The organism is Dictyobacter halimunensis (genome assembly GCF_036245075.1).
Map to the genome: position 1 here is coordinate 4844236 of NZ_BSRI01000002.1, position 922746 is coordinate 5766981.

General features: G+C 57.6%; 831 protein-coding genes, 3 rRNA genes and 6 pseudogenes (1 of these 840 only partly in view). 460 read left to right on the top strand and 380 right to left on the bottom strand.

Annotated features, from left to right (window positions below; all coding sequences use genetic code 11):
- Nucleotides 1-33 precede the first annotated feature (33 nt).
- Nucleotides 34-309, bottom strand: coding sequence for an endonuclease III domain-containing protein (locus tag AABA21_RS33955; protein WP_338257116.1), 276 nt, complete (start codon nt 307-309; stop codon nt 34-36).
- Nucleotides 310-389: 80 nt separating this feature from the next.
- Nucleotides 390-1283, bottom strand: coding sequence for a LysR family transcriptional regulator (locus AABA21_RS33960; RefSeq protein WP_338258518.1), 894 nt, complete (start codon nt 1281-1283; stop codon nt 390-392).
- 204 nt (nt 1284-1487) lie between these two features.
- Between AABA21_RS33960 and AABA21_RS33965 the strand changes: the two genes are divergently transcribed.
- A complete protein-coding gene (locus tag AABA21_RS33965; protein ID WP_338257117.1) occupies nt 1488-2360 on the top strand; it encodes an NmrA/HSCARG family protein in 873 nt (290 codons plus the stop codon).
- A 180-nt stretch (nt 2361-2540) separates the two neighbouring features.
- The gene (locus AABA21_RS33970; protein WP_338257120.1) at nt 2541-3026 is read left to right on the top strand and encodes a cupin domain-containing protein; all 486 of its coding nucleotides are present in this window, start codon (nt 2541-2543) and stop codon (nt 3024-3026) included.
- Between the two features lie 8 nt (nt 3027-3034).
- On the opposite strand, the gene AABA21_RS33975 is transcribed toward AABA21_RS33970, so the two are convergent.
- The 7 genes from AABA21_RS33975 to AABA21_RS34005 all read right to left on the bottom strand — a co-directional run bounded on the left by AABA21_RS33975 (nt 3035) and on the right by AABA21_RS34005 (nt 10622).
- Nucleotides 3035-3619, bottom strand: a complete 585-nt coding sequence (locus AABA21_RS33975) for a hypothetical protein (RefSeq protein WP_338257121.1) — start codon at nt 3617-3619, stop codon at nt 3035-3037.
- A gap of 87 nt (nt 3620-3706) precedes the next feature.
- The gene (locus AABA21_RS33980) at nt 3707-4027 is read right to left on the bottom strand and encodes a hypothetical protein (RefSeq protein WP_338257122.1); all 321 of its coding nucleotides are present in this window, start codon (nt 4025-4027) and stop codon (nt 3707-3709) included.
- A gap of 133 nt (nt 4028-4160) precedes the next feature.
- The gene (locus AABA21_RS33985) at nt 4161-4442 is read right to left on the bottom strand and encodes an SAM-dependent methyltransferase (RefSeq protein ID WP_338257123.1); all 282 of its coding nucleotides are present in this window, start codon (nt 4440-4442) and stop codon (nt 4161-4163) included.
- A gap of 452 nt (nt 4443-4894) precedes the next feature.
- Nucleotides 4895-5170: an endonuclease III domain-containing protein gene (locus AABA21_RS33990; protein WP_338257124.1), complete on the bottom strand. Its 276-nt coding sequence runs from the start codon at nt 5168-5170 to the stop codon at nt 4895-4897.
- Nucleotides 5171-5381: 211 nt separating this feature from the next.
- Entirely contained in the window at nt 5382-9173 is a 3792-nt protein-coding gene (locus tag AABA21_RS33995) for an NACHT domain-containing protein (RefSeq protein ID WP_338257125.1), read from the bottom strand.
- Between the two features lie 101 nt (nt 9174-9274).
- On the bottom strand, nt 9275-10030 hold the full coding sequence (locus AABA21_RS34000; RefSeq protein ID WP_338257127.1) for a toll/interleukin-1 receptor domain-containing protein: 756 nt from the start codon (nt 10028-10030) through the stop codon (nt 9275-9277).
- Between the two features lie 316 nt (nt 10031-10346).
- A complete protein-coding gene (locus AABA21_RS34005; protein WP_338257128.1) occupies nt 10347-10622 on the bottom strand; it encodes an endonuclease III domain-containing protein in 276 nt (91 codons plus the stop codon).
- A gap of 370 nt (nt 10623-10992) precedes the next feature.
- On the opposite strand from AABA21_RS34005, the gene AABA21_RS34010 reads away from it, so the two are divergent.
- Nucleotides 10993-11220: a hypothetical protein gene (locus AABA21_RS34010; protein WP_338257129.1), complete on the top strand. Its 228-nt coding sequence runs from the start codon at nt 10993-10995 to the stop codon at nt 11218-11220.
- A gap of 248 nt (nt 11221-11468) precedes the next feature.
- Nucleotides 11469-12203 carry a RadC family protein gene (radC, locus tag AABA21_RS34015; protein WP_338257131.1) on the top strand — a complete coding sequence of 245 codons (735 nt, stop codon included), beginning with the start codon at nt 11469-11471 and terminating at the stop codon, nt 12201-12203.
- On the opposite strand, the gene AABA21_RS34020 is transcribed toward radC, so the two are convergent.
- Nucleotides 12172-12888 carry an endonuclease III domain-containing protein gene (locus AABA21_RS34020; RefSeq protein ID WP_338257133.1) on the bottom strand — a complete coding sequence of 239 codons (717 nt, stop codon included), beginning with the start codon at nt 12886-12888 and terminating at the stop codon, nt 12172-12174. The genes radC and AABA21_RS34020 overlap by 32 nt on opposite strands.
- On the bottom strand, nt 12888-13331 hold the full coding sequence (locus AABA21_RS34025) for a response regulator (protein ID WP_338257135.1): 444 nt from the start codon (nt 13329-13331) through the stop codon (nt 12888-12890). The genes AABA21_RS34020 and AABA21_RS34025 overlap by 1 nt, the downstream gene beginning before the upstream one ends.
- A gap of 403 nt (nt 13332-13734) precedes the next feature.
- Between AABA21_RS34025 and AABA21_RS34030 the strand changes: the two genes are divergently transcribed.
- The gene (locus tag AABA21_RS34030; RefSeq protein ID WP_338257136.1) at nt 13735-14778 is read left to right on the top strand and encodes an AfsR/SARP family transcriptional regulator; all 1044 of its coding nucleotides are present in this window, start codon (nt 13735-13737) and stop codon (nt 14776-14778) included.
- Nucleotides 14779-14937: 159 nt separating this feature from the next.
- Here the strand turns inward: AABA21_RS34030 and AABA21_RS34035 are convergent, their stop codons facing one another.
- From AABA21_RS34035 to AABA21_RS34055, 5 genes are all read right to left on the bottom strand, one after another.
- Nucleotides 14938-15663 carry an endonuclease III domain-containing protein gene (locus tag AABA21_RS34035; RefSeq protein WP_338257137.1) on the bottom strand — a complete coding sequence of 242 codons (726 nt, stop codon included), beginning with the start codon at nt 15661-15663 and terminating at the stop codon, nt 14938-14940.
- A 159-nt stretch (nt 15664-15822) separates the two neighbouring features.
- Nucleotides 15823-16353 (bottom strand): GNAT family N-acetyltransferase, encoded by a 531-nt coding sequence (locus AABA21_RS34040; RefSeq protein ID WP_338257138.1) that lies wholly within the window; start codon nt 16351-16353, stop codon nt 15823-15825.
- A gap of 198 nt (nt 16354-16551) precedes the next feature.
- The gene (locus tag AABA21_RS34045) at nt 16552-17703 is read right to left on the bottom strand and encodes a peptidoglycan recognition protein family protein (RefSeq protein WP_338257140.1); all 1152 of its coding nucleotides are present in this window, start codon (nt 17701-17703) and stop codon (nt 16552-16554) included.
- Between the two features lie 203 nt (nt 17704-17906).
- Nucleotides 17907-19151, bottom strand: a complete 1245-nt coding sequence (locus tag AABA21_RS34050; protein WP_338257142.1) for an MFS transporter — start codon at nt 19149-19151, stop codon at nt 17907-17909.
- A gap of 491 nt (nt 19152-19642) precedes the next feature.
- Entirely contained in the window at nt 19643-20251 is a 609-nt protein-coding gene (locus AABA21_RS34055) for a DJ-1/PfpI family protein (RefSeq protein ID WP_338257143.1), read from the bottom strand.
- A gap of 187 nt (nt 20252-20438) precedes the next feature.
- Between AABA21_RS34055 and AABA21_RS34060 the strand changes: the two genes are divergently transcribed.
- The gene (locus tag AABA21_RS34060) at nt 20439-22277 is read left to right on the top strand and encodes a S9 family peptidase (RefSeq protein WP_338257145.1); all 1839 of its coding nucleotides are present in this window, start codon (nt 20439-20441) and stop codon (nt 22275-22277) included.
- A gap of 168 nt (nt 22278-22445) precedes the next feature.
- Entirely contained in the window at nt 22446-23354 is a 909-nt protein-coding gene (locus tag AABA21_RS34065; RefSeq protein ID WP_338257146.1) for a class I SAM-dependent methyltransferase, read from the top strand.
- 385 nt (nt 23355-23739) lie between these two features.
- On the opposite strand, the gene AABA21_RS34070 is transcribed toward AABA21_RS34065, so the two are convergent.
- Nucleotides 23740-25149 (bottom strand): ATP-binding protein, encoded by a 1410-nt coding sequence (locus tag AABA21_RS34070; protein WP_338257148.1) that lies wholly within the window; start codon nt 25147-25149, stop codon nt 23740-23742.
- 414 nt (nt 25150-25563) lie between these two features.
- Between AABA21_RS34070 and AABA21_RS34075 the strand changes: the two genes are divergently transcribed.
- Both AABA21_RS34075 and AABA21_RS34080 read left to right on the top strand, forming a co-directional pair.
- Entirely contained in the window at nt 25564-25962 is a 399-nt protein-coding gene (locus tag AABA21_RS34075; protein ID WP_338257149.1) for a hypothetical protein, read from the top strand.
- Complete coding sequence (locus AABA21_RS34080; protein ID WP_338257150.1) at nt 25959-27257, top strand: hypothetical protein; 1299 nt, start codon at nt 25959-25961, stop codon at nt 27255-27257. Before AABA21_RS34075 ends, AABA21_RS34080 begins: the two co-directional genes overlap by 4 nt.
- An 86-nt stretch (nt 27258-27343) precedes the next feature.
- Here AABA21_RS34080 and AABA21_RS34085 read toward each other — a convergent pair whose 3' ends face one another.
- On the bottom strand, nt 27344-27952 hold the full coding sequence (locus AABA21_RS34085) for a hypothetical protein (protein WP_338257151.1): 609 nt from the start codon (nt 27950-27952) through the stop codon (nt 27344-27346).
- Between the two features lie 206 nt (nt 27953-28158).
- Here AABA21_RS34085 and AABA21_RS34090 point away from each other — a divergent pair, with 206 nt between their 5' ends.
- On the top strand, nt 28159-29169 hold the full coding sequence (locus AABA21_RS34090) for a hypothetical protein (protein WP_338257152.1): 1011 nt from the start codon (nt 28159-28161) through the stop codon (nt 29167-29169).
- 182 nt (nt 29170-29351) lie between these two features.
- Entirely contained in the window at nt 29352-29786 is a 435-nt protein-coding gene (locus AABA21_RS34095; RefSeq protein WP_126597713.1) for an OsmC family protein, read from the top strand.
- A gap of 121 nt (nt 29787-29907) precedes the next feature.
- Here the strand turns inward: AABA21_RS34095 and rrf are convergent.
- Nucleotides 29908-30024: ribosomal RNA gene (rrf, locus tag AABA21_RS34100) — 5S ribosomal RNA — on the bottom strand.
- 246 nt (nt 30025-30270) lie between these two features.
- Here rrf and AABA21_RS34105 point away from each other — a divergent pair.
- The 3 genes from AABA21_RS34105 to AABA21_RS34115 all read left to right on the top strand — a co-directional run bounded on the left by AABA21_RS34105 (nt 30271) and on the right by AABA21_RS34115 (nt 36749).
- A complete protein-coding gene (locus tag AABA21_RS34105; RefSeq protein WP_338257155.1) occupies nt 30271-31116 on the top strand; it encodes an NAD(P)H-binding protein in 846 nt (281 codons plus the stop codon).
- 768 nt (nt 31117-31884) lie between these two features.
- A 16S ribosomal RNA gene (locus AABA21_RS34110) occupies nt 31885-33367 on the top strand.
- A gap of 422 nt (nt 33368-33789) precedes the next feature.
- Nucleotides 33790-36749 (top strand): 23S ribosomal RNA (locus AABA21_RS34115).
- A gap of 283 nt (nt 36750-37032) precedes the next feature.
- Here the strand turns inward: AABA21_RS34115 and AABA21_RS34120 are convergent.
- Nucleotides 37033-37932, bottom strand: a complete 900-nt coding sequence (locus tag AABA21_RS34120; protein WP_338257156.1) for an NAD(P)-dependent oxidoreductase — start codon at nt 37930-37932, stop codon at nt 37033-37035.
- 486 nt (nt 37933-38418) lie between these two features.
- On the opposite strand from AABA21_RS34120, the gene AABA21_RS34125 reads away from it, so the two are divergent.
- Nucleotides 38419-39051, top strand: a complete 633-nt coding sequence (locus tag AABA21_RS34125; protein WP_338257157.1) for a hypothetical protein — start codon at nt 38419-38421, stop codon at nt 39049-39051.
- A gap of 34 nt (nt 39052-39085) precedes the next feature.
- Nucleotides 39086-40273, top strand: coding sequence for an IS256 family transposase (locus tag AABA21_RS34130; protein WP_338250504.1), 1188 nt, complete (start codon nt 39086-39088; stop codon nt 40271-40273).
- 727 nt (nt 40274-41000) lie between these two features.
- Here AABA21_RS34130 and AABA21_RS34135 read toward each other — a convergent pair.
- Nucleotides 41001-42794 (bottom strand): hypothetical protein, encoded by a 1794-nt coding sequence (locus tag AABA21_RS34135; protein ID WP_338257159.1) that lies wholly within the window; start codon nt 42792-42794, stop codon nt 41001-41003.
- A 445-nt stretch (nt 42795-43239) separates the two neighbouring features.
- Here AABA21_RS34135 and AABA21_RS34140 point away from each other — a divergent pair, with 445 nt between their 5' ends.
- Nucleotides 43240-44244, top strand: a complete 1005-nt coding sequence (locus tag AABA21_RS34140) for a phosphotransferase enzyme family protein (RefSeq protein WP_338257161.1) — start codon at nt 43240-43242, stop codon at nt 44242-44244.
- Nucleotides 44245-44286: 42 nt separating this feature from the next.
- Here AABA21_RS34140 and AABA21_RS34145 read toward each other — a convergent pair whose 3' ends face one another.
- The 16 genes from AABA21_RS34145 to AABA21_RS34220 form a co-directional block, all read right to left on the bottom strand.
- Complete coding sequence (locus AABA21_RS34145; protein WP_338257163.1) at nt 44287-44889, bottom strand: hypothetical protein; 603 nt, start codon at nt 44887-44889, stop codon at nt 44287-44289.
- Nucleotides 44890-44938: 49 nt separating this feature from the next.
- On the bottom strand, nt 44939-45571 hold the full coding sequence (locus AABA21_RS34150; RefSeq protein WP_338257164.1) for an MSMEG_1061 family FMN-dependent PPOX-type flavoprotein: 633 nt from the start codon (nt 45569-45571) through the stop codon (nt 44939-44941).
- 612 nt (nt 45572-46183) lie between these two features.
- Entirely contained in the window at nt 46184-47749 is a 1566-nt protein-coding gene (locus tag AABA21_RS34155) for a (Fe-S)-binding protein (protein ID WP_338257165.1), read from the bottom strand.
- A 35-nt stretch (nt 47750-47784) separates the two neighbouring features.
- Nucleotides 47785-49308 (bottom strand): SAM-dependent methyltransferase, encoded by a 1524-nt coding sequence (locus AABA21_RS34160; RefSeq protein WP_338257166.1) that lies wholly within the window; start codon nt 49306-49308, stop codon nt 47785-47787.
- The gene (locus AABA21_RS34165; RefSeq protein ID WP_338257168.1) at nt 49305-50639 is read right to left on the bottom strand and encodes an FAD-binding oxidoreductase; all 1335 of its coding nucleotides are present in this window, start codon (nt 50637-50639) and stop codon (nt 49305-49307) included. The genes AABA21_RS34160 and AABA21_RS34165 overlap by 4 nt, the downstream gene beginning before the upstream one ends.
- Before the next feature lie 54 nt (nt 50640-50693).
- Nucleotides 50694-52109 (bottom strand): FAD-linked oxidase C-terminal domain-containing protein, encoded by a 1416-nt coding sequence (locus tag AABA21_RS34170; protein ID WP_420917242.1) that lies wholly within the window; start codon nt 52107-52109, stop codon nt 50694-50696.
- 359 nt (nt 52110-52468) lie between these two features.
- The gene (locus AABA21_RS34175; protein ID WP_338257170.1) at nt 52469-53839 is read right to left on the bottom strand and encodes a family 4 glycosyl hydrolase; all 1371 of its coding nucleotides are present in this window, start codon (nt 53837-53839) and stop codon (nt 52469-52471) included.
- A 110-nt stretch (nt 53840-53949) separates the two neighbouring features.
- Nucleotides 53950-54909 carry a hypothetical protein gene (locus tag AABA21_RS34180; protein WP_338257172.1) on the bottom strand — a complete coding sequence of 320 codons (960 nt, stop codon included), beginning with the start codon at nt 54907-54909 and terminating at the stop codon, nt 53950-53952.
- A gap of 174 nt (nt 54910-55083) precedes the next feature.
- Entirely contained in the window at nt 55084-55266 is a 183-nt protein-coding gene (locus tag AABA21_RS34185) for a hypothetical protein (protein ID WP_126552569.1), read from the bottom strand.
- Between the two features lie 27 nt (nt 55267-55293).
- Complete coding sequence (rsfS, locus tag AABA21_RS34190) at nt 55294-55659, bottom strand: ribosome silencing factor (protein WP_338257175.1); 366 nt, start codon at nt 55657-55659, stop codon at nt 55294-55296.
- Nucleotides 55660-55854: 195 nt separating this feature from the next.
- A complete protein-coding gene (folK, locus tag AABA21_RS34195; RefSeq protein WP_338258520.1) occupies nt 55855-56370 on the bottom strand; it encodes a 2-amino-4-hydroxy-6-hydroxymethyldihydropteridine diphosphokinase in 516 nt (171 codons plus the stop codon).
- Nucleotides 56371-56481: 111 nt separating this feature from the next.
- Nucleotides 56482-58317 (bottom strand): protein kinase domain-containing protein, encoded by a 1836-nt coding sequence (locus AABA21_RS34200; protein ID WP_338257176.1) that lies wholly within the window; start codon nt 58315-58317, stop codon nt 56482-56484.
- A 139-nt stretch (nt 58318-58456) separates the two neighbouring features.
- Complete coding sequence (locus AABA21_RS34205) at nt 58457-59275, bottom strand: PIG-L deacetylase family protein (RefSeq protein ID WP_338257177.1); 819 nt, start codon at nt 59273-59275, stop codon at nt 58457-58459.
- Between the two features lie 72 nt (nt 59276-59347).
- The gene (locus tag AABA21_RS34210) at nt 59348-60331 is read right to left on the bottom strand and encodes an A/G-specific adenine glycosylase (protein WP_338257178.1); all 984 of its coding nucleotides are present in this window, start codon (nt 60329-60331) and stop codon (nt 59348-59350) included.
- 6 nt (nt 60332-60337) lie between these two features.
- Entirely contained in the window at nt 60338-60628 is a 291-nt protein-coding gene (locus AABA21_RS34215) for a hypothetical protein (RefSeq protein ID WP_338257179.1), read from the bottom strand.
- Nucleotides 60629-61012: 384 nt separating this feature from the next.
- The gene (locus AABA21_RS34220; RefSeq protein ID WP_338257181.1) at nt 61013-61762 is read right to left on the bottom strand and encodes a class I SAM-dependent methyltransferase; all 750 of its coding nucleotides are present in this window, start codon (nt 61760-61762) and stop codon (nt 61013-61015) included.
- Between the two features lie 455 nt (nt 61763-62217).
- Here AABA21_RS34220 and AABA21_RS34225 point away from each other — a divergent pair, with 455 nt between their 5' ends.
- Genes AABA21_RS34225 through galK form a run of 3 tightly spaced genes read left to right on the top strand, consistent with a single transcriptional unit; the run spans nt 62218 to nt 64979 of the window.
- On the top strand, nt 62218-62763 hold the full coding sequence (locus AABA21_RS34225; protein ID WP_338257183.1) for a hypothetical protein: 546 nt from the start codon (nt 62218-62220) through the stop codon (nt 62761-62763).
- 17 nt (nt 62764-62780) lie between these two features.
- The gene (galT, locus tag AABA21_RS34230) at nt 62781-63695 is read left to right on the top strand and encodes a galactose-1-phosphate uridylyltransferase (protein WP_338257184.1); all 915 of its coding nucleotides are present in this window, start codon (nt 62781-62783) and stop codon (nt 63693-63695) included.
- 9 nt (nt 63696-63704) lie between these two features.
- Entirely contained in the window at nt 63705-64979 is a 1275-nt protein-coding gene (gene galK, locus AABA21_RS34235; RefSeq protein ID WP_338257186.1) for a galactokinase, read from the top strand.
- 100 nt (nt 64980-65079) lie between these two features.
- Here galK and AABA21_RS34240 read toward each other — a convergent pair whose 3' ends face one another.
- A complete protein-coding gene (locus AABA21_RS34240; RefSeq protein ID WP_338257188.1) occupies nt 65080-66693 on the bottom strand; it encodes an FHA domain-containing protein in 1614 nt (537 codons plus the stop codon).
- A 191-nt stretch (nt 66694-66884) separates the two neighbouring features.
- On the opposite strand from AABA21_RS34240, the gene AABA21_RS34245 reads away from it, so the two are divergent.
- Both AABA21_RS34245 and AABA21_RS34250 read left to right on the top strand, forming a co-directional pair.
- Nucleotides 66885-67316 carry a MarR family winged helix-turn-helix transcriptional regulator gene (locus AABA21_RS34245; protein WP_338257190.1) on the top strand — a complete coding sequence of 144 codons (432 nt, stop codon included), beginning with the start codon at nt 66885-66887 and terminating at the stop codon, nt 67314-67316.
- Between the two features lie 2 nt (nt 67317-67318).
- A complete protein-coding gene (locus AABA21_RS34250; protein ID WP_338257192.1) occupies nt 67319-68167 on the top strand; it encodes an alpha/beta fold hydrolase in 849 nt (282 codons plus the stop codon).
- 36 nt (nt 68168-68203) lie between these two features.
- Here the strand turns inward: AABA21_RS34250 and AABA21_RS34255 are convergent, their stop codons facing one another.
- Complete coding sequence (locus AABA21_RS34255; RefSeq protein WP_338257194.1) at nt 68204-68902, bottom strand: DedA family protein; 699 nt, start codon at nt 68900-68902, stop codon at nt 68204-68206.
- A 174-nt stretch (nt 68903-69076) separates the two neighbouring features.
- On the opposite strand from AABA21_RS34255, the gene AABA21_RS34260 reads away from it, so the two are divergent.
- Nucleotides 69077-70504: a glycosyltransferase 87 family protein gene (locus tag AABA21_RS34260; RefSeq protein WP_338257195.1), complete on the top strand. Its 1428-nt coding sequence runs from the start codon at nt 69077-69079 to the stop codon at nt 70502-70504.
- Between the two features lie 71 nt (nt 70505-70575).
- Here the strand turns inward: AABA21_RS34260 and AABA21_RS34265 are convergent, their stop codons facing one another.
- The 5 genes from AABA21_RS34265 to AABA21_RS34285 form a co-directional block, all read right to left on the bottom strand.
- Entirely contained in the window at nt 70576-71718 is a 1143-nt protein-coding gene (locus AABA21_RS34265; RefSeq protein WP_338257196.1) for a mannosyltransferase family protein, read from the bottom strand.
- Nucleotides 71719-71845: 127 nt separating this feature from the next.
- A complete protein-coding gene (locus tag AABA21_RS34270) occupies nt 71846-73000 on the bottom strand; it encodes a mannosyltransferase family protein (protein WP_338257198.1) in 1155 nt (384 codons plus the stop codon).
- Between the two features lie 3 nt (nt 73001-73003).
- Complete coding sequence (locus AABA21_RS34275) at nt 73004-74749, bottom strand: ArnT family glycosyltransferase (RefSeq protein ID WP_338257199.1); 1746 nt, start codon at nt 74747-74749, stop codon at nt 73004-73006.
- 214 nt (nt 74750-74963) lie between these two features.
- A complete protein-coding gene (locus AABA21_RS34280; protein ID WP_338257200.1) occupies nt 74964-76037 on the bottom strand; it encodes a sigma-70 family RNA polymerase sigma factor in 1074 nt (357 codons plus the stop codon).
- Between the two features lie 501 nt (nt 76038-76538).
- On the bottom strand, nt 76539-76874 hold the full coding sequence (locus AABA21_RS34285; RefSeq protein WP_338257201.1) for a DUF2171 domain-containing protein: 336 nt from the start codon (nt 76872-76874) through the stop codon (nt 76539-76541).
- A gap of 175 nt (nt 76875-77049) precedes the next feature.
- Between AABA21_RS34285 and AABA21_RS34290 the strand changes: the two genes are divergently transcribed.
- The 8 genes from AABA21_RS34290 to AABA21_RS34325 all read left to right on the top strand — a co-directional run bounded on the left by AABA21_RS34290 (nt 77050) and on the right by AABA21_RS34325 (nt 89624).
- Nucleotides 77050-78522 (top strand): exopolysaccharide biosynthesis polyprenyl glycosylphosphotransferase, encoded by a 1473-nt coding sequence (locus tag AABA21_RS34290; RefSeq protein WP_338257202.1) that lies wholly within the window; start codon nt 77050-77052, stop codon nt 78520-78522.
- 24 nt (nt 78523-78546) lie between these two features.
- On the top strand, nt 78547-80205 hold the full coding sequence (locus tag AABA21_RS34295) for a tyrosine-protein kinase domain-containing protein (protein ID WP_338257203.1): 1659 nt from the start codon (nt 78547-78549) through the stop codon (nt 80203-80205).
- 100 nt (nt 80206-80305) lie between these two features.
- Complete coding sequence (locus AABA21_RS34300; protein ID WP_338257204.1) at nt 80306-81766, top strand: O-antigen ligase family protein; 1461 nt, start codon at nt 80306-80308, stop codon at nt 81764-81766.
- Complete coding sequence (locus AABA21_RS34305) at nt 81759-83468, top strand: lipopolysaccharide biosynthesis protein (RefSeq protein ID WP_338257205.1); 1710 nt, start codon at nt 81759-81761, stop codon at nt 83466-83468. The genes AABA21_RS34300 and AABA21_RS34305 overlap by 8 nt, the downstream gene beginning before the upstream one ends.
- A 48-nt stretch (nt 83469-83516) precedes the next feature.
- Complete coding sequence (locus AABA21_RS34310) at nt 83517-84734, top strand: glycosyltransferase (RefSeq protein WP_338257206.1); 1218 nt, start codon at nt 83517-83519, stop codon at nt 84732-84734.
- 366 nt (nt 84735-85100) lie between these two features.
- Complete coding sequence (locus AABA21_RS34315; RefSeq protein WP_338257207.1) at nt 85101-86042, top strand: zinc-dependent alcohol dehydrogenase; 942 nt, start codon at nt 85101-85103, stop codon at nt 86040-86042.
- Nucleotides 86043-86116: 74 nt separating this feature from the next.
- Nucleotides 86117-86512, top strand: a complete 396-nt coding sequence (locus tag AABA21_RS34320) for a hypothetical protein (RefSeq protein WP_338257208.1) — start codon at nt 86117-86119, stop codon at nt 86510-86512.
- Between the two features lie 640 nt (nt 86513-87152).
- Entirely contained in the window at nt 87153-89624 is a 2472-nt protein-coding gene (locus tag AABA21_RS34325) for a valine--tRNA ligase (RefSeq protein WP_338257209.1), read from the top strand.
- Between the two features lie 118 nt (nt 89625-89742).
- Here the strand turns inward: AABA21_RS34325 and AABA21_RS34330 are convergent, their stop codons facing one another.
- Nucleotides 89743-90186 (bottom strand): YybH family protein, encoded by a 444-nt coding sequence (locus AABA21_RS34330; protein WP_338257211.1) that lies wholly within the window; start codon nt 90184-90186, stop codon nt 89743-89745.
- 311 nt (nt 90187-90497) lie between these two features.
- Between AABA21_RS34330 and AABA21_RS34335 the strand changes: the two genes are divergently transcribed.
- Together AABA21_RS34335 and AABA21_RS34340 are read left to right on the top strand one after the other, a co-directional pair.
- Complete coding sequence (locus AABA21_RS34335) at nt 90498-90941, top strand: SRPBCC family protein (protein WP_338257213.1); 444 nt, start codon at nt 90498-90500, stop codon at nt 90939-90941.
- A 156-nt stretch (nt 90942-91097) separates the two neighbouring features.
- On the top strand, nt 91098-91925 hold the full coding sequence (locus tag AABA21_RS34340) for a M55 family metallopeptidase (RefSeq protein WP_338257214.1): 828 nt from the start codon (nt 91098-91100) through the stop codon (nt 91923-91925).
- A gap of 18 nt (nt 91926-91943) precedes the next feature.
- Here AABA21_RS34340 and AABA21_RS34345 read toward each other — a convergent pair whose 3' ends face one another.
- Nucleotides 91944-93170: an MFS transporter gene (locus AABA21_RS34345; RefSeq protein WP_338257215.1), complete on the bottom strand. Its 1227-nt coding sequence runs from the start codon at nt 93168-93170 to the stop codon at nt 91944-91946.
- Between the two features lie 568 nt (nt 93171-93738).
- Between AABA21_RS34345 and AABA21_RS34350 the strand changes: the two genes are divergently transcribed.
- Together AABA21_RS34350 and AABA21_RS34355 are read left to right on the top strand one after the other, a co-directional pair.
- Nucleotides 93739-94638: a LysR family transcriptional regulator gene (locus AABA21_RS34350; protein WP_338257216.1), complete on the top strand. Its 900-nt coding sequence runs from the start codon at nt 93739-93741 to the stop codon at nt 94636-94638.
- A gap of 90 nt (nt 94639-94728) precedes the next feature.
- Nucleotides 94729-95418 carry a DinB family protein gene (locus tag AABA21_RS34355; protein WP_338257217.1) on the top strand — a complete coding sequence of 230 codons (690 nt, stop codon included), beginning with the start codon at nt 94729-94731 and terminating at the stop codon, nt 95416-95418.
- Between the two features lie 119 nt (nt 95419-95537).
- Here AABA21_RS34355 and AABA21_RS34360 read toward each other — a convergent pair whose 3' ends face one another.
- The 7 genes from AABA21_RS34360 to xylB form a co-directional block, all read right to left on the bottom strand.
- On the bottom strand, nt 95538-96347 hold the full coding sequence (locus tag AABA21_RS34360) for an ABC transporter permease (RefSeq protein ID WP_338257218.1): 810 nt from the start codon (nt 96345-96347) through the stop codon (nt 95538-95540).
- The gene (locus AABA21_RS34365) at nt 96328-97194 is read right to left on the bottom strand and encodes an ABC transporter ATP-binding protein (RefSeq protein WP_338257219.1); all 867 of its coding nucleotides are present in this window, start codon (nt 97192-97194) and stop codon (nt 96328-96330) included. Before AABA21_RS34365 ends, AABA21_RS34360 begins: the two co-directional genes overlap by 20 nt.
- Before the next feature lie 15 nt (nt 97195-97209).
- Nucleotides 97210-98286: an ABC transporter substrate-binding protein gene (locus AABA21_RS34370; RefSeq protein WP_338257220.1), complete on the bottom strand. Its 1077-nt coding sequence runs from the start codon at nt 98284-98286 to the stop codon at nt 97210-97212.
- A gap of 370 nt (nt 98287-98656) precedes the next feature.
- On the bottom strand, nt 98657-99106 hold the full coding sequence (locus AABA21_RS34375) for a hypothetical protein (RefSeq protein ID WP_338257221.1): 450 nt from the start codon (nt 99104-99106) through the stop codon (nt 98657-98659).
- A gap of 155 nt (nt 99107-99261) precedes the next feature.
- Nucleotides 99262-101535, bottom strand: coding sequence for an ATP-dependent helicase (locus AABA21_RS34380; RefSeq protein ID WP_338257222.1), 2274 nt, complete (start codon nt 101533-101535; stop codon nt 99262-99264).
- 186 nt (nt 101536-101721) lie between these two features.
- Nucleotides 101722-102090 carry a hypothetical protein gene (locus AABA21_RS34385; protein ID WP_338257223.1) on the bottom strand — a complete coding sequence of 123 codons (369 nt, stop codon included), beginning with the start codon at nt 102088-102090 and terminating at the stop codon, nt 101722-101724.
- Nucleotides 102091-102202: 112 nt separating this feature from the next.
- Complete coding sequence (gene xylB, locus AABA21_RS34390) at nt 102203-103645, bottom strand: xylulokinase (RefSeq protein WP_338257224.1); 1443 nt, start codon at nt 103643-103645, stop codon at nt 102203-102205.
- Between the two features lie 354 nt (nt 103646-103999).
- Between xylB and AABA21_RS34395 the strand changes: the two genes are divergently transcribed.
- From AABA21_RS34395 to AABA21_RS34405, 4 genes are all read left to right on the top strand, one after another.
- On the top strand, nt 104000-104341 hold the full coding sequence (locus AABA21_RS34395) for a carboxymuconolactone decarboxylase family protein (protein WP_338257226.1): 342 nt from the start codon (nt 104000-104002) through the stop codon (nt 104339-104341).
- A 38-nt stretch (nt 104342-104379) separates the two neighbouring features.
- Nucleotides 104380-104541 carry a hypothetical protein gene (locus AABA21_RS39615; RefSeq protein ID WP_420917183.1) on the top strand — a complete coding sequence of 54 codons (162 nt, stop codon included), beginning with the start codon at nt 104380-104382 and terminating at the stop codon, nt 104539-104541.
- 57 nt (nt 104542-104598) lie between these two features.
- Complete coding sequence (locus AABA21_RS39620; RefSeq protein ID WP_420917184.1) at nt 104599-104883, top strand: carboxymuconolactone decarboxylase family protein; 285 nt, start codon at nt 104599-104601, stop codon at nt 104881-104883.
- Between the two features lie 245 nt (nt 104884-105128).
- Nucleotides 105129-106184, top strand: a complete 1056-nt coding sequence (locus AABA21_RS34405; RefSeq protein ID WP_338257229.1) for a GNAT family N-acetyltransferase — start codon at nt 105129-105131, stop codon at nt 106182-106184.
- Nucleotides 106185-106191: 7 nt separating this feature from the next.
- Here AABA21_RS34405 and AABA21_RS34410 read toward each other — a convergent pair whose 3' ends face one another.
- The gene (locus AABA21_RS34410) at nt 106192-106647 is read right to left on the bottom strand and encodes a hypothetical protein (RefSeq protein ID WP_338257231.1); all 456 of its coding nucleotides are present in this window, start codon (nt 106645-106647) and stop codon (nt 106192-106194) included.
- A 257-nt stretch (nt 106648-106904) separates the two neighbouring features.
- Here AABA21_RS34410 and AABA21_RS34415 point away from each other — a divergent pair, with 257 nt between their 5' ends.
- From AABA21_RS34415 to AABA21_RS34435, 5 genes are all read left to right on the top strand, one after another.
- Nucleotides 106905-107402: a DUF1269 domain-containing protein gene (locus tag AABA21_RS34415; protein WP_338257232.1), complete on the top strand. Its 498-nt coding sequence runs from the start codon at nt 106905-106907 to the stop codon at nt 107400-107402.
- A gap of 330 nt (nt 107403-107732) precedes the next feature.
- Entirely contained in the window at nt 107733-108359 is a 627-nt protein-coding gene (locus AABA21_RS34420) for a hypothetical protein (protein ID WP_338257233.1), read from the top strand.
- Nucleotides 108359-108748: a transcriptional regulator gene (locus AABA21_RS34425; protein WP_338257234.1), complete on the top strand. Its 390-nt coding sequence runs from the start codon at nt 108359-108361 to the stop codon at nt 108746-108748. Before AABA21_RS34420 ends, AABA21_RS34425 begins: the two co-directional genes overlap by 1 nt.
- Nucleotides 108749-108750: 2 nt before the next feature.
- Nucleotides 108751-109629 carry a CPBP family intramembrane glutamic endopeptidase gene (locus AABA21_RS34430; RefSeq protein WP_338257236.1) on the top strand — a complete coding sequence of 293 codons (879 nt, stop codon included), beginning with the start codon at nt 108751-108753 and terminating at the stop codon, nt 109627-109629.
- Nucleotides 109630-109715: 86 nt separating this feature from the next.
- On the top strand, nt 109716-110057 hold the full coding sequence (locus AABA21_RS34435) for a hypothetical protein (RefSeq protein WP_338257237.1): 342 nt from the start codon (nt 109716-109718) through the stop codon (nt 110055-110057).
- Here the strand turns inward: AABA21_RS34435 and AABA21_RS34440 are convergent.
- Nucleotides 110036-110200, bottom strand: coding sequence for a hypothetical protein (locus AABA21_RS34440; RefSeq protein WP_338257238.1), 165 nt, complete (start codon nt 110198-110200; stop codon nt 110036-110038). The two genes, AABA21_RS34435 and AABA21_RS34440, sit on opposite strands and share 22 nt — an antisense overlap.
- A 75-nt stretch (nt 110201-110275) precedes the next feature.
- On the opposite strand from AABA21_RS34440, the gene AABA21_RS34445 reads away from it, so the two are divergent.
- From AABA21_RS34445 to AABA21_RS34470, 6 genes are all read left to right on the top strand, one after another.
- On the top strand, nt 110276-111031 hold the full coding sequence (locus tag AABA21_RS34445; RefSeq protein WP_338257239.1) for a YybS family protein: 756 nt from the start codon (nt 110276-110278) through the stop codon (nt 111029-111031).
- Nucleotides 111028-111894, top strand: a complete 867-nt coding sequence (locus AABA21_RS34450) for an energy-coupling factor transporter ATPase (protein ID WP_338257242.1) — start codon at nt 111028-111030, stop codon at nt 111892-111894. Before AABA21_RS34445 ends, AABA21_RS34450 begins: the two co-directional genes overlap by 4 nt.
- A complete protein-coding gene (locus tag AABA21_RS34455) occupies nt 111887-112795 on the top strand; it encodes an energy-coupling factor transporter ATPase (protein ID WP_338257244.1) in 909 nt (302 codons plus the stop codon). The genes AABA21_RS34450 and AABA21_RS34455 overlap by 8 nt, the downstream gene beginning before the upstream one ends.
- 301 nt (nt 112796-113096) lie before the next feature.
- The gene (locus tag AABA21_RS34460) at nt 113097-113390 is read left to right on the top strand and encodes a helix-turn-helix domain-containing protein (protein ID WP_338257246.1); all 294 of its coding nucleotides are present in this window, start codon (nt 113097-113099) and stop codon (nt 113388-113390) included.
- Between the two features lie 32 nt (nt 113391-113422).
- The gene (def, locus tag AABA21_RS34465) at nt 113423-113944 is read left to right on the top strand and encodes a peptide deformylase (protein ID WP_338257247.1); all 522 of its coding nucleotides are present in this window, start codon (nt 113423-113425) and stop codon (nt 113942-113944) included.
- A 34-nt stretch (nt 113945-113978) separates the two neighbouring features.
- Complete coding sequence (locus AABA21_RS34470) at nt 113979-114758, top strand: TIGR01458 family HAD-type hydrolase (RefSeq protein WP_338257248.1); 780 nt, start codon at nt 113979-113981, stop codon at nt 114756-114758.
- Nucleotides 114759-114799: 41 nt separating this feature from the next.
- Here AABA21_RS34470 and AABA21_RS34475 read toward each other — a convergent pair whose 3' ends face one another.
- A complete protein-coding gene (locus AABA21_RS34475) occupies nt 114800-115129 on the bottom strand; it encodes a hypothetical protein (RefSeq protein ID WP_338257250.1) in 330 nt (109 codons plus the stop codon).
- A 724-nt stretch (nt 115130-115853) separates the two neighbouring features.
- Here AABA21_RS34475 and AABA21_RS34480 point away from each other — a divergent pair.
- The 8 genes from AABA21_RS34480 (at nt 115854) to AABA21_RS34515 (ending at nt 124154) form a co-directional block, all read left to right on the top strand.
- Entirely contained in the window at nt 115854-116393 is a 540-nt protein-coding gene (locus AABA21_RS34480) for an energy-coupling factor transporter transmembrane component T family protein (RefSeq protein WP_338257251.1), read from the top strand.
- Nucleotides 116318-116887 (top strand): energy-coupling factor transporter transmembrane component T family protein, encoded by a 570-nt coding sequence (locus AABA21_RS34485; protein ID WP_338258521.1) that lies wholly within the window; start codon nt 116318-116320, stop codon nt 116885-116887. Before AABA21_RS34480 ends, AABA21_RS34485 begins: the two co-directional genes overlap by 76 nt.
- 86 nt (nt 116888-116973) lie before the next feature.
- The gene (locus AABA21_RS34490; protein ID WP_338257252.1) at nt 116974-117318 is read left to right on the top strand and encodes an antibiotic biosynthesis monooxygenase family protein; all 345 of its coding nucleotides are present in this window, start codon (nt 116974-116976) and stop codon (nt 117316-117318) included.
- Nucleotides 117319-117859: 541 nt separating this feature from the next.
- Nucleotides 117860-118831, top strand: coding sequence for a homoserine kinase (locus AABA21_RS34495; RefSeq protein WP_338257253.1), 972 nt, complete (start codon nt 117860-117862; stop codon nt 118829-118831).
- A gap of 328 nt (nt 118832-119159) precedes the next feature.
- The gene (locus AABA21_RS34500; RefSeq protein ID WP_338257254.1) at nt 119160-120494 is read left to right on the top strand and encodes a WD40/YVTN/BNR-like repeat-containing protein; all 1335 of its coding nucleotides are present in this window, start codon (nt 119160-119162) and stop codon (nt 120492-120494) included.
- Between the two features lie 133 nt (nt 120495-120627).
- Nucleotides 120628-121224: an HD domain-containing protein gene (locus tag AABA21_RS34505; RefSeq protein ID WP_338257255.1), complete on the top strand. Its 597-nt coding sequence runs from the start codon at nt 120628-120630 to the stop codon at nt 121222-121224.
- 209 nt (nt 121225-121433) lie between these two features.
- A complete protein-coding gene (locus AABA21_RS34510) occupies nt 121434-123704 on the top strand; it encodes a glycosyltransferase family 39 protein (protein ID WP_338257256.1) in 2271 nt (756 codons plus the stop codon).
- Nucleotides 123705-123944: 240 nt separating this feature from the next.
- Nucleotides 123945-124154, top strand: a complete 210-nt coding sequence (locus AABA21_RS34515; RefSeq protein ID WP_338257257.1) for a hypothetical protein — start codon at nt 123945-123947, stop codon at nt 124152-124154.
- Here AABA21_RS34515 and AABA21_RS34520 read toward each other — a convergent pair.
- The 4 genes from AABA21_RS34520 to AABA21_RS34535 all read right to left on the bottom strand — a co-directional run bounded on the left by AABA21_RS34520 (nt 124138) and on the right by AABA21_RS34535 (nt 127876).
- Entirely contained in the window at nt 124138-125514 is a 1377-nt protein-coding gene (locus tag AABA21_RS34520) for a glycoside hydrolase family 32 protein (protein WP_338257258.1), read from the bottom strand. The two genes, AABA21_RS34515 and AABA21_RS34520, sit on opposite strands and share 17 nt — an antisense overlap.
- A gap of 34 nt (nt 125515-125548) precedes the next feature.
- Complete coding sequence (locus AABA21_RS34525) at nt 125549-126286, bottom strand: response regulator (RefSeq protein ID WP_338257259.1); 738 nt, start codon at nt 126284-126286, stop codon at nt 125549-125551.
- Nucleotides 126287-126293: 7 nt separating this feature from the next.
- A complete protein-coding gene (locus AABA21_RS34530) occupies nt 126294-127415 on the bottom strand; it encodes a HAMP domain-containing sensor histidine kinase (protein WP_338257260.1) in 1122 nt (373 codons plus the stop codon).
- 74 nt (nt 127416-127489) lie between these two features.
- Entirely contained in the window at nt 127490-127876 is a 387-nt protein-coding gene (locus AABA21_RS34535; protein ID WP_338257261.1) for a FixH family protein, read from the bottom strand.
- Between the two features lie 440 nt (nt 127877-128316).
- On the opposite strand from AABA21_RS34535, the gene AABA21_RS34540 reads away from it, so the two are divergent.
- The 3 genes from AABA21_RS34540 (at nt 128317) to AABA21_RS34550 (ending at nt 133473) form a co-directional block, all read left to right on the top strand.
- Nucleotides 128317-130035 (top strand): hypothetical protein, encoded by a 1719-nt coding sequence (locus AABA21_RS34540; RefSeq protein WP_338257262.1) that lies wholly within the window; start codon nt 128317-128319, stop codon nt 130033-130035.
- Between the two features lie 766 nt (nt 130036-130801).
- The gene (locus AABA21_RS34545; RefSeq protein ID WP_338257264.1) at nt 130802-132319 is read left to right on the top strand and encodes a cache domain-containing protein; all 1518 of its coding nucleotides are present in this window, start codon (nt 130802-130804) and stop codon (nt 132317-132319) included.
- Nucleotides 132319-133473, top strand: a complete 1155-nt coding sequence (locus AABA21_RS34550) for a sugar ABC transporter substrate-binding protein (protein WP_338257265.1) — start codon at nt 132319-132321, stop codon at nt 133471-133473. The genes AABA21_RS34545 and AABA21_RS34550 overlap by 1 nt, the downstream gene beginning before the upstream one ends.
- Before the next feature lie 91 nt (nt 133474-133564).
- Here AABA21_RS34550 and AABA21_RS34555 read toward each other — a convergent pair whose 3' ends face one another.
- Nucleotides 133565-134362 (bottom strand): alpha/beta fold hydrolase, encoded by a 798-nt coding sequence (locus AABA21_RS34555; protein WP_338257266.1) that lies wholly within the window; start codon nt 134360-134362, stop codon nt 133565-133567.
- 648 nt (nt 134363-135010) lie between these two features.
- On the opposite strand from AABA21_RS34555, the gene AABA21_RS34560 reads away from it, so the two are divergent.
- Entirely contained in the window at nt 135011-136273 is a 1263-nt protein-coding gene (locus tag AABA21_RS34560) for a glycosyltransferase family 4 protein (protein WP_338257267.1), read from the top strand.
- 70 nt (nt 136274-136343) lie between these two features.
- Here AABA21_RS34560 and AABA21_RS34565 read toward each other — a convergent pair whose 3' ends face one another.
- Together AABA21_RS34565 and AABA21_RS34570 are read right to left on the bottom strand one after the other, a co-directional pair.
- Complete coding sequence (locus AABA21_RS34565) at nt 136344-137441, bottom strand: serine hydrolase domain-containing protein (protein WP_338257268.1); 1098 nt, start codon at nt 137439-137441, stop codon at nt 136344-136346.
- Between the two features lie 280 nt (nt 137442-137721).
- On the bottom strand, nt 137722-137925 hold the full coding sequence (locus AABA21_RS34570; protein ID WP_338257269.1) for a bacteriocin: 204 nt from the start codon (nt 137923-137925) through the stop codon (nt 137722-137724).
- Between the two features lie 380 nt (nt 137926-138305).
- Here AABA21_RS34570 and AABA21_RS34575 point away from each other — a divergent pair, with 380 nt between their 5' ends.
- From AABA21_RS34575 to AABA21_RS34585, 3 genes are all read left to right on the top strand, one after another.
- Nucleotides 138306-140498 carry an ATP-binding protein gene (locus AABA21_RS34575; protein ID WP_338257270.1) on the top strand — a complete coding sequence of 731 codons (2193 nt, stop codon included), beginning with the start codon at nt 138306-138308 and terminating at the stop codon, nt 140496-140498.
- Between the two features lie 45 nt (nt 140499-140543).
- Nucleotides 140544-141026 (top strand): response regulator, encoded by a 483-nt coding sequence (locus tag AABA21_RS34580; protein WP_338257271.1) that lies wholly within the window; start codon nt 140544-140546, stop codon nt 141024-141026.
- Nucleotides 141027-141269: 243 nt separating this feature from the next.
- The gene (locus AABA21_RS34585) at nt 141270-143060 is read left to right on the top strand and encodes a hypothetical protein (RefSeq protein WP_338257272.1); all 1791 of its coding nucleotides are present in this window, start codon (nt 141270-141272) and stop codon (nt 143058-143060) included.
- Between the two features lie 81 nt (nt 143061-143141).
- Here the strand turns inward: AABA21_RS34585 and AABA21_RS34590 are convergent, their stop codons facing one another.
- Nucleotides 143142-143900 (bottom strand): DUF2182 domain-containing protein, encoded by a 759-nt coding sequence (locus AABA21_RS34590; RefSeq protein WP_338258522.1) that lies wholly within the window; start codon nt 143898-143900, stop codon nt 143142-143144.
- Between the two features lie 559 nt (nt 143901-144459).
- Here AABA21_RS34590 and AABA21_RS34595 point away from each other — a divergent pair.
- Nucleotides 144460-146439, top strand: coding sequence for a YjhG/YagF family D-xylonate dehydratase (locus AABA21_RS34595; RefSeq protein ID WP_338257273.1), 1980 nt, complete (start codon nt 144460-144462; stop codon nt 146437-146439).
- 142 nt (nt 146440-146581) lie between these two features.
- Here the strand turns inward: AABA21_RS34595 and AABA21_RS34600 are convergent, their stop codons facing one another.
- The 4 genes from AABA21_RS34600 to AABA21_RS34615 all read right to left on the bottom strand — a co-directional run bounded on the left by AABA21_RS34600 (nt 146582) and on the right by AABA21_RS34615 (nt 150080).
- Nucleotides 146582-147430, bottom strand: coding sequence for a WD40 repeat domain-containing protein (locus AABA21_RS34600; protein WP_338257274.1), 849 nt, complete (start codon nt 147428-147430; stop codon nt 146582-146584).
- Entirely contained in the window at nt 147427-148155 is a 729-nt protein-coding gene (locus AABA21_RS34605) for a hypothetical protein (protein WP_338257276.1), read from the bottom strand. The genes AABA21_RS34600 and AABA21_RS34605 overlap by 4 nt, the downstream gene beginning before the upstream one ends.
- Nucleotides 148152-148697, bottom strand: coding sequence for an RNA polymerase sigma factor (locus AABA21_RS34610; protein ID WP_338257277.1), 546 nt, complete (start codon nt 148695-148697; stop codon nt 148152-148154). The genes AABA21_RS34605 and AABA21_RS34610 overlap by 4 nt, the downstream gene beginning before the upstream one ends.
- A gap of 192 nt (nt 148698-148889) precedes the next feature.
- On the bottom strand, nt 148890-150080 hold the full coding sequence (locus AABA21_RS34615) for a sensor histidine kinase (RefSeq protein ID WP_338257278.1): 1191 nt from the start codon (nt 150078-150080) through the stop codon (nt 148890-148892).
- A 246-nt stretch (nt 150081-150326) separates the two neighbouring features.
- On the opposite strand from AABA21_RS34615, the gene AABA21_RS34620 reads away from it, so the two are divergent.
- The 4 genes from AABA21_RS34620 (at nt 150327) to AABA21_RS34635 (ending at nt 153572) form a co-directional block, all read left to right on the top strand.
- On the top strand, nt 150327-151262 hold the full coding sequence (locus tag AABA21_RS34620) for a helix-turn-helix transcriptional regulator (RefSeq protein WP_338257279.1): 936 nt from the start codon (nt 150327-150329) through the stop codon (nt 151260-151262).
- 90 nt (nt 151263-151352) lie between these two features.
- On the top strand, nt 151353-152144 hold the full coding sequence (locus tag AABA21_RS34625; protein WP_338257280.1) for an AlkZ-related protein: 792 nt from the start codon (nt 151353-151355) through the stop codon (nt 152142-152144).
- Between the two features lie 89 nt (nt 152145-152233).
- Nucleotides 152234-153109, top strand: coding sequence for a hypothetical protein (locus AABA21_RS34630; RefSeq protein ID WP_338257282.1), 876 nt, complete (start codon nt 152234-152236; stop codon nt 153107-153109).
- Between the two features lie 43 nt (nt 153110-153152).
- Nucleotides 153153-153572 (top strand): VOC family protein, encoded by a 420-nt coding sequence (locus AABA21_RS34635; RefSeq protein WP_338257283.1) that lies wholly within the window; start codon nt 153153-153155, stop codon nt 153570-153572.
- A gap of 388 nt (nt 153573-153960) precedes the next feature.
- Here AABA21_RS34635 and AABA21_RS34640 read toward each other — a convergent pair whose 3' ends face one another.
- Nucleotides 153961-154563, bottom strand: coding sequence for a PadR family transcriptional regulator (locus tag AABA21_RS34640; RefSeq protein WP_338257285.1), 603 nt, complete (start codon nt 154561-154563; stop codon nt 153961-153963).
- 149 nt (nt 154564-154712) lie between these two features.
- Between AABA21_RS34640 and AABA21_RS34645 the strand changes: the two genes are divergently transcribed.
- Nucleotides 154713-155552, top strand: a complete 840-nt coding sequence (locus AABA21_RS34645; protein WP_338257287.1) for an alpha/beta fold hydrolase — start codon at nt 154713-154715, stop codon at nt 155550-155552.
- 2 nt (nt 155553-155554) lie between these two features.
- On the opposite strand, the gene AABA21_RS34650 is transcribed toward AABA21_RS34645, so the two are convergent.
- Nucleotides 155555-156148, bottom strand: a complete 594-nt coding sequence (locus AABA21_RS34650; protein ID WP_338257289.1) for an HNH endonuclease — start codon at nt 156146-156148, stop codon at nt 155555-155557.
- A 49-nt stretch (nt 156149-156197) separates the two neighbouring features.
- Nucleotides 156198-157412, bottom strand: a complete 1215-nt coding sequence (locus tag AABA21_RS34655) for a hypothetical protein (RefSeq protein ID WP_338257291.1) — start codon at nt 157410-157412, stop codon at nt 156198-156200.
- Nucleotides 157413-157716: 304 nt separating this feature from the next.
- Here AABA21_RS34655 and AABA21_RS34660 point away from each other — a divergent pair, with 304 nt between their 5' ends.
- The 3 genes from AABA21_RS34660 to AABA21_RS34670 all read left to right on the top strand — a co-directional run bounded on the left by AABA21_RS34660 (nt 157717) and on the right by AABA21_RS34670 (nt 161143).
- On the top strand, nt 157717-159213 hold the full coding sequence (locus tag AABA21_RS34660) for an MFS transporter (RefSeq protein ID WP_338257292.1): 1497 nt from the start codon (nt 157717-157719) through the stop codon (nt 159211-159213).
- 153 nt (nt 159214-159366) lie between these two features.
- Nucleotides 159367-159978 (top strand): hypothetical protein, encoded by a 612-nt coding sequence (locus AABA21_RS34665; protein WP_338257294.1) that lies wholly within the window; start codon nt 159367-159369, stop codon nt 159976-159978.
- A 19-nt stretch (nt 159979-159997) separates the two neighbouring features.
- A complete protein-coding gene (locus tag AABA21_RS34670; protein WP_338257295.1) occupies nt 159998-161143 on the top strand; it encodes an FAD-dependent oxidoreductase in 1146 nt (381 codons plus the stop codon).
- A gap of 147 nt (nt 161144-161290) precedes the next feature.
- Here AABA21_RS34670 and AABA21_RS34675 read toward each other — a convergent pair whose 3' ends face one another.
- From AABA21_RS34675 to AABA21_RS34685, 3 genes are all read right to left on the bottom strand, one after another.
- Nucleotides 161291-161698 (bottom strand): DUF2267 domain-containing protein, encoded by a 408-nt coding sequence (locus AABA21_RS34675; RefSeq protein ID WP_338257297.1) that lies wholly within the window; start codon nt 161696-161698, stop codon nt 161291-161293.
- Nucleotides 161699-161889: 191 nt separating this feature from the next.
- The gene (locus AABA21_RS34680; protein WP_338257298.1) at nt 161890-162081 is read right to left on the bottom strand and encodes a hypothetical protein; all 192 of its coding nucleotides are present in this window, start codon (nt 162079-162081) and stop codon (nt 161890-161892) included.
- A gap of 320 nt (nt 162082-162401) precedes the next feature.
- Nucleotides 162402-163016: a hypothetical protein gene (locus AABA21_RS34685; RefSeq protein WP_338257299.1), complete on the bottom strand. Its 615-nt coding sequence runs from the start codon at nt 163014-163016 to the stop codon at nt 162402-162404.
- 632 nt (nt 163017-163648) lie between these two features.
- On the opposite strand from AABA21_RS34685, the gene AABA21_RS34690 reads away from it, so the two are divergent.
- The gene (locus AABA21_RS34690) at nt 163649-164290 is read left to right on the top strand and encodes an acetate uptake transporter family protein (RefSeq protein WP_338257300.1); all 642 of its coding nucleotides are present in this window, start codon (nt 163649-163651) and stop codon (nt 164288-164290) included.
- A gap of 102 nt (nt 164291-164392) precedes the next feature.
- Here AABA21_RS34690 and AABA21_RS34695 read toward each other — a convergent pair whose 3' ends face one another.
- Nucleotides 164393-165664, bottom strand: a complete 1272-nt coding sequence (locus AABA21_RS34695; RefSeq protein WP_420917243.1) for a cytochrome P450 family protein — start codon at nt 165662-165664, stop codon at nt 164393-164395.
- Nucleotides 165665-165764: 100 nt separating this feature from the next.
- Here AABA21_RS34695 and AABA21_RS34700 point away from each other — a divergent pair, with 100 nt between their 5' ends.
- Nucleotides 165765-166412 carry a TetR/AcrR family transcriptional regulator gene (locus AABA21_RS34700; RefSeq protein WP_338257303.1) on the top strand — a complete coding sequence of 216 codons (648 nt, stop codon included), beginning with the start codon at nt 165765-165767 and terminating at the stop codon, nt 166410-166412.
- Nucleotides 166409-167353: an alpha/beta hydrolase gene (locus AABA21_RS34705; RefSeq protein ID WP_338257304.1), complete on the top strand. Its 945-nt coding sequence runs from the start codon at nt 166409-166411 to the stop codon at nt 167351-167353. The genes AABA21_RS34700 and AABA21_RS34705 overlap by 4 nt, the downstream gene beginning before the upstream one ends.
- Before the next feature lie 245 nt (nt 167354-167598).
- Here AABA21_RS34705 and AABA21_RS34710 read toward each other — a convergent pair whose 3' ends face one another.
- A complete protein-coding gene (locus AABA21_RS34710) occupies nt 167599-168795 on the bottom strand; it encodes an MFS transporter (protein WP_338257305.1) in 1197 nt (398 codons plus the stop codon).
- A gap of 603 nt (nt 168796-169398) precedes the next feature.
- Between AABA21_RS34710 and AABA21_RS34715 the strand changes: the two genes are divergently transcribed.
- The 6 genes from AABA21_RS34715 (at nt 169399) to AABA21_RS34740 (ending at nt 175363) form a co-directional block, all read left to right on the top strand.
- Nucleotides 169399-170121, top strand: a complete 723-nt coding sequence (locus AABA21_RS34715) for an SDR family NAD(P)-dependent oxidoreductase (protein WP_338257307.1) — start codon at nt 169399-169401, stop codon at nt 170119-170121.
- A complete protein-coding gene (locus AABA21_RS34720) occupies nt 170105-170596 on the top strand; it encodes a RidA family protein (protein ID WP_338257308.1) in 492 nt (163 codons plus the stop codon). Before AABA21_RS34715 ends, AABA21_RS34720 begins: the two co-directional genes overlap by 17 nt.
- Nucleotides 170597-170886: 290 nt before the next feature.
- Nucleotides 170887-171768: a helix-turn-helix domain-containing protein gene (locus AABA21_RS34725; RefSeq protein ID WP_338257309.1), complete on the top strand. Its 882-nt coding sequence runs from the start codon at nt 170887-170889 to the stop codon at nt 171766-171768.
- A gap of 375 nt (nt 171769-172143) precedes the next feature.
- On the top strand, nt 172144-173541 hold the full coding sequence (locus AABA21_RS34730) for an MFS transporter (protein WP_338257310.1): 1398 nt from the start codon (nt 172144-172146) through the stop codon (nt 173539-173541).
- 56 nt (nt 173542-173597) lie between these two features.
- The gene (locus AABA21_RS34735; RefSeq protein WP_338257312.1) at nt 173598-174506 is read left to right on the top strand and encodes an alpha/beta fold hydrolase; all 909 of its coding nucleotides are present in this window, start codon (nt 173598-173600) and stop codon (nt 174504-174506) included.
- 332 nt (nt 174507-174838) lie between these two features.
- Nucleotides 174839-175363, top strand: coding sequence for a hypothetical protein (locus AABA21_RS34740; protein WP_338257313.1), 525 nt, complete (start codon nt 174839-174841; stop codon nt 175361-175363).
- Between the two features lie 444 nt (nt 175364-175807).
- Here AABA21_RS34740 and AABA21_RS34745 read toward each other — a convergent pair whose 3' ends face one another.
- Nucleotides 175808-176779 carry a hypothetical protein gene (locus AABA21_RS34745; protein WP_338257315.1) on the bottom strand — a complete coding sequence of 324 codons (972 nt, stop codon included), beginning with the start codon at nt 176777-176779 and terminating at the stop codon, nt 175808-175810.
- A gap of 536 nt (nt 176780-177315) precedes the next feature.
- Here AABA21_RS34745 and AABA21_RS34750 point away from each other — a divergent pair.
- From AABA21_RS34750 to AABA21_RS34805, 12 genes are all read left to right on the top strand, one after another.
- Nucleotides 177316-179160, top strand: coding sequence for a sialidase family protein (locus AABA21_RS34750; RefSeq protein WP_338257316.1), 1845 nt, complete (start codon nt 177316-177318; stop codon nt 179158-179160).
- A gap of 463 nt (nt 179161-179623) precedes the next feature.
- Entirely contained in the window at nt 179624-180949 is a 1326-nt protein-coding gene (locus AABA21_RS34755; RefSeq protein WP_338257317.1) for an MFS transporter, read from the top strand.
- 272 nt (nt 180950-181221) lie between these two features.
- On the top strand, nt 181222-181875 hold the full coding sequence (locus tag AABA21_RS34760; protein WP_338257319.1) for a hypothetical protein: 654 nt from the start codon (nt 181222-181224) through the stop codon (nt 181873-181875).
- Between the two features lie 105 nt (nt 181876-181980).
- Complete coding sequence (locus AABA21_RS34765) at nt 181981-182571, top strand: TetR family transcriptional regulator C-terminal domain-containing protein (RefSeq protein ID WP_338257320.1); 591 nt, start codon at nt 181981-181983, stop codon at nt 182569-182571.
- Between the two features lie 49 nt (nt 182572-182620).
- Nucleotides 182621-183535, top strand: coding sequence for a helix-turn-helix domain-containing protein (locus tag AABA21_RS34770; protein WP_338257321.1), 915 nt, complete (start codon nt 182621-182623; stop codon nt 183533-183535).
- 186 nt (nt 183536-183721) lie between these two features.
- Nucleotides 183722-184465, top strand: coding sequence for an SDR family NAD(P)-dependent oxidoreductase (locus AABA21_RS34775; protein ID WP_338257323.1), 744 nt, complete (start codon nt 183722-183724; stop codon nt 184463-184465).
- A 464-nt stretch (nt 184466-184929) separates the two neighbouring features.
- Nucleotides 184930-186021 carry a sugar ABC transporter substrate-binding protein gene (locus tag AABA21_RS34780; RefSeq protein WP_338257325.1) on the top strand — a complete coding sequence of 364 codons (1092 nt, stop codon included), beginning with the start codon at nt 184930-184932 and terminating at the stop codon, nt 186019-186021.
- A gap of 288 nt (nt 186022-186309) precedes the next feature.
- The gene (locus tag AABA21_RS34785; RefSeq protein WP_338257326.1) at nt 186310-187335 is read left to right on the top strand and encodes an ABC transporter permease; all 1026 of its coding nucleotides are present in this window, start codon (nt 186310-186312) and stop codon (nt 187333-187335) included.
- Nucleotides 187335-188126, top strand: a complete 792-nt coding sequence (locus AABA21_RS34790) for an ATP-binding cassette domain-containing protein (protein WP_338257327.1) — start codon at nt 187335-187337, stop codon at nt 188124-188126. Before AABA21_RS34785 ends, AABA21_RS34790 begins: the two co-directional genes overlap by 1 nt.
- A gap of 50 nt (nt 188127-188176) precedes the next feature.
- On the top strand, nt 188177-188719 hold the full coding sequence (locus AABA21_RS34795) for an RNA polymerase sigma factor (protein WP_338257328.1): 543 nt from the start codon (nt 188177-188179) through the stop codon (nt 188717-188719).
- Nucleotides 188720-188721: 2 nt separating this feature from the next.
- Nucleotides 188722-190263, top strand: coding sequence for a PQQ-binding-like beta-propeller repeat protein (locus tag AABA21_RS34800; protein WP_338257330.1), 1542 nt, complete (start codon nt 188722-188724; stop codon nt 190261-190263).
- 141 nt (nt 190264-190404) lie between these two features.
- The gene (locus AABA21_RS34805) at nt 190405-190767 is read left to right on the top strand and encodes a glyoxalase superfamily protein (RefSeq protein ID WP_420917244.1); all 363 of its coding nucleotides are present in this window, start codon (nt 190405-190407) and stop codon (nt 190765-190767) included.
- A gap of 30 nt (nt 190768-190797) precedes the next feature.
- Here AABA21_RS34805 and AABA21_RS34810 read toward each other — a convergent pair whose 3' ends face one another.
- Nucleotides 190798-191004, bottom strand: a complete 207-nt coding sequence (locus AABA21_RS34810; RefSeq protein WP_338257333.1) for a hypothetical protein — start codon at nt 191002-191004, stop codon at nt 190798-190800.
- A 255-nt stretch (nt 191005-191259) separates the two neighbouring features.
- Between AABA21_RS34810 and AABA21_RS34815 the strand changes: the two genes are divergently transcribed.
- Nucleotides 191260-193521, top strand: a complete 2262-nt coding sequence (locus AABA21_RS34815) for a glycoside hydrolase family 3 N-terminal domain-containing protein (protein ID WP_338257335.1) — start codon at nt 191260-191262, stop codon at nt 193519-193521.
- Between the two features lie 119 nt (nt 193522-193640).
- Here AABA21_RS34815 and AABA21_RS34820 read toward each other — a convergent pair whose 3' ends face one another.
- A complete protein-coding gene (locus AABA21_RS34820; protein WP_420917245.1) occupies nt 193641-194474 on the bottom strand; it encodes a sulfite exporter TauE/SafE family protein in 834 nt (277 codons plus the stop codon).
- A gap of 63 nt (nt 194475-194537) precedes the next feature.
- A pseudogene (locus tag AABA21_RS39625) lies at nt 194538-194921 on the bottom strand (DUF1634 domain-containing protein); the annotation flags it as partial.
- Nucleotides 194922-195193: 272 nt separating this feature from the next.
- On the opposite strand from AABA21_RS39625, the gene AABA21_RS34825 reads away from it, so the two are divergent.
- The 3 genes from AABA21_RS34825 to AABA21_RS34835 all read left to right on the top strand — a co-directional run bounded on the left by AABA21_RS34825 (nt 195194) and on the right by AABA21_RS34835 (nt 198758).
- On the top strand, nt 195194-195910 hold the full coding sequence (locus AABA21_RS34825; protein WP_338257337.1) for a TetR/AcrR family transcriptional regulator: 717 nt from the start codon (nt 195194-195196) through the stop codon (nt 195908-195910).
- A gap of 11 nt (nt 195911-195921) precedes the next feature.
- Nucleotides 195922-196755: a class I SAM-dependent methyltransferase gene (locus AABA21_RS34830; RefSeq protein WP_338257339.1), complete on the top strand. Its 834-nt coding sequence runs from the start codon at nt 195922-195924 to the stop codon at nt 196753-196755.
- Between the two features lie 368 nt (nt 196756-197123).
- Nucleotides 197124-198758 (top strand): peptidoglycan-binding protein, encoded by a 1635-nt coding sequence (locus AABA21_RS34835; RefSeq protein WP_338257340.1) that lies wholly within the window; start codon nt 197124-197126, stop codon nt 198756-198758.
- 98 nt (nt 198759-198856) lie between these two features.
- On the opposite strand, the gene AABA21_RS34840 is transcribed toward AABA21_RS34835, so the two are convergent.
- A complete protein-coding gene (locus tag AABA21_RS34840; protein ID WP_338257342.1) occupies nt 198857-200050 on the bottom strand; it encodes a macrolide family glycosyltransferase in 1194 nt (397 codons plus the stop codon).
- A 37-nt stretch (nt 200051-200087) separates the two neighbouring features.
- Nucleotides 200088-201098, bottom strand: coding sequence for a lanthionine synthetase LanC family protein (locus AABA21_RS34845; RefSeq protein WP_338257344.1), 1011 nt, complete (start codon nt 201096-201098; stop codon nt 200088-200090).
- 255 nt (nt 201099-201353) lie between these two features.
- Between AABA21_RS34845 and AABA21_RS34850 the strand changes: the two genes are divergently transcribed.
- The 10 genes from AABA21_RS34850 (at nt 201354) to AABA21_RS34895 (ending at nt 214068) form a co-directional block, all read left to right on the top strand.
- The gene (locus tag AABA21_RS34850) at nt 201354-202652 is read left to right on the top strand and encodes an MFS transporter (protein WP_338257346.1); all 1299 of its coding nucleotides are present in this window, start codon (nt 201354-201356) and stop codon (nt 202650-202652) included.
- Between the two features lie 18 nt (nt 202653-202670).
- Nucleotides 202671-203189, top strand: a complete 519-nt coding sequence (locus AABA21_RS34855) for a hypothetical protein (protein ID WP_338257347.1) — start codon at nt 202671-202673, stop codon at nt 203187-203189.
- A 290-nt stretch (nt 203190-203479) separates the two neighbouring features.
- On the top strand, nt 203480-204043 hold the full coding sequence (locus AABA21_RS34860) for a hypothetical protein (protein WP_338257349.1): 564 nt from the start codon (nt 203480-203482) through the stop codon (nt 204041-204043).
- 3 nt (nt 204044-204046) lie between these two features.
- Nucleotides 204047-206251, top strand: a complete 2205-nt coding sequence (locus AABA21_RS34865) for a peptidase domain-containing ABC transporter (RefSeq protein WP_338257350.1) — start codon at nt 204047-204049, stop codon at nt 206249-206251.
- Nucleotides 206252-206449: 198 nt separating this feature from the next.
- A complete protein-coding gene (locus AABA21_RS34870) occupies nt 206450-206626 on the top strand; it encodes a mersacidin/lichenicidin family type 2 lantibiotic (RefSeq protein ID WP_338257351.1) in 177 nt (58 codons plus the stop codon).
- An 85-nt stretch (nt 206627-206711) separates the two neighbouring features.
- Nucleotides 206712-209789: a type 2 lanthipeptide synthetase LanM family protein gene (locus tag AABA21_RS34875; RefSeq protein ID WP_338257353.1), complete on the top strand. Its 3078-nt coding sequence runs from the start codon at nt 206712-206714 to the stop codon at nt 209787-209789.
- A 212-nt stretch (nt 209790-210001) separates the two neighbouring features.
- Entirely contained in the window at nt 210002-210187 is a 186-nt protein-coding gene (locus AABA21_RS34880) for a bacteriocin (protein ID WP_338257354.1), read from the top strand.
- Nucleotides 210188-210263: 76 nt separating this feature from the next.
- The gene (locus AABA21_RS34885; RefSeq protein ID WP_338257355.1) at nt 210264-210467 is read left to right on the top strand and encodes a mersacidin/lichenicidin family type 2 lantibiotic; all 204 of its coding nucleotides are present in this window, start codon (nt 210264-210266) and stop codon (nt 210465-210467) included.
- A 24-nt stretch (nt 210468-210491) separates the two neighbouring features.
- Entirely contained in the window at nt 210492-210683 is a 192-nt protein-coding gene (locus AABA21_RS34890; RefSeq protein WP_338257357.1) for a mersacidin/lichenicidin family type 2 lantibiotic, read from the top strand.
- A gap of 139 nt (nt 210684-210822) precedes the next feature.
- The gene (locus AABA21_RS34895; RefSeq protein WP_338257358.1) at nt 210823-214068 is read left to right on the top strand and encodes a type 2 lanthipeptide synthetase LanM family protein; all 3246 of its coding nucleotides are present in this window, start codon (nt 210823-210825) and stop codon (nt 214066-214068) included.
- Nucleotides 214069-214460: 392 nt separating this feature from the next.
- Here the strand turns inward: AABA21_RS34895 and AABA21_RS34900 are convergent, their stop codons facing one another.
- The 4 genes from AABA21_RS34900 to AABA21_RS34915 form a co-directional block, all read right to left on the bottom strand.
- The gene (locus tag AABA21_RS34900) at nt 214461-217133 is read right to left on the bottom strand and encodes a LuxR C-terminal-related transcriptional regulator (RefSeq protein ID WP_338257360.1); all 2673 of its coding nucleotides are present in this window, start codon (nt 217131-217133) and stop codon (nt 214461-214463) included.
- A 13-nt stretch (nt 217134-217146) separates the two neighbouring features.
- Entirely contained in the window at nt 217147-217470 is a 324-nt protein-coding gene (locus AABA21_RS34905) for a hypothetical protein (protein ID WP_338257361.1), read from the bottom strand.
- Nucleotides 217471-217741: 271 nt separating this feature from the next.
- Complete coding sequence (locus tag AABA21_RS34910) at nt 217742-219958, bottom strand: PAS domain-containing sensor histidine kinase (protein ID WP_338257363.1); 2217 nt, start codon at nt 219956-219958, stop codon at nt 217742-217744.
- A gap of 172 nt (nt 219959-220130) precedes the next feature.
- Complete coding sequence (locus AABA21_RS34915; protein WP_338257365.1) at nt 220131-220988, bottom strand: DUF72 domain-containing protein; 858 nt, start codon at nt 220986-220988, stop codon at nt 220131-220133.
- A gap of 412 nt (nt 220989-221400) precedes the next feature.
- Here AABA21_RS34915 and AABA21_RS34920 point away from each other — a divergent pair, with 412 nt between their 5' ends.
- Together AABA21_RS34920 and AABA21_RS34925 are read left to right on the top strand one after the other, a co-directional pair.
- Nucleotides 221401-221535 (top strand): hypothetical protein, encoded by a 135-nt coding sequence (locus tag AABA21_RS34920; protein WP_338257366.1) that lies wholly within the window; start codon nt 221401-221403, stop codon nt 221533-221535.
- 68 nt (nt 221536-221603) lie between these two features.
- Nucleotides 221604-222686, top strand: coding sequence for a PAS domain-containing sensor histidine kinase (locus AABA21_RS34925; RefSeq protein ID WP_338257367.1), 1083 nt, complete (start codon nt 221604-221606; stop codon nt 222684-222686).
- Between the two features lie 42 nt (nt 222687-222728).
- Here AABA21_RS34925 and AABA21_RS34930 read toward each other — a convergent pair whose 3' ends face one another.
- Nucleotides 222729-223751 (bottom strand): DUF4331 family protein, encoded by a 1023-nt coding sequence (locus AABA21_RS34930; RefSeq protein ID WP_338257368.1) that lies wholly within the window; start codon nt 223749-223751, stop codon nt 222729-222731.
- Between the two features lie 381 nt (nt 223752-224132).
- Here AABA21_RS34930 and AABA21_RS34935 point away from each other — a divergent pair, with 381 nt between their 5' ends.
- Nucleotides 224133-224819, top strand: a complete 687-nt coding sequence (locus AABA21_RS34935; RefSeq protein ID WP_338257369.1) for a hypothetical protein — start codon at nt 224133-224135, stop codon at nt 224817-224819.
- A 15-nt stretch (nt 224820-224834) separates the two neighbouring features.
- Here AABA21_RS34935 and nrfD read toward each other — a convergent pair whose 3' ends face one another.
- The 6 genes from nrfD to AABA21_RS34965 form a co-directional block, all read right to left on the bottom strand.
- Complete coding sequence (gene nrfD, locus AABA21_RS34940) at nt 224835-225914, bottom strand: NrfD/PsrC family molybdoenzyme membrane anchor subunit (RefSeq protein ID WP_338257370.1); 1080 nt, start codon at nt 225912-225914, stop codon at nt 224835-224837.
- A gap of 152 nt (nt 225915-226066) precedes the next feature.
- Complete coding sequence (locus AABA21_RS34945) at nt 226067-226846, bottom strand: 4Fe-4S dicluster domain-containing protein (RefSeq protein WP_338257371.1); 780 nt, start codon at nt 226844-226846, stop codon at nt 226067-226069.
- Nucleotides 226847-230059 (bottom strand): formate dehydrogenase, encoded by a 3213-nt coding sequence (gene fdh / locus AABA21_RS34950; protein WP_420917246.1) that lies wholly within the window; start codon nt 230057-230059, stop codon nt 226847-226849.
- Between the two features lie 272 nt (nt 230060-230331).
- Nucleotides 230332-230898, bottom strand: a complete 567-nt coding sequence (locus AABA21_RS34955) for an HdeD family acid-resistance protein (protein ID WP_338257373.1) — start codon at nt 230896-230898, stop codon at nt 230332-230334.
- 334 nt (nt 230899-231232) lie between these two features.
- Complete coding sequence (locus tag AABA21_RS34960) at nt 231233-233101, bottom strand: PAS domain-containing sensor histidine kinase (protein WP_338257374.1); 1869 nt, start codon at nt 233099-233101, stop codon at nt 231233-231235.
- A gap of 141 nt (nt 233102-233242) precedes the next feature.
- A complete protein-coding gene (locus tag AABA21_RS34965) occupies nt 233243-233377 on the bottom strand; it encodes a zinc-binding dehydrogenase (RefSeq protein ID WP_338257375.1) in 135 nt (44 codons plus the stop codon).
- Nucleotides 233378-233406: 29 nt separating this feature from the next.
- Here AABA21_RS34965 and AABA21_RS34970 point away from each other — a divergent pair.
- The 3 genes and pseudogenes from AABA21_RS34970 to AABA21_RS34980 form a co-directional block, all read left to right on the top strand.
- Nucleotides 233407-233811: pseudogene (locus AABA21_RS34970) on the top strand (helix-turn-helix domain-containing protein); the annotation flags it as partial.
- 386 nt (nt 233812-234197) lie between these two features.
- Nucleotides 234198-234320: a hypothetical protein gene (locus tag AABA21_RS34975; protein WP_338257378.1), complete on the top strand. Its 123-nt coding sequence runs from the start codon at nt 234198-234200 to the stop codon at nt 234318-234320.
- Nucleotides 234321-234461: 141 nt separating this feature from the next.
- Nucleotides 234462-235151 carry a cysteine hydrolase family protein gene (locus AABA21_RS34980; RefSeq protein ID WP_338257379.1) on the top strand — a complete coding sequence of 230 codons (690 nt, stop codon included), beginning with the start codon at nt 234462-234464 and terminating at the stop codon, nt 235149-235151.
- Here the strand turns inward: AABA21_RS34980 and AABA21_RS34985 are convergent.
- The 4 genes and pseudogenes from AABA21_RS34985 to AABA21_RS35000 all read right to left on the bottom strand — a co-directional run.
- Nucleotides 235148-235285: pseudogene (locus AABA21_RS34985) on the bottom strand (SDR family oxidoreductase); the annotation flags it as partial. The gene AABA21_RS34980 and the pseudogene AABA21_RS34985 overlap by 4 nt on opposite strands.
- Nucleotides 235286-235659: 374 nt before the next feature.
- Nucleotides 235660-238992 carry a GH92 family glycosyl hydrolase gene (locus AABA21_RS34990; RefSeq protein ID WP_338257382.1) on the bottom strand — a complete coding sequence of 1111 codons (3333 nt, stop codon included), beginning with the start codon at nt 238990-238992 and terminating at the stop codon, nt 235660-235662.
- 642 nt (nt 238993-239634) lie between these two features.
- Nucleotides 239635-240336 carry an alpha/beta hydrolase gene (locus AABA21_RS34995; RefSeq protein WP_338257384.1) on the bottom strand — a complete coding sequence of 234 codons (702 nt, stop codon included), beginning with the start codon at nt 240334-240336 and terminating at the stop codon, nt 239635-239637.
- Between the two features lie 167 nt (nt 240337-240503).
- The gene (locus tag AABA21_RS35000; RefSeq protein ID WP_338257385.1) at nt 240504-241640 is read right to left on the bottom strand and encodes a ferritin-like domain-containing protein; all 1137 of its coding nucleotides are present in this window, start codon (nt 241638-241640) and stop codon (nt 240504-240506) included.
- Nucleotides 241641-242130: 490 nt separating this feature from the next.
- Between AABA21_RS35000 and AABA21_RS35005 the strand changes: the two genes are divergently transcribed.
- From AABA21_RS35005 to AABA21_RS35015, 3 genes are all read left to right on the top strand, one after another.
- Nucleotides 242131-244353: a protein kinase domain-containing protein gene (locus AABA21_RS35005; RefSeq protein ID WP_338257387.1), complete on the top strand. Its 2223-nt coding sequence runs from the start codon at nt 242131-242133 to the stop codon at nt 244351-244353.
- Between the two features lie 31 nt (nt 244354-244384).
- On the top strand, nt 244385-246439 hold the full coding sequence (locus AABA21_RS35010; protein ID WP_338257388.1) for a protein kinase domain-containing protein: 2055 nt from the start codon (nt 244385-244387) through the stop codon (nt 246437-246439).
- Nucleotides 246440-246597: 158 nt separating this feature from the next.
- Nucleotides 246598-246864 (top strand): hypothetical protein, encoded by a 267-nt coding sequence (locus tag AABA21_RS35015; protein ID WP_338257389.1) that lies wholly within the window; start codon nt 246598-246600, stop codon nt 246862-246864.
- An 80-nt stretch (nt 246865-246944) separates the two neighbouring features.
- On the opposite strand, the gene AABA21_RS35020 is transcribed toward AABA21_RS35015, so the two are convergent.
- From AABA21_RS35020 to AABA21_RS35030, 3 genes are all read right to left on the bottom strand, one after another.
- Entirely contained in the window at nt 246945-248981 is a 2037-nt protein-coding gene (locus tag AABA21_RS35020; protein ID WP_338257390.1) for a WD40 repeat domain-containing protein, read from the bottom strand.
- Nucleotides 248982-249244: 263 nt separating this feature from the next.
- Nucleotides 249245-250195, bottom strand: a complete 951-nt coding sequence (locus AABA21_RS35025) for a GNAT family N-acetyltransferase (RefSeq protein ID WP_338257391.1) — start codon at nt 250193-250195, stop codon at nt 249245-249247.
- A gap of 139 nt (nt 250196-250334) precedes the next feature.
- A complete protein-coding gene (locus tag AABA21_RS35030; protein WP_338257392.1) occupies nt 250335-251237 on the bottom strand; it encodes an MmyB family transcriptional regulator in 903 nt (300 codons plus the stop codon).
- A 150-nt stretch (nt 251238-251387) separates the two neighbouring features.
- Between AABA21_RS35030 and AABA21_RS35035 the strand changes: the two genes are divergently transcribed.
- The gene (locus AABA21_RS35035) at nt 251388-252212 is read left to right on the top strand and encodes an SDR family oxidoreductase (protein WP_338257393.1); all 825 of its coding nucleotides are present in this window, start codon (nt 251388-251390) and stop codon (nt 252210-252212) included.
- A gap of 245 nt (nt 252213-252457) precedes the next feature.
- Here AABA21_RS35035 and AABA21_RS35040 read toward each other — a convergent pair whose 3' ends face one another.
- Both AABA21_RS35040 and AABA21_RS35045 read right to left on the bottom strand, forming a co-directional pair.
- Nucleotides 252458-252811 (bottom strand): ester cyclase, encoded by a 354-nt coding sequence (locus AABA21_RS35040; RefSeq protein WP_338257394.1) that lies wholly within the window; start codon nt 252809-252811, stop codon nt 252458-252460.
- Between the two features lie 61 nt (nt 252812-252872).
- Entirely contained in the window at nt 252873-253316 is a 444-nt protein-coding gene (locus AABA21_RS35045; RefSeq protein WP_338257395.1) for a MarR family winged helix-turn-helix transcriptional regulator, read from the bottom strand.
- A gap of 384 nt (nt 253317-253700) precedes the next feature.
- Here AABA21_RS35045 and AABA21_RS35050 point away from each other — a divergent pair, with 384 nt between their 5' ends.
- Nucleotides 253701-255176, top strand: a complete 1476-nt coding sequence (locus tag AABA21_RS35050) for a serine hydrolase domain-containing protein (RefSeq protein ID WP_338257396.1) — start codon at nt 253701-253703, stop codon at nt 255174-255176.
- A gap of 87 nt (nt 255177-255263) precedes the next feature.
- Here AABA21_RS35050 and AABA21_RS35055 read toward each other — a convergent pair whose 3' ends face one another.
- From AABA21_RS35055 to AABA21_RS35070, 4 genes are all read right to left on the bottom strand, one after another.
- Nucleotides 255264-255980: a hypothetical protein gene (locus tag AABA21_RS35055; protein WP_338257397.1), complete on the bottom strand. Its 717-nt coding sequence runs from the start codon at nt 255978-255980 to the stop codon at nt 255264-255266.
- Between the two features lie 175 nt (nt 255981-256155).
- On the bottom strand, nt 256156-257286 hold the full coding sequence (locus tag AABA21_RS35060; RefSeq protein ID WP_338257398.1) for a L,D-transpeptidase: 1131 nt from the start codon (nt 257284-257286) through the stop codon (nt 256156-256158).
- 18 nt (nt 257287-257304) lie between these two features.
- The gene (locus AABA21_RS35065) at nt 257305-258105 is read right to left on the bottom strand and encodes an inositol monophosphatase family protein (RefSeq protein ID WP_338257399.1); all 801 of its coding nucleotides are present in this window, start codon (nt 258103-258105) and stop codon (nt 257305-257307) included.
- Between the two features lie 883 nt (nt 258106-258988).
- Nucleotides 258989-260011: a DNA-methyltransferase gene (locus tag AABA21_RS35070; RefSeq protein ID WP_338257400.1), complete on the bottom strand. Its 1023-nt coding sequence runs from the start codon at nt 260009-260011 to the stop codon at nt 258989-258991.
- Between the two features lie 275 nt (nt 260012-260286).
- Here AABA21_RS35070 and AABA21_RS35075 point away from each other — a divergent pair, with 275 nt between their 5' ends.
- The 4 genes from AABA21_RS35075 (at nt 260287) to AABA21_RS35090 (ending at nt 263645) form a co-directional block, all read left to right on the top strand.
- Nucleotides 260287-260616 carry a hypothetical protein gene (locus tag AABA21_RS35075; RefSeq protein WP_338257401.1) on the top strand — a complete coding sequence of 110 codons (330 nt, stop codon included), beginning with the start codon at nt 260287-260289 and terminating at the stop codon, nt 260614-260616.
- 289 nt (nt 260617-260905) lie between these two features.
- Nucleotides 260906-261532 carry a TetR/AcrR family transcriptional regulator gene (locus tag AABA21_RS35080; protein ID WP_338257402.1) on the top strand — a complete coding sequence of 209 codons (627 nt, stop codon included), beginning with the start codon at nt 260906-260908 and terminating at the stop codon, nt 261530-261532.
- 24 nt (nt 261533-261556) lie between these two features.
- Nucleotides 261557-262225 carry a nuclear transport factor 2 family protein gene (locus AABA21_RS35085; RefSeq protein WP_338257404.1) on the top strand — a complete coding sequence of 223 codons (669 nt, stop codon included), beginning with the start codon at nt 261557-261559 and terminating at the stop codon, nt 262223-262225.
- 247 nt (nt 262226-262472) lie between these two features.
- Nucleotides 262473-263645, top strand: coding sequence for an FAD-dependent monooxygenase (locus AABA21_RS35090; protein WP_338257405.1), 1173 nt, complete (start codon nt 262473-262475; stop codon nt 263643-263645).
- A gap of 181 nt (nt 263646-263826) precedes the next feature.
- Here the strand turns inward: AABA21_RS35090 and AABA21_RS35095 are convergent, their stop codons facing one another.
- The gene (locus AABA21_RS35095; protein WP_338257406.1) at nt 263827-266151 is read right to left on the bottom strand and encodes a prolyl oligopeptidase family serine peptidase; all 2325 of its coding nucleotides are present in this window, start codon (nt 266149-266151) and stop codon (nt 263827-263829) included.
- Between the two features lie 560 nt (nt 266152-266711).
- On the opposite strand from AABA21_RS35095, the gene AABA21_RS35100 reads away from it, so the two are divergent.
- Together AABA21_RS35100 and AABA21_RS35105 are read left to right on the top strand one after the other, a co-directional pair.
- Nucleotides 266712-267404, top strand: coding sequence for a CBS domain-containing protein (locus AABA21_RS35100; protein WP_338257407.1), 693 nt, complete (start codon nt 266712-266714; stop codon nt 267402-267404).
- 22 nt (nt 267405-267426) lie between these two features.
- The gene (locus AABA21_RS35105) at nt 267427-269433 is read left to right on the top strand and encodes a GNAT family N-acetyltransferase (RefSeq protein WP_338257409.1); all 2007 of its coding nucleotides are present in this window, start codon (nt 267427-267429) and stop codon (nt 269431-269433) included.
- A gap of 38 nt (nt 269434-269471) precedes the next feature.
- Here the strand turns inward: AABA21_RS35105 and AABA21_RS35110 are convergent, their stop codons facing one another.
- Together AABA21_RS35110 and AABA21_RS35115 are read right to left on the bottom strand one after the other, a co-directional pair.
- Nucleotides 269472-270833, bottom strand: a complete 1362-nt coding sequence (locus AABA21_RS35110; protein WP_338257411.1) for an MFS transporter — start codon at nt 270831-270833, stop codon at nt 269472-269474.
- A 433-nt stretch (nt 270834-271266) separates the two neighbouring features.
- On the bottom strand, nt 271267-271794 hold the full coding sequence (locus tag AABA21_RS35115; RefSeq protein WP_338257413.1) for a hypothetical protein: 528 nt from the start codon (nt 271792-271794) through the stop codon (nt 271267-271269).
- 623 nt (nt 271795-272417) lie between these two features.
- On the opposite strand from AABA21_RS35115, the gene AABA21_RS35120 reads away from it, so the two are divergent.
- Nucleotides 272418-274226: a serine/threonine protein kinase gene (locus AABA21_RS35120; RefSeq protein ID WP_338257415.1), complete on the top strand. Its 1809-nt coding sequence runs from the start codon at nt 272418-272420 to the stop codon at nt 274224-274226.
- Nucleotides 274227-274381: 155 nt separating this feature from the next.
- Here the strand turns inward: AABA21_RS35120 and AABA21_RS35125 are convergent, their stop codons facing one another.
- Nucleotides 274382-275365, bottom strand: coding sequence for a TAXI family TRAP transporter solute-binding subunit (locus AABA21_RS35125; protein WP_338257416.1), 984 nt, complete (start codon nt 275363-275365; stop codon nt 274382-274384).
- 168 nt (nt 275366-275533) lie between these two features.
- On the opposite strand from AABA21_RS35125, the gene AABA21_RS35130 reads away from it, so the two are divergent.
- Together AABA21_RS35130 and AABA21_RS35135 are read left to right on the top strand one after the other, a co-directional pair.
- Entirely contained in the window at nt 275534-276376 is an 843-nt protein-coding gene (locus AABA21_RS35130) for a helix-turn-helix transcriptional regulator (protein ID WP_338257418.1), read from the top strand.
- A gap of 147 nt (nt 276377-276523) precedes the next feature.
- Entirely contained in the window at nt 276524-277399 is an 876-nt protein-coding gene (locus tag AABA21_RS35135) for a class I SAM-dependent methyltransferase (protein WP_338257419.1), read from the top strand.
- 245 nt (nt 277400-277644) lie between these two features.
- Here AABA21_RS35135 and AABA21_RS35140 read toward each other — a convergent pair whose 3' ends face one another.
- Nucleotides 277645-278682, bottom strand: coding sequence for an FTR1 family iron permease (locus AABA21_RS35140; protein ID WP_338257420.1), 1038 nt, complete (start codon nt 278680-278682; stop codon nt 277645-277647).
- A gap of 348 nt (nt 278683-279030) precedes the next feature.
- Entirely contained in the window at nt 279031-280299 is a 1269-nt protein-coding gene (locus AABA21_RS35145) for an MFS transporter (protein WP_338257422.1), read from the bottom strand.
- Between the two features lie 652 nt (nt 280300-280951).
- Here AABA21_RS35145 and AABA21_RS35150 point away from each other — a divergent pair.
- Complete coding sequence (locus tag AABA21_RS35150) at nt 280952-281191, top strand: hypothetical protein (RefSeq protein WP_338257424.1); 240 nt, start codon at nt 280952-280954, stop codon at nt 281189-281191.
- Between the two features lie 232 nt (nt 281192-281423).
- Here the strand turns inward: AABA21_RS35150 and AABA21_RS35155 are convergent, their stop codons facing one another.
- Both AABA21_RS35155 and AABA21_RS35160 read right to left on the bottom strand, forming a co-directional pair.
- Nucleotides 281424-281615, bottom strand: coding sequence for a hypothetical protein (locus tag AABA21_RS35155; protein WP_338257426.1), 192 nt, complete (start codon nt 281613-281615; stop codon nt 281424-281426).
- Between the two features lie 27 nt (nt 281616-281642).
- Complete coding sequence (locus tag AABA21_RS35160) at nt 281643-282170, bottom strand: response regulator transcription factor (RefSeq protein WP_338257428.1); 528 nt, start codon at nt 282168-282170, stop codon at nt 281643-281645.
- Between the two features lie 548 nt (nt 282171-282718).
- On the opposite strand from AABA21_RS35160, the gene AABA21_RS35165 reads away from it, so the two are divergent.
- Complete coding sequence (locus AABA21_RS35165; RefSeq protein WP_338257429.1) at nt 282719-283618, top strand: NAD-dependent epimerase/dehydratase family protein; 900 nt, start codon at nt 282719-282721, stop codon at nt 283616-283618.
- A gap of 294 nt (nt 283619-283912) precedes the next feature.
- Nucleotides 283913-284824, top strand: coding sequence for a cyclase family protein (locus AABA21_RS35170; RefSeq protein WP_338257430.1), 912 nt, complete (start codon nt 283913-283915; stop codon nt 284822-284824).
- Here AABA21_RS35170 and AABA21_RS35175 read toward each other — a convergent pair.
- A complete protein-coding gene (locus tag AABA21_RS35175) occupies nt 284766-285365 on the bottom strand; it encodes a hypothetical protein (protein WP_338257431.1) in 600 nt (199 codons plus the stop codon). The genes AABA21_RS35170 and AABA21_RS35175 overlap by 59 nt on opposite strands.
- A 207-nt stretch (nt 285366-285572) precedes the next feature.
- On the opposite strand from AABA21_RS35175, the gene AABA21_RS35180 reads away from it, so the two are divergent.
- Entirely contained in the window at nt 285573-285767 is a 195-nt protein-coding gene (locus tag AABA21_RS35180; RefSeq protein WP_338257433.1) for a stress-induced protein, read from the top strand.
- Between the two features lie 146 nt (nt 285768-285913).
- Here AABA21_RS35180 and AABA21_RS35185 read toward each other — a convergent pair whose 3' ends face one another.
- Both AABA21_RS35185 and AABA21_RS35190 read right to left on the bottom strand, forming a co-directional pair.
- Nucleotides 285914-287011 carry a DUF4037 domain-containing protein gene (locus AABA21_RS35185; RefSeq protein WP_338257434.1) on the bottom strand — a complete coding sequence of 366 codons (1098 nt, stop codon included), beginning with the start codon at nt 287009-287011 and terminating at the stop codon, nt 285914-285916.
- Between the two features lie 87 nt (nt 287012-287098).
- Nucleotides 287099-287611 carry a PadR family transcriptional regulator gene (locus tag AABA21_RS35190; protein ID WP_338257435.1) on the bottom strand — a complete coding sequence of 171 codons (513 nt, stop codon included), beginning with the start codon at nt 287609-287611 and terminating at the stop codon, nt 287099-287101.
- A 137-nt stretch (nt 287612-287748) separates the two neighbouring features.
- Between AABA21_RS35190 and AABA21_RS35195 the strand changes: the two genes are divergently transcribed.
- Together AABA21_RS35195 and AABA21_RS35200 are read left to right on the top strand one after the other, a co-directional pair.
- Nucleotides 287749-288027 carry an antibiotic biosynthesis monooxygenase family protein gene (locus AABA21_RS35195; RefSeq protein WP_338257437.1) on the top strand — a complete coding sequence of 93 codons (279 nt, stop codon included), beginning with the start codon at nt 287749-287751 and terminating at the stop codon, nt 288025-288027.
- 248 nt (nt 288028-288275) lie between these two features.
- Nucleotides 288276-288440, top strand: a pseudogene (locus AABA21_RS35200) (DNA-binding response regulator); the annotation flags it as partial.
- A gap of 77 nt (nt 288441-288517) precedes the next feature.
- Here the strand turns inward: AABA21_RS35200 and AABA21_RS35205 are convergent.
- Nucleotides 288518-289783 (bottom strand): amidohydrolase, encoded by a 1266-nt coding sequence (locus AABA21_RS35205; protein WP_338257439.1) that lies wholly within the window; start codon nt 289781-289783, stop codon nt 288518-288520.
- A gap of 210 nt (nt 289784-289993) precedes the next feature.
- On the opposite strand from AABA21_RS35205, the gene AABA21_RS35210 reads away from it, so the two are divergent.
- Entirely contained in the window at nt 289994-290641 is a 648-nt protein-coding gene (locus tag AABA21_RS35210) for a trimeric intracellular cation channel family protein (protein ID WP_338257440.1), read from the top strand.
- A gap of 37 nt (nt 290642-290678) precedes the next feature.
- On the opposite strand, the gene AABA21_RS35215 is transcribed toward AABA21_RS35210, so the two are convergent.
- The 3 genes from AABA21_RS35215 to AABA21_RS35225 all read right to left on the bottom strand — a co-directional run bounded on the left by AABA21_RS35215 (nt 290679) and on the right by AABA21_RS35225 (nt 293421).
- On the bottom strand, nt 290679-291482 hold the full coding sequence (locus AABA21_RS35215; RefSeq protein ID WP_338257442.1) for an alpha/beta fold hydrolase: 804 nt from the start codon (nt 291480-291482) through the stop codon (nt 290679-290681).
- Between the two features lie 21 nt (nt 291483-291503).
- Nucleotides 291504-292136 (bottom strand): TetR/AcrR family transcriptional regulator, encoded by a 633-nt coding sequence (locus AABA21_RS35220; RefSeq protein WP_338257443.1) that lies wholly within the window; start codon nt 292134-292136, stop codon nt 291504-291506.
- A 70-nt stretch (nt 292137-292206) separates the two neighbouring features.
- Nucleotides 292207-293421 (bottom strand): MFS transporter, encoded by a 1215-nt coding sequence (locus AABA21_RS35225; protein ID WP_338257446.1) that lies wholly within the window; start codon nt 293419-293421, stop codon nt 292207-292209.
- Between the two features lie 733 nt (nt 293422-294154).
- Between AABA21_RS35225 and AABA21_RS35230 the strand changes: the two genes are divergently transcribed.
- Nucleotides 294155-294685: a DUF1349 domain-containing protein gene (locus AABA21_RS35230; protein ID WP_338257448.1), complete on the top strand. Its 531-nt coding sequence runs from the start codon at nt 294155-294157 to the stop codon at nt 294683-294685.
- 190 nt (nt 294686-294875) lie between these two features.
- Here AABA21_RS35230 and AABA21_RS35235 read toward each other — a convergent pair whose 3' ends face one another.
- Entirely contained in the window at nt 294876-295634 is a 759-nt protein-coding gene (locus tag AABA21_RS35235; protein ID WP_338257449.1) for a response regulator, read from the bottom strand.
- Nucleotides 295635-295640: 6 nt separating this feature from the next.
- Nucleotides 295641-298469 carry a PAS domain-containing protein gene (locus tag AABA21_RS35240; RefSeq protein WP_338257451.1) on the bottom strand — a complete coding sequence of 943 codons (2829 nt, stop codon included), beginning with the start codon at nt 298467-298469 and terminating at the stop codon, nt 295641-295643.
- Nucleotides 298470-298986: 517 nt separating this feature from the next.
- Between AABA21_RS35240 and AABA21_RS35245 the strand changes: the two genes are divergently transcribed.
- The 3 genes from AABA21_RS35245 to pckA all read left to right on the top strand — a co-directional run bounded on the left by AABA21_RS35245 (nt 298987) and on the right by pckA (nt 303775).
- On the top strand, nt 298987-299919 hold the full coding sequence (locus AABA21_RS35245; RefSeq protein ID WP_338257453.1) for an aminoglycoside phosphotransferase family protein: 933 nt from the start codon (nt 298987-298989) through the stop codon (nt 299917-299919).
- 138 nt (nt 299920-300057) lie between these two features.
- On the top strand, nt 300058-301416 hold the full coding sequence (murD, locus tag AABA21_RS35250; RefSeq protein WP_338257456.1) for a UDP-N-acetylmuramoyl-L-alanine--D-glutamate ligase: 1359 nt from the start codon (nt 300058-300060) through the stop codon (nt 301414-301416).
- 769 nt (nt 301417-302185) lie between these two features.
- On the top strand, nt 302186-303775 hold the full coding sequence (gene pckA / locus AABA21_RS35255) for a phosphoenolpyruvate carboxykinase (ATP) (RefSeq protein WP_338257458.1): 1590 nt from the start codon (nt 302186-302188) through the stop codon (nt 303773-303775).
- Between the two features lie 179 nt (nt 303776-303954).
- Here pckA and AABA21_RS35260 read toward each other — a convergent pair whose 3' ends face one another.
- Entirely contained in the window at nt 303955-304605 is a 651-nt protein-coding gene (locus AABA21_RS35260) for a TetR/AcrR family transcriptional regulator (RefSeq protein WP_338257459.1), read from the bottom strand.
- Nucleotides 304606-304798: 193 nt separating this feature from the next.
- Here AABA21_RS35260 and AABA21_RS35265 point away from each other — a divergent pair, with 193 nt between their 5' ends.
- On the top strand, nt 304799-305677 hold the full coding sequence (locus AABA21_RS35265; protein ID WP_338257460.1) for a tetratricopeptide repeat protein: 879 nt from the start codon (nt 304799-304801) through the stop codon (nt 305675-305677).
- Nucleotides 305678-305791: 114 nt separating this feature from the next.
- Complete coding sequence (locus AABA21_RS35270; RefSeq protein ID WP_338257461.1) at nt 305792-307177, top strand: dipeptidase; 1386 nt, start codon at nt 305792-305794, stop codon at nt 307175-307177.
- Between the two features lie 507 nt (nt 307178-307684).
- Here the strand turns inward: AABA21_RS35270 and AABA21_RS35275 are convergent.
- The 3 genes from AABA21_RS35275 to AABA21_RS35285 form a co-directional block, all read right to left on the bottom strand.
- Nucleotides 307685-309559 carry a protein kinase domain-containing protein gene (locus AABA21_RS35275; RefSeq protein WP_338257462.1) on the bottom strand — a complete coding sequence of 625 codons (1875 nt, stop codon included), beginning with the start codon at nt 309557-309559 and terminating at the stop codon, nt 307685-307687.
- A 286-nt stretch (nt 309560-309845) separates the two neighbouring features.
- Nucleotides 309846-310040 (bottom strand): hypothetical protein, encoded by a 195-nt coding sequence (locus tag AABA21_RS35280; protein WP_338257463.1) that lies wholly within the window; start codon nt 310038-310040, stop codon nt 309846-309848.
- 490 nt (nt 310041-310530) lie between these two features.
- Nucleotides 310531-312714 (bottom strand): protein kinase domain-containing protein, encoded by a 2184-nt coding sequence (locus AABA21_RS35285; protein ID WP_338257464.1) that lies wholly within the window; start codon nt 312712-312714, stop codon nt 310531-310533.
- Nucleotides 312715-312867: 153 nt separating this feature from the next.
- Between AABA21_RS35285 and coaD the strand changes: the two genes are divergently transcribed.
- Nucleotides 312868-313374 (top strand): pantetheine-phosphate adenylyltransferase, encoded by a 507-nt coding sequence (coaD, locus tag AABA21_RS35290; protein WP_338257465.1) that lies wholly within the window; start codon nt 312868-312870, stop codon nt 313372-313374.
- A gap of 304 nt (nt 313375-313678) precedes the next feature.
- On the opposite strand, the gene AABA21_RS35295 is transcribed toward coaD, so the two are convergent.
- A complete protein-coding gene (locus AABA21_RS35295; RefSeq protein WP_338257466.1) occupies nt 313679-314200 on the bottom strand; it encodes a DUF4231 domain-containing protein in 522 nt (173 codons plus the stop codon).
- Nucleotides 314201-314371: 171 nt separating this feature from the next.
- On the opposite strand from AABA21_RS35295, the gene AABA21_RS35300 reads away from it, so the two are divergent.
- Nucleotides 314372-314917: a hypothetical protein gene (locus tag AABA21_RS35300; protein WP_338257467.1), complete on the top strand. Its 546-nt coding sequence runs from the start codon at nt 314372-314374 to the stop codon at nt 314915-314917.
- A gap of 10 nt (nt 314918-314927) precedes the next feature.
- Here AABA21_RS35300 and AABA21_RS35305 read toward each other — a convergent pair whose 3' ends face one another.
- Nucleotides 314928-315860 (bottom strand): DUF6220 domain-containing protein, encoded by a 933-nt coding sequence (locus tag AABA21_RS35305; protein WP_338257468.1) that lies wholly within the window; start codon nt 315858-315860, stop codon nt 314928-314930.
- Nucleotides 315844-316254 (bottom strand): hypothetical protein, encoded by a 411-nt coding sequence (locus AABA21_RS35310; RefSeq protein WP_338257470.1) that lies wholly within the window; start codon nt 316252-316254, stop codon nt 315844-315846. Before AABA21_RS35310 ends, AABA21_RS35305 begins: the two co-directional genes overlap by 17 nt.
- A gap of 367 nt (nt 316255-316621) precedes the next feature.
- Between AABA21_RS35310 and AABA21_RS35315 the strand changes: the two genes are divergently transcribed.
- From AABA21_RS35315 to AABA21_RS35325, 3 genes are all read left to right on the top strand, one after another.
- A complete protein-coding gene (locus AABA21_RS35315; RefSeq protein WP_338257472.1) occupies nt 316622-316867 on the top strand; it encodes an SHOCT domain-containing protein in 246 nt (81 codons plus the stop codon).
- A gap of 121 nt (nt 316868-316988) precedes the next feature.
- Nucleotides 316989-318434, top strand: a complete 1446-nt coding sequence (locus AABA21_RS35320) for an FAD-binding oxidoreductase (protein ID WP_338257474.1) — start codon at nt 316989-316991, stop codon at nt 318432-318434.
- Nucleotides 318435-318502: 68 nt separating this feature from the next.
- Nucleotides 318503-319666, top strand: a complete 1164-nt coding sequence (locus tag AABA21_RS35325; RefSeq protein ID WP_338257475.1) for a hypothetical protein — start codon at nt 318503-318505, stop codon at nt 319664-319666.
- A 4-nt stretch (nt 319667-319670) separates the two neighbouring features.
- Here the strand turns inward: AABA21_RS35325 and AABA21_RS35330 are convergent, their stop codons facing one another.
- Entirely contained in the window at nt 319671-320534 is an 864-nt protein-coding gene (locus AABA21_RS35330) for a sigma-70 family RNA polymerase sigma factor (protein WP_338257476.1), read from the bottom strand.
- Between the two features lie 230 nt (nt 320535-320764).
- Nucleotides 320765-323005 carry a PLL family lectin gene (locus tag AABA21_RS35335; protein ID WP_338257477.1) on the bottom strand — a complete coding sequence of 747 codons (2241 nt, stop codon included), beginning with the start codon at nt 323003-323005 and terminating at the stop codon, nt 320765-320767.
- Nucleotides 323006-323379: 374 nt separating this feature from the next.
- Here AABA21_RS35335 and AABA21_RS35340 point away from each other — a divergent pair, with 374 nt between their 5' ends.
- Together AABA21_RS35340 and AABA21_RS35345 are read left to right on the top strand one after the other, a co-directional pair.
- The gene (locus AABA21_RS35340) at nt 323380-323949 is read left to right on the top strand and encodes a PadR family transcriptional regulator (RefSeq protein ID WP_338257479.1); all 570 of its coding nucleotides are present in this window, start codon (nt 323380-323382) and stop codon (nt 323947-323949) included.
- A gap of 23 nt (nt 323950-323972) precedes the next feature.
- The gene (locus AABA21_RS35345; RefSeq protein ID WP_338257480.1) at nt 323973-324527 is read left to right on the top strand and encodes a DUF4188 domain-containing protein; all 555 of its coding nucleotides are present in this window, start codon (nt 323973-323975) and stop codon (nt 324525-324527) included.
- A gap of 217 nt (nt 324528-324744) precedes the next feature.
- On the opposite strand, the gene AABA21_RS35350 is transcribed toward AABA21_RS35345, so the two are convergent.
- The 3 genes from AABA21_RS35350 to AABA21_RS35360 all read right to left on the bottom strand — a co-directional run bounded on the left by AABA21_RS35350 (nt 324745) and on the right by AABA21_RS35360 (nt 327692).
- Nucleotides 324745-325860 (bottom strand): phosphotransferase, encoded by a 1116-nt coding sequence (locus AABA21_RS35350; RefSeq protein WP_338257481.1) that lies wholly within the window; start codon nt 325858-325860, stop codon nt 324745-324747.
- 107 nt (nt 325861-325967) lie between these two features.
- Nucleotides 325968-326630: a hypothetical protein gene (locus AABA21_RS35355; RefSeq protein ID WP_338257482.1), complete on the bottom strand. Its 663-nt coding sequence runs from the start codon at nt 326628-326630 to the stop codon at nt 325968-325970.
- A gap of 486 nt (nt 326631-327116) precedes the next feature.
- On the bottom strand, nt 327117-327692 hold the full coding sequence (locus AABA21_RS35360) for a GNAT family N-acetyltransferase (RefSeq protein WP_338257483.1): 576 nt from the start codon (nt 327690-327692) through the stop codon (nt 327117-327119).
- A 221-nt stretch (nt 327693-327913) separates the two neighbouring features.
- On the opposite strand from AABA21_RS35360, the gene AABA21_RS35365 reads away from it, so the two are divergent.
- Together AABA21_RS35365 and AABA21_RS35370 are read left to right on the top strand one after the other, a co-directional pair.
- Nucleotides 327914-328414, top strand: coding sequence for a hypothetical protein (locus AABA21_RS35365; protein WP_338257484.1), 501 nt, complete (start codon nt 327914-327916; stop codon nt 328412-328414).
- A gap of 298 nt (nt 328415-328712) precedes the next feature.
- Nucleotides 328713-329228: a GNAT family N-acetyltransferase gene (locus AABA21_RS35370; protein ID WP_338257486.1), complete on the top strand. Its 516-nt coding sequence runs from the start codon at nt 328713-328715 to the stop codon at nt 329226-329228.
- Here the strand turns inward: AABA21_RS35370 and AABA21_RS35375 are convergent.
- The gene (locus AABA21_RS35375) at nt 329225-329686 is read right to left on the bottom strand and encodes an SRPBCC family protein (RefSeq protein ID WP_338257487.1); all 462 of its coding nucleotides are present in this window, start codon (nt 329684-329686) and stop codon (nt 329225-329227) included. The two genes, AABA21_RS35370 and AABA21_RS35375, sit on opposite strands and share 4 nt — an antisense overlap.
- A 210-nt stretch (nt 329687-329896) precedes the next feature.
- Between AABA21_RS35375 and AABA21_RS35380 the strand changes: the two genes are divergently transcribed.
- The 4 genes from AABA21_RS35380 to AABA21_RS35395 all read left to right on the top strand — a co-directional run bounded on the left by AABA21_RS35380 (nt 329897) and on the right by AABA21_RS35395 (nt 334302).
- Nucleotides 329897-330727 (top strand): helix-turn-helix domain-containing protein, encoded by an 831-nt coding sequence (locus tag AABA21_RS35380; protein ID WP_338257489.1) that lies wholly within the window; start codon nt 329897-329899, stop codon nt 330725-330727.
- 73 nt (nt 330728-330800) lie between these two features.
- A complete protein-coding gene (locus AABA21_RS35385) occupies nt 330801-332087 on the top strand; it encodes an MFS transporter (RefSeq protein WP_338257491.1) in 1287 nt (428 codons plus the stop codon).
- A gap of 246 nt (nt 332088-332333) precedes the next feature.
- Nucleotides 332334-333014: a hypothetical protein gene (locus tag AABA21_RS35390; RefSeq protein ID WP_338257492.1), complete on the top strand. Its 681-nt coding sequence runs from the start codon at nt 332334-332336 to the stop codon at nt 333012-333014.
- Nucleotides 333015-333126: 112 nt separating this feature from the next.
- Nucleotides 333127-334302 carry a hypothetical protein gene (locus AABA21_RS35395; RefSeq protein ID WP_338257493.1) on the top strand — a complete coding sequence of 392 codons (1176 nt, stop codon included), beginning with the start codon at nt 333127-333129 and terminating at the stop codon, nt 334300-334302.
- A gap of 164 nt (nt 334303-334466) precedes the next feature.
- On the opposite strand, the gene AABA21_RS35400 is transcribed toward AABA21_RS35395, so the two are convergent.
- The gene (locus tag AABA21_RS35400) at nt 334467-335327 is read right to left on the bottom strand and encodes an SDR family oxidoreductase (RefSeq protein WP_338257494.1); all 861 of its coding nucleotides are present in this window, start codon (nt 335325-335327) and stop codon (nt 334467-334469) included.
- A 506-nt stretch (nt 335328-335833) separates the two neighbouring features.
- Here AABA21_RS35400 and AABA21_RS35405 point away from each other — a divergent pair.
- The 4 genes from AABA21_RS35405 (at nt 335834) to AABA21_RS35420 (ending at nt 338903) form a co-directional block, all read left to right on the top strand.
- Nucleotides 335834-336151 carry a hypothetical protein gene (locus tag AABA21_RS35405; RefSeq protein ID WP_338257496.1) on the top strand — a complete coding sequence of 106 codons (318 nt, stop codon included), beginning with the start codon at nt 335834-335836 and terminating at the stop codon, nt 336149-336151.
- 85 nt (nt 336152-336236) lie between these two features.
- Nucleotides 336237-336557, top strand: coding sequence for a hypothetical protein (locus AABA21_RS35410; protein ID WP_338257498.1), 321 nt, complete (start codon nt 336237-336239; stop codon nt 336555-336557).
- Between the two features lie 82 nt (nt 336558-336639).
- Nucleotides 336640-337548, top strand: coding sequence for a hypothetical protein (locus tag AABA21_RS35415; protein ID WP_338257500.1), 909 nt, complete (start codon nt 336640-336642; stop codon nt 337546-337548).
- Nucleotides 337549-337937: 389 nt separating this feature from the next.
- Nucleotides 337938-338903, top strand: coding sequence for a DUF4097 family beta strand repeat-containing protein (locus AABA21_RS35420; RefSeq protein WP_338257502.1), 966 nt, complete (start codon nt 337938-337940; stop codon nt 338901-338903).
- 5 nt (nt 338904-338908) lie between these two features.
- Here AABA21_RS35420 and AABA21_RS35425 read toward each other — a convergent pair whose 3' ends face one another.
- Both AABA21_RS35425 and AABA21_RS35430 read right to left on the bottom strand, forming a co-directional pair.
- A complete protein-coding gene (locus AABA21_RS35425; protein WP_338257503.1) occupies nt 338909-339721 on the bottom strand; it encodes a GNAT family N-acetyltransferase in 813 nt (270 codons plus the stop codon).
- Between the two features lie 242 nt (nt 339722-339963).
- Entirely contained in the window at nt 339964-340545 is a 582-nt protein-coding gene (locus AABA21_RS35430; protein WP_338257505.1) for a hypothetical protein, read from the bottom strand.
- Nucleotides 340546-340927: 382 nt separating this feature from the next.
- Between AABA21_RS35430 and AABA21_RS35435 the strand changes: the two genes are divergently transcribed.
- Entirely contained in the window at nt 340928-341524 is a 597-nt protein-coding gene (locus AABA21_RS35435) for a GDSL-type esterase/lipase family protein (protein ID WP_338257507.1), read from the top strand.
- A gap of 39 nt (nt 341525-341563) precedes the next feature.
- On the opposite strand, the gene AABA21_RS35440 is transcribed toward AABA21_RS35435, so the two are convergent.
- Nucleotides 341564-342097: a hypothetical protein gene (locus tag AABA21_RS35440; RefSeq protein WP_338257508.1), complete on the bottom strand. Its 534-nt coding sequence runs from the start codon at nt 342095-342097 to the stop codon at nt 341564-341566.
- A 471-nt stretch (nt 342098-342568) separates the two neighbouring features.
- Nucleotides 342569-343024, bottom strand: coding sequence for a hypothetical protein (locus AABA21_RS35445; RefSeq protein WP_338257509.1), 456 nt, complete (start codon nt 343022-343024; stop codon nt 342569-342571).
- Nucleotides 343025-343289: 265 nt separating this feature from the next.
- Between AABA21_RS35445 and AABA21_RS35450 the strand changes: the two genes are divergently transcribed.
- Nucleotides 343290-343727, top strand: a complete 438-nt coding sequence (locus AABA21_RS35450; RefSeq protein WP_338257510.1) for a pentapeptide repeat-containing protein — start codon at nt 343290-343292, stop codon at nt 343725-343727.
- Nucleotides 343728-343741: 14 nt separating this feature from the next.
- On the opposite strand, the gene AABA21_RS35455 is transcribed toward AABA21_RS35450, so the two are convergent.
- Together AABA21_RS35455 and AABA21_RS35460 are read right to left on the bottom strand one after the other, a co-directional pair.
- Entirely contained in the window at nt 343742-344161 is a 420-nt protein-coding gene (locus tag AABA21_RS35455; protein WP_338257512.1) for an NUDIX hydrolase, read from the bottom strand.
- 22 nt (nt 344162-344183) lie between these two features.
- Nucleotides 344184-345221, bottom strand: coding sequence for a hypothetical protein (locus AABA21_RS35460; protein ID WP_338257513.1), 1038 nt, complete (start codon nt 345219-345221; stop codon nt 344184-344186).
- A gap of 473 nt (nt 345222-345694) precedes the next feature.
- On the opposite strand from AABA21_RS35460, the gene AABA21_RS35465 reads away from it, so the two are divergent.
- Complete coding sequence (locus AABA21_RS35465) at nt 345695-346168, top strand: DinB family protein (protein WP_338257514.1); 474 nt, start codon at nt 345695-345697, stop codon at nt 346166-346168.
- 34 nt (nt 346169-346202) lie between these two features.
- Here AABA21_RS35465 and AABA21_RS35470 read toward each other — a convergent pair whose 3' ends face one another.
- From AABA21_RS35470 to AABA21_RS35490, 5 genes are all read right to left on the bottom strand, one after another.
- On the bottom strand, nt 346203-346667 hold the full coding sequence (locus tag AABA21_RS35470; RefSeq protein ID WP_338257515.1) for an SRPBCC family protein: 465 nt from the start codon (nt 346665-346667) through the stop codon (nt 346203-346205).
- Nucleotides 346668-347102: 435 nt separating this feature from the next.
- Nucleotides 347103-348377 carry an MFS transporter gene (locus AABA21_RS35475; RefSeq protein WP_338257517.1) on the bottom strand — a complete coding sequence of 425 codons (1275 nt, stop codon included), beginning with the start codon at nt 348375-348377 and terminating at the stop codon, nt 347103-347105.
- A 488-nt stretch (nt 348378-348865) separates the two neighbouring features.
- Entirely contained in the window at nt 348866-349444 is a 579-nt protein-coding gene (locus tag AABA21_RS35480) for a hypothetical protein (RefSeq protein WP_338257518.1), read from the bottom strand.
- Nucleotides 349445-349581: 137 nt separating this feature from the next.
- Complete coding sequence (locus AABA21_RS35485) at nt 349582-349737, bottom strand: hypothetical protein (protein ID WP_338257520.1); 156 nt, start codon at nt 349735-349737, stop codon at nt 349582-349584.
- Between the two features lie 547 nt (nt 349738-350284).
- On the bottom strand, nt 350285-350440 hold the full coding sequence (locus tag AABA21_RS35490) for a hypothetical protein (protein ID WP_338257521.1): 156 nt from the start codon (nt 350438-350440) through the stop codon (nt 350285-350287).
- A gap of 222 nt (nt 350441-350662) precedes the next feature.
- On the opposite strand from AABA21_RS35490, the gene AABA21_RS35495 reads away from it, so the two are divergent.
- The 3 genes from AABA21_RS35495 to AABA21_RS35505 are packed head-to-tail and all read left to right on the top strand — an operon-like array spanning nt 350663 to nt 353261.
- The gene (locus AABA21_RS35495; RefSeq protein WP_338257523.1) at nt 350663-352639 is read left to right on the top strand and encodes a hypothetical protein; all 1977 of its coding nucleotides are present in this window, start codon (nt 350663-350665) and stop codon (nt 352637-352639) included.
- Nucleotides 352640-352678: 39 nt separating this feature from the next.
- Complete coding sequence (locus AABA21_RS35500) at nt 352679-352828, top strand: hypothetical protein (RefSeq protein WP_338257525.1); 150 nt, start codon at nt 352679-352681, stop codon at nt 352826-352828.
- The gene (locus AABA21_RS35505; RefSeq protein ID WP_338257526.1) at nt 352779-353261 is read left to right on the top strand and encodes a hypothetical protein; all 483 of its coding nucleotides are present in this window, start codon (nt 352779-352781) and stop codon (nt 353259-353261) included. Before AABA21_RS35500 ends, AABA21_RS35505 begins: the two co-directional genes overlap by 50 nt.
- 628 nt (nt 353262-353889) lie before the next feature.
- Here AABA21_RS35505 and AABA21_RS35510 read toward each other — a convergent pair.
- A complete protein-coding gene (locus AABA21_RS35510; RefSeq protein WP_338257527.1) occupies nt 353890-354258 on the bottom strand; it encodes a DUF2127 domain-containing protein in 369 nt (122 codons plus the stop codon).
- A 278-nt stretch (nt 354259-354536) separates the two neighbouring features.
- Here AABA21_RS35510 and AABA21_RS35515 point away from each other — a divergent pair, with 278 nt between their 5' ends.
- Nucleotides 354537-355028, top strand: a complete 492-nt coding sequence (locus tag AABA21_RS35515) for a MarR family winged helix-turn-helix transcriptional regulator (protein WP_338257528.1) — start codon at nt 354537-354539, stop codon at nt 355026-355028.
- A gap of 11 nt (nt 355029-355039) precedes the next feature.
- Here the strand turns inward: AABA21_RS35515 and AABA21_RS35520 are convergent, their stop codons facing one another.
- Nucleotides 355040-355798 (bottom strand): hypothetical protein, encoded by a 759-nt coding sequence (locus AABA21_RS35520; protein WP_338257530.1) that lies wholly within the window; start codon nt 355796-355798, stop codon nt 355040-355042.
- Between the two features lie 212 nt (nt 355799-356010).
- Here AABA21_RS35520 and AABA21_RS35525 point away from each other — a divergent pair, with 212 nt between their 5' ends.
- From AABA21_RS35525 to lspA (AABA21_RS35540), 4 genes are all read left to right on the top strand, one after another.
- Entirely contained in the window at nt 356011-357009 is a 999-nt protein-coding gene (locus AABA21_RS35525; protein ID WP_338257531.1) for a helix-turn-helix transcriptional regulator, read from the top strand.
- 256 nt (nt 357010-357265) lie between these two features.
- Nucleotides 357266-357787 (top strand): hypothetical protein, encoded by a 522-nt coding sequence (locus AABA21_RS35530; RefSeq protein WP_338257532.1) that lies wholly within the window; start codon nt 357266-357268, stop codon nt 357785-357787.
- Nucleotides 357754-358560 carry a sensor histidine kinase gene (locus AABA21_RS35535; RefSeq protein ID WP_338257533.1) on the top strand — a complete coding sequence of 269 codons (807 nt, stop codon included), beginning with the start codon at nt 357754-357756 and terminating at the stop codon, nt 358558-358560. The genes AABA21_RS35530 and AABA21_RS35535 overlap by 34 nt, the downstream gene beginning before the upstream one ends.
- 122 nt (nt 358561-358682) lie before the next feature.
- Nucleotides 358683-359255 carry a signal peptidase II gene (lspA, locus tag AABA21_RS35540; RefSeq protein WP_338257534.1) on the top strand — a complete coding sequence of 191 codons (573 nt, stop codon included), beginning with the start codon at nt 358683-358685 and terminating at the stop codon, nt 359253-359255.
- A 173-nt stretch (nt 359256-359428) separates the two neighbouring features.
- On the opposite strand, the gene AABA21_RS35545 is transcribed toward lspA (AABA21_RS35540), so the two are convergent.
- The gene (locus AABA21_RS35545) at nt 359429-359710 is read right to left on the bottom strand and encodes a hypothetical protein (protein WP_338257535.1); all 282 of its coding nucleotides are present in this window, start codon (nt 359708-359710) and stop codon (nt 359429-359431) included.
- Between the two features lie 208 nt (nt 359711-359918).
- Here AABA21_RS35545 and AABA21_RS35550 point away from each other — a divergent pair, with 208 nt between their 5' ends.
- Together AABA21_RS35550 and AABA21_RS35555 are read left to right on the top strand one after the other, a co-directional pair.
- Complete coding sequence (locus AABA21_RS35550) at nt 359919-360056, top strand: hypothetical protein (protein ID WP_338257536.1); 138 nt, start codon at nt 359919-359921, stop codon at nt 360054-360056.
- A 10-nt stretch (nt 360057-360066) separates the two neighbouring features.
- On the top strand, nt 360067-360345 hold the full coding sequence (locus AABA21_RS35555) for a Rossmann-fold NAD(P)-binding domain-containing protein (RefSeq protein WP_420917185.1): 279 nt from the start codon (nt 360067-360069) through the stop codon (nt 360343-360345).
- Here the strand turns inward: AABA21_RS35555 and AABA21_RS35560 are convergent.
- Nucleotides 360342-360626 (bottom strand): hypothetical protein, encoded by a 285-nt coding sequence (locus AABA21_RS35560; RefSeq protein ID WP_338257537.1) that lies wholly within the window; start codon nt 360624-360626, stop codon nt 360342-360344. The two genes, AABA21_RS35555 and AABA21_RS35560, sit on opposite strands and share 4 nt — an antisense overlap.
- A 279-nt stretch (nt 360627-360905) precedes the next feature.
- Here AABA21_RS35560 and AABA21_RS35565 point away from each other — a divergent pair, with 279 nt between their 5' ends.
- On the top strand, nt 360906-362024 hold the full coding sequence (locus tag AABA21_RS35565) for a DUF4037 domain-containing protein (RefSeq protein WP_338257538.1): 1119 nt from the start codon (nt 360906-360908) through the stop codon (nt 362022-362024).
- A gap of 282 nt (nt 362025-362306) precedes the next feature.
- Here AABA21_RS35565 and AABA21_RS35570 read toward each other — a convergent pair whose 3' ends face one another.
- The gene (locus AABA21_RS35570) at nt 362307-363110 is read right to left on the bottom strand and encodes an SDR family NAD(P)-dependent oxidoreductase (RefSeq protein ID WP_338257540.1); all 804 of its coding nucleotides are present in this window, start codon (nt 363108-363110) and stop codon (nt 362307-362309) included.
- Between the two features lie 168 nt (nt 363111-363278).
- Between AABA21_RS35570 and AABA21_RS35575 the strand changes: the two genes are divergently transcribed.
- Nucleotides 363279-364274 carry a helix-turn-helix transcriptional regulator gene (locus tag AABA21_RS35575; protein WP_338257541.1) on the top strand — a complete coding sequence of 332 codons (996 nt, stop codon included), beginning with the start codon at nt 363279-363281 and terminating at the stop codon, nt 364272-364274.
- 369 nt (nt 364275-364643) lie between these two features.
- Here the strand turns inward: AABA21_RS35575 and AABA21_RS35580 are convergent, their stop codons facing one another.
- Nucleotides 364644-365177, bottom strand: coding sequence for a tetratricopeptide repeat protein (locus AABA21_RS35580; protein WP_338257542.1), 534 nt, complete (start codon nt 365175-365177; stop codon nt 364644-364646).
- A 118-nt stretch (nt 365178-365295) separates the two neighbouring features.
- Between AABA21_RS35580 and AABA21_RS35585 the strand changes: the two genes are divergently transcribed.
- A complete protein-coding gene (locus AABA21_RS35585; RefSeq protein ID WP_338257543.1) occupies nt 365296-366435 on the top strand; it encodes an RNA-guided endonuclease InsQ/TnpB family protein in 1140 nt (379 codons plus the stop codon).
- A 593-nt stretch (nt 366436-367028) separates the two neighbouring features.
- A complete protein-coding gene (locus AABA21_RS35590; RefSeq protein WP_338257544.1) occupies nt 367029-367892 on the top strand; it encodes a TrmH family RNA methyltransferase in 864 nt (287 codons plus the stop codon).
- Nucleotides 367893-368108: 216 nt separating this feature from the next.
- Here the strand turns inward: AABA21_RS35590 and AABA21_RS35595 are convergent, their stop codons facing one another.
- From AABA21_RS35595 to AABA21_RS35605, 3 genes are all read right to left on the bottom strand, one after another.
- Entirely contained in the window at nt 368109-368510 is a 402-nt protein-coding gene (locus tag AABA21_RS35595) for a VOC family protein (protein WP_338257545.1), read from the bottom strand.
- Nucleotides 368507-368797 carry an ArsR/SmtB family transcription factor gene (locus AABA21_RS35600; protein ID WP_338257547.1) on the bottom strand — a complete coding sequence of 97 codons (291 nt, stop codon included), beginning with the start codon at nt 368795-368797 and terminating at the stop codon, nt 368507-368509. Before AABA21_RS35600 ends, AABA21_RS35595 begins: the two co-directional genes overlap by 4 nt.
- 183 nt (nt 368798-368980) lie before the next feature.
- Nucleotides 368981-369586, bottom strand: a complete 606-nt coding sequence (locus tag AABA21_RS35605) for a dihydrofolate reductase family protein (RefSeq protein ID WP_338257548.1) — start codon at nt 369584-369586, stop codon at nt 368981-368983.
- Nucleotides 369587-370155: 569 nt separating this feature from the next.
- On the opposite strand from AABA21_RS35605, the gene AABA21_RS35610 reads away from it, so the two are divergent.
- Nucleotides 370156-370902 carry a TetR/AcrR family transcriptional regulator gene (locus AABA21_RS35610; protein ID WP_338257549.1) on the top strand — a complete coding sequence of 249 codons (747 nt, stop codon included), beginning with the start codon at nt 370156-370158 and terminating at the stop codon, nt 370900-370902.
- A gap of 333 nt (nt 370903-371235) precedes the next feature.
- A complete protein-coding gene (locus tag AABA21_RS35615) occupies nt 371236-371982 on the top strand; it encodes a ubiquinone/menaquinone biosynthesis methyltransferase (RefSeq protein ID WP_338257550.1) in 747 nt (248 codons plus the stop codon).
- A gap of 24 nt (nt 371983-372006) precedes the next feature.
- On the opposite strand, the gene AABA21_RS35620 is transcribed toward AABA21_RS35615, so the two are convergent.
- The 3 genes from AABA21_RS35620 to AABA21_RS35630 form a co-directional block, all read right to left on the bottom strand.
- A complete protein-coding gene (locus tag AABA21_RS35620; protein WP_338257552.1) occupies nt 372007-372972 on the bottom strand; it encodes a sodium:calcium antiporter in 966 nt (321 codons plus the stop codon).
- Complete coding sequence (locus AABA21_RS35625; RefSeq protein ID WP_338257554.1) at nt 372972-373577, bottom strand: cation efflux transmembrane domain-containing protein; 606 nt, start codon at nt 373575-373577, stop codon at nt 372972-372974. The genes AABA21_RS35620 and AABA21_RS35625 overlap by 1 nt, the downstream gene beginning before the upstream one ends.
- 201 nt (nt 373578-373778) lie before the next feature.
- Nucleotides 373779-374750 (bottom strand): helix-turn-helix transcriptional regulator, encoded by a 972-nt coding sequence (locus AABA21_RS35630; RefSeq protein ID WP_338257555.1) that lies wholly within the window; start codon nt 374748-374750, stop codon nt 373779-373781.
- Between the two features lie 148 nt (nt 374751-374898).
- Here AABA21_RS35630 and AABA21_RS35635 point away from each other — a divergent pair, with 148 nt between their 5' ends.
- Nucleotides 374899-375543, top strand: a complete 645-nt coding sequence (locus AABA21_RS35635) for a GyrI-like domain-containing protein (RefSeq protein ID WP_338257556.1) — start codon at nt 374899-374901, stop codon at nt 375541-375543.
- 4 nt (nt 375544-375547) lie between these two features.
- Here the strand turns inward: AABA21_RS35635 and AABA21_RS35640 are convergent, their stop codons facing one another.
- Nucleotides 375548-376279, bottom strand: coding sequence for an HAD family hydrolase (locus AABA21_RS35640; RefSeq protein WP_338257558.1), 732 nt, complete (start codon nt 376277-376279; stop codon nt 375548-375550).
- A gap of 661 nt (nt 376280-376940) precedes the next feature.
- Here AABA21_RS35640 and AABA21_RS35645 point away from each other — a divergent pair.
- Together AABA21_RS35645 and AABA21_RS35650 are read left to right on the top strand one after the other, a co-directional pair.
- Complete coding sequence (locus tag AABA21_RS35645) at nt 376941-377621, top strand: cation efflux transmembrane domain-containing protein (RefSeq protein WP_338257559.1); 681 nt, start codon at nt 376941-376943, stop codon at nt 377619-377621.
- A gap of 161 nt (nt 377622-377782) precedes the next feature.
- On the top strand, nt 377783-378538 hold the full coding sequence (locus tag AABA21_RS35650; RefSeq protein ID WP_338257561.1) for a metallophosphoesterase family protein: 756 nt from the start codon (nt 377783-377785) through the stop codon (nt 378536-378538).
- Nucleotides 378539-378551: 13 nt separating this feature from the next.
- On the opposite strand, the gene AABA21_RS35655 is transcribed toward AABA21_RS35650, so the two are convergent.
- Entirely contained in the window at nt 378552-379193 is a 642-nt protein-coding gene (locus AABA21_RS35655) for a DUF7002 family protein (RefSeq protein WP_338257563.1), read from the bottom strand.
- 36 nt (nt 379194-379229) lie between these two features.
- Nucleotides 379230-379610, bottom strand: coding sequence for a winged helix-turn-helix transcriptional regulator (locus tag AABA21_RS35660; RefSeq protein ID WP_338257565.1), 381 nt, complete (start codon nt 379608-379610; stop codon nt 379230-379232).
- A gap of 154 nt (nt 379611-379764) precedes the next feature.
- On the opposite strand from AABA21_RS35660, the gene AABA21_RS35665 reads away from it, so the two are divergent.
- Both AABA21_RS35665 and AABA21_RS35670 read left to right on the top strand, forming a co-directional pair.
- A complete protein-coding gene (locus tag AABA21_RS35665; protein ID WP_338257567.1) occupies nt 379765-380595 on the top strand; it encodes an NIPSNAP family protein in 831 nt (276 codons plus the stop codon).
- Between the two features lie 14 nt (nt 380596-380609).
- Nucleotides 380610-381050 carry a TIGR03667 family PPOX class F420-dependent oxidoreductase gene (locus AABA21_RS35670; protein ID WP_338257569.1) on the top strand — a complete coding sequence of 147 codons (441 nt, stop codon included), beginning with the start codon at nt 380610-380612 and terminating at the stop codon, nt 381048-381050.
- A gap of 147 nt (nt 381051-381197) precedes the next feature.
- Here the strand turns inward: AABA21_RS35670 and AABA21_RS35675 are convergent, their stop codons facing one another.
- Nucleotides 381198-381785 (bottom strand): pyridoxamine 5'-phosphate oxidase family protein, encoded by a 588-nt coding sequence (locus AABA21_RS35675; protein ID WP_338257571.1) that lies wholly within the window; start codon nt 381783-381785, stop codon nt 381198-381200.
- Between the two features lie 146 nt (nt 381786-381931).
- Nucleotides 381932-382546 carry a TetR/AcrR family transcriptional regulator gene (locus AABA21_RS35680; RefSeq protein WP_338257572.1) on the bottom strand — a complete coding sequence of 205 codons (615 nt, stop codon included), beginning with the start codon at nt 382544-382546 and terminating at the stop codon, nt 381932-381934.
- A gap of 201 nt (nt 382547-382747) precedes the next feature.
- Between AABA21_RS35680 and AABA21_RS35685 the strand changes: the two genes are divergently transcribed.
- Nucleotides 382748-383209, top strand: coding sequence for a VOC family protein (locus tag AABA21_RS35685; RefSeq protein ID WP_338257573.1), 462 nt, complete (start codon nt 382748-382750; stop codon nt 383207-383209).
- A gap of 264 nt (nt 383210-383473) precedes the next feature.
- Here the strand turns inward: AABA21_RS35685 and AABA21_RS35690 are convergent, their stop codons facing one another.
- Nucleotides 383474-385525: a molybdopterin-containing oxidoreductase family protein gene (locus AABA21_RS35690; RefSeq protein ID WP_338257574.1), complete on the bottom strand. Its 2052-nt coding sequence runs from the start codon at nt 385523-385525 to the stop codon at nt 383474-383476.
- A 539-nt stretch (nt 385526-386064) separates the two neighbouring features.
- Nucleotides 386065-386730 carry a hypothetical protein gene (locus AABA21_RS35695; RefSeq protein ID WP_338257576.1) on the bottom strand — a complete coding sequence of 222 codons (666 nt, stop codon included), beginning with the start codon at nt 386728-386730 and terminating at the stop codon, nt 386065-386067.
- A gap of 457 nt (nt 386731-387187) precedes the next feature.
- On the opposite strand from AABA21_RS35695, the gene AABA21_RS35700 reads away from it, so the two are divergent.
- The 4 genes from AABA21_RS35700 to AABA21_RS35715 all read left to right on the top strand — a co-directional run bounded on the left by AABA21_RS35700 (nt 387188) and on the right by AABA21_RS35715 (nt 391268).
- On the top strand, nt 387188-387685 hold the full coding sequence (locus AABA21_RS35700) for a MarR family winged helix-turn-helix transcriptional regulator (RefSeq protein WP_338257578.1): 498 nt from the start codon (nt 387188-387190) through the stop codon (nt 387683-387685).
- A 3-nt stretch (nt 387686-387688) separates the two neighbouring features.
- Nucleotides 387689-388885 (top strand): macrolide family glycosyltransferase, encoded by a 1197-nt coding sequence (locus AABA21_RS35705; protein ID WP_338257579.1) that lies wholly within the window; start codon nt 387689-387691, stop codon nt 388883-388885.
- Nucleotides 388886-389256: 371 nt separating this feature from the next.
- Complete coding sequence (locus AABA21_RS35710; RefSeq protein ID WP_338257580.1) at nt 389257-390144, top strand: class I SAM-dependent methyltransferase; 888 nt, start codon at nt 389257-389259, stop codon at nt 390142-390144.
- A gap of 56 nt (nt 390145-390200) precedes the next feature.
- The gene (locus tag AABA21_RS35715) at nt 390201-391268 is read left to right on the top strand and encodes an alpha/beta hydrolase (protein ID WP_338257581.1); all 1068 of its coding nucleotides are present in this window, start codon (nt 390201-390203) and stop codon (nt 391266-391268) included.
- Between the two features lie 122 nt (nt 391269-391390).
- On the opposite strand, the gene AABA21_RS35720 is transcribed toward AABA21_RS35715, so the two are convergent.
- A complete protein-coding gene (locus tag AABA21_RS35720; RefSeq protein WP_338257583.1) occupies nt 391391-391948 on the bottom strand; it encodes a dihydrofolate reductase family protein in 558 nt (185 codons plus the stop codon).
- Nucleotides 391949-392158: 210 nt separating this feature from the next.
- On the bottom strand, nt 392159-393004 hold the full coding sequence (locus tag AABA21_RS35725) for a helix-turn-helix transcriptional regulator (RefSeq protein WP_338257586.1): 846 nt from the start codon (nt 393002-393004) through the stop codon (nt 392159-392161).
- A 180-nt stretch (nt 393005-393184) separates the two neighbouring features.
- Between AABA21_RS35725 and AABA21_RS35730 the strand changes: the two genes are divergently transcribed.
- The 3 genes from AABA21_RS35730 (at nt 393185) to AABA21_RS35740 (ending at nt 396676) form a co-directional block, all read left to right on the top strand.
- Entirely contained in the window at nt 393185-394111 is a 927-nt protein-coding gene (locus AABA21_RS35730) for an NADP-dependent oxidoreductase (protein ID WP_338257588.1), read from the top strand.
- Between the two features lie 76 nt (nt 394112-394187).
- On the top strand, nt 394188-395360 hold the full coding sequence (locus AABA21_RS35735; RefSeq protein WP_338257589.1) for a GDSL-type esterase/lipase family protein: 1173 nt from the start codon (nt 394188-394190) through the stop codon (nt 395358-395360).
- A gap of 464 nt (nt 395361-395824) precedes the next feature.
- A complete protein-coding gene (locus tag AABA21_RS35740; protein WP_338257590.1) occupies nt 395825-396676 on the top strand; it encodes a MerR family transcriptional regulator in 852 nt (283 codons plus the stop codon).
- A gap of 294 nt (nt 396677-396970) precedes the next feature.
- Here the strand turns inward: AABA21_RS35740 and AABA21_RS35745 are convergent, their stop codons facing one another.
- Together AABA21_RS35745 and AABA21_RS35750 are read right to left on the bottom strand one after the other, a co-directional pair.
- A complete protein-coding gene (locus AABA21_RS35745) occupies nt 396971-397963 on the bottom strand; it encodes an RNA polymerase sigma-70 factor (RefSeq protein ID WP_338257591.1) in 993 nt (330 codons plus the stop codon).
- A gap of 97 nt (nt 397964-398060) precedes the next feature.
- Nucleotides 398061-399389, bottom strand: a complete 1329-nt coding sequence (locus tag AABA21_RS35750; RefSeq protein WP_338257592.1) for a phytoene desaturase family protein — start codon at nt 399387-399389, stop codon at nt 398061-398063.
- 438 nt (nt 399390-399827) lie between these two features.
- Here AABA21_RS35750 and AABA21_RS35755 point away from each other — a divergent pair, with 438 nt between their 5' ends.
- Nucleotides 399828-400166 carry a hypothetical protein gene (locus tag AABA21_RS35755; RefSeq protein ID WP_338257593.1) on the top strand — a complete coding sequence of 113 codons (339 nt, stop codon included), beginning with the start codon at nt 399828-399830 and terminating at the stop codon, nt 400164-400166.
- An 81-nt stretch (nt 400167-400247) separates the two neighbouring features.
- Here AABA21_RS35755 and AABA21_RS35760 read toward each other — a convergent pair whose 3' ends face one another.
- Nucleotides 400248-401138 (bottom strand): oxidoreductase, encoded by an 891-nt coding sequence (locus AABA21_RS35760; protein WP_338257594.1) that lies wholly within the window; start codon nt 401136-401138, stop codon nt 400248-400250.
- Nucleotides 401139-401312: 174 nt separating this feature from the next.
- Between AABA21_RS35760 and AABA21_RS35765 the strand changes: the two genes are divergently transcribed.
- On the top strand, nt 401313-402194 hold the full coding sequence (locus AABA21_RS35765; protein ID WP_338257596.1) for a helix-turn-helix transcriptional regulator: 882 nt from the start codon (nt 401313-401315) through the stop codon (nt 402192-402194).
- 14 nt (nt 402195-402208) lie between these two features.
- On the opposite strand, the gene AABA21_RS35770 is transcribed toward AABA21_RS35765, so the two are convergent.
- Nucleotides 402209-402946 (bottom strand): metallophosphoesterase family protein, encoded by a 738-nt coding sequence (locus AABA21_RS35770; RefSeq protein ID WP_338257597.1) that lies wholly within the window; start codon nt 402944-402946, stop codon nt 402209-402211.
- A gap of 62 nt (nt 402947-403008) precedes the next feature.
- Nucleotides 403009-403554 carry an acyl-CoA thioesterase gene (locus AABA21_RS35775; RefSeq protein ID WP_338257598.1) on the bottom strand — a complete coding sequence of 182 codons (546 nt, stop codon included), beginning with the start codon at nt 403552-403554 and terminating at the stop codon, nt 403009-403011.
- 296 nt (nt 403555-403850) lie between these two features.
- Here AABA21_RS35775 and AABA21_RS35780 point away from each other — a divergent pair, with 296 nt between their 5' ends.
- Together AABA21_RS35780 and AABA21_RS35785 are read left to right on the top strand one after the other, a co-directional pair.
- Entirely contained in the window at nt 403851-404327 is a 477-nt protein-coding gene (locus AABA21_RS35780) for a hypothetical protein (protein WP_338257599.1), read from the top strand.
- A gap of 180 nt (nt 404328-404507) precedes the next feature.
- Entirely contained in the window at nt 404508-404951 is a 444-nt protein-coding gene (locus tag AABA21_RS35785) for a DUF3224 domain-containing protein (protein WP_338257601.1), read from the top strand.
- Nucleotides 404952-405058: 107 nt separating this feature from the next.
- Here the strand turns inward: AABA21_RS35785 and AABA21_RS39660 are convergent, their stop codons facing one another.
- The 4 genes from AABA21_RS39660 to AABA21_RS35810 all read right to left on the bottom strand — a co-directional run bounded on the left by AABA21_RS39660 (nt 405059) and on the right by AABA21_RS35810 (nt 410079).
- The gene (locus AABA21_RS39660; RefSeq protein WP_463674443.1) at nt 405059-405610 is read right to left on the bottom strand and encodes a YciW-related (seleno)protein; all 552 of its coding nucleotides are present in this window, start codon (nt 405608-405610) and stop codon (nt 405059-405061) included.
- A gap of 288 nt (nt 405611-405898) precedes the next feature.
- Nucleotides 405899-406810, bottom strand: coding sequence for an ADP-ribosylglycohydrolase family protein (locus AABA21_RS35800; RefSeq protein ID WP_338257604.1), 912 nt, complete (start codon nt 406808-406810; stop codon nt 405899-405901).
- 449 nt (nt 406811-407259) lie between these two features.
- Nucleotides 407260-408717, bottom strand: a complete 1458-nt coding sequence (locus AABA21_RS35805) for a pyridoxal phosphate-dependent decarboxylase family protein (protein ID WP_338257605.1) — start codon at nt 408715-408717, stop codon at nt 407260-407262.
- A 399-nt stretch (nt 408718-409116) separates the two neighbouring features.
- Nucleotides 409117-410079 (bottom strand): LysR family transcriptional regulator, encoded by a 963-nt coding sequence (locus tag AABA21_RS35810; RefSeq protein WP_338257606.1) that lies wholly within the window; start codon nt 410077-410079, stop codon nt 409117-409119.
- 345 nt (nt 410080-410424) lie between these two features.
- Here AABA21_RS35810 and aceA point away from each other — a divergent pair, with 345 nt between their 5' ends.
- From aceA to AABA21_RS35825, 3 genes are read left to right on the top strand one after another with little or no spacing between them, the layout of a single operon-like run.
- Complete coding sequence (aceA, locus tag AABA21_RS35815) at nt 410425-411699, top strand: isocitrate lyase (protein WP_338257607.1); 1275 nt, start codon at nt 410425-410427, stop codon at nt 411697-411699.
- A gap of 51 nt (nt 411700-411750) precedes the next feature.
- Nucleotides 411751-413388: a malate synthase A gene (gene aceB, locus AABA21_RS35820; protein WP_338257608.1), complete on the top strand. Its 1638-nt coding sequence runs from the start codon at nt 411751-411753 to the stop codon at nt 413386-413388.
- A 25-nt stretch (nt 413389-413413) separates the two neighbouring features.
- Entirely contained in the window at nt 413414-413566 is a 153-nt protein-coding gene (locus AABA21_RS35825) for a hypothetical protein (RefSeq protein WP_338257609.1), read from the top strand.
- 174 nt (nt 413567-413740) lie between these two features.
- On the opposite strand, the gene AABA21_RS35830 is transcribed toward AABA21_RS35825, so the two are convergent.
- A complete protein-coding gene (locus AABA21_RS35830; RefSeq protein WP_338257610.1) occupies nt 413741-415060 on the bottom strand; it encodes an MFS transporter in 1320 nt (439 codons plus the stop codon).
- Complete coding sequence (locus tag AABA21_RS35835; RefSeq protein ID WP_338257611.1) at nt 415057-416226, bottom strand: RNA polymerase sigma factor; 1170 nt, start codon at nt 416224-416226, stop codon at nt 415057-415059. Before AABA21_RS35835 ends, AABA21_RS35830 begins: the two co-directional genes overlap by 4 nt.
- 265 nt (nt 416227-416491) lie before the next feature.
- Between AABA21_RS35835 and AABA21_RS35840 the strand changes: the two genes are divergently transcribed.
- The 7 genes from AABA21_RS35840 to AABA21_RS35870 all read left to right on the top strand — a co-directional run bounded on the left by AABA21_RS35840 (nt 416492) and on the right by AABA21_RS35870 (nt 425978).
- Nucleotides 416492-418291, top strand: a complete 1800-nt coding sequence (locus AABA21_RS35840; protein WP_338257612.1) for a hypothetical protein — start codon at nt 416492-416494, stop codon at nt 418289-418291.
- A gap of 653 nt (nt 418292-418944) precedes the next feature.
- Nucleotides 418945-420267: an MFS transporter gene (locus AABA21_RS35845; RefSeq protein WP_338257614.1), complete on the top strand. Its 1323-nt coding sequence runs from the start codon at nt 418945-418947 to the stop codon at nt 420265-420267.
- A 122-nt stretch (nt 420268-420389) separates the two neighbouring features.
- Entirely contained in the window at nt 420390-420806 is a 417-nt protein-coding gene (locus AABA21_RS35850; RefSeq protein ID WP_338257615.1) for a YidH family protein, read from the top strand.
- A 176-nt stretch (nt 420807-420982) separates the two neighbouring features.
- On the top strand, nt 420983-421849 hold the full coding sequence (gene argB / locus AABA21_RS35855; protein ID WP_338257616.1) for an acetylglutamate kinase: 867 nt from the start codon (nt 420983-420985) through the stop codon (nt 421847-421849).
- 27 nt (nt 421850-421876) lie between these two features.
- On the top strand, nt 421877-423043 hold the full coding sequence (argJ, locus tag AABA21_RS35860) for a bifunctional glutamate N-acetyltransferase/amino-acid acetyltransferase ArgJ (RefSeq protein ID WP_338257617.1): 1167 nt from the start codon (nt 421877-421879) through the stop codon (nt 423041-423043).
- 342 nt (nt 423044-423385) lie between these two features.
- Nucleotides 423386-424774, top strand: coding sequence for a glycosyltransferase family 39 protein (locus AABA21_RS35865; protein WP_338257618.1), 1389 nt, complete (start codon nt 423386-423388; stop codon nt 424772-424774).
- 325 nt (nt 424775-425099) lie between these two features.
- A complete protein-coding gene (locus tag AABA21_RS35870; RefSeq protein ID WP_420917247.1) occupies nt 425100-425978 on the top strand; it encodes an LLM class flavin-dependent oxidoreductase in 879 nt (292 codons plus the stop codon).
- A 233-nt stretch (nt 425979-426211) separates the two neighbouring features.
- On the opposite strand, the gene AABA21_RS35875 is transcribed toward AABA21_RS35870, so the two are convergent.
- Nucleotides 426212-426787, bottom strand: a complete 576-nt coding sequence (locus AABA21_RS35875; RefSeq protein ID WP_338257620.1) for a GrpB family protein — start codon at nt 426785-426787, stop codon at nt 426212-426214.
- A gap of 50 nt (nt 426788-426837) precedes the next feature.
- Nucleotides 426838-427635 (bottom strand): GNAT family N-acetyltransferase, encoded by a 798-nt coding sequence (locus tag AABA21_RS35880; RefSeq protein WP_338257621.1) that lies wholly within the window; start codon nt 427633-427635, stop codon nt 426838-426840.
- Nucleotides 427636-428002: 367 nt separating this feature from the next.
- Between AABA21_RS35880 and AABA21_RS35885 the strand changes: the two genes are divergently transcribed.
- Nucleotides 428003-429328 carry an erythromycin esterase family protein gene (locus tag AABA21_RS35885; RefSeq protein WP_338257623.1) on the top strand — a complete coding sequence of 442 codons (1326 nt, stop codon included), beginning with the start codon at nt 428003-428005 and terminating at the stop codon, nt 429326-429328.
- Between the two features lie 300 nt (nt 429329-429628).
- Here AABA21_RS35885 and AABA21_RS35890 read toward each other — a convergent pair whose 3' ends face one another.
- Nucleotides 429629-430183: a GNAT family N-acetyltransferase gene (locus tag AABA21_RS35890; RefSeq protein WP_338257625.1), complete on the bottom strand. Its 555-nt coding sequence runs from the start codon at nt 430181-430183 to the stop codon at nt 429629-429631.
- A 433-nt stretch (nt 430184-430616) separates the two neighbouring features.
- Between AABA21_RS35890 and AABA21_RS35895 the strand changes: the two genes are divergently transcribed.
- Entirely contained in the window at nt 430617-431249 is a 633-nt protein-coding gene (locus tag AABA21_RS35895) for a peroxiredoxin-like family protein (protein WP_338257627.1), read from the top strand.
- Between the two features lie 66 nt (nt 431250-431315).
- On the opposite strand, the gene AABA21_RS35900 is transcribed toward AABA21_RS35895, so the two are convergent.
- The 3 genes from AABA21_RS35900 to AABA21_RS35910 form a co-directional block, all read right to left on the bottom strand.
- Nucleotides 431316-432707, bottom strand: coding sequence for an ABC transporter substrate-binding protein (locus AABA21_RS35900; protein ID WP_338257628.1), 1392 nt, complete (start codon nt 432705-432707; stop codon nt 431316-431318).
- A gap of 66 nt (nt 432708-432773) precedes the next feature.
- Complete coding sequence (locus AABA21_RS35905; RefSeq protein WP_338257629.1) at nt 432774-434078, bottom strand: WD40 domain-containing protein; 1305 nt, start codon at nt 434076-434078, stop codon at nt 432774-432776.
- The gene (locus AABA21_RS35910) at nt 434071-434685 is read right to left on the bottom strand and encodes an RNA polymerase sigma factor (protein ID WP_338257630.1); all 615 of its coding nucleotides are present in this window, start codon (nt 434683-434685) and stop codon (nt 434071-434073) included. The genes AABA21_RS35905 and AABA21_RS35910 overlap by 8 nt, the downstream gene beginning before the upstream one ends.
- 406 nt (nt 434686-435091) lie before the next feature.
- Here AABA21_RS35910 and AABA21_RS35915 point away from each other — a divergent pair, with 406 nt between their 5' ends.
- The 4 genes from AABA21_RS35915 (at nt 435092) to AABA21_RS35930 (ending at nt 438956) form a co-directional block, all read left to right on the top strand.
- Entirely contained in the window at nt 435092-436003 is a 912-nt protein-coding gene (locus AABA21_RS35915; RefSeq protein WP_338257631.1) for an LLM class flavin-dependent oxidoreductase, read from the top strand.
- A gap of 604 nt (nt 436004-436607) precedes the next feature.
- Nucleotides 436608-437333: an N-acyl homoserine lactonase family protein gene (locus AABA21_RS35920; protein ID WP_338257632.1), complete on the top strand. Its 726-nt coding sequence runs from the start codon at nt 436608-436610 to the stop codon at nt 437331-437333.
- A gap of 24 nt (nt 437334-437357) precedes the next feature.
- Nucleotides 437358-437966: an HAD family hydrolase gene (locus AABA21_RS35925; protein ID WP_338257634.1), complete on the top strand. Its 609-nt coding sequence runs from the start codon at nt 437358-437360 to the stop codon at nt 437964-437966.
- A gap of 78 nt (nt 437967-438044) precedes the next feature.
- Complete coding sequence (locus tag AABA21_RS35930) at nt 438045-438956, top strand: glucosaminidase domain-containing protein (RefSeq protein ID WP_338257636.1); 912 nt, start codon at nt 438045-438047, stop codon at nt 438954-438956.
- Here AABA21_RS35930 and AABA21_RS35935 read toward each other — a convergent pair.
- Nucleotides 438953-439852, bottom strand: coding sequence for an RNA polymerase sigma-70 factor (locus AABA21_RS35935; protein ID WP_338257637.1), 900 nt, complete (start codon nt 439850-439852; stop codon nt 438953-438955). The two genes, AABA21_RS35930 and AABA21_RS35935, sit on opposite strands and share 4 nt — an antisense overlap.
- A gap of 18 nt (nt 439853-439870) precedes the next feature.
- Nucleotides 439871-441202 (bottom strand): phytoene desaturase family protein, encoded by a 1332-nt coding sequence (locus AABA21_RS35940; RefSeq protein ID WP_338257638.1) that lies wholly within the window; start codon nt 441200-441202, stop codon nt 439871-439873.
- A 462-nt stretch (nt 441203-441664) separates the two neighbouring features.
- Between AABA21_RS35940 and AABA21_RS35945 the strand changes: the two genes are divergently transcribed.
- Nucleotides 441665-443173, top strand: coding sequence for an outer membrane protein assembly factor BamB family protein (locus tag AABA21_RS35945; protein WP_338257640.1), 1509 nt, complete (start codon nt 441665-441667; stop codon nt 443171-443173).
- An 82-nt stretch (nt 443174-443255) separates the two neighbouring features.
- Here the strand turns inward: AABA21_RS35945 and AABA21_RS35950 are convergent, their stop codons facing one another.
- The 3 genes from AABA21_RS35950 to AABA21_RS35960 form a co-directional block, all read right to left on the bottom strand.
- A complete protein-coding gene (locus AABA21_RS35950; RefSeq protein ID WP_338257641.1) occupies nt 443256-443729 on the bottom strand; it encodes a hypothetical protein in 474 nt (157 codons plus the stop codon).
- A gap of 792 nt (nt 443730-444521) precedes the next feature.
- A complete protein-coding gene (locus AABA21_RS35955) occupies nt 444522-447353 on the bottom strand; it encodes a hypothetical protein (protein WP_338257642.1) in 2832 nt (943 codons plus the stop codon).
- A gap of 489 nt (nt 447354-447842) precedes the next feature.
- Complete coding sequence (locus AABA21_RS35960) at nt 447843-448517, bottom strand: methyltransferase family protein (protein WP_338257643.1); 675 nt, start codon at nt 448515-448517, stop codon at nt 447843-447845.
- Between the two features lie 643 nt (nt 448518-449160).
- On the opposite strand from AABA21_RS35960, the gene AABA21_RS35965 reads away from it, so the two are divergent.
- The gene (locus AABA21_RS35965; RefSeq protein WP_338257644.1) at nt 449161-450150 is read left to right on the top strand and encodes an acetyl-CoA carboxylase carboxyltransferase subunit alpha; all 990 of its coding nucleotides are present in this window, start codon (nt 449161-449163) and stop codon (nt 450148-450150) included.
- A gap of 85 nt (nt 450151-450235) precedes the next feature.
- On the opposite strand, the gene AABA21_RS35970 is transcribed toward AABA21_RS35965, so the two are convergent.
- Entirely contained in the window at nt 450236-452380 is a 2145-nt protein-coding gene (locus AABA21_RS35970) for an APC family permease (RefSeq protein WP_338257645.1), read from the bottom strand.
- A gap of 542 nt (nt 452381-452922) precedes the next feature.
- On the opposite strand from AABA21_RS35970, the gene AABA21_RS35975 reads away from it, so the two are divergent.
- The gene (locus AABA21_RS35975) at nt 452923-453444 is read left to right on the top strand and encodes a GNAT family N-acetyltransferase (protein WP_338257647.1); all 522 of its coding nucleotides are present in this window, start codon (nt 452923-452925) and stop codon (nt 453442-453444) included.
- Nucleotides 453445-453465: 21 nt separating this feature from the next.
- Here the strand turns inward: AABA21_RS35975 and AABA21_RS35980 are convergent, their stop codons facing one another.
- Complete coding sequence (locus AABA21_RS35980) at nt 453466-453885, bottom strand: DUF302 domain-containing protein (RefSeq protein WP_338257648.1); 420 nt, start codon at nt 453883-453885, stop codon at nt 453466-453468.
- A gap of 528 nt (nt 453886-454413) precedes the next feature.
- Here AABA21_RS35980 and AABA21_RS35985 point away from each other — a divergent pair.
- The 3 genes from AABA21_RS35985 to AABA21_RS35995 all read left to right on the top strand — a co-directional run bounded on the left by AABA21_RS35985 (nt 454414) and on the right by AABA21_RS35995 (nt 457502).
- A complete protein-coding gene (locus AABA21_RS35985) occupies nt 454414-455187 on the top strand; it encodes a phosphotransferase (protein WP_338257649.1) in 774 nt (257 codons plus the stop codon).
- 146 nt (nt 455188-455333) lie between these two features.
- The gene (locus tag AABA21_RS35990) at nt 455334-456518 is read left to right on the top strand and encodes an RNA-guided endonuclease TnpB family protein (protein WP_338257650.1); all 1185 of its coding nucleotides are present in this window, start codon (nt 455334-455336) and stop codon (nt 456516-456518) included.
- Between the two features lie 57 nt (nt 456519-456575).
- Nucleotides 456576-457502, top strand: a complete 927-nt coding sequence (locus tag AABA21_RS35995) for an aminoglycoside phosphotransferase family protein (protein WP_338257652.1) — start codon at nt 456576-456578, stop codon at nt 457500-457502.
- Nucleotides 457503-457593: 91 nt separating this feature from the next.
- Here AABA21_RS35995 and AABA21_RS36000 read toward each other — a convergent pair whose 3' ends face one another.
- The 3 genes from AABA21_RS36000 to AABA21_RS36010 all read right to left on the bottom strand — a co-directional run bounded on the left by AABA21_RS36000 (nt 457594) and on the right by AABA21_RS36010 (nt 461520).
- Nucleotides 457594-459471: a PAS domain-containing sensor histidine kinase gene (locus AABA21_RS36000; RefSeq protein ID WP_338257654.1), complete on the bottom strand. Its 1878-nt coding sequence runs from the start codon at nt 459469-459471 to the stop codon at nt 457594-457596.
- A 129-nt stretch (nt 459472-459600) separates the two neighbouring features.
- Nucleotides 459601-460860 carry a glycosyltransferase gene (locus AABA21_RS36005; protein ID WP_338257655.1) on the bottom strand — a complete coding sequence of 420 codons (1260 nt, stop codon included), beginning with the start codon at nt 460858-460860 and terminating at the stop codon, nt 459601-459603.
- 51 nt (nt 460861-460911) lie between these two features.
- Nucleotides 460912-461520, bottom strand: coding sequence for a TetR/AcrR family transcriptional regulator (locus AABA21_RS36010; RefSeq protein WP_338257657.1), 609 nt, complete (start codon nt 461518-461520; stop codon nt 460912-460914).
- Between the two features lie 119 nt (nt 461521-461639).
- Between AABA21_RS36010 and AABA21_RS36015 the strand changes: the two genes are divergently transcribed.
- The gene (locus AABA21_RS36015) at nt 461640-461936 is read left to right on the top strand and encodes a hypothetical protein (RefSeq protein ID WP_338257658.1); all 297 of its coding nucleotides are present in this window, start codon (nt 461640-461642) and stop codon (nt 461934-461936) included.
- Between the two features lie 29 nt (nt 461937-461965).
- On the opposite strand, the gene AABA21_RS36020 is transcribed toward AABA21_RS36015, so the two are convergent.
- Complete coding sequence (locus AABA21_RS36020) at nt 461966-462361, bottom strand: response regulator (protein ID WP_338257659.1); 396 nt, start codon at nt 462359-462361, stop codon at nt 461966-461968.
- A 334-nt stretch (nt 462362-462695) separates the two neighbouring features.
- On the opposite strand from AABA21_RS36020, the gene AABA21_RS36025 reads away from it, so the two are divergent.
- The 4 genes from AABA21_RS36025 to AABA21_RS36040 all read left to right on the top strand — a co-directional run bounded on the left by AABA21_RS36025 (nt 462696) and on the right by AABA21_RS36040 (nt 465742).
- Entirely contained in the window at nt 462696-463262 is a 567-nt protein-coding gene (locus AABA21_RS36025) for an RraA family protein (RefSeq protein ID WP_338257660.1), read from the top strand.
- 231 nt (nt 463263-463493) lie between these two features.
- A complete protein-coding gene (locus AABA21_RS36030; protein WP_338249250.1) occupies nt 463494-463913 on the top strand; it encodes a hypothetical protein in 420 nt (139 codons plus the stop codon).
- Nucleotides 463843-464874 carry an IS4 family transposase gene (locus tag AABA21_RS36035; RefSeq protein ID WP_420917106.1) on the top strand — a complete coding sequence of 344 codons (1032 nt, stop codon included), beginning with the start codon at nt 463843-463845 and terminating at the stop codon, nt 464872-464874. The genes AABA21_RS36030 and AABA21_RS36035 overlap by 71 nt, the downstream gene beginning before the upstream one ends.
- 301 nt (nt 464875-465175) lie before the next feature.
- Nucleotides 465176-465742, top strand: a complete 567-nt coding sequence (locus AABA21_RS36040) for an REP-associated tyrosine transposase (protein WP_338257662.1) — start codon at nt 465176-465178, stop codon at nt 465740-465742.
- A 73-nt stretch (nt 465743-465815) separates the two neighbouring features.
- Here the strand turns inward: AABA21_RS36040 and AABA21_RS36045 are convergent, their stop codons facing one another.
- Nucleotides 465816-466136, bottom strand: a complete 321-nt coding sequence (locus tag AABA21_RS36045; protein WP_338257664.1) for a hypothetical protein — start codon at nt 466134-466136, stop codon at nt 465816-465818.
- 87 nt (nt 466137-466223) lie between these two features.
- Nucleotides 466224-467843 carry a hypothetical protein gene (locus tag AABA21_RS36050; protein WP_338257665.1) on the bottom strand — a complete coding sequence of 540 codons (1620 nt, stop codon included), beginning with the start codon at nt 467841-467843 and terminating at the stop codon, nt 466224-466226.
- A 202-nt stretch (nt 467844-468045) separates the two neighbouring features.
- Here AABA21_RS36050 and AABA21_RS36055 point away from each other — a divergent pair, with 202 nt between their 5' ends.
- The 3 genes from AABA21_RS36055 to AABA21_RS36065 all read left to right on the top strand — a co-directional run bounded on the left by AABA21_RS36055 (nt 468046) and on the right by AABA21_RS36065 (nt 471244).
- Nucleotides 468046-468867 (top strand): phosphotransferase, encoded by an 822-nt coding sequence (locus tag AABA21_RS36055; protein WP_338258525.1) that lies wholly within the window; start codon nt 468046-468048, stop codon nt 468865-468867.
- Nucleotides 468868-469001: 134 nt separating this feature from the next.
- Entirely contained in the window at nt 469002-469634 is a 633-nt protein-coding gene (locus AABA21_RS36060; RefSeq protein ID WP_338257666.1) for an RNA polymerase sigma factor, read from the top strand.
- Nucleotides 469631-471244 carry an anti-sigma factor family protein gene (locus AABA21_RS36065; protein WP_338257668.1) on the top strand — a complete coding sequence of 538 codons (1614 nt, stop codon included), beginning with the start codon at nt 469631-469633 and terminating at the stop codon, nt 471242-471244. The genes AABA21_RS36060 and AABA21_RS36065 overlap by 4 nt, the downstream gene beginning before the upstream one ends.
- Before the next feature lie 373 nt (nt 471245-471617).
- Here AABA21_RS36065 and AABA21_RS36070 read toward each other — a convergent pair whose 3' ends face one another.
- The 5 genes from AABA21_RS36070 to AABA21_RS36090 all read right to left on the bottom strand — a co-directional run bounded on the left by AABA21_RS36070 (nt 471618) and on the right by AABA21_RS36090 (nt 477980).
- Nucleotides 471618-472937 (bottom strand): glycosyltransferase, encoded by a 1320-nt coding sequence (locus AABA21_RS36070; RefSeq protein WP_338257669.1) that lies wholly within the window; start codon nt 472935-472937, stop codon nt 471618-471620.
- A gap of 416 nt (nt 472938-473353) precedes the next feature.
- The gene (locus AABA21_RS36075) at nt 473354-473905 is read right to left on the bottom strand and encodes a hypothetical protein (RefSeq protein ID WP_338257670.1); all 552 of its coding nucleotides are present in this window, start codon (nt 473903-473905) and stop codon (nt 473354-473356) included.
- A gap of 166 nt (nt 473906-474071) precedes the next feature.
- Nucleotides 474072-475301 carry a sensor histidine kinase gene (locus AABA21_RS36080; protein WP_338257671.1) on the bottom strand — a complete coding sequence of 410 codons (1230 nt, stop codon included), beginning with the start codon at nt 475299-475301 and terminating at the stop codon, nt 474072-474074.
- Between the two features lie 284 nt (nt 475302-475585).
- Entirely contained in the window at nt 475586-476302 is a 717-nt protein-coding gene (locus AABA21_RS36085) for a response regulator transcription factor (protein ID WP_338257672.1), read from the bottom strand.
- Entirely contained in the window at nt 476271-477980 is a 1710-nt protein-coding gene (locus tag AABA21_RS36090; RefSeq protein WP_338257674.1) for an ATP-binding protein, read from the bottom strand. Before AABA21_RS36090 ends, AABA21_RS36085 begins: the two co-directional genes overlap by 32 nt.
- A gap of 1103 nt (nt 477981-479083) precedes the next feature.
- Between AABA21_RS36090 and AABA21_RS36095 the strand changes: the two genes are divergently transcribed.
- Both AABA21_RS36095 and AABA21_RS36100 read left to right on the top strand, forming a co-directional pair.
- Nucleotides 479084-480466 (top strand): ammonium transporter, encoded by a 1383-nt coding sequence (locus AABA21_RS36095; protein WP_338257675.1) that lies wholly within the window; start codon nt 479084-479086, stop codon nt 480464-480466.
- A gap of 399 nt (nt 480467-480865) precedes the next feature.
- The gene (locus AABA21_RS36100) at nt 480866-481591 is read left to right on the top strand and encodes a DUF4126 domain-containing protein (RefSeq protein ID WP_338257676.1); all 726 of its coding nucleotides are present in this window, start codon (nt 480866-480868) and stop codon (nt 481589-481591) included.
- Nucleotides 481592-481667: 76 nt separating this feature from the next.
- Here the strand turns inward: AABA21_RS36100 and AABA21_RS36105 are convergent, their stop codons facing one another.
- Both AABA21_RS36105 and AABA21_RS36110 read right to left on the bottom strand, forming a co-directional pair.
- Nucleotides 481668-482141 (bottom strand): cupin domain-containing protein, encoded by a 474-nt coding sequence (locus tag AABA21_RS36105; RefSeq protein WP_338257678.1) that lies wholly within the window; start codon nt 482139-482141, stop codon nt 481668-481670.
- A 41-nt stretch (nt 482142-482182) separates the two neighbouring features.
- Nucleotides 482183-482440, bottom strand: a complete 258-nt coding sequence (locus AABA21_RS36110; protein ID WP_338257680.1) for a DUF2249 domain-containing protein — start codon at nt 482438-482440, stop codon at nt 482183-482185.
- 261 nt (nt 482441-482701) lie between these two features.
- Between AABA21_RS36110 and AABA21_RS36115 the strand changes: the two genes are divergently transcribed.
- On the top strand, nt 482702-483373 hold the full coding sequence (locus tag AABA21_RS36115) for a Crp/Fnr family transcriptional regulator (protein ID WP_338257681.1): 672 nt from the start codon (nt 482702-482704) through the stop codon (nt 483371-483373).
- A gap of 116 nt (nt 483374-483489) precedes the next feature.
- Entirely contained in the window at nt 483490-484101 is a 612-nt protein-coding gene (locus AABA21_RS36120; protein WP_338257682.1) for a Uma2 family endonuclease, read from the top strand.
- Here AABA21_RS36120 and AABA21_RS36125 read toward each other — a convergent pair.
- Both AABA21_RS36125 and AABA21_RS36130 read right to left on the bottom strand, forming a co-directional pair.
- Nucleotides 484098-485117, bottom strand: a complete 1020-nt coding sequence (locus tag AABA21_RS36125; RefSeq protein WP_338257684.1) for a phosphotransferase family protein — start codon at nt 485115-485117, stop codon at nt 484098-484100. The two genes, AABA21_RS36120 and AABA21_RS36125, sit on opposite strands and share 4 nt — an antisense overlap.
- A 194-nt stretch (nt 485118-485311) precedes the next feature.
- Nucleotides 485312-487018, bottom strand: a complete 1707-nt coding sequence (locus AABA21_RS36130) for a leucine-rich repeat domain-containing protein (RefSeq protein ID WP_338257685.1) — start codon at nt 487016-487018, stop codon at nt 485312-485314.
- Between the two features lie 178 nt (nt 487019-487196).
- On the opposite strand from AABA21_RS36130, the gene AABA21_RS36135 reads away from it, so the two are divergent.
- Together AABA21_RS36135 and AABA21_RS36140 are read left to right on the top strand one after the other, a co-directional pair.
- Nucleotides 487197-488165 carry a helix-turn-helix transcriptional regulator gene (locus AABA21_RS36135; RefSeq protein WP_338257687.1) on the top strand — a complete coding sequence of 323 codons (969 nt, stop codon included), beginning with the start codon at nt 487197-487199 and terminating at the stop codon, nt 488163-488165.
- Between the two features lie 124 nt (nt 488166-488289).
- Nucleotides 488290-488646 (top strand): VOC family protein, encoded by a 357-nt coding sequence (locus AABA21_RS36140; protein WP_338257689.1) that lies wholly within the window; start codon nt 488290-488292, stop codon nt 488644-488646.
- Between the two features lie 103 nt (nt 488647-488749).
- On the opposite strand, the gene AABA21_RS36145 is transcribed toward AABA21_RS36140, so the two are convergent.
- On the bottom strand, nt 488750-490609 hold the full coding sequence (locus AABA21_RS36145; RefSeq protein WP_338257691.1) for a glycoside hydrolase family 6 protein: 1860 nt from the start codon (nt 490607-490609) through the stop codon (nt 488750-488752).
- Nucleotides 490610-491249: 640 nt separating this feature from the next.
- Here AABA21_RS36145 and AABA21_RS36150 point away from each other — a divergent pair.
- From AABA21_RS36150 to AABA21_RS36160, 3 genes and pseudogenes are all read left to right on the top strand, one after another.
- A pseudogene (locus AABA21_RS36150) lies at nt 491250-491975 on the top strand (globin domain-containing protein); the annotation flags it as partial.
- A gap of 47 nt (nt 491976-492022) precedes the next feature.
- The gene (locus tag AABA21_RS36155; protein ID WP_338258527.1) at nt 492023-492376 is read left to right on the top strand and encodes an ankyrin repeat domain-containing protein; all 354 of its coding nucleotides are present in this window, start codon (nt 492023-492025) and stop codon (nt 492374-492376) included.
- A gap of 98 nt (nt 492377-492474) precedes the next feature.
- Nucleotides 492475-493308, top strand: coding sequence for a glycerophosphodiester phosphodiesterase family protein (locus AABA21_RS36160; RefSeq protein WP_338257693.1), 834 nt, complete (start codon nt 492475-492477; stop codon nt 493306-493308).
- A 292-nt stretch (nt 493309-493600) separates the two neighbouring features.
- On the opposite strand, the gene AABA21_RS36165 is transcribed toward AABA21_RS36160, so the two are convergent.
- Together AABA21_RS36165 and AABA21_RS36170 are read right to left on the bottom strand one after the other, a co-directional pair.
- The gene (locus AABA21_RS36165; RefSeq protein ID WP_338257695.1) at nt 493601-494098 is read right to left on the bottom strand and encodes a nucleoside deaminase; all 498 of its coding nucleotides are present in this window, start codon (nt 494096-494098) and stop codon (nt 493601-493603) included.
- A gap of 125 nt (nt 494099-494223) precedes the next feature.
- Nucleotides 494224-494652: a winged helix-turn-helix transcriptional regulator gene (locus AABA21_RS36170; RefSeq protein ID WP_338257696.1), complete on the bottom strand. Its 429-nt coding sequence runs from the start codon at nt 494650-494652 to the stop codon at nt 494224-494226.
- A gap of 123 nt (nt 494653-494775) precedes the next feature.
- Between AABA21_RS36170 and AABA21_RS36175 the strand changes: the two genes are divergently transcribed.
- Together AABA21_RS36175 and AABA21_RS36180 are read left to right on the top strand one after the other, a co-directional pair.
- The gene (locus AABA21_RS36175; protein ID WP_338257698.1) at nt 494776-495687 is read left to right on the top strand and encodes an alpha/beta hydrolase; all 912 of its coding nucleotides are present in this window, start codon (nt 494776-494778) and stop codon (nt 495685-495687) included.
- Between the two features lie 144 nt (nt 495688-495831).
- Nucleotides 495832-496341 (top strand): DinB family protein, encoded by a 510-nt coding sequence (locus AABA21_RS36180; RefSeq protein WP_338257700.1) that lies wholly within the window; start codon nt 495832-495834, stop codon nt 496339-496341.
- Between the two features lie 40 nt (nt 496342-496381).
- Here AABA21_RS36180 and AABA21_RS36185 read toward each other — a convergent pair whose 3' ends face one another.
- The gene (locus tag AABA21_RS36185; protein WP_338257702.1) at nt 496382-497899 is read right to left on the bottom strand and encodes an MFS transporter; all 1518 of its coding nucleotides are present in this window, start codon (nt 497897-497899) and stop codon (nt 496382-496384) included.
- Nucleotides 497900-498077: 178 nt separating this feature from the next.
- On the bottom strand, nt 498078-498770 hold the full coding sequence (locus tag AABA21_RS36190) for a hypothetical protein (protein WP_338257704.1): 693 nt from the start codon (nt 498768-498770) through the stop codon (nt 498078-498080).
- A 298-nt stretch (nt 498771-499068) separates the two neighbouring features.
- Between AABA21_RS36190 and AABA21_RS36195 the strand changes: the two genes are divergently transcribed.
- From AABA21_RS36195 to AABA21_RS36210, 4 genes are all read left to right on the top strand, one after another.
- Nucleotides 499069-500682, top strand: a complete 1614-nt coding sequence (locus AABA21_RS36195; RefSeq protein WP_338257705.1) for a beta-N-acetylhexosaminidase — start codon at nt 499069-499071, stop codon at nt 500680-500682.
- A 352-nt stretch (nt 500683-501034) separates the two neighbouring features.
- A complete protein-coding gene (locus AABA21_RS36200; RefSeq protein WP_338257707.1) occupies nt 501035-501826 on the top strand; it encodes a GNAT family N-acetyltransferase in 792 nt (263 codons plus the stop codon).
- A 686-nt stretch (nt 501827-502512) separates the two neighbouring features.
- On the top strand, nt 502513-503571 hold the full coding sequence (locus tag AABA21_RS36205; RefSeq protein WP_338257708.1) for a tetratricopeptide repeat protein: 1059 nt from the start codon (nt 502513-502515) through the stop codon (nt 503569-503571).
- 205 nt (nt 503572-503776) lie between these two features.
- Complete coding sequence (locus tag AABA21_RS36210; RefSeq protein ID WP_338257709.1) at nt 503777-504835, top strand: tetratricopeptide repeat protein; 1059 nt, start codon at nt 503777-503779, stop codon at nt 504833-504835.
- A 44-nt stretch (nt 504836-504879) separates the two neighbouring features.
- Here the strand turns inward: AABA21_RS36210 and AABA21_RS36215 are convergent, their stop codons facing one another.
- Both AABA21_RS36215 and AABA21_RS36220 read right to left on the bottom strand, forming a co-directional pair.
- A complete protein-coding gene (locus AABA21_RS36215) occupies nt 504880-505785 on the bottom strand; it encodes an NAD(P)/FAD-dependent oxidoreductase (RefSeq protein WP_338257710.1) in 906 nt (301 codons plus the stop codon).
- A 90-nt stretch (nt 505786-505875) separates the two neighbouring features.
- A complete protein-coding gene (locus AABA21_RS36220; RefSeq protein WP_338257711.1) occupies nt 505876-506307 on the bottom strand; it encodes an Rrf2 family transcriptional regulator in 432 nt (143 codons plus the stop codon).
- A 413-nt stretch (nt 506308-506720) separates the two neighbouring features.
- Between AABA21_RS36220 and AABA21_RS36225 the strand changes: the two genes are divergently transcribed.
- The 6 genes from AABA21_RS36225 (at nt 506721) to AABA21_RS36250 (ending at nt 512344) form a co-directional block, all read left to right on the top strand.
- Nucleotides 506721-507470 carry a TrmB family transcriptional regulator gene (locus AABA21_RS36225; protein ID WP_338257712.1) on the top strand — a complete coding sequence of 250 codons (750 nt, stop codon included), beginning with the start codon at nt 506721-506723 and terminating at the stop codon, nt 507468-507470.
- 43 nt (nt 507471-507513) lie between these two features.
- Entirely contained in the window at nt 507514-508764 is a 1251-nt protein-coding gene (locus tag AABA21_RS36230; RefSeq protein ID WP_338257713.1) for an adenosylhomocysteinase, read from the top strand.
- A gap of 116 nt (nt 508765-508880) precedes the next feature.
- Nucleotides 508881-509018 (top strand): hypothetical protein, encoded by a 138-nt coding sequence (locus tag AABA21_RS36235; RefSeq protein WP_338257715.1) that lies wholly within the window; start codon nt 508881-508883, stop codon nt 509016-509018.
- A gap of 315 nt (nt 509019-509333) precedes the next feature.
- On the top strand, nt 509334-510329 hold the full coding sequence (locus AABA21_RS36240) for an alpha/beta hydrolase (protein WP_338257716.1): 996 nt from the start codon (nt 509334-509336) through the stop codon (nt 510327-510329).
- Between the two features lie 177 nt (nt 510330-510506).
- Nucleotides 510507-511100: an RNA polymerase sigma factor gene (locus AABA21_RS36245; protein ID WP_338257717.1), complete on the top strand. Its 594-nt coding sequence runs from the start codon at nt 510507-510509 to the stop codon at nt 511098-511100.
- On the top strand, nt 511097-512344 hold the full coding sequence (locus tag AABA21_RS36250; RefSeq protein WP_338257718.1) for a HEAT repeat domain-containing protein: 1248 nt from the start codon (nt 511097-511099) through the stop codon (nt 512342-512344). Before AABA21_RS36245 ends, AABA21_RS36250 begins: the two co-directional genes overlap by 4 nt.
- 11 nt (nt 512345-512355) lie before the next feature.
- Here AABA21_RS36250 and AABA21_RS36255 read toward each other — a convergent pair whose 3' ends face one another.
- On the bottom strand, nt 512356-513372 hold the full coding sequence (locus AABA21_RS36255; protein WP_338257719.1) for a phosphotransferase family protein: 1017 nt from the start codon (nt 513370-513372) through the stop codon (nt 512356-512358).
- A 169-nt stretch (nt 513373-513541) separates the two neighbouring features.
- On the opposite strand from AABA21_RS36255, the gene AABA21_RS36260 reads away from it, so the two are divergent.
- The gene (locus AABA21_RS36260) at nt 513542-514825 is read left to right on the top strand and encodes a GNAT family N-acetyltransferase (protein WP_338257720.1); all 1284 of its coding nucleotides are present in this window, start codon (nt 513542-513544) and stop codon (nt 514823-514825) included.
- An 88-nt stretch (nt 514826-514913) separates the two neighbouring features.
- Nucleotides 514914-515375, top strand: coding sequence for a GNAT family N-acetyltransferase (locus tag AABA21_RS36265; RefSeq protein WP_338257721.1), 462 nt, complete (start codon nt 514914-514916; stop codon nt 515373-515375).
- Between the two features lie 36 nt (nt 515376-515411).
- Here the strand turns inward: AABA21_RS36265 and AABA21_RS36270 are convergent, their stop codons facing one another.
- The gene (locus AABA21_RS36270; RefSeq protein WP_338257723.1) at nt 515412-515744 is read right to left on the bottom strand and encodes a hypothetical protein; all 333 of its coding nucleotides are present in this window, start codon (nt 515742-515744) and stop codon (nt 515412-515414) included.
- A gap of 244 nt (nt 515745-515988) precedes the next feature.
- Between AABA21_RS36270 and AABA21_RS36275 the strand changes: the two genes are divergently transcribed.
- Nucleotides 515989-516618, top strand: coding sequence for a LysE family translocator (locus AABA21_RS36275; RefSeq protein WP_338257724.1), 630 nt, complete (start codon nt 515989-515991; stop codon nt 516616-516618).
- A gap of 60 nt (nt 516619-516678) precedes the next feature.
- Here AABA21_RS36275 and AABA21_RS36280 read toward each other — a convergent pair whose 3' ends face one another.
- Nucleotides 516679-517674, bottom strand: coding sequence for a phosphotransferase (locus AABA21_RS36280; RefSeq protein ID WP_338257725.1), 996 nt, complete (start codon nt 517672-517674; stop codon nt 516679-516681).
- 175 nt (nt 517675-517849) lie between these two features.
- On the opposite strand from AABA21_RS36280, the gene AABA21_RS36285 reads away from it, so the two are divergent.
- Nucleotides 517850-518407 carry a DUF2087 domain-containing protein gene (locus tag AABA21_RS36285; protein WP_338257726.1) on the top strand — a complete coding sequence of 186 codons (558 nt, stop codon included), beginning with the start codon at nt 517850-517852 and terminating at the stop codon, nt 518405-518407.
- 12 nt (nt 518408-518419) lie between these two features.
- On the opposite strand, the gene AABA21_RS36290 is transcribed toward AABA21_RS36285, so the two are convergent.
- Nucleotides 518420-519352 (bottom strand): phosphotransferase enzyme family protein, encoded by a 933-nt coding sequence (locus AABA21_RS36290; RefSeq protein ID WP_338257727.1) that lies wholly within the window; start codon nt 519350-519352, stop codon nt 518420-518422.
- Nucleotides 519353-519485: 133 nt separating this feature from the next.
- The gene (locus AABA21_RS36295) at nt 519486-520493 is read right to left on the bottom strand and encodes an alpha/beta hydrolase (protein WP_338257728.1); all 1008 of its coding nucleotides are present in this window, start codon (nt 520491-520493) and stop codon (nt 519486-519488) included.
- Between the two features lie 266 nt (nt 520494-520759).
- Between AABA21_RS36295 and AABA21_RS36300 the strand changes: the two genes are divergently transcribed.
- Nucleotides 520760-521785 carry a MerR family transcriptional regulator gene (locus AABA21_RS36300; RefSeq protein ID WP_338257729.1) on the top strand — a complete coding sequence of 342 codons (1026 nt, stop codon included), beginning with the start codon at nt 520760-520762 and terminating at the stop codon, nt 521783-521785.
- 95 nt (nt 521786-521880) lie between these two features.
- Nucleotides 521881-523413: a family 20 glycosylhydrolase gene (locus tag AABA21_RS36305; RefSeq protein WP_338257730.1), complete on the top strand. Its 1533-nt coding sequence runs from the start codon at nt 521881-521883 to the stop codon at nt 523411-523413.
- 100 nt (nt 523414-523513) lie between these two features.
- Here the strand turns inward: AABA21_RS36305 and AABA21_RS36310 are convergent, their stop codons facing one another.
- The 5 genes from AABA21_RS36310 to AABA21_RS36330 all read right to left on the bottom strand — a co-directional run bounded on the left by AABA21_RS36310 (nt 523514) and on the right by AABA21_RS36330 (nt 527684).
- Nucleotides 523514-524152 (bottom strand): hypothetical protein, encoded by a 639-nt coding sequence (locus tag AABA21_RS36310; RefSeq protein ID WP_338257731.1) that lies wholly within the window; start codon nt 524150-524152, stop codon nt 523514-523516.
- 106 nt (nt 524153-524258) lie between these two features.
- Nucleotides 524259-525635, bottom strand: a complete 1377-nt coding sequence (locus tag AABA21_RS36315; protein WP_338257733.1) for an acyltransferase family protein — start codon at nt 525633-525635, stop codon at nt 524259-524261.
- 80 nt (nt 525636-525715) lie between these two features.
- Nucleotides 525716-526162 (bottom strand): hypothetical protein, encoded by a 447-nt coding sequence (locus AABA21_RS36320; RefSeq protein ID WP_338257734.1) that lies wholly within the window; start codon nt 526160-526162, stop codon nt 525716-525718.
- A 159-nt stretch (nt 526163-526321) separates the two neighbouring features.
- On the bottom strand, nt 526322-526876 hold the full coding sequence (locus AABA21_RS36325) for a PNPOx family protein (RefSeq protein ID WP_338257735.1): 555 nt from the start codon (nt 526874-526876) through the stop codon (nt 526322-526324).
- Nucleotides 526877-527249: 373 nt separating this feature from the next.
- Nucleotides 527250-527684, bottom strand: coding sequence for a VOC family protein (locus AABA21_RS36330; protein WP_338257737.1), 435 nt, complete (start codon nt 527682-527684; stop codon nt 527250-527252).
- Nucleotides 527685-527865: 181 nt separating this feature from the next.
- Between AABA21_RS36330 and AABA21_RS36335 the strand changes: the two genes are divergently transcribed.
- Both AABA21_RS36335 and AABA21_RS36340 read left to right on the top strand, forming a co-directional pair.
- Complete coding sequence (locus AABA21_RS36335) at nt 527866-528417, top strand: hypothetical protein (RefSeq protein WP_338257738.1); 552 nt, start codon at nt 527866-527868, stop codon at nt 528415-528417.
- A gap of 107 nt (nt 528418-528524) precedes the next feature.
- Entirely contained in the window at nt 528525-529013 is a 489-nt protein-coding gene (locus tag AABA21_RS36340) for a GNAT family N-acetyltransferase (protein ID WP_338257739.1), read from the top strand.
- 83 nt (nt 529014-529096) lie between these two features.
- Here AABA21_RS36340 and AABA21_RS36345 read toward each other — a convergent pair whose 3' ends face one another.
- Together AABA21_RS36345 and AABA21_RS36350 are read right to left on the bottom strand one after the other, a co-directional pair.
- Nucleotides 529097-529360: an SDR family oxidoreductase gene (locus tag AABA21_RS36345; RefSeq protein WP_338257741.1), complete on the bottom strand. Its 264-nt coding sequence runs from the start codon at nt 529358-529360 to the stop codon at nt 529097-529099.
- Nucleotides 529357-529593 (bottom strand): SDR family NAD(P)-dependent oxidoreductase, encoded by a 237-nt coding sequence (locus AABA21_RS36350; RefSeq protein ID WP_338257742.1) that lies wholly within the window; start codon nt 529591-529593, stop codon nt 529357-529359. Before AABA21_RS36350 ends, AABA21_RS36345 begins: the two co-directional genes overlap by 4 nt.
- Nucleotides 529594-529856: 263 nt before the next feature.
- Between AABA21_RS36350 and AABA21_RS36355 the strand changes: the two genes are divergently transcribed.
- A complete protein-coding gene (locus tag AABA21_RS36355) occupies nt 529857-530330 on the top strand; it encodes a GNAT family N-acetyltransferase (RefSeq protein WP_338257744.1) in 474 nt (157 codons plus the stop codon).
- A gap of 264 nt (nt 530331-530594) precedes the next feature.
- Here AABA21_RS36355 and AABA21_RS36360 read toward each other — a convergent pair whose 3' ends face one another.
- The 6 genes from AABA21_RS36360 to AABA21_RS36385 all read right to left on the bottom strand — a co-directional run bounded on the left by AABA21_RS36360 (nt 530595) and on the right by AABA21_RS36385 (nt 534001).
- A complete protein-coding gene (locus tag AABA21_RS36360) occupies nt 530595-530717 on the bottom strand; it encodes a hypothetical protein (RefSeq protein ID WP_338257746.1) in 123 nt (40 codons plus the stop codon).
- Between the two features lie 333 nt (nt 530718-531050).
- Nucleotides 531051-531557, bottom strand: coding sequence for a DinB family protein (locus AABA21_RS36365; protein WP_338257748.1), 507 nt, complete (start codon nt 531555-531557; stop codon nt 531051-531053).
- A gap of 126 nt (nt 531558-531683) precedes the next feature.
- Nucleotides 531684-532193, bottom strand: coding sequence for a hypothetical protein (locus AABA21_RS36370; RefSeq protein ID WP_338257750.1), 510 nt, complete (start codon nt 532191-532193; stop codon nt 531684-531686).
- A 310-nt stretch (nt 532194-532503) separates the two neighbouring features.
- Entirely contained in the window at nt 532504-532740 is a 237-nt protein-coding gene (locus AABA21_RS36375; protein ID WP_338257751.1) for a hypothetical protein, read from the bottom strand.
- Nucleotides 532728-533180: a MerR family DNA-binding transcriptional regulator gene (locus AABA21_RS36380; RefSeq protein ID WP_338257753.1), complete on the bottom strand. Its 453-nt coding sequence runs from the start codon at nt 533178-533180 to the stop codon at nt 532728-532730. The genes AABA21_RS36375 and AABA21_RS36380 overlap by 13 nt, the downstream gene beginning before the upstream one ends.
- 455 nt (nt 533181-533635) lie before the next feature.
- Complete coding sequence (locus AABA21_RS36385) at nt 533636-534001, bottom strand: winged helix-turn-helix transcriptional regulator (protein ID WP_338257754.1); 366 nt, start codon at nt 533999-534001, stop codon at nt 533636-533638.
- A gap of 196 nt (nt 534002-534197) precedes the next feature.
- Here AABA21_RS36385 and AABA21_RS36390 point away from each other — a divergent pair, with 196 nt between their 5' ends.
- The 4 genes from AABA21_RS36390 to AABA21_RS36405 all read left to right on the top strand — a co-directional run bounded on the left by AABA21_RS36390 (nt 534198) and on the right by AABA21_RS36405 (nt 537225).
- Nucleotides 534198-534869, top strand: a complete 672-nt coding sequence (locus AABA21_RS36390; protein ID WP_338257756.1) for a class I SAM-dependent methyltransferase — start codon at nt 534198-534200, stop codon at nt 534867-534869.
- Nucleotides 534870-534902: 33 nt separating this feature from the next.
- Entirely contained in the window at nt 534903-535376 is a 474-nt protein-coding gene (locus AABA21_RS36395) for a hypothetical protein (RefSeq protein WP_338257757.1), read from the top strand.
- 19 nt (nt 535377-535395) lie between these two features.
- Complete coding sequence (locus tag AABA21_RS36400) at nt 535396-535749, top strand: VOC family protein (protein WP_338257759.1); 354 nt, start codon at nt 535396-535398, stop codon at nt 535747-535749.
- Between the two features lie 108 nt (nt 535750-535857).
- Nucleotides 535858-537225 carry a helix-turn-helix transcriptional regulator gene (locus tag AABA21_RS36405; protein ID WP_338257762.1) on the top strand — a complete coding sequence of 456 codons (1368 nt, stop codon included), beginning with the start codon at nt 535858-535860 and terminating at the stop codon, nt 537223-537225.
- A 238-nt stretch (nt 537226-537463) separates the two neighbouring features.
- On the opposite strand, the gene AABA21_RS36410 is transcribed toward AABA21_RS36405, so the two are convergent.
- Nucleotides 537464-538306 carry a class I SAM-dependent methyltransferase gene (locus AABA21_RS36410; RefSeq protein ID WP_338257763.1) on the bottom strand — a complete coding sequence of 281 codons (843 nt, stop codon included), beginning with the start codon at nt 538304-538306 and terminating at the stop codon, nt 537464-537466.
- Nucleotides 538307-538507: 201 nt separating this feature from the next.
- Between AABA21_RS36410 and AABA21_RS36415 the strand changes: the two genes are divergently transcribed.
- From AABA21_RS36415 to AABA21_RS36425, 3 genes are all read left to right on the top strand, one after another.
- The gene (locus AABA21_RS36415) at nt 538508-538969 is read left to right on the top strand and encodes a MerR family transcriptional regulator (protein WP_338257764.1); all 462 of its coding nucleotides are present in this window, start codon (nt 538508-538510) and stop codon (nt 538967-538969) included.
- A gap of 11 nt (nt 538970-538980) precedes the next feature.
- Nucleotides 538981-539910 carry an SDR family NAD(P)-dependent oxidoreductase gene (locus AABA21_RS36420; protein WP_338257765.1) on the top strand — a complete coding sequence of 310 codons (930 nt, stop codon included), beginning with the start codon at nt 538981-538983 and terminating at the stop codon, nt 539908-539910.
- A gap of 136 nt (nt 539911-540046) precedes the next feature.
- A complete protein-coding gene (locus AABA21_RS36425) occupies nt 540047-540508 on the top strand; it encodes a GNAT family N-acetyltransferase (RefSeq protein ID WP_338257766.1) in 462 nt (153 codons plus the stop codon).
- 41 nt (nt 540509-540549) lie between these two features.
- Here the strand turns inward: AABA21_RS36425 and AABA21_RS36430 are convergent, their stop codons facing one another.
- The 7 genes from AABA21_RS36430 to AABA21_RS36460 form a co-directional block, all read right to left on the bottom strand.
- Nucleotides 540550-542190, bottom strand: coding sequence for a M3 family metallopeptidase (locus tag AABA21_RS36430; protein WP_338257768.1), 1641 nt, complete (start codon nt 542188-542190; stop codon nt 540550-540552).
- An 841-nt stretch (nt 542191-543031) separates the two neighbouring features.
- Nucleotides 543032-545035, bottom strand: coding sequence for a glycoside hydrolase family 13 protein (locus AABA21_RS36435; RefSeq protein ID WP_338257770.1), 2004 nt, complete (start codon nt 545033-545035; stop codon nt 543032-543034).
- A 263-nt stretch (nt 545036-545298) separates the two neighbouring features.
- Nucleotides 545299-545640: a cupin domain-containing protein gene (locus AABA21_RS36440; RefSeq protein WP_338257772.1), complete on the bottom strand. Its 342-nt coding sequence runs from the start codon at nt 545638-545640 to the stop codon at nt 545299-545301.
- 121 nt (nt 545641-545761) lie between these two features.
- Nucleotides 545762-546550: an alpha/beta fold hydrolase gene (locus tag AABA21_RS36445; RefSeq protein ID WP_338257774.1), complete on the bottom strand. Its 789-nt coding sequence runs from the start codon at nt 546548-546550 to the stop codon at nt 545762-545764.
- 612 nt (nt 546551-547162) lie between these two features.
- Entirely contained in the window at nt 547163-549964 is a 2802-nt protein-coding gene (locus AABA21_RS36450; RefSeq protein WP_338257775.1) for a WD40/YVTN/BNR-like repeat-containing protein, read from the bottom strand.
- 703 nt (nt 549965-550667) lie between these two features.
- The gene (locus tag AABA21_RS36455; protein WP_338257777.1) at nt 550668-551315 is read right to left on the bottom strand and encodes a hypothetical protein; all 648 of its coding nucleotides are present in this window, start codon (nt 551313-551315) and stop codon (nt 550668-550670) included.
- 272 nt (nt 551316-551587) lie between these two features.
- The gene (locus tag AABA21_RS36460) at nt 551588-552850 is read right to left on the bottom strand and encodes an MFS transporter (RefSeq protein WP_338257779.1); all 1263 of its coding nucleotides are present in this window, start codon (nt 552848-552850) and stop codon (nt 551588-551590) included.
- A gap of 470 nt (nt 552851-553320) precedes the next feature.
- Between AABA21_RS36460 and AABA21_RS36465 the strand changes: the two genes are divergently transcribed.
- Nucleotides 553321-553524, top strand: a complete 204-nt coding sequence (locus AABA21_RS36465; protein ID WP_338257781.1) for a hypothetical protein — start codon at nt 553321-553323, stop codon at nt 553522-553524.
- Nucleotides 553525-553547: 23 nt separating this feature from the next.
- On the opposite strand, the gene AABA21_RS36470 is transcribed toward AABA21_RS36465, so the two are convergent.
- Both AABA21_RS36470 and AABA21_RS36475 read right to left on the bottom strand, forming a co-directional pair.
- Nucleotides 553548-554114, bottom strand: coding sequence for a GNAT family N-acetyltransferase (locus tag AABA21_RS36470; protein WP_338257783.1), 567 nt, complete (start codon nt 554112-554114; stop codon nt 553548-553550).
- A 300-nt stretch (nt 554115-554414) separates the two neighbouring features.
- Nucleotides 554415-554960 carry a CGNR zinc finger domain-containing protein gene (locus AABA21_RS36475; RefSeq protein ID WP_338258528.1) on the bottom strand — a complete coding sequence of 182 codons (546 nt, stop codon included), beginning with the start codon at nt 554958-554960 and terminating at the stop codon, nt 554415-554417.
- A 426-nt stretch (nt 554961-555386) separates the two neighbouring features.
- On the opposite strand from AABA21_RS36475, the gene AABA21_RS36480 reads away from it, so the two are divergent.
- From AABA21_RS36480 to AABA21_RS36505, 6 genes are all read left to right on the top strand, one after another.
- Nucleotides 555387-556115: an AzlC family ABC transporter permease gene (locus tag AABA21_RS36480; RefSeq protein WP_338257785.1), complete on the top strand. Its 729-nt coding sequence runs from the start codon at nt 555387-555389 to the stop codon at nt 556113-556115.
- Nucleotides 556105-556419: an AzlD family protein gene (locus AABA21_RS36485; protein ID WP_338257786.1), complete on the top strand. Its 315-nt coding sequence runs from the start codon at nt 556105-556107 to the stop codon at nt 556417-556419. Before AABA21_RS36480 ends, AABA21_RS36485 begins: the two co-directional genes overlap by 11 nt.
- A 46-nt stretch (nt 556420-556465) precedes the next feature.
- Nucleotides 556466-557746 carry an MFS transporter gene (locus AABA21_RS36490; RefSeq protein ID WP_338257787.1) on the top strand — a complete coding sequence of 427 codons (1281 nt, stop codon included), beginning with the start codon at nt 556466-556468 and terminating at the stop codon, nt 557744-557746.
- Nucleotides 557747-558237: 491 nt separating this feature from the next.
- On the top strand, nt 558238-561747 hold the full coding sequence (locus tag AABA21_RS36495) for an ATP-binding protein (RefSeq protein ID WP_338257788.1): 3510 nt from the start codon (nt 558238-558240) through the stop codon (nt 561745-561747).
- 303 nt (nt 561748-562050) lie between these two features.
- On the top strand, nt 562051-562809 hold the full coding sequence (locus AABA21_RS36500; RefSeq protein ID WP_338257789.1) for a carbon-nitrogen hydrolase family protein: 759 nt from the start codon (nt 562051-562053) through the stop codon (nt 562807-562809).
- A gap of 41 nt (nt 562810-562850) precedes the next feature.
- Nucleotides 562851-563573: a GH25 family lysozyme gene (locus tag AABA21_RS36505; protein ID WP_338257791.1), complete on the top strand. Its 723-nt coding sequence runs from the start codon at nt 562851-562853 to the stop codon at nt 563571-563573.
- Nucleotides 563574-563648: 75 nt separating this feature from the next.
- Here the strand turns inward: AABA21_RS36505 and AABA21_RS36510 are convergent, their stop codons facing one another.
- Nucleotides 563649-564857: a HEAT repeat domain-containing protein gene (locus AABA21_RS36510; protein WP_338257793.1), complete on the bottom strand. Its 1209-nt coding sequence runs from the start codon at nt 564855-564857 to the stop codon at nt 563649-563651.
- A 370-nt stretch (nt 564858-565227) separates the two neighbouring features.
- Here AABA21_RS36510 and AABA21_RS36515 point away from each other — a divergent pair, with 370 nt between their 5' ends.
- Entirely contained in the window at nt 565228-566712 is a 1485-nt protein-coding gene (locus AABA21_RS36515) for an HlyD family secretion protein (RefSeq protein ID WP_338257795.1), read from the top strand.
- 90 nt (nt 566713-566802) lie between these two features.
- Here AABA21_RS36515 and AABA21_RS36520 read toward each other — a convergent pair whose 3' ends face one another.
- Complete coding sequence (locus tag AABA21_RS36520) at nt 566803-567330, bottom strand: GNAT family N-acetyltransferase (protein WP_338257796.1); 528 nt, start codon at nt 567328-567330, stop codon at nt 566803-566805.
- A gap of 302 nt (nt 567331-567632) precedes the next feature.
- On the opposite strand from AABA21_RS36520, the gene AABA21_RS36525 reads away from it, so the two are divergent.
- The gene (locus AABA21_RS36525) at nt 567633-568688 is read left to right on the top strand and encodes an alpha/beta fold hydrolase (RefSeq protein WP_338257797.1); all 1056 of its coding nucleotides are present in this window, start codon (nt 567633-567635) and stop codon (nt 568686-568688) included.
- On the opposite strand, the gene AABA21_RS36530 is transcribed toward AABA21_RS36525, so the two are convergent.
- The 3 genes from AABA21_RS36530 to AABA21_RS36540 all read right to left on the bottom strand — a co-directional run bounded on the left by AABA21_RS36530 (nt 568685) and on the right by AABA21_RS36540 (nt 570098).
- Nucleotides 568685-568924 carry a VOC family protein gene (locus AABA21_RS36530; RefSeq protein ID WP_338257798.1) on the bottom strand — a complete coding sequence of 80 codons (240 nt, stop codon included), beginning with the start codon at nt 568922-568924 and terminating at the stop codon, nt 568685-568687. The genes AABA21_RS36525 and AABA21_RS36530 overlap by 4 nt on opposite strands.
- A gap of 2 nt (nt 568925-568926) precedes the next feature.
- Nucleotides 568927-569049, bottom strand: a complete 123-nt coding sequence (locus AABA21_RS36535) for a VOC family protein (protein WP_338257800.1) — start codon at nt 569047-569049, stop codon at nt 568927-568929.
- Nucleotides 569050-569165: 116 nt separating this feature from the next.
- The gene (locus AABA21_RS36540) at nt 569166-570098 is read right to left on the bottom strand and encodes an AraC family transcriptional regulator (RefSeq protein WP_338257801.1); all 933 of its coding nucleotides are present in this window, start codon (nt 570096-570098) and stop codon (nt 569166-569168) included.
- Nucleotides 570099-571366: 1268 nt separating this feature from the next.
- On the opposite strand from AABA21_RS36540, the gene AABA21_RS36545 reads away from it, so the two are divergent.
- A complete protein-coding gene (locus tag AABA21_RS36545; RefSeq protein WP_420917248.1) occupies nt 571367-571894 on the top strand; it encodes an NADH-quinone oxidoreductase subunit B in 528 nt (175 codons plus the stop codon).
- Here AABA21_RS36545 and AABA21_RS36550 read toward each other — a convergent pair.
- Nucleotides 571886-572791, bottom strand: a complete 906-nt coding sequence (locus AABA21_RS36550; protein ID WP_338257804.1) for an RNA polymerase sigma-70 factor — start codon at nt 572789-572791, stop codon at nt 571886-571888. The two genes, AABA21_RS36545 and AABA21_RS36550, sit on opposite strands and share 9 nt — an antisense overlap.
- A 185-nt stretch (nt 572792-572976) precedes the next feature.
- Here AABA21_RS36550 and AABA21_RS36555 point away from each other — a divergent pair, with 185 nt between their 5' ends.
- The 3 genes from AABA21_RS36555 (at nt 572977) to AABA21_RS36565 (ending at nt 577242) form a co-directional block, all read left to right on the top strand.
- A complete protein-coding gene (locus tag AABA21_RS36555; protein WP_338257805.1) occupies nt 572977-573918 on the top strand; it encodes an NAD-dependent epimerase/dehydratase family protein in 942 nt (313 codons plus the stop codon).
- Between the two features lie 352 nt (nt 573919-574270).
- Complete coding sequence (locus tag AABA21_RS36560; protein WP_338257806.1) at nt 574271-576673, top strand: cellulase family glycosylhydrolase; 2403 nt, start codon at nt 574271-574273, stop codon at nt 576671-576673.
- A 197-nt stretch (nt 576674-576870) separates the two neighbouring features.
- Complete coding sequence (locus AABA21_RS36565; RefSeq protein WP_338257807.1) at nt 576871-577242, top strand: VOC family protein; 372 nt, start codon at nt 576871-576873, stop codon at nt 577240-577242.
- 177 nt (nt 577243-577419) lie between these two features.
- On the opposite strand, the gene AABA21_RS36570 is transcribed toward AABA21_RS36565, so the two are convergent.
- From AABA21_RS36570 to AABA21_RS36590, 5 genes are all read right to left on the bottom strand, one after another.
- Nucleotides 577420-578253: an alpha/beta fold hydrolase gene (locus tag AABA21_RS36570; protein WP_338257809.1), complete on the bottom strand. Its 834-nt coding sequence runs from the start codon at nt 578251-578253 to the stop codon at nt 577420-577422.
- Nucleotides 578254-578682: 429 nt separating this feature from the next.
- A complete protein-coding gene (locus AABA21_RS36575) occupies nt 578683-578934 on the bottom strand; it encodes a hypothetical protein (RefSeq protein ID WP_338257810.1) in 252 nt (83 codons plus the stop codon).
- Nucleotides 578935-579370: 436 nt separating this feature from the next.
- Nucleotides 579371-579598: a hypothetical protein gene (locus AABA21_RS36580; RefSeq protein ID WP_338257812.1), complete on the bottom strand. Its 228-nt coding sequence runs from the start codon at nt 579596-579598 to the stop codon at nt 579371-579373.
- 1107 nt (nt 579599-580705) lie between these two features.
- Nucleotides 580706-580915 (bottom strand): hypothetical protein, encoded by a 210-nt coding sequence (locus AABA21_RS36585; protein WP_338257813.1) that lies wholly within the window; start codon nt 580913-580915, stop codon nt 580706-580708.
- 446 nt (nt 580916-581361) lie between these two features.
- Nucleotides 581362-581607: a hypothetical protein gene (locus AABA21_RS36590; protein ID WP_338257815.1), complete on the bottom strand. Its 246-nt coding sequence runs from the start codon at nt 581605-581607 to the stop codon at nt 581362-581364.
- Between the two features lie 356 nt (nt 581608-581963).
- On the opposite strand from AABA21_RS36590, the gene AABA21_RS36595 reads away from it, so the two are divergent.
- A complete protein-coding gene (locus tag AABA21_RS36595) occupies nt 581964-582779 on the top strand; it encodes a helix-turn-helix domain-containing protein (RefSeq protein WP_338257816.1) in 816 nt (271 codons plus the stop codon).
- Between the two features lie 56 nt (nt 582780-582835).
- Here the strand turns inward: AABA21_RS36595 and AABA21_RS36600 are convergent, their stop codons facing one another.
- The 3 genes from AABA21_RS36600 to AABA21_RS36610 form a co-directional block, all read right to left on the bottom strand.
- Nucleotides 582836-584275 carry an MFS transporter gene (locus AABA21_RS36600; protein WP_338257817.1) on the bottom strand — a complete coding sequence of 480 codons (1440 nt, stop codon included), beginning with the start codon at nt 584273-584275 and terminating at the stop codon, nt 582836-582838.
- Nucleotides 584276-585025: 750 nt separating this feature from the next.
- Nucleotides 585026-585499: an NUDIX hydrolase gene (locus tag AABA21_RS36605; RefSeq protein WP_338257818.1), complete on the bottom strand. Its 474-nt coding sequence runs from the start codon at nt 585497-585499 to the stop codon at nt 585026-585028.
- Between the two features lie 100 nt (nt 585500-585599).
- Nucleotides 585600-586343 (bottom strand): hypothetical protein, encoded by a 744-nt coding sequence (locus AABA21_RS36610; RefSeq protein WP_338257819.1) that lies wholly within the window; start codon nt 586341-586343, stop codon nt 585600-585602.
- 211 nt (nt 586344-586554) lie between these two features.
- Between AABA21_RS36610 and AABA21_RS36615 the strand changes: the two genes are divergently transcribed.
- The gene (locus AABA21_RS36615; protein ID WP_338257820.1) at nt 586555-587169 is read left to right on the top strand and encodes a hypothetical protein; all 615 of its coding nucleotides are present in this window, start codon (nt 586555-586557) and stop codon (nt 587167-587169) included.
- A gap of 351 nt (nt 587170-587520) precedes the next feature.
- Here the strand turns inward: AABA21_RS36615 and AABA21_RS36620 are convergent, their stop codons facing one another.
- Nucleotides 587521-587832, bottom strand: coding sequence for a hypothetical protein (locus AABA21_RS36620; RefSeq protein ID WP_338257821.1), 312 nt, complete (start codon nt 587830-587832; stop codon nt 587521-587523).
- A gap of 271 nt (nt 587833-588103) precedes the next feature.
- On the opposite strand from AABA21_RS36620, the gene AABA21_RS36625 reads away from it, so the two are divergent.
- From AABA21_RS36625 to AABA21_RS36640, 4 genes are all read left to right on the top strand, one after another.
- Nucleotides 588104-588724: a histidine phosphatase family protein gene (locus AABA21_RS36625; RefSeq protein ID WP_338257822.1), complete on the top strand. Its 621-nt coding sequence runs from the start codon at nt 588104-588106 to the stop codon at nt 588722-588724.
- 3 nt (nt 588725-588727) lie between these two features.
- Entirely contained in the window at nt 588728-589537 is an 810-nt protein-coding gene (locus tag AABA21_RS36630) for an alpha/beta fold hydrolase (RefSeq protein ID WP_338257823.1), read from the top strand.
- 203 nt (nt 589538-589740) lie between these two features.
- Nucleotides 589741-590127 carry a PadR family transcriptional regulator gene (locus AABA21_RS36635; protein WP_338257824.1) on the top strand — a complete coding sequence of 129 codons (387 nt, stop codon included), beginning with the start codon at nt 589741-589743 and terminating at the stop codon, nt 590125-590127.
- 5 nt (nt 590128-590132) lie between these two features.
- Nucleotides 590133-591167, top strand: coding sequence for a hypothetical protein (locus AABA21_RS36640; RefSeq protein WP_338257825.1), 1035 nt, complete (start codon nt 590133-590135; stop codon nt 591165-591167).
- A 95-nt stretch (nt 591168-591262) separates the two neighbouring features.
- Here the strand turns inward: AABA21_RS36640 and AABA21_RS36645 are convergent, their stop codons facing one another.
- The 3 genes from AABA21_RS36645 to AABA21_RS36655 form a co-directional block, all read right to left on the bottom strand.
- Nucleotides 591263-591787 (bottom strand): GtrA family protein, encoded by a 525-nt coding sequence (locus AABA21_RS36645; RefSeq protein ID WP_338257826.1) that lies wholly within the window; start codon nt 591785-591787, stop codon nt 591263-591265.
- A gap of 160 nt (nt 591788-591947) precedes the next feature.
- On the bottom strand, nt 591948-592667 hold the full coding sequence (locus tag AABA21_RS36650; protein WP_338257828.1) for a TetR/AcrR family transcriptional regulator: 720 nt from the start codon (nt 592665-592667) through the stop codon (nt 591948-591950).
- A gap of 339 nt (nt 592668-593006) precedes the next feature.
- Entirely contained in the window at nt 593007-593639 is a 633-nt protein-coding gene (locus AABA21_RS36655) for an NAD(P)-dependent oxidoreductase (RefSeq protein ID WP_338257829.1), read from the bottom strand.
- Nucleotides 593640-593758: 119 nt separating this feature from the next.
- Here AABA21_RS36655 and AABA21_RS36660 point away from each other — a divergent pair, with 119 nt between their 5' ends.
- Entirely contained in the window at nt 593759-594343 is a 585-nt protein-coding gene (locus AABA21_RS36660; RefSeq protein ID WP_338257830.1) for a TetR/AcrR family transcriptional regulator, read from the top strand.
- Between the two features lie 172 nt (nt 594344-594515).
- Here the strand turns inward: AABA21_RS36660 and AABA21_RS36665 are convergent, their stop codons facing one another.
- A complete protein-coding gene (locus AABA21_RS36665; RefSeq protein WP_338257831.1) occupies nt 594516-595820 on the bottom strand; it encodes an alpha/beta hydrolase in 1305 nt (434 codons plus the stop codon).
- Between the two features lie 211 nt (nt 595821-596031).
- On the opposite strand from AABA21_RS36665, the gene AABA21_RS36670 reads away from it, so the two are divergent.
- Together AABA21_RS36670 and AABA21_RS36675 are read left to right on the top strand one after the other, a co-directional pair.
- A complete protein-coding gene (locus AABA21_RS36670; protein WP_338257832.1) occupies nt 596032-596634 on the top strand; it encodes a GNAT family N-acetyltransferase in 603 nt (200 codons plus the stop codon).
- A gap of 160 nt (nt 596635-596794) precedes the next feature.
- Nucleotides 596795-597193, top strand: a complete 399-nt coding sequence (locus AABA21_RS36675; protein ID WP_338257833.1) for a PPOX class F420-dependent oxidoreductase — start codon at nt 596795-596797, stop codon at nt 597191-597193.
- A 57-nt stretch (nt 597194-597250) separates the two neighbouring features.
- Here AABA21_RS36675 and AABA21_RS36680 read toward each other — a convergent pair whose 3' ends face one another.
- Both AABA21_RS36680 and AABA21_RS36685 read right to left on the bottom strand, forming a co-directional pair.
- Nucleotides 597251-598135 carry a CPBP family intramembrane glutamic endopeptidase gene (locus tag AABA21_RS36680; RefSeq protein WP_338257834.1) on the bottom strand — a complete coding sequence of 295 codons (885 nt, stop codon included), beginning with the start codon at nt 598133-598135 and terminating at the stop codon, nt 597251-597253.
- A gap of 624 nt (nt 598136-598759) precedes the next feature.
- Nucleotides 598760-599335, bottom strand: coding sequence for a TetR/AcrR family transcriptional regulator (locus AABA21_RS36685; protein WP_338257836.1), 576 nt, complete (start codon nt 599333-599335; stop codon nt 598760-598762).
- A gap of 203 nt (nt 599336-599538) precedes the next feature.
- Here AABA21_RS36685 and AABA21_RS36690 point away from each other — a divergent pair, with 203 nt between their 5' ends.
- From AABA21_RS36690 to AABA21_RS36700, 3 genes are all read left to right on the top strand, one after another.
- Nucleotides 599539-600819 (top strand): YbfB/YjiJ family MFS transporter, encoded by a 1281-nt coding sequence (locus AABA21_RS36690; protein ID WP_338257838.1) that lies wholly within the window; start codon nt 599539-599541, stop codon nt 600817-600819.
- Nucleotides 600820-600917: 98 nt separating this feature from the next.
- Nucleotides 600918-601469: a PadR family transcriptional regulator gene (locus AABA21_RS36695; protein WP_338257839.1), complete on the top strand. Its 552-nt coding sequence runs from the start codon at nt 600918-600920 to the stop codon at nt 601467-601469.
- 237 nt (nt 601470-601706) lie between these two features.
- On the top strand, nt 601707-602285 hold the full coding sequence (locus tag AABA21_RS36700) for a histidine phosphatase family protein (RefSeq protein ID WP_338257840.1): 579 nt from the start codon (nt 601707-601709) through the stop codon (nt 602283-602285).
- 134 nt (nt 602286-602419) lie between these two features.
- On the opposite strand, the gene AABA21_RS36705 is transcribed toward AABA21_RS36700, so the two are convergent.
- Entirely contained in the window at nt 602420-603751 is a 1332-nt protein-coding gene (locus AABA21_RS36705) for an FAD-dependent oxidoreductase (RefSeq protein ID WP_338257841.1), read from the bottom strand.
- Between the two features lie 249 nt (nt 603752-604000).
- On the opposite strand from AABA21_RS36705, the gene hisS reads away from it, so the two are divergent.
- Nucleotides 604001-605296 carry a histidine--tRNA ligase gene (hisS, locus tag AABA21_RS36710; protein ID WP_338257842.1) on the top strand — a complete coding sequence of 432 codons (1296 nt, stop codon included), beginning with the start codon at nt 604001-604003 and terminating at the stop codon, nt 605294-605296.
- 45 nt (nt 605297-605341) lie between these two features.
- Here hisS and AABA21_RS36715 read toward each other — a convergent pair whose 3' ends face one another.
- On the bottom strand, nt 605342-606166 hold the full coding sequence (locus AABA21_RS36715) for an aminoglycoside 6-adenylyltransferase (protein WP_338257843.1): 825 nt from the start codon (nt 606164-606166) through the stop codon (nt 605342-605344).
- A gap of 215 nt (nt 606167-606381) precedes the next feature.
- Here AABA21_RS36715 and AABA21_RS36720 point away from each other — a divergent pair, with 215 nt between their 5' ends.
- Entirely contained in the window at nt 606382-606699 is a 318-nt protein-coding gene (locus AABA21_RS36720; protein ID WP_338257844.1) for an RNA recognition motif domain-containing protein, read from the top strand.
- Between the two features lie 102 nt (nt 606700-606801).
- On the opposite strand, the gene AABA21_RS36725 is transcribed toward AABA21_RS36720, so the two are convergent.
- The 3 genes from AABA21_RS36725 to AABA21_RS36735 all read right to left on the bottom strand — a co-directional run bounded on the left by AABA21_RS36725 (nt 606802) and on the right by AABA21_RS36735 (nt 610366).
- Nucleotides 606802-607071 carry a hypothetical protein gene (locus AABA21_RS36725; protein ID WP_338257846.1) on the bottom strand — a complete coding sequence of 90 codons (270 nt, stop codon included), beginning with the start codon at nt 607069-607071 and terminating at the stop codon, nt 606802-606804.
- Nucleotides 607072-607840: 769 nt separating this feature from the next.
- Entirely contained in the window at nt 607841-609043 is a 1203-nt protein-coding gene (locus tag AABA21_RS36730) for a sensor histidine kinase (protein ID WP_338257847.1), read from the bottom strand.
- A gap of 483 nt (nt 609044-609526) precedes the next feature.
- Complete coding sequence (locus AABA21_RS36735) at nt 609527-610366, bottom strand: endonuclease/exonuclease/phosphatase family protein (RefSeq protein WP_338257848.1); 840 nt, start codon at nt 610364-610366, stop codon at nt 609527-609529.
- A gap of 77 nt (nt 610367-610443) precedes the next feature.
- On the opposite strand from AABA21_RS36735, the gene AABA21_RS36740 reads away from it, so the two are divergent.
- Both AABA21_RS36740 and AABA21_RS36745 read left to right on the top strand, forming a co-directional pair.
- Entirely contained in the window at nt 610444-611205 is a 762-nt protein-coding gene (locus tag AABA21_RS36740; protein WP_338257850.1) for a YoaK family protein, read from the top strand.
- 469 nt (nt 611206-611674) lie between these two features.
- Nucleotides 611675-612571: a hypothetical protein gene (locus AABA21_RS36745; protein ID WP_338257852.1), complete on the top strand. Its 897-nt coding sequence runs from the start codon at nt 611675-611677 to the stop codon at nt 612569-612571.
- A gap of 122 nt (nt 612572-612693) precedes the next feature.
- Here the strand turns inward: AABA21_RS36745 and AABA21_RS36750 are convergent, their stop codons facing one another.
- On the bottom strand, nt 612694-613902 hold the full coding sequence (locus AABA21_RS36750; RefSeq protein WP_338257853.1) for an MFS transporter: 1209 nt from the start codon (nt 613900-613902) through the stop codon (nt 612694-612696).
- Nucleotides 613903-614299: 397 nt separating this feature from the next.
- Here AABA21_RS36750 and AABA21_RS36755 point away from each other — a divergent pair, with 397 nt between their 5' ends.
- The 3 genes from AABA21_RS36755 to AABA21_RS36765 all read left to right on the top strand — a co-directional run bounded on the left by AABA21_RS36755 (nt 614300) and on the right by AABA21_RS36765 (nt 618352).
- Nucleotides 614300-615424: a LacI family DNA-binding transcriptional regulator gene (locus AABA21_RS36755; RefSeq protein WP_338257855.1), complete on the top strand. Its 1125-nt coding sequence runs from the start codon at nt 614300-614302 to the stop codon at nt 615422-615424.
- 361 nt (nt 615425-615785) lie between these two features.
- On the top strand, nt 615786-617057 hold the full coding sequence (locus tag AABA21_RS36760; protein ID WP_338257856.1) for a glycoside hydrolase family 16 protein: 1272 nt from the start codon (nt 615786-615788) through the stop codon (nt 617055-617057).
- A gap of 281 nt (nt 617058-617338) precedes the next feature.
- On the top strand, nt 617339-618352 hold the full coding sequence (locus AABA21_RS36765) for an RNA polymerase subunit sigma-70 (protein WP_338257857.1): 1014 nt from the start codon (nt 617339-617341) through the stop codon (nt 618350-618352).
- A 90-nt stretch (nt 618353-618442) separates the two neighbouring features.
- On the opposite strand, the gene AABA21_RS36770 is transcribed toward AABA21_RS36765, so the two are convergent.
- Nucleotides 618443-618982 (bottom strand): dihydrofolate reductase family protein, encoded by a 540-nt coding sequence (locus AABA21_RS36770; protein ID WP_338257858.1) that lies wholly within the window; start codon nt 618980-618982, stop codon nt 618443-618445.
- Nucleotides 618983-619115: 133 nt separating this feature from the next.
- Nucleotides 619116-620015: an SDR family oxidoreductase gene (locus AABA21_RS36775; protein WP_420917186.1), complete on the bottom strand. Its 900-nt coding sequence runs from the start codon at nt 620013-620015 to the stop codon at nt 619116-619118.
- A gap of 274 nt (nt 620016-620289) precedes the next feature.
- On the opposite strand from AABA21_RS36775, the gene AABA21_RS36785 reads away from it, so the two are divergent.
- Nucleotides 620290-621147: a helix-turn-helix transcriptional regulator gene (locus AABA21_RS36785; RefSeq protein WP_338257859.1), complete on the top strand. Its 858-nt coding sequence runs from the start codon at nt 620290-620292 to the stop codon at nt 621145-621147.
- A 71-nt stretch (nt 621148-621218) separates the two neighbouring features.
- Here AABA21_RS36785 and AABA21_RS36790 read toward each other — a convergent pair whose 3' ends face one another.
- From AABA21_RS36790 to AABA21_RS36800, 3 genes are all read right to left on the bottom strand, one after another.
- On the bottom strand, nt 621219-622553 hold the full coding sequence (locus AABA21_RS36790; RefSeq protein ID WP_338257860.1) for an erythromycin esterase family protein: 1335 nt from the start codon (nt 622551-622553) through the stop codon (nt 621219-621221).
- 688 nt (nt 622554-623241) lie between these two features.
- A complete protein-coding gene (locus AABA21_RS36795; RefSeq protein WP_338257861.1) occupies nt 623242-623922 on the bottom strand; it encodes a methyltransferase family protein in 681 nt (226 codons plus the stop codon).
- 51 nt (nt 623923-623973) lie between these two features.
- Nucleotides 623974-624681 (bottom strand): TetR/AcrR family transcriptional regulator, encoded by a 708-nt coding sequence (locus AABA21_RS36800; RefSeq protein ID WP_338257863.1) that lies wholly within the window; start codon nt 624679-624681, stop codon nt 623974-623976.
- A gap of 177 nt (nt 624682-624858) precedes the next feature.
- On the opposite strand from AABA21_RS36800, the gene AABA21_RS36805 reads away from it, so the two are divergent.
- The 4 genes from AABA21_RS36805 to AABA21_RS36820 all read left to right on the top strand — a co-directional run bounded on the left by AABA21_RS36805 (nt 624859) and on the right by AABA21_RS36820 (nt 631301).
- Nucleotides 624859-625671 (top strand): alpha/beta fold hydrolase, encoded by an 813-nt coding sequence (locus tag AABA21_RS36805; RefSeq protein ID WP_338257866.1) that lies wholly within the window; start codon nt 624859-624861, stop codon nt 625669-625671.
- A 340-nt stretch (nt 625672-626011) separates the two neighbouring features.
- Nucleotides 626012-629254, top strand: a complete 3243-nt coding sequence (locus AABA21_RS36810) for a winged helix-turn-helix domain-containing protein (RefSeq protein WP_338257867.1) — start codon at nt 626012-626014, stop codon at nt 629252-629254.
- 216 nt (nt 629255-629470) lie between these two features.
- The gene (locus tag AABA21_RS36815) at nt 629471-630409 is read left to right on the top strand and encodes an ABC transporter ATP-binding protein (protein ID WP_420917249.1); all 939 of its coding nucleotides are present in this window, start codon (nt 629471-629473) and stop codon (nt 630407-630409) included.
- Between the two features lie 61 nt (nt 630410-630470).
- Nucleotides 630471-631301 (top strand): ABC transporter permease, encoded by an 831-nt coding sequence (locus AABA21_RS36820; protein ID WP_338257870.1) that lies wholly within the window; start codon nt 630471-630473, stop codon nt 631299-631301.
- 132 nt (nt 631302-631433) lie between these two features.
- Here AABA21_RS36820 and AABA21_RS36825 read toward each other — a convergent pair whose 3' ends face one another.
- A complete protein-coding gene (locus tag AABA21_RS36825) occupies nt 631434-631895 on the bottom strand; it encodes a hypothetical protein (RefSeq protein WP_338257871.1) in 462 nt (153 codons plus the stop codon).
- 129 nt (nt 631896-632024) lie between these two features.
- Entirely contained in the window at nt 632025-632525 is a 501-nt protein-coding gene (locus tag AABA21_RS36830; RefSeq protein ID WP_338257872.1) for a DinB family protein, read from the bottom strand.
- A 345-nt stretch (nt 632526-632870) separates the two neighbouring features.
- Between AABA21_RS36830 and AABA21_RS36835 the strand changes: the two genes are divergently transcribed.
- A complete protein-coding gene (locus tag AABA21_RS36835; protein ID WP_338257873.1) occupies nt 632871-633977 on the top strand; it encodes a hypothetical protein in 1107 nt (368 codons plus the stop codon).
- Between the two features lie 786 nt (nt 633978-634763).
- On the top strand, nt 634764-635258 hold the full coding sequence (locus tag AABA21_RS36840) for a DinB family protein (protein WP_338257874.1): 495 nt from the start codon (nt 634764-634766) through the stop codon (nt 635256-635258).
- Nucleotides 635259-635339: 81 nt separating this feature from the next.
- Here the strand turns inward: AABA21_RS36840 and AABA21_RS36845 are convergent, their stop codons facing one another.
- Complete coding sequence (locus AABA21_RS36845) at nt 635340-636077, bottom strand: N-acyl homoserine lactonase family protein (protein ID WP_338257875.1); 738 nt, start codon at nt 636075-636077, stop codon at nt 635340-635342.
- A 292-nt stretch (nt 636078-636369) separates the two neighbouring features.
- Nucleotides 636370-637119 (bottom strand): 2-phosphosulfolactate phosphatase, encoded by a 750-nt coding sequence (locus AABA21_RS36850; RefSeq protein ID WP_338257876.1) that lies wholly within the window; start codon nt 637117-637119, stop codon nt 636370-636372.
- Nucleotides 637120-637309: 190 nt separating this feature from the next.
- Here AABA21_RS36850 and AABA21_RS36855 point away from each other — a divergent pair, with 190 nt between their 5' ends.
- Entirely contained in the window at nt 637310-638239 is a 930-nt protein-coding gene (locus AABA21_RS36855) for a bifunctional helix-turn-helix transcriptional regulator/GNAT family N-acetyltransferase (protein ID WP_338257878.1), read from the top strand.
- 48 nt (nt 638240-638287) lie between these two features.
- Here AABA21_RS36855 and AABA21_RS36860 read toward each other — a convergent pair whose 3' ends face one another.
- Nucleotides 638288-638869 carry a dihydrofolate reductase family protein gene (locus tag AABA21_RS36860; RefSeq protein WP_338257880.1) on the bottom strand — a complete coding sequence of 194 codons (582 nt, stop codon included), beginning with the start codon at nt 638867-638869 and terminating at the stop codon, nt 638288-638290.
- 272 nt (nt 638870-639141) lie between these two features.
- On the opposite strand from AABA21_RS36860, the gene AABA21_RS36865 reads away from it, so the two are divergent.
- A complete protein-coding gene (locus tag AABA21_RS36865) occupies nt 639142-640956 on the top strand; it encodes a sensor histidine kinase (protein WP_338257882.1) in 1815 nt (604 codons plus the stop codon).
- A 152-nt stretch (nt 640957-641108) separates the two neighbouring features.
- Here the strand turns inward: AABA21_RS36865 and AABA21_RS36870 are convergent, their stop codons facing one another.
- Nucleotides 641109-642344 (bottom strand): hypothetical protein, encoded by a 1236-nt coding sequence (locus AABA21_RS36870; RefSeq protein WP_338257883.1) that lies wholly within the window; start codon nt 642342-642344, stop codon nt 641109-641111.
- 351 nt (nt 642345-642695) lie between these two features.
- Here AABA21_RS36870 and AABA21_RS36875 point away from each other — a divergent pair, with 351 nt between their 5' ends.
- On the top strand, nt 642696-643031 hold the full coding sequence (locus AABA21_RS36875) for a hypothetical protein (protein ID WP_338257884.1): 336 nt from the start codon (nt 642696-642698) through the stop codon (nt 643029-643031).
- A 427-nt stretch (nt 643032-643458) separates the two neighbouring features.
- On the opposite strand, the gene AABA21_RS36880 is transcribed toward AABA21_RS36875, so the two are convergent.
- A complete protein-coding gene (locus AABA21_RS36880; RefSeq protein ID WP_338257885.1) occupies nt 643459-644811 on the bottom strand; it encodes a cytochrome P450 in 1353 nt (450 codons plus the stop codon).
- A 354-nt stretch (nt 644812-645165) separates the two neighbouring features.
- On the opposite strand from AABA21_RS36880, the gene AABA21_RS36885 reads away from it, so the two are divergent.
- Nucleotides 645166-646281: a DSD1 family PLP-dependent enzyme gene (locus AABA21_RS36885; protein WP_338257886.1), complete on the top strand. Its 1116-nt coding sequence runs from the start codon at nt 645166-645168 to the stop codon at nt 646279-646281.
- Here the strand turns inward: AABA21_RS36885 and AABA21_RS36890 are convergent.
- Complete coding sequence (locus AABA21_RS36890; RefSeq protein WP_338257888.1) at nt 646275-646613, bottom strand: GIY-YIG nuclease family protein; 339 nt, start codon at nt 646611-646613, stop codon at nt 646275-646277. The genes AABA21_RS36885 and AABA21_RS36890 overlap by 7 nt on opposite strands.
- Nucleotides 646614-646636: 23 nt before the next feature.
- Entirely contained in the window at nt 646637-647182 is a 546-nt protein-coding gene (locus AABA21_RS36895) for a hypothetical protein (protein WP_338257890.1), read from the bottom strand.
- A gap of 358 nt (nt 647183-647540) precedes the next feature.
- Here AABA21_RS36895 and AABA21_RS36900 point away from each other — a divergent pair, with 358 nt between their 5' ends.
- The 3 genes from AABA21_RS36900 to AABA21_RS36910 all read left to right on the top strand — a co-directional run bounded on the left by AABA21_RS36900 (nt 647541) and on the right by AABA21_RS36910 (nt 650940).
- On the top strand, nt 647541-648167 hold the full coding sequence (locus tag AABA21_RS36900; RefSeq protein ID WP_338257891.1) for a TetR/AcrR family transcriptional regulator: 627 nt from the start codon (nt 647541-647543) through the stop codon (nt 648165-648167).
- 168 nt (nt 648168-648335) lie between these two features.
- Nucleotides 648336-649940, top strand: a complete 1605-nt coding sequence (locus AABA21_RS36905; protein ID WP_338257892.1) for an FAD-dependent monooxygenase — start codon at nt 648336-648338, stop codon at nt 649938-649940.
- Between the two features lie 481 nt (nt 649941-650421).
- Nucleotides 650422-650940: an SMI1/KNR4 family protein gene (locus AABA21_RS36910; protein WP_338257893.1), complete on the top strand. Its 519-nt coding sequence runs from the start codon at nt 650422-650424 to the stop codon at nt 650938-650940.
- Nucleotides 650941-651018: 78 nt separating this feature from the next.
- Here AABA21_RS36910 and AABA21_RS36915 read toward each other — a convergent pair whose 3' ends face one another.
- On the bottom strand, nt 651019-651609 hold the full coding sequence (locus AABA21_RS36915; RefSeq protein WP_338257894.1) for a GNAT family N-acetyltransferase: 591 nt from the start codon (nt 651607-651609) through the stop codon (nt 651019-651021).
- Nucleotides 651610-652111: 502 nt separating this feature from the next.
- Here AABA21_RS36915 and AABA21_RS36920 point away from each other — a divergent pair.
- From AABA21_RS36920 to AABA21_RS36930, 3 genes are all read left to right on the top strand, one after another.
- The gene (locus tag AABA21_RS36920) at nt 652112-653647 is read left to right on the top strand and encodes a serine/threonine protein kinase (protein ID WP_338257896.1); all 1536 of its coding nucleotides are present in this window, start codon (nt 652112-652114) and stop codon (nt 653645-653647) included.
- Between the two features lie 66 nt (nt 653648-653713).
- Complete coding sequence (locus tag AABA21_RS36925; protein WP_338257897.1) at nt 653714-654280, top strand: cysteine hydrolase family protein; 567 nt, start codon at nt 653714-653716, stop codon at nt 654278-654280.
- Nucleotides 654281-654326: 46 nt separating this feature from the next.
- Nucleotides 654327-655337 (top strand): phosphotransferase enzyme family protein, encoded by a 1011-nt coding sequence (locus AABA21_RS36930; RefSeq protein ID WP_338257898.1) that lies wholly within the window; start codon nt 654327-654329, stop codon nt 655335-655337.
- Nucleotides 655338-655383: 46 nt separating this feature from the next.
- Here the strand turns inward: AABA21_RS36930 and AABA21_RS36935 are convergent, their stop codons facing one another.
- On the bottom strand, nt 655384-655803 hold the full coding sequence (locus tag AABA21_RS36935) for a nitroreductase/quinone reductase family protein (RefSeq protein ID WP_338257901.1): 420 nt from the start codon (nt 655801-655803) through the stop codon (nt 655384-655386).
- A 704-nt stretch (nt 655804-656507) separates the two neighbouring features.
- Between AABA21_RS36935 and AABA21_RS36940 the strand changes: the two genes are divergently transcribed.
- From AABA21_RS36940 to AABA21_RS36960, 5 genes are all read left to right on the top strand, one after another.
- The gene (locus AABA21_RS36940; protein WP_338257902.1) at nt 656508-657611 is read left to right on the top strand and encodes a hypothetical protein; all 1104 of its coding nucleotides are present in this window, start codon (nt 656508-656510) and stop codon (nt 657609-657611) included.
- Between the two features lie 276 nt (nt 657612-657887).
- A complete protein-coding gene (locus AABA21_RS36945) occupies nt 657888-658754 on the top strand; it encodes a YsnF/AvaK domain-containing protein (RefSeq protein ID WP_338257903.1) in 867 nt (288 codons plus the stop codon).
- Nucleotides 658755-659183: 429 nt separating this feature from the next.
- Nucleotides 659184-660281 carry a YsnF/AvaK domain-containing protein gene (locus AABA21_RS36950; RefSeq protein WP_338257904.1) on the top strand — a complete coding sequence of 366 codons (1098 nt, stop codon included), beginning with the start codon at nt 659184-659186 and terminating at the stop codon, nt 660279-660281.
- A gap of 232 nt (nt 660282-660513) precedes the next feature.
- Nucleotides 660514-661488, top strand: a complete 975-nt coding sequence (locus tag AABA21_RS36955) for a GntR family transcriptional regulator (protein ID WP_338257905.1) — start codon at nt 660514-660516, stop codon at nt 661486-661488.
- 2 nt (nt 661489-661490) lie between these two features.
- On the top strand, nt 661491-662366 hold the full coding sequence (locus AABA21_RS36960) for a DMT family transporter (RefSeq protein WP_338257908.1): 876 nt from the start codon (nt 661491-661493) through the stop codon (nt 662364-662366).
- Nucleotides 662367-662476: 110 nt separating this feature from the next.
- Here AABA21_RS36960 and AABA21_RS36965 read toward each other — a convergent pair whose 3' ends face one another.
- Complete coding sequence (locus tag AABA21_RS36965; protein WP_338257909.1) at nt 662477-664678, bottom strand: multicopper oxidase domain-containing protein; 2202 nt, start codon at nt 664676-664678, stop codon at nt 662477-662479.
- Between the two features lie 407 nt (nt 664679-665085).
- On the opposite strand from AABA21_RS36965, the gene AABA21_RS36970 reads away from it, so the two are divergent.
- From AABA21_RS36970 to AABA21_RS37050, 17 genes are all read left to right on the top strand, one after another.
- Nucleotides 665086-665328, top strand: coding sequence for a hypothetical protein (locus AABA21_RS36970; RefSeq protein ID WP_479430361.1), 243 nt, complete (start codon nt 665086-665088; stop codon nt 665326-665328).
- 584 nt (nt 665329-665912) lie between these two features.
- Nucleotides 665913-666212 (top strand): hypothetical protein, encoded by a 300-nt coding sequence (locus tag AABA21_RS36975; protein WP_338257910.1) that lies wholly within the window; start codon nt 665913-665915, stop codon nt 666210-666212.
- Between the two features lie 3 nt (nt 666213-666215).
- Nucleotides 666216-667622: a hypothetical protein gene (locus AABA21_RS36980; protein ID WP_338257911.1), complete on the top strand. Its 1407-nt coding sequence runs from the start codon at nt 666216-666218 to the stop codon at nt 667620-667622.
- Entirely contained in the window at nt 667579-667992 is a 414-nt protein-coding gene (locus AABA21_RS36985; RefSeq protein ID WP_338257913.1) for a hypothetical protein, read from the top strand. The genes AABA21_RS36980 and AABA21_RS36985 overlap by 44 nt, the downstream gene beginning before the upstream one ends.
- Nucleotides 667993-668270: 278 nt before the next feature.
- The gene (locus AABA21_RS36990; protein ID WP_338257914.1) at nt 668271-670361 is read left to right on the top strand and encodes a phage major capsid protein; all 2091 of its coding nucleotides are present in this window, start codon (nt 668271-668273) and stop codon (nt 670359-670361) included.
- 165 nt (nt 670362-670526) lie between these two features.
- Nucleotides 670527-671669, top strand: coding sequence for a hypothetical protein (locus AABA21_RS36995; protein WP_338257915.1), 1143 nt, complete (start codon nt 670527-670529; stop codon nt 671667-671669).
- Nucleotides 671670-671696: 27 nt separating this feature from the next.
- Complete coding sequence (locus tag AABA21_RS37000) at nt 671697-671987, top strand: hypothetical protein (protein WP_338257916.1); 291 nt, start codon at nt 671697-671699, stop codon at nt 671985-671987.
- Between the two features lie 28 nt (nt 671988-672015).
- A complete protein-coding gene (locus AABA21_RS37005; RefSeq protein WP_338257917.1) occupies nt 672016-672615 on the top strand; it encodes a hypothetical protein in 600 nt (199 codons plus the stop codon).
- A complete protein-coding gene (locus AABA21_RS37010) occupies nt 672612-672935 on the top strand; it encodes a hypothetical protein (RefSeq protein WP_338257919.1) in 324 nt (107 codons plus the stop codon). Before AABA21_RS37005 ends, AABA21_RS37010 begins: the two co-directional genes overlap by 4 nt.
- Before the next feature lies 1 nt (nt 672936).
- Entirely contained in the window at nt 672937-674955 is a 2019-nt protein-coding gene (locus tag AABA21_RS37015; protein ID WP_338257921.1) for a hypothetical protein, read from the top strand.
- 7 nt (nt 674956-674962) lie between these two features.
- Nucleotides 674963-675808 (top strand): C39 family peptidase, encoded by an 846-nt coding sequence (locus AABA21_RS37020; protein WP_338257923.1) that lies wholly within the window; start codon nt 674963-674965, stop codon nt 675806-675808.
- Between the two features lie 96 nt (nt 675809-675904).
- A complete protein-coding gene (locus tag AABA21_RS37025) occupies nt 675905-676333 on the top strand; it encodes a phage holin, LLH family (protein WP_338257926.1) in 429 nt (142 codons plus the stop codon).
- A gap of 27 nt (nt 676334-676360) precedes the next feature.
- Nucleotides 676361-677092 (top strand): hypothetical protein, encoded by a 732-nt coding sequence (locus AABA21_RS37030; RefSeq protein ID WP_338257927.1) that lies wholly within the window; start codon nt 676361-676363, stop codon nt 677090-677092.
- A 278-nt stretch (nt 677093-677370) separates the two neighbouring features.
- Entirely contained in the window at nt 677371-677700 is a 330-nt protein-coding gene (locus AABA21_RS37035; protein ID WP_338257929.1) for a hypothetical protein, read from the top strand.
- Nucleotides 677697-678137: a hypothetical protein gene (locus AABA21_RS37040; protein ID WP_338257931.1), complete on the top strand. Its 441-nt coding sequence runs from the start codon at nt 677697-677699 to the stop codon at nt 678135-678137. Before AABA21_RS37035 ends, AABA21_RS37040 begins: the two co-directional genes overlap by 4 nt.
- Nucleotides 678138-678140: 3 nt before the next feature.
- Nucleotides 678141-679643, top strand: a complete 1503-nt coding sequence (locus tag AABA21_RS37045; protein ID WP_338257933.1) for a hypothetical protein — start codon at nt 678141-678143, stop codon at nt 679641-679643.
- Nucleotides 679630-679854 (top strand): hypothetical protein, encoded by a 225-nt coding sequence (locus AABA21_RS37050; RefSeq protein WP_338257935.1) that lies wholly within the window; start codon nt 679630-679632, stop codon nt 679852-679854. Before AABA21_RS37045 ends, AABA21_RS37050 begins: the two co-directional genes overlap by 14 nt.
- A gap of 110 nt (nt 679855-679964) precedes the next feature.
- Here AABA21_RS37050 and AABA21_RS37055 read toward each other — a convergent pair whose 3' ends face one another.
- The 5 genes from AABA21_RS37055 to AABA21_RS37075 all read right to left on the bottom strand — a co-directional run bounded on the left by AABA21_RS37055 (nt 679965) and on the right by AABA21_RS37075 (nt 688027).
- A complete protein-coding gene (locus tag AABA21_RS37055) occupies nt 679965-681191 on the bottom strand; it encodes an MDR family MFS transporter (RefSeq protein ID WP_338257936.1) in 1227 nt (408 codons plus the stop codon).
- A gap of 242 nt (nt 681192-681433) precedes the next feature.
- Nucleotides 681434-682186: a hypothetical protein gene (locus AABA21_RS37060; protein WP_338257937.1), complete on the bottom strand. Its 753-nt coding sequence runs from the start codon at nt 682184-682186 to the stop codon at nt 681434-681436.
- Between the two features lie 177 nt (nt 682187-682363).
- Nucleotides 682364-687214: an HAD-IC family P-type ATPase gene (locus AABA21_RS37065; protein WP_338257938.1), complete on the bottom strand. Its 4851-nt coding sequence runs from the start codon at nt 687212-687214 to the stop codon at nt 682364-682366.
- A 127-nt stretch (nt 687215-687341) separates the two neighbouring features.
- Nucleotides 687342-687701, bottom strand: coding sequence for a hypothetical protein (locus AABA21_RS37070; protein ID WP_338257940.1), 360 nt, complete (start codon nt 687699-687701; stop codon nt 687342-687344).
- Nucleotides 687698-688027, bottom strand: coding sequence for a hypothetical protein (locus AABA21_RS37075; protein WP_338257941.1), 330 nt, complete (start codon nt 688025-688027; stop codon nt 687698-687700). Before AABA21_RS37075 ends, AABA21_RS37070 begins: the two co-directional genes overlap by 4 nt.
- A 454-nt stretch (nt 688028-688481) precedes the next feature.
- Here AABA21_RS37075 and AABA21_RS37080 point away from each other — a divergent pair, with 454 nt between their 5' ends.
- The 3 genes from AABA21_RS37080 to AABA21_RS37090 all read left to right on the top strand — a co-directional run bounded on the left by AABA21_RS37080 (nt 688482) and on the right by AABA21_RS37090 (nt 689542).
- Nucleotides 688482-688631, top strand: a complete 150-nt coding sequence (locus AABA21_RS37080; RefSeq protein ID WP_338257942.1) for a hypothetical protein — start codon at nt 688482-688484, stop codon at nt 688629-688631.
- A 324-nt stretch (nt 688632-688955) separates the two neighbouring features.
- Nucleotides 688956-689177 carry a hypothetical protein gene (locus AABA21_RS37085; RefSeq protein WP_338257944.1) on the top strand — a complete coding sequence of 74 codons (222 nt, stop codon included), beginning with the start codon at nt 688956-688958 and terminating at the stop codon, nt 689175-689177.
- A gap of 5 nt (nt 689178-689182) precedes the next feature.
- Nucleotides 689183-689542 (top strand): hypothetical protein, encoded by a 360-nt coding sequence (locus AABA21_RS37090; RefSeq protein ID WP_338257946.1) that lies wholly within the window; start codon nt 689183-689185, stop codon nt 689540-689542.
- 112 nt (nt 689543-689654) lie between these two features.
- Here AABA21_RS37090 and AABA21_RS37095 read toward each other — a convergent pair whose 3' ends face one another.
- The 4 genes from AABA21_RS37095 to AABA21_RS37110 all read right to left on the bottom strand — a co-directional run bounded on the left by AABA21_RS37095 (nt 689655) and on the right by AABA21_RS37110 (nt 692384).
- Nucleotides 689655-690653, bottom strand: a complete 999-nt coding sequence (locus AABA21_RS37095; RefSeq protein WP_338257948.1) for a phosphotransferase family protein — start codon at nt 690651-690653, stop codon at nt 689655-689657.
- A gap of 32 nt (nt 690654-690685) precedes the next feature.
- Complete coding sequence (locus AABA21_RS37100) at nt 690686-691417, bottom strand: DUF1361 domain-containing protein (protein ID WP_338257949.1); 732 nt, start codon at nt 691415-691417, stop codon at nt 690686-690688.
- Nucleotides 691418-691577: 160 nt separating this feature from the next.
- Nucleotides 691578-691847 (bottom strand): hypothetical protein, encoded by a 270-nt coding sequence (locus AABA21_RS37105; RefSeq protein WP_338257950.1) that lies wholly within the window; start codon nt 691845-691847, stop codon nt 691578-691580.
- Nucleotides 691848-691898: 51 nt separating this feature from the next.
- A complete protein-coding gene (locus AABA21_RS37110; protein WP_338257951.1) occupies nt 691899-692384 on the bottom strand; it encodes a class I SAM-dependent methyltransferase in 486 nt (161 codons plus the stop codon).
- 294 nt (nt 692385-692678) lie between these two features.
- Here AABA21_RS37110 and AABA21_RS37115 point away from each other — a divergent pair, with 294 nt between their 5' ends.
- The 5 genes from AABA21_RS37115 to AABA21_RS37135 all read left to right on the top strand — a co-directional run bounded on the left by AABA21_RS37115 (nt 692679) and on the right by AABA21_RS37135 (nt 698097).
- A complete protein-coding gene (locus AABA21_RS37115; protein WP_338257952.1) occupies nt 692679-693842 on the top strand; it encodes a hypothetical protein in 1164 nt (387 codons plus the stop codon).
- An 8-nt stretch (nt 693843-693850) separates the two neighbouring features.
- Nucleotides 693851-694447: a hypothetical protein gene (locus AABA21_RS37120; RefSeq protein WP_338257953.1), complete on the top strand. Its 597-nt coding sequence runs from the start codon at nt 693851-693853 to the stop codon at nt 694445-694447.
- Between the two features lie 568 nt (nt 694448-695015).
- The gene (locus AABA21_RS37125) at nt 695016-696215 is read left to right on the top strand and encodes a cytochrome P450 (RefSeq protein WP_338257956.1); all 1200 of its coding nucleotides are present in this window, start codon (nt 695016-695018) and stop codon (nt 696213-696215) included.
- 203 nt (nt 696216-696418) lie between these two features.
- Nucleotides 696419-696631, top strand: coding sequence for a hypothetical protein (locus tag AABA21_RS37130; protein WP_338257958.1), 213 nt, complete (start codon nt 696419-696421; stop codon nt 696629-696631).
- Nucleotides 696632-696909: 278 nt separating this feature from the next.
- Nucleotides 696910-698097: a cytochrome P450 gene (locus AABA21_RS37135; protein ID WP_338257960.1), complete on the top strand. Its 1188-nt coding sequence runs from the start codon at nt 696910-696912 to the stop codon at nt 698095-698097.
- A gap of 10 nt (nt 698098-698107) precedes the next feature.
- Here AABA21_RS37135 and AABA21_RS37140 read toward each other — a convergent pair whose 3' ends face one another.
- Nucleotides 698108-698677 (bottom strand): hypothetical protein, encoded by a 570-nt coding sequence (locus tag AABA21_RS37140; protein ID WP_338257961.1) that lies wholly within the window; start codon nt 698675-698677, stop codon nt 698108-698110.
- Nucleotides 698678-699078: 401 nt separating this feature from the next.
- Here AABA21_RS37140 and AABA21_RS37145 point away from each other — a divergent pair, with 401 nt between their 5' ends.
- From AABA21_RS37145 to asnB, 3 genes are all read left to right on the top strand, one after another.
- Nucleotides 699079-700305: an ATP-binding protein gene (locus AABA21_RS37145; protein ID WP_338257962.1), complete on the top strand. Its 1227-nt coding sequence runs from the start codon at nt 699079-699081 to the stop codon at nt 700303-700305.
- Between the two features lie 228 nt (nt 700306-700533).
- Nucleotides 700534-700950 (top strand): HIT family protein, encoded by a 417-nt coding sequence (locus AABA21_RS37150; RefSeq protein ID WP_338257964.1) that lies wholly within the window; start codon nt 700534-700536, stop codon nt 700948-700950.
- Between the two features lie 395 nt (nt 700951-701345).
- Nucleotides 701346-703187: an asparagine synthase (glutamine-hydrolyzing) gene (gene asnB / locus AABA21_RS37155; protein WP_338257965.1), complete on the top strand. Its 1842-nt coding sequence runs from the start codon at nt 701346-701348 to the stop codon at nt 703185-703187.
- A 166-nt stretch (nt 703188-703353) separates the two neighbouring features.
- Here the strand turns inward: asnB and AABA21_RS37160 are convergent, their stop codons facing one another.
- Together AABA21_RS37160 and msrA are read right to left on the bottom strand one after the other, a co-directional pair.
- Nucleotides 703354-705606 carry a PAS domain-containing sensor histidine kinase gene (locus AABA21_RS37160; RefSeq protein WP_338257967.1) on the bottom strand — a complete coding sequence of 751 codons (2253 nt, stop codon included), beginning with the start codon at nt 705604-705606 and terminating at the stop codon, nt 703354-703356.
- Nucleotides 705607-705900: 294 nt separating this feature from the next.
- Nucleotides 705901-706446 (bottom strand): peptide-methionine (S)-S-oxide reductase MsrA, encoded by a 546-nt coding sequence (msrA, locus tag AABA21_RS37165; protein WP_338257969.1) that lies wholly within the window; start codon nt 706444-706446, stop codon nt 705901-705903.
- A gap of 204 nt (nt 706447-706650) precedes the next feature.
- On the opposite strand from msrA, the gene AABA21_RS37170 reads away from it, so the two are divergent.
- Entirely contained in the window at nt 706651-707244 is a 594-nt protein-coding gene (locus AABA21_RS37170) for a TetR/AcrR family transcriptional regulator (RefSeq protein WP_338257971.1), read from the top strand.
- A 115-nt stretch (nt 707245-707359) separates the two neighbouring features.
- A complete protein-coding gene (locus tag AABA21_RS37175; RefSeq protein ID WP_338257972.1) occupies nt 707360-708178 on the top strand; it encodes an alpha/beta fold hydrolase in 819 nt (272 codons plus the stop codon).
- Nucleotides 708179-708188: 10 nt separating this feature from the next.
- Here the strand turns inward: AABA21_RS37175 and AABA21_RS37180 are convergent, their stop codons facing one another.
- Nucleotides 708189-709454 carry an MFS transporter gene (locus tag AABA21_RS37180; RefSeq protein ID WP_338257973.1) on the bottom strand — a complete coding sequence of 422 codons (1266 nt, stop codon included), beginning with the start codon at nt 709452-709454 and terminating at the stop codon, nt 708189-708191.
- 126 nt (nt 709455-709580) lie between these two features.
- On the opposite strand from AABA21_RS37180, the gene AABA21_RS37185 reads away from it, so the two are divergent.
- From AABA21_RS37185 to AABA21_RS37210, 6 genes are all read left to right on the top strand, one after another.
- Nucleotides 709581-709967: a hypothetical protein gene (locus tag AABA21_RS37185; RefSeq protein ID WP_338257975.1), complete on the top strand. Its 387-nt coding sequence runs from the start codon at nt 709581-709583 to the stop codon at nt 709965-709967.
- Between the two features lie 54 nt (nt 709968-710021).
- A complete protein-coding gene (locus tag AABA21_RS37190; RefSeq protein ID WP_338257977.1) occupies nt 710022-713093 on the top strand; it encodes a winged helix-turn-helix domain-containing protein in 3072 nt (1023 codons plus the stop codon).
- A gap of 112 nt (nt 713094-713205) precedes the next feature.
- Nucleotides 713206-713679 (top strand): nitroreductase family deazaflavin-dependent oxidoreductase, encoded by a 474-nt coding sequence (locus tag AABA21_RS37195; RefSeq protein WP_338257979.1) that lies wholly within the window; start codon nt 713206-713208, stop codon nt 713677-713679.
- Nucleotides 713680-713712: 33 nt separating this feature from the next.
- Complete coding sequence (locus AABA21_RS37200) at nt 713713-714330, top strand: TetR/AcrR family transcriptional regulator (protein WP_338257980.1); 618 nt, start codon at nt 713713-713715, stop codon at nt 714328-714330.
- A 159-nt stretch (nt 714331-714489) separates the two neighbouring features.
- Nucleotides 714490-714918 carry a DUF6069 family protein gene (locus AABA21_RS37205; RefSeq protein WP_338257983.1) on the top strand — a complete coding sequence of 143 codons (429 nt, stop codon included), beginning with the start codon at nt 714490-714492 and terminating at the stop codon, nt 714916-714918.
- Between the two features lie 183 nt (nt 714919-715101).
- Complete coding sequence (locus AABA21_RS37210; RefSeq protein WP_338257984.1) at nt 715102-715725, top strand: nitroreductase family protein; 624 nt, start codon at nt 715102-715104, stop codon at nt 715723-715725.
- 60 nt (nt 715726-715785) lie between these two features.
- On the opposite strand, the gene AABA21_RS37215 is transcribed toward AABA21_RS37210, so the two are convergent.
- The gene (locus tag AABA21_RS37215) at nt 715786-716232 is read right to left on the bottom strand and encodes a hypothetical protein (protein WP_338257985.1); all 447 of its coding nucleotides are present in this window, start codon (nt 716230-716232) and stop codon (nt 715786-715788) included.
- 531 nt (nt 716233-716763) lie between these two features.
- Between AABA21_RS37215 and AABA21_RS37220 the strand changes: the two genes are divergently transcribed.
- Nucleotides 716764-717054, top strand: a complete 291-nt coding sequence (locus AABA21_RS37220) for a hypothetical protein (RefSeq protein WP_338257986.1) — start codon at nt 716764-716766, stop codon at nt 717052-717054.
- Between the two features lie 224 nt (nt 717055-717278).
- Here AABA21_RS37220 and AABA21_RS37225 read toward each other — a convergent pair whose 3' ends face one another.
- The 4 genes from AABA21_RS37225 to AABA21_RS37245 all read right to left on the bottom strand — a co-directional run bounded on the left by AABA21_RS37225 (nt 717279) and on the right by AABA21_RS37245 (nt 721855).
- On the bottom strand, nt 717279-719291 hold the full coding sequence (locus tag AABA21_RS37225) for a DUF5054 domain-containing protein (protein WP_338257989.1): 2013 nt from the start codon (nt 719289-719291) through the stop codon (nt 717279-717281).
- A gap of 199 nt (nt 719292-719490) precedes the next feature.
- A complete protein-coding gene (locus AABA21_RS37230; RefSeq protein WP_338257990.1) occupies nt 719491-720039 on the bottom strand; it encodes a hypothetical protein in 549 nt (182 codons plus the stop codon).
- A gap of 141 nt (nt 720040-720180) precedes the next feature.
- On the bottom strand, nt 720181-720996 hold the full coding sequence (locus tag AABA21_RS37235; protein WP_338257992.1) for an NUDIX hydrolase: 816 nt from the start codon (nt 720994-720996) through the stop codon (nt 720181-720183).
- 157 nt (nt 720997-721153) lie between these two features.
- Entirely contained in the window at nt 721154-721855 is a 702-nt protein-coding gene (locus AABA21_RS37245) for a Type 1 glutamine amidotransferase-like domain-containing protein (protein ID WP_420917250.1), read from the bottom strand.
- A 313-nt stretch (nt 721856-722168) separates the two neighbouring features.
- Here AABA21_RS37245 and AABA21_RS37250 point away from each other — a divergent pair, with 313 nt between their 5' ends.
- From AABA21_RS37250 to AABA21_RS37270, 5 genes are all read left to right on the top strand, one after another.
- Complete coding sequence (locus tag AABA21_RS37250; RefSeq protein WP_338257994.1) at nt 722169-722918, top strand: DUF3592 domain-containing protein; 750 nt, start codon at nt 722169-722171, stop codon at nt 722916-722918.
- Nucleotides 722919-722932: 14 nt separating this feature from the next.
- A complete protein-coding gene (locus tag AABA21_RS37255; RefSeq protein ID WP_338257996.1) occupies nt 722933-724885 on the top strand; it encodes a S9 family peptidase in 1953 nt (650 codons plus the stop codon).
- A 306-nt stretch (nt 724886-725191) separates the two neighbouring features.
- A complete protein-coding gene (locus AABA21_RS37260) occupies nt 725192-725848 on the top strand; it encodes an HAD family hydrolase (RefSeq protein ID WP_338257998.1) in 657 nt (218 codons plus the stop codon).
- Nucleotides 725849-725908: 60 nt separating this feature from the next.
- Complete coding sequence (locus tag AABA21_RS37265) at nt 725909-726397, top strand: P-loop nucleotide/nucleoside kinase family protein (RefSeq protein ID WP_338257999.1); 489 nt, start codon at nt 725909-725911, stop codon at nt 726395-726397.
- A 483-nt stretch (nt 726398-726880) separates the two neighbouring features.
- Nucleotides 726881-727414, top strand: a complete 534-nt coding sequence (locus tag AABA21_RS37270) for a COG4315 family predicted lipoprotein (protein ID WP_338258000.1) — start codon at nt 726881-726883, stop codon at nt 727412-727414.
- A gap of 739 nt (nt 727415-728153) precedes the next feature.
- On the opposite strand, the gene AABA21_RS37275 is transcribed toward AABA21_RS37270, so the two are convergent.
- Both AABA21_RS37275 and AABA21_RS37280 read right to left on the bottom strand, forming a co-directional pair.
- Nucleotides 728154-729407 (bottom strand): cytochrome P450, encoded by a 1254-nt coding sequence (locus tag AABA21_RS37275; protein ID WP_338258001.1) that lies wholly within the window; start codon nt 729405-729407, stop codon nt 728154-728156.
- Nucleotides 729408-729509: 102 nt separating this feature from the next.
- Entirely contained in the window at nt 729510-729869 is a 360-nt protein-coding gene (locus AABA21_RS37280; RefSeq protein WP_338258002.1) for a ferredoxin, read from the bottom strand.
- 60 nt (nt 729870-729929) lie between these two features.
- Between AABA21_RS37280 and AABA21_RS37285 the strand changes: the two genes are divergently transcribed.
- Nucleotides 729930-730559: a TetR/AcrR family transcriptional regulator gene (locus AABA21_RS37285; protein WP_338258003.1), complete on the top strand. Its 630-nt coding sequence runs from the start codon at nt 729930-729932 to the stop codon at nt 730557-730559.
- 349 nt (nt 730560-730908) lie between these two features.
- Entirely contained in the window at nt 730909-731556 is a 648-nt protein-coding gene (locus tag AABA21_RS37290) for a flavin reductase family protein (RefSeq protein ID WP_338258005.1), read from the top strand.
- A gap of 103 nt (nt 731557-731659) precedes the next feature.
- Here AABA21_RS37290 and AABA21_RS37295 read toward each other — a convergent pair whose 3' ends face one another.
- Nucleotides 731660-732436: an anti-sigma factor family protein gene (locus AABA21_RS37295; protein ID WP_338258007.1), complete on the bottom strand. Its 777-nt coding sequence runs from the start codon at nt 732434-732436 to the stop codon at nt 731660-731662.
- On the bottom strand, nt 732433-732963 hold the full coding sequence (locus tag AABA21_RS37300) for a sigma-70 family RNA polymerase sigma factor (protein WP_338258009.1): 531 nt from the start codon (nt 732961-732963) through the stop codon (nt 732433-732435). Before AABA21_RS37300 ends, AABA21_RS37295 begins: the two co-directional genes overlap by 4 nt.
- Nucleotides 732964-733555: 592 nt before the next feature.
- Here AABA21_RS37300 and AABA21_RS37305 point away from each other — a divergent pair.
- The gene (locus AABA21_RS37305; protein WP_338258011.1) at nt 733556-734632 is read left to right on the top strand and encodes a hypothetical protein; all 1077 of its coding nucleotides are present in this window, start codon (nt 733556-733558) and stop codon (nt 734630-734632) included.
- A gap of 57 nt (nt 734633-734689) precedes the next feature.
- Complete coding sequence (locus AABA21_RS37310) at nt 734690-735457, top strand: trehalase-like domain-containing protein (RefSeq protein ID WP_338258013.1); 768 nt, start codon at nt 734690-734692, stop codon at nt 735455-735457.
- Between the two features lie 53 nt (nt 735458-735510).
- On the opposite strand, the gene AABA21_RS37315 is transcribed toward AABA21_RS37310, so the two are convergent.
- Nucleotides 735511-736749, bottom strand: a complete 1239-nt coding sequence (locus AABA21_RS37315; RefSeq protein ID WP_338258015.1) for an MFS transporter — start codon at nt 736747-736749, stop codon at nt 735511-735513.
- Nucleotides 736750-737442: 693 nt separating this feature from the next.
- Between AABA21_RS37315 and AABA21_RS37320 the strand changes: the two genes are divergently transcribed.
- The 8 genes from AABA21_RS37320 to AABA21_RS37355 all read left to right on the top strand — a co-directional run bounded on the left by AABA21_RS37320 (nt 737443) and on the right by AABA21_RS37355 (nt 744676).
- The gene (locus AABA21_RS37320) at nt 737443-738276 is read left to right on the top strand and encodes an alpha/beta fold hydrolase (RefSeq protein ID WP_338258017.1); all 834 of its coding nucleotides are present in this window, start codon (nt 737443-737445) and stop codon (nt 738274-738276) included.
- Between the two features lie 144 nt (nt 738277-738420).
- Nucleotides 738421-738885, top strand: coding sequence for an Lrp/AsnC family transcriptional regulator (locus AABA21_RS37325; protein ID WP_338258019.1), 465 nt, complete (start codon nt 738421-738423; stop codon nt 738883-738885).
- Nucleotides 738882-740162, top strand: a complete 1281-nt coding sequence (locus AABA21_RS37330; protein WP_338258021.1) for an APC family permease — start codon at nt 738882-738884, stop codon at nt 740160-740162. The genes AABA21_RS37325 and AABA21_RS37330 overlap by 4 nt, the downstream gene beginning before the upstream one ends.
- 86 nt (nt 740163-740248) lie before the next feature.
- Complete coding sequence (gene fes, locus AABA21_RS37335) at nt 740249-741520, top strand: enterochelin esterase (protein WP_338258023.1); 1272 nt, start codon at nt 740249-740251, stop codon at nt 741518-741520.
- A 108-nt stretch (nt 741521-741628) separates the two neighbouring features.
- Nucleotides 741629-742102 carry a GNAT family N-acetyltransferase gene (locus AABA21_RS37340; RefSeq protein ID WP_338258024.1) on the top strand — a complete coding sequence of 158 codons (474 nt, stop codon included), beginning with the start codon at nt 741629-741631 and terminating at the stop codon, nt 742100-742102.
- 58 nt (nt 742103-742160) lie between these two features.
- The gene (locus tag AABA21_RS37345; RefSeq protein WP_338258026.1) at nt 742161-743060 is read left to right on the top strand and encodes a phosphotransferase family protein; all 900 of its coding nucleotides are present in this window, start codon (nt 742161-742163) and stop codon (nt 743058-743060) included.
- A 350-nt stretch (nt 743061-743410) separates the two neighbouring features.
- Nucleotides 743411-743824, top strand: coding sequence for a VOC family protein (locus tag AABA21_RS37350; RefSeq protein ID WP_338258028.1), 414 nt, complete (start codon nt 743411-743413; stop codon nt 743822-743824).
- A gap of 18 nt (nt 743825-743842) precedes the next feature.
- The gene (locus AABA21_RS37355) at nt 743843-744676 is read left to right on the top strand and encodes an SMP-30/gluconolactonase/LRE family protein (protein WP_338258031.1); all 834 of its coding nucleotides are present in this window, start codon (nt 743843-743845) and stop codon (nt 744674-744676) included.
- Between the two features lie 357 nt (nt 744677-745033).
- On the opposite strand, the gene AABA21_RS37360 is transcribed toward AABA21_RS37355, so the two are convergent.
- The 3 genes from AABA21_RS37360 to AABA21_RS37370 all read right to left on the bottom strand — a co-directional run bounded on the left by AABA21_RS37360 (nt 745034) and on the right by AABA21_RS37370 (nt 748585).
- The gene (locus AABA21_RS37360) at nt 745034-745885 is read right to left on the bottom strand and encodes an alpha/beta fold hydrolase (RefSeq protein ID WP_338258033.1); all 852 of its coding nucleotides are present in this window, start codon (nt 745883-745885) and stop codon (nt 745034-745036) included.
- 23 nt (nt 745886-745908) lie between these two features.
- The gene (iscB, locus tag AABA21_RS37365) at nt 745909-747147 is read right to left on the bottom strand and encodes an RNA-guided endonuclease IscB (protein WP_338258035.1); all 1239 of its coding nucleotides are present in this window, start codon (nt 747145-747147) and stop codon (nt 745909-745911) included.
- Nucleotides 747148-747523: 376 nt separating this feature from the next.
- A complete protein-coding gene (locus tag AABA21_RS37370) occupies nt 747524-748585 on the bottom strand; it encodes an alpha/beta fold hydrolase (RefSeq protein ID WP_338258037.1) in 1062 nt (353 codons plus the stop codon).
- Between the two features lie 526 nt (nt 748586-749111).
- Here AABA21_RS37370 and AABA21_RS37375 point away from each other — a divergent pair.
- From AABA21_RS37375 to AABA21_RS37420, 10 genes are all read left to right on the top strand, one after another.
- The gene (locus AABA21_RS37375; RefSeq protein WP_338258038.1) at nt 749112-749555 is read left to right on the top strand and encodes a CBS domain-containing protein; all 444 of its coding nucleotides are present in this window, start codon (nt 749112-749114) and stop codon (nt 749553-749555) included.
- A gap of 21 nt (nt 749556-749576) precedes the next feature.
- Nucleotides 749577-753464, top strand: a complete 3888-nt coding sequence (locus tag AABA21_RS37380; RefSeq protein ID WP_338258040.1) for an FHA domain-containing protein — start codon at nt 749577-749579, stop codon at nt 753462-753464.
- A 519-nt stretch (nt 753465-753983) separates the two neighbouring features.
- On the top strand, nt 753984-754397 hold the full coding sequence (locus AABA21_RS37385) for a MarR family winged helix-turn-helix transcriptional regulator (RefSeq protein ID WP_338258042.1): 414 nt from the start codon (nt 753984-753986) through the stop codon (nt 754395-754397).
- Nucleotides 754398-754484: 87 nt separating this feature from the next.
- Entirely contained in the window at nt 754485-755465 is a 981-nt protein-coding gene (locus AABA21_RS37390; RefSeq protein WP_338258043.1) for a ring-cleaving dioxygenase, read from the top strand.
- Between the two features lie 343 nt (nt 755466-755808).
- Nucleotides 755809-756522, top strand: coding sequence for a DinB family protein (locus tag AABA21_RS37395; RefSeq protein WP_338258044.1), 714 nt, complete (start codon nt 755809-755811; stop codon nt 756520-756522).
- Nucleotides 756523-756577: 55 nt separating this feature from the next.
- Nucleotides 756578-758332, top strand: coding sequence for a glycoside hydrolase family 36 protein (locus AABA21_RS37400; RefSeq protein WP_338258045.1), 1755 nt, complete (start codon nt 756578-756580; stop codon nt 758330-758332).
- Nucleotides 758333-758347: 15 nt separating this feature from the next.
- Nucleotides 758348-759577 carry an MFS transporter gene (locus AABA21_RS37405; protein ID WP_338258047.1) on the top strand — a complete coding sequence of 410 codons (1230 nt, stop codon included), beginning with the start codon at nt 758348-758350 and terminating at the stop codon, nt 759575-759577.
- A gap of 77 nt (nt 759578-759654) precedes the next feature.
- Nucleotides 759655-760257 (top strand): hypothetical protein, encoded by a 603-nt coding sequence (locus AABA21_RS37410; RefSeq protein WP_338258049.1) that lies wholly within the window; start codon nt 759655-759657, stop codon nt 760255-760257.
- Between the two features lie 23 nt (nt 760258-760280).
- The gene (locus AABA21_RS37415; protein WP_338258052.1) at nt 760281-761177 is read left to right on the top strand and encodes a phosphotransferase enzyme family protein; all 897 of its coding nucleotides are present in this window, start codon (nt 760281-760283) and stop codon (nt 761175-761177) included.
- Between the two features lie 162 nt (nt 761178-761339).
- Nucleotides 761340-762389, top strand: a complete 1050-nt coding sequence (locus AABA21_RS37420) for a M42 family metallopeptidase (RefSeq protein ID WP_338258054.1) — start codon at nt 761340-761342, stop codon at nt 762387-762389.
- Between the two features lie 80 nt (nt 762390-762469).
- On the opposite strand, the gene AABA21_RS37425 is transcribed toward AABA21_RS37420, so the two are convergent.
- Nucleotides 762470-764677, bottom strand: coding sequence for an ATP-binding protein (locus tag AABA21_RS37425; RefSeq protein WP_338258056.1), 2208 nt, complete (start codon nt 764675-764677; stop codon nt 762470-762472).
- Between the two features lie 314 nt (nt 764678-764991).
- Between AABA21_RS37425 and AABA21_RS37430 the strand changes: the two genes are divergently transcribed.
- The 5 genes from AABA21_RS37430 (at nt 764992) to AABA21_RS37450 (ending at nt 768038) form a co-directional block, all read left to right on the top strand.
- A complete protein-coding gene (locus tag AABA21_RS37430; protein ID WP_338258058.1) occupies nt 764992-765528 on the top strand; it encodes a MarR family winged helix-turn-helix transcriptional regulator in 537 nt (178 codons plus the stop codon).
- A gap of 9 nt (nt 765529-765537) precedes the next feature.
- Entirely contained in the window at nt 765538-765987 is a 450-nt protein-coding gene (locus tag AABA21_RS37435) for an SRPBCC family protein (RefSeq protein ID WP_338258060.1), read from the top strand.
- A 95-nt stretch (nt 765988-766082) separates the two neighbouring features.
- Nucleotides 766083-766469 (top strand): nuclear transport factor 2 family protein, encoded by a 387-nt coding sequence (locus AABA21_RS37440; RefSeq protein ID WP_338258062.1) that lies wholly within the window; start codon nt 766083-766085, stop codon nt 766467-766469.
- Nucleotides 766470-766509: 40 nt separating this feature from the next.
- On the top strand, nt 766510-766944 hold the full coding sequence (locus tag AABA21_RS37445) for an SRPBCC family protein (protein WP_338258064.1): 435 nt from the start codon (nt 766510-766512) through the stop codon (nt 766942-766944).
- 203 nt (nt 766945-767147) lie between these two features.
- Nucleotides 767148-768038: a phosphatidylserine decarboxylase gene (locus tag AABA21_RS37450; RefSeq protein WP_338258066.1), complete on the top strand. Its 891-nt coding sequence runs from the start codon at nt 767148-767150 to the stop codon at nt 768036-768038.
- Nucleotides 768039-768130: 92 nt separating this feature from the next.
- Here AABA21_RS37450 and AABA21_RS37455 read toward each other — a convergent pair whose 3' ends face one another.
- A complete protein-coding gene (locus AABA21_RS37455; RefSeq protein WP_338258068.1) occupies nt 768131-769006 on the bottom strand; it encodes a class I SAM-dependent methyltransferase in 876 nt (291 codons plus the stop codon).
- A gap of 226 nt (nt 769007-769232) precedes the next feature.
- Between AABA21_RS37455 and AABA21_RS37460 the strand changes: the two genes are divergently transcribed.
- Nucleotides 769233-770012 carry an MBL fold metallo-hydrolase gene (locus AABA21_RS37460; RefSeq protein ID WP_338258069.1) on the top strand — a complete coding sequence of 260 codons (780 nt, stop codon included), beginning with the start codon at nt 769233-769235 and terminating at the stop codon, nt 770010-770012.
- 298 nt (nt 770013-770310) lie between these two features.
- Here AABA21_RS37460 and AABA21_RS37465 read toward each other — a convergent pair whose 3' ends face one another.
- The 3 genes from AABA21_RS37465 to AABA21_RS37475 all read right to left on the bottom strand — a co-directional run bounded on the left by AABA21_RS37465 (nt 770311) and on the right by AABA21_RS37475 (nt 772336).
- Entirely contained in the window at nt 770311-770640 is a 330-nt protein-coding gene (locus AABA21_RS37465) for a hypothetical protein (RefSeq protein WP_338258071.1), read from the bottom strand.
- Between the two features lie 76 nt (nt 770641-770716).
- Entirely contained in the window at nt 770717-771256 is a 540-nt protein-coding gene (locus tag AABA21_RS37470) for a TetR/AcrR family transcriptional regulator (protein ID WP_338258073.1), read from the bottom strand.
- A 216-nt stretch (nt 771257-771472) separates the two neighbouring features.
- Nucleotides 771473-772336 (bottom strand): helix-turn-helix transcriptional regulator, encoded by an 864-nt coding sequence (locus AABA21_RS37475; RefSeq protein WP_338258075.1) that lies wholly within the window; start codon nt 772334-772336, stop codon nt 771473-771475.
- Nucleotides 772337-772532: 196 nt separating this feature from the next.
- Here AABA21_RS37475 and AABA21_RS37480 point away from each other — a divergent pair, with 196 nt between their 5' ends.
- Nucleotides 772533-773510: an LLM class flavin-dependent oxidoreductase gene (locus AABA21_RS37480; RefSeq protein ID WP_338258077.1), complete on the top strand. Its 978-nt coding sequence runs from the start codon at nt 772533-772535 to the stop codon at nt 773508-773510.
- A 258-nt stretch (nt 773511-773768) separates the two neighbouring features.
- On the opposite strand, the gene AABA21_RS37485 is transcribed toward AABA21_RS37480, so the two are convergent.
- The 3 genes from AABA21_RS37485 to AABA21_RS37495 form a co-directional block, all read right to left on the bottom strand.
- Entirely contained in the window at nt 773769-775172 is a 1404-nt protein-coding gene (locus tag AABA21_RS37485) for an FAD-binding oxidoreductase (protein WP_338258079.1), read from the bottom strand.
- 273 nt (nt 775173-775445) lie between these two features.
- Nucleotides 775446-778739: an ATP-binding protein gene (locus tag AABA21_RS37490; RefSeq protein ID WP_338258081.1), complete on the bottom strand. Its 3294-nt coding sequence runs from the start codon at nt 778737-778739 to the stop codon at nt 775446-775448.
- A gap of 279 nt (nt 778740-779018) precedes the next feature.
- Nucleotides 779019-779672, bottom strand: a complete 654-nt coding sequence (locus tag AABA21_RS37495; RefSeq protein ID WP_338258083.1) for a winged helix-turn-helix transcriptional regulator — start codon at nt 779670-779672, stop codon at nt 779019-779021.
- Nucleotides 779673-779847: 175 nt separating this feature from the next.
- On the opposite strand from AABA21_RS37495, the gene AABA21_RS37500 reads away from it, so the two are divergent.
- The 5 genes from AABA21_RS37500 (at nt 779848) to AABA21_RS37520 (ending at nt 784281) form a co-directional block, all read left to right on the top strand.
- Nucleotides 779848-780783, top strand: a complete 936-nt coding sequence (locus tag AABA21_RS37500; RefSeq protein ID WP_338258085.1) for an alpha/beta fold hydrolase — start codon at nt 779848-779850, stop codon at nt 780781-780783.
- Nucleotides 780784-780908: 125 nt separating this feature from the next.
- Complete coding sequence (locus AABA21_RS37505) at nt 780909-781391, top strand: SRPBCC family protein (protein ID WP_338258086.1); 483 nt, start codon at nt 780909-780911, stop codon at nt 781389-781391.
- 176 nt (nt 781392-781567) lie between these two features.
- Nucleotides 781568-782044 (top strand): hypothetical protein, encoded by a 477-nt coding sequence (locus AABA21_RS37510; protein WP_338258087.1) that lies wholly within the window; start codon nt 781568-781570, stop codon nt 782042-782044.
- Nucleotides 782045-782457: 413 nt separating this feature from the next.
- The gene (locus tag AABA21_RS37515) at nt 782458-783282 is read left to right on the top strand and encodes an LLM class flavin-dependent oxidoreductase (RefSeq protein ID WP_338258089.1); all 825 of its coding nucleotides are present in this window, start codon (nt 782458-782460) and stop codon (nt 783280-783282) included.
- Nucleotides 783283-783408: 126 nt separating this feature from the next.
- Entirely contained in the window at nt 783409-784281 is an 873-nt protein-coding gene (locus AABA21_RS37520; protein ID WP_338258091.1) for an RDD family protein, read from the top strand.
- A gap of 48 nt (nt 784282-784329) precedes the next feature.
- Here AABA21_RS37520 and AABA21_RS37525 read toward each other — a convergent pair whose 3' ends face one another.
- Genes AABA21_RS37525 through AABA21_RS37535 form a run of 3 tightly spaced genes read right to left on the bottom strand, consistent with a single transcriptional unit; the run spans nt 784330 to nt 785850 of the window.
- Nucleotides 784330-785037, bottom strand: a complete 708-nt coding sequence (locus AABA21_RS37525; RefSeq protein WP_338258092.1) for an amino acid kinase family protein — start codon at nt 785035-785037, stop codon at nt 784330-784332.
- 40 nt (nt 785038-785077) lie between these two features.
- Nucleotides 785078-785266: a hypothetical protein gene (locus AABA21_RS37530; protein WP_338258093.1), complete on the bottom strand. Its 189-nt coding sequence runs from the start codon at nt 785264-785266 to the stop codon at nt 785078-785080.
- A gap of 11 nt (nt 785267-785277) precedes the next feature.
- Nucleotides 785278-785850, bottom strand: a complete 573-nt coding sequence (locus AABA21_RS37535; RefSeq protein WP_338258095.1) for a hypothetical protein — start codon at nt 785848-785850, stop codon at nt 785278-785280.
- A gap of 420 nt (nt 785851-786270) precedes the next feature.
- Here AABA21_RS37535 and AABA21_RS37540 point away from each other — a divergent pair, with 420 nt between their 5' ends.
- The 4 genes from AABA21_RS37540 (at nt 786271) to AABA21_RS37555 (ending at nt 790497) form a co-directional block, all read left to right on the top strand.
- Nucleotides 786271-786669, top strand: a complete 399-nt coding sequence (locus AABA21_RS37540) for a PPOX class F420-dependent oxidoreductase (protein ID WP_338258097.1) — start codon at nt 786271-786273, stop codon at nt 786667-786669.
- A gap of 366 nt (nt 786670-787035) precedes the next feature.
- Nucleotides 787036-787866, top strand: a complete 831-nt coding sequence (locus AABA21_RS37545; protein ID WP_338258098.1) for a phytanoyl-CoA dioxygenase family protein — start codon at nt 787036-787038, stop codon at nt 787864-787866.
- Between the two features lie 297 nt (nt 787867-788163).
- Nucleotides 788164-788811: a TetR/AcrR family transcriptional regulator gene (locus AABA21_RS37550; RefSeq protein ID WP_338258100.1), complete on the top strand. Its 648-nt coding sequence runs from the start codon at nt 788164-788166 to the stop codon at nt 788809-788811.
- 18 nt (nt 788812-788829) lie between these two features.
- Nucleotides 788830-790497, top strand: a complete 1668-nt coding sequence (locus AABA21_RS37555) for an FAD-dependent monooxygenase (RefSeq protein WP_338258102.1) — start codon at nt 788830-788832, stop codon at nt 790495-790497.
- A 16-nt stretch (nt 790498-790513) separates the two neighbouring features.
- Here AABA21_RS37555 and AABA21_RS37560 read toward each other — a convergent pair whose 3' ends face one another.
- From AABA21_RS37560 to AABA21_RS37570, 3 genes are all read right to left on the bottom strand, one after another.
- On the bottom strand, nt 790514-791653 hold the full coding sequence (locus AABA21_RS37560; RefSeq protein WP_338258103.1) for a hypothetical protein: 1140 nt from the start codon (nt 791651-791653) through the stop codon (nt 790514-790516).
- 137 nt (nt 791654-791790) lie between these two features.
- A complete protein-coding gene (locus AABA21_RS37565; RefSeq protein WP_338258105.1) occupies nt 791791-792531 on the bottom strand; it encodes a MerR family transcriptional regulator in 741 nt (246 codons plus the stop codon).
- Between the two features lie 158 nt (nt 792532-792689).
- Nucleotides 792690-792842 carry a hypothetical protein gene (locus AABA21_RS37570; RefSeq protein ID WP_338258107.1) on the bottom strand — a complete coding sequence of 51 codons (153 nt, stop codon included), beginning with the start codon at nt 792840-792842 and terminating at the stop codon, nt 792690-792692.
- A gap of 240 nt (nt 792843-793082) precedes the next feature.
- Between AABA21_RS37570 and AABA21_RS37575 the strand changes: the two genes are divergently transcribed.
- The 3 genes from AABA21_RS37575 to AABA21_RS37585 all read left to right on the top strand — a co-directional run bounded on the left by AABA21_RS37575 (nt 793083) and on the right by AABA21_RS37585 (nt 797661).
- A complete protein-coding gene (locus AABA21_RS37575) occupies nt 793083-794219 on the top strand; it encodes an FUSC family protein (protein ID WP_338258109.1) in 1137 nt (378 codons plus the stop codon).
- Between the two features lie 607 nt (nt 794220-794826).
- Nucleotides 794827-796524 (top strand): GxGYxYP domain-containing protein, encoded by a 1698-nt coding sequence (locus AABA21_RS37580; protein ID WP_338258111.1) that lies wholly within the window; start codon nt 794827-794829, stop codon nt 796522-796524.
- Nucleotides 796525-796668: 144 nt separating this feature from the next.
- Complete coding sequence (locus tag AABA21_RS37585) at nt 796669-797661, top strand: LLM class flavin-dependent oxidoreductase (protein WP_338258112.1); 993 nt, start codon at nt 796669-796671, stop codon at nt 797659-797661.
- A 63-nt stretch (nt 797662-797724) separates the two neighbouring features.
- On the opposite strand, the gene AABA21_RS37590 is transcribed toward AABA21_RS37585, so the two are convergent.
- The 4 genes from AABA21_RS37590 to AABA21_RS37605 all read right to left on the bottom strand — a co-directional run bounded on the left by AABA21_RS37590 (nt 797725) and on the right by AABA21_RS37605 (nt 801161).
- The gene (locus tag AABA21_RS37590) at nt 797725-798705 is read right to left on the bottom strand and encodes a hypothetical protein (RefSeq protein ID WP_338258113.1); all 981 of its coding nucleotides are present in this window, start codon (nt 798703-798705) and stop codon (nt 797725-797727) included.
- Between the two features lie 23 nt (nt 798706-798728).
- Nucleotides 798729-799712, bottom strand: a complete 984-nt coding sequence (locus tag AABA21_RS37595; protein WP_338258114.1) for a hypothetical protein — start codon at nt 799710-799712, stop codon at nt 798729-798731.
- Nucleotides 799713-799737: 25 nt separating this feature from the next.
- Nucleotides 799738-800409, bottom strand: a complete 672-nt coding sequence (locus AABA21_RS37600) for a DUF6915 family protein (protein ID WP_338258115.1) — start codon at nt 800407-800409, stop codon at nt 799738-799740.
- A 185-nt stretch (nt 800410-800594) separates the two neighbouring features.
- Nucleotides 800595-801161, bottom strand: coding sequence for a TetR family transcriptional regulator (locus AABA21_RS37605; RefSeq protein ID WP_338258116.1), 567 nt, complete (start codon nt 801159-801161; stop codon nt 800595-800597).
- Between the two features lie 212 nt (nt 801162-801373).
- On the opposite strand from AABA21_RS37605, the gene AABA21_RS37610 reads away from it, so the two are divergent.
- Entirely contained in the window at nt 801374-802315 is a 942-nt protein-coding gene (locus tag AABA21_RS37610; protein ID WP_338258118.1) for an NADP-dependent oxidoreductase, read from the top strand.
- 99 nt (nt 802316-802414) lie between these two features.
- Here the strand turns inward: AABA21_RS37610 and AABA21_RS37615 are convergent, their stop codons facing one another.
- The 3 genes from AABA21_RS37615 to AABA21_RS37625 are packed head-to-tail and all read right to left on the bottom strand — an operon-like array spanning nt 802415 to nt 804038.
- Nucleotides 802415-803203 carry an SDR family NAD(P)-dependent oxidoreductase gene (locus AABA21_RS37615; RefSeq protein ID WP_338258119.1) on the bottom strand — a complete coding sequence of 263 codons (789 nt, stop codon included), beginning with the start codon at nt 803201-803203 and terminating at the stop codon, nt 802415-802417.
- Nucleotides 803204-803242: 39 nt separating this feature from the next.
- The gene (locus AABA21_RS37620; protein ID WP_338258121.1) at nt 803243-803710 is read right to left on the bottom strand and encodes an SRPBCC family protein; all 468 of its coding nucleotides are present in this window, start codon (nt 803708-803710) and stop codon (nt 803243-803245) included.
- Complete coding sequence (locus AABA21_RS37625; protein ID WP_338258123.1) at nt 803703-804038, bottom strand: ArsR/SmtB family transcription factor; 336 nt, start codon at nt 804036-804038, stop codon at nt 803703-803705. Before AABA21_RS37625 ends, AABA21_RS37620 begins: the two co-directional genes overlap by 8 nt.
- Before the next feature lie 327 nt (nt 804039-804365).
- Between AABA21_RS37625 and AABA21_RS37630 the strand changes: the two genes are divergently transcribed.
- A complete protein-coding gene (locus AABA21_RS37630; RefSeq protein ID WP_338258124.1) occupies nt 804366-804812 on the top strand; it encodes a MerR family transcriptional regulator in 447 nt (148 codons plus the stop codon).
- Nucleotides 804813-804832: 20 nt separating this feature from the next.
- On the top strand, nt 804833-805780 hold the full coding sequence (locus tag AABA21_RS37635; RefSeq protein WP_338258125.1) for an SDR family NAD(P)-dependent oxidoreductase: 948 nt from the start codon (nt 804833-804835) through the stop codon (nt 805778-805780).
- A 319-nt stretch (nt 805781-806099) separates the two neighbouring features.
- Here the strand turns inward: AABA21_RS37635 and AABA21_RS37640 are convergent, their stop codons facing one another.
- From AABA21_RS37640 to AABA21_RS37655, 4 genes are all read right to left on the bottom strand, one after another.
- Entirely contained in the window at nt 806100-807014 is a 915-nt protein-coding gene (locus tag AABA21_RS37640; RefSeq protein ID WP_338258126.1) for a DMT family transporter, read from the bottom strand.
- A gap of 78 nt (nt 807015-807092) precedes the next feature.
- A complete protein-coding gene (locus AABA21_RS37645; RefSeq protein ID WP_338258127.1) occupies nt 807093-808037 on the bottom strand; it encodes a nucleotidyltransferase domain-containing protein in 945 nt (314 codons plus the stop codon).
- A gap of 424 nt (nt 808038-808461) precedes the next feature.
- On the bottom strand, nt 808462-809208 hold the full coding sequence (locus AABA21_RS37650; protein ID WP_420917251.1) for a DUF899 family protein: 747 nt from the start codon (nt 809206-809208) through the stop codon (nt 808462-808464).
- 206 nt (nt 809209-809414) lie between these two features.
- Nucleotides 809415-810188 (bottom strand): class I SAM-dependent methyltransferase, encoded by a 774-nt coding sequence (locus tag AABA21_RS37655; RefSeq protein ID WP_338258130.1) that lies wholly within the window; start codon nt 810186-810188, stop codon nt 809415-809417.
- A 232-nt stretch (nt 810189-810420) separates the two neighbouring features.
- Here AABA21_RS37655 and AABA21_RS37660 point away from each other — a divergent pair, with 232 nt between their 5' ends.
- Nucleotides 810421-812982: a PAS domain-containing protein gene (locus AABA21_RS37660; protein ID WP_338258131.1), complete on the top strand. Its 2562-nt coding sequence runs from the start codon at nt 810421-810423 to the stop codon at nt 812980-812982.
- A 43-nt stretch (nt 812983-813025) separates the two neighbouring features.
- Here the strand turns inward: AABA21_RS37660 and AABA21_RS37665 are convergent, their stop codons facing one another.
- Nucleotides 813026-813394, bottom strand: a complete 369-nt coding sequence (locus tag AABA21_RS37665; protein WP_338258133.1) for a VOC family protein — start codon at nt 813392-813394, stop codon at nt 813026-813028.
- Nucleotides 813395-813845: 451 nt separating this feature from the next.
- Here AABA21_RS37665 and AABA21_RS37670 point away from each other — a divergent pair, with 451 nt between their 5' ends.
- Together AABA21_RS37670 and AABA21_RS37675 are read left to right on the top strand one after the other, a co-directional pair.
- On the top strand, nt 813846-815063 hold the full coding sequence (locus AABA21_RS37670; protein WP_338258134.1) for a cytochrome P450: 1218 nt from the start codon (nt 813846-813848) through the stop codon (nt 815061-815063).
- A gap of 416 nt (nt 815064-815479) precedes the next feature.
- Nucleotides 815480-815992: a pyridoxamine 5'-phosphate oxidase family protein gene (locus AABA21_RS37675; RefSeq protein ID WP_338258136.1), complete on the top strand. Its 513-nt coding sequence runs from the start codon at nt 815480-815482 to the stop codon at nt 815990-815992.
- Between the two features lie 11 nt (nt 815993-816003).
- Here the strand turns inward: AABA21_RS37675 and AABA21_RS37680 are convergent, their stop codons facing one another.
- Together AABA21_RS37680 and AABA21_RS37685 are read right to left on the bottom strand one after the other, a co-directional pair.
- Nucleotides 816004-816390 carry a DUF1294 domain-containing protein gene (locus tag AABA21_RS37680; protein ID WP_338258138.1) on the bottom strand — a complete coding sequence of 129 codons (387 nt, stop codon included), beginning with the start codon at nt 816388-816390 and terminating at the stop codon, nt 816004-816006.
- A 532-nt stretch (nt 816391-816922) separates the two neighbouring features.
- Nucleotides 816923-818707 carry a cellulase family glycosylhydrolase gene (locus AABA21_RS37685; RefSeq protein ID WP_338258140.1) on the bottom strand — a complete coding sequence of 595 codons (1785 nt, stop codon included), beginning with the start codon at nt 818705-818707 and terminating at the stop codon, nt 816923-816925.
- Between the two features lie 368 nt (nt 818708-819075).
- Here AABA21_RS37685 and AABA21_RS37690 point away from each other — a divergent pair, with 368 nt between their 5' ends.
- From AABA21_RS37690 to AABA21_RS37710, 5 genes are all read left to right on the top strand, one after another.
- Nucleotides 819076-820503, top strand: a complete 1428-nt coding sequence (locus AABA21_RS37690; protein ID WP_338258141.1) for a helix-turn-helix transcriptional regulator — start codon at nt 819076-819078, stop codon at nt 820501-820503.
- A 171-nt stretch (nt 820504-820674) separates the two neighbouring features.
- Entirely contained in the window at nt 820675-821094 is a 420-nt protein-coding gene (locus AABA21_RS37695; protein WP_338258142.1) for a DinB family protein, read from the top strand.
- A gap of 340 nt (nt 821095-821434) precedes the next feature.
- Nucleotides 821435-822529 carry a serine hydrolase domain-containing protein gene (locus tag AABA21_RS37700; protein WP_338258143.1) on the top strand — a complete coding sequence of 365 codons (1095 nt, stop codon included), beginning with the start codon at nt 821435-821437 and terminating at the stop codon, nt 822527-822529.
- 110 nt (nt 822530-822639) lie between these two features.
- Entirely contained in the window at nt 822640-823656 is a 1017-nt protein-coding gene (locus AABA21_RS37705) for a phosphotransferase family protein (protein WP_338258144.1), read from the top strand.
- Between the two features lie 6 nt (nt 823657-823662).
- On the top strand, nt 823663-825030 hold the full coding sequence (locus AABA21_RS37710; RefSeq protein ID WP_338258145.1) for an MATE family efflux transporter: 1368 nt from the start codon (nt 823663-823665) through the stop codon (nt 825028-825030).
- A gap of 178 nt (nt 825031-825208) precedes the next feature.
- Here AABA21_RS37710 and AABA21_RS37715 read toward each other — a convergent pair whose 3' ends face one another.
- The 4 genes and pseudogenes from AABA21_RS37715 to AABA21_RS37730 all read right to left on the bottom strand — a co-directional run bounded on the left by AABA21_RS37715 (nt 825209) and on the right by AABA21_RS37730 (nt 833130).
- Nucleotides 825209-826831, bottom strand: coding sequence for a baseplate J/gp47 family protein (locus AABA21_RS37715; protein ID WP_479430366.1), 1623 nt, complete (start codon nt 826829-826831; stop codon nt 825209-825211).
- Between the two features lie 9 nt (nt 826832-826840).
- Nucleotides 826841-827604, bottom strand: a pseudogene (locus AABA21_RS39665) (serine/threonine protein kinase); the annotation flags it as partial.
- A gap of 9 nt (nt 827605-827613) precedes the next feature.
- Nucleotides 827614-830154 (bottom strand): hypothetical protein, encoded by a 2541-nt coding sequence (locus AABA21_RS37725; RefSeq protein WP_338258150.1) that lies wholly within the window; start codon nt 830152-830154, stop codon nt 827614-827616.
- Between the two features lie 453 nt (nt 830155-830607).
- Complete coding sequence (locus AABA21_RS37730) at nt 830608-833130, bottom strand: serine/threonine protein kinase (RefSeq protein ID WP_338258151.1); 2523 nt, start codon at nt 833128-833130, stop codon at nt 830608-830610.
- Between the two features lie 264 nt (nt 833131-833394).
- Here AABA21_RS37730 and AABA21_RS37735 point away from each other — a divergent pair, with 264 nt between their 5' ends.
- A complete protein-coding gene (locus AABA21_RS37735) occupies nt 833395-833904 on the top strand; it encodes a hypothetical protein (RefSeq protein WP_338258153.1) in 510 nt (169 codons plus the stop codon).
- A gap of 173 nt (nt 833905-834077) precedes the next feature.
- Here the strand turns inward: AABA21_RS37735 and AABA21_RS37740 are convergent, their stop codons facing one another.
- Nucleotides 834078-834611: a hypothetical protein gene (locus tag AABA21_RS37740; protein ID WP_338258154.1), complete on the bottom strand. Its 534-nt coding sequence runs from the start codon at nt 834609-834611 to the stop codon at nt 834078-834080.
- Nucleotides 834612-835167: 556 nt separating this feature from the next.
- Here AABA21_RS37740 and AABA21_RS37745 point away from each other — a divergent pair.
- The 3 genes from AABA21_RS37745 to AABA21_RS37755 all read left to right on the top strand — a co-directional run bounded on the left by AABA21_RS37745 (nt 835168) and on the right by AABA21_RS37755 (nt 837113).
- Nucleotides 835168-835557, top strand: a complete 390-nt coding sequence (locus AABA21_RS37745; RefSeq protein ID WP_338258156.1) for a hypothetical protein — start codon at nt 835168-835170, stop codon at nt 835555-835557.
- Nucleotides 835558-835842: 285 nt separating this feature from the next.
- Nucleotides 835843-836562: an ATP-grasp domain-containing protein gene (locus AABA21_RS37750; RefSeq protein ID WP_338258157.1), complete on the top strand. Its 720-nt coding sequence runs from the start codon at nt 835843-835845 to the stop codon at nt 836560-836562.
- Nucleotides 836559-837113, top strand: a complete 555-nt coding sequence (locus tag AABA21_RS37755; RefSeq protein ID WP_338258158.1) for an ATP-grasp domain-containing protein — start codon at nt 836559-836561, stop codon at nt 837111-837113. The genes AABA21_RS37750 and AABA21_RS37755 overlap by 4 nt, the downstream gene beginning before the upstream one ends.
- Nucleotides 837114-837120: 7 nt before the next feature.
- Here the strand turns inward: AABA21_RS37755 and AABA21_RS37760 are convergent, their stop codons facing one another.
- From AABA21_RS37760 to AABA21_RS37770, 3 genes are all read right to left on the bottom strand, one after another.
- Nucleotides 837121-837699: a GNAT family N-acetyltransferase gene (locus tag AABA21_RS37760; protein ID WP_338258530.1), complete on the bottom strand. Its 579-nt coding sequence runs from the start codon at nt 837697-837699 to the stop codon at nt 837121-837123.
- Nucleotides 837699-838235 carry a GNAT family N-acetyltransferase gene (locus AABA21_RS37765; RefSeq protein WP_338258160.1) on the bottom strand — a complete coding sequence of 179 codons (537 nt, stop codon included), beginning with the start codon at nt 838233-838235 and terminating at the stop codon, nt 837699-837701. Before AABA21_RS37765 ends, AABA21_RS37760 begins: the two co-directional genes overlap by 1 nt.
- A 226-nt stretch (nt 838236-838461) precedes the next feature.
- Nucleotides 838462-839475, bottom strand: a complete 1014-nt coding sequence (locus AABA21_RS37770; protein ID WP_338258162.1) for a threonine ammonia-lyase — start codon at nt 839473-839475, stop codon at nt 838462-838464.
- 384 nt (nt 839476-839859) lie between these two features.
- Between AABA21_RS37770 and AABA21_RS37775 the strand changes: the two genes are divergently transcribed.
- From AABA21_RS37775 to AABA21_RS37790, 4 genes are all read left to right on the top strand, one after another.
- Nucleotides 839860-840627: a hypothetical protein gene (locus tag AABA21_RS37775; protein WP_338258163.1), complete on the top strand. Its 768-nt coding sequence runs from the start codon at nt 839860-839862 to the stop codon at nt 840625-840627.
- Nucleotides 840628-841091: 464 nt separating this feature from the next.
- Nucleotides 841092-842276, top strand: coding sequence for an RNA-guided endonuclease TnpB family protein (locus AABA21_RS37780; protein ID WP_338258164.1), 1185 nt, complete (start codon nt 841092-841094; stop codon nt 842274-842276).
- Between the two features lie 56 nt (nt 842277-842332).
- Nucleotides 842333-842887 (top strand): GNAT family N-acetyltransferase, encoded by a 555-nt coding sequence (locus AABA21_RS37785; RefSeq protein ID WP_338258165.1) that lies wholly within the window; start codon nt 842333-842335, stop codon nt 842885-842887.
- A 696-nt stretch (nt 842888-843583) separates the two neighbouring features.
- Nucleotides 843584-843907: a hypothetical protein gene (locus AABA21_RS37790; protein ID WP_338258166.1), complete on the top strand. Its 324-nt coding sequence runs from the start codon at nt 843584-843586 to the stop codon at nt 843905-843907.
- Here the strand turns inward: AABA21_RS37790 and AABA21_RS37795 are convergent.
- The gene (locus tag AABA21_RS37795) at nt 843897-844385 is read right to left on the bottom strand and encodes a heme-degrading domain-containing protein (protein WP_338258167.1); all 489 of its coding nucleotides are present in this window, start codon (nt 844383-844385) and stop codon (nt 843897-843899) included. The genes AABA21_RS37790 and AABA21_RS37795 overlap by 11 nt on opposite strands.
- Before the next feature lie 426 nt (nt 844386-844811).
- Between AABA21_RS37795 and AABA21_RS37800 the strand changes: the two genes are divergently transcribed.
- Nucleotides 844812-845699 (top strand): LOG family protein, encoded by an 888-nt coding sequence (locus AABA21_RS37800; RefSeq protein ID WP_338258168.1) that lies wholly within the window; start codon nt 844812-844814, stop codon nt 845697-845699.
- Between the two features lie 297 nt (nt 845700-845996).
- A complete protein-coding gene (locus tag AABA21_RS37805) occupies nt 845997-847073 on the top strand; it encodes a hypothetical protein (protein ID WP_338258170.1) in 1077 nt (358 codons plus the stop codon).
- A 101-nt stretch (nt 847074-847174) separates the two neighbouring features.
- Here AABA21_RS37805 and AABA21_RS37810 read toward each other — a convergent pair whose 3' ends face one another.
- The 7 genes from AABA21_RS37810 to AABA21_RS37840 all read right to left on the bottom strand — a co-directional run bounded on the left by AABA21_RS37810 (nt 847175) and on the right by AABA21_RS37840 (nt 856259).
- Nucleotides 847175-848176 carry a methyltransferase gene (locus AABA21_RS37810; protein ID WP_338258171.1) on the bottom strand — a complete coding sequence of 334 codons (1002 nt, stop codon included), beginning with the start codon at nt 848174-848176 and terminating at the stop codon, nt 847175-847177.
- Between the two features lie 67 nt (nt 848177-848243).
- On the bottom strand, nt 848244-848651 hold the full coding sequence (locus AABA21_RS37815; protein WP_338258172.1) for a VOC family protein: 408 nt from the start codon (nt 848649-848651) through the stop codon (nt 848244-848246).
- A gap of 103 nt (nt 848652-848754) precedes the next feature.
- Nucleotides 848755-849573: a DUF6597 domain-containing transcriptional factor gene (locus tag AABA21_RS37820; RefSeq protein WP_338258173.1), complete on the bottom strand. Its 819-nt coding sequence runs from the start codon at nt 849571-849573 to the stop codon at nt 848755-848757.
- A 112-nt stretch (nt 849574-849685) separates the two neighbouring features.
- Nucleotides 849686-850879, bottom strand: coding sequence for a hypothetical protein (locus AABA21_RS37825; RefSeq protein ID WP_338258175.1), 1194 nt, complete (start codon nt 850877-850879; stop codon nt 849686-849688).
- Nucleotides 850880-851229: 350 nt separating this feature from the next.
- A complete protein-coding gene (locus tag AABA21_RS37830; protein WP_338258176.1) occupies nt 851230-852249 on the bottom strand; it encodes a nucleoside phosphorylase-I family protein in 1020 nt (339 codons plus the stop codon).
- A gap of 316 nt (nt 852250-852565) precedes the next feature.
- A complete protein-coding gene (glgB, locus tag AABA21_RS37835; protein ID WP_338258178.1) occupies nt 852566-854644 on the bottom strand; it encodes a 1,4-alpha-glucan branching protein GlgB in 2079 nt (692 codons plus the stop codon).
- A 319-nt stretch (nt 854645-854963) separates the two neighbouring features.
- The gene (locus AABA21_RS37840) at nt 854964-856259 is read right to left on the bottom strand and encodes an MFS transporter (protein WP_338258180.1); all 1296 of its coding nucleotides are present in this window, start codon (nt 856257-856259) and stop codon (nt 854964-854966) included.
- A gap of 429 nt (nt 856260-856688) precedes the next feature.
- Here AABA21_RS37840 and AABA21_RS37845 point away from each other — a divergent pair, with 429 nt between their 5' ends.
- Both AABA21_RS37845 and AABA21_RS37850 read left to right on the top strand, forming a co-directional pair.
- Nucleotides 856689-857105: a TraR/DksA family transcriptional regulator gene (locus AABA21_RS37845; protein ID WP_338258182.1), complete on the top strand. Its 417-nt coding sequence runs from the start codon at nt 856689-856691 to the stop codon at nt 857103-857105.
- Between the two features lie 259 nt (nt 857106-857364).
- Nucleotides 857365-859335, top strand: a complete 1971-nt coding sequence (locus tag AABA21_RS37850) for a hypothetical protein (RefSeq protein ID WP_338258183.1) — start codon at nt 857365-857367, stop codon at nt 859333-859335.
- A 140-nt stretch (nt 859336-859475) separates the two neighbouring features.
- Here the strand turns inward: AABA21_RS37850 and AABA21_RS37855 are convergent, their stop codons facing one another.
- Nucleotides 859476-861692, bottom strand: a complete 2217-nt coding sequence (locus AABA21_RS37855; RefSeq protein WP_338258184.1) for a DUF7779 domain-containing protein — start codon at nt 861690-861692, stop codon at nt 859476-859478.
- A 300-nt stretch (nt 861693-861992) separates the two neighbouring features.
- On the opposite strand from AABA21_RS37855, the gene AABA21_RS37860 reads away from it, so the two are divergent.
- The 4 genes from AABA21_RS37860 to AABA21_RS37875 all read left to right on the top strand — a co-directional run bounded on the left by AABA21_RS37860 (nt 861993) and on the right by AABA21_RS37875 (nt 864992).
- Nucleotides 861993-862232 carry a hypothetical protein gene (locus tag AABA21_RS37860; RefSeq protein ID WP_338258185.1) on the top strand — a complete coding sequence of 80 codons (240 nt, stop codon included), beginning with the start codon at nt 861993-861995 and terminating at the stop codon, nt 862230-862232.
- An 84-nt stretch (nt 862233-862316) separates the two neighbouring features.
- Nucleotides 862317-863468 (top strand): leucine-rich repeat domain-containing protein, encoded by a 1152-nt coding sequence (locus AABA21_RS37865; protein ID WP_338258186.1) that lies wholly within the window; start codon nt 862317-862319, stop codon nt 863466-863468.
- Nucleotides 863469-863482: 14 nt separating this feature from the next.
- Entirely contained in the window at nt 863483-863647 is a 165-nt protein-coding gene (locus tag AABA21_RS37870) for a hypothetical protein (RefSeq protein WP_338258187.1), read from the top strand.
- A gap of 91 nt (nt 863648-863738) precedes the next feature.
- Nucleotides 863739-864992, top strand: a complete 1254-nt coding sequence (locus tag AABA21_RS37875) for a GAF domain-containing sensor histidine kinase (RefSeq protein WP_338258188.1) — start codon at nt 863739-863741, stop codon at nt 864990-864992.
- Nucleotides 864993-865078: 86 nt separating this feature from the next.
- Here the strand turns inward: AABA21_RS37875 and AABA21_RS37880 are convergent, their stop codons facing one another.
- Together AABA21_RS37880 and AABA21_RS37885 are read right to left on the bottom strand one after the other, a co-directional pair.
- A complete protein-coding gene (locus AABA21_RS37880) occupies nt 865079-866155 on the bottom strand; it encodes a Gfo/Idh/MocA family protein (RefSeq protein WP_338258189.1) in 1077 nt (358 codons plus the stop codon).
- Between the two features lie 559 nt (nt 866156-866714).
- Complete coding sequence (locus tag AABA21_RS37885; RefSeq protein ID WP_338258192.1) at nt 866715-867953, bottom strand: cytochrome P450 family protein; 1239 nt, start codon at nt 867951-867953, stop codon at nt 866715-866717.
- Nucleotides 867954-868155: 202 nt separating this feature from the next.
- Between AABA21_RS37885 and AABA21_RS37890 the strand changes: the two genes are divergently transcribed.
- Nucleotides 868156-868818: a TetR/AcrR family transcriptional regulator gene (locus tag AABA21_RS37890; protein WP_338258194.1), complete on the top strand. Its 663-nt coding sequence runs from the start codon at nt 868156-868158 to the stop codon at nt 868816-868818.
- Nucleotides 868819-868828: 10 nt separating this feature from the next.
- Here the strand turns inward: AABA21_RS37890 and AABA21_RS37895 are convergent, their stop codons facing one another.
- A complete protein-coding gene (locus AABA21_RS37895) occupies nt 868829-869620 on the bottom strand; it encodes a PhzF family phenazine biosynthesis protein (RefSeq protein ID WP_338258196.1) in 792 nt (263 codons plus the stop codon).
- Between the two features lie 571 nt (nt 869621-870191).
- Here AABA21_RS37895 and AABA21_RS37900 point away from each other — a divergent pair.
- The 7 genes from AABA21_RS37900 to AABA21_RS37930 all read left to right on the top strand — a co-directional run bounded on the left by AABA21_RS37900 (nt 870192) and on the right by AABA21_RS37930 (nt 875453).
- Complete coding sequence (locus AABA21_RS37900; RefSeq protein ID WP_338258198.1) at nt 870192-870716, top strand: hypothetical protein; 525 nt, start codon at nt 870192-870194, stop codon at nt 870714-870716.
- Nucleotides 870717-870905: 189 nt separating this feature from the next.
- Nucleotides 870906-871526: a signal peptidase II gene (gene lspA / locus AABA21_RS37905; RefSeq protein ID WP_338258199.1), complete on the top strand. Its 621-nt coding sequence runs from the start codon at nt 870906-870908 to the stop codon at nt 871524-871526.
- Entirely contained in the window at nt 871519-872469 is a 951-nt protein-coding gene (locus tag AABA21_RS37910) for an RluA family pseudouridine synthase (RefSeq protein ID WP_338258201.1), read from the top strand. Before lspA (AABA21_RS37905) ends, AABA21_RS37910 begins: the two co-directional genes overlap by 8 nt.
- Nucleotides 872470-872532: 63 nt before the next feature.
- Complete coding sequence (locus tag AABA21_RS37915; RefSeq protein WP_338258203.1) at nt 872533-872757, top strand: hypothetical protein; 225 nt, start codon at nt 872533-872535, stop codon at nt 872755-872757.
- Between the two features lie 177 nt (nt 872758-872934).
- A complete protein-coding gene (locus AABA21_RS37920; protein WP_338258204.1) occupies nt 872935-873237 on the top strand; it encodes a hypothetical protein in 303 nt (100 codons plus the stop codon).
- Between the two features lie 302 nt (nt 873238-873539).
- Entirely contained in the window at nt 873540-874166 is a 627-nt protein-coding gene (locus tag AABA21_RS37925; protein WP_338258206.1) for a hypothetical protein, read from the top strand.
- Between the two features lie 435 nt (nt 874167-874601).
- A complete protein-coding gene (locus tag AABA21_RS37930; RefSeq protein WP_338258207.1) occupies nt 874602-875453 on the top strand; it encodes a hypothetical protein in 852 nt (283 codons plus the stop codon).
- On the opposite strand, the gene AABA21_RS37935 is transcribed toward AABA21_RS37930, so the two are convergent.
- Nucleotides 875398-876270, bottom strand: a complete 873-nt coding sequence (locus tag AABA21_RS37935) for an alpha/beta hydrolase (protein WP_338258208.1) — start codon at nt 876268-876270, stop codon at nt 875398-875400. The two genes, AABA21_RS37930 and AABA21_RS37935, sit on opposite strands and share 56 nt — an antisense overlap.
- 91 nt (nt 876271-876361) lie before the next feature.
- A complete protein-coding gene (locus AABA21_RS37940) occupies nt 876362-876724 on the bottom strand; it encodes an HU family DNA-binding protein (RefSeq protein ID WP_338258210.1) in 363 nt (120 codons plus the stop codon).
- A 709-nt stretch (nt 876725-877433) separates the two neighbouring features.
- Here AABA21_RS37940 and AABA21_RS37945 point away from each other — a divergent pair.
- Complete coding sequence (locus tag AABA21_RS37945) at nt 877434-877802, top strand: SaoD/DsrE family protein (RefSeq protein ID WP_338258212.1); 369 nt, start codon at nt 877434-877436, stop codon at nt 877800-877802.
- A gap of 185 nt (nt 877803-877987) precedes the next feature.
- Here the strand turns inward: AABA21_RS37945 and AABA21_RS37950 are convergent, their stop codons facing one another.
- Together AABA21_RS37950 and AABA21_RS37955 are read right to left on the bottom strand one after the other, a co-directional pair.
- A complete protein-coding gene (locus AABA21_RS37950; protein ID WP_338258213.1) occupies nt 877988-879586 on the bottom strand; it encodes a sensor histidine kinase in 1599 nt (532 codons plus the stop codon).
- A gap of 369 nt (nt 879587-879955) precedes the next feature.
- The gene (locus tag AABA21_RS37955) at nt 879956-882832 is read right to left on the bottom strand and encodes an ATP-binding protein (protein WP_338258214.1); all 2877 of its coding nucleotides are present in this window, start codon (nt 882830-882832) and stop codon (nt 879956-879958) included.
- A 295-nt stretch (nt 882833-883127) separates the two neighbouring features.
- Between AABA21_RS37955 and AABA21_RS37960 the strand changes: the two genes are divergently transcribed.
- Nucleotides 883128-883331 carry a hypothetical protein gene (locus AABA21_RS37960; protein ID WP_338258215.1) on the top strand — a complete coding sequence of 68 codons (204 nt, stop codon included), beginning with the start codon at nt 883128-883130 and terminating at the stop codon, nt 883329-883331.
- 251 nt (nt 883332-883582) lie between these two features.
- Here the strand turns inward: AABA21_RS37960 and AABA21_RS37965 are convergent, their stop codons facing one another.
- Nucleotides 883583-884482, bottom strand: a complete 900-nt coding sequence (locus tag AABA21_RS37965; RefSeq protein ID WP_338258216.1) for an SPL family radical SAM protein — start codon at nt 884480-884482, stop codon at nt 883583-883585.
- Between the two features lie 524 nt (nt 884483-885006).
- Between AABA21_RS37965 and AABA21_RS37970 the strand changes: the two genes are divergently transcribed.
- Nucleotides 885007-885558, top strand: coding sequence for a DUF4337 domain-containing protein (locus AABA21_RS37970; RefSeq protein WP_338258217.1), 552 nt, complete (start codon nt 885007-885009; stop codon nt 885556-885558).
- A 68-nt stretch (nt 885559-885626) separates the two neighbouring features.
- Here AABA21_RS37970 and AABA21_RS37975 read toward each other — a convergent pair whose 3' ends face one another.
- Complete coding sequence (locus AABA21_RS37975; RefSeq protein ID WP_338258219.1) at nt 885627-886163, bottom strand: DinB family protein; 537 nt, start codon at nt 886161-886163, stop codon at nt 885627-885629.
- A 173-nt stretch (nt 886164-886336) separates the two neighbouring features.
- Between AABA21_RS37975 and AABA21_RS37980 the strand changes: the two genes are divergently transcribed.
- Nucleotides 886337-887221 (top strand): LysR family transcriptional regulator, encoded by an 885-nt coding sequence (locus tag AABA21_RS37980; RefSeq protein ID WP_338258220.1) that lies wholly within the window; start codon nt 886337-886339, stop codon nt 887219-887221.
- A gap of 252 nt (nt 887222-887473) precedes the next feature.
- On the opposite strand, the gene AABA21_RS37985 is transcribed toward AABA21_RS37980, so the two are convergent.
- Nucleotides 887474-888016, bottom strand: a complete 543-nt coding sequence (locus tag AABA21_RS37985) for a hypothetical protein (RefSeq protein WP_338258221.1) — start codon at nt 888014-888016, stop codon at nt 887474-887476.
- 366 nt (nt 888017-888382) lie between these two features.
- Between AABA21_RS37985 and AABA21_RS37990 the strand changes: the two genes are divergently transcribed.
- The 3 genes from AABA21_RS37990 (at nt 888383) to AABA21_RS38000 (ending at nt 890787) form a co-directional block, all read left to right on the top strand.
- Nucleotides 888383-889315: an LLM class F420-dependent oxidoreductase gene (locus tag AABA21_RS37990; protein ID WP_338258223.1), complete on the top strand. Its 933-nt coding sequence runs from the start codon at nt 888383-888385 to the stop codon at nt 889313-889315.
- Nucleotides 889316-889337: 22 nt separating this feature from the next.
- Nucleotides 889338-890282: an NADP-dependent oxidoreductase gene (locus tag AABA21_RS37995; protein WP_338258224.1), complete on the top strand. Its 945-nt coding sequence runs from the start codon at nt 889338-889340 to the stop codon at nt 890280-890282.
- An 88-nt stretch (nt 890283-890370) separates the two neighbouring features.
- Entirely contained in the window at nt 890371-890787 is a 417-nt protein-coding gene (locus AABA21_RS38000; RefSeq protein WP_338258225.1) for a PPOX class F420-dependent oxidoreductase, read from the top strand.
- A 92-nt stretch (nt 890788-890879) separates the two neighbouring features.
- Here the strand turns inward: AABA21_RS38000 and AABA21_RS38005 are convergent, their stop codons facing one another.
- Both AABA21_RS38005 and AABA21_RS38010 read right to left on the bottom strand, forming a co-directional pair.
- On the bottom strand, nt 890880-892031 hold the full coding sequence (locus tag AABA21_RS38005; RefSeq protein WP_338258226.1) for a Gfo/Idh/MocA family protein: 1152 nt from the start codon (nt 892029-892031) through the stop codon (nt 890880-890882).
- 190 nt (nt 892032-892221) lie between these two features.
- Entirely contained in the window at nt 892222-893328 is a 1107-nt protein-coding gene (locus AABA21_RS38010) for a Gfo/Idh/MocA family protein (RefSeq protein ID WP_338258227.1), read from the bottom strand.
- 334 nt (nt 893329-893662) lie between these two features.
- Here AABA21_RS38010 and AABA21_RS38015 point away from each other — a divergent pair, with 334 nt between their 5' ends.
- On the top strand, nt 893663-894196 hold the full coding sequence (locus tag AABA21_RS38015) for a TetR/AcrR family transcriptional regulator (protein WP_338258228.1): 534 nt from the start codon (nt 893663-893665) through the stop codon (nt 894194-894196).
- A gap of 117 nt (nt 894197-894313) precedes the next feature.
- The gene (locus AABA21_RS38020) at nt 894314-895087 is read left to right on the top strand and encodes a glucose 1-dehydrogenase (protein ID WP_338258229.1); all 774 of its coding nucleotides are present in this window, start codon (nt 894314-894316) and stop codon (nt 895085-895087) included.
- 129 nt (nt 895088-895216) lie between these two features.
- On the opposite strand, the gene AABA21_RS38025 is transcribed toward AABA21_RS38020, so the two are convergent.
- Both AABA21_RS38025 and AABA21_RS38030 read right to left on the bottom strand, forming a co-directional pair.
- A complete protein-coding gene (locus AABA21_RS38025; protein WP_338258230.1) occupies nt 895217-896140 on the bottom strand; it encodes a S1C family serine protease in 924 nt (307 codons plus the stop codon).
- Nucleotides 896141-896266: 126 nt separating this feature from the next.
- The gene (locus tag AABA21_RS38030; RefSeq protein WP_338258232.1) at nt 896267-897178 is read right to left on the bottom strand and encodes a S1C family serine protease; all 912 of its coding nucleotides are present in this window, start codon (nt 897176-897178) and stop codon (nt 896267-896269) included.
- A gap of 314 nt (nt 897179-897492) precedes the next feature.
- Here AABA21_RS38030 and AABA21_RS38035 point away from each other — a divergent pair, with 314 nt between their 5' ends.
- The 4 genes from AABA21_RS38035 to AABA21_RS38050 all read left to right on the top strand — a co-directional run bounded on the left by AABA21_RS38035 (nt 897493) and on the right by AABA21_RS38050 (nt 901705).
- A complete protein-coding gene (locus AABA21_RS38035) occupies nt 897493-898470 on the top strand; it encodes a TerC family protein (RefSeq protein ID WP_338258233.1) in 978 nt (325 codons plus the stop codon).
- 59 nt (nt 898471-898529) lie between these two features.
- Entirely contained in the window at nt 898530-899762 is a 1233-nt protein-coding gene (locus AABA21_RS38040) for a S1C family serine protease (RefSeq protein ID WP_338258234.1), read from the top strand.
- Between the two features lie 16 nt (nt 899763-899778).
- Nucleotides 899779-900468, top strand: a complete 690-nt coding sequence (locus AABA21_RS38045) for a DedA family protein (RefSeq protein WP_338258235.1) — start codon at nt 899779-899781, stop codon at nt 900466-900468.
- A gap of 619 nt (nt 900469-901087) precedes the next feature.
- A complete protein-coding gene (locus tag AABA21_RS38050) occupies nt 901088-901705 on the top strand; it encodes a P-loop NTPase family protein (RefSeq protein WP_338258236.1) in 618 nt (205 codons plus the stop codon).
- A gap of 190 nt (nt 901706-901895) precedes the next feature.
- On the opposite strand, the gene AABA21_RS38055 is transcribed toward AABA21_RS38050, so the two are convergent.
- The 4 genes from AABA21_RS38055 to AABA21_RS38070 all read right to left on the bottom strand — a co-directional run bounded on the left by AABA21_RS38055 (nt 901896) and on the right by AABA21_RS38070 (nt 906526).
- A complete protein-coding gene (locus AABA21_RS38055; RefSeq protein WP_338258238.1) occupies nt 901896-903152 on the bottom strand; it encodes an MFS transporter in 1257 nt (418 codons plus the stop codon).
- 576 nt (nt 903153-903728) lie between these two features.
- Complete coding sequence (locus AABA21_RS38060) at nt 903729-904568, bottom strand: sugar phosphate isomerase/epimerase family protein (protein ID WP_338258241.1); 840 nt, start codon at nt 904566-904568, stop codon at nt 903729-903731.
- The gene (locus AABA21_RS38065) at nt 904565-905623 is read right to left on the bottom strand and encodes a Gfo/Idh/MocA family protein (protein ID WP_338258243.1); all 1059 of its coding nucleotides are present in this window, start codon (nt 905621-905623) and stop codon (nt 904565-904567) included. Before AABA21_RS38065 ends, AABA21_RS38060 begins: the two co-directional genes overlap by 4 nt.
- 102 nt (nt 905624-905725) lie before the next feature.
- Nucleotides 905726-906526: a sugar phosphate isomerase/epimerase family protein gene (locus tag AABA21_RS38070; RefSeq protein ID WP_338258245.1), complete on the bottom strand. Its 801-nt coding sequence runs from the start codon at nt 906524-906526 to the stop codon at nt 905726-905728.
- A gap of 664 nt (nt 906527-907190) precedes the next feature.
- On the opposite strand from AABA21_RS38070, the gene AABA21_RS38075 reads away from it, so the two are divergent.
- The 8 genes from AABA21_RS38075 (at nt 907191) to AABA21_RS38110 (ending at nt 914792) form a co-directional block, all read left to right on the top strand.
- The gene (locus tag AABA21_RS38075; RefSeq protein WP_338258246.1) at nt 907191-907409 is read left to right on the top strand and encodes a hypothetical protein; all 219 of its coding nucleotides are present in this window, start codon (nt 907191-907193) and stop codon (nt 907407-907409) included.
- A gap of 1069 nt (nt 907410-908478) precedes the next feature.
- The gene (locus AABA21_RS38080) at nt 908479-909951 is read left to right on the top strand and encodes a hypothetical protein (protein ID WP_338258247.1); all 1473 of its coding nucleotides are present in this window, start codon (nt 908479-908481) and stop codon (nt 909949-909951) included.
- 50 nt (nt 909952-910001) lie between these two features.
- Nucleotides 910002-910823 (top strand): vWA domain-containing protein, encoded by an 822-nt coding sequence (locus AABA21_RS38085; RefSeq protein ID WP_338258248.1) that lies wholly within the window; start codon nt 910002-910004, stop codon nt 910821-910823.
- Between the two features lie 25 nt (nt 910824-910848).
- Nucleotides 910849-911865, top strand: coding sequence for a hypothetical protein (locus AABA21_RS38090; RefSeq protein ID WP_338258249.1), 1017 nt, complete (start codon nt 910849-910851; stop codon nt 911863-911865).
- Between the two features lie 2 nt (nt 911866-911867).
- A complete protein-coding gene (locus AABA21_RS38095) occupies nt 911868-912524 on the top strand; it encodes a ThiF family adenylyltransferase (protein ID WP_338258250.1) in 657 nt (218 codons plus the stop codon).
- A gap of 136 nt (nt 912525-912660) precedes the next feature.
- A complete protein-coding gene (locus AABA21_RS38100) occupies nt 912661-913500 on the top strand; it encodes a phytanoyl-CoA dioxygenase family protein (RefSeq protein WP_338258251.1) in 840 nt (279 codons plus the stop codon).
- A 73-nt stretch (nt 913501-913573) separates the two neighbouring features.
- On the top strand, nt 913574-914125 hold the full coding sequence (locus AABA21_RS38105; RefSeq protein WP_338258252.1) for an MOSC domain-containing protein: 552 nt from the start codon (nt 913574-913576) through the stop codon (nt 914123-914125).
- A gap of 148 nt (nt 914126-914273) precedes the next feature.
- Nucleotides 914274-914792 (top strand): NUDIX hydrolase, encoded by a 519-nt coding sequence (locus AABA21_RS38110; RefSeq protein ID WP_338258254.1) that lies wholly within the window; start codon nt 914274-914276, stop codon nt 914790-914792.
- Between the two features lie 219 nt (nt 914793-915011).
- On the opposite strand, the gene AABA21_RS38115 is transcribed toward AABA21_RS38110, so the two are convergent.
- Nucleotides 915012-916055 (bottom strand): phytanoyl-CoA dioxygenase family protein, encoded by a 1044-nt coding sequence (locus AABA21_RS38115; protein WP_338258256.1) that lies wholly within the window; start codon nt 916053-916055, stop codon nt 915012-915014.
- A 196-nt stretch (nt 916056-916251) separates the two neighbouring features.
- Here AABA21_RS38115 and AABA21_RS38120 point away from each other — a divergent pair, with 196 nt between their 5' ends.
- Nucleotides 916252-917085, top strand: a complete 834-nt coding sequence (locus AABA21_RS38120) for an AraC family transcriptional regulator (protein ID WP_338258258.1) — start codon at nt 916252-916254, stop codon at nt 917083-917085.
- Between the two features lie 146 nt (nt 917086-917231).
- On the opposite strand, the gene AABA21_RS38125 is transcribed toward AABA21_RS38120, so the two are convergent.
- Complete coding sequence (locus tag AABA21_RS38125; RefSeq protein WP_338258260.1) at nt 917232-917840, bottom strand: TetR/AcrR family transcriptional regulator; 609 nt, start codon at nt 917838-917840, stop codon at nt 917232-917234.
- Nucleotides 917841-918004: 164 nt separating this feature from the next.
- Here AABA21_RS38125 and AABA21_RS38130 point away from each other — a divergent pair, with 164 nt between their 5' ends.
- Complete coding sequence (locus AABA21_RS38130) at nt 918005-918586, top strand: DNA-3-methyladenine glycosylase I (protein ID WP_338258262.1); 582 nt, start codon at nt 918005-918007, stop codon at nt 918584-918586.
- A gap of 158 nt (nt 918587-918744) precedes the next feature.
- Here the strand turns inward: AABA21_RS38130 and AABA21_RS38135 are convergent, their stop codons facing one another.
- Entirely contained in the window at nt 918745-919479 is a 735-nt protein-coding gene (locus AABA21_RS38135) for an RNA-guided endonuclease TnpB family protein (protein WP_338258264.1), read from the bottom strand.
- Nucleotides 919472-919966 (bottom strand): hypothetical protein, encoded by a 495-nt coding sequence (locus AABA21_RS38140; RefSeq protein WP_338258266.1) that lies wholly within the window; start codon nt 919964-919966, stop codon nt 919472-919474. The genes AABA21_RS38135 and AABA21_RS38140 overlap by 8 nt, the downstream gene beginning before the upstream one ends.
- Nucleotides 919967-920560: 594 nt before the next feature.
- Here AABA21_RS38140 and AABA21_RS38145 point away from each other — a divergent pair.
- The 3 genes from AABA21_RS38145 to AABA21_RS38155 all read left to right on the top strand — a co-directional run.
- A complete protein-coding gene (locus AABA21_RS38145) occupies nt 920561-921493 on the top strand; it encodes a carbohydrate ABC transporter permease (RefSeq protein ID WP_338258267.1) in 933 nt (310 codons plus the stop codon).
- A gap of 21 nt (nt 921494-921514) precedes the next feature.
- On the top strand, nt 921515-922372 hold the full coding sequence (locus tag AABA21_RS38150; RefSeq protein ID WP_338258269.1) for a carbohydrate ABC transporter permease: 858 nt from the start codon (nt 921515-921517) through the stop codon (nt 922370-922372).
- Nucleotides 922373-922641: 269 nt separating this feature from the next.
- Nucleotides 922642-922746 carry the 5' end (the start) of an ABC transporter substrate-binding protein gene (locus AABA21_RS38155; RefSeq protein ID WP_338258270.1) on the top strand. The gene runs 1236 nt beyond the window's last position, so 105 of the gene's 1341 nt are visible here — the first part of the coding sequence; the start codon lies at nt 922642-922644; its stop codon lies off the right edge, out of view.

Genomic DNA, 922746 nt, shown 5'->3' on the forward strand with positions numbered 1-922746 from the left:
CCATACATGTTTAGGATGTTAAGGAGTATTCTCCTAAGATATCCCCGTCTCTTGCGGGTTAACGCTGCCGAGGTGGGCGCACTGTGCGTAGAGCGGGCACTCGCCGCACTTTGGCTTTTGAGTATGGCATATCTGGCGCCCGTGGCGGATCATACCGACGTGCAGACCATAGACCCAATCGGGCGGCGCGATTTTCGCAAACACGGTGTGGGCCTGGTCGGCGTCGACCTTTGGGCCGATCAGGCCTAGACGCTTGCTGACCCGCCATACATGGGTGTCTACACACACCTCCAGTTGGGGGTTCTTCACATCGTCTCCATAATATCGTCAATGCTCTCCAGAGGCTGATTAAGATTGGTTTGTAATTTTATTGTGGTTATGATGATCCACTAGGAGATGCCTTGCTCCAGATTGGCAAAGTAGTCCATGACAAACTGGCGGAAGGTCAGGGCAGCTTGAGAGAGATAATGCTTCTCCTGCCATGCGAGGCCAAGAGTACGCTTACAGGTGGGATTTGTTAGATGAATGCATGATAAGAGTTGCTCATTGGCCTGTTTCTTCATCATAGCAGGCGTAAACCCCACACCAAGTCCAGCTTTGACGAATTCATAGAGCATCGCAGGCTCATCTATTTCGTAAGAAATGGAAAGAGTAATGCCTGCTTGCTGACAAAATGTATCGATCAGGTCGCGCAGACCACTGCCAACTTTTTCAATCACCACGGCTTCGCGGGCGACTTCGCGCAAAGGGATATGCTTCTGTCCGACAAGTCGATGTGTGCTGGGGACGACCAGGAGAATTTCATCGGTCAGCAAGGGTCTCCATTTGATGCCAGACCTGGCGAGCGGAGTGGATAAGAAGCAGAAATCATAAGCACCCGTTTCGAGTTGCTGTGGTATTTCAGCAAGTGGGCATTGGGATAAGCGAAAGTGAATGGAAGGGTGTAAGACCTGGAAGCGGTGTAACAGGTCCGGAATCCAGGGGAGGGAAGCCGCAATCAGCGAAACCACTCCTTGTTCGAGCCCGGCCATATCTCGGACTTTGCGCTGCCCCTCTTCCAATTCATAAAACATAGCCTCAATGTGCTCAAGGAACGCTTTACCGAACTGATTGAGTTGAAGAGATCTTTCTTGCCGATCAAAAAGGGGAACCCCTATCTCTTTCTCCAGACGGCGAATCGTTTTACTGAGCGAAGGCTGAGCAATGAAGAGCTCCTCAGCCGCTTTCGTCATGTGCTCTCTGCGTGCCACCACGCGGAAATAGCGTAATTGAAGCAGGTCTATTGGCTCTCTCCCTTCACAACGATAGCTTCGGGTCTATGGATCCATGCTTCATTATGTCTTGTTTCTCTCTCTCTCGTCAAGATATGATGGAAAGGTCGTTTCAGCAGGTGTTCATCTCTTTTCATAAGATGCGCACTCTATCTGAAACACTTTTTTACGCTCAAGTATGTACTGCCAAAAAATATTACTGATAAAGGAGATAGCATGTCAAACATACAAAATCGTCATATTCTTGTCCTGGGAGCCACTGGTCAGCAGGGAGGTGCCGTAGCGCGTCATTTACTGGCCGCTGGCTGGAAGGTCCGTGCGCTTGTACGCGATCTCAATAAAGACGCTGCACAGGATCTCAAACGTCAGGGGGTCGAACTTGTTCAAGGAGATCTCAATCAGCTCGTATCCCTTCGTACCGCGATGGCGAACGTCTACGGCGTTTTTTGTGCCCTTTCATCCACTGAGGCAGGTGTTGAGGTTGAGGAACGTCAAGGAAAGGCTGTCGCCGATGTTGCGAAAGAGGCAGGTGTCTCCCACTTTGTGTATAGTTCGGTAGGAGGAGCAGAACGCGAGAGCGGTATCCCTCACTTCGAGAGCAAATGGCACGTGGAAAACTATCTCCATGAACGTGGTTTACCCGTCACTATTCTCCGTCCCGCTTTTTTTATGGACAACTTTCGCTCCTTTGTTTCAGAGGAAGCAGACAAGACATTGAGCATCAAGATAGCTCTGAGACCAGAGACGGTGTTACAGATGATCGCTGTTGATGATATTGGCGCCTTTGCCGCCCTGGCTTTCGAGCAGAAGACGGCGTTCCTTGATAAAGAGATCGAAATCGCAGGCGATGAACTCACACCTGTCCAGATCACCGAGGTCTTCCAGCGTGTTTTGGGCAAACCTCTGCGCTTTATTGAAGTGCCGGTAGAACAAATGCTCCGAGTTAATTTTGATAACGGGAAGATGTTTGCCTGGTTCAATGAGGCCGGGTATCGGGCCGACATCGCGACCCTGCGTCAGCTTTATCCACCATTGAAGACGCTGGAGATGTGGCTGAAAGACTCCAACGCCTTTCCCCTCCCGGCATAAGTCTGCCATCCCCCAGGTGTTTTCTTCAGGAAAAGCAACATGCGTATGTCAACCATGCGCGCCATACAAGTTCATGTCTATGGCGATGTCATTCAGATCCGTCATTGCGTCGTGTTCAGGTCCGTGCATTTTTTTTGAACAAATGTTTGCTTCCATATATGGAGCGAAAGGAGAAGTCAGATGACAGAGAATGCTATTCGTCCGATTATTCAGGAATTCGAGCAGGGAGAGAGAACGTTTCTTTCTCAGACCTGGTACCAGGTGTGGAAAACGACGGGAGAGACGACCAATGGGGTGGTGGATACCTGGTTTGAAGTGATTCCACCACAGATGGGACCACCGGAGCATAAGCATGCCCAGTTCGATGAGTGTTTCTGGATTGTAAAAGGAACGTTTCTGATCAAAGTCGCAGAGCACACCGTAAAAGCCACTGAGGGCGCATGGATCTTCGTTCCTCGGGGGATGGCCCATGCCTTCTGCAATATAGGGACGGAAGATGGCCAGATGCTCATCGAGGCGCTGCCAGCAGGGAGGATGCGTCCGTACTTTGAGGAAGTCGGTGCTGTCTTAATGTCTGAGCCAGTCGACCAACAAGCGCTCCGTCGCGTCGGTGAGCGCTATGGGATCATCGAGGTTGGGCCGCCTCTGCAAGGAGAAACAGAGTGAAAGATCGGTTAGGCAAAGTCGGGAAGCTCATACTCTTCAGAGGCATAATAATAGCCGGTTGAGGGTAAAAAGTTGGGAGCGACGGCATAAAATGACCAGGGATGGTCATGCCAGAATTGTTGGACAAGCGGCTGCTCAAGCGGCCAGCTTTGGCGCGTAAACACCTCCCAGAAGAAGTCTCGGAGGATCTCCTGGGCACGTTGCTCGCTGACCTGTTTCTGGTATGGACTGTCTGCGCTTGTGAGCATCCAATGGAGTCGTTCAGCGAGGCTCTGCTCGTCCATTGGAGTCAGTATCAATTGCAATGGCTCTAGCACCGGGTTCCCTGACGGAAATAGCTGAACAGGTTCCCCATCGATAAAATCCCATGTTGAATAGGAGAGTAGCTCACGGAGTCGATCAACTTCGAGAAACATGTCACGAAATAATGGACTCTGTAAGAACTGCTTGAGGATCTCCTGAGTATTGCTGCTTGTAATGATCTGCTCTGAACGCACCTTGAAGAGCATGGTATTGCTCTTCAAGGTGGCGTCGATAGCCCTCAGCAAAATAGTTGTTGCAGGTTGCAGAATATCTTGCAAGAGCGATTGCATTGCCTGTTATCTCTTTCTTCTACAGTGCCTCAGCGGTTGGTCAACCGCTGAGGCACTGATCGCTTTGTTTAGGAATGCATGTGAAAGCTATTTTTGAAACAGATACAACCCAAATCCCAGCGTGTCACGCCCCCAGCGCAGGTAGACATCGCGCCAGGAGTGAAGCTGCGCGATAAGAGCTGGCAGGTCAGGGTCATCAGGCTGGCGGTAGGCAAAGCGCTCATGCATCCGGAGCCACTCGAAGCGGTCCCATTCGTCTTCATTACAGACACAGGCATACATCGGCACGAGGCCGAGGGAAACTCCTGTCGCCACATTGTCTGCGTGCGTTTGGAACTCGTCGCTCGTCGTCTCTAAAGCAGTCAGGTACTCTTGAGACGGTTCCTGCTTCCAGTAGCCATCTCCCATCAGCACATATCCACCCGGACGGACGTAGTGTGCTAGACGCTCCAGCGTTGGTCGAAAACCGCCATAGATATGGCAGGCTCCCAGACAACTCGCCAGGTCAAATGCATCCGGTTCGGACTCGAACGTCTTTGCGTCACACGCTCGGAGTTCCGAGTTTGCCGGTAGGAATACGTTTAGCAGCTTGTTCTAGCGCTTCCTGAACATAGGATGAATCAAACTCCAGCCCCAGTGCTTTGACCTGGTAGCGCTCGACGAGGCGGATAGGCAACTCAGCCCTTCCTGAGCCGATATCGAGAACGATTGCCTGATCACTGAGACCGAGGAGTTCGATGACCGCCTCTATTTTCTCCACACTGAAAGGGTTATTGTAGGGCAAACCTTGATGAGAAATGGTTCCGTATTTCAGTTGATTCAAAGGATGGTTCCTTTCACACGTGAATTCTTTGAACGATTGTACTCCAGGGCATGATGTATTTCCTGGTCTGTCATGCGTCGCCAGGAAAATCTACCCGTGGGGGAGCAAAAAATGAGTGAGCAGGCGCGCAACAGACCTGCTCATCGACAGCATTTCTCCAGGCAGGGCCAATCGGTGCGTTTCCGTCACCCGGAGAATTATTGCCTCGTCAATGCGCGGAGAACATCATTCATACAGAACCATTCCTCCTTCCATACTATGCAACAATACGGAGAAAGCCACTGACAAGCGTGTTATGTCAGGTAGCTGAGTCAGTATAGCACAAGCCTGATCCACAGAACAATAGGCCGCATGCATTCGTAGCCTGGGACCTGAGTAGTTACCAAAATCTTCCTTAATATGGAGGCTAGCGATTATTGATTTTGCTTTGCTTGTAATGAGTAGAATTCCCATTAAGAAATCTCAGTCTCCTGCGGGTTGACGCTGCCAACGTAGGCGCACTGCACGGAAAGGGGGCACTGACCGCACTTTGGCTTTTGGGAGTGGCACACCTGCCGACCGTGACGGATCATGCCGACGTGCAGGCCGTAAACCCAGTCGGGCGGCGCGATCTTCGCAAACACTGTGTGGGCCTGGTCGGCGGTGACCTTCGGGCCGATCAGGCCTAGACGCTTGCTGACCCGCCATACATGGGTGTCTACACGAACCTCCAGTTGAGGGTTCTTCACATCGTCTCCAGGATATTGTCAACGCCCTCCAGAGGCTGGTTAATATAGGTTGATATCTGTTATGCTAGTGTAAGTACTTAGCATTCTTTATCTTCTATGTGTTGTTGTGAGCCATCTCAGATTTTTCGATGTTAGAGGGATGGCTCATATAACACAAGGGAGAGAAATTCTCGTTTTTGGTAATATTTTTATGTAAGAAAGGTAGCGCTTTCTATTTCGATTGGCGTAAGATCTGTCTCCCGTAAACCATATTTATTAACTCGCGAAACATATATTCTATCCACGTGCGTGCATCTTTGCATTCAGCAGCTTTCTCAAAAAGATCTAAGAATTGCAACCGCAACTTCGATGGGCTCAATAATAAACCATCACGTGCGAAAAACCAGGGTTTTTGTGCAATCAGGTCACCGACCTTTTCGCTGGGCTCATGTGTGCGCACCTGCAAGCAAAACTCCTCGGATGCTCCTTGCGTCTCCAGAAACTCATCCACTGCATCGGGATAGTAGATATTCAAGCGAGACAAAAACACCTGGATCATATGATTGATCTGAACATCTCCGCTTTTGAAAAACACCTCCAGAGCCTCCAGGGCTGCATGTGGCTCTTGCCTATCAATTCCTACATACGGTAAATCCGTACTAAGCATGATCTCAAAGTATTTGAGATTACGCTGGGAAAGCGCTGCTAGAATAGGCGCTTCTAGCCAGGCGGTTCTGACTATTCCTGTTCTTCTATATTGATGGAGAATATAAGGTGCTGTAGATAGTATTTGTGGAGCTTCAGAGCTACGGCTATGGTGCTTTTCGGGATGGCGCGTGTAGCATTCTCGGGCGATCTCGGTGGTATACACGAAAAAGTCAAACATCTCATCATTTGTTGGATCGCGATCTAAAACATCAGGAGCCACATGATTAATCATAGCCACATAAGGGTAGGATGCAACATCGCTTTTCGCGGCTTCAAAGAGCTGTTTGAGAAAGGGCAAAAAGCTATGAGGGGCGGCACATGCATGTGCTGTAAGCCCCAGCGTGACAGTCAGCATTACCAGGACATTGTCAATCTTAAGCGCGGCAAGGTAATCCTGCTCCATCTGCTCTCTGGAATAGTCCCCATCTATATCCAGGTAGTGAATCAGATTTCTATAAAGGGCCTTTGTTTCTTCCTCAAGCTTAAAAAAAGACTCAAGGACCGGATAGCTCACCATATTGTAGGTAGGCAACTCACGAATCAGGTGGAAAGCAACAGTAATGGCGGAGGAGATAATCTGCTCACGGACGAAGTTTCGGGTGACGTTCTTCCATGGACTGCTGCTCTCGTGAATCCGAAACAATCTGGCAATCATCGCATGCCAGATGTCGTGTAATCTGCTGAGAATCACTGTATTCTGATAGTGGTCGAAGAAGATGACTACCGACAGGACAACCACTGACTCACAAGCCATCAAATGTGGAACCAGACCATTCATGGCCATCTTCGCCAGGTATTCAATGATCTCAAATCCCGCTGCTTGATCGCGCTGCCAGAGGTAGTAAGTATAGCGTGCAGCCACCGCCCTCACATCCGAATCTGCTTGTAGTGCTGCAGTTTGCAGAACCCATCTCAACTTCAACTGGCTGGCAACCTCGATGGCGATTTTTCGAGCATTGCGTGTCCGGAGATCGGCTCCCTCCGTAGATTTTTTCACCATCTGCCGAATCTTCTGTATCCCGCCGGTTTTTTCTTCCTGAGGGAGCAGATACCTCAGAATATTTTCAACTTGCTCAAGATCACCAGTCCCGAGGTTGATGAGCACATTGACCATCATTTCTTTGACATGTTGCTTTGTCGTGTGGCACAGCTTCACAAATGTCTCAACGTCTGACTTCCTGGCCTCCTCTGTTAGCGCGTTTCTGACTGCTCCCCACAGAAATGGTTTGCTGGTGGTTCCCTTCTTGCTGTTTACCTCATCAATCAAGTCGAGGAAAAAGGTGTATTGATCAGTCTGAGCTTTACAAAGGCTTGCGAGTCTCTTACCCGCGAAGTACTCATAGAATCGTTCATATTTGAATGCGATTTTTTGTTCACGCCCCTGCTCTTGAAGCACAAGAATGTCGGCATCCAACAGGGCACGAAACGACTGATTCAACTGGTCGTTGTAGATCAATTCATAGAGTGCGCCACCAGCCGCATCAAGCTCGGCCTCGGAGACCGCATTGCTGTAGTCGTTCTCTCTCACCATCAGCGAGACCAGCTGTTGTTCTAAAAACCGTTGCTCCTTTCTATCCAGGACGGTATGGATATATTGTTCGATCAGGGTAGCAACGGTCACATGCTCGGGAATAGCTTGTTCGCGGTAAGTCTTTGCGAGTAATCGCAACTGCAGCGGATCTCGCAATGCCTCCCGTAATTGATATGACAATGCCCGATAGGGCGTTTTGAGTTTGAATTCCTGCTCATATTTGCTATAAGCCTCAGAGAGTTCCTGTTGGGTAAACGGGTCCATCTGCGCGGAGTAACTGAACGATTCTAATTCTACGATCGCTGTTTCATTGACCGGATCTCGATAATAGAGTGCCTCGGCGAGTTTTACTCCCCGCTTGATCTCTTTCCATGTCTCGGGACGAGAGCTCAGCACAACCTTGAGCCACTGCCAGGAGTTTTTTTGGACAAGTTCATCGAGTTGGCGCAACAATTTTGCGGCATCTGGATTCTCATTCACGGCATCTACACACAAAATGATCTGTCGATCGTTGATACCATCGATCTTAGAGATTTCTTGCCAGACCTGTGGTATAGGTTGCTGAAGGTAATCGCTAAAATCCTGGCTGATAATGTCCGTGAGTGTGGAAGAGCTCACAGGCAGGTTCGCCCCATCATACATGAGTACACAGACATCCTGTCGTATCTGTTGCAGTTCCTCGGCGAAAGCAAGCAGAAAGTTGCTCTTACCTACCCCCGACTTACCTACCAGGACAAAACCACGTTTCCTCGGATCTGCTAAGAAGGTCTGTATGTGTTGTTGGACTGTGTCACGCTGGAGATAGAGTTTGTGATGATACTTGCTTTGTACAGTTGCCATCCGTCCAGCGGTAATCTTCTCGCAAATATCGTGCAATTCTTCCCATGTCAGCTGTTCAGCTTTCTGACGTTCTTGCCTGGTGTTTTCTATGGCGTCCAGTATCAAATAGACGAAATCCTTGAAATACTTCTCATCGAGGTAGCTTTGAGCCGGGGCAGGCACTAAATATTTCAATCGATGCTCAACCCAGCGATCAAATACTCCTATATTTATTGATTCGATGGCATCGCCCAAAAAGGCCAGTAGTGGATGGAGGGAGAGAAAATCTTCTGTAGCGGTTCGTAAGTAGAACTGCCCATTGGTCAGAGCTGTATATTGAGGCAAAGATCTCTGACTCTTCTGAACCTGTATGCCTTTGTGCAATTCGAAGGTATAGGACTGCTCGTCCTGAGCAAGTACAAGGATGAAGTCATACTGACCAATGAAGGAGAGCGCCTTCAGGATTTTACGCAGGTGTTCATGTAACTCCTGGGCTAACATTTGCCAATAGGCATTGTCTCGTGACCGTTGCTCCAACAGGAGATCCTGGGTTGCTTTGGTCAGCCGGTTGAAGGGCGCTTTTACTTCAGTTCGTTCTCTATGAGGGTAAGTTAAGGTATCCCAGTAGAAATCATACAGTTCTGGCATGAAGATAAGATCGCGATTATCTTTGTAGGTTCGCAAGGTGGCAAAGAAAATCTTTTCCCAGGCATCTGACGTTAAGTGAGAAAAATTTTGCTCCAGGAGTTTGTCTAAATAAGTATCACTCAACAGAAGATCGCGGTCGTGAAAAAGATATTGACTTACGAGATTGATGGTTAAGGCATGAAGCACAAGGTTGTAGATATGTAATTGCAGCGTAACCTGTTCCTGTGGTTCTTGTGTCTCGAGCAGACGATGATAATTAACTGCGATGAACGAAGGCATATGTGTTAAAGTAAATACTTCAAAGTTGGTTTCTTCCACTAGCCTATCTCCCGAACAGCTTAAATTCTGGTAATAAAAAATAGATAGAACTACATTTGATGGTGGTCCAGCCAGAATATGTTGCGAAAACTCAGGTTTCACTACACAAAAGGGTGCATTCCGCTTTCGAAAAAATGAACTCCCGTTGCGGTAATGCGCGGTCTACGAAGGATCCGTGTCATTATCTGGTTTTGTTTTGTAACGATATAGCCTTTATCTTCTAAATCAGTCACATCGGACTGGATCTCATGCCATGGTTTACCTATGAGATGAGCCAGATCTTCTCCATCGAACGTTGGATCAGAGCGTTTCTCGTAGAGAATCTGAAGAATCCTCTCTTTAATGGAAGGAGTAGGCACTTGATCCTCTATATTTAGTAATGACCTCGCCTGTTTCTCCTTGATTTTATCAATCACTTTGCGGATGCCCCTGGCGATATCCAGAAATGCTTCATCATAATTGGGCCATGTAATCACAGGCTGTGCATTTTTAGGCAAGACCGGAAGATTGCTGAACAGGGCTGCTTGCCAATCGACAGGGCGCAGGATAACCGGAATGACATAGGCCTCTCCAGCTTTATGTCTCTGCATGGCACGTGGTATTTCTCTTTCGTAAATATCGGCTGATGACAGAGAATCTGGACTAACAAGCAATAAGATGACATGCGCCGCATCAATCATGGCTTGAATCTCCTTTTCCCACTCCACACCCGGGCTAATATCACTCTCATCGTGGATTTTAAGCCGATACTGCCGTATTAACGGCCTGAGGTGCTTATTGAGTTCGCTTTGTAATTTTTTATCTTCAGATGCATAACAGTAGTAAATATTGATGCTATTTGTTGCTTCTGCAGTCATCAGTTAGTTTCCAATCGAATGAGCGTGGCTACTGGATGGTCGCAAAACGTATTATTTCATCTACAGGAGCGGTGCAGGAGATCGTTCAGCATAGTAATCGGATATGAGAACGCCATCTTCCAGCGTTCACGAGTAGCATTTTTTTTGCTCTTGAAAGGACAGTAATTGCTAAAGGAGATTCTGTTATCGACATCTTCTTTTCTCATACAATAGGGACTAGATGCCCAATTTTTAATTTAGTATATATAATCGGTCATATGATGTCAAAGCTGTGCTCACGCGTCAGGGAGAACTGGTTGTGATCCATAGTGTCTGGTTAAGATATCCCCGTTTCCTGAGGGTTGACGCTGCCGACATAGGCGCACTGCGCGTAGAGGGGGCACTCTCCGCACTTTGGCCGCTGGGCGTGGCAGATCTGGCGGCCATGACGGATCAGGCCGACGTGGAGGCCATAGACCCAGTCGGGTGGCGTGATTTTGGCGAAGACGACATGAGCCTGGTCTGCATTCACCTTAGGGCCGATCAGGCCTAGACGTTTGCTGACCCGCCATACATGGGTGTCTACACACACCTCCAGTTGGGGAGTCTTCACATCGTCTCCAAGATATCGTCAACGCTCTCCACAGGCTGGTTAAGATAGGTTTGTAGTGTGGCTACCTCCGATCACGGCCATCGCTCGACATGAACATGTCTCCCCAAAATTTCACGCATATAGCATGCCTACCCCAATGTCGAGGTTCCTACTCGTGAGAAAGTCGAGATTTCACAAGAGGATATGTTGAGTATCATCGGTGGAGGAAAGAGGGCGGATTGTTACCATTAAAGGGACAGCGGATAGAGAAAACCGCTGGAACCCCTGACCCAAACGGTTCTCTGTCAGGGCCACGAACACAAGCAGAAACAGGGAAAGGAGGCGCGATTTCTTCCCCGACTGAAAGCGGGGAAGGAGAGCCAATGTAACGATGATGCAAGAGAATCAAAGCGAAGTAGCGCAGCTCCTGCGCCAAATCGAAGCGGAGTACAGCGCAGCGAAGCGGGGATTAACGGGCCTGTGCACAGGAGGGTCGAAACACAGCTTCATCACCGCCCGGATGGAGAATATAGGGGGGCACTATGGACGCCTCGCGCAGCTGGTTGGCGAGGGGAGAGCAATGCGCCTCGTCCTCGAAGCCTCGGAGCGACAGGTGTAAAAACGTTCTCCCCGAAGCGGCAAATGTGCCATGCCACGGTGCCCGATCCGTACATATCCCCGGCACCGTGGCATGGCACGTGTGGGTTCATCAACATCGCATCCATGAGCGACAACAGCTATGGCGGCTTGTCCTCCTTTCTCTAAAAGGGATTTGGAGCAGTTCGCTCACCCCGACGCTTCCGCTTTTACCCCGATTTTCGGGAATAGTGCGTTAAGGGATTTTTCCGGAAATGGAGGACGATCAGCATGTACCACCCCGAAAAGGTTTCATCGGAGGTTCCTGACCGTGCGCGAGAACGCCATTTGACCGTGCGCGAACTGCCCAGTCACGAGCGACCGAGAGAACGTCTGCACCACTTTGGAGCACAGGCACTCTCCACCGTAGAACTGCTCGCGATCATCCTGCGCACGGGCAGTAAAAAGGGGAGTGTCCTTGAACTGTCCAACCGGATCCTTACCAAGTACGGTGGGCTGAGTGGCCTTATGCGGTCCGACCTCGGCGAGCTCTGCCATGAGTACGGGCTCGGAGAGGCCAAGGCCGCGCAGGTAATGGCCGCACTCGAGATCGGAAGGAGGCTGAGCATGTTGCGGCCAGACGAACGCTACCGCATCAGATCCTCGACTGACGCGGCAAACCTGGTCATGCTAGAGATGGCATATTTAGACCACGAGCAACTGCGCATCCTGCTTTTGGACACGAAAAACCAGGTCGTGGGGAACATCAGTCAGTATCACGGGACGGTCAACAGCTCTGTCTTGCGTGCCGCCGAGATTTTTCGTCCCGCCATCATCCGCAACTGCCCGGGTATTATCCTCTGCCACAACCACCCGAGCGGCGACCCTACCCCTTCCCGGGAAGACATCGACAGCACGGAGCAGATTGTCGCGGCCGGACGCATCCTCGATATAGAACTGGTCGATCACATCATTATCGGCGACCAGCGCTTTGTCAGCCTGAAAGAGTATTTGAGGTGGGGGTAGCCCGCGAGAGGGCGTGCTGGCACCTGCTCTGCAGTTGGCATTCCTGGCAACGCGGCCGCCTGGCTTTGCACACAAGCGCCCCGAAATCCAGGACCGCCCAGTTGACCTGTAGGCTGCGCTCTCCGCTGACTAAATGTCGGGCAAGCTGATTAAGCGAGCGATCGCGGCCCACTCCAGCGTCCTCGGGCCGCTCGAAGAAGCGATCTAGAAGTCGGGCCATATTCACATCGAGGAGAGGTTCGTCTTGTCCATATACCACGGCCAGCAGGGCACTGGCAGTGTAGGGGCCGACTCCCCGCAGGCCCTCGAGCTCTGCGCGCGAGCGGGGAATGCCCCCTTCGTGCTCTTTGAGCGACTGCGCAAGGCGTTGGAATGCCTGTGCCTTTTGCCGCCAGAGCCCCAGCGGCCTCAGCGCGCGCTCCAGATCTTCCAGGGGCGCTTGCGCGAGGGTCTCCCATGAAGGATAGCGCTCTATGAGTCCGGGGTAGACCCGTGCGACACCGGTGGCGGTCGTGCGCTGCAACAGGATTTCTGCGATGGCGACCTCGTAAGGCGCTCTACCGTGATCGCGCCACGGGAAGGAACGCCCCTTACCCCCGAACCAGGAGAGAAGCTGCCCGCGCAGCCAGGAGAGGCGCTCTGCCACCTCCGGTGCGTGCACATAGGTTTCTTCTGTTTTTTTCATCAATCCGACTCCTTCCTGACAACCAGCTGCAGATCACCTGGTGTGCCGATCCCTAACGAGTGTGCTCTAACGGGCGTCCCGGACACGAGGGAAACGATCTGCGCCCGTACCAGGGGTTTCTTCACCACCCGCTGGGCGCCCGATACGCGGGCTCGCACGCCACGCAGGATCCCATCGCGGCTGCCGAGGAGGGCAATAGGAACCACCGAACGGAAGCTGGGTTCTTCCCTCAGATACTTCAGCACGCCAATACTACCCATCCCGGGGAGATCCATGCTCAGGAAGAGCAGGTCGGCGGGACCGTAGTGGTGGAGAAAGCACAGCGCCTCCGCAGGATCTCCGAAGCTGGTGACCCGGTGGCCCTCTCGGCTGATGATTACCTCGAGGATCTTACGCGAAGTGACCGAAGTGTCCAACACCATGACCCGCAATTGTCGTCCCATAGTTCCCCTCCCGTGCCCGCTTTTCTCCCTCACCCCGGGCCTCCACAACCACGATAACATGCCCCCCTCATCATTTACCCGTGATCATTCACCGTGAGGCAAGGCCATCTCACTGCATCCTCACGGTATTGGATGGGAAGGGCCGTGGGCCGCGCTGAGGCGGGTGGATGATCACCATTTCCATCCTTCTGTGGCCCGGGAAGAATAGGCAGGGAGGGGATGGCGAAAGGGGACCTTTTCACGGATTGCTCACGAAACATCCCGACATCCTCATAGCGGAACTGGCCCCTCTGCTATACTTTGGGGGGAGCGGTATTGGGGGAGATGAATGAACCCACTCCTCACTCCTTAGAGTGGCAGATTTCTCATGGGCCACCGAGATCCGGATAGAGCAGGAGGATATATGCGGATAGTACATGATGCTGACGAGTTCAGACGCGCGGAGTACCCGCCGGTACGGATCACCACGCTCGGTGAGTTCACGCTCGAGCGGCTTATACCCGCTCCTTCGCACGAGGGGGAGGGCCCTCCTCGTTACGTGCGCGTGGCGCGAAGCGAGTGGGGGAACCGCGGACCGGCAATGGCTCTGCTGAAGGTGTTGCTCTGCAGTCCACAGCGTCGGTCACCCCGCAGCGAAATCATCAAGGCAATTTGGCCGGACTATGAGGCGATCAACGCCGCACACGCGCTCGACTCGGCCGCCTCCGTACTCCGCAGGCATATTTTGCATCACGGGGAGATCGGGGAAATGCTCATCACCTTACGCGGAGGAGGCGAAACGCTCTTCAAGCTGCCCGATCAAAACCGCCTCTGGGTTGATGCTGACGCGTTCCTCTCTCAAGCATCGAAAGCGATGCGGGCCGAGCACCAGGGGCGGAACCCGATCCCCCTGCTAGAGGATGCGCTGGCCCTTGCCAGAGGGGAATTCCTCGAGGACGACCTGTATGCCGAATGGGCTCAGGGCCGCAGACATACGATCAACGGGGCGAGGCACCGCGCGCTCTTTAAGCTGGTAGATCTCTACCTGAAGGGAGGGCAGGCCTCCCTAGCAGAAGAGTGGCTCTTCGCAGTCCTCGAGGAGGATCCGACCGACGAAGATGCCCTGTGCAGGCTGATGGCCCTCCTGGCGCAACAGGGGAGAAGGCGAGAGGCCCTCCAACTCTATCAGTACACCAAGGACCTGCTCCTGGAAGAACATGTTGCGCCTGCCGACTACACGCGTGATGTCGCGCGCCGCATCAAGCAGGGCCTCGCCCTGCGTGAGCAGAGGGAGCGCTATACCGCCTCGGGGGGACAGGTTCCCCTTTCTCTGGTGAGGAATGGAGAACCGCGGTGGAAAAGAGAATTCAGTAGTTCCCAAACGCGGAGGGGAAATGCGCCGCATAGTGGCGAGGTAAGGTATATACCTCTGATTGGCAGCAGGCAAGGTGTGCAGAGCGGCAGCTAATGTGTACTCGGGGGTCGCTTTAACGAAATCGCCTATCTCCGGTTCGCAGGGATTGGTGAAGCCTCACAACTCATATGTAGTAAAAGTGTAGAAGGCATTCTGTCATCGCACAAGAGATGGGATATGATCTCGTGGAATGGCAGAATGCCACCATTCCAATTAAGAAATCTCTGTCTCCTGTGGATTGACGCTGCCGACGTAGGCACACTGCGCGTAGAGCGGACACTGGCCGCACTTTGGTTTTTGGGAGTGGCACACTTGCCGGCCGTGACGGATCATGCCGACGTGCAGGCCGTAAACCCAGTCGGGCGGCGCGATCTTCGCAAACACGGTGTGGGCCTGGTCGGCGCTGACCTTCGGACCAATCAGGCCTAGACGCTTGCTGACACGATGGACATGGGTGTCAACTGGCATGATCGCACGATTCATATCGAAGAGCATGACGCAGGCAGCGGTTTTGGGTCCCACGCCGGGAAGGGTGCGCAGGTAGCGCCAGGCCTCTTCGGGCGAGCGCTTTTCGATCTCGCCGTAGAGATATTCAGGGAGGGATTTGTTGCCACCGCTCTCTTTTTGCTGGGTTGTCAGTGTATTCAACACGTCCTGGATGCGCTGCGCTTTGACGTTGGCGAGGCCGCCGCAGCGGATCGCCTCGGCCAGCATGTGCGTGGGGACGTCGCGTACCTCCTCCCAGCTCGGGAATGCCTGGATGAGCTGGCGATAGGCGCGGCCCGAGTTGATATCGGAGGTGTGCTGCGAGAGGATGGTGCCGACCAGCCCACCCATAGGATCGTAATCAGGATCATTATGCATCTCACCATAGGTGTCGATGAGCAGTTCGTAAACGCTGGTCAGATGGAGGCTGGGGATGATCGATGTCGCTGTCATGGCTCTTTCCTGTTTCTACCTGTCTATATGCTTGCTTGCCTGGAGGCATGCCGATATGTCTTTCTTATATATATCAGGACGATTCAGCCAGATAAAGCAGGTGCATGTTTTGTGTCTCTGGGACTATTTTGTCAGGCATGCTTTGGGTCGCGGCGGAAGTCAGGAGGCGGGGCGAGACATTACCACGAAGGGCTGGTCACCTTCACTGAATTGGAAGTTGGTGAGCACATAATCCCAGCCCAGCCTTTCATAGAAGCGGCGCGCGCCTGTGTTGCTGACCTCGGTTGAGAGGAGGGTGCGCGGACAGGGCTGGTTCCGCAATAGTGTCTGGTGGAGGGCGTGGCCAACGCCCCGGCTGCGATACTCATGTAGCACCGCCAGCTCAACGAGCACCCAGGCATCCTGGAGCGCGGGATGCTCACCGCCCAGGCGCGTGGCGACGCGATCGTGCCACCAGTTTCCAGCCTGCGAGCGGTGACCAAATCCCATACCGATTACCCTGTTCTGGACCAACGCGACCTGTCCGCGAAAATCAGGATATGTTGCGTAACGGGCGACGAAGGCGCGAACCTTTTCCAGATCACCCGGCCAGGTCGCGAGGTAGACCTGGACGGCATCCTCCAGGTAAGGAGATGGTGCGGTAAATGATGCCAGCGTGATAGCGCTCGGATCCTGGAATGCGTTTTCCATATTTTTTCTCCAGATCTTATGTTGTGGGTGATAGATAGTAAATGCCTGGATTGTTGGTTATATAGAACAAATATACGTGTAGTGCAGTATATCATTATTCAAGAAGTGGCGGCTATGAGAGAGGGTAGGACAGGAGGAGGAATACCATGCTGGTTTCTTTCTCCTGTCATGTTCTAGCTGCGAGGGTTAAGCGAATGTTTAGATAAACTCGCGGCGCAGGTTGCCGCCGACGGCGACGCACCAGGTGTTGAGATCGACGCTGCCCAGGGGCAGGATGAAGTGCATCAGTTGGAGCTTGCGCACGGCTTTGATGGTGGCCTGATCGAAGGTGCCGTTGACCACCACATCGTAGCCGTTGCGCTTGAGCAGGCTCTGCAGGGCGTTTACGGGCGCGCCACTGCTACCATAATGCAGGGGCGTAACCAGCGCTTCCCAGGTCTGGTTGTTGACGTGGCCATCGACTGGAATCTGGTGGTCGGCCTGGAACTGGCGCACGACCGTGTCGGTGTCGGCATCGAAGTAACTGCTGACGTTGAGGGTATAGCCTTTGTTGTTCAGCAGCTGCTGGATGGTCTGGACCACGATACCGCTGGTGAGTTTGCGCTGATCGGGCCAGGTGCGCTCAGGGATGCTCTGGAGCTGCTTCAGGCGCCAGGCGACGCGCCGGCGGAACGCGGGCAGCATCGAGTAGAATTTGATGCCGGGACAGTCGGTGTCCCTGAAGTCCCAGTGGCCGAAAATATTGTTGGCGTTGAGGTCATATTGTTGGCAGATGTACACGCATAGATCTTCGAGCGAGTCCAGCAGCGCGTCGGGCGGCGTCTCGGTAAAATAGGTGCCCTCGTTCTCAATGCCGATGGCCTCGGAGTTCATGCCGGGACAGTGCGCGCTGACGATGTGCTCGTTGCCGTTCTGTAGAGCCTCCAGGCTGCGATGGCGTCCCTCCAGAATATAGCCGCCACGGGTCACCGTGAAGTGCTGACCCGTATCGATCCAGCCGTTGGTGTCCATGTGCAGATCCTGGATCTCGTGCGCCAGCTTGTATGCCTGCTGCAGCGAGTAGTCGGTCGTGTTGGGGAATTCGGTGTGGTGGATGATGATCTCTTTACTCTTGATGTTGAGCACCGTCACCGGCTGGGAGGGTGGACGAGCGCCCCAGGTATCGCAGCCGATAATCGAAGGCGTCCCGTGGATCGCCGCATGGGCCGCTTTGGGATCGTGTACCAGGCTCCAGACCTCGGTCCCGCCCATCGCTATCGCGGTGGCGACACCAACACCAAGCTTGAGCACTGTGCGTCGCTTCACACCTTCGTTGTGTGATCCATCAGCGGCTACTACATCCTTGTCCATGCTACAGAGTTCCTTTCCGATATGCCATGAAATAGTAGTTGGTAGACCTCTATCTAAATGTATAGTGGTCTATATAACTTAAAGTATATACTAACGAATGTGTATATACAAGCTATTCGAGATGCAAATGGACAAAGAGAAAATAGGAGATAAAAGTTTGAAAAGAGATTGCCACGCGTGGTAACCTCTTTTCAAACTTTTATTTACTGGTCGGTCGGCATGGTGGCGTGTCGGACGCGGCGGTTGAGGGTAGTGGCTACGGCCAGCAAGACCAGCCAGGCACCGAGCAGGAGGGCGCTCCCCTTTGCTCCCAGGGATTGAATGAGCAGGCCGCTGGCGATGGCGCCGATCGATTGGGCCCCCTGGATGATCATCTGGACCGTGCTGCTCATGCGACCACGCATGGCGTCGGGCGTACTCATCAGGCGGTAGGTGTCGAGCGAGATGTTGTAGATGGGAGCCACCAGCTCTTCGGCGGCTGCGATAAAGAACATGGCGAGCGCGTTGGGCGCGACCGCGTAGAGCGGGAACATCAGGGCTTCGAGCCAGAGCATGCTGATGGCGATCTTGCCGAAGGGGAGGCGTCTGCGTATCCAGTTGCTGGCCAAGTTGCCGCTGAGCGCCCCGATGGCCGCCCCGGTGAAGATGAAGCCGATGCCACTGGCCGTGGTATGCAGCTGCTGCGCCAGGACCACGATGACCAGGTAGCCAGCTCCATAGCGCAGGCTGTCGGCCCCGTTGATGATGGTGAGGAAGCGTATCAGTGGCTGCCGCCAGAGCCAGGAGAAGCCTTCACCGATCGTTTTGGTCAGGGATTGGCGCGCACCTGTTTGTTCGCCCTGGAAGTTGCCGTGAATGAAGCCCAGCGAGAGCGCGGAGACGCCAAAGGAGACGGCGTTGGCCAGGAAGGGAAAAACCTTGCCTATGCTGTAGAGGGCGCCGCCCAGCAGCGAGCCAAAGGTGCGAATGCAGGTATAGGCGGCCTGCGATTGCGCGAGCGCGGCCGGCAGTTGATCGCGCGTGACCACATTGGGGAGCGCGGCCGTATTGGCAACGCTGAAGAGGGTCCCCAGGATGCCCGCGCCGATCACCACCAGATAGATTTGCAGCATGCTTAAGGCATGAAGCCAGAAGGCCACCGGTATGGTCAGCGTCAGCAGCATGCGCCCCGTATCGCAGACCAGCATGGTCCGCTTGCGATCCCAGCGGTCTACGAGCGCGCCCGCCAACGGGCTAACCACGAGGAAGGAGATGGTGTTCAGGCCGAGGACAATACCTGTCTGCACGGTCGATCTCGTCAGTGCCAGCACCAGCAGCGGTAGCGCGATAAACTGTTGCTGATTGCCGGCATAAGAAACGATCTGACCGCTCTGCAGGAGGAGATAGCTGGGATTGCGCCAGAGCGATGGCGGCGTATCGGTGTTATTGTGACGTGTATCAGAGATCATGGGTTGAAAAGCTCCATTCTCAATTATCTTTGGTGAGACGACATATAAAAAAGCCGTGAGCGATGCATACGTATCCGCAGCCCGGCGGCCTCCTGTCTCTGAAAATGGACGCAAAAAAGCCGTGGGCGCGATCGATATGTATCACCCACGGCTCGTCGATTTGACGTTCGGCTACGTTAGATCAGGCTTCGTATCAGAATCTGATCCCAAAAAAGGCATGGTAAGGCCCTGGGCGACACGAAGCGCTTTAACAATGCTTCCGCGAGTATAGAAGTTCCACCCTCGGGTGAACTTTGCCGTCGCACCAGCCATCTCGTTCCTTTCCTCATGCTCTAAAATCTAAGCCATTTAAGATAGTTGCTCACTTAAAATAACATCATCATTATCTGATGTCAACCTATTATGTTTGGAATATCTTGATTGACGCTTCAATACATTCAACATAACGAACGCAACAATAAAAGGGCCGAACCTACGATGGGTGATCGATTTTAGGCGCGCCAATCGTATTCCATGCGGCGCGCAGTCCACGCGGCAGCTTCGCGACCGTACAGGCGTTCCACTACATGCAGGCTCATGTCGATGCCGGCTGAAATGCCTGCGGAAGTGATGATGCGCCCCTCGTCAACCACGCGTACGTCATCGAGGATTGAAATCTGGGGATAGGTGTCGCGCATCCATTGGATGCTGCCCCAGTGGGTAGTGGCGCGGTGTTCGCTCAGCAGGCCGCCCTCGGCCAGCAGAAAGGCGCCCGTGCAGACGCTGGTCGTCAGTTGCGTGCGCTGATCCTGCTGCTTGATCCAATCGACCAGGCGCTGGTTGTGCATCTCTTTGCGCGTTCCCTGTCCACCCGGAACGACCAGGATATCCAGTGGGGGATGGTGTTCGATGGTGGCATGAGGCTTGACCAGCAGGTCGCCCCGGCAGGTGACGATGTCGTCCGTCTCTGCGATGGTGACGGCCCGGAAGAGTTGCTGCGCATCGCTGTGTTGACCAGCCAGCCTCGCCACCGAGAAAACCTCAAAGGGACCACAGAAGTCCAATACCTCGACCTCATTAAAAATAAGGATGCCCACCGTTAATACTGATGTTTGACTCATCTCGCTATCCTTCACAATTTATTGATGATGTTCTTATCCTTAAAATAGCACATTTTGACGCGTAATACATGTCTCCCACGTATGAAGACTCCCTCGCCCATAACTGCCTGCCTGGGGCACCCGCTGCGATAGTGGTAAGATGAGATAGATTTTTATGATGTGCAAATGATAGATCACGGAGAACAGTATGCTTAAAAAACCACTGCTTGATGCCGCGGCCCCCTGGCGCCAGCGGTTTCATGCCGCTGTATTGTTTGGCGCCCATGTGGCGCGGGAGAATGTGGCGCGGGGAATTGTGATCACGAATAAAGTAAAGCATATTTTTCAGATATTTGCCTGGGACGTAGCTACGAATGAGCTTACGCAGCTGACGCATCGACCAGCGGGCCTGTTTCAGGTGGTGCTTTCTACTGATGGGAAGTACCTGTATTATCTGGATGATCAGGCGGGAAATGAGACGGGGCATGTGGTGCGCATCCCCTACGAAGGTGGGGACCCGGTTGATCTGACGCCGGACCTGCCGCCATACGTGGTATCGCAGGAGTCTGATCTCTACGGATTGACGATCAGTGGATCGAGTGGCGTGCTGGGCGGGGTGGTGGCGCATTCGAACGCCTTCCACTTGTATTGCATTGACGTGAGAAATGAAACCACCACTGGGGAGCCGCGTTTGCTGTACAGCAACTCCCGGCTGGCTATCAGTCCCGTACTCTCGTACGATGGAGACGTCGCCGTCCTGGCTGTTACGGAGCATACAGGAAAGCTCCAGTATACGCTTAAGGCCTTTGACGTCAGCAGCGGCGAGTGCCTGGGGGAGTTAGAGGATGGTGCGGATGCCAGCCTGGACCTGTTTGCTGCTTCACCGCTGGCCGGAGATGTACGTGTGCTGGCGACCAGCGATCGTAGCGGGCATATGCGTCCGCTGCTCTGGAATCCCCGCACCGGAGAGCGTCATCAACTATTGCTGGATGATGTAGAGGGCGACATCAAGCCGTTGGACTGGTCCGCGGATGGAAAGCGGCTCCTGCTCTGCCAGTTCAAAAGCGCGGTGCAGCATCTCTATATCTATGACCTGGAAGGTGGAGAGATGCGTGCGCTCCAGCATCCGAGCGGCACGTACACGAAGATGCAGTTTGGACCCGATGATAGCATCATAGCCACCTGGCAGAATGCAACGCAGGCGACCAGTATCGTTGAGCTAGATGGGGAGACCGGAAATCTGAGACGCACGCTGATCCCGTCTGATGCCGTTCCGGCAGGGCGCCCCTGGCGATCGTTTACCTTCCCGTCCACCGATGGACAAGAGATCCAGGGCTGGCTCTGTGTTCCAGAGGGCGAGGGGCCGTTTCCCACCATCCTGGAAACGCATGGTGGACCTCAGACCGTCACCGTTGAGCGCTTCGATGCCGTGTGCCAGGCCTGGGTGGACCATGGCTTTGCCTTTGCCTCGATTAATTATCGTGGTTCGACCACCTTTGGCAAGCAGTTTGCCGAGCAGATCTGGGGCAATCCAGGCGATCTAGAGGTTGAGGATATGGTCGCAGCTCGCCAGTGGCTGGTCGACCAGGGCATTGCTCTGCCTGATCAGGTGCTGCTGACTGGCCGATCGTATGGAGGCTATCTTACCCTGATGGCGCTGGGAAAGTATCCAGCTCTCTGGGCCGCAGGAATGGGCGGCATCGCCGTCACCGATCGTTTGTTACAATATGAATACTCATCGGATAAGCATAAAGGCTTTATCGCGAGCCTCTTTGGGGGCACTCCTGACGAAAAGCTGGAGCAATACAGGAAAAGCTCACCCAGCACCTACGCCTCGCGTGTAACCGCTCCTGTTCAGCTCTTCCAGGGACGTAACGATACGCGCTGTCCCGCGCGCCAGATAGAGGTCTATGAAGAAATGCTGCGCGCACGCGGCAAGCAGATCGAGGTTATCTGGTTTGACTCGGGCCACGGCTTTACCTCGGCGGACGATCGCGTCACATCGCAAGAGCGCATGTTACGCTTTGCGTATAAGATATTGGACTGAACAGGCAGGTTTTTCAAAAAATACTCTATAAATTTCCAGGGCCAGACCGCCATACCTGAGCAAACTTATGTACTTTTAGTCGGAGATGATCTGGCTTGACTTTAAGTTGGAGTAATGCATAGACTTATAAGAAGGGTGAAATACATCAGGCCAGGAGATAGATTGTAAATGAAGCAGTTCGATCAAAGATCCAGCCATAAAAAGCAGAAGGATGAGCCTGCGATTCTAGCGAATGACGAGCCCAATTTTCACTGGGATGATGGGCGGCTGCGCGTCTCCAATGTTGCATATATGTTGCCCAAAGATCTGGGGGAGATCCAGCGGCTCGATTTTCAACATTATTTGTTGCGTTACGCCTTCAAGGGAAACCACCTGGCGCCCGTCAAGCAGCCACAGAATATTCTGGATGTCGCGTGTGGGACAGGGCGCTGGATGTATGAGATGGCCCAGACGTTTCCCCAGGCCAGCCTCGTCGGGATCGATATGGTGACGCCCCAGTCCCTTAAGTCGAACCTGAACTTTCCCAGGCAATGCATGTTCAAGCAGGGGAATGTCGCACAGGGACTCCCTTTTGTGCACGACTCGTTTGACTTTGTGCATCAGCGATTGCTGATCCTGGGTCTGCAGGCTACGGCGTGGCCGCCTTTGCTACAGAACCTGATTCGCGTCACCCGGCCGGGCGGTTGGATCGAACTGGTCGAATCAGACCTGATCTGTCGCCGTCTGGGGCCCCAGACGGCGCGTTTAGGGCAATGGGTACACGAGATATCGGTGCGCAGAGGCGTCGATCCTTCGTATCCACAGCGGCTGGGTCTGCAGATGCAGCAGATGGGCCTGGTCAATGTCTCGATGCAGAAGGTCTCAATCCCGCTGGGGCGCTGGGGTGGCCACATAGGCAGCATGATGCTGCAGGATATGATGGCCGTCATCAAAGCCACCCGTTCCCTGGTAAGCGCGTACGCCGGCATCTCGCCCGAAGAGTACGACCGCATGACCGGGACGATCTTCAAAGAGTTCGAACAATACCGCAGCTACTCTAATTTTTACGTCGCCTACGGGCAGCGGCCCACATCATAAATGTATCCCTCCGGGGGCACGTGAGTGCCCCTGCACGGGCGTCCGCTGCGCGGCCGCACTGGTTTTGTGTAGTGGTGCAACAGGGGCGCATCCGCGCCCTGTTGCACCACTACACAATGGCCTGATGAGTAAGGTATAAAGCGGGGGAGGTGCAGAGGGGCGGCGAGCCCCTCCTGCCGGGGTTTGGGGTGTCCCCAATACCATCAACCCCATAAAGCGGGGAGGTGCAGGAGGGGCGGTGAGCCCCTCCTGCCGGGGTTTGGGATGTCCCCAATACCATCAACCCCATAAAGCGGGGAGGTGCAGGAGGGGCGGTGAGCCCCTCCTGCCGGGGTTTGGGGTGTCCCCATACCACTAACACCATAACATCCGCAGTGGGCGGATGTTATGGTGTTGGTGGTTGGTATTTTATTTCGGCCTCGAGATCATCGACGAACTGGCGGGCGCTGCGGCCGGAGCGTCCAGCGTGCTGCCTCTCCCATTGGAGCGCGCGCGCCTGCAACTCCTCGTCCGCGATGGTTAGCTGGCGCTGCTGGACCAGGGAACGTACGATGTGCAGATACTGTAGCTGATCAGGCGTGAAGAAGCTGATGCGCAGCCCGAAGCGATGGGCCAGCGACTGCTTCTCGTCCATGGTGTCGCGCCAGTTGACGTCCTCGGTCGGCTTGCCGCGCTCCCCAAAGTTTTCTTTGACCAGGTTCATGCGGTTCGAGGTGGCGCAGATCAGCACGTTCGCCGGTCGCGCCTCGGCGGTCCCCTCCAGCAATACTTTCAGATTCTTATAGCTGGTATCGTGCTCCTCAAACGAGAGGTCATCGATGAAGAGCAGGTAGTGGGGGGCCCGGCCACGCAGGGCGGCCACGACCTGTGGCAGATCACTGGTATACTCCTTGCCCACCTCGAGCAGGCACAGACCTTGATCGGCGTAGGTATTGGCGATGGCCTTGATGGTCGAGGATTTGCCGGTTCCCGGCGGTCCATATAAGAGCATGTTGTGCGCGGGGAGCCCGGCCAGGAAGCGCTCGACATTGGCTACGATGCGCGCTTGCTGCCGCTCATGTCCGATTAAGCCACTCAGCCGTATCAGATCGGGATGCTGGATGCCGCTGATCACCTTGCCGGTGCCGTCCCAGCGCAACACATGGTAGCGCGCCAGCTTGCCGGTGCCATAGCGAGACCAGTAGCGCTCCAGTGGTCCTACCAGTTCTTCCCAGTTGGGACACGCCGCGATCGTCTGGATCAGCTCTTGGCGCGCCTGCTGCTGATCGATCTCGGTTGGCGGCTGGAGGTGCTGCCAGGGGACCCAGGCCTCATCTAGCGCCGGCATGGCCGGGGCCACTAGCGCGCGCGTCTGTTCCCAGATAAATTGGGCATCCAGTCGAAAGAGGCGCTGCAGGGCGCGCAGGTCCCGCTGCGCCTGGGCGCGTAGCGCGGGCGAGATATGTGGACTCCCATGGGCCTCGACTGTGGCACTCCACAGATTGCTATCATCGATCAGGCGATGAATAAGGTAGGCCTGCCACGCATCCGTCAGCGGCGAGCCACCATCCTGGTGGAGGGATCCCAGCAATTGATAAAAAGCCCCGCTGTACGCCTCGGCCGCCGCCACCGGATCTGGCTTGCTCGCCTGTAACTCCTGGAGCAGGCGCATCACCGCCAGTCCCGCCTCATGAGCCAGGATGCCGCGCAACAGCGTTATGCCATACACACTATGCCATGCCAGCCGGATCTCTTCCGCCGGCACCAGTACACTATCGTGTCGGATATATCCCTGTTCTTGAATCTCTGTTGTCATAAAACGAAGGTCGTCCTTTACCATGGAGCAGTGAGTGAAATGTCTTTTGAGGAGTATAGCACATAGTTGCTAGCAGGCGGGAATAAATATGAAGCAAGAACCATAAATCTGTGTATTTCACTGTAGTCATATCGTTGTTAAATCTAAGTAAATTTTACTGTGACGGAGAAAAATCACCAAAAAAACTGGCCTTTTCAGGAAAAATATATTGTAATATTGTTATGCAAAGATGTATAGTATTATAGCTTCAATAGTTAAGAATAAAACCATCTAATTGTATCGTTCGTTGTTCATTGATCTCATGGTTTTGCTGGGGTGGAGGGTTGTCGGGTGTTTTTTTTCCTTATCCTATATCATTTCTGCTTACAACTAAACATAATAAATGAAACGCATCTACTGTCAGGAGAGAACTGTATGGAATCAGCAGATAATACTTCTTCTGGCCACGCGTGGGCCGCGCAATCCCAGGCAGATAATCTAAGTGAAGAGGATGCGGAGAAGACGCAGGAAGTGCCTGCTATCAGGCAGCGCAAATATCCATCGGCGCCATTTGTGTCTTCGACCACCACTGCTCATGAAGAGCAGACTGCTGCAACCGATGTCGATTCCGAGCCTACACTGATATTGGATAAAGCGTCTATCAGTGCCGGGAATCGTGATACTACTTCTGAAGATGGGGGGCAGGGGTCTATAGAAGAGCACGGCCCCCGTTTTGATACCCCCCCATCCTGTATGTACCCGGTCGTATCCGGCCTGTTACCTATAAATATAAAGAAAAGAAATCTCGTAGGAAAGAGGCTCCCGTATATATGACACAACGATCATGGGCTATTACGGCGCGGCGACGTCGCGCGCGGCCGCAGCGTGTGGCGTTCCCGCTGGCGGTGGCCGTTATTCTGCTCCTGGGTGGTGGGGGAGCGTTCTACTATCTGGGTCTCTATTCAGGCCATGCCGCCGGCGGTAGCAAGCCCGCATTGACCACCCATGCTACGACGACCACCCGCGCCCGTGTCCTTACCGCGCCAGCCTTGCAGCTGCTGCCCGTTCAGGGCGGAGCCGTCGCCGCCTCTCAGAAGCTCGGTGACGGCTCCATGCAGACCGTTTATCTAGATACGAATAGCCACGTGCAGCAATTGAGTAGTAAGGATGGTATTAGCTGGCAGCAGAATGATCTTACCCTGGCCACTCGCGCCGCTGTGAGCAATGGCAAGGCGCTAACCACCTATAGCTGGAACCAGGCCGACCGGCAGCAGATCGCGTTTATCGATGTGCTGGGCCATATCCATGTCCTCTGGTCCGGCGCCGATGATCACTGGCAGGTGCTGGACGTGACCCAGCGCGCGCAGGCTCCCCTGGCCGACGGAGTTATCCTGGTTGGCTATACCGCGCTCGCGGACGGTTCGCAGCATATCGTCTATATTGATCAGCAGAAGCATATTCAAATGTTGTCGAGTACGGATGGCCTCCAGTGGCAAACGACCGACCTGACAAAATCTACCGATGCGCCGCTGTCCAATGGGATCGCGCTCTCGGCCTTTAGCTGGTCAAAGGATGACAGCGAGCATATCACATATGTCGACAAGAGCCGGCACGTGCAGGAGCTCTATTCCACGGCCGCTGGCAAGTGGCAGGATAGCGACCTGACGCAATCCGCTGGAGCGCCGCTGGCCAACGGCAACGTCGTCGTGGCCTACGAATGGCACATCGCGGGCAGCATCCATATCGACTATATCGATGGTCGCCATAACATCCAGGAGCTCTCGCGCACGGCCGTGAATGCATGGTCTGTCAGCGATCTCACCACCGTCACCAATCGTCCCCTGGCCGCCGGCAAATCGCTGTCCGCCTACGACTGGGTGCAGGGAAACATGCGCGTCGTGGTCTATGTCGATGAGAACAAGCATGTGCAGGAGCTGGCCCTGCCGCCATTCGATCGCTGGCAAGGAAACGACCTGACACAGCAGGCTGTGATCCCGCTGGCCAGCGATAGCGGCCTGGTAGGTATGGACTGGTCCGGCACCAAACAGGTCGTATTTGTGGATGCAACGAATCGTGTCCACGAACTGACTGGATTTCCCGGCGGCCGCTGGAAGATGTCGAACTGGTAGCGGTCCATAGGTGGTCAGACACAGGGGGTGAAGCGGTCCCATGTTGCATGGGGCCGCCTCATCCCTATTCTGCTAAAACTTCTTTGCTATGCAGTCATCGCTGCCGTAGTGACATTGTGACTGTAAATGCCAACGAAGACCCAGAGGCGCACATCGGGAAGCCCAAAGATGTAGTACGGCTCCGTTTTCTCGCGGGCTAACGGAAATCGTACAGTGACAGTGCTGAATGGGGTATCATAATGCTGCCGCAACAACGTAATCGCTTCGTCCAGACCTGTTGGTAGCGGGAGGTTGATTACTTGATCTTCCACGAACGGCCCTTGAATGTACTCGATCTCACCAAAGTGATCATCCTGGAATGGGAGCTTTATCGTACTATTTGGAATTGTGGCCGGATTATTAAACACAAACAGCCATTGATTGACATCCTGAGCTACTATTCCACGGCCATTTTGCGGTGTTCCCTGCGCTTCATAGAACTGCGCCTGTGGATAGCTTGCCAGCACTATGCGATTGGCTGCCGTGAGTATACATAGAAACGCGCCTTCTTTGATTTTCCAGCTTGCATGTTTGGGAGTGTGGTATGTTGCCATGGTGGTGGGTGTATGGGTGGCGGCGAAACCAGGAACCGATAGCATGAAGAGGAGCGCGCATGCCCCCAGTAAACTGGTTGCGACTTTGGATAGATAAGCCATTGTGCATTTTTCCTATCTTTTTTTCCATACTGAAAAACATATGTAGGTCTATAACAGTATTGGTTATGGTAGAAACTCCATCATACATAACAAGTCGGTTTTCAAGCAGAGTTTATTTAAGAAATGCTTTTGATCTTGCTGTAAGCACAGCATCGGTTACATAATTGAAGCAGATGAACATCACTCTATTTTGAGGAATCGTAGTTATGAACTATCGAGCTAGCCGTATCGAGCAGAACCCCCTCGATTATTTTTTGCAGTCTAAAGCCGAGGGACCATTTCTGCAAGTGGCCGACGTTGTTCTGCGCGAAAATAAGGATCCCAAAGAGGTATTCGCGCACCTGATCCGCATCGCTACGGACAGTAAGTGGAGCCATTCCGCTATCCTCTACCTTATCAGCGATCCCTATCAGGGCTTTAACAACACCTTTCTGGTCGAGGCCAAAACCAAGGGCATCCACCTGGCTAACTGGCGCAACGAGGTTATCCCTTTCGATGAATTTACCGTGGGCATCAAGCGCCCCGTTCTGGACTGGTATGTTGAGAATCCATATGAGCAATCGCGGCACAACCCGCGCGATCCCGAGGATACCCATGGTATCGGCTATCTGCGGCATGTGCGCGGCATCGCCATCGATCAGATCACCGGCCTGTATGATCATACCACCGTCTATGAACTGGCGGCCCTCTACGCGGCTCGCGCGGCCCGCCGCCACCTCAGTGCTGTTCCTCAGGTAGCCGAGGCGGCCACGGCCGTTGCCAACCTGTTCAAAAAGTGGGACGAGAAGTCGGATTCCGCCGAATCGGTGTTGCGCTTTATCTGTAGTGGGCTGGTGCAATACAGCTTTTTCGAGGCCCTGCGCCGGCGCATCATCAATGACCTGGCGATTCCCGAGCACCGCGAGGTCGGACTGAGTAACCTGCGTAATCTCCACCGCGTCATCTACCGTGAAGATCCCATGGGGCTGGTCCCGCGCTATATCGAGCAGGTACAGAGTGGTGAACTGGACATTCGCGACAAAGTGCCCGAGGAAGTTCTGGATCTGCTCAAGACCGCCATGCCCGCCGACTTCAATAACAGCCCCAATCTGAAGTGGCACTATATCATTCTCAAAGGGGTTATCTGGCATATCACAGAGGCCGACGCGGACTATGTGCCAACCAGTCCCGAGGAGAGCGAAGTGCTAGGAATGCTGCAGGCGGAACATCGCTCCTGAAATGATGGAACAGAATGTCCCGGTCCTTGTACCGCCAAACGTGTTATGATTAGAGTGAGCGCGCATTTATTGATAAGGCGCGCGGGATCAAGCCACAGCTGGAGACCATGGAGGTCGCCACGCGGCCGTCGGGTCCTGGCATTGCTGGCATTTCTATAGATGGTTCAAAAAAGGAGTGATTCATGGCGATTCGTAAAGCAGATGCTGAATGGAATGGTGATTTGAAGAGCGGGCAGGGCAAGATGAGCCTTGGCAGCGGCGCATTTGAGGGCCAGTATTCGTTCCGCTCCCGCATGGGCGATGGCTCTGGCGGCACCAACCCCGAGGAATTGATCGCGGCCGCCCATGCCGGTTGCTACTCGATGGCTCTATCGGCCGCCCTGGCCGGTGCAGGACACGTACCGACGCGCGTCCACACCACGGCCAACGTGCACTTTAATCCGGTCGAGGGTGGTTTTGCCATCAACCCCATCGAGCTCGTCACCGAAGCGGTCGTTCCCGGCATCGACGAGGCCACCTTCCAACGCATCGCGGAAGATGCCAAGAAAAACTGCCCCGTCTCCAAAGCCCTGGCCGCCACCGACATCCGCCTGAATGCAACCCTACTAAACCAGTAGGTCGCCGGACGCGAGGCCCCTCCCATAAGTTCGGACCTCGCGTCCCCCCATAAGTTCGGACCTTGCGTCCGATTAAATTTTGCACCACCACACAACAAAAAACCACCCGTATGGGCGGGTGAGACGGCGACTTCCTATTTTCCCACGCAGTTGCCCACGCAGTATCATCGGGGAGGAAGAGCTTAACTTCCGTGTTCGGGATGGGAACGGGTGTGCCCTCTTCGCTATTGTCACCAGCTCACCTGCACATGCAAGTGGTTTTTCTGACAGAGGGAATACTACTACAGCTGTGCAGCTTTGTCAACCCCTATTTTACTTCTGGGCAAGGATCGATCTTTTTTTGACCTCCTCCGACTTTCACAAAGCCCTGGACTTCGCGAAAGCAGGATAACGAGGGCGGTTTATGTCCTCTTTTAAAGGTATACTTTGTCTAGATAAAGAAAACGAACGAACAAGCAGAGATATGAAAACAAAGGAGACATAGATGAATTACCTCATTACCGGTGCCACAGGCTCTGTTGGTAAATCCATCGTGACCCAGCTTCGTGCCCTTGGGCAGGAGGTTCGTATTGTCACTCGTGATCTAGACAAAGCCCCTGCTGGGGTAGAAGCTCTTCAGGGTGATTTTACGAAAGGGGATTTGCCCTCCAGGGCTTTTGAAGGGGTGAACCGAGTGTTCCTATTTCCTGCACAGGGAGGCGTCGATGCCTTCTTGAAGCAGGCGAAGACAGCCGGGGTGGAACAGATCGTTGTACTCTCCTCGCTGGCTGCGGCGATGGAATATGAGCGAGACAAAACGTCCATGAGTGCGCTGCATCATCTTGCCGTCGAGAAAGCGGTCATGGCCAGCGGCATTCCGTATACGTTCCTGCGCCCTGGAAGCTTTGCCAACAACCTGCTGTTTTGGGCATACTCCATCCAAACTGGAGCGACCGTCTATGAACCCTATGCCAACTCTGTCCAGGCACCGATCCATGAAGCGGATATTGCTGCCGTTGCCGTAGTTGCTCTTACGCAAGATGGACATCAGGGAAAGACGTATCCGCTGACGGGACCCCAGGCACTGACGCGGATCGAGCAACTGAATTGTATTGGAACGGCTATTGGCAAGCAGCTTCATTTTCAAGAGATTCCTGCCGATGTCTTCCAGAAGGAGATGGAGAAGTACATGCCCCTCCCTGTCATCAAGATGCTTCTGGAATATTGGTCGGATACGGTCACCATTCCCGATGTGGTGCTCCCTACCGTTGAGCAGGTAACCTCCCATAAGGCACGCACACTCGCACAGTGGGCGAAAGACCACGCATCAGATTTTTCCCCATTCGTATGAACTGAGGGGATTTGTAGGATGTTGGTTTCCCCAATCACAAAGCTTCTTTTCATAGGTTATCAGGGTAAAACCCGCGCCAAGCCCTTGGCGCGGGTTTTACCCTGATAATTTTTTCATCCCTAATTGCAAGGAAACCAGGCTTAAATTTTACAGTCGAGTTAAAATAAGTAGTAAAAGTGCTTGACAGATCCTGACAGATATGGCATAATCATCGAGCTGTCGAAACAAGACAATCACCCGCTTTGAGAGTGGATGCTCCTGTCCCTTTCGCTCCGATTGTGCCACGATAAGGTGGCTCCTCCGAGATGGCTAGTATCTCATATGTATTCTTAACAAGATGTTGTATGCATGGGAATGTCAGCCCTTTTTCGAGATGTTCGCCCTGGCTTGCCAGGCACACGACCGAGAAAAACGAGATTTCGGAGCCGCTGAAAAAGTGGTCCTAAAACCGCTTGACAAAGCACAATGAACATGCGATACTACAGCACACGAGACAAGCGAACGAAAAAACATTCATCGCCTGTCCGATCGCAAAATCTTGGTTTTGCGTTTCAGTACCTTGACAACTGAAGAGTGGAAAGCAGAACAGCAACTGGAACAACAACACACAAAGAACCAGTTCCTGTCAATTCGGAGGCTTGATGGTTTTTCCATCATCAAGTATCCATAATAATCTGCGAAACAAGCCAATGTTAATGTAACTTGGCCATGATCGCAACTTACCATGCTTTTTCACATGTCTTGCAGAGATATGTGTTTATAAAACATTGGATGGCGAGTTTGATCCTGGCTCAGGATAAACGCTGGCGGCGTGCCTAACACATGCAAGTCGAACGCCCTGTGCAAACAGGGAGTGGCGGACGGGTGAGGAACACGTGGGTCATCTACCCTGGGGTGAGGAATACCGGCGAGAAATCGCCGACAATACCGCATATGCTCTTTCGCGAGAGCAAAGCCGGAAACGGCGCCCGAGGATGAGCCTGCGCTCGATTAGTTGGTTGGTGGGGTAATGGCCTACCAAGACCGCGATCGATAGCTGGTCTGAGAGGACGATCAGCCACACTGGGATTGAGAACGGCCCAGACTCCTACGGGGGGCAGCAGTGAGGAATTTTCGTCAATGGGGGCAACCCTGAACGAGCAACGCCGCGTGCAGGATGACGGTTTTCGGATCGTAAACTGCTTTTCTCTGGGACGAGAACGGACGGTACCAGAGGAATCAGCCCCGGCTAACTACGTGCCAGCAGCCGCGGTAATACGTAGGGGGCGAGCGTTGTCCGGAGTTACTGGGCGTAAAGCGCACGCAGGCGGTCAGATTAGTCTGTAGTGACAGTCGTCGGCTCAACTGACGAAGTACTATGGAAACTGTCTGACTTGAGGGCTTCAGAGGGACACGGAATTCCGGGTGGAGTGGTGAAATGCGTAGATATCCGGAGGAACACCAAAGGCGAAGGCAGTGTCCTGGGAAGTACCTGACGCTCAGGTGCGAAAGCTAGGGGAGCGAACAGGATTAGATACCCTGGTAGTCCTAGCCGTAAACGATGACCACTAGACGTTGGGGGTATCGACCCCTTCAGTGTCGCAGTTAACACAATAAGTGGTCCGCCTGGGGAGTACGGTCGCAAGATTAAAACTCAAAGGAATTGACGGGGACCCGCACAAGCAGCGGAGCGTGTGGTTTAATTCGATGCAACGCGAAGAACCTTACCAAGGCTTGACATGGACCTGCACCAGCCGTAACGGGCTGTCCCTTCGGGGCGGGTTCACAGGTGCTGCATGGCTGTCGTCAGCTCGTGTCGTGAGATGTTGGGTTAAGTCCCGCAACGAGCGCAACCCCTGTCGTTAGTTGGATCTCTCTAGCGAAACTGCCGTTATAAGACGGAGGAAGGCGGGGATGACGTCAAGTCAGCACGGCCCTTACGCTTTGGGCGACACACACGCTACAATGGTCAGGACAAAGAGTTGCCAACCCGCGAGGGGGAGCTAATCTCGTCAAACCTGGCCTCAGTTCAGATTGGAGGCTGCAACCCGCCTCCATGAAGTTGGAGTTGCTAGTAACCGTAGGTCAGCACACTACGGTGAATACGTTCCCGGGTCTTGTACACACCGCCCGTCACACCACGAAAGTTGGCAACACTTGAAGCCGCTGGGCTAACCCATCTGGGAGGCAAGCGTCGAGGGTGGGGTCAGTGATTGGGGTGAAGTCGTAACAAGGTAGCCGTACCGGAAGGTGCGGCTGGATCACCTCCTTTCTAGGGAGCTTGAACACGCGTCTGGAGAGACTTCAGACAACAGAGCGTGTTCCACTTCCAGGTCGACCAGGACATTGGTTGGTGCGTTGCCAGAAGCGACGCTGGTTTCCACTCTTGAGCTGTTGGGGTACAGCCACCGCAACACGCAGCCATGCGCACCAGGGGGCGCAGGGGGACGGCAGTCCCCATGCCAGGGGTCTGGGGGTGTCCCCCAGGATCTTCTCCCTCTTCCGCGCGCCGCCGCAGGCGGCAAGCGTGTGGCGAGAGGCACCACAACAGTGCACTTTCACAACTGAATACAATGTATCTTCAATTTTGCTGAGCAATATGGTCAGCCAGAGTTGAAGCAGAGGATCGATTTCTCTCTTCGAGAAGAAGAGCAGAAGTCAAAGCATTCATAGTACATGATGAAGAGACGTAGAGAACAAGCTACACAGAGTACGAGGTGGATGCCTTGGCGCTAAAGACCGAAGAAGGACGCGGAGACCGGCGAAACGTTCGGGGGGAGCTGCATACAAGCGATGAACCCCGAGATTCCGAATGAGGCAACTCCTCCAGAGTGATGTCTGGAGACCGCCTGCTGAACACATAGGCAGTGACGGGGGGCAGTGGGTGAACTGAAACATCTCAGTAACCCGACGAAAAGAAATCAACCGAGATTCCCGTAGTAGTGGCGAGCGAACCGGGAGGAGCCCAAACCGATGAACCCTCGGGTCCATCGGGGTTGTAGGACCGACATCAAGCAACGACGAACTACTCGAACACGTTGGAAAGCGTGGCCAGAGCGGGTGAGAGCCCCGTAGAGGACGGTTTGTTGACGTGGGTCGGTATCCTGAGTACCACGAGACACGTGCAATCTTGTGGGAAGCTGGGGGGACCACCCTCCAAGGCTACACATCTTTAGCGACCGATAGCGAACAAGTACCGTGAGGGAAAGGTGAAAAGCACCCCGAGAGGGGGATGAAAGAGACCCTGAAACCACGTACTCACCAGCAGTCAGAGGCCACTGTTTCACGAGAAACCAAGGGCTAATGGCGTGCCTTTTGTAGAATGATCCGGCGAGTGCATCGTCGTAGCCTGGTTAACCAGCGTTAAAGCTGGGGAGCCCCAGGGCAACCGAGTCTGAACAGGGCGAATGTTGCGGCGATGCGACCCGAAACCGTGTGAGCTATCCATGAGCAGAGTGAAGCGGATGTGACAGTCCGTCGAGGCTCGCACCCACCAGTGTTGCAAAACTGGGGGATGACTTGTGGATAGGGGAGAAATTCCAATCGAACACGGAGATAGCTGGTTCTCCCCGAAATGTATTGAGGTACAGCTGTATGATACACTATCCTGGAGGTAGAGCTCTGAATGGGCTAGGGGCCTCGTGCAGGTTACCAAACCCAAGCAAACTGCGAATGCCAGGACAGCATGCATGCAAGTGAGACGGCGGGGGCTAAGCTTCGTCGTCAAAAGGGAAACAGCCCAGACCATCGGCTAAGGTCTCCAAGTATCCGCTGAGTGTAAAAGGGGGTCACAACGCCCAAACAGCCAGGATGTTGGCTTAGAAGCAGCCATCATTTAAAGAGTGCGTAATAGCTCACTGGTCGAGTGTCGTGGCACCGACAACGTATCGAGGCTCAAGCGGATTACCGAAGCCATGGAATCCATCTCAGATGGATTGGTAGGGGAGCGTTCTCAAGCCGAGAAGCCAGACCGCAAGGACTGGTGGAGCGAAGAGAAGTGAGAATGCCGGAATGAGTAGCGTCATGTCTGTGATAACCAGACACACCGAATGCCTGAGGGTTCCTGGGCACCGTCAAACGTCCCAGGGTGAGTCGGGTCCTAAGCCGAGGACGTCATAGTCGTAGGCGATGGAAAGCAGGTCAGAGATTCCTGCACCGGAGATGCTCGTTACGAGCAATGGGGGGACGCGGTAAGGAAGGTGAGCCCATCGATTGGACAGGATGGGTCTGTGCGCTGAAGTGCGAAGCCGAGGCAAATCCCGGTTTCCTGTGCATGACACGTGCAGCGAGCGGACGTTGCGTCCGCGGAAGTCATCGGCCCCTAGGCCGCCAAGAAAAGCCTCTCGCCAGAGCCATCTCCGCCCGTACCGCAAACCGACACTGGTAGGCAGGGGGAACACTCCCCAGGTGATCGAGCGACCCTCTGTTAAGGAACTCGGCAAATTGACCCCGTACCTTCGGAAGAAGGGGTGCCCTAGTAGCGATGCTCTTCGGAGTGGCGTGAGGGGGTTGCAAGAAATTGGCTCAACCGACTGTTTACCAAAAACACAGGTCTCTGCGAACGCGAAAGCGGAAGTATAGGGGCTGACTCCTGCCCAGTGCCGGAAGGTTACGAGGAGCGGTGATCGTAGCTGCGAATCTAAGCCCCGGTGAACGGCGGCCGTAACTATAACGGTCCTAAGGTAGCGAAATTCCTTGTCGGGTAAGTTCCGACCCGCACGAAAGGAGTAACGAGTTGAGCACTGTCTCGACAGAGGACTCGGCGAAATTGAAGTACCCGTGAAGATACGGGTTACCCACGACAGGACAAAAAGACCCCGTGGAGCTTTACTACACCTTGACCTCGAAACGAGGCAGAGCGTGCGTAGCATAGGTGGGAGTCGGAGAACCTACCCTTGTGGGGGTGGGGGAGACACCAATGAAATACCACTCTCGTTGTGTTTTGTTTCTCACACGTCACCGTGAGCCGGGACGTGGACAGGATCAGGCGGGTAGTTTGACTGGGGCGGTCGCCTCCCAAAGGGTAACGGAGGCGCCCAAAGGTTCCCTCAGGGTGGATGGACATCACCCATCAGAGTGTAAAGGCACAAGGGAGCTTGACTGCAAGACGGACAGGTCGAGCAGGGACGAAAGTCGGGCTTAGTGATCCCACATTCCCGAGTGGAAGGAGTGTGGCTCAACGGATAAAAGCTACCCCGGGGATAACAGGCTTATCTTGCCCAAGAGTTCACATCGACGGCAAGGTTTGGCACCTCGATGTCGGCTCGTCGCATCCTGGGGCTGGAGTAGGTCCCAAGGGTTGGGCTGTTCGCCCATGAAAGCGGCACGCGAGCTGGGTTCAGAACGTCGCGAGACAGTTCGGTCTCTATCCGTCGTGGGCGTAGGAGAATTGAGGGGCGTCATCTCCAGTACGAGAGGACCGAGATGGCTCGACCGCTGGTGTGCCAGTTGGCCTGCCCGGGCCAGAGCTGGATAGCTATGTCGAGAAGGGATAAGCGCTGAAAGCATCTAAGCGCGAAGCCGCACCCAAGACTTGTTCTCCCACTCTCTAGAAGAGTCAAGATCCCAGGAAGACGACCTGGTAGATAGACGACACGTGGACACCTGGTAACAGGCGCAGCGAAGTCGCCCTAATGATCGTACGGCTTGTTTCACCAACAGGTATCTTCATCGTGGCGCTGGAATGCGTGTCCTCTGCTTCAGTCTCTGGCTGACGGATGGCTCGGCAAAATTGAGGATACATTGTATGCAGTTGCAAAGATTGTGAAGACCTTACTTCTCGCAAGTAAGGTCTTTTTTTGTTGTTCTTAGAACCATAACAAAAATGTATTTTTAGAGCGGTACTTTGACGCTGCGCCGTAGCAGAAAGACAGCCCCTGGCTTGCAGTGTGCCCACATTGGCTGGTCTGGGCAAGGATTGTGCTGCAAGTATTTGAACTACCTTTGTGTTGTTGCGTGCCCCAGCTTGTTGTTCAGGATAGTCGTTACCTCGTCGCGTGTAGTGCCGAGGCGGCGCTGCTCTGGTATCTCTGCACCCAGCTCGGTCTGCTCCACCAGCCGATAGACGTTGGCGGCCCCCTGCAGCATCTGTGGCGGCAGGCCAAGGTCGCCAAAGGTCTGGGCGATCTCCTCCATCTCTCCAACCCAGCGATAGGCTTTGGGCGGCATGCCGGGTATCTGGCGCTCAAACATGCTGAGCAGGGTGGCCTGGCTCATCTTTAGCTCACCGGTGAGCGCTTCACCGATGCCTAGCGCCTGCCCGGCGGTCAGCGCCTCGGTAGCCAGAGCCGTCAGCCCCTTAGTTATGGAGGCGTAGCACATCTTGAGTCCCGACGCCTGCCCGACCCGGTCACCCAGCACGCGGATATCCAGGCCATAGTTGTTGAGCGCTGCTATCTCGGCGGCGCGCGGTCCTGACGCGTAGAGCCGCGTCCCCGAGTCTTTGCCACGCGGTGGACCACCGATGATGCCGATATCGACCACGTCAGCACCACTCTCCGTAACGATTTGGTTGATGGCCTGCATTGTGCGTGGAGAGATCGCGTTGCAGTCGGCAAATAGCGGCCTGGCGCCTGTCGCACGGACCGCCACAGCTATCCTCTCAGCCGTCGCCACCGCCCGTGCGGGCACCAGCACGGACAGCACGATATCGGCCTCCCTTACCAGCGCCTCGTCGCTCTCCACATCAACGATCCCGGCCTGGCTGGCCAGCTCCCGCGTCCGCGGACTCCGATCACGCAAACAGCTAATCACCCGCAACCCTGCCTGTCTGAGAACGCCCCCAATCGCATGTCCCATATCACCCGGACTCAGAATTCCAACCGTCTGTATATCCATGCTTGCTCATCTCCTTCCGCATGTCTAGCCTTTATTTAAGAGAGCTTCTGCCACCAGTATAACGCATCGATGGCTGCGCCAACTCATCCGCAAACGCTTCATCTATGATCATCCTACGTGCGAGCTTCGCATTCAATGGTCATCAGTATGTTAATATAATAATATACTGATTGAAGACATTTACTATTTAAAGCGTAAAAGATGCCTCTGCATTATGACGAGATGCTCTTTCGCTTGATGCCCGCCAGATAGAAAGGATCAGGATTTGTCTCCTTCATCTGAGGAGGAAAACGTTTTTCCTACACCTTTGAACCTGGATATTGCCTGGACTCCTCTGGTCCTTTTCGCTCCCTGCTTCTGCTCTTACCGCTTCAGCAGGTGGAGCTCTTTGTCGCCTACAACAGCGATGGCGGAAGCGAGGCTCTAGAAAAGCTAAGGCACGCCTTCCTCGATCGTTATTTTCCCGCTCCCTCGCGGCACATGAGCATGCCAAAGCCACTGCCTGGCTTTGCGGAACGGGCCAAACAGATCACGGGGAGTTACTGGCCAGTCACGCGTAACTACACGACCTTTGGGAAAGTGGGGGCATTGCTCTCGACAATCAATGTGCAGAGCCATGACAATGGGGAGATACGCATCCAGGGAGTGTCACCAGCGGGTCAAATTGCTGTCGAAGTCCAGCCCTGGCTCTTTCGCCAGGTCAATGGTCCGGAACTTATCGCATTTCAAACAGGGCAGAACGGGACCACCATGCTGCTCAATAGTGCGCTCGAAGCATATGCGAAGCTGGCCTGGTATGAGACGCCGCTGTTTCACCTCATGCTGCTCGCTTTCGCGTTCTTGCTCTTCCTATCAGCGTTCCTGCTCTTGCTCCTGGTCCAGAGGTTCCGCTTCCGGCGCATGGGAGCACCTCAGGAGAAGAGTGCATCCTTTCGAATCGCACGCTGGATCATGGGACTGGTGAGCGGCGTCAATATGGTGATCCTACTCTTGCTTGTATTGTTCCTCTGGTTTGTCGTCACCGTCAACATCCGACACCATCCCGGTTGTTGTGTAAAGAGTTTCCTCCCAAAGCAGGTCAATAGAAGAGATAATACAGGCATAGATTGTCTCTTTTAGTAAAAACTTCCATTTCAAACCGGAGGGAACAACTATGCCTGTGCCTAAGAAAAAGGGTATCACATCGAACAACAACCTCTTACCATCGTCGGAGCAAGCATCTCCATCATTACCAGAACAGCAAACGTTCCATGAGCATTTACGCGCATTGACGCGAAGTGCGGTGCGTGTGGTGATCGAAGAAGTCATGCGCGAAGAGCTGAAGCAGTTTCTCGGAGCGGACTGGGGAGAGAGTACGCCTGAACGTAAAGGCTATCGCAATGGAACCTACACGCGTGATCTGGCGACCTCATCTGGCCCAATTGAAGATCTTGAAGTTCCCAGAGATCGCGAAGGACACTTTCATACCCACGTCTTTGATCGCTACAATCGCTATGAACCCCGGGTGGCTGAAGGGTTAACGCAGATGTTTGTGGCTGGGGTCAGTACCCAGAAAGTAGGAGAAGTGGCCCAAACCCTGATGGGGGTTGCCCCGAGTGCCAGCGCCGTGAGCCGGCTCAATCATACACTGACGGAACAATTTGAAGCGTGGCGTGAGCGCTCTTTGCACACCCATTGGCGTATTGTGTACCTCGATGGGGTTCATTTCACGGTACGTCATGGAGACCAAACGGATTCAACCATCATTTTAACGGCCCTGGGAGTAGATCTGGAAGGAGCGAAAGAGGTACTCGCTTTACGGGTGTGCGCCGAAGAAAGCAAGGACGGATGGATGGACCTGCTTCAAGACCTGCGGACACGGGGAGCCACCCAGGTAGATCTCATCGTGACGGACGGACACGATGGGTTGCTCGCAGCCGTTTCCACCCTTTTTCCCACGACCTTGCGCCAACGCTGCGTAATCCATAAACAGCGTAATGTGATGAATGCCATTCCCAAACGGGAACGAGGTGCGATCACCACCGAGTTGACTGGGATCTGGAAGTCGTTGACGAAAGAGGAAGCGCTGACCCAATTGGCAGCTTTTCAAGGGAAATACCAGAAGCGCTATCCCGAAGCCGTGCGAAGCTTGATGGAAGATGAAGCACATCTCCTGACATTTTATGCCTTTCCGCAGGTGATGCATCGCTACATTCGCACGACCAATGCCATTGAAAGTTTTTTCAGCAATGTGCGGCAGCGAACCGACCAGATCGACTCCTTCACCACGGAAACGAGTTGTGTGACCATCGTGTGGGCAGTCATGCAAGCGATCCATTTGCCGAAGATTCCCGTCAACTAAAGACGAAATGGTGATTACGAAGGCTTGTGAGCAACCAGCCGGAGTGGGTGGGTCAGTGGGAGATGGTGTTTGTCGACCATCCTGTGTAACAGAAACACCTCAAAGAACTTTTTGTCTCGTGCGTTTTGCATGCCTGTGTTGCATGTTCCTGTTCCGCCGGAATTTGTCAGGAGGATACCGTTGGTTTCACCTCTTTGCTTGCTTACTTGCACTTTGCCTCTACACAACAATCGGCATGGTGTCCAACATCCAGGGCATCACCTTCTTTGGAGGATCGGGGCACATCTTGTTATTCGCGCTTGCCCTTGTCTCCGTGATCCTCACGGCTGTCGCTGTGATATGCGCGGCTCTGATGTGGAAACAACGAATCTGGGGTCGAGGATTGCGTTTGCATTATACCCTGGTCACCTTTGCGGCTCTGGTCTTTGTCTGGGAAGTAGCGTATTGGAACCTGCTTCGATGGCGAGCCCGCTTTGCGGCGCGTGAGACATGCAACGTTTGCCAGAGCAGGTTGCTTTTTGTTTGTTCATTGCTTTTTTCATGAGTACCTTCAACTACTCTTGATGATTCGTGCCCAATGCATGATTCGTGCCCAATGCCACGTTGATAATGACATTCTACCCCGGCGCGGCCTGACGGAGTCCCATCGAATGATGTAGTCCTCAGGCCGCGAGGCGGTCACCGGCCCTGTGCTTGAGGACCATTACGAGCCTCAGGGACGCGCTGGTTAGGAGCGCACGGCTCGTTCGTAGAAGCGGCGGTCGCTTTTCCAGCCAAAGACGATATTCTTGATGGTCATGGGCACCGACTGCTGGCCACATTGGATCGGGGTGTTGTCCTTGCGGGCGAAGGCGGTGGCCAGCCAGACGGCTCCGCCGGCGTGCCAGCGCCGGATGGTGAGGAAATCACCCCAGTTTCCCTCAAACGAGGTTCCCGGCTCATAGAGGCAGGAATTGCCCTTTCCAGGGAGGAAGTAGTCGACCCTGGGCGAGGCCAGTTTGAATTTGAGGTTGTCGAAGATAGCGATCATCGCGCCGGGAAAGTAGTCGTTGCCTCCCCCGCCGCCGCCATAGGCATCGATCAGGCCGAGATTGCCGCGTTCGTCCGTGGCGACCGCCTGGTAGGCGTGGGCCACGGTGAGTCCGTACAGGTCGTGACTGACGGCCACGCGCAGGTCCTTCTCCCGGATACCGGTGATCCTCACATAGGGGAAGGGACGCCGGGTGCCGTACTGCTGCGCCGGCCAGGTCAACCACAGGTAGTCCCCGCCGCGGGCGGCGGTCACCGCCCCGGACGTCCGGTAACTGCACCAGTTGGCGACCACATGGTCGCGACTGCCGCAATCCGCCGTCATCGCCGGGTCGTCATGCGTCATGTAACGGAACGGCGGGACGAGCCGGTCGACAGTGGTTACCCACATGGACTGCTTCGGCCAGACGAGCAGGCGCACCACCCGGCCTTCCCCGGTCCGCAGTGAGGTGGCGGCCGCGTAGGCGATATCAGTGATGCCCTGGGGAACTCGAAGCTCCTCGGTGATGTCGGTGCGGGTGATCGCATCATAGTACGCTGGGAGCCCCGCGGCCAGGTCCGCGCGCGAGATCCGCATCAGCACCACAGCCACGACGCGATAGCCCTCGTCACCAGGAGGGGGATACGTGATGAGCCGTGTGGTCAGGTATAGATAGCGGCTACCGATCACCAGGTCGTTGAAGTCGAAGTCGTTCTGGTCGTTGGCATATCCGACGTCGGATGGCCTGATGGTATAGGGACGCCAGTTGATAAAGTCCCCGCTTGGAGAAGTCGCCATCACCAGGTGTCCACCGCCGGGAATCTGGGGCTCGGTAAAGTGGATGTATTGCAGCACCCAATCCTGCAGATGGTACTGTGGATCAGCCACGGTAACCTGGTCGCAGCAGAAGTCGGGCCCGAAGATGGTGTAGGGATTTAGCCCCTGCCAGATCCGGCCGTTGTCCCGGGAGAACTCGGCATGCTTGTTGCCGGTGGCGAAGATATCCCGCCCCAACTGGTCGGTGCTGGGTTCCGCAACTGCTAACGACTTCCCAGTGGTGATCGGTACAGTGGTGTCGCGGAACAGCGTTAGCCGCCGAGGGTCTTCCGGCAGTGGGGGCGGGGTATGCTTTGGATCTGGCAGCGGTGCACCCAGCCCGGGGGACGTATCCGGTACGAGAACCTGATCCGAGTTGGGCTGCGCTCCCTCACGCAGCGGGTGCTCGGGCCGGGAGGCGTGTCCGGACACGGCTATCGGCGGCTCAATCTTGTGCCTGGTCGCTGTGCAGGCCTGGGAAGCTGCATTGGGGGCCGGCGTCGGCGTACCGGGCTGCGCGTGCACCACCATGCCAGGCTGCAGCACACCGCTGAGCGCGCGCTGCGGCTCGGGAGTGGACCGGCCTCTCTCCGCACTCCTTGAGGGAGCCGCCTGCGTGGTGGAATTTCCGGCACCGACGCTCCCCATGCTGGCGAGCAGCATCACCGCCACGGCAACCAGCCACAAGCGGGGCATGCCCCTGACTGTATCCTTTGGAATGACACAGGCGGACTCTGAAGCATGTTGCCACTGCTGTCGGAGAGCCCATGGGAAGCCAGAAACGGCCAGTCGGGCGGAAAGAACAGTTTTCAGACCATACAGAAAAATAATCCTGCACACTTTTACACAAATCCTCACGTCAAAAGAGCCCTTTCCAAAACACAACTTTTACGGTAAAAATAGGAGGGAGTTTTATGGTGATATTATACGTGTAATTACAAATTAAATTGTACCTCCTCTGCAGAATATGTAGATAGGACAAAAAGTGATATGGTTACCACATGGAAACTATGCGACTGGCGAATTAAGTGAAGGCTGACCAACTTTGCGCGAGAGGATGGGAATTTACACGGAAGGTGTTGCTTGTAATTATAATTACATAGAAATATTTTTGATGTTGTGAAAAGGATATATTGGTTAGATGAATAAAAAAGACCTTCAACCAACGCTAGAAAGCCCTTTTTTAGTCGAATGTATCCGCGAATATTATCACGTTCAGGCTATAGAGCTTCATCGTCTACCGAGTGATTCTGGGAAATATATTTTTCGGGTGGACCTGGCAGATGGAACGCGCCAGATTCTACGCGTCGTAACAGATCCCGACAAGTCCGCCTTCTTTGAGCTTGCACGCCTGCTTCAGTTCTTCGAGCAGCAGGGCTATCCGGCGGAGCGGATCATTTTGACGATCGGGCAGACGGCTACGGCGAGCGTTGAGGGTTGGCAGCTCTTGATGACGACGTTTCTTGTCGGGGCGCCCCTGGAATACACCCCCTCGGCGTTTCGTCTGCTGGGAGGCGCCGTGGGACGGCTTCACGCGCTCAAGCCAGCGCTCACCTACAATCCTCCCCGCGCGGGCATGCTGCCATCAAATGAGCTGGCCTTCGCGCAGCGACAGCTTGATGCCGTTGCCGCTCTCGTCCCACCTGTTTATATCCCACAATTTGATCTTTTAGAGGAAGCACTCTCGTCGCTTGATCGCGGCACCCATCTGCCAACGACACTCATCCACAACGACTGCCATCCCTTCAACGCTGTTATGATGGCACCAGGACATGTCTCTCTTCTAGACTGGGAAGGGTCAGGCCTGGGGCCGGCGGTCCTCGATGTCGCCTTCTTGCTATCCAACTGCGATGGCAAGGCTCCCTGGTTTCCTTTGGAGGCCGATGATCCCTTTCATCCCAATACAAGGCTACTGCACGCGGTGATAGAGGGATATTGTCAGTACTATCAGCTGACTACCGCCGAGCTCGACTACCTGGTGGATGCGATCCGTTTTCGCTCCCTCGTCTTTGGCGCCTGTAGCTTCGCGGCGGCCATCGCCCAACAACAAAACGCGGGGTTTTCCCAGTGGTGGTGGACCCGCTATCGCGCCGTCGACGAAATCGCGGATCAGGCCCGGACTCGTTTTGAGCAGCTTTTCCGCTAGCCATTTATGCCCGATGTAATGTATCTCTTTTCAACCGCTGTATCAGCTGAGTGCGCTCACTATGCGCTCAAAAAGGTCGTCCCATGGCCGAGCGGATATTGTCAGGGTGCCCACGCGTTTGGCTTCATGTTTGAGCCATTGCCCATAGAGCCAGCTTACCTGGGCACGTTTCTCTTGCGGACCGTGCTCGGGCTCGCGCTGCAAAAAATTGTGACGGAATTGTTCTTCGCTGTCTTCGTACAGGAAGATCGCCTGTACCGGGTTCCGATGCGAGCTATCTGAAAAAGCTGTAGCCAGCATGGGGAGGATGAAATCCCCTTCTAGAATAACAGGCGCTCGACTTTCAATGTGATTGGTGATCACCGCCGCTAGCGCCGGTGCCATCACCTGGCCCACGGCGATCGTGTGTTTGACAATCTCCTCTACCGGCAGGTTTCCCGCTCTGGGATGGGTACGCCAGTAGTGCAGGACAGGCTGCTCCGCGGGCGTCGTCATGCGCTCAAGCACCACCTGGAAATCATCGACTTCCGTGATCCCAATTCCGAAGTGCTGCGCCAGCCGGTAACTGACGCTGGTCTTCCCAACGCCAGAAGGACCACCGAGCAAGAGAACCTGCCATGGGCGGTGAGGAATGCCATTATTCAACGAGGATGATCTCCTATCTGTGTGGATAAATATGTGTAGCTACGCCACTTTAGTAGAGATATTTACAATCCTCTTCAAGGTAAGCATTAATTTTCTGGGTCGCGATATCGGCGATGCATGTTTGATTTTGAAGTATCTGGCTGATTGATGGTGACTCCGACATCTCCTGCCAGCCCGCTTGTTCCCAGAGCCTTGAGCGCTCGATTGCCTTTGTGCAATGGATAAACGCTTCTTCGACCTCAACGCCGATGCCGAGCAGGGGCTGCTGACCCTGGACGGTGGAGCGCGCTAAAATAGCCTCATCGCGGATCACGCAGGCCCGCCCATTGACGCGCAATGCCTCCTTTTCGCCAGGAATGAGGAAGAGCAAGCCGATGCTGCCGACCTGGATAATATTGCCGAGTGTATCGACGCGCCGATTGCCTGATCGCTCCGGGATCACGAGCGTCAAATCATCCAGAACCTGCACAAATCCTGGCGCATCGCCACGCGGAGACACATCACAATATCCAAACGAGTTCGTTGTCGCCATTAAAAGAAACGGTGATACGCTGATAAACTCCTGACATTGCTGGTCGAGGCTGGAAAGTTGCTTGTAGCGAACAACTTCGCTCGGTACCCCTACCAACTGACGTAAGGCCGCTTCAGACGTCACTATATTGGTAAATCTGGCTGGACCCATAACGTACAAACCCTCTCCTTGATTATTAAACTAACTTTTAACTATAGTACCATTAAACATTTATATAAATTTCTATTTTTATATATAAATGCCGCTATAACTCTCTATATGATCTAAAACCCAGGCGAGTAAGTACAATCATCCTATGTCCAGCCGCTTAAAACGTTACTTTTGGGGCGGGTTATAGGTCCCCATTGATAGGGCAAACATGGCGGTCACTCCAATGGGTTGTAGAGCGGAAGAGTTTACCTAGAAGACACCTGGACGTTGTATTTGAAACGATTCTGTGTGGTGGAAAATGCCCGCCTGGGCACGGGGCCGTTGCGTGGTAAGCGCCCCTTGGGGCAACATGTTCCAATTTAAGATCATGCAAAAAGAGAAACGACCACAGTACGTGCGGGGCTTGCCCCCGCTTCCTTCCTCGCTGCTCGAAACAGCAACGGAAATGATGCCATGCATCGCATGTAAACCGTCCTTGATCGCTTTGAAGGGGCCTTTCCTTTTGGGAAGCAAGCAAGCGGGGGCAAGCCCCGCACGTACTGCATCTCTTTCTATTTTCGCCTTTTCTAAAGTTGAACGTATTGCCCCCAAGGGGCATACCCACGTTTTGCGTTATTTGCGTCGACGACCCTTGATGATAAGGATGGCAAGCAGGAGCGCGAACGCGGCTACCAGGGCCGTGACCGGCCTGGGCGTCTTTTTGGTGACGCTGTCGTTGCTGGTTTTCTTATATACACCGCCGGCCGCGTAGGCGTCGTCCAGCAGCTGGACGGGATGCTTGACTTCCATGGGGAGCCCGCGCTGGCGCATGCCCATGGCGATCTGCATCATGCAGCCGGGATTGCCGGTGGCAATGATCTGAGCGCCCGTGGCCTCGACGTTGTTCATCTTGCGCTCCAGTAGCTCGTGTCCCATCTCCTGGTTGGTCAGGTTGTAGATACCGGCGCTGCCGCAGCACCAGTCCGACTCTGGCAGGTCGACTAGCTTGAGGCCGGGGATGCTCTTGAGCATCTGGCGTGGCTGCTGCTTGATCTTCTGACCGTGCAGCAGGTGGCAGGCGTCGTGATAGGCGACGGTGTGGTGGACCTCGCCCATCGGCTGCACCGGCTCGATGCTGACCAGGAATTCGCTGATGTCTTTGACTTTGTCGCTGAACGCCCGCGCTTTCTGCGCGTAGTTGGGATCGTCGCGCAGCAGGTGATCGTACTCTTTGAGCGTCGAGCCGCAACCGGCCGAGTTGATGATGATGGCGTCGCAGTTGTAGGGTGCGAACGTATCGATGTTGTGGCGGGCCAGCGCGCGTCCCTTATCCGCCTCGCCGCCGTGGACGTGTAGAGCGCCGCAACAACCCTGCTGGGGCGGCGTGATCACCTCGCAGCCGTTGGCGGCCAGCACGCGGACGGTGGCCTCGTTGATGTCATGGAAGACCTGGTCCATAATGCAGCCGCTGATGACGCCGACGCGGTAGCGCTGCTCGCCGATTGCCGGCGTGACCTCGGGTAGAGGGGAGGGAATGATGGCGCCGCCAGCGTTGTACATCAGTTCTTCCGGGATCTTGAGTTTCCCTTTGAACGGCGTGGGCAGGTTGTTGGCCACGTCTAGCAGCCCCGTTTTGTGCACGACGGTTTGCAGTCCGCTACGCTGGTAGAGCTTGAGCCCGCCAAAGACGAGCGATAGCGTCGTGCGCGAGGGGAGCATGGCGTCGAAGAAGAAGCGCCGCAGCAGGGTGGCTGAGATGCTGTTTTTGCTCCGACTGACCGTCGGCGTGGTGGTCTCGTCGTACTCGTCCCTGGCATGGACGTCCGGACCCTCCTGGGCCGCTACTTTGTTGGTGGTGAGCTGAATCTGCTCGCGCGCCGCCTCGATCAGCTTGCCGAACTGCACGCCCGATGGACAGGCCGTCTCACAGGCCCGGCAACCGACGCAGCAATACATGTGCTCGATAAAGTCGTCGGAGATATCCAGCTTGCCATCGGCGACCGCCTGCATCTGGTAGATGCGCCCCCGGGGCGAATCCATCTCCACCCCCAGGACGGAATAGGTCGGACAGGTAGGCAGACAAAATCCACAGTGGATACATTGCCGCATCAGGTCATAGGTATGCGTGTGCCGCCGCAGCGGTCCCTCGCTCGGTGGAATGAACTGCACTGTTCGTGACTGTGTATACTCTGTGCTCATGATCTTACCTGCCTCCATTGCTAGTAGTTTTTATTTTACTCGTGACGCTCCGGTCGTGGCGAGCCAGATTGATATGGTCTGCGTTGCTGCGTCCCACGCGCCGGATAGGGTCGCGTGTGCGGACCCCGTGGGCGTTCATCGCCCTGACGCTGCGTGCCACCTGGCTGGTACGTGCGCGGCCCGCGTGGTCCACCCGGCTGCTCCGTGCGCGGCCCGCGTGGTCCACCCGGCTGCTCCGTTCGCGGCCCGCGTGGTCCACCCGACTGCTCCGTTCGCGGCCCGTGTGGTCCACTCGACTGCTCCGTTCGCGTCGGCCGCGCGCCTCCCGAGCGGAACGGCCTCTCTTGCTGTGGCCCCCGTGACTGAAATGGGCGTTGCTGTGGTCCCCGGGCGTGCTCTGGTCGCCCCTGCGATCCTCGCGGCGCTGGTTGATTCCGCGTTTGCGACGGTCGGCCGGAATACTGCGGCGTTCTGACTTGCGGCAGCGGCTGGGCCGCTACTACGGTAACCTCCTGCCGATTGTGGAAGAGCTGATGCGCCTGCACGACCGCGTAGCTTCGCTTGAGTATGTTCAGTGCCTCTTTAAGATTGACAAAAGGATCAATGGCAAGGGTGGCATGGGGCAGCTTGAAGACGCTGATCATCAGACCTTCTTCCGGGTCCAGACAGGCGGCGGCTTTACTGATCAGCCGCGCCGCCTCGCGGGCGTCCATGCGCATGTCGTTGACGATCAGATCATAGTGCTGGCGGCGCTGTACAGCCTCCTCCAGATAGTCTTCGGCATAGCCACGATAGTGCGTCAGGCCCTGGCGTCCGGCCAGGCGTGGATCGAGCTTCGCTGGATCGACGGCGACCACTTCAAGCCCCGCGTCCAGTAGCAGCCGGGTCCAGCCACCGGGGGCCGCTCCCAGGTCTAACGCTTTCCCCTCTGTGGGTAGTATAACACCAAACACCTCTATTGCTTCAAGTAACTTGAACTCTGCGCGGCTGATCTGCTCATCCGTCTGGGCATAGTGGCGGGCGCCGCCGGGCCAGGTGCTGAGATTCTCCTCGGCCGTTGAGATACCGAGATAGCCCTTGTCCATGGTGGCGAGCAGCGAGACGATTACCTGTGGCTTTTTGACATCCTCGACGGCGGCGGTCTCCTCGGCCAGCGCCTCGGCCAGCGCCTTGTTGACCTGGCCGCCGCTGTAGGCGCGCTCACCCCTGCTCTTATCGGTCTGCGTCAGGCGTGTCTGCACCGCGAAGTGGACGCCGCGCTCCAATTGGGCAAAGCCCGGCAATTGCACTGTGGCCAGGGCGATCTCGCCCAGGTCGTTCTCGCTATTCTGCAGTGGCACGATGGTCTGCACCGGGGCGATGTGGCGTGCGAACACCGGCCGCGTCTTACTGGCGATTGTCACAAAGCGCGCCATGTCCTCGACGCGACAGAGCAGAATCCCGGGCGCGATCTCATCCTCCATGCTCAGGCTCGGATCCATTGTCTGTAGCTCGGCCAGTGCCGCCTCGCTAAATTCTGGTTGCGCGGTCACCAGGCATAAATTTTCAGTTGTACTCACAATCCTCCTACGTATCTCCCTGTTACAAATAATCCCTGTGGATCAAATTGTTGTTTGAGCCGTTGCATCAGATAGAAATCTGCTCGGGGTTCTCCCCATACACTCAGGCGTTGTTTCAGTCGTGTCGGGCAGCGTTCCAGGACCAGGCTGCCCTTGTATGTTTGCGCGTAACGGCGCAGCTCGGTGATCGCATCGACGACGTGGGTATCGGCTTCATGGGGACCTAACTCAACGTAGAGGATGCCGTTGCCGGCATGCGCGACGATGTTGGCAACCAGTTGTTCGCGCTGGCACGTCTCTTCAACGTGACGCAGCGTGGCCGCGACCCGCGTGATCGGGACGCTGATTTTACAGGTCAGCGCGCTCAGCATCTGCAGGCTGACCATCTGCCAGAAGCGTTCCTGGTCGTGTCCTTTCAGGTCCTGACTGAGAAACGCCTGGTGGGTCTGGGCGATCTTGTTCGTTTCGTCGATCTGGCGTGCAATGGCTATTGTACTATTTTCGTAGTCAACTGCCAATGTGTAGCCCTGTTCCGGGATCGGGAAATCGAAGAAGGGTGTGGCATCTTTGGGACTGTGCAGCGCGATCAGCTCGATGGCGCTGGGGGCCAGGGGCGATTTGAGCAGGGCCTGCGTCATCCTCATGGCATCTTCGCAGCGCGCGAAGGTAAAGAGCAGGGTGCGCTCCGCCTGTGGCAGCGGATTGAGCTTGAAGTTGGCCTCGATGATGATTCCCAGGGTTCCAAATGAGCCGATGTAGAGCTTGTTGAGATCGTAGCCGGCCACGTTCTTGACCACTTTGCCCCCGCTGCGGCTGATCTCGCCGTCGGCCTGGATGACGCGCAGCCCGATTAACTGGTCCCGGGCGGTGCCGTAGCGCAGCCGTTTGGGACCGCTGGCATTGGTGGCCAGTATCCCGCCGATCGTCGTCGCATCCCCATCGGGCGGATCGAGCGCCAGCCGCTGTCCTTTGGCGTTGAGCGCGGCCTGCAGGGTCCCCAATGTGATGCCGGCCTCTACCTGGCAGGTCAGATCGGGCACCTCGTGCTCCAGGAGGCGGTTGAGGGCCGTTGTTTCGAGCAGCACATCGATGTGCTCAGGCCGATCGCCGGTATTCATATGTGTGCCGTTGCCGCGTGGGAGCACGTGCAGATGCTGCTCATTGAGGAAGCGTACGACGCGTGCCGCCTCCTCGACCGTCTGTGGCTGGATGAGGAGGCCGGGTAAGCGATCGTCGACCGCGTAATCGAGCAATTGTCCCGGATCACATATCATCGGCGTCTGCTGAAATTGCTGCTGGACTGCTGGTACAAATGGCGCTATCTCTACCATGATCTTTCTCTCCCCATAAGATGTAAGGCGCTGCCTCTATCTATGTACTTAAAGCTAGATCTGTCGCAGTTCCACGCACCGTCCCGGTAGCGGGAAGAGCTTGCCCGGATTAAAGAGTTGCTGAGGATTCCATGCGGCGCGCACCTGCTGCATAATGCGCAGGTCCGCTTCGCTAAAGATCAGGGCCATCTCCGCCTGCTTTTCGAGACCGACCCCGTGTTCGCCGGTGATCGTGCCGCCGACCGCCGCGCAGATCTCAAGGATCTCATGGCCCGCCATGCGCACCCGCTCGACCTCGCCCTCAACCTGGCTATCGAAAAGGATCAGCGGATGCAGGTTCCCATCTCCGGCGTGAAAGACGTTGCCAACCTTCAGGTTATAGCGCTGGCAGATCTCGCTGATGCAGTTCAGCACGTACGGCAGTTGTGTGCGCGGCACCACGCCATCCTGGACGTAGAACTCGGGACTGATGCGCCCGACGGCGCCAAAGGCGTTCTTGCGCCCCGCCCACAGCAACTGGCGCTCCGCCTCGTCGGCGGCGATGCGGATCACGCGCGCGTGGTTCTTTTCGCAGATGGCCACGATCTGCGCCAGCTGATCCTCAACGCCTTCGCGCAGCCCCTCGGTCTCCATCAAGAGTACCGCTGCAGCATCCATGGGATAGCCCGCGTGCGTGTCGGCCTCGACGGCCTGCAGGATCATCTGGTCCATCATCTCGATGGCCGCCGGGATGACCCCCGAGGCGATGATCTCGGAGACGGTATTGGAGGCATCCTCCATCGTGTCGAAGACGCCGACCATCGTCTTGACCGCCTCCGCCATCGGCACGATGCGCACGATAATCTTCGTGACGATACAGAGCGTGCCCTCGGAGCCGATCAGCAGCCCGGTCAGGTCGTAGCCCGGCAGGTCACTGGTCTCGCCGCCGATCTCGACGATCTCGCCTTCGGGCGTGACGATCTCCAGTCCCACCACGTGGTTGGTCGTGACGCCATAGATCAGCGTATGGGGGCCGCCGGCGTTCTCGCCGACGTTACCGCCGATGGTGCAGGAGCGCTGGCTGCTGGGATCTGGTACGTAGGCGTAGCCATGCGGATTGAGCGCCTGGCTGAGGTGAATATTGACCACGCCCGGCTCGACGGCGGCGCACAGATTGTCATAATCTATCGACAGGATGTGATTCATGCGCGCGAAGGCGATCACGATGCCGCCGTAGATGGGGATCGCGCCGCCGCTAAGACCGGTTCCGGCGCCACGTGGCACCACCGGCACACCGTAGCGACCGGCGATCTTAACGATCCTGGCTACCTCGCTATTGCTAGAGGGCAGGACGACGATGTCTGGCCGCGCGCGCTCGATCGATGCATCATACTCATACAGGGCCACATCATACGGCGTATGGAGCACATGGGCCTTCCCCAACGTCTGCTGGAGCTCCTGCACCACAGCGGCTTTCGTGGTCTCGGACATCCTTGCGTAGAGCGGTTCGGCGTTCATTGTGGAGGTTTGTTCTACAATGCTCATCGTTCGTCTCTTTCCTTCCTTAATTGCCCCGCATCCTCGTGGATCTACCGCTACTGCCCAACGTCCAACAGTTCGCATAAAATAGACAGTGCGGCGGTGCAACTGTATGTAGCCATCGCTGGCCGGTACGATCTTATGTATAAGCAAACGTATTCAACAATGAGGATACTTCCAATACTTTGATCATACCATATCGCGGTGCTCCCCAGTTTTATGTGAGTTGTTGCCACAGGTGCGCATGTGGACGCCCGTGAGGGGGCTATCACGCACCCCAGAAAAAAGTGTGTCTGACAACACACTCTCCCTTAATTGAGCAGCCGCTGCGGCAGATACTGTTTATGGGCCATTGCCAGGTCGTCGTAGACCTTCTCGGCCTTGCTATAGGACCACACCAGCGGATTGGCGGCCAAGGCCTTGATGGCGTCCTTGCGGGTGCCCCACAGGGCGACACGCGCGGTGGCGCCTTCATACTCGGCCAGGGCGGCGATCAACCCGCGCTGGTCGAGGCTGAGCCCCCCATCCTTCTGCGTCAGTGGCGTCGCGCCACGGGCGTCAACGCGACAGGGCAGCTCCACCACGCGGTCGTCGGCCAGGAAGTTGATCGATCCGTTATTGGGCACGTTGAGCACCCACTCCTCGCCCGTGTCATTCAGGATCGAGCGCATGACGGAGAGCGCGCGGCTGCTCAGACCGAGGTCCCCCGGAAAGTTCATGATTTGTGACACGTCGGGATGGTCATTGGACGCTTCCTTCTTGTAGGTCGCGATCAGTTCAGGCATGCGCTCGATCAATTTTTCCGTTGGCGTCTGTTTGCGCTGGCGCTGATACTCCAGCACGATGTCAGGATAATAGTAATAATGCATGTAGTAGGAGGGGATCGCCCCGTACTGTGTCGCCAGACGGGCCAGCAGGACCGTGGGATAATTCTCCTCGTTTATCGTAGGATTGTTTTGTACGAAATCCTCGTACCACTTAATGGCTCCGGGTAAGATGTTTTCTCCATCGCGCCATATCGCCGTGGTCCAGTTACCATGGCTAAGACCGATCTTGCGTGGATGGATGCGCTTCTTCGATTCCGCGCCGATGCCCGCGCGTTGCAGGATCAGGTCAGTCTCAGGATAGGGATGGTCCTCCATGCCGATGACACGAATGCCGCTGGCATGCGAAATAGCCTCAGTGACGATATTGCTGGGGCTGGTATAGTTGAGCAGGAAGGCTTTGGGCGCCAGCTTCTCGATCTCGGCGGCAATGCCGGCGATGACGGGCGCCGTGCGCAGGGCGTAAAAGAAGCCACCGGCCCCAACCGTATCCTGTCCGATCAGATTGTGGCGCAGGGGCAGTTTCTCATCGATCACGCGCGCCCGCATCCCGCCAGTGCGAAACGTGATCAGCACAAAGCTGGCATCCTCGATGGCCTCTTCCTGGCTGGTCGTCTTCTCGATCTGTATGCCGGTGTTCGCCTGCTGCAGGAGCTTGCTGGCCAGCGTATACGTCAGGTTGAGCCGCTCCTCATCGATATCCATCAACGTAATCTGACAGCCACGCAGGGTATTGGGATGTTGAATCAGGTTCTGTATAAAGCCGGAACAATGCAGGCTTCCACCTCCGATAATGGCAATCTTGGCATGATGGTTGGGAGGGTCTGCATTATCTTCCAGATAATTCTGTGCTATCATCAAATGTCTCGTTTCAGGTAGCTTTGCCAGGCTATGGCACCAGTACCCCCTGGTTGTATTCTCTCGCAGGTAGCAAGATCCGCTGTCTACTCATCTATATACAGTACGCATCACGATCGACGGAAGAGACGGCGCCAGTGCCATACTACTAAAGTGAGAGCGAGCAACAGGACGGAAAGGATAATTTTTTGCGGGATGTTCCCTCCATCGGATGCTGGCGCGCTGCCTGATTCGGGCGATGGCGATACATTATTTATTGTACCAGGATGGTCTTCGGGTGTGGGGACGTGGACGTCTTTCCAATCTGCCTGGATATATGTGCCCTGGTTCGGCGGCTTCGTGGCGATCTTTGTTGGATTGCTGGCCTGGTCGCTGCCGCTCGGCTTGAGGGTAGACTTGCGCGTGCGGCTGGATGACTTTGCGCTGGGGGTTGGTGTGCTGCGGTGCACCTTTGGGGTGGCGGTCGCTTTGGGGATGCTTGCCGTTGCCGTGACCTGCGGTGGCGGTGGCACATTGCTGATACCCAGCGTGGGACTGAGGGCGACGCTCCAGTGGGAACCACCATCGCTGGTGCGGGCGTAAGATGTGCCCGGTTGTAGCGCGGGAAGCTTGACCTGGTCGAGCGCGTTCTCGCCGTTGAGCAGGCGGATCAGCGCGTTCTTGCTGATCTCTGGAGTCAGATTGGTTGGTAGGAATATAACGATGAAGCTGTGAGCCGCCATGGTGATCGGCGAAAGATAATAGGGGGTGGTGTTCGCGCCACTATCAATGCTGCCGTGTGAGAGCTGGATGGCCTGCGCCGACGTGTTATAAAGCTCGATGCGTGGAGCATTGGCGATGTCGACGACACTCGTCGATGGGGTGCAGGAGAGTGACGCTGACAGCGGGACCAGCTCGACCTCGTTGAGGACAATGGAGCCCTGTGATGAAGGGGGCTGGGAAGTCGTTCCCGGTGTTTCTGGTACGCAATCCTGGGCGTGTGCCGCCTGCAGGCCGGGCTGCAATATGGCAACAAAAGAGGCCACGCCCAAAAGTAGACAGGTAAGACAAGTCATGATCCACAACCGCACAACTCCACCCCTTTATCATAACTAGTGCATCCATCACCATGTCGTTCAATCAGAGAATGATCCTTGTTGCATCATGCCAGATTGTATATATAAACTTATTGAGAACGTGACCATGGAAAGATAAGTATTTTTTCAGAAGCGCTCTTTACCAGATATACTCGCTGCAATCGTGACTTATTGCGAGAGATATTTGAAAGGCACTTCGCGTTTGCCGGGGAATTTATCCTGCATGGCGCGGCGTACGGCTTCAACGCTGCTTTCACCGAGAGTAAAAGCGATGACGGAGCCAATAATAATGCCGCAAATGCCACCCAGCGCAATCCCTTCTAAGAACAAACGATTACGAAAAAATGTCATCGTCGCCACCTTTTCTAAAAAGAACTATTATTGTAGGTACACAACTGTTTTTGCTTCGCTCCAAAGGCGCTCAATGCGGTAGTATTCGCGTTCCTTGGGTCCGAAGATGTGTACAATAATGCTACCAAAGTCGAGGAGTACCCAGCCGGAGTCGGCGTTCCCCTCACGATGAAGGAGCTGTGCTCCCTGTTTTCCTAAATCTTCATCAATGGTATCGGCGATGGCCTGGATTTGACGTGTGTTGCTGGCGCTACAGATAACGAAGTAGTCAGCAATGACACTCACGTCTCGAATATCGAGCAAGAGAACGTCAGATGCTTTTTTGTCGTATGCGATATCCGCGGCTGCCTTTGCTTGCTGGTCGATGTCGATGTCTAACAGAACTTCCTCCACGAGTGCTTCTTATGTCGTTGCACCTCTCGGCGATGTGCCGCAAATGGTTCGTAAGAACTTGAATTCAAAAGTTGTATCCGCATTATAGCATGATCGACCACCTCTTGTTAAGAGGCAAATGACCCAGGCGAAATGCCCATTGATGATTTCCTGCCGCCGATCCTTCCTCTCTACCCGGGTGCCGGGGACCTTTTTCTACAACAGGACAGATGTCCCAGTTACGCCATCGCGGGCGATTCCCTGTAAAAGCTCTTGCGCTGTTTTGCCGCTGCGCGGATCTTGCATGGCCGGCGCGATTTCAGCCAGCGGCACCAGGACAAACGCACGCTCATGCATGCGTGGATGGGGGATAACCAGGTTCTCCTCCGTGTATACCAATGTGTCGTAGAAGAGAATATCGATGTCGACCGGTCGTGGCCCATTGCGTATCGTTTCCTGTCGTCCGAGCTGCTGCTCAATCGTTTTGGCCCGCCGCAGCAGTTCTTGTGGCGTCAGATTGGTATATCCACGGCAGACGATATTGAAAAAGCGCGGCTGATCGAGATATCCTACCGGCTCGGTTTCGTAGACGGTCGATACCTGCTGGATATCGACGAACTCGCGCAAGTGCCGCAACGCCTCTTGCAGGTGTGCCTGGCGATCTCCCAGATTAGAGCCCAGGGCAAGGTAGACATCGTGTTTCTGGGAACGTTCGGGACTCTCGCCACCCATGCTCACCAATAACCTCTCTTTATCGCGTATATTTCTCTCTATATTTGGGACGTATCGCACCCCCGGTTCGTTCCGATTTTAGGAGGGATTTCCTACGCCGCGAGCCTGCAGTTATTTCTGGAAGACGGCCAGGCGTCTGAAAACGGCCTCTGTACCATAGCGGCTATCTCCACCCACCAAAAATCCTAGCAGGCCGGTGCTGTACGTGGTATCAGTAAACGTGGAAACGATCAATTGTTGATTCATGTAGATCTGGAAGCGTGCCTGCGAGGCGACGACCATAATGGTATTGAAGGTGCCGTAGCCCGGCTGAATGGTGCCGGTATAGGTCCAGTCGATCAGGGTCAGCCAGTGGGCGGGATCATTGCCCATGGCGCGTTGGAGGCGGTAGCTGCCATAGCTATTGATCTCCAGCACATAGAAGGTCTTGCTATATGGATTGAGGCGGAAGACCAGTCCGCAGAAGTCCCCGTAGAGCATCTTCACCTGGACCGACATGACGGCGTTGGCGAAGCTCTGCTGATTGGAGTAGCACCAGGCTACGGCGTGGGCGAGGCCCGTGTGTACGTGATAGCCCTGCGGCGTGAAGTAGCACTGGCTGCCGTCGTTGATCCAGCCGCTACTCTTCCTGTTCATCTCATCGTAATAGAGGATTTTGCCGGCCCCGATGGCGCTGGTGATGCCGCTGCTGGCCTGGATGCGCGCCTGCGCGGCCAGCGTGCCCTGGAGGTGGAGATGGGCGAGCTCTGTCTGCGTTGCCTTGAGTCGGACGGTTGGCCGTGGCGTGGGATGGGGCAGGGGTGGCGCGGGCGCCGGTCGCGTCTCCCACATGAAGAACAACGGCAGGGTAATGCACAGAACCACGATCAGTGCCAGCACGACGGTATGTACGGGGCTGATGCGCTTCTTTTTTTTGAACATCTCCGAGGTGTAGGGGATAAACGATGATTTGTCCCGTTCCAGGGGGAAGAGCTGGGGCTTGGTGGATGGGATGTTGAGCTGGGTTGTGATCTGCTCGATGGCGGCCATGGTGGTATCTGTGTGCTGCTGCTGGTTGTTCTGCTCGTACGCCACCTCGTGTTCGCCGCTGAAGACGCAGGCCAGCGCCTCCTGTCCCAGGTCGCGCGTGCGCTTCTGGATCAGTGCTACCTTATAGGCCAGCGCGAACGCCTGTGCCTCCTGGAAACGATCCTCCGGCGCCTTGGCGAGCGCCTTGAGCATCACCTCTTCGATGGCCGGTGGAATCTCACTGTTGATCTGGCTGGGCGGCGCAGGCGGGGTCTGAATGTGTTTGAGCGTTACCCCTACGGGCGAATCGGCCGTGAAGGGGACGCGCCCGGTCAGCATCTGGTACAGGATGATGCCCAGCGAATAGATGTCGCTGCGGAAATCGTTGTGTCCATCGGATTGTTCGGGGGCCATATACTCGGGGGTGCCGACCATGGCTCCGGAGTGGGTCTGAAATTCGGCCTCGATCTTGGCCTTGGCCAGGCCAAAATCGACCAGGTAGGCGTGTCCGTCCAGCCGGAGCAAGATATTGGACGGCTTGACGTCGCGGTGGATGACCCCGTGCTCATGGGCGTGCTGCAGGGCTGATGCGATCTGTTCCAGGAAGCTCCCGGCCTCCTCCAGCGTTAAGCGCTCACGCTTATGTAAATAATCGCGCAGCGTGCCACCCTCTACAAAAGGCATCACCAGGTAGTACCAGGGGCGCTGCTCCCCAAAATCGTACAGAGGCAAGATATGGTCGTGTGAAAGGGCTCCCACTGCGCGCGCCTCGCGTTCAAAGCGGCGTACAAATGGCTCATCACTGCCATACAATACTTTGACGGCTACATAACGTTTGACGCGGCGATCATAGCCGAGGTAGACTTCAGACATCCCACCCTGGGCCACCCGGAACCGTAGTTCGTAGCGCCCTAACTTTGAGCCTTCTAACCCCTTCATGAATCCTCACTCCTACTTTTCCCTCATCCACCCCGTGGGTACCGGGCTCGTCCCGGCTTTCTCTCTGCTTATGCTAATCGCAACGTGGAGAGAGCATCGTATTTCTACGTGTCGCTCTCTCCCTCTTTCAATCTATTGTTTAGCGCGTGAGCCAGTAGCGCTCCAGCCGGATGGTCTCAACCGGTCGGATACTTTTGGCGTAGTTGTCGATGAGCCGGTGCATGGCTTCTCGGCTGCCAAAGTTCGAGTCGATCTGGGAGCGATACAGGTCGGCGGCCTCCAACTTCATGGGCATCATCTCCGAGATCTCGACCAGGTTGTACTCGAAGGCACCCCCCAGCTCCTGTAGCCGCTTCTCAAGGGCTCCGGGATTGCGCTGCACATAGGGGAAATCCTCGTAGAAATAGACCTTTGCGCCACGTTGAACCAGGCGATCGGCCGCCGAGCAGACGATCTGATGGTCGATATGATGGCCGACGCCCAGCGGGGCATACCAGACCGTATCGGGCAGGCGGTCACGCAGCTCGACCAGCATGTTGCCCAGTTCTCTGTCCAGCGCGCGGTCATCGGGATGTACCTCGCCGCCCATCAACTGCTCTTTGCTGGTATAGTAGCCTGGCTTGCCTCGATAGATGGCCTCCGGATAGTCGAGCCACAGGTAGTCGGCCTGCAGATAGTCGAGGGCGGCGCTATCCTCTTTGCGACGCTCCTCCATGACGCGTAGCGCGCTCTGGGCATCGCTGGCGCCCCAATCGCGAACAACCTGTAGGGCCAGTGAGCTCAGTTGCTGATCTGGCTTGGGTCCACCAGCAAAGGCCGTAATGATCAATGGACGCAGGCCGGAACTGACCTGAACGCCCAGTGTGCCGCCGCATGAGTAGACGATATCATCTAGATGTGGCGCCAGGAAAATATGCCGATAGTGTCGAGTTATATCGTTTATGCTTGTGAGTCGCAACGCTTTATCTCCTCCATACAAATGGTTTTTTTGTGGGGCTTGCCCCGGCTTCCCCGGCATGTGCCGGGCCTCTTAAGGTAAACGCACACCTTCCTCGTTGGCGTCGAGCAGGCCATCTCTGACCAGCCCTTCAACGATCTTCTGTAGCCAGTCGTGATCCTGCTCACCAAACTCTGGCTTGATCTGCGGCCCCAGAGCGGTCAGCGGAATACGCTGTCGAGCCGGCGTCGAGCGGAGTAGATCAACGATGCGTCCCCGGAAATAGCGGTTGGTGCTGGTAAAAGGTCTGGCCTGATACCCGGTCTTTTTCTCGGCGACTTTCCGTAGCTGACGGAGCACCGTCCCTGAAGGGAAGAGACTGTACTGGCTCATTTCAGCGTAGGCCGCGCATTGTTGCTGCAGGGGACAATCTCCACACAGGGGATTGCCGCTGCTACAGACGGTGGCCCCCATATCCATCAGCGCCTGGTTCCAGTTATAGGCGTGCCCCATGGGCAATACCTGCTCGGCAAGCGCTAGCATCTGGGCATCGTTCGCTTTGGGATCTGGATGTTCCAGACCGAGAAAGACGCGGTGCAGAACACGGCGAATATTGGTGTCAACGGTGGCAACCTGCTTGCGATAGGCGAAACAGGCGATGGCCCCGGCCGTGTAACGGCCGACCCCTTTCAGCTTCAATAACTCATCGATGGTATCCGGGATGCGCCCATCGTAGTCTGCCAGCACCTGGCGCGCGATTGATTGTAAGCTCACGGCGCGCCTGTTGTATCCAAGCGGCACCCAGACGGCGATGACGTCAGCGGTAGAGGCCTTTGCCAGCTCGACCAGGGTCGGAAACGCCGCCAGGAACTGCTGGTACTTGGGCAGCACACGGTCAACCTGTGTTTGCTGCAGCATGACCTCCGAAACCAGGATCGCGTATGGATCAGTGGTCTCGCGCCAGGGCAGGGGACGCTGCTCCTGCTCGTACCATGACAGTAACGCGCTCTGTACCCGCGCGAGATGTTCTGGCTCCGGTTGCGCTAGAGCAGTCTGCGGTGATGTGTGTTTACCCATGCAACCTCAAGACTTGCTCGCGTGCGTCTTTGGCTCTTGTTGGATCCGACCGTTTGAGGTGGCTTCCCGCTCCTCATTGCGCCTGCGAACACTCAGGGTAAAGAGCGTGTCACCACCCTCTTGCCAGCATTTCGCGTCGGCTGCTGGTAAGTTCTCACATTGGACCCATTCGCTGGCATCACGCAGCACATGGCCTTTGATGCACTTGGCATACGAGATGTGTTCATTTAAGTCAGGATCACCCGGCTTAACTCCGGGTGAAGCAATCTTCGGAATAAAAAATCTGCACCAGGGCACGGTTATGTACCTTCCTTATGTATTTATAATGATAAATCAGGCTTGGTATGATAAATACTACTACCGCGATTCGCGAGTGGGCCTGGTCTCACACCTGGCAGTTCTATCATTTATGTATCATAGAAGCTGTTGCTTATAGGTAACTTGTTGAATAGTGCGCTGCCGCACGTGTGGGATCAGGATCTACTCTTTGTGCTTTCCGCATTATCTGGCGGAAGCGTTGGAAAATTTCTGGTAGCTCTGCTCATTATAACGCAAATTGCGACCTTGAGTCTATAGATAAGAGCTTTTCCATTGCAGGTGCAGACTTTGTGATGTCGGGATACGCGCCCTGTCAGCGTGGTTGATGGGCCTCGCTACTGGTGAGAAGCCAGTGTCTGCCCCTCATGGTTTCTGGCAGATCAGTACCAATCTGCTTTCAATGGTGAGTGCGCTGCCGTCGAGCCCGCCGTAGTACGTGGTCAGTTCGAGCCCGGCCTGGCGCAGCATGCGGGCCAGTTCGGTGAGCGTGTAGACGCGGATGGATTGCTGGTGTTCATTGCGCCTGCCATCGGGATAGAGCAGGCTGATGCGCACGTTGTTATGGCTGCTAAACAGGTCCAGGTTGCGCTCCTCAAGCACGATCAGGCCATCGGGATAACGGATGATGCCCTGCGGGGCGCTGGTGCGGGCGACGCGGGCCTGGTGAATGGTTTCCAGCAGGAAAAAACCACCCGGCTTCAGCGCCCTGTAGACCTGCTGCAACACCTTCTGATCCTCTTCGTCGCTGTCAAAGTAGCCAAAGGAGGTAAACATATTGATGATGACATCAAATTCATTCTCGAATGGGATGGTACGCATGTCGCCCTGTAACCAGCGAATCCGCAGATCCTGCTCGGCGGTGCTGGCCCGGGCCTGCTCTAGCAGGCGCGGACTGAGATCCTGACCCGTCACCTGGCAGCCGTAGCGCGCCAGCTCCAGCGCGTGGCGGCCATAGCCGCAGCACAGATCCAGCACGCTGTTCTCCGGCTGCAGATCCAGCAACCTGATAATGTCCGCCACATCCTGCCTGGTCCTATCCGGCAACAAAAATGGTGCATAGAGGCGAACATAGTCCTCATCGAAAAACTTCTCATACCACGGCGTTTCACCCATATCCCGCTTCCTCCTCAAAATAATTGCGCTCTTGCTTACTCTTATTATTAGAATAAACGATCTAGATTCCCTTTTCCGCTCACCACCAGGAAAATGTTGGAGCGGGGATGCAAGGGGCGGCGAGCCCCTTGACTGGGGACTCCGGGGGCTGTGCCCCCGGCGCTTCTCTTTTTCTCCGCCGCCCGAAGGGCGGCAGTGCGGGGCCCAGGGGCATCGCCCCTGAAAACCCTCTACCTGAAAGGTAGACCCCCCATATATGCATGAGACCGCCAGGTAATGTATACTTTGATTGCAGGCAAAGAAGAGAATCTCACAACAGCGACCCCTTTTATCGATTAATTGAAAATCGATGCTCTTTATATCGAGGGGCCCGCTCAGGTGTTATTCATTCCCGATTGATCGTAGAACCTTCTCTTTTGCATGCAATTTGTGTTTTTTATAGAGGAGCATAAAGCGTGTTTGCTGAAGAATTTGTGGTTGTCGATGCTACATCCTCCTTATGGCATGCCGTGCGTCCATTGCTGGATCTTGCACTAAAAATAGAACAACAACAACAGGACTGGCATGGCTGGAATAAGGCATCCATCGATGCTTTTCTCCAGACGTTACCGTCCCACTGCTCTCTGATGCTGGGCGTCTGGCAGGTTGACGCCGGGCAAGAGCAAGAAACGCTCTGGCTGGGATGTGTCTGTGAAGTGCTCAACGGTGCTGTATGCTCGCTTCGTACGTTCGCCGCGTTAGATGATCCTGCTTTGCCAGCTCTGCAGGAGCTGGAGCCTGGTTTCTCCCATGCGCAGGAGTTGATACGTATTACAAAGGGGCAGGTCGCTCCCGTGGCCTGGGCCCTGTTTACAGATAAAGCCACCTGGGATGAATGGCTTTTGACCACGGACGCCTATGGGCACCCCACCGATAAAGGGGAATTGCTCGCTGCGTTGGCTCAGCAGGGACGGTGTGTGTTGCTGGGTAGCGAGGTCGCTCATCATCCTCATCATCATTAATAGGTAGGGATTGCTTTATGCAGGAATATACTACTCCATTGGTCTGGAATCCTATTCTGAGGCAGTATCTTGTAAATGCCGCCCATCGCATGAATCGTCGTGAGGGGACTAACGAGTGCCCTTTCTGTGCCGACATTACCAACGGTGTTGTTGGTCCGGATACGCAGGTCTGGCTGCATCCGAATGATTTTCCACCCTTGAAGCCACCCGTTGGCGAGGCATATGTCGTTATTTATAACCGTGATCATAACCGTAAATTTACCGAGCTGACGGTTGATGAGGTATTTGAGGTCACCAAACTGTGGCGTGATTTGTACCGGGACCTTTCGTCCCGCTACCCGACCGTCATGATTTTTGAGAATAGCGGGGCCGCCATCGGTCAGACGCAGAATCATCCTCACGGCCAGGCATACGGTGTCTCGGTGATCCCGTCCATCCTTGAGCGCGAGCTGGAGACGGTGGTGCTGGACTTCGAGTCTGGCAGTGGCTGTCCCTTCTGTCGCGTACGCGAGGAGCTGAGCGATGGGGAGCAACAGGTGACCGCCAATACCACGTGGCAGGCGTTCCTGCCTCCCTACGTGCGCTATCCCTATGAGACCCACCTCTATCCGCGCCGCCACGTGGCCAATATCGGCCTGATGGAAGATGAGGAACTGCGCGACCTGGCCGAGTTGATGTTGCAGGTTATCCGTGGCTATAATGCTCTTAATGATGGCGCGATGGCTCCGATGCCGTATCTGCTTGGTCTGCATCAGCTGGCCGATGAGCGCTTCCACTTCCACGTTGAGATCCTGGCTATTGGACGCGCCCCCGGCAAGCTCAAATATGCCGCCTCCTCTGAATCGGTGTGGGGACTATGGGCCAACGATTCAGCCCCCGTCCAGAAGGCTCAGGAGCTGCGCGCGGCGATCGATCAAGTAAAAGGAAAGTAGTAACGGATCATGGATTCAACGAAGTTGTTACCTCCGGTAAAAGAGGCTCTTGAGCAATTCCCGCGGATGTTTGATGATAAAACCGCCTACGCGGGCCCGCTGGGTGCCGCCTGGGCTCCTGGGCGGGTGAACCTGATTGGCGAGCATACGGATTATAATGGCGGCTTCGTGCTGCCGATGGCGGTCGACCGGGTGTCGGCCTTCGCCGGCCGTACGCGCCAGGATCAGACGGTGCGCCTCTGGTCGACCCACTTCAAGGAGTATGCCGAATTTTCGCTGGATGGCCTGCCGGAGAATTTCGATCAGCAGCGGGAGGGCCTGCCGGGCTGGGCCCGCTATGTGCTGGGCGTGGGTGCCGAACTGCTGCGCGCCAACGTTACCTTGAAGGGCTTTGACGCGGTGGTCAGTGGCGATGTGCCGCTGGGCGGCGGCATGAGCTCCTCGGCGGCTCTGGAGATCGCCTCGGCCGAAGCCTATGCCCTCTTTTCGGACCACGCCTTCACGATTGGTGAAAAGGATGCTACCCTGACCCCCATGGAGACCGCCGGCCTCTGTCAGCGCGCCGAACATATCGCCTCCGGCCTCAGAAGCGGCATCTTGGACCAGGCCGCCTCGTGTCTGGGACAGCCGCGCAAGGCGGTGCTGCTCGATTGCCGTTCGCTTGACTATCGCTACCTGCCGTTTGAGGATCCCAACGTGTCGGTGGTTGTTATCGATACGGGCGTGCGCCGCGAACTGGCTTCGTCCGCCTATAACGAGCGTCGCCAGCAATGCGAGGAGGCGACTGAGCGCCTGCGCGACCTGATCCTGCAGGATGACCCCGGCAACGAGCAGGCGCGTGGAATCAAAGATCTGCGCGACATCTCGCCCGAGCAGTTCGAGCGCTACAAAGATCAACTGCCCGAGGTCTTGCGCAAGCGTGCCGGCTATGTGATCGCCGAGAACGAGCGTGTCCTGCAGGTCGTGAAGCTGCTGGAGGCAGGCAAAATCGAAGAGGCGGGTAAGATCCTGTGGATCGGCCACGCGGGCCTGCGCGATGAGTACGAGGTGAGCTGCGCCGAACTGGATGCCCTGGTCGACATCGCCCATGACGTTCCCGGAGTTTTCGGCGCGCGCATGATGGGCGGCGGCTTCGGCGGCTGCACCATCAACCTGGTACGCAGCGACGCCGTTGACGCCCTGCGCCAGGCCGTCGAGCAGCACTATCCCGAGCGCACCGGCCGCCAGGCCAGCATCGACATCTGCCGCGCCGCCGCCGGCCCTGGTCACGTCGTCACGCAATAATTGTTTTTCATTTTTATATAGTAAAGCATGTAGTGTGCGAAGGCACGCTACATGCTTTACTATATAAAAATATGGGGGCGCCTGCGCTCCTCAGGCTCTCTTACGAGAGCATCTCCTCTTTTTGCTGCACCAGGTGGGGGGCCGGCTGGATATCATAAAAAATAAGTACGTACTTGCCGATCCCAATCTCGTCACCGTTTTGCAGCTGCTGCTCCTGTTCGGGAACCAGCTTTTGCCCGTTGACGAATACCCCGCTGGCGCTGCTGCGATCATGTATCCAGCATTGCCTATCTTTAACGCGAATCAGGGCATGGTGCCTTGACGTTTCCTCGTCCTGGTCCAGCAGGATATCGCTGGAGCCGGCGTGTCCCAGGCTGGTTTCATCCCTGGTGAGTGGATAGATGATCGGCTCAACAGTCTGCGGCGGCGTGATTATCAGGTAGGGATCGCTGGCCGCGACTGGCTCGGGCAGGGGTAGCAGCGGCTCTGTGTCTATGATATCCTTTTTGGGCTCCTCTTTTGGAGGAGCCTTGGGGGCCGGTGCGGTCTCTGGTTCGGGATAGGGCTGAGCCGGCTCGACAGGTTGTATTTCGGGTGGTCCGAATGGCGTGGCGTCGGGCACCGGCTGGGCGATATCGGGTTCGAATGGCCGGGGTCCCGCCGGTAGTGGTTCCGGTGATGTTTTGATCGGTTCCTGTGGTAAAGGTTCAGAGTCAGGGTCGCGCACCGGCTCGGGCGCTGGTGGTGGCTCATGAGCGGGCCGAGGCGTATCAGGCTCAATGCGACGTAGCGGCTCGGTATCGGGTTGGATTGGTTTTTGCTCGGCCCGGGTCAGCGCGCCGCTCTTCTGCCGGAAAGGACGGGCCAGTGGTAGACCGGCATCCAGGGCTTTCTGCAGGGTCTGCACAAACGCGCTGACGCTGGCGAAGCGATGACCCGGATTGGGGCTGAGGGCGCGCCGGATGGTGTTTTCCATCCCATACGTGATGTCAGTGTTGAATGGGAGCAGTGATGGGATTGTCCCCTGGCTTTTATGCATCTTGATCTCCTCGGGCGTACCTAGAAATGGGGGGCGCCCGGCCAGCCATAGGTAGAGGAGCACAGCCAGGGCATATTGGTCGCTGGCCAGTGTCGTGCGGCCTGTGAACTGTTCCGGTGCAGCCGTCATCGGGAAGAAGGTCATTGGTGGCCGCCCCATTTTGCGTACAAAGGTCCCCAGCGCGGCATCGGCGATCAGAAAAGGACTGCTGCTGGCCGTGGAGGGGTCCTGCGCGATAAGGATATTGGAAAGGGTGAGCGATCCATGGGCATACCCGATTGTGTGGAGCTGCGTCAGCGCTCCAGAGAGCTGAGCCGCATGGCCAACGGCGCGTCGCACATCCATCGGCGGACGGAACCAGTTCCGGCCCTGCTCATTGATCAGCGATCCATAGCTGGTGTAGGTGCGGGCGACGAAGAGCTGCCCGTGCCATTCCCCATAATTGAGAATCCGGGCCAGTTGAGGATACCCCAGGCTGCCCATGGCCTGCATCTCGCGAAAAAACTGGCGCCGGGCCGCGTCTGGAAGAAGCGTCCAGGGGTGAATCATTTTCAGGAGTACCGTGCGCTGCTGGCGGCTATCCTCTGCTTCGTAGCTGCTACCGGCCGCTCCATTCCCTGCGAAGCGTATGATGCGGTAGCGCTCAAACTTCTGACCTTCTTCCAGTATATGCATGCTCTACCCTCAATTTGATTTAAAAACATGTTCCATATGCATGGTATTGTACCATATCGACCTGTTTCATTGTATTAAATTGCTTTAATGGTTCCTTATCCCCTCGTCCTCATCGGCCAGGGTTGCTTATCTTCTTTAATTGTGTTAAAATCTTAATATTAACCGGTTAATATTAAGAGGTTCACATTGGAATGAATACATCTCTTGCCTATTTATTGGGTAAACTCATGTTCGAAATAGACCGCGCGGCTGATCAATTGCTGCAGACGCACGTGGGCATTTCGTACAGGCGTTTTCTCTTTCTGACTGTCCTGCAACATTGTGGCACGGTTACCCAACATGAACTGGCCGTCGCCCTGGGCTATAGCGATCCCGCCGTCAGTACGATGCTGGTCGAACTGGCCAGGGACAATTGCATCCAGACGGCAAAGAGCCCCGAGCATGGCCGCAAGCGTCTCGTGACCATTACGCCGAAGGGAAGCGAGCTCGTAGCAAGTGGGAGACAGCTATTGGATTCTCACTTTGATCAGTTGATGGAACTTGCAGATGTTGATGCACAGCATTACCGCGAACTCTCTGAACGATTGTATCAGGCTCTGATTACGAAAATGAAGAAGGAGTAAGTATGATCACCAGTTACATGAGGACAGCCCCGGCCGCTGCCAACTTCGTATTCTCGCAGGACGGCACGAAGATTAGCTATCTCACCATGGGAAGTGGGCCGGCGGTGATTGTTATCCCCGGCGTGCTCTCTACCGCATCCGACTACGTAGCGTTCGCACGCGCTCTGGCCGGGCATTTCACTGTCCACATCATCGAACGGCGCGGACGAGGCGAGAGCGGCCCACAGGGCGCGGACTACAGTATTCGCAAAGAGTGTGAGGACGTGTTCGCTTTACAGCAAAAGACCGGCGCATCATTTCTGGTTGGCCATAGCTTTGGTGGCTTCGTGGCCCTGGAAGCGGCTCGTCACAATCCCTCGTTTACCAAAATAGCGGTGTACGAACCAGGGGTGTCTATTGATGGGTCCATCCCAATGGATTGGATACCTGGTAACCAGAAGAAGCTCGCCGAGAAAAGAGAACTCGACGCCTTTGTCGAGTTCTCACTGAGCGCTGGCCCTGAGCGCGTGCGCCAGACACCACACTGGCTCATGAAACTGATGCTTCCACTTTTCCTCAGCCCTCGTGAGCTCAAACAGAGGTTGAGCTTGCTCCATGAGAGTATACGCGAGCACCAGGAAACAGCCCGGCTCGATAGCAGTTATGAAAATTACCGGGAGATAGCTGCAGGAGTCTTGCTGATGTATGGTGGGAAAAGTGATTCCTCATGGGTCCAGCTCGCCCTGGAGCGCCTCTCGGCAGTCATCCCACAATCCGAAACACAAAGGTTTCCCAGGCTCAACCACTTTGGGATCGATAAAAAGGCTCCACGTGAAGTTGCCGAGGTAGTCTGTGCCTACTTTCTGAAGTAGGAGCCGGGTTTGCCCCGGCTGTGCTCACCTGGTTTGCTATCGGCTAGATTGTGGCGCGTTGTTTTTTCGCTTTTTGTAGATGAGAAACGCGATAATTGCGACAAGCACGATCACTGCTCCCAGAATCAAGCTGATATTGCTGGCCAGGTGCTCGACCTGCCCAAAGTTGTCATGGAAGACGCGACCGGCGTAATAGCCGAGCAGACCATAGACTGTGGCCCAGATGATGCCACCGGCGGCATTATAAACGAGAAATGTTGGCCAGTGCATCCTGTTGACCCCGGCCAGGAAGGCCGCGAAGGCGCGCAAGACGGCGACGAAGCGGCCGAAGAAGACGGTTTTGTTGCCGTGCCTGGCAAAAAACTCTTCTGATCGCTGGAGACGTTCTGGTTTGAGAAACACATAGCGCCCATAGCGATGAACAAAGGCTTTTCCCCCTGTGCGCCCAACCCCATAGCCGATATTATCTCCAATGATAGCCCCGGCGGCGGCGCAAGCGATCACAATGGGCAGTGAAAGATCATGATAGACGGCGGCATAGAATGAGGCGAGCAGCAGCATCGTCTCACCTGGCACCGGCACCCCCGCGCTCTCGACCATCACCACCAGCGCCACCGCCGGATAGCCCAGCACATGCAAGAAGTTTTGTAGGAACTGTAGAATATTAAAACTGGCAAGCGTCATCCCTGGTCGCCCAAATAGATAAGCGCCAATTAAAAATGGCAGTTTTCGCATGTCATTCCCTCCTGCAAGTAATACTATGCACATACGAAAATGGATGCGTCCAGCTCTATTGACGCTGGTATGGACGATTAAAGACAACAGTCAGGTTTCATTGACAGGGTTACGCTTCTATCTTTATACTGATGGGTGATATGCTCACAAAATTTATAGAGTAAGGTCCGAACGATGATCGCATCTAGCCTGGATAAAAAAAATATTTCGATCATAGATATTGTTGTGATCCTTGTCATGGCAGGCTTGCTATATTATGGCGCTTCCTGGCAAATCTTTGCAACCAATACGGATGCAGCACGATATCAATGTTATACGCGCGCTTTCTGGCATGGCACGTCCGCGTTGAAGGATTTGCCACCGGGCCAGTGTAAATTTCTGCTCAAACCGAGCAAGCAGCTGATTCCGATTACGCACACCGAACTGGTGAAGAAGATGTCGGACCTGGGCGTGCCGTCCGGCCTGGTGCAGTTTGTGGATGACCAGTCTTCTAGCCAGCCATTCCACGCGCTGCCCTATGAATATCCCATGTTGACCCTGATCCCATTTACCCTTTCGCTGCTGGTGCCGATGCATCTTTTCCAGATCGCCTTCGCCTTTTGGATGTTGGTGGTGGCCGCCCTGGTCTATCTGGTCCTACTCAAGTGGCGTTCGCGGCGCGCGGCCCTGGTCTATGCTTTCTTGCTGGTCGTCGGTGGCTGGGGCACGATGGCGGGCCGCTACGACATTATTCCGTCCGCGCTGACCCTCTTCGCCGTGATCGGCGCCATGAAGAAGCGCTGGAACTGGGCGTTTGTCCTGCTGGCGCTGGCAGTCCTTTATAAGTTCTATCCCGTTGTTCTGCTTCCGGCGTTCCTGATCGCGCAGCAGAAGGAATCGACCCTGTCCTGGAAATCGTGGCGCCGCCTGGTCCCGCTGGCCCTCTTTGTGGTGGCCTGTGTGGTCGTGATGGGTGTCTCGCTGCTGCTCAGCGTCGAGGGGACCATCTCGCCGTTCAGCTATTTCTCGACGCGCCCGATTCAGGTGGAGTCGCTGCCCGCCTCGCTGCTGTGGCTCATCAGCATAGTTTTCTCGAAGCCTGCTCAGTACGTCTACACCTATGGTTCGCTGAATATGCTGGCCTCGGGTGCCCGTGTGATGTCGCTGCTGGCGACGCTGGCCGAAGTCGTGGGCATCCTCTATGTCCTCTGGCTGCAGTGGCGCAGTAAGATCGACCTGGCCACCGCCAGCCTGCTTACGCTACTGGTCGTGATGGTGACCGGCAAGGTCTTCAGCCCCCAGTATCTGATCTGGGTCGTGCCCCTGGTGGCCTATGTTGGTGAGGACCGGCGCTGGTGGGTGATCTGCTGGGGCCTGATCTGTCTGTTGACCACCTGGATCTACCCTTACATCTACATCATGACGCATAACATCGAGAAGGTCCCCTATCTGTGGCCCTTCTTCCCGGCCACCACGACGCGCAACTTCCTGCTGGCTGCCTTTGTGCTGGTTGTGCTGTACATCGCCACCGTCAATCGCTCACCGAAGCCCGTCTTCGTAGACGAGCAGCCCACGCCCACCCTCGATGCGAGCCCACCGATGGCAACGACACCAGGATCGTAATTTATCTGAGAACAAAAAAGAGGAGGGGACAGGGCCTCTGCGGCCCTGTCCCCTCCTCTTTTTTGTTCTCTTCACACCATCCATTTTCCCATTACAAAGAGTAAGGTGAGGGTAGCCAGCAGTGCCGGGAAGATCCAGACCAGGGCCTGGTGCAGGCGCGGCCGCTTCGTGCTGATCATGGCCAGCGTGATAAAGGCCGGAAACATCTCCAGTACGAAGCGCTGGTTGGAGATAAAGGGATCTCGCTGTCCGATGCTCGACGAGATGAGGATGCTCAGCAGCAGCAGGGCGATCCACAGCGTATAAGTTGGGCGCAGCTTCTTGCGTCCCAGGATGGCCAGGACGATAAAGGCCACAGTCGCCGTGGTGTCAAGCAGGATGTGCACCTGGTTGAACGAGCCAAAGGGCTGGTGCACGAACAGCTCGAAGATGACCTGGATGAAGCCCTGCCAGGGCCAGCTCGTCTGGCGTCCCCAGTGCGGCTGCACCACGGCGAACATCAGTGGATTCCCGCTTACCTTCCAGCAATAGAGACAATAGAGCGCCAGCCCCAGGGGAATCAGCACGATCGGGAGCGCGCTGGCAAGCAGCCTGATCTTGCTGCTCAAAACGCTCTCACGCGCCAGCCAGAGTTCGTAGAGGTATGGCGTGGCCAGCAGGACTCCGGCGCTACGTGTCAAGGCCGCCAGCAGGCCGAAAAGGCCGGCCAGCCACCAGCGCTGTCGCCGCAGCGCCAGCAGCGTCGCGCTGCTGAGCAGCAGGAAGAGGGACTCATTGTAGGCGGCGAAAAAGAAGAAGGCGGTGGGGAAGATGCACAGATAGAGTATCGCGCGGCGCCCAACCTGCTCCCCACCGGCATCGGTAGCCAGCTGGTAGAGGACGAACAGCGCGCCCAGCAGCGCCAGGTTGCTGATCAGCATGCCCAGCGGCAGATAGCTCCAGTCTCCCAGTAGATGGCCGGGAATGGCGATCAGCAGCGAGAAGAGCGGAAAGAAGGCCAGATCATAGGGAGGCTGGTAGCCATACTGCGCGATGTGGATGTAGCGCGTGGCATCCCACTGGTTCCAGTTGTTCAAGAACGTGCTGAAGGCAACCGGCGCCCCCGAGTATTTCTCCTGCGTCAGCAAAATATAGCTGAAATATGTTACCAGGATCAGCGGCAGGCGGCTTCCCAGGAAGAGCCACAGAATATCGCGAGTTGGAGCACGTTTCATGTCAATTAACCTTATCTTCTCCCTACCGTAGGTGTCGGGCTTGCCCCGACTTTGCCGCTCAGCGGCCCCGTACCCGATCGTTTACGTTCCACCAAAGATGTCATCTTCCCAATCAAAATGACGCCGTTCAAACGACCCACCGGTTCATGATAAAGGCGATCCCCAGCACCGCCTGCAGGGTGGGAAAGAGTAGCAGCAGGGCGTGGTGCAGACGCGGCCAGCGCTTGCTCAGGATCGCCAGCGTAAAGAAGGCCGGAAACATCTCCAGCACAAAGCGCTGGTTCGATAGCAGTATATCCGGCTTCTGCGCTGGATTGAGCAGGATATAGAGTAAGAATATAACCATCCACAAACTATAACTCTTTGGCAGCTTGCGCCAGCCGGAGATGACCAGGGCGATAAAGCCCAGGGTGGCGCTCAGATCCAGCAGCAGGTGCGCCTGGTTGGAGGAGCCGAATCCCTGCTGGTGATAGAAGAAGAGCGCCCAGAAGGCCTGGAAGAGACCCATCCAGGGCCACGTGGTGTGGCGCGACCAGCTGGCCTGCACCGTGACGAAGGCCAGCGGATTACCAAAGGCGTACCAGTTGTAGCCGGCGTAGATGAGCGTTCCCAGTGGGATCAACAGGAGCGCCGTCAGGCTCACTACCACCGTGCTGCGGCGCGTCAGGATATAGGACCGCTGCTCCCAGAGCTCATAGAGATAGGGCACAACCAGCAGGATGCCGACCGAGCGTGTGAGTGAGGCCAGCATGCCCAGCAGCCCGGCCAGCCACCACCTCTGCCGCCTGAGCGCCAGGAAGGTTCCCGCCGCGAAGAGCAGGTACAGCGACTCATTGTAGGCGGCGAAGAAGAAGAATGCGGTGGGAAAGATGCACAGGTAGAGCAGGGCGCGCAGCGAGAGCTCGTGTCCCACCAGCTCAAGCGCCAGGCGGTAGATGATGAAGAGCATACCCAGCAGCGCCAGGTTGCTGATCAGCATGCCCACAAAGATATAGCTCCAGTCTCCACCGCCCAGCAGACGCGCCCCGCCAGCGATCAATACCGGCAGCAGAGGGAAGAAGGCCAGGTTATCGACTGTCTGGTAGCCATACTGCGCGATGTGCGCGTAGTTGGCCGCATCCCAGTGGTTCCACGTGCTGAACAGGGCCGCCACATTGACTGGCGTATCAGAATACTTGGCGGCCGTCAGCAAGATGTAGCCGATATAGGTAATGGCTACCAGGAGGAGCTGCGTGCCTGCGAAGAGCCAGAGTATATCTCGTGTTGGGCGCTGTTGTTGCATATGCTACGGCTTGACTTTCAGGATATAGCAATAAGTCGTATTGCCTCCCATGATGGTATGGATCACACTGGTATTGGCCGGCAATGGATAGCCGCGCTGCACCAGGTGTCTGGGCCAGACCAGGTATTGATAGCCATGGAAGGTCTGATCCCCCTTTGTCGTAAAATCTGGGGCGGTCACATCGATCTGCTGCAGTTGGAAGCGTTGATCGAGGGCCGTATTGTAGCTGAACCAGCTGGTGTCCCTGGTGTATCCGTTCAGGCTGCTACCGATCAGACCTACCTTTGCCTGCGCCGGCGCCGATGTCTCCAGCCACTGCAGAGCCTCGCGATAGGCCGGATAAGCCACCTGCATGGTAGTATCTTCGTTGTTCTGGAAGAACTCGTTGGTATAGCCCTCGGCCGCGTAGACCGTGGTCAGTCCGATCAGATGTGGGCCAATGGCTAGCAGCGCCAGGATGACGACCGGTATAATGACGGCCGGTATGCCGATCGCTGCACGACCGGTTGCGCTTTCCTCCTCGTTTGTCCGCTTCCTGCTCACCAATCGCACGATGGCTCCGATAATCATGGTCAGTCCACTGACACCGGCGATGGCCACCGATGGAGCGAGCGGCAGGTGGTAGTGGGTGCCAACGACGATATTGAGCACGCTGAACATGCCCAGCACGCTCAGTAGCCAGATGACCAGGTATGCATCACTGGCCGCTTTCTCGGTCTCCATCTGGATGGCGCGCAGGTGGAAGCGTACCAGCTGCACCAGGGCCACGATTACGAAAATGGCGGCTGGAATGGTCAGAAAGGCGCTCATCTTGGTGAAGATGATAAAGATGATAGACCAGTGGGGGACATGGGTGTAGAACTGACCGGCGATAAAGGTAGGATGCCCATTGGCGGAGTGATTCCACTCAAAGGTGAAGCTGTGGACCAGGCGGCCAATGGGATTGAGCCAGATGGCCGGATCGACCAGCAAGAAGGCGAGTGGCGCGACCAGGATGGCCGCTCCCCACCACTTCCAGGGTATGGAGGGCCGCTGTTCGGCTGGCATGATTGGACGCAGCAAGAAATAGTAATAGGCGGTAAATATGACAATACCAGGTATGACCAGGACGGCGGTGTATTTGCTGGCGGCACCCAGCCCGACTAGCAAGGCCACGACTGGAAAGAGCCAGGGGCGGCGGATGGCGTGCCACAGGGTCAGGAAGGCGATAGTCACAAACGTTGTCATGGTCATGTCCAGGTAGGCGAGGGCGCTAAAATAAGCCAGCCAGGGACTGAAGGCCAGGCTGAGCGCCGCGATCAGCGCGATGGTGCGACCGAAGGGTGCGCGCCCCAGCCAGTAAACGGCTGCCACCAGTAAGGTCCCCAGCAAGACGCTGGGTATGCGTGCCGCTAGCAACTCGCCCACGGGATGCCCCAGAATGTTGTTGAAGGCCATCGAGATCCCCATCAATACCTTGGCCAGTGGAGGATGCTCATAGTTAAAGGTGACCCATTGGCTTGAGGTAATGTTGGCGTGCGTAATCAGTGGCAGATAGACCTTGCCACCTAAAATATAGACAACCTCGTCGGTGACCACATCCAGCTGACGGGCCAGAAGCAGACGCGGTATAAACGCTACAATAGCCAGCCCGAGCAGGAAAAGGAGATCGAGCGCAGGGGTGCGGTGCGTTGCGGTCGATGCTGCTGCTGGTCCCGATGCCTGATGTGCATTATCGTCTTCAGTTGTGAGATCTAGCCTGGTATCCATAATTCCCCCGGTAAATATAGTGGGTAGGTATGTACGTGCGCGTACAAAATGCTGGAATACTTCCTGTGATCGCGGGCTAGTATATCATAACGCGGCGCTGAGCGTCGAGAATGTAGTACCGCGTGCGGTGTCAGAAAGCTGTGAGGAAGTTGTGAAAAAAGACGCCAGGCAACAAAAAGGGAACCTGTTGACAGGTTCCCATGAAGTGCATATGTTAGACGCATTCGCGTAGCGAGATGCTGTTGCTCATGCCGCGCAGCTTCATCAGCGCGACGACTTCGAGCTGGCGCACGCGTTCGCGCGAGATGCCAAGCTCTTTGCCTACTTCGAGCAGGGTGCGGCTCCTCCCATCACCGATGCCATAGCGCAGGGTGATGACGGCGCGTTCACGGGGAGTGAGGAACGCGAGCGCCCGGTGCAGCTCTTCGCCCAGCAGATGCTGTGAGGCGGTATCTGCCGGTGCCGGCGTGGTGCTATCCTCCAGTGTATCGGCCAGGGAATAACGGGCCTCTTCATCCACGGGGGCATCCAACGAGACCGGCTGCTCGATGATGCCCAGCAGGTCCGCGACTTCATTGACATCGATATTGCAGGCGGCCGCGATATCTTCTGGCAGCGGGTCCAGGCCATTTTCCTGCGAGAGCTGGGCGGCCACGCGCCGTACTTTGCGCAGGCGGGTCGAGACGTGCTCCGGCAGGTGGATCATGCGCGACTGCTCTCCGGCCGCGCGGCTTACCGCCTGGCGAATCCACCAGGTCGCGTAGGTGCCAAAGTGGCAGCCGCGTTCAGAATCAAATTTTTCCGCCGCGCGCATCAGCCCCATGTTGCCTTCCTGGATTAAATCCACCAGGGGCACACCAGTACTGGTATAGCGCCGCGCGATCGCGATCACCAGGCGCAGATTCGATTCAATCAAGATGCGGCGCGCATCCTGATCGCCGGCCGCCGCGCGGCGGGCTAACTCTATCTCTTCTTCATGCGTAATCAGACCGTGACGGCGAATATCACGTAAATAACTCTGAAAAGCATCTTCAGATCCCGAGGCACTTTTTGTCCCGGTGATCCCGCCCCCTTTACGGCGAGGAGCGGTCTCTTCTAGAACAAAAGCTTCTCCACCTTCGACCTCATCATCCTCAAGCAACTCATTCACACCCTCCTCATCCAATACCAGGTCTATCTCGCCAAGAGGCTCAGTGTTGCGCTCTATCACCGGCTGAGACTGGTCCTTCGTGGCTTTGCGCCTGGATCGGGGAGATCGGGTGGTTCGTTCTACTGTTGTAGTGCGCATGTCCCTCTGGTCTTCTCTGACAGGGTTTCCAATCACCATAATTCCACGCTCCCTTCAGGAGGAAACTTACCGACAAAATCAGCGTCGGACTCCGTATGGCCTCGTGGTTTGTACTCACAGGCAAGCGCTATACACATGGTTTGATGCATGTCTCTGTGTTGCGCGTACGTGTCCATCATTCTGTACTATCTTTAGCTCTATTTTAGAGAATCCCGTGCTCAAGTAACATCAGGTGATCACCTTAAATAGTCTCAGGTTCTGACTGTATATTCTGTTTGTCGGGCTGTGTTTTTTCGCGTACCGCGTGATTTATTTGATAAAAGATTGAGCGAGTATACTTTATTTCTAAATATGACCTCTGAGTCGAGGGGGTCTCGATATACTCAAACAATAAACAAACCAGCCCTGTAGCGGCATCAGTTAGCCGCGCATTGCGCGTAGATGGTGTTTGATTGGGGAAAACGGATGCCGCCGTTGTAGGGTGGTGTGGGGAGTAATGCCTTAGGACCGATCAGGATTCTCTTCGTCAAAGGGATCACTGACGCCATGTCCACGGTCATACATTAACTGGGTGGGATCTCCTAAGTGATCTTCATAATCTGGCCGCCTGGTCCATTCTTTGGCCTGGGCCTCATCTGAAGTCAGCTGCAGATGGATCGTATCACCCTCGATCTGCTCGATGGCGCTATAGGGGATGTAGCGATCTTGCGTAAAGATAAATCCTTTATGGACCTTAAACGAATCTTCATACACATCACCTACATGACCCAGTTTATCGTTATCGGACGAGTAGACCGACATGTGTTTATGCACGTTTTGCTGAGTAAATGATGCCATACATTACCTCTTTCTAAGCACAAAGACTTATCTATTCGCTTTCACGTCTTGCTGCGTTGGAAAGTTTCACAGAAACCTCACGAAAAACTCACAAGCCAGATTTCCGCTTTTGGTATGCTTAAAAGTATCGTTTATGTGAGCGCGTAAAACACAGTTTTTTTCGGGAGGTTGTTGGATGGCTGGTTCGCTGTTGATGCCTTTGTCTGATATTCTGCTGCCACGTAAGCGACGCTGGACCGCCAGGCATTGGCGCTGGCTGCTGATCGGGGGCGATACCCTGATCTTCTTGTTTGCTCTATCGTATGCTCTGTTTCTGGTCTCCATGAATCGGGCGTCATTTCCTATAGTTATTGATACGTCTTCGTATACCTGGAGTCCATTTTCCTGGGAGGTGCAGGGATGCCTTGCCTGGTTGATTGCTTTGCACCGAGTTCGCCCGTATGATCAGCTCTATACATGCTCAGATCGCCGGGGAATACTGTCTATGGCGTGCGCACTGGGATTGATGCTGGCATGCTGGCTACTGTTTTTGCTCCTCTCTTGCCAGGGCGACGTCTTCATTGGCCTGTCGATTCTGTTGCCGTTCGCCTGTATGCTTGTGCCCACCTTTGGCCTCTGGCGCGCCTGCTATGCTTCGCTGCGCAAGTTCGTTCTGTTTGAACCCCTGACCGTCATCGTCGGTGCCAGCACGATATCGGACACTGCCTTGAACGAGTTGTGCCAATGCGAGCTGTGCGCAATGACCGTTCTTGGCTACGTCGATGAATCGCTATGTGTTGATGATGGCCGCTTTGCGTGGCCCTTGCTGGGTGGTCGCATGGTTCTGCATGACCTGCTCGCCTCTGGCCTGGTAGATATTCTGGTGATCTCTCCCGGTTGCTATGCGGACCTGGTCTTCTACCCGATTCTGATGGAGGCGCAGACCCGGGGGGTGCAGATCGTATCTCTGGCGGATTTTTACGAGGGTATGGTGGGGAAGTGTTTTTTGCTGCAGGACTCTGACCTGTGGAAGCTGGTGAAGCGGGTCTATCACTATCGGGGATCGCTGCTCTATCGTTGCTGGCGGCGTTTGCTGGATCTCTGCTCCGGTGTGTTTGGATTGCTGCTGCTGCTCTGTGTGTTTCCTCTGCTTTCCCTGCTCATTTGCCTGGACTCTCCGGGTCCCGTATTTTATCGCCAGGAGCGCATGGGATATCGCGGCCGCAGCTTTCGCATATGGAAGTTTCGCTCGATGTGTGTGAATGCCGAAGCGCGTGGAGCGTCCTGGGCCGGCGTGAACGATAACCGTGTAACTCGTGTGGGCCGCTTCTTGCGCGCCACCCATCTGGATGAACTGCCACAGGTAATCAATATTCTGCGCGGGGAGATGAGCCTGATCGGACCGCGCCCGGAGCGTCCCATGTTTGTTTCTCAACTGGAACAGGTGTTGCCGGTGTTTCATTGCCGCCTGGAGGTGAAGCCCGGTTTGACCGGCTGGGCTCAGGTCAAGATGCCCTATGCTCGCTCATATGAGGCAGCGGCCGTGAAGCTCCAGTACGATCTCTACTATATCCAGCATCAGTCTTTTCTGCTGGATGTGTCGATTTTGCTGCAGACTGTGCTTGAGGTAGTATGGCGTTCTGGTCGCCGGGCCGAGTCGCGGATGTAAGTGTTGTGAGTGGGGGAGGATGCGATGACTTTTGGACACTATTGGATGATGTTTGTACGCCGCTGGCCATTGCTGCTGCTATGCGTATTGCTGATGGGCGTGGGAGCGCTGGTGGTCAGCCTGTGCATGACGCCTGTGTATCGTTCTAGCGTACTGTTGCAGGTCGCTATCCATTCTGGTACCAATCAAAGCGATATCAACGATCTGTTGGCGAGCAACCAGCTGGTGCAGACCGAGGCGCAGCTGGCGGTCAGCGATCCCATTGTGCGGGAGGTTGCCAGCCGCTATCCCGGCTTGACGGCCAGCCAGCTGAGCACGATGGCCTCTTCCAGCGTCAAGCTCAACACGCAGCTCTTTGAGATCACGGTTCAGGATAGCGATGCGCATCGCGCGGCCGCGCTGGCCGATGACCTGGCCCGGACGTTTATTCGTCATCAGGAGCATGATCGGCAGCAGGAGAATCAGGCATCACAGCAGCAGTTGCAGCAAGAGATCAATTCCACGCTGCGCCAGATCAATGCGCTCAAGGCTCAGCGCGCCTCGGCCGCCGCTAAAGGCCAGCCTGATACATCTTCCGAGCAGTTGACGACCCTGCAGCAGCACTACAATCAGTGGCAGTCGGCTCTGGCTCAATTGGAGCTGTCGCAGGCCCAGCGCGGTGGTTTTCTGCTGATTGTGCAGCCCGCGCAGGTGGCATCCACGCCGGTTCAGCCGGATATCGTGCTGAATACTGTGGCCGGGCTGGCCGTTGGTCTGCTGTCAGGTCTGGCTTTGATCCTACTGCTGGCCCATGTGGATCAGCACGTCCACTCGTGCGAGGAGGTGCAGCAGCTCCTGTCCTGGCCGGTGCTGGCGCTTACCTGGCTGGAGCGCACCGCTGACACACTGATCCAGCCCGGAAGCCATACGACTAATGAGGAGGCCTATCGCATCTTGCGTTCGAGCATCGGCTTTGCTGGCGTGGATAAGCCACTGCGCTCGCTGATGGTGACCAGTGCTCTTCCTGGAGAGGGGAAGAGCACGGTCGCGGCCAACCTGGCCATCTTTATGGCCCTGGCGGGGAAGCGCACCCTGCTGATCGATGCTGATCTGCTCTGTCCCACGCTGCATGAACAATTCTCCCTCCCGGCTGATAAGCCCGGATTGAGCAATGCCATTCTGGCCTGCAGCCTGCCCGATTTTCATGCTCAGCCGCCGCGTGTCTTCCACACGGTAGTCGATCCCCGCTCGATCTCATTGGATGGCTATATCCATGCGGCGGGTATTCCAAATCTACGCGTGATGTCTTCCGGCCCTCTGCCACCCAATCCCGCCGAGTTATTGGAATCGCGGGCCATGAAGCGTTTCTTCCAGGCTCTCGACTGTTGCGATGCGGAGATCATCATCTTTGATACCTCTCCTCTGCTGGGTCTTTCGGAGTCGATCGTCCTGTCGACAAAGGTGGATGGAACCATCGTGGTTGTCGACCTCAATCGTGTGCATAAGCCGCACCTGCAGCAGATGCGGTCGCGTTTTGTACAGGCTGGCTCGCGCGTCATCGGCTGTGTGGTCAATAAGTATCCCCGCCGTGGCGGTCTGCTGCCGTATTCGCTCTATGCGCGCTATCGTCCCGTGGAAAAGCTTCAGGACGATCCCGGTGCCTCTGCCACGGTTCGTCAGCCGCGCGCGGTGCCGCTGCGCTAGCCCACCGCGCCTGAATGCTCGTGTAGTGCGGCGCATGGCTGGCGAGTCCTTTGTTGTTGATGATTGTATGTCTGAACTGTGTTCTTTCTCAGGAGGTTGGATGAGTCGTTGTGTGGGGTGGCGGTCCTCTATGCTGTCCGCCGGGCGATGTAGTTCTGTGAAGTGGTTGCTGTGGGTGGTGGGGAGCTTGCCGGTCATTGGTGGTGTACTGGCCTGGCTGGGTCCCCTGGCCTCTGTCGTGGCGATGGGAATGCTCGCGCTGGGGATGATCGCCGCGCTCCGCCTGGATGCGCTGCTGATGGTCGTGCTGGTGGCGCTGCATCTCTACCTGGATTGGTACCTGGGTCTGCACCTGATAGTTCCCGTGCTGGCCGTTGCTTACCTGCTGTTATGCTACCTGCTGCGTTCCCCTCGCCATCCCTGGGCGCAGCTGCGCAGCGCGGGAATGTGGGGCGTCTTTCTTGTGTTGACGCTCTATCCCGCCTTCCGGGGCGGATCGCTGATGCTCTATGATGCCGCCTCTTTCTATCCCAGCGACATCCTGGGCGCGTTGCTGATGTACTGGCTGGGCCTGCAGGTTGGCCACGATACGGCCAGCCTGCGTCGTTTCTTCCAGCTGTTTACCTTGCTGGCTGTTGCACTGGCCCTGCATACCCTCTTCCAGAGCGTGACCGGCACGATCCTGTTCGCGTCCGCGCGGGTGGACGATTTTCTGTCGCGCACAGATGTGGCCTACTACCAACTTTTAGATAGCGATACGCACCGGGCCGGTTCGTTTTTTATCGACCCCAATTGGAATGGGGCCTTCTTCGCTATGCTGTCCTTTATCCCGCTGGGATTGTTGGTGACCGGTTCGCGCTGGTGGCAGACGTTATGCTGGTCTCTGGCGCTGTCTCTGCTCGTGCTGGCTCTGATGTGTACCTACAGTACCGGTGCCTGGCTGGCGTTTCTGTGTGGCGTGGGGGCATTTCTCTACCTGGTTGGCTCTCTGCGTCATCGCCTGCTTATCCTGTCGCTGGCAATCTGTTCGTTTGCGTTGTTGGCCTGGTTTTTTCCCGGCCAACTGGCCTTACAGCTGCAACATGCTGGTGGGGATAACGAGCTCTCGCTGCGCGTGGCGGCCTGGAGTACCGCTTTACGTGTCATCCAGGCTCATCCCTGGTTCGGGGTGGGACTCGGCCACCAGGCCTACCTGCTCGCGTCCAGCACCTATCGTGTACCCGAGCAGTTCGTGCCGCTCTCCCATCCGCATGATTCCTACCTGGAATGGGCGGCGATGGCCGGATTGCCGGTGCTCGCGCTGTTTATGCTGTTGCTGCTGCGCGTGTCAAACCAGTCCTGGACGAACTGGCGCCGCGCGAACGTATCCGACCGACCACTGCTCGGAGCTGGCCTGGCCGCCAGCATCACGCTGAGCATCAATAGCATCAGCATCAATGGCTGGACCCATTTCGCGCTGGCCCCGATGGGCTGGTTGCTGCTGGGCGCGCTGGCTTCCCCACGTCTGGGACGTCCCGTCCAACATCTTGATCGGGAGGTTGAGCAGCATGTCGATGCATAATGTATCATCGCCTCAGAGGGATGGAGAAGAGATGGAGTGGCGACTGCGAGGTGGCCTGCCGCGGCGCGCCACGCTGCTGAAGGACCCGACGACCTTATTCATCGGGGCTGCGCCTGAGGGTATCAATGATATGCCGACGGCGGCTTACCCGGTTATCCCTGACCTGACAGCCGCTGGCATCGTCGTCGATCAGCAGCCAACCTGGTTGATCCCTGCTGTGGAGGACCTTGAGCGACTGCGAGCCATGCCTGGATCTGTGGATGCCGGCGAGATGCGGTCGTTGCTGCTGCGCCTGTTTTTACGCGACTCTGGCCTCTATGCCATCGCCTCGTGCCTGTCACCGCTCTGCGCGCTGTTGCTAACGCCCTTCCTGACGCGCCACCTGTCGGCTCAGGACTACGGTATGTTGACGCTGCTGACGACGACTCTGGCGCTGTTGGGTCCCCTGGCACAACTGGGTCTGGGAGCAGCCTTTGTGCGTCTGTATCATCAGCAGGTGTCGGGCCCCTGTGAGCGTCATGCCCTGCTAACTACCCTGACTCTGCTGGTGGCGGCGTTTTCCCTGTGCGTTGCCGTGTTACTGGCTATCCTGGCTCCCGGACTCTCTCGCCTGCTCCTGCATGACGCCGATGGGGTGCCGCTGCTTCGCCTGGCGGCTCTGCAGCTGTTCCTGCAGAATATGACCATGCCCGCCTTCACCTGGTTGCGCGCTTGCGGCCGGGCGGCGCTGTTTGTCGTAGTCTCGTTGTTCAATCTGCTCCTCAATCCTGCTCTTACATTCCTGTTCGTGGGGATCTGGCAATGGGGGGATGTTGGTGTGCTACTGGCGGCCTGTGGAGGCTATGTCGGGGTGCTGCTCTGCTCGTTGTTCTTGTTCAACTCTCGGGTGCGCTGGCACATCAGCTGGCCGTTGGCTCGGCAACTGCTGATCTATGGCATGTCAACGCTGCCTGCTTCGTGCTCTGTCTGGGTACTCCAGCTGGCGGATCGCTATTTCCTGCTGGCGTTTGGAACGCTGGCGCAGACGGCCAGCTACTCGATCGCCTATACGCTGGGGAATATCCTGGGCCCGCTGGTGATTACTCCCTTTTCGCTGGCCTGGTATTCCGCCCTGCATGTCCTTGCCCGGCAGACGCGCGCCCGCGAACTGTTCGGCCTCGTCTTTCGCTGGTATTGCATCGTCCTGCTGGTGATGGCCTTCGGCGTCTCTTTGCTGGCGAATGATGTTCTGCTCCTGTTTTTTCCTCCGTCATATACGCTGGCGGCCCCGATCGTTCCACTCATCGCGCTCTCTAACGTGTTCTTCGGCCTGTTCGAATTCTTCAACCTGGGCATTGTGTTGCGGGGCAAGCTGCGCTTTAATCTGCTCTTGCTCCCCCTGGCCGCGCTCATCAACCTGGGCGGCAACTGCCTGCTTGTCCCGGCCTTTGGCAGCATGGGAGCGGCGGCCTCCACCCTGCTGGCATATGTCTTTCTGGCTCTGCTGGCCTGCATGGTCAATCAGCATCTCTATCCCATCTCGTTGGATCTCGCCTTGTACGCCGTCGGTTTGCTGCTGGGTGGCCTCTACTATGTCCTCTATCAATGGCTCCTCCCGCTGGACCAGCCGCTTTTCCACTGGCTGACCACCGCTAGCCTGATCGTTTGTTACGCACTCTCGCTATGGCTGTTAAGCCTGCTCAGCGGTTGGAAGCGGAAATAGTTTGTAGCGATATATGTCCTCATATGTGAAGTGAAAGGATGAGAAGGTATGAAGAAGCTTCGTCCCTGGAGTCGCGTCTGCATGCATCTGCTGGGACCCGCCTGTGCGAACCATCGCGTGATGAATGATGCTCGTGCCCTGCGGATAGCGGGGTATCAGGTGACCATTGTGGACGTAGTTGCCAACTGCGAGCGGCGGCGCGCCACCGAGTGGGTGGATGGAATTCAGATCCGGCATGTCTATTGCGCCAGCTGGTTCGTTCCGGTCCGCTTCAAATTGCTGTTTCTATTGAAGCTCATCATCCTGATGGTGCGCTGCTTCGTGCGCCTGCTTGGCGTGCGGGCGGATATCTATCACGCCCACGTGGAGCACACCTTTCTCGCGATGTACCTGGTGGCACGCCTGCGCAAGAAAGGGCTCATCTTCGACACGCCGGAACTGACCATGTCCGTCCCGGCGATCCAGTGCTGGCCGCGTCTGCGCCGGTTGGCTATCGCCTGTATCCGCCACATGTCGCGCTCCTGCGATAGCTATATCACTGGCTCCCCCGACTATAAGCTGCTGCTGCTCTATACCTATGGGCGCGTCCCGGTGCTGATATTGCGTCATATCCCGCCTTCTCGTGCCTGTGTTCGCAATACGCGCCTGCAGCAAAAGCTGGGTTTGCCTGAGCACATGCGCATCGCTCTCTATCAAGGCAATCTACAGTCCGATCGTGGACTGGAGGCGCTGGTATTCGCCGCTCCCTACCTGAAGCCCGATATCGTCATTGTCCTGATGGGGGACGGCTACGATGAGACGCTAGATATACTACGTGATCTTATTCAATATGATCAGCTTGAAGATCGCGTCAAGCTGCTTCCAGCGGTCCCCTATGCCGAACTGCTGGATTGGACCTCCTCGGCCGACCTGGGGCTGCTGCTGTTGCCGCCCTTCCACTCGTTGAGCATTCGTTACTGCCTGCCCAACAAATTCTTCGAGTACCTGGCGGCGGGCCTGCCGATCCTCTCATCGCGCCTGCCTGCTATCGCCGAAATGATTCACCAATACCGTGTCGGCCAAATCCTCGATGATTTCTCTCCTGTCCGCATTGCCCGAGCTATCAACACCCTGATATCCGATCGCGATCGCTGGCAGACCCTGCACGATAACGCCCTGTCCGCCGTTGCTCAGGGTCTGACCTGGGAGGAGGAATCCAAAAAATTGATCGACTTATATCAGCATATCGGCTTCAAACATACCGGTGTCTATTTCCACCTGTCGTAGGCGAAGATGCTGGGGGTATCCTCAACTAGGCTTGCCCACAATACGTTCAATTGAAGTTCATGCAAAACGAGAAAAGACCCCAGTACGTGCGGTGTTTGCCCCCGCTTGCTTGCTTATCACAAGGAAAGGCATCTTCGAAGCGATCAGGAATGGTTGCATGCAATGCATCGCATTCTTCTTGCTGTTTTTCGAGCGGAGAGGAAGCAAGCGGGGGCAAGCACCGCACGTACTGCTTCTTTTTCTCTCTGCGCATTTTATTGTGTTGAGGATATTTGAGCTTGTTCGCGCAGCGGCCCATTCCCAGGCTAATATAATATATTCATCTAGATACAGATGATAATTTGAAATATAGGTTGCTTGATGATTATGCACAAAGAACAGCCGAGCGAGTGCCTGTGCCTGCTGGCGCCTGCTCGGCTGGCATGGCTGACTGAAGAGTTGCCCCCTTTGGGTCCACAGGACGTGCTGGTGCGCACCAGCACGACGGCGATCAGTATCGGCAGCGAGTTGCCCGTGTATCGTGGGGATGCGCGCACGAGCGACGCGTTCCAGTACCCGCAGAAGATGGGCTATGAGAGCATCGGCGCAGTGGTGGCGTGCGGAGACGCGGTGCGAAGCGTGCGGCCGGGCGATCGCGTCGTGTCCTTCTATGGTCAGCAGACATACGCGGTCGTGCCGCAGGAGCGCCTCATCGTGGTCCCGCAGGGGATTTCGGATGCGCTGGCCATTCTGAGTATCCTGACCTGTGACGCCGCCAAAGGCGTGCGCAAGCTGACACTCAGGCCCGAGGAGGCGGTCCTCATCACCGGCGCGGGCGCCATCGGCCTGCTGACGCTCTTCATCCTGCGCGCCTATGGTGTATCTCAGGTTGATGTTGTTGAGCCCATGACTGAAAGACATCCTCTGGCTTGCCTGCTCGGTGCCCGGAATGTCTGGCGGCCACAGGAAGTGCCAGCTGAGACCTCCGTATATCCAGCCGCCTTCGAGTGCTCCAGCCGCGACCAGGCCTTCGCGCTCCTGCAGCAAAAAGTACAACCACAGGGACGCCTCTGCGTCACCGCCGATGGCAACATCGAGCCGCTCACGCTCATCCCCGCGTTCCACGAAAAGGAACTGCAGATCGTTGGCTCAAGCGACGGCTGGGACTATCACCAGCACGCGGCCTGGTATTTTCACACGCTACAGCAGCGCCCAACCGATCTGGAGCGTCTCTTTGAGCTCCGAATAACCCGAGACGAATTAATCTCCACCTTTCAGAAGCTGTACGATGGCATGGTTCATCCCGTTAAAATTCTCGTTTCGTACTAAAGTATGGTGAATGTTATAATTTCTATGTGCGTAAAAATGATGAAAAGCGCTTCTTCATGCAATAGGGAGCTGCAATGAAGCCTGAAGCACAATACATCATTCGCTACTGGTTTGAATGGGCCGCAGAGTGTTTCTGGAGTGTCAACGACGCGGCGCGTGAGCGTTTTGGTTACGCGATTATCCCAGAGGCTCTGCCCCTTTCCGCGCAGACTATCGAGCTCGTAAATGAACTTATATCGTGGCACGATCATGCCCTGAACTGGGAGTATCCCCCTGACCCCGGCCCCTGGCGACAGGAAGAGTGCGACCGTTTTAATCAGGCCGCCCGAAATCTTCTGGCCACCATTCGTCAGGAATTGGGGGAGCAGTTCGAGGTCATTGATGATTTTGTGGAGGAGGTAGAGGACCCGGAGCTGGACGCCTATCTGCAAGACCCCCAAGGCTTTGTCAGGCAGAAGCAGATTGATTAACGGGTGTCATCCATTTTTTGCCAAAAGACAAGGCAACAAGAAACACGAAACGTCCATCGAGAGATGAAACGCCCGCTTAAAAAACGAACGCCCACGTAGGGTCGACCTTCAACGGTCGACCGGGCTGCCAGCGACAGCGACGGCAGCCCACGTTCCCCCACGACCCCGCTTCTCGTGTCATTCACGCTGGCCCATGTCGTACCTTCACGCCAACGCTCCGCACGCGTACCCAAAAGCTACGTAGAATGTCCTCGGTGTTCTCACCTGTGATCATACCAAAAAACAGCTTGACAATACCGTTTCCACCCTGTTACCATTATTAGGTAACAATAAAAATAAAAAGGCACTGAACGAGCGGAGTAGAGAGAAACGATTCGCCAGAGAGTGGAGGTCACCGGGTGCGAGCCTCCTTCGATCACGCCTCTTGAACGTGGCTCGGAAGTCGAGTATCTGAACTGATTCCCCAGGGGATCAGCGTTAAGATGCTCCGGGGATGCCCGTTAGCGCTGTTTGAGGATAGCCGACTATGGCCGGGTTGGGCGAGTCGGTTGTCAAAACAAGGTGGTACCACGAGTTGCGTTGCCCTCGTCCTTGAGATGTGGCAACGTTTTTTGTTAGTACAAAAAAGGAGTACTACCATATGTTGCCCAACCGTTATCAGTTCCGCGATGCCGAGCCGCGGCTGGCCCGCCTGTGGGCGGATGCCAATACCTACGCCTTTGATCTAGCCGGATCAGGCCCGATCTATACCATCGACACGCCTCCTCCTACTGTTTCGGGGGCCCTCCACATTGGACACTGCTTTTCTTATACCCAGACCGACGTTATCGCGCGCTTCCAGCGTATGCGCGGCCGCCGCGTCCTCTATCCTATGGGCTTTGACGATAACGGCCTGCCAACCGAGCGCTTTGTTGAGAAGACAATCAAGCGTAAGGCGACCGAGATGGAGCGCGCCGAGTTTCTGGCGCAGTGCCGGCGTCTGACGCGGGAGACCGAGGATGGCTTTGAATCGCTGTTGCGCCGCCTGAGCCTGAGCGTCGATTGGAACTATCGCTACTCGACCTTGTCGCCCGAGGCGCAGCGCACTTCGCAGGCCTCGTTTATCCAGCTTTACCGGGCCGGTCGCGCCTATGACCAGGTCGCGCCGACGCTGTGGTGCCCCGAGTGCCAGACGGCCATCGCGCAGGCCGAACAGGATGATCAGACGCTGCCGACGCTGTTTACGACCTTTGCCTTCCATCTGCCAGACGGTCAGACCTTGCCGATCGCCACGACGCGGCCCGAGCTCCTGCCCGCCTGCGTCGCCATCTTCGTCCATCCACAGGATCAGCGCTATGCGCACCTGCTGGGCTCATCGGCGCGCATCGCCAGCGCAGCTTTTTCTCAGCAAGAGATGATCGAGGTTCCTATCCTGGCCGATGATCTGGTCGATCCCGACAAGGGGAGCGGCGCGGTCATGTGCTGTACCTTCGGCGACTCGACCGATGTTCGCTGGTGGCGCACCCATCAGCTGCCGCTGCGCGCGGCCATCGATCGCTCCGGACGCATGACGGCCCTGGCCGGTCCGCTGGCGGGACTGCCCACGGCGGCCGCCCGTAAGCTCATCTTGCAGAGCCTGGCCGAGCAGGGCTTGATCCTGCACCAGGAAACGATCGAGCACACTATCGGCATTCATGAGCGCTGCGGCACTCCCGTCGAGTACCTGCAGACGCGGCAGTGGTTCATTCGCGTCCTGGACCAGAAGGAGCGCCTGATCGAGATCGGCCGCCAGATCCGCTGGAATCCTGAATACATGCGCATCCGCTACGAGCACTGGGTCGAGAACCTGCAGTGGGACTGGTGCATCTCGCGCCAGCGTTTCCTGGGCGTTCCTTTCCCGGCCTGGACCTGTCGGGCCTGCGGGGAACTACTGCTGGCCGATCAGGATGAACTGCCGATCGATCCACGCCTGACGGCTCCCGGCCATGCCTGCCGCTGCGGCGCCACGGACTTTGAGCCCGAGATGGATGTCATGGATACCTGGGCCACCTCGTCGTGCACGCCGCTGCTCATCGGACTCTGGCTGGACGACCCTGACTGGTTCCGACAGCACTTCCCGGCCAGCCTGCGGGCGCAGGCACACGATATTATTCGCACCTGGGCTTTCTATACCATCGTTAAGGCGCTCTACCACTGCGACGCGGCCCCTTGGAAAGAGATCATGCTCTCCGGCCATGGCCTGTCGAGCGAGCGCACCAAGGTCTCGAAGTCCAAAGGCAATGGGTCGCTCGACCCGACGACGGTCATCGAGCAGGAATCGGCCGACGCCCTGCGCTACTGGGCCACCTCGGTCAAGACAGGACAGGACACGCCGTTCAGCCCCGAGTTGATCGCGACCGGTCGTCGCCTGGTCACCAAGCTGTGGAACGCCTGCCGCTTCGCCGAGGGTCGCCTGCACGACCTGGACGCCTCCACGCTGACCACCATACCGGCGGGGATGCTACCCACCGATCGCTGGCTGCTCGCGCGCCTGGCGCAGACGATCACCTTCGCCACCCGTGAGCTTGAACAGGGCGATTACGCGGCCGCGCGTATGGAGGTCGAGCGCTTATTCTGGTCTGACCTCTGCGATAACTACCTGGAGTTGGTCAAGTCGCGCCTGTATCAAGATGAAGGGGATGGGCGCCGGGCCGCGCAGTGGACGCTATACCATGCTCTGCTGGGCGTCCTCAAGCTGCTCGCGCCCTACCTGCCTTTCATCACGGAAGAGCTCTACCTGGGACTCTTCCAGCCATGGGACGGTGCCGCCTCGATCCATACCTCCGCCTGGCCCACTGCACCCGCCGACTGGCTCGATCCGCAGGCCGAGCGCGATGGTCAGCTTCTGCTTGAGATCCTGCGCTCGGTCCGTCGCCAGAAGGCCGAACACGGCATCTCCGTCGGCGGCACGCTGGAATCGCTGCGTATCATGGCCTCTGCCGCCGACCTGCCCATCCTGTATGCGGCCAGCAGCGACCTGCAGAGCGTCACCCGCGCCCGGACTATCCAGTTCATCGCCGCCTCTGAACCCGCTGCGGAGCCATTAACCCAACCTCTTGTTGAGCTTACCCTGCCTCCAATACATTCAATGTAGAGGACGTGTGAGCCAAATGGAACGAGATCGTCGCGTCGTAGGTGCCCGGCTTGCCCGGACCTGCCGCGCAGCGGCCTCGTTCCCCGGCGCGCACGGTTCCCCAAAGATGTTATCTCCTCTAATCTCTCATTGACTGATGTTGCTCTGCTTCGGATTCGGAGAGCAACGGGTCGGCATGGCGGTGAATGAGTTTCCAGCTATCTCCTTCACGACGGAATAGTTCGGTTATGCGCGGCTTGAAAGGGACTGGCTCTGGTCTGCCGCGCAGATGAGCTGTGGCGCGCTGGAAACCGACCCAATAGGCCAGGCTATCGCTCGCCGCCATATGCAGGATCTCAAGTTGCCCTTCGCTACCGCTCTCGAAACTCGTGGCATCACGTTCGTATTGTGACCAGACAGCTTCAGCCCCCTGGTAATAATCACCCGATGGCCTGAAGAAGGTGGCTGGGGAATGGCGAGCGGTGATCTCACCGAGTGGAGTGGTATCGCCATTAATATAGGCGAGTGCGGCCTCGCTACGCTGCTTCATAAATTGCTCAAAGTCGTGCTGATCGTTGTACATTATCTTTCTCCTCAGTAATCGTTTCATCACTTATCTATGGGAGAGTATAGCAAGAGAATGGCGACAACCTTATGTCATAATTCCGCGTGGTGACGAGCAATTTTTCAAGCCTCTTGCTGAACAAGCGTGCGTAACTCTTCTGGATCACATATCTCGTCGTCAGTGCCGAGGCTCAATAAGTCCCTCCGAGGCTGTTTCAATCGGGAACAAATAACCGCGAGTAAAGGACCGGATTTTTCCTGAATTCATGATAGATTGAAGGTGTTCACGATAATAGTTCTACATGCTTTATTATAAGGAGAGGGAAATCAATGAGTACTCGCACGACAACTTCAAAAATTACGATCAATGCTCCATCTGACCGAGTATGGGCGGCGCTTACCCGGCCGGAACTGGTGAAGCAGTGGCAGTATGGCACCGATCTCATTACCGACTGGCACATAGGGAGCCCGATCATCTTCCGCAATGAGTGGGAGGGCAAGGTCTTTGAGCAAAAGGGGACGGTTCTTGAGATCGAGCCAGCCCGCCTGGTGACGTACAGTCTGTTCTTTCCCCATCCAGGCATGGAGGATAAGCCGGAAAACTATTTCACCATGACCTATACATTAGATGAGGTTGATGGCCAGACGACATTGACTATCATTCAAGAAGATCCTCACCAGCAGGAGTTGCAGGAACAGACCGAGTCACAACAGGCGGCTGAAGAAAGTGAGAACAGCATCCTGGTAACCCTGAAAAAGTTGGCGGAAGGATAACTGCCTACACTAAGTCTATATAGGAATAATTGCATGCCTGGACTTTATGTTGAGCGTGAATATTTAGCAGGTATCGCCTTTATGTTTACTAGATGCTACAATTGAGGATATAGTTCACATGTGTTGCATATTATTTTTGCGAGGGTACCGAGCACTATGAAGCTATTTCTTTCTACGGATTTTGAAGGGACCAGCGGGATTGTAGCCTGGGAGCAGATCATCGAGGGCAATGCTGAATACGAGCAGGGGCGACGCCTGTTGACCAATGAGGTGAACGCAGTGATCGCGGGCGCCCAGGAGGCTGGTGCGTCCAGTTTTGTGGTCAATGATGCCCACCACGCCATGCGCAACCTTCATCCCCAGGATCTGCGGGGACGCGCCACGCTGATCACCGGCAAGCACAAGCCTATGTATATGATGGAGGGCCTCGACGAGAGCTTTGATGGCATCTGTTTTGTCAGCTATCATGGTTCGATCGGCGCCGAGCACGCCATCCTTTCGCATACCTACAATCCCGGCGCCATCTGGGAGGTGCGCATCAATGGCGAGATCGTCGGCGAGTCCGGAATCAACGCGCTGGTAGCCGCCCATTACCAGGTCCCAATCATCTTTGTCAGCGGTGATGAGGCCACCGCCAGCGAAGCCGCTACCATCGCGCCGCAGGCCGAGAAGATCATCGTCAAGCATTCGCTGGGCCGCTTCGCCGCCTCCCATCTGCATCCTGATGTTGCCTGCGAGATGCTGCAGGCGGGCGCCAGGAGCGCCGTCGAGCAGCTCTCGGCCATGCAGCTACCCGGCTTCACGCTGCCCGTGACGTTGGAGATCACTTTCCTGGTCGCCGACATGGCTGAGATGGCCTGCTGGATCCGTGGCGTCGAGCGCACCGCGTCGCGCACCGTCAAAGTAGTCAGCAGCAACCTGCTGGATCTCTACCGCACCTTCGTCACCATCGTTACGCTGACCCGCTCCTTGGTCGATCGCTAGAGGCACTGCCAGTTGGGTTCACCTGGTTATACGCACGGCTTGAGTGGGAAGTTGCCGCTCAAGCCAGAGTGTCGTCAGGCCTGAAATGGTGACCATGATTGCCAGAATCAGCCACGGCAATGCGGCGGTGACTGCATACGAAGCTGTAAAGAGGACCGGTACAAGCGCATTTGCGACTCCCCACGAAAACTCATATGTTGCCAGGTATCGCCCACGTCGGTTTGGCCCGCCCAGTTCTGCAACCAGGGCGCTTGCCGTGGGACTATATATCAACGAGGCCAATGTATGCAGAATCACAACCAATAGAAGGTAGGGAAAAAGCAGGAAGCCAGGTATACATAATGCCAGCACAAAGAGGCTGCATGAGACACACCAGGTCAGAGCGGCCATCGCCAATGCCCGGGTGCGACGATGCGGCTCTAGAACGCGTACCGTGAATGTCTGGCAACTGATTGTCAGTAGTGAGCTAGAGATCAGTAATGGACCTAGTATCCATGCGGGGGCGTGGAGGGCCTGGAAAAGGTAGATGGGAAGCGCCGTTCCTAGCATCAGGGCACATAAAGGAAAGGCGGTATTGCTGATCACGAAGATGAGAAATACACGATCTTTCAAAATGGTTTCTGCTCTTGCCGGCTTCATTTTTTCAGCGTTCTTATATCCAGGATCTGGTAGGCGTAACAAGAGGCTACCAGCCGTTAGATAACATAGTGCGCTGCATGTTATCAGGAGACGATAGATTGCTGGATCTTTCGTTGCCAGAACAAGGCCTACGAGGAAACCCCCCATCGCTATCCCCACGCTGCGGATGGCTCCTGAGAGGCCATACCATCGATCTCGTTGCGCCGGGGCAGCGATTTCGACGATGAGCACCGTTTGCGCGGCGTAAAACATTCTGGATCCGCCTGTAACCAATAAGGCCATTGTGAAAAGGCTGGGAATGGTATGAACGAAGAGGTAGCCAGACAAACCAATACATTGGATGAACTGGCTGCCAGCCACGATGTTGCGCGCCCCCAATCGATCCACGAGACTTCCTGTGAGCAAGGTCAACGGAAGTGTGCAGATAGTCGCGATGGTCAGGGTTAGGCCAATAGCTGGTAAAGAAAAGCCGGTGGCAATTTGAAAATAGAGGATGGAGAGAGGAAGATACATCCCTGATCCAAGCGCCTCGATAATCAAAACAAGCAGGAAGCCATACGTCCCTTGCGTTTCCGGAATACCAAGTCGCGTTTTCCATCGATCCATGTTTTCTCTCCTGAAAAACAAAAAAGGGGAGCAGGCGGCGTACCCTTGTAGGGTCGCTCGCCTGCTCCCTTCTCTAAATAAAAAAGTTGCTTTGCGAGTGTCTTTACTAACCTGGCTGTGCAGTATCCTTGCTGACCATGCGGTTTTTACAAGCAGAGAGGTAAGGGGAGGGACAATGCTTGTCGTATGGACATCGCACGAGATACTGAATTCTATTGTATTAATATGATAACATTTCAGGCGTGGAATCGTCTACCATCTGCTTCTATTTAAATAGCGTAAAAGCGCATACACTATACAATAATGGTATATTGTTTTCATGAAGTGCCAATTTGAGGAGAAAGAGGAAGATGGCGCTTGATGAATTGCCGCAGTTATTGAATAGTGCAATGCAATTTCCATGAACACTGGATTCCCGGTGATTTTACACCGCTCTGCCTCAGCATTCCCTAGTACAAAAGCACCATAATACCAGGCAAATACCAATTTATTGTATTCTTTTAGTTATGATGCAGAGACAAGATGAGCGTTGTGTGTCGTCGGAGACATTAAAGATGGGATTGTCAGCATGAACCTGCAGAATCTACGTGTCTTCTTGAAGGTTGCGGAGCTTGAGCATATTACGCGGGCCGCGGAGGAGTTGCATCTGACGCAGCCAGCCGTAACCAAGATCATTCAGAGCCTGGAACAGGAAGCCCACCTGGATCTGGTGGAGCGCCAGGGTCGCCGCATCGTGCTGACCCATGCCGGGCGCGTGCTGCAGTCCTATGCGCGCCAGATGTTCTCGCTTGAGCGCGAGATGGATGATGCGCTGGCCGCCCTGCGCGATGTCCATCGGGGCGAGATCAAGCTGGCGGCCAACACGACGGCGGGCGTCTATCTGTTGCCATCGATTGTGGCGCGCTTTCGCGCGCTCTATCCGCAGATTGCGCTGAATATTTCTATTTTAAATTCACAGGAGATCATTGATCATATCCTGGATTGGTCGCTGGACTTCGGTATCGTTGAGGGCGAGGTGGAGCATCTGCCCGAGAGCCTGAATGTGCGCTTCTTTACACGCGATACTCTGATCCTGGTGGCCCCTCCCAATCACCCCTGGCGCGGTCGCGACCGGGTGAGCGCGGCTGGACTGGGGGACCATGCGCTGTTGGTGCGTGAACCCGGTAGCGGTGTGCGTGATATGCTGGAACGCGAGCTGACCTGCCGCGATATCGTTCTCAAGCCGCTGTTAACCCTGACCGATAATGAAGCGATCAAGCAGATGGTGATGAATGGCGTGGGAGCGGCGGTGGTCTCGTTTCTGACGGTGCAACGCGAGCTGGCCAGCGGCGACCTGGTGCAGATCCCTCTGGCGGATATGGAATTGCGGCCTGAATTGAGTTTTATCCAGCGGCCAGAGAAGCAGCTCTCGCGTGCGGCCCAGGCCTTTTTCTCGTTCCTGTTTCCCTTGAGTGCCAGTCCATCCTGAGGTTGGCGCTCAACAATTGACTTTTGATTGTATGTGTAGGTATCATGGCTATCTTGCAGCCACCATCCTACGATAGGAGCACGAATATTTATGGAATTTTATGCACTGATTGAAGAGTGGCCTGGAGAGTGTATTATCTCTTTCCGTATGTTGCCCGGCTGTTTTTCGAAAGCATCCGCTCCCCAGCAAGCCATTCAGCAGGCTCCACAGGTGGTTGCTGATTATCTGCGCTGGCTCAAGAAGAACGATATCTTCTTTTTTGAGGATGAGATCACCTCGGTGAATGTGATGCCTAAAGAGTACCTGCGTGGTGTTAAGGCCGGGGTGCTTTTCGAGGCCGATCGGCCAGCTCCTACCGATCAGGAAATTGATAATGCTTTGAACGTGGCGGCCACCGCGCGGGCGCAGCTGATTGATCTCTACGATTCCGCTCCCCTTGAGCAGCGGGGCGTTACGCTCGCCCCTGGCACGTGGTCGTTAACACAGCAACTGCAACATGCCATGCGCATGGAATCGTACTATCTCGCCTGCTTAAACGAGCAACTGCCGCCACCACCACCTCCCGTCGAGGAAGCTGACCTGCTCAAGGCTTTCATGGAGAATGCAATGGATTACGAGATGTTGTTGCGCCAGCTGACAACCGAGCAGCGTGCGCGTGTCTACGCCCACAATGGGGAAGAGTGGACGGCGGCCAAGGTGCTGCGGCGCATGACGCAGCATCTGCGCGAACACTGTCCGGCCATGCAGGAGCTGGCGCGCCAGCTTAGCTCTCATGCGTAGCTGGCCTGGGGGCGCTGACACCCCCAATCTTTTTAATTAAATAAAGAGTGTTGTGTGAAAAATGCGCTTAAACCGTGCATCTGCACGGTTTAAGCGCATTTTTCACACAACACTCCCTACTACCGCGCCAGTCCCCAGCGCTTGCGCACCATGCGTTCGAAGGGACCAAAGATCAGGCTGTCGATGGCGACGCCGAGGATGATAATGACGAGCATGATGGCGAAGAGCTGGCCGACATCCCCGAAATCGCGTCCGCTTTCGAGCAGGGCGCCAAGGCTGACAGTGGTGTAGAGCAGTTCGGCCGCCATCAGTGAACGCCAGGCGAAGGTCCAGCCTTGCTTGAGCCCGGTCAGGATCGATGGGAGGGCGGCGGGCAGGATGACCTGCGTGGCGAGGGCGAAACCGTGCGATCCCATGTTGCGCGCCGCCTTCAGATAGACCGGTGGGGTGTTTTTGATGCCCGCGTCCACGCCCAGGGTGATCGAGAAGAGCGCGCCCATGATGACGACGAAGATCATCGCCTGCTCGTGCAGACCGAACCAGAGCAGAGCCAGTGGGATCCAGCATACACTGGGGAGCGCCTGCAGACCTAGCACCAGCGAGCCCAGCGTCTCTTCGATGTAGCGGTTGCTACTGATCAGCAGTCCCAGGATCAGTCCCAGTGCCAGCGAGAGGCCATAGCCCAGCGCCAACCGGCGCAGACTGACCAGGATGGCGGTCAGCAGGGAGCCGTCCTGCGCCAGTCCCTTCAGGCTGTCCAGGACGGTCAGAGGTCCCGGAAAGAGATAGTCCTTCCAGATGTGGGAGACCGCTAGCCCCTGCCAGAGCAGCAGGAGCAGGGCGAAGAAGGCCAGCTGCCTCAGCAGCTTGCCGAGCCACTTAAGATTGGCGCTGCGCTTTTTGTCGACACTAATGGATGAGGCTGCCAAATTCGTCCTCCTGTTCTTGCTTCTGCATCTCGCCTCGCAGGACCTCCAGGATCTCGGCGGCCTTATCGACCAGCTGGTAATCTTCCAGGCTGCGTGGCCGTGGCAGGTCGATGGGGAAGTCGCGGATAATGCGCCCTGGGCGCGGCGCGAAGACGATGACTCGATCCCCCAACGCGACCGCCTCGCGCACGTTGTGCGTGACGAACAGGACCGTCTTGCGGGTCTCGTGCCAGATGGTTTCGACCTGAGAGTGGAGCTTGTCGCGCGTGAAGGCGTCCAGGGCGCCAAAGGGCTCGTCCATCAACAGGATCTCGGGATCGATGGCCAGCGCGCGGGCAATGGCGGCTCGCTGGCGCATGCCGCCGGAGAGCTGGTGTGGATAGCTATGCTCAAATCCGCTGAGACCGACCATATTGAGATAGTGCTGGCCGACCTCCGCGCGCTGCTTGCGGGGCATGCGTGCCTGGCGCAGTCCAAACTCGACATTCTGCTGCACATTGAGCCAGGGAAAGAGGGCCGCCTCCTGGAAGAGCAGGATGCGATCGGTGCCGGTTCCCCGAATCTCTTTCTCGTTGGCGAAAATGGTCCCGCTGCTTGCCTGCTCAAGGCCCGCGATAATATTCAGCAAAGTGGACTTGCCGCAGCCGCTGGGTCCTAGAAAGCAGACGAACTCGCCCGGCTGTATGGCAAGATCAACAGGGCGCAGCGCCTCCACCATCCGTTCGCCGTCCACGAACGTCTTGCTCACACCTGCGATGCGTAATGAATTGCCACCAGCTAGTGGGGACATCTCATCCCCACTGCTAGCTGCAATAGAACTTCGTATATGGACTGTTGATTGGCTCATGCGGTCTTGATCTCCTTATGAGGCTGTAACTTTCTGTAGTCCCTTGCTGCTGAGTACGTTGTTCAATGGATCGAGAGAGAAGATCCCGGTGAGATCAGGTTTGCTATGGCCCAGGAATCCCAGGGCATAGGCGTTGTCCGCTGACTTAAACAGGGTCGAGGCCAGCGGATCGTAGGTGATGTCAAGCCGCTTGAACGAGCCGTCAAGCGCCGAGTTGGACAGGGCCTTGCCGGTTAGCTTCTTCAACTGCTCGTTGGCGGTCTTTTCAGCTTCGGGTAGATTGCTGTTGATGTATTGCACCGTCTCCACGTGGGCCTGCAGGAACTTCTGGACGATGTCGGGATGCTGGTCCAGGAAGTCTTTGCGCACGACGACCAGGGTGGTGATGAATTTGTTGTTGGGCCATGTGCTGCGCTCGTCGACAAAGATGGTTCCCTGCGCCTCGTTGACCAGGCGCGAGGCCCATGGCTCAGGGACCCAGGCGCCGTCGATCTGCCCCTGCTTGAACTCGTTGAGGATGTTGGCGTTGTCGGTAGGTAGGATCTGCACGTCCCCACCATCATCCGTCGACTTCAGGTGGTTGACCTGCAGATAGTGGCGCAGCGCGATATCCTGCGTGCCACCCTTCTGTGGCGTCGCCAGCTTCTTGTTGTGGAGGTCCTGCGCGGTCTTAATGTTGGCGCCCGGACGCACGATGAATGACGCGCCACCGCTCGATGCTCCGGCGACGATGCGCAGGGCGTCGCCATGGGTCTTAACATAGGTATTGATGGCGGGATTGGGTCCGACGTAGCCGATATCGATGTCGCCCGCGCTCAACGCCTCCATCTCGGCGGGGCCGGCGTTAAAGGTCTTGGATGCGTCCAGCGTATTGTTGCCGAGCGCCTTCGCGAACGTCCCGCGTGCTACCCCGACCAGGGCAACGGCATGCGTGATGTTGGGAAAGTACCCCAGGTGTACAGTCACAGGCGAGCTTCCCCCGCCATTCGATGAGCCCGCCGCGCTGCTGTCACCCCCACAGGCCGCCAGGGCCAGTGACAGGAGTACCAGAAACGCCAGTATGCGCGGGAAGCGCTGAGATGATGCCTTCATAAAAAACACCGCTCCTTTATCCCTATTCGGAGTAGTCATATGAATAGTTGCCAATACCGAGCTTGATTGCTAAATGTAACAAAGCTTACATTTGTGGGCATCATTGGTCACAAACATCAATAAATCTGAAACCACTGTTACGCTATTAATGAGAGCTTACATAAGTTCAAATCAGAAGTCAATTGTTTTTGTTGATTTTCTTGATGAAGTTAGTCATCAATAGGAACTTTAACCATGAGCGCTATCTTTCCCATGTATCTTTTACTCATAAAAAATGGTTATTGTTTTGATATGCCGTGGTTATGGATACATGCGTAGGTGCCGGGCTTGCCCCGGCTTTGCTAGTAGGTGCCGGGCTTGCCCCGGCTTGCTAGTAGTGGGCGTGGATCTTGCGGATGGGACAGCCTAGCATAGGCTGTATGATGGGTTGCAAGTGCTCCGCCAGGCCGCGTTCGGGCGCGCGAATCTCGATCACAAAGCGGGCGAATCCCACTGGCCACATATAGCGCAGATTGTTGAGTGACGCTACAGTGGCGCAGCAAGGCATCGTGACGTTGAGGTTGTGAAAATGGCTGCTGGTATACGCGTGGTCCATCATCGCGCTCCACCACCCGCACGAGACCGTCACTTCACATGCCGGACACTGGATGAGTTCCAGATTATTGCCAGCATCGATAAATTCAATTTCTTCACTTATCTTGACCTGAATTTCCTTCTCTGGTAGGAAAGAGGCGAGCAGGCTTTTTACCTGGTATTGAGCAACCGGAGATGGGATATATTGTGGATCAATCGGGATCAAACGCAGAAAATTCTCAGACATCTTTTTTTCCTCCCCACATCTACTTTTCTGTCAAAGACAACATCCCAATATTATTTGTGATAGCTCCCGCACGCGCGTCCGCTACGCGGCCGCCTGTGCGGGGGCGCTTATGTGCCCCCGTAAGCGTGTATAAGGCCGCCTGCCGCCGGGAGCGGCTAGAACAGCGTCGGCGTTTCCACCAGCGGACTGAGTTTGCGCGGCGTACCATCATGCTTAAAGAGATAGGGATTGAGCTCACCATCTTCGTTGGTGGGGGTGAGCCCCGCTTCATCGATAAAGCGAGAGGCGACGGCGTCGGTGCCGCGATAGCGCAGTAGCGAGCTTAGAAAGAGCTGCTTTTGTGCGCGCGTAAACGCTACATAGGCCAGGCGCCGCTCCTCGGCTATGCCGGTGATTGAGATCGGCCCATCCTCGGCCATGGTGTATGAGCGGCGGTGTGGAAAGATCCCCTCGGTCATGCCCATCACGAAGACCACCGGGCTTTCCAGTCCTTTTGATTTGTGGATCGTCATCAGGCTGACACAGTCGCGTTTATTTTTGTTGTTGTCCTCGGCCTGCTCTTTGAGCCGGGCCATAGCCTGCAGGAAGTGGCGGATCGTATGGTGCTTCTGCGCGATCTGGATCAGCTCTTCCAACTCGTCGTAGCGGGCTTCGAGCTTGACCTCTTCGTGATGCGTTGGCGCCTCAGCCTCCTCCTCGCTGTTCTCGTGGTGCTTGCTGTCGTAGTGGCGCAGATGAACATCGTAGGCGAACTGGCGAATATTCTTGATGGCCTCGGCTGGATTGTTATTAGACTTTGACCACAGGCGCTTGATCAGCCCCACCAGGTCCTTGACGCCCAGCTGGTGCTCTTTGGCGATAGTATAGGCGTGCTCCTCGCAGTACTGCAGCAGGGGACGCCCGCTGGCATGGGCGGCCAGGGTGCCGTAGAAGGTGGCGTTAAAGCGGTGCGAGGTCTTGCCGGTGCTGGCGAAGAATTCGCGCGACGGAATGTTGGCCACGACGCGAAAGGCCGTATTCTGCTCGCCAGAATGGACCGGCGTGAAGACGTCGTCCCAGCGCTGTGGATTAGGCGTGTTGCGTGCGGCCAGAAAGTCCTGCTGCACGCGGACGCCATCGATCAGAGCCAGATACGCCAGGATGTCGCGCGTGGTCTTACGCTTGAAGAAGGATGAGCCACCGGCCGCGCGGTAGGGGATGCGCTTGCGCGCCAGGGCGATCTCCAGCGAGGCCAGGTGGTGGTTGGTACGCGAGAGCACAAAGATATCTTTATACGACAGCGCCTCCTGGTGCTTCTTCCAGGTGCGCTGCAGGCGATCGATGCGCTCGGCGATCCCTTCGGCCTCCATCTCCTGGTCCTCGTAGGCCGTTACCCAGACGGGGGCGCCATCGGGCTGCGTTGAGCGCAGTATCTTCTCGAAGCCTGGCGTGATGTCGTTGTGGCTGATCAGCTTGTTGGCGGCCTCCAGGATCTGTGGCGTCGAACGATAGTTGTGCTCGATGTGATAGATCTTCCCCTTTGGATACATGGTCTTGAACGAGAGAATCGAGGCCTCGGGACTGGCCCCGCGAAACTGGTAGATGGCCTGGTCGGGATCTCCCACCACCACCACGTTCTGCTTTGGCGCGGCCAGGTATTGGATCAGCTTATACTGCGAGGGATTGGTGTCTTGCGTCTCGTCTACCTGCAGGTAGTGGTAGCGGCCCTGCCAGGACTTGCGGTACTTGGGGCTGCCCTCCAGCAGGTTGAGCGGGATATAGATCAGGTCCGAGAGGTCGTAGAGCTTCTCTTTCTTTTTGGTCTGCTCGTAATTGATGAAGAACTCCTGATAGCGGGCGGCCAGCTCGACATCGATGCTCATATCTTTGCGAAAGAAGTCGATGGAGCCGTCAGGCTGAACCATGGCTTCTTTGGCGCGATCGACGGCGGCCAGCGCGTCGGTGATCTCAACATCCCAGTTCATGCCCCGGCTGCGATTGCTGCGCCAGGGCCGGATAATATCTTCAGCCAGCCACTGGCGTGGATCGCCACTGATCAGCTTCTGGTTTAACTGTTGCGGTGTCAGTTCAAGCTTCTCGCGCAGCATCTGGTGTCCCAGACCGTGGAAGGTCACCACGCGCAGTGGCTTGATCTCTTTCAGCGTCATGCCGCGGGCGCGCAGCGCTTTGGAGGCGCGCTTCTCCATCTCATCGGCGGCGGCACGCGTGAATGTGACACAGAGAATAGACTCAGGTGTGACCCCCTCATCTGCCACCAACCGGACCAGACGCTGTACAAGAATCGACGTTTTGCCGGTCCCTGCCGCCGCAATAAAGGCTGCGGGCCCATCGGTATGGGCGATTGCGGCCGCTTGCTGGTGGTTGGCGCTGAACGACGGTGTGGCGCTTATTCGTGTTTTTGTCTTTGGTCTTGTTGCCTGAGAGGACATTCAACAACTCACTTCTCTAAGTAATTTTTTTATGATTTTGCCGAAAAGTTTCGATTTGTACTATAGCAGGTTCAATCGTCGAGAACAAGCGAATGCCCTTTTTGGCTGTACATTTGTTCTTATTGCTGTGGGCGCTGCTGCCGTACCTATCTCCACTATCTTTATTATTCACACGTTGCACGCCAATCAGGAAATTTCTAGCAGGTTTCCTTTGGAACTGATATACGCCGGCAGATAGTCGCCGCGCCGATGATGTGCCAGTCCTTTTCTGGGGCCGCTTGAGAGGGTGTATGTCTCCCCGGTGGCGACATCCTTACACTCGGCGATAATCTCATAGTACCACCTTGGTCCGCCCCCCCACAGCAGGGACCCCCTGCCTGCTGCCGCGAAAAAACCATTGCTGTCTGGTGGCTCTTGCCACGAACGGATCTGCACGATCTGGGCCATTAGCTGCGTTCCGCTCTGCCGGATACGCTGGCGCTCACTCCATCTGGCCAACGTGAGCAAGGCACAGCCTATGCTGATCAACGCCGCCAGCAGTATTAATGGCATCATACCTTTTGTCCTTTGTGCTATTTTTGCATCAGCTAAACAAGATCCATCTATCATAGGCCTATCTGTATCTACGTGTGTTGTGAGATCCAGTTCCAATTCTTTTTTTCAGTATTTAGAGATTGGTCAGGGCGTGCTTGAGAAACTGCTGGTAGCTTTCCTGGTAGGCGCGTGCTTGTTCCTGTTGGGGAATGATGCTGGTCTCGATGCCGGGGGCAACTGCTGCCGTAGCCTGGGCGTCCGGCCAGTGTCCTGCGGCTATGCCTGCCAGCAGGGCGGCGCCACGCGCCGAGGCCGAGCTGGTGTCGACCAGCTGCAGTTCTCGGTTAAGGATGTCGGCCAGCATCTGGCGCCAGGCGGGATGGACGCTGCCGCCGCCAGCCAGGCGCAGGCCGTCTCCCTCCCGCGCGCCCGGCAGCGCTTCCAGCGCCAGGCGTACGCCAAAGGCCACGCCTTCGAGGGCGGCGTGCAGCAGGTGGGGACGCTTGTGGTGCAGGCGCAGATGCAGGAAGGCGCCGCCGTGATGGTTCGCCGGCTGATGAGGCCTCTCCCTGGTAAGATCGGGCAGGAAGATCAGCCCCTCAGATCCCGGTGGTACGCTCTCCGCGCTGGCATAGGTCTCGTCCCAGCTGGCATTGAGCGTCTGCCTGACCCAGTCCAGGACCAGCCCGGCGTTCTGGACGGCCGCCATGCTATACCAGTTGGCCCCATCGGCCGCCCGGTAGAGGTGGGTGCGCAGGCTCTCGTCGGACTGGAAGCGGTTGCGCAACTGGATGATCTGCGCGCCCGTGCCAAGGGTGAGCTGAACGACACCGGGTGATAGCAGACCGGTTCCCAGGGCCGCGGCGGCCGTATCGGCGGCTCCGGTGGCGATCGGTAGCCCGGCTGGCAGTCCAAGCTCGCCTGCCGCCTGTTGCGTCAGGACGCCTGCCTGCGTGGCCGCAGGAATAATCGCAGGAAAGAGCTCGCGCCTTAATCCGAGGCTCGCGATCACCTCTTCATCCCAGCGATTGTGGGCCACATCATAGAGCAGGGTGCCCGAGGCGTCGCTGGGATCGGCGGCCGCCTGCCCGGTCAGCTGCCAGCGCAGCCAGTCTTTGGGCTGCAGGGCCCAGCGTGCCGCCTGGTAGCTTGCGCCTTCGTGCCGGGCCAGCCAGCACAGCAGCGGTCCCGCCATACCCGGCAACAGCGGATTGGCCAGGCGACGGCTGGTATCGCCGCCGAGCTGAAAATAGCGGTAGAGCTCATCTTCGGCCCGCGTATCCGCCCACAGCATGGCGGCCCGTACCGGCCGTCCCTGCTGATCGGTGGGCACCACACCATGCATCTGACCCGACAGGCCCAGAGCCCGGATGTTGGCCTGTGGAACCTGCTCGCGTACCTCGCGCACCGCCTCAACCGTGGCCCGCCACCAATCAGCCGGATCGCTCTCCGCCCATCCGCTGTGAGGGGAGCGCACCTCGTAATCCCTCTTGCTGGTACCCAGCGTCTGCCCCTGCTCATCCAGAACGAGCGCCTTTACCGAACTCGTCCCCAGATCGATGCCTAAAAATGCCATAGCTCTACCTCCTCCTCTTCAAGAAAACGTGCCGCCTGCTTTTTCGCCCAAACATGTGGCCGTCCCCGTAGGTGCGCCCCTTGCGGGAGCTTGCCGCGAAGCGGCCCCGTGCCCGGGCGTACACATTTCACCAACGATACCATCTCGCTTATCAAAGATGTGCCAGAGTGGTACGTTGAAAGTATTGGGACTCTCTGCGATGTTTTGTAGATTTCCTCTATCGATCAATTATAATATAGTTATGCATATCAGAAACTAAAAACATCGAATACATAACAATATGTTTTCTGAGTTACCCCGGTCATTATAAATGGCCTCTATCTTATGTATACATTCGCGAAAGGAAGAAGCGGAATGAATGATCGGCATGCACCCCAGATGGGGGCGATGCTCTATGCGGTAGCCAGCCAACCGGGTGCGACCACCCCGGCGCTGCGCGAGCAGGTGCGCGCCTACGCCGAGCGTCTGAGTCTGGATGCTTCGTCCGATGCCGGGGATGTGCCGCCAGAGCTTGTCGCCTATGTGCGTAAGGTCGCCTTGCATGCCTACAAGGTGCTGGATGAGGATATCCAGTCTCTGAGGCAAGGCGGCTATTCTGAGGATGCGCTATTTGAGATTACGCTGAGCGTGGCTATGGGGACCGCCCGGGCGCGCCTTGAATGTGGCTTGCACGCTCTGATGGAGGCTATCGAATGAGATTGCACCATCTTGACACATGCTTGCAGGGCGAGAACGTGTCAGACATTCAACGTGTGCTCACCTACCGATCAGAGTTTTTCGGCGTGCCCATGTCTATGCTCACCCAGGAGGTGCTGCGTGGCCCCTCCGATTGGCTGGTGGGTGAGCGCGAGCTCTTCGCCGCCTTTACCTCCTCGCTCAATCGCTGTCCCTTCTGACTTGGCTCCCACGGCGCAGTTGCGTCGACGGCCCTGGATGCTGAACTGGTAAACGCGGTGATCGCGGATTGGCGCACCGCCCCCATCAACGAGAAGCTGCGAGCTATGCTGGGCTTCCTGGAAAAATACACCCTGCGACCGTCCGAGATCGTCCCCGCAGACATGCAGCACCTGCTGGCGATTGGTATCAGCGAGCAGGCTATCCAGGATGCGCTCTATGCCAGCGCTATCTTCCAGATTATGAATCGCCTGGCCGATAGCTTTGGGGTGGACGTTCCCCCACCCGAAGTATTCGCCAGCGGCGCAGCGCGTCGGCTTGAGCGCGGTTACTACAGCTCTTGAACCATCGCCGCCGTACATCCAGTTCGCAAAGTAGCCTTCTACCTGCACCATATCCGCAGGTAGGAGGCTACTTTGCGAATAAGAAGATATATCTACCACCATGCGATAGATAGTTGGTGGAAAATATGTCTATTAGTCATACTTCCTGTTATTGTATTTTATATGTCGTGCAAAATGTGTATAATAGTGGAAACGAGTAAAGCACTTATTTTATAAGATCATAATTTTTGGTAGGAGAATATTGTATGTATGGCCAGCACATAGCGGTAGTGCCTGTAAGTGATGAGCACATACCCGCGATTGTGGAGCTTGTGCGTGCGCAGGAGCGTCGCTGGTACAGCCTGGACCCCCGACTACGTGATGTGCGCTCGACTGAACAGGTGGTAGAGATGCTCCAGCTGCACCGGAGCCAGGAGCTGCCGCCTGTGGTTGCCCTGGATGAGCAAGGTCGGCTCTGCGGATATGTTCATCCGAAGATCTGGCAACTGCATCCCAAAGACGGGCTGAGAGCCTTTTTTACGGCGCGCAATGGGCTGGCAAAGTCGCTGACGCTGCCCGATCCGGCTGATCCCAACGCTTTTCGTGTGGCGAGCGCCCTTTTTGCTACGCTGTCGCGGCTGTGGAGTGAGCAGCAGGTATACGGCGAGATGATACGCTGGCCCTGTTGCGATCCCTGGCTCTCATCGCTGGTGCGCAAGCAAGGTTTCCTGCTTGATAGCGAGCTGGCCTATCAGGCAGCCCCGCTCGCGCTGGAGTCCCGCACTTTCCCTGAAGATATTCATGCTCGCCTGGCTCGTCCCGAGGATGAGGAGGCGCTGGTCGCTTTATTTACTGAGGAACTTCTTTTTCATGAGCCCTATACACCGTTTGTGCGCATGAGCTCTTCTGTGGAGCGTGCCTTCCGAGATCGCCTGGATCTCCTGTGGTCGGGAAAGAGCGTTGAGGAGGGGGCGCCACTGGTCGTGGTGATCGAGCGGGATGCACAGATAGTGGCAATGTCTGAATGTGATCTATATATAATTGAGTCCGAGGACGATGGAGAGCCATATTTTATACGCCGTGGCCGGTATGGTCATATAAACAATATGGGGGTGCAGCAGGCCTTTCGCGGTCAGGGTGTTGGTCGCCTGCTGGTCCAGGCCAGCTTTGAAGGGCTCGCGCATCTGCGCTTAGGTGGCTATCTTTTATGGTTCAATCCCGCCAATCCGCTCTCCAGCCAGTTCTGGCCGCGTATGGGATTCAGTCCACTCTGGCGTACCTATCAGCGCCATTATTCTGAGCGCGGCGGGGTGCTATTCTGATGAGGCGCTACGCCTCCTTCTGCACGAGCTGTAGCTTGCTGTGATCGTCCTCCTGGACGATGGTCAGCCTGGCGAAGTCGGCATGTGAGGATGGCGCGTTGGCGTGCTGGATGCCGCCATAGATCGTTTCGCTGCCACGCAGGATGCGGTGCAGACTACAACTGCATGTGGGATCCTGCGCGGCGGGGCACGCCTCCAGCAGCCGGCGAATCGTCTGCATGCTTGTCAGGTCCAGCACATACCACCAGTACATGTCCCAGTCTTCATCTTCCCAGTAGTTCCAACAATCATGCGAGTATTTCTGGAGTATGCCGCTGCCACACTGCTGGCAGGCCAGCAAGAGCGTGCTGGCATAGGCGAAATTATGCCCGCTTGCTTCATGGGGGATGCCCGCGTCCCTGACATGCATCAAGAGCTCTAGCCCGCTGGCCTGGCAGGCCAGGCATGAAGTGATCGCTGCCATCTGCTCGCGTTTCCTCTCTTTGCGCTAGCTAACCACCCCTGTTGCACCTGTATATGTGCATAAACATGCATCTGTATACTAGACAACGAAATGTTGCTGAATTTAAAATCGCTCTGCGCATTGTTCGGCTGTAACAAATCAGAAATTCAAGACGTTGAAGCAATGTACGTAGTCGCCTGTGTCCTTTTTTGTCTCTCATCCTTGTCTATGAGCAGCCCACGCCGGGCCAGCTACATACTAATAAGGAGCTTTTTCTAATGAGCCATCTGTTTGTTCTTGAGTTTAACGACGAGGCATCTGCCCAGCAAGTCGTAGATACGTTAAAGCAGTTACAGCAGCAGCAACTGATCAAGCTTGATGATGCCGCTATCTATACTAAGGAGCCTAATGGCAAGCCCCGGATTCGACAACTGCATAACCTGGTGGGCGCGGGCGCGATGGGCGGCGGCTTCTGGGGTATGCTGGTTGGCCTGTTATTCCTGTCGCCCCTGCTGGGGGCCGCGATCGGAGCTGGCGCGGGTGCTCTGGCCGGAAAATTCACGGATATCGGGATCGACGATAAGTTTATCAAGGAGATTGGAGATACCGTTCAGCCGGGCCAGAGCGCCCTTTTCTTGCTGACCAGCAATGCGGTCGCCGATAAAGTGGTGCCCGCGCTGAAGAATTTCCAATTCAAGCTGTTGCGTACCTCGCTCTCCAACGAGAACGAACAGAAGCTGCGCGACATGATCAGCTCTACCACCACAACCTCCTGACACCGCGTTTGGCCCTCTCCGGAAATGGTTGGGGATGAGCCTCACAGGCGCGGTGATGTTTTGAGCGCGCAAAGGCCGGGCTGACAGGAATATATGCATACTCCTGTCAGCCCGGCCTTTCAATTGATTCCTCATCCACCGGCATTGCATCAGCCATGCCATATCAGCCTCCAAGCCCAAAATAAATCACCATGGGCTCCCCCTCTTTTGAGGATACGAAAAGCTGTTTCCCCTTGACAATATGCATGTGATTCTGTATTCTATAAACAGGTTTATGACATAAACCTGTTTATGCGTGTTGAGAACGTTGCCCTGACCGAGGAGGTCGTGATGAAAGATACGCCTTTGCGCCGCACCGAGGAGGTGCAGCGGCTGACGCAGGAGTACGCCAGCTATTCTCAGAGCCGCAATGGACTGGGAAACGTGCTGGGTGGTGTGGTTGGCCTGATTATCGTGTTGCTCAACGGTCTGGTGGGGCCCGGCTTTTGGACCGCTGTCCTTACCATCGGACTTACCTTTGGCTGGCTCGTAGGGAAAGAGATTATCCGCCACCGCGTCTATCTCTCGCTGGGTATGGCGCGCGAGCTCTGGTCGCCACGGGAACGCAAGTATCATACCTGGTCGGTGCTCTTCGTGGCGTTGATCTCCATCGGCGTCTGCGTCGTGTTTATCCTGCTTGGCGGCCCGACGAAACCACAGGGATGGCTGTACCTGTTTTTCGTGGCGCTGATGCCGTGGATCTCCTGGCGCTATCTACGCACAAGCAACGAATTTGTGGTGGGCGTGTTTCTGCTCTGCGCCTGCGCTGTGACCAGCGCCGGTGGCTCTTATGGCCTCCTCGGTTGGTGGTGGGTGGGATTGGTCGCTCTGCTCATGGTGTATGCGGGTATTGTCGAGCACCGCAGGTATGGTCGGCTGGTCGCACAACTCCAGGCGCAACGAATGGTGGATGAGTAATGACCACAAAAGATGATTCCGAGTCCGTTGTCCCCTCATCTACTGATGACATCAACAATGATCTGCAGCGGGTGTTTGAGCTCGATCGCATTATCCATGAGCCCGCCCGGTTGGTTATTCTGGCGGCCCTGAGCAAGGCGGAGGAGGTCGATTTCAAGTTTCTGCAGATGGTGACGGGCCTGACGAAGGGAAACCTGAGCCGCCAGGCCACTAACCTGGAGGAGGCGGGCTACATCGAGATCCGCAAGTACTACCGGCATAAGGTGCCGGCGACCGATTACCGCATCACCGATACGGGAAGAAGGGCGTTCGCGCGATACTGGGATCAGATGGCGGCTTTGCAGCAGCGTTTTCATGATGAAGATAGCAATCACGAGAAGGAAGAATGAGCATGAGCGAGCAGATCATTACTCGGCAGTCGCGTCCCTTTTCATTGGTGGTGTACCTGTTGATTGTGTTCGGACTTTCGTGGCCGTTTCAGATCGCCAGCGTGGTCTGGGGAGGCGAGAATTTTGCCCTCGTCTATGCGCTCAATTGTACCGCTATGATTATGGTGACCGTCGGCACCTACATCGCCGGCCGCTACGTTTTTCGGGATGGCTTCGCGGGCTCCGGCTGGAGCTGGGGCTGGCCACGCTACTACCTGGCGGTGATCGGCCTGGCTCTGCTGCTCTGGGTGGTCCCGACCTGCGTTGACCTGGCCCTGAAGACGCTTAAGCTGCCAGCGTATATCACCCCGATGCAGATTATGTGGGTGTTTGTGCTACTCTTTGGTACGCTGATTCCAGGCTTTGGCGAGGAGTTTGGCTGGCGTGGCTACATGCTGCCCCGCCTGGCCCAACGCATGAGCGCCCGCAGAGCGGTCCTGCAGCATTCAGTTATCTGGTGGTTCTGGCATCTGCCCATCTTGGTAGGCAATGCGGTGGTGGTTAGCCTGGACAGTATGAAGTCTTCTACAGGTATATCCATAGCTCTCACCGTGCTTATGATTATTCTGTTGAGCGCTATTCCGACGATACTGCATGGTGTCGTTTTTGCTTACATCTGGACACGGTATCGCAGCCTCGCGGTTTCCAGTGTCTATCACGCCTCTTATGATGGCTTGCGTGATTCGCTGACGCTGACGATTGGCCTGGGTCCCGTGGCCTCACTGTGGGCCAATCTCGTTCTGATCGTTCTGGGCATAGTCCTGCTGTGGAAGGGAAACTGGACCAGCCTCACGGTCGGCGCCGCCTCCACCGAGGTTCCCGTACCCGCCGAGGTCGCGTAATATTCGGCATCTGCACTTTCCGCTTTGAACCGGCATAACGGTATCGTAATGCTGGGGAGTCGAACGGGTTTTGAAGGAGGTTGCAGATGCCTTTGATCATTCCATGTACCGAGCGCTTTGTGTATGCATTGGAGGGATTGAACCATACCGAGCGTTCCATCGTGGTCAGGAAGATACGCCTTTTTGTGACTAATCCCTATAGCAAATCTCTCAAAGTACACCGCTATATGGCCCTGGATAATGTATGGGAATTCTATGTCGATCGACGCATGCGCGTGCTCTTTGAACGGCTGGAGGGCCAACCCCACTTGAGCGATGTTGGCTTCCATGCTATTTTAGATAAAGCCTGCCGGTATCGTTATACACTATATACCCATGCATTGTATGTAGAAGAAAATAAGTATCATTACTCGACCAGGACTGAATAGGGACGATCTGTGCCGCGGTGGGACTGGTTACGGTTATTGGGTGCGTCCATGCTGGCATCTGTGTGCGTGCCGGCATGGACGTCTCGCTGTACAATAGGATTGCTGGCTGCTGGTGGGGGAATACAATGATGTTCTTTTTTCATAGTTTTTTTACTGTTGAGCATATACAATAGAGAGGTCTATTCGGTATATTCCATCAGATGTAGTTAAGGGGCGGGATGTTTAGAAATTTACACGCGATCGAGATCGCGGAGGGCGCGCTGCTCGCTGATATCGCGGTGGCCTTTCAATTTATGGTTGCCTTTTTACCGATTGGCGCGGGCTTCTTCATATTCCTCAATATGGTCGTTTTTACGGTCCTCGTGCTGCGGCGTGGCCTGTATGTCGCGCTGATGGGCATGGTGACCGCTATCTGCCTGCTCTGCATCCTTATCGGCCCTCATGGTGCCACCTCACTGGTCACGGAAGGGCTGGCCGGCCTCTTTCTGGGCCTGACGATGAAGCATCGCTTACCCCATCTGCTGATTATCTTTCTGGGTGCGCTCTGTGGGTGTACGTACGTATTCATACTGGTTATTGGTGTAGCCTGGCTGACGGGTGTCCCATTTGATACCTATATCCGTAGTATGCACCGGGCCTATGATATGGCCATGCCTATTCTGGCGTTGGTCGCGCAGCATTTATGGCTGGGAACGTTCTGGCGGCGGCAGCTCTATCCCCTGATAGCGGCGCTGGCCCAATGGGGCTTTGCCCACTGGATGATTATGTTCTATACTCTTCTGTTCCTCTTCTTTATCCCGGCTATCCTGGTCATTTATTGGACGGCGAACTCGTTTGTGCGCCTGCTCGGCTATGATGTCCGCCCTCTCCTGGAGGGCAGGGTCGGTCGTCAGGTGCATCGTGCGCGCCGCCGCGTGATAACATTTATCCTAAAAAGAAAGGCCTGGCAGAAACGATGGAGCAGAGCAGCATGAGCACCTCCCCTTTGATCGACGTTCAGGATGTAACATATACCTATCCCGTTCAGCCGCGCAAGGTGGGTCGTGAGCAGGAGCTTCAACCAGAGCCGGCCTTGCGTGGCATCGATCTGCGCATCCAGCAGGGGGAGTACGTGGTGATTCTTGGCCACAATGGCAGTGGCAAGTCGACGCTGGCGCGCCAGTGTAACGCGCTGCTGCTGCCTGATGAGGGCCGCGTGCTGGTGGCGGGCATGGATACCCGCGATCTGTCCTGCCAGCGTACGATTCGGGAGCGCGTGGGGATGATCTTTCAGAATCCCGACAATCAGTTGATTGCGACGGTGGTGGAGGATGACGTGGCCTGGGGACTGACCGTGCGTGGATATGCCGCCTCCGAGATTCGGGCGCGGGTCGATAGCGCCCTGGAAGCGGTGGGCATCGCCCATCTGCGCCAGTTGCCTCCCCACCAGTTGTCGGGGGGACAGCGCCAGCGCCTGGCGATCGCCGGCATCCTGGCGCTGCAGCCGAGCTGTATTATCGCCGACGAGGCGACCTCGATGCTGGACCCCTTCTCGCGCCAGGAAATGGCCCGGCTGTTTGCCACCCTGCATCGCGAGCTGGGGCTGACCATCATGCAGGTAACCCATCTTCTGGAGGAGGCCGTCTATGCCGAGCGCATCGTGGTGATGGAGCAGGGCCGTGTGTTGGATGATGGGACGCCGGCGCAGATCTTCGGGGACCTGGAGCGGTTGCGCGCCCTCAAATTGATTATACCCGATCCCCTGGCGCTGGTCGCGCGCCTGCGGCAGGCCGGCTTCAACCTTGCTCCCGAGGCGGTATCGAACGAAGAGATTGCGCGGGAGATCGCCCATGCCTGATGCTATTATACAGGTCGAGCACCTTACCCATATCTACAAGACGCCCCCGCTTGAGAAGAAGGCGCTTGACGATGTCAGCCTGGAGATTAAGCGCGGAGATTGCGTGGCTCTGATCGGCTTTAACGGCTCGGGGAAGTCGACGCTGGTGCAGCACTTTAATGGCCTGCTGCGCCCGACCTCGGGCTCGCTGCGCGTCGACGGTGTCGATGTCGCAGCACCTCATGTGGACCTGCGGGCGCTGCGGCAGCGCGTGGGCATGCTCTTTCAGTTCCCTGAGTCGCAGCTGTTCGCGCCGACGGTCTACGCGGACGTCGCCTTTGGTCCCCAGCGCATGAAGCTGGGCCGCCACGAGGTCCGCGCGCGCGTGAAGGGAGCCCTGCGCAGCGTCGGCTTGCCGCCCGAAGAGTATGGCCATCGCTCGCCGTTCGCCCTCAGCGGCGGGCAGCGCAGGCGCGTCGCCCTGGCCGGCGTGCTGGCAATGTCGCCGCGCATCCTGATCCTGGACGAGCCCACCGTCGGACTCGACGGGGAGGGGCGCACGGAGTTCTATTCCCATCTGCAGAAAGTGCGCGACGAGCATGGCGTGACCATCATCCTGGTCTCGCACGACATGTCGGAGGTAGCGAGCATGGCCAGCTGGCTGTATGTTCTGCATCATGGCCGCATCGTCATGCAGGGGGAGCCGCGCCACGTCTTCGCGCGCGGCGAACAGCTGCGGGAATGGGACCTGGCTGTGCCACCGCTGCACGATCTGCTGGCCCAACTGCGCCGCCAGGGGATCGCGTTCCCCACAGACATCTCCACGGTCGATGAGGCCTTCAACTTCCTCCAGGCGCACAGACAAAAAAGCAGCTTCCAGGTTACTTGCCCGGAAGCTGAGGCAGATCAACCTCGTCGCTAGAGTCGGTCGACCTGAAAATGATTGCTGCTCGTGCGCCGCTCTATCCCAGGTGGAAGGCCACATGGCGGTGCGAACGAACTGGAACGCACCGGCCCCGTTGGCCAACGACCACAGGACGCGACAGGTGAACAGACAACAGCATCGTTCGAAAAATTCGAACATTTGTATTATACAACATACTCATTCCTATTTTCTATATTGTCTCGCGAAGCCACACCAATGCATTGACATGTCAGTACAGTAATCATAAAATGAAGCCGTATACGGGCGCCCAATCGCAGCCCGAAAAGGAGAGGGGATCATGACTGTTTCATGTCGTCTTCGTATCTTGCTCGCGCAGTTGAATCTAGAGCGGGCGCAGCAGGGGCAGTCGGCTCTCAGCCTGCGGCGCCTGGCTCAGGAGAGCGGCGTCTCTCAAAGCGTGCTCGTCTCGCTGCATACCGGGCGTAGCCAGCGTATCGATTACGCGACCATTGATCGCTTGCTCTCCTATTTCAACCTTTTCATGCCCGTCACGATCGATGATTTATTGACCTGGGAGCCAGAAGTTGAGACGAACCGGGTACATACCCTCCCGGCGGCCTTGCTTATGTGAGGCTTTTGTAGATATAGAGGAGTGACTCCACCATGGCGGTACGTGATCTAATCTATTATGGAAACCCGCTATTGCGGCAGAAGGCGAAGAAGATCCATCGCTTCGATGCCTCGTTGCCAAAGCTGGCTCAAGATATGTTTGAGACGATGCACGCCAATAACGGCGCGGGGCTGGCCGCGCCGCAGATTGCGCTGTCTATCCGCTTCTTCGTGGTCGAACTGACCGACCCGGAGACTGAGAAGCATTATAAGGTGGCGATGGCCAATCCCGAGATCGTCAAGTCCGAGGGCGAGCAGATCGGCCTGGATGGCTGCCTGAGCATTCCGGGCTACTATGGCGTCAATGTGCGGCGCGCGAACCGCGTGGTGGTCAAGGGTCAGGATGTGCGCGGCAAGCCTATGCGCATCGATGCTCAGGGCTATTTTGCCTGGGCCTTGCAGCATGAGATCGATCACCTGGACGGGATTCTCTATCTTGATCTGTTAGAGCGGCCAGAGGATCTGCGCGAGATAGATTCGAGTGAGACTGAAGAGGCGTCCGCCGCGCGTTCGTAGCGCGCTGTGTGGAAAAATTGAAAGGATGGATGTTATGCGCCCGATCCGTGGAGTGTTGCTAGATATCGATGGCGTGCTGCACGTAAGCATGCGGCCATTGCCCGGCGCCGCCGAGGCGCTGCGCTGGCTGGAGGAGCAGGGTTACGCCACCTGCTTTGTCAGCAATACGACGACAATGGCGCGCGCCACGCTGGCCCGGCAGCTGCAGCAGATCGGCCTGCCGGTCTCTGAGCAGCGCATGGTCACGGCCCCGGTGGCGGCGGCGCAATATATCCGCCAGCATTTTCCCGGCAAGCGTTGCTGGCTCCTGACCAAAGGCGATACGGCGGCTGATTTCGCGGGCATCGAGCTGGTGGAGCACGACGCCGAGGTGGTGGTGATCGGCGGCGCTGAAGAGTTGCTGACCTATGAAGCGATGAACGAGGCGTTCCGCTGCATCATGGCGGGGGCGCCCCTGCTGGCTCTGCATAAGAATATGTACTGGAAGACCAAACATGGTTTGCAACTGGATAGTGGACCCTTTGTGCGGGCGCTGGAGATCGCCAGCGGGAAAGAGGCGATTGTGCTTGGTAAGCCTACGGCCGACTTTTTTGAGCAGGCGCTGCGTGCCATCGGCTGTGTGGCCGATGAGACCGTGATGGTCGGCGATGATATCGAGAATGACGTTGGAGGAGCCCAGAAAGCCGGGCTGCGTGGCATATTTGTCTGCACCGGTAAGCACCGGGCCGACTCTCCATTGCTGAAGCACGTTCAGCCAGAGGCGATTCTGCCCGCGCTGGCCGACCTGCCACAATGGCTGCAAAAGCAGTCCTGAAGTCTTGTCGCAACTTTATTTGGGGCGACGTCTCGCGCGCCTCAGCCTTGCCTGGCGGAGTGCGCCGAAAAAAAAGCGAAGCGATGAAAAATGCGTTCGCCCAGCGGCTTGCGCGGTGTATGACCAACCACCGCCGGTGCATCGGTATTCCACACCTGCTCGTGTAGCGAGATCACCTCTCCTACCTGTTTTTGAACGGACTCCGGGAGCAGCTCAGAGACCAGCGACAGTGTAACGACGGTGGCCGCGTCAACCTCGATCCGCTTTAACGTAACATCGCTGCTGATCGCCAGATCCCGTTCCAGACTTGCCCTGGTATCATCCAACTGTTGCCGAATGCGCTCTAATTGTTGTGATTGTGTTTCTACCATAGCAAAACGCTTCCTTCTCAATCTCGAAATACCTGGTGCATCTCTTATAAAGTATACGTTTAAAAAGCGAAATTGGATAGCCTCCCCCATCCAGGTGTGCCATTCATGTTTTTACCAAAGAGCGGCAACAAAAGCCGCAACGCCCCGAAAGCCGCAACGCTCCCACCAACGAGAACCGCCCCTGTAGGGTCGACCTTCAACGGTCGACCGGGCTGCCAGCGCCAGCGACGGCAGCCCACGTGCCCTCACGACCCCGCTTCCCTTGCCTTCCACGCCCGCCCACGTGGTTCCCACACGCCAACGTTGCGCAGGCGTACCCAAAAGCGAACGTTCCTCCTAGGGTACCACGTGGGGCGAGATGTCATTCACGAGAAGCCGAACCGGCCGGGTACGTGGCCCGCAATCGCTGGCGCCCGCGGGCCTACAGGGGCGGTTCTCGTTGGTGGGGCGTTTCGTGTTCTTGTCGCCTTCTCTTTTTGCAAAAACATGAATGACTCCCCATCCAGGACCTTAAGTTTTCGCACCCGCGATGTTCACACGTCCGTTGTGTATTGGTGTATGTGGGGCGCATTAGCACCCCTGCCACACTAACCAACAGCGCGGACGCGTAGCGAACGCGCGTGTGGGGGCGCCCACACCCACGTCCTCCTTCTAGAGGTTTCAGGTGCTGGCTCGCAAGAGTATACTATTAGCGAAACGGAATAGAAGGATACACGCTACAGCTATGTTGGAAAAAATTTCTCTGGGCATCTTTTATCCTGGCACCAGCGTCATTCATCGCCTGCAGGCCCGTACCAAAGTGCTGATTATCGTCTGGCTGATTGGAACATTGCTGATCGCCAATCACCGGCAATGGCACTTTATCCCCTATATTGTGGCGATCGCGCTGATGCTTGCGGGCGTACTCGCCTCTGGTATCTCGCTGCGGGACTTTGGGAAGCGGCTCTGGTTTCTGGTGCTGATCGTTTTTTCGAGCCTGCTCATCTCAATTTTCGGCGCGGTCAGTGATGGCCGGGTGATCTGGAGCCTGGGACCCTGGCGGCTCGGCTATGCGAGCCTGCAACAGGATCTGCTGTGGCTGTGTGTCGCTTCGCTGGTGTTTTTGGGCTGGTCCTGCTGCCACCATTGCGCGGCTGGCGTAAGCGCTATTTCTGGTTACGCTTCCTCCACCGGCTGGCGTTGCTGGCCGTGCTCGGCTCCTTGCTGTTTTTCTGGCTCACTAATGGCTATGCCGCCAATCGCCCCATGCAGGTTGGGCCGCTGATTATTACTCAACAGGGGGCGTGGCTGACGGTCGTTACCTTTGTGGCCTTCTGCGTGCTCTTTGTCTCATCCACCCTGCTCACTATGACGACGCGGCCCGTCGCGCTGATCGAGGGCCTGACCCTGTTGCTCTCGCCGCTGCGCCGTCTGAAGCTACCCGTGGATGATTTCGCTCTCATGCTCCTGCTGGCCCTGCGCTTCATCCCCACCTTGCTGGAAGAGGCGGATCAGCTCATGAAAGCCCAGGCCGCGCGGGGTGCCGATATCATGCACGGAACGGCGCGCGAGCGCTTCCAGAGCCTGGCCATGTTCTTTGTGCCCCTGGTGCAGGGGGTGTTGCGCCGCGCCTCCGAGCTCGCCACCGCTCTCGACGCTCGCGGCTATCAGAGCGAGGGACCCCGCACCCTGTTGTACGAACAGCCCCTTGGCCGCCTGGACTACCTGGTCCTCGGCCTCGTCATCCTTGTCACCACCGTCCCCCTTTTCCTGCCGTAGGTGCCTGCCGGGCTTGCCCCGGCTTGCCCGTCCCTATCACGTGTCCCAATAAGAGGAATGTCTGGCACTCAGAAAGGACCAACACTATGATCGCTGTAATCTTTGAAGTCTTTCCCAGAGATGAGCGCAAGCAAGAATATCTCGATATCGCCGCGAACTTACGGCCGTACCTGGATGATATTGATGGATTTATCTCAATTGAGCGTTTTGAAAGCCTCACTAATCCTGGAAAAATTCTCTCGCTGTCATTTTGGAGAGACGAAAAGGCGATTGAGCAATGGCGTCAACTCGGTGTACATCGGGCTGCTCAGAGCAAGGGACGTCAGTCTATCTTTCAGGACTATCATCTGAGAATCGCTGGTGTCGTGCGTGATTATGGGATGTTCGATCGCGAACAGGCACCGGTAGACAGCCAGGCGTTCCATCGCTAGTGGCTGCCCATGCGTTCCCGAGGATCAGGAAAAAGATGAACTTGAGCATGATGTGTTTTTCTTAACCTTGTAATCAGCGCTCAGAAGAAATCTTCACGCTATCTCAACAAATTATCAACTGCATCTCCTTTGCCATCCTGTATCATCATGTGTGGGGAAAGCGCTACCGGAAATGCGGTCTGGGGGGGCTCATACTTTGCGCGTAGCGTGGGCATGGTGCAGTGTCTGTTCCGCTTACAGCCAACGCCTGTGAGGGAGATCTGCTTGTTTGGTGCACAGGCACAGTTCTCGCATTCACAGTTCAGAGGCAAACTCTGCGGCCAGGTCTGCCTGTCAGCAGCCTTGCTGCCAGAGCTTTCTGGCGAACAGCCTGCCAACCGGATGTTATCCATTGCAATTCTCGCAATGCGGAATCCGCTCAGGCGGATTCAAGCGGGTCCTTGTACTCCTTAAAGGACTTCGCTCTGGGGGAAGACAAAAAGGGAGGGTCTTGTGGCCCTCCCTTTTGCCGTTTTCTTTCCTATCTGATAGAATAGCTGCCATGGCAGTAAAAACACCGTTTTCGGCATCTGAATTCAAAGAGATCCTCGCGCGCTACGATCTGGGTGCGCTGCTGGATTTCGCGCCCATCGCGCATGGATCGGTACAGACGAATTTTTTCTTGCAGACTACGCAGGGCCGGTTTGTGTTCCGGTATTACGAGAATCGCTCGCCCGGCTCTGTCGCTTTCGAGAGCCACCTGCTTCAATATCTGACACAGCAGCACTATCCCTGTCCCGCCGTCTTGCTGGACAGACACGGAGCTGCACTCGGTATCTATCACGAGAAGCCGTACCTCCTGTTTACATTCGTCGATGGCGAGCACCTCGAACGACCAGACGAGCGGCAGCAGCAACAGCTTATTCAACGGGTCGCTCAATTGCAGAATATTACCAGGGACTACCAGCCAGTCAACAAGGACGAGCGTCTGAACTATACCGTTGAGAATTGCCGCGAACTGGCCCGGCAGCAGGCGCGGCGCATTGGCACCACCAACGCACATGAGAAGTTGGTGTGGTTCGAGCGCGTCCTGGCGCGACTGCAACTGCCATCCTCGTTGCCCTGTGGCATCTGCCACTGCGACTTCCACTTCTCAAACATCCTCTTCAAAGACGGTGAGTTCGCCGCCCTGCTCGACTTTGACGATGCCAACTACACCTTCCTGACCTACGATCTCGTCACCCTGATTCACCCGTTTCTCCCTACCTTTGACTGGTATAGCTGGTCCGACTTCCAACCAGGCGACCACATCCTCGACTTCAGCGCCGCCAGCCGGACCGTGCGCGAGTACGAGCGCTATCGGCCCCTGCGAGCCGACGAAAAGCAGCACCTCTTCGACATCTTCCAACTAAGCATCATGTTCGACTGCATCTGGTACTTTGAGCGCGGTCAGGTCAGCGATTTCTTCGAGAAGCGCAAAATCGACGCCCTCGATGCCCTCGGCCGAGACGCCTTTTATCGCTCTCTTTTTTAGAATATGTCTTGCTCACATGATTATCACCTGCAGACTGCATGCTTTTTCGCACCAACACACAAAACCAGTGCGGCCGCACATGCGGCCGCCTATGTGTGGGCGACCATGTCCCCCTGTATGACGAGGGTAAGATTTACTTTAATAAAAATCGGGAAAAATGCCCATTGACGGAATAGATGCATAACGGTTATCCTTCTTCCTAGAACAAAATTTCTTTTCAGATCTAAAAAGTTAGAAAAAGTAACAAATTGAGCCCGAAAAACATCATTATAGTTAAAGGGCGCTCTGATAGATGAAATTTTTGAGAAAAAAATAAAGGGAAAAGATTATGTCGCGTTTCTTCTATATGTTGCGCGAAGATGCGTATCATCCCTGGTTTCGCTTCCTCGCCTTGTTACCACTGCTTGGCGCGCTAATCATGCTTGCTGGCTGTGGCGCGAACGCAGATCAGGAGTCTACCAGTGGTGACAGCAAAACCATCAAGCCATCTCCAACCATGCTGGCTCCGGCGACTGTATTGAAGGGTGTCTTTCAGTCTATCCATATGCTCACAACCACGGACGGTTGGGCCGTAAGCCAGTCCGTGCCGGGCGCGGGCGGCTATAGCATTTTGCGTACGCGCGATGGCGGCGTCCACTGGCAGGCGATGCTGAATTGTGTCTCGACGCAGGGCCAGGGCAAGGGATTCATCGCTCCCTGCATCACCGATTTTCGTTCGGCGACCGTGGCGACCGTAACGGCTCCTCAGGTTGATGAGAAGACGCAGGTCTCTAGCTCTCACATTTACCATACCAGCGATGGCGGCATGACCTGGCAGAGCTCGACCATCCATGCACGCCCCCTGGAGACGGCAGCTGTCTTTGCGGATGGGCAGCATGGCTGGTTCCTGGGGACCGATCATTTTCCCGGACCCGATCCCGGTAGCGCCTATATCGGCGGCCAGATCGCCCTTTATCGCACTTCCGATGGTGGGCAGAACTGGCAGCGGGTCATCGGTGGTCCCTCAACCTCACAACTGCCTACGACCAGCGACGACGCCTATGGCACGGCTCCCCTGACCGCCAATGCCCGGCTGCAATTTAGCTCGTCACAGACCGGCTGGCTGGCCGGCAACACATACCATGACGTCAGCAATAGCCAGGGCTGGCTCTATGTCACCCACGACGCCGGCAGCAGCTGGAATCCCGTCACGCTCCCCGACAAGAGCGTAACCTTCTTGAGCCCGCCAACCTTCTTTGGTGAGCAACAAGGTCTGCTACTGGCTTCGGCCAATAGTTCTTCGCCTGCTACCCGCTTCTACACAACCAGCGATGGTGGCCAGAGCTGGCATTGGAATGGAGCCGCCGCGAAATTCACGTTATTGAACGATAGTGTGGTGGATCTCCAGCATGCCTGGAGCCTGGGGAATAGCGATGATCGCCTTCTCTATCTCACCTCGGATGGAGGCCAGAACTGGCAGAAGCATACTCTACCGTCGCAGTTCAACCGTTATGGACCAGCATCTTTTGTCAACGCCCAGGTCGGCTGGATGATCGCTATGCACACCAACCATATGGGTCTTCCCGAACCCGGCGGTGGTTTGCGAAAAGGAGACGTCAGCGTGCTGCTACGGACCAGCGATGGCGGTCAGAGCTGGCACGAGGTGTCGCGCTCCCAGATTTAAGGAGGGTTGCCGTTACAGCTGATCATGATTGTCCATTAAGTGGCATTAGGAAGGGCACCCTTGGTGAAAAAGCTGAGACACCGCATTATGATAGAATGAGGCGCTATATCAAATTTACAGAGAAGGACTCCTCATGATTGATACCACACGCCTCACACAAATTCTGCGTTTCCTGGAAATCATCGATCAGTTCAAGACCATTTATCGCGCCAACTATCTGAGCTCACAGAGCAGACACGAGAACGATGCCGAGCATACCTGGCATATGGCGATGTTCGCCTTACTCTTGCACAAAGAATTGAGTACAGAGGTCGATATCGAGCATACCCTCAAACTGATTTTGACGCATGACCTGGTGGAGATCTACGCGGGTGATACGCCCGCTTTTGATATCGCTGGAAATCTTGATAGAGAGGAGCGCGAGGAACGGGCGGCCCAGGCGTTATTCGCGCAGTTGCCAGAGGACCTGGGCACGCAGATCTATGACTGGTGGAGAGAGTTTGAAGCGTGCACAACACCTGAAGCCAGGTATGCGCGCGCCGTCGACAAGCTGCAGTCGTTTGCCCAGAATATATTCTCTCAGGGACGCAACTGGCGCGAGAATGGCGTCTCCGCTGAGAGAAGCCGCGTTTTAAACGGAGCCGCGCGCCAGTTTGATCCAGCCCTGACCGAGGCCTTTGAGCTGCTCTACCAGCGTGGGATCGAGGAAAATTACTACGCGTCTTTGTAGACCCTTAGATTGGATTTTCATTGGAGAGGGGCAGATTTTAAATTTTATTTACAATTACCTGTGCGTTTATTGAGATATTCCCTTTATACTTGGCTCATACAAGGAAATCCTCCCTTCCTCCACACATGCTGCGTTGCGCTATGGCAGCGCAACGCAGCACCCTGATACGAATGTGAATGGACTCCCAATTTAAGGAGATAGATTAGGCCATGGCTGATATCGCTGATGCTTCAACAGTATCGCCAATCGATACAACGTTGCCGCAGCGCAAGACGGAGAAGCCGCGTCTCTGGAACCGCGTCGCGCTGGCGGCGGTTTTATTGCTTGCGGTGTTTATGGACTTTTTTCAACTGGGCCAGAACGGGTACGGGAACGCATACTATGCCGCTGGTGTGCGTAGTATGGCGGATAGCTGGCACAATTTCTTTTTCGTTTCCTTCGATCCCGGTGGTTTCGTGACGATCGATAAGCCGCCGCTGGGCTTCTGGCTGCAGACGCTGAGTACGAAGATCTTTGGCTTTACGCCGTTTAGTATCTTTTTGCCGCAGGCGTTGTGTGGCGTGCTGGCGGTCTGGCTGCTCTACGCCCTGGTGAAGCGCCACTTTGGGGCGATCGCGGGGCTGCTGGCAGGGCTGGCGCTGGCCGTTACGCCGATCAGCGTGGTGACCAATCGCAATAATACCATCGATGGCACTCTGGCCCTGGTTCTGCTGTTGGCCGCGTGGGCGGTGATCCGTGCCGCCGAAAGCGGCAAGCTGCGCTGGCTGCTGCTGAGCGCCGTGTTTGTCGGTGTCGGCTTCAATGTGAAGATGGCCGAGGCCTACCTGGTGGTGCCTGCGCTGGGACTGACCTACCTGCTGTGCGCGCCTCGTCCGCTGTGGACGCGCATCTGGCACCTGGCGCTGGCCCTGCTGGTGATGCTGCTGCTCTCCCTCTCGTGGGCCCTGGCGGTGGATCTGACCCCGGTGTCGCAGCGTCCCTACGTTGGCTCGACCCAGAATAATTCTGAGTTGAGCCTGGCCTTTGGCTACAACGGCCTGAACCGCCTGCACATTGGCGGCAATAACGGCTTTGGTGGCCGCAATCGCAACGGCAATCCGTTTAACCAGAATACGCCGCGCTCCAATACGACCGGCGGCGGGCAGAATAGTACGGCCGCTCAACAATCTCCCTTGCCTGGTGGTGGCAATAACAATGGCAACACCGGTCCTGGCAATACTGGCCCCGGTGGGGGCGGTATTGGCTTTGGGGGTAATGGTTTTGGTCGCAATGGCGGTGCTGACGGCAACGGCAATGCCGCGCGCCAGTTCGCGGGTGGCGCGGGTGGTTTCCAGACGGGGGCGGCGGGACCGTTCCGCCTCTTTAGCGCGACGCTGGGCGGTCAGATCGGCTGGCTGCTGCCGTTCGCGCTGGTGGCGATCGTGGCCCTGGCGGTGCAGCGTCGCTGGCGCCTGCAGGTAGATAATCAGCAGCTGGCGATGGTGTTGTGGGGGATGTGGCTGCTGGCAATGGCGATCTTCTTTTCGGTCGATGGCTCTTTCCACCAGTACTACATGACCGAGATGTCACCAGGACTGAGCGCCCTGGTCGGTATCGGCGTGGTGGTGATGTGGCGCGCCTATCGCGGCCACGACTGGGACGGCTGGCTGCTGCCGATCGCACTGGGACTGACGGCGGTGGCGCAGCTGTATATGCTGTCCAGCTATCCTTCCTGGTATCAGTGGCTCAGCCCCATTATCGGCGTGCTGGCCGTAGTTGGCATTGGCATCCTGGTTCTGCTGCGCCTGCCCCTGCATGTGCAGTTCGATCTGCCGCGTCCGCGCATCGCGGGTGGCGCGGTGGCGCTTGGCCTGCTGGCCTTGTTGATCGCGCCCACCATCTGGTCCGGCTACTCGGTACTCCGTAATACGGAGTCATCGGCCCCGACCTCCGGGCCCAGCGCGCAGGTTGCTTTTGCCCTGCCGGGTGGGAACAATGCGGCCCGCGCGGCCCGCAATAACCTGGGCAACGCGTTCCAGGGCGGCTTTGGTGCTGGCGGAAACGCGGACCCGGGCCTGATATCATACCTGGAGGCCCACCAGGGCAACACAAAGTTTCTGGTAGCCACGCCAAGCTCACAAACGGCCGATTCGATCATCCTGTCCACCAATAAGCCTGTGATGGCGCTGGGAGGTTTTAGTGGTGGTGATCCCATCCTGACCACCAGCGACCTGCAGAACCTGATCCACAACGGGACCGTGCGCTACTTCTGGCTCGGAGGGGCTCGCGGTGGCGGCCAGTTCAACATCAATCAGCTTCCGGAGCAATTCCGCCAGTTCTTCGCCAATGGCGCCCCTGGCGGCTTCGGTCGTCAGAATCAGGCCACCACCTGGGTCACCAGCCATTGTAGCGTCGTCCCCGCCAGCTCATGGCAATCGGGCGGCTCCACTAATAACCAGGGAACCAACCAGCTCTACGACTGCGGCACCCCGCAATCGTAATTGACATAAATCCCCTCTTCCAGACGAAAGGAGCGGCAGGCCAGCGTAGCCCCGCCACTCCTTTCTCTGTTATCCTCCTCTGGAGGCGACTGTAGGTGCCGGAATCGCTCCCCATATGCTTAACACAACGAGACGGACATGTCTCAAAAACCACAAAATACCATCAAAATCCAAACGAATCCCGAACATGAACGCCTCCGAATATGAAACGCCTCCTCCAACGCGAAAACGCCCCCGAATATGAAACGCCTCCTCCAACGCGAAAACGCCCCTGTAGGGACGACCTTCAACGGTCGTCCTGGCCGCGAGCGACAGCGATTGCGGCCAACGTCCCCCCACGACCCCGCTTCCCATGTCATTCACGCTGGCCCACGTGGTACCGGCATGCCAACCTCGCGCACGCGTACCCCAAAGCTCACCCAGGGCGAGTTCGTTATTGCCAGATCGTAGCCATCTCCCAGACGTCCAGTTGGTGCAGGATGGCCTCGCCGTCTCTGGCGAAAAGGTCCAGGCTGAGTCGCCGGGGGGCCGAATGATAGAAGCGCTCGGTCAGGCAGGCGCGAGCATCGATGAATACCTCCAATACCGAGCCATCCAGGAAGATGCGCAGTGTATGGCGACCGGGGGCGAGCGGATACTGTTCCGGCTCCTGTCTGGTGCGGCCGTTGTTGGCCTCGATGCTCAGTCCCGTTTCCCGCAGGCTGATCGAGATGCTCTCCTCGGGATAGGCGCTGTCCCGCAGGACCAGCCCGCAGCCGGTAGCTGTATGGCTATCGATGTCGAGCGTGATCTCCAGGGCGTTGGTGAATAGCTGCTCAACCACGGTCTGCTGATCTGTAATCGATCGGGGCTCGACCGTGCGCCGCCTGAGGCGCAGCTGCTCGATCTCGGGGGCCGGTTCGATGGCGAGCGTGTCCCCCGACTGCAGCGAGAGGATGCGTGGCAGCGACATGGCTCCGGCCCACCCGGCCTGCAGCAGGTCGGTGTCGTCGCGTCCCTCGCGGAGCCAGCCGAACATCAGGCGGCGTCCCTGGTCATCGCGAATGGACTGCGGGGCGTAGAAGTGCTTCCCGCCATCCAGCAAACCCTGGCTCTCCGGCGTAAAGGTCGCGTTCTGATAGGTACCGATAAAGTAATAGACCAGGCCATCGGGGATCGATGAGACGGTCAGGACATGTTTGTCGCCGAGGGGGAAGAAGTCGGGACATTCCCACATGATGCCGCTTTCGTCCTTGTTGCCGACGCATAGCGGCTGCAGGTATTCCCACTGCAACAGGTCGGGCGAGCGATAGAGCAGGGCGGCGCCACCGACACCTTTAAACCCTGAGCCGATTACCTGGTACCACATCTCGCCTTCCTGCCAGACGCAGTGGTCGCGAAACTCGACGATATCCAGCTCGGCCGGCCAGTCGGCCACGACCGGGTTGCCGGCGTATTTGTGCCACGTGCGCAGATCCTCATCCTGGCTTGTCGCGACGCAGGGAAGCTGGCGACCGTGGGCGTTGCCGCTGTAGACGATGGTCGCGGTACCTTGATTGTTGACCATGCAGCCAGACCAGCAGCCGTCCTCATCGGGTCCCCCGTCGGTGGGTGAGAGGGCGATGGGCAGATGGGTCCAGTGCAGCAGATCCGCGCTCATGGCGTGCCCCCAGTGAATCTTGCCAAACAGGGGACCATGGGGGTGATACTGATAGAAGAGGTGATAGTTGCCCTTCCACTGCACCAATCCATTGGGGTCGTTCATCCAGTTGGAGGGGGCCTGGAAGTGGTAGGCCGTACGATGGTGGTCGGTCAGATGTTTTATTTGCATGTAGCTCATCCTTGCGAAATAGATGTAAAAGATGTTAGAGATAGGGTTCGGCCGCAATCAATCCGTGATGGATGGCGAAGCGTACCAGGTGCGTGATGTCGTGCAGTCCCAGCTTGTCCATGACGTTGGCGCGGTGGGCCTGAATCGTTTTGATGCTGAGCACCAGCATATCGGCGATCTCCTGGTTGGTCTTGCCTTCTGCTACATATTTTAGTACCTCGACCTCGCGTGGCGTCAACACGTCGAGCGCGTGGCCCAGCGAGGCGTTTTTTTCACGCGCCATCGTCCTCTGATTGCTCAGCCGGGTAGGGGATTGATCGTGGGTCGAGACATAGGCTCGAATCAGGGTCTTGGCAAGGCCGGGATAGAGATAGGCTCCTCCCTGCGCCAGCGTGCGTACGGCCGTGCTCAACTCGGCGGGCGCGGCCTTCTTGACCAGGTAGCCAGCGGCGCCAATGCGCAGCGCCTGCAGAAAATATTCTTCGCTTTCATGCATGGTGAGGATGAGTACCTGGATCTCGGGGTAGAGCTTGCGGATCCGCTGGCAGGCTTCCAGTCCGTCCATCTCGGCCATGCTGATATCCATCACCACCACATCGGGCCTCTGCTCGCTGGCCTGCTCGATGGCTTCGCGGCCGGTGCGCGCTTCGCCGACGACCTGCATATCCGCCTGTGCCTCGAAGAGCAACCTGAGGCCGTGCCGGAGCAGATCGTGGTCGTCGGCCAGCAGGATGCGAATCTTCTCGCCGACCGTGTTTGTCTCGTCTGGCATAGTGCTCTTATCCCTTCCTCTCTTCCTGGCTGTCTACTGTCGACCGCTGCGGCAGCCGCGATGCTGGCAGGGGCAGCATCGCCTGCACGCTCGTTCCTTGCTGGCTGTGACTGATGATCTCCAGGGTGCCTCCCAGCGCGGTCGCCCGTTCCCGCATGCCGAGGATGCCTGTGCCAGCCTTCTTTGGACCTGCCTGATAGCCAATGCCGTCGTCCTGGATGGTGAGATAGATATGTTCCTGTTTGGGGAGCAGCGAGATCAGGACGCTCTGGGCCTGGGCGTGACGCGCCACGTTGGTCAGGCTTTCCTGGGCAATGCGGAAGAGGGCGGTCCCATAGTTGGCGGGCAGATCCTGGACCCATGGTTCGATCTGCTGTATATCCAGTTCAACCTGCAGGCGTAGCCGCTGGGCGCCATCTTCCGCCAACCAGCGAAAGGCGGCCAGCAGGCCCAGATCATCTAGCACGCTCGGGCGCAACTGCTGGGCCAGCACGCGCACGTTCTCCAGAGATAGGCGCGTCAGGTGATTGAGCTGCAGCAGCTCGCCATCCAGCTGGTTGTGGTCCTGCTTTGTGAGGCTGGTGGCCGCGAGCTCCTGAAAATGCTGGTGCAGGACCTCGGTGTGGATCAGCAGGGCCGTCAGGTTCTGCCCGGTCTCGTCGTGGAGCTCCATACCGATGCGCCTCCGCTCATTCTCCTGCGCCTGCAGGATAGCCTGCGTGCGCTCGCGCCGGGCCGCCTCCAGACGATCCATCATGCTATTAAACGCCTGTGCCAGCTCGTTGATCTCCCAGGTCTCGGCATCGACCTGGGCGCGTTCCTGCGTCTGGCCCGCCCCCACGGCCCTGATCGTTGTGAGTAGCGCGAAGAGGGGCCGGAAGCTGGCGCGCAGCAATAGGATATTGGCGAACAGCGTAAAGAGGGTGGCCAGCACGATAAAGATCGTGTCGATCAGGTAGTGATGCACCTCCAACTGATGGCTGGTAACCCAGAGCGCGGCCAGCGCCTCTCCCAGCAACATCACGCTGTTCACGAGAATGACCTTCTCGAACAGCGAGAGATGCCATCTGTTCCGTTGTTGTCGTGGGGCTTGCCCCGGCTTACCGTTGCCGGGTGCATACGTTCCCATGAACATCCCTCCTCCCCAAAAGCGTTGCTGAGATCGTTGCCTTCTTTGTAGTATAGCAGCAGCGTGCGCTGGCATCAAAGCACATTGACCTGCAATGTTTGTTGCTGCGGCGAGAAGCCTCTGGCCTGCGTTTGAATCGTGATCGCCCAGGGACCGGCCATAGACAGGTCCAGATTGACCTCATAGATGCCGTGCCCATGCGGTACAACGCGATTGTGCAGCGCCATCATGTCCATGTTCGTCATATGCGCGCTGGGAATAACCCGGGCCTCGTCGATGGGAAGCCCATCCGGATCGGTCAGCTGCAGTTTCAGCGTGGATGGGCCCCTGACCATAAACTGTTTCTGCTCCATCTGCACCTGCAAGGAGGCCGGGACATAGGGTTGATAGAGAAATGCCAGCATAATCACACAGATACAGGCCATCCCCAAAATAAGCCAGAAAAAAGGTCTGATACGCATAGCACCTCGCACCGTATTTTTTGAGGAGGTGGTGCAACGTCACAGGGCGTATTCGCGCCCTGTGACGTTGCACCACCTCCTCAAAACTATTTGAGCGCCGTAGGCGCGAAACTCATGGTTGATACCAGGAAAAAAATATGTACTACCCGCGTACAGCATAGCGTTAAAAGCGCGGCCCGTCCATAAGGATTGGGCCCTATTTTTATCCCCTAAGGTCTAGCGAGATTTATGATAGCGTTTTTCAATCTGGTATAGTAAAGGGGATAGGTAACCTTTTTCTTGTGCTATAGCATATTTCACTATGAAGTAGGTAAATTTGTTGACGGTTATTTTGTGTATGAGTAAAATGAGAACGCGTAACTGCTCTGATTATGGCCTGCTAATAAATAAGTATAAAATAGTGATGCATGCCTTAAGTTATTTCAATTGAGGAGGCAAACTTGCCCGGTGCGCGCATTTTGAAGTACCTAAAAAAGAATACCTATGGAGTAGCGGCGGCCGCAATTATCGCGTTCGCGGTCGGCTTGCGACTCACTCTGATAGCCTTACACTGGCCACCCACCAATGGCGATGAAGGCGTTATGGCCACCATGGCTTATAATATCGCGTATCATGGTGAGCATCCAACGATTTTTTATGGGCAGAATTATATGGGGGTCCTGGAGGCTTATCTGGGTGCCCTGTTTTTTCATATTTTTGGTGGCCCTTCACTGACTGCCCTGCGCCTGGGGGTTGTGTTGATGGTGGGGCTCTTTTTCGTCTGCATGTACTGGTTGACCAGCCTGCTCTTCTCGAAAAAGCTGGCGCTGGTGACGCTAGGACTGCTGAGCGTTGGCTCGATCCCGTACCTGACTCGTCAGACCATCGCTACCGGTGGCTCTTCACAAACGTTGCTCTTTGGTTCGCTCGACTTTCTCATCGCGGCATGGCTGGCCCAGACGTATCAACGGCACGCCACGGTCCGCACGCGGCTGCTGCGCCTTCCCTTCTATGGAGCGTTTGGTCTGGTGGCGGGACTGGGCATGTGGAGCGACATGATCGTAGTGCCATTTCTGGCTATGGCTGGTCTGCTGATCCTTGTTTTCTGCTGGCGTGAACTGCTGATCTGGGGCGGCTGGCTGCTGGCCGGTGTAGGCATTCTTGTTGGTTTCTTCCCATCGATCTGGTTTAGTATGAGCCGGGGCCTGAATCCTTTTGTGACCTTCTTTGGCCTGATACAGGGGACGGGATACGATCCAACGGCGTCGCTGGGAGTCTGGCACAACATCGTGGAGACTGTACAGGTGACCATTCCGACCGCGACCGGCTTCCCTTTTTGCCCGGTGATCGAGTATCCGTTCCTGGGCGATAATACACCGCGTACCCTGCGGTGCGGCATCATTCATACCACCTGGGGTGGCGGCTATCTCTTGCTGATCCTGACGGCGTTGATCTTTACCCTGCTGCTCTTGCAGTGCGTGATTCGGCACAGACAGGAGTTGACCGCCGAGGAGCGCCATCATATGCTGGTGAGCCGCATCGCGCAGCTGCTGATGGTTGGCGCCGCGATCGGCGTGATTGTCGTCTTCATTCGCAGTACCGGCCCTTTCAATCAGCCGGGCTATCATGCACGCTACTTCATTGGCCTGTTGATTATCCTGCCGGCTCTGCTTGATCCTTTGTGGAGTGCCGCCAGCAGGTTGCGTCCGCAAGCCCTCTGGCAGCGTGTGCGCACCTATTTTTGCCGCGCCGTCCTGGCCGCCGTGGCGCTTATCCTGGTCATCGGTACGCTGATCACCTTTAGCGAGGTGCCCAAAGCGCAGGCTTTCAATGGTCAGCGCAGCGACCTGGCGGCGCAACTGGAGCATCTCGGGGTAAAGCATGTGTATACGGATTACTGGACCTGCTACAGCCTGGCCTTTGCCAGCCAGGAAAGGGTTATTTGTGGCGTGATCAACCACCATCTCAACCCCTCGCACAACCGCTATCTGCCATTCTATACCGTCGTCCACCAGGATAAAGCCTCCTCGTGGATGTGCCCCAAAGATCCCAATATGACAACGTCCGAATATGACTGCCTCGACTGGCTGAATAAGCGCATGGCGAAGGAGCCGCCCGGTAAATATAAGCGCTATGACATAGACAACTATGTCCTTTACCGCTACATGCCCCAGCATTGACCCGCGTTTGCAGGCATAGGTTTTTCAGGGGCTGTGCCCCTGGCCCCCTCCTGCCACCCTACGGGCGGCGGGGAGAGAGGGAGGCTTTGGGGGCACAGCCCCCAAACCCCCTGTAGGTGCTGGGCTTGCCCCAGCTTGGGCTCGCCGCTTGATCATGCCCCCGGCATGCTCGCTTGCATCCCCGCTTATCTACTAAAAATCTATACTTGAAAGACGTCCCCATGCTCTTTTTTCGAGGTGGCGCTGCGGGAGCGCGATCGCGCTCCCGCAGCGCCACCTCGAACTATCTTCGCTGTCCGCAGGGCGGCATTCCAGCTCAACAACACAAAAAGAGCCAGCCATTCTTGTGGCAGATACATGAATAGTCCTATTTCATGGTTACATACTATGCGAGTAAGCTGTTCTGATGTATAGTGTATACAAGAAGAATTTTGTGGTATTTATGAACGCTCTCGCTTTCATTCTTATAAGAGGACCAGCCGGAGATTAACGAAAATCTCATGGTGCAACAGGGATGTTCCCCCCTTTTCCTCTTAAATACATGTTATGCTGGCTGGCGATCGGTAAAAAAGAGTGTTTTAGCTTTTGACAGGATGTCGATTGATAGTGTAAACATCGATATTTATCTATTTTAGCCCTTCCATGACCTGTCGCTGCTAAGATGCTTCCTCGATACGTTTACCGGGACGTATCAGCTGTAAGGGTGTTGTCCACTATATATGTGTGTCGTGGTGCGTGTTTTTGTTATGCCAGAAGGAAATCGTCTATGGTCCTATCGAAGCGTCTATCGCCTCCTTATCGAAGACTTACGTTGACGGCCAGGTTCTCTGGCCTGCTAGTCCTTGCTGTGGTTCTCCCTTTGATTATTACGGTTGTGGCGAGCGAGTATTCGCTGCGCCCGACGCTGATCGCGCAGGCCAGTGATCAGATGGGGACCGATGCGAGTTCTCATGCCCAGGCTATCGATGCCTTATTGATTGCCCGGTTGCAGGATTTACAGTATCTCAGCCAGTACAAGGCGATCAAGCGCTTCCTGGCGGGTGACCCCACGTATCGCGATCAGGCCTTCAACGAGATGGCCGTCGGCAATCACCTGGATCCCCACTATGGCAACTGGACCCTGTTTGATGCGACCGGGAATCTGGTGCTCTCCTATCCGGGTGCCCTGGATCGGGGGCAGGATAAGATTCCGATGCCGATGCTGGCTCGCCTGCAGAATCATAACGATTCGTTGATCTCCGATGTGCACCTGGATACACGCACGCAGATGGCGTATGTGGACATGTATACGCTGATTATGTCTGAGCAGAATAACCTGGTGGGCTTCGGGCGCGCCACTTTCTTGCTCAATGACATCTGGACGGCGGTCAACAACGAGAACAGCGCGGCCCCCGGTAGCTATGCGATGATCCTGGATGGCAACGGTGTGCGCATCGCTTATACCAATCCCGATAAGACGTTGACGACGTTTCCTGCTCCCTTGTTCAAGCCGGTTACCAGTCTTCTGCCCGTCGTTCAACAACAGGTGAAAGATGAGAATCTGTATGGCAATTCGCTGAACGCGGTGCAGACGCTGGCCGATCCCTCCCTTGCCAGCATGTTGCAGGATCATAACTGGCCGGACGCCTTTAACTTTACGCCCGCCACCAAAGCTGAGAATTACCAGGCCTACCAGGTGAAGACGCATGTTGTGCCCTGGACGTATATCGTGCTGCGACCGATGAACACCATTACCTCTGCCGCCGACCGGCAGACGGCTACCTCTATTTTTATCGCGGCGATCGTGATGGTGATCGCGGCCGTGGTCGGTATGCTGGTCGGTCGGACCGTTACGCGACCGATTCTGTCGTCGGTTAATTCGCTGGTGAGCAGCAGTGAGATGCTCAATACGCTGGCGTCGCGCGAGCAGGTTACGGCGACGGAGCAGAAGTGGATCGTGGAGTCGTCGCAGACCGCGCTGCAGTCGGTGCAGTACTATACGGAGGCGACCAGCGTGGCGGCGCGCAAACTGGATGAGATCGGCGAAGATCTCAAGCGCAACTGGAACCGGAGTGATCCCCGCCTGGCCGCCCAACGCCTGAATGAGATCCTGGGGGCCGCCCAGTATATTGAGAAGGTGTCCGCACACCAGGATAAGAGTAATCAGAGCCTGGGGACGGCGATCCGCATCGCGACCCAGGTGACGGATCAGCTGATCGCAGGCGCTACCTCGGCCAGCGAGGCGTCGAGCCAGCTGCAGGAAGTTATCAGACAGCTGCGTCAGGTTGTAGGAGGAAACGAATAATGGGAAGCGCAGTTATCAAGCGTTCGGGTCAACGGACCCTTGTGTGGTATCAACTGGCGGCCGCCCTGCTCTTCTGTGGACTGCTGCTGACCTCTTGCTCCCTCGGCGATACGGCGGGCTCGGTCAATATTCCCTCAGGCAATGGTGGCAAGGATTGTAATCGTGTGGGTGTCTTCCTGCCCGACAGGACGACCTCTGATCGCTGGGAGCATAACGACCACCCTTTGCTGGAGGCGGCGATCACAAAGGCTATCCCCGGTGTGCATTTTGATTATCATAACGCTAACGGCGATAGCGACGCCCAGCTGGCCCAGGCCACCACGGGCATGGAGAACGGGGATTGTATCCTGGTGGTGGCGGCACACGATAGTATCGCCGCCACTCCCATCGTGACCATGGCGAAGGCGCATAACATACCGGTTATCGCCTACGATCGCCTGATCCAGTCCCCGGATCTGAATTACTATATCTCTTTTGATAATATCAAAGTGGGGGCCCTGCAGGCGCAGTATATCGTCGATCATTACCAGCAGTATCGGCGCGGATTCCATACCAATATCACCATGATCAGTGGCTCTCAGACCGATACCAACGCCCTGCTGTTCAGTATCGGGGCGCACTCGGTGCTCGATCCTATGCTGGCGCAGCATACGCTCTCGATCATCAACGAGGTTTTCACGCCGGACTGGAGCAACCCGACGGCCGAGACCGAGATGGAGGCAGCGCTGGCGGACCAGAAAGATGATATCCAGGTGGCTTACGTGGCGAACGATGGTATGGCCGGCACCGCTATTCAGGCCCTCGATAACGCCGGCCTGTCCGGTAAGGTTCTGGTTACCGGTCAGGATGCGACCGTGGGCGGCCTGCGCAACATCTTGCAGGGCAAGCAGAACATGACCGTCTATAAGCCGATCGCCAAAGTCGCACAGTCGGTTGGAGACCTGGTCAAGGCCCTGCACGATGGTAAAGACGTGAAGAATCTGACGCATGGAGCGGTCACTTCTACCTATAACGGTGGTAAGATCCCTTCTATCCTGGATGAGCCAGTCTCCGTAGATATCCACAACATCTCCCAGACGGTCATCAAAGATAAGTATGTGAGTAAAAAGGATCTCTGTGCCGGCCTGCCAGCTGGCACCGGCGACTTCTGTTAGTCGTTTTTGAATAAAACACAAATGAGCGGTATTGGTGCTGAGCGCGCTTTAAGCGCGCTCAGCACCAATACCGCTCATTTGTGTTTTATTATTATTCTTCTGGCTGCTTGCGCAGGAAAACTTCGGCGGCCGGGTAGACAACCTCGATCTCGCTGAGCTCCTGGGCATGATCAATATGGTCAAAGATGCGCAGGAGAATGCCCGCCTCATCGATCTCTTCCTGGCGCTCTAGCAGGGGCCGGGTGATGCGTCGGTCATCTGAACCAGAATACACATACAGCGGACAGTGAACCTCACCTGGATTGATGACTGGCCAGGAGACCGTGGCCTGCCAGCAGGCCATCAACGCGGGTAGCGAACGTTCCTCGACCCAGCGTACGTCTTCGTGGTCCAGGCCGAGCTCCCTCAGGTTGCCGTCTTGCTGGGCCTTGTAGAGCACCTGTAGCTCCGACACGATCTGATTGATGCGCTCTTCAAAGTAGACGCGACCAAAGAAGCTGCCGGCGGCGATGGCGCGATTGACACGCTCGGAGCGCGCGGCGAGCTGCAGGGCCAGTGAGGCTCCAAAGGAGTGGCCCCAGACCATGAACTTCTTGGCCTCGCAGACGTCGGCGACCGCGGAAATGTCGTCCAGCATCTGCTCCAGGCGATAGGCTCTGGCCTCGGTTGGCTTGTCGCTTTCACCAATGCCCCGCCGATCCATCGTCACCACGCGGAAATGCTGGCTCAGGCGCTCAACATAGCCCAGCTCATGCCAGATCTGACGCGCCTCGTCAAATCCCTGCAGCAGAATCAGGAGCGGGCCTTCTCCCTGTACATCGTAGGCAATCTTTATTCCATCAGTCGCGGTAAGAAACATCCATTTTTGCTCCATTTCCACATCAAACATATGTAAATGTATCCTCTCGTAGTATATCATGAGCAACCTGCAACCACATAATTCCTCTCTTCTGTCTCGAAGGTTGACATATTATGTCGTCTTGCTCCATTTCTATGTGCTGATTTGCGTTTTATCTTTAATGCGTTTCACGTTTTTTTGGACAAAAATGGTATTTATAGTGTATACTATATACAGCGATGAACAGTATGATAGATCCGGGTTGAATCCATGCCTATGTGGAACATAGCATCGTTTCCTCTTTCATACGCCTGCTGCTTCTTTTCTTTGTTGAAGGTAGATGCTCAGAAGCATTGCCAGCTTTTTGATTTGCTGACCTCACTTCAATGCTGGGTTGTGGCTGCCATATGCGCCATTTTTATGGCCAGAAGCAGCTTTACTATCCTGTGGCATTTTTAGCCGTGACGTAGTGACTATTAGTGCAGAAGATTCGTATATTCTCATTGTGCGTTAGTGGTTTAATAATAACTATAGCGTTGCTATAGTATTTAGCAGGCAAAGCATACTTTTTTTACATAGTCTCTAGTTTAATAGTATGTAACTTTTTTACCTTGCAAATCGTGTACCTATGGGGAGCGGTTCCCATTGGATACATTGATGCGTTATGTGGGGTATAAGAATTAGCGCGAAAGGTCCAGTATGAAAATAGCACATATAGCACCGCCCTGGATTACCATCCCGCCAAAGAATTATGGTGGAACCGAGAACGTTATCTATAATATTGTTGAGGAACAGGTGGCGCAAGGCCACGATGTTACCCTGTTTGCTCCAGGTGATGCCCATACATCCGCCAAACTGGTCTCCTTTTTCCCGCATTCTTTAATCGACGCCGGGGTTCCCTGGCAGGCTCATCTCAAGGCCTTCTATCATATCTACAAATCTATCGAGTATATTAAAGAGCACCATTTTGATATTGTGCACTCCCACCTCTCGTCCAGCGCTGATATGTATACCTTTCCTTTGATGCAGCAATTGAGTACCCCACATGTGTCGACGCTGCATAGTCGCTTCCCCTTTGACCGTGTGCAGGAATGGACCGGCGATGCCGATATGTATTTTTTTGAGTGGATGCGCCAGGTGCCGATGATCGCGATCAGCGAGAACTCGCGTGCGGAGGTGAATCTGCCGCTGAACTTTGCTGGCGTGGTCCATCATGGTTTGCCGATGCAGCAGTTCAAGCCAACGGTCAGGCGGCCGGAGAATTTCCTGGTCTGGCTGGGACGCTTTGTGCCCGAGAAGGGGGCCCACCACGCGATCACGCTGGCGAAGTCCGCTGGACTGCCCTTGATCCTGGCCGGTACCATCGATCAACACGTTCAAACCTCGATCGATTATTATGATGAGATTATCAAGCCGCAGTTGAACGGTCATGACATCAAATATATTGGACCGGTCAATACCAGGGAGAAGATCGATCTGCTCAGCCGTGCCCGCGTGTTCTTGAATCCGATCGAGTGGGAAGAGCCGTTTGGCATGGTGATGATTGAGGCAATGTCGGTCGGCTGCCCCGTGATCTCGTTCGCCCGTGGGGCCGCCCCGGAGGTGGTCGCGCACGGTAAGAGCGGCTACCTGGTCGATAATCTGCAGGAGATGAGGCGCGCCATCGACCAGATCGATCAGCTTGACCGCGCCATGGTACGTGAGCACGTCGAAGAAAATTTCTCGGCCCGCGTGATGGTAGAGAAATATGTTCGTATCTATCAGCATATCCGCACCGCCCAGGTGATGAAGAGCGCTTCTATCAAGCGTCCGGTCGTGGATACCCTGGTGGCCCGCGTGCCTCATCAGTCGAAGGCTACTTCTCCGCTATTGCCTGCTGTAGAGCCTATGGCAACGCCCAACTATTCCCTCTCTTTCCTGCCTCAACAGAGCCGCGAGATCGATCCGGAAATGCTACAGTAGCCAGCGTATTCATCCACCCAGGCTGTTCCACTCGCCGCCAGTGGGCGGCGAGGGAAATGGTTGTTTTCGCTCACAGGATGGGATCGATGTCCGGCTTGATCTGCATGGCCGGGATGACAAAGTCTTTGAGGATGAAGCGGTTGGAGATCGCCTCCTGCTCAAAGGCACAGGTAGAGGCAACGACGATGTCGAGGTCGGGAATGATCCCGATCAACTGGCCCCCATAGCCAACAGCGCAGTTGGTTCTCTTCCCATGATAGTCGGGCAGAAACCAGAAGTAGCCATATTTTTCACCACGTTCTGTGCTGCTATGCCCGCGCCACGAGTCCTCGATATACTCCACCGGCAGGATGCGTTGCTCGTTCCAGACGCCCTGGTTGAGGTAGAGATGACCGAAGCGCGCCATTTCGCGCGTGGTGAGCTGCAGGCCGAAGCCGCCGATCTGATTGCCCCTGGCATCGTTGCTCCACAATCCAGCCTGCTGTGATGACCATGTTCCATAGCGGTGAGGCGCCTCGGCGCTGGCCTGGCCGTTCTTCCAGGGCTCGTGGTTGCGCTCCTCATCCTGCCAGATGCCGAGGGGATCGAAGAGATAGCGTTTGGCAAACTCGCGCAGGGGCATGCCGGTGCAGCGCGTCAGGACCAGGGCGACCAGGTGGGCCCCGATATCGTCGTACGCGTAGTGGGTTCCGGGCTCGTATTCCAGCGGGCGGTCCAGCATCTTTTCAATGGATGAGGTGTCCTCCAGAAACGTTTCGATGCCGCCCCGCGCCAGCGCGTAGCCGCTGGTCATGGTCAGCAGGTGGCGCAGCGTGATCTCCTGCTTGCTGGGATCAGGCCGGTGGGCGTGGTATTCAGGAAAAAATGAGAGCAGGGGCTGGTCGACACTCTGCAAGTACCCTTCCCGCAAGGCTATCCCGACCAGGGCCGAGGCGACGCTTTTCGTTACCGAGTTGACATTATGGTAGTGATTGGGTCCCCCACCGTGATAGTATTCCTCAAAGATGATGATGCCGGAACGCACAATTATAATGCTAAGCAAGGCCGGTGTGCGCTGAGCATATTCGTCCAGCTGTTTGAGACGTTCAATGTCGGTGCTCAGCTCATTTGGGGTGGCCGTCTTCCATGCCAGGGTCGGCCAGGAGCCTGTTACCTGCTGCTTGTCCATGCTGCTACCCTCGTCTCTAGTATCTACTAGCGGGTTCCGATAAGAAAGAGGTATTGATAAGATAAATCAAATATACCATAAATCGAATGCTCCTGGCGTGGAGAACGCAGGCATCCCCACTCAAATAAGAGTTATGCTCGTGCGGGCGCAGTAAACCTTGGTGGTGCAGCAGGGGTTCAGCCGCACCCTTGCTGCACCTATACAAAAATTGTGAAGTGCTCCGGGCGCACATAGCGCCCGGAGCACTTCATCAAGAAAACGGCGCGTCCATGAGGCGAGCCTAATGACTCTCGTACCTGTGACCATGGCGGTCATAACAATAGCGGCGGTGATGTTTCTTGTCGTAGTAGCAGCGATCCTTAGGCTTTTTGTCGTCGTACCCCTGGCCGATGCTCTGCCCGCCGATTACCTGTGCCAACTCCTGGTCGTTCAATTCAACATACTCGTCCGGCCGATCAGCAGTCTTACCATGAAACGATTTCATGCCCATCTTCCTTTCTGATTCAATGTAAACGGTTCAAGCATGGCACATGTCCTTCCATACAAGGGCACGTTTGCGCCAGACGAAAGTTACTCATACAAAGCCCCTGATGCGTCTCTAATGTAGAGGTAATGCGGAGGTAATTTTAAAAAGCTATCCAGTACAGGCTGACGTTCTCGTCCGCTTGCTGCTTGCTCATCACTTCCCTTTCCCTATGTGCCAGATGATTAGAACTATTGGTTACAGCGACATGACTAATGGCGGCATCTGATATAATAGGATGTGTTGATTGATTGTGGTGCGCGCTGGATCGGATCGCGGTGCCGCCAGAGCTAGCGGATAGAACAGTGAATTTTCCAAATCAGTAAGGATAGGCCTGCCGGATGGAGCATGTGACAGATCAGGAACAAGAGAATAAGCAACTGAGGGAGCGCATTGAGCAGCTCGAGGCGGAGCTGCAGCATGTACGCGAACGCGAGGAGCGTGGTCGCGTCCTGCTGCAAATGACGTCTGATTATGCCTATATGTACCTCTTGCTGCCGGATGGCTCTCACCGACCCATGTGGACGACCGAGGCGTTTACCTCCATTACCGGCTTTTCCCCTGAAGAGTTCGATCGGTGTGGCTGGGAGAATCTGCAGCATCCCGACGATCGTTGGATGCGTGAGTTGCGCATGGAGGCGATGCGCCAGGGGCGACAGGATACACGTGAGTGGCGCGTGATTACGCGCAGCGGCGAGATACGCTGGCTGCAGGATACCTGCTATCCGATCATGGCTCAGCACCAGAGCGATGATGACGCTGTGATTCGGGTCTATGGGATCGTGCGCGATATTACGCAGCGCAAGCAGGTGGAACTACAAAAAAATCAGATTGAGCAGCGTCTCTCTACCACCTTTGAGTCGATCGCCGACGCGGTCATTATTTATGATCATGAAGGCCGCCTGATTCAGTATAACGATGCCGCCAGGTCTTTACTGGGCTTCGATGAACATCCTGATTATACCATGCAGCCGCTACAGGAGCGCTTTCAGACCATGCGGATCACGAATGCGCACGGGCGGCCGCTGTCTATAGATGAGCTCCCACCGTCTCGCATTTTGGGGGGTGAGACGCTGCGCGGCATTACGGTCGAGGATCTGTGGATTACGACGCTGACCGGTCGCGAGTTAGTTATCAGCGTGAGCGGGGCGCCGATCTATGATGCGCAGGATGGGTTGATGGGCGCCGTGCTGGTCTGCCGCGATGTGACGGCTCGCCGCAATCAGCAGTGGCGCACCAGCAAAGCGCTGGAGACCCTGTTATCCATGTCGGAGGTCCTGGTTCGTCTCCCTGTCGTTGATGATGGGTCCGCCCGCACATCCAGGCGTGAGACCGCTGAAGAGTTGCTGCACCTGACCTGTGATCTGCTGGGCTGCCAGATGGCCTCGATCGTTGATATCGATCCCGAGAAGGGCTTGATTCGACCGATCGCCGGGGTGGGGATGCCTGATGAGCAGCGCCAGAAATTCTGGGAGACGGTCCCCTCCCTTCCGCTATCCGATTATATTCCTGACTCCGACATGGCTCGCCTGCAGCGCGGCGAGCCTGTGCTGTTGTCTCTGAACGCTGCACCCTCCAGTACGGCTCCTACCTTCGGCGTAGAGCAGGTGTTGGGCGCTCCGATCCGGCTGCGAGACCATCTGGTGGGTTTCCTCTCGATCAACTATGGGACCGCCGAGCACCACTACGCGCAACAGGATGAGTTCGGTCTGATTACGGCCATCGGGAAATTGGCCTCGCTGGCATTTGAACGCGAGCGGCTGATCGATCAGCGCTCCGCCGCCCAGGCGGCCGAAGTCGCCAGCGACCAGGCGCGGCAGCAGATGGATGCCTTCCTGGGCATGACCAATCATGAGCTGCGCAATCCACTGGCTACCATGAAGGCGAGCCTGCAGTTGATACGCCGCCAGCTGAAGCTGCTCAATAACGATACTACCTCTGTGCCCGAGGTGGCGGGCCGCATTCAGGCGTTGGTAGATCGGGCCGAACGTCAGGTCTCGGTTGAAACCCGATTGGTCAATGATCTGCTCGATGTTTCACGTATTTTAGAACATAAATTGGAGCTCAAAGTACAATTCTGCAACCTCGTTGACCTGGTATCAAGGGTAGTGGCAGATCAACTATCTCTCGCCCAGACCCGTACTATAGATATACGTTTGCCACAAGAGGATATGGTGCCAGCGGTAGTGGATATCGATCGCGTGGGACAGGTATTGACGAACTACCTCACCAATGCGATCAAATATTCTGAAGATGACAGGCCAATCGAGGTGAGCCTGAGCGTAGAGGGTGAGCAGGCCCGCGTCTCTGTAAAAGACCAGGGGCACGGCCTGACGCCGGAGGATCAGCGTCGTATCTGGGAGCGCTTTTACCAGACGCCTGATCGCCAACTCCATAGCGGCTCGGGTGGTCTTGGCCTGGGACTCTACATATGCCAGAGTATTATCCAGCAGCACTCTGGACAGGTCGGCATTGAGAGTGAGCCTGGTAAAGGATCGACTTTCTGGTTTACACTTCCTCTTGCACGTGATTAATAGCACATTTCCTGCCGGAGGGATGTGTAGAGAAGGATAACTGTGATGGCGATAGCCCATGAAAGTCCACTTTTATTTATAGAAGATAATGACGATGATTACGAAGTTGTGCTTTGGGCAATGAAGAAGCTGTCGTTATCCATCCCTATTACGCGTTGCATTGATGGTGATGAGGCGCTGGATTACCTCTATCATCGCCAGGAGTTTGCCCAACCCGGAACCTCGCCGCGCCCGGCACTTATCCTTCTGGACCTGAACCTGATCTCCGTAGATGGCCGCGATGTCCTGCAGGCAGTCAAGAGCGATCCCGAGCTGCGCATGATCCCGGTCATCATCTGGACCTCCTCCGAGGACCCCAAAGATATCGATGTGAGCTTCCAACTGGGGGCCAACAGCTACATATTGAAGCCAATGAATATGAAGCAGCTGCTGGGAGTGGTGGAGACGCTCAATAAATACTGGTTTGGTGTCGCCGTTGCCCCCGCGGGAGACACCCTGGTGCCACTGGATGAGAAGAGTGGTGCTTGAACACCCCGCTTGCGAGGCGGCAAGAAAAACGGGTCGGGCTCATCTATACAGATGAGCCCGACCCGTTTTTCTCGTTGTCTCTCTCTGCAAAAATATGATGCATATCCCTTCTTGTGAATATATTCGCAATTCTATCAATAATTATGTATAATTGTTGTAAGCGCTTCCAAGAGTTTTTCATAAGGAACAGCCCTTATGAAGTGGTAAGCGAAATAGCTTGACGAATTCAAGGAGGAAATTCGCATGAAGTCGTTGCGACTGAACGCGGCACTGGGATTGCTTGTGTTCTTGTTGATGTTGCCATTCGCGGCACCTGCTCAGGCAAAGACGGCCACATCAGTGCCGACAAAAACCATGGCAACGGATCCTGCTGCTATCAACCTTGCCCACCTCGATGCTCTGGGACAAGATGTGACTATTGGTGGCAAGCAAATGCTCATTATTCATATCTATTCGGAGTATCCCGATTACAAATGGGTGGATGCGGCAGGCGAAGGCATTGCCTGTGTGGATGATACCGCCCGGGCGGCGATCGTGTACCTGAATGATTATCAGCAAACGCATAATCAGCAGTCGCTTGAGAAGGCGAAAAAGGCGCTGACCTTTGTGATGCATATGCAGGCAAGCGATGGAGAATTCTATAATTTTATCAAGTCAGACTTCTCGATCAATACCGATGGCCCCACCAGCAAGAAGTCATTTGACTGGTGGGCGGCACGCGCCATGTGGGCTCTTGGCGATGGATACAGCGTTTTAAAGGATACCGATCCCGCGTTTGCCGGAACAGTCAAAACGAGTTTTCTGCTTGCCAATACGGCGCTGCAACGGAAAATAAATAGCCAGTACGGCGAGTACACGAGCCTCCATGGATACCGGGTGCCTGCCTGGATCGGTGGCTTCGACGCCATGTCGAATGCCTTGCTAGGGCTCACGGACTTTTATCGGTCTCAACCGTTGGATGCGGTCAAGGATTCCATGCTCAAGCTTGGCCGGGGCCTTTCCGAGTACCAATTCGGCTCCTTTACGCAGTATCCCTTTGGAGCGCACCTTGACTGGGATGGTTCCCCTACTCTCTGGCATGCCTATGGTAGCGGGCAATCGTTCGCGCTGGCTAACGCCGGCGTGCTGCTCAATCAAAAGGACTGGGTGAGATCGGCGAAACAGGAGATGGATCAATTCTTTAGCCATCTTCTGGTGACCGGGATGATTAATCAAATGGGACCGACGCCAGACAAAAATGGGCAGATCGCTTATGGTGTCAATATGCTGACGCAAGGGTTTATGGCGGTTTACCATGCCACCCATGAGCAAAAGTATGCGCAATATGCCGGCCTCGCCGCCTCCTGGCTTACGGGGAACAATGACGCCCATTTTGCCATGTATGATCCCGCCAATGGCCGTGGGTATGATGGCCTGGATGGTACCACTGGAAAAGTCAATCTGAACTCAGGTGCCGAGTCGACCATCGAAGCTTTAATGGCTTTGCAGGCGGTCCATCAAAGCGCCGCCGCCCTGAATACGGTGAACGCGAAAGCCGTAGAGCGGCACACAACCAGCATCTATGAGGCCGAAGCGTTCACGGTGTCCGCGGGCCATCCACAGATTATCACACCCGCCAGCAATTGGACCGGCGATGCCCTATACAGCGGCCAGATTGTGCAGATGTCCAATAATGATCAGCTGAAACAGGAGATCAACGTTGCACATCAGGAGAAGTACATTCTTTCCGCTGCGCTGGTCAAGCCACATACGCTATCAGGTGCGATCACGCTGAAGATAGGCATCGATGGCCATGCTGTCAGCACCGTACAGGTTCCTCGATCGCCGGATAGTGATTACCTGACCCTGATGGGGCTTGGTGGTCCCCTCTCACTTTCACGCGGGAAGCATACCCTCACGGTTACGCTTCAAACCGTCGCTAATCAGTCTCTTGTGCTAGATAACATCGTCCTCCAACCAGCCAAAGAGTACGCTGTTTTTAAACAGCCGAACGGTTCCCTTTTCACGTTAGCTCGTAACCTGTTAAAGGACTGAGATCGATTGTCTGGCATCAGCTATTCAGAAACGGTTTGACCGATGCATCCCCCTGGATAAAAATTTATTCAGGGGGATGCATCAAAATATGGGTGGCATTACGATAACCAGCGCATACAGCAAGCAACCCGCGCCGGCGCACAGACCCAGCACTTTGCCTCGCGACCACGTGCGCTCCAGCCACATGAGCAGCGTCAGCGAGGCCAGCGCCAGCAGGTTGCGCATCCCGACGCCAACCATGAGCAGCATCAGCGCCCAGTTGCAGCCCACGCACCACAGCCCGTAACGGTATCCCTGTCGCCAGGGAGACCCCCTCGTCTCCTGCTGGTGCAGGCGCGTATGCCGCAGGCAATGCCACTTGAGCGGACTCCACTGCACGAGACCCGCCAGCGCGAAGAGCAGCGCCGCGATCCACTGTGGGTGCAGATAGAGCCAGCGCCACCGCCCCACGAGCCCATGCAGCAGTGTATCTCCCACAAAGGCCGCGCAGGCGAACAGGCTCCAGCTACCGGCGTAGCCCACGATAAAGAGGACCTGCTCAGGCCAGTAACGCGCAAGATGATGGGGCAACAACAGCAAGCTATTAAACAGACCAGGGAGCATCATCGCCAGCAGCATTACCTGCCAGCTGGCCAGAAAGACCAGCCCGGCTAGCGGCCACGGCCAGTGGTTGCCCCTGATCAGATAATCGTGGTCGAGCCAGCTATTGTGGCCCGTCAAAAACGCCACCCCCAGCACTCCCCAACTTCCGGTCAGCAGCAGCCAGGGCAACAGAAACGCCCTCCACAACGCCTGCCCACCCGCCCCCTGTCCCTCTAAATAGAGATCCCGCATTGGCATCAAATCCACGGCGCCCCCTATCTCAACGCATCTCCACCCACCAACTCTACAAAGATCGCCTACAAATCGCGCCACTCCAACAGCAAGTATAAACTCGGAAAGCTATACATGTCTATTCGTATATGTACCTATTTTCCCGTACAACACGAAGCCCGTAGGTTCGGCCCTTGCGGCCGATTTTCCGTCGGTGCACGTCCATGTTGGTTGTGAAATGGCCCTTGCGGCCGATTTTCCGTCGGTGCACGTCCATGTTGGTTGTGAAATGGCCCTTGCGGCCGATTTTCCGTCGGTGCACGTCCATGTTGGTTGTGAAATGGCCCTTGCGGCCGATTTTCCGTCGGCGCACGTCCATTAAACACGTAATAATTGAAAATGCCCTCGGGTGTTTCCAATGCGTGGAGGGGAAATCGGCCGCAAGGGCCGAACCTACGGGAGGCGCATTTTTATATGAGGGAAATAAATCGGGCACAAGGTGCGATCATACATTGATAATGCCTTATTCGCCGTGTATACTTTTGGCATTCAATGATGTAGTGCCATGGTTAGAAAAGGCGAGACGATGGAAGAATTTGATGTGTTATCAACATTATTGCAGGCGCAGGAGCCCGAGCTATACAATATCCCCACGCACGCGCAGGGACCGCAGGGCGAGCTGCCTCTGACTCCGAAAATGCTGCGCGAATGGGCCAGCGGAGATCTCTTTGGCCTGACGCAGAACGTCGGCATGGGCTGGGAGCCCGCCAAGGTGGCCAATAAGCATATTTTGATGATCAGCACGCAGGGCGGCATCCGGGCCGAGGATGGGAGCCCGATCGCCCTGGGCTACCACACGGGCCACTGGGAGGTGGGACGCCTGCTGCGCGCCGCCGCCGGCGAGTTCAAGCACGCGGGCGCGGTCCCCTTCGCGGCCTATGTTAGCGATCCTTGCGATGGCCGCAGCCAGGGGACGGCTGGCATGTTTGATTCGCTGCCCTACCGCAACGATGCCTCGATGGTGATGCGCCGCTTGATTCGTTCTCTACCGACGCGTAAGGGGGTGCTGGGCGTGGCGACCTGTGATAAAGGGCTGCCCGCGACCATGATGGCGCTGGCCTCGCTGCGCCAGATGCCGGGTGTCCTGGTCCCGGGCGGCGTGACGCTGCCTCCCGAGCATGGGGAGGACGCCGGCAAGATCCAAACGATCGGCGTGCGCTATGTACACGGGGATATCTCGCTGGAGGAGGCGGCCCAGCTGGGCTGCCGGGCTTGCGCGACCCCCGGTGGCGGCTGCCAGTTTCTGGGGACGGCCGCCACGGCCCAGGTAGTGGGGGAGGCGCTCGGCATGGCGATCCCGCATTCGGCCCTGGCCCCATCCGGTGAGCCGATCTGGGAGGCCCTGGCTACCCAGTCGGCCCGAGCGCTGCTGCACCAGATACAGCTGGGCATGGGTATGCAGGATGTGATGACCGATGCCGCCGTGCGCAACGCCATGGTGGTGCATGCCGCCTTCGGTGGCTCGACCAACCTGCTGCTGCACATCCCCGCTATCGCCCATGCCGCCGGACTGCGCACCCCGACCATCTCCGATTGGCAGGAGATCAATCGCCAGGTGCCGCGCCTGGTGAGCGTGCTCCCCAATGGACCTGTCGATCATCCAACGGTGCGCGTCTTCCTGGCTGGAGGCGTACCAGAGGTCATGCTCCATCTGAGGAGCCACGGCCTGCTCGATACCAGCGTCAAGACTTGCACCGGCCATACACTGGATGAGGTGCTCAACTGGTGGGAGCAGTCGGAGCGTCGTCAGAAGGTGCGCGCACGCCTGCTGGAGGCCGATGGCGTCCAGCCTGACGATGTGATTATGACGCCGGAGCTGGCGCGTGAGCGTGGCGTGACCTCGACCGTCATGTTCCCGGTCGGCAATATCGCTCCGGAGGGCGCGGTTATCAAGTCCACAGCCATCGATCCCAGCGTGGTGGATGAGGATGGGGTCTACCGCCACACCGGGCCCGCGCGCGTCTTTACCAGCGAGCGCTCAGCTATGACCGCCATCAAGGAGAATGTTATTCAGTCCGGCGACATTATCGTCTTGATGGGCCGGGGACCAGCCGGGACCGGCATGGAGGAAACCTATCAGCTGACGGCCGCGCTCAAGTATCTGCCCTTTGGCAAGCACGTGGCCCTGGTGACCGATGCTCGCTTTTCGGGTGTCTCCACCGGTGCCTGCATTGGCCTGGTGGGACCCGAGGCCCTGACCGGCGGACCGATCGGCAAGGTGCGCGATGGCGATATCATTCAGATTATACTGGATCGCGAGAATCTGCATGGGGAGATCAATGTGATCGGCGATGGCGAGCGTACCTTCACCTCTGAAGAGGGGGCGATCCTGCTCAGGGAGCGGCCGCCACATCCCGACCTGGCTCCCGATCCACTGCTGCCGGACGACACCCGGCTGTGGGCCGCGCTGCAGGCCGCCAGCGGAGGCGTCTGGCGCGGTGCCGTCTACGATGTGGATCGCATCATCGAGGTGATCGAGGCCGGCCGTAAGGCGTTAAATATCTAACACCCTGGCTAAGGGAGGTCTCCAGGGCTTTATGCCCGATCGGGGAATGCAAACAAGGCGATGGCACGGTTTGAGCACATCAGGATCGCGCCTGAAACAAACTGTGCCACGCCTTTGTATAGAGCCAGCCGCCACGCGGTGGTCAGGCGGCCCAGATGACGATCTGGATGTTGGTGCTATTGTGCCCCGGAGACTCTACGGTGACCATAGAGCGGCCATCGGGCGACCAGGAGGCCGAGAAGATCAGCGGGTCCTGGCTGCTATAAACTCCAACCTGCGCTCCGCTGTCCGCGTCCAGGATGGTCACTTTGCCGGTTTTTGTGTCCGAGAATGGAGCAGCGAAAGGCAAGGTGTACGCCGCCAGCCTCTTCCCATCAGGCGACCAGGCGAAGCCCGAAACCTCTTTATAGGTCTTGAGTAGCTTGTGAGCGTCTACGTCCCAGATCTCCGTCGAGCTAGACGTATTGCGCGTCAGGTTATGGGTACCAGGCTGCCAGGCGATCGTCATGGATTGGGCGCCGCCCAGCACCGAAACAACCTGCTGCGTTGCCACGCTCCAGACGACAATTTTTGCATCATTCGCGTAGGATACGGCCAGGTATTTTCCATCGCTGGAAAAGGCCAGCGCGAGCCCGATGGGCGCCGCCTGCGCGCTGAAAGTGGTTTTCACCGTGCCGGTTTGCGGATCTAGCAACACGACTTTCCCCGAGTCTATATTGGATACATCGACCGCCAGAGATGCTCCATCCGGGCTCCAGGCCACGGAATAAAAGCCAAATCCTCCACCAAGCGGGACGGCACTGGAAAGGAGGGACTGATGTGTGCCAGTGCCGTGGAGGGCCGTCGGCGCCTGGTAGTTGATGGTTTTGACCACTCTACCAGTCTGGCTATCGACAATCACGATGGCCTGCAGATTGTTCAGCGCCAGGTATTTGCCCGTCGGTGACCACTGCACCTCACCGAGATCCTCCACGTCTAGAGGAACCGTCATGAGATTCTTTCCGCTGGCGACGTTCCAAATGTACAGCAGCGTCCTGGAGTTTTTGGATCTATAGCCGGCGCGGCCATACGCGTTCCATCTGGCGACCACGCGGCTGAGCTGAAGTTGGTTCCCGCCGGGGATTTTCGCGTAGAGAGTATCGTGCCAGCGGACACTGGCGTAGGCGTGGGTCTGGGCGCGCGGGTCGCGGTCGCCTTTGTTTTGCCAATACCCTGGCTGCCCTGCTGGCTGTGATTGAGGGTCAGCACCACAGCTAGTGTGCTCACTAGTAGTCCTGCTACCAGGACTGCAGCCAGCAGACCGAGGCTGCGAGACAACCTTCTGCCCGTGGACTGCTTCGCTGAACGGGGCGATTGCATCTTAAGAGTCCTTTCTTGAGAAAAACGTAGCATAGGAGCCGGATCCATCGGGCTCCGTGCCTGATTGACATCATTTTTAGCGAACTGGTGAGCCGCGATCCGCTGCCTGGCGCGCGCGAGGAAGGCCCGGTTTTGTTCGTAATCAGCCTGGTAAAAGGCCTGGAGCTCTTTGACCAGGCGCGCCGATGCGCCCTGCCCATCCTCGTTCACCGGGAAATCCCTGACGTGGCGTGTTTCCGCTTGAGCAGGCGTTGCGCCCGGTTCCAGGCGTGTTGGTTCACCTGGCTGGCGCGAGGAGAGCTGCTCAACCTGCTCATCCACGCTCTCGGGTGTGAAAAAATCGCGATTCTGTGTCATAAATGCGCCTCTTCCTGCTCCTTTTCGTAGAGCGTGCGCAAGAAATTGAGCGCGCGAGCCATGAGCGAACGCACGCTCCCCTCGCGTTTGCCCATCAATGCCGCAATCTCCGAACTGCGCAGGCCATGGGCGAAACGCAGCTGGATAGCCATCCGCTGGCCAGGAGAAAGCTGATCCAGGTAGGTCTGTAAAAGTGTGGACGTCTCTCGCTGTAGCATAATTAGCTCAGGAGAGCGTTCCTTATCGTCGATATAGTCAGCCACCAGGCTCAGATCCAGTCCGCGCCTGACCTGTGAGCGGCGATAAGCGTCCACCGCCTTGTTCCGTGTTACCCGCCATAGCCAGGACACCTGCTCTTTTTCGCTCATCCGGACAAACCTCTCCGTCTCAAGCGCGGCCACGAAGACTTCCACCAGTACATCTTCTGCGGCCTCGTGCGAGCCGGTCTGTTGACTCAAATAAGCAAAAAGCGCCGGACCATGTTGTTCATAGAGACGGCCCACCGGTGAGTCATCCGCAGCGACTTTATGTGAGAGTTCCATGTTTTTCCTCTCAGTGTTTTTGAGATCTCATCCTTTCCATCGCACAGAGATAGAAAAACGTTGCATCCCTCTCCATCTGTCTTTTTCTTTTGCTAAAAAGGGGGGGGGCATAAGCGGGGAAATGAAGAGCTTACCGGATGTTTCCCTTGCAAAAATGTGCTGCGGACGCTTATTATGACGTGTCTTTTAAATTTAACGTGATGTCACGGGAGGGAGGCTGAGGCAGAAGCGGCTCCCCTGGCCGGGCTGGCCGCTGCTCTCGACCCAGATGCGCCCTCCCATCGCCTCCATTAGCTGCTTGCATATGTAGAGTCCCAGCCCGGTCCCTCGTGTGGGGCCGCCCATGTCCCGCTTGAGGCGTACGAATTTCTCGAAGATCAGGGAGATCTCATCGGCAGGAATACCCGGCCCCTCATCCTGTATATTTATGTTTATGAATGCAGTGGGCTCGGCCTGCACGCCCTCGATGTGGATCTCTGTCCGCGTCGGGACGTATTTGAAGATGTTGGAGAACAGATTGTGCAAGACCTGGCCTAAGAATTGTGGGTCCGCCCAGACCATAAGCTGGTCGGGCATCTGCAGGTGGACGGTGTAGGCGGCGATCTCGTGAGCCTTGAGGTGCGCGAGCATCTCCTGCAGGAAGTGCCGCACGTCGATGGCTTCAGGCTTGGCGTTTGGAATATCGCTGATGATCTCGGTGGCGTCGAGCACGCGATCAACCAGGGCGGCCAGGTCCTCCTGGCTCTCGATGGCGTGTTTCATATACTGTGCACGCGTCGTCGGGTCTAGCCGCTCGCCAAAATCATTGAGGATCTCCAGGGAGCCTCCCAGCACGGTCAGAGGGGTGCGCAGCTCGTGGCTGACGTTCAGGAGAAACTGGTCCTTCAGGGCATTGATCTTGCGCTGCTGCTCGTAGGCCAGGGCGATCTGCTGCTCCTGCAGTTGGACCAGCAGTCGTTGCTGTTCGGCGGCCAGGATCTGCTGGCGCGCCATGCGCACCTGGTCGACTGCCGCGCGCAGCCAGCAGACGATGACGCCCAGTCCCAGAGAGGTGATGAAGCCGACGATGCCCCCGACTACGAAGGCCTGGTCGGGTAATAGTCCGCGCAGGAGGAGGATGTAGGTGATCTGGAACGTGAGGCCGTTGAGCACCATGGTGGCGAGCAGACCCCGGTAGCGAAACAGCCAGCAGGCGATCACAATGGGCAGAAACATGCTGACCCCATTATGGGTGGAGGGAAACAGCAGCCACAGACCGCTGATGCCGACAACATAGGAAAGGGCGGCGATGAGCAGTTGCGATCTCCATGGCAGATTCAGCCAGGCCAACGGGATCATACGCAGCCGGTGCAAGAGGATACCGATGCGCGCATAATATTTCATATATCTTCCCCTCTTATCCTAAGATCTCCTAGCATAAGAATGTCTATATGTCCCGATGATCTGCATCCTTGTGCTACAATCCCCTATAATATGCACACTGCTCAGTATACCTGCTCCATGCCAAAAGTGTCAAAGATTAACCGTATTAAATGGTATTTTTTTCTTCTATACATAGAAGCTGTAGAGTATTTGCATGGATGCGTGGAGTTGATACAATATCAGTGCAGAAGGAGGGGAGTAGAATTTATGAATCGCATGGATCGGCTGACCGCTATCGTGCTGCTGTTGCAGGGGGGACCGCGTACCGCGGGAGAACTGGCGCGGCGCTTTGAGATCTCGCGGCGTACCGTGTTTCGCGATATCGAGTCGCTGTGCGAGATGGGAGTGCCGATCGTGACTACCTCGGGCCCGCGCGGCGGCTATTCTTTGATGCCCGATTACTCGCTCTCTCCACTACAGCTGACGGTTAGCGAGTCTTTCCTGCTGCGCCTGGCCCTGAGCAGCGTGGCGCAACTGGCCGATACCCCTTTCAAGCAGGAGCGTGAGTCCCTGCTGGCCAAGATGGCGGCCGTCATGCCCGCGCGGCACGCGGACGAGGCCGAGCACCTGCTGCGCACGATCCAGCTTGATGTGCCGGAGCGCCGCTATGCGACACCGTTTATCGAGCAGTTGATCGCCGCCGCGCGGACGCGAGCATGGCTGGCGGTCGAGTATCGCTCTGGCCAGCGCACGTCGCGGCAGACGCTGCGTCCGCTGCACCTCTCTTCTTCCGGCGGCTTCTGGTATTGCCGGGCCTATTCGCACGAGCGCCAGGAAGAGCGCACCTATCGCGTGGACCGCTTTATCAGCGTCAATTCTACCGACGCCCCCGCATCCATGGCCTCCGCGCCCGCCGCAGATGCCACACCATCCCTGCCCTATGGACATCCCTCGCTGCCGGAGGTGTGCATCCGCCTGACCGCCTACGGCGCCATGATCATGGAGCGCGATCCCCACCTGGGCGACTCCATCCAGCCTGCCGAGGATGGTGGCCTGCTGCGTTTCCGCTGCCCGACCTCAGAGTATCCCTGGCTGCTGCGCACCCTGCTCAGCCTGGGTCCCGACGCCGAGGTACTGACCCCCGAGACGCTCAAAGACCAGTTGCGCGCGGCCGCGCAGGCGATCGCGCAACGCTACTCCTAATGGTGACATAAGGCTGTCACCATTACTCCTGTAAACTCTTACTATCAGCTGTTAGCGAGCTGGTCATCATCGAGTTGAAGGAGTATGAACATGGTTGAAGCCACCTACGCGCGGCAGCGCTTGCGCAATTGGCGCCAGACGCCCGAGGACCGTTTAACGGGAAGCGAGCAGGCGCCGGACTTCATTGATCGCATGGGGATCGTGACGCTCTACCCCGCCTCGCTGGAGTTTCCCAATCTCTTTTCCGCCTATATGGGCGATCCCGCTGCGAAGACCGATTCGGCCTGGGATACCCCTAGCGGCGAGATCTATACCTGGCGCTGGACGCTGGGCAGCCAGGGAGTCGCTTATTACTCGACCCTGATCCGGCGCCGTCCGACCTGGATCTCCTGGTCGCTGTTTCCGGCTATGCTGCGCCTGTGCGGTGAGCTGCGCAGCCCCCACGAGCTGTATCACGCTGGCAAGCTCTCAGCGCAGGCCTATCACATCGTCGAGGCCCTGGAGTCGGTCGATGAGCCGCTGCCAACCAGCGAGCTGCGCGAGCGGGCCGGCTTCCCACGTGGAACCGCTACGCGCAACCTCTATCTCAAAGCGGTCGAAGAGCTGGAAGCGCAGATGCTGCTGGCCAAGGTCTTCCTGGGCGACGACCACACCATGTATCACACCCTCGTCAGCCAGCGCTACGCTGGGCACGTCGCCGCCGCCGAGCGCCTGACGCAGCAGCAAGCCTTGCGTGCTTTCCTGCTCACTTACCTGCCCCACGCCGTCTACGCCGATCCAATCAGACTGGCGAAAGATCTCAAGCAGCCCCAGGACCAACTGAAAGCGGCCCTTACTGAAGTACAGAAAGAGCAGCGGTTGAGCCCAACAAGTTCAATGTGACGCTATGAGGAGAACCGGGGCGCAAGTGGGAGCAAGCCCGACACCTATGGCGATCTTCATTGCTCATAATCTGGAAAGGGATCATACAGATGACATTGATTACGACACCGTTACAACAAGCACAGGATTTTATGCTGACCAATGGCCGCTTGCTTGAGCGCCAGCTATTCAGCTATCTCTTTGGTGATGGGACGCGGGAGCTGGTCTTGCAGGCGTTGCGCGCCTATCAGAACGCGGACGGTGGCTTTGGCAATGCCCTGGAGCCTGACAAGCGCTGTCCCGACAGTCAGCCGCAAGATGTCGAGTTCGCCCTGCACGTTCTGGATGTGCTTGGCTCCCTGGACGACCCGCTGGTGCAGCGTGCCTGCGACTACCTGGACTCTATCACGACTCCCGAGGGGGGTGTCCCTTTCGCGCTTCCCAGCGTCAATGCCTATCCCCATGCCCCCTGGTGGACCTCCGATGAGAACCCACCGGCCTCGCTGAATCCCACGGCCGCTATTGTTGGACTGCTGCTGAAGCATCGAGTGCGGCATCCGTGGATCGAGCGGGCCGCGCAATTCTGCTGGCAGGCCATCGCCGCCATCGATACTACCGAATTCCATACCCTGATGCCGGTGCTACAGTTCCTTGAGCATGCACCCGAGCGTGAGCGGGCCAATCATGAGTTGCGGCGCGTGGCCGCGCGCCTCTCACAGCCAGGTGTGATCGAGCTTGATCCCCAGGCCAGCGGATACGTGCAGAAGCCCCTAAACTGGGCGCCGACGCCCGATAGCTTTTGTCGCCGCCTCTTCACTGACGAAACGATCGCCACCCATCTCGACGCCCTGGCGCGACGGCAGCAGGCAGACGGCGGCTGGCCGATCTCCTGGGATACATTAAGCCCGGCCGTAGCCTACGAATGGCGCGGTCGCGTTACCATCGAAGCCCTGAGTACCTTGCGGGCCTATCAATATAATATCTAACATTGCTCTGATCAATAGGGCAAATAAGAAGGGAATGAACTCTATGAAACCATACATTACGATGATTACATTGGGTGTAGATAACCTGGAAAGGTCGCTCGCTTTCTACCGCGATGGCCTTGGTCTGCCGACGCAGGGCATTGTCGGACAAGAATTTGAGCACGGCGCCGTCGTCTTTTTCGACCTACAGCCAGGACTGAAGCTGGCCCTCTGGCCCCGAGCCGACATCGCGCACGACACCAACCTCTCCCAGGCGCCCCACAGCCCGACCGAGCTCACCATCGGCCACAACGTAAGCAGCAAAGAAGAGGTCGAAGAGGTAATGGCGCAGGCCAGCAGAGCCGGAGCCCGCATCATCAAGCCCCCCTCCCAAACGTTCTGGGGCGGCTACTCCGGCTACTTCCAGGACCCCGACGACCACCTCTGGGAGATCGTCTGGAATCCCGACCTCCTGCCCGAATAACGGCCCTGTCTGGTCGCGCAAACAGCCGCTCCCTCAAATGGAACGTTCCCCAAATCGGAATGCCCCCAAAACACGAAATACCAACAAAAACATGAACGTATTGTAGGGTCGACCTTCAACGGTCGACCGGGCCGCGAAGCGGCCCACGTACCCGGTCGATTCGGCTTCCCCTGCCTTACACGTCGGCCCACGTGGTTCCCGCACGCCAACGTTCCGCAGGCGTACCCAAAAGCGAACGCTCCCCCTGGGGTACCACGTGGGGTGAGATGTCATCCACGGGAAGCCGAACCGGCCGGGCATGGGAGCCGCTTCGCGGCCCGGGCGACCGTTGAAGGTCGACCCTACAATACGTTCCGGTTTGGGGGGACCATTTCGATTTTGGGTGATGTTATTCTTTCTTCTGCTCCTCAAGGACCTCCAGCGCTTCGTAGAGCCAGTTCAGATAGGTCTGCTCGAAGTTGATGGCGAAGCGCGAGACGAGGCGGAAATAGATGTCCTCCTCCTCCTGGCTGGCGTAGGGATTGGGCCGGCCGCTGGCCTGCCGTGGCTGGTCACGCACCGGCAGGTGCTGGGTTGTCTGCCGATACTGCAACAGGCGCTGCTCATGCAGAGCGATGCTGGCGCGAACGTTCTCACTGACAGCATCCGGCGGTGCGAACGATCCAAACATCATCTTGAGCAATAACTCGTCGCGCAGCTGCAGAACCGCCGGTGGCTGTCCTTGCCAGGACTCTAGCGCCGCCCGCCCGGCCGATGTAATCGAATAAACCTTGCGGTCCGGTCGCGACTCCTGCTCCTCGCGCTCCATTTCCACCCATCCCAGCCCCTTCATGCGCTTCAACTCATTGTAGATCTGGCTGTGTGCCGCCGACCACATAGCCGAGAGCACGTGATCAAACAACTGCTTCAGATCATAGCCGGACAGCGGTCCCCAGTACGCGAGCAGCCCCAATACCCCATAGGTTATCGGATAGGCCTCGGGTCGATCCATAATTGCACTCTTTCCTCTTACAATTCCAAATATCGTTCCCTATGATATCACGTCATATTTCTGCTTGACAAAACTCTCCGCTCCATTCTATACTCTTTGTAGTTATATGTCTTCCAGTCATATGATTATCAAATATAAGGAGATGTGAGATGGCGCTATCGACACAGGATATGGCTATCCATATGATTGAGCGCGGGCAGGGAGCTCCCACGCTGTTTTTACACGGGGCACCCGATTCGGGGGAGATGTGGAATGGGGTTATCGAGCGTCTTGAGAAGCACTATCACTGCTATGCGCCGGACCTGCCGGGCTTTGGCCGTTCGGCGGTTCCGGCCGATTTTCGGGCCTCGTTGGACTACATGGCCGCGTTCGTAGAGCGCATGATTGAGCGTTACGGGATCGCCACGCCGCTCAACCTGGTGGTGATGGATTTCGGGGCCACCTATGGCCTGGCGTGGGCGGCGAGCCATCCACAGCAGGTGGCACACCTGGCCATCGTGGGCGGCTCGAACTTCTCGTCGCGCTACCAGTGGCATGGGACCGCCCGTCTGCTGCGCACGCCGCTGCTGGGTGATCTGGGGATGGCCATGCTCAGCCTGGCATCGCAGGAGAAGATGATGCGGCAGAACGCGCCGCTGGTCAGCCCCGAATACGTCCGTTCGGCGTATGAGCTCTCGCTGAGCAAGCCGCAGACGCGTCGCATGATGCTCAAGCTCTACCGCTCGATCGATTCCAAAGACTTTGTGGGCTGGGAGGAGCGCCTGCGCGAGCTGACCGCGCGCGTTCCCACGCTGGTCCTGTGGGGCGATAAAGATCCCTTTATTACGCCGGACTATGCCGAGAGCTTTGGCACCAGCAACGTCGAACATTTTCCAGAGAATGGACACTGGCTGCCCCTGGAGCTCCCCGGGGTCGTGGCGCGGCGCCTGAAGAGCTTCTTTGCCGTGGGTGCGCCCCTTGCGGGAGGGGAAATCGGCCGCGAGGGTTGAACCTACGGGGACTCTTTGCGATAGCGGCTACCGGAGATGCACTGCCATTTCCAGGTGCGCTCCGGAAAATCGTTCCATGGACCCTGCTCGTGAAAGATGATGGCCAGCCCCTCAGGCAGGTAGGCCCGAAAGTCGGGCGCCTGAATGGAGCTGACCAGTCGGTTGGCGATCTCCAGCGATGCCTCCTTTTCATATATTCTTCCCGCCGCCTTGCGAAAGCGGCCAATGGTGCGCACCTCGATCTCGTCCCATTCGTAGCCCTGATTAACCATTGAGCGCGTGGCGCGCACGATCTCGGCCATATTGGTGAGCTGCGGCTTGCATTCAAAGAGCGTGATTACCCCTTGCAGCACATTGATGCCCAGGTGCATGACGCTGTGGCAGGCGGGGCAGACCGTCTCCAGATTTTCCAGGCGATGATCGTCCTCGGCCCCGATATGGTTGACCTGCATGAAGCGGCGGCAGCTCAGGGCGCAGTAGACGCAGGTATAGCGGTCCCGCTCCAGGGCCTGCTGGCGAATGCGCCGCCACTGCTCGGGATCGCGCTCCTTGAACCATTCGCGCGCCGCCATTACCGATGGCCGTAAAATCTTCATCTCTCCTCCTCATCACCATACGCACAAAAAGGCGGGGCAAGCCCGGCACCTACGATGGAAAATCTTGTTGCGGCACTTGCGTGCGCTCCTGCTGGATCGCGTTGATGACCGGCTCCTTCAGCCGGAACGGCAGGGAAAGTACGTATTTCCCCAGCAATTCCATGACAATGGTGTCGGCCGGGGTGCCGTTATTGCTGGCCTGGATCGGCTTGAGCCCCTCGTCCGAATCATGGATGATATCCGCGAGCTGCATCACGGCCGCCTGCAGACGCTTGTATTCATGATCAATCTGCGCCGCTCGCTGCAGACGTGGTACCAACCGCTGCAACTCTACCTCACTGTTTTGGAGCCGCTGCAAGCGGGAGAGCAGGTTGTTCAGCGAGACGGCGACCGGCCACAGGGTAGCCCCCTCCTGTAGGGGCACGCGCGCCGCCAGGTTGCCGTTACTGGCGGCTGAATGGACCGCCATGATGTCCTGGATGCTCGTGTCCAGCACCCGCTTCTCATCGGCGATGGCGTGCTCCTGCGCCGCGATGTCGTGCTGCAGCTTGGCGATCTCTTCGGCTCGGTCGGCGCGCTGAATGGCACGCGTCGCGCTCGCCACCCACAGATAGAGTACCACCGATACAATCAGGTGAATCTGAATGGGGCGCGAGACGATGGTGAAGTAGCCGCCGCCGTGCATCATTTGGTTTAGTAAAGGGGTACGAGGCCAGTACGTCAGCACGACATACGAAAAGATGATATTCAGCAGTGCATCAGGTATGACCCAGTTTACGGGGAGCAGTGACACTACAAATACTTCAGAGAAGACCAGCATGTCAAATATTGCAATAGTTTCAGGGGCCAGGCCACCAGGACTACGCAAAATGCTGGAAAAGATACCGAGGTTCACTGATAGTGAAATTATTAATCCTACAGCGGTGACGTGCCCCCTCTGATTCAGAGGCGCGCAGATCGCTATCAGCACTAAAATACCCAGGGCAACGAATAGGATCTGGTGGTTCGGGCCGAAAACACCTATTGGGCCCACCAGGGCGAGGAGGATAAAGCCCAGCGCGAACATAATCGTGCTGGCCAGGCGTCCGCGTCGTACAACTTCGCGCTGCTCGAAGCTCGCCCCTGGCTCAGCTTGCGGCGGCGCCGTAAGGCGATACCAGGGATTGAACACTGCGTGGAGTACATTGGTAAAGAATCCACGCGGCTTTTCCGGCGCCGCCTGTATGTAGACAGGTTCGGACGCTGAATAGTTTGGACCCATCATCGTGGATATGACTCCTTTTTAAAAATAATCTACATGACACCTGATGTGTTTGCTTGCATTATACTTTTTAATAAAAGCATAATACAATGCTATAGGACGATTATAATCTTTGATGTTATACTATCTAAGAGATTAGGAGGTTACTCTAGATATGTAACCTGCTTTTTCATATAGATAAATGCACTTAATGGATGTGTTTATTTGTGATGTGGCAGATATGTAACTCGAGTATATCTTCTTGTCCGCTTTTATTTGTGCCCCGCGTAGGTTATTTCATTATGTTATTTTGGAGGCAGGGAAAAGTATGACGCCTAATGAAGGGAAGGTTCCCGAGGCTCTTCCGAGCACCGACGTAACCCCGGATGGTGATGAAGGTTCGCAGCTTTCCACTTCCGTCGCTGAGGCAAGTTCGCTCAACACCATGACCGTTATTGATGTCGACGATATGCCTGATGTCGACGATATGCCTGCGAGTACGACTGTATCACAGGAGGAACCAGACATACCGGCTGTGCAGGCCGCGCAGGATGCCCTGGTGGCCGACTCGGTCAGCACTACCGATACCGCTGTGACATATACAAATCTGGGGTGGACGTTTCGCGTCGTTTTCGCGCTGGCGAGCACGGTCGGGGGCCTTTCCAGTATCGCTATTAAACAACTCCTCCTACCGCTGCAAGTGAGCATGCTGGCACCTACCACGACCAATACGTCCTTTGCCATCGTGGCCTCGATCGGTGCGTTCGCCGGTCTGATCGTTTCTCCCTTTACGGGCGCGCTCAGCGATCGTAGCGTGGCCAAATGGGGGCCGCGCCGTGTATGGATCGTGTTTGGCCTGCTGGCAGGCGTGCTGGGTCTGATCATTATGGCCTTTGCCGCCAGCATCCCTGTGCTGCTCCTCGGTGAGATCATCGCCCAGATCGGTGTCGATACGGTGCTCTCGACGGTGGCGGCCATCATCCCGGACCAGGTGCCGTCCTCGAAGCGGGCCCTCTTCAGCGCCTTGAATGGTATGGCTCCGATCGTGGGTGGCGTGCTCGGCCTGCTGGCGGTCTCGCGCCTCACCAACACGCACGTGCCGGCGCAGGGCTACCTGGCGCTGATCATCCTTTCGGTTCTGTTTATCGCCCTGTTCCTGCTCGTCTTTCGTGACCGGCCCGGTGTGCGGCGCGAGGACGCGCCGGCGTTCCAGATGGGACCCTTCCTGGCCGGATTTGTGCGGCCGCTGGCATCTGGCGACTTCGTCTATACACTTATTTCACGCTGTCTGGTGTTCCTGAGCTTCCAGATCCTTGGCGCCTACACCCTTTTCTATTTGCGCGGTGTGCTGCATTTTACCGCTCCCCAGGCCGCGACCGGTGTGGCTAACTTCCAACTGATTTCGACCGCCTGCCTGCTGATCGGCTCGCTTATCGTGGGCAGTATCTCCGGGAAGGCCGCCGGGCGCATCAAGCCATTCGTCATCCTGGGAGCATTGCTGATGGCGATCAGTCTCGTGGTTATCGCGCTGGTCCATATCTGGACGGTCATGTTGTTTATCGCGGTGGTGTTCGGCTTCGGCTTTGGCATCTACCTGGCGGTTGATATGGCCCTGGCGATCCGTGTCCTGCCAACCACTACCAACAACGGCAAGGACCTGGCCATCATCAACACGGCCATCTTCCTTCCGCTCATTATCAGTCCTATTATTGGCGCATTCATTCTCAACCTTTCCCATAACAACTTTTCCCTGTTGTTCCTGATCGCCGCGTTCTCCAGCGTGGTCGCGGCCGGCTTAATCCTACCCATACGCAGCGTGCGTTAAAACCACATTCTGGTAGTCCGGTATACATGTGTGTTGTGTATGGTGCAGCAAAGCCACACCATACACAACACACATGTATACCACTGGCTTTTTCTTGAAGGTAAGGCGATGAGATACACAAAACAATAAGGTGAGATAAGAGAGAAGACGAAAGTGGCTGAGTATTATTTAGACATGGCGACGATGATAGGAGTTGTTCAATCACTAGGACAAACTGGTCAGATTGAGGCCGATCTGGCGGCCAGCTCGCTGCGCGGCAGGGATAATCTGCCCGCAGGTCATCTGGTTATCGGTGTGAAAGCTGGCCGTATCTATGCATGGGCTCTGCTGAGGGAGAATGGGCAGCAGATTCTGACCGGTACCGAGCAAAATGTCAGTGGCTTGTTGCGCTATTATGGCCAGCAGAGGATTCGCTGGACATTTGTACAGCAAACACATGAGCAGTCAGCCTCACTACATATAGCGCCGCCAAATTACCAGGCCTCTCCTCCGTATCAATTGCCCCGGTCCTCTTCTGCTAGCGGGAACTCGCAGCATGGGGGATCATCAGCTGGTTCCCATGGTCGAGCGCAGATTCCGTATCGCAAGCAGAATTTCGCGTCGGACGTGCTTGCGACCATGCCCCGGCAGCATAGGCTGGTCTATGCACTCGTCAACGGCGTCAATACGGTCGAACGTATCTATGAGCTTTTGCCTTCTCTGTCGCATAGTGATATCACGCGGATCCTGAAAGAGCTGCACTCTTCTAACGTCATTAGTTTCTAAATGCTAGAGAGATATTCGGATGAAGATATTGATTATTGGCGGCGGCATCAGCGGTCTGGCGGTCGCGCTGGCCCTGCATCGTACCGGCCAGGATGTGACGGTCTTTGAGCGTTCCCAGGAGATACACGAGGTGGGGGCGGGCCTGACGATCTGGCCCAACGCGATCCGCGTTCTTGAACAACTGGGATTGAGCGAGGTCATCCCGCAGATCGGTATGCCGGCGCACTATCGCACGATCCGTACCTGGCGGGGAGCGTTGCTCTCGCAGATTGAGGTCGATGCCATCGCCGGCAGCCCGCTGCGCCTGATGCACCGGGCCGACCTGCAGGGGGCGCTATTGAACGCCCTGCGCGCGGCATCTGTCCCCATAGAGCTTGGCGCGCGCTGCACCGACTTTGCGCAGGATGAAGACGGAGTGCACGCGCGGTTCGCCGATGGACGCAGCGCCGACGGCGATCTCCTGATCGGCGCGGACGGTATCCGTTCGTCCATCCGCGCGCAGCTCTTCGGGACGCCCGGCATTCACTATACGGGCTATACCTCGTGGCGCGGCATCGCCGAGGTGGATGAACGCTACATTCCACTGGGCATCTCCAGCGAAACATGGGGAGTGGGACGAAGGATCGGCCTCATTCCGCTGATGCATGGCCGCATGTACTGGTTCGCGGCCTACACCACGCCGGAGGGACAGGGCAAGGAGCAGTCGCCCGAGGAGCGCAAGCAGCAGGTGCAGTCGCTCTTCCGTGGCTGGCATGATCCCATTGATCCCATCCTGGAGGCCACGGAGGCGTCGCGCTTCATTCGCAATGACGTCTACGATATCGAGCCCCTTACCCACTGGAGCCGGGGACGCGTCGTGCTGGTCGGTGACGCGGCGCACGCCATGTCCCCCAACATGGGCCAGGGCGGCTGCCAGGCGATTGAGGACGCGCCCGTGCTCGCCGAATGCCTGCGGACCGGCTCGGACCTCCCGACGGCCCTGCGCGCCTACGAAGAGCGACGCAAGCCGCGCACCTCGCGTGTCGCCCGGCAATCGCGGCGCATCGGCCAGCTCTCGCAGGTCAACAATCCTCAGCTCTACACTGTACGCAACGTCCTGGTCAAAGCCCTGTATACACAGGCGCTATCCAAAGAACTCAAGTGGCTCCTGCAAAGCACCATTTAACTAACAATAATGAAAATCGCGCAAGATCGCTTTCCGCTTTCCCGGCGCAGACTGGTATAGAGATAAGTGACAGGGGATGGCCACCTAAACCGCGACTCGACCCCTCATTGATCGCTGTCCGCCATCCCCTTTCTCTGCGTGAGTTGGTTATTGCACCTGTGGCATCTTTCCTTCGCTGCCCGCCTCAAACAGCCGATTGAAATCGGCGGGGAGCTGGGCGCGGGCATCCTTTAATTCACCCTGCGAGACGGCTTCTTTGAGCACATCGATCACTGCCCGCGCATGAAACGTGGCCTTTTGTACATCGACCCGCTCCCGCAGGCTGACACGCTGGAAGAACTCGTGCAGGGAGAAGCGCTCTCCCTTTGCGGACCAGGTGTCTCGGAGATAGTCCCCAATCTCTGGCGGCAGTTGCGCAGCCAGGTCTTGCGCCTCGCCACCGGCCAGGCGCTCGGCCAGGGTCTCAAGTGTCGCGCGGGTCGCCCGCTCCGCCTCGCCTCGCGAGCTTAATCGTGCGCGGTGTTGTACCTGTCCCATAAATTCATCGTGTTTCATAACATCCTCCGCATCTCTGTAAACGACGATTGCTTGTTGTGTTGTTCCCCACCAGCAGATTCTGTCCCGGTAACTCTTATGGACAGAGTCGATGCTACGAACATAGGCCGCCAGGTTTTCATCGCCGTCACAGGACGAAAAAAGGTATCACAAAGACGTCACAGATGGTATCTCAGCGTCATCCAAGCTGTTCAAACGTGGAGTGAACCACGCGCGATGAGACAAAAAAATCCCTGGACCAGCGGTGTGATCCGCGATCCAGGGCGAAAAGTCGAACCGGAACTAGCAATGGTGGTGATGATGGTGGTGATGGTGGTGGTGGTGGTGGTGACAATCATAGTCATAGCAGTCATCATCGTCATGATCGCAATCGTCATAGTCATAGCAGCCGCTGCCACCGGATACAGCGCTTAACTCTTGCTCGTTGAGCTCAACTTCGCGGGCCTGCACGTTGTCACGATTGTTGTTGGAAGAGCGGAACAGTTTCATAGCTGGCATCCTTTCTTTTTCTCTCTTGTTCGTTATCTTGTCTGGCTTTGCTCTGTCGATCCCTCTCTCTGGTGAGGTCCCGACGTCTTTCTCTTATGTGCTTAGTCTACCCTGAATACAGATGAGCTGCCATGACACACATCACAAGTTCGGCGTGAACTGATCCACAAATCACGCCGGGTATAGATCTGGCTGCCAATCGATTGTTTCTGCCCTATTTCTTTCCAAATATGCCGAACGTGTCAGGTGCATACTTTTTGGCGTCGTTGAGCAATTCCTTACGCGTGAAATCATTGAGAAAACCTGTCAGCGGAAGCATATTGGTGTAGCGGCTTATCTGGACACCCATCAGGGCCCACCCATGGATAACCGCCACGTTTCGCCGCATCCCCTCCTTCACTGGAAGCCCGGAAACAGCGGGCCGGTAAAAAAGGAAGCCTTCGTATGTACGCGACGGCTGATAAAAACGGGTACCATACATGCTGTTGCCGCCATACTGGTCCGTAGCTAGCTTTTTGATGTTGCTCCAGGGAGTGTATACGGTATATCCAATGCCATACAGGGTTACACCCCTGGAAGAGGTTACCAGGCGTATGTGCCGGGCGCCGAGAAAGACTAGAATGCCGATCAGCGCGATGATGACCGCCCCTCCTATCAGCATGGCTCGCGTCGCTATATCGACGTACGACATGCGCAAAGCTGCGACGAGTAGTATTGCTCCCATGCCAATACCGAAGATAGGAATAGCCCACCACATTTTTTGTACGTTATCATTCATCTTATAGACTTTTGTTGTGACCTTGTCTGAGGGCGATTGGGTCTGGGTCATATGTTTGCTCCTTCTTCTCTGCAGCATTATGCCATACTGCTTTGCTGTGCTTTCCTTGAGTTTAGCCGCTTTTGCCCGAGAATCAGATAGCAATTCCGTATCATCTATGTATCAATATCTATATGGCAAAAAAAGAGGGTAAAACACCCCCTTTTTTTTACCTTTTTCTTACCATTCTGAGTCATACTTTTCGTATAGAGGATAGCAACCGTGCTTTCACACCCTTTGAGACATAGGACGAATGGTATTAATTTATCACTATCCTCTATACTCCTTACTCCAGCTATCCTTGAAAATGCCACCAGGGAATTGGTACCAGCATGCCCCCGTCTTGTTCCCTCCGCTTGTTTTCCTGTTCTCCCATACGCGGGCTACGCTCCCGGAGAACATTGCTACCTTCTATCCGGATCGAACGGATGCGGATCATATTTCTGCCTTCTACGCTAACATGAGGATAAATAGGTATCTAAAAATAGTAATCCTCTTACTAAAATTTAACTTATGATGTATATAGTAATTAATAGTCCATGATAGATATAAACTAATAGTAGCGTTTGTCTACATTTAGTAGTGCTTAGTGCGGGCGCAAGCTGGAAGTTTGTTGCTACAATCACATGAAAGGAGCACATGAAATGGCTCAATATGCCATGCCTCATGATCAGGACGTTAGTACCCATACAGATGTCGTCACACAGGATGCCAGGCTGGCTATCCCGAATATGCAGGCTTTTGCCTTTACGACGATCATCTGGGGCGCTGTCTTTGCTGGTTTCCTGATTCGTCCATTTTCCGCTGGCCTTGGATTGCTCGCAGTTGTTGCTTTCTTTGGTGGCCTGGCCTTATTCCTGGGTGGCATGCACGAGTCGGCCCGCGCAAATCCCGAAATGGGGACCTTCTTTGAGTCGTATGGTGTGTTTTTGCTGGCGTTAGGCGCGCTGGTCGCTCCAACGTTTGGTATTCGCGCACTGCTTGGAGTCCATCTCAATGTTGCGATTGGATTCCTGTTCCTCACCTGGACGGTCTTTAGCGCTATCTACATTGTGACGGCCCTAAGAACCAACCCGGTCTGGCTCGCTGTTTTAGGTCTGCTGTTCCTGGCGTCGCTGGGTGTAACCCTTGGCATGTTGCTTAATGTACCTGTGCTCACGGTAATCGGAGGGTGGATCGCTATCATCTCTGGATTGGTGGCCTGGTATGGCATGTTTGCGCGCATGACGGAGACCGGTCCCTCGAAGATTGAATTGCCCCGTGGTGGCTTTATGCATACGCACTAGGGTCATGTGTGGAACAACGCTGTTCCCGGCATGTTGTGATCAGGTGCCCCTCGTTCCATCAATCAAGGAACGAGGGGATATTTTTGCGCGCCGGGCTCCCTTTTAGCGGGACCAGCGAACGGGCAGGGCGGTCAGGCTCTGCGAGTTGAGGCTGAAGTGCCAGCTGATATCCTCGCGGGGAATGTCCAGTCGCAGATCGGGCACGCGCCTGAGCAAGCTGGTAAAGGCGATATCTCCCTCTACGCGGGCCAGCGGCGCGCCCAGGCAGGTATGGATGCCATGCCCAAAGGCGATGTGGCGGTTGAGCGTGCGCGCGATCTCCAGATCCTCCGGCTGCGTGAACTGGGCCTCGTCGCGATTGGCCGAGAGCAGGACCGGGATAACGACGTCTCCCTTGTTGATGTGCTGGCCGCCGAGCTCGATCTCCGCGCGGGCAAAGCGGGGACCCGCGATGGTGGCCGGTCCCTGGAAGCGCAGTAGTTCCTCGACCGCCGAGGGGACGAGACTGAGGTCGGCTTTGAGCCGCTCTAGCTGATCGGGATGGTCCAGCAGCACCAGTGTGCCGGTGGCGATCAGGTTGGAGGTCGTCTCGTGGCCGGCGAAGATCAGCAGTGTGATCATCGAGAGCAGTTCGGTCTCACTGAGCCGGTCGCCTTCTTCTTCAAGGGCGATCAGCTGGCTGATCAGATCGTCGGCGGGATGCTGGCGTTTGTCGGCCACCAGTTGCGCGGTGTAGGCTCCGAACGCCTGCATGTGCGCCACCACCCCCTCGTCGCGCTTGCCCAGCCCCAGCCCGCTCGCCAGCGCCCCGGACCACACACGGATCTGCGCGCGGTCCTCGCGCGGCACGCCGAGCATCTCAGAAATGACGTTGATCGGCAGGGGGAAGGCATAGTCCTTGACGAGATCCATCTGCCCCTGGTCCTGTACCTGGTCGAGCAGTTCGTCGGCGATCTGCTGTACGCGCGGGCGCAGCCCTTCTATGTACCTGGGCGTGAAGGCCCTGGAGATCAGCCCGCGTAGACGCCGGTGATCCGGGTCGTCGACTGTGAGCATCGAGGTGCCGGGCGTAAAAAAGGTGGGCATGCTGCTTGCATCGGCGGCGGCCATGTTTTGCCCGAAGATGCCTGCCATGCCGAGCGTGCGGGGATCGACGGTGAAGTGCTCCTGATCTTTCAGCACGCGCACCGCCTCTTCCATGCGTGTCACCATCCACGTCTGTCGATCTGATCCCATCATGGGGAACGGCAGGGGAATGACGGCCCCCATCGAGCGCATCATGGTTAGCACCGGGAATGGATTAGAGGCGTACTCGCTACCACTAAACAGATTGAACGCCGCCTGCTCTGCTCCACCCTGATCTGGTATATTCATCATGACCTTCCTCTTTTTATATACTGTCTATAGTTGCCATAACTGTCATTTTGGGATTATAATGTCATAGTGTGACAGAAGTCAAGAGGAGGGCATTGAAATGCACGACATGGCATCGACTACGGGCCAGCAGCCGCAGCCGCTGAGCTTGCGTGAGCACAAAAAACGCCAGGCGCAGGCCATCATCGAAGAGACGGCGTTGCGCCTGTTTCAGCAGCAGGGATATGAGCAGACGTCGATTCAGGATATCGCGAACGCGGTGCAGATGTCGTCGCGTACCTTCTTTCGCTATTTTGCCTCGAAGGAGGAGGTGCTCTTCACACCCATGCGTGCCATCCTGAGCGCAGGCATGAGCACGCTGCAGCAGGTGGCGCCAGGCGAGTCGCCGCACGCCGCGCTGCGCACGATCATGCTGTCGCTGGCCGAGCTGTATCAGCAGCAGCGGACCAGCTTTCTGATTCGCTACCGGGTGGCCATGCAGATCCCATCCATCGCCTCCATCTACCTCTACACACAGATGGCGGTGGAGCCCGCCATCTGCGACGCGCTCAGCTCGCGGCTGGAGTCCGCCACCGATCCCCACCGGGTTCGCTTTCTGGTAGCCATCTACATGACGGCACTGCGTGTCGCGCTGCAGGACTGGCTGGATGACGAGGTACAGGGCGATCTCATCTCCCTGCTCCACGGTTACATGGACCCTCTATCCTCAACAGATCAGTGGCAGCAGGGGGGAGAAGACCAGCAATGAAGCTTTCTCAAGTCGCGCCAGAATTACGATCAAGAGTACTCATGATGCCGCCGTTGCCGCTAGGGAGCAGCTTCGGGCGGCGTCTTATGCGAGCGTCCATCAAACGATTGGATCGTGAAAAACAGTATGAGGGAGCCCGCCTGGAAAAGCGAACTGGCGCGCTCCGCGTGTATACCCCTCAGGGTGTCTTGACGGGCGCGGCCTTGCTCTGGATTCATGGCGGCGGGATGGTGATCGGGAGCGCGGCGCAGGATGATCAGTTCTGCGCCGAGACCGCCCGCCAGCTGGGTGTGGTCGTGGTTTCTGTGGAGTATCGACTGGCGCCGGAGTTTCCTTTCCCGTCCGCCGCCGATGATTGCTACGCGGCCTGGACATGGCTCCAGCAGGCAGCGACGCACCTCCAGATCGACCGGACCCGTGTTGCCGTTGGCGGGCAAAGTGCTGGCGGTGGGCTGGCGGCCAGCCTGGTTCAGCGCATCCACGATGCCAGGGGCATCCAGCCTATCGCGCAGTGGCTCTTCTCTCCCATGCTTGACGATCGCACGGCAGCCCGCACGGAGCTCGATGCGATCAAGCACAAAATCTGGAATAATCGCCTCAATCGCATCGGCTGGCGTGCCTTTCTGGGGACCGAGCCTGGAGCGGCGTCAGTTCCTGAGTATGCCGTACCCGCCCGCCGCAACGATCTGCGCGGACTCCCGCCGACATGGATCGGCGTCGGCGATATTGAGCTCTTCTTCGATGAAGATAAAACCTACGCTGATCGGCTACAATCGGCAGGTGCCGACTCTACCCTTGAGATTGTCCCTGGTGCGCCCCACGGTTTCGAGAGCATCGCCGCCAGGACACGTCTGGCTCAAGCGTACCTGTCACACAGTCGTGAATGGCTTGGCGAAAAAATCGCTGGCTCTCCTGCCGGCGGGAAACACGAAAACACATGAACGGTGCCCCATCGTAGGTTCGGCCCTCGCGGCCGATACTTTCAACGTAAGGAAATGCAGAAATAGAAAGAGATGCAGTACGTGCGGGGCTTGCCCCCGCTTGCTTGCATCCCCAAAAGGAAAAGCTCCTTCAAAGCGACCAGGGACAGTTGCATGCGATGCATCGCATCATTTCCGTCGCTGTTTCGAGCGGCGAGCAAGCAAGCGGGGGCAAGCCCCGCACGTACGGGTATGGCGCGTAACCCTCAATGTTGTTCCGTTGGTTGTTTGAGCAGGATGATCAGCGCGATTAGCGCCAGGATGGCCATGATGATGCTGAACGCGATGCCCGCCACCTGCAATCCGAAGAGCTGCGCGGCTATGCCTACGCCGATGACGGGGATAGAGATGGCGATGTAGAGGACGACGAAGTAGCTCGATGAGATCTCGCCGCGTTGCGTGGCGGGACTCTTCGCGTTGATCGCCGCTAACCCCGCGCGTAAGCTCAGGCCCTGTCCCAGACCGGCAACGATGGCTCCGGCGACCAGCAGGGTCAGCGAACGGGCCAGCAGCCCGCCGGCGACCAGAATCAGCCCGACGATCAGTCCGATACAGGCCAGGGGCAGCGCGCGTCGCTGGGAAATGTGTTCAAGCAGCAGTTGACCACAGGTGGAGGCGGCGAAGACGGCGAAGACGATCAGGCCGGTGAGCGCGTGGTTGGTGATGTGGAGCATCTGGCTCAGGAACACAGGCGCCACCGCTGTGAAGAGACCCAATACCGCGAAGCCGGCAAAGCCGGGGATTGCCACGCGAATAAATGTCGCGCGCACCTGCTGAGGAATGCGCAGACGTTGCGGCCGCAGCCGCGCGTGTTCCTTGACCTCGATCGGTTCAGGCATGATCCAGGTGCCTATGATCGCTAATAGCAGCAGCACGATGTTGACGATGAATACGAGCCGCAGTGGCTGCACCGCGTACTGCGCGAGTATGCCGGCGAGCAGTGGTCCACAACCCAGGCCGCCCATATTGGCGCCGGCGGCGATCAATGTGGCCTGACGCTGCTTCTCCTGCGGCGCCAGGTCCACCAGCGTGGCCGTCGCGGTACCCGTAAAGATGCCCGCCGACAGCCCCGAGAGCAGACGACCCACAAACAGCAGGGGCAGACCAGTGGCGAACAGAAAGGCCAGCGCGCTGGCCACTGCCAGCAGCAGTCCTCCCAGTAGTACCCGGCGTCGCCCAATCTCGTCTGAAAGCTGACCAAACAGCAGCAGCGCCGCGATCACCCCCACGGCATAAGTGGCGTAGATCACCGTGACTATCAGGCTCGAAAAGCTAAACTCCTGCTGGTAGATCGGGTAGAGCGGCGTGGGCAGCGTCGTGCCCAGCATAGTTACCACAAAGGCGTAGGCGGCCAGCGCAAAGCCAGAGGCGCGCCCGACAGGCGCCTTCACAGCGATTTTCATTAATCTATTCCCTTTCTTCCATCATCTCCTTCCTTTTCTTTCACTGCTACTGACGCTTGCCTCCCGCGGCAAAGTTCATCACGGCCAGAAATGCCGTGATGGTACCAACAATAATCATCAGGTCAAACATACAATCCTCCTCTGAAACATGGTATCATCCTCAACCGTTTATGACACGCGATTGCGCGCCGCGTCGTAACATCTGCCAGAAGCCGTCGTAGGACAATGACGGCAGACTCCCTATTATCCCTCACTTTGCTTGCGTGTGTATACGGCGCAAAATTCTGTTCATTGTGCGCAAGAACATGGGCGCTTGTCCTTGATTTCTAAGGTACCTTTATGTCCAGAGAAAGGTGTGGAGGAAGGAGCTTCGATATTGACTGGTTAATCAACGCTGCTCTCCTTGTTGAAGATGACTATCTATGATGGAGTACCATTATGCAATTAAGCGTATGGCGTGGTGGTTTATTTGAGGGACTCAATGATTTCCTTTCTCTCTCTATTGTCTATGGGGGCTGGGGTAAGGATGCAGGTGCAAGGATGCTACCCTGCTCCTCATGGGCAATTAATTATTAGATAATAGCTGAAAAGGAAAGAATCACAGTGTCTAGGAACAAAACCGCTCTGGTAACCGGCGCTTCATCGGGAATCGGCCTTGAATTGACCAATACCTTACTTGCCCGGGGATATCAGGTTGTCGCCAACTCGCGCAGGATTACCAGCGCGCGCACCCTGCCTGCTTCTGATCACCTTGCCCTCGTTGATGGGGATATCGCCGAGCAAGAAATCGCGCAACAAGTGGTGCAGACAGCCGTCGCACGCTTTGGCAGGATTGATCTGCTGGTGAATAATGCCGGGATCTTTATCCCGAAGCCCTTTACCGACTATACCATCCAGGATTTTGATAACTTGATCCGTACGAACCTGCTTGGCTTCTTGTTTGTGACGCAGTATGCCGTTGGGCAGATGCAAAAACAGTATTCGGGTCACATTGTAAACATTACCACCACGCTGGCCGATCAGCCTGTGGCCGGCGTTCCGGCATCCCTTCCTCTTATCACCAAGGGTGGCTTAAACGCGGCGACAAAAGCACTGGCCATAGAGTATGCGGGCGAAGGTATTCGCGTCAACGCCGTTGCGCCGGGTAACATTGATACCCCCATGCACCGCAACGATGATTATGACTTCCTGCGCGATATGCATCCGATCGCACGTATGGGGCAGGCATCTGAAATCGTAGATGCTATTATGTATCTGGATGCGGCAACCTTTGTAACTGGAGAAGTAATACACGTTGATGGAGGTGCACATGCCGGCAAATGGTGATCGAACCGGTTCGGGCAAGTATCGTGAGAGGCTGGATGCGCTTGGCATCCAGCTTCCAGCGCCCCCGACACCCCTGGGAAACTATGTGGAGACATCGCTGGTGGGGACCCTGCTCTTCACCAGTGGCATCCTCCCCTTCGTCGATGGAAAGCTGCTGTACACTGGTCGCCTGGGTTCTGACCTGACCGTGGAACAGGGACAGGAGGCGGCCCGGTGCGCGGCACTGAAGGCTCTGGCGGCGGCCAGCCATTTCCTGGGCGATGTGGATCGGATTCGGAAAGTGCTACGCGTCGGCGTAACCCTGATGACGACTGAGACATTTACGCAGCATGCAGCCGTGGCCGATGGCGCCTCGGATCTGTTCGCGCAGATCTTTGGGAAGGAACCAGGGCATACCCGGCTGGTAACCGGCGCCTATAGCCTCCCTGTTCGCACCCCGCTTGTGCTGGACGCGATCTTTGAAGTTGTTGCGTAGGTGCCGGGCTTGCCCTGGCTTGGAGCCGAAGGCGACCCCGTCCCCGGGAGCACACGTTGCTTGAAACACGATCGTTCCCAGGAAAGGTTCACAAGAAACGATGTCATCGTTGGTGGAACATGCTCGCCCGGGAGCGGGCCGCTGCGCGGCAAGTCGGGGCAAGCCCGACACCTACGGAGGCACTTTCTAAAATATGGTATATTGCTATCATTGTATGCCGAAGGGACTTATTCTTTACGACGTGTGGGATAGCACGTATTTTCTCCGAACCGGCCGAAAGGAGCGGGACCATGGAACCGTTGTCTGTGAAGGATGATTCTTTGGAAAGAATATTTGATGTTCCGCCTGAGCATATTATTCAATCGAGCAGCGGTAAGGGCTGGAATGCGCTTGATATTGCTGAAGTCATCCATCCACACGATGATTTTTCCCTGCCCGCTATCCCTCGCCATGTCCTCGTCGTCAATCTTGGCTCCCCTTCTGAGGTCCGAGAACAGCATGTTGGGCGCCAGGGACTTCTCAAGACCGGCAACCTGGTCATCATGCCTGCGGGCGCGCCGACAAGCTGGCACCTGGAGCGAGAGGAGGAAGTACGTCATCTGCATCTCTACCTCTCTCCCACACTCATCCAGAATATCGCCGCTTCGGCGGATGTCAACCCCGATCGTGTAGAACTGATTGATACCATCGGTGTTTTCGATCCGCAGATTGAGTCTATCGCGCTCTCATTACTCGCGGAGCTGCGCTCAGATGGCCTGGGTGGCAAGCTCTATGTGGAGTCCCTGGCTACCATGCTTGGTATCCACCTCCTCAGGCATCACTCTTCGCTGCAATCGCCCTCGCTCGCAACATCTGCTCATCTGGCCAGAACGACACTCAGGCCCGCCATCAACTATATCGAAGAGCACCTGGCTGAGGAGCTCTCGCTGTCAGATATCGCGGCGGTTGTGCATCTGAGCCCCTACCACTTCGCCCGCCTCTTCAAGGAGTCTACTGGCCTGCCGCCCCACCGCTATGTCATCCAGCGGCGGATTGAGCGCGCGAAACTGCTAATGACCACCACAAACTGGTCTTTTACTACCATTGCCCACGCGGTCGGCTTCTCCAATGAAAGCCACCTGGCGCTACACTTCAAGCGCCTTACCGGCCTGGCTCCCCGCGCCTACCGTTAACCGCGCAAGAATATGTCGCTCCCCCGCAAGGATATAGGCGCCTGCCCCGCCTCCCTCATGTTACCCTGGTAGGTGTCGGGCTTGCCTCCAATACCTTTAATTTGCGAGCAAGCAACAAGAAAAGAGACGAGAGTACGTGCGGGGCTTGCCCCCGCTTCTGTCCTTCCCGCTCGGAAAAGCACCAGAAAAGCGGTTTCGCATCGATGATCCGCGGCCAGGCAAAGCGGGGGCAAGCCCCGCACGTACTGTGGTCGTTTCTCGTTTTGCATGGTTTTAAATTGAGCATATTGAGGCTGGCTCCGACTTGCTGGTGAACGGTCCGCATTCAAAGGAATGGATCATATGCTGTACACAACACAGGAGGCGCGATAAGGCATGTTAATAGAACAACAGACCGCGCCTGCCCCTTTAGAGAATAGGGGGCTGCATGTTCTTGGCTTGATCGCCATCTGTTTCGGCTTCTTTATGGTTATTCTCGATACCTCGGTCGTCAACGTGGCGCTCCCGGCTATGCAGCACGATCTACATGGATCCCTTGAGGGGTTGCAATGGGTGGTCAATGGCTATACCCTGACTTTTGCCAGCTTGCTGCTCAGCGCGGGCACGTTCGGGGACCGGCTCGGACATAAGCGCGCGTTCCTTATCGGATATGTATTGTTTACTGGCGCATCACTCCTCTGTAGTCTGGCTCCCTCGCTCAATATGTTGATCGCGGCGCGCGTGCTACAAGGTGTAGGACCCGCGCTGCTGGTTCCGAGTTCGCTCTCCTTGATCACCCATGGTTTTCAGAATCCTGCTCAGCGGGCCAGAGCCGTTGGCATCTGGGCTGGTAGCTCTGGCATCGGCCTGGCGGGAGGTCCAGTCATAGGTGGAATGCTGATTGGAGCGCTAGGGTGGCGCAGCATATTCCTGTTGAACGTGCCTCTCGGTCTGCTCGCTCTCATTCTTACCATGCGTTTCGTCAGCGAGAGGCCGCGTACGACAGTGCGCAAGCGTGACCTGTGGGGACAGCTATGCGTGATCGTCGCCCTTGGCACGCTGACTTACGCGCTCATCGAGGGCCGGAGCCAGGGATGGTTCTCTACGCAGATCACCAGTATGCTTCTGCTGTGCGTAGGCGCGACGGGCCTCTTCCTGATCATCGAAATGAGGCACAGTACGCCGATGCTCCCCTTGCGCCTCTTCTCATCGGCGGCCTTTAGCATGCCTATACTGATTGGAAGCGTTCTCAACTTCGGCCTGTATGGCGTTCTGTTTGTCCTTTCGCTGTTCTTTCAAGATATCTATCATTATCCGGCCGTGCTGGCAGGGATGGCGTTGCTGCCCATCACCGTTGCTACCGGGCTCACCGCCTTGCTCTCTGGCAGGATCACCGCGCGTCTGGGCACGCGCCGACCAATGATCGCGGGGCTGGCGGCGAGCTGCCTTGGCACGCTCCTGCTCCTGTGGGGCCAGACTGACAATGCCATCCTATTGCTGGCAGCAGGAGAGATCGCTATCGGCCTTGGCTGCGGCATGACGGTCCCCGCCATGACGACGGCCATCCTGAATGCGGTTCCCAGGAGCCAGGTCGGTATCGCTTCAGCGCTGTTGAACGCGAGCCGCCAGGTGGGCGGTGTGCTCGGTGTGGCGATCCTGGGCTCCTTGCTCGGCTCCTTGAATGAACCGAGCGCGTTTCTAGCTGGTATGCGTAGCGCGCTCCTGCTTGTCGCGCTCCTGTTCCTGCTGGGCAGCGTGCTAACCTCAACTACACTGCCTTTTAAGCGTAAATAATAGAGATTGACCTGTTATTCTCTGTTGGTTGATCATCAATTGAAAAGGAGTACAAGATGAAAAATCCTGTGTCGTATCGCACCGTACAGATCGATGGCCTGTCCATTTTCTATCGCGAGGCCGGGCCGCAAGACGCCCCGATCCTGCTTCTGCTGCATGGGCTGCCATCATCTTCGCGCATGTTTGAGCCGCTCTTGTCGCGCCTGGCTGATCGCTATCACCTGATTGCCCCCGACTATCCAGGCTTCGGCCATAGCGATTGGCCCGATCACAGGCAATTCGCCTACACCTTCGACAACATCACGACCGTGATGGAGCATTTTACGGAAGCGTTGGGCCTGGATAAATACACCCTCTACATGCAGGACTATGGCGGCCCCGTAGGTTTTCGCATGGCCCTTGCCCATCCCGAGCGCGTGCAGGCGCTGATCGTCCAGGATGCCGTGGCCCACGATACCGGCCTGGGTGAAAACTGGGCCACCCGCCGTGCTTTTTGGGCCGACCGGGCAGCGCATGAAGCGGCTCTGCGCACCAATCTTCTCTCGCTGGCAACCACGCGTACCCGGCACGTGGGGAACGATCCCCAGCCTGATCGCTACGATCCTGATCTATGGACCGATGAATTCCGCTTCCTGAACCAGCCGGGACAGGCCGACATCCAGAGCGATCTCTTTTACGATTACCAGTCGAACGTCGCCTCCTACCCAAAATGGCAGCAATGGATGCGTAAAACGCAGCCCCGCCTGCTCGTTATCTGGGGCAAGTACGAGCTCTCGTTTGACGCCTCTGAACCCGAATCATACCGTCGCGACGTACCCCAGGCCGAAGTCCACATCGTCGATGGTGGTCACTTCGCGCTCGACACGGCCGCCGACGAAATTGCCCAATTGGTTAACGGTTTCCTCGTCGCTTCGGGCCTCGCGCCCGCTTCTCCCTCTCCTAGCACATCAACGTCCCCCCGTTGATGTGGGTCTCGCTCCTAAGACGTTCAATTGAAGATCGTGCAAAACGAGAAAAGATCACAGTACGTGCGGGGCTTGCCCCCGCTTTTGTCCTTCCCGCTCGAACAAGCAACAAGAAACAGAAGTCCGCATGGATAAGCGGCGAGGAAGCAAAGCGGGGGCAAGCCCCGCACGTACTGTGATCTTTTTCGTTGTTGCTTGTCCTCAAGTTGAATGTATTGGGCCTTGCGCTCGAATTGCCTTGCCGTCCAAACGGGTTGGGAACTTTTTGAGACTCCAGACCGTCTCTTGTGGTAGATACAACTGAAGCAGGAGTTTTAGAGGAGATACGAAAAATGGTATCCAGATTACAACGTTCCTTTCAGCGCAGTGGCTGGAGCACGAGGAGATGGGTGGCAACCCTGCTCTTTTGTGTGCTGATTGTCGCGGCTCTGGCCGCGTGTGGCACCGATTCTACGACGGCGCAGGGCGCTCAGAGCCCAACGCCAACCCCGACGAAAACCTCGATGAAAACCCTCCCGGCGAGCAAGTGCGGTAGCATACAGACGAATCCACGTGGTCTTCCTGTGGATACGGCCAGGGCAAAACAGTCCGCCACGTGTTTCTGGCAGGCGTATCAGAAGTGCCGGCCAGCGATGCTCGAGTTCGACCAAACCTCCGTTGATACGCTAGCCATCCACACGTTCAATGTCCGCACCGGCGACCAGCATTGCTCCGTTACTGATGCCGTGCAGCACGCGGTTCTACCCGCCAAACCCTCTGGAAGCAAAACGTATACATGTACCGCCATTAGCTCAAAGCCGGATGGACTGCACTTCTCCGCATGCGGCGACGCCGGTGACATAACCGTACCAATGTAGGCCCATAGGGTAATTAAGCAGCTATAAAACGCCGGCAGGCGGGGTGGTTAGCCCCGCCTGCCGGCGTTTTGGGGACACCCATTGGCGTCAACGTAAGGGGTGCAAGGGGCAATACCTTCAACGTTAGAGCAAGCAACAAGAAAAGAGACGAGAGTACGTGCGGGGCTTGCCCCCGCTTTCCTTCCTCGCTGCTTATCCATGCAGGCTTCTGCTGATGAAGAACGTCTTTCTTGTTGCTTGTTCGAGCGGAAAGGACAAAAGCGGGGGCAAGCCCCGCACGTACTGGGGTCGTTTCTCGTTTTGCACAATCTTAAATTGAACGTCTTGGGTGCAGGGTTCGCCCACACCAAAGATCATTGATAGCTATAGAGCACGAAAAAAGGGACCGCCACCATTGGCGATCCCTTCGTACAATGTACAGACTATGTACAATCAGTAGGATTATTAGTATGACAGAACGCATCCACCAGTGTTGCTATTGAATGCATTGCTCCACAGCGACTGAACGGGGAAGGTGCCGGTGCTCAGGCTAACGTTGGCCGAAGCGCCCTGGCCAGAGCTGATCCAGGCACATTTGTCGCCGTTCTCACTGCCGCTGCTGTCCACCCAACCGGTGCTGGGATAGATATCGCTTTCGGTCTCAGCGAACTCATGACCACCAACGATGGTGATGCCGTCGGTCAGACCCGCGCTACCCGCGTTAACGAAGTTGGCGCCGCAGCTTGAACCCGCGTCCGTGATGTAGGGCATGTTGGTATAAGCAATGTTGCCGTAGCTCGAGCTTGTCGAACTATGCCAGGCGCAGTACTGGGTGCCGAATCCGCTGGCGCTATTGTGGGTCGCGGTATTGATCACATACTGAACCGTGGTATTCGAAGATGCACTCGTGTTGCCGAAGTGCGCCGCGGCCTTGACCGCCTCGCTGGCCAACTGTGACTGAGAGGGTCTGGAAGGCGCTGTAGACGAATTGTCGTACCAGACACCCGCCTCCACACCAGCGGGATTGGTGGCATGTGTGCCGGAAGAGCCGCAGGTAACCGTGCCAGTGGCAACACCCTGACAGTACTGGGTTACCGAGTTGTTCCACTTGGAACCACCGACGCCATTAAAGAACTTCTGCTGGATGGCCGCTTCGCCAGATGGATCATTATTGTTCCACTGTGATCCCCAATAGATCAGATACACTTTGTCCGCCCCGGTTTCGACACCGTAACCACCTGTACCACCATGATAGCTCAGGTTGCTTGTCGTCCCGGCGCAGTTGTGGCAGGAAGGCTTTACCTTCATGCTGTGGATGGAGTGAAGGACATCGCCTGCAGTTGCAGCGCTAGCGGAGCCGAAAGAGCTCATAAGGCCGCTCATTGCAGCGAATGCCAGGGCCAACGTCATCGCAACGATAAAATAGGATCGTTTCATTGTTGGTCTCTCCTCTTAGGAAAAATAAAGTTGAGCGAAGTTATATTTACTCCTACTGTTTGTAAATATATTTACAAGTATAAATATGATTATTGACTCACAATTTATGGCTTTTTCTTCTGAGTTGAATTTTTATAAAGACTCAGCAAAAGTATTCCCGACGCTCAGAAGTGAAAAAATAGGCGCCTCGCTGATTGCATTTGGAGTATCTTATACCAATAGTCTTCTCTAAGTCTTATGTAAATTATTATTGCGACCCTATCATGTATCGTATTTTCCATCTGCTCTATATGCGCTTGTTCGCTATCTTTCTCTCATAGGTGAATTGTTCCTCAATCAAAAAATGGCGAATCAACTGTATAGTGCATCAATTGGCAATGCCTGATTTTTAGAAGCTTCTATATCTATATAATGTTCAACATTGCAGTTGAATGTTAAGCATGCTTATGGTATTGTTGCTATGAGATTTTTAATGTATCTGCATGCTTCGATCTATTGAGTGCCGCAGGATACAAAGTATGAAGGAGGGTTAAACTTTGCGTAAATGCTTTTTTGCGTGTCTGATTATGGCCCTACTCGTTCTGCTCACTCCTACATCAATCTTTGCGCAGCCACATGTTGCCATGGCAGGCTCTGGTGTAGGGAACATTCCGCAGGGGACGCAGACCAACGCGACCTATGCCAGGAGCGTCACGAGACATAACGTGACCAATGTATTTGCGACTACCCAACAGACCAGCTGCTATACACCGGAGGTGCCATACGGGGTGAGCGATGGCCCTAACGATGGCTACAGCGGCGAAACGGCTTGCAACGGTGCCTCGACCACGGGGGAGGACCAGGGTCCCTATTCCACCCAGGCCGGTAGCAATCCAGGCTCCCCCGCTGCAACTTCTATGCTGGTCAAAGGTCACGCGGAATCCGATATGCGCGTCGACCCGACCAATCCCAGGCACCTGATTGGTTCTTCCAAGTGGTTCGTCAGCCCGGAGGGATACAACCATCTGCTGGGCTTCTATGAGTCGTTTGATGGCGGCACGACCTGGAGCGTCCAGGGGCACATCCCCGGCTATGAGGGTTGGACCGACAATACCGATCCGATTGGGGCCTTCGACGGTTTTGGCAACTACTATGCGTTCGTGCTGGGCTATCAGTTCTTCTATAATAATAAGGATGGCTCGCATAACTTTACTGTCGGGGGCAGCCAGGAGCCCAATCCGATCGTGCCTGCTGAAGTTGTCGGCGTTAGCATCCATCCACATGGCGCGACGCGTGCCACCAGCTGGACTACGACGCACAATGCTCATCCCGATTACATCGCGACCTATGATAGTGTGGGCGGGGAGCCGGATAAGCAGTGGATCACCATCGATACCAATAAGCTGCTGCCCAATGGTGCGCCAAACCCCAACTACAATATGATCTACGCCATGTGGACACTCTTCGATGGACATTCGAGCAAGCCGTATGTCTCGACCGCCAGGGCGTTGTCGGATGGGACCCATACCGATTGGTCCGCGCCACAGTTGCTGCCGACCGTCAGCAGTACGGCGAGCGATACTTATTTATTGCCACATGTGGACCCCGCCGGAGCCGTCTATACCACCGTGACCAATTTTCCTTCGCGGCACTCTTACTGTTGCGCGACTATTTCGGTCGATAAATCGACGGACGGTGGCAAGAGCTGGCAGGCGCCTCAGGTGGTTGTGCAGAACGTGCGGATTCCGCCGGCCAGCTATGCGAATACGACCTTTCGCGATGGGATCGAGGATACCTTTGCCGTCGGCAACCATCTGTCGGCGCAGGGCTCCTATCCGCTCTACGTGGCCTGGGAGGATTACAGCGCGGGAGTAGTCAATACCATCCTGTCGGCTTCCTACGATGGTGGCGTTACCTGGAGCGTGCCGATCCAGGTCAATGATAATGCGTCTCCGGTGGACGAGTTTCAGCCCAACCTGACGGTGGCAGCCGATGGGACCGTGAGCGTCGCCTTCTATGATCGTCGCCTCAGCTGTCCCACCGCAGGCACGCCGGAAGCCACTGGCGCGGGCCTCGCCCTTGATCAGAGCAATCCCAATTATAGCGGGAGTCTGCCGCCCTATGGCGCCAGCAACTATTGTATCAATGCCAGTGTGCAGTTCTACAATGCCGCCCTGTCGCCACTGGGGAACAATATCCGGCTGACTCAACATAGCTGGGACCCGCAATTGAACGCGCCGCATTCAGATAGCGCCTCCAGTCCCGCTACGTTCATCGGTGACTACTTCGGCAATACGACCAGCGGCACGACCAATATATCGAGCTTTGTCAGTACTTACGATGATGGTACCAATCCTGCTCACCGTCAGCAGCAGGTCGTTGCCACCATCGCCATCCCCTGAGTTCACCTCGCCCGACCTTCTGTCTTTGTCGCTGGCGACGCTAGCCCGTTCTAGCAGTCGCCAGCGGCTCAAATCCCTTGCACCACACGCTCCGACTGATGTTTTCGCAGGCACACTACCAGCCAAACCCAAACGGACCAGTGCCTATGCGGAATGATATTTGACGGCTGAGAACCTTCTGTGCTAATCTTTAAGCACTAAACATCTTTTCAAACAGTTAACAACAAGGATCGTGACGCAGCCATGATGAAACCACTTCACCTCTCCCTGACCTGCCTCATACACGTCCTTGCCCACTCTGTCGGTGTGTTCGCGCCGCATGCGGCGCGAATCGAGGAGTAAGCGGAGAGGCAAGCTCTCTCCATTGTTTCCCCTGTTGGGGCCTATCCCCCCTCTTTTTCGCACTGCACCCCCTCTTGAGACACGCTTGAATCGATCTCGCATCTCAACGCGGATGTCGCGTGTGAAAGGATTTTTATGTTTCCTCGCTTTTCCAAACGCCTGCCCTCCTGGCCAGGGGCTGGCACTGCTCATCAATCGCAACTACACTCTGCTCTGGCTTGGTGGTACGATCTCGCAGATTGGCGATGTGCTGTTCACGATGATGCTCATCTTATGGGTCGGTACGCTGCTGCAGAACCAGAGTGTGGCTCCCCTTGCTGTCAGCGGCGTGGTGCTGGCTGCCGCGCTCCCGGCCCTCCTGATCGGCCCATTCGCTGGCGTGTTTGTGGACCGCTGGCCCAAACAACGGACAATGCGCATCATGGATGCGCTCCGGGCCGTGCTGGTGTGCTCCCTTTTGCCGATCAGTGGACCGCTCCCGCTGCCACTGGCCGTCAAGCTCACCATCATTTATCTCGTTGTGGCAGTCGTCAGTGCTCTGAGTCAGTTCTTCACTCCGGCGGCCAGGGCGATCCTCAAAGAAGTGGTCCCAGAAGAGCAGTTTACCCGCGCTTCGGCGCTGACCGTCGGGGCCGGCGTGTTCAGCTGGGCCATCGGGTCTACCTGTGCCGGCATCTGCTACGTCTCCCTGGGAGCCGGGTGGGCGGTTGCCTTGAATGCGGCCTCGTATGTCTGCTCCTGGGTGTTGGTCGGGCGCATGCGCGTAGCTGCGGCAGAAAGTCGCGCGTCAGCCCAACCCACATCACTGCGGCGCGTCTTGACGGAACTGCGCGAGGGATTGCGCTTCATCGGGGGCCATCTCCAGCTCCGCACTCTTCTGCTTACCGAGAGCCTGTTTTCCTTTGGATGGGGCATTGTGAGCGTCCTGGCCTTCTTCTACATCACCCAGAATATCCATGTGCCCATGAGCCTGTTTGGCCTCTTCAGCGCTGTGCCAGCCATTGGGGGCATCCTGGGGACCTTGCTCGTTGATCGTGCGGCGGCCAAAAGAGGAGCGACCAGCGTCTATGCTCGCGCTCTCCTCTTTGCTGGGGTGATGGTCGTTGCCTCAACCATACCAAATCAGGCGATCATCGACCTGGTGGGTTTCACGCTCATTGGCATCGCCACGATGCAGGCCGAGGTGCTGGTTGGACCCCTGGTCCTCCTTGCTACGCCGGAGCAGATGGTGGGCCGCGTGTTCTCTACCCTGGGAACCGTCACGACCCTGAGTTCATTCCTCGCCACGTTCCTCAGCGGGTATGTGAGCAGTACACTGCTGCAAGGGGTCGTCATCCATCTGCCCACAGACGAACTGAACGCGATTAACCTGCTGCATATCGGGGCTGGAGTTCTCATCTTTGTGGGGGGACTGCACGCCTCTCGCCAGTTCAAAAAACTTCAATAGTTTAACCACATGGACGGGAAGGCGGGCCAGCATCCAGGCACATTGTGAAGCATATCGCGCTCGATTTTGCGACAGTATGCTGCAAAATCACAAGCGGTTAATACGGAGGATGCGCCCGCTCACCTTGACATGGGCCGGAATTTGTTTATACTTAAAAAAAAGACCATTCGGTCTGATATTTTTGGTCTATAAAAAAGACCATTCGGTCTTTTTCTGCCATAGTCGTATTGATTGAAGAGAACAGGCACTGTTTGCATATAAGGAGCCACCCTATGTCACAAACCTTCTCGCTGCTCTGCGCCGAGAATGCCGTCCCGCGCAAGAGGACATTGGAGACCGCAACGGCAACGCTCTTCTTACAGGATTTCTGTACCGCGCCTTTCGTGGAGTCGCTCAGGCCGGACGCCGGTCTGCGCGCCTTTACGCATCGTCCAGAGCTCGAACACCAGCTGCTGGGGAAGATCAGCCAGCGCGCGGATAGCATCCTGACCCTGGCCTATACCAGGCAGGGGGTAATCGTCGGGCAGGTGACGCTGACGCCGGCGGACGACTATTGGCAGGGATTGGCTAACACCTATGAGATCGCTATAGAGGTGAGTGCTGGCTGGCGCAAGCTGGGCATTGCGCTGCAATTGCTCAAGCTGGTCTTTGAACTGCATTGCCTGGATGAGCTGATCATCCTCGGCATGGGGTTCAGCTGGCACTGGGATACCGATAGTCTCGGGCTGACGCGCTTCGCCTACCGGGCCGTGATCGAGCGGCTCTTCGCGCGCTACGGCTTCGCCGAATATCTCACCGCCGAACAGAATATCCGCATGGACCCGGCCAACATCTTCCTGGCGCGCATCGGTCGCCACGTCGCCGCCGCCAACCTGAGTCAGTTCTACAATCGACTCCTGCACACCGACACCCTGCTTGGCATGTAATGCCCCGCTGTTGATCGGGCCCTGAACCTGCCTATCATTTGACATTTTCCGTCCTGCTCTGCTACAGTGCTTTCAGACCGGGCAGTCTGAAACAAGGAGGCTTATATGGGTAAAGGTGAACAGACGCGAGCGATGATTCTGGCGCAGGTCGCTCCTCTCTTCAATCAGCAGGGGTACTCTGGTTCGTCCCTCTCCGACATCATGCGGCAGACGGGTCTGGAGAAGGGCGGCATCTACAATCATTTCAAGAGCAAGGAGCAGCTCGCCCTGCAGGCGTTTGACTATTCCTACGCCCTCCTCGATCAGCGCATCCGCGCGGTGCTGGCGGACAAGAAGCACGCGCTTGAGCGTCTCTATGCCCTGCTCAGCTATTTCCAGGACCTGGCGGACGACCCGCCCGTCCCCGGTGGCTGCCCCATCCTCAATACTGCCATCGAGTCGGACGACGCCGAACCGGCTCTGCGCGATCGCGCGCGCGCCGCCATGGACCAGCTACGCTCCACCTTTCGACGCATCATCTCCAAGGGCATCGAGCGCGAAGAGCTTCGCCCCGGCATCGATGTCGAGACCTGGACCAGCGCGATGATCGCCGCCCTTGAGGGCGCGGTCATGCTGAGCCGGCTCTACCAGGACACGTCACACATGAGCCGCACCGTCGCCTATCTGCGCCACTGTATCGAACGCGACCTAACCTGAAAACTCATCATTATTCTTGCTCGTTCAGTAGGATGGGGAGGGCGTAGCGATGCGATCCCGAAAGCAGATTCTTCATTTTGATGACATCAATCATAGCCATGAAGCCATGGGTTTCAGTGGACGCACAGATCTGCCTGATTTTCATATATACACCCTTGAGGAGACCTATCCCTCGACACGGAAAGTGATGCCCCCCTATACCCTGCGTTTTTATTGCCTGCTGCTCCTTGAGGAGAACTCGCAGGATGCGGTGATTGAACTGAACACCAGGCGTATGGAGGGACCCAGTAACACTATTTCTTTTCAGGCGCCGGGCCATGTATCGGCCTGGGTACGAGGAGAGGCGCAGCAGGGTTTTCTTCTCTACTTCCAGCCTGAATTTCTGAGCCGCCATGTGATTTCACCTATGGAAGAGTTCCCTTTCTTTCGCCCTACTGAGAGTAGCATGCTCCCTCTCACAGGCACGGAGAAAATAGCACTTCGAGATCATTTTTTGCGCCTGGAGCGCACTTTTAAGAACAGCCTGCATCCATATCGTGTCCCCATGTTGCAGGCTATGCTGCTGGCACTCTTGTTTGACTGCAAGGGCTTGTATGAAGACTACTGTGCGCGGCAGCCGTCTTCATCCCGCTCTCCTTCGCTATCAACACAGTTTCTGCGGTTGCTTGAGCAGCACTACCTCACCCGGCGTACCGTGCAGGCGTATGCGGACCTGTTGCATGTGACGCCAAATCACCTTAGCCATGCTATCTCTAACGAGATGGGGCGAAACGCATATGATCTGATCGTGGATCGCCTGCTCCTGGAGGCGAAGAAATTGTTATCTTATACCGACCTGAGCGTTGGTGAGGTGGCGAACTATCTGGGCTTTGAGGAGCCGACGCATTTTACGCGCCTCTTCAAACGTAAGCTCGCACTCACGCCACTTGAGTACCGTCATCAGGCTACGCGAGAGCGTGCATAGGAACGGGCTGCCGTAGAAATTGGTCATTCTTGCCTACCTTTGGGTTGCTGTGTCGCCCCGCACTTTATGTATACTTCCCTCTATATGCAGGAATTCTTTCAGAGAACGGTTCACACACAGAGGACCTGTGCGGAATTTTCCTCTGCCTATGTTAATGAGCAGCGACAGGAAGGGAAAGAAAGAACGATGGATGATAAGAAACAAACCGGTTCGCAGATTGTGTTGGTGACGGGCGCCAGTCATGGTATCGGTCTGGAGGTGTGTCGCCAGCTGGCGGGGACAGGCGTGACGGTGATCCTCACCGCCCGTGATATCGCGAAGGCCAGCGCCGCAGCCCGACCTCTGATTGAAGAGGGCCAGGATGTGCGGCCCTATGCCCTCGATGTCGCACAGGATGAGAGTGTACGCGCCCTGGCCAACGTCCTGGAGCAAGCATTCGGACGACTGGATGTGCTTGTCAACAATGCCGCCGCCTATGTCGATTGGACAGAGAAGGCGACAACTGCTGACCTGCAGGCCGCCCACGTGGTTTTAGAGACGAACCTGTTCGGGGCATGGCGTACCACGCAGATATTGTTGCCCCTTATCCGCGAGAGCCAGCATGGCAGGATCGTCAATGTATCGAGTGGAGCAGGGTCTCATGGAGATCAGCAATTTGGCCTGACAACCAATCGTGGATCGGTGGCGAGCTATGGTATCTCCAAGGCTGCGCTGAACGCGCTCACCTCAAAGTTCGCGGCGGAACTGGAGGGTACGGGTATCCTTGTCAATGCGGTCTGTCCTGGCCTGACCGCGACCGCACCGGGTATGGAGGCAATGGGTGCTGCTCCGGTTGAGAAGGGGGCATCAAGCGTCGTGTGGGCGGTGCAACTGCCCGACAACGGTCCAACCGGTGGCTTCTTCCGCTATGGGAATCCCTTGCCCTGGTAACGGTCATGCGCGAGGAGGCCGATGCACAGGGGAGACAATTCTTCAACTCGTAGGTGCAGAGCCACTCGCGCCAATCCACTCAACAACAGGAATCCTCTAATAGAACCTCTTCAGACGGCGTTCCCCATGGCATACGCTCAATGCTATCCAGCTGCGCGTTCGCATCATCAATGATACCCCAGTCGGCTCATGCGAATGCATCCCAATGCGCTAAATTGGTGCTCAGTTTTGTTAACATTCTGAGCCATTGCAGCGAATTACTGTATGTGGAGCGCACACACATGTTTCTTTCCGCCAGCGCCTCACAAAAAGGATACGCATGCCCTCTGGCTGTTAACAGGGGAAAAGCGCGCTGGCTATGCTCGTGCTCGCCGGGCACAGGTTGCCTTACCCGGTTAGTGAACTATTTATTTGCTCTCATCGGAGTCATCGCCAGGAAATAGAGTCGAAAGGTAACAACGAAGATGCAAGAAACAGACTCCCCCGCGCAGCGACAACCCTTGACCATGAGCCGGCGTAGAATGCTGGCCAGCGCCGCCCTGAGCGCCACCGGCCTCTCCGCCCTGGCGGCCTGTAGCAATACAACCAACAACAACAACACGTCGGCCTCGGGCAGTGGCGGAGGAGGAAACTTCCCCTCGCATCCCAAATGGAAATTTGTCTTTGTCAATCACGTCACCACCAACGCCTTCTTTACGCCGACGCGCTACGGGATCGAGGATGCCTGCGCTCTGCTGGGCTGCACCTACCAGTGGGTCGGTTCAGAGAGCAGTAAGGTCTCCGAGATGGTCGACGCTATGAACGCGGCCATCTCCTCCAAGGCCGATGGCATCGCGGTCGCCCTGATCGATCCAACCGCCTTCAACGCGCCGACGGAGGCGGCCCTCAGCGCGGGTATCCCCGTCCTGAGCTACAACGCTGATGTGCCGGCCAACAGCCCCAACAAGCGCCTGGCCTATATCGGGCAGGACCTCTATCAGTCTGGTCTGCAGGTGGGCGCGCACATCATTAGCCTGGTTCCCTCCGGCGAGGTGGTCGGCTTTATCGCTACCCCTGGTTCGCTCAACATTCAGCCGCGCATCGATGGTATCCACGACGCCATCAAGAACTCGGGCAAGCCGATCAACTTCAGCGAGATCGCCACGGGCGCCGCCGTCAACGATGAACTGGCCGCCGTCGAGGCCTACTACCTGGGCCACAAGAATATCAAGGGCATGTTCGCCGTCGATGGTGGCAGCACACAGAGTGTGGGTCAGATCATGGAGAAGTACAGCCTGGCCTCCAAGGGGATCCATGGCGGTGGCTACGACCTGCAGCCGATCACCCTCTCAGAAGTCAGCAAGGGGAACCTGGATTTCACGGTCGATCAGCAGCCGTACTTGCAGGGCTTCCTGCCTGTAGTGCAGCTCTTCCTGTACAAGCTGTCCGGCGGTCTCTCACAGCCCTCCTCGACCAACACAGGCCTGCTCTTTGTGACCAAAAACAACGTGCAGACCTACCTGAAGACTCAGACCCGCTTCGAGGGCAGCTCCGACAAAGAGGTCCTCGTCAAATAACCCGCCGTGCCGGGCTTACGCCTGATACGTTCAACTTGAGAGAATGTGAAAAGAGAAATGACCAGAGTACGTGCGGGGCTTGCCCCCGCTTTCTTCCTCACCGCTCGAAAAAGCAACCAACAGAATACAATGCATCTCATTCAATCGTCCGTGATCACTTTGAATGAGCTTTTCTTTGGGAAGCAAGCAAGCGGGGGCAAGCCCCGCACGTACTCTGGCCTTTTCTCTTGTTGCCTGCTAGCAACGCCCGTAAATAAAAGGTTATCGATTTAACGTAAGGAGTATCCAGTGGCTAAAGCGGATACCACGCCACAAGAGCAGACGGTGGCAGAGCAGCCGGACAGGCGCTCGCCCCTGAGCACCATCACCGATTTTCTCTTGCGTCGGCGCGAGGCCAGCATCTTTATTATCGCCGTGATCCTGCTGATCTGCTTCCAGGTCGCCAATGACAACTTCCTGACTCTGGGCAACGTCAAGACCCTGGCGGAATACACGGCGGAGACCGTGATTATAGCCGTGGGTGAGGTGCTGATCCTGATCATGGGCGAGATCGATCTCTCGGTCGGCTTTACCTACGCGCTGGCCCCTTTTATTATGTATATCGCCTATAACAATGGCCTCCCCCTCTTCGTCGGCATTATTCTGGCCTTGCTGGGTAGCGCGCTGATCGGCTTGATCAACGGGGCCGTCGTGGTCTTCTTCCGGGTGCCGTCCTTTATCGCGACGCTGGGCGCCTACTTCTACCTCAATGGCCTGACCCTGACCATCTCCAACGCCTTTCCGACCACCACGCCGGACGTGGGGACCTTCTGGAACGGCGTGCTGGGCAACAATATTTATTGGGAGAGCCTGTGGGCCGTCCTCTTTATTGTGATCCTGCAGATCGTGCTGTCGCGGACACGCTGGGGCCTGCATACCATCGCGGTCGGCAGTAACCTGGTCGGCTCGGGCGAGGTGGGCATCAACGTCAACCTGATCAAGCTGCGTAATTTTACGCTGGCATCGCTGCTGGCTGGCTTCGCCGGCATCCTGCTGGCCTTCCGCGTGACCTCCATAGATCCCTCGGCGGGCGGCGCCAATATTATGTTCGAGGCCGTCTCGGGGGCCGTTATCGGCGGGACGGCGCTGCAGGGCGGCTCCGGCACCATCATCGGTGCATTCCTGGGGACGCTGGTGCTGCAGATCCTCAAAGATGGTCTGACGCTGGTCGGCGTCAGCGCCTTCACCTTCGATATCATTCTGGGCGTCGTGATCGTCATAGCGATGATCCTCAATATCCGCCTCCAGGTCTTGCGTAGAGGAGGGAACCAGTAATGCAAGAGCAGCAGACAGCGCGCGGCGACGCGCCGGATGCCATCCGCGTCGAGGGTATCGCCAAGAGCTTTGGCCCCGTCAAGGCTCTGCGCAATATCAATCTGCGCGTCCGGCAGGGGGAGATCCTGGGGCTGGTGGGCGACAACGGCGCCGGTAAATCGACGTTGATCAAAATTATTACCGGCTATATCCAGCCGGATGCCGGTACGATCTACATTAATGGCGAGCCGACCCGCATCCGTTCGGTGGTGCAGGCGCGCTCGTTCGGCATCGAGACGGTGTATCAGGATCTGGCCCTGGTCAACGAGTTGAGCGTCTACCACAATATGTTTTTGCGCCGCGAACTGGTGCACCGGCCGCTGGGACTGCTGAACAACGGCGCGATGCGCCGGCTGGCGCGTGAGCACCTCAGCAATATCGGCATCAAGCTGCCCTCGGTCGATACGCCGATCGCCATGCTCTCGGGTGGGCAGCGCCAGGCGATCGCTATCGCGCGCGCCGTCTACTCCAACGCCCGCATCCTGCTGCTGGACGAGCCGCTGGCCGCCATGGGCGCGCGCGAAGGAGCGCAGATCCTCAACCTCCTGCGTACGCTGCGCGCGCGTGGTGATATCTCGATCATCATGATCGCGCACAACTACGCCCAGGTGCTGGAGATCTGCGATCGCGTCAATCTGCTGCAGCATGGCGAGATCACGTTCGACAGAGAGGTCGAGCCGTCCCTGCTGGAGGAACTGAATAATATCGTGATGAACGAGTACCGCCTCGGCAGCGCTCGTCCGCAGGCGTAATGGTCAATCCGTCCCGTTGGAGCACTCAACGCGCAGGGGGGTACACAGTGATGTATCAACAGCAGAGCGCAGAAAAAACGCTCGATGATTCGCCCGTTGCAACCCTCTATCAACGTCACGCGCACACGATACTGCATTACATCCATCGCTATATCGTGTCAAAGGAGGATGCCGATGACCTGGTCTTAGAGGTCTTTGTCGCCGCGCTGGACAACCAGGTCTGGATCCACTGGAGCGATGAGGAACAGCTGGCCTGGCTCCGGCGGGTCGCCTATCACAAGGTCGTCGATCATCTGCGCTGGGTGGCGCGTCGTCCATCAGTGGGTCTGGATGACGCGCTCGACACCCTCTACGAGGACGAATGCAGCTCGCCGGAGCAGATGGCGCTGCGCAACGAGGACCGCAACCGCCTGCGTGAGCACCTGGTCAAGCTCTCTGAGCTGCAGCAGGAGATCGTGCGCCTGCGCTTTGGGCACGATCTGCGTACCAAAGAGATCGCCCAGATCGTCAACACCAGTGATAACGTTGTGCGTGTGCTGCTTTCGCGCGCTCTCAATCTCTTGCGCGGTATCTATAAACAGGAGGGAGATTAGCTATGGATCGCAAGGATAGGCACTTCAACCCGAAGTCCGTCGATGAGCAGATTGAGCAGCTCAGAGATGGTGACGATCCGCAATCTCCCCCACAGGCACATGATGCCCGGCTGCTGCGCGACCTGCAGCAGCTCTATCACGAGGATGAGCACAGACTGGAGCAGATCTGGGAACGGCTCAACGTCCGCGCGCGTGAGCACGGCGACACTTCCTCATCCAATGTCGTAGATATACAGCCCTACCAGCAGAGGCGCTGGCAGGAGGAGCTGCGGCAGACCTGGGATGAGCCGGCAGCGCGCGTCGCCCCGGCGCGAGGCGGCCGACGTATGCAGCGGCTGGGCCTGCTCTGCGCCGAGCTCGTGGCGCTGCTGATCATCGGCAGCCTCTTCTTCATGCCCGCCCTGTTTAGCGTGCATCCCAGCACCGCCCCCACCCTGATCCAGAAGACGCGCGAGCGGCTCTCCACCCACGACCTCTATATGAGCACGGTCCAGGGGGTGATGAGCGTCAACAGCCAGTCGGGTCAGGTCAACTGGACCTATCCCATCCCCGATTACTCGCTGGGCCTGCCCATTAGCCCCATTGTGGGCAACAATGGGCTCGTCTACGCCCAGTCGCAGGATAGCATCTACGCCATCAATAGCGAGACGGGCGCGCTGGCCTGGAAACGCACCTTCCCCTCGCAGATCTCGCCCTATCCGACCAGCAAGGCCCGCGCCGTGCTGGTCGGAAACTCCATCTATATCTCGGTCGTCTTTATGGAGGTGGATAAGCTCGACGCCAGCACCGGCGCCATCCTCTCCAGGTACAAGCCGGACCTCAACACCAATATCGTGGGCATCGCCATTGATAACGATACCCTCTACTCCTTTGGCGCCTTCGACATGTGTGCCATCAACCTGGCCAGCAAGCAGCAGATCTGGTATAAGTCGCTCAACGAGTCGCTCGGCATCCCCCACGTCGTCGACGGCGTCATCTATACCGTCGCCTCCAGCAACGAGAACTGGCTCACCGTCGATCCGGGCAGCACCAGCTACATCGAGGCCTTTGACATCCGCAGCGGCGACGTGGTCTGGCAAACGAGCGCCATCCAGGGCAACGTCACTGATATCGCCATCGCCGACAACGTCATCTACATCGGAGCCACCAACGGCACGCTCACGGCTTACACCATGAGGACCGGAGCCGTTCGCTGGAGCAAGACGCTGGCCGGTATCGGCTTCAGCGGTGCCGCCGCCCCCCAGCTCGACGGCGGCACGCTCTACATCAGCGCCGAGGACCCTCGCATGTACTACCAGCCCATTGGCATCGTCGCCCTTGACATCGGCAACGGACGCACCAAATGGCAATACCCGGCCAGCCTCCAGGCCATGAAGCAGGCCGGCCACCTCTTCCAGCCGCCGATCGCCCAGCACGGCGTCGTCTTCGTCAACGACTCCATGCGCGGACTCAACACAACCGACATCTACGCCCTCATCGATGGCAGCGTGCTCTGGCACAAAACCATCCCCCCCACACCCTCCTTCCCTCCACCATCCCCGTAGGTGCCGGGCTTGCCCCGGCTTGGAGCTCCGCGACCCCGTACCCCGAAAAACGAGGGCGGTTCTTGTCCTCCTTTCAGAGTATACTGAGAACAGATGAAACGTTGAAGGCATACATAGATGAAAGAGGAGTACAAGATGACCATGCAGATGAAGCTCGAACTGGTTATGGTTCCCGTCACGGATGTTGATCGCGCCAAGGCTTTTTACGTCGAGAAGATCGGTTTTCATGCCGACCACGACCACCGGGTCAACGAGCACCTGCGTTTTGTGCAGTTGACCCCTCCCGGTTCGGCCTGCTCGATCGCCTTCGGTGAGGGCATTACCACCATGCAGCCCGGATCGCTGCAAGGTAATCTGCTGGTGGTCGAGGATGTGCGAGCCGTTCGCGCCGAACTGGTCAAGCGGGGCGTGGATATCAGCGAGATTGATGTGCAGGTCTGGGGGCATTTCGCCCACTTCAGCGATCCCGATGGCAATCGCTGGTCATTCCAGCAGCTTGTGTAGGTTCGGCCGCAAGGGCCAATCCTTTCAACTTTAGCGCAAGCAACAATGAAAAAAGACCCCAGTACGTGCGGGGCTTGCCCCCGCTTCCTTGCTTCCCAAAAGGAAAAGCTCCTTCAATGCGGCCAGGAACGGTTGCATGCCATGCATCGCATTCTGTTGGTTGCTTTTGCGGGCGGCGAGCAAGCAAGCAAGCGGGGGCAAGCCCCGCACGTACTGCGTCTCTTTCTCTTTCTGCATTTCCTTACGTTGAAAGGATTGGCCCTTGCGGCCGATTTCCCCTCCACGTACACCCCTGTTCCCCCAACGCGAGAACCACGGAAACGCATGCGGGATGCATACTCATGCGTGGAGAGGAAATCGGCCGCGAGGGCCGAACCTACATCTCGCTGCCTGACTTGATCTTACTGTAATGGCTGGAATAAGATAAGAAGATCCAATTCGATCAAGCTTATTGTTTTCCCACAGAGAAGATCACACCAGGAGGAACCGAGCGTGACTACGAATGAGACCCTTCAACAACGAGTCGATACACTGCTCGCCGCTATGACTCTTGAAGAGAAGGCCGGGCAACTCAGTCAATATTTCTATTTTCGCGATATGCCGGGGCAGGCCGAGCCTGTGGAGGCCGAGGTGCGTGCTGGCCGCGCGGGTAGCTTGCTGTTCGTCTCCGATCCGGCCGAGACAAACCGCCTGCAGCGTATCGCCGTCGAGGAGAGCCGCCTGGGCATTCCGCTGCTCTTTGGCTTCGACGTCATTCACGGGTTGCGAACGATCTTCCCTGTCCCGCTCGGTCTGGCCTCTTCCTGGGATCCCCAGTTGTACGAACGGGTTCAGGCTATCGCGGCCCGCGAGGCGCGCGCGGTGGGCATCCATTGGGCATTCGCGCCGATGGTTGATATTGCTCGCGATCCACGCTGGGGCCGCATCGTCGAAGGAGCTGGAGAGGACCCCTATCTTGGCGCCCAGATGGCCGCGGCCCAGGTGCGCGGCTTCCAGGGTGAGGCGATCGGCGCCCCAGACCACGTTGTGGCGGGTCCCAAGCACTTTCTCGGCTACGGGGCCGCTCTGGGCGGGCGCGACTATGACGAGGTGAACCTCTCGGAGAGCGAGCTACGCAACGTCTACCTGCCGCCCTTCGCCGCCGCGGTCCAGGAGGGTGCTGGCAACATCATGACCTCCTACGTTGGCATCAATGGCGTGCCCGGTGCCGCCGACCGCCACCTCCTCTCCGATGTACTGCGTGATGAGCTGGGCTTCGACGGCTTTGTCGTTAGCGATGCGAGTGCTGTGGTTGATCTCACCACGCATAGATTTGCCAGGGACGACCGTGATGCGGCGGCACGAGCGATCCGCGCGGGTATGGACATGGAGATGTTTCTGGGTATGCGTTTCCCTGAAGGCAGCAATCCGGTGCCCGGCGCGTGCGCGTTCGCGACCCTCCCCGAAACCGTTCGCGCGGGCGAGTTGGACGAGAGTCTGCTCGATGAGGCCGTTAGACGCGTGCTGCTCATGAAGCTGCGCCTGGGACTCTTCGAGCAGCCCTACACCAACGAGGCACAGGCGGCAACGACACTGAGCCTTCCCGAACACCGCGAGCTTGCGCGCATCGCAGCGGAACGCTCGGCGGTGCTGCTGCATAACGCAGACTCCGCGTTACCTCTCGACCGTTCGACGCTGCGCTCCATCGCGGTGATTGGACCATGGGCGGATAACAAGCCAGCCACGCTCGGCCCCTGGGTGTTTGCCCACGACCTGAACTCCACCGTCACCGTGCTGGAGGGCATGCGGCGTGTGGCGGGCGCCGATATCCAGGTTGAGCATGCCCCCGGTGTGCCAGCCCCGACGCGGCAGATCCCTTCCCCTTTCGCCGCCATGGAACAATTTCTCGGCGGAGCCTCTGCGCAGGCCGCGCCGTTCGACGAGCAGGCCGAATTCGAGCGAGCCATCGAGCTTGCCCGCGCGTCTGATGTGGCCGTGCTGGTTCTGGGTGAGGCGGCCGACATGAACGGGGAGGCCGCCTCTCGCTCGACGCTTGACCTGCCGGGCCGTCAATTGGAGCTGCTGGAAGCGGTCGCCGCCACCGGTACGCCAGTTGTCCTGGTATTGCTGAGCGGGCGACCACTCGACCTGCGCCAGGTCGCCGAACGAGCAGCGGCGATCCTTGTCGCGTGGCATCCGGGCAGCGAGGGAGGACTCGCCGTGGCGAGACTCCTCTTTGGAGAGGTGGCCCCCGGTGGGAAGCTGCCAGTCAGCTGGCCGCGCAGCGTCGGACAGGTCCCGCTTATCTATTCGCGCCTGAACTCCCATCAGCCGCACACCAGCACTATGCGCTACTGGGAAGAGGAGAGCACCCCATTGTATCCCTTCGGCTTCGGCCTGACGTACGGTGAGGTCACCTACGCCAACCTCAGCCTGGACGCCAAAGAGATTGGATTGGACGATACGCTTGAGGTGAGCGTCGAGGTGCACAACCCTTCGTCGCGCGCCGTTGAGGAGGTTGCCCAGCTCTATCTGCACCAGCGGTATGGACGTGCCGCCCGCCCGGTGCGCGAGCTCAAGGCGTTTGAGCGCGTGACGCTCGCACCCGGAGAGAGCCGCACACTCCACTTCCAGATCACGGCGGCAGAGCGACGCTACTGGAGCTCGGAGCAAGCAACTTACGTCCTCGATGCATCGACCTTCGATCTGTGGGTAGGTGGCGCTTCGACCGCTTCGTTGCACGCCGAGTTCGCCGTTCATGACCACCTTTCATAGCAGCAACTGCACAGGCGTTCCTGAACCGATCAGATCACGCCCCACCAGAAGAGACACGGATGTACATGTCGGACTCGCTCCGGCATGTACATCCGTGTCTCTTCTGCTTAGGGTGCCACTTAGAGCGCTACGCCAAATCCACGCAGGACCATCTCCAGGGCGATGATGACAAGGATGGGCAGGAAGATCATGCGCACCGTTTTGTTCTGCAGGCGCGCCAGCACTTTGGCGCCGACCAGCGCCCCGACCAGGATGCCCAGGGCGACCGGCGCGGCGATGACGGGCCGGATATCACCACGCGAGAAGTAGATGCCCGCGCTGGCCGCCGCGGTGACTCCGATCATGAAGTTCGAGGTCGTGGTGGAGACCTTCATCGGCAGGCGCATCAAGGTGTCCATGGCCAGTACCTTAAAGCTGCCGCTGCCAATGCCCAGCAGGCCAGAGATCAATCCGGCCACATACATCATGCCAAATCCATAGGGCGTGCGCGTCACTTCGTAGCTCACCTCGCCCAGATGCTGGTCGGGATAGCTGCTGTTCAGGCTGAGCAGGTTGGCCCAGTGATCATTTTTGACGCCCTGCGGCAGCTCCTCGCCGAGCTTGAAAATCAGCGGCGCAGCAGAGATGAGCAGCACGATGCCGAAGACGATGTAGAGCAGGGTGGGATTAATGAGCCCGGCGATAAAGGCCCCACAGACCGCGCCAACGGTGGTGGCGATCTCCAGAAACATGCCGACGCGCATATTGGTCATGCGATCATGTACATATGCGGCGGCCGCTCCGCTGGAGGTGGCGATGACCGAGATGATGCTGGCCCCGATCGCGTACTCAATCGGGAAGCCAAAGGCCAGGGTCAATAGGGGCACAATCAGGACGCCGCCCCCTAATCCGACCAGGGCTCCCAGTAGTCCGGCGATGATGGAACTGGCAAAGATCAGCACAATGCCGATCACGGACGGCGCCGGGGTGGCCGGTGGTGGCGTAGACGGTCCACCGGTGACAAAGATAAAGCTGACCAGCAGGATGGCGAAGACCATGCAGGTAATAATGACATATCTCAGATCATGCTCAAGCGCGAAGGCCAGAATAGATACGACCACACGTACAACCGGCGTGGCGATCAACAGCAGGAGTCCTAAGACGATAATGGACTGCGGATGAAAGCCCTGCAGCCCTGTCCAGAGCTCGCTGAGGCTGTGTGGAAAGATGTCTGTGCGCGGCCCGGTCAGGGCGCCCGGACTGGTGATGAGCAGTAGAAAGCCGATCAGAACCAGTACCGAACTGATGATGATGCCTCCCTGCAGCACCCAGCCGATAATCGTGTTCATCATATGATTGTCCTTGCGGACGGCGAGCCGATTCATATCCTTCTCCTTGGATGGGCCATATTTCTTTTCCATGCGTGTGCGTTGTCCCCTTTCACGATGCGTCCCTTCTACTTTTGCCTGGTTTAATAAATATAGGCTTATATAGGTATGTTACTATGGAATATTCATTCTTGCAATTCATGTTTTTAATGGTTATCATGAAAATATGGAATAGTTGTAACTGCCTAAACTGCAGGTGATGGAGAACATTCGATTGGGCCAGGGATCTTGACTCTCCATGCAGGCACGCTTATAATTGCTAACAGGTGGTAACATATTAACAAAATTTGTGATTGTGAGAAATTATGGGTGTTGATGAGAAAGAACGTGAACAGGCCATCCTGGATGTGACCGCTGAACTGCTGCTTCACTATGGGTACAATAAATTGACGATGAGCGATGTCGCTGATGCCGTCGGCTTGAACCGCAGGCTGGTCTATCTGTTGTTTCCTTCCAAGGATGCATTGCTGGAGGCCCTGGTGCTGCGGGAGATGAATACCTACCTGGAGATCTGGAGCCGCTACCTTGATAGTGATCCTCTGGGGGGCACGGTCGCCAGCGTCTATCGCAGTCTTCTGGCCGTCCTCAAGCCGTTACCGTTGATGACGGCGATCTATACACGTGACGAGCAGACGTTCGGCAAATATCTCTCCCGGCCGGGCAATATCTTCGCCTATTGGCCGCCTGATCCTGGTCCGACACGGGTTTTTCTCCAGGCGATGCAAGAGGTCGGAGTCGTTCGTCAGGATATCAACACGAGAGCCATGGCTTTCATCCTGGATGCTCTGTCCTCTTCCATCCTTGCCGCCCTCTCTTCTCACACTGACTCCAGCAGGCCAGATCAGCCATCTTTTGATGAACTGGTGGAAACGATGGCCGAGCTCTGCGATCGCTTGCTCACACTCCCGGATGGGGCGAACGTGGAAGCGGGGAAAGCGCTGATGCGCCGGAGAGCCGCAGAGATGCAAGCACAGTTTATCGCCGCGTTGAATAGCAGAAGAATGAACGCAGAAAGCGTGTAAGGGAGATTCCGATGACAACGGAAAAAATCACCTTCGCCAAAGAAAAAGAAACGATGCTCCTGACCCTCTATCCTCGGGCCTTGCAGAGCCAGTGGCAGAAGCCCATCCTGCGCGACCCGTGGGCGGAAGAAGCCATCCAGCATATCGATTACGATTTCAATAAGCTCTACAAGAAACGGCTCTACCGGATGATGCTCGACATCGGGTGTACGATCGTCGCCACGCGAGCCAGTACCTTCGATCTATTGACGAGCCGCTACCTGGCGGACCATCCGGACGCGACGGTGCTGCACCTGGGCTGTGGCATGGATAGCCGTGCCTTCCGCGTTGATCCGCCGGCCAGCATCGATTGGTACGATGTGGACTATCCCGATGTGATCGATCTGCGCCGCCAGCTGTATCCGCAACGGCCCGCCGTTCGCCTGATCAGCTCGCCCCTGGATAATCTGGGCTGGTTGGACGAGGTGCCAGGAGATCGACCCGTTCTGATGGTCGCGGAGGGGGTGCTCCCATACCTGACCGCCGATATGGTACAGGCGCTCCTGCACGCCATCACCCGGCATTTCCCCGAGGGACAGATGGTATTCGACGCCATGCCTTCCCTGTTTGTGAAGGCTAAAAGTGGCTCCAACGTCGGAGACACGGGCGCGACCTTCCGCTGGGCGCTCGACGACCCCCAGGACATCAAGCAGCTCGAACCGCGCCTTGAGCTGGTCAAAGAATTCCGCACGCGCGAACTGAACGGGTTTTCCCGCTTCCCCTTATGGATACGTGCCCTCCATCGAGCGATGGAGCTCAACTCCTCCCTGCGCAGGATGGACCGCATCCTCGTCTACCGATTTTAACCCGGGCCGGGGCAAGCTCCAATCCCTTCAAATGAAGGCCGTGTAAAACGAGAAAAACAGCTGTACGTGCGGGGCTTGCCCCCGCTTGTTTGCTGCCCAAGAGGAAAGGCCCCTTCAAAGCTACCAGGGATGGTTGCATGCGATGCACCGCATCATTCCCGTTGCTTTTTTGAACAGCGAGGAATGAAAGCGGGGGCAAGCCCCGCACGTACTGTGGTCTTTTCTCGTTTTGTGTTATAATACCGGCAGGGGTTTTCTCTTGTGGATGAAAAAGAGAGCCCCTGCCGGTGCGATGTCAGGGAAGCAGCCAGAATGGAGCTCGCACCCTCATCCACCTTTATTTGTTGGAATAGAAGGAGTCTAAATGCATGGATAGCAGAAAGGGATTTCATCGCCTCTTTCGCAGGCTGCTCCTTGCTCTCGTGTTGAGCATCGCGGCCGCTTCCGCACTATTTTCGCCCTCCGCCTCCACCCACGCGGCCACCTCGTCTTCCTGGCCGCTGGTCGGTCCCGGTGCCAGGGGCGAAAATGTCTTTTCCGTCCAGTTGATGTTGCAGGCCCATGGCTACTCGTTGTCCGCCGATGGTGTCGATGGCCCGCAGACGAGCGGTGCCGTTGCCTCGTTCCAGTCCGCCCATGGTCTATCGGCCGATGGGGTGGTGGGACCGCAGACGTGGCCGGTCCTGATCGTGACGACCAGCTCAGGCAGTAGTGGCCCGGCGGTGACGGCGCTGCAGCGCCAGTTGAACGCGCACGGCGCCTCGCTGACGGTGGATGGCAGCTTTGGTCCGGCCACCGAGGCCGCGGTCAAGAATCTGCAGAGCAGCCATGGTCTCACTGTGGATGGTATCGCGGGACCGCAGACCTGGAACGCTGCTCTGATCGGGGTGAGCGGCGCGCAGGCGTATAGCTGGCCCGATGTCGGTCAGGGGGCCTCGGGTGAAAATGTCTTTTCCATCCAACTGATGCTGCAGGCCCACGGCTACTCACTGTCCGCTGATGGTAGCTTCGGCGCGCAGACGACCTCGACCGTGAAATCCTTTCAGTCCGCCCATGGTCTATCGGCCGATGGGGTGGTGGGACCGCAGACGTGGCCGGTCCTGATCGTGACGACCAGCTCGGGAAGCAGCGGACCGGCGGTGACGGCGCTGCAGCGCCAGCTGAACGCGCACGGCGCTTCGCTGACGGTAGATGGCAGCTTTGGTCCGGCCACCGTGACGGCCGTGAAGAACTATCAGAGCGGCCATGGCATCGGTGTGGATGGCGTCGCGGGACTGCAAACATGGAGCAGCCTGGTCAGCACAGCCGGTTCTCCGCCGCCACCACCGCCACCACCGCCGCCACCCGGTCAGGTCCTCTGGGGCGTGGATACCACCAGCGCGGTCAACGCGTCGTTCCTGAGCGTCGTCGGCAATAACTATGGCACCCCGCAGTTTATCGGGCGCTACATCGACGCCATCTCGTTCTCGCCGATCTCGTCCTCCGAAGCTTCGTATATCCATAGCCGGGGCATTCACATCCTGCCCATCCTTTCGGACTTCGGAGGCGATACCGGCTTGAGCAAAGGCGTCTCACGCGCCAATGATGCGCTGTCGAAGGCCAGCTCGCTGGGCATCCCCAAAGGCACCATCCTGGTGGTCGATATCGAGTCCAATTCGTCTATAGACTCGGGCTATATCCAGGGCTGGAACGACACCATCGCCGCCGCGGGCTACGTCGTTGGCTATTATGAGAATCCGCTCCCCGGCAGCAGTGGATTTAACAGCGCCTTCTGCTCGGCCATCAGCGCCGACTCGGCGGTCGCCAACTCGACCCTGTATGCCAGCGAGCCGTCGCCCGGCCGCACACCAGCGTCCAGCGCGCCCGCCTTCGGGCCGACCGGACTGCTCTGTAATGGCCAGGATCGCGGCGGCCATACTCGCATCTGGCAGTATGGCCTGCAGGGCAGCGGCTCCGTCAACATCGACACCGACGAGCTCCAGTCCTCTGTTCCACTCTGGTAACAATCGATCCGAAAAACGGGTTCCGCGCTTCCAATGCGGGAGGTGCAGGAGGGCTCGCCGCCCTCCTGCACCTCCGTTTGACGCCTGAGCTTCTAAGGTCAGCAAGAGGTCATGTCTGGCCTGTTAGCATTCAGTGAAAGAATTGTATCGACGGCCCGCTTATACCCTCCCTCGCCCTGAATACTAGCGCGCATGGTCTGTATATCTTTCTCATAGCGCGCACGATTATTGCTAATTTGCTCAACAGCATCACGCAGTTGATCGATCGCCACTTTCTCGGGATTGAGAGCGATGCCCAGGCCAAGCTTTTCAGCCATTTCTGCGTTGATCGCCTGCTCCGCGATTTGTGGAATATAGACTGCAGGCACTCCGGCCATGATGCTTTCGATGGTACTATTCATGCCACCGTGAGAGATGAAAATCGAGGCGCGCTTCAGCAGCTCTAGCTGCGGGGCATAATTGACCACCAGGAAATTCGCGGGAATGGGCCCCAGGGCGAAGGATGTCGTTTGACGACCACGCGAGAGCACGACCTGCCAGTTGGTCTGGCCAAAGGCTTTGATGCAGGTTTTGAAGATATCGGCGCGGTCGTTAAAGAGTGTGCCCAGAGCGATATAGATCAAGGGGCGATCGTCAAGAAACTCAAACGGGAAGTCTTCGTTGCTCGAACGAGATTGGATTGAGGAACCAATAAAGATGTGGCGCTCATCGAAGGTCTCGGCATACGGCTGGAACTTGTGGGGGATCATGTAGATGTTGAGTGCTTCGTTGGCTGAGAAGACAGCGTAGGGATCATCAGATGGAGGCAGGGGCACATTGAGGACCTGGCCGATTCTGGCGAATTGCGTGTATATAGCATGAATATCCAGCGATCCTGCCGCGCCCTCGCCCTCCTGGCCGGGCCAGATGTGGCTCTTATGTTGATGAATGGATTGCAGCGTGAAATGCCTGTTATGCGCATAGGTGCTACGGACGTTAATCGCTGGGATGCGCAATGCCCTGGCAAGCAGGCCGCCCCAGATGAACGAGAAATCATAGATGATGCAATTCGTCTGCTCCGCGCGCAGGCTGTCGATGATACTCTCAACGGCACGCGCTTCTTCTTCTAGCGTCATGCTGACAAAAAAGGGGAAGTCACGCCATGTGGCCCCGACCGCTTCAATGCTGTTTTTGTGGTCACTGCGCATATAGTAGTTGACTTGCTCGCCACGTGAGACCAGTTCAGCCACCAGCGGTAGTGTGGGAAGCACATGTCCGTAGGCGGGAATACTGAAAAATGCGTATTTCGCCATGCTGCATATCTCCGTTTCTCCAATGCCTGGTCCGATGTTATCTTTGAGCGGTCTTTGTGAGGGGAGGTGCGGCCAGCAGGATGGCTGGCACGCGTTCAGGTTCCGCGAGTCGCAGTAACTCGGAACCGATGCCTGCCAGCTCGGTCAGCCAGCCAGGTGTTTCGCTGCCTGATGATGCGCCATCGAGCCAACCATCGGTCTCGTCGATACTATCCAGGATGAGGCCTTTAACCCTTTCTTCGCGTATCTCCTCATGCTCGAGATAGTACAGGGAAGCAAGGCGAGAGAGGTCAGGCTGCGTCTGAGGCGAAAGTATGCTTCTTTCATCGGCCAGCATAGCGACAGCGAGCCTGTGAAAACGTTCTTCACCACTGCTGGCAGCGAGCGCGAAGAGGCTGCGAGAGCAACCGACGCTGCCATGTGACGTTCCGGCGCGCGGTTCTTCGCCCGTAGAGCTCTTCAGGGTCGGCTCACCTTTTCCCGGGCGAGCTTTCTCCAGCAGATGGTCGCCGCACATCAGAGCCATAGCCAGGATCTCCGCTTTGGGAAACGCATGATATAAGCTCAACAGGCTAAGGATACAGCCCGCTAGCTCGCGTTGAAGATCGAGCGCGCTATCTTTCTGCAACAGATCTGGCAGACGTTTCACCAGCCTGTGAGCCTCAGAGAGCAGGCTATAATCATTCCAGATAGTGCCTAGATGGGAAAGCAGGTAGATAGCAGATCCCAGGCTCTCAATGCCCACGGCTTGCTGCTGCGCCTGGAAGCGCGTATACAGCGTTACATAGGCGGATTCTACCATATCTGAATAACGTGTATTGCCGGTGATAATGCCAAGATAGCCTAGAAAAAGGATGATGCCAGTATTGCCATCATAGAGATCAGGCATCGCTGCAGTAAAGAAGCGCTGGTTTTCTGGACGTATATCGATCCAGTTGACGCCTCGCCCATCGCCTGTCGCGCTTGCACAGAGATGGTCTCCAATACGGCAGGCTGCTGCCAGCATACGCTCACGCGAAACCTCTTTTCCCGCTGCAATCTCTTGCATTGCTCGCCTCCTTGCTGTATACCTGGCACCTTCATTCGCTGTAGTGGCTTCCAATACGATTCATTATAACCAGAAGCAATGCAAAAACTATAGGTAGAACATAGTAATCTATATAATGCCAGCGCATAATACAAGCAATTTGCGCATCGAGCGCCTCGCCAGGAGAGGTATCACGCATTATCGGTGATCGTGGAATTGCTCTGCGTATGGTATCATATGCGGAGTCTGTCTATTCTGGAGATCAGGAAATTAGAGATGCAATCAACCGAAACAACATCACAGGGTGGCGGCCGCCTGCGCGGGTTCGCGCTGTTCAGCGTGCTGGCCGCCCTGATGCTTACACTCCTGCTGGAGGCCCTCGATCAGACCGTTGTGGGGACGGCGCTGCCGCGTATTATCGGCTCCCTCAACGGGTTTGATCGCTATACCTGGGTCGTCAACGCCTATATATTGGCGTCGGTCACTATGGTGCCGATCGTCGGCAAGCTCTCCGACCAGTTCGGTCGCAAGTGGTTCTTGCTGGCGGGTGCCTTCGTCTTTCTGGTAGGGTCGATCCTGTCGGGCGCGGCGCAGACCATGAATGAGCTGATCGCTTTCCGCGCGCTGCAAGGGCTGGGTGGCGGCATGGGGATCGCCCTCGTCTTTACCGTGGTGGGCGATATCTTCACGCCCGCCGAACGCGCCCGCTGGCAGGGCATCTTCGGCGTCGTCTACGGATTCTCGAACCTGGTTGGTCCCGCCATTGGTGGCTGGTTGACCGACCATGGGCCGATTCTGGGATCGCTGGTCAGCGATGCGACGCGCTGGCGCTGGGTGTTCTATATCAACGTGCCGGTGGGCCTGCTCGCGCTGCTCGCGCTGCTGGTCTATCTGCCCTCCGACATCTCACAGCGTACCAGCACGCATACGGGCTGGGCCGCCATCCGCCGCGTCGATTGGCTGGGCGCGCTGCTCGTCTCCAGTGCCACCGTGGGCCTGCTGCTGGGATTGACCTGGGGCAGTAACGCCATCTATGCCTGGAACTCTGCGCAGGTGATCGGCGTCCTGGTGGCCTCGGGTCTGCTCTATGTGCTCTTCTTTATCGTCGAGCGCCTGGCGAGCGAGCCCGTGCTGCCGCTCGACCTGTTCCGCAACCGGGTGTTTTCGATGGCCCTGCTGCTCTCGTTCCTGCAGTTGATGGTGCTGATCGGCCTCACGCTCTACCTGCCCCTCTTCCTGCAGGGCGTCCTGGGCGTATCGGCGACCAATTCGGGCGCGGCGATTACCCCGCTCACGCTCAGTACGGTCGCTGGCAGCGCCATTGCCAGTATCCTGGTCGCTCGCTTCCTGCGTTATCGGCTCGTCTCGATCGTCAGCGCGCTGATCATGACCGTTGGCCTCCTGTTGCTGACGCGCATCTCGACCACGATCAGCCTCTTTGAGATGATCATCTTCATGGTGATTACCGGCCTTGGGCTGGGACCCTTCTTCTCGGTGCTGCAGCTAGCGGCGCAGAACTCTATCCCGCGCAACCGCCTGGGCGTTGGTACGGCGGCCGTCCGCTTCGTCGGTTAGATCGGCGCGGTGCTGGGAGTGGCCATCGTCGGAACGGTAGTCAACCAGACGCTGACGAATGATATCTCGACGCGCCTCCCCGCTCACGCCGCCCAGCAGTTGACGCCGACGGGGCTCAAATACGCCACCGACCCGCAGATACTGGTCAACCAGGGTTACCGAGATAACGTGGTGCACAGTGCCCAGCGCTACGCCGTACAGGGAGCCACCGCGCACATCCCACCCGGACCCCAGCGGGCCGCGGTGACGGCCCAGGTCTCCCAGCAGGTACAGCACCTGCTCAACCAGGTCTTCGACGCGCTCAAGTTCTCGTTGACCGTGGCGATCCAGCACGGCATCGTCACCATCTTGATCTTCAGCGTCGCCATGGTTGTGGCCGCCTTCTTCCTGAAGGACGTCCCCCTCTCCAAGGCGCGCACAGCGGCCCCCAACCAGGCCGCCTCCAAACCCGAAACGTCCCCCAAACCCGAAATGTCCCCCCAAAACGGAACGTCCCCGAAATTCGAAATGCCCCCCCAACGCGAAACGTCACTGTAGGGACGACCTTCAACGGTCGTCCGGGACCGCGAGCGCCAGCGATTGCGGTCCCACGTCCCCCCACGACACCGTTTCCCCTGTCATCCACGCCGGCCCACGTGGTACCCCCACGCCAACGTTCCACATACGAACCCATAAGCACCACCTGCCCGACCCCGGTAATTTTACCGGGGTCGGTCTTTTTGTCATCCCTGACGAGATCCCGTAGTTCTACAGGCGCGTATCACCCTGATTTTTTGTAGACTTTGATTGTGAACACGATGAAGTTGAAGGAAAGGTACGGATACAGCATGGACGAGTTCAGGCGAACCTTTTTTCGCCATGAGGCGCTGGAGTTTTACCTCCAGAATAAGGAGCAGACGATTCTGCTGCGGGTGGTGGCTCCTCCGGTAATGCTGATGTTGTGGCTGCTGGCCGCGCTGGCCGTGCTGGCAATAGGCGGCGCCTGTCTCTATCGCGTGCCCGTCTACGCGGCTGGTGTGGGTGTGATTACGCAGCCCGGCGATCAGGCGCTGGTCTTTCTTCCGCTCAACTCAGTCCGTGCCGATCAACTGCGCTCGCTGCGCGCCGGCAGCCAGGTTCACTGGCGGCTGGCTACGGCGGACCAGGGGACGCTGAAGGCGGTGGTGGTGCGTGTCGAGCCGTCCGCGCTGGTGCCCGAGGAGATCCAGCGGCGCTACGCGCTCGATGACCACGCGGCCCAGCCCATTGTCTCCCCTTCCTTTGTGATACAGCTGCGGCTGGAGGGTGATTGGCGCAGCTACGCGGGAAGCCGCGTGCAGGCGCAGGTGCCGATCGATACGCAGAGCGTCATCTCGTTGTTGTCAGGTTCTAATATGGTCAGGGGTGAATAGCGCATGGTCACAGCGAAATCTTCCAGGGGGCGTCATCAGGACAAGGGCTTGCTGCGCAGGCGCGTCGAGGCGCAGAGGCAGATGGGGATCACGGAGTGCGGGGCGTCCTGCCTGGCCATGATCCTGACGTATCATGGTCGCAAGACCAGTGTGGCCGAGGTGCGCGAGCGCTGTGGGGCGGGACGCGATGGGCTGACGGCCCTGGCCCTGGTGAACGTGGCTCGCTCCTATGGATTGCGCGTGCGGGCCATCACGGTTGAAGATCACGAGTTTCGCTTCGTTCCTTTCCCGGCCATCATCCATTGGAACTTCAACCATTTTATGGTGGTTGAGCGCTGGACGCCAAAGTATGTCTCCCTGGTCGATCCCGGCTCCGGTCGCCGACAGGTGACGATGGATGAGTTCCACCAGAGCTTTACCGGGGTGGTGCTGACCTTTGAGCCCGGCGTCAACTTTCAGCGCCGCCGCAGGTCCGATCGCATCACGCTGCGCTCCTATGCCGCCGGCTATATCCGCCAGGCGCCGCTGGCCTTCCTGCAGATCCTGGGGGCGTCGCTGCTGCTGCAGCTGTTTGGCCTGGCGCTGCCGCTGGTGACGGCGATCGTCATGGATCACGTTATCCCTCAGGGGATGCAGGATCTGCTCTTCGTCATTGGTGGTGGACTGCTGGTGTTGCTGCTGGCCCAGTTTATCGTGACGCTCTTGCGCGGCTCGCTCTTGCTGTACCTGCAGGCGCGCATCGACATGCGCATGATGCTCAACTTTTTCGAGCACCTGCTGCTGCTGCCGCAGCGCTTCTTTCAGCAGCGCTCAAGCGGCGACATTCTGGCGCGCATGAATAGCAATCTCATTATTCGCGATACGATCAGCAACCAGCTCATCTCAACCGTGCTCGACGGCAGCTTTGTCCTGATTTATTTCGTCATTTTGCTCACGCAGTCCTGGTCGTTCAGCCTGCTCGTCTTGCTGATCAGCGCGCTGCAGATCGGCTTGCTGCTGGGGACGACACGTCTGATGCACGCGTTTTCGAGCCAGGAGCTGGCGGCGCAGGGGAAGGCGCAGGGCTATATGGCCGAGGCCCTGGTGGGCATGACCACGCTCAAATCCATGGGCGCGGAACACCGGGCGCTGGATCGCTGGTCCAACCTGTTTTTCGCGCAGATGAATATCTCGCTGCGGCGCAACTATCTCTCGACGCTGCTGGCCTCCGTACAGGCGCTCTTGCGCACCTGCGCACCGCTGATCCTGTTATGGTTCGGCACCTGGCAGGTCCTCAATGGCACGCTGTCGGTGGGCGTGATGCTGGCCCTCAATGCCCTGGGAGCATCGCTGCTGACGCCGCTGGCGACCCTGATGGCGAGCGGTCAGAGTCTGCAGCTCATTCATTCGCACCTGGAGCGCATCGCCGATGTGCTGGAGGCCGAGCCTGAGCAGCAGCCGGATGAGGTGGTGCTGCCGCCCGCGCTCAGCGGTCAGGTGCGCCTGGAGCATGTCTCGTTCCAGTATGACGCGCACGCTCCACGGGTCCTGCATGACCTCTGCCTGGATATCGAGGCTGGACAGCGCGTCGCGCTCGTCGGCCGCACTGGCTCGGGCAAGAGCACGCTGGGCAATCTCCTGCTGGGACTCTATCTGCCGACCGAAGGGAGCATCTTCTACGATGAGCATCCTCTGTCGACGCTGAACTACCGGGCGGTCCGCTCGCAGTTCGGGGTGGTCGTCCAGCATGTGAGTATCTTCAGTGGCACCATTCGCGACAACCTGACATTGAATAATCCCGATGTGAGTATGGAACAGGTCGTCAAAGCGGCCGAGCTGGCCGCCATCCATGACGAGATCACGCGCATGCCGATGGGCTACGAGACGTATGTGTCCGAAAACGGCAACGCGCTCTCGGGTGGGCAGTGTCAGCGCCTGGCTCTGGCCCGCGCCCTGGTCCACCAGCCCGTCCTGCTGCTGCTGGACGAGGCGACCAGCTCACTGGATGTGATTACCGAGCAAACAATTGAACAGAATCTGCGCGCCCTGAACTGCACCCAGATCATTATCGCCCATCGCCTGAGCACCATTCGCAACGCGGATGTCATCCTGGTGCTGGATGAGGGTCGCATCGTTGAACAAGGCTCGCACGAAGCATTGCTGCGACAGCAGGGCTATTACGCTCAACTGATCCAGCGGCAACTGGCCAATGGTGAGCTGGCATCATAAATCTTTCTTTCACACGGACGCACCGGACTGTATGGTGTACGCTCCAGTCACTGCATCCAGGAGGCTACACTCCCCTCTGAGTGGAAGCACTGACGAAAGGACATACGGATATACGGCCGTCGTCATAGATGGTTTAACGTTTTGCTAAGTTATTGGTCGGGGCACATGCTGTGGACCCGACAGGAAAGGATCACTACCATGAACATCGAAGAGATCGTCAAAGCCTGGAAATCCGAAGAAGAGATCGCCGACGTTAACCTGCCCGCCAATCCGGTCGGCGCGGAGCTCTCCGACGAGGAGCTGCAAGAGGTCAGCGGCGGCTTCCCCTGTCCCTTAATCTCAGCCTGCTTGAAAAGCTGGACCGGCAATCTATAAAGCCGGGCGGTACGGGAGGGGCTCACCGCCTCTCCTGCTACCCTCTCGTTTCGTCTGTCACTGTCACAGGAAAGGATCGTGTTCCATGCCGTACTTCCAGAGCGACCTTTACGATGCCCGGCCAGCAACGGGCGCTACCACCAGCCGCCAGGCAAGCGCGCTACCCATTGAGAATGCAGAGGTTCTGGCCTCTCTGGCGCGACTGACGCATGAAACTGGCGATCCTGACAAGACGCAGTGGGCGTTTATTGATGCCGCTGTTCCTTATCCTTTTGAAGAGCTGCTCGCTCCCTTCGTCGCTATCGCGCAGCAGCGCTATCAGGAGCGCGCGGGTCATGCGTACGCGCGGCTGGCCGCGCAGGCCCACCTGGCCCTGCAGCGCCATCTGCTGCAGGTGCTGACCTCGCTATCCGTGCCCACCCTGCATGCCGAGTTCGCCAGGGCGTATGCCGAGATTCGCTCCCTCCCGGCCGGCCAGCAGCTGGACGAGCGCGGCTTCTACACGCTCTTCATCGGGCAGATGTACCGGGGAGGGCTGGCCGCTGTGCTGGAACGCTATCCGGTGCTCGCCGAGCTGCTGGCTACCACGAGCAATCACTGGCTGGAGGCCAGCTGCGAATTTCTGGCGCGCCTGGACGCCGATTGGCCCTTGCTGCAGCAGACCTTTGGCACCGATCAGATCACGGGACCGGTGACGACGCTGGCGCCCGCGCTCTCTGATCCGCACAATGGACGCCGCATGGTGATGGCGCTCACCTTTGCCTCCGGCTATAAGCTGGTCTATAAGCCCAGAAATGTCGGCATGGAGGAGAGCTTCTACTATCTTCTCTCATGGTGCAACGCGCGGGGACTGGCGACCCCTTTCAAAGTGCTGACGGTTGTCAATCGGGTGCGCTATGGCTGGATGGAGTTTGTGGCCTATGAGCCGTGCCAGGATCAGCAGGCCGTTCATCGCTACTATCATCGGGCTGGTATGCTCCTGTGCCTGACCTACATGCTCGGCGGCTTCAATGGCACGCATGAACACGTCATCGCGCATGGTGAACATCCCATGCTGGTCGATGCCGGTATGCTCCTGCATGCCTATCCCTGTCCCGATCACCTGAACCAGGAGAGGCGCGAGCGCTGCTCCGACTGGGAAGCGCAGGCGTATTCTGTCTCGCACACCGGTTTTCTGGCCAACTGGCTCTCGCTGCTGAACTCCCCACGTGCCACTGACGTCAGCATGTCCGGCATCCTGTATGCGTATAAAGCAAAGAGCTCCGATGGCGCACAAAAGAGCTTATATAGCAGCTCGATCGCTTTGAAGTATGGCTCCCTCCGCTCGCGCGAGCACCTCAACGTTCCCGCGTCCGGGGATGCGCTGCCGGAGCCAGAAGTATATCAAGCAGATATTGTGGCGGGCTTCCAGCACTGCTACCTGTTCTTGCTGGCGCAGCAGGAGGCCATGCTCAGGCCGGATGGACCCCTGCTGCAATTCAAGCACCAGCCGGCGCGCTTTATCTATCGGCCGGGATGGGAGTATAGTTCCGTGCTCCCACGCCTTATCGCCCCCGAGAACCTGCGCGACGAGGGTGATCGCACCGTGCTCCTGGAGCCGCTGCGACGCGATGCTGTCCCCACCGAGTATCACATATGGGAGAAGAGCACCTCTCCCGCGTGGGACCAGGCATGCGGCCATGAGCAGCAGGCCCTCTTGCGGGGGGACATCCCCTTCTTCACGGCCTATACGGATGCGACCACCCTCACCTGTGACGACCAGGAGATCGAGTATTGCTTCCACCAGCCGGCGTTTGATTTGATGCTGGCACGCCTGCGCGCCATGAGCCAGGCCGACATGACCGGGCAGTCCGGCTACATTCAGCAGACGCTCAATACGCTGGCAATTTCGCGATCCCTGGCGAGGGAGCCGCGAAACTCTCAGCAGGAGGCAGAGCCAGCATCCCTTTCAGATGAAGCCATGGTCTCTCTGCTGAAGGAAGAGGCTCGGGGCATAGCCGAGCAGCTTGTCCAGCAGGCGATCCGCTTGCCGGATCGATCCGCTACGTGGTTGACGACGAATTTTTTGCTGCGCTCTCAACACTATCACCTGCAGCCAATGGGCTTTAGCCTCTTCGATGGTGTCTCAGGTGTCGCCCTGTTCCTGGCCGCGGCGGCCCGCGCCTTCGGGGAAGATCGTTATCGTGAGCTGGCGCTGGCGGCTGTGCGTCCCCTGCGCCAGCGCGCCCGCGACGACGCGGACCTGCTGATGAGGGAGATGGGGATCGGGGGCGGCATCGGCCTGGGTTCGGTCGTCTACGCGCTGACGAAGGCTGGCCAGTTTCTGGATGAGCCGCAACTGCTTGCTGACGCTAGCCTGTTTGCCAGCCTGATCACGCCGGAAAGCATCCACGACGAGCATGCGTTGGATATTATCGCGGGCTCCTCGGGCGCGCTGCTGGGATTGCTCACGCTGTACGAGGTCTCGCGCGAGCAGCGGATTCTGGACACGGCTATGCTGTGCGCGCGGCACCTGCTGCAAGCGCGGACCAGGGGGCAAGCGGATTGCCTGGCGTGGCCGACACTGAGAGGCGAACATAACACCGGCTTCGCCCACGGGATCGCCGGGATCGTCTATGCCCTGACCCGTCTGTACGCCGTCACAGGTGATAGCGAGCTACTGGCCGCCTCACGCGAGGCGCTGCTGTATGAAGATCGCGCGTTTGTCAGTGAAAAGGGCAACTGGCCGGATGTCATCGGAGGCGGCAAGTCAGGCATCATGTCTACCTGGTGCCATGGCGCGCCCGGCATCGGCCTGGCCCGCCTCGGCGGCCTGCCTGAGTTGGATTCCGCCCATATTCGTGCCGACATCGAGGCCGCCCTGCGCACCACACAGCGTATCCGCCTGGAACATCTCGATTTCCTGTGCTGTGGCAATCTGGGGCGCGTGGATCTCCTGTTCACCGCCTCCCGGCAGCTAGAGCGGCCCGAGCTCACGCACGCGGCGCTACACCAGACCCGGCAATTGATCGCCCGTGCCAGGTCACAGGGCCGGTTTAACCTCCATATAGCCTTCCCTGGCATCACCATTCCCAATTTCTTTCATGGCGTGTCAGGCATCGGCTACCAGTTCCTACGCCTGGCCGACCCACAAGCCTTTCCTTCTGCCCTGCTCTGGAAGTAAAGGCCTGACATCGGGCGTTTCGGTCCGAACGGGAGGTACCCATTTCTTGAGTGGAAAACATGTCGCGTATGCGGCTCTCGCCCGCCATACGGACAGGGATACAAGGGTACAGATCGCCGTCCGGCCGTGGCCATAGATCGACTGTTGTTATTGTAGTGCGTCCTGCAGCAAGTTGAAACACAATCAATCAACAGAGGGAAAGGATCACCCACATGAGCATTGAAGAGATTATCAAATCCTGGAAGTCCGAGGAGAAGCTTGAGGCTAACTCGCCAATCAACCCGGTCGGGGAAGAGCTCTCCGAAGAGGAGCTGCAAGAGGTCAGCGGCGGCTTCCCCTGCCTGATCACCTGTTACCAGGAGTGGTCATGCCACACCACATGTCTTTTCACGAAATAGCGAGCCAGGCCGGGACAAGCCCCAAAGCTGGGGCAAGCCCGGAACATACGAGAGCGAAAGAGGAGATTGAACAATCATGAATATTGAAGAGATTATCAAAGCCTGGAAATCTGAAGAGCAGACCCTCGATGACGCCATTCCCGAAAATCCTGTCGGCCGGGAGCTGTCTGAGCAGCAGCTGCAAGAGGTCACGGGAGGAATGGTCTGCGCGATTACGTGCGACGACGACTGGACGTGCTCGGTCCTCTGCTTTTTCGTACGTCAGACTGGTGTGATCTAAGCAAAGAAGGGAGGAATACCCGACATGAGCATCGAAGAGATTGTGAAGGCGTGGAAGTCCGGCGAGACGCTTGAGGATGGCGCGCCGGTGAACCCGGCCGGCACAGAGCTCTCCGACGAGGAGCTCAGCGAGATCACCGGAGGAATGCTCTGTGGTTATACCTGCTACTTTGGCTGCCACGGCAACACCTCGTGTGACGTGTCCGTACTCGTCTAATCTACACTGATCAATGGTGAGGGCGAGCGCCCTTTCTAATGCCATCTGCGTGGAGCCAGCCCTTATCTCTAGCGATAAGATCTGGCTCGCCGGGTGGTCGGTTATCCGCGACAGACAACCCTGGACCGGGAGGATAAAAATGGAACAGCAACTGACAGAAACTCTACAGCCTACACCCGCGTTATGGCAGACGCCGCGTTGGTATTACGCCCTTACCCTCAGCGAACGTATCGCGACCTTGCGGCCCGAGAACGTGATCAGCTCCCTTGAAGATGGTGGGCGCAGGGAACGGGCGGAGAAAAAGATGCGCCAGTGGAAGGAGCAGTATCCTTTCGACAAGGAGTCTTACTTCGCGGATCGCCTGGCGCAGGATGCGCTTGGTGAGCAGGAATTGCTGGCATTGCTCGCCGAACCCATCGAGGCGCTGCAGGCGCGCTCACTGTCACTGGAGCCACCTGACTGGCTGGCGCGTCTCACACAGATTTTCTCCGGAGACACCGCCGCCGCAGACATTCCCTTTTCCCTTCAGGACGCGGGCGAGAACCAGGAAGCCTATAGTCTGTTGCAGCCGTTTTCCCCCCTGCTTCAGGACGGAAGGGAGCGCCTCCAGGCGGGGATTGCAGAGCTTGTCCAGGCGCATCACGCGTTGCCATTCGATCCGCAGGCGGCCTTTGCGTTGCTCTTCCCCAATCTCGCGCAGCAGATCCTGCCTGAGGTGAAGAGGGCGCTGGTGCTTGAGTTGAACGTGGCGCGGCTGCGGGGACGCCTGCCGGGAGAGACGCCCCAGGAGCGTTTTCAGGGATACCTGCTCTTCCTGCGTCAGCGTGAAAACCTGGTGTCTTTCCTGGAGGAGTATTGTATCCTGGCCCGCCATATCCTGCAGGCCGTCGATCTCTGGGTAGCGTTTAGCCTGGAATTCTTGCGCCACCTCTGCGCGGACTGGGAGAGCATCCAGGACCTGTTCTCGCCCGACCAGCATCCCGGCCTGCTCGTCAAAGCGAGCGCCGGCGCCGGCGATACCCATCGCCAGGGACGCAGCGTGATGCTGCTGAAGTTTCAGGCGGGCCTGCAACTGGTCTATAAGCCGCGATCGCTGGCCGTTGATCGCCATTTTCAAGATCTGCTGAGCTGGCTCAATGAGCATGGACAGCGCCCCGCCTTCCGTACCCTGCGGCTGATCGATAGAGAAACATATGGGTGGACGGAGTTTGTGGTCGCCTCCGAATGTACCTCAGAGGAAGAGGTGGTACGCTTCTATGAGCGGCAGGGCGCCTACCTGGCGCTGCTCTATGCCCTCAAGGCCGTTGATTTTCACGCCGAAAACATCATCGCGGCCGGCGAAGATCCCATGCTGGTTGACCTGGAAGCTCTCTTCCATCCCGATGTCAGGGTAAAGCTGTCCATGGCTGAGCGCCCCGCTACCCGAGCGGTTGCCAGCTCTGTGATGTCTATCGCTCTGCTCCCGCAGCGTTTCTGGTCCAATGATCAGCATGAAGGGGTCGATATGAGCGGCCTGGGCAACGCTCAGGGACAGCTCAGTCCGCACGCCGTTCCTATCTGGCAGGGCGTTGGCACCGATGAGATGAAGATTATCCGTGAGCGCGTTACGCTGTCGGGCCACATGAACTGCCCCAAGCTCCATGGTCAGTATGTCCAGGCCGCCAACTACATCGGCAGCATCGTGACTGGCTTCACCTCGCTCTACCACCTGCTGTGCGAGATGCGCGAGGAGGTCCTGAACGACATCCTGACGCGCTTCGCCCACGATGAGATCCGCTTCATCGCCCGCGCGACCAGGACCTACGGCGCTTTGTCGGTGGAAAGCTTCCATCCCAATATGCTGCGCGACGCCCTGAAGCGTGAGCGCCTCTTTGACCGGCTCTGGATGGCGGTCAAGCAGCAACCCTATCTCACGCGGCTCATTCCAGCGGAGCGCGAAGATCTCCTGCAGGGCGATATTCCCCTGTTCACAACCTCTCCTGGTAGCTGTGATCTGTTTACCAGCCAGGGCCAGCGCATCCCCAACTTTTTCGATCAGCCCAGCCTGCGCATGGCCCGTGAGCGCATCCAGAGCCTGGACGAGCCGGACCTGCGGCGGCAGATCTGGATGATACAGGCCGCCTTCGCGAGCGTGGCACTACCCGCCAGCGACGCGCCGGCAGAGACGGCTCTCCCACAATCCGTGGACGCCAGCGTGGAGCATACACGCCTGGTCTCGGCCGCGCAGGCGATCGGTGATCAGCTGTGTAAGAGCGCGTTGTGGCACGAGAATGCGGCGGACTGGTATGGGTTGACGTGGGTGAAGGAGCGCGAGTGGAGGGTCGCACCCACCGGCCTGGATCTGCAGAGCGGCCTTCCTGGCATCATCCTGTTCCTGAGCTACCTGGGCACGTTCACCAGAGATCTGCGCTACATCGCGCTGGCGAAGTCGGCCGCTCAGACCCTGCGCGGGGAGCTGGAGCAGCTCAAGGCGCATCTTGACCTGGCCAGTATCGGCGGCATGGGCATCAGCAATATGCTGGGATCGTGCATCTATCTCTTCTCACACCTGGCGGTGCTCTGGCACGAGCCAGCCTGGCTGGACGAGGCCGAGGCGCTGGTCGATCTGCTCTCTGAGCATATCGAGAAGGATGATATGTTCGACATCGCGGAGGGAGCCGCCGGTTGTATCGCCAGCCTGCTCAGCCTCTACGCCGTTGCCCCTTCCTTCCGCACGCTCGCCGCCGCGATCAGCTGTGGCGATCACCTGCTCGCCAGCGCCCAGGCTATGGAACAGGGGATAACCTGGGGAACGTCGCGCCACCCTGGATTTGGACGTGGGACCACCGGCATCGCCTGGAGCCTGCTGCGCCTGGCCGCTGTGAGTGGTGAGAAACGCTTTCACGAGGCGGCGCTCGCGGCGCTGGCGTATGAACGGTCCGCGAAGCCGGGCGCGGCGGGCCTGCGCGCTATGTCGTGGAGCTATGGTGCGCCGGGTAGCGCCCTCAGTAGGATCGCGTCCCTGCCACATATCGATGACAACACGATCCGCGAGGAGATCGCGGCGGACCTACAGACAACCATCGACGCAGGCTTCGCGTACCACCACGACCATATCGGTCCCAATCACTCACTCTACCACGGCGATTGCGGCAACCTGGAGACAATATTGCTGGCGACGCGCCAGCTCGATCCCGAACCGTACCGTGAACACCTGGAGCGTCTCACCGCGCAGCTCCTGGACAGCATCGATACGCATGGATGGCGCATGGGCGTCCCCCTCAACGTCGAGACCCCCGGCTTGATGATGGGGCTATCCGGCATCGGCTACCAGCTCCTGCGCCTCGCCGAGCCAGAGCATATCCCCTCTGTGCTCACCCTGGCCCCGCCCCCTGATGGCCTTTAACGAAACAAGGTTCGGCTTCTCTTGGGGTTGATGTCATCGACGAGGAGCCGAACCGCCCGGGCATGGGGGTCGCTTCGCGACAAAGCGGGGGCAAGCCCTAATACCTTCAACTTTAGAACAGGCAACAATAAAAGAGACCAGAGTACGTGCGGGGCTTGCCCCCGCTTTCCTTCCTCGCCGCTCGAAAATGCAACAAACAGGATGCGATGCATCGCATGCAACCGTCTCTGGTCGCTTTGAAGGAGCTTTTTTTGGAGGAAGCAAGCAAGCGGGGGCAAGTCCCGCACGTACTGTGATCTTTTCTCGTTTTGCACGATCTTAAATTGGACGTATTGGCGGCTCGTCCCGGGCACGGAGGTCGCTTCGCGACAAAGCCGGGGCGAGCCCGGCACCTACGGCGATGCTTCACCTTGCGTCGGGAGCAAATGGTGTTCAAAGGCGAAGCGGGTCGCGGCGCTCCTGGATGAGACCTGTAATTTGCTGTAGATATTGGTCAGGTACCAGTTCACCGTGCGTGCACTGATCACCAGCTTTTCCGCGATCTGGATGTTTGTTAAGCCCTGGGCGACCAGCTGCAATACCTCCAGTTCGCGCTTCGTCAATTGATATGGCAGCTCGTCCGTGTGTCTTTCCGGTAGTGGAAGCGGCGGTACGTCTTCGCTGGCGGGAGGCGCGGGGGCCTCGTCGTCCCAGGGAGACAAAAAGCGCTCGATTGCTACTTTCTGGCCCTTTTGCCACATCAGCTGGAACTGTTCTTTCCCGCTGTGCTGGCGTACGCGCTCCAGCAGGTTATCGTATTCGAGGCGCTCGGCATCATTCATGTGCTTATCCGCGTCTAAGCGCAGGGAGGCCGCTCCCAGCAGCTGCGCCGAGCGTGCATATTGTGACTGCACGCAGGCCAGGTTGGCCAGGCCGATCAGATGCCAGCCGATCATGGGATTGTTATTTATCTCGTGTGCCAGCGCCAATCCTTCGTGAAAAGAGTCAAAGGCCAGGACGTAGTTCCCTTGCTGAAAGGCGATATAGCCGAGGGTGTGTAGGGCGGTACAGGTGAGCAGGGTGTACCCCAGTTCGCGGAAGGATTTGAGCCCTTGCTGTGTCAGCGTCAGGGCTTCGGCGAACTCCTCTTCATATGCCAGCAGGTAGCCGAGGTTCTGCAGCGTTGTCGCCAGCAGGTATTTGTCTTCAAGCAGCCGGGCGATGCGCAGAATCTCCTGGTTGAACGTGATCGCCTGCTTGGCAGCATTCTGCTGCATGGCCACGGCCGCCAGCAAGGAAAGAACCTTGGCGATCAATGCCTGGTCGCCGACGCGGCGCGCAATGGGCAGGCTTTCTTGCGCGCAGGTCTCCGCCTGCGGCACATCGCCGCGCGCCCAGGCGATATACCCGCGCGTGCGCAGGACATGTGCCAGCTCCCACTGCATGGAGGCGGCACGACACAGTTTCTCCGCCTCGTCCAGGATCTGAAAGGTCTTCTCACCCTCATTTTGTTTCTGCATCAGCAGACACAGACAGCATAGTGCCTGGATGCGTTCCGCCACCAGCGTATGCGAGCTGGGAAGCGCCAGCCATTCATCCACCGAGCGGCGGGCGATGTCGATGTTATTCTGGTAAAAAATCAATTCGTCCAGCCGCTGTCTGACCTGCATGCGTAGCGCCGTTTCTGCCTGACCAGCGGAGAGATCGAGCGCGGACTGCATCCATGCCCGGCTCTCTTTCCAGTAGCCGCGCAGGAACCAGAAGCGCGAGAGGGCCCGGCAGCACTGCAGCAGTGTCTCGCCCTCGTTGTGTGCGAGCAGCCACTGCAGCGCGCCCCTGAAGTTTTCATGCTCCTGCTCTAGCTTCCTCAGCCAGGGGATCTGCTGTGGTCCTTTGAGTTGGCCCTCGCCCTCTTTCGCCAGTGCCAGGTAATACTCCGCGTGCGCCTGCTGGGCCTGCTCGGTCTCCCCTTGCTTCTCCAGGCACGAGCGGCCAAACACGTGCATGGTTTCCAGCATATAGAAGCGGGGATACCCATCCTGATCCACCACCTGGTAGAGCAGGCAGTTGTCCATCAGTGCCGCCAGCATATCCAGTATATCTAGCGTGGAGCCCGCGCCGGACGACGTGCTCTGCATCACGCTCTCGACCGCATCGATGGTGCAACCATCAGTGAAGACTGAGAGGAGCCGAAACAGATATTGCTCCCGTTCCTTGAGCAGGTCATAGCTCCAATTGAGGGTATTCAGCAGCGTCTGTTGCCGTACAGGGTACGAGGAGACCCTGCTGCTTAAGAAATCCAGGCGTTGTGGCAGCTCTTTGAGCATCGTGTGCAGTGGAATGAGCTTGATGCGTGCCGCGGCCAGCTCGATTGCCAGCGGTAAACCATCCAGGCGGATACAGATGTCCGCGATTGCCCGTGCGTTTTCCTCTGTCATCTGGAAGCCAGGCAAGATCGCCTGCGCCTGGCGCAGAAAAAGCAGTACCGAGGGATAGCTAGCGATCTCTTCTGTATTCATCTGCTCACCCCGCTCTGGAACAGGGAGCGGGGCAATGGGATACTGATGTTCGCCCAGCAGATGAAGGACGCTGCGGCTGGTCACCAGCAGGCGCAGCGAGGGACAGCCGAGGAGCAGCTGCTCAAGCTCTGGAGCCGCCGCCGCCACATGCTCAAAGTTATCCAGGATCAGTAAGCACTCTTTTTGCTCAAGAAAGGTCCTCACCTGGTCAAAAAAGGAGTACTCGTCCCGACCCCTGACTTCGAGCGCGTGCGCGATATGCGAGAATACTGCCCCCGGTTCTTGAATCATAGAGAATGAGAGAAAGTAGATGCCATGCAGAAACCTACCCTTGAGCTGATGTGCCACCTGCAACGCTATGCGCGTCTTCCCAACACCCCCCGATCCCAACAGCGTCAGGAGTCGTATATCGTGTTGTTGCATCTGTACGCAAATATCATGGACCTCTTTTTCACGACCGATCAGCGAAGTCAGATACGCTGGAACCTTCCAGACGGCCTCAGAGGATTCCACATTGCGGGTGACACCCGCGCCCACGGCTTGCCGGTAAGGAGTATCTTCTGTCATGGTATCCCTTGTCTTAATTATCGGTAGAATCGAGCGTCTCAATCGACATGGAGTCAACGACAAAAAATGGCGGCCGGTTCGGTCGTATGATCTCTCCGGGATTGTAGGACTTGCTCTGGATATGGGATTGGGGATGTTGCATCGTGAGCGTAGTTATCCCTTTATTATCCTGTGTGGCGGAAACATGGGAGTTGCGATAGCTGAGTGTATCCCCGTCGATGACGAGGATCTGCTCGTTGCACACCGGACATGTATACACCGCGTCCTTGATTCCCACCTTATGAGAAGAGGTTTGTTTCTGCGACTGTGAATGAGAGAAATCTTGCGACTCTGACATCGAAATTCCCTTTCTTTCTTAAATAGAAGTATCCTTCAATATTGACGAATTATTATATATAGCTTTAAACGCGTCAAACGCTAATTTCTTGCCCATGCGTTAGAATGTGTTTTACCCCATCATTGTGGGACGCGTGGATGCCTCCACACGCGCGTCCGCACTGGTTTTGTATGTTGGTGCGGCAGGGGCGCGGCCGCGCCCCTGCCGCACCAACATACAAATTGACTTGTAAGCACCTGGGGTGCACAAAAATCTAGAATGGGAAATTCCATTATTCTGTGTCCAGGGGGAGATGAAACCAGAAGGTGGACCCTTTGCCGGGGGTACTCTCAACATCTACCGTGCCGTGGTGCTGCTCAATCAGGATCTTGCACAGATAGAGACCCAGCCCCAATCCTTTCTCGGTGCCGCTTTGGACCGGAACCTCCTTGACCTGGTGAAAGCATTGCCAGATCTTCTCTCGCGCCTCTGGCGAAAGGCCGGGCCCCTGATCTCGTACCCAGACATGGGCCATGTGGTTCCGCACGTATATTCCTGTGGTAACCGGCTGCTCCGCGCGCGAATAGCGCAGGGCATTGGTCAGGTAATTCGTGGTGACCTGTTGAATGCGGGTAGGATCGACCATGACGGGAATCGGGTTATCCTCTGCTACTTCGAACAGGAGTTGTCGATCGGGGGCGATGATGCGCAGATCCTCTACGGCTTCACGGACGATGGGGACCAGGTTGCAGCGGCGCAAGGACAGGGTGAGGGTGCCCGTGGTGATGCGGGAAATGTCGAGCAGATCATTTACCAAACGGGTCTGGATATCAACCTGCCGCACCCCTTCAAGCAGGGATTCGTGGGTGTCTGCCAGCAAAGCGGCTACCTCGGGTGTGACCTGATCGGTGCGCCTGATGAACCGCTTGAGACGCCGGTTGATCAATTGAAGCGTCCCCTTCAGGGCGGCCAGTGGAGTGCGGAGCTCATGCCCGGTGATCCCTAGAAAAATATCTTTTTGCCGTTCCGCCTCCTTGCGCGCGGTTTGATCGAGCACGAAGCACAAAAACTGTGGCGCGGCCCCTTCCCGGCGGAAGAGCGCGCGTCCGATGAGCACCGGGATGCGCCTTCCATCTTTGCCCAGATATTCTTTCTCATAGGGTCGCGCGGCCCCGGTTTGCAGGGCTTCCTCGATGGCCTCGCTGTCCCTTTGTTGCGTTTGCTCAGAGGTGATGGCGCTCCACGTGATCTGCTCGGTTTCGAGCTCAGCACGCGTATAGCCCAGGAGCGCGAGAAAGGCATCATTGGCGTCAAGGACGTTCCCCTGTTCATCGGTGGTGATCATGCCGATGATGTTTGATTCACGCAGTCGCTGGAAGCGGGCCTCGCTCTCGCGCAGCGCTTCTTCCACCTGCTTGCGCTCGCTGATGTCGTGTAGATAGATGGCGAGCCCTTCTGGTTGGGGGTAGATATGAGCCTCGACCCAGATCTTGAACACGGGATGGAAGCCCTCGAAATGCATTGTCTGTCTGTTCTGCATCGCCGCGCGGCAATGGTCTTCAAAAGGGGTGCCAAGGAGTGCAGGGACGACGTCCCACATGCATTTCCCCAGTAACTCTTCCTGCGTCTTCCCATGCAGCGCTGCCAGGCGTCGGTTCACATAGCGGTAGTGCCACTGCGCATCGAGGGAGAGAAAAGCATCCGTGATGCTCTCGAGGATGGTGTTCACCTGGTCGCTGGCTTGCTGAATCTGGGCTTCCCGCTGCTTGCGTTCGGTAACGTCGACGGTGGCGCCGATGACCTGGATCGGTTCCCCCGCCTCATTGCGGCTGACGCGCGCTTGATCGGCCAGCCAGTGGACGCTACCATCAGGCCAGACGACCCGATAGTCTTTCTTATATTCTCGCTTTCCAGCGAGTGCCTGCGTATTGATGCGGTGCGTAAGCTCGCGATCATCGGGGTGCAGCAATTTCAGAAAGACCTCGTAGCTAACGGGGGTGCCGGGCGCAAGGCCAAAGAGGGCTCGTTTCTGGTCGTTCCAGACCAGTTCGCCGGTGAGGAGATTCCAGTTCCAGGTGCCGACGCCGGAGGCCTGGAGGGCCAGCTGCACCTCTGCCTCGCCCATATCCCTCGCCGCTTCCTGTTGACCACAGACAAGGATCTCATCGAGCGCGCCAGTGGTATCGCGCACCGGGATAAAGTGCAGGCGCGTCAGAGCATAGGCATGAGCGCCCTGAAGAAGGCGGCATGTCAGTTCACGAGGTTGTCCGTTCGCCACACTTTCCGTAAATGCTTCATCCACCAGAGGATGATCGAGCGGATGAATGGCTGCCAGCCATCCCCTGTCTTGATAATATTGTCGTTCTGAAACGGTTGGCCAGCGAGAAATCGTTGATTGCATCTCTCCCGCTGTGCTCAGGACCCCGAAGACATCGAATATCTCCCGGATGAGCGCACGCAACCGTGCCGAATCCTGTTGTTTAAGAGGATAGCGAAGCTTTGCATCCATAGGTTTTTCTTCTCTGTTGTAAAGAATAGGTTTCGGGCTTCTCGCAGGTGCTATGCATGTCATCCTATCATGCAGATCGAAGGAGATCAAACACAGCAACCTGGCCGGGCGCGCGAATCCTCTTCCCGGAAGCAATGACCTCTGGAACTTGCCCTATCCATGGCGGGAAGAGCTAGAAGAGGCGCATCTGCTCTAGTCCTGCGTCTGGCTCGTCGGGCTGCCAGTTGAGGGGAGGGAGTGAGATGTGGGTGCGCACGCGCTGGTAGAGCTCAAAGGCGATGGAGGGCGAGTGTACCTCGTAGGGGCAGTGGCAAAAGGCGTAAATGGTCAGCCCCTGCTTATACCAGTCGGCGAGCTGTTTGGCCCAGTAGTCGAGCAGAGGGGCGTTGACCTGCATCTTGGGATGGCCGATGTAGCGCACGAAGGCGAAGTCGCTGGTGGTGGTGATGTGGACGGGCAGGTGGGGCTTGCGTTCGCGGGCCTGCAGCTCCTTCTGCTCCTTTGGTGTGCCGGTGCGGATGGGGCGCGTATCCATGATGACGCGGGCGGCGTTGTGGGAGCGCAGCAGCTCGTCCAGCGCGTTGGCCTGCGGTTCCTCATAGAAGTCGGGATGGCGCACCTCGACGGCTAGCTTCAGATCGGTGGGCCAGAAGTCCAGCCATGCCCGCAGCTGCTCGATCTGCGCGGGACCAAAGTGCGGCGGCAGTTGCAGGAAGATGGGTCCCAGCCGCTCCCCAAAGACGCGCATGCGCTCCACAAAGGCCAGCGTCTCGCGTTTCTGCTGCGAGAGCAGCCCCTCGTGGCTGATGCTGCGCAGCACCTTGGGACAGAAGCGGAACGTCGCGGGAGTCTCCTGCGCCCAGCGCGCCACTGTCTCGGCCGAGGGTAGGGCATAGAAGACCGTGTTTCCCTCAACGGTCGAGAGCCTTTGAGCGTAGAGACGCAGAAAATCGTTGGCCGGCGTTTTGGCGGGAAAGAAATTTCCCAGCCATTCCTTATATCCCCACATCGGGCAACCGATATAAAACATAATGCACTGTGCTCCTTCTGTCGCTATCATCCCGCGCGAGCGATGTTCCAGGTGGATCGTTCTATTGTACCAAAAAGCAGCAGGATTATGGAAACACGTAGTTATCCATTCATCATAGTCAAGAGAAGTTGAGGATCGGCCTTAACTCAGCAGTATTATAATATAACGATCGCAATGCACTGATGTCCCCCTATCAGGCAATGTTACGTATAAAGAATGTAACTAAGTAGACGCCACAGCCTGATTACCTGATCAGGGGAATTGGTTGGAAATGTAAGCGAGTTCGCAGTTTGGACATCGAGGTACGTAGCTTGAAAGAGCGGATTGATCCTTCTCAGAAGTTGAGCGCATCCAGGCCGGGCCCGCGGTGGCCGGGACATGGCAACTTCCAGTAGAAGGAGGAACAGAGCAGATGCACAACAAACAGAACCTCCCCTCTCATGAGTGGAATTTCCTTGTCTATGGTGGTGAGATGGGTGCGGTGATGCGCGCCCATGACTGGTCCGCTTCGCCGCTTGGCCCGCCAGGGGGTGGTCGCCCTGCCTGAAGTCCGCCGTTGCCCTGATGCTGCCCACCGCTGTCCAGATCGTCTTATTCTGGGGTGAAGAGTATAGTGTGCTCTATAATGACTCCTACGCGCGCGGGATTGGGAACGAGCATCCACACCTGCTAGGGCGTTCCGCGCGCGAACACTGGGGCGAGCTGTGGGATGATGCAAGGCCGTTGCTCGACAGCGTGTACGAGCGCGGCCAGACGATTTCCACCAGAGAGTGTCCTTTTTCTCCCGAGCGATCCGGTTCCCCGGAATTCGTTTCCTGCGACACGACGTATTCGCCTGTGCGGGACGAAGATGGGGCCATCGCGGGTATTTTGTGTATCATCAACGAAGCGAGAGAACGTGTTCAGTCTGAGGCCCGGCAAAGACAGGCCGAAGCCATCTTGCGCGAATCGGAAGAAAAGTACCGCACAAAAACCGATATTGAGCAATTAGAACAGCTGGAGCAGCAGAAAAATGTCTTTCTTGGCGTGGTCAGCCACGAACTGAAAACGCCCGTCACCTCGGCGCAGGCCTTCTCTGAAGTGCTTGAGCAGCGCTTCCGCAGAGCGGGTGACGAAAAAAATGCCGTCCTGCTGGGAAAGATCCGCGTCCAGATGAACAAGCTTACGCTGCTTATCAGAGATTTGCTTGATCTGTCAAGATTTGATGCTGGCAAGCTGCAATTTCACGAAGAGTCCTTTCCTTTCGACGCCCTGGTTGACGACATCATTGAAGAGGTACAGAGCACCACCACGACGCATCACATTCAAGGGGAGGGAGAAACGTCCGCGACGATCTTTGGCGACAGGGAGCACATCGGGCAGGTGCTCACCAATCTTCTCACCAACGCGGTAAAATATTCGCCCGACGCCACCAAGGTCATCGTCACCATTTCCCACACACAGCACGAGGTAATGCTTTGCGTGCAGGATTTTGGGATCGGCATCGCCAGAGACAGGCTGCCACACGTCTTTGAGCGCTTTTTCCGCGAAACGGGGGCCCAGGAAGAGACCTTCCCTGGACTCGGCCTGGGACTCTACATTGCCGCCGAATTTATCCGGCAGCAATGCGGCACCATCTGGGCGACCAGCGACAAAGGGTCCGGCTCGACCTTTTGTTTTCGCCTGCCCCTCCAGCGCGCCAGATCTGATCATCCTTGACGTCTCCAGGTTGAAGGTATTGGGCGCAAGGGCCATTTATACTCATGAGGGTACGACGTATGGGAAGTCCTTGCTCCGCTGCTGCTGGGCTACGTCCGGCTTCAGCCCTGAGGGCACGGCCGTGTTTACCACCATGGACAGCATGGCTTCGGGCGCGTTATCGGCCAGTGGGCGGCCGTTCAGGATGGCGAAGCCGTAGGTGGCGGGCGTCCCGACCATGTATGGCAGGACGTCGGGGAACAGTTGCCGGGCCACGACGTGGCCATAGCCCTGAGGATCGTCGGAGGTGCCGCTGGCCGCGACGGCGGCGGCGATGAGCTCTCCGATGTACTTGCCGTCGGCGGCAAGGTCCTCGGACGGATGCCGGGTGTTGGCGGGATGGGTAAAGTGGGTATCGTCGGGCCAGAAAATTGGCCACATCATGGGGTGTCCGGCGCGATTGATCGGTCGCCAGCCGCCGGCGTCAGTGGCGAGTTTGGTGGCGCTCCAGACGCCAATGATGGCGCCGGGACGCAGTTGCGGGTGCTGGTGGGAGACTTCCAGCACAATGGACTCGACGCTGGTGCCGGCGAAGCTGTTCTGCGCCTTCTCTGGATGCCACCCCGACAGGTCGAGGGCGGTCCCTTTTCTCACCGCCGAGTTGACCATATCGAGCAGCGATAGATCGATATAGAACGGGTCGCTGATGCGCCCCGCCCAGAGTCGCGTGTTGGGCCCGCTGGCCGTTTCTCGGGTCCGGCCCTCAAGCACCAGTTCACCGGATGCCGAGTCATCGCGCGCGTCGTGGTCGGTGAGCGCGTGTAACCGCAGAGCCTGCCGTCCGTCCGCGTCTGCTTTGTCGAAGGATACCCGGTACGTCAGGGTTTCGAAATCAGCCCTGCCGAAGTGTATCTTGAACTCGTAGCGCGCCTCCGCGTGGAAGCCTGGCTGGACATGTGGTTCGGTGATATTCGAGTTGACGTCCATGATGAACACCGTGCTGTGGCTGCCGGAAAAGACATACAGGTCATTGATAAAGAGCTGACCATTCTGGCGTGCAAGTGGCGTATCCAGATGATGGGACATGTTTTCGTTCCTCCTTTTCTAAATCACTCTGGTGACACGCCCTTTGTATCAGCGACGTTGACACAGAAAAGCGACTCCCGTAGATTCGACCCTTGCGATCGATTTCCCCTTCCTACACGATTCTGTTTCTTATACACATGAATGTTTGCCTATATTATCCTCATGCCGTTCGCGCGTTCGATGGACATGATCGTACGTGGCGTGGAGGGGAAATCGACCGCAAGGGTCGAACCTACGATATCATCGCGCATATGAGCGAAAGGTGCTTATATATGATTTGAAAAGGTTTATGGATTTTTTATAATTAATTATATCTAAAAAGGAACAAATAATTGAAGGGCTTTTCAGATATCCGTGTATTCGGTGGTGTGGAGGAAGATCATGAAGGTTATGTCTATTATCGCTATCATGGGATGGGTGTTGCTGGCATCGGTGGGGCATACGGCGGGTCGTGCTGCTCCGGGGATAGGGGACAGTCCCAGGAGTAGCCAGATGCCTGATACCCATGCGTTGATTGTCAATTCTGGTTCGACGAACACGTGTCCCTATACCATTGATGTGACGCTCAATAGCTTCGCGACGTATACCGTGTGTCAGCGTCATGGCAGCGGGACCCTGGATGTCACGAAGACGATCAGCTTTTTTGACCATGTGCTCAAGGCCAGGCCATTGGATGAGCTTCCTTATAAGCCTTGTTTGAAGCCTATCAGCTATGCCACGGTGACCGATATCAGCTATGCGCAGCAGAAGTCGCCCGATATTTCGTGTCCCAGCCACGATTCTCGCGTCACCCAACTCTACGATGATGCCGTTTCGATCCAGAATGCGCTGGGGTTTTCAACCATCAGGCGGCCACAATCTCTTCCAGTGAATACCATTCAGGTTCCTGATTCTCAGAGCATGGTGGCACCGCGTTATGGGAAACAAACAGCTCATCATTGGTTGGCGGCCGGTTCGTTGGGGAGGAAGGAACGCCCATGTAGCGGCGACCTTCAACGGTCGCCTGGGACGCGAGCGACAGCGATTGCGTCCCACACGTCCCCGGCCGGTTCGGCTCCTCGTGGATGACACCTCGCCCCACCGCTACGAGCGTTCGATGGCGTTGTAATGGTGCGTGGCGCGGGGATCGTCGGCGGAGGTGCGACCAGCCGAGACCCAGGCGTAGCGGATGATGACGCCGCCGATCAGGACCATGATGGAGGCCACGATGTTGAGCGAGCGCGGCGTCTTGCGACCCGATAACTTCCAGAACAGGCGCAGGATCAGCGGTAGCTGTACGCCGACGCCGAGCGTGCCGACGTTGAAGAGCAGACCCGTTCTGCCGCTCATCAACGGCTTTCGCAGAGTCGATCCCAGGATCGCCGGCAGCGACGAGATCAGCCCGAGCTCGGTGGTTAACGCAATCAGCTCCCCGCGCTCCAGGCGCTCCAGCTGACTCTTTTTGGCTTCGTTCTGTTTTCCCAGGGAGAGGATGAAGGTCAGGGAGGCCAGGGCGCTGGAAATGCCCGATGTCAAAAAGAGCGGACCCAGGATGTGGCGCGCGCGTGCCCAGATCGGTACGGCGGTGGCCGCCAGCAGCACGCCCGTGTACGAGGCCACAAAGAGTCCGAAGAAGCTGCCGGTCACCTCTATCACTTTAATCGGCAGGGCGCGCAGGAGACGCACCGCCAGCGGCACGGGCAGCCAGTCCAGCAGACCATCGACCGCCGCCTGGTAAACCGCCGTGGCGCCGCAGAACAGGCCGAAGAGCGACAGGCCCCAGGTCCCCAGCGACATCGCCGAGCGCAGCTTGAGCACGCGCAGCATATGGAGGAAGCGCGTTGGTTTCCCAAGATCCCAGATCAACAGGATCGGGCTGACGATCAGACCCGCAAAAGATAGGTAGCGCCCGGTGCGCACCAGCTGATGATCCTCGCGCGCGCCCAGCAGGTCGGCCAGAGTCGATACCAGGTATGAGCCGCCGGCCAGGCCACCAAAGAAGAAGTAGAGGACGATCTGCCATTTCCAATGGGCTTTGTGGATCAGTGGCACGTCGTAGTAGGTTTTGGGCGTTCCGACCCATTCGATGGCGCGGCCCGCTGTAGGGCCGCCCAGGGAGGGGTTTATTATTCTGTCTCCGTTGCCGGAGGGCTGTATTGCATTCGCTTTTATCGTATCATCCATCGTTTTTTTCTCTCTCGCATGTTTCCGCTCTTTTCTTTTAGCCTCTCGCGCCGCCTGCGGCGGCGAAGAAAAATAAAAAAAGAAGCTTTTGTGGGGACACCCCACACCCCGGCAGGAGGGCCTCGCCGGCCCTCCTGCACCACCCGCTTGATTTACCTTTTCTTCTTGCGCAGCGATAGCGCCATGCTCACGGTCATGAAGGTGGCGGCTACGAAGCTGGCCACAAAGGCTGGCACCAGGTTATCCTGGGGCAGCTTTGGCTTTTCGGGCAAGTTGTAGGTGGATGGGCGCTCGGTGAGCAGGAAGAAGGAGTTGAGGTCTCCCACCGACGTATCCTCATCGACGCCGTAGAGGTAGGCGTTGGTGACGCCGCGCTCCTGCAGTACGCCGACGCGCTCTCTGGCCTTCTCGCGTAGCTCATCCAGGTTGCCAAACTTGATCGAGTCGGTCGGGCATGCCTTGGCGCAGGCCGGTTCGATCCCTATCTTCTGCCGATCGTAGCAGAGCGTACACTTCTGGGCGACGCCCCAGTGCTCGTCCTGCTCGATCACGCCGAAGGGGCAGGAGGGCACGCAGTAGCCACAGCCATTGCAGATGTCCGGCTGCACGTAGACATCCCCGAACTCGTTGCGAATAATCGCTCCCGTCGGGCAGGCCTCCATACAGCCAGCGTTGCTGCAGTGCTTACACACATCGCTGACCATCAGCCAATCGACGCTCTTGCCCGTCTCCTGCTTCTTGACGTCGTCTTGTTCGATGAAGGCCACGTGCCGCCAGGTCTCCGACGAGAGGTGCCTGGTATTATCGTAGCTCGTCCCCCTCCACTCGAAGCCATCGGCCGGTAGCTGATTCCATTGTTTGCAGGCGACCTCGCACGCCTTACAGCCGATACACAGCGACTGATCGGTAAAAAAGCCCATTGTTGTTGCCATCTATGCACCCTCTATCCTGTGTTCAGCGAACTCGCGCGCGACGATACTGCCATCCTCACCCTGGTGAGCGCGGCGACCGGCACGCATATTACAGCTAAATGACTTGGCATCGTGCATGCTCACATTGGGATCGGCCACCAGCAGCAGCAGATCGTTGGCGACATCTCCCTTGACGACGCCCTCAAAGGCCCAGTGGAACGGCAGGATAATCTGGTGCACGGTCTGCCCCGCGACGTGCAGTGGGCGAATGCGGTCGGTGACCAGCGCGCGCGCCTCCACCTCACCGCGTTTCGTCCAGATCGTAATCCAGTCGGCGTTCTTGACCCCGTGAATCTCCGCCAGCGCGGGACTGATCTCGGCGAAGAATGAGGGCTGCAGCTCCGAGAGCCAGGGCACCTGCCGCGACATGGCGCCACTCACGTGGTGCTCGGTCAGACGATTGGTAGTGATGGCATACGGGAAGTCGGGATTGACCGGTCCGTTATCCGGATTGTCGGGCCGCCGCCAGTATTTGACGATCGGGTTGGACTGGTAGCGCGGATAGAGCATGTTGCGCACCGGGGACTCCACCGGCTCGTAGTGCGTGGGCAGCGGTCCATCGCCGATGCCGGTCGGCGTGAACAGGCGTCCGACACCCTCGGTATTCATGGTAAACGGCGAGGCGCCAGAGTGGGCTTTGAGCTCGATGCCGCCGGGATCAGCCGGCGCGTCGGGCGACTTGCCCTCGGGGAAATCAGGGATATCCACGCCGGTCCAGCGTCCCCGCGAGCCGTCCCACCAGACGTATCTCTTGCGCTCCGACCACGGCTTGCCCTCGGGATCGGCGGAGGCGCGATTGTAGAGGATATGGCGGTTGGCGGGCCAGGTAAAGCACCAGTTCAGATTGGGATACTCGCCCTTCTCGCGCCGCTTGGACAGATTATTGCCCTCCTCGGGCATGATGCCACTGAAGATCCACGCGCCACAGGCCGTTGTGCCGTCGCGGCGCAGCTCGTTAAAGCCCTTGACCACGTGCCCATCGCGCACCGTATAGCCATTGATCTCCTTGACGATATCATCCACGATCGGCTCGCGCTGGCCGCTCTCCTCGCGGCGATAGGGCCAGTTCAGATTATTGACGGGGAGATCGCGCGGCTTCGTGCTATCCTTATAGTACTCCTGCAGGCGCTCATACAGCTCGGCCATAAACCAGTTCTCGGAGCGCGCGTCGTCCGGTGGATCGACCGCTTTCTCTCGATACTGGATCAGGCGCTGCGTATTGACGAAGCTGCCCTCTTTCTCGACGTGTGAGGCCGCCGGCAAGAAGATGACCTCGGTCGGGATATTCTTTGGATCGACGCCCGGACGCTTCCAGTAGGAGGCGCTCTCGATCTCATACAGGTCGCGCACCACCAGCCAGTCCAGCTTCTCCATGGCCGCGCGATGGAAGCCCGCGTTTACCCCACCGGCGGCGGGATTTTGTCCCAGCAGGAAGAAGCCCTTCATGCCGCCGTCCTTCATATTGACGAACATGGCCAGGTCCGAGAAATCGCCCGTCACCTTGGGCAGGTAATCATAGGCCCAATCGTTCTCTTTCGTCGCCGCGTCGCCGTACCAGGCCTTCATCAGGCTCACAAAGTAGTCTGGATAGTGCTCCCACCAGCCAGCCTCATTGTAGTTATTCTCCATGTATTTCTGGTAGTCGTATTCCTCGCGCAGCGCGCTGGGCATGGTCAGGTAGCCGGGCAGCAGATTGTAGAGGGTAGGGATGTCGGTCGAGCCCTGAATGTTGGCGTGTCCGCGCAGGGCCAGCACGCCACCACCGGGCCGTCCCATATTGCCCAGCAGCAACTGCAGGATGCCCGAGGTACGGATCATCTGCACGCCCACGGTATGCTGCGTCCAGCCGACCGAATAAGCCAGGCAGGCTGTGCGCTCGCGACCCGAATTACGCGCGAACGTCTCGGCGATCTTCAAGAAGATATCCTGTGAGATTCCGCACACCTGCTCCACCATCTCTGGTGTATAGCGGGCGAAGTGGCGGCGCAGAATCTGCATCACGCAGCGAGGATTCTGCATCGAAGGATCTTTCGCCACCTGGCTGGGATGCAGCTGGGGGAAGGTGCCCTGCCCCTCCTGGCCCTCTGGCGTCACATGCTCTGACTTGGAGCCCTTGCTGGGTCCCACCGTGCTCGCATAGTCACCGGCCGGCTTACGCTGTTCCCCTTCCTCCGACATCTTATACTGCCAGCTCTTGGTGTCGTACATCAGATGCTCTTCATCCAGGCCAGAAAAGACCCCTTCCAGGTCTTCGGCGTCCCGGTAGTCGTCGCCTACCATGTACGTCGCATTGGTATATGCTTCCACATATTCTTTGAAGTACAGCTCATTTTGAAGCACATAATTGATCAGGCCGCCCATGAAGGCGATATCGGTGCCCACGCGAATGGGGGCATAGAGATCAGCGAACTGCGAGGTACGCGAGAAATGAGGATCGATGTGGATGATCTTCGCGCCCTTCTCCTTCGCCTGCACGATATGACGGAAACCGACAGGATGGCTCTCAGCGAAATTACTCCCGATGATCAGGATGCAATCGCTGTTGGGCATGTCCTGTAGACAGGTCGTAGCGGTACCACGACCAACGCTTGCGCCGAGACCCGGCACAGAGGCGCTGTGTCATATACGGGCCTGGTTCTCGATCGCCACCATGCCAAGTGAGTGGAATAGCTTGGTGATCAGATAATTCTCTTCGCTATCCAGCGTCGCTCCGCCCAGCGAGCCGATCCCCAGCGTATGGTTCAAGGTGCGCCCCTGTTCGTCCCGCTCGCGGAACGTCTCCTCGCGCGTCTCATAGGTCAGCTGCGCCACGCGAGCCATTGCCCATTCCAGTGAGCGCTCCTCCCACTCCGTCCCATACGGTCGGCGATACATCACCTTCGTGCGCCGCCGCTCATTCATCGCCAGCTGATAGCTGGCCGCCCCCTTTGGGCACAGGCAGCCACCATTGATCGGGCTATCATAATCGCCCTCGATGTCGATGACCTTATTGTCCTTCACATAGACGCGCTGCCCGCAGCCCACGGCGCAATACGGACACACGCTCTTCACCATCTTCGCCCCATCGATGCGCGGGCGAAGATTCTTGCTGCGTTCACTGAGTGGATTCGGGACAGCCCCGACATGACTCTCCAGAGTTTCAGCCACATGCTTTGGAGAGAGACGCCCAGCCATGCGACCAAAGAGCGTAGCGAAAACGGCCATATCCTCTTCCTTTCCAGGATAACTCTCCACAGAGAGAAGACACCTGCATACCGCCATCAATACAGGTGAGCAGGCCACCGCTAACAGGCGGCCCCATATAGCTGCCACGAATAGAGAGAGAAAAGGAATACAGCGGAGCCCAAATCTCCCGTCCACTACGTCTGAACCGACGACGGCAGATCTTTTGCTCATGATCTACATGAGAGTAGATCATGAGCAATAAATTACGGTGTAATGTTTTTTCAGGGCATGTAAGGGGTGCGAGCCGGTGATACCTCTCGACTGGCGGAGCGCACTTCAAAGAAGTGCACGCAGTAGAGGACTCCGATCACGATCGCGTAAATTCCGATCAGTAAGGTTACGGTAAGTATTCCAGTGGCTGGCCGCGCGGCGAGCAGTATGCCGAAGACGACCGAGGCTAACCCGGTCAGAATCAGCAACCCGGCATGTAAACCTCTCATCGGGAATAGGAATGGGGCAGTGAATTCAATAATGCCGGTCGTAATGGCCCAGGCAGCCAGCAGGAAGAGGAATGCGAGGGCGGTGATTCCAGGCCAGGCCAGCGTTACCACGCCAACCAGGACTGCCAGGATTCCCTCACAGAGATGCAAGCCCCAGCCGTGCACATCTCTGTTCTGCAATGCTGACGCTCCCGCTGCGGCTCCACTGATGATGGCAAAGATGCCGAACAGAATCACCAGGGTGGAGAGAGTCAGTCTCGGCCAGACCAGGGTGATGATGCCGAAGACAATGGCGGCAATGCCGCGAACCAGAAACATCGTACTGTAGTTCTTCATAAGCTGTTGCATGTTGGTCCTCCTTGTTGCGGATTGATGATGAAAAAACGGTAGACCAGTGCACACATGTCTTTATTACAGTTGAGGACTCATTCCCCAAACACAAAATAGTCACGACCTCCATGATACTTTTGTGACATGAGCGATGGTTGATCGTGTCCCCACGAAGTTCGAATCTACTACTCTGTCAGCCTTCAATTGATGGAAGAGTGGGGATGCAAGGGGCGGCTAGCCCCTTGACTGGGGGCTCGGGGGCTGTGCCCCCGGCAACTCCTCCCCTCTCGCCCGCGTAGCGGGCGAAATCCATCAAACGAAGTTTGACAAAGCACTACGGCGCGGGGATATTTTAGGCGTGCGCCAGGGGGAGATTGAACCAGAATGTGGCCCCTTTTCCGGGGATACTCTCAACATCTACCGTGCCGTGATGCTGCTCGATGAGGGTTTTGCACAGATAGAGGCCCAGACCCAATCCTTTCTCGGAGCCGCTTTGTAGGGGGACCTCTTTGATCTGATGAAAGCATTGCCAGATTTTTCCTTGCGCCTCTTTTGGAAGGCCGGGCCCACTATCTCGTACCCAGACATGGGCCATGTGGTCTCGCACGTATATTCCTGCGGTAACTGGTTGATCTGCAGGCGAATAGCGCAGGGCGTTGGTCAGATAATTCGTGACGACCTGTAGAATCCGGGTGGGGTCGACCATGACCGTAGCTGATATGTCCTGCGGTGGTTCGAACGAGATTTGCCGGTGAGGAGCGATGAGCCGGATATCATCTACGGCTTCACGCACAATGGGGACCAGGTCGCAGTGTTGGAGTGACAGGTTGAGCGTGCCGGCAGTGATGCGTGAAACGTCGAGCAGATCATCTACTAAACGGGCCTGGATGTCAACTTGCCGCACCCCTTCAAGTAATTGTTCCTGGATATAGGCGAAAAAAGAGGCCATTTCGGGCGTGATCTGATCCGTTCGCTTGATGAAGCGCTTAATACGCAGACTGATCAATTGCAACGTCCCCTTCAAGGCGGCCAGTGGGGTGCGGAGCTCATGTCCGGTGATGCCGAGAAAGATATCTTTTTGCCGTTCCGTCTCTTTCCTCGCAGTCAGATCGAGCACGAAGCACAGAAATTGCGGTGGCGCTCCTTCGCGGCGGAAGAGGGCACGCCCGATGAGCACCGGAATGCGCCTCCCATCTTTGCCCAGATATTCTTTCTCATAGGGTCGCGCGGCCCCGGTTTGCAGGGCTTCCTCGATGGCCTCATGGTCTCTTTGCTGCGTTTGCTCAGAGGTGATGGTGCTCCACGTGATCTGTCCCGCTTCGAGCTCAGCACGCGTGTAGCCCAGGAGCGCGAGAAAGGCATCGTTGGCTTCAAGGACATTCCCCTGTTCATCGGTGGTGGTCATGCCGATGATGTTTGATTCACGTAGTCGCTGGAGGCGGGCTTCGCTCTCGCGCAGCGCTTCTTCCGCCTGCTTACGCTCGCTAATGTCATGTATATAGATGGAGAGCCCATCAGGTTGAGGGTAGACATGAACCTCGACCCAGATCTTGAACACGGGATGAAAGCCCTCGAAATGCGTTGTCTGTCCGCTCCGCATCGCCGCGCGGTAATGGTCTTCAAAAGGGGTGCCAAAGAGTGAAGGGACGACGTCCCACATGTATTTCCCCAGTAACTCTTCCGGCGTCTTCCCATGCATCGCTGCCAGGCGTCGATTCACATAGCGGTAGTGCCACTGTGTATCGAGGGAGAGAAAGGCATCAGTAATGCTGTCGAGAATGGTGGATATCTGGTCGTTGGCCTGCTGAAGCTGCGCTTCCCGCTGTTTCCGTTCAGTAATATCGACGGTGGCGCCGATAACCTGGATTGGCTTCCCCGCCTTATTGCGTCTGATGCGTGCTTGATCAACAAGCCAGTGCACGCTCCCATCAGGCCAGATAACTCGATAATCCTTCTTATATTCTTGTTGTTCTGTGAGAGCCTGCTGATTGAGCTGATGCGTAGGTTCGCGATCGTCAGGGTGGAGTAAGTTCAGAAAAAGCTCATAGGTGATGGGTGTCCCGGGTGGAAGGCCAAAGAGGGCCCGTTTCTGGTCGGTCCAGACGAGCTCATTGGTGAGAAGATTCCAATTCCACGTACCGACGCCAGAAGCCTGTAGGGCCAGTTGTACCTCCGCCTCATCCATGCTTGTTGTCTGTTCCTGCTGATGAAGATGAGCCATCGGAACTCTCCCGGGTTAATGCTACTTGTAATCCTTTCCATCGTATCATGCGCTGTAAAGGGCTATCAAACACAGCGATCGTCGGTGCCGGTCTCACCCCGGCATAGCCGCGAACGAAGCAATGCGGCCCTCTCTACTATGTTATTCCAGGCTGAGGACGACTTTCCCTCGGACCCGTCCACCCTCGACCAATTGATGCGCTTGAGCGGCCTCTTTCAGCGGAAAGATCGCTTCAAGGTGCGTCTTTACCAGGCCCGCGTCAAAGAGCGGTGCCATCTGCGCTACTGTTCTCCCGAGGGGTGGACCGGCTTAAAACCGAACTGCTCTTCATTCAAGTGATACGCATCTGGATTGATCAGCAAGAGCCGGCTAGCAGTGGATGGCTGGCGGCATTGGGTAACCCGCCTATTGCAGCCGCGCTTGGCCTACTGCATCAATATCCCGCACGCGCATGGACGGTTGAGGATCTGGCTAGTGAGGTTGCCCTCTCGCGTTCAGCGTTTTCAGCTCGCTTTACTCAACTGGTGGGGGAGCCACCTATGAGGTATCTCACGCGTTGGCGCATGCATACAGCAACGCGCATGCTTAAAAGCGGCATAACAATGGAGACAATCGCCTCGCAGCTCGGCTATGCTTCGGAAGTTGCTTTTCGCAAAGCGTTCCGGCGAGAAATAGGCGTGCCTCCAGCGCGCTATCGGAAGACGACGTAGGTTCGACCCTTGCGGTCGATTTCGGGGGATGTTCCCAGTCGTTCTAAGATGAGAAAGGAAGACGCGAACACATGTCTGTTCGCGCACCTATGAGATGAATTTCGTCACGCTTATCCAGCATGCGTCAGATCCCCAATGGCAGGCGACTACGTTGGCTGCGGTGCCACAACTCTCCACTCAAGAAGGTGAGCAGCTTATCAGTCAGTTGCTCCAGGACGGCGACAAGGATGCGCTACAGCGCACCCGTCTCTACTTTCTGGCTGCCGCCTGTATGGATCTCATGACACCGCCTGCCAGCAGCGGGACCTCCGCCACAATAAAATACTCACGGGAGGTCCAAAGGCGTCTCAACAAGCTGCTGCCGCCGAAAAATGTTAAGGAGGCTGATGCTGCACCTGCCCATGCTCCAGAAGGTCAAGATTGGCAATATTTATCTCAACACAGACCTGCCCGGCCTGAAAGAACTGCGTGACATGCCTGGCATCGAAATCGATGACTCGCCGCATTAAGCCAGGGCTTCTCTCCGACGTGCCCTGGCTGCTTGGCTGGTGCTGTCACTTTGGCTCCCGGACCAAACGTGGAAAGGAACAGAAACCCATATCCTACGTCAATGACGTTATGTAAAGATGAGCTTTAAAGGGAGGAGCGTAATGCCACAGTATAGTACTGTTAGCAGTAAGGATACCGGGATCGTCTTTATCGATCCGCAGAATGATGTCTTGAGCGAGAAAGGTCTGGCGTGGCAGCTGGTTGGTGCCAGTGTCAGGGAAAACAAGACGATTGAGAACATGGAGCGTATCTTTCGAGCTGCAAAGGAGGGTGGGTTTGAGGTGTTTATCTCCCCCCACTACTTCTATCCGACCGACTATGGCTGGAAAATTAACGATCCCCTGGAGAAGGACGAGCTGGCTGAAAAAATGTTCGCCCGTCGTGGCGTCTTAAACCTTGAAGGATTCGCTGGATCAGGCGCTGATTGGTTGGAACGTTTTAAACCCTATATTGAGGATGGGGAGACTATCATTGCCAGTCCGCATAGAATCTGGGGTCCGCAAACCAACGACCTCGTCCTCCAACTGCGCAAGCGTGGCATCAGCAAGATCATCCTTGGTGGGATGCTGGCCAACATATGCGTAGAATCCCACCTGCGTGAGTTTCTGGAGCAAGGATTCGAGGTCGTCGTTGTTAGAGATGCAACGGCCGCCCCACGTCACCCTGAATGGGGTGATGGATATACAGCGGCCATCATCAACTATAAGTTTCTTGCGCATGCAGTACTGACAACTGATGAAGTTGTCGCCGCGATGAAGAAACCAGCAGCCGTGCTACAAAAAAGCACTTAGATCTGAGCCATTCCCCCATCGACGAAGAGCTCGATCCCATTCACAAAACTGCTGTCATCAGAGGCAAGAAACAGGATGGCTTTGGCGATTTCGTCAGGATCAGCCATGCGTCCCAGCGGTATATCTTTGGCCTTGCACACCAGTAGATTACTCTATCCGCCGATGCGTTACAATGACAGCAATTTGACAGAAAAGTGACAGTAGGTTCGACCCTTGCGGTCGATTACCCCCTCCCCGTACGACAACATGCATCCGTAGGTTCGACCCTTGCGGTCGATTATCCCTCCCCGTACGACAATGTGCATCGTATACGTGAACGATATGAGGATGGCGTGGATGAACATCGCGTTTCCGAGGAGCGTGGTCGTACGGGGAGAGGAAATCGACCACAAGGGTCGAACCTACGAGGGGCGTGGTCGGGCGTGAGGTCCGAACATATGGGGTGTGGTCGTGCGCGGAGGGGCGGGCAAGCGGCGATTGCCGCTTGCCCGCTGGGGAATGGGTTGGATCAGGAGATGGCCAGCGCAAAGACGTGCAGGGCTCCCTGGTTGAGAGACGATGGGAAGGTGATGCTGGCAACCTGCTTGCTCGTGTTGAGCGAGATGGGTGCCGAAGCGAAGATGTAGGTGCCGACGTTGTCCGTGCCGGCTCCGGCGTTGCGGTACGGGGTTTTGACCGCGACCACGTTGCCGTACGATGGCTGGGAGTTGCCGGCCCCCAGGGTCCAGTCGCTGAAGCCGAGCTGGGCGGTCTGGGTGCTGCCGTCGGTGTAGGTAATGGTGATGTTACCGACCGAGGGTCCGTTGGTGGCGCTGCCCAGGAAGGTGAGCTGCGTCGCGCCCGCTTTGGCATCCGGCGTCTGGATGGTCTGACCGGCGACCTGGACGTTGTCGTAGGCGGCGGCCGGAACGTTGGGCCAGCTGTACTGGATGCCGTTGACGGTGACCGTGGCGCCCGGCGCGTAGCCGGCGGCCGTCAGCTGCTGCTCAGAGTAACTAAAGCCGTCGCCGTCGAAGTCGGCGTTGCCCTGTCCGTCGTTGGAGATGCCGGCATTGTTGAAGAGTCCGAGCAGGTCGCCGGGTTTAGCGACCACGACCGTGAGCGCCGAGATCGGCAGTTTGGTGCCGTCGCTGGTCTGGGCGCTAAAGGGAACGCTGTAGACCCCTTCCTTCATGCTGGCGTCGGCGGCGACGGTGAAGGACTGGTTGGCGTTGCCATTGGCCGGGACCGTGAAGCTACCTGAGGCCGGGGTGACGGTGAGGCCGGATGGGGCCGTGGTGCTCCACTGGATGGTGGTGGCGTTGCCGCTGATGTCCTGTGCCGTGATGCCGCTCTGCGTCTGTGCTCCCGGCGCGACCGTGACGCGACCAGGATTGAGCGCGACCAGCGTCGGAATCGCTCCGTACTGGTACGAGGGCGGCGCGTCGTTGGGACTGCTGCCCCAGCTGGTGTTGGGCGTGCTACCGATCGTATAGTCGAGTGTACCACCGTTGGCGATAAAGGATGGTGGCAGCCAGGGCTTGGTGCTGGTCTGACCGTTCACCTTCAGGCTCTGCACATAGTAGGTGTCGGCGGTGGTGCCGGGAGCGTTGATGGTGATGGTCTGGCCGCTGGGACGATGGACGGTGATGCTCGGGAATAGCGGGCTGGCCAGGACCAGGTTGGCCGTGCCAGGGGTCTCCGGGAACATGCCCATGCTGGCCCACACATCCCAGGCCGACATGGTGCCGAGGTCGTCATTGCCTGCCATGCCGCTGGGTCCGGGGAACCAGAGCGAGTTCTCGACTTTGTGTACGATATCCTGCGTCTTGTATGGCGCGCCGGCGTAGTCGTACTCCCAGGGCGTCTCGATGGTTGGCTCATTGCCCAGGAAGGCGTACGGGGCGTTGGGGCCCGCGTTGAGCTGCGTAAAGAACGTGTCGAGGCGCTGGATCGCTTTGGCGTTGCCGCCCTCGGCGCTAAAGAGGCCCTTCAGATTGAAGGGGACCATCCAGTTGTACTGAGAGCCATCGCCCTCGACCCATCCGGTGCCGCTGGTGGGATCGTATGGGTTGGGGAAAGTGCCGTCGACGTTGCGCGGCTCCAGCAGGCCATCAGCTGGATTGAGCAGGTTCTCCCAGTCCTGGGCGCGGGTGGTGAACTTCTGGTAGTTGGCCGTATCACCAAGGGCCTGCGCGAAGGCGCCGATAGAGAAGTCCGCCGTGTTGTATTCCAGCGTCGTCGAGGCCGAACCGTAGAAGTTACAGCAGCCGTAGGTGCCGTTCTGCGGCTCGTAGCCCAGCGAGTCCAGGTAGTTGAGGCCGGGGCGCACGTTGTTGGTCTGCGTGGCCTCGTGGATCATCGCCGCCAGGGCCGCTTTGGTATCGAAGTTCTGGGCGCCGAAGGCGTAGGCGTCGGCGATGATGGCGTCGGCCGGATCGCCGTTCATCACATAGGTCTCGCCGTTGGCGGCGGCCCACTTGGGCAACTGGCCGCTCTGCGCGTAGTCATTGACCATCGACTGGATGATATCGCTGGCCTGCTGCGGCGCCAGCAATCCCAGCAGCTGCGCCTCCGAGCGGTAGATGTCCCAGCCGGAGTAGTTGGCGTACTGGGCGTGTCCCTTGGGCGCGGTATGCACCTGCCCATCGAAGCCCGCGTACTGGCCATTGACGTCAGAGAAGACGTTGGGCTGCAGCAGCGTATGGTAGAGCGCCGAGTAGAACGTCGTCTGCTGCGTCGTGGTGCCGCCGCTGACCTGGATCTCGCCCAGCTTCTGATTCCACGTCTGCTCGGCCTGGCTCAGCGTGGTATTGAAATTCCCTGTCGGATTCTCCTGGTTGACGTTCTGCTTCGCGTTGGCCACGCTGACAAAGGACAGGCCCACCTTGAGGCTGATCGACGTATTCTTGCTGGTATCGAAGGTTACAAAGGCGCCGGAGCCGGGACCCGAAACGACCGTGGTCGGCGGTTGGGATGCCGTTTTGACGTCGGCGGATGAAGCGGTTCCATTCGCCACTCTGGCCTGCGCCTGCATGAACTTCTTGACCGCCGGAGATACCGTGCTGGAGCCCTTCGCGGTTGTGCTGCCGGGCGTCACAATATCGTTGTGCCAGGTGCCGGTGGTCGCGAACGGCTGGCTGAACTGGGCGTAGAAGTAGACGTGGTAGACGTCGTTGGCGCCGCAGAAGCCGCCGCTAACCGCCGAACCGGAGATATAGTTCGATCCGATGGTGGCCTCGGCGTCAGAGTTGCCGTTGATCGATCCCGATGGATTGACCAGCATGGTCGCGGTCTTACCGGCGGGATAGGTGAAGAGGCCGGCGCCGCTATGCTGGGTCGCCGTCAACTGGACGTTCGCCCCGTTGTCCAGCTTCACCTGGTAGTAGCCGGCGTGGGCCGACTCGTTGGAGTGCGAGAAGGTTGAGACGTACTGCCCGGGATTGGTCGCCGGCGACGTCGTCACCGTCCCGATGTAGGGCATGAACGGGATGTCGCTATACACCGTACAGCCGGCGCCGCTGAGGTGCGTCAGGCTAAAGCCCTTGATCTGGTTGTTGCCGTAGTAGTAGCCGCCGGCCCAGGCCGTGGCGTTATCCGGACTAAACTGCACCATGCCGAATGGCGCGTCCGCGCCGGGGAAATCGTTGCCCACATTCCAGCCTCCCGGACCATTGGTCGATGCGCCTGTGGCCGTAAATGGATCGACCAGGCTGGCCAGATTGGTGGCCGCCGGGGCCGTGGCATGTGGGGTCGTAGCTGCCTGTACATTGCCCGGAAAGAGCAGCAGGCAGGTGGTAAATAATGCCGTAAAGACGGCGACCATCCTGGTCAATGTACGCGTTGTCGTTTGAGGATGCATGCTTGCTATTGCCTCCTTGTTCCAGCGAAGACACATGCATACCTGGAGGGGGAGCAAGGCACCGCCCGCGCGAAAATAGAGCAACACGCCGCGACCGAGCGTCGCTGAGAGGCAGAAAGAAGAGGTCTTCTGGCATCTTTTGCCATCAAATAATGGTGCTGAGGTGTCGTGTGAATTCCTCTCACAAATAACTTGCGTCCCTGCGGATATGCATCTTCCTAAAGCAGTCTCCCTGCTCTTTGACCCATCTGGCACATACCATGCTGGATGGGATAAGAACGATGAATTGAATCATCTCACCGAAGACATAGATAATAGTAACACATGCGCTCAAAGAGAATCAAGCCTCGAATAAAACACGAGATGCAATTTTACACAAATACCGTACACCGTAGGTGCCGGGCTCGCCCCCAATACGTTCAATTTTAGCGCAGGTAAAAATAAACATGACCCCAGTACGTGCGGGGCTTGCCCCCGCTTTTGTCCTTCCCGCTCGAAAAAGCAACAATAAAGACGTTCTTCATCAGCAGAAGCCTGCATCGATAAGCGGCGAGGAAGCAAGCGGGGGCAAGCCCCGCACGTACTGTGTTTTTTCTCTTGTTGCACGATCTTAAATTGAACGTATCGGCGCAATGGCCGAATTTATTGATAGAACCATTGCCAGGCGCCGCGCACGGCCTCGATGGGGACGGTGTGGGGGCCGTCGAATTCGCAGTAATGGACGTCGTAGTGTTCCTGTTGGAGCTGCGGCACAATGCGCCGGCTGCAGCGATTGATGGGGAGCACCGCGTCCCGCGTCCCGTGTGAGATGTAGATGCGGGGCGTGCCATAATGGGAGGCGGGCGCCATAAATCCAGGCGAGAAGGCGATGATATGCGTGAAGAGATCGCCGTTGGTCAGGCCAAGCGAAAGCGCGTAGGACGCCCCATCCGAGAAGCCCGCGATGCCCAGGTACGAGGTATCGACCGCGTACCACGCGAAGGCCTGTCCCAGCATGTTATCGATATAGCTCACGTCCGGACCAAACCCGCCCCGGATCACATCCCAGGTCTGGTCCCCCGAGGATGGCGCGAGCAGGATAAGGTTGGCCATATCGGCCAGGGGCAGGAATGGCTCCAGTCCGCCGCGCGCATTGCCGCCCGCGCCATGCAGCATCAGCACAAGTGGCAATGGCGTATCGGGCTGATAGGAAGGGGGGACATAGAGGATTGCGTCGTGTCCATCTTGCTGATCAAGTGTGAATAGCCCCTTAGGGGCCTCCTTCAGGGCAACCGCTGGATCGGCAGGGCGCGCTGACAGCCTGCCACGCCATGCTTTTGAACTGATATCACGAGCGGGGGACATGATCATCTCTTTTCTTGTATTTATGTATTTAAATTTAGTGTAACTTCAGAGAATATATTTAGAAAACACGTATTAGGGCCATATTCGTGACAGGTGTGATGATGGGCGCTCATAAAACGGGAAACATCTGTAGCCTGCGGCCCTACGGTCACAGGCTACAACAGAGGTTATACCTGTCGGCGCGCCTCGTCCGCGCGCTCCGCCAGTTCGCGCAGAACCTTGAAGAATTCTCGTGGTTGGCCGATGAAGAGGCCATCGGCGATCAGCGCGTTGGCCGCGGCCATGGCGGCCCCAAACGTCCGGGTTGGGCGGATGATTGAGCAAGGCGGGAACTTACGGCTTAGGAAGATCGTCGGTTCGGGCATGATCAGATTGGTCTGGAAATCCTCTCCGCCGAATGGGGGTGAGTTGAGGTCTGGAAATGTCAGGCCATTGGTGGGATCGGTCAGGGGCGCGGGCGCGAGAGGGTTATCAGCAGTAACGGCATTACCGGCCTTGTCATGCCAGGTCTGGAAATGGGCGGTCTCGGTTGGGCCGATGCTGAGCAGGATACGCAAGACCACCGGATTACTGACACGCTGGGCCAGGGATGGGTAGAGGCTGGTACCGCCCTGTTCGATGAAGCCGAAATGGAAGGCTGCCGTATTGGCGATGGCCTGTATATGCTTGGGGGGTGTCAGGTCCCCATCGTTTCGCGGGATGGCGGGGAACTGCCCGCTGAACAGATCGGGGACGGCCTGGGGGAACGTATCGCCAAAATCAGGGTTCTTCGTTGAGCTGCGATAGCGGGTCCACCAGCTGGTATCTACTGTGAGCTGCATCAGGTTGGTGAGCCGTCCAATCTGCTGCGCGCCCGTTGCCTTACTGCTCGGCAGGGTGCGGAATCTGTCCAGGTTGACCGGGGGGGCGCCATTCGCCATGAGGAAGGCGTTGATGAATCTGAAGTGGCTTATCTCGTCATCGGTGTTATCGTGGATATACTGGTCCATATCTCCGTCTAGATTTTTCAGGGCCGCGGTATAGGTGGGGTTGCCGCTGCCACCCGGGACCTCGCTGTCCTGAATGCCGCCGAGTTCATTGTATTGCTGCCACAAGTCCGTTTCGATGATCTCGGCCGCGGCCAGGAAGCGAAGAATCGCGATATCTCCCCTGTCGAGACCTTTGTGTTTCTCCTGCGCGAACGCCGGCATCCCATTTGCGAGCAGCCCCGCGCTGACAGCACCCGCGCCTCCCACTGCGAGTCCTTTACGCAGAAATGAACGACGACTGTTAAGAGTCCTTGATCGTCGCATATTGTCCGTCATGATCTCCTCCTGATGATCGTAACAATTTACGTCTTTAAAAACAAAAAGTTATACAATGTAGAATTTGACCTCCCGATACAATAGATGCCTCTCATACAATTATTATAACTTTAAAACCTAATTTTACAAAAAGAAAAAGCATTAATAGTACATTCAGTAATCTATGCTCTTTTTAATTGAAATATCTTAGGACGAACAAAAAAGAGAAAAGCATTATACTCGAGATCTTTTAGAGTGTGTTTGACTCCCGTCATCGCGGGGGCGCTCACGTGCCCCTAGGGTGACGGGAGTCAAACACACTCTTATGCCCCCGTCGAGGTGCCTCCGCCTATCCTCGCAAGGATAGGGCGTGAATTTTTATATTTTATTTGCGTATATCTATAGATAGAGATATCAGAATATAGAAATGGTAAGTAGGGATAGAGCGTATGTATCTGTCCTTTTCTCTTTTTAGAGAAGCACCATTTGAATTCAGGAAGTTGTCAGTAGTATGTCTGGAGCGCAACAAGAGAATCTGGTTGGCAGGTATCTGGGTAACTATCGGCTGGTTCAACTGCTGGGGTCCGGTGGTTTCGCCCAGGTCTACCTGGGCATTCATCGGCATCTGGAGACGCCGGCGGCGATCAAAGTCTTGCATACACAGGTCAAGGATCAGGAGGGGCAAAGCTTCTTGCAGGAGGCGCGTATGATTGCTCGTCTGCAGCATCCCCACATCGTGCGCATCCTGGAATTTAACGTCGAAGACGAGATGCCTTATCTCGTGATGCAGTATTCCGCCAATGGCACGCTGCGCCAGCGTTTTGCTGGCGAACAGGCCGTGCCGCTGGAACGCTGCCTGCCCTATCTCAAGCAGGTGGCCTCGGCGCTGCAGTACGCGCATGACCACAGGGTGATCCACCGCGACGTCAAGCCAGAGAATATGCTGCTGGATGAAAAAGGCGACGTTTTCCTCAGCGATTTTGGGATCGCGACGCAGGCGCGCAGCTCGCGTTCGGTGACGGTCTCTGAGGTGATCGGGACGGTGCGCTATATGGCGCCCGAGCAACTGCGTGGCAAGCCGCGCCCCGCCAGTGATCAGTACGCGCTGGCGATTATTGCCTATGAGTGGCTCTGCGGCCAACTGCCATTTCAGGGGAAGGAGTACCTCGCCATCGCCAGGCAGCATCTGACGGTCCCGCCCCCCTCGCTGCGTGAGCACGGCATAGCTATTCCTGTCAGCATCGAACAGGTCATCCTGACGGCGCTGGCCAAAGATCCCCATCAGCGCTATGGGCAGGTCCAGGATTTCGCGGAAGCCCTGGAGGAGGCGCTGCGGTCAGGCCGCTATCTGGCGCCGGATTCTGATCGATGGCAGCGGCGGGATCAGGCGCCATTGTTATCTTCCCGCATTGGTGTAGGAGCAGACACAACGGTTCTCTTCCCTTCTCAATCATATCGCACCGTGCCGGTCTCGCAAATGTCGCCAGAATCGCTCACAGAAGCTCCCACAGACCGGATTGCGTCCATGCCCACCAGGGGAGTTGCGCCGCTAACCGGGACGCCGCCGCCTAACACTCCCGGCAAGCGCGTCTCAAGACGTTCCATGTTGCTCGGCGCGGCCGGTCTTATAGCCCTTGGAGGCGCCGGCCTGGCATGGAGAGAACTGGCCCCCAACCTTGACGCGTCGGGGAGCCATCCCCGGCATTCCGCGCCGACCACCACATCAAGCCTCCCACAGACCACACCAGATCCCGCGCCGATCACGCCACGCGCCACCCTCCTGTATACCTATCAGTCGCAGGCCATGGCTATCTCGGCCGTTTCCTGGTCCCCTGACGGCAGATATATCGTTTCTTCATCCTCGGCCGGCACCGTCAATAAGCAAGTCCTTGAAGACAATATACAGGTCTGGGAGGCCCGGACGGGGAAGCTGTCCTGGAAAGCATCGATGGGGTCGCCCGTTATCGCCGCCGCCTGGGCTCCCGATGGCCACGCCATTGTGGTCGAGGGCGAGGTCCTTGCCGATAATGTTTTAGACCTGACGACGTTATTGAGCGTGGATACGGGCCAGGCCATCTCTCATGAGGATCATGGAACGGCGGTTGACGCGAACGGCAATAATATGATCGGCGACGCCTATTGCGTTACCTGGTCGGCCGATGGAAAGCACTTGCTGATCGGGTATCGGGGAGAGGTCGGCATCTGGACCGGGGTCGCCGATGACTGGCCCGTTCTGTACCCGGTGGGAGATAAGCAGAAGCAGATCACCTCTGTTGCCTGGTCGCCAGATGGGAAGTATATCATCGGCGGCGTCAATAGCGGCTATGTGTATCAGTGGAACGTTGGTGTTCCACTGAAGATCGCATCCACCTATCAAATGAACCTGCCCAATGTTCTAGCGGTGGCCTGCTCGTCCGACAGCCAGTATATCGCGGCGGCCAACGTAGTGGCGGTCCAGATCTGGGATAGCCAGGGAGGTCTGAACTACCAGAAGAGCTACCTGACCTATGCCGCCCCCATTGCCTGGTCGCCCGACGGCAGATATATCGCGTCCGCCCATAGCGATCCGGCGGACTTTAGCATCGCCATCTGGGACGCGCGGACCGGCAAATTGGTCAGTAAGTGCGGCGGTCATACGGCCGCGATCACCTCACTGGCCTGGTCAAAGCGGGGAGATATGCTGGCCAGTGGCAGCCAGGACAAAACGGTTCGCGTATGGCAGTTCCAGGCATAGTTCTCAAGCAGGGAAGGGAAATTTTAGCGCTGTGAATACCTATAGCGGCCAGCAGCTTGGCAATTATCGCCTGATCCGTTCTGTAGGGCGGGGAGGATTCGCGGAGGTCTATCTGGGGGTGCATCGCTACCTGGAAACACCGGTCGCCATTAAAATCCTGCGCTCAAGAAACCTGGACCGGACGATCTTTTTACAGGAGGCGCGCCTGGTCGCGCATCTGAACCACCGCCACATCGTTTCCGTGCGCGAGTTCGATATTAAGGACGATACCCCATTTCTGGTGATGGATTATGTCCAGGGTGGCACCCTGCGCCATCTCTGTCCACGGGGCACTCGTCTCCCCCTGGGGCAGGTGGTCGCTTATGTGCAGCAGATCGCCTCGGCCCTGCACTATACGCACCAGCAAGGGATCGTGCACGGCGATGTGAAGCCCGAAAACGTGTTGGTGGCGGCGGATGGTCATGTGCTGCTGAGCGATTTTGGCCTCGCCGGTATCATCAGTATGGCCGAGGCGCGGGATGGCGCTCTGGTGGGGACCGTCGATTATATGGCCCCGGAACAGTTCCAGCACCGCCTGCTGCCCGCCAGCGATCAATATGCACTGGGGATCATGGCCTACGAATGGCTGTGCGGTCGGCCGCCGTTTGAGGGTTCATACATCGAGGTGGCTGTCCAGCACGCGCTGGAACCGGCGGCATCGCTGCTGGATAGCGTCGCCGATCTGCCGGCAGGCGCCGATGAGGTGATCCTCCACGCGCTGGCCAAAGAGCCCGCAGACCGCTTTGCCAGCGTTGAAGCTTTTGCTGAGTCTCTGGAGGCGGCCGCGCTGGCCGCCCAGGGGATGGGGAAGACTCCGCAGGCAACGCCATACCGGCGGGGAACTACCGCCCTGCTAGAGTCACAGCCAGCGCCAGCCGCGCCGTCACCGCTTTCGTCAAAGCTCTTTTCACGGCGTAACTTATTCGGACTGCTGGCCGGCGTCATCATCGGGGCCGGTGCCGTCGTCACCGAGAGCATTCTGCGCGACCGGCCATCGCCGCACAATCCGGTGGTAAAGCCAGTGGTAAAGCAGACGGTGAAGCCAGCCGCGACGGCGACGCCACGCGAGGCCTTAGTGTATGTCTATCATGGTTCCCCTCATTCCGTCGATGCGCTGGCCTGGTCCCCCAATGGCCAGTATATCGCATCGGGAGGAGGCAAGCAGGAGCAGCAGCAGCAAAGGACAGATCAAACCTACCCTGTTCAGATCTGGAGAGCGGCCACCGGGCAGACGATCAGCGTATTCAATGGGCATGTAGATGTGATTTATGCGCTGGCCTGGTCTCCCGATGGCACCAGGATCGCCTCTGGTGGTACCCGCATGATGGCTACCTGGGCGGCCAATACAGGCGTTGTCATTGGCCAGTATACAGCGACGCAGGCATATTTTCAGTGTAACAATATCTTCTGGAGCTCGGATAACCAGAGCGTCATTGTAACTGATGATTATGGCAGCGTCTATAAGCTGGCGCCCACCGATCTGCAGACATTCCCTGGCGATGCAACTGTCCTCTATGGGATGCCGGTTGATAGCCATGACGATTATGTGAGCACTTCACGCTGCGCGCCTGATCAGCAATACATTTCCATGCTTGAGCGACAGGGCATTCGTGTGATCAGGATCGCGGATAAGCAGCCGCTGGCCTACTTCCAGAGATTAGCTGGAGCGCCTTTCCAGCACTCGACGTCTCCCGACACCGTCTTGAGCCTCTGGTCGCCTGACAGTACGCGCATCGCCTCTGGTGGCAATAGTAGTGGTCCGTTCTACATCTGGAAGGCTACATCTGGTGAGGTCGTGGTCGCGTTCAGCGGGGATACGGCGATCACGGCGGCCGGCTGGTCCGCCGATGGCAGATATCTCGCCTCCTCTAGCAACTCCCGGCAGCTTCAGATCTGGGATGCCGCGACCGGCAAAGTCCTGCAGCGGCACGCGCGTAAAAATACCTCTACCGTGCGCAGCATCGCCTGGTCGCCGGACGGCAAGACGATCGCCTGCGGCTGCCAGGACGGCACGGTCGAACTCTGGCGCACCCTCCTTCCGCTATAAAGGGCCTGAGCATGGTGCCGAGGATCTTTTAGGCTCTGTTGAGCGTATATACCTTATGTTATTGACGATAGCAGGAGGTTGGGGGCAGGGCCGGTAGTGAACGTGGAGCCGCTGGAGTCGCTTCTTTTCTCCTGTAGATTTAGAGGGAGGTTTTGATAATGGAAACACGCTTGCTTGGCCACAAAGGTGCGGATACGGTCCTGGATGTGGCGGCCTGGGCCAACGACCTGATTGGCAAAGAATTGCCCGGCCAGCCTGGCTATAGAGTGATCAAGGTGATTCAATTTCAACTCGTCCAACTCGACGCTGGCTACGACGCCCTGGTTCTGGTAGAGGTCCAGAATGAAGGGGAGTTCCTCAACCTCAAGGCGGCCGACGTCGAGGAGATCGTCGACATTACCGCGGCCGTGGACGAAAAAATCTAACGCACCAGCTGGAAAGACCGGTTCGCTCTGGCATAGAGCGCACCGGTCTTCGCTATTGTCAGGATGAACGCGCCATTATCTCATTCAGGTCGGAAATGATTGTTGTCCGCCCTGATATTTTTTTGCCTGTTCAAAATGGATGCCAGAGCTGGACAATATTTGTATAGGCCCCCTGTAACCCCCCCCAAAGCAATTGCTGTGCTATCAGGAGACCAGCCCAGCGCATCAACCCCTGTCACGCTGCCGTCGTAGGTGGCAGCGGTTTTCCCTGTGCTGGCATTCCAGACCTGGATGTTGCGGCCGGGCATGTCACTACTGCCTGAGGCCAGATATTTGCCGTCAGGGGACCACGCAACCAGAAACACTTTTTCCTGATGATTGCGATAGAGGAGCTGGTGTCCGCCAGTTGTCGCGTCCCAGACATAGATGGTATGGTCATAGCTGGCCGAGGCGATCCGCTTGCTGTCGGGCGACCAGGAGGCGTCATAAAAGAGCGTATGCCGATCTTTATAGCTATAGATGATTTTTCCTGTCGCCAGATTCCAGACGTTTAAGGGACCGTTGCCCTCGACCAGGAGGTGTCCATCAGGAGAAAGCGCCAGCGCAAACAGATCGTTATTGGGATCTGTCAGGCTGGTGCGTAGCTTGCCGGTGCTGGCATCCCAGATCTGGATATGGCCTTCAATATCGCCCGAGATCAGGCTTTTTCCATCGCGTGACCAGACTACTTTTGAAATCTCTATGTGGTGACCTTGATACACCAGCACTTGTTGGCCCGTCAGTGCATTCCAGATGTACACGTTATTATCTGTCTGTGCCGATGCGATCAGGGTACTGTTTGGGGACCAGGCCAGGCTGGTGGCCACTCCGGGGCGCGTCAGGATATGCTCACCGTTTTTGGCGTTCAAGACCTGGATGGTCTTCTGTTTGCTGTCGCCAGAAGCGACGATATACTGCCCATTGGGAGCGTATGCCAGCGACGCAATCCCCAGATCACCCTCGCCGTTCTGCGATGTCAGCCCCAGATAGGTGAGCATTTCACGTCCGGGTGCGGCGCTCCAGACCTGGACCAGATTACCGTCATTAGACGCGATCAATTTGCCATCGGGGGACCAGGCGGCTGTATTAATGTGATGCTGTACTTTATTGGTAGCGGTGAAGATGAAATTGCCCCTTGCCACATCTCTTATCTGTAGCGTCAGGTTATCTTTAATGATCAGCAGACGTTTGCCGTCGGGTGAGAATTGCACCATATAAGGCGCATCACCATAGCCGTTATAGGTGGCAACAAATTCGCCTGTATCGCTGTCTCGAATCGCAATTTCTGGTGTGCCGGATTGAGAAATGGTGCCCGATGCGAACTGTTTGCCATCGGGAGACCAGGCAAACGGTATTTTGGATAATGAATCCAGGGTGTACTTTTTCAGCCTTTTCGCCGCCGGGACGTTCCAGATCCGCAGGTCAGTCCAGGTTGTTTCCGCGAGGCGCTGGCTATCAGGCGCCCAGGTCAGGGTTCTTATGGATGCGTCTGCTTCGGTGATCTCGGAACTGATTTTTCCGCTGCTCGCGCTCCAGATCTCTATCGTGTGCTGAGTCGTGTCACTGCCCGCAATATACTTGCCATCAGGGGACCATACCGGGGCAACTATACCATCAACATTTCCGTCCAGGGTAAGCTTTACTTTGCTGGTGGTGGTATCCCAGATCTGAATGCTGTAAGCCTTATTCTTGTAAGCCTCTACGGCGATGTAGCGGCCGTCAGGAGACCAGGCGAAGCCATCAATTGACTTCAACGGAACCCTGTAGGCGTGCCCACCGGTCATGGCATCCCAGATGTCGAGTGTGACTCCATCGGTGGAGGCAATGCGTTTGCCATTCGGTGACCACTGTAGCTCTCTCACATTCTGCATCTGACCATCGGATGCGGGATGCTGATGCCCCTGGTAGGTAAAGAGCACCTTCCCTTCGGGGTAAGAAGCTTGCTGTGCCACAGGCGTTTGTCTGGTTGTCGGCAGATCAGGTGTTGGTACGTCGGGTGTTTGGCTTGCATCTAGCGTCGGCTGGCTCGTACAGGCCGCGAGAAGCAAAGATAGCAGGCACACCATCCATAGAAACATCCGAGAGCAAGCTCTCTTGCGCATGTGAGACCCCCTTATCTGTCTGTGAACGCTTTTATGCTGGAGCTCGTTTTCGCCATTTTATGCAAAAAGAGTATATGAGGCAGCCCCGTTTTGACTTCTGATAAAGAAACGCGAGCATCATCTTTTTTGGGGCTTTAAGTTATAAAGCAGGCATGATATGAAGTGGAAGCACTGGTAAAATCACCAATTGGAAACAGCTGAACGGACCCAATTTGAACGTGAAGAATGAGGCCTGGCCTTCATTCGTCCAGATCAAAAAGGGTCGGCCAGAGTGGACGGCCAATCGGGTGTTGTTCTGCACGAACCTGGGCCAGGTAGTCGGGCAGGGGGCTTGGGCCAAGCTCACAGGCCATAGCCGCTTCCCATGACTGGCACGTCGCCTTCCCCAGAGCTTGTGCGGACGCTGAGAGGGGATGGAATGGTAGGGTAAACAGGAGGTCCTGCGCCTGCGTTTTCAGCTTTTTTGCTATAGTCGAGACCATCGCTCGTGCCGTCTCAGCATCGCGGGCCAGGAAGAAGCGCGGGTGCGTCGGTTGGTTTTGATGGATACGGGTATAGCCAACGAGGGTGCCGGAGTGGAGATAGACGCGTGCCTGGATGGCCGGGTGCGGGCTAAGCCAATCCAGCAGATCTCGCCCGGGAAAGAGCGCCATGTCCACTCCCTGTTCCTCATGCTGCCAGAGTTCACACAGCGCTGGCACATCCTCCTCGGCTGGGCTGCGCACTTCGAGGGGCTCCTGAGAGGGTTCCTCAAGGGGCAACAGCAGGTGCGAGGAGCCATAAGCGTGCGTCTGATAGCCGAAACGCGGATAATACGTCGGGTGTCCAAGCAGAAAGCTGACAAGATATCCTTTGGAGGCAGCGATCATGTGCCCCTCATTAATCAACTGGCCACCAATTCCCTGGCCCTGATAGGCTGGCTCAACAGCAATCGGTGCAAGGTTAACAGCGGGAACGGTCGAGCCAAGCAGGCGGATCTGATGGGGTGAAAAGAGCACATGCCCGACCAGACGCCCGTCGATCTCGGCCACCAGGGAAAGTTCGGGGTCAAACGCACGGCGGCTTCGGTGCAGCGCGACAATGAGTGGCTCAGTTGTGCGGTTGCCGAAAGCGCGAGCATGCAGAGCAGCGATGTCGACGTAGTCTGTGACGTGTTCTGGTCGGATGAGGACCCTGGTGGTCGATGGCATCAGATGAGTTCCTTTACTGCTATAGTGAGAACGACTCAAGTTCCCCAGGCGATCGAGCTGCGAAGGATAACATGGATGAGTATGACGGGTTTAAGAGACACAGTAGGCCGGAAATGCAAATCGGCCGCGGGGGCCGAATTTACGGGGCCAACGAGGCATACACGGTACGCGCTGCCTCATCGACTGGCAACAGGGCCGCGACCGCCGGATAGGTTTTGCTGCTGACGGAGATCATCATGTTGCGTATGCGGATGGGGAGCAGCTCGCCACTTGTCGGCATGCGCGCAAACACCATCTTTGTCGGCGCGACCTCCTGCCGGGTGACTTCGCACGCTTCCTCCCAGTAGGTTTGGAAGTCCGGGATCTCATCACAACAGCGCTTCACGAACTGCTGATACCAGGCATCATACTGGTACAGCGCGTTCTGCTGTTTGAAGTGCCGCATGGCATACAGCACGTGTTGTCGCCACGTGGCATGTGCTTCCGCGCTGACCATGGCGTTCGCCCGAAATTTCGGATGCAGGAGAAAATGAAGTATCGTGCGCTGATGTGCTGGAATCGTATCGAGGGATGGCACCTCCATCAGGCGCAGAAAGAGCTCGTTGGCGGCATGGACCTGCAGGGTGTGCGTGACCACGATGGCTGGATAGGGCAAGGTCTCCATGGTCAGTTTCGCCTGCTCCAGTGCTTGCCGCAACGAGTCTCCTTCCCATCCTGGCTGCTCCGGCAGGTATTGCGCCGCCAGCAGGATATCGTTGCGCTCGCTGAGCCTGCATTCCAGGTAGTCGGCGATCCCCATCAGCGTTGAGCGGCTCGGCATGCGCTGGGAGCGCCCGATCAGCCAGTTTTTATAGGTCGGGCAGACTTCGTCGTTGAGCTCCTGTTGCGTAAAGCGCTTCAGCTGAGGATGGCGCCGCTCGCGATATTCCTCCTGGCGCCTCTCGCGCACCGCTTCAATGGCTGCGAGCATCTGATGGAACACCCGCGCCTGCTCTTTTGCGGACGTGTTATCCTCGTTCCGCGCAGATAGTTGTAGTGACATTTTTCCCTCATACAATCCGCTATCGAATCCAGACCAAAGGGCCGAAGGCTCAGGTGTATTTTTACTCTTGGTACAACAGTTGCATCCTTCTATACTATTCCCAGAAAGCGAATCTGCTCTTCATTTTATCACTAGAAAGAAGATTTTATTATGCGTGTTTTCGTCACGGGATCAACAGGTTTCATCGGCTCCGCTGTCGTTCGCGAACTCATCGGCGCCGGTCACCAGGTTGTCGGTCTTACGCGCTCGGACAACGGTGCCGCCTTCCTGAAGGAAGTCGGAGCCGAGGCGCGGCTCGGTACCATTGACGACCTCGACATCTTGCGCAGCGCGGCCGCCGACGCCGACGGCGTCATCCACCTGGCCTTTATGCATGACTTCACGGATTTCGCGAACTCGCTCGCCACCGACCTGCGCGCCGTCCAGGCGATGGGAGCGGGACTCGAGGGTTCCGGCAAGCCGTTTATAACTACCGCCCATCTGAACGGCGAGGCATCGGATAACGCGGTACTCGGGCTGGCTAATGTGCGATCAGTGGTCGCCACCCTCTCGCTGTCCGTGCACGGCGAGGGCGACAGGCACGGCCTGGTGCCGCAGCTGATCGACGTTGCGCGTGCGAAGGGTGTCTCTGCCTACGTCGGTGATGGGTCCAACAGTTGGTCGGGCGTCCATCGCCTCGATGTGGCGCGCATGTTCCGCCTGGCGCTGGAGTCCGCCCCGGCCGGGTCACGCATTGACGGCGTCGGCGACGAGGCGGTGCCATTCCGCGACATCGCTGGCGTCATCGGTCGCCACCTGAACCTGCCGGTGGTCAGCATTGCCCCTGAAGAGGCCGAGGCCCACTTCGGTCCTTTCCTTGCCATCGTGGCGGCGATCGACGCCCCCAGGACGAGCGCCCGGACCCGCGAACTCTTGGGATGGCAACCCACGCACCCCGCGCTGATCCCGGACATCGAACAGCACTACTTTGGCTAACAGCCGTGGCCCCGTCTCCGTACGAGGTCGCAAAGCCCAATACCTTCAATTTAAGGAAATGCACAAATAGAAAGAGAAGCAGTACGTGCGGGGCTTGCCCCCGCTTCCTTCCTCGCCGCTCGGAAAAGCAACAAGCATGATGCGATGCATCACATACAACCGTTCCTGGCCGCTTTGAAGGAGCTTTTCCTTTTAGGAAAGAAACAAAGCGGGGGCAAGCCCCGCACGTACGCTCGTCATTTTTCTTAGGGTCGGCGTACGGTGCCAGCGCCCCAGATTTCGGCAACGCGTCCGTTTTCGATGCGAAAAATCTCCATAATGAGAGGGAGAGGCTCTCCCGGCGGTGTGGGAATGCCGTGAACTGTGACCCGCAGTGCGACTTTGTCCCCTTCGGCGATAAGATCTTCGACGACGAAGCGTCTCTCTGGGAAGGTGGCAAAGGAGCTGGTCACAGCCGCTCGCGCGCGCTCAATGCCAACTTCTCCCATGGCATGCCTGATAATGTGCGGATCAAAGAGTTCGTCCAGGGTCGCGAGGTCCTGCGTGTTAATGGCTTCATAGACACGAGAAGCCAGAGCTTTGTTGTCCATTGCTGTCATGCCAGATCTCCTGTGAATGATACTTGTCGTTGCGATCGATTGCCTGTGATTGTGCATGCGCTTATTGTTGCTGCCGGCTTTCGTCCTGAAGAGCGCGTATGTTGGCGCGTAAGCGTTCGAGAACGCGCAGCGCCGCCTCTTGCTCTTCTTTAGGGATATCGGCGAGCAGCCGGGCCTGAAAGAGGCGATGTGCCATGCTCAGATCAGCAACGGTTTGCTGGCCTGAAGCCGTCAAAGAGACCAGCGTGTAGCGATTATCCTGGGGATCGAGGCGGCGGCTGAGTACCCCTTCGGACTCAAACCGCTTGACCAGGCGAGTAATCGTGGCCCCATCAACGGCTAAATGTTGCTGTAAAGCAGCATGGCTCACCTCGCCGAGCCCAGACAACAGGATCAACAGCTGCCGCCGGGGCTGACTCATACCGACATGGCGATCAAAGGCCTGCCTGGATTCAGAACAGGCAGATGCCAGCTGTTGAAAGAAGCTATCCTCAAGAACATCCATGCGTCACTTTGCCTCCAGGTCCTCTATAATTTCCGCGCTTTGCTAGAAAGCGATGCTCTATATTATTTATACCATCAACTCTTGATATTATCAAGAGTTGATGGTATAAATAATATACATTCTGGCTTTTTTTGACTTCAGAGACACGCGTATATGATATCATTGCATATTACATGCTAAAGCGATATTATATGAGAAAAAGAGCCTGTGTTGACAGGCTCATGTGCATCGCTTATAATCAAAGTGGTAAATACATGAAATAGTCGGAATACCCTCTTGAAACCCTCTAACATGTGCATGTTGCCCGTGCCAAATAATATAGGACCCTCTTTTCTGCACGGATAAAGCACAACTTCTCCGGGAAGCGATTAGGAAGGAAAAGATATGCCTGAAACATCGTCAGAAGATACGTGCTTTGATGCCATTCGGGAGCGCATCCAGCGGGAATTGGTGGAACACGGCATACCCTCTCTCAGCGTGGCCGTGGCGCGTGGATCGACCATTCTGTGGGAGGAGGGCTTCGGCTGGGCCGATCGCGAGCGTCGCATTCCGGCGACTCCCCACACGATGTATTCGCTGGCTTCGATCTCCAAGCCGATCACGACTACCGGCCTGATGATCCTCAAGGAGCGCGGGCTGCTCGATCTTGATCGCCCCATCAATGAGTATCTGGGCGATAGCAGGCTGCGGGCCCACGTGGGCAACGCCGGGGAGGCGACGGTGCGCCGCGTGGCCAACCATACTTCGGGCCTGCCGCTGCACTACCATTTTTTCTATGAGGATGAGCCGTATCTGCCGCCGTCGATGGATGAGACGATCCGGCGCTATGGGCACCTGGTGAACGCGCCCGGCGAGCACTACCAGTATTCCAACCTGGGCTACGGCATCCTTGGCGAAGTGATCGCGCGCCTCGCGGGCAAGAGCTACGCGGACTTCCTGCGCTCGGAGGTCTTTTATCCTCTCGGCATGCTGCGAGCGTCCGTCGATATCGGCCCAGGCCTGGAAGAATTTCAGGCCCAGCGCTACGATGAGGGAGGATCGCTCTATCCTTTTTATGATTGCGACCATCCAGCCGCGTCCTCTGTCTACTGTAGCGCCCATGACCTGCTGCGCTTCGGCATGTTCCATCTGAAGCAGCACCTGCCCGATCAGAAGGCGATTCTTTCGGATGCCTCTATCGATGAGATGCAGGTGTCAACAACAGCTTCGGGCGATACCGATGGCTACGGGATTGGCTGGGGTATCCACAATGGGATTCCTGATTATGTTATTGTCGGCCATGGCGGCGGTATGGGTGGGGTCAGAACCCAGTTGAACCTGATCCCCGCGTCCCAGGTGGCGGTCGTGGTCCTTTGCAATGGCGACGGTGACGCCGCCTCGGCCCTGGTTGACCAGGTTGCTGTTGATATCTTTTCGGAACTGCTGCCGGGCTATGCCGAGAACCGCGCCCGCAGCATGGAGAAGCGCGAGCCGGAACAGGATGAAAAGTCTGAGCCAGACTTCAGCCCCGATGAGCAACTGCTGGGACGGTGGAGCGGACACGTGCATACCTACGAAGGTGCTATCCCGCTGACCCTCTGGTTTAAAGAGAGCGGGGATATTCATGTCCAACTCGACAAGCAGTTGAAAACGCTGGTCAACCAGCCCCACTTCAAGGATCAGCGCCTGACCGGCGAGATGACAGGCACCATCAACACAGCGGACACGCGGCGCTATCCCCATATTCTCCATTTTGAACTCAGGCTGCGCCACGATCGCCTCACCGGATCAACGACAGCGATGACCCACGAGGCGGTAGATCAAGGATGGCGCTGTGGCCATGCCCTCAGCTTCTGGACTGAATTAAAGAAAGAAGCTTAAAAGACTCCTTTCCGGGCGCTTGCGTAGATTCGGGCCTTGCGCCCGATTTTTCGCGCGTCGAGAAAAAATCGGGCGCAAGGCCCGAATCTACGGCGATGGTGAGGTCGCCGGGGGCGGCAGGATCCGCAGGCGGCAGACGTGGCCGAGCTCGTTGAGCAGGGCCATCATCAGGCTGCCGTCGGCGGCATGGTTGGCCAGCGTCGCGCTGGCGCGCTCGTTGAGGGCGCGCAACACCAGCGTCGGCGGATACTCATCCATCTGCAGAGCGACCGGCTGGCTGGCAGCCAGCGCCAGCGCGATCTCGCCGCAGTTGCCTTTCTTATAGATCCTCTTCCTGATCTGCTGCCAGTCGGCCTGGATGTGTTCCAGCTTGAGCGGATCAGACCAGCGCTGGCGCCGCGCGGGAGGCTTTTCGATCTTGATGTGGGCCGTCTGTTGTGCCTCGGCTATGATCGGCGGCATAGTGACCATCGGCGTCTGTCTGTGTTGCCCGGCGTCCCGTGTCGGGGATACGAGCAGGATATCCTGCAGCGGTGGTAGGAGCTGAACCTGGCAGACGATGCCGATGGTCATTTCGATGGCCCAGCTGACCACGTCTTCCTCGACAAAGGGGAGTAGCGTTTGATAATAGAACTCCGTGCTTGCCCGGATGAGCAGGAGTGGGGGAGTGTGACTTTCATCCAGATCGAGCAGGGTACAGCCGTTGAGCAGGGCCGCAACCTTGGCCCCGTTGTGAACGGTCTTGATGCGTCTCTTAATATATTCCCATTCATGACGTATATAGTCTATGTTGAACTCTTGCATTTTCGATACCTTCTCTGTCCGAAATAACTTCATTGTTGAGCGCAAAAGCTTCGAGTGTGCCAGACATTATGTTAAGTTGTGCCAGGTGGTTCAGCGAACTGGATCTCAACTGGTGGGCGCCATCGCCCAGGATGAAATCCAGCCAATCGGGCGCAAGGCCCGAACTTATGTTGTTTTAGTAGATGATTACTCCGGTAAAGAGCTGGACGTGATCGTAGACCCATTGGGCGTCGCTCTTGGATAGGTTGACGCAGCCATGGGAGCCGATGTCGGCGCCCGAATCGCCGGTGGTGTCCTGGTGCGGGAACTGCGTGAGGGGACCGTATTCGGCGCGCCACCAGCTGTCATGGATATAGTAGCCGTCGCTATGATATTGCATGGCGAAGTTGATGGGAGTGTCGGGGAACCAGTACGGATCACCTTTGGGGGCGATGGACTTAAAGGTGACGTGCGTCTGGTGGCTCTCGACCCACCAGCTTCCCGGAGGCGAGGGTTTGTCGGGCTGGCCGGTAGTGACCAGCAGGGTCTTGATCAGCTTGCTATGTTCGTAGACGCGCATGGTCTGCTCGCTCAGCGAGACGACCAGGACCTGCCGATCGGTTTTGCCATAGGTCTGCATCAGCTGCAGATCGGTCTGGTGTGGCTGGTTGTTCGGCGTCTTGTCGCTGGCGTTGGCCATCATGGCCTTGAAGTTGGTGATATACATTAGGGTATTTTCGACGATCTGCTGGTAGTCGGCGAACGTCTTGGCGGTCGATAGGTCGTCTTTGATCCAGTTGCCAATGCCGGTCTTGTCGTCGTATTCAAAGCCCATCTTATACGTTTTGTTATTAAATGTGTCGTGGTAGGGATGGCTGTTTTCCCAGTTGGAGACCATCTGCTGCAGTTGTTGCTGGGTGCTCTGCTGCTCCTGCTTGATGGCCGCCAGCTTGAGGTCGCTGACATTGCTGCGAGCCGTGGCCAGCGCGCTCTGATACGTGCTGGCGCTGTGGGCGTTCTGCAATGCCTGCTGGTCGCTGCTGTATTGCTGCTCGTAGGTGGCGGTCTGACCACCATACTGCTTCATGGTATTGATCCACTGCTGCATCGTCTGCAGCTCCATCGTCCCCTGGCTTTTGATGTTGGCGCTGATAGCCGGGGTCGGAGTCGGGGTCGGGACCGTGGATGGGCCGCCGCTGCTGCTATTGCTGGTGAGACCAGGCAACTGACACCCGCTGAGGATCAGGCAGAGGGTCAGACCACACAGGAGATACGACAGCCATGTGCGCCGCACAGCGGGGGTGGATGTGCTCTGTGTCGTATGCATAGATAAAAAATCCTTTGTTTATCCTTTGTGAATCCTGGCCAGAATATTCTGGTGCAGTTTCTTGTTGCCGGCTATGACCAGCGAAAATTTGTCATTGAGCGACGTAATCGGGCGCAGTGGCTGACCTTCATGGTCGGTAACGATACCGCCGGCCTCCAAAACAATGTTGGCTGATGCAAGGAACGACTCGCCAGTGATTTCATCTCCAATATCTATATACGCATCATAGGTGCCGCTAGCAACATAGACGCTATCAATGGCCGAACTGCCGCTGCGCCGGACGACTCCCAGACGTGGACTTTCAGTCAGCAGGGCGCGTAGCGCGTCGCCGTTGCGACCGTCGAGGTTGAGGCCAGCCACGCAATCCTTGAGATTGCTGGTATGGCTCACCTGGCAGCGGCGTCCATTGCGGAACGCCCCGCCGCCCTTCTGCGCCTCGAAGACGGTTCCGGTAAACAACTCGCCGACCAGGGCCCATTGGACGTGTTCCGGCGTAACAGGCGCGTCAATGGGGAGCACCGCCAGGGCGACCGCGGCCGTCGTAATCCCTCGCTCAACGTTGGTTGACCCATCGATAGGGTCCACCACGATCCGATATTGCGGATGTTCGGTTGTGGCGAAGGTTGGACGTTCCTCGGTAATAATCTCAAAGCCCTGACCGCTCTCAGCGAGTCCGTTGATGATCAGGTCTTCCGCGTCTCTATCGAACTGCATCGTTGTATGCTTGGAAGAGTGGGAGTAGACCTGCTTGCGATCATAACGTTCCGCCTGCGTGTAGGCTCTGACCTGTCGAAAAAGTTGTTCGAGAAGTTCTAGCATTGCTATTTTTGCCTATCTGTTGTGATACATTGTAAAAAATGTGCTGACTGTATCATACCAGCATTTGTGCTCTACATGCAAAGGATGGATGAGATTTCTCCCCCTTTCGCGCCGCCTGCGGCGGCACAAGGGGAGGGGGAATGGTGGGGGACACCCCCACGCCCCCGGCAGGGAGGCCCCTGCACCCCTCGCTCCTTTTTGCCGCCTGCGGCGGTGCAAGGGGGAGGGGGGAATGGTGGGGGACACCCCCACGCCCCCCGGCAGGGAGGCCCCTGCACCCCTCGCTCCTTTTTGCCGCCTGCGGCGGTACAAGGGGAGGGGGGAATGGTGGGGGGCACCCCCACGCCCCCCGGCAGGGAGGCCCCTGCACCCCTCGCTCCTTTTTGCCGCCTGCGGCGGTGCAAGGGGGAGGGGGGAATGGTGGGGGACACCCCCACGCCCCCGGCAGGAGGGCCTCGGCGGTCCTCCTGCACCACCCGCCCCGGTTGCCGCCTGCGGCGGTGCAAGGGGGTGGGAAATGTATGGGGTATGCATTCCCGTAGGTTCGGCCCTTGCGGCCGATTTCCCCCACCACGCACGAAACGCCCCGGCGTAGGTTCGGCCCTCGCGGCCGATTTCCCCACCATGCACGAAACGCCCCGGCGTAGGTTCGGCCCTATGATATTTAACAAATAAAGCCGGCATAAAGCGGGGAGGTGCAGGAGGGGCGGCGAGCCCCTCCTGCCGGGGTTTGGGGTGCCCCCAAATCTCCTCCTCTCCCTTCCCCGCCGTAGGCGGGGAAACAAAAGGGTATGTTATACCCGGTTAAAAATTAAAAGATCATGCGGCCGATTTGCCCTCGATCCAAGACGACGTGCCGCATGGTTGTTGTTTGCTTTCGTCTTTATTCTACCCTTTTAACGCTTTGTAATGCAAAAACGTTGCGGTGGATGTGGCGCAAAAGTCGGGTGAGGGTGACTGAAATTGCTACATCGCTCTGGTCGCAGGCGAGCCAGCGGCGGCCGAGCTGTTCGGCGACGACGGGGGTGACGCCGCTACCGCAGAAGCAGTCCAGGACGAGGTCGTTTTCGTTTGAGGAGGCGAGCAGGAGGCGTTCGAGGAGGGCGACGGGCTTCTGGGTGGCGTAGCCGGTGCGTTCGGGATCTTTCTGGTGCAGGTGGCTGATGTCGCTCCAGACGTCGTCGCGCGACATGACGCTGCTCTCGGTGTAGGTGTAGGTCTTGCCGGCGGTGTGGATGGTCCAGATCGGCTGGCCGTCGGGTCCGATGCTTTTGCGCATGTGGTTGCGTTTCTCGCTGCCCCTGAGCTGTCCGACGCGCTCGGCGTGAAACTGGTAGTGGCGCGATTTGGTGTAGAGGAGGATCGTGTCGTGCTTGCGTGCGAATGACTTGGTGGCGCGTCCACCCGATTGGTAGTGCCAGATGATCTCGTTTTTGAGGCCAGCTCCCAGGTGGCGCGGACCGGTCAGGAAGATCTCGTCCAGCAGGATGCGCGCGTAATGGGTGGCACGCCAGTCGAGATGGACATAGAGACTGCCGTTGTCGGCCAGAAGTTGATGGAGGTAGTAAAATGTTTCGTAGAGCCATTGCAGATAGATATCCAGGTCGTTGTTCCAGATATCCTGATAAGAAATGCTTCCTGTTGTCAGCAGTTGCGCGCCCGTTTTAAAGGTGCGACCGGTCATAAACGGGGGATCAATGTAGATCAGGTTGACCTGGCCCTGAAACTCTGGTAGCAGCGCCGGCAGAACCAGTCCCCTGTCGGCATGGATGAGGCGATTAAACCAGCTCTCGGGCGGCGTCGCGCGTCGCTCATCACCGGGACCATAACAGGCATCCACGCTCAACGCAAGTGTCGCGGGATCGTATTCCGGTATCCTCTTTCCCTTCCAAACCAGTTCAGCCATCGACTCCCAATACCCCCTGCTTGCGTTTTCTCTGCGCTCACTGTAGCATATGACAGCCAAAATATCCACCACTTCCTCTTGATTTTCGTCGCATGATATAATGGCGATGCAGGTAGCGCAGACGCTGCAACAGGTTTGTATCGATACGTTATAGGTATCTTGCACGGGCAGCAAGCAAGCATGCGTGCTCAAAAAAGATTTGGGGATAAACATACATGTCAAATTTCTTATGGGTCTTGTTCAGTATAGTTGGATATATCGCTGGACTATACATTATGTTAAAGACAACGCCAATGTTGCTCGCACGATCGTATGATGAGGGGCTGTTTATGGCGATTGCCGCCGCCGACATCCTCGGGGCGATCCTTGCCTTTGGAGGCATCATCGTCATGCTGGCGATCTTCAACGCGAATATCTTCATCAAGATCATCGATTTTATCTTACTGATCGGTGTGATGCTGATCACGGCTCGCCTGGCCATGTTCAGCCTGCGCCCCAGGTACGCCACGCGCATCAACAAGGTCTCGCAGATCGCGGCCGGCATCTACTGCATCTGCCTCGTCGTGGCCGCCGTCTACTGCATGGTCCAACTCTTCATCTCCTGAACCACCACCCATATTCAACATCATAGAGAGGCCGCTTGCGTCACCTGTATATAGATACATGTTGATGCGAGCGGCTTTTTCTCTTTCCTCTCTTTTTGCCAAAAGACAAAGCGACAAGAAACAAGAACCTACGTGAGCATTTCCATTTTTCTTGCCGCCTTGTCTTTTGGCAAAATTATGAATGATATCCAAAATATACATATCTCTTGACAGGGGGCTTTATTGCCAGCTAAAATATGAACGTGATCATTTATGATCACGTTCATATTTTAGCTGGCGAGGGAAACTGGTGACGGAAAAAGAGCGAGGCGGGTTACGTGAGCGTAACAAGCAACAGAAATTTCAGCGTATCAAGCAGGCGGCGCAAAAGTGCTTTGAGACCAGGGGCTATGAGGCGACGCAGATGCGTGAGATTGCCGAGGAGGCGCAGGTCGGCGTGGGGACCGTGTTCCTGTATGTTCAGAACAAGCAGGAGTTGCTGGTGCTCGTCTATCTCGATGCGTTGAGCGAGACGCTCAAGGAGGCTTTCGCTTCGGTGGCGGAAGGCTGGTCTCTGCAGGAGAAGCTGGTGCATATCTTTCGCCTGCTCCTGCGCTTTTATGCACGCCATCCCGAGAACTCGCAGGTCTATCTGCAGACCATCCTCTTTTTGCAGAACAAGCCTGGACAGCATCAGGACGTTGCCCGACTCAATGAATATTTCTTGCGAGAGCTGTTGAACCTGTTTGAACAGGCCCGGCGCAACAAAGAGATCCGGGCGGACCTCGACCTGCGGCTGGCGGTGCAGCTGGTGTTCGCGCTCTACTATGCCGCGCTGACCAGTTGGACCGGCAGTTTTTCACGGCTCGATGAGGCCTTACAGGCCCTTCCCGCCGCCTTTGAGTTGCTGTTTCAGGGATTCCACCCGCTTCCTTAGTAAAGAGAGGAAAAGGGGAAACATATGATCATAGCAGAAGAACGTCTGACTTCGCTTGAGGTAAGACTGGCCGATCTGGAGGTTCGGGAAGAGATTCGCTCGGTCCTCTATCTGTATTGCCGCGCGGCCGACCGTGGTGACGCGGAGCTGATGAAGTCCTGCTATCATCCCGACGGCAAGGATGACCATGCCTTCTTCAACGGCACGGGCTGGGACTTCGTGGATTATGTCCTTCCCATCCTGGCGCAGCTTGAAGTGAGCATCCATTCGCTCAGTAATCCCATCATAGAGCTGAACGGTGATCAGGCCTTTGTTGAGACGCACTGGTCGGTCATCCATCGCTTGAAACGAGACACCAAAATGACGGACGTGTGGAATCAGGGACGCTACCTGGATCTATTCGAGCGCCGGGACGGTCACTGGAAGATCCATGTTCGCCTGGCGGTTCTGGATGCTGAACGCTGGATCGACACGGCCGACATGCGGCGGCTCATACGCGACGACGATCCCTACAGATCGCTCATGGGGCAGCGCGGAAAGGGCGATCCCGTCTATCTCAAAGAGCGTATCGGTGAGTCGTTGCGCAAGGACACGGCCCTGCCAGATCTCTGGGGACCATTAAAGCGGGGATTGCTTGTCCCGCGCATCGTGCTGCACGGCCTCGGCCTTATTGCTCAGCGTTCCAGGCATTAGAATGTGTCTGACTCCCATGATCATCGCTCTGAGCACGCTGGAGATTTCGCACCTGCGCGGCTTAAAATCCCCGCATGGCTTAAAATCCCATGTGGCTTAAAATCCCATGTGGCTCAAAACCTATTTTATGATGGTGCATGGAGTGCGCGAATGGGCACTCCATGCACCAGCATAAAAAACAGTGCGGTCGCGTAGCGGACGCGCGTGTGGAGGCTATCACGTGTCTTTAGAACCAGGGAGGAGAACTATGACAACCCGGGAGCAAGATTTCCCTATCCTGATTATCGGAGCAGGCATTGGAGGCCTGGCGACGGCTCTGGCCCTCCAGCAAGCCGGCTTCGCGGTACAAATCTTTGAACGATCAAAGGAGCTGCGAGAGTTGGGGGCCGGGCTGACCCTCTGGGCGAACGCGGTTCGGGTGTTGCAGGAGCTTGGTCTGTCCGACCTGGTGCAGCAACGGATCCAGCAGTCCGCCCCCAATCAGGCTGGTTTCTACACAATGCGCGGAAAACAGCTGGTCTATCTGCCGCCACAGGTAGTTGAGGAACAGTGCGGGGGACCAACCATCGCCATCCACCGCGCGGAATTTCAGGCCGCGCTGCGGGAGCGACTCGCGCCGGACACACTGGTCCTGGACCGGCCGCTGGTCGATCTTGAACAGGACACTACGGGCGTGACCGCTTGTTTCGCGGGGGGCGAGCGCGTACGCGGCAGCCTGCTGATAGGAGCCGACGGCATTCATTCGCGGGTCCGTCAACTGCTCTTTCCCCACAGTCAACTGCGCTACGCCGGCTACACGGCCTGGAGAGGCATCGCCACGGGCGTAACGCCCCCACTGGTGGGCGAAATGTGGGGGCGCGGTAGCCGCTTCGGCATTGTTCCCCTGGAAGAGGAGCGCGTCTACTGGTTCGCGACCTGCAACGCTCCGGAAAACGCGGCGGAGAGTCCGCAAGGACGCAAGAAAGAATTGCTGGATCGGTTCAAGGGCTGGCATCCTGTTGTCAGTACGCTTATCAATGCGACGGAAGACTTGGCGATCCTGCGCAACGATCTTTTTGATCTCAAGCCGCTGACCTCCTGGAGCAAGGGACGCGTAACGCTGCTGGGGGACGCGGCGCACGCAACGACCCCGAATCTGGGCCAGGGAGCCTGCCAGGCGCTCGAAGACGCCTTGATCCTGGCCCGGACCCTGCGCCACGAGCATTCGCCTGAGAATGCATTACATATGTATCAGCAGAAGCGGCTGGCGCGCGCCAACATGGTCACCGTGAACTCGCGCCGGCTGGGCTGGGTCGCGCAATGGGAGCATCCTCTGGCCTGCTGGCTGCGCGATTCCCTGCTGGCGCTCGCTCCACAACAATTGCTGTTGAAACAGCTCAAATCTGTTGCAAGCTATACCTGGGTAAGCAATTATTCGTAGGCACCGAGCTCGCCCTCGGCAACATAAAACGTAGGTTCGGCCCTTGCGGCCGATTTCCCCTCTCCACGCACGTAAACGCATGTGAGATGCATATTTATGCGGCGAGGAGAAATCGGCCGCAAGGGCCGAACCTACGGCGATCTTCGTTTCCGGCGCCCATATGGGGCGCCGTTTTCTTCATTTACAGGAAGCGCTCGAACCATTGGATGGTGCGGCGCAGGCGGTCGATACGCTGGCGGGGCGCGCCGACGCCGGGCCAGTCCATCAGGTGGCTGGTGTCGTTGTAGCCGATCAGCTCGACGGGCTGCTTGCGCTTGCGCAGGGCGACGAAGAGCTGCTGGGATTCGCTGAAGGGACAGCGCCGGTCGTCCTCGGCGTGCAGCAGCAGCAGCGGGGTCTGGATGGCCTCGGCGTGGGTGAGCGCGGACCGCTCGTGCTGGCGCGCCCATGTATCCATGGAGAGGTTGAACCAGATGGTCTGATCGGAGAGCAGGGCGGCGCCGGGAATGTAGCTGATGCCGTTGCGGCTCACGGCTGCCCTGAAGCGCTGCGTCTGGCTGATGCTCCAGTTGGTCATGTAGCCGCCGTAGCTGAGCCCGCTGATGCCGAGCCGTTCGCCGTCGACCTGTTCCGTGGCGATGACTTGATCGACGCCGGCCATCAGGTCCTTGAAGTCGCCGCCGCCCCAGTCGTTGATGACGCGGCGCGCGAAGTCCTCGCCGTAGCCGGCGCTACCCCTGATATTTGGTGCCAGCACGGCGTAGCCGCGACCCGCCAGCACCTGGAACTCGTGGACGTAGCTATCGCCCCAGGCCAGCGAAGGACCGCCATGCGGGCACACGATCAGCGGGGCCTTGACGTTCTCTGGCAGTTGCGGCAGGTAGAGCCAGCCCTCGATCTCCAGTCCGTCGAAGCTCTTCCAGCTGATGCGTTTGGGACGCGTCAGGCGATGGCTCTGCAGGGTAGCGTCGTTGACGCGGGTCAGCTTGCGCGGCTGCTTGCCCGTGCTATCCATGCACCAGATATCGCCGGGCGTAAACCAGTCGGCGCGCACCATGGCGATCGTCTGTCCGTTCTTGCTGAGCTGCGGGCTGATGTAGCGCCCATTGCCACTGGTTAGCCGCTCGCTCGTCTGCTGGGTGAGATTGAGGCGATAGAGATGGAGCTGGCCGTGTTCCTGCACCGGCACGAGCAGGGCCTGGCTATCGGGATACCACCTGGGCGGCGTCAGATATTCCTCGCGCAGCTCGTCGATGATCCAGGATTGGCAGGTGAAGGCATCAGCTCCGGGGACCGCCAGGCGGGGTGTGCCGCCCTGCGCATCGACGATCCAGGGCATGATATTGCCCGCCTCGGTCTGGTCGGGGGTGTAGAGGTAGGCGATCTGGCGGCCATCAGGCGACCACGCGGGCATCTGGGCCAGACCCTCCTCGGGCGTCAGGCGGCGCATCTTACCCGTCGAGAGCGTCAACACCCACAGCGCCTGGCTCACGCTCAGGTCTGGATCGGCGCGGCGATTGGCGCAGAAGACGACCTCCTGCCCATCGGGTGACCAGCAGGACTGGGAGAGATCGACCGGCTCGGAAGTCAGGCGCATTGGATTGCCGTTGAGAGGGATCAGCCACAACTGCTGGTGGCGACCAAAAGTGTGTCCCTTGCCGTCCCAGCGGCTCCCCAGCCGCGTATAGACGTTCAGGATGTTCTCGGACTCAACGGCTTCGGCGACCTGGTCGTCCTGTGGCTTCCAGGTGCTATGGGCCAGCAAGATCTGGCTGTTAGGGTGCCAGCTGTATTCGCTGATCCCCTGTGGCAGGTCGCTGATCTGCTGCGCCTCGCCGCCATAGAGCGCGAGCAAATAGATCTGGGGGATGCCTGAGCGATCGCTGAGGAAGGCCAGGCTCTGCCCATCGGGCGACCAGCGCGGCGTGCTATCATGGCCGGTTCCGCTGCTCAGCTTGCGCGGCACCGCCGTCTTGCCGGACGTAATATCGACGAGCCAGATGGCGCTGTTTGTCTCCTCCGCGTCGCTCTCCATCACGGTATAGGCGATCAGGCTCCCATCCGGCGAGATCTGCGGATCGGACGCGACCTTGAGCGAGAGCAGATCCTCGATATCCATGGGAGGCACCACCGACATTGCCGCTGGCATTGGGGCCGAATGAGTCGCCGTCGCTGGCGTCTGCTCGATCGGCATCTGGATCGTACTCGCCTGCGCCTCGGCCGGAGTTTGCTCCGGCTGGCTGGCCGGCTCAACCGGCGCCGGTTGCTGCTCATCGCCCTGCTTGTCCTGCTCTGGCTGAGCAGAGGTGGGAGTGGGCTGTGCAGCAGTGGTCGCGCCGTCGCTCTCTGCTATCGGCGCGGGCTGCCCCTGCTGTCCATCTGATTGTGATCCGGTGGTCTGCGCATGTTGGGATCTCTGGGATGAAAGCTGAGTCGTCGGTTCATCATCCTGTGTCGCAGCCTGTGGTCGCTGCGTGGTTGGATCTTCGTTCTCTAACTCACTCATAACAAATCCCCTCTATATTTTGATGTGCATTTGTCGTGTAGATCTTTTTATACCAATGTATACGTGCCAGATGGAACATAGGTTTGGAAATTGTTCTGCTGAGCCATAGGATAGTTATTGAGCTTAAAGAATTAATAGAAACGTTCTCGTCTGAGAGCAATTCGTGAGCATGATGTGCTATGATACACATGATCGTTCCGTAGGTTCGGGTCGCGCATCCAATACTTTCAACTTTAGAGAATGTGAATAGAAATATGACTCCAGTACGTGCGGGGCTTGCCCCCGCTTTTGCCTGCTTGCTAAGAGGGAAGGCTCATTCAAAGCAACCTGGTACGGTTGAATGAGATGCATTGCATCATGGTCGTTGCTTTTTCGAGCGGCGAGGAAGAAAGCGGGGGCAAGCCCCGCACGTACTGGGGTCTTTGCTCTTGTTGCATGTTTTTAATTTAAATGTGTTGGGGTCTTGCGCTCGATTTCGGGCAGGGCACAGGCGATTGTTTTGCGAGCAACCAGGTGCAATGATGCGTTTTGGGAGGTGCGCCGTGATTGTCCAGGAAATTATGTCAACGAAATTAACGACGGTCGAGCCCGATGATACGCTGGCTCATGCCGCCAATCTGTTTCGTCAATATAGCTTTCATCATTTGCCGGTGACGCGCCGTATCCATCAGACCAATGGTGAGGGGGCGCGGGTGGCGCTGCTGACCTGCGAGGGTATGTTGTACGCGCAGGATATCGATCTGGCGGTGGCGGTGTCCGAGGGTGATGAGCAGGGGAAGCAGCCGTGGCAGGAGCGGCGCGTGGTCGAGGTGATGCATAGCGCCGCCATTCGTGTGACACCCACGACCAGCGTGGCGGCGGCGGCCCAGATGCTGGTTGAGCGCGGCCTCAACTGCCTGCCGGTGGTGGAATACAAGCTGGTGGATGGCGAGACGCGCACCATCCTGGTCGGCCTGCTGACGCGCAGCGACCTGCTGATCGCGCTCTCGCGGGCCATGGGTGCCTTTGAGCCGGGCATGCAGCTCGACATCGCGCTGCCCCATGGTGACATGACGCCGCTGGCGCGCACGCTCCAACTGGCGGCCGAGCTGCACGTCCACATCCGCAGCGCCCTGGCGGCCCCACAGAGCGACGGCACACTCTCCGTCGCCACCGTGCGCCTGGGCACGATCAACCCCACCCCCTTGCTGCTGCGCCTGAAACAAGAAGGCATCCAGTACACCTTTGGCGGTCCCTTGCTGGCGTCCCATTAGTAGAGCAGAGAGGCAAAGAGCTATGGCAGAGCAAAAATCTCCCAACCCGAATCATCGAGCGCGCCTCATATTTGATCCGCAGGAACTGAACTATGACTTTGGCGAGCAGCATCCCCTCAATCCCGGACGCCTGCGGGCGCTGGTCGACCTGCTGGCTTGCAGTGGACTGTGGGATGTCAATGATGAGCGCACGCGCCTGGGCCTGCGTCCCGCCTCGATCGAGGAGCTGAGCCTGGCCCATGATCCCGCCTACATCGCGGCCGTGCAGCGGCTCGGCGAGCCGGATGGCGTCGAAAGGACGCCGGAAGAGGAGGAGCAGCGGCGCGAGCTGGCGCAGCGCTACGGCTTTGGGGATAGCGATACGCCGCCGGTTCCCGGCATGCACGAGGTGTCGGCCATGATCGCCGGCGGCTCGCTGGTGGCGCTCAGCGCTATCATGGGACTGCCCGAGGGCGGCACCTTTGCCTCCGAGGAGGAGCGTCCCCTGCACGTCTTTCATCCACAAGGAGGACTGCACCACGCCTGGTCCGATCGCGCCTCGGGCTTCTGCATCTACAACGACGCGGCGGTAGCTATCGCGCACGTCCTGCGGGCCAGCGAGGCCAAGATCCTCTACATCGATTTCGACGCCCACCACGGTGACGGCGTGCAGCGCGCCTTCTACGATGATCCGCGTGTCATGACCATCTCGATCCACGAGACCGGCCGCTACCTCTTTCCCGGCAGCGGCGATGTGCTGGAGATGGGCAACGGCAGCGGACGCGGCTACTCGATCAACGTGCCGCTGGAGCCCTTCACCGAGGACGACAGCTATATCGAGACCATGGACCCCTTGCTGTCGCAGCTGGTGACGGCCTTCGCCCCCGACGTGATCGTGACCGAGCACGGCTGCGACACCCATGCCTGGGACCCGTTGACGCACCTCAATCTGACCATGCGCGGCATCGGCGCGCAGATGAAGCTGGCCCACCAGCTGGCCCACACCTACTGCAATGGACGCTGGGTGGCCCTCGGCGGTGGTGGCTACGCCCTCTACAGCGTGGTCCCGCGCGCCTGGAGCCGGCTGTGGGCCGAGATGTCTGAGCAAGACTTGCCCGAGCAGCTGCCGCAGGAATGGATCGAGCGCTGGCAGCCCCTCTGGCAGGCCGCCCTGGAGGGCGAGCAGCAGGGTCAGCAGATCATGGGCAAGCAGCCCACTCAGGAGGAGTTCCCGACCACCTTCAACGACCGGACCGAACTCTTCCCGCCGCAGCCGCGCCGCTGGGAGATCAACCACATCAACCGGCAGACCGTCGGCCTGGTGCGCCACCTGCTGATCCCATCGTCGATCCGCCAGGCCTTCCCCATCGCGCGCCACCGCTCGCCGCTGTCGGACCTCTTCGACCTGCTGCACCTCAACCGCAGCTCGACGCCCTCGCGCATCCGCACCCTGCAGACCATGCGCGGCCCCGTCCTGCTGCGCGACTTCAGTCCGCCCTCCCTCATCGATCGCCTGCGACCCGATCGCGGACTCAGCTCGTTTGCCCGCCTGCCCGAGCGCGAGCACCAGCTGCTGCTCGACATCGCCCGCAGTCCCGACTGCGCCCTCACCGTCGCCCACACCCCGGCTGGCGAGATCATCGGCCAGGTCACCATCGCCCCCGCCGACGAATGGTGGGAGGGCGTCGAAAACCTCTACGAGGTCGCCATCGAGGTCAGCTCCGACTGGCGCGGACTCGGCATCGCGCGCGAGATACTGGCCTTCGCCCTTGAGCTCGACGCCAAAGAGGACATGATCTTCTTCGCCATCGGCCTCTCCTGGCACTGGGACGCCGAAGGGCTCGGCATCTCCACCTTCCGTTACCGCGAGCTGATCAAGCACCTCTTCGGCACCCAGGGCTTCGTCGAGTACGCGACCACCGAGCCCAACGTCAGCATGGAGCCCGCCAACGTCCTCGTCGCCCGCATCGGCGACCGCGTCGATCCGCGCGTCTCCAAACAATTTCTCAACCGCCTGATCCGCTCGACCGCCTTTTCCCCGCATTGGTAACGCTTAAGGCAAGGCAACGCCGAACAAAAGATGCAACCTCAGAGGTTTGGAGCCTGTCTCCGAACCTCTTTTCTGAGCTGCTGATAGGTATACAAGCCACCTATAATCAAGGCCATGCCTGCGCAGCTATTGAGCATAGCTGTCGCATTGAGATCGATGACAAAGAGATGGATATCAACAGTATGCAACAGCGTGCTACTGAGATATCCACTCAGGAACGTCGCGAGCAGAGAACTGGCGGTCGTAGCGGTTCCGAAGGTGGAAAAGACGCGGCCGGCCATCTTTGCTGGTGTGGCGTTCAGTATCAAAGGGCCAACAACAGCCTCAGCCTCACTATCGGCGATATTGCTGAGCAACATGCCGATCAACGCAATGAGCAGCTGATGTTGTAGCGCCGTGAAAACCATGGCGATCCCGGTAACTAGCCTTGCTCTGTAGTAGATCCTCGATTGCCCTATCTTTGCCGCTGATCTATCAACCAACCAGGTCCCGAGTATGCCTCCTAGCGATGGCACCCCGTTGACAAAACCATAGAGGCTCACGGGGACATGCAAATTTTGCGTGATAAAGAAGAACGCCAGCGTGTTAATGATCCCCAGCCCAAACGCCAGCAGACTTTCTGCGCGCAAGAGCGTACGCAAGAGCAGGCTCTCTTCGATGATCTGTAGCCCTTCCCACAGATCTTTGAATACGTGGCGGATGCCCTCTTTGGGAGCAGCCAGTGACGCGGCAGGTTCCGACACACGCATGCCGCGTATGAGCTCCCAGGAGCAGATGAACGACGCCGCGTTCAGGGCAATGGCCCAGCTGGCTCCCAGACTGGCGTAGCCTATTCCCCCTAGCATTGAACCAATTGGCCAGGCGGCCATAGCAGAGCCCGTGGTCAGCGCCGAAGCCCTGGTGAGCTTCTCTTCTGGCACAATCTCTCCGAGTAGCGCTTTCGTCGCTGGATTGAAGAATTGACTCAAGCTGCTCGTAGCCGCGATCACCAGGTAGATCGCACCAAGCTTTATAGGCAAGGGCAGCGCCGCGGTACGTGCCGAAAGCACCGCTTGCGCACCTGGTTCGCTCACCAGCAACAGGGAGAGAACCAGGACGGCTCGCGTCACATCCATGACGCGCATCGTCTTTTGCTTCTGCCAGCGATCGACAAATACCCCCGCGAATGGACTGATCAGGAGGGCGGGGAGGGCGGCCGCCAGCGCTATACCGCTGATCGCCAGCGGCGCATAGCTCTGGTTACGCAGGAGTGTACCAATCCACAAAGTCAGTACAGTCATAAAAAGAATATCGCCGATAAACGAGATATTGCTTCCTACCCACAGTAACGTATAGTTGCGATTAATGAGAATAAAGCGATGGCCATATAGTGCCAGGAGCTTTTGAGAACGAAGACGCATATCTAACCCTTTCACGCGCGCAAACAGTAGCGGTAATCCATGGCTGAATAACTGTGTAGGGGAGGGCGCGCGGCGCGAAAAAGATGTGGTAGTACATCAGAAAAAGATGTGGTAGTACATCACTGGCGAAGGTAAAAAAGGGGTAGGGATGTCAGGAAAGAAAGATGAGGAACACCATCACGACCCTGGATGGTTGTGGCTCACTCGCATGGTAGTCTCTTCTCTCGTTCTTCTCTCGCTAGCGCGCCCCATGCGGCGCGGTCACACCGGGAGAATGAGCGATGACTCTGACAACAGATATCTGCTGCCGTAATAGCATCTGCTTCATATAATTCCTTGCTATTTGTTCTCTTGATCAGGTGCCTGGATACTACCATGTGCAATCGCGCTGTGTCAAGCGCTGATCAGCTTATATTGAGAGCCACTCAATTATTTATTCTTCACGCCCATCAGAAGATCTCATCTTTTTGCGCCGTAGATGGTGATAAAGGGGGAATCCCACCTGGGTGATTATCACCCCTATCATAATGGCAAGCAGGCTTTCCCATACCGGGACAGCATCAACATGTGGCCCTCCCAGCGCCGTCATGATGGATGGCATCACTGCCACCAGCGCGATAAGAAGGACGATACAAAGCAGCAACGCCACCAGTGTCCATGGTTGTGTCTCTTCCTGTTCTGTCTTCTGATGCCGAAAGAGACGCACAATGCGCGACGAAGCCAGCGCGGTTGCCTGTCCCAGCAGCAGCATCGGCAGCATCGGCCAGAAATATCCAAAGGTAACGGGTCGTCCGCTGAGATGAGCAGTGCCAAGGCCAACCAATACCAATAAACCGATATAAAGCACTATGAGCAGTGGCAATGTCAGTGGGCCGCAACCAATCTCCACGCGGCGCATCTGGAAGTTGGGATCATTCGACACATTACGTATATAGTCACGACGATAGGGATCATCTGACATACCGAAAACCTTTTTGTGTAGCGTTTGCTTTAAGAGAAAGCAAGGTGCGTATACGATTTTTCATTTAAAATCGTGAATTTAGCACATTATATCATACCATAGATTCCGTAATGGCGGCCCTCATAGGTTGGCGTATCATTCAAAATATTGCCAAACCGAAACGCCCCCGTAGGGTCGACCTTCAACGGTCGACCGGACCGCGAGCGTCAGCGATTGCGGTCCACGTACCCGGCCGGTTCGGCTTCTCGTGGATAGCATCTCGCCCCACGTGGTACCCCAGGAGGAACGTTCGCCTTCGGGTTCGTGTGCGGTCCGTTGGCGTATGGGTACGGCGTGGGCCGGCGTGTTATGACACAAGAAGCCGAACCGGCCGGGAACGTGGGCTGCCGCCGCTGGCGCTGGCAGCCCTGTGGGTGGGGAGATGCGTAGGTTGTGCCAGCCAATGTCAATATATGCTATTAATGTCTGAATTATGCCATGAATTTAGAATGAAATATATCGAAATGCAATACTTGAGCTATAAGTGCTATCTACCCTCCTATTGTTTTATACAGGATTATGCTGTAAACTCCTATGAATATCAATTGTATTAAGTTAGTTAAAAGTATATAAGGATTTATGATATGCCAAATTCTCGAACAATATGTCCAGTTTGTAAAGCAGAGAATGTTTTTAATGATGGCTTTTGTCATGTCTGCGGATCAGCTTTAACGCAGCAAGATGATATTTATGGAGCGAACAATATAGCTGGCGCCGGTCCCACGGGAGACACGCCAGTGGGACTGTTTTTGAAGGGTCGTTATCGTATCAAGCAGACGATCGGCCAGGGTGGGATGGGCTCGGTCTATAGCGCGGAAGATGAGCAGCTGGGCAGGCGCCTGGTGGCGATCAAAGAGTTGAACTATCTTCGCCTGTCGGAGCAAGAAAAGCGTGAAGCAGCCGTGCAGTTTCAGCGCGAGGCGCATCTGCTGGCAGGTCTACAACATCCTAACCTGCCGAATATCTATGATTATTTTGAGGAAAATGGGCATTGGTACCTGGTGATGAGCCTGATCACGGGCGAGACGCTGGAGTCATATCAGCAGAAAGCCCTCAATGGACGTTTGCCGGTGGGAGAGGTGGTTGGCATCGGTATTGAGCTCTCCAATGTATTGGAATATCTGCATTCGCATCAGCCGCCGATCATTTTCCGTGATCTCAAGCCCGCCAATATTATGCGCACGGCCAATGGACATCTTTACCTGATTGACTTTGGGATCGCGCGCCACTTCAAGCCCGATCAATCACGCGATACCGTCAGTTATGGCTCGGCCGGCTTCTCGCCGCCAGAGCAGTATGGCGGCGCCCAGACGAATCCGCGCTCCGACATCTACAGCCTGGGCGTGACGCTGTATGCCTTGCTCTCTGGCTACGATCCATCGCGCTCCCTGTTTAATTTACCTCCATTGGCAATGCTGGTGCCAGACGCGCCTCCCAGGCTGGTACAACTCATCAGCCAGATGGTGGAGTTCTCTGAAGAGATGCGTCCCGCCAGCGCCGCGGCTGTCCGCCATACCCTGCAAGAAATCAACGCGCCGACCGGGCAGTCGATGGCGCCACCACCCCCGCTCTCATTGCGTCCATTGGATACTCCACCACCTCCGCCCCCATTCCACCAATCGACGCAACCTGCATTCCCGGAGTATCAGCAGATGATGGCTCCCCCACCTCCAAATTCGGACTACCGGCCCTATCCCGAGAGCGCATTAGTAGGATCTGGTGGGCAACAACAAATAATGCAGCCATTCGCGGCGAAGGCTCCATCAAATTCGCCTATGCGCGTTGTTTCGAAGACTCTTGGTGTGCTGGGATGCATAGTTGGTGCTGGTTTTATCGGTATTGGCGTCCTGGGTTCTTTCACCGCGTTAGCAGAGTTTACCAATTATACTTCATTTGCCACTCAACTATGGGTTGGAGCTTTTTGTATCATAGCTGGATGGATTGTGTTGCGCATCGGATTGCTGCCATTTCGTGATCCGATGAAGATTGATGCATCTGTCGCGGGCTGGCGTCGTGTGGGTATCGAAGGCGGCATCTTCCTGGGAGGCGCTATGGGGCTGGCCGGCGTCGTCTGTACATTCTTTCTGATGTACAACTACTACCTCTTAAATCATCGCGCTGATTTGTACAGCGCCGGCGTCGGTGGTAGCATTCTTTATGTGACGAGTGGCCTGTACATCTTATTGAATTCCAGGCTGAAGCCGCCGAAGATCTCCTTCTCCCAGAACCGCCGCGAAGCGATCGCATTGACGGGCAGTCTGCTCGGCGCCAGCTTCGGAGTACCTGGCCTGCTTATGATCCTCGCGTTCGCCGGAGGAACGATGGTTCCCGGCGTGATCCTGTTGATCATCGGCGTGTTCTTGACTTTCATCACACGCATCCGCAGGCATTAGAGCCATAGAAATGCCTTCCCGACCAGTCTTTGGGAGAAGGCCGCCAGCCTGTAGATGTGAGAGGACAAAGGCGGCCTTCTCCCTGAAAATGAGATTTTATTGCTCAAATGACAATTCCGGCTCTCCGAATACCATCCTCGGTTGAGTGAGAACGTTTAGAGGTATCCCTTCTCGCGCCAGAAACGCTCTGCGGCTGGATGAAACGGAACATCGATGGGAGTCACTTGCGTATCACGGCACATCTGCTCAAGTGGCATTGGTGGTTGATCGTGACTTCCCACGCCCAGGTTCCATGGAATCCGTTGCTTGCGAGCTTCCAACGCCTCACAAAATTGCCTTATGAGCAGATCGGAGGCTTCGCGGCGGGCAAAGATAGGCCAGCCACTAAAATCTACCGCAGGGACATCCATAGGCAAACCTGGATAGAGACTCTTGCTAATCGTAGCACGCCTGAATCCTTGAGCTTCTAACTCTGTAAGGTGTTGTTCATCAATGGGGAGGAAATGCATGCCAGCATCATGCACCAGATTTCCCCAGACCATAATTCCCTCGTCAAAAATTGCGTCCAACTCCTTGTTCTGTACGCGGCCTATACGCGAGGGATCGTCAGGCATAGGCTGATCATACGACACATGCCCACCCCACGAGACGATATCCTCCAAGCTGAACCCATGATTCTTCAACACCACATCGACGAGCAAAGTGGTACACGCATCAAGAGAACCGCGTACAGATACACGCAATGGATAGCGCCGCTCACGAATCTGATCTAACGACTGCAAGCCAGATGCTTCTGTGACTGCGAAACCGAGTTGGTCATGATGCGGTAGCATAGCAATGGTAGAAACTGGAATAGGCTGGTGAAAAGCGCCCGTTCCTTTGTACGCCATCGTGAGTAATGCTGACGGATTGAGGATAGCAATATCAAGCTTCCCTTCGGCCATCTCCTGAAGGCTATCTGGATGATTCGCACCGAATAAGCGAAAAACCCCAGTTTCTCCTCCGCGACTGCGCATCTCCACACGCACCTCACGATAGGGCCAATCCTCGCAATCCATCATTTCGGAGGCTGCCTCCAAGAATATTCTAGGCCTGATCGTCAACGGTGAGATAGCAGGAACGATATGTTGAGCACACATATTCACAACTCCTTTTCTTTTATGTGCATAGGTAGTTCATCAATGCTTCTTGTAGAGAAGAGCAAAGACACGTCTATCATGTGTGATAAAATTATGCCATGGGTGCAGTACTGGAACCAGGAGTCAAAATATACTGGTATAAAAACCACCTCGATAAGGACGAAGGCGATGGATGAGCAAGAGCGGCGAGCGGCCTTAGCCCGGTTTTTGCGTACTCGTCGCGAGCGCATCTCTCCCCAGCAAGTTGGGCTACCGGTGGGCAAACGTCGCCGAACACCGGGACTGCGCCGCGAAGAGCTGGCGACGATCGCGGGTGTAGGGGAAACGTGGTACACCTGGCTAGAGCAGGGACGAGATATTACGGTCTCAGCGCCCATACTGGAAAGCCTGGCGAGTGTTTTAGAGTTAGATGCCGATGAGCGCGCGCACCTCTTTATTCTGGCGCGCAAGCAGATCCCTGCTACCCCCTTTCCTACGGAACAAGCGGTTGATCCGGCGCTGCAATTCATTCTTGAGGAGTTGGGCGTCACACCCGCTTATATACTCAATCCTCGCTCGGATTTCGTGGCCTGGAATCAGGCCGCCTGCGACGTATATACCGATTTCAGCTCACTCTCGCCCCAGAAACGCAACTTCATCTGGTTCCTTTTCACGGACCAACGCTACCGCGCTCAGCTTATTGATTGGGAGGAAGAGGCGCGGCGAGCGCTGGCTCTCTTTCGCGCCAGCACCCAGCGCTACATTGGAGAAGCATGGCTGACAAAAATCATTACTGACCTTGAGCGTGTGAGCCCCGAGTTTCGCGAATGGTGGCCGCACTACGATGTGCAGGCGGTGCATAACGAACCCAAACAGATTCGGCATCCTCTTGTCGGATTGCTGCTGATGCAGCCGACGATCTTCTATCTCGCGGACCATCCCAGTCTACGCATGGTGGTGGATACGCCTATGGCTGGAACAGACACCCTGACAAAATTGACGACCCTCGCAGCCTCTGGCTCAGAGCGGTGACGTTTAAAATCCGGCCGCAAGTGGCCAGGCGCCCTCGAGGGGCGCCGCTACAGAGGTGTTGGAACGTGGCATGATATAATAATCGCGTTTAAAATTGCTACATTTCATATGCATATATGTTTGAGATAAAGAATAAGGAAATAATTGATGAGCTCTTCTCCATCTAGTGTTGAGAACATTTCTGATACCGCCATCTGGGTCGCCCATATGCGAGCCCTGGAGAGCGAGCGAGAGGACGCGCTATTCCATGATCCCTTCGCGCGCCAGCTGAGCGGGGAGCGCGGCGACGCTATGGCTCACAATATGCGCAATGAGAAGGTGCTGGCCTGGCAGGTAGCTCTACGCACCAAAATCATCGACGAGATGCTGTTGCAGACTATTGAGCAGCATGGCTGTGATACTGTGCTGAGCCTGGCCGCCGGGCTCGATACTCGTCCCTATCGGCTTGCGTTGCCGCCCGATCTACACTGGATCGAGATAGATCTGCCCGCGATCTTCACCTACAAGAACGAGCAACTGCGGGACGAGCAGCCGGTCTGCTCCTTAGAACAGATCGACCTGGACCTGGCCAACGTCGAGGCGCGCGGCGCACTGTTCGAGCGCATCCATACGCAGTACAAACGGGTCCTGGTGCTGATGGAGGGGCTCTCCATCTACCTGACCAATGAGCAACTGGCTTCGCTGGTCTCGGACCTGCACACGTACCCCGAGTTTCGCTGGCTGCTGACCGAGAGCATCACCGGCGGCGGCCTGCGCTTTATGCGCAGGAGCTGGGACAAACAGCTCGCGAAGGGAAACGCGCCCATTCAACTGGATATCGAGGACAGTGAACTGTTTTATCAGCAGCACGGTTGGAAGACGAGCCAGACGCGACTCATGATTGACGAGGCCTACGCCAATAATCGCAAGCTCCCCTTCTTCGGTCTGATCCGCCTCGCCACGCTGGCCAATGCCGACCTGCGACGCTCCGTCTACCGCGACATCGGCGGCTTCGCGTTGTTGGAGCGTATCGATTCACCGTAGGTTCGGGCCTTGCGCCCGATTTACTCTCCACGCACGTTAATGTTCAAGAAAAATGGTGTTCTCGGTGCATATTCGTATGGTGGCAAAAAATCGGGCACAAGGCCCGAACATATGAGGTGGGGTAAATAAAAAGGATGGGAAATCACATTTCCCATCCTTTTTATTTAGCGATTTTTTGTATGACCCGAACGGATTATGGGATACGTTGTCGCTGGCCGAGGAAAAATCGGCCACGCGGACCGAACCTACGAGACGGGTTCGGCCACGCGGACGGGAGGAGCTTCCGGACGCTCTGCGGGCTTCTCTCCACGTTTGCGGGGCAGCAGGACGGTCTGGTAGCGGGCCAGGAAGTAGGAGCCGATGACGAGAATGGCCGCCAGGGACTGCGCCACCAGCGTCTCGACCGTCGGGAAGACGGCGAACCACAGTCCCATCCAGCCGGGGATCGGCAGGTTGAGAGGGGTGGTCGAGATCCAGTGGGCCAGCTGCATCTCCTGCGCCTGTTCGCCGACCATTACCAGCAGCACGGCGCCCAGCATGACGCCGGTCAGCACCAGCATCTTCTTGTAGGGGAGCCGGCGGTGTATCACGAAGGTGAGCGCGCCCACGATACCGGTCAGGGCCAGCCCGATCAGCACTCCGTAGAGGACGATCAGAGAGCCGACCTGTAGCCGCAGGGTCTGCAGGAACAGCACGACCTCGAAGCCTTCACGATAGACCGAGGCGAAGCCAAGCAAGATCAGACCAGACATCAGGCGTGATTGTGAGTGACCCTCTTCGTTCTTCTGGCTCAGCAGCTCTTTCTTGCGCTTATTGTGCATGGAGATCCAGCCAGTCCAGTAGATTTTATGGAAGAACCAGTTCATGATCACCAGCAGCACAATGATCGCTAGCAAGCCCGTCGCTGCCTGGATGTCCAGGGCCGGTAGATTATTGGAGAGTGCGCTTAAAATACCCACCACCGCGAACCACGTTAACACGACAGCGCCAAAGCCCATCGCCGAACCCATGGCGATCGGTTTCCGATAGCCCTGGTTTTTGCCCATCATACTGGCTGTAATGGCCATCAACACCAAAATACACTCCAGGCCTTCACGGAAAACGAGGATACCGGTGTTCACAATCGCGGCCTCAGGCGTAATGTGGGCAGCGGTTGGATCTGGATTGCCACTGGCTGTAATGCCTTGCCATACCAGTATTGCCGCGACCGCTATCGCGCCAATAATCAGCACAAATTTTCCCGCGAGGAGGGTGGGGCGTGCTATCGATGAAGAGATCCTCACGACATTCAAATCCTTTCTGGTCATAACCGGGGAGCGCGCTTCGTATGCACTCCCATGCAAAAAATCTTGCTCAGCATGAATATTAGGGTACCCTAATATCCGACCTCACTACTAAGATATTAGGGCACCCTAATGTTTTTGTCAAGAGGAAGATGAACTCTGAGATCAATTGTAAGCAGGCTTGCAATAAAAATTCAAGCTCTACTACAACTGGTGCAGGGTCATTTAAAAGTCTTTTCTTGCCGCCTTCGGCGGCGGTGATGTGGAAGGAGTGAGCGGGGACGCCCCGCACCCCGCAAGGGGCTAGCCGCCCCTTGACCCCGCTATACGATTGGTGGCGTGCATTTTCTATCCAGCTTGCCGCTGCTCCTCGGTCTGTGGCGCCACGGTCGATATATGGACCGCCGCTGTGGGCAGGTGGGGTTCGAGAAAGAAGGTTCCCAGGCTGGCCAGCAGGATCAGTCCGGCCGCGATCGCCCAAGGGAGAGCCGGGTGGATGCTGAAGAGGACGGTAAACATGGTCGGGGCCACGAAGAGGGCCAGTGCCCAGGAGAACTGGTAGGCCGCCAGGTAGCGGCCGCGTAGCGCCAGGGGACTGGCCTCGGCCGCCAGGGCGTTGGAGGTTGGTGCGTGAAGGGCGTCGGCAAATCCCTGGACACAGGTGGCGATGATGAGGTAGGGAATGACAATGGTCCGTGGCAGTGGAAGGGCCAGAATGTAGAGCAGGCACCACAGAGCCAGGATGAGCCCCGCGAGAATAATGATGCGCGTGCGGCGCAACGAGCTCAGATGGCGAATGAGGAACGTCTGCAGAAACGCGACTAGCGCCAGATTGATTCCCAGAGCGACCCCGGCCACCCAGATCGGAGTATGCAGGGCGTCGGCGGCATAGACCGGCAGGCCAAGACCGCTCAGACACAGGCAGAGTGCGAAGGCGGTGTTGGTAGCGATAAGCGCCAGAAAGGGCCGATCCCTCAGCACCACCCGGTAGCTTCCCTGTTGTGCATTCTTATGCTCTGCGCTGTTCTGGCGTCGCTCCACCGGTACCAGAAAATAAAGCATCATGGCCGCCAGAAAGAAGCTGATCGCGTTGATCACCACCACGCTATAGTAGCCCGTCGTCCCCAATGTCCCGATGAGCACGCCGGTCAGCGCGTTGCCGATCCCAATCCCCACCGTTTGCGAGGTTCCCAGCAGGCCGAACCAGTGATCCCGCCCTCCCGTCGCCGCTAAATCGCTCGCCAGCGAATAATAGGACGACCAGAAGATGCGCTGCCCGATATTGACCAGGGTGGCCGTCAGAATCAGTATCGTCATATTGCTGACCAGCAGGTAGCCAAGAAAGCCCACGCCCTGCAGCAGCTGCGCGAAGATTACTAGCCGCCGGGCCCCAAAGCGATCCACCAGCGTACCCGTCAGCGGCACCACCGGAAAGGTGAAGATGGTCGCGATACTCAGCGCCACGCCCACCTCGGTCAGCGGCAGCGCGGCGATCACATGGAAATACAGCAGCGAGAATGGCGCGAACAGTCCCGTCCCCAGTGCATCTATAAACACAATAAGTAAAAAACTTTTTGTCCCCTTTTGTTGAGGGATACCCAATCGTCTAACCAGCATAATAAAAATTCTTTCATCCAGAGCAAATCAGCACCACGTTAAACAGAGCATTCAAATATAACAAAATTAACCCTCTTAAGCAAGGGACAACCGAGCTGGTAGCGATGTGACATCATTTTCAATAAATGCAGAAAGCTTAATCATAGGGCGTAGTACTTTTGGTGGGGAACGAAAAAGGCTTGCTAGTAGCCCTCAGGCAGGTTTACGGAGCAAACATGGCTTGAAGGGCCAGAAAATATCGAGTATATAGATGATTGACAGCCCTGCGGTCGCAAATTGGTCTGTTACACGTCAGAGTGTATCATTTGTAGTGCGCTTCATCTCGTAGTGCATTTTCTGTAGTGCTAGTACCCTGTATATATCTTCTGATCATTTCTGTATCTCATCGCTGCATTCTTATGCATCCCGCTTGAGATCAGCCAGCGCTTTGCATGCAAGTGCTGGTAGGCACTATCGTATCTTCAGGCAGCGGTAAGCTAGCCATAGCTTACCGCTTTCCTTTTTCCGGCAGGCATCGTAGCTTAGAAATTGCTGAGAAGTGGTGGTTTCAGCCAAGAATTGGATAAGAAAACTGAGAAAAAACTGAAACCTCCTTCTTCAATTATACGTAATATAGTCATGAATGATACGAATGATAAACGGGAGATTGCACATGCAGAATGTTTCACCTGTTCGTTTTCAAGATGACGATGAGAACGATAATTTTGCTGATATTGATCGCCTCTTCTCTAAATTAGAGCATTTCGACCCTCCCGCCGACATGGTCTCGCGCATCATGGGGGCTGTCTCGAAGCTGCCGCCATATCCTCAGATGCAGGAACTGCAGCGCGAGCATCCTTTCCCTGATGCAGAGGGCATAATCGTGCGGCACGACGATAAAGAGCCATCCTAACCTGTCCTCAGAGGTTGATTGAAGTGGGGAGCGAGAGATGGAAGGGATTGATTGAGACGAGGTTCGTACTTTTGATGGAACCAGAGTTTGAGGATGTGTGGAAGAGCTGGAGAACAACCACAAAAAAGCGACAACCGCAACGATTGTCGCTATAACGCACTTATTTCACAGAGCATACCTGTAGCTTAGAGCTGTGTGCGAGATAGAGGTTTTCTTTTCTGGCGCGCACCAACTAGGCAATCTGGTCGGAAAGTTTTCCTGTTGAGACCAGCCAGCGAATGAACTCCAGGCGCCGCTTCACGATCTGGGCCTGATTCTTCTCTCTTTCGCTGTAGTCCTTACGAAGCTTGCTTAGTTGAACAACCTCATTTTCAGCAAATCCACCCTTACGCAGAATTTCACGATCTTCGTAGCGGTCCATCATATGAGCCTCCTTTGGTACTAAGAAGAATTAGTGAGCAGGTGAGATTGGCAGCATGCGTTGAATGCGCTTTAGAAGCGCCTGTAAAGGGTACGGCTTTGGCAAGTGATCCAAAGTCAGGCGCGTCTCTCCACTTTCGCGCATATACAAGCGTGCATGGCTAGCTGAACTCGACGTAATGAGAACGGGGATGGATGCCAGTGAGCGCAATGCTTGCAAGACATCCCAGCCATGAATTTCTCCTGTCAGTTCAAGATCAAGCACTACGAGATCGGGAATCGCGTGATGGAGAGTAGTGATCGCAAGCTCACCACTATGTACGGTGACGACGGTATAACCTTGTGCAGTTAATGTATCAGTTTCCAGCGTGGCGAGTGTTGGATCATCTTCAACCACCAGGATGTTGTATGTGTGTTTGGCCCCGCCCTTTTGTGGCTGGCCGGCCGTTCCACTATCCGAGAAACGTGATGGCCCTGATCGCTCATCAGCAGGCGATCCCCCCATCCCATCTGTCTGGCTGCTCTCCGATGAATCGTTCGCAGCGCTTTGGTCGTGCATACGGGCATCCTGCTTCCGCTAGCTACCATACCTTTCAACCAACCGGGCAGAACACTTCCTGCAACGCAGATTGTGTCTTCAGACTGAGATTGTCGCTGCTGCGACACCGTAGAGAAAGAATGTCCAGATGATGTGCTAACTTTCTCTATGTACAGCTTACCCGATGATGAGTGAGAATCACGTGAATATCTGAGCAGTTGTGTGAAATTTGTGTGAAAATCTTTTATTTTTGCCCCACCCTACCGGGGACGTTTTCGCTTGGGAAGGGGAAATCGGGCGCATGATATTTAACAAATAAAGCCGGCATAAAGCGGGGAGGTGCAGGAGGGGCTCGCCGCCCCTCCTGCCGGGGTTTGGAGGGCATCCTGCTTAAAATTATATATTGACATGCTTTAACCTTCTTCGTATACTGAGTTCTGTCATTTCTCCTGATCTGGTCGTCCACTGCCGGATGGCTTTTCGCTGCTGCAAGCCATTGATCAGCTCATGTGTCTCTGTTGTGTAATCCTCTTTTCCTACCTATTCTGATGTAGAAATGGATGCCGTTCATGAAAGTATTGATCACGGGTGCCCTGGGCTTTATTGGGCGTGCTCTAACCGAGTATCTTGGGCAGCGGGGGCACGAGCTGCGGCTGCTGGATATCGCTGATCCCACTGCAGTCTCGATATATAATCCACTCAAGCACGAGCGTGAGACGCGCTCCCTCAAGCTGGACTGGCCTTTTGTGCGGGGGGAGATCACCGATCCGCTCGCGGTCGCCGAGGCGATGCGGGATGTGGAGGCCGTGGTGCATCTGGGGGGCATCCCTGTGAATATCCCGGATCAGGGGGCCACTATCTTTCGCACCAATGCGCTGGGGACCTTTGTGGTGCTGGATGAGGCGCGCAAGGCCGGCGTTGCCCGCTGCATCTGCGCGTCGAGCGTGAATGCATTTGGCACCTTCTACTGGCGCCTGAGCCGCCACCCTATCCCCTATACGCGTCTGCCACTGGACGAGGAGTATCCACCGGCTCCGGAAGATCCCTATAGCCTGAGCAAGCTGGTGACCGAAGAGACGTGCGCGGCCTTCCATCGCGGCTACGGAATGACCACGGCGGCCCTACGCTTTACCTGGGTGTGGCCAGAAGAGATGTATCAGCGCGCCCGTGGTGACCTGAAGGTGACGGATCAGTGGCATGACGATCTGTTTAGCTGGCTGCATGTGCAGGATGCCGCCGAAGGCATTGAGCAGGCGCTGCTGTGTCCCGATCTGCCCGGCTACGGGGCCTATAACATGTGCGCCAGCGACACCTGCTGGCCCGAACCGACCGTCGACCTGCTGGAGCGCTTCCGCCCCGATCTCCTCCCGGCCCTGACGCGTCCGCTACAGGGGCGCGAATCACTGCTCTCCATCGATAAGGCGCGGTGCACCTTTGGCTTCTCGCCCCGCTACCGCCTCGGCGACTGACATCCACTTTCTGATCGGCGATAGGCATTTGTCCCACGCGAATGCCTGTTGCCGCGCTCCCATCCCCATGGGGAAAACCTCCATTGCCGTTCCACCTTTTCTACATCCCATTATTTTCTGATCGGACGCCTCGATTGGCTTCCCAGGCTGCTGCAGCCGTACACGCAAATGATGGCAATTTTGCCTATTTACAGCCATCGATCAGCTCTTGTAAGATAGCCGCAGATGTACATATGAATGAATGAAGCGCCAAAAGACATTCGGATTGCCTGACGGCTGGAAAGAGGTTGTTTGATGGATAAACGCGTTCAATTTGATTTTGTGATCGAATTTACCAACGGTGGCGGGGTGCAGGGGCAGGGATTCCGCCTGGATATCGAGGGTGATGATATCTCTGATCAGGAGCTGGCCGACGCCATAGTGAAGGATATGCGCCTGCTGATGGTCGGCCGCGTCTCCATCAGCAACAAACAGATTTTGACGGAGCCGCATAAGCGCGCGATCACCCAACCTCTAGCGCCCACTGCCCCACGTTATGTCGATCTGAGTCACACCATCGAGAGCGGTTTGATCACGTATAAGGGATTGCCCGCGCCGCTGATCTGTGACTACCTGAGCCGCGAAGAGTCGCGCAAGCAGTACGCGCCGGGGACCACGTTCCAGATTGGCAAGATTGAGATGGTCACCAACACCGGGACCTACCTGGACTGTCCCTTCCATCGCTATGAGGATGGCAAGGATCTTTCGCAGGTCGGCGTCGAGCGGCTGGCGGACCTGGAGGGGATAGTGGTGCGTGCCGACTACCATACGCAGATGGCGCTGGATGCCAGCTTCTTTCGCGACAAAGAGTTGCGCGGCCGCGCCGTACTGGTCCACACCGGATGGGACGCCCAAAGGAAAAGCACAAAGAGAAAGAGAATCAGTACGTGCGGGGCTTGCCCCCGCTTGCTTGCTCGCCGCTCGAAAAAGCAGCAAGCAGAATGCGATGCATCGCATGCAACCGTGCCTGGTCTCTTTGACGGAGCTTTTTCTTGTGGGAAGCAAGCAAGCGAGGGCAAGCCCCAGCACGTACTCTCGTCATTTTTCTTGTTGCCTGTACTAAAGTTGAAAGTATTAGGCGCAAAGACCGAATCGACGAGTATCTCCTTTACGTTTGCAAGGGATATGTGGGAGGTTGATGAAAGCTTTGCTCTGCTTTGGTTTTAATGTCACGCAGCGACGTTTCTATCGTCCTGGTTAATGTGTCTTTTTCTATGTGATCGTTGTTATCCAATAGCCGTGCGAGCCAGCGTGGCACCAGACGAATATTCGTCATTGATTGACACGTATAGATAATGACACACGAGCTGGTGTCTATACCCAGGCAGCGAATGGTAATCTGATCTGTGTTTTTCAACCAGGGATGGTCGAACTCAAACTGTTCCTGGATGTGATACCGTTCTGTATCGTGAACCCAGCTAGAAGTGAGCTTTCCCTCTCTTCCAAGGAAGACTATGCGGATCAAAGTTGTCTGACCTTCAGCAGGAGGATCCGCCGGCACAATACGGTCGATATATATGCGCAAATGAAGGAAGCCAAGGCGCTTATGTATGACCTGGCCCGCAACTACTGGTTTTGGGGAGAGGTCCGAGAAATATTTCTGTCCTATCGCCTTGGAATCGGCTTGCTGATGCTCAACAAGCAATGGCCATACCTGTTCAACGGGTGCATTGACAACCATTGAAATATTGATATCGTTATCGGCCATAAATCTCCTTATGTGTAACAGCTACTATGTTTAGTGCTATAATACTTCAGCAATAGAAATATTATTATCTGCGCCTTTAATGATATGAATCGGTTTGTTTTACGCATTCGTATACCATATAACGATTACATGTTACCATATAACGGTTACACGTTAAAGAACATGATCGTTGAGGAAATGTTGGAAGTGTTGTAAAGGAGGAAATATATGGCATCTGAACACGACAAGAAAAGCGCCGCCGGCCACAAAGGCGGAGAAGCTGTAAGCCATGAGCAGCATCAAAAAGCTGGACACGCCGCCCACGAGAGCGGCAAGGGGCATGAATTTGATAGCCGAGAAGCCCGCGAAGCCGGAAAGAGGGGCGGGCACGCCGCCCAGCATAAATCCTCATCCTCATCGTAGGTGTCGGGCTTGCCCCGACTTTGGAGCGAAGCGACCCCGTATCCGACCGATTCGGCTTCCCTACCACCAACCACGTTTCATCTCAAGGGAACCGTATCGTAAGGGTACGGGGTCGCTTCGCTCCAAAGTCGGGGCAAGCCCGACACCTACGACGACGGCGAGGGGTAAAGGTGGCGGCGCTTGTGGCGCGGCACGCCTTCGATGTCGGTGTTGTCGCTCCACTGGTTGATGTTGCCGATCAGGGGCTGTTCCGCGATGTGCTTGATCTCCGGATCGCTGATCTGCTCCAGCAGGGTCCGGGCGATCGTCTCGGCGTTAATGACCGGGAAGGGGCGCTCATGAAAATTTGAGGCTTTTTCCGGTAGAGCGGGACACAGCTGGAGCGCGTTCTGGCGGCGCGCCAGGATCTCGTAGGCGCGGGCCAGGGTCTGCGCGCGCTCTTGCCAGTGTCCGGCCTGCTGGACGCGCCAGAGCAGCGGCTCCAGTTCCTGTGCGCTGCTCAGCTGCCTGAAGAGCGTGCCGAACCATTTGGCGTAGGGGGCGTACTGCCGCTCCTGTAGGAAACAGAGGTTGATGATGTCGCGCACCAGTCGCGAGGCGATGATGGCTGAGCCCAGTTCGTCGCCGACACTGCCGGCACGCGGCATAAGGTGCTCTTCCTGCCCGATGCGTTGCCAGCCAGCGGCCAGCAGGTAGAGCCAGACGTCGTGTGGATACCAGGCGAAGCGTTCGCGTAGCGTCGTCAGCTCGCCTATCTCATCCTGGTAGACCGCTCCCTTGACCAGCTCGCCCAGCGCGTGCGAGGGGAAGGTCAGCCAGTCGACCGCCCGCAGTGGCTGATCCAGATCATAGTCAAGCTGGACGAGCACAAAGGTGCGTACTGTCGTCAGCATGACGCGGTGCTGAACCGGACCGCTGAACGGCCGGTTCAGCGCGCGTATCCCAAATGTTTTGGCCGGGGGAAATGAGACGGAATAGCCCGCGAACGTGGCGGGCAGGCGCTGGCTCAGTAGATCGGCGATGGCGTCTCCCAGTCCCGCGTCGTCTTCGCGTAGGAAGATGAACAGGCGCGGACCCCAATCGTGATCGACCGACATCTCGGTATCGCATCCGATCACTTCACTGCCCGGTCCGACCAGCGCGGCCGCGTAACGCAGCTCGGGATAGGTTTCAGCGAGCAGGGGGCGCACCACCTCCTGGAAGAAACGACGATTCAGCTCAAGGCCGGGCACAAATGTAGGCATAGCGCATCCTTTCGAAAAGACGTTGATGAGGTCGCTGTGCGAGAAGTCGGGGCAAGCCCGAGTTGAGGATGCCCCCGGCATCCTCGCCTACGGCGACAATTGTTGGAGTGTCTCCTGCAGCCAGCTTTGTTCGGCCTTCAAGAGGGCCAGGCGGTGGCGCATGGCGATGTCGACCCCTTTGCCAAAGCCGTGCGCCGGGGTCGCCTCATAGACCACGATCTGTTGATGGGTGCGCTGTAGATGCAGCTGGAGCGCCGCCCGCAGCTCATCGTGACTGATATGGTCCAGAAACATCAGTCCCACATCGAAGGGAGAAGTCATCGGATCGGCCTGCTCCAAAATCTCGCGCAGCAGCTCGTTGAACTTCTGCTCGCCCGCTTCCGTCAGTGTATAGACCTTCCTGACCGGTCGATGCCCCTCCTGCTCCGTTCGCTGCTCGACATAGCCCTGTTCGCACAGCCGGTCAAGGAGCGTATAGGCCGTCGAGCGCTTCATATTGATGACGCGACTCAAATTTTTCTCGATGAACTCGTTGATCTGATATCCATGCTGGCTCTGCGATTTTAGCATCCCCAGTAGGAGCAGGCTTCGTTCGTCCAACTTGCTTTTTCCCCCCGTTTTTTGTATGTATATTATAGTCGAACTTGACTATATTGGTCAAAGGTTGTATTATTACCCATAGATCATATAGTCGTACACGACTAATCGAAGTCGATTAATAAACAAGGAGAAGTTCAATGTTTATTGCTGTCAATAAAGTCGCTGTTCCAGCTGAGCGTCAGCAGGCTATGATGCAGGGTTTCCAGCATGCGATGCCCGGCATGAAGCAGTTCAAGGGTTTCCTGGGCATGGAGCTCTGGGTGGCCGATGACAACACGATTCTGGCCATCTCGCGCTGGGAATCCAAAGAGGCGCTGGAAGAGTATACCAACAACGACCTGTTCAAGCAGCATCATGGTGGCGGCCAGGGAGCGCCGGGCCAGGTCACCTATTACAACGCCACCGTTCTGTCGTAGGGAGCCGGGCTTGCCCCTAATACTTTCAGTTTAAGAACATGCAGAAATAGAAAGAGAAGCAGTACGTGCGGGGCTTGCCCCGGCTTGCTTCCTCGCTGCTCATCAATGCAGGCTTCTGTTGATGCAGAAGCATATTTCATGTTACTTGTTCGAGCCGGAAAGATCAAAGCGGGGGCAAGCCCCGCACGTACTGTGGTCTTTTTCATTGTTGCTTGTTCTCAAGTTGAAAGTATTGAGGCTTGCCCCGCAGTCCTGCCATTGCCCAACGCCTGATTCGCTACTTTACGCCCACGAAAGCTTTGACCACATCGACGCAGGCGTTTCCTGATCACCTCTCCAACGTCTTCAACAAACTGCAGGTCACTGACCGCGTCCAGGCGATTATCCGCGCCCGAGAGGCCGGGCTTGGATGAGAGGGTCGCCGCTACACTACAGGGGCGTTCGGGTTCCCTCTTGATGTCTCGCTCCGTTGTGGCTTCCTCTGGAGGCGTCATGGGCTCCCTAATTGGGAAAGGGCCGCGACGGTGAGCGCCTGGAGACCTGTCTTCAAGGAGCGCTCGCGGTCAGGGGTATAGAAGGGTGAATGCGGGCCTGGAACGTTCCCTTTTTTCTCTGCATAAAGCTCAGGATCCGTGACGCCAAGAAAGTAATAGCAAGAAGGCACGCCTGCCCCACCAGGGGCATGTCCGTAGAGTGAAAAATCTTCACTGGCGGTCACTGCGGAGATTTCTTTCACGCAATCGGCTCCAAAATATTGGGTAAGCGCGGCAGCGACCTGCCTGGTTGGTTCAGCATCGTTATAGGTCGCCTGGGAGGCTTCGACAATGGAGACCTCGGGGGGAGTGGGTGCGTTGGACGCCGCCGCTTCTGCGTGCGCCATGCGGGTGAGCGCGGAGTAGATGTGTTGAAAGACCTCATCTTTGAAGGTGCGAATACTCAGATCGAGTTCCGCCACATCGGGAATAATATTATAGCGCGTGCCGCTATTGATCGCTCCAACCGTGACGACGGCCATCTCTCCTGGCGCGATCTCGCGAGACACAATTGTTTGCAGACGCATCGTCAGAGCAGAAGCCATCACGACCGGGTCGATACTCTTTTGTGGCATTGAGCCGTGCGCACCGACGCCAAAGAGACGAATGCGCACATTATGCTCCGCCGCTAAGGTGTAGCCGGGATGATAGCTGATGGTCCCCGCAGGGGAGAACATAGTATGCTGGGCCAGGGCAACATCAGGCTTCGGGAAACGGGTAAAGAGTCCATCATCCAGCATCGCCTTTGCTCCTTGCATCGTCTCTTCACCGGGTTGCGCGACGATCATCAGCGTGCCTGCCCAGGTTTGCTTGCCCTGTGCAAGCAAGCTGGCCGTCCCCACCAGGCAACTGGTATGCACATCATGTCCGCACATATGCCCGACTGGGATCACTTCACCATTGGGGTTCTTTACCTTCACTTTGCTGGCATAAGGTAAGCCCGTTTTTTCTTCTATAGGGAGGGCATCCATATCCCCGCGTAGCATGACCGTAGGGCCTGATCCGTTGCGGAGCAGACCCACCACCCCTGTTCCACCCACGCCGCTTGTGACCTCAAAACCGGCGTCTTTGAGACGTGAAGCCACTTTGGCGGAGGTCCGAACTTCCTGCATTGAAAGCTCCGGATGCTCATGCAGATCGATATACATCTTCTCGATGTCAGGATAGATGGCGTTCAGATTATGTAAGATGGTGGATTCACGTGATTTCCGCTTCGTTGTCATCGGAGCATCTCCTGTAAGGCGAATGGCCCATCCTAGAGCGTTGGCTCTTTCCGCTCCTTCGCTAGCTAGCACGCCGCTTTGGAAGAAAACGACTCACATGGTTTTTTGTGGATGTACATTGTAAGAGTGGGGTATGCTTCAACCAACGGGCGATGATTTGGCCTGTTTGCTCAATTTGGCCCTTGGCGTAAATACACAGTGAGGAATAAGATGCACCCGGTCATCTTCAATGCGACCCTGGAAGAGATTCTCAACCTTGTTGGTACCTTTGCCTTTGCGGAATCTGGCGCCCTGCTTGCTGTCCGCAAAAACTATGATATTGTTGGCATGGCCGTGCTCGCTTTGATCACGGCAATCGGCGGAGGAGTCATACGCGATTTGATTATTGGAGCACATCCCCCCGTAGCATTCACCAATGCGAACTACTTATGGTTAGCGCTACTGGCGACAATCCTGACTTTCTTCGCACATCCACTGCTGAATCGGCTCAATGTTGCGATCCTTGTTTTTGATGCCGCAGGACTTGCTGTATTTTGTATTTCAGGTGCGATAAAGGCCCTGGCGTATGGTCTGGGGCCATTACCAGCTATTCTCCTGGGCACACTCACTGCTATAGGTGGAGGTGTCATGCGTGACATCCTGGCTCAGGACCCACCTGCCGTGTTGCGGTCTGGAAGTGAGCTTTACGCTCTTCCTGCGGCTCTCGGCGCAACGATCATTGTGATCATAGCTCACTTTGCGGTAAATGATTCGCTTACGGTTGGTCTCACTGCAGTTTTCGTGTTTGTGCTGCGCCTCCTCGCGTTACGATATCACTGGAGGGGTCCCCGACCCCGTCGTGCCAGTGATACGCGTTGAGTGTGAGGGAGAGCTCACTCTCCAATAGAACCGTAGGCTACAAGGGCGTGTCCACATCGCTCACTTGAATGCGTTGGGCGAACTCGTCCAGGGCGTGCGCGAGCCGGGTGGGCTCGTTGAACGGAAGGAGATGGGAGTTGTCCAGCCAGCTAAGAGAGAGCTCCGGATACTGGCTGGCGAGTTGTTCGCCGCCAGCGCGCCACAGCGCGTTGTTGCGCTCGGCACGCTCCCCTTTTTCTCCGGCGGTCTTCGTTGCCAGGACCATCTCGACCGGGCAATCAAGTTCGTCGTAGGCTGAAAGAAGCTGCTCGCGGCGCGTATTGACCTCGATAGTTAGGGTTGCATACGCGTCAGGAGAGAGGCGATAGCCCATGCCAACCAGGTAGAGTAGCAACGGCCCGATGCGCATCGCTGGCGTGTTGAGTCGGCGTCTTGTATCCTCAGGATCAGTCACGAGGTTGACCGGCACTGCTCCATCAATGAGAAACAGTCCTGCCACTCTTCCTGGATAGCTCGCCGCATACCAGACTGCCAGGTCCGCCCCTAGAGACCATCCGACCAGGATCGGTCGATCGAGATCCACTTTGTCCATGATGGTTTCCGCATCCGTCAGGAAGCTATCAAGGGATGTGTCATGCGAGGTGGTGGTCTTCCCATGGTTACGAAAATCAAAGGTCACGAGCCGATACTGTCCCCCGAGTTCGCGTATAATGCGCTTCCAGGCCACCTGTGTTGCCCCACCGCCGTTGAAGAACAGTAGCGGCTGCCCCTGACCGATCTCACTGACCGCGAGCTGTACTTCTCCGTTTGATACCTTGTAGTGTTTTCTCTGTGTTTTCATACGCTGGCCCCTACCTTTCTCTTATTCAAACAGACTCTGGAACAGTGCCTGCAGCCCAAAGTCAAATTCGTGATCAGGATTCCACTGCGCGATCTCCGGCAATAACGCGTGGAGCGTCGGGTAGCGCTCTGCTGGAAATTGCTGCCACACCATTGGGCCATTGGGTCCGGGCTCCAGGCCAGCCATAGACTGGGTCCCCATCTCGATCCAGGTGTGCCCAACAATAAACCCAACGAGACACTGTAACGCATAGATGGCCTCAACTCCGGTGATCTGCGCACGCTGGACCGTTGCTAGAAGATGATCCAGAGTCACCAGCGTCGCCGGGGTGCGCAGCGGACTCGTCGCCACCAGGGGGAGCACGTGTGGATGAGCGCGTAAAATGTCTCGAAAAGCATGGGCAAAAGCCCACAATTCCTCGCGTGGCGTGGCATGGGGTTGCTCGGGATATGGGTCCTGGGTGATGAGCAGCTCAATGACCCCATCAAACAAGGCCCGCTTACTCTCAACGTGGTTGTAGAGCGACATCGCCTCCACCCCGAGCATGGCTCCGAGCTTGCGCATGCTAAAGCCCTCCAGCCCCTCTTGATCGATCAACTGCAGGGCCGCCTCCAGCACCCGTTGACGGGTGAGTGTTCCACCAGATTTTGTCATTATTCCCCTCTCTGCCCTATACTTACACTGTAAGCTTACAGTGTAAGTATAGGGCAGAATGGAATGGGCGTCAAGGGGTATCTTGCGACAAAAGCGGGGGCAAGCCCCGCACGTACGGGTTGGGTGGGCGTAGCGCCGGGGCGCAGAGGGAGGCGAGCAGACAGAGGGCCGCGACCAGGGCCAGGGCGAGGCGCAGCCCGAGGCGATCTGCTGTGAAGCCGATGATGGTCGGACCGGCCAGCAGTCCGGCGTAGCCCCAGGTGGTGACCGCTGTCAGGGTGTCGCCCGACTGCGGTTCGGACAGCCGCCCGGCCGCGCTCATGACCAGCGGCAGCGGGACCGACAGTCCCACGCCGACCAGTGCCAGGCCAAGAAAGGCCGTTGGCGTCCAGGTGGACAGCAGGGCCAGTGCCAGACCGCCGGAGGCCAGCAGGCAAGCGCCACGGGCCAGCATGGCCGCGCCAAGGCGCGTCGTCAGGGCATCGCCGGCCATACGTCCCAGGGTCATGCAGACCAGGAAGGTCGCGAAGCCGGCCGCCGCCAGTCCCGCGTCCGCGTGCAGCGTCCCGGTCAGGTAGACTGCGCTCCAATCGAATAGCGCCCCTACGCTGAGCAGGGCGCAAAAAGCCATCATTCCCAGTCCTATCAGTGTGGGCGAGAGGCGCAGCGCGCGCTTCTTCGATACGCCCCGCACCGGAGCCATCGATGGCAGGAAGCGCGCGCTCCCGACGATTCCGACCCCGGTCGCGAGCGCGATGGCCAGGAAGTGCGCTTCGGGATCTACGCGCAGGGCCGCCAGCATACTGCCGAGCAGCGCGCCGACCAGGCTTCCCACACTGAAGCAGGCGTGGAACGAGTTCATGATCGGACGACCATGCGCGCGCTCGACCTCGACTCCCAGCAGATTCATGCCGACATCCATGGCGCCGCTGCCCGCGCCGAACAGGATCAGCGCCAGCACCAGTAGCGGGAGCGTGGGCGCCCACGCCATCAGGGGAAGCGAGCCGGCCATGACCAGCGCCGCCAGCGTGGTGATGAGGCCATTGTCGATGTACCTGGCGCCGCGACCAGCGGCGTTCATCGCCAGCAGGCTGCCCACGGTACAGCCCAGCAAGGCCAGTCCCAACTGGCCGGCGGGCAACGCCAGCTTCAACTGGATGCCCGGCAGACGCGCCGACAGGCTGGCCGTCATCACACCATTCAAGAAAAAGAACGCGACCACTGCCAGCCGGGGCGGGGTCAAACGCAACCGCGGCTTATCTTCTCGCCGCAAAAGAGATTTCATGTATTCATTCCTTCACATCAGGCTATATTGCAACATGCACAGGGAATTTGAGGAGGCATGCTCGCCTGAATCGTGAAGGGTGGTAGCGCCGCGAACGTTTTATGGCCAGCGCGGGATCATCTCACTAGGGCGAGATGCCTGGCGATACACGCACGACGCGCAGAATAGACTGGGGGAGAGAGGATGGAAGCCACAGGAAACGATCCGACATCATCATGTCGGACTGGAGATAAGATGAGATTGGCGGCCGGTTTCCTCCCGCATAAGCTCGGCGTGATCGCTTATGCGGGCCGGGCGCATGCGTTGAGCATGCTCTCACAAATAGTCATGAATGTTCTTTCTTCCATATTGTATATTCATCTAAATGATAATGTACCAATAGATGGTTCAGCCGTCAAGAGGCATATCAATGCCCCATGATGGGCCGATATAAACGCAAAAATAAAAGAAACAGCCGTAGATTCGGGCCTTGCGCCCGATTTACCCCTCAATTCATATTACACCTCTTAAAAATGTAATGTTCACCTATGTTATTTTCGTGTTTGGCGATTATTTTCGTGCGTGGAGGGGAAAGCGGGCGCAAGGCCCGAACCTACGGTGGGACATTTTCGTGCGTGGAGGGGAAAGCGGGCGCAAGGCCCGAACCTACGGTGGTAATGGTTGTCGGAATGGGCGTTGTCTTCTATACTTATGGCATATGATTTACGTTTGACGATTGAGGAGGGTAAGGCTAATGGACTGGTATAATGAGCCTCCACGCTGGTCGGATCGCGGCGATGTGGTGATGATTCAGTCGGGGCCGGGTACGGATTTCTGGCGCGTCACGCATAATGGCGCGGTTAACGATAATGGGCATTTTTATTATCAGCGGCAGACGGGTGATTTTCAGGCGGATGTGCGCATCAGTGGCGAGTATCGCGCGCTCTATGACCAGGCGGGCCTGATGGTGCGCCTGGATGAGTCCAATTGGGTCAAGTGCGGCATCGAGTTTGTGGATGGCCTGCAGCATGCCAGCGCGGTGGTGACGCGCGATTATTCCGACTGGTCGATTGTACGCCTGGAGAATAACCCCTCCTCGTTCTGGCTGCGCGTGCTGCGTCACGGGTCCACCATCGAGATCTCCTACGCGCTCGATGGTCGCAACTACCAGCTTTTGCGCCAGGCATATTTTTCACCCGCCGAGGCGCTGGACGTCGGCCTGATGTGCGCCGCTCCGCAGGGATCGGGTTTCTCCTGCAAATTCGAGCAATTCCGTATCCAGTAGGTGCGGGGCTTGCCCCCGCTTTGATCCTTCCCGCTCGAAAAAGCAACAAAAGACATGATTTGTATCGGCGGAAGCCAATAGAGATGAGTTGCGAGAAAGCAAAGCGGGGGCAAGCCCCGCACCTACTGTGGTCTTTGTTATTTTTGCATGTTCTTAAGTTGGGGATATGGAAGCCTGTTCTGGCTTGTTGTCAGGTGAGGCTCTTCTCGATGTCGGGTGGGGGGACGTAGTAGCCGACTCCGAGCTCGTTGCGCAGGAAGCGGGGCTGCGAGGGGTCCGGCTCCAGCTTGCGGCGCAGGTGGCGCATAAAGGTGCGCAGGTAGGTGTTTTCGCCGCTGTAGTCGGGTCCCCAGACGCGCTGCAGCAGTTCGCGATGCGTCAGGACCTTGCCGGCGTTGCGCGTGAGCTCGCAGAGCAGGTCGTATTCGGTGGGGGTGAGATGGACCTCGTTGCCGCCGGAGCGTACGTGGCGGTGGGCGAAGTCGACGACTAGCCCGTTGTCGCCGCCACAGCGGTAGAGCGGGCGTTGCCCCTCTTTAGTGCCGGAGTTGTTGCGCAGCCGCTCGGTCTCTTCGGCGCGCCTGAGCGCCACGCGCACGCGGGCCAGCAGCTCGTTGATGCTGAACGGCTTGGTCAGATAGTCGTCGGCCCCCAGGTCCAGGGCCTTGATCTTGACCGGCTCCTCGTCATGGGCGGAGAGCACGATCACCGGGGCCGGGCTCCACTCGCGGAAGCGGCGCAGGAAGCTCAGGCCATCCAGCGATGGCAGGGAGAGGTCCAGCAAGACCAGGTGCGGCTGGAAGATGGCCGCCATATCGATCGCCTGCGCGCCGTCGCGCACAGCCTGACTGTAATAGCCCCGTGCCTTGAGCTGGGCGAGCAAAAATGTGCGCATCTGGGGATCATCTTCGACGCAAAGGATGCGTATCTTTTTCTCTGTGCTTGACATCTTCTCTTACTCTCCATCGGCGAGCGCGGTCGTTGGTGGTGTGGCGTTGCGCGCGGGCCGGCGCTTCTCCTTAAAGACCGGTAGCGTGAAGGCAAAGGTCGCGCCACGTCCCGGGCTGCTGCTCACTTCAAGCTGACTACCGTGTGCTTCAATAATACCACGACTGATATAGAGTCCCAGGCCCGTGGCGGGACTCCAGCGGGTCACTTTCTGGCGGCGCGCCACTTCTGGCTGTCCTGGCCGGTCGGCCGAGGGACGATTGGCGGCCGCGAAGGTGCTGAAGCGCGTAAAGAGGGCGCTCTGCTGCTCCTGGCTGATGCCGGATCCATGATCGACCACGCTGATCCTGACGCACTGCTGTCGCTGCCTGGGACCCTTCTGGATCGATTCGACCAGCAGCTGCACGGGGTCCCCTTCGGGTGCGTAGCGGAAGGCGTTGCTGAGCAGGTTGGTGAGCACGCTCACGATCAGCTCGTAGTCACCGTGGACGGCCGGGACCTGCTCAGGCATCTGGATCCGCAGGCCGCTGCTGGCCGAGCTGATCAGCGCCTCCAGCCGCTCCTGCAGGTCTTCAATGAGCTCTGGCAGCAGGATGGGTTCGCGCGCCAGCCGCAGGGCGCCGGCCTCGACGCGCGAGGCATCCAGGAAGTGATTGATCATGCCGACCAGACGATCAACCTGCTGGTCGGCGGTCTGCAGGTAATCAAGCTGCGCCTCGGGCGTCCAGTGCAGGTCGGGTGCCAGCAGCGCGCTCAGGTGGGCGCGGATATTGGCCAGCGGCGTCTTCAGCTCGTGGGCCATCGTCGTAAAGAAGTCCTCGCGCACGCGCTCCAGCAACTTGACGCGGCTGATATCCTGCAACACCAGGATGGCGCTCTCTATGCCACCATCCAGCGCGCGCAGGGGCGCGGCATTGACCAGCAGGTAGAGAGCCTGGCCGTCGCTAGTCTGCAGGTGCAGCTCGGCCTCGCTGCTCTCTCCCTGCGTCAGCGCGATCGCCAGCGGCTGTTCCTCGTAGGGGACCAGCGTACTGGAGGGACCCAGCAGCGGGAGCGCGCGCAGCAGCCGCTCGCAGTCCTGGTCTAGGGTGCGTTGTAGGGCTTCGTCGAGATCTTCGGCTGGCGGCAGTGGCGCTCCCAGCCGCTGCAGCAGCGCAACGGCCTGGCGGTTGATGACCGAGATATGTTTGTTCTCCGCCGCCACCAGGATGACCCCGCTGGGCAGGCGTTCGAGCAGCACCTGCATGCGCGCGCTGGTAATGGCCTGAGCCTCCTGGGCCTCCTGCAGAGCCTGGTTGCGCTGCTTGAGCTCGGTGGTGCGCGCCACCACCTCGGCCTCGATGCGCTCACGGTCGGCCACCTGCTCGGTGATGTCGTGGTAGATCACGATAAAGGCGAAGATATCGCCCAGCTCATCGCGGATCGGCGTATACGATATCTGTAAGGTATAGGCGCGACCGTTGGCACCGGTCAGCTTGACCTCATCGGTCGTGCCGGCCAGGGCGCGCTGCTCCAGATCCTTGATGACGTGTTCCGGCTGCCAGGGGACCTGCCGCCAGTTCACGCGGTCGCGCCCAAAGGCCTCCTGCAGGCTCTGCCCGACCACGTTCTCGCTCCATCCCAGCAGGTCGCGCGCCGCCTGGTTGACGTCGGCGATGCGCCAGCGTGGATCAAAGATGATCACTCCATCTGGCATGGCCTGCATGATATTATCTTTCTGGCGCACGGTGCGGCTGGCGGTGCGGGCCAGGCGATCGACACGGCGGAAGACGCGCGCGTTCTGGATGGCCAGGGCCGCCTGCTGGGCGAACTGTTCGAGCAGCGCCACCTCCTCGGCGGGAAAGCCTCGGGCGCGCAGATGATAGACCTCAATGGTCCCGAAGACGACGCGCTCCGCGTTTTCGTCCTGTCCGGGTGTGAGCGGGTCGTCGGCGTGTGGCTCGAAGATAGGGACGCACAGCACGGAGCCGGGCCGATGCGGCTCGCCCTGGTGGTTGAGGTAGGGAAAGACATAGTGTGGCGCCGTGCTGGTGTTGGTGATGATGCGCGTGCGATGCTCGCGCGCCACCGTCGCCAGCAGGATGTTCTCATCTATCCGCGCCTGCCAGTTCTGCGAAACCGCGTGCAGGCCCAACTGGGCCACCACGCGCGCCGTCTGGGGTCCCTCGCTTTTTTCGAGCAGGCTCTCCTCCAGATCGGCCAGGCGCGCCTCGATGGCTGGCACCGAATTGTCGCGTAAGATGATGGCGCAGCGCTTCGAGCCAAAGGTCTCCCCCAGCACGTTCAGGATGCGTTCCAGCACCAGGGGCAGCGAGGCCGGACCCGCCAGGGCCGACGAGATGGCGTGGACCGCCTGGATATGCAGCCGGGCGCGTACCGCGTCGGTAATATCCTCCAATATAACCCGTAGGTGCCGGGCTTGCCCCGGCTTGGAGCGAAGCGACCCCGTGCCTTCATGTCCACGTTCCCCCCGTAGGTGCCGGGCTTGCCCCGGCTTGTCGTTCGCCGTGTAGCTCTCAATGGTAACGCGCCAGTAGGTGCGGCCCCGAATCTCAAGGAAGCCCTCAAAGGGCACCTCAGCCAGCTCGACGCGCTTCCCGCTGCTCGCCACCTGCCGCAGCAGCGGCTGCAGCGCCGCGTTGATCGTCTCCGGCAAGAGCTTAGCGGGGCTGCGACCCACGACATCCTGCTGTTGCAGAAGGGCGGCCAGTAACGATCGCAGATAGGGATTCACATAGCGTATGCGAAAATCACCACCGTCCAGGTCCAGCAGGGCGACCCCCACCGATAGGGTGTCCAGGGTATATTCGAGTTGTGCGCCGTATTCAGGGTCCATTTTCGCCTGTTTCTATTGCTTTTATGACTGGCTATAAATGGTAGAGTGCTCTATATATTATATAAACAATTTATCTTCAAATTGTCCACCGCTTTTGTCACCTAACGCTATTATACATCGTTTTTAAATGGCTGTCGCCGTATTCGCGGAAATTGGGCGCGGGCCCGAACCTATGGGAGGGGTCGTTTTGGGGCATGTGGTGGCCCCTGGAACATTCGGCGTGCCTGTCGGCCTGGTTTTGTGCTATAGTAGCACCAGTTTCAATCATTTGAATCATTTGGAGACGGTTTAGTCGACAGAAAAACAGTTATTGGACAATTGGGAAGCAACTCAGGACGGCTTATTGTGTCATGAACGAAACTGCCATGCGCTTCTTCCAACTCCGTCGCCGCTTGGAGGATGTTGACACATTCATCGATAACATAGTTCTTGACAACGCGAGTGATGAAGTTCAATCGGATGCTAAACTGGCTCTTGTCAGGAGTGCGGCCTATTATTTAAAAGGAATGAGGAATCATTGTACAGCAACATCCCCCGTTCTGAGGAATACCAGCATCGTCTGCTTGAGTTTATCGGGCAGGAATATGGAATAAGCGCCGCCGTACTAGCTCCCGCAAAACGCGGCTATTACGGTGAAACGTGGCGGCTGGATGCTACGAATAGCAGCTATTTTCTCAAACTGGTTTACCCCGCCGCGCCTAAAGCCGTCTATGAACGCAGCTTTTCTATAATCCAGCACCTCTGTGACCACGGCATTGACTTCATCAGCCGAATCGTAAAGACAAAAGACGGCGACCTGTCCACACGATTTGACGGCGCAATACTCGGCGTTTTCGATTGGATTGACGGTGAAAACAGAGAAACAGACGCTACAAAAATCCCGGAATATCAAATGCTAGCGAAGGTATACGCAGTTCCGTCTTGTGGCGTTCCCATTCTCCGTGAAGATTTTTCGGGCAAAAGCGCCGATACGTTCTTCGAGCAATGGAAGGCGCTGGATAACAGACAGATTCACTCACTGCTTGAGAAAAATCGCGCCAAACTGGAGCATAGAGCCAGGAGGTTGAAGTACTTTGCCGAGCTGTGCCGGGGTGACACGGCGGACTTCTTCATCACCCACGGCGATGCCGGAGGAAATCTGATGGTGAACGGTGACAGGTACTTCATCATGGATTGGGACAACCCCATCCTCGCGCCGCCGGAGCGTGACGCATGGGTCATGTGCAGCCGGGATTGGGCAAGGGACGCTTTTCATCATGCTCTGCGTCAGAACGGCATTAGACACACCCTGCGTTTGGAACAGCTGGCGTATTACTGCTATCATTTTTTCTTTTTCTATCTCACCGCATACCTCGATGGGTTCACGCAAACTGACACTGTGTGCGTGATTGAAGAATACATTGACGGCTGGATAGAGAGAAGTATTCAATACGCAGATACAAATAGTTAAAGTTAAAAATTGAGTGGACGTTTGGATGGTGTGGTGTGTTATGCGGGTTTGTGTCGGTGGATAAATTCTGCTATGATGCGGTGGAAGCATTCAGCGGCATCTGGGAGCTGAAATTTGTGGAATTGAGGTCTTGTTAATATGGATTTGCGTGGAAAACGAGTTCTGGTTATGGGACTGGGACTGCAGGGATCGGGGATGGCGTCGGCGCGCTACGCGGCCCAGCAGGGAGCGATCGTGCGTGTGACGGATATGAAGTCGCCGGAGGTGCTGGCCCCGAGCGTGCAGGCCCTGTCCGGTCTGCCGATCGAGTTTATCCTGGGGGAGCATCGGGAAGAGGATTTTCGCTGGGCCGAGATCGTCATTCGCAATCCAGGGGTGCCGTGGACGTCTCCCTATATCCGCCTGGCGCAGGAGCACGGCGCGCGCATAGAGATGGAGATCGCGCTCTTCCTACTGGCCTGTCCGGGTCGCGTGATCGGCATCACGGGCACGCGCGGCAAGACCACCACAGCCAGCCTGATCTACGAGATCCTGCGGGCCAGTGGCGCTCCCACCCTGATCGGCGGCAACGTCGCCGGCGTCGAGACGCTGTCGCTGCTGCCACAGATCACCCCCGAGACGCTGGTGGTGCTGGAGCTTTCGAGCTGGCAGTTGGAGGGGCTGGCTCCTCACAAGATCAGCCCGCAGGTCGCGGTGATGACCAATGTCTATCCCGATCACCTCAATACCTACTCGGGCATGGAGGATTACGCCGAGGCCAAGGCCAATATCTTTCGTCACCAGAAGCCCGAGGACCTGGCGATCTTCAACTACGATAATCCCTGGACGCGCCGCTTCGGTGAGGAGGCGCCGGGCCAGGCCTGGTTTACCAGCCTGGAGCGCGGCGGCAGCTTCGCCCGCCACAGCGAGCAGGTCGAGCCGTTCCGCTTCCTCGACACCCCCATGGCCGGTCGCCACAATCTGGAGAACATCCTGCTGGCCACCACCACCGCCCGCCTGCTGGGCGTCTCCGACGACGTCATCGCCGAGACCGTCCGGCGCTTCCAGGGCGTGCCGCACCGCCTGGAAGAGGTACGCGAACGCAACGGGGTACGCTACATCAACGACAGCGCCAGCACCTCGCCGGTGGCGGGCCAGGTTGCCCTGGAGGCCTTCGACGCCCCCATCGTCCTGGTCGCCGGCGGCAACACCAAGCACCTGCCGCTAGAGCAATGGCCCGAGCGCATCGTCCAGCGCTGCCGTGATGTCGTCCTGCTGGCCGGCAGCGGCACCGACGAACTTCTCCCCACCATCCAGCAAGAGGTGCAGAAACAGGGGACCACCGATCCCGTGCGCGGCGTCTTCACCGATTACCAGCAGGCGCTGGCCGCCGCCGCCGAGCTCACCCGACCCGGAGACGTCCTCCTCTTCTCCCCCGGCTTCACCAGCTTCGGCATGTTCCTCAACGAATTCGATCGCGGCGACAAATTCGTCGCCTTCGTGCGCGCCCTCCCATAAAATCGGGCACGAGGCCCAATACGTTCAATGTAAGATAGCGCAAAAACGAGAAACGACTACAGTACGTGCGGGGCTTGCCCCCGCTTTCTTGTTTCCCAAAAGGAAAGGCCCCTTCAAAGCGATTACGGACGGTTGCATGTGATGCATCGCATCCTGTTGGTTGCTTTTTCGAACAGCGAGGGACGAAGCGGGGGCAAGCCCCGCACGTACTGCGGTTTTCTCTCGTTTTTGCGCTATCTTACATTGAAGGTGTTGGGTCCGAGGCCAGAACCACAAAGATAGTTCGTCACTTCAATCTGCGGTAATCCGTGAATAATTATGCCCGCTATATTAAAGGCCAGAGACTATCTAACCATCACAAAATTTTATGCATTTGTAAATCTTTCTTTATAGAAGATGCGTAAATATAGTATGAAAGGCGTTGCGCGCTAGCTTTACCATTTCAGTCGTCGTATGGCAGAGTGGGGCGACAAAATGGTACAATATAGAGCACGTAGATATGCAATAGAACGTTCATTATCGTGAAAATCTATGAAAAAAAACTTCTCAGGTCTTGTTGAGAATGTAAGCTTGAATCGAATATTCTGTATATTCGAAAGTTACATAGTATGAGTATGTTTTATATGGTGGGTTGCACATAGGGCGCAGGTTTGTTAAACTAACGGTTGTTCGGGGTTGACGCGTTGAATAAAGTTCACCGAACGAACTTTAGACCATTAGAGTTGAGGGCAGCGCGATTACATGAGAAAACCCCAGAGGAGAGTGTGTTATGACGATGATGATGAGCAGGAAGGCCCTTGAAGAGTATGGCCTGGTCAACCTTGGCACCATCAACTGGAATCTGTCCCCCGCGGTACTGATTGAGCACGCACTGACGCGGCAGGAAGGTTTGCTGGCGGCCAATGGAGCCTTGAGCGCTACGACTGGCGTACATACCGGGCGTTCGCCAAAAGATAAGTTTATTGTCTCAAATGAAGAGTCGACCGCGCGTATCTGGTGGGGCGAGAACAACCATCCGATGACGCCGGAGACGTTTGAAATAGTGCGCAGAAGTCTGGCCGATTATTTGCAGGGACGCGACGTCTACGTGTTGGACGCTGCCGCTGGCGCGGACCCCGAATATCGCATGCCGATCCAGGTGATTACCGAGCTGGCCTGGCATAATCTGTTCGCTCGTCAATTGTTCCTCCGTGCGTCTGAGAACGACATTACCACCGATCGCCCCGGCTTTACTATCCTGTGTGTTCCCCATTTCCGTACCAATCCCCGCACCCATGGGACGCGCTCGGATGCCGCTATTATCATAGATTTTAAAGAGCGCCTGGTCCTGATCGCCGGAACCGAGTACGCCGGTGAGATGAAGAAATCGATCTTCACGGTGTTGAACTTTATCCTGCCCGCCCGGGGCGTGCTGCCCATGCACTGCTCGGCCAATGTGGGCGCCGACGGTGATGTGGCGCTGTTCTTTGGCCTCTCCGGCACCGGCAAGACCAGTCTGTCGGCCGATACCAGCCGCATGCTGGTGGGCGACGACGAGCACGGCTGGGGGGAGAACGGCGTCTTCAACTTCGAGGGCGGCTGCTACGCCAAGTGTATCAACCTGTCGCAGAAGTACGAGCCCCAGATCTGGAACGCGGCCCGCTTCGGCTCCGTGTACGAGAACGTTGTGCTCGATCCGAAGACGCGCGTCCCCGATTACGCCGATAGCTCGCTGACCGAGAATACGCGCGTGGCCTACCCGATCGATTTTATCGACAACGTCGTCCCCTCGGGGATGGCTGGCCATCCCAATGCCGTCATCTTCCTGTCGGCCGACTCCTTTGGCGTGCTGCCACCGATCTCGAAGCTGACAACCGAGCAGGCCATGTACTACTTCCTGTCGGGCTACACCAGCAAGCTGGCCGGCACCGAATCCGGCGTCACGACTCCGCAGGCGACGTTTAGTTCGTGCTTTGGCGCGGCCTTCCTGCCACGCCGTCCCGGAGAATACGCCAACCTGCTGCGCGAGCGCATCGAGAAGCATAACGTGCGCTGCTACCTGATCAACACCGGCTGGACCGGTGGACCCTACGGCGTGGGATCGCGCATCAACATCAACTACACGCGCGCCATGGTGCGGGCCGCCATCAGCGGTGAGATCGACAAGGCCGAGATGGTCACCGATCCCGTCTTTGGCTTCCAGGTCCCGACCTTCTGTCCCGACGTGCCCAGCTCGGTGCTCTCGCCGCGCGGCACCTGGGATGATCCCGAGGCCTACGACAAGCAGGCGCACAAGCTGGCCGAGCTGTTCACAAAGAATTTTGAGCAGTTTGTCGTGCCCGGCGACGACATCCGCCAGGCCGGCCCCCGCGTATCATAAACGCGGGGCCGATTTCGGCATGACGCACGGAAACGTCCCATCGTAGGTTCGGCCCTTGCGGCCGATTTCCCCTCGATGCACGAAAATGTCCGTTGAACACGAAAATTAAGATATGTAAACATGGCGTGTTTAAGGGACATGGTTGAATCGGGGAGGAAAATCGGCCGCAAGGGCCGAACCTATGCTTTCTCTTTTATTGATGCATGGTTGGTTGTTCCATCCATGATCAAGCGCAAGATGGCCTGCGCCATCTGCACCTTCGAGATCGTGATCTCCTCCTCCTGGCTCCATTGCAGGGCGGCCCCGAAGATGGACCAGCCGACGATGCGGGCGGTGGCTTGAGGCGGGACCGCTCCCCGTAGCCGTGTGTCTCCTCTTTGTTTGAGCCACGTCAAGAGGAGGTCTGTGAGCTCTTCGTGCATGGCCCGTTCGATCATGGGGACCAGGATGGACGAGGCGTGTGGATGGTGGCGATACTTCTGCTCACAGCTGTCCAGCACCGTCTGGATGAGCGCCTCCAGCGTCTCTCGGTTCCAGCGCGGCGCGGGTGGGAGCGCTTCGAGTAGCGTCTGACGGAACTGCTCGCGCACGATTGTCTCCACCAGCATATATTTGTCGGTGAAGTGAAGGTAGAAGGTTCCTCGATTGACGTTGGCCCGCTCGGTGATGTCCTGGATGCTCATAGACAGAAAGCTCTTTTCCAGGCTCCCGATGCCCCGCGCGGCCACCCCTCGCTCGTGCGCGATCTCCTTGAACGCCTGCTGTATCCCCTGGCGCGTGCGCTGGATGCGCCGATCCTCGCTCCTCTTTTGAATCTTATGGGTTGTCATGCTTATCACCGCTCCCTTTCTTGTAGGGACAGGCGTCCCATTTCTCAACAGATTCGCCCTTTTGTTCAATACTCAACAAAAATGCTGCCTTGCGCATTGCCTGTGCGCTGTCTGGACCTTAGCATGGTAGACGCGGGTTGCCACTTTGGGCAACCGCTGGATCTATTCAGCAACATGTGAAAGGACATTACATATGCAGTCATCAGCGTCTATACAGCCCTACTATACCACCGCCGTCGATGCCCTCTACGCAATAGGGAGAACCTACCTTTATGATGGAAAGATCGCTGCCGCCCGGCATCTGCTGGAGGCGTCCCTCCATCTGCTGGAAGTTGATGATGTGCCGCCGTCGCAGCGCTTCCAGCTGCTGCTGCTGTACGGGCAGGTCCTGATCGTCGATCATCTGCTCGCGCGTGGTGGTGGCGATGTTGAGCGTATCTTCGCGACCGTTGAGCAGGCCCGGCAGCTTGCTGAAGCCTCACAATCGCAGCGGGATATGGCCGATGCCCTCAGCCTGCTGGGACAGGCGCACTACTTCGCGGCCGTGCTTGGTGGAGCGATCGTGGACGATCCGCACAGCGGCCGGTACGACGAGGCTCTAGCCTATCAGGAGCAGGCCCTGCGGCTGCGAGAAAGTCTGAACGACACGCGCGGCATCAGCGAATCCCTCTTCCAGATCGGCGTCATCCATGAACGCTGGCAACGGATTGAGCGTTCCGAAGAATACTATAGCCGCGCCCGCCAGCTGGCCGAGCAGCACAACCATCCCTTTGAAAAGACCGAGCCTGCGCGCCACTTCGCCATCCACGCCCTGATGCGTGGAGAGCTGGACCTGGCGCTCGACCTGGCGCAACAGGCCCTTCATCTGCGCGAAGAGGCCGGTTTCAAGCCCTACCAGCCCCTCGACCACCTTCTGCTCCGCGACGTCTACCAGGCAAAGGGAGACCAGGCCAGTGCCCAGATCCACGCCCGGCAGGCCGCCGACCTCGCCACCTCAATGGGATATCCCACGTTGGTCTCCACCATCGGCGACACCCGCTCGCGCCTCTCATCATCATCGCCCACATCGTAGGTTCGGCCCTTGTGGCCGAGGAGGAATTGGACCTTATCATTGACTTTGGGGCGGCTGGTCTGCTATAACGACAGCTATATATGTGATGTTGAATGCATGGTTATGTAGCGATTCATGCAAATAATGGAAAGTCAGAGAAGAGAAATAATGTCTTATGATGAGCTTCGCCAGGCTGTTCATGCGGTGATGCCGACAGTTATAGATGATCTGGCTCGATTGGTACGGGTGCCATCGGTGGCGGCGCCGGGTTTCCCGCGCGAGTCGGTGCTGGAGGGGGCCCGCGTTACCAGCGATATCTTGCGCAGCGTGGGTGTGCAGGATGTGCGCCTGCTGGAGATGCCCAGCGGCTACCCGGCGATTTTCGGCGAGACCCCGGCTCCTGCTGGGATGCCGACTGTGCTGCTCTATGCCCATTATGATGTGCAGCCGGCGGGCGTGGTCGAAGAGTGGGAGACGCCACCATTTGAGCTGACGGCGCGCCCGGATGGCCGCCTCTACGGGCGTGGCGCGGCGGATGACAAGTCCGGCATCGCGGTCCACGTGGCGGCTCTGCGCAGCTTCGCCGGGCAGTTTCCGGTTGGCCTGAAGGTCCTGATCGAGGGTGAGGAGGAGTTCGGCAACAGCCTGGCGTCCTATTTGCCCGAGCAAAGGGATATGTTCCGGGCCGACGTAGTGGTGGTGGCCGACGCCGGCAACAACCACGTCGGCGAGCCTCTGCTGACCACGACGTTGCGCGGATTCGCCTCGCAGGTGGTCGAGGTGCGCACCCTGCAGGGACCCGTCCACAGCGGTGGTTTCGGGGGTCCCACGCCTGATGCCCTGGTGGCTCTGATCCGCATGATCGCCACCCTGCACGACGAGCAGGGGAATGTCGCCGTCAAAGGCATGCAGAGCCAGCCCTGGCGGGGCAGCGACATCCCTGAAGAGGAGTTCCGCCAACTGGCCGGCGTCCTGCCGGGTGTGGACATGATCGGCAGCGGTTCGATCGCCAGCCGGGTCTGCGCCAGCTACTCGATCAACGTCGTGGGACTGGACGCGCCGGCTGTGCAGGGCGCGCGCAACGCCCTGATCGACGTGGCCCGCGCCCGCATCAGCGTACGCGTCCCACCCGGCCGCAGCGGCCAGGAGGCCCTGGAACTGCTGACCGCGCACCTCAAAGCGGTCGCCCCCTGGAACGTGCAGCTTGCTTTCTCGGAGGCCGAGACCGGCGAGGGACACGCCATCGCCACCGACGGGCCCGCCTACATCGCCGCCTATAAAGCCCTGCAGTTCGCCTATGGCAAGGAGGCCGCCGAGATGGGTAGCGGCGGCTCGATCCCGCTCATCAACGCCTTCGCCGGAGTCTTCCCGGAGGCCGAGATTATCCTGTGGGGTGCCGAGGACGCCGCCGCCAACATCCACGCCCCCAACGAGAGCGTCGATCCCGTCGAGATCGAGCGTGCCGCCCTCGCCGAAGCCAGCTTCCTCGCCGAACTGGCCCGCGAACAGAAAGTGGATTAAGCCGCCAGATTTCGCAAAAAGGCCAGGCAACAAAAAACACGGAACGCCCCGTAAAACGGGAACGCCCCGTAAAACGGGAACGCCCCGTAAAAAAAGGAACGTAATCGTAGGGTCGACCTTCAACGGTCGACCGGGCTGCCAGCGCCAGCGACGGCAGCCCACGCACCCTCACGATACCGCTTCCCCTGTCTTCCACGCTCGCCCACGTGGTACCCACCCGCAACGTTGCTCAGGGGTACCCAAAAGTGAACGTTGCTTGCCGGGTACCACGTGGGGCGACGTGTCTTCCACGAGAAGCCGAACCGGCCGGGGACGTGGGCCGCAATCGCTGTCGCTCGCGGCCCGGCCGACCGTTGAAGGTCGACCCTACGTGGCGTTCCTTTCTTTCTTGAATGATTCCTTCGTGGGGGCGTGATCGTTTTATGGGCGTGTGGCGGGCGGCACTTCAAATCGGGGGCGTTTTCGATGAGGAGCTTGACGACGATGCCGAGGACGAAGAGCAACAGGTCAACCTTCGATGCCGAGCCGGCGTGCCCGCTTATATGCGATTGCGGCATCTCGTATCCTGTGGAGGCGATACAGGACCGTGCTCAGGCCAGCATAGGCGCTGGCGGATGACTCATCGAGGGCGAGCGCCTGCTGGTAGACCTCGATGGCCTCGTCCCAGCGTTCCAGGGCGACCAGGACATCGCCTATGCCGACATACGTTTCGGCGTCTGGAGCGAGCTGCCGGGCCTCCTCGAAATCCTGCAGCGCTTCTTCAAAGAGCTTTATGGCGGCCTGCGCATGACCACGACCTCTCCAGGCGGCCGCGTCATTGCTATCTATAGAATAGATTGCGTGCGTATAGGCTGCTATCGCCTGCTCAAAGTATTCATACTCCTGCGTCGATAGACCGCTGGCCGCTATCGCGCGCCTGCGCTCTGCTTCTTGCCTTTGCCTGTATTCCTCTTGCTCGCGTCTGTATGCTTCTTGTCTTTGTTTGTATGCTTCTTCCCGCGCATGATCGTACTCAAATTCTAGCGCTGGCGCTTGCGGTTCTGGTATGGACCGTTGCGTTGTTGTCTGCCTGGATGGTGTACTGGTGTAACCGGGTGAGGCCGTATCTAACGACATTGCTTTTCTACGGTGGTTGACGATACGCTCGATACCCAGGGCGATGTCGACGAAGGCGCTGTCGCGGTTGCGCCAGGTGACGACCGGCTTCTGGTTACTGGGCAGAGGCTTGAGGTGGGCGAAGGGCGCATCGGTGAAGACTACGGGCCGCAGGAGGACCGGGATGACGTGGGCTTTACCGTCCTGGTGGCGCTTGATCGCCTGCATCATTTCTTGACTGTAGCAATAGTCGGAGGCCAGAAAGTTGGCGCTGATCAACAACAGGATGATATGGGCCGTATTGAGGTGGATATTCATCTGTTGGATCGCATTCTCGCCTGCTTTGATCTCTCTGGCGTTCCAGGTGGTGATCAGGCCGCGATACTTCAGGTTGCTGAGGTGGTTTTCCAGTTGATCGCGCAGGCTCTGGTCGCGCTGGGCGTAGGAGAAGAAAACTCGCGTACTCTCCGAGGATACAAGACCTTCCTCTTCACAAGCCGCTTTGAATGCCTGGTTAAATTCCTGGATGTTGCTGAAGCGTTGCGCGGGCTCTTTGGCCAGGGCGGTCATAATGACCCATTCCAGTTCACGAGAGACTTCTGGCATCTTTGCCCGCAAAGACGCGGGATCGTCATGGATGTGTTGCTGGATGACCTCTAGCGGACTGCCTTCAAACAGGGGGTCGCCACAGATCCATTCGTAGATCATGGTGGCCAGGGCGTATTGGTCGGAGGCCGGTGTGGGCTCATCCTGAATGCGTTCCGGGGCCGCGTATAGAGCCGTTTCAAGCTGATCGAGCTTCTCTGTTCCCCCGGTGATGGCCGTCAGGCTAAAATCAGCGAGCAAGACTTTATCTTTTGTTCGCATGATATTGCCCGGCTTCAGGTTGCCGTGTATATATCCCTTCTGGTGCGCGTATTGGAGGGCCGTGGTAATCTGGTCGACATAGTCTACAAGCACGTCTATATGGATCGTGACGCCCCCTGAATATCTGGTGCGTAGCGAACCGTCAGGGGTGTATCGCTGTATAACGAACGGCCTGCCATCCTGTTGCATCCCGAAATCCAGCACCGGGACGATGTGGGGGTGCGCCAGCCTGGCTATACGTGCCGCTTCCTGTAGGAAGACCTTGCTCTCGCCCTCCGCCAATGGCGTCCGTTTGATCTTGATGATCGTCTGGCGCTGGGATCGTATATGTTCAGCCAGATAAACGTCTGCCAAAGCTCCCTGTGAGTAGTGATGGGTCAGGCGATACTGCTTTAATTGCTGCCCTACGAGGTCTGTCATTGCGAGCTCCTGAACAAGAAATTGTGCCGGTGCTCATCATTATAGCAATCCTTGCACTTATGCATTTAATAATACACTAAATATACCGGTACCCTCATCGCAGACCATGTTTATGTATGGGGCCGTTTTCGTTTGGCGGCGTGGGCCAACGCTTCAATTGAAGGGAAACCGATTCGTGAGGGCACGGGGACGCGGAGATCCAAGCGGGGCAAGCCCGAGAAGTCGGGGCAAGCCCGACACCTACGGGGGGCATTTTCGTTGTTATGGGCGCGTGGCGGGCGGCACTTCAATCGATGGCGTTTTCGATGAGGATCTTGATGAAGGTGCCGAGGACGAAGAGCACGACGCCGAGCAACAGGGCCACGGCGTAGGTGGGCGCCTCGACCGTCGTCTTCCCATTGTCCAGCGAGAGGGTGAAGCGGTAGCGCTGCTGCTGCTTCACGAAGCGTTTGACTCTCTTGAGTGCGCGATCTGGCTGCATCAAAGTAGCTCCTTTATCACGTATAAATCCATACGCGTGCAGTATACCATAATCTATGTGAAAAAGGCATTAAAAGAATCATTGTCACCTTCTTATGCGCGAAAACGCCCATAGGTTCGGGCCTTGCGCCCGATTTTCCCTCTATCACGCATATAAATATTGGTTAAACATAATCAAGATCATTATCGATATCGCGTGTTTAATGAATATATTCGAATGGGGACGGGCGCAAGGCCCAATACTTTCAACGTAAGGAAATGCGGAAAGAGAAAGAGATGCAGTACGTGCGGGGCTTGCCCCCGCTTGTTTGCTTCCCACAAGGAAAAGCTCCTTCAAAGCGACCAGGGACAGTGGCCTGCGATGCATCGCATCATTTCCGTTGCTGTTTCGAGCGGCGAGCAAGCAAGCGGGGGCAAGCCCCGCACGTACTGTGGTCTTTTTTCATTGTTGCTTGCTCTAAAGTTGAAAGTATTGGGCGCAAGGCCCGAACCTACTCTTGTGACTGCGGGCCGTTGGGTTGCCAGATCTGGACGGTGTGGTCTTCGCTGCTGGAGGCGATGGCTTTGCCGTCGGGCGACCAGGCTACGGTCGTGATGGGTGCGTGCTGTCGTTTGCTGGTGGCGAGCAGTTCGTTGCTATCGACCTGCCGCCAGCAGACCTCGCCGTTACTGTGGCCGGTGGCGAGATAGCTGCCATCGGGCGACCAGGCCAGGGCGTAGAAGTCGCTCAGGGCGGTCAAATCGCTCAGCGTGTCTCGGACCTCCAGCCGGCCGCTACTGGCGATATTCCAGCCAAAGAACTTGCCGCTGGTTCCGACCACGGCCAGGCGATTGCCGTCGGGCGACCAGCTGATGTCGCGGATCATGTGCAGGACGCGGGCATTATTGAGGATGAGGGGCGTGTCGCCGGTCTCGATGTCCCAGAGGCGGATGTCGCCGGTCGCGGTCCCGATGGCCAGATGTCTACCATCAGGCGACCAAGCCAGACTATAGACGTAGTCGGTGTCGTATGATTTGTCGAGAGTGTTGCTGCCGGTGTTCCATAGCTGGACGCTACACTTTCCTGTATCTGTGAATTTAGCGACCGCCAGATGGATGCCGTTGGGCGAGAGGGCCATGTCGTGTCCGGGCTGGGCCGGCGTGGAATTATAGGTATAGATGTGCCGTCCATTGCTGGCCTGCCAGCGCTGAACGCCTTTTGAGCCGCCCGAGATGATCTGCTTCCCGTCAGGCGTCCATAGGGCCTGGTAGAATTCGTCCCCCAGACTCTTATAGACGACTGTACTCTTGCCACTGCTGGCGTCCCTTATCTGGACTGTCTTATCACCGCTGGCGGAGACGATGCTGCGACCATCTGGCGACCAGGCGACCGAGTACACTGGACCACTATGCACATAAAGGCTGGCGCTGCCCGGTTCGAGAGGAGCCTGTCCAGGTGCTGGTTTGGCGAGGTTGCCCGGCTCGATATGATCGCTACGGTGGAGTCCGGCGTAGGTCTCGGCTCCGACCAGGGCGAACAGGCCAGCGAGGCCGGAAAGGCCGCCGATGATAAAGGTGCGTCGCGAGGGTCCACGCCGTGGTGGACGCCCGCGCTGCGTGGGAGGGAGCATCTGCTGGCCGCTCCCCGTCTGTTCCTCATATTCATCGGTGGGGACGTGGTGGATGCCGCCGCGCGGTCGTTCTTTCTGGGCGGGCAGGACCCGGTGATTGCTGTTCAGCTGCTCGGCGATCTGACTGAGCTCTTCTTTGACCACGGCTGCTGTAGAGGGTCGCCGCTGCTCATCCATCTCGGTCATCTGGAGGATGAGTGTCTCCAGCCTCTTCAGGGCCGGGTTGCCGGTCAGATGCAGGGGAACCAGGTGGAAGGGGGTCAGCGCGGGATCGTCTCCGGAGAGGCACTGGTGCAGCATCACGCCCAGGCCGTAGATGTCGGCGCGGGGCGTGGTCTGGCCCTTGCCGTACTGCTCGGGGGCCGCGTAGCCGGGCGAACCCAGCGGGATTGTATCCTTGATCTGCCCCGGCTTGAAGTGGCGCGCGATGCCAAAGTCGATCAGGTAGAGGTGACCATCGGAGACGCGCATGACGTTGGCAGGCTTGAGGTCGCGAAAGATGATCGGAGGCCGCCGCGTATGCAGGTAGTCCAGCACTGTGCATAGCTGTTGGCCGATGGCCAGCGTTTCATCCACCGAGAGGTGCCGCGAGCCGGTCTGAGGATCGACCGGGGCCTTCTCCAGATAGTCCTCCAGCGTCACGCCCTCGATGTAATCCATCACCAGGTACCAGCGGCCGCCATCACTGAAGTGATCATAGATGCGCGGCAAGTGGGGATGATTGAGGTTGGCCAGCAGCAGCGCCTCATTCCTGAAGCCTTCGATTGCCTCGGCCAACTCCTGCGCGCTCAGCCCCTTCTGCCCCATCTCCTTGATGGCTACCGGCCGATCCCCGAAACGCGTATCGGCCGCCTTGTAGACCGCGCCGAAGCCGCCCGTCCCCGCCCGATCCACGATGCGATAGCGATCGTTGAGCAGAACGTCGTCTGGCAGCAGCCGCGTCTGCACGCCTCCGGTGGCTGTCGTGGAAGTGGATGACAGCGGTTGCCCGCACTGCTGGCAAAAGGCCGCCTGCACGCCATTCTCGGCGCCGCAGGATCCACACTGTAACGTCACGCTGGCCATACATCTAACCCAATCCTTTGGTCGGCTGCATCCCCTTGCGTTCTGCCGCAGCCAGATAACCATGTTCAGCTACATGATAATGCTATTATTATGAATAGACGCCGCAATTGCCACTTATTGTAGCACAGTTCTCTCACAAAGGAGAAGCGTTCAATGAATAATCGAAACGCAGACGGTCGGATTGCCGTGTATCCGGGCAGCTTTGATCCCATCACAAATGGGCATCTGGACATCGTCAGGAGGGCCGCACGCCTGTTTGATACATTGATCATCGCCGTCTATGCCAACCCCAACAAGACGTTGCTCTTCTCGCTGGAGGAGCGCCTCGCCCTCTGTCGCGCCGTGGTTAAAAGCTCGGATTTGCCAAATGTACGGGTGGAGAGCTTCAGCGGCTTGACGGTTGATTATGTGGCTGGGCGCGGCGGGCAGGCGATTATCCGAGGATTGCGCTCCCCCAACGACTTTGAGGGCGAATTCCGGATGGGCTTGATGAATCATCGCCTGGCACCCACCATCGATACGGTCTGCCTCTTTACCAGCCAGGAGCACCTCTTCATCAGCTCATCCCGCCTGAAGGAGGTCGCCAGCCTGGGAGGACATGTCGACGGCATGCTCCCTCCCCTCGTCGTTGACGCCCTGCGGCAAAAATATCCATCGTAGGTTCGGGCCTTGCGCCCGATTTCCCGCTCCCCGTATGAAAACGTCCCATCGTAGGTTCGGGCCTTGCGCCCGATTTCCCGCTCCCCGTATGAAAACGTCAATAAAAAATGATCAAGGGATATTCGTCATTACATGCTCAATGGACGTATGCGAATGGGTAGGATAAATCGGGCGCAAGGCCCGAACCTACGTTACCGTGTTTGGGGACGCGCTCGTCTCCCAATGTCGCGTTTTCAAGCATTCTGCAAAAGGTTGAGCCGGCGAGCGCGGTTGGCGTTATTTTTAATCGCAATAGCCTTCGGATCTAGCTTTTTGTGGTCTGTGGCAACTGGACGCGCTTAAAATAGTCTTCCGCCTCGCTATGGATCGCTCCCTGCGTCTCATTAATGAGCTGTTCGGTTGCCTGCCGGGCGATCTCCATGCCCTTCTGCGCGTCCGGTTCGTGTCTGGCCTCCGCTATTTTCAGCTCCCATAGCCAGAGGAGGTGTTCAAGCGTCATCTGGGCGTGCATATAGCCTTTCCAGCTATCTTCCCAACGGAAGAAGGCACTCAGGCCGGTCAGGCCGGCGATCAGCAGGGCGATGATGGGGAGCACCGTGGTGCGCCAGGGCCCGTCAAGCGTGGCAAGAAACGGGATGCTCACGCTGAGGATGATGATCAGCGCACTGGAGAAGCGAAAATAATATTTGGCCTGTGGCGCGTGCTGCTTATACCATTGCAATTGTCGTACCGCGTACGTTTCCTTTATATGTGTCAGCTCCTCTAGTAAAGAGATAAAACGGGCGTCGCCCTGTTGATATGGAGTTGTTTTCTGCTCTTTCTGCATCCTCTTTCCTCCTTGAAACGATAGAACCGCAGTCTTGAGAGCATTATATGCCATCTGGTCGGTGGCGCGGGAGTGGTCAGGAAACTTTTTGTTGTGTTAGCTCGTGAAGAAAGCAAATAGTGAATCATTCGTGCCTTTTAAATATATTGGCTGTATAGAGAAAGTGTGATAATGATGTCGAATTCGAATGATCAATTAAATGATAGATTAGATGAAGAGATTCGCAGGGGTAAATATGTTGAGGAGGCGCTGAAGCGCAATGCTGATATCAGTAGCCCGGTTCATGAGGTGGAGCCGCCCGCGCCCCTGACTGAGAATGATACACCGGAGAATGCCGAGGCCGAGCGGCCGGTCCAGCAGATCCAGCCGCGGGAGAACGAGCCACGAGGCGAGCAGGAGCAGCCGGCGACGGCCGTGACCGATACGGCGCAGGATGATCTGCAGGCCGCGCAGCGGCAGGATGATCAGCGTGGTCAGCGCCGCGATGGACAGATCAATCTGGGTGACCTCTCCAATCGCGATGGTTCCCAGGAGGCTCAGCGCGAGCAGGGGAGCAGTACCGGCGGCATGAATATCAGCAGCGGAACGACCGATACCGGCCGCACCAGTCCGACCCACGCGGGCGAGGCCAATTCGCGCGAGCGCGGTTCCGCCAACACCTCCGATATGGACCAGATGGGCGGCGAGCCCCCCGCCGGCGGCAGCGACCGGGCATAAACGCCGGTCCCTACTTTGGTCTGGGTGCGAAGAAGGCGTGCGACGCCGGTGACACCCAGACCAACGCGGCACAGGCCAGCATCATCATGATCATGAGCAGCTGGACAATGACGGCGTAGAGACGCTGGTTGGGAGCCAGTACCGCTGGTACGTCGGTGGGGGAGGACCACTCGTAGATGATCTCCAATATCACCAGGCCGCTTAAGATGCTGGCGACGATGCGTGCCCAATTTTTGCCTGTACGCAGCAAGAAGGCCAGGATGATAGAGGCGCTGCCAAAGATGGCGTGGGCTCCAATGACGATTAGCTGAATGGTGGCGACCGCCGCATCAATCTCGCCCTGTGAAGAGTTGGGCTGCATGGCTCTCACAGCGTTGACGACTTGCGGACGATTGATAATGAAGAGCGTGAGCACCGCCAGGCTGATCAGCGCGAACAGCAGGTAGGCGCCCGTGGTCAGATTAATTTCCAGCGGTTTCTCCTCCTTTTTCCTGTTCTCTACCGTGTCGGTTGTCGCGACCGCTACCTCGCTGGTCCGCTTCCCCTGTATCATGTTCCATGCCTGGAAAAGCAGGTAGATATTGAGCGCAGACATCAGCATGGCATTGGTGGGATGGAGCGCGGCCAGCAGGGGTACGCTTCTAGCCAGGCCCGCCAGCATTACCTCGAGCAAAGTCAGCGCGAACAGGATTGCGCTCCCGATGCTTAGCTCGCGAGGTAGCTGCGCCAGCAGTCCCACCAGCGGCAGCAGCAGGGTGAGCAGTAGCAGGCTCAGCCCTACAGCACCGTGGGCTGTCTGACCCCAGCTATCGTTTGCGAAGAGCGCCGTCCCGATCAGAAAGCCTTGCGCCAGGATTCCAAGCAGGATTAGCCCCGCCAGCGTCGCGTAGACGTACAGCGTCCAGCGCCGTTTGACCGGTGCCTGATTATAGGATATGTGCATCGCCATGTTCCTTTTCTGCTATAAGTGTCGTCTGGCTGAGATCGAGATCTAGCTGCTGGCTCTGCAACCGGGCAATCGCCTGGATCAGCCAGGTACGCTCGGCCTCCAGCAGGGCGTGCAGGTGCCCATCGATCAGCCATTGTTTGATGTCCTGGATATCCTCACCCTCCTCCGGCTGCCGGACCAGTTCCTGGGAGCGCTTCACCAGCTGCAGGCGCTCCTCCAGCACGGTTAGCGCCTCCGGCAGCGAAAGGGTGTGCAAAAAGAGCAAACTTAAATCTATCTCGGTCAACTCGCGTCCACAGGCGCGCAGCGCGTCGCTAAAGAGCGTAAAGAAGCGCCGCCGCTCACTGCGCGTTACCCCGGGCAAGCATAGGCAGATAATTTGCCACATCGTAAGATCTCCTTCTAGCGCCCATCCTCTTATTTGTTCACTATACCGGTAGCTACAGTCTAGCGTGGCGACATGACGGCAAAGTGAATCTGACACACCAATTTTGTCATCGTGCTGTCATCATGTATGCGATAATGAAGTTCAGGCTTTTGGATGCAGGTGAGCAGCTGCATAGCTGAAAACATTAGAACCAGAAGTTTATGACAGATCCATGACAAAACTGCGAACGAGAATTCATCTTCCGGTCATCTTGCGAACCTATACTTTTCATCATCACCTGTGATGGCACAGGGTCCGTCGGGGAGCAGGTGGCGGTGGCGGCAGTGACGGCGGAATAGTGATGATGAAAAGATAAAGGAGACGATATATGATGCATTGGGGATATGGCTTCTGGCCTATGATACCGGTGTTCTGGATCGGCTTTGTGGCGCTCGTCTGCTGGGGCGCTTCGCGGATGTTCGGATGGAGAAACAGGCGCGTGCCCTTTGGGATGCCGATGGGGCCGGATGCGCTGGAGATCCTGCGCCGGCGCTACGCGAGCGGCGAGATCGATGGTGCCACCTTCGATCAGATGCGCGAGCGGCTGGAGGGCTCCGCTCGCCCACGCTACTAGCGCGTCGCGACTGTCCGCTTTTCTCTCGTTTGGTTGATCTGACCGCGTCGACCCGCGGATCGACGCGGCCGGGCTGCTTTTCTCAAAATACTGATGATCGTTCTACTTGAAAATTCTATGTATGTGTATAAATGACAACATAAATAAAGCCGATGCGACGATGCTGGCGTGGCGGCAGAGCGCCATTGTCAATTGGAGTATGACTGAACGCTCCTCGTGCTATATCTGCCAGGCGCGCACGGTGGATGAGATCAGGCAGGCGCTTACCGCCGCACGCGGGCGAGGGCTGTCAGTCATTGCGCACGGCGCGGGGCATAGCTATACGGACGCGGCCCTCAATAACGGTGGCCTGCTGCTTGACCTCTCAGCTATGCGTCGTGTCCTGGCCTGGGACCCCGCGCGCGGCATCATGCGGGTGGAGCCGGGTGTGTCAATCGGAGAGGTAGCGCGTGTCGCCCTGGCGGACCGCTGGTGGCCGCCGGTCACGCCGTCCACCGCCTCGGCTACTGTTGGTGGCTGCGTGGCCATGAATGTGAACGGCAAAAATGCCTGGACGCATGGCTCCTTTGGCGAACACGTGCTGTCCCTGACCGTGCTACTGGTTGATGGACAACTGCTCACCGTCTCTCCCACGCAAGATGGTGAGCTTTTTCGCGCCCTGGTGGGCAGCGCCGGACTGCTGGGCATCATTACCTCGATCACCCTGCAGTTGCGGCGCGTCCCTTCCGACCGGGTCGAGGTGTCCGTACGGCCGGGGCGCTCGTTGCGCGAGCTTTTCCAGATCTTTGAGGACGAGCAGGCGGCCGATTACCTGGAAGCGTGGGTGGATGGCTTTGCCGCCGGACGCGAGCTGGGCCGGGGGATCGTCACGGTCAGCAATCACAGCGAGCGTGTCACCAGCGCGGGTCCCCTGGCGTTTCGCCTCCCCGAACAATCCATGCATAGATTGGCCCATTGGGGCGGCATCCTCTGCCGACCGCTGGTGGAGAGCGGTGTGCGCGGCGCGAATAGCATAATCTACCGGGGGAGCCGTTGGCCAGCTAGAACCGGGCCGCGTCAAACGCCGCTGGTGCGCGCCACCTATTATGCGCCCGCGCTATTTACGGGCTATCGTGTGCTCTTGCCCGCAGGGAGCGAGACCTTTCAGGCCTTTGTGCCAGCCACCGAGGCCGGATCCCTCTTCGCTGAAATTCTCCGCCGCTCGCAGGAGCACGGATACGTCCCCCTCTGGTGCATCATCAAGCGGCATCGCCGTGACCCCTTTCTGCTCAGCTACCAGGTAGATGGTTTCTCGCTAGAGGTCAATTATCGGCTTATTCCAGAGAGGGCGCAGGGGCTGCACCAGCTGTTGCGTGGATTGATGGAGCTGGTGATCGTGGCCGGTGGCCGCTTCTACCTGGCTAAGGACTCGCTGCTCACACACAGCCTCTATCGTCGCAGTATCGGCGATGCCGCCGTTGCGGCATTTCTCGACCTCAAACTGCACTACGATCCAGACCTGCTGCTGCAGTCGAATCTCTATCGGCGCGTCTTCCAACCATCTCTGCAACAACATGCGGAACGATGAAAATTTTTGTATACTCTGGGCATGCCTGTGCATGTACCGACTCGATCTGAGCAAAAGGAAGGTTAGGCATGGAAGAGAGAACGCGGCAAATTTCGAGCCAGACGTTACGTGTTGGTGCCGCTGAGCTGGGCAGGCACGTGACAGAGCTACGCTGGCGACGACCGCTACAGCCCCTGACGGACTCCTGGGAGCATCTGCCCATCGCTCCCCGTGGCTCGACGCTGCTGGGCATCAGCTATCGCACACCGCAGGTGGAGACGCTGGGACTGGACGCGCGCGCTACCCTGCGCGAATTGCTCGCCTATCCCTTTCAGCTTATTCGTCTGGGCGCTTACTGGATGCGCAGCGAGACGGCTCCTGACATCTTCTCCTTCGATGAACTGGACTGGCAGGTTGACGCCGCCGAACAAGCTGGTAAGCAGATTATCCTGTGTGTGGGACCGCTCAAGACTTTTAGCTATCCCGAGTTCTTTGTGCCGGAGCACCGGCTGCGCCATCCCCTGCCCGAGCATACCCTGATCAGGCCGGACGCCCATGCCGCCTTGCTGGAGGCTGCCAGCGCCTTTATGATGCGCGTCGTGGAGCGCTATCGAGCGCGCAAGGCCATCGTCGCCTGGCAACTGGAGCACGAGGCCGTTGATCCGCTGGGAGTTGAGCATAGCTGGCGCCTGGCCTTTGATTTTGTCGCCCGCGAGGTCGAGGCTCTGCGAGCGGCCGATCCGGGCCGACCGATCATGATGAACGGCTTCCTGCCGACCTCGCTGCTGGTGGGACTCTCCCAGTGGTGGCGCACGCGCGACCAGGGCGACTCGCTGGCGGTCGCGCAGCGGCTGGCCGACATCGTCGGCATCGACTACTATCCACGTCATGCCTTGCTGCCGCTTGGGGGCAGGACGCTGTACCTGGATGGCGGCCAGAGCCTCTGGTTACGGCGCAGACGCAAGCGCCTGTTCTCCTCGCTGCGCTCCCGGCGGCAGCGACTGATGATCGCCGAGGGGCAGGCCGAGCCATGGGAGAGCGTGACGACCGCGCCCAACCCACGCGGGCAGGGCATGTATAGCTGCCTGCCGGAGCAGGTTATCATCAACTACAACACCTGCCTGGGCTGGTCGCGGCCAGCGCTCCCCCTCTACGCCTACCTGTTCTGGGGCGCGGAATACTGGATGCTGCGCCAGAGGAGCGCGGACGCCAGCTATCTCCAGGCGTTCGCGCGCATCCTAGAGCGGTCCTGACCGTTCAATCGCTGAAGATCGTCATGTCGAGCTGGCGCAGCTGCTCGGGATCGGAGGCGACGTTGATCTCGCTGATCCTGCCATCTTTGAAGGTGAGGTTGATCAACAGCTGCAGATGGCCACGGGGAGCCACCACGATAGCCACGGCCCCATTGACGAGCGCCGCCTGCGCCTCGCGGGCACGTCCCGAGAACTGCTCGGCCACGGCGGCCGCGCCGCGCACCAACATGGAGGCGCCCGCGTAGTTAGAGCGGAACACGACCTCGGGATCAAGCATCGAGAGGAGCGCCTCAAAGTCGCCCGCGCGCGAGGCCGCCAGGAAGGCAGCGACGGCTTCACGCTGGCGCGTGCGCGAGGCGTCGGGGACCGCCTCGACTCCCTGCACGCGTCGGCGCGCGCGACTGGCCAGCTGCCGCGTCGCCGTGGGAGTGCGATCCACGATCGGCGCGATCTCCTCGAAGGGCATGCCAAAGATATCGTGCAGCACGAAGGCCAGGCGCTCGGCGGGATTGAGGGTCGCCAGCACCACCAGCAGCGCCCGCCCGACCGCATCGGCCAGCAGCGCCTCATCCTCTGGATCGATCCCCTCCTCGTGGCGGTCGCTCGGATCTGAGACTCGCGCGTCCAGGGACTCCTCGCGCCGCGACTCGCGCGAGCGCAGCATGTCGAGGCAGATCCGCGCCACCACCCGCGTCAGCCAGCCGCCCAGGTTCACCACCTCGCTCGTATCGGAGCGGCTAAAGTGCAGCCACGCCTCCTGCACGGCGTCGTCCGCCTCGCTCAGCGAGCCAAGCATGCGATAGGCCACCGCCCGCAGGTGGCTGCGGTACGACTCGAACTGCTGCGCCTGCCATTCGTGTGTATCCATCGGTCACATTCCTTCTTTCTGTTCCGTCATAGTGGCGACGAGGAGAGGGCGAAGCGCTGGTCATGTCTCCTCGTCTTGTTTCCGTCTATCACTCTGACGGACGAAATCCAACTAATGTGACAGAGCGTGGAGCATTGTTCGAAGAGGACGAGTGACTACATCACACGTATAGGGGCCGAACGAGGATTGTCCGGCCCCTGCAGAACTCAATGCTATATGGCATCTAACAGCTAGACACGGAACCAGCCATGGGACCAGCGCCCGCCATCAGTATTGGCATCCCACCACGTACTATACACATAGCCATCTTTGCCGACGACAAACAGATCCAGGTGGCCCTGAAAGCGCGAAACTACTGAGATGGTCATATGCTGGTTGACGGTAAAGTTATCGGGGAAATTGGGATCGGCGATGCGGAACCAGCCATGGGACCAGCGTCCGCCATCGGCATTGGCATCCCACCACGTGCTGTAGATGGCGCCATCCTTGCCAACCACGAACAGATCTAGATGCTCGGGGAAGCGCGCAATCGCAGAAACAACGGTCCCTTGATTGACGGTGAAGCCGTCGGGGAAATTAGGATCGGAGATACTGAACCAGCCGTGATCCCATTTGCCGCCGTCGGAAGCGCCATCCCACCAGGTGCTATAGATGGCGTCGTTTTTGCCGACTACGAACAGGTCCATATGCTCGGGAAAGCGTGAAACCACCGAGATGGTCGATGACTGGCTGACGGTGAAGCTGTCTGGGAAATTGGGATCGGAGATACTGAACCAGCCATGATCCCACTTGCCTCCGTCGGAAGCGCCGTCCCACCAGGTGCTATAGATGGCGTCGTTTTTGCCGATGACGAACAGATCCAGGTGATCGGAACGGCGCGAGATCGCGGTGATCGCGCTGCCCTGATTGATGGTAAAGCCGTCGGGGAAATTGGGATCGGAGATACTGAACCAGCCGTGATCCCACTTGCCGCCGTCGGAAGCGCCATCCCACCAGGTACTATAAATGGCGTCGTTTTTGCCGACCACGAATAGGTCCAGGTGCTCGGGGAAGCGCGAGACTACCGAGATGGTCGATGACTGGTTGACGGTAAAACCATCGCTGAAGTTCGCGTCACCGATGCGGAACCAGCCGTGATCCCACGTGCCATCCCACCAGGTGCTATAGACAACATCGTCTTTGCCGATGACGAATAGATCCAGATGGTTGGGGTGGCGTGCGATCGCCGAGATAACCGAACGCTGGCTGACGGTAAAGCCATCAGCAAAATTCGGGTCACTGATGCGGAACCAGCCATGATCCCAACGGCCGCTGTTGGAAGCGCCGTCCCACCAGGTGCTATAAACCGCGTCATCGTTGCCCACCGTAAACAGATCCAGGTGATTCTGCAGTCTGGCAAGAGCGCTCACCCTCGCCTGTAGAGGGAATGAGGTAAATTTGTGCTCCAGTGCGAGAAACACCCTGCGCCCAGTGGTATCCGTGCTGGTAACGCGCAGTTGGTAACCGGATGCTGGCAGGTCCAGCACGCTGCCTCCGTTCGCTCCCACCCAGCTTATCAGATATGAGTGCAGCGAGTTTCGGGCCGCATCGAATCTCACATCGTGCAGGACAAGGGCGCCTTCGGGCGGTAAATCGGGCGTCGTCGTCGAAACTGGCCTATCGACGCCGCGATCAAATGCACTCGGATGACGATATTCTATCCAGTATTGCGACTGGCCATTGGCCTGTGTCGGTAGCGTCCCAATGGTCAGTGCGATGCGCTCGGTGCGTCCCGGACCTGGTGCTCCCTGGTTGGCATTCAGGGTAATAATCGCGCCGCCCGCGTTTTGATCCATTGCGCTGGTTTCAAGCTGCTCGACATTTTTTTGATAGTCGAGCCACTTTGCGACATACAGGTAAGGGGCACAGATGCCAGGACCCGTGGTATCGTGGGTATAATTGGCGCTCAACAAAGTCAGCCTGGGATTGGCGAAGCTGCGTGCAGTATTCCCTCGGCCCATGACGCAGAAGGGGTCCGCGTACTCCTGCGGGCCTGTCGCTGTGTAGCGATCAGCATGTGGCCCGACCCCAAATGCATGCGTCATCTCATGTGCCGCCAGCTGCGGCGTAAAATCGATGGCGCCAACCAGGCTATCAGACGGCGTCGTACCACTTGTTGAAATCCCTTCATCGAGTATCCATATAAAGCGATCAAACTGCGTTACAGGAATTTTCTGCGCTGTCGCCTTGGTGCGCAGACCCTCAACCACCGCTTCCGCCCCCTTCATATCCAGCGCCTGCTTTTCGCTTGGTGTAAGCAGGTCTATTGGCCCAAACACCTGCCACGTGATGCTCTGCCGACCTCCACTCATCTGTTGAAAGTAACTTGCGACCCCATCACTATCGGAGAAGACCTGATTGAACCAGCTCACGGGCATACTTGTTCCACGCGGAACCCCAACCAGAGTCACAATACAAACACCCCAGCGCATGCCAGAACTCCTTTCGCCGCTCACCCGATACAAAACCTCTACTACTTACATGATAGCCACTTACTAAACGCGAAGATCAGGCATTTTTTAGGTGATTATCTAGCAATGGATGTCTTGTCATATAAAGGAACGTGCGCGCCCCCGCACGCGCGTCCGCATGCGGGGGCGCACTGGTTTTGTGTGTTGGTGCAGCAGGAGCGCATCCGCGCTCCTGCTGCACCAACACACAACGGATTGACGAGCACCGCAGGCGCGAAAGCTTATACAGGCCGCAGGAGATGAGCACGAAAGTCAGACACATTCTGAACAAAGGCTTGACTTGTGTGCATCTGTATGATATATATCAATTAGATATATATCTAGGAGATATAGTAATGCCAAAGGAAAACAAGAGCAGGTATGCCATGATGGGGCTTCTGAGCATCTGCCCCGGCTCGGGGTACGACATCAAGAAGTTTATGGAGAAGAGCACCAGCAACTTCTGGAGCGAGAGCTACGGCCAGATCTACCCGATGCTCAAGAAGTTGGTGGACGAGGGGTTGGCCGTCAGCCGGGCCGAGAAGCAGGAGGGCAAGCCTGATCGCTATGTCTACACCCTGACCGAGCGCGGTCGGCAAGAGCTGCAGCGCTGGCTGCTTGAGCCGGTCGAGGAGGCTCCGGAGCGTAATGAGCTGCTGTTGAAATTATTCTTCGGCCAACAAGTTGATGTCCCTGACAATATCGAGCATGTGCAGCGCTTTCGGCAGCTGAATGTCGAGCTATTGGAGAAATATCGAGGTATTGAAGCTCATCTCAAAGACATCTGTAAGGACCAGCAGGAACTGGCATACTCGCTGATCACAGTGCGTTACGGCATCCATCGCTGTCTGGCCCTGCTGAACTGGTGCGATGAAACATTGGAGACATTGCAAACACTCGTGGAGATCGACGCGGCGCGCGATTAGCGCCGCCCAGAAAGGATTTCGCTATGGCTACTGTTATTCCAGGACGTTTTACGGCCCAGGCTGATCAGCCATTCGTGGTGTTTTTGATCGGCATGCGTATCAATAAATTTCTGGCGTTTGGCAAATGGGTTCCGACTATGTTATCCATGGGGCCGATGATGAGCAGCCTCTATACGCATCCTGAGAGCGGCTTTTTAGGGGCAGAGAACTACTTCAACGCACGCGGGGCGATGCTGATTCAATACTGGCGCTCCTTCGAGGATCTGGAGCGCTTCGCCCGCTCTAAAGAGGAGCCCCACCTGCGCGCCTGGCAGCGCTTCAACAAAGCGATCGGCAGCGATGGCAGCGTCGGCATCTGGCACGAGACCTACATGGTCGAGGCCGGCAAATACGAGGCCGTCTACGGCAACATGCCCGTCTTCGGCCTGGCCGCCGCCACCCAGCACGTCCCCGCCGTCGGACGCCGCGAGACGGCGCGCCGCCGCCTTGGGGGCACAAACGAGCCCGCCGTTGTCACCCCAGCCCAACCATCATCCGACATGCCCCAATACGTTCAACTTGAGAACAAGCAAAAATAAACATGACCCCAGTACGTGCGGGGCTTGCCCCCGCTTTATTTCCTCGCTGCTTGAAAAAGCAGCAGGTATGATGCGACGCATCGCATGCAACCGTCCTTGATCGCTTTGATGGTACCTTCTTCCTTGGGAAGCATGCGGGGGCAAGCCCCGCACGTACTGGGGTCTTTTCTCGTTTTGCATGATCTTAAATTGAACGTATTGCCTCTTGCGAGCTTTGCTAATAGGTGCTATTTAGCAGTTCGTGACAGCGCCACTCGCGGAAAGCTGCGACCAGGCACTGCATTTTGGGCCACCAGTAGGACCGTTGGGAGCCGTCCGAGCCGTCCTGAACGGGCATGAGCAGCCAGAAGATCAGCCCGTGCCGGTAGTCGAGCAGCAGGTCGTCCCAGCTATAGCGATCGACGCCGTGGGCGTGCAAGCCTTCGTGATAGCGGCGCAGGATGCGTTGCTCGCGCTGGTCCTGCTGGCGTTGCTCTGAGGTCCAGAACGCCGCGCACAGGTTGGCGAGATCGTATCCCCCAATGTCAAAGGTCGGCGACTGCCAGTCCAGCAGATAGGTGGTCCCACTGGCGTCGTGCTTCGGGGTGAGGTAGTTGGCGAAGTAGGCATCGCCATGCACAAGCGTAATCTGCGCGCCGTCACGGAAGCGCGGCTCCAGGTAACGCTCCCAATACTCTGGCAATGCCTCCAGCACGCTTTCGTACAGCTCGCAGATGTCGCGAGGAATCCAATCCGGATTGTTGGTTAGCAGATTGCGCCAGGAACGCTGGCGCCGCTGATGATACAGCTCAAAGCGTTCCCGGTTACGTGACCAGTAGCCGACCTCGAACGTGTCTGTCGTCATCAACGGATGCTCCCACCAGTAGGCGTGCAGCCGTGCCAGCGTGTCAACCACCTGCTCGATGGCCTGCTGTGAGGGGACGCCATCCACGATGCTGATCTGCTGATCGCGCGTCACCGGGGGCGCATGGGTCGCCGACAGATCCTCGAACAGCAGATAGGAGTCGCCGCTATCCTCATCCCTGGCCGCCGCGTAGCAGGGGATGGTCACATCTGGATGATCTGGTAGCTGCGCCACACAGTTATAAAAGGTGACTTCATCGAAGCCGTCTTCATGCTCGTTGCGCTTGATAACGACGTGGGCTGGCGCGGCGGCGGGCGCCTCGCTGGAATAGCGCAGGACGAGGCGATGGGTCTGCGAATTAAAGGCTCCCGTATCCCTCTGCTCGAACGAGACGACCTCACCCTGTGGCAGGGCGCCGGACTGGCGCAGAACGGCCGTCAGCCACCGCGCGCTGACCTGTTCGCCGGGATCGATATAGTTGTTGGTCATGCTGGTATCCTTTCTTCACCCCTCCGAAAAACGAGAATGCCTGCGTAGCGGTGACCTTGAGGTCGCCGCTACGCAGGCATTCTCGTTTTTCGGAGGGGTCCAATCCTTTATTGCTGGGGATATGGATGCGACTGCTGACCATAAGGGGCCTGCGGCTGCGCGTAGCCTCCGTTGTTTGGCTGGCCATAAGGATTCTGCCCGTATGGAGCCTGACCATAGTTTGCGCCCGACTGAGCTTGCGGCTGACCATAGTTCATACCGGATGGGGTTGAGGGCTGACCATAGGGGTTCTGCCCGTATGGAGCCTGGCCATAATTGGCGCCCGATTGAGCCTGCGGCTGACCATAAGGAGCCTGTCCATAGTTCATACCCGACTGAGCCTGTGGCTGGCCATACGGGTTGGACGGCTGCTGCTGCTGGGCCGGGTACTGGCCGTAGGGGGCCTGATTGTAAGGATTGGATGGTTGCTGCTGCTGAGCAGGATACTGCCCATAAGCGCTGTTCGGCTGGGAGGGATAGGCTGGCTGCCCATACTGGCCCAGAGTCTGTGGCTGCCCAAAACTGGCCGTGCTAGCCTTCTTTGGAGAAGAGCCTGTTTTAAAGATTCCGATTCCAAGCAAGATAAGTCCGAGGACGAGTAGAAGGAGGCCCAGCCAGATGTTGCTGAAGCAGCAAAGTAGTCCGAGTAATGCCAGGACGGAACCTGAGACGATGCGACCAACCTTGGGGCCCAGGAAACGATAGACTAACCAGAAAACTAAACGAAACATTACGCTTTTTCCTCCACAACGCCGTATTGCAAAATAAGCAGTAACACATTTGGATGCAAAGGATGCATCTGCCATCGCGTACTTGCATCCTGTACAGTCACAATTGGTACAAAATGAAACGCAATACAAACTTACGCATAATAAGAAATCGAGGCTATAATTTTTGCATAATTATATATAAATGCAATGACCCCGCAGGTGTGTACAGTTGTGGAGTATAACAGATGTTGATTTGGCAGGCAATACAGCATAGTACTAATGCGTATTCGCATTTAAATGAATAAAGATTCATCTGCTACACCGCGTGTAAAAATATAGGCTCTCCATCCTTCCAAGGGAAGGATGGAGAGAGAGGAGTGAGAGGACTGACATGCTCCCAGCATGTCTGCCATCGCGCTCCGTTAAGGGCTGCCGCCCTTGCACCCCGCTTTCACCCTAAAGGACGGAGAGTCAAAATATACCCATCAATGCGAGGGCCGTTCTCGTCTATGTTCCTGGCAGGGGATCGATCTCCAGACCCATATGATAGGCGTCGATGAACTGGTCGCGGATGTAGAACTCGCGACTGATGCGGCCCTCGTGGACGAAGCCCATCTTTTCATAGAGGTGGATGGCCGACTGGTTGTCGACGCGCACGCGCAGATTGAGTTTGCGAATAATTCCGCTCTGCCTGGCCCAATCGATCAGGTAGGTGAGCATGCGACCGCCGATGCCCAGATTCCAGTATGTGCGCACGATGCTGATGCCAAACTCGCCCACATGGCGCACGCGCGGCCGCTTGCCGGAGCTAAAGGTCAGCGTCCCCGCGATCTCGCCCGCGATCTCGGCGACCAGGTACAGGCTGGTGGGAGTCTCCGCCACCTGTCGCAGATAGGTCCGCTCCTCCTCCTCGGTCATCCCAAATTCTCCCGGACCAAAGGTCACGTTCTCGCTCTCACCGGCGATCTGTTCCACAAAGGCCAGCAGCTCCCCGGCATCCTCCGGCCGCGCCGGCCTGAGCGTCAACTGAAGATTATCTCTGAGCTCAAAGTGCTGTACGCTCTCAAAAGTGTTGTTCTGCATGAATCACCCCTTTATATATGTAATGTGAGAGAAATTATCGCATGAGCCGTGCTCCCTGGCAACCTCGACGCCCCCACGTAGGTTCGACCCTTGCGGTCGATTTCCTCTCCACGTACGAAAACGTACGAAAACGTCCAAATACATCGAAATTCATTTTCCGGTTTTTGGTGATAATGCGGCATAGATAAAGTGGAACCCATATAACAGAAGGAGGTTAGACATTGGATACCACAACCAAACGTGACATAAAAAAACCATTTACACCGTTAAAGCAAATTCGCCTGGCAACCTACAAATATCATCAACCGGGCGCATATGCGATCACAATCTGCACACACAAGCGTCAGCCATTATTCACCATTCCAGCGTTACGCGCCATTTTGTATGAGGAATGGGAAAAGTTACCACAGCACTTTCATAGGATCGTGGCAGGCACATGCATGGTGATGCATGATCATTTCCACTGCATATTGATTCTTGAAGAGGGATATGAGCATCGCAAAAGCGCCCGCCAGATTATAGAAGGGTACAAATCTATCGTTGTGCATGCGTGGATACGCTATCTCAAAGACACGGGAGCCAATTACCCCGGTAAAATCTGGCAATACCGTTTTTATGACCATATTATCCGTGATGAAAAGGATTTCAACGCCCAGACCGCGTATATCCTGAACAATCCTGCCGTCTATGCTGCCAAACAAAAAAAGAAGCAAAAACAATAAAGGAGGAAACATAGGCTCTGCGCCTGATTTTCTCTCCCTATTCAATCACGTCCATTAAATACGTAACGATCGGAAATGTTCTCGGACGTTTTTGCGCGTGGAGGGGAAATCGGCCGCGAGGGCCGAACTACGGGGAGCGTGATCATGCGTGGAGGGGAAATCGGCCGCGAGGGCCGAACCTACGGGATGGGCATGATTGTGAAGGAGGAGAAGTGTTGACGGCGGAGGCGATTTTGTAGAGAATATTGAAACGCATTTATGCAGGCGAGTAGTCATGGATCATTGAAAGGAAGTCGATTTGTCTTCTCCATATACTTTACGACCGGTTGAGGCCGGCGATCTGCCGTTTCTGTGGGATATGCTCTATGAGGCGGCCGCCGTTGATGCGACGATGCGCGCCATCGGACGCGAGCAGGCCCTGGCCATGCCGGTGGTCCAGAAATACCTGGCCGGCTGGGGACGCGAGGGGGATAGCGGCTGGATCGCCGTCAACGAGCAGCAGCAGCCACTCGGCGCGGCCTGGTACCGACTATTTCCCGCCGAGTCGCCCGGATACGGCTTTATTTCTGAGTCCATCCCGGAGTTGACGATTGGGGTACATGAGCGCGCGCGTGGACTGGGCGTTGGCGGCGCCCTGCTGCAGGCCCTCCTGCGATCGGCGCGAGAACAGGGCTGGTCTGCGCTCAGCCTCTCCGTCGATCGTCGCAATCCGGCGCTGCGGCTCTACGAGCGTCACGGCTTCCGAGATGCGGGCGTCTCCCAGCCCCAGGATTCGTCGGTGACGCTGGTGGCCCATTTCTCCACCGAGCGCTAAAGTGCCTCTTGCTCGGCGAGTTGTTGGAGATAGCGATTCCTGCTGAGGAGGAGGTGGCGCATGTAGCGGGTGAGGAAGAGCTTCTCGGCCAGCCGGCCGAAGATGCCGAGGGGGGCGCGGAAGATAAAGGTGTCGCGCATCAGGGTGCTGCCATCGGCCTGGGGAAGGAATTCATGGACGTGGGTAATCTCCTGGAAGATGCCCCGCACCATTTCGTCCACGAAGCGCGTAGGACGCTCATAGGCGGTAATTTCCGAGGTCAGGTGCTGCTTGATCCCGAAATGCACCGCCTCCCAGGTCACGACGTCGCCCAGCTGCATCAGGCCGGAGGTCACTCCGGCGATGGCCCGCTCCTGGGTATGGCTCATAGAGCCGCTATGGGCATCGACGCTGATCGAGAGGTCGAAGCAGCGCTCAACAGGCGCCTTAATTACTGTGTCCAGATGTATTATTGCCATATTCAAATTATAGCGCGATTATTCGATTGAAAACCACTCAGGGACACGAGAGCTTGTACATGTTTTCCCACTTGATTACGCATCAAGAAAAGAGATAAACGTATCTGCCCAGTATCATTATCGGTTTGTTGATGGTTGACAAGCTCGTCTGTTCGATTTATCATATTTATATGATCAAAAAAATTTGATCGATCAAAAAGAGATGATTATATGGAAGAGACATACCTGATAGAGGACCTGGAGCAACTGCGGGCAATTTCCGATCAGTTGCGGGTGGAGATCCTGCATGTGCTGCGCGACCAGGCTATGACAACCAAGCAGCTAGGAGATCGGCTGGGGATGGCGCCGGCCAAAGTGCATTACCACGTGCGCGAGCTTGAACGTGTAGGGCTGGTGCGGCTGGTGGAGACGCGCGAGAAGGGCGGCATCCTGGAGAAGTATTATCAGCCGATCGCGCGCAGCTTCAATGTTTCGGGCAAGATCCTGCTGTCCAGTCCGCCGCACGAGGTGCTGGCATCGCTGGGTAGTATGGTGGATCAGAGCCGGGATAAATTTTTAAATCACCTCAGTCGAGCCATGGAGCGCAGAGATGACCAGACCAGCATGTTGTTGCGCTGGGTGCGCTTCCGGGCAACATATGAGGAGCAGAAGCGCGTCTACGAGCAGATCTTCGAGCTGCTGCGGCCATTTGAGGAGCGCGACGACGATGGCGAGGGGGAGGTGTTGCAGGGAATGTTTATGCTCTATCCCAACTATGATGAACATGCTGGTAGCCAGGATGAGAACCACCAGCCCGATACCGCCGGGACAACCAGAGTCGTTTCGTCGCAGGTGGTCGGGGTGGTTCATTATAGCAGGGCGGAGCTAGAGCAGCTGGTAGACGAGGGGAAGCGCCTGCGCCTCTCGGTGGTCGGCACCTGCCTCTTTGATGCGGATATTGAGCCGGAACTGGTCGGACAGGTGGTGGAGAAGCTGACGCTGGTCGGGACGATCCAGGCGACGCCGGCCGTCGCGGAGGTTTTAGAGCAAAAACGTTCGTAAGCAGCGAGCCTATTTGGACAATCTATAGAAGATAATAGAATATTGAGAGTTCCCAATTAGAAGGGAAAGCTACATGCAACATGAAGAAGGCATCTCAACCGTGCGTCAGGATGACGTGCTAAAGGCTCCATTCTGGATTAACCGTAATTTTGCTCTTCTGGCCACCGGGCAGGTAATCTCTAATATCGGCGATTTCGTATATAGCATGACCTTGATGGTTTGGGTGTTTAGTTTGACGAAGTCAGCGGGCGCGGTCAGCGGCGTCTTGCTGGCCCAGTACGTCCCGATGTTTATGTTGGGACCGCTGGCGGGCGTGTTTGTGGATCGCTGGAACCGGCGCACGGTTATGCTGGTAGCCGACGCGGTGCGTACCCTGATTGCGTTGCTGCCCCTGCTGGCTCCGAACGAGCTGCGTCTGCCGGCTATCTATGTCAGCGTCTTTCTGATCACGTCGTTTGGCCGCTTCTTCATGCCGGCTAAAAGCGGAGTGCTGCAGGCGATCGTGTCGGGAAAAGAACTGATGCAGGCCTCATCTATCAGCCAGACGCTGTCGGCGGGCGCGCTAATCATAGGACCCGCCCTCTCGGCACCGCTCTACTTCTCGGTTGGTCCTCTGGCAGCGTTGGTGGTCAATGCCGCCTCGTACCTCGTTTCGGCCCTCTGCATATTCTTCATTCGAGCGCCACGGGCCGCGCTGCATCCCTATGCCGAGCGGGAAGGCGAGGCGAGCGGCATCAGCGTCAGGAGCGTGCTGGGGGAATTGGGCGCGGGCCTGAAGTTTGTTGTCTCCTCGCGCGTGCTGCTGGCTCTGATTGTGATGATCCTGGTGGCGATGCTGGGCGCGGGCGCCCTCAACGCCCTGGACGTGGTCTTCGTCAGCAAGAATCTGCACGCAGCCCCGGCCCTGTATGGCCTGCTCAACTCGGTTGTCGGCGTGGGGATGCTGGTCGGCACCCTGCTGGCCGCGCTGCTGGCCCGGCGCATCAGCGCCACTCAACTGCTGACGGGGAGCATGTTCTTGCTGGGTGTGGGTATCTTCATCTACGCCTTGCAGACCTGGTACGTGATCGCGCTGGTGCTGGCCTTCTTCATGTTTATGCCGCAGGGTGGGCTGCAGGTGGGCTTTGGGCCGCTCTTCATGCGCAGCACGCCGCCAGAGATGATGGGCCGCGCCCAGGCGATGCTCGACGTCAGCTCATCGGGCGCCAGCCTGATCTCGATCGGCGCGGCCGGCTACCTGGGGCAATACCTGCCTATCAGCTGGATCTTCAGTGGCTCGGCCCTGCTCATCGTGCTGGCTGGCCTGTATGGCTGGTTCGCCCTCAGAGAACGGAGGACCGTTCCGCAGGTGGCCTCCTGATCTCGTCTTGTGGCTAATGACCTGCCACCATGTGAGCAACCTTTGCTCTCAAACATGAGCACTTCGCCATATGATGCGCAGGTTCGGATATGTAGCCGATTGAGGCAAAAAATGTCACTCTGGAAGATGAAGCTGCCGATATGAGGGTATGTTCTGACCTATTTTGGTGGTACCATAGTGAGAAAAGAAGCAGCAGAAAGGCAAAGAGGCAAAGACCTGACCACTCTGACCATGAGGAGAGCAAAAATGGCGAATCAACTTCGGGTGATGCTCGAAATAGGACTGAAAGGCAAGAAGGTGGTGGCCGTGGCACCGGATTGGCCCGGTCTAGAGCGTGGCGCAAAGACCGAGGAGGCCGCGATTGAACGGTTGCAATCCTATCTTCCGCGCTATGCCCAGGTGGCGAAGCTGGCTGGGATGGAGGGAGAGTTTGCAGCTCTCACCACGGTTGACATCGTTGAGCATTATCCAGGCACGGGCTCAACCGATTTCTGGGGCATCTCGTTTGCGTTCTCAAGCATCGATATGCGAGACCTATCGAGCGGAGAATTGGAACGTGAACTGACCCTGATGCAGGCGTGCTGGGCATTTTTCGACGACGTGCGTTTGCGCGTGTCGGTTCAGATGCAGAAGGGTCCGCGAGGGGGTGGACGTGATCGGGACCAGATCGTCGATCATACGATTCACGTAGAGCAAGAGTGGGCAAAGAAGGTCGGGGTGCCTATTCCTCAAGATGCGATGCTGATCGGCGAGGGTCTGCAAGCGTACCGCGACGCCTATCGCGACGCCATTCGAGCGTTCCATTCAGAGGGTAAGATGGCCCGAACCTGGCCGCTCCGGTATCTGATTCGGCACACCGCGTTTCACACGCTGGATCACGCCTGGGAGATGGAAGATAAAGACCTGACCGATGGAAAGAGCGCGTGAGTCAGAGAATGTTGAGATGAAGCCGTGATATACGATTGATGAGCCAACAGAAAGCCTATCGGCTTTTCGCCTCAAACAACCTTCCTCTCACTTAGAAAGGGAAGATTGCCGCATGCCTTCAGAGATAGTGATGGATGTCATCGTCAGCCGTGCCACGGCCATCCTGCGACGCAGCTGGAACGGGCCGTTTCATCTTGAACAGCCTGTACTGGTCAGCGATCGTGATCGCAATCAGGTGTTCCGCTGCCGGGTGCAGGGAGATGGGGCGCTCCCTGATAGCATCATCATAAAATTGATTAAAGACCCTCTTGATCCTGTGCGTGGTTTGACCGATTGGGCCAGCCTGGCCTTCCTCTCGCAGTTGGCTGGCGAGGATGCCGTTGCGCCGCGTTTTCTGGGAGGCGATGCGGATCAGCTCTTGTTCGTGATGGAAGACCTGGGGGATGAGGGGGATATTGAGCGTATCTTGCAGGAAGGTGATGCGTCGCGCGCGACGACCATGCTGTGCGCCCTGGCGCGTCAGATGGGGACTCTGCATGTGACAACGATGGGACATGAAAGCCTGTTTCAACGCATGTGCGAAGACCTCTCGCTGGCAACGGTACCAGCGCGTTTCCGGGAAGCTGAGCGCTGGCTGGAGGGTTGCCAGAAAGTCGAGCGCTGGTGTCGCGAACTGGATTATGTGCCGCCCGGCGGATTCGAGCAGGCGTGCAGGCGGATCGCTGACACCTTTGCCGATCCAGGTGATTTCCTGGCCTTTACGCATGGAGATCCCGCGCCGACCAATAATTGTCTGCGCAGCCGGGAACGGGATCGCCTGCCGGATCCAGGTCGAGGCAAGCTCGACACCTACCTGATCGATTTTGAATATGCTGGTTTTCGCCATGCGCTCTACGATCTGACGGGCTGGAACATCCTTTGCCCACTCCCTGAGGACTGCGTTCGCCTGATGAGCGAGCAACTGCGCGCGCGACTGGCGCCTGCCTGTCCGGCGGCGGGGCGTGATGAGGACTATCAATCCGCCTGGGCAGCCTTATGCAGCTACCGGGCAATGGCGCTTATCTCGTGGATGCCTCTGAGCCTGATCGCGCGCAATGAGCCGTGGGTGGGCGAATGGAGCGGGCGCGAGGCGCTGCTGGTGGCCCTGAGACGCTGGGAAGAAGCCGCGCGTGACGTTCAAGATCTGGAGGTGATGTCGCTGGTCGCCGCCCAGTTGCTTAGTCGCTGCCAGGCCCTCTGGCCCGACATCGCGGCTGATCGCATCCCGGCATGGCCAGCGTTTGCATAAATTCTCTCCATATACAGATATGCATCAAGAAAAGACACAAACGTAGGTTCGGGCCTCGCGCTCGATTTAAAATTTCACGTTTGACCACGACATTTACGTACGTGGAGGAAAAATCGGGCGCGAGGCCCGAACCTAAGGGAAGATCGCGCCGCGTTTATTTGTGTTTATGCCCCGGCGGCCTGGACGGATTTCTGTTCGATCAATTGTTCCGTGATCTGCCACAGTCGCTGGCCGGCCTGTTCGTCGTAGGAGGCTTTGGAGGAGGGGACGGCCTTGCTCTTATCAAAGTATTTGCCGCTGACGTTGGCGACGTCGGGCGAGGTGGCCAGGTAGATGGTGGTCTGCGCGCCCTTTTCGGGTGAGAGCATGACGAGCTTGCCCAGCTTGCCCAGCAGACCATTACCGAAGAAGCTGGTGCCGACCACACCCGGATGGAGCGCGTTGACGGTGACGCCGGTCCCTTCCAGGCGGTGGGCCAGTTGATAGGTAAAGAGGATCAAGGCCAGCTTGGCGGAGCCATAGACGGCCATAGGACGGTAGCCCTTCTCGCTCTGCAGGTCGTCGAAGTCGATCTTGCCCATCTTGTGGGCCGTCGAGCTCACATTGACGATGCGGGAGGGCGCGCTGGCCTTGAGCAGGTCGAGCAGCAGATTGGTTAACAGAAATGGACCAACATAGTTGGTGGCGAAGGCGCTCTCGATGCCATCGACCGATTCCTGGCGCTTATTGTACATGGCGCCGGCGTTGTTGATCAGCACGTGCAACTGTGGATAGCGGTCCTTGACCTCCTGCGCCAGCTGGCGCACCGAGGCCAGCGAAGACATGTCGGCGTTCAACAGATCTACCTGCTCGTTGCCGCTCTCCCGCTTGATCTCGGCCTGCGCCTCCTCGCCTTTTGCCCGGTTGCGGCTCACCATAATCACATGTGCGCCGCGCCGCGCCAGCTCCAGCGCCGTCACTTTGCCGATACCATTGTTGGCGCCTGTAATCAGGCACACCTTGCCCTGCATCTCTGTGCTTGCCATCTTATCGTCCTTTCGCTATACGTTTTTTTCGTATATGAGGCCAGTTCGTAGTGAATAAAGCGGGTTCCACAAAATAAAGAATAGAACTCCATCTATAATAAAGCTGATCACGCCCGCTCTATTCCATACGCGATCCCTCAAATGCAAGTTTCACAATGAAGAGCTGCCCCCGCCTCGCATTCTTGCGGGGAAAACATGCGTGTACCTTGCCTATGTGATGTAACGAATAGCACACAATGGTCGTGTTAGAAGTGTAGGCGTCATAGGACAAAAACAAACCGCTTATCTGGCCGCTGTGCAGAAATTGACGTGCATGTTATAATAAGGTTGCAGGAAGGTAAATACTTAGTAATGCGGTGTAAAGACGTTTAAGTACTACTGCGACATTATCAGGAATGATGATATGCTACTTTTAATAGGCAAAAATAATGTGATTTCCTGTTTTAGTCGCGGGAACAGGGAGATGGTTTTAGAATAACCGAGTAATTATAGAGGAGTGTGTCGCCATGAAAGTACGTGTTAGCATCCCGGTGGATCTGCGCCTGACGGAGCCAGGAGAGTTCCGCATCGATCAACAGGTATCCAGTGACCAGCAGGATGTCAGCTGGAAGAGCGTGGTACAGGTAAGTGGCGTCACAGGTGGTGAGTATGTGGTGGATTTGGAGCCGGGCATTTACCAGAAGAGTATCAGCGCCATGGGCGCGCAGCCTAGCTTCGCCAGCGCATTCCAGGTCACCCCTGACAACCACTACATCGACGAGGCCTCCCAGATCTTTAAGATTGATGAAGATGGAACCCTGGTCCAGTTGGAGCCACAGCCTTAATATCCCCTTGCTAGAAGCGTGTTACCTCTTCTAAACGTGATAGAAGAAAAGCTCTAAATTTTCTTTTTCAACTGGAGGGATGATCATGCAAAACCAAGGCAATCCACAGCAAGATGGCTTTATCGATGATACGCTGCACTCGGCGCGCCAGCAGCTAGAGGGCCATATCGGAGACGTTATCGACCAGTATGCCGGCCGCGTGCCCGGTGGTGAGCGCTTTACGCCCGAGGCCAAGCAGGCGGTCTCAAGCATCCTCGACGGCCTGCAGAGGCAACTGGAGAGCCAGGCCGCCAGCCGCATGGGTGGCCTCGGCGGCGCCTTCGGTGGTGGCAACAGCGCTCCCACTAGTGGCGGCAACGGCAACAACATCAACGATCCACAATCCGGCCAGGATGGCCTGCTTTAAACCTGTTCGCAACCATCTTCGCGGGCAGGTTCATCAACCATGTCCCGTGGAGATGGTCGCGGCGATAGAATGAGGTGGATCTATGCAGCGGAAGGACCCGATGCGGCGCACTTATCGCTTCATCTTTATTGTGGAAGGTATTCTGCTGCTGATCATGCTGTGTATGGCCATCTTCTATAGCAAGATCGGTGGTCTCGGCTACTTCGCGTATGGGATGTTTATTATATGTACCCTGCTGGTGGGTACTGTTTTCTTTGTGATCAGGCGCACGTATCAACGCATGGAGCAGCGGCGGCAACGCGCGCTGTCCGGTGATGACACCTTGTTAGCTCAGCCGCAGCCCCGGCCGGACGCCAGTGCATTGACGCTGCCAGTAAAAATCGTGCTGCGACCGCGCAAGATAATTCTGCTGGAGTTTATGGCCATCTTCTATGTGATACTGGCACTGATTGTATGCGTTCCCATTAGTCTGCTGCTCTTATCACATCACTCCTCTTCAATCACCATCAGAGCCGCAACCAGCAACGGTCAGGTGGACTTTGCCCGACCACCTATATTTTCTGCCACCGTACCCATGATAATCGGCGTAATCCTGGCCGTGCTGTTTGTGATCTGTCTAATTAGTTTCATATTTACCGTGCTGGCCTCGGAGGCCATATCGAAGCAGGCGATCACGGTTGATGAGCAGGGGATCACCACGCGTTTTATGGGCGCGGTGACGCGCATGACCTGGGACGAGGTGCTCAGCTTCGCGATGTGGGGCCGCGCAAATAACCGCTCTATGCTGTTGTTTGAGCTGACGAGCAAAGATACCGTGGCGCGCTGGTATCAGCTGAGCTATCGCCATGCCTTTTATACCTGGTTGACCGCGCTCAAGCCATCCATGCCGATCGATGAATATCGCCGTGTGATGGATGCGCTCCCCCAAGTTATCATGGCCCGCACAGGCAAGCCCCTCTACGATTTGCGCCACCAGAAGATGATCGGATAACCCAACTTCTCCGTGTATTGAGCAATCCTTTCAACTTGGGAACAGGCATAAAGAGGAAAAAGTGATAGTACGTGAGGGGCTTGCCCCCGCTTGCTTCCTCGTTGCTCGAAAAAGTAACCAGCACGATGCGATGCATCACATTCAATCGTTCCTGTTCGCTTTGAAGGAGCTTTTCCTTTTGGGGAGCGAGCAAGCGGGGGCAAGCCCCGCACGTACTGTGGTCTTTTCTCATCTTGCATGATCTTACATTGAAAGGATTGACCCGCGTGATTGCCGTTGCGAAGAGTTCGGAGTCCCTTTTTGTAACTCAACCTGCTGCCGAACGTATAGGTCCATGTAAAGTTTTTTATTTGGCGCGATACGAGCGAGAGAGCGCATGGAGGGTGAGCATGTCGCAGCAGCAATCCCATTTCGATGAGAATGGGCCGCAGGAGCCTTCGTATGCTCCTCGACGCTATTTTGAAGGCCAGGTTCCGCTTGAGGTGAACCAGGATCCGCGCGAGCAAGCTGGTGGGCCGCGTGAATATTCCTATGCCCCGGTCGGCGATGAATATACGGCGTCCTATGGGCAGGGCGAGAAGCTGACGCCTCGGCCGCCACAACGCACGCACCGCGGTCGCAACTGGATTATCGGCATTGTCATCGTGCTGGCCCTGGTCTGGGGCGCCGGCGCCTCTATGAGCAATGTTCACGGCCCGATGGATTTTCATGGCCCGATGAATATGTCTAAGGAGGGCAGAGCGCAGCCGGAGACGACCTCGTCAACCTATACCGGCAGCCAGCTGGTTCTGCGTGGCGTGCGAGGGAATGTGCATATCCATGGGGGCAGCTCGGACCAGGTGCAGGTGAATACCAGCAATGATATCAATCTCAAGGGGAGCACCGATAATGGTGTGATCACGCTGCAAGAGGCGGGCATGCCCGGCAAGCCAGGTCCTGGCGTGGGGGATGACGGCGGCAATATCGATGTGACGGTGCCAAAGGGTATGCAGATCACCGTTGATATGGCGATGGGTTCGGTGGGCGTCGATGGCGTGGCCGGCAAGCTCAATATCCAGGCCGCTGATGGCGAGATCAGCATCAACGACACGACATTGCAGGATGGCTCGAAGCTGCAGACCTTTAATGGTCCCATCCGTTTCAATGGCTCGCTCGATCCCAAGGGCAGCTATGACTTCGAGACCGCCAACGGTGATGTCAGTGTGCGCCTGCCGCAGGGCAGCGCGGCGAACGTGTCTACCAATACCGTGCATGGCGATATCAACAATCACCTCGATAGCAGCGGCAATGATCCCAACGCCGCCAATGTCACCATCAAGACGATCAGCGGCGACATCACCATCGACAATCAATAAAGAGATCAGGCCTGTCCGCTATCTCCTGGATGCCAGACGTAGGTGTTGAAGGCGCCGTATTCGCGGAATCCCAGGCGGCGATAGACCGGGTGTCCAGATGGAGAGGCTGTGAGGACGGCGACCCGGTAGCCCCGCGCCCGCGCCTCACGCGCCGCCAGCAGCGTCATGGCGGTTCCGATGCCTTGCCGCCTGTGCTCGGGTAGCGTGACGACATAATGGATCGCCGCCACGCAGCCATCGTAGAAGTTGCAGACGGTCGCCACCGGCTTCCCATCTATCAGACCGAGGTAGAACTGATTGGGGCTGTCAGGGCCGAACGGTACCCGTGCGTAGGCGCCGATGACCTGGCGTATCACCGCCTCGTGCAGGGGGAACAGCCAGACGCGAACCCACAGCTCCAACTGCGCAAGACTCTGAACCGGCAGGATGCTAAGACCTGGGACCGGTGGCACATCTTCATTCAGGTCCTGCAGCTCGATCGCCATCCCTGGCTCCTCCTCGTCATGCTCCAGACCGTGTGCCAGCAGGGCATCCGCGTAGCCCTGATAGTGCTCTGAGGGTGCCAGAAACCATTGGAACCCGCGGTTGCGTTGGGCGAAGTAATCACGCACGTGCTCAACGCTCTGCGAGAGCACGTCCAGTGGTGGCTGCATGTGAAATGCGGCCCTGACCAGTCCAGAATCCGCCCACCACACGTCCCGCTCGTGGTAGAGCTGTCCGCCGCACGCGGTACAGAGCCAGCTGCGGTAAGCGGCCAGGCTATCATCGATGATGGCCGGCATGCGTGCGGAATCGATATGTTGCAGTATATCGCTCATAGAGGTAGAAAATCCCTTTCCCTCATTTGTTTATTTATTACTTTATTTATACCATATGCCGCCCTCTTTTTTAGAATGTATCTTACGTTCATGATCATTTCCCATGGTGTGCATGCGTTTTCGCACCTGCGGTGCTCAAAAGTCTTGTATGTGTTGGTGCGGCAGGAGCGCGGATGCGCCCCTGCCGCACCAACACATACAAACGCACGCGGCCGCGTAGCGGACGCGCTTGCGGGAGTGTGCTAGATGGTGTAGATGATGACCTGGTTTGAACTGTAGAGCGAGCCCATGTCGTGCACCTGGACCCTGAAGCTTTCACGCGGCTTCAGGTCACAGAACTGGGCGGAGATGGCGATGTTGCCGCCACGCAGGGCGTTGACCATCGCCGGCTGCACGAGCAGGAAATTGACCGTATCCTGGGTGATGCCGCTGATATAGACATAATTCGCGACGAGGCGCGAAGCGAGGACACCACTGCCGAGCAGCACCACTGTCGCGCACCCGCTTAGTTGTGGTACAGTAGTGTGCAACGCGCGAATCGTGGGCTGTGGATCGGTAATGTTGAGCGCTTCCGATACCGCCTGCGCGCCGGTAGTGGCATCTGTGGCCGTGATCCGCAGGTCTGTGATCTGTGTCAGGCGATCGAATTGTCCGTGTGGATAGCAGATGCTGGTTTTTGTCTCGAAGTTGCCATCGACGCCGATCGCGACCTGCGCGGGACTAATCGTAAGCGCCGCGCTCCCGAGTGTCGCCAGTATCGCGTTTGCCGATAGGGATACCTGGGGGAGGAAAAGCCTCTGGCGGCCACCGTCGCGACCGTGCAATTGTTGGCGTCGAATTCATGATCGTATGACAGCACTTTGAGGGTGGGCGCGCTGTCCGCCCGGGCCGTACCCGTTGGGGCCGTGATTTCCAGTAGCGTTGTCAGCAGGAGCAGCAAAAGCAACGACATTAATCGATACGTGCGTGAGGTACCTGTGTGCATAAGACAGTTGTATTCCTTTCCTGTGCCAGGGGAGGAGGGCGCGAAGCGAAAGGAACGATGGCCGGCACCATCCCTCTTACCAGCTTCCTCCCCGCGTGATGTTATGCCTGACCAACAATCTTTGCTGTTATAACAGAGAAGATAAATATTGTAAAGCTATTATATGTCGATATATGATTGCATCGGACAGCAAAGGATATAGAGCTGGATTGGAGATTGGCGTGAAGGATTTGCGTATCTGCTTTATTGGAGATTCGTTCGTCAATGGAACGGGCGACCCGGCCTGCCTGGGATGGACCGGGCGCGTCTGCGCGGCTGCTATGAGCCAGGGACACGAGGTGACATACTACAACCTGGGCATTCGTCGTCAGACCAGTCTGGAGATTGCCCGGCGCTGGCGCGACGAGAGTGAGGCGCGGCTCCCGCATGGGTGTGACGGTCGGATAGTCTTCTCGTTCGGCGTCAACGATACGGTCCTGGAGAATGGGCGGCCGCGCCTGGCGCCCCTGGAGTCGCTGCGATATGCCAGGGAGACGCTGCGGGCCGCGCGCGAGCTGCGCCCAACGCTGATGGTTGGACCACCTCCCATGCCAGATGATGAGCAGAATCAGCGCATCGCCAGCCTCTCGCAGCATCTCGCCCTGCTGTGCCAGGAACTGGCCATCCCTTACCTGGACATCTTCACTCCCCTGCTTCAGATAGAGGAATGGAGGGAGGAGGCTCTCGCCAACGACGGCGCGCACCCACGCGCCGCCGGCTATAGCGCCCTGGCTCACCTGGTACAGGACTGGCCCGCCTGGCGGTCCTGGTTTGCCTGACCGCGATCGCGCCAGGCAACAGCAGGGCCGGCGACGACATTATGATGAGGCGGCTGTGCTGGCCGCGGCCGCGTTGCGCCTTTCAATGAGGATATTGTAGAGCCCTATGACCACCAGCAGTGAAAGGTCGGGCAGGGCCGCCGCCTCTGGATAGAGCGTAACGCTGGCTTTGCGCGAGAAGCTATTATTAGAGAACTGGACATAGGGGCTATCGCTGGCGGGATCGGTCCAGGCTTTCTGGTTTCCCCAGAAATTCATCTTCGACCAAGCAACCTCTCTTCCGTCCGCCAGCACCAGCGTACCGCCCGATCCCATCCATCTGCCCTGATACCTGGCAACCAGGGGACCATTCTCTCCGGCCTGGATCACAAACTTCCGGCTGGACCAGCCATCCGGCTGTATGAAAAGTGAGCCCTCCGGAACCTCGGCGGTCGCTTTTGAACGCCAGCCACTCATATCTAATGTCGCCAGTGTTGTGTTATCTGGCGCCACCAGGCTGAAGCTGTTCCTGAACGTTGCCGTAGGTACCCAGGTCAGCGATTGTCCAACCAGCTGGTTTAACGGGGAGGCCATATATCTAACTCCTTGTACTGCTTACTCATTTTTATTGATGCGTTATTGCATCTTTTAGATAGAAATCTCAAATTTGAATATGCCAATGGTAAGTCATGTTGCACTTTAAATCATACGCACGAACTCGCTCACGTGTTGCATCTCTTGATTATATATTCCGCTTGACTGCGTGCGATCGGAGACGCAGACCTCAATACATTCAAATTGAGAACATACAGAAATAGAAAGAGCTGCAGTACGTGCGGGGCTTGCCCCCGCTTCTTTCCTCGCCGTTCGAAAAAGCAACGGAAATGATGCAATGCATCGCATACAAATGTTCCCGGCCGCTTTGAAGGAGCTTTCCCTTGTGGGAAACAAATAAGCAGGGGCAAGCCCCGCACGTACTGTGGTCTTTTCTCGTTTTGCATGTTCTTAAATTAAGCGTATTGAACGTAATTCCAGCACCTACGATGGGGATATTCTCGCCATGAATCAGGCGGTCGGGGTTCCGGCCGCGATCGCCTGATCGAGCAGGCTCCAGAACTCATCGGTGCCGTGCCGCTGTATCCCCTCGTCGTCGATGGTGACCTTGCGGCAGCCGAAGTGCTCGGCTGTGACGACGACCACTGGCTGATTACCCTGCTTGAAGTTCAATACATAGTGGGGACCATAATCGAGCGTACAGGCTGAATTTTCTGGCAGCACCGGTAAAGCATAGATGGTGCTGTAGAGCTGGTTGATCAACGCTGGATCGCTGAGCGCCACGGTCTGTGAGCCTTCCTGTGGACTGGGACCCAGCGTCTGAATGACGAGGCTATCGGGTTGGGCGTGGGAAACCGGTGGTGTACAGGCGGCACATGTCGCGGCCTGGAAGGCGCAGCCGATCAGCAGTGTGAACACCAGCAGGAGGACCAGACGTGCCAGAGCAGAACCAACACTTTTGTTCATCTTCATGGACTTCCTTTCATGCAATTCATTGTTGCAAAGCTGTTAGAACACTTTACTTCTTTGAAGCTCTCCACGCCACTCAATTTAAATTATACTCATAGAATCCACTTGTGCAGAAAAATATAATTGTTTTTACGGAAACGTTTTCCCAGGTTTGATTGTATATATGGTATTTTTTGATCACTTTTTGACCAGTGGGCATTGCTTGATTGAGCGCGCTCTTGTGCTTATAATAGATGCATCTTTTACGAAAGGAATGCAGGCTATGGCAAATCAAGCTCATATTTATGCTCTAAAACAGGGGCTGGATTTCTGGAATCGGTGGCGCCAGGAGTACCAGCAGGTACCGCCGGACCTGAGCCAGGCTAACCTGAGCCAGCTGGATCTGAGCCAGTTTAATCTGAGCCGGGCTAACTTGCGATTTGCGAACCTCAGCGCCGCCAACCTTCAGAGGGCGAATCTGCGAGAGGCTAACCTGAGCCTGTCGAATCTGGCGCGCGCCAATCTCACGGATGCGTACCTGGTGGGCGCTGACATGACGGGGGCCGAGGTCGCCAATGCCAATCTGCGCGACGCCGATTTGAGGAACGCCAATTTGAAGATCACTAGATTTAGCGGCGCCGATCTGCGTGGTGCGAAGATGGCCGGCGCCATTACGGATGGCACTATTTTTGACAATGCCAGAAGGAGAAAATTCTTCTAATCATCGTTTCCCGCTCAATCGGATAGCAGTGTCGGCAGGCATTCGAGCGCGCGCTTCACTTCGGGCAGCTCGGCCACATCGGCGATGGGGAACCAGGCCAGTCCCTGTAGCAGGATGTGACCTTTGCCCACGTCTTCGGGATCATGTCCCAGCGTGGCCTCGGCTTCGGGATCGACCTCAACCAGGAAGGTGCTGGAGACGCCTTTGCTGTACCTTCCTTCAAAGAGGAAGCGGGGATTGCGGCCGCGCAGCCCGGTCTCTTCAAATAGCTCACGCAGGGCAGCCTCTTCTGGCTGCTCGCCCGGATTAAGGCCGCCGCCGGGCAAGATCCAGGATTCGCAGCCCTCTCTCCATCGGTGCAGGACTAGCAGGATCTCGCTGTTCTCGTTGCGCAGCACGACGGCGGCGGCACGCGGACGAATATTGTATACCATGATGTTTGTCCTTTTCTAGCGGTTAGAGCGGGAGAAAATCCCCTTGATAGCGGGCCAGGATGGCGCGCCGGCTGTCAGCTGGATAATCGCGTTCGTCGGGGGACAGGCTGTGCTCGCAGCGTGCGCCGTAGGCCATGGTCACGGTCATGGAGGCCGCCAGTGTGCGCCGCTCATCCGCGTTGAATGGCCGGCCACGGGCCGTCTCATAATCGGCGATAAAGGCCAGCATCTCCTCGCGCGAGGGCGAGTCGGCCACGCCGGGCATAAAGGGGATATAGGTAAATGTCATGGCGGCATGGCCGACCAGGACAGGTTCCTTATCGAGCTGCAGGCTATCCCAGTCATATATCACGTGTGCCTGCTCGCCGAGATAGCGGATGTGCTTGGTGCTCCAATCGACATGACCCAGCACCAGAGCACCGGCCCCGCTGTCCAGCGTCTTGCGCGCCTGCCGTGCCAGCGCGTCGATCCACTCCGCGCCGTGCGCCGTGGCCTCGAAATCGAAGATATTACTATGCGGCTTGCCCCACAGCACTCCCGCAGGCAGGCGATGATCAAAGAGCGCCAGGTCCAACTCTGGGAAACGCTCCCCCGGCCGGCTCAGTAGCCGCAGCTGCCAGGCCAGCAGCTCTGCCATCTTCCGGCGCCACAGCGGCTGATGGGCATCGTGATATTCGCCCAGGTCATCGAACTCCTCCACCAGCGCGATCCCATCGACCAGCGGCAGCGGTCCAAAGAGCGGCTGCGTGCACGGATAGCCCTGCTCCCGCAGATAGTGCTGCACGCGCGTCACTCCGCGCAGCCGCTCCATCGACTCATCCGGCCCCAGCAGCTTAAGCACGATGCGTCGCCCATCATGTAGCTGAAGTCCACTGACCACCCCGATGCTGACCTCGTAAAAGATAGTGCTGGCGATGCCGCTCCCCAGCTCCCGCTCACAGAACGCATTGACAAGCTCCATTATCAATCGCGGCTCCGCCGTCCCAAAGATACGCTGCAGCGGATGGGGATTATGCCAGTCCTCCAACTCCTCGGCGATACATGCCTGCAGATCCATCATTTATGCATCCTTTCATCTGATTGTTCTGCTAGTATCTCACATGCTGGCAAGATTGCTCCACCTGTGCTTTAATGTACCCAACGTGAAAACCGTAGGTTCGGCCCTTGCGGCCAATACTTTCAACGTAAGGAAATGCAGAAATAGAAAGAGATGCAGTACGTGCGGGGCTTGCCCCCGCTTGCTTGCTTCCCAAAAGGAAAAGCTCCTTCAAAGCGACCAGGGACAGTTGCCTGCGATGCATCGCATCATTTCCGTTGCTGTTTCGAGCGGCGAGGAAGTAAGCGGGGGCAAGCCCCGCACGTACTGTGGTCTTTTTTCATTGTTGCTTGCTCTAAAGTTGAAAGTATTGGCCCTTGCGGCCGATTGGAGCCCGCACAGCGTGGCGACTCCCGTGCCCGGCCGCCTACGTTCACCACATGCGTGGCCGTTCGTTTGTATTTGTAGATTGAGATGTTTAGGAAAGGATGTCCGAGATGGCATTTAATGATCAGGCTGAGATTGTGGAGCTGGTGCAGCATATGGCGGCCATTCCGGAGCGGCTGGTGCGCGCGATGAACGGCAAGACGAAGGGGCAACTCATGCAGCGGCCGGCACCCGGCGAGTGGTCGGTGCATGAGATATTTGCCCATATGCGCGCCGTCGATGATATTGTTACCACGCGCATCTATATGCTGCTGACACGCCAGGACGCGCCCCTGGTCGCCTTCGACGAGCGGCGCTGGGCCGAGGCCGCCCACTACGCCGAGCGCGACATCCACCAGTCTCTGACCCTCTTCACCCTGCGCCGCATCGAGATCGTTGCCACGCTGCGCCAGCTTTTCTTCGAGGACTGGCAGCGCCTGGGCCGCCACGAAAACTACGGCACCCAGAGCCTGATCGGCATCGTGCGCGACCTCGCCTCTCACGAAGGCGAGCACTGCTCCCAGATCGAGAAGCTGCTCGCCTGACCGCGTTCTTCGATTGAGCTGACTGGGGACATTATCACTGTGTGGGGTAGTCGATGAGCAATTGTTGCAGGCGGGGGAGGAAATGGAGCCAGCCCGCCAGGTGATCGTCGATGCGCAGCTTCTGATCCTCCCCGCTGTCGGAGTAGGGACCATGGCTCAGGGTAAGCTGTGTTCCGGACCCGGTGATCTCCAGCGGCTCGAAGCGCAGCTCTACAACCTTTTCGCCGCTCTCGGGTGTGTGATCCCATTGCCAGGTGAAGGCCAGCTTCCGCCCCGGCTCAAAGATTGTGTAGCGTCCGCGCAGGCGCCAGCCCATCTGCGGCCAGCTCAGACGATAGCTTCCTCCCACCTCCGGTTCGATCTCCGCCTGCTGCGGCCACCAGCCTACCAGCAGATCCGGCCCCGTCCAATACTTGAACACTGTCAGCGGGTCAACCGTTGGAAAATCGGTCCTCAAAAGCAATACTTCCGGCCCCGATGGCAATTGAATTATATCCATATACAACCTCACGGTGCTACTTTATCCTGATAATAAATACGTTCTCATTATAGAACATTAGTATATAACTGTTTATCAAAATAAAATAACGGAATAGCTCGCGGAGAGGGAAATCGGCCGCGAGGGCCGAACCTATTGCTTTGTCAAACTTCGTTTGATGGATTTCGCCCGCTACGCGGGCGAGAGGGGAGGAGTTGCCGGGGGCACAGCCCCCGAGCCCCCAGTCAAGGGGCTAGCCGCTTGATCATGCCCCCAGCATGCTCGCTTGCATCCCCGCTCTTCCATCAATTGAAGGTTGACAGAGTACTATGGCGTGGTTGTGCGGGGAGGGGAAATCGGCCGTGAGGGCCGAACCTACGGGGTGGGTTGGATCGACAAAAGATGCGATCAAATTTCGCATCTTTTGTCGATGTGGCGTGGCCTGATCGCGAACGATCAGGAGGCGGTGATGCTCTTCTCCATCTGGCGTAGGAAGCCGATCTGGAAGAGGACGCAGATGGCCAGGATGATCTGCGGGATGAAGAGCAGGGCGATGGTGGCGTAGGGGCCGGCGTACTGGAGCATCAGGCCGTTGACGGCGAGGCCGATCGGTTGGCTGCCGAAGGCGATCAGGCGAAAGACGGCATTGATGCGACCACGCAGATGGTCCGGCGTCAGGGCGGTGCGTACGCTGAGCTGCTGCACCATGTAGATGGGCACGATCACGAAGCCGAGCGAATTGGCTACGCCCAGCATAAAGGGATCGTGGGCGAAGGCGAAGAGCAGCCAGCTCAGCGCCCACACCCAGACCGAGCCGACGATCATGCGCGTCAGGCCGAAGGCGCGGTAGAGCGGCCCCGCCAGCAGGGCGCCGACGATGCTGCCGATGCCGCCGCTGCCCAGGATCATCCCCAGCTCGGCGTCGCTGGCGTGCATCTGCCGGGCCATCACGTCGATGATCAGCAGGTAGCCGGAGCAGGGCGCCATCAGGCCGAAGGTGAGCAGGGCCAGGAAGCGGATCAGCCGGTGATGCCAGAGCCAGTGCATCCCCTCCTTGATGTCGTGCAGGAGCGCGCCGGGCGGCGCCGCGCGCTCCTGCTGGAACTGGACGCGAATAAAACAGAGCGAGCAGACCGAGAGAGCCGTCGAGGCGGCATCGGCGATGAATGGGATGGCTCGCCCCAGGCTGAAGAGCACTGGACCCAGCGCGGGACCCAGCGTGCTGGCGCTGGAGGTGACGACCTCGTTGACGCTTAGCGCCTGGTGGAGCTGCCTGCGATCGACCACGGCGGGCAGCGCTGACGTATTAGCCAGGCTGAAGAAGATGCCCAGCGACTCATTGCAGAAGGCCACCAGCGCGATGTGGACCAGGGTCAGCCGGTTGAACAGCAGGGCCGCCGCCAGGCTGACCAGTCCCAGTGTGCTCAGGCTATCGCAAATGATCATCACCTTTTTGCGATCCCAGCGATCCACCAGCGCACCGGCCGGCAGACAGAAGAGCAGCAGCGACAGCGAACCGATGGAGGTCACCACGCCAGCGATGGCGGGCGAGTTCGTCAGCGCCAGCAGCAGCAGCGGCAGCGTTACCTGGGTCGCCTGTGTTCCGGTGAGCGAGATCCCCTGACCACCGAGCAGGGTTAGGAAGCTGGCGTTGCGCCACAGCGGCCTCGATGGCCTGTCGTCGCCGGCCTGCGGCGTATGATGTTCTGATGATTGAGAGACTGTAGACACCTGTAGATCCATCCTTTCTTGCTTGCGAGAAGCGCCATAGACATGACAATAGAGCGGAACACTTCCCGGTGGAGCAAGAGCAGCTACAGGTGGAGAGCACAAAGAAGCCGCAGGCACCCATGCAACGAGAAGTGCCCTGTGGCGAAGATGCGAAGGTCATCGATAGAGGCGTAGTAGGTGCTGGGCTTGCCCCAGCTTTGCTATCCGAGCGCGCTTTACCTGCTTTCGTGCCGCTTCAGACCAAGCGCATTCGCCTGAGCGGCCGTGGCAACATAAGGAATATAATCGTAAAGAGGCATTGTATAATCCTTTAAGGGTTTATCTACACCATATGAAGTATAGCATGCAAACGTCCTGAAAGTAAAGTTTCCTTAACGGCCTGGCAGGACTATTCAGGCCTGAAATGAGGACATATTCCAAAAGACAAGACAAGCGCCAGGGGAAAAACTGGCGCTTGTTCGGCGTATGCAACAACGTCTGTAGTGCTGCTAATCGTCTTCGTTAACCCTACCCTGGATTAGCGCGATTTGAGCACCCGCCAGGATTGTAGTAGCTGTCGTACTGCCAGGAGGCATGGGGGCAGTATCCCGACAGGTTCCCGCGACTGTTGCGCCAAAGGGCACAAATACTACAGATGTAACTCCGAATGGTATCACCTCGTTGACAGCCTCTTCAAAGCCAGTGTTCTCCCTGGCTATCGTGAAACCCCTTTGCACAATGCCAGCAACTGTAATATTGCAGGTGACGGTATCGGAAGCCTGGGTAGCACTTCCATCGTTAGCCAGGTTCGGAAATTGTATGGAGCCATTAAACGAGACTTCATAAAAGCCACGCCTGACGTTTGGCACCCTTACCACGGTTACCGGGGTGTTAGGGGCTGTGAACGTGATATTCTGGTTGCCCACATTGAAGAACAGGCGTGGAAGGTCGGAATGCTCTGGTGATTTGGGATTGGTATGCGACCGCGCCATCTGAACGGAATGGGCCATCGCGTTGGACGGCAGGGCAACAATGCTCGCCATCAAACTCAACATAAGTGCCGCAATTAGCAAATGTAGTTTTCTCATAAAAGGTATCTTCTCCTTGAATGAGGATAAACAGTTAAGTGAATCCTCTTTCAAGATAGCAGCAAGAGAAACTTATATATCCCAATTCGTATTCAAGAAAAAGTGTAGGGTGTATAAAAAATCTAAATAATTATCGTTCACGCTTTTGCCAGGCCGATCTGCTGGACTCGCTCCTGCAACTCTTGCAGGATTGGCGTGGGCTGGTAGAGCACGCATTCAACGGCGTCGCAGACTGCCAGGCACTCGGTGGGCGTCAACTTACGCAGTCGCTCAACCAGCGCGGTGGCATTCACGCGCCACTTCTGCTCGAGCTGGCCCCTGAATGGCCTACGCCACCGAGGTCCAGTGACGCTGCGGCTGTTCCAGCTGCATGCTTTGTAGATTTTTGCTCTCCATAGTAGTAGCTCCCTTTATATCGATGCAGAAAAGTAGTAATACATGAGAAGAGAGAAAGCGAATGAATTAAATAGCTACTCCTTAAATTTAAGGATTTTTCGGTCTATAGTACAAATGGCCGATAATTTAGTGATGAGAAGATTGATTTTCTATTGGCCTGATGGTATTATACGACATGCAATAACATGCATTGTATGGGAAGAAATGTGGTTTTGTCGTTTTTGGCTTTTGGCAGAGAAGTATACTTTTGATAAAAAATATCCACTTGCTGGAAAAACTCCATTTCGCTTAATCACCCCATTCATTCAGGTATGTAGATTGGTTGGGGATAGGGATGGGACAGCCGGTGCCATATTTCACGCACGCGTTGCGTGGCTGACAAGATGCGAAACGTCTTATTCTTCTTACGTTCTTAAGCTGAACCATACCACAAAATAGTACTATTCAGGCGTTATGCACGCCCAACTTGCCCATTTCATCCCCTGGTGGCTGGTTGTTAACGTGCCCGGTCGTCGTCAGACATGGTCGCCAGATCGTTGGATGCGCAGCTAACAATGTTGCGCCGGTCGCGGGCGGCAGGAGCTGTACAGGCCCATTCATACACCTGTTACATTTTCACGATACGTGAATAGAAAGGAAGAGTGTCAGCACGAGGATTGTGATCTCTAAATCGACGCCTCGGCCGACACCGCACTTCATGGAAAGCATACCATTGTCAATATTGACAGTCAAGAAAAGCAATTCATGTGTAGTGACATATCTGTCATCACAGCCTGATCTCACGCGTTGTTCTGGTTATCAACTGGGAGGAGGGTGGCTGTGATGTCGAGATGTGTCGCTGAAGAGAGCGAGGCGTTGAGCTACAATCGACCTCAGCCGGTTCCGGGCGCCAACCGGCCTGTTGAGGCGATCGATACACTGCGCTTCCTGCGCTTGATCGAGACGCTCTATCATAAAACTGGCATTACCGAATGGGGGATGGCTTTTGTGCGCTGGATCATGTTTGTGGGGGAGCATATCCGGCCCGCCACCTGTCATAAGCTGTCCGACGTGGCCGCGCACTTTCACCTCTCCGAACGTCAGACATGGCGTAACCTGCAGGCGCTCAAGAAGAGTGGATGGATGCATATGACCCCCTGCTTTGACGAAAATGGCAAAAAGACAAAGTATCGCTGCTATGACTGCACCCCGTTCCTCAACGCTATGGCGGCCCTGATTCGAGAACATCTCAGATCAGGGCCTCCGGAGGACGCCTGTGTCTGTCACGGTACGATCCCGGCCGTGTCATATCTGTCATCATCCTCCGCCGGCGAGCATGGGAGAGTTGCCGCTTCCCCATTAACTTCGGACAAAAATGTCCCACACGCCGATGTTCTGCATGACATAGATGTCCCGCATGCTGATGTTCTGGTGGACACATCTGTCCCAATGGCGGATGTAGCGGATGCGCTGACCGTGTCACATATGACAGCGGAAGCCATGACGGAGGACGACACGACCGGGTTGCGAGACAGATGTGTCACTGCTGACACATGCGCCCACGCCGCCTCCAAGACATGTATGACATCATGTTTCCATGCGCCGGAACGGGCCCCTGAAGCTGCTTCAAAGGCTCATGGAACAGATATGTCTGCGTCGTCTTTGAGCCCGTCTAACGCTGACCATCAGCCCGCTATGTCATGGATGTCAACTTTTTGCGCGCTTTCGAATTCGAATTCGAGTTATAAATATAATAATAATTATAATAATATTACTATCTCGAACTCGAATTCGAAAGACACGCATGCACAAGAAGCCGAAAGTGTCAGCGATTGTGTCCTTCCACCGGGCTTCTTCTCCTCCACCTCGGTCGATGGCGTGGTATGTGATCCTCACTACTGCCAGCAAGGGGAATGTTCCGCCTCAGCGACTGCCTGCCTTGCCAGAGCAAGCGAGCGGATAATCGCTGAGAGCCAGCAGGCGAGCTATGAGATGCTGGAGAGATGTGCCGCTCCAGCAGGCGAGCAGGGCTGCCGCAGCGAGGGGACGGCGAAAGACAGCCGTAAACGGCTCGGGAGCGCCAAGGCCAGGGAGCGCGAGCGCGTCAACGCCCTGCTGGCCGAGAGCCGCGCCGCCAGCGACGCGGTGCTGGGCATCCAGGCGAAGGCCACCATCCACCGCATCGCCCGCGAATTCAACGACATGGCCCTCCATGCCTCGTGCGGGCAGACCACCACGCTCTATCGCCACCTGTTGCGCATCAACGAGGTCGAGGACCAGTATACCCTGACCGATCCCGACCTGTTCTTGAGCGAAATGATGCAAACGACCTATGAGCGGCTGCGCGACATCCAGTTCAGGCGCACGGACTGTGAGCGGCGTCCCAATGGCATGCCGCTGTTCTTCACCGATCTGCGCGGGCAGGTGGTGCACCAGGTCGAACACATCCAGCAGCTGCGCCAGCAGGAGGCGCAGGCGGCATCCACCAGTCCCCAGGCGGAACAGCCGCGAGAGGGACAGCAGAACATGCCCGACTGGAAGCCTGAGCGGCCCCTGCGCAACGCCGATGATCCGCTCTCCACCGCCGATGACCATCGTCTCCGTGAATACGTGTACAGCCTCCCCCTGGACGATTCGCGTGCGCTGGTGGATCACGCGCGCCGCCTGAAGGTGGTCATGAGCGAGGAAGAGGTTGGCCAGATCCTGGCTGGGACCGCCTCAGACCATCTGTGTGATCTGATTGCGCAGGCGGTCAGGCAAGAGTTGTACTACGAGATCAAGGCCAGCTGGGTGGCGCAGCCCGGCTATGACCTGAGGTAGTTCGTGATGATGTGTGGTAGGTAGAGAGGATAATGTGAGATGACCACCCAATATGTGACCCCTATCTCTGACGCGTTCCCGCTCTGGTGCCAGAGCTTGCTGCAGCGCTCGGACTGGGTGATACTGGACACCGAAACGATTGAGTTCTGCCGGCCGCAGTGCCGAAGCTATCGCCATCGCGGTCCTTGATTGCCGAGGGCGCACGCTGTATGATCGCCTGTTCAACCCCTTCGTCCTGAGGGCGCGCGACCTGAGCGTTGTAGACCCCTATGAGCGCACCATCTTCACGGCCCGCTGGAACGAGCTGGAGGACGCGCTGGACGGGAGACTGATCATCAGCTATGGCGCGGTCTACAACTCGCAGGTTCTGGTGCGCACGGCGGCCCTGCGCCAGATCGAGATGAGCAGCTACTGCTGGCAGTGCGTCATGAGCGCCTATGCCGAGTACCGGGCCGAGCCGGGACACCACGCGCGCTCGTTTCGCTGGCAGCGACTGGCCGATGCCTGCCTGCAGTTGCGCATCAAGCGCCCAGTCCATGGCTCCCAGGCTCTGGCCGACGCCCGAGCGACCTGGCAGCTCATTCGCGCCTGCGCGCACATGTGCCCGCCCATCGAATGTTGACCCGTGCGGCTACCGGTTCGACGTATCATTCATTGTGTGCCAAAATGCGACCAGGCGACAAGAAACACGACACGTCCCCCAAAACCGAACCGCACCCCCAACCGAACCGCACCCCCAACCGAACCGCTCTCCCAAGCCGAACCGCCGTGTAGGGACGACCTTCAACGGTCGTCCGGGCCGCCAGCGCCAGCGATTGCGGCCCACGTACCCGGCCGGTTCGGCTTCTCGTGGAAAACATCTCGCCCCACGTGGTTCCACATAAGGAACGTCCGCTTTTGGGTTCGCCTGCGCAACGTTCGCGTGCGGGAGCCGCGTGTGCCTGCGTGTATGCCACGGGAAGCGGTGTCGTGGGGGTACGTGGGCTGCCGTCGCTGGCGCTGGCAGCTCGGACGACCGTTGAAGGTCGTCCCTACATGGATGTTTCGCGTTGGATGGGACGTTTCGTCTCTCGGGGGACGTGTCGTGTTTCTTGTTGCCTTGCCTTTGGGCACATAATGAATTATACTTACCGGCCCGTCAGCCTGGCTTTTCTTCGGGGATGAACTATTATAAAGAGGAGAAGCGATGCTTTTATATGGGGCATCGCTTCTCTCTTTATGTGTATATTATGAATGGTTTTTGGCCCTGATCACGTGCGGAAGGCGGCGCGCACGTTGCGGTCGGCGAACAGGTAGATGAGGATCGCGAGGGCGATAATGGTCTGTATCACTACCGAAGCGGTGATGTTGCCGGTTACCAGCGAGACGATGCCAGTGATCAGGGTGATGGCCTCTAGCACCACGGTAACCCAGAAGGCCCAGGGTTTCAGCGTCCAGAGTCCCCATGCCAGAATCAGAGAGATTATGCCCAGGACGATAGGAATTATAGCCGCTACTGTGCTGACATTCAGAAGGAAGATGCCGCCTAGAATCTCAAGCACGCCACCGATTGCTTGTAGGATCGCAATGATCGTGACCCCAACGGGTCGTTGTCGGGGGGCCAAAGTATTGTTTACCATAACATTACCCCTCTTTCAAAAAGATCAACATAAGAAAAAATACATTTATAATTATATAGATGTGTATATCTATTCTAAATTGAGTACGACTGATCTGGAGGAAAAGATTCACCCTTTAATATGACTCATCTTTATTTGTATTTTTTATAGCCTTAAGGCTTTCATATTGCTGATCGGAGCTGTGATAGAATGGGGGCTGGCAAGGTAATATCTGGCACTGGCCTCTACCGGGTTCTAAGAGGTAGCGGTTGCGTGTTCATTATTTGTGGAGGATCGTTATGTCAGGTCAGCGCGCTTCTGAGCAGTCGAAGCGGGAGCAACTTATCGCGGCTGTGCTGCGGGCGAGCCGCGAGAGCAGTACCATCGCCGTCCTTTCCCATGCCAGTATGGCCGATCGTATGGGTCTGGGGGCGACGGACGAGAAGACGCTCTCGCTGCTCGAACGCTTTGGTTCCATGACGGCGGGTGAGATCGCGTCCCAGACCGGCCTGACGACCCCTTCGGTTACTAGTCTGCTCGATCGTCTGGAGGGCAAGGGCATGGTCCGGCGCGTGCGTGATCCCCATGACCGGCGTCGCGTGATCGTGGAGCCCGACGCCGAGCGCATGGAGGAGCTCAACCGCATGTTCTATTCGCAGCAGGCGACCTTCCAGGACCTGCTGCCCGCCTATAGCGATGAGCAGCTTGAGACCATCGCGGATTTTCTGACCCGTTCCGTCCAGAGCTCCCAGGAACTTATCGCTACGCTGCGCAAAAAGGATGAGGATTAACCTCTCTCTCTCTATCTGACAAGACGGGCTTGATACTCTTGAATGGCTTCACGAGCTCCTTGCAGGTTCGTGCCGGTGCAGTCGCGATAGTAGCGGATGGCGAGCAGGCTGTAGCCGGCGCGTAGCAAGAAATCGAGCGCCAGGGGATCGGGATCGCGTTCGCCCTGCTCAAGTGGAGCGAGGTCGCTCTTCTCTATCATCTGCTCGATCTGCTGGATGACGGCCTGCGCGGCCTCGGGTCCCGTGCCGGTACAGGTGCGGAAGTAGAGCTCGGCATCCTGACGGCTGTGCGCCTGCAGCAGAAGATACATCACCATTGGATCGGCATGGGATGTGACCGCAGGCTCGGGTTCGATTGATTGATCACCATACATGGAAGTGAACTCCCTGATGGCCTGGGCGGCCTCGGGCCAGCTGGTTCCCTCTTGCTCGTGGTAGAGTGCGATGGCTCGCTGCTCCAGCACGGAGAGCAGGGACGCCTGTGGCCGCGCCAGCGTCTCGATCAGCGCCGTCTGCACCGGCCGGAAGGCCGCGACGATGCCCTGCCGCTGCTCCCGCGCCTGGCTAATCTGCTGATAGAGCAGGGGTGAGCGCTCCACCTGGATCGTCGGCATGCGATATGCCGGCCTGCCGGAGCCCGGTCGCGCATCCCCATGCCAGGTCTCATCCATCTGCTGCCTTGCCCGGCGCTGGCTGTAGCGCGACCCCAGGTAAGCAGGCGCGAAAATAAGCACGAACACAAGCAGCAACCAGATCCATAGAGTATCCATAAACCCGCATCCTCCCTGAGCGATCGATGGTAAGTTATTCTTATAGTCTATCTGTGTGCATAAAGTATCGAAGCCTCTACTACACTAGACGAGCAGACGAAGAAGATGTAATCGTTCATATGTCCATTCTTGACGGGCTGGCATACATCCTATATCCTTGAAACGGTTGAGTTTGGCCCTCAAGTTATGAAGGATTCCTTATTGAAATTGAATTGAGAGGAAGGTGGAGCATGTATCATCCGACCAGTCGTGTGCTGGCGGTGCTTGAGCTGCTGCAGGCGCGGCCGTCGATCACGGGCCCGGAGCTGGCGGAGCGTTTAGAAATGGATGTGCGCACCATTCGGCGCTACATCATGCACCTGCAGGACGTGGGGATCCCGGTCGAATCGAACATCGGCCGCCACGGCGGCTACCGGCTGCGTCCCGGCTTTAAGCTGCCGCCGCTGCTCTTCACGGAGGAGGAGGCTACGGCCATTATGCTGGGCCTGCTCGGCACGTCCTGGCTGGAGATCGGTCAGTCGGCGGTGGCCGTGGAGGGGGCGCTGGCCAAGGTGTCGCGCGTGCTGCCGCTGCGGGCCCGCGACCGTCTGCAGGCCATTTCTTCCCACCTCTTCTTCTTCTCGCCGCAGCAGGATGGCCGCCCCGATGTGTCGCTGCTGATCACCCTGAGCGAGGCGGTGGGGCAGCGGCAGCGTGTATTGCTCGATTATCGCTCGCCGCGCGATCAGAATACCCGGCGCAAGGTTGAGCCCTATGGCATCGTGGGCTGGGACGGTCGCTGGTACCTGGTTGGTTACTGCTGCCTGCGCCAGGATATGCGCACCTTCCGGCTGGATCGCATTCAACGGGCCGAGCCGCTGGATGAGCCGTTTGAGCGCGAGGAGGAGTTTGACTGCCGGGCCTATGTGGAGAAGCAGTACGCCACCGATAGGTCAGCGCGCTACCGCATCCGGGTCGAGTTCCGGACCTCGCTCTACACGCTGCAGCAGCGTATCCCTTCGACCTATGGTACGTTGACGCCCACCGCCAATGGCGTGATGTTCGAGTGTCAGTACGACCATCTTGAAGGGCAGGCGCGCTACCTGATGTCGCTCAACCTGCCGTTTGTCATTCACGAGCCGCCCGAGCTGCGCGAGACCTTCAGGCAGCTGGCCGCTCAGATGCTCCAGGTCGCCGACGCCGCGCCACCATCTGAGGTAGGCCCAGAATAAGATCGTCGTCTGGCGACTTGATCGCTGGGGGTCCCGATCCTTTCTGCTCAATATGGTATACTTGCAATAACGTTTTGTGAGCCTCAAAGTATGAGGACCGGTGATGAGTCGAGTGTCAACACGCGAACCACCATTCCTCTCGCTGGCTTCATTTGTGCTTTGCCCCCACATACACGTGGAACGAGCTGTGTCTTGTTCCCATTTTGTGGGGATGCTTCTGTTCCTTCCTCGCCTCACCAAGAAAGCACCGCCAACCATGAATACTTCTGATGCTCAGTCCAGTGACGCTCGACCAGATCGATTGCTCACCACTCTTGAACGTCTCCTCGAGATTGAGGCGATCCAGGTGAAACCTGCCTTGCAACAAGCCGCACAACTCATCAGCGAAGCATTATCTGCGGAAAAAGTCGATGTGTTTTTTCATGAGCCTGCCACACATAGTCTGTTGGCTCTTGGTTCCAATGATTCCTCGATGAGCCGGCATCAAAAAGCTCTGGCACTGGATCGGCTCCAGATTGCGAACCGAGGTCGGATCGTGGAAGTTTTCTTAACGGGAGACTCCTTCTTGAGTGGACAGCTTGACCAGGACGAAGGAGAGCTGCGTGGCATGCGTATCCCAGAGCCAGAAGGTATGGGCATTGTGTCGCAGATCGCCGCCAGTATCTCGATGCAGGGAGAACGCCGTGGAGTGCTCATGGCAGCCTGTGGAATGCACATGTTCTTTACACAGCAGGATTTGCGTTTTTGGAAGCGGCTGCCCGTTGGATTGGGATCGTGATGCATCGAGCGGAACTCGTCGAACAACAAACACGAGAAGCGGCAGAGCAAGGCCGTAGGCTCGCGGCTGAAGAATTGCTCACCATCATGGCCCACGACCTGAGAAATTACCTCACCCCCCTCAGAGCCCGGCTCGATCTGCTCAAGCGTCGTGCCCAACGCAACGCCCGCTCGGAAGATCTGCGTGATGTCCAGGTGGCTATTACGACATTGACTCGTCTGGATCGCCTCATCGGCAGTTTACTAGATATCGCACGTATTGATCAGGGTCTTTTCGTGTTAAACCTGCAACCTCTGAATCTCATGGACCTGCTCGCTGAGATGATTCCTTCCTTCAGTACGGCGGAGAAACCGATCCAGGTAGCGGGGCCGGAGGAGGTGGTTCTTCTGGCTGACCCGGATCGACTTCGCCAGGTGATCGAGAATCTCCTCGCCAATGCCGTCAAACATGCCCTGAAGCGTACCCCGGTCCTGGTTCATGTCACCAGCGAACTGCATGATGATGGATCGTGGGTCCAGCTCTCGATTCATAACCAGGGACCTCCTATCCCGGCAGATCTGCTTGCCCACCTCTTCCAGCCCTTTGTGGCTGGTTCCAGTTCTCAAGGGTTAGGATTAGGGCTCTATCTCGCTCGCAGTATTGTGCAGGCTCATCAGGGGCACCTCACCGTAGTGTCAGAAGGAACCAGCGGAACTCAATTCACCCTTTCGTTCCCGATAGAACAGGAGCGAACTGGGAGCACAGGCTCTCTTGGCCCTCCTGAAGAAAGATAAGCAAGAGAGTCTCCGTAGCCTACCTCCATCTGACGCTCCCATTGATAGTGGTATGCCCTGATTGCATTTCAGCTGTGCCTGTGATAAAAGATAGATATATTGTAATTTACAGATGGAGCGCCATGAAGACTAAAAATGAACTGCTTTCCCACCTGATAGCACTGCTGAGCGCTGTCTGTGTGGTTATTCTTGATCAATGGAGCAAGAACCAGGTAGTGGAGCACCTGAGCCCGCCAGATAGTGGACGCAGCGTCTCGCTGCTGGGCGATTATTTGTCGCTTTACTATGTACGCAACTGGAACTCGGCCATGGGTCTGCTGACCAATCCTATGCTGCTGGCCGTGCTGATCGTAGTGGCGCTGGTGGTGCTGATCTCGTTCTACTGGCGTCTCTTCCGCCGTGGACCCCTGGTCTACAAGATCCTCTTCGGCCTGATCCTTGGAGGGGCGGCCGGCAACATCCTGGACCGCTTTATCCGTGGTGGCTATGTGGTCGATTTCATCTATTTTCGCATCCCCCAGATCGGCTTTCGCTTCTATATATTTAATATAGCCGATGCCGCGATCTCGGTTGGAGTCGCTCTCCTCTTTATCCTGCTGTTCTTCTCCGACTTCCGCCGCCCCCGGCGCGAAGAGCCCGATAACGAGCAGGCAGACGTCGAGCCATCACCCACCACCTCCGGCAAACTCTCATAATGAAACACGATCCCGTAGGTTCGGCCCTTGCGGCCGATTACCTCTACACGCACAACAATGCCCGCCGAAGGCGAGATGCGCTGAGCGGGCATCGCGTGTTTAAGATGTGTTTTCGCGCGTCGAGAGGAAATCGGCCGCAAGGGCCGAACCTACGGTGACGTTTTTTCGTGGGCCTAGAATCGTGCCTCGGCGGGGTGCCCGTGCCGTTCTTCGTGCTGGGAGGGTGGGAAGAGCATCAGGTCGTTTACGGCCTGGTACCACTGACCGATGACTCTTTTTTGCTCTCGGCCCAGCGACTCGCGTTGATTGAGGGCTGACCAGCTCGCGCCCAGTCCATCCTCATTCAGAAACTGGTTGATCTTCTGACCCATCATATCATCAAGTTCATGTATGCGAGCGGACAGCTCGTCGACTCGTGCCAGCGCTTCTTCATACGTTGGTGCTTTTTTTAGCATGATGCTCCTCGATTCGTTATATCAACTGGCCGGCATATCTACCACCGCGCCAGGATGTGATATGTTTCTCGCGGTGCTGCGTCTCTGGCTGGTTTGGCTGTGCGCCTTACCGCTGACAGGCATAACTCTGGCACGCACGCAACCGTGATTATATATGATACGCAGTAGTAGCTAGTTTTGAGTACAGCTTAGAAATGAGTAGAAGAGCATGAGTGAGAACAAGCCGAAGGTGGTGGTGACCCATCGTGTTCACGATGAGGTATTGCACCTGCTTGAGCAGACGCTGCACTTCTTTACCGCGCATACCCTGGCCCGGTTGCGTCCCGGCGCGCGGCTCCCTGGTTGACGAGCAGGCCGTGGCCGAAGCCCTGGCCGCTGGAAACCTGGGTGGCTATGCCGCCGACGTCTTCGAGCTGGAGGATTGGGCGCTGCCGCAGCGGCCCCGCGCCATCCCCCAATCCCTGCTGGACGATGTGTCCCACACCTTTTTCACCCCTCACCTCGGTACGGCCGTGGACGAGGTGCGCCTGGCCATCGAGCTGGAGGCCGCCCACAACATCCTGCAGGTCTTCCAGGGTCTCACCCCACAGGGGGCCGTCAATCATCCCTCATCTCGCGTGCCGCGCAGCGGCTAGAATCCGGCCACCGATGGCCGGATGTACCGCTCGGGCGCGGAGCCCGGCAGGAAGCGCAGCAGATCGTTGATGGCCGCGTTCCACTGGTTTATCAGTTTCTGCTGCTCCCTGACCAGGGCCTCGCGGCGGTTGAGGACCGCCCAGGTTCCCCACAGGCTCTCCTGATCCAGCATCTGATCGATCTTTTGCTCCATTATGGCATCGAGCTCACGTATCCGCTGCGTGAGCTCCTCTACGCGCGCCTGCGCCTCCTCATACGTGGCTGCTTCTCCCATCATCATCTCCTGAATGTATCATAGCAACCGGTTGACCGATTTTACATCTGCCGGCCGCTAATCGGATATCGACGCTCCTTGCTAGCTGTGCATTTCTTATAGTGATAAGATTTCCTGCTCGTCAGCGTATCGCGTAGGTTTATGGCTGTCAAACTCAAGCGAGCCCGGCCCATACGGCTTCGTGTTCTTTGTGTTCGCATATTGTGGATGATATTGCAATGTTGCATCCATTGCTTTAAGATGCTCTTGCTGTATTTATATAAACTCATGCAGGAGGGTTGTCACATGAAGGGTCTGGAGCTGGCTGAGAGCTTTTTCTTTCACGCGGTCTTGCCGATCATCGAGCGGAAGTTTCCGCCGCTGGACGATCGCTACGCGGCGGGACTGCTGGGCTATGGCTCGGATGTGCTGGGGCACGACGACGAGTGGTCGCGCGATCACGAATGGGGGCCGCGCTGCATCCTCTGGTTGGACGAGCGGGACTACGCGCGTTACGCGGAGCGGCTCAATATGACGCTCAATGAGCAGTTGCCCGCCTCTTTTCGGGGCTACGCGACCCGCTTCCGCTTCGATGAGGAGGCCGGCTGCCTGGTGCCCGCTCCCTCTGAGGAGGAAGGTTTTCACCATGTGGCCATCACCACCGTCACGCGCTACCTTAAGCTGCAGTATGGCTTGACCCATCTGGAGCTCACCCCGTTCGACTGGCTCTGCATCCCCGAGCAGAAGCTGCTGGAGCTGACCCGTGGCAGGATCTTCGTTGATCCGGTGGGCGACATCACGGCCGTGCGCGAGGAGTTCGCCTATCTGCCGGATGACGTCTGGCGCTACAAGCTGTCCTACGCCTGGGAGAAGATCAAGGATTACGACGTGGTCGGCCTGTGCGCGGCGCGCGGCGATACGCTATCGGCCAGGATAATGCTCTATAAAGTGGTCGAGCACGTGGTGCGCCTGACCTTCCTGCTCAACCGCGCCTACTGTCCCGGCACCATGAAGTGGTTCTCGCGCGAGTTCTATGCTCTGCCGCGCCTCGCCGGGGAGGTAGGGCCGCGCCTGGAATCCTGCCTGGTGCTCGACGACCTGGGGCAGTCCGTCCTTCTATTGGAAGAAGCCCTCTCGCTCTTATATGAAGAGCAGCGGCGCCTTGAGATCACGCGCCCCTGCCAGCTCCTGCCGCCCTCTGCATATAGCCGAGGACAGATGAGCGTTTCATTCGCGGATGTGCAGGCCGCCCTGCGTGATTCTTTGCCGGTCGAACTGCAGGACTGTGATACTCCGGGCGCCATCGATCAATGGGTCACCAACGACGACCTGCTCCTCTTCGCCGACAACTTCCGCAAGTTCAAGTATGTCTACCAGGACAACGAGAAGATCCCCCGCAACGACGTCGGCGACCTCCTGCTATAGGTGCCGGGCTTGCCCCCAATACCTTCAACTAAGAATATGCAGGAATAAAAAGAGAAGCAGTACGTGCGGGGCTTGCTCCCGCTTGCTTGCATCCCACAGGGAACGGTACCTTCAAAGTGACCAAGAGCGGTTGCATGCGATGCATCGCATCCTGTTGGTTGCTTTTTCGAGCGGCGAGCAAGCGAGGGCAAGCCCCGCACGTACTGTGGTCGTGTTTCTTTTTGCCTGTGCTAAAGTCGAAAGTATTGAGGCGAGCCCGTTCCTGCAGCTATCGTCGCGGGCTTAGATAACGGTGCGCACCGTGCCGCCGTCGACGCGGATCGTGGCGCCGCTCACGTAATCGGCGAGCGGGCTAGCCAGGTAGGCTACTGCCGCCGCGATCTCCTCTGGCCGACCGAGGCGACCCACGTCATTGGGAGCCATAGCAAGCGTATAGTTGTGTTCGATCTCCTCCAACGTTTCGCCCCAGCCATGAGACTGGCCCATATGGGTGAGCTGCGCCCGAATCGCCTCGTTTGCAAGGATCGCGCCGGGTGCCACGACGTTTGATGTTACGCCGGTCCCTTTCAGTTCACGTGCGAGGGACACCGCAAGGTTATGGCGGGCCGCCAACGATGCGTTGTAGTGCGGCATGATCGCGATCGGTTGCTGCGATAGGCCGCCTCCGATCTGGATAACTCGCCCCCAGTGTCGCTCACGCATTTGCGCTACAAGACGCTGAATCATTCGTACGCTAGAAATCACGTTGGTGTTGTATGTCTGAGCCCAGTCCACAGCCGTCGCCTCCGTCCATGAGAGGTAGCCGATGAAGCCAGCATTGTTGACCAGAATATCAATTGGCCCGCCAGCGAGCGCCGCGGCGGCGACCGCGTCAGCCCCGTCGTCGGTGGTGAGATCACCAAGAGCGACCTCGGCTCCCCCTCCTGTGGCGCGGATCGCCTCGGCGACCGCGCTGGCCCGGCCTTCATCGCGACCGTGTACCACGATCGTAGCGCCCTCCGCGGCCAGTAGCTTCGCGATCTCCTCGCCGATGCCGGAGCTCGATCCGGTCACTAATGCCCTCTTGCCCGCCAGTCTTAAATCCATGGTGTTTTACCTTGCCTTTCACTCGACTGCCTACGGGTACTTCACCCGTAGCGTTAAGAGTATGGTATACTGAAGAGAATCCTAGAACAAGATGAGCGATAATCATAGGAATCGTACTTCTTGTTTTAATTGTTGCTTTTTGCAGATACCAGGATGAAGGAGGTTAGCATGGTCGATCAGCGGCAGCAAAAATATCGCTTGCACGAGCTGGGAGATTTTCTGCGGACGCGCAGGGCCAGGCTGACGCCTGAAGAGGTGGGACTGCCGCGAGGAAGCAGGCGCAAAACGCCTGGACTCAGACGAGCGGAAGTGGCACAGATGGTTGGTGTAAGCGTGGATTGGTACACCTGGTTGGAGCAGGGACGTCCTATCACGCCATCAACGCAGGTCTTAGAACGCCTGGTGCAGGCGTTGCGCCTGGATGCCAATGAAAGAACCCATCTCTTCCTCCTGGCCCAGCAACAACCACCGCCGACGCTGTTATTGGAACCCGAGATCGTGAGTCCAGCGCTACAACGTTTCCTTGATCAGTTTGACTCTCGTCCAGCCTTTGTGTCTGGAAGACGTTGGGATATCCTGGCCTGGAACGATGCCGGGTGCGCGATCTTTGGCGATTACCGCCACAGGACCGCCCCCCGTGAACGCAATACCATCTGGAACGTCTTCACCAATCCACAGGCCCGGCAATTCATCGTCAACTGGGAAGAAGATGCGCGCCATCTCTTAGCACAATTCCGAAGCATGTGTGGTCGTTATCCTGGAGACGCCCAACTGACGGAGTTGATCCATGATCTCATGCTCGCCAGTCCTGAATTTCGCGCCTGGTGGCCTGATCATGAAGTCCGGAGTGGACAAGAAGGGCGGAAAGCGCTCAATCATCCACAGGTGGGGCTGCTCGTGTTTGAACGCCTCACCTTTCAGGTCTTTGATACGCCGGATCTCAAAATCACTGTGTATACGCCGCTGGAGGAAGCCGACACGCCTCGCAAACTGGAGCAGCTACTGGATCAGTGGCAGCAGCACGAAGGTTGGGGACCTCATACTCCGAAAGCAGGCTCCTATCCTTCACGGGCACAACTACTAGAAGAAGACACAGCTGGATTGTGGCTGGCGCAATGTGGCCAAAAGTGGAGGGCGCCTGGGCCGCCAATAGTGATGTCATGACCTCCTATGCAAACTGGTGCGCGGCACATGGCTACGAACCAAAGAAGGCGAAAAGCTTATCTCAGGCGCTGGCCGCGCATGGCCTGGAAGTCGGTGTCCGACAATGGATCTACACAAGTCCGGGAATGCGCACAAAAATACGTGGCGTGCGAGGTCTACGCGTGCACGATTGTTATCAGACATCGAATACCGCTGGGGACAGATTACCATGATCGCTCATCAGTCCCCAGGCGTAGATTATCTTATCAAGCACGTTCTTTCTCTTTTAGCGCTGCACTGAGATTTTTCTGGCCCCATCTGTCCCCAGATTGACACCCTCTCCCGGCTGAAGCACAGGGGTTTTCTCACGCTCGATCATATAAATATAGGCTATTCGAGCGCCTTCAACGCGGCGAGCGATTGCCGGGTAGCCTCGATGGCGTGTGGATCGCCTCTCTGCTGCCTCAGGTCTAATGCCTGTTCGAAGCAGGTGCGTGCCTGTAAGTTCATGCCCTGCTCGGCATAGCAGCTGCCCTGGTGCTGGAGGATGGCGTCCTCGTATTGCTCCTGGTGATAATCCCTGGCCTTCTGTAGCGCCTGCTGGAACAGATCCTGTGCCTCGTGACGCTGGCCGAGATACTGCTGTGCTGTAGCCAGGTGCAGAAGATTGACGACCTCCAGGCGCTGATCTCCCACCAGCCGCGCCAGCGCGAACGCCTGCCCCAGCAGCGGGGCGGCCTCTTTCTCCTCACCCAGCATGGTGAGACGGTGTCCGAGGCGGCTCAAGCACTCCAGCTGACGACGTTCATCACCATCAGTGCGTGCCTGCTCCAATTCCTCATAATCCTGTTCAATCTGCTGCCTCAGCGCAGCGCGATCCCCCGGCTGGAAGCGTTGAAAAAAAGTTGTCGCTTGTCGATCCATTTTTCTGCTCCTTCATCTCAAAATATGAAGACACATGTTCCGACCTGTTTGCTGCGTCACAGTAGCTCCCGCTCTCCTCGATCGTCGATTGCTCTTATTATGTGGTACACTATAGCACATGAACACCGTCAAAATCTACCGATTACAGCACTTGCCTGCAAAGCACTATCAGCGATTGCGTGCCGCACAGCAAGAAGCGGCGCTGGTCTGGAATGTGTGCGTTGCGCTGCATCTGCAAGCGCGTATGCAGCATACGAAGTGGCCCGGACGCGATGCGTTGCAGAAAGCCACCAAGGGACGCTTTGCCCTTCATAGCCAGTCGGTTCAGATGGTCACGCATGTCTTTCTTGCCAATGTAGAGACCACCCGGCAAATTCATCAGTCGCATCCCAAAATGCGAATGCGCTATCCCTACAAAGAAAAGCAGTTCTACCCTGTCTCCTGGCCTGCACAAGCGGTATCCAGAGAAGGAAAGCGCGTGGTGTTGCCCATGGGACGCGGGCGTGACTCGTTGGTGTTGCCAGTCGAACTGCCTGAACACAGTCGGTCGGTGATACTGGTGTGGAGCAGTGGCTATGAACTGCATGTGAGCGTCGAGGTTCCACAAACCGAAGAAGCTCCCGGGAATGGCCATGCTACGGTCGACCTTGGAGAGATTCATCTTGCGGCCGTCACGACCAATACGAGTGAGGCCATCATCGTCACCGGGCGCGGCATTCGCTCGCTCAAACGAGGGCGCACCAAAGCGTTGCGCACCATCAGCAAGAAGCAGGCCCGTTGCGCTAAACACTCCCGTAGTTGGAAGAAGTTGCAACGAGCAAAAAACAAGCAATCTCGACGAGCAGAGCGCCGCATTCGTGACCAGCGTCATCAAGCCACCCACAAAGTGATCGATTTCTGTGTTGAGCACCACGTTGGGACTCTCTTCATTGGCAACCCTCATGGGGTGCGCACGAAGAACCATGGACGCCACCACAACCAGCGTATGAGCTTGTGGGAGTACGGAAAAGATATCGACTATCTGACCCACAAAGCCAAACAGGCCCACATCGAGTGCTTCACTGGCTCCGAACGAGGAACAAGTAGCCAGTGTCCTGCATGTGGGCATAAACATAAGCCGAGAAACAGGCAGTGGATCTGTAAGGCCTGTGGGTTCTCTGGACACCGCGACCTTGTTGGTTCGATCAATATGCATGCTATCACCTTTGGTGAACGGGTACCCTTTCCTCGTTCGTGTACGTATCTCCGCCCTGCGTAAACAGGAACTGGAGTAGTAGGGCAGGCACGCCCCTTGGTTGTCTCAGTCAGTCTGGGCCTCACCCACACGTTGCAGACGTGGTCTCTTCGGAGGCAGGCTACCGCTCCGACGATGCTGAGAAGCCTGTCACCCTTTAGGGGACAGGAGTGTCACCGGAAAAGCAACACACATATAACACTACTGAAGTGGCGGAAAAACATTTAGAATTCGTTGGGATTGTTTGGCCTATTGACAGTAATGGTTCAGTATGGTACATTTGGATCATGAATACACTTTATTTGCGCATTGTACGGGCTAATGTCCCTGCCTCCTTGCGAGCCTGATTGCAGAGCTTACAAGGAGGCGTGATTCAATACGAAGAGTAAGTCCACCGATGTAGTCTGAACGCATCGGTGCGTGCTGCTTTACCTTTCTCCTTACCCTCCTCTTTTGTGTGCCTGGGCCAGGCTCACCACGTTCTGGCCACCTCTCCCATCTCATCCCATCCCCATTTTTATGTTGCGCGGCACACAGGGTCCCATTTTGCCAGGCAGAGGCTGGCCAGAATCTTTGACGTTGTCAACTCATTGCATTCTGGAAGGCTGGTTTATCTCATGGCAAAACAACATCCGCATTCTCTGACCGGACAGCGTGATCGCTCCGCACTCACGAACGATTCCGCCCTAATCATCACCAGTAGAAACAATCCAAAGATCAGAGAGCTGCGTGCCCTTCTGAAGCGCTCCGAGCGCGAGAGCAGCGGGCTGGCCCTGGTTGAGGGTCTGCACCTGGCGCTGGAGGCGCTGCGGCGACCGGGTCTGGTGCGTCAGCTGCTTGTTGCTCCCGAGGCGCTGAAGGGCCAGCGGGCCTGGGATCTGTTTGAGGACTATCGGCGGCGGGGCGGCTCCTGCCTGTATGTCAGCGTCGACGTGCTGGAGTCCTTCTCATTCAAGTTCGCGCACCAGGGGATCGCCGCCGTGGTTGAGCAGCGCTGGGAGTCTCTGGAGCAGGTGAAGCTGGCGCGGGGCGATTACTGGCTGGCTCTGGAGGCTATCCAGGATCCCGGCAACTTGGGCACGATCCTGCGCACCTGTGACGCCACCGGCTGCCGTGGTGTGCTGCTGCTGGATCATACGACCGATCCCTATGACCTGGCCGCCCTGCGTGCCAGCCGGGGCGCCATCTTCACCCGGCGGCTCGTCCGTGCCTCGTTCCAGACCTTTGTGGACTGGAAGCGGCGCCACGGCTACACCGTCATCGGCACCTCCGACGCGGCGTCCGCGCATTATAAGCTGATTAGCTATCCTGAAGCGGCCATCCTGCTCATGGGTAGCGAGCGCCATGGCCTCTCTGCCGAGCAGCAGGCGGCCTGCGACCTCGTCGTCAGCATCCCTATGCGCGGCAGCAGCGACTCCCTCAACGTCTCGATCGCCGCCGCCGTCGTCCTCTACGAGGTCATCCAGGGCGACATCTATTGACCTGAACACGATGAAGCTTCTGCTCATTGTGTTCAGCTTCCCCGGTGGGCTTTCATCCTTGCAGCGTAGCACGTAGTGGCTCTAACCATCTGGCAAATGCCTGGACGTAGAACGCCGTCCAGTGATCGTGCTCGGATGGATCACAGTCGAAGGAAGCCCACCATTCGACAAAGGCCCGGTCCCCATCGATGATCGGCGTTACCCGTAGGGTTACCTCTATTCTCCCTTCTTTAACTCGACGATTTGAATGAGATTGCCATTGGTATCGTCAAAGACGGCCGTCGCTGGTCCGCCCTGGCTTAACGGTTGTTGTGTAAATGTCACCCCTAGCTTCAGCAGGCGTTCATACTCGGCCTGGATATCATCGACCGCAAACGACGTAATGGGAATCCCATCTTCCGCTAATGCTTCGCGCAAGGCTTTCATGCCAGGATAGCTGGCATTTGGCTCCAGCAGGAGCTCGGCGCCATCAGGTTCTTCAGGAGAGACCACGGTAATAAAGCGCGCGCCAGGGCCCAATTCGATGTCTCTCTTCTTTTGAAAGCCCAGTATTTCGGTGTAGAAGGTAAGAGCCTGGTCGTAGTCAGCTATAGGGATGCTCGTGATGTAAATCCTCATGGTTCCTCCTCGTTTCTCTCCATCCAACGCCGCACAATGGCGTTTAATGGTTCCCTGTTGATGTAGTGGAACTTATATCGCCCCTGGCGTTTGATCGTCACCAGATTGGCGTCCTCCAGTAGCGCCAGGTGTTGCGATATAGCCTGCCTTGTTGATGCGATCTGGTGTCGCATCAGTAAGCGCGAACACAGCTCGAACAGTGTCTGCCCATCGCGTTCAGAAAGCTCATCAAGAATCTTTCTTCTGGTCGGGTCTGCCAGCGCTTTAAAAACTAAGTCCATATTCATAGTAAGACCATATGCAAGTGAACGCTTGCATATCAAGAGTATACTGGCGGGAAAAGAAAAAAACTTCTCGAATCTTGCTCTCTTGAAAACCTGCATTCCTGAAGTCGTTCAGAGAAAAGAAGCAGTACGTGCAGGGCAAGCCCTGCACGTACTGCTTCTTTTCTCTGAACGACTTCAGGAATGTTAGCTTTCTGACACCGTGCCGGTTGTAACCGCGCCGGCACGCTCGTAATTCACGATAATGATGCCATGTGGGGAGACCTGACTCTCCGTCACCTTGAACGACGCTGGAATGGTGCCATCGACAAACAAGCGTTTTCCACTGCCCAGCGTCAGTGGGTAGATCTTGAGCCAGAACTCATCGACCAGATCATGCTTCATCAGCGTCTGAACGAGATTTGCACTTCCGTACACGTGCAGATTCGGCCCTTCCTGCTGCTTGAGCTGGCTGATTTTTTCCGCAATGTCTCCACCTAAAAATACGGAGGGCTGCCATTCGCTAGAGGTCATGGTATTCGAGGCGACGTACTTGGTCGCTGACATGACGCCGGGCCATATATCCGCATGTTGCGGCCAGTAGGGCTCCCAGATTTCAAAGGTTTTGCGCCCCAGCAACAGATCAAACGGCATACTCATCTGCTTATGTATGACGGTTCCAGCAACATTGTCGTCATAGTGAGCTACCCAACCGCCATACGCGAAGCCGCCGCTGGTATCTTCCTCTGGCCCGCCTACGGCTTGTATGACGCCATCAAGGGTGATGAATTCGAGTACAATAACTTTTCTCATAGCGTTTCCTTTTTTTCTCTTCCTCTTGCATTCGGTATGACCGATGGAGAGCATCGATGTTCTTGCACATTGCACGTATATCTATTCTATAAAGGGGGCAAGAAAAAAAACTTCTTGGATCTTGCTCACATCTTCGCTCACCGATCAGTTGCCCGAGCGCGATGTCATACCGCTGGTACAGCGAAACTGGGAAGCGTGTCCATCGCGCCATTGTCTATGCCTACTGGTGAACACATTTTCCGCCGATCGAACGTCATTTGCTTTCGATATGACCCAGGTCTTTGAGATCTGAAAATGCAGCACATGTCTCAGAGCATGATTCCAGATGCAGCTTCCGGAACTTGACTCTCATGTAACATGAGACTGTATCCTTTCAAACGTATCCCATATCGGAAGCCAGCCCAACGCGAAAATGCTCCCTACGGGGACATTTCCGGGTTATGTTAGCTGTGGGAAACGCTTCGGCTGACCCTCACTAGAAATAAACGCGTTTATTTTTCCTTGACAATTTCCCCATACTGCTCTACACTTTAAGAAAGTAAACGCGTTTATTTCTAAAAGAAGAGAGCATGAGAAAACACGAGAGAGGTGAGATGACCGAAGAGTTGGACGGGAAGCTGACCCGCAAAGGCGAACTGGCGCGCCAGCGCATTCTGGAGAGCGCGTTGCGCCTGTTCAAGGGCAGGGGCTATGAAGAAACAACGATGCGCGAAATCGCGGCGGAGGCGGGATATTCGCCAGGGCTGACCTATCGCTACTTTGCGAGTAAAGAGGAACTGGTCCTGGTGCTGTATCAAAACTTGAACGAGCAACTCGACCAGTATATACACGAGCTTTCGCCTATTTCTCTGGCCGAGCGGTTTTATCAGACTCTCAGCCAACTGCTCACATTGCTCGCGCCCCATCGCGACGTATTCAGCGCACTGTTCAGCACCACGCTCAATCCACATTCCAAAGCGGGTGTGTTTGGCGCAAGCACTGCGGGAATACGCCAGCGAGCCAGGAAGAGCTATCTGAGAGTTATTCAGAGCGCGAAGGACGCGCCGCGCGAGGCTCTGCACGAAGATCTCGCCACTGTGCTCTATGGCGCTCACATGGCCCTGGTGCTTTTCTGGCTGATCGATCAGAGCAAAAACGCGGCGCGCACCCGGCTTTTGCTTAACCTTCTCCGCGATCTACTCAAGCTCGCACAACCTGTACTCTGGCTCCCGCCGGTGAGACAAATCCTGCTTCGGCTGGCTACAATCATTGGCCCGTTGCTTGGTGATGAACGCTATGAGGACAAGGATCACTCGGGCAAGGAGGTTTCGTTGTAATACCCAATCTGGATAGCATCTTCTACGCTGCATAAGTTCAGTGTACCTGCCTGATTCTACTTTATTGGAACTTCCAGGCGTACGATGATCAGGCGTAGGTTGCCCCCAGAGATTATAAGTAGCACTACCGCTCATTCCATCATGCGCATGTCATGCTATCTACTTGCATTTGTTCATATGTATGTTGGTGCATCGCGTGCGCGATGCACCAACATACATATGAACAAATGCGGACGTGCGTGCGGGGACGCTCACGTGCCCTCAGGGTGACGGGAATAAGACCCATTCTTGAGCCTGATATTTGATAGAACCAGGGAAGGAAAATATGCGATCATGATGAAGACAGAAGGAGTTGAGGTGGGCGTCAGCAAGCAGGTTTTGCCTCTGGGTAATCCTTTTCGCTCTATTGCGGGGATTTATGACGCGATGAGTATATTGATAAGTTTTGGTCTGATTGGTATGTGGCGCAAGCGTGTAGCGCGGATGCTGGCTGTGGGGACTGGGGAAGTTGCTCTGGATTTGGGAACCGGTACAGCGGATTTTGCCATCGAGCTCACGCGCGTCTCCGCTGTCGGGGCACGCATCATTGGGATTGATCTCACGCCAGAGATGCTCGTACAGGCACGGCGGAAAGTGTACTTGCAGGGGCTTGGGACGCGGATCGAACTGCGTGTAGGCAATGGAGAGCAGCTCGATCTGCCTGACAACAGCGTGGATCTCTGCTGTTCTTCGTTTCTCGTACGTACCCTGACTGATCTGGAGCAGGGATTACAGGAGATGTGGCGAGTTGTGCGTCCTGGCGGTCGGCTCGTCTGCCTGGAGGTCAGCCACCCGCCCCAACCCATCTTGCGCGCGCTCTTCCATGGCTACTTCTACAACTGTGCGCCTCTCTTTGGTGCCTTGCTCGGCCAGAATCTCAGCGCCTACCAGTACTTCCCCCAATCTCTGCGCGCCTTTCCCGACGCTCCCCAACTCAAGGCGCTCATGGAGAAATATGGCTGGAAGGATGTCCGTTTTCACTATCTGACTGGCGGTGTCGTAGCTCTGCATATTGCTACGAAAAAGGGTAGCGCTACATAAGCTGTCGTGTCTGGTGGAAATGTACTAGGCCAGCACGACGATGATCAGGTAGAGGATATAAACGGCAACGAGCAGGCTCCCCACCAGGCGCGTGATCTTTCCGTACCAGACACATGCCAGCAGTGCCAGGTGGGCTACGATCATGATGGGCAGGGCGATCAGGCGGATCGGTGCGTCCACGGGCAGTGGGTGGATGGCGGCCGCCAGTCCAAGGGTGACGAGCAGGTTGTAGGCGAAAGAGCCGAGGATGCCCCCGATCAGGATGTCGGATTGCCGCTTGCGCGCGCTGCTTATCCCTAATGCGATCATCTCTGCACCGGTGCCGAGCGAGACGATGGTAGCCCCGATTACTCCCTGGCCCAGTCCGGCGATGCTGGCGAGGCGCAAAGCTCCCTCTACCATTGCGGGACCACCGATGGCCATCGCCGCCAGTCCGCCAATGGTAAGCAGCAGCGGCTTCCAGCGCAGGCGTCGATCTCCGGGTAGCTCTTGCTCATCGTCGTCGTCGTCATCATCGTCATGTTCGCCCATACGTTCGATCGCCGCTCGATCGGTGCGAAATAAGAAGATGGTATAGCCAGCAAAGATGATGAGCAGGCAGATCCCTGCCAGCCGGGTTGCCATACCGGACACGAGCAAGATGATGGGGATGATCGATACCACTGTGGCAATGAGGGCCTGCCGCCGTACACTGCGGTGAATGGACAGGGGCAGGATGAGGGCGCTGAGGCCCAGAGCGATCGTGGTAATGGTCACGTTGGTGCCGACGACATTGCCCACCGCGAGGGAGGGCGCGCCACGCGCGGACGCGATGGCGGCTGTCAGCATCTCCTCCGGCTCCAGTCCAGCCAGCAGCACTCCGATGACCAGCGCGCTGATCCCGAGCATCCGGGCCAGGTCGTTTGCACCGTCCATGAACCAATCGGCTCCTCTCAGCAGCAGGACCGTTCCGAGGAGCAGCAGCCCGAGGGCGAAAATAATCGGCAGCATCAGGCTTCCTCTTTCCGCGCAAGGGAAGCGCTCTCATGCAAGGCATGCAGTGCTTCCCTGATTCCGTAGTACACAATGACGAGCGATGCCAGAGGATCGGCCCACCACCAGCCAAAGAGCGCGTTGAGTACCAATCCCAGCAAGACCGCTCCGGCCAGGTAGGCATCGACCAGGGTGACGCGCCCTTCTGTCAGCAGGACCTCGTTCTGCAATTGGCGTCCGGTGAGCCGCTTGCCAAGGGCGAGCAACAGCATGGCGATGAAGGTGGCCGCGATCCAGGCGATCCCTCCGACTGAGGTGGAGGGATGTGTTCCGGTCAGGAGCGTGATCAGCAATTGCGCTATGATGTAGATGACGAGGGCGATGAAGGCGCTGCCGATCAGGCGCAGAGCCAGGTGTTCGCGCTGTTGATTGATGCCCCTGAGTTGCCAGACGACGACAACCGAGGCGAATATCTCGATCAGCGAGTCCAGCCCGAAGCCCGCCAGGGCGACCGAGCGAGCCGAGATGGCGGCGATGATGACGATGACGACACCAACGACGTTCCAGCCAAGGGTCAGATATTCAAGCCATAATCCTCGCTTGATAAGTGTAGCAGTATTCAAATAGTGTCTCCAGTCTCTATGATGGATGGGGCGAGCATGGTCGCTTGCGGATGATAGTCAGATTATTGATGGTATCCCATCCTTTGTTTTGCATGAATGTATCCGAAAAAGAAGGCTGCCGTCAAGCCCGCTGTTGAAGAACGAGAAAGGCATGCAGCTCTATGCGTAGCGTTTCTGCGCCATCGGCTTCATCGTCAGCGGTCACAAACCATCATAGAGGGCTGTGATCTGTCGGGCCTGCGCGCGAATGGATTCGCGCAGCTCCAGCGGCTCCAGAACTTCCAGCAGATTTCCCATGCCCAGGGCAATCGCCTGGGCGTGGCGTAGCGAGCTAAATGTCATCGCGATGTGATGCCATCCCTGCTCATCGGGGATCGGTTCTTCTCTCATCGAGAGCCGTACCGTTTCATCTACGCTCTCGAAGAGTTGCTGACTGCCTGCTGGCGACAGGCGCAGGCGCACAACATAGGGGGTATAGCCAGCCTCAAGGCTACGCTGCCATGTTTCCCAGTATGCCCGCACATCGAAGTCGCGCGGGCGCTGACTCCCTTCCGTTAGCAGCGTTACGGCGCGCACCCGCGAAACGCGGAAGAGCCGCACCTGACCCTCAACGGCGCCAACCAGATACCAGGCGGTGGATTTGGCCACCAACCCGTAGGGATCAATGATGCGCCGGCGCACCTGCCCATCGTGACGGCAGTAGTCCACTTCGACTTTCTGACCCAGCCAGAGCGCCTCGTTCAGCAGGGATAGAAACGGGACCGGTTCGTTTGTCCACAGCCAGCCGGTGGAATCCAGGTGGATCGAGCGCTTGACGGTATCCATATCGCCATGCCAGTGCGGCGAGAGCGCGGCTTCAAGTTTGAGCAACGCCGCCTCCAGCGCCGATCCTAACCCCAGGTCGTGCAGCGGTCCAGGTGATTGCGATGGCGCCAGCGCGCGTACCTCGGACTTTGTGAGCCCCGTCAGGCGCGTCTGATACTCTTCGATGAGCGAGTATCCTCCTCCCGTCCCGGCCTCCGCGTAGACCGGGATGCCCGCCTGGCCGAGCGCCTGCAGGTCTCGATAAATGGTCCGTTCCGCGACCTCCAGCCGTTCCGCCAGTTCGCGGGCCGTCATGCGCCCCCGTGCCTGCAGCAGCAATAAAATGGTCAGCAAACGATCAGCTCGCATCTCTTATCCCCCTCTGATTGCTCCAGATTTCCATCCAGTCTACCATTCCTTCCACTCCCTGACAAAAGATGTCAGTGAGCATCAGTTATCCTATGAGAGTTGAGTCGTTGCCCCTCTGGGGTGCAGCTACATAGTAGAGTAGGAATATATGAGTACAAACATGAAGCTAACCAGGCTGGATCTAAAAAAGGATTTGAAGCACCTCTATACCCCTCCTGTACGCGAAGTTGAGGTCGTGGAGGTGCCCGCGATGCAGTTTCTGATGCTGGATGGGATGGGCGATCCCAATACGGCACAGGAATACAAGGATGCCGTCGAGGCGCTGTATACGGTCGCCTATAGCGCGAAATTCTTGCTCAAGAAAGAGGCGGCGCTTGACTATCCCGTGATGCCGCTTGAGGGACTCTGGTGGGCCGATGGTGGCCGCGAGGCGCCCCGCGAGCACTGGCAATGGACTTTGATGATCATGCAGCCCGATTGCGTGACGGCGGCCTGCTTCGCGCAAGCACTTGGACAGGCGCGGCGCAAGAAGCCGGGCCTGCGCGCTCTAGAGAAGGTACGCCTGGAACTTTTCCCCGAGGGCAGGGCGGCCCAGGTCATGCACGTCGGCCCCTTCGCGGACGAAGGGTCAACGCTTGAGAAGCTCGACCGCTTCTTCACGGAGCACGGCCACGCCTTTCGCGGCAAACATCACGAGATCTATCTCAACGATCTACGCCGAATCGCCCCCCGACAAGATGCGTACCGTGCTCCGCCATCCCATTGCATAAGAACCATGCCGGTTTTTAAGTAATGCCTCAATCGAAGCGGTGCATCTGATCCGGCAGCTCGGCCAGGCTTGCCAGCTGCAGATCCGGCCGATACTTTTCAGGTGCTTTAGGACCAATCAACACGGTACGAGCGCCCAGCCGCGCCGCCTGGTCGATGCAGTCCGGCCGATCATCGACGATCAGCGCCTCTTCTGGCTCTATGCCAAGATCAGAGAAGACGCGTTCATAATAGCGAGGTGTGAGTTTGAACGTCTCGATCAGGTCCGGACCATACAGCTTGCCGAAGCATTCCCGCACCCCCATCCCCTCCAGATAATAGGCCAGCTCATTCGACGGCTCCCCCGACGCTGTATGCAGCGTATAGCCCTCATCGTAGAGCCGCCGAATGGCTTGCGCCGCGCCCGCAAACGCCGAGCGCACGCGCGGAATGATAAATGCGTTGGCCTGCTCGACCATCGCAATGCACTCCTCTTCCGCAGGACAGGAAATATTCAGCCGCGCGCACATCCCCTCCAACCAGTCCAGCCCATATTGACGATAGAAGCTGGCGTAATCAGACGCCGCCTCCAGCCGCCGTTGCCAGTTCTGCGCCTCAAACATCTGCTCCATCACACTCCGGTTCACCTCGGCCCACGCCTGCGCCGTCCCTCCCAGGCGTGGCGTAAAGAACTCGCCCACTAGTCGCCGCCACTGCGGTGCGCGCAGCGCATTGTCGTTCATCACCCCACCATCGTCCAGAAAAACAGTAACGCGACCCATACCTGAATCCCTCCATATGTTCGGACCTCGCGTCCGATTATCCTCTCAACGCAAGAAAACGTATCCCCATATTCAAACGCCCGCCCAACACGAAAATGCACCCCCGTATCGCACGTCCACCCAATATGAAAACGTATACCCTGTAGGCGGCCGTAGGTGCCGGGCTCGTCCTCAATACGTTCAACTTTAGAGTAGGTAAAAGGAAAAGAAACCACAGTACGTGCGGGGCTTGCCCCCGCTTTCCTTCCTCGCTGCTCGAAAAAGCAACAAACATGATACGACGCATCTTATTCAACCGTTCGTGATCGCTTTGAAGGTGCCTTTCTTTTTGGAAAGCAAGCAAGCGGGGGCAAGCCCCGCACGTACTGTGGTCTTTTCTCGTTTTGCACGAAATTAAAGTTGAACGTATTGAGGACGAGCCCGGCACCTACGGCCGCCTACGGGGTACATTTTTGTGTTATGGCAAGCAATTTTTATACCTTCTCATTTTAACGTCAAAAAATTCCGAGCCCCCTCTCCATTTAGGAAGAGCAGGTCTACAAATACAGCCTCCTTGACAGCGACGGTCTCCCATTTTATCCTATCTATAGTTATCATAAGCAAAAATGGACAGGAGATGCCTGCCCTCGCTCTATATATACGACAAGAGGTGGTATCTTTCATGGCTCGTTCTCTCTCTACATCATCAACGCCTGCTCGCCGCGATCAGGTGCGGTTGGGCATCGGTATTGAGCTGATTACCATTGGGTGGATGGTGATCGAGGCGGCGGTCGCCCTGACCACGGGCATCCTCTCACGCAGCGTTTCGCTGGAGGGTTTCGGCATCGATAGCATCATTGAGCTGATCGCCGGGGGCATCTTGCTGTGGCGCCTGCTCGTCGAGCAGCGCGGTGGATCGGAGGAGCGCGTCGAGCTGGCTGAGCGCCGGGCGTCCTGGGTGACCGCCCTGGGCCTGTTTGCCCTGGCAGCCTACATCGTGGTCGACAGCGTCTGGACCCTGCTGGCGCAGATCCATCCGGAGGCCTCCTGGTGGGGATTGGGACTCGCGCTGGCCGCCGCCATCATTATGCCGCTGCTGTGGCAGGGGAAGCTGCGCATCGCCCGGCGCATCGGTAGCGCCGCCCTCAAAGCGGACGCCGCCTGCAGCGTCACCTGCGCCTACATGTCGCTCGCTCTGCTGCTGGGCCTGCTCCTCAACCGCATCTTCGGCTGGTGGTGGGCCGATCCCCTGGCCGGACTCGCCCTCGTCTACTTTATTGTGCGCGAAGGCCGCGAAGCCTGGCACGAAGCCCGCACCGGCGAATCCTGTTCCTGCTGCTCCGACGACGAAGACGACTGCTAGCCTAGAGGCCCGCCCTCATATGCTCGGACCTCGCGCCCGATTTCTCTCGGCCGTTGGACCCTCTATGCTATAAGCATAGTTATCCCCTTTTGCTGTAGCGCGGCCATCTGCTATGGTGTCAGCATAGATAGAATTTATTGCAAGCAAGAGGAGAAACAGTCATGAAGATTGCGGCACTCTATGATATCCACGGCAACTTGCCCGCGCTGAATGCGGTACTCGCTGAGCTAGAGGAGGAGCACCCTGACCTGATCGTGGTGGGCGGCGATATCGTTTCGGGACCCATGCCTTCTCAGACATTGGAGCGTCTCGTCGCGCTCGGCGACCGCGTGCGCTTTATCCGAGGCAACGGTGATCGCGAGGTCGTTATGGCCTTCGACGGCCAGCCGTTGCGCCCCGCCATGTCAGAGGAAGGACGCGCGATCACAAGCTGGGTGGCTGGCCAGTTCACGCGCGACCAGCGCGATTTCCTGGCAGACCTCCCGGAGCAGATTACGCTCTCCATCTCCGGATTGGGTGATGTCCTGTTCTGCCACGCCACGCCGCGCAATGACGAAGAGATCTTCACCACCAACTCCCCGCAGGAGCGCCTGGCGACCATCTTCGCTGGTGTCCAGACGCCGACCGTGGTCTGCGGCCACACCCACGTCCAGTTTGATATTCCATTCGAGGGCCTGCGCATCATTAATTCTGGCAGCGTCGGCATGCCTTACGCCGACCAGCCCGGCGCCTACTGGCTCCTGCTCGATGAACAGGGACCCCACTTCCGCTCCACCCCCTACGACCTGCAGGCCGCCGCCCAAGCCATCGAAGCCAGTGGCTACCCTCAGGCCCACGAATTCGCCACCGAAAACGTCCTCACCGTCCCCACGGCCGCCGAAGCCATGGAGATCTTCGAACGCCTCGCCCACGATTGAGCGTCTCACCGCTCTAGGCTGGCGTGAACGGTTGGCCAGGGGCCAGATGCTGCACCCCGATAACGAATTGCATGATATCTGGGATCGATCCAACGACGGTTAGTTCTACAGGAGGATGCGACGATGGTCGTGGCGTGGTGCCTAAGTTTATGGCTTCACTGGCCCAGGCGGATGTGACCCAGGTCTCGTAGGGCACGAAGGTGGCCGCTCCCCGCCTGGCCGGTCGACGGCGCGCATTGCCGGTATTGATCGGGGTGACGGTAATCTGCCCGGCATAGGCCGCCACGAGCCTGTTCGCATCCACGGTCAGGACCACCTGCGGGCGGGCTTCGCAGGCGGCCCGGTGCCGATTGAGCCGCGCCGGGTCGAGCCAGAAAAAGACGCGGGCATTGATCAGAGCGTACCACTCGGATGGGGTGATGCCGATCAAGCAACTTGCCAGGGCCGCTGGTGGCATGGGCCGCTGATCTCGCAGTTGAACGCCGCCCGGTAGTTCGGTATGCGTCAGTCGCTGAAGCTTCTCCAGTCGTTCCCGGTCCTCTCCGATGATGTCCGCCTGATCCAGCAGTGTGCTGGCGCTATGCAGACCGTTCCGCTGGATCGCGGGCCAATTGGCGGCTTCAGCCATGTGGTAAATAGAGGTAAGCTGAACCATTATTTCTTTTCTGTATCTGCTTCCTTCACAGAGCTCTCAAGATGATTGTTCTTGCAGGGCAACGTCCTGTGCTTCTAGGTGCGATCGAATCTCCTGCTCATGTGTTTCTCCCCAGGTCGCGATGGCCGCGATCACCGGTTCGAGCGTCTTGCCAAAGGTGGAGAGTGTGTACTCGACTTTGGGGGGCACCACAGGATACACCTTGCGCGTAATCAATCCATCCGCTTCTAATTCGCGTAACTGCTGCGTGAGTATCTTATCGGTAATATCGGGTAACATCCTTTTAAACTGACCAAACCGCATGATCTGGTAGCGATACAATTTCCATAAAATGCGTGGCTTCCACTTGCCAGACATCAATGCCAGTCCAGCGTCGACTGGACACTGAAAGAAGCGGGCTTCTACATGTGTTCCCATACATACTTTCCTCCAGGAGAGTATCTACCTTTTTAGTGCGTTCTTGTGCTAACGATAGCGCAATGGTATTCTTGTGTCAAGCCAGCTGATTGCTAGCTATCACAGGGACGCGAGGCATCATTCGTCCTTGCCATCCTTGAAAGGATTGAGCGGAATGTCAAAAGAAACACAGACTGAAGCGCCGATAGAACTGGACACGAATGCGAGGCACGCTCCAGAGCAAGCCGAGGAGACATGGTGTCCTATTATAGAACTGCGCCAATATGTTCACCATCCGGGGAGACGCGATGAGTTCGCCACCTTATTTGATGACTATTTTATTGAGGAGCAAGAGCGCTATGGTGCGTTCATCCCCGGCCAATTTCGCGATCGCACCGACCCTGATCGCTTCGTCTGGTTGCGTGGGTTTGCCGATATGCAAACGCGACAGGCGGCGTTGCACGATTTCTACCATGTGAGTCCGCTCTGGCAGGAGTATCGGACGGCGGCCAACGACACGATCGATGATGTGAGCGACGTTTTCTTGCTCAGACCAGCACGCGTCTCCATTGGTTTTCACCTCGATCCGGCCAACCGCCCGACGAAGGACGCGCCCGAGGTGGCGAGAGGGATCATCAGCGCGACCATCTATGCTTTTGATGCAGCGGTTGATCAGCGCTTCGTGGATTTCTTTGCAAACACCATGGTGCCTCTCCTTCGTAAGGCAGGGGCGACGATTTTGGGATGCTTTGTGACCGAACCATCTGAAAACACCTATCCAGCTTTGCCCGTGCGCGAAGGGGAAAACGTCTTCGTCTGGTTCGCTTCGTTCGCGGATGAGACAGCTTTTAGCAGCTATCAGTCTGCTCTGGCACAAAGTCAAGCGTGGATCACCTCAATTGCCCCCGCCCTGCAGACGTGGGGAATTCGGCGAGAAGAAGCTTTGGAGCTGCTTCCAACAAGACGTTCGCTCTTGCGCCACCGCGCAGCAGCGCAAGAAATATAGAAGGATTTTCGAGCATGACCTTTCAATTTCCAGATGACAGCACGATCTTTGGACAGAGCGTCCGCTGGCGCGTGCATGAAGAATATCTCATATGGCTTACCACTGTGGATATGCGTGGGGTGCCTCAACCGACACCGGTCTGGTTCTGGTGGGATGAGGCGGCATCCAATTTCCTGGTCTATAGCCTGGCGAATGCCAGACGCCTGGATGTTGTGCGCCGCAATCCGCAGGTAGCGCTGCATTTTGATGGCTATGGGACCGGCTCTGGCATCATCGTGTTCACTGCCCATGCCGACATCAGTCCAGATGAAGTTCCCGCCGACCAACATCCGCAGTATCTGGCGAAATATCAGCACTGGATGACCAGCAAGTTTGGCTCGCCGGAACAGTTCGCGGCAGAGTATGCGGTGGCTCTGCGCATCACGCCAAGCAAGGTGCGAGGCTCACACTTCTAAGCTATGTGGTGAAGTGCACGAATCCCTATCGCGAGCGTCCCCTACGCCTGAGACGCTCCCCTATACATCCATAGACTCTCTAAATAGAAGGAAAAGCAGATATCTTCTTTACAAGCATGCCCGAATTCCTTGTGCCTGACAATTACCTCAATCTCTATTCTCGTTCAAGAGATCTTCTGGCAACCGAGGCCAGTCGTCGCTCTGGCCGGCCTGGTCGGCCCAGTTCTCTTTGCCGCTCCAGCTGTCGATCGCGATGGCGTAGACCGAGGTGCGCAGGAGCTCTGTGTCGGTGATCGGCCGATACTCACGACCAGGGGAGAACTGGGGAAAATACTTGTGGATCAGGCCGTCGAGGGCGTAGCGCCTCTCATCGCTATCCTCAAGGATCTGCAGGCGGCCATACACGATCACGCTGGCGTACTGGATCGAGAATTCGAGCGCGATATTCGAGGGCAGTAGGCGGCCGAACTCGCTGACCGCCAGGCAGACCTGCTGGTGCCGTTCGCTGTTGGCGCGCATCCGGCCTTTGCGATTGGAGTGGAAAAAGATTCTGTGCTGGTCTGGATCGTACCAGTACATGGTGGGATTGATAAACGGTTGCTCATCCCAGTGGGTGGCGACATAGGCCACCTGCCCCCGCAGCAGAAAGTCCCTTGTCCACTCATCATCACGGGCGTTCTGTGGGCGGCGCTGCTGATTGGCCGGCGTCTTCTCGGGGCTATAATCCTTTGGCATTTCTCCCTCTCTTATCTGTTTCGCTATCCGGGCAGCTACGCTAACTACAGCCTGCTCCCGGCCATCGTGGATAGATGAAGAACTCTATCCTACAAGACCTGTCCTCCGGATGCCAGAGCCAATTTCCGCCATCAGGCACATGCCATTCATTCTTTGAAGCCCAGCGCGTGGGGATAGCCGGAGAAGAGGAAGCGGCGAAACCAGGTGGCCATCTCGCGTGGAGTATAGGATGCTTCGCTCTCCAGCCACCATGTCAGCGTGCTGATCAGCAGGTTGGCGCTAAAGGCCAGCGCCACCTCGCGTGGCATCGCTTCCTGTCCCTTCTGCACGCCTGGCAGGCGGGTGCGCAGCCGTTCACGCTCCTCCATGACTGCCATCGTGTATTCGCGCATGCGCGTCGCGAACCACGTCGAGCCGTTCTTGCCCAGCAGCGCCCCGTACAGCCGCCTGTGCCGCGCCACGTGCTCAAAGAAGGCAACCCACGCGTCGGGCGGCTGCTCGCCATCGATATGATCAAGGCCCACACGCGGCGGGCCGATAGTGAGATTGAGCTCCTGAGCCGCCTCCTCGAAGATCTTCTCCACCAGGTCGTATTTGTCCAGGTAGTGACGATAGAAGGTGGCGCGATTGATCATGGCCCGCCGCGCCAGCTCACCGACCGTAATGCTCTCAAAGTGTTGCTCATTCAGCAGTTCAACCAGAGCCTCCCGCAGCAGCTTATGCGTGCGCCGCGCGCGCAGATTGTTGTCTGGATGCGTCATTTTTCCCTCCTGTGTCGCAGGTGCGACAGATCATCGCGTTTGTTGCTTGTGACATGTCATCGCTTGCTGCATACTCAGTATAGGCGACACAAAACGATATACACAACATCCTGTCGCACATACAACGCGAACTCGCTCCGTGTTCGGCCCTTGCGGCCGATGTGCGGCACATCACCATGTTTTATGAGGAGAACCAAAGAGATGACAACATCCACGCAACCCATTCCATGGCAGGGCATTGACCATCCGGCGCTGGCGACGCACGACCTTGATGAGACGATCCATTTCTACCGCGACGTGCTCGGCATGCAGGCGGGCGAGATCTACGAGGCCCGTGGCGGGAAGACCCGTCATTGCTTTATCAAGCCGGGCGCGACCCCGGCGCAGGGGCTGCACTTCTGGGAGATGCCGGGCGCCCAGCTACCGCCTCTACCAGAGTCTCTGGAGTGGCAGCGACCTGCGACCATCATGGCAGGTACTGTTTTTCATATAGCTTTCAGCCTGCCCAACGAGATGGCCGCGCAGGCGTTGCGTGAACGCCTGCGCCAGCACGATGCGCGCATGAGCGAGATCAGCGACCTCGGCCACCTGCGCAGCATGGTCTTCTTTGACAATAATCACCTGATGCTTGAGGCGATCTGGTCAATGGATGGCGAGCTTTAGCGTTGATGCGGCGTTCGCAGGGAACGACATCGTCTTTGGTGGGTAAGCGGGGGCAAGCCCCGATACGTTCAACGTAAGAGAATGTACAAAGAGAAAGAGAAGCAGTACGTGCGGGGCTTGCCCCGCTTCCCTGCTCGCCGCTCGAAAAAGCAGCAAGCAGAATGCGATGCACCGCATGCAACCGTTCCTGGTCGCTTTGAATAAGCTTTCCGCTTGGGGGACAAGCAAGCGGGGGCAAGCCCGAAGCCGGGGCAAGCCCGGCACCTACGATGGGACGACCTCGACCCAGGCGTCGTAGGCGGCCTGGCCGCCGGGGATGTTGGGGACGATGTCGTTGGCGTTCAGCGGGATCACCGGGGCGCCGCTGGTGACGCGGTTGACGCCGGACCAGCCGTCGCGCATCCAGACGGCGCCGGGGATGACGTCGGTGGTGACGTTGGCCTGTGCCGTGAACTGGCCGCGCTGGTTGCTGATGACGACGGTCGTGCCGCTCTCGATCTGGCGCTCTCTGGCATCTTGTGGATTGATCCATAGTTCGGGCGCTGGATTGACGCGCGCCAGCGTTGGCAGGGCCTGTCCCTCGTCGAAGAAGGAGTGGAAGGCCGTCAGCGTGCGTCCCTGGCTGAAGCGCAGGGGATATTGCGCGCCCGCCGGCGCCGTATACGTCGGCAGGGGAGGCAGGCCCACCTCCTGGGCTCGTTCGCTCCAGAACTCGATCTTCTGCGATGGCGTGTGGAACTGGTGGTCCTGGTAGGCGATGTGCGACAGGCCGTTCTTGGGCCAGTAGCCACCACGGCGGCGCATCTCCTCGACCGTCAGGGGCCGTCCATCCTCGGTCTTCTGCGCGGCCAGCACGGTGTTGAGGATCTCCTCGTCGTTCTTCCAGGGATAGATGTTGTCGATGCCGAGCTGCTCGCCCAGCTGGCGCAGGACGGTGGTCAGGGGACGGCACTCGCCCTCGGGCTGCAGCGCCTGCTCCATCAGGTAGATGTGCGTGCCCGTCTGCTTCATGCCGATCGTCTCCAGCCAGGCGGTGCCGGGCAGTACCAGGTCGGCGTAGCGCCGCGAGGTCTCGTTCATGAACAGGTCGTAGGAGACGATCAGCCGCGTGCGCTCCAGTCCGCGCGCCACGTCGTTGCTATCGGAGAACGATGAGAGCATGTTGCTGCCCATCAGCAGCAGGACGTCGAGCTGCCCGTTGACCAGCGCCTCGGCGATGCTCGTCATGTGGCTGGGGATCGCCTGCTCGGCCGGCAGTTTCTGCTTGATATCTGCCTGCACGTTGGCCAGCCCTACGCTCTCCGGTGAGGCGCCGTGGCGCTGTCCCAGGCCGCCGCCGGCGATGCCGAATTGCCCGGTCAGGGCGGGCAGGCAGGGGATGGCGCGGGCCGGCTCCCAGCCGTGCTGATGCTTGAAGATGGAACTGCCTCCGAGCACGATCATCGCCGGCTTCGCTGTGGCGTAGCGACGCGCCAACTCGCGGATGCGTTCCGGCTCGATGCTGGTGATCTCGCTGGCCCACTCCGGCGTATACTGCCGCACATGGTCGGCGAACGCCTCAAAGCCCAGCGTATGCCGCTCGACGAACTCCTGGTCGTGCAGCCCCTCCTCGATGATCACGTGCGCCAGGGCCAGGGCCAGGGCCGCGTCGCTGCCCGGCCGCAGCAGAATCACCTCGTCGGCCTGGCTGGAGACCTCCGTGCGCCGCGTATCGATCTGGACCACGTAGGCCCCGCGCTTGCGCGCCGCCACCAGCTGCGGACCCAGGTCCGGCTGACTGGCCAGGGTCGCGCCCCACAGCACGATCGTCTGCGAGTTCGCCGCCATATCCTCCTTGGTATGGGTCTTGAGCGCCCCCGTCAGGCCCAGGCCATAGCCGCCCATCGCCCAGCACACGATCGACGTATTCCAGTTCTGGAAGCCGCCGAGCATCCCAAAGCGCGTCAGCAGCGCTCCCGCCAGCGGACCCGACGTCCCGACGCCGTGGCCGCGCCACAGCCCCACCCGCTCCGGCCGCGTCTGCCGAATCGACTCCACGATCAGCGCATACGCCTCATCCCACGAACACGGCTCCCAGCGATCCTCGCCCCGCTCTCCCACCCGCCGCATCGGCTGGAGCAGTCGCTTCGGATTCTCAAAAATCTCCTTTGCCGCCCGGCCCCGCACGCACAAAAAGCCCCGGCTATCTGGATTCTCTGTATCCCCCTTCACCGAAATAACTCTATTCTCCTCCGGTGCCACCTCCACCTTCATCCCACACTGAGTTGGAACACAATTCATCGGACACATCGTCGTCACCACACGCCTGCCTACCATGGACGCGACCTCCCTCTATCTCATAATTTATATGTACATCAATTACACCACATGCTCAAGCATACCAGATCAATCATCTCCATTCAATGGAAAAATGCGGGTGCCGCGCAATCCTCATTAATCAAATTTGGAGAAATACGGGAATCAAATTTGGAGAAATACGGGTGCCCCACAACCTCCATCAATCAACTGGGAAATGCGGGTGCTGCGCGCAATCTCCATCAATCAAATTTTGCGAAATGTGGGCGCCGCGCGCAATCCTCATCAATCAACTGGGAAATGCGGGGCGCAATCTCCATCAATCAACTGGGAAATGCGGGGCGCAATCTCCATCAATCAACTGGGAAATGCGGGGCGCAATCTCCATCAATCAAATGGAAATGAGGAACGCGCAATCCTCATCAATCAATTTTGGAGAAATGTGGATGCTGCGCGTCAAGCGCAGCATCCACATTTCTCCAAAATAAAAAAGACTCGGGCGCGTCAGCGCCCGAGTCATCAACAGCCACCGCATAATTCCCATCACATGGGAATTATGCCTACAACCCTTGCCAGGCGTAGGTGGTGTCGGGTTTGGCGTCGGGAGAGTTATAGGCCAGCGTGACCAGCGTATGCGCCTTCAGCACGATGTTGTGGAAATCGCCGCTGTACGGCTTGCCATCAACATAAACCTGCCAGCCATCACCCTTATCGAGCTGATAGGGATACTGCAGGGTCGAGAAGCGCTGGCTCCACAACTGGGTGAATTGCCCCAGCGTATAGTCTTTCTGCGTTGGTGACTCGATGTGGATCACGCCGCTGGTGTCATGCGTATGCAGCCAGTAGATACAGGACTGATCGCTGGCAATGCCTATCCCCTGTGGCAGAGCCACCGGCTTCCCATCGATATAAATAGATAGATGGGCGTGAATATGATAGGCAAGCTGCTCCTGTGTGTCGCAGGATATACCATTCAACGGAGCATAAGGGCCTGAGCTAGAACTGCTGCTGGCCTGGCTACTGGAGCTACTGGCGGTTGTGCCGCCGAGGGGATGGTTGGCGAACCAGATAAAGGCGCCAACGATGACGACCACCAGTACGATCGAGCCGGTAATGATCATCTTGTTTCTACGCCTGGCTTTGAGCTGGCGCAGCCGCTCTGCTTCGCGGCGTTGTTGTTTCCCGGCGCGATCCTGCTTGACGCTCCGAGGTTGTGTCTTACTCATGCTTGTCCGTCTTTCGTAGGCAAATTAAAATACTGACATGTACTAATATTTTAAGGCGAAAAAGATCAAAAATGATCACTGTAATTGTAAAGAAATGGTAAAGTGGTCGCAAAATAGCCACTTTTCTGGTCGCACCGTGATCATCCTGGCTCTCATCGCCTTCTGCGCCAGATTCTATCAGGGCAGAAAAATGATACCACGCGGTGAGAAACGCGTATCCAAGCAATACGCACTTCTAAATATCCAGGGTGCAGAATGCTACCCTATTATTATACACTTAACTCTCTCTATCCGAAAGCTCCCTATGAGAATCGGGTACCATTCAAATTTTGCCAAAAGACAAGGTGACGTTTTGTGTTTTTATGCCATAATTTGTCATGAGGGCTTGCAATGATATATAATTTGGATGGCAAATGATTTGTGCTGCCAATTAAGGTTGAAAGTTTGAGGCATGGGTATGATGGAGAGAAATGTTGCTTCGGCGGATGCTTTGCGCAGGCTGTGCGGGACGGTGATGAAGACGGCGCGCCAGGAGCTGATGCAGCACCTGAGCGAGGCGGGCTCCGACCTGTCGCCGCACCAGTTTCTGGCGCTGATGAATGTCAGCGGACACACGCTGACGCTGGGCGAGTTGAGCCGCGCCATGGGACTCGATCCCTCGACGCTGGCGCCGACGGTCGAGGTGCTGGTGCGTAAAGGGCTGGTGCAGCGCGACCGCGACCCGCAGGATCGGCGGCGCACGCCGCTATCGGTGACCGAGGCGGGCGGCGCCCTGCTGGCGCAGGTGACGCGCCAGGATGAGCAGGGGCCGCTGCTCAACGGTTTGCAGGCGCTGGGCGAAGAGAAGTCCCACCAGCTTATTAACCTGCTGGAGGATCTGGTGGCCGCCATCCATCCCGCTTCCGAATCCGAGCCGACCCATCCCTGCCAGATGCCCGTGCATAAAGGACAATAAATAATGACGAAGTATGCTTTTTTGAATGTTCCCGCGTATGGACACGTTAATCCAACGCTGGCCGTGGCGCACGAGCTTGTCGAGCGCGGCGAGCAGGTGAGCTACTATCTGACCGAAGCGTTCCGCGCTACGATTGAGTCTACCGGCGCTACGTTCCAGCCCTACCAGATGGACGAGATGCGTCCGCCGCAGGGTCTGACGGCCAGTCCTAAGAACATCAACATATCCCATCTGCTGGGTATGCTGCTGCGCACAAGTACCATCATCCTGCCGCAGGTCTTGGAGCGGTTGCGCGTCGAGCGGCCGGACTGTATTATCTATGATTTTATGTGTCCCGCCGGCTACATGGCCGCCCAGATCCTGGGTATCCCGGCCATTAATCTGCGTCCCAGCTATGTGCCCTCGAAAGAGATGATGAGCCGTGGACCCCTGGCGCGGGCGCAGGCCTCCGGTCCCGAAATGGCCGCCCTGCAGGAGCAGTTGGACGCGCTGAGCGCCCGCTATGATCTCCCCTCTATGCGTCCGATGGATATCTGGACCCATCACGAGGAGCTGAACATCTGCTTTATCCCGCGTGCCTTTCAGCCCGGCGGGGACGTCATGGACGACAAGCGCTTCCTCTTTGTTGGCCCCTCTATCTTTATGCGCCAGGATGCGCCGGCGTTCGAGCTCAAGCGCGCCGAGGGCCAGCCCGTCCTCTACATCTCGCTGGGCACCGTCATGAACAACCGACCGGACTTCTTCCGCCTCTGCTTCGAGGCCTTCGCCGACCAGCCCTGGCACGTCGTGATGGCCCACGGCTCGCGCCTGGACCTGTCCGCGCTGGGACCCGTACCGGCCAACTTCCAGGTCGCCTCCTACTTGCCCCAGCTGGAGGTATTGCAGCAGACCAACGTCTTCATCACCCACGGCGGCATGAATAGCACCATGGAGAGCCTGTTCTACGGCGTCCCCCTGATCGTAGTGCCGCAGCAGCCCGAGCAGTTTATGACCGGTCAGCGCGTCAACGATCTGGGACTGGGCACCGCCCTCAAGACCGACGAGCTCAGTGTAGCCGTGCTGCGGCAGGCCGTCGAGCGCGTCAGCGGTGACGCCACCATCCGCGCCAACGTCGAGGCCATGCAGCAGACCGTACGCAGCAGCGGCAGCTACCGCCAGGCCGTCGACGCCATCATCCGCTTCGCCGCCACCCATCCATAGATTCGGGCCTTGCGTCCGATTTCCCCTCCACGCACGCCAAGGCCCGCCGCCGTAGATTCGTCGGCGGGCCTTGCGCCCGATTTCCCTTCCCCATCAACCCTGAAGCATAAAGAGTCACCATCCGCTGATCGGGATGGCTTTATGGTTTTTTTCGATATTCCTGCTCTCTTCCTCTTATAAGCAATGGTTTGTCTATGAATAATGTATGCATGCATCCTATAAAAAGTTCAATGTATATAAATAGCAATAAAATTAGCCATAAAAAATATATGAAGATAAGCGAGATTAATCAAACATATATTGATAATAGGATAGAAAGAACGTATACTAAGCAAATAGTCATATAAATATGCGAAAGGAGAGAAAATCCTATGTCTTCTGATCCTCCAATGCACTCCGATAGCGCCAATACGTACATTCTCGATCCTGAAAGTGTGGCTGAAATGGCTCGCTTGATTGAGCTTGATAACATGACCACAAAGAACATGGGCGACTTCTTGAATGAACTGATCGACCTGCCAGATGAAGCAAAAGTGCTCGATATCGCCTGTGGGCCTGGTGGCTGGGCTCTTGATATGGCTTTCAATTATCCAGATATGGAAGTAATCGGCATCGATATCAGCCAGACGATGGTTGCTTATGCAAATGCAAGAGCAAGCTCACAAGGCATTCGAAATGTCTCCTTTGGTGTCATGGATACGACACAGACCCTCGATTTTTCTGACCATTCGTTTGACCTGGTCAATGGGCGCTTGCTCAGCTCATTTCTACATAGGGATGTATGGATGCAGCTTCTGCAGGAATGCCGGCGCATCCTACGGCCAGGAGGGATACTGCGCATTACGGAAACCGATAACGGTGGCGTTACCAACAGCCCGGCATTCGATCAATTGAATACGCTTCTATTTCAGACCATGCACAACGCAGGATATGGATTTTCTCCCCATGGAGCGACACTTGGTATTACACCAATGCTCGAACGCTTATTTTCCCAGGCTGGCTATACCCACATTCACTCCCAGGCCCACTCGGTCAATTTTTCCAGTGACGCCGAGGCCTGGAGTAACTTCTATAAGAATGCAGAAGTTGTCTTTGATGGAGCATTGCCTCTGCTGCAGCGGGCAAATCCGAAATCTGCGGAAGAGCTCACATCCCTGTATCAGCGTATGCTCACCGAGATGCAACAACCGGATTTTTGTGGCAGGTGGTATTTACTGTCGGTGTGGGGAACAACTCCGGAGTTTGTTACTCTATCCTAGAAGCTCTACCCGCCCGGCAATATAAATAAATGCTAGCAACATAAAGGAGTTTTTTTATGGCACTTCATCAGCGTGCTGTACTTCTCTTTCTGTTGGTAATACTTATGCTATCTGGCACGGCTCTGGGGCCGCGTTCGGCACACGCGGCCACACAGGCAGGGACGTGCCAGTCATTCAATGTACCGGTTACGCTTGACAATATCCTGTCTACTCCCGTTACTATCTATGGCGAGCTCTGCAATCCTGCTGGTGGTCCGAGCCACACTGTCCAATTACTCGTCCCAGGTGGAACCTACGGACATATTTATTGGAACTTTCCTTACCAGCCCCAGAACTATTCCTACGTCCAGGCTCTCACCGCCGCGGGATACAGCACCTTTAACATCGACCGCATTGGCACAGGGAGAAGTTCGCATCCACCCATTGGCCTGTTAACCGTCTCTATGGGTACCAATGCCTATGTCGTCCATCAGGTAGTTCATGCCTTACGCAACGGAAACATCGGCAACCATTCGTTTAATCGGGTACTGTTGGTCGGTCATTCTCTCGGCTCAGTCACCTGCTGGATAGAAGCGGGCACCTACCATGACGTTGATGGAGTCATCATTACAGGGCTGCTGCATCACCTTAATGCGACAACCCTTGCTGGAGTCGTGGCCACACTTTACCCTGCAACTCTAGATCAACGTTTCGCGTATCAATTGCTCAATGTGAATTATGCAGGCTACCTGACAACGGAACCAGGAACACGAGGAAAGGACTTTTATTACGTGCCCGGCACCGATCCCAATGTTCTGCAGATCGATGAGGCGACGAAGGAGACCGCAACACCCGGAGAGTTCGCCAGCTTCGCAATACCAATTGCAGACGGGATTTCGTTACAGATCGACGTGCCCGTGCTTGTGGCGGTCGGGCAGAAAGATGCTTTGTTTTGTGGCCTTGCCGCGACAGACTGCACCAGTGCGGCCACAATTCAGCGGGCCGAAGCACCATTTTATTCACCTAAGGCCCAACTGCAGGTGGCAGCCATTCCTGAAGCAGGCCATGATATTAACCTGCATAAGACGGCTCCCCTCTGGTTAGCGACCGCCAGAGCATGGACCAGCCAGCACTTTGCCCCTTGAAGCGGCGCTATACTACCAGTCAGTTTGCGCAGAGGACTGCACTCATGAACGGGTGAAAGAAAGGGGTGTCCGCAGAAAATGACGGACACCCTTTCTTTCACCCGTTATTTTTCATCACTTTTTCAAATAGGCTGGTAGGTCAATCTTACGACGCCGTTACCAAACGTCTTTGTTTCTATCTGTTTGAGGTTGACCTTCTCCTTGAGTAATGGTGCTCCACTGCCGACAAAAACGGGATGGACATACAGAACATATTCATCAATGAGGCCAGCCTTCGCAAAACTCTGAACAAGGCTGGCACTTCCAATAATCATCATATCCCTGCCAGGCAGCTGTTTGAGTTTTTGCACCTCTTCCACAGCATGCTCTTTGACCACGCTTGCATTATTATAGGAGCCCCAGGGAGCGCTTTCCAGTGTTTTAGAAAAGACCAGTTTGGGTTTCGGATTGATATGGTCAGCTAAGAACGGTTCCTCCGCCTTTGTCTTCTCTGGCCAGTAACTAACCACGCCGTGATAGGTGACCCGCCCCAATAAAAAGGTGTCTATCGACTGTTGGCCTTCACCCAATGCTTGCGCGATTTCATCCGTGTAGATCTTTTCCACCCAATCCATCTCAAGGCCAGGACCTGAAACGAAGCCATCAAGAGTCATAAACTCGACTGCAATGATCTTTCTCATGTGGATTTCTTTCTTTCCAGCGTTCTCTCCAGAACGCCGAATATACGACGATACAAGGATGTTATTCTGTCAGCTCCAGGTAAATTCGGTCATCGGCGCTCTCGCTGCCCAGAAATGCTATATCTGTTCGTCATCCACTGAGAAAAAGGTCAATGATAGTCCCTATCAGAGCCAGATGAGAATGATGCTGTCCATCCTCAATGCCCTCGATTACTCACAGGAGAGGAGCCGCTCGATTTTCTCGGCGGTCCCAGAATTGCTGCGAGGCGAGTAGATCAGGAGACGCAGATCACTGGAATCGACCGGCTGGAGCAAGAAAAAATCAAGGGTCAGTTCTCCTACCAGCGGATGATGTATGGACTTCCATCCTTCCGGCCTGTTGAGCACATCGTGACGGCTCCATAATTCCCGAAATGCTGGACTGATCCGAGAGAGCTCCGCGATCTGGACGCTCCACCAGGGATCGTTGATGAAACGACCATAGCCAGCGCGAAATTGTGCCAGGAATACTCGCGCTAATTTCTCCCATTCCTCGTTCTCTTCCTGCAACACAGGAGGCGTGAATAGTCTCCAGATCATGTTGCGCGCTCGCTCAGACTGCGTGGAGCAGTCACCAAAGACGACGCGAAAGGCGGTATTCCCCTCCACTATATTCAAGCGAGCGTCAATCACACACGCAGGGGTTGCTCCAAGCTGCTGGAGAAATTGTTGAATGCTCGGGTTGATCGGCATTGGCGCAAACGTCTCGACGGGAGGTGGCTGTCTGAGCGCCAGGAAAAATAGGTGAGTGCGTTCATCGGCATCCAGTTGTAGGACGCTTGCCAGACTTTCTAACAATTGTACGGAGACGTGAATATCTCGTCCCTGTTCAAGCCTGCTGTACCACTCGGGGGTGACTCCGGCGAGCAGGGCTACTTCCGCCCTCCGCAAGCCCGGTGTACGCCTGCGCGTCCCTCGCGGTAATCCCACCTGTTCTGGCAAGATGCGCGCGCGACGATTGCGCAGGAACGCGGCTAATTCGTGATGACGATCCAACTCCAACTGATTCATAGCCATGAAGCCTACTCCACTCAGTGCTGTGACCGGAAACAGGAACTGTTAGTTCCTGAATAAACTCGTATCTCGTTAAAACCTGTTCCCTATTATACACTCCTGATAGATGAAGTACATGGGCTCATCGTAGAATACCAGACGTCTGTTCGCTCATGAACAGTGCTCAAGAAATCGAGGAAAAGCATGAAGGCAATTGTTCTCCACGAGTACGGCCCCGCGTCGAATCTCACCTATGAAGACGTTGAAGATCCCAAACCAGCTACAGGAGAGGTGCTTGTGCGCGTCTCGGCCACCAGCATCAACCCTGCTGATTGGTTGGTACGCGCGGGCGCGGTCAAGGACATCATTCCGATAGCGTTCCCCTATATCCCCGGCTGCGACCTTGCTGGCACCGTTGTCGAGGTAGGCGGGGGCGTCACCAGTTTCAAGATCGGCGACCGCGTTATGGCGATGGCTCTGCATACCTACGCCGAACTCTGTGTTGTCAAAGCCAGCAATCTCGTCAAGATTCCTACTGGTCTGGAGATGACTACCGCGACCGCGCTGCCACTGGTCACCGTCACAGGTGATACGCTGATACGGCTTGGCGCCAACGTCCAACCCGGTCAGACCGCCCTCATCACCGGGGCGTTAGGCTCTGTCGGCCGCTCAGCGGTCTTCGCGGCAGCGCAGATCGGAGCCCGGGTCATCGCTGGCGTTCGCGGCAAGCGACTTGACGAAGCCCGGCAACTTCCCGGCGTGAGCGAGGCCATCGCCATCGATGATGACGCAGAGATTGATAAGCTCGCTCCACTCGATTGCGTCGCCGATACCGTTGGTGGGAAAATCGCTGACAGGTTGCTAGCCAGGGTCAAGGAAGGTGGCACGTATGGGTGTTTCCCCAAACAGAATCCGCAGAACGCCGCGCTTTATCCTACCGTCCACGTCAATATCGTCTTTGGGCAAGGCGATCCCGCGACCATCGCTGCGCAGATCTTGCGCTATGCAGAGGCGGTACGCGACGGCAAGTTGACGATTCCCATTGAGCGTATCATGCCGCTTGCTGATGCCGCCGAAGCTCAGGGGATCGCTGAAAAGGGCGGTGTCGCCAAGATCATCCTCAGCGCCTGAACACGAGGTTATGGAAGGAGCGTGGTAGAGTATTTATATTGAAGAAGAATGATTTTGTGAAAGGATGACGCTCTGTATGACGAATAGAGCAACCTCGGGCCAGGTGAATTGGGTGGGGGCCTGGTATGCGGCGCCCTCCCGCATGTTATCAGCCAGCTTGAGCGGCCGTACCCTGCGGCAGATTGTCCACCTGCACGCGGGTGGAACACAGCTTCGCCTGCGGCTGTCCAATCGATATGGAGATGCGCCAGTGACACTCTCATCTCTTTCTGTCGGACCGGTCCTTCAGGGTCCGGTCCTTTCCTCAGGAACGCAGGCCGTGCGGTTCGCGGGGCAGGAGAGTGTCACCCTGGCGCCAGGTCAGGATGTGGTGAGTGATCCAGTAACCTTACGGGTGGAAGCGTTTAGCGATCTGGCCATCACCTTTTTTGTGGCCGAGGGAGAATGCCTGACGGGTCACATGGGGGCGCAACAGACCTCATATGTCTCAGGAACCTCTGACGTGTCTGCCGCCCCGGCGGAAACCACGTTTCTGGTCTATCCTTTGCAGACCACGTCCTGGTGGCTGATTACAGGCATTGACGTGGTCCCATCCGCTCCACTCAATGCCGTCGTGACCTTTGGCTCTTCCACCACCGATGGGACTGGCTCAACACTGAATGCCAACCGGCGCTGGCCGGATTACCTGGCGCGCCGCCTGCGAGATGCCGGGGGGACACGCCTTATGTCGGTCTTGAATGCCGGCCTTGGTGGCAACCAGCTCACCTCTTCCGAGATCCTGGACGCCGGGGAAGCTGGCATCCCGCCGTTCTTGTTCGGAGAAGCGGGACGCACACGGCTGGCCTGGGACGTGCTCGCGCAAGCAGGGGCAACGGACCTGATTCTCCATATCGGCTCGAATGATCTGCGTTTTGGGGTGGCAGGAGCAACGCTGATTGAGACATTCCAGCAGGTGGCAAGGCAGGCTCGACAGACCTATCAACGCGTGTTTGGCACGACGATTCTGCCTGGTGGCTATCCACCTGAGCAAGTGGCGCAACGCCAGCTGGTCAATACCTGGCTGCGCGAGCAGGGGAACCAGTGGTTTGATGCCATCTTTGATCTGGCCGCGCCCCTGGCGTCCGCTGATAACGAGGCCATTATCCGCCAGGAATGCGACAGCGGAGATGGTATCCATCCCAATGATGAAGGCTATCGACGGATGGCCGCAGCCATCGATATTACCCGGCTCACAGGCAGCCCAGCGTAGGTTCGGCCCTGGCGGCCAATACACTCAATGTAAAATTATGCAAAACGAGAAACAACCATAGTACGTGCGGGACTTGCCCCCGCTTCTTTGCGTCCCAAAAGGAAAGGCCTCCTCAAAGCGATCAAGGACGGTTGCATGGGATGCACCGCACCCTGTTGGTTGCTTTTGCGAGCGGCGAGGAAACAAGCGGGGGCAAGCCCCGCACGTACTGTGGTTGTTTTTCCTGTTGCTTGCCCTAAAGTTGAACGTATTGGCCTTTGAGGCCGATTTCTGTCATAAACACACGCATGACATAGTGATGAAATTGTGCGATTATTTGAGGTGATCTCTGAGAGAGAAAAAGGAAGTGGATGCACCATGGAACGTGGCATCCTGTTTTTTGTTGCGCCCAAAAATTAGGGGATAAAGGGCTTGCGTATGACGTAACGTCATACCCTATACTCGTGGTTGAAAGGAGGTAGCATTTGGATCAACACTCACAGCAGCGGCGGCGCTATAGCACCAGTCAGTTCGCGCAGAGGGCCGCGGTAACCGCGCGTACGCTGCGCTTCTATGACAAGGTGGGCCTGCTCTCGCCCTCGCAGCACACAGAAGCGGGCCACAGGCTCTACTCGGATGATGACCTGGTCAACCTGCAGCAGATCCTGTCCCTGAAGTTTCTCGGCTTCTCCCTCGATGAGATCAAGGCGTGCCTGCAGGAGGACCCACGGCGGCTGCGAGAGACGCTGGCCGCGCAGAAGGCCATGATGCGCGAGAAGCGCAGGCAGCTGGAAACAATCATCCAGGCCATCGAGAAGGCCGAGACGCTGCTGGAGGAGGCTCCCGCCGGTTGGGATGCCCTCGTCGATGTGATCCAGGTGATGCAGATGGAACAGAGCAACAAAGATTGGGTCAACAAGTACCTGACCCCCGAACAGCAGCAGAAGATGTCCGAGCTCTCTCGGAATTCCTATAGTCAAGAAGCAGCGGCAAAGATCGCCGAGTGGAGCAAGAGCTGGACCGAGGAAGATCAGCAGCGCGCCAACCAGCAGTGGGACGCGGTCTTCAGCGAGCTGCGGCGCCTGCTGGCCGAGGGGGCCGATCCCACCGGACCCGAGGGACAGGCCCTGGCGCGCCAGCAGCAGGATCTGATCGGCCAGTTTACACGTGGCGACGCCGAGGTGTGCGCCGGCCTCCAGCAATGGTGGAAGAACCACGAACAGCTGCCCGAGCACGAGCGACCCATCAGCGCCTACAGCTATAGCCCCGAAGAGTGGGCCTTCATGCAGCAGGCCATCGACCATTACAAACAACAATCGTCGTTGTCGTCATCGTAGGTGCCGGGCTCGCCCCGGCTTGCGCAGTGACCCCGTACCTTCACGATATAGCCTCTCGTGTATGTTCAACTTGAGAGCAAGCAACAAGAAAAGAGACAAAAGTACGTGCGGGGCTTGCCCCCGCTTTGCTTCCTCGCCGCTCGCAAAAGCAACGAGCATGATGCGATGCATCGCAGGCAACCGTATCTGGTCGCTCTCAAGGAACCTTTCCTTTTGGGGGGCAAGCAAAGCGGGGGTAAGCAAAGCGGGGGCAAGCCCCGCACGTACTGCGATATTTTCTTGTTTTGCATGATATTAAGGGGCTTGCTCCCGCTTTGGAACGAGGGGCGGGATGTGGCGCAGCTTTTCGGGATTGACGATGATGTCGATCTCGCGCACCTGGCTGTCGCTGCACGAGAACACCATGGCGAGGACGGCCAGACCTTTGTCTGCCGCCTGTTGATACCACTGCTCCTGATCCAGCAGGATGGGGGACCATCTGTCATCAGGTCTCTCCTGCAGATAGGCGACCAGGCCCGGCTGACCATTGATCAGCGTCGGCTGTATCGTCGCCTTGACATGCTGCCACACCTTCTGCTGCAGGCCGAGCAGGTAGCGTGCCACGCGTTCTGACCCATACAGCGGATTGAGCGCGGCCCTGACTTTGCCGCCGCCGTCGGCGTTGAGCACGATCTCGTCTGACAGTGTGTGCAGCAGTCCGTCCATATCGCCGTTGAGGTATGCCTGCAGGAACTGCGCGAAGACCTGTTGCTGCTGCTCATGAGAGGGCGCCTGAGCCAGCTTGTCGTCGGTGGGTAGATGTCTGCGCGCCCGGTGCATGACCTGGCGGCAGTTCTCCGCGCTCTTGCCCACGATCTCCGCGATCTCCGCGTAGTCATAGTCGAAGACCTGGCGCAGCAGGAAGACCGCCCGCTCGATTGGCGACAGGCGTTCCAGCAGCAGCAGAAAGGCCATGGAGAGGGACTCGCCCAGCTCCGAGAGGGTTGATGGATCTGTGGTTTTAGTCTCGATCAGCGGCTCCGGCAGCCAGAGACCGGTGTACGTCTCGCGCTGCGCCTGTGCGGAACGGAGCCGATCGATGCAGCGGCGCGTCACCAGCGTGCAGAGGTAGGCTTTGGGATTTTCTATCTCCTCCTTCGGCTCACGCGCATACCATTGCAGGAATGCCTCCTGCACGCAGTCCTCGGCATCCATCACGCTGCCCAGCATGCGATAGGCGATGGAAAAGAGGAGCGACCTATACTGCTGGAAGATCTTTTCCTGTTGCGCGTATGATGTGTTGTCCATGAATAAAACGTCCCTCTGGCTATTATATGGCCCGTCCCTGTCCTGACCTCTGGCGGCGGGCCACATAATAGTATCACCGATCTTCTTTTCTAGCATATTATATGACGCCCAGCGATCCGGCCATAGTGCTGTCCTGGCGCCCGGCGGCATGAGTTGTGATCAACCGGACCGCGTTGCTAGCGCTGGCGAAGCTGGCGTCCGACAATCCCCCTTCCGGACCGACCCAGTCGCCGGCGACATACAGGTTGGGCAGACCAGGAACCGCCGGCCCCGGCCGTCCTGCCAGGCCACCGAGGTGGGCCTGGACCATGGCGTTGGAGACGATCATGTGTGGCAGGAAGTATTGCTGCACGACCTCCGCGCGCCAGCCGGGCTGCAGGCGATCCATCTGATCCTCCAACTCCCGCCGCGTCGTTTCCGGATCTGTGGTCTCGCCGGGTCGCAGGTATTTCATAGTATGGACCAGCGCGCCCCCCTCTGGAGCCAGCCGGGCCCAGGTGGAATGCGCCGAATAGTAGAGCGGCCGATCCAGGTCCAGGGTATAGGTGTTCCCCGGCCGTGGAAGACGGCGCAGGGCGAGGTCGAGGCAGGCGGCGCGGACCGGCAGGGCCTGCTCAGACCAGCGGCGTAGCTCCTCGTGCTTTCCATCCATCACCAGGGCGCTGGCCGTCTTCGGATCGGTCGCCAGCAGTACCGCGCCCGCCTCGTAGCTCGTGCCATCCGCCATCCGCGCCCTATATCCATCATCCGCGACCTCGATCGCCTGCACCCGTGCCCCGGTGACGATGCGCACGCCCAACTCCCGAGCCTTCTGCTCCAGACTGTCTACCAGAGTCTGCCAGCCACCGTCCAGGTACAGAACCTGCGTATGCAGCAGGAACTGCAACATCCCCGCTGAAAGCAGCTCGGGCGCGTTGCTATAAGTCGCCAGGCGCATCGTCGCCAGCACGAAGCGGCGCGTCTGCTCGTGCTTCACCCGCCGCTCAAGCCAGTCTCCCAGGCTGATATCTCTGATCTCCTCGTACTTCATTCCTTGTAAGCGCACAAGCAGGTTTAACAGCTCCATTTTAGCCGCCCACGGCAGCAGGCGCGTCGTCAGCAAGGTTGTAGCCTTCACCGGAGCCGTATAGAGCCTGTCGTCGGCAAGCACGAAGAAACCGGGACCTCCCGGCTGCGATCCGCTGTAGCTGACGCCCAGCTCGCGCAGCACCTTCGCGCCGGGTCCATGAGGATAGAAGGCATGCGCCCCCTGATTGAAGAAGAAGCCGTTCTGCTGACTGGTGCGGGCGCGCCCACCAGCGCCGCCCGCCTTCTCGAACAGCGTCACCGCGTGCCCCGCGCGTGCCAGCAGAGCCGCCGCCGACAAACCCGCCAGGCCGCCGCCAACAATGATCACCGGATGTAGAGTATCTGTATTCGTCACCATACGTTATCTGTCCTCGTTTCTCATTTCTTGTTTCATCCACACACGGGATAAGGCAGAGAAGCCATGCTCCAACCTCTTTCCTCATCCCCTGAACACGAGTCGAGATAACGCACCCATTTGTGACACTGCTCCCCATCCGAAAACGCCCCCCCGTAGGTTCGGCCCTTGCGGCCGATTTTCTCTCCCCATATATGAATGCCGGTTAAAACGTTCAATGTCAATTTTGAACATTACATGTTTGAGGGACATCGTCATGCGTGGAGGGGAAATCGGCCGCAAGGGCCGAACCTACGGGGGGGCGTTTTTGATACAAGATCGAATGGGGAGGACAAATCGGGCGCGAGGCCCGAACCTACGGTATCGCTTTTCTTGTGATATGATATGTTATGAAATACGGTTAAATATGCCTGATGTGACTGCGTTGAAAGGATTCAACTTATGAATAGGTTGCAGCGCCTGTTTTTTATGGCCGGGGCGGTCCCCAATAAGCAGAACTACATCGTGCTGGGTGTGATGATCGCCAGCTTCGCTCTGACCATCATCTTTGGCTTGCTGGCGATGAGTTACAACATCCTGCTCTGGCGCCTGCTGTTTGTAATCGTTGGTGTTCCTGGCATGACGCTGGTCCTCGGCGGCTCCTATCGCCTGATCGACTGGTCCCTCTCCACCAAACAGGAGCGCGCCCGTATCGAGAAGGATGGGGCTTCAAAGCTCGTCCGTGGTTGGCTCGACGTAGAAGCACGCAACCAGCAAAACGACCCTTCAAAAAATGACTGACTCCCCATGTAGCCTGTGATCCTCGCGATCACAGGCTACATTACTTATGCGGCCGGTTTATGCAGATCGCTTTGTGCCGTTTTATCTGGCGAGTTGATCGAGCATGGTCTTGTAGCCTTCGTCATTCTCATGGTTTATGGCGCCATCAGCAAAGTCGGTGGAGGTGCTGAGGTGTTCCCAGCGCTCGATCTCGGCCAGATTGGCCTGCTCTATCTGCCGTACATGATAGACGGCGTCTTTGCCAAGTAGGAGCCGGAAGGGCGGCTCGGGCTCGTTGACGGCGGTGATGATGGCCTGAGCCGCCCTGGCGGGATCGCCCGGCTCCTGTCCGCCGCGGGTGCGCCGGTACTCTACCATCTGCCCGATCGTCTGCTGATAGTCGGGTCCTGGTTCGCTGATGTCCATGGAGGAGCCGGCCCAATCGGTGCGGAAGCCTCCTGGCTCGATGAGCGTGACCTTGATGCCGAGCGGCGCCACTTCGCGCGTGAGCGTCTCGGAGAAGCCTTCGACGCCCCATTTCGCGACCTGGTACGCGCCCAGTCCGGGGACGCCGGTGCGGCCGCCGACCGAGGAGAACTGCACGATGTGACCGGAGCGCTGCCTGCGCAGCACCGGCAGGGCCGCGCGCGTCACATGGATGACGCCCCAGAGATTCGTTTCGATCTGCGTGCGCCAATCCGCTTCGGATGCCTCTTCGATCGACGCCACGTTGGCGTAGCCGGCGTTGTTGACGACCACATCCAGGCGGCCAAAGCTCTCAACGGCCGTCGCCACGGCCGCGCGTGCCTGCTCCGCGTCGGTGACATCCAGCGCCATCGTGCGGACCCGGTCCGGGTAGCGCTCGACGAGATCGTTGAGCTGCTCGGGCCTGCGCGCCGTGGCCAGCAGGCAATCTCCCTGTGCCAGCACGGCCTCAGCCAGGCTGCGACCAAATCCACGTGAGCTACCAGTAATCATCCATACCTTCGACATGCTATCTATCCTTTCATATAAGCAGTGACTCTTCCTTTCCTCCTCAAAAAGGAGTAGGAACCTGATATGGTAGAATTATGGAGCCGGGGAAGAGTTATAACCAGGAGTGTGGTTATCATAGGTGTGAAAGTAACAGCATAATTCCTATAGTCATTAGGAGAAGGCGGCGACGCAATGATGATAGATGAGGCACAGCGGCGGGCGCAGCTCGCTGATTTTTTGAAGACGCGGCGCGCGCGCTTGAGCCCGCAGCAGTTTGGACTGCCCGTGGTGGGTCGCAGGCGTACCCCTGGTCTGCGCCGCGATGAGGTGGCGCTGCTGGCCGGCATCGGCGTCTCCTGGTATACCTGGCTTGAACAGGGACGTCCCATTACGGTCTCGGACCAGGTGCTGGAAAGCCTGGGCCGTATCTTGCGGCTTGATGACAGCGAGCGTCGCCATCTCTACATGCTGGCGCGCGGTATGGTGCCGGTTGGAGGCGAAGAAGAGCAGCAGAGCATCGACCAGCCTCCCATCAATCTGCTGGCCGTGATGGATGCGCTGGGGAATACTCCGGCCTATATCCTGGACCGCTATCTCGATGTGGTGGCCTGGAACGCCAGTGCCGCCCGCGTCTTCGGAGATTTTGGTCAGCGGGCGCGCAGGGATCGCAATGTCGTCTGGCAGCTCTTTACCCATCCCTCGCAGCGCGCATTGTATGTGCGCTGGGAAGAGGCGGCCCGACACGCCATCATGACCTTCCGCACCATCAGCGATCAACACGCGGGCGATTCTCGCTATGAGCAGCTGATCGACGATCTGAAGCAGGCCAGCCCCGAATTCCGCCGCTGGTGGGCCCGGCACGACATCGAACTATCCTGCAGCCCCACCCACCAGAAAGAGTTCAACCATCCGCAGGTTGGACGCCTGCAGGTCCTGAGCACCACCTTAATCACCCCGGACGCCCCGGACTTCAGGCTGGTCACGTGTACGCCCTGCACGCCGGAGAGCGCGGATAAACTGGCGCAACTGGCGCGGAGCGAGGCCGCATATAGCAGAAGCTATAGCCTGATCTAGCCGATCACGCCATCCTACGAGGGCGTCCAGTGGTTGGCCCACCAGGCGGCATGAGGCATCCCGGAGGCGTGCATGACCTGGATGAAGGTCGGCAGGTCAAAGGCGATGCGATGCAGCTCTACCTGCAAGGAGTTATCGTCGCACTCGACGACAGCATATTCGGCGAAGGCTGGCTGGCGAATGTCAGCGGGAGGCGAGACACGATCCATCGCCAGTCCGATGCTGCCCGGATTGAACACCAGCAGATCTTTGAAGCGGCGAAACATCTGGATATGCGTGTGCCCTCCCACCATGAGCTCGCCTCGCGTACCCGCCAATGCCTGCTCCAGCTCTTCTTCCGACGTCGTGGGCAGGATGTGTTCCTTGTAAGACCGAGGCGATCCATGGTAGCAAACGAGCGTTTTCCCATTGGGCAAAGGATACTCGATGCCGGGCTGGAACGAGTGCAGGTAGGCGCGATCAGCGGCTGAGAGTTGCTCCGCGCACCACAGATCTATCTCCTGCCAGCGCTGCCTGCGCGTATCGGGCTGCTCCTTTGGCTCGGGCTGCAAGAGCCAGACATCCATATTCCCCATCACTACAGGACAGGCAAGCGCCCGCAGCCGGTTGATCACCTCGCGGGGTTGCGGTCCCGTCGAGGCGACATCACCAAGACAGATCACCTGGTTGATATTGCGGGATGAGAGCGCTGTCAACACAGCCTCTAGAGCCACATCGTTCCCATGGATATCAGAGATGAGAGCAATGCGCATAGACCTTTCCTTTTGGGGAAGTAAGCGGGGGCAAGCCCCGCACGTACACATGTCTTTTCTTTTTATGCCTGCTCGCCGCCAGTCGTGGCCGCGCTGGAGAGCCCTTCGAACTGCTCGAAGGCCGCGCGCAGCGAGTCCGGCAGGGGATGCGGTCGGCCGGTATGATAGTTGCACCACACCAGCACCGAGCGGCCGGTGGCGAACACACGGCTATGATCAGTGCTATCGCGAATCTCATGCTCCATAACAAAGCTTGTGCGTCCAATCTTCACCACCTTCACTCCCACCTCCGCCCGATCCGAGCGCACCAGGGGCAACAGATACGTACAGGTATTCTCCTTGACCAGCATGCCATAGTGATAGCCGCGCGGACCCGTCTTGATGCGCGGATTATGCTCTCCCTCGCCACCCTCCGCCGCATCATCCTCCTTGTCCGCCTGCGCCGGCGTCTCATCGGCGTGCCGCCACGGCCGCAGCTGATCGAAATAGAAGCTGCGCGCCTCCTCCAGATAGACAAAATAGACGGTATTATTCACATGAGCCAGGGGATCTAAATCACGAAACCGGATCTGTACCGGGTACCAGCAATGATAGGTCTCAGAGGACATGGTCTACCTTCCTTTATCCAACGTCGCTCCCATTTTCACCAGCCAGGGAACAACGAAATTGTTCTGGCTAAGCCTACCATATAATATCTATTCCCGTCGATAGCCATTTTGCGGAAAGAAATCTGCTGGTAATGTGCGCGAAATTTCGGATAGTTCTCGAATATAGAAAAAATGCTCGCTTATTCAGAATGGTTCTGCTATATTCATTTTTAAGAATAATACGACGAACAGGAGTAGCACTTCTATTCCCTCTATTACATCCGCAAACAGAGTGTTTAAGAGGTGTCAGATTGCCGATGAAACGACAAAGACTCGTCATTTTTACAATTATTATTGTACTCCTCGTGTTTGGTGCATGTGCCAATCATTATTTTCCCTATGTGGCTATGCCTATGTGGATGTCAGCAATGATACTGTTTTGGAACATGAGCCTTCAATCGATCAGGGCAAACGCTGGTGAGCCGAAACCCATACCAGATCCATACGCAGGACTGGCTACTGCCGGATATATCCTCGGCACAGTCAGTTTTTTCTTTGTCAATTTTCTCTATCTCTTCAGTCCACCATTCGCACTTGTTGGTCTTCTTTTATCCCTGTTTGGTCGCAAATCATTTACCCACAGAACACAGGCGAATTGGGGTCTTGGATTGTCCGTGATTGGGATTCTGGCACCAATTATGGTTATTGCGATCAGTATGGCACTCAGTCACTGCTCTGGTTGGCCTGCATGGGATTGTTCCATTCCCATTGGAATTGAAGAGCTTTTTGGCTGATTGCATGCTTATTTAGTGGGAATTTGCGTGAAGTTCAGAACAATTCTTGAGCTCTGGAAAATCGCTTGTCTGAAAATTGGCGCAAATTACCTACCATCCGAACCAAAAAGAGAACTCGCGCGAAATTGGCGGAACTCAGGTCCTAAAATGTCCTGAATTGCTGGTAAGCTGGTCCTATCAATGCGATATATCAGGATCTCAATGATCAGAAAGAAGGTAGATACGATGGGTACACAGATCAAGGCCGAGTTCCAGGTTCTTTCATGGCAGGAGACGCCATATGAGGAGCCGGAGCAGGGGGCGAAGCTCCTGCGCATCGCTGTGAAGAAGAGCTTTCGCGGCCCGATCGAGGCCGAGAGTAGCGCCGAGCTGTTGATGTGCCAGGGCGAGGGCAACTCGGCCGGTTATGTGGCGAGCGAGCGCGTAAGCGGCAGCATCGAGGGGCGCATGGGAACCTTCGTGATCCAGCACGGCGGGGCGCTGGTCAAGGGTCAGCCCGATTTCTCCTTTGGCTACGTCGTGCCCGGCTCGGGTACTGGTGCCTTGCAGGGCCTGCGCGGCAGCTGCGCCTTCCAGCACGACGCCAGCGGAGCCGTGTTCACGCTCGACTACTCTTTCGAATGAGTTCAGCTTCTGGCGGTGGTGAAGAAAGCCTCAATTCCGATCTGATCTTCTCTGAGAAAATGACCAGATGCTCTCTCTGAGAATGAGAGAGCATCTGGTCATGGTATTTATTGATTGCCCTGGCGTTTCCAGAGTCCTTGCGAGGGAATACGCAGAGCGCGATTAAACTTGCTCGACGCGTTTTCCCACGCGATAATCTCGGTCAGCTCAACCAGCTCATCGTCGTTATAGAACTCGCGCAGGCGCGCAAAGAATTCGTCGCTGACTTCGCGACCTGTGATGGTCATGCTATCGGCGTACTCCAGGGTGACGCGCTCGACCTCGCTATAGAGCGGGCTGGTGGCATAATCAGCCAGTGCAAGAATTTTCTCATCGGAGAGGCCCAGGTTACTGCCCACGGCAGCATTGATATCCTGTCAGAACTCGCAGCCATTAATTGAGGCCACGCGCCGATTGACCAGGGCTTGCAGCTTCTCATCGATCAGCCCCGATGTCCCCAGTCCTGTCCACATCGCGCGCACCCCGCGAAAAATCGAGGGCCGCCGCGCGTAGACCAGGTGATTGAGCAGAGGCGCGCCCCAGGTCTTTGCTTGAGACTCCAGAATTTTTTGAGTGTAGTTATCCACTTCCTCAGGATTAACACCATCTATACGTGCCATAACTAATATACCTTTCCTCGGGTATTGTGCTTTCTTATAATCATGGGTGACAAAAATGGCATGTCCTCCGCCCTGGGATACTGGCAGAGCGAACACCGAAGAGCAGGCGCTACAACATTTCTCCCATGTTTATCCTGTTGAATAAGCACATCTTATGATAGCACAAAAGCCCGCGCACGTCCTGGCGGCGGGCTTTATGCCAGTAGAGGGTCAGGCGCAAGTTAAATCCGGCATCGTTCGCTGCCTGATGAAACGGATGGGTAGGTATTGAGCACGGGCCTGTCGTAATCATATCTCTTCCAGGTACCAGTCGGGCAGCGGTTCACGGGCCGCCCGCCAGCTGGCTGGGATGGCCTGCGGACCCGTGTAGGTGGCGACGATGCCGCCGACCATGGCGCAGGTCGTATCCACGTCGCCGAGGGCGCTGGCCGTAAGCCAGAGAGCCTCTTCATAGCTGTTGAGCCGCTCGCCGGCGCACCACAGCACGAACGGCACCGTGTCCTGGGACGAGATGTTGCTGCCGTTGCCGAGCTGGCCGACCACGGCCTCCAACGATGTGCGCTCGGAGAAGTTGCGGGCCCAGCGTACCTTGCGCCGCACCTCGCTGCTGGGAATGTATGGCAGGATCATCGCCAGGAATTCGGCTCGCGTGGGCATCTGTCCCGACTGGCGCAGCTGCCAGGCACAGGCGGTCGCCACCGCCACCGCGATGGCCCCGGCGATCGCCTCGGGATGCGTGTGGGTGACGCTGGTCGCCAGTTCTGCCTGCTCGCACACGAGCGGTAGATCGTCGGCGAAGTAGGCGCCGAGCGGTGCGATGCGCATGGCCCCGCCGTTGCCGAACGAGCCCTGGCCCGCGAATTGCTGCGCGGCCGCCTCGCGCCACGGCGCACCGGCGCGGATCGCGCGCAGCAGGTAGTGCATCGACGGACCATAGCCGCGCGATCCCTCGTAGTGCTCGGCGAAGCTCGCCGCCAGCTCATCCTGCCGAATCGAGCCATAGCGGAGCAGGATCGACACGATCGACAGCGCCGTCTGCGTATCATCCGTATAGGGCCACGGCGCCGCCAGCACCCGCCGCTGCGCCAGGCGTGCCGGCACCTCATCGCGCTGCCTGAAAAACAACTCTCCAAAGGCATCCCCGACCGCCAGCCCCTCCAACGCCACCTTCGCCTGCCCCCATCGCTCTTTCTGTTCCATCGAATTCCTCCATATGTTCGGACCCCGCGCCCGATTTCCCCCTGCACGTACGTCAACGCCTCTCGTAGGTTCGGGCCTTGCGCCCGATTTTTCTTCCCCACCCGATCACGCATCTTGTACATGGAATGTTCACTTGCGTCATCCCTCGTATTCGACGGACGTGATCGTGCCCCGAGGGGAAATCGGGCGCAAGCCCCAATACCTTCAGCTTAAGATCGTGCAAAACGAGAAAAGACCGCAGTACGTGCGGGGCTTGCCCCCGCTTGTTTGCTCGCCGCTCGAAAAAGCAGCAAGAAGAATGCGATGCATCGCATGCAGCCGTTCCTGGTCGCTTTGAAGATGCTTTTCTTCTTGGGATGCAATCAAGCGGGGGCAAGCCCCGCACGTACTGCTTCTCTTTCTATTTCTGTATTTCCTTACGTTGAAAGTATTAGGCGCAAGCCCCGAACCTACGAGGGGGATTGTACCATATCCCAGAGGGCGTGGATATCGTGTTCCATCGTGCGGATGTTGCCGATGGCGACACGGATCGTGTATCTGTCGTTTACCCTGGTGTGCGAGAGGAAGAAGCGTCCGCTGGCATTGATGCGGTTCATGATGTCTTCGTTTAGCTCATCCAGTTGTTGCTCGTCATCCATACCCTGGGGGTGAAGGCGGAAGCAGACGAGGCTGAAGTGGACGGGGGCCATCAGCTCGTAGCCAGGTGTGGCGTTGATTTGCTGGGCCAGCCATTGGGCCATGCGGCAGTGCTCGCGAATGCGAGCCGCCAGTCCCTCCTGCCCGAAGTAGCGCATGATCATCCACAGCTTGAGCGAGCGGAAGCGGCGTCCCAGTGAGGTGCCATAGTCCATCAGGTTGGGGACCTCATCGTCCTGGTCCTGTGCGGTGCGTAGAAACTCGGGAACCAGGCTAAACGCCGCCTTGAGGACCTTGGGCTTGCGCGTGTAGAGCACGCTGCAATCCATGGGGGTGAAGAGCCACTTGTGCGGATTGATGACCAGAGAGTCGGCTCGCTCACAGCCGTCAAGGACCCGGCGCATCTCTGGAGCGATGGCGGCGGAGCCACCATAGGCCGCGTCGACGTGCAGCCAGAGGCCATATTTCTCGCAGATGTCGGCGATCTGTGGTACCGGATCGATGCTGCTGGTCGAGGTCGTGCCGACCGTTGCTACGACCGCGCAGGGCCGCCAACCCTCCTCGCGATCGCGCTGGATGGCCTGTTCTAGTTGTGCTGCATCCATGCGCAACTCGCCATCGGTCGCAATCTTGCATACCCCTTCCTGCCCGATGCCCAGCGTCATCGCCGCCTTGTCGGTTGCCGAATGCGCCTCCTGCGATGCATATATCCGCAGCCGGGGCACGTCAGCGCGTCCGGCCAATCCCTTCTGGCGGATCGCCAGGTCGGTGAGGGCCTCGCGGGCGGCGGCCAGCGCGTAGAGCGTACTGCTGGAGGCCGTATCGTTGATCACGCCGAACAGCGGCGCCGGCAGACCTAGAGCCTGTCGCAGCCAATCCAGCGTCACCTGCTCCAACTCGGTCGCGGCCGGCGAGGTAAGCCAGAGCATGGCGTTCACATTGAGTCCGCTGGCCAGCATCTCGCCCAGGATGCCGGGTCCCGAGCCCGTGTTGGCGAAATAGGCCAGAAAGCCGGGCGCATTCCAATGCGTAATGCCTGGCATCAGCACCCGGTCAACATCGGCCATAATGGCCTCCATCGTCTCCGGTTCCTCCGGCGGACGGATCGGTAACGCCCCACGAATCTCACCCGGTTTCACCCGCGCCAGCACTGGATACTCTTTCCCGTTGGCCAGGTAATCCGCGATCCAATCGACCATCTTATAGCCATAATGACGAAACGCTTCCGGGTCCATATCACCAAGAGCTGCCGGTTGCTGCTGTTGATCCATAACACCTCCATTGTGCCTTTTGATATATATTATACATCCGTGCTCACGCTGGGAGATGGATGCGATGGGGAGCCGAACGGGCCGGGGACGGGGCCGCTTTGCGGCGGGCGGACCTTGAGGGCTAATACGTTCAATTTTAGCGCAGGTGAAAATAGACACGACCGCAGTACGTGCGGGGCTTGCCCCCGCTTGATTGCATCCCAAAAGGAAATGCTCCTTCAAAGCGACCAGGAACGGTTGCACGCGATGCATCTCATTTTGTTTGTTGCTTTTTCGAGCGACGAGCAAGCAAGCGGGGGCGAGCCTCGCACGTACTGTGGTATTTGCTCGTTTTGCACGATCTTAAGCTGAAGGTATTGACCTCAAGGGTCGCCCGCCGCGAAGCGGCCCCCGTCCACGTTACGAGATCAGGGTTTGCGGGATCTCGCTGTTTTGGAGCAGGAAGTTTTTGAAGGCGCGGGCCGTGGCCGACAGGTTCTTGTCCTTGAGGTGCACGAGGCGCCACTGCAGGGTGATGGGGAAGCCTTCGGCGTCGAGGATGACGAGGCGGTTCGTCTCCAGCTCGATGTCGATGGCGACGCGCGAGATGAGGGCGATGCCCAGGCCGGCGGCCACGCTCTGCTTGATGGCGCTGTTGTTCCCCATCTGCATGCTGACCAGCAGGGGATAGCCGGCGTTCTGGAAGGCCTGCTCAAGGGCGTTGCGCGTGCCCGAGCCGATCTCGCGCAGCAGGAAGTGTTCGCGCGCCAGCTCGGAGAAGGGAATGCGCTTGCAGCCGGCCAGGCGGTGCGTGGGCGGTGCGATCAACACCAACTCGTTGGGGGCAAAGGGCGCCACAAAGGCCGGGATCTCGGTCGGGATTTTGCCCATAATCACCATGTCCACGCGGTTCTGGCTCAGGTCATCGACCAGGTAGCCACGATTGACCACCTCCAGCGTAATCTCGACGTTGGGATAGAGCTGGCGGAACTTGCCCAGCACGCGCGGCACCACGTACGTCCCCACGGTCGTGTCGGCGCCCACACGCAGGTGGCCATAGTGAGGATTGCGCAGCGTATCCATCGTCTCGATCGTCTCATCGATCAAGGCGAAGATCTTCTCACTATAGCGGTAGAGCTCCTCTCCGGCGGGCGTCAGGTGGGTTCTATGCCCGATCTTGTCGAAGAGCCGCACTCCCAGGGAATCTTCAAGCAGGCGTATCTGGGCCGAGACAGCTGGCTGGCTAAAATGTAGTTCGTCGGCGGCACGACTATAACTGCAATGCTTCGCCACCACCTGAAACGTCGCCAGACGGTGCAAGTTCAGTTGATGCATCGTCGCAACCTCCAGCGTAAACTTGATAAGCATATTGTTATATAGCATATAAACGGTTTTCTCATCACTGTCAAGATCCATTGAGCACTAATTCCGCCGCAATGGACTCGTTTACGGGCCACTTTTTTCTTCCTCATCATGCCGCTGTGGCTGCTTGTAAGCCTCTTTAAGTCGGCCTGCCAGGAGCGTGGAGGACCTATAAGGCTGTGGTTATAGCAGCTTGACATAACTAAAAGGTTATCAAATTCCTCACGAATTTGAAAGCTTAAGTGTAGATTTCCGGTAAATCTTAATGGTATCCTTGCTTTAGGGAACAGTCGTAGGCGAGGATGCTGGGAGCATCCTCAACCGGGCTTGCCCCGGCTTTGCGCGAGAAAGAATAAGGAGAACAACATGAACGGTCATCAGGTAGACAATCTTTCGATGGAGTGGGAGAGCGATGAACGTTGGCAGGGTGTGAAGCGTCCGTATAGCGCGGAGGATGTACTGCGGTTGCGCGGTTCGCTTCATATCGAGTACACGCTGGCGCGCCGTGGCGCCGAGCGTCTATGGTCCTTATTGAAGTCCGAGCCATACGTGGCGGCGCTGGGTGCGCTGACCGGCAATCAGGCGGTGCAGCAGGTCAAGGCGGGATTGAAGGCTATCTACCTCAGTGGCTGGCAGGTGGCGGCCGACGCCAACCAGGCGGGCCAGATGTATCCCGATCAGAGCCTGTATCCGGCCAATAGCGTGCCGATGGTGGTGCGCAAGATCAATCAGGCGCTGCAGCGGGCCGACCAGATCCAGCATAGCGAGGGTCACAGCGGCGAGATCGACTGGTTCGCGCCGATCGTGGCCGACGGCGAGGCGGGATTCGGTGGTCCCTTGAACGTGTTTGAGATGACCAAGGCTATGATCGAGGCTGGAGCGGCCGGCGTACACTTCGAGGACCAGCTGGCCTCCGAGAAGAAGTGCGGTCACATGGGCGGCAAGGTCCTGATCCCGACGCAGAGCGCCATCAAGCACCTGACCTCGGCGCGGCTGGCCGCCGATATCATGGGCGTTCCCACCATTTTGATTGCCCGCACTGATGCAAATGGGGCCAAACTGATTACCTCCGACGTCGATCCGGCTGATCAGCCGTTCCTGACCGGTGAGCGCACGCCCGAGGGCTTCTATCGCATGCGTTCGGGACTTGAGACCGCCATCGCGCGCGGCCTGGCCTACGCGCCCTACTGCGACCTGATCTGGTGCGAGACCTCCGAGCCCAATCTGCAGGAGGCGTGGCGCTTCGCCGACGCGATCCACGAGCGCTTCCCCGGCAAGCTGCTGGCCTATAACTGCTCCCCCTCCTTCAACTGGCGTCAGAAGCTGGATGAGGCCACCATTCGCACCTTCCAGCAGCAGCTGGGCGAGATGGGCTACAGGTTCCAGTTTATTACGCTGGCCGGCTTCCACGCCCTCAACTACAGCATGTTCAAGCTGGCCCGCGAGTACTCGGAGCAGGGGATGACCGCCTATTCCGCCTTGCAGCAGGCCGAGTTTGGACTGGAGGAACAGGGTTATACCGCTACGCGGCACCAGCGCGAGGTCGGCACCGGCTACTTCGACGAGGTGACGCAGGTGATCGCCGCCGGCCAGTCCTCGACCACGGCCATGGCAGAATCCACCGAGGCCGCGCAATTCTAAGCAACCAACCACGCAGAGAGATTGATGAACTTCTGAAAGGATGCACAGGCTATGATCGATGAACAGGCAAGCGTACAAACTGCACGATGGGGTGTAACGGCGCCGGAGATTCCGGTGACGATTCAGGGCACGATGACGGCGGCGTATGAGCAGATCCTTACGCCGGGTGCGCTGGACTTTATCGCGCTGCTCTCTTCGACCTTTGAACCTGAACGCCAGCGTCTGCTGCAGCGGCGCGCGCGGCGGCAGGCGGAGCTGGACGCCGGCCAGTTCCCCGACTTCCTGCCTGAGACCGCGCACATTCGCAACCGCGAATGGATCATCGCGCCCATCCCTAGCGAGCTGTGGGACCGGCGTGTCGAGATCACGGGTCCGGTTGAGCGCAAGATGATTATCAACGCCCTCAATTCGGGCGCGCAGGTCTTCATGGCGGACTTCGAGGACTCGCATTCGCCGACCTGGCACGGCACCATTCAGGGGCAGATCAATCTCTTTGACGCGGTGCGCCGCACCATCAGCTACGATGATCCCGCCACCGGCAAGCACTACAGCCTGAACGAGGAGCCGGCGGTCCTCTTCGTGCGGCCGCGCGGCTGGCACCTGGAGGATAAGCACGTGTTGATCGGCGGTCAGCCCATCTCGGCCAGCCTGTTTGACTTCGGCCTCTACTTCTACCACAACGCCCGCCAGCTGCTGGCCAACGGTAGCGCCCCCTACTTCTACCTGCCCAAGCTGGAGAGTCACCTGGAGGCGCGGCTGTGGAACGACGTCTTCTGCCTCGCCCAGCAACTGCTGGGGATTCCGCAGGGTACCATCAAGGCCACCGTGCTGATCGAGACCATCCTGGCCGCCTTCGAGATGGATGAGATCCTCTACGAGCTGCGCGAGCACTCGGCGGGACTCAACTGCGGACGCTGGGACTACATCTTCAGCGCCATCAAGAAGTTTCGCCACGTGCCCGACTTTATCCTGCCGGATCGCGCCTGCGTGACGATGCGCACCCCCTTTATGCGCGCCTACTCGTTGCTGACCATCAAGACCTGCCATCACCGCCACGCCCACGCTATCGGCGGCATGGCGGCGCAGATCCCTAACAAGCGCGACGTGCAGGCCAACGCCGAGGCCATGGCCCGCGTCCAGGCCGACAAGCGGCGCGAAGCCGTCGACGGACACGACGGCACCTGGGTGGCCCATCCCGGCCTGGTCGACCTCGCCCGCAAAGAGTTCGACGCCATCATGGGCGGTCCCCACCAGATCGAGCGCAAGCGCGAGGACGTGTATGTGACCGCCACCAACCTGCTACAGATCCCCGACGGCCGCATTACCGAGCGGGGGCTGCGCACCAACATCAGCGTCAGCCTGCAGTATCTGGAAGCGTGGCTGCGTGGCAACGGCTGCGTCCCCATCAACGGGCTGATGGAGGATGCAGCCACCGTCGAGATCTCGCGCGCCCAGCTCTGGCAGTGGGTCCACCATCCCGATGGCGTGCTCGACGACGGCCGCAAGGTCACCCGTGGCATGTTCCGCCAGCTACTGGCCGAAGAGACGCAGACGCTCCGCGAGACAATGGGCACCAACCAGTACGCCATCCGCCGCCTCGTCACCGCTGGCGCCATCCTCGACAACCTCGTCACCGCCACCGAGTTCACCGACTTCCTGACCTCGGCCGCCTACCAATACCTCGATTGACATATATCCGAGAGAGGGAGGGAAAATGTCCCCTCCCTCCAAACCCGAACCGCCCCCGTATATGGAACGTCCCCCCAACGTGAACCGCCGTGTAGGGTCGACCTTCAACGGTCGACCGGCCCGCGAGCGCCAGCGATTGCGGGCCACGTACCCGGCCGGTTCGGCTTCTCGTGGATAACATCTCGCCCCACGTGGTACCCGGCCAGGAACGTTCGCTTAAAGGTTCGTGTGCGGAACGTTCCCCTCGGGGAACCACGTTTCCCATCGTGGATGCCATGGGAAGCGGTATCGTGGGGGTACGTGGGCCGCCGTCGCTGGCGCTCGCGGCCCGGTCGACCGTTGAAGGTCGACCCTACGATTGTGTTCCCTTTTCAAGGGGCGGTTCACGTTGGGGGGGCGTTTCGGGTTGTTTGTCGATGGCTTTGAGGGCGGGATTGACCAACAGAGATATGGTGCAGGCGAGGTAGGTGATGCCAAATGCGATGATGGCCGGGATGACGCCGCTCCATTGGACGAAGAATCCGGCGACGAGGCCACCGAGCGGCATGCCGCATGTGACGCCAGCGGCCAGGGCGCCGAAGACGCGGGCGCGCATCTCGACGGGCACCAGCTCTTGTTCAGCGCCAGATAAGATGGGATTGATAGGGCCGATCAGCAGTCCGGCGGCGATATACGCTGTGATCAGGATCGGCAGTGGCAGGGCCAGGGCCAGCGGCAGGAAGCGTAGGATAGTCGAGAGCGTAAAACAGAGCCCTAGAGTGCGGCTGCGCGGCAGGCGGTGGCCGATCCAGGCGAAGAGCATAGTGCTCACGAAGGCGGCCCCGCCGAAGGCCGCCACCAACTCACCCAGGGCCAGCGGGTTGCCGAAGATCTGCCTGACGTAGACCGGCTGGATGACACCGGCCAGCCCCTGGTCCAGCAGGTTGGTAATCATGACAACGATAACAATGGACAACATGACTGGGGAGCGGCGTACGAAGACCAGCCCCTCCTTGAGCTCCCCGATGTAGCTCCCCTCCTTCTTCTCACCGGCTTTGCGCACCGGCGGTGTGTGTGGGACCGCCCAGGCCAGCAGGATGGCCGAGAAGAAGAAGGTGGCGCCATCGACCCACAGCAGGTTGGCGGTGCCGATCGCGATGATCAGCACGCCGGCCAGGGGCGCGCCGAAGAAGCCGGCCACGCGGCGCACGCCGTCGTAGAGCGAGTTGGCGCGCTCAGACGGCATCTGTGACAGCTTGATCAGATCGGGCAGCATGGCGTAGCGGGCCTCGGTGCCGGGCGTCTGCAACAGGCCGGCCAGAAAGACCAGCACCTGCAGCTCCCAGAACGACAGGCCAATGGTCATATAGCACAGCGGAATCAGGACGACCGCGATGCCGCTGGCGATGTCGGCGCCGACGCTGGTGCGCTTATAACCCAGGCGATCCATTAGCAGGCTGCCGAAGAACGACGAGATCACGATAGCCAGCGTCGCTGAGAAGGCGGTGATGCCCGCCTGGGCGGCGCTCCCTGTGGTCTGCAGGACCAGCCAGGGGATGGACAGGTTCATCAATACGTCCCCTACAAACGAGCAGACGTTGGCGATGAAGAGTGCCACGATCGGTAGCTGCCTCTTCTCTATGACCGGAGTGGGCGTCTGGAGCAGTTCCGGCGTTTGCTGACTGCTGTTCATACCTGCCCTCCGATCTGCAGGGTCTGGAAGTTTTCCAGCGAGGTCACGACCTCAACGCGCGCCGAGCTGGTGACGCTCTCATAGCTGGAGACCAGGGCACGCCCCCCCTGCGCCTCGATGAAGCGTGGGGGCAGCATGCGGACGCGCGGATGCTGGCGGCGGAACTGATTGAGTTCTGGCAGTGAGAGTGCCAGGTGTTCCAGCGAGCTATAGCAACGCGACTCGCAGTGATCACAGAAAAGATTGACGATCGGCGTCTCGCGCCGATGCATCCAGCTGGAGGCGTTGTCCGGCATGCCGAAGCGCAGCATCACCGGGCGTCCGCACGAGCAGCAGGGGACCGAGCCGGTATTCAGCGCCGTGCGATAGTAATAATTGACCCAGTTGCCCATCCGCGTCATGGCTGGCTTGTAGCCTTTGACCCCTCCGAGCAGCGTTAATCCACTATTGGTAGAGATGAAGTCGCCCGCCTCGGGACAGCAGCCGGGGCACTTCAGGTGCAGCTCCAGCTGTTCAGGCTTGAACTTTCCCAGCAGGCGATGCTGTCCACACAGATGGCACCAGAGCGAGGTGTGTTCCCAGCTATCATCCTCGACCGGCGTGTAGTTCTCGGATTCCAGCTGCAGCTCAGTAGCCAGCACCTTGCGCAGCGCCAGCCGGCCGCGCTGCAAGCGCATCGAGACCGTGTTGACGTTCATGCCCAGCAGCGTGGCGATCTCCGACAGCGACGACTCGCGCACGTAGCGCTCCAGCAGTGTCGTGCGGGTCTCCGTGGGCAGCAGGTCCAGCGCCCGGTCCAGCAGTTCCGCCATCTCCTGGCGCTCCATCTCGACCTCGACATCGAAGTCCGCTGTCAGCGTCTCGGCCAGCGAGGTCATGCCCTCCTCGTGCCGCAGCGGCAGCTCCAGCGATTGGGCCGTCTCACGCGCCTGCCGGCTCAGCCAGCGCAAGCACACATTGCGCGCGATCCCGCTCAGCCACTGCGCGAACTTCTCCGGCTCCCGCAGATCATCCAGGTGCCGCCACGCCTCCAGCAGCGTCTCCTGCACCATATCCTCGGCCACCAGCGCGTTCCCCGTGATCCGCGTGCACAGACGCAGCAGCCGTGGCCGCTCTGTTGCCAGCACAGTCTCTACATCCTGCAGCATATCTTCAAACTTCTCCATCAGCCATCGTCTCCTGATCAGCTAGTGTAGCATATGTGTTTACTTCTTTGTCGCCAAAGAGGCACGTAATTACACGCGAAAATTGACCAATTTCTATCATCTGAGGATTGACGCATTCTGGATTGATTATAGTGCATCTAATTTATGGTTAAGCTCGTGAGTAGAGTAGAGATATACAAATGACAGAGACGTTAAATGATGACGTCAAAGGCCGAAAATTGAGGAAATTTATCTAATAAGGATTCATCGAAGGAGCAGCAGCACTATGTCAGTAACACCATCTCCTACGGTAGTAGGCGTCTTCCGGGACCGATCGGTGCTTGAGCAGGCGATCGAGGCCCTGTACCGGGCTGGCTTTGCGCAGGACCAGATTCGCTATTCTGTTCCTGATAACACCTCCGGCGGCTTTCTGAATGATCTCAAGAGCCTGTTTACCGGTTCCGGCGCGTCCGGCTCGGGCGACCTGGCTAACGACCTGACCGGCATGGGCCTGACGAGCGAGCAGGCGCGCTACTATGCCAACGAATATGATAACGGCAATATCGTCATGGCCGTTCAGGCCCTCGATAATGAGCAAGAGGCCATGAACATCTTCCATCAGTTTGGCGCCTATGGCATCCACAACACCCTGCGGGAAGCGGGGGGCATGAACGAGGATGCCGGCTACGCGCAGCCGCAGACCGACGTCAACAATCCTTCGGCGGCCTACGCGCAGCAGTCAACCGACTATCAGCATCAGATGTCTCCCTACACGCAGCATCCTGAAGGCTACGCGCAGCAGCCGCAGACCTCCTCGACCTGGGGAGATGACTCCGAGCGCGACCAGCCGCTGAACGAGGAGACCAACCCGCGCCATGAGGCTGTCCCAAACGAGCAGGCAGCGGCACATGATTACGCCAGCGACAACAACAATAACTATAATGGTAACGCCCTCTACAATGATGGCAGCACATATAATAACAACGATGCCGCATATAACGATCACAACGCCACGTACGACGACAGCAATACGTATAACGACAATAATGACAATGCTGACTATACTGAACAGAATAGCGCCGTAGTTCCCTCCGGTGCTGCCGATCAGCAGAATCTTCCGGACAACATCGAGCCGGAGAGCGTGGTCGATCACCAGCAGAATCTGCCGGAGGATAATACACCCATACACGAGCCGGCCGTCAGCGATGAGCACCTGAACGCGCCCAATCACCAGGACCAGGCCGCGCAGGACTACCGGCCCCCCGCGACCGATGCCAGCGCTTCTGATGACTACAACACCGCCGACCATCAAAATTACAACGCCGCCGACCACCAGGACTACAATAACGATGAGACGACACAGCCGGTCGGTAGTGACGTTCAGCCCGGGCCATACCGCGAATACGCGGCGGACGCCCAGAATGCAGCCCCAACCTCGGCAGCCGATGCCGAGAATCGCGAGTACCCGACGACCGTTACGTATGACGAAGCGCCCGGCACACCGTCCCATGAGCAAGCTCCCCTGGACGCGCAGCCCGCGGACACATTCGAAAATGCCGCCTATCAGAATCCCGCGACGCACAACGGCGAGGTCTCAACCCCGTCCTCCAGGTACAACACCGAGCCAGATCTCAGCGCCGATCAGGGGCAGGCTACCCAGCCAGACCTCAGCGCCGACCAGCCGCAGGTCAACGAGGCCGATCAGCAGCAGTACCAGACAGCCGCGTCCACGACGGAAAATGCTCCCCTTGATCGGCAGCAGGCACCCCTGAACACAACCTCGGCTCCCGAGATCGCCAGCCAGCAGCAGGCCCAGCAGGACGCCACCACGAGCCCGGCGGATCAGACCACCACGACGTCCACCAATCCTGCCGCCCAGCGCGAAGAGAGGCTGCGCCAGCTGCAGCAGCGCCTGGAGAACGCCAAGCAACGTCTGCAGGACTCCCAGTCCCAACTGCAGGCCGCCAAAGAGCACGAATCCCAGCTGCAGAGCATGAAGCAGCAGCTCGACGCCATCGAGGCCGAGCTGGAAAAAAACGAAGCTGAGCTGCGCGAAACCCATTCACGCATCGAACAATATTATTAATCGCAGCAGCTCATCCATATCATGAGCGGGTGTGCCCCGCGCGTACCCGCTCCGTCCTTCCCATCTCGAAAGCGTCCCCCCAAATCGAAAACGTTCATCGTAGGTGCCGGGCTTGCCCCGGCTTGGAGCGAAGCGGCCCCGCCCCCGATCACGAGCGTTCCCTCCGACACGGCACCTCGCGTCGAGATGGTTGGAGGTGAATGAGCCGAACCGGCCGGGAACGGGGTCGCCTGACGGCTCCAAGCCGGGGCAAGCCCGGCACCTACGATGGGTGTTGCGCGATCAATATATATTTTGTTTCGTTGACATAAAGGTAATTGATGTGTTATCGTCATATATAACACATTTATATCAGACGATAAGGACAGATATTTTGTCGAAATATACATTATTGATGCAGCAGACGACCATCGTTGTCGGCATCATCGCCCATCCTCCCGGCGCGGCCGCTCCTGTAGCGCGCTAGCGAAGGCCGGATCATCATCTTCACGCAACCATTCGTTGAGGACACCATCAACTCTTTGTGGTGCCTTGCTCGTTTGCGACCCTCGTTCAAAGCTGGGGCAAGCCCGGCACCTACGATTCCCTTCGTTGTGCGTGCTCCGCTGCCTGTGAATGTCATCCACGCTACTGCGCATATGAAGGGAATAGCTATGCTTTATCGCTATCAAAAGTTGCGGGCGCTCTATGGGCGTCGTCTGCGCTTGATCAATCGCAATTACACGTTTTTGTGGTCGGGACAGAGCGTCTCGCTGATCGGGGATACTATCTTTGATACCGTGCTGGTGCTGTGGGTCGCTGATCTGCTGGGTCATAGCGGTCAGGCTCCGCTGGCCGTGAGCGGGATCGGACTGGCTGTGGCGCTGCCGTCGCTGCTGCTGAGCCCGTTCGCCGGTGTGCTGGTGGATCGCTGGCCGAAGCGGCGCACGATGCTGGTGATGGACGCCCTGCGCGCCTTGCTCGTTTGCTCTCTGCTGCTGGTTTCCGGTGTGTTGCCCATGTCGTTGAACTTGTCGTTGCCCATCAAACTGACGATCCTGTATGTGATCGTCGGGGGCGCCAGCTGCTGCAGCCAGTTCTTCAATCCGTCCAGCATGGCCCTGCTCGGTCTGATTGTGCCGGAGGAGCAGCGCACGCGGGCCTCGGCCCTCAGCATGGGGACCGGCATGTTCGCCTGGACGCTTGGTCCCGCTATCGCCAGCGTACTCTATGCCAGCTTCGGCATCGGCTGGGCCATCGTCTTTGACGTGGTCACCTTCGGCTGGTCATGGTGCATGATCCGGCAGATCCAGCTGCCCGCGTCGCAGCCGGAAGGGATGCCGGAGAGGCAGCCGCGCCACTTCTTCAGGGAGCTATGGGACGGGCTCGGCTTCATTCGTGATAGCGCCCTGCTCTTCCCACTGCTGCTGTCCGATGGTGTTTTCTTCTTCGGCCTGGGCATCGTCAACACGCTCTGCCTGTTCCTGGTCACCGGCAATCTGCACGTCCCCGCCAGCCTCTACGGACCCTTCTGCGCTATCCCGGCCGCCGGAGGTATCCTGGGAACCTGGCTGGTCGGCCGCTACGGCTCGAAGGTTGGCGAGATCAGGATCTACGCCTGTGGAGCCCTGGTCTCGGGAGCGGCCGTCCTCTTTGTCGGCTGGCAGAGCAATCCGCTGCTGGCCCTGCTCGGCTTCTTTATCGCCAACGTCTCCAACATGCACGCCGCCGTCGTCACCGGTCCCCTGATTCTTAAGGCCACGCCCGAAAAGCTGGTCGGGCGCATCTTCGCCGCCCGGGGCACGGTCATGACCGTCTGCTCGCTGCTGGCCACCTTCCTCAGCGGCTACCTGAGCAGCACGCTGCTGCGCTCGCTGCACCTGGATGTGGGTCGTGGTGCATCTTTGAACGCCATTAACGCACTATATATATGTGCCGGTATCATTATCATGATCGCCGGTATCTATGCCTGGTGGACCCTGGTGCGCAAAGAATAGATCAAACGCGACAACAAAAACGGGCGCGCCACCATCGTCGGGCGCGTCTGTTTCGCCGGATGTTCCCCAACCATATATACATAGGTGCCGGGCTCACCCCGGCTTAATTGGAATGAAGAATTATGTTAGAAAAGCCAGACGAACCAAAGGAGACCGCCCCCAACGCGGGCCGGCGCACCAGCACGCAGGTTACCAACCATCTGGCCAACGAGCGCACCTTTTTGGCCTGGATTCGCACCGGGCTGGCCACCATCACCATCGGCTTTGTCGTGGCCCGCTTCGGTCTCTTCCTGCGTGAACTGGGCTTCAAGAGCCAGCCCGTTCCCCTGTTTTCTCTGCATTACTCGATGCTTATCGGCGTCGCGCTCACCATGCTGGGGATCATCACCATCATCGCCGCCCTGCGCAACTTCCTGCGCGTGCGCCGCGACATCGACCGCAACGAATTTCACCCCATGGCTGGCTCGGCTATCACGCTCACCGTTGTTGCCAGCATCATCGGCCTCCTCCTGGCCATCTACCTCTTCCTCACCTCATGATCCCAAGCTCTTCCTTGCTTTGTTGAGAAACTTTTGAGCTTCAATAAAATTCTTCGTACAGTTTTTTTATCTATTCCGACCTATACTTCCAGGAGAAGCGTTGATATCAACCCATTATTAAACAGTATGTGACAATGACAATGTATGTTACCTGTCATAGAAAGAATGGTAGAGTAATGGTTGCACTTTTTGTAGCCAACGAAACGGATACCCTGGAGTGGAACGAGTCCCCTGTTCCATTAAGCGAGGTGAATCAGCTAATGATGCTGAGGGACCAGCTGCTGGTGGTGAAGCTGGGCGGCAGCACACTGGAGGCGGAACGGGCGGTATTGCGAGATATTGTGCGGCTGCATACCTGCGGCATCAAGGTAGTCCTGGTGCATGGTGGCGGCCCCTCCATTAACGAGTGCCTGACGCAGTTTCAGATCCCCGTCCAGTTTGAGCAAGGATTGCGCGTGACCGATGCCCGCACACTGAAGGTGGTGCGCATGGTCCTGTGCGGCCAGATCAACCAGGAGCTCGTCGCCATGACGGAACAGCTCGGTGGGCGCGCGGTTGGCCTCTCCGGCATGGATGACCATATGATCCACGCCCACATCGCCGATGAGCGCCTGGGATTTGTCGGGGCCGTCGACGCGGTGGATGTCAGCCTGCTTGAGCGCATCAGTAACGAGGGCTACATACCGATCGTCGCGCCGCTCGGACTGGATGAGCGCGGCCAGTGCCTCAACATCAACGCGGACCTTGCCGCGTCGCATATCGCCGCCGCCCTCAAGGCGGATCGCCTCATCTTCTTGAGCAACGTCCCCGGCATCTGCCAGCCCGATGGCTCCCTGATCACCGAGCTCGACGCGCCGCAGGCCCACGCTCTGATTGAACAGGGCGTAATCTCCGGGGGGATGCTGCCCAAGGTCAATGCCTGCCTGGATGCTGCGCGGGCCGTGTCATGTGTGCAGATAGTCGATGGGCGCAGGGATCATGCGCTGTTATATGGAATTCTCAAGAGCCAGTTCAACGGGACCCGCTTCACGCGCGCACGCTAACCGGCCTACAGGCAAAAAGGAAAGATCATGCGCATTTTAAGTATGCAGCCGAAAGGTTTTCGCTGCAGTGCAAAGAACGTTGGTATTAAGGATTCGAGCCTGGATTTTACCGTCATCACCTCCGATGTTCCCGCCGCCGCCGCGGCCATGTTTACCCGCAACCGCTTCTGCGGCCCGGCTATCCTCGTTGGTCGCGAGCACGTGAGCGATGGACGCCTGCAGGCTTTCGTCGTCAATAGCAAGAACGCCAATGTCGCCACCGGCGAGCTGGGTCTGGCCAACGTCCACGAGATCGTTGACCTGGTGGCCGAAGAGCTCTCCATCCGTCCCCAGGACATCCTGCCCTCATCGACCGGCGTCATCGGGCGCCAGTTGCCGATGGAGAAGCTGCGCCAGGGCATCTCCGGCATCGGCCAGCAGCTGTGCTATGGCCACCTGGAGCAGGCCGCGCAAGCCATCATGACCACTGACACCCATCCCAAGATGCACTGCTGTCGTGTCGGCAACGCCACGCTGGTCGGTATCGCCAAGGGCGTGGGGATGATCGAGCCTAACATGGCGACCATGCTGGCCTACTTCTGCACCGACGCCCGCATCGACGCGCAACAGCTGCGTGACTGCCTGCGCGACGCGGTCGAGCCGAGCTTTAACATGGTCAGCGTCGATTCTGATACCAGCACCAGCGATACCGTGGCCATCATGGCCAACGGCCTGGCGGGCGACGTGGACCTGGCCGAGTTCCGCCGGGCCCTGCGGGACATGTGCCTGCGCCTGGCTCGTGAGCTGGCGCGTGACGGTGAGGGCGCCACCAAACTGATCGAAGTCAGCGTCGAGCACGCCGCCAGCGTACAGCAGGCCAGGCGGGTCGCCAAATCCATCGTCAACTCGCCGCTCGTCAAAACCGCCATCTTCGGCTCCGATCCCAACTGGGGCCGCATCGCCATGGCCATCGGAAAGTGCTATGAACAGGACACAATTGTACCGGAAAAGATTGATATTGCCTTTGGTTATATTCCTGTCTATCGTCGAGGTTGTGCTGTGGATGAAGGGCATCTATCTGCACTGAAAAACTACCTTGATCACGACGAGATCGTCATCCGTGTCTCCCTCGGTCTTGGAGAAGTGGGGGCCCGTGCCTGGGGCTGCGACCTCACCTACGACTACGTCAAGATCAACGGATCTTATACCTCCTGACGCCCGACGCCTGGCGGCCCCGTTTCCATCCGTTTGGACCTCGCGTCCGATTTTTGCCTCGGCCGCCGACCATGTACCCGAAACGCCGTCGCCGTCCGATTTGGGTCGGCCGACGATGACGTTTCCAGGGGGATTTCCGTGGGGGTGGGGAAATCGGATTTGCATAGATACCTCCCCGTTTTGATGAAGCGGAAAATTCTATCTGTGCAATTTTGCTGAACAAGAATGTTTTAAATTCCCAGACCCATCTGCTTGTACAAATCCTGCTGATGCTTTATCATGTATAGCTGAGATTGGTTGTATTGATAGAATTTCCCGTATGGGTTGAAATGTGAATGAGAGATGGGTATATTTCAGCATGGAGAGCTGGAGACGGGCGTTGTGGAAGCGGGCCGCTGGCGGGCCTGGCCGACGACATGGATCGGGGGCGGCCTGCTCTTGCTGGTGGCGGCGTTGACGGTGGGGCTCTACTATTTCTATCATCCCTACGCGGAGCTGACGGCCGATACGCCGAGCTACCTGGAATTCGCGCGCCAGCTGCGCGAGACGGGCAATCCGATCAACGTCTTTCGCCTGCCGATCTATCCCCTCTTTATCTTGCTGGTGACAGCGATTGCCGGGTCCACGAATCTTTTTGCCGTCAGTATCGCGCAGGGGCTGCTCTATATCCTGGCGGTGCTGGAGTTCTATCTGCTGACCTGCCTGATCTTCAGGCGTGCGTGGCTGGCCTTTGTCGTGGGTCTGCTGTTGGCCAGCAACGTGATCCTGATTTCATATAGTAAGCTGCTGATGACCGAGGGGTTCTCCCTGTGGCTATTGCTGACGATCTGCCTGTTGGCGGTGCGCATCCTGCAAGATGGCTGCTGGCGCCTGTTGAAGTGGCTGACGCTGTGCCTGGGGTTGCTGTTCTTTACGCGACCAGAGTGGGCCGCTTTTCCTGTGCTGCTCTACGCCTATCTACTGTGGATGCGCTACGGACGCGAACGGCTGCGTCCCTTGCTGCTGCGACTCGGGCTGCCGCTGGTGGTGCTCTATGTGTTGCTGGGGGGCTACGTGCTCGGCAACCTGTTCATCAACCACTATTCAGGCCTGACCTATGTGGAGAACATGAACCTGATCGGCAAGGTGATGCAGTACCAGATGCAGAACGAGGCGCCGCCACAGTATGAGTCGCTGCGCCGCGTGATCGACGACAACGTGCGGCACGCCCATCTGACGCCCTATCAGCTGGTGGCGCGCCATCCCGAGTTGGGGCGCGACAACGGCCGGCAGATGGGCGAGTTCGCCCGCGCCATCATCCTGCGCCATCCCCTTGAATTCGGGCTCAAGACCGTGCCCATGCTCTTCGCCTCGCTGACCAGCTACTATCCGGTCAGCACCCTGCCGCCGCCGCCCGGCGCCATCCAGCACGGCTGGATAGAGCAGGTCGTGAACGCGCTGCTCACTTTTCATCGTCTGCTCTACGCCTGCAACATCCTCTTCCCCTGTTGCGCCCTGCTCTGGCTGATCCTGCTCTGCTGGCCGCGTACTCGCCGTCTCCCCGCTGTACAGGGCATGGGACTGCTCTCGCTGGCTGTCCTCTTCGCCTGGACACTGACCACGCTGGGCGGCTACTTCCTGAGCGACCTCATGCGCGTCCACACCGTCTTTGATCCGCTGATCATCCTCATCGTCTGGGGCACCATCCTCGCTATCCCCACAAGGAAGGCATGGCGTATGACCGTTCCGTGACATGATCACGCCCGCCGTAGGTTCGGCCCTCGCGGCCGATTTCCCCTCCCCATACATAAGTGCCCGTTAAAAACATTCAATGACATTTTTTGAACATTATATGTTGAAGAAAGGTATCATACGCGAAGGGGAAATCGGCCGCGAGGGCCGAACCTACGAGGTGCACGATCGTGGGGGTTCTACCGTCCATTCCTGACTCAAACATTAGCTTGACAAAACGGAACGTAGTTCCATATACTATTAATCGGAGCTATGCTCCGATTAATAGTATATGGAGGAATGGCAATTGATGAACGAATCTGATATGGAGATGACGGACGTGGTCATGGGTGCGCGCGTGAGCGGACCGTGTTTCGGGATCGCGACGGCACCATCACAGGTCGGCTATGGCGATATTCTGCGGGTGTGGCGCGAGGCGGACACGATTCCGGAGATCGAGCATGCGTGGCTCTACGATCACCTGATGCCGATCTTTGGCGACCCGAACGGGCCGACCTTTGAAGGCTGGACGCTGCTCTCGGCCCTGGCTGCACAGACCGAACGACTGCGCCTCGGGCTGCTCGTGACCAGCAACCGTTTCCGGCCGCCCGCCATGCTGGCCAAGATCGCCGCGACCGTCGATATTGTCTCCGGTGGGCGGCTCGACTTTGGCATCGGCGCCGGCTCTCGACCAGGCCATCCTGTGGCCCGGCGTGAATACGAGGCACACGGTCTGCCCTTCCACGATTCCGCCCACGCGGTCGGCAGCCTCGCCGAAGCATGTACGGTCATTCGGCGCTTGTGGACCGAGGCCGAACCGTTCGATTTCGACGGCAGCTACCTCCACCTGCGCGGAGCGTTCTGCAATCCCAAACCTGTGCAGCGACCTCATCCGCCGATAATGATAGGCGGACGCTCTAGCGCGACGCTGCGCGTGGTCGCCGAGCACGCCGACCTGTGGAACTTCCCCGGCGGCGACATCGATGACGCCGTCCGCCGAGGTGCCCTGCTGGATCGCTTCTGCGCCGAAATCGGTCGCGATCCCGCCACGATCACCCGTTCCCTCGTCCTGCCGGTCTCCTACGGCCACCCCGGCACCACTCGTGACGCGATCGCTAAATCCATTGATGCTGGCTTCCCATACATCGTCCTCAGCTTATCCGCCCCATACCCCGAAAACGTCGCACGCTGGGTTGCCGACGAACTCATCAACAAATCTGCCTGAGCGGCAAAAGCATTCCCCAGCCCACGTCACGAAGAAGGTGGAGACGCGCATCGTCCCCATCTTCTTCGTGACCTGTGTGGGACAAATTGGGCGCAAGGCTCGAATCTACGATGGACATTGACATGCGTGGAGGGGAAATCGGGCGCAAGGCCCGAATCTACGATGGACATTTCTCGTTGTCTTTCGCGGTGCGAAACCCCATGCGCGCTCGGGCACGGGCAAGTGATCCCGGCCTATTGCGGGCTTTCCTCCATGCGCCAGCCGGTGGCGTGCGCCCACTCCTCGGCGGCCTCGATGACGATATCGCACAGTGGATCTTTCACGTCGTAGTAGAACTCGACGTCGTCGGGATCGCGCCGTGCCATGGCGCGTTTGATCTGTGCGTAGGCCGCTCTGGCGACCGGGTGGGCGCGCAGATAGTCGCGGAAGAGGATTGGGTAGCGCTGGTTGGGCCGTCCCAGTGCGCGTACGTGCAGATGCATGGGTCGCTGCTGTGCTGGTGGCCGGAAGTAGCGCTTCTCCCAATCCGACGCCGGACCGTGGTAGAGCGGCGGCAGATGGTCACTGGTCACCTCGGCTGCTATCGTATAGCCAGGTCCCCCCAGCGCCTCCACCAGCTGCGGCGTACACGCGAAATCCCTCACCGTCACCTGCACATCGATGATATCTTTGGCCGCCAGGCCCGGCACCGACGTCGAGCCGATGTGATCGATGCGCAGCGCCAGTTCGCCCAGGGCCGCATGCAGCGGCCGCGCCAGCGCCGCAAATTCCTCCGGCCACCTCTCATCATACTCCACAATCTCGATCATATATGAATCCCTTCCATACGTTCGGACCTCGCGTCCGATTTTCTCGCACGCTAGAACTGCACGCTCACTATCCTATGTTCGCTGATGAAGCCGGCCTTCTCGATGGCCCTCTTTGAGGCCGGGTTGGAGACCTCGCATGAGCAGATTGGCCGCCAGCCGGAGGCGTAGCAGTGCTGCTTGAGCCGCAGCAGCATGGAGCTGCCGAGGCCGCGACCGCGATAGGCCTGTGCCACGACCATGCCCAGGTCGGCGTAGGGGGGCTGCTGCTGGCTGGGGATGCACTCGCCGCTAGCCACCAGTGTCTGGTGGTCGAACAGAGCGAACAGCTCCTCGCGTCTGAGGCGTTCATTCAGGAAGCCCTCGATCCAGGCGCCCGGCCCGCTGGTGTTTTCCTTGTAGAAGAGCACCAGCGTGTCCAGGTCGTCCGGCGTGGCTCTCCTGAAGTGGTGGGGATCGCGGTCCGCTGGCGGCTCGATGCGCTGGTGGTCGCGGAACAGGTAGCTGTGCGGCGTGATGCTTGTGTGCAGATCCAGGCACAGCGAGAAGTACAGCGGCTCGATCGTGCTGGTGATGGCTCGCTGGATGCCCTGATCGGAGACGAGCCAGCGCAGGACCTCCTGTCCCCGCCCCTGGCGAGGCTCCAGCAGCTGCACGCGCAGCAGCGTCCCATCGGCGTCCAGGCAGAAAGCGCCCAGCGCCTGCTCCCCATCGTGTATCTCCCAGAACGTAGCCTGCGCAATGACCGCCTTTTCCCACATCCCGTCCGCCGGCGCCACCAGTGTGCGCAGATAGTCGCCCCGCAATTTCCGTATCGTCTCGGGCTGCTCAAGTTGTCTACATCTCAACATTGCTAATGCAAGCGCCTTTCCATACTAATCATAATCAATTCACATTCTACACCATCCATCCACGTATCTCACTTGAAATATATATAGCTTTGTGTTATAAAAATAATAGCACATAGCTATATATAGCCTATGGAAGATTTAGAATGTGTTTGTTTCTCTCCATTGTGGGGCATATGAGCGCCTCCGCACGGGCGTCCGCACCAGGTTATGTATGTTGTTGCATGAGGGACACACTCGCGTCCCTCATGCAACAACACACATATATACTATTCCGCTATGCTGGTTGGTAGGGCAGGATGCTGGCTTTTCTTTTTTTATGTAAAAGCATATGAAACCATACGATGTTGTGTGTAGCTTAGGAGGAGCGATGACCATCTACAAATCCCGACTCTATTCCCTGCTTCTTATGATCTTGCTTTGTTTTACTGGTGTGATAGCCGGCTGCGCGCAGGCGTCCGCGCCCGATAATCAGACACAGGGCCCGGTGCAGACCTGGATGCGGCAGAATGCGATCCCTCTGCAGAGTGTTGATCCCGCCAGTTCGCAGGACGATCTTGCGCCTCTGCAGAAGGCCATCGGCAATGCCACGATCGTCGGCCTGGGTGAACAGACGCATGGCACGCATGAGCTCTATCAGCTCAAGGCGCGCCTGGCCGAGTTCCTGATCAGCAACATGAACTTTCGTATCTTCGTGATGGAAAATGGCTGGGGCAAGTCGCAGCTTATCGATGCCTATATCAATGGCGGTCCCGGCCAGCTCTCAGATATTATGAAGAACGGCCTCGATGGTGCGTGGCAGACGCAGGAATATCAGGGCATGCTGACATGGATGCGGGCGTACAACGCCGATCCCGCCCATACGACCAAGATCCACTTTCGCGGCATGGATTGCCAGGGAGCGAGCCGCAACGACCTGACCGCGGTCATCAATTTCTTGCAGAAAGTTGATCCCGCCAATGCCGCCCATGTGAGAGATCTGTACCAGAGCGTGAAGCAGAAGCTCACCGATCAGCCCCAGCAGGTCTACAATCTGCTCAAAGCGCATCAACAGAACTATGAGCATAGCTCCTCGCCACAGGAGTTCGCGCTGGCACTGCAGAACGCGCGCATCGTTGTGCAGGCCATGACCTGCTTTTACGCTTCTTCAGGCAACAACACCTATTTTCTTCAGCGCGACACCTTCATGGCCGAGAACGCCTCCTGGCTCTATGACCACTCCGGCGAGAGTCAGCCTAAAATGATTGTCTGGGCGCATGACATGCATATCGCCAATAACACGAGCTATAATCTGCAAGGAGCGCTTACGGGAACCAACAACCTGGGCGCCCTGCTGCGGGCGCGCTATCAGCAGAACTACCTGGCCCTTGGCACAAACGTATATCATGGCAGCTATACCACCTACACTAATTCCTCCACCAATCCCAATTCCTATAAGCCCGTACAGACCTCCCTCGAAGCGCCGCAGGCCGGTACCTACACGGCTGCATTCGGAGGTGTCGATAAGTCTCTGTATGCCCTGGATCTGCGCCGCACTCCTGCCGGACCGGTCAGCAACTGGTTCAACAGCGCGCACGTCATGAACTATTACGGTGTTAGTGGACAGGACCTGTCTACGCCGGGACCGGTCAAGCACTGGTTCGACATCATCGTTTTTCTGCGCGACACCACGCCCTCGCACTCGCTCTTGAAATAAAAAGGTTTCAGAGGAGACACGAAGATTATTGATGCGCCCGCAAAGGGTCATACATTCAATTGAAGATCGTGCAAAACGAGAAAAGACCGCAGTACGTGCGGGGCTTGCCCCCGCTTGCTTCCTCGCCGCTCGAAAAAGCAACGAGCAGATGCGATGCATCGCATGCAATCGTTCCTGGTCTCTTTGAAGGAGCGTTTCCTTTTGGGAAGTAAACAAAGCGGGGGCAAGCCCCGCACGTACTCTTGTCATTTTTCTTATTGCTTGTTCTAAAGTTGAGCGCATTGGATGCGAGGGCCGATCCTATGATGGGGTGGGGATGACAGGGAGCTGGAAGAGGTCCACGTTGGCGCGGGCGCGCTCGCTGTGCTCGAACAGGACCATGCCGGTGATGCGTCCCTGCTCGACCACGAAGTCGCTGAGCTCGTGAAAGCCGGCCTTGCTGATGCCACGGGCGGACGCAACGTTGCCGGGGACGTAGCCGATCCAAAAGCGGTCGATCTCTGGCTCCTGCTGGACGATGGCCTGCAGCAAGCGCGGATAGATGCCGTGTCCACGCCACTCCGGCAGCGTCTTGAAATCATAGAGGTAGGCATTGCGCGGCGGTAGCTCGAATCTGAATTGGAGATCACCGATGCTGCCCGCCCGCGTTGTCAACCAGCCGTAGGCAACAGGTGTGTCGCCCAGAAATGCCAGGTAGGGCCGATCTTCTATCTCACGACGCATCTCCACTATGGCCGTGGATTGATTGGTCAAGCGCGCGATCAGCCGCACGTCATTTGAAGGGCCAGCCGAAAACGTTGGCAGAGGCGCGAGCTCGGGCAGAGGATCATCGCGCCACCAGGTTGCGAAAGTCATCGTAACAAAATCTCCTGTCAACACACCATGGGTATATATTCATTTTTTTGGGATCAATTGTATTCAATTTAATTGTGCGCAATTAAATTGCTTGCGATCTATGCGCTCCAAAAAAGAATATACCACATCCATCTTCTTTTTAAAATAAGGTCGATTGTGTTCAATTCAATTGTGCGCAATTAAATTGCTTGCGATCTATACGCTCCAAAAAAGAAGCTGCCACCCTCCATCTGGGGGCATATTTCGACGGCCCGCGTCAGATCCTGTCTTGCTGGTCACAAAAAATTGCGTTAGTCAGATAAAATTGCCTACTTGTTTTGAGCCCTTTTCTTCTGTACAGTGATGATGTGCTATTAATTACCGTTACTGAGAAAGGAAGAGATGATGACGACGAACGACATTCCAACCAATACCCCGCTGCAGGGGCAGATCGATGCCTTTATGGAACAGATGGGGGGGGCAGATTCCCGTGGGGGTGCGCGAGAAGCTGATGCTGCCCGTGCAGCAGTTGATCACGTCCGGCGCGGCCGAGGGAGCGCTCAAAGAGGGTGAGCGGGTGGAGGATTTTACGCTGCCCAACGCGCTTGGCCGTCCCGTGACGCTGTCGCACCTGCTCAAGGAGGGGCCGGTGGTGATCAACTTCTATCGTGGCTCCTGGTGTCCCTACTGCAACCTGGAGCTGCGCGCCTATCAGCAGGCGCTGCCGCAGCTACGGGCGCTGGGCGCCTCGCTGGTGGCGGTCTCGCCGCAGACGCCCGATAGCAGCCTCACCATGGCCGAGAAGAGCGGGCTGACCTTCCCGGTCCTCAGTGATGTGGGCAATCGCGTGGCGCGCCGGTTTGGCCTGGTCTTCACCATCGATGAGGCGGTCCGCGCTGCTCATCAGCAGATGGGCGCGGACCTACCGGCCTTCAATGGCGATCAATCGTGGGAGCTGCCGATTTCGGGTACTTTCCTGATTGACTGGGATGGGACGGTGCGCCTGGCCTTTGTCAATCCTGACTTCACGCGCCGTCTCGATCCAGCGGTGGTCATCGCGAAGCTTAAAGAGTTGCAAGGCGCGTAAGGTGGTCGGGGGAGCTCTGCGGTCTGGCCGGTGTCGGACCTCACGTCCAGTTGTGCGACTGACGGGTTATGACTGATCGGTTATCAGGGCGGTGGCCTCGATTTTGCGCAGGATGTCATCGAGCTGATCGGGCGTGCCGATATAGCTGATCACGCCTTTCCAGAAGGCATCCTCCAGTTCCTGGGGCATCAGGTCGTCGGCGCTAATGCGCAGGGTGTCGCTCCGCAAGATCTGCTGGGCGCAGGCCCAGGCGATCTCGTCGGGGTAGACACTCTTCGCGACCGCCGAGTTCACCGAGGTGGCGCCCCCGCGCCTGACCCAGATGCTCTGCGCCTCCACGGTGGTCAGAAATTCCATGAACTGGCGCGTGCCATTGTTGTCTTTGAAGGCCGCCATCAGGTCGGCGCTCGCGATGGCATAATTTTTGTAGCGCGGATCGATCTGGGGGAAGGGGAAGAAGCTGTAGTCCTGTCCGCTCTGGATGCCCTTGAACTGGTGCTTGATAAAGCCGGCCGTAAAATCGCCCAGGTAGTACATGTAGGCGTGAGGCGGCTTCACAAACGGCAGGTAGGAGGCATCCTGGAAATTGGTGGAGAGGATGAGCGCCGCGCCACCATTGACATAATGCTTGCCCAGCGCGACGCGGCCGAAGATTTCAAAGGCGTCCTTGATGCTGTGGTGGGTCCAGGGGATCTTATGCGTAACCCACTGGTCGTACAGATCGGGCCCGTACTTGTTGATATAGATCGCGGCGATCCAATCGGCCCCTGGCCAGCCGCTGGTGGCCCCGCTCTCTATGCCAAGCGACCAGGGATATTTGCCCTTGCTGACCAGCTGGTCGGAGAGCGCGATCATCTCGTCCCAGGTGTGGGGCACGCTGACCCCGATCTCATGAAAGGCCCGAGGACTATACCAGATGGTATCCTTGGCGTTGGCCTTGGGCAGGACCGCGTAGAGCTTGCCATCGTAAGAGGAGAAGTCGATCCAGGCCTGGGCGTAGTTCTGGCGATACTGTTTCATGTCGAAGAAGGTATCCAGGCGGATCAGCCTGTTCTGTGCCGCCAGCTGGCGGAAGTGGTTAATGCTGGGGATGCCGCTGATATCAGGTGGATTGTTGCCGCGCAGGCGCGTAGAGAGCACCGCCAGCAGGTCGCGGGTCGTCTCCAGGTTGACCTTGATGCCGGTCTTGTGGGTAAAGGCGCTGGTGATCAGCTGGAATGATTCCTGCTCTTCGCCGCTCCACTCGTTGAGGACGTTGATCGACTGCACTTTAGGGGGCGTCGCTACCGGTGGCGCTGGCTCTGGCTCGCAGCCCGCGAGCAGCGCGGCGGCGGCATCGAGGCTCAGTCCGAGGGCCATGGCCTGATAGAGAAACTGGCGCCGTGGCATAGGCACCGCCACGGCATCCGCGACCAGCTGATCCAGCTGGCGCCGCTGGCGACGATCAAAAACGAGCATGAACATTCCTCCCGGAGCATCTGGTGCTGCGCGATGTCTGTTTGACAGGTCACAGTTCGTTCTACGTTACAGTCCAGTAGACCAGATCTGCGCCGTCCGATCCCAGCTGCCCGAAGCGATCTGCTTGCCATCGGGGGACCAGGTCAGGGCATCGACCAGGTCAGTATGCCCTTCATAGATAAACGCTGTCGCGCCGCTTTTTGCGTCCCAGATTCGTACGGTGTGGTCCCAACTGCCCGAAGCGACGTACTTGCCATTGGGGGACCAGGCCAGAGCGTCGATGTCCTGGGTGTGCCCGCGATAGACCAGCAGCAGCTTCTCGATGCGCGTGCTATAGACCTGGACCTGGCTGTTGCGGCCGCCGAAGGCGATCTCTTTGCCATCGGGAGACCAGGCCAGGGCATCGACGGGATCGCTGATGGTGTATGTGTAGATCAGCCTGGTGATGCCGCTGCTGGCGTTCCAGATCATGACCTTGCTGTCCCGACCGCCCGAAGCGATCTCCGTCCCATCCGGCGACCAGGCGACCGCGTCAACGAACTCCTGGTGCCCCGTATAGACCTGGACGGTGCGGCCGGTGAAGGCCTGCCAGACCTGCACAGTGTGGTCCCAGCTGCCGGAGGCGATGAACTGCCCGTTGGGGGACCACGCCAGGCTGCTGACCTCGGAATTATGGCCGGTATAGACCTGGACGGTGCGGCCGGTGGAGGGCTGCCAGACGCGGACGGTGTGGTCCCAGCTGCCGGAGGCGATGAACTGCCCGTTGGGGGACCACGCCAGGGCGTCGACCGGCTCGCTGTGGTCCTTGTAGGTGGTGATCACCGCTCCGGTGTGCGCGTCCCAGATCATTACGCTATGGTTCCAGCTGCCCGTTGCCACGAACTGACCATCGGGCGACCAGGCGATGGCGCTCACATAATCATTTTGCAGGCGGAACGTCAGCTGAGCCGTCCCCGAGGTATGGTTGCCTGTCAGTATATTGAGCAGCCCCAGCACAAGTATGGCCACCATGCCGATCATCAGCGTAGTGCTCAGCACCATCTGGCGGCGGTTGCTCAGTTTCGTGTGCTTGTGACCGTGGCGCTGCCGCGAACCCGCGGCGGCCGGCGGTTGTGTTGGTAATGGCGGCTCCCCTTTATTTTCCCCCTCCCGCGCTTGTGGCTGCACCAGCAAACGCGGAAAGGGTTTCATGGTCGCCCGGGGCAGTGCGTTTAGCGCCTCATCCATCTGGCGATAGTTATCCCGCAGCATCCGGCAATCCTGGCACCCGGTCAGATGTTTATCCAACGCGTCCTGATCGGCCGGAGAGAGATCGCTATGCCGCAACGCCAGTTTTTCCTCCCATATCGAGCATGGTGGCTGACTATGCATCGATTCTTCTCCCCTTCGAGTGTAGCTGCATATATATAGTTTGTAGAGATTTTCTGCCACGACTCACGTATTTACTCACACAGCTTTCTTTAATATTGAGCTGCTCCGCGATTTCTGGCGGAGAGCAACCCTCAACGCAATAAAGAATCAAGCAAATGCGATATTTATAGGGAATCAGAGCCAGTGCTTCTCTCAGGAGCTCCGCGTTTTCGTAGTTGTTCTCCGGCCCCTCAACTTGCATAGAAGAATAATCATCTGAGCAGCGGTCAAAGGCAACGGTAGGCAACAGATGCTGGTGCTTCTGATAGTCATATGCCAGATTTGTGGCGATGCGATAGAGCCAGTGTTTGAAAGCGCCCGGACTGCGCAGCTGGGGTAGCGAGGACCATGCCTTATAAAATGTCTCCTGTGTGAGCTCGCTGCCTGATCCGTCGCCCCCCACCATGTTATTTAAATAGGTATTGATAGCATTGCTATAATGCCGATAAAGTACATTAAACGCCTGCTCGTCCCCCTGTTGAGCGCGCGTCACTAACCTCTCCATGTCGAATACCTGACCGCCATCTTCATTGTCGGAGCTGGATGCTCGTTCGGTCCATTGTGCCATCACTTCACTCCTTGTATCTGACCCCATCGTCTGGTGCGTATTGCCGTTCGCCCTGCAGCTGGCAACGGTGCGGGGAGAATATCGGCATGCCCTCCTGTCACATAGTTCTTGCATCCTTATATTCGCATTTATTTATAAAGACATCACAATACTCTAAAATCCGACAATCTCTGGCCCGGTTTTTGTGGATAAGTAAAGAATTGGCGCACGACATGCAGCGGGCGTTTCACTATTTGCCGTCTTCCTGCGTGTTGTATCCTTTATATAAAGCACTATTATTCAAGTTAATGAGTAGAGTTGCTAATTGTTTTTGTATAGTATGCATGCATATATGTCATTCTATTGGAGATGACATATATGCATGGCGCTGGCCTCATATGTCAGCGCAGGTACGAAAGGATGTAAGATGGCTCGTATCGAGTTCGGTTGGATGCCTCCGGTGGGGGGTGATAATCAGTCGCGGCAGGAGTTTATGAGCAACCTGCGGCGCGGCCTGGCCACGATTGCCGGTCACTTCGATTCCGTCTGGTTCCCCGATCATCTGCAGTTTGAGGATCGTCCCTTTTTGGAGGCGTGGACGACGCTCACCTACCTGGCGGCTCTGGAGCCGCGCCTGAAGGTCGGCCATATCGTGCTCTGCCAGCTCTTCCGCAATCCGGCCGTGCTGGCCAAGATGGCGGCGACCCTGCAGTATGTGAGTGAAGGCAACTTTGTGATGGGCATCGGCGCGGGCTGGCAGGAGGAGGAGTGCAAGGCGTACAACATCCCCTATCCCGGTCCGGGCCAGCGCGTGGAGGAGCTGGACGAGGCTCTGCAGATCATGAAGGCGCTCTGGCGCGAGGACCACGTGACCTTCGAGGGCAAGTATCACCGTGTCGCCAACGCCTTCTGCCAACCCAAACCCGAGCCGATCCCGCCGATCATGGTCGCCGCCTTTCAGCCCAGGATGCTGCGTGTGGTGGCCCGTCACGCCGACTGGTGGAATATCGGCTTCAGCGACCTGGAGAAGACGCGCGACCTTGTCAACAAGCTAGACGAAGCCTGCCGGGCCGTCGGCCGCGATCCCAAAACCATTCGCCGCACCGCCATGATCGGCTGCTACTGCGCGCCCGACGAACGCAAGCTCAAAGAGCTCACCGCCAAACACCGTGGACCGTTCGGGCTCGGCCTCGTCGGCACGCCCGCGCAGGTCGTCGAGCAATTCAAGCCCATTATCGACCTGGGCTTCGACTACTTCATGATCAGTGGCGGCGGCTTCCCCGATACTACCACCCTCGAAATGCTCGCCCACGAAGTCCTGCCCGCCCTCAACGCATAAATTGGAGGCGGCCCCCGATGTGCGTATTAATTGGAGGTCGCCCCCACCACCTTCTCACGCACGTTAACGTTCATCGTAGGTTCGGGCCTTGCGCCCAATACTTTCAACTTAAAGGAATGTACAAAGAAAAAGAGATGCAGTACGTGCGGGGCTTGCCCCCGCTTGCTTGCTCGCCGCTCGAAAAAGCAGCAAGCAGAATGCGATGCATCGCATGCAACCGTTCCTTGTCGCTTTGAATCAGCTTTCCTCTTGGGGGACAAGCAAGCGGGGGCAAGCCCCGCACGTACTGTGGTCTTTTCTCTTGTTGCCCGTGCTAAAGTTGAAAGTATTGGGCCTTGCGCCCGATTTTCCCTCCATGTACAATCAAGCCCTCTTATATATGAACGATATAGGGATATGCGGGTATATATCACGTATATGAGAAACGCAATCGTGTGGGAAGGGAAAATCGACCGCGAGGGTCGAACCTACAAGAGGTCGCGCTTCGTGCGCTGAAAGGAGATTGATTGTATGATGTTGAATAAATGAAGCGGGCGTAAGGGTGTAATGTATGATATTATGTGGAGTGGTTTTGCTATAGCGAATGTTGTATAAGGAGAACTCTTTGAATACCATATCGCAGGCTCCGGTTCGCCTCTATATTTTGCAACTGGCTCTTGGAGCTGAGGGGACGCCTGTGCCGGGTTATTTGATTCAGACCGGTGACGGCAAAAATATCCTGATTGATACCGGCGTGCCCCTGGATGGGTCATTCAAGCCCAATGGCGGGGAAAGCATCCGGATCTTTTCGGTGGTGGAGCAGCTGGCGGCCCTGGGCCTGACTCCTGCCGACATCGATATACTTATCTGCACGCATTTTGATCCCGATCATGCTGGCAATCACGACGCTTTCCCCTCGGCGGAACTGGTGGTACAGCGCACGCACTATGAGTTCGCGCTGGCCAGCGACTCTCCGCGCTTCAACCTGACGCGGGGGCACTGGAATCATCCATCTCTGCGCTACCGGACTGTTGGTGGAGACACCGAACTGCTGCCGGGAGTCAAGCTGATCGAGACCAGCGGACATGTCCCTGGCCACCAGGCCGTGCTGGTGCGTCTGCCCCGCACGGGTCCCATGCTGCTGGCCATCGACGCCGCAGCCCTGGAGGCGGATCTCAATCCCGAGACGCGCGAGTACGAAAATGGCGTGGACCTTGATCCCGCTCAGGCGCTGGCCAGCGCGCGCAAGCTCTTTGACCTCGTGTATCGCGAACGTGTGACGCTGACCGTCTTCGGCCACGACGAGAAACGCTGGCCCGAGCTCAAAAAGGCTCCTGCCTGCTACCTTTAGCGCGGCGTGGAAAGGAAGGCTGCTATGCCAATCTCAGCCCTGATCTTCGATCTGTTTGATGTGCTGTTCTTGCATGGAGAGCGACTGGAGCGGCGCGCGTTCGAGCATGAGCATGGTTTACCCGACGATGCCATTGAGCGCGCGATGCTCAATTCACCGCTCTTTCGCGCCGCCATCGCCGGGCACGTCCCCGAGCCCGAGCTGTGGCGGGATGTGGCCGGGCAACTCCAGCTGGGACAGGATAGCTGGTGGGTGGTGGCGCGGGCCTTCTACGCCAGCATCGTCCTTAACGCCGAGCTCGCGGCCTACATGCGCACCCTGCGTCCCACCTACCGCCTGGGCATCCTGACCAACGCCCCCTCCGATGTCCGCCCTCTCATTACCGGGCGCTTCCAGCTGGACCAGCTTGTAGACACCATCGTCATCTCCGCCGAAGAGAGAGTCCACAAGCCGCAGCCCGAGAGCTACCAGCTGGTCATGCGCCGGCTTGACGTCTCGCCCGGGCGCTGCCTCTTCATTGATGACGGCCTCCCCTATGTTACCGCCGCCCGCGACCTCGGCATGCAGGCCATCCACTTCCAGAGCAGCCAGCAGACCATCGCCGACATCCAGCACATCCTCGCCCAACCGTGACCGCCCCGGCTTATCGTGTCCACCAATGTCCAGCTTGAATCGTGTACCAGGAAAGATGTATAAGGATGTGCTCTTGCTATGATAGATGTGAAACCCTGCGACGCATGGGCTAAGAAGCTGGACGCCGCCCACCGTACGGCCCTGTCGGGCCGCGCGCTGGCCGAGCTGAAGGCCCACGTAGCGACCTGCGAGGCCTGCGCCGCCGCCCAGGCGCACTATGCGATTGAGGCGCACCAGATCCCGGACGTCGAGGTCAATGGCGCCCTGCCGGCCCCGGCTGCTCCAGGACCGCCTGCGGTGGATCACGGCCTGTTGCAGAGCCAGAAGGCGATGTGGGCCAGGCGCAAGGCGCGGCGCGCCCACCGCATACTTGAAATCGTCGCCTGCATCGGTGTCCTTGGATGCGTGCTGCTGGTCGCGCTGGCCATCCTTTTTCCATCCGCGTCCGCTCCCGTCACCCGGCCAGGCGCACAGACGACGCGCATACCCGGCGTGCCGGGCGCGATCCCCGCCGACGGCTTCACCGTCGTTGGTGATCCCACCATCAGCGTCGAGCAGATCAATAGCATCCTGGCCTACTACCACTCACCGGCCGCCGGCAAGGGACAGACCATCTACGATCTCGGCGTCCGCTACCATATCGATCCCGTGGTGGCCCTGGCCTTCTTCCACCACGAGAGCGGCTTCGGCCGCTTCGGCGAGGCCAGCCATACGCACTCGCCGGGCAACCTGCGCTGCATCTCCGATCATCCCTGCGTCGATAAGCAGAGAGGCGGCTACGCCCAGTTCGCCAGCTGGGAAGACGGCTTCGACGCCTGGTATAAGCTGATCCACGACCTGTACGTAGGGCAGTGGAAGCTCACCACCGTCAACCAGATCATCTCGAAATACGCCCCCGTCAAGAATCCGCAGGACGCCGCGCACCGCAACTACGTCACCTTCATCAACCGCGACATCGCCCTCTGGCGCAGCGGTAAGATCCACTCCTAAAGATCGGAGAGGTGGGCCAGCTTGTCGGGATTGAGGATGGCGTAGACGCGCTGGATGCGGGCGCCGTCCACGGCCAGGATGATGACCCCGTAGGGACGCTGGTCGTGGTAGCCGATGATGGCGGGCTGGCCGTTGATCTCTTCCAGGCGCATCTGTATGCCAGTGGGCAGCAGACGCATGCCACCCAGCATGCCGCGTGTCACCCGGTCGGCGCCGCGCACCGGCTTGAGGCCTGCCGGTATCTTGCCGCCGCTGTCGGCGGTAAAGACGACATCCTCGGCCAGCAGCGTCAGCAGGCCCTGCATGTCGCCGTTGAGGCTGGCGCTGAGAAACTCGCTGGTCAGGCGCTCCTGCTGTTCGCGTGAGACCTCGAAGCGCGCGCGATCCTGCTCCAGGTGCTGGTGGGCGCGGCGCAGCACCTGGCGGCAGTTGGTCTCGCTCTTCTCGACGATGGCCGCGATCTGCGCGTAGTCATAGTCGAAGACCTCGCGCAGCAGGAAAACCGCCCGCTCCAGCGGTCCCAGCTTCTGCAGCATGATCAGAAAGGCATAGGAGAGCGACTCATCCAACTGGATGCCCCGGCTCAAATCGCTGTCCGCTCCTACCTGCAGAGGCTCGGGTAGCCAGGGGCCAACGTAGACTTCGCGCTGGACCCTGGCCGAGCGTTCATAGTCGATGCATAGCCGCACCACCACTGTTGAGAGATAGGCTTTTGGCGATTGCACCGCCTGCTGATCCACCTGCAGCCAGCGCACAAAGGTCTCCTGCACCATATCTTCAGCATCGCTGACGCTGCCCAGCATGCGGTAGGCGATGGAAAAAAGCAGGATGCGGTATTGATCGAATATCTGCTCGTTTTGTTCTGGAACGGTCAAGCGGTGGACTCCAGCATACATATACACATCTCAACTATGCTATGAGTATACCACGTCAATCTCTTCAGCTTCTCCGCCCGGACGTCCATCGCGCAGCAGCAGGCGGGCGACCTGGCGCGCGCTGCCCACGCTGGCGTCGGCCAGGAAGCCCGGCCCGATCCAGTCCCCGACCAGCAGCAGGTTGTCGATGCCTGGCACCTGTGGACCCGGACGCCCGGCGTAGCCGCCGCCGGCCGCTGTCGGCAGCATCCCGAGCGCCGCGATGTGCGGCAGGAAGATGCGCTTCACCACCAGTTTGCGCCATCCCGGCTGGACCGCGTCCAGCAGCTCCTCCAGATCGCGCTCATCCTCTTTGGAGTCACCGGGGTGGACCAGATCTAGCTGCTTGAAGGCGTGGATGACGGCCCCATCACCGGGCGCGACCCGCGCGTAGAGCGATTGCGCCGTCATGAAGAGCGGCTTCGTGGCGTGCTGCACGATCGGATGAGTGGGATCGGGCAGGCAACGCAGGGCAACATCCAGGCAGGCCACGCGCGCCGGGATTAGATCTTCTATGATAGCGTGCAAGGGCGCGTACGAACCAGCGCCGACCAGCTTGAGCGCCTCCTGCGGCGTGGTCGCGATCACCACCGCCCGCGCCCGTACGCGCTCTCCATCGGCCAGCCGCACGCCCTGGACCCGACCCTGCACGTACTCCACCGCCTCGACGCGGCGATTGGTAATAATCTCGGCCCCCGCCTGTACGGTGGCCTGCCGTAGCCCCTCCACCAGCGTCTGCCAGCCTCCATCGATGTAGAGAACGGGATGCCCGAGCGCTATCTGCAGCTTCTTGATTAGCACCTCCGCGCTGACCAGTTCGAGCGCCGAGCTATACACGTTGGTGCAGGCGAACGCCAGCAAGAACTCGCGCACCCGTGGCCGATTGGTCTCCTGGAATATCCAGTCCTGTACGCTCACGCGCGCGAACCTCTCCGCCTGCAGTCCAGGCAGCCGCATGAACAGGCGTGCCAGCTCAATTTTATCACCCAATCCCAGCAGCCCCGTCTTCAGCAGCGACCCCGCGCCAGCGGGAAACTCGTGCAGCTTCCCCGCGCGTAGCACAAACACCGCCTGTGGACTATGGCCGCTATAGGGGATCTTCAGCTCCCGCAGCACCTTGTCCAGCGCGCCACCCGTATAGAGCGCGTGGATGCCCCGGTTCAGCTTAAATCCATCATAGTCCGTAGTCTCCGCCCGTCCGCCCAACTCCTTTGATTTTTCGTATAGTCTAACACCTGCGCCGCCCCTGGCCAGATAGCAGGCGGTAGCCAGGCCGGCCAGCCCGCCGCCGATGATGATAACATCTACCTGCTGCGCTTCATCCGTGTTCATTATGATAATTTTCCTCTTTCTCTCTTTATGCGCGATTCTGAAAAATTTCGCACACTAGACGGAAGAGGGCGGCTGTTTGTGACATTTGATTGCTTTTATGCTCTATAGCAAGTACGCTAACACAGCCCTGTTTTGCACTTTTCATTAAAAAGAGTTTTGCTCTATTTGTAATCGTTCGTGTTCGAGAAGATCCATGCGGAGACCTACACCGCTCTGGGCTACCACCTGATAAGAGTGGCCCCCGAAGCCCTTGCGCAGCGAGTTCAGCGTATTATACAACGGATAGAGCGTTGCTGAACTGCGCGGGCCTTTTCTAAAGGAAAAAGTAGCCCATACTCTACAGGCTTATAGTGTGGAGGGGCCAGGAACTTTCTGGAGCTCATGTGCGTCTATATAGCTGTAGAAGGGAATTCTTGCTAGCGCGATTCATAGCAACCAAAATGAGAGCCTGGAGTATACGTCATGGGTGATAAGCTTCCTGCAAGTTCACAGCGTAAAACCTCGGTCGTGCGCGTACGAGGTGTCTTCTTTATTGTGATCGTTGCCTGTGTGACGGTGGTCGCCGGTTGGGTGATCACCGCGCAGGGCGCGCGTCAGGCGGGATCGGCGAACAGGCCGATAAGCAATAACAGGGTGGCCAGTCACAGTACCATCCCTCAGGATGTCTATGTGGGTTATAAAGATACGGTCTACCGCCTGAGCGGACAAAACGGGTCGATTGTCTGGAAGCAGGCGCTGGTCCAGCCATCGAAGATGAATCGCATCAGTGGCAGCTCCATGCAGGTCCAGGTCATGAGCTCTAACCTGATCTGCGTGCAGCTTGAGAACACGGTGTTTGTGCTCGATAGCAGCTCTGGCAAGCAACTCTGGCAGTACGCGGTCCATTTGACCCCGGCCCAGCAGCGCGAGACGCGCGCCTATATCGGCAGTGTCGTCTTTGATCAGCAGCGGGTATACATCTATCTCGCCACTGGCGAACTGTTGGGTTTTGACATACAGAGCGGCAAGCAACTCTGGCAGGGTCCGCGCTTCCCCAACGGCGTCAGCCTCTCCGCCGCTGATGGGATGATTTATGCTAAATCGACCAACGCGCAGGGACATCCCGTGCTCTATGCCGTCGATGGCACCACGGGTAGTTTCCTCTGGCACTTCCAGCCGCAGATGTGGGGCAATACCTCATTTGATGCGCCCCTGGTGGCCGATGGCGTCGTCTATGATGCCGGCAACCCACTGTACGCCCTCGACGCCCGCACCGGCAAGCAGCTCTGGGAGCAGCCCCTGAGCGATCGAGCCAGCTTCTTTACCAATCTGCACCTGCTCAATGGCAGATTGTACGCCGATACCAGCGCGGCCGTCGCTTCGGTGGGCACGGTCGGCAAGCAGCCCACCATGCCCGCGCTGTACAGGGTGTACGCCTTTGATGTGCAGAGCGGGAAAATGCTCTGGCAGTCGCAGGCGGGCGATCGGCAATTGCTGGTCGATGCGAACGCCATCGCGGTACTTGCGAGCGCGGATAAGGTCGATAGCCAGTCGTTGCAGCTGCTTGATCCTGTGAGCGGCGCGCTCCGCTGGCAGACGACGCTGCGCACACCTGTGTGTGACTCCGAGCATCTCTGCGGGCAGCCGCCGGTGGCACACATCGCTGATGGCAAGCTGGTGCTGCTAGATAACGGCGGCCAGGCGTATGCCCTGCGCGTCCTGGATCTACAGAGTGGAAAACAGCTGTCTCAATATCCGGTCTCGCTCCCTTTCAAGGAGGGGCTTGGGGAGAGCGTATTGAGCAATGGCCGCCTGTACGTCAAGACCGGCGTCCACGGGGGTGGTCAGTATAGCTCGGGCAGCAGCAACACCTTCTGGAACTACAACCTCTACGCCATCGACCTCACCGGCGGCCAGACGGCGTGGCACTACCAGATCGGCAAGCTGCTCGAATACCAGGATCCCATCGCGCCGCTTGTGCTGGCTCCATAGCTCATATCGCGTAAACAGGGGTATATGCCGGATGGCGCTATACCCCTATATCGACCTTTCTCGTGAATATGTGCCTGGCGTTTTATGCTCTACGCCGTTCTACGGGCATCGGCGCGCCCTGTCGATACAGATCGAAGAGGACGAGGGCAAGGTGCTCGGCGAGCCGGGTCCAGAGCGTGGGATCGCCGACGTCGTTGGTCATATCCGTCACCAGCAGGCTGCTGGCGCTATCGATCACCTCACGAATGAAGTGCTCCTGCGAGAGGGCGTAGACCCTATGGCTCTTTTCCTGCCCATAGGGCGCATCGACCACGGACCACGTGTGTTTGTTCTCCCTGATGCCCAGATAACGGATATGATAATTGTGATAATCCAGGCCGCCACAGGCCGGCTGGATATGCAGGTTGTAGTGGCAGGCCGGCTGGCGTGAGTCATATTCGCGTTTTCCCACCCAGATCAATTGGTGGATGCGCAGTCCCCGGCTGATCCACAGCCACGTTGTCTGTCGATCGCTGCGTTTGGAACCGGGTTTTCGTCGTTTCAGTCTTCGGTGCACGTTTCTCGCTCCATTTCGTTGTACCCGTCGGGGTAAAGGAGCGCGCTCAACCGGTTCGGAAGGCGGGAGGGAGCGCAGACCACAGGTGGTCTTCTATGCGAAGAGCAGTTGAGAGATAGAAGAAGATTACACGTCTGCATCCCGGGTGCTTGTCCGTGCCATCGGTTGAGAGCGCATGAATCGAGAGCAGAAGAGGATACCCTGTGGGTTGATACGGATACTCCATGTGATCAGCCCATAGACATACCCGGGCTGTCAGAAGACAGCCCTCTTTCTTGCTCTGCGTCAAGCTCTAAACTGAAGGACTTACCGGTTCACCACAACCATGCGACGTGCCTTTCCTGAAACATAGTGTTTGAATGATGATCTTGAGGCAAACAGCGCACATGCCGTCTGTTTGGACGAGCGAAACTGGCCGCGTCCAGGCGTGCCTCCACAGCCTCTTTACAGCATAACATATCATAAAAAGGGTAGCAAGCTAGCGTTCGCCTCAATTATTGATCTCCGCGGTTCTGGGACAAACGGGACATGATGTTTAACTGTTCATTGGTGCCGCGCAAGCGGGCGCATTGGTTTTGTGTGGTGGTGCATCGGGTGCGCGCCCGATGCACCACCACACAAAACGACCTGTTTGCCTTTGCCTGAGTGGAACATTTTGTTTTTTGGGGACATAAATTGTGCGCAATTAAATTGTCTACAATTTAATTGCGCACGTTGTAAAGCGCATAAAATATAATTACATCCACCCCTGCGCCGCTGCCCGGTCAGTCATAAGTGTGGATGCAGGACCGGTTAAACGGGAAAGGTGAATTGGGCGGTGGCAGCGATGAGGGGCGAGCTGTCGCGCTGGTAGGTGCGCAGGCGTTGGATGTGCGCTTCGCTCCAGCCTCGGGCCTGCCGGGTCTGGGCGAGCAGGGTGGTGAGCGCCAGCCGGCGCAGGCGTTCGTCGGGCTGATTTGCCAGGGCCATCTCCAATTGGAGCAGGTTGGCGTCGGGTCTGCGGCTGAGCTGGTCGATCAGGCCTTCGGCGCTGGTGAGGGCGTCGGCGTGCAGCTGCGGTTCCAGCTGGATGATGCCCTGGATCACCTCCGGCCAGGGGAGTCCCCGGAACAGGATGGCGAGTTGCCAGGTCAGGGTCAGCGGGTCCTGGGCCAGCACGGATAGGATGCTGCGCGTCGCTGGCAGCAGGTGCTTGCGTCCGATGTGGAGGCCGTTTACAAAGGCGTCGAGGGTACTCTGCAGGGCCTGGCGATTGGGGAGCAGCTGGCGCACCGTGTCGCCGATCAGGGAGGCGTCGTTGCCGGTGTAGATGGCGAAGACGGCACGCGCGGCCGTCTTGCGCTCGTCCGGCAGCTCCGACTGCATCAGCTGGAGCAGGCGCGCGTGCAGGGCATGCTCGGGATCGCGGAACGGGAAGGCCACGCAGCGGTTCAGGGTGGCGATGCGCACCTCTGGCTCGGGGTGGGCCAGCAGGATGGTGAAGAGGTTGGTGAGCCGGTGCTGCGCCTTGAGCGACAGGCCACCGACCGGGATGTTGACCACGCCGAGGGCGGGACCGCTGTCGGACGAGTGGGCCGCCTGCGTTAGCACCTCCCAGGTCTCGTCGCGTTCAAGGTAGGGCCACAGCGCGCGCAGCAACGCCACGCGAACGTCGCGGTGCAGCTCGCGCCGCGTCAGGTTCAGCAGCTCCTGGTAGGACTCCTCGGTGGCGAGGTCGCCGATCAGGCGCACCACCTCTTTGGCCACGGTGACCTGCTGGAACGGCATGGAGCGCAGCAGGTCCAGCGCCTCATGCGCGGGCATGGCGAGCAGAATGCGGCGCAGGGCATAGATCGCCACGCGGGCGCGGTCATCGTTCATGGCCTCAAACAGGACCGGCACGCCCTGTCCCGCGTCCATCCAGCTCAGGGCGCGCAGGGTCGTGTCGCGCACCGGCTGGCGCTCATCGCTGGCGAACTGCAGCACGAGCTGAGGATCAATAGAGGGCATGGCAATCAGGCGCCGGATAGCGTTCTGCAGGGTCGAGGTCGGCTGCGCCTCGTCGCGCGTCAGGGCCAGCAGTGTCTGGGCGAAGATCTCCTGCTGCTCAGGGAGCCAGCGGTAGAAGCCATCATGCAGGTTCAGCACGATATGCGTCTGCCCGCTGGTGAACTTGCCCGCGAAGGTGCGCTGTCCCAGGTAGGGCGTCAGCAGGTCCTGGCGATGGCGGTGCAGGGACCTATAGATCGCTGAGATCACGATGTAGCTCTCGTCGCGCTGCAGCAGGCCGGGGATCAGCGCGAGTAGCTGTCTGGGCTGGTGTTCGTGCAGCAGCGCGGCACAGGAGCTGGCCACGCTCAGGCTGCGCGTCTGCTCCAGCAGGGTCGCCAAAATCTGCGCCAGTTCGTCGAAGACGCGCAGGCGGCGCCCAAAGATCAGGCCCAGCACCAGCAGGTGGTGTTCCTTCTCGCGTGCCTGCCAGGCTTGCAGCAGCGGCTGCAGCGCTGACGAGATGTGGGGGATCTCCCTGTCGGAGAGGATGCGGTCGAGCTGATAGCTGTTGACCAGCCCGCGCTCGCGGTAGACGATGGCCAGCTGCGCGGCGCACCACTCGGGATAGTATGGTAGCAGGCGGATGAGCAGGCGGCCGATGGCCTGCGCTGTGGGTTCCGACAGATCGGCGGCATCCAGGGCATCGCGGATGATCTGGGCCAGCTCGGGAAGGTGCTCCTCGCGCCAGCGTCCGTAGGGCAACGCGGCCAGCGCCAGCATCATCTCGCGTCTGACCGGGTCCTGCTCGTTGCGGCGCTGGCGCACTAGCTGCAGGGCATTGGAGATGTACGCTGCCTGGTAGCGTGTCGCCTCGATCAGCGCCTGCAGCGCCAGCGAGCGCATCTCGGCCTCCTTGGAGCGCAGCGCGCTATCCACCACCAGCCGCGTCTCATCCCAGGGTAGCAGGGCGGCGTAGCGCAGGCGCTCCATGGGACGCGTCGCCAGCGCCGGCAGCTCCAGGTGTCGGCGCGCCTCCTGCACGCGCTGCTCGGTTGGCAGGGTCGCCACCAACTGCAGATGGATTATCCCTTCGTCGTTGCGCCAGCCGCGCCCGAAGGCGCTGTAGAGGGCCAGCCGCTGCTCCGGCGTGAACCTCTCAAATATATGCGCGCTGATCGAGACTTTGCGGCGCTCCACCAGCGCCAGCAGTGTCTCCAGCTTCAGTTTATGGGCCACCGCGTTGAAGTTGCCCGAGGAGACCGCTTCGTCGGACGCCAGCACCAGATCGGCCATCTCCTGTGGCCGCTTGCGTACCAGGGGCACGATGTGTAGGCGGCCCAGCGGTGTATGCCTGATGGAGGTACGCACCAGTTCTAGCGCCAGGTCTGGCGCGGCGCTGGTCAGCGTCGGCAGCGCGGTATTGATCAGGTGGAGCAGGGGGAGATCGCGGTTCGCTGCCTGGGCGCTCTGCTGCTGCAGGTAGGCGAAGGCTAGCTCGGGATGCATGCGGATCAAACGCTGCCAGTGCGTCAGGTCAAAGCGCTCCAGCAGTTGCCCCAGGTGACGCCGCACCACTTCTGGAGAGGCAAAGGGCAGCAAGCGTCGCAGATGGTTATCCTGGCGCGCCGCCAGCGCCTCCACATAGGCATCCACGGCGGCGCGGCGTCCGCGCGTCAGCAGGCGAGCGATCAGCACCACTTTCAGGTCCAGGCCGATGCGCTCCAGCAGCTCCAGGATCTGCGCGTCGCTGCACAGCAACGGCACTAGCCCCGTCGCCACCGAGCGCACGCCGCGCGAGCGATCGAGCATGGCCTGTCGTGCCCGCTCCGCGTCGCGGTTGCCGTGGCACGACTGCACCGCCAGCACCCGCTGATAGACATCGCCCCGTCCCAACTCCTCAATCGTCTCGCGCACGCTCTCATCGCTGGCCGCCAGCCGTCCGACCTCAACCATGTGGCGCATGCGTCCCGCGTACGTCAGCACCGCGCATTCCCGTAACAATTGCTCAGGCGTCATCTTCGCTCATCTCCCTGCTTCTCTGTAGTGTTTATATATGCGATATTGTCTATTTTTGCTTATATTAATGGAGATAAGCGAAGATGTCAATCAATTATCGCTTGTGCCCGCGCAGAAGTTATGCCGTCACCATACGTAGGGTAGTAAGCGATAATGAACCCTGTGCGTGTAGTCGCTATAGCCAGTGAGCTCCTGTGTGAGCATCTGCTCCTCGTCGTGGATACGGAAGGCGAGCACGATCACGCCAGGAACGAGGACGAGCAGTCCCCACCACGAGCCGAGCGCCAGCGGGATGCCGATCATCAAGATCAGCACAAACGAATACATCGGGTGACGCACGACGCCATAGAAGCCGGTCGAGATGACCTTCTGGCCCGTCTCCACCGTAACGTTGGCGGCGGCGTACTCGTTCTGGATCACCACTACCATCGAGAGCACCAGCCCGATCGCCACCAGGGCATCTCCGACGATGGAGATGGCATCCGGCACCGGCGACCAGCCGAAGCGATAATCGAAGGCGCTAAAGACCATCACCGCCGGCAGCGACAGAAAGGCGATCGTGATGATAATCTTCTGCGCCGGTCGGCTTTCCGCCCCTGGGCCCGCGTGCATACGCCGCTTCAGCGCCTCCGGATTCTTCAGCGCCAGGTAGAGGCTAGGAATATTCGTCGAGAGGGCAAAGACAACGATAAACACCCACGCCCGCCAATAATTGAACGTCCATGCCGGCAAAAAGAGCAGCAACCCGAAGGCAATCAATCCGATCACCACCGTTGCCGCCGTCTGTAGAGTAAGCTTCATGATCTCATCTCTCGTTTCTCGCCGCGCACATCCTCCCGCGCGGCGTCTGGTTCCGGATTCACGATACGTCCCGTCGACCTTCCATGAATTAATAAAAAGACCGTCTGTCTATTATTATAATTCGCGAATGGAACCTGTCAAGATCACATGATTCGCCTCCCCAAAATACGCAACGCATCCCAAATACGAAGCGTTCCCCAACGCGAACCGCCCAACCCAAACCGAACCGCCGTGTAGGGACGACCTTCAACGGTCGTCCGGGCCGCGAGCGCCAGCGATTGCGGCCCACGTACCCGGCCGGCTCGGCTTCTCGTGAATGACATCTCGCCCCACGTGGTACCCGGCAAGGAACGTTCGCATTTGGGTTCGTGTGCGGAACGTTGGCGTGGGGGAACCACGTTTTCCATCGTGGATGCCATGGGAAGCGGTATCGTGGGGGTACGTGGGGCGCCGTCGCTGGCGCTCGCGGCCCGGACGGCCGTTGAAGGTCGTCCCTACATGGGCATTCCGTCTTGGGTTGGGCGGTTCGCGTTGGGGAACGCTTCGTGTTTGGGATGCGTTGCTTGAATCTTTTTGATTTTCTCTGCTATACTTCCCTGTAACGAGTACCACTCTGATTGAAGAAGAAGGATCTAAGAAGATTATGGCTTATACCCTGGATTTTGAGAAACCGTTGGCGGACATTGAGCGGCAGATTCAGGCGCTGCAGAAGAAGGGCGAGCGTCTGAAGCCGGAGGAGTCGCAGCAGCTTGAGAGGCTGAAGCAGCGGCTGCAGCGGACGACCGAGGAGATCTATAAGCATCTGACGCCGTGGCAGACGGTGCAGGTGGCGCGCCATCCTGGTCGGCCACACGCCATCGATTATGTGAAGCTGATGTGCGAGGAGTTCTTTGAGCTGCGCGGCGATCGCGCGTTTGGGGAGAATGCCTCGATCTTCGGTGGACCGGCGCGGTTGGATGGGCGGACGGTGATGTTTCTCTGCCAGGAGAAGGGACGCGAGATGAAGGAGCGGCGCGACCGCAACGCCGGCCAGCCGCATCCTGAGGGCTTCCGCAAGGCGCATCGTCTGATGGAGCAGGCCGAGAAGTTTAACATGCCGCTGGTCTGCCTGGTCGATACTCCAGGAGCCTCGATCGCGCTGGACGATGAGGAGCGCGGGCAGTCCCAGTCCATCGCCGCCAATCTATTCCTGATGGCGCGGCTGCGCGTGCCTATCGTCGCCGTGGTGATCGGCGAGGGTGGCAGCGGCGGAGCACTCGCCCTCAGTATCGGCGATCGCATCCTGATGCTCGAAAATAGCTACTACTCGGTGGCCTCGCCCGAGTCGGCCGCCACCATCCTGCTGCGCGACGCCAAGCACGCCGCCACCATGGCCGAGGCCATGCAGGTCAGCGCCCGCCAGCTCAAGAACCTTGGCATTATTGACGATCTGGTGCCCGAACCCCTCGGTGGCGCCCACCAGAACTATCAGGCGGCCGCCGACCTCGTCAAAGAGGCTCTGCTCACCAACCTTGAGGGGCTGAGCAAGCTCAGCGCCGAACAGCTCGTTGAGCAGCGCTACCAGAAGTACCGCTCCATCGGACCTGTTGGCACCCTCACCGCGCCGGATCCCACGCCCACCGCGTCGTCGTAGGCGAGGATGCTGGGGGCATCCTCCACCCGGGCTCGCCCCGGCTTTCGGCTCGCCCCCGCTTGCGATCCTGTATCGCCGTGCGCGATCATTCTGGGGGGTGGGCCGCGCCCGATGGCATGCGGGTGCGCAGGTGCTGGGGCAGGTTGAGAACGGCGATGCCCGGTCGGAAGAGCAGCGACGTCTTCAGGCGCAGCGCGGTCTGATTGTGTAGCGGGTATTCCCACCAGTGCGAGACGACGAACTCGGGCAGCACCACGGTCAGGACGGTCTCGGGGTGGCGTTGATGTACGACGTCGATGTAGGCCAGCAGCGGACGGATCAGCGAGCGGAACGGCGAGGCGATGATCAGCAGGTTGACGCCCTCGTCGTCGGGAATATACCGCTGCCAGCGCTGCCAGTCGGCGCGCAGCTGATTGGCGCGCTCCTCGTCGACATCGACGTGCACGGCTGTGACGTGGTCGCTGATCGAGCGCGCGTAGGCCAGGCTCTGGATCGTCGCCCGGTCCAGGCGATCGATGGGGATGATGACGCGGTGGTGGATGTCCTGCGGCCGCAGCGGCAGATCGAAGGTGCGCTCCTGCGCCACCAGGTGGTAATGATGCGCGATGCTCCGGAAGAGCCAGACCATTACCGGAATCAGGATGACCACGATCCAGGCACCCTCCATGAACTTCATAATGGCCACGATGATGGCGACCAGCGCCGTCGTCACGGCCCCCAATCCATTGATAATCATGCTGCGCCGCCAGCCCCTGTGCGTGGCGCGTCGTCGCCACCAGTGGACCACCATGCCCGACTGCGAGAGCGTAAAGGCGATAAAGACGCCGACCGCGAACAGGTTGATCAGCGCGTTGGTGTCGCCTTTGAAGACGACCAGCAGCAGTCCGGCGAGCAGGGCCAGCGCGATGATGCCCGAGCTAAAGGCCAGCCGATCGCCACGGAACGAGAACATCGAGGGCAGGAATTTGTCACGCGCCAGTAGTGAGGCCAGCCGTGGAAAGTCGGCGTAGCTCGTCTCGGCCGAGAGCGTCAGGATGCCCAGCACCGACAGCTGGAAGATCGGGAACAGGAAGACCAGCGGGCCCGCGAAGACGTCGCTGGCGATCTTGGCGATCACCGTCGGGTTGCCCGAGGGCTCGGCCTGCGTGGCGTAGGTCATGGCCAGCAGCGTAATGCCCAGGAAGAGCGCGCCCAGGATGCAGGCCATCGTGGTTAGCGTGATCGAGGCGTTGCGCGTCTCCGGCTTGCGGAAGATCGGGATACCGTTGGAGATGGCCTCGACGCCCGTCATGGCCGAACATCCCGTGGCGAACGAGCGCAGCAGGATAAAGATCGTCAGCGGCTCGATCGCCTGCACGGTCGGCACAAAATGTCCGATCAGCGGCTGATGGTTGAAGACATAGGCCCTGGTCAGCCCCACGCCGATCAGCAGGAAGGCGCTGACGATAAAGAAGTAGGTCGGCAGCGCGAAGATGGTCCCCGACTCGCGGATGCCGCGCAGATTGAGCACCGTCATGATCAGCACCAGCGCCAGGTCCATCGCGATGACGTAGGGTTGCAGCGAGGGGAAGAGCGAGATCACGTTATGCACGCCGGCCGCCACGCAGACCGCCACGTTCAACACATAGTCGATCATCAGCGCCGCTGCCGCCACCAGCCCCGGGAGCGTGCCGAGGTTCTCGCGCGCCACGATATAGGAGCCGCCGCCGTTGGGATAGGCCGGGATGGTCTGGCGGTATGAGAGCGTCACCACGACCAGCAAGGCCAGGATCACCAGGCTGATCGGCAGCGTCCAGGCCAGGGCCGCCGTGCCAGCCGCCACCAGGTTGATCAGGATTGCCTCGGTGGCGAAGGCTACCGACGAGATGGCGTCCGAGGAGAGCACGGCCAGCGCCTTGAACTTGGTCAGTCGCTCCTGGTCGGCGCGCGCCGTGGCGATCGGCACCCCGATCAGGGCCCGCTTCAGCCAGTATCCGGCCTGCTGCAGGCGCCCCTCGGGCACCTCGACCGACTCCGTCGCCTCCAGCGTCCCCTCCCGCAAACGGTGAAACGGCTGTTTAGCCGGCAGGACCATGCGCACGCGGGTATCGCCGAGCCGGCTCCCCCGACGCACCTCCATCGGGCCGGGCAAGATCACATCGAAGTCATCCGCTATCTTTGAACCGCTCTGCGGCTGGCCTGACGGCTGCTGTGCAGGCATATTGTTATCAGATTCGTGGAGCGGGCCCATCCCTTTCTCCCTCCTGAAACTGCTCTCTTTATATAGCTCTACAACATGATTCCAGCCTCCCCAACCACCCTATTATATCCATTATTGTATCGGCAACACGGCTCAGGATAGGCTAAAGATAGAGGCGCTCATGCTCAAGGAACACTAAAAATGTATCTTCATCCCGTCATCATGGGGGCACATGAGCGCTCCCAATGCACCAACACTCTCAACGTAAGGGAATGTACAAAGAGAAAGAGAAGCAGTACGTGCGGGGCTTGCCCCCGCTTGCTTGCTCGCCGCTCGAAAAAGCAGTAAGAAGAATGCGATGCATCGCAGGCAACCGTTCCTGGTCGCTTTGAATGAGCCTTTCCTCTTAAGAAGCAAGGAAGCGGGGACAAGCCCCGCACGTACTCTCGTCTTTTCTCGTTTTGTCTGCTCTGAATAAGAACAGAAGTTCTTTATTTTTCGGATTGATTGTGTTAAAATGGATCAGGTTTGTTGTATGACAAAAAAGAAGATGTTTATCGCGCGCAGGCGCATGAGAGCGAGGAGTTGGCCCGATGGAACGAGCACGATTAGGCGCTATGAATTATGATCTGCAGCTGCGGGAGGTGGTGGAGGATGACCTGCCCATCTTTTTTGAGTATCAGCTGGATGAGGAGGCCAACCATATGGCGGCCTTCACGGCAAAGGATCCCACCGACCGGGAGGCGTTTATGGCGCACTGGCGGCGCATCTTGCGCGACGAGAGCACCATCAATCGCACCATCCTGGTCGATGGGCAGGTGGCGGGCAGCGTCGCGCTCTACCGGGATGAAGAACTGGATGGACCCGAGGTCACCTACTGGATCGGCCGCCCCTATTGGGGTCGCGGCGTCGCCACCGGGGCGCTGGCGACCTTTATCTCACACGTCGTCAAGACGCGGCCGCTGTATGGCCGCGCCGCCAAAGATAATATCGGCTCGCTACGCGTGCTTGCGAAATGTGGCTTCCAGCGCATCGGCGAGGGCAAGGGCTTCGCCAACGCCCGCGGCGCCGAGACCGAAGAATATGTGCTCAAATTGCCCTCGCCGACGCTCTGATGGTGATGCGTGGACCCCGTGTTATGCGTGTACCACACCGTCGACCAGCTTATCGATGCCGGCGATATTGGTGATCAGTTCTTGAGGCACGCCATAGCGGGTGGCCAGGTATGTGACGCTGGGATAGCTGACCCAGACGTGGTTATGATCGCTTTGCCAGACCAGTACCTTGAGCGGCAGTTCGAGCGCGATCAGCGGGGAGGCGACCATCAGGGACGTCCCCGCTTTGGGATCGCCGAAGATGATCACATGGGCCTCCTGCATTTTTAGCCCGACCTGCTGGGCCTCCCAGCTATGGTTGATATGTGTGAACTGGCGTAGCCCATGGTCGCGAATGGTATCTTCCAGGCGCTCCAGCGTCTCCTCGATCTCGTAAGGGCTGGCTTTGGTGATGACACCTTCAACCGTGGCTGGCGTTTTCGCCTTAGTTAGATCACTCATGTCTGATCTCTTTCTTCAGTGCAAAACTATTGTAGTCTCAACAATATGTCCTCTTCTTCCACTATTGTATCATCCAATAAATTAACTATCTGTTGACATGCATATAGGCAGGTTGTCTGGCTCAGCGCATATATGTTATACTGCTTTTGCTCTCGTAGCATAGCAACTCAGGAAAGGAGGTAATGCGTATTATGTCAAATACACAGATGGTGCAAGTGATCTGCGTGGCCTCCAGGAGTTCGTTGCGAGATATGTGAGGGCGTCCCTCCCATCAAGGACTGTTTTAATCTAACCCGCTGTTTTGTGGCCCCTTTTCCCCCCTCAATGTAAGGACTCTATAGCGTTTCTCCTCTCGGGGTAGAACCCACCACTGGTGGCCAGGCACAAATGCCCGTTTTGAAGTCAAGAGCGATGGGAACGCATGTGTTCTGGCTTGCGTTGTTTTCGCGCATGTCCTCGATATTTGGCCTCGATCTAAACAGGAAGAGCAAGCTTGCAAGTTGATGAAATGAAAAGGATATACAATACATGAACGAAAAATTGACAGGCGGATACTACTCGTCGCCCCTGCGCCGTGGAAATACGGTTGTCAGGCCGATGGGTATATGGAGCCGAAACGTGCATGCTCTACTTCGCCATTTCGAGGCGGTTGGCTTCGCGCAGGCTCCGGTCTACATTGCTTCGGACGAAGCCGCGAAAATTGAAACGCTATCCTTTGTTGAAGGATCTCCAGGTACCTATCCACTCAACGCCCAGCAGCGATCAGATGAGTCACTGATTGACGTGGCCCGTGTCATTCGAGCGATGCATGACGCAACCGCGGGATTCGTGGCGCCTGAACCCGAAAATTGGCAGTACCGCACCACGATACCCGCCGAGATTGACTGTATAGGGCACAACGATCTTGGTCCCTACAATGTCGTGTACAATGGGGCGAAGGTCGCGGCTATCATCGACTGGGACTTCGCCGGGCCATCCAACCGCGCCTGGGACCTGTGCTACGCAGCGCATCGCTTTATTCCACTCTCGGCCCCTCGCTCTACGAAGGCATTCGGTTGGGACCCCATCCCTGATCAGGCGCGCCGCTTTCGAATGTTCACTGAAGCATATGGCGCCAGTTTGTCGCCGGAGTATTTGTTAGATCTGCTTATTGTCCGTCTCTCTTCAATCTGCGCTAATCTCGAGCAACAGATTCAGAGTGGGAACCCAAAATTTAATCGTCACCGCGATGAACGACATACTGACGGCTATCGAGAGGACATGAAGTATATTCTCGAAAACCGTGAATCGCTTTTGAGCTAACAGCTCAAGACACAAGAACATCTTTATCAAAGCGCACCGTAAAACCCCTGGCTTCAGCCATAAGGATAGAAGGCGCGTTCCTTTTGGTGGCGCGATGGGGGATGGTGCTGTTGAATTTTTACACAGTATAGGTTACAATGTAAAGCATGAGTACACAGAAACGCGCCTACAAATTCAGATGCTACCCGACCGACGAACAAAAACAGATGCTTGCTCGGACGTTTGGCTGTGTACGCTTTACCTACAACTGGGCCTTACGCCTCAAAACGGATGCCTTTTACAAAGAACACACGCGTCTGTACTACAAAGACCTTTCTTCGATGCTCACTGAGCTCAAAAAACAGGAGGACTATCGCTGGCTGAATGAGGTATCCAGTGTTCCCGTCCAACAGGCATTGCGCCACCTCGACAAGGCATTCATCAATTTCTTTGAGGGTCGCGGCAAGTATCCGACCTTTAAAAAGAAACGGAAGAAACAATCGGCGACCTACACATCGAGCGCCTTCACCTTTCGCCATGGGGTTCTCACGCTGGCGAAGATGCAAGAGCCACTCGCTATTGTGTGGTCACGCTCATTGCCAGAAGGGGTTGTTCCATCCAGTGTCACCGTCAGCAAAGACGCCGCAGACCGCTATTTCGTGAGCCTGCTGGTGCAGGAGGACATTGCTCATCTGATCCCCTGTGACACCACCATCGGCGCCGACTTGGGTTTGAAATCGTTCGTGGCGCTCTCTGATGGTGAGATGGTGGGCAATCCCCGCTTCTTTCAGCAAGATGAGGAGAAACTGGCAAAGGCCCAACGGCGACTCGCCAAGAAACAAAAGGGCTCGAAGAATCGAGAGAAGGCACGGCGCACGGTGGCCAGCATCCACGCCCGGATTGCTGACCGACGTTCTGACTTTCTTCACAAGCTCTCCACACGGCTGATCCGTGAAAACCAAACGATCTGTGTGGAGAGCCTTCAGGTGAAGAATATGGTCAAGAATCGTTCGTTAAGCAAAGCCATCTCGGATGTGGGGTGGAGTCAATTTGTGTCCCTGCTCGCATACAAAGCAGACTGGTACGGTCGAAATCTGGTGACCATTGATAAGTGGTATCCCTCCAGTAAGCGATGTTTCGATTGTGGATATATCTTCGCATCCCTCACGCTCGACGTACGCCAGTGGACGTGTCCAGAATGTGACGTGCATCATGAGCGAGATATGAATGCGGCAAAAAATATAAGGTCCGTGGGGCTCACGGTCCTCAATGCCTGTGGAGAGGCCGTCAGACCGGGGGCGGTGAAAACCAACCCCGGCAAGTCTCAGCGAAGCAGGAAACCCCGCAAGTGATTGTGGGAATCCCCCGGCTTGAGCCGTGGGGAGGATGTCAAGAAGAGGTAAATATATATGGCTGAGGGACAGGCCTCTGGAAAAATGCATGCCGACGAACTGGATATCGATGTTGCCCTGGTGCGCCGCTTGCTGGCGGCGCAGTTTCCACGTTGGGCGAGCCTGCCTCTTGAGCGCGTGCGCTCGGCTGGCACCAACAACGCGATCTATCGTATGGGTCCTGATATGTATGTGCGGCTGCCGCGCATCGTAGGAGCGACCGGGCAGATGGACAATGAGCACCGCTGGCTGCCCCGGCTCGCTCCCCAACTGCCGCTGGCGATCCCCGTACCGCTTGCGTTGGGGGAGCCGGGCGAGGGTTATCCCTGGCGCTGGTCCGTCTATCGCTGGTTGGAGGGTGAGAACGCGACCGACCAGCCCATCACCGATGAGCTCCAGGCGGCACGCGCCATGGCTGAATTTATTAGCGCCCTGCAGCGGATCGACACGCAGGGCTGGCCGCCGCCAGAGCCGCCCAGGTCCGGACGTGGTGGACCGCTCGCCCCATGTGACGAAACCGTTCGTGCCTGCATAGCCGATGTGTCCGGCATGCTTGATGCCGGGGAGCTAGGCGCGGCCTGGGAGCAAGCCTTGCGGGCGTCACAGTGGGCTGGTCCGCCCATCTGGACGCATGGGGACCTGCTGCCAGGGAATCTGCTGGTTCAGGATGGCCGTATCAGCGCCATCATCGACTTTGAAGGTCTGGGCGTGGGCGATCCCGCCTGCGATCTGGTTGTGGCCTGGACGATTCTCTCTGCGCGGAGTCGGGACATCTTCCGTGCGGCATTGGCGGTCGATGATGCGACATGGGAGCGCGGCCGTGGTTGGGCGCTCTCCATCGGACTGATCGCCTTGCCCTACTACCAGACGACCAACCCGGTCTTCGCGGCCACCGCTCGCCATATGATCGACGAGGTTCTCATTGATCACCGGCTGGCCCGCTGATACCGCCTCCCATGCGCATTGCGGTGGGATCAGGCGTGGGCGCTCTGTTCGATGATGGACATGGCACCGGCAATGCCGTTCTCAGAGGAAGTTACTGTGTGGTGGTGGGGAGAGAGATCGTGAAGGTTGATCCCTCTTCTGATATGCTTGCGACGCGGATCATGCCACCATGCTGCTTGACGATGTTATCGGCGATGTAGAGTCCGATGCCGAGACCGGAGATGCCATCGTTCTGGGAGGTGGTGACGCGATAGAAGCGTTCAAAGATGTGACGGACATGCTCGTGAGAGATCCCATCACCGTGATCGTGGATCTGGATGAGGGCGTCTGCCCCCTCGGTTGAGAGCTGGATCTCAACGCGATCGGCCTGCGGGGAGTATTTGACCGCGTTGCTCAGCAGGTTTATTAGCACCTGTTCCAGCCGCTGCCGATCTCCCGTCATCTGCCGGTTGGTGCTGCCACTGACGATAATGCGATGCGTAGGGGTGATCTCCTGAAAATTCTCCGCCATCTCGTGGACGAAGGGATCGATGGACAGCAGCTCGTTGTGGGACTCGAGGCGCCCCGTCTGGATCTTTGCGACATCGAGCAACTCTGTAATCAGCCGCTCCAGCCGATTGATCTGCCCCTCTATCTTTGCCAGCGGGGCCTGCACCTCGGGCAGATTCTTCTTGCGGGCCGTTCGTCGTAAGAGCTGCGTCTGTGCCTTGAGCGAGGTCAGGGGCGTGCGCAGCTCATGGCTCGCCATACCGATAAACTCGTCCTTGCGTTGCTCCACGGCTTTCTGCTCGGTGATGTCGGCGAAGATGACCACCGCGCTGACGATCTCTCCCTGCTCGTCGCGCACGGGGGCTGAGCTCACCTGCATTACCCCACGCGTTCCATCGCCCCGCTGATACACAATTTCTTCAGCGGATACGACCTCGCCTGTACGCAGGGAGCGCGCCATTGGCCACTCCTCAGCCTGGTATGGTCGTCCATCGGGATGAAATCCCTGGTATTTCGTATAGCCTTCAATGCTGGCTGAGGCGAGAAAGGGATGACGCAGGAGCTGTTCCATCTGCCGATTGCCCATGAGCAGTTGCCCTGTGGGGGCTTCGGCAATGATGACGCCCGAAGGCATCTGATCCAGGACCGCCCGTAGGTGTGCCCATTCTATCTGTATCTCTTCCAGCAGGCGCAGGTTTTCCAGATCGATGCGCCTGATTTCGGTGATGTCGCGGTTGGCCGCGACCATTCCCAGCACCACCCCGTTGTGATCCTTCACTGTAGAGACTGAGGCCAGGATCAGGCGCTGGCTGCCATCCCGGTGCTGCTGCAGCACTTCGCCTTCCCAGTGATCTCTGGTTGCCATTTCGTGTAAAAAGGTTTCTCTGCTACCGGTTTGAAAGGAGCCCGTCAGTATCTCTAGCGCGTTTTTCCCGATAACCTCGTCCGCCTTCCAGCCGTATATGTGTTCGGCGGCCGGATTCCAGCTGCGAATGATATAGTGCATATCGCTCACGATAAGGGCATCGGACATGCTGTAGGTGATCTGCGCCTGAAAGAGGAGCTCCTTCTCTCTCTGCTTCTGGGCTGTTGTCTCCTGATAGGAGATCACCAGACCGCCAGGGGCCGGAGAGACGCGCGTCAGATACCAGCGATTGCTGTGGGGATAGAGTGCTTCAAAGACCAGTGAGATCTGCTGCTCCATGGCCTGGTGCAGCTTGTGGTCAAAGATGGTATCGACCGCCTCTGGATATAGCTCCCAGTGATTCTTACCCAGTAGTTCACTCCGCTTTTTGCCTGCCATCTCCTCGATGCGGTGATTGACATAGAGGTAGCGCCACTCTCTATCCAGTACACTCAACCCATCACTCATATGCTCCAGAATAGCCATGAAGTGCGTTCCTTGCACCTTCAACATTTCTCGCAGGGAAGGGATGTTCTGCGATGCATCCCCATTAGAGAGCGCGTGCGTATCGTCCATTATGGCTCCTTGCTGTCAAATAGTCCTCTTATCTAAGACGTTCATCCCTGCCATTTGGTGTACAGTGTCATACTTTCTGCTGTGCCTTCCGCTTGACGCCAAAAAACCGCAGACGCTAGAAGCGCCTTTCTATGGAGCGAATTGTGTTTCGATGATGGAGATGGCGTGGGCGATGCCGTCTTCGGTGCGGATGCGCTCGCCCAGCTCGGCCGCTTTTTCGCGCATCGTCTGGTCGGAGAGTGCCTGTTCAAGCGCTCGGGTGAGGTTGTCGACGCTCAGGCGGCGGCGCGCGATGGGGCGGGGTCCCACACCCAGTTGGTGGACGCGCCTTCCCCAGAAGGGCTGGTCGGCGAAGAATGGGACGACGATCGAGGGGATGCCGGCCGCCAGGCCCGCCGCGGTTGTGCCGACGCCGCCGTGATGGACGACCGCGGCCATGCGCGGGAAGAGCCAGCTGTGGGGGACCGAGTCGGTCATGTGCACATGCGATGGCAGCTGTTCTTTGCTCAGGCCACCCCAGCCCGCGTAGAGCACGCCGCGCCGCCCCGTCCGCTCCAGGACCTGCAGCACTATGTCGGCACTCTCCTCTGGTCGGCGGCTGCTCATGCTGCCGAAGCCGACGTAGACCGGTGGTGGTCCCGCCTGCAGGAAGTTCAGCAGCTCTGTGGGCGGCTCCCATCCAGCGGGAGGCTCCAGGAACCAGTAGCCGGTAACGTGCTGCGAGGTATCCCAGTCCTCGGGACGCGGCACGACCTGTTGACTGTAGCCGTAGAGGGTGGGACGCTTCCGCCGCTCCAGCGTCGCGAAGGGTCCCCAGCACGGGGCGGCTGGCAGATGCAGGACCTGTTCACGGGCCATGCGGTCCGCCGTGCGGAACGATTGCCACATCATCTGCTGCGTCAGATGATGGGAGGGCCGATTGAGCCAGCTGGTCGCCGCCGTCTGTGGCAGCGGCGTCAGCGTGGCGGGAAAGGCGCTGGTCGGCGTAAACGGGACCAGGTAAGCCGGGATGAAGGGGATACCCAGCTTCTCCGACAGGGCCAGTCCGCTATACAGGCCACCCAGTCCGCCCAGGATGAGGTCGGAGCCCTCACAGACCAGCAAGCCCTGCCGGGCGGCCTGTATGGCCTGCTGGCGCGAAGCCTGCCCCATTCGCCTCAGCACCTTGAGCATGTGCCCTTGCTCAGCCAGCCCCTGCATCTCGCGTGCCACTGCCTCGGCGCTCCCACCCGTCGAAAAAAAGTCCAGCCCATAATCTGTGATCAGGCCGTGAAAATCGTCGGACGTCAGGAGGCGCACCGCATGCCTGGCCTCCTTGAGTCCCGCGCCCAGGGCCACATATGGCTGAACATCGCCACGACTTCCCCCGGCAATAATCGTAATCTGCATTGTCTCTCCCCTTTAATTAATTGCTCAAGCAAGCAATAAAGAACAAAAAAATTAGTGTTCCTGCCTGGTGAAGGCGCGCAGGACGGTAGCCAGCATCTCAGCGAAGCCGCCGAGATCGAGATCGGGGTCCATGATCTTCTGCAGCGCCAGGCCATCGAAGAAGGCCAGCAGTAGCGTCGCCAGCTTCTCGGGCTCAACCGTCGTCTCGCCAGGCATCTGCCTGATCGAGTCCGCGATCTCCGTGCGACCCTCCGCCAGCAGATCGCGCACCTTTGGCGCCATCAACGCGTTGTGCAATCCCAGCGCGAACAGTTCGTGCCGCAGGCGAAACCATTCCGGCTCATCTATGATCCTGTCGATTGGCAACTGCAGGGCCGCCTGGAGCCAATCCTGCTCGTCGGAGAGTGCTGATTGCGGCGGCTGCTCGGGCACCCGTGTATAACGCTCACTGACGGCCTTGAGCACTTCCACCAGCAGCTGATCCTTGCCCCCGAAGTAGTAGTGTACCAGTCCCGGAGCTGCCTCGGCGGCCTTTGAAATCTCCCTCAGCGTGGTTGCCTCGTAGCCTTTTTGCGCCAGCACCTGATAGGCGGCGGCGATGATGCGCGCCCGCGTCTCCTGAGCGTCCCGCGACGTCGTCTGATGTTTTTGATTGCTCATACAAGCAACTATACCATATCGATGCGCACCTTGTACAGAAACTGAGCAATGATGTACAATTTTGCTGAGCATATTATGATCCTATCGTTTAGATGTGCTGGAGGAGAAGATACGATGCAATGCGCTTCAGTCCTTCTCGTGGCTTTCTGGCGACCCTCCTTTTTGATAGCGCTCAAGAGCTCAGCCAACCTGATTTTGTCATTCCCCATGGTGATCCCGCTATCCCCTATGATAAGCTCGATCAGGGGTGGAACATGCTGGTTGTAGAAGACCATACATTTGTTTATGTGATTACCGGCAATTGGGAAGCAGACGATGCTCATCGCACCTGGTTCAAGGTTGAAAGGAACCTGTACTACCGCCAGTGGGAAAAGACGATTCAGCGCTGTCGCGCTTTGTGCTGTTCTGAGATATGAGCGCTTTATCAGTTGATGAACAACGTTTGTTATGGTCCACAGGATGTGAAGCGTGGCGTGATTGTTTGATGGACCGTCCGGGCTAGCTCATCAATATCAAAGGGTTTGTACACGACAGGGATATGTTGGCGTTCCACATAGTCTTCCAGGTTATCCACAGCCTGCAGGTCCGTGGAACATAAAATAAGAGGGATCGACGCCGTCGCACGGCAATTTTCCATGCTCTGCACGAACTGCCGTGCCTCCTGCTGTTTCCCGAACTGGCAATCCAGGATCACGAGGTCGGGATGGGGTGGATCGAGATCACGCACGCTGGTGGGGACGCTTTCGGTGAGGGAGACCTCGTATCCCTCGGCTTCAAGGATGTCACGGAACAGATCCAGGATCTCCCGCGAGTTGTCAATGACGAGAATATGCTGCATCATCGCTCTCCCTGCCCGGCTACAATTCTCAGGCATCGTCTTTGAGCATGCTATTTGTATATGACTACAGAGAGGAAAAAATAGTATAAATACTCGCTATGCCGGATGTCAAAAAAATACTTGTATTAATGAGACGCCTTTTCATGAAGAAGTTTAAAGAAATACAAAGAATTTCTACCTCTACAGTATAGTACGAGAAGCCCAACCAAAAGTAACGCAGCCGCAACGTATCCGTAGGTGCCCGGCTTGCCGGGCGACAAACTGGCGCATACGATGAGATGGAAGATATAATGATCAGGTAATTTATGAAAGGTAGGGGCAAAGATTGATGGAAAAGATGCCCGAGTGGCTTAACGCGACGCTTGCCTCGGACGCCAGTGAAGGTGAAGGCGTCCTCCCCCACGACATACTCCCCCTGCGGCCGGACTCGCTGATGGTGGGTCCCGCCTACGTGGCTTTGATGAGTCAGGACGATAACCTGTCCGTGCGCGAGGTGCTGGCGAACCTCCCGGCGCCGGGAACGGTCCTGGTGGTAGCCGGCGCCAGCACGTCACGTACCGCGACGATTGGCGGCCTGATGGCGCTGGAGATGCAGAATGGTGGCATCGCCGGACTGGTCACTGATGGGCTGGTACGCGACTCCCGCGAGATTCGTGAGATGGGCTTCGCGGTCTGGTGTCGCGGCGTCACGCCCACGGCGCCCAAGAAAAACGGGCCCGCCATCGTTGGCGGCACGGTCTCGATCGGCGGCAAAGTGATTCGAGATGGCGACCTGGTCATTGCCGACGACGACGGCGTCGTCATCTGGCCACAGGAGCGCATCCCGGAACTGCTCGCCAGGGCCGAAGCGCGCCTCAAGCAGGACAACGAACGCCTGGCGCGCCTGCGCATGCAGAAGCCATAAGTCATCGCTGGTTGTATTTATTGGCGAATTGACACGTTGCCCTGCAATGCCCCCCCAACGTGAACCGCTCCCCCCAACATGAACCGCCGTGTAGGGTCGACCTTCAACGGCATCTGTTGATACTAAATAGCCAAAAGGTCTCTGGATTGGGGGGAGACTTGCCAGCGTGGCAAACATCGAGGAAAATCCAAAGAAATTGTCTTCACACGTTTTCGAAAGGATCTTCCTCGTATGCCTTATCATACCGCATCTCAGCCAGAAGAGGCGAATGCCGATTCGCTCTCACAACAGATGGTTGACTGCTTGCAACGCATCATCGCCCCTCCTGATCCCCCTGCTGCTGCAGTGAGCCGCCCTCGTGGACGACCCGCGGTGCTCTCCCCCGAGCATCTGTGTCTGGCGGTCCTGCTGGCGCTGCTGCGCGGCTTGAAGAGCTATGCCTGCGTCTGGCGCCTGATCACCTGGTCGGGAGTCGGCCACTTTCCTCTCTTGCCCCATACTCGTGACGCCATCCGCAAACGCCTGTTGCACACCTCCCTCGACGTCTGGCAGCGCCTCCTTGCTGCGCGTGAGCACCGGCTTGCATGCCCAAACCCAGGCGGTAGCCCAGTGCGATCTGCTTCCCTGGGTTTCCCATATCTTCGCTCTTGATCAAACGACGCTCGATGCTGTCCAGCGGCGCATGCAGGATGTGCGCGATGAAGCCGTGGACAGTCCACGCCTGCTGGTCGGCAGACTGGCCGCCCTCTTTGATGTCCGCCGCCAGCAATGGGTCCGTATCCTCTTTCGTGAGGACGTCTTTGCCAATGAAAAACTCCTCGTCCAGGACGTGGTGCGCGGGTTGCCCGCTGGCAGCCTGCTGCTGGCCGACCTGGGCTACTTCAGCTTTCCCTGGTTTGACTGGCTGACGGACCAGGGCTTTTTCTGGCTCTCGCGGATGCGGGAGAAAACCTCCTACCAGATCCTGCACGTCTTTGTGCAACACGGCACCACGCTAGACGCCCTCATCTGGCTGGGAGCCTACCGCGCCGATCGCTGTGCCCACCGGGTGCGCCTGATCCAGTTTGAGCATCACGGCAAGCTGTACCAGTATCTGACCAACATCTGCGAACCCGATCGCTTGAGCATGAGCGAGGCCGCTCGCCTCTACGCGCGGCGCTGGGAGATCGAGCTGGCCTTCAAAGCGCTCAAATGCACGCTGGGCATTCGCGTGTGGTGGTCCTGCGATCCCCTCCTGGTGCTTCAGCAGCTCTTCGCCGCCTTCATCCTGGCTCAGGTGCTCCATGCGCTCCATGCTCAGGTGGCCTTCGCCGCCCAGGTCCCCCTCTTCGACGTGTCCTTGCCCGTGCTTGCCACCTTGCTTGCTCAGGCGCCTACGCGATCGGATGGGCAGCCCCTGATCCAGCGACTGCTCGAGGTGGGTCGGCGCCAGGGCTTGATCCGGCCCTCGCGGCGCATTGAGCCAGTCGTCCCAGCGCTGCTTCGGTCCTACGCCCCGGCCCCACCTGATCTGCCGACCATCCGCACGCCACGCTACGCCCATCGTATCCATCAGTCACGTTCGGATCGACCCGACTTTGTGCCTCGTTTTTTCACCTTCATCGTGATTTAGTATCAACAGATGCCTTCAACGGTCGACCGGGCCGCGAGCGCCAGCGATTGCGGCCCACGTATCACCACGATACCGCTTCTCGTAGTATACACGTTGGGAAACGTGGTACCCCAGGAGGAACGTTCCGCACACGAACCCAAATGCGAACGTTCCTCCTGGGGTACCACGTGGGGCGAGATGTTCTCTATGGGAAGCCGAACCGGCCGGGTACGTGGGCCGCTGTCGCTGGCGCTCGCGGCCCGGTCGACCGTTGAAGGTCGACCCTACACGGCGGTTCACGTTGGGGGGAGGGCGTTTGTGTTTGCCTTTCCGCTTTTTGGTGATGGTGTGGCATTTAAATGGTGGAAGCGTCATTATGTGTTACGTGGAAAGGGGAAATGCAATGGACTCTTCACAAAAAAAGCGGCGCAAGCGTATGCGCCTGGAGTCGTATAATTATAAGCAGCCAGGATCTTACGCGATTACCATTTGTACCAAACAGCGTAAAAACCTTTTCACCCTCCCGGCATTGCGTTCCATCCTCTATAAGGAGTGGGCTCAGCTGCCGCAGCATTATCCTGGTATTGTGGCCGGGACGTTTGTGGTGATGCATAATCATTTGCATGGTATTCTGATTCTTAAAGATGGTTTCGCGCATGAATACAGCGTCTCCCGGATCATGGGAGGCTATAAGTCGCTTGTTGCCAATGCATGGCTTTATTACTTGTATGAAACCGGTCATAAATATCCCGGTAAAATCTGGCAGTCAAGCTTTTATGATCATGTTATTCGCAATGATATCGATTTTAAGAATCAGGCGACCTATATCCGCAATAATCCCGTGGCTTATAAGGCAAAGAAACGGGCACAGAAGCATAAGCATGTATGAAAGAGAGGAGAGAAGCTGTGCCACGATGAGGTAGCGCAGCTTCTCTCCTCTCTTTGTATGGTAGAAGGAGCGTTTATGATAGGAATTTGAAGGAATCCAGGACGGGCTGGACATATTGTTTGGTGTCTTTGTCGGCGGTGGCTTTGCCGATGATGTAGTCCATCAGATAGACGACTTTACCGCGCTGGACGGCTAACACATAGATCTTCACCGGCGTTTTTTCCAGGTCCATGGTGGCTGCTTTCTGCTGCCAGGTATCCCCACCGACCTGTACCGCTTTGGGGGCTGAGGGATCTTCCTTGTAGTTGCTGCCACCGGCTTTTAGAACGATGAGCGTGGCGTCGATGGTCTTGGTGAGGTTGGCCTGTTGACCAGCGGTAGGAGCGGTCGCCACGCTACCCTGGACATATAGAAGCGCCTCCCCTATCGGACGCAATGCCCGATAGAGGAGGCGCTTCTACGCGGGAAGCAAGAAACGCGTTTATTGTGGTTTGGCCTGTGGCAGGAGATGATTATAGGTGCCGATGTTGAGGTTCCAGATATCGGCCAGGCGTGACCAGCTGAAGAGCTTCCCACTGGTCACGTTATGCAGGTGGGTATAGTACTCGGCGAGATTCTTATCTGTAATATGGTTCTGACCGGTCTGCAGCGTTTGCACATAGCCATCGGGGATCGCGCGCAGAAAGTGTCCGATTCGCCAGTGCTGCTGTATGGCCGGGAGCCGCGCCAGCAGCGGATCGCCCAGGCCGACGGTATCGAGCACGTGCTCTTTGGGTCCGTACTTGTAACCGAAGCGGCCGACGGCCAGGAGCTCATCGACCTTGTCTGGCAGCGCGTGTACGTTGGCGTACGTCGATGGAGGGTTCGAGAGGTCATCGGTGCGCGTGTAGTTCAGCAGTCCGGTGTGATCGAGGTACCAGAGCCGTTCGTCGGCCACCCCACGAGCATCGATCAGATCCCCGTGGATGGTGTCCACGTTGACGGCGTAGATGCGCGAGTTGGGCACCAGGACGCCGATCAGCAGCAGGACGGAGATCGTTGCGCTCACGAAGACGGTGTTTTCTGGCAGGTTGCGCATGAGCAGGATGATGGCGATCAGCATCGGCGGCGTCAGGAAGCGCCCGGCCATAAAGTCGCCCCCGACCTTGACGGTGTAGACCAGGTAGAGCAGCATCCCCAACAGCAGCGGCAGGCTTTTCCAGTCCCGCCGGACGAGCACGAACAGGATACCGGCGGCGATGACCAGGAAGAGCACCGGGTCAAAGGTGAAGGAACTGACCAGGTAACCTACGCCCTGGGCGAACAGCTCATTGCCTGGCACGCCTGTGTTGAGTTTGGCGTAGGCGGTATTGGGAAACAGGAAGCCGTAGTAGAACAGGGAGAACACCTCCCAGAGCAGGAAGGGGATAAACGAGAGGACCATCGCCCGCAGCGTCCGCCACGAGCGGTGCTGCCAGAAGGTCCAGGCCAGCGTTGGAAGGAAGAGCAGGACCGTATCCATGCGGTTGAGGATCATGGCGCAGCCCAGCAGCGACATCCAGAGCACGTAGCGCTTCGTGTCGTGGTGTCGGAAATAGAGCAGGGCGAACACGACGATCAGCAGGTGGGTCAGCGGATTTTCCAGCCCGCTGGTCGAGTAATCGATGAAGGCTTTGGAGGCGGTCATGGCGGCCAGGGCCACCAGGGCCATCTTCAGCGAAGGGGCCAGGCGAAAGACCAGCAGCAGCACGGCCGCCACGGTGACGGTCAGCGAAAGGATCAGGGTCGAGAAATATACGTTGCGCTCCAGCAGGTTGGCGCCGGCAAGCAGAAAGAACCACAGCGGATGCGTATAGGTCTGGACGCGTTCATCGATGTTCCAGGTCAGACCATAGCCGTGGAGCAGGTTATCGACGGTACGCAGCGAGATGTAGGCGTCGTCACTGAGCCAGGCGTCCTTGATCACGATAAACAGGAAGAGCAGAAACACGCCGAACAGGGTCCCGGTCGCATAATTGAGCGGTCTCTGGTTTTTGAGCGGTGACCGGGCGCTCTTCAAGATCTCTCTGTCTACAGGTTCTCCACGCTCATCGTGCAATACTTTTGTAGTTGTCGTCTCCAATGAATTTCCCTCATAATGTATAAGTAGATAGAAAAATAAATGAACATAGATGTATATGCGCTTTTGACGGCCCTTTGCCAGGGAAAGCTGATAGGGTGCTGGCCTTCACACGATACTGCTATTTCATCAAGCTTTACGCACTTAGCACGTTTAAAGGAAGAGAAAGATACATCAATGAGAGATATGGAAGGAATGAGTTGTGATGTACGAGTCTGAGATTCCTCTGGCAGGTGGTAATGTTTCCGATGGCGTAGTGCGCGTTGGGCAGACGACGCGGCGCGCGCAGGGACCCTGGAGTCCGGCGGTGCAGGCGCTGCTGCGGCACCTGGAGGCGCGGGGCTTCACGGGTGCGCCGCGCTTTCTGGGCGTCGATCAGCAGGGACGCGAGATCCTGTCCTATATCGAAGGGGAGATGGGACACTATCCGCTGCGCGATGCCTGGTGGTCGCAGGAGACGATGGTGGAGGTGGCCCAATTCGTGCGCCGCTATCATGACGCGGTGAGCGACTTTGTGCCGCCGCCCGACGCTCGCTGGAAGCAGGCATTCCCCGACGCGGCCGCCCACGAGATTATCTGCCACAACGATATCGCCCCCTACAATATGGTCTATCTCCACGACCATCCCCACGCCCTGATCGACTTTGACGAAGCTGGTCCGGGGCCGCGCACCTGGGACCTGGCCTATGCCGCCTACTGCTTTGTCCCGCTGGTGCATAGCGCTGATGCTGATCTGCAACGGCTGGGCCTGGCCGATCCTGAGCGGCAAGGGCGGCGCCTGCGTCTCTTCTGCGCCAGCTACGGCATCGACGTGCTTCCGGTACTGGAGATGGTCGGGCCGCGTCTGCAGCGCATGTACGACACCATCATCGAGCGCGCCGTCGACAGTCCCGCCTTCCAGAAAATGATCGAGGAGGGTCACCTCGACTTCTACCACTCCGAACTGGCGACCTATCGCCGCATCCGCTCCATTTTGGAGCGTGTGGCAAGGCAACCTCATGATATTGAAGAAGATAAAATGGGATAAAAAGTGTTGGCAGAACACGAAAATTCCTATGTGTCCGCTTTTGCCCTTTCCGGTGGTTGTTATGGATAGAAGGGTGCCCTGTACAGATACATCTTATTTTTGAAAAGGATGGCGGTAGAAATGGACATAGATCGATGCCATTGAATGCTGATGAGTTAGCTTTGGTACGGCGAACGCTGGATGGAGACCAGGATGCCTTTGGCGCGCTTATCCTGGTCTATGAGCGTCCGTTGTTGACTTATATCTATTCGATGCTGCGCGATTGGGAGGGCGCGCATGACGTGGCGCAGGAGACCTTTATCGCCGCCTATTACGCTCTGCCGCGCTGGAAGCCACCCCAGGACCGCTCGACGAAGGATGGGAAGGGATCGCGCGCCACCGCTGCGGGCGATGAATGGGGCAACGCCGATCTCCATCCGCTTGCTCCCTGGCTCTATCGTATCGCTACCAACAAGGCGTTGAACTCCCTTAAGAAGCGGGCTCATCAGCAGGCTTCCCTGTCCCAGGTTCCTGTGGGTTCCGGGACCGATGACGCCACCCCTGAAGAGCGCTATCTGGTAAGGGAGCTGTTGCGGGAAGCGCTGGGCAGCCTGTCGGAGGAGGATGCCATGTGCATTGTCCTGCGCTTCGCCTTCGACGAGCGCTACAGCGAGATCGCCCACAAGTTTCATGCCAGCGAAGAAGCCATCCGTAAGAGGATTGCCCGTGGACTGGCCGCCTTGCGTTCCAGCTATACCAGAATGGCCGAGAGGAAAGCGTTGTTATGAACCACAATGACGACCGAATAGATTCATCAATACCGGCCTCCGATGAGCATCGAGCCGTCATGGCGCTGCTCGATGCCTATGCGACGACCGAACTTGCGGAAGCCGAACGGACGCAGGTGGAGCACCATCTGACTTCATGTCAGCAGTGCCAGCAGGCATTCAACACGATTACCCGCCTGCATAGCCTGCTCAGGATGCCTGCGGGAGAGAGCGAGACGGCGACATGGCCCGCATACGGTGATGGAGCGCCGGAATATAGACGGGGCACCTCCACTCTGGCCGACAGCGTGCTTGATCGATTGGCTCACGAGGATCAGGAGCAGGCAGCGCCTCCCATCCTTTTAACAAGCGGGCAGTTGGGCCTGTATCATCCTGAGGCGGCGCGGCAGGCGAGAAGAAGTTGCAGGCGCTGGCCAGGAATGCTGGCACTCGTCGCGGCGGCCATCTGTGTCGGGGTGCTGGGTGTTTTGTGTCTTCCCATCATCAGCCAATCCATCTCAACAAGTACCTCTCCGAGGGTAATGTCACAGCCGCCGGCAGATTATTGGTACTCTCATCCGGATCAGATGGTGGCGCGGCACGGACAGGATGTGTTCGCGTTGAAGTATGGTTCTATTGTGAATGAGCTCAATTGGGCTTTCATTTACGCCTTCCGTACCTCTCAGCCCGGCATAGAGCCGCAGGTGAAGGTCACCTCAAGCCTGCCAAAGCAGCCGGGAAAAACTATCACGATTGCTGCTAGTACGCGCACGCTGGGCAGTGTGGGTGATTTTACGCTGGGGGTTCTGTATGTAAAGCTTCCAAATCGCGTTGGGCAATCGATCACTCTGCAGGGGCAGTTCCCCGACCAGAACATTCCCTGGCGTCTGACTATCATAGACCAGCTAACTGCATTGCCAGCGTCTGCTGACCAGTCTGATGGAACGCTCAGGTCTAGAGGTGGGTTTGCGATAGATCCGAAATCCTTTCCTGAGATTAGCCAGGTCTATCCAACGCTGAATTCTTATCCTCAGGATAAGAACGCTCCTGCCGATGATCAGCTGTTGGATTTTTTGGGTTTTACGCTGTCGTCTCATCCAAAGGGTGCTACGCCTCTCTATGTGCGCGTGGATTATGCCGGTAAGCCCGCATCGCTGCGGGTGACGGCGATCTCGTACGCGGAATACTTGCGGCTGGCGGGCCCGCAGCCGACGCCGACGCCGAGGCCAACGGCGGCTCCCGGCAGTACCGTTCATGTGTCCGTGGACAAGACGAGCTATGGAAGGACCGATACGATCAAGGTGACCATCCGCAGCGATTTTCCCTATGTGGTTTCTTTGGGCGTGCCCAGAACGAGCTGTGCCATGCAGGTCCAACTAGAGATGCAGGTTAACGGCGTCTGGACCCCGGTCGGGCATTGTACCCTGCCTCATCCCACCACGATGCTACAGGCTCATGGAACTACCTATGAGGTTTTGCGCCCCCAGAATGCCTTTGGCTGGCAGCAGAGCGCTACCAGCTGGCAGCCGGGGGTCTATCGTCTCACCACGGACTACAGCGATGCGCCTCGGCCTCAATACGGCGTGGGTTTTCAGAAGGTGGTTTCACCTACCTTCGTCATTCATGGGTGAGGGAGAGGAGGAATCACGTGGGCGCATGGAGGGCCGCCAGTCGAGGCACCCCTCCAATACCTTCAATGTAGTATCATGCAAAACGAGAAAATACCGCAGTACGTGCGGGGCTTGCCCCCGCTTTGCTTGCTCCCCAAAAGGAAAAGTTCCTTGAAAGCGACCAGGTACGGTTGCATGCGATGCATCGCATCATGCTCGTTGCTTTTTCGAGCGGCGAGGAAGCAAGCGGGGGCAAGCCCCGCACGTACTGCGGTATTTTCTTGTTGCTTGATCGAGCGGGAAGGACCAAAGCGGGGGCAAGCCCCGCACGTACTGTGGCCTTTTCTCTTGTTGCCCGCGCTAAAGTTGAACGTATTGGAGGCAAGCCCGGCGCCTACCGTTGCGTTATTGGTGGGGTTGTGCGTTGCGTTTGGAGCGGCATGAGGTGGTGTTGGAGGGCGTGGATGGCCTGGTCGGTGCCGCGTTCCTGGCGCAGCTGGTCGCCGAGGGCGCGGGCGCGCTGGCGCAGGCTGGGATCGGCCTGGGCGCTCTGGATGGCGCGGGCTAGCCGCAGGGAGGTGAGCCAGCGGCGACTCATCGGTGGGAGTCCGGCGCCGGCGCGGGCGACGAGGTTGCCCCAGAAACGTTGATCGGAGATGTGGTAGACGGTGAGCGAAGGGACGCCGGCGCGCAGGCTGGCGGCGACCGTGCCGGCTCCTCCGTGGTGGACGATCAGGCTCATCCGCGGGAAGAGCCAGTCGTGGGGAACGCCGTTGGTGATGTAGATGTCGCGGGTGAGGCGTTGCTCGCCCAGCGTCTCGCGGTTGGTCAGGATGATGCCGCGCTGTCCCGCTTGCTCCAGGGCTTTGATAGATAGCTCCAGCGTTCTGCTCGGTCGCTGACTGTTCATGCTGCCGAAGCCGATGTAGACCGGTGGGGGACCGGCCTGCAGGAACTCGACCAGTCCCGGCTCCGGCTGCCAGCCGGGGACCGCCTCCAGCGTCCAGAAGCCCGTGACCTGTATCTTCTCTGACCAGTCCTGCGCTTTGGGCAGTAGCAGTGGGCTGTAGCCCAGCAGGATCAGGTCGACGTGCTCGGGCAGCGTGGCGTAGAGCGATTCTTTTGGCAGCGGCGGCAACTGGTAGAGCCGCTGGCGACCGCTGTTGATGGCTGGACTGAACAGGTACCAGAAGAATTTGCCGGCCGCCAGGTGCGACTGCTCGTTGAAGGTCTTTCTGATGTGCTCGGGCCATTGCGGGAGCCAGGGCGAGGTTGGCTCGGCGAACTCCTGGGTCGGCAGCAGAGATGGCTGCAAGAAGGTCGCTACTATGCGCCGCTGCAGCTTCTCGGCCACCGAGTAGGCGATCAGGAAGCTCATGTAGCTGGAGAAGATCACGTCGGCGTCCTGGCAGGCCTGCAGGCTGCGTTGCATATAGAGATCCATGCGTGGGGTGAGATACTGGCGCAGGCGATAGGCGAACAGGAGGGCGTTGGACTGGGCGTTCAGCAGTCGCGTCCCTTCGTCGCCTTCAAACAGCTCGCGTGGCTCGTCATCGATAGGATAGAAATCGAGACCATAGCTGGCGATCAACTTCTCGAAGGTGGAGTGGGTCGCCAGGCGCACCTGGTGTCCCGCCCTGAGCAGCCCCTGACTCAGCGCCATATATGGTTGAACGTCTCCTCGCGAACCAATCGCGATAATTGTTATATGCATACGTACCTGCTTTAAAGTTTTATAGAAATAAGAGAGGTTTTCTTTCTTATCTTATTGGTGTACTTGATCGCCCCCACACGGGCGTCCGCGTGCGCGGCCGCCCTGGTTTTTTGTTGGTGCAACCGGGACGCATGCACCCCGGTTGCACGTCCATCGTAGGTTCGGGCCTTGTGCCCGATTTTCCCCCTCGCGCATGTCAATGCCCCTAAAAATGTGTTTTTGGCACATAATTGAATGGGTGAGCAAAAATCGGGCGCAAGGCCCGAACCTACGGGCCCCCGTATTTAAGAATATGGAGATTTTCGGTATTTGGTTTCATATTGGGGCCTGCTGTGACATCTGAATGATCGGCGGTGGCTGGGTCATGTGGGTGGGCGCGGGTGGGCAACCTGTCGCTGCGACGCGGCTGGTCTCGCTTAATAGCCGATCAATGTGTGCATCGTTCTGGAATTGGCGATCTGCAGGGGGTTGTCGGCCACGAAGACGCAGTCGTCGCGGTGACAGTAGTAGAGGGTATTCCAGATAGCCAGCGCGCGCTCGTGTCTGGGTTTGTCCAGCCGCTTCTGGCGCGTACGCATTAGCAAGCAGATAAGCGCGGCCCCAATGCACATAAGGGTCAGGACGAAGGTTAGCAGCAGCGTCGTCTGATTGGCCGATGATGGATCGCCGCTGGCCGTGCTATAGTTTATCCAGGTCAGGACGGCGCTGGCTGGCGTCAGGATGGCGGCGAAGGTGATCAGGAGCGCCAGCGAACAGCCATGGCGATGTTCAGGGAACGCCAGGCGCTCGCTCAGGGGCGTCTGGTAGGGGCTGCGGCTGCTCGCGAAGGGCATCCCTTCGTTGCTAGGTAAGACGCGACCACTTTTCGTATACAGTGCATACGCCTGGTTACCGGCGCTTATCGCGCTGACCTTCTGTACGGCATCGACCTGACCGCAGCGCGGGCAGCGCAGGAGTGGCGAAGACATAAAAATCCATTTCTTGTCGAAATAAAAACGCTCTGTCTGGACGCGAATAGAAAGATATAATGTTCTCAATATTATATGATACCATATATCCTCCTCTCTATTAAATAACGATGGATGAGGGTATTTTTTTTATAGTTGCAAAAAAACTGCTTCTCGTATTGTGTGGCTAGCCAACAGTTTCTGTCGCGGTAGAAGGAGAGGGAAGGCTAACAAAGAAGGTTGTTCCCTTCTCCTCTGAGGATTCCACCCACAGCCTGCCACCGTGGCGCTCCACGATCTCCTTGCTGATCGCCAGGCCCAATCCCCAGCCTTTTTTCGAGGAAGCCTGCGCGCCGGGGGCGCGGTAGAAGGGCTCGAAGATATGCTCCTGTTGTTCCTGAGGGATGTGTGAGCCGGTGTTGTGTACTTCCAGCAGCACCTGTGCCTGCTCTTGTCTTAGACATAGGCAGATGCCCGCCTCGGACGGAGAGTACTTGATGGCATTGGTGAGCAGGTTGGTCAGAACCTGTGAGAGTCGCTCACAATCAGCCTGCAGCAGCAGCGGCGATGGAGGCAGGTCCATCTCGATACGGCAGCCCGAAAGGGCGATCTGATCCTCCGCCACATTTTGGCAGAGGCGATTGAGGTCGCAGAGGGAGAGGCGCAGCGGGAGCTGCTTTGATTGGAAGCTGCTCAGGTCCAGCAGATCGTCGACCAGCGCGTGCAGCCGGCTGGTCTGCGCCTCCACCTTCTCTAATTGCCCCGGCAGAGGCGCCAGTGGCTCGGGTAACGTTTGCTGTGTGGCGAGGCGGCGCCGAGCGATTTGCACCTGTCCACGGATGGTCGTAATCGGCGTCTTCAGCTCGTGCGATGCCTGCGAGATAAACAGATCCTTTAGCTGATCCATGCGCTCCAGCTTGGCATTGCTCTCCTGCAGGGCCTGGTTGTTGATCGCCAACTCGCGTGCGCGCTTGCGTGCCTCCTTTTCCGCCGCCTGGATACGCTGGTGATCACGCTCGCGCAGCACGATCAGAAAGAGGATGAAGAGCTGCGCAATGATAAAAGGGAGGAGCGAGATAAAATTGGCCGGCCGGTAGAAGGTGAAGTTATAAATCGGGGGGATAATAAAGAAATCTAAGGCGAGCACGCTCAAGATGATAGTAAATAGTGCCGGCCCTACGCCCCACAGCAGGCCCACGATGGCGGTGGCAACAAAGCACAGCGCCCCGATGAAATAGTTATTGATATGCCAGAATGCCTCGATCGTTGGGACGATCAGTGCCAGCGCTACCAGCGGGAAGGCCATCATATAGCCCACAAGAGGGTGGCGCCACCAGCGCCGCGCGCGCCGCCGGAGTCGCCCGCTATTCGTATAGTCTTCTTCAGGGGGGCTGTGACTGTGTTGGTCGCTGTTCATGCTCTCCTCCGAAAAAAATATTCCCTTAAAAATATAGCATAATAAGTACGTATTTGTCCTCAGTTGAGATTAAGTATAGATAACTATTAGATATATTTTTAATCGTTTTACTTTTTACGTACTGAAATCACAGCAATTCAGAGTCCGGCCTTACAAACGGGCTAAGCCTCAGCAGTAGCATCTTCTCCTCATGCCAGATGAAGATGGCTGATAGGATGCAAGCGGGTATTAATGATGGATGCTGGCCGCTGGCCCGTGGGCCTCCTCCCGGTGGTGAACGCTGATCACAGCGGCGCGGCCTCCAGCGTGCTGTGGAAGCGATAGCCGACGCCCGAGAGGGTATGGAAGAAGCGGGGACCGGTCGTGTCGGGTTCGAGCTTGCGGCGCAGGTGGGCGATGTAGACGTGCAGGTAGCTGGCCTGCGCCGCCTCCTCGTTGCCCCAGATGTGCTGCAGCAGCATCTGCTGGGTCAGGATCTTGTCCTGGTTGCGCAGGAAGAACACGAGCAGCTTGTATTCGGTGGGCGTGAGCTTGACGTCCTGTGCCTTGAGCTGGACATGGTGCCGCGCCGTATCGACGCGCAGGGGACCGATCTCGAAGATGGCGGTATCGCTGATGGGGTTGATGGCCGCGCTGTGGCGCAGGGCCACGCGCACACGGGCCATGACCTCTTCGATGCCGAAGGGCTTGGCGATATAGTCGTCGGCGCCCAGGTCCAGGGCGCGCACCTTCTCCTGCTCTTTGCTGCGCACCGAGATGACGATGATCAGGGGCAGTTGCGAGCGCGCGCGCAGGTTCTTGCATACGTCCAGGCCATTCATCCCCGGCAGGCCGAGATCCAGCAGCAGCAGGTCGGGATGTTTCTGCTCTACGATGCTCAGCGCCGTCGCCCCATCGCTGGTGGTCAGCACTTCATATTTTTGCGCCACCAGGTTCCTCTGCAGGATGCGGGTAATGGCCGGCTCATCCTCAGCGATCAAAATGCGTATCTTCCTGCTCATCGGTCATTTCTCCTTCAGCATGGGACAACGGTAGGGTGAATGCGAAGATGGCGCCGCCGCCAGGTCGGGACTCGACGCGCAGCTGGCCGGTGTGGGCCTCGACGATGCCACGGCAGATGGCCAGTCCCAGCCCCATCCCGCCGGGCTGCGCTTGATCCGTGTCTGGAGCTGGCAGACGGTAGAATTTTTCAAAGATCCGCTCGCGCTCGGCGGCCGGAATTCCGGGTCCTCGATCCAGGATGCGCACGTCGAGCGTGCCCGCCGCGCTACAGAGCTCGATGGCGAGCGGCGAGCCGGTGGGCGTGTAGCTAAACGCGTTATTGAGCAGGTTGCTCAGCACCTGCTCGATCAGCACGACATCGATCTCAACCGGCGGCAGGTCAGGCGGGATCGTCAGCTGGAGCGGGCGCGCCCCCATGGCTGGTCGCAGCCGCTCTAGCACATCCCGCAGCAGCATGTCGATGGCGTACCAGCTCTTCTGTGGACGCAGCACCCCCGACTCGATGCGCGACATGTCCAGCAGATTCTCGATCAGCCCATCCAGCCAGTCGCTCTCCTGCTCGATCGCGCTGATCAAACCACCCGGCGCCAGATCCTGGTCCGTCATCCTTCGCTGCTGGCGCAGGCTGCTGGCCGCGGCCTTAATCGTCGTCAGTGGCCTGCGCAGATCATGCGAGACCGATGTCACCAGGGCCGAACGCAGCTTCTCGGTCTGCTGATAGATCTGAAGCTGCATGCGCTCCTGGCGCTCCTGTTCCTGCTGGATACTGGTGCTGGCATGCTCAAGCAGGGTGGCGAAAAAAAGGTGGGAGGCCGAGGTTGAGTGTCCGACCTCTAGCCAGAACGGCTGCTGCCTCTCCCGACCATCGATCAGCACATGCAGGCGCAGGATGGCTCGCACCTGTTGATCGACCAGCAGCGGGATCAGCTGGATGCAGCCGCGGATGGGGCGCGGCTCCTCACCGAAGATGCGCGCCAGCAGCGGCAGCGTGCGCGGGACCGGCAGCTGGTGGATCGGTTCGTGCAGCGCCAGGCTGCGTCCCTGCTCCCTTACCCAGGTCAGCGCCAGCTCCTCGTCGGGCAGCGTCACGGTCTGCTGGTGGTCCTGCGCCGGTACGGTAACCAATTGCTGTCGCGCATCGGGCAGCAGAAACGTGCAGTGCAGCAGGCCCAGCGGCTGAAAGACTTCCGCCAGATAGCACGCGAACAGGGTGAGCTGCTTCTCCAGCGTCTCCTGCCGATGCGAGGCCTGGGCCAATTGATAGAGCAGGCGCGCCTCGCGTTCCCTCTGTTGAGAATGTTCAATTTGCCTATGTAGCGCCGAGGCCAGATAGCTGGTTAGCAGGGCACTGATCAGGAAGACCAGCAGGCTCAGAATATCCTCAAACTTCGAGGCCTGGAAGCTATAGAGCGGCGGCACGAAGAAGAGGTCAAAGGCCAGGAAAGCCAGCAGCGAGGCCAGGCAGGCCGCGTAGAAGCTCTGGAAGGCAGCCAGCACCAGGATGACCAGCAGATAGAGCAGCAGCGTATCCGGCAGGTGTTGCGGCAGCCGGCAGAGGGCGATGAGCAACGTGGTCAGCGCGATGCTCGCCACCGCCAGCAAGCTCTCGCGCACAAACCCTTGCCAGGCACGCCGTTGACGCCTCAAAAACCACGGCAATGGCAACAGCTGGCTCATCAGATCTCCTTCCCTGCCTGATCGGTCGTCGGTCCTGCGGAGAGCTTCAAGCTGCGGCAAGCCCCAATACGTCCCATTTAAGATCGTGCAAAACGAGAAAAGACCACAGTACATGCGGGGCTTGCCCCCGCTTCCTTCCTTGCCGCTCGCATAAGCAACAAGCATGATGTGATGCATCGCATTCAACCGTCCTTGATCGCTTTGGGGGTACTTTTCCTTTTGGCGAGCAAGGAAGCGGGGGCAAGCCCCGCACGTACCGCGGTCATGTTTCTTCTTACATGCTTTAAAGTTGAAGATACCGGGCAGGCCCAGGTTGAGGGTGCCCCCGGCATCTGCGCCGGTGATAATGTGTCTCTCGCTTGAAGTATAGAAACTGATGCATGTGGCGTCAATAGCGCGCCGGATGCCATATGGCTACTTTAGCCATAGCGTAGCTAATCCTTTTTTACCGGGAGGTGGTGGCGTTTTGTGTATTTTGCCATATGGTCAGGCGGTTATTTATCTGCCATGAGTGGATTCTATCTACGATAAACTGGTTATTTTGTACATAAATCGGTGGTTCGCCGTAAAATTGCCTCAAAAAACGCCGTAAAAGTCTTAAAGAAGTCTTAAATTCGGGCACAATTTTCCAAAAAAGCCTCTATAAATGGATAGAAATGTGCAACTTGCACAAAAGAACCCCGGCATTATTTGAATAGATTGTCCCTAGGAACCGATAGGGGCGGGCATTTATACTTCTAGCAAGACGCATGTAAAGAAACAAATCGATGCCGAATTGTTCTCCAGGCAATGCTGCGATCCTATGCGTATATGAGCCTTATTCCCGCTCAGCGGCTCAATAGTTTCTTCCAGTCAGTGGTTATCGCGATATTGTAAGGCAGGGGGGCGGCGTTCCAGTCTCGCTACCGTGCAGTATGTAGCGCGGGCAGGTTTGCGCGTTTGTCCTTTTGTATGGACGGCCGCAAGGGAGCTTGTCTGGTCTTCAGACGCACTGCTTCCCTGATGTGAAGAATATGATTTGAAAGCAGCGATACATAATATAAGTTCCTGGACGTGGATTACAAGGCATCATCTATTTGTAGTGAGAAAGTGAGCGGAAACAGATGATAACAACGGAAGCTACCCCCATAGCGGTAAAGAAAGCTGTGTCCCGCAATCGGATATTCATCATTCAGCTTGTTGTGCTTCTGGGCCTGGGTGTGATCGTCGGCTATGCGTCGACCTTCTTCGCGGGCGCTTCGGCCGGCGCGTTCAACAGCAAGGCCATCAACACGGGTGATACGGCCTGGGTGCTGACCTCGGCGGCCCTGGTAATGGTCATGACGCCGGCGGTTGGCTTTTTCTATGGTGGCATGGTGACCAGCAAGAACGTGGTCAGCGTGATCAAGCAAACGCTGTTGATCCTGGCGATCGTGAGTGTGCAGTGGGTATTTCTCGGATACAGCCTGGTGTTCGGCAACGACATCGGTGGCGTGATTGGTGGCTTGAACTACGCGGGTCTGCGCGGTGTTGGTTACGCGCCCAGTGTCTACGCCCCCACCATTCCACACCTGGCCTTCATGATCTTCCAGGCCATGTTCGCCATCATCGCCCCTGCTCTGATCATTGGCTCCTTCGTTGAGCGCATCCGTTTCCGCACCCTGGTCATCTTCGTCCTGGCCTGGACCACCCTGGTCTATGATCCCATCGCCCACTGGGTCTGGGGCACCGGTGGCTGGCTCCACAACATGGGCGCCCTCGACTTCGCCGGTGGCACCGTCGTACATATCAGCGCCGGCTTCGCGGGCCTGGCCTCGGCCATCGTCATTGGCAAGCGCCGCAACATGCAGCAGGGTGAGCCCCTGGCCTCCAACAACGTCCCCTTCGTTCTGCTGGGTGCCGGACTGCTCTGGTTTGGCTGGTTCGGCTTCAACGCCGGTAGCGCCCTGGCCGCCTCGCCCCTGGCTGTGAGTGCATTCGTTGTTACCAATACAGCCGCCGCCGCTGCTGCCCTGACCTGGATGGCCCTGAGCTGGGCCGAGCATAAGAAACCCAGCGCCATGGCGACCGCGACCGGAGCTGTCTGCGGCCTGGTTGCCATCACCCCGGCCAGTGGCTTTGTCGGACCCGTCGCCAGTATCGCCATCGGTATCGGCGCTGGCGTCGTCACCTACGTCATGCTCTTCATTCGCAACAAATGGATCCGCATCGACGACACCCTGGACGTCTGGGCGGCCCACGGCATGGGCGGCGTCACCGGCGCCATCCTGACCGGACTCTTCGCCGAGAAAGCGATTAACAGCGCCGGTAACAACGGCCTGCTCTTCGGCAATCCCGGCCAACTCTGGACGCAGATCCTGGCCGTTGTGGTCACCATGGCCTACTCCTTCATCCTCACCTTCCTGCTGCTGAAGATCCTGGCTCCGCTCGGCCTGCGCGTCTCCGCCGCCGACGAAGAGAAAGGACTGGATATCGCCGTACACGGCGAGGAGGGCTATCGCCTCTAAATTCGCCATCAATGCTCCCTCGCGGGCGGATGCTTATGTAAGCATCCGCCCGCGTTTTTTGGGAGTTAAACGAACACCGTAGGTTCGGCCCTCGCGGCCGATTTCCTCTCCACGCACGTTAACACCCACCAAACGCGAGGACCACGGAAACGCATGTGAGATGCATATTCATGCGGGAGGAGAAATCGGCCGCGAGGGCCGAATCTACGGGGTGATTCACCCGAGGAGAAATCGGCCGCGAGGGCCGAATCTACGGGGTGATTCACCCGAGGAGAAATCGGCCGCGAGGGCCGAACCTACGGGGAGCGTCTGGCGATTCATCCGTGTAGAAACGTATTATATATAGCTGAATTAATCCACGGCCAGGTGGAAAATATATACGGTTGAGGATCAATACATATGAATATTTGCTCGGCCTCCGGCCTGACTATGCTGACTACGACCACGCTCGGGACCGCTCTGGGGCTGGCCGGGATCACCGGCATCAACGCCTACATGCCGCTGCTGATTCTGGCGTGCGCGCATCGTTGGTTCCATCTCTGCACGATCAATCCCCACTTCACGTTTATCGGGCAGGACTGGTTTATCATCGCCATGGCGATCCTGACCATCGCCGACCTGGTAATGGATAAGATCCTGGTCGGCAATCACCTCTGGAACGCGGTCCATACCGCCATCCGACCGATCGCTGGCGCGTTCATCGCCGCCGCCATGACTAACCAGACCGGCGTCGCGGGTTTGCCGGGCGCGCAGTCGGTCCTGCTCTCGGGGCACATGGGCGCGCTCATGGGATTGCAGCCGGGCGTTGTTGGCGCCATCAACCAGGCCGTCAACTCTGGCCTGCTGATCTTCCTGATGGCCGTGGCGGGCTTCCTGCTGGCCGGGGCCGTACATCTTACCAAGATGAGCATTCGCGGGGGCGCCGCGCTCTTCACCGCGGACCTCTCCAGCATCGCCCTTAGCATCGTCGAGGATATCATTACGGTCCTGGGTGTCGTCCTCACGCTGCTGGCGCCCGCCGTAATGTTCATCGGCGTGGTCCTGTTCGTAATCCTTTTCCTGCTGCTCTTCCGCCACATCATGCATACCGTACAGCGCATTTTCGGCCTGGCACGCTCCTGGTAGGTGCCAGGCTCGCCCCGGCCTGGGGCGCGGAGCTCCAAGTCGGGGCAAGCCCGAAAAGTCGGGGCAAGCCCGACACCTACGACGAGGGTTCTTGTTTCTCGGCTTCGGCGGTGCGCATGACCAGGGGTTGCTGATTCTGGAAGACCTCGCGTTGCAGGCTATGGGACGATGGGCTGGGTACCATCGTGACCAGGACCTGCGCATCTGTGAGGGCGATGATGCTATGGGGAACGTTCATTTCTAGCTGAAGTACCATGCCGGTCCGCAAGGTAGTTTGTGAAGCGTTAGCCGTAAATTCTATGCTGCCACAGATCGCCTGCACGATGATCTGACTGGATGTTTTATGTTCTTTCAATTGCTGTCCAGCCTTGAAGGAAAACAACACCAGGCGAGCCGCCCCGATATCTGACAGTACCTGAACAGATGGATGCTCCTCGGGCACGCTCGCTGGCTCCTTGATGCTGAAGACGATCATCTTACCCGATGCTTCCCCCGTTGCTTCCGCAACCTGCTGATGATGTTGTTCTGGTTGATGGTGTGTGCTTGTCATTATATTTACCCCATGTTGTGAATATGGAATCGTATCTCTGGTTATTTCGCCGCCGCGAAGCGGACCGCCCAGGTGTCGGGGGTAACCATCGCTGTTTGATGAGTGAACCCTAGTGCGCCGAGGACTTCGTACAGCGGCAGCGGTTCAAAGGGCGCGATAACGACGAGGATGCCGCCGGGCTGGACGGCGCCGGCCGCCTCCATGATGCGCACGAAGGGCTCGCCCCCGTTGGCCAGTTCTTCTCGCACATCCAGGACGGTTACCGATTCTGCCTTACAACGTGTTGTCTGCTGAGTCATGGTCTTTATCTCTCTTTCTTTCTCATGCTATATCGCGGCACTATGCTGTTCTTCTATCCCGTTTAACCCTCCCCGTGCGGGCCTCTCGCTGTAAAGAGGGTCAACGTGTTCATGTCTCAAATATAGATCAGGGGAGGGGCATGGTGCCGTGACAAAAGTCGCAACCTGCTCTCAAATCGCCAGATTGACAATGCCAGCTCTCTTCTGCTATCTTTTCCTTCAGATCACGCCCGTAAAGTCGGATTTGGAAGGATAGATCTTATGCCCATCGATCTTGATGTGCTACGCCACATCCCGCTCTTCGCGCAACTCAATCAGGAGGATCTGGCGCAGGTGGCGGCAATGACACAGGAACGTTCGTATGAGCGCGGCGACCTTATTTTGCTGGAAGGGGACCTGGGTGGAGCGCTGCACTATGTGCATTCAGGCCTGGTCAAAGTCTTTAAGACCTCGCCCAGTGGCAAGGAGCAGGTTCTGCGCATGATCTCAGCCGGTCACACCTTCAACGATGTGCCCGCGCTTGATGGCGGCCCCAATCCCGCCAGCGCGGCGGCTATGGAACGGAGCAACGTGTATGTTATCCGGCGCGCCGATCTGCGCACCCTGATCATGACCCGACCCGAGGTGGCCGAGGCCGTAGTACACTCGCTCACGGGCGCGCTGCGTCATCTTGTCGCGCTGGTCGAAGACCTCTCCCTGCGCCATGTCACGGCCCGCGTAGCCAAAATCCTCCTGGATCAGGAGGTCGCCTCCCAGCAGTCCAACCACTCCTATCATTTGACGCAGCAAGAGATGGCGGCACTGGCGGGTACGGCGCGTGAAGTCGTAGGCCGCTCCCTCAAAGAGCTGGAGGCAACTGGCGCCATCGAGATGCACCAGGGACGCGCCGTCGTGCTGGACCGCGAGCGCCTGCGTTTGCTCGCTACTGAATAGCCGTTTGCTTTGCTAATCTACAGTTCCCAGCCACTTTCTGGTGGCAAATCGTTTATACTGATCAGTATGCTGTACTCTGGGTATCGGGTGAGAAGTCGTGGAGGGAAGTAGATTAAATGGTGGCACTTGATCCTCAACAGGACGATGAATATATAGCCGTTCATGGCATTCCGATGACGGAGGAAGCCTTTGGGCAGCTTATTCAGGCTGAAAGTCCGTATCGCTACGAACTTATCGGCGGCATCGCTTATAACATGACCGGCTCCAGTCCCAAGCATAGCGCGCTCTCGTCGCGCATCGATCTGCTGCTCTCCGAGCAGCTGGGGAGGCGTAGACCCGGCCATACCCACCGCGATCAGTACGTGGCGATTCCTGATCGCCTCTCGGTCGTTCCTGATGTTGTGCTAACCTGGAATGGCGGCGATTGGGATGATGATGCATACGCGAAGCCCTTCAAGATTCGCTCCCCTTTGATCGTCGTTGAGGTGCTCTCGCCCAGCACAGAAGCGTACGACAGGAACGAGAAGTTCGCCCGCTACCGGCGCTGTCCCACGCTGGGAGTATACATACTGGTCAGCCAGATGGCCCGCTATGTCGAAGTGTACCGGAAAAGCAGCGGCTGGCGACAAGAAGTCTTCATAGGCATGCAGATCATCCACCTGGAGCAACTCGACCTGGAATTATCGCTGGCAGAGATTTACGACGGCATCCTCAAGGAATCTCCCTAAGCCTCCTCATAGGTATCCCAATGGTCGAGGGTCCAGTTGACCAGCGTGATCATGTCGTCGATCAGGGTCCCGCGCGGCTCGCTAGACTGCAGGAAGGTGCAGATGTTGATCAGGTCGAAGAGTTTGGTGATCTTCTTCCAGTTTGGAGGTAGCACTCCTCCATTGTCGGTGTAGCCACGCAGGCAGGCGGCCTCGAATTCCTGGGGGATGAGCCATTCGTAGCGGAATAGGTTGCCCAGGTCGAAGAGGGAGGAGCCGACGAAGGCGAACTCCCAGTCGAGGACGGCGGCGAGCTGGACGCGTCCATTCCCCTGCGGTCGGACGAGGAGGTTGGAACCACCGAAGTCGGCATGCACCAGTGAGCGGTTCGTCCCGGTCACCTGCAGCAGGTGGGCGTTCTCTCTGACCAGCTGCCACAGGCGCGCCGTGAGTTCGGGACCCAGCCAGCGCTCACCCTTGCCGGGAAAGAGGCAGGAGGATATGTATGCCTGGTATCCCTTTGGCTCGTCTACCACGATCTCTTCCGCATTATCTCCCCAGTCGTCGAGCTGCAGACCGTCGTGGAAGAAGCCCGGATGGGCAAAGGTATAGGAGCCGATCGCCGCCAGCGCCTCGCCGGCGCTGTAGCCGACCGGGGACAGGTCTGCCTGTGCCTTGCCCGCCAGAATATCCTCGACCAGCATGCCCTCGACCCAGCGCGTCACGGCATAGGGATAGCCATGGGCGCGACCCTCGGGATCGGCGTGCAGGATCTCCGCCATCGGCACACGTGCGTGCAGCAGATTGTAGAGCTCAACCTCTTTCTTGCACGCGCCGGGATCATCCTGGAACAGGCGCAGTACCAGCGGCTCTTCTCGACCCTCGGCCGTGATCTTGTACAGCGTATTGTTGCGTCCCGCGCTCAGCAGCTCGGCCGAGGCGATCGAGCCACCGGCGAGCACAGGCTGCAGCAGCTGTTCGATGGTTGTGTGATCCAATTGGAGGACGTGATGGCGCCTCCCCCAGGTATCTCTCATATATATGCTCTCCTCATATTTCTCGTTCGGGTACCGTAGGTTCGGCCCTTGCGGCCGATTTCTCCTCGCCGTCCGATTATACCTCTTACACATGTAACGTTCGCCCACCTCCCCTTCGCGTTTGGTACGTGAAGAGGAAATCGGCCGCGAGGGCCGAACCTACGGTTATCAACGAAATAACAATATTCGTGTTTTTAAATGTGTATGTCGCAATTAACGAGCTGGCTTTGGAGCGCGGTTGGAGCTTCGGCCAGCGGATTGCCATACAGGTGCAGGTGCTCGAGCGTGCTGAGCCGGGCGATCTCGACCGGGAGCGCGGTCAGGGCGTTCTGCATGACGTTGAGCGTGTGCAGGTGGTGGAGCTCGCCGAGCTGGGCGGGCAGCATGTGCAGGCAGTTGTTGGCTAATTGCAGGTCGCGCAGCTGCGTGAGTTGTCCCATCCCGTCCGGCAATTCGTATAGTCTGTTAGTGGTCAGGATGAGCTCTTCCAGCTGCTGCCAGCTGGAAACGGTGGTGGGGAGGGTGGTCAGGCGGTTGCCGTTCAGGCGCAGCATGCGCAGCTGGCTCCAGTGTCCCACGCTGGCGGGGAGAGCGGTCAGGCGATTTTTGTGTGCGTAGAGCTGCTGCAGCTCACTCCACCGTCCCACCTCCTCTGGAAGCGTTTCGAGCAGGCTGTCGCTGATGACCAGTTCACTCAGCTTGCGCCAGCCACCGACGGTCTTCGGCAGGGCCTGTAGCCGGGTGCGCATGGCCTGCAGCCTGGAGAGCCGCGACCACCGTCCCACCTCGTCTGGAAGGGAGTGCAGGGGATTGAAGGCCAGGTAGAGCACCCGCAGCTGCGTCCAGTTGCCTACCTGAGGAGGCAGGGTCTGCAGCTGGTTACGGCGCAGATCAAGCTCCTGGACGCTGCGCCACAGCCCCACGCTGGCGGGCAGCACGGGGAGTTTACAATTCTCAAGGGACAGGTAGCGCAGGCGCGGCAGCTGGCCGATGGCGCTTGCCCACTCCTCAGCGGCGACCTCTTCCTCTCCCATGTTCAGGTTGCTCAGGTAGAGGGTGCGGAGCTTCATCAGCCGGGCTATCGCGTAGGGGAAGGCGCGCGTGGAGGCCAGCAGCGTATGTAGCCGTGTCAGCTCTCCCAGGCCCTCGGGTAGCTGCTGCAGGGGATTGCCAGTCAGGGCCAGTTCTTCCAACCGGGTGAGCGAGCGCAGCTCGTCTGGCAGCGTGCGCAGGCGATTGTTCTCCAGGCGCAGCAGGCGCAGCCGTGTCAGATTGCCGATCGTCGCGGGCACGGCCTGCAGCTCATTCTGGTTGAGGTAGAGCTGTTTCAACCAGGTTAAGCGTCCCAGCTCGTCGGGCAGCCCCTGCAGACCACACTCGCGCAGCGAGAGCTGGCGCAGCTTGCGTAGCTGGCCCAGTTCTGCGGGCAGCGTCTGGAGCTGGCACTGTCCCACCGTCAACGATGTAAGCTGCTTCAGCTGCCAGAGCGTCTCGGGCAACCGGGTCCAGTAGCTGTAGCCGGATAGTGTCAGCGAGCGCAGCTTCGGCAGTCGGACCAGCGAAGACGGTAGAACCGGCACCGTCGCGCACGCCATCTGTAGTCGCTGCAGCTTGATAAGCTGCGTCAGGTCGTCTGGTAGTGTGATCGACTCGCGCCCCCACAGGCGCAGATCCTCTATATGTACTAGCTGATTGAGTTCGGCTGGAATAACAAGTGTATCGGCCGTTAAATAGAGTGTAGTGAGAAAAGATGAAGCCGCATCGAAATGGGCGATCACCTGTGTACCATCTTGTAGAAACGTCCACTGCCCATCCACTATCGGTATTTCACTATTGATTGATATACCCATCTGTCCCAACATCATCAACAGAATATTCTGGTCATTTTGAGATTGATCCATCTGCATGCGCCCTCTTTCATTGCATCTGGGGGTAGACATAAAGGGATGTTAGATTTATAGATTGAAATGGAGCATAAAAAAGCATTGTATCATTTAATCTCACCCATGCGATGAGATAGGTACTTTCGTTGGTGGTTGGGCCTGACAAAATTTGGAAAGTTTGAGGTGGAAGTGAGCGATGAATAAGACTGATCGGTTGTTAGCGATTGTGCTTGAACTGCAGCGTAGGGGGCGGCAGCGCGCCGAGGACCTGGCGCAGACCTTTGAGACCAGCAAACGCACGATCTATCGTGATATTCTGGCCCTGTGCGAGGCGGGCGTCCCCATCGTCTCCGTGCCGGGTCAGGGCTACTCGCTGATGAAGGGCTATTTCTTGCCGCCGCTCAGCTTTACGAGCGAGGAGGCGACCATGCTGCTGCTCGGCGGCAACTTCATGGCCAAAAACTTTGACGCCCAGTATCGAGCCGCCGCCGAAGCGGCCATGCGCAAGATCGAGGGCGTCCTCCCCGGGTCCCTGCGCGCCGACGTGCAGTATCTGCAGAGCAACATTCTCTTCATCGGCCCCCTCTCGGCACTTGATGACGGGGAGCAGACGACTCTGCAGCTGTTGCGCCGGGCGCTGCTCGATCGCAACACCATTCGATTCAGCTATCACAGCCGACACCGCAGCCACGAGCAGAGCGAACCCCAGACGCGCGAGGCCGATCCCTACGGCCTGGTCTATATCATGAGCGCCTGGCACCTGACCGCCTACTGCCACCTGCGCCAGGATATCCGCAACTTCCGCCTGGATCGTATGGAGGACCTGCAACTGCTGCCGCGCACCTTTGTGCGGCCCGCCAGCGTCAGTATCAGCCAGCGCGAGCGTGACCAGCAGCGCAGCATGACCGCGCGTGCCCTCTTCGATCGTGAGGTTGCCCGCTGGGTACATGAGGGACGCTCCTACTACGTCACGGACGAAGAAGAGGTCGCTGAAGGTCTGCTCGTCACGCTCAAGGTGCGCCAGGAGCGCGAGATCCTGCAATGGCTGCTCAGCTGGGGCCGCCACGTCAGGATCCTCGAACCCGCCTCGCTGCGCGACCTGCTGGCCCGGGAAGCTCAACACATGTTGCAGAACTATCAGATTGAGAATATTCCCATCAAGTGAAAATGCTGTTGCCATAATGCTGTCACAACCATGCGCTACACTACTGGTATAGACAAACGCGAGCTGCTAAAAGCAGCACAAATTGATCAAGATTCTTGAAATGATGAAACAAGGAGAAATGAACATGTCTACTATGCCAGTACTCGACTTTGTGGTTTTCTACGTCTCAGACCTTGAGGAATCGTTCAAATACTTCACCGAAGCACTGGGTTTTAAGGCCAATCCTGAGCAGAGTGGCCCTATGTTTCGCGGCCTGATCGGTAACGAGCAGAGGATCGGTTTCGGCCTCAGCCTGGTCGGCAATAACACGCCGCCCGCTGGTACTATCGAGCTCTATTTCAAGCCTGACGACATCAATGAGCTTCACACCACGCTCACTGCCCGTGGGGCCGGCACCACTCCCATCGTCCAGATGCCCTTCGGCAACATCTTCGGTGTGCAATCCCCTGACAAGCACGCCCTCGTCATGCTCCAGTCATAGATCCCGCTCCCTCCCATTGGACGCAAGGTCCGAACGTATGATGGCGAGAGGGAAGGGGGGAGCCGGCCTCTCCCACCCGAGAGGCCGGCTCCGGGCGGAAGAGTTAGAAGGTGGGGTAGGCGTTCTGGACGAGGATCTCGAATTCGGACTCGAACCAGTGGCCGGCATCGGGGGCGTTGGGGAGGGCGCCGGTCGGGACAGCCGAATTGTAGCGGCTGGTGCCATTGGGATCACACATGGTGTCGAACTGCTTGCCCTCGCTGTCCGGAGTGGTTTGGGTTTTGTCACTGGTGCCGTCGGATTCGCCGGGAGGCTTGATCCAGACGTAGGCGTCGAAGCCTGGGGCCGGGCTGGCGGTTGGCCGGGCTCCGATGCCGGCGGTCTGGTTGCACCAGTTGCCGCGATCGTAGCGCTGATCGATCTTGCTGGCGTTGACGAAGGTGTTCAGGTCGGTCGAGCTGCTGGCGCCGCCCGGCCGGCCGGGACCACCCCAACCGTTGCGGGAGGTGTCGATCAGCATGCCGATGCTGCTCGGGAAGCCCGCGGCGATAAAGGCGTTGCGCATATCGGTGTCATAGGTGGCTTCGTCGATGTACTGGTTCCACTGATAGAAACTGGCGGAGCGCACCGGATTGCCGCCGACCTGCTGGTTGGCGGTCATGTAGGGCTCGTGGGTTGGCGTATAGTTGGCCGTGTCGCTGATAAAGCCATCGACGCTATTGACGCCGGCAGTCGTCCCCTTGATCGTGTTGGAGATCAGGTCGACGGAGGGCTGGAAGTTGCTGGACCAGCCGAGCCAGCCGGAGTGTGAGATATCGATGTAGTTGTAGACGTTGGAGATGGCGTGCAGCTTGTTGAGGGCGTACTGGATGCCCTTGACGTAGGCGCCGCTCGAATTGGCCTCGGCGCACTTGGGCACGCTCAGGTTGGTCACCAGATTGGGCAGCGAGTCGGGCTCGATGACCGTGGCGATGCGCAGGTTGCTGTACCTGGACTGGCTCAGGATAGATGCGATCGGATCGATGTACTGCGACTCATAGATGGCCAGGCCGTTGTTAGAGACCGACAGCTCGCCGTTGGATGCGTAGGCCGAGCAATCGCGATCCGGCAGATCATAGATGACCAGCGTAATCACGATCGGCTGGTTGCTGGTGCTGGCCTGCTGTAGCGCCGCGTCCAGGTGCCCAGACAGCGTGCGTGTCACGCCGGTGCCACCAGTGACGGCCGCGATGCGATCGAGCCAGACGGCCGTTGAATTGTTAGCCACCTTCGTCATCTGGGTACCGAGCGTGCCGCCTTTAGTGTTGGCCGCCGTCGTCACCTCATTGGCCCAATCGGGATTGATATAACCTTTGGCCCCCGCGTAGGGATTGTCCACATGCGTTCCCGGAGGTGTTGGCGTCCCGGTCGGTGTGGGGGTAGGAGGAACAGGTGTGGGAGTGGTGCCCGGTGTGGGAGTCGGAGGAGCGGGTGTCGGAGTAGGGTTGGACGAAGAACCGTTGCATGGGTTGCCGTTCACCGCGAAATTGGTCGGAGCTGGATTGCTGCCCGACCAGCTGGCATTGAAGCCGGGATTGGCGGTCCCATTGGTGGCCACGTTCGCGTTGTAGTCCACATTGGTCACCGTCACGTTCTGCCCTGACTGCGTGAAGTTGCCGTTCCAACCCTGGCTCACCGTCTGGTTGCTACTGGCAAAGCTAAAGGTCAGCTTCCAGCTCGTCCAGGCCGATGAACTGGTATTCTGGACAACTATATTGCCGGTGAAGCCGCCGGGCCACTGGCTGGGCACGCTATACGTCACCTGACAGTACGAGGCCGCGTGCGTCACCGCCAGCGGCTGGAAGATCCCGATCAAGAGACTCCCAAGTACTAAGAGCGACAGCGCGCTGACACGCAAGAGCAGACCGCGCGGTCTACGCGTCAGCAGGACACCTCGCAGCGTGTCCCTTGAGATATGATGCATGCTTTACCCCTCCTTCAGGAAGAATATATAGAAAAATAGTCAGGAATACTCCTCTTTTCCTACGTTGATACAAGTGTAAGGCGCAGGAGCGTAATAAACAATAAATTGATGCATCAAATTATGATCAAAAAGACATCAGAAATTTATCACCCCCGGCCCGTAAGCGCATCGGATATAAAACGATCAATAAGAGCGATAACGTAGGTTCGGCCCTTGCGGCCGATTACCTCTTCCCGCACGAAAACGTCACCCCGTGGGTTCGGCCCTTGCGGCCGATTTCCCCTACACGCGCAATGATGCCCGCCGAACGTGAAGTAAACAAACATGGCATGTTTAAGGGACATAATTGGATAGGGAAGGGAAAATCGGCTGCAAGGGCCGAACCTACGTTTGTCTCTTTTATTGTTGCGTTCGTTATGTTGAATGTATTGGTCACGAGGTCCGAACCCACGGGGTGACGTTTTCGTGCGGGGAGGATTGTTCGCTTCGCTCATTGGCGTCCGTTTTTTGTTGATATAATAAGAACAGCTAATGAGGTTGACCTATTATGAAAGGATTAAGGAACCGGAATGGATTCTGAACTACTGCCTCCTACATCGACATCAGGTGATGAGCTGTATCATGCACTGGGGGAAGGGAGGGATGCCATCGGCTGGCGACCGCCTTTTATGATCAGGTGCGGGAAGATCCCATCCTCCTTGCTGTCTACTCTTCCAGCTTTGAGTGTCCCACGAAGACGCTGGCCGCCTTTTTCACCCAGTTCTTTGGCGGCCCGCGTGAATATGAGCCGCGCCGCTGGTCGTTGAGCTTGCGCGAAGCCCATCAGCGTTTCTCGATTGGGGAGCGTGAGAGGGTGGCCTGGCTGCGGGCAATGGAGCGAGCGCTGGCGGACGTGCGGATCGAGGAGTCCACCCGCGGCGCCTTACACTGGTTCTTCGCGCAATCATCCGCTTTCCTCATCAATCAGCCCGCCGGGGCGCCGGATGCGCCCATCCCTTCTCTGGAGCCGCCCAACGAGGGCCCGCAACTACGGGAGATCAGGCAGCGCTGGCAGGAACTGCGGGCGCTTGAGGAGATGATCGCCGCCCTGCGCCTGGGACGGGTTGGCGCTGTGCTGGAGAGCTTGCAGAGTCCGCTCATTGAAGCCTGTTTCAGCAGAGACCGGGCGGCATTCCTGAGCTTCCTGGCGCTGTTGCAAAGCAGTGGTCAGCCGGCCTTGCTGGATTATGCGCGCCTGGAACTGCTCAGATCGCCCGGACTGGTCGCGCAGACCTATGGTGCTGGCCGCACCCTGCTGCACGATGTAGCCGGCCAGGGGAGTCCTGGCGCGGTGGAGCTCCTGATCCAGCTGGGAGCTGATCCCAACGCGCGGGACGACCTGGAGCGCACCCCCTGTATTATGTCGGCAATGCGCTGCATGCACCCGCTGGCGCCGATGTTGTACGCGCCCTCTTTCACGGAGGAGCTCATCTCGATGCCCAGGAAAAGCTCAGGCGTTGCAGCGCGCTGCACATGGCTGCGCGCCGCGGAAACGTGCAGGTGGCGCAGGCGTTGCTAGACTGTGGGGCGGCGATCGAGGTACGCGATAAACAGGGTGATACCCCGCTGCAGCGCGCGGTCAAATGCGGGAAAACCGAGATGGTGTCCTTCCTCCTCTCACGCGGAGCTGACGCCAATGCCAGGGGCAAAGGTGGCTTGTCTCCGTGGCAGGTCGCGCGCGGGAGCGCCATGAAGCAACTGTTCGCCCCCTACACGCGGCAATCCTGAACGTTTTCGTGTAGCATGCGCATGGTATCATCGTATATAGAAATATTTAAAATGCCGCTCACGTGGGGTGGCTAATTAAAGGATTGTTTTGATTATTTATGGAGACTGAATCGACGTTGTTTCCGGGGTTGCGCCGGCCATATATCTTCGCGCACCAGGGTGGCGAGCTGCTGGCGCCGACCAATACTATGGCGGCCTTCGCGGTGGCCGACGCCATCGGAGGCATCGATTTTCTGGACGTGGACGTGCATATGACGCGGGATGGACACCTGGTGGGCATCCACGACGCCACGGTGGATCGCACCACCAACGGGCATGGTCGCGTCGATAGCTTTACGCTGGCCGAGCTGCAGGAGCTGGACGCCGGCTACCACTTCCAGGATCTGCAGGGACTGTACAGCTATCGCAGCAAGGGCGTCTACATCCCGGCGCTGGAGGAGGTGTTCCAGGCCTATGGCTCCAGATACTACCTGCACTTTGAGGTCAAGGACGCCTACCCGAAGCAGGGACCCTCACAGATCGAGGCGAAGCTGTGGGCACTGATCCAGAAATATCAGCTGGAGCGGCGCGTCATCGTCTCATCTTTCGTGGACGTGGTAGTCAGGCGCTTCCAGAGCGTCAGCGGTGGTCGCGTCATCACTGGCGCCGGCCGCTCCGAAGTCACCGGCTTTGTGCTGTCCCACAAGGCGCGCCTGCCCTGGCTCTATCGTCGTCGCTCCAGCGTGCTCTCTGTTCCAGATGAGCAGAGCGGCGTCAACCTCAAGGACCCGGTCCTGCTCCGGGGAGCACAACGCCGGGGCATGGAGTTCTACTACTGGACCATCGATGAGCCCGTCCTGATGCGCCAACTCATCGAGTTGGGAGCCGACGGCCTCTTCACCAACCGGCCTGACCTGATGAAGGACCTGCTGATCGAGATGGGTCTGCGCTGAGTGGCCGCAAGCGGCAAGGCAACCACAAGGGCCGATCTATTCAACTTTAGAGCAAGCAACAAGAAACACGACCCCAGTACGTGCGGGGCTTGCCCCCGCTTCTGCCCTCCCCGCTCGAAAAGCAACAAGAAAGGCGTCCTTCATCAGCAGAAGCTTGAATTGATGAGCACCGAGGAAGAAAGCGGGGGCAAGCCCCGCACGTACTGTGATATTTGCTTGTTTTGCACGAAATTAAATCGAAAGTTTCGACCTTGAGAGTTGCTGCTACGGGGATATGTTCATGCGAGATCTCTTATGCTTTCGCCTGTGTCAAGCGCACTTTTTGTGGTTTTGGATCTGCGATCCATTGTTGCATGAGTTTATCCGCGCGATCCGCAATGATAGGTTCTGGTGCGGCTGTCAACAGAAGGGGAGCGAATAAGGCGGGATAGACGCCGTTTCGATAGTGTGCGTGCAGCGCTCCATAGTCGGGATCGTTCATGGCCCAGACGACGCGCGCTATATTTGCCATGAGCAGAGCACCGGTGCACATCAAGCACGGCTCCAGCGTTGTATATAAAGTGCATTTCCCGCGATGAGATGGCGCCATGAGCGTTCCTCCCGCGCTGCGAAGAGCATCAACTTCCGCATGAGCGGTATAATCGCCAGAGCTGTAGACGCGGTTATGGCCTCGACTGATGATGATACCATCCGGGCCAACGACGAGCGCGCCAATCGGATAGGTTCCTTCCTGGGCTGCCTGTTCTGCTTCCTTCAGCGCCAGTTCCAGGTAGAAGCGGTCAGTTTCCATGAAGCTCTCCTTGCTATCATAGATAAAGTTCATCAATCTTTTGTTGTGTCACCATTGTATGAATGGCGGAGGACTCCAGGATTCGTGGAAGGGGCGGATATACACTTTGACCCGTGGGGAGTGTTTCATTGCTCTCGCTGTTGAACACGGGTCATGGTTTCTTCCTGGATGGGCGGATGATCGACCTGGTCATAGGCCATGCGCGCCCGCGCGACCTCCTCCAAATGCTCATATGCCCAGCTCTGGAGCATGTGTACGGGTTCGACCAGCGCTTGTCCCAGAGGCGTGAGGGAATATTCGACGACTGGAGGCACGACGGGATGGACGACGCGTTGAACCAGGCCATTGCGTTCCATCGCCCGCAAGGTCTGCGTGAGCATCTTGGTTGAAATGCCATCGATACGCTTGAGTAACTGGCTGAATCGCAACGTGCCTTCTTCCAATGCGAAGACGACCAGAGGTGTCCACTCACTGGCGATCAATTGGAGCGTACTTCGCGACAGGCAATCGGCCCGGAAAATATCAGGCTGTTGTTGTTGCTTGTTTGTTACCATGAGGTAAGTCTATCACTTTTTAGTTCCTTCTTACAAGATACAAGGTTTTCAATTATAGTAAGTACCAGTGAGAGGGTAACCTACTCATCTGAGAAACATGTATATGAAAGAGGGAATTTCCTGATGCCTAGTCCAGAAAGCTTACAGATTCGATCCGACTTATTGGCCCTCAAGGCTGCTCAAGGTGCACCAGCGCCGCTAGCGGAGCAGCGTGCTTCCTTTGAGAAGCTCGTCGAAACCTATGTGGGGCATCCTCTTCCCTTGCCAGAAGGGACTCGCGTCGAGTCCGTGGATGTCGATGGCATCCCTGCGGAATGGGTACGTCCGCAGGGCGCTGACCAGGAGCGCGTGGTGCTGTTCTTCCACGGGGGGGCGTATATGCTCGGGTCGCTCGCCTCACACCGTGAAATCGTCGCGCGCCTGAGCGCTGCGGCCGGGGTCCGTAGCTTGCAGGTTGACTATCGTCTTGCGCCTGAACATGTCTTTCCTGCCGCGCTCGATGATGCCCTGACCGCCTATAGTTGGCTTCTGGCCCATGGGACAAAACCAGAGCATATTGTGATTGCTGGCGACTCTGCGGGTGGCGGTTTGAGTCTTGCCTTGCTGCAAGTTGTGCGTGATCAACACCTTCCCATGCCAGCAGGAGTAGTCCTCCTTTCTCCCTGGACCGATCTCGCCGGCACCCTTGAGAGTCGAACGACACGCGACGCGGTCGATCCTATCTTTTCTGGGAGCGGGATTAACTATCTGGCGAACTTCTATGCTGGCACGGAAGACAAGCACAATCCACTGCTTTCACCCATCTACGCAGATCTGCATGGTTTTCCACCTCTGCTGATCGAGGTTGGAAGCGATGAAGTCCTGTTAGATGACGCTCTTCAACTCGCGGAACACGCCAGAGCAGCGCACGTTTCGGTCGAACTGACCGAGTGGGAGGGCATGTGGCACGTTTTCCAGCTCTACGCCTCTATCTCGCCCGAAGGACAGCAATCGCTTGAGAACATGGGAAGGTTTATCCGCTCCCAGACAAAATAATCTTGAGTTAATAAAGCTGGACGTTTGTTGCCGGAAAATGATGCTGGACAGAGAACAGTTTGGAAGAGATGTAACGTGCCGAAGGATTCGACAGGACTCTCATTCGCTGTCAGGCGGATCATTGAGGAAGAAGGAGCGACAAACATGGGTGAAACAGGTGAAACTCTGGCCTTCTTTACCGAAGGCTGGCAATATCATCAGAGCCAGTTGAGCGCGACCCTGGCTCGACTCACACCGGAACAGCTGGCGCTGCGGGCCGCGCCCAACCTGCGTTCAATTGGGGAACTGGCGTGCCACATCATCGCCGTGCGGGCAGGCTGGTTCCATTATAATCTGGAAGAGGGCGGCGAAGAGCTCACGATATTTGATACCTGGGGTCAACCGGACAGTCCGCCGCGCTCGGCCAGTGAGCTGGTCAGCGGATTGGAGAAGACGTGGCAGGTCATCCAGGATGTCCTGAGGCGCTATACGCTGGCAGACCTGCAATCGACGGTCCAGGATGAGTGGAAGGGGCAGGTCTACAACCTGACCCGCGGCTGGGTCATCTGGCACGTAATGGAGCACGATCTTCACCATGGCGGCGAGCTTGCCTACTCCCTTGGCATGCACGGCATCCCCGCCTGGGAGGATGGGGGCAAGAGGGATCTCGCTTGAAAGAAATCGGACGCGAGGTCCGATTTCTCTTCCCGCGGCGTCAGGCTTTGACGCCGCGGATGAAGCGGACGGTGACGGTGCCGATGACGCAGTAGACGATCGACATGCCGAAGATGACCTGGTAGCCCAGCACGGTCTGGCCGGAGCGGGTGAAGCTGTCGAGCAGGGGACCTCCGAGGACGGGCGCGATGACCTGCGAGAGCGAGAGCGCAACGTTCCAGACGCCCATGTCGCGGGCGTAGTTGCGGCGCGAGGGGAGCGTGTCGGCCACCAGGGCCCAGTCCACGCTCTGGTAGGCCCCGTAGCCCAGGCCGAAGATAGCGCCGGCGGCGAAGACCAGCGGCAGCTCATGGGTTATCACAAAGACGGTCCCTACCACGGCCATAAAGGCGCCGGAGATATAGACCAGCCGCTTGCGCCCCAGGTGGTCCGAGAGCCAGCCGGCGGCGAAGGCGCTGCCCAGGCTGGTCAGTGAGACGATGATCAGGAAGTTGGTGGTGGCCTGCTCGGGATGCGGCACGCGCACCACGTCGCGCATGTAGTATTGCAGGAAGGCCTGGATAGTATAGATGCCCAGCATCATGATCAGGCGCGTCGCCAGCACCCAGGCGAAATCAGGATCGCGGCGCGGCCGAAAGTCGAACAGGCGCAGGATACCGATGGTCAGGATGATCTCGATCACCACCTGCTCGATGTCGTTGCCGATGACGATGCCGCCCGGATGCCAGCCGTTCCACAGCGTCAGCAGCCCCAGCACCAGCGCGGCCACCGCCACCACAGAGGCGATCGTGCGCGTCGCCGGCATCTCCAGCCAGCGCAATCCCTTGATATTGAATTTCGTATAGTCTAAATTTTGTCGCTCGCGCGTGATGCTGGGGATCGGCTTTTCGCGCACGAAGAGCATGGTGATGAGGAGGAAGATGAGCAGGATCGCGATGATCATGCCGTAGGTGATCCAGAGTCCCTGCGTGTAGCGGTCCAGGGGGAGGGAGGAATCGATGAAGCGGCCGGCGACGAGGACGCCGCCGATATTGCCGCCGATGACCATCAGGCCGATGACGCCGGAGGTCAGGCCGCGCTGCTCGGGCGGCACGATGTCGGGTAGCAGCGCGTGATAGGGGGCCTGGGCCGCGTTGTTGATGAACTGTGTCAGCGCGTAGGCGATGGCCAGTGAGAGCACGTCGCGCGCCGAGGCCATCCAGCACAGCGTCGCCACCGAGCCCAGAGTGCCCAGCAAGATATAGGGGCGCCGCCGTCCAAGCATCCCCAGCCGTCCCCCCATGCGATCGCTCAGCCAGCCGAAGAGCGGATTGGCGAACAGCGAGACGAACGCGCCGGGGATCAACACAAAGGCCAGAGCCGTCCCCTTGTCCAGGTCGCCCACCATCTTGAAGACCTGGCTGGGCAGAATAATCGTACTGATGGCCGCCCACTGAAAGTTCAGCGCCAGGGCGAAGATACTGATCGCCACAATGCGCGTCCACGGGAGCCGTGGAAGTTCACCGTCTATATCGGGTAGCGCATTCTGCCCGGCTACTTCCTGCTCAATGCTATCCATGAAGCTCTCGCCTTTCCCTTACTTTTGCTGTGTTTGCCGCGTTCCTACATTCTCACACATAAACGACATGGGTTTCAATATTTGTGGACTTTTTGCTTTCAGCTCCAAACAACAAACCGGCCGCATTCCTCCCTGCCTTTGAGGCAGGGAGGAATGCGGCCGGTTTGTTGGATATAAGTTAGTTATGAGCGGAGAGGTTTACCGGCATCGCTGAGATGTTCCCGTGGAGCGTGTCCTCGACCAGTTTGAAATCCCTGGCACTTTTGGCCTCGAAGGGGGTGAGGCCATGGGGAGGCTGGGGATTGACATAGTGCAGGTAGTGGAGCGTCCCCGTTTTCTGCATGATCGATTGCGCACCCGGACGACTGCAGGTGGTTTTGCCCGTTTGGAAGCAGCGATACGAGCCATTGAGGGGACTACTCTTCCCTTCCTTGAAGCCGATGGCCGGTCCAACGGTCATATTGTCATATGTGCCTGGATAGGGCAGAATGCTAAGCAACGCCCATTGTTTATTGGTGCCGGGCTCTCGATGACAGCCCGAGCCATTTATGTTCGGCCTGCATACAAATATCGTCTCATGGTTGGCCGTATTTCCCTGCCACGCGTCAATGAAGCTAAAGGTGATCCACCTGTAGTCAGCGGATATATTCCGAGCGGCTGTGCCGTTTTGAACATGAAAATAATTGTCCCGGCCATTTGTATAAATAATCGCTATCGGCTGATTCGCCTGAATCAGCGGGGTAGGAGTGGGGGCCAGCTGGTTACTGACGAGAGACGATGCATGCTGCCGCGCCAGAATTATTACTGCGATCAATCCCATGCCAACGATAAAGCTGACCTTTAACCAGAGTGGGCGTACCTTCACCATCATCCACAACCTCCATGGGTACGATGTACCTAAAACATAAAATGCGTATTCAATAATTTAGCTTGCCTGATCCACGTTGAGAGGAAACACGCAAGTATTGTGTTCTCATTACAGTATAAGGAAATGCAGAATATATAAAATCAAATGTTGTTATCTTGTGGGGGCTCTGGATTGTTGACAGGAGCGGTTGGATATTCTACACTACTCATCAACGCCCATTATACGTGCAAATGCTGTAATAAGCTTGAATGCTCCCGTTCAAGTTATCTCTGTATCTCTATTTCCTGGAAGGAGCCATGCAATGCATGCACACGCATCTCTCAATCACTCCGAACTGTCGATTCTGCCCCGACCCGCCAGTATCGCGCGCGTAGAAGGATATTTTCAGCTGACCCGTGATACCGTGATCGTGACAGACCAGGAGACACAGGCCATCGGCACACTGCTGGCCAACGCGCTGGCGCCCGCGCTCGGTTTCGTGCCGCGCGTGCTTACAGGTGAGCAGTCCCCGCTGCCCGCTATCTCGCTGGGCATTGATCCCCAGCTGGCACAGCTGGGTCAGGAAGGGTATACGCTCACGGTCACAGCGGAGCAGGTCACGCTGCGGGCGGCGCATCGCGCTGGCGTGTTCTACGCCACGCAGACGCTCAGGCAGTTGCTCCCCGTCGAGATCTTCTCCTCAACGCCGGTTAGCCAGACCTGGAATATCCCGGCCGTCAGTATCGAGGATGCGCCTCGCTTCTCGTGGCGCGGCTGCATGCTCGACAGCGCGCGCCACTTTATCCCAACGCAAGAAGTGCTCAAGCTGATCGACGTGCTGGCCCTGCACAAAATAAATATGCTGCACCTGCATCTGACAGATGATCAGGGATGGCGCATCGAGATCAAAAAATATCCCCGGCTGACCGAGGTAGGCGCGTATCGCAAGGAGACAGTGGTCGGACACGCCCACAAGTCACAGGAATACGACGGTACAGCGCATGGCGGTTTCTACAGCCAGGAGGAGCTACGCGAGATCGTCGCCTACGCGGCTGCGCGCTTTATCACCGTTGTGCCTGAGCTCGATCTTCCCGGCCATGCCCAGGCGGCAATCGCTGCTTACCCTGAACTGGGCGTTTTGCAGGCGCCGGTCGAAGTATCGACAACGTGGGGCATCAATCCCTACCTGTTCAACCCCACTGAGGAGGTCTTTCAATTTCTCAGGGATGTCCTGAGCGAAATCATGGATATCTTCCCCAGTCCTTTCATTCATATTGGCGGCGATGAGGCCATCAAAGATCAATGGCAGGCGAGCCAGCAGGTGCAGGCGCTGATCAAAAAACTGGGCTTGAAAGATGAGGATGAGCTGCAGAGCTGGTTCCTGTCACAGCTCGGGACGTTTCTGACGCAGCATAATCGCCGCATGCTGGGATGGGATGAGATCCTCGAAGGTGGCCTGCCAGCCGGCGCCACCGTGATGTCGTGGCGAGGGATTGAAGGGGGGATCGCAGCCGCGCAGGCGCAGCACGACGTGGTCATGACCCCCAATACGTTCGTCTATCTCGACTACTACCAATCCAACGATCCCGAGGAACCGCTGGCCATTGGCGGCTACCTGCCTCTGGACAAGGTATACTCCTTCGATCCCATCCCGGCCGAGCTCACTCCCGAGCAGGCGCGCCATATTCTGGGGGCCCAGTGTAATCTCTGGTGCGAGTACGTCCCCACCACGAAGCATTTAGAGTACATGCTGTTTCCGCGCGCCATCGCGCTCTCCGAGGTCGCCTGGACGCCAAAGGAGCGCCTTGAGTTCTCCGACTTCCGCGGACGGCTGGCGGTGCATGAAGCGCGACTCGCCTCCCTGGATGTCAATTTCCGGCCAGTCGAGAAGCTAGACCAGGAGCAGACCTTCCCGGCCCGCCAGCGGTCCTGGTAGTAGATGCGCCCCTTGCGGGCGCTTCCCACCTCGGCCCCTGATAGTAGATGCGCCCCTTGCGGGCGCTTCCCACCTCGGCCCCCGCCATCTGCTGGCCCTCCCGGCGTGACCTGCACCTGCTCTGATTGGTATGGCAGGATGGACCTGTGCATGGTCGTTGCTACGGGTACGTGGCGGGGGCCAGCAGGCGGCATGCACAGGGAACGGATTGGGGCTTTTCATGTATTTGGAGTGTTTAGCTGCAAAGCCGGGGCAAGCCCGGCACCTACGGCCGCCTACAGGGGAACGTTTTCGCGTTTGAGGGACTTTCATACCTGGGCTAATGTACGAGGATAGGGAAAGGGGATGGCATATGAGAGAGGATATTCGAACGAACTTTGAGGAGAAGGTTTCCTATCTTGCCCGCCGCGTTCCAGGTATGACAGTCACGGATCACAGTGGCTTTCTGGCCGTTGACTGTGGGCTGCCCAGCGACACGTTCAATGTGCTGGTGATCAGGGATATGGCCGCGCTAACCGAGGCGCTGGCCGTGGTTGACCGCTTTAATGCTAAAGGTTTTCCGTTGGCCGTGTGGTACTGGGGGAACGATATCGCGGAGATGGATCGTGTGGAGATGGCCCGGCATGGATTGGAACACACCGAGACCCATGTTGCCATGTACGCGGATCTCTCTCAGATTCAGGCATCTCCGCTTCCAGACACCGAGTTAGAGATCACACCAGTCACGACGGCGGACGATCTGCTGTGCTTTGGAGAGGCGATCGGTGCGCTGTTCGGGAATTCCGACGAGGGTGAGCAGGTACGCGCCTACTTCCAGCGTCTCAGTGCGTATCCTCCCGAGACGTTTCCGGCCATGCGCTACTACCTTGGCAGGCTGCATGGCGAGGTCATCGCCACCAGCACGCTCTTCGTTGGCAGCCAGACAACTGGTATCTACGACATCGTGACTCACCCAGACTATCGCCGCAGGGGGTTTGGCAGCGCCATGTTTCAACATATATTGAATGAAGCAGGCCGGGACGTGCTCGGGGGAAAATGCGTGTTGCAGGCCTCGACGGACGGCCTGGACATCTATCAGAGAGCCGGCTTCAGGGCCGTCGGGCACGTCCACACCTTTGAAAACCGCCGTTCCCTCTCCAATTGATATATTGGTCTCCTCTTCATTATGTCCTCTTCCCAATCTATTTACCTTTTTTGATCTTGAAATTAGCTCCGCATTAAAGAAGCTTCCATCGCGGCCCAATGGTAGAAAGCAGGCAGACATCCCCACGGGTGTCTGCCTGCTTTCTTAGCTGGAGCAAGTCCCAATACATTCAACGTAACACTCTGGCTCACCTTTGATAGGAAGATCGCATCGTTGGTGGAACGTGCGCGCCCGGGCACAGGGCCGCTGCGCGGAAATCGGCCGCAAGGGCCGAACCTACGATTCTCGTTTCCGATGTTTATTTGATGTTGGATATCATCGCGGATCCTTCTTTACGGTCGTGCATGAGAAAAACGATGGCTGATTGATGGCGATGGCCGATGTATGTGTTTGCTGTATATCCCATCGCCCATATGCAAAGTCTAGCTTGATAGGCAGAGATTTACGCCTGTGGAACTACCGGTTTTCATGACCGGGCAAAGCTTCCTTAGAGATGGGCTACTGGTGATCTATCCCGGTAAAAATACCGGGTCGGGGGTAAGCACGCCCGCTTGTTTGCTATGTGGTTTTTATCTGCAAATGGTACGCAGGTTGTGGAATGGAGACAGGATAGACAGGATGCACTATAATTATGCAAGAGTTTTATTTTTTCTTGATACTGGCCGGCAAGAAGCCAAAGGATGAGCATGGATGTTTTAGATCTGTTTAATCTGGTTGGGAATATTATCTTCGTTGTTGCCGTTCTTATAGCCTCGATTGAGGGCCTCGGCTATGCCTTGATGCGCTATTGGAAGAAATATCGCTGGGCGGCCAACTACTATTCGGCCCTGCTGGCGCTCTGGCCATTCAGTGCCATGCTCTATGTCAATCGTTCCTGGGCCCGGCTCTGCCTGCTTGAGTTTGACCAGGCGCTGGACGATTGCGCGCGGGCCATCAAGCACAATGACCAGGTAGCGATGGCGTATAACAATCGGGCGGCGGCCTACATGGGGCTATATCGATTTAAGGACGCGTATTGGGCCGCGCAGCGCGCCATTCAGCTGGACGATAAGCTATGGGCGGCGTACTATAATCGCGGCTGTGCCCTGCACGGCTTGAAGGATTATGAAGCGGCGATTAAAGACCTGGATGTGTGTATCGAGCAGCGACCGGGCCTCACCGATCAATATTTTTGTCGCGCCACCTGTTATCTGCGCCTGCAACAATATGAGCGCGCCATTGAGGACTATACCAGCAGTATCGATTTGATGGCGCATGCCTGGAATGCCTATCATAATCGAGCATACGCATACATGGCCTTAAACGATATTGAGCGCGGCTATGCTGATATCTGTAAGAGCTGTGAACTTCATCCGGCGGAATTAATACATCATTTGTTGAAAACATGGTGTGAGCTTTGCCTTGATCCCCGGCTCACCCCTGAACAAGTGGAAGACTTCGCGGCCCTATCCGTGCTGGAGACCACACAACCTTCCAGGCGCCATTCATATCAGGGTATGCTCGCCTGGATGCGGGGAGAGTACGAGCAGGCGCTGGCGCAGTTTGAGCTCGGGATAGAGAGCGATCCATTCACCAACGAGGCCAACTACTTCTGGTCCGGCATGGCGCTGGCCGCGCTGGGACGCTATGATGAGGCGAAGAAGGCCATTGATTATGCTCTGCGGCGCAGCATGTCGCCCTTCTTTCTCAAAGCCCTGGCTCTCCTACAAGAGGAGCACAGCACGTTTGTTGAGCAATATCTGTAGCCCTTTCCTTTCCGAGGCCAATCAGTGCTCCTATATCCTCAGGTAAAAGAGGTTAGCAGGTACACCTGTTTGGTGGCTTTCATCTGCAATGGTACGTATGTTGGGAATGGGGACAAGCAGGGCAGACTGCACTATAATTATGCAAGAGTTTTATTTTTCTGGATGCTGCCTGGCAAGAGGTCAAAGGAAGAGGCATATTTAAAGCATGGACGTTACAAACCTGATGAGCCTGGTAGGCATTTTTATTCTCGTCATTGCTCTTTTTATATTCATATTAAGGCGTGTTAGTTATGCGCTGATAGTGCGTCACAGGAAATATCGCTGGGCGATTAACTACTATTCAGTTTTGCTGGTGTTCTTCCCATTCAGTGCCACGCTCTATGCCTGGCGTTCCTATGCCTGGCTGTGCCTGCGCGATTTTGAGCGCACGCTGGACGACTGCGCGCGGGCTATTAAGCGCAATGACAAGATGGCGATAGTCTATAACTATCAAGCGACGGCCTATATGGGTCTATACAAATTTCTGGACGCATACTGGGCTGCCCAGAGAGCCATCCAACTGAACAATATACTGTGGGCGGCATACTCTAATCGCGCATGTGCCCTACAAGGTTTAAAGGACTATGGGTCGGCGATTAAAGACTTCGATCTATGTATTCAGCAGCAGCCAGGTACTTCTGGATTATATTATGGTCGCGCCAACTGTTACCTGCGCCTGCAGCAATATGAGCGCGCCGTTCAGGACTATGGCAGTTGTATCAAGTTGAATGCAAATGCCTGGAACGCCTATCACAATCGAGCATACGCCTATATAGGCATAAATGACGTTGAGCATGGCTACGCTGATATCTGCAAGAGTTGTGAGCTTCATCCGTCAGGATTGATACACCGTTTGACGAAAGCATGGTTTGAACTCTGCCTGGACCCCCGGCTCACTCCTGAGCGCGTGGAAGACTTCGCCGCTTTATCTGCTCTGGAAACGCCACAAGTGTCCTGGCGCTATTCCTATCAGGGCATGCTCGCCTGGATGCGGGGAGAGTACGAGCAGGCACTGGAGCAGTTTGGTCTTAGTATAGAGAGTAGTTCATTCGATGACGAGTCCGACTACTTCTGGTCCGGCATGTCCCTGGCCGCGCTGGGACGCTATGAGGAGGCGAGGAAGGCTATCGATTATGCTTTGCAGCACAGTCTGTTACCCTTCCTTCTCAAAACTCTGACCCTCTTGCAAGAGGAGCACAGCGCGTTTGTGGAACAATATCTGTAAGCCAGCCGGTGGTGCCGGGTTCAACCAACCCGGCACCGGGACGATCAGGCTGAGAATTCACGTTCGGTTAAGTCCCAGATCACGCCGGCAGCGGCGGCGCTTCCCTGGCCTGCGGAGACAATGAGCTGCGAGGGAGCGACGACCTCGCCGGCGGCATAGACTCCCTTGACCGAGGTGCGGCCGAGGCGGTCCACGGTGAATCCCTTCATCTCATTCGTCTCACAGCCGAGCTGTTCGCCAAAGGGGGAGGCTGGATCCCAGCGCGGAGCCACCAGGCCGCCCTGCCGGGCTATGGCCTCATGGGCCGCGAACTCAACCCGTTCGAGCATGCCGTTTGTGCCGACCAGGGCCGTGATGCGCTCTTCAACGAACTGGATCTCGTGCTTGCTCAGCGCCGCCTTCTGCTCTTCAGTGAACATTGCGTGTCCATTGGTGCAGACGAGCAGGTCTCGACTCCAGTTCCAGAGGAGAGTGGCCATGTGGAAGGCGGCCGATCCTTCCTCCACAATGACGACCAGGGGCCGGTCCTTGAGTTCCCAGCCATCACAGAAGGGGCAGTTGAACAGACTAGTTCCATAGAATTTGTGAATGCCTGCTATGTCGGGCAGCGTCTCTTTCAGACCGCTGGCCAGGATGATGGTTCTGGCCAGCACGGTTGTGCCATTATCCACAATAAGTTCAAATTCATCATCATTATGCTTGTGAACCTCGTTAACACGGGCCTGCTGGATGCTGACGGAAGGATAGGCGCCGATCTCCTGGTGCGCGAGCCGTCTGAACTCGTTTGGTGACACGCCATCTCGCGTGAGGAAGCCATGGGATTCATGCGTCACGGCATTGCGCGGCCGGTTATCGTCGAAGAGCACAACGTTTCTTTTGCCCCGGCCCAGGACGAGCGCCGCGTTCAATCCGGCCGGTCCCCCGCCAATAATGGCACAGTCTAGCTTCATAAGATGATCTCCCTTTCTGATTATGGATAATATGGACTCATAAAGTCTATAATTGCGGCAAAAAAAAGATGCCTCTTTCCACGCATCCATTTACAGCGCGAGCTGATCTACGAGATGCGTCAGATTGGCCTCATTCTGCTCAACCAGGTCAACGAATTTGCGCGTTTTCAGATAATCCTCCATCTGCTGCTCCGCCTGCGCCATCACATTTTGAATGAGGCACACATGGTGCTCAGGCCCATCATCGCAGTGGAACAGCGACGCCGTCCCCTCAATCGCCTGAATGACATCCAGGAAAGAGATGTCCGCCTTGTTGCGCGTCAGCTTATAGCCCCCGTTCACGCCGGGGGCCGACTCGATCATGCCCGCCTTGACCAGCCGGGTCAAAATCTTGGACAGATAAGTGGGAGAAAGCTTCTGCAACGTTGCCAGCTGTTGAACGCCGATGGTTTTTCCCGCCGGGAGGGCCACGAAATACATCATCGTGTGCAGCGCGTAGTTGGTCGCCTGCGAATATTTCATGTTGCCCTCCCTTTTATTATAGACTCATTGAGTCCATAATAAGACATTGGGGTGGTCGTGTCAAGTCCTTTCGTGGAGAACATTTTGCCCCACGCGGTGCGTTTGGGATCGTGTGTGGTGCGTTTGCGTGTAGGAGCCGCGTGGGCCGGCGTGGAAGGCAGGGGAAGCGGTGTCGTGGGGGGACGGGGACCGCATCGCTGACGCTGGCGGTCCTACGGGGGCGTGATCGTGTTGAGGGGGACATGGTCCCGCCGGGTTGCGGTTCGTGTTGGGGGTTCGGTTCGGATGGGATGGGCGTTGACGATGCTCTCAACATTTTGTGTGACACACACGCGGTGATCGGGGGTTGTGTCGCCTGATTTTCGAGTGTATACTAGTAACCACTATAGTGGTTACTAGTGATGGAGGGTGTTATGACGACAGTTGATCTGTTGCAGCAGCTGGGCCTGAATAAGTATGAGGCGGAGGCGTATTATACGTTGCTGACGCGCGGGGCTTTGACGGGGTATGAGGTGGGGAAGTATTCGCAGGTGCCGGGTTCGCGCAGCTACGAGGTGATGGAGCGTCTGCTGGAGAAGGGGCTGGCCCTGGTGCAGCCGGGTGATCCGCCGCGCTATACGGCGCAGGATCCTCAGGCGGTGTTCGCGCGCTTCCGCGCTTCGATGGAGTCGACGCTGTCGACATTGACGACGACGCTGGCCGCGCTGGCCCGTTCCGGCAGCCTGGGAGAGTTCTGGGTGGTGCGCAACCAACGAAACATTCTGGCGCAGGCGGTGGAGCTGGTCTCGCAGGCGCGCACGAGCCTGGACCTGATCATCCCGGCTCATCCCGAGCTGGTGCGGGCCATCGAGCAGGCGCGGGCGCGCGGCTGCCGCGTCTTTCATGCTCCCACCGACGAGCAGGACGAGAATGTTGTGCTACTGCTGCGCGACGGCCGGGAGGCGCTGGTTGGCACGCTGATCCCAGCGGAGTCCTGCCAGGCCGTGCTGAGCTCAAATCAGGCCCTGTTGGAGACGCTGCATGGTTATTTCCACTACCGGCAGTCGCCCGACTGGTTGCCCGCCGAGGTGGCCGCGACGCAGCAGCAGGACGTGGCATGGCTGGATTGGGAGGCCCGCAAGCAGCGCCAACTGCGCGGTGGCGGCAGAAATCGGGTTGCCTAGTTGCTTGTGTGTCACTTATATGAGGAAAGGATGTTCCCTGAACATGTCATACGATATTCACGATAGATCCCTGGCCGAACGTGGTCAGCAGCGTATCGATTGGGCGGCGCGCCACATGCCGGTGCTGCGCCAGGTCGCCGAGGAATTCGCGGCCGAAAAGCCGTTTGAGGGCAGGCGCATCGCGGCCTCCCTACATATCACGACCGAGACCGCCGTGCTGGTCGGAGCGCTGCAGGCAGGTGGGGCCGAGGTCGCCCTCTGCGCCTCCAATCCCCTCTCGACGCATGACGATGTCTGCGCCGCCCTGGTCGAGCGCGGCATCGCGGTCTATGCCCACCACGGTGAGGACCTGGCCAGCTACCAGCGCCATATGGAGCAGACTCTGGCCATCCAGCCGCAGCTGGTGATGGACGATGGCGCCGACCTGATCGCCATCCTGCACAGCCGCCCCGAGGAGTACGAGGTGCTGGCCGGCATCGAGGAGACCACCTCGGGTGTGATGCGGGCTCGCGCCATGGCCGAGCAGCAGGTGTTGCGCTTCCCCGTGGTCGCCGTCAACGACACGCCGACCAAGCGCTACTTCGACAACCGCTATGGCACGGGCCAGAATACCATCGACGGCATCCTGCGCGCCACCAACGCCCTGCTGGCCGGCGCCACCTTCGTCGTCGCCGGCTACGGCTGGTGTGGACGCGGCATCGCCATGCGCGCCCGTGGCATGGGTGCGCGCGTCATCGTCAGCGAGATCAACGCTACGCGCGCCCTGGAGGCGATCATGGACGGCTTCCAGGTCCTGCCCATGCACGAGGCCGCGCCACTGGGGGAGATCTTCGTGACCGCCACCGGCATGGCTGGCGTGATCCGGCGCGAGCACTTCCTGCTCATGCAGGACGGCGCTATCCTGGCCAACTCCGGCCACTTCGACGTCGAGGTCGACACCGCTGGCCTGCGCGATCTCGCCACCGGCTCCGCGCAGCTGCGCGAGCACATGACCGAGTACGAACTGCCCAATGGACGTAAGCTCTACCTGCTCGGCCAGGGACGTCTGATCGGTCAAGCCGCCGCCGAGGCCAGTCCAGCTGCTATCATGGACCTCAGTTTCGCCGACCAGGCTCTCTCTACCCGTTACCTGTTCGAATCGTATCAGCAACTCGCTCCCGGTGTCTATGACGTCCCATCCGAGATCGACGAGCGCGTGGCCGCCCTCAAGCTGCGTTCCCTCGGCGTCCAGCTCGACGCCCTCACCCAGGAACAGCTCGCTTATCAACACTCCTGGCAGGTCGGCACCGCCTGATTGATCATGTGAATTATGCAAGAGAAATAATAAGAGCAAAAAATAGATGCGCCCCTTGCGGGCGCATCTACGGCGTATGGGTGGTAGTGATAATATTATTTATACAATTATTTTCTATGAAAAGCATCCTGACGTGCGATGAGGGCAACATCGGCTCGCGCAAGATCATTGAAGCCAATGGCGGGATGTTGGAAGATATCACCGAGGTCGAGGGCTGGCCGGCAAAGGTCTGTCGCTACTGGATTCAGCTTTAGGGGAGACGAGAAGGTTATGGAAAGCAATGATGCCCCAACCTGGATACGGCAGAGAATGTAATCCTGGCGCCTAACTGGCCGACGGCTTCTTTTTAAGGAGACGAATCGGCCGGGAACGGGCCGCGGAGCTCCAAGCCAGGGCAAGCCTGGGTTGAGGATGCTCCCAGCATCCTCTCCTACGACTGTGGCTCGAGGCACAAATTGAACACCTTGCACCTGCTTGTCCTTGTGCGATACGCTGGCAAACATATACCGGTTGCTTCCTTCTTTCAAAGGACTGCCGCTTCTGAGGCAGCAGCAGAAAGGGTGTTTGTTATGGTAACTGTCGCTACTGATCCCCGTGAGGCTTTGCTTGATAAGACGACCCTGGCCTTTCTCAAGAAGCTAGAGGCCCAGGGCGGGCCGCCCCTTTACACATTGACGCCTGAGCAGGCGCGCAATGTGCTCGTTTCCGTACAGCAGAGCGTAAGTGTTACCCTGCCTCCGGCTGAGATTGAGGACCGGAGGATTCCGGCTGCCCCGACGGGCGAGGTCTCCCTGCGCATCGTGCGTCCCCAGGGTGCGACCGGAACGTTGCCGGGTCTGATCTATTGCCATGGTGGTGGTTGGGTGCTTGGCGATAAGGGGACCCATGATCGCCTGGTGCGTGAGATCGCCAATGGCGTACAGGCAACGGTCGTATTTGTAGATTATGACCGTTCACCGGAGGCCATCTATCCCGTGGCGCTCGAACAGATCTATTCCGCCCTGCTGTGGACCGCCGATCATGGCGCCTCCATTGGCGTCAATCCCGCGCGCCTGGCCGTCGTTGGCGATAGCGTTGGTGGCAACATGGCGGCGGTGCTGGCTATTATGACTAAAGAGCGTCAGGGACCCAAACTGGCCTCCCAGGTGCTGATGTACCCGGTGACGGACGCGGATATGAATACCCCCTCCTATCAGTGCTATGGTGATGGCGGATTCTGGCTGTCGGCGGCCGCCATGAGATGGTTCTGGGACTGCTATGCACCCGACGTGGCTCTACGCAGGGATTACCATCTCTCGCCCCTGAAGGCGCCGCTAGAGGTCCTGCAAGGGTTGCCACCCGCCAGCGTTATCGTGGACGAGAACGACGTCCTGCGCGACGAAGGCGAGGCGTACGCGCACAGGCTCCAGCAGGCCGGCGTGCCCGTCGCGGCCGAGCGCGTCATCGGCACCATTCATGATTTCGCGCTGCTCAACCCCATCACCGACACCGCCCCGGTGCGCACCGGCATCGCGCAGGCCATCTGGGCGCTGCGCAAAGGCGGCCGCCTGACCGATCCCGCATAACTGGCACACGAACAGGTCCATGGGCATCAATGCCCATGGACCTGTTCGTGTATTCACCGGTTTTTTCGCCCCAATTCATTATCCGCATTCCACGAAAGAGATGCATTTTCGTGAAACCTTGCGCCGCTTTTTTGTGTTATAGGATGAGTAAAACAGAAAACACAGGAGGGGGGCGGCATGGACAGGAGGCACGCGCGCGAGGATGCCCGGCTGCCTGCGGATGAGGTAGAGGCCTTATATGAACGAATTGTATTGATGTATGCGCAACAATTGATCTTTTTTATCGTGCGGTGCACCAAAAATATGGCGGACGCGGAAGATATCGTACAGGATGCACTGCTCAACGCTTACCATGCCCTGGATCGCTATACGCTCTTACAGGTGCGTAGTCTGAGCATTCACTCCTGGCTCTATAAAATTACCTGGAACGTCTATCTCAACCATGTGCAGCGCACGAAACCGCCTCCCGGGGTATCGTTGAATACTCCTGAGGGCGAGCTTCTGCTGGATCTGGATGCCGATACGCATGATGAGCAGCCTGAAATCATCTTCGAGCGCTTTGAGCTGCGCGAGGAGCTGCAACAACTGGTGAACGCACTGCCAGAGTCATATCGGGTGGTAATAGATCTCTATTACTTTGGTGATCTCAGTCAACAGGAGATCGCCAACGTGTTGCAGCGTCCGCTCAACACAGTCAAGACGCAGATGCGCCGTGGCCTGCAGATGCTGCGTAAGGAACTTCAGGCTAGAGAGGGGGAGAACGTTAGATGATGGAACAGGAGTATGAACGCGAGCATCATCTACCCGCGCGCGACTGGCAGCCAATACAGCAGACGTGGAACAATATGGAGCCTACAGAGACCGGGATGATGACGCCGTTCACCGCACGTGCGCTGTCTGCCGCTGGCCTGGGGAAGGTTGCGCGTCAACTGGCTGAACATCCTGAAGAGCTCGACGCCGCCCTCAGAAATAGCGACTGGTCGGTGCGTGCGGCGGCCGTGCAGGTGTTGGGGAAGCGGGAAGCGCCGCTGGATGTCCTGTTGCAAGCTTTACACGATGAACATGGCGCTGTGCGTGCGGCGGCGGCACGCTCCCTGGCCCTCCAGGTCGAAAAAAGGGCGGACCCCGTGCCCGGCGTGACCGAGGCGCTGGTGGCCGCGTTGCGTGATCCCGAGTGGAGCGTGCGGGTCGCCGCCGCGCAAGGGCTGGGAAGATTACAGGATACAACCTCGGTAGAGCCATTGCTGTCCGTGATGCAGGATGCGCACGCGGCGGTGCGCTCGGCGTCGGTATGGGCGCTGGGCAGAATGGGCAGCCAGGCTCCAATAGAAAAGATAGAGATCGGCCTGCAGGATAGTGCATGGACGGTCAGGGAGGCAGCAATCATGGCACTGCAAGAACAAAACGAACGGGCACCCCTCTCCTCACTGTTAGAGGCGCGACTGGATGATGACGCCACCGTACGCCAGGCCGCCGAGGCGGCCCTGGACGAACGCGTCCATTACGGGCAGGGCTACTATGGTGCCGCCCATCATATTGATGAGCAGCAACAGGCAGGGCAGAAGCTCAGCCAGGACAGCGGGGCGCGGGTGCTCTCACCCTGGTTGCGCCTGCTGTTCGCGGCCTTTTCGGTCGGAGTCTTCTCTCTGCTGGTGCAGCAGCTATTCTACACCTCGTATGGCTATGCTCTGAGTCTGATGAAGCTGGCGATGCTGCTGATCATCTGTTTCGCCCTGGTGAGCATGAACCTGTTGCTGCAGCGCAAGAGCTTTAGCGCTCTGCTGCGCTTCGAGCAAGGAGGGGGAAAGCCGGCCAGTCCCTGGATGGGTGTGGCGCTGGCCATGCTTTCCATCGCCGTCTTAGCCAGTCAAGCCGGCATCTTAGAATCAGGCTTTGACTATGGGGTCGGCGCTGATATCAGTACCTATCACTTTGTCATGATCTGTAGAATTATCGCGCTGGGAGTTGTCGCCATCACCATGCTCCTGATTAACCGCATCTTCCATCTTAGATGACGCTCAACGTGTCAGCGAGAGGGAAGATGGGCGTGGGAGAAGAGGGCCGGCCAGTCCTGTGCGCGTAGCAGGTGGGTGAAGCCATTTTCACCGCTTCCCGGCCAGATATGCGGCTGATAAGGAAACCAGCCGCCGAGCAGGCGCAGCCGGAAGGCTTCGAACTCGGGTTTCTGGCCGTAGCCCGAGAAGAGCGGCTCCCACCAGCGCAAGTCAGGGGAGAGCACTTGTGCCAGGCTCATACACAGGCTCACCAGGTCCGAGACACAGTCGCCCGCCGAGGCGACCTCCATATCCAGGGAGGCGGCGACCGTCCATCGCCCATCGTGCTGCGCCATGATGAGCTGATCGATCTTGAAGTCCCCCTGGGTGAAGCGGGGCGGCGTATAGGCCGAGGCAAACAGTGCTGGTAGCTGCAGTGTAAGCGCTTCGAGTTGGGCCAGGAGCGAGGGCGTCAGCTCGTCCCGGTGCAGCTGAATCCACTCATGGGTGACTTGCTGGCGCGCCCGCAGTGTCCAGGTGAAATGCTGCCAGCCCTGCTCATCTGGCGGCGTGGCGGGGCCAGCCTCATCCATCAGATAGCCTGGATAGGCGAATGCGATGGCATGCATGCGGCGCAGATAGTCGCCCACCGCGTGGAGCATCTGCGCAATCTCCTGCGGGGAAGCATCCTTAAGCAGCCCGTCCAGCAAGATGCCGGGAACCTCACGGGTCAGGACATAGGCATGCTCCAGCGGATTGCGGTCATCGAAGCCCGCCAGCACGATCTCAGGCGTGGCCAGGCCGTGTTGGGCCAGAATCTGCCAGGCGCAAACCTCGTGGCGCACCGAATAACCCGTCTGCCCTTCATCGGGAGGATACCAATCCTTGGTGTGCAGCTTGAGGTAGAAGCTCTGCTGCTGGCAGCTCAGGCGATAGGTATGGTTCTGCTCCCGCACCAGCGTCACCCGTAGTGGGCCCTGCAGGCCGAGCTGATCCATCAAGGTCTCAGCTTGTTGAGGCAATAGTGTATATCTGGAGCGCTCTGACATTCCCTTGTCCTTTACAACTCGATATTCCTAAATAAAAGCTTTCCTATTGTATCATCCCTCTGGCGTATTCTCACGCCAGCAAGTAGGAGATAAAGAACGATCACTATCGCGTAATAGAGTGTTTATATAGACGCTCTTTTGGCCTTCAGAAGAAAGAATGGGAACCTGTATGTTTTCGGCACCTTTTCATGTGCGAGCACTTGCATCACCAGAAGAATATACGGCATTCTTTTCGCTTGCGGATCAGGTTTTTTCCGCTCAATCCACGCAGGAGAACGCGCGGCGTTGGCAACAGAGGACGTTGGCTGATCCCTGCCTTCATGCAGAGCATGTGCGAGCGGCTTTCCGAGAGGACCAACTTATAGGTGGCTATCTCTTCAGTGAGCGTCTGCTTTGTATGGGAGTGGCACGTATCCCTATGGCCTGCGTCAGCGTCGTCTTTACACATCCGGCCTTCCGCAAGCAAGGTGTGGCCACAGCACTGATGCAGGACGCGATTGCCTTTGCCACAAGTCACCAGCGTTCTCTGCTGCTTTTAGATGGGATTCCCAAATTTTACTATCGCTATGGTTATACTGATGTGTTTGATCTCTCCAGCTATCAGGTAGATCGCAACGCCATTTTGGCGCAGGCCGCGGGCAATTACGCGGTGCGAACGGTGACGCCAGAGGATGCAACCCCTCTCCTTGCTCTCTATGAACGCCATTATGGTTCCTACACGGGCAGCTTTGTGCGCTCTCTTGATCAGCAACGCTACATGCTTGAGTATCAGGCTACCCGCAGACATATGGTGGCAAGCCTGGGTCCAGAAGGGGTTATGAAGGGATACCTGCTTTTATCGGCTGCCTCACATCCGCATACCGCGCTCGAATGTGTGGCAGATGATTGGGAGGCTCTGCTCTCGCTCTTACAGTACCACGCTCACTTGCACGATGGTTTGCAGGACATTCCACAAAGCTTGCATTACCGGTTGCCCCCGACTTCACCGATGGTTCGATGGATGAGGGAGCACCTGGAAGTTCCCGATACCTCTGAGTGGGAGACGGGACATGAAGAATGGTCCGTGCTCAGGCAGACCTATCACCATCGTTACGCAGGGTGTATGGCGCGTCTGGTTCATTTCCCTTCTCTGCTTGAGGCCGTGTTGCCCGAACTGCAGCGGCGCTGGCGACAAACGCTCGCTTGTTGGGAGGGCGCGATCACCTTGATAGTGGGGACAGAAGCTGTGACGCTTCACATCTCCGGGCGTCGTCTCTGGCTTAGTGCCTCGGAAGAAGCTTCGGTTCGGCTTCAGATGTCCCCACAGTCGCTGACCCAACTCGTTTTCGGATATGTTCCGATCTCCTGGGGCCTAAAAGAAAGTAACCTTGCGCTCTCTCACGAGGTGCTGGCAGCTCTGACCAATCTTTTTCCAGTCGATCATACCTGGATCCCAGGATCCGATTGGCCTTAGCGCATTTTCAAAGATAGGTGAAAGGAGCCTCGTTTCTAGTTGAGCTGGCGGATTTGTTGTGTCTCCCCTTTGAGAAGGAGTTCAGACCATGAATCAGGATATCCTCCGTGACCAGTATGTGTTCGATCATACTGTCAGCGAGCAACGAGAAAACTATCTCACGAATCAGCTGATTGCCTTTAATCAGACCCACAGCACTGCGCTTCCTGTAGAACGCGTTGGCCCTTTACAGTTGCAAATCTCGCTGCTTGATCGAACAGGGAAACTGCTCGGCGGGCTGGTCGGGAGGACGCATGCGATTCCGCAGTGGCTTGAAATCAGCATTATGTGGGTAGATGAGTCTATGCGTCGGCATGGTCTTGGTCGACGGCTCATGGAGGAAGCGGAGCGTGAGGCACGGCAGCGGGGTTGCCACTACGCCCGCGTCGCGACTGGAAACTTTCAGGCTCCGGCATTTTATCAAAAAATGGGGTATCGCCTCTACGGAAAGCTTGAGAACTGTCCGCCGGGCGAAACCGTCTTTTATTTATGGAAGAACCTTGATCAATAGGCATATTGGTGGTCTGGCTCCAATTGTCACCATACGCTACTCATCGTTATAGCCGTCTTGCTTTAGCCACTTAAAGATGGCGAAGAAGATAGATATAATCACGCATACGACCAGAATGACGATCGAGGTCGCGGTGTCGAACGGCCAGTGGGAGCCGCTGCTGGAGTAATAATGATGGGTGGTGGTGTAGTGGTAGCGGGTCCGGCTGCGGCCTGGCTTTGTACTATCATCCTGGTGTACGTGGTGGCTGGCCTGTGTTGTATGCGTGGCCGCGCTGGCGCTGTGCCGCGAGGCATCGAACGCCAGCAGGCTGCAAAAGAAGCACAGTAGCAGTAGCAGGCTCATGCCACCATGAATAAATACTGCCACAGATTGCTCTTTTTTCATTAAAGTTGTCTCTTTCTTCCTTGATCGATGTAATTTTCTTTTCGCTTTTAATGGTTTAACGCTATAAATGTATTTTTGATATCTTCTCAACACTATATTAAGTTACAAACGTATCTGGTTTTTCGATCTCAAATCAAGAAAGTTCTATTTGCGCGTTGACTTCGCGTATTTTGCTGCATACAATAATAGAATTGTGCTGATGTATCGCTAGAAGGAGACGACCTCTATGATATCGCTAGCCGTCCTTCCGTTATTTTTGATGGCCGCCTGGGCTTTGAATATCGCGCCTGGACCCGATATGCTCTACGTGATTGCGCGTAGCGCGGGCCAGGGTCAGCGTGCTGGCTTTGTTTCGGCGCTGGGTATTGCCGTCGGCAGCCTGATCCAGACGTGTATCGTCGCGCTGGGGCTGGCAAGTATCCTCGCCGCGGTCCCCCTGGCGTATAATCTCGTTAAATTCGCGGGAGCGATCTATCTGATCTATCTTGGTGTTCGTACGCTGCTCAGCCGTCAGCACTCGCTGATCGCGCCATCCGTTGAGCATATGGGACTCTGGCGCATCTTCGCGCAGGGGATCATCACTAACGTGCTGAACCCCAAGGTGGCGCTGTTCTTCCTGGCCTTCCTACCCCAGTTCACGAATCCCGCTCACGGCTCTGTTCCTCTGCAGATCATCATCCTGGGCACCATTTTCAATATCTCGGGTACCGTGGTGAACTTCCTGGTGGCCCTGTTCGCCAGCGTCCTGGGCAGATGGTTAAAGGGCCATGCCCGCGCCTCGAAGATCCTGAACTGGCTGACCGGGGGCATTTTTATTGGCCTGGGCGTGCGCCTGGCCTTCTTGCAGCGCCAGTAGAGGAGGATGGTAGATCTCTCATCATCATCGCTTTGGTGGCTTGCGAATCAACACATGACATTACCAACGCAAGGAAAGGTAAGCGTTTCCATAGCGGGATAGCTTTTGCAAGGGTGATCCTTCACCGGTGGGGAAGCCCAGTGCTTCTACGCCCAGGCCGCAGCGCGAGTTATAGGCCAGCACCCACGTTGCCGCGGCCGCGGCCGCGGCCTGCTCCTGCTTGCTGAACGGCGTGTCTCGATGCGCATCGTAGTCAGATAGGAAGCCCACAACCTCTTCTGGCGTGGGCGCGTCATCTCCGGAGCGACTACCTTCCGTATAGGCTCCGGCGGACACGCCAACCAGAACCGCCTCGGACTCCGCCAGCAGGCTGTCCCAATCGTACGCGGCGCTCACCCCCTTCTCAGTGAAGCGTAAGTTCTGGCACACCCAGTCACTATGGGCGATCGCATCCGGTTGCTTGCGAGGCATGAGTATCGTCGCAGCCTGCCCTGCGATACGGTCGAGCCACTCGAAGCCGGGTGGGGTCGTGGTGAAATCGAAGATCGAATCGTGCGGAATTGGCCAGGGGCCGCTACTGTAATTCGCCCAGGCTATTGGTGTGAGGAGGTGCGCCCGAAGCTCTGGGACGGCTCTTAAAATATGTATCTGTTCGGCAAGCGACCGGGCTATTGTACGCCTCGTCGCGGGATTATGGGCATCACCTTGCTCGCCTTGATCAAGGAGTGTTTCGAGCAGCACGACGCGGCCATCGGCCTCAACCGGACCGTCGAGCGGTAATGGGCATGGATAGTGAGCATCAGCCAGCAGTCGTTGACACGTTACCGCCGCGCCAAGTTGATCGATATCAGCTGAACGATGCACTTTAGCCACAATCTTGCTCCCGTTGGTTAGCTGCAGCCCATACACCGCGGCCAGCCGACCCGTACGAAACAACACAGCGCGCACACCCAGCGTGAGCCGGTTGCGCACGTGCTGGTCGATCCAGGCAGCGACGTCATCCGCTGTGACCTCACCAAAGACGGCTCGCTCAATTCCCTCTACAATCATGCTCATCTTGTGATCTCCTCTCTCCAGTCTCCACTATATAGTAAAGCCGCAGCGATATCAACACAGGAAGCGCTATCGAGGATATCACCCGTCCAACTTGACTTTTATGCAGATTTGATGTATATCTAAATAGATTGAAAACTAATTAGATGCGCGTTGAAATAATGGACAGGAGGTAGAGATGTCAGCGGAAGATTTTCAGATCTTGCTGCAATTTTTTAAGGTGCTGGCGGATGAGACGCGGCTCAAGCTGCTGGGGCTGCTGGCCGTGCGGGAGCAGAGCGTAGAGGAGCTGGCGGCGCAGCTACAGTTGCGGGCTCCGACCGTCTCGCATCACCTGGCGAGGTTGAAGGAGACGGGTCTGGTGGGGATGCGCGCCGATGGAAATATTCATCTGTACTGGCTTGACTCGGACGCGCTGCAGACGATGAGCAAGGGGCTGCTCTCGTCCGAGAGGATGGCTTCGCTGGTGGATGATGTCGCCGGTGATGCCTGGGAGCACAAGGTGCTGAAGGATTTCTTTGAGGGTGAGCGGCTTAAGGAGATTCCCGCCAGCCGCAAGAAGCGCTCGGTGGTGCTGAAGTGGTTCGCCACCCGCTTCGAGCCGGGGACGCGCTACACGGAGAAGCAGGTCAACGAGATCATCCAGCGCCACCACGAGGACGCCTCCTCAATCCGCCGCGAGCTCGTCGGTGAGAAGCTGATGCAGCGTGAGAACGGAAGCTACTGGCGCATCTGATGCAATAGTCGGTTAGAGCCATCCAAATTGTTGGAGCCGGCCCTTGATGTTGTTGAGCTGCTCATCCAGATACGTCCTTACCTGCTCATGTCCCTGGTGGAGGATGCGCCTGTCAAGATCAATCTGTATGCCCCAGATGTCCCAGGCGATCGTCAGATAGGGTGCGGCTTCAAGGTCGGCTGATCGAAGTGGCCGCACCGCTTGATAGCCCTGTTGAAACGCATGCCACTTTTCCTGGTGCGCCTGCCCCTGAAAGGCCCATCCTTGCAGATCGGCGGCACGCCAGCCAGGGCCTTCTTCGAAATCATAGAGCACGATTTGCCCATCGGGGGTTACGTGTAGATTATCGAGTGTGGCATCAGCGTGGATCGGCCCCCAGTCAAGGCCCTGTGCCTCTAGCCTGTTCAGCCCTGTTTTGATCATGTCGGTCACACCGCACAGAAAATCTCGTTGTTCATGTCTGCTGAGCAACGGGATAATGTGCTCTAGAGGCTTATCAATGGTGTAGTCCAGATCGAGTGGTTGTCTGTGCCAGCTGGTCTTAAAATCGTTGGATAGCTCATGCATGCTGGCGATGGCTTTGCCGAAGGCGTAGTATAGTTGTGGCGTAAATGGCGGCTCAGGCTTGCGACCAGCCGCATATTCATATAGCACAGAAAAGCGCTCATTGAACTGATGAAGGGTTTTGCCATTGCAGGGGGCAATGGCATTCGCCACCGGCAGACCCTTGTCTGCCAGGTGCTTCAACAGCGCTATCTCATAGCGTACTTCAGCTTCATTTTTCCAGCCCGCACCATAAATCTTGAGGATGTACTTCTCATCGCCGGAGAAAATTTCGTATACATCATTGGTGTACGACCTGAGCAACTGGCTACTCAAGGGATTCGTGAAGTGACCGTTTGCAAGCAGCCATGTATTGACGATTTCAGTGGGGATGCCCGCCATTATATTCTCCGTAAATCTGGTTACCAGGGACAGCACGCTTCGCAGGAATGATATAGTATGTTTACTGTTCTGGCAATATCTGCGTTACTCTGTAGTTCGGCCACCTCTCTGCACGAGGTGGCCGAGGATGTTTTTAATCGATTTGCTCGTGCAGCCAGGCGCTGATCGCGTCACACACCCGGCTGTCCGTCTCCTCATCCATCGCCATGGCGGCCTGTGGCGTGGCGAATGAGGCGGCGCGCTTGTAGAAGTGCTGCAGCTCGGGGAAGAATGCCAGCCGTGTTCGAGCGGGATCGATGGCGTGGCGCGCCTGGTAGAGTCGCTCGCCGTTGTCGGCGTGCACTCCCGAGTCATCCATGCCGCCCTGCACGATGAGTACGGGGCATTGCACCCTGGCGATCTCCTGGCAGGGATCGATCGCGTCGTAGTCGCGCATGTACTGGCGACCTTCGTGGCCCTGTGGGTTGGCGGGATCCCAGTTCTGCACAAAGAAGGCCATGGTCGGATCGGCCTTGATCTCCTCCGGGAAAGGCTGGCCGGCCCGCAGCAGCTCGAAGACGCGGATGTAGTGAGCGGCATTGACCTTGAAGGCTCCGAAGTCGATGATCTCGCCCTGCTCCTTCGCCATCTCCTGCGCTTTATGGATGAAGAGATCCATGTAGCGCAGCGCAGGCCCCGAGAGGCTGATGAGGGCGTCTATGCCCATGGTAGGCTGTTGCGCGAGCAGCATGGCGTGTACGCTGCCCTCGCTATGTCCGGCGAGCGCTAGCCCGCGCGCCTGCGGTACTAGTTCGCGCAACCGGCTGATCGCCGTCTCGGCGATGTAGCGTTGTCGCGCGAAAACGCCATCCCGTCCGACGCGTTGCTTATCCACGATCTCCGCCCCTGCCCCATCGCCGTATTTGGCGTAGCGCAGCACCGCGTGTCCCCGAGCGGCCAGTTGCCGTGCCAGGTCCGCATACATATGGGGCCGCATCGGTGTCCCTGGATAGTTGCCATCCACATCGTTGGACATCGAGCCGGGCAGCAGCAGGACGCTCCACTTTACCGCCTGCGCTGATGGCAGCGTCAGCGCGGCTGGCAGTCGATAGCCCTCCGCTTCCAACACAAAGTGCTCTTCTCTATATGATTCTTGCTCCATCAATGGATTCCTCCCTGTACAATATTTTGACTCTCATCAGCTGAGAGTGTACACTCTCCAGTAACTGGAGAATCAAGGGGTTGGCTGGCGGAGGCCAGAAGTTTGTGATGATGGGGAAGTCTGGCGCCCCCGCACGGGCGTCCGCATGTGCGGGGGCGCCACAATCTTATAGAGCATTGAGGTAAAAAATGGGTGCTGAGCACCCATTTTTTACCTCAATGCTCTATAAAACCTGTTGAGCGCCGAAGGCGCGTTTGAGGAGGGATATGAACGAGGAGCGGGAGAAGCTATATGGCATTGGGGAGGTCGCGAAGCTGACCGGTGTGCCCATTAAGACGATCCGTTATTATACCGATATTGATTTGTTACCAGCCACGGAGAGGACGGAGGCGCGCTTTCGCCTCTACTCGATGACGGCGATCTGGCGGCTGCAGCTGATCCGCGTGCTGCGCCAACTCGAGTTTAGCCTGGAGGAGATCCGGGCCATGCTGGTGGGGAATCTCTCGCCGGAGATGGCTATTGACTGGCAGCTGGAGGCGGTGGGACAGCACATCGATCAGCTGCAGCGGGTACAGCAGGTGCTCCGGCAGGCTCGTGAGGTTGGCCAGCGGCCGGGGCAATCGATCGATAGCCTTTACCAGCTCGGTTTGGCCTTGAGCGAGAATGTGTCCGAGCGGAGCCATTTTGTGACCAGCAAGCTGCACGCCCTGGTGGAGCAGGCTAATCTGCCCGCTGAATGGCGCTGCCAGCTGCTAGAACACTTTACCTGGCACTCGCCCGAGACCCTGACATCCCGGCAGATTGCCGCCTGGACCGAGGTGGTACGCCTCCTCAACGATCCCGCCTTCGCCGAGGAGGCGCTGCGCTTCAACTCGTCTTCGGAGCCTCAGGCAGGCGGCGTAATGGATATAGCTGAATATAACCGGCAGGCGCTTGAGCTGATCCAGCGGGCGCAGTCGCTCGCCGTACAGGGCGTATCCCCTGAGAGCGAAGAGGCGCAGGAACTGTTGTGGACCTGGATCAGGCTTGTCGCCGTCTCGACGCGCCGGGCTATCACGCTGGACTTTGTGCGCGAGCTCTCTGCCCGGCTTCCCAACTCGCCCAGCGACATCATGCAACGCTTCTGGACCCTGATGGCGGAGCTCAGTGGCCGCGAGGCGCCTCTATCCTATAAAGAGGGTTTTGATCTGCTGGCCTCCGCGCTGCGCTCCCTCCTCGCCCGACCCAGGGCGCTTAAAGCCGTGCTGGACGCGCCTGCGAAACAGGCAGGCCGGCCAGGCAGTTTGACGTGACGCTTTCTACGCCATATACTGCGAAGGGCGTCTACACTGGCTGCTTGCGCCAGCGTTCCAGGGAACCTGAGTCTTTTTGAAAGGCAGAGTCGCGTTTGAAAAACCGAAGAGTGCTCTGGCTGGTTGTGATCATCGTTAGTATGGTTCTGGCGCTAATCAGCCTGCCTCCCTTACACCTGTTTACTCCTGGCACGATCCAGATCAATTCAACTCCGGCGGTTGCGCCCGAGCTACGCGAATGGCATGGCGGCACAGGAGAGCTTCTGCTGGGTTCTGGTTCACAGATTGTGCTCGATCCCGCCTACGCCGGGCAGTTGCAGACGACCGCCCGGGTCTTTCAGCAGGATCTGGGCACAGAGATAAACGCGTCCCTGCCAATTGCTCTTTCCAGCAAACCGGGAAAAGGCAACTTTTTCTTTACGCTCAAAACGGCGGACGGTGGCATTGGCAACGAGGGCTATATATTGGGTATCGATGCCTCGGTGACGATTAACGCGCATACGACGAATGGTATTTTCTACGGGACGCGCAGCATTCTTCAGATGGTGCGGGCCTCTTTCAACCACATGAGCCTGCCCAAAGGCCATGCCCGCGATTATCCCCGGTACCAGGAACGTGGCTTTATGCTGGATGTCGGGCGCAAATTTGTGCCCCTTGCTGTACTGGAAGACTATATCCGGCTCATGTCCTGGTATAAATTCAATGATTTCCAACTCCACTTCAACGACAACGCGCTCGGAGCCGGCAATAAGCCTGACTGGCGGCATCAATACGCTGCCTTCCGCCTGAACAGCCCTGCCTTTCCTGGCCTGGCCGCAGCCGACGGTTCCTATACGGAACAGCAGATACAAGAATTGGAGCAGGTAGCCAGTGCGCACGCTGTCACCATTACCCCTGAAATCGATACCCCCGCTCACGATCTGGCGTTGACCCGGTATCGTCCAGACCTGGTCAGCCATCGGTATTCAAAGGAATTTCTGGATCTCAGCAATCCCGCGACCTATAGCTTTGTGAATTCGCTCTGGAACACCTTCTTGCCCTGGTTTCACTCCTCTCAAATTAACATAGGTATGGACGAATACAATTCCAGGGATGCTGACAAATATCGGCGATATATCAACACCTATGATGCTTTTCTCAAAAAGCATGGCAAGACTGCCAGAATGTGGGGCAGTTTGTCGCAAATGCCGAGCAAAATTGCCGTGAAGAACGATATCATCCTTGAAGACTGGGACAATACCTGGGCCAATTCGGTCGACATGGTAAAGAAGGGATTCAAAATCATCAATGCTAACGATCACCTGCTCTATATTGTGCCGCATGCCAGCTACTTCAACGACTTTCTCAACACGCGCCTGCTTTACGAGCGCTGGGAGCCGTACATTTTCGATCTGAACTATCCTTATCTTAATCTCCAGCCTGGCGATCCCCACCTGCTTGGGGCAACCTTCGCGGTCTGGAACGACAAATACACAATCACCAGCGTGGCTGATATTACTGCCCGCATCGAGCCCGCCTTCCCGGTTCTGGGTGCGAAAATGTGGACAGGCTCCACACCTGCCACCAGCTACGAACAATTCGAAAGCATGGTAGGCCAGATCGGCCAGGCGCCAGGCACCCATTTTTAAAAGGATAGGTTCTGGTTCTGGTATGTCTCATTCATCCCTGGCGATCTGCGGTTACGCCTGCTGGCCGCCGCACTGTGCTCCCCCTCGCGCCCAGAGACGCTTAACACTTGCTGGCCGCGTCCGCGGATGTCTGAAGCAGCGCTTCCACCTCGCGGGCGGAGCTTTCACTGAGGCGGTAGATACCCTGCAGCGCCAGCGTGTTCTTTAAGCGCCCATCGCGCAGGTGGCGCGAGAGATCGCGTTCCCGGCGCCGAGAGCGGTAGCGCAGCCGTGCGAGCAGGTCCGGAGGGATACTTAGATCGAAGCGTAGTGGGGTGCTCTCCTCACATTCCACCACCTCGCTGGTACAGGTGGGAGCGAGGGCTGCCACCTCGGGATGGGCGGCGCAATAGCGCTCGAATGGCGTCAACGCCCGACCATAACGCGATGAGCTACTATGCTGACAGGCCTCCTCTTCTGGTGCATCGAGGTGGTCAGCAAAGAGGGTGGTCAGCTGCTCGATGTAATCATCCAGTGTGAGGATGCGTCGAACGCGGGCACTGCCTACGATATAAAGCTCGCCGGAGCGAACAGCAATCGGGTAAAGCATGTCCCCCGCGCGTACGCCAGCTGAGATGAAACTGGGTTCCGAATGGTGTGGACCACCGAAGAGCAGTTCCAATCGGCGTCCCTTCCAGCCGAGTCGACGCAGCGCCGCGCAACGCTCATGGGTCCAGTAAACGGTATAGGCATCAGCCATCAAGCACCTCTCAGAAATAATGTGTGATGAGAGATCAGGCAACCTCATCTACTGGACTTCTTCTTTTTTCGCCGGTTCTGGTCGGAAATGAGTTCCATATTCGGGTTTATCGCTTCGCCCCTACTTGTCTATCGTTGTCCTCGCTCTCGATCTGCGGTAGAGCGGTCTGCTGTACCTGTTCGTGGGCGCGCTGGCGTGCTTCGATCGAGCGGCGCCAGCGATCGCCCAGGCGCATGCCGGGCTTCTCTATCACGTTGTAGGAGAGGATGCAGAAGGGGATGATGCCCACGGCGGCCCAGAGCCAGTAGAGCAGGTAGACGAGATAGTGGTTGAGGTGGGGGAAGAGCGGCTGCTGGATGTGCGCCTGGAAGAAGACGATCAGTGGCAGGTGCCAGATATAGAGGCTGAACGAGATCAGGCCCAGCCAGCGCAGCGGCCGCCAGGTAAAGGGACGCTGCAGGGCCGGGGGACCAAACAGGATGGCGAGTATACACGCCCCATAGCCGATGGCCAGCAGCATCTCGCTCAGCCAGGCAAAATAGGGCATGGCGGGATTCAGAAAAGGCCAGGCCGGAGTCCTGGGATCAGACTGAAAGTGCCAGATGGCTGAGAAGAGCAGGATGGCGAGTCCCGCGCCCCACAGCCAGGAACTCAGGCGCCGCAGCCGTTGTGCAAAAGGCTGTGCCTCGGGTCCCGGTCGGGTCGCGTAGACGTACAGCAGCGCGCACAGCATGCCGACCGCGAAATCTTCGAGATACTTGCCGGTCTGCCCATACACGAAGAAGAGCACGACATCGATGGCCGGACGCGGCAGCAGGAGGGTCGCCGTCGGATTGCCCCAGAAGTACGACCCCACCAGGCGTATGATTAGCCCACCCGCGATCACACCGCAGAGGCAGATTGTCACCGCACGCAGCCTGTGCCCGATCTGTACGCGCCGGAGCAGCAGCGCCATTCCTAACATCAGCAGTGGCAGCAGCAGATAGAACTGCCACTCGACGGCCAGCGTCCAGTAGGGACCATTGAGGACGCGAAACGTCGAGCGCGACGAATCCATAAACAGGGTCAGGAACAGCAGCAGATCGGTCCAGTGGGACGGTTGTAGATAGGATGGTGCGCTCAACGCGATCAGCAGGAAGAGCGAGACGTAGTAGGCGGGCAGGATGCGCAGCGCGCGCCGCAGGTAAAACGTACGCGCCAGCGGCCAGCGACCGCGCGTCAGCAGCGCCTTCGCGTAGGGCAAGAACAGCAGGAAGCCTGAGAGCACGAAGAACAGCGTCACCCCGGTCCCTCCGGCCGCCGCGATCGACGACGCCAGCGGATAGGCATGCCAGTCCCACAGATTATCGCCATTGGTGCGATTGATGTGGAAGATCAGCACAAACAGGATCGCGCAGCCCCGCACCCCATCCAGTGCCGTAATCGTCTTTTTCTGCTCTCCTGATCCCTGTTTCCTTGAAACCTCTTGCTGTAACGTGCTCAATGCCAGCCTGCCTCCTGATCGATAATAGTATCGGAGCCTCCATTATACACAACCAGAGGCAGGCGTGCGATGAGGGGCGTTCAGGCTAAAGCATTGATGGTGTCGATGTGCTCCTGGCAATGCTCGATACAGCCTTTTGTGCGCTCGTAGATATACTGGCCGGGCTGGAAGAAGCTGTCATCCAGCGGCTTGAGCAGTTCAACGGTGCGCTGATATGCCTGGCGCAGTATCCCGGTGAGCGTATCCAGTGACTGATCGCCGACCATAGTCACGATCATGGTGTTGATGGCGTCATTCATGACGTTCTCGCGCTCTTCATCGGTCTCCTCAAGCGGCGCCATGCCGGCCACGATATGGGGGATGCGCACCGTCGCCATGATCTCCCAGCCGGCTATGTGGGCGATGATCTCTCGTGGACCCCACTTGCCATCCCGACCGGTGAGGCCACGCCGCGCCGCCTCATTGGCGATCTCTATCGTGCGCTCATAGGCCGCCGCGAACTCCTGGATAAGCTGATCTTTCTGCATAAATCTCTCCTTTGTATGCATCTTTACATGTTCTATCACTGCAACGCTTCCTTCAGTATACCTGCGCATGCGGTCATTATCATTCCTATTTCTTATAGGGTGGTGTGGCATAGAAAAAGGCCATGGTTGACAACAACCATGGCCTTTTTCCTGATATGGTTAGCGTTCAAGCGCGGACACGAGATCGATCGTTCTGGCCGATGGGGCGGACGTCTCGATGCGCAGCTGCAGGAACTTCTTGAGTCCCAGGAAGCGTAGCATTCCCTGCAGCTGCGCGGGCAGGTCGGCGAGCACGTCGCTTGCCTCGATGATGCTCGGTTCGACGAGCGTGTATGTTACCTTGCTTTTCGTGAGCGTGCAGCGGCCGGTGGCCATCACGTTGCGACACCAGTCGGTGCCTTCCCCGTAGGGCAGTGGAATGATAAAGCGGTTCAACCGTGGCACGAAATCGGCCACCACCGGTGTGGTATAGATACTTCCGGAGCGGCGCCCCGCGTGTTGCAGCACCGCGTAGGGACTCTTGCGGCGCTCAGCGAACTTGAGGACGCGCGGATTGGTGTAGCGTTTATTGAATGCGCGCAGCCGATTAAGAAGCCGCCCGCGGTTGCTGCGGATGAGCGCGATCAGAAACGCCAGCGCCAGTATGGTTTGAATGGCGACCAGCCAGCCTCTGCTGCCGGTGGAGCGTTGTTCGACGCTCCTGGATGTTTTCATAACGGTACCTCTCTTTCCAGGACAGATTCAATATGGAGATTATCTTCCTGTTCCATTATGGCGCATCGATCATACAGAAGCATCACAATCGACCCGCTCCACTTCACAGATCGATAGATGAGCATGGCCCGTTTCCTGGAGGGTTCGCGAGGGGGTGGGATCATGTATTTTTTTCTGGCCTCTGATTGTGCCCAATTTAATTGTACGCAACTCAATTGTGTACAACCATTGTCTATTTTTTACTACTACACAGCCAAGGTAGATGTGTCTGTTGCCATGCGCATCAGTTGTGCCCAATTCAATTGCATACAATTGAATTGGGCACAACTGATCACCGATTTTAAAAACAATATGCCAGGTGCATGGCTTTTTTTTATGATTGGCGTGCAGGATCAGAGAGGGCCTGGCTTCGTGAGCGCCCGCCGAGGGGGAAGCGCTCCCAGGGATTCTCGTTGGCCGTGATCTGGTAACCATCGGGATCGGTGAAGACGAGGGTGCGCCCAAAGGGACCGTCGAAGGGCGGCGTGACGATGGTGGCGTCGGCCGCGACCAGGCGGGCGTGCAGTTCATCGACGTGGTCGCAGTCGATCCAGAGCGCGACGCCCCAGCCGGGACGAGGTGTTTCACCCAGGTCGGCGTTGGCCGCGCTGAGCCCGAAGGGGATCGTGCTGCAATCCAGCAGGACAAAGTCGGGCGTGTCGAAGCGCTCATCGACATCCATGCCTAACACCTCGGTATAAAATGCGCGTGAGGCGGAGAGATTGCGTACCTGCAGGCTGATGAAATCGGGTCCAAACAGTTTTGCCATGCGCGTGTAATCCTTTCTTTTTAAACCCGGGGAACCGGCCCCGGGGAACGATCGCTTTCTTTATACCCATAGTCTACCCGCTGGCTGTGACAGCATTATGTCAGTAGCGAACGGGATTCTTGCAGGGTAAAATATAAAATATGGTAGTAGGAGTAAATTACTTGTCGGAGGAAGGAATGAGATGGAACAGGCTATTTATCATATGCGCCCGCCGCAGATGGTAGGTGAGGTGCTCTATCCTCTCAACGCCTTGCGGCAGCTTTACCCTGATATTTACGAACGCGAACGCTTGAAATATCAGGATCATCCAAGCCGTATGACTTTGCCACAGCAAGTGATTCCTAAGCTCAATTGCCTCTGGAATGATGTGGTACAGTGTAGTCCCATTCATCCGCACCTGTTATACCTGGCGCTGCGTGAGCGTGGGCTGGCGGTGCAGCCACAGCGCGCCTTTTTTCGGATTCCGCTGCTTGCTGTTCGGGGAAGTCCCATAGCCATAGTAGATGCGTCTGGCCCCGCTGCTACTCCTTTGCGCGAGGATGATGTGTGCCTGTTTGATGAGGCTTCCTATTGTGAGCTGGACGTTGTGCCGGAGAAGGCGCTGGCGTGGTACGATCAACTGGCCCGGCGGGAGAGGCGTGGTGGGCTCTTTGCGGGAGTACCGCATGTGATGGTACAGGGACCTATATCGATTGCGCAGGCGCGTACGATATATTGGGGCGATCCCCTGTAAGCTCTTCTATGATGCTTGTTGTTTGGAAATGAGGCTTCATGCTATAGTAGCGGGCGAACCGTTAGAACGTTTTTCGCCCGCGTGGCGTTGAAAGAGGGAATGAATCTGTGTTTATCTTGCGCCGCTACACCTCCACAGACCAGTTGGCTGTGGAGCACCTGCATGTGTCCGCCCTGCAGCAGACGGGGGCCTACCTGGGGCGCGGTCCCTGGGATGATGATGTCTATGCTATCGAGGAGGTATACCTCAAGGATCAGGGAGAATTCCTGATCGGTGAAGATGACGGACGGATGGTGGCGATGGGGGCTCTGAAGCGTACGGGGCCGGGGCGGGCCGAGATCAAGCGCATGCGCATCCATCCCGATTATCAGAGGCGTGGCTACGGCCAGCTCATCCTGACAGAACTGGAGGCCCGCGCTCGTGCGCTTGGCTACCAGACCCTGCATCTCGACACTTCTATACTCCAGATTCCGGCTCAGAAGCTCTACGAAAAGAACGGCTTTCGCGAAGTCGGCCGCACCCACTATCCGCAGCATGTAGACAGGGAGACGCACCAGCTGCTTGAGGTCATCCTATACGAGAAATCCCTGAACTGACCACGATACGCGCTTGCTCTACCAGGCGCCTGTGGCGGATGGGATGCGCTTCCCCAGCCGGGGAAGCGCATCGTGCGTGGCTGCTATGCCTGCAGATAGCCACCGTCTACCACGACCAGGCTGCCGGTCATATAGCTGGCCATGCCGCTGACCAGGAAGAGAGCGGTTTTGGCGATGTCATCTGGCACACCCATGCGGCGCAGTGGTATCTTCACGCTGAACGCCTGCAGAATCTCCTGAGAGGTTGTGGGGCCGCTAGCGCCGGGCGTCTGGACGCCGCCGGGGGCGATAGCGTTGACGAGGATGTTGTGCGGACCAAACTCCAGCGCCAGCGATTTCGTCATCATGGCGACCCCGCCTTTTGAGGTGTCATAGTGCACGAGCATGCCCGCTCTTTGATCTGTGCCACCGTCGCCTGCGCGGCCTCCAGGTTAATATCGGTAATCATCACCGCCGCCCCCGCCTCGGCCAGGCGCAGCGCGATCCCCTGCCCGATCCTCATCGCTCCGCCCGTGACAATGGCGACTTTTCCATGTAGATTCAGTAGATCTGTGATGCTTTGCTGTTGCTGCTCTGTCATATAGCCTACCTTCCTTCCCTGGATAAGCATTTTGAGATGGGTGGATGAGTATGTGTCATCTCGATTACCCACACATAGTATCGCAGGAGACCAATACAGGCGGATCACAGATGGGCTGGCCGCGTCACGGCTATGTCACAGGATGCCGCTGATACTGTGGGTAGGGGTGGGCTTGAAAAAGCAACAATAATTGCGGTATGTTTTAAGCAGGCTGATATGCTCCTGAGGGGCACCAGATGCGGGGAAGAAAGGGAGTGGCGTTAATGGATGAAATTTCGATGCGGGAGGTGACGCGGGAGAACTGGCGCGCCAGCCTGGACCTGGCGGTCAGGCCGGAGCAGCAACGCTTTGTGGCCGATTATGTGCCGGTGGCGGCGATCGCGCTGGCCAAGGCCTACATCCGCCCGGGCGGACTGATCTGGGTCCCCTATGCGTTCTATGTCGAGCGCGAGATGGTCGGGTTCGTCGTGCTGGCCTATGAGCCGGGGCGGGCGGACAACTACTGGATTTTTCACTTTTTCATCGACCAGCGCTACCAGGGGCGGGGATATGGGCGGCGGGCGCTGAGCCTGCTGCTGCGCTTCGTGCGCGAGCACTATCCCTACTGCCGGGTGCTGCAGCTCACCGTCCATCCCGAGAACGTGCACGCGCAGCGCCTCTATCGCGGCGCCGGCTTTCAGCCTACCGGTGACTTCTCCGGCGGCGAACCGATCTACCGGCTCGCCCTTTCTTCCTGATGACTGTGGGTAAGGAGATGTATTTTGTCCGACTTCTATCTCAGCCGCATTCGTATCTATCCTATCAAGGCGTGCGCCGGCACAGATGTGCAGCTGGCGGGCAATATCTGCTTTCACAGGCAACCGGCGTGCTGCGCGTGGGCGATAAGGTGGAGATCATAGAGCAGCAAACGCCTTCTGTTATCCAATGACTGTTGCTGCGGACGTGCAGGTCAAGAGCGGGGTGTTTTCTTGAGAAAACACTCCGCTCCTGAAACGATGAATTTAGATGGATGCGCTGGCGACGTGATCGATCTGGTCCTCCTGGGCGGGAGGGATTATGTTGGAACTGGTAAGCAGTTTGATGGCGATCATCGACGCGCCCATCCAGCCGATCAAGGTTCCCAACCGCAAGGCGCCCGGCGCGTGAGTTCTTTCACTACCCGGTCCAGGTCTGTACCTATGGTGCTTTTCAGGAAGGTGAAGGCCTGGAGAAGGCCCTGGCCTACCTGCCCTATGCCGCCGGCATTGGCCTGGGGGACGCGTGGCTGCGCCAGTTCTACCTGCCCGTAGATGATCGTCTGCCGCCCTGGTTCACTATCAGCAGCAATGATTCGGCACGCCGTCGCGCGGCCTTTGAACGTACCATGTATGTCGCCGGCATCCTGGTCCCCAAAGACAAAAGGACGGCCAACTATAGCGCATATAGATAAGAGACTTCCTATCTATATGCGCAGCACTCTAGCCGGGGAAGTCTGCCGGGATGTTGTGGATGCCAAGGGTGAGCGAGAGCTCGCCGCCGTGGTGCAGATCATGTTCCATCACATGCCAGACGATCCAGGCGCGCGACAGGTAGACCTGTTTGCCGTCTAACTCATCGGGGAAGGTTTGTTGCATGTCGTCGGAATTCCAGCGAGCCAGGCAATCTGAGATGAGCTGCCAGGTGAGATCGAGGCCCTGGACCAGTACGGTGGTGGTTGGAATGGATGACTCCTGTCGCAGCGCAAGCTCGTTTAGCTGCAGGTACGCCCCCATCTCCTCGCCAAACTTTTCTCCCATGGTTATGATGAACCAGCCGATACGGGTACCGATGATGTGCAGGGTGTTCTCGCCGAGGGAGCGTAGGTGCGGCGCGGGGCGCAGCGCCAGCTGCTCCGCACTGAGCGATGCCACCGCCTCCTTAATGTGATCCTGGTACTCTTTCCAGGCGGAGTAGAATGTCGTCAGCGTAAAGTTGTCTTCGGCCATAGCATGTCTCCTTTGTGTGTCTTTTCCTACAGGTTAGCACGAAAAGTGGCGAGATTCCGCCCTAATAGCAATGAATTTCAGCGCCAACCATGCTCAGCAGATAAAGATCAACCAGACATTCTGGCTTCATCGCATCAAGGCCATCTCTGTTTGCATCTTCTTGAGAAGAGGCCCGCTATCCTTGGGATCGAAGGATTCAAACCCGTGAAGATCGAGATCACGTCTCAGCAGGAACAATGCGGCATGGCGCCACTGGACCAACTCAGGGGGGAGTGCTCCCTGCTTCCATTCCAGACAATAGTGGCGTAGCCCCTTTAAGGCCCCTCGCGTACTCGCTTCCGCGCATAATCCGCCTGGAGAATAGAGCCATGCGTGTATTGCCCGACCAATCTGTTGCGCTTTCGCTGGCGTGAGTGGATCTGGTGCATGTTTCGATAATTGCCCGAGCAGTTCAAACATTTCGGGATAGGATGTTAGACGTGTTTTGTACAATTCGACTGAGTAGGAGGTCTTGAGATCAATAAGCCATCTGTTTTTTTCGCGCTGTACCTGGTTCCAGGTGAAATAGCCACCAACCCCGGCAGTGGCGATTGCTACCAGCGCAGAGATGAGCGCCGTTTGCATTTCAAGAGGCATAAGTTGTTTCCTTTGCCATCATTAAAGTTTCTTCTAAAGAAGCATCGTCGCTTCCTTTTGGCCGTAAAAGAAATATTCATCCTAGTGTGTCTGACTCTCGTCATCCTGGAGGCACGTGAGCGCCCCCGCTACGCGGCCACACTGGTATGGTGTGTTGGTGCAACAGGGGCGCGAAAGCGCCCCTGTTGCACCAACACACCATAGATTTGTGAGCACCATAGGTGCGAAAGCTCAGGCGTGCTGCAGGCGATGATCATGAGCATCAGACACTCTCTGAGGCTGGAAGCACTGCAAGAGGCGCGATTTTCATTCATTGGCGAGAAGAAATGGAAGTTGTGCGCAGGCGCCACCAGCGGCGCAGGGCTACCAGTGCCCAGATGCCTTCTACAACGCCGAAGGGCCAGGTTCCCGAAAGCCATCCATAGAGAGATGATGCCGCGCAGGCCAGCGCGAATACCAGTACCCAGAGATGTGAACGATTTTCAAGCGCATAGGCGAGGAGCATAATGCTGACGGCTCCTGCGCCGAAGAGTGTTAAAGGGGCCATTGTCCATCCTTTGTATCTACCGGTGCCATGTGAGAAGAGCTTTCGTCCTTGCCTGCCTCCAGGCATTCTTCTAAGTGGCTGCATCTGCATTGCGACAGCCGCTCCAGTAAGCGTTTGGCCTCTTGCGCGCGGGCGATCATTTCCTCGACTTCCAGAAGTTTCTGTTGAGCCAGCAGGCTCCAGCGTTCGCTTGCAGGAGTCTCAGAGGAGAAGCCTGCTACCAGCACATGCATTTCCGCGATCGTAAATCCAGCCTGCCGGGCCATCTGCAAGACGCCCAGGAGATCCAATACGCCGGAATCATAGCGACGATGCCCTCCCGATACCCGCCGAGGAGCGGGGAGTAGACCCATACTTTCGTAGTAGCGGAGCGCGGAGGTTCGTATCTCTGCTCGGCGTGCCACTTCCCCGATGGAGAGCTCTTCCATGTGTTCTGCCATTTTTTTATCCTCTTGACTTCAAGTGCACTTGAAATTGTATGCTTGCACCAGCATTATATGCAAGACGATAGGAGGGTTTCTTTATGTCATTCCAACCGACGGAGCCAGTCCTGGCATGTAATATCTCTGGCATTCCTCAAGAATGTCGTCAGTCATATCAGGCTGCAGTTGAACACGTCTTTGCAAGTACGCAAGAAGTACGAGAACTTGCGACCGGGTATGCGTGGCGACTTTGTAATGAAACAGAGATTATACAATCCCTCGTAACCTTTTTGAGCTATGAAAGGATCTGTTGCCCATTCTTTCATTTTACGTTGGAGATTGAGCCAGGCCAGGGAGCAATCTGGCTCAAGATTACAGGGACAAGCGATGTGAGGGCATTCATTCAAAGTGAAGGATGGGTCGTCCCTGACAAAAAAGGGTAGCGCCATCGGCATTCCCTCTTCCTCTTTTCCTTATTCCATGCATGGAGAGTGATCAGAGGGTTGGCGGCAGGAGGTGTTCTGTTGGGCGCAGTACCATTCGCCCCAGATGGCGAGCTGGCGGATGATGGGCTCCAGGCTGCGCCCGAGCTCGGTGAGGGAGTATTCGACTTTGGGGGGGACCTGCGCGTAGATCCCGCGGCGGAGGATGCCGACCTGCTCAAGCTCGCGCAGCTGCATGGTGAGCACCTGCTGGGTAACGTCGGGGAGGAGCCGCTTGAGCTCACCGAAGCGCCGAGTCCCATCAAGAAGGTGCCAGACGATGAGCGGCTTCCATTTTCCACCTATGACCGAGAGGGTGACATCGACGGGGCAGGCGATCTCCTGTAGTTGCTTCATGTCGATCCCTTCCTATTTCTCTCTGTAGTATGAATTTTGTGACTACGTCACTAAAAATTGCGTACTTGTTTTTTACATCTCTACCATATAAATTCATTGTAACAAGTTATACCGCGTTTCGCAATCTATTAGTGTTATATTCGTATAGTCATAGGCGTTCTCGCGAGGAGACCTATAGTAGAAGGAATAAGTATTCATGAGTAGTATAGAGAAGAAGGTGGAGCCAACAGGTGGGCGCCCTGTCAATCCTGCGTTGCGCCGTCCTTTTGATGGGACTGAGACCTGGTATGAGCAGGTTTATACGCACGCGGGCGAGGATGTCAATAAGGTGCCGTGGGCGCGGCGAAATAATACGCCGCTGCTGCTGCCGTGGCTGGATGGTCAGAGTATGCGCGGGCGCAGGACGCTGGTGGTTGGCTGCGGCCTGGGAGATGACGCAGAGGCGCTGGCCGAGCGCGATCTGGCGGTAACGGCCTTTGACATCGCGCCGAGCGCCATCGACTGGTGTCGGCGGCGCTTCCCTGCGTCGACCGTCGACTACCAGGTGGCCGACCTCTTCCATCTGCCCGCCGACTTTCAGCGGGGCTTTGAATTCGTGTTTGAAGCCCTCACTATCCAGTCGATGCCGCCGCGCATGCACGCGGACGCTATGGAGGCCATCGCCGCCTGCGTCGCGCCCGGCGGCACGCTGCTGATCATCTGCTATGGTCGCCAGCCGGGCGAGCCGACCGATGGACCTCCCTGGCACCTGACGCGCGGCGAGCTGGAGCAGTTTCGCCAGCTTGGTTTGCAGGAGGTTCGCTTCGAGGAACACATGGAAGGAGGCACCCCGCTCTTCCTCGCCGAATACAGTCGCGCCGCATTGTAGCTGCGTCCCTCGCGGACGCCTGGATAGGAGATCATGATGAAAGCGATTCACAGCATATCGTTGATCGGGCGACTAGCCCTGATGGCCGCCCTGGTGCTCGGCCTCATCTTATGGATCATGCAGATAGGCGCGATCAGCGTCCACATCAGTAGCGTGCTTAATACGATACTGCGCGATATTCATCAGCTGCTGGGAGTCAGCGGCGCCATCCTTCTGATCGCTCTGGGAGTGGTGGCGATGCTCAGGCCTGGTGCACGATCGTGGGCGGCGGCCGGCATCCTCTACGCGTTTGTCTTCCCGGCCTTTGGTTTGCTGCAGGAGACGCTCTTGTTGGGCGGTCTGCACTGGCTGGTGCAGATCGTGCACCTGCTGCTGGGGATCGGCGCGATGTACCTGGCGCGTGAGATTGAACGGCGCTACCAGCGGCTCATTCAAGACGTGGAGGGCGGTATCGTTCCTGTCGCTACGGCTACACCTCCGCTGGGTAGTCAGCGGGCTACCAATTGAGAGAAAGGTAAAATAAAGAATGTTTCCTACTACAAATCTCGACCTGTTCGCGGGAATTCCAGTCGCCGATTATGAGGCGGCGCTCGCGTGGTACAAGCGGCTGCTGGGCGCGGAGCCATCATTCTTTCCGAACGACAGAGAGGCCGTGTGGGAACTGGCGGAGCATCGGTATGTGTATATTGTGCTGCGGCCAGAGCACGCTGGCCACGCTGTACATTTGAGCTTTGTCGATGACCTCGATGCGTTCGTCACACAGATAGCCGGGCGGGGAATCGACCCGGCGGAACGGGAAACCTACCCCAACGGTGTGCGCAAGGTCACGTACCGCGATCCCGACGGCAACGAGATCGCCCTCGGTGGCGCGCCACAGTAATCCCCCTTGCGTCCACGGTGGTGGTAGTGTTATCCATCTTGACTTTTATAAAGATATATCTTAAATTACTAAAAGATATATCTTTATAAAAGAAAAGGAAATAGAAATATGCACGAGCACACTGAACATCGTGAAGGGTCTGAGCACCTGGGGTATGGGAAGCATCGAGGGCATGGGGGACGAGGAAGGCATCATCATGATGAACACACGGAGCATGAGCAAGAGAGACACGCTCCGGGTGAGCGCCATCATTACTATCATCCTGGGCATGGCGATGATGATGGGCACAGGCATGGTGGTGGACGGCGCGTGCGCGTCGAGCGGGGCATGCTGCGCTACCTGCTGCTCGACGCGCTGCGACATGGTCCCAAGCATGGGTATGAGATGATCAAGTGGCTAGAAGAGCAGACCCATGGCCGCTACGCGCCCAGTCCGGGGACGGTCTATCCAACGCTGCAGCTGATGGAGGACCAGGGGTTGATTCTAGCTGAGCGGACCGAAGAGAAGAGCGTCTATCGGCTGAGCGAGTCAGGGGAAAAAGAGCTGGAGACCCAGACGGACTTTATCCAGGGGTTCTGGGAGCGCAATGGACAGCCCATCCCGCCGCCCGCGCTGCAGCTTGAGTCCGAGTTCGTCTATGAAGATTTGCAGGATCTGCAGCGCACCGTGGAGAGAGGGGTCAACCTGGCGCAGGACCAACAGCGTCTTCAACTGCTGCGTCAGTCGCTTGAGCGCTGCAAGAACGAGATTCGGGGGGTGCTCACCGGTGGCACGCTTCCCCAGCCGGGTCAGCCAGGAGGAAGGCCGCAGCACGGTCCGCGCTCTACAGGGCGCGAGCTTGAGCAGGCCATCGCGCAGCTCTTTGCCTCCGAGGACGAGGTGTTGCGTCAGACCACAGAGCGCGCCAGGGAGCGAGGCATCCCCTCGATTCAGGTCTCTCCGCTGCAGGGCAAGCTGCTGCAGGTGCTGGCAAAGGCGTGCCAGGCGCGCAAGATCCTGGAGATCGGCGCGCTGGCCGGCTATAGCGGCATCTGGCTGGCCCGGGCGCTGCCCGCCGATGGGCGGCTGGTCACGCTGGAGATCGACGAGATGCATGCCAGCGTCGTGCGCGAATCATTTCGCCTCGCGCAGGTCGATGACCGCGCCGAGGTACGCGTCGGGCCCGCGCTGGAGACGCTTCCGGGTCTCGAAGTGGAGGCACCATTCGACCTCATCTTCATTGACGCCGACAAAGAGCCCTATCCGCAGTACCTCGCCTGGGCTATCCGGCTGGCGCGTCCCGGCAGCATCATCGTCGCCGACAACTGCGTCATGGGTGGTGATGGCCTGGGCAGCGTGCAGGAATCCCCTAGCCAGTTCCTCACCGGCGCGCGCAGCTACAACCAGCGCGCCAGCAGCGATCCCGCCCTGTGCTCGATCGCCCTTCCCATCAGCAGCGGCATGACCGTCTCCGTCGTCATGGCCCCCGCGGTATAGGTTCGGACCTCGCGTCCGATTTCCGTCCCCGAGCGATTACGCCGCATTGGAACGCGAACGTTCGGGGACGGAAAAATCGGTCGCGAGATTGGAACGCGAACGTTCGGAGACGAGAAAATCGGCCGCAAGGGTCGAACGCGAACGTTCGGGATGGGAAAATCGGCCGCAAGGGTCGAACGCGAACGTTCCGGGATGGGAAAATCGACCGCAAGGGTCGAACCTACGCAATCCGATGGCTTTATCTCTTGCTGCCCACGCCGAGCAACATTTCTGCTGGAGCCACAAGGCCTTGTGGTCCCTCAAACTGGCTCAATGCCTGCCTCACTTGCTCCAATAGGTGCTGCTGTTCTTGTTGGTTGAGCTGCTCCATTACACCCGCGGTCAACCTGCTTCCCGTCGATTGCAGGAACGCATCGAGCGAAGCGTAATGGGTCTGAAAGGGAAGAGCGCGGGTGAAGACTTCGTCAAAGCCGGCTTCCGTGAGTTCCCGCTCAAAGACGCTCGGATCTGAGAGCGCGGATAGACCGGGGCGAGAAGGGTCCTCTCCTCGCGCATAGGTTGAGACAATAGCAAGCGGCAAAGAAAAGAGAGGATTTTTTTCGGGTGTTGACCAGACCAGTGCCGCAAGTTTTCCGCCCGGTTTGAGGACCCTGTGTATCTCTCTGAACGCCAGCTGGCGATTCGGGATGAGCATCAGAGCAAGGCGGGAGATGACTGCGTCGAAGGTATTGTCTGGCAGGTCAAGCTGCCGGGCATCCATGACGCGCGTGGTGATGGTGGTCAATCCTTCACGCTTCACAACCTGCGCGGCTATCTTGAGCATTTCCGCGGAGATATCGGTTGCCAGAACGGAGCCGTTCGGGCCTACTCTTTGGGCCGCCAATATGCTCTGATCTCCCGTGCCTGCCCCAATATCAAGGACGTGCTGCCCCGGTTTCAGTTCTGCGGCTTCTAGCATGTGTTGCGTCGCTGGTGCGAAAATGCGTCGCCGTCGTTCGACATCCTGCTGCCAGTGCTCGGCCACTTCAGATGAACTCCAGGAGGTAGGCTGTGACATGTGTTCTTTGTCTTTTTCTGGCATGTTTTTCCTTTCCTTTCGCATCTTGTTGGATCTCCATTGGTTACGGTGCGGGTGAAATTTCTATACCTATCATAATAAATTATCAAATGCCTGTCACGACTCAAATTTGTTTTGAACTTACGAGGGACATTGCTGTGCGTGGAAGGGAAATCGTAATTCCCCCTTGACTTAAAGCGCTTTAAGTTTTCTATACTTAAAGACATGGAAGATCTAGCAACCATTACACAGCCTGAATCATTTACGATTCAGGAATTATCAAAACAGAGCGGTTTGAGCGAGCCTACGCTGCGCTATTATGAGAAGATCGGACTCCTGCAACCGGTGCCGAGGGATCCTCGTAGCGGCCACCGGCGCTATCCCGCCCATACAGTGCGAGTCGTCAATGCGCTTTCTTGCTTGCGCGCCAGTGGCCTCTCTATAGAGGATATGCGCACCTATCTGCGCTTGCTTGAGAAGGGGCCGCAGGGGACCGCGCAACAAAAAGAGCTCTTTCAAGCCCATGTCGTAGAGCTAGAGCGCCAGATTGAGCGCTTACAGTTGAGAAAGCAGTATCTTGAGGGGAAAGTTGCTTATTGCGATGCGCTAGAGCGTGGAGATATGGAGGCCGTGCAGCGCATCATAGAAGAAAATCATCGTCTAGCAGAAAAGATTATATCAGGATAAAGGAAACATATATGGAGCTTATTAAGACGCCATTTGGCGCCAGATCAACTGCTGAAGAGATAGTAAAGGACATAAGTATGTCCGGTAAACGCGTTGTCATTACTGGTGCCTCCTCTGGCATTGGTATCGAGACGGCACAAGTACTGGCAAGCATCGGGGCTGATGTCACGCTGGCCGTACGTAATATGGAGGCTGGTAGGCGTGTCGCCAATGACATCAGCGCGACAACGGGCAATTCGCGGGTCCATGTCAAGGCCCTCGACTTAAGCGATCTGGATTCTGTTGCCGCCTTTGTGCAAGACTGGCATGGTCCTTTACACGTACTGGTGAACAATGCCGGGATCATGGCTGTGCCGCAGTTGGAGCTGACGCCGCGAGGACATGAGATGCAGTTCGCGACCAACTTTCTCGGCCACTTCGCGCTCACAGTAGGCTTGCATGACTCTCTCGCGGCCGCCTCTGGCGCTCGTATCGTATCGGTGAGCTCGAATGCGCATCAGTTTTCACCGGTTATCTTCGACGACGTGGACTACCAGATCCGGCCCTACGATCCCTGGTCCGCTTACGGACAATCCAAAACGGCCTGTATCCTGCTGGCGGTAGCAGCCACGCGGCGCTGGTCACATCAGGGCATCTACGCCAACGCCCTTAATCCCGGTGCCATTGCGACCAATCTGCAAAAGTATACCGGTGGCCTGAAGACGCCAGTTGAGAAGCGCAAGACGCCAGCGCAGGGAGCCGCGACATCCGTATTGCTGGCGACCTCGCCTCTGCTGGAGGAGATCGGTGGACGCTATTTCGAAGACTGCAACGAGTCGCCCATGTTGCGTGAGAAGCCAGCGATGTTCGGTGGTGGGGTTGCCCCGTGGGCACTCGATGCTGACAACGCCGAGCGCCTGTGGGAGGTATCCCTGCGCATGCTCACTGCCATAAGCGCTTGATGTTTTTATCTGCCAGCCCTGTTCTCAATCTTGATGAGATAAAATGGTGGGTATGTAGCTTCGTTCATTTTAATGCCAGTAAGTCAGGAGATTTACTGGCTCAACAACACCTTTGTATGGAAAGGGAACTCGTTTCATGGTAGAAGAACAATCAGAGCGGCAGGCACAGCTGGCCAGTGTACTTCCAGCGCTCTCACTTCCTCCTGGCATTCAACTGCGCTGCTGGACCGACGCGGATATGCCGGCTGTTCAGCGACTCGTTGATCAGCAGGGGTGGCCAACCCATCATACCCTGGAAGAGGTGCTTGGTGGATGGCGTCATGCATGGCCCACCCTTGTCGCCACGCACGATGAGCGGGTGGTGGGATATGTGCAGGCGTTAACGGATGGGTATATCACCATGCATATCACGGATCTGCTCGTTGACCCTGCCTACCGGGGACAGGGGATCGGCCGCCTGTTGTTGCAGGCCTGCCACCTCCTCTATCCACGGGTCCAGATCAACCTGGTCGCGGAAAAAGAGGCGATCCCCTTCTATAAGGCGGTTGGCTACCAATACGTGGGCGAGAGCTACGGCTTTCATAAACGCTTCTGGTGAAGACAGGAAAGATGCTTTAGTCGATTGAATGGCGTGTGAAGTTAGCCTTCAAGTTGGTCGGCCAGGAAGCCGGCGACCTTTTTTACCACCTCTGGTTGGAGAGGGAAATCTATGCCGGCGGCCTGGAACAGGTCCGATAGGCGCCGCGTTCCTCCTAGCGCGAGTGCTTCGCGATAGGCCTGCCAGGTGGCGCGCTGGTCGATGCTGGCTTTCTGATAGATCTGCAGGGCGCCCATGTGGGCCAGGGCATACTCGAGCATATAGAATGGCTGGGAGAAGATGCGTCCATCCTGCTGCCAGCCGTGGGCGCATGCATGTTTGTGCTGGCTCCAATCCACATCCGGCTCGAATTGATAGAGTAGTTCCATCCATTTGGCGTCGAGCTGCGTGGCGTCCACCGTTGCGGGCGCCTCGCTGTAGAGCCAGTGCTGAAACATGTCAAAGCGCGCGATATAGGGGAGCCAGCGCAGCACCTCGTGCAAGAGAAATGCCGGCAGGCGTTTCCGCTCCGAGACTGGATAGAAGCCGCCCTGATCCTGAAAGAGGAACGGGAGGGCCAGGTAGGTCATGCTGATGGCTGCGAACTCGGCGAAATCATCGGGGTACTCGCATTGCCAGGTGAGGTCCTGGTGCGTGTAGGTCAGCAGGTCGTGCCAGGCGTGTCCGCATTCGTGCATGAGCAGCAGCACATCCTCGTCGCTGCCATTGGAGAAGACACGCACACAGGGGAGCTTTGAGACCGGGAAGAACCACTCTTCGCTGCCGGGCAGCTTGCCGGGGCGGGCATCCAGGTCTAAAAAGCCCATGCCGCGCATGCGCTCAAACATCGCGCCCATCTCCGCATCCAGCTGTGAGAAGACCCGCGCCATGGCGGCTTCAAGATCGGCTGTGCTCTGAAAGGGTGAGGGGCGGATCAGCTCCATTGGTGCCTGATCGACCTCCCAGGGCTGGCGCTGCCGTCCCGGTCGGTGGGATTGCTGCCAGGAGGTTTTCAGTGGCATGATGGATGCTGCCAGCGTCTGGTGGAAGGCCAGGGCCTCATCGGGCGTGTAATCGGAACGGTTCAACTGCTGCCAGCGGTAGAGCGTATAGGAGGGGAAGCCGGCCTGCTGAGCCTGCTGGCGGCGTTTAGAGAGCATGGCCAGAAAGATCTCATCGATCTGACCGCGTGCCTGGCGCCAGCATTCCTGCTGGATGCGCCAGCGCTCCTCAGGGGAGCTTTGGGGTGGCGTGGCTTCCTCGCACTGGCGGTCAATGGCGTTGCGCGCCAGCAGATAGCGGTCCATCAGATCGGCAAGTTCGCGTTCCAGGGGCGCGTTTTCCGCCTGGTAGGCGGAGGCCGCCTGCCGGAAGCGGTGGATCATCTCTGCGTATTCCGGGGCGGGCTCCCAGGTCATCTCGCGCAGTAGCTTCGCCTGCAATGCGTGGCTGGCCTCCTGAAACGGCGTAAAGATCTCGTCTATAAAGCGCTGGTAGGCGTGGCGGGCGCTCTCATCCTCGATATTGCGCGAGCGGGCGCGCTTGAAGCCCGCGCGTATCTCCCATACATGCTTCTCAAGCTCGCTGCCCTGATGGAGCCAGTCAGAGAGATTGCTCGGTGTCAGCGTTTCATTCAGGAGTGCCTGGTAATGGGGCTCGAAATCCTGCCAGTGCTTTGGGGCAAAGTTTGCTGGTAAATGCATCGATCTGCCTCCTGCTTTCTTTGAACATGCCTGGTGCGTAGAGTATCGTATGTTTAAAGAAAGGAAATTATGGTGAATTTAGCTCTATTTATATTTGCGATTCGCTATGAGAAGCACAATGCCACTGCCGACACATCCCAAACAAAGCAAGACTGAGAAAGATATTATGTATCTTGCTCCTGATGCATGCGCTTCAGTACCTAGAAGTACGAAAAACGCTAAAAAGCCGATAACGAATAACAAAATTGGTAAGTTCCGCTTCATGAATTTTTTTGTCCTCCTCTGACCTGCGTGATCCATCACGGGTGCATCCTTTGCACGTTATTGCTTCGTTGGCCAAGCTTTCATATATCGCATGTTATGGTAGATTGTGCCGGATATTTGCTTCGTGTCTACCATAACTCAGGAGGGCTGGGATCGTCAAGGAGTGCGGATCACCTTGTTGGCGTATGACACGTTACAACCGTAGGTTCGGGCCTTGCGCCCGATTTCCCCCCCTCATATGAACATGTCCATTAAACACGCAAGGCTCAAAAATATCATCGATCGTTTGAGTGGGCATTGGTGTACGTGGAGGGGGAATCGGGCGCAAGGACCAATACATTCAACATGCCACGCTGGCGCCCCTTTGAGAGGGGAGATGGTACCGTTGGTGGAAGGTGCGCGCCCGGGCACGGGGCCGCTTCGCAGCCAAGCGGGGGCAAGCCCCGCACCTACGGGGGTGGCGTTGCCGTGAGTGGAGGGGAAATCGGACGCGAGGTCCGAACATATGGGGAGAGCCTGCCGCGTGATCGTGCGGCAGGCTCTCTTGCGAGCTTCTCTATTAGAGAAGGGGGACGGGTTATTGGACGAGAATGGCGCCGTAGTGGCCCTGGACGGAGACGGTGACCTGTCCGTTCTGGACGGTGTAGACCTGGCCGCTGACCTTGTCGGTGAGCTGGCTGCCGTCGGTGACGCTGAGCTGGTAGACCGGGATGGTCTCGCTGTGCGTGGTGCTGTCGTTGTTAAGCACGACGGCGATGCGGTTGTTCTGGTCCATACGTCCAAATGAATAGATCTTGTTGGTGTCGTCGGTAGCCAGGGTGATGAACGAGCCGGTGCGCAGGGCAGAATAGCTGTTGCGGATCGAGATCAGCTTCTGGAAGAGGGCGACGGCCGAGTTGCTGGTGCTGCCCTGGCTCCAATCGAAGGTGCGACGATCATCGGGATCGGCGCCGCCCTGCATGCCGTACTCGTCGCCATAGTAGATGGTCGGCAGGCCGACATAGGTCATCTGCATGAAGGCGGCCAGGTAGGTCTTCCAGATATCGCCGCCGGCGCGCTGGCCGAAGCGGGTGATGTCGTGGCTCGACAGGAAGTTGGGCATCACCTCCTGTACAGGCGTGGGATAGTTGGCGCGCGTGCCGTGCAGCCAGCTATCGAGCTGCGACACCCCGATCGAGGCGGCATTGCCGTTGTAGTCTTTGCCGGTGATCCACTCGGAGACCGGCTGGGTAAAGCCATCGTAGTTGGTGGCGCTATCCCACTGCGAAGGGCTACCGTTGGTCCAGGAATTGGCGTTGCCCCAGTACTCGCCGAAGATCAGGGCGTTGGAGTTGGCGCTCTTGACACCATTGCGAAACTCCTGCCAGATCTGGTGGTTGGTGGAGTCACTGCCATTGTTGCCGCCGGCGTCGGCGTACTGGGCCGCGTCGAGCCGCCAGCCATCCACGCCATACTGGCGAATCCAGTACTGCGCGATCGAGCTGGTCGAACCATAGATGGCGTTGCGCACCGCCGAGCCGCTGGCGCCGTAGTCCAGTTTAGGCAGGCTGGTATAGCCGAGGAAGGTCGAATACTGGTTGGGCCACTGCTGGAAGGTATAGTAGTGGTAGTACGGGCTGCTCTGGCTCTGGTAGGCGCCGGTCACGCCGGGATAGGTATTGTACTCATTGAACCACTGATCCCAGGTCCCGGTATGGTTGAACACGCCATCGAGCACCACGTGACCGGCCGGTCCGTTAGAACTGCTGTGGATGTCGCTGACCAGCTGGCTGAAGGCCGAGTTGCCACCCAGCGCGGGATCGACGTTATTGTAGTCCTGGGTATCGTACTTGTGGTTGGAGGGCGAGGTAAAGATAGGATTGAGATAGATGGAGTTGGCGCCCAGCGTTTTCTTGATGTAGCTCAGCTTCTGATCGACCCCCTGCAGATCGCCACCGAAGAAGACCGTGCTATTGGAATAGCCGCTATCGGCGACCGGGCTGGCGCCCCAGGCTTTGTGCTCGGTCGGATAGCCCAGGTAGCTATACTGATTGGTCTGCACATCGTTGCTGGTACTGCCGTTGTAGAAGCGATCGGGGAAGATCTGGTACATCACGGTATTTTTGGCCCACTGCGGCGTCGAAAAGTTCGGCAGCACATAGAAATCGCTGCTCGACGGCTCGCTAGAGGAGGGTCCGGCCGCGTTATACCAGGCCGTGGCCGTGCCATCGTTGATCTGGAAGCGATAGTACTTGATCGAACAGCTGGCCGGGATCGTCCCTTTCCAGATGTCGAAGCGCTGCGTCGCGTCCGTATTGGAGAAGCTCATCGCCACCCAGTGGAAGCTGCTATCGGCCGTATCGTAGTACTTGATGTTGGCGCTGGTAGCATCGTAGTGGAAGGTACGCAGCGAGAGCGTAATCGCCGTTGAGCACGTCGGCTCAAGCGCACTATCGTACAGGGGACCCTGGTCGCTAAATAGGCCATTCCACTCAACGTTATTGTCGTGTGAACTGGCAAGGACAACGTGAGGCTGTACTGACTGTACAAGAAAATAGAGGAGACAACAGGCGAGGAGAGAATAGACGACTTTCTTAGCCATTTCAGGATTCCTCCTAGTTCATGACGTGCAATCCGTTGAACGTCATCTTCATACATATTAATAATAATACATGCATGGTTGAGGAATCAATGGTTTATCGGCAAACGATTACCATTGGCGTAAAAAAATGCCTTTGATGATGTCCCAATGCGAGATGCTTGCCGGATGGTTAAGGAAATGCAAGAAGAGAAGCAGTATGTGTGGGCGAGCATGCTTCCAGCATGCTCGCCCACACATACTGCTTCTCTTCTTACCAAGCGGGTTTAGACGAATTCTGTGGTGGCCTGTGTATGCTCAAAGCAGAGGTTGACCGACCGCTGCGTCGTACGTGTGCGATGAATGATGCCGGCGGGGATGGTGAAGATCTCGTAGGGGTGCAGCGTCACGGCCTCGTGTTCCTTGAATTCGATGATCAGTTCGCCTTCGAGAACCAGAAACAACTCATCTGCATCGGGATGACGATGCCAGGGGTATGTTCCTGTCATCACCGCGAGATGCATGCAACTCTCATCGACTTCGTTGACGATAAAATTTTGATAATCGTCGGTGATGCGCTGGTAAAGATCTTTGAGGTTGATACGCTGAAAGGATGGATATGTTGACATCTATGTCCTCCATTTGGATTTCATCCATGATATTTAAGAGATATCAGGTTGAGTGTATGATTGCAGGCAAATGAGCCTGATTACTATTTTATGTGTTTTTGCGTGAACAATCAAACTGGTTTTAGTCGTTGGCGAACTGGGATACGAGGGCGTGCAGGCGGGCGGGCTGCTCGATCTGTGGGAGGTGGCCGGCCTCGGTGATGAGCTCAAAGCGGGCGTGAGGGAACGATTGGGCGTAGGCACGGCCATAGTCAGGGGTGACGACGCGATCGCTCTCGCCCCAGATGACCAGCACCGGTAGATCCACGTGTCCCAGGCGGCTTCTCAACCGCGGATCGGCCATGCCCAGTTCCTGGTCGTAGACTTTGAGCGCCCGAAAGTTGCCGGCCCTGATGGCGGCTTGCTCGGGGCTCATGGTGGTCGAGGCAGTTGGGAGGGCGGCCGGATTGTGGAAGCTGAGCGCCGCTATCTCATCAGGAGATAGTGTGAACACGTCAGCGATCTGCTGACCGTCGACCTGGATGCCGACCGCGTCGATGAGGACAATGCCGCTCAGGCGCGAGGCGTCGCGTAGGGCCATCTCGGCGGCGATCCAGCCGCCCATCGAGGATCCAATGACGATGACGTCGCGCAGGTCGAGCCGCGCCAGCAGTTCAAGATAGGTCAGGGCGAGATCACCGATGCTGGCGAAGTGGTCGGGTCGTGGCTCGTTCTCAAAGCCGGGGTGCGTCGGCACGAGCACATGCGCGTGTTCGGACAGTGGATGCGCCAGGCCCATCACGGTCTGTGGTCCGCCGCCACCATGCAAGACGAGCATGGCGCGACCATTGCCGCGCTCGTCGACGCGCACGGTCAGGTCATTGGCGAAGGACTCTCGACGGGTTGTGAATGGTGAAAAGGATGTATTCATGTTGTTAAACCTTTCTGTGTAACCTGTTGGTATCTCTGGTTTGGAAGGTGCGTCGTTGGTGAAACATGCGCGCCCGGGTACGGGGCCGCCTCGCGGCAATACATTCAATTGAAGAACGTGCAAAACGGGAAAAGACCCCAGTACGTGCGGGGCTTGCCCCCGCTTGCTTGCTCCCCACGAGGAAAAGCCCCTTCAAAGCGACCAGGAACGGTAGCATGGGATGCATAGCATCCTGTTGTTTGCTCTTTCGAGCGGCGAGGAAGGAAGCGGGGGCAAGCCCCGCACGTACTGCTTCTCTTCTTTATCTTCATGCATTTGATCAAATTGAACGTATTCCGCGAGGGGGCGTTGAGGGTGCCCCCGGCATCCTCGCCTACGGCCGGGGTTGCTCTGTATCTCAACCAATCTTTATGTAAATAATATGATGTAAACATATTAACACAATATCCTTATATAAGCAAGTTTATATAAGGATATTGTTGAAGTTGAAGGAAAATTGTCTCTTTTATAAGGAAAGGGGTCCCGACTCGTCGTTGAGTCGGGACCCCTGGTGGAAGGCGCGCCCGTGGGGGCGCGTTTGCGTCGTGAGTATCGCGGTGTCTGTGGGCCACGCTAGAGGTCGAGGCGCCAGGCGCCGCGACCATGGGTGGCGGCGTAGAGCACGCGACCGGAATTCGAGATCGTCAGGCTATAGACGGCGACGACCGGGAGTCCTTTGGCCGCCGGGCGCCAGTGGTTGTGGCCGGATTTGAGGCGGCCGACACCAAAGTCGGTGGCGATATACAGGTCACCGGTGACGCTATCGTAGGCAACGCCTGTGATAGGCTGATCGCCCAGGTCATAGCTGATATCCTTCCACGTCGCGGTCTTCGTGGTTGGATTGTAGTGGACGTCGAAGACGTGTCCCGGCGTCGTTGGTGTATAGGCGTTGTAACCGGAATAGGTTACATAGGCATGATACTTGTCCTTGGGATCGACGGCGATGCCGCTGATGAAGCGCGTCGGCTGCGCCGGGGTATCCAGGCGCGTGAAGGCCACATCTTTGGCTGCCGCATTGGCGTTCAGCGAGATGAAGAGGCGGCCACGGCGGGTCGCGGTCCACATCGTCTGGCTGTCGCTGGGCGCGCGGGTAATCGCCACCACGTAGCTACCAGACTTATCGGTGCCATAGGTGGAGTTCACCAGGTTATTGCCCAGTGGCACCCAGTCGCCGCAGGTCGCTGCGAAGTCGCCGGTGTACTCGTTACAGTGCTGATCCATGTACGCCTGCGGGCCACCACTGTCCTGGGTGCGCCAGACATGTTCCAGACCCGCAAACATCGTCTGGCTGACTTTGGGATCGCCGATCAGTGGTATGTAGAAGGAGGCACCCTCTCCGCTGTTTGCCAGTGGATCACCGAACCAATCCCAGCCCGAGGGATCATTCTTCTTAAAGTTGACGTCACCCTGTGGGCCATAGTAGGTATGCATGCGAATGTTGGGATTGCCAGCGTCGATCACCGTCTGACCACCATCGCCGCCGACATTCTGAATCCAGGTCGCCGGATCGGAGGTCGAATTGAAGGTACCGTTATCCTGCGTGCCGCCGATCACATCGTGTTTAGGATCCTGAGGATTGACGGTCAGGCTCTGGAACTGGATCGTGGCCAGACCCTGGTTCATGCTAAAGATGCGCGTCGGGATGGCCTTGAGCCACATCTGGCAGTCGACCAGGTTGGGACCGGTCAGGCCACGGGTGGCGCACTCGCTGCTGGTATCCGCGAACTGGCCGCTGGTGCGAACCAGGCCGCCATCGGAGCCCAGGAAGGCGATATCGGGATTATTGGGATCGAACGCGATCGCGTGCTGGTCCGGGTGCATGCCCAGTGGTGGCGACTGGGTATCATCGGTCATATCGGTGAAGCTCACGCCGGCGTTGGTTGAACGCTGTACCGCGCGACCATTAGAGGGCGCGCCGGTCGGGGTGATCTCGCCATACTGCATCTGACCGCCGATCCAGACGTCATTGGGGCGTCCCGGAGGTGAGGCGACCGGCATATCATAGGAACACTGGCCGCTACAATAGTCGTAGGAAGAGAAGCCCGGTGTACCTTTTGTCGGATTCGACAGCTTGATCCAGCCGGGATTGCTGGTGCCGTTGGTCAGCGTCGCCGCCGGAACGTTGGCGTCATCGACGCGATAGAAATCGGCCGGCGCATTGCCGGTATCGCCGACATAGATGCGCAGCTTCTGACCCATCGGAGCCAGCGAGAACTCGGTGCGTGCAGACAGGCTATTGGCTACCGTGCCACCGCCAGCTGAAGCGAAGACCTGCTCGAACGAGCCATTGGCCGAGCGATAGACGCCATAATCAAAGACCGAGAAGTAGACCTGTGGTCCAACGCCGGCCGGCAGGCCAGTGCTGTTGAACTGGATCTTGCTTACGCCGCCACGGAAGAAGTCGCTGCCATTGGGGCTATTGGGATCGACCACATCCGACTCTTTGCTGAAGACCAGCGAGAAGGTGCGACCGCCGTCCTTCGACTCGTACAGACCAATTTTGGGAGCGCCGGGCGGTGAATAGCGACCACCGTTAGATGACGACGAGCCATGGCGAGCCACGTCGGTGCCGATGTAGATGTGCTTCGCGTTGGTCGGATCGACCGCTACCGAGCCGATCGAGCGATCCTTGGCGGCCGGGAAGCTGCCCGGAACCAGTTGCCAGTGATCGCCGAAGTCGGTAGACTTGTACAGGCCCACGCCAGCCTCAGAATCGCTGGAGCCATTCTCCTCGCCCGTACCGACATAGATCGTACGGCCACTGTGATCATTGGGATCCAGGGCCAGCGAGCCGATGGCGTTGGAGCGAATGCCATTATTGACCGACTTCCAGGTCGGCTTGGCCGCCAGCGCGTTATCCGTGCGCCAGACGCCGCCGCCGGCCGCGCCCAGCCAGACGTGACAGACCGTGGCATTACAATCGTTAGCCACCACGATCGCCGTCACGCGACCCGAGACCGCCGTCGGGCGGCCCGTGTAGGTCGCCTGGCTCACTGCCTCGGGGTCCGAGGGGCCCGCGAACTGCCAGCCCCGATTGGCGCGGCTCTGCGAGTCGCCGGTTGGAATTGGATGGGACGCCAGGGCCTGGTTCGCGTTATAAGCGTTGTTGGCCTGCGTCGCATCGATAAACTGATGAGGATAGGCACGATCATCGTACGCCTGCTGTGCCAGCGCGGCCGCATCGGTCCCCGGCTGCTCATTATCATCGTACTGAGAATCGTCATGATTAGTATACAGAAAATGGTTAAAGTTCGGCTGAATAGGGTAGGCAGCCGCCGAAGGAATGAGAAAGGCCGAGATCCCCAGCATGGCCACAGCGCAAATGCCAAAGATACTATACCGGCGTAATAGAGAGGAACGCATCATGCGAAACATAACCTCCGTCTCTTCGTCTCCGAAACTACGGTTTGAATATGGAGGGGGATAGATAGATAGACATCGTGCCGCGCGCTGACATATGGTTAAATAACCACCCTTATCTGATACTTCTGCTCTGACTAACCCAGCCAGCCAGGCAGACAGGTCAATTACATTGATGATTGTCTATTTAGGTCTGAACCGAAACACTAACTAACATGATTACAAGCTTATGTACGCATGTCAGCTTATAACCTATAAACGAACGATCCACGAAAGCTCTTCATAGAATGACCGATGCTATCCCCCGATGCATCGATTGGCAAGAGAAGCGCGACAGCAAAATGGAAAGGGTGCCTCTGGCACAAAGCACCGTAAATACTCACGCGTCTCTAAGCATACCCTGCCAATTCAGAAAAGTCAATATAATCGCGAATTGTCAATAGAATGTTCCTACCCTAAATTATGCGTTGTTATGTATAATTCATTGCCTTCGCGCCTTTTTTGACATGCAAAAAACATTTTATAGGGGTACGTGAGCATTCCCGCAGGTGCGTCCGCTACGCGGCCGCGCTGGTTTTTTATATTGGTGCATGGGGCGCATCTGTGCCCCATGCACCAATATAAAAATGAAATGTGAGATGTAGATTCGGCCCTCGCGGCCGATTTTTCTCGCTCCACAACGATGCATCGCGGGTGTGGAGGTGCGTGGATATGTGTTTTATGTGATGGTGAAGGTGGGGGAGGTGGCCTGTTGGCCGCCGCCGACGGTGTCGGGATCGTAGGTGGTGGTGTAGGTGATGCTGACTCGGTAGGTGCCGGGCTGCCAGCGGGGGACGCTATGGAGAACGCCGAAGGCGTTCTGGGGCTGGATGGTCTGGTTCAGGTTGCCGTTGGCGGTTAGCTGCCGGGTGGGCGTCGCTGATATGTGGACGCAGCGTCCGACGGGGGTCCAGCTGCCGTTGACGAGCATCTGCAACTGGGCGAGGGTGCAGCTGGTTCTGGGGGTGGTGAGATAGATGGTCTGGCCCAGACCATTGCTGATGGTGACGCTGATGGCGTCCGTGCGTGAGTAGCTGGCCTGATTGACGGTGACCTGGAGGCCGCCAGGGTTGGGATTGGGGTTGCCGGGTGTCGGGGTTGGTCCCGGTTGTGGATTTGGTTGCGGCGTTGGCGTCGGCTCGGCCGGGATCTTGCGATGCGGCGGCCGCACACGGGGGACGGGAGTCGGCGTCGGCTTTGTGGTTGGGTGCTGAGGAGGCTGCTGCGAAGCCTTTTGATCATCCTGGCTCGCGTTGCCACAGGCGGCCAGCATGCTCAGGCAGAGCACGATCATAACGGAAATGATGACGGAACGTTTGTTTATCATGACGACATCCTCCTTCTTCTATAAAGAAGACGAACAAGAGCATATAAAAGTTCCCGCAGGGGAACTTTTATGAGAAAATGTCTGCGAGCTGTGCGTGGCGTGTCTGCGACCCCTGACTCTACGCGCCTTCGACGCTCAATTGATTTTTTAGGAGGTGGTGCAATGTCAGGGGGTGCATTTGCACCACCTCCTAAAAAATGGGGCGGCTGCGTATGCGGACGCCCGAGCGGGGGCGCTCAAGCGTGCCAGTAAGAAGTGTGCCTGGCACACTCTTAGATTCGGCGCAGGCGGGTGAAGATGGCGAGGAGCAGGGCGGCGGCCAGGCCGGCCGTTATCAGGCCAAAGACGATGCGGGCGTCCAGGGCGACCAGCAGGAGACCGCCCAGGGCCGATCCGAGCGGCTCGCTGCCATAGGTGAGGTTGCGAAAGGCGCTATTGACGCGTCCCTGCAGGGCATCGGGCGTCTGGCGCAGGCGGTAGGCGACCACCGTTACGCCGTAGGGCGGCCAGCTAAAGCTGAACAGGAACTTGCCGATCAGCAGCGATCCGGGCCAGGACGAGAGAGCCAGCAGCAGCGCAGCGCCGATCCAGATGATCAGCGCTGCGCACAGGATCTGCCCGCCGCGCAGGCGTGCGTGCAGCCAGGGGGCGAGCAGGCCGCCCAGAATGCCTCCCACGCCGCCAACGCTGAAGATCAGGCCGACGAACTGGACGCTCAGATGCAGCTGGCTCTGGGCCCGGATGATCAGCGCCAGTTCCAGCGGGCTGAGCAGGAAATTGACCAGCGCCGTCAGCAGGGCCAGCAGGCGCAGCGCGCGGTGTCGCCACAGGAAGCGCAGCCCCTCGGCGATCCCGTGATAGAGTCGGCGCGGCGTTTCCTGGTCCGCGCGCGCCACCTGGAACGAGGCGCGCACGCGCAGCAGCGAGAGTCCCGAGAGCAGGTACGAGACGCTATCGACCAGGTAGCCGATGATAGCGCCTACCTGTACCACCGGAGCCAGGCCGATAATAAACGCTCCCAGGCCGGGACCGAGCAGCGTACCCGTGTACTCGATGGTGGTATCCAGCGCGTAGGCGCGCGGCAGCTGGTGCGGCGCCACCACGTGGGGCAGCGCCGAGATCTGTGCCAGGCTAAAGAGCACATAGGCGCTCCCCTCGAACAGGGCCACCAGGTAGAGCTGGAGCAGCGTCAGGTGTCCCAGCGCGAAGGCCAGCGGCACCGAGCCCAGCGCCAGCCAGCGCAGCAGGTCGCAGCAGATCATCGTACGCTTGCGATCCCAGCGATCGATTAGCGCGCCGGCTGGCAGGCTGATCAGCAGATAGGGCAGCTGACGCACGGCCGCGAACAATCCCGCCTGGGCCGGCGAATGTGTCAGCGCCAGTATCAGCAGCGGCAGCGCCAGTCCCGAGACATTGGTGCCCAGGATCGAGATGAGCTGCCCGCTCCAGAGCAGCATGAAATCAACATTGCGCCACAGCGGCCGGACGGTCTGCGTGGCCGGCCCCTCTTCTGGCGACGTAGAGATGCGATCCATGAGAAGACGTTTCCTTCCAAACAAAGCTTTTCGTATCACTGAGAAAAAGTTTCGCTGGATGGAAGCGGGAGGGGAACGAGCACGAGAAATAACGCCCGCATGGTGTAGCGCGCGTCTAGCGTATGTATGCCGGCATGTGATAGTGTGAGCCGGCCAGAACCAGAAGATGCTACCTTATAGAGGTATGGTCCAAAGTGAGCTCCTGATGGTGATGTGATGAGTAACTGCTTACAAGCATGCCACAAAGGGGTCCCGCTGTCAAACAAACGCGGCTGCGCGCGGTTTCGTGGATCGGATAGGAGAGATAACGGTTGGTGCACGCTAAAACGTGGTATGATGAAGAGGCTTGCGGTGAAGCGAAGCTATGGTTGTCAGCGTATTAGTAGAAGAGTAGAAAGAGGAACGCACAGTAGCGAGGAGCGCAATTAAAAACGTATAATAGTGCACATCGCAGTTAAAGGATGGATACCATGTTCCAGCGTTGGCCAAACGAAAATATTTTGATCGTCTTTGGAGGTGTTGCCCTGGCCATATACATCATGGGCCGTATTATGCCAGGGATCGCAGGACTGTATTCCTTTTTTACCAGCGAATGCCTGTTTAGCCTGGTTGGTATCTGTGCCGTCGTTTTGGGTTGTGCTGGCCTCTATAGCACCTGGAGGCGTGGCTACTAACCACGCCTGAGCGGTATCGTGCCTTAACCATCTGCCCGGCTCGCCAGCGACTTTGCCATCAAGATATCGGGTTTGCCGATGCCATTGGCGTCGGGGATGACGCCGATGATGGTGTAGCCAAGCCTCTGATAGAACTCATAGGGATGGTGCCGCAGGTTCTGGATGCGCGCGACATGGGTATAGACGTCGGGAAAGAGATTGACCCCAGAGAGCGTCGTCTGTCCACTATCATCATCGGTCCCCAGCGTTATCGTCAGACCGCCGCGCTCCCGCACCAGCTTCTCCAGATCATTGACCAGCGCCCGCCCGATCCCCTGTCCCTGATATCCCACGTGTACCACCAGCGGATGCAGCTCCCACACATGGCCGTCGTACTGGCTAATGCCGCCGATCCATCCCAGAACCGTTCCTTCCTCGTCGCGTGCCACGCGGCTCAGGCGATCGGGCGCCAGCGACTCCTCTACCTCGGCCAGCGCCGAAGGCATATCCGGCCACGGATGGGGTGAGTGGTCGCGAAACCCCGCCACCAGCAGTGCTGCCGCCTGCCTCACGTCGTCCGTATCTCCGGCCACCAGATCCATAATACGCATCGCAAAATCCTTTCGCAGTCGTTTTTTTGCTCAAGCGTCACCGTCTACCATATTATATATTTTGGGGCATTGTATGGCACACAATTGAATTGCGCGCAATTCAATTGTGTGCCATACAATGCCCCAAAAAAAAGAACATCTCTCCTCCAGGTGCGTTCCCCTTTTTAAATGAATGTGCGCACTCGGCGAGGGAAGCCGGGGGCAAGCCCGGCACCTACGGGAGGGTAAGGCGAGGGAAGCCGGGGCAAGCCCGGCACCTACGGGAGGGTAAGGCGAGGGAAGCCGGGGCAAGCCCGGCACCTACGGGGGGGTTGGATGGTGGCGGGCGCGGTAGCGGCGGACGCGCATGATGTTGGCGCACGGACCTTCGCACCAGCGGCGGCTGGCGGTGCTGCTCTCGTCGTAGTAGGTCCAGAGGCAGTCGGGATTCTCGCATTGTTTGATGCGGAAGGGATCACGCTCGGCCAGCGTATGGGCGAATGAGGCGGCGATCTCGCCATAGACCCAGGACCAGTCGCGTCGGCAGGGAAGTTGCTGCAGCTGTATGAGCTGTTCATCGCGGGACACGAGCAGACGTGTGGGGGCCTGTTCAAGGTAGACATTCAGGGCTGCCAGCTCATCCTGTTCCGGCAGACGCTTTTCCAGCAGGGGATGAATGACGAGCTGGATCAGCGCACGCAGCCGCTGCAGTCCGGCGATTGTTTCGTCCGTCGCCTGCTCCATACCCTCGATGCCCCAATGCTCAAGCAGCTGCTCAAGCATGCCGGGCCGCAGCAGACGGTCCTCGTGCCGTCCGCTACCACGATAATCATGCCAGTCTGTATTGACCAGATCGAGCCAGATCATTTCCCTCACAGCGCGCTCCTTTCGCTTCTGTGCTCAACAGTCCATTCTTTTGCTTCCATGCTCAACAGTCCATTCTTTTGCTTCCATGCTCAACAATCCATTCTTTTGCTTCCATGCTCAACAATCCATTCTTTTGCTTCCATGCTCAACAATCCATTTTTATGTTGGGGCCTGGGGAGGCGCGGATGCGCCTCCCCAGGCCCCAACATAAAAAAACGGTGCGGCCGCGTAGCGGACGCGCGCGTGGGAGCGCATACCCACACCAGTAAAAAGCGTGTTTGACACACTCCTACTTTATCATAAGTAATGCCCATAATGCAATTTTGGGTGTTACTTATGCTCAATGCGGGTCGTTGTAATGGTAAGATAGGGCATTTGGGAATTACAAGCTACGTATTTCAGGTTTGAATCGAAGGAGACCGATGCATGTCCGAAACGGTGTACGTGGATAATAATCGTGAGGCGGCGGGGGAAGTGACTTTTGGGTTTAAGGGCGCGCTGGCGGGTGCGCGGCAGGCGTGGCCCCTCGCTGTTGGAGGGTGCGCTGATGGGCTGGTCTTTGGTGTGCTGGCACATCAGAGCCATCAGAGCCTGTTGGAGGTGTTTTTGATGAGCGCGCTCGTCTATGCTGGCTCCGCTCAACTGCTGGTGTTGCACCTCTGGAGCCTGCCGCCGGTGTTTTGGCCCATCGTATTGACCACCTTACTGGTGAACCTGCGCATGGTCCTGATGGGGATGACGCTTTCGCCCTGGTGGAGACGGCTGCCACCGCTGAAAGCCTATGGCACGCTCTTTTTTCTCTCTGATGAGACCTGGGCATTGACGATGGGGGAGTTCGCGCGTGAGCGGAGGGACGCGGCCTTTCTGCTGGGCAGCGGACTGCTCATGTTTGTCGGCTGGATCGGTTCGACGCTGCTGGGATGCTGGCTCGGTGGTGGTATCGCCGATCCGGCAGCCTGGGGTCTGGACTTCGCGTTTACGGCGGTCTTCCTCACGCTGCTGCTAGGCATGTGGAAAGGGAAGGCCGACATCCTGCCCTGGCTGGTGAGCGCTGTGGTGGCGGTCGTGGCCGCGCGGCTGATTCCCGGCAACTGGTATATCTTGCTAGGCGCGCTGTGTGGCAGCGTAGTAGGAGCGATGCGCCATGCAGACTAACCTGAGTGCGCTGCTCACGATCCTGGGCATGGCTGCGGTTACCTACCTGACGCGCGTCGCCGGCGTCTGGCTCATGAGCCGCGTGGAGCTTTCCGGATGGCTCAGGTCCTGGATGAATGTTCTGCCGGGCACCATTCTGGTCGCGCTGATCGCGCCGGCTATCTTCAACACGGGCGTGCCCGAGATCGGAGCGTCGCTGGCAACCGTCCTGACGTTCGTCCGCACGCGCAACATGCTCCTCTCGCTCATCATCGGGATCGGAGCCGTGGTTGGCTTGCGCCTGCTCCTGGCTCATCTTGCGTGAAAAGGGTGCTGATAGGGTGCTGATAAAGAAGAAAGGCTTATATACTATGCGTCTCAAGGTGCGGGCGGGACAGCTCTGGCGCTCCCCCGACTTTTTGAAGTTATGGGCCGGCGAGACCGTCTCGCTGTTGGGCTCCCAGGTCACGAACCTGGCGCTGCCGCTGCTGGTTATTCTGACGTTGCGCGCGACGGCCCTGCAGGTGACGTTGCTCAACGCCGTCCTCTGGGCGCCCTATCTCTGTTTTCCGCTGTTCGCCGGATGGTGGGTAGACCGTCATCGTCGCCGACCGCTGCTGATTATTGCTGATCTCTGTCGCGCCGTTTTGCTGGGACTGCTGCCGCTCGCCGCCGCTCTGCATCTGCTGCGCATCGAGCTGGTCTACCTGGTGGCCCTGCTGGTTGGCCTGTTCACCGTGATCTTCGACCTGGCGTATAAAGCGTATCTGCCCGCTATCCTGGGGCGCGAGCACCTGGTAGAGGGAAACAGCAAGCTGCAGCTGAGCAGCTCGGTGGCCCAGATCGGCGGGCCGGGTCTGGGCGGCCTGCTGGTTCAGCTCCTGACGGCGCCCTTCGCCCTCCTGTTTGACGCCTGCTCCTTTCTCGTCTCAGCGCTGGGTGTCCTGCTCATTCGCCAGCGTGAGGAGGCTCCTGCGTCTACGCGGACAGCCGGTTCTATGTGGAGGCAGATCGGGGCGGGCTTGCAGCTGACCTTTCACAATCCCTATCTGCGCCTGCTGGCCCTGGCGGCCATGACATATAACCTGTTTAGCCAGGTCATGATGGCGCTCTTCGTCGTCTACGCCACTCGTGAGCTGCAGATCGCGCCGGCCCTGCTGGGAACCATCATCGCCGCCGGAAGCATCGGGGCCCTGGGAGGCTCGCTGCTGGCTGGTCCTCTCGCGCGACGCGTTGGTCTGGGTCCAGCGCTCATTTATACGGGTCTTATTGAGTGCCTGCCCCTCATCCTGCTCCCCCTGGCTGCCGGACCCCAGTTACTCAAAATCCTCCTGCTCATGGCGGCCTTTATATTCAACGGGGTCGGGCTCTCGTGCGGCAACATCTACTATCCAAGCCTACGGCAGGCGCTGGCCCCCCGCGAATTTTTAGGGCGCGTCACCGCCAGCTATAGCTGGTTATCACTAGGCGCTGTCCCGCTGGGCGCGCTGCTGGCGGGCGGACTACAGGGGTGGATCGGGCTGAGGGGCACGCTGTTGTGCGGCGCCGTCGGGACATTGCTCAGCGTGATCTGGCTGTGCGATGCGCGCCTGCGCAAGCTGCGTACCCTCCCCCAACAGGTCAGCTTCATCGACTCCGAGCGCGAAAAGTAGCCGGGGCAAGCCCTGATACCTCCAACACAACACGCCGGACCCCTTTAAGAAAGGGGTCCGGCGTGTTGTGTTGGAGGTGTGCGTCCGGGAACGGGGCCGCTACGCGGCAAAGCCGGGGCAAACCCAGCACTTACGGTCCCCGTCTGATAGACGGCGACCCCTTTTCGCGATACAATAATACCGGTTATAATGGTCCAGCTAGCGAACGGCGGGCTCATCTTTTTATTTTATCGTTCGAATCTCTCATTTCTAGCCCCGTTTTGGGTGCGTTATTCATCTCATAATAGAGAAAGAGATAGCCAGGAAGATATGGATGCGAGCTGGAGATGCTTGTGACGCTGAAGTAAAGAAGTTACAATGAGGAGATAGTCTGGAGCTATGGGGGGTGGGATTGACGATATACCTGGTATTTGAATGTGGCGATATGAGCAGGCATAGAAGCGCCACATAACGCGCGCGCAGAGCAGGCGGTACAGCAGAGGAGTAATGTTATGGATGATATATCGGCTGACATGATCTATCTGGATGATCAGGATCATACATTTGCGAATGGCGGCAAAGTAGGCCAGCTGATGCGCGCGTATGACTGGGCTTCATCTCCGGTGGGGGCGGTGGAGGACTGGCCGCAGAGCCTGCGTACAGCGGTCAGCATCTGCCTGGCGTCGCAGTTTCCGATGCTTATCTGGTGGGGGCCGGAGTATGTGATGCTCTACAACGACGCGTACGCGGTCATCCTTGGCGAGAAACATCCTCACGCGCTGGGACGGCCAGGCTTCAACTACTGGTCGGAGATCTGGGACGTCATCGGGCCGATGTTAGAGGGGGTCATGAATGACGGGAAAGCCACGTGGTCCGAGAACCTGCCCTTGCTGATCAAGCGCAGCAGCTTCATGGAAGAATCATACTTCACTTTTTCGTATAGCCCCATTCGTGATGAAGATGGCAACATTGCGGGTATCTTTACGGCGGTGACCGAGACGACGGCGCAGGTGGTGGGGGAGCGTCGCATGCGTGGTCTGCGCGCCCTGGCCGCCAGCACAGCTGAGGCACGCACCCTGCAGGATGTGTGTGAGATGGCCGCCCATACATTGCTTGAATATCCTGATGATGTGCCATTCTCTCTGCTCTATCTGCTCTCACCCGACGACGGGACGCAGGCGCGGCTGGTCGCCGCGAGCCACTGGCCCAAAGACATGCGGGCTCTGATTGAAGAATGCGAAATTATAGATGAGGAGCACGCGCTGTGGCCATTTTCCCGGGTTATGCAGCTGCAGGAAGCGCTGTTGCTGGACGATGTCGCGGAGCGTTTGCAGGGTATCAATGGGGATGGAAGGCTGGAAGATGCTGGCTTGCCAGGCAAGGCGCTGGTGCTGCCGGTAGCGCAGGCTGGCCAGGCGGAACCATATGGCTTTTTGATCGCGGGCATCAACCCACACCAGATATTTGATGATGACTATCGCGGCTTCCTGACATTGCTGGCCGGCCAGGTCGCCACCGCCTGCGCGGCGGCGCGCGCCTACCAGGACGCGCAGGAGCGTGCTGAGGCGCTGGCTGAGCTTGATCGTGCCAAGACCACCTTCTTCCATAATATCAGCCACGAGTTCAGAACGCCGCTGACGCTGGCACTGGGTCCACTGGAGACCGTGCTGGCGGACCGCTCCCATCCACTGACCGAGGAGCAGCGTACGCACCTGGAGATGGTGCGCCGCAACGAGCTGCGCCAGCTCAAGCTGGTGAATACGCTGCTGGACTTCTCGCGCATCGAGGCCGGTCGCATCGAAGCCCTCTATATGCCGACCGACCTGGCGCAGCTGACCCGCGACCTGGTCAGTTCATTTCGATCGGCCATCGAGAAGGCGCACCTGTGGCTGCAGGTGGATTGCGAGCCGCTGCCCGAGCCGATCTATGTGGATCGCGAGATGTGGGAGAAGATCGTCCTCAACCTGGTCTCGAATGCCTTCAAATATACCTTGAGCGGCGGCATCCACGTCTCCTTGCGCCTGGAGGGCGCAGACGCCGTGCTGGCGGTTCAGGACAGCGGCATCGGCATATCGCCTGAGGATCAGGTGCATCTCTTCGAGCGTTTCTACCGCGTGCGTCAGGTCCAGGCGCGCACCCAGGAAGGATCGGGCATCGGCCTTTCGCTGGTGCAGGAACTGGTGCGCCTGCACGGAGGGACCATCTCTGTCGCGAGCCAGCCGGGCGTTGGCAGCACCTTCACCATTCGCATCCCGCGTGGCTACGCCCACCTGCCACCTGATCGCATAGAGTTGGAACACGCGCTGCCCCCCTCCGCGGTGGGCGCACTCCCCTACGTCGAGGAGGTCCTGCGCTGGCTACCCGAGGAGCACAGGCGGCCAGCTGAGATCGCGCCCTCGCTCTCGACCGGCGCGCTGGTCTCGACGCGCCTGCCTGTCAATGATCGCGAGGGCCGAAAGCCCAGGCTGCTGGTCGTAGATGATAACGCCGACATGCGCGACTACCTGGACCATCTTTTCTCCCCTTCCTATAGTGTGTACCTGGCCTCGAATGGTTTTGAGGCCCTGGAGGTAGCCAGGGCCGAGCAGCTGGATATGATTATCAGCGACGTCATGATGCCCGGCATGGATGGTTTCACCCTGCTATCCACCCTGCGCGGCGACCTGGCCACGCACAACATTCCATTCCTGCTGCTCTCGGCCCGCGCGGGCGAGGAGGCCACCCTGGAAGGACTGCTGTCGGGAGCCGATGATTATCTGACCAAGCCTTTTTCTGCCCGCGAACTTCTTGCCCGTGTGCAGGCACGGCTCGAAATCGCCCGCCTGCAGCGCGAGGCCGAAAGCGCGCGCCAGCGCCTGCACGATCTGTTCATGCAGGCCCCCGCCGTCATCGCCGTCTTAAACGGTCCCACGCATGTCTTCACCCTGGCCAATGCCGGCTACGCGGAGATCGTTGGACGCGCCGGCGAGGACCTGCTCGGCAAGCCGATCCGAGACGCACTGCCAGAACTGAACGGGCAGGGCTTCATAAAGCTGCTGGACCAGGTCTATCGCACTGGAGAGCCCTTCTACGGTAACGAGATGCTGGTGCGCCTTGACCGCCAGGGCAATGGAGAGCTGGAGGACGTGTACTTTAACTTTGTCTACCAGGCCGCATACGACGCCACGGGCAGCATCGATGGCATCCTCGTTCACGCGGTCGATGTCACCGAGCAGGTGCGAGCGCGCAAGCGGGTCGAGACCCTGCTGGTGGCGCTGGAGGAGGCCGACCGGCGCAAGGACGAGTTCCTGCACATGGTCAGCCACGAGCTGCGCACCCCGATTACCGCCATCAAGGGAAACATTCAGCTCTCCCAGCGGCGCCTGAAGCGGCTCGCGACGGATCTGCAGCAGTCGACGCCGCCCTCGATCGACGAACTGCGGCAGATGCACGCCCTGCTGACGCAGTTGCTGGAGCGGGCGGCCCGCCAGATCGAGACGCAGAAGCGCCTGATCAACGATCTGCTGGATGTCTCGCGTATCCAATCGGGCAAGCTTGATCTCTCCCTGCAAACATGCAACCTGGTCGAGGTCGTCAGGGAGGTCGTGCTAGATCAGCGTTCCGGCACCCCTCATCGTCAGATTGAGCTGCAGGTCGAGCCCGGCCTGGAAGCGCTGGCGGTGATGGCGGACCCGGGGCGCATCGGGCAGGTGATCAACAACTACCTGACCAACGCCATCAAATACGCGCCAGCCGATAAAGAAATTACCGTCGGCATCGAGGTCGACGAACAGGAGAGGCAGGCGCGCGTCTGGGTACGCGATCGCGGACCCGGCCTCAATCCCCAGCAGCAGCGGCAGATCTGGGAGCGCTTCTACCAGGATCCCGACATCCCCGTCCAGGCTGGCAGCGGGCAGGGCATGGGTCTGGGCCTGCACATCTGCCAGACGATCATCAACTTGCACCATGGTCAGGTTGGCGTGGAGAGCGAACCCGGTCAGGGATCGACCTTCTGGTTCACCCTCCCCCTGCTCGAATCCTGATCCCGATAAAAAAGCCTGGGGGCGTGGCGCCCCCAGGCTGGCCTCCAGCCGGCAAACGCGGGCTTGCGGCTCAAGGCCGCGCCCCTATGGCGACCCCCAGAAGGACCAGGGGGTGGGAGGAATGCCGCCAGTGAGCCTCTGCTGACTCTTTCTTGCTTTGACCGCCGAATCTGGAAATCGGCGCCAGTGGCAGCTGTTGTTCTTTCCTTCTGTCCGGAAATAGTGGATAATAGGGGCAGAGATAAAGATGAGCTATGCATCTTCTGTGTCGAATACAGACAAGACTGGTGGAGAGAACAATTTATGAAGGTGACCGTGTGTGAATTTCCGGATGACCGCAAGGCGTTCGAGGGAGTCTGGGAAGAATTTGTCGTCTATGTCCGCGAGCAGCGGAGCGAGCTGGTGCTGCTGCCGGAGCTGCCGTTTTCCGCCTGGTTCGCCAGGACGCCGGAGTTCGACGCCGAGGCCTGGCAGCGGGCGCAGCGCGAGCATGATGCGGGGATGGGCTCGCTGTCCGCGCTGTCCCCGGCAACTGTGCTAGGGACCCGCCTGGTAACCGAAGAGGGGCGGCACTTCAATCGTGGCTTCTGCTGGACGCCGGCTGCGGGTTACCAGGGGGTGCACGATAAATATTATTTCCCCAATGAAGAGGACTTCTACGAGCGCAACTGGTTTGATCGCAACCGGCGCGACTTCTCGCTGGTCCGGCCGGGAGGCGATCTGTCGATCGGCTTCCTGATCTGTACCGAAGTGATGTTTAGTGAGTGGGCCAGGTATTATGGCCGGCAGGGGGCCAATATCATCGCTGTGCCGCGGGCCTCAAGCCTGAACTACGAACGCTGGATCGTCGCCCTGCGCATGGCCGCCATCGCCTCCGGCGCGTTTGTGATCTCCTCCAATCGTGTCGATGAGCACCTGTTTCTTGGACGTGGAGTGATCGTCGATCCCGAGGGAGAGGTGCTGACCGTAACCTCGCGGCAGGAGCCTTTTATCACGCTGGATATCGATCTGCAGGCGAGCGCGCGGGCGAAGCAGACCTATCCACGCGATGTCTGGGAGTAGCCACACGCTATAGAGTTTATGGAAGGAGCCTGGTACTGGTTGTGAGATGGCAAGCATGGAAGAAGCGTCTGTGGCTGCCCGGTGTGCTGGCCTTGCTGTGCCTGCTGACGCTGGCCCTGTTGCTGTACACCGGAACAATCTGGCCCAATACGTTATTCGTATCGGACTACGGCGTGCGCGGCATTGATGTATCGAGCTATCAGGGGCGGATCGATTGGGAGAGCGTGGCCCGCTCGGGCCAGTGCTCGTTTGTCTTTATCAAGGCGACCGAGGGCCGCAGCTACAAGGACGCCTATTTTCAGGCCAACTGGCGCGGCACCAGGGAGCAGGGACTGCTGCGTGGCGCTTACCATTTCTATACCGACTATCGCACCGGCGGCGAGCAGGCCAACAACTTTATCAGCATGGTGCCCAAAGAGGCTGGCATGTTGCCGCCGGTGCTGGACCTGGAGGTTTCGGGCGCCGACCATAGCAGCATGTTGCGCGAGCTTAAGACCTTCCTGGGACGCTTGCGGCAATACTACGGCATCCGACCGATTATTTATACCGATCGCAGCCGCTACGCAGAATACATCGAGGGCAACTTTGACGATTACACTATCTGGATCCGCGACGTCTACACTCCCGTGCAATGGAGTAGTGTCCAGCGTTGGACCTTCTGGCAATACAACAGCCGTGGTCACGTCACGGGTATCCCTGGTTATGTCGACCTGAACGTCTTCTCGGGGAAGCGCCAACAGCTCGATGATATTGCCATAGAGTAATATACAGTGTGGCAGGTGCGCTTCCGCGCACCTGCCACACTGTATATTACTCTATGGGCGGCCGCGTAGCGCCCCTTAAGAAATTTTTTCATGGGGGGCTTCTTGAGCGGGAGGCGGCTGGCGCCACTCCTCCTCATCGGAGGCGCTGATCGGCTTCCCTTTGAGGAAGCGCACGATATCTTCGCGGTTCCAGAGCGAGAGCTCCAGGTTGTTGTGTGGTGGAAAGTAGTGTCCGACGGTAATGAGCATGTTGGCGCTCTCCCAGATATGCTTATTTTTAACCAGCGCGGTCAGCACATCTTTCTGCGTATCGGAGAGGTTATCGATGGTTGTGCCCTTGTTGAGGGTGCGCCCCTCCAGGGCCAGGTAGAGCAGGTTATCGACCAGGACCACGCTGCTCAGCGCGTCACAGTGGGGGAGGGCTTTGATCAGGGTAGGGATGACCAGGGGAGCGACCGAGAAGCCGATGGCGCAGAAGGCCCGGCTGATGGTGGCGTCCATGTTGACCTCGGTAAAGGGGAGGGTGGCGAACTTCGCCTTGACCTCGGGTGGCTGCTCATAGCTCTCAAGCAGAATGCGCACCACCTGCCGTGGCGTATCTTCCTCCGCCAGCAGCGCGTAGGCCAGGGCCGCCGCGATCGCCAACACCGGCTTCTTCTGCTTCTTGAGCAGGTGCATAAAGTAATCGTGCGTCTCCTTAATGGCCGGCATCAGTCGTCCCAGCGTCATCATCATAGAGGCGCGCACCGACTGCTTATCCTCCTGTTTCAGGCGATCCTTGAGGGCCGGGATCACCTCATCGGCGTGTGAGCGGCAGCATGAGAGCGTCCAGGCTGCCATCGCGCGCAGCCGTGGCTGATCGGCGTGCAGCAGGCTCAGGTAGGTCGGGTAGCCCGCGCTCACCGCCTCCTTTGCCTCCCTGACCCATCTGAGCTCCCTGGCCAGCCTGGCCTGGAACTCTGGCGTATTGCGCTCCTCCGGGCGGCGATAATGGACGTCCAGGTAGGACGAGCCATGGGCTATCGAGACCAGCAACTGGAGCAACTGAATCTTATGCACCACCTGATCTTCATCTAGCAGCTCGCAAAGGAAAGGAACAATCGAGGCTGTCGAGCTATACACCGTCCCCTGGTGATAGACGCTGCTCCCCAGGTGGCTGTACGCCTGCTGGCGAACCTCCTTATTGGGGGAGGCCAGATCCCTGATCCACCCTGGTACCTCGCTGGCATCTCCATAGGCATGCTGGAGCTGCTGCCAGGGGATCGTATCCAGTGTTTCTAACATTTACTACCTGCTCTTCTCTCAAAACGGTTGAGAGCACCACCCTATGTACCTACATACGGAACATAATCAGTATACGTAGCAGTATGCATATGTGTGTATATGCGTAGTACATTTCATAGACAGACCCATCTCATAGGATATGCGATATGCTACTTATTTTACCCTATCGTGCAAGACCCTATCTTCTGGGAAATGTGTATGTAAAACCCTTCCATATTATCGTTTTTCAATTCATTGTCTCTATATACTAAAGCTGAAATACCGTAGTGTACGCCATGGATATGGTTTTCTATTTATATGTTTGTTTGTCGTACAGGCGGTCATATTCTTGTCGGGTCAACAGTTTTTATCATAAGGAGATGATCGGTGCATGATACAGACACCTACTAAACCACCAGGTCCAGCACCTGATGAAGCAACTGAACAGATAGTCTCTATGAACGAAGCGCCGGTACGGCGAAGCAAGTGGCGCAATCCCAGGAATGCCATCTGGATCTCCCTGATCCTTCTTGGAGTCCTTCTGATCGGCATCCTATTCGGGCCGCTGCATTGGGCGGCGGGCTTCCAGGGGAACCTGGCATCGAGAGGGATGACGGCGGCACCGGTCAGCGCGACAGGATTTTTGCAGGCGCCGGTGTATAATCTGAACTTCAGCACCCAGATTGGTGGCCTGGTCAGCGCCATCAACGTGAATCTGGGCCAGCATGTTGTGCCCAACCAGGTGTTGGCTCACCTGGGATACAATAATTACGCTGAACTGGTGAACGAATCCCAGGTCGCCGTCGATGCGGCTCGTAATACACTTATTGCCTCCCGGGCGCGCGTTAATATCTCGATCGCGAACAGGCACTTCCTTGTTGTGCTGTCGCAGGATACGCTAAGGGCGGAACAAAACAATCGCCAGGCATTGAGACGACAAGCGCAGGCGAATATCCACTTTGCCCAGGTAACGTTAGAGAGAGATGAGGAGACGCTCGAGGCAGTGATGAGAAGCTCTGATGCCGCGATCAGGTCGGCCAGGCAGACCGAGATCAATGCCATCGCCGCCTGCCAGGCGGCGGCCACAAGCGCGTCATCGTCCTCCAATGACGATAGCGGCTCCTCATCGAACAACCAGAGTTCGGCGAGTAGCACGGAAGCCTCGTGCATTCAGGCGGCCCAGGACGCATTTCACGCGGCGGTGGCATCCGCGACCCAGGCGGTAGTAACGGCGCGGGGGACGGTGGCCAAAGACCGGGCGGCACTCCAGCAGGCGCGGGCCAACGCTGACGTCAACCTGACCAACGTAGAGGGCCTTATCGTCGAGGCCGCCGACAACATCGACGTAGCCAGGACCAATCCTGAAGTCGAAACCGCCCTTCGCGACCTGGGGAATGACGAATTTACCTATCGCACCGCGCTGGCGACGTTGCTTGTCAACCAAAAGCTGTTGTCGCTGACGGCGCTTTGCGCACCCCATCCAGGAGTGGTGACCGCGGTAATTGGTACCGTGGGCGGCGTGCCGGGCGCGGTCACCAACCTGGTCCCCGCTGGCGGCGTGGAGATCCAAAGTGTTCATGGTGGTCTTACCTTTATCCAGATCACGGATGCCAGCAACGTGAACCGCGTTCTCACCTTTGTGGATGAGACCGATATCCCGAAAATTCACCAGGGGCAGGGCGTCACCTTTACTGTGAAGGCCTTTGGCACCCACCAGTTCACGGGTCATGTGATCACGATGGCGCCCAACGGCATCGGCTATCCCGGCAGCCCGACGAGCATCAAATACCAGGTCATTGTGGCGATCGATGGGGATAGCGCTGGATCCTACAGTCTTCTTACTGGGATGACGGCGAACGTCTCCTTCAACAGCTGATCGGTTGTATGAGAGAGTGTCAAACATGCCTCACAACGATGCACGTTTGACATTCCAATAGTGCGGCTACCAGGTAGTAGGCAGCTTTTTTTATAGCAGGTTTTTGTAGAAGTAGATGGTGCCGTCGAGGGTGCCGAAGGCGCTGATGGCGTAGCCAGGGATGCGGCCGGCCTCGATATAGCCCATCCTGCGGTAGAGCTGTTCGGCGGCGTCGCCCTCGCGCGTATCGAGCACGAGCAGGGTGCGGCCGTGGGCGCGGGCCGCCTCTTCTACTGCCTGCATCAGGGTGTGGCCAATGCCGCGGCGGCGCTGCGAGGGGAAGACAAACAGCTTCTGCACCTCCGCCCGGTGTCGGCCATTGGGCTTCATGGCCAGCGCCAGCTGGACCGAGCCCAGCAACTGACCATCGGCATCTTTTGCTATCAGCAGCACCTGCGAATGGTCGGCGACCTCCTGTAGCGTCGCCTGCCAGTAGCGCCGGGCCTCCTCCTCCGCCAGGGGTGGCAGGAAGCCGACCGAAGCGCCGCCGTTTACGGTTGCCTGCAGCAGACGAATGAGGTCCGGCAGCAGCCGTTTCCCATCCTCGGGTTTTATAGCCTCGATTGATACTGTGTCCATGTAAGCGCAAACCTCTTCCACTGTTGAATTTGTGCTTATCCTAGCAAAGGTTGGCCTGCCTGACAATAGACCGATCAACATTCATGGTAATAATTGACGTTGCTCGCCAGGGAGTGATACATAGATCGCGATGGAATGAGTTGTGGACGCGCAAGGTATACTTGAATAAGAACAGATTCGCGTTGTTTTAGGTGCGGGAACGTACTATATAGATAGATGCATATCGTGTATGCTATACGTCCGCTATGGGTAGCTGGTTGTGCTGCTGGCGGGTTGGAAGCTGGATGAAGGAGCCGCTCTCTATGCTAGTGAAAGAAGTTGATGCCGGGCGTGGGGTCGCGCCATGGGTCAGGCCGTTAGTGAGTTCGGCGCTCGGGCTGGGCGCGGTGGTGGCGGGCGCGGGCGCGCTCTACCAGGCGCTGGCCCAGGCGAGGGATCAGCGACGCTATCCCCCTCCGGGCAGGCTGGTCGATGTGGGAGGGCATAGGCTGCATTACCTGGATATGGGTATGGGGGGGCCGACCGTGGTGCTGGACTCGGGTCTGGGCTGTTCGATGCTCGACTGGTGCTATATCCAGCCGGAGGTGGCGCGCTTCACGCGTGTGTGTGCCTATGATCGTGCCGGCTATGGCTGGAGCGAGCCAGGACCAAAGCCGCGCAGCGCCCGGCGTATCGTGGATGAGCTCTTGACCATGCTCAGGCGCGGCGGCATCCCGGGTCCCTACGTGCTGGTGGGACACTCGCTGGGTGGCCTGCACATGCAGCTCTTCGCCCGTTTGCATCCTGAACTGGTGGCCGGGCTCGTCCTGGTTGATGCTTCGCCGTTTGACCAGCGCCAGCACGTACCCAGACCGGCCCGCGCCAGGTGGCTGCAGCAGCAGCTCCGCTGGCAGCTCTTCTGCTGGAGCAGTCCCCTGCTGGCCCGGCTTGGTATGGTGCGCCTTCAGAAGCGGCTGCAGCGTCCCAAAACGGGACCCATGCGCTATCCGGCCGCCGTCCAGCCGATCGCCGAGGCGCAGCGGCTACGCTCCCGCGCCTTCGACTGGACATTTGGTGAGGCCAGGGCCATCGAGCGCAGCGAAGAAGAGGTGCGAACCGCCCCCGCCTTTCCGCCTGTGCCCCTGATCGTGCTGGCCGCCGAAAACAGCTCCAGCGGTGCCATCCAACAGCTCTGGCTGCAGCTGCAGAGCGAGCAGGCGCTGCTCTCGCCCGAGAGCAGCCTGCGCATCGTCAAGCAGAGCGGCCACTTCATCCAGATCGACCAGCCGGCCAGCGTCATCCAGGCTATCCGCGACATCGTATCGTCGATATCCTCACAAACCTCCTCGTCGCCGTCGCGCGGGGGCGCGGGTGTCTAATCGGCGGTGAGCATGACGATATTGCCATCGGGATCATTGATCATGGCGAAGTAGGCGTTGATAGCCTCTGAGAAGTTGGGCGCCTGGTAGCTGTGATGGCCGAGCCCGGTGAGTTCGGTGTATTTCGACTCGACGACCGCGCGATCTTTGACATAGAATTCAAGGATCACGCCCTGGGCGTGCTGGCGGTCCAGCGGGATCATGCTATTGAGGAAGAAGGTGATGTCGCCCTTCATCTTCACCTGGACGTGCGGCCCCCCTGGCTGTCCTCAGGGAGCGCCAGGCCGAGCCGGCGATAGAAGGCCAGCGACTTTTCCATGTCACGAGGAAGCAGACCAACCATATAGAGATCGAGTGCCATTGTGCGGTTCCTTTCCTATCTGGCGATGCGCGCCTGCATCGCGGTACGCGTTATCATGTATGTGTCTATGATAGCGGAAAGGAAGGGGCACAATCTTGCACATCTGTGCGTTTCTGTCATAAACGTGCGCGAGTGGCGTAGTGCTGGCGAAAGGCGCGCGGCGTCATGCCGAGGTAGCGCTTGAAGACGCGGGTCAGGTGGCTCTGATTGGAGAAGCCGCATGCCAGCGCGACCTGGGCCAGCGGCATCTCGCTTTTCTCGCACAGGTGGCGCGCCTGCTCGACCTGCTGTCGCAGCACGAACTGATGCGGACTCTCCCCGGTGGACTGGCGGAAGAGGCGCGCGAAGTGATAGGGGCTGAATCCTACCTGCCGGGCCAGTGCCTCCAGCGAAAGCTCCTGGTCGAGGTGGGCCCGAACGTAGTCGCGCACGCGTCCCACCTGCCGCTCCGTCAATCCCTGCGTGGGCTCCTTGATCGTCCTGGGCGCCGACGTTGTATAGTGGCGCAGGAGGTGCACGGCCAGCAATTGGGCCGCCGTCTGCGCGTAGATGTTCCCGGTTGGCGAGTCCTGTTCCAACTCCTGCCAGAGTGTCAGACAGATCTGCGTCAGCAGTGGATCTTTAAAACCCGAGTGTGCCAGCAGCGATAGTTGCGCGAGATCGCCGCCCGCTACCTCCTCGGCGGTGCGCGCCAGCAGCTGCGGGCTCAGCTGCAGATGAAAGGTCCGTGTCGGTGCCGAGGAGAGCCCCTGCCAGCGCACCTCATGGGCTATGTCCGTCGCCGGCTGCAGGATAAGTTCTCCCTGGTGAATATACTGCGACCTCCAGGGACCGTTGATTGGACGCTGCTCCATGTGCATAGTTCCCCCGGAAAAAAGGACCAGCGACATATCCGGTATACCCTGTGCCATCCAGCCATCCAGCAGCGTAGGCTCATGGAAGGCCTGCGCCGCCAGCCCATCCCAGCCGGCCTGCTCGCTTGAAAGGTAGAGCAACGGCGCGGTCAGCCGATCATAGTCTATTGTTTGTAGAGGGCTATGCTCAATCATCGTGACACCCATATCTTTTTAAACAGGAAACAGGGCAATATCTTCTTCTGAAGAGTATAGCATATGCGATCTTCCGGCGCGTCCGGACGGTATAATCGAAATTCGATGGGATGAGAAGGCCACAATTTAATTGTGCACAATTAAATTGTGGCCTTCTCATCCCGTTTTTTTTATAACATATGGGGTGTGTGGACGTGCGTGGAGGGGAAATCGACTGCAATGGCCAATACTTTCAACTTTAGAGCAAGCAACAATGAAAAAAGACCACAGTACGTGCGGGGCTTGCCCCCGCTTGCTTGCTCGCCGCTCGAAACAGCAACGGAAATGATGCGATGCATCGCAGGCAACTGTCCCTGGTCGCTTTGAAGGAGCTTTTCCTTTTGGGAAGCAAGCAAGCGGGGGCAAGCCCCGCACGTACTGCACCTCTTTCTCTTTCTGCATTTCCTTATGCTGAAAGTATTGACCGCAAGGGCCGAACCTACGGGGGAGACGTGATCATACGTGGAGAGGGTATACATGTGCATTTTTGTATAGGTAGAAGGAGCATAATAAATATATGCAGAATTTGTTTATTTGGCGCGACAGCTTCGCTACTATAGGGTAAATGCGGTGATATGTTCCCATCCAGAGCGCGATATGGGGTGAAGCTGGTAGCAATCAGATCAGTGGTATGGCCTGTGGTTATGTGGATATGGAAATATCCAGGAGGAGGAATGATGCGTAAAACTTTGTTTCGCATGTTGCTTGGAGTGTTTATCATTGGAGGGATCATGATGACCTCCCTGGCTGCTCCACATGCATTTACCTCATCGCACGTCTCAAATTCAATTCCGGGTTGCGCAGATTGGGATTACAGTTGCGGCTACATTAAGGGTTTTGCCGCCGGGCGAACCGCGGCGCTGAGTGGGCTCTGCACTAATTCCTTTAGCGCGCCGCAAACCCAGACGGCCAGTGAGCGTGGTTATAGGGACGCCTTCTCTTACTATTGTCAAGCTTAATAAAGATCAGACGAAAATGCCTCGGGGGTGGGGAGCTCGCGCTCCCCACTCCCTTTGTTTATATTGGAGCACCAGCGCCAGTAGCGATATGGCGAACAATGCAAGAATATGTCACATTTTCGCATCCTGTTTTGTCTTCTTTGCGGAAGGGATGGTGGGGGAGGAGGAAAAAGGAGTGCAGTAATCATCAAATGTGTACGCAGAAGAATGATGAAAGGATAGTGACATATGTTGGATACACAATCGACGCGCCGGCCTGTTCCGTTGACCATGGCGACCGGTCCAGACGGCTATCAACCGGGCCAGCAGGAGGCGCCGGTCGTTCTAACGACGATGAAGGACATGCTGCAGTGGGCGCAGAACTGGGCCCGTTCAAAGTCCGTCTGGCCATTTATGTATGCCCTGGCCTGCTGTGGCATCGAGATGATGGCCGCCGCCTCGGCACCACAGCACGACCTGGCTCGCTTCGGGTCCGAGGTATTCCGCGCCAGCCCTCGGCAGGCGGACCTGATGATCGTGGCCGGGACTCTTTCGGTCAAGATGGCACCCCGGCTCAGGCTGCTGTGGGAGCAGATGCCCGATCCCAAATGGGTGCTCAGCATGGGACAGTGCGCCAACTCCGGCGGCGAGTTCTACGATAGCTACTACACGGTGCAGGGCGTGGACAGCGTGGTCCCCGTTGATGTCTATGTGCCTGGCTGCCCGCCCCGGCCCGAGGCGCTGATCGAGGGCATTCTCAAGCTGCGCGAGAAGATCGAGAAGCAAGGCTTGAATATCCAGGCTCCAATCTCACGATGATGAGAATGGAGGTTGTTGGACCAACTGGTGCTGCATGAAGGCCAGTTTATCGGGATTGAGGACGCTGCGCAGGCCGACGATGTGGTCGCCGTCCTGCTCAAGTGAGAGGATCGAATGGAGTTGCGAGGCGCTGCGCGTGATGAGGGCCGGGGCGCCATTAACCTCCTCGATGGAGAGCTGGTGGTCCGCCGGCACCTTACGCATGAGCGCGATGAACAGCTTCGCCACGATCTCTCGACCAGTGACCGGTAGCAGGCTGGCGTGGACCTTGCCGCCACCATCGGCCCAGGCGGTGACGTCATCGGCCAGCAGTTCCTTTAACGCGGCCATGTTGCCGGACTGGCAGGCGGCGATAAAGGAATTTAGCAGCTGGCGATGAGACTCCGGAGTGGAGCTGACGCGGTGGCGCTTCTCGCCAACGTGCTTTTTGGCCCGGTGGAAGAGCTGGCGGCAGTTCTCCGGACTCTTCTCGATGATGTCGGCGATCTCATTGAAGGAGTAGTCGAATACCTCGTGGAGCAGGAAGACGGCGCGCTCGGGCGGGGTCAGGGATTCCAGCAGGACGAGAAAGGCCAGCGAAATCGACTCCTGCTGCTCAACCTTCGTCTCCGGCGCCTCCTCGATCGGCGCCGAGGTCAGCACCGGCTCGGGCAGCCAGATCCCCACGTACTCCTCGCGCTGCACGCGCGCGGACTTTAGATAGTTGAGGCAGAGGTTGACGACGATGGTGGTAAGAAACGATTTCGTGGAATGGATTAAGGCTGTATCCGCCTGCTGGTAGCGCAGATAGGCGTCCTGCACAATATCTTCAGCCTGGCTCGCACTCCCGGTCATGCGATACGCGATCGAGAACAGGAGCGGGCGGTACTCCTGAAAAGCATCGACGAGGGTATTCACAAAGCTCCTCCTTGCTAATGTATAGACCTATCATAATCGAGCGACGGCTAATCTACAAGTTTTCCGCGTTTTTGCAAATGATGTCACATCTCTACCTACTCAGTTGTCCCCTGTATAGAAGCGCCCGGAGAGTGTGCCGGGGCGAGAATGCAGCATATATATAAGTACAAGGGAGAAAGATAGAGATGAACATTTTTGTGACTGGCGCGACGAAGGTTTTAGGTCAACCGGTAGTACGGATGTTAATTAAGGCCGGCCATAAGGTGTATGCCTTGAGCCGTTCGGGGGGGAATGACGCCATCATACGGGAGCTGGGGGCCGAGCCGGTGCGTGTGGATCTGTTTGACGCGGCCGCGCTAACGAAGGCGCTGCGCCAGATCAGGGCCGAGGCGGTGGTGCACCTGGCAACGAAGATTCCGCCCACGGCGCGCATGGGGAAGGCGGCCTCGTGGCAGGAGAACGACCACATCCGCCGCGACGGCATGCGTGCCCTGGTAGAGGCCGCTCTGGCCAGCGACGTGCACACCGTGGTCTATCCCAGCTTCTATTATGTCTATCCCGATAGCGGTGAGCGCTGGATCGATGCCGCCTCGACGCCGGTGCAGTCCCATGTGACGCAGCAGGCGACCATCGATGCGGAGGCCGAGGTGGCCCGCTTCGCGAGTGATGGCGGAGGGCGGCGCGGCATCTCGCTGCGCATGGGCAATCTCTACGGACCCGGCGTGCCATCGGCGCTGGAGCAGCTGCAGATGGCACGCAAGGGGATGGCCATGCTGCCGGGTCCTGGAGACGCGTATCTCTCCTACATCTGGCTGGATGATGCCGCTCGCGCCATCGTGGTCGCGCTGAGCGAGGCCCCATCGGGTGTGTATGACATTGTCGATGACGAGCCCGTCACGCGTGACGAGTTCGCGGCCGCCCTGGCGCGCAGCGTCGGCAAGAAGCGCCTGTTTCGCGTCCCTAACGGCATGATCAAGATGCTCTCGGGGGTGTCGGCCGACCTGATTACGCGCAGCCAGCGCGTCTCCAACCAGCGCTTCCGCCAGGCGACCAACTGGCGGCCCACCGTGTCGACGGTCAAGCAGGGGTGGTCCTTGATCGCCGATCCCTCGATGGCGACGGCGTAGGAGAGGATGCCAGGGGATGTTATCGGCCACGAGAGACGGTGTCGTGCGGGAACGGGGGCCGTAATCGCTGTCGCTCGCGGCCGGGCGACCGTTGAAGGTCGCCGCTACACGGGCGTTCCTTTTTTAAGGGGACGTTTCGTTGAATGGGGGTATTTTTGGGTACTTGACTTATGGGGGGCTTTGGATTACTATTGTGTTCACAATGAAATATTTGTCGTTTCATCGCGTTTTTATTGGTGAATTGTACGGTTTCGTTCATTGAACGCGGTGAACGGCAGGTGTGGTGCATGATCCTGTGGAGCCTGACTCGATGGATGTGAGGCATGGCTCGGTGAAAAAGGAGTTTGTGAGCATGAAGCAACGGCGCCATATTGGGAGCATGTTCTGTGTGCTTGTCTGTGGATTGGCTTTGCTGGGGGCGAGCCTGTTCACGCAGACGGCATCGGTACATGCCGATCCAGCTCTATTTTATGGATTTGAGGATGGTACGGATGGCTTTACGGCACCCAGCTGGCTGGGCGCGAACGCGGGTCAGCCGACGCAGAGTTCCGCCCAGCATTCTGAAGGGGCCAATAGCCTGGCCTTGCCGGTGAACTTTAGCGGCGGTAGCTGGGACCAGGCGGGGGTGGATAAGGTATTTGACAATTATAATCCGGTCGATCTTACTCCCTACTCAGCGATCACCTATGATGTCTACGCGCCGGTCGCCAATATCTCGACCGACCTGGTCTTTAATGATCCCTGGCTGCAGCCGGCCAGTCCGAAGCCGCTGAAGATTGGCTGGAACACGGTCACCTTCGATATTAGCCCGACCAGCCAGGACTTTGTGAACGCGGGCAACTACTTTACGACCGCCAAAGAGTTTCTGTTGCGCGCCATCGGGCAGGGCGCCACCTATAGTGGTCCCGTCTACTTTGATAACGTGCGCTTCGTGCCGACCACGCATCCCGTGATTCGCACGCTGGCGCCGACGGCCGACGCGGCCCTCTCGACGGCGCAGGGGCAGAGCTACACGATTCAGGCCAGGGTCACGCCTTCGATTGGACGCCAGATCAGCAGCGTTACGTTTCAGACGGCCACGCAGTCGGGGACGCTGACCTTCGATAGCGCCAACGATATCTACACCGGTAGTTGGGACCTGTGGAAGGAGGGCGATGGCCTCAAGACGCTGACGATCAGCGCCACCGATTCGACGGGGGCCACCTCGACCAGCCAGACGGGCGTGCTGGTGCAGAATAGCCAGCTGCAGGTGCACCTCACCAGTCCCACCTTCGACCAGCAGCTGAAGGGAACGGTCACCGTCAGCGCCCAGGTCAAGGCTGATTCTCGCTTCGCCCTGAAATCTGTGACCTTGCAGGCCGGGGGGAATGAGGCGCCCATGACAGCCGGCGCCTCCGGCGTCTACAGCGCCCAGCTCAATACGCGTGACCTGCAGGATGGGGTGCAGACCCTCAAGGTGGTAGCCCACGACGCCCAATTCACGGTCAGCGACCTGGTGGATGTGCTGGTCGAGAATCACGCCCGCCCGGCCACGATCGTGCGTGCCAGCAAGACGCAGTTCGCCGATGGCTACACGCGGTTCCGCTATGTCGGCTGGAACGAATATGATCTCTTCACGCGTACCGACCAGACCGTCGCCCACAACGAGCAGACCAGCGAGGGCAACATCGTGATCAAGGGGACGGTGATCCCCTGGAAGCAGCAGATCGACCGCCAGATGATGGAGGCCGAGCGCAACGCACTGACCGTGCTGCGCACCTGGGCCTTTGACAGCAGCGCCGACTCCAACGCTTTCGAGACGGGTCCCAACCAGTTCAATGAGGCCACCTTCCAGAAGCTGGACTATATCATGGACAGCGCCCAGCGTCACCACATGCGTGTCATCCTGACTATGGACAACTACTGGGGTGATTACGGCGGCATCGCGCAGGAGAGCAAGTGGCTGGGCCTGGCCAACAAGCTGCAGTTCTTCACCGATCCGCAGGCTAAAACGTTCTACCAGCAGTACGTGTCGCACCTGGTCAACCGCGTCAACACCGTCAACGGAGTCGCCTACAAGAACGATCCCACCGTCTTTGCCTGGGAGCTGATGAACGAGCCGCGCATAGATTGTAGCGACGATCCGACGCCGACGCATCAATACTGTGATCCCAGCGGCAACACCCTGCGTGGCTGGGTGGACACGATGAGCAAGTACATTAAGAGCCTGGACCCGCAGCACATGGTAGCTGGCGGCTTCGAAGGACACAGCTTCGTGCCGACCGGTCCCAACGGCCAGGGCATCCAGTGGGGTGGAACACAGGAGGGGAACGGCAACTCCCCGATCATGGCGCAGAACGTGCCCGGCATCGACTTCTTCACCTTCCATCCCTATCCCAACGCCTCCTGGGCCCATCTGACGCTTGATCAGACGAAGCAGCTCATCACTGGCATCACCCGGGCGGGCCTGCAGGCCGGTAAGCCCGTCGTGATGGAGGAGTACGGCGTCGACCGCGCCCAGCCTGTCTACGACCAGTCCGGCAAGCAGATCCAGCCAGCCGATCCCGCCTATGGCGCCACCCGCGTCATGTGGTATAAAGCGATGCTGGACACCTTCTACGGGGCCGGAGGAGCGGGCAGCAACATCTGGCAGCTCGCTGATTGGTCCGACAACAACTATAACGTCAACCCCTATCTGCCGCAGGCCGACGCCCAGCGCGACGCGCCCCTGATAGCTGTCCTGGCCCAAGAGGCCCGGCAGCTGGCGGAAGACTAGCTAGCGATCAAAGAGCAGGAGATCCCGGCGGCGCGTCAGGCGCATACTGGGGTCTCCTTTTTTCATGGGAAGTGAGCAAGATTCGAGAAGTCAGGTTGAGCTTGACGGGGTATAATGAAGATCGTCGGAGAGCGCCGGACAGACAAGCGATATCAAAGAAATGGTCATCAGGGATCAACGGAAAGGATAGAAGAAATATGTTTACGAAGATTGGCACCATTACTGTGGGTGTGAGCGATCAGGATAAATCGCGTGATTTTTATGTCAATAAGCTTGGTTTTGAGGTGATACAGGATCAGCCGATGAGCGAGAATGAGCGCTGGCTTGAGATCGGGTTGCCGGGCTCGCAGACGCATCTGATGCTGGGATTGCGTGGTCAGAGTGCGGGCAATAGCACGGGGATGACCGGATTTGTGCTGCATGCCGATAATATGGAGGAGACGTGCGCCACCCTCAAGGAGCGCGGGGTGAGGCTGACCGTGGAGCCCAGCGCGGAGCCCTGGGGCAAGTGGGCACAGTTCGCTGATCCCGACGACAATGAATTTGGGATCTGGGCGCCACCCGCGTAGGTGTCGTACGTGGACGGGGGCCGCAATCGCTGGCGCTCGCGGCCGGGCGACCGTTGAAGGTCGCCCCTACACGTGCGTTCCTCGTTGAGGGGACGTTTCATTTTGGATGGGGCGTTCCTCGTTGGGGGAACGTCCCCCAACGAGGAACGTTCCCGTTATATGTCGGTTTTTTCGGGTTCAGGCGCTTCTTCTCTTAAGGAAGGAGAGCCAGGGACGCAGGATGGGGATGACGTGGGTGGGCTGCATGGCCTGGATGTGATCGAGGCCGTCCAGGATGCGTACGTCCCAGCCGAGGCTTTCCAGGTGGGAGCGTTCGCGGATGATGGGGCTTGCTATGTCCACCAGTGTATTGTCCCAGCGGATGTCGTACTGGATCTTGTCCGTTGAACCCGCGAAGCAGAGGCGGGGGCAACGGAGGTGCTCCTGGGCGGCCCGGTCGTCGAAGTGCTGGAGCGCCTGGTAGAGGGTGAGGAACTGCCGCGTCTGATCCAATGCGAGTCCCACCTCGGACCATTCCGATTCCTCGGGCGCCTGGGAACTGCGGGCGCCGCTGGTCATCTCGTAGGTCGCGTTGGTGACGGTGAGCATCTCTTTGTAAGGACCGTCCAGGGGCGGGAAGCCACCCATGACCAGTGCCGATAGGCGGTCGGTGCGTATGGCGAGCTGGAGTCCCAGCACCGCCAGCCAGGAGTAGCCATAGTAGGCAAAGCGCTGGGCGCCCGCCGCGTCGGCTATGGCGAGGAGATCGCAGGCCGCGTTGTCCGGCGTCAGGGTGGTCGTCTGCGGCGTACGCATGACATGGCCCTCAAAGTCAAAGGCCACCACGCGAACAATATCGCTCAATCCTCTGATCAACGACTGGCCCAGGGCCGGATCGGTTCCATACTGGCGCATCTGCTCGGCCAGGGGCCCCTCAGCCGGTTGTGGCTTGACCGGCAGCAGCAGGTCAGGTCCCTGTCCATAAACCTCGATAGTAATCGTGCTTCCATCGTGCAATCTTGCTTCGGGCATGTGAATTTCCTCCATCATATGCTCTCAAACTCATTTCAGCGAGATGCATGCATGCATAGGGGATGATTCACGCTGGCCAGGCGGTTTAGAATCATCCATATCTCTACTCTACAACACTCATGTCCAATTGGAGGGTTTGCGATGTGGAAGCAAAGCAGACAGAAAAGGGAGCATCACCCTTTTCTGATCCTGGCCGAAACTGGAGGAAAAGGACGATGCTCCCGGTGGAAGCGAAAATAGACGCTTCTCTGCTGAGAAGGAAATCAGTACCTGCAAGAAAAAATACGCGTGTTGTATGCCTGGCAACATTGGAGCCTGCGCCCGGGTTTATGGCGTTCTTAAGGGGTTTATATGCGACCCCTTAAGAACGTTTTTCTGCTCCATCATGACGCAAGGGTCAATGTTGCGGGCGATGCTCGCTGTGCGTGATTAGTCGCCGTCGCTGCCGCCGTGACCGTAACCGTAGCCGTTGCCGCCGTGGTTCCACCAGCCGTTGTGGTTCCACCAGCCACCACCGTAGCCCCAACCGCCCGGATGCCACCAGCCACCGCCGTAGCCGTAGCCATAACCATAGCCCCAGCCTCCGGGGAAGTCACCATGTCGCAAACCGTGCGCGCCGGAGACCTGCTCCAGATCGCTGTCAGTCAGTTCGATCGCGTCGAGGTTCATCTTATCTTGCATGTAACTGTCCTTTCGCTTTGCGCAGGCAAAGCTTATAAACTTACTGGTGGCAGACGCTGCATGGAGAGTTCCTGTCAATGGGTGCCAGCGCCTGTTGTTCTCACCAGATTTTCATATGATTTATTCTGTTTTTGTAGTTTAAGCATGCTTAAATTGTTTTATTGTCTGGTACCTACCTATATTATAAAAAGCCATCCAAATCCCCTGTGGAGCTCAACAGCCCATAGTATGATGGTGCACCAGGGGCGTAGATGCGCCCCTGGTGCACCATCATACAAAACCAGTGCGGCCGCGTAGCGAACACGTGCCCCCTGAGTAATGAGAGCCAGATCCATTCTTAAGGGGTTTGCGCGGGACCCCTTCAGAACGTTTTGCAGTGTTAAATCACCGCGAAAGGGTCGATGTTTCGAGCGATAGTGGTCGTGTGCAATTAACCTTAACGGATAAAACCGTAGCCATAGCCCCAGAAACCGGGATAGAAGAAACGCGGATAGCCATAATTGTAAAATGGGAATGGGTATGAGAATGGGAATGGGTAAAAATCATGCTGCATACCCGCTGCGCCGGAGATCTGTTCCAGGTCGCTATCGGTCAGTTCAATCTCGTCGAGGGCCTGAGAGGAACTGTCGCTGGTAAGAGCGTCGAGGTTCACCTTAGCTTGCATGTAACTGTCCTTTCGCTTTGCATCAGGCAAAGCTCACAAACCTGCTGATGCCAGGCGCTTCCTGTTGAGGGACTGCCCTCAAGCGATGACGCCTGCTGTTTCACATCAGTAGTTTTTGCTTGATAACACAGTTGAATTTTTGTTTAGCTTGCTAAACCTTTCTTTTCCAAGGTACCTATATATATTATAAGGGCTCTTAAAAATAATTTTTACATGTTTTATATGTAAAAAACCCTTATTGTTGAACATGAGCGCATCCGCACGGGCGGCCGCGTGCGCGGCCGCACTGATTTTAGATAGTGCATCGGGTGCGCATTCGCGCACCCGATGCACTATGTGGTAGAAGCCTGTTAGCGTATCGGATGCACTACGTGGCAGAAGCCTGTGGCGCACCCGATGTACTATGTGGTAGAAGCCTGTTAGCGCATCCGGAGCACCATTTGGTAGAAGCCTGTTGGGGTACCTGATGCACTATGTGGTAGAAGCCTGTTAGCGTATCGGATGCACTATGTGTTTAGAGAGTGTCTGACTCTCATGATCATTGCCTGCGGCACACCTGAGCTTTTGCATCTCTGGTGCTCACAAATCCATGGTGTGTTGGTGCAGCAGGGGCGCATCCGCGCCCCTGCTGCACCAACATACAAAACCAGTGCGGCCGCGTAGCGGACGCGTGTGCGGGGGCGCGCAGATACCCCCACAATGACGAAAGTAAGACACGTTAAAGCCTGTTAGGTATGTGAGCGCCTGCGTCCAGGTGTTCGCATGGCGGCTGTAGTGGTTATAGAGATAATATGATTGTTGATGGGGAGATTGAGTTGGAGAGGAAGATGGATCTTGTGGCACAGAAAGAGGGAGCATCGCTCCTGCTCACTGGTTGTGGCCAGTGGTAAGGGGTGATGCTCCTGGTGGAAGCGAAAATAGACGCTTCTCTGCTGAGAAGGAAATCAGTACCTGCAAGAAAAAATAAGATTGGGAGTATCCATGATGGGCGGCAGGGCGATGTTTGGCCCTGTAGCGTTCTTAAAGGGCTTGCGCAGGCCCCTTAAGAACATTTCGAACTCTGTCACAGCGAATGGTCAATGTTGCTAACTGTGTAGAACCAGGTGATTAGCAGCCGTGACCGTAACCGTAGCCATAGCCGTAGCCGTAGCCATAACCGTAGCCATAGCCCCAGCCCTGGAATCGCTCATGCTCCCAACCATACGCGCCATTGACCTGTTGCAGGTCGTTGTCGGTCAGTTCAAGCATGTCGGTGGTCTCTTCCATCTGAGAAAGTTCATCGCTGGTGAGAGCGTCGAGATTCATCTTATCTTGCATGTAACAGTCCTTTCGCTTTGCCGGGAGGCAAAGGCTACAAACTAGCTGGTGCCAGACGTTTCCTGTTGAGGTCCTATCAGCTTGAGATCCTGGTAACAGGTGAGCTCCTGTCGTCTGCACCAGGAGTTGCTGTTTGATTTCCCTGTTTTTTGAATTGACGTTGGATTGCTTGCATGTTTAAACATGTTTTCATGTACGGTACCTATTTATATTATAAAAAAGCCTACAAATGAAAAGAATATGCCATACACATTTTAAAGTTTATTGAGATGTATTCAAATGTTAAATAGATTTATCGTATATTTGAAGTCACAAAGCTTGTTGAGTATGAACCTGCCCGTTATCGGAGGAGACCTAAAATAAAGGCCATTCATCCCCTCGTGCTTGTAAGGGATGAATGGCCCTTTTCACTTAATGATCAGGAGCTAGATAGAAGCAGCATAGGGTTATTCGATCTCATCGCCGAAATCGTGACCCCAGCCCCAGCCCCAGCCCCAGCCGTTGCCCCATTTGAAGTCATCACCGTGGCCCCAGCCCCAGCCCCAGTGACCCCAGCCATAGCCATAGCCATAGCCATTGCCGCCCCATTTGAAGAAGCCACCGGTAACGTGTTGCAACTCGGTGTCAGCAAGTTCACGCGTCTCGGTCAACTCGGTGATCTCCTCTGTTACAGTTTTAGTCTTTTCTTGCATATCGCTATCCTTTCGCTTTGCCTGATAGAGAGGCCACAACTTCCTGGTATCAGGATTTCCTTTTTCAAGCCCCTGTTGACGATTGCCGCAGTGATTAACAACGCCATTGTTCTTAATATGCCAGCTGTCGTTTCTCGATTACTCCGCATGTTAAGGCATATTCTTTCGCTGATACCTACATTTATTATAAAAATACATCAAACAAGCGACCTGCAAAATATGAAATGACAATGGAAAATATATACATAGTTAAAAAAACAGTAAACAACGTGAAGGAAAAGATAGTTTGCCGTCTCCGGGTGGTGAGAAAAGAATACTTGAGATATGAATGTTCTGTTGTAGAAGGAAGGCATACAATGCGAACAATGACCCTTGATGTCAAGGAAGATGAGAGGTATCAGCTCACGCAGGACGCCCATTTGCAGGCCGTTGAGAGCGCTGTTCGGGTTATGCGCGCCCACCTCCACGATTTTCTGACCCTATCGGATATTGCTGACGCTGCCTGTCTCAGTCCTTTTCACTTTAACCGTGTTTTTCGCCGCCTGGTCGGTATTCCGCCTGGTGAATACCTGGCCGCGCTGCGGTTGCAAGAGGCCCGGCACCTTCTGTTGTCCACCCCCCTCAGCGTTACTGATATCTGCTTCGAGGTAGGCTATAACAGTCCCGGCTCTTTCACGACCCGTTTCACGCAGCTGGTTGGTTTCTCTCCCCGTCTCTTACGCCGCCGGGCGCAGGAGTTCATCCCGCCCACACTGGATGAAAGCGCGCGCCAGCGCAGTCGGCCCGAGCAGTGGCCGCTCAAAAACACGTTCAGCGGCCAGGTAAGCGCGCCTCCTGCTTTTCAGGGCATCATCAACATCGGACTGTTTGTCCGTCCGATTCCCCAGGGGGCGCCCGTCTGCTGTACACGCCTGACGGGTCCTGGCACCTATCGTCTGAGCGGGGTTCCCGATGGTATCTATTACATGCTGGCCGCCGCCTTCCCGTTGAATTCAGATCCCCAATCATACCTGCTGCCTGGAGAGAGGATGCTGGTGCACAAGCCCGAGGGGCCGCTCGTCATCATCAATGGACATATTTCTGGTGAGCGCAACGTCACGTTGCGCCCACAGCGGCTGACCGATCCGCCGCTGGTGATGGAGCTTCCCCTGCGCCAGCGCGCGGCTTTGTAGGGGGAAATCGGACGCGAGGTGCGTGATCGCGGGGGGACGCGAGGTCCGAACATATGTCAGGGGCGCTCCGAGCGGGAGGCGATGAGGATGCCGGCGAGGGCGATGGCGGCGCTGACGATGAAGGCCCAGCGGAAGCCGCCGATGAGGGCGGCGGTATCCGTGCCGCCGGCGCTCTTGAGTATAGTTGTAGTGGTGGCGGCGATGATGTCGAGGATGGCGAGCCCCAACACGGTCCCGAGCTGCGCAGCTGTATTGAGCAGACCGGCTACCAGTCCCTGTTCCGAGTCGTCGATGCGGGCCATGCCGGCGCTGGTCGCTGCCACCGAGCCGACGCCGAGGCCGAAGCCGAGCACGATGAAGCCGGGTAGCAGGGCATGCAGATAGCCATCACCGACCGAGAGCGTTGTCAGCAGGAGCATGGAGAGCAGCAGGGCGCCCATGCCGATCACCATGCTGCGGCGCGTGCCCAGACGGGTCGTCAGGCGGGCGCCGATCACGGAGCAGACGGCGATGCATAGGCTCTCTGGCAGGAAGGCCAGTCCGGTGAGGAACGGTGACGCGCCAACGATCTGCTGCAGGTAGAGGGTGGCGAAGAATGAGGGCGGACTGGTCATAAAGGTGAGCAGGAGCGAGATCAGGATCGACACGGTCAGGGTGCGGCGGCGGAAGATGGCGAAGGGGACCAGCGGATCGTGGACGCGCCGCTCGATGAGCACGAAGGCCAGCAGGAACGCCAGCGCGAGCGCCAGGGCCAGCAGCGTCAGTGGCGCGCCGATCCCCATCGATTGCATCTGCGTCAGGCCAAAGATCAACGCGGCCAGTCCCACCGTTCCGGTCAGCGCCCCGGCGATATCCAGCCGGGCCGCACCAGGAGCGCGGCTCTCGCGCAAGATAAACGGCGACAGGGCGGCGCCGAAGATCCCGAGTGGTACATTGATGAAGAAGACCCAGGGCCAGCCCGGCCCGCTGGTCAGCAGGCCGCCCAGCAGCAGGCCCGACACACCGCCCAGAGGCGCGGCGGCCCCCCACCATCCCAGGGCGCGATTGCGCTCGTCACCGGCGGGAAAGATCGAGGTCAACTGCGCCAGCGCCGAGGGAGAGATGCAAGCCGCGCCAAGGCCCTGCAGGGCGCGGGCCGCGATCAGCCAGGCCTCTGAACGCGCCAGCCCGCAGCCGAGCGAGGCGAAGGAGAAGAGCAGCAGTCCAGCGATGAAGAAGCGGCGGCGGCCAATGAGATCGGCGGCACGACCGGCCAGCATGAGCAGGCCACCAAAGAGCAGCACATACGCGGTAATGATCCATTGCAGGTCGGTCTGAGAGATCGCGAACTGGCGTTGGATGGCGGGCAGCGCGATTACGATCACCTGGACATCGAGCACGACCATGAACTGAGCCACGCACAGGAGGACCAGGGCGAGCCAGCGCGAAGAAGGGTTAGTTGAGGGAGATTCGTTTGTGTGCTGTTTTTCCGGTGAAGCGGGGATGAAGCGTGGCATGCGTGTAACCTCCTTCTGTCGTATAGTTGTTCCCGCAGGGACGCAAGAACAGCCAGAACATCCAGAGGGGCGCATCTCTGTACACGGTGAAAGCTATGAAATCTCCAGCACAAACGTGTGTGCCCCACCCAGAGCCATAGCGAACGATCATTACAAATATTTGTTCTAATTATACCATATAGATGGGCATAAAGGCAAGCCCCGCGCGGAGAGAGTACAATTCAAAATGTTGCATGCAAGAAGAAGAGAGAATATGCCCCCAACATGAAACACACCCGTACCCTCGCCCCACGCGGTGCTTTTGGGTACGTGTGTGGTACGTTCGCGTGCAGGTACTACGTGGGCGAGCGTGTAAGACAGGAGAAGCGGTGTCGTGGGGGGACGTGGGCTGCCGTCGCTGGCGCTGGCAGCCCGGACGACCGTTGAAGGTCGTCCCTACAGGGGCGTATCGCGTTGGGGGGGCGTATCGCGTTGGGGGGGCGTATCGCGTTGGGGAGCGTTTCATGTTCGGGGGGCGTTTCATGTTCGGGGGGCGTTTCGTTTCTCGATGGAGGTTTCTTGTTCCTTGTCGCCTTGTCATTTTGCAACAAAATGAATTGATACCCGCGAAGCGAAATGAAGGTAAGCATAAGTGATCCCGTTGTGGGGTATGAATTTTCTCCAAATTGCGAAAATGTATCTCAGGAGGCGGCATAGAATTGCTGCCTTCCGGCTGGCAATACACACGTGTTATGGCAAGCGGTTTTTCCGTTAGATATTCTTTGCCGCACAGGCTTGTGAGTTCAAGCGCTGGTGCAGCTGTGGTAGAAACCAGCCGTGGTCGGCTATCAGCGGGGGAACTTCATGAGGGATGGTGGCCCAGAAGAAGTCGAAGAGAATTGGTCCCTGCTCGTCGTGGCTGGAAGGGTGTTCTTCGGCGTGCCGCCATCTGGCTTGCACGGGTTTCGGATAGATCAGGTGGTAGAAATAGCGGCGGTGGATCTCGTTGTTGCCGAAGTCGGACATATCGCGCTCATGGATGCCGAGCAGGCGGTCCAGTAGTAGTCCGCTAAGGCCGGTTTCCTCGAATGCTTCTCGCAGTACGCCAGACTCAGGCTGCTCGCCGGGCTCCAGTGTTCCCGCCGGAACCTGGATGCCTGCTTCCGGTATAAAGGTATGCGCGAACAGCAGCAGGCGCTGCTGATGGGTGATGTAGGCAAAGACCTTCTGTTTGATTGGTAGCATGTTGCCCTCTATTCTATACGCGAAGAATGCCGCTTCAGAGCAGCCTGCGTGCGGCATCCTGATTATGTCACCTTATAGAAGACGCATGAAACCGCTATTTTTAGTGCGCGAAGTCGAGGTTGGTTGGTTGGTTGGAGGGTGGTGGACTGGTTGGTGGGGTATCGGCTTCGACGATGGTGAACTGGATATCGCTAATCCAGACCTGGCCGGGACCCTGCAGCAGGATGCCGAAGGCGAGCTTGCTGCACTCCTGTGGCACGTCGAGCACGATGTCGTAGCGCCGCCAGTCGATCGTGCCGGTGATGGGCCGCTTCTGCATATTGTCGAAGGCCAGCATCCGCTGTTGGGGACCATCGGCGCGCAGCCATAATCCGGCCCAATCTTCGACATCCTCCGTCCTCACCAGGGCCGAATAGCGCAGGCGCTTCCCACAATATTCGCCGGCGGTAAAGCTCTGCATCAGCGTGCCAAAGCCCTCGCTCCAGGTCTCCTTTGAGCGCAGGTAGCCACTGTTCTTGCCATCCCCCTGTTCCTCAACGCCGGACTCATAGGACTCCGCGTGATCGCCGGAGAGCAGCCAGCCGGGGGCAGCCTCTGATTTGCGCGCCTGCCCCTGCTGGCCGGAGGAAGCGCTGTCCCAGCCTCCCTTTAGCAAGGCCTCCTGCTCCATCTCCGTCCAGCGCTGGCGCAGGGCGGGATTCCTCTCGATCTCGCGCATGATCGCGTTTGACAGCAAGCCTGCGGCATAAGAGGCTGAACTGCTACCATCTAGCAGGGCACACAGATCGAGCGCCTTGCGCAGTCGTGGACTGAGCGTAACATAGATGCGGTTCTGGGTATTCATGATAGCTCCTTTCACTATATAGCATCTATATAGCAACAATATAGCATTACTTACGTGCATTTTTCAAGTGTTGGAGCATAGAATGAGGAAGATGAATTGGATTACGCATCTATAGAAGAGGTGATAATCAGGCAGAGCAGATCGGGCGAGATGCGGAATCTCGTCTAAATGTCTTTTTTGTGCGTATGTGCAAAGGAGAGAAGGTGAGAGCATGAGCAAGGATGACCAGCAGTATATACAGCAAATGACAGCTGCCCATAGTTATGGAGTAGGCTGGGCAACAAGGTCTTCTACATTAAATATATTCTTTTATATTTTTATATTTAACCTGGTTATTTCACTGCCAGACGCGATTCAGCAGCATGATATGAAGCATATATGGATAAATGTAATTTTACTCTTTGTGATCTTTGTGCTGGGAGTTCTTTTCTGGCGTTTCAGTATCAGGGAGCTGAAGGTGATCGTTGCTGATGAAGGGATGATCTATACAGCTGAAAGATACACGGTGTATACGCCGTGGGAGAATATCTTGAGGGCCACGCTCTCGCCTTATGGTGGATTGCCGGCGCTGCAGTTGCGCACGTCTGCTGAAGATTTGCCGATTGAGCAGGGCATCGGAGAGCGGCGCGCCGCCATCAAGATGCGCATCCGCAGTAAGCGACCTATGAAGATCCAGAGCCGCTACGAGGTCTACAACTATATTCCATTGACCAATAATAGAGAGGATGGGCTCTGGCAGGATGTGCGGCGGCACCTGCCCGATCTGGAGATGAATCTTCCCGCCGCACAACCCGTGAAGCAATCGTCCTCGACGCGCATATTTTAAGATAATACAACCGTAGGTTCGACCCTTGCGGTCGATTTTGTTCCCCATCCGATTATGAGACACGTGATCGTGCGTGGAGGGGAAATCGACCGCGAGGATCATATTTTCAACGTAAGGAAATGCAGAAAGAGAAAGAGAAGCAGTACGTGCGGAGCTTGCCCCCGCTTGTTTGTCTGCCAATCGAGAATGCAGCAAAAACACGATTATGTGCCTTCGTCCATCCAGCTTGATCGCTCGAATGGTGCCGGTTTTTCTGGGAAGCAAGCAAGCGGGAGCAAGCCCCGCACGTACTGTGGTCTTTTCTCTTTTTACACGATTTTACGTTGAAGGTATCGGGCGCGAGGCTCCATTTTATGATTGGCCCACGTGGCTCTGCCAGGCTTGGGAGAGGCTGGGGTCGATGTAGACGAGCGAATACATGGGCTCCTCGTCCTGTTCGCTGTCGACTTGCTGGAAGCCGAGGGCCGGTTTCTGGAGGTCATTGGTGAAGCGATAGAGTAGATCGATCGGGCCCGAGGGCTGATTGGATGCGTCCGTGAATATTTCTTCTTGCCTGACCTCGTGTTCTATTAAAGGTGCCGACTCCGCGATATCCTGCTGGTTCGACACGAATGTACGAATGGTTGAATGCTTATAGCGGTCCTGGTGAATTTGATTTGACATAGCAAAACTCCTTGTGTAGTGCTGATAACCCTGTCTGTACTACGCATCAACGCCAGGCGATGGATACCATAGGCACTCGCCCGCGAGGGTGGCGCGGACGAATCGGTAGAGGGTTCTTAAAACAGCATGGGTACGCGTGTCAGGAAGGCGCAGGTGATACAATAAGGCATCATATTGATACATTCATACAAAAGATTGTTTGCTTTATAAAAGGAATTGAAAGATCTGAAAATAGCTGAGGAGTGTGTAAGTTTTACATATGGAAGTTTTTATGGTACGACACGGAGAAATGGGCCGTACATCGAGCAATGATTTTTTGACGGCCCGTGGTGAGAAGCAGGCGCTGGCGACCGGACGCTATTTTTCCCAGCTGCCTGTGACCGCGATCATCAGTAGTCCCCTGGTGCGGGCGCTGGGGACGGCCCACGAGATCGCGCGCGCCTGTGAGGACATGCCGGTCGAGGTCTGGCCGGAGCTGCGCGAGGGCCTCTTCAGGGAGATGATTGGCTATGGGGCCGAGGAACTGCGTCCCCGTTTTCCGCTGGCCTGTTTTCCTAAGGAGATGGAGGCCGAAAGCCTTCTCTATCTGGCCGACACCAAGGAGAGTCTGCGGGAGCGCAGCCAGCAGATAGTGCGGCGGCTGGAGAGCAGTTTTGGTCCCAACGACTACGTCGTCCTGGTGGCGCACGGCGGGCTCATCTCCTACGTATTTCATGCTCTTTTACGCATGCCCGCTGACACTTTTAGCTTCTTCAAGACCAACTTCGCCTCTATCAGCCAGGTTAGCCTGATTCCCCCCGAGATGCGCCAGGAGTATCCGCCCATCTATCCCGAGCGTAGCGTCGATGTCGTCACCGTTGGCGACACATCTCATCTGGTCGGAATCGAATGAGTTATGTTCAGAGAATATGGCCATGAGCCTTTTAATATCATCGTTGTCCATGGTGGTCCTGGGGCCGTTGGTACGGTTGCGCCGGTTGCTCGTAAGCTGGGGGAGAACAGAGGCGTACTGGAGCCGCTGCAGACCGTTTACACTTTGGAAGGGCAGATTGAAGAGTTACGGCAGATTGTTGTAGAAAACGCCGCCACGCCCGCTATCTTTATCGGCCATTCGTGGGGAGCGTGGCTCTGCGCGTTGGTCGCCGCTGCCTATCCTGATCTGGCGCGCAAGCTGATCCTGGTCGGTAGCGGTCCGTTTGAAGACAGATATGTGCCCCGGATCGAAGAAAACCGGCTCAATCGGCTGGGACAGCAAGAGCGCGAGGAGTTCCTGCGGATCGCCGCCATACTCAACGCATCGGCCGTACCTCCAGAGGGAGCGGACGCGACCCTGCAGCGTCTTGGTGAGCTGGCCACCAGAGCTGATAGCTATGATCTTATCGAGATCCCGAATGATACCACGGACCTGCCTGGCCTGGTTGATCCTGGCAAGATGTACCAGGGAGTCTGGCCAGCAGCTGCTGAGCTACGCTCGACAGGAGAACTGTTGAGGCGTGTCGGTACCATCAGGTGCCCCGTTGTTGCTATCCACGGTGACTGTGATCCCCATCCCATCGACGGGGTACAGCAGCCGCTGATCCCCATCCTGCAAGACTTCCGCATGGTCATCCTCGATAGATGCGGCCATACTCCATGGGAAGAGAGACATGCCCGAGATATATTTTATGCCATACTCCAACAGGAAATAGATAGAGACCCAACGTAAACAGCCATCGAGAACGTGGGGCCCAGGGCGGCGTTGCCTGACGATTCCAGGCCAGGGCAAGCCTGGAATGATCTGCAGGTGAGGTTTACCAATTGAAAAGATATTCCTGCTTGTAGGTGCTTGACAATGGCTGGCTTTTCGTTTAATATGCCCATAGTGGGTATAGTTATTGTGAAAGTAAGCGACGAGAGGGGATTACCAGGATGGGTTCAGATAGAGAGGTGCCGGAGGTCAGATTGCCGTTGACGCCGGCTGTGTTTCACATCTTACTGGCGCTGGCCGATGGTGAACGCCATGGGTATAGTATCATGCAGGAGATCGCGGCGCAGACCCAGGGGAAGTTGCGCATCGGTCCAACCACGCTCTATCGATCGATTAAACGTATGCTGGAAGATGGTCTGATCGAGGAGACTGATGAACGGCCCGATCCAGCCCTGGATGATGAGCGGCGGCGTTACTATCGATTGACAGAATTGGGATTGCAGGTGGTGCGAGCCGAGGTGCAGCGGCTGGCGCTGGCGGTGGAGGTGGCGCGCCAGAAGCCCTTGCTGGGCGATGCCGCGCTCAAACCGATGTTTGGGGGTGCGTAAAGATTATGACACGAGTTGTAGGAAAATCGTCGGCTATCCAGCCCTGGATTGTACAGATCACGCTGTGCTTGTATCGTTGGGTGTTGTGTCTGGGACCGGAAGCGTTTCGCCGGGAATACGAGGCTGAAATGATGCATACATTACGCCAATACTGTCAGGATGAGTACGCGCGGCGCGGCGGTCCTGGTGTGCTGCGCCTGTGGCCAACGCTGTTTCTGCGTGCCATCGCCGACATGGTGGCCGAGCAGTTTTCCCCGCCAGGAGGGGGAGCCATCATGCGTCGCGCGACGATCCTGACCTATGGTGCCTTTGTACTCTTTGTCATCGGCTATCTCACGCTGATGCGCGTCAGCGATCCGGCGGCGCCGTTCAATGCCGTCGCCCAGGCGCATCCGCAGGTTGGGATCGCCTACCATGCCATCTCGATCAGCATAGAGGTCGCCGTCCTGGCCATGTTGGTGGGTAGTGGGCTGGTACTCTATAGCATCGTCACATCCGCCCGAGCCAGTGGCGTCAATCCGATCAAGCTATTCATACCCACGAAGCGGCACATGGGCATGTTGATCGCGGGCACACTGCTGAGCGCGTTCTGTCTGACGCTCTGCATCGTAGGGTTTGGATTTATCGCTGTGGGTCCGCCCCATATCGCTGGTCAGCCTCTGTGGATGGCCTTGCTGGCAGTCCTGATCGCTGTCTTCCTGGGATCGGCGTTGTGCACCTTTATGATCCTGCTGCTCAGCCTACTGATCGCGCTGGCCGTCGCGCGCAGCGACATAGGCCCGCGCATCTTCCGCCTCGTGCGCATCTGTATGGTCGGCACGCTCCTTGGGATGGGCGTCTCCTTCGTCGCCACGCTGTGCTGGATCGCCTTGCTCTGGAGTAGCGCGCCCCAATTCACCGCCAGCGATGCCGGCCTGGGCATGGGCAACCTCACCTGGGTGATTCTGGCGCTCGGGGCTATGCTCGTAGCGCTGTACCTGGACATCGCCGCCTGCCGTCAGAGTTTAAAGGTGCATCCTCCGCTGCTGCCGCAGCGCTAAGCAAGCTGGCTGGATGGCGCGCACAACAAGAAACGCCCCCTCGAAGGGGGCGTGGTCCTGACGGATGTTTGCTTGTTATATGGTGCGGATAGTGGTTACCTGGTCGGAACTTCAACCTGCTCGTCCAGCAGTTCGCCAACGGGGGTGGTAGTGGTTGGTGTTGGTCGGTAGACGAAGCGCTTCGAGATGAAGAAGTTGTAGATGAAAACGACGATGATACCGATCGGGTTGGCGATATACTCGTTCACATGGAGTCCATAGACGAGCACCAGGCCGATGGCAAAGGTAAGCAACAGGGCAGACAGGCTGGTGACCTGGGCCTTCAACGCGCGCCGCACCCAGTGCCAGCCATGGAGGCGCTGTTCGCCGTAGGTATAGATCTGATTGAGCAAGAAATTGATAGTCGTGCTGACTTCAAACGCGCAGGCTGAAGCTAGAGCATAGAGCAGATTCACCGACGAATGGTAACCGAACAAAGAAAAATTGACGGTCAGGTGGAAGACGCTCAATAGATGCTGAAAGATGAAGAGCGCCACAACGTTGACCGGTATACCGATGCCGCCCACCAACCCATAGCGAACGATGCGCATATTGAATAGTCGTTTTATCAATGCAACCATATATACTATATATTCCTTATATACAATTGAGACAAGCTATACGCTCATCCTACCATGTCAGGATGTATCGCGCAAGAAAGATCACCATTTTGTCTCTGTCTTGTCTATATCAACGATACGGCGAAGCCGCAGGCCACATTACCGAGAGTTTCCAGGTGCTTTATACCTGGTTCTTACTGTCACGTATTGACCGCACCCAGGTGTCTACCATGGTGGCATCGGCGCGATAGAGGGAATGGGTGGGCGCGCCCAGCACGCGCTCGATCGCCTCCATGTAGGCGGCGTGGGTCGAGATGATCTCTTCGACGATAGGCTGCTCATCGGTTTCATGTTCTAATGAGAGTAGCAGTCGGGCGTGGGTATTGGTCATGCCTTGCAGCAGAGAGAGGATGACCTCACCGGCCTTTTCGGAGTGGTTGAGGGAGAAGCTTCCCTCCCGAATGCCCTGCTGGACGATCTCGTTAAGCAGCGGCGCGCGCTGCGCGAGCACCGCCTCATCTACTTTCAGGCGCACGACGGCATTATCATCGGTGTACCAGACACGCAGCAGCTGGATAATATCGGCTTTATTGGCGCTGCGCAGGCGATCCAGGGTATCGAAGAAGCCCTGCAGCTTTTCGATGGCGCTCAGATGGGGATCATGGAAGATGGGGAGGAGTGGTTTCTCCGATTCTTGCCTGATATGGTCGATGATGGCATCCAGGAGCGCCCGACGTGAATCGAAGTAGTGGTGGAAGGCTCCGCTGGAAATTTTCACATAGTCCAGGACATCCTGGATCGACATCTGCTCGTATCCCTTGGTGAACACCAGGCGACGGGCGGCCTGGAGAATCTCTCCACGCCTGGCTGCGAACTCTTCAGGTTTAACGGTGCGGGCCATTGCTTCTCCTTGAATAATAAATGGATGGTCTTTTTATGAATTATTATCTGCCGGTTGCTTTTTTGTCAATAGGGGGAGAGCGCCGGGTCGGCGTTTAAGGGTGTCTGCAAGCCAGCGAATCTGCCTTCGGTCCCTGACGATACGCGCCTGCGGCGCTCACCAGATTTTAATTTAAGAAGACGGTGCTGGAAACAACGCAGGGCGCGCCCTGCGTTGTTTCCAGCACCGTCTTCTTAAAGAGTAGATGTGAAAAGGCGTGAATGCGGCGGCTTTAGGCTGAGCGAGCCAACTGACTTGCACGCATCATGGTATTCCTTTTATGTATAGACTATGCCTGTCTTAGTTCCAGATGCCAACGATCTGTCGGCTGTAGCGGCGTTCCCCGGCCTCTTTGACCAGAAAATCGGCTACGTCGGCGGGTGAGATGATCTTGAAGCCGCCGGGAAAGCAGTCCGGGGCCATCTTATAGCTGGCCGTGTGACGACCATCGCGGATGTATGGGCAACCGGCCAGCACCCAATCCACAGCCGCCTGTTGGACTAGCGCGTAGGCTGTATCATGATCGCGTACCGCGTGGCGGATCGGTGAGCGGCGCAGCAGGGCCACAGTAATAGAGCCACCCGGACCACAGGTAGGCATCTCCGCTACCCCGGTAATGCCCAGGTAGCGTCCAATGGAAAGCTGCTCGATGGCTGCCAGAGCGGCCCGCACGCTATCAGTCACCACCGTAGACGGCTTAAAGACATCGCCGCCAACCACATTGATCAGGGCATCGAACGTTTCGGACGAGAGATGATCGATCCAGGCCTGCGGCCGCTGGATATCACCCTCGACCACGGTCAGATTGGGGGATGACACCTGTATTTTGCTCTGGTTGCGCGCGATGGCCGTGATCTGGTGATCGGCGGCCAGCGCATACTCGATGATGTGCGACCCCACGCGTCCCGTCGCACCAAGAAGAAGAATTCGCATTATTTTTGCTCCTGACTGAACCTGATGAGAGGCTATTCAGGCATCGCCCCTCCTGCTATAATAGATACTAGCAGTTTAAAAGTTAGACGTCAAGTATAAAAATAGACTGAGAGTATAGATTGGCAAAATCATTTCGTGAGCGGCAGCGCGAGCTACGGGAGGATGTGATCCTTGACACGGCCTACCAGCTGCTGTTAGAGCAGGGATATCAGAGGATGAATATGGACGAGCTGGCGGCGCGTGTGGGGGTAGCGAAAATGACGATCTACCAGCATTTTTCCTCCAAGGAGGCCCTGGTCATCGGGGTCATCGTGCGCGGCATGAAGATGATTGAGGAGGAGCTGACGCCGGACTTCGCCTCGACGGCGCCGGCGCTGGAGCGGCTTGAGGCCATCCTGACAAAGAGTTTGGAGCGCCGTTCAAGCATGAGGCGCGTCAACGTCGAGCTGGCGCCGGCCGCCGTCACACAGAATCCAGCCTACCAGGCCCAGCGGGACCGCCTCGCCGAGCAATGGTCCCGGCTGATCGAGCAGGCCAAAGTCGAGGGCTCTGTTGACCGGACGCTTTCCACGCCGGTCCTGGTGCGCCTGCTCTTCAACGCCTTCCAGACCGACTTCGACGATCTTCTGCACGCGGGCGTCATCAGCGCCGACGAACTGGCCCACACCCTGATCGCCGTAGCCATCAAGGGCATGCGGCCCTGAGGAGCGAGTGTTTTGTTTTTGGGGCGTTTGGCTGCACGCAATTTGATTGTGCGCAATTTAATTGTGTGTGACCAAACGCCCCAAAAAACAAAAAGATCTGGTGGGTGCGTTGGGGGAGCGTGCGTGCCCGGTGAGGGGGTCGCTGCGCTCCAAGCCGGGGCAAGCCCGGCACCTATGGAGATGGGGATGGGGGGTGGATGATCCAGGCACTGATGTCGTTGATGACCTCGGGGACGACGTGGCTGGCGATGGTGTAGGCGGCGGGTGTGGCTTTGTGGCCGGGCTCGGAGGGCATGAAGAGGTGATGGAGGTTGGGGTAGGTTTTGAAGGTGACATTGGCGCGCCGGCCGAGCGCCTGTTGCCAGATGTGCAGGTCCGCCTGCGTTACCTGGTAGTCGTTTTCGGCCTGCAGGATCAGGAGTGGCGGGGGGAGCTGGCGGGCGACCTCTTCCGGATGGTAGCCGCGCAGGTCGAGCCAGTAGGCGGCCGAGACGTTGAGGGGCAGATCCGTAGTAGGGGTGGCAGGGGTAAGTCCGGGATCTTTGACGCGGGCCACCTTTCTGGCCAGTTCCTCCAGGTGCTGTTGCTGCTCCGGCGTTTGCTGGCTCAGTGAGGCGATATAGGTCATCTGATCCAGTATTATGTCCTCAAGCGGGCGCGCCGAACCGGCCATGATGATGGCGCCGCGCACCGTGGAGGCCTCCGGCGCGCTCATGATGCGCGGCAGCAGGTAGCCACCCAGGCTATGGCCAAGGATGAAGATCTGCCCATGATCGATCTCGGGGCGCGTGCGCAGCAGATCGAGTGCCAGCAAGGCGTCCTCGATGACCTCCTGGCGCACCGTAAACGTAGAGATCAGCGGGGCGATCTGCGCGGCATGGGCTTTCGTGCGCTTGTCGTAGCGCAGGACCGCGATACCGTTGGAGGCCAGTCCCCAGGCCAGGTCACGGAACGGCTTGTTGGGCGGGATCGTCTCATCGCGATCGTTGGGGCCAGAGCCATGCACCAGCACAACGGCCGGGAAGGGTCCTGTGCCGGTGGGTAGCGTCAGCGTGCCGGGCAGGGCCCACTCGTCCGAGCCGACCAGGACCTCGTGCTCTGTAAAGCGATCGACGATGGCGTACGCGGGCGCCTCGTACTGCAGATTGGCCTGCTGCTCAACCGTCCCCGCGGGCGTCGCCGTCAGGCTGATAATCTGTTGCTGCGGATTGAAGGCCAGGTTGATATCGAACGAGGTTTGCGCGAACGCACAGGACACCACCTCCACATTCGCCTGCGGTGTCTGCACCGTGTGAACGGACAGCTGGCTCTGGAACGCGCCCAGTTGTTGCTCCAGCGTTCGCCAGGTGGTTGCCAGTTGGCCCTCGTACATAAACGGTTTGAGCGACTCCGCCATCATCGCCTCTACCTGCGCGAATTGCCCCTGTGCCAGCAACGCAACGACGCGTTGAGCCAGCTCGCTGTTCGTCATTTCCATAACATGCCCCTTTATTATCTTCTTTACAGGCTAGATAGAGCAGATACCAGAAAATATCCATCAACTGGTACTATAGCATTTTTTCAGGAAGAGATTAAGGGATGCCAGAGTGGCCCAGGTCAAATAATGTCAAGGGCGCGTAGTAGTCTATAATAGATGATGATCGTTGCGATGCATGCAGTAAAGATAGAGCGTGAAGGAGCAAGAGATTGTGCATGAAATTCCAGATATTGTGCCATTGAGAAAAGAGGACGCAGAGGTGGCGGGCGAGATCCTTGAGCAGGCGTTTGCCGCTGATCCCTTGAACGTCTATACTGTGCCAGACCCGGGCAGGCGCCAGGAGGTGTTTCGCTGGTTATTTACGCAACTGGTGCGTGGCGGCGACGCGGTGTATGTTACCAGCGGCCCTCCGAGGGGTGTAGCGGTATGGATCGCGCCGCAGACGTCTGGGGATGCCGTGGAAAGCGAGAGCGACCGGGAGCAGATGGAGCATGTCTTTGGTCCTGATGCCTATCGACGCTTTGTCTGTGCATTTGAGTATTTTGAGTCCAATCACCGACGGCTGATGAGGGGTTCGCACTGGTATTTGCAACTGCTGGGTGTCGAGCCGCGCTGGCAGGGTCAGGGGATTGGCGGTGCCCTGATAGCGCCCGTGCTACAGGAGGCCGATCACCAGGGCCTGCCCTGCTATCTGGAGACCTTTGTCGCCGGCAACGTCCTCTTCTATCAGCGCCATGGCTTCCAGGTCGTGGACGCAAGTCGAGAGCCAGTTAGCCAGGTCCCATGCTGGTCCATGCGGCGCGAACCACGATAGCATACTGGTTGAGAAGCCCTGGATTGTCCGGATGGACAGGTGGAGTCTGTGCGAATGAACAGTGTATTGTCGCCGTTTTGGAAATATAGTCAGGGGACAAGAAGTTCCTTACGCGGAATTCCTATAGTCTAAATACAAATCGAGAAGAGCGAGGTGTATAGTGAGTAAATTTACAGAGGCGGAGCTGGCGTACCTGAAGTCGCAGAAGCTGGGAAGGCTGGGGACCGTCAACAAGCGCGGTGAGCCGCAGGTAGCGGCGGTTGGCTTCCGCTATAATGAGGAACTGGACAGCATTGATATCGGTGGCTACAACATGGAGACATCGCAGAAGTATCGCAACGTCGCCCGCAATGGGCTGGCATCCTTCCTGGTCGATGACGTTCTGCCGCCATGGAAGACACGCAGCCTGGAGATCCGTGGACGCGCCGAGGCTGTTCCTGACGGCAATCCTGTCGGGCCAGCGGGCGTGAGTTCTGCCCTTATACGTATCACCCCCACGCGCATCATCTTCTGGGATGCAAGCGTTGAGCCACAGGTCGGCTCACGGCGCGATGTCTAGTCGGGCGAAGTAACCGATAACGATTAGATATATGGTTGGGATACGGCGCCAGCGGAATCAGCGGGACGCGTCTGTATCACATTTGAGCCAGCGCCAGATGATCCAGAGATCCAGCAGCGCGAAAGGGATCATGGTGACGAGCCCGATGGGAGAGCCCAGGTAGCGATTGGTTACTGAGAAGCTGGCGAAGCTGAAGGAGGTGTAGGTATTGAGGACGGCATGCGCGAGCACGCCAGGCCAGATGCTGCTGGAGCCTGTACGCAGCCAGGTCAGGAAGATGCTATAGAAGGTAATGACTACGGTCCAGGCCGGGATGCTGAGCCAGGGGAGGGCCGCGCCAAAGCCATGATCATCGAGCAGGATGGTTGGGATATGCCATAGACCCCAGATGACGCCGATTAGCAACGCGGCCCGTGTTTGTCCCAGGGGTAGCAGGCGCGGCAGCAGATATCCCCGCCAGCCCAACTCCTCGCCAAAGGTCACGATCATGACCAGTCCCACGACAACCATGGGCAGAGCGGCCAGGATACCCGCCAGTATGGCGGGTGACAGATGGAGCTGACGCATCGTATCGGGAAGGATCCAGCGCTGCCATCCCAGCAGCAGGGAGAGGCACAGGCCCACAGCCAACACCAGCAGGGGGACCAGGTATGCCGCCAGGTACCAGCGCCATGTTCCGCGCTGGTCACGGCTGGCCAGGCGCAGGCCGGCGTCCGCGAAACCCTCGCGGCGCAGCCAGCGTACCAGGAGGCATGAGACGGCGGGACCATACATCGCCACATCCCCTCGCGCCTCGCCGGGTATCCCCAGCAGATAGAGGCCGAGCCAGGCGGCCCAACTCAACAGAAATGTTCCCAGCAGATACCAGAGCACGCCACCCCAATCGACCCGTTCGGTATGCTGAGATATCCCCGCTTTAGCTGTTTTTAGCGACCTCTCCATTCCCCGGTCTTTCAAGAATGCTATCCACACCCATGCGAATTATATCCAATCGTATCGATATAAATAATAAACGCGGCAGGGCGCTAAAATCAAACGCTGGATACTGGTTTTTTGCATTGACGTGCACTGCAAGCTGGGGCGTGATCACACTTTCCGGGTTATGATTGCAAAGTGGCGCGCAGAGGTGTTATTCATGTTGTTGCCAAAAGAGCAGGCAACAAAAACCGGAACGCCCCCGAAAACCGAAACGCCTGTGTAGGGTCGACCTTCAACGGTCGACCGGGCCGCTTGCGGCCCACGTCCCCGGCCAGTTCGGCTTCTCGTGGAAACCATCTCGCCCCACGTGGTACCCGAGGAGGAACGTTCGCTTTTGGGTGGGGTACCACGTGGGCCGGCGTGGAAGGCAGGGGAAGCGGTGTCGTGGGGGCACGTGGGCTGCCGTCGCTGGCACTGGCAGCCCGGTCGACCGTTGAAGGTCGACCCTACATGGGTGTTCCTTTTTGTAAGGGATGTTTGGTGTTTCTTGTTGCCTGCTCTTTTGGCAACAACGTGAATGACACCCGGCGCGCAGGTATACATTGACTATTATATTTTATGCAGCCAGTGCTTAATGTTTCTCTGATATTATGCCTGAAGCTGCTGATCGACGAGCCGGGTAGCCACGGGTTTGAGCTGAAGCGTAGGACCTGTGGCGCCAAAGATGGGGACGGAAGCCAGGGCGCCATTGATCAGGAGTACTAATTGGTCGGAGAGCTGTTCAGGATCACGGGCACCGGCCTGCTGGCTTAACTGCAGGAGGCGCTCCCGAAGGGCCTGCTTCTGGGCGACCGCCAGGCGATGGGCTGCGTGCTCCTGGTCAGAAAACTCGGCCAGCGCATTCAGGAAGGTGCAGCCGCGATAGCCGGGTTCCATCATTCTGGCGACGACAGTATCCACAAACGCCAGCAACTGCTCCCGAGGGGAACCCTCGTGCTGCTGTAGCGCTTCATCATACTGCTGCCAGTAGGCCTGCTCTTTCTCGTTTAGATAGGCCGCGATCAGGTCGTCTTTGGTAGGAAAATGGCGATAGAGGGTGGCTTTCCCCACGCCCGATTGCTCAACGATGGTATCGACACCGATAGCGCGAATGCCCTGGTGATAGAACAGATCAGCCGCCACATCCAGTATACGCTGGCGGGCAGACGATGATGCCGCAGACATTTTTTCTCCTCCCTTGACACGAGACAGAACTGTCTTGTACCATATTTGCATGCGAGACAGAACTGTTCTGTATCGTGTTATGAGTATAGCACTGATGTGTGTGGTCGACAAGTGTGTATGAACTTTGTATGACTCGATGCCAGGCTGAAGGGCGAGAGGATTCAAACAGACCATCACGAAGGCGAGAAAAAGGAGTAATAAGGATGTTTAGCTTTGTAAAAGGCCTCCCCGGACAGCCGAGACGGCGGGCTGAGAATGGCGTAGCCGGCTATCAACACGCCTTGAGCTGGTTTACAGGCTGGGCCGCTTTTGTCTTTGCTACCCTGCTGGGTTTTGCCAGGCTATCCTATGGGCAGTTGTTGCCCGCTCTGAAGGCGGATCTGCATGCCAGCTATAACACGCTGAGCGTGGTGGCGACCTTAAACTTTGCTGGTTACCTGCTGGGGACGCTGGCGTTGCCGTGGCTGCTGGCGCGCGTCAAACAGCAGCAGCGGCTGAATCTACTGGCCCTGTTGGGCACACAGATCACGATGATTGGTGCCGCCTTGAGTGCCAATAGCTGGCAGTTGGGCGTATGGCGGTTGACGAACGGGGTATGTGCCGCCGTCGCTACCGTGCTGACGATGACGCTCTCGCTGGAATGCATCTATCCACATGAACGTGGGCAGGCCTCAGGCATGATCTGGATGGGTGGCGCCCTGGGACTGATGCTTTCCGGTCTGATTGCTCCCCCGATTATTCTGGCCGGGACCGCGCCTGGTTGGCGATTAGTGTGGCTGATCATGGGAGGAGCGGGCATCCTGGCGGCGCTGGGCTTCTTTAATGTGAGACGCAGGCAGTTTGACATTCATATAGTCGAGAATGATGCCAGCAGTGTTTCTCTGAGTGGAGAACGGGCCTCTACGTGGTTGGCCTTGAGGCCGCTCTTTCTGCCTCGGCGCCTGCTCTGGCTTTCACTCACATTCTTTGGCTTTGGTGGTGGCTACATTACCTACTTTACATTTTTTATTTCGTTGCTGAACCAGCAGGGGGTGCCAACGCTGTATGCTGGCTTTGTATGGGCGGCTATTGGCCTGGCTGCCGCCGCGAGCGCCTGGATCTGGGGTCGCCTGCTTGATCGCAGGCCGACAGGTTTCACGCTGGCGCTGCCACTGGGATTGGGGATGCTGGGGTCGCTGGCCGTCCTGACGAATACGCCGGTGATAGAATACGCAGGCGCGGCCCTGGTTGGTCTCACGGCCCTGCTGGGTCCTCCACTGATGATCACGGTTTTGCTCAAGCGAGCAGTGCCGGATGGGGTGTATGCCGTCAGCTATAGCACGCTCACGGCTCTCTTCGCCAGTGGTCAGATTCTGGGACCATTGCTGGGCGGCCTCATCATTGGGTGGCTTGGACTGCAGGCTGGCATTGCTAGCAGCGCTCTGCTGCTCGGGCTTGCCGCGCTCTGCGCCTGTGGCTATGGGTGGGTGCAGCGCGGCAGGTAGAGCGAAACGGATAGGATGCATATACTTGACGCTCACGCCTGGCATTTCTATAATTGCTATACTAATCTGTATGAGTTGAGCTGTCCGGGGGTGTCGGAATGTATGAATTGATTGTGCTATCGCTGTTGATGCGTTTTCCACTGCATGGGTATTTACTCGCGCAGATCGCCAATGACATGATCGGGCCATGGGCAAAGATCAGCAACGGCACGCTCTACCCATTGCTGAACCGTCTGGAGCGGTCTGGCCTGATCGAGCGCGCCGGCGAGGTGGCATCCCCCGGCAATGAACAGGGCGAACAGCAGGCGCGCACCTTCCGGATCACCGAGGCCGGGCGCAAGCGCTTCCACCAGGTCATGCTAGACACCTCTTCCAACATCGGGGATTATCAGCGCATCTTTCATCTCAAGATGCCCTATCTGGATCTGCTGCCGGTGCGCGAGCGGCTACACCTGCTGAACCACTACCTGAACTACTGCCAGGCCTGCGTTCTGCATCTGCAGACCCACGCCGCCAGCCTGCTGCATGAGATCGGAGATGAGCAGGCCACCTTCCGCGACCTGGCCCTGGGTTCCATGCGGCAGCGCGAACAGCTTTGGCAGGCTGAGATCGAGTGGGTCAGGCAGTTGCGCGCGCAGGTGGCCGAGTAGAGCGAGTTCTGCGCTTCGCCACATGTTTAGATGAGCGAGCCCCGCGATAGCATGCGCCCTCTGATGTCTCCTGTCAGGATTTACGCTATTCTGGACGCTTTGCCTGCTGCTGGTGAGCAGCAATAACTAACATACACAGTGTTTTCTTGTCGTTTTATGCTCTTTGTATTAAAATGGTCCTGTTATGTATGATAGTGGCCGGGCGTATGTTTTGAGATTGAGGGTGGGAATGAGCACATGTTGACTTTATTTTATTCTCCTCATGCCAGGAGTGTGGATAATGAGCTCAGGCGCGGATCGGGATTTGCCGACGTGCCGCTGTCGGTGGCGGGCCGCACGCTGGCGGCTGAGTTGGGGCGCCATTACGCGTCAGAAAAGCTGGACGCGGTATTCTGTTCGGATCTGCAGCGGGCGGCGGTGACCTCGGCGATCGCCTTTGGGCGGCGTGGGGTGCCGATTGTGCTGGATGCGCGGCTGCGCGAGTGCGACTATGGTGAGATGACGCAGTATCCGATTGACCAGATCGATGAGGGGTTCAATCGCTATATCGTCAAGCCTTTTCCAGACGGCGAGAGCGTGATGATGGTGGTGCAGCGTGTGGGCGCCTTCTTGCGCGAGGTGATGCGCGAGTACGATGGAAAAACGGTGGTGGTGATCGGGCATCGCGCCACCAAATATGGACTGGCCTACTGGTGCGGCGACATCGCGTTGGAGACGCTGGTACGGTCACCCTGGGAGTGGCGCGACGTGCCCATCTGGCGCTACGAGGTGCACGCCCCGCAGCTGGAACGCGACGTGGTCGTGCACGCGGTTTGATTGGCTGCAAAGGGTGATACGTTCAATTTAAAAGCATAAACATAAGGGGGAATGTAGGACCTTACGGCCGGTTTCTCTTCCTTTTTGGTGGACGTGGGTGTGCGTGGAGGGGAAATCGGCCGCGAGGGGCGCACCTATGGTGAGGATGGTGCGGGTTCGTGGGGGGCGAACATCTTTTGTTTGAGGAATGGGAGCGCGTTGCAGGCGCGGAACCATGCGCGAACCATGCCGCGTTCGAGGCGGCTATCGGCCGTCGCGCGCCTCGTGTTGGCCAGCGTTTCGCGAACCGCGTCGAAGCCGTGTTTGATCATGCCCGCCTCGTAGTCGTGGATGGCGGGCAGCAGTTGCGCCTCCCCGCGCTGCACAGCCGATAGCGCGCGGGCCAGCGAGCTCGCGTCGCGCAACGCCATGTTGGCGCCCAGTCCACCTATTGGAGTCATGTTGTGCAGGGCGTCCCCCAGCACGGTTACGCGCGAGCTCTCCCAGGGTCCAATGGGGACAGACGCTTTCAGTCTGATAGGGGCCACCGTGGCGGGGTCCGCGTCGGCGACCAGGCGGCGCAGATCGGGATGCCAATCGTTGATCATCTGCAGCACCAGCTTCTGCAGTGGTGGGCCGCTCAGTGCTTCCGCGCTCGCCGGATAGGCATTTACGTTGGCGGCAAACCCCCACAACACATAGTTGCTGGTATCGGCGAAGAGCAGCTCGGGGTCGAGTCCAGCGGCCCGCAGATTGGAGCTCAGCTCACTCAAATCTTCGCGGGACGCGTAGGTATGGTCGAAGACGGCGTTGAACAGAAAGTATTTCTGTGGGGGGATGACGATATTCATGCGCGTCTGGATGGGACGGGGGAGCCAGGCCCGCGCCTCAGGCGTTAGCATCAGCTTGCCGCCAACGGCCAGTGCATTGGTCTCGACGCGGCGGGCCTGGGGTAGGTACTGCTTGCAGACCCTGGAGTTGGCGCCATCCGCCCCCACCAGCACATCGCCTGTGGCTGTGCTGCCATCGCTAAAGACGGCCGTTACCTTGCCTTCCGGCTGCAGCTCGTAGCGCTCAAAGGTCTTATCGAAGTGCACCACATCCTCCAGGCCGGCCAGCAGCAGGTGGCGCAGCGCGATGCGGCTCACTGGATACTGCCCCTCGACCGGATCGGTGTTCTGCCCCGTCATGCGTGCCTCTGAAATCACCAGCAGATCCTTCAACTGTTCCGTGATAAAGCCAAAGCCAGCGCTCGATTGACCGGCCGTCGCCCGAAAAGCATCCCACAGCACCGGGGGCAGGCATTCGTGCAGGGCGCGGCTCCCCACCGCATTGATATGGATGCGGTAGCCTTGCAGCCAATCGATTGATGAGGGATTGCGTTCATAGACCGCCACGCTGACACCGGCGCCCTTTAAACCCTGGGCCAGGCAGAGACCACCGATCCCGCCACCAATAACAATGATATGCAACGACGAGGATGACATGACTATGCTCCCTTCCTTTATGCTATGTCTGTTAGTATGTCTAATAGACATAGCATAGCTAATTATGTTGCCTTTGTCAATGCTGGATGTGTTTTTCCTGTAAAGTTTTCAGGAGAAGTTGGCACAAAAAGCGCGCGTTGAACAGGCGCTTTTTGTGCCAACTTCTCCTGAAAATTAGCTATCTTGCCAGGAAGCTAGAAACGGTCTAGAATAGGCTCAAACATATCTAGCATAGAGGTAGGTAGTGGTATGACCAAAGTGAGCGGCTTCGTTGAGTGGTTGCCGGAGCAACGTATCGCCGAGCTACAATGGCTGGACGAGATTCGACGAACCTTTGAGAGTTATGGATTCTGTTCGATCGAGACCCCTTCAGTGGAGGAGCTCGATGCGCTGTTAGCCAAGGGCGAAACGGATAAAGAGATCTACGTCATCAAGCGGCTGCAGGGTGAAGGTGATAAGAGCGAGGCGCGGCTGGGACTGCATTACGACCTGACGGTTCCCCTGGCACGATACGTGGCCGAGCACTATAATGACCTGGTATTCCCGTTCAAGCGCTACCAGATCCAGCGCGTCTGGCGCGGCGAGCGGCCGCAGGAGGGACGCTACCGCGAGTTCTATCAGTGTGATATCGACGTTATCAACAACAATAGCGTTCCGCAGCACTTTGATGCCGAGATGCCGGTGATCGTGTATGAGATCTTCAGGCGCCTGGGCGTGCAGAACTTTCAGATGCACATCAATAATCGCAAGGTGCTGCAGGGATACTTCGAGGGCCTGGGCATCGAGGACACCATTCCGGTCCTGCGCATCGTCGACAAGCTGGACAAGATTGGCCATGATGGTGTGCTCAAGCAGCTGCAGGAACAGCTCGGCATGCAGCCAGAGCTGGCGGAGCGCTGTCTGGCCATAGGCAAGATCTGCACATCCGATCTCTCGTTTGTCGAGCGTGTGCGGGACCTGGGCGTCAAATCCGAGCTGCTCGATCAGGGGCTGGAAGAGCTGCGCTTCGTCATGAGCGAGCTGAGCCACCTGCCCGAGGGTGTTATGCTGGCCGACCTCTCGATCGCCCGCGGCCTCGACTACTATACCGGCACCGTCTACGAAGGCAAACTGGTGGACTTTCCCGCCTTCGGTACCGTCTGCTCAGGTGGGCGCTACGACGACCTGACCGGCTCGTTTATCAATCGCAAGCTGCCCGGCGTTGGTATCTCGATTGGCCTGACGCGCCTCTTCGCCAAGCTGCTGACCGAAAAGAAGATCCAGGTCGGACCAAAGAGTCCCACGCAAGTGCTGGTCATCTTCCCATCTGACGAGCGGCGCGCCGAAGCGGTGCAGGCCGCCAGCGCGCTACGCGAGCGTGGCCTCAACGTCGAGATGTATCCGACGGCGATCAAGCAGGCACAGCAGCTGCGTTACGCCTCGCGCAAGGGTATCCCCTACGTCTGGTTCCTGCCCTATGAAGACAAGGGGCACGAGGTCAAGAACCTGCTGACCGGCGAGCAAGGGACGGCCGATCTGGCCACGTGGCAGCCGTCCGAAGCGTAAGGGCACGGAAAGCCGGGGCAAGCCAAGCCGGGGCAAGCCCGGCACCTACGACGACGACGACGATGGGCGGGCGGTGTTGATCCAGGCGAGCAGGGGATGGCGCCGCGGTTGGTAATCGGGGGACCACTGGGCGGCCAGCTCGTCAAAGAGCAGGCTGCTCTGCTGGACGCTGTCGAGGATGCCCGTGGCGCTGAAGGGGTGTGGTGGCTCGGCATCCAGCCGAGTGATGAATGTGTTGCCCTGGCCACCTGCGCGATGGTGGCTAGTGCCGGTCGCTTGATCCCGCAGCATCATCGCCAGCACACAGGTATCCTGGATCATCTCCAGCGCCAGATGGCTGGCGATCAGCAGATCTCCGCGCATTACTTTGCTGGTCGTGAGCATCCCCTTGAACCAGAAATCGTTGCACATCTGCTCAAACTGCTCGCGCGTCGTCTCTGGCACCGGCAGGGGTCTCAGGATGGTCCTGTCCAGCGCCTCGTCCACCAGAGGCGAGCGCGAAAAGAGCACTTGCAGCGCCTCGCTGTGTGGGGGATGGGCCAGCAAGGCCGACTCCTGCATAAACGCGCAATCGAAGCGCCTGAAATCAGTCAGGCAGACGCGTGCGGTATTCGTATAGTCATTAGATGATTGGTTGAATGTGTAGACCGTACCCAGTGGGGCCAGCCAGTCGAGGGTGGGGAAGAACTCGGCCAGTGTGCCGTCGGCGACGATCACAGTCAGATCGACATCGCTCCATGTATCCGGTTGGATGGTGGGGTTGGCGCAGGAGCCCTTCAGCAGCAGGGCTCGGACCGTGGCATGTCCCTCGAACAGGGTCGTCAGATCCTGGATCGCCTGGGCTTGCCAGGGGCCGTTCTGGATCTTCATGGTTGTGCTCCTTATTTTACTCAAGCATACTCCTTTTCATCAGCTTTGCCAATGATCTTTCCTATTGCCGTATCAAGTGGTATGCTATGGGAATAATGGAATCGATCCGGGTGTTTATATAAGTGTATGACATCACAAGAATTGGATCGCTTCTGTGGGAAATGGTTTCTCAGAGCAACAATGAGTCGAGGATGTCCACACAGGAGTAAATAAGCATGAGATTATATGTTGGGGGACTCCCCTATCAAACCACCGAGCAGGAACTTGTAGACATTTTTTCGCAGGCTGGACACGTTGTTGAGGCCGCAGTGATCACCGATCGTGAGACGGGACGCAGCAAGGGTTTTGGCTTTGTCGAGATGGCGTCCAATGAAGATGGGCAGTATGCTATTGAGCGCCTGAACGGAACGATGATGGGAAATCGTACCATCACCGTCAATGAGGCGCGCGAACGACAGTCGTCGGGGAACCGGGGCGGTTATCAGCGCCGAGAGCGCTACTCGGACAACAACTACCGCGGCGGACGCTACTAGGTCGCGTCATGTGAAAGCATGACATGGCAAACAGCCAGAAATTGAATGCAGAGGGTCAGCATTGTGCTGACCCTCTTTTTTTGTGTCTGCTCGTTATGCTTTTTATCTGCCCTCGGAGAAGCGACGGATGCGCTCGTTGAGAAATGGAGAGAAGTGATCTCGATAGCGTTCCTGGACATCTCGTCGTTGCCAATCGTTGCCTGTGATCACCTGAAACTCCTCTTCCATCATGATCGTCTCGCCAATGCGAACCACGATTTCACCTTCACGGATCGGCTGGCGAGCAACCATTCCCATCCCCTGAATCGATGAAGGGTGGACCTTGACACGATGATCATACCAGGTGGTAGGAAGATAGTTATTTGAAGGCATGGTTTCTTTTTCTCCTGATCTGTGTCGTATAGTACCTCACACATTTTTACACCATTGATAGTAGATGCTCGGTATCACAAGAGATCAGGAGGTGCTCGCGCTCTTTGCGCGAGTGGGGCAAGTTATATAGGATGTGGTTGAAAATGAATACGCTCTCGTCGGGCCATCTTTTCCTCAAGAACATTTGGAGCCAGCTATGTTCTGTCTCTTTGAGAGAGCATACGCTCTTTTCTCTCCAAAAACAACTCTGCTCGCCAAAATGAGTGCCATTCATGTTGTTGCCAAAAGAGCAGGCAACAAAAACCGGAACGCCCCGAAAACCGGAACGCCCCGAAAACCGGAACGCCCCGAAAACCGGAATGCCCCGAAAACCGGAACGCCCATGTAGGGTCGACCTTCAACGGTCGACCGGGCTGCCAGCGCCAGCGACGGCAGCCCACGTGCCCTCACGACACCGCTTCCCCCTGTCTTCCAAGCCGGCAAACGTGGTACCCACCCGCAACGTTGCGAGGCGTACCCAAAAGTGAACGTTGCTTGCCGGGTACCACGTGGGGCGACGTGTTTTCCACGAGAAGCCGAACCGGCCGGGGATGTGGGCCGCAAGCGGCCCGGTCGACCGTTGAAGGTCAACCCTACACGGGCGTTTCGTGTTTCTTGTCACTTGCTCTTTTGAGAAGCAAGTCTTACCTGGCGAGTTGTGGCAACAGGGTAAATGCGCCCACCAGCAGCAATCCGGCTCCCTAGTCGTAGCGGGCGAAAGGCGCTATATTTATGAGGTTATCTTTTGTATGGGAAGCTCGATCAAAAATGTGACTCCTTCCCCTGGTGGAGATTTGACCATGATACTGCCCCCATATTGTTCAATATACGCCTTGCTTATCGTCAGGCCCAGGCCCCGCCCACTTTGATAGGTTCTTTCGGCGGTGGGGGTACGGTAGAAGGGCTCAAAAATGTGCTCTTGCTGCTCGGCTGAGAGTTCAGCACCCTCATTATGTACATAAATGCAGGCATTATTGGCGTCTGCGTGAACACAAACACAGATGGGTGTAGATAAGGAGGCATACCTGTCAGCATTGTCAATGATATTAGTGAGAGCGGAATGGAAACGTTCTTTATTCGCCTGTACTATAACTGGCTCATGTGGAAGCTCCAGCTTGAAGCCCCGGCCTGAGAGCTGGTGTTGCTGCATAGTAAGTTCTGTACAAATGTCGCTCACGTTACAGGGGCTCAATGTGGGTGGATTTATTTCTTCTTGCACGTGGTATAGCTCGATAAGATCTTCAACAAGTGCATGTAGCCCTTGTGCACGCTTCTCAATATGCTCAAAATGAGCAAGGCAGGTAGCGCTCTCGGAGGGAAGAGGTCGGGCTCGCTCCAGGCGCCGCAGCGCCAGTTGTGTTTCGCCCAGGATGGTAGTAAGAGGTGTACGCAATTCATGTGCCGCGCGCATAAAAAACATGTATTCCTGACGTTGCGTGCGTGTTAGCTCCCTATTCAAGGCTGATAGATCGCGCAGTGCTGCGCGAAGCTCCTTTGTGACCGCTACCGTGCGCCGATACTGCCTTGTATTAGACGCAGCAAGCAACGTAATCACCATTTGGACGAAGAAGAAAGGACCCAGTAAGTGGATATCTTTCCAGATATTGTGCGCGAATAGACGCTGATCTGGTATTATTATGTAATAGAGCGTAAAGAGTGCCAGAGTCATTGAGAGCAGAGCCGGACCAATACCCCACAAAAAGCACGACATGAGGGTTAGTATACAGAACGGAATCCAGATCAGTAATGGTTCATCTATAAACAACGCTGCCAGGGTCATAAAGCCAACCCATACAGGGCTGAGCAGATAGCCCACCAAATGAGAACGCCACCAGGGAAGGGAAAGATTTATTGTTTCTGGAGATGATGGATATTCACTCTGGTCTATCGCACCCAATGAATAACGTTGAACTGCCCGATGGAATTGTCTCATAATCACGCTCTTTTCACCGATGAAGCAAGCTGTACCGTATTTTGCTCGGGAGGTTGAATTTTTCTGATGGCTGTCGAGCCGCTCTCATACCATTCAAACAAGTATGCTCTGATCATACTATACCAGTCTCAGCCAAATGAATGCCCCACCACTACAGAACTGACCTCTGAGCATTCCTGGTGCGAAAGCCTGGGCATGTTTCTGTAAAAGGGGGCACGAGTACCCACGCACGGGCGGTCAACCCGGGCTATCTCGACGAAGACGTGAAACTGGTCAAGCCGCTGTAAGTTTGTACTTACTGTCTTACTAGCCGAACTCGGCACCATCGAAAAAGCTGATGCGGTAAGGGTGGATCTCGTAGCTCATGACACCGCGCTCCACACTGGGATCATGCCTCATGAGCTCATGAGCCTCCTGGTGGACACACGGGCCTGCGCCTGGGAATGGGGTCGCTGCGCGGCAAAGCTGGGGCAAGGCCAGCACCTACGGCGGGGGGGTGAGGTCGGCGATGAGGCCGAAGTGGTCGCTGGCCCAGGTGCCGTTGATTGGCTGATCGAAGATGAGTTGGCAGGAGGCGATTTTGAGGGTAGGGCCACCATGCTCGCCACAGCGTATGAAGATGTAGTCGATACGCCGGAAGGGCCAGTCCCAGTTGGCCATGGCCATTAGCGGGTTATCGGGGGTAAAGGTATGGCCTGGTTCGTTGGGATGGCTGCTTGCCCAGGCATCGCGGTAGCAGACGCTCAGGCCATTGAGCGATTGATAGCCGCTCCAGAAGCGGATGCTGGCGGCTGTGGGTTCGGCATCCATGTCGCCGGCCACTATTACGTGCAGCTTCCACTGGCGCGCGCGCTCCTCCAGAACGCGAGCGGCGGCGACCGCCTGCAATTCACGCTCATGTTCAAAGTCCAGTTGCCAGTTGGGAAAGTGGTTGACGAACAGCAGCGGTCCGACCGGGGCCGGCGCCTGAATTTCCGCGATAAGGGTGCCGCAGGGAAAATCGCCGATGCGGGCCGTCACCTGCAGGTCCAGTTCCTGTAACTCCCGCAGCGGCCAGCGACTGGCGAGCGAGATTCCCATGCCATTGGCGTGGCGGGCCCGTTGATGGACGATGTGCCACTCGGAGCCGAGCAGATCGAGGACCTGGTCGTAGCCATCGCTCTTGACCGTTTCCTGCAGCGCCAGCAGATCGGGCTGCAGCGCGCGCAGGCCCTCTTTGAGCACCGATCGACGATCGAACCACGCGCCATCGCGTCCCCAGAGATTAAGGGTAAGGACGCGTATGGCGCCGGGTCGCGGTCCCGCAAGCTGATATGTAGACATCGTGCCTTCCTTTCCTTTCAGACAAGGTACAAGCTTCGCGTGTGGCATGTCAAGTACCGGGTGCCGATAAGGATAGTATGCAGCAACGTGTTGGATTCGAGCATATGTGGGCCGCATTTCTGCTGGCCTGGGTGGCCGCCTTCAGTGACGCGATCGGTTTCCTGGTTCTGGGACAGTTAGGGGCCTCATTTATGAGCGGCAATAGTATGGCGACCGGGGTGGCTCTCGGCCGTCTGAACTGGCATGCCGCGCTGCACAGCGGCTTCCCCATTATCATATTCTTCCTGGGAAACTGGCTGGGCTTTCTGGTACGAACGCTGGCCAGGCGCTGTCGTCTGCGTTTCCCCTTTACCATCATATTCTTCCTGGAACTGGTTCTATTGCTGGGATTTCTCCTGCTTGGGAGCCGCTCTTTTTATCATGGAAGCGTGCATCCCTTTGAGTCGTGGACCTTTTATGTCTGCACGACCCTGCTGACGCTGGCGATGGGGTTGCAGACGGCGACGGTGCGGCGCGCTCAGGGTGAGTACATCAGCACCACGTTTGTGACGGGGGTGTTGAGCAATTGGGCCAAAATCCTGGCCCAATACCTGCCCTGGCTGCGCGAGCAACTGGCGCAGCGGCCGATGCCGCAGGTTGTGCGCACGCCGGTGCACCAGGCCTCGATGCGCCATTTTATCTTGTTGAGCGGCCTGTGGATAGCGTATCTGCTCGGGGCTATCTGCGGCGGTGTCCTGGAACTACACCTTGCTCTGCTGGCCCTGGTTTTTCCTATGGTCGTATTGGCGGCCCTGATTGTAATTGATCTTGTGCGGCCACTGGAGTTGGAACGCTTCTGATTGGGAAGATGACACGTTGAGGGGGCGTATGCGTCCGGGACGGGGCCGCTGCGCGGCAAGCGCCCACAAAGGCCAGTACATTCAACATAACATACTGGCGTCCCTTTGAGAGGGGAGATGGTATCGTTGGTGGAACGTGCGCGCCCGGGTACGGGGCCGCTGCGCGGCAAGCGCCCGCAAGGGGCGCACCTACGAGGAGATTATCTTTGACACACATTTGTTACAATTTCGGCATAATTTCGTGGCAGTCGAGCTCTATACTTCTGATAAATGATCGAAGCGATGGGATGGATGCGAACAAATGCGGTTTCGCGACTCTCAATAAATGCTATGTAAGAGGTATGGAATTATGCTGTCTACCATTAAAAGAACTGAACAAACTTCTCTGGCTAATACTTCAATAGTGCAATCAAAATATGGTTATGTGTTGTCTCTTGTTCGTCGGGGGGTCGTGGAGAATCCGTGGTTGATGGTAACGGGATTGTTGATGATGCTGACGCTGCTGGCGACAGGGGTAGGGCTGATCGTTGATCATCGAGTGATCACCGGGTCGCCCGCCTGGGTGAAGCCGGCGAAGTTCGCTATTTCATTCAGCGTCTACTGCTTTACGTTTGTCTGGTTGCTCTCGTTTGTACGGCGCTGGAAGAGAGTTACCAGGATCATCGCCGGCCTGACCAGTTTGGCGGCCGTGGCTGAGATGGGGCTGATTGCTTTGCAGGCCGCGCGCGGTGTCGCGAGCCACTTCAACCGGGCCACCTCCTTTGATTCGGCTGTCTATTCAACGATGGCTACCTTTGCGCTCACGCTCTGGGTGGCGGCCTTTCTCGCGGCGATCCTCTTTCTGTTCGAGCGTCGCGCGGACCGGGCCTTTATCTGGTCGGTGCGCCTGAGCCTGGTCATCGTCCTGTTTGGCATGCTGGCGGCTATCCCGATGACCTTGCCGACGGCGGCGCAACAGGCCGCCATCAAGGCCGGACACGCCATACTCGTCGGCGCGCACAGCGTAGGTGTGCCAGATGGTGGTTCGGGTCTGCCATTTCTGGGATGGAGCACGATCGGCGGCGATCTGCGCATCGCCCACTTTATTGGCCTGCACGCGCTCCAGGTGCTGCCATTGATCGGCTGGTTCCTCTCGGCGCGGCGCTTTCCACGGCTGCGCACCGGTCACCGTATCACCCTGGTCTGGACATTTAGCCTGGGCTACCTGGGCCTGACGGCCTCGCTGTTCTGGCAGGCAATGCGCGGCCAATCGCTGATCGCTCCCGACGCGCTGACGCTGCTGACCTGGGGTGGCGTTACCGGTCTAACGCTGGCGGCTACGATCGGGATTGTGCTCCATGCGCGGGCAACGGTCAAGACAATATAAGATGCATCGAACGCAATGTCCAAAGCTATGTGCCCCAGGTTATACGCCTGGGGCACATTTAGTATGTGAACTGCATTTTTGTGCGAAAAGAGAACGAGAAGGTCGCGGTCCTATATTTCTCGTTATTGTTCTTGCGTTAGCCAGGCGAGGCCGCTGCCAAGGAGGTAGAGGCTGCCGCTGGACAGCATGAGCCATGTCGGCCCGATGTCGGCCAGGGTGAGGCTGGCTATGGCCATGCCTGCCACCTGGGCGAGGGACTGCATGGCGCTGGCGGTTGCCAGCATGCGGCCGAGGACGCGGTTGGCGACGCGTTGCTGGAGCAGGGTCAGAACCTGAACTGTGACCCCGGCGGTCAGCGCGCCAAAGACCAGGTTGAGCATCAGGACGGGCAGCAGCATGTGGATGGCGGCGATGAGCATGAGCACACACCCTCCTCCGGCGAGGCAGGCTGAGACAAAGCCCGCTATTGCTCTGCGGCCGCGCCAGAGGGGCAAACGTCCCAGCAGAACGCTCATGATCCCTTCGCCGATCGCCTGAGCGGTTAGCAGCCAGCCAAAGGCCAGGGGACTCGCCGAGAGTGCCGAGCGCACAAAGACCGGGATGAGGATATTGAGCGTGCCAGCCGTATAGGCGACGATTGATCCCAGGATGAACAGGCTGTGTACATGGCGGGTGGCCGCGAGGGTCTCACGCAACCTCTGTTGCCTCTTCCCGGCGGCGGCAACTGGTAGGGCTGGAAGGTCCTCTGCTGAGTGCTGGTGAGCGGTGGACAGGAGGCAGATGCATCCCACTGAGATCAGAAAGGTGGCGGCATTGATCAGCACGATGCCGGCGGGTCCCCAGGTCAGCAGGAAGAGGGTGCTCAGGGAGGGCGCAATGATACGGACCGCGCAGTCACTTACCATGTAGAGCGCGTTTCCGGCCAGCAGCGTGGGCGGCTCGATCAACTGCGGCAGCAGTGCGCCGCGCGCCGACCAGAAGAAGGTGGCGATGGCCGACTGGATAAAGCCGACGAGGTAGATCGACCAGAGCGCGTGCGGTTGCGCGATGATGACGCCGAACAGGGCCAGAAAGAGCGTGGCGCGTGCCCCCTCGGCGACGAGCATGATGGCGCGACGCGGCCAGCGATCCACTATGGCTCCAGCCAGGGGCGCGAACAAGATGCCGGGGACCGTCGAGGCGATCAGCACCGCGCCCGTAGCGGTGGCTGAGCCGGTCTGCTCATAGACCCAGAACGTAATGGCGATAAAGAAAACGTAGTCACCAAGGATAGAGAAGGTGTGCGCAACCCACAGGAGACCAAAGTTGCGCCGGGTAAGCAGGGTAAACACGAACGACTCCTTTAACGAGCCCACCACGATGTGAAAGAGGACATGGTTTCCGCGCTCAAGGAGAAATGCGGCGAGCGGGTTACCAGGGGGGGATGTGCAAGAAAACCGGTGGGCATATAGGAGTCATCTGACCACCTCGTATATTATAGTGGGTCAAGTCAAGAGGAACGATTAGCAGGCCCACAAAAATGGATGGAAAGTCTTGACAGAAACCGGTTTCTATGGTACGTTTTTTGTGCAGGAATGGTTTTAGGGATGTTTGAACCATTTTTGGCGAGATGGGCGCGGATATAGCGAAGTCATTTATGGGTAGAGAAGCGGCCGCGAGGGTCGCACGTACGGGGATCAAAAATATTTAAAGGTGACCTCGATGGAACGAGGCGGGAGCGTTTGTGCTATGCCAGGAGAGACGCAGGGAAGGCTGACGATCCAGGATATTGCACGGCTGGCCGGTGTATCCAAGGCTACCGTATCGCGCGTCCTGAACCGCAACCCATCCGTTGATCCGCTGCTGGCCGAGCGGGTGACGAAAGTGGTGCAGGAGCACAACTTTGTGCCCAACATTACCGCCACGGTGCTGGCCGGTGGCCGCACGCAGCTGATTGGCGTGCTGGCCCCTCCCCTGAACTGGCCGGCGATGCCCGAGATCATGCGCGGCGTAGCCGAATACCTCGAAGGCTCACCCTACGAAATCGTCCTCTACTGCATCGGCAGTCAGCGCAACCATGCCGACGTGCTCAATCGCATCCTGGCCATGCGCATGATCTCTGGTCTGCTAGCGATCTTCCCCGGTGGACTGGCGTCCCAGCTGGCCACCCATTTCCAGCAGGGTCTGCCTCTGGTGATGATCGACGACCAGGAGGAGCCCGATGGCATGCCCTGGGTCGGCATCGACAATCCGACCAGCGCCTATGAGGCGACGCGCCATCTGCTGGCGTGCGGGCATACGCGCATCGCGCATATCCAGGGACCCACCAACTACCACTGCACGCTTGAGCGCTACCAGGGCTACTGCCGGGCGCTGCGCGAGGCCGGGATCGAGCCCGATCCTGACCTGCTCTTGCAGGGCAACTTCGAGCAGAGCGGCGGCCGCCACTGTGCCAGCGTACTGTTCGCGCGCGACCGCGAGCGCTGGCCGAGCGCCATCTTTATCGGCAACGACGAGATGGCCTATGGCTTTCTGGAGGTCGCGCAGGAGTTGGGAGTGAGGATTCCGGAGGACATCGCCGTCGTCGGCTTTGACGACTATGTTATCTCCGCCCACACTACGCCTCCGCTCACCACCGTGCGCCAGCCCTTCTCCAATATCGGTCGCACGGCGATCGAACTGCTCCTAACCATGATTGATCGTATGAACGAGAAGCAGCCGCCAAAGGATGGGCGGCAGACCGCAGGAGGTGTTCCGACACAGGATTTCGTCGTTGATCCACCCTGTATTCAGCTTGCGACCACTCTGGTGCAGAGGGCATCGAGCCGTCTCGTGCTTCCCGCTGCGCGCAACCAGCCTGGCAGCAACCTTTAGTGCCTCTTTATTTAGCGTAGATTTTGCTCTTCTTGTACTGGCGAACGTGAGTGCCTCCACACGCGCGTCCGCTGCGTGGCCGCATTGAATTTTGTATGTTGGTGTAGCGGGTACGCATCCGCGCACCCGCTACACCAACATACAAATGACTCTGAGCGCCGCAGGTGCAAATGTAGGTTTTTTCCAGGTAAGCGGCCAGTCCCAAAGCCGGGGCAAGCCCGGCACCTACTTTCGTCCGTGTGTGGGCGTGGCGGAAGCAACACGTGTACTTGATATACCGACATGCCCTCTTGTTGTCCTGAAGTCTTGATAAGAATGGCGCTACCGAGAAGAATGGTAGTTGACCTGAAAGGAGCGATCAATGTTGATCTTTCCACAGCGGGGAGCGTTTAGTGGTTCTCCGCAGCAGCCGCGCAGGCGGCGCATCGCCTTGCTGGCTACGGTATTTGTGGTTGCCATGCTGGGGATGGCCGCCGTGAGCCTGGCGCCGTCGGGCGCAGTGCCACAGGCCAGGGCCGCCTCCTGGAATCTTACCTGGAGCGATGACTTTAATGGGGCCGCCGGCACCGGTGTCAATACCGCCAACTGGAAATATGATACCGGCACGGGTTGGGGGACGGGCGAGATTGAGACCATGAGCAGCAGTACCAACAATGTGTATCAGGATGGCAACGGCCACCTGGTGATCAAGCCGCTGCGCGATGGCAGCGGAAACTGGACCTCCGGGCGCATCGAGACGCAGCCCTCGAACTTCGCCGCGCCTGTGGGAGGCGAGGTAGCCTTTGAGTCCTCGATCCAGCTGCCCAATGTGACGGGCGCGGCGGCCCAGGGCTACTGGCCCGCCTTCTGGTCGCTGGGCGCGCCCTTCCGCACTGGTGGCAGTTGGCCGGGCGTCGGCGAGGTTGACTTCATGGAGAGTATCAACGGCACCAACAGGGAGTATGGCACCCTGCACTGCGGCGTTGATCCCGGTGGTCCCTGCAACGAGACCACTGGACGCGGTGGCTCCACTCCCTGTACGCCCACGACCTGCCAGGCCGCGTTCCACACGTATCGCACCGAGATCGATCGCCGTAGCTCTCCCGAGCAGGTACGCTGGTACCTGGACGGCGTCGAGTTCTGGCACGTCAACTCCAACGATGCGGGCATGGACCCCACCACCTGGGCCAACGCCATCGATCACGGCTTCTTCATCATCTACGACGTCGCCATGGGCGGCGGCTGGCCCGGCAATCCCACGGCCTCCACGCAGTCGGGCGTCCCCATGGTAGTTGACTACACGCGTGTCTACACGCTCAGCGGTGGCACGCCGACACCGACGCCGACGGCGACCGCGACACCCACCTCGGGCTGCACCTCTGGTGTCTTCGCGCAGGGCGTCGTCAACAGCGGATCCAGCTCGGCGCGTCCCTGGTTCCAGCCCTGTGGCTGGACGGCTGGCTACGTCATCCTGCACTATATCGTCCCCAACCAGGTGCAGCAAAACGTCCAGATGTCGTATAACAGCGGCGCCGGACGCTGGGAGTATACCGTCAACGGTCTGAACTCGGGTCAGACGCTGCAATACTCGTTCACCTACCAGAAGGCAGGGTTGCAATACGACACCAGCTGGTATACGTGGACACACCCGTAGCGTAACGATCCGAACGTCGGGCAAGAAATCGGACGCGAGGTCCGAACATATGGGGCGGCGGGGGACCATGTGCAGAGCGCATGGTCCCCCGCCGTTGTGTTATCTATGCGTGCGGATATGTTGCCCAGCACGGACCGAGCGTAAGGCAGCACAAAGGGAGGGAATCTATGCACTTGCATCCTTCGCGTAATACCTGATATTATTCGCAAGGATCTAAGGCAGAGATTGATTTCGACTCTGGTGATCGTGGATGAGTACTGCTAAAGGAAGAGGTATCATGAATGGAGACGCCAGTGCAAATCGCCCTGGCGCTCGCTGCTCAGGCGGGCGATCAGAAGGCATTCGAGACCCTGGTGGGTGCGTATCAGCGTGAGCTGCTCGTGCATTGTTATCGCATGCTGGGCTCGTTCCATGACGCCGAAGATCTCTTGCAAGAAACCCTGCTGCGCGCCTGGGAGAAACACACGACTCTCACCAATCCGGGAGCATACCGGAGTTGGCTGTACCGTATCGCCACCAATCTCTGCCTGGATAGACTCAGGAGCGCTTCTCGACGATCCTTGCCACCAGACACCCATCCGATGAGCAATCCCAGTGATCCTGTACCGCCACGGTTGCGGGAGCCGATCTGGCTGGAGCCATTTCCCGATGATGTACTTGCCGATTGGCATAGCGATCCGCAAGACCGTGCAGAGCGCAACGAACAGACCACCCTGGCTTTTCTGATTGCACTGCAGCACTTAACGCCAACGCAGAGGGCTGTTCTGCTCTTGCGCGAGGTGCTCTCCTGGGAAGCCCGCGAAGTGGCCGAATGGCTCAATCTCTCGGTCCCCGCCGTCAATTCAGCCTTGCAGAGGGCCCGACGCGCCATGCGGCAGGGTGACGTAGCAAGCCAGGCCCCGATGGCGCCGCCGAATCTTCGCGCCCAGAAACTCCTTGAGAGCTATGTCGCGTTGTGGGAGCAAGCAGATATCCCTGGCTTCGTGGCGCTGCTGCGAGATGATGCCTGGTTTACTATGCCGCCCCTTCCCGCCTGGTTCCAGGGACGAACTGCCATCGCCACCGTGCTTGCCACCTCCATTTTTACACCTGGCAGGCAACGACGCCTGCTACCCACGCACGCCAATGGGTGTCCAGCTTTCGCGTACTACCAGCGGGAGGCTGGTGAACAGGTCTTTAAACTGATTGGACTCGTGGTGCTGGGGGTGGAGGGTGAGCAGATTGCCAGCCTCGTCGCGTTCCTGGATGTCTCTAGCCTCTCGTCATTTGCCCTTCCACCCTCGCTCGGTGAATGAGGACACAGAACGGAGGAGCACTCCGTAAGTTGTCAGCTTACGGAGTGCTCCTCCTGAAGAAAAGGTTGCCAGACACGAACCGGCATCCTATCAGGAGCGAGGTTCATAGGTGATCTTCACAATGCCATTTGAGAAGCTCTTTGCCGCAACGAACCGCAAGGCGGCGTTTTCGCCCTCGCGGAAGAACTGCCTCCCCTGCCCCGCCACGAACGGATAGATCGAAAGATCGAGCACGTCGACTAAGTGGTGCTTGAGCAACGTCTCTGCAAGAAGACCATGACCATAGAGGAGAAGGTCCCGTCCTTCCTGCTGCTTGAGCCTGGTTACTTCAGCCACCACATCGCCCCGCACAATGGTTGTATTGTTCCATTCGGCTTGTTCCAGCGTCGACGAGAACACATACTTGGGCATGGCATTGACCCTCTCGGCCCACGGGTCGGTGCGCCTTGTCCAAATCGTCGCAAAGCCCTCGTAGGTGGTCCTACCCATTAACAATGCGTCGCAGGCCAGGGCCTGGCTCAATCCGTCCCGCATATACGCCTCGTCGCGGTACTCAGCAAATCCCGCGGCAGCGGCTCCCGCGAAAATGCCATCTACCGAGACCAGAGTATATTCAATAATTTTCCGCATGATATGGTATCCTTTCCCATTCACCTTGACATGCAAGAGGAACGATTTCCTTTGCGCTCATAAGACGGCAAATTGATCCCAAACTCATCGCAAATGAACAAAATGAGGATGAGAAAGGATTGTATCTATGGTGCTAGAAGAAATGTCCGGCTTCAAGGTCGTCGATCAGTGTGGGGTGTGGCGTCTGCCATCCCAGCAGTTCGCGGGTCAGTGCGCTCGACGTGGGGTTGTCGGTGGTGAGGGCTGTTGCCAGCCAGCCGAAGTGCTCGTCTGCGTCCTCAGGAGAGATGGAGACGACCGGGATGGCGAGATGGCGGCCGATCACCTCGGCGATGGTGCGGGTTGGCATACCCTCTTCCGCGACCCCGTGCAGTATCGATCCGGCCGGTGCCTTCTCCAGCGCCAGGCGGAACAGGCGAGCGGCATCGAGCCGGTGCACAGCGGGCCAGCGGTTGGAGCCATCTCCGACGTAGCCGGAGATGCCCTTCTCACGGGCGATAGAGATCAGGACCTGCGCGAAGCCAGCTCTTGTCTGGTCGTGAACTGAGGGAGCCAGTCTGACGACCGATGAGCGCACATCGCGCTTTGCCAACGCGAGCACCGCGTTCTCCGATGTGACTCGTGGCGCGACCATTCCGGCTTCGGCCACATCCTTCTCTGTGCCGAGACGCCCCTGCGGGAGAAAGAATGTGAGCATCAATGTGCCCGAGGTGATCACGAATGGCTTGCCGGTGCCTTCGAGCGCTGCTCCGATGGCCTGGACGGCACGCAGATCTGTTCGCGCAGCACCTTCGTAGTCCGAGAAGTCGTGGTTAAAGGCAAGATGGATGACGCCGTCGGACGCGACTGCTCCGCTGCGCAGACTGTCGAGATCGTCGAGGGAGCCGCGATGCGCATCCGCGCCAGCGGCGGCAAGCGACGCGGCGGATGCCTCCGAGCGCGCCAGGCCGAGGACCTGGTGTCCCGCCTCAATCAACTCGCGAACGACGGCGGAGCCAATAAAACCGGTCGCGCCGGTAACGAAAACTTTCATGGAAAATTCCTCCAGTTGGTAGATGAGTATTTGTGGTTCAGGTCGGGTGGTCACACCACGCGTATGCCCTATCCAGGTAGTTGGCAGCTTGTCTGACGGCGGGTGCGCCTTGCACGCTTATCTAGTGATCCAGCATGCTTGCGGGGAACATTGTTCTTGACCTATCGAAAGTGTATACTGAGGAGAATCCTGGAACAAGACGAGCGATTATCATAGGAGTAAGACTCCTACATTCCCGCCACCAGGGCGGACCATTTGGAGAGGAAGAGAACGTATGCTACGTGAGCAGGAAGCCCAGCGCTTGCACGAGCTCGGCGATTTTCTGCGTACCAGAAGGGCGCGGCTCGCTCCTGAAGATGTAGGGCTGCCACGTGGAGGCAGGCGGCGAGCGCCCGGACTCAGGCGCGCAGAAGTGGCCCAACTGGCGGGCGTCAGCGTAGACTGGTATACCTGGCTGGAGCAGGGACGCTCGATCACTGTTTCGACGCAGGTCCTGGAAAGCCTGGTTCAGGCCTTGCGCCTGACTGCCAGTGAGCGAGAGCATCTCTTCTTCCTGGCTCACCAGCAGCCTCCACCGGAAAAGGACATGGAACTTGAGACGGTAAGTCCAACGTTACAGCGCTTCCTCGACAACCAGGGCCTCAGTCCAGCTTTTGTAACGGGACGACGCTGGGATGTCGTAGCCTGGAATGAAGCGGCGCGCGTCGTCCTTGGCGATTATGGACAGATGAGTACGTTGGAACGCAATTCCATCTGGCGGTTCTTCACCTTCCCCGAGCATCGGCACGTGCTGGTCGATTGGGAAGGACATGCGCGCCAGCTTCTGGCACAATTCCGTGCCACCTGTGGTCGCTATCCTGGTGATCCCTACCTGACAGAGCTGATCCAAGACCTGATGCTACGCAGCCCTGAATTTCGGGCCTGGTGGCCCGATCACGAGGTGCTCGGTGCACGAGAAGTCCATAAAGAGTACAACCATCCGCAGGCAGGCTCTCTGGTGTTTGAATATCTTTCCTTTCAGGTGCTTGACGCTCCGGATCTCAGGGTAAATGTGTATACCCCATTGGATGAAGTGGATACCCCGGCCAAAATCGCCCGGCTCATCGCCGAAGGATCGAGCGTCTCAAGGTGATGGCGGAAAGCGCCCGTGAGGGGCGCACCTACGGTGTGGGACGAGGCAGGAAGCGCCCGCAAGGGGCGCACCTACGGTGTGGGGTCTGGGTTCATGTTGAAGAGCGGCGGTCCTCCGCGGCTGTATGGGGTGGAATCGAGGACCGCCAGCCAGTCGAAATCCGCGAGGCTGTGAGATGTGAGCATGAAGTAGCCGGGGTGCTTCGTGCTGCCGGAGCGGGTGGGGAGCGAGGCTAGTTCCGAGGCTGGCAGTCCCTGACCACGATGAGTTGGGATCAGGCGCGCCGGTCCCGGTGCGGCTGTCAGCAGGTTTTCAAGCGTGCCGGTTTCAGGCTGGCCGATGCCAGTGGCCTCAGAGACGCCCACGGCTGAACCAATGACGACATAGCGCGGGCCGAACATTTCGTTGAGCTGCGCACCGGCCGGCCACCATGCGTGGACAGCGGGGCCGAATTGCATCTGGGCCTTACCGCGCCCCAGATGCGCATTCTGGGCGAAGGCCAGCACTTTACCCCGACTACGCTCGTGGGCCACGATGTAGGCAAGGTTATCCGCCATCATCATGTCACGAATGCCGAGCAGCCTGGCGATGCGTTCGTCCGATGTGCCCGCCAGTTCAGCATGATAGTTCAACAATTGCCGTGCCTCTAAGGCGTACTGCAAGGCTTCCCGGTAGCGGTCCGGACCGCTCTGTGCCACCAGTTCGGGACGGCGGATGAGCAGATCCGAAATGAGCTCCTCGGTCTCGATCCGTAGCGCTGTTGCCTCTGCTGAAAGACCGATCGACTGTGCGGGGTCTATCAGAGCGTAGGGATTCTGCCAGGTGGCGTCCTGGCCGAGCAGCGGCTCGATGCGGCTTCGATGCCGCTGCCCGCTGGCCTTATCAATCGAGGTCAGGTAATCGAGAGCAACGTGCAGCACCTGTCGCGGACTATCAGCACCGTCTACGTTGTCGGTTGGACTATCGAAGCCGTAGAAGCGGAGTTTGACAGCGTGTGTTGGATCGGCATTGTACTGGCGCATCCACTCCACCAGTTCCTGGTTCTCCTCAAGCTTGCCAAAGTTATGGCTAAAGCCGCTCTGTTGTATCTGCTCATAGGAGGCGGGGCCGCGCCCGGCGACGTATTCGTTGACGAGCTGTCCCTGGGGGAAACTGCTCTCAAGAGCGATGGCGCTGTAACCATGGGCCTGCACCAGGTACTGGAAGAGCCGGTTACGCAAGGTGAGAAAACCAGCGCCGCCGTGGAACGCTTCTCCCAGGCCAAGCAGCTCCACCTGCTCACCGGGTAAAGCCAGCATCTGATCGACGGCAGTGGCAAAGGACTGCGGATCATCGAGGGAGAACGCACGAGCCTCGCGGGCAATCCAGTCTTCGAGTGTCGCATAGGTTGGGGTGGCGTGAGTCATGAGTCGATCTCCATTCTATTCGCGTGTTTGTGGATAAGCATCCACTTCTGCGCCCTCCAGCCGTTTGCTGGAGCATACCTCTACTCTAGAACACAGATGCAAGAGTGGAGAGTGGAGATATGCTCTCGCTCAATACTGGCATGCCCTTTACACGCTGGTGAGCCAATTTATGCATGATAGAGGATGCGAGGGAAAGATCTTGAAGTCTTCATCCTCGTATAGAGGGTTTTACATGACTCTTTGAATTTCATACGTGCTTTCTTAGAATAGGTTTTACTCTCGTCAATTTGGGGAACGTGGGCGCCCCCACTCGCGCGTCCGCTACGCGGCCGCGTTGTTTTTTTAGTTGGTACATCGGGGGCGCATCCGCGCCCCCGATGTACCAACTAAAAATGGGGTGGTGAGCACAGTAGGAGCATCCGCGCCCCCGATGTACCAACTAAAAATGGGGTGGTGAGCACAGTAGGAGCATCCGCGCCCCCGATGTACCAACTAAAAATGGGGTGGTGAGCACAGTAGGAGCATCCGCGCCCCCGATGTACCAACTAAAAATGGGGTGGTGAGCACAGTAGGAGCATCCGCGCCCCCGATGTACCAACTAAAAATGGGGTGGTGAGCACAGTAGGAGTGGACCCCCGGGCCGTCCTTGAGGATCAGCCTCTCTCAAGGACGGCCCGGGCAGGATGGGCTACCAGATGTAGGGGATGAGGCGATAGCGGACGTGTGTCTTATAGTCGGCGTAGCCCTGGAGTTCTTGCTGCAGGGTGCGCTCCTCGAAGATGGCGCGGATAGCGATGCCGACGGTGAGGAGCAGGGCAGCCAGCAGGCCGAACCAGGAGCCGAGCAGCAGGGCGCTGCCGAGCAGCATGCAGAGGGCGGCCGCGTACATAGGATGGCGCACGTAGTGGTAGGGTCCGGTCGAGATCACGGTCTGGCCGCGCTCGTCCTGGATGCGCACCATGGGCGAGAGGAAGGAGTTCTCGCGGAAGGTGGCGAAGAAGAGCCAGAAGGACCAGAGCATGAGGAGCGTGCCCACGATCTGCAGCCAGAGCGGCATGTACGACCAGTGGAAGCGCACCGCGTCCAGCGGCATCAGGACCAGCCAGGCCAGAAAGGCCAGATAGAGGAAGCTCATGCCGATGCGGTCCCAGGACTTCTGTCCGGGATTTTTTGTTGCCATGCGCTCGCGCAGCAGTTCGGGGTTGTGGCGATAGAGCCAGGCGGTAAGCGCGAAGGTAAAGGCGAAGAAGAGCACGATAAAGGTCCAGCCAGCTGGCCAGGCCAGGGTACCCGCCGCCAGGAACAGCGGCACGCAAAAAAGCAGGACGAGATAGACCAGTTGGGCGGACAGCACTTTGAGATTGACCATGATGACACCACCTTTCCCTATTGCAAACAGGGCTGATGTATGATCGGATTGCTAGCCGGAATGCCGGACCCGCGACGAGACAAACCAGGCCCCGAGCGTTTCAGCATTTGTCAATATGAGCGAATTGGGAACCATGCCCAGGATACGTTCCAGGGCGGCGGTATAGGTAGCGATAGCCTCCTCGACACGCGCCATATCACCGCGCTCGGCATCGAACTCCAGCCACAGTTCACCCAGCGTATCTCCCAGGTCGGTCGCGATGGAAAGCACCAGCGAACTGAGCTGCTCTGAATATGGCACCCTGACCACGCCCTCCTTGATGCCCTGACGAATGAGCAATGAGAACAGGGGGGCCATGCGCCGCAGGCCGACCGCGCGCCACTTATGGCGTACAATAATGTTATCGTCGGCGTACCAGACACGCACGATTTCAAACAGCAGGTCCTTCTGATCGGTTTTATAGCGGTTGATGGCGTCAAAGAAATACAGGAAGCGAGCCAGGGCGGGCAGATTGGGATCCTCGACAATCGGGATCAGCCGCCGCTCCACCTCATCCAGCATGCGCTCAAGTAGTGCCTCCAGCACCTCCTGTTTTGAAGCGAAGTAGTGGTAGAAGGCCCCCTTCGAGATCTTGAGCTCGCCCACAATATCCTGGATCGTCATCTGCTCATAGCCCTGGCGATAGATCAACTGCTGAACCATGTCCAGGATGGCGTTGCGTCGCTGGGCGTATTCCTGTTCCTTGACCGTACGAACCATCAATTTTCCTTCTCTATTTAAAAACCGACCGAAGGTTTATCTTTGATATTCATAATAATAGCTCATGAATTGGTGACTGTCAATCTGATGGCTGTGTTTTTTCCGCTTTTGTTGTGTTCAGGAAGAATAGATATATATGTAAGGAATACTGAGCAAAGTTGAAGGAGAATTTGTTTGATGACAACCAGTTCGCCGCAGCCGACCGGGAAGTACGCAGCCGTTAATGGGATCAACCTGTATTACGAGGTGCATGGCACGGGGGAGCCGCTGGTCATGCTGCACGGTGGCTTTGGGACATTCGCCACGATGTACGCGGCGCTCTCGCCCGCGCTGGCGGAGACGCGGCAGGTGATCGGGGTCGATCTGTACGGGCATGGAGGCACGGTGCTGACCGAGCGTCCTATGAGCTTTGAGAGCATGGCTGACGATATCGCCGCTTTGATCACATACCTTGGATTTGAGAAGGCCGACGTCCTCGGTTTCTCGCTGGGAGGAGCCGTAGCGCTGCAGACCGCCATCCGGCATCCCGAGCGTGTCAGCCGACTGATATTGATCTCCACGCCTTGCAAGCGTGCTGGCTGGCATCCCGATATGCAGGAGGGCATGAAGTCCAACTCCGCCGCATTCTTCCGCAACACACCCATCTATGGCGCCTATGTCAGCGTGGCGCCGAAGCCAGACGACTTTGATCGCCTTGTCTCTGAGATGAATCACACGCTGGGAGAGGACTATGACTGGAGCGCGCAGGTGGCGGCATTGAAGATGCCCGTGCTGATCATCTCTGGTGACTCCGATGGAATGCCGCCCATGCACGCCGTCGAGTTTTTCAACCTGCTGGGCGGCGGTCTTAGGGACGCGGGTTGGGACGGCGCCAACATGGTCCCATCGCAGCTCGCCATTCTGCCCGGTGGCACCCATTACAACATCAACTTCCGCGTCGACCTGCTGCTGCCGGTGCTCACGCCATTTCTGGCGGGTGGCAAGGCGTAAATACTTTCAATGGGAACGTTCGCATTTGGGTACGTGTGTGCGACGTTGCGTGGGGGTACCATGTGGGGCGAGGTGTTACCCACGAGAAGCCGAACCGGCCGGGGACGTGGGCCGCAAAGCGGCCCGGTCGACCGTTGAAGGTCGACCCTACGATTACGTTTCTTTTTTAAGGGAACGTTTCGGGTATGGGGGCATTTCTTGTTGCGTTTCTCTTTGCAAAAATGTGAATGGCATCCCGCATCATCTGTGTATTACCTAAGGATCGGCTTTATGTGTTATACTTGCCGATGTATCGCTGCTTTAGGTAATATACAGCTTTTTTTGGGCGCAAGGAGTTTCCATGCCTCGACGTGCTTCCTATCTCCTGCTCTGGTCGGTCCAGGAACAGCGCTATACGCTCACCACTAGCAGCGCCGGGCGGGATCTGCGCGAGGATGTTGTTCCGGGTGAGGCGAGCTGGTTTGCCTGGCTGGAAGGTATCACGTCGTTCGCTTTTCGTGGTCAATCCGGTGCCCATTGTACTGTTCGCAAGGAAGCTGTGCAGGGCAATGGCTCCTACTGGTATGCCTATCGCTCTCTACAGCAGCGGACCGTGAAGCGTTACCTGGGACGGACCCGTGAGCTGTCGCTGGCACGCCTGGAACAGGTGGCGGAGAGCTTTAATGCCCTCGCGCAGCAGGCTACCGCCGCGCCAGCTGCGATTGATGAAGAGTTGCAGATGCTTCCGTCCCTGACCACACCTTTGCCACCACTCCTGCAATCCAAATTACAGCCGCCGCGTCTCTCCCAGATGCTGATTGAGCGTCCCCGACTGCATGAATGCCTGGATGGCTGGCAGGACTATAAACTTACCCAGATCGTAGCACCGGCCGGATCTGGCAAGACGACTCTGGTGAAGTCCTGGCTTGATCAGCGCGCCATCTCGCCACAGATCGCCTGGGTCTCGCTGGACGCCGGCGACAATGACCCTATCCGCTTCTGGCGCTACATCCTCACCGCCTGCCTGCCCTGGTCTGATGCCTCAAGCGGTCAGCAGGCCCTCTCGCTGCTGATGACCACCATTCAGCCCTCTTTACAGCCGGTCTCCTTAGAAAGGGTTCTGACACTCTTTCTTAATCCCATCGATCAACAGGTGCAGCACTATCTCTTGATTTTAGAGGATTACCATGTGCTGAGCACGCCACGCATCCATGAGAGTCTGGCCTTTTTGCTGGCGCACCTGCCGCAGAGGCTGCATGTGCTGCTGATATCGCGCCGGGAGCCGCCCATTGGGCTGTCTCGATTGCGCGCCAATGGCGAGCTCAATGAACTGCTGGCCGGCGAGCTGCGTTTTACCTATGAGGAGATGGAGGATTTTCTGCACCGTACGCTGCCGGTTCCGCTTGCGCCAGCGGTTCTGGAGCGGCTGGCGGCTCAACTGGACGGCTGGGCGGCGGGATTACGCCTGCTTTCGCTATCCTTACAGGGCAAGAAAACCATTGAGCAGATCGAGCCGGTGCTGGCGAACTTCCGTGGCAGCCAACCGTCGATCCACCAGTATTTTGTGGGTGAGGTATGGCAGGATCAGTCGGACGTGGTGCAGGATTTTCTGTTGCGTACCAGCCTGCTGACCCGGCTCAGTCCCTCGCTGTGCGAGGCGGTGACTGGCCGTAGCGATAGCGCGGCCTTACTGACGACGATCGAGCAGGCCAATCTCTTTCTGGAAGCGCTCGATGGCACGGGCGAGTGGTATCGCTACCATGGACTCTTCGCCGAGGCTATGCAGCATGAGGCACGGCGCCGCCTGAATGCCGCCACTATGCAAGAACTTTACTTGACGGCCAGCCACTGGTTTATGGAACATGGCCTGCTGGATGAGGCCGTTGAGGCGATGTTTCAGACCTCTGATAGCGAGCAGGTAGCACTGCTGCTTGAGCGCCACCTGAAAGTCCTGCGCTTCATCGATCCGCCCGAACTGCATACCTGGCGCCGCTGGTTTGAACGTTTGCCACAGCCGGTGCTCAAACGCCATCCCTTCCTCTGCTTTAGCTACGCGGTCGCTTTGATCTTCGGCCAGGATCGCCAGCCCCAGCCCCAACCCCCATCCACTCAGTTTGAGGAGTTCTTACAGCTAGCCGAGCAGGAGTGGCAGCGACAGCAGAATCTGGAGGGCCTGGGAGGGGTGCTGGCTATTCGTGCCCTGTTTAGCTTACAGTCGGGCAAACGCGTTCTCGCTCGCTCCTGGGCGCTGCAGGCGCTGGAGTGGCTGACGCAGGAAGACGCGCTCTGGCGCAACCTCTGCTTCATGGTCCTTGGCCTGGACGCGATCCAGCTGGGACAGGTCAAAGAGGCGGTACATGCCTTTGAGCAGGCGAGTACCTATTGGGGGAGAAGCAACAATACAGATGCCCGCGATGGCATGACGATTATGTTGGGACTGCTCTGTGTCGAGATGGGCGATTTAAAACAGGCCGCCTTTTACTATCGGCAACTGACCACTGATACCTCCCGCTCAGATCAGCATCCATTTACTCCTTTTATTCACCATGGGCTGGCTTTTCTCTATTATGAATGGAATATGCTGCATGAAGCTGCGCAACAGCTACAGCCCGGCACAGGTCAGCCTGAGTCGCCGGCTGATCTGCTGCGAGATATTCACGAGGCCATACAGGAACTGCTGCAGGCCCTGCTGCAGCATGGACGGGGAGAGACGCGGGCGGCTCTTGAGCGCCTGACAGACTATCTGCTGAACCATAAGCAGGCCATTGCTAATCCATTCTACACCTATGTCTATCAAGAGCTCATCAGCTGGATCGTGCGCCTTGCGTTGCTGCTGGGCGATTGCCCTCTGGCGCAGACGTGGCTGGATGATTTAACGCGGCATTATCAGCATACGGTCACCGCTACCGACATGCTTCTACTCGAAGCGCCGTCAGAGGCAGCCATCGTTGATCCCGCCTCAGGCTCTATTGACGAGCAGCCATGGCACGAAGACAGGCAGATAGCCCTGATTTTGCAGGAAAGCAAAGTCATGCTGGAAGCGCGTCTCTATCTGGCTCAGGGTCAGACTGAGTTGGCATTACAGATACTCAGCTCGCTGCTCGCCGCCGCCCATGAAGCAGGACGTGGACGGCATACGCTCCAGATCAGATTACTGCTGGCCCAGACTTATGTGGCGCGTAAACAGAGCGTTGAAGCTCGAGAGATGCTGCTGAGCGCGCTCAAACAGGGCTATGCCGGTGGTTATCAACGCCTGATCCTGGACGAAGGTGATCAGCTCTTCCTGCTCGTGCGCGATCTCTTACCCCAATTACTCGGACAGCCATTGCATAGCTATGCGCAATCCTTGCTGCGCGCCTTTGCCAGGAGCCGCCAGCAGGTTACCGTCACACCTATCAGCTCAACTATCTTTGAACCCCTCTCCAAACAGGAACAGAAGGTCCTGCGCCTCCTGATCACTGGTCGCTCGAATCCCGAAATCGCGCGTGAATTGATCGTCTCCGTCAATACTGTACGCACCCAGATTCAAAGTATTTATCGCAAGCTCCAGGTCAACAATCGCCAGGCTGCCAGCGCAGTCGCCCGCGAACTCAACTTACTGTAGAGTATACTTTCCATCGTATCATCCAATACCCACACCCAAAATTCACCCGGCGGCTCACGCATATGGATGATGTTTCTGCACCCGTTCGGACGCTACACTATCGCTATCAACAACGACAGAACGGTATGCATACATATGCATATTGGAAAGGTTTAAACGTATATGGTAAAAAATAATCCGGTTGTGGAGATAAAAAATGAAGAAACGGCCACAACGATGCCGATTATTACAGTGGACCGGCTGGTAAAACGCTATAAAAAAGCGGAACAGAACGCGGTTGATGGCATCTCCTTTGAGGTGCCGTCTGGAACCCTCTTTGCCTTGCTGGGTCCCAATGGCGCGGGTAAGACAACGGCGATCTCGATTCTGACAACCACGCTGGCCGCTACATCTGGAACGGTACGCATCGCGGGGTATGATCTGGCCACCCAGGCTCACCTGGTACGGCGCCAGGTCGGAATCATCTTCCAGCGTCCCAGCCTGGATCTCAATCTCACGGCCGAGGAGAATATTCGCCTGCACGCGACCCTGTATGGTCTCTATCCCTATCGACCATTTTTTCGCTGGATGCCGTCGGCTTATCGCACACAGGTGCAGGAACTGGCAAAACTGCTTGAGATCCAGGATAGTCTGTTTAAGCCGGTCAAGACTTTTTCGGGCGGCATGAAGCGCAAGTTAGAAATTGTGCGTAGTCTGCTGCATCGACCGGCTGTGCTGTTCCTGGATGAACCAACCACCGGACTTGATCCCGCCAGCCGCCGTGGTCTATGGGATTACCTGCGCCAGGTGCGCGCTGAGAATGGTACCACGGTCTTCCTGACCACACATTACCTGGAGGAGGCCGAAGGCGCGGACCAGGTCTGCATCATGAATCATGGCCGCATCATCAGCAACGGCACTCCCGAGCAGCTCAAAGCCGACCTGGCTCCCTCCACACTGACCATTGGCGCCCAGAACCGGGACCAGTTGCGTAGCGAACTGCAACATCTGGGACAGGCCTTCAAAGAAAAAGAAGATGCACTGTTTACCCTGACCATTGCCAATGAGCAGGTCCACCAGGTACTACACCAGATCCAGACGCCGCTTACACTGGTCAAAACACAATCCCTCACCCTTGAGGACGCCTACCTGCGCATCACGCAACAAGAGATGTAAGCCGCGCAACGGTCGAGCACCCGTTACGCGCCACATAAACAAATGGGAGTTATCCTTATTCATGCAAAACATAGCACAACAGTCCAGGCATGAGCAGGCTGGACGCATCAACATTACCTGGAACGCCATCTTAACTATTGCTGGACGCGACGTAACGCGCTTTGTGCGCGAGCCCATCCGTCTGATCTTTACCTTTCTGCTGCCCCTGATCCTGGTTGGAGGTTTGTCTGGACCCCTGCAAAGCAACTTCGGCCAGGCGGCGGGCTATAATCTGATGACCTTTAGCATGACCGGCCTGCTGGCGATGTCGCTCTTTCAGACCGTCATGACCGGACTCACCTCCCTGATCGAAGACCGCACCAGTGACTTCAGTCAGGAGATGTTTATCGCCCCCATCTCGCGCTACGCCATCGTCTTTGGCAAGATTATGGGCGAATCGCTGGTCGCTCTGATACAGGCCGTCGTCCTGGTTGCCCTGGGAGCCCTCGTCTTCGGCGTTCCCATCTCCCTTTTTACCCTGCTGATGATCCTGCCCGTCTCACTGATCATCTGCTTATTAGGAGGATCCTTTGGCGTTCTGCTCACCTCGCTCTTCAGCAAGCAGAGCACCGCCAACATGGTCATCCCATTCTTCATCTTCCCCCAATTCTTCCTGGCCGGCGTCTTTCTACCCGTGCGCAACCTACCCTGGTACCTGGACATCCTCTCCAAAATCCTGCCTTTACGCTATGCCGTTGATCTTGCCCGTAGCATCTTTTACGCCGGCCGCCCCGAATATAACCAGATCGTTCTGCTCAACCCGTTCATCAACCTGATCGTCATCGCCATTCTCTTTGCCATCTTCCTGATCATCGGCACTATCCTCTTTGTCCGTAGTGAACACAACCGCTAGAGCGGGTGATGGAGCAGACGCAGCGATCGTCGGCGGTCGCGGTGGTATGCCACCACGACCGCCGACGAGTCGGGGCAAGCCCGGCGACAAACAAAGCCGGGGCGAGCCCGGAAGTCGGGGCAAGCCCGACACCTACCCGATGAGGGAGACCGAGAAGTTGAGGGTGGTGCCGGTGACGCGATAGGAGGCGACGCCACCGCTGCCATGTGAGTAATGGACGTAGCGGTTGCCGGAATTCGAGGTGCCAAGGATAGCGTTGACGTGAGGCCGCACCAGCGCTCCATCAGGGATGCCGAGGGAATCGAGATCGATGGTGCGCTCCTGACCAACGGGATAGTTGTCGGTGCCACCGGCGCTGCCTGTCTCACCGGTATCAGGATTCAAATACTCGACGGAGTAGTTCATCACAAAGGCTGCACTATTGTACGTGGATATCTTCTGCACCGTCTGGGCATGGGCCGCCAGTTCACGCAGGACCTGCAGGCGCTGGCTCGACATGCGCTCGTGAGCCCCCACCGTCCCGCTTAAGAGAACCATGCAGGAAAAGCCGCATAGCAGAACGCACAGTAACTTGTAAGCTCCGTGAAAACGCATCTCTTTCTCCTTTTTACGTTAATAAATGTAGAGATGGTAGATCATCTCTACATTTATTATAAAAAGCGATGCTAATTGTTTTATTTATGTATACACACAAAACAGTTTAATGCGTGCTATTGCGGCAGATTATGCTTCCGGTTGCCGGGATGCTTGATCGCCACGGCGTACCAGCCAGGCCCGCAGCGAGGGCATATGGTCCTCGTAATGCTTGTAGGAGCAGCCGGAGAAGATCTGCCAGGGGACCCAGTCGGCGGGCATATGCTGGAAGCGCCGGGGATCATGGAAATCCTCCTCGTCCAGGTCTTGGACCTCCTGGAGGAACTGCGCGTAGATTTTTTGCTCGTCCGCCAGCACTTCCTGCAGTGAGCGAGCCTCGTTCTGCTGGTAGACGACCTCGTTGCGCTCGTCCTCCGACACCTGCCACAGTGGGGAACCCGCAAAGATGTGCGAGCGCATGACGGGCACCATCTCGTGCTCGCTCCAGGCCACGTGTGCTACCACATCCTTGACCGACCATTTGCCGGCCGCGCCCGACAGCAGCATCTCCTCCACATCGAAGCGTGCCAGCAGCGCCTCCCACTCCGCGCGCTGCTCCAGCAGTGTCGCCACAAATGTTGCTTTATCCATGCTGAAATCCATCCTTTCATGTGTGCCAACTAACAAATGACGCCTTCGATATATCTATGCCCACTTTATCACCAAAAGCGGAAATTTTGCGTCCCAATTGCGCATCGTTTGGTGAGGCGAAGGATCGTGCGCGAAGGAGGGGTAATCGGACGCGAGGTCCGAACGTACGGGGGGACGAAAGGGGGAGGGAGCGCGAAAAGCCGGTTGGTTTGCGTTTTTTGTTGTGTATAAGCTTTGCAATAAATGGGATGGAAAGGATTTCCGATCATTATGCGCCACTTGAAGGTTTTATTTTCTAGTTCTGGTCGCGTCCACGTTATTTTTTTGTTGATGGTGGTAGTTTGTGTGGCTTCGGTTTTGTTGGGGGCGAGCAGCGCGTCCGAGGCCGCGCCGGCGCGTTCGTCAGCGCCCGCCCGGGGGGAGCCGCACGCCAGTACCGTGGGGCCGCAGCATGCACAGGCGAAGGAGAAGCAGCAGATGCTGGCGCCGCGCGCCAGGTATAGCGGTACCAGCGTGGTATTTGTTCATGGTTTGAATGGGGGTGAGGGTCTGCTGGGATCAGCTCCCAACGGCAGCGGAACGATGCCGGAGTGTGATACGTATTGGAGCGATGCCGCCGGCTTTCTGGCCAACCGCTGGCAGGGTGATTTTCGGCAGATCAGCTATTATAACAGGGAGGTAAAGCCGGACGGCTCCCAGTGCGCCAGCAACGGCAACGAGGAGCGGTCTGTTAGCCACTACACGGCCGACCTGCACGATCCGCTGTATCGCGTCCACTGTGTCGGCATGGGCAACACCAATGACGGCACCAACAACGAGAGCCTCGACCACGTCAGTTGCCTGTTTGGCTGGTACCTCTATTACAATTTCGGGCAGCGCAACTGGTCGGAGATCCTGGTTGGCCATAGCATGGGTGGGCTGATCATCCGGCACACAATGGAACTGGCCGAGCAGCATATACCCTGGATGCCTCCCACCATCGGGGCAGTTACCGATGCCATTACCTTTGATACGCCCCACAATGGTGTCCTGGGGGCCTCTCTGGCCTGCGGCAACTGCACGCAGGGGCGGCAGATGAACTGGAACAGTGCTTTCATGCGTGACCTGAGCGCCAATGCCCGGCATCCCAACAGCGGCGGCACTACCGACTGGACCATTGTCGGCAGCCACTGCGATACCCTGGTCGGCAATAGCGCGCTCATGATGAACGCCAACCACAAAGTGTGGTATGAAAGCTCTTCCACCGGCTCCTGTTACAACCACGGAGGCGCCCTGCATGATCCCTCGACCGTACTGAATGCCCCGGTCAGCTACTGTGATACTGGCGATGTTTCCGGCAACACCTGTGCCTTCGACGACGGGCATGGCCAGGGACCGGGCTGGCTCTACGAAGGTGCTTATCCCCATGGGTTGCTTGAAATGTTCAACGCCCTCGCCAGTTATTCCTGGTAGGTAGGAGTGTCACCTCCATAGGTTCGGCCCTTGCGGCCAATACTTTCAACTTTAGCGCAAGCAACAAGAAAAATGACGAGAGTACGTGCGGGGCTTGCCCCCGCTTCCTTGCTTCCCAAGAAGAAAAGCATCTTCAAAGCGACCAGGAACGGTTGCATGCGATGCATCGCATTCTGTTTGTTGCTTTTTCGAGCGGCGAGCAAGCAAGCGGGGGCAAGCCCCGCACGTACTGTGGTCTTTTCTCGTTTTGCACGATCTTAAGTTGAAGGTATTGGTCCTTGCGGCCGATTTTCGCGTAGCGACCTCGTGCCAGGGCGCCCAAGTTTCCCCCAACGGCAACCACCTGCCCTGCGACCGTGGTGTCAACGCGAAAGCGCGCCACCCGTGGCACGCACGTTGCTCTGGAAAGGATCCCGTGTTGAAGGGGACGTGATTGTGCGTGGAGGGGAAATCGGACGCGAGGTCCGAACTTATGGTATACTGTAGATCTATTCTAGAGATGAAAGGAGGGTGTATATATGATGGATACGATGTTTGATGAGAAGAGGGGGGGCACATCCTTTCGGCGGTAGGTGTGGTGATTGACGACGCATGTAATGCTTCGATTTTTCCTATAGTCTTAGGTGCGCTCGTTCACCGATTCGATGCTTGCCTGTGTTTTCTCCGCTGATTGATGGATGGTTTGCGGGCTTATCCACCCCTGTGCATTTTTCCCCTCTTGATAATGATTCCGCATATGTTTTTTTTCGCAAGCAGGCAGGCAAAATTAAGAAATGAGAAGAATTGATGCAAGAACAGACACGTACATTGGCCCCTTTTTATGAGGGGTGGGATAACTATCAACGGTTGCTGGCGCAAGTGCTGACGCCGTTGACGCTGGAACAGCTTGATTTGAAGGCGGCGCCGCATCTGCGTTCGATCGGGGTGATCGCGCGACATATTATCGGTGCGCGCGCCCGCTGGCTCTATTATGTGCTGAGAGAGGAGCGCGAGGACCTGCTGGAACTGGGCAAGTGGGATGATAAGGATCAGCCCGCCCGGTCGGGCGAGGAACTGGCGCAGGGTCTGCGAGACACGTGGCAGGTGCTACATGATGGTCTGCGGCGCTGGACGATCGCTGACATGGAGGATATCCTGCGCGACTCTGATGAGGAGGCAGGACTCGAGGAGACCTTTACGCGGCAGTGGGTCATCTGGCATCTCATCGAGCACGACCTGCATCACGGCGGCGAGATCTCATTCGCCCTGGGCATGCATGGTTTGCCGGCCATCGATTTGTAAATCGGACACGAGGCCCGAACATATGGCGAGCGTGGTCGTGCGTCGAGAGGGAAATCGGACGCGAGGCCCGAACATATGTGGTTAGTCGTAGTAGGCGGGAGCGGTCTTTAGGGTTTTCCACTGCTCGCCGTCGTGGCCGAAGATGACGAGGGAGGCGTGTTCCTCTTCGGCCACGTTTAGCAGCTTGCGCGTGCTGGCGCGCAGCTGCTCCTCGTTCTCATCCAGTCGGGATGCGGAGCGTTCGGGCGTGAAGACAGACTGCATGATGACCGCGTCGATGGTCAGCAGAACGGGACCTGTGTGGGGCAGGCGCAGCAGGACCGACTGATGGCCGGTGGTATGGCCGCTTGTCTCCAGCAGTGTCAGGCCGGGGGCCAGTTCGGTATCGCCATCGACCAGGCGGTAGCGCAGGTCCGGGTGATCCCAGTGGGCGCGTGCGGGCGCGAAGCGTGGATGGCCTCGCCGCGCCATCTCATAGTGGGCGCGCTGGACGATTAGTTCCGCCTGCGTGAAGGCATCGTGGTAGCCGGCGTGATCGATGTCGAAATGGGTACAGATCAGCATGTTGATGTCATCAGGAGAGAGGCCTAGATCAGCCAGGTGGGACAATACATTCTTCTCCTGCTGCGGCGCGGGAGCTCCGGCGGGCCGGGGAACGTCGGCCGGCAAGCCACTATCGATCAAGACATGAGTTCCATCGCTCATCTCGATGAGATAGCAGCCCATCACCATCTCCAGCGTACGCCCGGCGACCGGGATGCTGGAATACGAGAGGGGAAAGAGATAGAGCTTGTGTGGCGTGGCGGTATAGGTTGTCATACGGCAAGCGAACCTTTCTGTGATTGGCATCAATCGATGCCGCGATAGCTTCAAAGGGGTTCCATAGTGCTCATAAAAGAGTATAGTCGGGTGGGGGGTGTGGAAACCGTAAAGATGATTACAGACAAGAAACGTGATTTGTGCTATGGTTGTGGTAGAGATGATGTTGGCATGGGAAGCCGGGGCAAGCCCGGCGCCTACGGTCGGAAGCGGGGGCAAGTCCCGCATGTACTGTGGCCTTCTCCCGTTTTGCACGTTCTTAAATTGAACGTCTTAGGGGCAAGCCCGGCAGCTACGGCCAGGGGGTCAAGTGATCATCCTTCATGAAAGGGACGGTATCGTAGAGGTTGAGTTGGGAGGCCGCGCTAACGTCGTCGGCGAAGCCTTTGGCGCGTAGCTCGCGGCCGCTGCCACAGTCCCAGATCAGGCTTGCGATGCGGTTCTGCGCATGGATGAAGGCACCCGCGCACACCTCGGCCTCCGGTGATTTTTCGTGGGAGAGATACGACAGGATAGCGCCCGCGCCCAGGTAGTCCTCGATGGCGAAGCGCAGCTCTCCATCCTCTGATGGCGTCTGCCAGCGCTCACCGCAGGCGATGACGGTAACGTTGAGATCATGCTGCTCAAGGAGTGTGGAGATGGCGCGGGCGCTGGCCCGCGCATTGACGAGGCCGCCCACGAAGAGATAGGGGACCTGGCGCGCATAGCGGCTGCAGGTAGCCCCATTGGGTGAGGATAGCACCACCCGCGTGCCCGGCTCGATCTGTTGAAAGGTCGAAGGGGAGAGGGAGAAGCGACCCCTGGTTGGGACCTCGTGACGGTTGACGGCGACCTCGGCACCGATGCTGCGCGCGAAGAGGGCCGGATCATCCTCGTGGATAGGATAGGGATAGATGATCCCGCCGTAATGGAGCGCGGTCACCGTGGCCGTCGCAAAGCTCAATGTATCCACTATCACCAGTATATCGCCTCGCATGGAAGCCATATGGGTACCACGGCGCCCCCAGTCAAAACGGCAACGATAGGGCTGTTGAGTATACATGATTAAAGTCCCTTTCATCAGCATGTAGCGGAACACGTGCGTATAGAAGCGTTCGCCAGTATAACATAAGGCTGTATTTTCGGGTAGTCGCTTCAGATGCCGATCTTACCGAAGATATGCTTGACAAAAGCAATTAAATAGTTGATACTGGCAAGTAGATAGTTGCTTTTGTCAAGCAAAGAGGTGAAGTATGGTACCTGAGGATATTGATGAGCGAATCGGTATTGTGCGGCATTTTAATCGGTCGTTTACGCGGCAGATAGGAGTGTTGCGTGAGGGGTTATTGCATAGTCCCTATACGTTGACGGAGGCGCGTATTTTGTTTGAGCTGGCGCATCGTGAGCAGACCACGGCCTCGCAACTGGGACGCGAGCTAGGGCTTGATCCCGGCTATCTCAGCCGCACGCTGGCGCAGCTGGAGCAGCGCGGTCTGACCGAGAAGAGGCGATCCGATAGCGATGGGCGTCAGTTCTGGTTATCGTTGACGGAGGATGGGCGTGATGCCGCGCAACTGCTTGATCAGCGCTCGCGTGACGAGGTGGCAGAGATGCTGCATGGTTTGAGCGAGGGGGAGCAGCAGCGTTTGTTGAAGTCCATGCAGGAGATCGAGGGCATCCTCACGAAGGGCTTCAAGTTTTCCGAGCCGTTTGTGCTACGTTCGCATCAGCCGGGTGATATGGGCTGGGTGACGCACCGGCACGGCGTACTGTATGCACAGGAGTATGGCTGGGACGAGCGCTTCGAGGCGCTGGTGGCCCAGATCGTGGCCGACTTTGTCAACAACTATGATCCCAACTACGAGCACTGCTGGATCGCCGAGATGCAGGGGGAGATCGTCGGCTCCGTCTTCCTGGTCCGGGGTGATGAGGGAGTGGGCAAGCTTCGATTGCTGCTGGTCGAGCCGAGAGCCCGTGGACTGGGTCTGGGCAGCCACCTGGTCGAGGCCTGTATCCGCTTCGCGCGCCAGCACGGCTACCACAAGATCCAGCTATGGACCAACAGCGTCCTGCTGGCGGCGCGGCACATCTATCAGAAGGCCGGCTTCAAACTAATCGCCGAAGAGCCGCACCACAGCTTTGGTCAGGATTTGATCGGCGAGACGTGGGAATTAATCTTGTAACAGCGAGGTATGCGGTCGCCGCGCGGGAAGCGCCCGCAAGGGGCGCACCTACGGTGATGGGAACGATGATGGTTTCACCACGCGGAACGAGAGATGGGTGGCGCCCGGGGTTTCGAGGGTGCGAATGCGTTCCAAGTGGATGGGTGTGGGGCCGAGGTGGTCGAAGAGGCGTATGCCCTCTCCCAGCAGGACGTGGGCCACGGCCATGTTGATCTCTTCGAGCAGGCCGGCCTTTAGGGCCTGTTGGACCGAACTGGCGCCATGCAGGGCGATCTGTTTCTCGCCCGCTATCTCCTGGGCCTGTTGTATGGCGCTCTCGATGCCGTCGGTGACAAAGTAAAATTGCGTCTTGCCCTTTTTCACAGGTTCACGCGCCTGTGATTGCAGAACGATCACAGGCCACTCGGGCGCCGTGCCATCGGGGAAGACCCAGCCATTATCGTTGTCGATCTGATCGAAGCTGCGGTGCCCCATAATGACCGCGCCGGTCTCATTGAGCGGATCGCCCGATACTTCGTATAGTCTATCCCAGGCATGGGAGAACCAGGCGAAGACTTCTGCGGGATCATCATTTTTGTCGGCGATGAAGCCGTCCAGGGAGACCGAAAGGCCAAACATGACTTTTCCCATTGTGTGCTCCTTTCCAGGTGTGTTTTGTGGTTGATACGGTGTTGTATGGATAGCATATACCAGGAGGGGCGAAAAAACTTCTTTGATCTTGCTGTGTTTTGCGGGTTGGGGAGAAATCGGCCGTAAAGGCCGAACCTACGGGGTGTGTTTTGCGGGTCGAGGGATGAGATTGCTACGGGTTTCCAACAGCATATACAATACCTTTGTCTTCTTGTTGTTTATCTTCGATCGTAAAACTGTTGAGTATGCATTGATACAAAAGGCGAAACACGATGGACAAAATCCAGCAACATAATAGGCAGAAGAAGCGGGGGCCCGATGGAATAGCCGCAAAGAGGTATACTCCTGAAACAATCTTTACCTCTTTACCAGATAGCACCATTGTCTGTGATCAGGAAGGGATCATACTTCGCATCAATACGGAGGCGCAGAAGCTTTTTGAAATACCTTCTGAGGACCAGGTGCGAGGAAAAAATGTTTACGCATTTCTTGAGCAGTATGGAATGTATGATGAACAACAACGACCGCTCTCCTCAAAACAATGGCTTACGTACTCCCCGATCCAGCAAGAGATAACATGCAGGCCACCAGAAACATATATGACGCTTGAGACCCCTTCCGGGCAAAGGGTCGCAGAGACAATGTCCTGCTCTTCTCTCCAGGATGAGCAAAAACAGGTCTGCGGGATGGTCATTGTCTTCCATGAGATTTCGAAGCGATATCAGCAAGCCCTTCATCTCCGACGCGTCCTCGAGGCAGTGCTGACACTGACACAAGCGATTGCCCACCTCCCTGAGCGCCTTCCTCAGCAGGTTGCTGGCACTTCAACTGATGGATCCCTTTTTTTCTCTCCCCCGGTTATCTTCGTGGCCCAGCAACTGGTACATGTGATCCGCCAGGTGGTCGGTTGTCACGGGGCGTTTCTGAAAGTGCTGCGATGGCCAGAGGGATGTGTATATTATGTCGCGGGCAGTGGTTTCACCCCTGAACAAGAAGAATCTGAACGGGCGACGGGTGGACTGATCACGCTATTCGATGTCTACGAGAAAACAGTAGTGAAGCGTCTCTTCGAGAAGAAGGAGGTCATCCTCCGTGGCGACCGCGTACGTCACCCACATGGTTACACTGATTTTTCCTCTGAGAGTCTTCTGCTGGTCCCTTTGTTTCTTGAGAAACGACTCGCTGGAGTACTCGTTATCATGAAAGCGGGGGTGACGAGTATCTATACACCGGAGGAGATTGACCTGGTGAAAGCGCTCGCAACACAAGCGCTGTTAGTGATAAAATACCTCAGCCATATATATGAGCAGGTAGAGACGCACACGAGAGAAATTGCGCTGCAGGAAATGCACCAACTAAACCAGGACTTCCTGGTCCTCGCCAGTCACGAATTGCGCACCCCTCTCACCGGAATCTTAGGCAACCTCCAGTTAGCCCAGCGCCGGCTAGAGACGCTCACACATCAGGACGCAGCCCAGGAGCAAGATGTCAGCGATTCTGTAGCGCAGGCTCAGCAACCTTTAGCCTCTGCTACACAAAGCGCCCGGCTTCAGCAGCGGATGATCAACGACATTATCGACGATGCGCGTATTCAGGCGAACCAACTTGAGCTACGGCTGAAACGCTGCAACTTGCTTGCGCTCCTCAAAACAGTTATTGGCGCACAAAAAGTGATACCCAGGCACAGGCTTGTTTTTGAAAAGAAGACAACGGCCCGGGAGGTCCCCGTTCTCGCAGATGTCGAACGGGTTACGCAGGTATTCAATACCTTTCTGACCAATGCCTTCATATATTCACCTGAGGGCACCCCTGTGACGGTACAATTAGCGGTTGAGGATGCAACCGCGCGGGTTTCGATTTACAACGAAGGAGCAGGCATCCCTTTCGAAGAGCAACAGCATCTCTGGGAGCGTTTCTACCGTACGAAGGGATATGCGGTTCAGCAAGAACTGGATTTAAGTTTAGGGTTAGGACTCTATCTTTGCCGGGCGTTTATAGAGCGTCAAGCGGGCAGCGTTGGCATGCAGAGCGAGCCGGAGCAGGGGGCGACCTTCTGGTTCACGTTGCCCATTGCCGCAAAAGAGTAGGAATGCCTTAGAGTATCTCTCTCTTGATTTCCCCGTTAGCAGAAAGATAGGGATGGTGGTCTTGAGTGACGTGGATATGAGCTGTAAAGAGGCGCTCCGGAAATTTCCGGAGCGCCTCTCGTGTTTTTTTTACGCTGAACGCTTGAGAAGTGCTAGCAGCCTTTGGCGACGCCAGCGAAGTTGTTCAGGTAGGTGTAGTAGCCCTGCTCGGCGCGCGATGGTGACTCGCGGGCGAACCAGGAATAATGTACCTCGTCCTCAGGATGGTAGTCCACTCCGTTGGGCATATGGACTGTGAAGCCGAAGCCAACGACGGGGTCGCCGGTCTCCATATCGGAGGTGCAACCATACTGTGGAGCGGTCGGGGTCAGCCAGGGATTGACCGTATTGTTGACGAACGGATCGTCATACCACTCCTGAACCTCGTGGCTCAGACCATGGATGTCCTGGGTGTAGGACATGGTATCGCCAGGGTTGGTGCGGAAGATGCCAGGTGAGCTGTAGGAAGCAAACATGTAGGTCTGCACCTGCTGCTGGCCGTTGCCATTCAGAGAAGAGAAGGCGCCGTGGTAGCCGAGCACACAGCAGTTGCTGGTATCATTGCCCTCATACAGGAAGGTGTTGTCCACCAGCAAGATAGGCAGCTCGTTGGGGGTGATATGCAGGCTATTGATCGTCTCATGCAGGCGGCTGGAGAACCAGTTATAGTCCATCAGGCCGATGCGAGCATGTGAGCGAGAGCCAACGGTGATCTGGCCCTGGTTAGCAGGAACGTTGTAGGAAACGGTCGGCATAACCGTTGGCTGCCCCAGCAGCACGTGGTAGCTTGAACCGCTCTTGCCCCACTGCGCGCGATAGATGGCATCGCCCACCTGGGTTACATCGCTGGGCTCCTTAACCGGACGCGCATTGGCTGGCGCAACTCCAGGCTGGCTGGGTGGCGCGCTAGCTGTAGCATCAGCGGCGGCGCCGATATCAGCTTTCTGGAAGACAGGCGACTGTACGGTCGCTGCTACCCTATCTGTACCATCGAGTACATTATTGGCATCGGCGGATTTAGCAAAAGTGAAGCGGACCGGGATGATCACTGTAGGAATAGTTGAGGTACTATTCGTGTTGGGGTTGGCGCCAACCATGGTATAAGGATAGGTTTTGCTATTGGTTGGATCGGTAAAGGACGACTGCCAGTAAGGGATGGTATTGGCGCGTGATGAGAAATTAGACACGCCACCATCGGTGGTGTACTTTGGCGAGCCAAGGCCGTCGTCCGCCGGGGCGGCATGGGCGTCACTGCCATGAAAATAAAAAGTACCGAAGCCGGCCCCTACCGCCGCCAGAAGTGCGATAGCGATAGCTACAAAGCGTAGAGAATGCAGGTGTTTCCTCATGAAAATAGCTCCTCATGTGTGAACCATAAACATAAATACATGTTCAATTCATTTGAATGCGGGGAAAACTTGTACAACGCAGGCACCCGCGTGTACATCCTGTATACGGTAATCTACTTGTTTTTTTTGAAGCCTTCTTTCTCCTCAGGTCTGTGAAGTGTATAACCTATATCGATATATAGACATTTGCCAATTTTACACTACCATTTCTAATAATGCAATAGTTAATTTGAGTAAATAGGACTAAAAGATTTCATATTCGGTATAAACCGAAATACAGCATCGTTCAATTGATCTATACTTAAAGTATCGCGCTGTAATCTCTTCTATTTCTGATGCAAAGGTGAGGGTGTGTCAGACACACTTCTTTTTGGGGTGTTTGATGGCTTCCGCACGCGCGGCCGCGCAGCGGCCGCGCTGGTTTCTCTGCTGCTGCGGGTGCGCATGCGCGCACCCGCAGCAGCAGAGAAAGAACTGTTGAGCGCCATGGGTGCGCCCGCAGTAGTAGAGAAAGAACTGTTGAGCGCCATGGGTGCGCCCGCAGCAGCAGAGAAAGAACTGTTGAGCGCCATGGGTGCGCCCGCAGTAGTAGAGAAAGAACTGTTGAGCGCCATGGATGCGCGTCCGCAGCAGCAGAGAAAGAACCGTTGGCGTTACGGGCGCGCCCATGCTCGTCCGCCGCAGTAGCAGAGAAAGAGCTGTTGAGCGCCATGGATGCGCCCGCAGTAGCAGAGAAAGAACTGTTGGCGCTACGGGTGCGCGCATGCGCGTTCGCAGTAGCAGAGAAAGAACTGTTGGCGCTACGGGTGCGCGCATGCGCGTTCGCAGCAGCAGCAGAGAAAGAACTGTTGGCGCTACGGGTGCGCGCATGCGCGTTCGCAGCAGCAGCAGAGAAAGAGCTGTTGAGCGCTACGGGTGCGCGCATGCGCGTTCGCAGCAGCAGCAGAGAAAGAGCTGTTGAGCGCTACGGGTGCGCCCGCAGCAGCAGAGAAAGAGCTGTTGAGCGCCATGGATGCGCCCGCAGTAGCAGAGAAAGAACTGTTGAGCGCCATGGGTGTATTTAAAGAGAGGAGAATGCGCCTCTTGAGGGAGGGGCGCATTCTAGATATGCTTATCAGGATACGGATTCTAGGATGACATGGAGGCCATTTTTGGGGCGCAGGGTGATCAGGGGGTCGGTCTGCATTTTGAAGCCGGGGGCGATGCGGAACTTGAAGCGTTGCAGCATGGTCGCCAGGAGGATGCGCATCTCCAGTTGGGCGAAGGGCATGCCGATGCACATGCGCGGCCCCGCTCCAAAGGGGATGTAGGACCAGGGAACAATGCTTTTGGCGTTTTCGGGTCGCCAGCGCTCGGGCTGAAACTCGTCGGCGGCCTCCCACAGGTCGGGGCGGCGATGGAGCGCCCATTTGCTGATCAGTACAAACGTTCCGGCAGGCAGGGTATATTCACCGAGCGAGAACTCCTCGCGCGCCCGGCGGCCAATCAGATAGGCAGGTGGATAGAGGCGCAGGGTCTCATTGATGGTCCACTCCGTATAGGGAATCCTGGAGAGATCGGTTAGCGAAGGGGCCTGGCCCTGTAGCTGCGATGTGAGCTCCTGGCAGAGCGCGGCATACTTACTCTCATTTTGAGCCAGCCCCAGCAGGTAGAAAGTCCAGGCCAGTGTATTGCTTGATGTCTCGTGTCCGGCGGCCACAAAGGTCATAATGTGGTCGCGTATCTGGGTATCCGACAGGCCCTGACCATCTTCGGTGGTGGCCAGCAGCATCGACAGGAAGTCGCCCTCATCGCCGCCCTCCTGGCGGCGTTGCGCAATCAATTGATAGATCACTTTATCAATAATGCGCTTGCCGCGCTGGCGCTTGCCATAATCTGTGAAAGGCAGATCGATGCGCAGTTTCAAGATGGTTTCCAATAGTCGTGGCTGATTTTCCAGGATATCCGTAAATGCCTGACCCAGGTTGCTGTTGCGCAGGCCCAGGTCAACATTGAACAGGCACTTCGCCACGATGCGCATCGTCAACTGTTGAAGCTCCTGGTCCAGGGCGAGCTGATCGCCGGCTTTCCAGCTATCGAGCACCTCCAGCGTATACTGTCGCATGGTATCGGCGTAGCTATCGACCCGTTTACGATGGAAGGCCGGCTGCACCAGGCGGCGCTGCTGGCGATGCGTATCGCCATCCAGGTTGAAGAGGCCATGGCCGGTAAACTCCTGCAGGCCCTGTGCGAATTCCGCGCTGGTAAAGTTGCGAGGGTTCTCGGTCAGAACATAGTGGATATGTTCCGGTTCAAACAGGACCACTGAGGGTGTATCGGTCATATAAATAGTGGCCATGGGTCCATAGGTTTGGTGGAGGGTTTGCAAGAAATGGAGTGGATCTTTGACGAAACTATGATTATTTCCCAGGACGGGTAACGGTTTGGGGCCGGGGGGTAGCGTCGGTTTGGGTTTGGTTGCGTCCATCTGCGGTTTCCTTTTCTGGCAGATACAGGTTACATAAAAAAAGGAACCTGATTGCAGTTCCTTCAAATAGCTCTCTATAGATAATAGCTGATCTGATGCTTATTTTCAATATGTTTTTTATGTGAAAGGGTAGGTAACGTGGGTAATGGGCGAGCTTATGAGATTGTGCGTATGATATTATAGTATCGGTAGCTTGTAGTGGGGAACGGTTTTAATCGGACGCGAGGTCCGAACGTATGATGAGGTGGAGGGGAAGGAGAAAAGCGGACGCGAGGTCCGAACCTATGGGGGCGTGATCGTGCGTCGAGAGGAAAGCGGACGCGAGGTCCGAACATATGAGGAGTGCGTAGTACTATGTATCAGCCACGGGTAGGCGATGCGCTTGAGGTGCTGGATACGCCGGCGATGATTGTGAATCTGACGCTGATGGAGGATAACATCAGTCGTTTGATGGAGCGGTTTCGGGTACGCAACATACAGGTGCGGCCGCATCTTAAGACGGTGAAGAGTCCTGAGCTGGCGCTGCGGTTGCTGGCAGCGGGGGCCGTTGGGGGTTGCGTGGCCAAGGTGAGCGAGGCCGAGGTGATGGCGGAGGGCGGGATCGAGGATCTGTTGATTACGACTGAGATCGTGGGCAGGCCCAAGCTGGCGCGGCTGGTGGCGCTGTTGCGGGGGCACTCGCTGATCAAGGTGGTGGTGGATAGTGTGGTGGGGGCGCGGGCGCTCGACGCGGCGGTCGGGGCCGCCGATCTGGAGGCCAACGTGCTGCTGGATCTGAATGTGGGACAGGATCGCTGCGGGGTCACGCCGGGTGAAGAGGCGCTGGAGCTGGCGCGGCAGATCGGCGAGATGGATCATCTGCAGCTGATCGGCGTGCAGGGATACGAAGGACATCTGCAGCATATCCACGATCCACAGGAGCGGCAGCGGCGCTGCCAGCGGGCTATGAAGACCTTGACCGAGACCGCCGAGCAGCTGCGTACGGCCGGCTTCCCGATCCAGATCGTGACTACCGGTGGAACGGGGACCGCCGAGTTCTGCGCCGACTTCGATGGTATCACCGAGGTGCAGCCCGGCTCATTTGTATTTATGGACACCGATTACCGCAACGCCCTGGGGCCGGTCTATTCCAACGCGCTGACCGTGTTATCAACCGTCATCAGCCGTCCCACTCCTGATCGAGCTATTATCGACGCGGGCCTCAAATCGCTCTCGATCGATAGCGGCATGGCCGAGCCAAAGGGGTGGGAGCAGCTGGTCTACGTGCCGAAGGGAGACGAGCACGGAGCACTGGTCTGGCGCGATGAGGCTGACGCGGCCCAGGAACTGCCGCTGAAGATCGGCGATCGCGTTGAGATGATCCCCAGCCATATTGATACCACCATCAACCTGCACGACACCTATTATGCCTATCGCGACGGGCGCATCGAGGCCATCTGGCCCGTCCTCGCGCGCGGAAAGGTTCAGTAGGACCGTGCCGGGTCCAGGGTGGCGCGCCACATCTCCTCAAGCGTCCTCAGGTCGTCAAGGAAGGACTCCGGGCTCTGATCGGGCTGTTGCTTGAGCTCTTCGAGCACTGCGAAGGTAAAGTCCTGGGAGCTCTGCGCCTGCCAGTCCCGCTGCAGCCGGGGGTGGACCGTAGAGCCGGTGGTGACGGCGAACTGGAAGTGGTTGCGCGCCCCCTGCAGGTTAGCGGTATGGCTGAGCAGATACTGGCCGGTTCGGCTATTCTTTATAATGTAGATGCCGCCGATGATTTCGCGCTCTTTATATGCCTGCGCAAGCTCTTTTCTGCGATTCATAGTTGATCCTTCTTCTCTCGTATTTATTCTATACTTGGCAGGCTACGCTGATCGCGTAGCCGCTCGACCTGTGGACGCAGCACACGCTTATTCTGCTGAGGATTGGCAACCGAGGGGTCGGGGAACGACTCCAGGAGGCCGTTGTCGATGGCGCGCACGATGCGCATGCGATTGGCCTGTGTATTGGAACCGAAGGCCAGCGCGGCCGCGTTGCTGATCGTAATCAACTCATCGGATGAGATCCACCAGCGCACGCGCGAAAGCAGGATACCGATATCGCTCTGCCAGAAGTTGTGCGGCAGCAGTGTTCGGCCACCCAGGGGATTGTCCAGCAGCAGATTCTGTACGCGTGCCAGGGCCTGCTCCCCTTGTTGTACCGTCTGCTCATCGGAGCGCCTGAACTCGCCGTTGGCGATGCCGATCAACAGCCACAGATCGCGCCGCAGCGGGCTCGCCTCGTCGCCCGATGACGGACGGCTTGTGATCCCCAGCGCGTCCCCCAGCGTACGGTGACGTCGCGCGATGAGAGCCGTAATCTCCTCTATTAAAGTATCGTCAAAGAGTGCCATGATAGATTCCTTTTGCTTTTGTGGGTGCTATTATATCGTAAGTAACGTTAGTTGACAAGAGAGATCGGACGCGAGCGTGGAGAGTTTGTGCTCCATTGGGGACGTTTGCTTGTGGGTTCGTGTGTGGAACGTTGGCGTGGAGGTACCACGTGGGCGAGCGTGGAAGACAGGGGAAGCGGTGTCGTGGGGGGACGTGGGCTGCCGTTGCTGTTGGTGGCAGCCCGGACGACCGTTGAAGGTCGTCCGGGCTGCTACGGGGGCGTATCGCGTTGGGGGTGTGTTCCATTTTGGGGGGTTGATTTTTTGCGTGGGTTGGTTTATAATCGTACCGTAAGGTACGATACGGAGATTGGTAACGATGGATAAGAAGATAAGTAGTCGGGCGTTGAGGACGCGGGAGCAGATTCGGGTGGCGGCGCAGCGGTTGTTTTTGGTGTCGGGGTTCGCGGGGACGAGTACGGATGCGATTATGGCGGAGGCGGGGGTGGCCTCTAAGGAGACGCTCTACCGTCACTATGCGAGCAAGGAGGAGCTGTTTGTGGATGTGCTGGAGCATATGACGCTGGAGCAGAAGCGTCCGGCAGCGGCCCTGGCGGATCTGCCTGAGCCGCGCGATATGGAGGCGTTGCGAAGGGCACTGACGATCGTGGCGCGCGCGATCCTGTCGGTGATGGTGCAGCCCGATTACCTGGCGCTGCTGCGCATGATCATGGCGGAGAGTGGACGCTTTCCGCACCTGGGACAGCTGTTTAAACAGGCGGTGCCGGAGCGTGGGCGCATGGTTATCATGGGTGTGCTGCAGCAGGCGCGGGCGTATAACGTGGTGGACGAGGTGGATATGGACGCGGTCACCCATGCCATGGTTGGCGGGTTGTTGACGTATGCCTTGCTCGACGTGTTTTTCGCGGAGGGGGAGACTGGATCGGTAGCGCTTGAGCGGGCCGACGCGGTGGTGGAGGTGATGATGCGGGCGCTGAGGGTTTGAGGGGGCGTGGTCGTGGGGGAACGGTTGTAATCGGACGCGAGGTCCGAACGTACGGGACGCGAGGTCCGAACGTATGGGATGCGAGGTGCGAAGCCTTCGGGGAAGGTGGTCGTGCGTCGAGAGGAAATCGGACGCGAGGTCCGAACATATGAAAAGGAGGAGAAGATCATGGAGACGGATGTGTTGATTGTGGGGGCGGGTCCGTGCGGGTTGACGCTGGCTCATGAGCTGTTGCGGCGCGGACTGCGGCCTCGGTTGATTGATAAGAATGTGAGGGCGGCCGAGAATACGAAGGCGCTGGGAGTGATGTCGCGTACGTTGGAACTGTTGACGCCGTCGGGGCTGGCGAAGGAGATGGTGGGGCTGGGGGTGAAGGTGCCGGCGTTTAGCATATATAGCGAGGGGCGGCAGCTGGCGCGCTTTGACTTTGCTCGCCACGTGGAGAGTGCCTATCCATATGTGCTGATGCTTCCACAACCTGCGACTGAGGCGGTGTTGACGAAGCATGTGGAGGCGCTGGGCGGTCAGATAGAGCGCGGCACCGAACTGGTCGGATTGGAGCAGAATGAGGCGGGGGTTGAGGCGCTGCTGCGACACGTTGATGGCGGCGAGGAGCGTGTTCAGGTTCGCTGGCTGATCGGCTGTGATGGGGCCCATAGCAAGGTGCGGCACCTGGTCGGGGCAACCTTTGTGGGCAAAACGTTTGAGCAGAGCTTCGCTACCGGCAACGTGCGGATGCAGTGGGACGTACCGAATAACCAGGCCTTCGCGCGTCTCAATCGCGGCAACTTTATCGCCTACTTTCCGATGCCGGATGGGCAGCATCGCTTTATCATTGCCTACAAGCCGGAGGAGGCGCCAGCGGGCGAGATCACCCTGGAAGAGATCCAGCGCGCCATCGACGCCTGTGGTCCCGAGGGAGCGCGTGCGACCGATCCTACCTGGCTGGCGCGCTACCAGATCAATCAGCGCAAGGTTGACTGCTACCTGTGGCGGCACGTGGTCCTGGTCGGTGATGCCGCGCACATCCATTCGCCCATCGGGGCGCAGGGCATGAACACGGGTATCCAGGACGCGTTCAACCTGGGCTGGAAGCTGGCCCTGGTCGCGCAGGGGAAAGCCCATGAGCGGCTGCTGGAGAGCTATGCCAGCGAACGGGCGGAGGTCGGACGTCAGTTGTTGCGCAACACCGGTCGCCTGACGGACCTGGCCCTGATGCACCAGCCGGTAGCTACCGCCACCCGTGACGCGGTCGCGCCGCATCTGACGAGGCTGGAGAAGGTGCAGCAGATTTTCACGACCAACGCCTCTGAACTAAGCATCGCCTATCCGCGCAGTCCATTAGCGATCGAAGACGGTAGTGAGAAGGCGGGGTCTGGACAGGGCGCGATCAAGGCGGGCAGCCGTGCTCCCGATGGGCAGATATGCAAAGGGCACGAGAACGTGCCCGGCAGGCTGTATGACCTTTTGAACGGTGATCGCCACGTTCTGCTGCTCTTTGGACGACGGAAAGAGGAGGTTGACGGCGAACTGCGCAGCGCGCTCGGCGGCTGGCGGGACTGGCTGGACGTTTATCATATCCTGCGTGGCCAGCCGGATGGTGCAGGGGAGGAGGGGGTATATTATAACCCGGATGATACCCTGTTTGAGCGTTACGGTATTGAAGATGAAGGGGCGGTCCTGATACGGCCTGATGGCTATGTCGCGGTGCGCGGCCGGTTTGGTGCGGAGGGGTCGTTGCGGCGTTACAGGGAGTGGGCCGGCGTGGAATGATATGGGGGAAGGTGTCGTGGGGGGACGGGGGCCAGGTTGGGGCAAGCCGCAATACGTTCAATGTAAGATCATGCAAAACGAGAAAAGACCACAGTACGTGCGAGGCTTGCCCCCGCTTGTTTGCTTCCCAAAAGGAAGTGCGCCTTCAAAGCGACCAGGAACGGTTGCATATGATGCATTGCATTCTTCCGGCTGCTTTTTCGAGCAGCGAGGAAGTAAGCGGGGGCAAGCCCCGCACGTACTGCATCTCTTTCTCTTCGCGCGTTTTCTTAAGCTGAAGGTATTGAGCTTTGGGGTGGCGGGTGATAGGGAGGTTGTGGGGTGCGTTGGCATAGAGATAAAAAAGGTGATAGACTACTTAACACAATGTCCAGCATTTATAGGGATTTTTTGGCGTTGGGCATGGTATTATTGTTGTTTATGTGCAGGTCTACACTGCCATTCGTACGAGTAGAAGACGAATAGATGTGGAGTTTTCTCTATGCGAGATTGGCGCGATGTTATTCAGCGTTGGGTGGCGCAGGAGAGTCGTATTGCGCCCCTGACCAGGCAAAAAGTGGAGTTTTGTGCCTGGACGATCTCTCCTCCTTCCTCTGATCAGTGGCCTTCCTATCTACCCGGTTGTGAGGCGCTACAGGATTTCTACCGGCTCTGTGATGGGGGATATGTTAACTGGTTCAACTGGCCCTCGCTGTCTCAACTTGTCGAGATGAATCGCAAATGGTTTGAGCTGTTGCGCGATTGGGATAAGCGCGGCGATGTGTTGCTGGCAGGGCGGCACGTGGTAATCGCTGAGGATGGTGGTGGCTGCCCTGTAGTCTGGAACGTGACGACCGACCGTGTGCGGGCGTTCCAGTTTGATGGTGGTGATTGGGAGGCTCCGCTGGGCTTCTCGGTGGATGAATTTTTGACGACCATATTTAATCCTGATGAAAAGCCAGAGCCCGACTGGTGGTATCTCTTTTTGCAGTGGCTCGACGGTCAGCTAGAAGAGGAGTAAAGCAGAGATGGGTTGCCTGCCGTCATCGCGGCAGGCAACCCATCTCTGCTTTACTCCTCTTAATAACAGAAGAAGCGTCTAGAGATCGATCCACCAGAGGGAGCAACGTATGCCTGGCTTGATGGTGTCTTTGACAGTCCATGTGCCGTTGACCTCTACGACGCGGATCGAAGGGGGATTATCGATGACGCGCAGGAGGCGGCCGCCGTTTTTAGTGATGATGCGCTCGGAGGCGGGATTCTGGTCCTCGATGGTCATCGAGATGCCGGGTAGGGCCAGTTGACGCGCCTCCCGCAGGAGTAGGGCCAGTTGACGCGTTCCATAGCCCTGTCCACGATAGGAAGGGCAGATGTTGTAGCCGGTATGCCCGTTGAACTTCTCGTATGGCTGTTCAAGGTGGGGGCGGAAGCGGATCTCTCCGATGATTATGGTACTGTCTTTGAGCAGCCAGTAGGTCTGCTGCCGGGGCAGTCCTGTGGGCAGGCCGATGCCCTGGGCCTCCTCTTCCATCTCACGCACATAGGCGGCGAAATCCTCGCGTGCCAGTCCTACATTGCTGTAGTTATAGTGCTCGCCGTGGGAGAGATGGTCATCTACCATTTCTATGAAGGCGGGGCCATAGGCGACGGCTGGTTTGACCAGTTCCAGTGTTTCTTGCGGTTGATGCATGGTGAATCCTTTCGTGTGCGTGCTTTGGATGATGGTGGTTGTGCGTATCGTACGCCAGGGGGAAATCGGACGCAAGGCCCGAACGTATGAGCGGGGATGCAAGCGAGCATGCTGGGGGCATGAATCAAGCGGCGAGCCCAAACTGGGGCAAGCCCAGCACCTACAGGGGGTTTGGGGGCTGTGCCCCCAACGCCTCTCCTCCCCCCGCCGCCCGCAGGGCGGCATAAGGGGGTCTAGGGGCACAGCCCCGGAAAACCTATACCTGTAAGGGCATATCCATTCATGCTATGAGAGATAAAATAAGCTTGCGATAACTCTTCCTCTTTATGTATACTTTTTTTGAACATTCAGGGGAACTGTGCCAATATATTCCATTTTATGGATTAAGAGGATAATAAGCTCTGAGGAGATGGAGATGCCGTCTTTTTTGTTTGTTTGTAGTGCTTGTGGTTTTGAGAATCCCAGAGGGCAGACGCGGTGTTTGAAGTGTGGTCGGTCGCTTTTGGATGAGCAAAACAGTATTGCTCCCTTTTCACCTCCTCAGGCGGTGCCCGCGTCTAAAGGAATGCTCAAACAGCGCTACCGTGTGCTATTCGTGATTGGGCAGGGGGGGATGGGGACGGTGTATCTTGGCCGGGATATGCAGCTGGGGAGCCGGCTGGTAGCGATCAAGGAGATGAGCCAGTCGTTTCTGCCGTCGGAGGAGAGGGTCCAGGCGGCGCAGAATTTCAAGCGCGAGGCGCATATTCTGGCCGGGCTGCAGCATCCGCACCTGCCCAGCATCTATGATCACTTTGAGGAGAACCAGCGCTGGTACCTGGTGATGAGCTATATCAGGGGGCAGACGCTGGAGGAGTATCTCAGCAGCCAGGGCGGGAAATTGCAGTTGGGAGAGGTGATCGAGATCGGGATCGCGCTGTGCAATGTATTGCACTATTTGCATACCCATCACCCGCCGATCATTTTTCGGGATCTCAAGCCGTCCAATATCATGCGCGCCAGCGATGGGCATATCTACCTGATCGACTTTGGGATCGCGCGCTTTTTTAAGCGCGGCCAAACAAAGGATACCACCGATCAAGGTTCGCCCGGTTACGCGGCGCCCGAGCAATATGGTGAGAAGCAGACCAGGCCCAGCGCCGATATTTACAGCCTGGGCGTCATCTTATATCAGTTGATCTCGGGCTTTGATATCACGCTGCCAATGTTTCACTTTCCGGCCCTGGACTCCCTGGTGCCGGGCGTGCCGCTAGCGCTCAAGGCGCTGATTATGCAGATGATGGATCTCAACGAAAAGGAACGGCCCCAGAGCATGGAAGAGGTGAAGCTCAGGCTGCAGAGTATCCTGGGCAAGCTGAACACACCTGTCTCGCTCTCCTCATCTCCAAGGCAGCAAGGGATCATGCCACTGGTGGCGCCGATGGTCCACAAAAAATCGAAGCGAGGACTGCTGGCAACCTCGGCAGCGATCGGGATCGCCCTGGTGCTCCTGCTGGTCTACGTTTTGCTGCTCAATGTGAATGTGTTTAATCCCAGCACACGCGTTGCGGGTCCACGCACCAGCGTCACCACTGCGACCGCGGTCGTCGTGGACGCGCATACGCCGTTAGGGGTGGTCACACTCTTTTGTAAGGCCATGAACTCAACGGCGCCCGATTTTCAAACCGCGTACGACCAGCTTTCTCGCGGGTATCAGAACAAGCATCCGTTCACAGATTTTCAAAAATATTTTCAGGGGACGAGCCGCTGCGTCGTCGCCAGTGTTCCCGATACCAGGCACCAGGCGGGATTAAACCTGACGCTGACCTGTCCACATTTTGATGGTCCACCGCCGGATGGAGATCGTCAGCCGCCGCCCCCGCCACCATCAACCGGGGGGCAGCCACCGGATGGAGGGCATCCTCCGGATGAGCCGCAGAATAAGCCGGCCAACCTGACCCTGATCAGCGAGGGGAGTAATGGTTGGAAGATCGACACTATTTATGTTGTCGATTATAATTGTCTGCCGCCCCCGCCGGGGACGCCTCCCGCCCGATGATCATGCCAGCATTTTTGGGGTATGATATGGGTTCAAAGATAAGGTAAGAAGGCAGGAGGATATGAGATGGCGCTTTCATTGGCCGATGCGGCTTTACTGATTATTGATGTGCAGCAGGGATTTGAGGATCCGTCCTGGGGCAGGCGCAACAATCCTGGGGCGGAAGAGAATATTGTGCGGCTGCTAGAGGCCTGGCGCGCGCGACACTGGCCGGTTATTCATGTGCAGCATCAATCACAGATGGCGGATTCGCCGCTCAATCCCGCGGGGCCGGGCTATGCGTTGAAGGAGGAGGTGCGGCCGCAGCCAGGTGAGACGCTGATCACCAAGCAGGTGAATAGCGCGTTTATCGGCACGCCGCTTGAGGCGCTGCTGCGCGAACGCGGGATCACGGCCCTGGTCGTGGTGGGCCTGACAACCAACCACTGTGTCGAGACCACCACGCGCATGGCGGGCAACCTGGGATTTGATACTTACCTGGTCGGTGATGCCACCGCGACGTTTGACCGCGTCGGGCCCGACGGCAAGCTGTATCGCGCCGAGGATATTTACGCCATCAGCCTGGCTAGCCTGCATGGAGAGTTCGCGCAGGTGGTGACGACCGAAGAGGTGCTGGCATCCGCCCAGGCTTGATCGCAATGTGAGGACGGCATTCACGGTAGAGAGCAGAGGTGTTATTGTGGGTGAGCGACTGGACGTGGGAGAGGACGTGCTGGCGGCCTGCTTGGATGAATATTATGGGCTGACGGCCATGGAACTGACCTTTCTTCCGGGGGGACTTGATTATGACGCGGCCGTGTATCGCGTCGTCAGCGAGCGGGGCGAGGCGTTTCTGCTCAAGATCACGGGCAGAGAGCTGTACGAGGCCAGCTATCTTGTGCCGGCATATCTCAGGGAGCAGGGTGTGGAGGCGCTGGTGGCGCCTATTGCGACCCTGGAAGGTGGATTGTGGACGCGGCTCGGTGAGCGAACCGTGGTCGTGTATCCCTTTATTGATGGGGACGCCAGCTGGAACGGTATGACGGAACAGAACTGGAGGGATGTCGGGAGCATCTTCAGGCAGATCCACCAGATCGTGCCGCCTGTGGGGGTCCAGGGGACGCTGCGCCGTGAGACCTTTGACGTGGGCGTCTATGTCGGCCGGATGCGCGCCTTTGAGGATAGGTATGTGCGCCAGAACGGTGAAGGTCGCAACGTTCCCGAACAGGTTTTGCTCGCCAGCTGGCGGGAGCAGCGAGCCACGATTCACCGCGTCATGGAAAGGTTGGAGGTATTGGGGGGGATCCTCCAGCGGCAGGCGGGTCCCCTGGTCGTTTGCCACGCCGACCTGCATCCCGCCAACCTGATCCGTGATCGCGCCGGCCATGTATTTGTCATCGACTGGGACGAAGTGATGCTGGCCCTCAGAGAGCGCGACTTCCTCTTTGTCGGGGAGCCGGAAACTGGTCCAGGCGGCTCCGACCGGCCCCCATTTTTTCAAGGATATGGTGAAGCGCGGATCGACTGGACCGCGCTCACCTATTACCGCTACGAGCGTGTCGCGCAGGACCTGATCGAGTGCGCGCAGAACGTCTTCCTCAAAGAGCATCTCTCAGAGGCGAGCAAGGAGGCGGAAGCCAGTCTGTTCCAGAGCCTGCTGGCCTCTGGCGGAGAGATCGAGGCCGCCTATGCCGCCGAGGCTCGTTTGTAGCGAGCGTGACGTGCGTCGAGGGGTTAATCGGACGCGAGGTCCGAAGCTATGGGATGCGGCGGAGGGCGACGAATGGGATTTCGCGGCTGGTTTGGGTCTGGTGCTGTTTGGCCATGGGCCATTTCTCCAACAGGCTGGCGCGTTCGGATGGATCGGTATCGCTGGCGATGGCCTGAAAGGTCTCGTTGCCGACTTCGACCGTCACCTCGGGGTGAGCCTTCAGATTGAGGTACCATGCGGGATGTTGTAGGGAGCCCATAAAGGAGGCTACTACGATCAGGCGGTCCCCATCGGCCTGATAGGCCAGCGGCGTCACGCGAGGCTCGCCGCTTTTTCTTCCTATAGTGGTAAGCAGCAACAGGTTTGCGCGCTCGTACTGTCCACTAACCTTGCCGCCATGGGCGCGGAAATCGACCACAATCTGATTGTTCCAATCCTTAACTCTTTCACTCGACCATTGACTCATTGTATCTGTCCTTTCTTATAGCTAAATGCTTGCCAGCCTACAAAGGCTTATAGATATATTTGAAGCTGACAAAACTTCTGGTACGCAAAGGCATAATCGATCTTATAACCGTCGCTGGCATTTCACCAGACTGATAGAAGAAGTATACCTTGAAACGCGGTCAGGAGCGACCCTGATTATGAGCGAGACGAATCTGTGAGGCCGCATCTGGCAGAGGCTTTTCCCGGAGGCCAGGCATAGTACGGTGGCGAGTAAGCCTTGAGGAACCATCAGATCTGATCATGGCAACCTGCACGTATAGTGCAGGTTGTTCTTTTTTGTTAGATGTAGCATTTTAGTGTTGTCAGCTTATGATTAGATGAGAAAACGACGACAGCGATTAAAATCAGGTAAGGAAATGTTCCATTTTTTTAGTAAATGGAGTGGGTGCTGATTCTGGGTAATTTGTCTTTACAGGCCGCAATCATGCTGATTGGCGTCGAATACTTGCTGAAAAATGCTGGATGTTGTGCTGTACAAGCTCTGCTGATTCTAATGTTGTGCTGGATCTGTACAGGCAGGGAAAGCGTATTGAGCTTATATGAATGTATTTTGTTGCATCGCTTCTCACTGGTCATGATGTGTGGTCAGAATGAGGAGTGGATTGAACTGGAATATTCAAGTTGCACAGTGTAAGTGACAAATGTAAAGAAGGAGCTTTCAAAATGGCAATGACAAATCCTAATTTGATGTGTGTATTCGATGAGCCTGCCCAGGCCGATGACGCGATCAATGCTCTGGAGAACGCTGGTTTTGGAGCGGACCAGATTTATTATTCCAGTCGACCCAACAACGACAATGGTTTCTTTGCCAGCCTCAGAAACCTGTTCTCTGCCAATAATGGTGATTCCAATGTTTCACACGATCTGAAGGACCTGGGTCTGACGAGTGACGAAGCTGATTATTATCAGCAGCAGCATCGCGCGGGCCATGGGATCGTGGCTGTACAGGCCAATGGACGTGATCAGGAAGCATTAAGCATTCTGCGTAGCCTTGGTGCGCATGTCTATGGTACCCAGAATACCTCGGATCAGTCTGGCACCTATGGTACGACCGACACGGAGCGTGCCGATGGCGATTATGGGGCCACCGGAGGGAACAGGACCGACACGTACCAGAACGACCAGACCTATAACAACGCTGGCGCGGGAATGGGTGCTACTCCGGATCAGCAGGATTATAGCAATGCTGGAACCGGAGCGGGTGCGTACCAGAACGATCCGGCGTATGGCAACACCGGCATTGGCGCGGGATCTGACCGAGGTCAGGCACCTTATGGCGGCGCTGGAACCGGGGCGGGCATGTATCAGAACGATCCGGCAGACGCGAACAATATGGCATCAGGAGCAGGTACCTATCAGCAACAGAACAACGATCCGGCGTATAACAATGCGGGAACGTACCAGCGGCAGAACAATGACCCGGCGTATAATAACGCGGGAACGTATCAGCAGCAGAACAATGACCCGGCGTATAATAACGCGGGAACATATCAGCAGCAGCAGAATGATCCGGCGTATAATAATGCTGGAACATATCAGCAGCAGCAGCAACAGAACGACCCGGCGTATAACAACGCTGGAACTGGAGCGGGTACCTATCAGCAGAATGAGCGGGATGCCAATACGTACGCTGATAACCGCGTGGGAAATGAAGTTGCTAGAGAGCAGCGGCGCATGGGGACGCGTGGTACTGAGAACGATGTTTCTATGGATGAGCGCGCTCGCGAGAACTACGACCCGAACCGTGACCCGAATAATAACCTGTAAGATTACGTTTTCGGCAGGAAGGTCTCTACGGTTGAGGCCGATGGAAAAGGCTCCGCATCATGATGCGGAGCCTTTTTCTTATGCGCGGCGTGATCGTGCGTCGAGAGAAAATCGGACGCGAGGTCCGAACGTATGGGGGCGGTTTCGACGGGGAGGCGGGGGCGGGAGATGCAGTCTGGTCTGACTCCCATGATTGGGGAAGTACGTGTAAAAGCCATGTGGTCGAAAACATTCTGTGAAGAATTTGTGTGAAGAAAGAAGGAGAGATAGAAGAGCATGGCTATGAATTCTGGTCCAGTCGTGGTGGGAGTTTTTCGGGAACATTCGTTGGCGGAGCAGGCGTACAATGAGCTTTTGGAGGCTGGCTGGCAGCGGGAGCAGGTGACTTTGCTGCGTCGGCATCATGAAGGGCTCTTTGCCCCGCTCAAGCAGGCATTTGGTGAGAATCACGTTCAGGAAAACATCGATGAGCTGCACAATCTGGATATTCCGGAGGATCAGCATCAAGTGTACCAGCGCGAGTTTGACGCCGGCGCCACGCTGATGGCTGTCCGGTCCCAGGGCCGCCCCCTGGAGTGCCGCGATATTCTCCACCGTTATGGGGCATATAGCGTTTTTATGTCGGTTGAACCGGGGCAGGAGCATGTGATTCCGCTGCGTAAAGAGGAGGTGCATGTTCGCAAGCAATGGGTGACCACGGGCGAGATTCGCGTCCACAAGCGGGTGATCACCGAGCAGAGGACGTTTACTATTCCGGTGACGCGCGAAGAGGTGATCATTGAGCGCCTGCCAGGGAACGCGGACCCGGCTACATCTCCCCGTTCAACTGAACAGGAGGATGGTGAGATGGCTGTGCGCGAAGACGAGGACGCGCAGGAGCAAGATGCCGTTTATAGTGAAGAGGAGGCTGAGGATGCATTGCCGGAAGGCGGAACGATTAGAATCCTCGTGCATGAAGATGAGGTTGTCTTTGACAAGCGGCCCGTTGTCGTAGAAGAGATCGTCATTCGCAAAAAGGTGCAGAGCAACAACGTCCAGATGGTCGAGCCTGTGAAGCACGAAGAGTTCTCCATCTCGCAGAGCGGAAACGCGCGTATCGTGCAGGGGGATGCCGAGGATACTCAGCAGCTCAAGCAGCGCTAGCCGATGAGTCAGGACGGCGTTATCAATGCTGGCAATGCGAGAAAGATTAACGTTTTTTATGCGGCCAAGCTCATAATAGATAAGAAAGTCGATCCGTCAATTAAAATCAGTTAAGAAAAGGTTACATTTTTTTCAGTAAATGTGACATGTGCCACTTCAGACTGATTTGTCTCGATGCGCTTGAGTCAGCACAACGTTATGCGACTGATTGCGAAAAGAAATGCCGGTTTTTGGTTCTGCAAGCTCTACTAATTCTTAGAATTGTCGTGCATCCCCGCGTAAGAAAGGATCGTATAAATTTATGTAAACGTGGTCTACTATAGAACGTCTCACGGATCACAAAATATGAGAAGGATGGGAAGCGGATAGAAGTGGAATATTGATGTAGGTAGTATTGTGTGAGTGATGAATGCAAAAGGAGTCTTCAAAATGGCGATGACAAGACCGAATCTGATGTGTGTATTCGATGAGCCTGCTCAGGCTGATGATGCGATCAATGCGCTGGAGAGCGCGGGTTTTGGGGCGGATCAGATTTATTATTCGAGTCGACCCAATACCGATAATGGTTTTTTTGCCAGTCTCAGAAACCTGTTTACCGATGATGGAGACACCAATGTTTCCCACGACCTGAAAGATCTTGGTCTGACGAACGACGAGGCTGATTATTATCAGCAGCAGCATCGCGCGGGCCATGGGATCGTGGCCGTACAAGGCAATGGACGCGAGCAGGAAGTATTAAGCATTCTGCGCAGCTATGGTGGCCAGATTTATGGCACCCAGAATGACGCGGCACAGTCCGGGACTTACAATACAAACACGGAGAGGAACGCGACGCTCGCCGATGGTGACTATGACACTGCCGGTGGGACCAGATCCGACACGTACCAGAGCGATCGGGCGTACAACAACGCCGACGCTGGCACGGGCACCTACCAGGATCAGCAGGCGTATAACAATGCTGGAACCCAGGCAGGTACCTATCAGAACAATGCGGATTATAACAATACCGATACCTATCAGAATGATCGGAACTACAGCACTACTGATAGAGGAGCTAATATGTATCAGAATGATCGTGATGCCAACACGTATGGAAATGATCGGGTTGAGAATGATGTGAATGGTGAGGAGCAGCGCCGCCTGCGTCTGCGCGAGGAGCGTCTGAACGTTGGCAAAGAGCGGGTTCAGGCCGGCGAGGTTGGGCTGCATAAGGACGTTGTCGAGGAAGAGAAGAACATCGATGTGCCGGTCTCGCATGAAGAGGTATACGTTGAGCGTCGTCCGGTAGCCGATGGCGAAGTTGACAACGACACCCCGATAGGCACCGATGAGCATATCCGCGTGCCGGTCAGCGAAGAGCAGGTCAACGCCTCGAAGGATACCGTCACCACTGGTGAGGTAGCGGTAGGCAAGCGCAACGTCCAGGAGACGCAGCGCGTCCGCGACACCGTTCGCCGTGAAGAAGCTCGCGTGGACACTGATGGCGATGTGCCTGTAGAAGATCGCACCCGCGACCAGAATCTATAATATAGATTGTTCATGCATCGCTCGCCACCACGAGCATGCATCGGCGCATAGCATACAATAAATACAGTGAAGGAAGAGGGCCCCCGCGAAGCGGAGGCCCTCTTCTTGATTGGTTGATCTTTTGTGAGGTTGTGCTGAGAGTTGCTGAGAGCTATGGTCCTTGACAATTTGCTCTCAGCATTGTATTTTATCTACAGGTGATATGGTGAATTAGTTCAGTAGGACAATGATGATGAGCCAGTTAAAGATCGACAAAGCGGAGGCATTTTCGGTACATACGCAGTTGGTAGAGCAGTTCAAGTTTCAGATCGCGCGTGGTCGGTGGGAGTTGGGGAAGCAGTTGCCGAGCGTGCGCGAGGTTGCGGTGGTGCTGGGTGTGAACTATAACACGGTACGCGGTGTCTATCAGCAGCTGGAGCGCGATGGGTATGTGGTGACGGATCAGGGGCGGGGGACGTTTGTGGCTTCGAGCCTGTCGCGATCTGAGATCGGGCAATATGGGACGTTGCTTGACCTGGTGGATGAGGCGCTAATGCAGGCGCTGGCGGCCGGAATTTCAGTAGACATGTTTGCTCGTACCGCCTATGTGCGTGCCAGATTATACGAGATCACGCCACCAGATATACGCTGCCTGTTCGCCGAATGTAATCAAGCCGACCTCGACTACTTTCTGCAATCCCTTGAACGCAATTTAGGGGTGAGGCCAGATGGATATCTACTGGACGACCTGGCCCGGCAGGGTCCCGAGTTCCTTGAAGGTTTTGATGTAATCGCGACTACCCTCTCGCATGTCGCTGAACTGCAAGCCATAGTAGGCGAGGGGCGAAGCGTGCTAGGACTAAGGATCGAGCCATCCTATGAAAAGGTCCTGAGTCAGCTATCCGTACTGCCGGCGGAGACGCCGGTCGGGCTGCTGTGTGCCACACGGGAGAGCGCCGAGAAGATGAAGCGAGCTATCCAGGGGGCGGGCCTGTCTCATCTGCGGCCCATCACCGGTGGCGTCACCCATCATGAGGAGGTAAAAGCGATCTTTGAGGCCACCAGCTATATCTACCTATCGCGGCACGGCCGGTCCCTGATCAACGAGAATGAATGGTCGGGAGGGCGCGCGGTCCAGGACTACGTGACCGAGTTTGATCCGGCGGCGCTACTCTATCTGCGCCGGAAGATAGAGGCTGTTGATGAAAGGGGTGAAGGGAGTCGATAACCATGAATGCAGCGGTGTTAAAGCGATGGGCGATATCGGCGCTGATCGCGGCCGGATGTCTGTGGGGAATGAGCTTCTTATTTGGCAAGCTGGCCTTTCATGAACTGAGCGTCTCCCAGGTAGTGCTCTATCGCTTTGCGCTGGCATCCCTGGTCCTGTTGCCGGTGGCGTTCTGGCGGTGCATCTGGCCGCGACCGCGCGACCTGCCGCTGTTCATGCTGACGGGATTTCTCACCGTAACCATGACCTTTCTCGTACAGTTTCTCGGTCTGAAGCTAACCAGTGCCAGCAATGCCGCACTGATCATCGGCCTACTGCCGCCGCTGCTGGCGCTGGCCGCCGTTATCCTCACTCACGAGCGGTTAAGCAAAGGTGGCTGGCTGGCCATCGGTTGCTCAAGTCTGGGGGCCATCCTTATTGTCGGGCAGCCTGGACGGGACAACAACTGGCTCGGAGACGGGCTCGTCTTCGTATCCCTGTTCGCCGTTGTCGGCTGGACGCTGCTGGGGAAGCGCCTCTCCCAGGCTTACACGGCGATTGTCGCCACCGCCTACAGCTTCTTATTTGGAATCCTGACGCTGCTGCCCATCTCGCTGTGGTGGGATGGGGTACCGCGGCTCGATCTCTCGCCGCAGGCGTGGCTGTCGGTACTGATCCTGGGGGTCCTCTGCTCTGCCTCTACTACGGTCCTGTGGAACTGGGGGCTGACCCGCTTTCCGGTCGCGCGGGCGGGGGTCTATCTCAACTTGGAGCCACTGGTTGGCCTGGTTTTGGGGATTAGCGTATTGCGGGAGCCGTTTGGTCCGATGGCGGTGGTAGGGGGAGGGTTGATTCTTGGGGCGGCGGTTTATCTTTCGCGGCAGGGGGTGGGCGTGTGAGTGCGGGGAGAGGGAAATTGGACGCGAGGTCCGAACATATGGGACGCGAGGTCCGAACATATGGGAGACACGCCCCGCGCCGGATGGATCCGGGCGGGGCGCTGCTGATTTTATCGTACAGGGATGTAGGGGCGCATCATTTCGTTGTCTTCGTGGTCGAGGATGTGGCAGTGCCAGACGTAGCCGGGACCGATGGTAGGATCGAAGACATAGTGATTTTCGCCGGGGTGGACGGCAGACACCGCCAGGGCGGTCGGGGCCCAGCGCATGACCAGGCGGCTCACCTGGTTAGGATAGATCTTGATGGTATCCTTCCAGCCGGCCTCGTTGGGGTCTGGGGGGATGATGGAGCCCTGCAGGTAGGGTTTAACATCCGGGTTGCCGCCGATGGCACCGCCGCTATTGGGGGTGGTGTAGGTGCGCGGAGGACCATAGCCGGGGATATAGACGCCCGGCGGGTAGGTCATGGGTCCCAGGGTGCCGTCCGGCATAACGCCCGTATAGGTGCCACCGGGGAAGAGCGAGCTATAGGCGGCGAAATAGGCATCTTTGTCGAACTGCTGGCGGTTGATCAGCTGAAACTGGATCAGGTGGATGTGGATGGGGTGGGCATCCTCGGTCAGATTGATGATCTCCCACACCTCCGTTGAGCCGGTGCGCGGGATCTCGGTCAGGTATTCAGGTTTTGGGAGCGCGATAGGCTGCGAGCCCGGAATGGGGGTCTGGGTTCCTTCGCGCAGGCCTGTCCACTTGGTATTGTTGACGAGGACCTCCAGCGGGCCGCCAAGTCCCTCGTTCTCGACCAAGATGAGCTGACGGGTCAGCGAAGGGGTGACTCCACTGGCGAGGTTGCCCTGCTGGGGATTAGCCAGGCGCACGAGCGCCGGAGGCTGATTGCGGCTGGAGCCGCGCAAGGCGGCACCGCTGGCCGGATTGTAGGTATTGTCGGGCGAGGAGAGCGACGTGCCGACGCGGAACTGCATGATCTTGCCGGTCGTCGCCGGATCGGGATCATTGCCGTCCGGGTATGGAGCGGGCGCGTCGTTGGTGAGCGTAAAGTTGCGACCATTGAGTCCGGAGAAATCGATAATAAGGTCAGCGCGCTCCGCTGGCGCGAGCAGCAAGGAGTTGGAAGACAAGGGATCGCTGCTCAGCTGAACCGGTGAATCGAGCAGGCTCCCATCGGTACCAATCTGCCAGAGCGCCGGGCCAGGGGTGCCTTGCGTGCTATCGACCATGTGCAGGCGATAGAAGCGCGCGTTAGAGCCATTGAGCAGCCGGAAGCGGTAGCGGCGCGGCTCCACATTCAGATAGGGCCAACTCTTCCCGTTAACCACGATGGTATCGCCAAAGAACTCGGGGATCCAGTACGGGTGCGCCTGAGGATTGGGTGGAGGGCCATTGAGGCCGGTAGGATTGACGGTTGGCGTCCCATCGGGAAAGAGCAACTGGCCCTGTGTATCGAACTGCCGATCCTGGATCATCAGCTCAATCTCCTGCGCGCCGGCGGGAAGTCCCAACGGATTGTTGGACTGGCCGCTATCGTACTGATCGCGCAGCAAGTAGAAGGCGGCCAGTCCGCTGAACACATTGAGGCGGGTCATCCCCAGCGCGTGATCATGCATCCAGAGCGTTGTCGCCTCCTGCGTATTGGGATACCAGTAGATGGCCGTATTGGGCGGAGTCGAGGCATACGTCGCGTACGCCTGGCCGCGCAGACCGTTGCGGGTAAACCACTGCTCGGGCCCGCCATCGAAGGCCGACGGGACCTCCGCGCCGTGGAGATGGGTTACCGTCGGATAGTAGCCCTTATAGGGATCGGTCATCATCATATTCATCTGGTTCAATGGATCGGCCCAGTGGATGGTCTGGTCGACCGTCAGTCGTGGCGCCACCTGGGAACTGGTGGATACCGGGAGATTATTGCTGTAGAGGATGGTCATGGGATAGCCACGGCCCGCCTCGATCGTGCATCCCGGATACGACGGGGGACGGTTCCCGATCGCGTAGCCCCACAGAAACGTTCCTCCGTTGAAGGGAGCTGGCAACGATGCGTACACCTGGGCCGGGAGAACCTTCTGCTGAAACTCCTGTATGGATGCGGTAAGAGACTGGCTGCTCTGCCGCTGGCCGACAAAGGTTAGTACGGGGTCCACAAACTGAGGAATACTTGATGAGGAGAGCGGGACCTGCGCGGCCTGCACGCTGGCGTCCGCCTCGGGTGTGCTCAGAAGTGCTTCCCCACCACGTGTCATAATAAGCCCTACTCCGATAACTGCTCCCAGCTTGATAAACTGTCTGCGGTTTGTCATCTTGACAATCCCTCCTTCAATGAAAGAAGCGGGTGCGCTTCCTTCATCCGCTACCACGTGTATTAACTGATCCTGTATGGTCACATCTTTCGCATCCAAGATCATCAATGTAATAGTAGACTTGGCAATTCCTCTTTTCTTTAAGCTTTTTGGGGCAAAAAGAGGGGATTTTATAGCAAGAATCGATTTCTTTACCCCTGGTAGAGAAATTAAAACAAGGGTATTCAATTCGTGATACGTTTAGGGATGTTGGGAGTATCGGGTGCGAGGACTGGATATCTCATGGGGTAGGTAACAAGATATGCTGTTTTGAAAATGGGCCAAGATCACTGTTGATCACATAGATTCGCGACAAAAGATGCCATAATTTCTCCTTTGTCTTTTTCAGCAAGCCCGACAGCCAGAAGGTGCGCAATCTCCGTCACAATCCTGCGATTCTGCTTGCGTTGGAGACAGCGGAGAACGGGCATAATGTCGTCATGATGGAAGGTGAGGCGATCTTGCCTGATGGGCAGGTTACTCCACCTATCTACTTCAGAAAATATGCCGATGGTTTCAAAGAGCTGAACTGGGAGCTGGAAGCAATTGCCCGGCAGTTCTCACAAACTGTTCGAGTCACGCCAATCAGGCTCATCCATTGGTCGTTATAAAAATCATGGTGGCCCGTGCGCGCCCCCGCACTCGCGTCCGCTACGCGGCCGCACTGTTTTTTGTGTATTGGTGCAGCAGGGGTGCGTGGAGCCCCTGCTGCACCAATACACCATGGACTGGTGAGCGCCAGAGGCGCGAAAGCTCAGGCGTGCTACATGCAATGATCATGAGAATCAACCACTGTCTAAGACCTGTCCTACACAGCAAAGTAATATTTAGCGCTCCCATAGCTTTACTGTGTACACATGGGATATATGGGGCGTTTCTATTCTTTTTGGGTTAAATATTTTCGGAAAGAATTCTAAGGCAAAAAGGAAAAATAATTAGAATTATTGATTTTTATGGGTTTGGATGCGTTTATGTTGACAATTACGGGATATAGATGTATAGTCTGTAGCGTAGTAGCTGGCCTGTAATAATGCATGAGTGAGGTCGATCGGGCTTTTGACGCTGATGTCTTCTCTCGTGTTTTGTTTCGTAAGGTGACAGGCGCTTGTTTATTCGACCTTGAAGATTGGTGCGGTGTACGTACATATAGAATCTGCGTATCAATCTTTTTATTCCGATGAAGGAGCATTGAAATATGCAGAATAGTAGTTCCCAGCGCCGGGCGCGCGCGTGTGATTTTTGTGGTGAGGGCGTGGCTCCGTTGTATCCGGTGGTTACGACTGAGGTGGCGAGTGGAGAGGAGCAGAAGCGGCTGGTGTGCCATACCTGTCGCAGCCTGGGCCACGGGCGACCGATCGTGGTGGTTGGCAAGGCGGGCGCGCGGCAGCAAGAGCCACAGACGCCGGATGATGTGGATGGTACTGAGGATGGGCAGCGGCCGAAGGCGTTGACGACCACGGCGAAGGCCCATGGGAAGCAGTCGAAGGCGCGCTAAGGCGTGGATTGGTGGAGAGGTGGTGATGGCGTTATGGGGAGACGCAACAAGGGTCGGCGGCAGCGCATCGCCGAGCAGATCGATTCAGGAGGGTCCACGGTCGGGCTGACGCAGGAGGACCTGACCTGGGGTCGCAACGTGGTAGGTGGGGAGGAAGACTACTACTGGCGGCGGTTGAGCGATGACTTCGCGCTCAAGGATATCGTGCCCGCCACGTACCTGGAACTGCACAACCAGTGCTACGAGGCCTGGAACGCCAATCCACTGGCCTCGGCGATCATCGAGATGACCACCAGCTTCGTGCTGGGCAAAGGGGTCAGCATTGAGGCTAACCACAAAAAGGTACAGCGCCTGCTGCAGCGCTTCTGGCACGATCCTGCCAACCGCATGGACGAGCGCATCTACGATCTATGCCAGGAACTGGCGCTCTACGGAGAAATCTTCATACGCTTCTTCGTCAATCCCTACGATGGCAGCGTCCGGCTGCGCCTGATCGATCCCTCGCTGATCGACCTGATCGAGACCGATCCAGAGGATGTCGAGACACCGCTGCGCTTCCACCGGCGTCCCCTCGGGCAGAACGTTTCCCAGATAGGGATCAGGGGACAGTCGATGTTGAGGGACGAGACCGTTGCGAAGGAGGAAGGAGAGTGGTTTGAGGCGGGCCGCGAGGTGGTGCAGTTCGCCATCAACAAGGTCTCCAACGCCAAGCGCGGACGCTCGGACCTGGCGACGCTGCTGCCGTGGTTAAGACGCTATAAGGACTGGCTGACCGACAGGGTCAGGATCAATAAATATAAAGGCGCCTTTCTGTGGGACGTGCAGCTCAGTGGGGCCGACAAGAAGACGATCGATAGAAAGCGCATGGAGTACAGCTATCCACCCGAGCCTGGCAGCGTCTTGCTGCACAACGAGGCCGAGAAGTGGACGGCGGTGCAGCCGGCCATCAATGCCAGCGACGCCAAAGAGGACGGGCGCGCGCTCAAGCTGATGATCGCGGTCGGTGCCGGCCTGCCGGAGCACTATCTGAGCGACGCCTCGCAGGGCAACCGGGCCACCGCCGCCGAGATGGGATTGCCCGCCCTGCTCAGATTCCAGCGGCGGCAGAAGATCCTCAAATACATCGTGCGCACTATCCTGGATCGCGTCATCGAAGAGGCGCGTCGCGTCGGCGCCCTCGGTCGGTCGGTGGACACCAGCTACGACGTGATCTTCCCCGAGATCGACTGCGCCGACCATCTGACGCTGGCCAGCGCCATGCAGTGCCTGGTCAACGCGCTCAGTGTGGCTCACCAGCAGGGCTGGGTTAGCGACGAGACCGCCATGCACATGCTCTTCCAACTGGTCGGGGTCGAGGTGGATATGCATGAAGAGCAGGCCAGGATCGAGGCGGCCCATGCCGCTCGATAACCGCAAGCGGGCGCACATCCTGGCTCTGCAGGCGCGGGCCCAGAGCGGACGACAGAAGACGGTCATCTTCGTCTACCAGAGCGGCGGCAGCTACAGCTATCAATCCGTCAACGTCATCCTGCGGCCACAGGCCAGCATCGAGCGCCAGATACCCGCCAGGGATGGGCAGGTCCCGCGCCTCGTCTACGACGCCCTGTTGCTGGCCCCGCTCAACACCTCGTTTACAGGAGTCGTCATGATCGCCGACACCACGACCGCCAGCGCCGCCGGCGTGCAGGCCGCCCGAAAATACCAGGTGGTTGAAGCGATCCCCACCGGAATTGTGCCTGGCGGCACACGCGTGTACGCCTACCTGCGCCACATCATGTGATGGGTGTAGAAATTTAAAGAGAGCAGTACGTGCGGGGCTTGCCCCCGCTTCCCTCCTCGCTGCTCGAAAATGCCCATGCAAAAAGACGAGAAGCAGTTGGATATGGACATGACCATGGTTATTGTGGCTTTTTCAATGGCGAAGCAAGCAAGCAGGGGCAAGCCCCGCACGTACTGTGGTCGTTTCTCTTCCTGCATTTTATTAAGTTGAAGATCATTAGCGTGAGGCCCGAACATATGAGGGCGGTTGCGCCGGGGAGAGAAAGGAGAAAATCGGACGTGAGGTCCGAACGTATGGAGAGAAGCGTAGTAGTTGCTCCACGGGAGGAGCAGATTCGGATTGATGGGCAGATTGTGGAGCAGGTCTCCACGGTCGGGCCGGAGGAGGGTCACGCGGTACGGGTGACCATTATTCAAGGGGGGCGGTCGAAGAATGGCTATGTGTATGATGAGGCGGCGCTGCGCCAGATCGCTCAGTTGATCGAGGGGGCGCAGGCCTACGCCGATCACGCGCGTTCGGGCGAGGAGCAGGTGAATCGCTCGGTGCGCGACGTGGTGGGCTTCTACCAGGATGCCACCTATGTGGCGCAGGGCGATGGTGGGCGCGTCGACGCCACGCTGCACATCTTCGAGGCCGCCGACTGGCTGTGGTCGATGATCAAGGAGGCCTGCGACCTGGGCCGGCCCGAGCTGATCGGGCTCTCCATCGACATCTTCGGCCAGTGGCAGCTCAACGAGGCCAGCAAGGCCAAAGAGATCACCAGCGTCGTACAGCTGAACTCGTGCGACGTCGTCACGCGGCCCAGCGCTGGAGGAAGCTTCCGCCGCATCCTCCATCACGATGATACCGACAATCACGATAATCATGACAAGGCAAACTATCACATGACATTACAAGGAGAGTATGAGCATATGACCATAACACCAGAGAAGATTGAAGAAGCTACGCAGGGCGAGACGACCGGCGAGGCTATCCAGGCACAGGCACAGACACAGCAGCAGCAGATCGAGCAGCAGCGCCGCGAGGTCGAGCGCCTGCTCAACGAGGTACATCTACAGAAGGCCAACCTGCTATTGGAGCGGCGCCTGCAGGAGAGCATCCTGCCCGAGGCCGCGCGCTCACAGGTGCGCCAGCGCCTGCAGGGGCGCCTGTTCGAGGAGCAGGAACTGGAGCACGAGATCAGTTCGGCCCAGACCCTGCTGGCTCAATTGAGCCGCGACGGGTTGATCCGGGGTCATGGCCACGAGAAGACGGCGATCAGCGGCATGGTTACGGAGGCCGAGAAGGTACAGGCCGCCTTTGACGGCATGTTTGGCCTGGATATCGATACCGGCAAGGTGGGCAACGTGCGCGGCTTCGTTAGCATCCACGAGGCGTATAGCCGCGTCACCGGCGACTCCTCGCTGCGCGCCGGCATCAGCAGCGGCAGCCACCTGGGGCCGATCCAGGTCGCCGAGAGCGCGCCCATCGGACGCGTTAGCGAGGCCGACACCACCACCGCCAGCTTCTCCTATCTGCTCGGCACCAGCATGAACAAGCGCCTGCTCAAGGACTACGAAGCCTGGCCCGCCGAATGGCAAAAATTCGTCAGCGTCATCCCCATTAAGGACTTCAAGCAGCAGACGCGCGTGCGCCTGGGCGCCTTCGGCAGCCTGCCGGTCGTGGCCGAAGACACGCCGTACAGCACCGTCACCCTGACCGACTCGGCGGCCACCTATGTCCCGCAGAAGCGCGGCAATCTTGTGACCATCTCGCGCGAGACCATCCTCAATGACGACCTGCAGGCCATCCGGCAGATCCCGACCAAGCTGGCGGTGGCCGCGGCCTACACGCTGGCCGAGTTCGTCTACTCGTTTCTGTCCACCAACCCGGTCATCTACGACACGGCCAACCTGTTCACCACGGGATCTCCGCACAACAACCTGGGGGCGGCCGCGCTCTCGACCACGGCCATGCAGAACGGCATCACCGCCATGCGCGAGCAGAGCAACTACGCCGGCAAGCGCCTCGGGCTGCGTCCCCGCTACCTGGTCGTGCCGCCCGAGTTGGAATGGACCAGCATGGTCGTCACCAAATCCGCCGGCGTCCCCGGATCGCCCAACAACGACATCAACCCGATGCTGGGCTATGTCACCCCCATCGTCGCGCCGCAGCTCAGCAGCAGCACGCAATGGTTCCTGCTCGGTGATCCACGCGAGGTTGACACCATCGAAATCGGATTTGTCGGCGGGCAGGTGAACCCCTCACTCTTCATCCAGGATCAGCCGATGGTGGGCCTCAACTTCACGCAGGATGCCATCACCTATAAGATCCGCCACGAATACGGCGGTGCCGTCGTCGATTATCGCGGCATATATCGCGGGATTTAAATGATCCCGCATGGGAAGATGGCTGCGTTGGCGGGACGTGGGCGCTCGGGTACGGGGTCGCCTTCGGCTCTAAGCCGGGGCGAGCCCGGCACGTACGGATGTTCGCGCCTGCAAGGGGGCGCCCAGGGCGGTTGCGCTGTTTGTTTTATGGAAAGGAGCATGTGATTGACGAATTTTATGAATGCGGATGGGTCGGGTCTGGTGGGTGGTTTGAATCCGGCGGGGGGCGGGCAGGCGCTGCAGGTCGATGGTGGCGGCAATCTGAAGACGGTGCCGGCCGGGAGCGCGCTGCTGGATGGTGGCGTGGGGCAGGCTTTCGCGCCGGGGGTGACGTACCTGTTCAACAATGGCGCACCCGGCAACAACAACTTTGATCGCAAGCGCGAACTGCAGGGGAAGGGTATCATCTTCAACAATATCAGCGCCGGGTCTGGCGTGGGTTCGACCAGCATCACGCTCTCATCGGTGGCCGGGCTGATCGCTGGGGCGCCCATGCTGCTGGTGGGTGGTGGATATACCGAGGTGGTGTATGTCGCCAGCGGTTATGTGCCCGGTAGCAATCCGGTCAGCCTGCAGTCGGGTATCGTCTACGCCAACCATACCGGGGCCTTCTGGGACGGCTACGCGCCGCAGGGACCGCAGCTCAACGGCCTGCTGGCCACCGGCATCGATCCCGTGGCTAGCGTGATCATCGATCCCAACGCCGGCAACTACTACCTGACGCGCGCCGCCTCGCAGGACGGCTGCTCTGGCTCCAACATCCCGCTGAGCAGTCCCGCCATCTTCAACGGCACGAGCCTCGATCGCGCCGTCGGCATCAACGGCGTTCCCAGCGTGCAGAACTGGGTGCGGCAGTTGACCCTGCAGGGACACGCCTACTGCGCGCATACAGGGCTGCAGAGCGCGGGTTCGGGCACCAACGACTATCCGCTCAGCCTGTTCAACCCGTCCGCCAGCGGCAAGAACATTCTGATCTACTCGCTGCGCGTGGCTGCCAGCGGCGGGGCCATCAACGCCCGCGTCAAGATAACCGGCAGCGATCCGGCCTATGGTAGCGCGGCCACTGTCAGCAACCAGAAGGCAGGCGGTAGCGCCAGCGCGATCGCCGCCAACTGCACGTATAGCAACACCTCGACCACCCCCACGGGACCCTTCGCGCTGGTCGATATCGGCAACGGAGCCCTGGAGCTGTTGCAGAACGAGCAGTGTATTATTCTGCCGGCCGGCAGCTCGAATGGTCTGACGCTGACCCTGGAGACCAGCGCCGCCGGCAACTATGTCAGCAGTATCAAGTACGTCGAATATTAATCCCGGGCAAGAAAGGACATTCCCACTATGTTAGATCAGCTTGAATTCGCCTTTGGCCGCTACAACGGCGGCCAGACCGCGCCCATCGGCAGCTACCTGAATCCGCGCACTCTGGCTATCCAGCAGCTGGTCGCAGATGGCGTGCTACCGCAGGACGGCACCTGGGTGCGCGTCGATCCCTCGGCCAGCCAGACGCTGGTCAACATCGCCAGCAGCGTCAACGCCGTTCTGGGCAGCAGCTACAGCGCCGCCAGCTTCCACACGCAGGTGGCCGGCGACCTGATTGGCAATCCAGGGCAGGCCAGCAACGACGCCTGATCCTGAGAGAAGAGAGAGGAGGTGCCCGATGGCCCAGGTCATCAAGCGCGCCCTGCTGACCGCCTTTAATCCCGCCAGTTATACCGCCTCGGTCCTGTTGTTGGAGGCCACCTCGACCGAGCTCACCAATGTCCCGATCGCCTTTCAGGCCGATGGGAGCAGTACGCCGCTCAACGGCTCTCTGTGCGCCGTCCTCTTCTTCGACGAGCACAACGCTAGCGACGCCGTCGTGCTGGCGGTCTACAGTACCGGCTCGCTGGTCCCCACGCCCACGCCGGGGCGCGTCACCTTTGTCCCCGGCTATCGCCAGATCAACGGTGATGTTCTGAGCGCCGGCAGCGTGTCCACCTACACGCTGAGCGGCGGTAGTTCCGGGATCCCCAACCGCGCGCTGGGTGTGCTCTACAAGGCCTACTACAGCAGCAGCACGCTTAACAGCTACGTGCAGCTCGCCCCACACGGCGCCAGCGATCTCAGCGCCTACGTCACGCTGGGCAATACCACCAGTGCCGGCGTTGCCATCAACGGCGCTGGACTGCTGGCGCTGGACGCCCAGGGGCGCATCGACGTGCGGGCTCAGGTCGGCAGCTGTACCCTCACCCTCTACACCTATGGATATGTGATATGAAGCAACAGCAAGACAATCATCCCCAGCCCGGCGGCGCCGAGCAGCGCATCGAGCACTGGGTTGGACAGCTCGAAGAGCAGACACGCGACCTGTTGGCTGGGATCGACCTCGACGAACTGAGCCAGAAGGAGCGGCTCGGCTTCGCGCTCAAGATGCTCAGCCAGATCCAGCACTTCCTGACCATCAGACAGAAGCTGGAGACGCCGCCCGCCGCCACCGGCAATGTGCAGATCTGGCTGCAGACCCTGATGCAGCAGATGCGCGGCGAGGGTCCCGACGGCGTGCATGTCGTGGACGAGACGGAAAGCAGGTCGCGCTAAGATGGTCAGAACGATCAGCGATACCCTCGCCGCCGCTGTGCGGGCCAGCACGCGCGTCCCAGTCATCGGCGTCAGCATTGAAGACCACATCCAGCACTACCAGGACTATCAGAGTCCCGGCGCCGCTGATGGCTGGCACGACGCCTGCGTGGCCGGAGATGGCAGCATCGTGCGCATCCGCCTCACGCGCGGCAGCGGCGCCTACTCACAATCCCTGCAGTGGCAGCGCATCGCCAATCCCGACAGCGTCAGCCAGTGGAGCAGCTGGAGCACGTTGGGCGGAGCCGGCGCCACCTGCTTTGAGGATGGCGGCTGCGCCATCTCCAACAACGGTGGCATCCTGCGCGCCTTCGCGCAGCAGGGGAGCGGTGGCAGCGCCCTGTGGACCTGGAGCAGCAGCGACAGCGGCCAGAGCTGGAGCGCCAGTCCGACCAGCGTGCTCACGCCGCCCGGCGGTGCCTCCATCCTGGGCATCGGCAGCGCCGGCAACAACGACGTCTTCTTCCTCTACCAGGTCAGCGGGGGCGTCGTGATCGGCTGCTCCTTCTACAGCGGAGGCAGCTGGAGCAGCCTGCGCAGCAGCAGCCTCTCGGCCATCCCCTATGGAGCTGGCCTGACGGCTTGCTGGGACGGCAGCCTCTACTGGCTCATCTTCAGCGATGGCAACACCCTGTACGAGAGCACGTACGCACCCGGCGGCAACAGCTGGCAAGGACTGCCGGCCGTCGCGCCCGCTACCGGCAACGCCATCACGCGTCGCGCGCCCCGCCTGCAGTACGATCCCACCAGCGGTCTCTATACCCTGGCCTGCATCGAGGCCGACAGCGGCCTGCTGACCGGGGCCGTCTACAGCTATCCGCGCCTGCGCCAGAGCGCCGACCTGCAGCACTGGTCCCAGGGCAGCATCGTCCACAGCATGTCGGCCCAGTACGGGGCCTGTCCGCTCGGCACCTCTAACGCCAACCTGCTCATCAGCATGTCCAGCGTCCTGAAAGCCCCTGCATACAGGCAGGACAGCCAGCACTACCTCGACTGCACCAACCGTGTGATTTTGTATAGTCTTAAAGGGCGCCTGGGCAGGCCGACCGAGCTGGAGATGGTGCTGGACGGCGGGCAAGAGGTGGTGCTCAGTCAGCCGGGGGCGACGGGGCCGATTGGGCCGAACTGCTCGCTGGTGTTGCGGGCGGGCTATCGCAGTGGGGCGGCGCCGGGTGTGCCCGAGCTGGTGAAGGTGGGGACGTACCGCATCCAGTCGATGGAGCTGGAACGGGCGGCCGGCGTAGTGCGGCTGCGCCTGCTGTGCGGTGATCTGACGCAGCAACTGGACCAGGTCAATCGCTTCCAGATGACCTATACGGCGCAGCCGCTGGGCTGGCTGCTGCGCGAGGTCTGCGCTCGCGCCGGACTGTTCGCGCTCGCGCTGCCCGCCAGCAGTCAGCTGAGCCAGAGCGTACCGCTGTTCGTGCTGCCCGTCGGTGGCAGCTATCGTCATGCCCTCGACGAGCTGTGCCACATCTACGACCTGCAGTACTTTTTGGACCAGGACGAGGTGCTGCAGTTCCAGGATCTCAGCGCGGCCACCGGCGCCAGCTGGTCCTATCAGTCAGAGATCGAGCGGCTCAGCTGGGGACAGCGCGTGCAGCGCGGCAACCATATCATCGTTACCGGCAAGCCGCCCGCAGGCGGGGCCAGCATGGCGCTCACCACCGCTGAAGTCTACGACGACCAGCAGATGCAGTGGAGCGGCCAGGAGGGCCTGATCCAGCACGTCGATCAGAAGCTGCTGACCGTGGCCCAGTGCGCCAGCAAGGCGTCTTTCCTGCTGGCGCAAGAACAGCGTGCCCGGTGGCAGCACCAGGTCCAGATTCCGTTCAATCCGGCCCACCAGCTGCTGGATGTAATCAGCATCAGTGATGCCAGCGGCGCCATTGACGGCACCGCCCGCATTGTGAGTAGCAGCTCGACTTACGAGCCACAGCAGGCCATCTACAGTACCACACTAGAACTTGAAGGAGTATAGAAAACCTATGGAATTAAGCAACTTTCCCATGAAATCGCAGCGCAGCGAAGATCCCACGCAGGCCAATCGCGAGTATGACTGTGTCGCCACCAGTATCGCCGCCTGCATCCAGTTTTTAACCGGCCAGCCCACCACGGGCAGTCAGCTGAAGAACAGCATCTATGGCGCCAGCTACATCGGCGCCACCTATGTCAGCGACTACGTGGCCGAGGCCGCCCGGCGCGGCGTCGATCTGCACACCGTCGATGGCGAGATGTCCACCCTGCTCTCCCGCATCCGCGCCGAGCTGGCCCAGGGGCACCCCGTGGTGGCCGCCGAGCTCGATCCCTATGTCAGCGCTTCCCTGGACTGGACGCATATGATCGCCTTCTATGGCTGTAGCGCCACCACCCTGACGGCGATGGACCCCTATATCGCCCAGCCCGTGACGAAGAGCGACGCCGACTGGCTCAAGGTGCTGAAATACAACGAGGTCTGGCCCATGAGCAAGCAGCCGCCCGCGCTGGTCAAGCACGTCCCGGCCGGCTGGAAGGACGACGGCACCACGTTGACCGCGCCCAACGGCAAGGTGGTCGTCAAAGGTTTTCGCGACTACATCCTCACCCACGGCTGGGACAGCGACGATCTGCCGCTGGAGAATGAGCAGGGGGTCGCGCAGCTCGAAGTCGGTAATCCCGGCCTGGGAGGCGGCACGCGGCAGCGCTTCCGCCGCACTACCCTGGAATGGAGCGCGACCCACCCCGTGTTTGAGGCATGGACCGGCCAGGAGTTGATCGCCCTCGAACAGATGGGCCGCCAGCTCACCAAGGAGCGCGACACCCTCAAAGCCCAGCTCACCGTCACGCACGCATAGGTCCGGACCTCGCGTCCGATTTGCCGTTACCCATCCATAGGTTCGGACCTCGCGTCCGATTTAATGTTACATGAATGCAAAGAGGAGAAAATGTTTATGCCCCAGAGCGAGTTGTTGACCGGTATTGTGTTGAATGCGTTTCCGTTTTTGTGCGTGGTGGCGGTGTGGTGCCTGAAGTTTTTTGAGCACCGGTTGCCGAGCAAGCAACAGGAGATGCTGGAGAAGTGTGTGCAGATGGCCGTCTCGATGGCCGAGCAGGCCTACAACGATTATGGTCCATTGGAGAAGAAGCAGGTGGCGCTACGCGCGGCTATCGAGCTGTTCAATGCCTTCCACCTGCCGGTGCCGCAGCCAGGCGCGCTCAATACGGCGCTGGAGGCCGCCGTCTTCGCGGTGCGGCAGAGCCAGGGGCCGCGCAGTCCCTACCAGGATGCACCCACGCGCGTTACCCCGGCGGTCGTGCCGGCTGCCGCGGCTGCGCCCACGGTTGCGACGGTGGCCCTGCCGGCTCCGGCGCAGGGTTAGGGTCCAGATGGCAGGAGAAACACGAGCATGCTGTTAACGGACCTCGAAAACATGGTGCGGCTGGATCTGTTTGATCCAGCTGGCCCCAACCAGCGCTGGAGCCAGGGGGATATCGATCGCGCGCTCGACCGGGCCGTCGAGCGCTACTCCGCCTACTATCCCAACATCGCGTATGTCGACATGCCCACGCAGGCCAGGCAGCGCAGCTATCCCTATCCGACCAGCTGGAATCCCGCCTATCCTGTGCTGTGGATCGAGCGCATCCTCTATCCGCTGGTCGATAGCGCGGGGAGTATGTGCTGGCCGCCGATTGAGCGCGCCTTCAGCGAGTTCTCGGCCATGTTTGACGCGGCGGGTGCTATCGGCGGCCAGCAACCGGGCTTCACGCTGCACCTGGGCAGTGCGGAGCTGCCGCAGGATGGCAGCCAGCTGATGCGCGTCTTCTACGCCACAAAGCACCAGCTGGATAGCAGCGGCTCGACCATTCCCGAGCTGCACCGCGACCTGATTGTTGCCGGGGCCTGCGCCTACGCCATGCAGGCCTACCAGGTCCCGAGCAACGACAACTTCGACTTCCAGGACGGCGCCCTGCACGACCGCCTCGATGACACGAAGATTCCAGGAGCGTGGCTGGCCGCCGCCGGGCAGCGTCTGGAGCAGTTCGAAGCCCGCCTGCAGGAGATCAAGCGGCAGAGAGATTACGCCAGCGCGGCGCGCCTCCATTGGGGCGACGTCCCGCGATATTGGAGCCGATTATGAGATAGGGAGAAATTGGGTGCAATGCCCAACCCATCCATATTAAACGCAAAGATGGAAAAAAGAAGAAACGCAGTACGTGCGGGGCTTGCCCCCGCTTCCTTCCCCATCGAAAAAGCAACAAGAACAATGGGCATGCTCGTATGAAACCGTTTCTCATCTCTTTATAGCGAACGTCTTCATGCGGCTAGGAAGGAAGCGGGGGCAAGCCCCGCACGTACTTTGGTCTTTTTTCTTTTTACATTTCCTTCTTTGAAGATATTGGAGAGAGGTCCGAACTTATGATGGATGTTTTGAATGTGGTGAATCTGGTGTTGACGGTGGGGGGGATCGTTGGAGGGCTGCTGGCGTATCGCGGGGGGATGGCGCGGACGGCCAATGAGATTCAGGAGCGCGTGATCGCGGCTCTGGAGAGCGAGCTGACGGGGATGCGGGCTAGGCTGGAGGATATGAAGGCCGAGAATACGCGGCTGAGCCTGATCATCGATACGATCTGTGTGGCGCTGCGGCGGCGCGGGATCGCGGTCTCGATCGATGGCGATATGGTGTCGATCAGCGATGATCGCGGGGCGAGCACGACGACGCGCATCCAGGAAGAGCAGGTGTTGTGATGGCGACGATCGGGGTGGATTGCGAGGTGATCCTGGATGGTACGGGCTACTTTGTGCGGCCGGGGAGCTACGAAGTGCAGCAGCCGCGCGTGCGCAAGACGAGCGTGCGCGCCGACGGCTCGCTGTCCTACGTTGATCTGGGACCCGGCAAGCGCAGCTGGCAGATGGTCGTGCTCTGCCTGAACGATCTGCTGCGCTATGATGGGCTGCCGACCGGCGTCAGCGGACAGGCCTATCGAGACGCCCTGCGCGCCAGCTACGGTGGGAGTCTCGGCGCGACCCTGACCTTTGTCGATCCTATCAATGGCAGCGTGAGCGTGCACTTTGACAACTATAGCGAGCGCATCATCGACCTGCACAGCCAGGTCAGCGCGCTGGCCGCCGGTGGGAGTCTGGCCGCCTCCTACGAGGTCACGATCGAGCTGCTGGAGGCGTAGAGGATGGAGATGGACGCAGTAGTAGAGAAGAGATTTCAGCCCGGCATCGGCTGGTTTGCGCGCCACATCCTGGGCAAGCCGCTCTATCCCTACCAGGAGCAGGTCGGCGACGCCATCCTGGCCGCCATTCGTGCCGGTCGCGGGGACACCTTTACTGTGATGTTCGCGCGCCAGATGGGCAAGAACCAGCTCAGCGCCGTGCTGGAAGCCTATCTGCTCTTCGCCTACCCGCAGGGCTCGATCGTCAAGGCCGCCCCGACCTACAAGCCGCAGATCGTCAACTCGCGCATGCGCCTGCTTAATATGCTGGAAGTCCCCATGCTGCGCGGGCGCGTCTGGAAATCCTTTGGCTACATCATCGGGCTCGCCCCCGAGCCGGCGCTGGTCGACGAGCAGGGTGGTCCCCGCATCCTCTTCTTCTCGGCCGGACCCGAATCCTCGATTGTCGGGGCCACCGCCAGCCTGCTGCTGGAGATCGACGAAGCCCAGGACGTGCAGATCGAGAAGTACGACGTTGAGCTTAAACCGATGGCCGCCACCAACAACGCCGTCACCGTGATGTATGGCACCGCCTGGAGCGACGACACGCTGCTGGCGCGTATGCGAGCGCACAACCTGGAGCGGCAGCAGCAGGACGGCATCCAGCGCCACTTCGAGTTCGACTGGCGCACGCTGGGGGCGATCAACGCGCGTTACCGCAGCTTCGTCGAGGGCGAGATGCGGCGCCTCGGCGAAGAGCACGTCTCGATCCGCACCCAGTACCGTCTGCTGCCCATCAGCGGTGCCGGCTTCCTGTTCAACGAGCTGCAGCGCCACCTGCTGCGCGGCGACCATCCCTGGCTGGCCGAGCCCGGCGATGGTGAAGAAGATGGCTACTACGTCGCCGGACTCGACGTTGGCGGCGAGGAGCGGCCCCGGCCGGGTCAGGAGCAGCAGACAAACAACAAGCGCGACAGCACCATCCTGACCATCGGCCGCGTCAGCTACAACGAGCTGGAGCTGCCCAGGATCGAGATCGTGCACCAGCAATGGTGGACCGGCTTGCGCCACGGCGACCAGTACGCTCGCGTCAGCGCTCTGCTGCTGCTGTGGAATATTCGCCGCCTGCTGGTGGATAGCAGCGGACTCGGCGAGGCCCTGGCCAGCCTGCTGTGCGATCGCTTTGGGTCCGAGCGCATCGTCGGCTACAAGTTCAGCCGTGTCAGCAAGAGCCGTCTTACGTACCAGCTACTCAGCCTCGTCAACTCCGCCCGGCTTAAACTCTATCGATCGGAGGAGGCGCCGGCGGACGTCCACGAAGAATGCTGGAAGCAGCTACGGCTGGCTCGCTACCGTGTCCCGGCCGAAGGCTGCCTCGACATGTACGTCGATCCCGCCGAAGGGCACGACGACTTCCTGATGAGCCTGGCCCTGTGCGCCGAGGCCATCCGCGACCTGCAGCCCCCGCCCATCGAGGGCGCCATCGTGCGTCCCCGGCAGCTGTACCTGGGAGATGGGAGATTTTGAAATCGGACGCGAGGTCCGAACCTATGCGCGGGGGCGCGATCATGTTGAAGGAAACGTGGGTGTTCGGGCACGGGGCCGCTTTCACCTTGCTGGTCTGGATTATCCACTGCCAATGGAGATGCTTGAAAAAGCATATGTCCTGCTCTATAAAACATATCAAACGACGGTCTACCGATGCTATTATATGATGGAAAAGCAGGGAAGCAGATAGATTCGATCGGCCCATACTTTCAGGCTTGCCTGCCACAGCGGGCAAGCCTGAAAGTATGGGCCGATCAATTACTGGTTAACCCTGGTCGTACCCGCAAAGCACCATGTGGGCTACGACGGATCAGGAATAGCGATCGGAATGGGTGGCTCTCCGTTTTCGTAGTTCGGTTGGAGGTGCGGCGAGGTTGGACGCCGTTTGATCAGGAGGACCAGCAGGGCAGCCAGCATGGCCAGCAGTCCACACAGCGGCCAGAACAGTGTGGCATTCCAGGAATAGATGATGGTGCCGAGTAGCGGCGCCAGAACCAGGCCGATACTCCAGGACATCCCTGCGGCGCCCTGATAGCGTCCCTGAATATGGGCGGGTGAGAGGTCGGCGACATAGGCGGCCGCGATGGGCCCCTGGACCATTTCGCCAAGCGTCCAGAGGATGACGGTGAATGCCAGCAGCGGAACGGTGGGCGCGAATCCGGTCAGGCCGAAGCCGAGCGCGATCAGCAGGAAGCCGAGAGCAATCATGAGCTGTTTGGAGAAGCGCTGCGTGATCATGCTGATAGGCAATTCCAGGAACACAACGGTCAGGCCGTTCAGGGAGATCAGGAGGCCATAGACCGCGCTTGAAAATCCAAACGCTTTAACTTGCAGGGCCAGTGTCGAAAGTTGCTGCATATAGACAACAGCGATGGCGGTCGAGGCCAGTAGAAAGATTAGGAAGCCATAATCCGACCACATCGATCCGCTTCTAATGACGTCTTTATGCTGGCGCGCGGTGTGCCGAGACACGTGCGCGGGCAGCGCGAAGAGCGCCAGCAGGCCGAAGATGATCGATGTTGAGGCATCGCCGACGAAGAGCCACAAGAACGAGCGGCTGGCGATAAAGCCCGCCACGGCCGCGCCCACCGTCACTCCTAGATTGATGGCCAGTCGATAGGCTGCGAAGGCGTTGACGCGCTGCTGTGTCTCAACGAGCTCGGCGATCAGCGCGCTTGAGGCTGGCCGATAGAGCTCCGTGGTCAGTCCAGCCAGCGCGACCAGCGCCACGATCAGCGGCATTGTCGTCACCTGTGACAGCAACAACATGGTCGCCGCCGAAGAAAACATCGAGAGCATAATCGTATTGCGGCGCCCCAGCCGATCTGCCAGATAGCCTCCCAGCGCGGCGGCCCCGATGCTGCCGATCCCATAGGCACTGGCCGCTATCCCGACCTGAACCGCCGTGTAGCCTCTGGCGAGCATATAGAATACCAGAAACTCACTCGCGAAACCGCCAAAACGATTGATGAACGTACCTACAAAGACGACCCAGAGTGACCGTGGAAATTTGAATGCTTTCGGCATCGCGAATCGACATCCCTATCTAAATGAGAATACGTGGAAGTTAGCAAAAGAACACTATTGTTTCCCGCCGGTACAAGTATATACACAAATACAGCATAATGCTAGAGTTTTTCGGCCTTTATTATTCTTCATACATTTTCTGTTTGGGAGCGATATGGGTATTCTCCACGAGAAGCCGAACCGGCCGGGAGCCTGGGACGCAATCGCTTCGCTCGCGTTCCAAACGACCGCGAGGGCCGTAACTATAGGGACCTTTCTTGAGGGGCCTCGCGTGGACTGGCTGGAAGAAATAGCTTCTTCCAGTCGCGCAAAAAGAGCGAGATGGCTACCGCAAAGGCCACGACCTTGGAGAGCATATTCATAGCAATCGGAAAAGGCGTGGAGGGATAGGCGAAGCCAGTCAGCGCCCAGACGGCGAAGATGAAGAACATCCCGGCTAACAGGAAGAAGGTGGATTTCGAGAGCTGCATGACCTGGGAAAAGGTGAGCAGGGCGAAGCTCAGGATCTCCACGAGAAGAAGCGGGAAAAAGTAGAGCAGCGTGTACAGGGTTGGCGGGGATGGCGGGAACGTGTGCCACATTACGATGAGATCGAAGGGTAGCTCAAAGATCAGCGGCGCCGCGATGGTGCCAACGATGGCGCTGACAATGGCAGTTCTGGCTCCACTTTTATGCGTCAAGTACAGGATGACAAAAAAGGTAATGATGGCCGAAATCATGGTGACAGGGGTAATAGGATTTTTGGACGTGAAATGTATCCCCTGCTTCACGTCAGCCAGGCCGTAGGTCACGCTGGCTATCGTAAAGGTCAGAAGCGCTAAAACAAAGCTGATAATGAGCAGCGTGCCGAGAAACATTCCCGGACCTTTCGCTGGCCTCCCTTGCCGAAAACGCACACCCACATATGTCAAAACGACTATGGCGAGTAGTAATACGCCCGCCAGGATAGAAGAGCTACTCCCCGTATAGGGGCTCCAGTTAACATCATGTGTCATCGCATTCTCCTCCTGAGAAGATGCCTGGTTTTTCCCTCACTAGCCTGGAATATTCCTTTTTGTTATATATACTATAACATATTGTAATAAAAATTTGCAAGGGACGTAGTAAATGGCAAGAAAGGGATTTTGGTGGAATGGCAGCCTCTATGAATGTACCCTCGAAGCGAGCCGAACCTACGAGGGCGTGAGAGAAGGGGAGGGGGAAATCGGATGCGAGGGCCGAACGTATGGGGGGTGGCTGGTGAGGAGGTTGGTTTTGGTGAGGAGGCTGTTGAGGAGGACGGCTGAGAGCGCGCTGGCTCCGGTGAGGAGCAGGGTGGATGGCGAGAGGGCGACGAGGCTGAGGAGGCGGCGCAGCGATGGGATGGTGAAGGCGGCCAGTAGGACGCCGAGCGAGCCGCCGACGGCTCCGAGCACGGGACGCGTCAGGTGGCCTTCGGCGCGGCCGGCCATCAGGGTCTGGGCCAGCTGGGTGGTGACGATGCTGGCGAAGGCGACCGAGCGGGCCGCCGGGAGCGAGTCGAGGCTGCGCGTGAGCAGGTAGGCGCCAAGGGAGGGGATGGCCGTGGCCAGCCCCCGGCGCAGGATCTCGTTGCGCAGCGGGGCGTCGAGGGCGGCCGTGCCCTCGCGGCGCAGCTGGGTCAGGTCGCGGTGCTCGGGCTGCTGCAGGATCACGGCCAGCGCGGGCAGCACGTCGGTGATCGCGTTGACGGCCAGGATCTGGGCCACCGTGAGAGGCATGCCGGCGCCCAGCAGACTGGCGCCCACTACCATTCCCAGTTCACCCAGGTTGCCGCCCAGCAGTAACCCCAGCGAGCGGCGCATGTTGCGCCAGAAGCTGCGCCCCTCGACGCAGGCCTGGACCAGCGTCGAGAAGTCGTCGTCGGTAATCACCACGTCCGCCGTCTGGCGCGCCACCTCGGTGCCGCTCTTGCCCATGGCGATGCCGATGTCCGCCAGCCGCAGGGCGGGCGCGTCGTTGACGCCATCGCCGGTCATCGCCACTGTATGGCCCTGACGATGCAGGCTCTCGATGATGCGCAGCTTGTCGAGCGGCGTGGCTCGCGCAATGACGGCGGCGTTTTTGATCAGCCGGTCGAGGTCGCCATTCTGCAGATCCGCGATGGTGGCCGCGTTGAGCACCTCGTCCTGTTCCCCGAGCAGTCCCGCCTCGCGCGCGATGGCGCGGGCCGTCACTGGATGATCTCCGGTAATCATCACCACGCGTACGCCAGCCTGCTGGCAATGTCGGACCGCCTCCACCACGGTCGGACGCAGCGGATCGCTGATGCCCACGAAGCCCAGGGCGGTAAGGTTCTGGGGATCATCGAGCCGTGTATCCACCGGGCCCTCGGCGACCATCAGCACGCGCAGCCCTTTTTCCGCCAGTTCCAGCGACCGGCTCTGGAGCGTGGCCCGACCAGCCGCGTCGAGCTCCCGTTGCCCATCGTCTTGCAGCGTGAAGGCGCAGCGCTCCAGGATCGTCTCCGGCGCGCCCTTGATATAGAGTCTGTCCTGAATCCTGGTGACCGAGAACGAGCGCACCGGATCGAAGGAGAGGTCCACGTCGTGTTTAAGGCTGATCTGCTCCCTCAGGCCGGCCACGATGGCCCCCTGGACGACGGCGACGTCGGTCGGATGGGCCCCCGCGCCCTGCTCATCGGGATGGGGACTGGCCAGGGCCGCCGCCAGCACCACGCGGGTCAGCTCGGGTGAGAGGTTCGGCGACAGCGTGGCCTCCTGTCGTGTATCGGCCACTGTGGTCAGCTGCAGGCGTCCCCGCGTCATCGTGCCCGTCTTGTCGGTGCAGACCACGTCGACGCGGCCGAGCGCCTCAACCGAGGAGAGGCGCCGCACCACCGCCCGGTGGCCGGCCAGCCGGTGGGCCACGCCGGTCTCGCCTACGCGCGAGAGCAATGGCAGCCCTTCAGGCACGCCAGCCAGGGCCACAGTAGCTCCGATGGCCAGGATGCCGGGGAACGACTGTCCCCAGAGCAGTCCCGACGCGATCACCACGGCGCCCCCGAGCGCCGAGACCGGCAGGAAGACCTTTAGCATCCGACTCAGGCGCGTGCCCAGCGGATTGAGCTGCTGACTCTCCTCCATCAGCGCCAGCCGGGTCGCCCCCATGCGCGTCTTGCCGCCTACCGCCACCACCACTGCGCGCGCCGTGCCGGAGAGCACGTTGCTTCCATCCAGCACGATGCGATCGCTGTCATTGCCGCCGGTCGCTACCTTCTTGACCGGGAAGGACTCGCCGGTTAGCGCGGCCTCATCCACCTCCAGATTCAGCGACTCGATGACGCGGGCGTCGGCCGCGATGCGATCCCCCGAGGCCAGCAGCAGGATATCGCCGGGCACCACCTCATCGGCAGGGATGGTCTTCTCATGATTGTCGCGCAGCACGCGGGCCTGCGACACGCCGATCTGGCGCAAGGCCTCCGCCACCTGGTTGGCCTTGCGTTCCTGCCAGACACTGATCACGGTATTGGCGACAATGGTGGTGCTGATGAGGACGACGTCGCCGATCGAGCCAAAGACGAGGGAGAGCGCCGCCCCCGCCGCCAGGATACCGGTCAGTGGGGAACGAACCTGTTCCATGACCGCCGCGCCCAGCGCATTCTTCTGCTTGAGGGATGGCACGGCGCGCTGGCGTTCAGCGGCCTGTTTCTTCGTCAGTCCCTTCCGACTGGTGCGCAGTGTCTCCAATATCTTGTCAACGTCCTGCCGTCCCCAGCGCTCTGGCTGTGGATCAGCCAGCCGCGTAATGGTCCCCTGGGTGCGCCGGCCGCCACGCAGCCTCAGCCAGCCATCAGCGATGGCCGCCAGGGAGGTCACATAGACGACGCGCGAGGCGATCCTGACCGCGGGCATCCCGCGCACGCCCCAGACCATGCCGACAATGGATGAGATAGTTGAGAGGACAACCGAGTCGCGCACGGTGGCATCGCGCCTGGCTCCTGCCTCGATGATTGCCGCCACCGCCGCCAGGTCCGGGGCCAGCAGATCCGCCCGCGCCTGAAAGCGGCTGCGATCGTCGTTCAGCCCGATCGCCAGATCGCAGGCGGCGAAGCCCGCCATCGCGGACACGTTATCCGAGACGAACGCGACCATCTCTCCCCGCTGCTGCCGTTCCGCGATGATGTCGAGGGCGGAGCCAGTTTCGATCAGGTCGATCTGAGCCCGGCGCGCCAGCGCGCGCAGCACCAACTCATCCCCCTGGGACAGCAGTGCCAGCTTGACTCCGGCGCGCTGACAGGTCGCCACCAGCACCGGAACCTCGGGGGACAGGTATGGCCGCAGCGCGAAGAGCGCCAGCGGCCGCTCTTCGCGCTCGCGCCGCAGGACCAGGATATAGTTGCCGCGCTGGCGCAGGGAGGCGGCCTCCGGCAGAGCCTGCCAATCGTCTATTGGTCCGAGGGTGTAGGTTATATCCTCGATGGTGGCGCGCGCGCTCCTGCCATCGAAGCTCCCCCCGGTGGCCGAGATCATGCGGGCGGCCCGGAAGCTAGCTCCCCATGGTGAACTGGCGGCTGCGCTAATGCCCGCCGCCAGCATCAACGCCTCAGCTGCCTCCAGGTCCTCGCTTAGCGACAGCGCATTGGTGAGTTCGAGCCGCTCGCTGAGCAGGCGCGCATTATCCAATAGCAACAACTGGGGACGGCGGATGTTCCTGCCGGGTCGCGTGCCCACCACCGTTACGCCGGCGCGCAACACATACGCATTGGCATGCAGTTCTGAGCTATCGATCCCGATCGAGGCCGTGCGCGGATTGACAAGCAAGAGGGCCGTGAATGCCTGTCCCAGTGAGCCTGTGAGCAGGCCGGTCAGGGCCGCGTAGGACAGCGAGACGGGTGCCTGGATGCGCTGATAGTGATCGTAGAGCGTCGGGGAGGGCGGCTCTCTGCGCCGTCGCGGCGTAAAGCGCTTAAACGATTTCTCGCCACTGAGCTGTACCACAAATGGGCCGCCATAGAGGCGCGCGCCCGGTGGCAGCGATGAGCCAGGATAGGCGGGCAGCGGCATGCCGTCGAGTCCAATTGCCGTGCCCGTGCCTTCAAGCACCTGCGCCTGCAGGGGTACGCACTCGTCGCTCTCCATCCGCAGATGCACGTTGGCCCGCGCGGAAGGAGCCTGGGCCACGCGTTTCTCATGGGCGCGCCAGGCCGCGCGCCGCGCCTGCACCTCCGTAAAGAGACGCAGCGACTCGGCTCCCGAGAGCGCTAGCCCGAGGGGACTGCTGGAAAGCGTCAACAGGATGATATTGGGGATAGCGAAGATCAGGTCGGCCACCGAGCGTCCAAACGTGCGGCGCATCCCGTGGCGCACAGGGGGGAAGCCCTGCAGCAGACCGATGACGCCAGCGGCATACGCGGCCGCCCCCGCGCCGGGCAGCAGTTCTTGCTGGCCGATGAAGCGCCGGACGGCCAGAAAGCTCAGGCCCAGGCCCGTGCCCAGCATGCGCGCCGCACTCTGGATCAGCGGATTAGGATCGAGCGGATAGGCCGGCCGATCATCTCCGACCATCTCGGGCAGCTCCATGTCGGCCACTTCCGCGATCAGGTCGTCCAGCTGATCCTCGTGCTCGGTAAACTCCACCAGCACACGACCGGTCAGCGGATTGGCGTGCGCGCGCACCCCCGGACGCCTCTCCAGCCGCTCCACCACCCGAATCGCCAGCTCTGGATCGCGGTCCAGCCCGCGCACCGCGATACGCGCCCGCACCATCTTTCCCACCTTCTCACGGACGACCGGAGGCGGCTCGGGCTCGGCTGGCCGGGTATTGATCTGCTCCAGGTCAAGCGCCTGGATGGCCTGCAGGAGGGACGGCTCGCTCTGAACCGTGGGATCAAAGAGCAGCAGGATATTGCCGGTGACCGGATTCGCCTGAACCCGCTCGACACCCGGCAACTGCTGCAGCTGCATCTCAACGTGGCGCCTCCCCTGTCCCGACCAGCCTGGCACATGGACGCGTACCCGGCCCGTTATGGTATGCAGCACATCAATTGTTCCCGCTACGCTCATGGCATCACCCCACCCTTCTCGTGTACATCGATCAGCCGCCCTCTGTTGCGTTTCAATAGCAGCATGGATTGGCTCAGGAAAACGACAGGCTCAATAAACAAGCGAACACTATTATACTATGGCAATTTTATAAATTTTTCCACCGGGAGCGCATATCCTGAGCTTCCATATACATATCTTCGGTATCTTCCCACAGGCGAGCCAGCGTCTTTTGCGCCTGCGCGCCGGCCTCCAGGGACCACTGTCCCAGTCGCTCCACCAGCACTTCCGCCCTCTCCATCGTCGGCGGCAACTGGCCATTGGTGGATGGCCGTTTCGTAGTCGCTGATGTGGTAGATGCGCCCACGTGGTTGGCTCCATCGCGTAGCGTCTGTGTCGCCTGCAGCAAGCGCCGCGTCGTCAGGCCGACCCAGGTGCCCAGCTGGCTGCCCGCCACGGACGCGATCTGTTCGGCCCGCAGCGCCTCATGTTCCCGCGTCTGTGTCATGCGGATTTTCCTCCTGTCTCCTTCTTTTTGGTGGCCTTGCGCTGTGGCTCGGCCGCCGCCTCGGGTTCAGCTACCTCAGCTTTTTTGGAAGGCTGAGCTGCCTCCTCTTTAACCGCGGTGGCCGCCGCTCTTCCATTGCCCGTCTGCTCGACCCCCTGGCGCATACTGCGAGCGAAGGACGTAACGACATCGCCGGCGGTAAGCACGCCGGCTATACCATACACCAGGCCTTTACGCATAGCCTTACGCGCGCGCGGCGAGCAGATAGCCGCCGTAATCGCCGCGGTCACGGCGATTTCAGGTTCCACAAAATCCGCAGGTTCCATATTCTTTCTTCCTCTTTTCTCTTTTATAGCTGCTGAGTATGGGAGAGGCCTCCATTGTCCGACGCCTATCCATCTACTTCTGTCTGGAGGAGTTATACATTGCATGCGCCTGGTTGGCAGCCCCAGCGCGGGCCCGCAAATGACCAGGAACTATGTAATATAGGAATAGTCTACAGAATGAGACAAATACGCATCTTCACCACAAGGTAGGGCAAGACTGCCGGCACTGGCTGTGTATATTGGTATATCGGCTGCGCGGCCGCGCAGCCGATATACCAATATACACAGCCAGTGCCGCTATCTAGAATCGTTAAATTAACATATAGTTAACTTAGCCTTAACAATGGGAGAGTAAAATGGCGAGTGAATGAAGCGGCTATATGTTCAAGGTTATACCTTTGAATTAACTGATAAATGACATTGAATCGCTTATCACTAGAAATGGAGCTACTGTATGATCTGGGGTATCATTTTCGAGTTTCTGATGAAGCTACTGATTGATCTGCTGACGGACCTGTTTATGAAGCTGGCGATGGCCGCGTTTTCCGCTATTCTCAATGCCATGATCGTCCAAACACGCTCCTCACAGATCAGCCTTGCTTAGTAATACTAAATAGAACGCGAGCAAGCGTTTCTTTCACTGCGCAACTCTTCCCTCTTCCCAACGAGGCTTTTTATCCCTTTTTTGGTCCCCTATCTCTCTCCTCAGGATGAATTTTGCGGGCGTATCCCACCTTCAGCGCTGTATCTTTTTTGGTCATGGATGCGTGTGGGCAGTATCTGTTTTCAATCACGCGTGGCAGAGCATTATGTTTAGCTGCCCTCTTGCTAAGCGGGAGGGATGGTGATGCTCATCTTTTGGCTGAAATATCTGGACCGGTTGAATGTCCGATGAAAGGAAAGGCAGACTATGGAGCCCGAGGATTTTGTGGAACCTGAAATTGCCGTGACCGCCGCTGTGGTTGCCGCCCTCTTCTCGCCGCGTGCGCGCAAGCTTATCCGCCAGGGTCTGGTATATGGAACAGCCGGAGTGCTGATGGCGGGCGATGCTATTAACTCCTTCGCTCGTAATGTCGGCCGCGGTTTTGCACAGACCGGGCAGGAAGCTGGCACTCGGCCGGCGACAGCTGCCAAAGGGTCAGGAGGGTAACACTGATGGGTCGTGCACCAGAAGTAGAACGGGCCGAGCAGATGCTCGACCAGGTCGGGGAACGTATCGGGGCCCTGGCGGCGCGCTCCACGCAGCGCGTGCAGCAATTTGGCACCCGGCTGCGCGCCAGGGGTGGTCCCCAGGCGAAGAAGGCGAAGACCTCCGCGCGCAAGCGGTCTGCTCGCGAGCAGCAGCCACAGCTGGAAAAGGCCGAGGTCGCGCTGGACACCATGCAAGAGCGGCTCTCGTTCGTGGCGGGCGTGACCGAGATGCAGTTGCGGCGCACCGCCTCTCGCCTCCGCGAAGGGACGGAGGATATTCTGGCCGAGGCTCAGAATATCCGTCACCATACGCCACCCAGGTGATCGTCTGCGGGCGCTTCCCGCCTACGGCCGGAGGAGAAAAGATATAAAGCGTGGAGGTGCGGCAGGGCCGGGCCTGGCCCTGCCGCACCTCCACGCTTTATATACTGACATGTCAGAGTTGAGAGAGGGCGCGGGTGATGAACCAGTGGTGGCTGGCCTGGAGCTTGCGTTCTTTATCGGGATCGGCGATCCATGTGGAGAGCTGGCCGGCCGGCCTCAGGGCGGCGCAGAGGTCCCAGACAGGGAGGTCGCTGTAGTCGATGGTCCGCAGCGCCTGGTAGCACCGTGTAAACTCTTCCATAGCCTCGCGTCCGAAGGCCCACAGGATCTCCAGACGGCTATTGGCCAGATCGCACAGGGGATCTCCCAGGGCGGCGTCCTCCCAGTCGACGATGGCGGCGAGTTGCCCATCTCGCCATAGCAGGTTGCCGGGCCAGAAGTCACCATGCAGCAATGCCGGTGGATTGCGCTGATGGGGAGGCCAGACGGCCGCCAGCGCATCCCGGATGCGGCCCTCGCTGAGCGTGTCATCGAGCGTGGCGGGCCGGGTCTGGAACCGCTCGTTCCAGGTCTGCTGCATGTTCGGCAGAAAGGCGAGGTCCAGCCGCGCGGGATCGAGCGCGTGAATACTGGCCAGGTGGGTCGCCATCTGTGGAACGAGCGCGGGAGCCTGCGCGGGCGCGAAGATCGTCTCGCCCTCGACGTACTCGATGACCACGTAGGGGCTCGCGAAGATCTCGTCCGATTGATCGAGGTAGTACGGCTCCGGTACCGCCAGGCCGGCGGCATGCAGCGCGCGCAGCAACCGAAACTCGTCGGCCGCGATGTGCGGATTGCGCCGCAGGTCGTTCGCCCCATGACGGCGCACAATCATCTTCTTTCGCTCACCCGAAGCAAGCACCGCCTCAAGCACCGTCACCTGTGCCGAGACGCCACCCTTGAGCGCGTGGCTATCCAGCAACATGGCCTCGGGATCGATCTTCTTCACTACGCAGGCAAAGGGGTTGTTCTCCTGGGAGAGGGTCATGTTTTCTTTTTTCCTTATTCTATTGTGGATAATTAAATTGTGCGCAATACAATTGTGTGCTTCGCAACCATGTTTTTTTATCATACCATCCTCCTACCACCTGCCGTGATTTTTCTTTATCTTGGTAGGGCCGGGTATTGCCGGATCAGCGTTTCCAGCGCCCAGATGATCGGCGTGACGGCGCTATAGAGGAAGATGTAGAAGGCGAGCAGGAAGATGGTGAAGAGGACAGAGAACAGCAGCAGGCTGCGTGCCTTCTGCTGATCTTTGAACACACCTAGAACGTTGCGTACCAGCCCCAGCGGGTTGGTCAGGACGTCCCAGCTATTGAAGCGCAGGAAGCGGCCGATGTAGATGCCGACGTTGGAGAGGAAGAGATAGACGATGAAGATTAGCCAGGAGACGGCCGGGGGCAGATAGAGATCCAGCATGCGGTGCACAAGCAGCAGCGAGAAGCTTCCCAGCAGTACGCCGCACAGGGCTAGCGACAGGATCACGATGGTGTCAAACCAGAAGGGGACCGTGTTGACCTCTTCTTTAAGATGATGAAATTCGGTGACCAGGTAGGTGGAATTGGGAAAGAAGACGAACCAAACACAGAGCAGTAGAATGACCAGCCACAGCTGGGTGGAACCAGCGCTCAAAAAGAAGAGCAGCGCCAGGCTGACGCAGACGATGGGAATCCAGGCCAGAAAGAGATTGAGCAGCATCGGCTTATAGAGCGGGTAGGGATAGATTCTGGCGCGTGCGAATAGCAGACAGATGGTGAGCAGGGAGAAGAGCACAACACTTCCCAGCATCGGTAGCAGCAAACCTGTGGTGATAATCAGTTCAAAATGTTGATTCATACCATAACTTTCTCTATTTACTATAGCAGAGATAAATAAAGTCAATGGCATTATAACATGCAGATGCCTAAATGGTACAGTTAATAGAGGCGGCGTGCTGTCTCTCATGACGGATGTATATGCAACACGCCATGAATTGCTTATAGTCATAAAGGCGCGGCTAGAAATGCTCTGATGGCTTGCGGCTGCTCACGATCAGGATGCTGGGGACCTCGCTCCAGACAGGTCTGTTGGAGTCAGAAAGAGATGGTCCGGGCTCGCTCATACGTACAAGCTGCAAGCCGGACGCGGTAAGTGTGTTGAGATAGGTTGAGAGCGTGCGGTGATAGGAGCCGACGCGTCCGGGAGGTCCCGGGCGTGTATCGGAGCGCCAGTGTCCCTCCTCAAAGTAGCGTCCGATGGTGCGTACCGTCCCCTCGGGTGTTTCCATTTCTCCTGAGCGAGAGGTATGGTAGCAGGGATGGAGGATGGAGAAGACAAATCAGCCGCCGGGCCGCAGGATGCGCGCGACGCTGTGGAACGTCGGGGCCAGATCCTGGATGTCCATCAGCGCCATAAAGCAGAGCACGCCGTCGAACGTGCCGACCAGCGTGTCGTCGATTTGGCGGGCGTCGGCCTGCACATACATAATGCCGCGTGGATCAGCCTCCTCATGGCGGCGCGCGATAGCCAGCAGCTTCGCGGAGAGATCGATGCCGACGACACGCCCGCCCAACTGCGCCAGGTGGCGCGCCACGCGGCCCTGGCCGCAGGCAAGGTCGCAGATACGCTGTCCCCTGACCTCCCCCAGCAATGGCGCGACCTCGGCAAAGATGGGGTTATTCCCCATCTCGGAGGTGCCGATCCACTGATCATACCACTCGGCGATATCGTCATATGTCTTCATCGCGTAGCCACCTCTCGTAGATGCATGAGAAAACAGCGGAAAGATAATGTTGAATGTTATTTTTAAAGGTATAATAGCCATGGTAACGAACAACATAAGCAATTGTCAATATATGGATAAATTCCCCGCCGTAGGTGCCGGGCACGGGGTCGCTGCGCGACAAAGTCGGGGCAAGCCCGACACCTACGGCGGGGGGAATATGATGCGGTGGGGTGAAATTCGGGTGTATCGCTGAATTTGTAACAATTCCTCCATACCATCGTAACTTGTTATGGATATGCTTCATTTCTGGGTGATGGTGGTGGGGCGTTTGTTTGGGGCGACTTAGTGTAGAATAATCAGATACATTTCTATAGAAGAGGAAGGGGATCTCTTATGGCCAGAACTATGGCTGGAAATACCGCCATGAGTCGTACTTCATCCCAGGGGCGTCTGTTGCATATGGTGGGGACGATGCGTCTGGCGCTTGGGTTGACGGCGCTGCTGGGCGCGATCGTTTTTCTGGAGGGGACGAGCTGGGATATTCAGTGGCATACCTTTTTGGGGCGCGATCGCACGTTGATACCACCGCACATATTGATGTTGAGCGGGGTGGCCATCAGCGGCGTCTCGGGCCTGGTCGCGGTTGTATTGGAGAGCGTGTGGGCGCGCCGCGACGCGCATGTAGCCCGCAGCAGTACCTCGTTCGCCAGCGTCTTTTCGGGCTCGCTGGGCGCCTACGTGGTTGGCTTCGCGGCCTTGGACGCGGCGGTGGCTTTTCCGCTGGATGCTTACTGGCACGCCCTGTATGGCATCGACGTAGCGATCTGGGCCCCCTTTCACGTGATGTTTGTGGTAGGGATGGGCGTGGTCGCGCTCGGGTCCGCCTATATGCTGGCGTCGGCCTCTAACCTGGCGGTGGCCATCCGTTCCCGGCGGGTGGCGCGCATCGGTGTGATGATCGCGCTGGCCACTGTGTTGGCTATCTTTACTTTGCTGCTGTTTGATTCGCTCTCGGAGGAGCGCACGATCAACCTTGGTTTTGCCTCCCTCAACTTCTTCCCGCTGCTGGCGGGACTGCTGACCGCCTTTGTGCTGGTGGTGGCGGCCTACGCGCTGCCCTGGCGCTGGTCGGCCACGGCGGTGGCGGGCGTCTACCTGCTGCTGGGCGCCATCATGGCTGTGTATGTGCAGCCTGCTACGGACTGGCTGGTCGGCGTAGAGCGGTTGACCTATCGCCGGGAGCAGCCCCCCACCTCCGTCGTGGCGCTGGAGTGGTTTATAGGTCCACTGCTGACGGCTATCCTGATCGACCTTGTGATGAGGCGCACCACGCGTAAACAGTGGTCTGGCGTCAAGCAGTCCCTCTTCCTGACCTTGGCCTGCGCGGTCAGCATGTTTCCGATCATGTCGATGCAGCCCGCCTTCTTTGTCCTGGTGCTGATGCTGTTAGGGGTGGGGGGTACGCTGATCTCATTTGTGCCGGGTCTGCTGGCGACCTATGTCGGGACGCGGCTGGGGCGCAACATTGGCGAATCGATATCCAATCTGGAAAGGTAGATCGAACGATGCCCAAACCACTACAATTTGTACTGCTCGGCGTGGGGGTGCTGGCCCTGCTGGCCGTGCTGGGAGAGCTCGCCTATTCCATTATCGCCACCACGCATGGCAGCACCCCGGTCAAGGTCGTCAAGGTCAACGCGGGTCCCTATCCCCTGACGGTCAACCTGTATACCTACCCGGCTCATGCCAGCTACGCGCTGCCCTTCTCGATCGAGCCGCAGCGGCCCATCGGCGGCACGCTTACCTATGATGTCTCGTCGGTGCCGGACCCGGGAGACGTGCCCGCCACCCCGGTGCGCGCCGGACTGAGCCCCGACGCGCAGGTACGCAACGGCATCCAGGGGACCGCCGAGATCACTGTCCAGGGTCTATGGAATCTGGATATTATCGTCAATGGTCCGCAAGGCCAGGGCGAGGTCAGCGTGCCGATCGAGGCCACCGCGCCCCCCGCGCTGCCCACCTGGGTCGGCTGGCTGATCGGATTGCTCCCCCTCTGTGGCCTGACCATCTTCCTGCTCATGCAGCGCGGCCGCCGCAATAAACCCGAACAGCCCACGCCGCCCGCCGCCGAAACCACTGTTTCCTCCACCTCGTCATCGTAGGTGGAGGATCTATCCCCAATGCATTCAACATAACACGCTGGCGCACCTTTGAGGGGGGAGATGGTATCGTCGGTGGAAGGTGCGTGCCCGGGGCACGGGTCGCTTCGCGACAAGCGCCCGCAAGGGGCGCACCTACGACGATTCTCTGTACATATGAATGTATAGATGGGAACCGGTTTATCGGCTGCAAACGTGTCTTCCAAGAAGGGAGTATTTGTGTGTGTCCGTTGTATGGTGGTGCATGGGGTTGGGGTGCGCCTCCGCGCACCTCACCCCATGCACCACCATACAAAACCAGCGCGGCTGCGCAGCGGACGCGCGCGTGGAGGCGCTCACGTGCCCCCCTGGGTGATGGGAGTAAGTCCTATTCTTCGCCTCCATTTTGTAAAAAGGGTATTTGTGGGTAGAATGATAGAAGGATGGGTTTGTAGGGTTCGTATACCTTTTAACGTGTCTTTCCTTACCTCAGTTATCGCGTGAGCCTGTCGGTGCAAAGGGCAAGCTCAGTGGTGGATAGGTTGAAGAGGATGTTTTTAAAAGCTAAATGCGAAGGCTGAAAGGGTGATCGATGCAACAGCAGAATAAACAGGCACAGCCTGGGAGGGCCGTCGGGACCTCTTTTGATGAGATTGGGCAGGGATTTGGCTGGTTCGAGTACATGCGGGCCAATTACCCGGTGTCCCACGATGAGAATGGCGGCTGGAATATCTTCCGCTACGATGATGTGTACCAGGTGATTAATGATCCGGTGACGTTCTCTTCAGAAGACGTGCCAAACTTTTCGCATAACGCCTTTCTGCGCGAGACGATTGTGGCCCTGGACCCACCGGTTCATCGCCGCCTGCGCTATCTGGCCAATCAAGGCTTTACAAAGGCCGCCGTAACACGCATCGCCAATAACGCGATCCCGCTGGCGCAGACATTGTTTGACCAGATGCGCGAGAAGAAGGAGGTTGAGATCGTCTCCGAGTTCACCTTCCCGTTAACGACGCGCGCGATCGCCGTCATGCTTGAGGTGCCGGAGCAGGATTGGCCCCTTGTGACCCATTGGGTCCGGGGAACGGATAAGGATACCCCGCCGAGGTCGCGTGAGGAGGCCTCGATTGAGCAAAATCGGATGGGGCAACAGATCTGTGAATACTTCAAAGATAAGCTGACCAAGCTGCGCCGCCAGCCGCATGAAGGGCTCCTCTCCGATTTAATCGCCGCCGATGTCAACGGTGATCGTCTGACCGATGACGAGATCCTGAAGTTCTGCGTCCTGCTCGTGGTGGCGGGTCAGGAGACGGTGCAGAACATGCTGAACAACGCCCTCTACTGCTTTACCCGTTTTCCCGATACGCTGGACTATGTGATGCGGCACCACGAAGCGATCCCTTCCGCACTGGAAGAGGTCCTGCGCTACCTGCCGCCGTTCTGGATCAGCGTGCGCCGCACGACCGTCGATACCGTGGTGCGCGGCCAGCACATTCCGGCCAAAGCGCTCGTTCAGGCCTGGAACGCGTCCGCCAACCGCGACCCCGAGTACTTCCCCGATCCAAATCGTTTCAATATCCTGCGTGAGCCCAACCGCCATCTCACCTTTGGTTACGGCATTCACTTTTGCGTGGGCGCCCCCGTGGCACGGTTGGAAGCGCGCATGATCTGCCAGATGCTGTTTCAGCAATTCAAAAGTATCGAGCGGGTCTCAAACGATCCCATTCCCATGGGGCCGGGGCCGCTGTACCATGTCGAATCCATGCGCCTCAGATTTGAGCCGCGCGCCTAACCTGGTTTTTAGGAGTTGGTGCGACATACCGGGTGGGTGCAGATGCACCCACCCGGTATGTCGCACCAACTCCTAAAAAAGTCTCGAAACTCCATTATCATGTAGGCGGTAAATTCATATTTTTCGGTTTCTTCCATATTTATACTGTTGACAGGGACTGGTTAGCAAATGTGGAGATGGAATAGAAGAAGGAGAAGAATGTGATGCAAGACGAAAATGTTTTTGATGCCCATGAAGAAATCTGGGATAGATATAATACGCATGACGGCTATATTAGTAGCCAGATCAATGGGTATGTACTGGATGTACAGGGGAGGAATATGGCTCCTGGCACTCCTGTCATTACCTATCCCAGACACAATCCTCCGACCGCTAACCAGAGATGGCACCTGCGCGCGCTTACCTGGTCATCATAATGCAGGTAGATGAGATCCAAACAATAGGGAAGCAGAAAATAGATCTGGTTCCAATGCCTTGATCGGTCTGAAGAGTCAGGTTGAAGGGGTGTCGCGCACCCCTTCTTTTTGCGCGCACCACCGGTGCGAGGCCACTTGACGATTACCGCCGCGATGTGCCTACATGTTTCTGTGTGTTATTGTGTATGCTGTCTTCTCTAGCCGTTCGCGGAAAATAGTCCTGCCCATTTCAGGAAAAAAATCACAGGGAGATCCTGTTCACACGAAAGGCTGAAGCGATGCGTTCTCTGACCCTGCCCGCCTCTTTGCATGGTACGCGAGAGATATTTGCCTGGTTCCAATATATGCGCGCGACTGACCCGGTGTTGTATGAGCCCACCACTAACAAGTGGCACGTCTTTGGTTATCGCGATGTCGCGCAGGTGTTGAGTGACGCGGCCAGCTTCTCATCGGCGCTGGAGCGCGGTGGGCCGATCGGGACAGCTCTGCTGGCCTCGACGATGATCGCGCAGGACCCGCCGAATCATCAGTGGCTGCGCGCTTCGGTGTCGCAGGTATGCAATGGGCAGACCCTGGTCCAGCTGGTGCCCAGGATCAGAGTGATCGCGGGGGAGTTGCTGGAGCGCGCGCGGCCGGTTGGGTACATGGATGGTATTCAAGATTTCGCCTATCCGCTGTCGATGACCGTCGTCAGCGAGCTGCTGGGTATTCCAGAGGAGCAGCGGTCGGATTTCCGGCGCTGGTCCGATGACATGTTTTTCCGCCAGCAGGAGCGCGTCGAGAGCCAGAGCGAGCAGGATGAGCCATATCAGCGGGCGCAGGCGGCCCGGCAGGCCATGAGCGAGAGTCTGCTCCAGCTGCTGCGGCAGCGGCGCCAGCATCCCCAGGACGATGTGATCAGCCGACTGGTCGAGGCGCGGGTCGATGGGAAGTGCTTGAATGAGGAGCAACTGGTGGGGATCTGTTTCCTGCTGTGGGCCTCCGGTCATGAGACGGTCGTCAACCTGCTGGGAAACGCCATCATCTGCCTGGACGACCATCCCGAGGACGCCGAGCGGCTGCGACGCGAGCCCCATCTTATGCCCGTAGCCATCGAAGAGATCCTGCGCTACAGTCCTCCGCTGCTGGGTGTGACGCGCCGCAGCACCAGGGAGGTCGTGCTGGGTGGCAAGCGCATCGCCGCCGGCCAGCACATCCGCGTCTGGATCGCCTCGGCCAATCGTGACGCCGAGATCTTTCCCCGGCCAGATCGCTTCCAGATCGAGCGCGATCCCAATCCACACCTTACCTTCGGGCAGGGCATCCACCACTGCCTGGGCGCGCCCCTGGCCAGACTGGAGGCCAGCACCGCTCTTGAGTTGCTCCTGCGGCAGTCGCCCGTCCCACGACGCGTGCGCCGGGAGCCGCTGCAGTGGGTGGAGGGCGGAAGCGTCTATGGCGTCAGGTACCTGCCACTCGCATTCTGATGGGAAACACCTAACTGTGTTTGGGAGCGCCCGGCGTCACGCGGATAGCGGTATCGTAGATGCGGCTATGACGTGAGGTCTTGCCGCGTCCGATCAGCCCGCCCAGCGCGCCGATCAGCAGACCAAGGACCATCGAGAGGGCGAAGCCACCCAGGCCCGAGATCGTCAGAGCTCCCAGCAGAAACTGGTCGGCCGTCGACGGCACCGGCTGGTTGAGGCGTTTGGCCGCGTCCTCTACCACCGCCCGGCCTATCTGGCGTACCGTATTAATATTGACCGTCGCCAGCGAGTAGGCCGCGATCAGGCTCAGCAGCGCGCTAATGACCGCAGTCCACAGGCCCGAGAAGGCACCGGTCCCCACGCGACCGGTGCTCTGCGCCGCCTTTACCCCCGCCAGGAAATAGAAGAAGAACGCGAATAAGACCCCCAGCATACTCAGTGGGAGCGTCAATGCAGGTTGATGGAGATTGGTGATCAGCAGCCCCACCACGATCTGGATAACCCCCTGTATAAGTCCAAACAGGAAGCCGTACCCCAGGGCAGGGCTGCCTTTACTTTTGACCAGTGTACCTTCGACCATAATGGCGCCTCCGTTCATATGAAGGAATTGCTCACTACCGCATGGAGCTACCCGCATCAACCAACACGGTACAAGAGGGACGGTGGTTTCACCATCTACGGAATAGTACCTTTGATGGGTGGCAAAGATTTTATACCCTCCGCTTGTTATAGCTGGTAATAGAATTGGCATTTCTTATATCCATAAAGGTCGCGGACCGCCGCGCAGACGTGCTGTTTGCTGGTATGGTCGGTGACGGGAGATAGAATTGCATCTATTGTTGATATTGGGAGTTTTGCTAAATTGACATGCTGAGGAAATTCTCGTTACAATCGATAACAAGGCAAGTAGATCGTTATATAGATGTGTTTAATTCGCCCGGCAGAGCAAAGCAGGCAACAGTGAGAGGAGTAATAGAGCACATGGATGAGACAAGAGGAAGACCTCCTGGTAGAAAAATTCATTGGCACACCTACGCGTTAAATCATCGATCGGCCTGGAGGCATCCTCTTGTTGGCTACGTGGTCGGTTTTTTACTGGCGGTTTCGGGCCTGCTGTCGGGATTGACGCACTGGCATAATAGTATGCCGGCCTTCATCCCGAGCACCTTATTAAATCTCTACATGATATGCGTAGCCTTTACCTGGGGATTTGGGCCGGCGATCTTCACGCTTGGCGCGGGTCTACTGGTCATCGATCTGCTCTATGTTGAGCCATATGCGATGTTCTTCCGGCGTGGCGATTTTTATGGCGTCGTCTTCTTTGTCTTCTTCGCGCTGGCCGGCATCATTATCGCCGCTATGGTGCAGCAGCGCGAGGCGGCCCGCGTGCAAGCGCAGCAGATGGCCGAGGAGGCCAGAGAGGCGCAGCACCGGCTCGAAAACTTTATTGGCCTGGTCAGCCACGAGCTGAAGACGCCCCTGGCGGCGACCCAGGGCACGGTCCAGCTGGCGAAGCGCAAATTGCGGCGCTACGAGACCGATCCCTTGGGACCTGAGCAGCAGGAGCGCAATAATCAGATCATCCGCTCGGTGCAGCAGGCGTTGAACAATGCCTATAGTCAGACCACGGTTCAGACGCGATTGGTCAACGATCTGCTGGACGCCTCGCGCATCCATGGGCAGAAGCTGCGCCTGATTCAGAAGCCGTGTGAGCTCAATCAGATTGTGCGCGCGGCGGTCGAAAATCAGCGCGCCATCGCCGTCAACCGCCGCATCGAGCTGGAGGAAGATCCGGATACGCGGCTGATCGTCTGCGTCGACGCCGACCGCATCGGGCAGGTCATCGCCAACTACCTCTCCAACGCCCTCAAGTACTCGCCGGCCGACCGGCCCGTCTCTGTGCGCCTGCGGCAGGACGGCGAGCGCGTCAAGGTCCTGGTGAGCGATGAGGGTCCCGGACTGCCGCCCCAGGAGCAGGAGCGCATCTGGACCCGCTTCTACCGTGTCTCCGGCATTCACAGCCAGCATAACTCGGGCGTCCCCCACGTCGGCCTGGGTGTTGGCCTGCACCTCTGCAAAGGCATCATCGAGCAGCACCACGGCGAGGTCGGCGTCGACAGCGAGCTCGGCGAGGGCTCCACCTTCTGGTTTACCCTGCCGCTGCAGGAATGCGTGCAGCCCATCTTCGAAACTGCCGTCCCCCTGTAGGTTCGGTCCTCGCGGCTGATTTCTCCTGCGCGTACGGCCACATCATGTAAAACAGGAGTTGATATGGTGGAACAGGCGGATGCAAATGCATCCGCCTGTTCCACCATATCAACTCCTGTTTTTTCTTTTGTTGAAATTGAACCCGGTCGGCATGATACTATATTTATATGTCTGATGCAGATTTAGAGAGAAGTGATTGTATAGATGAGGAATGAACGGAAGGTATAGATGACGGAAGAATGTCTTTTTTGTGCAATTGTAGCTGGAAAGGAGCCTGCCAGTGTGGTGTATCAAGATGAGGTCGTGACGGCCTTTCTGACGATTGGCCCCGTCAATCCCGGTCATCTGCTGGTCATCCCCAATCAGCACGCGGCTTACCTGGCCGACATGGATGAGGAGATCGGGGCTCATCTATTTACCATCAGCACGCGACTGGCGCGGGCGCTGCGCCAGTCGGGGCTGCGCTGCGAGGGCGTCAACCTTTTCCTCGCTGATGGAGAGGCCGCCTTCCAGGAGGTCTTTCATGTCCACATGCACGTCTTCCCACGCTTCAAAGGCGACTCCTTTACGCTTGACGCCGACTGGAGCGTCAGGCCCTCGCGCGAGGAACTCGATCGTATAGCGCGCCAGATCCGGCGTGGATGATTCCGGCCGGAGGGTTGCTGACAATGATGAGGTATGCTCAACGATAGAGAGTCAACGCATATGCGCTGATCGCGTATAGATAGTAGCGAGGGCAAATGCCAATACTTTCAACTTCAGAGCAGGCAAAAAGAAACACGGCCACAGTACGTGCGGGGCTTGCCCCCGCTTCCATCCTCGCTGCTCGGAAAAGCAACAAGCATGATGCGATGCATTGTATGCAATCGTCCCTGGTCGCTTTGAAGGAGCCTTTTCTTTTGGGGTGCAAGCAAGCGGGGGCAAGCCCCGCACGTACTCTAGTCTTTTCTCGTTTTGCACGGTCTTCAATTGAAGGGATTGGAGAGCAAACGCAGGTGCTTGACGTCAGTCAGGATGCTTAAAGAGAAGGTAGGTACTTTATGTGTGGAATCACAGGTTGGATCGATTGGGAGGAAGATGCGACCCGGCAGGGCGCAATCCTGGAAACGATGGCCGCGACGATGCGCTATCGAGGCCCCGACGCCAAAGGAATCTGGCTCACGCCACGCGTGGCCTTTGCCCACCGGCGCCTGATGGTCATCGATCCCGCCGGCGGCGCGCAGCCGATGGCGTATACCTCGGGCTCGCATACATACGCGATTACGTATAATGGAGAGATATACAACTTTCGTGAGTTGCGCGGCGAACTGGAGACGCGCGGCCATACCTTTAGCACGAAATCAGATACCGAGGTGATCCTGCATGCCTATGTGGAGTGGGGCGAGGACTTCACGCGCCGCCTGAACGGTATCTTTGCCTTCGCGCTGTGGGATGAGCAGCGGCAGCGCCTGCTGCTGGCCCGCGATCACCTGGGCGTGAAGCCGCTGTTCTACGCGCAGCGCGGCAGCGCGGTCATCTTTGGTTCCGAGCTCAAGGCCTTGCTGGCCCATCCGCGCGTGCAACCAGAGGTCGATCGCGACGGCATGGCCGACATCCTGGGAGCCGGCATTATCCACACGCCGGGCTTCGGCTACTTCCACGATGTCCACGAGGTGCGGCCGGGCTATCAACTGATCTTTGAACGCGAGCGCACCCGCGTCAACCAGTACTGGTCGCTGCGCAGCGCACTCCATCCCGATGACTTAGAGACCACCGCACAGCGCATTCGGGATCTGCTCAAAGATACCGTGAAGCGGCAACTGATCGCCGACGTCCCCGTGGTCTCGATGCTCTCGGGCGGCCTGGATTCCAGCGGGCTGACCGCGCTGGCGGCCGAAGAGTTCAGGCGCGAGGGCAGGCAGCTTGAGACCTACTCGATCGATTTTGTCGAGAGCGACGAGTATTTCACCGGCAACGATATGCGCCCCAGCCTGGACGCGCCCTGGGTGACGCGCGTGGCCGAGCACGCTATGACGCGCCACCACACGGTTACCGTCGACACCCCTGAACTGCTGGAGAACCTGCTGGTCCCGCTCTACGCCCACGATGTGCCCGCTATGGGGCAGATCGAGACCTCGCTCTACCTGATCTTCAAAGCCATGAAGGAGCAGGCGACGGTGGCCCTCTCCGGTGAATCGGCCGACGAGGTCTTCGGTGGTTATTCCTGGTACCACTACGAAGAGATTCTCGACGTCAACACCTTTCCCTGGCTCGCCATGAGGGGGCGCAGGAGGGGCTTGAGCTCGCTGCCACCGCTGCTCTCGGAAGAGGTCATGTGGCAGGCCAGCCCGTTTGAGTATATCGCGCGCCGCTACCAGGAGGCCCTGACCGAGGTGCCGCGCCTGGAGGGGGAGGATGCCGAGGAGGCCAGGCGGCGCGAGATCATGTACATGGGTCTGACACGCTGGCTGCCCCTTCTGCTTGATCGCAAGGACCGCATGAGCATGGCCGTTGGCTTCGAGGTACGCGTCCCCTTCTGCGATTACCGGCTGGTCGAATATGTCTGGAACATTCCCTGGCAGATGAAGACCGTCGACAACATCGAGAAGGGAATTCTGCGGCGTGCCCTGCAGGGCATCCTGCCCGATGATGCTCGCATGCGCCGCAAGAGCGCTTATCCCTCGTCCCAGCATCCCAGCTATATCAAGGGGATCTGTGATTGGGCGCTGCAGATCCTCAACGATCCCAATGCCGCCGTGCGTCCCTATATCAATGTCAACACCTACCGGTCCATCGCCAACAAGGATAATCCGGCGCTGCGGCAGGATTTCGCTATCGGGCTGTTTGAGCGCCTCATCCAGCTTGAGACCTGGCTCAAAGAGTACCACATCCGTTTCGTCTAATTCAGGGGCGGTGCCCCTGGCCCTGGGGCTTGAGGGCCCCCGCACGCGCGTCCGCTGCGCGGCCGCATTGGCTTTAATAGAAGGTGCAACAGGGGCGCATTCGCGCCCCTGTTGCACCTTCTATTAAAAGAGTATGGGGACGCCTGCGTTCCCCAGGCCTGGGGGATTACATCTCAAAGGGGAGGGCGAACCAGAAGGTGGAGCCCTGGCCGGGGGTGCTGTCGACGCCGAGGTCACCTCCGTGGCGCTTGATCAGGGTGTGGCAGATGTGCAGCCCCAGTCCCAGGCCCGCCCCTGAGCCGCTGCGCACGTGTATCCCTTTGGCCTGATAGAAGCGATCCCAGACATGTTTTTTTGCCTCTTCATTCAGGCCGGGACCATGATCTTCAACCCAGACGCGCACGTGGTTGGATTCCAGGTCGATGCCGACCGTGACGGGCTCTTTGGGATCAGAATATTTGATGGCGTTGGTCAGGTAATTTGAGATAACCTGCCCGATGCGATCGGGATCGGCCAGCACCAGCACGGACTCCTGGTCGGGGAGCCGCAGGTCGATCGTGCGCATAACCGCCGTCGCGCGCACGTCTTCCACGCTGGATATAGTGAGCTGCTTCAGGTCGCAGAGCTGCGGCGCCAGCTCCAGCTTGTTGGCGGCGATGCGCGAGACGTCCAGCAGATCGTTGATCAGGCGGTTCTGCATCTCGATCTGGTGGAGCGCGCGTTCGATGCGTGCTTCGGAGGATTCGATGATCTTGTACACCTTGTCTGGCAGCTGTTGCTGGCTCCTGATGATCGAGCGCAACTGGCGTCTGACCAGCTGGATATTGCCCTTGATGGCCGTTAGCGGCGTGCGCAGCTCGTGGCTCACCACCCCGATAAAGGCATCTTTCTGCTGCTCCAGCTCTTTTTGCGCCGTCAGATCTACCACATAAGCGATATACTCATCCTTGCGGTTATCCAGCATTACGCCGGCGATCAAGGCCGTTACCAGCCTGCCATCGCGGGTCAGGTATGTTTTCTCATACGGCTTATAGCTGCCGTGCTGCTTCAAATCCTCTATCGCCTGCAGAGTGGTCTGAACGTCAGCTGGAGGGGTGAAGGCTCTCCAGTGCAGGGTTCCGCTGGCAATATCGTCCTGGGTATAGCCGATGAAGGATAGGAAGGCCTGATTGGCATCCAGCAGGATACCATCCAGGCGCATGCGCACGATGCCGATCAGGTTGCTTTCGATCAGACGTCGGAAACTGGTCTCGGTTGCCTGCAGCGCCTCCTCAACCTGCTTTTGTTCCGTAATGTTATTGCTGTAGACCGAGATGCCACCATCGTTGTCCGGATACACCCGCGTCTCATACCAGCGCTGACCGGGCGGGTAGTACGCCTCAAACACGACCGGCTGCCGGGTCTCCATCGCCTTGCGATATTGTATGGCGAAGTCCTGCTGGACCGATTCCGGGTAGAGATCGAATATGGAGCGTCCCAGGATCTGCTCGCGCGGCTTCCCGGTGAGCTTCTCCACCGCGTTGTTGACATACGTGTATGTCCAATCTTTATCCAGGTGTACAAATGTATCTGGCAGGGTCTCTATGAGCTGGCTGGCCTGGTAGAGTGTCGCCTCGTTCTCCTCCTGAACCCGCTTCTGATCTGTAATATCATAGATCACTCCCATGAAGCGTAGCGGCTTCCCCTCCATGTCATAGAGGCCTCGACCCCGGCTCGTCATCCAATGCACGCTGCCATCCTGTGGCCGGATGGTGCGAAAGTTCATGTTGAACTCTGTTTGCTGTTCCAGCGTTTGCGCCACCGCCTGGTTGACCGCATCGCGGTCCTCTGGATGGAGCAGGTGCAGGAAGGAAGGATAGCTCACCTGCGCGGAGGGGGTGAGCCCGAAAAGGGCCTTGCACTCGGCAGACCAGGTCAGCTGATTGCGTACCAGGTCCCAATCCCATAGGCCTACGCCACTACTCTCCATCGCCAGTCGGTAATGTTCGGCGCCAAAGACTCGATGTTGCTGTACCTGAGACAGTTCGATGCCACAGACCAGCCATGATGTAATGGAGGAGCTATCCGCAGCCATCTGGGGGAATAGCTGCAACCGGACCAGGCTATGGGCGGCATGTGCTTTTTGTAGGCGGCACTCTATCTCATCGCGTACTCCCTGGTGGAGCGCGGCCCCCAACCAGATCTCAAAGGGCGCGCGGTCATCGGGGTGAAGCGCCGTCAGCCAGCCAAAGGTCGCGGCCTCGCCCTCCATCTGCCCCGTAAAGACGGACCAATGCCCTGCATCCTGCATGCGGCCATCAGGGGATAGGAGCCACAGTATGTCCCAGGCTGACTGAGCCAGGGATACCAACTGTTCTCCCCGGTTAGCCGTCACTTCCTCAGCCAGGCTCCTGGTTGAAGACGATGATTCATTATCCATATAGCTTTTCCATTAATACTATAATATAAAACCCCGCCAATTGGAGGTATGCTTCCCTGCAAACTCCATGCTCAATCAGACGGGAAAAGAAAAACTGGCAAGGGCCCAGTATAATAACACATACAGAAAAAAATGTGGCGAGATTGGAATCGTACCTTATCTAGTATATACGTCAGCCTCAATGGTCGCGTTTCACATAGCGGGTAAGATTCATATAAGGCTATATATAATAGATGCAGGTAGGGTCGCAGCGCGACCCTACCTGCATCTATTATATATAGCCTTATATGAATATCAAACACCCTGTTTGAGATCCGCCTGATACTCTTTGAGTAGCTTATTCACTTTGGGGTCGATGATCAGGCGGCAGTAGCCCTGATTGCGGTTGCGATCATAGTAATCATCGTGATAGGACTCGGCCGCGTAGAAGTTGGTGAAGGGTAGGATCTCGGTCACGATCGGATGTTTGTAGGTGCCAGCCGCCTCCAGTGCCTGTTTGGAGGCTTCCGCCACGCGCTTCTGCTCCTCATTGTGATAGTAGATGCCCGAGCGATACTGGGTGCCGATATCGTTGCCCTGGCGATTGAGAGTCGTTGGATCATGCATATGCCAGAAGATGTCCAGGATCTTATCAAAGGAGATGACCTCCGGATCATAGCTGATCTGGACGGCTTCGGCCGCGCCTGTGCGCCCGGTGCAGACCGCCTCGTAAGAGGGATTGGCTACCTTTGAGGCCGCGTAGCCCGACTTTACCGATTCTATACCCCGCAAGCGCTTAAAGACCGCCTCTGTACACCAGAAGCAGCCGTTCGCCAGTGTCGCCGTTTCAAGTTGTGCCATCTATCGTGCTCCATTTCTTATAGTGCTAAGAAGCCCTGAGGCTTTTCATGAGCTTATCTTGTCTTCACTAATTGAAACACCGCGCGTGAGCCGAATGTTCCCGTGCCAGAACAGGTTTATTAAATCCTTGACAACCTAGAAGTGAACGTCTATCATTATAAATGACTGACTTAGTCAGTCATAAATTGAGAAGGAGAAGCAGCGATGCCTCGAACAGCAGAGGCGAAGCAACGCCTTCGCGAAGAGCAACGTGAACATATTCTGGAGGCTGCCAAACATGTCTTTGCGAGAAAAGGTCTGGCAGCAACCGTGGATGATGTTGCCATCCATGCCGGCGTCAGTCATGGATTGGCCTATCGATACTTTGCTAACAAGGAAGCCATTTTTTTCGCGATCATCAAGCAAGCTTTGCAAGCTCCCTCTGCGGATCTGCAACGTGTGCTAGACATGCCGGGGACGCCTGGGGAACGTTTGAAATGGCTGCTTTCAGCATTTGTAGAAAGTCGGCGACATCCCGAAACTTTCCTGCTTTTGGATCAAGTTCTCAGTTCTCAGACGGTACCGAACGAGCTCCGCGAGTTAGTACGCAAGCGGAGCCAGGATTTACAAAGCGTGTTAAGGCAACTGATCATCGAGGGCCAGGAGACGTTCGAGGTAGCGGCAGGTGATCCCGATCAACTCGTAAGAGCTATTTTCGCATATGTTGATGGCATACCTAGATGGGCCCTGTATGATCCTGAACACTACCAGGAACATTTTCCTGATGCGGATATTTTTTTGCGTCTGCTTCAACCATAGTGGGCCTTGGTGCCTCTTGTTTCTTCTCTTCCAGGATACCCGAGCGCGCGTCGGAGAGGCATAGAGAGCAATGGAGATACTCTTTTGAATCGGATAAACGAAGTGAGAAAATGAAATGAGTTCAACGAAAAGCGACACTTTGCGCGTGCCTGGTGCACAGCTCGCCTACGAGGTACGCGGCTCTGGCCCCGTCCTGCTTCTGATCCATGGCGGAGGTGGTGATGCTCGCGCCTTCAACGGCATCGCCAGGTACCTTGAAAGTGGGTACACCGTGGTGACCTACGATCGCCGGGGCCTCTCCCGCAGCATGCTTGACAATCCGGAGGAAGAACAGCAAGTGGAGATGCACAGTGACGACGCCCACTACCTGCTGGCGGCGATCACATCCGAACCGGCGTATGTGTTTGGGAGCAGCGGAGGTGCAGTCGTCGGACTCGATCTGGTCGCACGCTATCCCGAACAGGTTCGTATGCTGATCGCGCACGAGCCCCCATCTCATCTATTGCCCGGACTAAAAGAGCGCCATGATACCGTCCGAGAAATTGCTCACCGTGAGGGTGCGGCTGCGGCGATGCAGCAATTCATAACGCAGATCGGTGTAACCTACGACGACCGGGAACCAGATGTCGACCTCCCGGAACCAGGAGAGCGGTCCCTTGAAAACACCATGTTCTTACTGAAGCGGGAATTTGCCATGTACGACCGCTACCGCTTCGATTTCACCATACTCAGATCCGTCTCGACTCAGACGCGGATTGTGATTGCTGCAGGATCTAGTGGACGAGCGTATGTCGGATACCAGAATGCAGTCGCAGTGGCGGACAAGCTTGGAACAACCGCTGTGGAGTTTCCCGGGCACCACGTGGGCTACGTGAGTCATCCTAAGGCCTTCGCCGCGAGATTGCAAGAGGTGCTTAGCCAGGCCCTCCCATAAAGTTTGTTTTTTAGCCTAGCGGGAGCGATGATTGGTCTGTTGGGATGGGATCGGGTCGTGGCCGGTCGTCGCGCAGGGTACGCAGGTAGAGGAAGAGGGATGGAATGAGGATGAGGCCGCATGCGACGAGGGCGGCGCGCGTATTGATCTGCGTGGCGATGAGCCCCAGCAGTGGACCCCCACCGATCTGGGCGAGGGCGTTCACCTGTTCGCGTATTGAGAGCAGGGTCGCCCGTACGCCGCTGTCGATGTGCTGGTTCATCCAGAGCTGTCCCAGGGACAGGCCGGGGGCGGTGGCGGTGGTGAAGAGGAAGAACAGCAGCAGCGCCAGCGCAAACTGCTGCGCCAGCGCGAAGCCAACGATGGTGACGACCGAGAAGCTATCGATGATCAGCAGGCCGATCACCACGGCGCGCGGGCTGTTCGTATCGAGAAAGCGGTTGACCAGGGCCAGGCCGCAGTAGTTGGTCAGCACGATGCCAACCTCGATGACGCTGAACCAGGTGACCGGGGTGAGTTCTCCCAGAGCCGGGAAGGTAAACGAGTGGATCAGATAGTAGTTCCAGAGCTGATTGAAGCCCGCGCTGAACACGCCGGCGAACACGGTGACGCCCAGCACGGTCAGCAGCACCGGTCGCAGGCGCAGCAGGCGCAGTCCGGTGAGCAAGGTATGCCGAGCTTGCTGCACTGTGGTGCGCTCCTGGCGTGGCACGGGCGTGAAGTGGCGCTCGGGCATCACGAAGGCCAGCACGATGCCCAGCGCGATAATGAGGGCACCACTGACCACCAGTGGCAGGTTGAGGCGTACATTGACCAGCAGGGCGCTCAGCGCGATGCCTGGCAGCGAAACGAGCGAGCCGATCCTGGCTGCGCGCAGGTAGATGGGTCCCACATGGTCCGCGCCAACCTCGTCGGTGATCCAGGCGGTATCGGCACCATTCATCAGCGTCGTGCCCAACCCCACGAACACCTGGGCGGCGAAGATAACGGCCAGCACCGGGAGCAGACCTTCCAGCAGATAGCCCGCCCCGATCATAAGGATGCCGAGCACCACGGTGACGCGGCGGCTATACATGTCCGATAGGATGCCGGTTGGCATCTGGAACACAAAATTCATCGACTGGCGCAGCGTCCCAATCAGCACCAGCTGCAGCGGATTGAAGCCCGCGCCCTTGATCAGGTAGACCAACTCGACCGGGAGGAATAGAGCATAGAAGAGCGACAGCGCGCCACTCAGCAGAATATAAATAGAAGAGGCATCTCGATTGCGCATCATCTTCCCATCTTACGAAGTTTCTTTTGGGTATGCTTGCTGATTGTATATTCCTCTGTTATGCTTTTTGGAAAGCATAGCGTATGCGGGCGAGAAAAACAAGTTGGGTGTGCGGGGTGGGTGTCATTCATGTTGTTGCAAAAAGAGAAGGCGACAAGAAACACGAAACGCTCCACCAACGAGAAACGCCCACGTACCCGGCCGGTTCGGCATCTCGTGGAAACCATCTCGCCCCACGTGGTTCCCGAGGAGGAACGTTCGCTTTGGGGTACGCCTGCGCAACGTTGGCGTGCGGGAACCACGTGGGCGGGCGTGGAAGGCAAGGGAAGCGGTGTCGTGGGGGCACGTGGGCTGCCGTCGCTGGCGCTGGCAGCCCGGTCGACCGTTGAAGGTCGACCCTACATGGGCATTGCGGTTTTGGGGGGATTCCGGTTTTTGGGGGCATTGCGGTTTTTGGGGGGGCCGGTTTTGGGGGCATTGCGGTTTTGTTATCTTATCTTTTTGCAAAAAACATGAATGGCACCCGTGCTGGGTGGGTGTGCTGATATGCATTGACGAGGAAAGGATTCTATGGCGAGATCGGCGATCCCTTTGTTGCGCTGGGTTGAAGGACGACAGGCGTATGAGCTCTCGCTGGCCGAGGGGGCCGCGCGCCCTGTTGGCCTGGATGATGATGGCTGGCTCTCCGCGCTGGAGGAGGCCGGTTCCTTCGCGTTTGAAGGGAGGGCGGGCCGCCTGTCGGTGATCCGGGAGCGGCGCGCTCGTGGCGCTGGTTACTGGTATGCCTACCGCTCAAGCGGACGACGCACCCGCAAGCGTTACCTGGGCCGGGCCAGCAGTGTGACACCGGCGCGCTTAGAAGAGGTGGCGGCCGCGCTTTCCCCGGCCTCCGTAACGCAGGGGGCGTCTGATGAGGAGGGGAGCGCGCCGGACCATGTTCCAGCGTCGCTGCTGCTATCGAAGATACAGCCGCCACGCTTGCCGGGTGCGCTGATCGCGCGTCCGCAGCTGTGGCAACGCCTGGACGCTGCCATGGAGCGAAAGATCGTACTGCTGGTTGCTCCGGTTGGTGCTGGCAAGACGACACTCGCTGGGCAGTGGCTTGAGCAATCTCCCGCGCGACGCCCGCTGGCCTGGGTAGCGCTGGATAGCGGGGACGACGATCTGTATCGTTTCTGGCGTCTGCTATTGACAGCCTGCCAGGCGTGGTGCCCACAGGCGACACGCGACGCACTGTCTTCCCTTGCAGGAGCCTGGCTGCCTCCTTTCGCGTCTCCATCCATTGATGAGGTCCTGACCACCTTTCTCAATGACCTGGTCCGGCAGCATATGTGCGCTGGCCTGCTCGTGCTGGACGACTATCACTGTATCAGGGATGCCCGCATTCATCAGACCTTGAGCTTCTTTCTGCAGCACCTGCCCGATCCTTTTCAGGTCTTGCTCTTAACCAGGGCCGAGCCTGACCAGCTGCCACTGCTGAGCTGGCGCGCCCGAGGCCAGATGGCTGAGCTGCATGCCAGCGAACTGCGCCTGACATCTGAAGAGACCACGACCTTTGTTCAGCAAAACTTCGTGGAGCCGCTGCCCATGGGGGCTATCGCCCAACTCGATACGATGTTGCAGGGGTGGATCGCTGGCCTGCGCCTGTTGTCCTTTACGCGGCCCGCCCGGCTGCTGGCCGAGGCTGTTGGACACACCCCCGCCACTCGGGAGGAGCAAGCGTCCGATCTGCCAGCGATCCCTTACCGACCACTGCTGGACTACCTGGTGGCAGAGGTGCTGGACACGCAGCCAGCGCCGCTGCAGCATCTTCTCCTGCAGCTAAGCGTAGTGGAGCGCCTGAACGCCTCCCTCTGCGAGGCGATGAGTGAAACGCAGGATGGATATGAGCGGCTGGAAGCAGTGGTTCGCGCCGGCCTTTTTCTGGAGGCTCTGGACGGGGCGTGGTATCGCTTTCACACCCTTTTTTTGGAGGCGCTGCGCCGCGAGGCGGCCACCCGCCTGGATGTTCGGGAGCGGCATGAACTGTTATTGAAGGCCAGTCGCTGGTATGAGCGGCATGGCCTGGTGGGCGAAGCGGTTGAGACCTCCTTGCAGGCGGCCGAATTTACGCGTGCCGCCCGGTTGATTGAGCAGATGGGAGATCAGGAGGAGCTGTCTGAGCTCTCGACGCTGCGACGCTGGCTCTCGACTATGCCGGAACCTGTGTTGCGCGCGCATCCACTGCTCTGCTGGTTGGCTGCGCTGGCCCTGCAGCTGAGCCAGGAGAATATCTCAGACGCTGAGCAGCGGCGCGTGGATAGCTTGTTGGATATGGCCGAAGCGGCCTGGCGCGAGTCCGCGCAGCAAGATCTCATCGGTCTGCTTCCTGTCTTCCACGCCATGCGTAGCTGGCGCCTGGGACAGGTTATGCCCGCGATCAACTATGCGCGGCAGGCGCTGAATCATCTACCCGCCGCCGGGCTGGAAGAGTCGCTACGAATCTTTCGCGCCATCTGCCTGTTCATGGCTGGCATCGGTGAAATGTACGAAGCACAATTCGAGGAGGCCCGCGCCGCGCTGCTGGAGGCGTACCAGATCGCCCTGCCGCGCAAAGATCAGCATTTCGCGCGCGGTATGCTTGTGCTGGTCGCCTTCTGCTGCTACCTGCTCGGAGAGCTGCGGCAGGCGCATACCTATTATCAACAACTGCTGGTCGCGACCAGAGAAAGTGGCGACCGTGAGGTTCTGGGCCAGACCTTGCTGGGACTGGCCACCATCTCCTTTGAGTGGAATCAGCTGGAGTGGTGCGAGCAGCTGGTTCGCGAGGCGCTATCTCTTGCTCCAGATGAACATGGGGATCTACACCACACCACCTGTTTGCTTCAGATCCAACTGTCGCACGCCCATGGGGATCTTGCCGCCGCCCGGCAGCAGCTCGCGGAGTTGCTGCCCCGGCTGCGGATGCATCCCGGTCTGGAGGCGCAGCAGCGCCTGCGAAACGCAGAGCTGCTGGCGGCCCGCCTGGCGCTGTCCGGTGGTGACCTGCAGTCGGTAGAGCGCCTCCTCTCCCTGCCGATCCTGCGACAGGAAGAGAAGGCTGATATTATGCGGGCACGCCTGCTCATGGCTCAAGGGCAGCCCCGCCAGGCTATCCAGCTGCTGGAACCGCTGGTAGAAACGATGCAGGGGTGGCATCCACGCAGCGAGCTGCAGATCGTACTGGCCCTGGCGTACGCGGCCAGCCAGGATGGGCGTGGGGCGCGCTACTGGCTGCAGCAAGCTCTCGCTCAGACCAGTGGCGAAGGCCTGGTCCGCCTCTTCGTGGCCGAAGGGGAGATCATGGCAGGCCTGCTGCGCCAGGTCCTGCCCGTCCTGAACGAGCCGAGCCTGCGCGCCCACACCCAGCACGTGTTGAGCTCGTTCGTGTCCCAGCCCCATGCCCGAAGCGCCCGGCAGCCCGGGCCGGCCCTGACCGCGCAGGAGATTCGCGTCCTACAATTGCTCGCCACTGGAGCAAGCAACCAGCAGATCGCCCGTGAGCTGGTGGTCTCCGTCAACACCGTAAAGGATCATCTCAAGCACATCTACCAGAAGCTCGGCGTCAGCAATCGTCTCCAGGCCACTATGGCATACGAAACGCACCATCAGCCAGAGAGATAACCTGCGATGGGCGTTTTCGTGTAGGAGAGATCTTGACGAGCGATGATCGTGGACGCTACAATAATAACTGACCGGTCAGTTATTATTGTTTTGCACAGGAAGGAGTGCGATCATGGCTCTTGAGATACCCTCGAAGCCGAGGGGGCTGTTGTACCTGGGTTTTATGGTGCCACGCTATCTGTATCGCTGGCACCTGGGCTGGCTGTTTGGACATCGTATGTTGATGATTACGCATATCGGACGCAAGAGCGGGCTGCGGCGGCAGAACGTGCTGGAGGTGGTGCGCTACGATCCGCTGACACGGGAGTGTATCGTGATGGCCGGTTACGGGGTGAAGAGCGATTGGTATCGCAACATTCAGGCTCGCCCGGCCGTGGAGGTGCAGGTTGGGCGGCAGTGCTATGTGCCGCAGCAGCGCATGCTCTCATGCGAGGAGACCTTGCGCCTGCTGGAGGAGTATCGGAGACAGCATCCCCGACTGCTGCGCGGATTGATGCGAGTTATAGGATATACTTATGATGGCACTTCCGAAGGACTGCGCGCCCTCAGCCAGAGTCTGCGCGGGGTGGCATTTCGTCCGCAGTAGTAAAGAATGAGATAGAATGTTGAGGTAGAAGGTATGTCTCCCCGTCCCGATGTGAGTGAGGAGCGCAAGCAGCAGATCCTGGAGGCGGCGATCGCGGTGTTTGCCCGGCTGGGTTTCGCTGAGAGTCGCATGGATGATATCGCCGCCCAGGCCGGGCTCTCGAAGGGGACCCTGTACCTGTACTACAAAAATAAGGACGCGCTGATCGCGGCTCTCCTGAAGTATTTCTTTACGCAGGAGATGGAGCATCTGCGCGCCTTCGTTGAGGTTGAGCGCGAGGAACCGGTGTCCGAACAGCTGCTGTTGCTCACGCGCCAGTTTTCCGTCACCATGCAGTCGATGGTCGAGCTGATGCCGATCTCCTTCGAGTTCTACTCGCTTGCCGGGCGCGACAGCGAGATCCGCCAGTTCTTGCAGGACTACTTCAGGGAGTATCGGCGCGAACTGGCGCGCCTGATCGAGCGCGGCAGCTCGCGTAGCGAGTTCCAGTCGGTCGACGCGCAGGCCACGGCGGTCACCATCGCGGCGCTGTTTGAGGGCCTGGCCTTGCTGCACTTTGTCGATACGCAGGCATTCCAGTGGGGCGCGCAGGCTGAGTCATCCATACAGCTCCTGCTGACCGGCCTGCGACCGCCTTTTTCGCCTGCATAGAAATAGCGACGCGAAACCACCCGGCAGACCACCCATCCGGAGGGGGGCTTCTCCCCTCTCGCCTGCTATAGTGAGGCCAGACACGTTAATTGTATCAAACGGGTAAGCGTAGAGCCACTGCGGCAACTGCTTACACGTCTGCCTGAAGGAGGAATTTTCATGGCCTCACTATCGCACGAGCAGGTCGCGCCACGCCGCCTGCTGTGGGTTGGACCCCTGACCATCGCCTGCGTCGTTATCGCCAACCTGTTGATTCGCGCCCTGGCGGTTGCCTTTCTGGGGGTTTCTGACAGCTTTCAATCCTTGCAGCCGCCATCGATCATCGGCAGCAGCTGCATCTTCCTCTTGCTGGCGCTGCTCATCTTCTGGCTGGTCAGCCGCTCCGCGCGGCGCCCGATCCGCCTCTTCCGCATCATCGCCCTGACCCTGCTGGTTCTCTCGCTGCTCACCCCGGTGATGGCCCTGATCGGCATCTTTCCCCTGCCCGGCATGAACATGAGCATCTTCTGGACCATGATCGCCATGCACCTCGTCTCGGGCGCCATCGCCATTGGCCTGCTCACCACCCTGACGCAACAGCAGTCTTAATAGCACGCTGTGGATGGAATAATTGATGCCCATAGCATGTTTTTATGAGTGAAGTTTAGTGATGAACCATAGCCGGGCATTATGCTTAAAGTTGAGAGATAGAGAGGATGCTCGGCTGAGAGATATATGCTGGCGCTGCTTCTGTGTGGTGTGCCGGTGTACGTTTTCGAAAGGAAGTAATGGATGTCGTCTATTATTGAAGCCACTGGCCGCAAGCCTGCCCCCGTCGCCCATCCTATCCATGAATTGATCAGCGAACGTTGGAGTCCGCGTGCTTTTGCCGATCGTCCTGTTGAAGCCGAAAAGCTGCACAGCCTGTTCGAGGCTGCGCGCTGGGCCGCCTCGACCGCCAATCTACAGCCCTGGAACTTTATCTTCGCCACCCGGGAGCATCCCGAAGAGCATGCCCGCATCCTGGAGGCGCTGAACGAAAACAACGCTAAATGGGCGCAGGCCGTGCCGGTCCTGGTGGTGGCCGTGGCCAGGTTGTACGATTTTGCCGGTAGGGAGCATAACAGTCTCTATGACCTTGGTATGGCCGTTGGCAACCTGGTGATCCAGGCCGTCTCCTCTGGGCTGGTCACGCACCAGATGGGTGGTTTCGACGTCGACAAAGCGCGCGAGCTATTGAACATCCCTGAAGGATACGTTCCGGTCGCCGTGATCGCGCTCGGTTATCCAGGTTCACCTGATAGCCTGCATCCGGCGCTGCGCGAGCGCGAACTGGCACCGCGCAGCCGCAAGAGCCTGGACGAATTCGTTTTCGAGGGTCAGTGGCGGCAGGCCGCGCCCGACGCCAACGTCTGAGCTTGATTTGCAGGGGACTGTAAGCCGGGGCAAGCCCATAAGCCGGGGCAAGCCCGGCAGTTACGAGGCGGCGTAGATGGCGCGGGTCATGGCGGCGATGGCGATCAGTCCCAGCACCAGGCCGATGGTGGCCCAGAGCTGCATGCGGCGGGCCTCTTTGCTATCGGGCTCCTTGAGACGGCGCAGGGCCGGGCGCAGCGCGCTATCGCCGACGCCCAGCAGGATGACCGCCACCACCGCTCCCACGATGACCAGCGCGCCCCATTCTCCGCGCAGGATCGCCCCGTAACCACGGGTTAGCGCAATTAAGATGGCGCCCGCCACCAGCGCCACGGTCCCTGTATAGCTCATGGTACGCAGTAGCCGCATGGTCATGCGGATCAGATGTTCGTCGGGCCATCTGCGCAGGAACGGCATGATCACCAGTACGATCATCGCGTAGCCACCGATCCACGCCACCGCGCACGTCACATGCACAAAGCGCACCAGCCACGTTAAAAGAAGCATTATTGTTCATCCTTTTATATCAAAGCAGATCTTACTCTCCTCTTACTGAGGACAAGTGCGGACGCCCGAACGGGGGCGCGCACCTCCCATTTTAAAGTGAGAGTGCAAGTCCCCACCACCAGAATTATAGTGCCCAGGGGTATGAAAGCACAAAAGCACCCCATTTGGGTGAGTCATGAGCCAGGATGCGTTATTTTTTTGAACGGTATCTCGTTTTATACATTGATGAGATACTGAAAAGGTTTGTAAGCGGGATGTACCCGAAGGAAGATTTTCCTCTATCTATCTATTCATCCAGGATGCGAGTTGGAACGTGTAAATATGAATGGGCTTGCGAGGAGGAGGCATTTTCCTCGCACGTAATATGCGCTCTCGACACAAGGATGTTACCGGGCTACATATGTATTTCCTATTTTTTCATACCCCCGCTACCTGAAATGTGCGTATTGCTATGGACTGCTGATGTAAAATGGAACATTACACGAAGCTTGTCCGGTGGATACAGCACATAGGAATTAAAGGACGACGTCAATGAGAGAACAACTGGTTAAATTAGAAGATGTCAATGCTGATCTTCTTGAACTTGTTCGTACGTCAGTGGAGATGGGTTTAGCCTCGATCGAGGGGGATGAGGATTTAATACCTGTCCTGAACATTAAGACGACGATGATCGTGCTGCAGGCCGATAGCCTGGATGAGGCGCGTCAGGCGGTGCAGAACGTGTTAGATTCGAGTGCCGTTGACCACGGGGTGCTGCTATACAATGACTACGCGACCATTGAGGGGGGTCAGCGCGCGCGCGCTGCTGGCGGAGGCGTATGAGCGCGACAAAGATATGTGCCTGCGTTTCGCGCAGTATTATCGTCCCTCGAAGCGAGCCGGATTTCTCAATCGCGCTCAGCCTCTGGAGCGCATTGGAGAATTGACATTTATGCCCGCTTGCTCAAACGATTGCGCCTGAAGCAAGTCGTTAAGGAGATGGTGTAACACAACGGGTGGGTGCATTCGCGCCCACCCGTTGTGTTACACCATCTCCTTAATAAATTTCAGGCCTCGAAGCGCAGGGTGAAGCGGAAGCGGGCATCTTCTTCATACCACATGGGGAAGTTGGTGCCCCAGACATTGTTGTAGAGGTTGACGTGGATCCCTTGCTCCATGAGGGGCTTGCGATTGGTGAAGTTGAGGAGCGAGGGCTGGCCGGGGGCCAGCAGGGGTGCATCCAGCGTCTCCAGTCCGAGATAGCCTCGTTCGTCGTTGTAGCGCACCCCCTGATCATCGACGGCGTGCAGCGTGCGATTCCCGTTGGACACGACGTCCAGCGGCGATATCCAGTTCCCCAGCTTGTGCAGGTGCCAGATGCCCTCGGGATAGATGCGGGGCTGGAATGAGAGCCAGAGCGCCTCGGGCAGGCGGTTGGCCTGCTTGTCGAACCACTGCAGCGTCATCTCGATGATGGGCTCGGCCTCGGGCAGGCGCAGTTCGAGCGAGAGGGTGCGCGGCGCCCCGTACACCTGCCAGCTCTCAGCGGGCATCTCCAGTTCCAGCAGCACATGGCTGGCGTCCTCGGCGTGACGCAGGGAGAGGTTGGACAGCCTCGGGCGCCAGCATCGATATCGATCAATGGAATGCTCAATCCCCGGCTTGGTAAAATCCTTGAATGACCAGTCAAACGTCTCTTCTTTGTTGATCACGTACTGCTGCCAGAAGCGCTCGTAGTCCTGCTGTGAGAACAGCTCATACCAGAAGCTGGCCAGCGTCTGCGGCCAGGCCGCCCATACGCGATCGTTCGAGCGCTGGCGCAGATAGGCGATGGCCCCCTGCTCGTCGAAGCCCAGCTCGAAGTGGCGCGTCTGCAGGAGCGTGGTGGGATCATCCACGCGCTGAAAGCCGGTAGGATCGGGATAGTTCGCCCGCAGGTGAGCCAGCTCCAGACGCGCCTCGCGCCCCTCCTTAGAGTCGCCCAAAGCCTGGACCGCCGCCTGGAGATAGCTGCGCTGCTCGCGCCAGGACGACTCGAATAGCTGCCATCGCTCATCATGCCGCTGTGCGCGCACGTCGGCCGGCAGATAATGGCTGTAGTCATCCAGATAGGTCTTCTCATCCAATCCCCACGTATGTTCGGGAATCTGCAGCAGCGCGTTGCTCATCCGTTGATAGGACTCATCCGTTTCGCGCAGGCGCTCCTCGCAGATCCACCGCCGACGTAGCCGGCTCAGGGCGCGGAACCCGGCCACCTTCAAGGGATCGCTGCCCACGCCATGGATCCAGGTATCACCCAGCTCGCAGCCTAACGTCGGGAACCGGGATTTAAAGGGCAGCAGCTCCAGCGCGAAGGCATCCAGCGTCGAGGCGAAGATCTCGGCCTGCGGAAAGCGCTCACGCAGGTGTTCAAAAATGCTTACCACCTGCTCGACTGTCTGCGGTCCCACATTATCCTGCGTATGGGCGAAGGCCAGCGCCAGCCGCGTACCCGGTACCAGTGTCAGCTCGCCATAGGAGCCGGGTTGATACATCACCAGCAGTTCCTGTCCGCTGCGCGCGCGCCAGTTGAAGATGGTGGGCACGTCGGGCGGAGTCGAGGCCGCGTTGACGCCCACGTGCAGGAACTGGATGTGCGCCCCGGCCAGCAAGGGAACGATCGCGCGCGTATGTCCTGGCACATCGGTCATCTTGCCCGCCACCGTTGTCTTGCCGAAGCGCCGATCCAGCTCCTGTGAGATGCTCAGACCATACTCGAACAGCGAGGTATCCAGCAGCTCGCTATGCAGCGTAAAGGGGAGTCCATGCCATGCCAGGTCTCCCCGGGCGATGGCCTCCTCAATTCGTGGGCGCTCCGACTCCGTAGCCTGTGCCAGGTATTGGGAGAGTATCCAGGAGCCGGTTGTCCAGATAAAGCCTTCCGTCCCCCCACGCTCGCGCAGCTGGCGCGCGGTCTCCAGCGCCTGGGGAAAGAACGACGTAAAGTAGCGCTGCCTGACAGTTTCAGCCAGCTCGGTAAAGCCCGCATCCAGATGGGTCTTGAAGACCACGTGGATGCGTAGCGGACTCGCAGGTTGCATGGAAAAAGGTTCTCTTTTCTAGAGGCTTGCAAATAAAGATACGTAGAAGTAAGTATACACTAAATAAAGATAAAAGTATCAATCATAAATGAAAAAAGGTGCGCATCATATTTTTGCGACAAGAAAAACGGAAATGCTCACCAACGTGAGCATTTCCGTTTTTCTTGTCGCGGTTTCTTTTGTCGTCTCCCTCTGGCTGCTAGCGAAAGCTACGCAACATCTGCTCAACATACTCTACGGAAGAGATGTTGGCAAAACGGCCCCGGCGACCGCCAAAGCTCAGATCGCCCCAGCCGCCGCCCTGATCAATGCGTTTGATAGGAGCCAGTTCATGCGGTTGGAAGGACATAATGCCGGAACGCTGTCCGGGCATCTGGGTTACCATCAGCACCCGGCGATCCGTAATCGCGTAGCGTGTGTATGGCAACGCCTTGCGCAGGGCTGCATCTCTGCTAATGCTGCGGTGACTGGAACGGCCCAATCTCCCAAATGTGATAATGGGAAAGAACAATGCCCCAATAACGAAGGCGCCCAACAAAAAGGGAAGTGAAGGGCGAGGATGAGAGAGATAGAAAATACAGAGGGGTAAGAGTATTGCTCCACAAATACCACCAATCAATGATTGGATAAGTAGCCTTTTCCACGTGTTGTTGCTAACTTGCGCGTTCGGTCCCGGGCGGTCCCACCAGCGCACCTGCTCGCCCGGCTGTAAAACGCTCCAGATCAGCGGGTCGATCTGCTGTTGCATATCAAAGCGACTCAACTTTCCATGTTGTCGATGAAGGACAGAAATCCCTGTCTGTTTGATATGACTATTTTAGCATGCAACCACTGTGAAGTTTTTCACATCACGATCTTTTATGCACGTGTATTGCTATAATAGAGTGTCTCAGGTATGTGAGGCGAACAGGCGAAGCAGGTGCTGGATGGTGAAGTGGATGTCGTCGGGAGCGGGTAGATCCAGCACGCTGGCCATCTCGATCCACTGCCCCTCAAACTCCGCCCCATGCTGGCGCTCGCCCTCGGTGTGGCAGAGGTAGATGAAATCGTGGTGGTAGTGGGTATCGATATTCTCCAGCAGGACCTGGTAGGGAACGGGCAGCAGCTCGGCGTCTCCCAGTCGCGTCCCCACGCCCTCCGGCTGGTGAATGAAGCGCACGCGATAGCCGGTCTCCTCAAAGACCTCGCGCGCCACCGCCTCGTGCGGGAACTCACCCTCGTCGATATGTCCTCCCGGCGGGAACCAGCGACCATCCGCCTTCAGAATCATCAACACCTTCTTATAGTCTTCACTCAGCACATAGGCCGTGGCCGTATAGTCGAAGCTGTGGCGTGGGCGGCCATTGCTCTGGGCGTTGATGACGCGGCGGCGGCTCTGTTCGGCCAGGATGATGCTCTGCACCTGCCGCAAGAAATCCTCAGTATCCAGCACGTAATCGATGTAGTTGCCTATAGCCGCGTCTTCCGCCTCCTGCAGCAGCGCGAGGTGCCGTACGTTATCGGGATAGTTCTTGCGCCAGCGGGCGGCTGTGCGCGCGTCGCAGAGGGCCAGCGCATCCTGTCCCGCCAGCATGGCCTGCTCGGTGCTGGCTACATCCAGCGACACCGGTTTCAGAGATGTAAGCGCCTCGAGCCAGCGCGTCTGCAGCGGCGCGTCCGCCGGGGATACGAGAAAGAGGAGGCCCCGCCTCTTGCCTTCAAACATAAAAAACATCCTTCATAGCGATTGTCTGAGAAGATAGAACGTATGCGTGCTTGTTCAGTGTAGCGCAACGCACCGATCATGGCAACCCTGGTCGCCATGATCGGTGCTTATAGCGAAATCTGGAGTCAACAAGCCAGCGGGAAGCCGGTTTGCGGACCTATTCGTGCCGGGGCACGAACCGTTTCCAATGGCCCTCGGAGACGACGTCGACGACGCCATCGACCACCTGGATGGCGGTCTGATCGTCGATCAAGTACGACGGCACCGGCATGCCGGCGGCCCATTTTTCAGCGTCGGCCATGGAATTGTCCGGCATAGAGGGGTTATCCAGGTGCGGAAACAGCGCAAAATCAACCAGTCCCAGCGTGCTATCGCCACCGGTGGGCGGCCTCCAGCGGACAAAGTCCTCTCCGATGCTGGGGGCCATTACCATGCTCCCGGCGCTCAGTCCCACATAGACCGTCTCGCGCGGGAGCTCCGGCAAGAGGTCGGCCAATCCGGATTGCCGCATCCAGTAGCACAGATACAGGGGATCGCCGCCCTCCACTAGCAAGGCGTCCGTCTCACGGACCCGCTGGTGCCAGCGCTCTTTATCGATACTGGGCAGCGCGGTGAGCTCCAGCACGCCCCACGACTTCCATCCCAGGTGGCACATGGAGACATGCCCGTCCGGGAATGGAGCGGTTTTGGTATCTCCGCTGATCAGCCGGGCGATCATGGTCGGACCATTGGTGTTGGCGTGCAGCGCGGTGGGAATGTACAGGGCGCTGCACTCGGAAATAGGTTTCCCCAGCAGATCAACCAGGGCGTTGCGAATGCTGTCGTTGGTGATACCACCCGAGGTGAGCAGAAATTTCATCATAGTTTCCTTTCCAATTCTGATCCATGCACAACATTCTACCGCCTCGGCAGGCAAAAAACTTCTCCCATCTTGCTCTGTGTCCATGCATCTATACGGGCGTCCGCTGCGCGGCCGCACCGCATATGGTTATTGGCGCATCCGCGCTCCCGATGCGCCAATAACCATATGACCCGTGAGCGTCGCGGATAGCTTTATCGTCTCAGGTGCGAGCAATAAAAAGAGCTGATAGCAGCGTCTTTATAGAGTGGGATCGATGAATGAGTGTTTTGGGTGCCGGTCGTGATAGTCTGGCAAGAAAGGAAGCGAACAGATGCGATTCTCGATTGGAAGACGTTCTTATCGGCGGGGGAAGCCGCTGCTGGTCGGCGTGATTTTCTTTTTTGTAGGGCTAATTTTTACTATCGTGAGCGGCGCGCTCTGGTTTAGCAATCAGAGTTTTATGGCCGGCACCGTTTCAACAACCGGGCAGATCGTGTCGTGTCATTACTCTACGAGTACCGCCACAGGTAGGAGTAATTCGACCACGACCTGCCAGCCGACCATTACCTTTACCACTCAGGCGGGCCAGAAAATTATATTTACCTCTTCAGATTCATCCAGCTCGTATAATCCAGGCGACAATGTCTCGGTGAGCTACCATCCCGCGAATCCGGCCGACGCGCGCGTCAGCGATTTCGTGAGCCTCTGGCTCTTCCCGCTGAGCTTCGGTGGTATGGGGATAATCTTCTTGATCAATGGCATCTGCCTGGCCGTGATCCCCTTGCTGTTCAAACTGCTGCTGATACTGGGCATGAACAATAAGAATAATAATAGCTATGCGGGAGTGGGGCCGGGACCATACAACAATAGTTACTCGGGGGTCGAGTATAATAATAACTATTCAGGAGCCGGACAGTATAATAATAGTTATACCGAGGCTGAGCAGTATAATAGATACGTGGCCAATGAGCCGTATGGTGGATTTGCTGAGGGCGAACGGTATAATAACGTTCCGGAGGATGAGACGGCAGATAGCTATCCAGAGGAAGGAAATAGCTATCCCAGGGATGAACGATTTTAGATAAGGATGTGTATATGTCTGATTTGAGCGCCGAGCAGGTAGTCGATATCGCCATACCGGGAGGGATCCAGCTTTCCGCCGATGGGAGCCGGGTCGCGTATGTCGTGGGCACAGTCGGCAAGAAGGACGAGCACGGCGTCAGTGCGCTGTGGGTTGCCCCCGTCGATGGTTCCACGCCGCCCCGACTGTTTACCAGCGGCGAGAGCAAGGATAATAGTCCGCGCTGGTCGCCCGATGGACGCCAGCTGGCCTTTCTCTCGGATCGTGCCGAGCGGGGCACGGCCGGATTGTATGCCTTGCCGGTCGACGGTGGCGAGGCGCGGCGGCTGGGGGATAAGGAGAGCAAGCGGGCGGTGATGCAGTTCGACTGGTCGCCGGGTGGTGGGCAGATCGCCTTCAGCAGCGCCGACGAGCCGGACGAGGAGGAGGAGCGGCGCGAGAAAGAGCGCGACGACGCCAATGTCTATGGCGAGCGGCTGCAGTACGCGCGGCTGCGCCTGCTCTCGCTGGCCTCCAATGAGGTCACCACGCTGGTCAGCCAGGAGCGGCACGTGGCCGACTTTGCCTGGCATCCCCGAGGGACCGAGCTGGCGTACGTCACCTGGCAGACCCCCGAGCTGGAATCGATGGCCCACGAGCACGTCATCGAGCGCATCCCGCTGGCCGGTGGCGAGCCGCAGGTTGTCTGCCGCTGGTCCGGCATGGTCAACAGCCTCACCTGGTCCGAGGATGGCAAGGTACTCTTCTTCATCGGCTCCGCCAGCCGCAAAGCGCAGTCCTCCATGGTGGTCTACTGCGTCGATGCCGAGGGAGGCGAGCCACGGCGACTGGCCGGTGGCGAGAGCAACTGCGTCTATTATTTGTATCCTTTGCACCATCAGCAGCAGGTCGCCATCGGCGCCGTCGAAGGTCTCTCCCTCAACATGTACCGGCTGGATGGGCAGAGCGGCGAGCTGAGCCGCATCTTCCCCAGCGAGGAAGGGTCGCGACAGGGAGACTCGGCCTTTGGCGCGGCCGACGTGCGATACCTGGAGGATGGGCGCATCACCGTGGCCATGGCGCGCGGCAGCAGCGTCCAGCCCCTGGAGGTCTGGGCGGGAGCCGGCGGCGCCGGAGAATCACTGAAAGAGCTGCGGCAGCTCTCTACGCACAACGCGGAGCTGGCGGGCATCTCCTTTGTGAAGCAGGAAGCCTTCTACTGGACCGCCCCCGATGGCCTGAAGCTGGATGGCCTCTTGCTGCGGCCGGCGGACGCCGTCGAGGGCGAGCGGCTCCCCACGGTGGTCCTGGTGCATGGCGGACCATACGGAAACTGGATGGCCGGCTTCAATCTCTCCTGGGGCAACTGGGCCCAGTGGCTGGCCCTGGCGGGCTACGCCGTCCTGATGCCCAATCCCCGTGGTGGGTCCGGTCATGGCGAAGAGTTCGCCGCTGCTGCGTTGGGGAATGTAGGAGGGGCCGACTATGGCGACGTCATGGCGGCCGTCGACGCCGCCATCGAGCGCGGCATCGCCGATCCCGAGCGCCTGGGCATCGGAGGCTGGAGCCAGGGAGGGTTCATGTCGGCCTGGGCCGTCACCCAGAGCGACCGCTTCAAAGCCGCCATCATGGGTGCCGGTGTCTCCGACTGGGGCCTGATGGTGCAGACCAGCGACCTGCCCGACTTCGAGCAAGAGCTGGGTCGCACCGCTCCCTGGGATGGATTGGAGGCGCAGCGCCACCGCGAGCTGAGCCCGATCACCTTCGCCAGCCGCGTCACGACGCCTGTCCTGATCCTGCACGGCGAGAACGACGCTCGCGTACCCGTCAGCCAGGCCACCGGCTTCCACCGCGCCCTGCGCCACTACCAGGTCCCGACCGAGATGGTCCTCTATCCACGTGAGCCGCATGGTATCGGTGAGCGCGCCCACCAGCTCGACCTGCTCCGGCGTGTCCGCCGCTGGTACGACCGCTGGCTCCGCGCGTGAGGCGAGCAGGGTCAATATGTTCAACTTAAGAGCAAGCAACAAGAAATACGACCGCAGTACGTGCGGGGCTTGCCCCCGCTTTTGTCTTCTCTGCACGAAAAAAGTAACAAGAAAGGTATTCTGCATCAGCAGAAGCCTACATTGATGAGCGGCGAGGAAACAAGCGGGGGCAAGCCCCGCATGTACTGTGGTCTTTTCTCTTCATGCATGTTCTTAAGTTGAACGTATTAACCTTGAGGGCCGCCGCTACGGGGGCGTGCTCGTGTTTGGGATAGATGTTTTGAAATATGATTGGAGGTGGCGTGTATGGTGATGCGAGCGTTGATTCTTGATTTTGATGGTTTGATGATTGAGACCGAGCAGCCCGATTTTCAGTCCTGGCAGGAGATCTATGCGCAGTATGGGGTGACGCTTTCTCTGGAGATGTGGCTGCCGTTGATTGGGACGGGTAGCTCGTCGCGTGCGTTTCATCCACATGATCACCTGGAAGCGTTGCTGGGGCGTACGCTGGATCGTGCCGAGCTGCGCGCCCGGCGCAGGCGGCGCTATGCCGAACTGGTGGCCGCCCGGCCTTTGCTGCCCGGCGTAGCGGAGATTATCGCGCAGGCGCAACGGCGTGGACTGCGCCTCGCGGTGGCGTCGAGCTCGCCGAGGGAGTGGGTGATAACCCACCTGGTTCAGAGGGGGCTGGATGCTCTCTTTGAGCATATCGTGTGCGGCGATGAGGTCGCTCGGGCCAAGCCATTCCCCGATGTCTACCAGGTCGTGCTGGCGCGGCTTGGCCTGCCAGCCGATCAGGCCATGGCGTTTGAGGATTCCCCCAACGGTGTGCAGGCGGCCAAACGCGCTGGCCTCTTCTGCGTCGCCATCCCCAATCCATTAACGCAGCACCTCGCGTTTGAGCAGGCTGATCTGCGACTGCTCTCGCTGGCGGATTTCTCGCTGGCGGATTATTGTTTATGAATATCCAGGAGAAGCCAGGGTGGGGAGGATGGTTGCACCAGGAGCACTGGAGATAAGCTTATGAAATTACATGATCAACCAACACTCACCCTGTTCTGTGGCCTGCCCGGTTCAGGGAAAACAACACTCGCAAAAAAGCTTGAGCAAGCAGGTAAGGGCATTCGCATCTGTACTGACGATTGGCAGGAGCAGTTAGGAATCGATCATAGTAATGAGGAGTTTCACGAAAAGCTTCAGGCTCGACTCTATGCATTTGCCTTGACGCTCCTCCGTAACGGTCAGGATGTCATCCTGGAAGATGGCCTCTGGCAACAATCTGAACGCAGCCAAAAGCGAGCAGACGCAAAGCGATCCAACGCCCGAACAGAAATGCACTTTTTCGATGTACCTTTTGATGAAATCTGGCGCAGGCTGGAGTATAGAAATGGCACCCTGGCTCATGGCGCAGTGCCAATTACCAGGCAGGAGCTTGAGCGTTACTGGCACATATTTCAGCGTCCCGATGAGCACGAGCTAAGACTATTTGACGCCTACACCATCTACAGCTAACGGCTGGTATTACGACACCTCGGACTCGGGGAAAAGAGGTTCTGGAGGACTACGACTGACCGTTGCCGCCGACTCGACTTTCCGTAGGGTCGTGCCTGAATGATGACAAACCATCTCCCCTCCCCAGAGGTCCAAGATCAGGCAAGCAGTGGACCCCCGTTGCTTGCCTGATCTTTTTTGTGTCTGTTCATGCTGGCCGAGTAATTTATCTTTCACTCCATTGAAACACGAGATATATATAACGGCATAGCAGACAAAAAAACATTTTGTGAAATACTTCACATACATGGCCTGTGAGTAATGTTATCTTTATCTAGCGGACACTATATTCTTTTGTTTACATCAGGAGATGCAGTGGAAAGGAGAAGCTTTTTCGCCATGATCCTTCAACCCACGCAGACGTTTTCGGATGCCTATGTCCCCTCTGTGCCCGCCGAAAAACTCTCTTTTAAAACTTATGTACAAACACAGGAGAAAAACACTATGCGTTTGAAAACCCTCTTTGTTAGCCTGGGCCTCGCTCTGATGCTGGTTGGAATGCTGGCGGTCTGCGAGTCTACTCCCTCGATGGCCAGCACCTATACCCCGGTCTCGGCGTCCTATATATCGACAAATATCAATGTATCACGATCCTCCTCGTCTTCAGTTGTTGTCTCGGTGGGCGAGGTTCCATCCCATCAGGCTGTAGGGAGCACAATTACCGTGCTGACCACGACCAAGGGTATGACGTTATATGTCCATGAGTGGCAGGGGGCGAGCGGCTTTAGCTGTGATGGCACCTGCGCCAAAACCTGGCATCCTCTGCTCTATAAAGGCACAGGCACTCCGACCTCTACCACCCCACTTCCCGGCAAACTGAGTGTGGGTACCGACTATCTCGGGCGCCAGGTAGTCTTCTACCAGGGCTATCCTCTCTACACCTATGTTGGTGATAAGAAACCTGGTGACTACAATGCTCCGCTGGCTGATAACTCGCCCTGGCAGCTCGCCACCCCCAACATCCCTACTGGACTGTAGAATAGTTCTTCGCATCAAGCAGGAGCACAGTTTTCTCCTGGCACGATATCGTGCCAGGAGAAAACTGTGCCGTAGATTACCCATTGTTAGTTCTGTGTGACGCACAGCCCGATGTGTTCAAGATAGTCATGCAAGAGCACTGGTGATCGAAGGGGCGGATCACTCCCTGGAAGTACCCGGAGGCATCGACCGTTCGCTGCAGGTCATAGAGCAGTTCATGCAGAGCATCCAGACATTCTTAGATAGAGCGTAGGTGCCGGGCTTGCCCCGGCTTGTCGCGAAGCGACCCCGTACCCGGGTGCCCACGTTCCATTAACGATGATATCTTTCTTGCAAACGCTGCGCCAATGGAACGCGTGCCATCGATGGGTTCGTCCTACTCTGGGAACGGTCACGTGTTCGGGGAACGTGGGCGCCCGGGTACGGGGTCGCCTGTCGGCTCCAAGCCGGGGCAAGCCCGGCACCTACGTTGAACGTATCTCGCCTTGATTCTCATTTCCTCTTATCCCCTTATATGCATGTGCGTGTTTGAAGGGGGTGCCTCCGCGGATGCGTGCATATAAATAAAACGATCTTAATCTGTATTGCACGCATACAAAGGAATAGGGAATAAGATATGAGTTTTTTCTGTGTAGCTAGTAGCGTCATCACCGGCAGAAAAGAAAAAGCCCGGCAGGCAGGGGCGTAATCATAGTTACGCCCCTGAGCCCGTTCCCGCGCGCCAGAGGGATGGTGCCTTTTACCAGGTCACGGGTAAATTAGAAGGCCCGAACGTCAGGGTCTCATCCGCGCGCCAGGGGACTTCCTCGGGAGGCACCGCCAGGCGGATCGTTGGCAGCCGCGTGAGCAACGTTTCCCACAGCACCTGCAACTCCATGCGGGCGATCTGCTGCCCCAGACAGGCGTGGATGCCGCGTCCGAAGCTCAGCATAGGTTTGATCTCGCGATCAAAGCGAATCTCATCGGGATCGGAAAAGACGGCCGGATCATAGTTGGCGGCGATCGCCGATAGGTAAACCACCTCCCCGGCGGGGACGGTCGTCTCGCCAAACTGGACGGGCTCGCGTGTGATGCGTGGCCTGCCATGTCCGATCGGGGTGATGCGCAGGAGCTCTTCGATCGCGGTCGCCCACTGCTCGGGCTCCCTGATCTGTGCGCGTAAGCGCGTGAGCAGCTCGGGATCTTGCAGCACGATGAAGGCCGAATTGGTGAAGGTGGTGCTCACCGTCTCAAAGCCGGCGATGATCATCCCCATGGCGAAGGAATACATCTCAGACTCTTTCATCACATGATCACCCTGCTGCTGCGCGCGCACGAGCAGGCCCAGCACGTTATCGCCAGGCTCCTTCTGCGCCTGTTCGATGATCGGGGTCAGATACTGCCTCAGCTTCATGGCCTGTGCGTAGCGCTCCTGGGGGCTCGCCACCGTTGACAGGGCGATGCGCGCCGACTGGCGCAGGAATCTTTCCTCCTGCTGCGGGATGCCCAGCATCTCGCAGAGCACCGTCATCGGGGTCCGGATGGCGTAGTCCTCAAACAGGTCGGCGGGCGGCCCCGAACGCTCCATGGCATCCACCAGCGCGTGGGTTACCTCGATCACGCGCGGGCGCAGCTTGTTGGCGGCCTGCACCGTAAATGCCTGCGTGACCACGCGCCGCAGCTTATTGTGCCGGGCATCGGAGACCGAAAAGAGCGAATCGTCGCTGGAGCTTGTCCCCGTGACATCGCCCGCTTCCATGCGCGGGACCGCGCCATCCGAACGCAGGACCGGGCCGCATTTGGGATCACCAAAGGCTTTGGCGATATCCTGGTAACGCGTGGGCAGAAATGCATCGCCGCCATAGGGCATATGTACCCTGGCCACCGGGCACTCGTTGCGCAGGCGTTCATACTCTGCAGGGATGCTCAGGCTATGGGGAGCAAACGGAAATGGGTAGTTCGGGATATCTTGTTGTTCAGTTTCAACGTTCGGTGTGATAGGTTCTTGACTCATATATCCTTTCCAATCCATCGGGTCACCAGCAAATGGCTGGATGGCTGTCGGTCGGCTCTTTACTACTCTGATTCAGTTGACATCAAAAGCACGCGAGAACTTTTACTCCTCTACCTCCCGATCATCGGCGGTCAGCGTCAGCTCCGAGGTATTCTCCTCATCCTCAACGACAAAGACCTCGGCCGGGCACGCCTCGGCCGCGTACTTGACCTTCTGCAAAAGCTCCAGGGGTGGATGTTCCTGCAGGATCTCAACCGTGCCATCGCTCTCGCTCTGGGTAAAGGCCTGGCTGCAGGCCAGTACGCAAGATCCGCTGGCAATACATTTTTTGGTCAAGGCAATGACGCGCATCTCCTCAGTCCTTCCTTTCGCCGTGTCACGTTGCTGCGTGTGCACGTTCTGTTGTACGTCGTCCCCTCCTAAAAGGAATCGACGGGTGGGATAGCTGTCTCTAGTTGTCACGAGCATCTCCCTGGATTATAATGTCACCATGTGACAAAAGTCAATGAAGGAAGAAAGCACTTGAATGACATAGTGGATTCGCAGGACAGCCTGGGGCGGCAGCCGGGTCTGCGTGAACGCAAGAAACGCCTGGCGCAGGCAACGATTGAAGAGACGGCGCTGCGGCTCTTTCAGCAGCGTGGTTACGAGCAGACCTCCATCCAGGATATCGCCGACGCGGTGATGATGTCGCCGCGCACCTTTTTTCGCTACTTTGCTTCAAAGGAAGAACTGCTCTTCGCGCCCACACAGACGATTCTGGAAGAGGGCGCGAGCTATCTCCGGCATGTCGCGGCGGCGAAATCGGCGCCGGGGGCGTTGATCGAGACGCTGGAGCATCTCGCGGGTCTCTATCAGCAGCAGAAAGCGGGCTTCTTGCTGCGCTACCACATCGCCACTGTCACCCCTTCTCTAATCCCTGGATATCTCTACTCGCTGGCGGTAACAGAGCCCGCCTTCTGCGAGGCACTCGCCGCCCGGACGGGTTCGGAGGCGGGCCAGGACTATCTCCGTTTTCTGGTCGCGGTCTCCATGGCCGCGTTCCGCGCGGCGCTTACCGTATGGTTCGAGCACGACGCCAGCACTGACCTCGTTTCGCTGCTGCGTGAACACCTCGCCTACTTCTCCTCCCTCGCGCGCGAAGTCAGCTAAGTCACAGCAACGTTGTCTTGTTCGCGTACGCCGTTCCAACTGGCAGACGCATAGGGGGATGTTTTTTCTTTTTTGGCGTGTTATGCTGCGTGCAATTAAATTGTGCGCAATTAAATTGTGGTCAATTGAGGTTGCCAAAAAAAGAAACAGGTTGGGTGGGTGCGGTGCGCTGATGTTGTTGTGGGCGCAGAGTAGCATGGAAATTTGGAGCGCAAGAAGCGGATAGGTCTCTGATGGTTTATGCATTATGCTTGCTGCATGATATGTGGCGCGCCCGCACTGGTCGGGTGGCGAGGATGGGGCGTGGCGCGTGTATCGTGAACGATGGATGATGAACAGGAGCATACAGATGCATAGGGTGATTGAACCGAGTATCCTCTATTTTGGTACGCCGGTGGTCTTGATCAGTACGCGCAACGTGGATGGTTCGTTGAACCTGGCGCCGATGTCGTCGGCCTGGTGGCTCAACCAATCGTGCATGCTGGGGATGAGTGGCAGATCGATGACGGTCGAGAACCTGCTGCGCGAGCGGCAGGGCGTCCTCAACCTCCCCTCGGCGGACCTGGTGGCGGCCGTCGATCGGCTGGCTTTGACCACGGGACGCGATCCTGTGCCGGAGAGCAAGCAGAGCATCGGCTATCGCTATGAGGCCGATAAATTTGGCGTGGCCGGGCTGACGCCACGGCCGGCGGACCTGGTGAACGCGCCGCTGGTAGCTGAGTGTCCGGTGCAGTTGGAGGCGCTGGTCGAGCGGGCGCACGGCTTCGACGAGCGGAACGGGAGCATCCAGGCGATTGAGATGCGCATCGTGCGCGTCCACATCGACGAGCGGTTGCTGATCCCCGGTACTGACCACTACATCGATCCCGAAAAGTGGAATCCCTTGATCATGAGCTTCTGCGAATTTTTCGGGCTGGGTGGCAAGCTGCATCCATCTCGGCTCGAGCCCGCCTTCTACGGTGCCAGCGCGGCACGCGCCGTCGTCAGCCACAAATAGCAGCCCGCCCAGATGCCTCTTCAGGTGTATATGCAAGAGAGGTGTGTGGGCATGGCGGCGCGCGACGCTGCCATGCCCACACACCTCTCTTTGCAACGCCTTTTTATGCCCATGATTGTTGCAGGCGAGCAAAGTTTTGGAGAGCGTCTGGACTGGCGTTGGAGACAGCCCAGCAGTTCATGCCTTCTTCGCGCCAGTTGGCCAGGTGATAGCTCTGGATGGTGTCCATCTTGACGGGCATGGACCCCTGTGTGGTGGGCCAGAGAAAGAAGTTAACGTTATGCCCCTGGTACTGGTAGACGATGGCGGCCACGTTTTGCCTATCCAGGTAGTCCAGGCGACCCCCGACCAGCGTATAGCCATCGGAGCTGATATCGTAGATGTAGGGTGTGTAGTTGAGCTTGCCGTGAAACCATGACTTGATGGCATCGGGATTGGAGGAGCGAATATCCACCAGGTGGTTGGCCGTGAGTGAGCGCATATGGCTATCAAACACCTGTTGCGATAGGGCGTTTCCCCCTCCTGGCGAGGTCGTAGGGCCGCTACGCCAGATCCCGCTGAGCAGGACCGCCAGGGCCGCCACAATCAGGCATGCCGCAGCCGCAACGCCGAGTCCGCGCCACAGGGTGGTTCGGGCCATGAAGCTGGCCCGATCGCGCTGACGCTGCGATGACGACACACGCTGGCGTAACTGCGGCGGCGCGGTAAAATACAGAGAGCTACCCTTCATCGCATCGCGCAGTTCCTGATATCCATCGTAACTTTCCCGGCATGCCGCGCACGTTTCCAGGTGGCGCTCGATATCGAGGCTCTGGGCGATATCCAGCTCATTATCCAGGTAGGCATGCAAAAAGCGGTGTGCCTCTGTACAATTCATCATATTCCTTCTTCGTTCGTCTGCTGCGCGAGGTAGCGCTGCAGTTGTTTACGAGCCCGCGCCAGGCGCGACATCACTGTTCCCAGCGGGATATGCACGATCGTGCTGATATCCCGGTACGACATCTCCTCCAGCTCGCGTAAGACCATGACCTCGCGAAACTCTAACGGCAAGGCCGCCAGCGCCGCGCTGAGCTTCTGCTGATCGATGCGGCGCAGATGCAGCACTTCCGGATTAAGCACATCACTTTCTCTATCGTGTAACTCTTCATCAAATGGCACCATCTGTTCATCCAGGCGCCGCTGTCGCAGCCAGGTATAACAGGTGTTGCGTACAATGGTTAGCAACCAGACGCGGCTATCTCCACCCCGAAACCCTTGCAAAAATCTGAAGGCCCGTAAGCATGCTTCCTGCACCATATCTTGCGCATCCTGGTCATTATGGGTGAGCCAGCGCGCCAGGTTGTATGCTGCGTCCAGGTGCGGTAAGATGAGCTGCTCAAAACGTAAGCGTTGGTCATGCGGTTGCACTTACGCACCTTTTTACCTTCCACTAAAAGGGACTGATGCTAAGCAGATTTTATTCCCGTGAGAGTGGTTTACTCTCTTTGTTGTGAGGACACGTGGGCGCCCCCACACGCGCGTCCGCTGCGCGGCCGCGGTAGTTTTTTGTGTTGGTGCAACAGAGGCACATTCGCGCCTCTGTTGCACCAACACAAAATAGAGGTATGAGCGCCGCATGAACCAATGCAAAATAGAGATGTGAGCGCCGCATGAACCAATGCAAAATAGAGATGTGAGCGCCGCATGAACCAATGCAAAATAGAGATGTGAGCGCCGCATGAACCAATGCAAAATAGACTCCGTGCTCAATTCTTACTGGACTCCTTTACCATCATACACCATGTTCCGTGATTTTTCTATTTATGCTGTAGTGTTTTGATTTTTGATGTTCCGATTTGTAGTGGATAGCGGGAATAAATTTGTAAAAGAGCAGTCTGGAGAGATGAAGGAAAGAGAATGGGGGTAGATGCTAGCGTCACCATATGCATTGTTGTGCCGTGGGAGGGAGCCTGATGTCAGAGGCCGGATGTGATTGCCTGGCCTGAAGGAGAAGATTTAGATGGGTAATGTACTCTCGATAGATACGGGGGAATATAGCCAGGATTCCTCCCCCACACAAAGATTGGCGCGAGGATACGGCTTTGTAAGCGCGGGCGCCCATACCTTGATAGGGATTACCATGCTGACCCTGCTCTTTCTGACGGACGGCAGCGTCCTCATCAAGGGGATCGAGGTTGTGTTGAGCTTGTCGATGCTGGTGGCCAGCCTGCTGATGTGGAGCGAGCTGAAGCTTAAAGAACAGCAGACGCCCGGAGGGGTCCTGCTGGCGGGTGATCTGGCCCTGGCGGCGTCCTTTCTCTACCTGGGTGTGGCGATACCGGCATTTCATCAAGGCTACGTGACCCCGACGTTCGCGTTGGCCCAGTTTATCACCGTGCTGATCGGTCTGATAGCTGGTAGTGGCGCGCTGGCCCTGGCCGGCTCCCTCAAGGTCGCGCGACCACGGGGCGCGGTTAGATTTTCCGACATTGTGCGTGATGGGGTGCTGTTGATTACAGGCACCATCTTGTTTGGGATCGGGCTGTCGCAGCTCGCGCTGGCCGATCTCAAGGCGCCGCAGTGGAGCTGGATCAGCTTTCTGGGCATCACCATTCCGGGCATGCTGCTTCTGGTGGGTCGTGAAGGGGTGAAAGAACGCTGTGAGGGCGTCCGCGGATGGCGCCGGGTCCCGGCGCAACTGCTGATCGAGCTCCTGCTGATCGTGGGGCTGGCGATCATGCTGTATGGCAGCTATGCCAATCTGACGCTGGGTGCGAATGGCTACCTGGTGGGCATCAAAGGGAGCGCGGCCGGGTTCAGGTTGTGGCTGATCGCGGCGCTGCTGCTGCTGGGTGTGCGGGGAGGCTTCAAGCTGATCTTTGGGCACAGGCACGATCGTCTGTGGTACCGCGTGCTGAATAACCTGCTGTACGCCATGCTGCTGATTCCCTTCATTTATGGCGCGCGCTCCATCTTTACGGGTCAACCTCCTCTAGTGCGGATCGGCGCGGCCTGGCCGGCCGTGGTACCGATCCTGATCGCGGCCATCCTGCTGCTTGTAGTAGGGAGGGCTGTGGATCAAAAGGGTTGCGCGTGATGTACATACGCATTCAGAAATAGTGAGGCGAGAGAGTTGGCAGAAAGAAGGTGCATTATGGAGTGGGAGAACAAACCTCACCAGACATATTCGCTGATCAATGCCTATGGCGTCATCGGCGATAGCCACGCGGTCGTATTGATTGCGCCGGATGGCTCGATCGACTGGGCCAGCCTGCCGGATTTCGATAGCCCGGCCATCCTGTCCCGGTTGTTGGATGAGCGACATGGGGGATACTTTCAGATCACGCCGGCGGATGGACCGCAGCGCGGCTCGCAGTGCTATCTCCACCGCACCAACACGTTGCAAACGCGCTTTGTGCGTGCGCAAGGTGCTGTAGAACTGACTGATTTTATCCCCATGGGGACCGTGCAGGCATGGCCGCGCAAAGTCGTTACCATAAATAGGGTTAACACGCGCAGGCCTCATCGCTGTCTAGTACGTATGATCGAATGTACATATGGTAGTATGCCAGTCACCATGAACCTCAAAGTGACGCCGCACAACGCCACCGTCCCGGCCGAAGTCGTGCTCTGCCCCGATAGCATGGGCGCGTTCATTTCCGGTGGCCTGCAGCACGTGGTGCTGGCGCTGTCCGACGTGCGCGTGCGCGAGCCGTTCTCACTTGAGATCGTGCAGGATAGCGAGGAATGGCATCCCACCCTGCGGGCCCGGTTCGTATTGAGCGAGGGCGAAAGCCTGATCCTGGCGCTGGCCGTGGAGGACAGCATCCAGCTGGCGCATCAACTGTTCTGGGATGAATTGCTGCAGCGTGACTTCAACGCGGAGCTGATCCACAACTTCGGCCTTTCTGGGATCGCCTGAGCGCGGGCTTCCCACCGGCAACGGCGCTGATGGGGAGCCCGCGCGGGGCGCGTCTAGACGGTTCTCTGTTTGCGTTCTCGCATGAGCAGTGGGATCAAGGTGATCAGCACCAGCAGGCTGGCGCCCAGGCCGGGTCCGGTGACGGCGAGTCCCTGGTCACCTAGCAGGCCGATCCAGGGATTGAGCCAGATGGCGGTCAGCGAGCCGATCAAGGTGAGTCCCGAGAGGACGGTGGCCCGCGACTGATCGGGGATGCGCCGGTTGAGCTGGTGGTTGATCAAGGGATCCTGCCAGGCGGAGAAGGCGACGATGCAGGAGATCAGCAGGATGGCCTGCAGGGGTTGATGCGCTTTGGCCAGCAGGATATAGGCCAGGCCGGGGAGCCCGCACGAGATGACGAGCAGGAGACGCGTGCTGATGCGCTGCTGAAGCCAGGGCAGACGCAGCAAGAACAGAAACTGGATCGCCATAGCCAGCGCCATGGCCGGTCCCACCCAGGCCACCGGCAGGCTGGCGCGGCTGAAATAGGGCTGGTTATACCAGAAGATGGCATTGGTGAGGGCAAAGGCGGCCGAACTGAAGATCTTCATCCCGGCCAGTCCCGGCTGCTGGCGTATTGTCTTCAGCGCCAGTCTGATGATCTCCCACATGCTGGTGCGTACTGCTAGTGGTAGCTGATCATGGGCGGTGACTTCCGGTTGACCGCCGGGTTCCCGAATGTGCCAGGCGGCCAGCAGCGAACCGAGCGCGGGCAGCAGGCTCAGCGCCACCGCCAGCGCGGGACTGCGGGCACCGATCAAGCTGCTGGGAAGCAGTCCCAGAAAGAAGCCGCAGGTAGAGGCCAGGCGCAGCAGCGTAAAGGCCGCGCCCCCCAACGCGTCGCGCCGCTCGCCCGGCACGCTCTGATAGAGCAGTGCTCCCTCGCAGCCAGAGGTGCAGGCGATCGCCAGGCCACCCAGCACGTTTGAGAACGCGAACCACCAGAAGCCATGGGCGACCAGAAAGCAGAGCAGACCCAGCAGGTTGCAGCCGTGGCCCAGGATAATCATACGTCGATAGCCAAAGCGGTCCGCCCATAGGCTGGTCGGCAGGTCGGCGCACCAGATGGCGGCCGACAGGATCGATTCCATCACAAACATATCCGTGAAGTTCAATCCTCGCTCTTGCTGGAAGCGTACGATTGTTGTCGAATAAAAGATGATGTCCGCGCACAGGCGCGAGAGCAGCAGCCAGCGTACGCTGCCGATGGCCAGCACCTGCCGTGACGGCGACAGGCATCCAGAAAAACGCATGCAGAAAACTCCTTAGCTGAAGGCGTAATGCACCAAAACAAAAAAGCCAGAGAATCGCCGGACGGATCGCTCATGGCTCGTGAATGATGCGTATATGTAGTTCAGCGGACGCTTTCTAGCATGGATCGAGGCTGAAAAAGGGCAGGGCACGGCCATGGGCGATCCACCGATTAATGCAGATGCGTTGTGCCTTTGTGGACCACCGCCTGGCGGCGGGGCCGACGACCGTCTGTGCCACTCTGTTTCTCATTTCTCGTGAGCTTACCGCGATATATTTAGAGGAATTACCGCAAGTATAGCATATCCATGGCTCGGGAACAACGGCGCGCGCACGCAAGGGTGCGCATCATATTTTTGCACAGAGAAAGACAACGGGAACCTACGTCTCTCTTTTTGCAAAAAATGAATTACATCTCGCACGCGAAGAGAGAAGGGGTCAGTTGCATAAGCCGAGCAATTTGAGTTATACTGTTCGCGCATAGTAAGAACAGAAAGGAGGTGCTCAGCGATGTTGACCAATGCTTCGAGGATGAGACAGGACTGTGCACCTTGCACGCCAGTGAATTAAGTTCTGCCTCTTGAAATCCTCAATAAACCCATTTATTCCCCGTTGTGAGGGGCTGTATTGTTGCAGCCCGCCATTCTCTGCTGCCTTTTTGTGTTGCGGCAGAACAGCTTATCAAGGAGATTTTTGTGACAGAACTCAATTCACAGACTGGCTTTTTACAGGCTCATGGGGCCCCGCTGTATTATGAGGTAGCCGGCCAGGGCGAGCCGCTGCTGTTGATCCATGCCGGGATCGCCGATAGCCGCATGTGGGATGAGCAGTTCGCCGCCTTCGCGCGGCACTATCGCGTCATCCGCTACGATCAGCGCGGCTATGGACAGTCTCAATATCCCGCCATGCCGTTCGCCTATTATGATGATCCCGCCGAGCTTCTCACCTCCCTCGGCATCGAGAGCGCGCACGTCGTAGGCATCTCGTTCGGCGGCCAGGTCGCGCTTGATTTCGCGCTCTCGCATCCACAGATGGTGCGCTCGCTGGTGCTGGTCGCGCCCAGCGTGAGCGGCACGCAGCCTTCGGAGGCGGTGATACGCTTCCAGGAGGAAGAGGAGGCGTACCTGGAGCGCGACGACCTCGACGCGGCCACCGACCTGAACGTGCGCGTATGGGTGGATGGTCCCCGGCGCACGCCCGAGCAGGTCGATGCGAGCGTGCGCGAGCGTGTCCGCGTCATGCAGCGCCACGCCTTCGCTGTTCCGGTCCCCGATGGAGCCGAACTTGTGAAGCTACAGCCGCCGGCCATCGAGCGGCTGGCCGAGGTGCATGTGCCGACCCTGGTCGTGGTCGGCGACTATGATCTTCCCTACAAGCTGGAGCTGAGCCAGCAGCTCGCCAGCCAGATCGACGGCGCCCAGCTGCTGGTGATCGAGGGGGTCGCGCACATGGTCAACATGGAGCGGCCCGAGCAGTTCAACCATGCCGTCCTCTCATTTTTATCCAGGGCCACTGGCGCCGACGTTTAGTGGGCTGACGATCTTCGAGCGCCTCTTTTTGCATGATTTTCCGACGTTTCGTCGGTATTTTGGGAAATGATTGACGTATCGTCTGCTATATTCTATCGTGAGCGACAGAATGTTTGTGCTGATCGATGAAACGAGGAATATAGAATGGATGCGATTGATCGGAAGATTGTTTCTCTGTTGCGCGACAATGGGCGGCTGAGCCAGGAGACGCTGGCACAGCGCGTCCATCTGTCGCGGCCGGCGGTGCATGAACGCGTCAAGCGGCTGGAGGAGCAGGGGGTCCTTCGTGGCTACCAGGCGCTGGTCGACTGGGAGGCGCTGGGCCTGCCGATTACGGCCTTTATCTGGGTGCGCACCTCGGGGACGCAGTGCCACGAGGTCGGCCAGATCTTGATGCGCCTGGGAAACCAGGAGAGTATGGTGGAGGAGTGCCATCGCGTGACCGGCGAGTGGTGCATGTTGCTCAAGGTCAGGGTGGCCCTGCCGCTGGCGCTGCAGGAGTTGATCGACCGTATGCGGGCCGTCCCCGACGTGCAGGCAACCATGACGACGCTAGCGCTCTCGACCCTCAGCGCGCGCGAGTTGGGCGATGAGGAGGTGCTGGGATGAAGCAAAGCGTTGTGCGCACCATCCGCCTGCCACAGGCCATCGCCCTGTACGTGGCCGCTGTCATCGGCGCGGGTGTCCTGCTTCTGCCCGGACTGGCCGCGAGCACGGCCGGGCCGGCTTCGATGCTCTCCTGGATCTTTGATTGTGTGCTGGGTATCCCGCTGGCCCTGACCTTTGCCGCCCTGGCCAGCCGCTATCCCGACGCCGGCGGTGTGGCCACCTTTACCACGCGCGCCTTCGGCCCGGCGCTGGGAGCCGTGACCGGCTGGTTCTACTTTATCGCCTCGATTGTCGGGCAGATGATCGTGCCCTTGACCGGGGCCTACTATATCGCCGACGCCCTGCGTCTGGGGCGCGAGGCGACCTTTCTGATCGCCGCGGCCATCCTGATCGCCGCCATCATCCCCAATCTCTATGGCCTGCGCGTCAGCGGACGGCTGGCTCTGCTGTTGAGCGCGGGCGTCGCGCTGCTGCTGCTGAGCGCGACGCTGGTCTCTATCCCTCGCATGCGGGCCGCGCATTGGGTGCCATTTGTTCCCCATGGACTACCCGCGATCGGGCAGGCGGGCGTGCTGATCTTCTTCGCCTTCTTTGGCTGGGAGGCGATCGCCCAGCTTTCAGCCGAGTTTACCGATCCCGAACGCGACGTGCCGCGCAGCACGCTGTGGAGCGTGGTTCTGGTAACGATCCTCTACCTGGGCGTGGCCGTCGCCACTATCGGGACCGGCACCTATGGGACGGCGGCCCTCGATCGCGTCGCGGTGGCTCGACTGCTGAGCGACGCGCTGGGACTGGGCGCGGGCGCCGTCGCCGCCGTGATGGCGCTGGTGATCTCGCTGGGGACCGTCAACGCCTACGTGGCGGCCGGCTCGCGCCTGGGCTACGCGCTGGCACGCGACGGCGCCATGCCCGCCTGGCTGGCGCGGCTCGACCAGCATGGTGTCCCCCGACGCTCGCTGCTGGTGATCGGCGTGGTAGCGCTGCTCGGGCTGGCCGCGACCTATCTACTGGGTTTGAGCGCCGGTTCTCTGCTGAGCATCCCCAACTCGCTGGGCATCGCCACCTATGTGGTCGGGACCGCCGCCGGCGCCCGGCTGCTCGCAGGTCTCGCCCGCTGGCTGGCGGCCGCGAGCTGTCTGCTGTGCCTGGCCATCTTCTTCTTCGCCGGCGCCTCCATCGCTATCCCTGTACTCACTGCCGCGCTCGCCCTGCTCTATCTCTGGTGGCGTCGGCGCCGGTCTGACCACAACGCGCCGGAGGATGTGGTAGAATCATAGAAGAGCTTTTATGAAAGAATAAAAGGTATCTAAAGCAAATATGTGTGGTGGGTGCCAATCTTGAGCGCCCACGTGGAAAAGGTGGCATGATGCTTGAAGATAGCAGCCCACGTATCGCTCAATTGAAGCGTGAGCTGGAGGCCGGTAACCCCGCTGCGCTGCCCCCATTCTGGCGCGAGATTGAGGAGCAGCAAGCGCCTCTGATCGAGCCGATCCCCGACGATCCTACTGAGTGCCTGGTGACCTTTGTGTGGCGTGGCACGTCGCAGACGCGCAACGTTGTGTTGTTCGCGCGCTATGTGGCGGACGATGACATTGAGAGGCATCAGTTGGAACGGCTGGGGGAGAGCGATCTCTGGTATAAAACCTATCGATTACGTTCAGATCTGCGCTCGGTCTACCAGTTTTCCCCCGACGACTCGTTGGTGCCGTTTACGGAAGCGACCGACTACCGGGCGCGTGTCCGTGGCTTCCAACCTGATCCGCTCAACGCGCGGCGGTTTACGTTCCCCAAAGATGAAGAGGACCCGGAGGATTTCCCGCGGGTCCTGTCGTTGCTCGAACTGCCAGACGCGCCGGCCCAGCCCTGGATCATGCAGCATGATGATGTGCCCGCTGGTAAGGTAGAGTTGCAGCGTTTTCAGAGCTCTATTCTGGAGAATGAGCGCCGCGTCTGGATCTATACGCCGCCCGGCTATAGTTTGGAACATGAGCCGTATGCGTTGCTGGTTGTGTTCGATGGATATGCGTACGTCGATCTGGTTCCAACGCCAACCATTATCGATAACCTGTTGCATTCCGGAAAGATTCCGCCGCTGGTCGTGGTGTCGCCCGACAGCCTGAATCAGGAGACGCGCAACCGCGAGCTGCCCTGCTATCAGCCGCACGTCGATTTTCTGACGCGCGAGCTGCTGCCATGGGTGAGGGAGCGCTATCACGTCACCAGCGATCCCGCCCGCACCATCGTCGGCGGGTCCAGCTATGGTGGATTGGCCGCCGCCTATGCCGCCCTGCAGGCATCCGAGGTCTTCGGCAACGTGCTCTCGCAGTCCGGCTCCTACTGGTGGGGGAAGGACCATCCGGAAGATCACACTCCCGAATGGCTGGTACAACAGTTTGATCAGCGCGAACACTTGCCGCTGCGCTTCTATCAGGAGGTTGGCCTGTTTGAGCCATATGAAGCCATGGTGCTCTCCAACCGTCACCTGCGCGGCGTCCTGCAGGATAAAGGATACGATCTGTGTTATCGCGAGTTCGCCGGCGGCCATGACTACGCCTGCTGGCGCGGCTCGCTGGCCGACGGCCTGCAGTTTCTGCTACCCGCCGGCTCCTCTACATCGCATCGTTATCACGATTAGTCAGAATACATTTGTATGGAGTGGTAGGAAGCACGCTTCCTACCACTCCATACAATGACATGTCGGGCGCGTCAGCGCCCTCGCGTTGGATAAAGAGAGAGGTACTTCATGGTTATTTTAGAGCCGATGAGCGAGGCGGATTTTCAGAGCTACCTGAATTTCGCGGTGGCCGATTACGCTCAGGAGCACGTGAAGAGCGGACGCTGGTCGCAGGAAGAGTCGCTGGAGCAGTCCAGGAAACAGTATGCCGAGCTGCTGCCGAACGGCGTTGCCTCGCCCAACCAATACCTGTTCACCATCGTTGACCCGCAGCGGCAGCGAAAGGTGGGCATGCTCTGGTTCGCGGTGGAGGAGCGCGCGGGCCAGCGTAGCGCCTTTGTCTATGACGTCCGCATCGATGAGGAGTATCGCCACCAGGGCTATGGCTCGCAGGCCTTCCTCGAAATGGAGAAGAAGGTGCGCGACCTCGGCCTCAGCAAGATAGGCCTGCACGTCTTCGGCCACAACCAGCCCGCCCTGGCGATGTACCAGAAACTCGGCTATGTGGCCACCAACATCGTAATGACCAAAGAGCTTAATTAGAGATCAGGGAGAACATGGTCGTACGCGGAAAGGAAAATCGGACGCGAGGTCCGAACATATGGAGGAGTCAGATACGGTGATGGCGGAGCTGCCAGCTTTGGAGATTCTGCGGGCGTTGGGCGTTAATGGAGCGCCGGTCGCCACGCCTTTGCGGGGCGGGTTCGATATGGCGATGTGGCGGGTGGAGCACGAGGGGCAGCTATATGCGCTGCGCGTGTTTCGTCCGGATGAGCATGAGGAGTGCGAGCGTGAGCAGGCGGTGATGGAGGCCGTTCACACAGCGGGCCTGCCGGTGCCCCGCGTGCATAGGGCGGGAACATGGCAGGATCGCCCGGCGTTGTTGATAAGCTGGATAGCCGGACGAACGCTGGGAGACGAACTGCTGGCGCGGCCGTGGCGCTTGTGGTTGCTGGGTATGGCCTTTGGCCGTACGCAGGCTGCCATTAACGCGGTGGAGGCCCCCGCGCTGCTGCGCCAGCGGTCAGGATCGTGGATAAGCTGGCGCTGCGAAGGTGAAGAGGCCCTGCAGGATCGCCTGTGCCACCTCGCCGCAGGCAGGCAGGCGCTATTGCACCTGGATTATCATCCACGCAACGTCCTGACCGATGGTCGCCGCATCACCGGCGTGATCGATTGGACCAACGCGCGCGCCGGCGATCCACGGGCCGATGCAGCCCGCACCATCTCCATCCTGCGCGTCGATCCCCTGGTGCGCAGGTCGCTCATCCAATGGCTGGTCCTGAGCCTCTTCGCGCTGGCCTGGCGCGTCGGCTATCAACGCGCCGGTGGGCGCCTCAACGATATGCCCGCCTTCTATGCCTGGGCCGGCACACTGCTCCAGCGCGACCTGGCGCCGCGCTACCAGCAACAACCGCGTGAACTTGCTCCCGCTCGCCGCTGGACCAACAAATGGAAGGCCCGCGCCAAAGGAAACAAAAGAGCAACGCGCGCGTCGTAGGTGCTGGGCTTGCCCCAGCTTTGCCGCGCAGCGGCCCGTGCCCCAACGCCCACGTTCCCCCGAAGGCTCTTCGTATAGCCTTAATTGTCGAGCATCGCATAAAAGAGCAAGATAGAAGAAGTTTTGTCCTGCTTGAGGTGATAGGCTAATAATAACTTTTTGCTCATAAGTCATAATGTGTTGGTGTCACGGGGCTGCGAATGCGCCCCTGTGACACCAACACATTAGAAAACCAATCGGCCGCGCATGCGGATGCCCGTGCGGGGGGCGCTCAAGCGTGCAGTAAGATGAGCGTTTGACGCTCTTAAAGCTCATCGCATAGTCCATACACAAAGGAAGGAGTACCGGCGATGGCTGATACAAAGCAACGCGTCACCACATTTTTGATGTTCGAAGGCCGGGCTGAAGAGGCCATGAATTACTACATCTCTATCTTTGAGCAGGCGGAGATTTTGAGCATCCGGCGTTATGGTCCCGGCGAGGCGGGTGACGAGGGGAGCGTGATGCTTGCGACCTTCTCGCTGTATGGACAGGTGTTTATGTGCATCGATAGCAACGTTAAACATCAGTTTACCTTTACCCCGGCTATCTCGTTGTATGTGACCTGTATGACCGACGAGGAGATCGAGCGCTATTTTGCCCAACTCTCCCAGGGCGGGCAGGTGTTCATGCCGCTTAGTGAGTATCCTGGTATCGGCAAGTTTGGCTGGGTGGCTGACAAGTACGGTGTGTCCTGGCAGATGAACCTGGAGCAAAACGCTTGATGAAAGGGAGGCAGCAACATGTCTGATACGCAGGTTCTGTTGAGTGGGCTGGCGTTTGGCGAGTCGCCGCGCTGGCACCAGGGGCGTTTGTGGTTCTCCCATTGGGGAACGAACGAAATTATTGCCGTTGATCCGCAGGGCGAGAGCGAGGTTGTCGCCCATGTGCCGACCTCGCTCCCCTTCTGCATCGATTGGCTGCATGATGGGCGTCTGCTCGTCGTCTCGGGGCGTGAGGGGCTACTGCTGCGCCAGGAGCCTAGTGGGGAACTGGTGACGCACGCTACGCTCTCACACCTCGCTCCTATCTGGAACGAGATCGTCGTGGATGGACGCGGCAACATCTACGTCAACGGTGGCGCCTTTGATGCTCCCGGTGTGATCGCCTTGATCACGCCCGACGGCGCGGTGCGCCAGGTGGCTGACGGGCTCGCCTTCCCTAATGGCATGGCTGTGACGCCCGACAATCGGACGCTGATCGTGGCCGAGTCCCACGCCACCTGCCTCACCGCCTTCGATATCGATGCCGATGGCAATCTATCGCGACGGCGTGTCTGGGCCGACCTCGCAGGACTCGCACCCGACGGCATCTGCCTCGACGCCGAAGGTGCCATCTGGTACGCCACCGTTCCGGGCATGTGCTGTGCGCGTGTCAAAGAAGGTGGCGACGTTCTGCAGAAGATCCAGCTTGACCGGGCCTGCTTCGCCTGTATGCTCGGCGGCGAGGATAAGCGGACACTATTCATGCTGGCCGCCGAATGGCACGGCTTTGAGCACATGAGTGGTCAGGAGCGCAGTGGCCAGATTCTTATAGCCAATATGCCGGTGCCCGGAGCTGGCTGGCCATACGAATAGGCGCGAGGCCGAATTCCGTCTTACGTACACCCGTAGGTTCGGCCCTTGCGGCCGATACGTTCAACTTAGGGGAATGTACAAAGAGAAAGAGAAGCAGTACGTGCGGGGCTTGCCCCCGCTTCCTTGCTCGCCGCTCGAACAAGCAGCAAGCAGAATGCGATGCATCGCATGCAACCGTTCCTGGTCGCTTTGAATAAGCTTTCCGCTCGGGAGACAAGCAAGCGGGGGCAAGCCCCGCACGTACTGTGATCTTTCCTCTTGTTGCTCGCGCTAAAGTTGAAAGTATTGGCCCTTGCGGCCGATTTTCTCTCCACGCATATCCATGTCCCCCGTAGGTTCGGCCGCGAGGGCAGGCGTTCACGGGAGGGTGCGCAGGAAGTCGAGCACGATCTGGTTGAATTCGGTAGGCTTCTCCATGTTGGGCATGTGATGGGTGTCGGGGATCTCGATGCGCCGGGCTCCGGCGATGTCGTGGGCCAGCTTGTTGGCGCTTTTGTGCAGCTGGAAGTGGTCGTCAGCTCCCGTGATGATCAGGGTGGGGATATGGATCTCGGCCAGCCGTCCGTAGGCCGGGGGGTCCAGGTCCTGGCGTGGAGCGGGATCCAATATCCAGGCGAACGAGTATTCAGAGAGGTATTGCCGCACCCGCTGCCGCGCTTCTGGATAGGCGCGGGATGGTACCAGTGTGGGATGGGCCATCAAGCACTCGACCATCCTGGGACGGCTGCGATCCTGGACCGCCTGCTCGAATGGCATCCACTGCTGGATCAGGGTCTGCAGCTGTTCCTCGGTGAACATTACATCGTGTGGATAGCCCGAGACGGGCGAGCCAACCAGGATCAGGGCGTCCACCATTGTGGGATGCTCCAGCGTAAAATCCAGGGCGATCTCCCCGCCGAGGGAGAGGCCGAGCAGGTAGGTGCGCTGAATGCCGAGAAAGTTGAGCAGCGCGTAGAGGTCGTCCCGGTCGGCATAGGGACGCTGGGGCAGATCTGATTTGCCAAAACCGCGAATGTCATAGCGGATCACGTGGTAGCGTGCGGCCAGTACATAAAATTGATCATCCCACATGCGCCGATCCATATAACCACCGTGCAGCAGCACCAGCGGGTGTCCATGACCCAGCATCTCATAATAGATCCAGGTGCCATTGCTCTCGACGAAGCCGGTCTGTACCTCTCGCGTATTATAATCGTTCTTTGGATTCATAGCGGATCCTCGACATTTCTTGATCATTCTGCCATCTTTTGCCAGAGCATTGTGGTGCCACGTTCGAGCAACACACAATCCTTCGGTCGAGCTTTTGAGGGTTCCCCTTTGACCCGCGGAAAGGCAAGATAGCCGTCGCTGTAGATCGAATTGATCTGCTTGACAGAGGTGCCCTTCACGCGCACCACATCACCTTTGCGAAAGCCCTCCAGTTCGCTGTTGACCTGATAGCGCACCCTGCCCTGTCCTTTCCGAGGCAAATCATGGTAGTGCCGCCGCGTTCGACGCGGGCGAAAACCCACCTGGTAGAAACGGTCTTGCTGCCAGGCAATAACCTCTCCGGTGTCGTAGGTGGCAATGCAAAGAGCGTCCACATCATGGGCTTTGGGCAGGTCCAGATGTTTGCGCCAGATCGCCGTCTGGTACCCAAAGAGGGTGGTCAGGGAAATGCCTTGTTCCAGCGTTGCGTACAGATGCGCTTTCCCTTGCATGGACCGTTGCGCGATATGGTCCAAATGACCGCTCACGCCTGTCACCGACAGCGTGATCTTGCCCTCGTGCACACGGTGATGACACGACTCGCAGAGCGTGAGCAGATTGCGCAGGGTATCTTTGCCACCGTGTTGGCGAAACACGAGGTGATGCGCTTCCAAGCGCGTCTCGCGCTTGTGACAGTACTGGCATTGGTAGCCGTCACGCATCAGGCACGCGATCCGGAGGTTCTCATCCAGCCGTGTCGGGTCCTGATAGCGACTTGCTTGAAGCGTCGGATCGTTCAAACGAGCGATGTCTACCTGGACATCTTCGATCACGATGTGGGCGAGAGGCAACGGCAGGTGCTCGACCACACGGATCACCTCCTCCACATTCGTTTTGATCGACGGAGGAAGTCGCCCACTGCGACGACTGGAAGCTCGGTTGAGTATCCGCTTCGGACGATACCAACGGCGGTTTCGGCGGCTGCGCCGATGCATCCGGCGGGTTTCCATCTTCTCTTTGACGTCTTTCCTATGAACGATCTCCCCCGACAGCAGGATCTCGCCGTTGCCAACACAGGCGAAGCCCGTTATCGAACTGCCCTTATCGATCCCGACCACCACCTCCTGGACGTGCTCCTCACAGTCCCAGAGGAGTTGGATCGTGAAAGGGCTCCGGTGCTTGACACGAGCCCGGCCATCCCTGAGCAATTTACGCGCCTTGGATGGCTTGCAGGGCATCAAGCAATGGCCATTCTGATTGACCACATACACCAAACACAGCATAGCTTTAAGCTCTCCTTTCGGAAGTAAAACGCCCCTCGCGATGGTTTCTTGAGGTTTTGACACGCTGCACACATTCAGCTTTCGCCTATCCTTAATACAGCGCCACAGGGCCTGGAACTGGGACACCATTCCAGGGTGTGATTCACTCAACAAACTTCTGCTCCACGACTCGCGTGAAGCCCGCTGGTAGTTCCATGAGCCAGTGAGTCAAGGATTCGCTAGACTTTTAGCAACTATTATTCATCTCTCTACCTCATCCCTCTAAAAGTGGTTCATGTCGAGTACGCTCCTGCGTGTAAATATGTATATGCACCTATTTTGCCTGAAATCTACTAAAAATCTTCTTCTTGCTATGCAACTATCCTGCCGGTGCTGTTTACAAAACGAGCTCTAGCGCTTTTATCTCGCGCGGATCGGTATGGGATCGGATGAGGAAGCGCTGGATGATCGGGATAATGGTGCGGGCATGGATGAAGAAGGAGGCATGGTTGCCTTTGTTGAGCGCAACCAGCGTGACACGCGGAATCGAGCGCGCCATCAGCCGGGCATCCTCGAAGGGCACATCTTCATCATCGGTGCCGTGGACGATCAGCGTGGGGACCTTGACCTGTGAGAGCGGATACTGCTCGATGGCCGCGAAGTGGTGCTGATCGTTGTGGTAGCCCGCCTCGCGCAGGTGGTAGATGGTCCCAGAACAGAGCATGCCGGCCATCACATGCCCCATCGGCAGCAGACGGATGAAGGGCAGGATGCAGTAGAGGAAGAGGTCGGAGACCAGCAGATGCTCGACCCGCAGCAGCAGGTAACGTTTCCAGGCGGGCAGCAGCAGCAGGCTCTCAGCGGGACAGTAGCGCTGCACGATGGCTCCGATCATCACCAGGTTGCGGCAGCGCTCGGGATGGCGCAGGGCGAACTGGAGCGCCGAAGGGCCACCGCCCGAGAAGCCGATCACGCTGGCCTGCTTGATCCCGAGTTCGTCGAGCAGGGCCGCGTACATGTCCGCCTGTTGCTCCGGTGAGGCGCCCGAGCTCTGCGGCGTGCCCAGGTAGCCTGGACGCGACGGAGAGATCAACATACACTGCTCAGGATCGAAAAACTGCGCGAAGGCCAGCCCTTGATCGTAGCCGCCGGGCGTCCCGTGGGCGTAGATGACCGCCGCCCCCTGGCCGCTGACCTGGTACTCGACGGGCCCGGCGCTGGTGTGCACCACCAGGCCATTGCTGCGGATGCGCCGCAGCTCCTGTCGGCGCCAGGAACGATACGACTGCAGCGTCCCTACCAGCGCGGTCGCCAGCAATGTTAGCAGACCAGCCAGAAAGAAGCTATTGATGCCAGATCGCAAGAGCCCACGCGCTTTGAGAATCAACGCCCCCGGCCCGGTGGTACCAGATAGAGCCGGTGCAGCGATCAACAGAGAAAAGATACGCCCGATCACCATATCCCCCCTTCCAGGTCCTCGCTAAAGATAATATCGTTAGCAACGCTGTGCAAAAATAATGAAACGCCGCCATTGTTTGAGCCAAGAAAAACTGTACCAGATCCACCGCACGCTGGCAACAAATCGGTCCCTGAATAGCAGAAGTGGGTGATAGAAGCGCCTGTTTGTCACTATAAAGTGATTCTTGAAGAGAAAAGACGACAGTACGTGCGGGGCTTGCCCCCGCTTTTGTCCTTCCCGTTCGAAAAAGCAACGGAAATGATGCGATGCATCACATGCCACCGTTCCTGGTCGCTTTGAAGGAGCCTTTCCTTGTGGGAAGCAAGCAAGCGGGGGCAAGCCCCGCACGTACTGTCGTCTTTTTCATTGTTGCTCGCTCTAAAGTTGAAAGGATTAAGCGCAAGGAAAGCATAGCCTGGCGTAAAAACCGTCGTTAACAGCGTCTAGTAGTAGAGAATATTTCACGGTGGCTCGTATCAAAAGTTCGTATTTTTAATATGATCAGTTCGTGAAAGAGAAGATGCACGTGCAGGTACAGGATATTATGACCATTTACCCGGTCTATATTCGCGTCGGGGCAGATATGCGCAGGGCCGCTGAAATTATCAGTATCTCCGAAGTCAGTGATCTGATGGTCATAGATCATGATAGTAAATTTGTCGGAGTGCTGTCAGAAGGAGACCTTATTCGCGCGATCCTTCCTGGCTTCGACGAAGTTCTACGGGCGGGCGGAACGCTCAATGACGCCTTTAAATTTTTTGTGCAAAAAGGTCATGACCTCGTCAATCGTCCCATTGACCCACTGATTATTCACAACGCCATTACCTTGAAGAGCACCGATGACATAGCTCAGGCTGCTGTTGTCATGATAGAGAAACAGATCCGGCGCTTGCCAGTCGTGGATGATGGCAAGCTGATGGGAACAGTTTCCCGTTCTGATATTTGTCGTGCCGTAATCTATTATGCATGATACGCGGGGAGATACAGGGCCATGCCATCAGCGATACAGGTGCGATTGGTCTGTAAAAATCAACGCACCAACTCGGTTGTAGAGTATATCAGTGACCTGCCAGTAACTATCGGTCGTAGCGCCGAGATCAACACCATCGTCATCCAGGATAGGACCATTTCACGGCAGCACGCGATGTTGGAATTGGAAGAGCACCTCCTCGTTGTGCGCGATCTCAATAGTGTGAATGGGACCTTTGTGAATGACGAGCGCATTCAACAAAGAGCTCTCAAGAGTGGCGACTTGATCAGGATTGGCGCGTATCAATTTTCATGGGCGTATCTTGACCAGGGAGCGGATGCCACGGTCATTGTTGGGCACAGCCCTGAAATGAGAGAAGCCATCAGTGGCAGACTGCCTGAAGCCCGGCCGGAAGAGATGATAGCTGCGCGTAAGGTAGTGCACGCGGCAGAAGCGTACAACCGTGAGCAGGGACACGAAAATGATGGATTCCTTTCGACCGCCTATGGTTTCTTGCCGGTCGAACCTCCCCTGCTGGCGTTGCCGGCCTCGCATAGTGCCTGGGATGACATGGTAGACAGGCTACCAGAGTTGTACAGAACCTTGACCATGCGGCGGGTATTTGATCAGATGCCTCTGCTGGCGGCCACTCCCGACGCCCTTCCTGACCGCTACCTGTTGCGCGCATCCACTATGCTGGGCGTCTTCGCGCACGCCTACCAATATGTTGAAACGGATCCCCCCGGTGCGCTCCCCGCTTCTATTTTAGAACCATGGAAAGAGGTCTCCCGGCGCTTAGGAAAGCCTCTCCCCTATGTCTCCTATATCGACCTCTTTTTCTACAACTGGAAGTTACGCGACCCGGCTGGACCCCGCAGCCTGGATAATATGGACCTGCTCATACCCGCCTGGAATAATCAGGCTGAGCGCATTTTTTACCTGGTGACAACCGAGTTCGCGATGCAGCTCACACCCGCCATCAACGCGATGCTGCAGGCACAGGAAGCCGTTGTGCGGGAGGATCGCGCCGCGCTGGAAGCGGCGCTACTCGTTATCCTGGACCAGCTTCAATATGTGACGCAGGTGATTTATCCTCAAATCGATACCAATCCCTTGAGCAAAAACCATCTTGATCAGGTACTGTGGGCAAAGACCGTTGGCACATCTGGTGTCCCCATATTTGAGGGTGCGCCCAGTCCTAGCGGAACCGCGCAGCCGCATATCCACGCCCTGGACGCTTTTTTTGAGCGGCAATCATACCACACGCTGGTCGGCAAGCAGAGCGTGTATCTTAGCGGACACTTTCCCAGGCACTGGCACGAGTTTGTCGAGGCCTTGCGCGCCGTCTCTGTGCGACAGTTTGTGGAACAAAGCCAGAATAGCGCACTGAAGGGTCTGTATAACGCTGTGTTGTATGCCTATATCGGTGATAAAGGGTGGATGGGGCTGCACCGCATTAAAGCCTATGGTTTTCTTGAGGTTGCCTTTAAGGTTGGTCGCGCAGTCACCACTGGAGCCAGATTTACTGGTCTTTTCAAGGACAAAACCTGGGAAAAAATTGATGGCGAGCTCTCGGCCGTACGTGATGAACGTTATGTGGCTGGTAATCAGCAGGTCTACTTCGCGCATCCTGGCAGTGGCACGGTCACGACAGATCCCGGCAGTGGTGCCTGGATTAGCTTTATTGAACTGGATGTTGCGGGACAGGGCGTGCACTATCAGGCGGGTGATCGCATTGGTATATTACCAGAAAACAGCGAGACACTCGTCCATAAGACGCTGCGAGCGCTGCAGGCGACGGGCGGTGAGATCGTCCACCTGACCCCTGAGTGGCAGGAGGCGATCTGTTTTCGCGCCGGCTATTCCGACGACGTAAAAGTATTGCCCCTGCGCACAATACTCACCTTTGGCAAGCTACGACCTGTCACGCGAGACATTGCCAAGCGCTTGCTGAAGATCAGCGCTTCGAGGTCCCTCAAGCGGATTATCGACGCGCGCATGGAGGACCAGTGGGAGCTGTGGGATCTCCTGAACCTGATCTATGCTGAGGGGTATGATTGCACGCGCCTCTGGAAGGCGGGTCCCTGGGATAGCGAGAACATCTGTCGCGTGGTGCCGCCAGAGGTGTTCCGTCTCTATTCCATTGCCTCCGCGATGAAGGATACCAGCGCGGGTGCCGAAAAAATCAATTTGATTGTCGGTGGGCTGGATTATCAGACCCCTCATACTCCCTATTCATATATACAGTCGCGGGCTGGAACCGCGTCCCACTTTCTCAGATATATCACCAGCGATCCTAGATTTCGGGAGAAGCAGCTTTCGCTGACCATCGTTCCCACTCCTCGTTTTCGCCTGCCCGCCGACCCCTCGCATCCGATAGCGATGTTCGCGGCCGGTTCTGGCATCGCGCCTTTTTATGGCTTTCTCCAGGCCCGAGCTGACCAGACAGAGGCGGGAGAAAACTGGCTTCTTTTCGGCACGCGAACGCCCAACGAGTTTTTTAATCGACCAGTTTTTGAGCGCCTGGAGGCTGAAGGAAAGGTCCATTTACGTATGGCCTTTTCCCGAGCCGACGTTGCGGCGCGCTTTGATCCAGCGACCGGGCAGTACAGCTTTGAAAAAGGCCGCCGTCAACGCATCGACCAGTTGATTGAAGCAGACGAGCAGGCAGCCATCCTCTGGAATTTTCTGCGTAGCGAACGCGAAGGGGGGCAAAACGGATACTTTTACGTCTGTGGAAAGACCAGCTTTGCGGTTTCCGTCATGGAAGCCCTCAAAAGAGTTATCCGGCGTTTTAGTGGCGGGTCGGAGGCGCAGGTACAGAGCTACATTCGACAATTGATCGCCGAAGGCCGGTATATGCAGGATATCTTCACCACCTATAGCGGCCATGCGCAGGAAGGGAAAACCTACAATATCTCACAGGTCGTTCTGCAGAATACTCCCGCGCGGGGATACTGGATGGTGGTAAGTGGCAAGGTGTACGATGTAAGCGATTTTATCTATCAGCATGTGGGCGGCGAGAGAATCGTTATCAATTATACCGGCATGGATGCGACCGGTGCCTATAAAGGAGTACTCCACCATACAAACTCGGAAGTAGATGCCATGCTGGGTATGTATGAGCTCGGCAATATGCGGCGCCTGCAATTCAACGATGCCTGGGGAATTGTCTTGCACGCCGATGGTCTAAAATTTATGCCGCTGGAAGACATGTTTACGACCTGGGTGCGCTACATCTACCTCGTGGTTGGCATGGAGAATGCCCTGGAAAACGACTATGACTTTGCGCGCTTATCCTCCACGGCCGGAGAAGAGCCCGGCGCGTTGACCCCGTTCAAATCACAATTTCTGATCGAAGCGCATCGTCGTTTTCTGGTGAGCTATCTGGATGGATTGATGGATGAGGACCTGCAGACGCTCTGGGTCGTCACCACTGGCTTTTGCGCCAGAGATCAGGATATTCGCTGGCTGCAGGATGAGATGACTGCTCTCAAAGCGCAGGAGAGTTATCGGCTCGTCCGAAACGCGAGTGCAGCTCTTAAATACCTGTTGTTTGGACTGAATGAGAGCGAGCAGACGCCGGAACGCTCTATCGCGTTTGCCGGGATTAACCAGCTGTGCCAGACATTCAAAGCCGAGGATAAAAGGGTCCTGTATGAAATGAAGATGGCCCTGCGGGAAGGCATCCTGGCATTTGAAGCATACGAGATGGAGGTCGTCAAAGAGGCCAGCGGGCAATTAATGGCCACATTTCACCAGGTACTGCAGGCGATCAGAGAGTATTATCAGCGATTGGCCGAGCAGCTTACCGCATCCGGGATCATCCCCGCACAGCCTGGCGACGAGCTGCACGACGAAGTCATCCCGGAAGATCGAGGCCTGCCAGGTCATGGAGGGAGTATATGATCCCGCCCGGGAAGGATCGTTAACGCCCCCTCCAACATGAAACGCCCCGCATATGAAACGTCCATTGAAAAAGGAACGCAATAGTAGGGTCGACCCTCGAGGTCGACCGGGCCACGAGCGTCAGCGATTGTGGCCCACGTACCCCCACGACATCGCTTCCCATGCCTTTCACGTCGGCCCACGTCGTTTTGGCCCGTAACGTTGCGTAGGCGTTCCTAAAAGGAAGCGTTCCTTGCCAGGTACCACGTGGGTCGAGATGTTTTCCGGGGGAAGCCGAACCGGCCGGGTACGTGGGCTGCCGTCGCTGGCGCTGGCAGCCCGGTCGACCTCGAGGGTCGACCCTACACGGGCGTTTCTTTTTTCGGGGTGTGTTTCGTCTCTTGATGGACGTTTCGTGTTTTTTGTTGCTTTGCCTTTTTGGCAAAAATGAATTATATATACCTCCTTTCATTTTCTACCTTGACATCGATTGAGTTTAGTGCTAAACTGTGGGCAGTTAATGAAAGAGGAAGGTACCAGATGCTTCGATCGGCGGTGTTTGCGTGGTTGCGATTGTCGCGCGTCTTCCAGAAGGTTGGGCGCGCGTCGGATGGGCACCTGCGGGCGTGGGGATTGAGTACGGCCCAGTTCGATATCCTGGCCCAGGTTGGCGCGGCCAAAGGGATCACGCAGCAGGAGCTGGCGGACAAACTGCTGGTCACCAAGGGGAACGTCTCGCAGCTGTTGAGCCGCATGGAGAGACAGGGATTGCTGACGCGCAGCCAGGAACGGCGCAGCAACTGCCTGAGCCTGACCGCTAAAGGGCAGGAGCTCTATGAGCGCGTCGTGCCCGCGCAGGAAGATCTGGTCGCGCGCCAGTTCCAGGGTCTCACGCCCACCGAAGTTAACCAGCTGCTGACGCTTCTGCGCAAGCTGGATCATTCGCTGGATTAATTCTCCTCTTTTTTTTGTTTGTAAGTTTAGAACTAAACCAATAAGGGGTAGTCAGTCAGTCACAGTTATTCGCAAGGGATAATGATCATGCAATTAGGTGGACTCCATCACATCAGCGCCATCACTGGCAACGTTTCGCAGAATGTCGCTTTTTACACCCAGGTGCTGGGTATGCGCCTCGTCAAGAAGACCGTCAACCAGGACGACGTATCGGCCTATCACCTGTTCTACGGCGACGAGATCGGGCATGCCGGTACTGAGCTGACCTTTTTTGATTGGCCGCAGTCGGGCCCCAATCGTCCCGGTGTGGGCACCATCTCGGCGATCATGCTGGGTGTGACCGGGCGCGAGGCGCTCGCGTGGTGGGTCAACCGCCTCGACGAGTTTGGCGTGTCGCACGATGGCATTCAGGAGCGTGGCGAGGCGAAGAAAGCCTACCTGGCATTCCGAGATCCCGAGGGGCAGCGCCTGGAGCTGGTCGACGACGAGGGGCGCATGAGCGGCAAGCCCTGGGCCAAAAGTCCCGTTCCGGCCGAGATGGGTATCCATGGATTGTACGGCGTGCGCCTGCTCGTGCGCGATGCGGCCCCAACCGTCCGGTTGCTGACCGGGACCATGGGTTTCAGTCCGGCGTACAGCTATCAGTCAGAGGAGCAGAGCCGCGTTGAGGTCTTTGAAGTTGGCCCTGGAGGTCCCGGTGCCGAGGTGCATCTGGACGTGCGCCCCACCTTGCATCGTGGCAGTCCCGGCATCGGTGGTGTGCATCACGTCGCCTTCCGCACGCCCAACAACGAAGAGCACGAGCAGTGGCGTGCCCGCATCGCCGAGGTTGTTCGCAACGTCACCCCGGTTATCGAGCGTTACTACTTCCACGCCATCTACTTCCGCGAGCCTAACGGCGTCCTCTTCGAGGTTTCGACCGACGGACCCGGTTTCACCGGCGACGAAGATCCCGAGCACCTGGGCGAGCTGCTGGCCCTGCCGCCCTTCCTGGAGCCGTATCGCAAGGAGATCGAGGCGAACCTCAAGCCTATCCGCCCCGTGACCCTCGAGTCCTCCACCAGATAGCTTGCCACCAGATACCTTCATATGTTCGGACCTCGCGTCCGATTATTCTTCCTCATTGGGAGAATAATCGGACGTATGTGTGTCTCTGACCGGGGAGATGGCATCGTTGGGGGAACGGGATTGCCCGGGGATGTGGGCCGCAAGCTACCGCGAGGAGCAATACATTCTCAAGTTGAATGTATTGCCTGCGAGGATCGCACCTACGAGGGTGCTTGCCATGCGCATGAATTGGTGGGGATGTATGCTTGAGATGCTCGTTGAATGCTTGACATGAGCGCACCACACAGGTACAGTTGGAACATATGTATTGATCACTTTATAGCTGTTTAGAAAAGAGCTGTCAATGATCTATAGATTGTATTTGGAGTCGGGTCCGCAGAAGAAGAAGACGATGGTGCATGTGGTTGATCTGCCGGGCTGCGTGGTGACGGGTCCGACGACCGATGAGGCGCTGCGGCGCACGCCTGCGGTGATCCGGCATTATAGAGAGCTGCTCAAGAAATGTGGGGTGGCGGTTGGTGCTCAGCAGGATGAGATACAGATCGAGGTGGCGCAGCATATCACCGAGGGATCGTGGCTGGGCAACGGTGATCCCGCTCTGCTGGTTCCGACGGACCTGGAGCCGCTGACGGCTGAGAAGCGCGAGCGTTATATCCAGAGCGCTGAATGTATGCGCGCGGAACTGCTGGAACTGGTGAATGGGCTGAGCGACGAGCAGTGGACGGTGCAGCCGGAGAAGGGGCGCAGCATCCGCTCGATCCTGCAGCATATCTTCGGGGCCGAGTACCAGTACATCCGGGGCTATTTTGGCAAGCTGAATGGGGTCAAGGGACCCGGCCCGGTGGAGACGATGGGGCGCGACGAGCTGCTGGCCTGGATGGCGTTCGTGCGGACGCGCGAGCTGGAGGCGATCCGCGCCTGGTCGGTAGAGGAGCAGGCGCGCCAGTCGACGCACGGTCAGCAGATCAAGACCGCCAGCAAGGTGATGCGGCGCATGCTGGAACACCAGTGGGAGCATCTGCTGGAGATCAAGGATCACGTCGGCATGTCCATCTAGCGATGATGGCTGCGAGAGATAAATAGCGACGAATTGTGACGAATCATGAGGAGGGATGATGGCGATTCTGTTCTTGCGCGATATGCCGGGGAGCGTGCGACTTGAGTCGGGGAGCGACAAGCAGCTGGTGAACAACGTGCGGCTGTCCCGGAGCTGGCAGGGAGACGTCTGTCAGCCGACGCTGACCAATCTCAATGCCAGTCCTGTGCGCGTGCGCGAGGTGGTCTTATTTCATGGTGAGCTCGATCTGCTCTCTGACTGCCCCTGGTATGGAGAAGGCTATCAGATGTTGTCGCAGACCAGTGGCAGCCTGATGATGCCGGAATCCATCGGCAGCTATAACGACTACGAGCACTACAAACTTGAGCAGCGGCCGCCATTCCTCACCGTCTATAATCTGCTGACGCTACAGCTGGTGCCCACCCGCCACTTGCTGCTGGCCTTTACATCCTGTCGCCGCTTCAACGGCCTCTTCCGCATCAATCCAGATACCTTTGAGGTGGTGCTGGACACCGAGGGTCTTACGCTGCAACCGGGGGAGAGATGGACCCTGGAGGAGTTGATGTTCACCCAGGACGAGAATCGCGATGCGCTGCTGGAACGGCTGGCGGAGCGCATCCAGCACAACCATCCACGCCTGACGTGGCCGGAGGTTCCCACCGGCTGGTGTTCCTGGTACGGTTATGGGCCCGAGGTCAGCGAGCAGAACATCCAGGCGGCTATGGGCGCGATCGGGAAAGCGTTGCCCGAGCTGAAGTACATTCAGATCGATGATGGCTATCAGCGCTACCTGGGCGATTGGCTGACGCCGGGCACGCGCTTCCCACGCGGCATCCAGGCGCTGTGCCACGAGATTCGCGACCAGGGATTCGAGCCCGCCATCTGGGTCGCCCCCTTCATCGCCGAGCGGGACTCGCAGCTGCTCAAGGAGCATCCCGACTGGTTCATCCAGGATGATAAGGACCAGCCCCTCTCGTCCGCCGCCATCTCATTTGGTGGCTGGCGCAATCCTCCCTGGTATATGCCGGACGGCACCCATCCAGGTGTGCAAGACTACCTGGAGCGCGTCTTCCGCACCATGCGCGAGGAATGGGGCTGCCACTACTTCAAGCTCGACGCTCTCACCTGGGGCGCCTTGCCGGGTGGACGACGTCACAATCAGACGGCCACGCGTGTCGAGGCCTACCGGCAGGGGATGGCTGCTGTTCTGCGGGGCGCAGGAGATGACAGCCTGCTACTGGGCTGCAACGCGCCGCTGTGGCCCTCGCTCGGAACTGTTCACGCCATGCGCGTCTCGGGGGACATTGCCCGCCGCTGGTCGACCGTGGCCACCGTCGCGCACGAAACCTTCTGGCGTAACTGGCAGCACGGTCGCCTGTGGATCAATGATCCCGACTGCGTTGTGCTGACCAATCAGAAAGGCAGCAAGCTAACGTCCGACGAGATCCAGTTTCACGCCACCGCCATCGCGGCCTCTGGCGGCATGCTGCTCTCTGGAGATCGCGTCGAGAATCTGTCGGACGAGCAGTGGAGCGTGCTGCGGCAGCTGCTGCCTCTTATAGGTCAGGCCGCCAGCTTCGACGATCTGAGTCAACGTGTCGGGCGTGTACAGGTGGATGATGGGCAACGGCTCTACCTCTTCAACTGGGATGATAGGCCGCGCGACCTGGTTGTTCCCCTGGACGGCGGCTGGCGGCTGAGTGATCTATGGAGCGGTGATGATCTTGGCAAGCATGAGGGTGCGATCACGCTTACACAGATGCCGCCCCACTCGGCCCGCCTGCTGCTGGCTACGCCTCTGGCGGATTAGAAAGCTGGGGAGCGCATGAGCGCGCTGCTGCGCAACCGCAATTATGTCCTGCTGTGGCTGGGGCAGCTCGTCTCCAGCACCGGCGACTGGGCCTTCTGGCTTACGCTGGCCTACTATACCTATGCCATCACGCACTCGATCCTGGCCTCGGGCAGCATGTTTCTGACCTCGGTCATCCCCGGCGTGCTCTTCGGCTCGCTGGTCGGCGTCTTCGTTGATCGCTGGGACCGCCGCCGTCTCATGATCACCGTCGACTGTCTGCGGGCCGTCTTGCTCCTGCCCATCCTGCTGATCCACTCGGCGCACATGCTATGGCTGCTCTACGTCATCAACTTCCTGCTCTCAAGCTGCGGCCTCTTCTTTAATCCAGCGCGCGGCGCCCTGATGCCGCAGCTCGTCTCCAACGACGAACTGCTATCCGCCAACGCCCTCGGCAGCGTCAGTACCGCCCTGCCCAACGTCATCGGACCCCTGCTGGCCGGCTTCCTGCTGCTGTTGCCGGGCGGCCTGCTCACCATCGTGATCGGCGATAGCCTGAGCTTCCTCTTCTCCGCCACCATGATATTTCTTATAGTCTCAAGTCCCTCGGAGTCTCGACCGGCACCGGTTGACTGGGTGGGGAGTTTGTGGCGCGTCATCGACCCGGGCAAGATCTGGCGTGAGTGGGTTGAAGGGCTGGCTGTTGTGCGTCGGCAGCGCATCCTCATCCGGTTGTTTGGGCTGTTCGCCATCACCTCGCTGGCGGAATGTCCGGTCCTGGTGCTGCTGACGCCGTTTACCACCAATATCCTGCATGGCAACTCCGCTGCGCTGGGCTGGCTGGTCATGGCGCGTGGCATCGGTGGACTGCTGGGCGGCCTGATCGTGGGGAGCACCCACAAGTTCGTCAGGCCCACGCTGCTCCTGCTGCTGGGAACGCTGCTGGCCGGTGGCGGCTACCTGCTCATGTTCAACGTCCCCTGGCTGCCGCTCGACCTCGCCTGCTATGGCCTCACCGGCATCTGCATCGTCCTGCTCACCGCCGGCTCCGGCACGCTGCTGGTGCAGGTCACCGAGGACCGCTATCGTGGGCGCGTGCTGGCCTCCTACGTCATGCTGGCTGAGGGGTCCCAATTGCTGGCATTGCTGCTCGTCAGCGCCAGCAGCGACCGGTTGGGCCCGCTCCCCTGGCTCGAACTTAGCGGCCTGCTCTATCTCGCCGCCACCGGTGTGGCCCTGCTGATTCGTCCTTCTCGGTTGCTATAGGTCATTTGCCACTGTACGCGTTCGCTTCGCCCTTCTATACTTGATGAGGAAAAATATATTTTCGGAAGGAACCAACCATGTCAGAATCTGTTAGCTCTCATGGGAGCGCTCCGCTTCGTTCGCCCTCTTCGCGCCCCAATAACATTATTGGCCGCGTGTTCATTTTTCTGCTGGGTCTGTTGCTGGGCATCTCACCTCTGCTTATCTCTTATGTGGTTCTGCTCTCGATCCGCGCTCTATCGCCGGTCTCCCCCAATGCTCCCTACCATGGGGCCTACGCAAACTTTGCTTTGCTGATGCTGTTTCGAGGTCTGCAGGACCTGCTTGTGCTCCTCCTCATTTTGCTTGCACCTTTGCTTGTGCACCGGAAAAGGACACGTATGCTGGGCTATGGGATGGTTGTTGGACTGCTGTATTTCATTGCGATGCCTCTCGTTTCCTATGTACAGGGTGTGGTGATGTTTGCCTTGTTTCACAATACAACCTATCCACTGTACTGGGCCTCAAGCCTTCAGAGATGGCTCAATTTATTGACATACGCCATCCTGCCCATCGTATGCTGGATTCTCACCCCTATATTTGCGCGTACTGCCCGTCATTACTGGCTGGGGTATGTTTTCGCGGTGCTCGTCGCGCTCATTTTTTTCTTTTTTCGGAGCCCTATCTACTACTGGCTCTGAAGGTTTTTGTAGAAGGAAGACCCATGGATCTTGAACAACAGATTGTAAACCAGTTTGGCCTGAGCGCTGTCATCTGCGAACCGCTCAACACGCCGACCAACGATGTGATCGCGGTCACCACGCGGACAGGTCGCTTCGCCCTCAAGATATACCATCTGCAGCGGACGCCGGATGAAGTTCAATGGGAGGTGGATCTGGTCACCCATCTCATGCGCAATGGGGCACCGGTAGCCAGGCCCGTACGCGGCAGGCATGGCTACGTGGAGGGATTGCGTGTCGACGGGAGAGATCGCGTGGCGGTCCTCTTTGAATGGGCGCCGGGTGAAAAGCCAGCTCCTACGCGGGACACCTACGCCCTGCTGGGGAAAGCGGCTGCTCGCATCCATCGGGCGGCTGACACGTTTACCTCCTCGCTGCCGCGCGAGAACTATGATGCCCATACCCTGATCGACGAACAGCTGCAGCGGATGAGCCGGCATCTGAAGGAGGCACAGCAGTGGGAGCAGGCGGTCGCGCTGGGTGAACGCCTGAAAGGGGTGATCGCCGATCCAGCCCTGGATCGCGGTGTTTGCCACATAGACCTCACGCTCGACAATGTGCATCGCCACGGCGAAGAGATAACCGTCTTCGACTTCGACAGCGCGGGCGCCTGCTGGCGCGCCATCGAACCGCATGCCATCTTATGTTCTTCGCGGACGCTCTTTGATGCCTGGCTGGACGGCTATCGCTCGCTTCGGCCTTTTGAGCGGCTCAATGAGCAGGCGGTAGCCGCATTCTGCATTATCGGGAATCTGCGCGGCGTTGCCTGGGATCTCGGCGTCGCCATCTCATCGCGCGGAGAGCCACGGCTGGGGAGCGCGGATCTTCCAGGCGTTGTCGATGCGTGGCTGGATTGGGAGCGGCAGCATCTCTGTGTTTGATGCTCTGTGCAGGGTGAACTGGCTTCCAGGCGTGTATGTGGGCTGGACAAATGTTGGCTGGTGGTGTAAAACCAGTAAGGAATATGAACGTCAAGAACCTAAACACCACGCCTGTGTCCTGCACAGCGATACAGCGAGATAGCAAGGAAGAGGAAGAGAAGAATGTCACTCAACATTGAATTGCTGAAAAAGATCGCCGAAACACCTGGTATTTCGGGACGTGAAGACCGGGTGCGCGCCCTGATCCTGGAAGAATTGCGCGCCTTGACCGACGAGGTCAGCGTTGATCGGCTGGGCAACATCATCGCCATGAAGCGAGGCAAAAGTGAGCGCCGTGTCATGCTGGCCGCGCATATGGATGAAATCGGCTTCATCGTCAAGCATATTGATAACAAGGGCTTCATTCGCATTCAGCCGGTGGGCGGCTTTGATGCCCGCGTGCTCGTCGCGCAGCGCGTCCTGGTCCACGGCTACGCGGGCCAGACCCTGCGAGGCGTCCTGATGCCATCGAGCAAGCCTATTCACCTGTTGGGCGCCGAGCAAGCCGCGGCGCTGAAGCTCGATGACCTCTTCATTGATCTCGGCCTGTCAAACGAGGAGGTGCGTGCGAACGTAGAGGTGGGCGATATGATCACCATGGATCGCACGCTGGAGGTCGTTGGCGACATGGTCGTCAGCAAGTCGCTGGATGACCGCGCCAGCCTGTTTGTGATGCTCGAAGCCCTGCGCGCCCTGCAGCACCACGAGGTCACTATTTTCGCCGTCGCTACGGTCCAGGAAGAGGTGGGCCTGCGTGGCGCCGGTACCGCCGCCTACCAGGTGCAGCCGGACGTGAGCGTGGCGCTGGACATTACGCTGGCCAATGATATTCCCGGCGGCGCCGATCAGGACGCGGTCACCCGGCTGGGCGATGGTACCGCCATCAAGGTCTTCGACTCGTCGCACATCTCCAACCACAAGCTGGTACGGCACTTCCGCGACGTGGCGAAGCAGCACAATATTCGCTATCAACTCGAGGTGCTGCCACGCGGCGGAACCGACGCGGGCGCGATGCAGCGCGTACGCGAGGGCTCCCCCACCATCACGCTCTCGACGCCCACGCGCTACGTCCATACCGTCAACGAAATGATCCAGCAGGCCGACCTGGAAGCCAGCATCAACCTGCTGGCCCGCTACCTGGAAGACGCCCACAACGGCGACTATGCTTTTTAACGGTATACAAAACGTCTCCCCTCTCATCTTCATTTGCAGATGGGAGGGGACGTATGTCGCGTACCATGACAAAAAAGAAACTATGGAAGATATGAGGAATGGTCGCAGGCCAGCGGAAGGGTGAACCAGAAGGTGGATCCATCGCCTTTGCAACTGTGCACCCCTATCTGCCCCTCATGCCGTTCAATGATCGTGTGGCAGAGATAGAGGCCCAGGCCCAGACCGCCTCCCGCGCCATATTGAACTTCGATGCCCTTCACCCGATGGAAACGCTCCCATATCTCCTGCTGTTCTTGCGCAGTGAGTCCGGGTCCCTGATCCCTTACCGAAACACGCGCGACCTGGTTCTCTTTTGTGAGCCGTATCTCTACCGGCTGATCGGGGGCGGAATACTTCAAGGCATTGGTCAGGTAATTGTTCACCACCTGCCCGATACGGTCCGCATCCACTGTGACGGCGATCATCTTCTCCGCAGGCTCATAAAGCTTGATCTTACGCTCTGTCGCGAGGTAGCGGATATCCTGCACCGCCTGGTGGACGATGTTCCTCAGATTGGCAGGGCACAGGCTCATCTCCAATCGGTCGGCGCGGATACGCGAGACATCCAGCAGATCCGAGATCATCCGGTCCTGAACAACTGCTCGTTGGACCGCCTCCTGAAGGGGCTGGCGTAAGCGTTGCTGCGTTGACCCGGTTAGATGTGGTTGCGCCTCCTGCCCAACGAGCGTCTGCATGCGGCGCAGTACCAGTTGAATGTTGCCTCGGATACCGGTCAGGGGCGTTCTGAGCTCATGACTGGCCAGACTCAGAAACGCGTCAAAGCGGTGATTGGTTTCTTGCAATGTCAGTTCGTTGGCATGTGCCTGAGCCCAGGCATGCAGCAGGTTCACGCGTTCAAGCATCAGTGCCGCCATGTGGGCCAGCGCCTTCACCAGCATGATTTCTTCCCTGGTGTAGCGTTGCTTGTGCGGGCGGTCAATGCTAATGATGCCAATGAGCTGTCCCTCGAGCAACATCGGGGCGAGCAGAAAATTGCGGATACCGTAAGAAGGACGGCGTACAAACGGCTGCGTACGCAGATCGCGAATCACTATCCGCCTGGTCCGCAACTGCTCGATGGAGGTCTCGTCAAGATAATCGAAGAGAGTCGCGTCCTGCATATCCTGTTGTATCTGCCTGGCGATGCTTTGCCGGCCGCCGCTGTTCCCGGCAAGCTGCATGCGCGCCTCAGCACCTTCGACCACCACCATACTTACCGCCGTACAATCCAACATTTGCTTGAGCACCTCACAGAGGCGCTGACCGACACCCATGAGTGTGGTAGTCGCAGTGCTTTCTTCTGTCATATGCTGATTTGTGCGCAGGGGAAGAGCAATCATCGCGTCCATCACATGAGACAACGTGTGAAAGGCCTTTCGGATGCGACGCTCCTGATTACACAACGCAGTGACGTCCCGTAAGATCGCGACGATGCTTGTGAGACATCCTTGTTGATCGAACAAAGGAGTAAGTGTTATATCGAGGTAGCACTCGCGTCCCGAGGGGAGACGCACGAGCCGATTGAGTGTGCGGTTCGTTGATCCTATTTTTCCCTTGAGCATATGTATGAGGGGGATTTGTTTCATGGAGATACGCTGTACAGTGTCATCATGAACTCGATAAAATTTATGCTCACGGGCGAGTTCCACGAAAGGCTTGCCCAGGCACTGCTCTTTAGCTCCGAACTCCAGGAGAAGGCAGGCCGCCTCATTGATCTGCAGCACCTTTCCTTCGGCATCATAAATGATGATGCCATCCATAGCCGTACAAAATACAGCATGCAGCGTACTGCCGAGCGCCGCAGCCTCTTGCTGCGACTGTTGTAAGGCCGCCTGCGTGATCTTGATCTGTTCACGAGATAGGAGCGCCGCTCGCTCTTGTTCGAGCTGTCGCTGGAAGGCGAGATCTTCTATCCAGATCCAGCTCACCCATCCTTCAAGCTGCTCCTCTTCTCTAAGAAGAGGAACACATCTCATGATCACATCCTGTTTCAGCTTCTCTAGAGTCTGCAACCGGTATCGAATGGTAAACATGGTGGCACTGGACACCGCCTCCCTCCACACACGTTGTATTTGCTCATGATTTTCAACATATACAGCCATTAGCCATCCCCATGGTCGTTCCAGCTCTTCCTGCTGCCCGGTCAAACGCGACCAGGATAAACGACTCTCAGACGCCAAAGTACTTCCATCAGCTGTCCAGTAAAATTGTAGGATGTTGCCTTTCTCCACCTGTACTGGTAGTTCCATCAGGTGTTGTCTCCTGTGATCCTAAATAGGGCATCTCTTTTTTTATACGTGCAATAAAGTATATGCAAACCTATTTAAATTCATATACAAACTACGACGATGGCTTTCATTGAATGTGGGTAATTCTTTATCCTTTTTTGGCAAGGTATGTCAGGCAGGCATGAAACAGGAGTAGCGTACAATGGGAACACACGCTGGTGCAGTAAGAGAAAGCATGCACGCCCATACATATATCATTCAGCCTGAACTCAATCTTCCTCTTGACAAATAAATTGTTTCTAATTAAAATGATTTGTATTAGGAGGATATGCACTATGGAAAGAGATCACAACGAGGAGCCGTTGGGCTTTGCGCTGGGAGCGGGTGCGCGCAAGCTGGCGAAATTTTACACCCAGGCGCTGGCGGACCATGCGCTGACGCCTTCGCAGCTCTTTCTCCTGCGCCAGCTCTGGTTCGAGGATGGGCTGCCCTCGCGTGATCTCGGGACACGTGCCCAGCTTGACGCTACCTCAACTACCTGGCTTGTCGATCAATTGGAGAAGGCTGGCCTGGTAGAGCGCAAGCGCAACGACCCTGACCGGCGCGTTGTGCGCGTCTGGCTGACCGAGAGGGGGCGCAATGCCCAGGACGAACTGGTACCGGTGCTCGCTCGCTGGGAAAACGCGCTGCATCGGGAGCTTGCCTCCTATCATTCCTCTGACGAGATCGCTACCTTTCACCGTGTGCTTACCACACTGATCAATACGCTGCCGGAAGGGGATGATCTCTGGAAACAGCTCTCAACCTCCTGGGATACCCGACTTGATCTGCTGCGTTCCCTGACTGAAGAAGAGACTGATGAGAAAGGATAACATCCGAGCATGGAGCAAACATATCCGGGCGGCCGCACACTTGAAAAAGAAGTGTTTATCAAAGCTTCGCCTGAACGTGTCTTCCGGGCATTGACCACTAGAGAAGATCTCGAACGCTGGTTTCTTGTCAAAGCCGAGCTTGATCTGTGCCCCGGTGGGACGATCAGATTCTCGTGGAGGCCGGGCTCGTTCGAAGTCGGCAAGATCCTCGTGCTTGAGCCACCCCATCGCCTCAGCTACACCTGGGAGACGTTCGGGCCTGCTCCCACCACGATCACGTTTGAATTGAGCGCGGAAAATGATGGCACCCGCCTCCACCTCACCCACACGAATATCGGCACGGGAGAGGATTGGGATCGCTACTATACCAGCGTGAACAGGGGCTGGAGCGCCCATCTCGCTGATCTGGCCAGCTGGCTCGAAACCGGCACCTGCCCACCTCCGGGGCCGAGAGGATAGGTCCGGCAGGTTTTCCATTCCCCTGTGAGAGTGCTGCTTTAGAATCTTTTAGACATCATGTATTCAAAAATTCATTGGGAGAAAAAATGGTGAATATGCAAGAATCGACAGCCGTTACAATAGCACGCGCCCATATCGATGCCTGGAGTCATCAGGATTGGGAAAAGACCAGAGAGCTGGTCGCCCCAGATGTACACGTTGCGGCCGCAACTACGCAGCCCATGCTCCCCGATGGGGAAGCTTCAGGCATCGACAACTACATGGAACGCCTGATAAAGACCGCCCCATTCATCGAACCCGGAAGCGTTCAGGTGGTCTCGGCAATTGGTGATGAAAAGAACGCACTCGTGCTGGAAACCATGAGGATCGCTCTGGGTCCAGGTGGGACGATGGTGACCATGGTGAGAGCCAGTCTCTACTTGCTCAATGAGAATAAGAAAATCATAGAAGAACGGGACGAATTCTGTGTTCTTTCACAATAAGGAAAAAGCATGCATGTACAAAAGAAAGAGGTTGGAATTCATGGTTGCTCAGGATTATCACAAAAGCATCACCACTCCTGCTTCGGCGGCAGAAGCGTTTACAAAGATTAGCGACGTTCGCACATGGTGGACTCCCAATATCAAAGGCAGTGCAAACCATCTCAACGATGTTTTCAGCATGTTCACTGAAAAGGACACGGTTACGCTGCAAGTGGTGGAAGTTGTTCCGAACAAAAAGTGGGTCTGGCTGGTAACCGATTGTCAGATGTCCTGGCTCCAAGACCCGACCGAATGGAAAAACACACGCATCGTGTTTGAAATTTCAGAAGAAGGTCAGCAAACCAGAATTGACATGACGCATGTTGGTCTGGTTCCTGAGGTGGAATGTTACAACGTCTGCGAGCCTGGCTGGGATCGCCATCTCAAAACTCTGGCCGCCTGGCTCGAAACCGGCATCGCTCCCCTGGCTCGTTAAACCCTATCCATGTACCTCCAATTGCGGGCAGTATAACAATTCAATGTCTGTGAATCCACTTTTAAAGTGGATTCACATTTGTTATTTTTGTCAATCCTCTCCCGTCTTTTTATGAAATTTACATCGCTTTGAGCAAGCTAAGAGTATAATAAATAGAGATTTTTTACATTTTTGTAGATTTTACATTAGTGATTAAAGGAGCGATGATGAGGCATCCAAAGCCCCTGCCAATCTGGGATCGCGCACAAGGGAAAATGTTTGAGGAGTGGATGGACGATTCACCCGATACCTATGAAACTATACCTCAGAAGTCTTTTTCTCAGCAATTCCGATCCAGGCTGCTGTATGCTGCTCTCATTGGTCTTTACCAGAGTACTCGTTACAGCAAGCGGCATATCGAGTCCTTTGTCCGCAAGTATCATATTGATATGAGCGAGTTTGAAGCCCGCGACTACACCTCGTACGATGATTTTTTTGTTAGAAGGTTCCGACCAGGTGTGCGTTCGTTTCCTACCTCACCAGAAGAGATGGGCGCATTTGCTGAAGCGCGTTATTTCGGCTGGGAAAAATTTTCAGCGGATCAGCAGTTCCCCGTAAAAGGACGCTCGCTGAATGCGGAGCAACTTCTGGGCAGCGCGGACCGGGCCCGCCCCTTTATGAATGGCCCTCTGATCGTGGCACGGCTCTCGCCGGTCGATTACCATCACGTTCATTACCCTGATAGCGGCCATACGCTGGAGCGCCACAAGAAGGGGCATCGCCTCTGGACGGTCACCTGGAAGGCCATGGAAAATAAAAGCGACATATACATTGTAAACGAGCGTGAAATCCACATACTGGAGACGGAAAACTTTGGCCGTTTAGCCATGGTGGAGGTGGGAGCGCTGACTGTGGGCCGCATTTCACAGGTGCATCCCGTTGAGCAGCCGTTTCAGCGCGGCGACCAGAAGTCCGTTTTTCACTTTGGCGGTTCGGCAGTCGTTCTCCTGGGTGAACCGGGAGCCTGGCGTCCGAGCAATGACATACTGGAATATACGCAGCAAGGGGTGGAAACGCTTGTTCGTCTGGGAGACCCGATCGCAAAGCGCTGCTAGCATGGCGCTGGAGCCGTGCCTGGAGAAGATGACCGCCAGCATCGCCCCGGTTCAGGGGCGTGGCGCGGCCATCTTAATGTTTGGGGAACGCCTCAGGGGCGCTGGCCGAGGATGGCATAGAAGTTGACTTTGGCGTGCATCTGCTCGTACTCTTGCTGGGAGCGCGCGGTCGCTTCGTCGTAATCCTCGGGGCTGATATTGGCGAGCTGCGCAATAAATGAGCGCATGGCGCCTGCGATGGCGTTCATGTCGGTCAGATTCATCTGTCCCAGGCGACCGCCCCATTTCCCGACCGGGATATCGATCACGCGTCCCTGACAGGAGTGTGCGCCCGCCTGCGTCAGGAGTCCGACCAGGTTGCGTGAAATCGTGGGATCGATGCCGCGCCGGGCGCAGGCCTGCAATGCCCACTGATACAACTGCATCATGGCTGGACCGGCTGGCAGCATCTCAAGGTCGACCTCGACCAGTTCGATCCATCCACCCGGCTTCGTCACGCGCACCAGTTCGCGCAGCAGCATTGGCCACGCTGAAGCCGGCAAAGCCACGGTCAGCAGGCGCTGATGGACATAATCAAAGCTGGACGAGGGAAAGGGCAGGCCCTCCATGACGTTGGCCTGTACAAACGAGCAGTTGGCGGGAAAGGTAACCTTGCGCCTCGCGTCCTGACCGGGTATTTGCAGGTCCAGCCCACAGATCTGGGCCTGTGGAAATTCGGCGGCCATCTCCTGCGCCCAGCGACCCGTGCCGCAGGCCACATCCAGGATGCTCTGCGGCTGCTGCAGCGGCGCGAGATGGTTGCCCCGCATCGCGTAGCGCAGCATATAGTGCTGAAAGTCTAGCCGATTGACCTCGCCCAGGTCCTTGGGCAATAAATAAGGGACATTGGCGATAATGCGCCGACCGTCAACGATCTGCTCATCCAGGTCCAGCGACCGGGGAGAGATCTGGTGGGGATTGTCTTGCACAACGGTACCTTCTTTTTTATATATTGATCACCTTCTACATTTTTATTGTATTCACTCATCTTTACCCGGTCAATAATATGTGTAACTTTTCACATCATATGGCACAAATTTTACGCGATTTTTATGCTTCTCTCTGAAAATAGGAACATAAAGAGACCACTACGACCTTTACCTGGTCAGCTATTGTTGGGCTAATGACATTATTATGAGAAGAAAGGATTTTTTTATGATGGACATTTCTCGGGTTCCTTTTGAGTCGCCGTATTTTCAACTTGAGCAGGTGGCGGAGGGAGTGTATGCCGCCATCGTGCGCGGCGGCACGGGCGCGTGGGGCAACGCGGGCATCGTCGACCTGGGCGGCGAGACGCTGGTGTTCGATACCTTTTTTACGCCCCCGCCGGCACAGAGCCTGCGCGAGGCCGCCCAGACCCTGACCGGTCGACCTCCCACCTATGTGATCAACAGTCACTGTCACTCCGATCACGTGTTTGGCAACCAGGTCTTTGATGATGCCGTCATCGTGTCCACCACCAGGACATACGAGCTCATGAGCGAACGGCTCCCCGCCATGCTTGAGGAGGTCCGCGCGCATCCTCCTTCTCTGGAGGAGGCGGCCAGGGATGTACAGGACCCGCGCATGCGGCGCGATCAGGATCTGCTGATAGCCGACTACCGGGCCATGGAGGCCGCGCTCCCGACGCTTCAACTGCGGCTGCCGGATCTTACCTTTGAGCGACGCATGGTCTTTCATGGTGCCCGCTATAAGGCGGAGCTGCTCACCTTTGGTGGCGGACATACCCCGAGCGACGCCATTCTGCACCTGCCAGCGATCGCCACCGCCTTTACCGCCGACATCGTGCAGGTCGACTTCCATCCCTCTACCGATATCGCCAATCCCGACGAGTGGCTCGACATCCTTGAGCAGGTAGATAATCTGGCGCTGAAACACGTGATCCCTGGACATGGTCCTGTGGGAACGGGCGAGCATGTCAGGATCATGCGGTAGTACCTGGTTGATCTGCGTCAGCTGGTCGCGCAGGCCCGGCGGGATCACCCAACGGCCGATTATCTTGGTACCATCAAAGAGCCAGACAAGTATAGTACCTGGTCCGCCGCGCCCATCTTTTCGCAGAACCTCTCCAATATGGATCGATGGTATAGGCACAGGCAAGGTGAGGCTGAACAATAATCGGCCTCACCTTGCGCAGATTCACCCGGAGGCAGTCCTGCAGGCCGACTTTAGCGCAGGCCGCTCTTCTGAAGAGATGTTGATGCCGTCGAGGCTCTCAGGGTTGCCCGGGCGGTTACTGTGTGCAAGCGTATGAGCAGAATGGGTTCAACGATGAGGAGGAGCGTGAGCAGCGCCACATGGGGGCGCGCAAGAAGTAGAGGACCAGGGCCAGCAGCAGAGCTCCCAGCACATTGCTGATATAGCCGACCGCGAAGACGCTGCCGCGCGGCGTAATGTTGACGACCAGGTAGTTGATAAACGCGAGCAGGATAAGGGAGAAGCCGGCACTGGCGAACCACAGAGCATTGAGAGTCAAGGCACCATAGATCAGTGGGGTTAGCGCCATATGGATGATGCCTCCGAGTAACAGGATGGCAGCGATGATAAGAATGGCTTTCTTCATAATGCACCTTTCTGCATAGCTTTCCTGACTCAAAACATACGAATGCGTATGTTTTTGGACTAAAAAAATGTGTTTACTAACCGGTTATATTCAATGCCAACAAGAGCCGCTGGATCTCGGCAAAGGTGGTTGACACATTCTCGTTTCTCTCGCTCCAATCGATCCAGCCGAGATAGATAAAGTAGCACAGGCGGGCGAGCTCGCTGGCCTGCGTAAAAGGTTTGCCCATATCGCAGAGTAGTCTGGTGATATAGGCCATGCGCACCTCCTCGACGGCGGCAACGCGGCGGGCCACCGCCACATCGATGCTGGCCCAACGATGGATGGCCGCCTCCAGGCTCTTATCGGCCGAGAAGCTTACCTCGAACAGACGCAGGAAGCGCTCACGTGGAGAGTCGATCTTCTCCAGGGCATCGATGGTGTTGTGTGTGGTGCCGACCTCCCAGGCCAGCAGCAGCGCATCGAGGAACTGCGCCCGATTGGGCCAGTAATGATAGAAGCTGCCCTTGCTGATATGCAGCTCCTTCGCCAGTGCCTCAATCTTCACGCTATCGATGCCCGCAGTTGCCAGGACGCGCAGGCCCGCCTGTATCCAATCATCCCGCGTCAGTTGCACAGATGTATTTCCTCTCCACATAAGAACATACGTATGCGTATGTTCTTATGTGGAATATACCTTTCATACCCTTTTTGTCAAGAGCTGCTCTGCTGCTTCGGCGTTTTTGCCTGGAACATTATAAGGTTGAATTTACTAGGCATTGATGATGTCCGAGTTGGTTATGTCTTCCATGGTCCGCTCCTGTTCCTCTATGCATGCGTCATGGTAATACTTTTACACGATCATCATGGCGTTGTTGGGTGCCTCAGTCATTAATGTCCTCAATTTTGCCGCGGAGTTTTCCTGGGGCAGGGGCGTATAGACAACCATCTGTAGCTCGGGCTGTTCAGGCATGGGAAACACCGTGGAGTGCAGGACCAGGCGACCAACCAGGGGATGATTGATCTCGTTGAGGCCGCTGCAATCTAGCATAATGTCGTGCTCGGGCCACCATGCACGAAACTCGGGGCTATCGCCCAGCAACTCGGCGATCAGCTCGTTGAGCCACGGATCATCGGGATAGCGATCATAGATCGCGTGCAGGGAGGCCAGGCAGGCTCGTGTATCACGTTCCCAGTGGACTCGAAAGCTGCGCGAAGAGGGATGCATGAAGTGAAACCAGAGCGCGTTGCGCTCCCTTTCTGTGCGGGTGGCATACTCGCCAAAGACGCGCGTGGTGCTTTCATTCCACCCCACCACATTCACGTATTTATCGAAGAGCAGCGCCGGATAAGCAAAGCCATCCAGAATGGTTTGCGCTGTTGTGGTCGGTGTATGCTGTTCGTGGACTGGCTCATCGCGTGCTTGAAGCGGATCATGAGCCAGGAGAAACAGGTGGCGACGCTCCTGAGGGGTTAGCTGCAGGATGGAGGCCAGGCGCTCCAGTACCTGATCGGATACCTGTATATCGCGGCCCTGCTCCAGCCAGGTGTACCAGGAGACGCCCACGCCAACCAATTGGGCCAGCTCCTCCCTCCTGAGGCCGGGCGTGCGCCGTCGCTGAAAGATCGGGAGGTTAAACTGTTCTGGCTGTAGACGCGCGCGCCGATGTTGTAAGAAATCGGCCAGCCCCGCACGGCGTTTGACTCTTTCTCTCATCTATTTTCCCTTTATTCCGGCGCGAGCATGCTCACGAGGAAGCTATGACTTTCCAGACATATGATACAACACACTCCTGGTTAAAGCACAGGTTTCACCGCATACTATCCCTATATCGATTCTGGGTATGCACGTGAATTGTTTGTTACCATTGGCAGTGATCTGCCGGGAGAGTATGATGCAGCAGAGAGACAAGATGAACCAGCCATTGCACGAGCTTGCAGCGCGTACGCTGCGGGAGCGTGTAGGAGTATACATTCAGGCGGGAGATAGCGTTGAGGCGATCATCCGGATACGCGAGGCTGAACAGGCGGGTGTGAGGCAGGCCTGGATGGCGATGGGAGGGGCAGGTTTCGCTGATGTGCTGACCGTGCTGGCGGCTGCCACCGTCCAGACCAAAGAGATTATCCTGGGTACAGCGATTGTGCCTGCCTCTACGCGCCATCCACTGGTGATGGCGCAGCAGGCGCTTGCTGTGCATGATCTCGCTCCGGGACGCCTGCGCCTGGGTGTTGGCCCTGGCAATCCACTGTACCTTGAGGGCCACTATGGTTTGCGGCAGAGCGCGCCCCTGAGCTATCTCAGGGAGTATGTAGAGGTGCTGCGTGGCGTATTGTGGGAAGGAAGGATCAACTACCAGGGGAGATTTTTCCAGGTGGTGGATACCCTGCCGCGTACCGCTCCGCTGCCCCTGGTGATCTCGGCGCTGGGCCTGAAAGCGTTCCGACTGGCGGGTGAGAGCGTGGATGGGGCTCTCGCCTCGCTATGTCCCGTTCCCTATCTGCTAGAGCAGGCACTGCCGGCCTTGCGAGCCGGAGCCGAGACACGGTCACGCCCGGCTCCCCCTGTCATCGCCTGCTTGCCGGTCGCTCTCAGTACGGATGAAGCGGCGGTCAACATCGCGGTGCGGCGGTTGATACAGCAGCTGGCACTGGCAGGCGCGCACGCTCGCATGTTTGCTCAGGCTGGCTGGGCTGCTGCTGTGGATGGCGATGAGGCCGCGTTGCACGCCCTGGCGCAGGAGCTTGTGATCAGCGGCGACGAGGTGACGGTGCGTGCTCGCCTGCATGAGCTGCTGGCGCATGGTGTGGATGAGCTGCAGCTCTTGCCCATACCCATTGCCGATGAGCCCACAGAGCGGCAACGATTGCTCCGTGTGATCGGTTCTTTGTAGGTGCCTGGCGATTTTCGAGGCCGCGAGGTCGCTTGTGGAGAGCAACTTGCTCTTTTGGGTTCGTGTGTGCGACGTTGGCGCGTAGGTACCACGTTTGCCGGCGTGGAAGACACGGGAAGCGATGTCGTGGGGGAACGTGGGCCGCAATCGCTGGCGCTCGCGGCCCGGACGACCGTTGAAGGTCGTCCCTACGAAAACGCTCCATTTGAGGAACGTTTTCGTGTGTGGGACGTTCCGTTGATGGGGAACGTTTCTCGTTTATTTGCCGGGTTTGATGTTCTGGTTGACGCGGAACAGGTTGCCGGGATCGTAGGTGGCTTTGACTTGCGCCAGCCGGGCGTAGTTGTCGCGGTAGGCTGACTGTACGGTATCGGTGCCTTCGTCCATCATCATGTTGATGTAGCCTCCGCCGGCCGAGTAGGGGTGCAGGGCCATCCAGTAGTCTCTGGCCCACTGGGTCATGCGCTCATTGTTGCTCGGGTCGGGATCGACGCCGACGATGACCTCGGCGAAGCTGGCGTCGCGGTAGCTGAAGGCGGTATCGTTCGCGTCCGGTCGATGGGCCGCTCCGTTGATCGGGTAGAGGTGCATGGTCGAGTGCATCGTGGGCAGCTGTGCGCCGTACTTCATGTGTAGATCGATGGCTTTGGTGGGCAGGTTGTTGAAAAAGTCGGTTTTCCAGTACCATTGCAGATCTTTGGGATAGAGCGCGTCGAAGAGGGTCTGCAGCTTCGGCCATGGAATGGGCCCGGCGAAGTCTACCGCCGGGGGGATGGCGGTGCGAATAGGCTGCAGGGCCGCTTCGGCCTGCTCTAGTGGCCCGCTGAAGCACCAGACGATGGCGCACATCTTCTGCAGGTGGAGGTGTTCCGGGAATGGAGGCGCCGGCGGCACGGTGATAAAGGCGAACCAACCGTTGATATCCTCGGGCGCATCGGCGATGAATTCGCACCAGAACTTCATGACCTCGCTGGCCTGTTCAAAGGGCCACAGCATCGGTCCGCCATAGACCGTGCTGATGGGGTGCAGCTTGAACAGAAACGAGGTGACCACGCCGAAGTTGCCGCCGCCGCCACGGATCGCCCAGAACAGGTCGGGATGCTCGTCGGCGCTGGCCGTGACGAAGCTGCCATCGGCGAGTACCATGTCGACGCTGAGCAGATTGTCGATCGTCAGGCCGTATGTGCGCGAGAGGTAGCCGATGCCGCCACCCAGGGTCAGACCACCGACGCCGGTGCTTGAGATAAAGCCGCTGGGCGTCGCCAGTCCGAAGGGATGTGTGGCATGGTCGACATCGCCCCAGGTGCTGCCGCCCTCGACGCGAACCGTGCGCGCCATGGGATCGACGCGAATCCCCTTCATGAGTGAGAGATCGATGACCAGGCCATCATCGCAGGTGCCGAGGCCGGGTCCGTTGTGGCCGCCACCGCGCACGGCCAGCGTCAATTGCTGATCGCGCGCGAAGTTGACGGCGGCCATCACATCCGCGACATCCACACAGCGCGCGATCAGCGCGGGATGTTTATCGATCATACCATTGTAGACCTGGCGGGCCTGTTCGTAGCCGTCGTCACCGGGACGCAGCAATGGGCCACGCAATTGAGCTATCAGTTTTTGAACCTCCGCCTCCTCCAGGGTGACGGTCGTCTTATATTGTTGCATCGTCTTTTTCTCCTAGCCTGGCTGTAGCGTTTCAAACAAAGCAGGGGCAAGCCCCGCACCTATCCAACAAAGCGGGGCAAGCCCCGCACCTACGGGTCCTTGGGGGGAGCGGACTGGATGTCAACTCCTGATACAACCAGCATAGCATCGGTGGTGTTATCAGACCGTTTGATGAAGAGGGATAAAAAGGTGTTTTTGGGATACATGATAAGGTTGATCAAGAGATCCGCGTTAGTAAAGCGTTATCGCGGAGTTGTTACGGGTATTGTTCGGCTATAATCGTTCAAGTAGTAGCCGGGCGGCCTGGAGATCTGGCGTGTCAAATCCTTCGGTGAACCAGTTGTAGATGTTCTGAAGTTGGCTTCTGGCCTCGTCTGATCGCTGCTGTTTGTTCCACAGGCGCGCCAGGCTCATCGTCGCGCGCAGCTCCAGTGAACGGGCCTGCTGTGATCGCGCGATCTCGCTCGAGCACAGGAAGGCTGCTTCGACTTCGCTATTATCGGCGTGCCGCATGCGCAGCAGTTCGCCGCGCAGCCGATGGATCTCGGCGTCCCACCAGTGCTCATTATGGGCGCGCGCCCCCGCCAGCGCCTCCTCGATGGCTGCCAGTCCTTCTTCGGTACGCCCGGATTTGCCATAGACCTGCGCGAGCAGCGAGAGGTAATAGGGCAGACGCAGGCGAGCGCCGGGCGCTTTGAAGGCGTTAATCGAGTCGCGCAGATGTCTGATATGCTCCTCATCGGGCTGCTCCACGGCCAGCGCATGGTTGACCAGGATGCTAGCCCAGGTACGATAGTAGGTGGCCTGGTATTTCGTGGCGAGCGCCAGCGCATGTCTGGCCTGTTCTTTGGCGACCGCGCTGCTGGCACGCAACTGCTGCAGCAAGGCCAGATAGGCCGACACCAGAGCCTGGTCGAATGGCTGATCCAGGTCCTGCACTAGCTTGACCGCGTCGAGCCCACGGTTGAGCGCCTGCTGAGGATAGCCCAGGCACCATAGCGCATGCGACTGCCAGGCCCGTGCGTGCGCCGCGTAGTTTAATCCCTGCGACTGCTGGATATGCAGAATCTGATCCGGATCGTGTGCCGCGATGATGCTGGCGAGCTGTTCGCTGGCCTCCGCAACTCTACCCATCTGCATGTATACCCCCGCCAGCATCGTATCGACGAACAGGGGCGCCGCCGCGCCAAAAGAGCGTTGATACAGGGCATGCAACTCATCAGAGGTGTCCTGCACTTTTTCCAGCCGAGCTTGAACGACGTAGACCGATTGTAATCCATACAGCGCCTGTGCCCGTTGCGCGTCGTTGCCGACGATATCGCACAGCGCCAGGGCTCGATCGAGGACTTGTTCCAGTTCTGGTGCTGTCCAGCCCCTGGTCACCCGGTATAGTGGCGCCAGGGACAGCTGCAGGCTCAGTTCCTGCTGATCACGCTTCGCGCCAGCGGGCAGGAGGGCGAGCAGTTCCAGGCTGTGTACGAGCAGGCTGATGGCATCCTCATTCGCGTATACACGCTGCGCCACAGCCGCCGCGCGCTGGTAGCAGGGGAGCGCCTGCTCGATCATGCCCGCGCGCTCATAATGCCACGCGATCTGACCGCTGATCGCGTCGGGGTCCGCGACCGAGATGGTTTCCAGCGCCTGCACGACGCGGCGATGGAGCAGGCGGCGCTGGGGCGCACTGATCTCTGCGTACGCCACCTCACGCAGCTTATCGTGGGTAAAATCGTACGTGTTCGTGCCGTGCTCGCGTAAGATGCGTTTGTGCCACAGCTCATCCAGCGTCCGCACAGTGTCCTCGCTATCGGTGTTGCCAGCCGCTAGCAAGAGGTCGAGCGTAAATTCACGTCCAATCGTCGCGGCCAGTTCAACCAGTCGTCGAGCCGCGGGTGAGAGCTGCCAGAGGCGTCCGATGAGCACCGCGTGCACGCGAGGAGGAAGCGTTCGTGTACCCTCAAGCAGCGGCAGCATATGGGAGTGGTTGACCTCTGCTGGATCAGCCGGTGCGTTCCCCTGATTGGCCCGCACCGTTTCGACCACGAACAGCGGGTAGCCCCCGGTCTCATGGAATAAGCGTAACCCCTCCTCCACGTTCAACTCACGGCTCGTTACCTGTGAGGCTAGCTTCGCCGTCTCCGCCGCGTCCAACGGCTCAAGTGGAATCTCTGTCACATGCATGCTCGTGCGCAGATGCAGCAGGAAGGTCTGCAAGGGATGGCCGGACGGCAATTCGTCCTCGCGGGCGCAGCCAACGACGAGCAGACGCGCCCTGGGCTCGAAGCGCAGCAGAAAATGCAGCCATGCCAGCGTCTCCTGATCGCACCACTGCAGGTCATCGAGCAGCAGCAAGATTGGCTGTGGCGCGCGGAGCACGGCGCGAGCCAGGGCCTCGAAGAAGCGCAGGCGCTGTCCATACTCGGTCACCGGCTCGTAGCGCGGCAATCCCGGCTGCTCCTCTAGCAGCTCGGGCAGGAGCCGTACTAGCTCGGTCAGCCAGACCCTATCGAGCTGTCTGAGCGGCGCGCGAAGTCCTTCGCTCCTGAGCCATTCCGTCACCGGCGCCAGCGAGAGCTGGCCCTCCGCGGCATACGAGCGCGCCCTGGCGGTGCCCGCGCCCTGCTGGCCCGCCCACAGCAGGAACTCCTCGGCCAGCCGCGACTTGCCCACACCCGCCTCTCCGGTCACCAGCACAAAGTGGGGACCCTCGCTGTCGACGCGCCGCCAGGCATCGTGTAGCTGCTGCCACTCGCGCGTGCGCCCAATCAGCAGCGGAGGAGCGGTGGGCAAGGCTTGCTGAATGCTGACCTTCCTCGTTGGGGTCTGTTGTCGCAGGAGCTGCTCGTAGGCAGCGCGCGTCGCCGGATCAGGATCGATCCCCAGCTCTTGCTGTAAGGTGGTGACGCAGGTGTGGTAGACGCGCAGCGCACTGGCGCGATCGTTATTGAGCGCGAACAGCTGCATCAAGCGCCGATAGAGGCTTTCGGAGAGCGGATCGAGCGCGAGCAGGCGCTGAGCATAGTGGATGGCGGCGCGAATGTCGCCTTGCCCCTCAACGAGTTGAAGGAGTTGTTCGAGCACCCACTGATGGCGCTGGCGCAACCGTTCACGCTCAGGCACGATCCATTCATCGTAGCAGCCGGGCAGTAATTCACCGCGATACAGGGCATCCGCATGCTCAAGGGTGGCCTGGAGGGCCTGCCGGTCATCGCCCTGCGCGGCCGCCTCCGCCAGCATGAGAGCATGTTCGAACTCAGCCACATCAAGATGGAAGGGCGTCGCGGGATGCCAGTGCAGCATATGCATATCGGTGGAGAGGAAGTGATCGACCGGCGGAAATGCCTGGCGTAACTGGTGCAGCAGCTGACGCAGGTTATTGCGCGCCTGGGACTCGGTGGCGTCGGGCCAGAAGAGGAAGGACAGGTGCTGGCGCTGCTGGGGAATATCGTGGTGCAGCACGAGGTAGGCGAGCAACGATTGCAGACGCAAGGTGGCGAGGCTGGTTATCTGCTGATCGTTGTAGATCAGGTTAAAGTCGCCGAGCAATCGAAGATGAAGAACTGGCTCCATAATGATATGATCTCCCCACCCACACTGACCACTTGCGCGGGTACACAATGAAGATGAAGGCGCTACAGCTGATATTGCTACCCCAGACAGATATCGATTATGAGCATACAAGAAGGAAGGATCTTTATGGAAAGAATACATTATCTGGTTGCTGTTGACAATTCTTTGCCCGCTGTTCTGTGGCATCATTTTACATCGTAGGTGCCGGTCAACCAGGCATGAGTGTTAGAGTGAATCCCATTTCTGCTGCCACCAAACCTGGAATACTCTTTTTGCCGTTCAAGTGTTTGTTGCTTCATCGTGTACCGGCCACTCATACTCAATGCCGATCTGCTCGCAGCACCATCGTCCCCATGCGTACATCTGGCGCAGCATCGGCTCTGAGCGTCGTCCCGGCTCCGAAAGTTGATATACTTTCCGGGGCGAGCCCGGCACGGCCTGATGGTGAAGCACCCCCATATACTCTAGCTCGCGCAATTGGAGCGCGAGTACCTGTCGGCTCGCCTGTGGAAGGAGCCGCTGCACTTCACTGAAGCGTTTGGGTCCGCTAAGCAGATGATACCAGATCCAGAGCTTCCATCTGCCTCCCAGGCTCACAAGCCAATCGTACTGTGGGCCGATCTGCTCACTGTACCACTTCCCCCACGTCTCCATCTGGCACAGCAGGGGCTTCAAGCTCCATCCCAACTCCGTGAGAGCATACTCCACTCGGGGGGGCGTCTGGTCATAGACCTGGCGTTGAACGAGGCCGATCTGCTCTAACTCACGCAGCTGGATCGTAAGCATCTGCCGACTGACCTCAGGCAGCAGCCGCTGTAAGGCGCCGAAACGCCTGGTGCCGTCGAGCAAATGATACAATATCCAGAATTTCCATTTGCCTCCAAACCCATCCCCGCCAAGTGGACACACGATGGTCTTCTTCTGCCGAGACATAGGATCTGCTCCCTTGCGAAATATGTCAAATAAAATTGCGTACTTGTATGCATTTCTCTTCATCTATAGACTCATTGTAGCAAACAAGACAGGCCAGCTACAAGGCACGGCACATTTATATCCTGCTCAAACGGTTATGCAAGAGCAAGAACATTCAAAGAGGGTGAGGAACAGCATGAGCATCAGAAAAGAAATTCTGCCTGGTATGTACATAGACCCCCGCGTCGTCTCGACAGAGCAAGGTCCGGTCGAGTTCGACCTGAGTGGGGCGCGTGGGCCCGTGATCCTGTCCATTCATGGAGGCCTGGGAGGCGTTGACCAGGCCCGCTTGATGACCAACTGGTTGGATAGCGACATGGACAGGATTCTCTGCCCATCGAGACCAGGCTATCTGCGCACCCCGCTGCAAAGTGGAGAGACATTTGAGCAACAGGCTGATCTGTTCGCTGCTTTGTTGGATCATCTGCAAATAGACAGGGTCGCCGTTGTCTGCCTCTCAGCGGGTGGACCACCTGCGTATCAGTTCGCGATACGGCATCCGGATAGGGTCTGGGCGCTGGTGGCGATAGACAGTGTCAGTGGAACTTATCACCCTCCGGAAGCGGCCGGACCGCTCGCCGAGGCCATTTTTATGAGCGCCCCCGGACAGAAGTTCGTCAAGTTGATCATGGAGAAACAGCCCGGGCTCATGCTGGCGGAAACCTTCCGAGGTATTGGCTACTTCACCAAAGAGCAGAGGAAGAGACAGATCGACCACGTCCTGAACGAGCCTGAGGCGCTTGCTTTTATGAAGGCATTGCTGGACACAATGAATCCTTATGCTGAGAGGAAAAAGGGAAATGAGAACGACATGCGGCAGTTTTTGAAGCTCACCCATCTGCCGCTGGAGTCGGTCCAGTGTCCGAGCCTGATTATCCATAGCACCCATGATGCAGATGTGAAATTCTCTGATGGGGTGTACGCCTACGAACATATTCCTGGCGCCGAGCGCTACTGGATAGAAGATGGTGATCACCTCGGTTTCTGGCTCAGCCCGCATGCGTCGCGCGTCCAGGAGTGCGCCCGTGCCTTCCTGCGCAAGCATGCGCCCTCTGCATCTACTGTCAGATAGAGCAAGATGGGAGAAGTTTTTTCTTCTGGGCATGATACGATAAGATAGCCGATTAGAGACCTCTGATGGATATATTCTCTTCTCTAAAAGTGAGAAGGATATTAATTTTGTGAAAGGATATGCCCATGACAGATGCGCAGCAACCACAGCGCGCTAGCACGCGTAACACAAAATATATCAAGGCTTCGCAGGATGTGTTGTATCGAGCCTTTACCGACCCCGCAGCTCTGACGACGTGGCAGGTACCCGGAGATATGACCGGCGAGGTGCACAGCTTCGATGGCCGGGTCGGTGGAGGCTTTCAGATGTCGCTGTACTATCCGGAATCTGAAGAGAGCGCCCGTGGCAAAACGGCGGGGCGCGAAGATCGCTATACGGCGCGCTTCGTGGAACTGACGCCGCCGAGCAGGATCGCGGAGGCGATCACCTTTGACACCAGCGATCCCGCCCTGGCGGGCGAGATGATTATGGAGGTCACGCTTGAGCCAGCGGATGGTGGCACCAGCGTGACTATTGTTTTCAGAGACATCCCGCCGGGCATTCGGCCCGAGGACAATGAGCTGGGCACGCAACTCTCGCTGGAGAAGCTGGCGCGCTACGTCGAGTAGCGGGGTACAAAGGCAGAGGTCATGGGTGCGCACTTAAGAGCACGCGTGGCCTTGTTGCGCGCCCGATATACTGGTATTGTTCTTCCGAACGGACCTCCAGTTCTGGTGGTCGACTCTTCCACTCTTTCCAGGAAGGAAAGAGAAAAAACATGCAGGAAGGATTTTGCTCTGAGGATATGAATACTGAAAAGATTCTGGCGGGTGCGCGCCTGTTGTTTCGTCTCTGGTGGCCTGCGACCGTGTTTATTGTTGTGTGTACGGGCATTTTAGCGATTTTTCAGCAGGTATTGTTCTTTCTTGACCAATACAAAAATTTCTCCTTAATCGGCGTGGCGTGGCTGGCGCTCTTTATAGTGTACGTGATACTGGGTGTGGTCTTTACGCGTCTGTATGCTCGCCATATACGTGGCGTGCTGGAACCCCTGGAAAGGCGTACGCGGAGACTGATGATCTTCCTGAGCGGCAGCCCTTTTTATGCACTCAGCCTGTGGTGCCTGGCCTTGCTTTTGAGCGGCATCATTTATCCGGATGTGAACGCGTTGACGTTGTTTATTGGCCTGGTGGGCTTTGTAGGCTTCACCATGGTCTCGGTGGCCTATCTGCTGCTGCTTCACCTTTTTTTGCGGCGCCCGGTTGCTGTTGTGCGATCGTAGGTGGAGATAGCTCCGACGCGGTGCTTTTGGGGGCGTGTGCGGAACGTTGGCGTGTGGGGTACCACGTTTGCCGACGTGGAAGGCGGGGGAAGCGGTATCGTGGGGGGACGGGGGCCGCCGTCGCTGGCGCTGGCGGCCCGGTCGACCGTTGAAGGTCGACCCTACAGGGGCGTTCCTCGTTGGAGGGGCGTTCCTTTTTTGGGGGCGTGTTCGTGTTTCGGGGGTGTTTCATGTCGAGGAGGTGTTGTGGGTTCGGGGGGTGTTTTTTTGTTGTGTTTCTTCTTTGCAAACATTTGAATGGTATTGAGGGGGTTGGGTCTGGCAAATATGACAGGAGATGTCATGGATGCGGTGTTACAGTGCAAGGGATTGCGTGTAGATTGCGTTGAAATGTTTATGCATGGGAGAAAGGTATGAGGTTTGGATTGGATGTCCCGACGACGGGTGAGTATGGGGATGCGCGGGTGCTGGCGCAGCTGGCGAGGGAGGCTGAGGAGTCTGGTTGGGACGGCTTTTTTGTGTGGGATGTGTTGCCGGAAGGGCAGCCCGTCATTGATCCCTGGATCGCGCTGACCGCGATCGCTTTGCAGACCTCGCGCATCCGGATTGGTCTGCTGGTGGCGCCGCTGGCTCGTCATCGACCCTATCTCGTTGCCCAGCGGCTTGCCAATCTGGATCAGCTCTCCGGTGGTCGCGTGATCTGTACCGTGGGGCTGGGCGATGGCAGCGAGACGTTCGCGGCCTTTGGTGAGGAGGGTGATATGGCGGTGCGTGCCCGACAACTGGATGAAGGGCTGACGATTCTGCATGGATTATGGACTGAAGATCGCTTTTCTTATAGTGGTGAGCACTATCAATTGCGGGAGGTAAGCCTGCGACCCCGGCCCGTTCAGGTGCCACGCATTCCCCTGTGGGTTGCTGGTGGCTGGCCGTACCGCGCCCCGTTTCGGCGTGCCGCCCGCTGGGATGGTGTTAGCTTTAAATCCATCAACGCCAGGGAGCAGCGCTGGCTCTCTCTTGATGAGTTCCGCAGCGGCGTGGCTTATGTGCGCTCCCAGCGTACGCAATCGGGTCCGTTTGAGATCGTGATGAGTGGTGAGACGCCTCGTGATCGTCGGCAGGGCAGTGATATCGTCACGCCTTTTCGGGAGGCGGGTGCCACCTGGTGGATCGAAGAGGGTCTGGGCTGGTCCCTGGAGGAATATAGGGAACGGATCCAATATGGACCGCCGGTGTAGATGAAGGAAGCTGCTCCACTTGTAACGTGATCTATATAGGTGATAGTATATTGAGGCAAATAACTTTTTTGGGCGTTTTTGCGGAATATATTGTTTTGCCTGATATGGGTGAGGAAGGAGCCTCCATTGCAGACACGGCGTGCGGATTTAGAGGTGACGGATGGGGCGCGGGGTGAGGCGCGTTCATCGGTGGTGTTATTGCGGCTTGCTGCGGCATTCCTGGACTTTTTATGTTTGTCTGTGCTGGGGTGGATCGTCAACGCGACCTTTGGCGTGACGCGTGTCGTGGGTGGCGCGCTGCCGCCGCCGGGCTACAACGGCTGGACCTCGTATTCCACCGCGACACTGGTGGACTGGTGGTGGCTCGCCCTGATGGCCTTTGGCTACTTTTTTGTGCAGGAGGCGTTGTTCAGCACTACCCTCGGGAAGGCACAGCGGTTGTACGTGGTGCCGGACGCGGCTGAACGGACAGGGATCTGGCGCATTACGCCGTGGCAGGCCCTGCTGCGCAACCTTCTACGTCCCCTGGAGGTGCTCTCGCTTTTCTATGCGCTTGGCGTGGGCTTTCTCACGCTCGTCTGCATCGCGCAGACAAAAAAGCACCAGCGTCCGGGGGACATGCTGGCGCGTACACTCGTGGTTGACAAAAAGTTTCTGCCTGGTGAGCTGTATCGTGCTTCCCAGCATTGGTTACGCTCGGCTATCCTCGTGGTCATCCTGGCCTGTTGTCTGGTAGGCTGCGGCTTTTTCTACTATTATGGCCGTCCCCCACTGGTCATCGAGGGTCTGTACAATACACATCAGCTGTTGGGTACCAGCGTGCAGTCCTATCAACTCGGTGCTCCCACTCGTAGGGCGGATACCATCACCTATCCTGTTCACTTCAGAGCTCTTGAGCAGGGAAAGATGCGAACCTGTGATGGTCTGATAACGTTGCGCTGGTATGGCTTTGGGCAGGGATGGGTCCAAAGCGGTAGTCAATATCATTGGAATCCATAGATATTTATAAATAGATATCCTTTTGCATTTGTCTGCGGACAAAAACCATCAAGAGATGGTTGTGCCGACGAAGGGTTCGCCGTTGAGGGCTTTGGCGAGGGTGTCCAGGTGCGTTCCATTCAGGTAGTGGACCTTGAGGTTGAGGTCGGAGGCCAGTTTGGCTGCGACGGGATCAAAGGGGGCGTGTGAGCCGGGGCTCCATGTCTCTTCGATCATCGAGCGGTACTCGTGCCAGGAGAGGTGCTCGAAGGGTTGGGCGTCCTGGTGGATGCGGGGATCTTTGTCGTAGACGTAGTCGGTGTTGCTGAGCTTGAAGATGGACTGTACATGGTAGTCTTGCGCCATGATGACCGCCGGGTAGTCGGTGGACCAGCCGGGCTTCCAGCCGGCGGCGATCACCACGGGCTTCTCCGGTTTCTGGATGATGCTGTAGTCTTTGATGATGACCGGGTGGGCCAGGTCGCGGAACACGGTGCGCATCAGGTGGGCATTCAGCCGGGTGGCGTGGATGCCGAGCCAGTCCAGGTCATCGTCGGTGAGCTCATGACCCACGATGGCCTTGCCGGCATCGCGATATTGACGCGCCACCTGTCCGCCGCCGATAAAGATGAAGAAGCGCCGCTGATGCTCGGTGACCTGCTGGCGAATGAACTGCTGGAACTGTTGCAGGTACGAGGTGGCGATCCCGGTTGGTGGAACAATGAGCGAGCCGCCCAGCTTGATGATATAGGTCTCTTTATAGCTGTGATTGGCCATGAAACTTTCCCTCTTGAGCAGATATGGTGCTGATGGGAGTTTACCTGATTTTCAGCCATGAAGCAATCTTTTGCCCTAGCCATGAGGCAGCGCCGGCGGGCACCCCGATCCGCTCGGCGGGGATATCGGGCGCGATCAAGGTTGGATGCTGTTGCGCTGGTTGATGCTTCTTTCTCTGCTGGCTTTTTCTGCGCTGGCGCAGCGTTTTCTTAGTGCCTCGCCTGGACATATACATTCTCCTTACGCGTTTTCAGCGATATCTTGTTGCAAGTATTCCTCTATCCATTGCGCGACCAGGTATGCAACCTGTCTTCCTTTGAAAAATTGTTTGAAGGGAGTGCTTCCAGAGATTCCTGTGATAGTGATAGACGTTTGATCTTTAATCTGCTTTTGTAGTCGAACTATTACAATGGTTGGAGCCATTCCTCCCATGCCTATTCCCACAAACGCTTTGACTTCACCTATGCATATTTGATTCGCAGGTTTCTCTCTTGTCGCCTCTGTATTTTCTCGAGGCAGAATAGAGATGAAGGGTGCATCGGGTCCCGAGGCAAATCTGATATCCAGCAGGTAGCCCCGGTCGTTGATGATCTCGACAATAATATCCATGAGCCGATCAAAATCTGTGAACAGTGTACAGGCGATTGTAAAGAACCGTTTAGGTTGTCGCCTTACGATCTTTTCCATCAGGTATTGTAGATGTTTTCTATCCACAACTTGAGTAAAAGAAGCTACGAAGAGATCTTCATCGTCTTTAGAAATGGCTGGCAAATTTGCTTCACCCACTATTGCCCATGGATGTATCAGGCGCATCTGGTGAACCTCAATTTATCCATTAAATGCATATATAGTAATTTTGTATTGCCTTGTTTTTAGATGTGGAAGAATCCTTCCGCCGCGATTTGGCATGAGAAACCCCTTTGAGCAGATAGGGTATTGATGGGAGTTTACCTGATTTTCAGCCATGAAGCAATCTTTTGTCCTGACCAGGATATCATTCAAAATTTCACAAAAAGGGGACGCAAGAAGAAGGGGCAACGTGCCTCCGCAGGTGAGAACGTCGGAGGCGTTTCGTATTTTTGGTTGGTTTTCGTGTTTAGGAGAGGGGCATGAATTCGGCGCAGTATTTTCCGGTTTATTGGACAAGGGGTGGGTTTGCGTATTATATTGAAGGTGGCGTTTCTTGTGGTTTGTAAGTTGCTTATAGTTTATAAGTAAGCAGGAGTATATACGATGACGAAATTTCCTGAGTCGCATGAGGATCTGCTGAAGGCGGATGTGGCTATGCTGGCTACAAATGGGCGCGATGGCTATCCGCAGGTGACGGCGATCTGGTTTTTATTCGATGAGCAGGATGGCATGCTCAAGCTGTCTCTCAATACCTCGCGCCAGAAGGTGAAGAATCTGCAGGAGCATCCAGAGTGTACGCTGTTCATGCTTGATACGAAAAATCCGTATCGGACGCTGGAGGTGCGGGCGCGCGCAGAGATTCAGCCGGACACGGATTATGCGTTTGCAAAGAAGCTTGGTGCCAAATATGGCGGTGCCGATCTCAGCACCAATGATCGTCCGGGTGAGACGCGCGTTGTCGTGCTGCTGCATCCCGTCAAAGTGAATACGTGGGGAAGCTAAGCAGCGCTCCACTTTCCATGTGTCATACTTATCTCACCACACACTACGCGCCTTCGGCGCTCAATTGGTTATTATTCAGGAGGTAGCGCGACAGCAGGGATGGGGGCAAATGCCCCCATCCCTGCTGTCGCGCTACCTCCTGAATAATGGGGTGTTCGCATCGGTGGATTTTAAATAGCATTGATGCTTTTCTCATTAGACAAGAAAATAGTAATGCTATAATAAAAAGATGTAAAGTGATTAGTAGGAGTTTTTGGTTTGCAAGAGGCTAACTATTCTCAAGGATGAGCTAGATGCTAGAGCGTATTATTCATCCGTAGCTATGTTTTTTGCGTGTGACACAGCAAAGGAAAGGATACTTTGGCTATGACCACAGTAAGCAGCGTTGAACCGATCCTGAGCAATGATGAGGTGGCTCAATTTCATGAGCTTGGCTATGTTCTCGTGAAAGGTGTGCTTTCACGGGATGAGGCCGCGTATTATCACGGCCAGATTTTAAATCTGGTCCCACGTGATCTGACGCTCCCGGCTCATTGGGGCACCCACAATGGCAGGCTCAAGCCGATGAATGAAGATGGCAGCCAGACCATTGATACGCCGGAACTGTTGCCGCTGATGATCAATGAGAAACTGTATCGGGTGGTGGTTCAATTGCTGGGCTCGACGCGCCTGCGCTCGATGGATGGGTCGATCGGCATTACGTTGCGTAATGCGGGTGAAAAGAATATCCTGAGCCAGCGCATTCATCTCGATGCTTCGGTACCCAATACTGTGGACAACTTCCTGTTTACACAGCAGGAGCTGCAAATTGGGGGATGCTACTATTTTAATGATGTTGAGCCGCAGGGCGGTGGCATCCATGTTGTTCCACGTGGGCATCGACTCGTTGAGGAGAAAGCGCGGGGACAGGCAGGAGGGCGTCAACTGTATGAGAACTGGAAAAATATTACCGATTTTCCGGAAACGGTCGAAGTGACCGGAGAGGCGGGCGATTTCGCCCTGCTCCATCATCTGATGCCACACGCGGCATCGCACAACCGCCGGCCCCAGCCGCGCATCGCGCAATTTACCCGCTTCATCCGCGAGGATCATCCGCATTATCCGGCCAAACCGGCCGCGCCTGATCAATATAATCAAGCGCAACTGCGCGCAATGACCCCGCTGGGCCGTAAGCTGTTGGGTGTTGATTCCTGGTAGGAATATATCCAAAAAACGTGCGCCCATGCATGCTATGCCATGCATGGGCGCACGTTTTTTGGATATATTTGCTGGGATGGAGCATGGGCGCTCGGGCACGGGCCGTTGCGCGGCAAGCGGGGGCAAGCCCCGCACGTACTGTGGTCTTTTCTCGTTTTGCACGATCTTTCTTCGTTTTTGCAACAGGATAGATGGCATTCGCATAGAAAAATCTCTTGACGGGATGGGTTGGGTGATGGTATATTCTGATATAGAAACGGTACGGTTTAGTTTACTTCTTGGAGATGGAATATGGATATGATGGTGGAGGAGGGTGAGCGGGCGCGGGCCAAGCGGGAGCAGATTCTGGAGGGGGCGCGGCGTGTCTTTCTGCGCGAGGGATTCGCGGCGGCGAGCACGGATGCGCTGGCGAAGGAGGCGGGCGTCTCCAAGCGTACGCTGTACGCCTACTATCCGGGGAAGGAGGAACTGTTTGTGGACGTGGTGCGTAGGCTGACGATCGAGAATCCGCAGACGCGGGTGCTGGACTTTATGCGGGGTCTGCAGCCGCGCAGCTCGGAGGAGCTGCGCGAGGCGCTGCTGGCGCTGGCGCAGAAGGTACTGGGGACACTGATGCGGCCCGAGGACCAGGCGCTGATGCGCGCGATTATCGCCGATTCCCATCGCTTTCCCCAGCTGACCGAGACCCTGCGCATGACCGTGCCCGAGCGGGCCGCGGTGGAGGTTGCCCGCATGCTGGAGCGGGCGCGTGCCAATGGGGTGGCGATCCGGCAGGGCGATACGGCGATCATGACGCGGCTGTTCATGGGTTCGCTGCTCAGCTACGCCCTGTTTGATGGCCTGCTGCGTCCAGCCAGTCAGCCGCAGCTTCCTTCTACGGAGACGCTTGAGGAGATCATGAACCTATTTATGCGAGCGATTATGGAGCATGAACAAAGAGGCTGAGCCTGAAAGGAACGAACCATGGCGGAGACGACGACTGATGTACTCGTGGTGGGCGCGGGACCCACGGGGTTGACGATGGCCAACCTGTTGCAGCGTGGCGGCGTGCGGGTCAGGATCGTGGATAAGAAGGATGGTCCTACCAGGGAGACGCGCGCGGTGGTGGTACACGCGCGGACGCTGGAACTGCTGGACCGGTTGGACCTGGCCGAGCATGCTGTGGCGGCTGGTGCGCCGCTGACGAATGCTTACGCCCTTAGCCAGGGCAAGCGTTTCGGCAGGCTGTCGTTTGTCAGCGATGAAGGTGTGAGGAGCACTCCCTATCCCTTCGGCCTGATCTATGGGCAGGACCAGATGGAGCATCTGCTGATCCAGAGTCTGGCCGAGGTTGGTGGGTGCGTCGAGTGGAATACGGAGCTGCTGGGTCTGGAGCAGTCCTCGGATGGTGCGCGTGCACGCGTGCGCGCGGGTGACGGCAACGAGGAGACCATTGAGGCGCGCTGGATCATTGGCGCTGACGGCGCGCATAGCCCCGTCAGGCATGCTCTGTCATTGGGCTTCGCGGGTCGGACGTATGTGATGACCCTGTTTATAGCGGATCTGGAGATGGAATGGGATCCGGGGCCACACCAGGGTGGGATGGATCTGGAGCACAGCGGCTTCTTTTTCTTCGTGCCGATGCACGGCACGGGTCGCTTCCGTCTGTTCGGTACCCTGCCACCGGACCTGGCCGATCGCGAGAGCCTGACCGTTGATGATGTGCGGCGCGTGCTGGATACCCGAACCCACTTGCATGTCAACATCCTGAAGGCCAACTGGATCTCGGTCTATCGTACGCACCAGCGCATGACCGAGCACTTCCGCGTCGGGCGCGTCTTCCTGGTTGGCGATGCCGCCCACATCCACAGCCCCGCCGGCGGCCAGGGGATGAACACCGGGATCGGCGACGCCTATAACCTGGCCTGGAAGCTGGCCCTCGTCGTCAAGGGACAGGCCCATGAAGAGCTGCTCGACTCCTACGATGCCGAGCGCATCCCCTTCGCCCGCGCCATCCTGCGCGGCTCCGACTGGGCTTTTCAGCTGATGACCTCGACCAACCCGATCTTGCGGACGATCAAGCTGCACGTGCTGCCGCCCGTCTTCCGCTCTGTTTCATGGACGCCGCTGTTCAAGCGGCGCGTCTTCTGGCTTATCTCGCAGTTGTGGACCAGCTATCAGGATAGCCCGGCGGTCGCGCAGTCGTCGTCAAGCAAGCACGGGCCGAAGGCCGGTGATCGCGCGCCCTATGGTTTCTTCGAGGATGGGTCCGAGGCCGGCAGGAGCATCTTTGACCTGTTCAAAAACATGGATCATCATCTCTTCCTCTTTGCCGGCAGCAAGTCAGTGGATGTCCCAGGTGAGATGGGGGAGCGGTTAGAGAACCTGCTGGCCGCGTACGAGATGCCGATCCATCTGCATTGCGTATCGGCCGCCAACCGCAGCCTGCATCAGCTGTATGGAGTGAATGAGTCCATGCTGGTCCTGGTCCGGCCGGATGGGCATATCGCCTATCGCGGCCGGGCGCAGGATCTGGATGGCTTCAGGGCATATCTCGATCGATGGTTCCAATCGCGAACGAGTCAGTCATCGTCTGGCCACTTTGTAAACCAGCGCGAGGAACTGTCCGTCCCACCCATCGAGAATGAATGATTCCGAGATGTCATAGTCAACTGCTTCGGGTGCTGTGAACCAGGTCCCAGAACTCCTGCGTAACCTGGCGCATATATCCGCCGCCGATGCCAGCGCGGCCGAATGAGACGGTGGCACAGCCTGAGAATGCGGTGGCGGACGTCAGCCAGGCACCCCCCTGGGAGAATGTTACTATATCGTAGCTGTTCGCCGTCCCTTGTGTATTGCAACTGGCATCTTTGTTAGCAGGCCAGGGAGGCAGGTTAGCTGCATTATGATAGAGTTTCTGGATCACGCCCTGATCTCTGGTAGTCGTGAAAGCTGGCCCTGAACCCGATCGTATGGCGGTGGGGGCATGCTCGATCTCCAGTTTATCGGGATTGGCGGGTGCGAACTTCACGCTTGTGAGCCCTTGATTTAGTTGTTGCACGAATTGCGCGGTTGGACGTAGGAATGGAGAGGGTGGCCTTCCGAACATGCGCACCTGTGAGCAGGCACCGCTAAAAACCTGGACGTGGTAGAGGGCCTCGCCCTCGTAGAAGAAAAGGTCATCGTAGCTGGCTGCCTGATCATCACAGAGCCCGGTTGTGGATTGTGAGGAGGCGAGGAAGGTGGAGATAGTTGTGAAGAGCGCCTGAGCCTGAGCCTTTGAGGTGATCTTCGCGTAGAGTGGCATCCGCGCATCTCCCTGATAGCGTACGATTTCTACGTGATCGGGCTGCCTGACGAGAGGCGCGCCAGCGATGGCCTGATCGAGGAACGACCAGAAATTCTGGCTGGCCTGGCGCAGATCTCCTCCCCGCAAGAAGATGTCTCCACACCCTCCCTGGTCGGCGGTAATGATCTCGGCGGCTCGCGTACCCGCCCAAAATACCAGCTGATACCTGGGACCTGCGATGGCTGGACAGGGATTATCTGGCACGGGTTGAGGCGAGGCCAGCGCGGCCTTATATATCTGCTGTGCCCTCTTCTGGTCACTGACATACTGCATTTCTGGGACTGCATTGCCGGGTGCAAGCATCTTGATCTGAAGTTTAGTCAGATCGGCGCTGTTGCGCAGGGGCGCGAGCGGTAGGGGTGGTTGCTGAGCCTGGGATTGGCCGCAGGCTGTGGCGAGCAACGTACAGATGAGCGCGATCAGCGAGAGCGACAAAAGGGGCCAGCGTGCCTTCATCATGACATCTCCCTTAAGATGGTAAGCTGGAAAAAGATTTTCATCTTAGATGACGCTTTTGATCGGGCTTTTGTTGCAGCCTTCAGGGAGGGAGTCATGATATTGAAGACTCCCTGTGGCATTTCTCGCACCCCGCCTGGCTACGGAGTTGACCGGGGTATTTGTTCCGCGTAGAACTCACTGATATAGTTGTGGAAGGCGGAGATCGCGCCGAGCCGGGCCCAGCTGATCTTTGCCAGCTCGGCGCGCCTCTTTTCCACGGCCGCGATGGCCCGCTCGGTGCGGCCGGCCGTCAGCTCGTTCAGGGCTGTGTGGATGGCGGTGAAATCGTAGCCGGCGTCCCTGAGCAGGACCACCACGCGCAGGCGGCGCATCTGCTGCTCATCGTAGAGGCGATACTTGCTGCTCTTATCGCGGATAGGATGCAGCAGCCCCTGCTGCTCCCAGAAGTGGAGCGCCGAGACGCGCACCCCTACCTGTTTTGCCGCCTCTCCCACGCGCAACTGCTGTGGATGGCGCATACTGGCCAGGGAAGGAGATTGCGCGGCCAGCGTGCCCAGTGCCGCCAGCGTCTGATCGAGCTGGAGCCGCTTGTAAGCCAGGTCCGCATGGTACTCGTCGACCAGGGCCAGCGCCAGCGTCAGTTTATCCTGGTGGACCGCCTGCATGATCGCCCGCGCCTGCTGCCAGGTGTAGCCGCTGACCATGCCACGCGCCGTCTGCAGCGCGACCAGATGTTTTTTTGTGTAGAGGCGGTAGCCGCTCGGGCTGCGCTCGACGGGCGGGATAAAGCCGCTGGCTTCATAGTTGCGCACCTGCTGGACGCTGATCTGGCCCGCCTGCGCCAGGTCGGTGGTGCGCAGATAGTTATGAACCATCATATGGTGGGGTCCTCGGGTATCTAGCGAAATGTATCCAAATGTATGTAACCTATGAGCTATGTTATAGCACGTCGATTACCCCTCACGCTAGCGATAGCGCCTCTCTCTATGCCCATTTGCCTATGCGATGGTAAAGGATTTCTATGGTGCGCTAGAAATCAGAATGCTAGCCTATTCAATGTCCGGTCGTAGCGCCATATATAGACGGCGATGACGATCAGGATGATGCCGGATTTGACCAGGCCCAGGAAATCCGGGATGGTGTAGATCAGGGCCAGCACAAGCAGCGTAATGCAGACCTCGGCCAGCACGACGTTGCGCTGCTAGAGTGCTCGTCATTTTTTGCAAGGAGATAAGGCAACAAGAAATCCCGAATGCCCAGTAGGTTCGTTTTTCTGGTGCTGTTCTCTTGGCAAAAAATTGACGGCCACCCCAGCAACTACGAGAGGGGTGTGATTTTGGGGTATGCTATACTTTTTGGCGAGGTGGCATGTCAAGATGAGCAGAGGAGGGCAGGGTTTGATGCAGACTTTTTGGGGAGGGTACGCGGTTTGTGGCAGGAGCGGGGACCGTTTCTGCTGTTCGCGGCCAAGAGCGCGCTGGCGGCTGGTGGTTCGTGGGCGATTGCCTTTGCGCTGCTGGGTGTAGAGGCGGCCGCGCTGGCGGTTGTTTCATCTGTGATTGTGGTTCAGGTTACCAGCTGGCAGACGGTGCGCAAGAGTATTGAGCGCATCCTTGGTGTCCTCTTTGGCATCTTCCTGGCGGTTGGGGTCGCTCACTTTTTCGGCCTCACCTTCTGGACCATTACCCTGATCATCTTCCTGGCGCAGATTGTCGGCCTGTTGCTGCAGAAACGTGGACAATATCTCGCTACCCAGATTCCCATCAGTGCCGCGCTGGTGCTGGCCCTGGGCGCGACCGCGAATAACTATCCTCTCTTGCGTCTGCTGGGGGCTGTCGTTGGTGGACTGGTGGGGACTATCGTGAGCCTGCTGCTCTCGCCACCGGTCTATGTATCCAGGACGCAGGACGCGCTGGAAGAGCTGCTGGCCCGGCTGGCGGGGGCTCTACCCACCCTGGCCGACGCGCTGGCCGGTCGTCTGAGCGCTGACGAGATCCGTGATATCTATCCCTCGATGCGCAAAGGAGAGCAATGGGTGCGCGCCGCCGAACAGGCGTACACCCTGGGCGTGGATAGCACACGCCTCAATCCCTGGGCCCATCGCGCGCGTGGCCTGCTCGTAGACTATCCCGATATGCTGCTGGCCCTCGACCGCATGACGCGCCAGATGCGGCGCATCGGCTATATTCTCGCCACGTCCGAGCCCGCCTGGTCCGAGCTGGCCCCACAACAGTCCTGGGCCTTCGACTACGCCTCGCTGCTCAGAGATATTGGCGTGCTGCTCACCGACCTGTCTACAGACCTCTCCTCGTCCAACGACGAATCCCTCAAGCTCGATGATCTCAGAGCGCGCCTCGAAGACGCACAGTGGCGGTTGCAGAACTGGCAAGCACAGCTTGAGCGTGACGCCCAATCTGGTGAAGTACCAGCCGAGGGGCAGCGCCTCAGCACTGGCTCCATGCTGGTCATGCGCGGCGCCATCCTCACCGACCTGCGCCACATGCTGGCCGAAGTTCATGATCTTATCGACGCCGCCTACCACGATGAAACGCGATCTGTTCTTTGAGCAATGTACTTTGTAGTCAGGCGACCCGGTTGATTATGTCCCGACATGCTTGCCCGATCTCTTATGTTTCACCGAAGGTGTTTTCTTTCCCCCAATGGGTATGTGTTTGGGGGACGTGAGCACCCGGGGAGGGGGTAAGCCGGGGTGAGCCCGGCACCTATGGTGCGGGCGGATATGGATGGGAACCGATTCGGGTGTGTGGAGCGTTGCATAGAGGGGATGATCTCTTTGATGGCTGCATGTGCATTTTTCTATGAGTTTTTGGGCACAGGCAAAGAATGGATATGGTCGTGTTTTATGGCTGTGGGTGAGGCTAAAAAATATATTGACGGGCTTAAAATAATATATACTCTAGCTATACCGGTTTAACTGTCATGAAATCTACATAGTATGGGGATGGGGTAAAGGTGTTAGGGGGCTTCTCCGCTGCTGGCTCGCGATGGTCGTGCTAGATTACGAAGTATGACGATGTTCGGCATGGATATCTCTTTCGTATGCTTATTTCCATTTTTTGCAGCAGGCGGAACTCGTATCATGCATAGACGGAACACCGGTTGGATGGATGTAAGGTTGTAGGGTTTGTTCGCTGCCACGAGGAGAGCATTTAATGTCAAGAGCACATACCACACCCATACAACACCTGGCACGCTTCTTGCTGTGTTCTGCCATTATCGTCGTTGAACTGTTTGGAGTTCATGTCCCCGTTGTCAATCACGCTGTATTCCATCTTCCGGTGCGCGCCGCCTCCGCGCATACACGCGCCGTCCACGGGACCCACGATACATATGGGATCTCCTGGCCGCAGGGCCAGGCGCTGCCCCGGTTCGCCGCTCCAGAGGAACTGGACGTGGCGCGCGTCACCGATCAGCCGGGCGATCTGTGTCTGCTGCTGGCGACGCTGCAGGGACTGGTCAATCGCAACCGGCCTCAGATCTATCTTGAGGAGGGCCAGCCGGCCGAAGGCGTTGATACCTGGCTGCAAAGCCTTGGCGTTCCTTATATCGTGCATGACGATCCCTGGGAGGTGATCTATAAATACATCGCCACGGCGCGCGGCGTCATCGTCTACGATCCCAAAATCATCGATACCGTCAACGTCGCCACCACCATGGCCGGACTGTATGATGGCGTCGTGGTCAGTCCCCAGTTGTTGAAGCGGCTGACGGGCACCACCTATAACATGCCTATTCTGGCGGATCTGCGCGGCAAGTTCAGTAGCAACCTGCAGGCCGACATCTGGCAGGTAAAGAACCTCTGGCCGCTTGCCTCGCATCGTTTGCTAATCGGGCTGCTGCCCACCACGCCCAGCCGCCTGCTTGGGCACGTTACCACTTATGGCTATCTGCGCGACTACGCCGTCGCCAATCGTGCCATGGTCTTCTGGTTCTCGCTGCAGAGCCCGACCCAGGTCGGTCTGTTTCGGCAGGTGCTCGCGGATGTGAAGCCGGGCACGCCCTACCTGGGCTGGTATGACAAAGAGTTCCGTGGCGTGCGCCTGACCTCTAGCTATGGCGTCTACACCATCGCCGCCGACTACTTCTCCAACCTGACTGTTTTTTCGGGAGTGCGCGCGCCCTCGTTGATCCAGAGGATCGCCCCGACGACGCCGCTGCGCAACAAGATCTACGTTACCTTCACCATGAGCGAGGGCGATAATTTTCAGTACGTTCAGCACGCCATGCGCCGTCTGTGGGATGATCCCGAGCGCGGGCAGGTACCCCTGAACTGGTCGATCAATCCGCTGTTGTATGATGCCGCGCCCACCATCCTCAATCATTACCAGCTCACCGCCTCCGCCAATGACTACCTGGTCGCAGGCCCCTCCGGTGGTGGATACGCCTATCCCTCGAACTGGCTGTTCAGCAACCTCAACAGCTTCATGCGCCAGTCCAGCACCTACATGCGCAAGACCGGGCTGCACGTCATATTCATCCTCGACGATCGGCTTGCCATCCCCGCCTACGTCTCCAAAGCCTATAGCCAATATGCCCACACCAGCGGCATTCTCTACAACTGGTGGAATCCCATCAGCTACACCACGATCTCGACGGGAAACATGCCCGTCTCCACGCAGGTTACCGCTACCAGTCGGCAGGAGATGCTCAACGCGATTCGCCTGAGCGCCAGTCGCTGGAATAGACGCTCGCCGCTGTTCCTGTCGGCCCTGGCCATCTCCTGGAGCCTCAGCCCGACCGACATTAAATATGTGGCCGACCACCTGGGTCCCAACTATGTGGTCGTGCGGGGAGATCAATACTTCAAGCTGTTCCGCAAGGCACGTGGTCTGCCTGCCGCCCAATATTGAGCACGGTCATGGTGGCTGGGAAGCTAGTGGGTGGGATGAGGTGTTATAGGGGGATAGATAGATGTATGGCTCATAGTTTGTCAACATAGTGGCGTGGAGGCGTATTGCCATGATACGTCTCTACGTATAGAAATGAGATGAAGCATGTCTATGCAGAATGACGGTGGAGTACAGTCATCAGAATCACGCTTTGCCGTGCAGCCAGCGCGCGAGCGGGTTGGATTGGTGGTTGATGGCGCGAACGCGGCGCAGGCGGTGCAGATGATCGTGGATCATGAGAAGGCCGGCGTGCGGCAGATCTGGATGACGCAGAGTCCCATGAATCCCGATACTCTGTCGACGCTGGCCGCCGCGGCCATCCCGACCACCAGCATCAGACTTGGAACCGCGATTATCCCGACCTACCCACGGCATCCATTGACGATGGCGCTGCAGGCTCTGGCCATCAACGACCTGGCGCCCGGACGGCTGCGCCTGGGGATTGGTCCCAGCCACCGGCCGACCATCGAGGGCATGTATGGCATCCCTGTGGAGAAGCCGCTGGAGCACCTGCGCGAGTACGTCGAGATCGTGCGCGCCGGCTTGTGGCGCGGCAAGATCGAGCACCAGGGCAACTTCTTCCACGTCAACGCGACGTTGCCACGCACGGCCGAGATTCCCATTCTGATCTCAACCCTACGCGTGGGTGCCTTCCAGCTGGCTGGCGAGATCGCCGATGGCGCCCTCCCCTGGCTCTGCCCGATCCCCTATCTGCTCAAGACGGCCGTGCCGGCGCTGCGACGGTCGGCGGCCAAACATGGACGCAGCGTCCCGCCGGTCGTGGCCCACGTCCTGGTCGCCACCAGCGATGATCGCCAGGCGGTGCTGGCCGCCACGCGCAAGCAGATCGAGCGCTACGGCAAGTTGCCGTTCTACGCCAACATGTTCGCCGACGCGGGCTTCCCCGTCGGACCCGAAGGGCGCATGTCGGATGAACTGGTTGACAGCCTGGTCATCTCCGGTACGGACAAGGCCATCGCCGCCCGCTTCAACGAACTGCTCTCCAGCGGCCTCGACGAGCTCCTGGTCCTGCAGGTCCCCGTTCAAGATGTAAGCAGTGAGCGTGCTCAACTGGCCCGCCTGATCGGCCAGTTATAGACGCAAAGAAAGGGCGCGGCTCGGCTTTTCTGGAAAAGCCGAGCCGCGCCCTTTCTTTGCGTGTTAATGAGAGCTGATATAGACCTCGGGTGGCACTGCTGGTGGCAGATCGAGATTGTAGGTATGAGAGGTAAATATACCTGCGTGTTCAAGCAAGGTATCAACATTGCTACGCAATTCCCACTCAGACAGGTTCCCAACAAATGTGGGGAAGTCGACATTATTCCAGTTATACTCCTCCCCCTTTATCGTGTATAGCATAAACTCATCTGGATCATATGGGAACGCCGCCTTTAAAATATCGCCATTTTGCCATGCTGGTAACGTAGGATTGGGCTGCAATGTGTTTCCATGTTTATCTTGAATTTCTCGAAACTCTGGTAATGAGTAATAGCCGCCATCGTCATTGTACATGGGATAGGATTGCACAATGGCAAGGGATGCCTGTGGTCCATAGGCATCCCGCACTATCTTGCGGACCTTATCCCAATTGTGATACTCATGGTGCATTTCCGCCAGATGCATTACTTCTGCTGGCTTTAATATATGTTGATAGCTGTCACCTTCTTTTATGTATGCGTCTGGGAAGGAGAGAGATGGAGCTTGATCAAGTTTATCGACGCTATCCGTGCCATATTCGGCGAGGTCTGTGGCACAAAAGGAGGTGAGGGGGGATTGCTTTTGGTACATTTCATCGAAAGGCGGAAATTGAGCAAATAACGCGTCTTTGTCCCTGGCAAAATCGTACTTTTCATCGTACGGTATTATGTTGAAATTTCTATGGTGAAATATTTCCTTCGCGTTGTTTGCGTTCGGGAAGACGCCATCGCCCCAGACGAACTGGTCTTTTTTGTCGTAGATTGCTACAAAGTGGGTCCCAGGGAAGGTATCAGTAGCATTGCGGATCTCAATGGAGATAATCACTTTGTGGGCGCGATCACCACAGATGTCTGTGGCCAGGCGCTGAATCTTTTTCCAGCGTGCCAAAACTTTATGTTCGCGAGCCAGGGTGAAGATCTCTTCAGTTGTGAGTAGTCTTTCCATAAGTAAACCTCCTCAAGGTTGTTTTAATCTTCTATATGGGCATAGACAGCAGGTGGAACTACAGGCGGCTGATCAAGGTTGCAGGTGTGGGAGGTGAATATCCCCGCATAATCAAAAAAATTATTAATGTGGTAGCGTAAATCTGATGTCGACAGGCCACCAACAAATGATGGATAGTCAATGTCTGGCCGATCGTATGAAGAGCTATAAAAAGTCTGTGGCTGGATTTCACCTGGCTCATATGGAAATGAAGATTTAAAGATATCGCCGTTTTGCCAGGCGGGTAATGTCGGATCTGGCTGTAATATGTTTCCACTTCTATCCAGGACCTCTTTTAATTGTGCTAATGAATAGTAGCCGCTATCGTCATCATACATTGGGTAAGACTGGACAGTAGCGATAGAGGCTTGAGGCCCATAAGCAGCATGCACAATTTTGCGAATTTTGCCCCAATTAAGATAATCCCGATGCATTTCTGCTAGTTTCATCACCTCTGCTGGCTTGAGTGTATGTCGATGGCTGTCACCTTCTTTGATGTATGCGTTGGGAAAAGAGAGAGGTGGTGGTTGGTCAAGCCATTCAACATGATAGGTGCCATATTCAGCGAGATCTGCGGCGGAGAAGGAGGTGAGGGGGGATTGCTTTTGATAGAGAACGTCGAAGGGCGGAAATCGGGCAAATAACGCGTCTTTGTCCCTGGCAAAATTATGGTTTCCTCTATACCTGGCATCCAGGTAATCCGGGTTTTGCAAAATTTTCTGGGTTGAGATGGCAAGGGGAAAGACACCGTCGCCCCAGATAAGTTGATCTTCTTTGTCATAGATCGCCACATAATGGGTACCAGGAAATGTTTTGGTAGCGTTGCGAACTATTATTTGGGCAACAACTTTATGCGCGCGGTCGCCGCAGATGGTAGTGGCGAGCTGGTGTACCTTTTTCCATTGGTCCAATATTTTGTGTTCGCGGGCTAGGGTGTAAATCTCATCACTGGTGAGTAGTCTTTCCATAAAAAGAGCATCCTTCATGAAATATTTATTGAGCCATGCTTCTCGATAGGGGTTGCGCGGAACGATACATCCAGGGTTGGATGGGGATGTCTTTGACGCACTCTTTCAGCGTCGGGATGGTTCCCAGGTCGCGGCGGATGTGCGTTTCCAGAATGGGACGAATGGAGATCTCCCGTTGGTCGGAAGGGCGTACGAGCGTGTCGCCCAGCAGGCGCAGCAGGATGGTGATGCCCCAGGTGTTGTGCAGAATGATCTGCGCACGCTGATCGGCCAGTACGTCGCGCGTGGAGTTGAAGGCCTGATGAATGGGGAGATAATCCCGCCACGCCCCGCCGAGTTCGGCTTGAGATTGCTGGCAGTGGGCGATGCTATCATCGGTATCGTGGGCAAAGGGGCGCGCGGGCAGGTCCTCGAAGCAGTGGTGCAGAGTGGGGATGAAGCTGAAATCTTCGGTCACATGCTGCTCCAAAAGGGGACGCAGCGGCATGATCTTGTCATCGGATGCGCGTGTGATAGTGGCGCCGAGAATCTTCTCTGCGAAGAAGATACCCCAGGTATTGTGCAGAAAGAGGCGATGGCGGCTATCGGCCAGGTGCGACTTGGTATGGTCCATAAACTCGTGGACTTGCAGGTAGTCATCGGGCCGACCACCGAAGCGGCGGGCCGAACTGACAGCATGGTAGTAGGGGTGTGCCATGTCTTTCCTCCCGTTCGTGATGTACATTCATATTCCACATGAAGTCATCGAAAGAGGAAATTGACATTTTTGTTAGAGAGGTTCATTTTGACCTGTTCCAGTACACGGATAGGTGGTGAATGACCTCTCAGGAACAACGGAATAGAAAACAACGCTGTAGAATCCTGGGATTGACACTGGGGCGGTTATGTACCGGCGACGATGCCTTTGAGCTGGTCAAGGGACGCGCGGAAAAGGCGCGACAGATCTTGCTCATCAGGTTCGCTGACCCAGCGGTCAAACGATATTTTGAAAGCGATGGCTCCGACTTCGGCGGCGATATTCGCTGCAAGGTCGGGCACGCCACGGCTGCGCAGCGCGTCGGCTATGGTGGAGGTGAGTAATGTGCCCTTGAGCAGTTCGCGTTCCTGCAGTCCCGGGTTGGCGGCGATCACCGCCTGACGCTGACGGACGATTTTATGACGTCCCTGGAATACGGGAATGGTGGCTTCAAGGGCTACCATGACTGCGTCGAGCGGCGTGGCGGAGGCGGGTGCGCTGGCGATAGCATTCGTGTAGATCTCCTCTAGCCTTGCCTGACCCCCGAAAATCACCTCGCGCTTATCGGCGAAGTAGCGAAAGAATGTCCGCTCGGTGAGGCCAGCCCGTTCAGCTATCTCCGCGACCGTTGTCTGCTCAAATCCCCGTTCCTGGTACAGGTCCAGAGCGGCCTGCGCCAGTCGGCCCCTGGCGTCCGGTTCCCATCGGCTCATACGTTTAGCATCTCCTTCATGACAGTCATTGACATCACTTCAATTATACTGTAGTATAGTGATGTCAGCAACTGACATCATGTTTCGTTTTGCCTGGAGGGACCTGTAGTGGAGCGGAACAGAAAAAAATATTGAGTGCATGACCTACCTTACAACAAGGAAACAAAATGCTCTATGTACTGGAGTAAGAAGAGACATAAGGAGTATGTGATATGAGTCGAGCGATTATATATACGTCATTTGGCGGCCCCGAGGTTTTAGAACTGCAAGATATCGTGGAACCACATGCCGGTCCAGATGAGGTACGGGTACGAGTGGCCGCCACGGGCTTGAACCCGATGGATTGGAAGCTATCCTCCATCCCCGAGGTGGCTGCAAGGTTTGGCATTACGCTGCCATCAGGCTTCGGTACTGATTTCGCAGGCACCATTGATGAGGTTGGCTCCAATGTCAAGGATTTTCAGATTGGAGATCGTGTCTTTAGCGGAGCGATTGGTCGCGCCGTCGCTGACTATATTGTCGTGAATGCTTCATCACCAATGGAACCATTGCACCATACCCCCAGCGACATTTCAGACGCCATCGCAAGCGCTCTTCCGATTGCTGGACTGACCGCTGACGCGGCACTGAGCGTTATCGGTGTAAAGTCAGGTGAGACCGTGCTCATAGGCGGTGCCGCAGGTGGCGTCGGCACCTTCGCCGTACAGCTCGCAAAGCTGGCTGGTGCAACCGTTATCGGTACCGGATCAGAGGATTCATTCGACTATCTACGTAAACTAGGGGCTATTCCAGTCACCTACGGACCAGGATTGGCAGAGCGGGTTCGTCAGGTTGCCCCACATGGCGTCGACGCGGCCGCAGTGCTCGTGGGGACAGAGACCATAGATGTAGCCCTTGCGCTGGGTATTTCGCCGGCTCGCATTTCTACGATCGCGGCAGGACCGAATCCTCCAGCTGGGGTACATGCAACAGGCGGAGCACAAGCCAGTCCTGGTGCACTCGATAGCATTACCGATGCCATAAGTAGTGGTAAACTCGTTGTCCCAATCGCCGCAACGTTTCCAATAGAACGTACCCGCGAGGCTGTAACGCTTCAGCGCGGGGGGCATGTCCACGGCAAAGTTGTGATTACACTTTCCGAAAAGGACAGCTAAATTTCGACAAGGGGTCCCCATATCAACGAACCGCGCATTTCTCCTCATGCCTCAAAAGCATGAGGAGAAATGCGCGGTTCGTTGATGGGTTTGGAACGGCTATCCAATTCCTTCCACAATAGCTCTGCTCTGTGGATTGTCCGCGCTCCATGCGGTGGCGATCAGGCGGCGACCGGTGAGATCCTGGGAGGCGTCCGAGGCGAGAAACACGGCTGGGGCCTGCATGATCTCTGGTTGGAGCAGGCGCGTCTGTACATCCGCCGAGACGTCAGCGGGGACCATGCCGGTATTGGTCGCGCCACCCGGCAGCAGGACGTTGACACGGATGCGTGCCTCGCTCAGCTCCTGTGCCCAGATGGCCGAGGCGGACTCAAGCGCGGCCTTCGACGGTCCGTAGGGAGAGAAGCCGCGCCGCTTCATCGTTTCGCTGCTCACGCTGATGTTGATGATGCTCCCCTGGCGCCGCTGCTCTAGCAGACGTGTAACCACCGCGCGGGTCATATAGAATAGTCCATTGACATTGGTATCTATGACCATGCGCCAGACCGCTGGATCTATCTCCCAGAAGTGCGTGGGCTCGGTCATAAAAGAGGGGCTGACATATTTCATGCCGCGAGCGGCGTTATTGACCAGGATATCGACGTGCCCAAACTTCTGGATGGTCTGGTCCACCACCTGCTCACATGCCTCTTGACTCGTTACATCGGCGAGCAGTGGCAGCACCTGTTCGGGCCGATGCTGCTGCGCCAGTTGATCGAGTTCGGTCTGCTCGCGTCCCGCCGTGATCGTCACCGAGGCTCCTTCTCGCAGGTATGCCTCCGCGATGGCACGCCCTATTCCTCGTCCCGCCCCGGTTATAATCGCCACCTTGCCATCAAGCTTTCCCATGCTGATTTCTCCTTGTCTATCTCTGCAATGGATCATAATCTATGTGTTGTCGGTCGAGGTAGGTACGTTGCCGTCGGCAGCCAGTGTTTCGCCGAGCTGGCGTACGAGGCGTCCCCAGCCGCCGCTCATGATCCTGTATGAGAGCTGGTGCAGCGGATGTGCGGGATCGAAGCCGCTATGCTCAAGGAACAGGTGTGTCCCCTGCCCCTCTGGCTCCAGACGCCAAATGACGGTTGAGCGCAGATCGTTTTCCCCGGAGTGGTCCATCCAGCTGTAGCTGAGCGTGCGCTCGATCTCGAAGTTGAGGACCTCGCATTGGACGATGCCGCTAAAGTTTACCTGGGGCATGGGTGTGCCTTTGAAGGTGAAGCGATGACCAACTTTGAGCTGGAAATCATTGGGCATCAGCCAGCGAGCCAGCAGGTCGGGGTCGGTTAACGCGCGCCAGACGTGCGCTGGCTGATATGGAAAGAATTGATCGATGGCGATGGTAGGTGAACTAGTCATGATGGTCCTCAAACTCCTCTGCAAGTACTGTTTCCAGGTTGGTCAGGCGATCCTGCCAGAACTGTTCGTAGGGCGCCAACCACTGATGGAGCGCGTGCAGTGGCATCCCCTCCAGCCGATAGTAGCGCTGCCGCCCCCGCTTGTGCTCGCTGACCAGGCCGACCTCGCGCAGCACTTTCAGATGCTCCGAAATGCTCGGCCGCTGCATAGCGAAATGGTCCGCCAGATGTTGGACCGGTTGCTCCCCCTCATCACGGAGCAGCCGCAACAGCTCGCGCCGTGTCGGGCTAGCCAGGGCGGCAAAGACAGTGTCGATCGAATCAAGCATCCAGCCGCTCCTTCTTCTTCTGTCTTCCAGATCCGTAGGATATTCCCTACGGATAAAGCCTGCCCTCATTATACGTAGGATGTTTCCTACCTGTCAAGTGTGGAGTGTGTATGGTGGGCGGCCGCAGCCGCCCACCATACACACTCCACACTCCACACTCCCAGCCCGGCGCCGTAGGCGCCAAGGAGGAAAATTAAACAGCCCTGGCGCAAGATCACCGGAGGCATATTACTTGATTGACATATTTTTATCATGGTTATAGAAGAAAGTATTGAAAGCTCTTGACCTCAAGCGCTTGAGGTTTTCTATACTGAGGACATGAATACGATGACATCTATTCAACAGCAAGAAACATACACTATTCATGAAGTGGCTCAGAGAAGTGGATTGAGCATTCCGACCCTCAGATACTACGAGGAGATCGGGCTTGTGCCCGCTGTCCAGCGTGATGCAAGCAGTGGTCACCGACGTTATAGCGCTGACACGCTACAGGTTATAGAGTCGCTGGCGAACCTGCGTGCTGTTGGCATGAGTATTGAGGAGATGCGCACCTATCTGGTGCTTCGTGAGCGGGGCGACGAGACCGCGGTCGAAAAGCGCGAACTGTTTCGGGCACACGCCGAAGAAATGGAGAAGCAGATCGCGCGGCTGCGCATACGTCAGCGCTACCTTACGTTTAAAGTCACCTACTGGGATGCCCGGGCCCGTGGGGATATTGATGAGGCTGAGCGCATCGCCCAGGAGTATGAGAGTATCGTGAAGGATTTAAGATAACCGATAAAGGCGGCAAGCAAATGACTGAATTGATTACAACACCTTTCGGGGCGACCACAACCGCGATGGAGATCATTGAAGGGGTAGATTTACATGGCAAGCGAGCTATTGTTACAGGTGGTGCGAGCGGTATTGGGGTAGAGACGGCTCGCGCCCTGGCGCAAGCCGGTGCCGAAGTGATGCTCGCCGTCCGCAGTACCACTGCGGGCGAACGGACCGCCGAAGATATCAAGAGGACGACAGGCAATCAATATATCCGCGTTGGGGAACTCGACCTGTCAGATCTGCGCTCAGTACGAGCGTTTGTGAGGAGATGGGAGGGTTCACTCGATATCCTCGTCAACAACGCCGGTGTCATGGCCATTCCGCAGCGGGAGCTTAGTGAGCAGGGACACGAGATGCAGTTCGCCACGAACCATCTCGGCCACTTCGCGCTGGCGCTTGGTTTGCACGACGCGCTGGCCGCGACGGGTCATGCTCGTATCGTGTCGGTCAGTTCGGTGGGCCATATCAACGGCGATGTTGATTTTGATGACATCGACTTTCAGCATCGCCCCTATGACGCATGGGTTGCCTATGGACAATCCAAGACGGCCAACATCCTGTTCGCGGTAGAAGCGGCCAGGCGTTGGGCCGGTGATGGCATCGTCGCTAACGCGCTCAATCCTGGTCGTATCGCTGGCACTAACCTTGGACGCTACACGAACGCTGCACCGGTCAATCCCGCCCAATCAGGCCCGGCAAGCAGGGGAGTATCGATTAAGAATAGCGAGCAAGGCGCGGCAACCTCCGTTTTGCTGGCCGCCTCACCGCTCGTCGCGAGCGTAAGCGGCCGCTACTTTGAAGACTGTAACGAAGCCGGACCGCACCAGCCTGGTATTCGCCGAGGAGTCGCCGCGTATGCAATCGATGCTGATCGCGCCGCACGATTGTGGGAGATATCCCTGAATATGCTCAATGAAGCGTGATGGATCTGGCAGGGGGATGGTGTGCGCCCTGGCACGGGACCGCTTCGCGGCACGTGCCCGCAAGGGGCAATACTTTCAACTTAAGGGAATGTACAAAGAAAAAGAGATGCAGTACGTGCGGGGCTTGCCCCCGCTTGCTTGCTCGCCGCTCGAAAAAGCAGCAAGCAGAATGCGATGCATCGCATGCAACCGTTCCTTGTCGCTGTGAATAAGCTTTCCTCTTGGGGGACAAGCAAGCGGGGGCAAGCCCCGCACGTACTGTGGCCTTTTCTCTTGTTGCCCGTGCTAAAGTTGAAAGTATTGTCCGCAAGGGGCGCACCTATGAGGGTGATGGGCCGTTCCGGATGGGGCGCAGGCGTTTGGTGAGCCGGGTCGGGTTGCCGCCGGTGGAGAGCCAGGCGCCGAGGATGATGAACAGGAAGCCGGCGATGGTAGCGGCGTTGATCTGCTCGGAGAGCAGGGCGGTGCCGAGGATGACCGAGACGACCGGGTTAACGTAGGTGAAGACCGTGCCGCGACTGGCGCCCACCTCAGAGATGAGGGCGAAGAGCGTCAGGTAAGCGAGGGCGGTGCAGATGAGGCCGAGGATAAGCAGGCTGGCCAGAACTCCCAGTGAGGGCATGTGAGTGGGCAGGTGGGTTGCGGCCAGAGGGAGCGTCAGGATGGTGGCGCCAACGCACTCGAAGGTGACGACTCCCAGGCCTGGGAGTGAGGCGATGCCTGGCCGCTTCATCAGCAAGGCGCTGGCCGCGTAGCAGGTTGTGGCCAGCAGCACAAAGATGATCCCCAGTAGCCGCTGCTCATCGCCCGTGGCATTAAAGCCCAGCAGCAGAGCCACACCCAGCAGTCCGATCAGCAGTCCCACCAGGCGCAGGCCGCCCACGCGTTCGCTGGCGTCAAAGATCAGCGCCAGCAGCGCCACCAGTAGCGGCTCCGACGCGATAATCAGGCTGGTCAGCGAGGAAGCGATATGCTGCTCACCATAGCTAATCAAGAGGAACGGGGCCACGATCTGCATACAGGTGAGCAGCAAAAGGATGGGCCAGCGCCGGCGCAGCGGTCCCAGCACTCCTCGATGGATGGCGATTGGCAGTAGCACCAGAGATGCGATGCCCACGCGGGCAAAAACCACAAAGGCCGGATCGATCTCCAGCACGGCGATCTTGATGAAGAAATAGGGTATACCCCAGAAGATAGAGATAGCGATAAAGAGCAGCCAGCCGCGACGTGTCATAAGCTTCCTTTCTATCGATGCGTTGCGATGTTTTGATATAAGCATAACATACAGGTGCGGCCCACCGTGCGGCTCATGCTATTTCAGAGCCTGGAGTGCTGCGATAACCTCTGGATCATCGAGTGGGACCTGCTGCTGGACCCAGCTGGCGAAGCGAACATGTGCGGGATTCGTGGAGCGGAGCTGGTTGAGGAGGCATGGCTTGTAGCACGTCAGGAAATGCTGCTCAAAGCCCAGCGCGCGCTGGCAGATCGAACGCAGGCGTGCCCGTTCCTCGAGCGCCTCTGGAATGAGATACTGCCACCTATCACGGCAAAAGGTAGCGATCTCCGCCAGCAGTGGGGTCCATTCGTCCCCGATGTGCTCGCGATAGAGCCGCAGGCCAGCGCGCTTGCGTCCCACATACTGGCCAGCCTGAAAGGCTAGCAGCGCTGTCGCTGCCCAGCCGGTGGTGCGCACCAGGTTGCGCGTGCAGGGGACCTCGCGGCCATCGGCCAGCGTCACGGTTCTATTGGTATAGCCATAGAATTCGTCCGCTGGATCGGGAAAGGGCAGGGGGAGGCGCACTGGGATGGGGCGCTGGTAGACGTTGATGGTTAGCCAGTAGGCGGCATTCATGCGTTCGCGCGCCCATTCTTCAATGGGGACGATCGGGTAGAGGCTGAGCACGTCCTCTCCATAGAGGAGCCGCCCGCCCAGTTTCGCGCTGGGGTATACCCCTTCCTCCCGCAGGCTATGCTCATCGATGACGCTGATGTCGACCTCGTGCGTCCCCGCCTCGTTGCCGGCCCAGGTCTGTTTCGCCGCCTGGCGCGCGGCATCATCCGCGAAGCGACCGCGAAAGACGATCAGCAGATCGAGATCGCTGGTGGGCAGCCAGGTCTGGTCGGCGTAGCTGCCCTCGACATAGCAGGCCGCGATCCGATCCGGGAAGGTTGTTTCGTATAGTCTAATAACCTTGCGCACGACGGCATCGATGCGAGGATCGGCGAGTGATGGCCCGGGCTGCCTCTGTTCTGGCATGTTTGAGTTCCTTCTTTCCTCGGTGTCGCGAACACTGAGCCGCTGCGCGGCAAGCCCCACGAGGGGCAATACATTCAATATAACATGTCGGGGCACCTTTGAGAGGGGAGATGGTATCGTTGGGGGAACGCGCGAGCTTGGGCGAGCATGTTGGGGACATGATCAACGAGGCCGCTTTGTGGCAAAGCCGGGGCGAGCCACAATACCTTCAACTTAAAGAAATGCAAAAATAGAAAGAGAAGCAGTACGTGCGGGGCTTGCCCCCGCTTCCTTAAATGATGCGATACATCGCAACATTCTTGCTGCTTTTTCGAGCGGCGAGCAAGCAAGCGGGGGCAAGCCCCGCACGTACTGTGGTTTTTTTTCGTTTTGCATGATCTTACATTGAAAGCATTGGGGCAAGCCTGGCGCCTACGATGGTCTTTTAACGATGGTGGGGATGGCCGAGGTCGTCGGAACGGCCGGCGGCCAGGCGGGACCATTGGGCGCTGGGGCGTCCATCTGTGCGGAACTGTCCGCCGTTGTTTTTCCAGTGTTGTGGCCAGCCGGAGGGCGAGTCCTCCCAGATCTCCTGGCGGCCGTACACGGTCATATCTAGTAGCCCGTAGCTGGGGGCCATTACTTCCGAGCCACGGTCGGTGCTCCAGTAGGTCTCGAACACGCGATCGCCGTGCCGCAGGTAGCACACCAGCAGGCCGAATTCGCGTCCGGCGAGCAGGGCTTCGGCGGAATCTTGTGCCGAGTACCAGGGGACGTCCCATCCCATGAAGTCGCGGTAGCGGACGCTGGCTTCGTATGGTCCCTCGCAGAACGTGGCGTAGGTGACGTCGCGGGTGTGCAGGTAGGACAGCTCGCGTACCTGCCCGTTGAAGAAGGTGCATCCCTCACACTGATCAGCGGCTGGTTGACCATGGTGCCACATATGGAAGTAGGCGATCAATTGCCGGCGACCCTCGAAGACCTCCAGTAGCGTGATCGGTCCATGGGGGCCGATGAGTGTGGTGGTGGGGTCCACCTCTACCATCGGTAGCCGCCGGCGAGCCGCCGCGATCGCATCCCCTTCGCGGGTGTGCGCCTTCTCCCGAACCAGCAGCTCGTTCAGTTGTGCCTGCCAGCTGTCGCGGTCGACCACTGCGGGCAACGCTGCGTCTGCGCGACCGTTTCCAGGCATCACATCCCGCTGATTATCATTTTGTTTACCCGGTTGACGATCTGTAGCCATAGTTTTTTTCCTCCCCTGATACTTGAGATGATCCACGATGAGAATAGGTTTGCTTGCAATTTGCAACAAACCTATTCTACTGCCAGGGAAGGAACAAAACTTCTCCCATCTTGCTCAAATCCGCACCCCTCTCTTATCAGGGAACGGTCAGTTAATCAAGTTTTTTGGTAGGCAAGCTGACGCATGCCCCAGTTGATCTCATTGCTGGCGGTGCTGGAGATTAGTGAACCCAGCTCATCTTCCATCCGCTCGATCTGGTCTGAGGAATAGTGTTGTTGGATGAAGGGATGGCTTTTCCAGGCGGCTACGTTCAGGTAGAACATGGTGGCGGCATGGGCGCTGGTGACCGGGAGCTGGTAGACGCGGCTCAGCAGCCGCTGGACGCCGCTGGCGGCGGGTTGATAGGCGTCGAGCTGCTCGCCGATGTAGAGCTGGTTGTGCTGCTGTTTGAGCATGGCGGCCACAATTGCCAGGTAGTCGCGAAAGATCGGTTTATCGGTGTGGATCCAATCCACCTCCTCGATCAGCAGCAGGCCGCCGGGCTTGAGCTGTGTCAGCCAGCGCTCGATGGTGGCCTGGGGATCTTGCAGGTGGGTCAGCAGCATGCGGCAGAAGAGCAGATCGGCCGTTCCGGTGGGGAACGGCGTCTGCGTGACATTGTGTTGAAGGAACGAGATCTGTGTGGTTGCGTTCTGTGCGGCCAGTTCGATGAAGTGCGCGGAGCTATCGAGTCCGATGGTGTACGCGCTCTCTGTAGTTTCGGCCAGCAGGTAGGTGGTATAGCCGGGACCGCAGCCCAGGTCTAGGGCCAGTTGAGGCCGTGCATGAACGGCAGCGTGTAGAAATGCCTCGCTGGAAGGTTTGTATACCTCGGCCAGCACCTGCAGGCGCCGGGCCGCTCGATCGGTATCTCTAAACAGGTAGGACATGAACAGCTATCCTCTCTCTCTCAAAAAGGTAGGATTGATTCCCTGATCAGATTGTACAGCGATGCAATACGCCATAGCTACAGTTTTCCTCCGAGAATATATCCAATCGCGCTCTGCATCAGGTTGCCGCAATAGAGAGTTTGGTGTAGGATTTGCCAGCGATACATTATTTATCTATGGTTCACCTGCAAAAGGAGGAGATGCCGGATGCAGGAGACCAGGAGATACCGCGATGGAACTATCGACACAGGCAGAGAAGGGCAGCGTCCTACAATTGCTCTGGACACATGACGGAAGCGCTCTGGCGCCGGAGAGCCGATCGCTCTGGTCGAGCTTTACAGGGCAGGTTGAGGAAACGAAACAGCTGTGGGAATGGCTGATGGCTGTACATGCTGATGATCGTGAACGGGTAAAACGTGCGTGGAGGGAGGCGGGGTGGCGCGTCAGGACGTTTACCGTCAGCTACCGATTACGGACTGTGGAGAGGCAAGAGCAGGTCGTCACACAGCTTTGCGTTCCTTTGCTCAAGGACGCGGACCTGCTGGAAGGCTGGGTAAGCTGGGTAAGTACCGAGCGAGAACCGGCGTTCCTGGTGGAACCCTCTATCGCGCCAGAGCTGCTCTTATCCAATGGGGCAGCTACGCAAGCTCCGCTGAGCATGGTCTGCCTCTCCCTGGACCGGCATATCATCGAGGCCAACGAACGGTATTGTCAGATCGTCGGCTACCCACGCAGCGAGCTTATCGGGCGCAGACTCCACCATGTGTTACCCGCTAATCTGCGAGCGATGATCAATCTAAGCCTGTGTCAGATGCTGATGGGCAATATGCAGCATATGGTGTATGAAGTCGCCCATACACATCCCAACGGACAGTGCCTGTGGCTCAAAGTGACCGCCACTCTGGTGTGGCATTCCCAGGGCTTCCCGCTGTATTTCTTCGCCTGGATTGAGGATCTTACCCTTCAGCACCGACTCGAACAGGAACGGGTGACGCTGCTGGCGCGCGAACGGGCCGCGCAGACAGCCTTGCAGCACGCGCAGCAGGAGACCCTGGCGCTCGGCAGCCTGCTGCATACCGTGTTCGATGCCGCGATGGATGGCATCATCATCTATAACGCTGATGGGACGGTGTTGCGGATTAATGACGCGGCCTGTACCCTGCTGGAGTTTGAGGCGAAAGAACAGTGCGTGGGCAAAGCTTTCGCCGAACTTTTCCATGGTTACCAGATCTACCAGATCGATGGGGATACTGTACAGCCTATCCCGCCCGAGCAACTTCCCATACTTCGTATGCTGAAAGGGGAAATAGCATCAAAGACCCGCAGAACCAACCAGTTGGTACGTTTTCCTTCCGGACGAGAGCGCTACATCGACCTGACACTGACACCTTTGCATGATCACGAAGGATGCCTCACGGGTGTGGTCGTGATCTTGCGGGATGTGACTGCGCGCCACGACCAGGAGCGCCGCATCCGCCAGGCATTTCACACATTGTCCTATATGATGGAGACGATGGTTTCGTTGCCCCTGCAAGCGGATCAGACCACGACAGAGGAAGGCTTCGTCGCGGTCTCGCTCCCGGTAGTGGGTCAGCACCTCACCGACGCGCTCTGCCAGATACTCAATTGTAAGATGGTGGGCCTGGTCGCGCTGGAAGGTTCTGATGCGCGTATGCAGATGGTTGGGATCAGCGGGTTCCCGCGCGAGATCGCCGCCATGGTCCAACAAGATATGAACAGTTCCATCCTCTCCGATTATCTTGACGAGGGATGCATTGGCCGCCTGTTGGCCAATCAGGTGGTGATCTGTGACTTTGGCAAGCGATCATTTGCGCGTCCCACCTACGGGATAAGCAACTTTCTGGTCGCCCCCATGCTACTGGAGGGGCAACTGATCGGCGTCTTTGGTATTGATCGGGGACCAGAGCAGGGATATAGCAATGAAGAGATCGAGCTGGTGAAGGCGCTGGCCAACATGGCGGCGCTGGTACTCGAACGCGTGCGCCTGCTGCACGCCTGGGCGCAGACGCGGGCCAGCGAGCTGGTGCTGCACGAGTCCAATAATCGTTTCGATGCTTTCTTAAGTCTGGCCAGCCACGAGCTGAGGACTCCCCTGACCGGATTTCGCGGCTGTGTCCAGCTGGTGCTGCGGCGTATAGAGACGCTGAGCAGGCAGCAGGAGGACCCGCAGATGACGGAGACGACGCTGCACCGCCTGCGCCAGCCTCTTGAGGAAGCTGTCCAACGGGCGGTCGCCCAGGACCGCATGATCTCCGATCTGCTGGATGTCTCGCGTATCCGCGCCAACCGGCTGGAGATGATTATGCGGCCCACGAATATGTGCAAGATTGTCGATATGGCTCTGCAGGATATCCGCTACCTGGCTCCCGAGCGCACCATCGAGCTCTATACGGCGGACGAAGAGGAGATCGCGATCACCGCGGATGCTGACCGCATCGGGCAGGTGGTCAGTAATTATCTGGGCAACGCCCTGAAGTATTCCGCCCCAGATCAGCCGGTGGAGCTCTGGGTGAGCAGAGAAGGGATGCTGGTGTGCGTGGCGGTGAAGGATCACGGTCCAGGGCTCACCCCACAGGAGCAGCAGGAGGTGTGGGAGCGCTTCCACCGCGTCAAGGGCATCGAGGTCCAGTATGGCGCCGGCGGCGGTCTGGGTCTGGGCCTCTATCTCTGCCGCACGATTGTTGAATGGCACGGAGGCCAGGTGGGGGTCCACAGCATCAAAGGGGAGGGGTCCACCTTCTGGTTTACCCTTCCCCTGGCCTCCGAGGACTGATAGAGCGAGGCTAAATCGGACGCGAGGTCCGAACATATGATGATCAGGAATACATCTGGTAGACGCTGATGAGCTGGTTCTCGGGACCACTGGCACGGAACCAGCGTCCGATCCCCATATCCTGATTGGCGGTCAGGATCTCCACGCCACGGGCTTCCCAGGCCTGGCGGGCCGCATCCAGGTCATCGACCTCCAGATTCAGTTCATAGCCGCCCGCCTGGGCCGAGAATCCCTCCGGCAGGGTTGAGGCCGCCTGCAGCAGGATTGGGGTCCCTTTAACAGGGTTCAGGTAGATAAATGTCGGGGTGGAGTTTTCTGGCACCAGCTGCATGCCCAGAAAATCAACATAGAAAGCCTTTGCCTTTTCAATATCCTGCACATAGATGCCGAGCAAACCAAAGCCGTGCTGCATAATTGCTTCTCCTCTTTTTAAATGATGTTTTGGCAATGATATATGGATAGTGAGCTTGAGCACTCCCGCACGGGAGACCGCGTATGCGGTCGCCCTTGTTTTATATATGGGCTGGAGCAAAAACGCGCGTTAAACGCGCGTTTTTGCTCCAGCCCATATATAAAACTTCTGAGCACCGTAGGTGCGTAGAGTCAGGGGCCGGAGGCGCGCAACCTCGCCTTTCCTCACTAAAAGGAGTATAGCAAGAATTGCGGCAAAGAACGGTCCTGAATAAGGAAATCTTTTTGAAAATCATATTTGAAAATCATAAAGGTGGCGATGGAGAAAAGAAAGAAATACCCGCTCTTTGATGTATACCACGTTGGTGATTATGATAGGGAAAGAAAAACTTTTGTACGATCTCCTTCGTAAACAAAGGAGTAGTTACTAATTAGGTAGAAAGGTTCTATCCATGCAACAGCAAGGCCAGAGAAGAGGAGGATTCTCCCCGTTCCAGGTGCTTCCGATCGAGCAGACGCTACAGAGCTTTCAATGGTTTGATGCGATGAGGCGCAGTCAGCCGGTGTATCATGAGGAGCAGTCGAATACATGGCATATTTTTGGCTACGATGATATCCGGCAGGTGCTGACCGATACGGTTCACTTCTCGTCTGAGAACGTACCTGGCTTCTCCGAGGGAACGTTTTTGAAGGGGACCGTGGTGGCGAAGGACCCGCCGTACCATCGCAAGCTGCGCAATCTGGTCAATCAGGCTTTCACGCCGCGCGCCGTCAACCATCTCTCGGGCCGCGTAACCGAGATCGCGCAGGGTCTGCTCGACGACGTACGCGCCAATGGCAAGATGGACGTGGTCAAGGATATCGCCTTCCCGTTTCCCGCCAAGGTGATCGCCGAACTGCTCGGCGTGCCCGCCAACGACTGGGATATCTTCCGGCGCTGGGCCGGGGCGGAGGATGGTGGAGAACAGCAGCAGCAGCGACAGCAGTCCTCCCCTGAGCAGATGATGAAGGCGCGTCAGACGATGGAAAGTCAGATGTACGACTACTTCTCCCGTTTGCTGGACGAGCGGCGACGCTCGCCGCGCGAGGATCTGATCAGCAGTCTGAGCGTGGCCGAGATAGACGGTGAGCGCTTGAACGAGAACGAACTGGTCAGCTTCTGCATCCTGCTGCTAGCCGCCGGTCAAGAGACCACCAAGAACCTGATCGCCAACGCCCTGTACTGCTTTACCGAGGATCTGGATCTGCAGCAGCGCCTGCGGCAAGATCCGGCCCTGATGCCGAGCACCATCGAAGAGGTGCTGCGCTACCTGCCGCCGGTCTGGTTCACCTTCCGCCGCACGGCCAGCGACGCCGAATTTGGCGGCCAGACCATCCCCGCCAACTCCATCGTCCTGGTCTGGAACGCCTCCGGCAACCGCGATCCCGAGCAGTTTCCCAATCCGGATCACTTTGATGCCAGACGTGAACCTAACCGTCACCTCACCTTCGGCCACGGCATCCACTTCTGCATCGGAGCCCCTCTGGCCCGCCTGGAGGCGCGCATCCTGCTACCTATGATGCTTGAGCAACTGAAGGACATCAGGCGTGTCCCCGACGTGCCTATTGTCGTGCGCGCCGGCATCGTCTACGTCATCCAATCGCTGCCCATCACCTTCACCGCGTCGTAGGTGGTGCCGGGGTTGCCCTGACTTTGCCGCGTAGCGGCCTCGTGCCCGAACGTTCCGTATTCGAAGAGGAAAGCGGGCGCGAGGCTCCATATTTTCAACGTAAGGAAATGCACAAATAGAAAGAGATGCAGTACGTGCGGGGCTTGTCCCCGCTTGTTTGCTTCCCACAAGGAAAGGCTTCTCCAAAGCGATCAGGAACAGTTGCATGCGATGCATCGCATTCTGTTGGTTGCATTTTCGAGCGGCGAGCAAGCAAGCGGAGGCAAGCCCTGCACGTACTGTGGTCTTTTCTCGTCCTGAACATAACGAGCAAGATCGAAGAAGTTTTTTGCGGGTTCGCATGCTATACTCCCCCACAGAACAGGGGATACAGAGCTACCAGGTTGCATCATTGACCATTGAAAGGAATTCTGAGGATGAACGAACCTATCACAACACCCGACACTCAAGCTCAAAGCGGAGGAGTTACACCATGGGAGCAGACGCGTCAGGCACTGGAAACAGCCGATCTGTTCTGCCTCTCAACAGTGCGAGCCGACGGTCGCCCTCATGTCACGCCGCTTGTGGCCGTGTGGCACGACGATGCCATCCACTTTACCGCTACTGAGACCGCACAGAAGACGGTCAACCTGCGTGGAAACCCGCACGTCATACTGACGACCGGCGGCAACCAGAAGGGGGACCTCACCGTGGTGGTTGAGGGCGACGCCGTGCAGATCACTGATCAGGACACACTTGAACGCTTAGCCTCGGTGTGGGCGACCAAGTGGGATGGAGACTGGCCATACCAGGTGCGCAACGGTTATTTTTACCTTTACGATGAAGAGACACAACGAGTTCTCACAGATTCTAACCTCGTGTTCTCCGTTAAACCCACCAGGGCCTTCACATTCGTTATAGGTCGTAGTCAGACCCGCTACCAGTTCTGATCGCCCCTGGACTAAGCCTGTCCCCGGAAGAAGAAGAACAGAGAGAGTACCACTACTACTATCTGGAAGATGAGGATCAAGTGCAGCCGTGTGCTGAAGGGCTGTTTGATCGTCTTATGCCTGAAGTAGGCCCGTGCGGCATAGGCGGCCGGGGTGCCTCCAATAAAGGCCAGGAACAATAAGACGTTCTCTGGAACTCGGCGCGTTCCCATTTTGGCTGCACGCTTATCCTGGCCATAGATGATAAAAGTCAGGATGTTTATCACAAGCAAGTACCCAAGAAATAAATACACGTTTTCCCTCGTCTCTTTTGCAACAGACAAGCACAGCTGTGTTTGTCTTCCAGGTAGTATATAACATCCTGAATGTTGCAAGAGGCTGAGGGATCCGGGTGCCATTCATGTTTTGCAAAAGAGCAGGCGACAAGAAACACGAAATGCCTCACCAACGAGAAACGCCCACGTAGGGTCGACCCTCGAGGTCGACCGGGCTGCCAGCGCCAGCGGCGGCAGCCCACGTACCCCAAAGATCCCGCTTCCCCTGCCTTCCACGCCGGGAAACGTGGTTCTCTGAGGGGAACGTTGCGCACACGAACCAAGAAGCCAACGTTCCTCCTGGGGTACCACGTGGGGCGAGATGGTTCCCACGGGAAGCCGAACCGGCCGGGTACGTGGCCCGCAATCGCTGACGCTCGCGGGCCGGTCGACCTCGAGGGTCGACCCTACATGGGCGTTCCGGTTTGCGGGGGCGTTCCGGTTTGCGGGGGCGTTCCGGTTTGCGGGGGCGTTCCGGTTTGCGGGGGCGTTCCGGTTTGCGGGGGCGTTCCGGTTTGCGGGGGCGTTCCGGTTTGCGGGGGACGAGAAGGGGACCACGTCTACGTCTACGTAAACGTGGTCCCCGTGGGTCAAAGGGTCAAGGGCCGAAAGGGGTTTATGGTTCGGTGCCCCAGACCAGGTGACCCTGGTAGTAGGCGGTGATCTTCGGAGCCGGAGCATAGCTGAGCTGGCTGCCGTTGTAGGAATAGTCATTGGACTGATTGTAGTTGGACCAGTCGTTTTTGTTGAAGCGATCCTGGATCTCGGGGCTGGTCGCGCCGGCGGCCAGGCTGCCCGCGCCGGAGGTGAAGCCGATCTCCACATAGTAGTCGGCGTTGGTTCGGCCCGAGACCGGGACGAACTTGCCGCTGATGTTGCCGCAGCCGATGCCCGAATAGTCGCAGGTAAAGGTCTGGCTCTGGTTGCCGTCGATGGTGTACCAGTAGCGGATGGTGACGTCGCTGAGGTTGATGGCGCTCTGGCCTTTGTTGACGACCTCTACCAGCGGCCGGATACTGTTGTTGGTCGCGGTGCCACTATCGCCATCGTGATAGTTGATCTGCAGCGAGACACCGGGAACAGGTGTCGGCGTGGGCGTGGGTGGCGTTGGCGTCGGGGTCGGATTGCCCGGCGTCGGCGTCGGAGTAGGTGGTTTCGGCGTTGGCGTCGGACCCACCGGCGTGGGCGTGGGTGGAGGGCCGCCGCTGGTCAGCGAGAACTCGATCGGCGTCAGGTAGTTCTGTTTAGCCTGATTGACCGTGGTCCAGTCGTCGTTGAGGATGCCGCCCGTATCGCCGGAATCGGGATTCCAGCACCAGAAGGTCCAGTTGATGCCACCGGAGCCTTTGCCCAGGTAGTTGGTCAGGGCCGTCAACCACTGTTGGTCAGACTGCGTCTGCAGCTTGGTGCCGAACTCGCCCAGCCAGACAGGAGCGATATTCTGCCTGGCGATATAGCCCCAATGTTTGTCCCATACAGATGGCAGATTGTTGGGATAGGTGGGATCGCTAAACCAGGGTTGGTTGTAGACGCTGGCCGGATAGTCGTGGGCCGAATAGACCACGCGATTGGCCACATTTAGCTGTACCGGCTTGGTCGCCACGCCCTCCAGGTTGCCGCCCCACCAGTAGCAATCGCCGCTGGCCGCGCCACCAGCACCATAGCAGTCCACGCCCTCCACAAAGATCAGCCAGTTTGAATTGACCGATAGAATGGCGTTGCCCGCGCGCGTCGCGGCGGCCTGCCAGTCGTTAGCCGGATCGCCGCAGCCCCAGCAGGCCGGAGAGTGCGGCTCATTGTGCAGATCGGCGCCGATCACCGTTGGATTGTTGGCATAGCGCTGCGCCAGCATCTTCCAGTCCGAGAGCCAGCGCGACTCAGGATAGGCCGAGGTATACCAGAGGGCCGACTGCGCCCCCGAGTCAGGCCGATGCTGATCCAGAATAATGCGTAGTCCCTTCTGGCCCGCATAATTAATGATCTTATCCATAATCTGGATGCCGCTCAGCCCCTGCAGGTCCGGATTCTTGCTAAAATCGATCCCGTTCGGTGTACTCCCCGCGTCAAATAGCTGGTTAGAATAGGGGAGGCGGATCGTATTGTAGCCCAGGCTACTAATCTGATCGAGCATATCTTTGTAGCTGCGCGACCAGAGTCCGTGGGCAACATAATTAGAGGTCTCAAACCCGAACCAGTTGATGCCAGCGATTCTTACCGGTTGATTATTGGAATCCAGGATCTGGGCCCCATTCGTATGCCAGTATCCAGTCCCGGCAGCCTTAGCCTGATTGGCCTGAAATTGGAATACACTCACACTGATAAGCATCGCCAATGCTCCAATCATCACCAGAGCGCGACCATGTCGCCGGATGTTCAGTCTATGAACAGATGTGATGAGCATAGCTTCTCCTTTCGAAATGATCCCGCCAACTATGGCGAGAAAAGGATACACCTAATAAATACAGGATGGGCCGCACAAGGGTCAACCGAGCGCAAGCGACTGAATAAAAACTGATGATTGCTTTATCATTTTTTATTCACTTCACATAGCCCTAAAGGTATACAATGTATCTACTGAAAAAGAGGATATGGTATTGTTATAATAAATAGAAATATTGTGGTATATGTGGCGAGGGCGGCAACGCTTGAGTATAGATACAGTGACGTATTTAACTGGCACAGAGAGCATGTACTTTTTGTACAGGACGTACAATCGAGGCAACTCATATCTACGGTAGATGTCTCACCATTCCACTGGGGGGAAAGCACATGGGTACAAGTCTTTTGCGTACTGCTCGTTGTCTGCGCAACCTGACTATTAAGCAGCTTGCCGATGAAGCCCGTATCGGCTCATCGACTGTCTGGCGCGCCGAACACAACTACTCGATCAATGCTGAATCGCGTCGCCGCCTGTGCCAGTACTTTGGGATGAGCGCCAAAGAGCTTGGACTGGTTGAAGATGAGTCTCAGAGCAACCAGGAGCCTGCTCCAGAGGCCAGCGCGTCCGCCTCTCCATCGCAGTCGCTACACCTGCCCCTGCTGGTGCAGCAGAAGACGTCGCACCAGGGGCCAGAGCCGATGCCGCGAGAGCCCGAGATCGCCCAGGAGCAGCGGGCGGGCGCCTGGCTGGCCCTCAACGCCACCGAGCTCTCAACGCTGTTTGAAGCGGGCTGGACCATGGAAGAGGTGCTCAACTCGCTACGCGTCGTTTTGCGCGGCGCCCAGGGCATGCCCCCGAGCGTACGGCAGAAGATTACACGCATAGGCGATCTTGTTCCGTCATCCGACAAACATATCTCAATGGAAGAGCGCACGCGGCTGTGTACCACGTTGCAGGAGAGCGTAGCTGAAGGCTGGCAGCGCTTCCAGACCATGCGCCCGACCGAGGTGCTGGTCTCGGCCCAGGCCCAACTCTACCTGGTGCAGCAGACGCACGACCTGATCTTCCCCGAGCTGCGCTACAGTCTGTATGCCGCCCTCTACAACCTGATCGGGGCCGCCGCCTACCTGCAGGGGTCTTACGCCGCCGCGCAGCAGGCCTACACGCGGGCCCACATCGCCGCCCTGGAGGGGGCTGACATCTGGAACATGGCCCAGAACCTGAACTGGCAGGCCATTGTCGCCAACGTACGCGGCCAGTATGTGCCCGCCATCGCCAACATCGAGGCCGCCTTGCGCCTGATCGCCAATGAGCAGAGCGAAGAATACGTCCGCCTGCGCGCCCATCTACTGGCCGACTGGGCCTACAACGCCTCGCTCCTGCAGGACGCTTACCAGACTGAAGAGAAGCTGGATGCCTCATCCCAACTGCTGGAGAAGCTGGGACCCGACGAAGAGTTCGACGCCGCGCAATGGCAGCAGATGTCTGGCAGCAGTATGCTCAACCTCAAGCACTACTCACGCGCCATCAACCACCTGGAGACCGCCCTGCGGCAGCAGCCAGAGGCCTGGATTATTCGCCGCGCTCGCACGCTGGTCCCGCTGGCCGAAGCCTATGCTCGCAAGCGCGAACTCGAAGCCAGCCTGGGCGCCGCCAAAAACCTGGTCCCCTTGCTCGCAGATATCGATTCCAGCATGCTCAACCAGCGCTTCACCGAATACCAGCAGGTCCTGGTCAAGGTCTTTCCCCATGAACCGCGTGCTCAGGCCTTCATCCAGAGCGTACGTCAGCGCCCCCTGCTGCCCGGCCGACAGTGACCCATGGGGGGCGTTTAGGTGGGTGGGAGAGGAAATCGGGCGCGAGGGCCGAACCTATGGTTTTTCTACGTTGTAAAGTAGAGACTATTCGTTGCTGATCCGCTATAATAGGTCTATATTTTTTTATTCCGTATAGATGCGGGGATTCCAGAGCAAAGGAATTATTGGCTGATGAAACAGCGGATGCTGCAAGATTTTGAGCAGGCGTATAATCGCGTGCTACGTGCGGCGCAGGATGCGTTCGCGCGCGGGGTGACCCTGCCGGATGGCTGGGGCGCGTGGGAGGTGGTCGCGCATCTCGCGGCCTGGGAGGTTGAGGGATCGCAGCGCATTCCGGCTTTACTGGCCGGTGCCGGGAGCAAAGACTATGATACCACGGAGTTTAACGTCAGCGCGCTGGCACAGGCTCAGGGGCAGACATTTGAGCAGGTCGAGGCATCGTTCAGGCAGGCCCATCAGCGTCTGGTAAGCCTGTTAGATGCCCTGGATGGGCGTCATTTTAATGAGGGCGGGCTGGCTCACGAGTGGGTGCTGGCCTCGACCGACCACAACAATGAGCACGCCCAGGCTCTGGAGGATGCCGGCGCCTGACATCGCGGGATGGCAATCGGCCGCGAGAGCCAATACATTCAATTTTAGATCGTGCAAAAAAAGAAAAGATTGCAGTACGTGCGGGGCTTGCCCCCGCTTTTGTTCTTCCTGCTCGAATAAGCAACAAGAAATATGTTCTGTATCATCAGAAGCCTGCATTGATGAATGGCGAGGAAGCAAGCGGGGGCAAGCCCCGCACGTACTATGGTCGTGTTTCTTTTTGCCCGTTCTAAAGTTGAATATAGTGGGCGCGAGGGCCGAACCTACGGTGGGGCATTGCGTACGTGGAGGTGGTATGATATGTGCATGAATTCGCGATATTTGCGTACTGGAGATGTTTATGCCGTATTTCGTTCCACGGCGTACGTACTGGCCGACGACTGAGTGGCAGGTGTGCGAGCCACGGGCCGTGGGTTTTCGGTCAGATCCACTTGTGCGCATACAGGCATATATTGATGAATACCTGCCGGGATTGCATGCTTTACTGGTTGTGCGTCATGGCAAGCTAGCTTTTGAGCGCTATTATCAGGGATTTCATCAGGGGAGCTTGCATTCGATTAGCTCGGCGACGAAGAGCTTTATTGGTGCCCTGATCGGTGTGGCGCTGGCGCAGGGAAAGATTGAGAGCCTGGATCAGCATATGCTGGACTTTTTCCCGGAGATTGCCGCGCAGGAACATGACCCGCGCAAGCAGGTCATTACCCTGCGCCACCTGCTAAGCCTGCAGACTGGCTTTAGCGAAGAGTATCCTCATGAGTTCTGGCGTGAGATCTTACGCTCCGCACTTCAAAGGCCGATGGCGGAGCCGCCTGGTCAGCGTTTTTTCTACGACAATCTCAGCGTTGATATCCTGGCCGGGGTAATTGAGCGCGTGACAGGGATGCACGTAGCCGAGTTTGCCGACCAGACGCTGTTTCAAACGCTGGGGATCTGGCGCGACGAAGATACGCGCTTCGCCTGGAAGCAGGAGGGGATGGGGCCACATACCTGGCACGGAGATGCGCTATGGGATGAGAAAGACGGCTATCCCTGGAAGGTCAACGGCCAGGGCAATAGTACCGGGAGCTTCGGGGCGCACTTTACGGCGCGCGAGATGGCGAAACTGGGCTTCCTCTATCTCAATGGTGGGCAATGGGATGGAGCGCAGATCATTCCGGAGGAGTACGTGGAGGAATCCACGCGCGAGCAGAGCAGTGGTGGCCCGCCAGTCAACGCGCGCTATGGCTATCTGTGGTGGATAGAGCAGGTACATAATCTGCATGCCTTCTTCGCCTCCGGCTATGGTGGTAAATATATTTATGTTGTTCCCGCGCTTGACCTGGTTGTTGTTACCGCCGCATCGGTCGAGCAGGCACGGAAGGACAATGAGCAGCACAACAGGATTCGAGCCATGATCCCGGATTTTATCGTGCCTGCGTTGTCTGGTGAGGGGTGATTTTAATGGGACGGGGCCGGAAGTAGCAGGCGACCACGAAGGTCGCCGTTACGGGGTCGTGTCGTGTTTGCGTTGACGATCAGGGGCCATATCCGTTTGGATAGGCGGATATGGCCCGGTTTTGGATCGGTAAAGAGAGGGATCACATGGAGAGCAAGACAAAAAACAGGAAGACGCGGGAGCAGGTGGCCCGCATGGCCGAGAAGGCATTTGGCGGGACCACGCTGGCGGTCGGTGAAGACGCTGTGCGTGAGCTAAAGGAAGGCTGGTTTAACGCAGCCTATGACGTCCGGCTGTCTGATGGCAGGGAGGTCATCTTAAAGATCGCGCCGCTCAGGGATGTTGAAGTGCTGGCGTATGAGAAGAATATCATGGAGACCGAGGTGGCCTCTATGCGCCTGGTGCGTGAGAACCCGACCATCCCGGTGCCGGAGATCTATTTTTTTGACACAGACCTGGACGTGTGCGACGCCGATTATTACTTCATGGAGAAGCTGAGCGGGGACAACTACGAACATGTGAAGGCGTCTCTGGCACCGGAATTGCAGGCGCAGATCGACCAGCAGATCGGCGTGATCATCCGCGAGATCAACGGTTTTACAGGCACATATTTCGGCTATGATGGCAACAGCGACCTGCGCGGTGCGAGCTGGAAAGAGGCGTTCATCAAGATCATGGACGCGGTGTTGGCAGATGGCGCCAGGAAAGACGCGGATTTTGGTTACCCCATCGACGAGATTCGCGCGACCATCCTCAAGCACGCCCCCTCCCTGGAGGCAGTCACCACGCCGCGCCTGGTCCACTGGGATGCCTGGGATCTGAATTTCTTTGTCAAAGACGGCAAGATCAGCGGCATCCTCGATTTTGAGCGGGCGCTGTGGGCCGATCCCTTGATAGAGGCACAGTTCCGGGCGTTAGACTTGTCTGGAGGCGTCTCCGAAAGCATGCGCGGCTATGGCAAAACCACCTTCACGCACGAAGAGGATGCGCGCTGCCATCTATACACACTGCATCTCGGCCTGGTGATGAAGACGGAATGCTACTACCGAAATTATGATTCCGACTTTGCCAGCGACATGGCGAAGCAGTTAATGGTGCCGGCCATGAACTGGCTGAAGGAGAACTGACCGCCAATGGATGGTTCCGCAAGGGTTGAACGCCTGGGCACGGAGAAGATCGGGAAGCTTCTATGGGAGATGTCGTCTCAGACCACGCTGTCGCTGCTGGTCTATGCCATCTACAGCGTCACGGACACCTACTTTCTGTCGGTTGGCATCAACTCGCTGGCCGCCGCCGGGGCGTCGATCATCTCGCCGGTATTGATCGCCCTCGGCGGTGTGGCCACGACCGTTGGGGCAGGTGGCGCATCGGTGGTCTCGCGGGCGCTCGGTGAGGCGAAGACCGAGCGGGCGTCCAGGACCGTCGCCAATACCTTCCTGATCTTCTGGACCGTGGCGATCATGATCACCGTATTCGGCGCGCTGTTCATCGGGCCGATCGTCTCCATGCTAGGAGCGACGGCCAGCATCGCGCCCTATGCCATCGCATACGGCCGGATCATCTTCCTCGGCGCCATCACCAGCACCGGCTACTCCACAATCGTCCGCGCGGACGGCAATATCCGCTACTCGACGGCGATGTGGATGATCCCCGTCAGCGCCAATGTCGTCTTCTGCTGGCTATTCATCATCGTCCTGCACACCGGAGTTGCCGGGGCGGCCCTGGCAACGGTCATGGGACAGGCGATCTCGGCCGGAATGAGCTTCTATTTCTTCTTTTTCAAAAAGAACCGCTCATACCGGATCAAGGCCGCGTATTTCAAGCCGGACTGGTCAATCATGGCCGAGGTCATCATCATCGGATTTCCGTCGTTCTTCAAAAGCATTAGCGCCAGCCTGGTGGTTATCGTCACCAACAACCTGCTGAAGGTGATCGGTGGAGACAGCGCGCTGGGAGTTTTCGCCATCATCAACCGGCTCTATGCCGGGCTAAACACGCCGCAGACGGGCATCATGCAGGGGATGCAGCCGATCCTGGGCTACAACTTTGGGCAAAAGCGCCTGGGCCGGGTGCGCAAAACCATCAACTATTCGCTCGGTACAGCGATCGTATACGGGCTGATCGTCTGCGGCCTGTGCCTGCTGATTCCGGCCACGCTGATCGCCCTGCTATCAAAGGAGACCAGGATTATCACCGAAGGGCAGGTGGCCCTGCGCTTGATGTCGCTGGCCTGTCCGCTGAGCGGTGTTTCGCTGATGGTCGCCGCCTATTTTCAAGCGGTTGGCAGGGCAAAGGAAGCGCTACTGCTCACGCTCGGGGGCATCATCCTCATCAAACTGCCGGTGCTCTTGCTGGCATCCAGCCTTTTCTCTCTGACGGGGATCTGGTCTGCCGAGGCCGCCTCGGAAGGCCTGCTCTGCATCATCTCCTTATTGATGTTGAGGAGGTACCAGCATAAGAAGGCCGCTGAATACAGGCAACAAGAAAAGCGAATCCCGTAGGTTCGACCCTTGCGGTCGATTTCTCCTCGCCGCATGAACATGTATCTCACATGCGTTTCCGTGGCCCCCCGTTTGATGGGCGTTAACGTACGTGAAGGGGAAATCGACCGCAAGGGTCGAACCTACGGCATTTCGCTTTCCGATTGGGGTACAAGCCTCGCGTGCTCCCCCCGTCGGTTTAGGAGCCGTTGCGGGGGGTGAGGAGGATGTCGATGTCGTCGGTGTTGGTGGGTAGGTGGTCGATGCCGAATGGGAGCCGGATGTCGACGCTGTCGACGCCAGGCTGGGTCGCCAGGTAGGTTTTGGCGACGTCGGCGGTGGCCCCTTTGATAGGCTGGCGCAGCTTCTGGATCTGATCGTCGTTGAAGATGTAGGTCCAGGTGCCGCTTGCCTTGAGGGTAAGATAGATTACACCACCCTTGCCGGCCTCGGTGCTGTCGGGTCCTGAGACGGTGGCCTGGCCCTGGAGCTGGTAGCCCTTGCCGAGCTTTTTCTGAGCGTAGTTGTTGAGCAGGGAGAGGGCCGCATCCTGCGCGGTACTCTTCTGGTAGGCCGCCGACTGCCCCTGTGCCTTGATGGTAATCTGCACCTTGTCGGCGGTCGCGTTCACCGGAACGTTGGTGGTCACGTCGACGATCTTGTAGTCGGCCGCGCCCCCCATGACCTCGCCCGGCTTGAGCTGCTTCTGCAGATCGCTTTTGAGCTGCTGCTGCAGTTTGGCGAACAGGGTGCCTTTGGTACCATCCAGGTCGGCTTGCGAGAAGAATTGGGTGGTGGTATCGTCCACGCCTCCCGTAAAGGGTGCTGGATTGCTGGTATAGAGCGTGGGCTGGCAGCAGGTGCCGCTGATAGCGTTGGCGGCGATGTTGCCAGCCTGACCCGTCTGCACGGCGACCGCTGGCAGAAGGAGGTGTCCGGGCTGATTCGCCTTCTTTGGTGGCACGGTGGCATCCTGCGTCAGCTGAATCTGGACCCCATTGCCCGCGTTGAGGATGAGCGTCTTGGCGACCGGGATCGGATTGGGCGATGTATTCACGAACAGGACGTTGCCACGCGCCTGCTGACCCTGGGTCTTGTTGATGCCAGTGGTCGTAATGATGGTCTCGCTGCTATCCAGGGTGGTGAGCACGCGGTCAGGAATGGTGCGCGCGTTCAGATCGGTCCCCTTCACCTGCGGTGAGGCGGTCAGCAAGAACGCGTTCTCCAGGTTGCTGGATTTGGGGGTGATGCGTATGGTGGCGGTCGCGGGCGCGCCGAGCAGGGGCACGCTGGCGGGAATGATGCTGGCACCCAGCACGCGTGAGATCAAGAGCATGATCAGCAGCAGCACGGCGACCACCGCTAGCAGCAGCAGGAAGCGCCGGCGCTGCCTGGGAACATGCGTACGAACGGGCTCCTCCGTGATGCGCACCCGTTGACGACCGCGTTCGATGGCATGGGGACGCTCGGTTCTGTCCGCCCGCTCTCCGGTGATGCGCTCTTCGGCCCGACTAACCGCGACCGGCGCGGGGCTATCGGCGCCGCGGTGACGCTGATGCATAATGATGGGCTGGGGCGGATCAGCCGGTGGACGGCGCGGGTGAACCCCGTGTTTATGGGGACGCGGCTCCACAGGCGCCGCCGGGGCCGCATAGGGCGGCATCTCCTCCGGATCTAGCTGGATGGTCGACCTGAGCGCCGCGCGCGCGGGCTTGACATCTTCCGTAATGGGTTGGGGCAGCGGCTGACCTTGGACCGCGGCCAGAAAGGCCTCGCGCAGGGCCGCGATGGTCGGATAGCGATCCTCCGGCTGCTTGGCCATCGCCGTCTTCACCACCGTATCCAGCTCAACCGGAATCGAGGCATCGTGTTCGCAGGGGGACGGGATAGGAGCGTGCATCTGCATCTCGATGACGCGCACCTCATCGGGATCATTGTAGGGCAGATTGCCGGTCAGCATCTGAAATAACAGCACACCCAGGGCATAAATATCGGTCAGATGTGTCACAATCCCCATCGTTTGCTCGGGAGCCATATAGTGTGGCGTCCCCGGCACCTGCTCAAGGGGGATCGGCTTGCCGACCTGGCTGGCATCGCCCGGACGCATCGCCCGCACCAGGCCAAAGTCGGCCAGATAGGCATAGGGAGGCATATTGCGCCGCAGCTCCAACAGCACATTCGAGGATTTGATATCGCGGTGAATTAAATTATGGTCATGGGCGCACTCGACCGCGTCCAGCAGTTGTTGATAGATTGTTGACACCTCACCCAGGTCGGGGAGATGGTGGCGTAAATAACTGGTGAGCGTCCCCCCTCGATATAGGGCATCACAAGATACAGGATGCCCTGCTCGTCCCCAAACTCGATCAGCGGCAAAATATGGGGATGCTGGAGGCGAGCGACCGTCCTGGCCTCACGGGCGAAGCGCCGTCGCATATCTGGATCGGCGGCATAATCGCCCAGGATCACCTTAATCGCGACACGGCGATCGAAGGCCGTACGCTGCCGTCCTTCATAGACGGCCCCCATCCCACCGACGCGAATCCGGCGGATGATATCGTAGTTGCCGAGTTGCTTGCCCTCAAGAGACAGCATTACGCACGTTTATCCTTTCAATGAAGCAGACGAAATCAAGCCCCGCGCTGCTGAGGGTGTGGGAGTAGCATCTGGCCCGCTGACCGGAGGGGTGCCCCCTGGTGCCCCCTTGGAGCCAGGGATAGCGACCACATCAATGGTGATCTGATTTGGATCGGTTGGCATGGTCTTGCTATCGTCGCTCAACTTGATTGTCGCGCTCTTAAAGCCCTTCTGCCCATTCAAGAACGCCTGCGCATCCGCCAGCTTCTTGCCCGCCAGATTGTGGGCCAGCTGAGACTTCTGCGCGTCCCCAATCTGGTAGGCCCAGGTTCCCTGCGCGCTGACCAGCAAGAAGATATTCCCCTGCCTGCGCGTCACCTGATCTACATGGGACGTAATGTTGCCCACCAGGGCATAGCCGGAGCCGGGATCGCTGGCCGCCTTGGCCTGCAGCCGCGACTGCGCCACCTGTTGCGCGCCCTTCTGATCGTAGGCCATACCGGTACAGGTCGCCGAAACCGTGACCGTTGTCGAAGTGATATTGTGGCCCTGATCGCCGATCTCCCCTTTGTTGGTCGCCACCGATTTCGAACAGACTGGATCACCGACCAGCTGCTCATTGGCGGCCAGCTGCTTGTTGAAATCTGACTGCGCCTGCTTCGAGAGTGACGTCACCAGCGGATTGACCACCGCGTCGACATCTCCCTGCTGCACAAAGGTATAATCCTGTGGATCCTGTCCGCCTGTGAAGGTATTATTACTCACAAAGATGAAGTTATTGGCATTGCAACAATTCCCATTAAGCGTTCCCGCGCCAAGGTTTCCAATCGTGCCACCTGTAACGGCATGTGCCCTGACTGTTATTGAGCCAAAGGTGCCACTACTTGGTTGCGCAGCCGGAATTGGTGCCAGCTGATCTGTAATGATGCTTACCCCGGCTTTGGTTGGGATGACTGTGCCCGCACCGACTGTAAAAGTCTGGGTTGACCCATTCTTGAATGTCACTGTGCCGTGGGCTTTAACGGCTGGCGTCTGGGTATGACCGGTGGCGGTGACCTGGCGCATCTGCGGGTCCGGTGTGGCTGTCAGGTCGCGCAGCTTGACCTGGAGCTGCTGGGCGTTGGGATTATTGGTCACGGCCTGCATGACATAGTTGTCCGTCACCACGCGGCTATCCGGGGTGATGGTCACGGTCGCCGTCGTGCTCTGGGCAGCCTTAGGAATGATTTTTGACACCGGCTGGACAATCAGGCTTTGGAAGCCGTTAGGATCTATATAGCCGTAGGAAATCCCAAACAGCGCTAGCAAGAGGAGGAGCAGGAGTAAGAGCTGCAGCAGGCGGCTGGCGCCCCGGCGTGGACGCTGCTGGCCCGGCCGCTGTGGTGGTGGAGGACCTCCCGAAGGCGGCCGCTGCGCTGGGATGGCGCTGGTACCGCCCGCTGCGGCCGCGCTCTGCGGATGCTGGCTGGCGGCGGCCGCAGCTCCAGCTCCGGCTAGCCCGGCCGCGCCTACAGCCGCAGCGCCCATGGTTCCGGAACGCCGGCGGCCGGCGCCATGGGTAGGTGGTGGTGGCACATCTGAATCATCCAGTTCGGTTGGCACAATTACCGGTGGCTCATTGGAGCGGCCCGGCGTGCGCGTCGGGGTACGATTAACGCCTCCTGGTGTGCGCTGGTTGACGGGCTGCAGATCGATGATGCCAGGGCTGGCACCGGCCGCGGCCGCCCCCGCCTGCTGGGTCGCGTTGGGGTCTGGTCGCAGGCTCCTGGAGTTGCGGGTCGGATTATCGGCGGGCGCGTTATTCTCCGGTTCATCCTCATCCAGATCATGGGGAGGCGGGCTTAAACGGGCGGAGCGACGCATGCGCTCGGCGGCAAGACCCGCTCCGGCTCCCATAGCTGCGGCACCGGCGACGCCGGGACCGGTGGCTGGACCCAGATCGTCATCATCATCGAGCGTGCCACGATGAGGCGTCTCCGGCATACGTGGTGTCGAAGGAACCTGTGGCGAAGGCGTATTGGCGACTGGCGCGCCCGTCTGTGGATCTGCGTCTGATCCCTTAAATTTTGTGGTTGATTGTGGATCGCGTGGCGCCAGGCGACTGGCTGCGGCCCCGGCGGCCGCGCCCGCGATAGCTCCAGTGGTCGCCGCCTTGCCCCGGCCACCAAAGAAACGCCCTTTCTTCTCGGGGGCTGGCGCGGCATCCAGCGATTCGGGCACATTGCCCTCGCGCAGCGCCTGCGTATACTCCTCCAGGCTTTCATAGACGGGGAAGCCCCGCTGGCGTGCGAATTCCGCCGGCCCCTGCCCACTCGGGGAGACAAAGATCATCTCACGCTGTATCTTACTCCGCACTCTCTTTAAGTCGTCGAAATCCTGCGGACGTTGAAATGCTTTATTGGGATTGGGAAGAACTATAACAATTTGCTGGCGATTTAATTTATCCTGCGTCAGGATAGCCTGAAGCACAGTTTTGCGATCGTCGGTGGGAGCAACATAGATGACACCAATAGTTGCACTTCGAGGGTCATTCATTCCCAGCAGGTCCGTGCCGTTGCCCTGTCTCATAAGTCATCATCCCTCTATGCCATAAATTTGCGTTCCTCGCCTATGGCGTTCATTTTACACTATACCGATCATTTCGGAAAGAGAAGAATAAGTTTGCCTCTGCAAAATTACAGTATTCTCACAAATATAAAAAGCTCCGATTGGTTATTTAAGGTTTATACGATTAGCTGGAGCGTGTCGTATATTAACTGGCTTTTATTGGCCGAATGGGGGAAGGGATTATCTTTTTAATATGGTGCTCGCCGTTTACGGCCAAGCTGGGGCAAGCCCAGCACCTACGGGGGATCGGGGGCTGTGCTCCCGTCTCCTCCTCCCTTCTCCCGCCGCTCGCAGGGCGGTAATTAGTGAATAGATCAATCCTCTTTCCGATATCAGGTTTTTTAGCATAAAAGCTTTGCTATCTTATTTATCTCAAGAATAGAGCCGGTTCGTCAAGCATACAGTATCAACGGCTTATCCTCTGGCGTTGGTCGGGACCTGAATGTCCTGAATCTGTATGTTTATGCCGGCCGGATCGGTTGGTAAGGCGGTATTGTTACCCTCCTTTAAATGAATAAACACGTTGGCGATGCCAATTTGCTGTTTTAGGAATTTCTGGGCGGCGCTGATCGATTTACCGGCGACGGCCTGGAGCAACTGCTGTTTGCGCTGGGGGCTGAACTGGTAGGCCCAGGTTCCCTGCGCGCTGACCTGCAAGGCTATATTTTGTCCCTGACGGTTAATATTGGTGACTCGGGATGTGACGTTACCCACCAGGGCATAGCCGAAGCCGGGATCGCTGGTTGCCTTCTGCCGCAGTCGGCTGCTGGCGATCTGCTGCGCGCTCTTTTGATCGTAGGCCATACCGGTACAGGTCGCCGACACGGTCACGGTTGTTGAGGTAACGTTACGGCCCTGATCGCCAATCTCTCCTTTGTTGCTTGTCACTGACTTCGTGCAGGCTGGATCCTCGACCAGCTGCTCATTGGCGGCCAGCTGCTTGTTGAAATCCGACCGCGCCTGCTGCGAGAGCGACGTCACCAACGGATTGACTGCCGCGTCGACATCTCCTTGCTGCACGAAGGTATAATCTGCCGCGTCCTGTCCGCCTGTGAAGGCATCGGTATTTTTGACAAAAACAGAATTATCAGCCGTACAGCAAGTTTGATTTATTGCCAATGTGGAAATGTTGCCATTAGTTCCGATATTGACGGCATGAGCTGCCGCTGTTGTTATGCTTAGTTTGGGAGCGGTCGCTGCCTGCATAACTACCGTGTCATCGTTTGTGATTTGAATACCATTCTTCGTTGTAAAAATGGTTCCCGCTGGAACTGATTGTGTTATGAAAGCTCCATTAAGAAATGTCAACGTTCCTTTTGCCATCTTTCCGTTGGTTTTGTTGTGTCCGGTGCCGGTGATCTGGCGCATCTGTGGGTCGGGTGTAGATTTTAAGTTGCGCAGACTGATTTGAAGCTGCTGAGGATCGGGATTGGTAGGGACGTCTTGGATGATGTAGGTGTCGGTGATGGTTTTGCTGCTGGGGACGATGGTGATGGTGGGTGTTGCCGGGCCGCTAGCTCCTCCGAGGAAGGGTGAGATTCCGGTGAGGGCGTGGAGACCCGGGAAGATAGGTGTGAGCATGACTAGGAGCAGCGCGAGGATGAGCGCGGCGCTGCAGAGCAGGCCGATGGTGAACTTGCGACCACTTCTGCGATGCTGTGTGGGTGGTGTGGCCTGATCTGGACCTGTTGTGGGTTGAGCCGGCCGCCTGGTGGATGTGTGGGGTGATAGCAGGCGAATGGGCGCGGCTCCGCTACTACGTCCGCGCACAGGTGCTACTACGGGACGCTCAGCCGAGGTGTCGGGGCCGCGTGATGTGCGGCGTGGGATACGCCCACCGTTGGAATTCTTATAGCCTGTATCGGGTTGCTGCCGGGTGGGAGGGTAGGCTACTGGATCGGCGTGCGAGCGTGGCGACGTGTCTGGTCGGCTGTTGAGGAGCAGGTCGTAGCCGGAGGCGCCATCGAATGAGACGAGGGTGTCCGGGGCGGCTCCACTGTGCGCGGATGGTAACGAGGGCTGGGATGGTCGTGATGGGTAGTGAAGCGTTTGCTGTCGAGAAATGGCCTCTACGGTGCTGGCTGAGACCACCTCGTGTACCGCGTCCCAGAAGTCCAGCGCGTCGGCGTAGCGCTGGCGCGGATCTTCAGCCAGTGCTTGCAGGATGACGTCATCGAGATCGGGCGGCAGTAGCTCGAACAGTTGGCTGGGCGGGATGGGCGGTTGCATGGGCGCGCGGCTGCGCAAGTCCACCAGGGAGCGCTTGAACGGTAGCCGGCCTGTACAGAGCTGATAGAGGATCACGCCCAGCGCGAAGATATCGCTGGCCGGCTGGGCTCGTCCCTGAAGCTGCTCCGGTGCCATGTAGGGAAGCGTTCCGCCGGCCGCGAAGGTAAAGTGGGTCGCGTCCTTCTCTACCGCCAGGCCGAAATCGCTCAGCAACGCCTGCTCGCTGCCATCGGGGAGCGCGCGAAACAGAATGTTCAGCGGCTTCAGATCGCGGTGGATCACCCCCTGTGAGTGGGCGAACGAGACCGCGTGGCACACCTGCTCGAATACCGATAGCGTCTGCGCGAACGGAAACGGCGTCCCCTTGCGTAAACGCTTATGCAGGTCGCCGTTCTGCGCGTATTCCATCACGATATACGGCACGAAGATGCCCTGTGAGTGGTCAAGTAGCTCCAGGCGCGCATTGCCATAGATGCGCACCACGTGGGGATGGCGCCAGCGAGCCACCTGGGACGCCTCCTTCAAAAAGCGATCCACCGTCCGCTGATCCAGCTCCTGCGACTTGATGACCTTGACCGCCACCTCACGCTGCTCACGTTCATCCCAGGCCAGGCATACATCGGCCATCCCCCCGCTTCCCAGCACCCCATCCAGACGATAGCGCTGCCCCAGGCGTTCCAGAGCGATCCCATAGCGCAACAATTTCATCGCGAGCACCTCAAATCAACAGGCGAACAAACAGGCAGGCGGGTCTGCCACCATAAATGGTAAGAGCGTATATTGAATAACTATATATGATATAAGCAATTATTTCATTGTTATAGGAGAAAAGCAAGGAAGAGCGCATCTCTTCGTGCAAACGACACCCCAAAAACGGCGACCTCTTACCAGTACTTCCGCTTTTGTCGAACTGCTATGCATTTACATGTGGAGGAAGTTTTATGTTGATGGATAGAAGGGAATAAGTGCATAATGGGTGATTCTTTTGAGAAAAAGCGCCGGAAAAAGTTTGTGCCTCTTAAACCAGTACGTCTTGAAGGATACGATTATTGTTTGCCGGGAGCTTATGCCATTACCATATGTGCCTGGGAACATCAGTCCCTGTTTTTGCATCCTACGGTACGAGCATTATTATATAAAGAGTGGGCAAATCTTCCGCAGCGTTTCGCTAATGTTGTGCCTGGAACAATAGTTGTTATGCACAATCATATACATTGTATGCTCATACTTGAAGACGACGGTCTAAATGAGAAAAGCGTCACAGATATTATTGGTGCCTATAAATCGATTGTCGCCAATGCCTGGCTGAGCTATATCAAAGAAAATGGTAACCAGCAAAGCGCTAAATTATGGAAAACACGTTTCTATGATCATATTGTACGAGGAGCAACAGATTTTAAAAACCAGACAAATTATATAATTAATAATCCCGCTGCTTTTGAAGCCAAACAAAAAAAGCGCCAAAAAGAAAAAGAAGAATAAACACGACCCCAGTACGTGCGGGGCTTGCCCCCGCTTCATTTCTCGCCATTCGAAAACGCTCAAACAAAGCGATGAGCAACGGTTGCAGGCGAGCAGGATCATACTTTTTGTTGCGTTTTCGCAGAGGAAGGGAGGGAAGCGGGGGCAAGCCCCGCACGTACTGTTGGGTTTGGTCAGGTGATGATGTTTTGTTGGTGGAGGTAGGCGAGGGCGTGGTCGGTTTCTTCGATGGTTTTGTTGAGGATGGTGGCGATGTCTTGAGGGGTGCGGTATCCGTCGATGAGCATGTAGACGGTGCGGTAGCGATGGGGGAGCTGACGGAGCTGGTCGGGGGGGAGCTGTATTTTCTGGCGCGGGATGACCTGGTGGCGGCGTTGGGCCTCCTGGGCACGCACCTGGGCTTGCTGTTGTTGGGTGGCCTGATTGGCCTGCAGCAGCATGGCGTGGTATTCGTTGCGGGCCGCGATATTCGAGGTTTCGGGGGCGATGAGCTTCCAGGAGAGGCGCCCGAGTGGGGCCAGCATGGTTTCCCAGCGTTCACCACGCGGGGGAGCTGGAACAGAGAGGATATCAAAGGCCTGACCATCCTGAATGAGTACTTCGACGAAGCCCGGTTGTCCGTTAATCATGATGTCCGCGTGAAAGATGCCAGAGTATTTATAAGATACGGCTAGCCGCAAGAGTTCCTCGTAGCTAATATGTAACATATGGTTTAACCACCAGTTTTTCCTTTTATTTCGACTTCTACTAATGTGATGTATTTGACGAGCAAATACCACAAATGCTTGATGGATATACCATATCATATTGCCATTAGCTGTGAAACCGGCGTTTCTTTATGAAAGAATGATATTGTGTTTCAATTCATGCCAATTTGTATTTTTATATTTCATGATGTCTTAAAACTTTCATGGACTCTTAATAAATTGATATACTTGATATAGGTTGTCTTACTTTTGTATGATGTTAATGTGAGTGGCCTGGCCCGGGGTGAACATTGAAGAGGTTCCGGGCGTTATGGTGAAAGGAGCAGGTGGATGACGCAGTCGCCGTGTGCAATGGTGGCTGACAGATATGAGATGCGCAGGAGGTTGGACGCCGCCGTGTGGAGTTGTTGATAGGATTGGGGCCGCCCGACTGATCATGTAATAAGCGGCATTTCATGCATAGGTAGCGCCGCGTTGATGGCTCCAGTATGAGCTTGACGAGGGCAGCTATATATATGATAAGAGAGTTTTATTCGTTTGAAGGAGTGTGTGTGGCATGGCATACATTGAAGATGAGTTTCATCAGGTTACCAAGCAGGGGAACGGCAAGCATTTCAGTGCGTACATTCTACAGCTTGACGATGGTCATGCGGCTATCCTGCCTCGAAGTATTCAGTATCCGAAAGAAATGGAGAATGAAGATGGGTATGTACCAGGATGCAACGCCACGCTAGCCAATGCCATAAGGGACGGACGTCTTGAAGAGACCGAGGACGAGGAGCCTCTCTATCCTGGTTATGAGCCACTGCCACCTGAGCCGCCCGATTTTGTCCCGCCTCGCGATGCCATTGTGTCGACGCTCTATTTTGGGGGCAACCTGATCTCGATCCAATGGACGCGCGCCAGGGTCCAGGTCGCGAAAAAGAGGAAGCGCCATAATTTTTAGATGGTTCCTTCCTCCCTCTTGTTGTGTGGAGGCACGTTAGCGCCTCCGCACGGGCAGCCGCGTGCGCGGCCGCACTGGTTTTTTATGCTAGTGCAACCGGGGCGCATTCGCGCCCCGGTTGCACTAGCATAGATAGGTTTTTGGTGCTCTGGTTGCACTAGCATAGATAGGTTTTTGGTGCTCTGGTTGCACTAGCATACAATGGACTCGTGAGCTACGCAGGTGCGAACCCTCTGCTGTAGGTATATAATAAGGTGAAGCAGAGGGAGGAGGATCCGTGCTTTTATGTTTATAGATGAGCGTACGAAAAGGGTTTTGTTATTGATGTCGCCGGCGACCTACCGGGCTGGCGCTTTTGTCAAGGCGGCGCAACAACTGGGGCTGGAGGCGGTGATCGGGCTGGATCTGCCGCAGTCGCTGGCGGAGCTGTGGCATGTGCCGCTGGGCCTGGACTTCGCGAATATCACGATTTCGGTACAGACCATTGTGGAGCAGGCACGCAAGCAGGCGTTCGCGGCCATTCTGTCGGTAGACGATAGCGCGACCGAGCTGGCGGCCTACGCCAACCTGGAGCTGGGGTTGGCCAACAATTCCCCGCAGGCCAGCGAGGCCGCGCGCGACAAGCTGCTGATGCGTCAGCTGATGTCCGCTGGTGGCGCGCCGTGTCCCATCTTTCGCAGCTTCTGGCTGCATGAGGACCCCGAGTGGATCGCCGGGCAGGTCAGCTATCCCTGCGTGCTCAAGCCACGTCGGCTCTCCGGGAGCCGTGGAGTGATACGGGCCGACAATCCCGTTGAATTTCTGGCTGCTTTTGAACGCCTCAAGCGCCTGCTGCTCTCTGACGGAGCCTCTGAGCAAGAAACCTCTATCCTGGTCGAAGATTTCATTCCTGGCTTCGAGGTCGCCCTCGAAGGGCTGCTGACCGAAGGCCAGCTCAAGGTGCTGACCCTGTTCGACAAGCCAGATCCGCTGGATGGTCCTTTTTTGAGGAGACGATCTATGTGACGCCATCCAGGCTGACTGAGGAGACACAGCAGGCTATCGCCGAGTGTGTCTCGAAGGCCGCCGCGGCGCTGGGCCTGCGCACCGGACCCATCCATGCCGAGCTGCGCGTCAACGAGCAGGGACCCTGGATGCTGGAGATCGCCGGCCGTTCGATCGGTGGACTCTGCTCGACGATCCTGGAGTTCGGCTCGGGCATGTGCCTGGAAGAGCTGATCCTGCGCCACGCCATCGGCGAGGAGGTTGCGATGCTAGAGCGTGAAGAGCAGGCGGCTGGTGTAATGATGATCCCCATCCCGGGGGCCGGTATTCTCAAAGGGGTTCACGGTGTTGAAGAGGCGCTGGCCGTTCCGCTGATCACCGGGGTTGAGATTACCGCGAAGCTCAATAACCAGCTTATTCCTCTGCCTGAGGGGGCCAGCTATTTAGGCTTCATCTTCGCGCGCGGCGCCAGCCCGGTCGAGGTCGAGGCCGCCATCCGGCAATCCCACCAGCGGCTGAGCTTCGAGATCCGGCGCAGCATTCCCTTGTTGAATACCGGCGGCATCCGATAGGGCGCGATTACCATAGTTCGTTTTCACCCAGCTCCAGATAGATGTCGGCTCCCAGAAAGTCAGAGCGGTGCCGCCGGGCCCTGGACGAGAAGAAGCGGATCATCGTGGCCAGTCCCAGCGTATCGCTGCGGAACGGCTGCGCGCGCGTGCCGCCGACGAGGTTGGTGTGATTGGCGTGCTCCCAGCCGCCCTGATGGTAGAACGATACCAGCGGTGGTTGACAGGTGAAGACGCTCAGGTCCGCACCGCTCTGTTCAATAAAGTTGGTGGCTTCGCCGATCAGGCGCAGACCGAGTCCCTGGTGGCGATAGGAGGGGTGCGTCACCACCTCACTGAGGCCGAAGACGTGGTAGTGCTCGCCTGCATGCTCGATAGTCTTCCAGGGAACCGCCACGTGGCAGACAACGGTACGGTTTGCCAGCAGCACGAACGAAGTGGGCTGCGTCTCCCGATTATCGGGCCACGCGATCTCCTCATCACCCTTGCCCGCCAACGCCTGCGGCCACTCGCGCCGCAGCAGGGCGAGTATCTGTGCGCGCACGGTCTGCGGGCAATCTTCCTGCAGAAATTGCAGCAGGCGTAGCATCACAGGCTTTCTCCTTCTAGCAACAAGGATGCTGGCTGATCCATAGCATACCACAGGATAATTTCACCATCCTCATCCGGACCCGAACGCACGAACCGCAGGCCGGCTTTCTCCACAACCTTAACGGAAGCCTGGTTTCTGGGGTCGATAGTGGCCTCCACGCGAGGGAGATGCCAGAGCTCAAAGCAGGCCTTTAGCAGACCCTTCACAAATTCGCTAGCCAGTCCCTGGCCCCAGCAGGACTTCTTGAAGGCGTAGATAATTTCAAGGTATGGATTGCGCGCGGGCCGTGCCAGGCCGCCGAAGCCAATCATCTGCTGATCCTGGCGCGAGACAATGGCGAAGCAACCATATCCACGCATCTGATAGTTATTTTTAGATATATCAATCCAGTCGCGTGTCTGCTCGGCGGTCAGCGGCTCTCCATCGCCCATATAGCGCATGACCTCTGGATCGCTGCACAGCGCGTAGAAAGACTCGAAGTCATCGGCGCGCAGATAGCGAACGAGCAGGCGCTCAGTCTCAAAGACGATCATGTGTTGGTCCTTTCCCCGGTGGCCTCGTATCCTCGTAAACCGGCTACATAAATGCAGCCAGCTTGTCCAGTATACATGAGGCAATCTATGCTGGCAAGGGAATGTAACGTCGGCGCGTAGATTCGGACCTTGCGCCCGATTTCCTCTTCGCATTCGATCATGGCTCTTCCGCGTGTTTGGCGGGTATGGTCGCATGGAGAGGGGAAATCGGACGCGAGGTCCGAACCTATGGGGTGGGGTCGGATGTGGTGGGGGTGGTGGCGTGGGGGTCGGATGTGATGGCGTGGGCGTAGACGGCAGGGTCGACGTTGCCTCCGCTGACGATGCAGCAGACGCGCTTGCCTTTGAAGCGTTCTGGATTGGTGAGCAGGGCACCGAGGGTCAACGCGCCGGTCGGCTCGACCTTAAGATTGGCGTAGAGGAAGCAGTGCTTGAGGGCCGCCAGCGTCTGGGCGTCGGGCACCTCGATGATCTCGGCCAGGCCGTGTTGTAAGATCTCCCAGTTGATCTGCCCCAGGCTGATGGTGCGGGCGCCATCGGCGATGGTGTGGGGCTCGACCTCGTTCTTGATCAGGCGGCCGGCCTGCAGCGAGCGGGAGGCGTCATTGCCGGGTTGTGGTTCGGCGCCCACGATCTCAGTCGCCGCCTGCAGATGGTCGCGGGCCACTACGATGCCCGAGCTCAATCCACCACCTCCCACGGGCGCCACAATCGTATCAAAATGGCTGTAGGCCAGGATCTCTTTACCCAGCGTCGAATTGCCAGCTACTACGCGATAATCATCATAGGCCTGGGCCCCGAAGGCATCGGGCGACTGCTCAAGTAGCTGTGCCATGCGTCCCGCCCGGCTGACCTGGCGCACCTCGATCAGATCGGCGACGCCGCCATAGGACTGCACCGCCGCGATCTTCACCTGAGCCGACGTCGACGGCATCACCACCGTACACGTTTTGCCCAGCAACTTGCAGGCGTAGGCCACGGCCTGGCCGAAGTTACCCGAGGAGGCCGCCACGATATTCGCCTGCGGCACACTGGCCAGCAGGTTATAGGCCGCCCGAAATTTAAAGCTCCCCGTATATTGTAGCGACTCACTGGCAATCGTGATCTCACAGCCCAGTTCAGCCGATAGGCGCGGCGCCGGCACAAACAGCGTCGGACGCACAAAAGCTGGCAACGACTGCCAGACCTGCTCAACATAAGCATCAGTCAGCTCAGGAGCCGAAGGATAAGAAGCAAGCATTATAGTACCTCATTGTCTCAATGTACATACAGCCTCACTCGCATGAAGTGGGAGGCAGAGATAGCAGGAGTCTTCCCCTGACATCCCCGTTTTACAATTTTTTGATCTTTTTAGACTATAATAAACAGAGCGTGGATGCCTATGTATGGTAACCGATGGGAGCCCGATGCGCAAGTAGCCGTTGCTTGCGACGGGCGGCCTGCGCGGCCGCGCCACGAATAAGCGGCGCGAGGTCCGAACGTATGGAAGGCTCGCCAACTGGGAAATTGCTCAGGTTTTTGTGATGAATAGAGATTTTTGTGCGTATTTTCTTTAAAAATATTTAGATGAGAGGAGCAATGATGTGAAACACTTATTTAAGAGGGAAAAGGTGAGGGATAGCTTGTGTGTGCTCCGATCCGACATGTGACGGCCAGGTATATCGCTTTTCGCTATGGTGCATTGTTTGGGTTGGGGGTCGGGTGCGGGGCACTCCTGCTGGCGGCCTGTGTGCCGTGGCCAGATCTGCTGGCCTGGATGATTCTGATGGTTGTATTGTGGATGGTGGGGGCGTTTGGAGTAGGCATGCTGAGCACCAATGCCACGGCCGAGGCGACAACCGGCATGGCGGCGGGCTTCTGGGTTGGTGCGGTTGATGCCGTCATGAGCATTATGGTGATTGTCTACCTCCTCTATCGCTATCATGAACCACTTTTTAACGCGCGCCAGACCTCGATCAAGGCCTGGGGCCTCGAATTTACCATGCTCTATGGGTTGCCGCTACTGTGGTTATTTTTGACTGTGCTTGGCTCCCTGCTGGGCGCGCTCGGCGGACATAGCGCATTGCGCGGCATGCGCTTGCCAAAGGAGCAGGCATTGGCTGCTGTGCCTCCTCTCAAGGGTATGAGCATCATGAGTCTGCTCACCGGGATTATCGGCGCGATCGCCCTCATACTCTCCCTCTTTGTGACGAGCATCAACATCTGGCTTGTCTGTGCCAGCCTGTTGATCGCGTTTGCTGGTAGCGTCATCGTCATCGTAAATGAGCAACAGCATAGCTGGAAAGGCTGGGCCTATGCCGGCCTCTATTTATCTCTGCTGATCGCCCTGCTGGCCCTGTTGCGCCTGATCGTCTGGCTCCTCATATTTATGCATGTTTTGTTGGGTTTTTAATCGGACGCGAGGTCCGAACCTATGATTTGGGGTTTGTGTGGGAGGGGGGAATCGGACGTGGGGCCGCATTTATGTGTGCGTGTGGGAGGGGATGGATTGACGCTTTACATTATGATGTCGTTATATGTACGATCACCTATTCTTATTTGTCATAATCGCCTTCAACTTATTTATCAAACCGCGCCTTCTCTCCCCCTGACTTCAGCCCTGATTCTTACCCACATTTAACAAAAGGAAAAAGGAAGATGACATGAGAAGGTAATTCGGAAGGATGAGCTTATGAGAAATTCCTCGCAGACTCAACCTTGACAATCGGCAACTGAAGCCGCCTTTATTCTGCGAATGTTAAATGTGGGTAAAAGGCAGGACTTCAGCCAGGGGGAGAGAAGGCGCGTTCCTTTTGGTGGCGCGATGGGGGTATGGTACTGTTGAATTTTTACACGGTATAGGTTATAATGTAAAGCATGAGTACACAGAAACGTGCCTATAAATTCAGATGCTACCCAACCGACGAGCAAAAACAGATCCTTGCTCGGACGTTTGGCTGTGTACGATTTACCTACAACTGGGCTTTGCGCCTCAAGACGGACGCCTTTTACAAAGAACACACACGCCTGTACTACAAAGACCTTTCCTCAATGTTGACTGACTTGAAAAAGCAGGATGACTATAGCTGGTTAAATGAGGTGTCCAGTGTTCCCGTTCAACAGGCATTGCGCCATCTCGATAAGGCATTCATTACCTTCTTTGAGGGACGCGGGAAGTATCCAACGTTCAAAAAGAAGCGGAAGAAACAGGCCGCTACCTACACATCGAGCGCCTTTACCTTTCGCCATGGGGCTCTCACCCTGGCAAAGATGCAAGAACCGCTGCATATTGTGTGGTCGCGTCCCTTACCAGAGGGGGCTATCCCATCGAGTGTCACCGTCAGCAAAGATGCCGCAGATCGCTATTTCATCAGTCTCTTGATAGAAGAGGATATTGCTCATCTGATGCCCTGTGAAACCGCCATCGGTGCCGACCTAGGCTTGAAATCGTTCGTGGTGCTCTCTGATGGTGAAACTGTTGGCAACCCTCGTTTCTTTCAGCAGGATGAGAAGAAACTGGCGAAGGCCCAACGCCGCCATGCGAAAAAGAAAAAGGGATCGAAGAATCGAGAGAAGGCGCGGCGCAAGGTGGCCAGAATACACGCCCGGATTGGTGATCGGCGTTCTGACTTTCTTCAGAAGCTTTCCACACGGCTGATCCGTGAAAACCAAACGATCTGCGTGGAGAGTCTTCAGGTCAAGAATATGGTCAAGAACCCCTGCTTGAGTAAAGCGATCTCAGATGTTGGCTGGGGCCAATTTGTGTCCCTGCTGGAATACAAAGCAGACTGGTATGGTCGAAATCTTGTCAAAATTGATAAGTGGTATCCCTCCAGTAAGCGGTGTTTCGACTGTGGATATACCTTAGAATCTCTCACGCTCGATGTACGCCAGTGGACGTGTCCAGAATGTGGCGTGCATCATGACAGAGATGTGAATGCAGCAAAGAATGTGAGGTCCGTGGGGCTCACGGTCCTGAATGCCTGTGGAGAGTCCGTAAGACCGGGGGCGGTGAAAACCAACCCCGGCAAGACTCAGCGAAGCAGGAAACCCCGCAAGTGATTGTGGGAATCCCCCGGCTTGAGCCGTGGGGAGGATGTCAAAAGGAGTAAAAGAGCATGTTTGCCCTTGACGATGTCTCTCTACGCCCCCTGGAGATAGACGACCTGGACACGTTGTACGACTGGGAATACGATGTTGAACTTTCGTTGCTGGCAGGCTGGGTGCCGTTGCTGTCCAAAACCGCCTTCAGGCAGAAATTCGAGCAGCGCATCAGCGAGCCGCGCGACGATATGAAATATTTCGCCATCAACTACGAGGGTCGATTTGTTGGCTTTCTTCAACTGGCCCGCATCGACACCGATGAGAGACGTGCCGCCATCGGCATCATCATTGGTTCCAAAGAGCATTGGGGACGTGGCATCGGGAGCACGGCCCTGCGCCTTGTGCTGGATTACGCCTTCACCGTGAAGAATCTGGAGCGTGTGTACGCCGAGGTCTGGGGTAGCAACACGCGTTCCCAGCACCTGATGGAGCGCGTCGGCTTCCAGAAAGAAGGCATCCTGCGGCAGCACGAAGTTCACAACGGCGTCCGTCAGGACGTCCACTTCTATGGCATCCTCAAGCCCGAATTTTATCAGCGCTATGAAACCATCTTCAAGCTCACAGATTAAGTATGGGTCTTACTTTTGTTACCCTGGGGGTAGATGAGCGCCCCCACACGGGCGTCCGCTGCGCGGCCGCACTGGTTTTTTGAGGTGATGCCTCGGGGGCGCATCCGCGCCCCCGAGGCATCACCTCAAAAAGGACTCGTGAGCATTGTAGATGAGGCACGTCGGCGTTGCCCAGAAGTTAGCTGTGGTGGTGCATGTGGGCGCGGATGCGCCCCCAGGCGCCAACTCAAAAGGGACTCGTGAGCACTGTAGATGGGGCACATCGGCGTTGCCCAGAAGTTACTGTGGTGGTGCATGTGAGGGTGGATGTGCCCCGAGGCATCACTTCAAAAGGGACTTGTGAGCACTGTAGATGAGGCACATCGGCGTTTTTGCACCAGCGGTACGCAGAAGTTAGTTTTATGGTGGTGCAGGGGATCAACTTCAAGCCATAAGGGAGAAATTTGCCAGCGGTACGCAGAAGTTAGTTTTATGGTGGCGTATGGGGGCGCATTTGCGCCCCCATACGCCACCATAAAAAACCGGCGCGGCCGCGCAGCGGACGCGCGGGTGGGGATGAATTGACTATATCTGGCGTTGAGCGGCATGAATTCCTCGCAGGAAAATATAGATATAGAGCTATATTTACGGGCCATATTTTGATGTGCTATACTGTCGGTACGTGCGGGTTCTTTACAGCGAAACGAGGGGAGTTCTGTGGAACAGAAGCAACAACATGTACATTATGATGAATTTTCCGAGCAGTTCGTTTCTATTTTAGTTGAACAGTGGCCCGATGTGCTTTTCATTATTAATCGTCAATCGCCTCGATTGGCCAGGTTGCTCCGGACGGGGTTGCCGACCAATCTCAAGCGCCTGAATGGCGGCTGGCGTATTCAGGTCTTGACGAAGCGATTCTCGCAACGAGAGGGTCTGCAGTCGCCGCGCGACAACGAGATCGTCGCCCAGGCCATTCGGCTCTGGGCCCACACTGCCGCGCAACTGCGCCTGCCACGTATCAGTGTTGAATTTACTGTGTAGCCGTATCCCGCGCCGCCGTAAACCGTCTCAGCACACTGACGACCAGCTCATGATCTTCCTGTTGTGGCAATCCTGACACCGTTACGGTTCCGACGACCCCTACGCCGCGAATGATGAGCGGAAAAGCACCGCCATGGGCCGCGTATTCCTGAGAGGATACCAGATATTTTTCTTCCATTGTCCTGCCAGCCTGCTTGAGCGAGCGACCCACGTAGAAGGAACTATGGCCGAAGCGCTGCACCACGTTATTCTTGCGGCGAATCCACTCGCCATTGTCGATGGCGGTCCCCTCCATGGCAAAGTGGAAGAGCTGCAGCCCATGGCGGCTAATATCGATGGCCACCGGCTTGCTGCGCGTGCGTGCCTCCTTGAGCAGGGCCAGACCGAGCTCAAGCGCCATCTCATTGGAGAAGCGCGTAAATTGCAGCTCCTCTTCCTGCTGTAGCAGTTCTTTTAACAAAGTATCATCATCACTCATAATTGTGCTCACCTCATCTGTAGTCAAATTGCGATCGGCTTGAGTATAGCATATATCGTGCTCGGCCAAAAAAGGGCCGAGTTTTGCAACATGGAAGAGGCTTGAGCGTAAATCATATAGAGATGGAAGCAATCTCTTGAATTCTTATAGCCATTGGTGTTGCATGTTGGTTTAAGAAAGGCTTTACGAACATTTAACATGGTCGTGGTAGTGGTGAGCGGCGCTTCGTGTTATACTGGATTTGTTATTGGTAGTATTATTCACGAGCGGTAAAAGTTGTTAGAAGTGCTGCTTAATCCTGATGACCGGTGTCGCTGCGGCTCAATCCTTGCTGTTATGATGATTGTGGGGAGTCTCTTTGTCTCCCTGGCGGGTCGGGCACACGAAATTTAGTGCTATCATCAGTAGTCAGAAAAGCGTTTTATTATGAAAAATAGGAACACCAAGATGAATGGATCGGGTAATCATCGAGACAAGACGGCGACCGAGCGCTATAATGCTCTGCGCCAGAAGGGGGCTGTTACAGATGATGAGAGGCTGCTTAGCCGGCCGACACAGCCGCTGGTCAGCCCCAATCAACCCGTTCCACATGAGCGTATCAAAGAGGAGGAGCATGCCTTTGAGCGTGCGCTGAACTTTGATTATACGATGACAGACCCCTGGCGAGTGTTCCGCATTATGAGCGAGTTCGTCAATGGCTTTGATGTGCTGGCCCATATTCCTCCCTCAATCGCCATTTTTGGTTCTGCGCGTACCAGACCCGATGATCCATCTTATGCCGCCGCCACCCTGACCGCGCGTTTGCTGGCCCAGGCTGGCTTTGGCGTCATCACAGGCGGGGGACCCGGCATCATGGAGGCCGCCAACAAGGGGGCACAGGAGGGTGGAAACCTGTCAATTGGCTGCAATATCGAGCTGCCTTTTGAGCAATCATCCAATCCCTATCTGGACATCTCACTCGACTTCCGCTACTTTTTTGTGCGCAAGACGCTGTTTATGAAATATTCCAGCGCCTTTGTCATTTTCCCAGGCGGCTTCGGTACTATGGATGAGTTATTCGAAGCGCTCACGCTGATCCAGACCCAAAAAGTCAGCAATTTCCCGGTCATCCTCTATGGGTCCGCGTACTGGGGTGGGCTGATGAGCTGGCTGCGTGAAACCATGCTTGGTGTCGAGAACATCTCGCCCAAGGATCTGGATCTGCTGCTGATCTCCGATGATCCGGCCGAGATCTGCACCCTGGTTTGCGAGGCCTATCAGCATAACAGTCAGCTCGAAAAAGTTGATCGTACACGCGAGACTTCGATTCGCTAGCGCGGTGCTAGCGAGTGCATAAGCGCCCCCGCGCAGGCGGCCGCATTCGCGGCCGCCACATTTTTTCTATGCAGGTGCGACCGCTGCGCATTCGCGCAGCGGTCGCACCTGCATAGAAAAAATGGCTACTATTTCAACCATTTTCGCAGGTCATCCGTACTCCTAAATAGAAGGTTTTGTGCGCATAAGCAAGAAAGCACACTCTTTTAAGCCGGCAAGGCCACGATCCAGTAAAAGGGTATCAGGATCGAGCTGCTTGCCGTATATTATTGATAAAAGCTAAAAAGGTTTTCTTTCATGCTACTATATAACCCGGAAAACAAGGGCCGAATATTAACAATCGAGCATCCGACGGAGAGCATACCCGCCTTGATGGTGTTTTCGGGCAATGCCGGCCAGTTGTTGCGGGGCGACATTCCGACCGCCAACATTTTAAAGGCTATGCGACAGCGCGCGAAGCGCAATGGCGTGCCGTTCACCATGCATCTGCAAGAGGCGGGGGCCATGAACAGTCGCAGTGTCGGCATGACGCGGCTGCTGGAGGATGTCTTTGGCGATGAGATCGTTATTTTTCGCTACGGCACCGAAGAGACCAACGGCCAGGTGCGCGATGGGATGGACCAGTACATCGTGTCCTCACGCAACCTGGAGATCCGCTCGCGCAGCGCCATCCATCTGACAATGGTTGAGCGCAAGTTCATGCGCCGCAACCAGCGCGTAGCTTTGAACACGAGCTATGATTTGATGCTGCCGGGCGGCGAGAAGATGTACCTGGAGACGACCGGCTTCCACTATGACCTGGGTTTGACGCCGACCAGCACACAGATCAGCCGTCGGCAGGCCATCGAGACCCGGCATGGCGTCGAGAAGCTCATTCAAAAGGACCTGGGCCACCACGACGGCAAGGCGCAGATCGGATTGAAGGGCCTGGTTACCTTCAGCGGCGACGGCAATACGCGTGGCTTCATCGGGACCCGCTGGCAAACGGATCGTGTCGAATATCTGAAGCAGGGTCTGGGTGATGGGGTCAAGGAGGCCACTGCTGAGATCAACGTGACCGCCAACCTGCCGCACAGCATCCAGCAGGAATTTTTGGAGCAGAAGAACTCGTTCACCCGGCTGGCCGGACACGTCGTCAACTCGGCCATCGACGCTATCGATGTCACCACCGGCAGCAAATGGGGCGAGCGCAAGCTGGACCACCAGTTTTACCGCGACTTCGTCATCAACTCTGAGGGTCGGCTGGTCCCCCTGCACCGCTTCGACGTCATCGAGAACAACGTCTTCTACAACTTCGCCAACGCCGACCACTACTTCATCAGCACCCTCTTTGGCTATCACGCAGCCGAAGATGAACAGATGGCGGCGGATTAAGCGAGACAGCGACCAGGCTCGCTTAATCCGCCGCATTGCGGGGAGTTTTAGGGGCAGGGAAGCGCCCCCTTGCACCAAGAGATGGAAGGGCGGGAATGTGCTTATAGCGGGCGACACTCGACGGTGAAGCGACCGGATGGAAGCCAACCGGTGGACTGAACCGCGAGCCCGGCCTCGGCGGCCAGTTCTTTAAACTCGACCAGCGTGCGCTCTTTGCCACCCACCAGGACCATCATCAGCAGTTCTGGAGCGGCCTTTTCGTCCGCTGTGACGCCATTGAGGATGACGACGCGACCGTTGGCAGGCTGTGCCGCCTCGGCGCAGCGGCTCAGAATCTGCCTGGCTTCTCGATCGGGCCAATCGCTGAGTACAGACTTGAGGAGGTAGAGATCCCCGCCAGCTGGTAAGGGATCAAAGAAGCTCTGCCCGATCTTTTTGACGCGCTCACCTACGCCCACGGCCCGCAGGATATGATCCGCGCGTGCCACCGTTGTAGGGAGATCGACCAGAATGCCTTGCAAATGGGGACGAGCGCACAGGATCGATGCCAGCAACGCGCCCGTGCCGCCTCCAACATCGACCACTGTCTTGACCTCATCCCAATCCCCCTTGATCAGTACCTCAGGAGGTGGCGTGCCGTGCCCCATTGGTCCGATGAGCGAGTCAAAGCTGGCCGCGATATCGGGATGGGCATCCAGATCATCCCAGAAGGGGCGACCGAAGATCTCATGGTAGGCGGGCGCGCCGGTTCGCACCGCGCTGAGCAGGCTTCCCCAGGCATAGGCCATGCGACCGCCGAAGCCGGTTAGATCCAGCCCGATCTGTAGGGTGGGGTTGAGCAAGCCCTGCGCCGCCGCATTGAGTTCAAAGCGACCGGGGGTCGGCTCCTGAAAAATCCCCCGGCTTACCAGGTGGCGCAGCACGCGCTGCAGTGAGTCGGCGTCACAGCCAGCTTTTTGGGCCAGTTCCGCGATGGTTGTGGTGCCAGATTCTAGATGGTTGGCGATGCGTAAGGTTGCTACCACGTGGATGCACCAGGGCGTACAGAGGTCACTCAGCGCGAAGAGATCTACGCTGGCCTCTGGTGTCTTGTCTTCTGTCATCTCGTGTCTCCTTTTCAATTGCGAATGATATTTTGCATCATGCCTTGATCTCAATCGCATGCTTTCTCTAGTGCAGTGGCCTGCCTATCTCCCAGTGGTAGCCAAAGGGATCTATGAGGCGCCCTATGCGCCAGCCATGTTCCTCTGTGATCGCATAGACCTCGGTTGCCCCGGCGGAGATGGCCTGCGCAAATAGCGCGTCCGGGTCGGCAACCGTCAGGATAAGGTGGACCGAGGGGTGGTCCTCAGAACTGGAATTGGGACTGGCAGCGTGGTCCTCTTGCAGCCAGAAGTTAGCCTCTGCAATGGTCAGTTGCGCCACAGCCAGCTTGCCTGTCTCATCTTCCAAACGATAGCTCTCATTGGCTCCGAATGCCGCCTGGTAAAAGTGGAGCGCCTGTGTAGCCTGGCTGACCGATAGCCAGGGAGCGATGCTGGTCCTGATTGGGGTGGAATCAGGAGTGTCTGTATTCATCAGCGTTATTGCCTGCCTTTCTTCTCTCATTTGTTAGCATAGTGTCCATCCAGGATACTATGCTAACAAATGACGGCGCGGCTTGTCTTGTAAAAAATTTCCCCTACTCGGGCAGGGGGATATGGTTACGGTGGGGACCGCGCTGTGTCAGATAGGCCTGTGGTGTGAGGCCAGCAAACGCCTGGAAATCATGGATGAAGTGTGATTGATCGAAGTAGCCGCAGTCCAGCACCAGCTCTGTCCAGCGGACGTGGCTCGCGTTCTCAGTCAGGTGCAGCGCATGCTGAAAGCGCCGCACGCGGCAATAGACCTTCGGGGTCAGGCCAACGCTGTCCTCGAACAGGGAGATAAAGCGCCTGGGGCGTAGTCCAAGCTGGTCGGTTATCTCCGTGATTGAGCGCTGTTTGCGTCTGGACTGAAACGCGTCGAGGGCGAACATGACGGCGGCAGGTGGCACCTGCTCCCAGCTGGCTCGCGCCAGCAGAAAGCGTTCGAGGATCTCGACCATGGCAGCGCGGTTGGTGGCTGACAGCAACTGCTCACGCAGATCTGCGGTGTCGCTACCCCACAACATCGATAGCTCGACCACCTGATTGGCCAATTCGCCCGCCGGAAGCGGCAGGAATGCTCGCATCCCGCCTGGCTTGAAGCAGACGCTGATGGTGCTGACCATGGTGCTGGTGTCGATGCAGCTGAACTGTGAAAAGGCGCCGTGGAGCACGCCTCCGTGAAAGGCCTGCCAGGCCCCTGACCGCTGTCGATCGCCCACACGCATCGTATCATGTCCCAGGTTGATGATTATCGCGGCCTGTGCGTTGGGCAGACAGCGCTCCTGCCCGGCTGGCGCTAGAGTGCCGCCATCATAGAAGCAATAGCACTCGATACAGCTCGACAGGGGAGCAGAAGGCAGGAAACGGTTCAAGATAGAGCTCTCCAGTTGATCGGACGATGAAGGCCCCGGGAAGATTTGCTTCCTTCCGAGACCTTCTGCGAAGATGGATGCCAGTGTCTAATAGTAGAGTAACATTGGGTGATTAGCAATCACCGGCCGGGGTCGTAAAGGTGCCGAGATAGGTATACTTGCCATCGATACCGATCGATGGCTGCTGGCGGGCGAAGAAGGAGAAGAAGACTTCATCCTGCAGATGGTAGCCATTGACATCGAAGCCAACGCCTACCAGTGGATCGCCCACCTCAAGGATGTTGGAACAACCATACTGAGGCTCAGATGGAACGCTCCAGTTAGGCACGATATTGTTGGTGAAGGGATCGTTGTACCACTCAGAGATCTCGTGACTCAGAGCGTCGGTGTTGGCGAACAGGTTGGGATTGGTGCTGCGCAGCAGGCCGGTATCGCCGTACTCCGCGTAGGCATAGGTCTGGATCGCTGTATTGTCCGCATTGGGGATGGCGTTGTGATAGCCACCAATGCAGCAGCCACCCTGATCGGTGCCCATGGTATTGTAGCTCAGGAAGATCGGCAGGACGCGCGTTGAGATGTGATACTTCTGCATGTAGGCGACCAGCTGGACATCAATGTAGTTGATATCGACGCCCGCCACCACTTTGCCGGTGCGCGTCGTCAGCTCTTTGCCCTGGTCAGCCGGAACATTGAGCGAGAGCGTCGGGTAGCGCACAGGCGGCGCCAGCCATACATGGTACAGAGGGCTCTTTGTCGACACGCTATTCCAGAACTCGGCACGCTGAATGGCATCTCCATACTGGGTATAGCCGCTCTCGTACTTCGCGAACTGGAAGATCGGCGACTTGATGACCGCATCGGCCTTTGTCGATCCATCATAGACGGTGCCATCGGAAAGAGTGAGCTTCATCGGGATCAAGATCGTCGGGACAACGGACAGGGATGATCCTTTGGTCGGATCCTTGCCAACCATGCTGTAGGGATAGTCCTGACCCTGATAGCTGAACGACGAGGTCCAGAACGGGATGGTTGCGATCTGGTGCTTGCCGCTGGACGTGGTCGCAGCTTTGGCGGTCGCCGCGGGCTGTGTCCCCGACGTCGTGGAGGGGGCAGGCTCGCTATTCTGGATCAGGCTCTGGCTGACCTGCGATGCGGGGTGCCAGTCCATAGGTTGACCATCGACCGCGTCATTGGTTTTCGCGCTTGCCGCTGATACCGTGGCGATGAGCATCATACAGGCAAGCAAGAAAGGAATGCTCAGGCGCGCAAACGTGCGCCTGCGCGAACGGAACAGATTCCTCGACATTGTTTATCGATTCCTTTCGGCGTTTTTAAATAGTTGAATATGAAAAAAAGAGAAGATGTTGAGTTCATAGATACCCCAAAAATAGGGTAGGAACTGGCACCCATATTGATGAACTCTTACGCCTAAGTATGCCATAAATCTTGTTATAATGCTACCGTTATAGAATACTTATGTAGCTAGCGCTTTAAATTTAATTAACAAGATCCATGCGATAGGGATGCCTGCAGTTGATGTACCGTATCAAGGGAAAAAGCCAGCTTATGAACTTCCAACGCACCATGTCCTCTATTCTAGTGTGAATAGAGGACATGTTTGTTCTACTTTAGAAAGTGTTGACTTGCGACTGATTGCTATTCTGATGTTGGCAGGCTCATCAGGTAGTGGGCCACGGTCGAACCGACCAGGTACAGGTTGTCTAACGCGATGTTGTTGGTGCGGAAGCCCCTGTTGATGAATTGCTCGATCGTCTCTCCTGGGGGAGGATTATAGAAGGCGCTAGCACCCCGTAGATCCAGGTAGTGATCCAGATGGCCAAAGCGCTTCAGGGAGGTGGCCGTCGCTGCATCTTCCTGGTTATAGGTGCAGTTGTGACCCTGGTTAACGGTCAACAGGTCCATAATATGTTGAGCAAGTTGAGAGAAGAAGAGGCCTTTCCAGAGGTTATCGCCTGAGTCGGTATCGCACTGGGCGACAAAGGGCTTTTTGCCAGGCTGATCGGTATCGGTATATTTCTGACGTTCCGCAATGGCTTCAGGACTATCCTCCAACGCGAGGTTAGCGGTTAGATGATAGGCCAGCGATACCAGGCTTGGGTTGAGAGGATAGACGGACGTGCTGTCCCGGAAGGTTGTTTTAGGAGGAATATAGCCAAAGGGATCGGAGATCTGTCCGGGTAGTTGATGGAAGCCCTGATCCCAGTCAACGATCCAGTTGGCCCAGGCGGTAAAGCCCAGCGTCCCTTCCTCTTGGCCCGGAAAAGTTGAAGTTGGTGGGGTGCTGGCCGTACCAGCGGTAATAAAGTAGGTATTCTGGAAATCGAAGCGTGGATCGGCCAGGATCGCTGACATACTGGCGGCCGCGTTGGATTTATCGACTCCGGTGATGGTCAGGCAGAGTCTCTGGACATTACATTGGACCGGGTTATCGGCGCCCGGCACATTAAAGACCAATGTAAAGTTTTCGTGACTCTGCCATCGCGTCGCTTCATCTGCGAACATGGTAATAATGAATACCTTGACCTTGAAGGTGTGTTGTGGCTTATGCTTGCCTGGAATCGCTTGAGCCTGCACCAGCCCCGAAGTCAACGTGCCAAAAAGGCAGAGGCTGAGACAGACTGCGAGCATGCCTCGCCGCAGGAACTTTGTACGCATGTATACAGTAACCTTTCTACAAATATGTTATACATTTTTAGTATGCTTGAAGAGCCTCGTATCTGGTGATCGAGGATATGCTTCATTTATGCTCTATTTTTAGTATATGGGTCAATTATGTCGAGATGTGCGTATGTATGGGTGTAGATTGGGAGGAGGGAAAAATGGTGTGTTTGGGGAGACGTGGGTGACCTGGGACCGGGTCGTGGAGCTCCAAGCCGGGGCGAGCCCGGCACCTACGGCGATCTTCATTTCGTTTGGGGGGTCACCGATGTGTCCCATGGGTGATGGAGCACATCGGTGACGTGGTGTTGGGTCAGGAGGGTTTCTCCGATGGGTGGTCGGAGGAGGTAGGGGCCTGCTCCTCTAATAATGGTTCGGGCTCGGTGCCGATGCTGCCGGGTCGGCGTTTGAGGATGACGGTTGCCAGCGGGGGCAGCGTCAGGACGATTGAGCGGAGACCAGACTGCCAGGGAATGGGCTCACTCGTCATGTCTTCGGTGTTGAGCAGGTTGCTGCCACCGTAACGGGCGTCGTCGCTGTTAAGGATCTCGTAGTAGATGCCGGAGACGGGTACGCCCAGGCGGTAGCCCTGGCGCGGCACCGGCGTAAAGTTGCTGATGAAGAGCAGGGTATCCTCATCGCTGGTGCCACGGCGCTGGAACGAGATCACGCTATTATCGCTATCGTGTGGATCGATCCAGGAGAAGCCGGCGGGATCGCAGTCCAGGGCGCTCAGGGCAGGCTCGTCCTGGTAGATCTGATTGAGTTGGGAGATAAAATCGAGTAGTTGGGCATGATGGGGATCGCTGGGCGGGGCCAGCAGGTGCCAGTCCAGGCTCTCCTTGTAGTTCCACTCGGCCCACTGCCCGAATTCGCCGCCCATAAAGAGCAGCTTCTTGCCGGGATGCCCCCACATGTAGCCGTAGAAGGCGCGCAGATTGGCGAACTTCTGCCACAGATCGCCCGGCATCTTATTGATCATCGAGCCCTTGATATGCACGACCTCATCGTGCGAGAGGGGCAGCACGTAATTTTCCGAATAGGCATACATCAGCGAAAAGGTAATGTTGTTGTGGTAGTTGCGACGGTAAATAGGGTCCAGCTTCATATATTCAAGCATGTCGTGCATCCAGCCCATGTTCCACTTGTGGGTGAAGCCCAGGCCTCCAACATAGGTGGGGCGCGTCACCAGCGGCCACGCGCTCGACTCCTCGGCGATGGTGATCGCGCCGGGTATCTCGGCATAGACCGCCTCATTGAGCTGCTGCAGGAAGGTGACCGCCTCCAGATGTTCGCGACCGCCATGCTCATTGGCGATCCACTCGCCTGATGGCCGCAGGTAGTCCAGGTAGAGCATCGAGGCCACCGCATCGACACGCAGGCCATCGATATGGTACTCGCGCAGCCAGAAGAGCGCGCTGGCGATCAAGAAGTTGCGCACCTCGCTGCGGCCATAGTCAAAGACGTAGGTGCCCCACTCCTTATGCTCGCCCTTGCGTGGATCGGGATGCTCATACAGGTGTGTGCCATCGAAGTAGGCCAGGGCATGCCCATCCTTGGGGAAGTGCGAAGGGACCCAATCGAGGATCACCCCGATGCCCGCCTGGTGGACATAATCGATAAAATATTGGAGATCCTCGGGTGTGCCGAAGCGGGACGTGGGCGCGTAGTAGCCGGTACACTGGTAGCCCCAGGAGCCATCGAACGGATATTCGGTGATGGGCAGCAGCTCGATATGGGTAAAGCCGTGGGCTTTCACATAGTCAGTTAGTGCCGGAGCCAGCTCGCGGTAGGTCATAAAGCGATCCTCTTCAGCCGCGCCTGGCACATGGCGCTCAGGCACGTGGCGCCACGATCCCAGGTGCACCTCGTAGACAGACATAGGGGCGTTGAGGTCCTGCCGTTGTGTTCGCTGTTCCAGCCAGGCCGCGTCCTGCCACTGGTGGTGTTTGATATCCTGCACGATACTGGCTGTATTGGGGCGCAGCTCACTGGCAAAGGCATAGGGATCGATTTTATCGGCCGTGTAGTTGTTATGGCGCGAATAGATGGCGTACTTGTAGAGCTCGCCCTCGCGCAGGCCGGGGATAAACGTCTCCCAGACGCCCAGCTCCAGATGGCGTAGCTCCATCAGATTGGAGCTGCGATTCCAGCTATTGAAATCGCCGATTACTGAGATCGCGAGTGCATTGGGGGCCCAGACCGCGAAGTTGACGCCCTCCACGCCATCGACGACACGGGGGTGCGCTCCCATCTTCTCATACAGGCGAAAGTGCTTCCCCTGTCCAAAGAGGTAGAGATCAAACTCGCTAAAGATCGACGGGGCCTCCCCGGTCTGCGATTGATTATTGGTACCGCTGTCCGGTTGCTGCGGAAGATGTGGTGCTGACATAAAAAACGTCCTTTGTTTTCGTTATTTGTGCCAATTTGCTTCTAGCATAGCACATTCAGCCAACCATCAGGACGTGTAAAGTTGAAGGCATAAATAAGGCAGTACGTGCGGGGCTTGCCCCCGCTTGCTTGCTTCCCAAGAGGAAAGGCCCCTTCAAAGCGATCAAGGGCAAATGAATGAGATGTATTGCATCATTCTCTCAGCTTTTTCGAGTGGCGAGGAAGGAAGCGGGGGCAAGCCCCGCACGTACTGTGGTCCTTTTCCTTTATGCATGTTCTAATGTTGAATATATCGAGGTTTGCGTTCCCGAACGTATACGTTATGACGGTTTGACGGGGATGGGTGATTCGGCGAGGGCGGGTAGTTCGGTGGGTGATGGGATGCTGGCCAGGCTCATCGCCGGTATTTTGATAAATGGGAGCGCGCTGAGGGCGAAGATGGCGCCGGAGATGTCGAGCAGGACGGCGGTGCTGAACAGGCCTGCGCAGACGCTGGAGATGCCCATGCCGATCAATACCATCAGAGACAGCACCGTGTTGTAGGAGCCAAAGACGCGGCCGCGATAGCTGTCGCTGGTCGTCTTCTGCATCAGCGTCTGGGCGGTCACCATGCCCCAGACGAGGAGGGCGCCGATGATGGCCATCAGGACCAGGTCGATGGCAAAGATGGGGGTATTGATGATGATGATCAGGAACAGGCCCATGATTCCAAATGAGAGCATGATCAGGTAGCGGGGCTGCAGGCGATGGATGACCTGTTGGCTGACGACGGAGGCCAGCAGGGCGCCCACGCCCTGGGCAGCCATGATCCAACCAAGGGTGCTGGCATTGCCGTGGAGAATCTCACGCGTAAAGGCCACCAGCAGCACATCCAGAATTCCTTCTCCCACCATCATTACACCCATACCGGTAAAGATGGCGCGCAACACCGGCTCCTTGCGTACCACCCGCAGTCCATCGACCAGTTCGTGCCAGAGATTGAGCCAGAGCGCCTTTGGCGTGACCTGCGTCTCTTCGCCGCTTGGCGCAGCTGCTTGCGCCCGGACCTGGGGACGGAACGTGATCAGCAGGAGACAGAGGGCCGCGATCAGATAGGAGGAGCTATCGATGGCCACGATACTGATAATACCGAGGAAGGCGTAGAGAGCACCACCAATGGTGGGTCCCAGCAGGCGCGTCACCGCCTCGCTGAATGAATCCAGCGAGTTGGCGGCCACCAATTCCTGCGAGGAGACGATCTGTGGGATCAACGCGTTTTTAGCCGGCATAAAAAACTGCGAGATCGCCGACTCCAGCAGGGTCACTGTATAGATCAGCCAGAGCAGGGAGGGAGAGTGAACCAGTAGCAGAAGGAGCAGGATCGCGGCGCGCAGTAGATTGGTCGTGATCATCACGAGGCGGCGATCCCAGCGATCGGCGAAGACGCCACCCAGCGAGCCGAGCAGCAGGCGCGGCACCGACATCGCGATGAATGTCCCACCGGTCGCCAGAACCGAATTGGTGAGGTCGAATATATAGAATGGGAGGGCCAGCACCATCAGCCAATCCCCAAGAGTGGAGATCAGCTCACCACTCCACAGCAGGGCAAAGTTGCGGTTACGCAGAACAGAAAACATGGTTGTAGCTCCTTCTAACTGCAAGATTTTCATCATAAATGGCAATTTATGTTATCGGTTTGATCTTTATTGTTAATCATTAACAAAATATTACAATGATGTGGTATATTTTGTCAATGAAATGGTGATTTAAATTATCGACATGGTGAACATCTGCATATGGATGGTCGGTGTTTAGCGAGGTGGCTACAATAAGGAGAGGGAGATGATATGAGCTGCTATGCATGAGACCGATTAGCTGTGAGCAACGTGTAGTAAGGAGATAATAACAGGTTTTCAACATACGCTTCAGTAGGTGCTGGGCTTGCCCCAGCTTTGCCGCAAAGCGGCCCGGCCACGGGCGTAGGAAGCCAGTTGGCATGGTTGGGTTATGAACGCGGCCGGGGGCATGAAGCGTTACAGATAGATGAAGAAAGGAAGATGGGAGCCATGGCTATTGATATAGCAAAGATGAAGCAGCGTTTGGAGGAGCAGCGCCATGAGCTAGAGGAGTATCTGGTGAACCCTAGCGCTGCCTCGCCGGCGCAGGGAGACGGTGATCCTGCCGCGATCGACTACCAGGATATGGAAGACCAGGCCACCGATACGCAAGAGATGCAACAAGAGCAGGGGATCCGCTTTACACAGCAGCAGCAGCTGGATGATGTGAATGCCGCCCTCAAGCGCATCGAAGATGGTACCTATGGGCGCTGTGTTGATTGCGGGAAAGAGATCCCTCCCAGACGTTTGGAGGCCCTCCCCTGGGCGCAACGCTGCATCGAGGACGAAGAGAAGCACGACCAGATCCTGGCCAGCGAAGACGCCGTCCGTGGCAACGAGCCTACTGAGGGCACCCGTTTCTACTAGGGGCTATTTTCTAGCGCATTCGTTCCCTGAATTGCGTAGAGATGTGTAGATATGCAGAAAGATACACCTGTTCACGCCCATTGATATAATTATTCCTCTGGGCATGAATAGGTGTATCTTTTTAATTCAGAAGTAAAATACCTGATATTAAGGAATCTCGATATACTCCAAAATCATCTTGACGTGTCCCATCATGTCCACTACAATGGATACCTATCGATTCGTGAATCTTTTAGAGCATGTAGGGAAGAGTAATTTGATGGGGTATGAGATGCTGCCTTCGTTCTTGAGGCGCAGGGTGTTGGTGGCGGTAGCTCCAGATGACATGCAGGCGATCGAACTGGTCAAGGCCATGCGTGCGCTGGGTTTAACAGTAATCATTGCGGCAACTATTGGTCTGGCCTCACAGGCGGATGATGTCGCGGTCTGCGTGGTGGTGCTACATCCTGATAGGTGGCGCAGCGCTCCTTCGATCATTACCGCGATGCGCAGGAATCCACGCTTTATGATTCCTGTGCTGCAGGCTCCTATGGGCCTGCCCAGGGCCGCCTGGGCGACCGAGCCATTTTATCTGACGGAAGAGACGCTGGCCCAGACGGCGAAGGCTCTGGTGAGCATGATTCGCTGCCACCTGCAGACGGTGTCGGAGCAAGAGATCAACGCGCTCATCCAGCAGCGGGCGAGCGTACATCCCTGGCTGCGTGAGCCCGAGGCGCTGGGAAGCGCCCCCGCGCACAAAAAGAGGCCCCGCAGCAAGCTGGCCCATTATATCCAGCTCAGCTGGCCGCTGGCGTTTATCCTCTGTATCAGCTTTTTGACCTACTATTTTTTCCAGCTTTCCGTCACCACCAATACCGAGGCCACCACGCCGATGGCCACCACCTCAACCTGGCGCAACCATGCCTATTCCGCGCTCGTTCCTGGCCAGGAATGCGATCCGGGTGGTGCCGACTGGGAGATACCGGGGTATTATAAGGATGTCGCCACGCCTGACCCGGCCACGCCCACGCCTTCCTCCCCCAAAAGCGTCCCGACGCCCCATCTGGTCAGCGATAACTCGGTGGTTCCTACCTGCCTGCAAGACGGTGTGATGCTGACCCATACCAACCATTACGCGGCCTTTGCCTCAATGATCTTTACCAGCCGGGGTCTGCCGCTGCCGTCGCACTATAGCACCAGTATCACGGCCACTTCTGTCAATACCAGTAAGTCCGCCATCTTTCAACTAGGGGTGCGTGACCAGAGCGGGTCCGACATGAGCGGCATCGATTTTGGCTACGGCAACGATGCGCTACGGATCGGGACCAATGGCGCCTGGGAGGTCGTGCGCTATAACAACACGACCGGCGCGATCGAGGTGCGCTACGCCCGTGGCTTCGTCCCCGCGGCTTCCCACTATACGCTGGCGGCCGAGGCTAACGGGCCGGCCATGAGCTTTACCATTAACCGGCAGACGGTGGCCACGATTATAGATACTACCTATCCCGATAGCTACGGTATCTCCTTTGGATTGAGCGATGGCGGCATCCGGCAGCCGCCCAGTGCCCTCTTCTCCCATTTCAGCTATACGCCCCTGCCAGATCATCTGCCAAAGAAAGATGTCGAGATACGCAGTACCGCTGACGCGCAGGCTAATGCCGCCGCCGCTCAACTGCGTCAGCAAAGCTACCAGGCGGCCACGCCCGGCTTCGGCTGCGATCACGGCCAGGGACAATGGCAACCGACCGATTTGACCGGGGAAGCTGTGACCACCCATTGCCTTGCGCGGGGGCTGAGCGTTGAGCAGAAAGCGCGCGTCAAAGACATGGGGCGTGTCTCGTTCTATGGCCTCAATGGCTTCGTCTACGGTAACTATCGAGTTGGCGTCGATGTCGCCCTGAAAAGGGACAGCGACAACTGGGCCGGGCTGGGGACGCGCGTTAATCCAACGGGGTCCAGCTACACATTCCTGGTGCGCAGCGATGGCAGTTGGAAGATACAGCGCTACGACAGCGATGGGACCCCGCATCAGCTGGCCGCTGGCCGTGTCGCCCGGCGCGACACCTACAGCCTGGAGGCGCAGAGCAGCGGCGCAAGCCAGAGCTTGCGCATCAATGGAGTCCCGGTCGCCTCCGTCTCCGATCCTTTTCTGAGCACCACTGACCACATCGAGCTCAATACCCTGCCCGATGACAAGGGGGCGGCCGCCACAACCACATTCTCAAACTTTACCTTTACGCCGCTGTCATAATGAATTGTAACAAGAGCAAAGATCACAGTACGTGCGGGGCTTGCCCCCGCACGTACTGTGATCTTTGCTCTTCATGCATTTTCGAGCGGCGAGCGAGCAAGCGGGGGCAAGCCCCGCACGTACGGCGAGGGATCATTTTTTCATCCCTGGTTGTCTTCGGACGGGAGGTGGCCGTTGAAGGAAAAGACGGCGAGGGCGTCGAGGACGAAGGAGCCTTTGAGGACGACGACCTTGAGGGTATGGGGGCCGGGCGACAGGTTGGTGTGGCTAAAGACGATGGTCTGGGTGTATTTTTCGACCGAGAAGCGGGCGGTGTTAGTGGTGTGGATGCAGGAGTCGTCGATGGAGATCTCGATCTCGCCGGTATGGACTGTGGTATCGGAGATAATCTCGATGCCCACGCCGGTAAACTGGCACTGGAATGAGGCTCCGGGTGTCTCGGTGAAGTGGGCGTCGTTGTTGAAGTCGCCGGCGTGCTGGCGCGTGGTCCAGTGTCCTTCTTCATTGTAGATGATGCGGGGATCGTTGTCGTTGATCACCTCGCGTGTCAGGGTATGGTCCGCATCGTGGGGGCCGATGCGCTGCCACCACTGGTCCGCCTCCTGTGCGCGCTCGGTTTTCTGCAATAGATGGGCGTAGCGTTTGAGCAGCGAGACCTCGACGCCGGTCGTCCCACTAATCTTCTCCTGCAGGCTGATCGCCTGGCGATAGAGCTGTTCGGCGCGCTCAAGCTGCAGCTGATCCTCATAGATCTGGGCCAGGTTCCCCAGGTCGCTGGCGATGGAGATGTGCTCATCTCCATAGAGCTGGCGATCGATGTCGAGGGCGCGCTGGTATAGCTGTTGCGCTAGCCGATACTGGGTGCGTTCCCGTAGATAGTGGCCGGCCTTGTTCAAGAGCAGCGAGACCTCGGCGCCGGCCAGCTGGTAGCGATCCATGAGTTTGAGGCAGGCCTCGACCTGGGCGTAGTAGCGCTGGCAGCGCGACCAGGTCTCATGCCAGCGGGCAACGGTCACCAGCGGGAAGGCATGGTTCACCGCCTGGACCGTGCGCTGCGCGTAGGAGCGTCGCGTCTCCTCATCCATCGAATCCTGGATCACAGCCTGCACCAGGCGATGGATCGAGAGGGCGCCGCTATCGGGCTGCGTGCGGATCAGAGAATACTTGCGCAGCTCGCCGATGGCGCGGTGCAGCAGCAACGGATTCTCCTCCAGCGCGGCCAGTTCCGGATTGAAGTGCGCGATGCTCTGCTGCACGAACTCCTCGTAGATGCGATCGGGATTGAGGAATGCGCACAGATAGAGGATCTGCGAAGAGGCTGGCTGTGCCTGCTGGATACGCTCGAACGAGAGCTTCCAGGTGGTCGCCACCGAGAATTGATAATTGCTGGCGACGGTATCGAGCTCACGCAGTACATCAGCCCGATGTTCCTGAAACAGCTTCAAGTAGCTGGCCAGACCACAGCCCGTCTCCTCCAGATATGAGGCGGCCTGATTAAGGGCCAACGGCAAGTACGCCAACTCCCTGGCGATCTCATAGGCCAGCGTCAACATCGCCTCGGGGATCTGCGCCAGCGCGGTCGTCGGCGCGATCATCTGCGCGCGCCTCAGCAGGAGCTGGATACTCTCATCGGGCGACATCTCAAGCAGCTCAAATGACTGCCCCAGCGGGCCAATCACCTGGTGGCGCGTCGTAATCAAGGTGTAGCTATTGTCGGGGGGCAGCTGGAAGAAGTGCAGATCGGCCGGATTATCGACGTTATCCAGGATCAGCAGGCAGCGTGGATGCTCTTTGAACCACTGATGGAGCGCCCGTACTGTTGCCTGGCGATCCCGCGCCCCGTACTCGGGTAGAGCCAGGTGTCCGGCCAGCTCCACACAGCTCTGCAGTAGTGTCTCGGGCGAATCGGCGTTCAGCCACAGGACCGCCTGGTAGTGCTGGCGATAGCGGTAGGCATACTCAATGGCGATCTGCGTCTTGCCGATGCCGCCCAGGCCGGTAATGGCCAGCAGGCGCGATCCCGGCCCCCCCGTCTGCAGGCGCTCATGCACCTCCCCCAGCAGGAAGTCACGGCCGGTAAAGAAAGCGTTGCGCTGATAAGGCACAAACCATGGCACGGCCTCGTGCCTGGCGGCGGGACCATGCAGCAGTTGGAGCAGACCCTCCAACTCTGGCTGGCCGATCAGCAGGATCTCCGCGTAGCGCCGCAGCAGATCCTCGCTAACGCGGATATTACCATTCTCGATGCCGGACAGGTAGCCCTTGGAATATCCCAGGCGAGCGGCCATCTCGGTCAGCGAAACGCTCTTCTGCTGACGAGCCAGGCGCAGGCGCATCGAGAGCGGAAGCTCTTCCACGTGTATATCCGCGATTTGTTTATCCTTACGCCCCATGGTTGTCCCTGTCTAAGTGTTCCAAGTTCAATGATTATAAACAATGTATAGTATAGGCGATCATGCTTCAGAATACAATAAATTCCCGCCAACTATTGTGAAAAAATACCGTATATAGCGTCTTGTATTTTACAGAGGGTAATGTATAATTTGTAATGATCGTTCTTTGTTTACTAAACAATGAACCCGCTCTGAACAAACCTGCTTTGAGCCAATCCCAATAATGCCGTCGGCAGCCTTAAAGGGTGCCTCCGAGAGGTGATAATGAACTACCTGGTTTTATATATGCTGTTCTTCTGCATGTGCCTGCTGGTGAGCATGATGGTTCTGCTTAGGATGTTCTCGCATCGCTACACGCTGCAGGATCAATATATTCGCTACAAGAGTAGATTAGACTATCTAAATAAGCTATCGATTGTGGTGCTCATCATCACTGGCGTCGCCTTCTTGATGACATATCTGATCCTCAAACAGCAATTGTTCGCGCACATCAGGTTGTTTTAACGTGCTCTTGTCTATATAGCGGTTGGGATTGTCGGGACGGGGCGAGAGATAAGAAATGTTATGATGACCGGAGGAGAGCGCTATATGGACAGACATGATCAGGCGGTTATCAGTCAGATTGAGGAAGGCGTGGGGCGTGAACGATGCGAGATCGAAGTCGCCGGCGACCGGGTCGTTGGCCTGGCCGTTCGCTATGGGGAGCTGGAGGGGCTGCCGGAGAGTCTGGGCGAACTGGATGAGCTACGCTATCTGGATGTGCGCGGTAACCGGTTGGAGGCGCTCCCGACCTGGCTGGGACGGCTGCGCCACCTGCGCACCCTGATCGTCGATCGCAACCGCTTGACCGCTCTGCCGGAGAGCCTGGGTGAGCTGGAGCGATTGGAGGCGCTGCACGCGGATGGCAATCGTCTGCGCGAATTCCCACGCCAGCTCTGCAGGTTGCCAGGACTGGAGTCATTGCAGCTCTATGGCAATCAGATCCCTGTGCTGCCGCAGGAGATCGGTCAGCTGACACGGCTCACGAGTCTCAGTGTGGGCAAGAATGGGCTGAGCGAGCTGCCAGAGGTGTTGTGGCGGCTGGATCGACTGCAGGTGCTCAACGTCGCCGAAAATCAGCTCTCTACCATCTCGGAACAGATCGGCCATCTCGGCCAACTCCACACCCTCGACCTGGGCCACAACGCGCTCAGCGAGCTGCCTGAGTCCCTGGGCCAGCTCACAAAGCTTGAACACTATCTCTACCTCAGCAACAACCGTTTAACGACGGTGCGGCCCTCTCTTTTCGAGCGCCTGGACAGGCTTACCTATCTCAATCTGACCGATAATCAGCTGCGCGAGCTGCCCGACAGCATTGGACAGCTGAGCGAGCTGCGCGAGCTGCGCATCTACAACAACCTCCTGAAGAGCCTCCCCACCTCCCTTGGAAAGCTGGAAAAGCTCCAGGAATTGCACGCCATGAACAACCAACTGACCGCCTTACCGGAATCCCTGGTGGGCCTAAAGCGCCTGCGCACCCTGGACCTCAGGAATAATCAGCTGCTGGCGCTGCCGGCCGCGATTGGGCAGCTAGAGAGCCTGGTTCAGCTGGACCTACGTGCCAACAGGCTGGTCGCTCTGTCAGAACAGCTCGCCGATCTGCCACATCTCGAAAAATTAGATCTGCGCTGGCTTAAGCTGGCGACTGAGCCAGACTGGCCGGAGCGCCTGCGGCAGCGAGGGTGCAGCGTATTGAGATAGGCAAAGAGCGAACTATGCTGAAAGAAGGCATATGTAACCTTTTTAAGCCGGAATCGTGTAAAGTAAAATGGGGAGGAAAGCAGGGTGAGATCGGTGGTGGGTTGCGTCACACACGAAAACTGGCGTTCCTCGGTGCTTCGGCTTTGTTTATTTCCTCACACATGAGTGAAGCACGCTAAACTTGTCCCCATGGAATAAGGAAGGTGCTGTTGTACCTTCCTTATTGTCGTTTCCAAATTGGGTAACGACAGAAAGGACGCACTATCTGATATGAATACTTCCGAATCTCAGGATCATAATTCGCAGCCTGATCTTTTACTTACTACTCTAGAACGCTTGCTTGCTATCGATGCGATTCAGATAGAGCCTGCATTACACCAGGGCGCGCAGCTTATCGGTGAGGCGCTCTCGGTTGACAAGGTTGACGTGTTCTTTTACGACTCGACCACCCATAGTCTTGTGGCCCTGGGTTCCAATGAGTCCCCTATCAGCCGCCTGCAGCGGTCTCTGGGACTGGACCGGCTCCCTATTGTCAATCAGGGTCGTGCCGTGGAGGCGTTCGTAACGGGAAAGACAATCGCAACCGGAAACCTTGACCAGGATGAAAAGGAGCTGCTTGGCATGCGTCTCCCCGAGCCGAATGGTATGGGGCTCTTATCCCAGATCGCGACCCGTATCGAGATACAGGGGGAGCCACGTGGAGTCCTGGTAGCCGACAGTATACAGCGAGAGTACTTTAATGAACAGGATGTGCGTTTTATGGAGGCGGCCGCGCGCTGGATCGGTATGGTCATGCACCGCGCTGAAATGGCCGAGCAGCAGACCAGAGACGCGCTCCAGCAGGGGCGCAGACTGGCGGCCGAAGAACTGCTCACCATCATGGCCCATGACCTCAGAAACTACCTGACCCCGCTCAAAGCCCGGCTAGATCTGCTGTACAGGCGTGCACGTAGGGAAGGACGGGCAGAGGACATCACGGACACACAGCTAGCCTCAGCAACGCTGTCTCGCTTGAATCGCCTGATTGGGAACCTGCTCGACGTCGCCCGCCTTGATCAGGGTCTCTTTGCGCTGCAGCTGCAGCCGCTCAACTTTATGGACCTGTTGAACGATACCACACCCTCCTTTAGCTCTACAGGGAAACCGATTCAGGTTGAAGGTCTTGAGGAGGTAGTGTTGACCGGTGATCCTGATCGCCTGCGCCAGACCCTGGAGAATCTGCTGGCCAATGCCGCTACCCATGCTCCAGACCACACACCTATCCTGGTCAGGGTGGGCATGGAACAACGCGGTAGCGGCCCATGGATGATCTGCTCGATTCATAACCAGGGAACACCGATCCCGACTGATATGATCGCGCATCTCTTTCAACCCTTCGTCACCGGGAACCGCTCTCGCGGACTGGGCATCGGGCTCTACCTGGCCAGAAGTATTGTGGAGGCGCACAAAGGCGAACTGACGGTCTCATCGGAAGGCAGCATTGGAACAGAGTTTACCCTGGCTCTACCGATAAACAATGAATGAGGCGCGGGACTGCCCTGGCGAATGCTTGTCTGAAAGGGGAAGAATGCGCCCGCGAGGGGCGCATCGACGCTACAGAGGAAAAATGGTCAGGCGGTTGGCTCGGGGCGAATCTCGCCGCTCTCGATCAGGGCATACATCGGGTGGTCCGAGATGGTGAGCGGGAAGTCGACGCGACCACGGCGACGGCTGCTTTCATAGATGCCAAAGATGATCTCGGTACCGTTCAGTGCGTTGCGTGCGCACAGCTCCGACGTCTGATCGTTGACGATGGCCTCCACGATATTGGCGATGGCGCGCTCCACATAATGTGGACCGTGCAGGTTATCTTCCCCGGTATCGATATACTCCCAATCGTGGCGACCCTGGCTCGTCACGCGCAGGTGGCGATTCTCCGGCCAGTTGCCGATCTCGATGCTGCCGCTGCTGCCTAGCAGGCGAATATCGGCGCCGATCAACTCCGTGCCTGGCCCCGTACTGATCAGGCCGAAGACGCCGTTGCGGTAGCGCCAGGTGGCGATGGCCTGGTTCTCGACGTGGGCCCCGAAGACGCGCGACTCCTTGCGGTAATCGATCTGGCCCATCACCCATTCGGCGGCCTGCTCGCCGCAGTAGAGTCCGGCCATATCCAGGTAGTGCGTGCCCCAATCGTAGATATTGCCGCACGAGATCTCAATGCGCTGCAGTTCACCGATCGAGCCCGCCTGCAGAAGATCCTTCGCCTTGCGGAACGGCTGGCCAAAGCGACGCTGATGATTAAAGGTCAGGCGCACCCCGTGACGCGAGCACTCCTGTTCCATCAGGCGGGCCATGCCCCAGTTATCGCTCATCGGCTTCTCGCAATGGATCGCCTTCACACCGGCTACTGCGCAATCCAGCACCATCTGAGCATGCAGGTGAGGCCACGTACAGATGCTCACCACATCCGGCTTCGCCTCCGCCAGCATCTTCTTATAGTCTGTATAAATACCTTCTTCAGGAATGCCATTGGTGTTCGCGAAGGCGGACGCGTAATCATAGACCAGGTCGGCGCAGGCGACCAGTTCGCACTGTTCCTGCAGGGCCAGGTATCCGGCGGCATGTTCATAGGCCATGGCATAGCCAAAGGCGTCCCGGCGCTCTTTGCGCCTGCCGGTTCCGATAAAGCCAACACGTAAACGAGTCATAGTTTCTCTTCCTTCATCCTTGATCTACATGAATTTCTGTACAAAACGATATAGAGAGAATCTTACTCTTACACAATAATAGTAACATAATTTTATCTATGGGAGTCGTAGAAGTGTTTTGATTCTTGTCATCGTGTGGATACTTGAGCGCCCCCGCACGCGCGTCCGCTGCGCGGCCGCATTATTGTTGTGTGTTAGTGCCAGAGGTGCGCATCCGCGCACCTCTGGCACTAACTCACAATGGATTTGTGAGCATTGGAGGCTGGCGTTTATTGTTCAGTGGATGGCGGCGAAAATCTGGCACCAACACACAATGGATTTGTGAGCATTGGAGGCTGGCGTTTATTGTTCAGTGGATGGCGGCGAAAATCTGGCACCAACACACAATGGACTTGTGAGCACCAGATGTGCGAAAGCTCAGGCTTGCCGTAAGGCGATAATCATGAGTGTAAGATACATTTGTACATCGCGTTTTGTGGAGGGAATTGTGTGGCCTCATTGTGTTGAGGTGAGGGATACAATCCGGCCTTGGCACGGATTGTATCCCTCACTCTTCTCCTTAAACAGTTAGAAGGTTACGGGGGAGGCTGGTGAGGCCGCGTAGGATGGGGGTGCGGTTCCAGCGGAGCTGCTGGGGGTCGGCGGCCGGGTGGAGGTTGGGGAGGCGGCGCAGCAGGGTGGCGAAGGCGACCTGGCCTTCCAGGCGAGCCAGCGGGGCTCCCAGGCAGACGTGAATCCCTCGGCCAAAGGCGAGGTGCCTGTTGACCTGGCGCGCGACGTCCAGCTCCTGTGGATGGCTGAAGTGCTGGGGATCGATGTTGGCCGCCACCAGCGAGATCATGACCATCTCGCCCTTGTGGATGACCTGGTCGTGCATGGAAACGTCTTCGAGCGCCCAGCGCGGCGTGCTCAGGGTTACGGGTGCCGTGTAGCGCAGCAGTTCCTCGACCGCTGTGGGGATGAGTGAGGGGTCCTGCTGGAGCAGGCGCAGCTGCTCGGGATGCTCCAACAGCGCCAGGGTTCCGTTTCCGATCAGATTGGCGGTCGTCTCATGTCCGGCCACGATCAGCAGGAAGATGCTCGAGAGCAGCTCGGTTTCGCTGAGCGTTTCCCCGTTCTCTTCAACGCGAACCATGCCACTGATCAGGTCCTGGTCCGGATGGGCGCGCTTGCTGGTCACCAGGGTTTTGATATAGGTGATAAACTTCTCCATCGATTCCATAGCTGGTAGACCGCGGTGATTATCCTCCGACATATTGAGCATGGCCTGCGTCCAGACGCGGAACTGCGGTCGATCCTGAGCCGGAATGCCCAGCATCTCGCAGATGACGGTGATGGGGAGCGGAAAGGCGAAGTCAGCGATGAGGTCCATTTCACCACGCTCCTGTACGGCGTCCAACAGCTCATCGGTAATCTGCTGGATGCGCGGGCGCAGCTGCTCGATCATACGCGGCGTAAACACCTTCGACACCAGTCCACGCAGCCTCGTGTGGTCGGGTGGGTCCACTGACAGCATATCGCGCCGCCAGGTAATAAAGCGGGCGACCTCTTCTTTCTCTGCGTCAGGCAGCTGTTTGTTGTACGTTGGCATGATCTTTTGGGCATCCCTGGTAAAGCGCGTGTCCTTCAGGATGGACAGCGCATCGTCGTAGCTGGTCACGATCCAGGCTCCCTGTGAGCCGAGCAGGCCATCAACGTAGATAAGCGGTGCCTGCGCGAGCAGACGCGCATAGAACGCCAGAGGATCGCGCTTCGTCTGCTGTGCCAGCAGATCATCCATGCTGATATGTGTGGTCATAGCTCTTATCCTTTCGTTTGATCGTCGCGAGTCACCGCAACAATTGGTCTCTTTCTTTGATGGAGATGATTGACAGCCGGGCATATATAATACATGCTAGGTGATATGTGACAACCTGTCTCACTCAAAGTGTAGTCCTTGATGTGGCCGGGTACAAGGAACAATATTGGAGCGATGTCAGATATGTGACAGGGAGTGAAAAATGTCTCAGAACTCAGAGGATCTACGTGTCCGGCGCACCCGCAAGCTGTTGCGCGATGCGTTGATCGAGCTAACCGAGGAGCGCGGCTTCGACTCTTTGACCGTGGGAGAGATCGCCCGGCGTGCGATGGTCAGCCGGGCCGCCTTCTATCGCTATTATCAGGACAAGTACGACCTGGTTGAAAAGATCTTTGAGGATGCCATCGAGGCCCTCACGCGCGACATCGATCCGCTGCGCCGCGATATCTTTGCCAGTCTGGATGTGATGCGGCCACCGATGTCATGGGATGACTTCTATTGGATCACGGAGGAGGCGCAGGGGCAGGCCCCGCAGCTATGGGAAAAGCTATTTGAGCACATTGAGGAATACGAGCGCCTCTACCGCGTCCTGCTAGGAAAGAAGGGGAGCCCATGGTTTGTTAACAAGATGCGCGAGTATCTGGAAGAGCGCGCCAGCGAGCGCCTGGGCGAGTTTATCACGCACATTGGCGCAACCCGGCACGCGCTGGCGAAGGGGCTGGTGCCCAGGATGATCGCCACGCAGATCGTGGATACCATTACCTGGTGGTTGGAGCAGGGCAAGCCATACTCCACCAGCCAGATCGCCACCTACTGCTTCCACCTGGTCTACGCCACCCTCAAGGAAGCGAGCAGCTGGAAATAAATCTGATCCGTTAGAGCAGTTCGCCGCGCGAGATGGTCACGGCCTGTCCGCCCAGGCGCACGCGATCGCCGTCGAGCAGCACACGCACGGTGCCGCCGCGCCGGGAAGCCTGATAGCCCGTGAGCTGTCCCCGGCCCAGGCGCTTGCTCCAGAATGGACTGAGTACGCAATGGGCCGAGCCGGTTACGGGGTCCTCATTGATGCCGACGCTGGGACAGAAGAAGCGCGAGACAAAATCGTAGCCCTGATTGCCTGAGGCTGCTGCCGTCACGATCACGCCGCGCGCCGGCAGGGTGGCCAGTTGCGCGAAGTCGGGTTGGAGGCCGCGCACTACTTCTTCAGATTCAAGCTCAACCAGGTAGTCCAGCTGGCTCTTGCCAACGTAGCGCGGCGTGACGCCCAGGCCCGAGGTCATGGCTGGCAGCAACTCTGCCTCCTGCTCGGGCTTGGCCGGGAAGTTCAACTCTATCCACTCGCCGCGCCGCCGGGCCGTCAAAAAGCCACCCCGCGTATGGAAGCGACCCTCGGCCTCAGGGGACAGGTAGCCCAGCTCCCAGAGTGTATGGGAGCTGGCCAGGGTACCGTGACCGCACAGCTCGAGCTCCACGCTGGCCGAAAACCAGCGCAGGCGATAGCCATCGTTTTCGGGATAGAGAAAGGCGGTGGCCGCCTGGTTCATCTCGCTGGCCACCTGCTGCAGCCAGCGATCCTCGCGCGGCCCATCCAGTATACAGACCACCGCCGCATTGCCGGAGAATGGCGTATGGGTAAAAGCATCAACGTGAAAGAAGCGTAGACTCATTGTGTATCCTTCCTGGCTCTGTTTTTAGGGAGTGCTTTGCTATCCTTGTGTTGGTGAACGTGATAGTCCCCGCACGCGCGTCCGCACTGGTTTTGTGTGTGGATGCATTGGGGGCGCATCCGCGCCCCCAATGCATCCACACATGATGGATTTTTGAGCCACACAGACGCAAAAATCCATCAGCGCGCCTCATGCAACAATATATAAAAACGGGTGCGGACGTGCAACGGACGCGTGTGCGTGGGCTATCACGAGCCACCAGAGTGACGAGTGTAAGACACATTCTTATCATTTATTGTAGAGTCCATAACTTTCGCCCTCAACAGCCATTTATTAGTACAGAGAGAGCCAATGTGCATGTGAGGGGGGTGTTTATTACTAAATTTTCATGTTATATGTTTTGAGATGAACATTCTGTCATTCGTCCTAATGAAAAGTATTGATAATGGGGGGATCTGAAAGGAGGAATTATGCCTGAGGGATAAGAGGAAAGAGATGTCTGGCTGATACTATGTGAATGATGATGCGAGTAAATCTCAAGAGAGAGCGTAAAGCGAAAAGGAAAGGCCTTATGGGGACGCAGCCATTAGCAAGGCTGATGTGTAATATCGAGATCGCTCCTGACAATGAGTATGATGCTGACGTGACGGTGGTGCATGAGGTTGGGCGTGAGCTGATCAGCGCGTTGCAGCAGGACGGTTACGCGGTCGCATCGGTCTATAAAGGGAATACCGGGGGGATCGCCCTTTTTTACCAGGTGGCATCGGGGAACGTACCGCTTGAGGACTGGCCGGGTGAGGCGACGGATATGCTGGAGGAGCTGAAATATCTGTTACAGACGGTCAGCCCCATCGCGCGCAAGCTCTGGGTGGCGGGGCGAAGGGCGCTCCAGGCGCCGGCCAGTCTGGGTGTTGAACTGGTGTTGGGAGATATCGAGCTGAACCTGGACCCGAGGGATATGGAGGATGAGGGAAGGATCGCGCTTCTGGCACAGACTATTCTCCAGCGCTATGCCGGTCAGCGGCTGCCCTCCTCGCAACGTATCACGCTCAACGGCAAGATAGCGCATGGCAGATCGGGACGCCGGGGGTTATAGGTGACGGAGACGGAGCGCGCCACAGGATGGGAGGAGACGCGACGGATGCATGCCGGGGGTGAACTGTGATACAATAGGCGTGCCCGGATGGACCCTATCATGTGCGCGTGACTGCCTGGCAGGCTGTGACGGTCGCGATCGCGACTGCTGGTCGACCGAGACAACCGAATTGGATGAAAGAAGGAAATTGTGCCGTTGAAACGTGCCCGTCTGTATGACGTTCTGGCCCTGTGCACGGCGATCGTGGCGATCGTGCTCGACCAATGGAGCAAGGCGCAGGTCGTCCAGAACATGACTGTAGGAAGCGAAATACCGTTTCCGATCCTGGGACACTACCTGGTTTTCAATTATATACATAATTCAGGCGCTGCCTTTGGCATGCTGTCCGGCGGCAAAGGGTCAATCGTGCTGGCCGTCCTGATCGCGGTCGCCGTCCTGGTTGTAGGTTATCTCTACTCGCGCATGCTCAACACCGGTTCCCTGGCCTATAAGCTTATATTTGGATTGATTCTGGGCGGCGCCTTTGGCAACTTGATCGATCGCCTCGTGCACAGCGGGTACGTTGTCGACTTTGTCTCATTCCGCATCCCTGAGATCAACTACTATTTCGCGATCTTCAACATTGCCGACGCCTGTATCTCAGTAGGTGTCGTCCTGTTGTTCCTCATGGTTTTGTTTGGCGGATTCAGGCAACGCCACCAGCTCGAGGGCAGCGGCAGCGCGGGCGAGATCATGAGCACAGAGCCTGTGACGAAAGAAAGGGCGGCGCTAAACAACACCACGCTGCGCACCACGGAAATTGATGAATAAAGACACAACTACACCACCACAGACAACCTGGACGATCACTGAAGAGCACGTTGGCACGCGCCTGGATCGTTTCTTAACCGCGCAGATCGACACCCTGTCCCGCGCCTCCATTCAACAACTGGTAAGCGACGGGGCCATCCTCATCAACGACAAAGCGGCCAGCAAGTCCGGCTACGCCCTGCGGCTCAACGACCGCGTGCAGGTCCAGACCCTGATCCCCTCCTCGGCCGTCAAGAACGTCGTGGCGCAGGCCATGCCCCTTGACATCGTGTACGAGGACTCCGAGCTGATAGTGATCAATAAAGCGGCGGGCATGGTCGTCCATCCAGCTCCCGGCCACTATGAGGACACCCTAGTCAACGCCCTGCTGGCCCGCTATCCCGAGCTCAAGAGCCAGGAGGAGGATCTGCGGCCGGGCATCGTACATCGGCTGGACCGCGACACCTCGGGACTCCTGCTCGTCGCCCGCAACCTGCAGACGCAGGCCGCCCTGATCGAGCAAATGAAGGCGCACCAGATTGAGAAGCGTTACCTGGCCCTGGTCGAGGGCGTCGTCTCGCTCGATCGCGGCAGCATCGATGCTCCCATCGGGCGTGACCCGCGCAACCGCCAGCAGATGACGATTACCTCCATCGACAGCAAAGATGCTGTCACCCACTTCAAGGTAAAGGAACGCTATCAACACCACACCCTGCTCTTGCTGCAGTTGGAGACCGGGCGCACCCACCAGATTCGCGTCCACCTCAAAGCGATCGGCCACCCGGTTGTGGGCGATCCCACCTATGGCACCGGCCGGATCAGATACGGCATTACCCTGCATCGTCAGTTCCTGCACGCCTATCAGCTTCGCTTCACGCATCCTACCACCGGTGCCACCATAGAACTGGAAGCACCTCTGCCGGAGGACCTGCAGAGCATCCTGGACCAGCCCGAATTTCTTTAGTGGCACGTATAGCAGGTACGTAACAGGCGCATCCCGTGCGCGGGAATATGGAAAATAGCGCAGGTGCGCAAGACGCCTCAAAATTGGGAGAAACCCGCCAATCGATTCGGCAAAACGTTGCAGACGCGTCCACAAAAACGAGAAACAGAGGCCTGGGGCGGGCTGGCGCGAGATGTATGCTTTAATCATGCGATCAGCCAGCGTGCCCGGCGTGAAAAAACTGGCGTCTGGACCTGTTCGCCGCGCCTGGGGACGAAAAGGATAAATTCGCCAGAACATAGAGTATAAATCAACACGCCCGCCTGATAATTTCAACAAAAAAACGATAGTATCTATTAAATAATTGACTTGAGGGGCTTGACTAGCAATCGTTTTTAGGGTACTACTATCGTGTCGGTAGGTTTCAAGTCGTGTAGCGCGTACTGGCTTATGTTGACCTTTTGCTGAAAGGTTAGGTTTATCCTCATGCTGATGAAGAAAGCTACCCATTGTGAAGAGGCCGGGACCACTTTCGCGGCTATCGTAGAATTAGCTGATGAAGACCTGGCGAACGTTGTTGCTGGCGCTGGCTATGCCGCAGACCTGTTTGACGAAGACGACCTGGCTTCTGGTGGGGTCCCGTATGGGCAGATTTCTGGTGGGGTCGCCTATGGTTATGGGCAAATGCACAGGCAAATGCACAGGCGTCTTCGTCGCCGGGCCGCCACTCGCCGTCTCTTGAGCCGCTCTCGTCAGAGCCGCATGTCATCAACGACGGTCTCCCCTTAACCACCAGGGCATTTATCAGATTCTTACTCCTTATCAGGATTTCTCACTAAAGAAGTTGGTTCCTCGTTCGTCTCTTTCTGGTGGACCAGAAGATCCGGCGAGGGACCGACTTCTTTGTGCCGTTCGGGGCCGTTCCCGCCACCACTTCTAGCGTATCGGACGCTGCATGTCCTTGCTACCCCTGCCGGGATAGGGTAAAACTAAAGCATTGATGAATATATTTCTATATTCATGGAATACTATTTTTAGCGGCCAGCCTGAAGAGCCGATAGACGGGATTTGTTGCCGGGCGGGAGGATTGTATGTCAGATATAAATATGCGTGTACTTTATGCGGCTGAAGACGCCTTCTGGCTGAATGTGTTTGAGGGATCGCTCAACGGACTGCAGCAGGATGGGGTGATCGCTGGCTGGGAATGTTCCGATGTCTCTACCCGGTCAGTCAGGTCTGCAGAAGGTCGCAATGATGGATGGTATCGAGAAGGAGACGAGCTGGTTTGTGTACTGATCAGTCAGCATTTTTTCGCCAGCGAGTTCAGCGATGGATTGGAGATGGAGCAGCTGCTGGAGCGACACGAAGACGGAGAGCTTGTGCTGGTCCCGATATTGCTCCACGATATTGATTGGCGGCGGACCTCTTTCTCCCTACTGCGCATGCTCGGGGAGCAGGCTCCCTATGCTGTACGCTGGTCGAGCGCGCTGCATGATTTTGTGGCGCTGCCAGAGGCTATACAGCGTGCCACCGAGCTCTATAGTGCCCATACAAAGCCAGCCATCACGACCGCGCCCGATTTCGCCAGCGCTCAGCAGATGGTACGCAAACTCCTGCTAGCCAACTGCCAGCAAGAGATGGCTGAGAAAGAAAGAGAGCGGCCAGACACCATCCAGCCGAGCGCGCAGGGCGATGAAGCAGCCTCCGCTATGAAATGAAGCCGGGAATGGGGCCGCTTCGCGGCAAAGCCGGGGCAAGCCCGGTGCCTACGGTTTGTCCGTTTTTGCACGTTTATAGCCTACATCGCATGTACCACATGTATGGAAGCGATTGGGACATATGGGTAATATTGCTTGAAATCCTGATCAGTTGCAGGTAAAATATGCGTATCTTTTGATGTTGTTTTGTGGATGTGCGGAAAGTTGAACTCCATTTATTGTATGCTGCATGCGCGCGCCAGATGCTGATAGGCTTTTTTTCTCTTTAAGGGCCAGATAGATTGACAGGAGCACGTTTGTTCAATTAAAATAGAACAAAGGTTCTGATTCGGTCGTTTGTTCTATCCCGTGGAGTAAGAAGCGCCCGGAGGGAAGTGGCGTGGTTCGATAGGATAAGCGGGATGTGTGTTTTTGATATCGAGAGGAGTACGCGCGATGCCGACTCTGGAGTCTACTGAGAGGATTGCCCCCAAAAGTATCTTACGTCATCGCCCGATAGAGGGTGGAAGCGGGAATAAGAATGCATCCGATTCCGTGGCTGGTATTGTAACTCCTGTGCCACGGGCCTCACGTCCGAGCGGAGAAGTTGTTGTGGCTGCGGAGCAGCAAGAGAGGGGAGCGATGCCCAAAGAGCCATCGCAGGAGGGTCGGCGTATGCAGGAGACAGCGGCCGGTCAGGGACACCATGGCAAAGATACGGCGACGCGGCACATGGTGTATATGGATCTGTTGCCAACGCGCGTCACGCGGGTCGAAGGGGCCCTGCGCCGGTCGGTGCGCCACCAGCCGCGTCAACTCGTCAAGGTACACACGGCGCCCGCGCGCCCTTTCTGGTTTTATCTTCTCATCGGCATGACATGCACCCTCTTACTATGGATGGTATTGAGTACAGCCGCGGGTTGGTTCTCGACCTGGATGGATGATCTGCACTATGGGCGCCCGCGCACCTTTCAGACCGATGCGCGCGTGGGCCATAACGAGCAGGGGGGCCAGCCCAGTCATTTTATCGCCATCAACCTCCATCGGCACATCGAGGTCATCGAGTTCGCCGGTGGTGATCCCGCGCAGGCCCGCATATTCATGGGGCCCGAGCTCTATCACGCCAGCGACGAACTGGTACCGGTTGAGCTCAAGTTCTCCGATCTCAATAACGACGGCAAGCCAGACATGGTCGTCCTCTATCAAGGGCAGCACCTGGTCTACATCAACGACGGCAAGAGCTTCCGTCTCTCTACCCAGGCTGAGCAGGATGGGATTGAGCAGGCGCTGCAGCGTCTGGGCTGGTAGTCTGCACAAAGCGACCGACCTGTGTAAAGACCTCCTCCCGCTCGGGTCCCACCACGATCATGTGATCGGACTTGTGAAGCCAGCGCAGAAATCTGGGCGTGGCCGCGCGCGCCCGGCGATAGAGAACATCGGCGTTGTGAGGTTTGACAGTGGAATCATTGTGGCTCTGGATGATCAGCAATGGTGTGCGTAACCTATGGAGACGACGACGGCAGTAGGTGGTCAGCGCGAATAGCTCGGCCAGGGCCGGGATGGGCAGGCGCACCATCTGCTTGATGGCCGCGACCGTATGCTGATCGGAAAAATCGATCTGCGCCTGCGGATCGCGCAGACGGGCCTGGCGCAGCGTCTCGGCCTGTACTTTGGGGTCCCTGAAATTGAGGCGCGCCAGCGGATAATACCACTTCATAAAGTAGCGCAAGAGAGGGACCGCACGTGAGGGCCAGCTATCGTAGAAACTGGTGGGAGTTGAGAGCGCCACCACACCCGCGACACGCCTGGGATGTTTAATGCCCAGCAGCAAGGCCAGAACGCCGCCCAGAGAAAAGCCGATCACGAAGACCTGCGGATAGCGAGCCAGTTGTTCCAGGCCCGCCTCGGCTGACGCCAGCCAGTGCTTGCGTCCATAGCGCAGCAGCTCTTCTGGATCGCCACTGTGGCCCGCCAGCGCCACTCCATAGACGCGAATGCCCCGGGCTGCCAGCGCCTCTCCCAGACCGATCATCTCTCGTGGCGAGCCGCTAAAACCATGGATCAGGAGACACGCGCTGGAAGCATCTTCCGGGCCAAGCAAAAAAGGAACGTTCTGTTGAGGCATTGACAAAGACCTCCTATCATACTGCCACACAGGAACTATTTCGGTGTCAGCATAGCATGCCAGGAGGTCACGTATCAAACGAAGAAGGAGGCTAGCGGGTACCGCTGCGCTGCTGCTCAGATTTCTTGCTGCGCCCTGCGGATGCATCCATGGCCGCCTGTGAAAGGACTGCACCGACTGAGAAGCCAACACGTTTGCGGGCCGGGATCGTGATCTGGGCGCCACCGCGGATGGATTTCACACGGCGGGGAGCGACATCACGCAGGTTCCAGGTGCCAAAGCCCATCAAGCGGACCTCGTAGCCCTTGGCGACGCCTTCACGAACAACCTCGGTAAAAGCATCGATAACCTTGTTTGTCTCTTTCAGATTCATTCCAGCTTTGGCAGCGATCTGATGGATCAGCTCGTCTTTGCCAACTACCACGTGATCTCTATCTGTCGAACTTGTTCTCATAAAATTTGTAACTCCTCACAAATGGTTTCGCAGAGAGAAATAGTGCCTCTGCTCATAACGTCAATGCTCTATCGCATTGTCAATGTTATCTGGCAGACTTGCTGCATAAAACAGAACAGTAACCCTGCGCATTGGCAGTCCTGTAATCAGCAATCAGGTGAGCCGCTGATGCGACTAGTTGCTGTACAGCTTTTCCGATTGAATAGCGTAGTGTTGTCTACCACTTTCACTATACAGAGTGCCACCAAATAGTTTAGGTCAGTACCGTAAAGGTTCATTCTTGCCACCTGATTCGCGCCATGCTCAATGGTGCATGCATGCCCGCGCCTCGCGTCAGCGAGCGTGGAAGAAAATCGGGCATCCTTCGTACAAGTATGGCGAAAGCGACATTAAATATGTTAACCTTAACGGTGGCAACAGATTTAGTCGTCCGAGGGCATTGCTATCAACAGTACCGAGCCCGGCTGGATCTCACAGCAGGTGCTCTTTGCGTTCGCGCAATGTAGTCGGATGACGGCTGGAAATATTTAGCAGGATTACCTGACCGCGCCCTGGTAGATGTCTATGAGGGAAGGCTGGTGGCTGCTTCATTGCAGGGCTGCACTGTGTTGTGTTGTTGTCAGATAGACTGATATAGCAGACAAGCGTAGCATGTTTTGTCGTCACCACGGCGAACGCGCATCGCCTCAACAAGAAAGAAGAGAACCGCATGAAAGTTGCCTATATCTTTAGCACAACTGGACACACCGTCAGCTACAAGCTTGGAAAGATGATCCTGCCTCAGCTTGAGGAGCATCGCCACGGGGCCGACGTGATCGGCATGTTCTTTTTCGACGACAACACCTTCGCGCTGCGCAAGGGGAATCCGCTGGGAGAGCGGCTGGGCGCCGTTGCCCGCGAGAACGGCATGTTGCTCATGCTCTGCGACCAGTGCGCCAGCGAGCGCAACCTCGCTGTGCTCCGAGAGGATGGCAAGTATGATCCCGTCGACACCGTCGAAGGGGTGCAGGTCGGGTGTTTTCCCGATCTCTACGCCGCCCTCGAAGGTAATCCTCCTGACCAGGTGATTACGCTCTAAAGAGCGGGGGTAGAAGTGCTCGCCAGCGTGGGGGCGCTGACGCCCCCAATCTTTTTTATGGAGGATGGTCAAAGATGCAACAGCCGTGCGCCGGGCGCACGGCTGTTGCATCTTTGACCATCCTCCATAAATTACTGAGCGCCGTAGGCGCGTAGTGTCATGGCCGAAGGCAGAAATGTTCCATTTCAGGCTGGTGGCTGGCGGCAGAGCGGCAGCGTGAAGAAGAACGTTGACCCTTCTCCTTCGGTGGAGTCGAACCAGATGTGGCCGCCGTGGCTCTCGATGAGCTCGCGGCACAGGTAGAGGCCGAGGCCGGTTCCGCTGATATGCATCGCTTTGACGTTGTCGGCGCGCATGAAGCGTCCAAAGATGCGCGATTGCTGATGGGTCGGAATGCCCAATCCATGATCCTGAACCGCGGTTAAAGCCTCGCTGGCTCCGGCCTCATCGCTGATGGTGACATCAATGGGACCGCCCTGGGGGCTGTACTTGATGGCGTTGGAGAGCAGGTTGGTCAGGACCTGTTCGATGCGGTCGGCATCGACGAAGGCGCATAATGTATCCAAGGAGGTATGCAGGTTGATCTTGTGAATTTGCGTGGTCATCTGGAGCCGGTCGATAACCTGGCGGGCCAGCCAGATGAGATCGACTGATTTTCGCTCAATCTTGAGGTGGCCCGCCTGCATGCGCGTCGCGTCCACCAGGTCCTCCGTAAGCTTGCTCAGTTGCCGGGTTGCCTGACGCATATCCTGGATGATTTTTTCCTGTCGTGTATCTAAAGGTTGTCCCCGGCCGCGAGCCGAGCGTGTCAGCAGCATATCCGCGCCCATAGCTACGATGGTGACCGGGGTACGCAGTTCGTGTGTCGCCAGGCTGATAAATTCATCTTTCAGTTTTTCCGTCTCCTTCAGCGTGGTTACATCCTGGTGGACAACGAGGACGATCTGCTCATCGGGTGGGCTAGCGCTAGCAAGGTGATGAGAAATACGACGGAGGTCCTCCTTATGTTCTTTGAGGGGGATGGCGCCGACCAGGATAGGAATGGTGGTGCCATCGGATCGCCGCACCACTTCCTGGAACTGGTAGATGCTCTCGCCCGTTATAATAGCCCGGTAGGTTGCTAACTGCTGTAAGGGTAGTGCCTGCCCACCAGCGCCCAGCAATTGAATGTTGTTTTCCTTCATAAACTCTGCCATGGGCTGCCCCGGTTTCATCTCGGCACCCCAGACATTGGCCGCCGTCTGATTAAAGAGCAGGATACGAGCATCGGGACCCTGAACGAGGTAAATACTGACGGGTAGCTCATCAACGATGAGCTGCAGAAAGTCAAGCTTTGCCTGCTGCTCGGCCTGGAGCTTGTGTTCGATCCTCTCCAGGCGACGGCGCTCCGTCACATCGCGATTGATCTCCAGGACCGCGATCGGTTTCGCGTTTGTATCGCGTTCAAGTACCTGCCGACTCTCAACGATGATCTGCTCACCTGTGCGGCTGGTATGGATGAGTTCACCTTCCCAATATCCTTTGGCCTCCAGAATACGTTGGATATCAGCGAGCGGGATCGGGAAGCGCGTCTGGAGCAAGGTATGGGTCACCTGCTCCATCGCCTCCTCGGCCGTCCACCCATACAGTTTTTCGGCCCCCTGATTCCAGAGCACGATGGCGCTCTGCGGGTCCCGTACGATAATGGCGTCATGGGCCAGTTCAAGCAGGCGTCCTTGCAAGTCGAGTCGATTTTTGTATGACAGCAGGCATGATTTGGGATATTTCAGCGTCTCGTACTGCATGCTTCCCCCTGGTTGATGAGCTTGTATGCTCGCACTTGCTAGCTCGCTAGAGAAAATATTGGGATATGTCTATCATATGACAAGCATGCAGTAATTGCCAGCCATGCCAGTGAGTATTGTTGGGACTACCTCCTGGCGTACAAGCGGTGAATTTTTAACCGCTCAGGTATCTATCAGGTCTACTTGAGGCAGTTGCGGACCGGTTAAGGGAATAATGCTGCTGCTATATTGGTAAACTGATCAATCTACTACGTCGGAGGTAAAAGTGCGCAGGATGCAGATGAACCGGCTTCGAGGGCAGGAGAAAAATGCACAAAATTTGTCTGGCTTTGTTAGAGCTTTGCCCTTGATTTGTTTCAAGCTTGATGGTTATGGAAGTAGTGATGCCAGGGTTGCCTGGCTCCCGTCCTGCCAGGTGGCCTGGAAGCGGGTGGGGTCGAGCTGAGTGCGCGCCAGGGACAGGGCCTGGCGGTAGGAGGATCGGTAGATGGGAGGCATGGGGGCCACGATGGTCGAGCGGATGCTGGCGGCCAGCCCCCAGCATTGGATGGCCCGCTCGGGCGCTTGCTGGGCGACCAGGACGCTGCCGTAACCCTCCAGGCCGGACGCGATCAGCTCTTTTGCTTCCAACTGTTGGAGGATGGCCAGGCTCTCCTCATAGCTGGAGCGCGCCTGTTGCCAGGAGTTGCGCGAGGCGGCGAGGCGGCCCTGCGAGATCAGGACCTCCGCGCGGCCCATGGGATCGGCGACCGCTTTGAACAGCTGACTGCTCTCATCGAGCAAGAGCGCGGCCTGCCTGTCTTTGCGCCCCATCAGGATATTGGCCTGCAGGTCGAGCGCGTGGGCGACCAGCCGTCGATTGCCGACCGCGCGGAAGAGGTTCAGGCTATCCTCGACCAGCTCCTGTGCCTTCGCCAGATTATGGTCCGACAGGAAGAGCGTGCGCGCCATGTAGTAGAGGGGATAGGCGGTGCTGTCCTGCTCGCCCAGGGAGGCGTACTCTGCCAGGTTCTCTTCCAGCAGGGCATAGGCCTTGCTGTAGCTGCCCTGCGCGATGGCTGTCTGCGCCAGGGCGATGCGCGTCGAGGCGGCCCTCCGCATATTACCACCCTCGCGATCGATGATCAGGGCCTCCTCCAGCAGGCGGCGCGCCACCTTATAAGAATTTTTCGTCAGGGCCAGGTTGCCCTGCAAGCGCAGGATAGCGGCCATCGCGCTTTTATCGCCGCTCTCACGGAACAGCAGCTGGCTCTCACGCAAAAACGCCTCCGCCTGGGGCACCTGGCTCAGCATCAACGCCAGAAAGCCCGCGCTGTGCAGAGCCTGCGCCCTGACCGTCGCCGGGACCTCCTGCTGGCTGGCCAGCGCCTGCGTCAGCAGGCTGGCTCCTTCTTCAAAGTAGCCCCGGATCTCCCAGTAGCGCATCAGCGCTACCCCGAGGCGCTGCGCCTGCTCGACGCGTGTCGGATCGGGATTGTGGTCATTGAGCAGCCAGGCACTGGCCACGCGGATATTCTCATAGCCCTGGTCGAGTTGGTCGAGCCAGAAGACCTGTTCGGCTCCCGCCAGGCGAGGCGCGATCTCCTCGCACCTGGCCACGCTATACCTGCCCAGGGCGCTCAGGGTCGCATCCATCTCACTGGTCTCCGCCAGCCGAGTCGAGCCATAGGTGCGTAGCGTACGCAACTGCCAGAAGCGCGCCTCGCCATTGCCGCCGCGCCGCTGCAGCATGCTCTTATCAACCAGGTTCTCAAGCAGCTCGTTGAGAGGGGTATCAAGCGGTCCCGCGGCCCTACAGATCTGTTCCGCCGCCTCCCGCGTAATAGCCGCCGGGCAAACTGATAATCTGCGGAACACGCGCTGTTCGGCCGGCTCAAGCAGATCATAGCTCCAATCGATGGCCTGCTGCAGTGTCCGCTGGCGCGCGGGGATGTCCTGGACCTTTCCCTGCAACTGCATGCTCTCCTGCTGCAGGTGCTCCAGGAGTTGCGCGGTCGTAAAATAGCGGCTCTGAGCCGCCGCCAGCTCGATGGCCAGTGGAATCCCATCCAGCCGGCCGCAGATGCGCAGGATGTCGGGAGCGTTCTCCGCGGTAAGCTCGAAGGCTGGCTGGAGCGCCTGCGCCCGCTGCACGAAGAGCGCGATCGCCGCCGAGTGAGAAAGGGAGGCGAGATCCGTGACCTGTTCGGGGTTCGGGAGTGGGAGCGGCTGCACCTCGAAGAGGTGCTCGGCTTGCAGGTGAAGCATCGTTCGGCTGGTCACCAGGATCTTCAGCCCTGGACAGCTGGTGAGCAGCTCGGCAACCGCCAGGCGAGCAGAGAGGACATGTTCAAAGTTATCGAGCACTAGCAGCAGCGGCTGATCCGCCAGAACCGTTTGGATCTGCTCAAGCAATGGGGTCCCCTGTTCTTCCTGTATCCCCAGCGCGCGTGCCAGTGTGGACAGCACCTCATCGCTGCTGTGAGCCTCCTCCAGTGCCACAAAGCACACCTCGTTGGCGAACCGCTCCGCCAGCGTGCCGGCTACCTGGAGGGCCAGGCGAGTCTTGCCGACGCCCGCGATGCCGATCAGGGTCAGCAGCCGCACCGCCGGGCGCAGCAGCTGCTGGCAGAGAATCTCCACCTCCTGTTCACGTCCCACAAAGGACGCCGATGGCCGGGGTAGGGGACGGAGCGAGCGGCGTGAGCCAGCGGTCGCAGGCGCAGGAAAGGTCGATGGCAGGCCGGGGATGACCAGTTGAAACAGCTGGCTCTGGCCCGGAATATCCTTGAGGTGATAAGAGCCAAGATCCTGCATGCCAACCTCATCGGGCAGATCGTTGTCCAGCAGGTCATGCGTCGCCTGCGACAGCAGCACCTGTCCGCCGTGGGCCGCGCTCATAATACGCGCCGCGTGATGGACATCCAGGCCGACGTAGCCCTCCTCGACCGCCTGCGGCTCGCCTGTGTGGATACCCATGCGCACCCGTACCGTGACATCCTCGGGCCATTGGGCCTCAGCCAGGGAATGCTGAGCGATCACGGCGGCCATAATCGCATCGCTGGCGCGCTCAAAGACCACGAAGAAGGCATCGCCCTGCGTATCCACCTCGAAGCCCTGGCTGTGGGCGAAGGCGGCGCGCATCAGGCGGCGGCACTCGCGCAGCATGTCCGCGTACTGGCGGCCCAGCTGGCGCAGCAGGCGCGTCGAGCCCTCGATATCTGTGAACAGCAGCGTTAACGTTCCAACAGGAAATTGTCGCATCATCTCTACCCGGCTCCGTCTACAGGAATGGCTGTTTTCTATCCTTTGCGCCAATAATATCACATCCATGTTGCAAGAGAAACCGGCCCTGGAACGTGCGCACCTGGGGGCGGGGGTGTCCGTCATTTTTTTGCAAAAAGAACGAAAGGCAACAAGAAAAATGAAAATGCGTCCATAGGTTCGGTCCTTGCGGCCAATACGTTCAATGTAAGATCATGCAAAACGAGAAAAGATTATAGTACGTGCGGGGCTTGCCCCCGCTTGCTTCCTTGCCGCTCATCAATGCAGGCTTCTGCTGATGCAAAACATTTTTCTTGCTGCTTGCACCTTTCACCAGGTGGTTGAGGTGAGTACGCCCGTTGAGTGCCTGGGGATCCGCAATTCGGCTGGCTATGACAAGATATACCACCAGCCTGATGGCACGACCACGACCGAGAGAACCTATCATCAAGACCTCTTTGGCATGCTCAATGCCAGCAAGGAAAGTTCCCTTGAACAATAACCGTGGATACCGTGTTTTCTCTTCGAACATGTCCGTTTCAAAGAGAACGGTGGTGTTCGGGGAGGGGTAATCGGAGGCGAGCTCCGAACCTATGGGGGCCGAAGGCGGCCCTCACGTGAATATGGACATGCTCGTCAAATGTAAGGTATGTATATTATCTTCGATGAGTTCTTTATATCTGGCGACTCGCTGAGTGAGAGAAACAATAGGAATGCTTACACTATTAGCCAGCAGTGCGTACTCCAGCGACATCAGAGCAATCGTGGTTGTGCCACAAGATCCTCTGCTTTCTGGGTTCGAGGTGGGATGCTGAAGCCATCGAGGCTCCAGCCGATGGTGATGTCTGTGGCCCGCGGGTGGTGGCTAAGATGGTCGTAGAGCTGGTGGGCGTGGCGCGTCTCGGACCAGTTGGGGACAGCCTGGGCGTAGGGGCTGTGGGATGTGCGATAGCCGTCCGTGCCGTCGCCATCGACCATGGTATCGACGACGATGCGCCGGGTGCCGCTCTCGATCAGCCACTGTCCAAACTGCTCGGTGGAGGTGTAGGGGAGGCAGGGGCTGACCGCGATCTGGGTTGGGATGTCTAATTGGCTGGCCGCACGCACCGCCTGCCAGCGCTTCTCCAGTGGAGGTCCACCTCGCAGGTTCTTGAGATAGGATTGGTCGTCGGTCTCGATGGTCATCGACAGCCAGGCGTAGGGAATCTGCTTGATCAACGGCAGGTCGCGCGCCACCAGCGGGGAGCGCGTCTGGATGAGCAGCAGATCGAGATCGGGATAGCGTGCGAAGACCTCCAGGCACTGGCGCGTGAGCTGATATGTGTTTTCGAGGGGCTGATAGGGATCGGTCGAGCTGCTCATAAAGATACGCAGCTTCTGACGCGTGGCTGGCCGCATCCTCGCCAGCGCTTCATCGAGCAACTGTGGCGCATTCGCTTTGATGTGAACCGCGCTACCCCAGGTCGCGCTTCCTCCCACGAAGGACCAGTTGGGGAGAAACTGCGCATAGCAGTACATGCCACAGGTGGTCGACCCGAAGCCACAGCCCACATAGGACGACAGGGTATGGGTATATGGATATGTCCCGCTCGCCAGAAAGCCGCCGCGCTGGGGACCAAGGATGCTCTTTGCTTCTCTAAGATGAATCTCCATGCCGATCCTCTATCTATGAATGCTTCTAGGACATATGTTCACTTTAACCGCCTGTCGAGTATATCATACGGGTCAACTCGCCCCAACCAGATGAAAATGTGGCATCAAACCGGCTTAATCTTAAAAGCTCTTTATTTGAAGATAACGTGTTTATTTGTCATGTACCAATAAAGGAGAAAACGTAGGTTCGGGCCTTGCGCCCGATTTTTATTTTCAAGCACGAATGTGTTCGAAATAAACGTTTTTATGGTACATGATCACATGAGAGCGATAAATCGGGCGCAAGGCCCGAACCTACGAGCGGACGTTTCCGTGTGGGGAGAGAGTGGGTTTTTAAGGCGAAGGGATGAAAAAATAACCTGGTGGTAGCTCTGGCTGACAAACGCAGCAAGTTTCTCCTTAGCGGCTTTGGATAATCAGCAGGTGTATATAACGAACAATAGTTCTTTACGTCTATATGTATGTATATATGTTCACTTCTGCTAAAAATATTGTTATGCTAAGCACCAAAAAGAGGGACCTTTATGCTGCATAAAGAGGCGATTGAAGTTAAAGAAAAGATTGAGGAGGCGATCGAACATGCAGGGCACTGGAACAAGTACCTGGCGATTACCACTGCCCTGATCGCGGTCCTGGCGGCCATTATAGCTTCAATGGCCGGAAACTATTCCAGCGAGGCGTTTCTGCAAAAAAACAATGCGATTTTCCTGCAAAGTAAAGTCACCGACGGCTGGTCCTACTATCAGGCCAAGAGTATCAAGTATAACCTTGCCTTAAATTTTTATGCGCAAAACCATGATCCAAAGCTCAAGACAGATATCGCGCGTTATCAAAAGGAACAGGATACCATCTCTAACGACACCAAACGCCTCGAAACTCAGGTCCAGGCGGCCAATGATCAATCGGCGCTCATGCTGGCCAGGAGCGAAAAGCTGGATCAGGCAACCCTATTCTGCCAGATTGCTATTGCCTTGTCCGCTATGAGTGCCCTGCTCAAGAGGAAATGGCTATGGGTCGGGTCCATTATCGTCGTGGGCGTGGCGCTGATCCTCTTTATCAGCGGCATCATCTCGTGACCTGATGCCTTTCGCGATCGCTTGCGCCGTACACGTATCGTGCAAGCGACCGCGAAAGAGATTGTGGATTACGCTGTGACGCGTCGCATCATGGCCTTGAGCGCTTCTATCTCGCCCATGTGGCCGCAGGTGCCGAGGAAGACGGTCTGGAGCAACTGTTGTTTGGTGCGTGGAGCGCCTGGATAGAGCGGTTCTTGCAGCAGTTCGGATGAGGGTAGGGAACGCAGGAAGGTTGAGAGCGCATCACTGGTCTGACGCAGGTATAGGAGTAGATCCTGGGCGCTCAGAGGAGGTATGGCTGCGACCTCTTGCAGGGTATAGCCTGTTACGGCGCCCAGGCCTTGCTCGCCGATGCCTTGTGGATTGTAGCCGGTGCGTTCGGCCCAGCCGCGTGTAAGCCAGAGCTCCTGCTTGGCCGGTTGCCCTTGCAGAAGGCGTGCGGTTACATCCAGCCAGCGGCCGACATGCCAGACCGTCACCCCGATCGAATTTCCTTCCGCGTCCGGCTGCCAGGCCAGTTCCTGTTCTGTGAGATTCTTTACCTCGCGGTACGCCCATTTCGACAATAGTGTAATGAGGTCGGCGTATAGTTCAACATCTTGCATTATAATCTCCCTTCATTCAGCCTAAAGGTATGGTAAGTGTGTGTACAACTCATGTTTTTCTAGTCACGCGCGTTCTTCATGAAGACCTATCAAGCATAGGGGCTGGTATGTTATAGTGTCAATATAAACTTTTTGAACGTTTCTTTCATTTCCGCTGAACGAAGGGAGGGCGTGTGGAACTACGTTACCTGGCGACCTTTCAGACGATTGTGCGCGAGGGGAGCTTTATTCGGGCGGCGGAGAGCCTCTCCTATGCGCCCTCTATGATTACGCTCCATGTGCAGCACCTGGAAGCGGAACTGGGCTTTAAGCTCTTTGTGCGGCAGGGTAAGCAGATCCAGCTCTCGACCGCCGGGCAGGCGCTTTACGAGCAGGCAGATGCCCTGCTGCAGCACGCGCGTACGCTTGAACAGACGATGAAGGAGATCGTTGCTGGCGAGGCCGGAAGCCTGCGCATGGGGGTAATTGAGCCTGCGGCCAGCGTCTATCTGATGCCCCTGCTGGCCACATTCTGTCAGCGCCACCCACAACTGCAGGTGACGCTGGAGGTGATGGGGACGCGCTTCATCTGCCAGCGTATAGCGGCGGGCCAGCTTGAGATTGGCCTCTGCTCTCCTCCTCCAGCTGATTTGGGGCTGACATTTGAGCCGCTCTTTTTTGAACCCATCGCCTTGCTGATCCCGGAGTCCCACCTGCTGGCCCAACAGGAGCAGGTAACGCCTGCCGAACTGCAGGGGCAACGCCTGCTTCTCACCGGTCAGTACTGCGCCTACAGGGAGACGATTGAGCACTTTTTCACCCCGCGTGGCCTGAGCGCGCAACCGTGTATGGAGATCAGCAGTTTTGAAGCACTCAAGTATGGGGTGAAGGCCGGCATTGGAATCGCCATCATCCCATCCAGGGTCGCCACCCCTCTCCTTGAAGGGACCGTCCTGCGACCACTGACCGACTGCGAACAACTGACCCTGCCTGTCGGCATCGTTCGCTCGCCCCAGCACTACGTCTCACGGCCCCTACTGGAAAACCTCATCGCTGACCTGCACCGACTATCTCCCTGAATTTCTTATAGTTATTAATTCATCATCTTTTTTCAATTTGAAACGCAAGAATCCGATAGTTTTTCTGTGCTGAATTCATCTTCGGTGCGATAAGCATGCAGAACCTAAGTGCGAACGAAAAGAGGCCAGCAAAAAAGGGTGGATGCAATTGCAAATGGCGCTATTTCCTATTGTTTTGTTATCCACAAATCATCTTTATACATGATTATAGTATATTATTTTATATGTTATAATTTTATTAAATTTATGCTGCTACAGCTGTTGTAGATCTATTTGCTCACATTTCTTCCAGCCATAGATGATGCAGATGAGGGAGAGGCCGAAGCAGACGGCGCTTAGCCAGAAGAAGATCCATTTGAACTGTGAGCGTGGGAAGCTCATGGCGCTCAGAGCGGCGATCCCCAGTATGATATAGAGGAAGAGTTGAATGCGTTCACCCATATACTGTTTGTGGGTTACCCTGTCAGTGTAGAGCTGGTGCCAGATGGCATATAATCGGGGATTGGCCTTTTCGACCAGGATCTTTTGATGTGAGCGCAGCGTGCTCATCATGATGCCCTGATAGGCGTTGAGGGCGGCTGTCACCAGGGCCAGAAAGCCAACGCCCACATCGAGGTAGTTGAAGTCTGGCTGCGTGAGGGACGCTGCAATTACGGTGCTGGATACCGTGACAAAGGCCAGCAAGATATGGTTTTGTAGCTGAAGCCTGGCCGTGATTTCGCGCCCGATATCCCTGTACAGGTCGTTGCTAGCGATCTCCGGCCTGCTTTGTTGCTCAGTCGTTATGCTTCTCATTCCCTCTCACTTGTGCGCGGAAAAGTTTTCGCCTCTCTGGTATATCGCCCCTCTCAGCAAGCCCGTTCTCATTTAGTATAGCCTGAAGTACCAACAACATGCTTTCTGAGCAGGTTCTGGCCCTTTGTACAGGGAATTGCTCTTCTTCTGGACAGTGAGATGGTTCTGTTTATCACCTATACTTCACTGGTGATGTGATGCCGCGTCATTTTTCATCAGCTTTCTACATCATGATCGGAATTACTGTTGAATGGATGTATTGATAGTCACCCCTGGTAAAAGCACACAGCTTTTGCTAGCCTCACGAGGTGAGTTGATAAACATTGTCACGAGACATACTTCTTTGAGAAAAGAGATATTTTATTTATGTCAATGAAATTTGGAATAGCGCTCCCCCAGGGTACACTGATGGAATTGGCAGGGATCACAGACCCGATGGAGGCCTATGAGACCATGACACAGGTCGCTTTGACTGCCGAGGAGGTGGGTTTTGATTCGCTCTGGCTCTCTGATGCTTTCTGGGCTGGCGACCCTTCTCAAAACCTGTTTGAGTGCTGGACGACGGTGGCGGCGCTCGCACGTGATACCAGGCGTGCGCGCATAGGCCAGATGGTCACCTACAGCGGGTTACGTCAACCCGCGTTGCTGGCTAAAATGGCCTCAACGGTTGATGTGATGAGCCATGGCCGGCTGACTCTAGGCATCGGATCAGGCTACCCTGGCCTTGAAGCGCAGTTTCAGGCGTATGGCTACGCTTTCCCTGATATTGCTGTTCGCTCACGGCAACTGCGCGAAGCAGTTCAGGTCTTGCTTGCTATGTGGACACAGGAGGAAGCGACCTTTGAAGGGACCTATTATCAGATTCGTGGCGCGATCAATCAGCCCAAAGGGGTACAGCGACCACATATCCCCTTGCTAATTGGAGGCAACGGTGAGCAGGTCACCCTCAAGTTGGTGGCACAGTACGGCGATGCCTGCCATGTATTTGGCGATCCAGCTACGCTGGTGCACAAGTTTGCTGTGCTCAAGCAGCACTGTGAGGAGGTTGGACGCGCATACTCCAGCATCAGGCGTATGAGCATCGCGATTTGTTCACTGGCTGATACCGATGAGCAGGCCCAGGCCCGTCTTCCAGAGACGGCCAGAGCTTTCGGTGGCGGCCTGATCGGCAGCCCCGACACTATCCGCCACATACTCACGGCGTTCGAGCAATCTGGTGTGCAGGAGCTGATTCTCCGCTTTCCCAATGCGCGTGACCTGGATGAACTGAGGCGCTTCGGGCGAGAGTTTATCGCGTAGAACCTGAGGAAAAGGAGAAAAGATGACTCTGGCAACACAAACTATGTGGGCTGCTCGCGTCTCTAACTATGGTGGATCTGAACAGCTCAAGTTCGAAAGGATAGAGCGTCCACAGCCACTGGAGGGCGAAGTGCTCCTGCGCGTCCACGCGGTGGGAGTGAACCCAATAGACTGGAAGATTCGTCAAGGCCTCCTCAAAGAGTTCATGCCGGTGACGTTTCCCTATACTCCAGGCATCGAGGTGGCGGGAGTGGTCGAGGAGATTGGCCGTGATGTGAGGGACTTCCAGATTGGAGATGCCGTCTTTGGACAATGCCAGGCCGGAGCCTATGCCGAGTATGCTGTGGTAGAGGCCTCGGTCCTTGCTCACAAACCCCAGGTACTGAGTTTTGTCGAGGCTGCTGCCGTCCCGGTTGGAGCAACGACGGCCTGGAGAGCGCTGTTTGAATATGGCAAGCTGACCTCCGATCAATGGGTGTTGATTGTCGGAGCCGCAGGTGGGGTTGGGTCATGGGCGGTCCAGTTGGCGAAATGGAAAGGGGCGCAGGTGATCGGCACGGCCTCCACGGCGAATCTCAATGTTGTGCGCTCCCTTGGTGCGGATATGGTGGTAGATTACACAACGACTGTTCTTCATAGTGTCGTTCAGCAGGTGGATCGGGTGCTCAATGCGGTCGGAGGAGAGACGCTCCTTCACTCTCTAAAAACGCTCCGACGCGGAGGAACGCTCATCTCTCTTGCCGGTCCTCCTCCACAGCAAGAAGCACAAGCATGCGGTGTTCGTGCCATGATGATCCACTCTCAACCTTCGAGCGATATCTTGCAGATGCTAGTCCGCTTGATTGATGCTGGCCATCTCAAGGCGATCGTGGGGAAGACGTTCTCGTTCAGTGAAGTGCGACTAGCTCATGAGTACAGTCGGAGTGGTCATGGATGCGGCAGGATTGTGCTAGAGATGAGCGCATGAAAAAGAGGACGTATTTGCAATAGAAGTTCCATCGGGGCCAGACCTGATGCATTGTCAAAATGTGAGCTGTGTAGAAGCGAGGTGTCATGTGAGCAAGTTTACCAGGGCAGAATTAGAGTACTTACGGTCGCAGCAGAGGGGGAGGCTGGCAACGGTTTCTCGCCGTGGGGACCCCCAGGTCAAAGCGGTCGGCTTCCGATATAACGAGGAGCTTGACACAATCGATATTGGTGGATTTGAGATGGAAAAGTCGCAGAAGTTTCGCAACATTGCCAACAATCCTAGCGTCTCCTTTTTAGTAGACGATGTCTTGCCAGATGGGAGCCCGGGCTTCATCGAGATACGGGGATATGCTCAGACTCTTGCCTCTGGCGGGCAGAACATTGATCCCACTCTCAGTCCAGCCATGATTCGTATTGCTCCCAGGCGTATTATTGCCTGGGATAGATCGGGCCGGTTCCCTTTTTCGAGCCGCATGGCCGAAAAAGATGGCGCTCACCAGTGAAATAGGATTCCACCAGACAATGAAAAGCCCGGCGGCCCTCTCCGTGAAAGGATGGCCGCCGGGCTGGCACGTTGTTGTTCGGTCGGGATGGGTTAGAGTTTCATGTCGACCCAGGTGGCGCCCTTCTGGGAGCTTTCGACGGCTTTGGTGATGAAGAGCATGCCGCGCAGGCCGTCGTAGACGGTGGGGTAACCGCCGAGGGGTTTCTCACCGGATTCGACGCGCCGGATGTCGGCGATGGCCATGCGGTAGATGTTGGCGAAGGCCTCGAAGAAGCCCTCGGGGTGTCCACCGGGCGTGCGTGCGGCCGCGCGTGCCTCCTCACTGGTGTAGGGCGCGTTGGTGCGATAGATCTGCGTCGGCTGTCCTGGCTGCTTGAAGAGGAGCGTGTTCGGCTCCATCTGGTGCCATTCGAGTCCAGCGCGCGTGCCGTAGACGCGGATGTTGAGGTTATTCTCCTCGCCGGCCGCGATCTGCGAGCAGGTCAGCAGGCCCTTGGCGCCGTTCTCCAGGCGCAGCAGCATGTTGGCGTCGTCGTCGAGCTGGCGTCCCGGCACAAACGTACTCAGGTCGGCGCTCAGCGAGGCGATCTTCTGGCCGGTGATGAACTCCATCAGGTTCTCGCCGTGGGTGCCGATGTCGCCCACACAGCCGGCGATACCGGACTTCGTGGGATCGGTGCGCCAGGCGGCCTGCTTGTTGCCGGCCTGCTCCTGTGGCTCCATCAGCCAGTCCTGGATGTATTCGACGATCACCTTGCGAACCTCGCCCAGGGCGCCGCTGCGCACCAGGTCGCGTGCCTGGCGCACCATGGGATAGCCGGTATAGTTGTGGGTCAGGGCGAAGATCAGATTCTTGCTCTCGACCAGCGCCACCTCTTCCTGCGCCTGCTCCAGGCTGAAGGACATGGGCTTATCGGAGACCACGTGGATGCCGTGCTGCAGGAAGGCTGTGGCCACCGGATAGTGCATATGGTTGGGGGTAGCCACAATCACAAAGTCGATGCCATCGGGTCGGCTGGCCTCTTTCTCGGCCATCTCCTCGAAGCTGGCGTAAGAACGATCCAGGAACCAGGCCTTGGCTGAATCCGCGGCGCGCTGTGGATCGGTCGACATGGCGCCCGCCACCACCTGCGCCTGTCCATCCAGTTCAGACGCGACGCGATGGACCGCGCCGATAAAAGAACCTTTGCCGCCGCCCACGATGCCGGCTCGTAATCGTCGATTCGCTACGTCTCTGCCCATTGCAGTGTTCTCCTATCTGTCACTATGGTACAGCGGTTATGTGTAGATATGCGTGCGTGGTGAGGCATGACTGCTGTACCTTTGCCATTTAGAGATATATATGAAGGATACCACGCGTAGATGATATATGAGAATAGGTGCAGGCCGGGAATGGCTGACATTCCCGGCGCTACGTTTTCCCTGCCCGGGATTAGCGATCCTCGCTCCAGTCGTGTTTGCCTGGATTGAGAGGGGCCGGGCGCTCGCACATGCTGGTCAGCTCGATGTGCTTGTTCTGGTCGGAGGCGTCATGGAAGGCCTCCATGATGTCGAGCACGTGGTAGGCCAGGTCGCCGTTGGCGCGATGGACGCGACCAGAATTGATGGCGTGGGCCATGTCGGCCAGGCCGATGCCACGGCTATTCTCCGAGTAGGCATGCGTCAGCGGCACCTCGCGCCACTCTTTCTCCTGTGCCGTACGCACGTAGACGGGTCCGCCGAAGGTATTAGGATCGGGCACGACCAGGGTTCCCTCGGTGCCATAGATCTCGATGCGTGGCAGCTGGTGGGACCAGACGTCGAAGCTCATGATGATCGAGCCGACGGCGCCGCTGGCGAAATCCATTACACCCGCGATATGCGTCGGCGTATTGACCTGGATCTTCGTGCCATGGCGCGGCTGGCTGGTAATCATGCGCTCCGGGAACGTGATGCGGGCCGAGCCGGTCACGCGGCGCACGGGTCCCAGCATGGCGATCAAGGCGGTCAGGTAGTAGGGTCCCATATCGAACATCGGGCCGGCGCCTGGCTGGTAGAAGAAGCTGGGATCGGCGTGCCAGCTCTCGGGACCGTGGCCGAGCATGAAGGCGGTCGCGCCGATCGGCTCGCCGATCGCCCCATCGTTGATCAGCTGGATGCAGGTCTGGATGCCGCCACCCAGGAACGTATCGGGGGCACAGCCCACGCGCCGGTTTTGGCCCTTGCCCACCTCGAGCAGGGAGCGTCCCTGCTGGCGATTGATGGCCAGCGGCTTCTCGCTATAGGTGGCCTTGCCGGCCTCAATGGCGGCCATGCCGATCTCGGCGTGAACCTTCGGGATGGTCAGGTTGAGAACGATGTCGATCTCGGGATCGGCCAGCAGTTCCTCGGGCGTGCAAGCTTTGGGAACGTTGTAGCGCTGCGCCTGGGCACGGGCGCGGTCCATATCGATATCCGCGCATGCAGTGAAGTTCAAAATGTCAAATTTGCTCGGGGCTTCCAGGTAGATAGAACTGATTTGTCCACAGCCAATCACACCTACGTTGGTTTTCTTTGTCATGGTAGAAATAGGACTCCTCTTCCTGTTAGGGCACGATGATGCCAGAGTTTATTGTAAACATCATACCATGGCAAGAAAAGGTTTTCCAAGAAAATGTAGGGGGAATTTGTTTTTTGGTGGCGTCATTTGCGGCGTCCCCAAAAACAAATTCGCAGGGGAGGCCCTGTAACCCTTTTGAGGCGTCGCTTGTGGTGGCGAGGAGGAGAGGAAATGGAGATGTTCATCCTTGACTATTCATTCCAACATGGTATATACTCCTTCACAAGGAGGAATAGAAGACTGTTTTATGGCGGGAAGGAAAGCATTTCAACCATCTCTGGTTCTGGAAAAGGCCATGAACGCATTTTGGGAGCGAGGATACGAAGGTTTATCGGTTGAGGACCTCGTCCAGTGTACAGGCATTGGACGCGGCAGCCTTTACGACACATTTGGCGATAAACATTCGTTGTATCTTGCCGCGCTCGATCGTTATATTCTCTTTAATAGAGCACAACGCGCTACCCTGTTGGAGTACGAAGGTACGCTTTCAGAGGCGCTGGAGCACAACTTCCAGGTGTATATCGATCTCTTGCTGAGCGATCCGGCTCATCGTGGATGTTTTCTGGTCAATGCATCCTTAGAGATGGCTCCTCATGATTCAGAGGTTTCCCAAAAAGTACAGGCGGCCTTCGCGGATATTGAGGAGGTGTTCTATACTATTCTGATCAGGGCGCAGGCCGCCGGCGAACTTGACTGGAAGCGTGACCCTCATCAACTGGCCCGTTTCCTGCTGGGTACCATGATAAGCATTCGCGTACTTGCGCGCAGCAATGCCGGCCGTGAGACCCTTGAAGATATTATGCATACGGCATTATCAGTGTTTCAGTAATTTTTTTGTGCTAATGTTGGAATGATCATTCCAACATTAGCATGGTAGGTACCTATAAAGCAGTGAAAGCGTTGCTTATAGCCTGGCGATCTTTTCTGCACTACAAGGAGTTTTGTCATGAAATTGGAAAATAAGACGGCGTTGATTACAGGGGGAAGTAGCGGTATAGGGTTGGCGACCGCGCGCCTGTTTGTCGCGGAAGGCGCACGGGTCGCTATTACAGGGCGCGATCAGGCCAGGCTGCAGGCGGCTGCGCAGGAACTAGGTTCTGAAGTTGTGACCATTGTCGCCCACACCAGTGATGTCGAGGCGATGGAAGCTGCGATGGCGACGGTCGCTGAGAAGTTTGGTAATCTGGATATCGTGTTTGCGAACGCTGGCATCTCTGGATCGACACCATTGGGGAAGACCACGCTCGCCGTGTTCGAAGAAGTTCTGAAGACCAATCTGACGGGGGTCTTTTTTACCGTCCAGGCGGCTCTACCATACTTGAACGATGGATCATCGATCATTCTCAATGGTTCGGTGCATGCTGTGCTTGGTGCGCCTGCATACGCGGCCTATGCCGCCAGTAAGGGTGGCGTCCGCTCCATGGGTCGTGTGCTCGCTTCTGAGCTCTCACCACGAGGAATCAGGGTCAATGTTGTGACCCCGGGTGGCACCTCTACCCCGATCTGGTCACGCCTGGCCCCTACCCCTGAAGCAGTCAGCGAGGTAGAGCAGCGCATCACGAGAGGGATCCCCCTGGGCCGTTTTGGCAAGCCCGAAGAGGTCGCAAAGGCGGTGCTATTCCTTGCTTCTGACGATGCGGCCAATATCCAGGCCGCCGAGATTGTCGTCGATGGTGGCACTACCGGAGCCCCGTCCGGAGCGCCCATTTATCGGTCGTAGACATTTGTGGAGACAAAGAGGTAACAAGCAGAAAAAGATCTGAGAAGAGGGTCGGCCGCGCCCGGCCCATGAGTGCCCGTACCCCGGTAGGAGGGTCTTGCTGACTCTTCTACCGGGGTGCGTTTGCGTTTATTGGGCGACGATAAGGGTGGTGGTGAGGGTTTGGAGGGTGCCCCCACGAGAGATTTTGAGGGTGACGGATTGGCCAGGCGCTTTGCTGGCGAGGTGCTGGCGGATGGTGTGGACGCCGGAGATGGGCTGGCCTTCGAGTTCGAGCAGCAGGTCGCCGAGCAGGATGGATTGCTGGTCGGTGGGGCGCTCGATGAGGCTGACGACAAGCAGGGCATTGTCGCCGTGGCCATCGGGAAGCTGCTGCTTGATGGCGGCTGGCAGCTCGATCTGCTGTAGGCCGACGCCGAGGATGGCCTGGGATTTCGGGAGGTCCTTGAGCCATGCGCTGACGACGTTGCTGGGTATGGAGACCGAGAGGTCACCGCCGAAGATCATGGCGTTGATGCCGACGACCTCTCCATCGGCGTTGAGCAGGGGTCCGCCGGAGTTGCCGGGGGCCAGGCGTACGTCCGATTTGATGTAGGGAATGCTTACCTCGGGCTCGACCTGGCGTGTGCTCATCGTACTGACGACGCCGGCCGTGACCGTCCAGCGCTGTCCCCAGGGGTGACCAATGGCGAAGACCCATTCGCCGACGCGCAGGCTGGCGGAGTCGCCGGCGGGCAGTGTGGGTAGCGGCTCTGTGCTGTCGACCTTGAGCAGGGCCAGGTCGAACTGCGGCTGGCGATGGAGGACGCGGGCCGGCAGAGTACGTCCATCGGTAAAGTGGATCTGAATGTCGGCGCCGTCCTGTGGGACGACGTGATTGTTGGTGATGATCTGGCCGTCCGCCTGCCAGACGATGCCGGTGCCGCCGCCGTGACGCTCGTTACGCACCTGCACGATGGCTGGTCGCACGTGGTTGAAGAGTCCGCTGAGCGTAGATGAAAAGGCATCAGGTAGCGGCGATGAAGACTGTATGGAAGGTGTTGATTGTGTCATATTGAAAACCGATCCGTTCTCTATGTTGTTCAAATACTGTATGCCTATACCTAAAGTATCAAAGGAAGAAGCGTGGAACCGGTTCTTCTTCCGCCTACCAGATGATATGGGTCGCGAGGCGAGAGCTTATTGGCGCTGGCCGGGCGTGACTGTGAGCGTCTGTACGGCATTGCCACGGATCACTTCGACCGGGATGGCTTTGCCGACGCGGTCACCTGTGAGCAGCAACTGCAGATCCTCGGTATCGGTGATGGTGTGGCCATCGAGGCTGACCAGGATATCACCAACGAGCAGACCCGCTTGCTGCGCGGGACTCTTCTCCTCCACGTTAACGATCAGCAGGCCGTGATCCTGTTCGCGACCGGCGCGCTGCGCCTCGGGGAGATGCACCAGTTGGCTGCTCAGGCCGAGGAAGCCACGCTTAATGTATCCCTGCTGCGTCAGGGTGTCGGCGATAGATTGTGCCTGCGCTATCGGGATCGCCAGGGGCACACCATTGGCGATGCCTGTGGTCAGGATGCCCAGGACCTGTCCCTGTGTATCGAGCAGGGGACCGCCAGAGAAGCCGGGATAGGGCGTGGCGTCGGTACGGATATAGCGCTCAAGGATCCTCCCCTGTCCGGTGCGCAGAGGTCCGCCCAGCGCGCTGATGATGCCCGAACTGGCCATGACGCCGTCCTCGGATGGACGGCCGAGCGCCAGTACCAGCTGTCCCACGCGCGCGGCTTCGGCGGCCACCTCGGCAGGCGGTAGTTTGAGTCCCGGAACGCGCAACACGGCCAGATCGCTTGTGCGATCGCGACCGGCTAACGTAGCCGAGAATTCGGTTTGCTCATGTGATTGGATTTTGATGTCATTCTCACGTTCGAGTATATGACTAGCTGTAATCACCAGTTCGGGTGCGATGACGACACCACTACCGGCCTGGCGGGCGCGGCCCATTACGGTCACCAGCGATGGTGTGGCCCGGGCGACCGCGTCAGCCATCTGGTTGGAGAGTGCGCGTAACAATGCGGTATCGTAAGTCGTATTTTCCATGTATGTATCCTTTGATTGGAGGTCGGGACAAGCCCGACACCTACGGGAAGTCGGGGCAAGCCCGGAAGTCGGGGCAAGCCCGACACCTACAGGGAACAACGGATAGGGTATGCATAATATATGCCATGTTTGAGCTGGGGACATCAGTATTTCTTCCAGTTGTTTACCTGGAAAAAATGACAGGGAGATGAAAATCGGACGCGAGGTCCGAACGTATGACTGGAAAAAATGACAGGTGGGGAGATGAAAATCGGACGCGAGGTCCGAACGTATGGTAGGTTGTCTGAAGAAGAGGTTGAGAGAAAGGCTGAGGGATGTTGCTGACGGGCGTATGGCCATGGATATGGTTTAACTTGTTTGTGCTGGTGTTGCTGGCACTGGATCTAGGGATATTTCATCGCAAGTCGCACGCGGTTTCGACGAAGGAGGCGCTGATCTGGAGCGCGGTATGGATCTCGCTGGCGCTGGCGTTTAACGCGGGACTGTACTTTGTGAGCGGCGGTGAGGTGGCGCTGCAGTTTTTGACGGGCTACCTGATCGAGAAGTCGTTGAGCGTAGATAACATCTTCATCTTTGTGCTGCTGTTTGGCTACTTTAGAGTGCCGGCCGCCTATCAACATCGCGTGCTCTTCTGGGGCATCATTGGTGCCCTCGTCATGCGCGGCATCCTGATCACGGTGGGATCTGTGTTGATAGAGCAGTTCCACTGGATTATCTACATCTTTGGCGCCTTCTTGATCTTTACTGGCATCCGGATGGGCGTACAGAAGGATGAGAAGGTCAATCCAGAGCATAATCCTCTGGTGAAGGTTGTGCGCCGCTTTGTGCCGGTCAGCGATGACTTTGTGAAGGATCATTTTGTGGTGAGGCGCGAGGGCAGGCTGATGATCACGCCGCTGCTGCTGGTCCTGCTGGTGATCGAGACAAGCGATCTGCTGTTCGCCGTCGACTCCATCCCGGCTATCTTCTCGGTGACGACCGATCCATTTATCGTCTACACCTCAAACGTGTTTGCTATCCTGGGGCTACGTTCGCTGTACTTTGTGTTTGCCAACATCATTCACAAGTTCCACTATCTGCAGGCCGGCCTGGCCGTCATTCTGTGTTTTGTGGGCCTGAAGATGGCGGTCTCTGGTTTTTATCATGTGCCGACCTGGCTCTCGCTGCTGTTTATCGCACTGGTGCTGGGGGTCGCTATTGTCGCGTCGATCATGCGGGCTCGGCGCCGTGCTGAGGAGCAGGTGTCAGTTAAAGTCGAGGAGGAGGCGGTGGCAAGCCGGGGCAAGCCATAAGCCGGGGCAAGTCCGGCAATTACGAGCGCAAAAGGATTTGGGTTGTAGAGGAGGGAGGAATGCCCGTATGTGTGGACGGGCGAAGTATTATGATGAACGAACCGTTTGAACCGCTTGAGCCATTGCTTGAGGCGCGTCCTGAAGCGGATGGCCAGTCGGACCATCCGCCGAGGCAGGGCCGTTCCAGGCATTGGGGTGTGGGGCCGTTGATCATGGGTGTCTTCCTGCTGGCTGTCATCTTTGGGGGAGGGATGTTGGCAGGCTGGCAACTTACAGTGCGTGGGGCTGGAGACAGTTTGCAGACCGGTCCTGAGGCCGCGCAGACCGTTAATGCTCCTAATGGAGATAGCCGGGAGGCGTTGCGCGAAAAGGTGGTAGCGAACATCAAGCCAACCGTTGTCCAGCTCAACGTTAAAAGCGCGAGTGGCAACCGGATTGGTTCGGGGGTTGTCATTGACCGGCGCGGCTATATCATCACCAATAATCACGTTGTGCGCAACGGCGAGACCATCCAGGCGGTCTTCCTGAACGGGCAGACGGTTGCAGCCAGCCTGACCGGAGTGTCGGCGGCGGACGACCTGGCGGTGGTGCACGTCGATCCGACCCATCTCCAACTCTCGGTGGCGACGCTTGGCGATTCCTCCAGGTTGCAGGTGGGGCAGGACGTGATCGCCATCGGCAACCCACTGGGCATCTCGCAGACCGTGACCAGCGGCATCATCAGTGCGTTGGGACGCAACATATCCCCCGGAGAGAGCGGTCTGATCCTGCCAGGCACCATCCAGACCGACGCCCCCATCAATCCGGGCAGTAGTGGGGGCGCGCTGGTGGACATGCACGGCAACCTGATCGGCATCCCCACGCTGGCCGCGCTCAACCCGGAGTTTAAGACGCCCGCCAGCGGGGTTGGTTTCGCCATTCCATCGAATCGCGTGCAATTTATTGGGCCGCAACTGATCGCCTCTGGAAAAGTGACACACAGCGGACGGGCCGCTCTGGAGGTGCAGGCCATGGACCTGGACCCGGCGATCGCCCACAAGAACGATCTGCCGATCACGCAGGGGGCAATGGTCATCAGTGTCGTGCCGGGTGGGGCCGCCAGCAACGCGGGCATCAAGCCCAACGACATCGTTGTCCAGATCGATGAAAGCCAGATCACCAACGTGCTCTCGCTTAGCGACGCCATCATCAACAAGAATCCCGGCGACAGCGTGGCGGTCAAGCTCTATCGGGGCCGGCAGCAGAGGAGCGTGGATGTCAGGCTGGGTGAACTGTCGCCCTCCCAGCCATAAGAAGGAGAGGATACGATTGACTATTCCACTGGAAGAATGGCCGGAATATCTGCGCATGGCATACGACGATTTCGGCTATGCCATCGTCTTTTTGAGCGCGCTGATCGAGAACACGGCGATCCTGGGCATCTTTTTGCCGGGGAACTCTTTTGTGCTGCTGGGCGCCTTTTACGCGCGGCAGGGGACGCTTAACCTGGGTCTGGTGATCGCTCTGGCCTCGCTGGGAACGATTATCGGTTACCACCTCGATCTGCTGCTGGGTCGCTTTGTGATCGGGAAGATGGCAGCGCGCTGGAGTGGTACCCGATTGGGACGACGTATGCGGCTGGCGGGTCGCATGCGCCTGGGGCGCGCGTTTCTGGCGAAGTATGGGGCGCTGGCCATTCTGCTCTCGCATTTGATCGGCCATATCCGCTCATTTGTGGCCATCGCAGCCGGCATGACGCACATGCGCTATCGCACCTTTTTGATCGCCGAAGTCATCGCGGCCACCCTGTGGAATACCGCCTACGCCCTGATCGGTTACTGGCTTGGTACGCAGGCCGATCAGCTCGGCCACTTCATGCAGCGCTTCGGTCTGATCTCGGCCGCTGTGCTGGTTTTGTTGATTGTGGGTTGGACCTGGGGGCAGAAGCGTCTGCAGCGTCGTCTGCTGCTGGCCCGCTATGGGCGCAAGAAGGATGTGCGCACGCCATCGCCTTTGTAGGCTTGTAGGAGAAGCTCGCATTACTTTTGGGTTCGTGTGTGCGACGTTGGTGTGCAGGTACGGCGTGGGCCGGCGTGGGAGGCAGGGGAAGCGGTGTCGTGGGGGGACGTGGGCCGCCGTCGCTGGCGCTGGCGGCCCGGTCGACCGTTGAAGGTCGACCCTACGGGTGTGTTTCGTTTTGGAGGGTGTGTTTCGTGTTTTTGGGGACGTTGCCTTTTTGCAAAAAATGAATTATACCTCCGGTTTGGAAAACCTTGCGAAAAGCGAGAAATATGGGTATGCTTGAAGCGGTTGTACATTTCCCACGTGCAACAAATATTTTGTGAGAAGAGATGTTATGCCCGATCATCGCTAACGCCTGTCAGGGGATATGAGAAGAGAGCACCACAGCACAGCCGCTGGTTTGCGCCAGTGGTTTGCTTTCGTTCCTCACAGCGAGCTGATCGAGCAGAATAAGCACATTTTTTTCAGGGGTCGGTAACACATAATAGCATGTATCTGTCCCCCTTCTGCTTTCCTCCCATGAGTGACGATGCCCGGTGTTCTTTTGTTCAGTTTCTGACAGGTTCCCCTCTTCAGAAGAGAACATTTTACCTCAATTATAAGGAAAGGACATCGCATGCTCAAAATTCAGATATCAGGCGGCCCTGGCAGCGGAAAAACGACGCTGGGGGCAGAGATAGGCGCCAGGTTTGATCTCCCTTTTTACGAAACGGATGTCATTGGCATGAAGAATGGGATGCAACATAGCGCCTGGATTCGGGATGCCTTCGAGATTAGCTCGCTGCCAGGCTGGTCTATAGAAGGTGGAGGGCTCATCTGGAATGAGCCTATTCTCGCGCAGGCCGATTATATCGTCTTGCTTGAGGTTCCCTGGCGCACGGCCGCATATCGCATTGTGCGTCGCCACATCAGCAAAAGCCTGCGCGGCATCAATCCCTATCGAGGGATCAGGTCGCTCATCTTGTTCTTGATGGATAGCCGCCGCTATTATCTCAATCAGTGTCGACCGGAGCTTGTAGAAGCTATGAATCGATGCCTGGCAGAGCAGATTCCAGCGTCGCTCGATTCTGAGCAGTTGCTTCGGCGCTGTGAGACGTATGGGGTAAAGATTATCCAGGCACCTACAGCGGCGTTTACGCGTCAGTATCTCGAAAAGTACAAGCAGAAGCTCATTGTGGTGAGAAACAACACTGAGCGAGCACGCCTGCTTGATTTCCTGGCGCAGCATGCATGAATAGCAGAAGCGTGAGGAGATATGCTTCCTCTTGATACAGAGCGTCTTGCCCTGCGTGACTTCAGCATGAATGATTTGCCTGAAAAGGCAAATAGATAAGCATAATGTATCGGAAAAGAGGCCAGTAAATGTTGTCGTTGCCTGGCCTCTCTTTTTCTGGAAAGACATGAAAATTTAGATTTTAACCGAGCTATTTGCTCTTATGTGCTGGTTGAAGGTCTGTTATTTCCCAAATGGGAGAAAAGATGAGCCATAAACAGGAGAGGCAGACACCACCAGCTCCAAGAAAGAGTGTTGCGCGTAAACCAATGACTGTACCGAGAAAACCGCCAAGCAGGGAGGAAAAGGCGACAACACCGCCGGCAATAAAACGTATGGTGGCATTGACCCGTCCTTGCAAGTTGTTGGGAGTCCTGATCTGGCGCAGACTCAGCTGGTTAATATGGTAGATGAGATCCATCCCTCCCATGAGAAAGCGCCCGGCGATGAACATGGGAACGACAAGCCACAGCGAACCGCCAGCCAGCGGGATCAACAGAGCGCCCAATCCTTCCAGGCAAACGGCCCCCACTATCGCGTGTCCGACGCCAAACCATCGAGCTGCCGGCGTAGCCGCGAACGAGCCAACTAATGCTCCAACGCTCCCCCCTGCTATGGTCAGCCCCAGGAGTGCTGGACTCATATGCAGTTCGCGAATAGCGTAGAGAGTAAAGACCGTGTATGACAGGATATTGAAGAAGTTCAGGCTTGCATTGCAGCTGGCAATGGAGCGTAGGACGGGATTGTGCCCAACGACCTGGAGCCCTTCCCCGATTTGAGACCAGATGCTCACCTGCTCCTTTCCTGTGGACAGGGCTGGTTCGCCTCGCCGAATGAGCCCCAGGCACAGGGCTGAGACCAGGAAAGAAACAACATCGGCAAGGATAGCGAAGGGAGCAGTCAGTACCTGAACCAGTGTACCCGCGATCCCTGGTCCTGCAACTTCTGCGAAGGCCCCGCTGGCCTCCAGCTTACTATTCCCATCCACCATCTCCTCTGTTTCTATCAGCGTTGGTAGGTACGATTGGTAGGCCACGCCGAAGAAGACGGTCAGGATGCCTACCAGGAAATTGATCACGTAGAGGTACTCGATTTGTAAGATCCCAAGCAGTGCCATGAGCGGGACCGTACTGAGCAAGAGTGCCTGCCCGAGGTCGCTGATGAGCAGCAGCGTGCGTCGGGGGAACCGATCAACCCATACGCCTACGAAAAGGCTTACCAGGAGCATCGGGATATATCCAGTTGCCCCAAGGAGGCCCACCTGCATAGGGGTAGCATGCAGAGTCAGGATCGCGGTCAGAGGCAAAGCCAGCAAGGTGATCTGGCTCCCCATGAGCGAGATCGTCTCGCCAGCCCAAAGTTTCAGAAAGTCTGCGTGTCGCCAGAGTCCAGAATGGCGCAAAAACATGACAAAGAGCTCCTTTGTTTCAAGCAAAAAGTTCTATGGAGAAATGGGGGTCTGGCTCATGGGCAACAAGAAGAACATGTGCAAGTACGCTTTGGCTTATTGCGCGCTCCTGGACCACGAGTACCCCCGAAGAAGTGAAAAGGGGAGCATCTCACTCAATCTGGACTGCCGGAAATGATGAGGAGCGATGATTTTGCAGGAGAATCGTATTGTGTGAAAAGCTGATCGAAAGAGCGTAGCCCGGCATATCTCACGCTTGTATTCATGACGAGGTACCTCTTTCTTGTTTTCCTGGGCTGCATGTTCTCGCAAGTGGAACAGCATGCCAGTGATTATAACCCAGGCACCGGCCTGCTGTCAAAAGTGCTGTGCATGCATAGATTACCGCGATTAAAGTGGAGCTGAATGAAGAGAGACACTAATGCCGCCGATGGCAGGGGAGAACTGTCCTGCATGGATACTTTCCCCTGCGACATATCTCAAAGGTAGAGATCTTGTGGGGTACAGAAAGGTGCGGTGGGCTCTTTCTGATCAGAAAGAGCCCACCGCACCTCTTTGAGTGTGACATGGGTGGGTCTAGGCGTAGGACCAGTCCATGTCGCGCAGCAGGTTTTGCAGGGCCTGGGAGGCGCTGCGGAACAGGTCGGGTCCGCTGAAGCCCTGGAACTGTCCGGCGGCGGCCAGGTGGGGTTCGAGGGCGAAGAAGCCGTCGTAGCCGTCCTGGCGCAGGCGCTGCAGGATGGTCGACCAGTTCGAGGCGCCCTGGCCCGCCACGACCAGCGTGCCATCGGGGCTTACATCTTTGACATGGACGTATTCGAGCCAGGGTTTGGTGGCTTCGTAGGCGTCCGGATAGGGCACCTGATCGCACTGCAGGTAGTTGGCCGGATCGAGCACCGAGCGGAAGTGCGGATCGTTGATGCTCTTGAGCAGGTCGACGTTGCGCTCGATGATATCGCCATAGATGGCCTTTTCGTTCTCGTGTACGAGCACGACGCCGGCGCTGCGTGCCCGGCGCGTCATTTCCTGCAGGTGGCTGATAACCTCGTCGCGGTAGGCGGCCGGATTGCTGGAGCCGGCCTCCTCTTTGACCGGAGCGTAGAACGAGAAGATGCGGATATACTTTGTATCGAGGGCTTTGGCGACCTCGATTGAGCGATCAAAGCGCGCCAGATGCTCCTCGAAGGAGCTATCAATGGGCACTTTGCCGATGGGAGAGCCGATCGCCGCCACGCCGATTCCTCCGGCGGCCAGCGTCTGCTTGATCTCCTGAATCTGCTGGTTGGACAGGTCAAGCACGTTGACCTTCCAGACCGAGCGCAGGTCGATGTAGTGGATGTTCTCGCTCTGCAGGACGGCGATCTGCTCATCGAGATCGGGCGAGATCTCATCCGCGAAGGCGGATAGACGGATCATGATAGGGTAACCTCCTTACCTGTGCTGGCGGCTTCATAAACGCCGAGGATGATCTCGACCGGGTGACGGCCGGAATGACCATCCACCAGCGGTGTACCATCCTCCTGGATGGCGCGGATCATATCGGCGATCTGCTGGGCGTGTGTTGAGGCCTGCAGGGCGGCGGGATCGCTGGCTGTCGACTTTGCTGCGGTGGCGGCCGCGTCGGACTTCTTGCGTCCTCCACCGTAGGGTCCGACCTCTTCCGAATCCTGGCTGGCCAGGTGCAGGTAGCCCAGGCGATCATCCTCAATGATGGCCGAGCCCTTATCACCAAAGACCTCGATGCGCGTTGTCGCGCCAGGATAGGCGCCTGTGGTGGCCGAGATTGTCCCCAGCGCTCCGCTCTCGAAGCGTAGCACCGCTACCGCCACATCCTCGGTCTCCATCTTATGGACCAGCGTATCGGTGTAGGCGCGGATCGTCTTGACGCGTCCCATCAGCCACTGCAGGATGTCGATCGAGTGGATCGACTGGTTCATCAGGATGCCGCCGCCGTCAAGCGCCCAGGTGCCGCGCCAGGCGCCGCTATCGTAATACTTCTGCGAGCGCCACCAGGGGATGGCTGCGTTGCCCAATACCATGCGACCCAGGGCCTGCTCTTTAATCAACTGGTGCACCTGCTGTGCAGCCTCATCGAAGCGATGCTGGCTGATTACCGCCACCTTCTTGCCGGTTTCGCGCTGCACCTGCAAGATCTCCTCGATGCGATCCTTGCGAATCTCCATCGGCTTCTCGATGATGACGTGGCGGCCGGAACGCATAATCTGGCAGGCATGCTCACCGTGCATGCCGCTGGGGGTGCAGACATCAACCACATCCAGCTGCTCGCGATCCAGCATCTCCTGCAGATCGGTGTAGGCGGTGGCGTGAAACTTCTCGGCCAGCTTCTGGGCCTTCTCGGGAACGACATCGGCGACCGCCACCAGTTCAGCCTGTGGCAGGCTCTGCAGCGCCTCCGCGTGCGTGGGTCCAATCACGCCACACCCGACAATACCAAAACGCAATTTTTCCATCAGTATGCAACTCCTTATGCATCAGGAGGAGATCTCCTCCGCTTTATGTGCAACTATGCGAGAAATAAAACCGCCCCCCTTTGTGGGAAGGCAGGGATGGCTTTACACGGTTTGTTTGCTGCTCTCCTCCCACTGGGTGCGCAATTGCGCCAGGGCGGGGGCCGCCTCGCCGGCGAAGTCGCTCCAATTGCACTCAATGGAGATGCGCTGATCGTAGCCAGCGCGATGGAGGGCCGAGAAGTAGGGACGGAAATCCTCCCCATGGTGTCCGGGGGCCGCGCGATCCTGTTTCTCCGCTACGTGCACGTGCGCCAACAGCGAGCGATAGGGCAGGATCGACTCGGGATCCTCGCCGTTGCAGGCCATATGGTAGACATCGGCCAGCAGACGCGCGCCCGAGTCCGCGATGGTCGAGACCATCGCGCCACCTTCGGCCACCGTATTCAGGACGTTTGTCTCTTCGTAGCGCAGGGGCTCAAGCACGATCTGCACGCCATGCTCGCGCGCCCAGCCGCTCCAGGTCGCCATATGCTCCGCCAGCTGCCGGACCGCCGCCTCCTTCTCGATGTCGGCCGGATAGTTCCTGGCCCCACCACTGCCGAAGACAAAGATACGGATGCCGGCCTGCTCCGCCCGTCGTAACGCGGTACGCATATACGACTCCAGGCGTGGCCGATCCACGTGTTGGGAAGGTGACTCGATGAGCCGGAGATCGGCTGGCAGCAGCGAGTTGGCCGCCTCAACCGGGAAAGGCAGCTGCTGTACCGCGTGGAGCAGCTCCTCGAACTCCGCCTGAGGCCGCTCAGGGATCAGAAAGCGCTGGACGTTTTCCTCAAGATAGTCAAGAGCGATCTCATTGAGCTGGGAGATAGTGCGAAAAGATGTGCAGATACCAAACTTCATCGTGGCTCCTCTTCTTCTACTAACAACGAACGGCCAGATCAATCAGGCAGGCGTCCGACCTGTCGCATAGAAGGCACCGCAAGTGCCCATTCACCGTGCGTTACAAAAAAACAGCGAACAGCGCCGTGGGCGCATGCTGCTCTGTAACGACAAAAATAGCATATCACACGCGCCCGCCCGGTTGAGTCTGCAGAGCCACCCGCGGGCATAGCTCTGCCCTGTTTCTTCTAATCGGCACCTCGTTACAGTCCGGGCATCATCCAATCCTGAATTCCGCAGGCAACAGGCATTCAGACGGCCTGCCATGCGGATGCAGGGGCTATGAAGAGGAAAAATATGATGGGGAGTAGCAAGACTCTAAATCGGAGTAAAATGGATGAAAGGCACATAAAAAATGTAAGCAGGGTGGTTGGTTTGTCCGTAATTGCTAAAAAGTAATCGTTTACTATATTGGTGCCGAAAGGCAGTCTGTCAATGCTGTATCTACCCGCCGAACCACATGCCCTGCCCGATGCATGTTGAATATTTTGAATCTGCTCAAAATACGTCGCATAAGCACTTGATTTATTTAAATTTATCGGTTATTATTGCTATGAACAATAAGTACTTGACAAATAACACTGGCTTTAAGAATTGTCAACAAGTTAAATGGAGGTATGCGAAGATGACGCAGATGGCAATAACTCCTGTTCACATCCGCATTGGTGGGCGCAGTGAAGAGATACCACTGGCGCAGCTTGGTGTGACGAATGCCGCGAACGACCTCCAGTTAAAAGAAGCAGTGGCGCGCCACCTGGATCTCCCGGCGCAGTCACTGGCCAACCACGTGATCGTGCGTACGACGCAGGCCATCATCATCCGTCCCGAGGCGCTATACGGCTAGGCCAGGACGGCCAGAAAGCAAAAGAGTGAGAGAGGCGGGTCCGGGACGTACTCCAACTGGAAGGGCGTACATACGACTTTGGATCGTTTTATTGTGCCCTTGCGACATGTACGTCCCGGGCTTGCTGCCCACCCTTGATGCAAACAAGCCTGGCAATAAAGAATGATGCGTTGAATTGATAAGAATATACTGGCATGCCGAGGCGTACCCCAACTGGAAGGGCTTACAAACAATTGAGGGTTGTTTCTGAAGTGCCCTCTCGACATGTATGCCTCGGGCTTGCTGCCAGAATAAGCAAACACGCACAATAAGCAAGCGACCGCAAGGGTCGCACCATATATACGGCCCTGTACCCTGATAGATTGAACCTACAAACTGGTAATTCCCGCCCTGGCGGGAAGTGTTGGTTCGATCCCAACAACCTCCACCACCAATCGGGGGTTTTAAGCCCTTCGGGGTTGTGTTCAATGAACTTGTACAGGGCCGGCCAGACGACAAGCAGGCCTGGGATAAGCCCGATCCTACGAGGGAATGAATCGGCCGGGAGCGGGTCGCTACGCTCCAAGCTGGGGCAAGCCCAGCACCTACGATGATGCTGATTTGTCTGTCCTGTGCTCCAATTTGAAGAGCGTACATACGGTTTACCTTTCTCTTCTACCTTTTGGATTGGATGCGGGTCGAGTCCTGAACTCTGAACTGGTTGTAGTCATCCGCTGGATGATGCCATCAGAGCCCGCTCTTGTTAACTCGCACAGGACAGGCTTTTTGCGTAGATTCCACGTTGATACCGACTGGCACCGGGCGCACTCCGATAAACTGAGCTTACAAACACCTGGTGAGTTTGGATTAACTGAACTTACCCTACATTTGTGCAAACTTCGTGGGTTCGAATCCCACCAGCTGTAAAGCTGTAGCCTAGTGGTCTAAGGCGAATGTCGTTTTTCTAGCTCTGTTGACTCGTGCGCCCGGTCCTGGTTGTGTTGATAGATAAATATTGTTTGTGAAAAATTGCATATAGTCTGGAAGCGCCCGCAAGGGGCGCATCTACTGTGTGCCCTATGGTGATGTGATGACACAAAATCCCCCTGTTGAGCTGGATGTGCGTGTTGCGATCCTCAACTCGTTCCTGACCACACCACATCGTAAAATTGAGGAGCTGGCGCCGCTGCATGCGAGCGCGCTGGCCAATGATCCGCTTTTCTACAGTCGTCTGGCGCTGTGGTACTTCGCTAAAGGTGAGGTGCGTGATCATAAGCTGCTGTTCGTGGCGCATCTGGCGACCAGTGAGTACCCCGAGTTCCGCGAGGCGGCCTGGGTGTTGCTGCAGAAGCTGGCGCCGTACGAGGTATCCCGCGCGCTTGACCACACCAAGAAGGTGATTGGCAAGACGCCACGTTCGTTCAAGGGGGCAGTCGCGCATTACCTGCAGACGCGCGAGAATAATCCACGGCAGTTTGATGGCGCCGCCATGCGCGCGCGCAACGATCTCAAGCATCTCTACGCCAGCCTGCGCATCAAGCCGGGGCCGCGCGCGCAGGCGATTCTGTTCGACGAGCAGCCGCCGACCGATAGTCCGCTGTACTCGCTCAAGCAGCTGGCGAAGGCCAGCAGCGCCGAGGAGCAGGCGCGGATAATTATTGAGCACAAGATCCCGTACACCACGGCGGTCGGAGCGCTCAAGAACGTCACGCCTGTGGTGCTGGTGGCCTTGATCGAGTCGATGTCACCGCAGGAGGTCATCAACAACATGGCCGCCCTCAAGAAGCGCGGCGCGCTGGACAATCCCGAGGTCAAGGCGCTGGTCGATCAGAAGCTGGAGGCGGCCAAAACCGATAAGCGCGTCTCGACGTTGAAGGCCAAGAAGGCTTTGACGGCCACAAAGCTGGATGCCGAGACCGAGAAGGCCCTGACCGAGATCATGGACCAGCGTGTCGCCAGCAAGGTCGAGATCAAGCGGCCCACGGCCCTGTTCGTGGACAAGAGCAGCTCGATGTCACAGTCGATTGAGGTCTCGAAGCAGCTGGCCGGTTTGATTAGCGCTGTCACTACGGCCGATTTCTACGTCTACGCCTTCGATACGGCGGCCTTTGAGATTACCGTCAATGCACCCGAGGGCAAGCGCCCGGCGCTGAGCGACTGGGAGAAGTCCTTCCAGTTCATCAAGGCTAACGGGAGCACCTCGATCGGGGTGTCCCTGGCGCAGATGACAAAGAAGCGGCAGTACGTCGAGCAGATTCTGATCGTGACCGACGAGGGCGAGAACTCCTCGCCGCTGCTGGCCGACGCCTGGATCGCCTACAGGGAGGCCATGAAGGCGGCTCCTTCGGTGGTCGTGGTGCAGGTTGGCGGTTATTACGACCGCTTCGCCCAGAGTCTGATGGATCGTGGCGTCGAGCTGACGCGCTACCGCTTCGATGGCGACTACTACTCGCTGCCGAACGTGCTGGAACTGCTGGCCCAGCCCTCACGGGCCGAGCTGGTCGAGGTCATCATGGGCTACGAGCTGCCGCGCCGTCCTGATCTCGTTCCCCAGGGCGCCTAGGTCGATAACGTGGGCGGTGGGCATAGCAGATGGGAGTCAATCCATCTGCTATGCCCATGTTATATCGGGTGTATAAAGAAGTGCAGGGTGGTCATATGTATGAGGACATCAACCAGGTGGACCTCGCTTTTGTGATGGATACCACGGGGAGTATGGGTCCATTGATCAAGGCCGCTCGTGAGCGAATGATCGAAATGCTGCGCCGGGTCGCGGCGGCGGCCGATATCCATCTCCAGCTGGGCATCGTCGAATATCGAGACCACGAGCCGCAGGCGAAAATGCTGACCAGCGTCTATCCGTTTACGACCGATCTGGAACAGGCGCAGCAGGTGCTGATGTCGCTGAGTGCTGACGAAGGCGGCGACGCTCCGGAGGCGGTGCTGGATGGTATTTTGGCCGCCTGCCACAAGCTATCCTGGCGCAGGCATGCCGTACGCCTGCTGGTCCTGGTAGGTGATGCACCACCGCACGGGGTTGGTGCTGGCGGTGACTTCTTTGCCGGAGGATGTCCCTGTGGAGAGACTATTGCCAGTGTGACGCGCCAGGCGGAAGAGACGTCGCTCACCATTCATGCGCTGGGCCTCACAAGCAGCGTGGATGAGTCATTTAGTGAGATCAGCGCCCTGACTGGTGGCCAATTTTTCGCCGCCGGGCAGGCGGATAAAGCTATCGTGCATATAGAAGAACTGCTCCAGAAGCAGTTCGCCGAACTGGAACTGGATCGCCAGGTCCTGGCGCAGTATCGAGCGCAGCCCGAACTGGATAGCGAAACGCTGGCCCAACACCTGGATGTGTCCAGGCATGTTGCAGCGAACGCATTGGTGCGCCTGCTTTCACGAGACCTGATCGAGGTCCCGGTCCGCCAGGCTTGAGTGTTGAGAGTGAAAGAAAGGGATTATGCCGGATAAGCGCAAGCTGCCAGTCCCGAGAGGCAAGGTGGATGCTCGCGAGTTGATCGCCCGCCTGGGTCAGCAGGGTCGCGATCTGCAGGAGCGTGAGCTGATCGCTCCGCTGCTGTTTGGCGGCCGTATTCGCACGCGGCTGAACGGGCTGGTATACGAGTTCCGGGTGCGCCAGCGCTTCGTGGGCTGGGGACGCTTCCGGCCTACCGGAGAGTCCGAGGCGCGGCTGATCGAGGAGGCGCTACCGTGGGAGAGGGGATCCTATCTTGAGCTGTTCCCCGCCTTGAGGATGCTGCTGCTCTGGCCTGATAGCAGCGGTCGTTTTCCTGGCACCTGGTGGGCGATCCCTTACAATGAAGACGATGCGCGCCGGCGCTTTGGTCTAGCGATGGAGCCGCTGCCGGTCTTTCTGTGCGATCCCATGGCGGGCGCGGAACGCTTCGAGCGCGTTATTGTGCGCGTAGATGGTGGCATACGCTGGTTCGAGGGAACCGACCTGCGGGCTGATCCCCGCCACGCCGAGTGGCTGCGCGACGCGTCTGCTATGGAGTCAGACGAGCCGCTGGAGAAGTTGCTGCCGGGACTGGCGTCCTCTGAGCGGCTCTCGCTTCTGCTGTGGCGCATCCATCAGATGGAACTGTCGGGTAACGCGCAGGGTGGAGGGATGCGGCCGCCGCAGCAGCGGCGGGAGCAGCGTGACTGGCTGGTCGGGCAGACGCGGCAACGCGCGTTGGAGCAGCGGTTGCGCCACGCGCTGAGCAAAGCCGACGCTACGCTACACAGCTATAGCGAGGTTGCCGCCAGCGATGGCTCTCTGCGGCACCTGGTCGTCGAGTGGAGCGAACATGGACAGACGCGCCGCTATCGCTCACTGGTTGATCCGGGGCTCAACGTCGTATCCAGCGGCATCTGCCTCAGCGGGCAGGACCGCGACTTCGACCTGACCAGCCTGGTGAACGTCATGGCGGCCTCCCCTTCCTGGGCTGGCTACGATGACGAGGAGGACATGTAAGCATGACACAACAGCAGCCCCTGAATCCTCAGAGTCCCTTCTTCCATGAGGAGCGGCACGCCAGTCTACAGCCGTTCAGCGATCGCCTGATCACTATCTGTGGCGCCGGGACGTTGGGCGCTAACGTGGCCGAGGCGCTGGCGCGTATGGGCTTCACGCAGCTGCGCGTGATCGATAAGGATCGTATCGAGATGCGCAACCTGTCGGGGCAGCCATATAGCCGGGCCGAGGTGGGCGCGCCCAAGGCGCATGCGCTGGCCAACCTGCTCTACCGGGTCGTCCAGGCCCGCGTTGATCCGAAGGTGGTTGAGTTGACTGGCGAGAATGCGGCAGGATTGTTGAAGGGGAGCGCCCTGGTGGTGGATGCCTTTGACAATGTGCAGGCAAGGGAGGCGGTTAGTCGGGCCGCGCGGGAGGCCGACCTGGCCTGCCTGCACATAGGATTCAGCGGCGACGGATTGTATGGTAGCGGCATCTGGGAGCCGCGTTACCAGGTCCCGCGAGAGGTCCCCGGAGATCCCTGCGACTATCCGCTGACGCGTCCGCTGGCCCTGATGCTGAGCGCCCTGACGGTACGGGCCATCACTGACTTTTTCCATCTGGAGCAGCGGCACGACTTCGAATTGACGTGGAACGATTTGAGGGTGCATTATGGATGAGTTTGTTAAGTATCTCCTATCCTCCTGCTTTGGTGATACAATGAGTCATCGTCTCCTACAGACGTATTTTCCTGACTTGCTCTAGTGGGCAGGGTCAAGATCGAAGACGTGTGCATCGAGAAGGAGCATATCAAAGATGATGAATAAAGACCAGAATCAGGTCCAGGATTTTGATGTAGCCACCATCATGGGCGGTTTGTATGGAGATGGAATTATTGGGTATAAAGGTGGCTTTTCTCGCGAGTGGATTCAACAATTGGGAGAAGATATCGACGCCCTTTTTAAGCAGGCCTTGCAACGGCCCGGTGGTGCGGTGGGACGAGGACCCAAACGGTACTACGTAGAGATTCACCCGGAAGATATCCGTGGTTTTGTCGATCTCGCCACCCATCCCTGGGTAGTGGCTGTGTGCGAAGCGATGCTGGGTCCACAGTATAAGATCGTCGAGATTGGCTTCGACGTGCCGCTGCCCGGGGCGCAAAACCAGCCCTGGCACCGTGACTTTCCTGCTCCCCAGGAGACCCTCACTGGCCGCTACCTGAACTCGCTGGCATTTAATCTCACGACCGTCGACGTCTTCGAGGATATGGGTCCGTTTGAGATTGCCCCAGGAACGCAGTGGGACCGGCCAGAGGAGTTCCAGCATGAGATGTTCCCGCCCAAGACGTTGTACCCGCGTTATGTAGAGAGAGCACAGAAGAAGATGCCGAAAATGGGGGATATCTCCGTCCGCTCGGCGTTGACCATCCACCGAGGTACCGCCAATCAATCAAACAAATCGAGGCCGGTGCTTGTCCTGGGCGTCGATGCGCCGACCGCCCACAATGCGGATCACCATGATCTGCAAATCACCCACCGTTTCTTTGAGACGCTGCCCGACCAGGTGCGCGATCACCTGACGTATCGAGTGGTTGATACGTTAGAGCCGATCCATCAATTGCACCAGATTGAAACATTGATGATGGGCGAGGCCTGATTCCTGTGGGGAGATAATCGTGTTTCGAGAGAAAAAATCGGACGCGAGGTCCGAACGTATGGAGGTTTTCGGTATGGGGAGTTTTGAGGGCGTGGTGGTGGCGGTGAGCTGTGATGGGGTGCATGCGTTTAGCAAGCCGAATCGGGAGCGGATTCGGCTGCTGCAGGGGCTGGGGGTCGATGGGGACGCGCATCTGGGGGTGACGGTGCAGCATCGGTCGCGGGTGGCGGCTGACCCATCACAGCCGAATCTGCGGCAGGTGCACCTGATTCACAGCGAACTGCATGAAGAACTGCGGGCAGCCGGCTTCGATGTATCGTCGGGGCAGATGGGCGAGAACATAACGACGCGCGGCATTGATCTGCTGGGTCTGCCCAGGGGGACGCGGCTGCACCTGGGCCAGACGGCGGTGGTGGAGGTGACGGGACTGCGCAATCCCTGCGAACAGTTGAACGGTTTCCAATCGGGATTGCTGCCGGCGGTGCTGGACCGCGATGAGCAGGGAAACCTGGTGCGCAAGGCGGGCATCATGGGCGTGGTGCTGGTGGGAGGCGAGGTGCGGCCCGGCGATGCCATTCGCGTTGAATTGCCAGCGGAGCCACACCAGCGTCTGGAGCGCGTCTGATACTAAGTTTACTATATATATGCGTGTTAACGCGCATGGGATATTCTGGTTGAGCTGGATGCGTGTGCCTCCGTCAACGTGTATTCCATGCTTTTTAAGCGCAAAAAGGGACGATCACCTGGCAATGTACGGAAAGGAACCTCTTTCTATGCAGCTACCATCTTCCTCTCCCGAAGCCCTTCCCACCTTGCAAGCGGAGGCGGAGGCGGAGGGTAAAAAATGTTGTGTTGGCGCACTTATCACCAATCACGAGGGTCGTATCCTCGTCCAGAAGCGCTCCCCTGATCGCAAGCTCTTCCCCAACTGCTGGGATATTATTGGCGGGCATGTAGAAGCAGGTGAAACGCTCACGACTGCTCTTGCCCGCGAAATTCGTGAGGAGACCGGTTGGGATCTCGCGCGTATTAAAAGCCTCGTTCATATTTTCGAGTGGGAGGCAGCGCCACAAGGTATTCGGCGCGAATTTGATTTTCTCGTCGAAGTCGAGGGGGACCTGGAACATCCGCACCTGGAACAGGATAAACACACCGCCTTCCGCTGGATTAGCCGGGATGAACTGGATGTGCTTAAAGAAGAGCGGCTGGCGGGAGATGATGATGAGTTGTATCAATTAGTGAAAAAAACATTGGAATGGCTCGTGCCTTCTACCCCGGAGGGTACTCAATAAGGAGGTGTTATGATCTCTCCCTTTTTGTGCTGCTGAGAAAGAAGAGGGCAGGTCAATGAAATGAGCTGTGAACTGGACCTGCTTTGGTAGAAGCTACCAAAGCAGGTCCAGTTCACAGCTCATGTGATACAGGTGTAAAATGGCTAATGAGCCGACGATATGGAAGATATGGAACGAGCTTCGAGAGGTTTAATCGGACGCGAGGTCCGAACTTATGAATTACGAGGATGTGTGGTCCTCGGGTTCGTCGGGGTGGGCGGTGAGGGTCATGAGGTCGTTGTCCATGTCGCCCATCATTGACATGGGGGCCTGCTGGCGTTTGGGCCTGGACGCGGGCGGCTGGTTGGCGGCGCAGGGCGTACCGAACTTTGGTTGAGCGTAGGGCAGGTGGGTCGTGCCGCGTCCCAGGATGTGCAGGTAGTTGGCCGAATCGCCCTCGTAGGGGGCGCCAGAGTTCCAGGGAACGAATGAGCGCGCGTTGCAGTAGTGGCCGACGAAGGCGCGACGCGAGCGATCCTTGCTGTAATTGGTGTGCGAGCGATGCAGGATGTGGCCACCGAAAAAGACCACGTCGCCGGGATTGACCTCCGCCTTGACCTCTCGGCCGGGATATTTGCGCGCCACGCGGGTCAGGCCATTGGCGTTCTCATCGGTATGGCTGGCGTTATAGATCGGCTCGATATCACTCAGGTCGCGCTGTCCATTTTCCGATTGGCCATCGGAGTCGGGATAGACCGGCTCGTGCTGCGAGCCGACCGTCATCCACAGGCAGCCATTCTCCTCATCGGCGCGATCGAGGGCCAGCCAGGCGCCACACAGTGTATCCGGGAAGGTCGGGATGTAGTAGGAATCCTGGTGATAGCCCTGTCCCTGCTGTCCCGGCTGTTTGAAGAAGAGCATCGACTGCAGGGCCAGCACATCGGGTCCGATCAGTACCTCCAGCACATCGAGGATGCGTGGGTGGAGCAGGAAACGCTCATGAATGGGCAGCACGCGATGCAGCATGTGGACGCGCAGATAGTAGGAGATCTTCTTATCGGGGTCCCAGTCGGCGGGTGGAGGTGTCACGCCCGGGAAATGCTCCTCTCCAGAGAGGATGCGATCCATGTGCGCGTTCATCTCCTGCACATCTTCCAGCGGCACCAGGCCGCGCACGATCAGAAAGCCCTGTTCACGAAATTTCACATAATCTTGCACCCTGATGGGATAATGTTCATAGTGCCTGACCGGTTGATTTGACGGGGTCTGTGAAATGGTCGTCATCTGAAAGCTCCTTTGCTATAGAATGTTTGATGCCTGCCCCGACCAGGACAGGTAGATAGCCCCTCATGTGATAGATATAGCATAAAGGGAAAGAGCCGGAAAATCGATAGCTGAAATGCATAAGAATGTGTCTGAGATTGACTTTAATATGGACAAACACATCATTACACATGATAAGAGGAAGAGGCTGGCGGAGATGCAGCAACGCGAGCAGGATACATCCTACTGGTCCAACGAAGTGGTGGTCGGTGAGGTAGTCTATCCGCCTGGCAGCACGCTGGGTCCGCGTATCCAGCCCACGCTACAGTTTGTCTTTGTGCATGCCGGGCGCATCACTATCCGCATTGATGAGCGCACGCACATCATACCAGCCAACAGCGCCTTCGTGCTCTATCCGGGTCACCGTGAATATTTCGCCTTTGCTGAGGACTGCGAAACGATCCATAGCTGGATTCACATCGCGCCGGCGCTGGTCGAGGCGGGGATGATCAATCGGCTGAGAAAGCAGCCGTGGCCGCTGCCGCTTTCACCGGCCATGCAGCAGCTGATGCAGGATGCGCTGGCGCTGCACATCAGCGCGTTTCCTACCGTCAAGGAGATGCTGAGCGCGCTGGCGCTGCAGATATGCTGGCGCTATATCGGCGAGGGAGAGCAGTTGAGCCTGGGCCATGAGACGGTGCTGGCGCACAGCGCCGTGGGGCAGGCCCAGCAATTTATCTATGAGCACCTGAGCGAGCAATTGACGCTGGCGATCATCGCCGAGGCCGTCGCCATCAGCCCCGCCCACCTGATCCGCTTATTTCAGCAGCACCTGCACACCACGCCCATGGCCTATGTCTGGGAGCAGCGCATCAGCATGGGGATCAAGCTGCTGGAGCAAACCGGCCTCTCGGTGGGTCGGATCGCCGAGCAGTGCGGTTTTCAATCGCGTTACCACTTCTCGCGCCGCATCCGTCAGGCCATCGGCTACACGCCCCTGGAGGTGCGCCACCGCTCCTGGCAGCTTGATCCCTCCGCGCAGGCGGAATAGAAATTGGACGTGAGATCCGAACGTCAGGGCCTCAGCGTGATCGTGCGTGGAGAGGCTAAATCGGACGCGAGGTCTGAACGTCAGGGCCTCAGCGTGATCGTGTGCCGAGGAGAGAAATCGGACGCGAGGTCCTAACTTATGGGCGGTCAGGGGGCGGATGGGGAGAGGAGGGCGCGGACGGCGGTGAGGAATTGGTCGAGGGTGGTGGGGGGATTGCCGAGGAGAGTCTGGAGGGTGTAGCCCTGGATGAGGCTGAGGATGAGGGTGACCAGGGTCTGTGGGGTGACGCCGGGGAAGCGGGTCGGCTCGGCCTCGATCAGGTCACAGGCGAGGGGGAGAAGCATCTGGCGCCAGCGCTCGATGCCGGTCAGCATGCGCTGGCGGATCGCGGTATTGCTGGCACCCAGGGTCCAATAGTCGAAGAGCAGTTCCAGGCGGGCGATCGATGGTGGGTTTTGTTCGATGGAGGAGTCGCGCAGATCCTGCTCGACCAGGGTGAGCAGGCGTTCATTGGGCGCTAAGGTGGTTGGTGCCTGCCAGGTGGCAAAAAGATCGTCCAGCAGCCAATCGAGGAGCGCGACCAGCAGATCATTTTTCGAGTGGAAATAGCGAGAGATCTGGCCGCTGCTTAGATCAGCCTCGGCGGCCACCTGACGCAACGTCAGGCACGTGAGCCGCTCGCGTAGCGCGACCTTGAAGGCGGCCTCTAGAATCTGTTCACGCCGTTGCGTTCCGGCCTCTTTTGTGTCTGGCATACCGTATCCTTTCCTGTCAAGAAATCTTTTGAGCATGCCGCTTGTGCGGCTACTGGCAAGTCGCTATACTTCAACCATACCAGTGCTATAAACGACAGATCTTCGATGAAGTCATGCGCCGAGCCGATCATCTATGAACATCGGTGCAGCGAGAAAGGAAGACGATGATTACAGAGCAGAGAGAAGCTACGCATGGGGAGCGAATCAGGTGTCAATGGGCGAACACGAATGAGCTATTCTTCTCCTATCACGACGATGAGTGGGGTGTCCCCGTACACGATGATCGATTACTGTTTGAGATGCTCAATCTGGAGGGGGCGCAGGCTGGCCTGAGCTGGCTCACCATCCTCAAGAAGCGCGAGAACTATCGCGCGGCGTTCGATAATTTTGATGCGCAAAAAATCGTCCGGTACGACGGGTCTAAAAAGGAGTCCCTGCTGCGGGATGAGGGCATCGTGCGCAATCGCTTGAAAATCAACGCAGTGGTGGAGAACGCGAAGGCGGTGCTGGAGGTGCAGCGTGAGTTCGGCAGCTTTGATCGCTACATCTGGCAGTTTGTAGGTGGCAAGCCGTTGGAGGCCGACAACAGGCAGCAGGCGGTCGCCATCAGTGAGCGTATGAGCAAGGATCTGAAGAAGCGCGGTTTTCGCTTTGTGGGCGCTACCATCTGCTACGCCTTTATGCAGGCGGTGGGTATGGTAAACGACCATACAGATGATTGTTTCCGTGCCGGTATGCTGGCGTGATGGTATAGGGGGACATGGGTGCCCGGGGACGAGGTCGCCTACGGCTCCAAGCCGGGGCGAGCCCGGCACCTACAGATGCGCGCCCGGGCAAGCCTGGCATTTAGGGGATTTAACAAGGATTTTGCTTGCGGTTTATATATTGGTGACGCTCCTGTCCCCTAAAGGGAGACAGGCTTCTTAGCATCGTCCGGGCGGTAACCTGCCTCCGAAGAGACCACGTCTGCAACGTGTGGCTGAGACCCGGACTGACTGAGACAACAGATCTCCTTTTGGGAGACCAGGGGCGCGTCTGCCTTACTACTTCTTGACCTGCATATGGCAGGACGAAGATACGTGAACGAACGAGGAAAGTTTACTTGCTCATCAAAGGTGAGCTTATGCATATTGATCGAACCGACCAAGTCGCGGTGCCCAGAGAACCCGCAGGCTTTGCACGTCCATTGCCTGTTTCTCGGCTTGTGTTTATGCCCACATGCAGGACACTGGCTACTTGTTCCTCGTTCGGAGCCAGTGAAGCACTCGATGTGAGCCTGGTTGGCTTTGTGGGTCAGATAGTCGATATCTTTTCCGTATTCCCACAAGCTCATACGCTGATTGTGGTGACGTCCATGGTTCTTCGTGCGCACCCCGTGAGGGTTGCCAATAAAGAGGGTCCCAACCTTGTGCTCAACGCAGAAGTCGATCACGTTGCGGGTGGCTTGATGCCGTTGGTCACGAATGCGGCGCTCTGCTCGTCGAGATTGCTTGTTTTTTGCCCGTTGCAATTTCTTCCAACGACGGGAGTCTTTGGTACAGCGGGACTGCTTCTTGCTGATGGTGCGCAACGCTTTGGTACGCCCCCGTTTGAGCGAGCGAATACCGCGCCCGGTGACGATGATGGCCTCACTAGCCATTGTTCCACACCAATGTCACCGACCGACTGTGTTCGGGCAGTTCGACGGGCAACACCAACGATTCACGCCCGCGTCCCATCGGCAACGCCACGCGCTTGCCTTCGTTGGACACGGCTTGGGCAGGCCAGGAAACAGGATAGAACTGCTTCAGTTTGTAGGGGTAGCGCATCTTCATCTGCGGATGTGACTGGCGCAATTGCCGAGTGGTCTCGACGTTGGCAAGAAAGGCATGCGTGACCATCTGAACCGACTGGCTATGCAGCGCAAAGCGTCCCTTGGTGGCTTTCTGCAACGCGTCGCGTCCGGGCCACGTGGTCTGCTGCATGCGCGCCTGCAGATGTAATGCCACACACGCATTCCACACCAATGCCGCTTTTTTCTGTGCCGTCCGTAATCGCTGATAGTGCTCCGAAGAGAGGTGCTTCAGTTGATAGATCTTGACGGTGTTCATGTCTACTAGTGTAGCATACTCGAACGAACTTTCCAAGGGGGAAATGAGGGGATCTCCACCTCAATCATCATGCATGTGGTGTGGTTTCCCACCGCTTGGAAGCATCTGCTCATTGGTGAAAGGCACGTTGAAAGGAGTTGGCGACACATGCATTGGCGGAGGGCATCAATCCCTCTTAGGTGGTGCTTTAAGGAGAGAAGCGAGGCTGGTTGGATGCTCCACCCACCCAACCAGCCCAAAAGGAACGGCGCTTTCATCCAGTCCCATGAATGGAGATGGGACTTCCCGCGCCGGATGTTAAATTTGCGCGAATAAAATGAGTCGAGCAGTGTATTATACATGAGATATTTGGTAGATAAATATAGACTGGTTATGGTAAAATGGGCCGGGAAATGGGACAGTATGTTCAACAGCCGGGCAGCGTTTAAAAGATGCTCGGCGCTGGTACGCAGTTAGCAAGCTCGGCGTGTGCCAGTGGTTGGTAGGAGCGCGACCGTTCATGATCATGCCAAAGGTCAGAGGGAGCGCGTCATACACCCATGTGATGGTGCCGATCGTCTTGTGGTCGGTATGCTGTCATGTCACAATATCTCGTCGAGATAATCTTTTCAAACGAATTACAGGATAATAATGATCCAGACAAAGACAGTTCAACACTCGAAATTCTGGCATATAAAGCGCTGGTTTGCCACCGGGCAGGCGTATATTTATCTGTTACCCGCATTTATCGTTCTGGCACTCTTCTCGTATGGTCCGGCGGCTTTCGTCTTTTATATGAGCCTCTTTAAGTGGAGCTTTCTCAACCAGGGGACGCAACCATTTATCGGCCTGGGCAACTTTGACTATCTCTTTCACAGTTCCACCTTCTGGCATGCACTGCAGACCACTATACTCTACGTCGTTATTTCGGTGCCTCTGCAGATGGCGCTGGCCTTATTTCTGGCTCTGTGCCTGATGGCTGGTATCCGGGCCAAAGCCTTCTGGCGCCTGGTTATCTTCTCGCCCTTTATCACGCCCATGGTTGCCACCACCGCCATCTGGTACTGGATGTTTGATCCCTATCATGGTCTCTTTGACGGCATCCTGCGGCTGCTGCACCTGCATCCCATCGACTGGCTGGGAGATCCCCACTGGACCCTGTTCAGCATCATCCTGTACACGATCTGGAAGTCGGCCGGATTCAGCGTGGTGCTCTTCATGGCGGGGTTGGGGAACATTCCGCCGGACCTGCGTGAGGCGGCGCGTGTCGACGGGGCCAACTCCTGGCAGGTCTTGCGCCGGATCACCTGGCCGCTGCTCACGCCGATTACCCTGGTAGTGTTGCTGCTGGGAACGATCGAGGCCTTCAAGATGTTCCAGCCCGCCTTTCTGCTTGTCGGACCCGTGGGTGGCGCGGGCAACGCGGCCAACACGCTGGGTCTCTATCTCTTTTCCGAAGGCTTCTCTACTGATCCCCATGATGGGCGTGGCGCCGCCATCTCCGTCGTCCTGTTTGCCCTGGTGTTCATCATCTCGGTTGTGCAGTTGAGGATATCGCGCAGGGGGGTCGAGACAATTGATTAACAAGAGCAGGGGGGTACAATAATGGCTACCCGACCGGTCGCCCCGAAGCGCAAGGTAACCTATCGCGGCGTACAGCTTTTCTGGCAGTATGTGGTCATTCTGGTGGCCGCGCTGATAGCTTTCTTTCCCATCTACTGGATCCTGATCTCATCGCTGCTGAACGCGCATAGCGCCGCCGATGTCGTGCCGCACTTCTGGCCCGACTGGCAATGGTCGAACTACACGCGGGCCTGGCAGCTTGAGCCCTGGATACAATTCTTTCTCAACAGTATTTTTATCGCCACCTGCACGGCGGTCCTGGCGGTGCTGACCTCGCTGCTGGCGGGCTACGCCTTTGGCACCATGAAATTTCCCGGTCGCAACCTGCTCTTCCTGCTGGTGCTGGGACTGATCATGATTCCTGGCGAGGCCACGCTGATTCCCAGCTATCTGATCGTATCCACGCTGGGATGGATCGACACCTACCAGGCGCAGATTATTCCCTATGCCGTCAGCATCTCGGGTATTTTTCTGATCAGACAATTCTTTCTCTCGCTGCCGCCCTCGCTATGGGAGGCGGCTCAGCTTGATGGTTGCTCACGCTTTGGCTTTCTCTGGCGTGTGGCGGCTCCGCTGGCGCGTCCGGCCATCGCCGTCGTCGCGTTACAGGTCTTTATTGGCAGTTGGAACGCATTTCTCTGGCCCTACCTGGTCACCAGTTCGGATGCGCACCGACCGATCGAAGTAGGCTTGCAGGCATTTATGAGTGGAGAGGGAGGGACCGATCCTACTGGTCTGGCGGCCGCCGCCGCCTTCACCACGCTGCCTGTCCTGCTGGTATTCCTGTTAGCCCAGCGTCAGTTCATCGAAGGTATCTCAGCAGGTAGCACCAAAGGGTAGGGGGTGCTGGGCAAGCCCAGCTTTGGGGGGACGTGAGCGCCCCCGCACGGGCGTCCGCTGTGCGGCCGCATGGATTTTTATCTGCTGATGCATGGGGGCGCATTCGCGCCCCCATGCATCAGCAGATGGATGTCTGTTTGACATGCGAGCGCATGCTCAAGTCCCCGCTATCTCCTTTCTCCTCTCGCGCCCCGCAGGCGGCGCGGAGGAAGAACTTGTTTATTTTTTTTATTTCTTATTGCAAGCATAGGAAAGGATTGGAAAATTCTATGCGTTTAAAATGGTCACATATGACCTTTGTGTTGTTGATTCTGGCTCTGCTGGCCCTTGCGGCCTGTGGTGGGTCGAGCTCGGGCAATAACGGCCAGGGGCAG

Bases quoted from the DNA above. Each gene is read 5' to 3' on its own strand.
- AABA21_RS33965 (WP_338257117.1), top strand. From the start codon at position 1,488: ATGTCAAACATACAAAATCGTCATATTCTTGTCCTGGGAGCCACTGGT.
- AABA21_RS33970 (WP_338257120.1), top strand. From the start codon at position 2,541: ATGACAGAGAATGCTATTCGTCCGATTATTCAGGAATTCGAGCAGGGA.
- AABA21_RS33975 (WP_338257121.1), bottom strand. From the start codon at position 3,619: ATGCAATCGCTCTTGCAAGATATTCTGCAACCTGCAACAACTATTTTG.
- AABA21_RS33980 (WP_338257122.1), bottom strand. From the start codon at position 4,027: ATGGGAGATGGCTACTGGAAGCAGGAACCGTCTCAAGAGTACCTGACT.
- AABA21_RS34000 (WP_338257127.1), bottom strand. From the start codon at position 10,030: ATGACTGCAGAAGCAACAAATAGCATCAATATTTACTACTGTTATGCA.
- AABA21_RS34010 (WP_338257129.1), top strand. From the start codon at position 10,993: ATGATGCAAGAGAATCAAAGCGAAGTAGCGCAGCTCCTGCGCCAAATC.
- radC (WP_338257131.1), top strand. From the start codon at position 11,469: ATGTACCACCCCGAAAAGGTTTCATCGGAGGTTCCTGACCGTGCGCGA.
- AABA21_RS34020 (WP_338257133.1), bottom strand. From the start codon at position 12,888: ATGAAAAAAACAGAAGAAACCTATGTGCACGCACCGGAGGTGGCAGAG.
- AABA21_RS34025 (WP_338257135.1), bottom strand. From the start codon at position 13,331: ATGGGACGACAATTGCGGGTCATGGTGTTGGACACTTCGGTCACTTCG.
- AABA21_RS34030 (WP_338257136.1), top strand. From the start codon at position 13,735: ATGCGGATAGTACATGATGCTGACGAGTTCAGACGCGCGGAGTACCCG.
- AABA21_RS34035 (WP_338257137.1), bottom strand. From the start codon at position 15,663: ATGACAGCGACATCGATCATCCCCAGCCTCCATCTGACCAGCGTTTAC.
- AABA21_RS34040 (WP_338257138.1), bottom strand. From the start codon at position 16,353: ATGGAAAACGCATTCCAGGATCCGAGCGCTATCACGCTGGCATCATTT.
- AABA21_RS34045 (WP_338257140.1), bottom strand. From the start codon at position 17,703: ATGGACAAGGATGTAGTAGCCGCTGATGGATCACACAACGAAGGTGTG.
- AABA21_RS34050 (WP_338257142.1), bottom strand. From the start codon at position 19,151: ATGATCTCTGATACACGTCACAATAACACCGATACGCCGCCATCGCTC.
- AABA21_RS34055 (WP_338257143.1), bottom strand. From the start codon at position 20,251: ATGAGTCAAACATCAGTATTAACGGTGGGCATCCTTATTTTTAATGAG.
- AABA21_RS34060 (WP_338257145.1), top strand. From the start codon at position 20,439: ATGCTTAAAAAACCACTGCTTGATGCCGCGGCCCCCTGGCGCCAGCGG.
- AABA21_RS34065 (WP_338257146.1), top strand. From the start codon at position 22,446: ATGAAGCAGTTCGATCAAAGATCCAGCCATAAAAAGCAGAAGGATGAG.
- AABA21_RS34070 (WP_338257148.1), bottom strand. From the start codon at position 25,149: ATGACAACAGAGATTCAAGAACAGGGATATATCCGACACGATAGTGTA.
- AABA21_RS34075 (WP_338257149.1), top strand. From the start codon at position 25,564: ATGGAATCAGCAGATAATACTTCTTCTGGCCACGCGTGGGCCGCGCAA.
- AABA21_RS34080 (WP_338257150.1), top strand. From the start codon at position 25,959: ATGACACAACGATCATGGGCTATTACGGCGCGGCGACGTCGCGCGCGG.
- AABA21_RS34085 (WP_338257151.1), bottom strand. From the start codon at position 27,952: ATGGCTTATCTATCCAAAGTCGCAACCAGTTTACTGGGGGCATGCGCG.
- AABA21_RS34090 (WP_338257152.1), top strand. From the start codon at position 28,159: ATGAACTATCGAGCTAGCCGTATCGAGCAGAACCCCCTCGATTATTTT.
- AABA21_RS34095 (WP_126597713.1), top strand. From the start codon at position 29,352: ATGGCGATTCGTAAAGCAGATGCTGAATGGAATGGTGATTTGAAGAGC.
- AABA21_RS34105 (WP_338257155.1), top strand. From the start codon at position 30,271: ATGAATTACCTCATTACCGGTGCCACAGGCTCTGTTGGTAAATCCATC.
- AABA21_RS34120 (WP_338257156.1), bottom strand. From the start codon at position 37,932: ATGGATATACAGACGGTTGGAATTCTGAGTCCGGGTGATATGGGACAT.
- AABA21_RS34125 (WP_338257157.1), top strand. From the start codon at position 38,419: ATGCCAAAGCCACTGCCTGGCTTTGCGGAACGGGCCAAACAGATCACG.
- AABA21_RS34130 (WP_338250504.1), top strand. From the start codon at position 39,086: ATGCCTGTGCCTAAGAAAAAGGGTATCACATCGAACAACAACCTCTTA.
- AABA21_RS34135 (WP_338257159.1), bottom strand. From the start codon at position 42,794: ATGCCCCGCTTGTGGCTGGTTGCCGTGGCGGTGATGCTGCTCGCCAGC.
- AABA21_RS34140 (WP_338257161.1), top strand. From the start codon at position 43,240: ATGAATAAAAAAGACCTTCAACCAACGCTAGAAAGCCCTTTTTTAGTC.
- AABA21_RS34150 (WP_338257164.1), bottom strand. From the start codon at position 45,571: ATGGGTCCAGCCAGATTTACCAATATAGTGACGTCTGAAGCGGCCTTA.
- AABA21_RS34155 (WP_338257165.1), bottom strand. From the start codon at position 47,749: ATGAGCACAGAGTATACACAGTCACGAACAGTGCAGTTCATTCCACCG.
- AABA21_RS34165 (WP_338257168.1), bottom strand. From the start codon at position 50,639: ATGGTAGAGATAGCGCCATTTGTACCAGCAGTCCAGCAGCAATTTCAG.
- AABA21_RS34170 (WP_420917242.1), bottom strand. From the start codon at position 52,109: ATGTCCGAGACCACGAAAGCCGCTGTGGTGCAGGAGCTCCAGCAGACG.
- AABA21_RS34175 (WP_338257170.1), bottom strand. From the start codon at position 53,839: ATGATAGCACAGAATTATCTGGAAGATAATGCAGACCCTCCCAACCAT.
- AABA21_RS34185 (WP_126552569.1), bottom strand. From the start codon at position 55,266: ATGACATTTTTTCGTAATCGTTTGTTCTTAGAAGGGATTGCGCTGGGT.
- folK (WP_338258520.1), bottom strand. From the start codon at position 56,370: ATGGGTGGCGAGAGTCCCGAACGTTCCCAGAAACACGATGTCTACCTT.
- AABA21_RS34200 (WP_338257176.1), bottom strand. From the start codon at position 58,317: ATGAAGGGGTTAGAAGGCTCAAAGTTAGGGCGCTACGAACTACGGTTC.
- AABA21_RS34210 (WP_338257178.1), bottom strand. From the start codon at position 60,331: ATGGGTAAACACACATCACCGCAGACTGCTCTAGCGCAACCGGAGCCA.
- AABA21_RS34220 (WP_338257181.1), bottom strand. From the start codon at position 61,762: ATGGGTGAAACGCCGTGGTATGAGAAGTTTTTCGATGAGGACTATGTT.
- galT (WP_338257184.1), top strand. From the start codon at position 62,781: ATGCAGGAATATACTACTCCATTGGTCTGGAATCCTATTCTGAGGCAG.
- galK (WP_338257186.1), top strand. From the start codon at position 63,705: ATGGATTCAACGAAGTTGTTACCTCCGGTAAAAGAGGCTCTTGAGCAA.
- AABA21_RS34240 (WP_338257188.1), bottom strand. From the start codon at position 66,693: ATGCATATACTGGAAGAAGGTCAGAAGTTTGAGCGCTACCGCATCATA.
- AABA21_RS34245 (WP_338257190.1), top strand. From the start codon at position 66,885: ATGAATACATCTCTTGCCTATTTATTGGGTAAACTCATGTTCGAAATA.
- AABA21_RS34250 (WP_338257192.1), top strand. From the start codon at position 67,319: ATGATCACCAGTTACATGAGGACAGCCCCGGCCGCTGCCAACTTCGTA.
- AABA21_RS34255 (WP_338257194.1), bottom strand. From the start codon at position 68,902: ATGCGAAAACTGCCATTTTTAATTGGCGCTTATCTATTTGGGCGACCA.
- AABA21_RS34260 (WP_338257195.1), top strand. From the start codon at position 69,077: ATGATCGCATCTAGCCTGGATAAAAAAAATATTTCGATCATAGATATT.
- AABA21_RS34265 (WP_338257196.1), bottom strand. From the start codon at position 71,718: ATGAAACGTGCTCCAACTCGCGATATTCTGTGGCTCTTCCTGGGAAGC.
- AABA21_RS34270 (WP_338257198.1), bottom strand. From the start codon at position 73,000: ATGCAACAACAGCGCCCAACACGAGATATACTCTGGCTCTTCGCAGGC.
- AABA21_RS34275 (WP_338257199.1), bottom strand. From the start codon at position 74,749: ATGGATACCAGGCTAGATCTCACAACTGAAGACGATAATGCACATCAG.
- AABA21_RS34280 (WP_338257200.1), bottom strand. From the start codon at position 76,037: ATGCGCACTACAACAGTAGAACGAACCACCCGATCTCCCCGATCCAGG.
- AABA21_RS34285 (WP_338257201.1), bottom strand. From the start codon at position 76,874: ATGGCATCATTTACTCAGCAAAACGTGCATAAACACATGTCGGTCTAC.
- AABA21_RS34290 (WP_338257202.1), top strand. From the start codon at position 77,050: ATGGCTGGTTCGCTGTTGATGCCTTTGTCTGATATTCTGCTGCCACGT.
- AABA21_RS34295 (WP_338257203.1), top strand. From the start codon at position 78,547: ATGACTTTTGGACACTATTGGATGATGTTTGTACGCCGCTGGCCATTG.
- AABA21_RS34300 (WP_338257204.1), top strand. From the start codon at position 80,306: ATGAGTCGTTGTGTGGGGTGGCGGTCCTCTATGCTGTCCGCCGGGCGA.
- AABA21_RS34305 (WP_338257205.1), top strand. From the start codon at position 81,759: ATGCATAATGTATCATCGCCTCAGAGGGATGGAGAAGAGATGGAGTGG.
- AABA21_RS34310 (WP_338257206.1), top strand. From the start codon at position 83,517: ATGAAGAAGCTTCGTCCCTGGAGTCGCGTCTGCATGCATCTGCTGGGA.
- AABA21_RS34315 (WP_338257207.1), top strand. From the start codon at position 85,101: ATGCACAAAGAACAGCCGAGCGAGTGCCTGTGCCTGCTGGCGCCTGCT.
- AABA21_RS34320 (WP_338257208.1), top strand. From the start codon at position 86,117: ATGAAGCCTGAAGCACAATACATCATTCGCTACTGGTTTGAATGGGCC.
- AABA21_RS34325 (WP_338257209.1), top strand. From the start codon at position 87,153: ATGTTGCCCAACCGTTATCAGTTCCGCGATGCCGAGCCGCGGCTGGCC.
- AABA21_RS34330 (WP_338257211.1), bottom strand. From the start codon at position 90,186: ATGTACAACGATCAGCACGACTTTGAGCAATTTATGAAGCAGCGTAGC.
- AABA21_RS34335 (WP_338257213.1), top strand. From the start codon at position 90,498: ATGAGTACTCGCACGACAACTTCAAAAATTACGATCAATGCTCCATCT.
- AABA21_RS34340 (WP_338257214.1), top strand. From the start codon at position 91,098: ATGAAGCTATTTCTTTCTACGGATTTTGAAGGGACCAGCGGGATTGTA.
- AABA21_RS34345 (WP_338257215.1), bottom strand. From the start codon at position 93,170: ATGGATCGATGGAAAACGCGACTTGGTATTCCGGAAACGCAAGGGACG.
- AABA21_RS34350 (WP_338257216.1), top strand. From the start codon at position 93,739: ATGAACCTGCAGAATCTACGTGTCTTCTTGAAGGTTGCGGAGCTTGAG.
- AABA21_RS34355 (WP_338257217.1), top strand. From the start codon at position 94,729: ATGGAATTTTATGCACTGATTGAAGAGTGGCCTGGAGAGTGTATTATC.
- AABA21_RS34365 (WP_338257219.1), bottom strand. From the start codon at position 97,194: ATGAGCCAATCAACAGTCCATATACGAAGTTCTATTGCAGCTAGCAGT.
- AABA21_RS34370 (WP_338257220.1), bottom strand. From the start codon at position 98,286: ATGAAGGCATCATCTCAGCGCTTCCCGCGCATACTGGCGTTTCTGGTA.
- AABA21_RS34375 (WP_338257221.1), bottom strand. From the start codon at position 99,106: ATGTCTGAGAATTTTCTGCGTTTGATCCCGATTGATCCACAATATATC.
- AABA21_RS34380 (WP_338257222.1), bottom strand. From the start codon at position 101,535: ATGTCCTCTCAGGCAACAAGACCAAAGACAAAAACACGAATAAGCGCC.
- AABA21_RS34385 (WP_338257223.1), bottom strand. From the start codon at position 102,090: ATGATGCCATTAATACTGCTGGCGGCGTTGATCAGCATAGGCTGTGCC.
- xylB (WP_338257224.1), bottom strand. From the start codon at position 103,645: ATGGCATTTTTAGGCATCGATCTGGGGACGAGTTCGGTAAAGGCGCTC.
- AABA21_RS34395 (WP_338257226.1), top strand. From the start codon at position 104,000: ATGAATGATCGGCATGCACCCCAGATGGGGGCGATGCTCTATGCGGTA.
- AABA21_RS34405 (WP_338257229.1), top strand. From the start codon at position 105,129: ATGTATGGCCAGCACATAGCGGTAGTGCCTGTAAGTGATGAGCACATA.
- AABA21_RS34410 (WP_338257231.1), bottom strand. From the start codon at position 106,647: ATGGCAGCGATCACTTCATGCCTGGCCTGCCAGGCCAGCGGGCTAGAG.
- AABA21_RS34415 (WP_338257232.1), top strand. From the start codon at position 106,905: ATGAGCCATCTGTTTGTTCTTGAGTTTAACGACGAGGCATCTGCCCAG.
- AABA21_RS34420 (WP_338257233.1), top strand. From the start codon at position 107,733: ATGAAAGATACGCCTTTGCGCCGCACCGAGGAGGTGCAGCGGCTGACG.
- AABA21_RS34425 (WP_338257234.1), top strand. From the start codon at position 108,359: ATGACCACAAAAGATGATTCCGAGTCCGTTGTCCCCTCATCTACTGAT.
- AABA21_RS34430 (WP_338257236.1), top strand. From the start codon at position 108,751: ATGAGCGAGCAGATCATTACTCGGCAGTCGCGTCCCTTTTCATTGGTG.
- AABA21_RS34435 (WP_338257237.1), top strand. From the start codon at position 109,716: ATGCCTTTGATCATTCCATGTACCGAGCGCTTTGTGTATGCATTGGAG.
- AABA21_RS34440 (WP_338257238.1), bottom strand. From the start codon at position 110,200: ATGAAAAAAGAACATCATTGTATTCCCCCACCAGCAGCCAGCAATCCT.
- AABA21_RS34445 (WP_338257239.1), top strand. From the start codon at position 110,276: ATGTTTAGAAATTTACACGCGATCGAGATCGCGGAGGGCGCGCTGCTC.
- AABA21_RS34450 (WP_338257242.1), top strand. From the start codon at position 111,028: ATGAGCACCTCCCCTTTGATCGACGTTCAGGATGTAACATATACCTAT.
- AABA21_RS34455 (WP_338257244.1), top strand. From the start codon at position 111,887: ATGCCTGATGCTATTATACAGGTCGAGCACCTTACCCATATCTACAAG.
- AABA21_RS34460 (WP_338257246.1), top strand. From the start codon at position 113,097: ATGACTGTTTCATGTCGTCTTCGTATCTTGCTCGCGCAGTTGAATCTA.
- def (WP_338257247.1), top strand. From the start codon at position 113,423: ATGGCGGTACGTGATCTAATCTATTATGGAAACCCGCTATTGCGGCAG.
- AABA21_RS34470 (WP_338257248.1), top strand. From the start codon at position 113,979: ATGCGCCCGATCCGTGGAGTGTTGCTAGATATCGATGGCGTGCTGCAC.
- AABA21_RS34475 (WP_338257250.1), bottom strand. From the start codon at position 115,129: ATGGTAGAAACACAATCACAACAATTAGAGCGCATTCGGCAACAGTTG.
- AABA21_RS34480 (WP_338257251.1), top strand. From the start codon at position 115,854: ATGTTGGAAAAAATTTCTCTGGGCATCTTTTATCCTGGCACCAGCGTC.
- AABA21_RS34490 (WP_338257252.1), top strand. From the start codon at position 116,974: ATGATCGCTGTAATCTTTGAAGTCTTTCCCAGAGATGAGCGCAAGCAA.
- AABA21_RS34495 (WP_338257253.1), top strand. From the start codon at position 117,860: ATGGCAGTAAAAACACCGTTTTCGGCATCTGAATTCAAAGAGATCCTC.
- AABA21_RS34500 (WP_338257254.1), top strand. From the start codon at position 119,160: ATGTCGCGTTTCTTCTATATGTTGCGCGAAGATGCGTATCATCCCTGG.
- AABA21_RS34505 (WP_338257255.1), top strand. From the start codon at position 120,628: ATGATTGATACCACACGCCTCACACAAATTCTGCGTTTCCTGGAAATC.
- AABA21_RS34510 (WP_338257256.1), top strand. From the start codon at position 121,434: ATGGCTGATATCGCTGATGCTTCAACAGTATCGCCAATCGATACAACG.
- AABA21_RS34515 (WP_338257257.1), top strand. From the start codon at position 123,945: ATGAAACGCCTCCTCCAACGCGAAAACGCCCCTGTAGGGACGACCTTC.
- AABA21_RS34520 (WP_338257258.1), bottom strand. From the start codon at position 125,514: ATGCAAATAAAACATCTGACCGACCACCATCGTACGGCCTACCACTTC.
- AABA21_RS34525 (WP_338257259.1), bottom strand. From the start codon at position 126,286: ATGCCAGACGAGACAAACACGGTCGGCGAGAAGATTCGCATCCTGCTG.
- AABA21_RS34530 (WP_338257260.1), bottom strand. From the start codon at position 127,415: ATGGGAACGTATGCACCCGGCAACGGTAAGCCGGGGCAAGCCCCACGA.
- AABA21_RS34535 (WP_338257261.1), bottom strand. From the start codon at position 127,876: ATGCGTATCAGACCTTTTTTCTGGCTTATTTTGGGGATGGCCTGTATC.
- AABA21_RS34545 (WP_338257264.1), top strand. From the start codon at position 130,802: ATGGTCCTATCGAAGCGTCTATCGCCTCCTTATCGAAGACTTACGTTG.
- AABA21_RS34550 (WP_338257265.1), top strand. From the start codon at position 132,319: ATGGGAAGCGCAGTTATCAAGCGTTCGGGTCAACGGACCCTTGTGTGG.
- AABA21_RS34555 (WP_338257266.1), bottom strand. From the start codon at position 134,362: ATGTTTGATGTGGAAATGGAGCAAAAATGGATGTTTCTTACCGCGACT.
- AABA21_RS34560 (WP_338257267.1), top strand. From the start codon at position 135,011: ATGAAAATAGCACATATAGCACCGCCCTGGATTACCATCCCGCCAAAG.
- AABA21_RS34565 (WP_338257268.1), bottom strand. From the start codon at position 137,441: ATGGACAAGCAGCAGGTAACAGGCTCCTGGCCGACCCTGGCATGGAAG.
- AABA21_RS34570 (WP_338257269.1), bottom strand. From the start codon at position 137,925: ATGAAATCGTTTCATGGTAAGACTGCTGATCGGCCGGACGAGTATGTT.
- AABA21_RS34575 (WP_338257270.1), top strand. From the start codon at position 138,306: ATGGAGCATGTGACAGATCAGGAACAAGAGAATAAGCAACTGAGGGAG.
- AABA21_RS34580 (WP_338257271.1), top strand. From the start codon at position 140,544: ATGGCGATAGCCCATGAAAGTCCACTTTTATTTATAGAAGATAATGAC.
- AABA21_RS34585 (WP_338257272.1), top strand. From the start codon at position 141,270: ATGAAGTCGTTGCGACTGAACGCGGCACTGGGATTGCTTGTGTTCTTG.
- AABA21_RS34590 (WP_338258522.1), bottom strand. From the start codon at position 143,900: ATGCCAATGCGGGATCTCTATTTAGAGGGACAGGGGGCGGGTGGGCAG.
- AABA21_RS34595 (WP_338257273.1), top strand. From the start codon at position 144,460: ATGGAAGAATTTGATGTGTTATCAACATTATTGCAGGCGCAGGAGCCC.
- AABA21_RS34600 (WP_338257274.1), bottom strand. From the start codon at position 147,430: ATGACGGTTCCTCTAGACGTGGAGGATCTCGGTGAGGTGCAGTGGTCA.
- AABA21_RS34605 (WP_338257276.1), bottom strand. From the start codon at position 148,155: ATGACACAGAATCGCGATTTTTTCACACCCGAGAGCGTGGATGAGCAG.
- AABA21_RS34610 (WP_338257277.1), bottom strand. From the start codon at position 148,697: ATGGAACTCTCACATAAAGTCGCTGCGGATGACTCACCGGTGGGCCGT.
- AABA21_RS34615 (WP_338257278.1), bottom strand. From the start codon at position 150,080: ATGAAATATTATGCGCGCATCGGTATCCTCTTGCACCGGCTGCGTATG.
- AABA21_RS34620 (WP_338257279.1), top strand. From the start codon at position 150,327: ATGAATCGCATGGATCGGCTGACCGCTATCGTGCTGCTGTTGCAGGGG.
- AABA21_RS34625 (WP_338257280.1), top strand. From the start codon at position 151,353: ATGGTTGAAGCCACCTACGCGCGGCAGCGCTTGCGCAATTGGCGCCAG.
- AABA21_RS34630 (WP_338257282.1), top strand. From the start codon at position 152,234: ATGACATTGATTACGACACCGTTACAACAAGCACAGGATTTTATGCTG.
- AABA21_RS34635 (WP_338257283.1), top strand. From the start codon at position 153,153: ATGAAACCATACATTACGATGATTACATTGGGTGTAGATAACCTGGAA.
- AABA21_RS34640 (WP_338257285.1), bottom strand. From the start codon at position 154,563: ATGGATCGACCCGAGGCCTATCCGATAACCTATGGGGTATTGGGGCTG.
- AABA21_RS34645 (WP_338257287.1), top strand. From the start codon at position 154,713: ATGGCGCTATCGACACAGGATATGGCTATCCATATGATTGAGCGCGGG.
- AABA21_RS34650 (WP_338257289.1), bottom strand. From the start codon at position 156,148: ATGAAGATTTTACGGCCATCGGTAATGGCGGCGCGCGAATGGTTCAAG.
- AABA21_RS34655 (WP_338257291.1), bottom strand. From the start codon at position 157,412: ATGATGGGTCCAAACTATTCAGCGTCCGAACCTGTCTACATACAGGCG.
- AABA21_RS34660 (WP_338257292.1), top strand. From the start codon at position 157,717: ATGACGCCTAATGAAGGGAAGGTTCCCGAGGCTCTTCCGAGCACCGAC.
- AABA21_RS34670 (WP_338257295.1), top strand. From the start codon at position 159,998: ATGAAGATATTGATTATTGGCGGCGGCATCAGCGGTCTGGCGGTCGCG.
- AABA21_RS34675 (WP_338257297.1), bottom strand. From the start codon at position 161,698: ATGAAACACGATGAATTTATGGGACAGGTACAACACCGCGCACGATTA.
- AABA21_RS34680 (WP_338257298.1), bottom strand. From the start codon at position 162,081: ATGACTATGACGATTGCGATCATGACGATGATGACTGCTATGACTATG.
- AABA21_RS34685 (WP_338257299.1), bottom strand. From the start codon at position 163,016: ATGACCCAGACCCAATCGCCCTCAGACAAGGTCACAACAAAAGTCTAT.
- AABA21_RS34690 (WP_338257300.1), top strand. From the start codon at position 163,649: ATGGCTCAATATGCCATGCCTCATGATCAGGACGTTAGTACCCATACA.
- AABA21_RS34695 (WP_420917243.1), bottom strand. From the start codon at position 165,664: ATGAATATACCAGATCAGGGTGGAGCAGAGCAGGCGGCGTTCAATCTG.
- AABA21_RS34700 (WP_338257303.1), top strand. From the start codon at position 165,765: ATGCACGACATGGCATCGACTACGGGCCAGCAGCCGCAGCCGCTGAGC.
- AABA21_RS34705 (WP_338257304.1), top strand. From the start codon at position 166,409: ATGAAGCTTTCTCAAGTCGCGCCAGAATTACGATCAAGAGTACTCATG.
- AABA21_RS34710 (WP_338257305.1), bottom strand. From the start codon at position 168,795: ATGAAAATCGCTGTGAAGGCGCCTGTCGGGCGCGCCTCTGGCTTTGCG.
- AABA21_RS34720 (WP_338257308.1), top strand. From the start codon at position 170,105: ATGCCGGCAAATGGTGATCGAACCGGTTCGGGCAAGTATCGTGAGAGG.
- AABA21_RS34725 (WP_338257309.1), top strand. From the start codon at position 170,887: ATGGAACCGTTGTCTGTGAAGGATGATTCTTTGGAAAGAATATTTGAT.
- AABA21_RS34730 (WP_338257310.1), top strand. From the start codon at position 172,144: ATGTTAATAGAACAACAGACCGCGCCTGCCCCTTTAGAGAATAGGGGG.
- AABA21_RS34735 (WP_338257312.1), top strand. From the start codon at position 173,598: ATGAAAAATCCTGTGTCGTATCGCACCGTACAGATCGATGGCCTGTCC.
- AABA21_RS34740 (WP_338257313.1), top strand. From the start codon at position 174,839: ATGGTATCCAGATTACAACGTTCCTTTCAGCGCAGTGGCTGGAGCACG.
- AABA21_RS34745 (WP_338257315.1), bottom strand. From the start codon at position 176,779: ATGAAACGATCCTATTTTATCGTTGCGATGACGTTGGCCCTGGCATTC.
- AABA21_RS34760 (WP_338257319.1), top strand. From the start codon at position 181,222: ATGTCACAAACCTTCTCGCTGCTCTGCGCCGAGAATGCCGTCCCGCGC.
- AABA21_RS34765 (WP_338257320.1), top strand. From the start codon at position 181,981: ATGGGTAAAGGTGAACAGACGCGAGCGATGATTCTGGCGCAGGTCGCT.
- AABA21_RS34770 (WP_338257321.1), top strand. From the start codon at position 182,621: ATGCGATCCCGAAAGCAGATTCTTCATTTTGATGACATCAATCATAGC.
- AABA21_RS34775 (WP_338257323.1), top strand. From the start codon at position 183,722: ATGGATGATAAGAAACAAACCGGTTCGCAGATTGTGTTGGTGACGGGC.
- AABA21_RS34780 (WP_338257325.1), top strand. From the start codon at position 184,930: ATGCAAGAAACAGACTCCCCCGCGCAGCGACAACCCTTGACCATGAGC.
- AABA21_RS34790 (WP_338257327.1), top strand. From the start codon at position 187,335: ATGCAAGAGCAGCAGACAGCGCGCGGCGACGCGCCGGATGCCATCCGC.
- AABA21_RS34795 (WP_338257328.1), top strand. From the start codon at position 188,177: ATGTATCAACAGCAGAGCGCAGAAAAAACGCTCGATGATTCGCCCGTT.
- AABA21_RS34800 (WP_338257330.1), top strand. From the start codon at position 188,722: ATGGATCGCAAGGATAGGCACTTCAACCCGAAGTCCGTCGATGAGCAG.
- AABA21_RS34805 (WP_420917244.1), top strand. From the start codon at position 190,405: ATGCAGATGAAGCTCGAACTGGTTATGGTTCCCGTCACGGATGTTGAT.
- AABA21_RS34810 (WP_338257333.1), bottom strand. From the start codon at position 191,004: ATGCAGAAAGAGAAAGAGACGCAGTACGTGCGGGGCTTGCCCCCGCTT.
- AABA21_RS34825 (WP_338257337.1), top strand. From the start codon at position 195,194: ATGGGTGTTGATGAGAAAGAACGTGAACAGGCCATCCTGGATGTGACC.
- AABA21_RS34830 (WP_338257339.1), top strand. From the start codon at position 195,922: ATGACAACGGAAAAAATCACCTTCGCCAAAGAAAAAGAAACGATGCTC.
- AABA21_RS34835 (WP_338257340.1), top strand. From the start codon at position 197,124: ATGGATAGCAGAAAGGGATTTCATCGCCTCTTTCGCAGGCTGCTCCTT.
- AABA21_RS34840 (WP_338257342.1), bottom strand. From the start codon at position 200,050: ATGGCGAAATACGCATTTTTCAGTATTCCCGCCTACGGACATGTGCTT.
- AABA21_RS34845 (WP_338257344.1), bottom strand. From the start codon at position 201,098: ATGCAAGAGATTGCAGCGGGAAAAGAGGTTTCGCGTGAGCGTATGCTG.
- AABA21_RS34850 (WP_338257346.1), top strand. From the start codon at position 201,354: ATGCAATCAACCGAAACAACATCACAGGGTGGCGGCCGCCTGCGCGGG.
- AABA21_RS34860 (WP_338257349.1), top strand. From the start codon at position 203,480: ATGGACGAGTTCAGGCGAACCTTTTTTCGCCATGAGGCGCTGGAGTTT.
- AABA21_RS34865 (WP_338257350.1), top strand. From the start codon at position 204,047: ATGGTCACAGCGAAATCTTCCAGGGGGCGTCATCAGGACAAGGGCTTG.
- AABA21_RS34870 (WP_338257351.1), top strand. From the start codon at position 206,450: ATGAACATCGAAGAGATCGTCAAAGCCTGGAAATCCGAAGAAGAGATC.
- AABA21_RS34875 (WP_338257353.1), top strand. From the start codon at position 206,712: ATGCCGTACTTCCAGAGCGACCTTTACGATGCCCGGCCAGCAACGGGC.
- AABA21_RS34880 (WP_338257354.1), top strand. From the start codon at position 210,002: ATGAGCATTGAAGAGATTATCAAATCCTGGAAGTCCGAGGAGAAGCTT.
- AABA21_RS34885 (WP_338257355.1), top strand. From the start codon at position 210,264: ATGAATATTGAAGAGATTATCAAAGCCTGGAAATCTGAAGAGCAGACC.
- AABA21_RS34890 (WP_338257357.1), top strand. From the start codon at position 210,492: ATGAGCATCGAAGAGATTGTGAAGGCGTGGAAGTCCGGCGAGACGCTT.
- AABA21_RS34895 (WP_338257358.1), top strand. From the start codon at position 210,823: ATGGAACAGCAACTGACAGAAACTCTACAGCCTACACCCGCGTTATGG.
- AABA21_RS34900 (WP_338257360.1), bottom strand. From the start codon at position 217,133: ATGACAGAAGATACTCCTTACCGGCAAGCCGTGGGCGCGGGTGTCACC.
- AABA21_RS34905 (WP_338257361.1), bottom strand. From the start codon at position 217,470: ATGTCAGAGTCGCAAGATTTCTCTCATTCACAGTCGCAGAAACAAACC.
- AABA21_RS34910 (WP_338257363.1), bottom strand. From the start codon at position 219,958: ATGGATGCAAAGCTTCGCTATCCTCTTAAACAACAGGATTCGGCACGG.
- AABA21_RS34915 (WP_338257365.1), bottom strand. From the start codon at position 220,988: ATGTTTTATATCGGTTGCCCGATGTGGGGATATAAGGAATGGCTGGGA.
- AABA21_RS34920 (WP_338257366.1), top strand. From the start codon at position 221,401: ATGCACAACAAACAGAACCTCCCCTCTCATGAGTGGAATTTCCTTGTC.
- AABA21_RS34930 (WP_338257368.1), bottom strand. From the start codon at position 223,751: ATGTCCCATCATCTGGATACGCCACTTGCACGCCAGAATGGTCAGCTC.
- AABA21_RS34935 (WP_338257369.1), top strand. From the start codon at position 224,133: ATGAAGGTTATGTCTATTATCGCTATCATGGGATGGGTGTTGCTGGCA.
- nrfD (WP_338257370.1), bottom strand. From the start codon at position 225,914: ATGGATGATACGATAAAAGCGAATGCAATACAGCCCTCCGGCAACGGA.
- AABA21_RS34945 (WP_338257371.1), bottom strand. From the start codon at position 226,846: ATGGCAACAACAATGGGCTTTTTTACCGATCAGTCGCTGTGTATCGGC.
- AABA21_RS34955 (WP_338257373.1), bottom strand. From the start codon at position 230,898: ATGCAACAGCTTATGAAGAACTACAGTACGATGTTTCTGGTTCGCGGC.
- AABA21_RS34960 (WP_338257374.1), bottom strand. From the start codon at position 233,101: ATGGCTCATCTTCATCAGCAGGAACAGACAACAAGCATGGATGAGGCG.
- AABA21_RS34965 (WP_338257375.1), bottom strand. From the start codon at position 233,377: ATGGCACCGCTCTTTGACGCGGGCCTGGTAAAGACGCACCTTGAAGCG.
- AABA21_RS34975 (WP_338257378.1), top strand. From the start codon at position 234,198: ATGCTGCACCTGCCCATGCTCCAGAAGGTCAAGATTGGCAATATTTAT.
- AABA21_RS34980 (WP_338257379.1), top strand. From the start codon at position 234,462: ATGCCACAGTATAGTACTGTTAGCAGTAAGGATACCGGGATCGTCTTT.
- AABA21_RS34990 (WP_338257382.1), bottom strand. From the start codon at position 238,992: ATGCATCCTCAAACGACAACGCGTACATTGACCAGGATGGTCGCCGTC.
- AABA21_RS34995 (WP_338257384.1), bottom strand. From the start codon at position 240,336: ATGTCCCCCGCTCGTGATATCAGTTCAAAAGCATGGCGTGGCAGGCTG.
- AABA21_RS35000 (WP_338257385.1), bottom strand. From the start codon at position 241,640: ATGACGGACAATATGCGACGATCAAGGACTCTTAACAGTCGTCGTTCA.
- AABA21_RS35005 (WP_338257387.1), top strand. From the start codon at position 242,131: ATGTCTGGAGCGCAACAAGAGAATCTGGTTGGCAGGTATCTGGGTAAC.
- AABA21_RS35015 (WP_338257389.1), top strand. From the start codon at position 246,598: ATGGAAACACGCTTGCTTGGCCACAAAGGTGCGGATACGGTCCTGGAT.
- AABA21_RS35020 (WP_338257390.1), bottom strand. From the start codon at position 248,981: ATGTTTCTATGGATGGTGTGCCTGCTATCTTTGCTTCTCGCGGCCTGT.
- AABA21_RS35025 (WP_338257391.1), bottom strand. From the start codon at position 250,195: ATGCCATCGACCACCAGGGTCCTCATCCGACCAGAACACGTCACAGAC.
- AABA21_RS35030 (WP_338257392.1), bottom strand. From the start codon at position 251,237: ATGTCACTACAACTATCTGCGCGGAACGAGGATAACACGTCCGCAAAA.
- AABA21_RS35035 (WP_338257393.1), top strand. From the start codon at position 251,388: ATGCGTGTTTTCGTCACGGGATCAACAGGTTTCATCGGCTCCGCTGTC.
- AABA21_RS35040 (WP_338257394.1), bottom strand. From the start codon at position 252,811: ATGACAGCAATGGACAACAAAGCTCTGGCTTCTCGTGTCTATGAAGCC.
- AABA21_RS35045 (WP_338257395.1), bottom strand. From the start codon at position 253,316: ATGGATGTTCTTGAGGATAGCTTCTTTCAACAGCTGGCATCTGCCTGT.
- AABA21_RS35050 (WP_338257396.1), top strand. From the start codon at position 253,701: ATGCCTGAAACATCGTCAGAAGATACGTGCTTTGATGCCATTCGGGAG.
- AABA21_RS35055 (WP_338257397.1), bottom strand. From the start codon at position 255,980: ATGCAAGAGTTCAACATAGACTATATACGTCATGAATGGGAATATATT.
- AABA21_RS35060 (WP_338257398.1), bottom strand. From the start codon at position 257,286: ATGCATACGACACAGAGCACATCCACCCCCGCTGTGCGGCGCACATGG.
- AABA21_RS35065 (WP_338257399.1), bottom strand. From the start codon at position 258,105: ATGCTAGAACTTCTCGAACAACTTTTTCGACAGGTCAGAGCCTACACG.
- AABA21_RS35070 (WP_338257400.1), bottom strand. From the start codon at position 260,011: ATGGCTGAACTGGTTTGGAAGGGAAAGAGGATACCGGAATACGATCCC.
- AABA21_RS35075 (WP_338257401.1), top strand. From the start codon at position 260,287: ATGTTAAAGACAACGCCAATGTTGCTCGCACGATCGTATGATGAGGGG.
- AABA21_RS35085 (WP_338257404.1), top strand. From the start codon at position 261,557: ATGATCATAGCAGAAGAACGTCTGACTTCGCTTGAGGTAAGACTGGCC.
- AABA21_RS35090 (WP_338257405.1), top strand. From the start codon at position 262,473: ATGACAACCCGGGAGCAAGATTTCCCTATCCTGATTATCGGAGCAGGC.
- AABA21_RS35095 (WP_338257406.1), bottom strand. From the start codon at position 266,151: ATGAGTGAGTTAGAGAACGAAGATCCAACCACGCAGCGACCACAGGCT.
- AABA21_RS35100 (WP_338257407.1), top strand. From the start codon at position 266,712: ATGTCAACGAAATTAACGACGGTCGAGCCCGATGATACGCTGGCTCAT.
- AABA21_RS35105 (WP_338257409.1), top strand. From the start codon at position 267,427: ATGGCAGAGCAAAAATCTCCCAACCCGAATCATCGAGCGCGCCTCATA.
- AABA21_RS35110 (WP_338257411.1), bottom strand. From the start codon at position 270,833: ATGCGTCTTCGTTCTCAAAAGCTCCTGGCACTATATGGCCATCGCTTT.
- AABA21_RS35115 (WP_338257413.1), bottom strand. From the start codon at position 271,794: ATGTCAGATGATCCCTATCGTCGTGACTATATACGTAATGTGTCGAAT.
- AABA21_RS35120 (WP_338257415.1), top strand. From the start codon at position 272,418: ATGCCAAATTCTCGAACAATATGTCCAGTTTGTAAAGCAGAGAATGTT.
- AABA21_RS35125 (WP_338257416.1), bottom strand. From the start codon at position 275,365: ATGTGTGCTCAACATATCGTTCCTGCTATCTCACCGTTGACGATCAGG.
- AABA21_RS35130 (WP_338257418.1), top strand. From the start codon at position 275,534: ATGGATGAGCAAGAGCGGCGAGCGGCCTTAGCCCGGTTTTTGCGTACT.
- AABA21_RS35135 (WP_338257419.1), top strand. From the start codon at position 276,524: ATGAGCTCTTCTCCATCTAGTGTTGAGAACATTTCTGATACCGCCATC.
- AABA21_RS35145 (WP_338257422.1), bottom strand. From the start codon at position 280,299: ATGCTGGTTAGACGATTGGGTATCCCTCAACAAAAGGGGACAAAAAGT.
- AABA21_RS35150 (WP_338257424.1), top strand. From the start codon at position 280,952: ATGCAGAATGTTTCACCTGTTCGTTTTCAAGATGACGATGAGAACGAT.
- AABA21_RS35155 (WP_338257426.1), bottom strand. From the start codon at position 281,615: ATGATGGACCGCTACGAAGATCGTGAAATTCTGCGTAAGGGTGGATTT.
- AABA21_RS35160 (WP_338257428.1), bottom strand. From the start codon at position 282,170: ATGCACGACCAAAGCGCTGCGAACGATTCATCGGAGAGCAGCCAGACA.
- AABA21_RS35165 (WP_338257429.1), top strand. From the start codon at position 282,719: ATGAAAGTATTGATCACGGGTGCCCTGGGCTTTATTGGGCGTGCTCTA.
- AABA21_RS35170 (WP_338257430.1), top strand. From the start codon at position 283,913: ATGGATAAACGCGTTCAATTTGATTTTGTGATCGAATTTACCAACGGT.
- AABA21_RS35175 (WP_338257431.1), bottom strand. From the start codon at position 285,365: ATGGCCGATAACGATATCAATATTTCAATGGTTGTCAATGCACCCGTT.
- AABA21_RS35180 (WP_338257433.1), top strand. From the start codon at position 285,573: ATGGCATCTGAACACGACAAGAAAAGCGCCGCCGGCCACAAAGGCGGA.
- AABA21_RS35185 (WP_338257434.1), bottom strand. From the start codon at position 287,011: ATGCCTACATTTGTGCCCGGCCTTGAGCTGAATCGTCGTTTCTTCCAG.
- AABA21_RS35195 (WP_338257437.1), top strand. From the start codon at position 287,749: ATGTTTATTGCTGTCAATAAAGTCGCTGTTCCAGCTGAGCGTCAGCAG.
- AABA21_RS35205 (WP_338257439.1), bottom strand. From the start codon at position 289,783: ATGACAACGAAGCGGAAATCACGTGAATCCACCATCTTACATAATCTG.
- AABA21_RS35210 (WP_338257440.1), top strand. From the start codon at position 289,994: ATGCACCCGGTCATCTTCAATGCGACCCTGGAAGAGATTCTCAACCTT.
- AABA21_RS35215 (WP_338257442.1), bottom strand. From the start codon at position 291,482: ATGAAAACACAGAGAAAACACTACAAGGTATCAAACGGAGAAGTACAG.
- AABA21_RS35220 (WP_338257443.1), bottom strand. From the start codon at position 292,136: ATGACAAAATCTGGTGGAACACTCACCCGTCAACGGGTGCTGGAGGCG.
- AABA21_RS35225 (WP_338257446.1), bottom strand. From the start codon at position 293,421: ATGAAATCTCTTTTGCGGCGAGAAGATAAGCCGCGGTTGCGTTTGACC.
- AABA21_RS35230 (WP_338257448.1), top strand. From the start codon at position 294,155: ATGGACTGGTATAATGAGCCTCCACGCTGGTCGGATCGCGGCGATGTG.
- AABA21_RS35235 (WP_338257449.1), bottom strand. From the start codon at position 295,634: ATGTCAAGCACAGAGAAAAAGATACGCATCCTTTGCGTCGAAGATGAT.
- AABA21_RS35240 (WP_338257451.1), bottom strand. From the start codon at position 298,469: ATGGACCCTGAATACGGCGCACAACTCGAATATACCCTGGACACCCTA.
- murD (WP_338257456.1), top strand. From the start codon at position 300,058: ATGGATTTGCGTGGAAAACGAGTTCTGGTTATGGGACTGGGACTGCAG.
- pckA (WP_338257458.1), top strand. From the start codon at position 302,186: ATGACGATGATGATGAGCAGGAAGGCCCTTGAAGAGTATGGCCTGGTC.
- AABA21_RS35260 (WP_338257459.1), bottom strand. From the start codon at position 304,605: ATGACAACCCATAAGATTCAAAAGAGGAGCGAGGATCGGCGCATCCAG.
- AABA21_RS35265 (WP_338257460.1), top strand. From the start codon at position 304,799: ATGCAGTCATCAGCGTCTATACAGCCCTACTATACCACCGCCGTCGAT.
- AABA21_RS35270 (WP_338257461.1), top strand. From the start codon at position 305,792: ATGCAAATAATGGAAAGTCAGAGAAGAGAAATAATGTCTTATGATGAG.
- AABA21_RS35275 (WP_338257462.1), bottom strand. From the start codon at position 309,559: ATGACAGACCTCGTAGGGCAGCAATTAAAGCAGTATCGCCTGACCCAT.
- AABA21_RS35280 (WP_338257463.1), bottom strand. From the start codon at position 310,040: ATGCAGCCAGATCGCGCACTCAAGAGAGTCAAACGCTTCGTGAAGCAG.
- AABA21_RS35285 (WP_338257464.1), bottom strand. From the start codon at position 312,714: ATGGCCAGCGTGACGTTACAGTGTGGATCCTGCGGCGCCGAGAATGGC.
- coaD (WP_338257465.1), top strand. From the start codon at position 312,868: ATGAATAATCGAAACGCAGACGGTCGGATTGCCGTGTATCCGGGCAGC.
- AABA21_RS35295 (WP_338257466.1), bottom strand. From the start codon at position 314,200: ATGCAGAAAGAGCAGAAAACAACTCCATATCAACAGGGCGACGCCCGT.
- AABA21_RS35300 (WP_338257467.1), top strand. From the start codon at position 314,372: ATGATGTCGAATTCGAATGATCAATTAAATGATAGATTAGATGAAGAG.
- AABA21_RS35305 (WP_338257468.1), bottom strand. From the start codon at position 315,860: ATGCACATATCCTATAATCAGGCACCGGTCAAACGGCGCTGGACGCTG.
- AABA21_RS35310 (WP_338257470.1), bottom strand. From the start codon at position 316,254: ATGTGGCAAATTATCTGCCTATGCTTGCCCGGGGTAACGCGCAGTGAG.
- AABA21_RS35315 (WP_338257472.1), top strand. From the start codon at position 316,622: ATGATGCATTGGGGATATGGCTTCTGGCCTATGATACCGGTGTTCTGG.
- AABA21_RS35320 (WP_338257474.1), top strand. From the start codon at position 316,989: ATGTGTATAAATGACAACATAAATAAAGCCGATGCGACGATGCTGGCG.
- AABA21_RS35325 (WP_338257475.1), top strand. From the start codon at position 318,503: ATGGAAGAGAGAACGCGGCAAATTTCGAGCCAGACGTTACGTGTTGGT.
- AABA21_RS35330 (WP_338257476.1), bottom strand. From the start codon at position 320,534: ATGGATACACACGAATGGCAGGCGCAGCAGTTCGAGTCGTACCGCAGC.
- AABA21_RS35335 (WP_338257477.1), bottom strand. From the start codon at position 323,005: ATGCGCTGGGGTGTTTGTATTGTGACTCTGGTTGGGGTTCCGCGTGGA.
- AABA21_RS35340 (WP_338257479.1), top strand. From the start codon at position 323,380: ATGCCAAAGGAAAACAAGAGCAGGTATGCCATGATGGGGCTTCTGAGC.
- AABA21_RS35345 (WP_338257480.1), top strand. From the start codon at position 323,973: ATGGCTACTGTTATTCCAGGACGTTTTACGGCCCAGGCTGATCAGCCA.
- AABA21_RS35350 (WP_338257481.1), bottom strand. From the start codon at position 325,860: ATGACCAACAACTATATCGATCCCGGCGAACAGGTCAGCGCGCGGTGG.
- AABA21_RS35355 (WP_338257482.1), bottom strand. From the start codon at position 326,630: ATGTTTCGTTTAGTTTTCTGGTTAGTCTATCGTTTCCTGGGCCCCAAG.
- AABA21_RS35360 (WP_338257483.1), bottom strand. From the start codon at position 327,692: ATGCAGAACAACACTTTTGAGAGCGTACAGCACTTTGAGCTCAGAGAT.
- AABA21_RS35375 (WP_338257487.1), bottom strand. From the start codon at position 329,686: ATGGCAATAATACATCTGGACACAGTAATTAAGGCGCCTGTTGAGCGC.
- AABA21_RS35380 (WP_338257489.1), top strand. From the start codon at position 329,897: ATGGAAGAGACATACCTGATAGAGGACCTGGAGCAACTGCGGGCAATT.
- AABA21_RS35385 (WP_338257491.1), top strand. From the start codon at position 330,801: ATGCAACATGAAGAAGGCATCTCAACCGTGCGTCAGGATGACGTGCTA.
- AABA21_RS35390 (WP_338257492.1), top strand. From the start codon at position 332,334: ATGGCGAATCAACTTCGGGTGATGCTCGAAATAGGACTGAAAGGCAAG.
- AABA21_RS35395 (WP_338257493.1), top strand. From the start codon at position 333,127: ATGCCTTCAGAGATAGTGATGGATGTCATCGTCAGCCGTGCCACGGCC.
- AABA21_RS35400 (WP_338257494.1), bottom strand. From the start codon at position 335,327: ATGGCAAGCACAGAGATGCAGGGCAAGGTGTGCCTGATTACAGGCGCC.
- AABA21_RS35405 (WP_338257496.1), top strand. From the start codon at position 335,834: ATGAAAGTACGTGTTAGCATCCCGGTGGATCTGCGCCTGACGGAGCCA.
- AABA21_RS35410 (WP_338257498.1), top strand. From the start codon at position 336,237: ATGCAAAACCAAGGCAATCCACAGCAAGATGGCTTTATCGATGATACG.
- AABA21_RS35415 (WP_338257500.1), top strand. From the start codon at position 336,640: ATGCAGCGGAAGGACCCGATGCGGCGCACTTATCGCTTCATCTTTATT.
- AABA21_RS35420 (WP_338257502.1), top strand. From the start codon at position 337,938: ATGTCGCAGCAGCAATCCCATTTCGATGAGAATGGGCCGCAGGAGCCT.
- AABA21_RS35425 (WP_338257503.1), bottom strand. From the start codon at position 339,721: ATGAGCGATATACTGCAACATATCGATTCCGCACGCATGCCGGCCATC.
- AABA21_RS35440 (WP_338257508.1), bottom strand. From the start codon at position 342,097: ATGGCCTCCCCGTTAAACCAGCTGGTTGGACAATCGCTGACCTGGGTA.
- AABA21_RS35445 (WP_338257509.1), bottom strand. From the start codon at position 343,024: ATGAACAAAAGTGTTGGTTCTGCTCTGGCACGTCTGGTCCTCCTGCTG.
- AABA21_RS35450 (WP_338257510.1), top strand. From the start codon at position 343,290: ATGGCAAATCAAGCTCATATTTATGCTCTAAAACAGGGGCTGGATTTC.
- AABA21_RS35455 (WP_338257512.1), bottom strand. From the start codon at position 344,161: ATGGTATACAATATTCGTCCGCGTGCCGCCGCCGTCGTGCTGCGCAAC.
- AABA21_RS35460 (WP_338257513.1), bottom strand. From the start codon at position 345,221: ATGATGGATCTGCAGGCATGTATCGCCGAGGAGTTGGAGGACTGGCAT.
- AABA21_RS35465 (WP_338257514.1), top strand. From the start codon at position 345,695: ATGGCATTTAATGATCAGGCTGAGATTGTGGAGCTGGTGCAGCATATG.
- AABA21_RS35470 (WP_338257515.1), bottom strand. From the start codon at position 346,667: ATGGATATAATTCAATTGCCATCGGGGCCGGAAGTATTGCTTTTGAGG.
- AABA21_RS35480 (WP_338257518.1), bottom strand. From the start codon at position 349,444: ATGAGAAAACTACATTTGCTAATTGCGGCACTTATGTTGAGTTTGATG.
- AABA21_RS35490 (WP_338257521.1), bottom strand. From the start codon at position 350,440: ATGAATGGGCCTGTACAGCTCCTGCCGCCCGCGACCGGCGCAACATTG.
- AABA21_RS35495 (WP_338257523.1), top strand. From the start codon at position 350,663: ATGTCGAGATGTGTCGCTGAAGAGAGCGAGGCGTTGAGCTACAATCGA.
- AABA21_RS35500 (WP_338257525.1), top strand. From the start codon at position 352,679: ATGACCACCCAATATGTGACCCCTATCTCTGACGCGTTCCCGCTCTGG.
- AABA21_RS35510 (WP_338257527.1), bottom strand. From the start codon at position 354,258: ATGGTAAACAATACTTTGGCCCCCCGACAACGACCCGTTGGGGTCACG.
- AABA21_RS35515 (WP_338257528.1), top strand. From the start codon at position 354,537: ATGTCAGGTCAGCGCGCTTCTGAGCAGTCGAAGCGGGAGCAACTTATC.
- AABA21_RS35520 (WP_338257530.1), bottom strand. From the start codon at position 355,798: ATGGATACTCTATGGATCTGGTTGCTGCTTGTGTTCGTGCTTATTTTC.
- AABA21_RS35530 (WP_338257532.1), top strand. From the start codon at position 357,266: ATGAATACTTCTGATGCTCAGTCCAGTGACGCTCGACCAGATCGATTG.
- lspA (WP_338257534.1), top strand. From the start codon at position 358,683: ATGAAGACTAAAAATGAACTGCTTTCCCACCTGATAGCACTGCTGAGC.
- AABA21_RS35545 (WP_338257535.1), bottom strand. From the start codon at position 359,710: ATGCTAAAAAAAGCACCAACGTATGAAGAAGCGCTGGCACGAGTCGAC.
- AABA21_RS35550 (WP_338257536.1), top strand. From the start codon at position 359,919: ATGAGTGAGAACAAGCCGAAGGTGGTGGTGACCCATCGTGTTCACGAT.
- AABA21_RS35560 (WP_338257537.1), bottom strand. From the start codon at position 360,626: ATGATGATGGGAGAAGCAGCCACGTATGAGGAGGCGCAGGCGCGCGTA.
- AABA21_RS35565 (WP_338257538.1), top strand. From the start codon at position 360,906: ATGAAGGGTCTGGAGCTGGCTGAGAGCTTTTTCTTTCACGCGGTCTTG.
- AABA21_RS35570 (WP_338257540.1), bottom strand. From the start codon at position 363,110: ATGGATTTAAGACTGGCGGGCAAGAGGGCATTAGTGACCGGATCGAGC.
- AABA21_RS35575 (WP_338257541.1), top strand. From the start codon at position 363,279: ATGGTCGATCAGCGGCAGCAAAAATATCGCTTGCACGAGCTGGGAGAT.
- AABA21_RS35580 (WP_338257542.1), bottom strand. From the start codon at position 365,177: ATGGATCGACAAGCGACAACTTTTTTTCAACGCTTCCAGCCGGGGGAT.
- AABA21_RS35585 (WP_338257543.1), top strand. From the start codon at position 365,296: ATGAACACCGTCAAAATCTACCGATTACAGCACTTGCCTGCAAAGCAC.
- AABA21_RS35590 (WP_338257544.1), top strand. From the start codon at position 367,029: ATGGCAAAACAACATCCGCATTCTCTGACCGGACAGCGTGATCGCTCC.
- AABA21_RS35595 (WP_338257545.1), bottom strand. From the start codon at position 368,510: ATGAGGATTTACATCACGAGCATCCCTATAGCTGACTACGACCAGGCT.
- AABA21_RS35600 (WP_338257547.1), bottom strand. From the start codon at position 368,797: ATGAATATGGACTTAGTTTTTAAAGCGCTGGCAGACCCGACCAGAAGA.
- AABA21_RS35605 (WP_338257548.1), bottom strand. From the start codon at position 369,586: ATGAGAAAAGTTATTGTACTCGAATTCATCACCCTTGATGGCGTCATA.
- AABA21_RS35610 (WP_338257549.1), top strand. From the start codon at position 370,156: ATGAGAAAACACGAGAGAGGTGAGATGACCGAAGAGTTGGACGGGAAG.
- AABA21_RS35615 (WP_338257550.1), top strand. From the start codon at position 371,236: ATGATGAAGACAGAAGGAGTTGAGGTGGGCGTCAGCAAGCAGGTTTTG.
- AABA21_RS35620 (WP_338257552.1), bottom strand. From the start codon at position 372,972: ATGCTGCCGATTATTTTCGCCCTCGGGCTGCTGCTCCTCGGAACGGTC.
- AABA21_RS35630 (WP_338257555.1), bottom strand. From the start codon at position 374,750: ATGCGAGCTGATCGTTTGCTGACCATTTTATTGCTGCTGCAGGCACGG.
- AABA21_RS35635 (WP_338257556.1), top strand. From the start codon at position 374,899: ATGAGTACAAACATGAAGCTAACCAGGCTGGATCTAAAAAAGGATTTG.
- AABA21_RS35640 (WP_338257558.1), bottom strand. From the start codon at position 376,279: ATGGGTCGCGTTACTGTTTTTCTGGACGATGGTGGGGTGATGAACGAC.
- AABA21_RS35645 (WP_338257559.1), top strand. From the start codon at position 376,941: ATGGCTCGTTCTCTCTCTACATCATCAACGCCTGCTCGCCGCGATCAG.
- AABA21_RS35650 (WP_338257561.1), top strand. From the start codon at position 377,783: ATGAAGATTGCGGCACTCTATGATATCCACGGCAACTTGCCCGCGCTG.
- AABA21_RS35655 (WP_338257563.1), bottom strand. From the start codon at position 379,193: ATGGTTCAGCTTACCTCTATTTACCACATGGCTGAAGCCGCCAATTGG.
- AABA21_RS35660 (WP_338257565.1), bottom strand. From the start codon at position 379,610: ATGGGAACACATGTAGAAGCCCGCTTCTTTCAGTGTCCAGTCGACGCT.
- AABA21_RS35665 (WP_338257567.1), top strand. From the start codon at position 379,765: ATGTCAAAAGAAACACAGACTGAAGCGCCGATAGAACTGGACACGAAT.
- AABA21_RS35670 (WP_338257569.1), top strand. From the start codon at position 380,610: ATGACCTTTCAATTTCCAGATGACAGCACGATCTTTGGACAGAGCGTC.
- AABA21_RS35675 (WP_338257571.1), bottom strand. From the start codon at position 381,785: ATGCCAAAGGATTATAGCCCCGAGAAGACGCCGGCCAATCAGCAGCGC.
- AABA21_RS35680 (WP_338257572.1), bottom strand. From the start codon at position 382,546: ATGACGCATCCAGACAACAATCTGCGCGCGCGGCGCACGCATAAGCTG.
- AABA21_RS35685 (WP_338257573.1), top strand. From the start codon at position 382,748: ATGACAACATCCACGCAACCCATTCCATGGCAGGGCATTGACCATCCG.
- AABA21_RS35690 (WP_338257574.1), bottom strand. From the start codon at position 385,525: ATGGTAGGCAGGCGTGTGGTGACGACGATGTGTCCGATGAATTGTGTT.
- AABA21_RS35695 (WP_338257576.1), bottom strand. From the start codon at position 386,730: ATGAGTAAGACACAACCTCGGAGCGTCAAGCAGGATCGCGCCGGGAAA.
- AABA21_RS35700 (WP_338257578.1), top strand. From the start codon at position 387,188: ATGATGGAGAGAAATGTTGCTTCGGCGGATGCTTTGCGCAGGCTGTGC.
- AABA21_RS35705 (WP_338257579.1), top strand. From the start codon at position 387,689: ATGACGAAGTATGCTTTTTTGAATGTTCCCGCGTATGGACACGTTAAT.
- AABA21_RS35710 (WP_338257580.1), top strand. From the start codon at position 389,257: ATGTCTTCTGATCCTCCAATGCACTCCGATAGCGCCAATACGTACATT.
- AABA21_RS35715 (WP_338257581.1), top strand. From the start codon at position 390,201: ATGGCACTTCATCAGCGTGCTGTACTTCTCTTTCTGTTGGTAATACTT.
- AABA21_RS35720 (WP_338257583.1), bottom strand. From the start codon at position 391,948: ATGAGAAAGATCATTGCAGTCGAGTTTATGACTCTTGATGGCTTCGTT.
- AABA21_RS35725 (WP_338257586.1), bottom strand. From the start codon at position 393,004: ATGGCTATGAATCAGTTGGAGTTGGATCGTCATCACGAATTAGCCGCG.
- AABA21_RS35730 (WP_338257588.1), top strand. From the start codon at position 393,185: ATGAAGGCAATTGTTCTCCACGAGTACGGCCCCGCGTCGAATCTCACC.
- AABA21_RS35735 (WP_338257589.1), top strand. From the start codon at position 394,188: ATGACGAATAGAGCAACCTCGGGCCAGGTGAATTGGGTGGGGGCCTGG.
- AABA21_RS35745 (WP_338257591.1), bottom strand. From the start codon at position 397,963: ATGGACAACACATCATACGCGCAACAGGAAAAGATCTTCCAGCAGTAT.
- AABA21_RS35750 (WP_338257592.1), bottom strand. From the start codon at position 399,389: ATGGTGACGAATACAGATACTCTACATCCGGTGATCATTGTTGGCGGC.
- AABA21_RS35755 (WP_338257593.1), top strand. From the start codon at position 399,828: ATGAATAGGTTGCAGCGCCTGTTTTTTATGGCCGGGGCGGTCCCCAAT.
- AABA21_RS35760 (WP_338257594.1), bottom strand. From the start codon at position 401,138: ATGTCGAAGGTATGGATGATTACTGGTAGCTCACGTGGATTTGGTCGC.
- AABA21_RS35765 (WP_338257596.1), top strand. From the start codon at position 401,313: ATGATGATAGATGAGGCACAGCGGCGGGCGCAGCTCGCTGATTTTTTG.
- AABA21_RS35770 (WP_338257597.1), bottom strand. From the start codon at position 402,946: ATGCGCATTGCTCTCATCTCTGATATCCATGGGAACGATGTGGCTCTA.
- AABA21_RS35775 (WP_338257598.1), bottom strand. From the start codon at position 403,554: ATGTCCTCTGAGACCTATCATTGCTGGTACCCGGTACAGATCCGGTTT.
- AABA21_RS35780 (WP_338257599.1), top strand. From the start codon at position 403,851: ATGAAACGACAAAGACTCGTCATTTTTACAATTATTATTGTACTCCTC.
- AABA21_RS35785 (WP_338257601.1), top strand. From the start codon at position 404,508: ATGCGATATATCAGGATCTCAATGATCAGAAAGAAGGTAGATACGATG.
- AABA21_RS35800 (WP_338257604.1), bottom strand. From the start codon at position 406,810: ATGGAACAGAAAGAGCGATGGGGGCAGGCGAAGGTGGCGTTGGAGGGG.
- AABA21_RS35805 (WP_338257605.1), bottom strand. From the start codon at position 408,717: ATGGATCAACAGCAGCAACCGGCAGCTCTTGGTGATATGGACCCGGAA.
- AABA21_RS35810 (WP_338257606.1), bottom strand. From the start codon at position 410,079: ATGCTATATAACAATATGCTTATCAAGTTTACGCTGGAGGTTGCGACG.
- aceA (WP_338257607.1), top strand. From the start codon at position 410,425: ATGAACGGTCATCAGGTAGACAATCTTTCGATGGAGTGGGAGAGCGAT.
- aceB (WP_338257608.1), top strand. From the start codon at position 411,751: ATGATCGATGAACAGGCAAGCGTACAAACTGCACGATGGGGTGTAACG.
- AABA21_RS35825 (WP_338257609.1), top strand. From the start codon at position 413,414: ATGTCCCCTCCCTCCAAACCCGAACCGCCCCCGTATATGGAACGTCCC.
- AABA21_RS35830 (WP_338257610.1), bottom strand. From the start codon at position 415,060: ATGAACAGCAGTCAGCAAACGCCGGAACTGCTCCAGACGCCCACTCCG.
- AABA21_RS35835 (WP_338257611.1), bottom strand. From the start codon at position 416,226: ATGGAGAAGTTTGAAGATATGCTGCAGGATGTAGAGACTGTGCTGGCA.
- AABA21_RS35840 (WP_338257612.1), top strand. From the start codon at position 416,492: ATGTCAGTAACACCATCTCCTACGGTAGTAGGCGTCTTCCGGGACCGA.
- AABA21_RS35845 (WP_338257614.1), top strand. From the start codon at position 418,945: ATGCTTTATCGCTATCAAAAGTTGCGGGCGCTCTATGGGCGTCGTCTG.
- AABA21_RS35850 (WP_338257615.1), top strand. From the start codon at position 420,390: ATGTTAGAAAAGCCAGACGAACCAAAGGAGACCGCCCCCAACGCGGGC.
- argB (WP_338257616.1), top strand. From the start codon at position 420,983: ATGGTTGCACTTTTTGTAGCCAACGAAACGGATACCCTGGAGTGGAAC.
- argJ (WP_338257617.1), top strand. From the start codon at position 421,877: ATGCGCATTTTAAGTATGCAGCCGAAAGGTTTTCGCTGCAGTGCAAAG.
- AABA21_RS35865 (WP_338257618.1), top strand. From the start codon at position 423,386: ATGGGTATATTTCAGCATGGAGAGCTGGAGACGGGCGTTGTGGAAGCG.
- AABA21_RS35870 (WP_420917247.1), top strand. From the start codon at position 425,100: ATGGGTGCGCGCGTGAGCGGACCGTGTTTCGGGATCGCGACGGCACCA.
- AABA21_RS35875 (WP_338257620.1), bottom strand. From the start codon at position 426,787: ATGATCGAGATTGTGGAGTATGATGAGAGGTGGCCGGAGGAATTTGCG.
- AABA21_RS35880 (WP_338257621.1), bottom strand. From the start codon at position 427,635: ATGTTGAGATGTAGACAACTTGAGCAGCCCGAGACGATACGGAAATTG.
- AABA21_RS35885 (WP_338257623.1), top strand. From the start codon at position 428,003: ATGACCATCTACAAATCCCGACTCTATTCCCTGCTTCTTATGATCTTG.
- AABA21_RS35890 (WP_338257625.1), bottom strand. From the start codon at position 430,183: ATGACTTTCGCAACCTGGTGGCGCGATGATCCTCTGCCCGAGCTCGCG.
- AABA21_RS35895 (WP_338257627.1), top strand. From the start codon at position 430,617: ATGCCTTTATGGAACAGATGGGGGGGGCAGATTCCCGTGGGGGTGCGC.
- AABA21_RS35900 (WP_338257628.1), bottom strand. From the start codon at position 432,707: ATGCTCGTTTTTGATCGTCGCCAGCGGCGCCAGCTGGATCAGCTGGTC.
- AABA21_RS35905 (WP_338257629.1), bottom strand. From the start codon at position 434,078: ATGCATAGTCAGCCACCATGCTCGATATGGGAGGAAAAACTGGCGTTG.
- AABA21_RS35910 (WP_338257630.1), bottom strand. From the start codon at position 434,685: ATGGCACAATGGACCGAACGAGCATCCAGCTCCGACAATGAAGATGGC.
- AABA21_RS35915 (WP_338257631.1), top strand. From the start codon at position 435,092: ATGGCTCGTATCGAGTTCGGTTGGATGCCTCCGGTGGGGGGTGATAAT.
- AABA21_RS35925 (WP_338257634.1), top strand. From the start codon at position 437,358: ATGCCAATCTCAGCCCTGATCTTCGATCTGTTTGATGTGCTGTTCTTG.
- AABA21_RS35930 (WP_338257636.1), top strand. From the start codon at position 438,045: ATGATAGATGTGAAACCCTGCGACGCATGGGCTAAGAAGCTGGACGCC.
- AABA21_RS35935 (WP_338257637.1), bottom strand. From the start codon at position 439,852: ATGTATGCTGGAGTCCACCGCTTGACCGTTCCAGAACAAAACGAGCAG.
- AABA21_RS35940 (WP_338257638.1), bottom strand. From the start codon at position 441,202: ATGAACACGGATGAAGCGCAGCAGGTAGATGTTATCATCATCGGCGGC.
- AABA21_RS35945 (WP_338257640.1), top strand. From the start codon at position 441,665: ATGGGTGATAAGCTTCCTGCAAGTTCACAGCGTAAAACCTCGGTCGTG.
- AABA21_RS35960 (WP_338257643.1), bottom strand. From the start codon at position 448,517: ATGAAGCTTACTCTACAGACGGCGGCAACGGTGGTGATCGGATTGATT.
- AABA21_RS35965 (WP_338257644.1), top strand. From the start codon at position 449,161: ATGGCTTATACCCTGGATTTTGAGAAACCGTTGGCGGACATTGAGCGG.
- AABA21_RS35970 (WP_338257645.1), bottom strand. From the start codon at position 452,380: ATGGGCCCGCTCCACGAATCTGATAACAATATGCCTGCACAGCAGCCG.
- AABA21_RS35975 (WP_338257647.1), top strand. From the start codon at position 452,923: ATGGAACGAGCACGATTAGGCGCTATGAATTATGATCTGCAGCTGCGG.
- AABA21_RS35980 (WP_338257648.1), bottom strand. From the start codon at position 453,885: ATGAGTGATCTAACTAAGGCGAAAACGCCAGCCACGGTTGAAGGTGTC.
- AABA21_RS35985 (WP_338257649.1), top strand. From the start codon at position 454,414: ATGAACGAAAAATTGACAGGCGGATACTACTCGTCGCCCCTGCGCCGT.
- AABA21_RS35990 (WP_338257650.1), top strand. From the start codon at position 455,334: ATGAGTACACAGAAACGCGCCTACAAATTCAGATGCTACCCGACCGAC.
- AABA21_RS35995 (WP_338257652.1), top strand. From the start codon at position 456,576: ATGGCTGAGGGACAGGCCTCTGGAAAAATGCATGCCGACGAACTGGAT.
- AABA21_RS36000 (WP_338257654.1), bottom strand. From the start codon at position 459,471: ATGGACGATACGCACGCGCTCTCTAATGGGGATGCATCGCAGAACATC.
- AABA21_RS36005 (WP_338257655.1), bottom strand. From the start codon at position 460,860: ATGCAGATTACGATTATTGCCGGGGGAAGTCGTGGCGATGTTCAGCCA.
- AABA21_RS36010 (WP_338257657.1), bottom strand. From the start codon at position 461,520: ATGAGCAATCAAAAACATCAGACGACGTCGCGGGACGCTCAGGAGACG.
- AABA21_RS36015 (WP_338257658.1), top strand. From the start codon at position 461,640: ATGCGCTTCAGTCCTTCTCGTGGCTTTCTGGCGACCCTCCTTTTTGAT.
- AABA21_RS36020 (WP_338257659.1), bottom strand. From the start codon at position 462,361: ATGATGCAGCATATTCTCGTCATTGACAACTCGCGGGAGATCCTGGAT.
- AABA21_RS36025 (WP_338257660.1), top strand. From the start codon at position 462,696: ATGCCCGAGTGGCTTAACGCGACGCTTGCCTCGGACGCCAGTGAAGGT.
- AABA21_RS36030 (WP_338249250.1), top strand. From the start codon at position 463,494: ATGCCTTATCATACCGCATCTCAGCCAGAAGAGGCGAATGCCGATTCG.
- AABA21_RS36055 (WP_338258525.1), top strand. From the start codon at position 468,046: ATGTACGAGTCTGAGATTCCTCTGGCAGGTGGTAATGTTTCCGATGGC.
- AABA21_RS36060 (WP_338257666.1), top strand. From the start codon at position 469,002: ATGCCATTGAATGCTGATGAGTTAGCTTTGGTACGGCGAACGCTGGAT.
- AABA21_RS36065 (WP_338257668.1), top strand. From the start codon at position 469,631: ATGAACCACAATGACGACCGAATAGATTCATCAATACCGGCCTCCGAT.
- AABA21_RS36070 (WP_338257669.1), bottom strand. From the start codon at position 472,937: ATGCATATAACAATTATCGCGATTGGTTCGCGAGGAGACGTTCAACCA.
- AABA21_RS36075 (WP_338257670.1), bottom strand. From the start codon at position 473,905: ATGTCTTCGCCACTCCTGCGCTGCCCGCGCTGCGGTCAGGTCGATGCC.
- AABA21_RS36080 (WP_338257671.1), bottom strand. From the start codon at position 475,301: ATGAACAGCGACCAACACAGTCACAGCCCCCCTGAAGAAGACTATACG.
- AABA21_RS36085 (WP_338257672.1), bottom strand. From the start codon at position 476,302: ATGAGCAGGAAGATACGCATTTTGATCGCTGAGGATGAGCCGGCCATT.
- AABA21_RS36090 (WP_338257674.1), bottom strand. From the start codon at position 477,980: ATGAGCCAGCTGTTGCCATTGCCGTGGTTTTTGAGGCGTCAACGGCGT.
- AABA21_RS36095 (WP_338257675.1), top strand. From the start codon at position 479,084: ATGATAACAACGGAAGCTACCCCCATAGCGGTAAAGAAAGCTGTGTCC.
- AABA21_RS36100 (WP_338257676.1), top strand. From the start codon at position 480,866: ATGAATATTTGCTCGGCCTCCGGCCTGACTATGCTGACTACGACCACG.
- AABA21_RS36105 (WP_338257678.1), bottom strand. From the start codon at position 482,141: ATGACAAGCACACACCATCAACCAGAACAACATCATCAGCAGGTTGCG.
- AABA21_RS36110 (WP_338257680.1), bottom strand. From the start codon at position 482,440: ATGACTCAGCAGACAACACGTTGTAAGGCAGAATCGGTAACCGTCCTG.
- AABA21_RS36115 (WP_338257681.1), top strand. From the start codon at position 482,702: ATGCCCATCGATCTTGATGTGCTACGCCACATCCCGCTCTTCGCGCAA.
- AABA21_RS36120 (WP_338257682.1), top strand. From the start codon at position 483,490: ATGGTGGCACTTGATCCTCAACAGGACGATGAATATATAGCCGTTCAT.
- AABA21_RS36125 (WP_338257684.1), bottom strand. From the start codon at position 485,117: ATGAGAGATACCTGGGGGAGGCGCCATCACGTCCTCCAATTGGATCAC.
- AABA21_RS36130 (WP_338257685.1), bottom strand. From the start codon at position 487,018: ATGGATCAATCTCAAAATGACCAGAATATTCTGTTGATGATGTTGGGA.
- AABA21_RS36135 (WP_338257687.1), top strand. From the start codon at position 487,197: ATGAATAAGACTGATCGGTTGTTAGCGATTGTGCTTGAACTGCAGCGT.
- AABA21_RS36140 (WP_338257689.1), top strand. From the start codon at position 488,290: ATGTCTACTATGCCAGTACTCGACTTTGTGGTTTTCTACGTCTCAGAC.
- AABA21_RS36145 (WP_338257691.1), bottom strand. From the start codon at position 490,609: ATGCATCATATCTCAAGGGACACGCTGCGAGGTGTCCTGCTGACGCGT.
- AABA21_RS36160 (WP_338257693.1), top strand. From the start codon at position 492,475: ATGGAGACTGAATCGACGTTGTTTCCGGGGTTGCGCCGGCCATATATC.
- AABA21_RS36165 (WP_338257695.1), bottom strand. From the start codon at position 494,098: ATGGAAACTGACCGCTTCTACCTGGAACTGGCGCTGAAGGAAGCAGAA.
- AABA21_RS36170 (WP_338257696.1), bottom strand. From the start codon at position 494,652: ATGGTAACAAACAAGCAACAACAACAGCCTGATATTTTCCGGGCCGAT.
- AABA21_RS36175 (WP_338257698.1), top strand. From the start codon at position 494,776: ATGCCTAGTCCAGAAAGCTTACAGATTCGATCCGACTTATTGGCCCTC.
- AABA21_RS36180 (WP_338257700.1), top strand. From the start codon at position 495,832: ATGGGTGAAACAGGTGAAACTCTGGCCTTCTTTACCGAAGGCTGGCAA.
- AABA21_RS36185 (WP_338257702.1), bottom strand. From the start codon at position 497,899: ATGGATAGCATTGAGCAGGAAGTAGCCGGGCAGAATGCGCTACCCGAT.
- AABA21_RS36190 (WP_338257704.1), bottom strand. From the start codon at position 498,770: ATGATGGTGAAGGTACGCCCACTCTGGTTAAAGGTCAGCTTTATCGTT.
- AABA21_RS36195 (WP_338257705.1), top strand. From the start codon at position 499,069: ATGCATGCACACGCATCTCTCAATCACTCCGAACTGTCGATTCTGCCC.
- AABA21_RS36200 (WP_338257707.1), top strand. From the start codon at position 501,035: ATGAGAGAGGATATTCGAACGAACTTTGAGGAGAAGGTTTCCTATCTT.
- AABA21_RS36205 (WP_338257708.1), top strand. From the start codon at position 502,513: ATGGATGTTTTAGATCTGTTTAATCTGGTTGGGAATATTATCTTCGTT.
- AABA21_RS36210 (WP_338257709.1), top strand. From the start codon at position 503,777: ATGGACGTTACAAACCTGATGAGCCTGGTAGGCATTTTTATTCTCGTC.
- AABA21_RS36215 (WP_338257710.1), bottom strand. From the start codon at position 505,785: ATGAAGCTAGACTGTGCCATTATTGGCGGGGGACCGGCCGGATTGAAC.
- AABA21_RS36220 (WP_338257711.1), bottom strand. From the start codon at position 506,307: ATGAAATATTCGCAGGCGACCAACTACGCGCTGCACACGATGATGTAT.
- AABA21_RS36225 (WP_338257712.1), top strand. From the start codon at position 506,721: ATGACGACAGTTGATCTGTTGCAGCAGCTGGGCCTGAATAAGTATGAG.
- AABA21_RS36230 (WP_338257713.1), top strand. From the start codon at position 507,514: ATGTCATACGATATTCACGATAGATCCCTGGCCGAACGTGGTCAGCAG.
- AABA21_RS36235 (WP_338257715.1), top strand. From the start codon at position 508,881: ATGAAAAGCATCCTGACGTGCGATGAGGGCAACATCGGCTCGCGCAAG.
- AABA21_RS36240 (WP_338257716.1), top strand. From the start codon at position 509,334: ATGGTAACTGTCGCTACTGATCCCCGTGAGGCTTTGCTTGATAAGACG.
- AABA21_RS36245 (WP_338257717.1), top strand. From the start codon at position 510,507: ATGGACAGGAGGCACGCGCGCGAGGATGCCCGGCTGCCTGCGGATGAG.
- AABA21_RS36250 (WP_338257718.1), top strand. From the start codon at position 511,097: ATGATGGAACAGGAGTATGAACGCGAGCATCATCTACCCGCGCGCGAC.
- AABA21_RS36255 (WP_338257719.1), bottom strand. From the start codon at position 513,372: ATGTCAGAGCGCTCCAGATATACACTATTGCCTCAACAAGCTGAGACC.
- AABA21_RS36260 (WP_338257720.1), top strand. From the start codon at position 513,542: ATGTTTTCGGCACCTTTTCATGTGCGAGCACTTGCATCACCAGAAGAA.
- AABA21_RS36265 (WP_338257721.1), top strand. From the start codon at position 514,914: ATGAATCAGGATATCCTCCGTGACCAGTATGTGTTCGATCATACTGTC.
- AABA21_RS36275 (WP_338257724.1), top strand. From the start codon at position 515,989: ATGATATCGCTAGCCGTCCTTCCGTTATTTTTGATGGCCGCCTGGGCT.
- AABA21_RS36280 (WP_338257725.1), bottom strand. From the start codon at position 517,674: ATGAGCATGATTGTAGAGGGAATTGAGCGAGCCGTCTTTGGTGAGGTC.
- AABA21_RS36285 (WP_338257726.1), top strand. From the start codon at position 517,850: ATGTCAGCGGAAGATTTTCAGATCTTGCTGCAATTTTTTAAGGTGCTG.
- AABA21_RS36290 (WP_338257727.1), bottom strand. From the start codon at position 519,352: ATGGCGGGCATCCCCACTGAAATCGTCAATACATGGCTGCTTGCAAAC.
- AABA21_RS36295 (WP_338257728.1), bottom strand. From the start codon at position 520,493: ATGGAGCAAGAATCATATAGAGAAGAGCACTTTGTGTTGGAAGCGGAG.
- AABA21_RS36300 (WP_338257729.1), top strand. From the start codon at position 520,760: ATGAACGAGGAGCGGGAGAAGCTATATGGCATTGGGGAGGTCGCGAAG.
- AABA21_RS36310 (WP_338257731.1), bottom strand. From the start codon at position 524,152: ATGGCTGATGCCTATACCGTTTACTGGACCCATGAGCGTTGCGCGGCG.
- AABA21_RS36320 (WP_338257734.1), bottom strand. From the start codon at position 526,162: ATGCAGAAAGATCAGCTTATCCAGGAGTTCGCGGCGGCCTATGAGCGC.
- AABA21_RS36325 (WP_338257735.1), bottom strand. From the start codon at position 526,876: ATGAAAACATCCAGGAGCGTCGAACAACGCTCCACCGGCAGCAGAGGC.
- AABA21_RS36330 (WP_338257737.1), bottom strand. From the start codon at position 527,684: ATGGCAAAACTGTTTGGACCCGATTTCATCAGCCTGCAGGTACGCAAT.
- AABA21_RS36335 (WP_338257738.1), top strand. From the start codon at position 527,866: ATGGAACAGGCTATTTATCATATGCGCCCGCCGCAGATGGTAGGTGAG.
- AABA21_RS36345 (WP_338257741.1), bottom strand. From the start codon at position 529,360: ATGATGACGAAATCGCTGGCGCTGGAGTTTGGTCCGCACAACATCCTC.
- AABA21_RS36350 (WP_338257742.1), bottom strand. From the start codon at position 529,593: ATGACAGAGCAGCAACAGCAAAGCATCACAGATCTACTGAATCTACAT.
- AABA21_RS36355 (WP_338257744.1), top strand. From the start codon at position 529,857: ATGGATGAAATTTCGATGCGGGAGGTGACGCGGGAGAACTGGCGCGCC.
- AABA21_RS36365 (WP_338257748.1), bottom strand. From the start codon at position 531,557: ATGGCCGAAGACAACTTTACGCTGACGACATTCTACTCCGCCTGGAAA.
- AABA21_RS36370 (WP_338257750.1), bottom strand. From the start codon at position 532,193: ATGCCTCTTGAAATGCAAACGGCGCTCATCTCTGCGCTGGTAGCAATC.
- AABA21_RS36375 (WP_338257751.1), bottom strand. From the start codon at position 532,740: ATGGCCCCTTTAACACTCTTCGGCGCAGGAGCCGTCAGCATTATGCTC.
- AABA21_RS36380 (WP_338257753.1), bottom strand. From the start codon at position 533,180: ATGGCAGAACACATGGAAGAGCTCTCCATCGGGGAAGTGGCACGCCGA.
- AABA21_RS36385 (WP_338257754.1), bottom strand. From the start codon at position 534,001: ATGAAGCAACTACAGGAGATCGCCTGCCCCGTCGATGTCACCCTCTCG.
- AABA21_RS36390 (WP_338257756.1), top strand. From the start codon at position 534,198: ATGAGTAGTATAGAGAAGAAGGTGGAGCCAACAGGTGGGCGCCCTGTC.
- AABA21_RS36395 (WP_338257757.1), top strand. From the start codon at position 534,903: ATGATGAAAGCGATTCACAGCATATCGTTGATCGGGCGACTAGCCCTG.
- AABA21_RS36400 (WP_338257759.1), top strand. From the start codon at position 535,396: ATGTTTCCTACTACAAATCTCGACCTGTTCGCGGGAATTCCAGTCGCC.
- AABA21_RS36405 (WP_338257762.1), top strand. From the start codon at position 535,858: ATGCACGAGCACACTGAACATCGTGAAGGGTCTGAGCACCTGGGGTAT.
- AABA21_RS36410 (WP_338257763.1), bottom strand. From the start codon at position 538,306: ATGCCAGAAAAAGACAAAGAACACATGTCACAGCCTACCTCCTGGAGT.
- AABA21_RS36415 (WP_338257764.1), top strand. From the start codon at position 538,508: ATGGAAGATCTAGCAACCATTACACAGCCTGAATCATTTACGATTCAG.
- AABA21_RS36420 (WP_338257765.1), top strand. From the start codon at position 538,981: ATGGAGCTTATTAAGACGCCATTTGGCGCCAGATCAACTGCTGAAGAG.
- AABA21_RS36425 (WP_338257766.1), top strand. From the start codon at position 540,047: ATGGTAGAAGAACAATCAGAGCGGCAGGCACAGCTGGCCAGTGTACTT.
- AABA21_RS36430 (WP_338257768.1), bottom strand. From the start codon at position 542,190: ATGCATTTACCAGCAAACTTTGCCCCAAAGCACTGGCAGGATTTCGAG.
- AABA21_RS36435 (WP_338257770.1), bottom strand. From the start codon at position 545,035: ATGGCTAAGAAAGTCGTCTATTCTCTCCTCGCCTGTTGTCTCCTCTAT.
- AABA21_RS36440 (WP_338257772.1), bottom strand. From the start codon at position 545,640: ATGTCAACATATCCATCCTTTCAGCGTATCAACCTCAAAGATCTTTAC.
- AABA21_RS36445 (WP_338257774.1), bottom strand. From the start codon at position 546,550: ATGAATACATCCTTTTCACCATTCACAACCCGTCGAGAGTCCTTCGCC.
- AABA21_RS36450 (WP_338257775.1), bottom strand. From the start codon at position 549,964: ATGTTTCGCATGATGCGTTCCTCTCTATTACGCCGGTATAGTATCTTT.
- AABA21_RS36455 (WP_338257777.1), bottom strand. From the start codon at position 551,315: ATGATAAACAAACGTTCCGTCATCATTTCCGTTATGATCGTGCTCTGC.
- AABA21_RS36460 (WP_338257779.1), bottom strand. From the start codon at position 552,850: ATGGATCGCATCTCTACGTCGCCAGAAGAGGGGCCGGCCACGCAGACC.
- AABA21_RS36465 (WP_338257781.1), top strand. From the start codon at position 553,321: ATGTTCCAGCGTTGGCCAAACGAAAATATTTTGATCGTCTTTGGAGGT.
- AABA21_RS36470 (WP_338257783.1), bottom strand. From the start codon at position 554,114: ATGCGTATTATGGATCTGGTGGCCGGAGATACGGACGACGTGAGGCAG.
- AABA21_RS36475 (WP_338258528.1), bottom strand. From the start codon at position 554,960: ATGATCTGGCTCGATCTGGTCAATACAGACTGGCATGATTATCGTGGT.
- AABA21_RS36480 (WP_338257785.1), top strand. From the start codon at position 555,387: ATGTCCGAAACGGTGTACGTGGATAATAATCGTGAGGCGGCGGGGGAA.
- AABA21_RS36485 (WP_338257786.1), top strand. From the start codon at position 556,105: ATGCAGACTAACCTGAGTGCGCTGCTCACGATCCTGGGCATGGCTGCG.
- AABA21_RS36490 (WP_338257787.1), top strand. From the start codon at position 556,466: ATGCGTCTCAAGGTGCGGGCGGGACAGCTCTGGCGCTCCCCCGACTTT.
- AABA21_RS36495 (WP_338257788.1), top strand. From the start codon at position 558,238: ATGGATGATATATCGGCTGACATGATCTATCTGGATGATCAGGATCAT.
- AABA21_RS36500 (WP_338257789.1), top strand. From the start codon at position 562,051: ATGAAGGTGACCGTGTGTGAATTTCCGGATGACCGCAAGGCGTTCGAG.
- AABA21_RS36510 (WP_338257793.1), bottom strand. From the start codon at position 564,857: ATGTTAGAAACACTGGATACGATCCCCTGGCAGCAGCTCCAGCATGCC.
- AABA21_RS36515 (WP_338257795.1), top strand. From the start codon at position 565,228: ATGATACAGACACCTACTAAACCACCAGGTCCAGCACCTGATGAAGCA.
- AABA21_RS36520 (WP_338257796.1), bottom strand. From the start codon at position 567,330: ATGGACACAGTATCAATCGAGGCTATAAAACCCGAGGATGGGAAACGG.
- AABA21_RS36525 (WP_338257797.1), top strand. From the start codon at position 567,633: ATGCTAGTGAAAGAAGTTGATGCCGGGCGTGGGGTCGCGCCATGGGTC.
- AABA21_RS36530 (WP_338257798.1), bottom strand. From the start codon at position 568,924: ATGAAGGGCGACATCACCTTCTTCCTCAATAGCATGATCCCGCTGGAC.
- AABA21_RS36535 (WP_338257800.1), bottom strand. From the start codon at position 569,049: ATGGCACTCGATCTCTATATGGTTGGTCTGCTTCCTCGTGACATGGAA.
- AABA21_RS36540 (WP_338257801.1), bottom strand. From the start codon at position 570,098: ATGATTGAGCATAGCCCTCTACAAACAATAGACTATGATCGGCTGACC.
- AABA21_RS36545 (WP_420917248.1), top strand. From the start codon at position 571,367: ATGGCGACCGGTCCAGACGGCTATCAACCGGGCCAGCAGGAGGCGCCG.
- AABA21_RS36555 (WP_338257805.1), top strand. From the start codon at position 572,977: ATGAACATTTTTGTGACTGGCGCGACGAAGGTTTTAGGTCAACCGGTA.
- AABA21_RS36560 (WP_338257806.1), top strand. From the start codon at position 574,271: ATGAAGCAACGGCGCCATATTGGGAGCATGTTCTGTGTGCTTGTCTGT.
- AABA21_RS36565 (WP_338257807.1), top strand. From the start codon at position 576,871: ATGTTTACGAAGATTGGCACCATTACTGTGGGTGTGAGCGATCAGGAT.
- AABA21_RS36570 (WP_338257809.1), bottom strand. From the start codon at position 578,253: ATGCCCGAAGCAAGATTGCACGATGGAAGCACGATTACTATCGAGGTT.
- AABA21_RS36575 (WP_338257810.1), bottom strand. From the start codon at position 578,934: ATGCAAGATAAGATGAACCTCGACGCGATCGAACTGACTGACAGCGAT.
- AABA21_RS36580 (WP_338257812.1), bottom strand. From the start codon at position 579,598: ATGCAAGCTAAGGTGAACCTCGACGCTCTTACCAGCGACAGTTCCTCT.
- AABA21_RS36585 (WP_338257813.1), bottom strand. From the start codon at position 580,915: ATGCAAGATAAGATGAATCTCGACGCTCTCACCAGCGATGAACTTTCT.
- AABA21_RS36590 (WP_338257815.1), bottom strand. From the start codon at position 581,607: ATGCAAGAAAAGACTAAAACTGTAACAGAGGAGATCACCGAGTTGACC.
- AABA21_RS36595 (WP_338257816.1), top strand. From the start codon at position 581,964: ATGCGAACAATGACCCTTGATGTCAAGGAAGATGAGAGGTATCAGCTC.
- AABA21_RS36600 (WP_338257817.1), bottom strand. From the start codon at position 584,275: ATGCCACGCTTCATCCCCGCTTCACCGGAAAAACAGCACACAAACGAA.
- AABA21_RS36605 (WP_338257818.1), bottom strand. From the start codon at position 585,499: ATGCTACCAATCAAACAGAAGGTCTTTGCCTACATCACCCATCAGCAG.
- AABA21_RS36610 (WP_338257819.1), bottom strand. From the start codon at position 586,343: ATGAATACCCAGAACCGCATCTATGTTACGCTCAGTCCACGACTGCGC.
- AABA21_RS36615 (WP_338257820.1), top strand. From the start codon at position 586,555: ATGAGCAAGGATGACCAGCAGTATATACAGCAAATGACAGCTGCCCAT.
- AABA21_RS36620 (WP_338257821.1), bottom strand. From the start codon at position 587,832: ATGTCAAATCAAATTCACCAGGACCGCTATAAGCATTCAACCATTCGT.
- AABA21_RS36625 (WP_338257822.1), top strand. From the start codon at position 588,104: ATGGTACGACACGGAGAAATGGGCCGTACATCGAGCAATGATTTTTTG.
- AABA21_RS36630 (WP_338257823.1), top strand. From the start codon at position 588,728: ATGTTCAGAGAATATGGCCATGAGCCTTTTAATATCATCGTTGTCCAT.
- AABA21_RS36635 (WP_338257824.1), top strand. From the start codon at position 589,741: ATGGGTTCAGATAGAGAGGTGCCGGAGGTCAGATTGCCGTTGACGCCG.
- AABA21_RS36640 (WP_338257825.1), top strand. From the start codon at position 590,133: ATGACACGAGTTGTAGGAAAATCGTCGGCTATCCAGCCCTGGATTGTA.
- AABA21_RS36645 (WP_338257826.1), bottom strand. From the start codon at position 591,787: ATGGTTGCATTGATAAAACGACTATTCAATATGCGCATCGTTCGCTAT.
- AABA21_RS36650 (WP_338257828.1), bottom strand. From the start codon at position 592,667: ATGGCCCGCACCGTTAAACCTGAAGAGTTCGCAGCCAGGCGTGGAGAG.
- AABA21_RS36655 (WP_338257829.1), bottom strand. From the start codon at position 593,639: ATGCGAATTCTTCTTCTTGGTGCGACGGGACGCGTGGGGTCGCACATC.
- AABA21_RS36665 (WP_338257831.1), bottom strand. From the start codon at position 595,820: ATGGAAATGACGAACAGCGAGCTGGCTCAACGCGTCGTTGCGTTGCTG.
- AABA21_RS36680 (WP_338257834.1), bottom strand. From the start codon at position 598,135: ATGGAGAGGTCGCTAAAAACAGCTAAAGCGGGGATATCTCAGCATACC.
- AABA21_RS36685 (WP_338257836.1), bottom strand. From the start codon at position 599,335: ATGTCTGCGGCATCATCGTCTGCCCGCCAGCGTATACTGGATGTGGCG.
- AABA21_RS36690 (WP_338257838.1), top strand. From the start codon at position 599,539: ATGTTTAGCTTTGTAAAAGGCCTCCCCGGACAGCCGAGACGGCGGGCT.
- AABA21_RS36695 (WP_338257839.1), top strand. From the start codon at position 600,918: ATGTATGAATTGATTGTGCTATCGCTGTTGATGCGTTTTCCACTGCAT.
- AABA21_RS36700 (WP_338257840.1), top strand. From the start codon at position 601,707: ATGTTGACTTTATTTTATTCTCCTCATGCCAGGAGTGTGGATAATGAG.
- AABA21_RS36705 (WP_338257841.1), bottom strand. From the start codon at position 603,751: ATGTCATCCTCGTCGTTGCATATCATTGTTATTGGTGGCGGGATCGGT.
- hisS (WP_338257842.1), top strand. From the start codon at position 604,001: ATGACCAAAGTGAGCGGCTTCGTTGAGTGGTTGCCGGAGCAACGTATC.
- AABA21_RS36715 (WP_338257843.1), bottom strand. From the start codon at position 606,166: ATGAAGATCCAGAACGGCCCCTGGCAAGCCCAGGCGATCCAGGATCTG.
- AABA21_RS36720 (WP_338257844.1), top strand. From the start codon at position 606,382: ATGAGATTATATGTTGGGGGACTCCCCTATCAAACCACCGAGCAGGAA.
- AABA21_RS36725 (WP_338257846.1), bottom strand. From the start codon at position 607,071: ATGCCTTCAAATAACTATCTTCCTACCACCTGGTATGATCATCGTGTC.
- AABA21_RS36730 (WP_338257847.1), bottom strand. From the start codon at position 609,043: ATGAGACAATTCCATCGGGCAGTTCAACGTTATTCATTGGGTGCGATA.
- AABA21_RS36735 (WP_338257848.1), bottom strand. From the start codon at position 610,366: ATGTCTACATATCAGCTTGCGGGACCGCGACCCGGCGCCATACGCGTC.
- AABA21_RS36740 (WP_338257850.1), top strand. From the start codon at position 610,444: ATGCAGCAACGTGTTGGATTCGAGCATATGTGGGCCGCATTTCTGCTG.
- AABA21_RS36745 (WP_338257852.1), top strand. From the start codon at position 611,675: ATGGTAACGGGATTGTTGATGATGCTGACGCTGCTGGCGACAGGGGTA.
- AABA21_RS36755 (WP_338257855.1), top strand. From the start codon at position 614,300: ATGCCAGGAGAGACGCAGGGAAGGCTGACGATCCAGGATATTGCACGG.
- AABA21_RS36760 (WP_338257856.1), top strand. From the start codon at position 615,786: ATGTTGATCTTTCCACAGCGGGGAGCGTTTAGTGGTTCTCCGCAGCAG.
- AABA21_RS36765 (WP_338257857.1), top strand. From the start codon at position 617,339: ATGGAGACGCCAGTGCAAATCGCCCTGGCGCTCGCTGCTCAGGCGGGC.
- AABA21_RS36770 (WP_338257858.1), bottom strand. From the start codon at position 618,982: ATGCGGAAAATTATTGAATATACTCTGGTCTCGGTAGATGGCATTTTC.
- AABA21_RS36775 (WP_420917186.1), bottom strand. From the start codon at position 620,015: ATGAAAGTTTTCGTTACCGGCGCGACCGGTTTTATTGGCTCCGCCGTC.
- AABA21_RS36785 (WP_338257859.1), top strand. From the start codon at position 620,290: ATGCTACGTGAGCAGGAAGCCCAGCGCTTGCACGAGCTCGGCGATTTT.
- AABA21_RS36790 (WP_338257860.1), bottom strand. From the start codon at position 622,553: ATGACTCACGCCACCCCAACCTATGCGACACTCGAAGACTGGATTGCC.
- AABA21_RS36795 (WP_338257861.1), bottom strand. From the start codon at position 623,922: ATGGTCAATCTCAAAGTGCTGTCCGCCCAACTGGTCTATCTCGTCCTG.
- AABA21_RS36800 (WP_338257863.1), bottom strand. From the start codon at position 624,681: ATGGTTCGTACGGTCAAGGAACAGGAATACGCCCAGCGACGCAACGCC.
- AABA21_RS36805 (WP_338257866.1), top strand. From the start codon at position 624,859: ATGACAACCAGTTCGCCGCAGCCGACCGGGAAGTACGCAGCCGTTAAT.
- AABA21_RS36810 (WP_338257867.1), top strand. From the start codon at position 626,012: ATGCCTCGACGTGCTTCCTATCTCCTGCTCTGGTCGGTCCAGGAACAG.
- AABA21_RS36815 (WP_420917249.1), top strand. From the start codon at position 629,471: ATGCCGATTATTACAGTGGACCGGCTGGTAAAACGCTATAAAAAAGCG.
- AABA21_RS36820 (WP_338257870.1), top strand. From the start codon at position 630,471: ATGCAAAACATAGCACAACAGTCCAGGCATGAGCAGGCTGGACGCATC.
- AABA21_RS36825 (WP_338257871.1), bottom strand. From the start codon at position 631,895: ATGCGTTTTCACGGAGCTTACAAGTTACTGTGCGTTCTGCTATGCGGC.
- AABA21_RS36830 (WP_338257872.1), bottom strand. From the start codon at position 632,525: ATGGATAAAGCAACATTTGTGGCGACACTGCTGGAGCAGCGCGCGGAG.
- AABA21_RS36840 (WP_338257874.1), top strand. From the start codon at position 634,764: ATGCAAGAACAGACACGTACATTGGCCCCTTTTTATGAGGGGTGGGAT.
- AABA21_RS36845 (WP_338257875.1), bottom strand. From the start codon at position 636,077: ATGACAACCTATACCGCCACGCCACACAAGCTCTATCTCTTTCCCCTC.
- AABA21_RS36850 (WP_338257876.1), bottom strand. From the start codon at position 637,119: ATGTATACTCAACAGCCCTATCGTTGCCGTTTTGACTGGGGGCGCCGT.
- AABA21_RS36855 (WP_338257878.1), top strand. From the start codon at position 637,310: ATGGTACCTGAGGATATTGATGAGCGAATCGGTATTGTGCGGCATTTT.
- AABA21_RS36860 (WP_338257880.1), bottom strand. From the start codon at position 638,869: ATGGGAAAAGTCATGTTTGGCCTTTCGGTCTCCCTGGACGGCTTCATC.
- AABA21_RS36865 (WP_338257882.1), top strand. From the start codon at position 639,142: ATGGACAAAATCCAGCAACATAATAGGCAGAAGAAGCGGGGGCCCGAT.
- AABA21_RS36870 (WP_338257883.1), bottom strand. From the start codon at position 642,344: ATGAGGAAACACCTGCATTCTCTACGCTTTGTAGCTATCGCTATCGCA.
- AABA21_RS36880 (WP_338257885.1), bottom strand. From the start codon at position 644,811: ATGGACGCAACCAAACCCAAACCGACGCTACCCCCCGGCCCCAAACCG.
- AABA21_RS36885 (WP_338257886.1), top strand. From the start codon at position 645,166: ATGTATCAGCCACGGGTAGGCGATGCGCTTGAGGTGCTGGATACGCCG.
- AABA21_RS36890 (WP_338257888.1), bottom strand. From the start codon at position 646,613: ATGAATCGCAGAAAAGAGCTTGCGCAGGCATATAAAGAGCGCGAAATC.
- AABA21_RS36895 (WP_338257890.1), bottom strand. From the start codon at position 647,182: ATGGCACTCTTTGACGATACTTTAATAGAGGAGATTACGGCTCTCATC.
- AABA21_RS36900 (WP_338257891.1), top strand. From the start codon at position 647,541: ATGGATAAGAAGATAAGTAGTCGGGCGTTGAGGACGCGGGAGCAGATT.
- AABA21_RS36905 (WP_338257892.1), top strand. From the start codon at position 648,336: ATGGAGACGGATGTGTTGATTGTGGGGGCGGGTCCGTGCGGGTTGACG.
- AABA21_RS36910 (WP_338257893.1), top strand. From the start codon at position 650,422: ATGCGAGATTGGCGCGATGTTATTCAGCGTTGGGTGGCGCAGGAGAGT.
- AABA21_RS36915 (WP_338257894.1), bottom strand. From the start codon at position 651,609: ATGCATCAACCGCAAGAAACACTGGAACTGGTCAAACCAGCCGTCGCC.
- AABA21_RS36925 (WP_338257897.1), top strand. From the start codon at position 653,714: ATGGCGCTTTCATTGGCCGATGCGGCTTTACTGATTATTGATGTGCAG.
- AABA21_RS36935 (WP_338257901.1), bottom strand. From the start codon at position 655,803: ATGAGTCAATGGTCGAGTGAAAGAGTTAAGGATTGGAACAATCAGATT.
- AABA21_RS36940 (WP_338257902.1), top strand. From the start codon at position 656,508: ATGGCAATGACAAATCCTAATTTGATGTGTGTATTCGATGAGCCTGCC.
- AABA21_RS36945 (WP_338257903.1), top strand. From the start codon at position 657,888: ATGGCTATGAATTCTGGTCCAGTCGTGGTGGGAGTTTTTCGGGAACAT.
- AABA21_RS36950 (WP_338257904.1), top strand. From the start codon at position 659,184: ATGGCGATGACAAGACCGAATCTGATGTGTGTATTCGATGAGCCTGCT.
- AABA21_RS36955 (WP_338257905.1), top strand. From the start codon at position 660,514: ATGAGCCAGTTAAAGATCGACAAAGCGGAGGCATTTTCGGTACATACG.
- AABA21_RS36960 (WP_338257908.1), top strand. From the start codon at position 661,491: ATGAATGCAGCGGTGTTAAAGCGATGGGCGATATCGGCGCTGATCGCG.
- AABA21_RS36965 (WP_338257909.1), bottom strand. From the start codon at position 664,678: ATGACAAACCGCAGACAGTTTATCAAGCTGGGAGCAGTTATCGGAGTA.
- AABA21_RS36975 (WP_338257910.1), top strand. From the start codon at position 665,913: ATGCAGAATAGTAGTTCCCAGCGCCGGGCGCGCGCGTGTGATTTTTGT.
- AABA21_RS36985 (WP_338257913.1), top strand. From the start codon at position 667,579: ATGAAGAGCAGGCCAGGATCGAGGCGGCCCATGCCGCTCGATAACCGC.
- AABA21_RS37000 (WP_338257916.1), top strand. From the start codon at position 671,697: ATGTTAGATCAGCTTGAATTCGCCTTTGGCCGCTACAACGGCGGCCAG.
- AABA21_RS37005 (WP_338257917.1), top strand. From the start codon at position 672,016: ATGGCCCAGGTCATCAAGCGCGCCCTGCTGACCGCCTTTAATCCCGCC.
- AABA21_RS37010 (WP_338257919.1), top strand. From the start codon at position 672,612: ATGAAGCAACAGCAAGACAATCATCCCCAGCCCGGCGGCGCCGAGCAG.
- AABA21_RS37015 (WP_338257921.1), top strand. From the start codon at position 672,937: ATGGTCAGAACGATCAGCGATACCCTCGCCGCCGCTGTGCGGGCCAGC.
- AABA21_RS37020 (WP_338257923.1), top strand. From the start codon at position 674,963: ATGGAATTAAGCAACTTTCCCATGAAATCGCAGCGCAGCGAAGATCCC.
- AABA21_RS37025 (WP_338257926.1), top strand. From the start codon at position 675,905: ATGCCCCAGAGCGAGTTGTTGACCGGTATTGTGTTGAATGCGTTTCCG.
- AABA21_RS37030 (WP_338257927.1), top strand. From the start codon at position 676,361: ATGCTGTTAACGGACCTCGAAAACATGGTGCGGCTGGATCTGTTTGAT.
- AABA21_RS37035 (WP_338257929.1), top strand. From the start codon at position 677,371: ATGATGGATGTTTTGAATGTGGTGAATCTGGTGTTGACGGTGGGGGGG.
- AABA21_RS37045 (WP_338257933.1), top strand. From the start codon at position 678,141: ATGGAGATGGACGCAGTAGTAGAGAAGAGATTTCAGCCCGGCATCGGC.
- AABA21_RS37050 (WP_338257935.1), top strand. From the start codon at position 679,630: ATGGGAGATTTTGAAATCGGACGCGAGGTCCGAACCTATGCGCGGGGG.
- AABA21_RS37055 (WP_338257936.1), bottom strand. From the start codon at position 681,191: ATGCCGAAAGCATTCAAATTTCCACGGTCACTCTGGGTCGTCTTTGTA.
- AABA21_RS37060 (WP_338257937.1), bottom strand. From the start codon at position 682,186: ATGACACATGATGTTAACTGGAGCCCCTATACGGGGAGTAGCTCTTCT.
- AABA21_RS37065 (WP_338257938.1), bottom strand. From the start codon at position 687,214: ATGAGCGTAGCGGGAACAATTGATGTGCTGCATACCATAACGGGCCGG.
- AABA21_RS37070 (WP_338257940.1), bottom strand. From the start codon at position 687,701: ATGACACAGACGCGGGAACATGAGGCGCTGCGGGCCGAACAGATCGCG.
- AABA21_RS37075 (WP_338257941.1), bottom strand. From the start codon at position 688,027: ATGGAACCTGCGGATTTTGTGGAACCTGAAATCGCCGTGACCGCGGCG.
- AABA21_RS37080 (WP_338257942.1), top strand. From the start codon at position 688,482: ATGATCTGGGGTATCATTTTCGAGTTTCTGATGAAGCTACTGATTGAT.
- AABA21_RS37090 (WP_338257946.1), top strand. From the start codon at position 689,183: ATGGGTCGTGCACCAGAAGTAGAACGGGCCGAGCAGATGCTCGACCAG.
- AABA21_RS37095 (WP_338257948.1), bottom strand. From the start codon at position 690,653: ATGATAAAAAAACATGGTTGCGAAGCACACAATTGTATTGCGCACAAT.
- AABA21_RS37100 (WP_338257949.1), bottom strand. From the start codon at position 691,417: ATGAATCAACATTTTGAACTGATTATCACCACAGGTTTGCTGCTACCG.
- AABA21_RS37105 (WP_338257950.1), bottom strand. From the start codon at position 691,847: ATGGAAACACCCGAGGGGACGGTACGCACCATCGGACGCTACTTTGAG.
- AABA21_RS37110 (WP_338257951.1), bottom strand. From the start codon at position 692,384: ATGGCTATTATACCTTTAAAAATAACATTCAACATTATCTTTCCGCTG.
- AABA21_RS37115 (WP_338257952.1), top strand. From the start codon at position 692,679: ATGGCCAGAACTATGGCTGGAAATACCGCCATGAGTCGTACTTCATCC.
- AABA21_RS37120 (WP_338257953.1), top strand. From the start codon at position 693,851: ATGCCCAAACCACTACAATTTGTACTGCTCGGCGTGGGGGTGCTGGCC.
- AABA21_RS37125 (WP_338257956.1), top strand. From the start codon at position 695,016: ATGCAACAGCAGAATAAACAGGCACAGCCTGGGAGGGCCGTCGGGACC.
- AABA21_RS37130 (WP_338257958.1), top strand. From the start codon at position 696,419: ATGCAAGACGAAAATGTTTTTGATGCCCATGAAGAAATCTGGGATAGA.
- AABA21_RS37135 (WP_338257960.1), top strand. From the start codon at position 696,910: ATGCGTTCTCTGACCCTGCCCGCCTCTTTGCATGGTACGCGAGAGATA.
- AABA21_RS37140 (WP_338257961.1), bottom strand. From the start codon at position 698,677: ATGGTCGAAGGTACACTGGTCAAAAGTAAAGGCAGCCCTGCCCTGGGG.
- AABA21_RS37145 (WP_338257962.1), top strand. From the start codon at position 699,079: ATGGATGAGACAAGAGGAAGACCTCCTGGTAGAAAAATTCATTGGCAC.
- AABA21_RS37150 (WP_338257964.1), top strand. From the start codon at position 700,534: ATGACGGAAGAATGTCTTTTTTGTGCAATTGTAGCTGGAAAGGAGCCT.
- asnB (WP_338257965.1), top strand. From the start codon at position 701,346: ATGTGTGGAATCACAGGTTGGATCGATTGGGAGGAAGATGCGACCCGG.
- AABA21_RS37160 (WP_338257967.1), bottom strand. From the start codon at position 705,606: ATGGATAATGAATCATCGTCTTCAACCAGGAGCCTGGCTGAGGAAGTG.
- msrA (WP_338257969.1), bottom strand. From the start codon at position 706,446: ATGGCACAACTTGAAACGGCGACACTGGCGAACGGCTGCTTCTGGTGT.
- AABA21_RS37170 (WP_338257971.1), top strand. From the start codon at position 706,651: ATGCCTCGAACAGCAGAGGCGAAGCAACGCCTTCGCGAAGAGCAACGT.
- AABA21_RS37175 (WP_338257972.1), top strand. From the start codon at position 707,360: ATGAGTTCAACGAAAAGCGACACTTTGCGCGTGCCTGGTGCACAGCTC.
- AABA21_RS37180 (WP_338257973.1), bottom strand. From the start codon at position 709,454: ATGATGCGCAATCGAGATGCCTCTTCTATTTATATTCTGCTGAGTGGC.
- AABA21_RS37185 (WP_338257975.1), top strand. From the start codon at position 709,581: ATGTTGTTGCAAAAAGAGAAGGCGACAAGAAACACGAAACGCTCCACC.
- AABA21_RS37190 (WP_338257977.1), top strand. From the start codon at position 710,022: ATGGCGAGATCGGCGATCCCTTTGTTGCGCTGGGTTGAAGGACGACAG.
- AABA21_RS37195 (WP_338257979.1), top strand. From the start codon at position 713,206: ATGGCTCTTGAGATACCCTCGAAGCCGAGGGGGCTGTTGTACCTGGGT.
- AABA21_RS37200 (WP_338257980.1), top strand. From the start codon at position 713,713: ATGTCTCCCCGTCCCGATGTGAGTGAGGAGCGCAAGCAGCAGATCCTG.
- AABA21_RS37205 (WP_338257983.1), top strand. From the start codon at position 714,490: ATGGCCTCACTATCGCACGAGCAGGTCGCGCCACGCCGCCTGCTGTGG.
- AABA21_RS37210 (WP_338257984.1), top strand. From the start codon at position 715,102: ATGTCGTCTATTATTGAAGCCACTGGCCGCAAGCCTGCCCCCGTCGCC.
- AABA21_RS37215 (WP_338257985.1), bottom strand. From the start codon at position 716,232: ATGCTTCTTTTAACGTGGCTGGTGCGCTTTGTGCATGTGACGTGCGCG.
- AABA21_RS37220 (WP_338257986.1), top strand. From the start codon at position 716,764: ATGAGAGAACAACTGGTTAAATTAGAAGATGTCAATGCTGATCTTCTT.
- AABA21_RS37225 (WP_338257989.1), bottom strand. From the start codon at position 719,291: ATGCAACCTGCGAGTCCGCTACGCATCCACGTGGTCTTCAAGACCCAT.
- AABA21_RS37230 (WP_338257990.1), bottom strand. From the start codon at position 720,039: ATGCAACAGCAGATCGACCCGCTGATCTGGAGCGTTTTACAGCCGGGC.
- AABA21_RS37235 (WP_338257992.1), bottom strand. From the start codon at position 720,996: ATGTTTGAAGGCAAGAGGCGGGGCCTCCTCTTTCTCGTATCCCCGGCG.
- AABA21_RS37245 (WP_420917250.1), bottom strand. From the start codon at position 721,855: ATGAAATTTCTGCTCACCTCGGGTGGTATCACCAACGACAGCATTCGC.
- AABA21_RS37250 (WP_338257994.1), top strand. From the start codon at position 722,169: ATGCGATTCTCGATTGGAAGACGTTCTTATCGGCGGGGGAAGCCGCTG.
- AABA21_RS37255 (WP_338257996.1), top strand. From the start codon at position 722,933: ATGTCTGATTTGAGCGCCGAGCAGGTAGTCGATATCGCCATACCGGGA.
- AABA21_RS37260 (WP_338257998.1), top strand. From the start codon at position 725,192: ATGGTGATGCGAGCGTTGATTCTTGATTTTGATGGTTTGATGATTGAG.
- AABA21_RS37265 (WP_338257999.1), top strand. From the start codon at position 725,909: ATGAAATTACATGATCAACCAACACTCACCCTGTTCTGTGGCCTGCCC.
- AABA21_RS37270 (WP_338258000.1), top strand. From the start codon at position 726,881: ATGCGTTTGAAAACCCTCTTTGTTAGCCTGGGCCTCGCTCTGATGCTG.
- AABA21_RS37275 (WP_338258001.1), bottom strand. From the start codon at position 729,407: ATGAGTCAAGAACCTATCACACCGAACGTTGAAACTGAACAACAAGAT.
- AABA21_RS37290 (WP_338258005.1), top strand. From the start codon at position 730,909: ATGCATAGGGTGATTGAACCGAGTATCCTCTATTTTGGTACGCCGGTG.
- AABA21_RS37295 (WP_338258007.1), bottom strand. From the start codon at position 732,436: ATGATGAATTGTACAGAGGCACACCGCTTTTTGCATGCCTACCTGGAT.
- AABA21_RS37305 (WP_338258011.1), top strand. From the start codon at position 733,556: ATGGGTAATGTACTCTCGATAGATACGGGGGAATATAGCCAGGATTCC.
- AABA21_RS37310 (WP_338258013.1), top strand. From the start codon at position 734,690: ATGGAGTGGGAGAACAAACCTCACCAGACATATTCGCTGATCAATGCC.
- AABA21_RS37315 (WP_338258015.1), bottom strand. From the start codon at position 736,749: ATGCGTTTTTCTGGATGCCTGTCGCCGTCACGGCAGGTGCTGGCCATC.
- AABA21_RS37325 (WP_338258019.1), top strand. From the start codon at position 738,421: ATGGATGCGATTGATCGGAAGATTGTTTCTCTGTTGCGCGACAATGGG.
- AABA21_RS37330 (WP_338258021.1), top strand. From the start codon at position 738,882: ATGAAGCAAAGCGTTGTGCGCACCATCCGCCTGCCACAGGCCATCGCC.
- fes (WP_338258023.1), top strand. From the start codon at position 740,249: ATGATGCTTGAAGATAGCAGCCCACGTATCGCTCAATTGAAGCGTGAG.
- AABA21_RS37340 (WP_338258024.1), top strand. From the start codon at position 741,629: ATGGTTATTTTAGAGCCGATGAGCGAGGCGGATTTTCAGAGCTACCTG.
- AABA21_RS37345 (WP_338258026.1), top strand. From the start codon at position 742,161: ATGGAGGAGTCAGATACGGTGATGGCGGAGCTGCCAGCTTTGGAGATT.
- AABA21_RS37350 (WP_338258028.1), top strand. From the start codon at position 743,411: ATGGCTGATACAAAGCAACGCGTCACCACATTTTTGATGTTCGAAGGC.
- AABA21_RS37355 (WP_338258031.1), top strand. From the start codon at position 743,843: ATGTCTGATACGCAGGTTCTGTTGAGTGGGCTGGCGTTTGGCGAGTCG.
- AABA21_RS37360 (WP_338258033.1), bottom strand. From the start codon at position 745,885: ATGAATCCAAAGAACGATTATAATACGCGAGAGGTACAGACCGGCTTC.
- iscB (WP_338258035.1), bottom strand. From the start codon at position 747,147: ATGCTGTGTTTGGTGTATGTGGTCAATCAGAATGGCCATTGCTTGATG.
- AABA21_RS37370 (WP_338258037.1), bottom strand. From the start codon at position 748,585: ATGGTGATCGGGCGTATCTTTTCTCTGTTGATCGCTGCACCGGCTCTA.
- AABA21_RS37380 (WP_338258040.1), top strand. From the start codon at position 749,577: ATGCCATCAGCGATACAGGTGCGATTGGTCTGTAAAAATCAACGCACC.
- AABA21_RS37385 (WP_338258042.1), top strand. From the start codon at position 753,984: ATGCTTCGATCGGCGGTGTTTGCGTGGTTGCGATTGTCGCGCGTCTTC.
- AABA21_RS37390 (WP_338258043.1), top strand. From the start codon at position 754,485: ATGCAATTAGGTGGACTCCATCACATCAGCGCCATCACTGGCAACGTT.
- AABA21_RS37395 (WP_338258044.1), top strand. From the start codon at position 755,809: ATGATCTATAGATTGTATTTGGAGTCGGGTCCGCAGAAGAAGAAGACG.
- AABA21_RS37400 (WP_338258045.1), top strand. From the start codon at position 756,578: ATGATGGCGATTCTGTTCTTGCGCGATATGCCGGGGAGCGTGCGACTT.
- AABA21_RS37405 (WP_338258047.1), top strand. From the start codon at position 758,348: ATGAGCGCGCTGCTGCGCAACCGCAATTATGTCCTGCTGTGGCTGGGG.
- AABA21_RS37410 (WP_338258049.1), top strand. From the start codon at position 759,655: ATGTCAGAATCTGTTAGCTCTCATGGGAGCGCTCCGCTTCGTTCGCCC.
- AABA21_RS37415 (WP_338258052.1), top strand. From the start codon at position 760,281: ATGGATCTTGAACAACAGATTGTAAACCAGTTTGGCCTGAGCGCTGTC.
- AABA21_RS37420 (WP_338258054.1), top strand. From the start codon at position 761,340: ATGTCACTCAACATTGAATTGCTGAAAAAGATCGCCGAAACACCTGGT.
- AABA21_RS37425 (WP_338258056.1), bottom strand. From the start codon at position 764,677: ATGGAACTACCAGTACAGGTGGAGAAAGGCAACATCCTACAATTTTAC.
- AABA21_RS37430 (WP_338258058.1), top strand. From the start codon at position 764,992: ATGGAAAGAGATCACAACGAGGAGCCGTTGGGCTTTGCGCTGGGAGCG.
- AABA21_RS37435 (WP_338258060.1), top strand. From the start codon at position 765,538: ATGGAGCAAACATATCCGGGCGGCCGCACACTTGAAAAAGAAGTGTTT.
- AABA21_RS37440 (WP_338258062.1), top strand. From the start codon at position 766,083: ATGCAAGAATCGACAGCCGTTACAATAGCACGCGCCCATATCGATGCC.
- AABA21_RS37445 (WP_338258064.1), top strand. From the start codon at position 766,510: ATGGTTGCTCAGGATTATCACAAAAGCATCACCACTCCTGCTTCGGCG.
- AABA21_RS37450 (WP_338258066.1), top strand. From the start codon at position 767,148: ATGATGAGGCATCCAAAGCCCCTGCCAATCTGGGATCGCGCACAAGGG.
- AABA21_RS37460 (WP_338258069.1), top strand. From the start codon at position 769,233: ATGATGGACATTTCTCGGGTTCCTTTTGAGTCGCCGTATTTTCAACTT.
- AABA21_RS37465 (WP_338258071.1), bottom strand. From the start codon at position 770,640: ATGAAGAAAGCCATTCTTATCATCGCTGCCATCCTGTTACTCGGAGGC.
- AABA21_RS37475 (WP_338258075.1), bottom strand. From the start codon at position 772,336: ATGAGAGAAAGAGTCAAACGCCGTGCGGGGCTGGCCGATTTCTTACAA.
- AABA21_RS37480 (WP_338258077.1), top strand. From the start codon at position 772,533: ATGAACCAGCCATTGCACGAGCTTGCAGCGCGTACGCTGCGGGAGCGT.
- AABA21_RS37485 (WP_338258079.1), bottom strand. From the start codon at position 775,172: ATGCAACAATATAAGACGACCGTCACCCTGGAGGAGGCGGAGGTTCAA.
- AABA21_RS37490 (WP_338258081.1), bottom strand. From the start codon at position 778,739: ATGGAGCCAGTTCTTCATCTTCGATTGCTCGGCGACTTTAACCTGATC.
- AABA21_RS37495 (WP_338258083.1), bottom strand. From the start codon at position 779,672: ATGTCTCGGCAGAAGAAGACCATCGTGTGTCCACTTGGCGGGGATGGG.
- AABA21_RS37500 (WP_338258085.1), top strand. From the start codon at position 779,848: ATGAGCATCAGAAAAGAAATTCTGCCTGGTATGTACATAGACCCCCGC.
- AABA21_RS37505 (WP_338258086.1), top strand. From the start codon at position 780,909: ATGACAGATGCGCAGCAACCACAGCGCGCTAGCACGCGTAACACAAAA.
- AABA21_RS37510 (WP_338258087.1), top strand. From the start codon at position 781,568: ATGAATACTGAAAAGATTCTGGCGGGTGCGCGCCTGTTGTTTCGTCTC.
- AABA21_RS37515 (WP_338258089.1), top strand. From the start codon at position 782,458: ATGAGGTTTGGATTGGATGTCCCGACGACGGGTGAGTATGGGGATGCG.
- AABA21_RS37525 (WP_338258092.1), bottom strand. From the start codon at position 785,037: ATGGCCAATCACAGCTATAAAGAGACCTATATCATCAAGCTGGGCGGC.
- AABA21_RS37530 (WP_338258093.1), bottom strand. From the start codon at position 785,266: ATGTCCAGGCGAGGCACTAAGAAAACGCTGCGCCAGCGCAGAAAAAGC.
- AABA21_RS37535 (WP_338258095.1), bottom strand. From the start codon at position 785,850: ATGCGCCTGATACATCCATGGGCAATAGTGGGTGAAGCAAATTTGCCA.
- AABA21_RS37540 (WP_338258097.1), top strand. From the start codon at position 786,271: ATGACGAAATTTCCTGAGTCGCATGAGGATCTGCTGAAGGCGGATGTG.
- AABA21_RS37545 (WP_338258098.1), top strand. From the start codon at position 787,036: ATGACCACAGTAAGCAGCGTTGAACCGATCCTGAGCAATGATGAGGTG.
- AABA21_RS37550 (WP_338258100.1), top strand. From the start codon at position 788,164: ATGATGGTGGAGGAGGGTGAGCGGGCGCGGGCCAAGCGGGAGCAGATT.
- AABA21_RS37555 (WP_338258102.1), top strand. From the start codon at position 788,830: ATGGCGGAGACGACGACTGATGTACTCGTGGTGGGCGCGGGACCCACG.
- AABA21_RS37560 (WP_338258103.1), bottom strand. From the start codon at position 791,653: ATGATGAAGGCACGCTGGCCCCTTTTGTCGCTCTCGCTGATCGCGCTC.
- AABA21_RS37565 (WP_338258105.1), bottom strand. From the start codon at position 792,531: ATGATGGTTCATAACTATCTGCGCACCACCGACCTGGCGCAGGCGGGC.
- AABA21_RS37580 (WP_338258111.1), top strand. From the start codon at position 794,827: ATGTCAAGAGCACATACCACACCCATACAACACCTGGCACGCTTCTTG.
- AABA21_RS37585 (WP_338258112.1), top strand. From the start codon at position 796,669: ATGTCTATGCAGAATGACGGTGGAGTACAGTCATCAGAATCACGCTTT.
- AABA21_RS37590 (WP_338258113.1), bottom strand. From the start codon at position 798,705: ATGGAAAGACTACTCACAACTGAAGAGATCTTCACCCTGGCTCGCGAA.
- AABA21_RS37595 (WP_338258114.1), bottom strand. From the start codon at position 799,712: ATGGAAAGACTACTCACCAGTGATGAGATTTACACCCTAGCCCGCGAA.
- AABA21_RS37600 (WP_338258115.1), bottom strand. From the start codon at position 800,409: ATGGCACACCCCTACTACCATGCTGTCAGTTCGGCCCGCCGCTTCGGT.
- AABA21_RS37605 (WP_338258116.1), bottom strand. From the start codon at position 801,161: ATGAGCCGATGGGAACCGGACGCCAGGGGCCGACTGGCGCAGGCCGCT.
- AABA21_RS37610 (WP_338258118.1), top strand. From the start codon at position 801,374: ATGAGTCGAGCGATTATATATACGTCATTTGGCGGCCCCGAGGTTTTA.
- AABA21_RS37615 (WP_338258119.1), bottom strand. From the start codon at position 803,203: ATGGGAAAGCTTGATGGCAAGGTGGCGATTATAACCGGGGCGGGACGA.
- AABA21_RS37620 (WP_338258121.1), bottom strand. From the start codon at position 803,710: ATGACTAGTTCACCTACCATCGCCATCGATCAATTCTTTCCATATCAG.
- AABA21_RS37625 (WP_338258123.1), bottom strand. From the start codon at position 804,038: ATGCTTGATTCGATCGACACTGTCTTTGCCGCCCTGGCTAGCCCGACA.
- AABA21_RS37630 (WP_338258124.1), top strand. From the start codon at position 804,366: ATGACATCTATTCAACAGCAAGAAACATACACTATTCATGAAGTGGCT.
- AABA21_RS37635 (WP_338258125.1), top strand. From the start codon at position 804,833: ATGACTGAATTGATTACAACACCTTTCGGGGCGACCACAACCGCGATG.
- AABA21_RS37640 (WP_338258126.1), bottom strand. From the start codon at position 807,014: ATGACACGTCGCGGCTGGCTGCTCTTTATCGCTATCTCTATCTTCTGG.
- AABA21_RS37645 (WP_338258127.1), bottom strand. From the start codon at position 808,037: ATGCCAGAACAGAGGCAGCCCGGGCCATCACTCGCCGATCCTCGCATC.
- AABA21_RS37650 (WP_420917251.1), bottom strand. From the start codon at position 809,208: ATGCCTGGAAACGGTCGCGCAGACGCAGCGTTGCCCGCAGTGGTCGAC.
- AABA21_RS37655 (WP_338258130.1), bottom strand. From the start codon at position 810,188: ATGTCCTACCTGTTTAGAGATACCGATCGAGCGGCCCGGCGCCTGCAG.
- AABA21_RS37660 (WP_338258131.1), top strand. From the start codon at position 810,421: ATGGAACTATCGACACAGGCAGAGAAGGGCAGCGTCCTACAATTGCTC.
- AABA21_RS37665 (WP_338258133.1), bottom strand. From the start codon at position 813,394: ATGCAGCACGGCTTTGGTTTGCTCGGCATCTATGTGCAGGATATTGAA.
- AABA21_RS37670 (WP_338258134.1), top strand. From the start codon at position 813,846: ATGCAACAGCAAGGCCAGAGAAGAGGAGGATTCTCCCCGTTCCAGGTG.
- AABA21_RS37675 (WP_338258136.1), top strand. From the start codon at position 815,480: ATGAACGAACCTATCACAACACCCGACACTCAAGCTCAAAGCGGAGGA.
- AABA21_RS37680 (WP_338258138.1), bottom strand. From the start codon at position 816,390: ATGGCACCCGGATCCCTCAGCCTCTTGCAACATTCAGGATGTTATATA.
- AABA21_RS37685 (WP_338258140.1), bottom strand. From the start codon at position 818,707: ATGCTCATCACATCTGTTCATAGACTGAACATCCGGCGACATGGTCGC.
- AABA21_RS37690 (WP_338258141.1), top strand. From the start codon at position 819,076: ATGGGTACAAGTCTTTTGCGTACTGCTCGTTGTCTGCGCAACCTGACT.
- AABA21_RS37695 (WP_338258142.1), top strand. From the start codon at position 820,675: ATGAAACAGCGGATGCTGCAAGATTTTGAGCAGGCGTATAATCGCGTG.
- AABA21_RS37700 (WP_338258143.1), top strand. From the start codon at position 821,435: ATGCCGTATTTCGTTCCACGGCGTACGTACTGGCCGACGACTGAGTGG.
- AABA21_RS37705 (WP_338258144.1), top strand. From the start codon at position 822,640: ATGGCCCGGTTTTGGATCGGTAAAGAGAGGGATCACATGGAGAGCAAG.
- AABA21_RS37710 (WP_338258145.1), top strand. From the start codon at position 823,663: ATGGATGGTTCCGCAAGGGTTGAACGCCTGGGCACGGAGAAGATCGGG.
- AABA21_RS37715 (WP_479430366.1), bottom strand. From the start codon at position 826,831: ATGGCCAAGCAGCCGGAGGATCGCTATCCGACCATCGCGGCCCTGCGC.
- AABA21_RS37725 (WP_338258150.1), bottom strand. From the start codon at position 830,154: ATGAGACAGGGCAACGGCACGGACCTGCTGGGAATGAATGACCCTCGA.
- AABA21_RS37730 (WP_338258151.1), bottom strand. From the start codon at position 833,130: ATGAAATTGTTGCGCTATGGGATCGCTCTGGAACGCCTGGGGCAGCGC.
- AABA21_RS37735 (WP_338258153.1), top strand. From the start codon at position 833,395: ATGGGTGATTCTTTTGAGAAAAAGCGCCGGAAAAAGTTTGTGCCTCTT.
- AABA21_RS37740 (WP_338258154.1), bottom strand. From the start codon at position 834,611: ATGTTACATATTAGCTACGAGGAACTCTTGCGGCTAGCCGTATCTTAT.
- AABA21_RS37745 (WP_338258156.1), top strand. From the start codon at position 835,168: ATGGCATACATTGAAGATGAGTTTCATCAGGTTACCAAGCAGGGGAAC.
- AABA21_RS37750 (WP_338258157.1), top strand. From the start codon at position 835,843: ATGTTTATAGATGAGCGTACGAAAAGGGTTTTGTTATTGATGTCGCCG.
- AABA21_RS37760 (WP_338258530.1), bottom strand. From the start codon at position 837,699: ATGCTACGCCTGCTGCAATTTCTGCAGGAAGATTGCCCGCAGACCGTG.
- AABA21_RS37765 (WP_338258160.1), bottom strand. From the start codon at position 838,235: ATGATCGTCTTTGAGACTGAGCGCCTGCTCGTTCGCTATCTGCGCGCC.
- AABA21_RS37770 (WP_338258162.1), bottom strand. From the start codon at position 839,475: ATGCTTGCTTCTTATCCTTCGGCTCCTGAGCTGACTGATGCTTATGTT.
- AABA21_RS37780 (WP_338258164.1), top strand. From the start codon at position 841,092: ATGAGTACACAGAAACGTGCCTATAAATTCAGATGCTACCCAACCGAC.
- AABA21_RS37785 (WP_338258165.1), top strand. From the start codon at position 842,333: ATGTTTGCCCTTGACGATGTCTCTCTACGCCCCCTGGAGATAGACGAC.
- AABA21_RS37795 (WP_338258167.1), bottom strand. From the start codon at position 844,385: ATGAGTGATGATGATACTTTGTTAAAAGAACTGCTACAGCAGGAAGAG.
- AABA21_RS37800 (WP_338258168.1), top strand. From the start codon at position 844,812: ATGAAAAATAGGAACACCAAGATGAATGGATCGGGTAATCATCGAGAC.
- AABA21_RS37805 (WP_338258170.1), top strand. From the start codon at position 845,997: ATGCTACTATATAACCCGGAAAACAAGGGCCGAATATTAACAATCGAG.
- AABA21_RS37810 (WP_338258171.1), bottom strand. From the start codon at position 848,176: ATGACAGAAGACAAGACACCAGAGGCCAGCGTAGATCTCTTCGCGCTG.
- AABA21_RS37815 (WP_338258172.1), bottom strand. From the start codon at position 848,651: ATGAATACAGACACTCCTGATTCCACCCCAATCAGGACCAGCATCGCT.
- AABA21_RS37825 (WP_338258175.1), bottom strand. From the start codon at position 850,879: ATGTCGAGGAATCTGTTCCGTTCGCGCAGGCGCACGTTTGCGCGCCTG.
- AABA21_RS37830 (WP_338258176.1), bottom strand. From the start codon at position 852,249: ATGCGTACAAAGTTCCTGCGGCGAGGCATGCTCGCAGTCTGTCTCAGC.
- glgB (WP_338258178.1), bottom strand. From the start codon at position 854,644: ATGTCAGCACCACATCTTCCGCAGCAACCGGACAGCGGTACCAATAAT.
- AABA21_RS37840 (WP_338258180.1), bottom strand. From the start codon at position 856,259: ATGTTTTCTGTTCTGCGTAACCGCAACTTTGCCCTGCTGTGGAGTGGT.
- AABA21_RS37845 (WP_338258182.1), top strand. From the start codon at position 856,689: ATGGCTATTGATATAGCAAAGATGAAGCAGCGTTTGGAGGAGCAGCGC.
- AABA21_RS37850 (WP_338258183.1), top strand. From the start codon at position 857,365: ATGGGGTATGAGATGCTGCCTTCGTTCTTGAGGCGCAGGGTGTTGGTG.
- AABA21_RS37860 (WP_338258185.1), top strand. From the start codon at position 861,993: ATGAACTACCTGGTTTTATATATGCTGTTCTTCTGCATGTGCCTGCTG.
- AABA21_RS37865 (WP_338258186.1), top strand. From the start codon at position 862,317: ATGGACAGACATGATCAGGCGGTTATCAGTCAGATTGAGGAAGGCGTG.
- AABA21_RS37870 (WP_338258187.1), top strand. From the start codon at position 863,483: ATGCTGAAAGAAGGCATATGTAACCTTTTTAAGCCGGAATCGTGTAAA.
- AABA21_RS37875 (WP_338258188.1), top strand. From the start codon at position 863,739: ATGAATACTTCCGAATCTCAGGATCATAATTCGCAGCCTGATCTTTTA.
- AABA21_RS37880 (WP_338258189.1), bottom strand. From the start codon at position 866,155: ATGACTCGTTTACGTGTTGGCTTTATCGGAACCGGCAGGCGCAAAGAG.
- AABA21_RS37885 (WP_338258192.1), bottom strand. From the start codon at position 867,953: ATGACCACACATATCAGCATGGATGATCTGCTGGCACAGCAGACGAAG.
- AABA21_RS37890 (WP_338258194.1), top strand. From the start codon at position 868,156: ATGTCTCAGAACTCAGAGGATCTACGTGTCCGGCGCACCCGCAAGCTG.
- AABA21_RS37895 (WP_338258196.1), bottom strand. From the start codon at position 869,620: ATGAGTCTACGCTTCTTTCACGTTGATGCTTTTACCCATACGCCATTC.
- AABA21_RS37900 (WP_338258198.1), top strand. From the start codon at position 870,192: ATGGGGACGCAGCCATTAGCAAGGCTGATGTGTAATATCGAGATCGCT.
- AABA21_RS37910 (WP_338258201.1), top strand. From the start codon at position 871,519: ATGAATAAAGACACAACTACACCACCACAGACAACCTGGACGATCACT.
- AABA21_RS37920 (WP_338258204.1), top strand. From the start codon at position 872,935: ATGCTGATGAAGAAAGCTACCCATTGTGAAGAGGCCGGGACCACTTTC.
- AABA21_RS37925 (WP_338258206.1), top strand. From the start codon at position 873,540: ATGTCAGATATAAATATGCGTGTACTTTATGCGGCTGAAGACGCCTTC.
- AABA21_RS37930 (WP_338258207.1), top strand. From the start codon at position 874,602: ATGCCGACTCTGGAGTCTACTGAGAGGATTGCCCCCAAAAGTATCTTA.
- AABA21_RS37935 (WP_338258208.1), bottom strand. From the start codon at position 876,270: ATGCCTCAACAGAACGTTCCTTTTTTGCTTGGCCCGGAAGATGCTTCC.
- AABA21_RS37940 (WP_338258210.1), bottom strand. From the start codon at position 876,724: ATGAGAACAAGTTCGACAGATAGAGATCACGTGGTAGTTGGCAAAGAC.
- AABA21_RS37945 (WP_338258212.1), top strand. From the start codon at position 877,434: ATGAAAGTTGCCTATATCTTTAGCACAACTGGACACACCGTCAGCTAC.
- AABA21_RS37950 (WP_338258213.1), bottom strand. From the start codon at position 879,586: ATGCAGTACGAGACGCTGAAATATCCCAAATCATGCCTGCTGTCATAC.
- AABA21_RS37955 (WP_338258214.1), bottom strand. From the start codon at position 882,832: ATGATGCGACAATTTCCTGTTGGAACGTTAACGCTGCTGTTCACAGAT.
- AABA21_RS37960 (WP_338258215.1), top strand. From the start codon at position 883,128: ATGCAAAACATTTTTCTTGCTGCTTGCACCTTTCACCAGGTGGTTGAG.
- AABA21_RS37965 (WP_338258216.1), bottom strand. From the start codon at position 884,482: ATGGAGATTCATCTTAGAGAAGCAAAGAGCATCCTTGGTCCCCAGCGC.
- AABA21_RS37970 (WP_338258217.1), top strand. From the start codon at position 885,007: ATGCTGCATAAAGAGGCGATTGAAGTTAAAGAAAAGATTGAGGAGGCG.
- AABA21_RS37975 (WP_338258219.1), bottom strand. From the start codon at position 886,163: ATGCAAGATGTTGAACTATACGCCGACCTCATTACACTATTGTCGAAA.
- AABA21_RS37985 (WP_338258221.1), bottom strand. From the start codon at position 888,016: ATGAGAAGCATAACGACTGAGCAACAAAGCAGGCCGGAGATCGCTAGC.
- AABA21_RS37990 (WP_338258223.1), top strand. From the start codon at position 888,383: ATGTCAATGAAATTTGGAATAGCGCTCCCCCAGGGTACACTGATGGAA.
- AABA21_RS37995 (WP_338258224.1), top strand. From the start codon at position 889,338: ATGACTCTGGCAACACAAACTATGTGGGCTGCTCGCGTCTCTAACTAT.
- AABA21_RS38005 (WP_338258226.1), bottom strand. From the start codon at position 892,031: ATGGGCAGAGACGTAGCGAATCGACGATTACGAGCCGGCATCGTGGGC.
- AABA21_RS38010 (WP_338258227.1), bottom strand. From the start codon at position 893,328: ATGACAAAGAAAACCAACGTAGGTGTGATTGGCTGTGGACAAATCAGT.
- AABA21_RS38015 (WP_338258228.1), top strand. From the start codon at position 893,663: ATGAACGCATTTTGGGAGCGAGGATACGAAGGTTTATCGGTTGAGGAC.
- AABA21_RS38020 (WP_338258229.1), top strand. From the start codon at position 894,314: ATGAAATTGGAAAATAAGACGGCGTTGATTACAGGGGGAAGTAGCGGT.
- AABA21_RS38025 (WP_338258230.1), bottom strand. From the start codon at position 896,140: ATGACACAATCAACACCTTCCATACAGTCTTCATCGCCGCTACCTGAT.
- AABA21_RS38030 (WP_338258232.1), bottom strand. From the start codon at position 897,178: ATGGAAAATACGACTTACGATACCGCATTGTTACGCGCACTCTCCAAC.
- AABA21_RS38035 (WP_338258233.1), top strand. From the start codon at position 897,493: ATGTTGCTGACGGGCGTATGGCCATGGATATGGTTTAACTTGTTTGTG.
- AABA21_RS38040 (WP_338258234.1), top strand. From the start codon at position 898,530: ATGCCCGTATGTGTGGACGGGCGAAGTATTATGATGAACGAACCGTTT.
- AABA21_RS38050 (WP_338258236.1), top strand. From the start codon at position 901,088: ATGCTCAAAATTCAGATATCAGGCGGCCCTGGCAGCGGAAAAACGACG.
- AABA21_RS38055 (WP_338258238.1), bottom strand. From the start codon at position 903,152: ATGTTTTTGCGCCATTCTGGACTCTGGCGACACGCAGACTTTCTGAAA.
- AABA21_RS38060 (WP_338258241.1), bottom strand. From the start codon at position 904,568: ATGATCCGTCTATCCGCCTTCGCGGATGAGATCTCGCCCGATCTCGAT.
- AABA21_RS38065 (WP_338258243.1), bottom strand. From the start codon at position 905,623: ATGGAAAAATTGCGTTTTGGTATTGTCGGGTGTGGCGTGATTGGACCC.
- AABA21_RS38070 (WP_338258245.1), bottom strand. From the start codon at position 906,526: ATGAAGTTTGGTATCTGCACATCTTTTCGCACTATCTCCCAGCTCAAT.
- AABA21_RS38075 (WP_338258246.1), top strand. From the start codon at position 907,191: ATGACGCAGATGGCAATAACTCCTGTTCACATCCGCATTGGTGGGCGC.
- AABA21_RS38080 (WP_338258247.1), top strand. From the start codon at position 908,479: ATGACACAAAATCCCCCTGTTGAGCTGGATGTGCGTGTTGCGATCCTC.
- AABA21_RS38085 (WP_338258248.1), top strand. From the start codon at position 910,002: ATGCCCATGTTATATCGGGTGTATAAAGAAGTGCAGGGTGGTCATATG.
- AABA21_RS38090 (WP_338258249.1), top strand. From the start codon at position 910,849: ATGCCGGATAAGCGCAAGCTGCCAGTCCCGAGAGGCAAGGTGGATGCT.
- AABA21_RS38095 (WP_338258250.1), top strand. From the start codon at position 911,868: ATGACACAACAGCAGCCCCTGAATCCTCAGAGTCCCTTCTTCCATGAG.
- AABA21_RS38100 (WP_338258251.1), top strand. From the start codon at position 912,661: ATGATGAATAAAGACCAGAATCAGGTCCAGGATTTTGATGTAGCCACC.
- AABA21_RS38105 (WP_338258252.1), top strand. From the start codon at position 913,574: ATGGGGAGTTTTGAGGGCGTGGTGGTGGCGGTGAGCTGTGATGGGGTG.
- AABA21_RS38110 (WP_338258254.1), top strand. From the start codon at position 914,274: ATGCAGCTACCATCTTCCTCTCCCGAAGCCCTTCCCACCTTGCAAGCG.
- AABA21_RS38115 (WP_338258256.1), bottom strand. From the start codon at position 916,055: ATGACGACCATTTCACAGACCCCGTCAAATCAACCGGTCAGGCACTAT.
- AABA21_RS38120 (WP_338258258.1), top strand. From the start codon at position 916,252: ATGCAGCAACGCGAGCAGGATACATCCTACTGGTCCAACGAAGTGGTG.
- AABA21_RS38125 (WP_338258260.1), bottom strand. From the start codon at position 917,840: ATGCCAGACACAAAAGAGGCCGGAACGCAACGGCGTGAACAGATTCTA.
- AABA21_RS38130 (WP_338258262.1), top strand. From the start codon at position 918,005: ATGATTACAGAGCAGAGAGAAGCTACGCATGGGGAGCGAATCAGGTGT.
- AABA21_RS38135 (WP_338258264.1), bottom strand. From the start codon at position 919,479: ATGGCTAGTGAGGCCATCATCGTCACCGGGCGCGGTATTCGCTCGCTC.
- AABA21_RS38145 (WP_338258267.1), top strand. From the start codon at position 920,561: ATGATCCAGACAAAGACAGTTCAACACTCGAAATTCTGGCATATAAAG.
- AABA21_RS38150 (WP_338258269.1), top strand. From the start codon at position 921,515: ATGGCTACCCGACCGGTCGCCCCGAAGCGCAAGGTAACCTATCGCGGC.